Source organism: Acidobacteriaceae bacterium (genome assembly GCA_035944135.1).
Taxonomy (GTDB): domain Bacteria; phylum Acidobacteriota; class Terriglobia; order Terriglobales; family Acidobacteriaceae; genus Granulicella.
This window is the reverse complement of sequence record DASZBM010000010.1, coordinates 57,672-958,984: the sequence shown is the minus strand read 5'-3', so window position 1 is coordinate 958,984 and position 901,313 is coordinate 57,672. Positions and strand designations below refer to the sequence as shown.

The following is a 901,313-nucleotide window of genomic DNA, read 5'->3' as shown; positions in this document are numbered from 1 at the left end:
ACTTCACACGCTCTTCCTGCAGCTTGTCGATCGCGACACGCTTCTTACGCTGGTCCTTGGCCTTCAGATTCATCTCCTCAAGCTCTTCATACGACAGCTCGAGAAAGTTGCGGTATTCGCTCGACATAGCACTCCTTGGGGCAGTCATGGCTGCCAATAGATTTTGGGTGGGGTGGAGATCCGCTGTGGCTATGTCCGGGCGTCGCGGGCCGTACTTGCGCCACAAATAAAAATTAGCAGAAAGAGCCGTCAAGTACCACGGCGGATTCCGCGAAAGGGCGCTGCTGATGCCAAAGAGCGCGCAAGAGGGATTTTCACGGACGGGCGCGATTCGTTTGGCGGCTTCGCATGTGATAATTTTCCTTGGGGCGAACGCGCTGTTCGCTATCTCGCCGGTCGGCCAACTCTGGCAAGCGGACACATCTGGAGGAACATTCATTGGGCAAGGACATGGTCCCCAAGCGCCTTTTTTTCACGAAGGGCGTTGGTAAACACAAGGAGCGTTTGACCTCCTTCGAATTGGCGCTTCGTGATGCAGGCATCGCTGCGCAAAATCTGGTGCGCGTGTCATCTATCTTTCCGCCACAGTGCAAACTCGTGACGCGCAAGGAAGGGCTGAAGTATCTGCATCCCGGCGAGGTGGTGTTTGCGGTCGTCGCGGAGAACTCGACGCGCGAGCCGCACCGGCTGGTGGTGAGCTCGATTGGCGTTGCGATCCCGACGGACAAAAACACCTACGGCTATCTGAGCGAGCACCACAGCTTCGGCGAGACAGAAGAGCAGGCCGGCGACTACGCTGAAGAGCTCGCCGCAGAGATGCTGGCGACGACGCTGGACGTTGAGTTCGATCCGGATAAGGGCTGGGACGAGAAGAAAGAGATCTATCGGATGTCGGACAAGATCGTCCGCACGGCAAACGTGACGCAGTCTGCCGTCGGCGATAAGAACGGCCGCTGGACGACAACGATCGCCGCGGCGATTCTGATCTTCGACGACAAGTAATTTCAGCGCAGGAGAAAAGAGAGGCGCTGGTCCCAAGCCAGCGCCTTTTGCTGTTTTCAAGTTTTGATATGATAGTCACATTGAGGTGACCACATGAGGAGCGCGAAAAAAGTTCAAGCGAAAACCGCACGCTCGCGCGCTGCTAATCGCCTGGACGAGCAACCGGTCGCTGCCGCCAAGGCGAAAGCGGAGTTCCTCGGCCTCATCGAGCGCGTCAGCACCGAACGCCGTCCGGTGACAATCACCAAACGGGGAAAACCCCTTGTTCAGATCGTCCCTATAGATAGCCGTATCATCGATGATCCCTTCGGCTGCATGAAAGGGTCCGTCAAGGTCGTGGGCGATATCGTCGGACCCGAGCCCGACCTTTGGGAAGCGATGGCATGATCCTGCTCGACTCCCACACTTTCGTGTGGCTGGCCGGCGGAGATAAGCGGCTGGGCTCGGAAGCACGAAGGCTTATCCGCGAAGCATTCCGCGACGACTCTCTTTATCTTTCCCCAATCTCGCTCTGGGAGATCAGTTTGAAGACGTCTCGCGGGAAGATGCTTCTAGATCGACCGTTGCGCCCATGGATGAACGATGCACTTCGTCTCACACGAGCCCGTCTGGTTCCCATCACGCCGGAAATAGCGATCGAGTGTGCCGAGCTTCCTGCCGAATTCCACGGCGATCCCGCAGACCGCATCATTGCATCGACCGCCCGAGTAGCTTCCCTGCAGCTCCTGACGGATGACGGCAAGCTTCTTGACCTGGCCAGCAAAGGTTATTTCCGCGCACAGCGCATCTGAGGTGCATTTATGCAGAACTCCACTCGCGTTGCGTTAATTCAGATGGGTTGCGAGGCCTCGACCGAGGCGAACCTCGCCAAAGCTGTCGATCGCGTGCGCGAAGCAGCGAAAAACGGCGCTCGCCTGATCTGTCTTCCCGAGTTGTTTCGAGCTCAATACTTCTGCCAGCGCGAGGACCATGCGCTGTTCGATATCGCCGAGCCGATTCCGGGTCCATCGACAAAGGCGCTGAGCGAAGTAGTTCGTGAGCACAAGCTCGTCGTCATCGCGAGCCTCTTCGAACGCCGCACAGCAGGGCTGTATCACAACACCGCCGCGGTGCTCGATTATGCAGGAGACGCGGCGAAGGACAACGTCGTCTCGCTCTATCGCAAGATGCACATCCCCGATGATCCGCTCTACTACGAGAAGTTTTACTTCACACCAGGCGATCTCGGATTCCAGGCGCAGCGGACTTCTGCCGGTCCGATTGGAACACTAGTCTGCTGGGATCAGTGGTATCCGGAAGGCGCGCGCGTCACCGCACTGAAAGGCGCAGAGACGCTGTTCTTCCCTACTGCCATCGGCTGGCACCCCAGCGAAAAGCAGGAGTTTGGCGAGCGCCAGTACGACGCCTGGCAGACGATTCAACGCGCGCACGCAATCGCAAATGGCGTCTTCGTTTGCGCGGTCAACCGCGTGGGGCACGAGCATGGCGACGTGCAGCTCCCGGATGGAACGACGCTCAAAGGCCCGGAAGGCGCCGGGCTGGAGTTCTGGGGCGGGTCGTTTATCGCGGACCCGTTCGGCAGGATTCTGACCCGGGCCTCGCATGACCGGGAAGAGATTCTGTACGCGGAGCTTGACCCGAGAGAGGTCGAAGTGACGCGCCAACACTGGCCGTTCCTGCGCGACCGCCGGATCGATGCCTACGGCGGGATCACGAGCCGGTTTCTGGATTAGAGGGTTTCGCAAGATCAATTTTCCAGTTTGAAACTGTTTCCAAGTCACGTTCGTACCGTGTATAAAGCGAACGCCGGGTGAAATCTTCCTTTGCGCTGCCTTGAACTGAGCGCGGGATGTTTTCCGCGGCGAAGCATTTACCGGAGCGTACTCAACGTGAACATCCCCATTCGCCGTCTTGCCGTCACCTTCGCTGCTCTCTTCGCTTTTTCCGCTGCGGGCCTCGCACAGCGTGAACCGCTCAAGCCGAGTGGCACGGGCGCAGTCCCTCCGCGCACATGGGTGGACAAGGACACGGGTCATCGCGTTTGGCGCATGACGGACGAGCCCGGCTCTTCCGGTTTCTACTTCAACATCAATGCATACACCCCTGATCTGAAGACGATGATCTATACAGCGCCGGACGGCATTCACGGGCTCGATCTGGCGACGCGCAGGACGTGGCTCATCGTTCCGAATCCCCCGCGTCCCGCGGACGAGACGAACCAGCAGTTCCGGTTTGGCGGTGTGCACGCGATCATCGCGGGTCACAAGACCAACTCCGTGTTTTTCAGCAAGGCCGATCCGCAGACGCATGTTGTTTCGCTCTACAAGGCGGACGTTTATAGCAAAGAGGTGACGAAGCTCTGCGATCTTCCGCGCGGGATGAGCGTCGCGACGATCAACGCCGATGAGACACTCGGCGCCGGCACGATCTTCGACCACCCGGAGTCTGCCACAGATTACGGACAGAATCGCGTGAACCCGAAGGGCCAGGCCGGTCCGCTGGTGCAGCCGCTGAACAAGGGCCAGATGATGGAGCAGCGGCTGGCTGCGCACATTCCGCTCACGCTCTACACGATCAATCTGCAGACCGGGAAACTGTTTCCGCTCCTGCATTCGACGGACTGGGTCAATCACCTGCTGTTCTCGCCGAGCGATCCCACGCTGCTGATGTACTGCCACGAAGGCCCATGGCAGAAGGTGGACCGCATCTGGATGATCCACACCGACGGCACGCACAACACGCTGATTCACAAGCGGCGCATCGCGATGGAGATTGCCGGGCACGAGTTCTGGGGGCTCGACGGCAAGACGATCTGGTACGACTGGCAGCCCATCAAGGGGCAGGATTTCTATCTCGCCGGTTACGATCTCGCCAACGGCCGCCGCACGGCCTACCACATGGAACGCAACGACTGGTCGATTCACTTCAACCTGACGAAGGACCTCGATCTCTTCTGCGGCGATGGCGGTGATCCAGGCCAGGTCGCGAAGGCTCCAGACGGCGAGTGGATCGAGCTGTTTCACCCGCACCTCGTCAACACGACGGGCGCGATCAACGATCCGGATTTCTTCCAGCCCGGCTACTTCACGAGCGAGCACCTTGTGAATATGGCCTGGCACGACTATCACCAGGAGCCGAACGTGCGCTTCTCGCCCAATAAGAAGATGGTCTTCTTTACGAGCAATATGTTTGGGCCGGAGTACGTGATCGGCGTCGAGGTCGACAAGGCCGTGAACCCTAAGCCGAGCGAGATCCTCTCCACACCGGAGCTGGCGAAGAAGTACAACCCGCATGTGCCGGTGGACACGAAGGCGATCGCGAAGTAGACCGAGCACTAATGAGTGCGCCGTTCGCTTTCGCGGGCCGCGTTTTCATTTCGCCTGCATGTTCGCACGGTCTTGTTCTGCGAAAATAGACATGAATGTCGCAACCGGAAAATAACCGCTATCGTATGCCCGCTGAGTGGGCTCCGCATGCTGCAACCTGGATAGCCTGGCCGCACAATCCTGAGGACTGGCCGAAGAAATTTCAGCCGATCCCCTGGGTCTACTGCGAGATCGTGCGCTGGCTTTCGGGCGTTGAGGATGTGCACATCCTCGTGAACGATGCCGCGGCGGAGAAGCGTGCCTACGGCATGCTGAAGCGGCAGGGCGCGAACCTGGCGCGCCTGCATTTTCACCCCTGGGCGACGGATCGCGTATGGCTCCGCGATTCCGGTCCGATTTTTGTGAAGAACTCAGACGGCAACCTCGCCATCACGAACTGGCGCTTCAATGCGTGGGCCAAATACGACAACTGGCACAACGATGACCAGATCCCGGAGCACGTCGCGAAGCTCTACGGCATGCGCAGCTTCGAGCCACACGTGAAGCTTGCCGACGGCACCGAGCAGAGGCTCGTCCTCGAAGGTGGAAGCATCGACACCAACGGCGCGGGCGTTCTGCTCACAACTGAGGAGTGCCTGCTGAGCGACGTGCAGCAGCGCAATCCGGGCATCTCGCGGGAGCAGCTCGAAAGCGCGTTCGCAGAGTATCTCGGGATTGAGAAGGTGATCTGGCTGAACCGCGGATGCGCGGGTGACGACACGCACGGCCACGTTGATGACATCACCCGCTTCGTCGCCGAGAACACCATCCTCACCGCGGTCGAAGAGAATACGGCGGACGAGAATCATCTTCCGCTCGCCGAGAATCTCGAACGCCTGCACGCAGCGCGCAACCTGCGCGGTGAGCCGTTCACCATCAAAAGACTGCCGATGCCCGCGCCTGTCATCTTCGAAGGACAGCGGCTGCCTGCAAGCTACGCGAACTTCTACATTGCAAATGGATTGGTATTGGTCCCCACCTTCAACGACCCCAACGATCGCATCGCGCTCAACACCATCGCCGATTGCTTCCCCGACCGCGTCGTGACCGGCATCCACTGCACCGATTTCATCTGGGGCCTGGGCGCGCTGCACTGCATGACCCAACAGGAGCCCGCGTAGCGTTCCACGCAATACCACGCTCGGCCATTGCCTAACTTGAGACCCGCCCTGCTTGCACAGGCCGGGCGGTCAATAAACTGGCTTTGATGTCCCGGTTTTCTTCGCTTTCGTTTGTTGTCGGCGCATTGGGTCTCGGCCTGCTTTGCGGGTGTGAAGTCCCTGTCAACCTGCCGGGCCATGCAGACAGCTCGCCCGTTTCGAGTGGCGCGCTGGAAACCCACTACTCGCCGACCGAAAACCTCGAGCACTACGACCTGGCCCTCCTGCGCTCAGCGCACAAGTCCATCGATCTATGCGGCTTCAGCTTCACCGACGAGGCCGTCGGAGATGCGATCACCAGCGCAGCCCGGCGCGGCGTGCGGGTTCGTGTGTATCTCGACCGCAGCCAATCGGACGACGAGCTGGAGCGCGCGGCGAAGCACGACGGCGCACCGAGGCCGACCGCCCGGAAGCGCGACGTCCAATTTGCGGATGGATTCTTCGACGAGCAGGACGTCCCCGACGCAACCACCGAAGCGGTGATTGCGCGCCTTGCGGCGACGCCAAACGTCGAGGTCAGGATCAAGCACTCGCGCGTGCTGATGCACCTGAAGTCCTATGCCGTGGACGGCCAGACGCTGCGTTCCGGCAGCGCGAACTTCTCTCCCAGCGCGCTGAAGCGCCAGGACAACGATCTCGTGCTGACGCGGGATGCAGCCAGCGTGCGGCGATTTGAGCTCGATTTCAACCAGCTCTGGGCACGGCCGGATAACGAGCACCTGCAACCGCAGTCATAGCCATCCCATAATCTATTTGTAAATGAGTTCTCTTCCCTCTTCGGCGCGCCTGTCTGACGCAGCGCTCATGCAGCTCGCCATCGAACAGGCCCGCGCTGCCGAGGCTGCCGGGGAGGTCCCCGTCGGCGCAATCGTCGTCGCGCCGGACGGATTCACCATCGTCGGGCGTGGATGGAATCGCGTGATCCAGGACAACGATCCCACCGCGCACTGCGAAATTGTGGCGATGCGCGAGGCTGGCCGTGCTCTCGGAAATTACCGGCTCACAGGATGCACGCTCGTCTGCACGCTCGAGCCCTGCTCCATGTGCGCGGGCGCAATTCTGCATGCCCGCATCGCGCGGTTGCTCTACGCCGCGCGCGATCCTAAGGCCGGGGCCTGCGGCAGCGTGCTCAGCGTGATGAACCATCCAGCACTGAATCATCGCGTTGAAGTCGTGGAAGGCGTCTTGGCAGAGGAGTGCGGGACGATGCTGAGTGATTTCTTTCGTCGCCGCCGAGCCAACGCAGGCACCGTCTAAACGGCATCACACTCTGTCATGGAGGCAAAGCCATGGCAACCAGAAGCGCCCGCACGTCTCACGCAAAGTCGCCCGCCAAGCGATCCTCTTCCAGCTCCACGGCGAAGAGGACCTATCCAACCAAACCTGGAAAGCGCTCCACCACACCACCCTCGCGCCGCTGGTCGGCAAAGGTAAAGACGGATTCGACGAAGCCGGGCCCGGGCCTCTTCAAAAAATCTGCAAAGGAGATTGCCGAAGGCCTGTCCAAGAAGTCCGTATCCCCCAAGGGACCAGGCCAGGCGATGCAGATGCTCAGCTTCTACGAGAACCGCGGCGGCAAGAACCTGTCCAGCGAGCGCAAGCACACTCTCGAGAATGCCAAAGACATTCTCCGTGAGAAGGAAGGCAAGAGCTCTTCGCGACCCCACAGCCGCAGCACAAGCAGTTCGAGAAGCAAAAGCAGTTCGGCAGCTAAGAGCGGATCGAAGCGTAAATCCACCGCAAGCTCACACTCGCGGCGCTCGACAAAGAAGTCGAGCTGACACTCAAAGAAAAGGCGACTTGAACGATGGCCGGAAGATTTGACGGAAAAGTAGCGGTAGTGACCGGATCATCTTCCGGCATCGGACAGGCGATTGCGGTTCGGTTGGCGAGCGAGGGCGCGGCTGTGGTCATCGACTACCGCAGCCGTGACCAGGGCGCGGCCGATACCGAAAACATGATCAAGTCCAAAGATCCACAGGCGAAGTTCATCACCGTGATGGCCGACGTGACGAAGGTCGCCGACACTAACAATCTGATCGAGCAGGCGTGGTCGCAGCTCGGCGGATGCGACATCCTCGTCAACAACGCAGGCGTTGAAAAGGGTGCGAACTTCTGGGACGTGACGGAAGAGGACTACGACATGGTCCTCGACGTAAATCTCAAAGGCGTCTTCTTTCTCACGCAGGCATTCGTTCGCAAACTGCGCGATGCGAAAAAGCCCGGCCGCGTCATCAACATCTCATCGGTGCACGAGGACATGGTGTTCCCACACTTCCCCACCTACTGCGCGTCCAAGGGCGGACTGCGCATGCTGATGCGGGACCTCGCGGTAGAGCTCGGTCCGCTTGGCATCACGGTGAACAATGTCGCCCCGGGAGCGATCATCACACCCATCAACAAGTCGCTCCTGGACGACAAGAGCAAGCTGGATCCACTGCTCAGAAACATCCCGCTGGGGCGCATGGGAACGTCGGACGAGGTGGCCGGGCTGGTGGCCTGGCTGGCCTCAGACGAAGCAGCGTATGTCACTGGATCAACGTACTTTATCGACGGGGGCCTCATTCGCAACTATCACGAACAATAGGCGGAGGGCGTCGTCTATGCCGGATCGGAGAGAATAGCTATATGGGGCTTGTTGTTTACTCTGCTGACTGGTGCCGCGACTGCCGCGAGGCCAAGCGGTTTCTAACCAAACACTCGATTGCATACCACGAGATCGACATCGAACGCACGCCCGGCGCGGCGGAGGAAGTGATCCGCCACACCGGCAAACGCGCCATTCCACAATTCGTGCTCGATGGCAGGTGGATTCAGCCGTACAGGCCCGGACGCGGATTCCTTCACGCCGAGATGGCAGAGCTGTTCGGCGTCACAAACGACTAGCTCAGGCCGTCCCCGCGCTTTCCGTGCCCACCGACATCTGCGTCGACGGCGCCGCACTGTGATTCACAGCTCGAATCGAATGAATGAGCCGGTCACTCAGCCGCTCGAGCTCCTGGATATGCTCCGCAACCAGCGAGCGGAGAAGCTGATCGCCTGTAGGTGTGAGCTTGATGATGGAGCGGCGCAGGTCGCGTTCGTCCGTATGACGACGCACGAGTCCTGCACGTTCGGCGCGGTCGACAAGCTCGACGGTGCTGTTGTGGCGCAGAACCATCCGGTCGGCGAGATAGCTGACAGAAGCGGGCTGGCTGGGGGGCGCGGCAGCGATCACCTGCAGAAGTTGATACTGCTGCGCCTGAATGCCGTGGCGCTCTGATGAGATCTCGCTGAAGCTTAGGAATTGCCGCAACTGGAAACGAAATTCCGCGAGTTCCCTCAGCCGTGGAATCTCTGCATTACCGTTGCTTCCGTTCTCTTCCATAAGCTGCCCCTCCATTCTATCGGGCGACGATTTGCGAATTACATCTCCAACTGCAGGTACGGCTACACTGGAGAAGGCGTTCCGTTGAAGGGCCCTTGTGGCTGCGATATTAGCCGGGGAGCTCTGAGTTGGCAACGCTTTAGGTTCCATAACATCCTCCTCACCTTATCCTTGGAGTCCCGATGATCCCCCGCTACACCCGCCCGCAGATGGCCTCCGTTTGGTCCGAGCACAGCCGCTTTGAAAACTGGCTGCGGGTCGAACTGGCGGCGACCGAAACGCTCGCTCGAGCAGGAATTGTTCCGGCCGAGGCTGCGGCTGCGATACGTGCACGAGCTAGCTTCACCGTAGAACGCATTCACGAACTTGAATGTGATCTGCGTCACGACGTATTGGCCTTCACCACAGCGGTGGCGGAAAAAGTGGGCCCTGAAGCTCGCTGGCTGCACTACGGTCTCACCTCCACCGACGTTGTCGATACGGCGCAGGCACTCGCTCTTCGTCAGGCTTCCAGTTTGATTCGTTTTGGCATTGTGCGACTTCGCGACGTTTTGCGCAAGCGTGCAATTGAGTTCAAACACACGCCGACGATCGGCCGCACGCACGGAGTTCATGCAGAACCAACGACTTTCGGGCTGAAATTGCTCCTTTGGTACTCCGAGATAAATCGGAACCTGCGAAGGTTCGACGCTGCCGCCGAAGACCTCCGCGTGGGCAAACTTTCAGGCGCCGTCGGCACTTTCGGCCACCTGGAGCCGGAACATGAGGCCGCCATCCTCAAGGAACTGGAGCTCCGTCCGGCGGCCATTGCAACGCAAGTCCTGCAGCGCGACCGCCACGCCGCATATCTGTGTACGCTCGCCGTACTTTGCTCCACGCTGGACAAGATCGCCACGGAGGTGCGGCACCTGCAACGCACCGAGGTCCGAGAGGCCGAGGAGTTCTTCTCTGCCAAGCAGAAGGGCTCGAGCGCGATGCCGCACAAGCGAAACCCCATTACCGCCGAGCAGATCTCTGGCCTCGCGCGAGTGGTGCGTGCCAATGCGCAGGTCGGCCTTGAAGACGTCGCATTGTGGCACGAGCGCGACATCTCGCACTCGTCCGCGGAACGTGTAGTCCTGCCGGATTCAACGACTCTGACCGACTATCTTCTCGACAAAACGGCGACCATGATCGAGCGGTTGCTCGTCTACCCCGCGAGGATGCTGCGCAATCTCGAGTCGACCCACGGACTCGTCTACTCAGGGCAGCTCCTTCTGGAACTCGCCGGCTCCGGTATGAGCCGCGAAGACGCCTACCGGCTCGTTCAAGGCCACGCCATGGACGCCTGGACGAACGAGAAGAATTTCCGCGAGCTCGTACAAAACGATCCCGAAATTACAACGCGGCTTTCCAACGAGCAGCTTGCAGAGGTGTTCAACTATCGCCGGCAGTTGAGAAACGTAGACACGATCTTCGAGCGTGTATTAGCCGAGGACGCCGACCTGGATTAAGCCAGCTCGCAACCTGATGCGCCAATCAGCGCGCTGACGACGGCTCCTCGGCCGGTGTGCTCAGGCATGAATCCACGTCGAAGTCTTCATCCTCCGCGCTGTAGAGCAGCACGGCGTAGCCTGCGACCTCGACATACAGACACGACTCGCACAGCCGCCGCCCTGTCAGTGCCAGAAAGCGCTTCAAATCAGGCAGCTTGCCATCGTCGTGCAGCGCCACCGTGAACTCGCGGTGCTCGCCGTACGACTGGCTTCCGTCCTCCTCGCGCCAATATCCTGAGACCGTTCCCGACGTCACGGTGTAGCCGCCGAAATGTTCTACCAGGTACACGTGGACAGACTGCTCGATCGTGCCCCCACCAGAGCACGGCTCCTTCAGCTTGAGCGAAGGCAGCAGGAAGCGGACGTTCTTTCCGAGTGGTTGTTCGCGAAGGTTCATCTTCACCCGAATCCACTCATAGGATGACACAACGCCAGCCTGCGAAGGGCTCGGATCTCAGTTGTTTCCAGCAGGAACGAACAGCTCCGAGGGAATCCGCTCCGACGGATCAGGAATCCGGGTATCCACCGCCGGCGGCGGACCCTGGGGAGTCATGAGGTTCAAAGGCAGCGGAGTCCGCATCGCCACGCCCGAGGGCGTCGGCAGCGGCAATGACGGTGGCGACACATGCTCCAGCGCGTCGACGTCCGCCGATTCTTCCGCGCCTACCGCCGTCTGCCGCAGGTCAAGCACCGGCGCGTTCCGCGGCATGTCAAAACGCCCGTGCCCCATATACGCGACGAATACGATCCCCGTGACCACAGGCGACAGCACGACGAGGGGAACGCCATAGCGCTTCAGCAGGCTCTCCGTCACGCCCTGCACACCATACGACCGCGGTATGGAACCCGGCACCTGCGGAATCCTGAAGACTTGAAAATCCACACCCGGGTGCTTGGAGGCATAGTGCGTCAGCGCGCGCGCCACCGACTTCGGCGTCGTCAGCCCGAAGTCCGCGACGAAGTTGCGCCGGATCGCGTGCGGATACAAAAGATTGATCGTGGTTCGCGCAAAATCCGCACAGTTCCGGAAAGCCCCGTTGTAATGTTCCACATTGTGGCGATCATTGAAGATCGCAATCAGGCGCGCATCCTGCTCCGGGGTCGTCGCCAGGCTGAAGCCATAGATCGTGCGGTCGTAGGCTGAGCCCGCCAGCTCATACCAGTTCCCCTCCGGCGTGCCTCCATTCGGCAAATCCGGCGCAACTGACTCCAGCGCGTGCCGCCGATACAGGTCCCGCAGCAGGGTCTCCTGCTCCCGGTTCATCGTCTGCGGAATGTCGGCCGGCGACTCCACAGCGTACAGGTACGGCAGCAGCGGAACGGCGATCCAGTCATGATTCGTGATGCCGTCATACCGGCTGATCACCACGCCCAGCTCACCCGGCGCGCACGGACGAAGCTGGACGGGACTGGCCGCGCACACATGATCCAGGTAAAGCGCGGCATGGCCAGTAGGATTCACCACCCCCAGCCCGCCATACGGCTGCTCCAGCAGCAACGACACGGACGCGTGCGCCGGAATTGCCGCCACAATCAACAGGGCAATCGCGAGGGAGACGCCTCGCGCGAGGCGCTGAATCAAACACGCTCCCAGGCCCATTTCCGGGGTAGCGGCGCGGGGGGGCGCTTTGCTGCGACGGAATTCTGCCATAAAAAAGTTAACCGTAAGTCGAGGCAAATGTCGCTGCGACTTTTTCCAGAAAGGCCCAAAAGCTCCTTCCGGACGTAGATAATGACGCAGGAACTGGTTAGAAAGTGGACAAACCTCTGCGAATTTTGACTTTAGCCGTGACCGGCGCAAGCGGCTCGGTGCTTGCTATTGAGATGCTGCGCGCCTTGGCCGCTGACGACCGAGTCGGCCGGGTACACCTCATTATCTCACCCGGCGCCCTTCGAGTGCTAGCCGAGGAGACCGGAATCAATGGCCGCAAGTCATTGACAGACAAGCTACTTGGAGGAAAGTCCAAGGATCAGGCCACGCACAAGATCGTCCACCATGCGCATGAGGACATCGGGGCTCCGATCGCCAGTGGATCCTACCCCTGCGACGCCATGATCGTGCTTCCCTGCTCCATGGGCACGCTGGCCGGCATCGCCCACGGGATAGCCGGAAACCTCGTGGAACGAGCCGCCGACGTCTGCCTCAAGGAGAAGCGGCGGCTGGTGCTCTGTGTCCGCGAGACGCCTCTGAACCTCATCCACATCCGCAACATGGCTGCGGCCGCCGAGGCCGGAGCCACCATTTTCCCGGTGATCCCCACCTTCTACAACGAGCCCAAAACCACCGACGACATCGCCCGGAACTTTGTCCACCGGGTGCTGCAGCACGTCGGGCTGCCGCAGTCCGACGCGTTCGTCTGGGGAGCCGATTCGCATTCCGAGTAGCCACGAACGCTTCCAGTCGGCGCCTCGCTGACCTGCTGACTCGCTGGTCTTAATGCATCGACTGCAGCGTGCGAACGCTGCCCGTCGGCACCGGATTCGCCTTCAGGAAATCCGCCGTCGCCTGCGCCGCACGCGCCGAGCAGCGGTTCGGCGCCAGGTGGCCGCAACCCGCAAGAATATCGAGTTCGGAAGACGGAACGAGCTGGTGCATCTGCTGCCCAACGGAGAGCGGAATCAGCTTATCGTCCGCTCCCCACACGATAAGCAGCGGCTCGGACAACGAAGAGACCCGGTTGGTGAGAAGGTCATTTTCAGTCATCGAGCTTAGGTTCTTGTCGACCGTCCACTGCATGTTCTGGATCGCGCGAAGAAGATCGCGGCGAACGTAATTCGGAATCGGCTTCGCATCCGGCTCCATCACGGAGAACAGGCGCTGCACGTCATCCGTCGTCTGTGGCTCGAACAGCTTCCTCGGCTCGCTGATATTGAAGCGAAGACCGGCCGGATCATAGACCACAACCCGGTCGACGACGTCGGGGTGATCCAGCGCAAGCTTCAGGGCGATCCACCCACCCATCGACCAGCCGCCAACGTCGGTCTTTTGCAGGCCCAGCGCTTGAATAAAGTCATAGACAAACTTTGTCTCGCCGTTGACGGAGTAATCGCCATCCTGCGGCTTCGGAGAGCGGCCATAGCCGAGCAGATCCGGCGCGTACACGTGGAAGCCGGCACGCTTCAGGCGCTTCAGCATCGGCGCCCAGGCCTCATCGCGATCGCCGAGACCATGAACCAGAACAATCGGAGTTCCGCCGCCGGGAATGCGCGGCTCGGCCTCGTAGTAGTGCACCCGGCCTTCGGGTGTCAGCACATAGTTGCTCTGCACATGCGACAGGAACAGGCCGAAATGCGTCGCCTGCCTCGTGACCCAGATAGGACGCACGAAAAACGCAACCGCCAGCAGAACTGCCAGCACCAATACGGCAAGCACAATACGGCCCAGCGTTCTCATCGGGGTAACGCAACTCCTCTTCCGCGTCTCTCTTGGATTCAATGTACAACCCAGAGGTCCCCGGCGTGCGAGCAGGAATCTCCGTCTACCCTCTACCCGTTATCCTCTACCCTTTGTCACTAGCGGTACGGCTTGCCGAACTCCTCGGCGAAGACCGTGTGTGCGATATCGAAGCGTCCGCCGTTGAACTTGTCCGGTCCTTTGAGATGTCCGATGGCGAGCAGAGCCACGACCCAGTAGCTCATCGGCAGGCGCAGCGTCTCGCACACCTTGCTCTGCTCAAAGCCCTCCATCGGTGCCGTGTCATAGCCCAGCACCTCGGCCATCAGCATCATGGACGTGAATGCCAGCATCACCTGCTTATTCAGCCACGCCGTCATCTGGTCGTGCGAAAAGCTGGAAAGATACGCCGGGACGCTGGTCGCGGCCTGCGCTGCATAGCTCTCCGGCATGCCTGCTGCACGCCCCATCCGCAGCATCTCATCCAGGTCGCGCCGCCAACCATCGCGATCTCCGCAAGCCACAATCACTGCCGACGCCTCTTCCACCTTGGCCTGGTTGTAGCTCGCCGCCCGCAGCCGTCGCCGCTGCTCCGGGTGCTGCACCACGATGAAGCGCCATGGCTGCATGTTGTACCCACTCGGAGCATTCAGGCCGGCTTCGAGGATCTGCCGGAGGTCGCCGGGAGGAATCGGCTCTCCGTCGAAGCTGGGCGTCGCCCGCCGCTGGCGAATCGCTTCGGCGAGCGATCTTGGTGCATTGGCCATTTCTTTCATTCCTCCACGCGAATTGCGCTCTTGAGCATATTAGCCGCAAACACGCCCTAGAGAACGGTACCGCCTAGAGCATTTCTCCTGAAGGTGCCGTCAAGGCGAATACCGTCGGTGCGTTTTCTCTCAAAGAAAACGACCTCCGCAGATTTCTGACGAACGATGGTGTCAGGAGACATGCTTTAGTGAATCTCGGCAAAGTTAAGTTCGGTCGCGAAAGGAGTCTGTCCTGTAACTTCCGCGAACACGGTAACACCGGAGAAGCCTTCGCGGAGCTCAGGATGCGCGGTAAGCAGGGCCGACGCAGCCGCTACATTCCGAACATGCGCCGCATCGCCGCCGAGTGCGGAATCAGCGCGATACCGCAGCACCAGATCAACACCTTTACCGTCGTCCGTCACCGCACTTCCTAGCGAAGTGAGATGAAATTCGGAGCCATCCCTGGCTTTGATCACCAGTGGATTCTCCGCGCTGATGCCATCGCTCAGCTCGCCCGGCGCGTTGTTGCGGCGCTCGCTGCGAAGCTGATCGAGGTGCGTCGTGCTCACAAAGTTTGCCGGCCGCAGAAGCTGGTCTGCCTCTCCATAGAGCACCCACGCCAGCCACTTCTTGCCGGCCTTCGCATCCGCCCGCGCCGTCGTCCAGTACCACAGGCCGTCGTGCCCGGCCGCCGTACGCGGGTGGGGATAGAAGCCCGCCATCTTCCACGCGCTTCCCTGCTGGACAAGCAGCACCGGAAGCAGCCACGGACGCTCACCCTCAGCCTCGACAATCGCGAAGGAGTAGATGCCTGGCGGAAGTCCCGGGATCACGAAATCCACCTCGGACGCACTGCCCGACAACGCGCAGGCGAAGTCCGCCTCGGAGTTGTCCCCTGCCTTGCGAGCGCTGGCATCCAGGCGATAGACCTGCGCCACGCGAAGCGTATCGGCGGCGATTGCTGCCGAGGTCTGGTGGAGCACGAAAGCAGTCGTGTCGAAGTTGGAGGAGATGTCAGGCGTGCTCATCGAGCGCACGCGCTCGGCATCATTTGCCTTGACAGCCGTTGCGAGCGCCAGCGCGTCGTTCGCTATGGTTTGGCGCACGTCGCCGGACATCGCGGACTGCGTGGTGCAGGTGGAGGGCTCCGATTGAGCAAACGCCTGAAACGCGATGCAGAGACCCGCAACGGCCAGCAAACAAAGGGAACGATTGGCTCCAAGACCAGTGGCTCCAGGACGAGCCGGAAGAATTCGGGGGCCGTTACTAAGCACGTCGCGCAGAGGAGGTCTCCTGAGGAAGTCGCTCGGCTGCCTCAGCATACGGGCGCACACCGCCTTGCGTCCAGCAGCGGGCCAATGGTCAAAGCCGGAGCGTATTCTGAACGCGATGCCGCTTTTCGAGCTACCTCCGCCTCGCAGTCCACGTCCCATTAGAACGATGTGGTGCAGAACGATGGGGTTTGCGTACAGAGCAGCGGTGCCGTGGAAGTGGATGATTGCCGGCCTGTGCAGCGTTGCGATTGCGGCAGGCGCGCAAACGGGTTCAAGGCTCCCGGCGAATCCACCCACGTCGATGTTGAACCAGAGTTCGATGCCCCCGATCGCCGCCGCTCCAGGTGGAGCGAACCAGCAGCAGCGGCACCGCGCACGCGTGATCTATACCGACGGAATGCTGCAAATTCGTGCCGATAATTCGAGTTTGAACCAGATTTTGCGCGATATTTCGCGCCAAACCGGCATGAAAATCATCGGCGGCGTAGCGGATCAGCGCGTTTATGGCAGTTATGGCCCGGCGCCCGCAGCAACTGTGCTCCAAACGCTCCTCGACGGCACAAACACCAACATGTTGCTGCAGGAAACGCTGGATCACACTCCCGAGCAGTTAGTGTTATCGCCCCGAAGCGGAGGGGCCACACCGCCCGGACCAGGCTCCGCCAGCTACGACGTGACCGAGACCGAACCGGAGCTCCCACTGCCCGGCGCAGCGCAGCCCTCGCAGCCTGCACAGCCGGTCGCGACGACGAACACGACACCTGCACCATCAACTCCACCGAGCATGCCGCAGCCGGCGAATAATGTGCTCGGAAGTCCAAACAACGTTTCGCCAACCGCATCGACGCTGCCGGTCACGAACTCGGTTCCGGTGAATACGTTGCCGACGCCCTCGACGGCGCAGCCGGTCAGCGGGATTGTGGACGCACCGAATCCGCCGCCTGCCGGGAGCACGACCGAGGGGTTTACGAGCCAGACGACGAACGGCAACCCGAACACGGCACCGCCGGCAACGGCTACAAGCGGGGCGAAGACGCCGCAGGAGATTTACGAGGAATTGAAACAACTGCAGCAACAGCCAGCGAAGACAAATCCGCAGGCAAATCCACAGGGATCCTCAGCGCCGCAGTAGCGTGGGATTTCGCCTTTTGTTCCACGTGGAACAGTTAAATGCGGCCGGCGCAGATTATGTGCGCGCGGATTATGCAGGTTCAGATTTGGTGGAGCTAGATCTCGGCCTTGGCGGGGGCAGCGGCGGTGTGCACGGTTGCGGCGGTGCGGCCGGCCATAACGTGAAAAAATCCGAGGCAAACGCCGTAGGCCGCAAGGACGCCGAACGCCAGCGAAGCAAGAATTGCGCAACCTAACATCAACGTGATCAGCATCTTGAGGTCCTTCCAGCCTGTCCCCGCAAAAAGCCTGCGGTGAGGTGGCCCGCTGCGGCGTTCAACCGTTTGACGTGCCAGCCACAGACAAGTCTGAGGCTTACAGTTCGCCGTGTCTCTGGAAAACTAGCACCCACTATTGGCGACCGCGATTCCCCGACCGCGTTATGACGTGCGTGTGCGACTCGTGTACGACCAAAGGCATGTGCGGGGATGGGTGTGGCGGCCTGGAAGAAAGACAAAAGCAGATCCCCTACGGGGATGACAACCAAAAAAGCAAAGACGATCAAGCCCGCGAAGACGGCAAGGGCGCCACTGGATCGGCGCCGAGCGGGTGACTTATCGGAGGAAGGGCGGCGGAGCTTGTATCCTAGGAAGATGGCCGGAAACGGCCAATGCACGCCTATGAGTCTCACTCACATCCATGTGCGCGGCGCCCGGCAGCACAATCTGCGGGACGTGTCGGTATCGATCCCACGGAATTCGCTGACCGTGGTGACGGGGCTGTCCGGTTCGGGCAAGAGCTCACTTGCGTTCGACACCATCTATGCGGAAGGCCAGCGCCGGTACGTGGAGACGCTCTCGGCGTACGCACGGCAGTTTCTGGACCAGATGGAGCGGCCGGATGTCGACTCGATTGAGGGCCTGAGCCCAGCGATTTCAATTGAGCAGAAGACGACGTCGCGGAGCCCGCGTTCGACCGTGGGCACGATCACCGAGATTTATGACTATCTCCGGCTGCTATGGGCGAGCGTGGGCCAGCCGCATTGCCCGAACTGCCACCGGCCGATTTCGAGACAGAGCGCGGACCAGATTGTGGCGCAGATCGTGGAGCGCAACCAGACCGAATCGCCGGGTGAGCGGATTACGGTGCTGGCGCCGGTGGTGCGGGGGCGCAAGGGCGAGTTTCGCGAGGAGCTGGAGGCGCTGGACAAGAAGGGCTACCGCGTCCGGATCGATGGCGAGATCACCGAGGTCGAAGAGGGGATGCGGCTCGAGAAGCGCAAGAACCACACGGTCGAGGCGATTGTCGACCGCATCATTTTGAAGCCGGTGCCCGGCGAGCCGGGCGCGAGCGGACGCGCACCACTGGATACGCGGCGGCTGCAGGCGGCGGTGATGACGGCGCTGCAGTTGGCGAATGGGCTGGTGCTGATTGGATTGCAGGCGCCGGGTGGGGAGTATCACGAGACTCTGTTCAGCTCGTCAATGGCGTGCCCGGACTGTGGGATCAACGTGCCGAAACTGGAGCCGAGGAGTTTCAGCTTCAACTCGGCATATGGCGCTTGCCCGGAGTGCCACGGGCTGGGGTCGATCTATGACTTCGATCCGGCGAAGACGATTGCGGACTGGTCGAAACCGCTGCTCGATGGCGCAATGGGGCCGGGTTCCGCGTCGCAATATCTGGTGCGGCTGATCAAGCTGGCGGCGGACAAGTACAAGATCAATTTGAAGCGGCCGTTTCAGGAGCTGACGAAGGCTGACCAGGAGCTGTTGCTGTACGGTCCGCCGCGTCCTGAGGCTGCGAGAACCGGTTTTCACGGCATTATTCCGTGGCTGCGCGACACCCTGGAGGAGACGAAGTCCGAAGGCTATCGCGAGTACATGATGCAGTACATGTCGGCGACGGAGTGCCCGCGCTGCCACGGGCGAAGGCTGCGGCCGGAGTCGCTGGCGGTGACGATCCCGATTGCGGATGCGGCGGAGCATCCGCCGGTGAATCGCGAGGATCGCGATGTGGAACCGATAGGTTCGCCGAATTCCCGCAAATCGGTTTCGATTGCGGACTTCACGGCGTTGTCGCTGGAGCGGGCGATGATGGGTGCGCGGTCGATGGTGTTCGTCGGGCGCGACAAGTTGATTGCAGACCGGCTGCAGCGCGAGATCATCGAGCGGCTGGAATTTTTGAATGCGGTGGGGCTTGGGTATCTGTCGCTGGATCGCAGTGCGGCGACGCTGAGCGGAGGCGAGGGCCAGAGAATTCGCTTAGCCACGCAGATTGGATCGCGCCTCCGAGGTGTGTTGTATGTGCTGGATGAGCCTTCGATTGGGCTGCACCAGCGCGACAATCAGCGGTTGATTACGGCACTCGAGAATTTGCGGAACCTGGGCAACACCGTGCTCGTTGTGGAGCATGATGAGGACACGATTCGCAAGGCGGATTATGTGCTCGACCTGGGGCCGGGCGCAGGAAAGAACGGCGGAGAGCTGATCGCCGCGGGAACGCCTGCGGAGATCATGGCGAATCCGGCGTCCGTGACCGGCAAGTATCTTTCGGGCGAGATCGATATTGTGACGCGCCCGAGCGCAGCGCCAAGGCCGGTGACGGGACGCTGGCTTTCGGTGCAGGATGCGCGCTCGCACAATCTGCAGAACGTTGACGCGCACTTCCCTCTCGGCGTGATGACGGTGGTGACGGGTGTCAGCGGGTCGGGCAAGTCGACGCTGGTGAACGACATTTTGTATCGCGCGCTGGCGAAGGAGCTGTACGGCTCGCGTGAGGACCCGGGCGAGCACAAGGCGATCCACGGTATCGAGCAGCTGGATAAGGTGATCCAGATCGATCAGTCGCCGATTGGCCGAACGCCGCGGTCCAATCCTGCGACGTATACAGGTGTGTTCACGGCGATTCGCGATCTGTTTGCGATGCTGCCGGAGTCGCGCGAGCGCGGGTATAAGCCGGGGCGGTTCAGTTTCAACGTGCAGGGCGGACGGTGTGAGGCGTGCCAGGGCGAAGGACAGCGCCGGATTGAGATGAACTTTCTGCCGGATGTGTATGTCCTTTGCGATGTGTGCAACGGGCGGCGCTACAACCAGGAGACGCTGAGCGTTAAGTTCAACGGCTACTCCATCGCGGACATTCTGGATCTGCCGATTGAGGATGCGCTGCCGATTCTGAAGGACATTCCGGCGGTGAATCAGAAGCTGCAAACGCTGGTGGATGTCGGGCTTGGCTATGTGCACCTGGGGCAATCGGCGACCACGTTGTCCGGTGGCGAAGCCCAGCGGATGAAGCTGGCCAAAGAGCTGAGCAAACGGCAGACAGGCAAGACGCTGTATCTGCTGGATGAACCGACGACGGGGTTGCACTTTGACGACGTGCGGCGGCTGCTGGAGGTGCTGCACCGACTGACGGACCTTGGCAATACGGTCATCATTATCGAGCACAATCTGGACATTATTCGGAATGCCGACTATCTGATCGACCTGGGACCGGAGGGTGGCGAGGGCGGCGGAAAGATTGTTGCGCAGGGGCCGCCGGAGGTCGTCGCTATGACGAAAGAGTCACATACGGGGCAGTTCCTGGCGCGCTACTATGAGGGCGCGGAGAATGAACATGGCAGAGTGACGCTGCCGCCAACGGAGCTTCCGGATCTGGCGAAAAAGACGCCGAAAGCGAAGCGTGCTGCGCCGGAAAAGAAGACTGGAGTGCCAACGCCGTCGAAGAAGAAACCGGAGGCTGCACCGGCGAAACGGGCCACGAAGAAGAGAGCAGCAAAGGCGCCGGCGGAGCAGGAACTGGTGTCAACGCGATAACGCTTTATGAGTCCTTTGACCACATCTGAGGTAGGCGCACCGAAGGCGCTGGATATCCAGCACGATACCGATCCTGCGCGCGATCACGGCCCGGCGAAGCATATTCCGCATATCGGGCATGCACTGTTGTTCTTCATCATTGCTTATTCGAGCCTCGGAACTTGCACGTTCATTGTTCTCGCCTCGGCGCACCTCCATACGATGGAGCAGTTCAAGGCTCATCCGGGATTGCAGGTCCTCGGTGAGGCGATCTCGTATCTGGTGACGCTCGGGATCGCGTGGATTCTCTTCGCGAAGTTGTGGGATCGATCCTTCCTGTCGGGCATCGAGTGGAACGTTCTGGCGGCGAAGAGGTGGTGGTACTGGATCATGGCCGGGGCCGCGATGATGAGCGGGCTGGCCCAGTTTGGAGATCGGTTTGTCTCGGAGCCGAAGACGTCGGAGCTCCAACAGATTTTGAGCACAACACACGGCGCATGGCTGATGAGCGCTATGGCCGTCTTGCTCGCGCCGCTCGCGGAGGAAATCGCCTTTCGCGGGTTTCTTCTGCCGGCACTCGCCATCGCTTACGACTGGCTGGCGCTGGAACGAACGCCTGCGGGGTTGCAGCGCTGGCAAAGCTCGACGCTGCACAGCCGCGCGGCGCTCATCTTTGCCGCGATCTTTTCCAGTGTTCCATTCGCGCTGATGCATGAGGGGCAGTTGGAGCACGCATGGGGAGCGCTCGGGATCTTGTACTGTGTCAGTCTGGTGCTTTCTTTCGTGCGGATCCGGCTGAACTCCGTTGCAGCGTCCGCGCTGATGCATGCGACCTATAACTTCACTGTTTTTGTCGTTCTGTTCTTTGGGACGGACGGCTACAGGCACATGGACAAGCTTCTGCGCTGAAGCGAGCGTTGGCAGGCGAACGGCCGCTGAGTCTTTTACACTAGAAACACGATGATTCCTACGCTTGAGTGGACGCCTGAAGGCGTCAATTTCCTGGACCAGACGAAGCTTCCGCACGAAGAGACGTACGTCCTTGCCAAGGACTACAAAGAGGTCGCGCGCGCGATCAAAGACATGATTGTGCGCGGCGCTATGGCGATTGGTGTGTCGGCGGCAATGGGTGTGGCGCTCGGGATTGAGCGCTCGCAGGCTACGACGATTGCTGAGCTCGACAAAGAGGTTGAGGTTATCTGCGACACGCTGGCGAAGACACGGCCAACGGCGGTGAACCTGTTTTGGGGGATCGCGCAGGTGCGGGAGCTGTACAACGAGCTCGCAGCCAGGAGGACGGCCATACCGGAGATCAAGCGGCAGGTTGTGGCGCTGGCGAAGCGGCTGTATGACGAGGACATCGCGAATCTGCGGAGGCTGGGTGCGTTTGGGGCGGAGCTGCTGCCCGAGGAAGGGACGGTGCTGACGCACTGCAACGCGGGCGCGCTCGCGGCGTGCGGGTACGGGTCGGCTCTTGGGGTGATTCGTGCAGCGGTCGAGGCGGGCAAGAAGATCGACGTGTTTGCCGATGAGACGCGGCCGTTCAACCAGGGCACGCGGCTTACGGCCTGGGAACTCCTCAAGGACAACATTCCGACGACGCTGATCTGCGACAACATGGCTGCGTACTTCATGGGCCAGGGACGGATTCAGGCGGTGATCGTGGGGGCGGACCGCATCGCGGCGAACGGCGACACTGCGAACAAGATCGGTACGTACGGAGTGGCGATCCTGGCGAAGGAGCACGGGATTCCGTTTTATGTGGCGGCTCCGTTCAACACGATCGACCCGGAGACGCCGGACGGGCAAGGGATTCCGATTGAGCAGCGGGATGCGCGGGAGGTTACACACACGCACGGACGGCGGGTGACGCCCGAGGGGGTTTCGATTGAAAACCCGGCGTTCGACGTGACTCCGGCGAGGTATATCTCGGCGATCATCACGGAACGCGGGGTGCTGCGAGCGCCGTTCGCTGAATCAATTGCCGCAGCAGCAACGTCTTCAGAGTACGAACCCCAGGCAGTGTAGTATTTTGCGCAGCTTTACGCTGTGCATCTTCGGGGTTTCTGAGGCGTTCGAATGACGCGTTTCGCTCGCGGCCTGCTGTTCGTATTCCTGCTGTCAATCGTTCCCTTCGGGCTTGCGCAGCAGCCAGCTGCAACAAACCAGGCACCCGGGAGCGCGCAGGCTGCACCCACACCTGCGGAGACCCTGCACGCGGGCACTCAGCTCGTCATCGTTGATGTTGTCGTGCAGGACAAAAACGGCCATGCGGTGCATGGGCTGACACGCGACAACTTCATGCTCACGGAGCAGAAGAAACCACAGACGATTCGGAATTTTGAGGAGCACAGTGCGACGGCAGATCAGAAGCCCGGTCCACCGGTGCGACCGATGCCCCCGGGCGTCTTCACCAACTACACACCAGTTCCGCCGGACAGTACCCTCAATATCCTGCTCATCGATGCATTGAACACGCCGATGCAGGACCAGATGTACGTGCGGCAGCAGCTGCTGGATTATGTGAAGCATGCCAAAGCGGGCGTCAACGTCGCGGTGTTTGGGCTGACTAACCGGCTGATCATGCTGCAGGGCTTTACCACAGACCCGGCCGTCCTGAGGGCGGCAGTTGAGCATCATCTCATTGCGCGCGGCTCAAACCTGCTGGACGATCCGGTGGGCGGCGGCACGGGTCCGGAGAAGCTTTCCGACGTGATGCAGGATTCGGCTCCCGCCGGAGGCGCTGATGCCGCGATGTTCGCCCAGACGCTCGCCTCGGTTCAGCAGTTCGAGGCCGAGCAATCAGCACTGCAGACGAGGATGCGCACGCAATACACGCTGGATGCGTTCAATACGCTGGCGCACTATCTCGCGAATTTCCCCGGCCGCAAGAATCTCATATGGTTTTCCGGCTCGTTCCCGCTGCAGGTTGAGCCCGATCCAACGCTGAACGACCCGTTCGCAGCGATGGAAGACTCGAATGGAGAGTTTCGAGAGACCACGAATCTTCTGACCATGGCACAGACTTCGGTCTATCCGGTGGATGCTCGCGGACTGATGACGCCGCCCATGTTCAATGCTTCCAACCCGACGAGATACGGGCGCAATCCTGCCAGGTTCAATGGTGATGCGCAGAAGTTTCTCCAGAGCCAGGCCGACGAGCACATGACGATGGAGCAGATGGCGAGCGATACGGGAGGGCACGCGTTTTACAACACGAACGCGCTCTCCGCTGCCGTCGCGAAGGCCATCGATGCAGGCTCCAACTACTACACGATCACGTACAGCCCGACGGATAAAAACTGGAACGGCTCCTATCGCAATATCCACGTGGATCTGACCGGAACTGCGGCCATGCAATACGCAAAGCTGGAATATCGTCACGGCTACTACGCAGACGATCCGCAGCAGCCACCGAAGAAGAAGGGCCAGCTGCCGACGAACACCGGTCCAACCCCGGCGCAGCTTGAGGATCATGCAAAGGAAGCGTACACGCGCGCGGCCCTCACCCGAGGCGCCCCAGCGCCGGCCGACATTCTGTTCAAGGTGCGTGTGCTCCCATTGACCGGAAAGAACGAGGACACGCTGGCGCCGGGAAACAAGGCTGATCCGAATGGGAGAATGAAGGCGCCCTACCGCACGTTTGTAGTCGATTACCTTGCGCTACCCGGCGATTTTTCGATGATGCCGCAGGCGGATGGACACCATACCGGAAGCATTGAATTCGCGATCATGGTCTATGACGCTGACGGAAATGTATTGGACATCTCAGACCGAGACATATCGCTGAATTTGGATCCGGACAAGTACAAAAAGTTCGAATCGAATCCCGTCCGGTTTCAGATGCAGGTCAGCGCGCCTGTGAAGCAGGAGAGCTTCATGCGGCTGATCATCCGGGATGATCCAACGAACCACTATGGAGTGGTGGAGATCCCGACGGCTGAGGTAGGCCATTTACCGGCGCTTGAGAACCAGAATGCGCCTGCCAGCCCGGCAAAACCGACGCCGGACGACCAAGGAAAGCAGTAGACTTGTCTGGTGCGACTCGGCGGCCGGAGCTGCGACCGTCAGCTTGCCGGGCGGGCCAGTGACACGAGCAATCCTCAATCCGCGCGTACACTCGCTGCTGAGAGCGAGCGTGCTTGTGCTCGGGAGCCTGGCCATCGCCATTCCGCTCTCGCATTATCCGCGGATTCAGCGAGCACCCTTGCTGGTGCTTCCGGTTCTTGTAGCCTTCGCAGGCACAGTGGACACGATCCGCTGCATTCAGCGGCGCTGGAGCTTCTACCACGCTGGCGTCCTGCTTTGTATTTACATGGACATGATGGCCCTGGCGCTGATGCTCTTCTTTCTCTTCTATCCTTACTTCTACTAAGCACCTCTCATTGCTTAGTCGCACGCGTCAAGCTATGCTCAGTTGACGAATGCCAGCCTCGCGCCTCGATTCTGACTCAGAGTTCACGGCCAACGCGCCGGACAAATCCAGCGTGCGGTGGTTTGTCTGCTTCCTCCTGTTCCTGGCGACGACGATCAACTACATGGATCGCTCGGTGTTCTCGCTCATCGAGCCGCAGCTTCACCTGAACTTCATGGGCTGGATACCCGGCGTGGACGCCAAGTATCAGGTCCAGTACCACCTGAACTACGGTCACGTGATCGAGTGGTTTCAGATTGCGTACGGCGTCGGGTTCCTGTTCGCCGGGCGAGTGATCGACAAGCTGGGCACGAAGACCGGCTACGCGCTCGCGATTCTGATCTGGGGTTGCGCCTCGCTGAGTCACTCGCTGGTCACGAGCGTGCTGGGCTTTTGCATCGCGCGTGTGTTCCTCGGCCTGGGTGAGTCCGGCAACTTCCCTGCGGCGATCAAGGCCGTAACGGAGTGGTTTCCGAGCGAAGAGCGCGCACTCGCGACCGGCCTCTTCAATTCTGGGTCGAACGCCAGCTTTTTTATCGCACCGATTCTGATCGCGGCCGTTACCTCGCGCTGGGGATGGCACGCGGCCTTCCTCACCACCGGCTCCATGGGCCTCTGCTGGTGCGTGATCTGGATCGCATTCCCGTACAATCGGCTGCGCCGTGGCCTGACGACCACGCAACGTGCGCTAGCGCCCGTAGTTCCTAGGGAGCATGTGTGGTCTACGTTGCTGCGCCACCGCGGCTTCTACGCGTTTGCAATCGGCAAAGGGCTCACCGATCCCATCTGGTGGTTTTACCTCTTCTATCTGCCGATGTTTCTGCACGACAATTACGGCATGGATCTGAACGCGGCAAAGTGGCCGCTGATCGTGATCTACAGCGTGTCGAGCGTAGGGTCGATCGCGGGCGGTTGGCTCTCGGGATGGCGGATGAACCACGGCCATACCGTGAACTCGGGACGCAAGTTCGCGATGCTGATCTGCGCGCTGGCGGTGGTGCCCATTCTGCTGGTGCCGCACATGCACGTGATCTTCCGGAGCAATCCGTGGCCCGCCATCGGACTGTTCTCACTTGCTGCCGCGGCGCACCAGGGCTGGTCTGCGAATCTTTTCTCGACGCCAACGGACATGTTCCCATCGACGGCGATCAGCACGGTGGTGGGCGTGGGTGGCGCAGCGGGAGCGGCCGGCGGCGCGCTGTTCACGATGCTGGTTTCCCACTACTTCTCGCTGCATCCGCTGATTATCTTCGTCTCGGCTGCGTTTGCATACGTCATCGCGCTGGCCATCTTCCAGATTCTTGTGCCGCGGCTGGGGGCACCGAGCGAGCCGGAGATTCCACTCAGCGTGGCATGACTCTGCGCAGGCTAGTTTTACTTGCAGCAGGTAAACTGGCTGCAGAGCCTAATGTCCGCAGACCAGAAGAAGTTTTACCTCACAACACCGATTTACTACGTCAACGCGCGCCCGCATATTGGGCACGCGTACACGACCATCGTCGCCGATGTCCTAGCGCGTCGGCATCGGCTGCTCGGCGATGACACGTTCTTCCTGACGGGCACCGACGAGCATGGGCAGAAGATCGAGCGCTCGGCGGCAGCCGCAGGCGTGGCTCCGAAGCAGTTTGCGGACGAGGTTGCGGGGGCATTCAAGAGCCTGTGGGAGCGAATGGGACTGACGTTCGATAAGTTCATTCGAACGACCGATCCGGAGCACAACCGGGGCGTGCAGAAGCTTTTCAATGCGCTTTTCGACCGCGGCTTTATCTATCTCGACTCCTACACCGGGTCGTACTGCGTCAGCGATGAGGCGTTCGTCGACGCACCTGCCGGAACGCCGTGTCCGGATTGCGGGCGGCTGCTCGAGACGGTGACGGAAGAGAACTTCTTCTTCAAGCTGAGCGCGTTTCAGGAAAAGCTGATTGACCTGATCGAGCGCGATGAACTCGTGATCACTCCGGAGAGCCGCAAGAACGAAGTGCTCAGCTTCGTGCGCGGGGGCCTGAAGGACCTTTCGATCTCGCGCTCGAGCTTTACGTGGGGTATATCCGTGCCTCCATCGGCGGCATCGCTCGCCAAAGAGCCGCACGTCGTCTACGTGTGGCTGGATGCGCTTGCGAATTACATGACCGCGATTGGCTACGGTTCCGATGATCCCAAAGAGGTCGCTCAGTTCGAGCGTTATTGGCCCGCAGACCTGCACCTCGTCGGCAAGGAGATCATCCGGTTTCACTGCGTCTACTGGCCGGCGTTTCTACTGGCAGCGGGGCTGCCGCTGCCAAAGGCGATTACAGCGCATGGATGGCTGCTCTTCGATAACGCGAAGATGTCGAAGTCGAAGGGCAATATCGTGCGGACCGAGACGATTCTCGAGGCGTTCGGCGAGGATGTGTACGGCAAGCAGTTTCCGGAGAGCACGAAGCGCGAGCGAGATCTGTTTGGTGCGGATGTTCTGCGGTACTTTCTGCTGCGGGAGATTCCGTTTGGGCAGGATGGCAGCTTCAGCTTCGATTCGCTGGTGACGCGGTACAACGCGGACTTGGCGAATGGATATGGGAACCTGGTCAGCCGCACGCTGGCTTTGATTGCGAAGACCAGTGGTGGCGTCGTCGAGGATTGCCTTGAGGCGCAGTCGCTCGTCTTCTATCAGGCGGAGCGAAAAGAGACGCCAAGCCGTCCCCCATCGCAGGAAATTCTTGCGGCTTCAGAGTGCCAGTTGCTTGCATTCCGATTGCGAGAGATTGCTTCCAGCGTTCAGGAGAACCTGCAGAAACGTGCCTTCGCGGACGCGCTGGGCTTGATCGCCAGCGGCATCGCATCTGTGGATCAGTTGATGACCTCGCGCAAGCCGTGGGCAGCGACAGACACTGAGCTGTCGCGGCAGGGGCAACGATCCACGCTCTACACGGCGGCTGAAGCGATCCGCATCATCACGGCTTTGCTCTACCCTGTCCTCCCAGCGACAACGGCGAAGGTGTGGGCACAGCTTGGGCTTGGCGATATTGAAACTGCCGCGAAGAACGGCGAACTGAACAATCTGGAATGGGGTGGCCTGAGGCCGGGGACGAAGCTCGGCGCGCTCGGGCCCATCTTTCCACGCGCTCCAAAGGAACTGGCAGACATCATGGCAGACATTGAAGAGAAGAACGCAACCGCCATCGGCAGCCCGCAACCCCAGGCAGAGCAGCAGCCGCAGCCCGAGCCCAATCCTCCCGGTGGAGCGCCGGGGCTTGTTCCGCCGAGCGAGAGCACGGAGCACGCGGGCTCTATCAGCATCGACGACTTCGCAAGGATCGATCTCAGAGTCGCGCAGATCCTCGTCGCTGAGCGCATTCCGAAGGCCGACAAGCTGCTTCGCCTCGAGGTCGACCTCGGCTATGAAAAGCGCCAAATCCTCTCGGGCATCGCGCAGTGGTACACACCGGAAGAGTTGATCGGGCGGCGCATCGTGGTGATCACGAATCTGGCGCCGCGCAAGATGCGCGGGCTGGAGTCGCACGGCATGCTGCTTGCCGCCTCGGAGAACGAAGGCAGCAAGCCCGTGCTCGCGACGCTAACTGAAGATGTCGCGCTCGGTTCGCGGCTGAAGTAAGTCGGCCTCTAGAGCTGGCCGTGGCTGATCGAAACGACGAAGTAGGTCGCGTTTGTGCCGCCGGTGTTCTTCATGCCGTGCATCTGGTTTGAGGCGGAGAAGACGATGTCGCCGGGGCCTACCGGTTCGTGCTTGCCGTCCTCGCCCCAGTACTCGACGTGGCCCTCGCGGATGAGCACGAACTCCGAGTTGCGGTGTTTGTGTGGCGGGTGCGGCATCTGGCCGGGCGGCAGCATCGTTTCGTGAACCTCGACGAACTCGCCCGTGGGAAGCGTGCCATGCAGCACAGGACGTCCCCAACCGCCGTTCGAGTGCTGCTCGACCTTCATCTGGTCGAAGCGAAAGACGCGCGATTTGGACAGATCGATTTCCGCGCCTGAGCCTTCGCCGTGCACCTCCTGCGCGTTGGCGTTCGCCAGCAAGCCACCTAGCGCAGCGAACGCCCCAGCGGCAAGACAGAGATCTCTGCGGTTCATTTCGGACATCAGTCGTTCTCCTTTGCGTTGTTACTGTACATCGCCGCCGATGGCGACCACGAAATACGAGACAGGCCCTGCGCCGGTGTTGCGCACGGCGTGCATCGTGCCCTTCGCGACAAGCAGGATATCGCCCGCTGACGCGCGTTCGGGGATGCCGTCGTGCTGGAACTCAAGCGTGCCTTCGCGAATGCAGATGAGCTCGGTGTGCTCGATACGGTGCGCTGGATTGCCGGGGATGCCCGCTGGCTGCGTAGACTCGTGAACGGCGACGTACTCGCCCGTCGCAAGCTCGCCGCGAAGCACATCGCGACTTTCGCTGCCGTTCGGGTTCTTGCGGACAGCCAGCGACTCAGAGTGATAGACCCGAGATTGCGTGAGCTTCTCGATTTGCTTCTGATCGGGCGCAGCGTGCTGCATGCATGAATCCTACGCCGAGGCACGACAGTTATTCTATGAACAGTTATGTGGGTAGATTCGCACTGTCATTTGGATAGCTATGAGGACCTTCCGCAGGTGCTCGAAAATGCGCGCGCCGCGCAGGTGAACACGCTGCTTGCGATTGGGATTGGCGAGGGGCCGGATGAGATGCACCGCGCGCTGGAACTGGCGCACACGCATCCGGAGATCTTCGCAACCGCGGGAATTCATCCGCAGGAGGCGCATCGCGCGACTCCTGAAGCGCTCGAGAAGCTGGCCACGCTTGCCGCAGACCAGCGCTGCCTCGCTGTGGGTGAGATCGGGCTCGACTACTACCATCTCGAAAACCCTGAGATCCCAGTGCAGCAGGCTGCGTTTATCGCGCAGATGCAAATCGCTGCCGAGGCCGGCAGGCCGATTACGATTCACTGCCGCACCTCGGAGCTCGCCACACCCGCGGCAAAGGCAAGGTTCGGCGCAGCCGATGCATGGGAGGACCTGCTGTCGCTGATCGCCGAACACTGGACGCCGACGGGTCTTCCCGGCATCATGCATTGCTTCTCCGGCAACCAGGAACAGGCGGAGCGATCGATCGCTGTAGGCTTCTATCTCTCGTTTGCGGGAAATGTGACATACCCGAAATCGACGCTGATCCAGGGGGTCGCGCGCGTTGCACCTGCCGATCGCATTCTCGTCGAGACGGATGCTCCCTTCCTCGCACCGGGTACTTTGCGCGGGCAGCGCAATGAGCCCGCGAATACGGCTCTTACCGGCGAGTTTGTAGCCGAATTACGCGGTGTTTCGACCGCTGAATTCGCGGCGCAGACGACCGAGAACTTCTTCCGGCTTTTCCCTTCCGCCCGGCGGGTGTGATACTACCGTTCGCGGACATAGATTTTATTGAAGGGAAACGACGATGCCAGCCGACCAGAGTTTTGACGTAGTGAGCAAGGTGGACATTCAGGAGGTCAAGAACGCGATTGACCAGGCGAGCAAAGAGGTTCACGCGCGCTTTGACCTCAAGAACTCGAAATCCTCGATCGCGCTTGAGGGGAACGATACCGTGCAACTCGCCAGCCAGGACGAGTACACGTTGAAGGCGGTGATCGATATTCTTCAGCAGAAGCTCGTCAAGCGCAACGTTCCGCTGAAGAACCTGGAGTACGAAAAGGTTGAGCCCGCTGCAGGGTCGACCGTGCGTCAGAAGATCAAGCTGAAGCAGGGCATCGCCTCGGAGGTCGCGAAGAAGATCGTTGCGACGATCAAGGACTCGAAGAAGAAGGCGCAGGCGAGCATTCAGGGCGACACGGTCCGTGTGAGCTCGAAGGATCGTGACACCCTCCAGGAGATCATGGCCATGCTGCGCGGCAAAGACATGGGCGTCGATCTTCAGTTCACGAACTTCCGCTCCAATTAGTGCCGCTTTGTCAAAACCAAAGTTTGCTCGCTCAGGAATACCACCACTTGCGTCTCCTGCTACTCTGAAGAGAGAGTGAGTCCTATTTCCATTGCGACCGCAACCGAGGTCTTTGACCTGTTGCGCGACGATCTCGCTGCGGTCGAGCGCGAGTTTGCGCGACAATCCGACTCTCCAGTGCGGGTTGTCACCGAGATCGCGACCTATCTCATCGCAGGCGGCGGCAAGCGAATCCGACCCATGATGCTGCTGCTCGCGGCCAAAGCCCTCGGGTGCGAAAGCGAATCGCGCATCCGCATGGGCGCTGTCGTTGAGATGTTGCACACGGCGACGCTGGTGCACGATGACATCATCGACGAGGCACATACTCGCCGCGGGCGCCCGTCGTCGAACACGACCTGGGGCAATGCGAAGTGCGTTCTCGCCGGGGACTGGCTCTACATGCAGTCGTTTCAGACCGCGCTCGCGGAACGGAACTTCCGCATCCTCGACCTGCTGATCTCTCTCACGCAGCAGATGGTCGAGGGTGAGTTGCTGCAGATGGAGAAGCTTGGCCACCTGATCAACGAGGAAGAGTACTTCGACCTGATCTACCGAAAGACCGCATGCCTGTTCAAGGTGTCGATGCAACTGGGTGCGCTTCTGGCGTCGACCGAGGCGAGCGTTCCGGCGCCGTTTGAAGACGCGCTCGGAGAGTACGGCCGCAACCTCGGCCTGGCGTTTCAGATTGTCGATGACGTGCTGGACCTTACCGCGGACGAAGATCGTCTGGGCAAGCCGGCGGCTTCAGACCTGCGTGAGGGCAAGGCGACCCTGGCGGTCATTCACGCGCTTGAACGCGGCACGGGTGCGGACCGCGAAGCCATCCGGACTGTCCTGGCCGAGCGGCGGTTCGAGACCGTGACGCACAGCCAGATCCTCGAAATTCTGCACCGGCACGAATCGCTCGCGTATGCGATGGACACGGCCTGCGCGTACGCAGAGGCCGCGCGCCAGTCCATTGCGGAGCTGCCGGAGAGTGACTACAAACGCGCTCTGCTCTGGGTCCCTGGGTTCGTCACCAGCCGCGACCGTTAGCCGCTACTCTTCCTCTTCGGAGTCTTCCGAGTCGGATTCGTCTTCATCTTCCTCGACCGCCATCGCCAGGTCTTCAATGCGCACCGGGCCCTTCTGCTCAGGATCAAGCAAGACCTGAATGCGGCTCTCTGCGCTCGAGAGCTGCGCTTTGCACGCATTCGATAGATGCACACCTCGTTCAAAAAGGCTGACGCTTTGCTCGAGCGTCAGTTCTCCCTGTTCGAGTTGCTCGATAATCTTCTCGAGTTCCGCAAGCTGCTCCTCAAAGCTAGGCACTGACGGAAGCCTCCTCGCGCAGACCGAGCACCTCAGCGGCGGCGTTGAAGTTTCCGAACGGAGCGCTTACCTGAACGCCCTGCACCTGGCCGCGCACTTCGGCAAGCATCTCCTGCGCAATTGCGAGACCCGTAGCCAATGCCGCCTGCTTATTCGCGGCTCCCGCCATTCTGGTGAGAATCGCGTCAGGCATCGAGACGCGAAGATCATTCTTCATAAACTCGGCGTTCCGCAGGCTGGTCAGCGGCCAGATACCCGCGATAACCGGAATCCTGAAGCCTTCGATACGACGAAGGAATTGCTCCAGCAGCCGCTGGTCAAATACCGGCTGTGTGATGCAGAACTCCGCACCGGCCTCGACCTTGGCCGCGAACCGGCGGACTTCGTGATCGATGTCAGGCACGCCCGGGTTGGCCGCGGCTGAGATGGTAAACCCGGCCGAACCGCCGATCGGGTTATGCCCGATATCGACGCCGCGATTCAATCCGCGCACGATGCGGACAAGTCCAATCGCGTCGACATCGAAGACGGCTGTCGCGTCCGGATAGTTGCCCATCTTCGGCGGATCGCCCGTGAGGCACAGGATGTTCTTGATGCCGATGGATGCAGCGCCGAGGAGATCGCTCTGAATGCTCAGAATGTTGCGATCGCGACAGGTGTAGTGCAGGACCGTTTCGATGCCAACCTTCTGTTGAATCTGCAGGCAAAGACTCTGCGCGCTCATGCGTGCGCTGGCGCGCGGAGAATCCGGCACATTGATCGCGTGCACGCCACGCGAAGCCAGGAGCGCAGCGCCCGCAAGCTCCTTCGAGCAGTCGAATCCGCGCGGCGGAACGATCTCGACGAGATGCACGAACTCTCCCGCAGCGACGCGCTTGCCAATCTCAGAGCGTTCCGCGAGCGGCGGCGGTTCCACCTCAGCGTCCGGTGGCAGATTGACGACGGCAGTCGTGCCTACTGAGACGACGCCCTGTTCCTGCGCCTGTATGGCCCGGATCTCCGAGCGCATCGCGCGAATATGGGCAGGAGTTGTCCCGCAGCAGCCGCCGACCCAGGTCGCCCCTACGCCGATCGCCTTTCGCGCAAACCGGGCCAGGTACTCGGGTGAGGTCAGATAGATGTTGCGGCCCTCGATATTCCTCGGCATGCCTGCGTTCGGCATCGCGACCAGCGGGAGGTCCGTTTCCGGCCGCATACGCTCGATCGCCGTGAGCACCGTCGCCGGGCCCACGCTGCAGTTACATCCAAGCGCATCAACTCCTGCTGCTGTCAGGCGTTGGGCGGCATGCTCGGGAGTGCTGCCATCCAGGCAGTTTGCCTCCTCGTCCACCGTCATCAGCACAATTACCGGGAGTTGCGGGGCCGCTTGTCGAGCCGCCGCAATGGCCTGCTCGGCCTCATCCAGAGACATCATCGTCTCCAGGATCAGGAGATCGACTCCGCCCTCCGCGAGTGCAGCGATTTGCTCGGCGAACGCCGCTCGCGCAACCTCCGGATTCAACGTCCCGAAGGGCTCCAGACGAACCCCCAGCGAACCGACCGCGCCGGCCACAAAGGCTTCCGTCGCCTGCTTTTCACGGATTGCGGCTACGCACTGCCGCGCCAGTCTCGCGCCGGCCAGGTTGAACTCCCTCACCTTCTCTCCAAGCCCGAAGTGCTCGAGCCGAAAGGAGTTCGCGCCAAAGGTGTTGGTTTCGATCACCTCGGCGCCCGCCAGCAGGTATTGCTCGTGGACCGAGCGCACCATCTCCGGCTGAGTGACGTTCAGCTCGTCATAGCACCGGTTGATAAACACACCGCAGCTGTACAACATGGTGCCCATAGCACCATCGCAGAGCACCGGTCTGCCGGTAAAGAGCTTTTCCAAGGCCGCGGACATCGTTCTCCCGTGATGAGGTCGTTCTTCTCATCGTATACGCTCGGGACTCCGAAACGCGTCCTGCGACGCGCCAGGACCAACCAGCCGGACGCGCTGCTTTGTTATACTTTGGCCTGACGCAGGCGGCGTTTGGCGGCACAATTCGTGTCCTTGGCAACCGCCGATCGTCTCCCGGAGTCGCCCAGTTGAAGAATCGCAAGATCGCAGCCCAGCTTGTTGCGGGCATTTTTCTGACCGCCCTCACGCTGACACTGACTGCGTGCAAGGTCCTCTATAAAACTCCAGAGTACAACTTCGCAGGCCGGCCCATCCCGCCCAGCCAGATGCTTCAGCGCGTTCTGGCAACGTACACCAACGGCGGCGCTGCCGGCGGAGCACAAATACTTGACGGCCAACGCGATCTTCGCGGAAATATCCAGAACACAAAGCTGAGCTTCCCGATCTCCGGCTTCTCTGCCCCGGAGCCGACTGAGATCCTCAACTTCCCGGAACAGACCCACGGATACGTGCTCTCCTACACGGCGGGAACACTCATCGGCATCAACTACAGCACCGAGGCGAGCGCTGGAACCGCGGCAACCTTCACGCCGGATCCTGCCTCGGTGGGAGCGGCTTACGATGGCTCGCTGTTCGCCGCTGCATCCTCTGTGAACAGCCAGGTTTACGTATCCAATGGCGGCGCGACGTACGCGCTCAATCTGCCCAACGTCTATAAGGTCGCTGTGAACCAGGGCGTCTCCATCATTCTGGCGATGGTGCGAAACTCCAACACGCTCTATCGCGTGGTCAAGCTGCCGGCCAGCAGCAATCCCGTAGTGCCGCCTGGAGCGGTCGATTGCGAGCCGCAACTGCTTCCGGTCTTCTGCGTCGTCCCGGTGGCCGGCACCTACGACCGTCCGACAGACGCGAGCTTCTCGCTCGATGGCAACAGCGTTTACATCCTGAACTGCGGTCCGGAGTGCGGCGGAACTACATCGGGTATCACCGTTCTGCAATCGAGCGCGCTGCTCTACGACAATATCCCGACGGTCAACCCGCTCTCGTCGTCGGCTCCTTCGCCGTTGGCGAGCATCGGCGTGCCCAATCCCGTTCCCATTCCCGGCGGAGCAACCACTGCACTCTCCAACGGGACGACTCTGTATGTAGCCGGACAGTCGCTCTATAGCCTGGGAACAGGTGGCGCGTTGAATTCGACTCCGCGAGCCGACGGCCTCTTTACCGGCTACCTGACTGCGGTCAACCTGAGCAACTACTCGGTTTCGCAGCCGGTCTCCATCTCCGACGGCACGCACACCAAGCTGCTGTTCGCCGACGACAACACGCTCTGGGTCGGCTCACAACAGTGCGCCAGCGGAGAACGCGCTGCCACCGGGCAGAACTACAACTGCCTGACGATGGTGAACCTTGGCGGTGGCGGCCCCGTGGGCACGGCCACCGTTATTCCTAACGTGACGCCAGGCGGAACAACTACTGTTCCCTACCCGAACACCAATCAGAACCAGTACTACTACGGCGACCTGACCGGCCTTTGCTGGGTGCAGGACTTCCACAAGGTATTTACGGCGTACGGCGGTCAGATTCACGCCTTTTATACGGGCGGGGCCATTACCGCTGAAAACGACCCCGCCGTAGGCACCACACCAGCCGCCGGCACGGAGATCAATAACACCAATCTCACCATCCAGGGCACGGTCCTCGACGTGGCCTACATGGACGCGCTGACTAACAGCGCGAACTGAGCTCACCCATGTCCACCGGAGATCTTTCGCAGACCACGGTGGACATCCTCGCCATCGCGGCCCATCGCGATGATGTGGAGCAGACCTGCGGCGGAACATTACTCGCTCAGCAAGCGCTCGGCTGGAACACCGGCATCCTCGATCTGACTCAAGGCGAGTCGGGAACCCGGGGAACGGCTGAAGATCGTGCGCGTGAAGCCGCCGCCGCTGCACGCATTTTGCGCGTCAGTCATCGCGAGGCGCTCGACCTGCCCGACGGCAACGTTGAGAACACCCGCGAAAACCGGCTGAAGATCGCCGCTGTTCTTCGCCGCCTTCGTCCCCGTGTCGTCATCCTTCCGTATTGGCAGGGGCGGCATCCGGATCACTACACGACTGCGACTCTCGGCTACGAAGCCTGTTTCGCGGCCGGGCTTTCCAAGCTCGATCTCCCGCCAGAACACGGCCCGCCGCACCGCCCATACAAGATCCTCTACGCCTCACTGTACGCGGACGTCCGTCCGACCTTCGTGGTCGATATCACCCCGCATGTCGAGACCCGCCTCGCAGCCCTGCTGGCGTATCGCTCGCAATACGGCGAGCAATCTACGGGCTCCGGCCTCTTCGTCCCGGAGGACGACATCCGCGAGCGGACCTTTGCCACCGCCCGCCACTACGGCCTGCTTGCCGGCGTCCGCTATGCCGAGCCGTTCGTGCAGCGCGAGGTCTCGCTCGTCGACGATCTGATGATGCTCCCGGTCCAAAGCATCTAACATTCCCCATCGACAACTTGCATGGTCGGGCAGGCGATATCCTGAAAGCATGAAGCTCCGTAAATTGTGGTGGGGATCTCTGCTGGCGGGCCTCTGGGTCCCGCTCGCACTGGCGCAGAGCTCTGCACAGAATTCCGCGCAAAGCACAACAACGACTCCCGGTTCCACATCCGCAGCGCAGCGCGCTCGCCAGCTCGACGTCCTCAAGCCGCCAACAAAGGACGATTTCCTTCGTGGTGCCTACGGTCCTTATCGTGCAAATAACGATCTGCTCTCCTACGCCCTCAAACTGCGAGTCGATCCGGACACAAAGACCATCAAAGGCTCGAACACCATTCGCTTTCGCATGCTCGAGGACGGAACGCGGATTCAGCTGGACCTCACGCCTACACTGAAGATCGATGCCATTACATTCAATGGCAAGCCGCTGCAATACACGCGAGACGGCGACACACGCACCCTCTACATCGACTTCCCCGAGACACTCCACAGGGGCAAGAGCTACGAGGTCGTCTTCTCGTACTCCGGGCATCCCGTCACTCAAGGGCGGTTCGGCTGCTTCTCCTTCGACAAGGACAAGGAAGGCAAGCCCTGGATCACCACCGCGTGCGAAGAAGAAGGCGCCAGCGTCTGGTGGCCAAACAAAGACCAGTGGAAGGACGAGCCGCAGGACGGCATGGAGATCGACGTCGCCGTTCCGAACGGGCTCACAGATGTCTCCAACGGGCGCTTCGAAGGCTCTCATGACCTCGGCGACGGGTATACCGAGTGGCGCTGGCACGTGCACTATCCCATCAACAACTACGACGTAGCGCTGAACATCGGCGAGTATCAGCACTTCACACTTCCGCCGCACGGCAAGACGACGCTCGACTTCTATGCGCTGCCGGAAGATCTCGCGAAGGCCAAGGTACAGTTCGCGCAGGTTCCCACGATGCTCGATGCCTACGAGCACTATCTGGGCGAATATCCGTTCGACAAAGACGGCTACAAGCTCATCGAAGTGCCCTACGCCGGCATGGAACACCAGACAGCGGTCGCCTACGGCAATCACTTCGAGAACGGCTACTACGGCCGTGACTGGACCGGCGTCGGCATCAGCATGAAGTTCGACTTCATCATCATTCACGAGAGCGGGCACGAATGGTTTGGCAACGCAATCACAGCTCAGGACCGCTCCGATATGTGGATTCATGAGGGATGGACGACCTACATGGAAGACATGTACGTCGAATACCGCTGGGGCAAAGACGATGCGATCAAATACATCAACGGCCTCAAGCCCAAGGTGCACAACGAGCGTCCGATTATTCCGCCGCACAACACGAACGCCGAGCCTCCGCAGGACCAATACTTCAAGGCCGCTCTCATGCTCAACACCCTTCGCAGCATCATCAATGACGATACGAAGTGGTGGGCCGATGTCCACGACTTCTATCAGCAGTTCAAGTATCAGACGATCATGACCGAGGACGTCATCCGCTGGTGGAATCAGCGCACCGGCATGAACCTCACCCCGTTCTTCGACGAGTACCTGCGGCGCGCCGAGCTGCCCGTCCTGGAACTACGTTTTAACCCCGGCGACAAGACCATGAGCTACCGCTGGAAGGCCGACGAAACCGGGTTCGCGATGCCAATCCAGGTCGGCGATCCGAATCACTGGTCGAAGATCACTCCAAACACCTCGACCTGGCAAACAATGCCCTGGAACGGAACTGCCGATGAGTTTCACGTCGACACTGACCACTATTACGTCGGCGTCAGTCACACGGACGTCGTCTTGTCGGCAGGTGTAAGAGTCCAATGAACCTGAAGCTCCTGGCCGTCGCAATTCTTCTTCCGCTTGCAGGATGCGGCTACCGTCAGGTTGGCTCGGCCACCCATGTGCCCGCTGATGTCCGCACGGTATCCGTGCCCATCTTTCAATCGAAGGTGCAGGCGTACAACAGCGAAACGGCGTTCACCGAAGCAGTTGTGCGCGAGCTCAACACACGCACGCGCTACCGCGTCCTCACAAACGTAAACGCAAGCACGCCTGCTACGGATCAAGGCTCCGACGCAACGCTGCGGGGAACGATTCTCACGCAGGCGATTACGCCGCTCACCTATGACGCATCGAGCGGGCAGACGTCGAGTTACCTCGTCACCATCACTGCCGACGTCGCACTCGTCGGCCACGATGGAACCGTGCTTTATCGCAACAGCGCCTTCGCATGGCGTGAGCAGTATCAGTCAACCCAGGATCTGTCCGGCTTCGTGCAGGAGGACTCGGCGGCCGTCCGCCGAATGGCTCGCGATTTCGCGCAGGCTCTCGTCAGTGACATGATGGAGTCGTTCCGATGAGCGCTTCCTCCAATCCGAGCGCCGGCCTGCGAAGCTTCGCCGCAGTCGAGCGCTTCCTCTCCGAAGCCGCTTCCGATGCTCGCCGCCCTGGATACGTCCTCCTCGGTGACGATGCATTCCTGCTGCAGCGCGCACGACGCGGCGTCCTCGATGCTCTCGTCCCCGCCGATCTTCGCGACTTCTGCCTGCACGATCTTGACCTCGTCGAGACATCCATCTTTGAAGCACTCGACCTTGCACAAACGCCCTCTCTGATGGCGCCGTTTCAAGTCATCTTCATCCGCAATGTAAAGACCCTCTACGGACGCGGACAGAAGAAGGACGAGTTTGCCGCAATTGACGACTACTTTCGCCGTCCGAATCCCCAGGCTCTCATCATCTTCATCGCCGACCATGTCCGGTTGCCGCAGGACTTGCGCACCATGGACATGCAGGACAAAGAGCGCGCAGAAAAGATCCGCGAAACACTGGGCGACGCCTGCGGCATCATCGAGTTGCAGCGCGTCAGCGACGACGACGCCGTCCAGTGGGCGATCCGCGAAGCCGCTTCGCAAAAGATCCGTCTTGCTGAAGACGCTGCGCGCGAACTCGTCGATGCACTCGGCGCCGAAATGCTCACGCTCCAAAGCGAGCTCTCGAAACTCATCCTTTATGCGGAGTCGCAAAATTCATCTTCCATCGAGCTCGCCGACGTCGAGACCATGGTCTCTGCCGCAAAGCAGCGCAGCCTCTATGAACTAACCGACGCGATCAGCGCCAAGGATGCACCGCGCGCCGTTGCTCTGCTGCATGGCCTGCTGAATGCCAGCGAGGCCGGAGAAGACGCTTCTATTGGCCATGTCTTCTCTCTCGCCAAAACCTTCCGCCAAATGCTCGTCTTGAACGAGAAGCAGGTACGGGATCAGCGCGCGATCTGGCAGGTTCTCTGGCCTGGGTTCCGCGTAGCTCCGTTCGCGGCGGACGCGCTCATCGCGCAGGCGCGGCGCTATCGTGACCGCTCCGAGCTCACGCGCGGCATTGAGCTCATCGCCCGCGCAGACGCAGAGCTCCGCTCCAACCCCGCAGACAAACGCCTCGTGCTTGAGCGGCTCGTGCTTCGCCTCGCGACTGTCCAACAGCCTGGCACGGATCGCTTGATGGACGCCTAATCTTCAGTGCTGAGGTGGGCGCCTGGTGCCCACCGGAATATCCGCACCCTGTTGTGACGGTATGTAGTTCGGATCACTCGTCACCTTCGGGTCAGGCAAACTCACCGAAACACCCGCAAGCGTCACAAACGCCAGGCCGTCCCGCTTAACCGAGACTTCGATGTTGTGCGCTCCTGTGCTCAACTGCTGCGGACGTGGGAACTCCACAACGTAGCGATTACGCAGCATTGCAATCCACTGCTGCAATCTCTTCTGCAGATCGCGGCCACTCGCCTCCATCACAATGCCACCGGTCGATTCGCACAGGCCACGGAAGGGATCTGTCGTCTCAGCTCTCCACACACTTTGCGGATCTGAATAGCCATCGTTCATCCCGAACAGCGCAACGCCTTCGCCCGCAGCAAAGGTGTGCAGTCCGCTCCAGGTGATTGTGCTCCCCGAATCCCCTCCTCCGCTGACGACAAGCACCACGGGGCGTCCCGGGCTTCCCCTCAACTCCTTCACCACCGCAACCATCGCACCCAACAGATACACATGATCGCGGCATGTGGCGCCACTCTTGGTCGTGTTCAACCCGGGCGCACTCAGCGCCCTTTGAACCGCGTCCTTAACGCGCTCAGGTTCGGCCGGCACCAGCAGCGCTGAGCGAATCAGGCTACAGTTCAAGGCGTAGATTGATACGTGGTCCTGCGCGTGCAGCGACTTCGCTGCCATCCCCCCAACCGCATCCGCGAAGCTCTCGATCAGATGCCGCTGCGACCCGCTCACATCCAGCAGAATTGCCAACTCCAGCGGGTCTTCGCCCTCCATCCGCACGTTGGTTGGCACGAACTTCTTGCCTTGATCCAGGCTCACGAGAAAGCGGCGAAAGTCGATCGGCGGAAGCGGTTGCCGGTCGTGGTCCAGCACGAGCGTAGGCACCTGCACGAGGTTCGTATACACCTTCAGCGTAAACACGGGCTTCTCGTCCTGTTGCGCCCGGCAGCACGGTGCCAGCAGCACACCGGCCCATACGCAGGTCTGCAACGTAGCCCTCGCAATGGCATTCGGCCACAGCATCGAACCGCATTATCTCAAAGCCACCGTGGCGCAAACAGCTACAATCCTTTTGCAGCCAAAACAGACAGCATCCATGGAGGATTTCGAATGGCGCTTGCTCGAAGCGGGCACGCAATCGCAGCAATTTTTCTCTTCACTTCGATGGGCCTCGGCTTCGCGCAAACCCCCACACCTCCGGCCTCGCCGTCCTTGAGCCAGCCTTCGCAGCCAGACCAGCGGCGTCAGCTCGACGAGTTCTACAAATCCCACTACACCAAGCACGAGTACCGCGTGCCGATGCGCGATGGCGTCAAGCTTTACACCGTCGTGTACACGCCCATTTCAGAGCAGTTCGCCGACCACGGCCCGTATCCGTTCCTCATGTCGCGCACGCCATACAGTTGCGGCAACTACGGTAACAATGTCCTTCAGCCGCATGTCACAAACAATCTCAACCTCATCCATGACGGCTACATCCTCGTCTGCCAGGATGTGCGTGGCCGCTGGGACAGCGAAGGTCACTGGCTTGAGATGACGCCCTCAAAGGACGGCAAAGGTATCGACGAATCGACAGACATGTACGACACGGTCGATTGGCTTCTGAAAAATATTCCCAACAACAACGCTAAGGTGGGCATTCTCGGAATCAGCTATCCCGGTTTTTACGCCGCGGCCAGCATCGTCGACAGCCATCCTGCCATCAAGGCCGCAAGCCCGCAGGCTCCCATCATGGATCTTTGGATGGGTGACGATTCCTACCACGGCGGAGCGTTCATGCTCGACGCCAACCATTCCTTCTACGCGCCTTTCTTTGCGCCGCAGAAGAACCCGCTCACGAAAGAATCGAAGAATAAATTCGAGTTCCCCACACACGACGCCTACACCTACTACCTCCATATGGACACGCTCGCGAACCTCGACTCGCCCGCAGGAGGCACTAACCCGTACTTTCACGACCAGGTCGCGCACACTACCTACGACGATTACTGGCAGATCCGCAATCTCACGCCGCACATGCACGGTGTAAAAGCCGCTGTGCTTGAGGTCGGCGGCTTGTTCGATGCCGAGGATCTCGCCGGCCCCGTGAAGCTTTTTCACTCCATCGAGAAGCTCAGCCCTGACGCCCCGGAGAACACTCTCGTCGAGGGCCCGTGGGTGCATGGTGGATGGTCGCGCGGCCCCGGCAATCGTCTCGGCGACATCACCTTCCCCGACAGCCCCTCAGCTTTCTATCGCGACAATATCGAAGCTCCATTCTTTGCACACTGGCTAAAGGACAAGCCATGGACAGCTCTGCCAAAGGCGTACACCTTCGAAACCGGCTCCGATGTCTGGAAGAAGTACGGCTCATGGCCGCCGAAGCAGGCTGTCTCCAAAACTCTCTACCTTCAGCATGACGGCAGGCTTTCGTGGTCCGCGCCTACCGCAACCGCCAGCAGCGATCAGTACGTCAGTGATCCTGCACATCCGGTACCGTTTGTGCCGTACATCACAGACACCGATGTCCCGCAGCGTTACATGGATGACGATCAGCGCTTCGCCACACACCGCGGAGACGTCCTCGTCTACCAGACCGAGCCGCTCACGCAAGACGTCACGGTCGTCGGTCCAATCAAGCCGCACCTGAAGATCACCTCGACCGGAACGGATTCCGACTTCATCGTGAAGCTCATCGACGTCTATCCCGAAAACTACAAAGCTCCAGACGAGGAGAACGAAGGAAAGCGCGTCACCGGCGCGCCTCCTGTCTTCTTGCAGGGCTACCAGATGCTCGTTCGCGGCGAACCCTTCCGCGCGAAATTCCGGAACTCATGGGAGCACCCCGAGCCGCTCACGCCCGGCAAAGTGACAGACGTCGACTTCACGATGCAGGACATCAACCACACGTTTCTGAAGGGGCATCGCATCATGGTGCAGATTCAGAGCTCGTGGTTCCCGCTCGTCGATCGCAATCCTCAGGTCTTCATGGATATCTACAAAGCGAAACCCGAGGACTTTCACAAAGCAACAGAAACCATCTTCCATCAAGCCGACGCAGCCAGCGGTATCGAGCTGCTTGTGATGCCGCGCTAACCTCGACGCACGCGAAGGGAAGAGCCGCCGGGCAATCACCGGCGGCTCTTCCCTTCCGACCCAAAATCAGGAAGCTTGATCGAACGGCTTCTCCAGGCTCGGGCTCTGCGGCGTAAACAACTCCGCACCGTTCTCCGTTATGTGCATGTCGTCCTCAAGCCGCACACCGAACTTCCCACGCTGGTAGATCCCCGGCTCATCTGAGAACACCATGCTCTTCTGCAACAAGGTCGTATTTCCCTGCACGAGATACGGCCACTCATGCATGTCCAGCCCGATGCCGTGGCCCACGCGATGCGTGAAGTAGTCATACCCCGGCCCATAGCCTGCATCCGCAATCACCTTGCGTGCCGCCGCATCGACAGCCTGCGCTTCTACGCCCGGTCGCGCCGCGGCCAGCGCTGCACTCTGCGCGCGGTGCACGATATCAAACACCTTGCGCTGCTCATCGCTCGCTTTCCCGTAGACCCAACTCCGCGTAATGTCCGATGTATATCCATCGCACGTGCATCCATCGTCGACCATCACAATGTCGCCTTCGCGTATCGTCTGCGTCTGCGCGCTTCCGTGCGGCACCGCTGAATAAGGCCCCACATTCAGCGAAGCCTCGCCATGCACACCGCAGCGCGCATACGCCTTGTCGATCAGCTCCGTCACACGCCGGTTCGTATCACCCGGTGCGCACGACTGATACACCGCCCGATACACGCTCAACGTAATCTCATTCGCCAGCTTCAGAAGCGCCAACTCCGCCGCCGACTTGATCATCCTGCAACCCGCGGTTACCGGTGTCGCCGACACAATCGTCATCGCCGGACACGCCTTCGCCATCGCATGCGAAAACTCAAACTGCGTGTGCTCCTCAATTCCCAGATTCCCGGTCTTCACGGCCGATTCGCTGAGCGCTCGCCGCATCAAGTCAAATGGGCTTTCGTTCTCCTGCCAGAAGTACGATAGCGTCGACTCTCGCTCGGGAAAGTTCGCCAGCAGCTCCGCCGCGCGATCCCGTTCAAACGCCGGACATATCAGAAACGGCGCGGCCGCCCGCGGCAGCACATAACAAAACAGCCGCTCCGACTGCCCCCAATGCGCACCGGTGTAATACACCAGCGATGCCCCCGTCGTAATCACAATCGCATCAATCTTGGTCGCCGTCATCAGGTCTCGCGCGCGGTCCAGCCGAGAGTTCCGCTCACTCACCGTGATCGGCACAATGTCCTTGCGCCGGTCCGTCAGCGCCATAATCGGCGCCGGCAGGCCCTCCTCGGGACACGCGGGACACAGCGCCGCCTGACCGCCGCGCTTCTGCGCATCCAAAGCAAATGTGGGCGCACCCGCAGCCGTATAAAGAACAAATTTTCGCCTCGAGAACATCCCTGCATTGTAGGCGCACCACCGAATACCCTAATATCAGGAGCCTCAGGAGCTATCTGCCCCCATGATCACCAGCGTGCAGCAGCACATCCGCCAACAGCAGGAAAACTTCAAAGAGGCCAGCGGCACCTTCTCCTGGCTGCTCAGCGGTATCACGCTCGCCACCAAGATGGTTGAAGCCAAGATCCGCCTCGGTGGACTAAGCGACACCCTCGGCGCGAAGGGCTCCATAAACGTCCAGGGCGAGGTTCAGCAGAAGCTCGATGTCTACGCCAATGAAGTTCTTCTCCACACTCTCGGCGGTCGCGACTCGGTCGCCGCGCTCGTCAGCGAAGAAAACGAAGAACCGGTCATCATCAACGCCGACCCCGAATCAGGCAAATACATCGTCGTCTTCGACCCGCTCGATGGCTCCTCCAACATCGACGTCAACGTCAACGTCGGTACCATCTTCAGCATCCATAAACGGCTCCCTGGCGAAAACCTCGAAACCGCCATCCTGCAACCCGGTCACAAGCAGGTCGCCGCCGGTTATGTCGTCTACGGCCCATCCACGATGCTGGTCTACACCGCCGGCAACGGCGTGCACGGCTTCACACTCGATCACTCCATTGGCGCCTTCGTCCTCACCAACGAAGAGATGCACATGCCCGAGCAAGGCCCCTACTACTCCACAAACGAAGCGAATGAGACCACATGGCCGCTTCCCTATCAGCAGTTCGTCAATCGCCTCCGTCGCGGCCAGCTCAACGGCCAGGCCTACAGCTCGCGGTACATCGGCAGCCTCGTCGCAGACTTCCATCGCACGCTCCTCAAAGGAGGCGTCTTCCTCTACCCGCCCACACAAAAGGCGTTGAAAGGCAAGCTCCGTCTCCTCTACGAAGCCAACCCACTCGCCTTCATCGCTGAGCAGGCCGGTGGCGCCGCCATCAACGGCGAACACCGCATCCTCGATCTCCAACCCGAATCCATCCATCAGCGCACTTCCTTCGTCGTCGGGAGCCGCGTCGAAGTCGAAGCCCTGCAGTCTCTCGTGGCAAAAGAAGCTGCATATGTAAGGAAAGAAGGCTGAGATTTAATGCCCACGCAAACCACCTCCCAGCGCCTCTATTACGACTCGCCTATCCTCGAGTTCACCGCACATATCAGCGACATCCGCCTCGTCGACAAAGATCCCGCTGCGCCGCCCGACTCCGCACAGCTCTGGCAGGTCGCGCTCGACCGCACCGCCTTCTACCCGGAAGGCGGCGGCCAACCCTGGGACATCGGCGTCCTCATCGCCACCGCGCCCAGCGGCACTACGCTTGAGATCCCCGTAGAGCGCGTCCTGGAAGATGAATCCGGCGAAGTCTGGCACTTCGTCCGCAAACCCCTCACCGAAGGCACCGAGATCACCGGCAAGATCGACTTCGACCGCCGCACCGACCACGAGCAGCAGCACTCCGGCCAGCATCTCCTCTCCGCCATCTTCCTGCGCGAGCTCAACGCGCGCACCGTCTCGTTCCACCTCGGCGCCGAAAGCTCCACCATCGACCTTACCCTCCCCGAAGGGATGGACAAGCTTAGCGAAGAGGATCTCCGCCGCGTCGAAGAAACCACCAACCGAGTCGTCTACGAGAACCGTCCACTCATCACCCACTGGGTCGAGCGACCACTGGCCGAACAGATGCTCGCGCGCGGCGACCTCCGCAAGCTCCCGCCGCTCGAAGGCCCCTTCCGCATCGTTCAAATGCAGGGCATCGAGTTCAACGCCTGCGGCGGCACCCACGTCCGCAGCACCGGCGAGATCGGCTCCATCCTCCTCCGCCGGGTCGAAAAGGTCCGCAACGGCTGGCGCGTGGAGTTCGTCTGCGGCCTCCGCGCCATCCGCTCCGCCCGCCGCGACTACACGCTCCTCGACACCGTCGCCCGCACCCTCACCGTCTCCCGCGCCGACGTTCCGGATCGCGTCGAAAAACTCCTCGAAGACAAGAAGGCACAAGCGAAAGAGATCAAGAAACTGACCGCTGCTCTCACCCCGCGCGGCTGAACCGTATATTCCAGCTGCCCATTATGCTTGCGCTAGGACCTGGATATAACTCCTCGTTCTTCTAGAATTCCTCGCACAAGCCAGTCGATATGGTTGAAGTTCGAAAAAACCCGCATGCATCAAGCTACGCGGGTCAATCGGCCTCAAGAAGTTCCCTCGCTGCACCTTTCGGCCATTTTCATCAACGATTTCGTAATCTTTGGCACCGGTTCCGCGATATCTCACGAACAAATGCCGACGCAGCACGTCAGGCTTACTGATCGGCTCGCTGCAGATAATCTCCCAATAGCCGCGTGACCAACCAAGATGGTTAACCACAGCAGGTCCAAGCAGCAGATTTGACGGGCGCAAATGTTCTCGACTCGGGCGCTCCGGACCGACAGCGTCATAGATGTACACCAGAGACGAATCGAAGTCCGTTCCGAAGAACTTCGTCGTCTTGATATGCCGGCCCCACGCAAAGACTCCTGGTACAGGGGAGAGACGAAATAAGTCTCCGGGCAAAGACTTCTGTCGTTTCTCGCAGAGCCGAACTGCTGTCACTTGGTTTGCTTCTTCGAGCGAAGTCAAAGAGTGCATGAGCGGAGTTTAGACCCAACTGTCTCGTTAGACACCATCAATGCCCACGCTGATTCGCGATCTCAACAGTCCGGCCCATCATGTCCACCTAAACTAGAACTCGTGCCCCTCTACGCTGACGTCGCGCTGCCGGTCCCTCTCGACCGCGCCTTCACCTACTCGCTCGGCGATCTCACCGCCGAAGTCGGCGCACGCGTCCTCGTCCCCTTTTCCGGCCAGCGCCTCCTCGGCGTTGTCGTCGCCCTGCATGACAACCCACCCGCGCCCGAGATCGAGACCAAACGCATCGAGCGCCTCCTCGACGACGCCGCATTGCTCTCACCCGAGCTCCTCGAACTCGCCCGCTGGATCGCGCAGTACTACTGCGCGCCGCTTGGTGAAGTCCTTCGCGGCATGCTTCCACTCACCGCCGAGGTCCGCCGCCACTGGGTCTACCGCATCGCCGAGCAGGGCCGCAACGTCCTCTACGAAGGCTCCGTGAAAGGCTCCTCGCGGCGTTCGCGCCTCAGCCCCGAAGACCAGAACCGCGAGTACGCCGTCCTCAACTACCTCGAGCCCGGCGAGTCCGCCAAGCTCTCCGCCATTCGTTCCGCCACCGGCGCAAACAAAGCCATGCTCGACGCGATGGTGAAGAAGCGCTGGCTCCTCCGCGAACCCCTCACCGAACAGCGCGACGCCCGCCGCCTCGAAACCGTCGCCGTCCTTGAAAGTGAATCGGCCGAGCAAACCCCCGAAGCCTCACAACCTAACAAACGCCTGCCCAAGCTCAACGACAACCAACTCGCCGTCATGGCCGAACTCGCCGGCTGCGGCGGCCGTGAACTCCTTCGCGAACTGCGCACGCGCCTCTCTCGCCGCGGCGTTCCCGACTCCACCGTCAACACGCTCGTGCGCCGCGGCCTCATCCGCCTCGAAGAAGCCGCGCAGGCCTTCCACGTCACCTCGCTCGCCACGCACGGCAAGCGCTTCGCGCACGAGCACACCCTCAACGAATCTCAAACAGAAGCCCTCGCCAGCATCGTCGCCGCCATGCAGCGCAACACCTTTGCGCCGCACCTGCTCTACGGCGTCACCGGCTCCGGCAAGACCGCCGTCTACGTTGCCGCGATGCAACGCGCTCTCGCTAACAACAAATCCGCGCTCCTCCTCGTCCCCGAAATCGGCCTCACGCCCGCAACCGCCGCCCAAATGGTCGCAGCCTTCGGCTCCGAAGTCGCCCTCCTCCACTCGCAGCTCACGCCCGACGAGCGCGCCGAGCAGTGGCACCGCATTCGCCGCGGCGAGGCCCGCATCGTCGTCGGCACGCGCAGCGCCGTCTTCGCGCCCATGCCAGCACTCGGCCTCATCCTCGTCGACGAAGAGCACGACGGCTCCTATAAGCAGGAAGAAACCCCGCGCTACCACGCCCGCGACGTCGCCGTAATGCGCGCCAAACTTCTCGGCATACCAGTCGTCCTCGGCTCCGCCACACCCTCGCTGGAATCCTGGAACAACGCCGAGCGCGGCCGCTACGCGCGCATCGAGATGCTCGAGCGCGTTCAGTCCCGCCCGCTTCCCACCGTCGAAATGATCGACATGCGCGCCGAGTTCCGCGAAACCGGACAGGAGCAGCTCTTCGCTCGCCAGCTCATCGAAGAAACTCAGTCCACGCTAGACCGCAACGAGCAGGTCATCATCCTCCTCAATCGCCGCGGCTACTCCTTCGTCGTCATGTGCCGTTCCTGCGGCGAAAAGATCGAATGCGAAAACTGCGCCATCTCGCTCACCTACCACAAGCACTCTGACGAATCAGACCTCAGCGGCCCCGCACGCGTCGGCGCTCGCCTCGAGTGTCACTACTGCGGCTTCCGGCGCGGCGTTCCCAGCCACTGCCCGAAGTGCAATAGCGAACATCTCTTCTTCCTCGGAGCAGGTTCACAGCAAGGCGAAGAGCGCCTCCAGGAGCTCTTCCCCAACGCGCGGATCGGCCGCATGGACCGCGACACCGTCCGCACGCGCGGCGACATGGAGCGCATCCTCCAGCGCCTGCACTCCGGCGAGATCAACCTCCTCGTCGGCACGCAGATGATCGCCAAGGGCCACGACATTCACGGTGTCACCCTCGTCGGTGTCGTCGGTGCTGATTTCGCCCTCGGCCTTCCTGACTTCCGCGCCGCCGAGCGCGTCTTCCAGCTCCTCACGCAGGTCAGCGGCCGCGCCGGCCGCGGCGACAAACCCGGCCGCGTCCTCGTCCAGACCTACCAGCCCGACCACTACGTCAACAAATTCGCCCGCGAGCACGACTACACCGGCTTCGCCGCGCGCGAAATGTACTTCCGCCGCGCCATGCGCTACCCGCCCTTCGCCGCGCTCGCCAACGTGCTCATCCAAAGCGAGCAGCTCGAAGAGGTCCTCGCCATCAGCACGCAACTCGCCCGTTGGCTCGCCGCCAATCGCCCCGAAAGCGTGCGCATCCTTGGCCCCGCGCCCGCACCGATTCCGCGCATCAAGCGCATCTACCGCTATCACATGCTGCTGAAATCCGAGCGCCGTGACGCCCTCAGCGCCCTGCTCCGCAGCATTCTGGCCCACATCGAAGCCGCAAATATCCCGCGCCGCAACGTCACGATCGACGTCGACGCACTTCACCTGATGTAGTTTTCAGCGAACGCCGGGGTGCCCCATTCATACGCGCAGCGTATGAGTGGGCAGCAAACTACCCGACCAGGTGCAGCTCTTTGCCCGGCTTGAACCGGACCGCGCTTCCCGGTGAAATGCTGACCTCGGCCCCCGTGCGCGGATTCCTCCCCACGCCGGTCTTCCGCGGTTTCACGGTAAACACCCCAAAACCTCGCAGCTCAATTCTGTCTGAGCGGCCAAGCGCCTTTTTCATGCCTTCGAAGATAGCGTCTACCGCGGCCTCCGCCTTGGTACGGGGCAAGCCGGTGCGCTCTACGATGCGCTGAACTAAATCCTGCTTGATCACCTGCGGTCACCTTCCTTCCGTCTTCGCTGGGCACGCGCCTTTCGCAAACTACTGAAAACCGGGCCGCAACCCCGATGCTAGGTAACCCGATTTCACTTGTCAAACGGACTCACAGTAGTTTGAGATACGCTCAAAGCGATACAGCTACTCTCAAAGTAGGGCACGGCCGCCCGTCGGCGCGTCTGTCCGGGAGAATTGATGTCGATCAAAAGCGATAAATGGATTCGTCAGCAGGCCCTTCAACACCGCATGATTGAGCCCTTCAGCGAGAAACAGGTCCGCGAGGGTGTCATCTCTTACGGCCTCTCGTCCTACGGTTACGACCTCCGCGTCTCCGACGAATTCAAGATTTTCACCAACGTCAACAGCGCCATCATTGATCCCAAAGCCTTCGACGAGCGCTCTTTCGTGACGGTTCAGGCTCCCAGCGTTATCATTCCTCCGAACTCGTTCGCACTCGCGCGCTCCATTGAATACTTCCGGATTCCGCGCGATGTGCTCACGATATGCGTCGGAAAGAGCACCTACGCCCGTTGCGGCATCATCGTCAACGTAACCCCGTTTGAGCCCGAGTGGGAAGGGTTTGTCACACTTGAGATCTCAAACACCACTCCGCTGCCCGCGCGCGTCTATGCCAACGAAGGGCTTTGTCAGATACTCTTCTTCCAGAGCGATGAGGCGTGTGAGGTAAGTTATGGCGATCGCAACGGCAAGTACCAGCGCCAGCAGGGCATCGTACTTCCGAAACTTTAGCTCACGGGCTCCGCACGACAGCCGCAGGAGGCCGAACGCACATGACTAATCCAGCATTGGCGAGAATCGGCCTTGTCGCCTCCGACCCGCTTCGTCTGGTCGGCATGGAAGCCATTCTCGCCGACCTGCCCGGCATGGAAGCCGTGCCCCTCGAACTCGATCAGCTTGGCTCCAGACCCGATGTCGCGGTTCTCATTCTGGAAGGCCGCAGCGGCGGTGACACGCTCCACGACCTAATCGCCAAGGTGCGCCGCGAGCATCCGCAACTGCGCATCGTCGTTGTCGGTGAAGGCCTCGATCCCCTGGTCATCGAGCAGGTCATCGGCGCCGGCGCCAAAGGCTATCTCGCCGAAACTGCCAGCGAAGCCGAGATCCGGATGGCCCTCGAAGTCGTCCTCGACGGCTCCGTCTGGGCCCCTCGCAAAGTGCTCGCAAAGCTGATCGAGGGCGGCAGTACCACTGCGTCTTCTGCCTCCGTCAGTGGGGATCGCATTGAAAAGCGCATGACCGCCCGCGAACGCGAGGTCCTCGAGCTCCTCATGGACGGCCGTTCCAATCGCGCCATCGCCGAAGCCCTCGGCATCGACGAAGCCACCGTGAAGGCCCATCTCGGCCGCATGTTGCGCAAAACAGGCGCTCACAACCGGGTCGAACTCACGCTGCGCGCCATCGAAGAGCGATCCACGCATTGAGTCAGCGACTCGCTGACTAAGGTCTACAGCCCTCCGTAATCTTGTCCGGCGCCGCAAGTTAGCGCACTCTTACACCAGTACAGACCTGGGAGAAGAGGGTTGTAGGTCCGGCCACACGGCCAGCCTGCAACCCATTTTTTTTGGCAACCTGCATCGGTTACCTATCCATCTCACGGCATGGACACTAAGCGGAGAAAGCCGAAACGGCTTCCAACCCCCAGATTCTGAAAGGCAAATCAATGAAAAAGTTCTTAGGTGCACTCTGTGGCTTCGCGATGCTCGCGGGCCTCATCCCCGCCCGCGCCGCTGATATGCACAAGATGGACGGCCGGCTCAACGCCGCCGCCGACGTGATTCAGGAGATCATGTCAACGCCCGACAGGGGTATCCCCGAGGGCATCGTCGAGAAGGCTCGCTGCGTCGTCGTCGTTCCCCACTACAAGAAGGGAGCGTTCGTCATCGGTGCAGAGTACGGCCAGGGCGTCGCCACCTGCCGCACCGGACATGGCTGGAGCGCACCTGTCTTCGTCAAGCTCGAAGGCGGCAGCTTCGGTTGGCAGATCGGTGGTCAGTCCACCGACCTCGTGCTCATTGCGATGAATCAGAACGGTCTCGAATCAGCGCTCAAGAGCAAGGTCAAACTCGGTGCGGACGCTTCCGCAGCCGCTGGCCCTGTTGGCCGCAATGCTGAGGCAAGCACCGATATCGTGATGAATGCGCAATTCCTCACCTATTCTCGCGCCAAGGGCCTCTTCGCCGGCTTGGATCTCTCTGGCACCGCGCTCTCCGAAAACCATGACGACATGGACGCTGAGTACGGCAACGGTGACTTCGAAGCGATCCTGCACCACGACACCGCTGTCCCGCCGAACGCGCAACACTTCGTCTCTACCGTGGCCCGATACTTCGTCGTCGCGCGCGAACACTAGTCATCCGGCAGCACGCTGTAATGTCTCAAAAGAAAGGGACGGCACGACGCCGTCCCTTTCTTCATTCGCGCCTGTCCGCTAAGCCGGTCCTTTCTCTAAAATCCATCTAGCGGATTGCGAACAAGACGGGCTCATTCCTCCCCCAACTTTAGAAAGGCATTTCAATGAAGAAAGTTCTTGCAACACTGTCCGGTTTTTTCCTGCTTGCGGGTCTGATTCCCGCCCGTGCCGCCGACATGGGCACACTCAATGAACGGCTAAGCTCCGCCGCTGACGTCATTCAGCAGATCATGTCCACCCCCGACAGGGGCATCCCCAGCTCAATCCTCGCCGGCGCCTCCTGCGTCGTGGTCATCCCGAAATATAAGAAGGGCGCCTTCGTGGTCGGCGCGCAGTACGGCCAGGGCGTCGCCACCTGCCGCACCCCGCGCGGCTGGAGTGCTCCCGTTTTCGTCAAGCTCGAAGGCGGTAGCTTCGGCTGGCAGATCGGCGGACAATCAACCGACCTCGTCCTCGTTGCCATGAACCAGAAGGGCCTCCAGGACATGCTCAAGAACAAGTTCAAGATCGGCGGTGATGCCGCCGCATCCGCCGGCCCCGTAGGCCGCAACGCCCAGGCCGGCACCGACTGGAAGCTCAACGCCGAGTTCCTCACCTACTCCCGTTCCAAAGGCCTCTTCGCCGGCCTCGACCTCGACGGAACTGTCCTCAACCAGAACAACGATGACATGGCCGCCGAGTACGGCAGCCCCATCCCGTTCGAAACGGTCCTGAACGGTGGCACGCCCGTTCCAGCGAACGCACGCCACTTCGTCAGCACCGTCGCCCGTTACTTCGTCGCCGCCAAGCAGCGCTAACCAGCCGTGAGGCTGCTCAAAAACCAACAGGGACGGCGTCAGCCGTCCCTGTTCTTCGTTCTTTACAGTTAGCTAGCTTCGGCCGGGGTCATGCAGAGGCGTAGTCTTCGAATGGACGTCGCGCCGGCGGCTATACGTCCTGTGCTGGCAGCTCTCGCACTCCCACGGATACAGCTTGAACAAAACCATCACACTGTCGAGAACTCCCTGGCGCTTCACGCGCCGGAACTTGCCGTGTCCGCAATTAGAGCAGGGCCGCACAGATACCTCGATTGCCTCGATGATATCTCACCAGCATGACTCGCGTGACAACGCTCAGTTGCACCATAGTCGTACACCTGCTGCTGATGACGCGATCTTCATCATCCCTCTTGCGTAAACTTGGGGGACGTTGACCGTCGCCGCCAAACCACAGCCCGCAAGACGTCCCTCCCTTCGCGAGTGGCTGGAATACATTGCTCTCCGCCTCATCGTCGCCACGCTCAAGTGGCTGCCGCGCTCCATCTCTCGCGCCCTCGGCGCCGCCATCGGCGCTCTCGCATGGCACCTCGTCGCACGTCTTCGCCGCATCGGCCTGCGCAACCTCTCACTCGCCTTCCCTGACATGCCCGCGCCGGAACGCGAGCGCATCCTCCGCAAGCTCTACCGCTACCTCGGCTGGCAGATGTCCGAGTTCTGCCGCATGCCCCGCGCCACTCGCGCCGACGCCCAAAAATTCTTCCGTTACGAAGGCCTCGAGCACTTCCTCGCCGCCCGCAGCCGCGGCAACGGCGTCCTCGTCCTCACGGGCCACCTCGGCGCCTGGGAGCTCTCCAGCTTCTACCACTCCCTCATGGGCCGCCCCATGAGCATGGTCATCCGCCGCCTCGACAACCCCCTCGTCGACACCTTCGTCAATCGCATCCGCTGCCTCCACGGCAACCGCGTCCTCCACAAAGACGACTTCGCCCGCGGCCTCCTCCAGGCCATGCAGCGCGGCGACACCGTCGGCATCCTCATGGACACCAACATGACGCCCCCGCAAGGCGTCTTTGTTCCCTTCTTCGGCACGCTCGCCTGCACCGCCTCCGGCCTCGCCCGCGTCGCCGCACACTCTAAAGCCGCCGTCCTTCCCGGCTTCATGCTCTGGGAACCCGACGAGCATCGCTACGTCCTCCACTTCGGCCCCGAGCTCAACCTCACCCGCACCGATGACTCGGCAGCCGACGCACTCGCCAACACTGCCCTCTTCACGGCTACCATTGAGTCCTGGATCCGCCGCTACCCCGAGCAGTGGCTCTGGGTCCACCGCCGCTGGAAGACCCGCCCCGAAGGCGAGGAGACTCTCTACTCATGAGCCCAAAATCACTCACCGGCCGCCAACTCGCCGAACTCGTCGGCGCTGCCGAGCACCCCAGGGCGCAACTCACGCGCGTCGCCGCAGTCGAAGACGCCGACACCCACTCCATCGTCTTCGCGCAGGACGAAGCCTCGCTCCACCACGCCATCGCCTCCAAAGCCGGCGCCATCCTCGCCTCGCACAACAAGCTCGCCAATCCCTCAGCATTCGACGACCCGCGAATCCTCTGGGTCCGCGACCCGCGCTACGCCATGGCCGTCGCCGCCCGCGCCCTCACCCCACAGCCCACCGAATCCGACATCCATCCCTCCGCGGTCATCCACCCCTCCGCAAAGCTCGGCGCACGTACCCGCGTCGGCGCCGGCACCGTCATCGAAGCCAACGCCATCCTCGGCGACGACTGCACCATCGCCGCGAACGTCACCATCTGCCAGGGCGTCCACATCGGCCATCGCGTCGTCGTGCAGCCCGGAGCCGTCCTCGGCTCCCTCGGCTTCGGCTACGCCCGCAATCGCGAGACCGGCGAATATCTCCTCTTCCCGCAGCAAGGCATCCTCGTCATCGAAGACGATGTCGAAATCGGTGCCAACACCACCATCGATCGCGGGGCCTTAGGTGGGACTCGAATCGGCGAAGGCACAAAGCTCGACAACCTCGTCCACATCGGCCACAACTGCAACATCGGCAAAAACGTCATCATGGCCGCGCAGGTTGGCATCTCCGGCTCCTGCACCATCGAAGACGGTGCCATCCTCGCCGGCCAGGTCGGCCTCGGCGACCACGTCCACATCGGCCCCGGCGTCGTCCTCGGCGGCCAGGGCGGCGTCTTCCCAGGCAAAGAGATCACCGGCCCCGGCCAGGTCTTCGCCGGCACTCCCGCCGAACCCCTCGCCAACTACCTCAAATCCCTCGCCCGCATCCGCCGCCTCAAATAGCCCACCGAACGCCTTTTCACCGACGAACCCTGACTCGCATCTCGAATCTCGCAACTCGCATCTCGTAGCTAAGAATGCCCCTCATCGTCATCGGCGGACACACCCGCAACATCGGCAAGACCTCGGTCGTCGCTGGCCTCATCGCCGCTTTGCCCGCGTTCAACTGGACCGCCATCAAGATCACGCAGTTCGGCCACAACGTCTGCTCCGCCAATGGCGAGCCCTGCGACTGCCAGACCGCCGACCACACCATCGCCATCAGCGAAGAGCGCGACCCCACCACCGGCACCGACACCTCGCGTTTCCTCGCCGCCGGCGCCCGCCGCGTCTTCTGGGTCCGCACCCGCCAGGGTCAGCTCGCCGAAGCCATGCCCCGCCTCCGCAAGCTCCTCGCCGACTCCGAAAACACCATCATCGAATCCAACAGCATCCTTCGCTTCCTGCGACCCGACCTCTCGCTCTCCGTCCTCGACCCCACCATCGCCGACTTTAAACCCTCCGCCCTTCGCTATCTCGACCGCACCGACGCCCTCATCCTCCCCACCGGCACAAACCTCGAATCGCTCACTCAAGCCTGGCCCAGCATCTCCCCACACCTCCTCGGCAACAAACGCACGTTCTACGCGCATCCACCGAATTACTGCAGCAACGACCTCAACGACTTCGTCTCCACGACACTGCACAAAAAACTCGCAGCTCAAAGCTCGGAGCTCAAAGCTCGTCGCGCATAAACCCCGAAACCCGCGGCAGAAGACGCACCCCCATTAACCCCACTGGTCCCCCTCGCTTCCGCACAGCAAATCCTCAGCGCTCCGCGCCTAGACTCGCCTCACTTCGTTTGCCATCGTTTGCCACTCCTCCTCGCGAGTCTTCCCATGCGCCTCTGCCCTTCCTCGCTCCTGCTTGCCCTCTGCCTCATTACCGCTACAGCTCATCCTCAGACCGGGTGGCAGCCCACCCCGGGCCACCCGCAGCTCCCCATCTGGCCCGGCGCTATCCCCGACGCCGCGCCCGTGCTCGGCCCGGAGAGGGTCGAAATCAGCAGCCTCCGCGACCTCATTGGCGGCCACCGCTCCACCGGCGTCTATAACGTCACCATCCCCACCATGACCATCTACTCGCCGACCGGCAAGAACACCGGCGCATCCGTCGTCGTCTTCCCCGGCGGCGGCTACCAGATGCTCGCCATCGACCTTGAAGGCACCGAGGTCTGCGACTGGCTCGTCCCGCGCGGCATCACCTGCGTCCTGCTCAAGTACCGCGTTCCCGGCAATCCCGCGCTCTATCCCAAATCCGGCCCCTATCCCGAATCGCCCATGGCTCTCGAAGACGCGCAGCGCACCATGGGCCTTCTGCGCCTCCAGGCAGCCGAATACCACATCGACCCGCACAAGATCGGCGTCCTCGGCTTCTCCGCCGGCGGCCATCTCGTCGCCGCCATCAGCAACCACTACGACCACCGCATCTACCCTCGCGTCGACACCGCCGACGATCAAAGCTGCCGCCCCGACTTCGCCATCGCCATCTACCCCGGCCATCTCTCCTACGAGGCCACCGTCTCCGACGCCCACCGCAGCAAGGACAAGTCCTTCATGCCCGCGCCCAACAACGCGCCGGCCGCGGTAGCGGACCTCATTCTCCGCCCCGACCTTCACGTCACCGCGAAGACCCCACCCACCTTCCTCCTGCAGAACGAAGACGACAACGTCGACAACGTTGACGACGCACTCTCCTACTACATCGCCCTTCGCAACGCCCACGTTCCCACCGAAATGCACCTTTACCCTAAAGGCGGCCACGCCTTCGGCCTCCGCCGCACCAAACTCCCCGTCACCGCCTGGCCTCAGCTCCTCGACACATGGCTGCAGTCGATCGGCGTGACGCCGCAATAACGCCGCATTGTCCACATCCGCCCCGTTATCCTGAAAGGAGCCCGCCCTTTCAGGATGTGGATATGAACAGGACCTCCTTACCGCATGAATCGGATCGATCGCCTCAACCGTAGAGATTTCGCCCGGCTGCTCGGCCTATCCGCAACGGCCGTATCCCTGCCCGCCGCCGCCGTCACAGCTCCGGCGCACCACCAGGACACAACCACGGTCCGCAGCTTCTCCAACGGCTTCCTGTGGGGCACCGCCACCTCCGCCTACCAAATCGAAGGCGCTCCCGACGAGGCAGGCCGCGGTCTCTCCATCTGGGACACCTTTTCCCGCGCGAAGAAGACCTACACCGGCGAGAACGGCGACACCGCCGATGACGAATTCCACCGCTATCGCGAGGACATCGCGATCATGCAGGAGTTAGGAATCAAGGCCTACCAGTTTTCCGTCTCGTGGCCGCGCATCTTCCCGCAAGGCACCGGAGCGCAGAACCCCCAGGGCTGGGACTTCTACGACCGCATGCTGGATGTCCTGCTCGCCGCCGACATCGAGCCCTACTGCAACCTCTACCACTGGGACCTGCCCGAAGCCTTGATGAGCGTCGGCGGCTGGCAGAGCCGCGACACTGCCAAGGCTCTCGCGGACTACTCCGCCGTCGCCGCCAGGCACCTCAGCGATCGCGTCAAAAACTTCATCACCATCAGCGAAGTAACCGCATTCGTCGACGCCGGCTACCGCTACGGATCTGACGCGCCCGGTCTGAAGCTCAACAACGCCCAGGTCGCGCAGGTCACTCACAACGTGCTGCTCGGCCACGGCATGTGCGTGCAGGCCGTGCGCGCCAACGCACGCCCAGGCACACGCGTGGGCATCGCCGACAACGCTGTCAGCACTCTTCCCGTGATTGAAACTCCGGAAAACATCGAGGCCGCGCGCAAAGCCTATCGCGAGGAGAACTCCCGCTCTCTCACGCCAATCCTGGAAGGCCGCTACACCGACCTCTACCTCAAAGGCCTCGGTGCCGACGCGCCCAAATTCACCCCCGAAGACATGAAGATCATCAGCGCACCCCTCGACTTCATCGGCCTCAACATCTACGAGCCCACCTGGGTCCGCGCCAGGGACAATGAATCCGGCTACGAAGTCCTCGATATGCCGAAGAGTTATCCGCACATGGCTGCTCTTTGGCTGCAGCTCGGTCCGGGCGGAGCCTACTGGTCGCCCCGCTTCCTGCATGAAATCTGGGGAGTCAACGAGATCTACATCACCGAAAACGGCGCCGCCAGCACGGACGTGCCGACCAAATCCGGCGAAGTGCTGGACGTTGATCGCGTCTATTTCCTGCGCAGCTACCTCTCCCAGTTGCAGCGCGCCGTCAGCGAAGGCATCCCCGTGAAGGGCTACTTCCTCTGGAGCCTGATGGACAACTACGAATGGTCCGACGGCTATGCCATGCGCTTCGGAATCACCTACGTGGACTACACGACCCAGAAACGAACCGTAAAGCTCTCCGGAGAGTTCTATAAGCGCGTCATCGCCACAAACGCGCTGGCCTAGAAAACCCGCTGGCCAGTGCAAGCAGGATTGAATACTGCGTTTTGCAGGATGCTCCGCCCCGTCCGAGGGTCAATTTGAACGGCTTCGTTAAGGGCGCGGCTTGAGCCGTGCCGAAACACTCACAAAAGGAAAGCGGGCTTTAGCCCCTGAGGTATATCTTCCTCAAATTGGCCGACTGCTCTCGGCCGCCGCGCCTTGACAAAACCCTGCTTCGGAAAGGGCGCTCAAATCGGATCGCCAGCCCTCACCCACGTCAAAACGCAACATAAGGTCCGGACCTAAGTTCTCTTCTTTGAAGATTTTGCGCAAAAAACAGGGGGAGGGGGGTCCCCTCCCACACGAGCCGAAAACTCCGCGCCAAAAGGAAGAGGCAGCCTGTCGGCTGCCTCTCAGTTCTTACCGAAGAACGATTACGCGGTCGTCGGTGCGCCCTCGTTGTACCCAGGCTTGCGGGTTCCCTCAGGCTTCAGCACCTTCTGCGTATCGTCGTCGGCGGCAGCCAGTGGCGACTTCACCGGGCCGAGCTCCTTGCCTTGAATCAGTAATTCGATCTCCGCCGCATCCAGCGTCTCCCGCTCCAGCAGAGCAATCGCCATCCGGTGCATCACCTCGCGGTTTTCGTCCAGAATCTGGTGCGCCGACTTGTAGCCCTCGTCGACGAACTTCTTCACCAGACGGTCGATCTCCTTCGCCGTGTCGTCTGAGTAATCCCGCGACTGCGCGATCTCGCGGCCCAGGAAGATCTGCTCTTCCTTCTTGCCGTAAGTCAGCGGCCCGAGCTCGCTCATGCCGTACTCGCAAACCATCTTGCGAGCCAGCTCCGTCGCGCGCACGATGTCGTTGCCCGCGCCGGTCGTCATCCGGTCCATGAAGATCTCCTCCGCGCAGCGCCCGCCCATCAGGATCGCGAGCTGCGTCTCGAGGTAGTCCTTCGTCACCGTGTGCTTGTCCTCTTCCGGCAGGTGCATCGTCACGCCCAGCGCCATGCCGCGCGGGATGATCGTCACCTTGTGCAGCGGGTCGGAGTGCTTGCGCTTCGCCGCCACCAGCACGTGACCGGCCTCGTGGTACGCCGTATCGCGCTTGTCGTCCTCGCTCAGCAGCATCGACTTGCGCTCGGCACCCATCAGCACCTTGTCCTTGGCGATCTCAAAGTCGTACATGTGCACGGCCTTGCGATTGAACCGCGCCGCCGTCAGAGCGGCCTCGTTCACCATGTTCGCGAGGTCCGCGCCGCTGAAGCCCGGTGTCCCGCGCGCCAGCACTTGCAGATTCACGTCATCGGCCAGCGGCACCTTCTTCGAGTGCACCCGCAGCACCTCTTCGCGCCCACGGATGTCAGGACGATCCACAATCACGCGACGGTCGAAACGGCCCGGCCGCAGCAGCGCCGGATCGAGCACGTCAGGACGGTTCGTCGCAGCGATCAGGATCACGCCGTCGTTCGACTCAAACCCATCCATCTCGACGAGCAGCTGATTCAGCGTCTGCTCGCGCTCATCGTGTCCGCCGCCCAGGCCAGCACCACGGTGCCGTCCCACAGCGTCGATCTCGTCAATGAAGATGATGCAGGGAGCATTCTTCTTGCCCTGCTCGAACAGGTCGCGCACGCGGCTTGCACCGACGCCGACAAACATCTCGACGAAGTCCGAACCGGAAATCGAGAAGAACGGAACGTTCGCCTCGCCGGCCACGGCCCGTGCCAGCAGTGTCTTGCCGGTTCCCGGAGGCCCGACCATCAGCACGCCCTTCGGAATGCGTCCGCCGAGCCGCTGGAACTTCTGCGCCTCGCGCAGGAACTCGATGATCTCCTTCAGCTCTTCCTTCGCTTCATCGACGCCCGCAACGTCCTTGAACGTCACCTTCTTCTGCTGCATCGAGAGCAGGCGCGCACGGTTCTTGCCAAAGCTCAGCGCCTTGTTTCCGCCCGACTGCATCTGCCGCATCATGAAGAGGAACAGCGCCAGGATGACGGCGATCGGCGCGATCTGGAAGAGGATGTTCAGCCACAGGGTGCCGTTCTGATCCTTCACGGTGACGTTCACGCCATGGTTAATCAGGTTGTTATACAGGTCCTGATAAGTTGCCGGGATCGTGGCGTGAAAGCTCTCTTTGCCATCCTTGAACTTACCCGTGGCCTCGGTGCCGTTGATGGTCACCTCGCCGAGTTTGCCGGCCTGGGCGTCGTTCATCAACTCGGTCAGGCTGATTGCCTGATCGTGGCCCGGATTCATATTGGTCACCACGTACCGCCATCCCACCAGAAGGCAGCCCACCGTAAGGACCCATATCAAGAGATGTTTAATTGTTGAATTCAATCCGCTTCCTCGTTTCCTGCTTCGCCGGGCTCTTGCGCTCCCTCATTGCTGAGGAATGGCCTCCAGCCTTGCTGCTAACGCACTCAACTGTTAGACGACAAGATTGGCTATAGGGTGCATGAACCGAACGTTGGAGGTCCACGTCCGGGTCGCACAAGCGCATTCCTGATTCTACCCCCGGGCCGCCGCTTCCCCGCCAGCTTTTCTCCCGGTTGTCTTTGCAACGAAAGGAGCAGCCTCCCGCTGCAGTTGGATCTCCCTCGCGGTGCGCTCCGCCCGAAGTCCTCGGCTGAGTTCGAGGCGGGCGCCAGTACGAGCGGCAATCGGCGGATGCACCTGGGCCAAACCCGCCAATGCCAGCAACTTGGACGTCTCTTCCGCAGAAAGGCTGCAGCCCAGGGAACGCGCCGCCTCCCTCACGACCCGCCTGCGCAGGGCAGGAGCCATCGCCCGCAGCCGCTCCACTTCGATGGCACAACCGCTATTGCCGGTAACGGTACTCACGGCGCGTCCGCCACCCCGAACCGGCCGCCCTGGCAGCAACACCTGCGGCAGCACACGAGCGACCTCCGACTTCCAGAACGCCTCCTCATCCCGTGCGATTTCCGCCAGGCGTGCGAGTGTCGCGTCAATCGCAGGATTGAACGTGCGCAGCATCGGCATCAGCTCATGACGGACACGGTTGCGGGTCAACGATAGATCCCGGTTGGTTTCATCCTCCCGCCACGCCTGCCCGCGCTCTTGCAGATACGCCTCGACCTCCAGCCGCCGCACTCCCAGCATTGGCCGCACAATGCGCCGCGACCCAGCCAACTTCAGATCTCTGTACATTGGCCTCTCAATCGTCGGCGCAATTCCGCCAACCCCTTCGGTCCATGCGCCACGCAGCAGCTTCATCACTACCGTCTCGGCCTGATCGTCCAAGGTGTGCGCCGTCGCTACCACATCGACATCCGCCATCAGCCGCCAGAACACCCCATATCGAAGCTCTCGTGCCGCCTCCTCCAAACCCTCGCGCTCTTCGCTCTGCCGCGCCGCGACGTCAACGCGCTCCACTACCAGCGGCACCTCCAGACGCGCACACAAATCCCGCACGAACGCCTCATCGCCATCTGCTTCGACTCCGCGCAGTCCGTGGTGCACATGGACAGCGCTCAGCGCCGCGCCCAGGCCCTCTTTGGCGCGATTCGCGTCGATCAAAGCGAGCAGAAGCGCGGTCGAATCCGCGCCACCCGAGACGGCAACGCACACACGTTCGCCTGCGTTCATTAGCGACAGATCAATCGCAAGCCGTCTCTCGTTCGTCATCGTTTCAGACCGAATTCGCGCATCGCGCTACCATCACCTTACAGAGCTTTAACTCACGATGAACAGTTCCCGTTTCCGCAGACTGCAACCTCTCCTTTACGCTTCCCTCCTCTGCTGTGCAGCGGCCTTTGCGCAGGACATCCACGTGCGCGTCGATGCGCATGGCCCGGGTTCGACCGCCAGCACCACGGACTATACGTCGATTCAGCAGGCGCTCGATCATGCTCCACAAGCTGCGGCGCCCTACCGGACGATCATCGAGGTCGTGCCTGGCACATATCACGAGCGCATCAACGTCACGCGCAATCGGCCACGCATTACGTTGCTCGGGCTCGGCAAAGCGCCTGAGGACGTGGTCGTCACCTACTCGATGAACGCCAAGGAAGCCGGTGGGACATTCTTCACCGAGACCGCGCAGATCAATGGCGACCAGTTCGAGGCCGATAACGTGACCTTCGAGAACTCTGCGGGACCGACCGGGCAGGCCGTTGCCGCCGCTGTCCGTTCCGATCGTTCGATCTTCAAGCACTGCCGTTTCCTCGGAGATCAGGACACGCTCTTCGCCGACTTCGGCCGTCAATATTATGTGGACTCCTTTATCGCCGGTGGCGTCGACTTCATCTTCGGCAATGCAACTGCCGTCTTTGATCACGACACGATCAGCGAGATTCGCAATGGGCAAATTACAGCGCAATCGCGCACCTCGCCCGAGCAAACCACCGGCTATGTCATCGATCACTCGCGCATCACGCATGATCCCGTGCCGCCTCCGCCGGGGAAAACCGCAGCTACGGGCTTCGGGCTTGGCCGTCCGTGGCGCGCCTACTCTCGCGTGGTCGTCATGAACACGGAGCTGCCAGCCGACCTCGATCCCGCCGGCTGGTCGAAGTGGAGTAACCGCGACAGTTCAACTCCCACCGCGTATTACGCTGAGTTTCACAACAAAGGGCCGGGCGCGAACACATCGCAGCGCGCGCCCTGGACGCACCAGCTCACAGAGAAGCAGGCGGCGACGTTCGCGCCGGAGAATTTCCTGCGCGGCAGCGACAACTGGAACCCTGTCGCTGAAGCCGCACACCTTCCATAATCCCAACCGGAGAAGTAAATGAAATTCGGCCCCGCCGTCTGCATCACCCTGCTTAGCCTTGCCACATTTGCCCCAGCACAAACCCAGACAGCTCACGGCATCGATCTCACCAGCATCGACCGCACTGTAAAGCCCGGCGACAACTTTTACCTCTACGCCAACGGCAACTGGATCGCGCGAACGAAAATCCCCGCAGATCGTTCCTCGATTGGTCGCTTCAACGAGCTCGCCGATCGATCCGATCAGCAGGTGCTGGAAATCATTCATGACGCAGTGAGCTCGAATGCCGCAGCCGGCAGTGACACGCGGCGGATTGCCGACCTGTATCGCTCCTATATGGATGAGGCCGCAATCGAGCGGGCCGGCGTTACACCGCTGAAGCCTGAGCTCGAACGCATTGCCGCGATCAGCAACGAGCAACAGCTTTCTGCGGCGCTTGGAGCCACGCTGCGCGCCGATACCGACGCGCTCAACAACACGAACTTCCACACGCCAAACATCTTCGGACTGTGGGTTGCGCCAGGATTTCAGAGCTCCGATCACTACGCGGCCTACCTGATGCAGGGCGGCATCGAGCTCCCGGACCGCAACTACTATTTGGATTCCAGCGCGCATATGAAGAACGTGCGTGCGAAGTATCTCGCGCATATGACGACGATGTTCCGGCTCGCGGGCATCGATCATGCCGATGCGCGCGCACAGCATGTGCTGGCCCTCGAAACCGCAATTGCGAAGGCGCAATGGACGCTGGCCGCAAGCGAAGACATTCACCACGCGAATAATCTCTGGCAGGCATCGGAGTTCGCGATCAGAGCTCCGGGGCTCGACTGGACGGCGTTCTTGCGTGCCGCGGGCCTCGCAGGTCAGAAGAGCCTGTACGTTTGGCAGGCGCCGGCGATCACCGCAGAGTCCGCGCTCGTTGCGTCAATGCCGCTCGAGGACTGGAAGGACTGGCTCTCGCTGCATGCGATCGATGACAACGCACAATACATGGCGAAGTCGCTGGACCAACCGTGGTTCGCGTTTTTCGGCACGGAACTCGGCGGCGCGGAACAGCAGCGCCCGCGTGACATTCGCGCTGTCCGCCTGCTGAACGACAATCTTGGCGAAGCTGTTGGGAAGTTATACGCCGCGCGCTTCTTCTCACGAGAGGCGAGGGCGCAGGCGCAGCGTCTCGTCGCCAACCTGCTGGCGGTATATCACAAGCGTCTCGAGGCGATCACGTGGATGGCGCCTTCGACGAAGACTGAGGCGATCGCGAAGCTCGAGCGGCTGCAGGTCAGCGTTGGATATGCCGACAATTTCCGCACGTATGACGGGCTTGAGATTCGCCCGGACGATCTCTTCGGCAATGTCCGGCGGGCGAAACTTTTTGAGTATCGCTACGAGGTCAGCCGAGTCGGCCAGGCGGTGGACCGCAAAGAGTGGTGCATGGATCCGCAGACCGTGAACGCGGTCAACCTGCCGCTCGACAACGGACTCAACTTCCCTGCTGCGATTCTGCAGCCGCCGTTCTTCGATCCGGCCGCACCGGACGCGGCAAACTACGGTGGCATCGGCACCGTCATCGGGCATGAAATCTCTCACACCTTCGACAGCGAAGGCGCTGAGTTCGATGCGAAAGGTGCGGTGCGCAACTGGTGGACGCCCGCAGACTACGCGCACTTCAAGGCAGTCACCGCTGCACTTGCGGCGCAGTTTGACACCTATGAGCCGCTGCCTGGTCTGCACGTGAATGGCCGACAGACGCTCGGCGAAGACATCGCTGATCTTGGCGGAGTCAATGCTTCGCTTGAGGCATACCACGTTGCGCTCGGCGGAAAGCAGGCGCCGGTTGTCGGCGGGTTCACCGGCGATCAACAGTTCTTCATCGCGTTTGCGCAAGTGTGGGCGAACAAGACGCGCGACGCTGCGCTGCGGCGTGGGCTCCTCACGGATCCGCACGCACCGGCGCAGATTCGCCCGCTTACCGTGCGCAATCTCGACGACTGGTATGCCAACTTCAACGTCAAACCCGGCGACAAGCTGTACCTGCCGCCGGACAAGCGGATCCATATCTGGTAGCGCCGCGACTGGTACGCGCTACAGGCCCGCGTACCAGTCGTAGCCCAGCTTCATCCAGAAGTCGTCCGGCTTCGTGTCGGTATATGCGATCAAACCGATGCGTTTGATCTGCTTGTAGCCATACTTGATGGGCATGTGCAGCCGCAGCGGAGCTCCGTGCTCGGCACGCAGCGGCTGCCCGCTCATCTCCATCACCAGCGTGCTCTGCGGATGACGCGCAGCCTCCATGTCATAGCCGCAGTAGTAGTCGCCGTCGGGCGTCTCCATGTAGACGTAGCGCGGCATGCGGCCGTTCACCGGTGCGGGCGGGAATGCGTCGATGAAGTCGCGTAGCCGCACGCCCGACCATTGCGTGATCTGGCTCCAGCCCTCAATGCACTTGAACTCCGTTACGAGATCGACGCGCGGCAGCTTGCGCAATTCATCCATGGTCAGCAGCAGTCCAGGCGTGCCGATGTTCAACGAGCTCGCGGACGCACCGGCCTCCGCAGTGCCCATCCTGCGCTTGCCGCTGATTGCCTGCGCCATGGCATCGAATCTCGCCGCAATGTCGACGTGAGGTAGTCCATTCACCTTCGGCGTCTGCGCTGAAAGGCTCTGTGATTGCTCGGGCATCTGCACGGCGGGCGCTCCGCCGGGCTGCACTGCGCCTGCCCGGCCGCTCTTCAGGTCGGGCATCGTATCCATCAGCGACGCATCGCTGTATTGATACTCCCAGGCGGTCACATCCGGCGCGTAGAAGCGCGAGAGTTGCGGATCGCGAACCCCCGCGACCTGGAGACGCCAGCTTGCCGGCACCAGCACTTGCTCCATGCCGATGACGCCATTCAAACGCAGCGGCACAGCGCGGCTCAATGGATACGTCGGCGACAAGCCGCGCTCGCGAAACACCGCACGGCTCACGTCCGCGTCCCAATCGATCGCGCCACGCAATCCCGACTGCAGTCTTCCGACTTGCTTGCTCTTATCGATCGCACGCCATGCGGCGTATCCGGCCGCAGCGGCTACTCCGCCGAGCAGAAAGCTGCGCCGAGTCCTGCGCGCGCTTTCGCGGCGAACCATCTCGGCATCGCCACGAACAATCTCAATCTCGCGTTCGTCAAAGTCGTTCATACGCGCGCTCCAGCGCTCGGCGGCTCATCCTCGCGCATCGCTCCGGTCGGCTCACCACTCTCGGCATCGAAACGCTGCTCGCGGCTCACCGTCTGCACCTCGAGCCCGCTCACCATCGACCGGAAGTTGTTCCATCCCGCAAGAATGACCTGCATTACATGGACTACAAAGAAGCCGCAGAAGCCCATCATCAGCCAGAAGTGCTCCCAGCGCGCCATTTCATAGCCGCCCAGCGCCGTCGTGAGCCAGTGCAGCTGCGCAGGTTTATAAATTGCGAGCCCGGTCAGCAGCGCGCCCGCGCCCATCAGCACAATCGCTGAATACGCGATCCTCTGCGCGCCGTTGTACTTTCCCTGCGGCGGCAGTCCTCTTCTGCGTGCCGCGGGAATATGCAGGTCGTAGAGCGTGACCCAGATGGCATCCACGAAAGACCGTCGCTTCGGCCAGAGCACCCGCCACTCGCCGGAGACCGCAAGATAGATTGCGTACGCGATGCCGTTGATCGCGAAAAACCACATCACGAAGAAGTGCCACCCGAGCCCGGTCGTGATCTGATACGGCGCGTTGAGTAGTTTCCAGAACCAGTCTGGAAAGAACCGCACCAGCGTCCAGTGGCCGATGCCCAGGCGATAGACCTCGTGCGGATGCTGGTAAGGCGGAATCGAGTCGCCCCAGTAGATCAGCAGCCCGCTCCAGATCATGATCGCGAGCAGCGGGAAGTTGATCCAATGCATCCAGCGGATGGCGCGCGGGTGCTTTTTCACGAGCCGCAGCTCTCCAGCGTCGTTCGCCGCCTGTCCTTCGACCTGCATCGAAGATTCTCCTGCGCCGAGTCTGCTCTTCAGGGTCATTCATTAGCAATACGAATCTCGCTGCGTCACAGATTTGCAATTCATCTGTCTCCGCCCGACAGAGTCCCCAGAACGCCTGAAATTATGCGGGAAATCTGCTAAAATAAGCCTTTGTGAGCTCTTCTCCCACGCTCGAAATCCAGGCATCCAGCAAAACCCAGAACACCACCGGAGCCGAACGGCCCAAGGTTGGTTTCGTGTCGCTCGGCTGCCCTAAGAACCTCGTCGACTCCGAGGTGATGATGGGGCTGCTTCATCGCGGCGGCGCGGAGCTCACGCCTCGCGCTGAAGACGCCGAGATCCTCGTGGTCAACACCTGCAGCTTCATCGACTCGGCCAAGCAGGAGTCCGTCGACACCATCCTCGAAATGGTCGAGCACAAGATCGCCAACGGCGGCCGCGCGAAGAGATTGATTGTGGCCGGGTGCCTCGTCGAGCGCTATCGCGACGAGATTCAGAAAAACATTCCCGGGGTCGATGCAGTCGTCGGCACAGGCGAGCTCGAATCCATTCTCGAAGCTGCAGGCCTATCGCGCCCCGCACCCGAGGAAACGAACTCGCCGTTCACGATCCTTACGACAGCGCAGATCGAGCGCCACGCCTCCTCCGTGAATCAGCATTCGCGTCCGGAGAGCGACAGTGCACAAGTGCTGCACGAGACGACGAGCAGACCCGAAGGCGACGCACGCGAGGCCGCTGGCCGGTTCTCACGCGAGGGCTGGGACGGCGCGCACACGGCGCTGCCCACCTACCTCTACACTGCCGAGACACCGCGCATTCTCACCACACCGCGCGCGTCGGCCTATATCAAGATCGCCGAAGGCTGCGACCACCCGTGCAGCTTCTGCATCATTCCGCAGCTTCGCGGAAAATTCCGCTCGCGCTCCATCGCGTCCATCGTGGCCGAAGCGCAATCTCTCATCGCGCAAGGCGTGCGCGAGATCACGCTCATCGGCCAGGACACAACTTGCTACGGTGAAGACCTCGCGCCGGATCCAGCCACCGGGAAACGTCCGGAGCTCGCCAATCTGCTCGACGCCCTTGCTCCGCTGCCTGGCCTCAAGTGGCTGCGCTTCCTGTACGCGTATCCGAACAAGATCACCACACGCCTGCTCGAGGCCATCGCGCGCCACGACAACGTCGCGAAGTATCTTGACGTCCCTCTGCAGCATGCGAGCGCGAACGTCCTTCGCCGCATGAAGCGCGGAGGCAGCGCAGACCGCTTCCTGCAGATCATCGACAAAGCCCGCAGCATCGTCCCCGGGCTTGTCCTTCGTACGAGCTTCATCGTCGGATTTCCTGGTGAAACGGACGAAGACTTCGCCGAGCTCTGCAAGTTTGCTGAGGCTGCGAAGTTCGATTGGCTGGGAGTCTTCTCCTACTCGGATGAAGAGGGCGCGCAGGCGTTCACGCACGAGAACAAAGTGCCGAAGCGCACGATTGAATCCCGCCGCCGCAAGCTGATGAGGCTGCAGCAGAAGATTTCCGCGAAGGCAAAGAAAGCCTGGGTCGGTCGTGAGGTTGACCTCCTCGTCGAAGGCGAATCGGAAGAGACCGAGCTCCTCTGGCAGGGCCGCACACTGGACCACGCACCGGAGATCGACGGCAAAGTCCTGATCAACGATTTCGGCACGTACGAAGAGCTCGTTCCCGGCACCTTCTACCGCGCCGAGATCACCGAATCGCACGACTACGATGTCGTCGCCCGTATCATCGAGTGATGCGAAAGTTGATATACGGCCGGGCTTTTGCTTTAGTCATCGTCTCAGGACTTGTGGGGGCGCTGATATCACGCGACCTCTCTAGGAAGCACCTCATGGGCCGCGATGGATATTTGCAATACCAATCGCACTATTACGACAAGCATGTAGCGAGCTTTGCAAACCCAGCGGCGCATGCCGTTGGCTACGCCGTCTTTATCGCGATCTGGATCGGCTTGTATGAGCTGACGGCGTTCATTGCGCAGCGGCTTCTCGCAGGCCGATTTCGCTCTAGTGATACATCTCAGCCATGACAAAACCTCTCCTCTGCCCCATCTGCAAAAAGCCCGTCGACCTCGCCAGCGAGGACGTTCCCTTCTGCTCCGAGCGCTGCCGTCTGATCGACCTCGGTAAGTGGGCCTCCGGCGATTACAAGATCTCCTCGCCCGCGCTTGATCCCGACCTTCTCGAAGAGATCGAGGAGGCGGAACTTCGCGCCCAGCGCCGCCGCGAAGACGAGCATTAATCCCCCATGCAGTAAGCGCGTAATTTTGAATCTTTGCGACGGCAAGAGCGTCTCAATACGAGAGTCTCTGTTTCTGATTCTGGAGCATTATTTGCGTTACGGTTTACCGCTGTTTCTGCTACTTTCGGCGTCTGCGCTCTCTGCGCAGCAATTGACGCTACCGATAGATTCTTTCTCCTCATCGGAGCCGAGTGTTCGTGCAGCCGCCGACCTGCCTGACGACCCGAGCGCGGTTCTGCGGCAGAGCTCGCAAATCGACGCCGCGCAGTCAAGCCCGGATCCTGCATCGGTATCAGAAAAACCGCACACGCCTCCGCCGCAGCCCAAGCGCATTCTTGGCATCATGCCGAACTATCGCGCGGTCAGCGCCGGTGTAAAACCTCCTCCCGCCACGCCGGGCCAGGCGTTCAAGATCGCAACCAAGCAATCATTTGACTACTCCGCGTTCGTGTTCGTTGGCCTTACGTCGGCGATCGCCGAGTGGGACGACAGCCATCCGAAACTCGGCAAAGGAGTCCCTGGTTTCTGGGCCTACTCCTGGCGTGGATTCGTGGATAAGACCGACGGCAACTACTGGGTCGTCTGGATTCTGCCCACCGCTTTCCATGAAGACGAGCGCTACTATGCGATGGGTCGTGGCCCCGTGCTCAAGCGTCTCGGCTACGCTGTTACGCGCGTCGTCGTCACGCCTGACTACAACGGCCACAACACGATCAACGGCGCTGAGCTCCTTGGTCGCGGTATCGCGCAAGGCATCGGCATCAGCTACTATCCGCCGTCTGATCGTAGCGCGTCGGCGCTTGCCACGAAGTACGGCTACGCTCTGCTGCGCGATGCATCCACGAATGCCTTCCGCGAGGTCTGGCCGGACATCGCGGCGCACGTGTTCAAGCATCACGATCAGCAATAGCGACACGCGCATCCACTACACTGAAGGCATCGATGCCTGCGCAGCTCCGCAAAACAACCTGGGCCTGGACCGTTGCGACATTCTTCGGCGCCGGCTTCCTCAAGCCCGGCCCCGGAACCTATGCGTCCACCGCCGCCGTCGCACTTTGGCTGGCCGCAGCATTCCTACTGCATCACAACACGCTGCATCTCCTGTTTGCGACGCTGATTGCACTCGCGCTTTCCATCGCGATCGGCATTCCCGCCGCCACGCGCGTTGCGCTTGAGTCCGGCCGTAAAGACCCCGGCTTCGTGGTAATCGACGAGGTCGCAGGCCAGCTTGTCGCGTTGATCGCCGTCAGGCCTGATTGGCCGCACGCGCTGCTTGCACTTCTCCTTTTCCGCTTCTTCGACATCCTCAAGCCGCCGCCGATCCGCAGCCTCGAAGCACTCCCCAATGGAACGGGCATCGTCGTAGACGACCTAGGCGCCGGCATCTACGCGCTCATCATTGTGCAACTCATCACGCACGTCCTCCGTCATTAATCGGCAGTCATCCCTATGCGCCTGCTCGTTGCTGCGGTCCTCTGCGCCCTCGCCGTTTCTTCGCACAGCTCCGAAACCGTCGGACCCTATTCACAATGGGTGCGGCCCAATGCCGAGGGCAAGCTTGCGTACGCGACAACGCTCACGGGCGATCACATCGTCGACTTCAGCTATGCGGGATATCGCGGCGGCGGTGTCGCCCTCCCTGACGCGCCCGTAGCTGAGACCCTCACTCCTTCCGGCGGCGACGACACTGCCGCACTCCAGTCAGCCCTTGATCGCGTTGCTATTCGCGCCGCAAAGGCGAACACGCCACAAGCTCTCGTGCTTGCTCCCGGCATGTTTCACCTCAGCGGGCCAATTAATGTCTCGGCGTCGAACCTGGTCCTCCGCGGTTCCGGCCGCGAGAAAACAATCGTGCAGCTCACCGGAACACCGCACATCGGTTTCATCCTCGGCTTTAACTCTTCATCTGCCCCGGCAAACCCCGACGAAGACTCCGCAGCTCCATCCGTTGACGAGCCAGATCCAACAAAGACTCCGCACGCTCGCACCAGGCTGGCCGACACCTACATCCCGGCCGGCACGCGACAGCTCCCTGTCGCCAGCGCCGAAGGTTTCGCGATCGGCGACTCCATCCTCATCAAGCGCGCCATCACGCCCGACTACCTGCGCTTCATGGGCATGGACCACCTCGAGCGCGCCGGGCGCACCGAGCACTGGATCGGCAACTCTATAACAACCGAACGCCGCGTCGCCGCCATCCGCGGCAACATTCTCATCCTCGACGTGCCAATCACCGACGACTATGACCCGCGCTTCAGCGGCGGCACATCCACTACCGTCACCGCCGTCCCGGCGCCTGCACGTATCCACGATTCCGGCATCGAAGGCCTGACCCTCACCGCGCCTTCCGTCTCGATTCCGCTCGACGCTCCTCACTTCGACGCCATCCACATCACCTCTGCCGAAGATGTCTGGCTTCGCGATATCGACATCAGGGACACAACGAACTTTATCCAGGTGGAAGCGCCAGCACGCCGCGTCACCATCGACCGCGTCGACCTTACCGAACGCAAGCCCATCACTAGTCCCGCCAAACCCTTCGGCTTCTCGCTCGCCGGCACACAGACACTCGTCATGCGCTCGTCCGCGCATGGCGACAAGATCTTCTTCGCCGCGACGCAAGCCCGCATTCAAGGGCCGAACGTGCTGCTTGATTGCGACTTCACGGGCGACCAGGCCGTGGAACCGCATCAGCGCTGGTCTACAGGCTTTCTGGTGGACAACGTCCATGTCCACGGCGGCGGAATCCACTTCATCAATCGAGGCGAGATGGGCTCAGGGCACGGCTGGACCATCGGCTGGTCCGTCATCTGGAATTCCACCGCCGACGAGCTCGTCGCGCAGCTGCCGCCCGGGTCCATCAACCTGGTCATCGGTTCGAAAGGCCAGCGGCGCCGCCAACCCATGCCCATCAAGGGCGCGCGCGGCCACAATGAAGGCCCGGACCTCCCCGAAGCCATTTATGACTCCTGGAACAAGCCCGTCGAGCCCCGCAGCCTCTACCTGCAACAGCTCACGGACCGCCTCGGCCCGGATGCAGTGAAGAACCTCGGCTATTGAAATGTCGTCCCTCTGACATCCTTCCCATTTGCCTCCCGCGCGCTGCCCGTCTACGCTATTGACCCATGAGCCTGCTTCACCCCAACCGGCCAAACTCCAACCCTCAGGCTCCCCACCTCGATAGCCTCATGCCGCGCGCCGCCATCCCCGGCGGCAGCTTCGAGATCCTCGGCTCGCACCTGCTGCCCGTGACCAACGACGGCCCGCAGCTTGCACCCCAGCTCCCCCAACTTCCGGCCGCCGCCTTCGGCGACACAACCGCCTACTTCGATCTCGTGCGCCCCAATCGTGCGCTGCTTCGTGTGCCAGAGGGCGCCATCGCGAGTGATCTCACGCTCCGCATCAACGGCGTCACTTCCAACGTCCTGCACGCGAATATCGGCGTCCCCATGGCCGATGAGCTGCACCTCGTCTCCAATCCCGCAGTAGACGCCGACGGCAATCTCTTCGCCATGATCAGCGGGCCACGCGGCGAGCGCACGCCCGTCTCCATCGTCCGCATCGGCCGTGATCTACAAGCCAGGCCATTTGCTCGCGACCTCCTCAACATCTCCGCGCTCGCCTTCGGCCCGGACAGCTATCTCTACGCAAGCTCGCGCGCCGAAGGCACCGTCTACCGCATCTCGCCCGAAGGCGACCACATCTCCACCTTCGCCGAAGGCATGGGCATCGCCACCGGCATCGCGTTCGATCGCGACGGCAACCTCTTCGTCGGCGACCGCTCCGGCACCATCTTCAAGGTCGGCCCTTACGGCTCGCACAATCCCGGCGAGGTCTTCGTCTTCGCCACCCTCGAGCCCTCCGTCGCCGCCTACCACCTCGCCTTCCGCGACGACGGCACACTCCTCGTCACCGCGCCCAGCACCAGCTCCAACCAGCCGATCTACGCTATCGAGCCGAATGGCGACACCAGCATCTTCTATACCGGCCTCGGCCGCCCGCAGGGTCTCGCGCTGGACAGCGCCGGCAACATCTACGTGGCCGCCTCGCTGCATGGCCGCCGCGGCATCATCCGCATCACCCCCGATGCCTCCAACGCCGAGCTCTTCATCGCCGGCAACGACCTCGTCGGTCTCTGCTTCCTCGACGACGGCTGCGCCGCGCTCGCCACCGGCGCCACGCTCTTCCATGTCGACCTCAACATCACCGGCAGGGCGCTGGTATGAGATGGCGGAAACACCCTAATCCCCAAACATCGCATTCATATCCCGATAACTCACCCATTTTCCGCAAACGTGAACGTGCCCTGCTCCCGCATCTCACGCGACGCGTTAAGAAACGCCGTCAGCGCCACCCGCGACAACGCACTCCCCACGCTGATTCTCTTCACCCCCATCGCAGATAATTCCGCGACCGTCAGCGCCACGCCCTGCAGCCCCATAATCACGTTCACCGGCCGGTCCACAGAGCGCACCACCACCGCAATGTCCTCTTTGCTGCGAAGCCCCGGCGCATACAACACATCCGCGCCTGCCTCCTGGTACGCCTGCAGCCGTTCGATCGTGTCCTTCAGATCCGGCCCTCCCACCAGATAGTTCTCCGCACGCGCCGTCAGCGTAAACGGAAACGGTAGCCCACGCGCAGCCTCCACCGCCGCACGCACGCGCTCCGCCGCCTGCGCTCTCTCGTAAACCGGCTCACCGCCCGGCTCATCGTCTCTTCCCGTCGCATCCTCAATCGATCCGCCTACAGCTCCCGCCGCCGCAGCCATCCTGATCGTCTCAGCCGCAATCTCCGGTGCGTGCCCGAACCCATTCTCCAGATCGGCACTCACCGGCAGCTCTGTTGCTTCCGCAATCGCCGCCACGTGCGCAATCATCCTCTCGCGGCCCACCGCGCTATCCTTCAGGCCCATCGAAAACGCATACCCCGCGCTGGTCGTCGCCAGTGCATCAAAGCCCAGATGCGCCAGTAACCGCGCAGTCCCCGCATCCCATGGATTCGGAATCACGAATGCTTCGCTCCGCTCATGCAACGCTCGAAACGCCTTCGCCTTTTCCATCTGAGTCGCCATACAGGTCAGCCTACTCCCGCCAAACATATATCCTGAATCTTCCACCTGCCTGCCGTCCGAGACCACATGATCGCTGAAATCATCGCTGTCGGCTCCGAGATGCTGACGCCGCACCGTACCGACACCAACTCCCTCTTCCTCACCGGAGGATTGAACGACCTCGGCGTCTCCGTCGCCTTCAAGACCGTCATCGGCGACAACCGCGACCACCTCACCTCCGCGGTCCGCATCGCGCTCTCGCGCGCCGACATCGTCATCACCTCCGGCGGCCTCGGCCCCACCGAAGACGACATCACGCGCAACTGTGTCGCCGACGCACTCGGTGTCGAGCTCCACAAAGATCCCGACACCATGGCCGCGCTCTACAAGCGTTTCGCCGAACGCCGCATCCCCATGCCGCCCAACAACGAAAAGCAGGCTGAAGTCATCGACGGCGCCCAACTCCTGCAGAACCGCAACGGCAGCGCACCCGGCCAGTGGCTCGACACAACATGGCCCGGAGCGGACGGCCAGCCGCACCGCAAGATCGTCATCCTCCTTCCCGGTCCGCCCAAGGAACTCAAGGCACTCTTCACCGACGAGTGCATCCCGCGCCTCGCCGCTTCACTTCCGCCGCGTTTCATCGCCAAACGCGTGCTTCGCATGGCGCTCACCCCCGAGTCCACCGTCGACGCGCGTACCGCGCCCATCTACCAGAAATTTACCGACGTCGAGACGACCATCCTCGCCGGCTCCGGCGAAATCCAGCTACACTTCGCCTGCACAAAACCCACGCAGGAGGCCGCCGAAGCCCGCGTCAACGCGCTCGCCGAGCTTATCGAGCACGAGATGGGCGACGACATCTTCTCCTCGCACGGCGAATCGCTTGAAGAGATCGTCTTGCTCATGCTCGGCATGCGCGACCTCAAGCTCGCGGTTGCCGAGAGCGTCACCGGCGGCCTGCTCTCCCAACGCCTCACCGCGATCCCAAATGCCTCACGCAGCTTTCACGGCGGCGCCGTTGTCTACGCCAGCGAGCAGAAGACGAACCTCTGCGACGTCCCGCCCGAACTCATCCAGAAGCACGGCGCCGTCAGCCCTGAAGTTGCACGCGCTCTCGCTGAAGGCATCCGCAAGAAGACCGAGTGCTCACTCGGCCTCAGCCTCACCGGCCTCGCCGGCCCCGGAGGCGGCGAAGGCCCCGACGAGGGCAAACCCGTTGGCCTCGTCTACATTGGCTTCGCCGACGGCGAAGACACGCAGGTGAAGCAGCTCAACCTCTTCGGCGATCGCGACCGCATCCGCTTCTGGTCCACGCAACACGCTCTCGAGCTCATCCGCCGCACGCTCTTATAATCGCGATTCACAACGCAGCTCTATCGGTTTCGCTACACTCACCTCATCCACCATGCGTCTCTGGCTACTCACTCTCGCCATCGCGTACCTCCTCGGCTCGATCCCCTTCGGCTATCTGCTCGTTCGCATCTTCCGCAAGGAAGACATCCGCGCCACCGGCAGCGGGAACATCGGCGCAACCAACGTCGCACGCTCCGGAGCCAAAGGCCTCGGAATCCTCACGCTGCTGCTCGATCTTCTGAAGGCCTTCGCCGCAGTCAAAATCGCGCAGCACTTCGCGCCCGGAACACCAGGCTTCCCCTCGGACCTCGCAGTTGCCGCCGGCATCGCTGCCGTCCTCGGCCACGTCTTCCCCATCTGGCTCGGCTTCAAAGGTGGCAAAGGAGTCGCCAGCGCCCTCGGCGTGTTCATCGCACTCGCCCCGCTCGCCGCACTGTGCGCGCTGGGCGTCTTCATCGTCGTATTCGCGATCACGCGCTACGTCTCGCTCGCCAGCATCCTCGCGGCGGTCATGATGCCGGTGTTCTGTCTGCTCTGGATGCCCGACCGCTCGCCGGTTTTCGTCGGCGGAGTTATCTTCATCGCGCTGCTCGTCATCGCCAAGCACCACGCCAACATTGCTCGCCTGATGGAAGGCAAGGAGAGCCGCTTCGGCAGCAAGAAATCCTCATCTTCTGAACCAAACAAGAAGGTGCGTGCGTGAGCCGCATCGCCATCCTTGGCGCCGGAGCCTGGGGTACGGCGCTTGCCATCTCGCTCGCGCGTCGCGGCGGCCACCAGCTCTGCCTCTGGGCCCACTCGCCCGAACACGCACGCCATCTCTCCGAGACCGGCGAGAACGCCCGCTATCTTCCCGGCTACATCATCCCCGCCGACGTCGAGGTCACGCCCTCACTCCAGGACTCCATCCACGATGCCGAGATCATCCTCTGCGTCACTCCCTCGCAGGCGCTGCGATCCATCATGCAGCAGATCGCGCCGCAGCTCACGCCCGCGCAGATTCTCCTCTCTGCCTCCAAGGGCATCGAAGAAAAAACCTTCCTGCGCATGTCGCAAGTCATCACCGAACATACCGACGGCAATAACACCATCGCCGTCATCGGCGGCCCATCCTTCGCGCAGGAAGTCGCCGCGGCCATGCCCACGGCACTCTCGATTGCCTGTGATGATCCGGCCGTCGGCACGCGTCTGCAGAACGACTTCTCCTCCCCGAGCCTGCGCGTCTATCGCAACGAAGACCTCGCCGGCACGGAGCTCGGAGGCGCGCTCAAGAACGTCATCGCCCTTGCTGCGGGCGTCGTCGCCGGGCTGGAGCTCGGCCACAACGCCGCAGCCGCCCTCATCACCCGGGGCAATGCCGAGATCACGCGCTTGTCAATCGCTTGCGGCGGCCGCCGCGAAACCATGGCCGGTCTATCCGGCATCGGCGACCTCGTCCTCACCTGCTCCAGCAACATGTCGCGCAATCGCACAGTCGGCGTCGAGCTCGGCCGCGGCCGCAAGCTCCCCGAAATTCTCGCCTCATTGAATGGGAAAGTAGCCGAAGGCGTGCTCTCCACCGCTGCCGCCCTGGGCCTCGCCGCACGCTACGCCGTCGAAATGCCCATCACCGAGCAGATGGACGCCATTCTCCACAAGGATCGCAGTCCGCGTGACGCAATCCGCGAGCTCATGAGCCGCCCCGGCCGTACCGAGTAGCCCGAGCTCATCTGGAGCGACTTTCATCACTCACATCCAACTCGCCGTCATCCTGAGCGGAGTTCGGCGCACTCAGCGCCGAACGAAGTCGAAGGATCCCGAGTATGCCCGTCGGCGAAACGCTGCTTCGGCCTTCAGCCGGCGGACCCTCGTTCCTCAATAAATCCGCAGGAACCCCTTCGACGGCCGTACGAATCCATCCTCGGCGCGAAGATTCTCGTCATACTTCGGCGGGTTCTCCGTCCGGTGCTGCAAACTGGAAATCAACCTCTGTAGAAGCGACATATCAGTTCTCCCGACATTCAACGCTTTTCGCCTGCGCGATGCTCCTGGCATGGGCTGGTGAGAATGTATTCTGCTCCTTTTCCACACAGACCGCATGCAACTTTCGCACTGAGATACTTACCTTTCGTGGTACGTTGTTTTACCTCCCGCGAGTCACAACTGTCTGTCATGTAGCGGACAAGAAAGCGTCTTCCCCCTGACGGCGCATCTAAACCTCTTGTCTTCATCGCATACGCCTCCGGGCGTATGTATGCCTGCAGCGAGGCCGTCGTGATCTGTGCTCTTCTCATGGCCGTCACCGTTCCCACCTGGGTGGCCGCCTTCGGTGTCATCGCGCTTATCCTCATCGCCGCCTACATGCTTGCCGGAATCTTCGGCCCGTCGCCCAGTTACGAGATCGTCGGGCGCGACGATCTTCCCACCAACGATTCCGACGATTTCCTTCGACTCCTGGAATCCATGGCGGACGCGCCCGTCAACCGCACTGGACATTTCGAAGTCCTCGCCAACGGTCCCGTCTTCTATCCCGCTGCGCTCGACGCCATTCGCAACGCCCGCCATAGTGTCAGCCTCGAAGCCTACATCTTCCAGCGCAGCGAGATCGGCAAGCTCTACCTCGACGCACTCACCGAACGCGCCCGCGCCGGCGTTCGCGTCAACGTAATCCTCGATTCCTTTGGCAGCGCCGGCGTCAGCAAGCGCTATTTCCAGCCACTTCTCGACGCACGCGGCCGCGTCGCGTTCTACAACGCACCTACCTGGTATCGCCTACTCCAGCTCGACAACCGCACCCACCGCGAGCTCCTCATCGTCGACGGCCAAGTCGGCTTCATCGGCGGCGCCGGCATCGCCGATCAGTGGTACAAGGGCGCCGGCAAAAATCCGCGCTGGCGCGACACCATGCTGCGCGTCGAAGGCGGCGCCGTTCCCAACCTCCAGGCCACCTTCGCCGAAAACTGGCTGGCTGTCACCGGCGAACTCCTCGCGGGCAAAGCCTGGTTCCCCGAAATTTCCTGCCCCGATCCAACCGCCGCACTCGTCGTCAACTCAACCCCGACCATCGGCGGCTCCACGCGCGCCCGCGTGCTCTTTCAGCTCCTGCTCGCCTCGGCGCGCCGCTCCATCACCATCACCACGCCGTACTTCCTGCCCGACAAGAGCCTCACCCGCGAACTCTGCCGCGCGATCGAAGACCGCCACGTGAAGATCCGCATCCTCGTCCCCGGCCACAAGTCCGACCATATGCTCACGCGCAGCACCAGCCGCGGCGGCTATGGTCCGCTGCTCAAGTCCGGCGCCGAGGTCTACGAGTACTCACCCGCCATGATTCACGCCAAGATCCTCGTCATCGACGAGCTCTGTACCGTCGTCGGCTCCACCAACTTCGATAACCGCTCCTTCGGCCTGAACGACGAGGTCAACCTCGCCGTCCGCGACGCGAAGCTCGCTCAGCGCATGGAAGCCGACTTCGCCCACGACCTCCTCGACAGCCGCCGCATCACACTCGACGAGTGGCGTCACCGTCCCGTAACCGAGCGCGCACCGGAGCTCCTCGGATGGATCTTCGAACGCCAGCAATGACGCCTTCCGCCCGCTTGCGTATAGCCACCTACAACATCCACAAGTGCCGCGGCCTCGACGGCCGCACCTCGCCCGCGCGCATCATCTCTGTCCTCGAGCCCCTCGACGCCGACATCCTCTGCCTGCAGGAGGTCGTCAACGCACCCGGCACTCGTCTGTACGACCAGGCCGGCGAAATCTCTCGCGCTCTGGCCGCCTACATCCCCTGCTTCGGCGCCAATCGCCCGCTCCACGGCGGCACCTACGGCAATCTCACGCTCTCGCGCCTGCCCATCCGCACCTCGCACAACCACGACCTCACCTCACGCCGTGAAGAGCGTGGCGCGCTTCAAACCGACATCGAGCTCGGTCCACATCTCCTGCACCTCTTCAATGTTCACCTCGGCACAGGTCTCTACGAACGCCGCCGCCAGGCCCGCGTTCTTCTCGGCGAAAAAATCCTTGGCCACCCGGAGCTCAAACCACCGCGCCTCGTCGTCGGCGACTTGAACGAGTGGACCCGCGGCCTCACCACGCGCCTTCTACGCAACAGCTTTCAGACCTTCAGCCCGCGCCACACGCTTCGAGTGCCCGCAACCTTCCCCGGCCTGCTCCCACTCGTCACACTCGACCACTGCTACTACGAAGCGCCCCTCGAGCTCATCGAATCCCACCTCGTCCGCACGCCCACCGCGCTCGTCGCCTCCGACCACCTTCCGCTCGTCGCCGACTTCACGCTCACATCCCACCCCACGGATCGTGCAGATACCCACTGATCCGCACATCCTCGCTCATCGCACTCGCAAACGTCCTGCGTTCCACTCCACTCATCTGCTGCTGGACCAGGTACGGCGACGTACCCTCCGCAAACGGCAGCCCCGACGCACCCAGTTCCTGCTCCGCAAAATAAAGCACCAGCCTGTCGGCTAACCCCTCGCGCAACAAACTCCCGTTCAGCGCAGCTCCAGCCTCCGTCAGCACACTCCTGATGTGGTGCTCGTTCAACACATCCAGCGCGACCCGCAAATCCAGCCGTCCGTCGCGGCGTGGCAACCGGTGAATCTCTACGCCCAATCCCCGCAGTTCTGCCGCGCGCTCTTCAGAAGCCACTTCATCGCACATCACCAGCAGGTCTTTGCGCCGCTCCGCCGCCGAGCGCACCAGCTTCGACTGCAACGGAATCCGCAACTCGGGATCCAGCACAACGCGCAGCAGAGGCCGTCGCCGCGGCAGCCCTGTCCGGTCCGTCAGCTCCGGATCATCCGCCAGCACCGTTCCAATGCCCGTCAAAATCGCATCCGACGCATGCCGCAGCCGCTGCACATCCGCCCGCGCAGCCGGCCCCGTCAGCCACACCGGCCCCACACCCCTCCGCTGCTCAGCCGCCGGCGCTATCTTCCCATCCACCGATAACGCAGCCTTCAGCGTGACGAACGGCCGCTCATGCTGGATGGCAAACGCAAACGCATCGTTCAATCGTCGCGCGCGCTGTGCAAACTCCGTGTCCGCCGGAAGGACCACAACTTCAACGCCCGCCGCGCTCAGCCGCGCCAATCCCTTCCCTCGAACCAGCGGGTTCGGATCAAACGTCGCCACAACGCACCGCGTAATCCCCGCAGCAATCAGCGCATCCGAGCACGGCCCCGTGCGGCCATGATGAACACAAGGCTCCAGCGTCACGTAGGCCGTCGCTCCGTGCAGATCATGACCCGCCGCGCGCGCCTGTTTCAGCGCAGCAATTTCAGCATGGTCGAAGTTGTCATAGAAGTGCGCGCCTTCGCCGAGAACGGTCGCCGTCTCCGGCCGCATAAGAACGCAGCCAACTGTCGGATTGGGTGAGGCAAAGGGAGCAGCGTCGCCGGCGAGCTCTAGTGCGCGTCGTAGTCCACGTTCATCTGCCGGCAGGAGACGCATGAATCCTCAGCATAGCGGGTCACGGTCTGGAACTGCTGGTAATTGAGCTCTTCGCGAGTAGGCGCCGGAGCTTGAACGTATGGGTGGTTGTCACTCGCGAGCGCGAGCTCACTGTGACGCACAGTCTGCGCATGGCCAAAGGAAAAAAGCATGGCAAAGAAGGCTGCAAAGAGCGAGTGCATGGAGAACCTCCTTAGTCAATAGCGGGTACGCCACTGAGTATCTCCCGGACACTCCCAGAATCAAGATGACTCTTCGGGGTGGGGGGCCGGACGAAGGAGGCATTATTTAGGTAATGTCGGGCAAACAATCTCAATGGCCGCTTCTATTTAGAAGGTCGAGAGGCCAAAAGGGTAGCTTGGCGATGCGCTGATCTCGCGCCTGGATTCAATTAATCCAGCAGCGAGTCCACAAAACTACCTGCATCGAACGGCAGAATGTCCTCGAGCTTTTCGCCAACTCCAACAAAACGAACGGGAAGCCCCAGCTCCCGGGCAATCGCCACCACAATCCCGCCCTTGGCCGTCCCATCCAGCTTGGTCAGAACAATCCCGGTAACCTGAGCCGCCTCGGTGAACAGCCGCGCCTGCTGCAGCCCGTTCTGCCCCGTCGTCGCGTCGATCACCAGCAGCGTCTGGTGCGGCGAGCCCGGGACCTGCCGCTCCGCCGTCCGCCGCATCTTGTCCAGCTCCTTCATCAGGTCGGACTTCGTGTGCAACCGGCCCGCCGTATCCACCAGCAGCACGTCCGTCGACCGCGCCTTCGCCGCCGTTGCTGCGTCAAAGAGCGCCGCCGAAGGATCGCCTCCCTGCTTCGTCTTGATCATCGCGACGCCGGAACGCTCCGCCCACACTTCGAGCTGCTCGATCGCCGCCGCCCGGAACGTATCCGCCGCGCAGAGCAGGACCGACCTGCCCTCGCGCCTGTACAACGCCGCCAGCTTCCCGCTTGTAGTGGTCTTCCCGGTGCCGTTCACGCCCACCAGAAGAATCACCTCCGGCGGAGTCGCCGCGTGCCGCACCGGCGTGTTCACTGAGTCCAGGATCCGGCGGATCTCGTCCTTCAGCGCGGCCTTCAGCTCCGCGCCGTTCGCCAGCCCATGTCGCAACGCGCGGTCACGCAGCCGCGTGATGATCTCATCAGCCGTCGGCGCGCCGATATCGGAAGCAAGCAGCGCAAATTCCAGCTCGTCAAGCGAGGTCTCGTCGATCTCCCTCGTGAGCGCGATGACGCCGGAGATCGAGTCAGAGAGCGACTGCCGCGTGCGTGTAACCGCCTCGCGCATGCGGTTGAAGAAGCTGCGCGGCTTCGCCTCTTCGGGCGCTTGCTCCTGCGGCTTCTGTTGTTCGGCTTCCTGAGATTCCGGCTCGCGCGCTTCTTCTTCCGGTTTGCGTTCGCGTTTGCCGAACAGTGAGGTAAACATTCACCTCCAAGTCTATCGGGAACGTGGTATTGCGAGAAAGCTTGCTGGATTAGACACTTGGTGGCGTCCTCGAAATGTCTCCATGCGTACATTCACCATGCTCATGAAAAGGTTTGGGTTGCAGCGTAGGTCACGACTGGCAATCCTGTGCGTCACATGCCTCGGGATCGCCGCCGTCTCCGCACCGGCTCAAGCTCCCCAGAGCGATCAGGCGAACCCCGCCGGCACGATCTCCGTCACCTCGCGGCTCGTCGTTCTCGACGTTGTCGTGCTGGACCACAACGGCAAGCCGGTCACCAACCTCGACCGATCCCAGTTCACCATCACCGAAGACAAAGCTCCCCAAACCATCCGCAACTTCGATCCGCCATCGGCCCATGCGATGCCGTCCGGCGGCACAGCCGACCTGGTGCACAGCGTCGCCGACCTGCCGAAGATCGGGCAGGCTCCGGTGAATGTGCTGGTCTTTGACGAGGTGGACACACCGTTCCATCAGCTTGCCTACGCGCGCCAGATGATGGAGAAGTACCTCAAAGCGCAGCCTCCCGTGCTTCCTGTGCCCACGTTGTTCATCGCAGCCGGCTACTCGAGGGTGGTCGTCCTGCACGACTACACGCAGAGCCGCGCAGATCTGCTCGAGAGCGTCGAGAAACACACCGCAGACCTCGACTTCACGCAGATCGTAAACACTCTGAATGGCGGCGCAGGCGGATCAGAAAACGGGCTGGTCAAGACGCTCGGTGCGATGCTGCAGATCGCGCAGAGTGTCGCCGGAATTCCCGGCCGCAAGAACGTGATCTGGGTCGGAACTGGCTACAACAAGGCCTACGACCTCAACAATATGAGCGAGAAGGACCACGACAAGGTGGTCGCAGCGATCAAGCAGGTTACCGACAGGATGCTGCAAGAGAGAGTCACGCTCTACATCATCGATCCGGGCGGTCCGCTCAAGGCCGACGATCCGACCGACGACACGATTGATCCGTCGAACGTAAGCTCGTCGGGCAGCGCCATCGGCGACTTCGGCGACAACATGGGCATGGATACCTTTGCAGATAACACCGGAGGCCGCGTAATTGGCGGACGGAATGACCTCGACGCTCAGGTGGCCGAGGTGTCGACGGAAGGAACGGAGTACTACACACTCTCCTATGCGCCGAGCGGCGACAGCGACGCTGCGCAGCCGTTCCGGAAAATCCATGTGACGGTGAATGTGCCAGGGCTGCGTGTGATTACGCGCGAAGGGTACTTCGCCACGCCGCAGGCGCCGGTTGCTCAAGTGGCGCTGGCTCCGAAGGCAAAGCAGGCCAACGATGTGAAATATGACCTGATGAGCGCGGCGCGCACGACAATGCCCTACACCGGACTGCACACCGATGCGAAGCGCTCGAAGAAAGGCTACACGGTGATGGTGAATGCGAACGATCTGAAGTTCACAGAGCAGCCGGGCGGCTCGCGGCTGGCCGAGGTGACCATCCTGGCGGTCTGCTACAACGCCAAAGGCAAGGAGACGGCCCAGCACGCGGCGGAGATGAAGGAGGAACTGGCGGCCAGCGACGTGATCAAGCCCGACTCGCGGGTGAGCTTCGCGTTTCCGATGACAGTTCCGCCATTCACCGATCGGGTCCGATTTGTTGTCCGCGATGCCGCCACCGGAGTAATCGGGGCTGCGAACGCGAACCCGTAAGGCCCAGACTTGACAAAACCCGCTTCCGCGCAAGGGGGGGTAACGTAAGGCCATCTGCCAGCTGCCTCGTCTCTCCCGGCTCAACCTGGTGATTCCAGATACTTTACAAGTAAAGTATCTGGAATCAAGACTTTGCCCAAAAAGTCCAAGCCTAAGTCCAATTGAATGAAGATTTTGCACAAATAGGACAGGGGAGGGGGCTCGACCGCCAATACCGCCGCGTTACCCTAGACGCATGTTCACCGGACTGATCGAAACAACGGGAACGCTGCTGGCCGTAAAGCCCACCGGCGGCGCAATGCGGCTGGTGGTCGCGGCGCCGCAGCTCGCAGGGCGGTGGAAGATTGGCGACAGCATCGCCGTGAACGGCGTCTGCCTCACGGCGCTGGACATCGAGGACGCGAACGAGCCCCACCCGGGCCGCTTTGCCGCAGACCTCGCACAGGAGACGATAGAGCGCACGAGCCTGGCACAGTTGCAGCCCGGCGCCCTGCTGAACCTGGAGCTACCCACCCCCGCCGGCGCGCCGCTGGGTGGCCACGTGGTACAGGGGCATGTGGATGGCACCGGAAAACTGATCTCGCTGGCCCCGCTGCGTCCCGATGCGGCGACGGCGGACTGGCGGATGACGATCGAGCTGCCGGCGAAACTGGCCGCGCAGGTGATTCCGCAGGGATCGATCACCATCGACGGCATCAGCCTCACGGTGGCGAAGATTCATGAGCCGGAGCCGGACGGCACGGTGCGCATCGAAATTGCGGTCATCCCGCACACGTACAAGAGCACAAACCTGCACGCGAAGATGGCCGGCGAGACGGTGAATATCGAGACCGATGTGCTGTCGAAGTATGCCGCGCAGCAGTTGGCGGCACAAGATCTGACCCAAACGGTCGATGCGCCGGTTGAAGTTGCGGACGCTCCGAAGCCCGTAACGAATTGGCTGACGACGGAGTATCTGCTCGAGAACGGGTATTAGCCGACGTTATTGTCGCGCTCTTGGCGAGTTGTCAGTGGTCTCGTCGACGAGCTTGTCTTCCGGCGGAACGACGAAGGTCTCTGCCGCCGGCTCGGTGCGGTCGATGTGCGTGACGGCGACGAGTTGCTCTCCGGTGCGCGGGTCGTCGTGGCGGATGGTCATGTAGATAGCCAGGTCCGGTGAGTACCAGTAGTCATCGGTGATCACGACCGGTTTGCCGGTGCCGCTGAAGTCCGCAGGAATGGTTCGCTGCTTGCGCGTGCCGTGGAGTTCGACGCCGTCGAGCATTTGGGTTCCGAGGTCGGTCTCGGTCACGCCAGGCAGTTTGCGCTGTTGCTGCGGCGGAAGCAAGCCTGCCGGAGTCGGCAGAGGAGCGCGCAGCGTCATCTCACGCGCGAGGTGCAGGTACGGGTTGATGAAGATGTTTTGCCGGGTGGATGGATCGTAGATGTGGGATTCGATCAGCGGGGGTGTGCCCTTGAACCCTGCAGGAACGAGGCGGCGACGCTCGTTGTAGATGCGGCCTGAAGATGCGCGCGCGATGTGGTTGGTCGTCATGACCACATGGTCGCTGCCGTCGGGCATCTGAAGGTGCGAGACGATCTCGACCTCGGCAGAAAATGGGAAGTTGGGAATCGGCGTTACGTAGATGCCAGCTATGCGCGTCTGCACGCCCGGGTAATTGGGCGGCATGATCTGGTTCGCCGTCTGCGCGGCCGTGAGCGCCGGCAGAGCCAGGGAAAGTGCGAACAGGACTTCAACGTGAGCCAACCGCATCCGTTCACCTCGCGCAACAGCATAGCGCGAGCGGGCAAGTTCTGCATTAGGAAAGAGAAAGGCTCGTTGCGTGGCTCGGTGGCTCAGTTCTGCAGAAATGGATTCAAGACGCGCAACGGCCCAAAATTTATACCGTGCTGCAGATCTTCGGAGCGGAGTACCTGCGCGCCACCGGCTATCGCTGTCCACCCCAAGGTTGACCTCCATGCGACGGTATCCGAGTCCAGACCCTGGTCAGAAAGATCCCGCCCGCCACGATGGTGGATGGAGTTCGTTGTGCATCGGTGACAGATGTGGCGATCAGATGTCCGTTTTCCATGATCGCGTGCGTGATCACGAAATCATCGAATTGCTCTGTCTGGGTTGTGCCAACGGTGAGAACGCGGGTCACCACTCCGGTGCCGTCGCAGTTTACGGTGAGCGTCCCGACCTGCGTTCCAGAGACGATGTTTCGTTGCCCAGTCGTGGATCCGGCAAGGGGTTCATTCACGATGAATGTCCCGGTAAGGTTGCCTTTTCCGTCTATGTTGCGCTTGGCAAGTGCGATGGCGACGTTTGCGCCGTACGTACCGATGATTGTGTAGTTCCCTTGCAGACTGGCAAGGTCAAAACAGGGCTGTGCGTCCTGGGCGCGGACGGAAACGGTTGTGAAAAACGAAACAAAGATGATGGCAACAGCGTTGATCCACTTCCATCTGCTGATCATGGTGTCGATCTCCTTACGTTGACTTCGAATGAAGTCAAGTTCAGTTGAGTTCGCTAAGGCTCGCTTTGGGGTTTCGCATGGAACGAGGAAACGTGTGTGGAAGCGGGGTCGCAGCCCGACGCGCTGCATGAAATCCTGTTGTTCCATCTGACGCGCCAGCACACCACTGAAACCAGGGGCATAGAAATCCCGATGTTCGGGCAAGCGAGCATCGATTTGATGAGTCCGGAAAATTGTCCGTCGTAAGCAGGGCCGGTGACCCAGGGAAGGTTCGCCCGCGGATGTTGCTTCTCTGCCCTTGATCCGAGGCAAAGCCGCTCTAACCAGAGAGCGTAACAAGTAAACCATATCGACGCTCCGCTGTGAGGAATAATCTAGACATTTCCGGCGACCATCTTTGGACCGACCGATTGGATCCCGTCGTCGGTGCGAGAACGGCGTTCAATCTGCGGTGCAGAAACAGAAAGGCGCGGCCTCCGCGCCGCGCCTTTGCTGCTTCGTGCACTGGAGCTCAGCTATAAAACCGAGCTCATGGCTGCTTAGAGCGAGCTCATGTTGTGCAGGAACTCCTGGTTGTTGCGTGTCTTGCCGAGCTTGTCGGAGAGAAGCTCCATGGCTTCGACAGGCGAGAGCGGATTGAGGACCTTGCGCAGAATCCAGGTGCGCTGCAGGTCGTCCTTGGGGATAAGCAGCTCTTCCTTGCGGGTGCCCGAGCGCTGGATGTCGATGGCCGGGAAGACGCGCTTGTCGACCAGCTTGCGGTCGAGGATGACTTCCATGTTGCCGGTGCCCTTGAACTCTTCGAAGATGACCTCGTCCATGCGCGAGCCGGTGTCGATGAGGGCCGACGCGATGATGGTCAAGCTGCCACCTTCCTCAATGTTGCGGGCCGCGCCGAAGAAGCGCTTCGGCCGCTGCAGCGCGTTGGAGTCGACACCGCCGGAGAGAACTTTGCCTGAAGGCGGAACGATGGTGTTGTAGGCGCGTGCGAGACGGGTGATGCTATCGAGCAGGATGACGACGTCGCGCTTGTGCTCGACGAGGCGCTTGGCCTTCTCGATAACCATCTCGGCAACTTGGACGTGACGCGCGGCCGGCTCGTCAAACGTCGACGAAATCACTTCACCCTTCACAGACCGCTGCATGTCGGTGACCTCTTCGGGACGCTCGTCGATCAGCAGAACGATGAGGACGACCTCGGGGTGGTTCGCGGTGATGGAGTTCGCGATGGCCTGCATGAGCACGGTCTTGCCAGTGCGCGGCGGAGCGACGATCAGACCGCGCTGGCCTTTGCCGATGGGGCAGAGGAGATCCATCACGCGGCCGCTGATGCCCTCGCGCACGGTCTCCATCTTGATGCGCTCCTGCGGGTAGAGCGGCGTGAGGTTGTCGAAGAGAATCTTGTTGCGGGTCTCTTCGGGCGACTCGAAGTTGATGGCTTCGATCTTGACCAGCGCAAAGTACTTCTCGCCTTCATGCGGAGAGCGCACGTTGCCGGAGATGGTGTCGCCGGTCTTCAGATCGAACTTGCGGATCTGCGATGGCGAGACGTAGATGTCGTCGGGGCCGGGCAGGTAGTTGTAGTCGGGGCTGCGGAGGAAGCCGTAGCCGTCAGGCAGGATCTCGAGGACGCCTTCGGCGAAGATGTGGCCTTCCTTCTCGCTTTGCGCCTGAAGGATCTTGAAAATGAGGTCCTGCTTGCGGAGTGCGCTGGTGCCAGGGATCTCCAGGCCGCGGGCGAGCTTGCCGAGCTCGGCAATGCTCTTTTCTTTCAACTCGGTGATTGTCATGGGGTCGTGTGGACTTTCGTTCTTTTTAGGAGGGATTTTGGTATTGCGGAGATACTGGTGCGGTGCAGAGACTCCAGGCTCGGGGGCAGAGCAAAGAGCGTGACGCGGAGGGATGTAAGCGGGGGAAGTTACAGGGGTATTACTGGAGGGACGTGATTACAGTATCACAGATGTGAAATTCGACCGGAGGAAAACACGGCCAGGGGACGGCGCGGGCCGCCGCGGCGGCCTTAGGCCGCGCGGCGAACCGATGCCACAGTCTCGATGGGTTCCTCGGAGCTAACCACACCCATGGGTACGGAGTCCTTGAAGCGGTCCAGCACCTCGTTGGTGGTGTCCTGGAGGCGGGTGTTGGGCTTGTGGAGCTTGCGAGTCGCCTTCGACGCGAGCTGGCACAGCTGGTAGCGGTTGTTCACGTGAGTGAGGGCTCCAAAAATAAGATCTGAGCGCATGAAGTTTCTCTCTTTCCTCTGCGAAAGTCTTAGGTGGCTGCCCTCGAGCTGCTGAGCTCCACTCTGCGTGGCCTACGTCGTGGATTGAGTCCCGCCGGTCGCAGGCCGGCGCAGGTCCTCATCTGGTTAGACGCAGTCGGCCGGGAACGGATGCATCCGTTTCCGATGCCGGATCAAATTTTCTAAGTTGCTGCGCTTCAACAAGTTACAAACCAACACACAGCAGACGACCGGCCCCGCGGAGAAGATACCCTCCGCAAGATCAGAGAGTCCCGATTCACTGCCTGGCTGATTCCGGAACGGCCACCCGTTCCGCGGGGAAGATGAGCGCGCCAGCCAGTAAAACTCACCGGTTTGCCGCGTTCACAAAAAGCACCTTATCGTCACTGGCGGGACGAGTCAATCCTTTTTTTTGAACAGTAATGCGACTGGCCTCCCAAAAACGGTAGAAATTTACCTACTCGCAAGGAGTTGGCCTGTTTTCAGGCAGATAGCAGGGTGGGTAGAAATTTAGGCAAACGTGTGACTACTCGGGTTCGTCGGGGAACGGGGAAGGAGCTAGGCCCAGTAGCTGCGGTCGAGCGTGCGGTACTGGATCGCTTCGGCAATGTGCTTCACAGCGATTCCCTGCGAGTCGTCCAGGTCGGCGATGGTGCGGGCGACCTTGAGGATTCGGTCGTGGGCGCGGGCGCTGAGGCCCTGCTGCTGCATGGCGCGCTCGAGCAGCTTTTCGGCGTCGCTGGAGAGCTCGCAGTGGGTGCGAATTTGTTTGGTGGTCATCTGCGCGTTGGAATAGACAGCGCGACTCGCCGCACGCGGACTTCCACTGGTGCGGGCTTCGGATTCGAGGAAGCGGGTGTGCTGGCGCTCGCGGGCCTTCATGACGCGGGTGCGGATCTCGCTCGAGCCTTCGGAGGCCTGTCCGCCGCGGAGCTCCTTGTACTGGACGGCGGGGACCTCGATGTGGATGTCGATGCGATCGAGCAGAGGGCCGCTGACCTTGGAGACGTAGCGCTGAATCATGGGCGGCGTGCACATGCAGTTGCGGCTCTTGTCGTTGAAGTAGCCGCAGGGACAGGGGTTCATGGCCGCGGCGAGCATGAAGCGCGCGGGGAACGAGAGCGACATGGCCGCGCGGGCGATGGTGACGTTGCCGTCTTCGAGCGGCTGACGGAGGACCTCGAGGACGTTGCGCGGAAACTCGGGGAGCTCGTCGAGAAAGAGGAGACCGTTGTGCGAGAGGCTGACCTCGCCGGGCCGCGGGACCATGCCGCCGCCAATGAGGCCCGCGTCGGAGATGGTGTGGTGAGGCGAGCGGAAGGGCCGCTGGGTGACGAGGCCCTCGTCCTTGTTGAGGACGCCCGCGACGGAGTGAATCTTCGTGGTCTCGAGGGCCTCTTCGAAGCGCAGGGGCGCGAGGATCGACGGCAGGCGCTTGGCCAGCATGGTTTTGCCGGAGCCAGGTGGACCGATCATGAGGATGTTGTGGCCACCGGCCGCGGCGACCTCAAGCGCTCGCTTGGCTACATGCTGGCCGCGGACGTCGCGGAAGTCGGCGATGTGGTCGAGGGCTTCTTCAAGCAGCGCTCGGGATTCAACGCGGAGAGGCTCAGCCTTGACCGGCCCATGTGCGGCGGAGTTGAGGAGTTCGCGGACCTCGAGCAGGCTGCGGACGGGGTAGACGCTGACGCCATCCACGACGGCGGCTTCGCGCGCGTTGGCGGCCGGGATGATGAGGTGGTGGATGCCTGCATTTTTTGCGGCGATGGCGATAGGCAGCATGCCCTGAACGGCGCGAATGCTCCCATCCAGGCCGAGCTCGCCGACCAGGACGAAGTCGCTAATGTCGGCAATTGCGAGGCCGCCGTAAGCTCCCAGGATGCCGACAGCGATGGGGAGATCGAAGCCGGAGCCCTCTTTCTTGAGGTCGGCGGGCGCGAGATTGATGGTGATACGGGTGGGCGGAAGGTCGAAGCCGGAGTTCTTGATGGCTGAGCGAACGCGGTCACGGCTCTCGCGAACGGAGGCGTCGGGAAGGCCTACGACGCTGAAGGTCTCTTCTTTCTGTGCAACGTTCGAGAAGTCTACTTCTACATCGATCAGGTGCGCGTCGATCCCGTAGACCGCAGCGCTGCGCGTCTTGAACAGCATGTCCCGCCTGCAGAGCCCGTTGAGCCCGGAAAGTGCGCTCAGTCTAGCACTGCCAGGAACGCAAGCTGAGCAGCCGGGGTACCACTTCCGTCCGTGTCTGACGCGAAGTTCATCTGGTCAGGAAACAACCGCAGTCAATCCTTCTGCGTCGTAAGTATCTGTATTCTTATGAACTTTGCGCACCCTGTTACCGTCGGGGCGAGCGCCGAGGTTTAGGACAGAGGAGCCTATGAACGCACGTCGCTCGACGGTTTGCTTCGCCCTTTTGGCCGGCCTTACTTTCGGGCCGGTTCATGCGCAGGACACCACTCCGACGCCTCCGCCGCAGCAACAGCCCGCGCCCGTCCAGCAGGCGCAGCCGCAGGAAGTCGCGCCCCCGCCACGGGACCAGCGTCAGCCAGAGGAAAAGGGACAGAACTTCGAGCCGAACGAGATTCGCGCGTGGTCGATCCTGACGGATGCAGCGGGGCCGGGACGACCGGCGCATGACCGCGTCCAGGCCATGGCGGCGCTGGGGACGATGGGCAATGACGAGCGTGCGGCGCGGCTGATCGAAGAGGGATTCACTGCCAAGGACTATGACGTGCGCGTCGCGGCCGTCTTGGCTGCCGGACTCACGAAGAACCCGAAATTACTGCCGCCGCTCGAACGCGTGCTGGACGACGACAACTCCCTTGTCGCCTACACCGCCGCGATCACGCTGTGGAAGATGCATGACGAAGCAGGGCAGGACCTGTTGACGGCGGTGGCTCTGGGCGACCACAAAGCTGCCCCGGGACTGATCAAGAGCGAGAAACACAAAGCCGCGAAGGATCTGCACAGTCCGAAGACGATGGCAATGATTGCCGTCAATCAGGGGTCGGGATACTTCCTGGGTCCATTCGGCGTTGGGCTGAAGGCGATCGAGATGGTGAATAAGGACAGCGGAGCCGCGCCACGAGCGGCCGCTATCGATCAGCTCGCGAAACAGCATACCGATCAGGTTCACGAGGTCCTGGTGCAGGACCTGACCGACGGCGAACCAGCTGTGCGAGCCGCGGCGGCAAAGGGCCTGGGCCGTTGGACGGGCGATGACACGGCCAAGCTGGTGCAGCCAATGTTCGGCGACAACAAGCTGGCCGTGCGGCTGACCGCAGCGGCGACCTATCTGCGGGCGATTCACAACATTCCGACGCCGTCGGATTCAGAGTGCGAGTTCTAGAGCTTCCCGGGCCTGACGTACGAATTCGTCTTTAGAAACGAGGGATCGGATGCACGCCTCGCGCAAGCTCGTCACGCTAGCCGTTTTGTTTCCTTTTGTCTTCACAAGTGCGCGATCCTCGGCACAAAAAGTAGTGACACACGCCGACGCAATGATCGTCGGATCGAACACGCCTGTCCAAGAGGCTGAGGAGCCGGAGGTGAAGGCGGCGTCGGCGAGCGTTGAGTCTGCATGGAACATGCTGGCGACAGCGACGCACAAAGCTGTCGTGACACGCATCAGCGCAATGGCAGCGCTGGGAACGATGGGTTCGGACGCGCGTGCGGCGAAGATGATCCGCGAAGGAATGAATGACCCCGACATGGAGGTGCGTACCGCGGCAATCCTCGCAGCAGGACAGACGAAGAATCGCGCGCTGCTTCCGGCGCTGCGTGAACGGCTGAAGGATTCAGAGCCGCAGATTGTCTTTACGGCGGCAGCGACGATGTGGAAGATGGGCGACCGCTCCGGCGAAGAGGTGCTGAAGGCCGTGGCCGACGGTGATCGCAAGGCAACGCCGGGGCTGATGCATGGCGCGAAAAATGATGTGAATCACGAACTGCATCATCCGGGCGAGCTCGCAATGATGGGAGCAACAGACGGTGCGTCGCTGCTGCTTGGGCCGTTCGGATTCGGCATCAGGGCAGTGGAATATATGCGGAAGAGCGGCGGTGATGCATCCAGAGCAGCGGCGATCAACCTGCTTGCGGAGAGCCATGCGCGGGGAATCGACGCGGAGTTGATGGACGCGCTGGATGACAAGGATGCGGCAGTGCGTGCAGCAGCCGCAAAGGCGCTGGGGCAACGCCACGACGCCGCGGCGGTGAAGTCACTGGGTGAACTCTTCAGCGACCCGAAGCTGCCGGTGCGGCTGACTGCGGCAGCAGCGTATATCAACTGCGCGCGCGGCGCCCGAGTCAGAACGTAGGAGATCGAACAAGCCACGCGCGGTTCGGCACGCCTACAATAGCGACGGATGAACACCAGCCTCTTCGAGCTCTTCAAGATCGGTATCGGGCCTAGCAGCTCACACACCGTCGGTCCAATGCGGGCAGCACTGCGGTTTCTGCGGGAGCTCGACGCACAACAGCTTCTCGACAGGGCGGAGTCGATCACCGTCGACCTGTACGGCTCGCTCGCGCTTACGGGACATGGGCATGGCACGGACCGTGCTGTGTTGCTGGGTCTGTCGGGTGAGTCCCCGGATACGGTTGCGCTGGATCAGATCGATTCGATGCTCGAGCGAGTTCGCAAGGAGCACAAGCTGAAGCTGATGGGCCGACGCGATGTGGCGTTCCGAGAGAACGAGCAGCTTCGCTTTCACCGCGATCAGATGTATCCGGACCCGCAGCACCCGACGCATCCGAACGGCATGCGATTTACGGTGTTCGACGCGACGGGGAATGTGGTTGCGTCGGATATCTTCTACTCGGTTGGCGGGGGCTTCATCCTGTCAGCCGCAGAGTTCGAGCAGTCGAGCTCGTCAGTAGCGGCAAAGAGGAATGTGCCGTATCCGTTTTCGAGCGCGGCAGAGTTGTTGCGGCTGGGCGAGGAACATGGGCTCTCCATTGCCGAGATGATCCTGCGCAATGAGGTCTCGCTGCTGGGCGATCCGTCGATCACGCGGCGCATTGACCGCATCGTCTCGCCGGCGCGGCCTGACAATGATGCGCCTCCGGACATGGCAACGCTGACGCCGGAGCAGCAAATCGAGGCGGCGATTCTCACGCTGTGGCACACGATGGAGCGGTGCATCGAGCGCGGGCTGCAGACGGAAGGAACACTGCCTGGCGGATTGAATGTGCGGCGGCGCGCGCCGGGGCTGGCAGCCCGCGCGGCGAGGCTCGACCGTGAAAACAAGGCGCGCGATCCGCTGGCCCCGCTCGACACGGTGACCATGGTGGCCATGGCAGTGAATGAAGAAAATGCCGCTGGAGGGCGCGTGGTGACCGCGCCGACGAACGGCGCCGCGGGTGTGATTCCGGCGATCGCGTACTACTACCTGCACCACGCGAGCGAGGATTTGAGCGACGCCGAGAAGCAGCAGGGTTTGCTGCGCTACTTTCTTGCGGCCGCGGCGGTCGGGATTCTGTACAAGGAGAACGCATCGATTTCGGGCGCGGAGGTTGGATGCCAGGGCGAGGTGGGTGTGGCGTGCTCGATGGCTGCGGGTGGCCTGGTGGCTGCGCTGAATGGGGACAATGCCGCGGTTGAGCATGCGGCGGAGATCGCGATGGAGCACAACCTTGGGATGACGTGCGACCCGATCGGCGGGCTGGTGCAGATTCCATGCATCGAACGCAATGGCATGGGCGCGGTGAAGGCTGTGAACGCGGCCCGGCTCGCGATGAACGATCAAGGCACGCACAAGATTTCGCTGGACCAGGTGATTGAGACGATGTACCGCACGGGCATGGATATGCAGTCTCGGTATAAGGAGACGTCGCTGGCGGGGCTCGCGCTGAACATCATCGAGTGTTGATGGTGAGGGAGCGCGTCGAAGCGCGCTTGTTATAGTGAGCGCAATGGGTGTTCCTTCGCCGAGCGAGTCTTCGCCGCGCCCGCACAGCACGCGGCTGCTCACGTTTGTGCTTGGCAGCCTGTTTCTCGCGAATGGAGGTCAGTGGGCGATCTGCCGGGTTGCAGGGCTGGGCAATCCAGGTGGAATCAAGCAGTACTTTTTGCAGTTTGTGCACGTGCGGCAGTGGACCGATTCGTGGCTGCCGATGCTGAAGTCGCTCGATTATTTCGCGGCGCATCCAACGGAACCAATCTATTACGCGCATCTTTATGACACGCTCATCTACCCGCTGGCGAGCCTGCTGCCGCTCGTTGCGCTGCGCAATCTCGGCCTGAGCGAGCCCGCGATTCTCAAGATTCTGGCGTTGACGTCGTGGCTCGCGGTGCTCGGTGTGGGCGCGGTCTCGTTGTGGATGGGGCAGCGGCTCCTGCGAAGGCGCGGCGTTTCGATTGATTGGAAGTCGATCGTCGCGGTGATGCTGGCGTGCATCGGCTGCTATCCGCTCATCAAGGGATATGCGCTGGGCAACGCGCAGACGTTTCTGTCGTTATTGTTCGCAGCGTTGCTGCTGCTGTGGACGGAAGGACGCGAGCGATCGGCGGGTGTGGTTGCGGCGCTGCTTGCGTTCGTGAAACCGCAGTATGGGCTGCTGTGGATCTGGATGATTGTGCGCCGACGGTGGAATGCCGCGGTCGCGTTTCTTGTGTGCGCTGTCGTGCTGATCGCATTCTCGACGCTCGTCTTCGGCTGGCACAACAACCTCGATTACATTCATGTGCTCTCGAGCTTGAGCAGGAAGGCGCAATCGCACTACGGCAACCAGTCAATGTTTGGCACGCTGAATCGAGTGATCGGCAATGGCGAAAACATCAGCTACACGCCGCATCTGTACACGCCTTATATCGCGTGGGTTTATCACGTCACGCTGATCACCGGGCTCGTGCTTATTGGCGGTGCGCTGGTGTTCCCATGGGGTAAGCTGCGGGGATCGACGGCTGATCTAGCAGCAACCGGCTTGGCTTCTGTGGTTTCGTCGCCGATGGCGTGGGAGCACCACTACGGCATCGTTTTCGCGATTGCCGCGTGGGTGTGGTTTGCGTATGGATGCTGGCAGCAGCGGCCACCATGGCTGCTGGCGCTGGCGAGTTTTCTCACGCTGAACGCGCTGACTGCAACGAACTTTCTGGCGCCACATCGCGGCTGGAATGTGCTGCAGTCCTACCTGTACTTCGGTGCGCTGCTGATGCTGTTTGTGCTGATGCGGCTGGCGCGGAATGTCACGAACGGCGTAACCGAGCCGGCGCCATAAAATAAAAAGCGCGGCAGATCGCCGCGCTCCGTTGCAGGACTACTTTGCGAATCAGGCTGCGGTTTCGTTTTCGAAGTAGAGATACTTTCTCCACGCGGCATCCGCGCTGCCTATCATGCGCATGATGTGGCGGCTGGTGTGCAGCGTGAATGGGCGAGGCTCGCGCAGTAGCTTCATATCCAGGAGCTCATGCAGCATATGGCTGCCTTTGCGGCGGTTGCACTCCCGGCAGCAGGCCACAAGATTTTCCCAGGTGGAGAGGCCGCCGCGCGAACGCGGAACCACATGATCCAGAGTCAGCTCGGCGGACGTGAGCACGTTCTGGCAATACTGGCAGGTGTTGCGATCGCGCAGCAGGATGTTCTTGCGGCTGAGAGCGCGCGTCTGGTGCGGAATGCGGCGGTACTCCAGCAGGCGAATCACGCTCGGCATCTGGATATTCATGCGGTGCGAATGCAGCATGCTTCCCTGCTCTTCCTCGGTGCGCGCGACGCCCTTGAGCACCAGAACCAGCGCACGCCGGGCGCCACAGATGTTGATCGGCTCGTAGCTTGCGTTGAGCACGAGCACTGGCGTCTGCATGGCCGGTTGTCTGAACACGCCCGAGCGAATCTCCAGCGCCTCCGCGCGCGCGGTGCCGGGCACCGGCTGCGTGGTGTGGTGTCGATTGCGCTTCCCTCTCATCTTGCCCGTCTGCATCACAACCCTCCCCAAGGTTCCGATTGCCTAAAAACTCGCCTGCGCCTCCGTTGTCTGCACAGGCACCGCATCCCAACGCGCGACCATCTCCTCGCCGAAACGATCGGCAGTGAGAACTTTGACACTCTCCGGCTGCGCCTTCGCGACCGTCGCGACCCAGACCTTCGCCGCGCCGGCGCGGCGCAGAACACGCGCACATTCTCGCGCCGTTGCTCCGGTGGTCATGATGTCGTCAATCAGCAGCACCTCGCGCCCGCGTATTGGTGTCGCATCGATTACGCGAAAAGCTCCGCGCAGACTCTTACGCCTCTCGTGGGGCTGCAGAGTAAACAATGCATGCGTGTCCTTCACGCGAGCGAATGATTTGGTGTCGAGCTGAAACTTCCATCCGCGGCGCAGCTTGCGCAGGCGCTTCATGGCGGACTCAGCGAGCAGCTTCGACTGATTGAAGCCGCGGCTACATTCGCGCGCCGCGAAGAGCGGGACGGGAATCACGAGCAGCTCGCGCGCCGTCTCACCTTCGAGTTTGAGGATGGCTTGGGCGAGATAGTCACCGAGGAGATGTCCGGCAACTTCGCGCACGCCGTTGAACTTGAGCAGGTGCAGCATCTCGCGGACTTCAGCGTCGTACTCCGCATAGGCGACAGCGCGCGCGAACTCCGGCGGAGCCAGCCTGCACATCGTGCACTCAGATGTTCCCATCGCGGCAGCGAACCGCGCGGACTCCATTCCCAGCGCATCGCCACACCGGCTGCAGAGCACGTTGGACAGCTCGTCTTGCGGCTTTACGCTCGCAACACAACTCTCACAAACGCCTGCCCGGCTGATTGAGAGCATTGGCCCGCCGCACAGACGGCAATCGCCCGGCCAGACAGCATTCGTCACGTCGACGACAGCCCCACCAACCGCCGCCTTGCAACTTCGGAGCACGCGCGTTACAGCGCGCCAGCTACCGGCCTCACCTGCCTCGCGGCCAGGCGGCCCTCCGTTTTCGAGCCGGACATCCTCGACGATTACGCTGAAGACGGACCTCACCCGCGGCACCGCACGAAGAAACGCCAGCTGTGCCTATGCGCGCATTATAGCTCTGCCGGGTTTGGGCTGCAATCCTTGCTTGACGCGCGCTAAACGGCCGAGAACCATGCGTGATGCCCGTTCGCTACGCTAAACTCGGCGCGATACTATGCAACCACTTACGCAGCTTTCTCCTGACGAACAGCTCTTTCGCTCCACTGTCCGCGACTTTGCCCGAACCGAGATCGCACCCCTCGTCCGTACGATGGATGAGCAGGCGCACTTTGACGCCGGCCTTCTGCGCAAGCTGCACGAGCTCGGTTTCATGGGCATTCAGATTCCGGAGCAGTACGGCGGCGCGGCGGGCACGCTGTTTGAGGCGGTTCTGGCTGTTGAGGAAATCTCGGCCGTCGATCCTGCCGTCGGAGTGCTGGTCGATGTGCAAAACACGCTGGTGATTAACGCGCTGCTGCTCTGGGGGACCGACGCGCAGAAGAAACAATATCTTCCGGCATTGGCCACCAGGGCCACCGGGTCGTACGCACTGTCTGAAGCAGCGTCCGGCTCCGATGCCTTTGCGCTGCAGTGCCGGGCTACGCGTGATGACGCGACGGGCGACTACATACTCAACGGAGCGAAGCTGTGGATCACGAATGCGCTCGAGTCGTCGATCTATCTTGTGTTTGCAACGATCGATCCGGCGCTCGGCTACAAGGGGATCACCTGCTTCATCGTCGAGAAGGGCGCGCAGGGATTCACGATCGGTCGGGAAGAAGACAAGCTCGGAATCCGCGCCAGCTCTACGTGTGAGCTGCGCTTTGACAACTGCCGTGTACCTGCGGCGAACGTGCTCGGTGAGCCGGGCAAGGGTTACAAGATTGCAATTGAGACGCTGAACGAAGGCCGCATCGGCATCGGAGCGCAGATGCTGGGGCTTGCGGCTGGCGCTTGGCGTCATGCGGCGCGATATGCCAAGGAGCGCAAGCAGTTCGGCAAAGCGCTCGCCGATTTTCAGGCAATGCAGTTCCAGCTCGCGCGCATGGCAACCGAGATTGAGGCGGCACGACTGCTGGTCTACAACGCCGCACGGTTGAAGGATGCGGGCGCGCCTTATCTCAAAGAGGCTGCGATGGCGAAGCTGTACGCCTCCGAGGTGGCGGAACGTACGGCATCGCTTGCCGTCGAGGTCTTCGGCGGTGCGGGATTCGTGAAGGACTATCCCGTCGAGAAGTTCTACCGCGACGCGAAGATCGGCAAGATCTACGAGGGCACAAGCTTCATGCAACTCGCCACGATTGCGAAGATCGTTCTCGCCGACGCTTAATCGCCACACGTACAATTCACGCGCGAGTGCCACGATGCCTATTACAAATCAGCGTACCGTCGAAGCATCGATTGTCAGTGACTTCTCGAATCGTCTGAGCTACTCGGGCTATCTGTCGCTCGAGGGTCTGCTGGCGCAGCAGCACCCCCTCTCGCAGCCGGAGCATCACGACGAGCTGCTGTTCATCATTCAGCACCAGGTTTCGGAGCTATGGATGAAGCTGCTCATTCATGAGCTCACGTCAGCGATCGACAATCTGCGTCACGACCGCCTCCCGCCCACGCTGAAGATTCTCTCGCGCGTGAAACTCGTCCAGATGCAGCTCTTCGAGCAATGGGCGGTGCTGGAGACGCTCACGCCCTCGGAATACATGGAGTTTCGTGGCGTGCTCGGCAATGCATCCGGCTTTCAGTCGTTTCAATATCGCAAGCTGGAGCTTCTGCTCGGCAACAAGAACGCGGCGACAATCAAGGTCTTCGAACATGATCCGGAGATTCATCGAGAACTCGAACGCACGCTGCATTCGCCGAGCCTTTACGACGAATTCCTGCGCTATCTCGCACGGCATGGCTATGCGGTTCCTGCCGAGGCGATAGAGCGCGACTGGTCGCGGCCGTACACGCGCAACGACGCGATCGTGCGAATCTTCCGCGAGATCTACGCCGATAGCCGCCGCCACTGGGAGGCTTATGAGATGTGCGAGAAGCTTGTGGATGTCGAAGAATATTTTCAGCTCTGGCGCTTCCGCCACCTGAAGACAGTCGAGCGCATTATTGGATTTCGTCCGGGAACGGGCGGATCATCCGGTGCCAGCTTCCTGCGACAAGCGCTCGACCTCACGTTCTTTCCGGAGTTGCTGACATCACGCACTGAAGGGCCTAAAGAATGAGCATTGCAGACGCCGTCGCCGCGCTTGGCCCGGGCCCGTTAACCGAAGAGTCCGTCACGACGCACATCTTTCCGCTGTTCTCGCGCACGCTTGCGGCGCCTGGCATCTACCTCGAGAACCACTCGCTAGGACGGCCGCTCGATCAAACCGAAGAGGATGTTCGCGAGGCTGCGCAGCTCTGGCAGACAAAGCTCGGCGGCGCCTGGATGGAGTGGACGCAGGCTGAACGAGACCACCGCGCCCGCATTGCGCAGATCATCAACGCACCGCGTCCTGACTGCATCGTGCCCAAGGTCTCAGCCGGGCAAGGTCTTCGCACGGTGCTCAACGCGATGCCCGGCATACCGCGCGTCACCGCGACCACAGCCGAGTTCGATTCAGTTGACGTCATCGTCAAGCAATATGCGGCCGCGGGGCGCATTCAGTTGCAGCTCATCTCCGTTCACGAGCCGGACGGCGGGCTCAATCTCACGCCAATCGAGAACGCCGTCGCCGCCGGCGCGGACCTCGTGATCCTGCCGCAGGTCTTCTTCATGACCGCGCAGCTCGTCCCAGACCTCGATCGACTCGCCCATCACTGCCATGCGCACAACGCGCGCCTGCTCGTCGATGCCTACCATTCCATCGGCGTGTTCCCCGTTGATGTGACCGCCATGCAAGCCGACTTCGTCATCGGCGGCAGCTACAAATACCTCCGCGGAGGGCCCGGCGCGGGATTCCTGTATCTCTCGCCCGCGGCGCTCAACAGTGGCCTGCACCCGCTTGATATCGGCTGGTTTGCCAAAGAGCAGGTCTTTGGCTTCGATCGTCCGAACCCTCCCCGCTTCGCTCCGGGCGGCGATGCCTTCCTCGAGTCCACACCGGCCGTGTTCACCTACTACCAGGCTCGCGCCGGCCAGCAGTTCACGCTGGCGGTCGGCGTGGATCGCATCCGCGCGTACACGCTCGATCGGCTGCAGCGCCTGAAGCGTTATCTCACTGAAGTTGGCGTCACTTCCCGCGGTGGAAATGAATCTCACGGCGGCTTTCTGACCGTGAATCACCCCGACGCGCGCGCGATTGTAAACACGCTGCACGAGCACGGTGTTCACGCGGACGCCCGGCCAAACACCATTCGCCTGGGCCCCGACTTGCTCTCGACCGACACGGGGCTCCGCCACGCGGCCCACACCGTTGGCCAGGTCGTCCTCTCCTGATTCGTTCGCGGCGCAGCGGAAGGCGACCGATTCTGGCTGTCGTGCAGCCAACCCGGCTTACGCGGTACTCTTAAGGCACGGTGTCCGTCTCCGCCACATCTACGGCCGTCCGAGCCCGCGCCCGCAGCCACAGCGTGTCCCTGCTCTCGGACTACTTCATCCTGACGAAGCCGCGCGTGTCCGCGATGGTGGTGCTCACTGCGGCCGGCGGATACTTCCTCGGCTGCCTGCGCTCGGGCATCAGCCCATTCAGCCTCAGCCTGGTGCAGGCACTGTTCGGCATTGCGCTCGTGACCGCAGGATCCAGCGCGCTGAACCAGGCCTTTGAGCGCGTCACCGACCGCCGCATGCCGCGCACCGCGCAGCGGCCCATGGCTCAGCATCGCATCGGGCTCGCCGCCGGGCTCATTACAGGATTTCTGCTTACGTTCTTCGGCTCGCTGTATCTCGTCTGGACGACGAACCTGCTCACCGGCACACTGACGCTGTTGACCGCCGTGACGTACGTCGGCATCTATACCCCGCTGAAGCGGATGACGCGCCTCAATACCTTCATCGGCGCGTTTCCGGGAGCCGCTCCTCCGCTCATCGGCTGGACCGCTGCACGCGGGGTCATCGAGTGGCCCGCGATTGCACTCTTCGCGATCCTGTTCATCTGGCAGTTTCCGCACTTCATGGCCATCGGCTGGATGTACCGCAAGGACTACGGCGCGGCCGGAATTCGCGTGACTGCGACCCAGCAGCCGGTAACGCGCGCGGCGCGCAGCTCTGTCTTGCAGGCCCTGTTCTACGCCGTGCTGATGATCCCCATCAGCCTCTGGCCCACGTATTTGCACGTCACCGGCATACCGTACGCACTCGCCGCGTTCGCGCTGGGCACCTGGTACCTCTACGCCACGATTCGCTTCGCGCGCATCGCTCGCAACCCCGAAGATCCGGAGAATCGCATCGTCGCGCGCAACCTGTTGAAGGTTTCTGTGATGTACCTCCCGTTGCTTCTGCTGGCGATGGCGCTCAACGCGCAAGGGCGTCTGCTCTTCTAACCGACGATGCCCACGCTCACCGCGCAGAATCCCAACTACCGCACGCCGCCCTCCGTCATCTGGAGCATCATCGCCGTTAGCGCGCTGGCGTCGGCGCTTCTCGCCTGGATCGTCTACTTCCACCCACCGACCGACCTCGGGGGCACCCACCTTGCGTTTCTTCCCGCAGTCGACGCCGTCCTCAACGCAATCTGTACGGTATTTCTTCTCCTTGGCTTCGGCTTCATCCGGCGCGGCAACATCATCGCCCATCGCAACAGCATGTTCGGCGCATTCATCACGTCGTGCGCCTTCCTGGTGGCCTACGTCACCAATCATGTACTGCATGGCGACCTGCTTTTCCCAAAAACGCATCCCACAGCGCGCGCCATCTATCTGTGGGTTCTGCTCACCCCGCACATTCTCATTGCGACCATCTGCCTGCCGCTGATTCTCATCACGTTCTTTCTCTCGCTCACCGGCCGATTCCCGATTCATCGTCGCGTCGCGCGCTGGACCTGGCCGCTCTGGTTATATGTCTCCGTCTCCGGCGTCGTCGTTTATGCGATGCTCGCCGCCTATCGTTGAAACCCATGCAATCGGATACTCGCAAGATACTCAAAATCGGTTCGATCCTCGTCGTCGCCGGAGTCATTGCCGCTGCGCTGATGCTGACCGTCTTCGGAGGCGTGACGCACCAAGGTCCCCACACGAACCTCGGCTGGATCGCGCTGGTAGTCGTGATGGGCTGCCTTCCGCTCGGCTTCATCACGCTGCTGCTCGGCGTCGCCAAGCTCCTCGGCAACCGGGCTAGCTAATCAAGACCGCTGCAATCGCCAACGCGAGGCTGCTATCCTGTCGGCCTCGAGGGTCCCGCGCAGTGAAATCCGCGTTGAAATTTCTGCTCATTGCTCTCATCGCACCAAGTTGTCTCTCACTCAACGCTCAGAGCCCGAACCCTCCCTCACCCCAGCCGCAACTCTCTCCTAAGGCCGCTTACGACCAGGCCATGCAGCCGCTGACCACCACGCGGGCTCAGGTCTCCAACTGGTCGGACGCCGAAATCGCGGCACTCAAGGTCACCATCGCACGCGCTGCGGACGCCTGTGCAGCTCGCCACCCGGCCGACCTTGACGGTGACGCACTTATTGATCTCGCCAAACTCTGCGCACTCGGACAGACATGGAACGCTGTCGTCGAGGCCACAACCCGCTATATCCAATCCGACAGCCCCGCAAAGCCACTTCTGGCCGACGCGTACGCAGCCCAGATCGACGCCAACCTGCACTTGAAGAATGAGCCCGCCGCGTTGTCCGGCGCTCGCACCATGCTTGCCATCGTTCCCTACGACGAACTCGCCGCCGAGACCATCGACGAAGCGCTCGCCTACATGCAGTTCGCCCACACGGCCGACGCGCTCTCGCTCGCGGCACTCCGCCAGCCGCTCATCCTCACTCGCTTAAAAGCGGCAGCATCCCCCTCCGCTCCTGCACCCTCCGAAGCCTCTTCTGCAGCCTCGGCGCAGTGCATCCATACGCTCTATAACGACGGCCTGGCCCTGGCCGCCCTGGATCAGCTTGCAGGAAGGCTCCAGGCGGCTGTGGAAACGATCGCCTCTCTGGACGCGGCACTCCCCCCAGCGCTGCCATCCGACGACTCTCTCATGATCGCGACGGCGCGGCGTCGTTACGCTCTACTCGGACACCCGCTGCCCGCGCTCCGGCCTCTCAGCTACCTGCGCAGCAACGAGCCGCTGCCGCAGCTCCCGGCCCGGAATGCAATCACCGCACTCCTGGTCTTTCCCGACTGGTGCGCCCAGTGCGTTCGCATGGGCCAGCGCTTCCCCGAGACCGTCTTCACCGTCGCGGGCCACGAGGCTTATCTCTATGGCGTGCTGGCCGAGACCGTCCCGCCGGCCAAAGCGCCGCTCGCCGAGGGCTTTGATCCCGCGGACTCCAGCCTGCTGCTCAACGGCACGCCAACCATCGTTCTCACCCCCTCGGTCCTCGACCGGCTGGCCGTCGATGCCGTTCCGTTCCTTCTGCTCACCGACGCCACCGGCACAGTCCGGGTCGCGCAATCCATTGACCCCAGTGCCATTCAGCCGGGCAACACCGTCGATACGGCGATCGCCTGTGTAGGCGCCCACTGGCCGCTCCAGACAGCCAACCGGAGGATCACGGCTTCCACGAAAAAGCCCTCCGTTCCGGGCCGTGCGCGCTGATCGCCCGCGCTTTTTTCCTCCCTCATTCTGCTATCCTCAACTTCGGAAACGGAGCAACCATGGCACGTGGCGTCAACAAAGTTATCCTCCTCGGCAACGTAGGCAAGGACCCCGAAATTCGTACCACCCAGGGCGGCATGACCGTCGCCAGCTTCTCGCTCGCGACCGCGGAGCGCGCCAAGGATCAGCAAGGCAACTGGACCGACAAGACCGAGTGGCACAACCTCGTCGCCTTCCAGCGGACCGCCGAGATCGTGCGCGACTACGTCAAGAAGGGCTCTCAGCTCTACATCGAAGGAAAGATCTCCACCCGCTCCTGGGACGACAAGGAGTCCGGTCAGAAGAAGTACCGCACCGAAATTCTCGTCAATGACCTGCAGCTCCTCGGCGGCCGCGGTGAAGGCGCTTCATCGGGCGGCGGTGACCGCAGCGAACGTTCCTCGGGCGGCTACGCCACCAACGCCTACAGCCGCCCTGCCCCCAGCGCACCCGCAAACGACTACGCCGATCAGGGCATCACCGATGAGGACATCCCCTTCTAAACGGACTATGTACTCCGTTTCCTGACCATGCGCCGTCCGTTTTTTCCCTTACTTGCGCTCGCTCTCGCGGCCATCTCCGCACATGCGCAGCGCCACAGCGGGATTACCTCTCCGCCCACCGCGCCGCCGCCTCCGCAGGCGGCTCTGCCTGCTCCTGCGCCGATCGTTCCGGTCAGCTCCGGCCTCGGTCCGCTGGTCTTCACCCAGGCGAACGCTCTCGAGCCCGCACCGGAATCACTGGTTGCCCAGCTTCAGGCTGACGACGACCGCATCCGCGCAGCAGCCTTGTCCGCCATCGGTGCGCCGAGCTCTTACATCTCGCGCGAGCACGCTCCCGTGCCACACTCCATCCAGATCAACTACGTTGCGCTCGGCAGTTCCGGCGAGCTGGATGCGATCGTTACCGTCGAGCTCGACCTTCATCTCGTCAGCGCGATCCTCGTTCCCTCCGGCAGCGAGTGGCGCCGCGTCGGCACAGTCACCTACGCGACCAACTTTGCCGACCCGACCACCAACCTCGGGACGTTTCTGCGCACCGTGCGCTCGCTTCTCGGTCCGGAGCACTACACCGCAATCTTCCGAGGTGTCACCGTTACGCCTGACGGTGACCTCACTGAGCACGAGGCTCACCTGAGCGTCTTCAACGGACACGCGGCGATCACCATCAGCTTTGCTTCGGCGGAACGGGTCTGTGAAACCGCGCACCTGCAGGCGAAAACACCGCACGGAGACTGCGACCTCACCGAGCGCTGGCTGCAGGGCGAGCCGGCGCTGGGCGGCGCCGCCGCGGTTCTCGTCACCGCAACCGGCCGCGTGGGCGTGCATGACGCGATCGATCCGGTCTCGCGCATGCGCCTCTTCGACTTTTCCCACACCCGCAACTACGAGTGCCAGCCGTTCGAGTTCAGCGATGAGACCTCGCATTACGAGCCCACCGCAAACTCCGCGCCCTGCTTCGAAAGCGTGAAGCCCGCAACTCCGCCCGTCCCAGTCCCCAAGCCTGGGCAACCTGCAGCGGCCAAGCCCGAAAAACCGACCCCATCGCCGGCACCCGGCGGAGTGTCCCCTGACCGCCAGTTCAGACGCTCCGCAGCCCAGCCGTAATCCACAGCTCGCCGGACAGACATCGCGCCCGGCAGCGTCCAATCCTTCGTATGCCTTTGAAAGACGTCGCTCGCTGCCTCGCGGCAGCCCTGATTTGCTCTGCAGCAACGCACGCGCAGAAGCTCCAGCCGCACACCATTTCCTACGCCCCCGGCAAGTCGATCACCCTTTCCCTGCCAGCGGATCTCGACATCGAAGTCGCTGCCAGCGGATTGCGGCGCGTGCGCTTCATGGCTCAAGCGCCCGACGGCCGCATCTTCGCCACCGGCATGTACAACCTCGCCGACAACACGCGCGGCACCGTCTTCATCCTCGACGGCTGGAACCCGCAGACCCATCGATGCACGCGCGTCATCCACTATCTCGACCATCTGCGCAATCCGAACAACCTTGCCTTCTGGACCGACCCCGCAACCCACCAGAGCTGGCTGTATCTCCCACTCACCGACAAACTCGTCCGCTACAAATACAACGCCGGCGACCTACATCCAACCTCCGCACCCGAGACCCTCATCCGCTTCCCCGACTACGGCCTCAACTACAAGTACGGCGGCTGGCACTTGACCCGCACAGTCGCGATCGCGGACCTCCACGGCCATACGCGCGTCTACGTCTCCGCGGGTTCCTCTTGCAATTACTGCCAGGAGCGCGAAGTCCTGCGCGCGGCAGTCGTTAGCATGAATCCCGATGGAAGCGATCAGCATCTCGTTGCGCAAGGCCTGCGCAACGCCGTCGACCTCCGCTTCATCCCTGACCTGGACCACGGCGCGCTCTTCGCCACCAACATGGGCGACGACCACCTCGGCGACAACCTGCCCGAAGACACATTTTTCGAGCTCGACTCCAACGGTCGCCCCGGGTCGATCGCAACCACGCGGCCACCGAACTACGGCTGGCCAACCTGCTACTTCGCCAACGGTAAGCCCGTTCACGACACCACACCCCTGCCCGCCATGCCCCCGCCCGGCGACCTCACCACTGAATCCGAACGCCCGGCCAACGCCGGGATCCCCTCACACGGCATCGACACAACTCAACCCAGGCTCGGCGCCAGCAACAACAGCGCAGACTCAATCTATGGTGCGCAATCCGCCGGTATCGCGACCGCCGGCACCAACCTCGCCGCCCAAAACCGCGGCGCCGACCCGAACGCCAACCTCGGCACCGCGCCCCAGCCACTCTCCTCCTGCGAACGCGTCGCCGCCGCCTACACCACCTTCGCGGCGCACAGCTCGCCCCTCGGTTTGGCCTGGTTCGGCGCAGACAACCCATTGCTCCACTCGAATTTCCTGGTTGCGCTCCACGGCGCCGGCCATCCACGCATCGGAACTGGCTACCGCGTGGCCCGTTTCACTCCCGGAGACCACACGCCACGAACCTTCATCTCAGGATTTCTCACCACCGTTGCCGGCAAGCCCGCAGTTCATGGCCGCCCCTGCGGCATTCTGCGCGTCGGCCCCGACACCTTCCTGCTGACCGACGACTATCTCGGCCTCGTCTACTACATCCACCCCAGCGCAAGTAGTTAGTGCTCAGTAAGAATCGTCCTCGCCTTTCACTAACGACTAACCACTAACCACTCGCCCCTCCGCTACACTTAACTCACAGCCATGCTTGACGAGACCACCTTCCGCCGCGAGTCCGACTCCGCCCTCGAAGCCCTAAAGCAATCGCTCATCCGTGCCGAAGAAGGTATTGGAGGCTTTGAGACCGAGGAAAAGAACGGCGTCCTCAACGTGCTCTTCGATGACAACTCTGCCAAATTCGTCTTCACCCCGAACACCCCCGTTCGGCAGGTCTGGATCTCTGCCCAGTCCACCTCCTTCAAGCTTGAATGGAACGACGCCGCCCATGTCTTCACCCTCCCGCGTACCGGCGAAGACCTCCGCTCCCTCACCGAGCGACTCCTCCGTGAGCAGCTCGACGAACCCTCCCTCAAGCTGGACTAATCCCTTGCTTCGCGAATCTAATAGTGCGGCCGTGCTTACAGATACAGCACCGACGTACTATCGCTTCACGAGCACCCCAAAGATGCCGCTGCTCTCTGTTGCGATCATTACCCTCAACGAGGAGGCAAACCTCGCTCGCACCCTCGAGAGTGTCTCGTGGGCCGACGAGATTATTGTCGTCGATTCCGGCTCGACCGACCGCACCGCCGAAATCGCCCGCAACCACGGCGCACGGGTTGTAGACCACCTCTGGACCGGCTTCGCAGCACAGAAAAACTTCGCTCTCTCACAGTGCACCGGCGACTGGATCCTCTCGCTCGACGCGGACGAGGAGCTCTCGACGGACCTTCAGTTCCAGATGCAATCGTTGCTGATGTCCAAACCAACGGTCGACGCTTACTTCCTGAAGCGCCGCAATCTCTTCCTCGGCCGTTGGATTAAGCACGGCGGCTTTTATCCCGATCCCAAGCTGCGCCTGTTTCGCCGCTCCGCCGCCAACTTCGTGCAGACGCCGCAGTTTGAAGAACGTCCCGTTCACGAGACCATCGTCTTCAACGGCATCTCCGCCACGCTCGACTACGACCTCATTCACCACGCCTATCCCACGCTCTCGACGTACATCGAGCACATGGACCGTTACAGCTCATTGGGCGCGGAGCTGCTGATTGCAAAAAAACGAACCAGCCGCTCCTCCCTCAGCTTCGCCTTCAACGTCTGGCTCATCCCGCAGCTCACCTTCATCTGGAACTACATCTTCCGGCTGGGTTTCCTCGACGGCCGCGAGGGCCTGCTGCTGCACCTCTATCACGCCATCTACACAAGCTGGAAGTACGCGAAAGCCTGGGAGCGCTCGAGAAAGAGCAAGTAGTTTCGCTGAATAGGTGCCTATATCTATTCGCCAAGAGAGTTGTCTCTCCGCCTTCTGAGCCTCTTCACCATGCTCCACATGCCCGCGAGGTCTCCAACCAGCAACACCAATATCGCGATGTTGACGGAGAGTTTGCCGACAGCACCCTTCATGCTGTTGACACCGATCAGGCACAGAACCAGAATCACTGCAAGGATGACGCTCGAGATGATCCCTTTCCAGAAAAGATACGGGCTGTCGTCGCTTATCTGTCGATAACTGATTCCTGATCTGCGTAGTTTGGATGAAACGGCTGGCAGCGGAATGCATGCGAGCAAGAGCGGAACAATAATCAGGAACAGTGGATTATGCCAGATGAAATCGAGCGCCGCCATCGGGGTCCCATAGTGTGGGAAGGCAAAAACCAGCAACGAGACCAGCCATACGACCGCCATCTTCCAGACGGTTTTACCATCTATTTTTCTTCGCCTCTGCTCTGTATCAAGGTCTCCTTCCTTGTAATGTCCGTTCTTTCCCGGCATCGATTTCGCAGCAAGGATCGGGATGCACCCCACGACAATGGGAACGATCAGTAGAAATACCGGACGAGAAAACATAGCGGCCCACGCGTCATGGGGAGCCACATAATGAGCAATAAGAAGACAGAGTAGAGTCGCCAGCCATGTGCCAAAAACGGTTTGGAGCAAACTCGACCGGTTGCTCTTCATAATCAAATCACCAATGGACCTTCCTTACCTAACTCCCTGACTCCTAACTCCCTAACTTTGATCCCTCACCACGGAATCATCTCCGACCCATGGAAGTACCCTCCGGTCGGCCCATCTTCCGGCAGCGTCGCTAACTCTACGATCGTCTTCGCCCCATCCTCAACGCTCAGCGTAGCCGCGCTCCCTCCCATATCCGTCTTCGCCCATCCAGGGTGCGCCGAATTCACCTTGATCTTCGTCCCGCGCAGCTCGTGCGCCAGATGAATCGTCAGCATGTTCAGCGCCGCCTTGGACGAGTTATAGGCGAACAACTTCGTCGTATAGATCGGTGACCCCTTTGTCCCCTGCAGGGTCACTGATCCCAGAATGCTCGACACATTCACAATGCGCCCCGCCTTCGATCGCTTCAGCGCCGGCAGCAGCGCCTTCGTCAACGCGAACGGCGCCAGCACATTCGTCTCGTAGGTCGAGCGGATGTCCTCGACCTTCATCTCACTTGTGATGTTGTTCGTCCAGCTCTTCTCCACCATCTGGCCGGCGTTGTTCACCAGCACATCCAGCACGCCGCCGAACTCCTCATCGATCAGCCGCGCCACGCCATCGATGTCAGCCTGTGAGTTCACGTCGAGCTTCACCGCGATGACATCCAGGCCCTCGCCGCGCAGCTTTTCCGCCGCTGCCTTTCCTTTCTCTACGTCGCGCGCGCACAGCAGAATCTTGTAGCCCATCTTGCCGAGCTGCCGCGCCGTCTCGAACCCCAGCCCCTTGTTCGCTCCGCTGATCAGCACCACACCCATGTCGTCCATCGTGCCTTACTCCTTGCTCTCCTTATTTATGGCCGATCTATCCAGCAGCCCCTGAAATTCCTTCGCATACCGCTCCGGCATATCGCGCTTCTTCATATCGGGCCCAACCACCAGGTGAACCGTCTCTCCCTCGCACAGCAACTGCTCGTCGGCCGCGCGCACCACAGCATACCTGAAGCGCACAATCGATCCACGCACACCCGCCAGCGTCGTCCGCACAATCAGCTCATCGTCATACCGGGCGGGTGCCTTGTACCGCGCCGTCGCCTCCACCACGGCGATCATTGCATTCTCTTCCTTTTCCATGGAGCGATAATCCAGGCCCATCTGCCGAATGAACTCCACCCTTCCCACCTCGAACCACACCAGATAATTCGCGTAATAAACCACGCCCATCTGGTCGGTCTCTGCGTATCGCACGCGCACCCGTGTCTCTGCCGTCATCGACTGTCCACCACATCGCCGCGCACAAGCTCAGCGTTCTTCCGGTGTTTGCCGATCACCTTCAGGTGTGCGAAGGCAGCCGGCAGCCCTTCAGTATTATTCAGATCCGCACTCGTTTGCAGGTTGTACTCCAGCCGCGCAAATTGCGAATCGCCGCTGTTGCCCACCTCCGCAATCTTCTCGTCCAGTTTCACCTGGTCTCCCTGCTTCACGGTCACGCTTTCATGCTTCAAATGCGAGTACACGCTGAACTCGCCATCACCATGGCCGATGACCACGACGTTGCCGTGCTTCATCTCCGCGTTCGGATGGTACGGCAAGCTGTCCGCGCAATCATCCACGACCGCGATCACGGTTCCATTCGCATCCGCAAGCACCGGCTGCCCGTACGCAAACCACTCTTCATTCGTCATTCCATCGTGCGAGAACAGCTGGCCACCGTTCAGCATCACCATCTCGTACGCAAAGCGCTCGTTTGTGGTCGTCGCATGCTCGTTCTCCGATACCATCGGCCCGCCCTCGTAGATCATCCACTCGCCCTTCAGCGGGAACTCCACCTTTGTCTTGTCGCGGTACTTCAGATACTTCGTGTCCGCCGCCTTTGGCTCCTCCTTGATGTGAAACTCCTCAATCGTTCCGCTGCCGCTGAACGTGAAGCTGACCACCATCGGGTAATCCGCGTCCTTATACATCACAATCCGGCGATATTGCATCGCCGCCGGCGGCAGCGGGACCGCACTCTGGTGGATCACCTTCGTTTCCTTGCCGAAGTATTTCGCCATGTGCTCCGTGAACGCCTTGAGCACACTTTGGTCCTTCACCGCGGACTGCATCGCCGCGGACATCTGCGTCCACAGCGCGACGTCATCGCCCTCGTAGAAGCGCTGCATGTCCTCTTCTCCAACCTCAATTGCTCGCTCGGGCGTGAGCGTCAGAAACGCCGCTCCTCCACCATGCATCTCCGAGCCGGCCGGCATCTGCTGGGCGCCCGCACATCCCACCATCGCAACCATCACCGCCGCACACACGAGCTTCATTCGAGCAGCTTACCAGCGCCTCGCCACCTCAGACGAAGGCACGCCCCACACTCGATTCCCCTGCTATCGGCTGATCGTCCACACCGGCTTCCGCTTCTCGAGGAACGACGCCACGCCCTCGCGAAAATCCGCCGTTTGCCTGCCTTCCGCGTTCGCTTCCATCGCCAGTTCCAGCGCCGTGCCCATCCAGTCGCGCTGTTGCCTCCGCAACAGCCGCTTCGTCGCCCGCATGCTCTCCGGCGAGTTCCGCATCAGTTCCATCGCCAGTTCCGCCGCCCTTGCCCGTAGCCTCTCTCGCGGCACAACCTCCGTCACCAGCCCCAGCCGATAGGCCTCCTGCGCATCGAATATCCGCGCGCTCAGCAGCAGCTCCCGCATGACCTTCGCCCCCACCTGCAGTGACAGGTATGCGCTCACCAGCGCCGGCACAAAACCAATCCGCACCTCCGTGTAGCCGAAGCGCGCCTCCGGCCCCGCCAGCGTGAAGTCGCACATCGTCGCCAGTCCGGTTCCACCGGCGATCGCCGGCCCCTGCACCACTGCAATGGTTGGCAGATCGCACTCCCAGACCGCTCGAAACATCCGAGTGACGCGCACAGCTTCAGCTCGGTGCTCTTCCGCGCTCCTCCCGGCCATCTCCCGCAGGACACCCAGATCCAGTCCCGCGCAGAACGCCTCACCCTCGCCCGCGAGCACGACGACACGTGCGCCCGCATCCTCCGCCGCCTCAATCGACGCAATCAGCTCTTCCTGCAGCTCCGGCGTCAACGCATTCCGCTTCTCGGGACGATTCAGCGTAATCGTCCGAACCCCATCCTCATCTTCCACCCTCACCAAACTCATATGGCCTTTGCCTTATTCACTATTCACTACTCAATATTCACTGCCTTACTGCACCGCCTGCCCATACCGCTTCCCAATCTCTACGCTCCGCTGCACCAGCACATCCAGCGGCTCCAGTTCCGGCAAATCGGCTCCTATATCGCGCAAGGTAGCCAGCAGCACCTCCGTCGCCAGGTTCCCGACCAGCGCATCCTGCGCGAACGGGCATCCGCCCAGCCCGGCAATCGCGCCGTCAAAGCGCCGGCAGCCTGCCTCAAACGCCGCGCTCACTTTTTCTGCCGCCTCATCCGGCCTGGTGTGCATGTGCACGCCCACCTCCAGCCCGTCATGCACATCCAGCACCAGCCGCATCACATCCCGAATCAACTCTGCGCTCGCTACACCTGCCGTATCCGCCAGCGATACCTCCGCCACTCCCGCGTCGACCAGCAGATCCACCGCGCTGACCACCTCATCGATATCCCAACTATCGCCGTATGGATTCCCGAACGCCATCGACAGGTAGGCCACCACATCCAGCCCCGCCTTGTACGCAATTTCGCCAATCTGCTCCAACTGATCCAGCGCGTCCTCCGGCGACTGCCGCTGATTGCGCTCCAGAAACGCCGGAGAGATCGAATACGGAAAGCCCAGCGTCGTCACGCGCCGCGTCTTCACCGCGCGCTCCGCCCCCTTCGCATTCACCACGATCCCGATGATCTCCACATCCTCCGGCGGGTCCACCAGCTCCAGAACGGCCTCCGAATCCGCCATCTGCGGCACGGCCTTCTCGCTTACGAAACTCACCGCGTCGATCTCCCGAAATCCCGCCGCGATCAGCGTCCGCAGATACTCTGCCTTAACCTCCGCAGGAATCATCTTCGGGAGACCCTGCCACGCATCCCGCGGACACTCGACAATCTTTACCAATGAAAGCTCCTCGCTCCCGAATTCAGGCTCGTGAAAGTTCGGCCCCGTTTACTGGCCGCCACTGGAGTCTAACGGAACCAGCACCACCGTTGACTTGACGCTTTCCGGCGAGCCCTCCCAGATAGGGTTGCCGCCCTGAAGAATCGCCATATTCGATTCCCTGCCGAGAAACACCACCACATACGCCTTAGGACCTGTTGAAACAAAAGGAGTGTCGGAAGAGAGCGTTCCGATAATCCGCCGGATCCACGAAGCGCTCGTCGTCAGGCTGGCGAAATGCGCTCGGCCATAATTATCGGATTCCTCGTCAACGATGTGATCCTCCGAATCCGCCGAATAATTCCGATAAATCTCGCGAACCAGCGCACCCCTGATCGGAGCTCCGGAAGGATCAACCACATTCAGTGTCCAGTCGGGTGCCGTAATCGTCGCATACGGAACCGAGCCCACAACCAGGAAAATGCCCAGCGCCACTATCGTGATTAATCGAGCTAAATTCACGTCTGGGTCACCAGCTTGATCTCTTAATCCATTGGTCTCTTTCTACTGCGCCCGAAAGCCCACACACTCACGCACAACATTACAACGCCACTCACAATACTCCAACGCATCCGCGACAACATCTGACCTACAGCTTCCGAGGTTGTTGCTCTATGAAGTCACCAAGACCAGTGGTGTGACGTCTGCCGCGCCAGTAGCGGATGATGTCAAGGATAAAGCTCCGCAAAAAACCTATCAGCGAAACCAACCACCCAAGAGCGCCAAGCTTTATCGGTAATGGCTGGCTCTGCCAAAGCCAAGTTGTGCATGGATTGATTGCTGCTACAAAAGTGCCGTCGGGCTCGCGCCAACCAGCTGTATCGTCGTATGCAGCACGGACATCGGGATGCGCAGCCTTCCATTCTCGACACGGTCGAGCCCATGCCCATTGCACGCCAACTAGGGCGAGCGTCGTGAGAAGCAATAATCCAAACCAGATGATTGTTCTTCGGGAGATCACGTCTGGATCACCCCCGGATTAAACCTCTTCACCTCCGGATTCAGCGCACACGCCTCCAGGGCCGTCATCAGCACCTCGCGCGTCTTCGCAGGATCGATGATCGCATCCACCCACAACCGGGCCGCTCCATACCGCGGATCGGCCTGCGCATCATACGTCGCCTTGATCTCCTCGTAGATCGCCTTCTTCTCGTCATCAGACAGATGCTTCCCGCCGCGCTCCATCTGCTTCACGCGCACTTCCACCAGCGTATTCGCCGCCGAAGCCCCACTCATCACCGCATATCGCGCCGTCGGCCACGCAAACACAAACCGCGGGTCATACGCCTTCCCACACATCGCATAGTGGCCCGCACCAAAGCTGCCGCCGATGATCACCGTGATCTTCGGCACCACACTCGTCGACACCGCAGTCACCATCTTCGCGCCCGCGCGAATGATCCCCGACCACTCCGCATCCTTGCCGACCATGAACCCGTTCACATCATGCAGAAACACCAGCGGCACCAGCTGCTGATTGCAGTCCATAATGAATCGCGCCGCCTTCTGCGCACTCTCGGTGTAGATCACGCCGCCAAACTCCGTGCGCTTCTCTCCCTGCTGCGGCCCCATCGCGACCGTCATCTGCTGATGCATCTTCTGATTCGCGACAATCCCCACCGCGCGCCCGCCAATCCGCGCATACCCGCACACCACCGTGCGCCCAAACTCCGCCTTGTACTCATCGAACTCGCTGCGGTCCACCAGCCGCGCAATCACATCGCGAACGTCATACGCATTGCTCGCACCAACAGTCGGATCCATCAACCCATACAAATCCTCCTGTCCATACAGCGGCTTGTCCCGCTCCGTATCAAACTCGACCCTCGAAAACACCTCACCCGCCGCCTTCGAGCCAATCTTCCCCACCAGACTCCTCAACCTCTCGATACAGCTCTCATCATCCTTCTCCTTGAAATCAACCGTCCCCGACACCTCCGCATGCATCGCTGCACCGCCCAACTCCTCCGCCGGGGTCTTTTGCCCGATCGCCGCCTGCACCAGCGCCGGCCCCGCCAGAAACAGCCCCGAGCCCTCCGTCATCAGCACCGTGTCCGTCATCACCGGCAGGTACGCTCCTCCCGCTACGCACATTCCCATGATGGCGGTAATCTGCGGCACGCCCAGCGAGCTCATCACAGCGTTATTGCGAAACACCCGTCCGAAGTCGTCCTGGTCCGGAAACACATCCTCCTGCAACGGCAGAAACACGCCAGACGAATCCACCAGGTACAGCGTCGGAATTCGGTTCTCCAGCGCAATCGTCTGCGCCCGAATCACCTTCTTCGCCGTCATCGGGAAGAACGCACCCGCCTTCACCGTCGCGTCATTCGCGATAATCAGGCACAATTTGCCGCCTACTCGCCCCAGCCCGGCCACTGCCCCTGCGCCTGGAGCCCCACCCCACTCGCCGTACATCCCATACGCCGCCCACAGCCCCAGCTCAGTCCATTCCGAGCCCTGATCCAGCAATAACCCCAATCTTTCCCGCGCCGTCAGCCGCCCCTTCTTATGCTGAGCGTCAACCGCCTTCGCCCCGCCACCCTCGCGAATCCGCGCCTCCTCAGCCCGAACCTCCTCGAGCAGCCGAAGCGTCGCCTCCCGATTCCTCTCAAACTTCGCCGACTTCGTATCCAGCCGCGACTCCAGCCGGTTCCCTGCCTTAACGCCTCCAGCCATGCACCCCGCTCCACAAACACTAGAAAACTCGCGAAGGATAGCATGCCAATGTCATACTGTCCCGCGCGGGAGATGCATCATGGCCACACTCACCAAAACGGCAACCTGGCCCCAGACCGAAGCCACCGTCGAGTCCTCGACCCAGCACCACTGCAATATCGCCGCCGCCGGCGGGCACGTCGGTCAGGAGTACTCCATCACCTTCCGGTACGAGGTCTCGGGCCGCCACTACACCGGCGAATTCGAATGCTCGCGCCCCTGGGAGGTCGGCTCCACGTTCTGCATCAGCTACGATCCCCACGACCCCGAAACCAACACCATGTGCGACCGCCGCGGCGAGCGCTGGGTCTACTACATCCTCGCCATCGCCGCTGTACTCGCCTTCATCGCCTACTTCTGGGTCCGCCACTCCCGCATCGGCTACTAGCTACCAGAGCAGCTTCAATGCAAACTGAACCTGCCGCGAAGTCGTAGACGTGCTGGTAATGGCGCCCGCCGTCCCCGAAACTCCCGTCGGCGTGAACGCAATCAGATTCGGCGTATTGAAATTCGCCCGGTTCAACAGGTTGAAGATCTCTCCCCGGAACTGCAGAGTCAATCGTTCAGTCATGGCCACGTCTTTTTGCCCGGCAAAATCCCACGTCGCCAGTCCCGGACCCGGCAGTGAATCTCTGCTCAAGTTTCCATAGAACCCGCTATTCGGCGGCGGCGCCAGATAAGCCGCTGGGTTGAACCACTGCGTCGCTTTACCAATAACCGGCGACCCATGAAAATCCGGATTCACGAACGGCCTCACTGGATTCCGCGTGTCCCCGTTATTCGACGGGTTATAGCTCAACTGCGGTGTCAGCGGAAACCCCGACTGCAGGGTCACAATGCTGTCGACTGACCATCCACTAACTGCACCATTCGCGAAACCATGCAGACCGCTGCCAAACGCCTTCCCGTTACCGAACGGCAGCGCATAAACAGCACTCACGACGCCGATATCTCTAACGTCGAAGGTCGCCGGTCCCCAATCCGCGCGCAGGTTATAAGGATTCGAAACCAGCCCCGGCGCGTTTCCCGCCGCGGTTGAATTCAGTGAGTCTCCGTCGTCGAGCGCCTTGGACCACGTATAAACGCCACGCAGCGCCAGGTCATGGCTGAACCGATGATTCAAATCAATCTGCAACGAGTTGTAGCTCGCCGTGCCCGACGCAAACCATGTCCACGTGTTCGCCAGCGTCGGAGTTGGTTTCGGCGTTCCCGCAGCAATGTAAAAACTGCCCGCCGGTACAGCCGCCCCCGCCAAAGGCGCCGGAAAGCTCGACGGATACGCGCTCGGGCACGGAGACGCCGGGCAGATCGTCGGCACTGGCTCATTGCCATCCACACCGATTAGCTGGTGATATCCGTGGGAACCCACGTAACCCACTGTCAGCGATGTGTTCCGCGTCAGCGCCTGCTCAACCCGCAGCGAGTCAGAAATCAACGTCGGCATCTTCGCATCCGGCTGCACTCCACCCGGCACAAGCAAAGCATTTGAAGCTGCAGGCGACGCCGGATCGATCGGGAACTTCGATACGGGAAGCGACGCGATGCTGTACGTCGGATTGAACGGCGCGTTCTGGTCCATCCGGTAGCCCAGGTCATCCAGCAGCTCGTTATAAATTCCGAACCCCGCGCGGATCACCGTCTTCTGCGGCCGCAGGCTCCACGCCAGTCCAACGCGCGGCTGTGCAAGGAATTTCGCGTTGTTCACCGTGAACGCATGATCGCCAATATGCGGCTCGCTCGAGATCGTGTACCCCGTGAACGTATAGTTCGCGGCGCGCCCGTGTGCTTCGTTCCATCCCGTCGAAAACTCACCGCGGAATCCCAGCCTCAGCGTCAGCTTCGGACTCACTTGGATCACATCCTGCGCATGCACCGCCCCGAACAGCGATCTCCAGTTCATCTCCGTCGGCGATGGGCTGTAGAGAAAACTGCTCGTCGTCCCCGTCAGAAACGTCTGCAGACTCGTAAACGTCGCCTGCCCAAACTGGCTCAGGTTGAGCGTCTCGTTCGATTGAAAATTCTGAAACCACGCTCCGAAACTCCACTGATGATGCCCGTGCGACCACGTCACTCGGTCTTCATACGTGTACAGATTCCGCACGATGGGCAGATTGCTTCCGTTGTTGCTTCCTGCCAGCCCAACCTGCGCCTGCGGATTCGACGCCGCACTCCCTCCCACCACAACGGCTCCGACCGGACGTCCAGCAATGAATCCCGGAACACTGGCAGCCGGCGTGCCCGGCGTTGGCTCGCCAGTAAAGAAGTACGCTGCACGCGAGTACCCGAAGCGAGCCACATTCAGCAAATCCGCCGAGAACGCATGCGTCTCGTCGACACTCGCAACCTGCTCACGCAGCGTGAGAATGTCCGTGCTGTACGGATTCGCGGTCGTCGCCGTATTGTCCGCTCCGTCATCGACCGTGTAAACGGCAGACAACATATCCTTCGTCGAGAAGCTCTGATCGAATCGCGCGGTTCCAAAATCTTCGCGAATCGTTTGCACCGGGCTGCTGAACACCTCGGCGATGCCATTGAAGTCCGGCGCACCCGCCGAAGGCGTCAGCCACAGGTTCAGCAGCGGTTGCACGCTCGCCACGGCAGCCGCACGCGACGCCAGGTCCGGCACAAACGCAACCGACGTCTGGTGCAGGCTCTGCCGATAACCCTCATAGTTTCCGAACAGAAAAGCGCGACCCTTCTTCAGCGGCCCGCCGAGAGACACCCCAAACTGATTGCGCCGGAACGGCGGCGCCGATCCCTGGTCAAAGTAGTTCGGAGCATCCAGAACGTTGTTACGCAAATACTCATAAGCCGAACCGTGCACTCGATTCGTGCCCGACTGCGTCACAATGATCACCTGCGCACCCGGCCGCTTCCCATACTCCGCCCCGTAATCATCGCGCAGCACATTGAACTCGCGCACCGATTCCACTCCGAGCATCTGCTGGCTCGGCCCACCCGGCTGCATATTGTTCTCCGCCGCTCCCGTAAACTCCACACCGTTCAGCAAAAAAATGTTCTGTTGCGGGCGGTTCCCCGACACAGCAAAGTTGTTCCCGGTCGTGGAATTCGAAACTCCAATCCCCCCTGTCTTCTGCGACGTGAAATTAGCAATGCCCGGGTTGAGCGTCAGCAGAAGGTCATAGCTTCGCCCATTAAGCGGCAACTGCCGAACCTGCTCTCTCCCCACCAGGCCCGAAATATCCTGCGTCGATCCGTTCACAACCGAAACATCATCGCTAACAGTCACGTGCTGGTCCACCTGCCCGATCTGCAGGCTCACATCCGCCGTCGCATCCTGGCCCACATCCAGCACAATCCCCGTACGGATCTTCTCGGCGAAACCGTTCTTCTTCACATGAAGCTCGTAGCGCCCTACCGGAAGCTCAACCAGTTGGTACTCTCCGGCCCGATTGGTAAGCGTTGTCCGTGAAGTGCCCGTCTCATCTTCGACGGCCGTCACCGCCGCGGACTGCACCACCGCACCGCTCGGGTCGGTAACCCTCCCTGAGAGGTTTGCAGACACTTGCGCCGCGCCCGCCGAAGCGGAGATACCCAGCAAGCACAGCACCAACGTCGAGAAGCAGAACCCGAGTCGCGACATTTTCATCACCATGACAACTTGCGGGAGGGATAGGTACTTCGAGGCTCACGAAGACGATCAGCACGGTATCGCCGCATGACCATCCAAATCGAAAAACCGTTAGGGATAATCGTATATATCTGAAGCGCAAGATGACAACCTGCCTCGCCTGGCATCACGCATCGCCTACATCCTGCGCCAACTCCCCGCGTATACTTTTCCCCCGAGACCGAACGATGCCCACCGCCGACATCCTGCTGAAACCACGCGAAGCCGCTGCCGCCCTCGGCGTCAGCTATCCCACCCTCAAGCAATGGATCCTTGCCGGCACCATCCACACCATCAAAACTCCCGGCGGCCACCACCGCATCCCGGAGTCCTCGCTCAAGCCGCTGATGAAGTCCCGTCCGGCCGGCAATCCCAAGGCCAGCCGCGACCGCTTCCGCACCGTCTCTGCCCGCAATCAACTCGTCGGCCGCATCATCGACGTCAAAATCTCCGGGCTCCTCGCCAAGGTCGTCATCGAGATCGGCGACCAGCGCATCACCTCCATCATCACCTCCGACGCCGCCCGCGAGATGCAGCTCCGCAAAGGCCAAACCGCCGCCGCCCTCGTCAAATCCACCGAGGTTATGATCGTTCGCGTGTAGGTGCCCCTATGAGGGACAAGAGCGACAGGAGCGACAGAAGCTGGAAGCGAGCCAAAGCGACTGTCGAACTCTGTGAGCGACGCGGCCGCCATCGCGACGGCACACGCCTCAAGCCACGCGACCGCCTCCGCTACTCCATCACCATCAGTTACCCCGTCGAAGGCGACCTCTATCTCACCGATGTCATCAGCAGCAGGCCACTCAAAGAAGGCTCCCGCGTCACCGTCCAGTACGATCCACTTGACCCGCGCCGCAACAGCCTCAACCACCCGCGCCGCGAGCGCAAGGCTTTCCTCATCGCCGCGTTCTGCGTCGGCGCCGTTCTATTCATCCTGCTCGTGATCGCGCTCTTCGGCCTCTGACCGAAGTCACTCCTCGCGCCGCGACGGCGTCATCCTGCGCAGCACAAACTCCTGCATCACATTCGCGAAGCCATCAAACGCCAGCGCGCTCAGCCCGTTCTCTACCACCAGCATCCCGCCCTTTTCGCCGCCCGGGTAGTACAGCCCGCTCACCGCACCCGAGCCAAAACTGCCCAGCACATTCGCGTACGCCGGCTGCCACCGCCCGTTGTCGCCCTTGCAGATTACCGTCGTCTTCAGCGCGTACCACGTCCGGCTCACCCTGCTTCCCGTGCCTTTGTAGAAATACCGCGGGTCCTGCCGAAAAACCATCGGCAGCAACGAACCCTCGAGCAGCGTTCCCACCGTCGCGTCCGCCATCCCCGCGCCGAACCGCTTGCCGTACCCACTCATTCCCTGCCCATATCCCGGGAACGCATTCTCCGCCTGCTGCCCCGCGGCCACCACTCCCACGAACAGCACATTCGCCGGATCGAACACCGATCTCCAGCCCATCTCAAACTTCAGCTTCTTCGTCATCGCCTGCGGATTCGCGTCGTACACCACGTAGTAGTTCGGCAGAATTCCGCCAATCCTCTGCGTCTCTTCCTGCCGCACCTGGATCGTTGCCATCTGCTCCTGCGTCACCGCGGTCACTGACATCACTGCGCCCGCACGCAGCATCATCGGCTCCAGCTCCATCTGCTGAGCAGCCTCCAGCGTGCCCTCTTTCACACCGTCAAGCATCCCATCTTCGCTGGCCCTCACCGTAAACGAGCCCGCGGGCACACCGTCAAAGCAGAACCGCCCATCACTTCCGCTCGTCAGCTTGAGGCTCTCGCCCTCCGCGACCAGCACCACCTTCGCTCCCGGAATCAGCGCGCCCTGCTCGTCTTCGATGATGCCGCTCACGCGGCCTACATTTGGCATCAAGCCGCCTGGCGAAATCATCGCCATCGGCCCCTGCGCAAACGCACACGCCGTCGCCAGGATCAGCGCCACCATCACGCCTACTCTCGCCGCCGTACGCCGAACCTGGCCCGCTCGATTCACCCGCTCAGCCTAGCCGCGCGTCCCCTCCAAAGCCATAACCCCTCCGTACAATCAGGTAATGACGCTTCGGCTCGCCCCCACAGACGCGCTTCTGGTCATCGACATGCAACGCGACTTCCTCCCCGGCGGTTCACTCGCCGTCGCCGGCGGCGATGCCATCATTCCCGGAATCAACGCCATCGCCACAAAATTCGAGCACGTCATCCTCACCCAGGATTGGCACCCCCTCGGCCACATCTCCTTCGCCAGCTCCCACGCCGGCAAGCAGCCCTTCACCGACACCATCGAAGCCCCCTACGGCACCCAGACCCTCTGGCCCGACCACTGCGTCCAGGGCACTCCCGGCGCCGAGCTCGACACCCGCCTCCAGATCCCCCACGCCGAGCTCATCCTCCGCAAAGGTTTCCGGCGCAACATCGACAGCTACTCCGCCTTCCTCGAGGACGACCACACCACTCCCACCGGCCTCGCCGGCTACCTCCGCGAGCGCAACCTCACCCGCCTCTTCTTCTGCGGCCTCGCCTACGACTTCTGCGTCGGCTTCTCCGCCATCGACGGCGCCCGCCTCGGCTTCACCTGCCTCGTCCTCGAAGAACTCTCCCGCGCCGTCGCCCTCCCCGGCACCGTCGAAAACACAAACACCTGCTTCGCCGAGGCCAACATTCAACGCATCACCTCAGCACAGATTAAGTGACACGCTGGAATCCCACTGAGCGCATCCATGTTCGAAGAACTGTCCACCGGCCCACTCGGAAAACTATCTGATCTCATCTATCGCTGGCGCGGCATCGATTCCTGGCCCACCGCCACAGCGACCGTCTACACCTGCGAATTTCGCGACGGTGGACGCGGTCCCGACTTCTACGTGGTCACATTCTCTTACCGAGCTGGAGGAGAGCTACAAGACGGCTCATACTATGAACAAGGCTCTGCGGGCTCGCCGCCGTTTCAGCCGGGCGATACCTTCAATATCAAGTGGAATCCCAAACACCCCAACCGCTTCCATAAGTAGCAACAACGACCAAAGCAGATGGACGGCTCGATGCCGAAGCTCATCCAACCCGCTCGCGATCTCTGGCCCGAAGCAATGGCCACCGTTACCGCCTGCAAGTATGAGTTCGCCGCCGGCCGCGCGCTCGCCTTCGGCCTTCCCACCGCGCGCCACTTCCGCATCACCTACAACTACTGGGCGCCAAACGCCGACAACATCGACGAGCTCCACACCGCCGAACTCACCTCAGAAAAAGCGATGCACGTCGGCACACTCTTCCCCATCCGCTACAACCCCGACGCCCCTCACGAAACCACCCACTCCACCGCCATACCCGCACTCACCGGCAAGCCACTCATCATCTTCGGCATTGTCGGTTCCATCGTCCTCTCGCTCGTCTGGCTCCTGATCCTCCGCGGCTGCTGACTGCCAATTCACGACCGGGACCAGCCACCATACGCCGTGGCGTGCCTTTGCGAACCTTCGCGCCCGTCGCGTCAAAGCTTTTACTTTTGCTCTTCACCAACCACTAACGGCTAACCACTCGCCTCACAGCCCCAACTCCTCCGCCCGAGCCTGCATCGCCGCCAAACAATTCCCGACATGCTCTTCCAGCGGAATCCCCAGCAGCTCTGCGCCGTGCGTAATATCCTCGCGCTTCACCGCCCGCGCGAACGCCTTGTCCTTCATCTTCTTCTTCACGCCCGCAACCTCGACCTCCGCAATCTTCTTCGACGGCTTCACCAGCGCACACGCCGTCAAAAATCCCGCCAGCTCATCGCACGCATACAGCGAGCGGTCCAGGTGCGTCTCCGGCTTCACACCCGAATAATCCGCGTGCGCCAAAATCGCGTGCAGAATCTCCTCCGGCCACCCGTTCTCTCGCAAGTAATTAACCCCCACAAACGGATGCTCCGCCGGTGTCGGATGCCGCTCATAGTCGAAATCATGCAGCAGCCCCGCGCACCTGTATTTCTCCGCAAACTTCTCCGCAGCCTCGTCACTCAAATCCATCGCTGCCGCCTCACGCACACCATAGCTCTCCGTGCACGCCGCCACCGCCAGGCAGTGCTTCACCAGCGACTCACTCTTCGTCCACTCCCTCAACAACTCTTCCGCCTTCGCCGCACTTAGTTCAGCCATCCACACCTCACCGTAAAACTCTACCGTCTCCACACTAACCACTAACGACTAACCACTAACCACTGCCCTTCCTATTTACCACCTTGGTTCGGCTTCCGGTTTTTTCCGGTATTTCTCCCTGAATCTCCCGCGATACCCCTTGACTCTTCCGGCACCGGGTGTCACAGTAGGCACATCGCTCACCTCTTTATCGGACGTGACGCGCTGCGGTGCCCCGCTCTGGCAGCCGCCCGCAACAACAAAAACATGGCTACAGGAATGGCTCCCGCCGTACCAACGCCCCAGACCCAACCAGTGGTCAGCGCTGAACGCGAGGTCCTTCGCTGCGATCACTGCAAGCTTGTGCAGTTCCGCACTGCCAACGACATCTGCCGCAAGTGCAAAAAGTCTCTGCTCCCTGAGCTTCCCAAAGTTCAGCCCATTGCTCTCGTCGCGGAGCCCGAAGCTCCTGAAGCCGAAGGCATCCAGGTCGCCTCTGCCGTACGCGATCTCCGCCATGTCCGCAATCTCTCGCAGCGGCAGCTCGCCACGCGCATGAACGTCCCGCGCACGTACATCTCCAAGATCGAGAACGGCAAAGCCATGCCGACCCTCTCGTCCCTTGACCGCCTCGCCCGCGCCCTTCAGGTCGACATCTCCGCCCTGCTCCGCGACGCGCCCACGCGCCACAAGGACGAGACCGCCGTGCTCATGACCGATCCCTTCCTCGCCGAGATCGCAAAGTACACCGCGCATCTCACTTCGACGCAGAAGTCGATCTTCCTCAACCATGTCCGCGAGATCGCCCAGGGGCGCTCTCGCAAGCTGGCCTAAACTCCCAGCGCCGCAACACCGTCAGACCTCCAGGCGTCGCACGTTAGCCCGCACCCGCAGGCAGCGCAGCGACGCCTCTCCGTTTAATCCGGATCACCAGGACCGCCGTGGCGTCCCTTCGCGCACCTTTGCGCCCTCCGCGTCAAAGCTTTTCGCCTTTCTGATCCCTCACCGCTGTCCCCCGCACCCTCGCATCGTCTATCCTCAGTATCAGCGAGCAGCCGTGCCTTCCTCCTCTTCCAGCCGCGCCTATCAGCGTTCCAACCGCGCCCACGAGCTCTCCCCCGAAGAGCGCGCCGTCTACGACACGCTCGACCTCACGCGCCTCCCGCAGCACGTCGCCATCATCATGGACGGCAACGGCCGCTGGGCCGGCAAGCGCGCCCTCAAACGCTTCCTCGGCCACCAGCAGGGCGCCGAGTCCGTGCAGTACGTCGTCGAAACCGCCTCGCGCATCGACGTCCCCTGGATCACCCTCTACGCCTTCTCACTCGAAAACAACCTGCGCCGCCCCAAGTCCGAGGTCAGCTTCCTCATGAAGCTCCTCCGCAACTACCTCGTCTCCAACGTCGAGCGCATGAACGCCAACAACATCCGCATGGCCTACATCGGCCGCACCCACGAGCTCCCGTCTGAAGTCCAGGACACCATGCACTGGGCCGAGGAGCAGACCGCAAAAAACACCGGCACCACCCTCACCCTCGCGCTCAATTACGGCTCGCGTTCCGAGATCGTCGACGCCGTCCGCCGCATCCTCACCGACCTCACCACCGAGGCCCACACCCGCGGCTGCTCCGTCGAAGACATCCTCGGTGCCGGCGCGCTCGATTCGCTAGACGAGCCCGCCATCTCCAACGCGCTCTACACCGCCGGCATGCCCGACCCCGACCTCCTCATCCGCACCTCCGGCGAGCAGCGCATCTCCAACTTCCTCCTCTGGCAGATCGCCTACGCCGAGATCTTCATCACCGACCGCCTCTGGCCCGACTTCCGCGGCATCCACCTCATCGAGGCCATCGCCGACTACCAGCGTCGCGACCGCCGCTTCGGCGGCCTCAGCGAAAACTCCGACGAAAAAATCGAGACCCTCCAGCCCGTTTCCGAGCTCGAATCCGAAATCGCCACCGAACTCCACCCATCCGACGTCCTCACCCGCCGCTAAGCAGCTACGCAGTCACATGCCCCGCGGTCCCCACCGCCACCGCCCCGCCGGTCACCGCCGCCGCCAGATACTTCGCATACATCAGAATCTTGCTGCTGCTGGCCTCCCAGAAGAACCCCTCGCTCACATCCACGCGCAGCACCGTAATCTCGGGGTCATCCTCACCCTGCGGAAACCACGCCTTGTACATCGGATTCCACAACTCGTGAATCTTGCCGCGATCCCGCGTCGCTGTTCCACGCCCCTTCAGCGTGATGTACTTCGAATCCGACGGCTCACTGAACGTCAGCGTGATATGCCGGTCCTGCTCCAGCTCGCTCACCTTCTCTGAGCTCCCGCGCGTAAGAAACCACAGCGTTCCATCGAACGGCTTATCCTGCACCGCCATCGGCCGCGCATCCATCGAGCCGTCCTCTGCCCGCGTCGTCATCATCGCGATACGAATCCCCTTCACCAGCTCTGCAATTTTCTTCCGTCCCGCTTCCCCGCTCAGCTCCTGATACTTCGAGTCGGTCTCGTTGCTCTCGCCCATTCGCGCTCTCCTTTCGTGCTCTTGGATGCGCACTCCGTAACCCCCCATGCAATCGAAACTCAACGCACTTTCACTTCGTCACCACCAGCAACCTGGATTAACGCGCCATGAACCGCCGCTTCACCCTCCGCCCTCAGCCAATCTCAATCACCATCAATTCGCGTCGCGACCAGGGCGAATCAAGGCTGCGTCTTTTTCTTCCGATGAAATAGCGCCTTCGAAATATCCGGATAAAACTCCGTAGCCAGCGAGCTCAGCAAATCTTCGCCCGTCACCGTGAACCCGCGCTCCATCGTCAGCCCGAACCCACGATTGGCCGCCGGATAGTACCCATTCGAGATCGCGCCACCGATCAGATTCCCGCCCAGCAGCGACACGTTCGGCTGCCAATGAAAGTTATCGCCGCGGCACCGCACCGCCGACAGCAGCGTATAGCCCAGCCGATGCGCAATCGACCCTGTCCCCAGCCGGAAGTACCGCGGATCCTGGTGCAGCAACGACGGCAGCACGGCCTCCGCGAAAAACGTTCCATCTGCGTCATCGACAAACGACGCGCCGTACCGTTTCGAATACCCGGAAAAACCATAGCCGTACTCCGGAAACTCATGGCTGTGCTGCTCCACTGCGGCATCGACCCCGGCCGCCGCAAAGTCGAACGGGTCAGCCGTATCGGCCACCCATAAACGGAACTTCTCGCGCGCATCCAGCGGCGCCGCGTGCCCGTTGTACACCGTCGTAAACGCCGGCACCACCCCGACCATGCGCTGGTGCGTCTCCTCACGCAGCTCGCGCTCCGCTTCATCATGAACGCTTTCCTGGCTCGCCGACGGCGATGACGATGCGCCTTTCTGATTTGAACTTGCAGGCATTTGTTGACTCGGCGGCTCGGGCGGAACAGACACAGTCGGCGTCTGCGCCGCAACTGGAGCAACGACAAGACACACGGCGGCCAGAACACCGCAGCGAAGGCGAGACACAAGACAAGACACTCTTTTACTCCGAAGGCTTAAGGCGGAAGCCAGCACGCGTATGCGCGCGCACAAACGGGCCACGCGGCACACAAGCCGCCGCGGAGCCTGGCCAAATCGGAGCAGTATCAGATTCGGAGCGGAGGAGACACCGACGGAATCACTACCAGCGCAAGTCGCTGCAGTCTCAGCGGAGCCGCCGCAGAGCGGTCGACAAACTCGGCTGGAAGCTCCTCGAAATCCGTCTCGTATGCGCGTTCTCTTAGCAGCTTACAAACCGCCAGCAGCAGGCACACGATCACCAAAATCGCAAACACCGCGAATTCCGTGTCACATCCAAGCCCTGGCGCATCCCAGCGATCGAAGCACTCGAACACCGGTGTCAGCACCACGCTCAGCAGCAACATCGAAACGCCGAACTGAAAAATCCGCCGCACTGAAACGATTGTAAAGCGTCGATCAGGTCGACGGCCTTCCCTTGGCGCGCATCGCCACTGACGCTCGAATCTCACGAATCAGGGTGCCCCATTCATCGCGCGTCTTTGCGCGATGGGTGGGGTGAACGGCCCTCGGGCGTCCCATTCATGAAGCGAACCGGCATGAGCGGACCTCGCTCTGCCGAAGGCCTGTCGCGAAGGCAAAGGACAGTGCCCAAAATCGCGCTGAAGGTGGTTCGATCACACTCGATGCATCCGAGAAATCGGAAGGGGCACGGCTTCAGCCGTGCCGTAAAGGCCGCGCGCCCAGCGCGCTTCCGCTCTGCCGAAGGCCCGCAGTCCCAGCGTGCTTGCTCGCTGGGGTGGGAGATCGTCGCGAAGGCGTAGCCGTAGCGACTGAATCACCTTGCTCGACCCCGCCACAAACAACACCAGCGCGCCGACCAAACCAAAGTAACGTCAGATTTTTTCTAACCCACGCGTCTTTTTTATTGCGCTAGCGTTATTGTTTGCAGGTGGATCGACATGTCATCGCGCGTCGCTCCACCTGAGGCCTTTTTCATGCGCGCCGTGAGACGATCGCCGTGGTTCCGCATCGCACTGCTCAGCCTGGCAGTTCTGTTTGCGCATACCGGCCACGCGGCCACCCGCTCGATTCTTCCCGACTGCCACCCCAACACCGTCAAAGTCGCCGCGACCAGGCTTGAATCGGAAAAGAAGCTTTCTCTCGCCGTCACTCGACTCGTCAGGCCGGCTCGTCTCGCGCACCGTCACACCTCATTCGCCTCGTTCGACCTCGCAGGCGCATACAGCGCCAGCCTTCTCTCACTACCCGGCACCGGTCACCTCACCTTCGCGCGCTGGTCCGTCTCCACCGACCCGCAGCGCCGGCCGTTCGCCCTCCGCATCTAGATCCCCGCACCTTCCCTTCCCTGCCGGAATGTCTTTCCGCGCGCCTCTTCGCGCCGGAGAGAGCGCTTCCGGTTGCGCAGCGCACGTTCACGTTGAGAGGGAGTGCCATGAAAAACCCAACGCAGTATCTTCCTTCCGCCATCGTCAGCGGACTCATCGCTGTCCTTGTCGTCACACAGACAGCCTTTGCCCAAACAGCCTTCGCACAGGATCAGGCCACGCAGGCGGCTCAGCAGGCCGCGCAGCAGGCGATGCAAGCCGCTCAACAGGCCAATCAACAAGCAATCCAAGCCAACCAGCAGGCCACGCAGGACAGCATCAACGCCGCTCAATCCTCGAGCTCGCTTCCCGTTCAGCTCGGAGGTGTCAACCACCCGCCCGCACCGCAGGTCCCCAGCGGCCCCGTACCGGCCAGAATCGCCGCCGCCCATAGCGTGATGCTCACCAACGTCGGCATCACGGCCCGGCTCGGCCTCGACCCCAACCAGCTCTACAACGACATCCACTCGCGCCTCGCCCAGTGGGGCTACTACCAGCTCGCCAGCAGCCCACAGGAAGCCGACCTCATCTTTCAGCTCGACGAGATCGATCCCCGCAACGGTGGCAATGTCACACCCGCCACCGACCTCTATGACCGCACTCCGTCCTTCCGCATCGTGATCCTCGACGCGAAGACCGGGATCGCCTTATGGACCGTGACCTCGCCCATCTACATCGCCGGGAAAAAGACCTACGCGCATTGGATGGACGTATCGGAGCAGAACCTGATCACGCGCCTTAAGGCGCTCGCCCACCAGCCCGTCTCTCCCGAAGAGCAGGCCGCTCTGACCGAATACCCAACCCACCACGGCCGCACCGCCCTAATCCTTATTCCTATCGCCGGTGTCGCCGCCGGAAGCATCGGTGGAATCATCGCCTACCACCACGCCGTCGACAACGCCAAAGCCAGCCAGGATGCCTTCTGCAAAGCGAACAACATCCCGCCCAGCATGTGCCTCGGAGGCTAGCCCACCATCACAGCCAAGGTCCCGGGTCTCGGTTGTGAGACCCGGGAACCGGCAGACGAACCCCACAACTTGACAAAGCAGCCCCCGGGAGTACCCTCCCAAAACGTCCAAGCCTCACATCATCAGCATCCAACTTACTGATTCCAAATACCTTGCTACTAAAGTATCTGGAATCAATAGTTTGCAATTAAAGTCCACCCTCAACTAACGTCGAATCAAGACTTTGCACAAAAACAGGGGGGGAGGGGGGTACCCTCCATATATCCTCATCAAAGCGCATGAAGCGAGTCCTTACCGCCATCGTCCTGATCGTCCTCGTGGGCCTGCTCATCTTCCTCGGCAAGCTCTGGATGGTCACCCTCTTCGCCGCCCTGGTCGCCGCCCTGGCCGCGCTTGAGTTCCGCCAGCTCTCTGCCGCCGGCGGCAACCCCATCCCCCTCTGGTGGACCCTCTTCGCCATCGCCCTGTTTTTCCTCGCGACGTTCGAGCGCCCGCAGGACACCATCACTGCAGTCGTCTTCTCCACGCTGCTCCTGTTCGCGTGGAACACCTTCACCACGCCGCTCGCCCGCGTCCTCCAGGAAACCGCCGCTGGCCTGCTGCTCCTTATATACATCGCCTATCCGCTCACGCTGATCCCCCTGATCTGGAATCGCGCCGAGGGTGACGGCCTGGTCCTCGTCATCTTCCTCTTCCTCTGCGTCTGGTCCGGCGACATTGCCGCGCTCTACGTCGGCAAGCGCTTCGGCCGCAGCAAGCTCGCCCCCGAGCTCTCGCCCAACAAGACCTGGGAAGGAGCCATCGCCTCCGTCGTCGCCTCCGTCGTCTTCGGCATGGCCCTGATCCTTTACGGCGACTGGCTCAGCCTTCATGGCTCCAGCTTCACCCGCCTCCACACCGACGCTTCCTGGTGGCAGTTCGTGCTCCTCGCCGTCCTGCTCAACTGTGCCGCCCAGTTCGGCGACCTGCTCGAGTCCGCCCTCAAGCGCGGCGCCGGAGTCAAGGACTCCGGCACGATGCTCCCCGGCCACGGCGGCATCCTCGACCGCATCGACGCCCTCCTCCTGGCCGCCCCCGTACTCTGGTTCGTCCTCGCCATCCGCGAGTTCTACTCGCTGGGCAGCTTTTAGCTGCGACTGAAAAAGAGCCCTCAGCTGTATTTTTGAGAAAATAGCCAAGTGAAGAAGATTGCCATTCTCGGCTCGACCGGCTCCATCGGTCAGTCAACCCTCAGCATCTGCGAGTCCTACCCCGACCGATTCCAGCCCATCGCGCTCGCCTGCGGCTCGAATGTCGACATCGCCTTCGAGCAGTGCCTCCGCTGGCACCCGCAAATCGTCTCCATCAGCACCGAACAGCTCGCGGATCAACTCCGCGCACGTCTGAAGTCCGCCGGAATCGCCACAGAAGTCGTCCACGGCACGGCCGGAACCGTACGCGTCGCCACCCTGCCAGACGCTGAGTTCGTCGTCTCCGCCATCGTCGGCGTCGCTGGGCTCGAAGCCACTTACGCCGCAGTACTGGCCGGCAAGACCGTAGGCCTCGCGAACAAGGAGTGCCTCGTCGCCGCCGGCGACCTGATCCTCGCGGCGGCCCGCGAACGTGGCGTTGCTTTACTGCCGATCGACAGCGAGCACAACGCAATCCATCAGTGCCTCCGCGGCGGCGAACCCAACGAGGTCAAGCAGATATGGCTTACGGCCTCCGGCGGCCCGTTCCGCAACACGCCCCTCGCAGAGTTCGAGCACATCACGCCCGAGCAGGCGCTCAAGCACCCCACCTGGGTCATGGGCCAGCGCATCACCATCGACTCCGCGACGATGCTCAACAAGGGCCTCGAAATCATCGAGGCCTGCCGTCTCTTCAACCTGCCGCCCGCGCAGGTGAAGGTCACTGTGCACCCCCAGTCCACCATTCACTCGCTGGTTGAGTACATCGACGGCTCGATCCTCGCGCAGATTTCCGTGACTGACATGCGCCTGCCGATTCTGTACGCACTCTCGTGGCCCGAGCGCATCGCGAGCGACCTCACGTTCGACATGACAGCGTTGAAGCAGCTCGACTTTCAGACGCCGGATCTCCAGCGTTTCCCGTGTTTACGGCTTGCCTACGAGGCCGCCGGCGCATCGCAGGCGCACTGCATTGCGCTGAACGCAGCGGATGAAATTGCCGTCGCAGCCTTCCTGGCAGGACGGCTGTCATTCCTCGGCATTCCACGTACAATCGAGTCTGTGCTTTCGCTCACCCGAGCTGCCTCGCCGGCGTCCATCCCGGAGGTCCTCGAACTGGATCAAACTGCAAGAGCGCTCGCTGAGCAGGTGATTGAGCAGCATCACCCGCATCTCATCGCCCACTGAGGTCTTTCCGCTTCCCTTATGCATCTTCTATCGGTCCTTGTTGAGTTCGGCATCGTGCTCGGCATCATGGTGCTCGTGCACGAGTTCGGGCACTTTGCCGTGGCCAAGCTCTGCGGCGTGCGCGTCGAAACCTTCTCCATCGGCTTCGGCCCACGACTCTTCGGCTGGCGGCGCGGCGACACGGACTATCGGCTCTCACTGCTCCCGCTGGGCGGATACGTCAAGATGTCCGGCGACGTCCCGGGCGAACAGCCCACTGGCGATCCCGGCGAGTTCAACGCACACTCCCGCTGGCAGCGCGTGCTCATCGCACTCGCAGGCCCCATCGCAAACTTCATACTCTCGTTCGTGCTGCTGATCTTCGTCGGTTTGTTCCATCATGAGGTGGCTCAGTACCTCGATGGTCCCGCGATCGTCGACTACGTCTCGCAAGGCTCTCAGGCCGCGACGCTCGGCCTCGCTCCGGGGGACGTGATTACGCAATTCGCGCAGGACCGCGACCCTACATGGGAACGCATTCTGATCGACTGCAATCTGCACATCAACGGCACTGTGCCGATGGTCTTTTCGCATAACGGCCAGCAGACACAAACGGCGCTGCATCTTGCCTACAGTGGCAGCGACGGCGAGTTCGGCCTGGACGATCTGCAGTCGCTGGGGATCAACCCCGCTATGCAGCCTTCTCTCGGAGTGCTCAGCGTGTCGGCCGGCGATCCGGCGGCTCGTGCAGGAATGCAGGCGGGCGACCAGGTCACGCAGATCGACAACCTGAAATTGCACTCGGTCAACACGCTGCTCGCATACCTGAAGGACCGCAACGGCCAGCCTTCGACCGTCTACGTGACGCGCAACGGGCAGCCGCTCACGTTCCACATCACGCCACAAAAGCTGGACAACGGCGCTGGCGATGTACAGTACCGCCTCGGTTTCCAGAACGAGAACCCGCCGGTCAAGGTAGTCAAGCTGCCGCTGGGCGCAGCGATCGTTCAATCGTTCAAGGACAACAAGGATGACTCGACGCTGATCATCCGTGTCCTGAAGGGCATGTTCACGCGGCAGGTGTCGGTACGGTCGCTCTCCGGGCCGATCGGCATTGCACAGCAGATTGACATCGCCACCAAGCTCGGCTTCTGGACGCTGGTCCAGTTCATGGCCACGATCTCGCTCAACCTAGGCATCTTCAACCTGCTGCCGATTCCGATCCTGGACGGCGGAATGATTCTGTTCCTCGCGATTGAGTCGATCATGCGCCGCGACCTGAACCAGGAGATCAAGGAGCGCGTGTACCAGGTCGCGTTTGTCTGCCTGATTGTGTTCGCGGTGTTCGTGATCTTCAACGACATCACGAAGCTACGACATCCATAATCTAGAAACTCGGGTGCCCCACCCTGTCGCGCGATGCGCAGCTTCATCGCGCGACAGGGTGGGGTTTTCCATTTGCGGCGCTACGTTTCCCTGCTCCGCAATTCTTCGACAATCTCCTTCGCAGCAGCGCGCGCGGCGTCTTCCTTTTCGACCGGGAAGCTGATGGCACCCACACGTGCATGGCCGCCGCCGCCATAGCGCTCGCAAATTTCCGCGAGATTCGCAAGCTCGCTGACGGGCTTTTTCGTCCATGGATTCGTGCCAACCGCGACCTTGGTGCGGAAGCTCGACTTTGAAAGGCCAACGTTATACGTGCCCTCGGGATGCAGGTAGTACGGAATGAACTTGTTGTAGCCTTCGGTCGGCTGATCGGTGATGTCGAACGTAATCACGCCTCGGTCGCAGGTTGAGCGTTCGCGAATCAGTTCAATATCTCTTCGATGTTTGGCGAGCAGCGGATCGAGCAGATCCTGAACGAATGGCTGATCGAGAACCTGCTGCAGCGGCATTGACGTGAGCAGCGGAATGATGCGCTGGACGAGAGCGGAATCCGTAGCGCTCTCGATGACCATCGTCAACTTCATTGCCGGCGCGGCCATCTCGACTGCAGACTGGGCGCTCTCGTATTTCGCGCCATCCACGATGTCCGCCCAGTAGATGAGCTCCTTGAGAGGCGTGACATTCATGCCGAACTTCGTGCTCGCGATGTGCGCGATCCAGCTTGTGCAGCTGGTGTACTTCGGATCGAAGAACTGGCGGTTTGCAAGCGGTCCCGGCGTTCCGTCTGCATTCTTTTGTCCGCGGCGGAAGTGCTCCTCGTCCTCGGAGTTCATAAATGCAGACAGGTGATGATCGAACCACCAGGTGACTCGTGGCGACGCAGAATATTTGAAGTCGACGATTGCGTTCTCGTCTGCCTTCTCGAACCAGCTTTCATCGTAGAGGGCGCCGGCGCGGTGCAGGAGCCCCTGGTAGTCGAATGCGTCCGCAGTGCCGATGCACTCGCGGTGGAAGCGCGTGAACAGCGAAGCCGAGCATGCGCCATCGAAGCAGTTGTCGTGGTAAAAGACGCGGCATTTCAAAGCAGTGAGGACCTCCGGATGAGCTCGCGCAAGCCTTCAGCATAGCGGAAGCGACGGAGGAACAGGGACACGGCGGAGGACCGTATCATCGGATGAGCATCATCGAAAGAGAGTTTGATGTCGTATCCACTCAGAGAGCCGCCGCCGGAAGAATCGGCAACCACGCCAGCATCTGTCTTCGCAAATGATGCTGGCCTGCGTCCGTGGTGGCGTCTTCTGCTCTATCTCGCGATTGTGCTGACTCCCTGGCTGCTGATGAAGCTGGCCGAACACATGGCGGTCGCAACCGCACAACCGCAGGTGATCCAGCAACTCTCTCCTGTGGTCGAGGGGATCGAGGAATGGATGCAGTTTGGGTATATCTTCTTCGCGACGTGGATCATGTCGCGGATCGAAGACCGCGATGTCTTTGACTACGGCCTGCAGCCTGCGCGCGGGAGCGTGCGGAGGGGGCTCTTGGGCGCAGTGTGGGGATTGCTGTGCATGTCGCTTCTCATCCTGATGCTGTGGAGCACGCACCACCTCGTGTTCACCGGGATCCTGCAACACGGAGCGGGCGCGGCACTCAAGGGCGCTGCATGGGCGTTTACGTTTATCGGTGTCGGGCTGTTCGAAGAATTCTTCTTTCGCGGGTACCTGTTGTACATCGTTACGTTGTGCTTCGTTGATCTGTTGCGCAGGCGCTTCACGCGAGCGAGCAGTGCAGACACCGCAGCCTTTTGGTGCGCGGCAGTTTTCATCTCGTTTGCGTTCGGGTTCGTGCACTCTGCGAATCCGGGTGAGTCGCCGATAGGTCTTGTATGCGCTGGACTCGCGGGGCTTGTCTTTGCGTTCACGTTGTGGCGCACGGGCTCGCTGTGGTGGGCGATTGGATTTCATGCGGCGTGGGACTGGGCGCAGTCGTTCCTGTTTGGAGTGGCGGACAGCGGTGGAGTAAGCGCGGGGCGGCTGCTGTCGTCGCGGCCGCAAGGCTCTGCACTGATGAGTGGAGGATCGACGGGACCTGAGGGCAGCCTGTTCGTTCTGGCGATTATGCTGCTGATCACGCTGATTGTTGTCACAACTCTTCGACGCTCTGGAACACCCGTATCTGGGACATCCGTTCTGCCGTGGCCCCACATGGAGAAGGACCTCGCGCCAGAGGTACACTGAGCCGGAATGAGTTTGACGGGCGATGCGGCTGGATCGACGCGGGACCGGGAAGAAAATCGGCTCGCCGCAGTGCGGCTTGAAGCGGACGATGAGCCGCGCCTGCTGACGCGCGAGGATATCGACCGTTCGCACCGAGAGACGAGTTCACGGCCGCCGCGTCGCAGAAGGGTGTTTCGCGGAGTCCTGATAGCGCTGACTCTCCTCGTGATTATTGCCGTGGGTCTGACGATCGCCGGAACGATCTGGGCGCGTCACGTAATGCGTGCGGCGCTGCCTGTGGTCGACGGGACGATTTCTGTCACTGGACTCCACGGTCCTGTAACGGTGACGCGCAATGCGCAGGGAGTGCCATCGATTCGCGCGACCAGCGAGGATGATTTGTTGTTTGCGCAGGGCTATGTGACCGCGCAGGATCGGCTGTGGCAGATGGACACGCTGCGGCGACATGCAGCAGGAGAACTTGCAGAGATACTCGGGCCAGGCATGGTCGAGCACGACAAGCTGCAGAGATATCTGCGGCTCCGCGCCGCGGCGGATCGCGGCGCAGCATCGCTTCCGGAAGATCAGCGGCGTGAGCTGGAGGCGTATGCGCGCGGCGTGAATGCGTTTATCGACAGTCACCGGGATAATTTGCCGCTTGAGTTTCACCTGTTGCACTATGCGCCACGACCGTGGACGCCGCGCGATTCATTGCTCGTATCGCTCGTGATGTGGCAGGACTTGTCGACCAGCTTTACGACGAAATTGGACCGTGAAGCGCTCGCGCGCCATCTTCCAGCATCGCTCTTGCCCGATCTTTATCCCGTGGGGTCCTGGCGCGATCATGCGCCGACGCAACCCCCGACTGATCTCACCACACCGCACGAGATCGAAGAGATTCCACTGGATAAGACGCAGTCGCGAGTTGACCGGCCTGTGTTGCCGGCGAGCGCGGGGGACCTCGTTGCGCTCACGGCGGCGCTCGATCCGGCAGGATGTGAAGACTGTCGCTCGGGTTCAAACAACTGGGCTGTATCGGGCGCGCACTCCACCTCAGGAAAGCCGCTTGTCTCGAATGATATGCACCTCGGGCTTCGGGTGCCCGACATCTGGTACGAAGCGGCGCTTCACCTTGCCGCGAATGGAAGCGCGCCGATCGATGTTGCCGGGTTCACGTTGCCTGGGTTGCCGTGGGTTGTCGTCGGCCGCAACACGCATGTCGCTTGGAGCTTTACGAATCTGGGCGGCGATGTGCAGGATGTGCGCGTTGAGCACTTCCGCGGCTCGGGGTCAGATATGCAGTTTGAACAACCTGACGGCACATGGTCACCGGTGCAACACCACACAGAACAGATCGTGGTGCGCGGTGGACCCAATGTGTCGCTGGATGTGCTGACGGTACAACACGCTGCCGGCACTGGCATGATGGAGAGCCCTATCATCTCTCCGGCGATTCCATCGGAGCATCGCATGCTGTCGCTCGCCTGGGCGATCTACGATCCCGCCTGCGTGGACAATTCGATGTTTGCGACGAACACCGCCAGCGCTGGCGCCTCGCTTGTCGCCAGCCTGGCGAGCTTTGGCGGACCGTCGCTCAACCTTATCTATGGCGACGATCAGGGCCACATCGGGTACCACGCGATCGGGCGGATTCCGATCCGCGGACCTGCGGTTCAACATCCGCGTGTTCAGCAGCAGTTCGTGCTGCCCTCACCGGAGCCAGAGTCCGAAGAGGAAGAGGACAGTGAGCCTCCTTCGCCGCCCGTGACTCAAGCTCCGCAAAAGCAACAACCGCAGCCCCATCCGAAAACCGGTGGCTCGCAACCACAGATTGCGCTCGAACCCACGCAGAGTTACACGATCGGTTCGCCGATCTTGATGTCGCCGGTGGATGCGCTGGACGCATCCCAGATGTGGTCCGGTTACGTGCCATACAACGAGCTGCCGAGCATACAGGATCCGGCCGCTGGCATCGTGGCCACCGCGAATGCGCGCATTACGCCGGACGATTATCCGTATGCACTCGCGGACGACTGGGTTGATCCATACCGCGTCGAGCGGATATATCGGCTGCTCGACGCACGATCTGCCTGGAAGCCGGAGCAGATGCTGCATGTGGAGATCGATCAGCACTCGGAGTTTGATCTGGTGCTCGCACACCGGCTCGCCTACGCCATCGATCACTCATCGGCGAAAACACGAAGCAGTGACTCACAGCGGCTACAGCAGGCTGCGGATCTTCTCAGGACATGGAATGGAGAGATGAGCGCGGGTTCGCCTGCTGCAGCGATCGTAGCCGCGACGCGCGGCGATCTCTGGAGCGCACTCCTCGTTCCGCAGATCATCGCGCACGATGGCGGTTCTCGAACGGACGCGGCCCGCATATCGCGGCTCTACACGTGGCATGAAGACAATACGGCACTTGAAGATCTGCTGGAGCACATGCCCGCCCGCTGGCTGCCGCGTGGGGTCGCGAACTGGAGCGACTTCCTGACCTCTGTGGTCGAGCAGGGACTTCATGATGCGCACGCCCCGCGCAATCTCGCTGGATGGCAATACGGCTCTATCCATCCGATCGTGATCGATCATCCGCTGTTTGCCGGGCGGCCGTACCTCAACTGGCTGCTCGGTACGGCGACCGGAAGCGGCGCGCAACCGGCAGGCGGCGACATGACCACGATTGACGCGATCGGTCCCAGCTTCGGACCGAGCGAGCGCTATACGGCTGACCTCTCCGACCCTTCTGCTGCCCTCGCTAACATTGTGACTGGCGAGTCCGGCAACCTCAGCTCCCCCTGGTATCTCGACCAGCTTCAGCCGTGGCTTCGCGGGACAACGTTCGCGCTGCCGGTGCAGAGCGATAACGCGGAGCACTCACTCACCCTCATTCCGTCGCACTGACGATGCGCACCCCCACTTCGGCTTCAGGTGTCAGCTAAGCTGGACAGCATGCCGCGTTCTTCGACGGGCTTTGCGCGAGCATGGCCTGCCACCCTGCTTCCGCTGCTCGCGCTGATCGTCGTTGGGCCTCTGATGGCGCACGGCGTCTCGTGCGGGCACGATTTCGAGTTCCACCTACAGAGCTGGCTCGATGCTGCCGCGCAGATGCGACACGGCACACTGGATCCGGCGTGGACTATTTCCGCCGCATGGAATGCCGGCGAGCCGCGATTCCTCTTCTATCCACCTATCTCGTGGATGTTCGGCGCGCTGCTTGCGCTGATGATGCCACTCTCCGCAGTGCCGATCGTCTTCACCGCCGTCGCGCTGGTCGGCGCCGGCGTCACGATGTACCTCCTCGCACGTGATTATGCTTCAGGCGGTGTGGCGCTCCTCGCAGCTGCTGTCTACATCGGCAACCCTTATATGCTCTTCACCGCGTTCGAGCGCACCGCTTACGGAGAGTTGCTGGCCGCCGTCTGGATTCCGCTGCTGATCCGTGCCGCACTTCGCGCGGAACCCGGCATTCCTGGCATCGCGATCCCCACCGCTCTGCTCTGGCTCACGAATGCACCCGCTGCCGTAATCGGCATCTATACGTTGCTACTGATCGGCCTGCTGCGAATTGGGTTCGCGCTGTTCCCCACGGCCCGGCGCTCAAGAGCGATTGCGCAGATGCTGGTAGTGCGGTTCAGCGCGGGAGGTCTTCTCGGGCTCGCGGTAGCGGCGTTCTATCTGTTGCCCGCTGCTTACGAACGGCGCTACGTTCAGGTTGCGATGGCGATCATCGCGAACATGCGGGTCGACGATAATTTCCTGTTCGGACACACGGGAGACGGCCCGCACGATGGCGTCCTGCACACCGCGAGTCTGATCGCACTTAGCATGCTGATTGTTGCAGGCGTTGCACTCGCGACTGCCTTCTTCCTGCGCAAGCGGGATGGCAAGCACGGAAGATTGCCAGACAGTCGCTCCGACGCGCTTCCGATTCTCGCCGCCCTGACCCTCTTCATCGCCCTTCTGCTCACGCCTGTTTCTCTGCCGATCTGGCATCACGTGCCGGAGCTAGCCTTTCTTCAATTTCCATGGCGCTTTCTCTGCGTGCTCGGGGCCACGCTGGCGCTCACGATCGCCCTGGCTTTCCGCTCGATCCCGAACCTCAAGACATCCAACCTGCTGCTCCCAATCGTTGCCGTCGCGTTCGTCGGCACGATGACAGGGCGCGAGATCATCACCTTTCGCCAGCCCTGTGAGGCGCTCGATCTTCCCTTTGCGCGGGCGCAACTCTTCACCACACATCACGGCGTCGAGCCAACCGACGAGTACACTCCCGGGAATGCCGATAACGACGTGCTGCGCTGGGACGACCCCGGCTACTGGCTTGCCGCGACCGCCAGCGCGTTCGCGCCGGGCACTGTGCCAAATCCTGCTGCCACGATCATCAACTACGACCTGCCTCCACCGGTGGATCAGACGATCAGCGGGGTCGCACCGCGGCATCTTCAGCTCACGCTCTCGCAGCCTGAGGTGCTTGTGCTTAATTTGCGCGACTTCCCCGCGTGGCAGGTCTTCCGCAACGGCACGTTATTGATGACACATCTGCAACGCGACGACGGCCTGCTCGCTATCGCACTGCCGGCCGGCAGTTCCAGCATCGACGTTCGCTGGCATCGGACATGGGATGATTGGCTCGGCGACGCTATAACGATCCTCGCGCTGGGCATACTTGGAGCACTCCTTGTGCGCTCGCGTACAATCAAGCGTGACGCATGAACGCCGATGTGCACACGCTTTTGAAGACAGGCGCGGCGCTCGCTGACGACGCTTTGGAGCGCCTGCTGCCGGCCCCGACTGTTGAACCCCATTCCATCCACCGAGCGATGCGGCACTCCACGTTCGCCGGCGGGAAACGCTTGCGGCCCATTCTGTGCCTGGAAGCCGCGCGCTGCGTAGCCCATGAACTGCCGCCAGCCGCGCCAAACCTCGGGGCGGCAATCGAGATGGTGCATACGTACTCGCTGATCCACGACGATCTGCCGGCGCTGGACAACGACGATCTGCGACGCGGAAAACCGACATGCCACGTCGCGTTCGGCGAAGCCATCGCCATCCTCGCAGGCGATGCGTTGCAGACGCTTGCATTTCAAACCATTTCGCAGCTTGAGACCGGAGCGGCGACTGTCGTCGAGATCCTGCGCGAATTTTCCGTTGCCATCGGCACGGGAGTCGGCGCCCCAACGCCGCTGGCGCCCGGCATGATCGGCGGGCAGGTGATGGACATTGAGGGCGAAGGCCGCAAACCAACCGCTGATCTCGTCGAACGGATTCACCGCGCGAAGACCGGCGCGCTCATCACCACATCCATCGTGTGCGGCGGTCTGCTCGGGCTCGACCACTGCTTGTCGAGCAACGAAGGCGCCGGGCGGCTCGCGTGCTCCGCGCAGGACACGATCGCGCGTCTGCGAACGTTCGGAGAAAACGCGGGGCTTGCCTTCCAGATCATCGACGACGTGCTGGATATGACGCAGACCTCGGCGGAGCTCGGCAAGACCGCGGGCAAGGATACTGCATCGGATAAGGCAACGTGGCCGGCCGTTTTCGGGATCGAGCGCTCGCGACAAGACGCGAACGCGCTCATCCAGGACGCCTTTGCCGCCCTTGAACCGTTCGGCGAAGCGGCGGATCCGCTCAAATCACTCGCACTATATCTCGTCGAGCGCACACACTAGCCCGGAGCTCACCATGCGCTTTCGCCCACGCCACTACGTCCTGATCGCCATCATCCTCGTGCTCGGCGTGTACAACTTCATGCGCATGCATCGAGCTTCACAGCGCGTGGCCGCACCCACGACCGTCGCAGTCAGCAACGGCCCGGTGCCGCAGTCACCCGCATGGCAGGCTTTCGATAAAGCGGCCGGCCTCCGTGATGCCGCGGACGATCAGTTCCAACCGGCACTCTCCGCGCTGAAGCAGCAGATCGACACGGCTTCCGAAAAGGAGAAAGCGGACCTTGATGGTTGCCAGACATGGCTGCTGTTTTACCGCCAGAACGCACATGCCTCCGCGCGGGACGCATGGCGAGAGCGCAGCACGCAACACCTCGACAACTGCGCCCGCTACCATCGTGATCTCAGCAGCTAATACCAACACAACGATGACAGACGCCGATCTCGTTAACGCGCTGCGCGACTGCTACGACACACTGCAGCAGCGCAACATTGTGGATCTTCGGCTGGTGCAGTCCGCCTCACTCACACGCGACGCGGAAGCTCCCGGTGCGAACGTGCGCGGCATTGCACCGCGTTACATCGCAAGAATCATACTGCGGGCACCCGGCTCCGACGACGCTCGGAACGCGCAGGTCCGCGCACAGGTTGAAAACCGTCTCGCCGGGCTGCCGGAGATCTCGCGAACCGAGATCCAGATGCTCCCGGCGATCTTTCCGATCCTGACCGAACGGCGTTCCTGATGCCTGCACGCAAACCAGCCGTTCATCCTTTCGATGTCGCCCACGGCACTGAGACGTCGGGCCTGCTAAGCGGCAAGATCATCGCGCGCGGCACAAGTGCTGAAGCCGCAGACCTGACGGCCTACTACGGCATCGCACCGAGCATCCTGCGCGCAGTGCTCGATCTTTGGTTACGAGAATTGCAGCCGCTCGCACCGATTGAACGCACCGTCTTCCTCGATGTCGGCGCAGGCAAAGGTCGCGCAATGCTCGTCGCGTCGGAGTATCCCTTCCAGCGCGTTGAGGGCGTCGAACTCAATCCGATGCTGGCTGACATTGCGCGGCGGAATATTTCGGTATGGGAAAGTGCGCCACAATCAGCGATGCTCGCGCCGCTCGAGTTGCACGATGCGGATGCAACACGGGCTCCCTTACCGACAGAGCCGACCCTCGCGCATCTGTTTCATCCGTTCGAAGATCGGCTGCTTCGCCGATTTCTTCGCCACGTCGAAAAGGACCTCGCCACACATCCACGCCCATTCGATCTTCTTTACGTGAACGCCGAGCATGATTCGCTTCTCGATCAACACCCGGCTCTTCAACGCCTGTGGCTGGGACGGGTGCCGATGTCCGCAGAAGACCATATTGCGGATCTCGCGGCGATCGCACAGCAGAAGGAATATGGCTCGACCGGCGATGAACTTTGCGCGATCTACAGATTCAGAAGCCGGGGAACAAATCGGGCACCCCAATCGTATTAATAGAATTCCCTCATAAATCAGGAGCATAATCAGCCGATTACCGGTCCGTTTGTGCGAAATTCACGAATCACAGGGAACTCTCTCCACATCCGATCCGTATAGCTGAATGTACGAGGCGCTTGGATGCAGACGCAAAAGGTCAGCACCTGCGTATCGGGCCAATAGCTTATTCCAGTGATAGCGACGGCTGAGTCAAGACCTCACAACCGCCCGCACTGATGACCATCACTACAGCCCCGCATCGGGTTCAGCGCCGCAGCATACGCGAGCGCTATGAGGAGACATGTATGTACGACCTTCTGATCGCCACCTTCGCCGCTCTCACCGTCTTTGTTCCGACCTTCATCGGCATTCGTGCACGCACCAATGCCGACTGGAGACACAGCGCGTAACCGACGAGACATAGCACCGCAATCAGGAGCGCCGCTGGCGATGGATGTTTCGCCTACGGCGCTCGGCGTGTTTTAGGAGCAAGTAATCACTCGCGCCAGCGAACTCTCAGCAGGCGCTCTGTTTCGTTCTCACCGATTTCGATCGTCACTTCCGCATCGGCGCGCGCCACCAGCGACGGAAAGCGCTCGCCCCACTCGGCCAGCACCAGCGCATCCTGGCGCTCCAGCATCTCCGAGATTCCGAGCGCCTCGAGCTGAAAATCGTTCTCGAGGCGATACAGGTCCAGGTGATAGACCGTCAGGTTGCGACCGTTGTACTCGTGCACCAGGGTGAACGTGGGACTGGCAACGTCGTCCGCTTCCGCCGCGCCGAGCGACGATACGATTCCCTTCACGAGCGTTGTCTTGCCTGCGCCGAGATCGCCGTGCAGCAGCACCAGCTTGGGCGGCCGAAGCAGTTCCGTCATCAACTCGCCCAACGCGATTGTGCCATTTACGCTGCGAGTTCGGAGGCGCTTCTCGCGCGTGAACTCAGGCATGGTGACGGTCCTCGCGTCCAGCAAGCCCTGTGATCCACGTCGATCCATCCGCGTCTTCCACACGCGCGCGAAACGCCTGCCAAAGATGATTTATGGTGTCCGTCGCGAGCACCGTGTGCTCATCCTGCGCGAGCGTCGCGTAATCTGCAGCGAGCCCATGCAAGAAGACTGCGGCCTCCACTGCCTCGGGCACATGCTCCGGATATTGGGCGATCATCGCCGCGACAATTCCAGTGAGAATATCGCCGCTTCCACCCTTCGACATTGCTGGATTTCCTGTGGTGTTCACAGCAACCCGGCCGTCCGGATGCGCGATCAGCGTGCGCCATCCTTTCAGCACCAGCGTGACACCGTTCTCTGTCGCGAAGCGCCGCGCCAGACCGATGCGGTCCGCTTCGACGTCCTTCACGCTCGAGCCGATAAGCCGCGCCATCTCGCCCGGATGCGGCGTCAGCACGATAGTTCGCCGCTGGCCGCGTTCATCGGGAGATGTCGAGCGCTTCAGCAGCTCTGTCCTGTCCGCGAGTGCATTCAGCGCATCCGCATCGAGCACCATCGGAAGCGCGATCTTTTGCACCAACGCACGCACGAAGTCCGGAGTCGTTCCGTCCTGTCCGAGCCCAGGCCCGATGCCCACAACAGTCATCCCCTTCAGCAGCTTCTGCAACGACTCTTCCTCAAGTTGGTCAAGCGTCAGCCCATCCTTCTCTTCCAACGGCGTGCACATCAGCTCCGGCGCTACCTGCGCGACGGTCGGCAGAATCGAGCGCGGCACGGCAGCGGTCGTGAGCCCAGCGCCTGTGCGCATCGCGGCCAGGCTTGCCATCGACGGCGCACCCGCCTTGCCAGGGCTTCCGCCAATGATGAGCACGTGCCCAAAACGCCCCTTGTTACCATTCACGTCGCGCGGGCGCTCGACGATCCGCTTCGATGTCCCCGCCCAACAGAGTTCCGTATGCGCGGGCATCGATTCCAACGGTGTGCCAATCGGCGCGACGATTACTGGCCCGAAGGTCTTGCCCGGAGTGAGGTGTCCAAACACATGCGCCATCTTGGGCGCTACGAAGGTCACGACTGCGTCTGCGCGAAAAGCCTGCGCTTTTGCGCTCTCATCTGCTGACGTCTCTTTGGTCGAATCGGCGTCCCACCCGCTCGGCAGATCGACCGCGACCACGGGTGCGCTCAATGGTGCGATCAAGTCGCGTGCGGTTGCCGCCAAACCACGCAGAGGAGGCTTGAAACCCGTTCCCACAATCGCATCCAGAATCAGCTTCGCATCCCTTAAGGCGGTCCGTAGTGCAGCCTCGTCCTTCGCTTCAACGAACTCAAGCCCGGGAGTTTCCTTCGCGCTGGCCAATGCGGCTGCCGCTTCGCCTCGCGTCTCCTCGATCGAGCCAAGCAGGACCAGTCGGACCGGAGTCTGTATCTCCGCCAGAATTCGCGCTGCTACAGCGCCGTCACCACCGTTGTTGCCTCTGCCACAAAGCGCGACAACCGCTAAGCCGGGGTAATAGTGGTGGCAAAACCGCGCTACTGCCTCGCCCGCGTTTTCCATCAGGACGCGCACCGGTACACCGCGATCGTTGGAGTCGCGATCGACAGCACCCATCTGCGCTGCGGTTAAAATCTCCATCCTCGTCATTGTCCCTCAGATGCAGGCAATAACGGAACGAAGCAGTTTCCTCTCAGATTTGACCGTCAGGCTAGTTCCCTGTCGCGGTCGTCATCGCAGACTGCGCAGGCTCGACCGGCTTTGGCGCGAAGTAATTCCGCTCGTACATCGCACGGTAGAACTCGCCCGTCAGCTCCGCGGCCTTTGGACCGAACGTGGGCCGTCCGCCCTCCAGGAAGATCACTGTCACGATGGGCCCGGTTGGCGCCTGACCGTACGAGACAAACCATCCGTACCGCGTACCGTTGTTCGAGCATGTGCCCGTCTTGCCGAAGACGGGGAACTGCTCAAAATTCTGACGGAGTGACCGGGCCGTTCCGTTCGAGAAGTCCACCGCCCCGCGCATGCCCGGCAGGATCTCCGGAATAACGTTCTGGATGTCGAGCTCGCGTTTCACTTTTGGCTCAAACGCTGCAACCTCGTCGGGCGTGGTGGGGTGCTGGAGGTAGTAGAGCGTGCCGCCGTTCGCAATCGCAGAGACTAACGCGCCGAGCTGCAGCGGTGTCATCGAGATGCTTTCGCCGAACGAGCACATTCTGCCCACGCCGCCTTCCGACTGCGGCAGCTCCACATCCGGATACACACCCAGCTGCTCGCCGGGAATGTCGTACCCGGCCAGCTCGCCGAGCCCGAATTCATTCGCATAGTGCTTCACGCGCTCAAATCCCATCGCGCGGCCCAGCACCTCGAAGTACAGGTTCACTGACTTCGCGAGCGCATGCGTCAGGTCTAACGAATAATGGCCGCCCAGGTTCACTGGTGTGTCCGCCTTGACCAGCCCTTCCTTCAGTGCTGCCAGTGCGACCGCGACCTTGATTGTCGAACACGGCTCCGCGCCTGCACTCAGAGCCAATCTCTGGTTCACCATCGCAAGGATGCGGCCATTCGAGGGATCGATGGCCAGCACCGTGCCGTTCATATTCCCCAGCGCCTCGACGGCCGCGGCGCGTACCGTTGGGTCCTCACCGCCGGTCACATCGCCCATTGTCAGGTCGTCGGCGAAGCTACTCGTCGTGAACCGCTCTGTGGGGCGATACACCAGTGTCCGGCGGTAATAGTGGACATGCCCGTGGATCACGACACGCTGCACCACTGTACGGGCGGCGCGCGTATGCACTACTGCCCGAACCGCTGCATGTGTTCTCGAAGTGTGGTGAACGACGCGATGCTGCGTCGATGCGAGCGCGACTCCTGCGCCCGCCAACAGACTAAGAGCTAGCCCTGTGACTCTCCGATTCATGAACTCTCGCCCGCTCCCGTGCTTCTTGACTAATAAAACTGTTACCTACCGGCTCCGCCGCAGGAATGCTGGGATATCAAGCTCATCTTCATCAGATGACGAGGAGCTTCCTCCAGCATACCCGGCAAAGCTGGGAATCCGCGCTTCCGGCCAGTGCGTCTCGGTCTTCTGCTGCGCCGCAACGGTCTCCATCGCCTGCGAATTGTCGGCTTCCCTGCTTTCGAACGACTCTCGCGTGTCGCGAGGGGTCTCGCGCGGCGTTTCCCACGACCGTGGCTCCGGCGAAGGCCTGAGCTCGTCATTCGACTTGCGGAAGAAGTCGTCATCGAAGACCGACGCAGGTACCGGAACTAATTCCGGCTTCGGCTCGGCGGACGCCGTGGGCACATACGCTCCATGCACACGCTCCGGCTCCGGCTCGCGCGGCGGCGTAATGCGCAGCGGCTCTCTGGATTTCAACCGGGCCGGCTCCGGCAGCGGCTCAACCGGCGGAGTGATCCGCAACGGCTCTTCCGAGCGTGGCGTAATGCGCAAGGGCTCGTCATCGTGCGGCGTTATCCGCAGTGGCTCTTCCGCACGCGAAGTCGTACGCGGTCGCTCCTCGGCGCGCGCAGCCGGCGCTGGCGTTGGAGGAGGTGGTGGTGGCGGCTGAACCGCAACCGGCTCGGGCGGCGGCACCACTGACATCACAGACTCGCGCTTCTCTTCACGACCCTTCTTCCGCGCAGCCTTTTCCTGCACTTCGACCGGGCGCTCCTGCTCCGCGGCCGACGCATAAATCTCGCTCGCAAACGGGGCCGGCGTAACTTGGGGGCGTTGAGCAATGCGCGGCGGCGCCGGGGGGGCCATTGGCTCGACACGCGATGCCGGCAAGGCAGCGCCCTGCAGCATGCGCTCGCGCCGCTGCGGCATGTCCTCCTTGAACCCCGTCGCAATGACCGTAATCTTCACTTCGTCGCCCATCGACTCATCCTGCACGGCGCCGAAGATGATGTTTGCGTCCTCGTGCGCGGCGTTCTGGATGATCGTCGATGCTTCAAACACCTCATTCAGCTTCAGGTTGCTCGAGCCCGTAATGTTGATCAGAATGCCCTTGGCTCCATCGATCGCGCCGGACTCCAGCAGCGGGCTCGCCATCGCAGCCGCAGCCGCTTCCTTCGCGCGCTCCGGCCCGCTCCGCACTGCGGTCCCCATCACCGAGTAGCCCATTCCGGCCATCGTGGTGCGAACATCCGCGAAGTCGCGGTTGATGACGCCGGGGATGGTGATGATGTCCGAGATCCCCTGAACTCCCTGCCGCAGCACATCGTCGGCAATGCGGAAGCTCTCGAAAAAGCCTGCGTCACGCGCCACGGCCAACAGCTTCTCATTCGGGATCACGATCAGCGTGTCGACGGATTCCAGCAGCTCCTGCATGCCGCGCTCGGCCTGCTTCATGCGCCGCTTGCCCTCGAAGCTGAACGGCTGCGTCACGACCGCCACGGTCAGCGCGCCCATCTCGCTCGCCAGCGAGGCAATCACCGGCGCCGCGCCCGTCCCTGTTCCGCCGCCCAGGCCCGCGGTCACAAACACCATGTCCGCGCCTTCGAGCGCCTCAATAATCTTGTCCGAATCCTCGAGCGCCGCCCGTCGGCCGATGTCCGGATTCGCGCCCGCTCCCAGGCCGCTCGTCAGCTTCACGCCGAGCTGCAGCTTCACGGGAGCCTGTGAACTCTCCAGGGCCTGCACGTCCGTGTTGGCCGCGATAAACTCCACGCCCTCCACGTTTGCTGCAATCATTCGGTTTACGGCGTTGCCGCCGCCGCCGCCCACGCCGATCACCTTGATGCGCGCGTTGCGCTGCGCTTCATCGTGGTAGTGGATGCGAATTGCATCCTCAGGCTGATTGGACATACGCGGGCCTCCTCAGGCGATGGGGGTCGCCTGTTGTGATTCTGCATGAGTGAAAGGAAAACGCCCGAACAAAGCGCGTTACCTCGTATCTTGCTGGATTCGTACCTGCCGGCTCGCTGCCTCTTTTACCGGCTGGCGCGCGACGTGTAGAACACAACGCCAATCCCAATACTTTGGATGCTGTGCGTGACCGGTTCGAAAGCCGCATCCATTCCAGACTCCATCGCGCGCGGGGGGCGCACGGGTGGCATCTGATCCAGGCTTCGAGAGTAGGTCCCCGCATTTTTTCTAGACTTCAAGACCCTGCCGTGAACGTCAACACCCAGGCGGACGGCACTCACCGGACGAAAGTCGTAGTTTCCCCGCAGATCGCGCCGGAACGACGCCGCCTACTTCCCGAGGGGGAAGGTAAACACGATGCCGGCACCGATCGACTGAATCCCATGGGTATCCGGGCTGCGTGAAGTGATCACCGTGCTGGACGTCGTTGCTGATCCCGAAGTGGTGAGAGTCGTCGTCTGCAAGGTCGGAGTCGATCCAAAGGCCTCGCCCTCACCAAGTTCAATCGCGCGGATGCTCAGGTATGGCAGCAGAGGAACGTCCACGCCCACAAATCCCTTGAAGAGCGTGTATCCGGTGTAGGTAGCTGCGTTATAAGTGAGAACACTCTGCGTAAGGGCTGGCGTCACATTGTTATTGATCGTGACCGTGTTCGTGTAGAGCCCGCTGGCGTTATTGCGGGCGTATCCCCCGGCAATCTCGACATAAGGACGAATCCAGTGCACGGGCGTATGAAAGGACGCACGCACCCCGCCAAGCGCCTCGTAGTTTTTCACGATACCGGGCCCGCCCGCCGAGCTGTCGGCCCGCTTGTTCGAGCTCTGGACCGCTCCGCGCGCATCCACACCGAAGCGCATGGGACCAAATGTGCGGAAATCATAGTAGGCCCCGAAGTTGCTGCCGAAAGGCTTTACCTTGCCATCCGTTTCCGCGCACGGGCTGGCAAACGACGGGCAGGTCACCCCTCCGAACCAGGCACCATTCGCCGTGGCGTAAACGCCAACCTGGGCGTGGGTTGCAACAGAGCTGAGCAGAAAAAGAACGAGGGCAATGCCAAAGGCAGTCCTGCAACGAAACATGAGCTTTATTCTACCTGCCAAATTGCAGGAAGCCACTGCGGGTGCCGCACATCTCGGTTCTGAGATGTGGGTTCGCAGTTGCCTTTAGAAACTCCCGGCAAAGATCGATTTCAGCTTCTGCCGCAGCCCCTGCTCCTCGCTCGCCTTCCTCACCTGCGTGCGATGCGTGTAGAGCAGCATCCCGATCGCCGTCGAAAACTCCGGCCGCGCCAGCTCCGCCGGCATCCTGCTTAGCGGCACCGGGTAGCCAATCCGCGCCGGGACGCGCAGTAGGCTCTCTGCGTGATCGAGCAACCCGACCATGTGCGCTCCGCCTCCGGTGAAGACGCAGCCCGCGCCCATCGCCTCCAACACGCCGCCTGCGCGCAGGTTGTCGCGCATCATCATCAGCAGCTCGCGCCCCCGCGGCTCCAGAATCTCCGCGAGAAACCGCTGCCGAACCACACGCGCCGCCGCACCGCCGGTCGCCAGGTCACCGCCAATTTCAATCTCGTTCAACTGCGGCACAGCCGTCACCACGCAGTTACCGAGGGTCCGCTTCAGGTGCTCGGCCTCTTCTACGCTCACGTGGAGACCCACGGCCAGATCGTTCGTGAAGTGATCGCCGCCGATCGGCAGCACCGCCGTGTGCGCCACCGAGCCCTCAAAGAACACCACCAGCTCCGTCGAGCTCGCGCCAATGTCCGCCAGGCACACACCAAGCTCGCGCTCATCCGCGCTCAGTACGGCCTCGGCCGAGGCCAACCCCTCAAACACCGTGTCCACGACCTCGAGCCCTGCCCGGTTCGCGCACGTAATCACGCTTTGCGCGGCGCTACCCGAGCACGTCGACATGTGCAGGCAGACCTCCAGCCGGTTGCCGACCATCCCTACCGGGTCGTGGATCCCCGCCTGATCGTCGAGGATGAACTGCTGCGGCAGCAGGTGCAGCACCTCGCGATCGGGAGCGAGGCCAATCGACCTTGCGCGGTCGATCGCGGAGCGCACATCCTCTCGCGTAATCTCCTTCATCCGCGAGCCCATCGTGATGCCGCCCTGCGAATTCATCCCGCGGATATGCGGGCCGCCCACGCCCACCACAGCCGTCTCAATCGGCGCTTTCGTCGCTCGCTCCGCTGTCAGCGCGGCGTCATTGATCGCCGCCGCCGCCGGTCCCAGGTCCGAGATCACGCCCTTCCGCATCCCACGCGAGGGCTCAATCCCATGCCCACGATAACGGAGCACACCATCCGCCAACTCAGCAACCATCACGCAGCTCTTTGAGCTGCCGGCGTCCAGTACCGTGATGATGCTTTCGTTCTTCGGATTCATTGGGCCCCCGCTGCAGCCGGTTTCCCACGAGCCACTTTGGCCCGCCGCGCCGCAGCTAGATCAGCAAATATCTTGCCATTGCCCGTCTTCGTTTTTCCAGCGGAAGTTGTAGCCTTCGCCTTCGCCGCTGCGGTAGAGGTATGAGAAACCTGTTTCGATACTGGTTTCACTGCTGCTTTCGGGGAATTGACGTGGGTTTTGGGAGCTGAAACGACCGGCGCCGCCGGCGCGGCACTCGCACTTTCGGCCGCCGCATCCGACGCCCCGGAGTCTCCAACCAGCGGAACCCCCGTTCCCGGCTGCATCTCCAGCACCACCTGGCGCTCATAACGCATGTCCGCCGCGGCCAGCTTCGGATACTGCTGCTTCCATTCCGGCAGATGCTGCTCAAACTCCTGATAACGATGGAGAAACTGCTCATCCCCGAAGTGCACCAGGATGTCGCTTCCGCCGCCGGAAACGACGGCCTTCACGTCCTCAGGGTTCGAGACATCCACCTCGCTGATGGTGCTCGAGTTCTTCTGCCCGGCGCTGTCCAGCTCCTGCATGAAGCGCTGAAAGATCGCCATGCGCGCCGCCCGCGTCGACAGCGGATCGTTCACCGAGAGTCCGGTGAGCACCGGGAACGAATAGTGCGGATCACCCGCCGCATCCTGAGGCATATCCAGCAGCACGCCACCTGCGTCCACAAGCCCAATCTGGCTCCCGTGCCGCACGAACGCCACTGGCGTCCTTTCGGTCACGGCAATCCGAATGCGGTTCGGCAGCAGGCGCATCACTGTGGCGTGCGCTACCCACGGCAGCCGCTCCAGGTCGGCCCGTCGCTCATCCAGCGGCACGCGGAAGATGTTCCGTTCGAGGTCCGCGCCGAAGACGCTCAGGACCATCTCCCGGGTCACATTGTGATTGCCGACAATCTGAACATCCTCTGAGGTCGTCATCACGAAATGGCTGTCGTGCAACAGGGCACTCCGAGCCGCCGCGAACGTCGCGAAAAACACGCCGAGGACCATCAGTAACCCGACCGCAAACAGCCCGCGGCCGATCCAGCTCTTGGGCAACCCCCTCCGGACCTTTAGCTTAAGGCCGCCCTGCCGTTTGAACGCCGGCTCGTCATACTCGTCTGCGTAATCGTCCGGAGCCGGACCCTCTTGTGGCGCGTAACTTGACTTTCGCGCAACCCGCGCAGCCCGACGACGCGGCGTTTCCACCTCGTAGGTGGATTCTTCCTCGGGCGCATCCAGCACCCCAGCTCCGCGCTTTGAACCCATCTTCATCTCCGGCCGGCCCGAGCTCGAGCAGTTTTCCTGAAGATATCGGCGGAGCGAAGATGCTGACGCCGTTTTCTCTCAAGGAAAACGGCCCTCTCTTCTCTCGGCCAACGCCAAACATCAGGAAACTGCTCAAGGCCGCGGACAAATCGCCTTCCCAACTATAACGGGCTAACCCGCTTGGAAAACGCGTCCTTCGCCCCGGGTATCCCCGCAGGAACTGCAACCCTCGGGTCAGAGGCGTGAAACGAAGAGGTCTAATTTTTCGTAAAGCGAAAAATCCGGCAGGATTGGGCGCACCGGCGGTTTGGCGCCCCTCCGCGCCGTCTCTACCGAGCTGCGCCCAGCGCCACTGCGCCGTTCAAATACGCCACCAACAGCCCCCTGTTTGCCGCGCGATAGGCCGGGTACTCATGCCTGAGACCTGCATCATGGAAGTTCAACATCACGAACGGTTCCAGGAATCCATGTTTCTGCAGGATCAGCATCGCCCTGATCCCCGGATCCAGCTTGTCTTCGGTCACCGTGCCGGCCGCCATGTTCTTCTGCACATCCGCCAGCATCGCGTTCAGCGCAGCCATCTCCTCATCCAGCGTGTGCACATATCCCTTCGGCGTGAATTGCCCGTTCACGCCCGACGCTCCTGCCATCACTAACTGGCCCGCCGCCGGCGCGCCATGCGAGACTCTCACGCGCTCGTATACCAGCCACGATGACCGTCCATCACCCGTCTCTTTCTCGAGCGCCGTGTCAACCTTCAGCTTTCCATCAGGCGTCGTAAACTCCGGCCGGTTCACCCGCGGAATCACAAACGACGTCCGCGTCACGCGCGCCCACTCCTGCAACTTGGACCACGTCGCTCCCGTGAACGGCTCTGCGATCACCGCGTCGACATACTTCGCCTTCGCTCCCATCCTGTCGCCCGCCGCAAACAGCTCGTCGCCCCAGTAGCGGTAGGCTGTTTCGCGGTCCGGGTCGATCGTGACCGCCTTCGCGAACCACAGATTCGCATTCTTAAAGTCCTTCAGGTGAAAGTACGTATCGCCCGCATTCAACGCCGGCATATACCATTGCGGGTCTGCCTGGCTCGCCTTCACGTACAGGGGAGCCGCGGCTGCATAATTCTGCTGGTCAAACACCTGCTGCGCCTGCCCATACAACGCCTGAGCCTTCGCCGAAGGCACATGCGTATAACCCACCGTCAGTGGGGGAATGCCCAGCGGCGCATTCGCCGCCGCCGCCGCCGGCGTCTTCGAAGCCGCATTCAAAATCGAGACAACATACGGGCTGTTATCTCCCAGCGACTGTGCCCGGCGAATCTCCGACATCCCGGCATCCGTCAATGCAGCCTTTGCCTTCGGGTCAGCAGTGACGTCCGCCTTCGCCAACAGCCCGGTTCCGTGCCTCTCCGCAAACACGGCGACGGTCTGGTCCTGCCTGCAGAGATCCTCATAGAGCGGGAGAGCATCCAGCGTTTTCCCCGCGAGATACAGTTGGTTCGCCTGCTGCCGCTCCGCGTCAAAGTTCGCCTGATGCTGCGGCGCCGCCTGCTGCGCCATCGCCCCCACACCCAACGAAAGCAGAAACACCACACTCCAGCGCATAAAAATACGCTCCTGCAATCCACTGCTTTTTAGTTGCGGCAAGAGTCTAGCACCACTCCACCAACTACTAACTACTAACTGTCGGCGGCTTCCAGCCTCTTCAGGACCACCGACCCGGCCTGCGACACACTTCCCGCCCCCAGCGTCATAATCAAATCGCCTTCGTCTGCCTGGGCCGCCAACCGCTCCACCGCCTCATCCACACTCGCCGCATACTCCACTGTCGCCCCGCGAATTGCCTTGGCCAACGCCTCGCCCGTCACCCCCGGAATCGGTTGCTCGCTCGCCGCATAGATATCCAGCACCTCCACGGTGTCCGCATCTCCAAACGCACCCGCAAACTCGTCCATCAAGTCCCGCGTCCGCGTATACCGGTGCGGCTGAAACAGAACCAGCACGCGGTTGTATCCACACTCCCTCGCCGCCTGCAGCGTCGCCTTAATCTCCGTCGGATGATGCCCATAATCATCCACCACCGTCACTCCGCGCACCTTGCCCTTGATCTGAAATCTGCGATCCACGCCCCTGAACCCACGCAGCGACTCCGCAATCTGCTCCGGCGCAATCCCCAACTGCACCCCGATCGCCACCGCCGCCGTCGCGTTCAGCAGGTTGTGCCTTCCCGGCACATTCAAATCAAAAGGACCCAGCAACAACCCCTGCGCACTCACCTCAAACGTCGCATGACATCCCGGCTGCGCCTCACGCACGCGCAACCCAAAATCAACTCGGTCACTTACGCCATACGTGTAAACCTTTCGCGTCACCCGCGGCAGAATCCCCTTCAGCCGCGCATCATCCGTGCACGCCGTCACCGCTCCATAAAATGGCAGCTTGTCGATAAACTCCACAAACGCCGCCTCCACATCCTCCATATCGCGATAGGCATCCATGTGCTCGCGATCCAGATTCGTCACCACCGCCAGCACCGGACTCAGCTTCAAAAAGCTCCGATCACTCTCATCCGCCTCTGCCACCAAATACTGCGAACGCCCCAGCCGCGCATTCGACCCCATCGCATCAACGCGCCCGCCCACCACCACCGTCGGGTCCAGTCCTCCGCCCGCCAGCACCGACGCAATCATGCTCGTCGTCGTCGTCTTCCCGTGCATCCCCGCCACAGCGATCCCGTACTTCAGCCGCATCAACTCCGCCAGCATCTCCGCCCGCGGAATCACCGGCGTCTTCCGCGCCCGTGCCTCCAGTACCTCCGGGTTGTCCTTCGCCACAGCAGAGCTCGTCACCACCACATCGCACGCGCGGGCGTTCTCCGCCGCATGCCCCACGTAGATCGTCGCCCCCATTTTCTGCAGACGCTCCGTCACGGCACTGGCTTTCAAATCCGACCCCGAAACTGCATACCCCATCGTCAGCAGGATCTCCGCGATCCCACTCATCCCAATCCCCCCAATCCCGATAAAGTGCACCCTCTGCGACGGCGCAAACATTGCATGTTGCGGCAAGCTCATCTCGACAAAACCCCACGTCCATTCTGCACGAATTCCGCTATGCTCTCGCTGATGGTTTGCGCACGGTATTTTTCACTGATTCTGCTCGGCTCTGCTCTCGTTACGCAGAGCTCTTCGGCCGGCACATCGATAGGCTTCGTTGTGCCGGCTGTAGGTTGTTCCTCCAATGGACAGATGGGTCCGAGATCTGGTCCAAAGGATCAGTGGCATCCCACGAATCTGCTCCCCGAGCAGGCGAAATATCTTGCTTGGTACGCCGCGGCAGAAGGTCCCGGCATGCTCGCTCCCCGCGGTTGGCATTGCTTCGGCACTTACGGATCTAACGGCGAGAGCCTGTTCATTAGCCCCGAGCCGATCAGCACCACGGATTTCTTCGGCAAAACGAGATGGCCCGGCCTCAATATTGGCATACAACTCACAATCAGCGATGGCAACACCTCTGGAAGATTTGAAATCGCGAGAACAATCGCGCGCGTGTTTCCAAAGCACATGGGCTTCGCTCGCGCTGTGATCGCCGAACAGATAGAACCGACAAAGGACTTTCCTCGTGGACCGTATCCGAAGGACCTCCTTCATCACGTATCCCCTGAACTAGTCGAGTTCACTACACCTGCAAACCAGCAGGGACTTGGCACCCATTCATGGATCAAGCGTGCGAGAACCCCGATCGAAGGAATGGTTCAACTGCGCGGTGGGTTCGTCAATGCAAGCGATGATCCCTTCATGGCAAGCGTGTATATGCGTCTTCCACCTGAACTGTCGCCGATGCGAGATGAAATCCTTCATGACGTCGAATACACCGATTCGCTCGAATTTTCCCTGAATTTAGCCCAGCCTTGATTTATTCTCCCCGCAAATGCACATCATCAGCCGCTTCGCATTGGCCGCTACGCTTCTATCAAGCCCACTCGCATGCGCACAAACCACCCAAACCCTCCTCGCCACACCCACCACCGTCGCATGGGGCTTCTACTCCGCGCACGCAAAACCCGCGCTCACCGTCCACTCCGGCGACACCATCATCATGCAGACCGCCTCCACCTGCGGCCCGCCCGAGCGCCTCGAAGCCGAAGGCGTTCCCGCCGCCCAAATCCCCGACTGGCTGGGCCGCCTCTACAAAGAAGTCCCAACAACAGACCGCGGCCCCGGCGGGCACATCCTCACCGGCCCGGTCGCCATCGCCGAAGCTGAACCTGGCGACGTCCTCGAAGTCCGCGTCCTCCACATCCAGCTCGACACCGACTTCGCCTGCAACGGCTTCGGCGCCGGCCGCGGCTTCCTCCCCGACGACTTCCCCTACGGCCGCACCAAAATCATCCCGCTCGACCGCAAAGCGATGCTCGCGCACTTCGCGCCCGGCATCGATATCCCGCTCCATCCCTTCTTCGGCTCCATGGGCGTCGCCCCGCCCGAGTCCGCCGGCAAGTGGAACTCCGCCCCACCCTGGATGCACGGCGGCAACATGGACAACAAAGAGCTCACCGAAGGCTCCGTCATCTTCTACCCCGTCAACGCTCCCGGCGCGCTCTTCGAAGCCGGCGACGGCCACGCCGGCCAGGGCAACGGCGAAGTGGACATCACCGCGCTCGAAACCTTCCTCACCGGGACGTTCCAGTTCATCGTCCACAAACGCGATCCCAATGCGCCCGAATCAGCACGCCTCCTCTGGCCGCGCGCCGAAACCCCGCGCTATTACATCGCGATGGGCTTCAGTGCTGACCTCAAGACCGCCGCCGAGATGGCCGTCCGAAACATGATTACCTTCCTCACCGAGCAAAACCCGGACGCCCCCCACCTCTCACGCGACGATGCCTACTCCCTCATCTCCGTCGCCTGCGACGTCGACATTACACAGCTCGTCGACACCAATGACGGCGTTCACGTCATGTGTCCGAAATCTCTCTTCACCAAGACCAGTGCGCCGAACTCTCCCGCCAAATGAAAAAGAGCCGGCCCCTTCCGGGAACCGGCTCCGTTTGAGATTCGGATTGTCTTTTACGACGCGCGACGAAGAACCGTCGGGTCGGAGGCCGCCGCTGCCGGTGTTCCAAGCAGCTCATCGAACAGCGACCGGTAGTACACCATTGCCTGCCGCAGATCTTCCGTAGATGCACTGCCGGTGCTGCGGCGAACCGCAATTTCGCGTGCGGACCGGTAGTTCTGCACCACGGTCGGGTAGTTCACCGAGATATCCTCGGCGCGTTGATCGAAATCGCCCATCGGATATCCGCGTGCAGTCATGACGCGGTTCACAAGGCGATCTGCCTCATTGACAGCCATGGACGGATCGTCAACGAAACGCCGCTGCACTGCCGCCCATTCATCCGCATATGCCGCGCGTTCTGAAGCGGGCAGTTCACGAATCGTCAGCTTATGAACACGTTCCTCCCGCTCAGCCAGCGCAGCCTCTGCCTTGGCGGCATTGCCATGCTGCTGCAGCGCGCGGTCATATTCGGAGCCAAAGTGTTGTTTGAGATGCGTGGATCTTTGCCGCCGGCGGGAAATCACAATAGCCGCTATTACGATGATGGCCAGCACAACGATGATGGCTACAAGAACCTTGGGATCCATCGATCTTTATCCCTCCAGTCATTCTTCGATGCACGTTCAGGCGCAACGCGTGGCACGCACGCATACAGAATTGCGCACATCACCAGCTAATAAGTTGCAGAAGAATGAGATGGAGTGCGTGCGGCGTACGCGGGAATACCGGTCCGCCGCATCGCAGCTACAGGTTGGACGATCTGTTTCCGGTGATAAGACGAAGAATCAACGTGAGAATCACGGCGCCGATCACAGCAATGATGATCGACATAACCAGTCCGTGATCTCCGCCAAATCCAAGATGCGTTGCGATAAATCCACCGATCAGCGCTCCCACAATGCCGACGATGATATCCATCAGCGCACCGTAACCCGAGCCCTTCATTAGCTTTCCGGTGAGCCAGCCAGCGATCAGACCAATAATGATCCATGCAATAATCCCGTGCCCCATAATAAAAACCTCCAGGCTGAAGTTTTTGACTACAGCGGAGAAGGCTATCAGAGCGCAGTGAAATCTGCACAGAAGTCTCCATTCCGCAATGTTGACGAACGCTGAAGCGGCATCTCATCAGCAGGTGCCGATCGACGGTGACGCGCAGAGCTCTCCCGCCTTTCGCATGAATTCCCCCAATGGAGTGTTCCATGAGCCAGACCGTAACGGATGAACGACTCACCACCGCCGATATCGCGAACTCTCCGCGGCCGACGCAGATTTCGAACGCAAACGACGCGGGAAGGGACCCCGACTTTCCTGATCTGCGGAAAGACACCATTGCTCTTCCGGCCGATTCAAACACGGCTTCAGCCACGAACGCGGCTGCAAACACGGATGCACACGCTCCCCTCTTCCCTGAAAACGAGACGCGCGATCTCCGCACCCGCTGGGATAAAGCGCAGGGTATGTTCGTCGACGAACCACGCAAGGCCGTAGAAGAAGCCGATGCGCTTGTCGCTAACGCAGTAAAGCGCATCGCAGAGCTCTTCGCCGACGAGCGCGCAAAACTCGAGCAGCAGTGGGATCGCGGTGACAACGTCTCCACCGAAGATCTTCGCGTGGCGCTCCGTCGCTACCGTTCCTTCTTCGAACGACTTCTCAGCTTCCAATAATCAGCTTCCAACAAAACAAACCGGGGGAGCTTTCGCTCCCCCTCTTCCTTTGCTGCAAATTCTCTTTCCGATCACGACGCAGACCGCCAACCACCTTGACGCTGCCTGCCTGGGCGGCGTAGTTTCTTGAGTCTCACTTCAGCGGGTCCTTTCTTTAGCAGCCGGATCATTTTCGGCGAAAGGCATCTCTATGCGCATGATGGTGCGGTTTACGTTTCCACACGAACCCTTCAACTCTGCCGTGCGCGACGGCAGCATCGCCCAGAAAATGAAGAAGATTCTCGACGAGCAGAAGCCGGAAGCAGCCTACTTCATGGATCACAATGGCCGGCGCAGCGCCGTGCTGATCATGGACCTTCCCGAGTCCTCGAAAATTCCCTCCATCGCCGAGCCGTGGTTCCTCACCTTCAACGCGGACGTCGAAATGCATCCCGTGATGACACCACAGGATCTGGCCGCAAGCGGGCTGGACGAGCTCGGCAAAAGGTGGCGCTGACATCAAGCGCGAGAATCCCGGCTCGCATCCCTGAAACAGCGGCTAGTCGCTGTCATCCTCGATCTCCGGTGGGCCATCACTGAGGCTGCTAGGGATGCGCCTTAATCCAGCGATGTGCGGTCACGTCCATCAGGATCGACACCGCGAGTAGGAAAACCGAAATCGCCAGCGCACCCACAATCCACGGCAATTCAATCCGGCCCTTGAGCATCAGGTAGTCCAGGATCCCGAAGACAAGCACAAGTACCGCAGCCTCTGCGAAGAACGCCGAGCAGCGCCGTGACACAATCGCGATCACATCAAGGTTCACCGTCGAGCGCGGCGTCGCACTCGAGCCACGCACTGCGAGATGGCCCGGCTCTGCAAGATGGATGGAACGGCTCCCGTCAGCGGCAGTTTGAGCAGAACCCGATTCGTGGTGAGCAAGTTGATTGTGAAGCATAAGGCACCCTTTTCTTCTGCTCCCAGTCTGCTCCCAGTCCCTTGACTACTCCAAGTCAATTTCAGGTAAATAGCTGATTTATAATGCACTTATGCATATGTATTCGTGCCCAGTGCATAAACTCCCATGCTACGGACTTTTAATCTTTCCGGCTGAGAGACTGGAGCGGGCCTGTGCCATTCCACACGGGAAGGGAGTCTCCGATGCGATATCTCCAGGCGTTAGGAAATCGACGCGCAACATATAGAAAACGTGCCGCAGCGTTGCTCATCGGCTTCTTTATGCTCCTCGCGCCCACAGCCTGGGCGAACGATCCTCCTGACAAGAGCCAGACGAAAACTCAGGCGCAGCAGATCGACGAGCTTCGCTCCATGGTGCTGCGATTGCAAGATCGCGTTGACGGCCTCGAGCGGCAGCTCAACGAGCGCCGAAATCCCGAAGCTGCGCCAGGCTCCTCCGCGCAGAGTGATAGCGCGAGTCTCTCATCGCAGGGGCCATCCGCGCTCTCCTCCGACGCCAGCGAGCTCGCCGCAAATCTCCCTCTTCGTCCGGCGCCGGCGCAGCCCATGCTCCCTGCACCTGCATCCCAGCCTCAGCCGCAGAGCCAGGCCTCCGCTTCGCCGCTCGCCTCTGTACTCCCCGCCACTCTGCCTGGAGGAGCGACGCTGAATTACACGCTCGACGGCTACTACGAATTCAACTTCAACCAGCCGCCCGGCCGCGTGAACTATGTCCGCGCCTATGACGTTCTCAGTAACGTCTTCAGCATCAACCAGGCCGATGTCGTGCTCGCCCTTGATCCCGACGTCAGTAAAAATCGCCGCTACGGTCTTCGGCTTGACCTCCAATTCGGTCAGGCAACCGACACACTCCAGGGCAATCCCGCGAACGAGCCGCGTCCGCAGATCTATCAGAACATCTTTCAAGCCTACGGCACTTACATCGTCCCGCTGGGCAGCGGGCTCAACATCGATGTCGGCAAATGGGCAAGCTCTCTCGGTGCAGAAGGCAACTACACCAAAGACCAGATGAACTACACGCGCTCTTTTTACTTTTATTTCCTGCCCTTCTATCACCAGGGCGGGCGGGCAAGTTACAAGTTCAACGACAAAATCCAGGCGAACTACTGGCTCGTCAACGGCACCAATCAGTCCGAACCCACCAATGGATACAAGGACGAGATGTTCGGATTTGTCCTCACACCGACGAAGACCATCACGTGGACGAGTAACTACTACCTCGGCCAGGAACACCCTGATTCCACACCCGCGAATAACTGCACGGTGCCCGTGCAGCCGGGTCTCTGCGAATCTCCCATCACTCCCGCGCCCAACGGCAAGCTACATATCTTCGATGACTACATAAATTGGCAAGCCACTCCAAAGCTCACGCTCATCGCCGAGGGTGACTACGTCATCCAACGCGAGTGGGCGAATGCAGCTCCAGGGCACTCGTCTGCTCCTTCGCATGTCGATGGCGGCGCAGCTTACATTCAGTATCAGCTCACGCCCAAGGCCTCTCTCGCCACACGTGGCGAGTACATGTCCGACCCGCAGGGTCTCTTCAGCGGCAAATCGCAGGCTCTCAAAGAGTGGACCGGCACCTGGAAATACAACTTCGGCGAAGGCTTCGATGCCTTCCTCGAGTACCGCACCGACTGGACCAATCAGCCGTACTTCCTGACACACAACCCCGGCGCCGCCGTACAACACCAGACGACGGCGACACTCGGCCTCGTGTGGTGGTACGGCGGCAAGCAGGGCACGTGGTGAACCTTACTTGATGGCCGAATTCACGCTTACGTAAGTGAAGAACGGCTATTTGACAGACTTGATCGTCAATGTGCCGTTGTCCAGTGTCGCGTCGACCGTGACCTTCTCACCGGCGTGTTCCTTCAGCATGTCCGGATTCGAAACCTGATAGACCTTGCCTTTGACGACAAGCACAGCGGGCGATCCGCCTTCGATGCACTTCTTCGCGCAGGCCGCATGGTCAGCGCTGGACACTTTGTCAGGATTCTTCGCGCACATCGCGTCGGATACCCATCCGGTAAACGACTCGGCGAATGCAGACCCGGCCATAAAGGTGAGAGCAAGTGTAGCGAGCACAGCGATCCGTTTCATTCAAGCCTCCTGCGAGTTAAAGTTACGGCGCGATTATAGACCCGCAATGCCTCGTCAGTTGTCACGTGGCAGCATTTGACGTTGCCTGCCACCTCTGTGACACTCGCCCGTATGCGATACGGCGGACGCGTGGAGTACGCGCATCAACGCAGCATTCGTCAGTGGAACAAGCCTCACTATCGCCTCGCGCACTGGCCCATCTGGATCTGGGTCTTCTTCCTTGTCCCCGGACCGCTTACGTTTCGGCTGTTTGCCGGCGAAATCGGTTGGCCCAATCTCGGGTGGCTACTCGCTGTGCTCGCCGGTACGGGGACCGCCGGTCTGCGTGGGCAGCTCCCGGGGGTCGAGCCACGGCCATACATCCTGCGCTTTGACGAAGACCGCCCGAACCCGCTCTACCGCCGCATCTGCTACACCTTCGCGTGGAACGCGCTCCTCAGCTTCGCCGCGCTCAACATGCTCGCACTCGCGATCGCGGCGGCCACGGGTGCCTGGCGAATGAAACAGCTTTATCAGTGGGGATACGCGCCGGCATGCGGCCTGGTCATTCTCGCCGGTGCCTTCGGCATCCTTCCGCGCGCCGGTGTGTCCACGAAGGCCGAAGGCAATGAGCGCCGCTTCTTCTACACCGCCGTCTGGGGCGTAACCACTGCGCAGACCTTGCTGCTCGTCCTCTGGAAGGCGCTTCCACTGAGCCGCAAAACCGCGGTCATGAAGCTTGCAGTCTTCGCCGCCACGCTCACTCTCATCGGGATCGCTGGCCTGCGTGGACTTCTTCCGCGCACGCGCCCAATCGTCGCGGGCGAACTGATCATCGCCGACTGAACCCCGCCTACACGCAGCCGAATCCGACCTTCAATAATTCTGAATCCTGCTAACTGCCTGCTGCATAACGCGTGAAACCGTATTCGTGAACTTGCCCTTGATGTCGCGGTACACGCCGTTCCCGCTTGGAACCGCAACGAAGTCATCGAGGTCCGAAAACCGGACCGTCGGAAAGCGTTGTTGGTTTGCGGCCAGAAACTGACAGAGCCGCTCGAACCGCTCCACCACGTCCCACCGGATCACGGGCGGCTTCGTGCGGTGGCGGCGCCTGGTGAGCATCTCGAAGGAGTGCGAAACAACAACGAAATACTCCCACCCTGAGGCCTCTGCCGCGTGCAGCGCATGAAGCATCTCCGCTGTGCTGCAGGCGCATAGCTGCGCCGGCCGGAAGTGGCCGACGAAGTCTTCGAAGACCGCAACCGGCAGCTCCTGCACGCCGTTATAGTCCGTCAGGTGTCCTGCGGATTTTGGCGGCGGTGACAGGCACCTCTTCTGTCCGTAGGTGCGATTGAAGCTGGAGTCATAGCGGATGCCGCAGCGTGCAAGCGCAACAAGAGTGTCCGCATTCGCGGCAAATCCACCGGCGCGGAATGCCACTGGAGGAGGAGCTCCGGCCTGCTCCAATCGCGCCCCCGCAAACCGGATAACCGCCTCCTGTTCGGCAGCCGAGTACGCGCTGAGCAGGTGACTCCGGCCAGGGACCCCGATATCGGGTATGTACGGCAACCACTCCGTATGAGGGTGTATCTGGATATCGTGTCCACCAGACACGATTGCCTGCACAATCTCTCGGAGTGGCTGCTCGCCGATCTCCGGAACCGCCGCAAACAGGCTCTCAACCATGAAGCTCGCTTTCAGGCCGTGCTGCGACAGGGTTTTGAGCTGGTACTCAAGCCCGACCTCATGCCCGTCTACCTGACCGTACAAATCGCGCTTCATGTCGGCCGCCAGATGGTCTTGCTTCCAATTCCGGCTGATGGGGTGCGCCTCTGTGTCGACGGTGATCAGGACCTTGAGCATGCTGGTCGTCTCAGCTTACTGATGGACTACGAAGTAGCCAACTGATAGATGCGTCGCAACTAGACTGATTCGGCCCGCCGAGCCGGCCGACCGGAAGCCACAAAAGGCCCAACCCGGCTTTCGCTGGGTTGGAGAGGTTTCGTAACAGGCAAAGCCGCTGGAGTTATCCGGGAGGCTGGGGCGTCGAAGGCGGCGTTGTGGGTATTGTGCCCGGTGCGCTAGTCGGAGGGCGCTGGGTGTTCGAGTTTCCCTTCGTGTCTCCGGTCGTACCCGTGGTGGAGGGGCTTGTTGTTTCGGGGTAGGTGCCGGGGGTTGCTGGGGTGGTACCAGGGGTTGTCGGTGTGACCGGCGAGACCGGCGTGCTCGGTGTAATAGGCGAGGTCGGGGTGGTGGGTGTTGTCGGAGATTTCGGCACGGTTGCAGTACCCGGTGTCGTCGGGGTGGTCGGGGATTGCTGCGGGGTGCTTTGTGCGGCTGCCAGGCCGGCAAAGCCACCAAGGATAAAGAAGGCTGCGAGCTGATAAACCTTCATAGGCCCTCCTACAAGCTGTGCGATGCCATTCAGGGACGCGGAGGAGTTTGTGGTTTTCGCGAAGGGGTACCCCCTCCCCCTTTTCGCGCAAAGTATTCATTCGAGGAGAGTTAGGCTTGGACTTTAAAGTATCTGTTATCAATAGTTTGCCGCAAAGTATTGATAACAAATGGGTAATCCACGCATGGCGGACGCACTCTTAAGGCGAGTGCGAGGAGTGCGTCCTGGTCAGAAGTTGCGGAAGCGGCCGGCGGTGAGCAGGCGGAGGATGAGGGTGAGGATGACGGCGCCGATGACCGCGATGAAGACGGTGTAGAGGAAGCCCCCAGTGCCGGCGTAGCCAAGCGTGATCATGATGAGGCCGCCGATGATGGCACCGATGATGCCCACGATGATGTCGACGATGGGGCCGAAGCCCGCGCCGCGCATGATCTTGCCGGTAAGGTAGCCGGCGATGAGGCCGATGACGATCCAGACGAGCAGTGAGTGCGTGCCTTCGGTGGACTGGATGTAGCGGCTGACGTCTACGTGATGGACGGGGTGTTCCACAGTGTGTATCTCCTGTAAAGGCTTGCCAGACAGTAAGTTCAGAGTAGGAGAGGAGCGCTGCGGGTTGCGCGGACGACGTGATTTTGGAAAAGAGTCAGCGCGAACGGCCCCTGGCATCGACTCGCCAGATCGCTACGAGCGTGTCTCCACGGACGACGTGGTAGAAGTCGTAGAGGTTGACGGTCGGATCGCAGTGAGGCGCGGTGAGGATGACGCGGTCGCCGATGCCTGGGAGCGGATCGGCGTTTGAGAGCAGCGCGCCGTGCTCGTCGCCCATGAACTGGTATTCGGTTTCGGGCGGCATGCCGGCCAGAACCCGCGGAATTCCGCCGTCGGTGGCGAGGGCTTTGTAGCCTGCGTCAACGGTTCGCATGCCAGGTGAGTTGGCGCTGATGATGCGGACATCGACCATCAGGGCGAATTCGAACGGCGGGGTTTTGTCGCCAGAGGGGTTGCCGGTGAGGTCGCAGTCGGCGTACTGGCTGTCCATGAAGATGTAGGAACCGACCTGCAGCTCGGTGAGTGTGCCGAGTTCTGCGTCGATGCGGTGGGTTCCGGTGCCAGCGCCGGTGATGACGGACGGAGACCCGCCCGCGTGTTTCAGCGCTTCGATGACGGTGCGGAGATATTCGGACTTCTGCTGAATGACCGAGCGGCGTTCCGCAAAGCTTTCGACGTGCTGCTCGCGGCCGCAGTAGAACTGCACGCCGCTATAGACCAGCGACGGATGTGAGGCGATCTCGTGAAAGAGATGAACAGCGGCTTCGGGCGAGGCGACGCCGGTGCGGTGGATGCCAGGGTCGATGTCAATGAGCACGCGCAGGGGCTTGCCGGATGCGCGTGCGGCCCCGGCGAGAGCTTTCGCGTTTGCCGGATGATCAACGACGCACATAAGGCCATTGGTGCGAATGTTGAGGTCGATGAGGCGGTGGATTGCGGGGACGGAAACCACGGGAGATGTGAGGAGCAGGCCGTCTCGTATGCCACCGTCGGCCATAGCCTCCGCTTCGCCGAGCTTCGCGCAGCAGAATCCGATGGCGCCGGCGTTGCGCTGAAGCCGGGCGATTTCGACGGACTTGTGGGTCTTGGTATGTGGCCGGAGAGCGAGGCCTTGCTTCGCGGCCCACTGCGCCATTGTCGTGATGTTGCGTTCGAGCGCGTCGAGATCGACAACAAGGACGGGGGTGTTCAGGTCGCGACGGCCGCCCTCGCGACCGATCAGATGGCTATGCATTGTTTCGTCTGTCATAATGTGTTGCCGGAAACCAAAACGTCTTCGCTGATGGCTCCTTCATTGAGTATCCGCGCTGGCGGGAGCTTATCCTACTCGCGATGATGCCGCGGCGAATGGGCCACGTAACTCTATCGGGCTCATAAGCGGGCTACATGCCCCGATCGAAGGTTGTCGCTCGTCGGAGGAATCTCGTGCCAAAGATTCAGCTAGCGATTCAAGGGGGCGGCGCGAAGATTGCATCGTTGCTTGCGGTGGGAGCGGCGATTCAGTCTTTTCCAATCACAGACCTGGAAATTACCCGTTTAGCGGGCACGTCGGCGGGCGCCATTGTGGCTTGCATGCTGGGCGCCGGGATCGATATTGACGACTTTTCCATGCGGCTCAAGCAAAGCCTGGGAAAGGAACTCATCGCAGGTTTTGAGATGCCTGGAATGATCGGGATCGGCCGTGTTCTCTCGACGGGCAAGCCTATCTGGTCCCAGAAGAACCTGGAGAAACTTCTAACCCAGGAATTTGCGCGCAAGAAAGTAACCTTCCTCAAGGATATTGCTAAAAATTTTAATCGCCCGGTCCTGGTAATGGCTACCGACCTTAGTGAAGCCAAGGCTGTGCCCGTGTCGGAGGATGAGCGGATCGGCAAGGCACTCATGGATTCCTGCGGCATTCCTTTTTTGTTTCGCACATGGAAACACGAGTTAGTCGATGGAGGCATTGCCGAGAATTTTGCTGGGAGTTTCCTTTCGAAAGATAAGGCTATCTATGGACCTGTTCTTGGTGTTGTCTTCAAGAATCAGGATACGTCCGGTGCAGCTCCATCCTCTCTGAAGTCTTTCGCTGCGGCTTTGCTCGACACGGCGATGCGCAGCGCGACCGCAAAATCGCACGACAGTCTAGGCTCTCCGTTTTTGTTTGAGATTGACACTGAGCTTGACACGTTTTCTTTCGAACAGGCACTCGGAGACGGTCTTGGTGAACATTACAGACGATTGAAGAGCGACGCTATCGATTGGTTCAGCGACTACATCGCCGACCCGGATGCAGCTCTCGGCGACATCTGGAGCCGCGAAAATGTAAGCACCATGACGAAGCTGGCCCAGATGTATCGCACTCAACATGCAGGGCAGTTCATAAAGTATGAGCAATGCGTGATGGAAGTGTTTGCGCACAGCCTGAAGGATGAAGACGCGCCGGATGTCGTGCAGTACAAGACAACATTCCGGACTATGGCGGACCCGCTGTACTGTCATAAGGTTGCGCTGACCGAGTCGGAGGGAAAGTCAGCCTTCCGGAGATCGTCGTGGCACCTATTCGAGCAACAGACTGGACATTTGATCGGCGTCTCGTTCGTTCCGATTTTGGATTCGCAGACCTCGGCGGACCGCGAGGTGCTGGCGTACTTCGAGGTGGTCCTGCCTAAAAATTCTGGCCCTTACACGCTTGTGATCAAGGACTCAGTGAAAGGCCTTTTGAAGAGTTTCAAAAAGAAGAAATCTGAAGAGTTCAGGATGCAGCCGAGCCGGACGAACCAATCTATCGACGAGATTTCGATCGCACTGCACGTTCCCGACACGACACAATATCAAAACCTGAAGTTCGTACCTCTTCCCGGTGCATCGCCGGGGGGACCGATGCCGCCTGTTGAGTTGAGGACGTTTGAATTGCAGGCGCCGCCCGGATTCCGGACGGTTGGCTGGAAAGGTGTGAACGTGCCTGCCGGGTACACATTTGGTCCCGACGCTACCTTTTGAAGGAGGGGTATAATACAGTGAGTAGCCAGGAGAATCGTATGGTTCGCGTGGGCGTGTAAAACTTCAAAACATCGATATCGTAAAGAAGCGGACCGTTTGCGGTCCGCTTTGTGTTTCTGGCGGTATTGCCTCACCGCTTTTGGGGGCGGCACGCGAGCCGGAAACGTTGGGTTCTAAAGGGCTTGACTTCGGGGAGCAGAGAGCAGAGGATGGGCTGCCTGCGGGCCCTGACTACAAAAATTGAGGCGAAACAATGAAGCGTATTGCTGTTAGCGTTTGGGCAATTGCCTGTTCAGTTTGCTTTTCCCTTCCCTGCCTGGCGCAGGCCAACCCATGGAACGGATCGTGGAAGATCGATCCCTCGACGGTTAAGTACGATGGGCCGACGTTCACTATAACGACCGCCGCTGATGGCTATGTTGTGACGCGACAGGGCAAGCCGGGGCCGAAGACGGTATGCGACGGCAAGCCGCATAAGGATCCCACCGATGGCGCGATGGTGACGTGCAACAAGGTTGGGTCAGGCTATGTGGTGGAAGTGAGCAATAACGGAAAGCGGACGAACAAGGTCACGACCAGCGTGTCCGGCAACATGATGACGCGAAAGAATGAAGTGTTTCCAGATGATGGGAGCAGCCCGTTCACGATGACCAGTGAGGCGAAGAGGGTTTCAGGCGGCCCGGGAATAAACGGCGAGTGGAAGACGGTCACCATTAGGGAGTCGCAGGATAAGGGCATCCTGTCGATCCATGTGAACGGAAACGAGGTGGCCTTCAAGGAGACGGACAACGACAAGCCCGTGATGCTGAAGCTGGACGGAACACCCGTGAAGTTCATGGGCGGGACGATGTCCGTGAAGGCGGATGGTCCGCACAAGCTGATCGTTATTTATGCCGGCGCGGATGGAAAGACGCGGCGACACAACACGTTCGAACTGAGCGCGGATGGTAAGAGCCTGACGGAAACGGATGTGACACCTGATCCTTCGCCGTCGACGACGTCGATGAAGTTTCACAAGATGTAGCGGCGGGAACTTCGATTGAAACGCCCTCGGGAGCGCGTGCTCTCGGGGGCGTTTTACTGTGGCGTAGCGGCGAACGCGGCGTGCTTGAATATCTGATTGATGCGCCTAGGTTGGGCGTCTCTCCAAACGGCCCCTGACAAAAAATTGAAGAAGGAGATCAAAGGATATGCGTTTGAAGGCTTAGCGGAAACTCATTGCTGGTGCTGCTTGCGGAGGGCCCTGGCGCGTTTGGCTTGCTCCTTGTCCCGCTTGCGCTGCAGCTTTTGAAGGGACTTCTGATATTTTTGGGCGCTCTTGTGCTGGTGCTTGTAGTCGGGGTGGGCGTTGCTCTGGGCAAGAGCGCGGGCGGGCAGCGACACGAAGAGAGCGAGCAGCAATGCGCAGAAGACAAACTTTCTCACGAGCTCTCCGACCGAGAAGTGGTTTTGGCGGAATGGTACACCACGAGGGTTTCCGAGCCCTACTCATCGCGATGTAAGTGCGATGAGTAGGGCGGCGATGTGACGCTACTTCGTGCGGTCGTAGACGAGGGTTTGGTGGGCTTCTTTGCCGTCGGGGGACTTGGCGACGCACTTTTCAGTGAACTTTTTCTTGTCGGAGCTGAGCTCGAAGTTGCAGGTCTGGATGGTGCCGTCGGGGTACTTCTCGACGCTGACGTCGGAGGAGGGGTCGGTGCTGTAGGTGGCGCCGGCCCAGCCGGTGAAGGGGTGAGGCTTGCCGTCTTCGGCGCCGCTCCAGGAGGACTTCACGGTTTTGCCGTCAGCGTCGACCATGGTGTCGGTCCATTTGCCCCACTTGTCGGTGTCGGTGATGAGGACAAAGGTGTCGCTCTTCATGGAGACGCCGCCGCCGAAGTCGGACTCGCCGAGGTTGAGGGTCCAGGTGCTGTGCCCGGGCAGGTGGGTGTGGGCGGCGAAGGCGAAGGGTGTGAGTGCGGACGAGAGAACGACAACGGCCACACGACGGACGAATGTGAGCATGGGCTCTCCTTGTGCGTGCAATGGAATATTTCAGCTGGGCCGAGGGACGCTCCACTATACGGCTTGGGGTCCGTTGGGGAAAGGCAATTCAGTGTGTGGATGTGATGAGGGTCGCCATCCTTACGTGACAGGCGAAGGCTCGCTCTGCTGAGCCAACCGCGCCGCTCGCCTGGCTCGGATTCGGCTGACGATCACGGTGGGGAAAGAGCTTAAGAGAAGTGTCCATAGCGCTACGGGGCGTACTGGGTGAAGACCATGTCGCGAGCCTTTTCGCGGGCGTGGCAGGGGAAGCAGGACTTCATAGCCGCTGGCGGGTCGGGTTTGCCATCCTTGAAGGTGCCGAAGCCCCAGCCGCCGGTGGCGGCGTACTTGTGTGAGTCCTTGATGAACTGGATGTTGGTGGGGCTGCCGGGAGTGAAAGATTGGGCCTGGCCAAAGATCTGATTGTTCTCGGCGTTCGGGGAGTGGGTGTAGTGTAAGGCCGCGATGATGGTGCCGTTGGGAAAGGGGAGGGTTTTAGAGCGGTAGGCTTTGATGGCGATGTCGTTGCCCAACATCGCGCCCAAACTGTTGAGGCCGCCGGCCTCGTGTGCCACATTGATGAACCTGTAGTCGCGGTATCCGGCGGGCATTTGGGTGACGTACGCGGGATTGGCCTGGGCGTTTGCCTGTTGCGGTGGGTTGGGCTTGTGGGTGGCGATGCCGGCGATCGATGCGGTTGCGAGCAGGACGAAAGCGATCGGTCTCATGGGGGCTCCTTCCTATGGCGGCGGTTGGCGTGAAAGGCCCTGATTGAGTCGAGCGTGTTAGCCAGAATGCCCACTCACACGCGACGAAACCGCGTGTGGGTGAGGCACCCGGGGATTGAAAGCCCGAACTGATCGCATGATCTTGACCGGTCCCAGGAGGCCGGACGGCAACAGAGGAGAGTCAGCGCCGTAGAACTTCATATTCGTATATGTGTACTTTTTGGTTGCGTCGGGCTGTTGATCGCCGATCAACCGGTTGACCCAGAGATTGGTCACTTTGATTTCCAGCACGTTGGTGCCCGGCTTTATTATTCCGGTCACGTCCACGCGGAACGGTGGCTTCCAAAGGATCCCCAAGTATCTGCCGTTCACGAATACCTCGGCAATATTCTTCACATCGCCGAGATCCATCCATAGCCGCGCACCAGTGTTGAACCACTTCGCTGGAGCCTGAAGTGATTTCGTGTAGGTCGCCGTACCGGAGAAATATTTCACTCCAGGATCATTGCTCTGTGTCCAGGGCACAAGGTTTTCAAAGTCAGCCTCGGCCGGCGCGCCTCGGCCTGATTGAAACTGCACCTTCCAAGGCCCATCAATGCCGGCCACGGTGGTCTCCATCGGAAACGGTATGTTTCGCGATGGCACGTCTGCGTTCCTGCGAAACACTACGAACACAGCTTCGTTGGGGCCAAGGCGGAGCGGAACGATCGTGCGATTGTCTGCGACGCGGAAAGATGCGGGTTCGATTTTGCCGGTATCGGCATGCCATAACTCCGGAGCCTTGCCTGCGACGCGAAATGCAGCATTAATTGTCTCGGCTCGGTTGTTCCTGTTATTCACCCAGTAGATCTCGCCGTTAGAGATGCGGCGGTGCGTGAAGAACAAGTTTGTGTCGGGTTGTCCTTCACCGATTTGGAAGTCCGGCGTCACATTCAGCTTTCGCAGTGCGTCGGCGAGTGTTTGTCCTGCAAGCACTCGGCCCTTGCCATAGCTGTGGTCGCCCGTTCCTGAGCCGAAGAGTTGATCGGCGATCGTTTTGAATTCGGCCTGGTCGTCGCTCAGGCTGGGACTATCAATGGGCATGGGGCCCACCAGGACCGCGCCATCGTTAACAAGCTCACGAAGCTTCCGCAGCACTGGCAATGTCATGCGGCGCGTACTTGAATCGAGCGCGAGCACACGATAGCTGGTGCCTCCCGGAGTTATGAGCCGGCCGTTCTTCACGCTCAGGCGATGCAGGACAACGTCGCTGTTGACGTAATCGAAGTTGTAACCTGCAGGCACCTCGGGCCCCTGGACAGCGAAGAGTTGAGTAATGTTGGCGTCCTGACCATAGAGATAGGCGACGTCGGCCACAAACTTGCCCTGCTGGAGCAGATACGAACTCCGGGCCAGGTAAGTCATCCAGGGTTTTGCCAACTCCGCCCACGTGTCATGCCGATTGAACCACTGTCCGTACATTCCGAGCCCAAGCCCTGGGAGTTTGTCATCCAGCGGCTGGTGCACCGAGGTGTGAATCACAAATCGGTTGAGGCCGTCCGCCAATTCCCTGTCGGCGGCCGGCTTCAGGGTTTCGGGCGTCCACGCCCACGGTCTCTCGCCCGTCGTGAACGATTCGGCCGCTACAAGGTTTTGCCCGTAGATATGCGCCACCGACGCCGACTCGCGGATGTCGGCATCGCGGGTGGGACCGGCATCCGGAACCCACATCGCGCCCATCGGGATATCAGCGGATCGCTTCACTTCCATGCCATCGGCGATCAATGAGCGGCTTTGCTCGTGCGACTCGGAGTAGCGGCCCATACCCCGCGCATGCAGGAGGTCGGTCAATTGGTCGTAATGGTTCTCTACGACAAGATCGGCCAGGGTCTGGCGAAAGTCGTAAAGAAAGCGGTCGCTTGCCTCAGAGCTTTCGACGACATGGCCGGTGAGCACTGGTAGCCATGGAAGCATGTCGTAGCCTCGATGCGCTTTGAACTGAGCGAACATGTCGTCCGTCCAGTTCTGAGTTCCATCTTCCCAACTATCGGTAACCACATACTTCAAGCCGCGCTTGCCCATCAGACCGCCGGTGGCATCCGTGAAGTTATCGAAGAACCTCTGGAAGTATTCCCTGACGTATGTAGAGCTGAGCTTATCGACCTCGAGACCGGTGGCCTCCGGTTCAGCGGGGTTATTCATTATGCCGATAAGTGAATAGCCGAGTCGCACGACTTCCCATCGTCCCGGCGGCGGGGTCCAATCGAGTGTGCCGTCGGAGTGCATTTTGGCTGTTAAATCGATGACATCGGATTTCCGGATCGCGTCTCCAGCGGCGGCCGGCGGCGTTGCGACAGAGAGTAAGTTGCCTTCTCGACCGAACGCCGCTTTTGTTTCGAATCGATTAATGGGCATGTCGGATCGAAGGGCGAGTTCAGAGATGCGCGCTCCGACCGCGGAGGTTTCTGTCGGAGGTGTTTTGAAAGTGACACGAAAGAATTTCGCAGTCACTGGAGGAAATGCAATCGTGCGTACTGGAAATTGTGCCAATGCCCAGGGAATGTCGGCGACGAAATGAAATTCCTTCCCATCGTCACTGGCCTCGACGGCCGGGCGGGTTAGAGCCATAACCCGGCGCTCGTCTCCGTTTTTGAATATGAAGGCGATGCTCAGTCCGCAGATGCGTTGCGGCTTGGAATATTCGAATTGAATCCAGGACGATTCATTGGGCGGCGCTGCGGGTAGCAATGTCGCCTTTGTGAGATCGCCATCCGTCAGGCTTGCCAGATCGAACTGGCCGCCGCTCGATGCAATCTTCGGCAGATCATGAGGCGGCGTGTCGTTCGGCGGCAGACGATACGCAAATACAGCGCTATCCGCGTAGAAGTCCGGCGCCTTCCTGTTGGAAGGGAGATCTTGGAACGGGCCCGCGTTCGACGGTGGGCTCTTTAAGACTCCATGAAACGGCTCGCCACCGCTGATCTCGGTCTCGGACCACACATATTTCTTAATCGCGTGCGCAGGCAGCACCCACGAGCCACCGGATAGGTTCCATCCTGCGGAGCTCGCAACCCCCTCCTCCAGGCCCAACTGATCAGCCAGTGTGGTTGCGTATCGGAAGGCGTCCTTCCACTCCGGTGTCATGTAGACCAACCGTTTCTGAACTATTTGCGGCGTGCCCAAAGACGCATCGAAGTTCTGGAAGCCGCCGATGCCGACACGGTTCATCCATTCCAGGTCGGCTTTGATTCCGTCTTTCGTGACATTGCCGTTCATCCAGTGCCACCAGACCCGCGGCTTTGCGCTGTCGGGAGGCTGCTGAAATCCACGTGCAAGGTAATCGTCCGATTTCTGTCCTGGAGCGATGCTCGCTCCTAAGAGAGCGAGCATCACTGCGACGAGGCCGCGTCTTACTGCACTGCTGATGGTCCTGCGCTGAAGTTCTCGGATGCGAACTCCCTTCTGAGGTGCGTCAGTTGAAGGCTACCTGGAGATTTTATCGATGACCAAGGCGTGAGAAGCTTTGCGGACATACTCTTTGCCGGTGACGGTTACGTGTTCGCCGGCAAAGGGCATCAATCTGGGATTTTGCGAGGAGGAGGGGGTTTTGCTGTCGATGGGCAGGAAGATGGTGCCGTCGTCGCGAAGGATGACGAGTGTAGAACCATTTTTTGCGCATGCCTTGGCGCAGGCTACGCCGATGGGTTTGTCGAGACCCTTGGTGTAGGCGCATGCCGAATCAATGACCCAACCGGAGACCGTGATGTTGGTGCCTCCATCCGCCGCGAAGGCGAAGCAGGCTGCTCCGATGAAGATCGCTGCCGAAAACGCGCGCAACACGCTGTCGCGGGTGACGCGGTTCCATGCCACTTTGATCATGGTTCACCTCGCGGCGATTGTAGCGCGGATGAATCGGGGCGAGCTTTCAGGCGCGGGGGCATACCCCACTCATCGCGATGAAACTGCGATGAATGGAGCACCCTGAATGGGACCTGATGAGTGGGCCAATCGCTCGCGGGGCGGCAGCTACTGCTTGTCGTAGACGGCGGTCTCGGAGACCTTTTTGCCTGAGGGGTCGGTGGAGTGGAGGGTGACGGTGCGGGTCTTGCCGTCCGCCGAAACGACAACGCGACCGGTGGTGGTGACTTTGCCAGCCTTTTTCATGGTGATGGACAGGGTGTGAGCGTTGACTTGGGTGTAGGCGCGCGTGTCATCCATCGATGAGCCGGTCATCGGATAGTCTTTGCCATCGAACTTGCCCGTCCACTCGGTGTGAGTCGGAGTGCCGGCGACGGTGCCATCGGTGGTCACTTTGACATTGTCCCCCTGGGATTCATAGGTCACGGTGTCGCTCTTAATGGCTCCGGCGGGGATGTGGGACTTAGCTTCGTTGAGTTTCCAGGTGCCGTCCATCGGGCTCTGGGCAAACGATACAGCCGCTCCGGCGAAGACCAAGGCCGAAGTAAGGATTAAAGCTCTTACCTTCATGTTTTCTCCTTTTGATTCGAGGCGAAATCGGGCCCTGTTCTCCAACAGCGGAGAACTATACACGTTGCGATCATGGGTCACGGAAAAATTTGGCGAGCACGGCGACCCGGAGGTTCGGAGTCGAGTGGAGAGTTAGAGTGAGTGGGCACCTCGTGGGCCATCCGCCGATTTCAGCGCAGATGACGCTGGCCGGTGGTAGCTCTGAACGGACGCTTCCTGCAAACACACATCTCGGTAACCGAGATGTGGGGGCACCCGATTTTTGGGGATTGGGCCAGATGTCGGCCACCCGCGTTGGTCGGCTATGGAGGAATGGGGATTGGGCCGGAGGCTCGGGAATTCTACTTCCCACCGTGTGGGATAGGCACTCTGCTCCGTTATATTTACCTCAACTCAATCAGCTCATAAGCAGGCCCCTATGGCATCGGCAAATATGCAGGTGAGGTTGGCCACCCTCGAAGGCGACCTACGGTCGGTTCAAGGTTCGCAAAACTTCATTCGGATCAGAAACGACAGCAGCCTCTTCAATTCCTGGGTCCAAGCACAGCAAATGGCTTCGCAGTGGCTCTCTCGCATTAAGCCATTGCTCGCCAAAATGGACGACTCCTTCTTGCAGCCCCTAGAGGTATTTTCCACAGCTGTCGTGAATATAGGGGATGGCGGAGGCCTGAGGCCTAACGAAGCCATCCGAGATGCGATATGGAGAGCAACTTCTGAATTCCAGCCACAGATGCCGCTCCTTGCGTTCAGAATCTTGGAGCAATCGGGCATTCTGGATTTTTCCGAGCAAAGCCTTGCTACGTGGAAGACCGATGCAATGGCCGCGGTTCAGAAGTCAGTTGAAGCGGCTAAAGTGGATGTCGCTGGAATTGTCGTCGACGCACGCGACGTTTTGAAGGCGACGGCTGTTGAGGCGGGCAAGGATTTCGAACTCGCCAAGGAGAGAGCCAGCAGGATTTCTGTTGACAGCGCTGAACGCCAGTTCATAGACGCGGCCAAAGTGCTTCGCAAGAAAGCGACCATTTGGGCTTCTTTGGTCGTTATCCTCTTCGTCTCTCTGGCTATCGCATTAGCTTACTTGTTTAACCATCCACCAGCCCTAATCAACTCGATTGAAGCTGCACTTGCGCCGGGCAGCAAGACAAGTGCCTTGCCGGTCTCGGTGCCCTTGTTGCTGGCCGCTAGCGCCTACTTCACCGGATTGCGACTCGCGTTGGTTGGCGTCTTGGGAATTGGACTGGCATTCAGTTTGCGGATGACGCGAGCCTATTTCCACATGATCGAGCACAACCAACACAAGTTGAGGGTGACACGGAGCATCGAGGCGTTCGTTGCCGCTGTGCGGACTTCTGAACAGAAGGACCTTGTGCTGAGCAAGTTAGTAGAATCGGTCACAGAGTTTGGTGACTCCGGAATATTGGGCAAAGAGGAGAGTCCGAACGGCTTACCGTCGGTCGTTTTTGAAGCGATAACAAAGAATTTCAATAAATCGGAGTGACCCGTCCGTACAGGGTTCGCTGATTCAGGATTGTGTTAGTTCGTCTTCGCGGCGCCTTGCCCGTCCGCGATCAGGCCCGGAATAGATAAAGCAGCCAGCGTTGAACCACCGCCGGCTGCTTTTATGAACTCGATGCTTTGGATCTTGAGGAATCAGCGATGGTAGTGTGGCTGACCAGTTTGATATCCGTTGTGGTCGGGGCCTTAATCGGAGTTGCGCTTGAGCCAGCGAAGAGTTTCCTACTGGAACGTGTGCATATACGAAGAATGCGTCACGATTTGTACATCGAGCTCGTCAGAAATTTTCTGGCGATTAAGAGGCTTGGCGCGGATCCAGAGAGTTCTTTTTCGAAGCATTGGTTCGAGCTTATGAACTTCCCTGTCTGTGCTTACTATGAGGAAAAGGACCTCTGCCTATTTCTTCGTTTGGCCGATGCGCGTGGCATTCAAGGACTAATTAAATTCTTTACGATACAGAAGGCCGACTTAGTTTCGGGCAAATCAAGTTTAGTGGACGTCCTAAAACTTCTTTTGAGCTATTACGAATTAGCGACCAAGAGCGGCGGCCTCGATCGAGGTTTCTTTACTGTGTGCCTTAAGAAGGAAGAAGCCCGACAAACGGATTTGAAGATGCGAATTGCTGATCGGCGGCAATAACATGCCAGTTAAATTCGTGAGGCCAGAAGACGCAATCGCCAGATCATTCCACCGTCACACTCTTCGCAAGATTTCTTGGCTGGTCCACGTCGCAGCCGCGGCGGACGGCGATGTGGTAGGCGAGGAGTTGGAGGGGGACGACTTCGAGGATGGGCAGGAGGAGCTCGGGGGCGGCGGGGATTTCGATGACGTGCTCGACGAGCTGGTGGATGTGCTTGTCGCCTTCGGTGGCGATGGCGATGACGCGGCCGCTGCGGGCGGTGACCTCCTGAATATTGCTGAGGGTCTTTTCGTACTTGAGGACCGAGGCCGGGTCGGCGGGGTCCTTGGTGGCGATGACGACGACGGGCAGGGTTTCATCAATAAGAGCGTTAGGCCCGTGCTTCATCTCGCCGGCGGGATAGCCTTCGGCGTGGATGTAACTGATCTCTTTTAATTTGAGCGCGCCTTCGAGGGCGATGGGGTAGTGGATGCCGCGGCCGAGGAAGAGAAAGTCGCGCGCGGTGGAGAACTCCTTGGCGAGGTTGGCGCAGATGTCGTCCACGGAGCGGAGGACCTCTTCGATCTTGCCGGGGATCCTGGATAGCTCTGTCGCGAGGTGGAGGGATTGCTTGTCGGTGATGGTGCCGCGGACCTGCGCGAGGTGCAGCGCGAGCGTGAAGAGCGCGGTGAGCTGCGCGGTGAAGGCCTTGGTAGAGGCGACGCCGATCTCGGGGCCGGCGTTGGTGGTGATGGTGCCAGCCGCGAGCCGCGTGACGGCGGAGCCGACGACGTTGCAGATGGCGAGGGTCTTTGATCCTTTGCTGATCAGCTCTTGTTGAGCAGCAATCGTGTCGGCGGTTTCGCCGGACTGGGTGATGAGCAGGCCGATGGTGTTGGGATTGGGGATGGGGTCGCGGTAGCGGTACTCGGAGGCGTAGTCGACGTCGACGGGGAGGCGCGCGAGGCGCTCGATCATGAACTTGCCGGCGAGGCCGGCGTGCCAGGAGGTGCCGCAAGCGGCGATGGTGATGCCGGCGGCGGCGCGGAGGTCTTCGTCGGAGACGGACATGTCGCCGAGGTGGACGCGGCCCGTGTCGAAGGAGACGCGGCCGAGGGTGGTGTCGCGGACGGCGCGAGGCTGCTCGTTGATCTCCTTAAGCATGAAGTGCTTGTAGCCGGCCTTTTCGGCCTGGATGGGGTCCCAGGTGATTCGCTGCGGGGAGAGTGTTTTTGCGTTGCCGTGGAAGTCGGTGAGGGCGATGCCGGAGGTGGTGAGGGTGGCGACTTCGTTGTCGGCGAGGAAGTAGATGGTGCGGGTGTGGTGGAGGATGCCGGGGACGTCGGAGGCGAGGAAGAACTCGCCGTCGCCGAGACCGAGGACGATGGGCGGACCCATGCGGGCGGCGACCATCTTGTCAGGCTCGTTGGCGGAGAGCACGCCGATGGCGAAGGCGCCGGTCATGCGGCGAGCAGCGCGGCGGACGGCTTCTTCGAGCGGGAGCTTGGAGGCGTGGCCGTCACCGACGATGGCGACGGACTCGTTGGCGTCAGTGAACTCGCCGTGCTGGCGGGCGTGGTTCTCCAGCTCGTCCTGGATGAGGTGGGCGATGATTTCGGTGTCGGTTTCGGAGGCGAAGGCGTGGCCCTTGGCCATGAGCTCGTGCTTGAGCGTGAGGTAGTTTTCAACGATACCGTTGTGGACGACGACGAGGGTGCCGGAGCCGTCGCGGTGCGGATGGGCGTTCTCCTCGGTGGGGCGGCCGTGCGTGGCCCAGCGGGTGTGGCCGATGCCATAGGTGCCGTGGACGGGATCGCGCTGGAGGATGGCGTCGAGATTGCGGAGCTTGCCGGGTGCGCGGCGAAGCTGAAGGCCCTCCGGGCCGCCGGCGACGGCGATGCCGGCTGAGTCATAGCCACGGTATTCGAGACGGGCGAGTCCCTCCATGATGACGGGGACGCAGGGTTTGGGGCCGATGTAACCGACAATTCCGCACATATTAAGGATGAGTGTAGCTGGCGGGGGCTCTGTGGAGAGTGACGGCCGGGTGCGCGAAGGTAATGGATGAGGCCCATGCACCAAAAGAAGGGCCCCGCTTGCGCGGGGCCAGGTCTGCAAAGAGGACACGGAGGCTAGAAGTTGAACTTGACGGCGGCCTGGAAGATTCGTGGGCCTTCGCCGGTGGTGGAGGTGACCTGACCGAAGGTGCTGGAGCTGGTGGTGGCCGTCGGAGTGCTGAAGTAGGGATGGTTGAGGAAGTTGAAGGCTTCGAGTCGGAGTTGCAGCGCCATGGCCTCATGGATTGCGAAGATGCGGCTGAGAGAAGCGTCGGTCTGGATGTAGTTGGGGCCGCGGTAGGAGTTGCGGCTGACGTTGCCGAACGTGCCGTAGCCGGGGCATTGCAAAACGTTGATGGTGGAGGAGCCGGGCAGCGTGGGGCAGCCGGCGGTGACGCTGCTGAAGGCGCCGATATTGAGGTACTGCCGATTGGCGGGGGTGTTTTGCGAGCGGATTGCGTTGTGGGTGTAGACCTGAGCTCCGGGGACGATGTTGGGGCGGTCGGCGCCGCCGGAGGTGAACGAGTTGTCAACGCCGGAGGTGACGGTGAAGGGCGCGCCGCTGGTGATATGGACGATAGGAGCAATCTGCCAGCCGTTGACGATCATGCGGGCGGCTCGATTTTCCATGTGGAAGCGGGACTCCGCAACCATGGCGACATTGAAGATGTGCCGGTAGTCGGAGCCGCAGGGGCCGTAATCGGCGCGCAGGTTGAACGGCTGCGAGGCGATGCTGGTAGAGATGTCGCCCTGAGCATCCTGCACATTGAGGCACTTGGACCAGGTGTAGTTGGTGAGCAGGCTGAACGTTGAAGAGAGGCGATGCTGCAGGCTGGCGACGAGACCGTTGTAGTTGGCCCAGGCTTCGTTAATGATCTGCCCGGAGCTGGAGCCGCCGCCGCCACCGGCGTAGAAGTTACCCTGCACGGGGTTGATCTGCACGAGGGTACCGCGGGAAACGGTGTTCGCGGTGGTGGAGCAGGGCGTTCCGGCGGCACCGGGCTTCGCAGCGGCGGGGCCGGTCTGCACGACGCCAGCGCAGCCGGTGCCGTTCGGTCCCCAAACGCCGGGGATGAAGTTGATCGGATTGAGCGGGACACCGAGCGGCAGGCGCCTGGTCTTCGACCCGATGTAGTCCAGTTGCATCTGCCAGTCGTGCGCGAAGCTGTGCTGCATGCTGGCCGTGTACTGCAAGGTCTGGGGGGGATGGAAATCCGAAGGAAGCGCGACCCACTGCGACTGTCCGTAGAACTTGGCACTCGTAGCCGTGGGGGGGTAGGGGGCCGGGTATGGGGATCCCTGCACAATTCCTGTAGACCACGGATTGGTAAGGCTGATAGGTCCTGTGTTGGAGCCCTGGGTTTGCTGTACGTTGGGCGCGAAGGGCGGATTCTGCGTGTTGCGGTTACCGGTGTAGAAGTTGGGGTGGTCGTAAGTGAACTCGAAGCCACCGCGGAAAACGGTTTTTCCATTGCCCTCGGGGTCGAGGGCTAAGCCGAGGTTGGGAGCGAACTGATACGGGTTGTTGCTGGTGAAGTTGCCAGGAACTCCGGGATCGCCGTAGAAGAGCGAGCCCGCGGGTGCCGTGGGGAAGACGGTGCTGGTCTGGCCTGCCTGGAACGCTGCCATGCTGAAGATGGAGCCGCGATGGAAGTAGTCGTGCGGGAAGAAGTTGGGTGCCCAGCGCAGGCCCGCAACGACGGTGATTCGCTGCGTGGCGTGCCAGGTGTCCTGCGCATACACCCCGGTGATGGGGCCGCGGTAGGCCTCCTGCTGTTGCGTGCTTTGATTGAATACGTTCTGGGTGCCGAAGAGGAAGTCGAGGAGAGGCTCGCCGATGGTGTTGCCGCCATTGGGGCCGGAGCCAGAGTAGTTGCCGCTGGTGGAGAAGTTGCCGTTGGAGTTGTAGCCGCTACGGAAGTTCAGCTGGTTGCGAACGAACTCGCCGCCAATGACGAGGTTGTGTCGGCCGCGAACGAGCGTGATTTCGTCGGCAACGCTGAGGGCGTTATCGTTGATGACCGCCGCGATGCACGTACCGCAACCAAGAGTGAAGCGGTTGGAGATGGTGTCGTAGAAGCCGGCAGGCGAATACTGAAAGACGTTGATGCCGAAGGCAGTAGCGTTGGGTACCGCGCTGTTGTAGCCCCGGTTATTGCGGATGCGCCACACGGTGATGTGCGCGGAGTTGACCGTTTTGGAACTAATCGCCCAGTTTTCACCGAGCGTGAGGCTTTGGGTACGCTCGAGGTTACCGGCCTGCGTGGTGAAGAGCAGGTTGTTGTCGTACACGCCCGGCTGCTGGTAGCCATCGATGAAGTAGCGGCCGTAGAAATTGTTCGAGGGGTTAATGTTCCAGTCCACGCGGGTGACGAACTGGTTGTCAGCAGTGCGGGTTGGGACGGTGTACGTGTAGGTGCCGCAGGTCTGGTCAGTAGGCGTCGGAATCAATTTCAGGATGGCGAGCGCAGAAGCGTTATAGGTAGGCGGCGTGGGGTACTTGTTGCCCGGGATAGGGTTGCCCGTGAGCGGGTCGAGCAGGTTGACGCCCGTGCTGCTGCAGCTGTCGCTGGTTCCCTTCACCGGGTCGGTTACGGAGAAGTCACCGGCGAGGTTGGCGGCCGTCGGCAGCCGCACTGAAGTAGGCGATGAGGATTGCGACGCCTGCAGGCGTTGATATCCGGCGAAGGCGAAGAGCTTGTTGCGGCGGATGGGTCCACCGAAGGTGCCGCCGAACTGATTCTGATGCAGGGAGTCCGGAACCGCAGAGAAGAAGTTGCGCGCGTTGATGTAGTTGTTCCGGAGGAACTCGAAGACGTTGCCGTGATAGTTATTGGTGCCGGAGCGGGTGACGGCATTCACCTTGCCGCCGGAGTTGATGCCGTCCTGTGCGCCAAGGACGCTGGCTTCGACTGAGAACTGATTGAGAGCGTCGGGGAACGGAAAGGGCATGTTGATATTGGCCGTGTAGTTGGTGTTGTCGCCGCCGTCCAGACGCCAGATGGTGCTGTTGCCTTGGCCGCCGTCGATGGAGACGGAGATCGTCTGGTAGCTGTACTTGGAGCCGGTGAAGTCGCCACCAGGAGCGGGTGTGGTCCCGCCCGCAAGCGCGATCAGGCCGGTGACCTGGCGGGAGGCGGAGTTGAGCGGGAGTTCAGCGATCTGGCGCTCGTCTACGGTCTGCTTGAACTTGGCATCCTCGGTCTGGAGCGCGAGGCCTTCGGCTTCGACGGTGACGGTCTGCTCTTCCTTGCCAAGAGCCAGATGGGCGTCGATGTCGATGTTGGATCCGACCTCCAGGACGTTGTGAATCTTGGAGTAGGTCTGGAAGCCGGTATCGGCGACGGTCAGCGTGTAGGTGCCAATTGTGACATCGGGAAAGTCGTAGGCGCCGGCGCTATCGGTCTTGGCGGTATGGATGACGTGCGTCGACTCTTCGGTGAGGGTGACCGTCGCTCCGGGCACAAAAGCTCCGGAGGGGTCGGTGACCACGCCCTGAATGGTGCCGGTGCCGGCGACCTGGGCGTTGAGCGGCTGCAGGGTGAGAGCGAAGAGGGTGAGGGCAAGGGATTGCAGAAGGGTCGAGAACCACTGCTTGCGTGGGTAGAAAAGCGTCATACATCGCCTCCGAAAGGAACGAAATGGCCCGCCGTCTTGTGTGTTCTGCGCTTCTTCGGGCAAGCACTCACGAGGAGCGCCGGGCGACGAACGATTCGACCCCATTTCAGTTGAATCGGTATGACTACATACTGCGCAGATCTCAGTTCTAGTTTTTCTCGAAAATGGTGCGCTTGCAGGGATTTTGCTGTCAAGAGGCAAGTGTTGTTCTAGGTATCAAGAGGGAATCATGGGAGCGGCTGCCTGACAGATCTGCCGGCCGGGGGCGAGCCGGCTGCGGTCGTTGGGCTGGGTCGCAAGAAGCTGTTTGACAGGTACGTGTCTGACAGGAAATAATCCCCGCGGTGATCAGCCCTGATATTTTCCAGGTTCCGGAGAGAAGCCCGGAATGGATTCTGTGGCTCGGTTACTACATACGCTGGCGGCACAACTGAAAAGACAGTGGCTATTTCTGCCAGCGTACGTGCGGGTTTTCAGAACGGAACGTGTTCCGATATTGAATTCTTTCGGCAGTACTAAGGAGCAGTGACATGCAAACAAGTGGGCTAATGGCACGGCTGGCGGCGACGCTGGCGACGATGCTTTTGTGTCTTACAGGATTAGGTCGAGCGCGGAAATCAGGAGTGCGGATGGTTTTGCGCGCTCTGGTTCTGGGACTGCTGATTACGGGGTTCGCAGGACATGCCTTCGGACAGACCGAACGCGGCAGCATCGCGGGGCAGATTACGGACGATACGGGTGCGATTCTTCCCGGCACGGTGATTTCGATCAAGAACGAAGCGACCGGAGTCGTGCAGACGGCGAAGACGAACTCGGACGGAAACTACGTCTTTCAGGATCTGAATCCGGGCAGCTACACGATCGTAGTGGACCGCGACGGGTTCAAGAAGTCTGAACGCGTACACACCGTGGTGGACGTGAACCAGACGAACCAGCAGAACATCAGCCTGGCGATCGGCGCGACCTCGGAGACGGTGGAGGTGACTACCGGAATTCAGCAGCTGCAGACGAGCACTGCGACGCAGGGACTGGTGGTCGAAGAGAGATCAATTGAGGAGTTGCCGCTGGTTTACAGCAACCCCTTCACACTGGAGACGCTGGCGCCCGGGCTTCTGGTTTCCGGCGTGAATCCGAACATTCACGCGTATGACAGCAGCACCGCAACGGTCTCGGTGAATGGATCGGTGCTGAACTCAATCGAATACCGGCTGGACGGCGCGCCGGACAACCGCATCCGGCTTTCGGCATACACGCCGAGCACGGAGTTCATCGGTCAGTACAAGGTGGAGACTTCCTCGTACGACGCGACCGAGGGACATTCGTCGGGCGGCTTCGTGAATACGTCGCTGAAGAGCGGAACGAATCAGTTTCATGGTGTGGCGTTCGGTTCGTATCAGAACCCGACGCTGAACACGAACTATTGGCATATTCCGGGATCGTCTGCGCCAGCCAAGGCATCATGGATGCGCGAAGGCGGTGCAGTAGGCGGACCCATCAAGAAGGACAAGTGGTTCTTCTTCACGGGCTATGAACACAGCCAGGCTGCAACGCCGAACGTGCAGCTGCTGACGGTGCCGAGCAAGGCAGAGCGCGGCGAGACAACGAGCGGCTACTACGACTTCTCGGAGCTGTATGCTCTGGATCCTTCGCATCCGGCGGGCGTCACGAACAAATATCAGCTGTACGATCCGACGTCGGGAGTAGTGACGACGGGAGGCGCGTGCGGCAGCGGCAAGACGTGCATAGTGCGCACGCCGATTCCCGGCAACCTGATTCCCGCAAGCGCAGTAAATGCGATTGCGCTGGCGGCGCTGAAGTATTATCCGGAACCGAATACGGCGCCGAACTCGCAGGACGGCGGCAACTTCTCGTACTCGAAGGCGGAGCCGGATCACTATTACGCATACATCGTGCGGAGCGACTTCAACATATCGAACAAGCAACAGCTTTATGGCCACTGGGTGCAGAGCCGGCGTCTGCAGCCTGCGAAGAACACGTACTTCGCCCCGGTGAGCGGCACGTCTTTGACCTACCTGAACAAGGGCATCGCGCTGGGATACACGTTCACGATCAACCCACAAACGGTTCTGGAAGCGCACCTGACGTGGACGCGCTTTGTGAATCAGAACACGGTGACCTCCCAGGGCACGTTGAGCCCGACCTCGATCGGCATGCCTTCGTACCTGGTGAACGGGCTTGGGCCGGACGCGCAATCGTTCCCGCGCATCGACATCACGGGCGAGACATCCCTGAACTCGGACAACGGCGTGCTTTCACACGACGACGTCACACTGGGTTCCGTGCAGGTGAGCAGGCTGTGGGGCAACCACTTCGTGCGCATGGGGTATGAGTACCGCATGTACGACACGAATGCGGGCATCACGACGCAGGGGAACGGCCGTTATCAGAACAGCGGCGCGTATGCGACGGCAACTTCGTCGACTTCGGCGCAGTCGATCGGATTCGGTCTCGCACAGTTCCTGTACGGGTTGCCGAACTCCTCCGCGGTCACTATCAACTCGGATCTTGCTTCGCGCTCGAACTACATGGCGGAGTGGGTGCAGGATGACTGGAAGCCGGTCCCGAATCTGACGATAAACGCCGGTCTCCGCTTTGAATACGAGCGGCCGAACAACGAGCGCAACAAGAAGGCGAACACGTATTTCGACTTCAGCGCGCCGAACCCGGCGAATGCATCAGCGGCAACGGCGTATAAGGCAACTGCGATCCCGAACCTGCCGGCGCCAATGCCTTCCAGCCTGCCGACTACCGGCGGCCTGCGGTTCCTTGGCGACCCGTCGACTCCGCTCTCGGGCAATCAGGACTATCACACGCAGATCATCAATATGCTGCCGCGTGTGGGCCTGTCCTATGAGTTCGCGAGGAACACGGTGGTTCGCGCCGGCTTCGGCATCTTCGACGATTCGCTCTCGACGTTCTATCTGTCGGGCGGAAACTCGGGTTCGACGAGCACGTTCCTGCTGCCGCAGCAGGGCTTTACGCAATCAACTTCAGTGAGCGGAATTGCCAACACGGTTCCGGCGACCGGCAGCACGTACAGCTATGAGGGACCGAACGGCGGATACTCGCTGGCGAATCCGTTCCCGAATGGCATTCAGCAGCCGACCGGCAATTCGCTGGGGGTTGAGACGTATCTCGGCCAGGCGGTGACGTTCCAGCCGCTGAATCCGAAGACGCCGTACAACATGCGGTGGAGCCTGGACATCCAGCGGCAGATAGGCGCGTGGCTTGCGGACGTTGCATACGTCGGCAACCATGGGCTGCACCAGCCGGTTCAGCAGGAGTTCAACGCGATTCCGCGCCAGTATCTGTCGACCTATACCGGCGGCTACGACGCGAACGAGAACACAGCGATTTCAACCTCGGTAACGAATCCGTTCTATGGGATCGCGCCGAATACGGTGACGCTCGGCTCCTCGAAGACCATCGCGGCGAACCAGTTGTTGAGGCCGTATCCGCAGTTCACCAGCGTGTCGGCGTACTCGACGATCGGTACGTCCATGTACCACTCCCTGCAATCGCAACTGACTCGCCGCTTCACGAATGGCGCCAGTTTGACGGCGGCGTTCACGTGGTCGAAGTCGATGGACGCTTCGCAGTTCCTGAACGTCAGCGATCCGACGCCATGGTATGGCCTCTCGGCGAACGATCGCACGTTCCGGTTTGCGACCAGCGGTATCTATCAACTTCCGTTCGGTCCGGGACGCACCTTCGCGAATAGCGGCGGAGTAATCTCGCAGATCGTGGGCGGATGGCAGGTGCAGGGCGTCTACCAGGTGCAGAGCGGCGAGCCGCTGGAGTTTGACGGACCGTCAACGCAGGCGAGTGGAACGACTCTGCCGGTGTACCTCGGACCCGGTCAACCAGGAAGCTCGGCATGGGGCCGTCCCGGCTTCAAGGCGAGCACCACCCGGACGTGGTTCAACACGGCGGACTGGGCGACGACAACGGGCAGCAGCACGGCCACGGGCCAGCAGCCGGGACTGTACGGAACGCAGTATCAGATCCGTACTCTCCCGCTCCGGTTCGACAATCTGCGCGGCGACTTCATGAACCAGCTTGATGGCGCGGTGCAGCGCAACTTCAGCCTGTCGAAGCTGTATGAGCCGATGGCTCTGCAGATCCGGCTCGACCTGATCAACGCGATGAATCATCCGGTGTATGGGGGCAGCGGCCATAACAGCATGGTCGTTACCGACTGGACGAGCTCAACGTTTGGGCAGGTGACCGCGCAGGAAAATCAGCCACGTATCTATCAGTTTGAGGCGTTTGTTCGCTTCTAAAAAGCTGAGAGAGAAAACCGGAATGGGCGCCCACTCGGGCGCCCATTTTGATTTTTCGGCGCAAGAAATTCTGCGCGTGTAAGGTGAGTTCTGTGCGCGAGAGAGGGCGAAAGATGCAGACGGTTACGCGAGGCTTCGGGGTTGCAATTGTTGCGGCGGTTCTGTCGGGCGTGGGTTTTGCGCAGTCGCTTGACGATGGCGGTGGAGCGTACAAGACGGGACAGTATCGTGATCTGTTCGCGGAGCGCGGACACTCGACGGCGGAGACGCACGCGAAGATCGAGGCGGCGTTTCAGCAGTTCTTTCACGGCGATCCGCAGACGCAGTCGGTGTACTTCGAGAGTGGGAAGAATGAGAACGGGCCGCTGGCCTACATCACCGACTGGGCGAACAACGATGCGCGCACCGAGGGCATGAGCTACGGCATGATGATCGCCGTGCAGCTGAACAAGAAGCATGAGTTCGACGCGATATGGAACTGGGCGCACACGTACATGCTGATCACGGACCCGAAGAATCCGAGCGTAGGGTATTTTGCGTGGTCCATGAACACGGATGGAACGCCGCGATCGACGGGCCCGGCGCCGGATGGCGAAGAGTACTTTGTGATGTCGCTGTACTTCGCGGCGAACCGCTGGGGCAATGGCAAGGGGATCTATGACTACCAGGCGGAGGCGGACAGGATTCTGCGCGGGATGCGGCATCATCCGGTGCTGAGCGGCACAGGGCCATTCCGCATTCATCCGCAGGATCCGCCGTTTGTGATGCCCGATCACCCATGGCCGAGCCCTAACGAGACCGCGCGCGAAAAGGCCGCAGCGCAGGCAGCGGCCGACGCCGCCGCGAAGGGAGAGCCTGCACCGAAGCCGCCGGTGTTTCCAAGACCGCGCGGGCCGTGGACCGAGACCATCGGGCCGATGGTGAATGAACAGCACACGATGATTCTGTTCGTGCCCAACGTGCAGAATCAGACCACAGATCCCAGTTATCATCTGCCCGCGTTTTATGAGTTGTGGGCACGGTGGGGTCCAGTTGAGGACCGTGCCTTCTGGGCGCACGCGGCAGAGGTAAGCCGCGGATTCTTCGCGAAGGTTACAGGCCCCGAGACTGCGCTAACACCGGACCGCGCGAACTTCGATGCGACGCCGGCGATGGGATGGGACCACAAGCCGGTTGAGTTTAGCTACGATTCGTGGCGCAGCGTGAGTAACTGGTCGGTGGACTACTCGTGGTGGAGAAAGAGCGCTGAAGAACCGGTGCTGAGCGAGCGTTATCAGCGGTTTTTGATTGGCCAGGGCATTGACCGGTTTGTAGACCGGTATTCACAGGATGGGAAGCCGATGTCGGAGCGGCACTCACCAGGGATGGTGGCGACGGCTGCCGTCGGGAGTCTGGCGGCGAGCAAGGGCAAGGATGCCAATGCGTTTGTGGATGCCGTGTGGGCGATGCCGATGCCGTCCGGTGAGCAGCGCTACTACGATGGCATGTTGTACCTGATGAGCATGATGCATTGCTCGGGCGAGTTTCGGATATGGGGACCTGCGCAAGCGAGCAAATGAAAGCGTCGCCTGTGTTTGCGCGCGGGCTGAATCAGCGGGAGCTGTAGAGAAGCATCGCGGTTGCAGGAGGAACGGTTGAGGCTTCGCGATTGCCTGCGGCTTCGCGGTCTTCTACAGTGCGCGATGTGAGCGATTGCGCCGTGAGAGTGCGGCCGACGCTGTAGCCGGCAAGGTCGATGTGAAGCGGATGGTCGGCGTCCTTGTTAATTATCGCGACCACCGTCTGGCCGGTGGGGAGCTTCGCGGCGTAGGCGGTTGCGTTCACCGCGCCGGGCGAAAAGCTGAGCGGAAGCATTGTGCCTCCGGCGAGGTAGCTGGCGAAACGGAGACCGTAGAAGGTGGGTTCGGCTACGTATTGGCCGTTGATGTCGGCAATAGGCGTATAGAAGGGCCGCGGATGGACCTCATTCGGATTCGAGATGAGGGCGTCGCCAGGAAGTCTGCCGCCGAGCGAGTTGGCGACCTGCCTGGCGCTGCCTCCATGCAGATTCACGCCGGAGTAGCCGAGCGAGGCGAGTAGGAGACAGTAGTCAGCCGACCACAGCGTTGCGGCGAAGACGTCAGAGAAACCGGGCTTGCCGCCGCGATAACAGCTGTTCCCTTCCGTCATGCGATAGTGTGTGCCAAGCTTCTGGGCGGCGGCGCGTGCAATAGCTGCATCGCGAGCGACGCGCGGGTCAGGGTGAAGGAGATCGTTGATGTTTGCCTTCGGGTTCGACGGTGGGCCGGTGAAGTAATAGTGATGCGTGAGGGCGACGACGTCAGGCCGGTCTTTCAGCGCGGAAAGACGATCGGCGATCGTGGGGAACCACGATACTTTGCTGGCGACATCCGGCATACCGAAGCGTGCAGATGGAACGCGAGCACGGATGGCATTGGCCGAGGCGAGCCAATCGTTGAAGTAGGCGTTGGCGTCCCAGGTTTTCTTGTCACGGAAGCGGCTGCCGAATCCGTCGGCTTCGTTGCCGACCTGGAAGTACTCGACCTTCGGGCCGAGGGCCTTGTGGACGAATTCGGCTTCGTCGGCTGCGCGTGCGGGTGTGCTCGAGCCGAGATTGATGCCATAAAGACAGGTCCAACCGGTGGCATCGAGAAAACTGCGGAGGTTGCGGACGGCCTCGGGTGTGACGGCGTAGGCGAGGTCCATGGGCGAGCGCTCGCCCTCAGGAGTTTGCAGCACGACATTCGGTGGCAGCGGCGGCTGCTTGCTGTCGGGCGTGGGCTTCCACCAGCCAACGTCCGATGTATTGCCGCCGAGACGGAGGACGCCGTTGGGGGAGAGCGCGCGGAACTGCTCGATCAGGCCGGTATTTGCCGCGGAGAAAAAGGAAGGATCGGAGAGCTGCTCGATCTCGTAAGAGAGGCCGATGTAGTTTGGCGGGAGTGTCGGACCGGGCTGTTCGGGGTGAATGGTCACCGTCGCGGGTGCGCCGGCCTGTGCGAAAGCCCGAACTGCAGGCAGAGCGAGCGCTGAGGCTGTGGCGCTGGTGCGGAGAAAACGGCGGCGGCTCGAGCGAAAGTAACCCGACATATGCAATTCAGGTTAGGGCAGTTACCTTGTGAAGTAAAATCGAGCGCTTATTCGTAACTGAACATTGGGTCACCAAGGTAACGGCAGACGAAAACCATTGTTACTTCCGGTTGTGTGGCAACCCAACTCGATTTTGATTGTCTCAAAACGGACAGTCGTGCAGGATTAGTCGTGCAAGGTTTCTCAAGGGGGGACACATGCGGTTACGGGTCTTTGCGGCAGTACTTATGTTTGCGGGTTTAGGGCTGGCGGCACAGGCCGACGTCACGAATCCTAATTTCAGTCCGGCGACTGAAGGGTACGGTGTTGTTCCGGGTTGGACAGGAACGCCCGAAACGGGCTCTCTGACTTACAACACTAACCTCCAGTGGAACAACGGCACGCTTCCGGCCGGCGATACTACTGTTGGGTTTATCCAGCAAGATGGCTCCTTCACGACCACGCTCGGCGGACTGACTCCAGGTCAGACCTACACGCTGAGCTTCCTGGACAACTCACGCGACCTGACCGGCGACAACTGCTGCAATGCGACGCCGTCGCTGACAGTCTTGGTGGGCGGAGCAACACTTTCCGGCCCTACACCTGTGATGTCGGTTGGAAATCCCAACATGTTTTCCTCGGTCAGCGAGGACTTCATTGCGGGGGCGACCTCGGAGACGCTCGAATTTTTGTCGACCACTCCGGGCGATGCGGACGGAACCTTACTGCTGAGCGATGTACACGTAGTTCCCGCTACGGTTGCCGCTACGCCGGAACCTTCCAGCCTGATGCTGCTGGGCACGGGCATTCTGGGCGCGGCGGGGATGGTGCGTCGTCGCTTTATCCGCAGCTAACAAGGGGACAGCTTGACCAAACAGACCTCGCCATGTGCGAGGTTTGTTTTTGCTTGCGGCTCAGAGGCGGCGTACGAGCAGGATTGTCTGGTCATCGAGTTGGCGGCCGAAGCTCCGTGCCTCACTAAGGATCCTGGTGGCGAGTTGCGGTAGCGGATCGCGCGCTCCGGACGCGACCACCTCATTGAGGCGTTCCAGGCCAAACTCTTCTCCGCTCCTGTCAGCGACCTCGAGGATTCCATCGGTAGCGACGACAAAGAGATCGCCCGTTGAAGCGTCGACAGAGAAGCCGTCGAATTGAGACGCGGGAAAAAGGCCGACGGGAAACTGCGGCTCCTGACAATACGAGATGGATTGTGCGGACGCATGCCATTGGACCACTGGAGGGCTGGCGGCAAGCGCGCAGAAGACGCTGCCGTTGGCGCAGAGGCGGAAGCCAGTGAAGGTGGCGTAGAGCTGGGATTCTTTCACTTGCGGCAGAACTGTGTTGAGCCGGTCCAGTAACAGCGGGATTGTCTCCTGAGGCTCGCGCTCGCCGGCGTCAAGAAGTGCGGTGCGGGCTGCGGTCTTCACACGACCCATGAGGATACTGGCGGCCAGACCGTGCCCGGTGATGTCAGCGAGAAACGCGATGAGATCACCGTTTGCTAGCGATACCGCGTCAACGAGATCTCCGCCTACCTTCTCACTGGGCCGGGAGATTCCGTAGAGTTCGAAGCATGGCGTGCGAATTTCCAGAGTGGGGACGAGGGTTCGCTGGATGCTGTGGGCCAGTTCGAGCTCGTTTTGGAGGATGAGCGAGCGCTTGCCTTCCGTGCGGATAAAGATGGTGAAGAAGAAGTAGGACGTGATCGTCGCGACGAGGATGCAGGTTGCAGCGAAGTGAATTCCCTGCTCGGGCTGCACAGGTTGGAGATGGAACGATTGCACCATCCAGTTGGAGACGTTCGTGCTGATGGTTCCGATGAAGAACTGAAGAACGCCCATTGCCACAAGAAAGACAGCCGGCAGACGCGCAACGGTCAGGATCCAGAGGACCGCGTTCAGGCCGCTCATCGCAGCGACAACGATAGTGACGCTGTAGGGCAATACGCCGTGATTGATCAGGTCGATATAGAAACCAAAAATGGAAAATAGAAGAGCGGCCGCTAGGAGCACCATCCATAGCCGGCTGAGTGGCATGGCGCTGAAGTGCGCCCAGCGCGAGATGCGACGCAGGTACCACGGTCTGCTCTGCGAGGCCATTGCGCCGAAGGCTATCAGAAGACGGCGAAATTCAGTCGATGAGTAGTCTCAAAATTCTCCAGGGGAGAAGTGGCGAGAGATTTCAGTCCATGACCTGGCGAGCGAAGCGGGCCATTTCGTCGTGCTGCGGAGAGCTTTGCAGGAGTACGAGCGAGCACCCAGCGCCTTCGAAGTCCGCGAGACGCTGCCGAACGTGCTCGGGCGTTCCGATGAGGCCGGAGTAGAGGCCACGGTTGGAGACGGAGTAGTCGCGCAGCGAAAGCTTCTTTTCGAGTTGCGATCCCGTGATCCACTGCTGAAAGTTGGCGAAACCCGCGGGGGATTGCGCGGGATCGGGCTGCGAGGTGATGCGCTCCACTTCCCTGTTGGCTTCAGCCTCGGAGTCGCGGACGATGCAGTAGCCCGTGACGCCGAAGATGAGCGGCGGAAGCTGCGGATGCTGTGCGCGGCGTTGCTTCATGTCGGCGACTTTCGCGGCAATGGTGTTGGGGTCGTCGCCGTGCATGAGGTAAGCGTCGCACTTGGCGGCGATGAGGTTCTTGGCTGTTTCGGATTCTCCGCCCGCGTAAAGTGTCGGGCGAGTGAGACCCTCGGGGGCGCGCGAGTAGGTGCGGCGCGGCATGGGCTTCGGCGCGAGGATGTTGTCCTTAACATCGTAGAAGCGGCCGGAAAATGTAGTTCCCTGTTCGGCCCAGCAACCGGAGAGGACATCCAGCCACTCTGAGGTGCGCGCGTAGCGATCGTCGTGCTCGTCAAAGGGGATGCCGTACTTGGTGGCTTCGTCGCGCCACCAGGAGCTGACGACATTCAGGGTGAGACGGCCGCCGCTGATGCGATCGATGTTGGCGGCCTGCTTGGCGAGCAGCGCGGGATTGTGGAACGTTGGCCGGACTGCGACCATCAGCTCCAGCTTGCGGGTGACGGCGGCGAGCGCGGCGGTGGTGGTCATCGCGTCGAGCGAGTCGGCTTCGACGCCCTTGATGTCATTCAGGTTGAGCTCGGCGATGAGGGTGAGGTCGTAGCCCAGAGCCTCAGCGCGCGCGCAGAGGTCGCGCACGTAGTCCCAGGTGGCGGGCATTTGTTCGTCGTCGATGTTGCGGAGCCAACCGCCGAAAACGGGGAGCCAGAAGCCGTAGCGCATTTGGGCTTAGTATCCGCGAATCCGTGTCAGCCGTCCAAATTGTGACTTTCGCCGGGAATACCACCTTATGACTTCAGCCCGAAGAGCTGGAACGAAAGTAGGGGCAGCCTAGAAGTCTTGCGTGAAATGAAAATTCACCTGATTTTGCAAATTTTTCACCTTGATCCGAGGCCCCACAACCGATATATTTACGTGGCGTCCCCAGAAAGTCTCGATACGACTTAGCAGTTTTGCTGCAGAAACTGTAGCCTGCGGGACGGAGATGCGTTCACGCTGAGTTCGAAAGCCATGGGGAGTAAATGTTCACTTTGGGTTTTGTTGCAGGGATTATTGCGGGCTTGCTGATCGCAATCGCTTATTATTTCGCCTTCCGGACTGGATTCAAAAACGGCTACGAATCCGCGCAGAATCCCGCGCAATGGCCAGCGCCGGTCAGGACCGACATTCCCAGCTAGAGAGCCGCCCCCCGGCTACGCGGCGCATGAACCCGCTCGGAACGGGGATCGTGCTGCGGCGCGGATGGCTGGCCGTCACTCCGTGGCTAGGCGGGAACTCCTGAGGTGATGCCTGCTTCAGCTTCGAGCCAGTCGACGAGTTTGGCGAAGGGATCGAAGCCGATGACGCGGGGGCCGTCGGCGACGAAATTGGAGAGCGCGTTGATGTCGTAGTAATAGCGCTGGCCGTCACGGCTGTCGGTGATGTACTCGACGCCGCCAATGTCGATGCCCGAATGCTGCATAAGGAGCTCGACGTCGCGAATGACCTCTGCGGGCGGGGTGAAGGCCTCGACGGTGATGCCGGTTTTGGGAGCGTCTATCGCGCAAGCTGCACGATTCAAATCTGTCCCCGTTGTTGTCCGGCAGATGTCGGCGGGGCAGAGATCGAAGGTCTCTCCGGTGATGTGGACCTTGATGGCGTAGAGGTATTTGCCGTTGAGGACTTCGACGCGAACGATGTGGGCGTCCTGCGCGGGGATGAACTCCTGGACAAGCGCGGTGGAATCGAGACCGAACTGGAGAGCGTCGGGAGAACCGGCGGGCTCGGAGAGGGCGTGACGAAGCTGCGAGGCGCCGTCGAAACGCTTGACGCCGGCGCCAGAGCCGCCGATGTTCGGCTTGACTACTATCGGCCAGCGCAGGCCTTCGGTGGCGGCGAGGGCTTGTTCGGGGCGGTGGATGACGAGGGCCTTCGGGTAGGGGAGGCCGAGTGAATCGGCGAGAACGAGCTGGCCGGCTTTGGAGAGCTCGGACTGGAAGGCCTTGAAGCCGTTAATGACTTTGACGCCGCGGGATTTGAGGTGCTCGAGGAAGCCGAGTGTGTAGAAGATCTGGTCGCCGTTGGAGCGGTTCCAGGCCGAGGGCGACATGCGATTGAAGACGAGCGAGTACTTTTCTTCGGGGTGGTCGGCGGGTGACCAGGAGTGCTCGGGCGCGAAGAGCTTGATGTATGGCGTGCCGCGGCGGTCGAGCTCGGCGAAGAGCGGTTTGAACCAGTGGGGCTGCTCGTAGTAAATGGCGATCGGGAGTGGATTCGGCATGGCGTCTGTTCAAGGATAAGACAACCGGAACTGGCAGGCGGATTCGTGGCGGCTCGGGAAAAAGCTTCGACGTAAGGGGAAGAGGGAGTGGATCGGTGGCGTGGAACAAGGGTGTTCCACGTGGAACAATCCGTTTTCCGGAAAATCGCTGTGCGAAAACGATGATTTCTGTGGATTTCAACCGGCGGGATTTCGATCATCGCACAAATCAGGCTGTGGTGCGGTGGAGGAGATCATCCTGCCCACCGGCCCGGAACCAGCGGTAGCCATAGGGCTCAAGCAGGATGAGATGGCGGCCGGCAGAGTCTGCTTTGCTGTGGTCGTTGGAGATGATGTTGGTGAGATAGAGGTCAAGCTGTTGCACTGCGCGCTTCCCTGCCCTGTTGCGCGTGGGCCCGGCGGAGGAGCGGAAGCGGAGCTCGACGGGATCGGCGCAGAAGTTGTGGATGACGATGACGGAGTTTTCCTGCCAGGTGTAGCGGAGGATCAGTACGTCGTCACGGCGTGAGGGGATGACGGTGAATTCCCCCCAGCCGATCTCGGGTGTTTCTTTGCGCGTGCGGATCATGCGCTCCATCCAATTCATGAAGGAGTTGGGATCGCGGCGCTGGTCGGCGACGTTGATGTGCTCGAAGCCGTAGGTTCCGCCGGTGATGACGGGGTTCTTCGGGTGCGGGTTGGTGGTGAAGCCGCCGTTGGGGTCGCGCGACCACTGCATCGGGGTGCGGCAGGCGTTGCGCTCGGGGAGCGAGAGGTCGTCGCCCATGCCGATTTCGTCGCCGTAGCGGATGACGGGCGTGCCGGGCAGCGAGAGCATGAGCGAGTAGGCCATCTCGAGGCGGCGGCGGTCGCCGCGCAGCATGGGCGCGAGACGGCGGCGGATTCCGCGTTTGTAAAGCTGCATGTCCTTGTCAGGGCCGAAGGCGGCGAAGCAGGCCTGTCGTTGTGCGGGCTTGAGGCGGCCGAGATCGAGCTCGTCGTGATTGCGGAGGAACTGTCCCCACTGTGCGGTGGCAGGGCGTTTTGATGTGGAGATGAGGCTCTGGATGAGTGGCTTTGTGTCCGTAGTCGCGAGCGCGTAGAAGAGGTGCTGGTTGACCTGGAAGTTGAACATCATCTGCAGGCGTTCGCCTTCGTCGCCGAAGTATTCCATGTCGGTGTCGGGGAGAACGTTGGCTTCGGCGAGGACAATGGCGGAGCCTTTTCGCCAGGAGATGAACTCGGCGAAGGTGCGGAGCATGTCGTACTGCTCGACGGGCTTGGTGATGCCAGCGCCTTTTTCGGCGATGACGAAGGGGACGGCGTCCATGCGGAAGCCGGAGACGCCGAGCTGCATCCAGAAGCCCATGATCTTGAGGATCTCGGCCTGGACTTCGGGATTAGAGGTGTTGAGGTCGGGCTGGAATTCGTAGAAGCGGTGGAAGTAGTACTGGCGCGCTCTCTCGTCGAAGCTCCAGGTGGTTTTTTGCACGCCGGGGAAGACGACACCACTGGCTGCGTCGCGCGGCTTCTTCTTCGACCAGACGTACCAGTCGCGGAAGGGCGAGTCGGGGCTGCTGCGGGCGGATTGAAACCAGGGGTGCTGGTCGGAGGTGTGGTTGACGACGAGGTCGATGAGCACGCGCATGCCGCGCTGATCGCAGGCGTGGGTGAAGTCTACGAAATCGCCGAGGGTGCCGAAGCGCGGGTCGACGTTGTAGTAGTCGGCAACGTCGTAGCCGTCGTCGCGCATGGGCGAGGGCTGGAAGGGCATGAGCCAGATGGCGGTGACGCCGAGGCCCTGGAGGTAGTCGAGGCGTCGCATGAGGCCGCGGAAGTCGCCGGTGCCGTCGCCGGTTGTGTCCATGAAGGAGCCGACGTGCAGACAGTAGAGGACTGCGTTCTTGTACCAGAGGTCGTTAATCATGCTCTCTGGATGGGATGCAACGTAGCGGGCTGATAGGAGAAAAACAAAAAGCAGATCCCCCTCGGGGATCACAGAAAGAAAAGCAAAGGCAAAAGCGCGATTACATTTCGCGCAGGTGCTTGATGAGCTCGGTGGGATGGATGGGTTTGGGTAGGAGCTCGAAGCTGTGGCCACGCTCGCGGGCACGCGCGAGGATCTCTACAGTCGCGGACTGTCCACTGAACAGGACGATGCGCGTTTCGGGACAGTGCTTGCGAATTTCGATGGCCGCTTCCACGCCATCGACCTTGGGCATGAGGACGTCAGAGAGGACGAGGTCCGGGCAGTGGCGCTTCGCCCGGTCGATGGCCTCCTGGCCGCCGTACGCGGGCTCGGCGATGAAGCCGTTGCGGTTCAGAATCTGGACGATTGTGTCCGCAATGACTTTTTCGTCATCCACAACCAAAATTCTTGGCGCCGGGATGTGTTTCTGAGCCTCGCCGTCAGGCGAAGCAGAGGGTTCAAAGCGATCGTTCGCAGAGCGACTGCTGAGCAGAAATGGATTCATCACGGGGGTCCTGGACCGAGGAAAGCCTAAAGGGCGCGAATTTTCTGGGGGCTCCGGCGAACATACGTTTTCCGACTTGCTGCGATGGTGCGTGAAGAGTAAAGCGATTCTTGATGAAAGTCTACTGGAGAAATTGCTGAAGAGGGGAGTTGAAAACGTCGGGGTTAGGTACTTCGGAAGGGAGAAAGACGCGGAAGACGGTTCCGGTGGGCGGGTCGGTGCGGGTGCGGTAGGCTATCGAGCCGCCGTGCTTCTCGATGATGCCGCGAGTGACCCAGAGGCCGAGGCCGGTGCCGAGCGAATGTTTGGATGTGATAAATGGGGAAAAGAGCCGCTCGCGCACGGCGGGTGGGATGCCGATGCCGCGATCGGCAATGACACAGGAGACGCCGGGGCGGTCGCCAGCTACGCCTGCGCGGGCGCGGATGACGAGCTCAGTGTCTTCAGAGGCGTCGATGGCATTGACGAGCAGATTGGAGAAGACCTGGCGGATCTCTCCCTGAAGGCCATAGAGGCGGAGGCCGGGTTGGATGTAGGTGCGACAGGCGAGGCGTTTGAAGTGGAGCTTTCGGGAAAAGAGCTCGACGATGCCGTGTAGCAAGGCACTGAAATCGATTTGGCCGGGGCGGGTGGTGTCGCGATAGAAGCCGAGAGTCTGCTGCGCGATCTGGGTGACGCGGGCCAGCTCGTCGTCGGCACTCTCGAGCAGCCGCTGGATGGGCCCGGGAACGGTGGGGTCGGTTTTGCAGATGTAGATGAGGTTGGTGACGGCCTCAAGGGGGTTGTTGATCTCATGCGCAATGGTGGCGGCAAGGCGGCCGGTAGCAGCAAGCTTCTCGGATTGGCGGAGAGTGGCTTCCTGGGTTTTGCGGCCGGTGACGTCCTGCACGGTGCCGATCATGCCGGTGAACTCCTGCGCCCCATTGAAGGTGGCGAGGCCGCGTGCGGCGATCCAGCGCTGAGTCTTGTCCGGGCCTTCGGCTCGATATTCGTTGCTATAGACGCCGCCATTAAGGACCGCCTCGCGGAGATTCGTCGGGGTGTTGGGCAGGTCGTCGGAATGGACGATGCGGCGGCGGAGCTCAGAGCGGCGGATGGGGGTGTGCGGCTGGGAGAAGAGCAACTCGGCAGCGCGTTCGTCGAGGTCGAGCGAGTCGGTGGCGACGTCCCAAGTCCAGGTGCCGAGGGCGCCGGCGTCGAGAGCCTGACGGAGGCGGCGCGTGGATTCGGCGAGAGCGAGCTCGGCGCGGCGTTGCTGGGTGACGTCCTGAAAGAAGATGGCGATGCCTTCGGGCGTGGGAAAGACGCGGAGGGAGACCCAGAGATCGAGGGGAGCGTAGTAGTCGACGAACTCGACATGCCGGCCGTCCATCGCTTCGGCATAGCGGGCGCGGAAGGCTTCTCCGGCGGAGCCAGGAAAGACTTCGGTGTAGCTGCGACCGACGACGGGAAGATCGCGGCCGATGATGGCCAGCCCGGCGCGGTTCAGATAGGTGAAGACCCAGTCGCGATTCATGAGCGCGACGCCGTCGGCCATGGCATCGAAGACCTGCTCGAGGCGCTCGGAGGTTTCGCGCTGGAGCTGGCGGGCAGCGTCGGCGATTGCGATTTCGGTGGTCAGATTCTCGTGGAGGCGGGCGTTCTCGATTGCGACGGCGGCTTGTGCGGCGACGGTGGCTACCAGGGACTCGCTCTCGATGGTGAAGACGTTCGGTTCCGGGTGGCCGTAGAACATCGAGCCGAGGATCTCGCCGGAGCGTCCCATGATCGGAACGGAGAGATAGCTGCGGACGGGAAGGTGTCCGGGCGGCATGCCGCGGAATGGCTCGTTGTGTCCGTATCTGGGGTCGTGGGTGATGTCGCCAGAGCGGAGGATTCTGCCGTGCACCATGGTTTCGGCAAAGACCGCGGTCGGCCGCGGCATTGGAAAGCGGGAGAAGGCGGAAGGGTCTACGCCGGAGACTTTGTAGAGCTGATAAGGGCTGCCGTCATCGCCGATGCTGTTGTAGAAGAAGGCTCCGAAGGAGGCGCCGCAGAGCTTCAGACCGGCGTCAAGAGCGGCCTGAACGATATGTTCAAGGGACTCCTCCCGGCCGAGGAGAAGGCCGGTCTCAACGAGCAGGCGGAGGTGCTCAGCGGCCTGCGAAGACGAGGATGAATCGCCTCGTGCTGATGGGATCTGATCCGTCATGGCGATTCGGTGCCGTACAAGATCGAGTTTAAACGAACCGCGAACACGGGCGGGCGAGCGGTAAAAGGCAGTTTGCTGTGACGAAAACGAGAGCCAGTGGCCAGCGATGATGTGGCGGAGCGATTCAGCGGCGGCTAGTAGCCGATGTGGAAGTTAATGCCTGTGGCGACCCGGAGACTGTTCTGGATGTTGTCGGCACCGTCAGGCAGGCGCGTGTGAACGACGTCCACTTCGACCACGCGGAAGTCGAAGCGGTGGTAGATGTGCAGGTTCACGCCTCCACCAGCCTCCATATCGAGCGAGGAGGCGTTGTTGGTGAGGACACCCTTGACGGGATACTGACCTGAAGTAGCGAAGGCGTAGCCGACCTTCCCCTGGACGTAGATCGAGCCTTTGCGGTTCCACGCTGTTGGGCTGATGTGGCCGATGTTGTAGGTGTAGCGCGGCCCGACGAAGAAGGTAATCGTGTGGATGTCTACGACACTGCGAAGGTTGGTGCCCGCGTTTCCGGTGCCGCCGGCAACGAAGCCGATTCCCTTCCAGGGGGCGTATGCGATTTCAGTGGAAGCGCCGCGAAGATAGAAGAAGGTGGAGGGCTGGTTGCCGACAAAGCGGGCGGCGTCCTCGATGTACATCATGCTGAAGTCGCCGCTGGCCTGCGCGTGGGCGCGGGGAGCAAACAGTGCAAGCGCGAAGATCCCGGCCAGCAACACGAGACCGCGATGAAGGCTGCGGGTGTGTCGGCTGGTTCGGGTGAGTCGCAGGTGCATTGCTAAGACGGTCTCCTAAGCTTAGTCGACAGTGAGGGTGACCTGCACGGTGTGGGTGAGTGTGCCGGCGGTTCCGGTTACGGTGACCGTGTAGGTTTGGGGGTCATTGCCGTAGTAGCCGGTGGCCTGGTCCTGCAGACAGCCGCTGAGGCCAGTGCTGACGGCTGCGAGCCCAACGAAGATGAGGAGCAGCCGGATGACAGTACGACGGCGGCGGAGGAGGAAGCCGGTGGGCAGCAGCAGGAACGCAACGAAGGCTGGGGCTTCGTGCCGCAACGAGGGGCTTGCGGGGTTCACAGGCCGCCGCAGCGAACCCGTAAGCGGAGGAGCGGTGACGGTGAGGACGACGGGAGTGATTCCTGCACCGCCAGCGACGCTGCTGGGGTTGAAGGTGCCGGAGCCACCGCTCGGGAGGCCGGTCACGCTAAGAGCAACGGGAGCTGCGAGTGAGTTGGCGCCGATGGGCGAGACGACCAGGTTGTACTGCGTGCTGGCGCCGAGGATGATCGTCGCGGAATTCTGTGAGCCGGTTGCCAACGCTAACGAGAAGTCCTCAACGACCTGCGTGAGGGGCGTGGTCGTGATGGGTTGATAGAGACCGTTGCCGGCGTAGCTGGCGGTGAGGATGTGCTGGCCGTTGGTCGAGAAGGTGACGTTGAGGGTCGCGGCGCCGCTGGTGTTCAGCGTGGCGGTGCCAATGGCTTTCGTGCCGTCGTAGAAGGTGACGGTGCCGGTCGGCGTGCCGGCCGAGGAGGAGATCGTGGCGGTAAGCGCCGTGGAGCTGGAGATGAGAACTGGATTGACGGAACTGGTCAGCGCTGCAGTGGTCGAGAAGTTCTGTACGTTCTCGTTGACAACTGCCGATGTCGCGGCACCGTAGGGGCTGGTACCCGCGTAGCTTGCCGTGAGCGGGTGGGTGCCGGGCGCAGCGAACGAGGCGGTTAGCGTGGCGACGCCGCTCGCGTTCAGCGGGGCCGTGCCGAGGACAGTGGTGCCATCGAGGAAGGTGATGGCGCCGGTGGGTGTGCCAGTGGTCGAGCTCGCGGTTGCGGTGAGGACGGTGTTCGAGTTGACGTTCACCGGGTTGACGGAGCTGGTGAGACCGACGGTGGTGGTGAGGGTCTGAACGGTCTCGTTGAGTACCGATGAGGTCGCTGCCTGATACGGGCTGGTGGCCGGATAAGTCGCCGTGATGGGATGCGTGCCGGAGGTGGAGAACGAAACCGTGAGGGTCGCAACGCCGCTTGCATTCAGCGGTGCGGTGCCCAGGACCGTCGTGCCGTCGAGGAAGGTGATGGTGCCAGTTGGCGTGCCCGAGGTCGAGGATACGGTTGCGCTGAGGACGGTGTTCGCGTTGACGATGACCGGGTTGACGGAGCTTGTGAGACCGACGGTGGTGGTGAGGGTCTGGACGGTTTCGTTGAGCACCGAGGAGGTCGCTGCCAGATAGGGGCCGGTGGCGGGATACGTCGCCGTAATGGGATGCGTGCCGGTGGTAGAGAACGAAACCGTGAGGGTCGCGACACCGCTGGCATTCAGCGGGGCGGTGCCCAGGACCGTCGTGCCGTCAAGGAAGGTGATGGTGCCGGTGGGCGTGCCCGAGGTCGAGGATGCGGTTGCGGTAAGGACTGTGTTCGCGTTGATGATGACCGGGTTGACCGAGCTGGTGAGTCCGAGCGTGGTGCCGAACGTCTGAACGACCTGATTGAGCACGGCGGAGTTTGCGGCCTGGAAGAAACCGGCGCCGGGATAGCTGACGGTGAGCGGGTGCGTTCCCGCGGTGGAGAACGAGACGGTTAGCGTGGCGACGCCGCTGGAGTTGAGGGTGCCGGTGCCGAGGACTGTGCCGCCGTCCATGAAGGTAACGGTGCCGGTGGGCGTGCCGTAGGCAGAGCTGACGGTTGCAGTCAGCGTCGTGTTCGCGCCGAGGTTGACGGGATTGACGGAGCTTGTGAGTGAGACGGCCGGAGTGGTGATGACCGTAACCGGATTGCTGGTGCCGGTGTAGGTCTGGCCGGGGGTGAAGGTGGTGTCGGTGACAGTGACGGTCCAGGTACCGAGCGTGTTGAAGTTCAGCGCGTTTGCCGCGGTGGACGAAACAGTGAGGACACCGTTGTTGGCGGCGGTGAAGGTATAGGAAGCAAATGGGAGTTTGCAGGCAGGGTCGGTGCAGGAGAGATTGATCGTGCCCGTGTAGGTGGTGTCGATCGTGCCGTCGTTATTGATGGCTGTGATGGTGAGGGTTGTGGCCTGGCCCGGCGTGACCGTGGAGGGCGCGATGACGACGGTGAAGTGGTCGAGCACATGATATCCAGTGCCCGTGAGATTGACGTTCGCGGTGACGTTGCCATTGCCGGAGGCGGAGACGTTCAATGTGCCGGTATTGATGCCTGCAATGGTGGGCTTGAAACCGATCTCGAGCGTGCAGGCCTCGCCGACGAGAACCTGAGTGCCGTTGGTTCCGTTGGTTGTGTTAGGGCAGGTGCCGGTGGTGTCGGCGAAGAAGGCGTTGTTGCTGATGCTGGGGAAGTCGTTTCCGGCAACGTTCAGGAGATAGGTGCCGGTGTTCTCCACATTGAGCGCGAGATCGCCGTCGGCGGTATCGACGGAGCCGACGAGCGTGGGGGTTGCGAAAGTGAGCGAGGATGCCGAGCGCGTCACCTGCACGAGGCCCGCGACGGTGTCCGAGACGAGTAGATCGCCGGTGGGCAGGAGCATCACGCCGGCGGGAGTGGTGAGGGTGGCTCCGAGAAGGGTGATGGCGTACGGCGCTCCAGTAACCGGGAGCTCGACGAGGCGCTTGTTGCCGGTGTCCGCGACGGTGAGGCCGCCGGCGGCATTGGCGGCGACTGCCGCGGGGGCGGAGAGCGTAAGGCCGGAGAGCGGCAGCACGGTGGCCGCGTAGGAATGAAGACTGATCTCAACGATGCGGTTGTTGTTTGCGTCGGCGACGTAGAGATTGTCGGAGTCGTCGATAGTGAGGCCCTCGGGGCTTGAGAGCGGGGTACTGAGGCCGGTAAGTGTGATCGCGGCGGCCGCGTTGCCATTCTCGGTGTCGATTCGGATGATCTTGTTTGCGCCGGCGTCGGCGACGTAGAGATAGCCGAAGCCATCGAGCGCGAGGCCGGCGGGCTGGAGCAACGTGACGCCAGGGGTCGAGATGGCTGTGGGCGAGCCGCTGACAGGAATCTTGTAGACCGCGCCGGTGTTGGGCGAGGAGATGTAGAGCGTGCCGTCGCCGGCGATGGCGATGGACGAGAACGGCGCGGAGGTAGTGGAGGCAGGAACGGCGCCGAGCAGGGTGGCGCTGCCGGAGGTGGTGCTCTCGAGGATGCGGCCGTTCAGGGCGTCGTCGATGTAGAGATTGCCGGCCCCGTCGAGAACCGTGGAGGAGGGGTTGATGGTGGCCGGGCTGATGCCGGTGAGCGAGGTGATTGCGACTGCGGTGGCGGGGGAGACCACCATTTGCGGGCCGAGGCCTGCGCCGCGCAGCGGAACGCGATTGGTAACGTTGCCGCTTCCGTCCTCGACGAGGAGTTCGCCTGTGCGAAGACCGAGGACGGCGGGCGTGAAGGTGACGGTGATGGTGCAGGCCGTCGAGGCCGGGAGAGTTCCGATGCAGGTCGAAGTGGAGGCTGCGAAGTCCTTGCCCGAAACGCCGAGAGTGAGCGCGATGATGGGACCGACGGTAACGGGAGGGCTGCCGGCCGGAACGAAAAAGGTAAGGGTGGTGACGCTGGAGGTCGTGCCGAGGTTTACGCCGCCGAAGTCGACGGGGCCGCCGGGGGAAAGCGACTGGGCGAAGGTGTCTGAGGAGAATCCTGCAAAGGCGAGAAGAACGAGGAGCAGCAGGGAGAAACGAAGCCGGGTGCGTTGACGGGCGGGCGAGCCTGGAAGCCCGTAGTGGTGGGCGCGATCTTCGCGCGGCATGTGCATTCGATCCTCCACCCTGCGGCCCTAAAGCCAGGTTGCGGGCGCGACGTAAGGCGAGGTATCGCCCTCAAGGAGCTCGCGCCTGGATGCGCTCCTTCAAAAATCCCGGGAAAACCGGCGGCTCTTCGCATGATGCGCCGCCTCGTGGCCCTCTGCGCGTCGAGGTTTGCCCGAGGTGGCTAATTTAGCAGCACCACGGAGGTAATCCCCTCCCCCGAAGGGGGATGGTGCGCCAGAACGAAAGCGGCAGTGACCCCGGCGAGACAGTGCTATGCTTGCGGGCAAACGCAAAATTTCAAAGCGTTTCAGAGCAACGGACCGAGCGGGACAGGGTGAGGAAAACGGGATGAGTTCTGGAGGATGGTCGACGTCGCAGAGTACGGAGGTGGCTGCTGGTGGCGACCATCGTCAGCAGGCGGCGTACATGCTTCGGCCGCTGAGCCTGGGAGAGATCCTGGACCGCAGCTTCGCGGTCTATCGCGCGAACTTCTGGCTGTTCGTCGGCATTGGGTCATTGAGCGCAGCGGTGCAGTTGGTGGTGAATGCGATTGTGCTCGTTATCTATAAGGGCTACATTCCGGCTGCGGGCGCCGCACAAGTGGGGTTTCATTTCAACTTTGGCGGGCGGCAGACGGGAAACATGATCGGAGTTCTGCCGGTCTTTCTTGCCGGCGCGGTAACCCAGGCGGCTGCCGTATGGGCTCTAAGCGAGGTGTATCTCGGCCGCCGGGCGACCATCAGCCGATCGATTCGCGGCGTGATCGCGCGCTGGCTGCGCTTTGTGGGAATTGCCCTGTGGCAGCTGTGGAGCTTTGCTTGGCTTCCATTGCTACTGGTAGTTCCGGCGATCTTCCTCCTGGCGTACTCGAGCGCGCGATTTGGGATGACCGGGGCATTCGCCGGAGGCACCCTGTTGTTTTTGGGCATCGTAGGCGGCGGAGTCTACGGTGTAATCGCGATTATCCGAAATTCGTTGGCAGTTCCATCAGCAGTCCTGGAGAACTTGACGGTTCGTGCGGCGATGCGGCGCAGCAAAGTTTTGGCTGCCGGTGCCAAGGGACGGATCTTCGTTGTATTCCTGATCACGTGGTGCCTGTTCATCGTTGCGGGGTTCATCGAAATGCCGCTGGCTCTGCTGGTCATGTACGGCGCGATGCGCGGGGAGAAACATATCGCGGAGCAGATCTTGATGCTGCTGGTGAACTTCCTTGCGTACTCCGCCGTTGTGCCGGTGATGATGATCGGGCTTACGCTGGTGTACTTCGATCAACGGGTCCGGCAAGATGGACTCGATCTGCTGCTCATGCTTAACGGAGGAGTTCACGCCGAGACGAGCGGCAGCGCTTCACCGACCCTGCAGACAGGCGAGCCGGCGAGCGATGCAGCGGCGCTGTAACCGTCGAAACCAGGCACTGTATTGGGCGCAGGGGCTTCTGCTCCTGGCGATGCTGGGCGGTTGTGCGGGCGCAGCGATTGCACAGACACTTGTCGTGCCGGTTCACAAGGATGCGGTCGCGGCGAACACGCGGCCTCTGACTGGACCGCAACAGGCGGAGTTCGCACGGGCGCAATCTGCCGCGCGGAAGATACTCGCGCGCGCGGAGTTTCAGCGGCCCGAGCCCACGTGGTGGGATCGATTCAAGGCGAAGATCAATGAGATCCTTGTGCGGTTCTTTCTCGGCGTGGACCGGATGACCACGCAGTCGCCATGGGTGGGGCGGGTGTTGGAGTGGCTCCTGTTTGTTGTGGCGGCAGTCGGAGTTCTGGTGTGGGTGCTGCGGACGGTGCAGCGGCAGAGACTTCGCGTGGCGCTCGGTGGGCAGGCTGCGCAGGCGATGTCACGGAACCGCGAGACAGAAAACTGGCGCGAATTGGCTGAGCTCGAAGCATCGAAAGGCGCCTGGCGCGAGGCGATTCACGCGCTCTACTGGGCTGCGATCGTGCACCTGGAACAGCGGCGCGCGTGGAGGCACAACGAATCGCGCACTCCGCGCGAGTACGTTCGTCTGCTGAAGACAGGATCAGAGGAGCAGCGTGAACTGCGCACGCTCACCAACTCTTTGGAAGAGAGTTGGTATGGGCACCGCGAGCCGAATGAGCGGGAGTTTGGCGCGGCGCGCGAAAGCTTTGATCGACTGATGGCGAATTCACCACAACACGGCGCCCCCGCTGGAGGGCAAGCGTGAGCGGCGCACAGTGGAGCGATAAGAAAATTGTGTTGTGGATGGGCGCGATCATTCTGCTGCTGATTGTTGCAGTGAGCGTACTTGCGCCAGCCACCGCCGACGAAGACTTTCAACCAACGACGTATAACACCGGGCCGCGAGGAGCAAAGGCAGCCTTCCTGACATTGCAGGCCATTGGACGGACGACATCGCGCCTTGAAGGGTCTATCAATCAGCTTAGTAGCGTGGATGCGTCACGTACGACGCTTGTGCTGGCGGCCCCGGTTTATAGCGCACCGGACTATGACGCGATTGCGAGTGCTGTTAAGCAGTTTCTCGAACGCGGTGGACACGTGCTGACGACAGGACCCACGGGTGCTTTGCTTTTGCCCGATGGCAAAGCGGGCCCGCCAACGGTCTTCCTCGGCGACGCCTGCCACACTAATCCTGGTGATGGACCGCTTGCGGCTGCGGGTCCTGTGCCCATGTTCGATAGAGGCACGTGGGATGGCAATAAAAACGTGGAGATCGCGCACCGCTGCGGAGAGGACGCGGTCGTGGTGCGGATGCACGTGGGGCGCGGCGAAGCAATCTGGTGGAGTTCTGCGAGCCCGCTGACGAACGCGCAACTGAAGAACGACGCAGACCTGCGGCTCCTGCTGTTGAGCGTTGGCGATGGGCGGGCGGTTGTGTGGGATGAGTCACTGCATGGCGCGCCGCAAGGACTGTGGAGTGCGGCACGCGGCTTGCCGCTGGGATGGCTGGTCGCACAGGTCGCATTGCTTGCGGTGCTGCTGGTGCTCAGCTTCAGCCGCAGGAATGGACCGCTCCGCGCGCCCGTCGCGCTGCCGCGGAGTTCGCCTGTAGAGTTTGCGACATCGATGGGTGACCTGTACGAAAAGGCACGTGCAACGACTGCAGCAACGGATGCAGCCCGGCGGAGATTGCTGCGCACAATCGTGCGCGATGCGGGCGTGCCTCAGGCCGTGTTGGCAGAGGGAAGCCAGGCGGTTGTGAGTGCATTGCAGGAGCGGCTCGGCGGAGACTGGAAGATCGTGGGCGAAAACCTGGAAAAGGCGAGTGGAGAAGCAACGGAAAATCCGACACTACGCGAGGCGCTAGCGATTTCTCGCGCACTCTCGGAAGATGCGGAGAGGATTCGTGCGGCCGCGCGCAGTGGACGCTCGCGGAACGTTGGAGTTGCAAGCGTGGTGTAGTTTTGGGTCGGAAGCTGCAAGGACAGGAGCAGGTGAATGAACGACGGAGTGGCGACCGCGAGCGAGTTGTTTGCACGCGGCCAACAGGAGATCGGGCGCATTATCGCCGGGCAGCAGGAGCCTGTAGCGCAGGCGCTGCTCACGATGCTGTGTGGCGGACACGCCCTTGTGGAGGGAGTGCCCGGTGTGGCGAAGACGCTCGCAGTGAAGACGCTGGCGCGTTTTCTTGGGCTGGAATTTCGGAGAGTCCAGGGAACGCCCGACATGATGCCCGCGGACATCCTGGGCACAAGCGTCTTTTCACCGAAGACGGGAGAGTTCACGTTCCACAAGGGGCCGGTATTCACGCAGTTTCTGCTGGCGGATGAGATCAACCGCATGCCACCGCGAACGCAGGCGGCACTGCTTGAGTCGATGGAGGAGCGCCAGGTGACGGCGGACGGCGTGCGGCATGCGCTGGATGATTTCTTCACGGTCTTCGCGACTCAGAATCCGGTGGAGTTCGAGGGCACGTATCCGCTTCCGGAGGCGCAGCTCGACCGCTTTCTGCTGAAGATCAAGGTTGGGTATCCGGAGATTGCAGACGAGCGCGTGGTGCTGGAGCGGCATCACGCGTCAACCGATGCTGCGGGGCTCGCGGATACGCCGATCGATGCCGTGCCGTTCCAGATACTCGCACAGGCTCGGCGTGAGATCCGCGCCGTTCGTGTCGAGCCGGCGATCTTCGATTATCTGCTCGCGCTCGTGCGAAGGACGCGCGAATGGCCGGCGATCGCACTGGGAGCCAGCCCACGCGCGAGTGCTTCGCTGCTACTGGTGGCGAAGGCAACGGCTGCACGCGAAGGTCGCGACTTCGTTGTACCCGACGACGTGAAAGAGGCGGCGATTCCCGTGCTGCGGCATCGGCTCGTGCTTCGACCGGAAGCAGAGTTGGAGGGGCTCGATGCTGACCGCGTCGTGGGTGAGGTGCTGGCAGCGACGGCAGTTCCAAAGTAGCGATGCAGACACTGGTACCAGAACCCGGAAGCGGTACGGCGAAGCCGATGGGTCGCATCGGCCGGTGGGCGGGCTTCGGCCTGACCGCGAGAGCGCTCCTCCTGTTCTGCGCGGGCCTGCTGCTCGCGATCCCGGCGTTCTGGCATCCACGCCGGATCGGCTTCATGCTCGCCTGGGATATGCTTCTGCTCATTGTGTGCATCGCGGACGCTGCGCGTCTTCCCCGCCCTGAGTCGCTCATCGTTATGCGCAGATTCCTGGATTCACCGCAGCTTGGTGAGCCGACGCGTATGGAAATTGCGGTCCGCATGGAGGCGGACGCGGTGATCGACGCCCGTGTCGTGGATGATCTCCACCCGGCGCTGATCGCATCGCCCGAGGCTCAACGCATCGAAGTCTTCCCTCGCGAGGAGGCTGTTTCGAGCCAGACAATCTGGCCCGGCGAACGAGGCGATTTTGCGCTCGGGAAAGTGTATGTACGTTATCGCGGAGCTCTTGGGCTGATCGAGCGGTGGACGGCCGCAGAGCCTGTCACCGCATCTGGCGCAGCGCAAAGAGTGCGGGTGTTTCCTGCGCACGAAGACAGCCGCGGGCGTGCGGCGTTCTTCCTGCTGCGCGCGCGGCAGATTGAGTTGCAGCGCCGCAAGCTGCAGCTACGCGGAACGGGACGCGAGTTTGAAAGCCTGCGCGACTTTCAGCAAGGCGATGAGATGCGGTCCATCTCGTGGACCGCAACGGCGCGGAGGGGAAAGCTGGTGGCTCGGCAGTTCACTGCCGAGCGTTCGCAGCAGGTGTGGGTCGTGCTCGATGCAGGAAGGTTGTCACGCACCGCGTTCCAACTTCGTCGCGGCGGGCCGGAGCTCGTTGGCGAAACGGTGATGGAGCGCGACCGCGCCCATCGGATGACCGTCACACAACTGGACCAGGCAACGACGGCAGCCGTGATGCTCGCGCAGGTCGTCAGCGGATCCGGCGACAAGTTCGCGATGCTGGCGTATGGTCGCGAGGTGAAGCAGGCGCTGCCGCCCGGCGCGGGCGTTGTGCACACGCGGCTACTGCTCGATCTGCTGAGCCAGACCAGGGCCGATGCAGCGGAGGCCGATCATCTGAACGCTGTTGCGCGACTGAAGATGCTGCAGCGCCGGCGCGGGCTGATGGTGTGGATCACGGAGTTGGTGGACTCAGCGGGAAGACCGGAACTGGTGACCGCGGCGAGCGAGCTCGTGCGCAGGCACCTGGTGGTGCTCGTTCTGTTGAAGCATCCGGAGCTGGAAGAACTGGCGGCACGCGTGCCAAAGGCGCGCGAGGAGATGTTCCATACCGCCGCGGCACAGGAGATGCTCGAGCGACGCCGAGAGACGATTGCGCACCTGGAGCGCCAGGGCGTGCTCATCGTGGAGACAACCGCCGAGGAGGTCGGCGCGCGGGCGGTGAGCCAGTACCTTGAAGTGAAGGCGCGCGGGCTGCTGTAGCCTCTACTGCTTGTTGTTCTTCTTCAACAGATCAAGCACCTCTTCCGCGTGACCCTCGGGCTTCACGTTTTCGAAGACATGCACGAGCCTGCGGTCGGGACCGATGAGGAACGTGGTACGGGCCACGCCGGTGACGGGCTTGCCATACATCGTTTTGTTGCGCAGGAGGTCGAAGCGCTTGATGAGCATCTCATCCGCGTCGGCGAGCAGCGGGTACTGGATGTCGTACTTTTCTGCGAATTTCTTCTGCGCCCGAACGGTGTCGCGCGAGATCCCGAGGACAACGGCTCCGGCTTTCTTGAGTTTTGCGAACTGGTCGCGAAAGCCGCAGGCTTCGATGGTGCAGCCGGGCGTGTCGGCGCGCGGATAGAAGAACAGAATCACGGGTGAACCTTTGAACTGCGAAAGCGTGACAGGATTCCCGTCCTGATCGGGGAGAGTGAAGTCTTCGATGAGGTCGCCGGGTTTGGGTTGCGGCATGCTTGCTCCTTCTCTTGTGTACGCAAGCAAGGATATCGCGCCGAGATGTCAGTTGAAGAGAGAGAGCTGAGGTTCGCTATTGCGAGATTTGCGGCGAGGTGGGTCATCGAAGACGGTGCGGCCGCCGATCGAAGGCGAGATACGACGCTCGTGTTCGATCGCCGCAGTGAAATTGGCCAGCGGCTGGCGATCTTGCTCAACCGCGCGTGTCAGGCGGTCCAATCGTTTGAACCCCTCGAGCTTTTCAGTGTGGCCGAGGTGTGCGGCGTCAAGCGAACGCCGCAGGATCGCGAGCGACTCGTCATAGGTCTTGAGCGGGACGGGAAATGGATGACCGTCCTTGCCTCCATGCGCGAAGGAGAAGCGCGCAGGATCTGCGAAACGGCTTGGGGCGCCGTGAACGACTTCGGCGATGAGGGCGAGCGACTGTAGCGTGCGAGGGCCGAGCCCCTCAACGAGAAGCAGTGACGCAAAGTCGCGAAGCTCCTGCTCGTGCGCGACCGCAAGCACGGCGCCAAGGCGCTTCAGGTCGACATCCTTTGCACGCACTTCATGATGTGCAGGCATGGTGAGTTTGCGAGCCTCCTGCAATGACGATTCAACGGGCTCGTGCGCGATAGAAAGAAGCACGTTCTGCGCTTTCGCTGACCGGCCATCGACGAGGTTCAGAATGGTGCCTTGCGGCTGACCGAGGATCGCCACGTGCGGGTCCGTTACGAAGTCGCGCACCGCCGCAGAGTGCCAGTGGTAGCGACGTGCCAGATGACTCGCCGGATTCATTCCCTGTTGAACGACTGCCCATTCACCGGAATCGTGAACGACAAAGGCATGCAGATAAAGCTGAAATCCGTCGGCGATCGCGTTATTGTCAATCCGAGCGGTAAGGCGGCTGGTGCGCGCGAGGACTTCGCCATCGAGCCCATTGCGGGACGAGACTGCACGCAGTTCCTCCGGCGTGCGTTTCGAGTGGCGTCCACGGCCGCCGCAGATGGTGAATCCAAGATCCGCAACGCGCGGGTTCAGGCCGCGTTTGAGCGCGCCCATTACGGAGGTGGTGATGCCGGACGAATGCCAGTCCATGCCCATCACGCAACCGAGCGCCTGGAACCAGAACGGGTCGCTGAGGCGCGTCAGGAACTCCGACGGTCCATAGCTGAGGACGATGTGCTCTGTGATCGCGGCGCCCAGGGCGGTCATCCGCTCCGCAAGCCAGGGCGGAACGCGGCCGTTATGCAGCGGAAGGTCGGCGGTTCCGGAGCGCTTCACGGCTTGGCTTCCTCCCATTTCGCTCCTTTATTTTCGCTTAAGTTTCGCTGAACACCCAAAGAAGAAAGGCCGCCATGAAACATGGCGGCCTTCTGGAAACTAGCCTTTGGTTAAATCAACACCGGTTCGGGTACATCCTCAACAACTTCCTGATCGGTGGACGCGATAGAGCTGGCCTGCGGGAAGTAGGCGTTGGACACATATTGGCCAAGCATCCGATGCGTGTTGAAGAATGTTCCATTGATCGCGATACAGTGCCGGCGGAGGCGCGCAAACGCGTCTTTGTTGCGGTACAGCGGCGCAATAACGGTTTCGAGCTTCGTGTAGAGTTGATCGGCTTCGCGAGTCTCGTCGTCGAAGTCGTCGATGGACCAGCCGGTGATGTTTTCGGCACAGCCTTCGATCCACCAGCCGTCGAGCACGGACAGTGAGGGCACGCCGTTGAGCGCAGCCTTCATGCCGCTGGTTCCAGAGGCCTCATACGGCCGGCGCGGCGTGTTCAGCCAAACATCTACACCGTTCGTCAGCTGCTCGCCGAGATCCCAGTCGTAGTTCTCGAGGTAGAGAATCTGGAGCTTCGAAGAGTGCAAGCGGGCGGCATCGGCGACGACCTCGCGAATGAGCGCCTTGCCGGCGTTGTCGGCCGGGTGAGCCTTTCCGGCGAACAGAATCTGCAAGCCGCCAATGCGCTCGGCGAGATCGTGCAGGCGCTGGCCGTCCTTGAAAAGCAGCGTTGCCCGCTTGTAGGTCGCGGCCCGACGCGCGAAGCCGAGTGTCAGGATGTTGGGATCGAGCTCTACGCCCGTGCGAGCCTTCACCGTGGCGAAGAGCCGCTCCTTGCCGCGTGCATGTGTCGCGTCGATCACTTCAGGCTCGATACCGTAGACAGATCGGAAGTATTGATTGTCGTGCCGCCATTCGGGAACCTCTTTGTCGAAGAGCTTCTGGAAGGGCTGCGAAAGCCATGTGCCTGCGTGCACGCCATTGGTGATGGAGTGGACGCGATACTCAGGGAACATTCCCTGCGAGACTTTGCCGTGCTGCATCGCCACGCCATTCACGTAACGCGAGAAGCGCAGCGCGAGGTAGGTCATGTTCATCAGGCCGTTGTGCAGTGCGCCGAAGCGTTCAATGCAGGCTGCGCGGTCGTGGCCGAGAACTGAATACATCTGATCCGTCCCGAACTGGTCGTGCCCGGCGGGAACTGGCGTATGGGTGGTGAAGACGCAGGTCTGGCGAACCGCTTCGGCATCCGACTCGGAGGCGTTGCGAAGGGGAGCTCCATGCAGCCGGTCTTCCAACAGCCCTATGGTCAGCAGAGCCGCGTGCCCCTCATTCATGTGGCAGACTTCGGGCTGGCAACCGAGTGCGTGAAGCAGATGAATGCCGCCGAGCCCAAGGATGGTCTCCTGGCACAAGCGGTAATAGGTATCGCCGCCATAGAGATGGTTTGTGAGCGTGCGGTCGTAGGGATCGTTGCCGTCGATGTCGGTGTCCAGCAGGAAGACCGGAATGACATGGCCCGTACAACCGATGACGTCAAAACGCCAGGCGCGGATGGCCAGATCGCGACCCTGCATTTGAATCGTGATTGTCGTGCCAGCTGAAGGCAGCGTGGCCTCCGGGGACCAGACGACGTCCGACTCGGTCTGCTGACCGGAGGCGTCCAGGTGCTGCTGAAAATAGCCGTGCCGGTGCACCAGGGAGATTGCCACCATGGATGCTCCGGTGTCAGCTGCCGAGCGGAGGGTGTCCCCCGCCAGCATGCCTAGACCGCCCGAGTAGGTCGGCAGGTCTTTGCGAAGGGCAATCTCCATCGAAAAGTACGCGACTTTTCGATCGGCGAGATCGACGGAAGTGTTAGAGGAAAACGTTTGATGGGCCGAAAAGTTCAGATCACTCATGCGCAATCGAGAATCCATTTCTCCAAACGGTGTACGCAATAGCACCGCCGGGGTGCAGGGGGTTTGGAATGAGACGCAAATTCAGCCCGGTACGACACGAAAATCCTGCAAATTTCCTAAGAAAAGACTATCAAACCGGCACCAAATTGCCCTTATTTACGTGCGGGCGGATGTGGATTCCAAGGCATTAATTCTCCTGGGTCAGAGGGGCTACCCCTGCAACTATCGAAGAATCAATGGATAGGACCGCCGAAACCGAATTTCATGGCGAGGCCCAGAACCAAGGCGAGTACCACCGCTACTGTTGAGGTGAGCACCGCGGAGCGCAGACGGTGGCGGGCGGCGCCGATCAGCAGGAACAGGACATACAGGATGAACATGAAAATGATGCCGTCGAGCACGAAATAGCGATTCCCGCTGAGAGCTATCTTCCAGTCCGGAACGTGCGAGGCCGGGATTCCCGCAAGAAGCGAGCCAGCTAAGAAGACGAAGAGAAAGAGGATCGTCTCCAAAATGATAGCAATGGCGCGCTTCATGGGGTCCCTTTCAGCATGGAGAAGATGTGAAGAGTTTAGCGCAGAGCGTTCGGAATCTGTGACTTATCGTAGCGAAGCCTCGTACACAGCAAACCGGCGCTCCAGTTCCCACTGTTGAGCGGCCTTTTCGTTGGCGTCCAACAGAGCCTGACAGGCACGAGACGGGGTGCTGTTTGCCGCAATCGGCGCAGCGCAGACGGGTTTGCGGTGTGCGAAGTCGTCCGGGGTGACATAGAGGCTTTCGCCGTGCAGGAAGCTGTGCTCGAGCGACGCGCGAGCCGACTGCTTCAGCTCGGCGTATGTCAGGTCCTGTTCGTCGGCAGCTTTGACGTATTCGTGGGTCAGATCGATCCGGGAGACACCCTCGTCATCCGTGGAGAGCGCAAACGGCACATGGGAAGCGAGATAGGCGTGCAGCGGGTGATCGGCGCCGGCGATACCGAGGATCACATCGTTCGACGTCAGGTTGACCTCAACCATGATGTGTTTCGTCGCCATCTCGTGCAGCAGCCGAAGCGGGTTGTCCTCATAAAGGATGTCGACGCCGTGCCCGATGCGCTCGGCATGGCCGAGGTTCACGGCTTCACGTATATGGAATGTGAGGCCCGCCGGCGGGACCATGCCCGGTGCGAGTTCTCCCGCATGCAGCGTGATGTGCACCTTGGGATAGACGGAGTGCAGATAGTCAAGCATCTGCATCTGCAGGTGATAGTCGCGCATGGAGATGTAGCCGTCCTCAGGCATCACGAAGTTAATGCCGACCACATCCGGATCCGCACTCGCAACCTCAAACCCGAGCAGCGTCTGCGCAAAGACCTGCTGCGGCGGGAAGCCGCGGAGAACCTGGTAGAGAAAGTGGATCTGTACATGGCACGCGGGCGAGGCATCGTTCGGTAAATTGCAGTGTTCGATATGGTTGCGAGTTTCAAGAGCATGCGACAGCTCGGCCCGATCCACTGGAACTTCATCGCGCAGACCCGAGGCGATCAAGCGGTCACGAACCGCGGCGAGCTGTGCGGGAGTGATTGAGTTCTCCGCGCCTTCGGGCCAGCCGGTTTTGTAGGCAAGCGCCGCAGCGCGCGAGAACGTGGGCGTCTGCATGATTTCGAGGTACTGCTCGTTCTGTGCGGCGGCACGCGTGGCCACCTCGTCCAACCACTCGCCGGAATGGTCCTTCAAGCCGCCAAAGCGCGCAAACGTCGCGAAGAATTGATCGTGGCCGTCGATTCCTTCGGTCGCAACGAATGCGCGCATGGAAAAGCTGTCGATCAGTTCGTCATAGAGCGCCTGGTTCTTGAAGGCGTCGGAAGCCGGGACCTGACCTCGATCGCACTTGTTCGATTTGCCGTCCTGCGGAGCGACAAGATGCACCGCGTCCTGTCCGACGGCCACCGGCGGCAAACCTGGCTCGACCGGCGCAACGCAGAGACCATCGCGCGCAGCATCGTCAATGAAGGTCTCGGCATACACAGCGCCCGAGAGATGCATGTGCAGGTCGGCGCCCTTGGGCATTGTTCGGAGCAGCGCGTAGAGCTCTGGATTGCCGGCTTTCTTCGCGGCTTCGAGAACGCGGTCCGCGCGGGCCTCACCAGGTGTTTCGGCGTGCGTGCGCAGCGCAGCAGCCAAGACAAGTACGGCAAACAGATAAGAAATCGAGCGGCGAACCATGAACGCTCTCCCGAACATGCGACAATCCGTCGCGCATTGTGGTGCTGATCTATGTTCTGAAGATGATACGAGAGCGTCCGTTGAGGGACTTGGGTTTGGCGCATTCGTGGCGCATTGGTATACTGCAGATCGACGTCTCTGAGGCTGCGCGTGCGATGCGGGCGGCCAATTCCCTCCCGGCACAGGCAGGCGAAATCAGAACGAATGCAGTCCGGCGGCGACTCCGCTGCCCCGGATCAGTTGTGAGCGCGGAGGCCAGGTAGCTCAGTGGTAGAGCGCGGCCCTGAAAAGGCCGGCGTCGGCGGTTCGATCCCGTCCCTGGCCACCACAATTTGAAGGGCTTAGGGGACGGTCCTCCGAAACGCAACCCACCGAGCACTGGCTTAGCTCGTCGGGTGTCAGCCTGGCCAAATCGAGGCCTCCCGACGAAGTTTTTGCGGGCAACTGGTTTTCAAAGTTCCGCAAGTCTCCTCCCGCAGTAAACCATTCAAGAAAATCCCTCACGTACTGCCGCTGTGAATAGAGTTCCTCATGCATTTCGGTGAGTTCGCGCGGCAAGAGGGCGAGCTGCGCAGTGTCCCTGCGCGCAGCTCCAAACGCCCTGCGATGCCTTGCTGCCGGATCAGCTTCCCTACTGCTGAACACTTTCCTTTGGCGCTGAGACCAGGGCAGAGATCGCTCGATCTCAAAAGATTTGTTCCGAGTGTGTCGGACGTCACAGCCCGTGGCCCGCATTGGAGCGAAGGTAGTGCAATGGAAGCAACTGACCGTAGTTCGATCTTTCCCCTCAAGAAGATCATGTTCGCCACCGACTTCTCCCCAGTTGCAATGCGGGCTGCCCAGTATGTGCGGGCGCTGGCGCAAAAGTTTAGCTCCGCGGTAATTCTCGTGCACGTCTATTCCTCATTTGATGAAGAGATCTCAGACTCGATCGCGGCAGAACAGCAGCGATGCCGGAATCTCCTGACCGCACAACAGCACGAGTTTGAGGTCGCCGGAATAACAACATCCATTTCGCTTACCAGCGAGTGCCCTCCTCCGGATGCTCTTCTGCTGAAGGAACGGCAGCTTGCCCCCGACCTGATCGTCGCCGGAACAGAATCGAAGTCGCCTGTGAGCCGGTTCTTTCTCGGTTCCACCGCCGAACATCTGATCCGAAACGCATCGGTGCCGGTGCTAACAGTAGGCCCGAACTCAAAGCCGGCGAATCACGGCCCTCTCATTCTGAAGAGAATCGTGTTCGCGACGGATTTCTCGGATGGTTCACATCGAGCTGGAGCGTTCGGGGTGGCTCTAACAGCAGAATCCGGCGCGCACCTCTGGATCTGCCATGTCGCAGGGGCCGAAGGTGCCCATACTGGAACGCAACCGGCGACCTCCGACGCGCGGGAACAGAGATTTCGCGAAGAACTGGCGCGTCTCCTTCCTTCGGGTTCCTACGAGTGGTGCAACACGGAATCCTATAGTCAACATGGGAGTCCGGGTCGCGGAATACTGGATACTGCTGCCCGTGTCGGTGCAGATCTTATCGTCATGGGAGCCCGTTCGAGATCGTTCTGGCTTCTGCACGTCCGCCGCGGCGTGACCCAGGACGTCCTGGCGCATGCTACCTGTCCCGTTCTGACTATTCACTGAGAGCTGACCTAAAACTCGCCTCATAGAACCCAGTTTGTTCTGACATCGCTCCGGGCGCCCCTCCGACCATTTTGCGTTCATTCCGCCCGCGCAAAGGAGCCGGGAATTCTAACGAGCGGACATCGTGCGGAGGCCGTTCTCGCAAGTCGTCTTGCCAGACGACCCCAGACAACGAGCGAAATCCGAGTCGTCAACGCATTCGGAGCTTGACCGATCAAACAGAAAGGGCCATACTCGGGCCCGTCAATCTTCCAACTCCTGAGTTACCAGTAAGAACCCTCCTTACTCTGTGATCTGCGTCACAAAGGTTCGCTGCATTAGCGCGTATATCTGGTCCAGGCAGTCTGAATACAGGCCAAGTCCAAAGCAGCAGAAGCACTAGATACATCTCTGAGGTGTGGCCGTGGGTCGTTCGGTGTACCGCGTGGCAATCCTCGTCTTGCTGAGCACACTCGGTGTTCTTACTCCGGCCGTTTCTTATGGCGCACCCACGCCACAAGCTGCAACGTCGTCCTCAAAAACGGCTGCGAATCCATCAGGCTATGTCGGAGCTGAGACCTGCGCGCTGTGCCATGCAGCCGAGGTGAAGGGTTTCAGCAGCAATCCCCATTCGAAGCTGGCTCTCGAGCACAGTGGTAAGGGCGTCACATGCGAAAGCTGTCACGGACCCGCCAAGGCTCATGTTGAGAGTGGGGGGGTTGCAAGCAAAATCTTTCAATTTACAAAGGCGACGCCAAAACAGGTGGAAGAAAAGTGCCTATCATGTCACGTCGGTGAGCACGCTAACTTCACGCGAACTGCTCACGGGGAGGCCCAGATCAGCTGCATCAGTTGCCACAGCTCCCACAAGTTTGAACCTCAGACGGAGATGCTAAAGGCGAAGCAGCCTGCCCTCTGCTATCAGTGCCACACCGACATTAAGGCTGCTTTTATGCAGCCATTCCATCACAAGGTGAACGAAGGACTACTGAAGTGCACCGACTGTCATGATCCGCATGGCACCTTCCAGCCCAACCTTGTCAGAACCACTGCGACCCAGGACGCGATCTGCACTAAGTGCCATGTCGATACCCTCGGCCCATTCGTCTATGAGCATCCACCTATCAAGACGGAGGGCTGCACTTCATGCCACTCTCCGCACGGATCTCCGAATCCTCGTCTGCTAATAAGAAACAACGTAAACAGCATGTGCCTGCAGTGCCATTCGCCTTCAATGAACTTCACTGCCCCTGGTACGCCGTCATTTCATAACCAGGCGAACCAGTACCAATCCTGCACTACTTGCCACATACAGATTCACGGCTCAAATGCCAGCAGTGTCTTCTTCAAGTAAGGGTGTATGCGATGAGCGCAATTCCTTCGATGTCGCGCCTGCTGAATATCCAGAGGATAACTCTGATGAGTTCAGTCATCGTGTTCACGACGTGTGTTGTGGCTGGAACTCGAGCGATCGCGCAGGATACGCAAGCGCCGCCATCGCCTGGAGACAACATTCGTTACGGATACTTTATTCATCAGTCGATCGACCTCGGCGGCCACGTCGTAAGTCGGTCCGGTAGCGGCGCAATGTACGCGACGCTAGTCAACATCCAAACTGGGCCGCGTATTCTCGAGAGCACCCTGCAGATGATCGCCGTCAATCCGGCACGGGCGCATCTGTTTGATCGCCTCTCGACGAGTAGCTTCGGTTATGGAGGGGACCCTTACGACGCTACCTTTCTAAACGTCTCCAAGGGTCGTATCTATAGTTTTCAGGGGAGCTTCCGCAGAGATCGTCAATACTTTGACTACAACCTGCTCGCTAATCCGCTGATCCCGCCCGCGTCTATACCATTCGTTCCGATCATCGACTCACCACACCTCTATAACACTGTCCGCCGCATGACGGATACAAGCATCACAATTGCGCCGCTGTCGGCCGTGAGCGCACATCTTGGCTACTCCCAGAATGTCAACCAAGGACCATCTGGTAGTACGGTCCATGTCAGTGCCGAAGCCCTGCTTCTTCAAAACTGGCGCGTTTCCACGGATGTTTGGAACGCCGGTGTGGATTGGAAGCCGCTGGCTCGCACCAGCATCAGGTTCGACGAATTTGTTACTCGCTATAAGGGCAATACCAGTTGGCAACTCGCCGGACTGAACTACCAGCTTTCGAACGGTACCCCGGTTAGCCTCGGGGTCGATCTCTCGTCGGTTTGGGCTACACCGTGCGCCGCACCCTTCAATGCGAACGGAACTGTCAACCCAACCTGTAGCGCTTACCTCGGTTATACGCGTTACGCTCCCACACGCACGCTGTTTCCCAGCGAGCAGCTGAACTTTCAGAGCGCATCCATCCCCAACGTCACCATGAACGGGCGTTTCATGTACATGGGCACGACCAGTCATCTCAATAACTTCTACGAGAACTTCGACGGTCTAGACTCTCGTGCGAAAGATCGGGTGGAGTTGGAGACCGGCTCTGCCAGCGCGCGCCGCATCAACGTCAATGCCGACTACGGCGTGACCTGGCAGCTGACTCCCACCATCGGGCTGTCCGACACCTTCGACTTCTGGTATTTCCGTCAACCCGCCACTAACACCTTTACACAAACAAACTACGCGGGTACTTCACTCCTCAGCCCACCCGGTGCGGCGACATCGACCACAACATCCGACTATCAAGCACTCAACCAGAAGACCAAGGTCAATACCTTCCTCGCCATCTGGGATCTTGCCCCGGAGGCTCGGTTGTCGGCCGGCTACCGGTACAGCAGCCGCATCATCACTGACGCGGGCGGCGACTTCATTCCCATCCACGCGAACTGGGCTCTCTTCGGGCTCGCCCTCAGGCCTTCGAAACAATTGCGCGTCAATTTCAACGCCGAAGCTATGTCCGCCGACAACGCCTTTACCCGCATCAGCCCGCGCAAGCTGCAGCACTACCGGATGCGGACGACATACGCTCCCCATCCATGGCTAAGCATTGCTGGAACGATTAACGTCCTGACAAATAGCGACAATGTCCAGACGGTCGAACATTTCGCGCACAACCAGGATTTTTCTGTCTCGGCTGCCATCAATCCCACTGAAAAGTGGGGACTCGACCTCGGCTACGCATATGACAACGTTTACTCGCGCACCGATGAGTGCTTTACCTCATCCGCCCCTGGGCCAGGCTCAGTCCCGAGCCCAGCGGTTTGCCAGCAAGCTGGCCTTCCGTTGCAGGTCAACGGGTTCTACAACCAACCCACACAATCCGGGAACATCGGATTCGTACTCACGCCTGTGAAGAGGCTTCATGCGTCGGGTGGCTATCGCATTTCTTCCGTCGACGGCCAGGCTCCGCCCATCAATATCCGCCAGGTGCCTGGCTCATTGCAGTCGCGATACCAAACACCCTATGGCACAGTCGCCTTTGATATCGCCGAAAACTGGAGTTGGAAAGGCGACTACAACTACTACGGTTATGGCGAGGGAGCGCCCAACGCACCAACGCTTCCGCGAAATTTCCATGCTAATATGCTCACCCTCTCAGTTCGATATGCATTCTAGTCATCGATGAGTTCGCCACTTTCACAAGGAGAATTGCCGCATGCTGAAACGTCTCTTCTGTTACGGAACCGTCAGCGTCCTATTGATGGGGAGTTCGACGTGTCTCGCTCAAAGCGCCGCTGAAATCTACGTCGCAAAGTGTCAGATGTGCCATGGCGCCGATGGAAGCGCCGACACGCCCGCCGGTAAGGCATTGAAGGCGCGGCCCGTCAAGTCACCTGACTTCCTGAAGGAGTCAGATGCCGACCTTATCGCCATCATCAAGAACGGCAAGAACAAGATGCCCGCATTTGCGGGCAAGCTTACAGACTCGCAAATTGCCGAAGTCGTCGCCTATGTCCATACGCTGCAGAAGAAGTGAAGTGTAAACCAAGCAATGGCGACGAACAGAGGAACTTACGCTAAGAAACTGACGCAGTCAAGGAGTGGATAGATGGGCGCAACATCCGAAACGGTTAATGAACCCAAGGCAGAACCCTTTGGGCGGCGTTCATTCTTACTAGCTTTATGCGGGATAAGCGGCGCGACTGTAGGTGTCTTACTAGCGATTCCCGTCCTGCGCTTCGTGACATTTCCATTGCGCAAAAACGCGTCGGACGCTGGTTGGTCAGATCTGGGACCAGCGGGAGATTTTGCTGCCCTCACCGCACCAACGGCAAAAACAATTACGCTGGAGCGCCGCGATGCATGGCAGAGTACTACAACGCAGACTGCCGTGTACGTTCTGCCTCCAGCGAATGGGCAATTTCGGATACTCTCGCCCATTTGCCCGCACCTGGGATGCTCGGTCCGGTGGGTTGATGCGGAGAACAAGTTCATCTGCCCGTGTCATTCAGGATCATTCACCGCGAACGGTGACCGCATTGCAGGCCCGCCTCCTCGCTCCATGGACTCACTTGAATCCAAAGTTGAGAACGGAATCCTGAAGGTTCGTTACCAATATTTCCGCCAGCTTGTTCCCACTAAAGAAGTGATGGCCTGAGGTGTGTGACGATGATGACAAATAAACCGACACCTCAACCAGGCCATGATCGCAACCTCGTAACTCGGCTGGACAACTGGCTCGATCAACGCACAGGGATTGACTCGATTCTCCATGAGACTCTCGACGAGCCGATCCCGGGTGGGGCTAAATGGGCTTATGTGTTCGGCTCGGGCCTGCTCTTTCTCTTTGTGTCACAGATCATCACTGGCATCTGCCTGGCGCTCTACTACGTTCCCTCAGCGGATCATGCTCACACAATCGTCTCGTACATCGTAAAGGTAGTAACCGCCGGATCATTTATCCGCAGCATTCACGCCTATGGATCGAGTGGCATCATTATTCTTCTCGTCTTGCATATCGGACAAACAATTCTCTATGGCTCCTATAAGGGCCGACGTGAACTGTTGTGGCTATCCGGATGCATCCTTCTTGCACTCATGCTCGGCATGGCCTTTACTGGCTATCTATTGCCCTGGGATGAGAAAGCATATTTTGCCAGTGCCGTAGGAACAAATCTCATCTCGGAAGTTCCATGGGTCGGACCCCTTCTGCAAAAACTGGTGCGGGGCGGCGATCAGATGGGGACTTTGACCCTCTCGCGTTTTTATGTGCTCCACGTCTTCGTAATCCCTGGCATCCTGATCATGTTCCTCGCGGCGCACGTTTTCTTCTTTCGCAAAGCTGGAGCCGCAGGTCCAATCAAAGAAGACCCTGTACATCCCAAGCTGCCTCCTGTTCCGTTCTATCCACGACAGGTGGCAATCGACGCCATCTTTGCCATCGTGATCATCGCAATCCTTGCTTTGATCGCGACCAGGCATCCGATGGATCTGGGCCCTACAGCAAACCCCGCGGACACTTCGTTTCTTCCCCGACCCGAGTGGTATTACCGGCCCGCATTTCAATGGCTCAAATACCTGAGCGGCCGCTGGTCTCTCATCGGCGGGATTATTCTGCCCGCTATCCTTGCGGTTATCTTTGCCGCGCTACCATTCATCGATCGACGGCTCGAACGCAGGCCGTGGCGAAGGCCAATCGTCGTAGGAGCATTCCTACTATTCCTGGTGGCGTATACGTCTCTCGGCGTAGCCAGCTACCGTGACGACCATCGCGATCCTGGAGTGGCGGCCCAAATGCAGAAGCAGGACGAAGATACAAAGAACTTTATGCTGCAGCCTTTTATCCCCGAAGCCGCGCCAGGAAATGCTGCGGCGGCGTTGAGTGCAGCAGATCCAAAAGTTCTGAAGGGGCTAGCTATTTTTCAGGCGAATTCCTGCAGTTCCTGCCACGGCGATGGTGGCGTCGGCACCGCGGCTGCCGGGCCGCTAACCGGCGTCGCAAAAAAATATACAGATCCGCAGCTGCTCGCGATTCTTCATTCACCAACCATGAAGATGACAGCCGGGGGAATGACACCTGTGGATCTGAAGCAGGACGATATGGAAGCTCTGGTTACATACCTTCGCCAGCTTCATTGATCCAGGGATCCAGGCGCGCTCTTGTGATGGCCAAACGCAGACCTGACCCAAATCTTTGCACCGAGGGATGGTTAGAGTTGTTGCCATCTCCAAAGCAGACGCCCGAAGGCGACGCTTAGGAACGGATTGGCAGCATACGGGCGATCGTTGACGTATTGCTGTAACTGAGCACCCTCTCCTACGGGCAAACACTTCACGTTAGACCGCATCACGCCGCCGGGTGGGCCGCGTGTCGGCCTGAAGACAACTCTTCCACCGGCAACCGATAGGCCATGTTCGGCCTTTTCGCCACGCTCGTGACCGCAGAACAGAGCAGAAGATCTTCTCCACGACTTCCTGATCTACGGGGCACGCTGTCATTTGCATAACAAAGCGAGCGGAAGCAATCGTATGCGGTGGTCAGCATTGCCTGAGTCGACAGGATCTCGCAGGGCGCAGCTCTTCTTCTCGATCCAGCGAGGACCTGCGCATCGGAGACCACGCCATGCAGAATCGAAGGATCCGCCCACCAGTGCTTGTGCAACTCAGTCAGCGTCCACTCGGGCAAAAAAATCCTGTCCTCAGTGAGCAGGACCGCTGGATACGACGCCTGCGCCGCTACAGCAACTCGGCTCAGCGGTCTTCGAGATCCGGACGCATTCACCACAGTAACTTTTGAATCGACTCTCTCGCTCTTCTCGATCGGAAACCGCGGATGATTGTTGACGACCAGAATCTCGCCCACCAACAGCATCTGGTTATATAGTTCCAACAGTTCGTTCACCCGGGAGAGGCGCTTCGAACCACGAAGTACGACGGAGATGAGGTTCGGCAGAATGGGTGCAAGGCTCAGCCTCTCTCCAAAGTTGACCCTGACGGTTGCTTCACCCCAACCCTCGGTATTCGCGACGAGCCGACCCTGGCTTAGGTTCCTGTCGCTGATCTCGCGATTCGCGGCGAGCATCGCGTACCAATCGTCCGCGCCGGTGTTCGAGACCTTTTCCTCGATCGTGTTGAAAATTGGTGGCGGCGTGTCGGAAGGAGCCCAAATATATTGAAGTCCGCTCGCCGCTGCGCGGTTGAGCAGATCGTGGTCCTGGTAGGCACTGGGCCCGAAGCTTTCATCGTATCCACCCAGCGTGTAAAACCAGTATCGCGGAATGCAGATTCGACCGAACGTGCCCGCCGCGCCATCATTCATCTGCACGACTACATCATCGATCCGATCGGGAAAGTGTCGGTCGATAACAGCGCGCATCCCCGCATTGCTGTTGTCCGCATCCAAGTTGACCAAGATGTCGCCGCGGCCCATTCGATGAGCGAGATTCTTGGCCCTGGGGCAGTGATGTTTCTCCGCTTCGGTGTAAACGTAGGTTAGTCGCCCCTGGTTCATCGCATCACGGCAGCGCTGCGAGGATTCGACAAATCGGGACAGCCCATCCGGACTACCGTAGTCGAGCAGGACAATCTCTTCATCTTCGTGCAGGCGATCCAGGTTTTCGAATAACGTTTGTGCAAGTTGCCACAGCCGTCCGTGGCATGTCGTGCAGTAAGAAACGCGAATCCGGTGCGAATCCGGCACGCTGGAGCTTCGCTGCGGCGTAAGTGTGTCGGCAAACGTAAACGAAGAAGGCGAGCTTACACGTGAATCTCGCCCCGCGACGCGCGGTGCAATCCCGCCGCGAGAACGCTTTTGCGCAGGTCGCCGTTTCATGGTCTGCATGATAATCCCATTCGTCATTTGAAGAATGAATCCGCCACGACATTTCGTTTGCGCCGCGAGCTTCGCCCGTAACGAAGGGGTGGTATATACTCCGGAATTCATCGTCGACCAGCGGCTCTTGCGGCTGCGCGGACCGTTGTCGACCCGCAGCGCAAAAGCAGAGAAATCGAGCAATCGAAGCGAGCTCACGCTGGCAAATTAGAAACGCAATCGTGAGCCGCCATGCGTTTTCTCAAGTTCGACATCTATGAGGGTGGGCATGTCGGGTTCTTCAATAACCTGATGTCTCTTGAACTGGCCATTGGACTATGCGTACTTTCCAATCGTCGCCTGCTTCTCAACACTCCACTGCATTCGGTCTTCAACAGCGAAAGCGGACTAACTCTGCTAGATCTCATCGACGTCGCATATCCCTACCAGACTGGATCGTTCCACGAAGTGGAAAGCGAGTATCTGCCCGACCTGCACGCGCACCAAATTGGAAGTGGCGAACTACAGCAACTAGATCGCTCGGCCGTAATCTCCAACTGCAATAGCAACACCCTGGGGTATTACAGCTACGTGCTGCCCTCCGATCCACGCGTGATGTTCGCGTGCAATTATCTGCTGACAGTCAAGGACGCCTATCGGCGAACCGCCGCCGCTATCGCCAGTTACATACGAAGGACGTATGGCCGATTTGCCTCGGTGCATATTCGCCGCGCCGACTTTCTTAGGGTCCATAACCGAACTGCGGCCGTAACTCCGGAAGAACTGGCGCAAACCATTTGTTTTCATGTTCCGGCGGATTGCTTTCTTCTGATCCACTCGGATGAGATGGACCCGGCCTACTTCGAGCCAATCCTCGCATGTTACCCCCGCAATTGCTTGATCGATGTCGCGCTGTTTCGCGAGTTTTTTCCAGCTATGGACAGCGCCGAAATCGGCATCGTCTCCGCGCTGATCGCCTCCGAGAGCGAGATCTTCCTCGGCACGATGTTCAGCACCTTCACAGGCTTCATTCACCGCAAGCGTCTACTTAATGGCAAAAACCAAGCATTTCTCTATCTTTACAATCAGCGTCCCGACGGCATCGACTTTCGCGACGGGCGCATTCTCGAGAACGGCAGCTCTGGGCCAACCTGGGAAAGAATCGCCATGCCCGCCGACTTGCGTTCCAATTGCTTCTGGTGGCGCGAATGGCCAGAGTCTGTCTTCTCCCCTATGGATAGCTGCTCCATGCGCGCTTGAGCGCATCTGGCTCACGGCCCACGAAAAGGAGACTCAGCGTGAGCGTTTCCGTTTACGTCCATCCGAAAACCAGGCACACGATTTTTCAGAAGGACCACACGCGCGCTGTGTTGTTTCAGTATGGTGTCAGGCTGGTGGAATCGCCGGAAGAAGCCACAGTCTTAGTAGGTAATCGCGAACGGTTCCTGCACGAGCTTATCGACGCGTTCGGCGCATCGAAACGTTACCTGCTCTGGACCCACGAACCGTTCTACTGGACATTGACCGGGAAGTGGGCCAACATCGGCGGCCAGCGCGTCCGTACCATCAGCTTGCATTCCGGCGAGGTGTTCTTCAACAACTACTTCTATTCGTCCATCTGCTCCAACCCTTACTCATGCACGGCGACTCCACGCAGAAGACTTAATCGCACAGCGGTCATCGTATCCGGCGCAAAGAGTATGGGCGATCCGGCTGTCGTCGCCAGGGCCAACAAGGTCGATCTGCTTCAGATCCGCTATGAACTGGCGATCGCTGGACATCGCGCCGGTCTCTGCGATGTCTACGGCAAGGACTGGCCTCCGGGCGTAAGCCGCGGCGAGAGCCGGTTGGGCGCGTGGTCGCTCGCGAAGTACGAGATTCTCGAGCAATATGACTTCAACATATGTTTTGAGAATTCCCTTGTGCCTTACTACTGCTCGGAAAAGATATGGCAGGCCATTCATTGCGGCTGCCTTCCCATTTATTACGGCCAAGCTTCCATCTATCAGGACTTTTCTGAAGATAGTTTCCTTGACTACGCTCACATAGGAAGCCCAGAGGCACTCTTCGACATTGTCCATCGCATGACGGTTTCCGAATTCAACGAGCGTTACGGTCGGTGCCTGGAGATTTTCGAGCGCGCGTTCCCGTTGGGCCGCCCCGCGCAGGAACACGCAGCACACTATGCGGCCATGCAGATCGTCGCGCTCAACCTGGCAGCGCCAGAGCGACACGCCAGCGAATCTGTGTGACGTTGCCAATACAAGCAGGTCTCGCTACGTAACACGATGTAGCTGGATGCGCGCGACATGTAAAATCGCCAATCAATTCAGGCAATTTGTGATTGCACGCGCAAATCAGGTGTGCTATAAGAGACTCCTCTTTGCGGACTCTCATTGTGGATGTTCTGGTATGAGTCTTGAGAGTGTTGCCAGACTTGCCGAGCTTGCCGCAACTGACAGCGGAGTTTTGTCCGCCCTCCAAAATGATCCGTCGCAGATTCGCAAGCCACTCCAGTTGAGCGACGCGCAGATGCGTGCGCTGATCAGCGCGAGTTCATTCACCACTGACCGCCCCGTTCGCACCACCAGTCAACCGGAACCTGCTGTCGGGAATGCTGCCGATCTCATGGAACTAGGCACATTGGGGACGCTGTTGCCACCGGAAGGTAGTGGAGCGTTTCCCACTCCCGCCGACTTGCCGCCGGGTCCCGTTACGCCAAAAACCGTTGCTCCGGTACACGTCTCACCGAGGCCACAGCCTGCGCCGCAAACGCCACCACGATCGGGACCTGTCGCACCGCAACACGGCGGACCGATTCCCGTCTCTCCTTCACCCGCACCACTTTCGCCGTCGCCGCAATCCAGCACGCCGCAAGGAACGCCATCTGTACCTCGATCGTCAGTGACGCCGGGCTCCTCCACTCAGACACCCGCGACGCCGTCCAGCGTGACCGTCCCGGGCAGCCAACAGGTATCTACCGCGACATCATCCGGCACACCTCAATCAGCCAGTCAACCGCAGGTTTACACCGCGATGCCGACTCTGTTCACGCAGGTTCCTGGTCTTCCCATGACACTCAAGCCCGGAGGATGCTGCGGGTGTGAGGTAGGAATGGTGGCGCTTACGGCGCAGTTATCCGCGACGGCCCAGGCGGCTCTTACAGCGATCACGGCGATCGCAGGCCTCGAGTAAGTATCGGGCTCCGCACAAAAACGCGGGATCGACCACAAACAAGCAGAAGCCAGAGGGCCCTGCAGCACTCCCAGGGAAAGCGAAATCTCAGCCCGGCAGTTCGTCAACTGTAATCGGCCGGAAGTCCGCGAACGCCCGAAACGTTACGTGCTTCGAAGGAGCGTTTGACCTATGGCTCGCAAAAAGATCGTGTCGCATCCAGCCCATCAATCCAAGCCATCTCGCAGCGCCGCCAAGTCTCATGGCGCCGTTGGTACGAAAACTACCGTGGCTCGCCTCACCCATGGCGCCGGTGGTGCCTTGTCCAAGGCGGCCGCAGCCAAGTCGCTTCCCAGACCAGTTCTTTCCAAGACAGAAGCAGCGGCTAAACCAGCGCCGAAGCCAGTTCCGAAACCTATGCCGCAAGTCGCCAAGCCCAGCGCGACGGTCGGCGCAACAGCCGGCCTGCTTCGGTTCGCTGGGACGAAATCCGCATCCAGGGTTGCCGTTGCGAACCCTCTCACTCAGAGCTCTTTTCGGATCAGCGCCCAACCGATCCCAGCACCCTTGCCACGCAGGCAAGCTGACATCCTCGCGGCGGTCGCTGGTGGTTCGGGTGTGCCGCCGTCTGCGCCAAAGGCGCCCTCTGCACCGTCTACCCCGTCTTCGCCGAAGGCGCCATCCGCACCGTCTACCCCGTCTTCGCCAAAGGCGCCGTCCGCACCCTCTACGCCGTCCGCACCGGGTGCACCGAAAACACCACCCGGCGCACCGAAAACACCGCCCGGCTCGCCGAAACCGACCCCGCCTCTGACCCCTAGCACGCCAAGCAGCCCCAGCACACCAAGCAGCCCCAGCACGCCAAGCAGCCCCAGCGCGCCGAGCAGTCCCAGCACGCCGAGCAGTCCCAGCACGCCGAGCAGCCCCAGCACGCCAAGCAGCCCCAGCGCGCCGAGCAGTCCCAGCACCCCAAGCAGTCCCAGCACCCCAAGCAGCCCCAGCTCGCCAAGCAGCCCTAGCGCGCCGAGCAGCCCCAGCACACCTGGCACGCCAGGGAGCACCCCAAGCACACCCGGAACAACGCCATCGAGCACCACGCCTGGGACTTCCGGAAGCCCTGGTACAGCGTCCCTTATCGGAATGGCCGGTAGCGACTGCTGCTGCCCCACGCTGACAGCGATGGTGGCCATCGTCGCGCAGGTGTCTACCACGGCGCAGACCGCGATCACCGGAATCACAGCCATCGCGAGCATGTCTGCAAGAAAGGCGTAACCCGTGGCACGTCCCGATATCAGCGTGCTCATTCCGGCGCGCAATGAGGGAAACCGGATCGCGGAGACGATTCACGCTATCTCTCAGGCGCGCAGGACGAGCGCGCGCCTGGAGTTCGTCATCGTGGACGACGCTTCAACTGATGACACAACGGCGAATCTAGTCGCTGCTGTTCCCGAGTTGCTGAGTGAGCCGAAGATCGATGTGCAGATACATCGACTCAGCCAGCATTCCGGGATCGATGCCACACGCAACCATACGGCGTCCCTGGCCGCGGGGGACATCTTTTTCATCACCGACGCTCATGTCCGCTTCTCCGAAGGCTGGGATGAGCTCGTTATGGAGTACATCCGTCCGGACCGGATTCTGTCCGGAACAACTACGCAGAAGGGCTCGATCTTTCGCGGTTATGGCTGTGACCTGATAGTGCCCTTAATGGGCATCACCTGGAATTACGGTCCCGTGGACGGCCTCGCGTATGTCCCGGTCGCTCCAAGCCACGGCACCGTCATCCCCAAAGAGCTCTTCGAACGCCTTGGTGGATATGACTCGGGAATGATCCTTTACGGCGCGGGAGAGCCGGAGTTCAGCATCCGGGCCTGGCTGCATGGCGCGGAGGTCGTCGTCGCTGAGGGCCTGCAGGTCGAGCACGAGTTCAAGCCCAAAGAGCAACTCCGCGAATTCATCAGCAATGTGAGGCCCTTCTGGGTACACAACTGCCTGCGGTTCGGCTTTCTTTACCTCAGCGAGCTCGGATGCATGCAGATGTTGCGTTATTTCTCCCGCACGTTCCCGGAGCATTTCCAGGCGGCCTTGCAGCGGGTCAATACCAGCGATGTCTGGCAGCGCCGCAGCTATCTGGAGTCGCAACATAAACGGTCATTTGCCTGGCTCGTGGATTACTTCGGAATCAAAGACCAGGCCGGTGGCGAGATCATTTGAGGGCCCACGGATAGAAAAGCAACGGCGACCACGAAAGAACGGACCGTCAGCATGACATTCACGTTCGAGCTCCTGCGCCCCGACGACCTACTCACGCTCACCGTGGAAACGCAGAATTTGCGGCTTGATGTGACTGATCCCAACAACCCAGTGCTGGTTGTGGATCAGAGTTCTCAACCGGCATACCTGGTCATCACCTTCGCGCCCCAGAACATCGCTGAACAGGCCTTCTTCGAAACCGGCAATATCACTGCTCAGCCGCCGTATAACAAAGTCCCGCCCGGAACCCCTCCGTTGCCCACAACCGATGACACTCTCCTTCCAGCTGGAGAGATTGGCGCCCGCATCTCCGGGCCAAGCCGTCTGGTATTCCAGTTACCCAAGAACAGCAAAATTCCGTTCCAGTTGGCATCGCTGCTCGACTGGTCCAAGCTGACGCTGGTCGTCTCTCCGGTTGCGCAGGGCGAGCCATTGCCAACTCCCATTCCGCAGCCCACTGCGCTCCAGACCTCGATTGAACTTCCTTACCGGCTCATGCTCTCGCCCAGCACCAAAGTCGGCTGGGTCAATGCGAAAGTTCCGATTACCCACGCCGGTCGCACCGAGCTGTGGCATACCCGCCTTGCGAGGATTGTGAATGTCGCTGGAAAGAGCGGCGTAACCCAGCAGCTGCAGGAAGCCAGTCTGGCCAGACCCATCCCTCTGCGCGCCATCTGGTCTCCCGACTTTGTCGACCATGGCGAATTGCCATCGCACAATCTGGACAAGACGCCGTTCCTCTCTTCTCTTGCGCCGCGCGACCGTGCGCAGATCGTTATCCTCACCTCGGGCACGACCGGCTACTTTGTCATCCAAGCCGGCGGCGGCACTACGAGTTGGACGCCGCTCCCCATCCAGGCGAGTCGACTTTTTCTTTCTGCTCTCGGCGGCTGGCTGAGCTCCCGCGGAGACTGGCCACAGCTTCCGGCTTACAGAATTCCGATTCGGCGCTTTCCCGTGATTGCCGCACAGCAGCTCGGGTCACGAAAAGTGGCCGCAAAGACCTCTGCCGCAAAGAAAGCCGCGGTAAAAAAATCCGCCAAGTCCGCGATTGCCAGCACACCCATCATTCTTCCGTTCGAGACCGTTCAGCTCGACCTGACGGAATGGAATCATCTGGCCACAGAGGGCCGAGACCATTACGTCAAGGTCGTCTACGAGGGTTATCTCTATCCTTTCGGTCACGCCGCTTCGCTGGTCAAGGTCACTGAGCGCAAGTTCGTTCCCGCTGAGGACGTTCCCCCGAATGGATCGAATCCTTCCTCCGTAACCGCATACATGCGACAGCACATGTACATCGTGGTGCGTGAAATCGAGAAGTCGTACACGCCGGACCTATATCTTCACCAGGGCCGCGAGATGCCCTTCCTGAAAGACATCACCATCAAGACTGTCGTTACTCCTGATATCGACGAGCCTCCAGAGCTGGGTGACCCTGGCTATTTTTCAGACAATTCGTTCTGGATCAACGTCGGCGGCCAAGCCTTTCAATTCCACATGGCCGCCGTTGATCTCACCGGAGCGACCATCGATTTTCTTGCTCCGATGATCTTTGTGAGCCTGAGTGAAACTGATGTCGGAACCCCTACACCGGGAGTCTCGGATGCCTCGTCGGTGCAGGTCAACTATCTCAACGCCGGTAACGCGCGCCTGTGCGACGTGCACAGCAAGAAGATCGCGTACGCCGACCCAAATGCCGGAGACACGATCCTCAAAACTTCTGGTCTGCTCTTCGATGCGCAGATCCTCTCCTCTTCTTACGACGGCGATGTTCCCTTTATCCCCGTTCTCTCCTCAGCGAACGTCATAGTTCCCAGCATCGAGGAAATCCTGGGAATCTCCACCGCAATAAGCATTGCCTACTATCCCGCCTATCTAACGAACGGAATGGACAGCAACGCTGGCGTGTTCGCTGAAATTGACACCGGCCCTGACTCGCTGGCCGTCCCTCCGCCGGTAGTCTTCAGTGCTAACAAGGCCGGCGGCTTCGCCACGCCCAGCTTCTACATCAGCGGGCTCTCCGCGCGCAAAGGCATGGTCGCCGGATCGCTTGATAATGCTGCGGCGGGTGTTATCAATCCGGCCGATTTCTTCGGCGGATTAAATATAAGCGCGCAACTTTTCGGCACTATCCCTCTCGGCAATTTGATTCCGATAGACGCCGTGACGAAGACCGCACCCGCCAACAAGAACGCGCCCGAGATACGTTCACAATCGCTTCCCAATCACACCAACCCGACTCAGGTCGTGACCAAGGTCAAATGGGAGCCCGACCTGACGGACTACTCCGTCGGCCCGGTAGAGATCGTCTTCAACCAGTTCGGCCAGAACTCTAAGCTCACCCTCAACGCCACGATCACACGGCCGCTCGACGGTTCGCCCTCCCAGTCGACTGTTACCGGGAAGCTCAGCAACTTTGAAGTCACGCTCCTTGGAGTTGTTGGGCTCGCGATGAACTCCATCGAATTCACCTCCAAGAATGGCTCCAAGACCAACGTCAGCGTGAAGCTGGGTGGCAGCAAGCCAATTCAGTTCATCGGCCCACTGCATTTTGTCCAGACGCTTGCGGATATCCTCCCTTCCGGCATCTTCGGGGGAGACGGCCCATCGATCGATCTCACCTCTACGGGAATCAAGGTCTCCTACACTCTCGGCCTGCCTCCCATTTCCATAGGTATCTTCTCTCTCGAAAACATTGCCATTACTACAGGCCTTGATCTTCCTTACCTCAGTGGTCAACCGGGTTTTGAATTTGCCTTCTGCAGCCGCGGTAGTCCTTTCCTGCTCACCGTCGAGTGCCTGGGCGGCGGTGGCTTCGTTCATCTGGTCCTCACGACGAATGGCATCCAGATGGTTGAGGGTGCCCTCGAATTCGGAGGCGAATTCTCGATCGACCTCGGCGTCGCATCCGGCGGCGTTCACATCATGGCCGGCATTTACTTCAAGCTCGCCGGTTCCAACTCCACTCTCACGGGCTTCGTCGACATCGGTGGCGAGGTTTCGGTGCTCGGAATTATCTCGATCTCCATCGACCTCAATTTGAGCTTGAGCTGGATCCACACGGCGAAGGGCGACAAAGTACAGGGACGGGCGACGTTGTCCATCTCTGTCAGCATTTTGTTCTTCAGCATCTCCGTGAGTGTCTCAGTCGAGCGCAGCTTTGGCAGCGGCAGCGGCGACCCCGGAATCGCCGACGTTATGACAGCCGCCGACTGGAACCAATACTGCCTTGCATTCGCGGGTTGAGGACACAACTACATGGCCAGCCAGACATTCATCTTCGTGGCGCTCCCCAACGGTCAAGCCAAGAATGGCAATCTCAAGCTGTCCGTCTACCTCACGCCGCGCCTTGATGACGGAGCTACACTGGCCGCTTTCCCTGACATGCTCACGTGGCCGCAGTCGATTAAGTCCCACGGGCTCAAGTTCCAGATCTCCTGCGGTGCAAACAAGGCGACTGTCTCCGCTGATAAAGCCGTGCTTCGTCCGGACATCTGGCAGACCATCTTCACTCCTGACACCTTCGTCGAGCCTTATCAGTTCCCGACTTACTCCGATGGCGTCTTCGTGTCCTATCCCACCCGTCAGGCACTCGGTTATCTCAAGTATGCTTACCAATCCTTCAGCCTTCAATCCAGCAGGCAGGATGGGCGCGAAGGCCCGTTCCGGGTTTTCAACCCGCTCGCCTTCCGTAACGGCGCAAAATCAACCCTCGGCACGAACATGGCCGAGCAGCGGAAGACGATGTGGCAGTTGCAGCAGGCATTAGTCGAAACCGGAACGGTGCCCGCTGTGGACACCACGTTCTCAGGTCCTACGAGCAACCCCGATGGCGTCGCGACTACGCTCGTGACTCCGAACGAGGCCTCCACGCAGGATATGATCACGCGCTTTGCGCTCTTTCACAGCATTCCCAAGGCGCACCACCGTCCACCCCTGCCATCGCCGCCCAATGGATTCAACAAGACTCTTGATTTCCATAGCGCGCTGACCGCTGTCAGCTCGTACCCATCTATCCTGCGCGCGCTCGGTCTAGTGTTTGATCTCGAAATTCCGTCTTCGCTTTGTCCTCCCTCGCCGTCCGGTGGAGCTTATGCATCCGTCGCGGTCTCCAAGGTCGTCCCCGGTTTCAACTGGCAGATCACCCCGTCCTTCAGCCTTACTCCGACCTCTTACTGGCGCGATTCTTCGTCCTTCTGCGCCGCTCCCGCTGCGGTACCAGCCGCGCAGACAGCGGGGAACTATCCGGCGGGTGATGTCTTCAAGGGTTTTCTCGCCATGTCCGCGCAGAACTTTTTCCTCTCGCAGGTCGATCTCGACGGCGCGCTGATGAAGGCTATGGGCTTGGCTGACAACGTCGCGAATCTGCTGGTCAACGACAACCTCCAGGCCATGGATGAGACTCTTCCCTCTCTCCGCTCCGCCGGCATTTCACTCATGGCCGATGGAAATGGCCTGCGTCTTCTGCAATCCATCCTCAACAATCAATCCTTCAACGACTCGCTCTCCTCGAACAACCCGACCCCTTACAACGCACAGGATCTAGTTCGCGGCTACCGCATTGATATCTGGTCGTCGCGCACGAAACGCTGGCACTCATTACACAGCCGTACGGCGACATACAAGTTCGGCTCCCAATCCCAGATTGTCCTGAACGTAGACGAAGAGGGATTCACGCAGTTATCCGCGGCTCAGGCCGCAGACGATCCGACCCGTAAGCCGGATCAGTACTCGATCAAGAACGATCTCCCCCAGCCTGCGCAGAATGTCTACATCCACGAGCGCGTTGCGCGTTGGAACGGGTGGAGTCTGAGCGTGTCACGGCCCGTCAAGCCACTGAATCGCAGCGCCGATCCCGCGAAGGCTCTCGATTCGGACCCGACACTCGATGCTCCGGTTACACCATTCAAGATGGTCAGTACCTTTGCAGTCTCTCCGGGCTCGCTACCCGAGCTGCGCTTCGGCGCCCAATACCGTTTGCGCGCACGCTCCGTCGATCTCGCAGGCAACAGCGTGCCCGTGACGACTTCGGCGTCGAATCTCTTCGCGGCTCCGGCCAACGGTGTACAGATGAAGTACATGCGCTTCGAGCCCGTGGTGTCCCCGTTGCTGGCACTGCGACAACCCACCTCTGCAGGTAGTTCGCTGGCGCGCCTGGTCATTCGCTCGTACAACAGCAGTCTCGCTCTCGACACTCAAATCACATCCGAGACCGATGAACGTCACGTTGCGCCTCCACGTGTCGCCGAGCGGATGGTTGAAGAGCACGGCCTGCTTGATAGCCAAGGTAAGCCTGTCGGCAACGCAGCGATGTACCAATTCATTACGCAACGCGATGCCTTCGAGCTTCCGACGAAGAACAAGATTCCGCTCGTGCCCGGCGATACTCTCACCGTCGGCTACTTCCCCGATCCCTTTGCCTCCGGCGCTGCATTCCGGAATCTGCCGAATACGCCTTCCGACACCAGCGGTCACACCGGCAAAAGCGGGCTCAAGTACGCAACTCTCCCCGACGTCGATGTGCGCCCTGGATCGGTGACCTATGTCGATTTCGGAACAAAGCCATGGCCGAATGCTTCCTCGTTCCGGATCGTTCTCGCCGAGGGCAACGGGCAGCCCGCATGGGACTTCGGCTCACGCGTGCTCACGGTCTACCTGCAGAAAGCCGGCCTCATCAGCGTTCCGCTCAGCTGTTATCTCACTCCAGATGATTTGGAGCTCATGGGCGTATGGGGCTGGCTCCGCGAATTCTTCGAAGCCATCGAACTCAACGCGTTAACAACCGGCGCGGACGATAGTTTCTCGACGGCCAGCGACGACATTGCCGAGCTTACTCGGCTCGTGCTCGAGGGCGGCTATCCAATGATCACGCCGTCTCTTTCGCTTACCCTTGTCCATGCCGTGCAGCAGCCACTCGGTGAACCCACCTTCATTCAACTGCCCGTTGTGCACGATGAAGCGAGTCCGATCCTCGCATCGGCTCTGCGCAATGCTTTCACTCCGATCACCGCATGGAGGTCTGTCGGCCTTCATGAAGCGGTTCTCCTCGGCGGCATGCAGATCAACGGTGCCAGCACCTCCAAAATAGACATCCACGGCCGTTGGCTCGAGGTGACTGACAACCCCGCACTGCCCGCTCCCACGCAGGCCGTCGCCTCTCAGCTGGTCGAGACCATTGACCTCTCCAACCTCACCGCTGGAGCGGTTTACTCCGAATCCGCCACTCAGCCGGCGCCACCTCAGTTCATCCCGCGCATGGTCGGCGTCTACATCCCACAGGTTGATGTGCTTTGGTTCTCTGGTCCGCAGGATACGCTTGGCGGCGTCGACAACCCCTCTACTACCGACCCGGCCGCGCCGATCCATCGCTTCGACGACACCCGCCATCGATGGATCGAATACACACCGATAGGTACTTCCCGCTTCGAGGAGTATTTTCCCGCCGGCTTGGACTTCACCCGTACGGGCCCCACTCTCATCGTTGATGTCCCCAGCTCTGCACGTCCCACAATTCCCGACATCGCTTATGTCGTTCCCACTTTCGGCTGGGAACTGCAGGAGACCACCAACGTCAAGAGCGCGATCCGTCACTCCAACGGTCTACGGGTTTATCTAAATCGTGGTTGGTACTCCTCTGGGCAGGACGAGCTTCTCGGCGTCATGCTCTGGTCCAGCCAGTCGCCCGCTCCCGACTATCTGACCCGTGAGACCAACAAGTCTCTTTTCACCCAGTGGGGTGCGGATCCCATATGGGACAACGGCGAACTGACGATCCAGCCGGTTCCCGCGATCGGCAACTTCCCCAATGCAGTAGCCACCGCCATTGGGCTCACCATCCCGGAATCGTCGCTTGTGTTCGATGTCGCCGGCCATGAGGTCGCTTACGACTCCACCCGCAGCCTCTGGTACTGCGATATCGAAATCAGTGGCCTGTTCAACTACGGTCCCTTTGTGCGCCTTGCGGTCGCCCGCTATCAGACACACTCAATCGCTGGTGTCGAACTCTCGCCCGTAGCGCTTGCTGATTTCGCCCAAATCGCTCCTGATCGCTCCGCCGTGCTCAGCATCAACCCCGCCAATCCGAAGACGGCCCGCCTGTTTGTCGGTGGACTTGCGCCGAACGGGCCTGTCGACACGTCTTTGCAGATAAGCGTCGAAACTCGCGCGCTCAACATTGCCAGCGATCTCGACTGGATCCCCGCTCCCACAACCGACGTCACTGTCACGGAAGATACGGGCCTGCCAAGCGAAGCCAATGCTGTGCTCTGGTCCGGAAGCATTGTCTTCGCCAAAAATCCTGCTCCAAACCAATACCGCATTGTTATTCGGGAGTACGAAACTTTGCCCGCCGATGCGGCCTCCGGCAAGATTACTGACCCGCCGGCTTTGGCCCAACGTCTGATCTACGCCGCTATCCTTGGTTACGACTGACGCATGGAGGAACTGATGAGTGAAAGCTGGCAGCAGCGCAGTCCTCTGGTTGTTCTCGACGAGTTCCTCGTTGCCCAGGAGTGGGCCTCGTTGCTGCGATTCACATTGCACCATCGCGATCGCTTCACCCACTCGGGCGTTCTCGACGCAGGCGGCAATGACCGCAATGATCAAAGCTACCGCCGTTCTCAGGTGCTTTACGATCTTGGCCCAGCCGACGACATGTTCGCCGATCGCATCATGACGTACCTTCCCCACGTTCTCGCTCGGCTGCACATGCCGATCTTCCCGGTCTCGCGCTTCGAGATCCAGTTGACCGCCACGAACGATGGCCAGTTCTTTCGCCAGCACAAAGACGACGACTCCGACAATGTGCGCACCCGTGTGCTCACCTTCGTTTACTACTTCTATCAAGAACCCAAGTCCTTCCATGGCGGCGAGCTGCAGCTTTACGATGGAGAGCTCGATCAGGCGGCCAATGTCACCGCCGGCGCATATCAGCTCATCCATCCCTCGCAGAACCAGATCGTCTTCTTTCCCAGCGACTGTCTCCACGAGGTCCTGCCGGTCGAGTGCCCGTCGCGCGACTTTGCCGATAGTCGCTTCACCGTGAATGGATGGTTGCATCGATGACACCGCATGGTCTGCCCTCAGATCTCTACCACTGCCTACTCGACGAGCAGCCTTACTACCTGGCTCCGCCGCATCTGCTGCGCCAGCCTGAACTGTTCGGAACTACGCTCGTCAACCCATCCAGTTGGTTCTCATGGATCGGATCGCTGCCGGCCGACCGTGCCGAACGCGCAGGTTCCACCGACAGCTTCTTTCCGAGCGAGCGCATGGTCTGGGTAGAAGATCCGGCGACACTGGCCGTCTGGCCTTTCTGGGTCGGGGAGGAATACTTCGAGTACTTGTCGCGGATGACGCCGGGCCAGCCGTTGAATGAAGATCTGCCTTTTCACATTCGCTGGGTGCTCACGCAGGCGAACATCCTCGTCGGCCCTAACCACGCTGCTCGACGTCGTCAGCAATGGCAGCAGCATGTCTCCTACTATGCCCCCACATTCGAGCACGGCTACGTCATCGTGGAGGATCTCATCCATCCCTTTCATGTCGGTGCGCTCCGCCGCTACTATCGCAATCGCACCCGCCGCGGCCTTTACTCCGTGGGCGACGAGCAGGTTCGCCGTCGATTTGCCTCCCATAACGAAGACGTGGCTCGTTTCATCCACCGGCAGATGACATACGCGCTCAGTGACATCGCCCACGTGGCTCTCAAGCCGTCATACGCCTACTTCGTTTCTTACCTGGGCGGTGCGGATCTAGAAAAACACCGTGATCGCGAGCAGTGCGACTACAGCATCACTACCTGCATTGACGTCACGCCCGAGCCTGATGGAGAGTCTCCGTGGCCCATCCAGTTGGAAACCTCGGAAGGCACCGCCAAAATCTACCAGGCATTAGGAGACGCATTGCTCTACCGCGGATGCTCGGTCGCGCACTGGCGTGAGCCCCTGCCGCGCGGCCAGACATCGACCTCGCTGCTTCTGCATTACGTGGACAGCGCCTACGAAGGTAGCTTGAACTGATGAGCCTGCGAGACGCTTCCCAAGAGAGCCACCAAGGTCATCGGGTCCGGATCCGTCATCACACCACAACCGGGGGAGTGTGGTTTGCGGGATGGCTTTTCACCGCCGGCTTCGTTCATCTCGGCTTCTGGCAGACTGTGCTAGCCCTCATCATCTGGCCTTACTATCTTGGCGTGCATCTCAGCAGACTGGTTCACTAGACCTATTTCGTCCACTGCCGTTGAGTCTCTACGAACAGGCTTCTCGTGACTCGCACTGGCTATTACGTATATCAGCATGATGAGCCCATTAATGGCTGCGGAGAGACATATGGATAGTGTCGTGCGCTCAGCGGAGCAGGGCTGACGCTACCCACAGAATCGGCGCCTGGCCATGGAAATCTCCCGTGCGACGCTTGCGTGCGAGATAGTAGTCCAGGCTGTTGAGCTTCCCCGTGCCTTCACACACGCTCGTGATGTTGTCGTTCTGGTCGATGTAACCCGCAACGGCTATCCACGCGTGCCGCGCAGCGGGGCCATACGTTGCGGCATCCAGCCACCCGTTCTTCACGCCCGTGATCATTGCGAAAGTGAACATTGCTGAGCCGGAGGTCTCGGGCCACGCTTCGTCGTGATCGATGAGCTGCCGCCACATGCCGTCCTTGCCCTGGTACTTCAGAAGGCCCGCCATCATCTTGCGGTAGCCCTCGAGGATGCGTGCACGTTGCGGGTGGTCGGCAGGAAGATCGCGTAACATTTCGGCCATCCCCGCGGCGACCCATCCGTCACCACGACCCCAGAAGAATGGGACATCGGGCGCGTGATAGAAGAGTCCATTCGGCTGCTGCAGCTTGTCCAGATACGCCGCCATCTCCTTCGCATCGCGGTCCAGGTACTTGCGATCGTGCGTGGCCCGATAGGCCTCGAGCTGCAGGATGGTGAGCATGTACATATCGTCGATCCAGTAGCGCGTTTCGGCTGAAAGCCCGTCAGGTTGCGGATTCTCCCACTGGCGATCGGCGAACTGAAGTCCCATGGCGGTGTATTTCGCATCGTGCGTCTCGATGCCGATCTCCATAGGGATGATGCCGAAGATCTCATCATCCACGTGCCGGCGGGGCGGGATCAAGGAAACTTCGGTCCCGCCGGGCAGTAGCGGATCGAAGCGATGGATGAGCCTTTGCTGCAGTGCTTCGTCATGCGTCAGCGAGGCGAACGTGAGCGCGCCATACCAGGTCCCCGCCTCAGAGTAGTGAATCTTTGCCGGCTCCTGATGAGGGCTGGTCACGAAGTGCTCGGCAACGCGCTTTCCTACTTCCTGCGGCGAGAGCCCCGCAGGCCAGTTTGTGAAGTAGGACTGCGGTGTCTGCGCGGCAAGAGAGCAGGCTGCAAGAAAGAGCGTGAGAACAACACACTGCGCGATCTTCATCCGACTACCTTACCCTTTCGATGGAGAGGTGCATGTGGTTCATACCGTTGTAAATCAGATCTACCGAGTCTTTGCCGGCGTCCAGCATAAACCCCTTCGCATCGCTCTCGGCCGCCACGTGCAGTCCGGGAATATCCCACGACATCCCGCTTACCTTCGTCTTATCGATGCCGATGGCATGAATGCGGAAGCGGACCGTTCCGGAGGTGTCGATCGTGAGACCGTGCTCATCCGCGGTCGCATCGACAGGCGGGCACTGCACAAGCTGCACCCATCCAATCGTCCCTGAGGGCGTACGCCACTGGATGGTGGCCGGACGAAACTGTGTTGTCGTCCCAGCGTCCTTCGTCTTCTGCGTGAACTCGCCGCCGAAGATGACATCCTTGCCGATCCAAGCTGTAGCAATGCGCTTAGCATCGATCTGCTGACGCACCATGTGCTCGCTCTGGAATTTATTCATCTTCGCGAGCACGTCGGCGGGGATGCTCGTGCCAAGGATGGCCGCGTGCGGCGCGAACCAAAGGTCCGGCAGATGGTCCGTAGTTGCGGAGAGTTGAGGGAACGGTGCATGCGCCGCGTCCAGCACGGTGCGCATCCACAGGCCAACCACGCTGACGTAGCTCTCCATATCCATGCCGTAGGAACGGTCGTAGGGTCCGCTCAGATTGCGCAGTCGCGGGTTGTAATACCTCATCAAATCGCGCCAGAGCCCAGCCTCCATTTCCCTGCCGATCTGGCGCATGTGCGCAGACGAGCCATAGTCACGGAACAGCGCCAAGCCGTAAATGTCCACGCCGCAGTAGGTCGGCGAGTTGTACTCATAGAAGGCGTCGTACTGCTTATAAAGCCTGTACACCTCGTCGTTCCACGCGGCGGATTGCTTCAACCAAGTGGCGTTATGGTCATGCACCGCGGCGAAGTCCCACAGGAACCCATACATCAGCGCGATGTTGGTGTACGACGGCAAGAGCCGCCCTTCCTGCATCTCGCCCTCGATCGCGAGGTCAATCGCCTTGTACATGCGATCGCGCAGACCGGGCGAGACACGATCCGGGAACTCGATGAGAATGATCGCGAACGTGGTGCCGACGAAATGACGCCAGTTGGGATCGTAGCCGCGCCAGATGATGCTCTTGCCGGTGGGATCGGGCTCCTCAGGCGTGCGTTTGTATGTACCGTACCAGCGCACACCGGTCGTAGTGTATTGCTCCTTCAGCACGGTATCGAGGATCTCGGCGGCACGCTCGCGATCTCCCTGCTGATCTCGAAACAGCAAGCCCAGTGCGTACCAGCTCGACTCGCGAACCATGTAATGCCCGGCACTGTGCGCGTATATACCGCCGTATGGACTGCGCACCAGCTTCGCGGACCTGTCGTAGAAGTAGTTGTCCCAATACATCGATTCCCGGAACAATTCGCTGGTGTTGCTGTCGAGCTTTGTGGGAGAAATATGTCGGGCAGGAGGAAGTTTCTGCGCATGCAGCAGAGAGGTTGCGCCTGCCAGAAACGAGAGGCAAAGGAATTGCCGAATCATCAGGGTCTCCATCGATCGGGACGCAGCATTAACTTTGCCAAGCGAATTGCCACGTTGTGGCAAAGTCCGAGCGCCGGGCTAGAAATTGAACTTGCCCGCGAACTCTACGGTGCGCTGTTCGTAGGTTGGAGTACCGCTTACAGATGTGATCGTGCCGACCGTCGACGTGTTGCTGATGTTCGCATTCGGCGTTCCGAGATTTGGGTGATTGAAGACGTTGAAGGCATCGGCACGCAGCTGGATGCGGTAATGCTCATGCCACTCGATGTTCTTTTCAAGATTGATGTCCCAGTCCTGGTAGCGCGGTCCGCGCAACATGTCATAGCCCGAGTTGCCGTATGCTCCGCCGGGAATGCCTGCCGCGTTGGTTGGCGCTGTAAAGGCTGACGGATTGAACCACTGCTTCTTCGTCTTCGCCGATGGATAGAGCGACACACCCGTCACACGATTGGCGCGGCCGCTGGCGAGGTTCGTCCATACGTTGCCGCTGCCGTCGGTGAACGTGCCAGGCGCCGAGTAGCTAACGGAGAACGGCTGTCCGTTCTGAAATACCGTGATGCCGGAAACCTGCCAACCACTGACGACCTTGTCCAATAGCCCGCTGTTCCCCGCCAGGAAGGCCCTCCCGTGACCAAATGGCAGAAGGTAGGAGTAGTTCACCGTGAGCACCTGCGGTGCGATGCCGGCGATCGGGCCGTAGGAGTCGTTCGGCGTAGATCCAGAAGGATTCTCCAAGTTCTCAGTTCCGAGCACTCGCGTCCACTGGTACTCCGCTCCGAATGCCACTCCATTGTGGTACTGGTGATGCGCACCGATCTGCAGCGAGTTCATGTTGCTATGGAAGATCGGATCCATGTTCAAGCTGATGGTCGAGAAGGGCTGCACGAGATTGAGACTCTGGACCGTCACGCCCGAGCCCGACTTGATGGGTACTGGTTGAGCCGGAAGATTGATGTTCGGGGCGTAGTTGCCGCTGCCGCCATAGTTGTTCTGCTTCAGGTTGTGCTGCCCCACATACCCGACGCGCACGTCCCAGTTGCCGGCGAACTGGTGCTCGAGCGCAAGATTGTATTCCTCGGTATACGGGGTGACGGTCGGGGCTTGCGCCAGAACGTTCGGATTCGACGTGAACGTTCCGGTCGCCGAGAACGGATTCGACATGGAGAACGCGGGCGGATTGCTGGTGGAGTTGTTGTAGGTCTGCGAACCCGAAAACGGGAGGTTGGCGAACGGCGCCGTGCCTATGTACGAGGCGGGGAGCAGGTTGTAGTAAATGCCGAAAGCTCCGCGGAGCACTGTGTTTGGGAACGGCTGATACGCGAAGCCGAGGCGCGGCGAGACGTTGTTCTTATCCTGTCCCAGGTAGGCGAAGACGCTACCGGGCAGTCCTGCCGTACCCGAAAGCGTGATCGGAATAGACGTGAGGAACTGTGGAATCGCGGCCGGCGGATACGAATTGCCGAAGACCACGACCTCCTTCAGAGACGGAACATATAGCGAATCCAAGCCGTAAGGATTGTCGCGGAACCACTGCAGGTCGTAACGCAACCCGGCGTTGACGGTCAGATTATGGAAGGGTTTCCAGTCGTCCTGCACGTACGCCGCGTACTGCGAGGAGATGTTGCGGGTGATGAAGTTGTTCGGCGTCGGCTTCACGGTCGATACCGGATAACCCAGCAGGAAGTCCGCAAACGCGTTGCCGGAGTAGCGCCCGTTGAAGGTGTACTGGCCACGTTGCGGTGTGCTGGCTGCGTTGTTCCAGTGGTTGTCGTACACGTATGAGAAGCCGACTTTGATTGTGTGGTGCTCAGTGACCTTCGTGACGTTGGTTCCGATTTGTGCGACCTGCTCAAGATCCTTCGATCCCTGCTCCGCGATGGACTGGATGTTCGTGATCGAAATCTGGGGCGCGCCTTCGATCAGCTCCGATCCAAGGCCAGGGATAATCGAAGCGAAGTCCGTCCCGTGGTTCTGCGGCGTGCGGTAAATAGGCAGATGGAAGAACGAAGCGTAGGTGTCGGCCAGCAGACTGGCGTTGAACGTGTGAGTCCAGCCGAGGATGTAGTTCGAGTTGTGCTCGCCGTCCTGAGCGTTCCCTCCCTGCAGGCTATCGGAGCCATTCGTCGGGCTGGGGCCGTAGAAAGCGCGCAGATAGGTGAAGCGGATCTGGTCGTTATTCGTCAGACGGTGATCCAGGCGAACAGAGAAGCGGTTGGAGACGGACGTCTCCGACACTTGTTCGAACGTGTTGACGCCAGTTCCGGAAGCTGTCGGCAAAGGCATGAGGAAATTCATAAGCTGCTGCGAGACCGAATTGATGCGGCCCGATGGAATCGTGTTGTGCGTAGTGAACGGCAGCCCTGTCAAGGGATCGATGAGCGTCAGCGTAGGGAATTCTGTGAAGATACCCTGACGCATCAGTGCGGTCGGCTGCTGCGTGTTATCGGTGTAGGACTGCGTCAGGCGAAAGCCCTCGTAGGCGACGAAGAAGAAGCTACGGTCGCGGCCCTTGTAGAGCTTCGGAATCCAGATTGGTCCGTTGAAGTTTCCGCCGTATTCGTTACGCTCATAGGGGGGCCGTGACACCGCGCCGCTGAAGTAAGACTTCGCTCCCATCCCTTTAGAGCGGTTGTACTCCAGCAACTCGCCATGGAATTGATTTGTGCCGCTCGCGCTGACGACGATGAGCGCCATAGGCTGACCAAACTCCGCTGGAGCGCCGGTTGTAAGCATCTTGAACTGCGAAATTGCATCGAGTGAAGGGATCTCCGGCTCGGCACGCTGCAGCGTGACCTCGGCGTTGTTAACGCCGTCAAGCGTGGACGCCAGGCCGCCATAGGAGTTGCGCGAACCGGTACCTGCCGCGAACGTGAGACCACGGGTCGCAAGCTGGTCCTGCGCTCCCACACCCTGAACACCAGGGGCCAATGCAATCAGACCCATGAGGCTCAGCCGGCCGTTCAGAGGTGTGTTCTGAATCGCCTGGCTCTCGATGACCGAACCGATCGACGAGTCAGTCGTCTGAATCACGGGGGCTGCACCTGAGACATTGACCGTCTCCGTCAGCGCACCCAAGGTGAGTACCGGCGTGAGCGAGACCGTCTGGTCAATCGTGAGGTGAACGCCGGTTTGACGGAAGCGCTCAAACCCCTTTTGTTCCACCTCTACCGTGTAGTCGCCCGGAGGAAGCTCCGTGGCAGTGAAGCTCCCATTATCCGACGTCGTGACCGTGTGCACAGAATTGATGCTGGTTTGGGTGATCGTGACTGTGGCCCCGGGGACAGCCGTACCGCTTGGATCCGTGACCGTACCGGCGATGGTGCCCGTGATTCCCTGCGCAAACAGGCGCGTTCCGGCCAGAAGCATTACCCCCAGCGTCAGAGTTAAACCTACGCGGCGCCGGCGGCCCTTCTTCACCAAACGGTCCATCTCGAGCCACTTACAAAACGTCATCTCACTGCCTCCAGATCGCGACGCAAGACTTCACATTCAAGAAAATTCTCTGAATCGAGTGGCGCGAGTATCTGCGGCAGATCTGCGGCTGGCAAGGTATTTCACGGTGTAGCTTCCATTTCACCGTGAAGCGCCGTGAACTTCCATCATTTCAATAAGTTGTCATCTGCCGTGAAGCGAAGCACTCTACACCTCACCTGGCTGAACCGAAGCATTTTGGAACGGCTGTGGGGCAGCTAGCGGCTGCTGGCGTTTGTCAGTCGGTGATAACAGACGACAGTGCTCTGGTAGGAGTTCCCGTTCAAGTTGCGCGCCGAAAGCAGAAGCTCGAAATGCGGGGCTGTTCCCCCGCCAGCGAGCGCTGTGAGGAACTTGGGGAACTCGGGGCCGAGCAGGAACTCCGCCGCGGCTTCTGTACCCGCCTTGCTGGTGCCCCCGACAAGCAGGGATGAGCTCTGGCCATCCAGGCTGGGCAGGTACGCAATGACCCCATAGGCCAGATGTTCGCTGGCGTCGCCCTCCTCGACATACAGCGCTTTCTCTCCGGGAGCGGGATCGTGATCTTCCACTACATTCACCTTTGCGTTCGCGTCGTATCCCACGCGGAAGTGGCCGTAACCGTCGAACAGGTCCACCCACGGGTTGGCTCGCGCACTCCCAATGAGGACTACATTGTTCTGCTTGATCTCGCTCACACTAAGATCGCGAGCGAAGCGGATCTGGGTCTTCGTTGCGTCCACCTGCGGCAGGCGCTCGAGCTCCGAGACGATCCGCAGGTCCGCCACATTGGTGTATTGGCTTTCTACGAGTACGGACCAGAGGTGTTCCATTCCCGCGGGCGGCGCGAAGCTCCGATAGCGTCGCGTCATGTAGTCCTGGAGTTGAATCTCCCTGCCAGTCAGTTCATCCATCAATACGAGGCTGCTGTCGGCTGGCACGATGATCGTCGATCGTTTTGGGTCGAAGATGCTGGCCCAGAAGCGCAGCTCCGGTCTTGTAATCCTCGCTGTCCGGTCCGCAGCGGTCACGCGCCAGCCGATGATCAGGGCGACACAGAGCAGAACTATCGCGACAGCAGCCAGCACGACCGGCGAAGCAATAGGCTCGCGCGCACCTTCGAGCGGGACGAGCTCGTTAGCGGCGGTCGCAGTGGAAGAAATAACGGCAGCAGGCGGGAGTTGGAGCGGCGGTTGCCGAAAGTGAAACTCTGGAACGTAGCTTCCCTTTGGCACCGTTAGAACGATCGACTCATCCTTTCCTTCGGAGGCGAAGTATTCCTCGAGGCGAAGCCGAAGAAAACGGGCCTGCGACCGCACAATGCTGTCCTCTCCGATGTGATAGCTCTCCGGACGCCCAAAGACAACTGTGCCGATGCGCTGTTCGTGGATCGTATGGCCGCGCCCCTGCCGCTGCTCCTCGCAGATGAAACGAAGGAAACTGGCGAGCCGGTGCGACTTGCGGAACACTTTGGAGGAGAGGACCCGGTCCAAAAGAAGCCGCTGCTGCTCAAGAGACGGCGTTTGCGCAGCGGGCTTGGTCGTGACGGTCAATGCCGGCTCCAGCTTGCCTGTGCGGTCTGTCTTTCACGGTGAATCACGTTGAATTAGCCGTGAAACAACTAGGTCGCTGAACGCAGGTTCAGATACATTCTAACGGGACACCGACTGGACAGCCACTCCCGTTGTGTCTGCTGCAGCATAGGCAAGCTCAGGTCATCGGATGACGACCCATGCCCCGATCCAGATCGCAACTCTACCCGATCATGCGGGCGCGCTTGCAGCCTCCGCGCAGGCCCCGAGGCTGCAGTCGCTGGACGCCCTGCGCGGCCTGACGATCGCATTGATGATCCTCGTCAACACCAGCGGAGATGCGGCGCACACATATCGCCTATTGCGCCATTCTCCATGGAACGGCTGCACCATCGCCGACGTGGTCTTTCCCTGCTTCCTGTTCATCGTGGGCATTTCGTTGGTGCTTTCGTTCAGCGGGAAGAGACGCCGCGGTGTCCCCCGGCGGGTGCTGTTGCTTCATGCGTTACGACGAGCGCTAATCTTGTTTGCACTCGGAATTGCGATCAACGGCTTCCCCCACTTTGAACTGCATACCCTTCGAATCTTCGGCGTGCTCCAGAGGATCGCGGTCTGTTTCCTTCTCGCGAGCGTGATCTATCTGTCGCTGAGCCCCCGCACGATCTTCTGGGTTACGCTCGCCATCCTGTTTGGCTACTGGATTGTGCTGCGGTGGGTGCCGGTCCCCGGGTACGGTTTACCCGGCGTGAGCGTGGCGATGCTCGACCCGCACGGCAATCTGCCTGCATGGATTGACCGCCATCTACTGCCCGCCAGTCACCTCTATCACCAAGGCTTTTATGACCCCGAAGGCCTGCTCGGGTCCATTTCGGCGCTCGCCTGCACCCTTGTCGGGATACTCACGGGTTTTCGTCTGCAGCGGCCCATAAGCCCCGGAGCAAAAGCGGCACGGCTGGCTCTGGCCGGAGCTCTATGCGTGCTTGCAGGGTTGCTATGGAGCCATTGGCTGCCACTCAACAAACGTCTTTGGACCAGCTCGTTTGTTGTTTTCAATGCTGGAGTAAGTCTGCTTGCACTCAGCTTCTTTCTCTGGTGGCTCGATGTGGAGAAGAAGGCCACGCGGCTCGCAGTGCCGATGATCGCCTTCGGCACAAACGCACTGGCGGCCTACGCCTTTTCTGAATTTCTGGCCTCGTTCCTCTCCACAATGAGAGCACCGGGCTCCGCCTACTCGGTGCAGCAATGGCTGTTCCAACCCGTCGCAGCAGTGATTCGGCAGCCATATATTGCCGCACTGACCTACGCTGTCCTGTACGTCGTCATCTGCTATGTGCCGGTGCTGCTGCTATTCAGAAGAAGGATCTTCCTTAAGGTTTAGGCACGCTGCGATAGCAACCGATCATGATCACTTTGTTAGCGAGTCGAAGGCCCTATGCGCTACGCTCGCCTGATACCTCAACCAGATTGTTCCGGGAATATCACGAGTAGGCCGGCACTGCTGGGGTAAAGCTCATTCGGATGCCTTGCTTGGGTCGCAGGATGACCATCGGACGGGCTTCGATCACCTGCCCTGGCGTAGTGTGAAAGTCATACTTTCTCAGCAGCTCACTCAGGATCATCAGCATCTGCAGCATCGCGTAATTTGCGCCGATGCAGGTGCGCGGACCGGCTCCAAACGGAATATGCGTGAACGGAGTGCGTAATTTGTCGTTCGCTTTGATGAAGCGCTCAGGCGCGAATGTCTCCGGGTTTTCCCAGTAGCGCGGTGCATGGTGCGCTCCATACACATGAACAATGACGGTCGTTCCTCGAGGGATGTCGACATTCCCGGCGCGGTCGTCCGCGACTGCGACGCGATCGATCATCCAGAACGGCGGATAGAGGCGGAGGGCCTCCTGAATGACTTGAATGGTGAATTCGAACTTCGGCACGTCGGCGTGACCGAGTGGTGCGTCCCCCAGAACGGAATCGAATTCCTGTCGAACCCGTTCCAGGCAATCAGGACGCGAGCTGAGTAGATAGAGGGTCCAGGACAGAGCATTCGACGAGGTCTCATGGCCAGCGACGAGCAGTTGCATACTCTCACTAAGCAGGAGCTCGTCAGTCATGCCTTCTCCATCGCTGTATCGAGCGTCCATGAGGGTTTGCAGCAGGTCGTTTCCGGGCGGCTGCTTGCGGCGCTGCTTGATGTACGCCATCAGGACGCTGTCGGCGCGAGCGCGCATCTCTTCATGCCGCCGGAGCTCACCGGAAGCGGCGAACCATGGATTCAGGTATGGCTGCAGCGTCTGCCGAACGATAAATTCTTGGACCGTGCAGATGGTATCGCTTACCAGGTCGATTTCTTCTTCCTTCAGGCGTGCGCCGAACAGGGACCGGGCGACCATCGCGAAGGTCATCTTCATCAGGCTGGGATAGATGTCGACCGGACCCTCGCTGACCTGGCGATCGAACTGCCGTAGAGAGTCCGCCAGGGAGTCCTGCATGATGAAAGACAGGGCCTCCAACTGCTTGCGGTCGAAACCCTTCTGAATGAGCCGCCGCTGAGTACGCCAGGCCTCGCCATGTGTGGTGAGGAGGCCTTTGCCGAGGAAGTGGCCCATCCGCTTCACCTGGATTTCAGATTTCTGATAGTTCTCCGCGTTGGTCTTGAGCACATGCTGAATGACCACGGGATCCGTGGTGACGATGGCCTCTTTGAGACCACCGATATAGAAGCGGAATGTGTCACCGTGGCGTTGGGTGTACTTCGACAAAACGTGCACCGGGTTGCGGACCATGGCGGTCGAATCCGCGAAAGAGCGCAAGCGCGAGACCGTGGGAACAGAAGACTTCACCGTTCTACCTCGCTGCTCAGTGGTTCAGAGGGATGGCTCAAAAGGATCATGCTAACTGCCTGGGGCTTTGGAATTGGGATGATGAATGCCTGCATCTAGTTTTCGTTTCCCAGCCGCTTCAGGAGAATCAAGTGCTCCCTGATCGCGCCCGTCATCGTGCGATTCTCGCGATAAGGGATGCCATACTCTGCGGCCGTCTGCTTCACAACGCGGGTGAGCGACCCATAATGCGTATGGCAAACGAAGGGGCAGAGATGATGCACGATGTGATGGTTGAGGCCGCCGGTTAGCCAGCCAACTACGGGGTTCTCGGTTGCATAGTCGGCCGTAGTGGCAAAGATGTGATAGACGCTGTTTTCAAACTCGTTGCGGCCTGCGGGGAAGTGCGTGCTATCCACGGTGTGTGTGGTCTGGAAGACCAACGACACCGTCAATCCGACGATCAGATGTACCATCAGGAACGAAGCGGCGACCAGCCATGGCGACTTGTGGAGCAGCACCAGCGGAAGGACGAGCATGTACGTGACGTAGAACAGCTTGCCTGCAAAGAGGATCACGTACTCGCGTACCGGATGCCGGGTGCGTTTCAGATAGTCATGAGACGGAAAGAAGAAGCACTCGAAGTCACGAACAAATACGTAGTCCAGGGAAAACATCGCGTAAAGAAAGAGCGCATAGACGTGCTGAAAGCGGTGCAGCGGCCGGCGCGGTTCATGCGGTGTGAAGCGCAGGATTCCGCGGCCAGTCAGCGCATCATCTTCGCCCTGAATGTTTACGCATGAATGGTGGCCGCGGTGATGCAGGATCCGCCACATGTACGAACTGATTCCGCAGATATCGAAAACGTAATTCAGGGTTTTGTTGACAGGCGCCCGTGACGAGATGGCGTTGTGGTTGCTGTCATGCGCGATGTTGAGCAGAAGAAAGGTCTGCGCGAGGCCACCCAGAAGATAGAGAGCAATGAACTTCCAGGAGCCGGGTTTCCAAAAGTAGATGGCGAGCCAGCTTCCCAGAAGAACCGCCAGGCCGATGGCGATTTTGATCCACATCGCGCGATCGGCTTTTGGAGAGATGTCTCCCTCGGCGAACACCTGATCGAGGCGGCTGCGCAAAACCCTTGGAAAGGATGCAGGCCCGCTGGAGGGGACGTTCGATGCCGGGATCGGCAGCGTCTCGGGAGTCCCCAGATCATCAAGGGCAGGTTCTAGAGCCATTCCCGGTTCAGTTGCCACCTTGTCTCCTGCAATCATGTCAAATAGGCCGGCGTCACCACATTTCGGAGGCTGTGGCCCTGACTGACAGTGTATGCGCTGTGTCCCCGCGAGCAGCGTCGTTGACTCATGCTAGCGTGACGATTTCGTCAGAATCAAGGGTTTGTGCACACCGGGGCGAGGAGTCTGGCGGTTTGCGTGGAGGAATGACGTCGCGGCCTCGTTCGCGGCTCTGTTACCATTACCCGAAAGCTCCTCTGTGATACGGGCATGTTGACGGGGCTGCCAGCATCGGAGCTCCGCGAAGCTCCGGGTGACCTGCACTACTGATCCGCACCTAGACACGATCCCCGATCGCGCCAGGCCCGTGGAACTGTATGAGACTTTTTTCGTCTCAAACTAGAGAATTCCTGTCCAGAGTTGGAGGGCATCGCTGATCGAAATGGTGTCGATTTTAGATAGGCTGGACCGGCTCGCGGATGAGCACCCGCTCAAACCCCTTTATTGCTACCTTGACGTCCATGGCAACCCGGTCGAGAGCTACACCTATGCCTCGTTTCAGCGACGAACGAAGGCGATTGCCGGGCACCTGCTGAAAAGTAGCCGTTTCGCACCCCAGGACAGGTTGTTGCTTGCCTATCCTCCCGGCCTCGAAATGATCTGCGCATTTTTCGGATGCGTGCGCGCGGGCCTCATTCCGGTCCCCGTCTATCCTCCCAGCTCGCGTGGGTTTCAGAGCGCCTTATACAAGATCGTCCACATTGCCAAGGACTGCCAGGCCGCCGGCGTCCTTACCAGCGCCGACTACCACGCGTCCCTCAAGACGAATCTCGCTCGACGTGGCGTCGCGGCCTCCGGGGTCGACGTCGACTACATCTCCGCCCTGCCTTGGGTTGTTACAGAGGAATTTACACAGCCGCTCGCGGACGAGTCCTTCTTCGAGACATCGAAGATTCTCTTTCTGCAGTACACGTCCGGATCCACCATGGAGCCCAAGGGCGTGATGGTCACTCACCAAAATATCCTCGAGACCTGCCCTCTCGTTATCGACCATGACGATCCCGTCGTCGTGTCGTGGCTTCCCCAGTACCACGATATGGGTTTGATTGGCTGCTATCTTTACCCCGCGCTCAAAGGCGGAACGACGTACGGCTTTGCCCCGACAGACTTCATCCAGCGTCCCGTGCTGTGGTTTGAGGCCATTACCACTTATCAGGCGACCGCCACCGCCGCGCCCAACTTCGCGTATGAATACTGCCTCCGCGCCGGGCGAATCCCGCAGGAGAGCCTTGATGAATGCGACCTGAGTTCGCTCCGCGTGCTCATGGTGGCTGCGGAGCCCGTGAAAGCAGATACGTACACGCGCTTCCTGGAGGCCTTTCAACCCTATGGCCTGCGGGCCGAAAGCTTCTACGCCGCCTATGGGCTCGCGGAGAACACGCTCGCCGTATCGCTGCACGGCCGCAACATCCTCTCCGTCAACAAGCACGCGCTTGCTCTGGGCAAAGCCCGGATGACAACAGAGGTATCCGGCGTCGATGCCTCCGCCCAAATCGTCAGCTGTGGAGTGCCCATCGAGGGGCTCGATGTCAGGATTGTGGATCCGGAACGGCATGCGGCGTTGAAGGAAGGCCGCGTCGGGGAAATCTGGCTCGCCGGCAGCGGCAAGTGCCTAGGGTACTGGAATAACCCCGAGCTGACCTTGAAGCAGTTTCGCGCGCGGCTCGTGGACGACACGCCTTATGATGACGGCTTCCTGCGCACCGGAGACATGGGATTTATCCACGACGGCGAGCTCTTCGTGTGCGGACGCATCAAGGACATGATCATCCTGCGCGGGCAGAATTATTACCCGCAGGACATTGAAGGCGTTGTGGAACGCGCCTCCAGTCTGATCCGCACGCACTGTGTTGCCGCCTTCCAGATCCATGAAGACCGCGATCCGGCGCTGGCGATTGTGGCCGAAGTCAAGAACCCTAATGTGCTGCCGGATGCCCGCAAGATTGCCACTGCAGTCCGCGATTACCTCAACGTGGAAGTAGCGTTGATTTCGTTCATCGCGCCGCGTGCCATTCCGCGAACCAGTTCCGGCAAAATCATGCGCCACAAGACGAAGCAAATGTGGCTGGCCGGCGAGTTTAGCGTGCTCTCCGAGTTTTCCCGCGAGAAAGACACGGGCGGATGCGCGTCCGAGTGCGAGGACAATTCCCCATTCGCGAGCCTGAAGGCCAGATACAACCTCACCGGCCAGGAATCATACAACCTCGTCGAAGCAGGGCTGGATTCGTTGGACCTCGTTGTCTTCATGCACGAGCTGCAGGAGTTGCTGAAGGACAAAGGTGCCGAGATGCTGGCGCGTCAGATCGACATTGGCGTCATTCAGCGGGTCACCGTCGCAGAAGTGTTCCAGTTGGCCGAGCAGCTGGAGAGCGCGCCCGAGGAAGCGCTGGAGCACCTCCGTCATTCGCTGGCCGCTTTCCGCGACGAGCAGAACGCAGCAGAACGGGAGATGATGACCAACGATCGAAAGCTCATCTTCGATCCTCCTGCACCGGGGCCTGTGCCCGAGACACCTGTGCTGAAACAAGTGCTGCTCACAGGTGGCACGGGCTTCATTGGACCCTTCCTGATCAAGAGCCTTCTCGAGCAGACGAGCGCAAAGATTTACGTACTCGTGCGCGCTTCGACCGACGAACAGGCCATCCAGCGCCTCCGGGCGGCCATGCAATCGATGGGCCCGTGCAGCCATGTACTGATGCAGATGTTTGAATCCCGCGTCATCCCGCTTTGCGGCGATCTTGGCCAGCCGAGCCTGGGCCTCACGCCAGATGCGTGGGATTTCCTCGCGCAGGAAGTAGACGCGGTGTTCCACAACGGTGCAACCGTAAACTACCTGTTCAACTATGACCGCATGCGCGACGCCAACGTCCTGGGAACGAACGAAGTCCTGCGATTCGCGTTTGAGGGCCGGCCCAAAGAATTCAATTACGTTTCAACCACGTTCGTGTTTGGTTGGGCGGTGAAGAGCACCCTTTGGGAGACCGACTTCAACGAGAACATGGAGCTTCTCGACTTCGGCTATAGCCAGACCAAATGGGTCGCCGAGCAAGTGGTGGCCGACGCGCGCAGCAAGGGACTCTCCACGCGTATCTTCCGGCCAGCTCTCGTGAGTCCTTCGGTTAGCGGTGGCGGCAACAACTTCGACATCGCCGTTCGCCTGGTTGCGTTCATGGTGAACCACGGCATCGGAGTGGATACGCTGAACCAGGTCAGCTTTGTTCCCGCGGACATCGTCGCGAACAACATCGTTTCCATCTCCAGCACGGCTGGGACGGCGAATAAGACCTTCCACGTGGTTCGCGACGATTACGCGAACATGATGGACATCACGAGCCTCATCACCAAGTCGACTGGCCGACAGTTTGAGATTTTCAGTCTTCCCGAATTCATTCCCGAGCTGATCCGGCGCTGCCGAAAAGAGGACCTGCTCTTTCCGCTGCTGGACTTTCTGGTGAACTCCGTCGACAACATCTCCGCGATGGAGTTCAAGCGCTACGATAATTCGACCTACCAGGCGGCGCGCGATGCCTCGGCATGGGGCAAGCCTGATCCCTCACTTGAAGACACTGTAAACGGCATCCTGAAATTCATGCACCGCAAGGGCATCATCTCCGTGGCCCCACGCGAAGTCAACGATCCGGTCATAGCCGTATAGGCCTTGACCAGACTGTTCACTTTTTTTGAAAGATCAGCTTCTCGGCCAGGCGTTGGCCAGTTTCCAGCGTGCTGTTGGTATCGAGTGTCATGGTCTTTCCGTCGGCTGACACCACCCACCTGTCCTTCTGAGTTACCTGATTGTCACGCCTGTAGACTGCGTCGACAGTATGAGGATCGACGAGCGCGAGCTGGACCGTATCATTGCGCGAGTTCCTGACGTCGTACTGCTTTCCATCGAAGCGGCCAACGTAGCTGAAGTCGCCTGAGAAGCGAACGGAGTCTCCCTCTGGCTCGATCTTCAACGTGAGCCCCTGGCGCATGCGCGTTTTGGACAGGTCTTCCGTCCAATCCCCGGCGAAGGGATCCTTCGGGACCTTCGTACCTCCGTTTCGAGTCCACACGGTGACCTGGTCAGGATGTCCTTCGGTTACCGTCGTGATGGTCAGCTCTTTGCCGTCGGGGGAGATCTGATCGCGAAGCGTAGCAACCTCCGCGCCATTCTTCTTCTCGTGCACCTCCACCTTCCTCTTGTTGATCCTATGAATTTCGATCTGGTTAAACGCGGGATTGGAAGGTACGGGGGTATTGTGCGCGTTCCACTTTGCGGTGAAGTCGAGATGAGTTTCGCCAGCCATCGTGACCTGCACTCCATCCGGCAGAGCTTTGATGGAGAGCTTGTTAGGCGGGTCCTCGGAGGAATGCGCGGAGACCAGCGTCCATGAACCTGCTCGAGGATCCTGGGCGGCGCCGCTTTGAGAGAAAAGAAGAATTCCAAGGAACACGAATTTCAGCATGGGCCCTCCGCCACAAACGCAAACTGCACTCCAATCTAGCAGGAGCGAGGGCCTCGACGGCGCAACGATGAGTGTATGCTGACCAAGGCAGCCGGGATGACGACACGTTCCGGACGTCTCTTTCTTCGGCCTCTCAACCTGTGCCGACAGCGCAGAGCCTGAAGAGCTTCAGCTTGCGAGGATCTTGTTTACCTGATGGCTCTGGTGCGCACGCGTCGCTTCTGGGTAGCTGGGCTTGTTCTTGTCGCGGTTCTTGCACTTCTGCCCTTTTCGTTCCACAGCGAGCGTTATCTGGAGACCGCAACCCGCGTTGAAGGTAGCGACGCGGAAATTGTTTCGCAAGAGTTGACCACCCGCTTTCATTCTCCCTTCGTCAACCAGGTAGTTCTGGTGGTCCAGGGACTGCCGCCTGCCAATTCCGACGAAGGCGCGCAAGCGTTAGCAGAGATTGTGGCCGGACTGCAGGATGAACCAGGCGTATCCGCGGTCGTTTCGTACCTGGATTTGAAGGACCCCATCTTTCTCGGCAAGGGCGGCGGATCGTTCGTCCTGATAGGACTGTCGTCGACCGAAGGACCCGCGGAAGATCTTATTCCCGAGCTGCACGGCCGCGAAAACGCGCTGGCGAATCAGTTGCGACCGCGCTATCCGAACATCAAGCTCGAACTGACAGGCGAGATCCCACTCAACTTTGACATTCGCAAGGCCAGCGCAGACGAGGTGAGGCACGCTGAGAGCCTGGTGATTCCCGCGACACTGATTCTTCTTCTGTTAGCTTTTGGCAGCCTCGTTGCTGCTTTTATTCCGCTGGCCGTCGGACAACTGGCCATTGCGACTACCCTGGCCATCGCCGGATTCCTGGCTCAACACTTCCACTTGTCCATCCTGGTTCAGAATCTGGCCACGATGCTGGGACTGGGGCTCGGAATCGACTACACGCTTCTGATGATCAGCCGCTTCCGGGAAGCTGTTTCCGCCGGCCACAATGGGGCCACCGCGTCGGCCATGGCCGCACGTTCGGCCGGCCGCACGCTTTTGATCTCCGCGGCAACGGTAGCCATCGGCTTTCTGGCGCTGCTGGCGGTGCCTATCAGCGAAATTCGCTCCATCGGAGTCGCCGGCTGTCTTGTCGCGGGAACCAGCGCGTTGCTGGCCAATACTCTCGTCCCGGCGTTGCTTGCACTGCTCGGGCCACGCATCGATACCGGCCGCCTGCCGTTCAGGCCGAGGTTGGATTCGAGCCGTTTTGCCAGCACAGGAGAGAGGTGGAGGCGATGGGGGAAGTTGATTGTCGCCCATCCGTGGCTGGCGATCGTACTCGCCAGCGCGCCATTGGCTTTGCTCGCATGGCAGGCGACGCAACTCGACACCAGCCTGCCCAAAGGTGACTGGCTTCCTCAGGCGGCTGAATCGGTCCACGCACTTCATACTCTTGAACAAATGGACCGTGCCGGCATTGTCGAGTCGATGCGTGTCATCGTCGAACTACCCGGCAATTCGATTCCGGAGACCGACGAGGGATGGAACACGCTCGAACGGGTGAGCCAGCGACTCGCAAGCGATCCGCGCTGCGCGCGTGTGATCTCAATCAATACGATCGCGGACAACGACCGGTCTTTTCTCACCAGTCTTTCGCGCGAGACGCGCCACACCTTTCTGAGCGCTGACGGCCACGCGGCGCTGCTCGAGGTCTTGCCCAAAGGTTCAGTTTCTTTACGCGAACAAGTCCGTTGGGTGCGGGAGCTTCGCAAGACCGGCGCAACGTCGTTGACCGGCGTACCTGGCGCGACTCTCCTCGTCGGTGGGGTGCCGGCTTTGAATGCTGACTACCAGACCATCATCGACAGCCACTTTGTGCCAGTGATGGAGTTGGTTGTCGCTGGAACGCTTCTTGCTCTTCTGGGTGGGTTCAGGTCCCTGTTTGCAGCAGTGAAAGCAATCCTTCTCAACCTGCTCTCGGTGGCCGCTTCTTTCGGAGCCTTGGTGCTCGTATTTCAAAAAGGTTATGGAAGCCATCTTGTTGGAATTCAGCATGGAGCTGGCAGCGTCTTCCCGCTCGTTCCCATTGTGACCTTTGCGATCGTCTTCGGCCTCAGCATGGATTACGAAGTGTTCCTCGTCGCACGGGTTCTTGAAGCCAGGAGAGCCGGACTGACCGAAGTCGATGCCATTCCAGAGGGCCTTGCCCGAACCGCCGGCCTCATCACGAGCGCCGCCGCGATCATGATAGTGGTCTTCGCGGCCTTCACCTTTGGTGATTTCCTGGTGATCAAGATGATCGGGTTCACTCTGGCAATCGCCGTGCTCATTGATGCAACCCTCGTCCGCATCGTGATCGGTCCTGCTCTTCTTCGGATCGCCGGCGATTGGAATTGGTGGCCAGGTGGACTGCGCACCAGCAAAACTGTTTCCTCTCAGGGAAACAATAGCTAAGCACTACGATTTCAGTCCCCATGCTGGGGACCATCCGGAAGCTTCAGAAGCTCTTTGGCTGCATTTTCTTCTTCACTTTCCGATCATCAGAATCGTGAACGAGCCGGGTACAGGCCGTCCCATTCGAGGGCGGCCATTCGGCGGAGCCGGTGCGTCCGCAGGTGCGGGAGCGCGCTCTTGCGACATCGTGAACAGATGGCCTGTCTTCATGTCGAGCGTAATTGTGCGAGCTCCGTTCATCGTATTCAGCACCTGCTCGACTTCAAATGCCACTGGAGTCTTTTCCTTCACCACGGTCAACGTTCCATTTCCTCCTGTGCTGAATGCTTCCATGGTCGCCGGGTTGAACACAGCGCCATCTGAGTTGCCAGCCAATGGCAGCTTGGCGAGGATCTTCCCATCCTTTGCACTCAACACAACCATGGCGGCCTGCGATTGTCCGGCGGGCTGCCCTGCACCCGATGTTTGCGGAGGAGGCAAGCTCGGCCTGCTGCACGCGGCAAACAGCACGCCGTTCTTCGCGTCCAATGCCAGTCCGTTACATCCGCCCATATCCACGAGCGAGTAGTGCGCGATCGCCTTCATCGACTTCAGATCCACCGCGGTGACGCTACCCACGGGGTCCTGCATCACCACGTAGAGCATCCCCTTGCCGTCCGCGACAGCTTCCTCTGGCGTGCCGCCCAGATCGATCGTCCCGGTAACTGTGCCGTCTCGTGTATCAATGACCGTCGCGTTCTTCGTCGGATGGCTCAATACGAACACCCGCTCACTGAATGCATCGAACAGAATCCCATCCGGGCGCGCCTCTCCGACGTCGATGCTCTTCAGCTTCGTCAATGTCTTGGTGTCAAACATCGACACCTGGGGGTGATCGCTGGTGAAACCGTGTCCGGTCTTTGGATCAACAGCGGTTCCCTGGCCTCCGACACCGGATAGCTCGTTCACAGGCGCCAGAGTGTCGAGATCGAAGACCGTCAAACGTGGCGGTACTGCCGCCGTCTCAAGCGACGTATCCGTAGCGGGCGTAGCTCTCACGGCACCTCTGGGGATATAAAGTCGTCGCCCGGCGGAATCTGCATAGATGTAGTCCCACCCGCCCTCTCCGCCGACGCGAGCCGTCTTCAAGACCTTGTACTGTCCATCCTGAGCTCGCACCAGCGGTCCAAACAGAGTTGCACCTGTAATCAGCAGCACCACGAAACGCATCATCCATCTCCTATCGGAAGCTTGCCTTGGGATCGCCGGAGCGTTTCGCCGTGTCCCGGCTACTAAGTCTACGATCCCAAGTGCGAACAAGCGACACTGGAGAAAATGCACCCGCCATGGCGTCGGGTCTCTTCTTCCCCCGACGCCGTAAACTATTAGCACTCGCGAAAGGACCTGAACCCATGCCTCACGCCAGCTTTGACGGACTCCGTGTCCTCTCGCTCGAGTCCCGCCGTGCCCGCGAGGTCGAAAAGCTCATACGCACTTATAACGGCGATCCCCTCGTCGTTCCCGCGATGCGTGAGGTTCCGCTCGAGTCCAACACAGCCTGCCTGGACTTCGGCCGCGACTTGCTCGCCGGCCAGTTCGATCTGGTCCTCTTCCTCACCGGCGTCGGCGTTCGTAACGTCATAAGCATCCTCGAGACAAAGTTCGATCGTGAAGCCATCCTCTCCGCACTCCGCAAGGTTCAAATCGCTTGCCGTGGCGTAAAGCCGCAGGCCGCCCTCCGCGAAATCAATATTGCTGCGGATGCTGTCTCCCCCGAACCGGCCACGTGGCGTGAGGTCGTCTCAACCCTTGACGCGACTTACGGCGACCGCCTGCGCGACATGCGCATTGCCGTTCAGGAGTACGGCGCCAGCAATCCCGAGCTCCTCTCCGAGCTGGTCCAGCGCTGCTCCTCGCTCACCAAGGTCCCGGTATACCAGTGGGGCCTTCCGCTGGACCTCGGCCCCTTGCGTGAATGCGTTCGCTCGCTGATCGACGGCACCTTAGACGTCGTTCTCTTCATGACCGCCGTCCAGGTCATCCATCTCTTCCAGGTGGCCGATGACATGGGCCTCGCCGACGATCTCCGCCGCTCCCTCAACTCTACCGTCGTCGTTTCCGTCGGCCCTGCGACGACCGAAGAGCTCCTCCATTACGGCATCCGGCCCGATTTCGAACCATCACATCCACGCATGGGCTTCCTCGTTAATGAAGCCGCACAGTACGCGCGCAAGCTCCTCGCCGCCAAGCGCACGCCCGTGCCCCCAGCTGACGTCGCGCAACCCGTTGAAGCTCCGCCCGAACCGCCCGCCCCCACAATCACTCGCGCGCCCGCACGTGACCACGGCATCCAGCAGGTCGCTCCATCGACTGCAACCATGGCGGGCTTTCGCGACGGTCTCGCACCGTTCGACGTCCTACACGAGATCAGCTCGAGCATCGCCTCTTCGGATCCGCTTCACGTCGTCCTTCAGCGAATCGTCACCTTCGTGACCGCCGTCATCCCCTGCGATTCCTGCTTTCTCTACACCCTTGAAGTCGACAAGCTTATCCTCCGCGCCTCCAAGAACCCGCACACCGAAGAGGTAGATCACCTGCGCATCTCCGTCGGCCAGGGCGTTACCGGTTGGGTAGCCGAACACCGCGAGACCGTCGCCATCTCGGAGCGCGCCAGCGAAGACCCCCGCTTCAAAGCCTTCGTGAACCTGCCCGAAGATCGTTTCGAGGCCATGCTCTGCGCTCCCGTAATCTGCGCAAATCGCGTTGTCGGCGTGCTGAACCTTCAGCACCGCGATCCCTACGTCCACACCGAGCTGCAGCGCCGGGTCGTCGCGACCATCGGCATCCTCGTCGGCGCAGAGATCGAGCGCGCTCGCCTCGAGACTGAAAACTCCGAACTTACCAACCGCCTCGAGACTCGAAAGACTGTCGATCGCGCGAAGGGAATTCTTCAGCGCGATCTCAGTATTTCCGAGGACGAGGCATACCGCACCATGCAGCGCGAAAGCCGCCAGCGCCGCAAGTCCATGCGCGAGATCGCCGAAGCCATCCTGCTCTCCGATAACCTCCGCCGCGAGGGACCTCCGCAAGCCTGATTCGCGACTGCCGTCTATCCTCCCGACGCCACTTGTTCGGAGCGATGCCGCACGCGAAAAATACCAGGTCCGGATGGGGGTCATGGGCCGAAAAAAGTACAGAAAAAGCCAAACGACACCAACACTACAAATTGGTTGATGGCTAATTATTTGCAATATTTTCAACGTTTTACAGAATAGATTGGCGGCCACGGCATATTTTAGCGGCGCGAGAAGGAATTTCGTGACATTTGCCTCGCGCTTGTAGTACGAATGAATGCGCTGTTTCCTGCGACATCGCGCAGAGGCTGTCCGCAAATGTTTGACCTTCACGGAAAGCGCGCCGTCGTTCTCGGCGGGACGTCTGGAATTGGCTATGCCATCGCGCTTGCCCTCGCACAAGCCGGCGCCGATGTGGTCGCCTCTTCACGTCGGCTCGACGCCGTCGAGCGGACTGCCCGCGCAATCGAACAGACCGGCGTCCGCACATCGCGAATCGCATCCGACGTAGCCGACCGCGCCTCGCTCCAACAACTCTGCGATCGTGTCGAACGCGAGCTGGGTCCCGTTTCCATCCTCTTTAATTGCGCGGGCATCACCCAGCGCATCCCTACGCTGGATTGCAGTGAACAGCTTTGGAACGAGATCATGGATATCAATCTCACCGGCACATTTCGCGCCTGCCAGATCTTCGGCCGCGGCATGGTTGAGCGCGGCTATGGTCGCATCATCAACATCGCTTCCCTCGCCACGTTCGTCGCATTCATGGAGGTCGCTCCCTACGGTGCGAGCAAAGCGGCGGTCGGCGCTCTGACCAAATCGCTTGCGGTGGAGTGGGCGCAGAACGGCGTAACCGTAAACGCCATCGCGCCGGGCATCTTCCCGACTGCGCTCAACAGCTCCATCATCGACTCGCCGCGCGGACAGGAGCTGCTGATGCGCACGCCCATGCGCCGCTTTGGAAAAGTGGAAGAGCTCACCGGGACCGCAGTCTTTCTCGCCTCCGACGAGGCAAGCTTTGTGACTGGCGAAATCATCGCCGTTGATGGCGGGTTCCTGGCAAGCGGAGTCAATCAGTGAAAGAAACCGTACGAAACAGTAACGATGGGCAAGGCAGCCGCCGGATCGACCTCGCCTATGTAAAGCTCGCCTCGAGCGAAATGGCGCGTGACATCAACCGCGACATCGTGCTCGAGCTCATCCGCGCTAACCAACCCGTCGGCCGTGCCGAGCTCGCGCGGCTCTCCGGCCTTCAGCCGAGCACAGTTTCTGCCATCGTCGAGCAACTGCTGGAGGAAAGCTGGATCACCGAAGGCGCCGCCGCCAAGCGCCCGCGCGGACGGCGTCCTACGATGCTCACGCTCAATCCAGAGCTCGTCACGCTCGTCGCCGACTTGCGTCCCGGTCAGGCGATTCTCGCCGTAGTTGATCTCAACGGCCGCTTCCTCTCGCGTGAATCCATTCCGCTCGCCTCCGACGCCGAACGCGCCACAATCAAAATGGCTGAAGCGCTCGAGGCGCTGCGCAAGCAGCACCCGGACAAGCGTGTTGAGGGCGTGGGCATCAGCGTTCCGGGCCGCGTCAACCCGGACACACAACGCATCATCCTTGCGCCCAACCTGCACTGGTCCGACTTCGACCTGAAGAAAACCCTCACCGAACGACTCAACCTTCAAGTCGAGCTCGACAACGCCGCCAATGCCTGTCTGCTCAGCGAACTCTGGTTCGGCCGCATGGACGGCGTTCGCAACGCCGTGCTGATCACCGTCTCCGAAGGTGTCGGTTCGGCGATCCTCGCCAACGGCCAGATTCTCGCCGGCCGCAGCGGCCTCGCCGGGGAGTTCGGTCATATCCCGATCGACCCGAACGGTCCAGTCTGCGGCTGTGGGCAGCGCGGCTGCTGGGAGACATTCGCCTCCAGCAAAGCCGCACTCCGTTACTACCAGGAACTCGAACCTGATCAACCCGCCACGCGCATCCAGGACCTCCTGAAATTCGGCGAAGAGGGCAATCCCAAGGCGCTTGCTGCACTCGAACGTCAGGCGCGCGCTCTCGGCCGCGGCCTGCGCCTCGTCACCGCCGCTCTTTCCCCCGAGGTCGTGCTCGTCATCGGAGACATCACCTCCTCATGGGCGCGTATCGCTCCGTTCGTCGAAGAAGAGCTGGCTGCCACCATGCTCGCCGGCCCACCCCCGCGCCTCGCCGCAGCATCCGACGGCGAACTCGCTCGTCTACGCGGTGCCGCCGCCCTCGTCCTGCAGCGCCACTCCGGCTATTACCGCTCCACCCACGGCAGCCGCGAGCGGCCGCGAAACACAGTACACGCCTAGCTCACCTCAACCTCAGCAATAACCGGGAGAACAAGAATGCAGCTTGCTCAACTTCGGCGCGGCCTGTTGGCTCTTGCAGTTTCACTCGCGAGCACTCTGACCATTTCACGGGCGCAACAAACGAAGCCATTGCCCTACATGGATCCGTCGCTGCCGAAGGAGCAGCGTGCCGCTGACCTCGTCGGCCGCATGACACTCGAAGAAAAAATTTCCGAAATGTCGAACAGTTCCGCCGCGATCCCGCGCCTCGGCGTCCCCGCGTACGACTGGTGGAACGAGGGCCTTCACGGGGTCGCTCGCTCCGGCTACGCGACGATGTTTCCGCAAGCCATCGGCATGGCCGCCACATGGGACGCTCCGCTCATCCACCAGATCGGCGACGTCATCTCCACCGAAGCACGCGCCAAGAATAACGAAGCCCTGCGCAACAACATCCACTCCATCTACTTCGGCCTCACCTTCTGGTCACCCAACATCAACATCTTTCGCGACCCGCGCTGGGGCCGCGGCCAGGAGACCTACGGCGAGGACCCATTCCTCACCGCCACGCTCGGCAAGAACTTCGTCGAAGGCCTGCAAGGCACGAACCCCAATTACTTCAAAGTCATCGCCACACCCAAGCACTTCGCCGTGCACTCCGGCCCCGAGAGCGAGCGCCATCGCTTCGACGTCACGCCCAGTCCACACGATCTCTGGGACACCTACATGCCCGCGTTCCGCGCCACCATCGTCGACGCGCATGCCTACTCGACGATGTGCGCCTACAACGCCATCTACGGCCAGCCCGCCTGCGGCAGCGACCTCCTCATGCAGACAATCCTCCGCGGCTACTGGAACTTCCAGGGCTTCGTCACCTCCGACTGCGGCGCCGTTGACGACTTCTACGAGAAGACCGCGCACCACACCTCACCCGACAAAGCGCACGCCGACGCTGACGCGCTTCATCACGGCACCGACACCGAGTGCGGCCGCTCCTATGCCACCGGCCTTGCAGACGCCGTCAAAGATCACCTCATTAGCGAAGCCGATATCGACATCTCACTCCGGCGTCTCTTCCTCGCGCGCATGAAGCTCGGCCTTTTCGACCCACCATCAATGGTGCCTTACGATTCAATCCCCTTCTCCGAAGTCAACTCGCCTGCGCACCACGCACTCGCGCTCGAAGCTTCCGAGAAAGCGATGGTGCTGCTCAAGAACGACGGCATCCTCCCGCTCGCACCCGCGAAGTTCAAGACCATCGCCGTCATCGGCCCGAACGCCGCTTCCCTTTCCGCGCTCGAAGGCAACTACAACGCCGTGCCGAAGAATCCTGCAATGCCGATCGACGCACTGCGCACCGAGTTCGCGGGAGCGAAGGTCATCTACGCACAAGGCGCGCCCTACGCCGACGGCATGGCGATGCCCGTCCCGCGTACCATGCTGCGTCCATCGCTTGATTCCCACGAAGAGGGCCTCAAAGCCGAGTACTTCGCCAACGGCAAGGTCGAAGGCACGCCGGTGGCTACGCGCATCGATCATGCAATCGACTTCGACTGGAACTCCGCCGCTCCTGTTCCCGAGGTGAAGCAGGACCACTTCGGCGTTCGTTGGACCGGCTTCATCACTCCGCTCGCGCCGGGCAAGCAGGAGTTCAGCATGCGCCTCGCCCACTGCTATCCGTGCGGCGACCGCGAGCACTTCGATGTGAAGATCGACGGCAATGACGTCAGCACCCACGCTACCGAAGGCACGGAGTTCCGCGAGAGCACAACGCCGCGTTTCTCCTTCGACTTCGCTGACACCAAGCCTCACGCCATCGAGGTTACCTACACCCACAACGCTCCGCTCTTCGGCGCCGGCATCTCGCTCGAGTACTTCCCCGGACCCGGTCTTCTGCAGCAGGCCGCAGGCGACGCCGCGAAGAACGCCGACCTCGTCATCGCCATGGTCGGTCTCTCGCCCGAGCTAGAAGGCGAAGAGATGAAGATCCAGATTCCCGGCTTCTCCGGCGGCGACCGCACGGACATCAAGCTGCCTGACTCGCAACTGCAGATGCTGGAACAAGTCGCTGCAACCGGCAAGCCGCTCGTCGTCGTTCTGCTCAACGGCTCCGCACTCGCGGTCAACTGGGCGCAGGACCACGCCAACGCGATCCTCGAAGCCTGGTATCCAGGCGAAGCCGGCGGCCGCGCGATCGCCGAGACACTCGGCGGCAGGAACAATCCATCCGGCCGTCTGCCACTAACCTTCTACACCTCACTCGATGAGCTTCCACCGTTCACCGACTACTCGATGAAGAACCGCACCTACCGTTACTTCACCGGCAAGCCGCTCTACGACTTCGGTTACGGCCTCAGCTACACAAAATTCGCCTATTCGCACGTGAAGCTCTCCGAGACAACCGTCCACGCAGGCGACACGCTAACCGTCGAAGCCGACGTTAAGAACACCGGCGCGCGTGCAGGCGATGAAGTCGCCGAGCTTTACCTGATTCCTCCGCACGACGGCAACGGCGGCCTTTCACCGAACCTTCAGCTCGAAAGCTTCGAGCGCGTTCATCTCGCTCCCGGCGCAACAAAGCACGTCGTCTTCAAACTCTCTCCGCGCGAGCTCAGCGAAGTCGACGATAAGGGCGTCCGCAGCGTGCAGCCCGGCAGCTACAAGCTCTCCGTCGGCGGCTCACAGCCCGACGATCCCCGCGCTTCCTCCAAACCAGAAACAGCAGACTTCACCATCGTCGGCACGCAGGAACTGCTGCACTAACTCACACTTCAACACCGAAGGAGCGAAGGGATGCGGTGCTCGAGTATCTGGTTGAAGAGCGTTGCGAGCTTCGCTCTTTTGTTTGCTGTTGCTGGCCCAAGTGCGAGAGCGGAAGACGGTTCTGCTGCATGGCTGCGCTATGCACCGATCTTGAATTCCAGCGTATATGAGTTTCTTCCTGATCGCATCATGTTCCAGGTAGATACTCCTGCCGACCGTGCGGCGGCGCGAGAGTTGCAGCGTGGACTCACATCAATGTTGGGACGAACGTTCACAGTTGTTCCATACGATTTCAGCTACAAGGTTCGTGCCATTCGCCTCAACCGGGGACCCAAACCCTCGGAGACTGGCCCCGAGGTCAACGCTGGAGCGAGAGGATCTGCACGTTTCACCTCAGATTGGTTTGTTATCCAGAAGAATAGTCTGCAGGGCGGATCGTTCCTGCTGCAGACAATGACGCCTCAAGCTGAACTCTATGCATCCTTCCATTTGCTCGAAGAAGTAGCCTCAGAACAACCGATTCGCGATTTTGAGATTGAGAAAGCTTCTGCGCCGATTCGTTGGGTCGATGAATGGGACAACCTGAACGGTACCATCGAGCGCGGTTACGCCGGCCCATCCATCTTCTTCGAGAACGGGCATGTTCGCCAGGACCTGACGCGTGCTGGAGAGTACGCGCGGCTGCTCGCGTCTATCGGCATCAATGGATGCAACGTTAACAACGTGAATGCAGACCTCGATCTGCTGACGACGGAGCACCTCAAGGAGTTCGCGCGCATCGCAGACGTGTTTCGCCCCTGGGGTGTGAAGCTCGCGCTCTCGATCGATCTCACGAGTCCGCAGACCGTCGGAGGATTGGATACGTTTGATCCGCTCGACCCAAAAGTGATCGCGTGGTGGCAGAAGAAGGTCGAGGAGATCTACACGCTTATTCCCGATTTCGGCGGCTTCACTGTGAAGGCCGATTCGGAAGGACGCAAAGGGCCATCGCAGTATGGCCGTTCACCCGCTGACGCAGCGAACGTGTTAGCCCGTGCTCTTGCGCCACATCACGGTGTGGTGCTGTATCGCGGCTTCGTCTACAACAATCATCTCGACTGGCACGATCTGAAGGCAGACCGCGCACGCGCCGGCGTCGACAACTTCGCCTCTCTCGACGGAAAGTTCGACGAGAACGTCATCATTCAGATCAAGGAAGGTCCAATCGACTTCCAGGCGCGTGAACCCGTTTCGCCGCTGTTCGCAGCGTTACGTCATACGCCGGAAGCAATCGAACTGCAGACGACTCAGGAGTACACGGGACAGCAGCGGCACATGGTTTGGCTGCCGAGCATGTGGAGGTGGGTGCTCGACACCGACATGCGCGTCGACGGAAAGCCCTCACCGGTTAAAGACATCATTACTGGCAAGACATTCAACCAGCCAACTGGCGGATTCGTCAGCGTCGTGAACGTCGGGATGGAACCGAACTGGCTGCATCATCCAATGGCGATGGCGAACCTCTACGGTTACGGCAAGCTCGCGTGGAATCCTGATGAGCCGCTCGAGAAGATCATCGACACCTGGACGCGACTGACGTGGGGCAACGATCCGCAGGTGGATCGTACGATCGATGCGATGCAGATGAAGAGCTGGCATGTATACGAGAGCTACACGGGGCCGAACGGCATGGGCACGCTGACGAACATTCTCGGCTATCACTTCGGTCCGGGCATCGAAAGCGCGGAGCACAACGGATGGGGACAGTGGTTCCGCGGCGAAAAGGAGGGCATCGGCATGGACCGTACCGTCGCGACGGGAACGGGCTACATCGGCCAGTATCCAAAGGAACTCGCCGACAAGTATGAGTCGCTCGCAACCTGTCCTGACGATCTGCTGCTGTTCTTCCATCACGTGCCGTATGACTACAAGCTGCACTCCGGCAAGACGCTCGTGCAGAGCATCTACGACTCGCACTACGAAGGCGCGCTTGCCGCAGCAGAGTATGTGCAGCAGTGGGAGTCGCTCAAGGGCAAGATCGACGATGAGCGATACGAGAAAACAGATGCACTATTCGGGTACCAGGCAGGTCACGCGATCGTGTGGCGGGATGCGATCGATAACTGGTTTCAGCGCATCTCTGGCATCGACGATGCGCAAGGTCGCGTTGGCCATCATCCAAATCGCATCGAAGCTGAGGACATGAAGGCTGTTGGATACCAGACGGTCGATGTGACGCCTTGGGAGACAGCTTCGGGTGGCAAGGCCGTCGTCTGCCACGACGCTGGCGGATGCACGCTCACGACAACGCTTCAGAAGCCAGCGGGAACGTACGATATTGCGGTGCAGTACTTCGATATCTGGGCCGGAGTTTCGACTTACACTCTCAGCGTGAATGGATTAGAGGTCGCGACGTGGAAAGCGGATGACAAACTTCCGCCTGCTCAACCCGATCCTCATCTTGATGGACAGACGAGCACGCGACGCACGATTCGCAGTGTGACGCTGAAGCCTGGTGATGTACTGGAGCTGCGCGGTGTTCCGGATGTGCGGCTGATCCTGTTTCATGGAGCTCAGGCCGCAGGGCTAGCAGGTCCCTCTCAAGGGCTGCGTATGCAGCCTAACCTGCAGGAGTATGCTCCGGTCGACTACATCGAGATTGGACCGGATGGACCGATCACTCCACAGTAACGAAGTGAGGACGCGATGAAGATTACTGCTGCAAGATTGATTGTCTGCTCACCCGATCGCAATTTTGTGACGCTGAAGATCGAGACTGATGAAGGCATTCACGGGCTCGGTGACGCGACGCTGAATGGGCGCGAGCTGGCGGTGGCGGCGTACCTCGAGGAGCATGTGATTCCCTGCTTGATCGGGCGCGATCCGTCACAGATCGAGGACATCTGGCAGTACCTGTATCGCGGGGCGTACTGGCGGCGGGGGCCGGTGACGATGTCGGCGATCGCCGCGGTGGATGTGGCGCTGTGGGACATCAAGGGCAAGGCCCTGAACACGCCGGTGTACAACCTGCTCGGCGGAGCGTCGCGGCAAGGATGTCTTGTGTACACGCATGCGAATGGAGCGGACATTGCTGAAGCGATCGACTCGGTACAGAAACACATGAGCGAGGGATACCTGGCGGTGCGCGCGCAGGCTGGCGTCCCTGGTGTTGCCTCAAGCTACGGTGTGCCGAAGGGCGGTAAGCCGTATGAGCCGGCGGAACGTGGGTTGCCGAGCGAGAGTGTGTGGTCGACCGAGCGGTACCTGAACTTCGCTCCGAAGCTGTTTGAGGAGCTGCGCAAAACAGTCGGCGAGGATGTGCATCTGTTGCATGACGTGCATCACCGGCTGACGCCGATTGAGGCGGCGCGGCTGGGCAAGGCGCTGGATCCGTTTCACCTGTTCTGGATGGAGGATCCGACGCCGGCGGAGAATCAGGAGTGCTTTGCGCTGATACGGCAGCACACGACGACGCCGATTGCGACAGGCGAGGTTTTCAATTCAGGGTGGGATTGCAATGAGCTAATTTCGAAACAGCTCATCGATTACATCCGGATGACTGTGGTGCACGGGGGCGGGATTACGCATGCCAAGAAGGTGGCGGACTTCGCGGACCTGTACCAGGTGCGTACGGGGTACCACGGGGCCACGGACCTGAGCCCGGTGACGATGGCGGCGGCGTTACATGTCGGCCTGGCGATCCATAACTTCGGGATACAGGAGCACATGCACCACTCGAAGCTGACGGATGAGGTGTTTCCGCATGCCTACCGGTTCGAGGCGGGGTACATGCATCCGGGGGATAAGCCGGGGCTGGGGGTGGAGATTGATGAGGCGCTGGCAGCAAAATATCCGTACCAGAGGGCGTATCTGCCGATCGCCAGGAAGCTGGATGGGACGCTGACGGACTGGTAGGAAGGGGGCCCCCTCCCCCCGTACTTTTTGCGCAAAATCTTCCTGACAAAACACTTAGCCTCGGACCTAAGTGTCTCCGGGTGTCACTTCTGGCGCAAAATGCCCGTTTTGTAGCGCTCACCAGCTGCAAAATCTTGAAAGTACTCGATTTTCAAGGAGCAGAAATGCGAACGCCCGGCGTCTGCCGGGCGTGATTCTTCCTGTCTCTATTATATGGGGTGGTGTCAAGCCTCTGGGCCTTCGGCGAGGAGTTTGAGGAGGGCGGGTTCGTCGAGGATGGGGATTTTGAGCTCGCGGGCTTTGTCCAGTTTGGAGCCGGCTTCTTCGCCGGCAACGACGTAGCTTGTTTTCTTTGAAACGGAGCCGGAGACTTTGCCGCCGGCGGATTCGATGCGGGCCTTGGCCTCATCGCGGGCGAGGGTGGGGAGAGTACCGGTGAGGACGAAGGTGAGGCCGGCGAGAGTGGTGCCGATGATGCGGCGCTCGGCGGTGAGTTTGAGGCCGAGAGCTTTGAGGTCATCGACCAGTTGCTGGTTCTTTTTGTTGGAGAAGAATTCGACGATGGCTTGCGCGACCTTTGGGCCGACTTCATTGACGGCTTCGAGTTGTTCGGCGGTGGCGGAGCGGAGCTCGTCGATCGAGCCGAAGTGCTCGGCGAGTAGTTGAGCGGTGCGCTCACCGACGAAGCGGATGCCGAGGCCGAGGAGGACGCGCGCGAGACCGCGGTCTTTGCTGTTGCGGACTTGTTCGAGAAGAGTGTCGGCGGTCTTTTCGCCGACGCGCTCGAGTGAGAGGAGCTGCTCGCGCTTGAGGCGATAGAGGTCGGCGATGGAGTGGATGAGCGGCTCGCGGGTGGTGATGGGTTCGCCTGTTTCGCTGACGGATTCTTCGGCGTCGCCTTCGGGTGTGGGTGCCTGGCCGAGGAGTTGGGCGACCATGGCATCGCCGAGACCTTCGATGTTCATGACGCCTCGTGAGGCCCAGTGGAGGAGTTCGCCGGCGACGCGTGCGGGGCAGGCGGTATTGATGCAGCGCCAGTCGACCTCGCCTTCGGCGCGGACGAGATCGGTGCCGCAGACGGGGCAGCATTTGGGAAAGATGATTTCTTTCGTGCCGCGCGTGTGGTCTTTGGCTTGCTGCTTTGGAGGCGGGACGACTTCTGTAATTTTGGGGATGACGTCGCCACCGCGCTCCACGGAGACGAAATCGCCGATCTTGACGCCGAGGCGAGCGATCTCGTCGGCGTTGTGGAGTGTGGCGCGAGTGACGGTGGTCCCGCCGATAAAGATGGGCGAGAGTGCGGCGACTGGTGTGATTTTGCCTGTGCGCCCGACCTGGAAAAGAACGTCTTCGAGCCTGGTGACGCCGGCACGCGCGGCGAACTTGTAGGCAATGGCCCAGCGTGGCGCCTTGCCGGTGAAGCCGAGACGGCGCTGCTGTGCGACGGAGTCAACCTTGAGGACGACGCCGTCGATCTCGTAGGCGAGTTTGTCGCGGAGTTGTTCGGCTTTATCTATAAAGGCGAGCGCTTCTTCAATTGAGGAGACCGTGTGCGCGTATTGGTTCACGCGGAGATTAATCGTGCGGAGGGCATCAAGCGCTGCAGACTGTGTTGGCAAAATCTCCTCGCCGTTGCTAAGCAGGGTGTAGGCGAAGAATTCAAGCCGGCGCTGCGCGACGATGTTGGGCTCGAGAGTGCGGATGGTGCCGGCGGCGGCGTTGCGCGGGTTCGCGGCGGGAGACATGCCAGAGGCGACACGCTCTTCATTCATCTGCTCGAATGCTTTTTGCGGGAGGATGACCTCGCCGCGGACTTCGAGGTTCTGCGGGAGATGCGCGGACTTTAATTTGGCAGCGCTGATCTGCAGCGGGATGCTGCGAATGGTGCGGACGTTGGTGGTAACGTCTTCGCCCGTGGTGCCGTCGCCGCGCGTGACACCGGTGGAGAGTGTGGCTTCGCCGTTGCGGCCTGCGATGTATTGGAGGGCGAGCGAGAGGCCGTCGAGCTTGAGCTCGCAGACGAAGCGCGGTTTCTCTTTCGAGCCGAGGCCGGACTGGACCCGCTCAGCCCAAGCCTGCAGCTCATCGGCGTTGTAGGCGTTATCGAGCGAGAGCATGGGCCGCGAGTGCGCGACCTTGGGGAAGCCTTCTTTAGGTTTGCCGCCGACGCGCTGCGTGGGCGAGTCGACCGTGATGAGGTCGGGGTGCTGGGCCTCGAGCGCCTTGAGACGGTTCATGGCTGCGTCGTACTGGGCGTCGGTCCACTCGGGCGCGTCAAGGACGTAATAGAGGTGCTCGTGGTGGCGGAGGAGCTCGCGGAGGGATTCGATCTGCTGGTCGGGTGTGAGCTCGGCGGCTTTCGTCATACGGGGAAATTATAGGGATGCAGGCGCCTCGGTGAAGGACGGGAGGGCATTTCAGTGCGCCAGTCGGCGAGTGTGCCAGCGAGTCAGTAGAATGTAGCGATAAGGAGATTTTTGGCGATGGCGCATATGGTGTTCTGCGCGAAGTATAAGCAGGAGATGGAAGGGCTGGACGAGCCTCCGTTTGACTCGGATTTTGGGCAAAAGATTTATAAGAATGTGTCAAAGAAGGCTTGGGGCGAGTGGGTGGAGCGGCAGAAGATGCTGCTGAACGAATACCGTCTGCAGCCGTGGACACGTGAGGCGCAGGAGTTCCTGGTGGAACAGATGAATGAGTTCTTCTTTGGGAGCGGCGGCGAGCTGCCGAAGGAGTATGTGGCGCCGACGCATTAAGGCTTCGGGGCGAATTAACTTTTCTGTCCAGTGGTAGACTGGACGTACCCCGCGCGGGCTGAAGAGCCGGCGCATGCAGTGACGGTCGGGACGTGGCTCAGCCTGGTAGAGCGCACCCTTGGGGTGGGTGAGGTCGCTAGTTCGAATCTAGTCGTCCCGACCATTTAACTGTAGGGATCCAACCGCCGTCACTTCCTGCAAACGAATTCCCGTCCCACTGAGGCAGGATGAGGTCATCGAGATTTTGACGATAGACGCTCTGCACTCTGACGGTGTGCCGCGCTGTTGCAATCTCTGTCTCTTTGAAATGAGCTAGTAACATACGGAATGAGTGCCGCTATATCTAGGACAGCGCTCCGGAGCAACACCATTTATTGTGGATAAAAATGCCCCGAAATTCACGGTGCTCTTCCAGCCCCGCGACACACACATCATGTCTTTTCAGGAATCCCTTCCACCAGAACGGTGAACTACTAAGCCCTGTGTCTAGATAGCGTCCTATTTCACGCGAAGAAAAAGGGCAACGCCGTCCATTGCACAAACTTGTTGGACCAGGTCACAGATTACAACGAGCTGGTAGACTTCTCGAATCATTTGGATGGCCCATGAGCTCAGGTACCGCGCTACAACTTCACCACATCGGCTATGCCGCGGCCAGCATCGGTCCCATCGCAGCAAGCTATGTCAGCCGCTACGGCTACGAACTCGTGACCCCTATCATCCACGACCCGCTGCAGACAGCCTTGGTTCAGTTCTTGAAGCTGCGCGGAGACTGCTCCTACCTTGAATTGGTCGCGCCCGACGGTCCCGAGAGCAAGCTCGCCAATGCGGTCAAGCGCGGAAGCGGCCTCAACCATCTTTGCTTCATCGCAGGGCCACTCGAAGAAGCTATTTCCCAGCTTGAGGAGGCCGGAATGCGCCTGATTTCGGAACCAAAGCCAGGATTGGCATTCGCCGGCCGCAGGATCTGCTGGCTGATTGGCGATGATCTACTGCCGATCGAACTTGTCGAACGCAGCAGCGAGGGTGACCTCTGCCCACCTGGCCTCGCCTAACCTCGCTCTCATCCTCGCGGTGCTGAACACCGCGGCGGTAGCTGTCCGGATTGTTCTTTGCGGAGCTTTCCAAGTCGAAACCTCGCCATTCCCGCTCGGGTTAAGAGATTGAGAGCCAAGTTGAACGCGAGGGTGTTCATGCAACTCGCAATTCGTTCAGCCATCAGAATCTCCTCTTATATGCATACATGAACTCGTTCGACAGGGTTCAGCGCCACCAAATTCCCTCACAACTTAGCGGCTCTCCTTCGCGCTTGGAGTGAGCCAGGACATCACCGAGGGCAAGCAAACCGAAAACGCGGCGTGGGCAAGGTTTGCCGGTGAAAGAGAATGTCCGCGAGACAGCAAGGAAAGTCGGTGCCCAGGCGCGCGAAAGACATCGGTAGGTAACCATACTACGGTCGAACTTTAGTTGTTTACTGGAGATGCTAAGAGAAACACGGCGGGGCATGATCGGACAAATGCATGGGTGGGTACCCACCACCTCCACGTCAGCGTCTCAGGCTTAGAGCGGGAGGGATTCTGTAAACTGGTCCCAAGATACAGCGCCTGTCGATTCTGCCGACCTGAAACGATCCGTCCTCAGCGCAAGACGTGTGGAGAAGCATGGCCTTGCCAATAGGTGGTATCGTATTTTCGGAAAGAGGCGGTCTATCGTCTGTTCATGGGTATTGATCAACTCAGCGCCGTCGATCTTCTGCTCAAGCGTAAGAGCCTGCGCCGCCAATTTGGTGCAGCGGCGAACCTCCAGCCAGTTCGGATTGCCGTACTCGGCGGCTCTACAACCAACGAGGTTGTTGACCTTCTGGAAATTCTACTCTTGGCTTCTGGATTCAAGCCCGAGTTCCACCAGTCCGAGTACGGCAGGTTTTACGAAGACACAGTGGTGGATCCAGCGGACCTAATCTCATTTGCGCCTGACATCGTTTACCTTCACACTTCTTACCTGAATGTTCGAACGGTACCCCCTGCGAACTCTACCGCAGCCGACCGACAGGCCTGCGTCGATGCTGAACTTTGGCGCTATCAGCAGATTTGGCAATCGATCGAGCAGAACGTCTCCGCTCAGATCATCCAGAACAACTTCGAGCTACCGCCCTATGCAACCTTCGGGAACATGGATTCTTCTTCGAACGGGGGTGCGACCCGGTTTTTTCTAGAGATGAACGCCGCATTTGCGCGGGCTGCAGAAGCTGATCCGCGTTTGCTTCTGCACGATATCCATAGGCTCTCATCAAGAATTGGGCTGAATCAATGGTTTGATTGGACCCGTTACTTCAGCTACAAAATTCTTGTTACCAGCGAAGCCAGTCTGGCTATGGCGCGTTCCATTGCATCGATGGTTCGAGGAATCTACGGAAAAAGCCGGAAAGTGCTCGTACTCGACCTTGACAACACCTTGTGGGGCGGTGTGATTGGCGACGATGGCATAGACAACTTACAAATCGGCCGCGAAACTCCAGTGGCAGAAGCCTACACCGCTTTTCAGGAGTACTGCTTATCGCTGCAGCGGCGAGGTATTCTGCTCGCAGTCTGCTCAAAGAATGACGAGAAGATCGCTAAGCAAGGGTTCGAGCATCCCGATTCGGTGCTGAAGCTCGAGCACTTCTCCAGCTTCAAGGCAAATTGGGAACCGAAATCCGAAAACATCCTCGCGATCGCGAAGGAATTGAATCTCGGCGTGGATAGCTTCGTTTTCGTGGATGATAATCCGGCCGAACGCGCCATCGTCGAAGCCCAAATCCCGGAGATTGCCGTGCCCGATGTTGGCAGCGACGTTACCCGGTTTGCGACTCTCCTCGACGAAGGCCGCTACTTCGAACCGGTTTCGATGTCACAGGAGGACCTCTCACGCGCCGCTCTATATCAGGCCAACGCCGCCCGCAGCCAGATGGAATCAAAGTTTGCCAACTACGGCGAATATCTCGACTCCCTCGAGATGACTGCCGAGATCGAGCGTTTCAACTCGCTCTACCTCGATCGCATTGTTCAACTCACGAATAAGGCAAATCAGTTCAACCTGACAACCCGTCGATATACCGTAGCCGAGATGGAAGGCATTTCCCGCAACGGCGAATACATCGGTATTTATGGCAAGTTAAGCGATCGCTTTGGCGACAATGGCCTGGTCTCGGTGATCCTCGGCCGGCGGGAGTACCACCTGCTTCATCTCGATCTTTGGCTGATGAGCTGCCGCGTCCTGAAGCGTGATATGGAACTCGCTATGCTTGATGCGATCGTGCAAAATGCTTTCGAAGCGGGCGTTCGCGTGATTCAAGGGTATTATCTTCCGACAAAGAAAAATGGCATGGTCGCGGACCACTATGAGAAGCTGGGATTTCGTCCGGTCTCCGTCGACCCCGAAACCAAAGCCTCCATTTGGAGCCTCGACATTTCTGACTACACCCCGCGCAACCGACACATCAAAGTTCTGGAGACCGTACGTGGATAGCATTCTTGAAGAACTGCAATCGATTTTTCGTGACATCCTCGATCAGCCCAATCTCGTACTGACACGTGAGTCGAACGCGAGCAACGTCGAGGATTGGGATTCGCTATCGCATATCAACCTTGTGATGGCGATCGAGCGGCGTTACGGTATAAAATTTGCTTTGGGCGAGCTACAGGAACTGAAGAATGTGGGCGACATGATCGACCTTATCAAAACAAAGCTCTCGGCAAAATGACGCTGCACGTTACCCTTGTGCCACTGTCTGCATTACCTTCAGCAGTACCCGAAGTGACATTGAGACTGCCTCGCCGGTCGTCTAAGAATGGCATGCGTAGGTATCTGGAAGTGGAGATCATCCCGGCCTATCTGGGCTATCGCGATCCTTGCTTATCTTGACAATCACTCCGCGCGCGGAGGTCCGAAAGCCAGATTGCGTTGTTAGCCCAATGGTTTGCGGAAAGGTTCGATAAGTGCTCTTCAATTCATTTGTCTATATCGCGAGCTTCCTGCCCGCCACGGTGTTGCTATGCGTCTTCCTTCGCAGAGCCTTCGGCCCTCTCGCTGCGCAGCTATGTATATTAGCCGCATCCTTGCTGTTCTACGCTTGGGGGAAGCCTAGCAATCTGATCTTCCTTGCAGCGTCGATCCTGGCGAACTGGGCAGTGGCGAATTTCATGAGAAGGGCACCGCAGCACGTTCGCGGGTATTGGCTACGACTTGGAATCATCCTAAACGTGGCATTTCTCTGTTCCTTCAAGTATTTCAATTTCTTTCTCGGAGTTATCCCTTACTTCGGATCGCATCACGTCCTTCCTAATCTTGCATTCCCGCTTGGAATCAGCTTCTTCACGCTCGCGCAAATCATGTACCTTGTCGATTGCTCTGACGAATTGGTCCCTGCGCTTAATCTGCTCGATCATGCCACCTTCGTCTCGTTCTTTCCCTACGTGATCTCCGGTCCAATCGCGAAGGCAAAGCGAATGGTGGGTCAATTTGGGAACTTCGGTCACCCGCCCGGCGACTATTACGAGCTACTCTCGCGCGGCCTTTACCTCTTCGCAATGGGAGCATTCAAGAAGACAGTCTTCGCTTTTTGCTTTGGAGCTATCGCCGACTCCGGCTTCAATGTAACCGGGAGATTGTCCGGGATTGAAGCATGGACCTACAGCCTCGCCTTCACCTTACAGATTTACTTCGACTTTAGCGGATACACCGACATGGCTAGGGGTTCGGCAATGATGCTCGGGATCGAAATCCCGCGAAACTTCGACGCGCCACTGCGATCGAAGTCGATCATCGAATTCTGGGAGCGCTGGCACATCACACTATCGAACTTCATCACCTCCTACATGTATACACCGATCCTCAAATCATTCAGTCGGATCACTCTCCGCACTGCTGCGGTGGCAACTATACTTGCCATGACAATAGCGGGCTTGTGGCACGGTCCGAACTGGACATTCATAGTATTTGGCGCCCTACATGGGGTGGCGCTCGCAATCAATCAATACTGGCGCAAGAAGAAATTGCCAAAACTCCACTGGGCTCTTTCCTGGGGCTTAACTCTTGTTTTTGTCGATATCGCGTTCATCTTCTTCCGATCAAATACCATCCCGGATGCGGCCAACTTCATTAACGCGCTGTTCAACTATCATCAACCCCTCGCATTGGAGCACCTTGCGATGACCCGAAGGAGCTTCAGTATGACAACCTTCGGCGTCCCGCTGCTGCTAGGTGTAATCGTGGCGTTCTACGGTCGCGGATCTGATCAAATCGCCCGCGAACTCAAGCCCGGCTACCGTGATGCCCTTTCTGTCGCCGGAATATTTCTTGTAGCTCTCATTTTTATGAATTCCCATATCTCACAAAGCTTCATCTATTTTCGGTTCTAGGATTTCCCTATGACCTACCGCCACTGGTTCTACCTGACATTGTTTTTTACCGTTACGTTGATTCTGGTCGTCGGTGCGAGTAGCTTCGCCATCGATATATTTGGTGTGTTTCGCAACCCTCAGGGTAGGCAGTTGAGGGTGTATAACAACGAACGCACCGCAAAATACCTGCTTAACGAGCGGTATGTGCCCGAGAACTTTAATGGATTGCTGATAGGTTCTTCAATGTCGGCAAATTGGGACGTAAGTGCGATTCAAAATTTTCGAATCTATAACGAATCAATCGCGGGCGGCAACGCAACCGAAGAAAAGCTACTTATAGACCAGGCTCTCCCTGCGGGGCATTTTCTCATTGCATTATGTGTCTTCGCCCCTGAAATGACTATCGATCACGACATCAAGGAGAAAGGCATGGGCACGCCAAGCAAGGCGGAGGCGCTAGGCTCGGTGACGATTCTGCGTGAGGAATTTCGCAAGGAATTTGATCTGCTTTCTCGTGAAGGGCCTGAGTATTTTCCGAACGGCGACAGGGTGATTGAAGCTAAAAAAATGCTTGCGGACTGGCTCCCTCCTGTGTGGCCGGTGGATCCCGAAGGGATACGTGATTATGACGCTTTGCTGAGCGAGCTTCGCTCGCATGAAATCAAGATAGTTTTTGTGGTACCGCCCGTCCGTGCGAACATCCTCGAGGCCCGACGCGGTTTTCTCCAGAGTTACAGGTTGCGAGTAAACCCTATCCGCCCGGGAGAGGCTCTTATCGATTTCAACAGCAACAAATATGACGAGTTCCGAAAAAATCCGGATAACTACATCGACGACGCGCACCTGACGCCCGCCGGCGCTCAGGAAATCAGCCGTGCACTGAATGAGGAACTACAGCTCATACTCGCGCGCCAGCGCTGAAGAAGGGCGACGGGAAACCTATACAATCGATCTAGCGAACGGCTAGATGTTCGCCTTCGCACGTCTGCGGGACGCATGGAAAGAAGGGCGACGTCTATTTGTCTCTGGCGTTCCCGGCACCAATTGGCTCCCGATGTGTCGTAAAATATGGCTCCGCCAGTCGAGGTTGGTCACATCAGTTCGGATAGCCGGAGGCTTCACTGCAAGCTGTTCGAATTGTCTGCAGGCGAGGCTCGCCCGATCATAACTCGAAGCTCTAACGCTGCGGTTCCAAGTCTTGACGCCCAACGCCACGTGGAGCCGCCTGCGCCATTTGGCGGACGGCTCGCGAATACCATCTCGACATTCTGGTCTTATGGGGGGATCCGAGTCGCTCCCGGATAACGCGCAGACCGGAACTTGAGTGTGAGCAATTGCGAACAGGGCTTAGCACTCATTGAGCTGTGGTACGAGATCGTCCACGACTGGTACGAGAACGCGCTTCTTGAATTGCTTTGCCGACCAATCAAATTGGATCAGTTAGTCGATTCCTCCGGTACAGGCCCGCCACACTCGTCGCACGCCCCACCTGATCTCCAGCAGCCTCACTCATCAGTCTCTGAGAAGTCCAAAGTTCTGAAATCGTCTAGTAGGGCCGACCATTTATCTTTCGCGATCCGCACAATTGGTGGGTGAGGTCGCTAGTTCGAATTTAGTCGTCCCGACCAATTCTCTTTCTTTAGCCATAAGGGCTAATACTCATCGAATTGTTGCGATTCCGAGAGCTGCAGCGTTTATCGAAACTACACAACGCTGCAGAGAGTTCTCAGAACCGAATTATGATTGCTACGCCTTCCACATTAGACAGATTTGAGCGCGGAGGAAGCCGTCCGTTGACTGCGGATCAGCACTATTACCACCATCGCTCCAATGAACGGGATCAATCCGCAAACGATCATGATCGGGTCAAACGCGTGCGTGCCGACGGCAGTTCTGGAATCGGTGAAGTAGCCGATAGCCTTAAATCCGACAATAGTGCCGAGGCCGGCGGCGGCGCCTGAGAGGCCGCTGACGCTGGCCACTCCTCCGGGTTGATAGAGGTCGGAGGGCAGGACGTTGGCTACGACTGAGAAGCCCTGGTAGGTAAACGTCGCGATGGCGAAGAGCAGAGTGATCACCAGCAGATTGTGAGTAAAGATGGTGAAGATCAGGCTGAGCGTTCCGAGGCCGCCAACCAGGACGATTACCTTGCGTGCCCGCAACACAGGCCATCCGCGGCGAATGAGCCATCCGGAAAGGATTCCGCTGACATAGGCTCCGGCGTCAGCGGCGAGAAACGGAACCCAGACTGCGAGGAGGCTGTTGCTGAGCGTGAACCCTTTCGAGACCAGGTAAATGGGAAACCAGTCGGTAATGAAAAACCAGACAGGATCGGTGAGAGCGCGCGCCGCAACGGTGCCCCAGGTCTGCCTGAGGCGCAGAAGAACCCTGAGTGGGATTCGCTCGCTGGAGTCGTGCGTTCCGCTGGTCCGCCTCTCGTTTTCGAGCAGAGAGAGTTCTTCAGGTGAAATGTGCGGGTGCTGCTCTGGGCTGTAGTAGAAACGGCGCCAGAGAAACAGCCAAACGACGCCCAGCAAGCCGGGCACGACGAATGCAGGTCTCCATCCCCAGTGATCGTAGATCGAGAAGATCAGAAAGGGAGCGATGGCGCCCCCGAGCGAGGAGCCACTGTCAAAGAATGCGGTGGCAAGAGCGCGTTCTTGAGCGGGGAACCACTCGGAGACGGCCTTTGTAGCGGCTGGCCAGTTGGCAGACTCCCCGAGTCCGAGCAGGGATCGAAAGCCGAGGAATGCGCCAAAGCCGTTGGCGAGAGGCGTCAGGAGCGAAGCTGCCGAATAAAATGCGACGGTGATGGATGTGCCTTTGCGAGTTCCGACGCGATCCAGGAATCGTCCGCAGAAGAGTTGGCCGAGCGTGTAGGCGATGCGAAAGCCGATCACGAGATCGGCGTAGTCAGTGTTGTCCCAATGAAAGATGGTCTTGAGGTTGGGAGCGAGCAGCGCCAGAGATTGACGGTCGAGATAGTTGATGACTGTTGAGGCAAAGAGAAGCGCACAGATCCACCAGCGAAGGGAATGTGAACGGGAGGACGGCCGCTTGTGCAGACCGAAGTCCTCGAGTTCACCTGCTGTGGCTGCGGACTGTGGCATTGTGGTCTTGTGCGCCTGGAAGATTAGTTGATGAACTATTGCGTGATTTCGTGCAGAGCGCTGGAGTAATAAGCGCCGCCGGCGGCGCCAGTGTTCTGATGAGCCTTGATGAACTGGATGATGTGCTGGCGGTTGGTCTCGGCCTCCGGGAAGTCCTGGCTGGTCCAGAAGCGTTTCGATTTGTCGAAGTAGCCGATGCGGCTGAGGAAGGCGACACCGAAGTGCTCGCCTTCTTCGATGGAATCGTCGCCGCCGGGGCCGGGCCTGAATGATCCGTCCGGCTGCAGCGATTCGGTGAGACACCAATGCAGCATGCGGTTGATGATTTCGGCTCCGCGCTCGCGCTGTTCAGGGGTCATCTCGTTCCAGGTCGCCCGCATGAGCACGATGACATCCATGTTGTCATGATTGCTCTGATTTTCGCTCCAGCCTGCGGGGTACTTCATGTCCTGAAGAGCGAACAGAGTTCTCGCCACTTTGCGCTTCAGTGGCACATCGTCGTCCAGAGCGACGACGATGTGAAAGGTGATGCTGAGATCGTCGACGTACTCGCGCCGGCTGTCGTGGATGTAGCTCTCACCCCACCACCCTGTCTGCTGATTGCGGTATTGATTGAACGTGAGGTTCAGCAGTTCCTGCTTTAATCGCGGGTCCCAAGGGTATTCTGCAGGATCGCCTGCGACGATGAGACGGATGAGATCAACGAAGGCTGCGTTGAGCTCCTTGCGGTGATCGACGCCGGTGCGCGCGACGTCGGAGGTGGTGATGGACGCGAAGTAGGCACGGAGCTTTTCAGGCGAATTGACGCGGTCGAGAAGACTGAAGCGGTACTTCGGAGCAATGCCTCGGGCCTTTTCCATCTGGAGAACGTCATAGGATGCGTCGAGGCGCTCGAACCACTCCGTGTAGCAGCCGCCCCAACTGCCGTCATGAGGATCTTCCTGCTCCGCTCTCGATTCCCTCTCCGGATGGGCCAAGCTTTCCTTCAGGTCGCTGAGGCGCTGGTCGATGCGTGGGAAGTCTGCCGTGTAGCCCAGCAGCCATCGAGTCTCGATGGCGATTTGGTGCGAGCACGTGACCTTCTCTCCGGCAGCCTCGCGCGATTCGATCTGCGCGGTCAGTGCGTTGAGCTCGTTTCGCCGCGGCACGACGAACTCACGGTAGTGAGGATTGAACTTGACCATGTCGGAGCGAATGTCTGCTTCGTGATTACGATCGGCCTTCGGAACCTGTGCGTTCCCTGTCTTCGCAAGACATAGCAGGACGATGCCCGACAACAGTGCAATCTGTTTCCTCGACATACGGCCCCTCGATACTTATTGTGTGCGATACGGTCAGTGCGCCCGCATGCGCCGGACGCACGATGCATTCCGCATCTGTTCGTTCATTAAGAGAAATGCACCGATACCATGAAGGTCGTCGGTGTTCCGCGGACGGGCCAGATAGTATGAGAGGTCTCCTACGACAGTGCCGGCACAGATATTCGTTACGCTGACGTCGTGGTCGGCGTGAGCGATTAACTGCGTCAGCATGCCGCGATACCCCTTGCACGCTACCGCTTCGTACGTGCCCGGAACATATCCTCGCTGAACCGCCCTGGAGATGACGTAGATGTACATCGACGAAGCGGAGGATTCGAGCCAGTTGCCCGGTTGATCGCGCTTGTCGACCACGTTGTACCAGAGACCGGTCTGCGGATCCTGGAAGCGGTCAAACGCCTCCACAAATTGGTTGACCAGCGCAATCAGCTTCGGCCGGTAAGGATTGTTTCTCGGCATTACGTCGAGCACCTCAATGAGCGCCATACCGTACCAGCCCATGGAGCGGCCCCAGAAGAAGGACGAATGATGCGTGCCGGGCTGAGCCCACGGCTGAGTGCCGGATTCGTCGTAGGCATGGAAGAGCAATCCTGTCCTGGGATCATTGAGATGACTGGCGTAAATCAACAACTGCTTAGCGGCTTCGTCGCACGCGGCGTTGCGGCCTCCGAAGAGCTCCCCATATTGAACCAGGAATGGCAGCGACATATAGGTGCCATCGAGCCATAGCTGATCGGTGTGATCGGTGACCGCGCCGTGCCAGAGCCCACCATCGCGAGTGCGCGGGTAGGAGTCGAATCGTTTGCGAAGTCTCTCGGCCGCCAGCTTGTAGCGTGGCTCGTGAGTGTCACGATACAGCGAGAGCATCAACATACCGGGCTGGATGTCGTCGAGAGCATCGATCGGGTGATCGATCTCTCCCTGCGCGTTGACATGAGCATCTGCCCAAGCCTGGATGTAATGGAGATACTGCGGATCACGCGTTCTCTGATACACCTTCTCGATGGCATAGAGGGTGAGGCCACGCGTGTAGCCCCACGGTCCCAGCGAGGCTGGCGTTGGATGGTTCTTGATCGTCTGTTGTACGACGGCGACGGAGAGATCGCTGGGAAGCGATCTCTCCGCGCCGGTCACCGACCCGTTCTGCGCCCCCGCAGACCGGATGGCTCCGTAGAAAGCCGCAAGCAGCAGGGCGAGCGTTGCTGCGGAACGGCGGTATCGCTTGATGTTGACCATATTCCTCGACACATCAACGGGCCTGTCAGAAGCCCAGCTTGAGGGAGAACTGAGCGATGCGCGGCGTGTAGCTGCCGTTGCTGATGACGTTGCCAAATCCCGATGCATTCACATCATTGACCGGGTCGGCCAGGTTGGTGTGGTTGAGAAGGTTGAAGTATTCAGCGCGGAACTGCAATGTTGCTCGCTCGTGAAGTGGGAAGACGCGATAAAGACCGGCGTCCCAATTTGCATAACGTGGTCCCGTGAACTCACCTTTACTGACGTTGCCGAAGGTTCCGTAAGCGGGAACAGAAAATGCGGAGATGTTAAGGAAAGCTCGGCACGGCCCAGCAGAGTAGGAGCAGGAGCCGCCTGCATAGGGAGCGGTGCCGTTATATTGAGCGCGATCGCTGCCGATCGCTGTATCCGAGCTGTCGGCCGAAGAGATCACCGTGAGGGGATCGCCGGACTGAATCTGCACAATGCCTGTAGTTTCCCATCCGTTGACAACGGCACGAAGCGCGGCTGCTTGAGAGTTCAGCCTGGGCAGCTTCCAGACATACGAGCCTGAAAAGACGTGGCGACGGTCAAAGTTGGAACGGCCGCGATCCAGACTGCGGAAGTTTGGATAATAGATGGGGTAAACATAGCTCAACGAGTCGCCGTAATCGTAGGGGCCATCATCCAGCGCTTTCGACCAGGTGTAGTTGGCCATAAATGTGAGCCCATGCGAGAGCCGTTGCTGCAACGTGGCCTGCAGCGAGTTATAGCTTCCATTGGCGCCGTCGTTCAGATTGGTGATGGTCGCGTACTGCGAATAACGACGAGGGCCATCGGTGCCGGAGGCATTGGCCTGACCGGGGTTCTCTTCCAGGAAGGTGGTCAGATGGGTGGTGCGCGATCCTACATACGCGAGGCGAGCAAATAGATTCTGCGTGAGGGACTGCTCCACGCTCAGGTTCCACTGATAGGTGGTCGGGGGAGGTAAAGATCCAACCGGGTTATAGGTGTAGACCTGAACCGGCACCGGAAATGCGCCGTCGTAAGGCAGCTGGGTTGCGGTCGGGAATGGGTTGGTGATGCCCTTGTAGGGATTCGAGAAGGGTCCCTGGGGATTCGTAAGCTGCAAGGAGACGCCGAACGGTGTCACGCCCGACGCATTGGACGCGTTGATGGCCTGGGTGCGGGTGTCGTAAAAGACGCCGGCGCCACCACGCAAGGATGTCTTGCCGTTGCCGAAGAGATCCAGTGCGAAGCCAAGGCGCGGTTCAAAGTCTGTGTAGATCGCGCGATAGCCCTGCTCCGGAACGCCTTTGTCGCCCGGGAACAGGAGGCCCGGAGGAGCATTGACATAGACCGATGAAGTAATGCCTGCTGCATAGGCCTGGGGATCGAACATCTCGACGCGATGATCCGCCTCCGCCCAGGGCAGATATGGCTCGTAACGGAGGCCATAGTTGAGCGAGAGACGTCGTGAGACCTTCCAGGAATCCTGCGCGTATAGGCCGGGGAATGTGTTGCGGAGCGAGGTATACGTTCCAGCGCCCTGAACGAACGTTGAGACCGCGCCGAGCAGGAAGCTGGCTGCTCCGTCGCCGGCGAGCTTGCTGAAGGTGAACAAACCGGGCTCCTGATACGGGCCGCCGTTGTCTATCTTGCTGAGCTCGATGCGTCCGCCGAACGCAAAGTCATGGTTGCCGTGCACCCAGTGCATGTCGTCCGACAGGTTGTAACTGTTGCGCTGGAATTGAGCGTAGGGGTTTGCGCCGAAGCTGAAATAGCCCTTCACCTTCAGGCGCTCAATCGCCTTGAGAGCCGGCTGCCAGATGTTGACACCATAGTCGGCGAGGTCAGGGGCGTTGTCCGGCGCATAACGCTGGGCGAGTTCCTGCATGTAGTTCACCGTGATGTTGTTCATCAGGTGAGCGGTGAAGATATGCGTTTCGGAGAGGAGCGAGCTGCGGTAGACGATGGTCGACTGATCTGTGTAAGTCAGCAGGTTTTGAGGGTTGAGATAGCCCCCGTAGAGAAATGAGTCGGAGAAGAAATGCGCAAACATTTGATCTTTGTCGCTGAACGTGTGATCTACGCGAGCGATATATTCACCGAAGTTTTCTTTGAGGGGCACCTGGTAGAAGACCTGACCGTCGCCGGTGGCGTGCGGAAGATCCTGCTCCAATGCCACAGCAGCGGGATCGAACGTGCTCGGGTTAACCTGGTTGCCGGAATACTTTGCGCCAGTTGTCGGATTCTTTATCTTTTCAGCCGAACCGATGGGGTTGTCCGGGTTGACGGTGAGGAGCGCGGAGAAATCGCCGCTCCGCTCTGCATCCGTGGGGACAAAGGAGTTATTCGGCGTCTCATCGCGGATCAAGCTCTTCTGATAGCCAAACATGAAGAATGTCTTGCGGGCGTTGAACAGGTGCGGGATCGCCAGCGGCCCGGAGAAGGTGCCACCAAACTGATTTCTCTTGAGCGGGTCCACCGTCTTCACGGGGAGGCCGTACTGCGAAGACTGTACATAGCCGAAGGGTGATGCGGCATTAAAGATGCCGTTGCGAACGTACTCAAAGAGCAGGCCGTGGTACTTCTCCTGGCCGGACTTGACGACGATGTTCACTACGCCGCCGGCGTTCTGGCCGTACTCTGCGTTGTAGTTGCTCGTCTGAATGCTGAACTCCTGAAGAGCATCCGGGAATGGGAACGGGCCGTTCACGTCGGTGTATTCGTCGACGTTGTTACCGCCATCCAGCATGTAATTGGTCTCGAATATCTGCGAGCCGTTAATAGAGGTGGAGGCGACGACGGGAAATGTCTTCGTAACACCCTGGTCAGCGCCGTCATTTGGCCCGGTCACCGCTCCGGCGACAAGCGTTGTGAGCTGAGCAGCGTTGCGGCCGTTCAGCGGAAGCTCTTCAACCTGAGCGCGATTGATGACCTGCGATAGCGTACCGTTCGTCGTATTCACCTGGTCGGCATCGGCGTCGACGGTGACGTTACTGCTCTCCGAACCTAGCCTCAGCTGGATATTCAGCACCAGCGACTGGTCCGCCTGCAGTGTGATCCCCTTCTGCGTGTAGGTGGAGAAGCCTGGAGATGTGACCCGGACCGAGTATTCCATCGGGAGCAACTGCGGGAAGATGAACCGCCCACTGCTGTTGCTGGGCACGGTCAGCGACTCGCCCGTGCTCATCTGTGTTGCAACGACACTCGCGCCGGATATGAGTGCGCCGCTTGGATCGACGACCGTACCCTGAATGCTGCCGAATCCCTGCGCCATGGCGGCCGAGGTAGCTAATCCCAGAACTGCAAAGGTGCCAGCGATGTGACGACGCGAGAGAGCCCTAGAGAGAACGAATCGTGGTTGCGGCAAATCACAACTCCTTGAATCAGGTGAAAGGCCGAAGAGCTTCCCGTCCCTTCAGCTCAGCTGGAAAAGAATGTGACAATAACCTATCGGCCTGCTTTGCAGCTGTCAACAGCAAATTTACACAGCTACCACGGAAAGTTTCCCAGAGGAGTATGCCACTAACCGTGACGCTAGGGGCGATTATCCATATGATAGCAGGCAGGTTAATCGAAAAGGGGAAGGCGTGTTCTGTGGTGGAGTGTGGTTGCGCTCTAGAAGTTCGCACGGGAAGCAGTCAATTCTGTTTTCTTTTTCTTTCATAGATGGTAAGTTTTCTCCAGTCCCACTTCGATCTTCTTTGGTGAGGAAGACACAAGTCGCATGCGAAGCGAGTCGTCCAGATGAAAGAAACACGCACGGTCCGCAAAGGAAGCCTGGGGCTGAAGGACATCGCATCTGCGGCGAATGTGAGCGTGGCCACTGTGTCGCGCGTGTTGAGCGGGAGCAGCCGCGTGGATCCTGCGATGCGCCGGCTGGTGCTGGACACGGCTGCGAAGTTGAAGATTGACCCAGTGCAGCGTAACCGGCCGGGATCGCTGGCCTTCATTTTGAGCAACCGGTCGACGCTTCCGCCGTTTCACGCCAGCATTCTTGTGGGAGCAGAGACGTATTGCACCGCGCACGGATGGGACCTGCTCTATTGCTCCTTCAACGCTCCACTGAACATCGCCGCCAAGGAGTTGCATTTGCCGAGGGTGCTGCATCGGCGGGATGCGGTTCGGGGAGTGATTTTGGCGGGCAATACGTCTCCGAATCTGTTGGAGCTGCTGGAACAGAAGGACATCGGCTATGTGGTGCTGGGGAACAACATCCTTGGCGAAGTATCCGAGCTGAAGAATGACGTTGTGTTTTCCGGAGAAACGAGGGGTGGCGAGGAGATGACTCGCTACCTGGTCGACCTAGGGCATCAACAGATCTGGTTTGTGGGCAATACTCGTCTGCCGTGGTTTGCGCGATATTACGAAGGCTATCGGCGATGCATGGAGGAAGTTCGACTGCAGCCGCGATTGAGCAGCATCGATTCAAGCGACGAGATGGAGATCGGATATCTCGGAACGAAGTATCTGCTCTCTACGGGTGAGCCGGTAACGGCGATCTTTGCTGGCAACGATGCCACGGCATGTGGAGTGTATAGAGGACTTCGCGAACGCGGCCTGCGCATTCCCGAGGACATCAGCGTGGCCGGATGCAATGACACCGTGGGCGGCTCGCTAAACCCTGGGCTGACTACGATCCGCGAGTTTCCTGAGCAGGTGGGGCGGCACATGGCGGAGCTGCTTCTGGAGCGCATCGCGAAGCCCGACATCGAGCCACGACGTCTCACCATGCCGACTGAGTTTGTGAAGCGAGATTCGTGCAGTGCACCCAGCGAGCCACAATCGCTTCAGGAGATCGGCGCGGTGGCGAATAGCACAACAATCTTAACGCGGTGAACCGCCTGATTCGGGGATAAGACATTCCCGTGTCCAGTACCCACTTTCGACTTCGCGGCGAGTAAACGCGGGGTGATACATCAAAAAACTTTGCCCGGAGAAAACACGCTTGGCGACCACTACTGCGCTTCAACGGCTCAAGGCCGATTCCTTGAATATCGAAATTTATGCAGATCTCAAATCCGCCAGCGATGCTGCGGCTCGTGAGGCAGCGCAAGCTTTAGTCAACCTCGATAAGGCTTGCAGCGCGTTTGGCGTGATCTTTGCGACCGGGTCCTCACAGATCGAGACGCTTGAGGCTCTTACGGCTATCCCGGGCTTGCCGTGGAATAAGGTGATTGGATTCCACTTGGATGAATACATCGGCATGCCGGCTGACCATCCTGCATCCTTTCGAGGCTATCTTCAGCGTCATCTCCTTAGAAAGGTTACGTTGAAAGAGTTCAACGAAATCGATGGCACGGCGCCGAATATCGACGAGATCTGCCGGCAATATGCTTTGAATTTGCAAAAAACGGCGCCGCAGCTTTGCCTGCTTGGCGTCGGCGAGAACGGTCATCTTGCGTTCAATGACCCCGACGAAGCCAACTTCAATGATCCGCAAGATGTGAGAATCGTCCGTCTTGACCCTGTCTGCAGACAGCAACAGGCCTCCGAGGGATGGTTTGATTCACTGGAGGAGGTACCCGAAGTAGCCGTCACTGTAACGATTCCTGCGTTGTTCCGTGTGCCCAAACTCGTGCTGACGGTGGTGGGCTCCCGCAAAGCGACGGCGGTAGAGCGCTTGATTGAAGGGCCGATCTCTACGAATTGCCCTGCGACGATACTACGTCGCCATTCGGACGCGACGCTCTACCTAGATCAGGACGCAGCCGCAAACCTTTGAACCGTCGCCATAACAGTGACGGTTTCTAGTCGTCCCGAGGGATTATTCTTGTGACTCGCACGATGGGGTGCGCTGCTCGCGAGTAGCCAGACGCGAGCAAAGCAAAAAAAAGGGCCGCCCAATACGGGTGGCCCACGAGGAGACCCAAACTAAGATCGGTTGACGTATGCAAAGTCTTGTCGGCAGCGCGCGCCGCCGGCGGAATCTAGCTTTTCGGCGGACGGATGCTTAGAACGGCTCGGTTCTCGGTTCCGGCGGAGACGGCGATGCTGAAGATGTGGGTTGCGGGATCGAAGTGAATCCCGGTCACGGAACCGACCGTTGCTTTCACTTCAGGCTGATTTGCGGCGTATCCAGAGATGACTCGGGGGCCTTCGCCGGCGGCGAAGTGAACTGTGGCAAGCAACTCACCACCATGTGAAGCTTCCACGCTGATACGGGTTCTTCCCATCGGGGTAATTTTTTCCGTGTCTCCCAACAAGGCAACGCCGCCTGCGTTTACTGGCGTTAGGACAACGTAGCCCCAGCCGGAATCAAACCCTATCGTGAGACTGTCCTGCGGATTCAGGACGCTTCCGGTGTGATCTCTCCAGTCGTAGGCGAAGACCGGATTGCGCACACCAAGCTTGGTCAACGGAATCGTGACACTCGTTTCCGCTGCTTGCCTGGGATAGGCGAAGACGTATCGCACGTCGCCATTGGCGGTTGCAGTGGTGGCCTCGGCTACCATCGGAGAGTTTTGTGATTCGCTGTCGCGAAGATAACTGTCATCGATGGGCACGAGTGGTGTGTCTGGTTTGATGATGGTGGCATCGGTGCGGATGACGGACATAAGATTCTTCACGTTGAAATCGCCGATCGCGTCGCCTACACCGACCGGACCGGCCGAGAGCGTCGAGATCACGAGATTGCCGAGGTCCTTGCTGAAAAAGGCGTCAGTCCACGGCCATAGCCCCACAGCCTTGGCGAGTTCCGAGTCGTACAGAAACCGGTCCCATTTGCGACGCTCAAAGCCGTCGCCACTGGTGCGCGTGGTTCGTACTGCGGGATACTGCGTGCTTGCCATGTAGTCGCTCGGCAGCGTCATGCAGTACTGAATGCTCATGTTCTGAGCCTGCATGGCATCGTTCATCTCGCGCAGAAACGCACCAGGATCCGTAAGGTTCGTCTCGGCGTGTGCATTCTTGTCCAACCAATCCTGCTCATACGTGATCACGCCGGCATCATGGAGGTAGTCCGCGGTCGATTGCCAGAACCTCGGATCGATCGCGACGTTACCGGACATTTTGTACTGCTGGTGGTATGGGCTTTGCGGAGCGATCCAGCGAGCGTGTGTTACAAGAGGGAGTCCCAAATTCTGCTGGAACTTCTTCATGCCATCTGGGAATAGTGTCTTGTCGGCACGATATTCCGTCTCACCAAATTCCGGCGTGTTGCCCTTCGTTTCCCAGCGCGACTGCGGCCCCTTTGGGTAGAACCAGCTATCGATCTGCATGTAACCGATCGGAACGTTGAGTCGCTTGAGCTCGTCGCGCACGGCAAGCAGTGTTCCGGCGTATCCTTTCGATTCGTCGAACTTGTAGTAGTAGACGGTCTTGTTGTCCGTCCAATAGCCAAGCTTGTTCAGTAGCGCGTCGGCATTGTTCGGCGCGGCGTGTTTGCCGCCGATTGCCAGGAGCGCGGAACCCCACGAACTGAATGCATCGTTTACGCCATCACCGGTAGAGAGGAGCGTGGTGTGAACGAAACCGGCAGGCATGCTCTTAATCTCTGGATCGATTCCGATCGTCGCTCCTCCAGTTTCATCAGCAGCCATTTTCGAGACGAGGAAGTGATCGGCGGGTGACACGATCAGCGCGTGCGCGGACTTGTCGAAGAAGACCCACGGACCCTCGGGATTCAGCTTGCCAAACTGATAGAAGCCGAAGTTGATCGACTGGAAGGACAGCTGTTCCTGCTCGACCGGAACATGCGCAAAGGTCGGGAACGGAGTCGTGTTATCGCCGGCGGAAACCCACTCATCGCGAAACTCAACGGTGGGGCGGCTATCGTATACTCGGATTTCCGCACGACGGGCGCCACTGGAAAAACTAATCGCGAGACTATGGAAGCGCCCCACTTTGTCTTCACCCGAAGTGCTCTTTACCTTGCCCACGGGCTCGGGGAGCTGACCATCCAACTTCCATCCGGTTGCGGAATACCGCACAACATAGCTGCCGTCTGCGCTCAGGCTGCAGTCGATCGCCGAGTTGTGTGCGGTTCGTGCTCCTGATTTTTGTCCTAGCGCACACGGCGGAACGGCGAGCAAGAACGGTAAAACCAGTCTCCAATTAAGATTCGATATCGACATCAACAACCTTCCTCTCAAGGCTTCTTCGCGCACCGTTAGCGCGAAAACTCGATCTTCTGTTCGCTGCCGTCGTCGGCAAACTCAGCGTGTACGCTCTGCGTCGCGCTATCAAACGTGACCTTGGTTGCCGCAGTGGCTCCGTTGACACGCACCGATTGCGGTGCGCGTTCCATTCCATAGATTTCCACGGCCATGCGTGACCACCACACCGGGTACGTCCCTTCTCGTTTGCCGATGTAAAGCACTACGGAATGAGCAGTGACATCGCAGTGAAACTCCTCGCGCGCGAAGTCCCCGTTGCGATACGAAAGGCTTGTTCCATCGTCTACGTAGACGGATCCGTGACAATCCTGTCCGGGATAGACACGCAGCGTGAGCGAGCCGGCCGGCCTTTCCATGGTGCTCTCCGTCAGGGGCGCAATGGGTATCACTGCGCCTGCACGCACATATACCGGAAGTAGACTGTCAGCCGGCTGAACGGTTAGCACCTTTGCAGGCTTTGGTTTGGTTCCAGGTTTTGCCACTCGCGTGCTGGCGCTGAACTTCACGGGGCGTCCCGTCCAATAGTCGAACCAACGGCCTGGAGGCAGCGTTACATCATAGGAGGCCATTTGCTCGGGATATGGCGGGGGCGCAACCAACAACTGCGGCCCAAAGAGAAACTCGCCGCCAGCATCGAGATCGATGGGATGTCCGTCGGCATTCGCATGCGGAAATTCGACGAATAAAGGACGCATGATCGGCACTCCCGTCCGTGAGAGTTCCTCCGCGGCGGTGTATAGATAGGGCATGAGCCGATAGCGTTCTTCGATGGAGTGGCGTCGCGCAGCCTCCTCGACAGGACCATCCATCCAGGGCTCGCGATTGCCGGATTGCCGCGATGAGTGTTCGCGAAAGAGCGGCTGAAAGGCACCGATTTCGAACCACTTTGTCAGCAGCGCGGGTCCAGGGACTCCGTCGAAACCACCTACGTCGGCGCCGCTCAGCGAGAAGCCGCTCAGGCCAAGATTGAGCAGCATCGGCGTGGTCATCCGCAGATGATTCCACGTGCTGGTGTTGTCCCCGGTCCAGGTCCACGCATAACGCTGGCCACCGGCGTAGGTCGCACGCGTGAGGACGAAAGGGCGCTCGTCTGGCCGCAGCGTTAGAAGACCTTCAAAGGTGGCACGCGAGTTGAGCATGCCGTAGACGTTGTGGATCTCGGCATGGGTTGCTGTGCGCGAGGCAAAGCCCGGTTCGTCGATTCGATGCTGTACGGCGGGCGGCATTGTTTTACCGGGGACGAAGACAGCCGGTTCATTCATGTCATTCCAGAAGCCGGCCACGCCATCGTGAACAAGATTTTCGTAGAGCGTTCCCCACCATTGCCGCGTGCTGGCGCGCGTGAATTCCGGAAACACGCTAGGACCCGGCCAGACATTGCCGACGTAGAGAGATCCATCAGCATTGCGGATGAAATGATCGCCTGCCACACCACTCTGATAAGGCTTGTAGGAGCCGTCTGACACAGCAGCGACATGGGGATCTGTGATCGCTACGACGTGGAACTCCTGATGTTTCAGGTCAGCGATCATCTTTGCGAAGTCCGGGAACCTCTCCTGATCGACCGTGAAGGGGCGAAGGTCTTTCTGGTAGTCGATATCGAGATACAACACGTCTGCGGGGATGTGGTCCGCTCGAAGTTTAGTGGCAATCTGCTCGACACGCGCCTGCGGAAAGTAGCTGGAACGTGATTGCTGATAGCCGAAGGCCCAACGAGGCGGAAGCGGGGGAAGGCCTGTAAGCCACGCGTATTCGCGCAACACGTCCTTGGGTGTGGGGCCAGCTAAGACGTAGTAGTCGATGGGGCCGTCCGCCGCACCGAATGAATAGAGTGCAGGATTAGATTGACCGAAGTCGAAGGAGCTGCGAAAGGTGTTGTCGAAGAGCGTCCCGGCAGCGCGTCCTTCTCGGAACGTCATGAAAAACGGGATTGTTTTGTAGATCTCGTCGGTTGATTCCTGGAAGGCGTAGGAGTCGGTGTTCCACATAGAGAAGCTGTGACCGCGACGATCAAGAGGGCCCGGCTTGTCGCCCAGTCCAAAGTAATGCTCGTCTGAGGGCATGGCCTTGTAGATGCGAAACGAACTGCCGTGGAACTCCACTGGCCATGCCGGGTCATCCTGCTGCAACACATTACCCGCGAGATTTGTCACCTTCATCTGCAGCGTTGAGAGATCCACGGTCACGCACACGGCCGAGGTTGTGAAGCCTGCTGTGCCGCTCGTGACCTGCTGTTGTACCTTCGCCATACCGTGGCGCGCATTCGGCAGCACAGCCCACGATGCATCCTCCGGCAGCGTGCTGCCACGCGCGATTCGGACGCGAAGAACACTGTCGGAGAGGGCCTCGACCTGCATCAACGCATCACTGGTGCGAACCTGAATCCCGTTTGCCAGTGGAGTGGGGACAGCGGGACCGTGCAATACGGTGACGGCGTCCTGCGCAACGGAGGCGAGCGCAGACAACACGATGGACGCGAAGACGGCTACGCGGAGCGCAGGCGTCTGCCTTGGCGAAAGCTGCCACATATTTTTCCCTTACCGAACCGTGAAAACGCCCACCGTCATCGCAGGCACGTGCAGCGTGACGCGATCCGCCGTGACTACACTACTGCCTTCGCCGAGGTCGGCTTTGAAGCTCGTGCATCCACGTAGCGCCGATGTCAGCGGAACGCCTATCGTCGTGGGCGCGTTAGAGCGATTCGCCACGATCAACAATCGTTCATCGCCAGACGCGCAACCAGTATTCGGATTCGCCGCGCGGAGATAAACGAGGGTGTCTTTGTCCGCCGATACGACGCTGAGTCCGCCGTGAAGGATCGCAGGATGCTCGGCCCTGAAATGCAGAAGAGATGAGACCGTCGCATACATATCCTGCTGCTCCGCGGTGCGTCGGGTGAGCGTAAAGGCATCCTGGGCATCACCGGGGAAGCCGCCAGGAAAGTCATGCCGATTGTCCGGATCCTTGCCGCCGCGCATTGCGATCTCGTCGCCTGCGTAGAGTTCGGGCATGCCACGCATTGTGACTAACAGGGCGTAACCCATCTTCAGTTCGTCGATCGTCGCTCCGGGCTCAGACAAAAAACGACCGGTGTCGTGGTTGCCGAGAAACGGCACAAGCCGCTCCGGATGGGGGTACAGCTTATCTTCCTTCAGCAGCGCAGAGATGTCGCTCATGGGAGCGCCTTTGATCAGCGTGTTGCGCAGCGTCGTGAACATTGGGAAATCGAAAGGAGTGTCCAGCCCTGTATCGACTCCGCGATGGGCGGCTCCGCCGGCGAAGAACGAAGTGATTTCTGGGTCGTGGTTGAATATCTCTCCGACGGTGGTGAAATGTGGGTAGAGTTCGTGGATCGTCTTGTGAAAGTCGTGCCAGAACGTTCTCTGGACGTAAGGGAAGGTATCCAGGCGGAATCCATCCAAGCCGCCTTTCTCAATCCACCAGATGGCGTTCTGGATCAGGTATTGCGAGACTAGCGGATCGTCCTGGTTCAGATCGGGTTTGGAGTTTGCAAACCAACCCTCTGTCACTGCGGCAGATGAGCCCTCCTGGGGGTCGACGATCGTCTTGAAATTGCTTTGCGCGCGAAGATGCTCGGCGGGTGTGCCGTGGAACCATGAGGGAGTGGGCGGATCATTTGCCCAAATGTGGGCAGCACCCACATGGTTCGGGACCAGATCGAGGACAAGCTTCATGCCGCGAGCATGGAGCGTATCCGACAGGTTTCTGTAGTCCTCGAGAGTGCCGAAGTGAGGATCGACGGCGTACATGTCTGTCGCGTCGTAACCGTGATATGCGTGTGGCTCGTGTGCGTTTTCGTACGCCGGCGTAATCCAGATGGTATCGACGCCAAGCTGCTGCAGATAGTCTTCATGCTCGATGATTCCGCGATAGTCGCCACCGTGCCACGCGGTCGGATTGGCCCGGTCCACCTGGCTGAAAGGATCGGAAGGCCATCCGTCATTGGAGGTATCGCCGTCGGCGAAACGGTCCGTGAAGATCAAATACATTGCGTCTGCGGATGAAAATCCGGCATTCTTCGCCGGCGTGCGCGCAGCCAGAGTGAACGGCAAAGCCAGATTCGTTGTGCCGTCGCTAAGCAGCACACGCAGTTGCTGTGGTCCGGCCTTGTCAGTTTGCAACCACAGGAAGGCGTAGTGTCCGTTGGCCGAGACCTGTGCCTTTGCCAAGGTGACTCCGTTTCCCTGCACACCAAGGCGCACATCGCGCAGATGCACGCCATGAAGCAGCAGCATCGGTGAGGGCAGGCCGGCCCACCAATCCGGTGGGTCGATCTGATCCACGCACGGTACGGTCGCGCGACTGCAATCAGCGAGCGGCGTGCGCGCCCCGTGTCCAACCAAAGGCAGTGTGAGCAATGCGCAGGCAAGAGCCGCAGATTTCAAGGACGTACACATGATGCAGAGAGGCTTTCTTCGCGTCCGCACCCGCTCGATGGAGCGAGCGCAGGACGCGATGATGGGGTTACAGATGGTGACGCCTTAGAATTGCAAGCGGAACGCTAGCTGCAACTGGCGCTCCGAATGAACGTGTGTGCCATTGATCTGGCCAAACGATCCTGTAATGGAGCTGTAGTTGGTTGCGGAACACGTTGCGGTCGACGTGTTGATGCAGCTATCGAGATTGCCGTTAGGGTTGTTGAACTGGGGTGTGTTGGTCAGGTTGTAGGCTTCCACGCGGAACTGGCCTTCGACGCGCTCCACGATCGGGAAGTTCTTGAAGAGGGATGCATCGACAACCTCATGCGCAGGACCAACCATAGCGTTGCGTGCGAGTGTTCCCGGTGCGATGAATACGCTGGTCTGGTTGTTGTTGGGGATCGCCGCGGGGTGGCTGAACGCCCCGACGTTGAACCACTGGTAGATGCTCTTCGGATAGCTGATGTTACCGGCAATATCCGCACGATTATTCAGAGTGGCGCTGAGCAGGTGCGAGCTGCAACTTGCGCAGTAGTAGTCGCTGGTCGTCACGTCAAACGGCGTGCCAGAGCCGAGAATGGTGACGGTGTTCAACTGCCAGCCACCGGCCACTGCGTCCACGAAGCGATTCGCGTGCGAGAGGAACTCGTGTCCGTGGCCGAAGGGTAGCTCAGCGAGCAGGCTGAAGACGAACACATGGCGCTGGTCCTGGTCGGACGAGCCGTAGTTGTCTTTGTAGTCCGGTCCGTTTGGCGTGATGAACAGACGGTTATCCGGCGTGTTGGTACCTGTATTGAAGGCGCCGTTGGAGTTATCGAGGGAGTGCGACCAGGTGTACGCTGCGGTGTAGTGCAGGCCGTGCGACATCTGGCTGTTCACGAAAACCTGCAGACCGTTGTAGCGGCTGATGCCATTGGATTCGGCACGCGTAATGGAATTGAATTGCGGGTACAGCTTGACGTTCACGGGCTGGCCGATTTCCTGGCTGTTCAGGTTGAACCAGCTCAGCAGATGGTTTGAGGCCGTTCCGACATAAGCGATGTTTACCGTGGAATTCCTGGTCAGCAACTGCTGTACCTGCACGTTCCACTGCATGATTTGCGGCGTGGGCAGGTTCGGATCCCACGAGATCAGGCTGGCGTTGATCGGATCCGCGCGATTCACAGCCTGACCGAACGTCGGCAGAGGCAAAGGCTGCGTGGCGTCAAGATTGTTATTGTCGCCAGAGTTCGCCTGCCCGGCAAAGTTGTTGCGGAAGCCACCGTTTGTCAACACGTCCGAGTACGCGGTCGCGCCGGCGAAGTCGGGATTTTGCGCAAGTTGCTTGCCTACACCGCCACGGTCGAGGAAGTAGAAGACACCGAATCCGCCGCGAAGAACTGTCTGCCCCTGTCCATTTGTGTCGTATGCGAAACCGACACGCGGAGCGAAGTTGTTGAAGTTTGTGTTGATCAGCGAGCGTGAGTTAGAGTTCTGGCCCGCGACCTGCAATGTGAGCGTGTTCAGGTCGAAGTTCGATTGGTTGTTGTTGACCTCATACGGATATGTGAACAGGTCATAGCGGAGGCCGAGGTTGAGCGTCAGCCGCGGCGTAACGCGCCAATCGTCCTGCGCGAACGCACCTGACTGCCAGTTGACCGTCGTAAAGTAGCGGTCAGCTACGCCGATGGTGTACGTACCCACAAAGCCGGCCAGCATGTCCGCCATGCCCAGGCCGGTGAAGTGGTTGCCGCTGAAGTCAAATAGACCCTTGTCGTCGCTGCCATGGAAGAAGCCCACCTGGCGGCGCTCGATCGAGCCCCCGAACTTGAAAGTGTGGCGTCCGTGAATCCACGAGACTTCGTCCACGAACTCGTGGCTAGCCTGCGGAACGGTGTACTGGCCGCCGTCGCCCGTGTATGCCAGGGTTCCGCCATTGATGGCCGCGCCACCACCAAGCTCCGCGTTCCTGTTCGCGTTTTGAATACCGAGGTTCGCCGACAGCGGAATATTGTTGAACGGGTTGATGTACCCGTAGAAATCGTAGATGTGGCCATAGCGCAACTCATTCACCAAATGCGGGGTGAAAACGTGTGTCCAACCCGCCGCCTCACCGCGCGGGTGCTGTGGATTCACGCCCGAACCCGAGCCGGCTGGAAGGTTCGGAAAATAGCTGGCCTTGGTCAGTACGTCCTGCCCGTAGCTATAGCGGGCGAACAGAGTATCGCGTTGAGTTGCCGTCCAGTCCAGACGCACGTCGAAATCGTCCATGCGCTGCGTCTGCTCGGGGTTGGTGTAGTAGTTGTTGACGTTGGTGAGGTTGCCCTGGGCGGGCCCGTAGTTGGGCAACGGAAAGGCGTTCAGGTAGTTGAGACCCGCCAGGGTCGCACGCGTTGTGGGGATAATGTTGCCTTGGAACGGGAGGCAGGTGACGGGGTCGTAGATGGTGCCATGCGGTCCCGACTTGGTGTTGCAGCCGGTCGCCTTGCTGTAAGGCGTGCTGGTGTTTATCGTGCTCGTCGACGCCAGCAGTTCGGAGAAATTTCCTGTACGCTCTAGCGCCGTAGGCACAGTTTGAAATGTTCCGCCACTCGGCTGCTCCATCCGAAGCCCCTGGTAGTCGCCGAACCCGAACAGATGATTCTTCCAAATGTAGCCACCGAGCGTTCCGCCATACTGCACGCGGTGGAAGGTCGGGTTCGCCTTGGTCGGCGAGAAGTAGTTCGGGCTGGCGTCGAAGATCTGATCGCGATCGAAGATGAACGCGGACCCGTGATACTGGTTCGTACCGGACTTAATGGAGGTCTGAATGATCGCTCCGCCGGCGCGGCCGAATTCAGCCGGGGCCACCGATGTGGTCACGCGGAACTGCGCGGTGGCCTCGACGGGCGGGAAGAAGATGATCGTGTTCACCAGCGCATCATTGTTGTCCAGACCGTCGAGCTCGAAGTTATTCGCCTGGGGCCGCAGACCGTTCACCGAAAGCGCCCCGCCGCCGGTCTCACTGTTGCGCCAGGTCTCCGCATTGGCGTTTAGGCCGGCCGCGTCCGAACCATAGGCACCGCGGGTGACACCTGGTACCAGCATTGCAAGCTCGGTAAAGTTTCGCCCGTTCAGCGGCAGTTCCGTAACCTGCCGGCCTTCCACCACCGCGCTCGTGGACGACGTCACCGTGTTAACCAGCGGCGCCGCATCGGTTACGGTCACCTCCTGGGTGTCGCTTCCGAGTTTCAGATGGAAGTTGAGGGCCTGCGATTGCGAGACGTCCAAAGTAAAGTTTTGGATCTCGGTCCTGAATCCACTATCGACCACCTGCGCACGGTAATGTCCTCGAACTAGGCTCGTGACACTGAAATGGCCGTGGTCGTCGGTCTTAATGGTTCGCTTGGCGCCGGTATCGAGATTTTCGATGGTGACCGTCGCGCTGGGCACGGCCGCACCCGTAGAGTCCTCGATAAGCCCTTCCACCTGAGCAGTATCGGTTTGCGCTGGGGCAGAACGTGGGACGATGATCACGGACAGGACCATCAGGGATGCGAACCAGAGCGTGCCAGTCATTCGCTGGCATCTATTAATAGAGAACATATTTCGAAGCCTCCACAGATTGCAGGGGGTTCGCAGGCGCAACGGCGCAGGTTCGCGAACACACTGGATGCACTAGACAGAGCGGATCTGTGAACTGGCAATGATCTTGCCCTCTCTTTTTCCGCAAAAATTTATTACCTGATAAGTTGATGATTTAATTGGTGGTGTACCGGACTACTTCTTTGACTTCCTCGTTTTATTAATTGGATTTGACCCTCATCATCGGATTTCGATATACAGGGACCTGCCCCCATGCCCACGATCCTTGAACCCGTCTCTACCGAGCGGCTGCGCTTCGGGCTGTTCGAGCTCGACCCGGTGGCTCAGGAGCTGCGGAAGGCGGGCGTCCCCGTACGCATCCAGAGTCAGCCGCTACGCATTCTGCTCTATCTCGCGCAGCGCGCCGGCACAATCGTTAGCCGAGAGGAGCTTCACCGCACTTTCTGGAAGCCCGACACTGCCGTCGATCTCGAACGCAGCCTGGCAGCGGCGATTTACAAGATACGGGAGTGTTTGGACGATTCCGTGACGAGTCCCCGTTTCATAGAGACTCTGTCGCGTTCCGGGTACCGCTTTATCGCTCCAGTGATGGAAATCCATCCGGACAGCCCTGCCGAGGATCCGCTCCTATCGCCCGGGCGGCATTTTCGATCGGAGCGGGCGGCCGAGCTATCTGGCGATATCAATGCGGCCGCATCAACTCCACCACCACCAACGGCCGCGAAATCGGGCCGATTGTGGCTGTTTGGTGGTCCCCTTGTCCTACTCTGGCTGGCGGTCATCGGTCTGGCTGCCCTGTTGTGTTGCGCACTGGCCTTTCGTTCTCCCACCCGGGGCTCTGCTGCTGTCCACGCCCTTACCCACAACGCGTCGATCACTCTTCCGGGCGGGATGACGCAGGGCTTTCCTGTGACTGTCACGGACAATGCCCGCGTGTACTTCGCTCGGAGCGAAGACGATCTAGGTGAACTCGGGGTCGTGATGCTCAATGGCGGCGACACGACCACGATTTCTCTGCCGGAAGAGCTTGGGAAACCTGTCGCGGATGATATTTCACCTGATGGTCTCCGTCTCCTGTTGAGGAATCGACTGTCCACCTCCGCCGAGCAAGCTCTTTGGATCGCCTCACCGGAAGGCCAAACCGCACACCAGGTTCCCGGCGTCCTGGCCCATGCCAGCGCCTGGATGCCCGATGGCGACTCTATTCTTTATGCGAATGGCAACGTTTTGTACACGATCCACGAGAATGGCTCGGGGAATGCAAGATTCGCTTCCCTGCCGGGCCGTCCGTACTATATGCGCTGGTCGCCGGATGGCAGCATCCTCCGGCTGACGTTGCGGGACGACCGGACGCTTGATACCACGTTGTGGGAGATTAAGGCCGACGGTTCAGCGGCGCATCAGATCCTTGGCGGGTGGCACTCCGGGACGCCTCTGTGCTGCGGCACCTTCCTCAGCAGCGGCGATCTCTATGTCTTTCAAGCCGGAGACGAACGGGATGGCAGTCTGTGGGCCATGCCTGTGCGCCGGGGTTGGTGGGAGCGAAGCCAGGAACCTTTCCGGCTTGCAGAGGGTCCACTTGCGTATACGTCTCCTGCGGCGACGCACAACGGCCGCCGGGTCATCTTCACTGGCTTTGACCGCTCTTTTCGTCTACTCACCTGGAGCGCAAAGGACCATCGTCTGATCCCTGCGCCGGCCTATCTCAGCGATGCTGCGCAAGTAGAGTTTTCGCCCGACGGCCAACGTGTTGCCTGGGTCCGGCGCGACGATGGCACGTTGTGGCGCAGCCGCGCTGATGGAACCGACCGTGTACGCGTGATCGGCGCGCCCTACAGGGTTTCCAGCATGGCATGGTCTCCGGATGCCGCCCGGCTCGCGATCATGGCCCGCCACCCAGGCGCTCCATGGAGAATCCTCATCGCTGACGTGCAGTCAAGCCACATCGAGGAGTTGCTGCGTGACGATCCTCACAACGAGGCCGACCCGCAATGGGCTGCCGGTGGCTCTTCTATCATTTTCGGCCGTCTGCCGCCGAGGCTCGCAGAACCCGCACTGGCGCGCGCACTCTTTCGAGTCGATCTCGCAACACGCCGGATGGTCAAACTCAGCGGCTCCGATGGTCTGTTCAGTCCACGCGTTTCCGGTGACGGCCGCACCCTCGTGGCCTTAAGTGTTGATCAAACAGTACTTCGCCAGCTAAATCTCGACACTGGAGATTGGCGCACCGCAGCGATTGGGCATTTTGACGACCCCGTTTTCCTCGGTGGCGGCCATGCGCTCATATACCGCAACTTCTCGGTTCCGGGACTCGATCTGATGAAGCTGGATCTATTAACACATCAGACCTCATCGTATGCTGAGGGCCTGCGCACCGAACCGAGCCTTGATAATCCGTACTTTGTCGGGTTGCTTGCGGGGGACGCGCCCGCTGTCAGCGTTCCGCGCACGAGTGCGGACCTGTACGAGTTGGAAGCGCCGGAGTAACGTCTTGAGTGTCGTGGAAACGGCAACACCAAGTAAACCCGGTCCAGCCACCCGAACTACGGAGTTTCGCTTCGGCCCGTTCGTTCTTAATACGGCTAGCGGTGAATTGCGTAAGTCCGGGGTTTCGCTCCGTCTGCAGGGCCAGCCGCTGCGAGTTCTCTCGATCCTGGTCGAGCGGGCAGGCGAGGTGGTCAACCGCGAAGAGCTTCGCCTCGGCGTGTGGGGAGATGGCACTGTAGTCGACTTCGATCACGGCCTCGACGTTGCCATCAATAAGGTCCGCGAGATCCTGGGCGATACTGTCAGCGATCCGCGATACGTTGAGACGCTCGCGCGCCGTGGCTATCGATTCATTGGGAGCATCGAGCCAGTTGTTGCGGGGTTGCCGACAGCAATCGGACCAACTACCCATACAGAGGCGATCCATAATGTTGTGCGAGGTGGCGGACGGCTCCCACTCGCTGCGGGTTGGATTGTTGCCGTTGCCGCACTGGCGGGGCTCGCCGTTGTCACGCTGCGGCAGCCTCAGTTGAAGCCCGCACATATCCGCGAAATTACTGACTCCGGCCGAGTCTTCCCAGGCTTGCCGTTGCAGGAGAGCCTCGGGCAGACGGCGACCGACGGCACGCGCCTGTTCTTCTCACAGATTCAGAACGGCCGCACCGTGCTGTCAGTCGCATCCGTGGGCGATGGCGAGACAACGACGCTTCCCTTCCCCGTCTCGGGCGCCTCGCCCGTTCTTGAAAACATCTCGCCCGATGGCGAACGGTTGCTGATCAAGAACCAGATGGCGCGTGAAACCGAAGGCCCAATCTGGATCATCTCCGCCATTGGCGGTCGCGCACAACAGGTTGGCGACATTCTCGCGCATGATGCGAGTTGGATGCCCGATGGCAAGCGCATCCTGTACGCGAACGGGGATGAGATGTTTACTGCGAACGAAGATGGCAGCGACATCCGTCACTTCGCCACGGTTCCCGGGCGCGCTTTCTGGATGCGATGGTCCACGGACAGCACTCGGTTGCGATTCACTCTGTTGCGCCCGCTCGATCACAGGACAGCCCTATGGGAGATAAACGCCGATGGCTCACACGCCCACGCGATGAACTTCCGCCAGAATCCCAACGTCACAGAATGCTGCGGCAACTGGACCGCCGACGGGCGCTACTTCGTCTTCCAAGCGACACACGATGGGCAGACGGATATCTGGGCAACGCGCGAAGGCCCCTTTCGCGGCAGATGGCTTCCGTACATGCCCTTCGCAGTCACCGACGGACCACTTGCTTACCGTTCGCCTGTTCCTATACCGCAAAGCGACAGCATCATCTTTCTCGGTCTGAACCAACACTCCGAGCTTCTGCGCTTTGACGCCTCGACGAATTCTTTCCAGCCGTCCACGCGATTGCAAACTGCGCAGTATGTTCGTTACACACGGGACGCAGCCTGGGTCGCGTGGCTCGACGCTCATGGCGTGCTCTGGCGGAGTCGAGCAGACGGCACGCAACAGCTACAACTCAGCCCCACGGGCATGGACGTTTACATGTTCGATTGGTCACCTGACGGCCAGAGGCTGGTGCTGATGGCACGAGAGCCCGGAAAGCTGTGGCGAATTTATACGGTCGCGGCCGATAGCGCGAACCTCACACCGCTGCTCCCAGGCGAGGATCACAACGAGGCTGACCCCTCGTGGGTCTCCGGTGCGGGCGATATCGTCTTTGGCCGTCCGCCCGATGTTATGGCTGAGCGCGCGCAACCGAAGATGATCTATCAATGGCATGCGGCCACGCGGCGGATAGAACCTATCCCCGGCTCGGAAGGTCTGTTCAGCCCTCGCAGTTCCCCCGACGGACGATTCATCGCGGCACTTCCACTTGGCCAGCGATCGCTGACCGTGTTCGATCGTCAAACGCAACGATGGCGCACACTCGCCAATATTCCGGCTGCAGATCCAGTTTGGTCAGCCGACAGCCAATGGATTTATTTCCACGATTTTGCAAGTAACACGCAGGCCATCTATCGCGCGAATGCACTGGATGGCCGCACGGAGATTGTCGCATTCGTCGGCGACATGCATTCAATGGAGTTTGCCGACTTTCGTTTCGCGGGCCTTGCTCCCGGCGACGTTCCATTGCTGCGCGCCCGCCTGACCGTGGGCAATCTGTTTCGAGCGGATATTGAGAACAGATAGGTGTCGAGTGACATTTCTGAGACTGTTCGATGTCGGATGGAGACCGGTTCGTGAGGGATTGAAAGCTCTAAGAATCGTCGGTGAGATCGTTGGTTCGAATCTGATCAACCCAACCACTTCTCTTCAACAAGTATGGGAACAAGGTCTTCCGTTCCCGCCGGACCAGTTTCTGAATCGGGTCTTATCTGCCAGCAGGTCGGCTGATTCTTTGGTCTACAACAGGAGTGCTTCCCTCGTGTAGCCGGTAGAAAGTATCAGCGGGTAGATCGTGGAACGTCTGTGTGGTCCCGTCCGGCCAATGCACCTTTACTTCCGTCATTCTGGCGGCCGAACCCAGGCCGAAATGCAGGCGAAGATCGCTTTGCGATAGGTAGCTGCTGCCGCTGAGCACCTCACTCATTTGCGTCACTCCATTCGAAGTCACCCATACTCTCGCATTCAGAGCGAGGCGGTTCGAGGGCGATCCCTCGAGCTGGAAGCTAACCCAGTGATTCGCGGGATTCGGTCTCGTTTCGAGGATCATCGGTCCCCCGGTCAAGTTTTCGATGACGACGTCGAGCCGTCCGTCATTGAAGAGATCACCGACCGCAAGACCACGGCTAACTTGAGGGATGCTCAGGGCCTTGCCAGCTTCTGGGCTGATATCACGGAACGTTCCGTCGCCGTTGTTCCAGAAGAGCAGTTTAGGCTCCCGGTAGGTGATGCCCAGCTTGCCCTCATCCAGTTGCGGGTAAACGTGGCCATTGACCATGATGAAGTCGAGCAACCCTCGATTATCGGTATCGAGAAACGCGTCGCCCCAACCCACGTAGAGTCCTGTCGGTTGCGCAATGTGGGCAATGTGGGCGACGTCGGTGAAATTCAGCGCGCCATCGTTGCGAAAGAGAATTGTGTACTCCTCACTGAAGTGGGTAATCGCGATGCTCTGCCGACCGGTGCGCGTGTAATCTCCGAGCGCAACCCCCATATTGGCTTGTTCGTTGCCGTCTTCGCTCAGCGCAACGCCGGCGTCTTCAGCGATATCTTTGAAGTGACCATTTCCTTCGTTGTGATAGAGGTAGTTCGGTTCACCATCGTTAGCTACAAAAAGATCGAGCTTGCCGTCTCCGTCAAAATCGGACCAAACGCCTTGTAGTCCAAAGTACTTCTGCGGGTCATCAACTCCTGCTTTCGCACTAACATCCGTGAAGGTGCCGTCGCCGTTGTTGCGATATAAGGAATCAGATGATCCCTTGAGACCACGTGGGCCGCACTGCACGGCTATCGCGTGATAGGTGCAGGTACGATCCTTGCCGAAGACGGGAAGATTGTTCAGGTCGAGATCGACATAGTGTGGCACGAAGAGGTCGACGAAACCGTCGTTGTCGTAATCGCCGAAGGTAAGGCCGGTGGCCCAACCATGATCTCGGTCGAGACCGGATTTCTTTGTCACGTTGGTAAAGGTACCGTCGTGATTGTTGTGATAGAGAACTACACCGTTGAAGCAACTGACAGCGAGGTCAGGCCATCCGTCATTGTCGAAGTCACCAACGGCAACGCCCATGGCCCAACAGGGATAGCCGACGCCTGCCTTGTCGGTCACGTCAGTGAATGTGCCATCGTGGTTGTTGTGATAGAGAGCGCTGCGCGCGGGTGTGCCTGCCTTGTGCATGGCGACACTCGGTGCATTTGTGAAGTAGAGGTCAGGATAGCCGTCGTTGTCGTAGTCGATGATGGCAACGCCGCCGCTCATCGATTCAACGATGTACCGGGCCTCGGGGCTGGAAAGGTGGTTGAAATGAATGCCCGTTGCGGCGGTGATGTCGACGATGTGAGCCGTCTCCATCTTCTCGGCGGGCGCTTTCCCGTTCTGCGCGCAACCATACGGGACACAGATCAAAAGTGCGGCTATAAACACCGAAAGAGACCTATCTACTGACATCCTTACCTTGTGGAGAGTCGAGCCGCATGGTGTCGTAGACATTGCGGAGATTGTCTTTCATTGTCTTCAGGCTTTGATACTGTGCGAGCTCGCGCTTGGCATCATCAGGCCGATGCAGCCGACGATACACGACACTGAGCCGGAAGTGGGCAAGCATGCTCATGGGGTCATTATTGATTGCCTGCTGGAGCAGTGGAACCGCCTCGTCCGAATGGCCAGTCTCGCTGAGCTCATAGGCGAGGCCGACTTCTGCGTCTGTGTAGTTAGGTTGCGCCGCAAGTGCCTGCTTGTAACGTGCGATGGCCGTTGTATGATCCTCCGTCTCGCCTGCGATGTCGCCAAGCCTTGTGAGCGATGCGGCGTCGTTGGGCTGGTACTGGATAGCGAGCTTGTATTGCTCGGCGGCCTCCGCTTTGTCGGCGGGAACCGTGGAAAGGCGTAGCAACTCCGCGAGTTCGTAATGTGCGCCGGGAAGCGCCGGGTTGATCTTGAGCGCCTCGCGCAAGTTTTCGACGGCGGCCTTGTTGTCACGCTCGCGAATGAGGACGTGGGCCATGGCCTGATGCATCTGTGCGGAATGCGGAGCTGCAATAGAGAGGTCGAGCACGGCTTCATCGGCGAGGTCCGAATAGACGCTCCACGCAGCGAAGAGAACCTCGGGGTCTTGTGGGAAATCCTTCTTCATCTGCGCGGCCACATCTGCAGCGGCCGGCAGATCATTTAGCGCGGTATCAATCTCGATGATCTCGAGACCTGCTTGCTGACGGACCTTGGGATCGGTGATCTGAGGAAGCGCAGCGACAAGGTCGTGGCGCGCATCTTCGAGATGGCCCTGGCGGTGCTCGGATGTGCCGAGCAGCATGCGTAGTTTCGCGAGGGTAGGATCGATGGTGAGCGCGGCGCGCAAGTGAGGCTCGGCCTCATCTGGCTTACCCGCGAAAAAAAGCAGGACGCCCAGGTTGGCCTGAGCATCGAGATTTTGCGGGTCAGCCTCCAGAACCGCGGAGAACTCAGGGATCGCCAAGTCAGGCCTTTTGTCGCGGAGATATGCGTCGGCCTTCTGCTGATGCACACGCGTTTGTTCGGAGGCGGTAGAGGTGGAGGGCTGCTGGAGGGCGCCAGAACGCGTCGCAACGACTGCCAAAAGAAGCGGGGCCAATAGAAACTTAGTTTGCGAACGCATTGCCGGATGCTCCATCCGGTCGTAAAGAGGGGATCGCCGGAAAAGAAATGGGGACAGCGCCGATCCTCCGGTCGCCATCCCCAGTTGTTTATCAGAACGTGATCTTCCCGTACAACTGCATTGCTCTGCCGCCGATGGTGACGCTGTTGATTACGGCCGCTTGAGTCTCGTCAGTGGCCGGAACGCCCGAGATCTGATTGTTACCAGTCTGCCCGAAGCTAGGATGGTTCAGCACGTTGAAGGCATCCGCACGGATCTCCAACTTAACGCCCCGGTCCGGATACAGATCGAACGTCTTTCCGAGTGAGGCATTCATGACTTGGAGAGGCGGTCCCGTGATGATGTTCCTGCGGAAGTTACCGTAGGTTGCCGGGGCGGGAAGTGTCAGCGCGTCCGTGTTGTACCACTCCTTCAAGCGAGAGTACACGCTTCCACCCTTATGCCAGTCCCCGACCAGATTCGCAAACTGCGTATAACTACCGGACTGGTTATACGAGTTGTTGTAATTTCCTGTCGTTACACCCATAGGATTGCCGTCTTGAATAACGAAGGAACTGGAAACGCGCCAACCCCCGAGAACCTCGTCCAAGACCCAATTGTTGTTTAGGAACTGCTGCCCTTTGCCGAAGGGAAGCGTGTAGATGACATTGCCTTTGAAGGCGTTTCTTACGTCGAAGTTCGAATTGCTGTAGTTCTGGTGGATATCATATGCGTTCTGGTAATTCTGGTAGCCTTCGCGGCTGCCCCATCCAGACGAATCCATATCACTCAGGAAGTGAGACCACACGTAGTTGACCTGGAAGTCAAGGCCATGGCTCATCCTCTTCTTCAAGACAGCCTGCATAGCGTTGTAGTTCGAAATTGCGTTATTGGTGCTGCCGGTGATGGTGCCGTAAATGGGATAAGGCTCTGATGTCTGGTCATTCGGAGCGAGCTTGCTCTGAGGCACCTGGTTGATATCGATCCCTGAGGTATTCAGGTTCGTTCCGTGATTTCCGACATACGCAAGACTCGTGGCCCAGCTGTTGCCAAACTGCCGCTCGAGCGAAAGAGTCCACTGATAGTTCGTAGGTACCGGCGTGTGGTACTGGGTGTAACCAACGTTCTGATGGCCGGCATTTCTGGCATCCGGTGCGGTGGGTGAGTTGAGATACTGCGAGTTGACGCTGACGCTGTTGAACGTGCCTGTGCCGCATCCAGGATCGGTTGTGTCAGGCGTGCTTCCGGTGCCGCTGAACTGCACGACCGGGCAGATACCGTTGGTGGAATCGTTGACGTTGCCGCTGCTGCCGAACTCGCCGCCCATGCCGCCGCCGTAGGTGTCCTCGCTGAGTTGGGCCGAGTAGATACCGAAGGCGCCGCGAAGTACGGTGTTCGACATCGCCTGCCAGCTAAAACCAACGCGCGGAAGCCAGATGTTGTACTGCGGCGCGACGAGTTGAGTACGCCCATTTGCTTTAGTTGTCCCGTACCAGATCGCGCCCAGAGTGTTCGTGCCTGGATTAAGGACGGTGGGGTCCCACGTAGATTCGTTGCCCTTGACCTCAGACCATCCCGTATTCCCCTCCCAGCGCAGACCAGCGTTTACGGTGAGCTTCGGAGTCACCTTGATGTCGTCCTGGACGAAGAGCTGTGGGCTCTTCTGTCGCGCGCCAAACTCCGGCGTTACGCCCGCACTCCAGCTCTGGGATTGGCCGAGCAGGAAGTCCGCATAGCCAAAGCCGGAGGCGTAGGGCGTACAACCGGTACACGGTTTCAGTGACGTCTGACCGTTGATGGAGGTGTAGTGGCCGTTAAAGGATAAGGAACCGGCGTTGATATTTCCCCAGGCTGTGGAGTCGGCACGGCTGATCAGGAACTCCCCTCCGAAGTGCAAAATATGCTTGCCGTGGATGAGCGTAACTACGTCCGAGGGATCGAAGACGAACTCCTTATAGACCGAGTTGCTCTGCGATCCAAGCGTGTAGTAGCTCGAAATCGTGGTGTTGGGGAAGTTATCGGCCTTCGCGAATTGCCAGGCCAGTTTGCTGGGATAGCCTTGTCCGATCGTGTATGGCGTGAAAAAGTTGAGCTGATCGGTGAAGCCAAAACGCGCCTCATTCTGGAAGTGGGCACTGAACGTATGCACATCTGAGATCTGCGCATTGTTGCGGCCAACATCGCCATTCTGGCATTGAATCGGACAAATGCCTTGGTTGAGATAGGTGGCCGGGTTGTCGCTCTCCGTCTCGGAGATCGTCAACCGGTTCGACGTAGAAATGTCATAGTCCAAACGTCCGAAGAACTTCGTGAACGGATTTGAGCTCGGAACGTTGTAGAAGAAGTTGTTGATGGCCACACCATTGCTGATCGTTGGATTGCTGACGTTGGCCTTGGGATAGTAAGCCTGAACTTTTGCGGACACAGGGTCGATCAGAGCAGCAGGGATCGCGTTCACCCCATACTCCGACAGGAAGGTCTTGCGAATCACGCACGGGCAGTTTTGCGTGTAATTCCCGTCTGGGGTCACGTAGGTGTAGGTGCCGGTCTGCTGAATTGTCTGCGTCGTGGGGTCGTAGAGGGTTGGAATGCCGGTTGCGCTGAAGTTTCCTGATTGCACAGTCGGATCAGGCACAGTTTCAAAACCGTTCGACGCTCCACCATGATCGATGGTCTTATCAAAATCGAAGAAGAAAAATACCTTATGGGGCCACACAAAGCCCCCGACGTTGAAACCGAAGTTGTTGTAGCGAAGGAACGGCACCGATCCCTTCTGGCCGAAGGCGTAAGGAGCCGCATTCAGCGCATTGTTCTGGAAGTATTCGTAGCCGGCGCCGTGGAAGCGATCCGTGCCGCCTTTGGTGATCTGGTTGTAGACAACGTTTCCGACACCGTACTGTGCGGAGAAGCCGCTGTCGCTGATCTTTACCTCGGCCGTCGTTTCGAAGATCGTAACGTCGGAGTTTGTGCTCATGGGCAACGTTGTTGTCGCGCCATCAGACAGGTAGGTTTCAAATGGCAGGTTGCCGTTGATGGAGGTCTGCCCTCCATTTGGTTGGACGGCCGTGCTGCTGTTCTCCGGCGTTCCTGTTGCACCCGGCTGCAGCCAGATGAAGTTCTCCCAGTCCGCACCGACCTGCGGCAGCTCCGACATCGTTTGCGCCGTCAAGGTCTGCTCCTGCGCGCCCTCCTCTGTGTTCAGCAACGGCACGTCGGTGGTGACCTCGACCCGTTCGTTGGTCGTGCCCACCTTCATTTGCGCATTGATGCCCTGAACGCCCACCTCGACGGTGATCGGGCCACGGACCAGGACGTCGAAGCCCTGTTTGGTGAAGGTGATCTTGTAATGATCGGGAACGATGGATCCGGTGTCGTACAGGCCGGCGCTATCCGTTGTATAGGTCTTCGTTACGTCCTTATCGACGTCGGTGACGGTGACGGTGGTTCCGGGAATGACTGCCCCAGTCGTGTCCGTTACTGTTCCGCGAATATCGCCGGAGTTAGTGTTCTGTGCGTCTGCTGGAGATGTAACTCCCGTGCATAGCAGCGCGAGCAGCGCGCACGCGGTCGCAGGTAGTGTCCGCCTCATGTAACCTCCTCAGAACTGCAGCTGTTTCGTTTGTTCGCATCGTAGATCCCAGGAAAATGTCCCGGTTTGCACGAAGACAAACGTTCGTCTTTCTTGACGTTCCGCATTCGAATTGAAGAGTGGAGCAAATGTCAAGCGCGATTTTTCCAGAGTCGCCCGCAGAACGGTCGGCCCACGAGTTGGAAGACAAAGGTTTGTCTTAAGGGCGAGAGATGCGGTCTGACAAGTTTCGGCACCCGTGCCTCGGCAGGTACCAGCCAGCAGGCGCTTGTTTTATGTGCAAATGGAAAAATAGCTAGACAAGCGATTGACTAGCCGCTAAACAGGATTGAGAATCAGGCGATCGATTCGGGAGTTTAACGTGCTTCGTCTCCATCCGATCTCACTTTTCAAGCATCGGCCCTCGCCGCTGTGGATCTCGGTCGCTCTCCTGGCGTTGGTGGGGCGAGGTGTTCTGCCTGCCCAAAAACTGGAAACGTGGTTGTCAACGGCCGATCGCACCAGCCTGGTCGCCCCGCAGCCGATAAGCCACTTCCATCGCGCCGGTACACCGAAGAATGTGATCCGAGTGGACGACTCGATCAGCTACCAGAGCATCGACGGGTTCGGGCATGCAGTCACCGGAGGCACAGCGCAGCTCATGATCAAGATGTCGCACGACGCGCGGCATGCACTTCTCGAGGACCTGTTCGGGCACGGGCCAGGGCAGCGCAACATGAGCTACATCCGGGTCAGCATAGGTGCTTCCGACATGAATGAGTCTGTCTACACCTACGACGATCTTCCCGATGGATCAACCGATCCGACTCTCTCCCACTTCTCGCTTGCGCCAGACGAGACGTACGTCATCCCCGTAGTCAAAGAGATTATTGCGATCCATCCTGGCATTCGCATTCTCGCCTCTCCATGGACACCGCCGAGCTGGATGAAGGACAACGGCAAACCGAAGGGCGGTACGCTGCTGCAGGAAGACTACGAAGTCTACGCTTCGTACCTCGTGAAGTATCTCCAGGAAATGAAGCTTCTCGGCATTCCAATTACGACGCTTACTGTCCAGAATGAGCCGGAGAACCCGAAGAACACGCCCAGCATGGTGCTCACTGCGGAGCAGGAAGCGCGTTTTATCGGGAAGTATCTCGGTCCCGCGATGGTGCGAGCCAATCTACACACGGAGATTGTTGCGTTCGATCACAACTGCGACCATCCGCAGTACCCGATCACCGTCCTGAGCGACAGCGATGCCGGCAAGTTCACGGGCGGCTCGGGGTTCCACTTATATCTGGGGAATATCACAGCGCTCTCCGTCGTCCACAATGCATTTCCGAATAAGGACATCTTCTTCACGGAACAATTGGTGATCCCTCATCGCAATGCAACGAACTTCGGCATCGCGGAACCAGCGGCCCGCGTCATGATTGGTGCCACGACAAACTGGGCGCGAAACGTGCTGCTGTGGAACCTTGCCGCCGACCCGGAGAACGGTCCACACACCAACGATGGAGGATGTCCCGTGTGTTCCGGCGCGATCACTCTGGACGGGGACAAGGTCACCCGGAATCTGGCGTACTACGTGACTGCGCACTTTACGCAGTTTGTGCCTCCCGGCAGCGTTCGTGTCAGGTCGGACTCCGAAGGTCTGGATCTGCCGCAGGTCGCATTCCGTACGCCTCATGGTAGACATGTACTCGTCGTTAGCAATACGGGTGCCGTCGACGAGCAATTCTGGATTGGGTACAAGCAAAAGTTCTCCGAAGTGAAGCTCCCCGCCGGCGGGGTCGCGACGTACGCGTGGTGACCATCTGTCATAAACCGAAGCGAGGTCCTGCGACGGCGCCAACCTTTGAGTAATCGCTGGAGAGAAAGAGATGATCACCGCAAGAATCCGATGTGACTATCTACTCATTGCTGCATTGCTGAACCTGATTACCTGGGGGGCCATCGCCCAGAAGGGCGACGGTTCAGACGCTGAGATGCATCGTTTCGTGAGCGGCTTGATGGCGCGGATGACGCTCGAGGAAAAAATCGGGCAAATGTCACAGATCGCGCAGCACGTACCCCCCCTCATTCCGCATGAGGAGAGCATTCGGCGCGAGCAGGTCGGCTCCTTCTTATTCGTGCGCGATGCGAACGAGATCAATCGGCTCCAGCACATTGCAGTAGATGAGACACGACTGCACATCCCGCTGCTATTTGGGTTCGATGTCGTCCACGGATACCGCACGATCTATCCCGTTCCTCTTGCGTTGGCGGCTTCATGGGACCCATCGCTGGTGGAATCGGTGCAACACATGGCGGCGGGTGAAGCTGCTTCCGTTGGCATCCGCTGGACCTTTGCGCCTATGGTGGACATTGCCCGTGACGCTCGGTGGGGTCGCATCATGGAAGGAGCGGGTGAGGATCCTTACCTTGGTGAGCGAATGGCGGAAGCTCAGGTGCGTGGCTTTCAAGGATCCACACTCGGTGCTCCGGACAGCATACTCGCGTGTGTAAAGCATTTTGCCGGCTATGGTGCAGCGGCAGGTGGCAGGGATTATGACGAGGTGGACGTCAGCGACAATCTGCTCTGGAATCTCTATCTGCCTCCATTTCACGCTGCAGAAAAGGCTCACGCGGCAACATTTATGGCGGCTTACATGAATTTCAACGGAGTGCCCGCCAGCGCAAACGGCTTTCTGCTGCATGATGTTCTGCGTCAGGACTGGGGCTTCCAGGGACTTGTGGTCAGCGACTGGGAGACCATCGCAAACCTCACGACGCACGGTTTCGCCGCCAACGATGCAGACGCCGCTGCGCGTGCCGTAAATGCCGGTGTTGACATGGAGATGACCTCCCATCTTTATCTGCAGAATCTCGCTGCAGATGTTAGAGCCGGTAAAGTGCCCAGCTCTACGATTGATGATTCGGTGCGGCGCATTCTTGAAGCAAAGTACAAACTCGGTCTCTTCACTAACCCGTACGCGCCCGAAGGCGCCGCAGAACATGAGTTGATCTCGGCGGAGCAGCGCCAAGCAGCCCGACGCGCTGCAGAGCGGGCCGCTGTTCTCCTGAGAAACGACAACGATCTGCTTCCGCTGAATCGATCCTCGCTTCACTCACTCGCAGTCGTCGGTGCGCTGGCAGACTCGAAAGCAGACACGATGGGTTCCTGGAGCCTTGCGGGTCACTACGACGACACAGTCACCATCCTCGAAGGCATCCGCGCCAAACTGGGCCGTTCGGTCGATGTGCGATTCGCACGCGGTGTCGAGCTCGATCGCGGTAGTGAATCCATCTTTGATCCGCAGTTCGCCAGCCCGAAACCAAGGCTGCTTACGCAACAGCAAAGAGATGCCGCGTTCGCTCAAGCCATAGACACCATCAAGCACAGCGACGCTGCCGTGCTGGTTATGGGTGAGTTGCAAAGCATGAATGGAGAGCGCGCCTCCCGTCAGTCGCTCGATCTGCCAGGTGATCAGGAATGGTTGCTCGAAGCTGCAGTGGCGACCGGCAAACCTGTTGTCTTGGTGCTGCTGAGTGGCCGGCCTCTCACCATCGACTGGGCCGCCACACATGTTCCTGCGATTCTCGACATGTGGTACCCCGGCACTGAAGGGGGCAACGCAGTCGCCGATTTGCTTTTTGGGGATGCGGATCCAGGTGGCAAGCTGCCAATCACCTGGCCGCGCAGCGTGGGGCAGGAACCGCTCTACTACAATCCCACATTGAGTCAGATTCCAACCGATCGCGACACCATGTATTGGGATGGCTCCAATGCGCCGCTCTATCCCTTCGGTTATGGTTTGAGCTATTCCCGAATTTCGATCAACGACCTCAATCTCTCGAGCGACAGGCTGCAGCCTGGAGGGATACTATCGGCCACTGTAACCATGGCAAATACCAGCCATCGCGACGGCGACCAGGTGGTGGAGCTCTATGTGCACCAGCGTGCGGGAAGTTCAGCGCGGCCTGTGCGCGAGCTCAAGGGGTTCCAGCGCGTCAGCATTAAGGCGGGACAAAGCCGCATGGTCACGATTCCCTTGCACGCAGAAGATCTCCGCTACTGGAGCGCCGAAACACGAAAATGGGAAGAGGGGTCGGGAACCTTTGATATGTGGGTAGGTGATTCCTCGACCGCCACCGAACACGCGACATTCGTGGAAGAACCGTAGAACATCTTCGATCGGCCTTTGTAGCTTGGATTGGCCGTCACTTAGACGTCTGGGGCATCGGAAATTCTGTCAGTTTTGGATCGACTCTGTGCGGCGCACATTGGGTTGCATCGCCGGCATCGTCGACGATGTGGCGTATTCCACCATGTGTGAGCAGGCAGACCGTAATCATGTGATGAAGCCGTACCTGCGGTGTTTGCGGCACTTCAATCGCATGCGAGATAAAGACGTCGGGATACGTGAACACGCTATAGACACCGAGGCCCCACGCCTCATGCTTCTTTACGGTGTCAGCGACCTTGTAGGATGCCCATCCGTCGACATCCCGTACACTCGTGTAAGCGGCTTGGTTCGGAGGATCGTAGGGAATCTCCGATTGATAAAAATAGGTCCTCCCGCCGTCGCCGTTCCACAACACTTGGAACTGCTCGTGATGCTCTACGAATAGCCCATAGATCGTCACATCATTGCCGTTGACGACAATGCCGTTGTCACTCAGGTTCTTGTCCCAGCCAACTCCGTTGCCATGGTCCGCGCGCCAGATCCACGTATGGTCGACGATTGTTCCACTGCTGTTGATCTCAAGATTAATTCTGGTTTTACCTACACCTGCTCCGCCGACGCGGAAGAAAACGTCCTGGATTGCAATCGGATGCTCATGATGATCGCGCGTACTGCCTCGAGGTCCAACTTGTACCAACACCGTTGACTGTTTCTCGCCCGCGTCGATTAGGAGGCCAGTCAGTACGATCCCATCCGCATCTGAGGTTTCTATCGCAGCCGTTCCGTGTACTGGTTTGAGCGTCGCGAATCCCAGACCCATCAGAACAGTATTTGGGCGACTGACGCGCACTGGTTCGTCCAGTTCGTAAAGCCCCGGGACGAACAGAATATTCATCCCTTTGGCGAGTTGCGTGTTCAGCGTCTCTGCTGTATCTCTGCCCGGATGAGCCAGATACACATTGCGAAACGGGATCGTTCTTGCGGGAGCTCGAACGTTATGGCTCCAGCTCGTCCCGGAAGTATCGCGCTGCAGCTGTGGAACGACAATGCTCCAGTGCTGCGCATCCGGAGCAACAATGTAGGGCTTTTCAAGCTCAAGTGGAGTCTTCTCCACCTTTGTGAATGTACGCTCCGGCCACTCACCCGCCGGCGCTTGAGGAACGCCCACAAAGACCATGTTCCAGTTTGAACCGGTCCAGTTCTTCCACTCGCTATTGCGCGAGATCCACTGCTGCTGCGGGCCGCTGTCCACAGTGCCATCCACCAATGTGTCGGACATCCATCCGCCAGAAGCCCACCCATTCTGGTGCAGTACCAGATTTCCGAGCACGTGCAGGCGTCGCATCGGCACCGCCTGTGACACCGCCCAGCGCATCGTCCCTCCTTCCGGCGTGACCGCGAAGTTCTCGGCTGAGCGCCAGAAGGTCGTCGTCGCATTATTGTTGCGTGCCGCAGCATCAACATGAATGTTGCCGATCAGATGGGTAGCGTCCGGCGTCTGTCCGAGGCCTGCGACCTCTGTATAGAAACCAATCGGAATGTCTACGTGGTAATCGCCGGGCAAGAAAAGAAACGCATGTCTGTCGCTGCCGAATTCGCTGTGCTGCTCAATCGCATACACCTTGTCGATCTCTTGTTGCATCAGACTCACCGGCGTATCCGGCGAAAAGACATTCACATTCGGACCGAAATCCGGGATCTGTGCGAGGGCGGTTCCGGAAAGGCAGAGTATTCCGAAGGAGACGATCAATTTCATCGCACACAAAACTACCATCAAACCGTGTGGCTGCGCTGCAGATCGACGGCCATTCGCAGTGGCGCACTTGAGCGGGCGGGAAAGAGGACGCCTAGCCCCGATGAGAGCCAGGACCACCATTGCGCGACGCCTCTCGATCGCTCAGGTAGGCTAAATCGCCAACGCTTTAGGCGCGGATGATCTCTATTCCCATATTGCGAAAGGGAGCAACCATCGCATCCGTCGCGCCGGTGTCGGTGACGATCGTATGGAGACTGCGCGCCTGGCAAATTCTCCAGTTCGCCACTTTTCGTAACTTCGTATGGTCGACAACCGCGATAAGGCGACGGGCATGTTCGACCATAGTCCGACATAACTCCCCTTCATCCTGATCGAACGAGGTAGCCCCCCAATCCGGATCTAGACCGTCCGCGCCGATGAACAGTGTGTGTATCAGCATGTTGTCGAGACTGCGAAGCGCATGCGGACCGACCAGCGAAAACCACTCTCCGTGAAGTGTCCCGCCAGTGACGAAAACCTTGATGTCTTTGCGTTTCGAAAGCTCCATCGCCACATTCGCCGTGTTGGTTACGACCGTCAGGTTACAATTCAGCGGCAATGCGCGGACCACAGCGTCCGCCGTAGTGCCCGGAGTCACGGCAATTGTTTCATCCGGTTCAATGAGCGCTGCCGCAGCGTACCCGATGCGTCTCTTTTCGTCGGCCTGCCGCTCCACCTGCATCACGAAAGAACGATCCCGACGGAACGGTTCATAAAACAGCGGCTGAATAGGCACTGCTCCACCGTGAGTGCGGTGAAGGAGACCTTTGCGTTCCAGAGTGTCCAGATCCCTGCGGATCGTGACGACAGTCACCTGGAGTTGCTCACTTAGCGCATCCACCGAGACGGATCCGGTCTTGTGAAGCACGTTCAGGATGGCTTGATAACGAGCCTCCTGCTTGTTTCTGGCTTCGAGTTCCGGCTTATTTCTCAAACTTTCACCTTTGCGCTTGGCCATGCGCTATTTATCCTCACAAATCACCGGGGAGGTTGCCCTAGAGGATACTTCAGCGTTAGCCCGAGGCGCGGGCACCCTGGCTGTTGACCACGTACGTTTTGGCCTGATGACGAAATCCGCGCAACTCCGCCTTGGGGTCGAACTGACCCAGGCAAGATTCGACACGCAAATCGTCGAGAGAGACATTCACTCCGAAGAGAGTGTCAAGCACCATATCAGCGAACGCGCCTCCTGCGATGCAAGACCACTCGTTAAGGTACGGCGGATCATTCGGACATTTGAACGCGCCGCCTTTCAATGGAGGCCACACGTCTTCTACGAAGTGGGCTTGTCCAATCGGACCCTGATTGCCTGCCTTGGCGACCTCACGCAGCCAGCCTGCGATCTGTCCCTCTGACATACCCAGCCGGTACAGGGCCTTGGCGGACATCGGTGGCCATGATGCATATGCCCCTATGCAACTATGATCCGGGCGAATATTCCATGTTGCATCGGAGTCTCCGGTGGAAAGCGCCCGCATCCATTTCCCCGTGTGCAGTTGAGTCCAGAAGAAATGTGCCATCTCGCTCTTCTGTGTGGAAGTAAGATCGGCAGCCATGTTGTCCGCGACCGCCAGAAAGTCGTAGCAGTGGCGAACCTCATTGAACGTTCCATCAAGCTGGCCTGCACGCCACCAACCCTTGCCATCAACGTAAAGGAGACGATTGATACGCTCAGCCAATTGCCTACTTTTCGCGCGAAGTTGGTTCGCGCGGACACTCTCTCCGCGGCGATCGAGCAACTCAGCAATGAAACGCATGCTTGAGACGTTCCCAGCATTCATTCCTGCCACTTCGTGCAGGTATGTGCTGACCACCTCGAGCAGGTTCTCAATGTTGCCGTAATCCGCCAATCCCCTATCGGTATGGATCAGCTTTTCCCAATAAAGTGCATGTTCAGTTAAATGATCGAGTACGGTTTTTCCATCGACGACGCGGTTTAGCCAGTCGAAGTCGCCGGTGACACGCAGATAGTCTCGCGCGCAACGAACAATCGCCATGTCGTTGACGGCGTACCACGGACCGACGGCTGTACCACTGACATAATCTGTCGCGAGATGCTGGTGCATGTCTTGTGACATCCAGACCTCAACCATGTTTCGTAATGCAAAGGGATCCAAGAGCGCCAGGCTCAAGCCGCTTAGAGACGTGTCCCAAGGAAACGACAGCGTAGGAAGCGTATGGCCGGCTAGCGTGAGATACGCTGGACCGTACTTTGAATCCGGTGACTGACGGCGGGCGCTGATGAGGTTGCGGATCCCTGCAAAGTAGAGGTTCCACAACGTCTCGTCGTCGGTGTGCAAGCTGGGCAGATGGCCGGAGAAGTAGGAGTTTCTTGGAGTAAAGAGTGCATTAAGCATGCCGGCATAGAACAGTTCGTTCGCCTTTTCGGCATCTGCGAAGGTGGCATGGAGATGATCGTGAATTTGATTCGCCTCTTGAGGCGTATCGGCGATCGCATTCACATACTGGAAGCGGCGCGTCTCGCCCGGAGCAAGTGCCATATCGTGTTGAAGGATGTGACCACCCTGCAGCCATCCAGCAACGGGAAAAATACCTTGTGCAGATGCCGCTGCGGATTGCTGCGCTACGAACGTGACGCGCCCCTTTGCGGGATCCCAGGCTTGGCGATTTCCTCCCTCGCCCGGGCAGCCGGCCATCCAAAAAGTGGTTTTCTTGATGACAGCGGCCTGCATATCGAAGCCGAGTGTGAGCCTTTGTCGCTCCTTAGAGACGTTCGTCAACTCGATGCACTCGGCAACAGCCCGCTGCTTTACGGGCATGAACGTGCGCGTGCGAATACGAATTCCACTGACGATCTGTTCACGATCCACGCGCTGCGGAAGCCACCGATACTTCACGCGATTGCCCGGCGGAGGCGCGATCGAGAGCAACTGGCCGTTCAATATAATCTCGCAGGACGTTAGCAGTCCGGGGCTCCAGGTGACCTCCGGCACGCCGCAGCACGCGAATGGCGGAAACGTAATACCAGTTACGCCAGAAACGGACTTTGATACCTGGCCGTACCCCCATTCGTTCTGGAACACGGGCATGTTGAACAGGTCTGTAAAGCTGTACTCCATCTCCGTGCTCACAAGGTCATTGGGGGCGGGAGTAGGTGTAAGCATCCGCGGGACCCGCACTGAAGCACTCGCTATCTCGCCTGCGCCTGCCAACGCTGCACCGCTCAACTTGAGAAATGTGCGTCGGCCGAGATTCCAGCGTCCTTGCGAAAAACGTTGCGACATGCAGGCCTTTCAGCGAACAGCGGCGCGTGCGGCAACTGCTGGCTGTTCGAGGTGAAGCTTCCTGGAGAGCACATCGAAAAGATTTGGAAGCGAGTTGTCCCAGAAGGACCACGTGTGGGCGCCAGGCAGTTCGTGGTACTCGTAGCTGACTCCCCGCGACCATAGCTCTTCGACGACATGGCGATTCGAGGGAAGAAATGGATCGGCCGTACCGCAGTCGAGAAGCATGTAGGGCGTCTTCGCAGGGTCGGCGGCTGCGATCAACACGTCGAGATCGTTCTGCTTGCGCGTCGTGGTTCCTGGGCTACCGAACGCCTGGTCAGTGCTTGGCTTGAGCTGGGGCATGATCTGATCGGCACCAGAGGGGCCGTCGAATGCACCACTGATGCTAGCGGTAAAGCTGAACAGGCCTGGGTGATGAAGGGTCTGCAGCAACGCTCCATAACCGCCCATCGACAGACCCGCTATAGCGCGCTGATGAGATGAAGCGATCGTCCGGTAATGCCCATCAATCTCGGTAATCAAATCGTCCGCTATGTAATCGGCATAGCGATCGGCAGGATTTGTGGCAGAGTTAACGTACCAGGAGTTGGCCGCTTCCGGAGTGACAATGATCAGCGCATAGTGGGATGCCAGCTCGACCAGGTGAGTGAGCTTCACCCAGTTCGTCTCATCTCCCTGCCAGCCATGCAGAAGGTAGAGGACCGGATAACGCTGCTGTCCTACTGAATATCCTACGGGCAGCACAATGTCGTAGCGCATCTGCCGCTGGAGAGCTGCACTGAAGAAACTGTGCTGCTCAACGATATCTCCACTCGCGGGCGGAGCAGGATTCAACCGCTGGGCGCTGCTTTGCAGTGGCAGAATAACTACGAACAGCATCAGCGCAATGTAGAAAGTCTTCGCGACAGGGCGCATCAGTACCTCAGAAGCTTGCACGTGACAACACGATGACTGCGGCAACTAACACCGCAACAGCAAACCCTTGTACGCGGAAGGCACTTTTGGCCGCGCCGCGCCACTCTCCCGTCCATAGACCGAGGAGTGTCGCGATGATGACGATGAGCGACATGAATAATGGCCAGCCGACAACCGGACCCAACACACCGAGGAACGCTGTGGCGATGCCATAGAGAACGCTGCTGCCGAACCAGAGGATTCCCATCGCGAAGGTGAGCGAAAGGTTGCGCGCAAAGCTGGGAGATGAGTAGTTTGTCGCGGTCTTGCGCTTGGTAAGTAGAAAGATGCAGTAGAGCACGTTCGGAACCGCGCCACCCGCCATGAGCGGAACCCAGACCGCGTCTGTGACCCAGAGCGAATTTGCTCCCTGGGCTCCGGCCGTGGCTGCAAGAGGAGCTCCGTAAGCGAATCCCACGTTCATCATCGAAGCGCAGACCCCGCTCACGATGGCCATCACCAACCCGACGCCGATTGCTGCATTCTTTGTTGTGCCAGTTTCTTTTCCACGGTCACGAATCTTGCCAGCCACAGCGCTTGCCGCAACGCCGATCAAAACCAATGCGATTCCCGCGAGCGACATGATTCCACCGCGAGTGAACAATCGGTCAGAATGAAGTCGGAGCAGCGGTATCAGGCTTCCCATCGCTGCCGAAAGCCCCAGCACAATAGAAAAGGTGAGCGCAATTCCGATCTTATCGAGTGCAAGACCGAAGAGCACCTGGGCAATGCCCCAGGCTGCCCCGCACACGGCTACAAGCAGAACGACACCACCGTTTGCGTGCAGAAGAGATGCAAACGAAGGGATCGTGCTGAACGCCAGAGCCGGGGGAAGTACGAGAAGCGCGAAGATGGTCCACAGCAACCACGTGTTTTCCCATGCCCATGAGCGGACGAACTTCATCGGCAAAGAGAAGCTCGCGTTCATTACGCCGGCCAAAATGAGCAGGCACATCCCACCTGCGGTGCTTTGCATTTCGTTCCTCTTACACGCTCAGCAGAGTACATGAAGTCAATGGACCGCCCGCCTCAAGCGGACGATCCATCGACGAGGTTAGAAGAGCAGTTTGACCGAGAACTGCGCCTGACGCGCCGTGCCATTGCCAATCTGACCGTTGCCCGTCTGGTTGGCGACGGTGGAAGCGGTCACACCAAAGTTGGCGTTCGGCAGGCAGCCGGCCGAAGTGGTACCGGAAGCCGGCGTAACAGCCAGGCAGATGCCGCCATCCGGGTTTGAGTAGTTCGGGTGGTTCAGGATGTTGAACAGGTCAGTCCGGAACTGAAGCTTCGCCTTCTCGGTGAGGCTGAAGTTCTTCATCGCGGAGAAGTCCCACTGGAAGAAGCCGGGTCCGCGCAATGCGTTGCGACCAACATTACCCATGTTCTCGCCCCAGGTGCCGTCATACGCCGAGGGGACTGCAAACGCCGCGCTGTTGTAACTTCCATTCTGCGTCACCCACGTGACGTGCGGAACGTACACATTCTTGCCGGGTACATAGTTCGGACGCACAGGGTTGCCGAAGAATCCGCTCACGAGTGTGATGTTCTCCGGCAGGCCGGAGCGCGCCTGGAAGATACTCGAGAGCTGCCAGCCACCTCCTGCAACCCGCTCCCATCGCGATCTGTCGTGCAAATCGGAGAAGTCGTAGACCATGCTCGCGGTGAAGTTGCTACGAACGTCAATGTCACCGCTGGACCGGTCGAACTTGGGATTGAATGGGTCAGAGTAGCCGCTGAATACATTCACCATGTCGTCGATCTCGTGCGACCAGGTGTAGTTCAACGAAGAGTTCAAGTGGTGGTAGTTACGGCGCAACTGCGCCTGCAACGCCTGGTAGTCTGAGCCGAGGTCGTCACCAAGGTAGTTTTCTGATGCGTATTGGCTATACACCTGCGAAACGCCCGTAAATGGGTTCGCCGGATTTTCATTGATTGCGGCGAAGTTTACGCCTGCCTGCTGATGATTGACCCTGTTGGCGCTGTAGTTGATCACCGTTACAAACTGTCCCGGGAGTTGCTGCTCAACACCAAATAGCCAGTTGAGAGCATTGGGATCCTTAGGATGTGTCGGGAAGGAATAGACAACCTGCGTGCCAGCAGTAACAGGCGGATTGGGCGATGGGAATGCAATGGAATACCCGCCAAACAGCGCGTCGAACACGTTTGCGTTATAGCTCGCGTATGCCGGGTTATTCGATGACAGATTGAAGCTGAGCCACATCGGCAGATAAAACATGCCGGCATATGCGTGGAAGACCGTCTTGCCGCGGCCGAACGGGTCATATGCCAGACCGATGCGAGGAGCGATGTCTCCCTTGGGAGCGGTATACATCGGCTGTGTCGACGGAAGGACCGTCTGCGTTGCAATATTGAAGTTCTGGAAGTGGTTGCGGTTCTCCTGCCACGTCGTGTTGTAGTCGTAGCGCAATCCAAGATTGAGCACAAGCCGGCGCGAAACGTGCCAGTTGTCCTGCACATAGAAGTCGTACTCGGAGTTGTGCATACCCAGCGATCCCGCATAGCCGATCTTCTGGAGAACGAACGGATTGTTGTTCTCGAGATCGCTGAAGCTCGCGAAGTCGTAGGTCTGCTCGGGATCCAGCGACTGCACCTGCCGATTGACGCGAATCTGCGTGCCGAACTTCAGACTGCTGGTATGCAGGACCTTCGTGATGTTATCGAAAAACTCGTAGGTGCTATACGCATTGTTCTGGTTGAAGGCACCTGCGCCGGGCAACGAACCGAGGTCGGTGAAGAAGCCAGCGATCGAGTAGTACGGCTTTGGTGTGTTGGACGCGGTATTGGAGTAAAAGCGGGTGTAGGCGAGGCTTGCGTCATTCAGCAGCGTGGCGCTGAATGTGTGAGTCTCATCCAGCTTGAACAATTGCGTGCGCAACGCCTGGGGCGACACCTGGCCGATGTTGGCGCCATACGTGTGCTCCGTATCGGAGTCATTGATGTTGTAGCGGACCATGAAGCGGTCGGCGTCTGTGGGGTTGTAATCGAAACGCAATGAGCCCGTATCCTCGCGAAGAACATCGGAGAGGTCCACCGGGTCAAGCACAAGCTGTGCGCTCTTCACGCCGCCGACAATATCTACCGGCGATCCCGGATAGGCGCAGGCCGTAGGCGTAGGGATGACATTGCAACCAGCAGGCAACGGCGCTAGCTGCTGCAGAATCGGCTGCATCGACGGAACAAACTTCGAGCGCACATAGGCGCTGACCGTATGGTTCAGTGGATCAATCGTGGTGAGGTGCTGGCGCGTTCCTTCGTAATTCGTAAAGAAGAACAGCTTGTTCTTCACGATGGGACCGCCGAGGTTTGCGCCGAACTGATTCAGCTTCAGAGGCTGCTTGCGGCCGATCTCGAAATAATCGTGAGCATCAAGAGCGTCGTTGCGGAAGAACTCAAACAGCGTGCCGTGAAACTGGTTCGTTCCGCCCTTGGTGATGATGTTCATCTGCGGTCCAAGGGAGTGGCCGGTTTCGGCACTATAGCCGTTGTTGGCGAAGTCGATTTCCTGGATGCTGTCGAGACTGGACCGTGTGATGTGCGGCTGCTCTTGCCCCTCGGTATTGAGGAAGCCAGTAATGTCGCCGCGAACCGCGCTCTGTCCGTCGACGGTGATATTGAGGCCGCTGAAGATATTCTCCAGACCGTTAACGCTGCCTTGAAATTCCGGAGCCGACCCTACTGATCCGGGCGCGATCTCGAGGAAGTCATTCACATCTCTCCCGTTCACCGGAAGATTCTCGATTTGCGTGGAGTTGAAGGTCTCGCCGCTCACCGTGGTCTCAGTGTTGACACTGTTTTCCGTTCCCGTGACGGTCACGCTCTCCGACACGGCTGCGGCGGCAAGTTTCATCGTTACGTGTACAGCTGCGCCGACGTTCAGAACGATATTCTTGCTGGTCGCAGTCCCGAACCCGGAGGCAGTCGCGGTAACCGTATAGGTGCCAAACGGAAGATCGGATGCGCTGAACGCGCCCGCACCGTTCGTCGTCTGAGTTACGGAGCGCCCGGTGCCCTCGTTCGTCACGGTGACCTTTGCATTGGGGATCACCGCGCCCGAGTTATCGACGGTCGTTCCGCTCACCGTGCCCGTATCAAACTGTGCTGCCGCTGAAAACACGACGCAGACTAACAGGCAGACCAACGTCAGAAAAAACGCAAGGGGACTTTTGCGTTCCCTTATCCGAACAGCACTTTGCATTTGTGACACGACCTCCGATTACGGGCCCAAGAATGGTGTTTGACGAGACGTGTGAATGCTATGAAACGGTGCTTACAATAGTCAAGTGCCAAAGTTTCGTTTATCGCCAAAACGAACAAAGTATCTCTAATTATTCCGCCATATGGTTCGTATTAATTGGACCTTTTGACCGCAAACGAACAATCAGGCTGGACAGCGTCTCCGTGTCGGCCGTATAGTTCGATCTGCAACCGGAGTCTCGAATCACGCATGACACTTCTTGGCCTTGATCTTGGCGGCTCCCACGCAGCTTGCAGCCTGATCAGTGAGCAGACCGTTTTAGCCACTGAACACCTGTCGTTCGCAGACAGCACCAGCTTCAGAGCGGTTTTGCCTGAAATAACCAACTGCCTCCAGAGACTGGCACTTTCGGCTAAAGAGCCAGTGTCCGGGCTTGGGGTTGGGATGTGTGGTCTGGTTGATTCCAGACGGAACCGGGTGCTCTCGACTAATGGCAAATACGAGGACACGGTTGCTTTCGACTTCGAAGGTTGGGGCCTCCAGAGTCTCGGCGTGCCTGTGCGGCTGGAGAACGACGCGAGGCTTGCGCTTCGCGGCGAGATGCATGCAGGAGCGGCACGAGGCGTTTCGGACGTGGTGATGTTCACTCTTGGAACAGGGATCGGCGGAGTCGCTGCAATGCAGGGAGCGCCCCTCGTGGGCGTTCACGGACAGGCGGGCGTGCTAGGTGGGCATGTGCCGGTGCGTGCCCACGGCCGTCGCTGCACTTGCGGCGGACAAGGTTGCGCAGAGGCCGAGGCCTCTGGGTGGTCGTTGCCAGAGATCTGCCGCGAATGGCCGGGATTCGCGGAGAGCTGTCTGGTGGATAAGCCGCTGAACTTCAAGACTCTTTTCGATTGCAGTGCAGCGGGGGACAAGATCGCGATTGAAGTGCGTGAACACTGTCTGACCATTTGGGGCATGATGGCCGTCGCGGCCGTCCATTCTTTCGATCCAGAACTCATCGTCCTGGGCGGCGGAGCGATGCGGGCAGCGAATCAGATTGTTCCGCCCCTGCAACAGTACGTGGAGCAGAACACCTGGACGCCATGGGGAAAGGTGCGCATTGCGGTCGCCGAACTCGGCGATCAGGCTGCAGCGCTCGGCGTTCCTACTCTGTTTCCCGAAGGAACCGACTAGGATGTACGACAAAGCTCCTTTTATCAATGTTGCACCCGAAAGTGCGTGCCTGGTCGGATGGGAAGCGATTGCAAGCTCCCTCCGAGAGCGCCAGGATTCCAGCATCTGCATTGAGTGCTACCCCGGTGTGTTCGTTCAGGAGATTGTGCAAGCGATCTCGCAGCATATGCATGGCTGGCGAGTTGTCCTCGCCGACGACGCTCTTCTGCCGAAAGAGGTCACCGAAGAACGCTTCATGAAACAGCTCACCGAAGATCCGGTGTTTGGTCAGATGAGCGAGACGACTCTTGCGGACTTCTTCGATCATGACGCGCTAACGAGGTTGAAGAGTGATGCATCCAGCTCGGGCAAGGTAATTGTTATCGGCACTGGAGCGACTTTGGTCGCCCCGGAACCTTCCGTTCTGATCTACGCGGACATGGCAAGGTGGGAGTTGCAGAGGCGGCAACGAAAAAACCTGATTGCTAACTTTGGATTGGATAACTTTAGTGAGCGTCCCTCTCTGAAGTACAAGCGCGCCTTCTTCCTGGATTGGCGTGCCGCAGACCGCACCAAGGCCGAGTTGCTACCAGAATTAGACTTTCTCCTCGATACCAATACCCCCAATGCACCGAAGATGATCTCCGGCGACGCGTTCCGTAAAGGCATGAGCACTGCTGTCACGCGTCCGTTCCGGGTTGTTCCGTTCTTCGACCCGGGACCATGGGGCGGACATTGGATGGAACGGGTGTGCGACCTTCCCGACGACGGCGCGCCCAATCATGCGTGGTGTTTCGATTGCGTACCCGAAGAGAACAGCCTTCTGCTTGGCTTCGGTGATCAGCGGGTCGAAGTCCCTGCGCTCGATCTTGTATTGCAGCACCCGAAGGAACTCTTGGGTGAAGCCATCTATAAACGCTTCGGCGCGGAGTTCCCTATTCGCTTCGACTTTCTGGATACGATGGGCGGCGGCAATCTTTCGCTGCAGGTCCACCCACTTACGGGATATATCCGCGAGCACTTCGGCATGGTGTACACCCAGGACGAGAGCTATTACCTGCTCGACGCCGAGGAGGGCGCGACGGTTTACCTGGGCCTGAAGAATGGCATCGATCCATCGCGCATGCTCTCTGATCTTGATCGGGCGCAGCAAGGCGATTTCGATTTTCCAGCGGAGAAGTACGTCAATCAATTCCCTGCCCGCAAACACGATCATTTTCTGATTCCCGCCGGCACGGTGCATTGCAGCGGGAAGGGATCTATGGTGCTGGAAATCAGCGCGACACCCTATATCTTCACGTTCAAGTTGTGGGACTGGGGACGCGTGGGCCTAGACGGGTATCCCAGACCCATCCACCTTGAGCATGGCGCCCGCAACATCCAATGGGATCGGACAACCGAGTGGGCGCGGACGAACCTGGTCAACCAATTTGTTCCGGTCGCCTCCGGCGACGGATGGCGCGAGGAACGAACCGGTTTGCATGAATTGGAATTCATTGAGACACGGCGCCATTGGTTCACTGGGACCGTTCCCCACAGCACGCGTGGCACCGTGCACGTGTTGAATCTGGTGGAAGGCGAGGAAGCGATCGTCGAGAGCCCTACGGAAGCGTTCGATCCGTTCGTTGTGCACTATGCTGAAACATTCATCGTGCCGGCAACGGTTGGCGCGTACACAATCCGCCCGCATGGACGTTCTGTAGGAAAAGAATGCGGTACGATGCTCGCCTATGTTCGCGATCAGGCAGAGGCATCGACCGCATGATTCCTAGCACAGCACTGACAATTCCGCTTCGTCGATCGATCCATCTGGGAGGGATCATGATGGCGTTTCTCTTCATGATCGCCGTTGGATCGATGCGAGCCTCTCAATGCGACGCTACATTTCCATTGGAATCGGGGAAGCCTCTCGCTTGGCAGGGAGCCGATGCGGCATATTCCGTGCCTCTCCCGGATGGACGAGATGTTTGGATCTTTGGAGACACGCTGTATGGTGCGGAGCGCCGCGTCGTCGGCCAGACTCCGCAGATGGTGCATAACTCACTTGGCATCTCAACGTGCAAAGATGGCCAATGGCACCTGCAGTACGTCGTGAAGCACGATGCCTCGGCTAATGCGCAGAGTTACTTTTCTCCTGCGGATCCTACTCACTGGTACTGGGCCATGGACGGCTTCTACGCGAACGGCGATCTCTGGGTAACGCTGCTTTGCATTCGGCACACCTCCAAGCCAGCGCCCGCGGGATTCGATTTCGAGACATGCGGCTCTGATCTCGCACAGGTGAGCCATCTCGAGCGGGATCCTCAGCACTGGCAGGTCACAATTCATAAGCTGGTACCTGATGGCGTTCGGGCCTACCCGTCAGCCTCCGCCGTAGTAAATGCCGGATACGTCTATCTTTTTGCGCTCTACGAGACAGGTACTCGCCCGCTGCTCGTGACTCGCATTCCACTCGAAAGACTTTCAGAACCGTCAGCTAACCTCCAGTACTTCGCAACGGATGGGGTCTGGAAGCGCGGCTTCGATCCGGCCAAAGCGAAAGTCATTATGCAACATGGCAGCACGGAGCTATCGGTTCGCTATCATCCAACGCTCAAGAAGTGGCTGGCTGTCATGGTGGATCCAGCATTGTTTTCGAACAAAATTATTCTGAGAACAGCACCTGATCTCACAGGCCCCTGGATGGAAGGCGAAGTAATCTACGAGATTCCTGAGATGCAGCCTGGTCCGACACGTGACAAGAATGTCTTCTGCTATGCCGGCAAAGAACATCCTGAATTGGAGACCGGCTCTGATCTGGTCTTCACGTATGTTTGCAACACCATGGATGTCTCCGAATTGCCGACTCATCGCGACATCTACCACCCACAGGTTGTCAGAACGCCCCTGACGGCTAGCATGACGCGATGAATCGTAGGGCGGACCATAATTCCCGATCACTAGAGACCGCTTCGTCGTAGTCATCAACCAGGACAGCGCGATTGGACGTGGCCCTGCCACGACTGCGCGTGCCATCCTTGCTCCGAGCCATACTCCCTCTCGAATCATCCAGCACTCCCGCCCAAAAAACCCTACAATTTCGGTTGTCAACGAGACTCACTGAACGGGGAGGCGAAGATTGCAGACGATCATCGATCCGGCGATGGCGCCGGAATGGAGAAGAAGGCGTCGTAAGCTGCTTCTCGTTGCGGTCCTGCTCTTCGTCGCCTTCATTCTCGGGCGAATCGCGTTATCCAATTGGGTCGACCTTCTCTGGTTCAGGTCACTTGGTTACGGCTCCGTCTTCTGGACCACGATCTGGCTTCAGGTAATCATCTTTGCCGTCGCCAGCCTGGTCACATTTGCAGTTCTCTATCTGGCCCTTTGGGGCATCAGGCGGTCTCACGAAGGCAATCTGCCCGCGGCTCACGCCATCATCATCGGAGGGGAACCGGTCCGGTTCTCTGTCGAGCCCGCGCTACGCTACATTTCATTAGCGGTTTCGATCGTCTTCGCGCTGATAGCCGGTTTAACCATGGTCGGCGAATGGCCGGCACTGGCACTCTTCTGGTACGCGCCGCACTCCACGGGCAGCGCAACCGACGCCATCTTCGCCAAACCTCTCAACTTCTTCCTGTTCACCCTGCCTGCGTGGCAAATCATCAACAACTGGCTCTTGACGCTCGCAATTGCGACCTGCGCCGTCGCCGTCCTGTTTCTCTTCATCACCAGTGGCTCGCGCACCCTCGAAAAACGCAAACTCAGCTATGGCCCGGCGCCTTGGCGCGGGCTTTCCATCACCGTTGCCTTTCTGATGCTCGTGCTGGCGATGACTACCTTTGTAGATCGCTACCAAACGCTGCTCGAACATCACACGATCTTCGATGGGGTGAACTACACCGACGCGCATATATCGATTCCCGGCGCGCTCGTTATCTGCGCCGCTCTGTTGTTAGGCGCCGCAATCGCTGCGTTCAACGCGGCGCGTGAATCGCGGGGACGTTGGATTCTGATTGCAGTTGCTCCGGCCATAGTGTGCTACATCATGGTCGGGATCATCGGATGGTACGTCGGCAGCTTCATCGTGAACCCGAATCAGCTGGATCGCGAAGAACCTTATATTGCCCACAACATCGATGCGACTCGCCACGCCTATGGACTCGACCGCTTCTCGCAAAGTGAGTTTCCCGCCGAGACCACTCCTGATGCGGTCGATGCAGCGAACAATCAGTCGACACTTCAAAACGTGCGGCTCTGGGATTGGCACGCGCTGCAGGACACGCTGCGCCAGATCCAGGAAATTCGCACCTATTACGACTTTCCGGACATCGACATCGATCGCTATAACCTCAACGGCACAACTCGCGAGGTGATGCTCGCCGCCCGCGAGCTGAACGTCGACAGACTCCCGGAGAGCAGCCGCAACTGGATCAACGAAAAGCTGATCTACACCCACGGTTACGGCGTGACGATGAACCCGGTCAACGGCTTCACGCCCGAAGGTCTGCCCAATCTCCTGCTGAGCAACATGCCCGTCCAGAGCACCATCCCTGGTCTGAAGGTGACTCGCCCCGAAATCTACTTCGGCGAACTCACCGACACCGATGTTTACGTCAAGACCAGGCAGCAGGAATTCGACTATCCGCAAGGCCAGAACAATACGCTTACGTCCTACCAGGGCACCGGCGGGATCGTAATGGGAGGCTTCGCGCGACGTCTGCTGCTCGCCATTGCCCGAAACGATGTCGCAACGCTGCCCTTCAGCGATGACGTCAACCCGCAGAGCCACATGCTTCTCTGGCGCAACATTCGCCAACGGGTGGCCAGGCTCGCGCCATTCCTTACCTTTGATCAGGATCCTTACATCGTCGTCGGTGACGATGGCCGGCTTTCCTGGATCATGGATGCCTACACGACCTCGGACAGTTATCCCTATTCGACCCACTACGGTCTTGGCGACAACTCCGTGAACTACCTGCGGAACAGCGTCAAAGCTGTTGTCGACGCCTACAACGGCACCGTAACGTTCTACGTCTTCGACAGCGAAGACCCGGTCCTTGCAACCTATCGCCGCATCTTTCCGACCCTCTTCAAGGACGCATCTGCAATGCCGGCGGATCTTCGCAGGCATGTCCGCTATCCGGAGGCACTGTTCACGCTGCAATCGGAAGTCTATGGTCTCTACCACATGACCAATCCGGAGGTCTTCTTTAATCGCGAAGACCTATGGACCGTTGCCACCGAAACGACGACCGACAGCGAAGGTAACCAGGCTGTCCAGCCGATGCAGCCGAACTTTGTCTTGATGAAACTACCTGGAGGCACCAGCGAAGAGTTCGTCGAGATACTGCCGTTCACTCCATCGAACCGGAACAACCTGATCGGATGGATCGCCGGCCGATGCGACGGCGCAAACTACGGAACGGCAGTTGTCTACGACTTCCCCAAGACGAGACTCATCGACGGACCGCAACAAATTGAAGCGCGCATCGATCAGAACGCGCAGCTCTCTGGTCAATTGACGCTCTGGAATCAGCAGGGCTCACACGTCCTGCGAGGAAGCCTGCTCGTCATTCCATCCGGACGCGCACTGCTCTATGCAGAGCCAATCTATCTTCAGGCCAAGCAGAGTCCCATGCCTGAACTGCGGCTTGTCGTGCTCGCCTTGCAGGACAAATTGGCATACGGCACAACCTTTGAGGCGGCGCTCAGGTCGCTATTCGGCGGCGAAGTTTCATCACTGAACCCGACTGAAGCCACCCCAGCCCCACCGTCCACGGCAGCAGCAGCTCCTGCAACCGACACCGATGCGCTCATCGCAGAAGCCAGCAAAGACTTCGACGACTACCAGCGCCTTACTGCTGAAGGCAAGCTCGCCGAAGCCGGTCAAAAACTTGAGGAGCTGAAAGGCGCACTTGGGCGACTTAATAGTCACCGGAGATAAGCTTGCCACCTCGCAACACGTCCGTGTAGACGCGCTTCTCGGAAGGAACTGGATCACTTCACCGAAAGCGATCTCTCATCTATCACGAAGGTGCGCTTTATCACTTCTACTTTGCTGTCTCGGGAAATCCGAGGCCTTGCTGTAGCTCGATCCAAACCTCAGCAGGCAGCTAATTAGAAGACGCGCTGAACTTCCACGTCCCCCGTGCCACTTCAAACACCGCCTGGTTTCCGCGCGAGCGCAACGATACAACGTGTTTGCTCTCCGCAATCGCGCCTGCCGGCAGCACGACGGTCGCTCGCTTCGGCACAGTCACGCTGTACAGCACCTTCCCACTCGCACGCCTCCAATCGCTCTCCACTTTGCCCAGCGCAGAATCGTACCCGCACCTCACCCAGTCGACTCCTTTCACCGCAACCGGCCGCACCGTCAACCGCTCAACCTCGTTCTCACGTGACAGATCAATGTCCATCCCGCCCAACCTGCGATAAAACCACTCTTCCGCGCTGCCCAGCATGAAGTGGTCCTGGCTTGAATGGGGATTCGCGTCCCACGCTTCGGTCAAAGCCGTAGCTCCCGCCTCAAGCTGCGATCCGTAACTCGGCGGATCTTTGCGCAACATGATGGCTAGAATCACATCGTCGCGGCCGCCTTCGGCGAGTGCCCTTAGCAGGTACGGATAGCCAATCTCACCTGCGGTCACGTGGTCCTGGTGCGCATGGATATCATCCACAACGTGTTGAAGCACCGCTGCTCGTCTCTCGGTCGGCACGGCCCCCAGGGCCAAGGGCATCGCATTCGCGGTCTGGCTGCCGGTGTCATACCATCCATGCTCCGCGTTCCAGAACCGCCTGTTGAACGCATCTGCCGTACTCTTCGCCAGAGACTCATAGCTCGCCGCGTCCTCCGTGCGCTCCAACAACTTCGCAACGTGACTCATAGCAATGGCGTCTTCATAAAGCATCAACGTCCCAGTGACACCCAACGAAGTATTCTTCTCAAATCCTGGTGACCCCGGCCCAATGTCGTACCAGTCGCCCAATCCATACGCCACAATTCCATCCACAACCTTGCTCTGAAGCGCCACCAAGTAGCGCCGCATCATCGGATAATCTCGTTCTAACTGCGCCCTGTCACCGTAAAACCGGTACGCCCGCCACGGCTCCAGCACACTTGCCGATCCCCACTCCGGCGAATCATCGAAGACGGCATTCTTTGGACCGAAGTGCGTATATTGCGGCGCAATCGTCGGCACAATCCCATCCGCCAACTGTTCATCCGACATATTGCGGTCCAGCGCCGCGAAGATCTCTCTCATGTCGTTGTTGAACATCAGGCCTGGCGCCTGCAGATGCGTCTGCTCTAGCCATCCCAGCTTCTCCCGATGCGGACAATCCGTTAGTATGCTTACCTCGTTGTTGTGCATCGCCTCCACGATCAGCTTGTGAATCCGGTTCAGCATTTCGCTTGAGCTCGCAAAGCTCCCTACTACCGACGCATCCGAGTGCTCCGCAATTCCTACGAGACTTAGCAACCGACCCTTCGGCACTATCGTCCTCAGTTTGGCAGCAATCATTCCGGGGCCAGGCGTCCACTCTGCCTGTACATAGCGAAACCCTCCGTAGCCAAACGACGGCTCCCATGTCTCACCCGCCGCATCGCCGCGCAACGTATAGCTCCACCACATTGGGCCGTGAAAAGTCGCCTGACTCACCGTGCCATTCGCGTTCAACAGCTCCCCTGGGGTCAGCCGCAGAATTGCTCCCGCTGACCCCTTAACCTTCACCTGGACGACCCCTGCAAAATTCTGCCCAAGATCATAGACCACGCGGCCATCACCAACGTTCGTCTGCTTCACTGGCACATATCGTTCATGTTGCCCGACCTTAGGGGCGATCGCCGGAATCAATTCCCCTCCAGGTCCGGCCACCACTTCGGCCGCCGTCCACGCCGTGTCGTCAAAACCCGGCAGATTCCATCCCTTCTGCTCTCGTCTCGCGTCGTAGTCTTCCCCACCGTACGTGGAGTCAAACAATACCGGTCCGCGGTCCACCTTCCACTGAGCATCCGTTGCAATTGTTTCGTCAGCCTCAGCCCCGTCTCTCACCGTGCTCCACGGGGCCTGGATCCACTCAGCGTTCCATGTTGTGGTCTCCCCAAACGATCGCGCAGTTCCGCATCCCCATCCGACCAAAGCCACACAGAAGCACAACCACCGCTTTCCCTGAGCTCTCATCCTGCTAACAAACTATCCTGCTCTCTGATATGGTGTCGCGGTGAATGCTACCGCAGTCTCTCTGCTCTTTTTGTCGCATCTCTGTTGGGCGCTCAAACTTTCTCTCAGGCAGTGAGGTCGCCGCAGAGTCCAAGTAGCTGGAACTCTCCGTCAGCATTCTCGCGTTCCTCCTCGATGAGCACAGCGCGGTCACGCAGTTTCCGTAATAGCTGGTGCACAACAGGAACCAATCCAACGACCCCGATCAGCAGGAACAGATTCTTCTCGACTTTCAATTCCAGCAGAATCATTCCGAAGATGAACGGCGTCAAAATTCCGAGGTAGAGCGTCAGCACCAGCGGAAGACTCGTCCTTCCAGGATGGCGCGGCTGGCTGAACGGCACGCTGGTCTGCGCGAAGAAAAATGCATCCACCAATACGGCACACAGGCACACGCCAAACACCGTCTGCACCAGCAGTTCTCGACCGCTCAAATGGAGACAAGCGAGAAAGATTACTACTAAAATCACGACCGCGAGTCCGCACGCGAGAGCCCATTTGCTCGCCGCGGCGACGCACCTCGACAAAGATGCGCCGGTAGTCCGGAAGATCCACTTCGCGTGAAGCTGCAGAGGGAACGCGAATGCCATCTTTAGTCCCGCGACCACCCAAAAGACAAGCAACGGCATCACGGCATGCAACCCAAACTCGGACAGACCTGGCTCCGCTACTCCCCCAACTGTCCGGACATGCGTGATACAGGAGATAGCTAGCGCCAGGCCTGCCCCGAAGTAAACAGCCATATATAGGTGATACCGGCTGTTCCGGGTCATTGTTTTTCCGATGAAGTGAAACACAGCGCGCTCTTCAGGGCGCCGAACAATCGCATGGATCGCTGCACGTGTCCAATGCCCGCTTCCTGCTCCTCGATTCACTTGTTCTTCAACTGCCAATCTTCGCATGCGATCCCATGCCACTGGATAAACGACCACCACACCCAGCAGGACAACGCCTAACGCAGTATCCGCGCGGTGAGCCATTGAGTGGGCAAACTCGGGCGCAGATCCTCCGTACTGTATCGCCTGGTACAGACCGAGGAACCAGAACGTCGGAAACCATCGCATCCTTTGTCCACCATCAGCCAGTAGTCCCGGCATCGAATCTCCGAATCGCGCGTAGTGGATCACCAACAAACCGAGAGTGGTTACAGTGAGCATCCGAAATATGAGCGAAATGCCGCGGAACAGCCTCGCGGGAACGACCGAAACCAACACGCGGCCTAGCAACATCACAGCGAGCACCCCGAAAATGCCCGCTGATAACGTCGCCGTGGCCTGAGCCGCAAACTGCCTTCCGATGTTCGTCTTCGTGAGCGCGGGAAGCATCAGGAGCCCGAACAGGTTAGCTGCGCCAAGAAAGAGGCCAAGGAACATTACGAGGGCCGCGGCCTTCGTTGCCGGCATCTGCCATCTCCGCAGAGGCAGAGGAGTCAGCACAAGGAAGTCCAAATGATCGGGAAAGAGCATCTCCCACTCAAAGATCGCGACGCCAGCCATCGCGACGAACGAGAACATCACGAAGAAGTACTCATCCTCAATCCTCCCCCAGTGTGTGCGCTGCGGATACTGATTCTGCAGCCAGAAAGCGAACATCAAACCCGGCGCGGCTACTACCGCCAATGCGCGCACCACAGTCGTGACCATATCGTCGCCACTCTGCACGACATCGTTCTCGAAAAGGCGACGGAAGAAGTGCAGTGTCAGCTCGCGCATCGTTCTTTCACGCATGGCGCACCTTCATCACCTCAACGACCTGCTGCGCCGTTTGTTCCGTCTCCGTCTGCTGTACAAGCTGCGCGAACACACTCTCCAGGGTCGAGAGTTCCATCAGCTTTGTAAGTTCCGCCGGGGCAGCATCTGCAACAATGCGCCCTTTGCTCAATACGATCACGCGATCGCACACGCGCTCGACGACCTCAAGGACGTGCGAGATGTACAAGACCGCCTTTCCTTCTCGCGAGAGCAGTAACAGCAAGTCCTTGAAGAGCCGCGCCGAGATTGCGTCAAGGCCAGACAATGGTTCATCAAACACGATCAGCTTCGGATCGTGCAGAATCGCAGCCGCAATCAACACTCGCTGTTTCATTCCCTTCGAGTAGCTCGACATCGGAGAGAACTCTGCGCCACGCAATCCGAGCAGGCTGAGTAGATCTCGCGCTTTTCGCTCAATCAAAGCTTCCGGCAGGCTCCGCAACCGCCCGACGAGTTGCAGGTACTCGAGCCCGGAAAGATGCGTGTAGACCTGCGCCTCCTCCGGTACATATCCCAACTGCGCGCGATACGCGGCGATATTGTCGCGGATGTCTCGTCCTTCGAAGAAGATTTTGCCCTTTGTCGGTTCGATCAAACCAATCACCATCTTCACTGTCGTGGACTTCCCGGATCCATTCGGGCCCAGGTACCCGAGTACCTCACCCTCGCGCAGCGTGAAACTTACATTCTCGACAGCGGGGATGCTGCGGTAGGTCTTCGATACATCCTTGAGTTCAAGCATTCCTGCCCTCCAAAGACTATGTAGCATACTACTTTGTATAGAATACTACATAGTATGAAGCCGCCTCGCCTGTCCCATACCGCCGCTCTCATCCTCAAGGCCCTGAGCCTGGGCTACTGCTTCGGGTTCGACATTATGGAAGCCACAGGTCTTCCCAGCGGGACCGTTTATCCAGCTTTGCGTCGACTGGAACGCGACGACCTCGTAGTCTCGCGTTGGGAGTCCGACGCAGACGCGGCTGCGGCACAGCGCCCCGCCCGCCGCTATCACGAGATCACGCACTCCGGCAAAGCAGCGATTTTAGCGGCGACGGAGCGTTATCCTTTGCTCGCTCGCCTGCTCCCGGAGAAGCACGTATGATCCCAGCGCTACCGTCCCCTCTCACCCGCGCCGACCGTCTCCTTCTCGCAGCGACCCAGTGGCTGGTCCCGAACGCAGACCGGGAGGATTGGCTTCGCTCGTGGCAGGCGGAGCTCTGGCACCGCTCGCACCGACGTTCCGCGCAGGCAGCGCCTGCTTTGTTCTTTGGCGTCCTTCAGGATGCTCTCTGGCTCCGAACAGATACCGTCAGCCGCGCTCTCACCGGCACGCCGTCACTTTGCATCCTGCTGCTCGTCTCCCTGCTTCTGCTCGCAACGATCCCAGCCATCATCGCGGTGGGGAGCCTGCATGCGTTCGCGATCATCGCATTCGCCAATCTCCCTCGTATCGCCGCAGAGTCGTCACTCATCGCCTTCGTCAGCTTTGCGACGGCGGTCACCTCGTTAGAAGAGAACCTCTCTGCTCCGCATCGACTTCGCCTCAAGGCGCGCCTCTTTCTCATCGCCAAGATGGTGCTCATCCTTCTTCTGTCCTGGATGCTCAGTAGTGACTTCACCTGGCCGATTCATTCCTTCCTTCCCTTCACCGCGCTCATCCTGCAGAGCCTTTCATTCGTGCTCTTCAGCCTGCTCGGTTTGCGATGGAGCTCACTCGACAGTGCCCTGCGTTGCCAACACTGTTTGTGCTCACTTGCATCTCCCGCACGCGTAGGCCGCCCATCCTGGAACTTCCTCGAGTTCAATGGCACGGAGCTTGTCTGCAAGCACGGACATGGACACCTCAGCATTCCTGAGATCGAAACCAGTTGGTGCCAATCCAGCGTTTGGATCCCCACCGCCTGAGACCACAGGCGTCATGGGTTCTTCGCGGTCCGATACATTGCCCGATTCCGGCATCGCTGGCAGCATCACATTGCTGACTGAAACGCTTCACTAGAACCGCGCGACGGAGCGCACGGTAGCTCTATCTGAATCAACAGCATCAGCAGTTTCTGACTATCACCCGCACCGCTCATGTACACTGGGGGCCAACTTCACCCCGCCCTTAGCGACGATGGACGCCGCGACCTCAACCCGAGCGGACAAGCTGCTCTCATTAGAAGAGCAGATCGTACGGCTGCAGGCTTTGCTCGAAGCCTCTCGGCAGGTGCACTCAATCGTCTCTGTACACGATGTCTTGGCTCGGACCGCGAAGGTTCTCGTGCGCGAACTGGAGATTCAAGGCGCGGAGTTTCGTTCGCCGCAGACAAGAGATTTATTGGCCAGGTATGGATCGCCGGATCACGATTCGCCCGCTAATGCTCGTTTTCAGCTCGTTGCGCGCGATAACACTGGCTTGGCGGAATTGCTGGTTACGCCAAGTGGCGGCGAAGAACTGTCCATCTACGAAGAAGATTTCATCGAAGGACTGGTCCTGCAAGCCGCTGTGGCACTGGAAAACGCGATGTACCACGAGCGGGACCTGCAATGGGCGCGCGTACAGCAGGACCTTGACGCAGCTCGAAATATTCAACGGTCGCTGCTCCCGAAGTGCATGCCGACGATCCCAGGATTCTCCATCGAGGGTCGCTCGAGCGCGTGCTATGAGGTGGGCGGTGACTACATGGACACAGTCGTTCTGGCCGACGGGACGCACCTTTTCGTGGTCGCCGATGTTGCCGGCAAAGGTCTCGCTTCCGCCATCATTGCAACCGGGTTCCGCTCCGCTTTTCGCTCGCTCGCAAGCCAGCCGTTATCCCTGGCAGAACTGGCCGACCGTCTTGGACAGCAACACTGGGAGGAGGGCGTCGAGGCCCGCCGCCGGTATGTGACCGCAATCTTTCTGCGGCTCCGCCCAGACCTGGACCAGATTGAAGTCGTAAACGCCGGCCACAATCCTGCCTTGATTGCCCTCCCGGATCAAACGGTTTGCAGGATCAATGCGTCCGGAACCCCTCTCGGTATGATTCCCGGGATGAGCTATTCATCCGAAACGCTCCGCTTCCCGCCCGGAGCGCGCCTTCTGCTTTATACCGACGGCCTGACAGAGGTGTTCTGCGGCGACGACGAGTTCGGCTGCGATCGTTTGAGCGATGCCTTCCGCGATGCATCTCAGGACGACGCAGCCGCCAACCTTGGAACGCTCTGGGAGACTCTGAGTTCCTACTCTGCAAGCGCGCCCCAGACAGATGATATGACGGCAATTGCGATCTGCCATCTTCGCCACGGACAGGAGAACACCCTCGCATGAAGAACGGAAGTTCCGTTGAGGTCCGCCTACCCTCAGAGCTCGGGTTCGAGAAGATCGCGATGAGCACTGCGGCTGGAATGGCTGCAATGATGGGGTTTTCAGACGATCGCATAGAAGATCTCAAGACCGCAGTCGCCGAGGCCTGCATCAATGCGATCGAACACGGGAACAGGTTCGATGACCGCTTGGATATCGCAGTCGTCCTGTCCAGCAACAATGACGAGCTCGAGATCAGGGTCATCGATGATGGCAATGGCCTGCGAAGCGCGCCCTCCGCGCCTGATATCGACCGTAAAATGGCCGGCGAAGAAGCAACACGAGGAATGGGGATGTTCCTGATTCAATCCCTGGTCGACGAGGCGGAGTGGCACAAAGGCCCTCCCGGAAAAAGCTTTGTTCGTCTAGTGATCCGACTTGCTAAGGAGAACAGCTAATGCAGACCGGTACCAAAATTGCACGGCGTGACGCTACCGCCGCTTCTGGCGACGATGTTGCGATCCTTGCGTTCACCGGGGACATTGCCTCCACCTCAAAAGAGGCGATCCTGCAGGCCTACCATGGAGCGGGCGCAGTCAAAAAGGTGCTGCTCGACTTCAGCGGGGTTGATTACATCAATTCGTCTGGGATTGCGATCATCATTCAAATGCTTCTGGAGGAGCGTACTGCCGGCCATCGCACGATTGGCATCTTCGGCCTGACACCACACTTCAAGAAGGTGTTCACGATGGTAGGCGTGGCCAAGTACGCCAGCATTTCGCCTGATCAGGCCGCCGCCCTCTCCGCGATGTAACACAAATCAACTCCCGACCTGCCGCCAACCGTTTTTACACGATTGTTATGGTCGTGGAAGGTTTATTTCATTACACTCTGCCGCATATGCCAGACGCGCCAATGAGTTTCGTTCAGAGATCGGGTCGCGAGGATGGCGTCGAAGTTCTATCGCTCTCCGGTCCATTTACGCTCGGAAACATGTTTCAGCTGCAACGGGCCCTCCAGCAGGTGAATGCCCGATATCTGATCTTTGATATCGGCCAGGTTCCCTACATGGATTCGGCGGCACTGGGGCTCTTGGTTCACTCGTTTGTCTCGGCACAAAGAAGCGGCCGAAAAATGGCTGTCGCAGGTGCGGCGCCGCGCATAATGGCGCTCCTGGAGATGACGAAATTGGACAATCTTCTGCCGCTATATCCCACCACCGAAGCAGCTGAAGCAGGGGCTTGACCGAGCAGCTACACTGTTGCGCCTGGCGGCGACTTAGGATTCAAGGTAGACTTCTGCACAATTCTTGAGTCTGTTCAGCAAAGTCGTTGCAGCGCGGGAGCCTCAACCCTCGTGAGCGGCAGTAAGGATGTAGGCCTTGACCGAACCGGAGCTAGATGAGGCACTCGTCCTGCCTTCCACGCTCTCCACAGTGGAGACCGTGGAAGCCAAGGCAAACGAGTACGCAGAAAGGGCTGGGTTCGACGAGGACACAGCCAGTCAACTTGCGATGGTTTCCCGCGAAGCTGCGGTTAATGCCGTGCTCCATGGCAATAAAAAGGATCCCAGCAAACACGTCAACGCACGATTTACCCTAACGGCGGATGCTCTGTCGATTCGGATCGCTGATCAGGGCGGCGGTTTCGATCCCTCGGATGTTCCCGATCCCCTTTCGCCGGAGGGCCTGCTCAGACCGTCGGGAAGAGGCATTTTCCTGATGCGCGCAATCATGGATGAGGTACACTTCCGGCAACTGAGTCCTGGCACAGAGATCACGCTGGTCAAACACAGAAATCGAGATGAGGAGAGCGTTTCATGAGCATGAATATCAAGATTCGGCACGTCAGTGGGGTTACTGTGCTCGACCTGAGCGGGAAGATTACGTTGGGTGAAGGCAGCATCGGCCTGCGCGACGCCGTACGTGATGCTCTGGCGGCAGGTTCAAAAAAGATTCTGCTCAACGTCGCCGATGTGAATTACATCGATAGCGCAGGGCTCGGCGAACTCGTGGGGGCATACACCTCGGTCAAGAATGCCGGCGGCGACCTTAAGCTGATGAACCTCTCCAAGAAGGTCAAGGATCTTTTGGTGATTACCAAGCTCCTGACAATTTTCGACGTGAAGGAAGACGAGAAGGACGCGATCGCCGCATTCGCGTAAGGGACATCCCTCGCAGAAGCATAAAGCCGCCCCCCAAGGCGGCTTTCACTTTTGCGAATCGACTCCAACGTTGGAACTGTGCATGTTGTTGCGCTCAGCGTGGCACAAATTTACCGCTTTTCGATGACGCGTCCCACGCATCTTCGTTACAAAACCTTTCGGCAAAAAAAATCCACCGACCAGCGAACCTTTGTGCTATCACTAGCAGACACAAGAACAACTGGCTGACTCGTCTCTGTCTCCGTCGCGGAGCCATCCCCCCGAGAAGGTTCGTCCAGCTGAATTCACCGATGCTCTGCGGGCTCTTTCCTTTGTGAGTATTTGAGCGCGCGAGAGCAGGTAACGGGAGTTCATATGAAGATTCTTCGCTATATGGTGATGGCTGTCCTTTTCATGGGACTCACTCATGCCGCGCGAGCCTATCAGGTACTGGTTCTCGATCCGTCAACCGCAGATTCGCCGTTCTTTCTGATCCAGCCTGGCGTCCCATTTTCTTTTGGCTTCGCGGACTGTAATGTCTCTTACGGCGGCTTCAGTTACACGGGTTGCGCTCTGGGCTTTAACGATTCGGATCACGTCATAACCAATATCAGTTTGGGTTATGCCAACACTCTCGGCAACCTTCCAGTTCAGTGCTTAAGCGACGCGTTCTCTGACTTCAGTTGTGGCCTGAGTTCCGACGGCACCGAATATGCCTTGAGCTTCGAGGATGCCTGCGGAACAAACTCCTGCGGCATTGCTCCCTACCATTTTGTCGTGCTGCTCGAGAATGCCGTCCCCGGATCTGACTTCCCGGACGTAGACGGGGTCGCAAATTCGCCCGAACCAGGTTCGATCTGGCTGGCGCTGAGCGGCCTCGGTTCAGTCGGCTATCTTGTCAGGCGACGAAGAAAAGTTTGAGCGTCTGACCTCTAACCCACTCGACACTCAAGAAGCCGCACGCCCGCGTGCGGCTTTTTTATTCCCCTCGGAAGCCTGAGCCGTGTAGCATCTGTCATCAGGCAAATCCGCCTCAAGTTGTCTCCAGAAGAGCCGGCACGTTCCTCGCCAGCTTACCCCCGATGGAGAACCGCTTATGTTCCGTGCTGGACTGCTGATCGCAATACTGCTACCCGTCCTGGGCGCTGCGCAGACGTCGGCGCCACGCACACCGTCGGTAGCCGCTGGAGTCGAACAGGTGCGCTTGGGCGACTCGGTGACTCCCTTGGTCGGGCCATGGAAGTTTCATACGGGTGATGACCCTGCCTGGTCTCAGCCAGGCTTCGACGATTCCTCCTGGTCGGAGATGGATATGACACCTCCCACCAATCCCAAACATCCTAGTCAGACCTTCCCCCTTCCAGGCTGGACCGCACGTGGGTATCCGGGCTACACCGGCTATGCATGGTACAGGCTGACCATCGACGTGCAGAGCTCAGGACGCCACTTGGCCGTCAAGATGCCAGACAGTGTCGACGATGCCTACCAGGTGTTCGTCAACGGAACCCAGATCGGGCAATTTGGAAAGTTCAATGGGCGTTCAGTAACTGCATACGCCACGCTCCCACGCGCGTATACGTTACCCAGAGATCTCACAAGCGGAAAGATGACACTCGCCATCCGCCTCTGGATGGACAGCGCTACCCCGTTCAGCAGTCCGGACGCGGGCGGACTGCACGGACCTCCGATGCTCGGCTATTCACGAGATATCGCAGGCGAGATCCGTTTGGACTTCGATGACATCGCCCACTTCGTCGGTAGTGGATTCCTTGAATCGCTGATCCTCATCATGGCTCTGCTGATGGCAGCTGCACTCTACTGGTTAGATCCGCACGAGGAGGCATACTTCTGGCTGGCGCTGGTGTGCCTCGTGACTTTGCTCGGCAACTCGGTCGTTCTGTTGGCCAACTTTACGACTCCGATGGGTCAGACCGAAACCGCGATTATGTCGGACGTACTCGCCACCCCGATCCGCATCGGCCTCTGGGTGATGTTCTGGGCCTACTGGTTCCGGCTGCCTAAATTGCACCGTATCCACGGCATAGCCTGGGCACTTGTTGCTCTGCTATCCATCGGCACCCTGATGCTCCGGCCTCCTCTCTACGGGCAGAAGATTCCCGTACAGGCATCCAGCATTCTGCTTCCCACACTCATGGTCCTCAAACTTGGATTAGGGGTGCTGCTGGTAGTTGTGGCTTACATGGGATTCAAGCGCCGCAAGGCTGAGGGCGGATTGGCGGCCGCGGCCATCATCCTTGCCTTCGTCGCAAACTTCCAGCGTGAACTGCGCCTGATCCATATAGCCCTGAACACTACGGTCTTCGGCTTTAGAGTCTCGCTCGGAACCATCTCAACCATCCTGTCACTGTTGATCATCACCATCATGCTGCTGAGCCGTTTCGTCCGTTCGCAGCGGCTGCAGGAGCAGTGGAGGCTCGAAATCGAGCAGGCACGCAGTATCCAGCACGTTCTTATTCCGGACCAGTTGCCTGCCATCAAAGGCATGCGCATTCGAAGTGAGTACCACCCCGCTCGTGAGGTGGGCGGAGACTTCTTCCAGATACTCCCACTGGACGACCAAGGCTCGGCGCTCATCGTCGTCGGTGATGTTACCGGCAAAGGACTCCAGGCGGGAATGTTGGTCTCTTTGATCGTGGGCGCAATCCGCATGGCTGTGCAGCAAAGCACGGATCCTTCGCAAATCCTTTCCATGCTCAACGAGCAGCTTGCGGAGCGCGAACATGCCAGCGCAACCTGCGAGATTCTGCGCATATCCCCAGAGGGAGCGGTCACTCTCGCGCATGCCGGCCACCCACCGCCCTATCTGAACGCCATTGAAATCCATATGGAGGGTGCGCTTCCCCTCGGCATGATCGCGGGAATCGGCTTCCCCTCACAATCGTTGCAGTTGCAGCCTGGCGACGAATTGACGCTCATCTCCGACGGTGTAGCGGAGGCCCAGGATTCGCATGGGCGGCTCTTCGGCTTTGATCGCGTACAAGAGATGATGAAGCAGCGGGCTACAGCAGATGAAATCGCAACAGCCGCAAAGAAATTCGGGCAGGCCGACGACATCACCGTGCTACAGATTAAGTGGCAGGGGCAGAGTGCCTCAGTGGCTCTCGCCGCCGAGCCCCAACTCGCAGCCCATTGAACGCGGCGCTCTTCGGGCGGATGGCACCAAGGAGGAGGCAATCTCCTGATCGCCTCCTCCTCCAATTGTTTACTTGCGGCCCACTTCCACAATCATGAAAGTCCCAGGCTTCGGCCGAGGACGTCCTGTGGTTGCAGGCTCCAGTTCGGCGGTTGGAAGATAGATACGGTCATTTTCCATATCGATTCCCATCGTTCGCGCTCCGTCCGGCGTCTTCACGACCTGCTCCACATCCCACTTGCCACTCTTCTCAGCGGCCACCGTAAGAGATCCGTCGCGGCAGCTTGCAAAAGCTTCGCCCTTGTAAAATCCCGTCGCATCCACTCCTGCTCCAATCGGAAGAGCAGCCTCTACCGCTCCATTGGTTGTGTTCATTACGATCAGCTTCTGCGGATTCCGGCAGCCGACAAACAGCCGATGCGTCTTGGTGTCGATGGACATACCCACCGGGTGAGAGCCCGGCGCGACAGGCCAACGTGCCAGAACCTTACGCGACTTCAAATCGACAACGGCCACCAGGCCCTTGTCTTCCAGATTCACATACGCCTTGCCCATTCCGTCGGCGGCTAGAAATTCCGGCTTCCCTCCAAGGTCAATCGGCGCATCCAGCTTGCCGCTCTTTGGATCGATATCAGGCCTGAACGTCATCAGTGCGCCTCCGTCACCAGAGACCGCGAGCATCAGGTCCGACTTCGGGTCATAAATGATTCCATCGGCATCAGGCATGGCTGGAATCTGGCCAAGAATGGCGTAGGTTTTCAGATCGAAAATCACAATCGCGCCGCTCCCGCCACCATCTGTAATGAAGCCGCGCCCAAGCTTCGGAACGAGAGCAACACCATGCGAACCCTTCTGCCCGGGCACGTCTCCCAGGACCTTGCCCGTGTCCGCATCAATCGCCAGGGTATGCGTCGTGCGCGTCACAAACAGCCGGTGATTGGGAGCATCGACAGTGACGTAGTCCCAGCCTCCCTCGCCACCAACATGAAATGTCCTGAGCACCTGCCATGACTGGGCCGATACAGCCGGCACAGCAAATGCCAGGAACATGCAGCTCTGCATCAGCAAAGATCGAGACTTTCGCACGGTTCCTTCTCCTTTTTGGTGTGTCCGCACCAGATCGAATGTCCGACCGGATGACTTATCCAAGCTAACCGCCAAAGATTAAGCCTGCCTTAAGCCACGCACATCTCACGGTAGAAGCAATACATCTCAAAGAGCAAACGGGCTCATCCCTGAATCAGAGGAGACCATTGGCGGCTGGTATTCAGCGTTTCTTAAGCAAACTGGCTTTAGACTCAACTTCCATGCGACCTCTTTGCCGCATCTGCTTCTGTGCGCTATTTTGCGGAAGCATTGGCCTCATCTCCGCACAAGTAACGCCGAGCAAGCCGGACGCTCCCATCACTTTGGACGAAGCGATCCGCAGGGCCGAAGCGAACGAGCCGACATTCGCGGCCGCAGCCGCAGAAGGGCGCGCAACCGCGCTGGAGCGGAAAGATGCTCGAGCAGCTCTCCTGCCATCCGCCACGTACCACAATCAATATCTCTTCACTCAGTCGAACGGCTCGCAGGCTGTGACAACGCAGGGCGGCCTGAATGAATCACTACCCGTCTTCATCGCCAACAATGCAGTCCATGAGTACTACAGTCAGGGCATAGCGACGGAGACGATCGGCCTCGCGCAGATCGGAGCCGTAAAGTTGGCCGACGCAAATGCCGCGCGAGCCGAAGCCGAGCTCGAGGTCGCCCGCCGCGGACTCGTGCAAACTGTAGTCGGTCTTTACTACACTAGCGGGGCGGCCAATCAGAAGGTCATCATTGCGCAAGCCGCGCTCGACGAAGCCAACAGTTTTCTCGACATCACGACAAAGCGTGAGAACGCACGTGAAGCGGCGCACGCTGACGTGATAAAAGCCCGGCTCAGCGCCGAACAGCGCGAACGAGAGCTCGATGATGCGAAACTTGCGGCAGCGAAAGCTCGACTGGAGTTAGGCGTTCTTCTGTTTCCTGATCCGTCGACACCCTATTCACTCGAACCGACCGCCACGCCGGCCATGCTTCCGGATCGTCCCACCATTGACGCTGCAGCCAAGGCAAATAATCCAGAGATACGAAGCGCCATGGCTGGGCTGCAGGTGAGCGAGGCCCAGACACTTACCGCGCGAGCCGGGCTTCTGCCGGATCTAACGCTGAACTATACGTACGGTATTGACGCTCCACAATTTGCGAAGCGCGGACCCGACGGAGCTCGCAACCTTGGCTATTCGGCCGGCGCTACGGTCGATATTCCGGTGTGGGATTGGCTCACAACAGAACGCAAGGTCAAGGAAGCCAGGCTGAGATCCGAGGCCGCCAAGGCGACGCTCACGAACGCGCAACGAAAACTCGTTGCAGACCTCGCCGAGTTCTATGACGAAGCCGAGGTCGCTCGCCGTCAATTGGCTTCTCTGGATATCAGCGTCGCCGACGCACGCGAGAGCCTCCGGCTGACAAATCTCCGTTATGTAAATGGCGAAGGAACAGTGTTGGACGTTGTAGATGCTCAGAACACGTTGATATCGGCAGAAAATGCACAGGCCGACGGATTGGTTCGCTACGAGACCGCTTTAGCGCAACTCGAAACCCTGACAGGAAGGCTCTAGCACGGATGCCACGGAGAAATTGCAACTCGATTCGATGGAGAGTCGCCGCTATCACCTTGGCGGTACTGCCCGGAATCCTCGCGGGCTGCAAGAAAGCGACAACTGCGGACGAAGATTCTGACGAAGCCGTTGCCGTTCAGGCGGAGCACCCATCCGTTGGACCAATATCGGAGCAGATCACGGCAGACGCAATCCTCGCTCCTCTCGCCCAGGCCGCCATTGCACCACGGATCAGCGCTCCAATCCGAGCTGAATATGTACAACGCGGCGCGCACGTAAAAAAAGGACAACTTGTCGTTTCGCTTGAAGACCGCGATCTGCAAGGTAGTGCTCTTGATTCGAAGGGCGCAGTGACCTCAGCGCAGGCGGCCTACACCACTGCCACGCGAGCCACAATTCCTGAAGAAGTTCAGAAAGCTCAGTTGGACGTTGATCAGGCGAAGGCGAATCTCGAGGTTGCGACTCGAACGGCAGACGAGCGCAGGAAATTGTTGCAGCAAGGCGCGATAGCAGGACGAGATGTGGACACCGCGATCGCCGCGCAGGTGCAGGCCCAAGCCACATACGACTCTGCAGTGAAGCATCTGCAGAGCGTGCAGGGCACGACCCGCAAAACAGATGAAGAAGCGTCGAGAGGTCAGCTCACTTCCGCTCAAGGTCGATTGATCAACGCCGAAGCCCAGGTTGACTATGCCAATCTGCGCAGCCCGATCAACGGAGTCGTCACGGATCGTCCGCTCTTTCCTGGTGAAACAGCGGCCGCCGGAACGCCGGTAATCACAATCATGGACACCAGCTCCCTCGTCGCCAAGCTTCACATTGCGCAGGCGTCGGCTCAGAAGTTGAAGCTGGGCGGCTCAGCTCAGGTGTACGTCCCCGGCATCGACGACCCGCAGTCCGGTACTGTCTCCCTGATCAGCCCGGCACTCGATCCTGGCTCGACCACTGTCGAAGTCTGGTTGAAACTCCCGAATCCGGACGGACGATACAAAGTCGGCACACCGGTCCACGCCGTCCTGCAAGGGATAACGATACCGAACGCCGTCCAGTTGCCGGCATCCTCGATTCTTCCCTCCGATGATGGAGGAACGAATGTACTCGTCGTAGGCTCGGACCAGACAGCAAAGAAACGCTCCGTCAAGATTGGGCTGCGTACGCCCGACAAAGTCCAGATTCTTGACGGAGTCTCGCCCGCTGATCTCGTAATCACAGAAGGTGGCTACGGCTTGGACGAGGGATCCAAGGTGAAAATCGGCGGAGACAAGGACGACGATAAGGGTTCCGCTTCAGATGACAAGGGAGCGAAGGACTGATGGCCTCCGCTAACCAGGATCAGGTGAGCGCTGCGGAGACATCCGGCAGCACATTCTGGCTTGTACGTTGGCACCGCACGATCTTCTTTGTTGCGCTCGCCCTTACGACTGCCGGAATCTATGGGTTTTTCAAAACGCCCATCGCCGTATTTCCGGAAACCAACTTCCCCCGAGTCGTGATCGGCGTCGACAACGGTGTCATGCCCGTCGAGCAAATGCAGGTCACCATCACTAAGCCGATTGAAGACGCGGTCAACAGCGTGCCCGGTCTCCAAACAGTCCGCTCCACAACCAGTCGAGGATCGGCGGAAGTCAGCCTCTTCTTCGACTGGTCTTCCGACATGTATCAGACCCTGCAGCTTGTAAACGCAGCTATCAGCCGCGTACAGCAATCGCTGCCAGCAACAGCCAAGATCACAACCAACCGGCTCACATTCGCAACCTTTCCGATCCTCGGCTACAGCCTCACCTCGGACACGCTCTCGCAAACTCAGCTCTGGGAGTTGGCAACCTACACGCTGCAGCCTCCGCTAAACCGCGTGAGCGGCGTGAGCACCGTCACCATACAAGGCGGCAAAGTTCCAGAGTTCCACGTCGTTCCCAACATGGCGAAGTTGCAGGCCGCCGGCGTCACAATCCTCGACCTAGCGAACGCCATCGGCACAGCCAACATCATCGATTCGCCTGGCCTGTATGAGGAGAATCACCAGCTCGTACTCGCGCTCGTCGGCGCTCAGGCCCATGACATCGATGACCTGAAACATCTCACCGTCAAGAGCACCAACACAGGAGCGCCCGTCCGCGTCAGTGACGTTGCCGACGTGATTCAAGCTCCCGTTCCGGCTTACACCTTCGTGTCGGCGAACGGCAAGCCGGCCGTTCTCCTTAACATCACACGTCAGCCATCGAGCAATACCGTTGCAGTTGCGGACGGCGTCGCGGCTGAAGTTACACAGCTTCGCACGAAGCTTCCGGCGGGCACCAAACTTGAGCCCTACTACGATCAATCGCAACTTGTACGCGAGAGCATCAAAAGCGTCCGCGACGCAATCCTGATCGGTCTGCTCCTCGCCTGCGTCATCCTCTATCTATTTCTGCGAGACTGGCGATCCTCTCTGATTGCAGGCCTCGTGATCCCGGTCACCGTAGCCGTAACAGTGTTGGCGCTTTGGCTCATGGGTCAAAGTTTCAACTTGATGACCCTGGGCGGCCTGGCTGCCGCTATCGGGCTCGTAATCGACGACGCCATCGTCGTCGTCGAAAACATCGCGCTCCACAGAGAAAGCGGTGAAGGGCGCGTCGAAGCTGTACGAAAGGCACTCCGCGAAATCTCCCGCCCTCTCATCGGGTCCACGATCACGCCCGTCGTCGTTTTCCTTCCGCTGATTGTTGTAACAGGCGTGACCGGCAGCTTCTTTCGAGCGCTCGCTGTCACGATGACCGTCTCTCTGCTCACCTCTCTTCTCTTGGCGGTCACATGGACACCGGGCCTTGCGCTCTCTCTCCTGCGAGTCAAGGCATCCACACCAGAGCAGCATGCACATCCCGCCGGCAGCCCGCACATCGCCGAAAAGGACGAACACGCACATGGCCGTGTCCTCGGCCGCGTCATGCAGTGGCATCACAGCGCACTCGATTGGTCGCTAAGCCGTCCCATCTGGCTTGGAGCTCTCTGTCTGCTGCTGCTCGTTGGCACATTCTTCGCCTATAAAGGGCTCGGCACTGATCTTCTGCCGGAAATGGATGAGGGAGGATTCATCCTCGATTATGTAATGCCTGCTGGCAGCTCTCTCGCCTCAACCGGCGCAGTGCTTGACCACGTTGAAGCCATTCTTCACAACACACCCGAGGTAGAAAGCACCAGCCGCAGGACAGGACTGCAGATGGGACTTGCAGCCGTCACTGAAACCAACACGGGCGACATCACCGTCAAGCTGAAGCAACACCGCAGCCGCGGAATCGATGAAATCATGGCCGACGTCCGCAAGCAGGTCAAGCAGTCCGAACCGCAATTGGACATCGAGCTCACACAGATATTGCAGGACAACATCAACGATCTCTCCAACGCACCCGAGCCGATTCAAATCAAGCTGTTCACGCCTGACGCCGCGCTGCTCAATGAAATCGCTCCTCGTGTCGCGGATGAAATCAAGAAAGTAAACGGGGTCGTCGATGTTGAGAACGGAATCGACAACACCGTCAGCGGACCCGCCACAAACTTCGAAGTCGACTCACAACTCGCCGCAAGAATGGGATTCACGCCGCAGGAAGTCGCTGAAGATGCGACGGCAATTCTCGACGGCGTGGAAGTCTCCACCCCCGTCATCAGCAATGGCAGACCATATGGAGTTCGCGTCCGCCTGGGAGATGAAACGCGTCAGTCGCTCGAGACCATGCGCGACACCGTCTTCAATTCAAGCTCCGGACACACCGCTTCGCTCGGCTCCATGGCGACGATCACCCAGCTTCCGCCACAAAATGAAATCCGTCGCGAAAATCTGCAGAGAGTGGCCGTCGTCACCGGCAACCTGGAAGGAACTGATCTGGGAACCGCCGTGAAGAAGGTTCAGCAGCGCGTTCAGGCAATGCACCTGCCCGCCAACGTGCGCGTCGAGTACGGCGGAACATACCAGGAGCAGCAAAAGTCGTTCGGAGAACTCGCGCGCGTCCTCTTGATGGCGCTCGTGCTGGTGTTCGGCGTTCTCCTGACAGAATTCCGCAACTTCGCTGCGCCAACCGCGATCCTCACATCATCAGTCTTATCCATCGCCGGTGTAGTCGGCGCTCTTCTCGTCACCGGAATCACCTTCAACGTAGCCAGCTTCATGGGCTTGATTATGGTCATCGGCATCGTTGCGAAGAATGGAATCCTTCTTCTTGATGCCGATGAGCGCTATCGCGCCGAAGGCATGAACGCCCGCGAAGCAATGGTGATGGCAGCGCAGCGACGTCTGCGTCCAATCCTGATGACCGCTTTAGCAGCCGTCTCAGGCATGCTGCCGCTCGCACTCGCATTGGGCGCGGGCTCACAGATGTTGCAGCCGCTGGCGATCGCGGTCATCGGCGGACTCGCGATTTCAATGTTGCTCAGCCTTGTGGTGACGCCTGTTGTTTACTTCCTGCTGACCAGGCATCACACTCCGGAGTTTGCAACGCTGCCGGAGCCGGAGCATACGGTTTCTCTGTAAGCAACGCGAACCTCGCCGTCACCGTGGTTCCTTGACCGATTGCGCTCTCAATCTCAATCGAGCCATTGGCGCCTTCGACGATGCTTTTGCAGATCGCCAATCCGAGACCCGAACCTCCGGTCGCTCTGGATCGCGAACGATCTTCACGATAGAACCGATCGAAGACATGCGGCAGGCTCCCGGCTGAGATTCCATCGCCCGCATCTCTTATCTGAAGCACCGCACACTTTTCACCCTCCAGACGAACTGCCAGCGACACTTGGGTTCCGCTGGCGCTGTGTTGGACCGCGTTCATCAGCAGATTGGAAACGAGTATCTCTGCCGCCTCGTCCGAGAGTGACACCCTGACGTTCTTGCCCCTCTCAACTGACAGCTCGATCCCCCGCGCCTCAATCCAGCGCTGCAGCGAGTCGACCGTCTTCTGCACGCTGCGGCCAAGATCGACTCCTTCAGAAACGCTCGCTCCCTGCTCTTCGAATCTCGCCAGTGTCAGCATGCGCCCGACCAACTGCTCCAGGCGTTCGTTGTCCTCCAGAATTCGAACCAGCCCTTCCGAATATTCTTCCGGAGTCCGCGAACGCAGAGCCAGCAGTTGAACCGTCGAGCGCTCAACAGCGACTGCCGTCTTCAGCTCATGCGCAGCATCGCTCAGGAAGCGATGTTGCATGTGCAGAGCAAGCTGCAGTTTTTGAATCGTCTGCGCGAGCGCTTCCGCCAGCGGCCTCAACTCCTTCACCTTCAGAGCCGATTGCGGAGGCCTGAATTCCTTGGAAGGACCCTGTACATCGATCGCTTCCTTCGCGAGTTCCTTGATCGGAGAAATCAGCTTCCGCAACGTCACAATCAGAATCAAGGCCGTCAGGCAGATCAGCACAATGCTCAACGCAATATAGAATCCCGCGGCCTCAATCACCTCGCGCCAAAGGTGATCAGTCGGAGACGCGTAGATGATTGTGACCGGCCTCCGCAAACCAACTCCATGCGTCTCCGCGCGATCGATAATCCGAAGTGCCTCGCGTTGCAGTACACGATAATGACGACGCCCAACGTCCACCGTCCGAATGCCATCACCCTGCCGGCGCAGCAGAACAGCCGGCGCATTCGCAGACGCGCCTACGAGCCGTCCACCCGCGTTGTAGACCGCATAGATGTCGTCCCCTGGCACTCTCAGTTCGGTGGGATCAATCGCTACGTTATCGCCCGGATCTTCCGCATCCTGTATCGCGCCCAACAGCGAGTCCGATCTCCCCTGCAGCATCACATCGAACGCATGAACTCTGCTTCGCCCCTCGTGCCATAGCGAGATGACCGAAAAGGCCAGCGCGCAGATCAGTTCCGCCGCCAGAACCACGGCAATCGCTCGCCCGGTGAGAGAATGGCTTCTCACGGATTCATCTCCAGCGCGCCAAGCCTGTACCCACGTCCCCTCAATGTCTCCAAAGTAAACTCGGGTGTTCGCGCGCGAATCTTTTTGCGCAAGTTGGAGATGTGGGCCTCGATTACATTCGAATGGTGCTCCCACGTGAAGTCATAAAGATGTTCCAGCAGTTCCTGCTTTGAGACGACTGTCTTTGGGCGATGGAGAAGATACTCCAGCACTCGATACTCAGTTGGTGATACCGCGACGCTCTTGCCGTCGACAAGTACAGTTTGCTCGCTGAGATTCACAGCAATCGGCCCAAACTCGATTGTGGTCTGCCGAATCCCCTTGCCCCGCCGCACCAGAGCTCGTGCCCGCGCGATCAGTTCGCCGAGATCGAAGGGTTTGGTGACATAATCATCCGCCCCAAGATTCAGCAGTTCAATCGTGTTTCGAGTCTCGGACATGGCTGTAATCACCAGGACCGGAGTGTTGTCGCCTTTGCTTCGAATCCGGCGCAACACTTCCTGGCCGCGAAGTCCCGGTAGCATCAGGTCCAGCAGAACCAGGTCATAGCTCGCAGCTTCGCACAACAGCAGCGCCTCTCGTCCGTCTCGCGAGATATCGACCGCATAACCCGCGCTCTCGCGCAAAGCTGCGGCGATATTCTCTGACAGCCGGACCTCATCCTCAATCACAAGAACCCGCACAGTACCTTGATTATCCCAATCCCATTTCAAATTTGCGAAACATACCTGGAGATTTGGATTCCGTCGTTACATGCTCCAAGACAGACGTGCTTTTCGGCCCGGTGCTAGAATCGCTGCCACCGGCACCGCCATGTTCTCAACGGAGCTTCCAAACAGCGTCGAGACTGAACCCACTCCCGAAGCGATCCGTGAGCAACTGGAGTCGTTGGTTCAGGACCACGTCTTCCGTTCGAGCAAGCGCTCGGTTCAGTTTCTGCGATACGTGGTCGAGCAGACACTCAACGGCGCCGCCGACCGCATCAAGGAGCGGACAATTGGCGTAGAGGTTTTCCATAGAGACCCGTCCTACGACACAAACGTCGATCACATCGTTCGTACCGCCGCAATTGAACTCCGGAAACGCCTCTCTATTTATTACGGCGACGATAAGCATCGGTCCGAACTCCGGATGGTAATGGTGCCGGGATCCTATATCCCTCACTTTGCCTATCCCCACAGCAGTACCGACCAGAAGGAGCAGGATTTCGTCGAGGGACCCACCGCCGACGAATTCAGTCCATCTGAAGATAAGAAAAGTACGCACTCGCATCCGACCACCGTCGCCCACAACCGTTTAATCGAACGAAATTCGGCAGCATTTCTATGGTCGATCGCTGCTCTCTGTCTCTTGTTCGCCGCAGCCTTTCTTTTTCGCTCGATTTATAAGCCGGACCCGCAATATCTCTTCTGGAAACCCGTTCTGGACGCAAATGGTCCCGTCCTCTTGGCCGTCGGAGACGTCCCCAACGGCCCACCGACCGCATCATCGACCCCGCAAGGCGATCAGGGAACGGCAATCCCCATCGTTCAGAAAGCGTCCTCTCCCACCGTTCCTTTCGCCGACACCGTCACCATCGCCAGGGTCGTCGGAATCCTGCAGGCCAGACGAAAGGAAGTCATTATCCGGCCCGAAAGCCAGAGTTCCTTCTCGGACCTGCGCCAGAACCCGGCGATATTGATCGGCGCTTTCAACAATGAATGGAGCCTCCGCCTAACCCAGCAACTCCGGTACACCCTCGCCTTGGACCCCGATCGCCACCTCATTTACATCCGAGACGCCCGCCGCCCTTCCGCCAGGGACTGGAGCTGGCCCACCGACGAGCGCACCCGCGACCAGGGCAGCCTCGGCGGCCCCGCGCTACAGGACTACGCGCTAATCTCCAGAATTTGGGACTCTAAGACAGGCAATGTCGTCGTGGTCATCGGCGGCCTGTATACCTATGGCACCGAGGCAGCCGGAGAGGCCCTGACCAGCCGCAGCATGATGGACGCAATTTCCAGATCGGCGCCCCTGAATAACAGCCATCAAAATATCCAAATTGTGCTTAGCACGACCGTGACGGATGGCACACCCGGCCCACCAAGAGTATTGGCCGTATCAGCCGAATAGCAGCTCACAACTCATAACAAACACTGAATTTAATACAGTCTGTGACGGTCAGGGACGGTCTCTGTCTACTCGACAGCGCAGGCCGGGCCTACAACGCATCTACTGCGATCTCTGGAGATGCCATGACCCCCAGCTTCTTGCGACCTTCAAGAGTCGGAATCCTTTGCCTCCAACTGGCCCTTGTCGCTGGCGCGCTTGCCCAGGGCTTAGGACGCATCAGTGGAACCGTCACAGACACCACCGGCGCCGCCGTCCCGAACGCAAAGGTCACCGCCACTCGCGTCGACACCGGCGAGATCAACGCCGCAACCAGCGACAGCACTGGCACCTACGTCTTCCCCTCGCTCTCACCGGCCCGATACGCGGTCTCAGCCTCCGCCGCCGGCTTTGCCACTTACGTCGAAAACAACGCCGTCCTGCAGGCCGACCAGGCGCTCACTGTCAATCTCTCCCTCAAAGTCGGTAACACCACCGAGACCGTCACAGTGTCCTCTGCGCCGCCCCAGGTAGACACCACCACAGGCACGCTGTCGCAAGTCATCGACCAGGCCCGCGTCAACGACCTTCCCCTCAACGGCCGCAACGCCGCCACGCTCACCCAGCTCGTCCCCGGCGTCGTCACCGCTTCCAGTCTCAACATCGACCAGGGCTCGACCAAAACCTTCCCCGTCGTAGCTGCGGTAACGGTCAACGGCACCCGCGCCAACCAGATCAACTACATGCTCGACGGCGGCAACAACGTCGACGAATACACCAACGTCAACGCGCCCTTCCCCATGCCCGACGTGCTCCAGGAGTTCAGCGTCGAAACCAGCAACTACAACGCCGAGTACGGCCAGAACGCCGGCGGCGTCGTCAACATCGTCACCCGCAGCGGAGCGAATGCCTTCCACGGCGACGCCTTCGAGTATGTTCGCAACCGCGTCTTCAATGCCGCCGAATACTTCAACTACGTCAACGGTGTGAAGACCCGTGACTTCCTCAAGCGCAACCAATTCGGCGGAACCATCAACGGCCCCATACGCCTCCCATTCCTCTACAACGGCCAGGACAAGAGCTTCTTCTCCTTCGGCGTGCAGGCCACGCGCTATAGAAATCTCTCCTCCGGCGGCACCGCTACGCTTCCCACGCCCGCCCAACTTAGCGGCGTCTTCTCCGGCCTCAGCGCCACCGATTTCATCGAGAACCCCACCACGCTCGTCAAATATCCCTGCGCGCCCTCCGGAACAACCTACACCTGCACCGTCAATCCCAACGACTTCAACTCAGCCTCGCTCGCGCTCTTGAAGTATCTGCCGACCATTCAATCCGGGCAGAGCCCCATCTTTAACTTCTTCAAGCCCTCCAGCTGGAACATGATCGAGTACACCGCGAAGGGCGATCAGAAGTTGAGCCCCTCAGACCATCTCACCCTCCGCTATTTCTACGACCGCTACAACCAGAAGGGCGTGCTGGATCTAACCAACCTCCTCACCTACACCGACCAGGCGACCATCAGCTATCACAACGCCCTCATCACTGAAACGCACACATTCAGCCCGCACGTGCTGAACAACATCAGCCTCAGCTACCAGATCGACGACGCCGGCCGCGGCCCGCTACCCGGCAGCATCAACATGAACGACCTCGGCGTGAACGTCTGGCAGCCTGCATTCAAGCAGATCAACCAGATCACCGTCGGCGCATCCACAGCGAGCAACCTGTTCACCATCGGCGACAACCCAGCCGCCACCTTCCGCCGCAACAACTACACGCTCACCGACGATGTGCGCTGGGTGCACGGCAACCACACATTCGGCTTCGGTGTGCACTTCGAGCTCGCGAAGGTCGACATCGCCAATAACTACGAGGAGCCCGGCCAATACATCCTCAACAACAACATCACCGACACCGTAACCATGGCCGACTTCCTCCTCGGCGGACTCACCGGTTTCAATCAAGCCTCCGGTCAATACTTCGCCAACCGTTATCACGAGCAAGGCTATTACGCGCAGGACATCTGGAAGCTCGGCCGCCTCACGCTGAACTATGGTCTCCGCTACGAGCCCTTCTCGCCGCAGGATGAAGTCCAGGGCCGCCAGGGCATGTTCAGTCCCACCGCATGGTCCGCCGATCAAATCTCAACCACGCATCCCACCGCACTCGCCGGCCTGCTCTTCCCCGGCGACGCCGGCTTTGTCCCCAACATGATCTATCCCGTGCACACACACGTCATGCCGCGCTTCGGTTTTGCCTACGACGTCTTTGGCAACGGCCGCACCAGCATTCGCGGCGGCGTCGGACAGTTCTATGACACACGCCTTCCCGGCGTCTTCGAAAATATCTTTGCCAACTCGGTGCCGTTCGTTGCCTCGATCGGAGCCACCTTCGCAAACTCCGCTGCCAACCCCAAGCCTGCGATCTTCACCAATCCCTACGCCAGTGTCCCCGGATCCAGCACGCTCTTCCCCGCTCCGCAGCCGCCCCCGGCTACCTACTTCACCACCGCGAACTACCAGAGCGCCTCCTATTCCACCTTCAACCCTGCAACCTTCCGCGTGCCCGTCAGCTACTCCTACAACCTCGCGGTCGAGCACCAGATACGCAACGGCCTTTCCGGCCGGCTCGCATACGTAGGCTCCGACAGCTTCCACCAGATCAATCCCACTGACATCAACCCCATCTGGAACCAGGGGCCGAATGTAGGCCACCGCCTCTTCTACTCGACAAACACTCAGCAGAACTACACCAGTGCGCTCGCTACGGTCGATACCGGCGGAATCGAAAACTATAACTCCCTCCAGTTCTCCCTCAAAGCCCGCCTGCAAAAATCGCTCACCGGCTTCTTCAACTACACCTGGTCCAAGGGCATGGACAACAACGCCTTCGGATCATCCGTCACTGCGGTCGTTCCCGGATCGTCCTACGTGCTGCCGATCTATGAACCCAACTACAAGAGGCTCGACGACGGTCCTTCAGACTACGACCACGCAAACGTGCTGACATTCTCGTACGTGTGGCTTCTTCCAAGTTGGCACGGTGGGAATGCTGCGGCCCGCTACGCCGTCAACGGCTGGCAACTGAACGGCATCTTCAGTTACCGCACCGGCGATCGCCTTACCGTTACCGGAGCCAACGTAGACGGCACCGGTCTCGGCCGCGATCGCGCCGTATGGAACGGTCAGCATCCCTATGGCGGCAATGCCTGCGGAAGCAACATCCACTGCAAAAACTGGCTGAACCCAGCGGAATTCTCCACCAACCCGGCATATAACGCGCCATCCGGCTTTTCCGAGCTGACCTACGGAAACATCGTCAAAGGCAGCTTCATCGGCCCCGGCTACACAGACTGGGACGCAAGTGTCATCCGGCTCTTTCCGATTCACGAACAATTCCAGGCCGAGTTTCGCGCCGAGTTCTTCAACGTTCTGAATCACACCAACTTCGGAGACCCTCAACAAAATGAAACTAGCGGGAGCTTTGGCACCGTCACGTCCACAATTAGTCCATCCACAGGCGACTGTCGCATCGGACAGCTCTCACTGAAACTCGAATTCTGAGTTGCACAACGCATCCACTGACAGACGGGAGGCTAAGAACGTGCATAGCCTCCCGTACTCGTCTTGAATCTCTGCGATCTTCTGGCAACAGGAGTGTCATGTCCCTGCTGAACGATGCCGATGAAAGCAAAACCCGTTTCGCTGAGGGCACGCCTTCAGCCGCATACTGTGCACGCTTCCGAAGATCCGTCATCCTGAGCGAAGCGCCTCTTCACCCTGGTGAGCTTGCTCGCTGGGGTGAAGAGGCGCGAAGTCGAAGCACCCCGATGAGGCCCGTATCACCACCACCGTCGTTGAACCCTTTCCGTCCACGAAAGCAACCCGGCCTCTTCCGCGTCGCCCTGCTCACTCTCGTTTTCGCCTTCGCAGCTCTCCGTCCGTCCATTGCGAGCGATACAAAGTCCGCGGTCTATCACAACCCGGTCCTCTATTCCGACTACTCCGACCCCGACATCATCCGCGTCGCCGACGACTTTTACCTCATCGCTTCCAGCTTCCACTTCGTCCCCGCCATTCCTATCCTTCATTCGCGCGATCTCGTGCACTGGGAGCTCGCCGGCCACGTCCTCCCCCGTCTCACAATGGCGCCTCAATATGACATGCAGGGCGGTATGCGCTACGGCGGCGGTGTCTGGGCGCCTTCAGTCCGTGCGCATAACGGCCTCTTCTACATCTACTTCCCCACTCCGGACGAGGGCATCTTCGTCACCACCGCAACAAAGATGACCGGCCCATGGTCCCCTCCAGTCGCTGTCCTCGCCGGTCCCGGATGGGAAGACCCCTGCCCCTTCTGGGACGACGACGGCAGCGCCTATCTGCTCCATTCAAAACTTCACGCCGGTCCGTTGATCCTCCACCGAATGACCCCTGACGGGAAGAAACTCCTCGATGCCGGAAAGATCATCGTGCAGGACCCCGTCCATCTGCCCACGCTGGAAGGACCGAAGCTGTACAAGCGAAACGGCTGGTACTACATCTTCGCTCCCATGGGCGGAGTCGGCCGCGGTCCGCAGGTTGTCCTCCGCTCCCGCAACATCTACGGCCCCTACGACTACCGGATCGTCCTCGAGCAGGGAAACACCGACGTGAATGGACCGCACCAGGGAGGTTGGATCGAGACTGCGAACGGCGGCAACTGGTTCATCCATTTCAGCCTGCGCAGCGCCCATGGGAGAATCCTCTACCTCGAGCCCGTTCGCTGGGTGGACGATTGGCCAGTGATGGGCAAGGCAGCTCCCGGCGCCACCCTTGGCTATCCCGTTGCGCAATACCCCATGCCCCTCGTCGATCCCGCAGCAGCCGACATGGATCCTCAAACCTCGGATGAGTTCAACAAACGCATCCTCGGTCCCAACTGGGAATGGAACCACAATCCCGTCAACTCAAAGTGGTCGCTCACTGAACGACCCGGCTATCTGCGCCTGCATGCAATGCCATCCCCGGACCTGCTCCACGCCCGCAACACCCTCACCGAGAACATGCAGGATGAATCCTTCGAGGTCACAACCCGAATTGATCTCGAGCACACCTCTGACGGCGGCCGGGCCGGCCTCAGCATCTTCGATAAAGCCCAGAGCTACATAGCCATAAGCCAGAACCAGCAGGATCGCTCCCTGCTCTTCTCAGCCGACGGCAAGGAAACGCCGGGACCCGCCGTCAAGCAGAAGATTGTTCAACTTCGCGCAGTCGTGCGCGGTGACACCGCCCAGTATCTCTACAGCCTCGATGATGGCCGAACTTTTTACGGCCTCGGCTCACCCGTCACCCTGACCTTCAGCTGGTGGAAGGGCGCCCGACCCGCCCTGTTTTCCTTCAACACCAGAACCGATACGTCCAATGACGGGTCCGTCGACATCGATTGGCTCCACTATCATCCGCTCTCATCCCCTCCAGCTGTGCACGAAAAAAAGTGACCCCCCACCCGTTAAACTCCCTGAATGGAAGAATTTAGCTGCAAGGCACTGATTCCAGATAATTTACCGACATCGCCATACAAGGTCCACCCATAACTCCTTTCACATGAAGATTTTGCACAGTATCGGGGGGGAGGGGTACCCTCCTGACTCGCATTGTGTCGCCCGTCGCAGTAACCTATTTGCAACAGCTTCGCGACACCGCCATCCCAAAACCAGGAGGCGAACTCGGGCTGTCACGGAGACCTGAGTGCGATCGATCGATGATGCGATCCAGCTGATTCACATCGGTGAACAGCCAGGAGATAAGCCCACAAGCCTATGTTCCTCAGCACTGGCGGATAAGCCCTGGACCATGGATGCCGAACCCGGTTACGGTCCCGGCGCCTCCATGCAGGACCCCATCCCCCCAACCGCCCCCCGCCAAGGCATCCTCCCCAACGAATATCGTCAGGCCTCGAAAGAGGAACTTGATCTTCGTATCCGTGCGGCAAAGCACTCCCTTGGCGATCGTCTCGTAATCCTCGGCCACTACTACCAGCGCGACGAGGTCATCCGCTACGCCGATTTCGTCGGCGACTCCTTTCAGCTCGCACAGGCAGCGAAAACGAGGCCGAAAGCCGAGGCCATTGTCTTCTGCGGCGTCCACTTCATGGCGGAAACCGCCGATATGCTCTCGCGGCCGGACCAATCCGTGATCCTGCCGAATCTTGCCGCCGGCTGCTCCATGGCCGACATGGCCGACATAGATTCCGTTACAGATTGCTGGGAGGAACTCGAGGCGGTCCTCGGTTCGGACCCGGATGCCGATGGCCGTGCCCCCGTCATCCCAGTCACCTACATGAACTCCTCCGCTGCATTGAAGGCCTTCTGCGGCAGGCATGGTGGTGTGGTCTGCACCTCATCGAACGCCGCAACAGTGCTCAAATGGGCGTTTGACAGAGGACAGCGGGTTCTGTTCTTCCCCGACCAACACCTGGGCCGGAATACAGCCAAGGCCATGGGTGTCCCGCCGCAGCAGATGCCAGTCTGGAATCCCAATCAGCCGATGGGCGGATTGAACCCGCAGACTCTTCGCGACTCGCGCGTCATTCTGTGGCATGGATTCTGTTCAGTGCACAAGCGCTTCACGGTGGAGCAGATCAAGCTCGCCAGGCTCCGCCACCCCGGCGTCCGCGTTATCGTTCACCCCGAATGCACCATGGAGGTCGTGGACGAGGCAGACGAATCCGGCTCAACGGATCTCATTCGCAAGCGGATTGAAGCTGCACCCGCAGGATCGATTTTTGCTGTCGGCACAGAGATCAATATGGTGCAGCGTCTGGCCAACGAACACCCGGAACAGACGATCTTCTGCCTCGATTCAATTATCTGTCCGTGCTCCACGATGTATCGCATTCATCCGAGCTATCTGGCATGGGTGCTCGAGGCGCTTGAGCGAGGCGAGATTCTAAACCGGATCACCGTCAGCGATGAGATCGCCGGCCCCGCTCGCATTGCACTGGAGCGCATGCTGAGTTTGCAACCGGCAGGGACCTCCTCAAACAATTCATGAGTCAGCGAAAGCAAATCATCATTATCGGCAGCGGCATCGCGGGCCTGATCGCTGCGCTTCGGCTAACCGAGCAGTTCGGCGTCACGCTTGTGACGAAGTCGGAGATTGCGGAAAGCAACACGCGCTGGGCGCAGGGAGGCATCGCTGCAGCGATGTTTCCGGACGACAGCATCGCTGAACATATCGCCGATACAGAACGCGCTGGTGCGGGACTGTGCAATCCGGAAGCTGTAAAGGTGCTCTGCTCGGAAGGACCCGCGAGGATTCGGGATCTCATAGGCTTAGGGGTCCCCTTCGACAAACGTGACGGTGAGCTCGCGCGCGGTTTGGAAGCGGCTCATTCACGACCGCGAGTTCTGCATGCGCAGGGAGATGCCACCGGACTATTGATCGAGACCACGCTAGTTCGAGCGCTGCGCGAAGCTGATGTTCAAGTGCTCGAGCATACGTTTGCTTGCGATCTCGTCCTCTCGCATGGAGCTGTGGCAAAGCTGATTGTTCAGAGAGACAACGGAGCGCGCGAGGAGTTGCATGCAGATGCAGTCATTCTCGCAAGCGGCGGAGCGGGCCAGATGTACCTGCACACAACGAATCCAGCAGGTGCGACTGGCGATGGAATTGCAATGGCTCTCCGCGCCGGTGCTCAATTGGCCGATTTGGAGTTCTATCAATTCCATCCGACTGCCTTGGCTGGACCCGGAACATTCCTTGTGTCGGAAGCTGTGCGAGGCGAGGGCGCTGTGTTGCTCGATAAGCAAGGCCGTCGCTTCATGCAAACACTCCATCCTGATGCTGAGCTCGCACCACGTGATGTTGTCGCTCGCGGGATTGCGATGCAGATGGCCGCGCAAGGCGGCGCCCCAGTTCTGCTTGACGCAACCAGGTTAGGCGCAGAGTTTCTGGCTCGACGATTCCCCAGCATCGATGCCGCATGTCGCAATCGTGGTTTCGACTGGGCCGCGGAACCGATTCCGGTCACTCCCGCAGCGCACTACTGGATGGGTGGAGTGAAGACCGACTTCCGGGGCCGCACATCGATTCCAGGCCTTTTTGCAGTTGGCGAAGCGGCATGTACCGGCGTCCACGGCGCGAATCGACTCGCATCGAATTCATTACTCGAGAGCCTCGTGTTCGCGTGGCGGTGCGCGGATTTTCTCATCAATGAGAGTCACTCAGTTTGGTCCGCTGCATGGCCGCACACAGCGTCCAATGTCCGCGCGATCAGATCCGAAGAGGAGAGAATTGCCAGATCCATCCAGCTGACGGACCGGGAAGATTTACAACGCCTGATGTGGGACACCGTTGGAATTGAGCGCACCGACCAAGACCTGCAGCGAGGACTTGACCAGCTAAATCGCTGGCACGTAGATAACGCGGACTCCGTATCTTCACTCGAGACCGCAAATCTGCTTCAGTTGGCCCGCGCCACCACGCGCGCTGCGCTGGAACGGCTTGAATCGCGAGGCGCTCATTTCCGAAGCGATTATCCAGAAACGTCTTCCGCATGGCTGCACTCTCTGGTGTACGAACGACCGGTGCCCGTCGCATGCTAATGAAACCCGATCGGCATGCAACTGAAGCTCTCGTGCGGATGGCTCTTCTCGAGGATGCGCCATGGGGCGATCTCACGTCTGAAGTTGTTCTCCCAGAGGACGCGCAAATCGTCGCCGAACTGGTGGCGCGCGAAGGAGGAGTGCTTTGCGGCGAGGACGTCTTCTCTACAGCAATGTCTCTCACCGGCCCGGTGGCGGTTCAGTTTCGCAAAAAGGATGGCGAATCCTTCTGTGCCGGTGAAGTACCTGCGAGGATAGAGGGTCCCGCGCGGGCTATTCTTCACGCCGAACGAGTTGCGCTGAATCTCGTGCAGCGCCTTTCCGGGATTGCCACGCTTACGGCGAAGTTCGTTGCGGAAGCGGCGGGTACGAAAGCGCGAATCGTCGATACCAGAAAGACAACGCCGGGACTGCGCTTATTCGAACGCTATGCAGTTCGGTGCGGTGGTGGTGGTAATCACCGGTTCTCTCTTTCGGACGCGGTCCTCGTAAAAGACAATCATCTCGCCGCGCTACGGACTGGAGGAGATGAGGAATTGGCAAAGCGGCTGCGAGCCGCGTTGAGCAACCTGCCACACACCACGCATGTAGAGATCGAAGTCGACAGGCTGGATCAGATTGAGACTGCCCTTGCCGCAGGTGCTCACACCGTTATGCTGGACAACTTCAGCCTTGATGATCTGCGCGCTGGAGTGCGGCAAATCGCAGGACGAGCGCTGGTCGAGGCGAGTGGCGGCGTATCACTGGACACGGTGCGCGGCATTGCGGCGACTGGTGTCGACCTTATCTCCGTAGGAGCCTTGACTCACAGCGTGCGGTCGCTTGATCTTGGACTTGATATCAGGAATTCGCAGGCCGGTTCGTATCCTGGCTAGCGAGAAGCAGATCGAGCGGCGCCGTGATCCTCATTGCCTGCTGGGCAGGCCCCGTGATTGGCGCACCAGTTTTCATACATCTTGATGGCAGCCGCCGGTTCAGTGTTGAACCAGGCATAACCATTTCGGCGCTCCTGTGATATCTCATTCATGTCATCGTGAAGCGTCTTGTCGCGGTCTCCAAAGACAGGTTGCTGTGTATTGAGTGCGTAGAAACGAGCCCAGAGCGGCCCCGCGCCCTGTTGCTCGACCACGTGCCTGCCTTCCGACGTATTGCGACCGCCAATGACTGCTTTGCCATAAATCGCGTGCGCGCGGAGCCAAGATATGCCAGCGATGATCGCGTTCCGTTCCTGTGTTTTCGGATGCGGAATTCTCATCAAGCACATGAGTAGATCGGAGCTTTCCTCAGATGAAAGAGCTGCGGGTTCATAGTTGCGTGCGGCAACCGGTTTTAGCGTGAGCATGTCGATTTGTTGCGCCCAAACCGTTTTCTTGCCGGCGAGTTCGACCTGCGCGGCGAGAATGCATTCGATCGATTTCGCGACGGAAATCTCGGCCTTCTTGCGAATGTCCGCAGGTACAAACGCCTCGTCCGGGTTTCCGTCAGAGACCTCAGTCAGCAGCTGTGTTGCGTTGTAAACTGCATCATCATTGAAGGTGATCGCGTCATGGTATCCGCCTTCGAGCGGCCACACCTGCGGCCAGCCGCCGTTAGGGTACTGCGCGGCAAACAGATATTGCACACCGCGCAGAAAGGATGCGCGATACTTTTCTCCGTCTGTATGCGGGATGCCTGCCTGAACCTTGGCGAGAAAGTGCATCTCGGTTGTTGTTGCGTCGTTATCGATCGTTCCGACATAGTGCCATGACGGGTCGCGCGCTGCGTCAAAGTCGCCGGGACTCGGGAAGCGGTTGGAGTTATCCGTAACGAAGCTCTCGCCTTGAACACGTGGCGCTCCGTCCATGTTCATGTTTTTTCCCCAACCGCCTGAAGGGGTTTGAAAGCTCACAATCACGTCGGCAATGTGGCGCGCCTCCGGGGAGCTGTACCATGAGGCCTCGCGATTGAGCGGCATGCTACGCGCGGATGGACCGAGGGGAGGATCGGGCGGCACGTCTTTCATTCCTTGTCGCTCGGCCGCGAGCGCAGCGCGATCGATCTTCTCCTGCTGTTCTGAGCGATGGAAATAGGTTAGCCACGCGCCACGCTGAGACGTTGGAAGCGCTGAAATGCGGCTGATGGTGAGCGACTCTGCCGGTTCACTCTTTCCGATGATCGTTGCTCCGCCGATCGAGGTCACAATGAACGCGCCAATGCCTGCAAGAACCGCTGCAATGTGAATGCCGGAAAGTCTCCCTGAGCGATTTGTCATTTCGTTCTCTCGGCTGACCGTCGCAACGCATTAGCCTCTGCGACGGGATTCCAGTTGTCATTCCCCGACAGCAATGCCCTGGGATTCAACTTCTTCTCTTCTTCACGCGTGAGTTTGGGATAGGTGACGATCCGATGTCCGCCGTTTACGCCTGGGCCGTACGATTTGTACTCACGATAGGTGCTGGTTTTCAGGCGGCCGTTCCAGTCCGACCATCCTTCTGGTGCCAGCGGCTTTTGGATGTACGTGTCATAGAAGACGACCGTTGAGTAGTCCCGCCACGGACGACCGAGGATGACGTGATCGCCATTGTCCTCCCCGGTAATTCTGCAGTGCAGGAAATAGTAGCCGGAGTCCTCAGCGGGAAAGTGCTTGCTTTGCGCGGTAAGCATCACAGTGGCGGAGTGACGCGGGTGCAACTCGCAGTGATCGAAGACAGCTTTTGCATCGCCGAAAATGTAGTCGACGTGACCTTCGATGTAACAATCGCGAAAGTACTGGCGCGACGCTCTGCATGCGGGCGTGTCCGCGGGTGGCGCACTGCCGTCTTTCGGGAGGTTGTCATGACACGTCCGGCTATTGGCGTATAGCGTGTCTTGCGCGCCAAGCAGGCGCACACGATCGAGGACTGCTTTGTCAGAACTCATGAGCAGCGCGACAGCTTGTGAGCCTTCCTGCGTGCGCGTGTGCTCGTTCTCCCATGTGTTTTCGATCGTGAGATTCTCGGCCTCGAAACCATCCGCGTTCACGGTGACAGAACCCGACTTGCTTGTGCCGCCGGCCGTGATCGCCGCGTCGTTCCAACTCAACACGACATCCTGCGGGTTCGCGCCTGTGCCGATGAGGTGGATGTTCGGTGTCGTGATGTGCACTTTCTCTCGATAGGTTCCCGGGGCGATGCGGATTACTTCGCCGGTCGGCGGCGCCTGATCGATTGCCTCCTGAAGTGTGTGGAAGCCGGCGGTCTGTTTGCCGACCGTGACTACCGGGGCTGAGTCTGCCTTGGAGACAAGTGGCGAACCGGCAATGATTAGCAGCACCAATAAGGAGAGGCGTCGGGGGCTCGTAGAGATCATCGGCGCTCAGTCCTGATAGGGAACAAACTTGCCCTTGCAGGAGAAGGACATTTTGAGAGGTGCGCTGGCAGGATCCGACGTTACACCGTTGCCGGTGAATTTGAGATTCGAACCCACCGGGCCGATGGTGATCCTGGCGAACTGGGCTCTTACCTGGTCTGGCTGAACTCCACGAACATCCACTCCGTTGAGTGTGACCTCGGTCAGGTGCTCGGCATTCAGGCCGGCGATCTGGGCGATGCCCGGAGTTGTACTAATGACGTTTTCGAATCTGATGTCCTTATAGTCGGGAATCAGATTGCCCTTCATCCCAAGATCGACAATCCCGTCCGTCGTCTGGCCGTTATAAAAGGGGCTGATTGAGATGGGCATTGGAACATCCTTCATGCAGATGTTCCGATACACAATGTTGCGGACCATGCCCCCACGTTGCACGTTCGCCTTGATGCGGACACCACTCGTGGTGTGATCCAGTGTGAGAGTGTCGACGAGAATGTCGTCCTCATCGCGAGCTTCGGATCCCATGGACATACCGTGCCCGGTGTAAAAGTGATTGTCCAGCACACTCATGTGCTGAACGTTGGCCTTGATCGCGACGTTGTCGTCGCCGTTCTTGATCCAGCTCTTGGCGATCGTGATGTTCTGGGAGTTCCCTGGATCGATGCCGTCAGTGTTGCGCGCATCGGTACCGGCGACAGTTGGAGTCAAAAGGTGAACGCCCCAGGCGGTAAACCCGTTCGTGTTGTTGACGGAGACGTGAAAGTTTGGGGAGTTGTGCAGCCGAATGCGATAGAGGATCAAGCCGTCAGCATGGTTCGCGATGATCAGTCGGGGAGCTGAATAGCGGGCGTTGGTTGGCTCGGCAGCTCTGGATTGCTGCCACCATGTGTACGGTTTGCCGATAACACCGCGGTCGCCTCGTCCATCGATCGCACCCTCTCCCATGATCGCGGCGTTCTTCACGTTGACGGAGATGAGAGGCTTGCAGGGACGGCTCTCCGGACCACTGGTGCCGCAGGTACCGGGAACGGTATCGAAGTCTTTCGGATTGCGTGATGCGTACAGCGTCACTCCCTTATCGATAAGAAGTGTTACGCCCTCGCGGAGCTCCAGTGGCCCGCTGAGGAATGCGTTGTGATCGCCGTCTGCGCGTAGTTCGACCGCCTGCCCGAGTGAGCACTTATCGAGTGCGGACTGGATTCGCTGAGTATCCAGTTTTGTTTCGTCTGACTCGGGCAGAACGTTATCGCTGGCGTGGAGATTCGCGCTTAGCAGAGTGCACGCCCGCGGAATGGTCGGTTCAATTACATGGCGCGTGTCTTGCGCGCGGCCTTTGTAGATGCCCGAAAGCGCGAGCGTAAGGGCGAGGACGGTCGGAATCCTGCGTTCGAACAAAGAAGCCCCCTGTCAGACAGCTTTACGAGACTCTAGCTGTTCTTGAGGAGCATCGTCAAAGTTCAGCCAACGCGCTTAGGTCCCGGGCTGGCGGTAATGTGCCTGCGCGGCGAGTTCGCGCTCGTTCTTTCGCGGATCATCGACCACGTGCGGAGGAGTATTCCAAATCATCGTCGCACGCTGTTTGAGCTCGTACGCAGGCCAGTGCGGCAGCCCCGGATGATTCGGATCGCCGGCCTTCGCAAATGCAACCAGCGTCTGGCTCATTGCCGTTGCGAGCGGTTGAGCACGCTCGATGTCCTCTGCTGTGCCTCCGATCATCCCGGGGGCAACAGCGAGATTGTCGAAGAAGAACGGAATGTCCACGGTGTGCGGCGCGCCAAACCGACCGCCGGCGACCGGTGAAGGCCAATCCATCTCATACACCCAGGTTCGCGGCTGCGCGCGACTCTCCGCGCGCCGTTCGGCCTCAATCACCTGGCCCGGCCACGAGCGAAACGCTGTGGTCGCCGCGAAGAAGATGTCTGCCGGAGAGTACTTCGGATACCATTCACGATATTTTGCGATGACGGTCTCGGGTTTCAAAGGACGAAGGAAGCTACCTACGTTCTTCTCGAGCGCAGATGGAAGCTCATCCCATGTGAGCGAAAAGAGGGCGGGCTGGCCGCCTCCGATGAGGCCACGAGTTTCGTCGTGCGTGTTGCCGAGAATCATCGGAACGTCATTGGACATCGGTGGAGCGTCGGGAGAGAAAGGATCGCGGGCCAGGCTGCGTCCGTCGACGACGGGGAGCCACGCTGAGCTTACGCGGGCTGCTTCCTGCAGACGCTCGAGCGGCATCGCATCGAGCGCGGATCGGAGTGTGGCGTCGGATGTCGTGAGCCCGAGCTTCGCAAGGAAGTCGCGGGCCCGCGCCGTTGCGATTGCTTCCGGCGCGGCTGTTACCTGTTGTCCGCTCATAGTCATCACGCGGTGAAAGAGACCGTGCGCCGCAGGCATGGCCATCAGCGTCGCGCACTTTGCTCCACCGCCGGATTGGCCAAAGATCGTTACGCGTGTGGGATCCCCGCCGAACGCGGCGATATTGTCCTTCACCCAACGCAGCGCCAGAACAAGATCGAGCATCCCAACGTTGCCGGAGTCAGCGTATTTTGGGTCTGCGCTAACGCCTGCGAGGTAGAGGTATCCGAACGCGTTCAAACGATGATTTACCGTGACCACGACGACATCACCGCGCCTGCACAAACGCGTGCCGTCATAAAGAACAGAGTTCACGGTTCCGCTGTTGTAAGCGCCGCCGTGAATGTAAAAGAGCACGGGCCTGCGCTCGTGGCCACGGGCGTGAGGCGAAGGTGTCCAGACGTTCAGGTGCAGGCAGTCTTCGCTGATATTTCCTTCGTCGGCCGGCAAACGGTACGTGTCGGCTTCAGTATGCTGACCGGCACGCGAGGTCATGCCTCTGCCGCTTAACTGCGGCGCGCGATCGCCCCAAGACAGAGCGTCGCGATCGCCTTGCCATGGTTCCGGCGACAGCGGAGCCTGGAATCGCGTTTTGCTGGTGTCGGCGCCATACGGAACTCCAAGAAAGACCGCAACGTCATCACGGACCTGGCCGCGGATCGCACCTGCGGTCGTGTGCACAACCGAATGATCATTCTGAGAAAAACTATGGGATGCGTTCGCGGCTAAAGCTGCCGTTGCGGCACACTTCAGAAAATGTCTGCGATTCATGGAAGAGCTCTTCCTGACTTAGAATCTGGCGATCTATTCATTGCGTCCGTGAACGATTTAGGCCGCCTGGCTTGCGCTCTGATGGTTCAGCTTGGTACCGTTCCGGCAAATCGGTCTAACAGGTTCCGAAGAAAGGTTATTACGGGCGATGCGGTTTCGTTCTCTGTTTTCGCAGACTGGACTTCGATTTGGCAGGCTGGTGAAGCCGGCGATTCTTATCGCCACCTTTTCGGCCTTTGTTTGCAGCGCTCAAGAAGTCGGAGGCGCGGCGGCGACGCATGAGCCCGGATTGCTTTTTTATCTTTCCGGAGATCATGGGTTCAAGGCGGACCTAGCTTCCGGCGGGAACCCTGATCCCAACTTCCTGTATGACGTTAAGATCCTGCCGGGCGGGGCGAAGGGCTCTTATCTTCAATGCGGGAACAACCAACTGCTCTCATACTGGGCACCTGGAAACATCTATGCGCAGCGTGGAACTCTCGCGTTCTACTGGCGATCGCGCGACCCGGTTGACGATACGGAGTTCCCTATTTTTCGTGTGGGCTATGGCGACCACTCAAGTTGGGACATGGTGTGGTTGCGTATCGACTACAACGGACATGGCTTCGATGCGTTTGTAACCGATGACAACCTTGGGCGCACGCGTGTGTCTTACACGATGCCGGATTTTCCGAAGGCGAGCGAATGGACGCACCTTGCGCTCGCGTGGGATGAGAACACCGGCATCCGCTTTTATGTAAATGGCAAACTCGTCGCGACGAAAGCGGCAACAGGGCCGTTCGATGCTGCGCTCGATCAGTTTGGACCACATTCGCGAATTATCGCGCCGACTGGCGTTGAGAGCTCCTACAACTACGATCGCGGCGGCGATATCGACGAGGTGCGGATTTACGATCGCATGCTCTCGGACGACAACATCGCGTCTCTTGCGAGAGGAGAGACGCCGGCGCAGATTCCTGGTGTTCCGCAAAGCGGCAGTCACACGTGGAGTAAAGCGACAGAGACTGAGTGGTGGTATCGCTATGGCTGGAACCACGCGGATAAGATTCCCGCGCCTCTTCCGTCGGAGCTGACGACCGTGCGGAAGGTGGAGATTCATGATGCGTACGATCTCAAGCGGTGGTGGTGGAAGGGTACGGACGGAATACCGGAGACGACGTGGCCGGGTGTGTTCAACCGGTCAAAACTTGTGGGCCGGTGGGATTATTTCCAACTACCTGACTGGGACTGCTATACGGTTTCCGGAAGATCGGTGACCTTCTATCTTCCTAATGAGCCGTGGAACCATCTTGAAATTCGCAGCGGTGCATCGGGAAAGTTTGATCTGCTGACGCCGGGCGCTGGTAAACCGGGAGCCGTTGCCGATCCCGACCAACATGACACTTCCCCGATGCTGGCAAAGACTCTGTTCGAGAAGGCCCATGACTCACAGCGAACTACATTCGATCTAAGCGAGCCCCTCACGGGCGAGAAGGTGCGATTCACCAATGCCGAACCAGAGTGGCCTATCCAGGAGTTCGAGGCTTACTACGTTCATCCGGGCGCAGAGCCAAAGGGAGTCGCCGTCCTGCGGTACACAATGACTGCGGGAGGCGGCGCGGCCAATCCGTCGCTCGCAACGCTATCTGAATTCATTCACAATCGCTTCCCTGCTGCTGAGAGAGCAACAATGGTGGCCGTGCCCGGAGTGGCTGTTGGTGGCGGCCGCACATCCATCGGACATGGCCGTGCAGCGAAGAGCACGGCGAGCGACTCTGGAGTTGATCCGCTGCCAATCGTTCACCTTTTGATCCCGAGTGACTACCGCGATCTGGAAACGGACATCGGGCACGGCACCTCGTACAGCTGGCAGAACATGCATGCGGGACTTGATGGTGTTGCGATTGATCTCCCGGCGATGAACATTGCGCCTACACACGGCGCGTACGTTCCGATGAACATCCAGATCAAAGACCCGGTCTGGCCGATGCGCAACGTGATGGACTACAGCTTTTCCATCAAGCCGGGCCAGCCCTATACATTGTGGCTCGACACTCGCGATCGAATTCTGCCGAACGGGAAGAGCCTCTATCTCACAATTGCGTCGGCGAGTCCTGAGTTCAATGTGCACGCACTTGAAGGGATGCACGTGCGATTGATCTTCAAGCCGTACAAAGCTGCACTTCCAGAGCACATCGCTGATCGGCTGACGCAGGTGCGGGATAATTATGCAAATCTGGTCGAAGAGTCAGTCAACTCCCGTAAGCTGAATATCTATAACCGCTTCGATGCGGACGTTTCAGACCTGCTTCGGGTTGACCCTGAAAACGATCTGGGTCGCAAGTATTGGAATGAGCTCAACCATGAGCAACTTCATCCGCCGTTTACGCTGCCGCAAGCTCCGCCGGGAGTTCCGGAATGGGCGTTCCTGCAGGTTGAAGATCTGCGCCAACTGAAGAGCCTGATCAACTGGTACGTGGACAATCGCCAGATCTCAAACGGAGAGTTTGGCGGAGGTCTTTGTGACGATAGCGACTTCCTGAACTGGTGGCCCGGACTTGCAATGATGGGATCCACTCCGGACAAGTTGAAGAACTCCTTGCTTCGCACGCTCGACGAGATCTACGCGGACGACATGTTCACCAATGGTCTCGCTACCGGACAATATGACGAGCTGCACAGTTACGAAGATGGCATCAACGTTCTCGGGCAGGCGATGCAGATCGATTACGGCAGTCCGAAGCAGCTTGAGCGCGCGATGCAGACCGCGAAACGGCTTGAATGGTTGACCGGCTATAACTCCGCGGGCCAGCGCCAGATCCGCTCGTCGTACTACAGCGCTACAAAGATGGCGACGGGCGGTGTGTGGGGATGGGCAAAAGACCGCTCCTACATGGTGTTTCATCCGGCTCTTCTGCTCGCCGAGTACAACGGCACCCCGGAGACGGTGAAGATGGTCACTGAAGTAGCGGATGGTTTTCTGGCTCATCGTCGGCCAGATGCGAATGGAAAAATGACGATGCATTTCACCGTGAACTTTCACACGAACGAGGATCTTCCCAGTACGGCAATGACTCCGTGGTTTGTGCTCTGGGGAGCTTATAAGTTCACGGGAGACACAAAGTATCTGCAGCCATTTGGAGACAACGGGCCAGAATCGCTGCGCACAATCAACGCGGATGCGATGGACATTCTTCACACTCGCGATACGTGGGGCAAACAGCTTTTAGCGACCAACGCGCCCGATCGCCGCACTGATTCGGGTAACGCGTCCGAAACGACCGAGCAGCTCGCGTGGCAACTCACTGGCGACACCTCTCATCTGGAAAAGGTCTATGTCTCGCAGCTCGAGACAGCGTTTGATCGCGAGTTCATCAACCGTGAAGGCAGCCTTTGGATTGATCGCGTGTACTACAACAACGGCGAGCTCCAACGCGGTCGGCTCGGTGGAGTCGCGCTGATGCGCAACTTCGATTTTCCCGGCAACGTCGTAAGCTGGCGTTTCCAGGGTCCGGATGATGACACGAAGGTTGCGATTCTGGTGCCCGAGGGAACACCAAATCACATTCGAATCCTTGCCTACAATCTCGATGAAAAGCCGATCACAGCGAAAATGGCCGGATGGGAGGTCGATCCGGGCGAGTGGGAGATTCAGCAAGGCACGCAAGAAAATGAGACGCAGCCGGCAGCCAACATCTCCTCACGAGTCGCAACGTTCGAGCGCAGCCGCAGCATCAATGTCACCTTTGCGCCACACGCGACCACCGTCCTGGAACTGACGCTCAAACAGAAGGGAACACCGTACTGGTCACGACCCGATCTTGGCATCGACCCAGAGGATGTGAGAATAATGGGCCGGAGAATCACGGTAAAAGTGCATAGCCTGGGAGCAGTGGATGCTCCGCCGGCAAAGGTCGTGCTGCGTGACGCTTCCGGCAACATCCTTGCGACTACAATGTCACCCGCACTGAAAGCGCCAATTGACCTTGTCCCGAAGATCGCCGTCCTGACACTGCGCGCGCCAGCGAACGCAAAGCTTGACGGCGGCACAGTCACCATCGAGTCGACAGGCGATGTGCCGGAGACAACGCTCATCAACAACACCGTGAAGCTACCGCCGGTTTCAGCAGCCGCTGCTCCGCCTCACGTCGTGCCCCACTAGAATCTGTCAGGAGAACTGATGAAGAACGAAATCCTGGTAATCCCTTCCAACGACAGCGCCATGACGAATCCTGAGGATGGGCTTCGGCGGCAGGTGATGGCTTACAGCCCGAGCATGATGCTTGTGCGGCACAGGATGGTCAAAGGATGGATCGGCGCTCGTCACAGTCATCCGCACGAACAAATGGTCTATATCGTTAGCGGACATCTCATCTTCGAACACCCGAACGGACGCTTCGAGGCGAAGGCAGGTGATTCATTTCTCGTTCCGGGCGGGGTCGAACACCAGGCGCGTGCGCTCGAGGACTCAGAGGTGCTCGACGTCTTCACACCGTACCGCGAGGACTATGCTGTTCAGCCTTAGAGCAAATCCGCGCCTGTTGGATTTGCCCATCTGAGATCGTCCGCCCGGCCCGAACAGACTGCCCGACTGACTTGTTGGGGGCACTGTTCGGTTTTCCAAAGTGATGGAATCCTGACAGGCAGGTCTTTGCTTAGCCGGGTGTGGCGCCCGCAGATCCGCGGCGTGTCGATCGTGAACAGGATCGTGCTGAGACGGGTGCGGCCCTGATACGTATCAAAGAGCAAGAGTCCCTGACCGAACCGACCGAGGCGTCCCCTGCCGGACACCCATCTATGCTCCGAAACAGTCGAATTCCGAATAAAAACGGCTATTGGGGGGAAGCCTTGAGCGGAGCCGATCGAACTTTGCATCGTGGGACAGCAAACGGCAAAGGCGTCAGAAGTCGGGGCTGCTGAACGGCAAATGATCCGATAGAGATGGAACAAATTTCTGTCCGGAGGTTGACAGATGTGGTCTGACAGCTTCAAGCTTGGCTGCAAAGAAAAATAACAAGATCCCCCGGCCACTGAAACACGTCGTTACGAATTCCGATGGAGGCGCACCATGGTTTTTCTAACAAGTTTCTGCCGCTCGGGCTCCCTCACGTTCAGATTGCTGCGAACTCTTTTCCTCTTTGCAGCAGTCCTTCTGCTCACGTCGCCCGGACTCGAAGCTCAGCTCTCCGGCAAGGGACAGATCAACGGCAGCGTGACCGATACCAGTGGTGCCGCAATTCCTGGCGCACAAGTCGTGGTCATCAGTAAGCAGACCAGCGTCTCCACCAAGACCACGACCACCTCTGCCGGTGACTTCTCACTTCCGACCCTGGATCCCGGCGACTACACCGTAACCGTCACAGCCAGCGGGTTCGAAAAGCTGGTCCAGGAAAACGTACACGTCAACGCACTCGAGACGCAGACGGTCAATCCGAAGTTGACGGTTGGCGCTACGAGCGAGGAGGTCACGGTCAGCGCGGCTCCGCCGCAGCTCGAAACCACCAATGCGACCTTAGGCACCACCATGGAGCAGGAGATGTACTCTGCCCTGCCCATCGAGATGGGCGCCTACGGGCAGCCCGATCAGCGCCGCGCCACCGACTTCGCATTCCTGATGCCCGGCGTGCAGGCGAACAACACCAATGGCAACGCGACAACGAATGCAGGCATTGTGAACGGATCCGGAAGCCGTGGAGCAGTGAGCGCCATCTACATCGATGGCGTTGTATTCGTGCGTGCCGGAGGTAATGGCGATCCTCGCTATGTTTGGACTGCGATCTCCGTCGATGCAGTGAACCAATTCCAGGTGCAGACGAACGGATACTCTGCGATGTATGAGGGCCAGGGAGTCCAGAATTACACGGTTAAGCAGGGCGGGAATAAATACCACGGAGCCGTGTACGAGTTCTTCCGCAACACCGCCCTTGATACGTGGGGGTTCTTTGGCGCGAACATTACGAGTCCTTTTACAGGTAAGCCTGTAAAGCCAATTGAGCACTCCAATGAGTTTGGGATCTTCCTGTCCGGGCCGGTTGTTCCGTTCGGCTCGTGGAAGGACAAGCTTTTCTTCTTCGGAAACTACAACGGCTTCCGCTACTCAAGCCAGACACCCACGAGCATCACCTTCCCGACCTTGGCAGAGCAACATGGAGACTTCACGGCGACGGGCGTCAACATCTACGACCCACTCACTCAGGCGAACTGCACCGCCAACAACGGCGGAATACCTTGCCGTTACCAGTATGGATATACCCACGTAACCGGCTCCCCAACGAACTCCAACTCCAGCAACCCCGGCAACGGCACGCTTACTGGAGCGAAGAACGTCATTCCTGCAAGTGAGTTCTCGCCGGTTGCGCTCAACCTGCAGAGCCTTCTGCCAGCGCTTTCCAACCAGAACGTGCAGAACAACTACAACGCTGCAAACGGCACTGCACTGAATAACTGGTCAACCACGGACCGTATTGACTGGAATATCAATCAGAAGGACACGCTTACAATTACGGCGGCCGTTGGCCGTCAAGCCAGCTCCGTCCCAGTGGGCCAAACGACGTCCGGCCGCAATGTAGGTCCGGTGCCATACAACTACGGCCAGGCGTATGCTCCGAAAACAGCCGTCGGCATCGTCGAAGAGACGCACATCTTCTCGCCGCATGTGATTAACCAGATCAAGTATGGCTTTGCCCGTTATAACGGCCCCACCTTCAACGCCGACTACAATCCCGGATACGGCGCTTCAGGCCTGGGAGGCATCACGAATCTGCCAGCCGGGCAGGCTGCCAATGCATTCCCCATCGTCAGCTACTCCGGCACGGACGCGCCGACAAATTGGGCCGGCACGACAGCCTCCGTCACGATCGCTCAGAATTTCACTCTGGTTGATAACGTTCAGTGGACGTTCGGCAGTCATGCATTGACGCTGGGCGGCCAGATCGCCTGGCTGCAATATCTCAACCGCCCGGCAACAACGGGAACGACGCCGCTGACGCTGACCCCGACAGTTACACAAACGGCGGAGATCAACCCGAAGAACGCAGCTGGCACATACACCGTCCAAGGCGGTACCGGACTGGCATACGCAAGCTTCCTCGTCGGCCAGATTAATTCTTCTTCAATGACTGAATACAGCGTGCAGGAGTACGCTTCACGCTTCCGCGCCATCTCGCCGTACGTTCAGGACAACTGGAAGGTGAACTCGCGGCTCACGCTTGACCTCGGTCTGCGCTGGGACTATTTCCCACCGGTCCACGAGGTCTCCGACAACATGAGTTTCTTCAACCCAACGGCGACGAATCCAATTACCGGCCAACCTGGCATACTGCAGTTCGCGGGCCACGGAACGAATACCTGCAATTGCGATACGCCGATCAATACCTATTGGAAGAACGTTGGGCCGCGGATCGGCTTGGCGTTTCAGAGTGACTCCAAAACTGTGTGGCGCGCAAGTTGGGGCGTGATGTTCACCCACGGAGGTGCCGTAGGCGGAGGAACCCCCTCTTCACTTGGCGGCGGCAACGTCAGTCTTGGATTCTCGTCAGCGGGTACGACAGGCGCTAACGGTGACACCACTGCGCAGCTGGCCTTTACTGCCGGAAGCACCCCCACTTATCCGACCATCGCCACGGCAGCAGGTCGCGCATCCGGGCCTGCCTTTGCTACCGGTTACACGAATATTGCAGGCTACACAGCTAAACCCCCCTCGATCGCTTATATCGATCCATACTATGGATCGCGCGCGCCCGAATACGAAAACTGGAGCTTCGGATTCCAGCATCAATGGACCAATACCTTCGTATCGACAATCACTTATGTTGGGTCCCAGGGGCACTTCCTTGTTAGTGACGGGAGCAATCCGCGTGGCTACTGGGCGAATCAATTGGACCCCAAATATCTAAGCCTAGCGGGCAATCTGACGGCGACCGGCAGTGCGCTCACCACGTTTTGTGCGGCCAACTCCGGCGTATGCCCCTCCTACACTTCAATCTTCAATACAGGCCAGTCCCTGTCCACGTTGTTGACGCCGTTTCCCTTCAACGGGGTTAGCGATTTCGTCGGCGGCGTCGCGAACGCCAACTATCATGCACTGGAAACCAGCTTCAACATGCGACCGACTCATGGCGTGACTTTTATGGCCAACTACACATGGTCACGTTCCATCGACGATGGAGGAACGTTCCGTACCGGATATGCCATTCCAGCGGCATACTCCAATACCGGCCGTGCTTGGGCGCCTGATCGCATCGAACGTACGGTCTCGACCAGCAATCAGCCGCAACACCTCGTAGTAACCGGCGTCTGGGAGCTGCCGTTTGGTCGGTCTATCGCGAACAGCCATGAGTGGCAACGTGCAATCCTTGGCGGGTACAGGTTCTCCACGATTTACCAGGCCTACTCTGGTTCACCGCTGCCCATCACTGGAGCTTCGTGCAACGCTAATCCGGCGCAGAGCACTTGCATGCCGAGCTACAGTGGAACCTTCTCTCCCGACGCGAACGTTATGCCCAACGGCCACTGGGGGCACGGAGTCACACGAACGAACTACAACACTATTTCGTTCATCAACTCGGCGGCATTCGCCTATGCCCCGGCGTACACATTCGGCAACCTGCCCCGCACAGCGCCGTACAACCTCTACAGCCCCGGCAACTATAACGTTGATATCAGCTTGCGTCGTGCATTCGCCCTCCATTTCACCGAGAGCGCACACGTAAGCCTGCAGGCTGATCTATACAACGTCACTAATCACACTCAATTCACAGTGGCAAGCCCGATATACGGAAATTCGAGCTTTGGCCAAGTCTCCGGCACACAAGCGAACGCGAGACGTTCGGCGCAACTCTCCGCACGCATCGAGTTCTGAGGCCAGTTTGCGGGGGCATCCCCCTGTGAACTCTACCCCTTTGTTTTGAAGACTTTGCACATTCCGCGACTTTTTCGAGTATTAGGTCCACCCTCAACCCTTTTGTTTTGAAGATTTTGCGCAAAAAGAGGGGGAGGGGAGGGGGTACCCCGCTGCCACCAAAAATTGCCGCCACGGACACCCGTGGCGGCGTTTCTTTTTTGGGCGTGATCTAGACGCTTCCGCGCGGCTTATTGATGCGGACGTAATCCGTGTCTTGCGTCGGCTCCGACTCGCACTCAATCGCAATCGTTGTGACGGGGTAATCCGGAGCCTTCTCCGGAAGGCCGGTGAACTTCGTCTGGAAGTCATCCTGCGTAAACTTCACGTCCCTACCAGTCTTGAGGAGCCGTGCGGACTTCACCCTTGTGCGAAGACCGCTGATGGCGACATACTCACCTGGCCAAAAGTGCACATGCATGTACAGCGTGTTTCCAATGCGAGTAAAGCTGGCGTAATTGGAGCGGCGCACCTGGCACAGGTCCGATTCATAGATAGTGTGGCCGTTCGTCTGCATCCACGCCCCCACCTCATTCAAGATCCGCGACGACTCCTCGGGAATTGAGCCATCCGGCTTCGGGCCAATGTTTAGAAGATAATTGCCGCCGTCGCGGACGCACTGGATCAGATTTCGGATGACTGTTCGCGAAGACTTCCAGTCATCGTCCGCCCGCTGATAACCCCAGCTATCGTTCAATGTCATGCACGATTCCCATGCACGCCCATTCGTCTCAGCCACGATCTTTTGTTCCGGAGTAGCGAAGTCGCCCTCCAGCTTATTGCGGTTGTTCACGATGATTTCGGGCTGCAGCTGAAAGACCATTTCGTTCATCCGCTCCGACTCCCAGCCCTCCGCATCGAGCGGCCACGCGACGTCGTACCAAAGCACGTCGACCTTGCCGTAGTTCGTCAACAACTCACGGATAAGCGCGTGAGTGTAATCAACGAACCTGCGCCTCGCCGCTTCGTCGCTAGCGCAACGCGCTCCGTCGGGATGATGCCAATCCATCAGCGAATAGTAGAAGCCCACGTGAAGCCCCTCTGCGCGAGCCGCCTCCACGTACTCTCTGACGACATCCCGACCTGGACCCTGCTTCGGAGCACAGTAGTCAGTATGTTTCGTATCAAAATTACAAAATCCCTCATGGTGCTTGGTAGTCATCACCATGTACTTCATACCCGCGGCCTTGGCCAGTTTCGCCCACGCGCGCGGGCAGTTGGGCGCCGGGCGAAAGTTGGCGGCATGAGCGGTATAGGGACCAATGGGCCACGCCTCATTTTCCATTACCCATTCGTGACGGCCAATTGTGCTGTACACACCAAAGTGAATGAACATTCCAAACTTCGCCGCGTGCCACCATTGCATTCTCTGGGCCCGAGTGCGCTGCTGCAACTCGTCCGTAGGTGTTTTCGGAGTTTGGCTTGTGCTGATAGCGGTCGGGCTCTGCGCGACGGCACCGGGCAAACCCATCATCGCCAGAGATGCTCCGGCGGCCCTCAGTACATTGCGGCGAGATAATGTCGTATTCATCCGTATGTGACCTCAAAAAGGATTTGTCTGGTTCGGCGGCACACTACTTAGAGAAAAAATCTAGGAGATTGCCAACATCTTGGTCAAGCACAAAACTAGACTTTCTTGACATGCCTGTTTCAATATATGAATTAGTATCCAAGCATGTGGGCAGAGACAAGAACAAAGGCTCTCATTTTGAGATTCAGAGTCACATTGACCGCTCAAAGTTTCATTTCAAATGGTGAATCCTCAATCTTCCTGTTCCCTGCTAGCATGACCGGGTATCGCTTATGAAAGTTCGCAAATCCAGCTCTGCTCCAGTTGGAGTCCTCACCAAGGTTCTCTCCATTTTCGATCTCCTTGACAGATCGCGCGACGGCTTACAACTGCGCTCAATTGCCGAACAGACAAAACTGAACAAGAGCACCGCGTACCGGTTCCTCGCTCATCTCGAAAGGGAGGGTTATCTCGTCCGTGACAGCACAGGAGCATATCTTCTCGGTCCACGTCTGGTTCACCTTGGCTCCGGAAGCACCTATCAGTCCACGATCCGAAAGGTGAGCCGCCCGGTTCTCGAAGCTCTTTGGCGTGAAACCGGCGAAACCGTTAACCTGGCCGTGCTCGATGGCAGAGAGATCATCTATTTGGACGTCATCGAGAGCCCACATAACTTTCGGCTCGTGTCTCAGGTTGGCATGCGCCGGCCACTGCATTGCACGGCTCTCGGCAAAGCTGTCTTAGCCTGGCAGGGTACAAACTTTCGCGACGAACTGCTGGCGACGACGAAACTGGAAAAGCTCACTCCACACAGCATCACTCGTCCGTCAGAGCTGGTGGCTGAACTCGGTCGGATTCAGCGGCGCGGCTATGCAATCGACGATGAAGAAGTAGAGCTTGGAGCAAGATGCGTCGCCGCACCCGTACTGGATTCCTCGGGTCAGGTAGCAGCCGGTATCAGCATCTCTGGTCCGACGATTCGAATGACAAGAAGCCGCACCGCGCAAATAGCAGATGTTTTGAAGACTGCGGCTCTGGATATCTCGACCCAGCTTGGATATCACACGAATCCGCCAGAGCACGGATAGCAGCAAATCCTTACGATGGCACGCGGGTCTGATTCCTGAGCGCCCCTATACGTTCAATTTCGATAGTCATCGTCTCGTTCGGCAATAGCCATCGCTGGGGGTTTCGGCCGAGGCCCACGCCTCGGGGCGTTCCGGTACTAATCACATCACCGGCCTGAAGCGGAACGATGCTCGAGATATGAGCAATGAGCTCAGGAATATCAAATATCAGGTCTCGCGTATTAGCCGACTGCATGACTTCTCCGTTGAGCGTCAGACGAATATCCAAGCCGTGCGGATTTTCAATCTCGTCAGCGGTGACGATCCATGGCCCCATCGGCGTAAACGTTGGAAAGCTCTTGCCGAGAGTCCATTGGGAAGTTGCCAGCTGCACTCCTCGAGCGCTGACGTCGTTCACGATCGTATAGCCAAATACGTGCTCTCTCCACCGGTCTCTGGAAATTCGATGGCCAGCCTTACCGATCACGACCGCGAGTTCCGCCTCATAATCTGGCTGCGTGGCCTCGGGCCAGAGAAGCACATCGCTATCCGGGCCGGTGATCGAAGAAGCAAGCTTGAGGAATACCGTCGGTACTTTCTGAACCGCCATTTTGGATTCGACGGCATGCTCGCGATAGTTGAGGCCTATTGCGAATACACGCGGCGGTCGCGACAGCGGGGCCAGCAGGGTCACTTCATTTGACGGAATCTCTTCACCGAGCGGCAAGGTGCCGCCAGACTCTATGAAGGCGAGCACATCGTCGGCACCGGTAGTGGGCAACCGTCGAATATTCTCCCCAACCAAAATTCCACCGCCAGTGGAGCCATCCTTAAGCTTGAATGAGACGATCTTCATCGGCCTCCTCTCTCCATGCCTCTCCGTCCGGGAATCTGAATCTATCCAAAGATTTCGGAAGAATTTCAATGCTGTATCCGGGCGCCTCCGGCACCAGATACCGACCGCGACGAATCTTTACCGGATCGCGGAAATGTTCATGCAAATGGTCGACGAACTCGATCACTCGATCTTCTAACTGGCAGGAAACTGAGAGGTAATCGAAGATCGACAGATGCTGGACGTATTCGCAAAGCCCAACGCCGCCTGCATGCGGGCACACGGGAATGCCGAACTTCGCCGCCATCAGAATAATGGCCAGATTCTCATTCACTCCGGCAACCCGGCAGCTGTCGATCTGACACACATCGATCGACCCCGCTTGCATCAGTTGCTTGAACATCACTGCATTATGACAATGCTCGCCGGTCGCGATTCGCGTAGATGTTTCCCGGCGGATCCTTGCGTGCCCGAGAATATCGTCGGGACTGGTCGGTTCTTCCATCCACCACGGATCAATTTCTGCCAGTTGATTCGTTCGACGAATGGCCTCCTGGACTCCCCACTTCTGATTCGCATCAACCATCATGAAGTTGCCGGGTCCGATTTCTTCTCGAACAATACGGCCACGGCGGAGATCGTCTTCCGGATCTCCGCCAACCTTGAGTTTGAAGTGAGTCCAGCCCTCGGCGAGCGCTTCTCGACACAGACGGCGAATCTTTTCATCACTGAACCCGAACCACCCGGCTGAAGTCGTGTACGCGGGATAACCATCACTGGCAATTCTTTTGAAACGATCCGACTGTCCACTCTTGCCCTTCTTGAGAATTGCCAGGGCATCGTCTGGAGCCAAAACATCTTCGATGTATCGGAAGTCGATGGCCTGTACGATTTCCTCCGGCTCCATCTCGGCCAGGAGCCTCCAAACAGGCTTTCCTTCGCTCTTTGCGTAAAGGTCCCATACAGCATTGATGAGCGCACCACATGCGAGATGGATAACACCCTTCTCCGGCCCCAACCACCGAAATTGCGTATCGCACGTGAGCTCAAGATAGAAAGCATTCAAATTCGCTGTAAGGGCTTCGAGCGTTCGGCCTTTCAAATTTCGACTGAGATAGGACAAAGCCTGCGTGACAAGCTCCGTTCCTCGCCCCAACGTGAATGTCAGCCCATGGCCCTGCAACCCGACGTCAGTCGAAAGGATGCAATAGGCTGCAGAGTAATCCGGATCTCTGTTCACTGCATCGGAGCCAATCTGCTCGCGAGAGGTCGGAAAGCGCAAGTCAATAACGTCAACCCGCGTGATAGTAACCGGCTTCAAGATGCGACCTCGCAAGAACTGACCAGTGCCGCTTTCAAGATCAGCGAGCGATCTGCCAGCTTAGGCAGGATTGTATGAGGTCACAAGGAATCTTTTCAATTATGGCCGCTCGGGTTTCATATTTTGAATTTTGACATCATCTCGGTGACTCCCCTACAAAGAGGTGAGGCAAACGAGTTGAACCGAATAGGAGCGATGGGATTGTCCAAGCTGAGTCTTACAAGTCGGATCGCGGTGATCACAGGCGCGGCGAGCGGGATCGGCTTGGCTATCGCAAAGAGATTCGCCGAATATGGAGCTGCCGTGCACTTGCTCGATCTCGACGCCGGTAAGCTCGACGAAGCCGCGCACCTGATTGCTAGCGGGGGCGACGCAGCGACTCCGCATTGTTGCGACGTCAGCAGTCCAGCGAGCGTGGCTGAGGTGTTTCGGAGCGTGGACGCTCCTGTCGACATTCTTGTCAACTGCGCAGGCATCGCACACATCGGAAATCTCTCCTCAACAACTCCTGAGGATATGGACAGGCTCTTTGCAGTCAACATTCGAGGAACCTACCTGTGCATGCGTGCAGTGATTGACGGAATGACGACGGCACAACGAGGAAGCATACTGAACATCGCCTCCATTGCTGCAACGCGCGGCATCAGCGATCGATTCGCCTATTCCATGACGAAAGGAGCCGTGTTGTCGATGACTCTCTCAGTCGCGAAGGATTACATCGCGCACGGGATACGGTGCAACTGCATCTCGCCGGCGCGTGTGCACACTCCGTTCGTAGATGGATTTCTGACCAAGAACTATCCAGGTCAGGAATCCGAGAAAATGAAGGCGCTGTCCGAGTCGCAACCGATCGGTCGGATGGGCACTCCGGACGAAGTGGCCGCTCTGGCACACTACTTGTGCTCTGATGAGGCGTCATTTATTACCGGCGCGGATATCCCCCTTGATGGGGGCTACTTCAATCTTCGTTAAGGAACTCTGTGGACCTAGGACTCAAAGACCAAGTCGTTATTGTGACTGGCGGCGGTGCCGGCATCGGCGAGGCTATCACTAGGCTCTGTCTTCAGGAGGGCGCGATAGCTGTCGTCGTGAACCGCACGTCTGATGAATTCTCGGCGCTTATCGCTGAATTCAAGCAAACGGGTGAACGATGCGACTTCTTCGAAGCCGATCTGAGCGACCCCAATCAATGCCAGAGCGCAGTTCGTTACGTCGAAAAGCAGTACGGTAGCTTGATGGGCCTCGTGAACAACGCCGGGACCAACGACGTAGTTGGGCTCGAAACTGGAACACCTGAGCGGTTTGTCGCGAGCCTGCACCAGAACCTTGTCCACTACTACGCGATGGCACACTATGCACTTCCCATGCTGAAGCGTTCGCGAGGCTCCATCGTAAATATTAGTTCGAAGGTCGCCCTGACTGGCCAGGGCGGGACTTCCGGGTATGCAGCAGCAAAGGGAGCCCAACTTGCTTTGACGCGCGAGTGGGCGGCTGAGCTTGCGGCGTTTGGTGTTCGTGTGAATGCAGTTTTACCCGCCGAGGTGATGACTCCGCTCTACAAACGCTGGATCAGCTTGCGAGATGACCCCGAGAAAGCACTGTCCGAGATAAGGCAACGCATTCCGCTTGGTCATAGGATGACGGAACCGGCAGAAATTGCTGCGATGGTTGTATTTCTGCTCTCTCCGACGCAAAGCGCTCACACAACTGGTCAACATATCCTTGTCGACGGTGGTTACGCCCACTTGGATCGCGCTCTCACCTAAGCAGCGACCTCAAGGGGCACGGCTGCTATTCAGATTGCGTAACGTCCTGCGTCGATCATCGCTGCGGCGATTTCGCGCCCGAGCACGGCCATGTTCACCGGCTCATGCCTGGTCAATCGACGCAGCATCGCCGAAGACGTCTGAAGCATGTCGCCTTCGGCTGCCGCGCCAATGACCCGCTCAGCCGCATTCCGAATGACGTTGAATGAGCGGATGGAATAGTACTTCGCGAGCTTTGGTCCCAATGGTTTGTTGAGTTGCATCTTTTCGGCCCGCAGAATTGCGGATTCGAGCACAAGAACTTCGATCAGAATGTCGGCGAGGTCGCCCATGATTTCTTGTTGATCGGCAAGTTGCATGCCGAACCGCTGCGTTGCCACTCCGGCGCAGAAGAGCCCAACCTTCTTCGCACTCGCTAAGACTGCGTGCTCCTCCGCCAAGGGCCCATCGGACGAAGCCCGTCCGTCGTTTCTGTTCATCACTTCGTCCATGACCTTCTGGATCGCAGGCATCAACCGAAGCTTGCCCTGCATTGCGCGCTTGATGATCCAGCCTGTGATGATCAGCCGATTGATCTCGTTCGTTCCTTCGAATATGCGATGAATCCGGGCGTCGCGGTAGGCTCGCTCAGCGGGAAACTCCTCAACGTAGCCATACCCGCCGTAGATCTGCAAAACTTCGTCTGTGACCCGCCCGACCATCTCTGATCCCCAGACCTTCAAAATGGAGCACTCTACTGCGAACTCCTCAATGCCCTTCTGTACTTCTTGAGAATACGTTGATGAGGTCTTATCGAGACTCGAGAGCGCATCATCAATCGCGCCCACAATTCGCGTCGCAGCGGCTTCCCCTGCAAAGACGTCCGCAGCACATTCGGCAATTTTCTTCTGAACGAGACCGAACGACGCGATCGGTTTTCCAAAGGCAACTCGATCCTTTGCGTAACGAATTCCATCGCGCAAGATACCGCGCGCACCTCCAACTGCGGCGGCCCCCAGCTTGTAACGGCCGACATTCAAAATGTTGAAAGCAATGTGATGGCCCTTACCTGCCTCGCCAAGTAGATTCTCGACCGGCACTCTGCAGTCGTTCAACACGACTGGACAGGTGGAAGAACCGCGAATTCCGAGCTTGTGTTCCTCCTGACCAATGGTCATCCCTGGCGTTCCAGCTTCTACGAGAAAAGCCGAAAACTGCTCCCCATCGATCTTCGCGAATATCGTAAACAGGTCTGCCAGCCCGGCGTTGGAGATCCACATTTTTTCGCCGTTGAGCAGGTAGTGCTTCCCATCGGCTGTGAGTCTTGCAGTGGTCCGAATGTTCATTGCGTCGGAGCCGGCCGACGCCTCCGAGAGCGCGTATGCTGCAATCCACTCGCCCGATGCTAGCTTCGGCAGATATTTCTTCTTCTGCTCGTTCGTTCCATACCAAACGATCGGAAGAGTTCCGATGCCTGTATGGGCGCTGAATGTTACAGAAAAACTTCCTGAAACAGAAATGTGGTCTACAACGAGGGCCGACGTAATCTTGTCGAGTTCGACACCGCCATACTCCTCCGGTACATCGACGCCCAGTAATCCGAGTTCGCCAGCCTCTCGCATGAGAGTTCGGCTTACCTCAAAATGCTTACTCTCGATCTCTGCAATCTGAGTGGCGATTCTGTTTTCTGCAAACTGAGTTGTTGTCTCGACTATCTGCCGTTGCTCCAGCGAAAGATCCTCCGTAGTAAAGACCTCCGCTGGAGTCAGATCCTCAATCAGGAAACTGCCCCCGGTCACTGGCTTTCTGTCGACGGCTGCTAGCCCTGTCCCCATTGGTCCCCCCGCTCCTAGTTCTGCAGATTCTCGAATATGCCCGCTGCTCCCATTCCTCCGCCCACACACATGGTCACCATGCCGTAGCGGCCCTTGCGCCGCTTCAACTCACCAAGCAGGGTAGCCGTTAGCTTCGCGCCTGTGCATCCCAGTGGATGGCCGAGCGCGATCGCTCCACCATTGATGTTGATTTTTCTTCTATCGAGGGAAAGGGTCTTGATGACTGCCAGCGACTGGGCGGCAAAGGCTTCATTGAGCTCGATCAAATCGATGTCATCCAAGCTGAGACCCGCCATTTTCAATGCCTTCGGAATGGCATAAACAGGGCCTATGCCCATCTCTTCAGGTGCACAGCCGGCATAAGCGAACGCTACAAAGCGGGCCAGAGGCGATAAACACAGTGCCTTGGCACGATCCTCCGACATGACAACTGCCGCCGCAGCGCCGTCGGACATCTGCGAGCTATTCCCTGCCGTCACGATGCCGTTCGCATGAAACGCTGGACGAAGCTTTGCGAGCGCTTCAATCGACGTATCCAATCGGGGACCTTCATCAACCATGAAGTCATTGCTTTTCTCGATTGGTTCGCCACTCTCGTTCAGGGCCGTGGTAGTGACGGGCACCGGAATAATCTCGTCTCGAAAAGCTCCGGCTTTGATAGCCGAAACAGCCTTGCGATGGCTTTCGTAGGCAAACTGGTCCGAGTCCTCACGTGTAATCCCGTAATGTTTTGCTACACGTTCCGCCGTAAGACCCATCGACATGTACGAGCCAGGATGGTTCTCAACCAGCCATGGATTCGCAGAAACTTTATTTCCCCCCATGGGAACGTACGACATCGATTCAGCACCCCCCGCTACGATCGCGTCAGCGGCGCCGCCGCGAATTCTCTCGGCCGCGAGCGCGATCGATTGCAGTCCGGATGCACAGTAGCGATTGATCGTCATCGCCGCCGGTTCGTTAGGAAGTCCAGCACGAAAAGAGATGACACGCGCGATATTCATTCCCTGCTCACCTTCTGGCATCGCGCAACCGATAATCACATCGTCAATTTCCTTCGGGTCGAGCGCCGGCACACGTGCGAGTGCACCTCTAACGACGATCGCCCCCAGATCATCCGGACGGGTATTTCTGAGAGTTCCCTTTGGCGCTTTCCCGACCGCGGTTCTGACAACACTGACAATAACTGCTTCCCTCATGGACAAATCCTCAATTCCGCAGCGGCTTGCCAGTCTTGAGCGTGTAACCGATGCGCTCCGCAGTTTTTGGCTCCCCACAAAGCGACAGGAACGCTTCGCGCTCAAGATCCAACAAGTAATCTTCCGTGACCTGTGTCCCGGCACTCACTTCGCCCGCTGCGAGTATTCTTGCGACGTGATTCGCGACCTTCACGTCATGCTCAGTGATGAACTCACCCTCGCGCATTAGGTAGACTCCCAGCTTTAGTGTGGCTAGTACCGAACCGCCAGGTGCTGCAATATCTTTTTTCGGCACCGGCGCCGAATATCCAGTCCGAATCATTTCCAACGCCTTCGTCTTTGCGTCGAACAAAAGCCGGTCGCGGTTCATCGAAATGCCATCGGCAACGTCAAGCAGGTGCAAGGAACGCGCCTCAAACGCGGAGGCTGACATTTTCGCCATTGCGATTGTTTCGAAAGCGGTTTTGATCGTTCCGTGCAGTTCCACGGAGTCCACGCGACCATTGCTTTTGATCTGATCAGCCACAGCAATTGCCCGGAGCAACATCTCCTTGCAGCCTCCGCCCGCGGGAACCAATCCCACGCTCGTCTCAATGAGGCCGGTATACAACTCGAGATGAGCCTGGCGGCCAGCGCCGTGGAGAGAAATCTCGGTGCCTCCGCCAAGACAAAGACCAAAGGGCGCCACAATGACCGGCCGCGAACAGAACTTAATCGCTCTGGTCATTCCCTGGAAGCTCCGGACCATCGAATCAATCTCATCCCACTCTTCGTCCTGAATAGCCAGGAGCAATTGCATGAGATTGGCGCCAGCGGAAAAGTTCGCTGCATCGCTCGTGACGACGAACGCATCAAAGCTCGCCATCGCTGTACTTCCATCGCGAAGTTCGCGGGTTAGGAATGTGACGATGTCTCGTCCAATCGTGTTCATCTTCGAGTGGAACTCGAAACAACCGACACCATCACCGACATCGATCAATGAAACCCCAGCATTTCCGGCTAGCCGGCCGTTCGACTTCTCGAAATGCGACACAGACAGAAGCTCGGGCCTCTGCTCGACCCTCTGATAGACCCCACTCTGAGGGTCGAAGAACTCACTCCCACCGTCGCGATACCATGACCTTCCATCCGTCGCGAGCAGTCTCTCGACCGCCGAAGGAATCGAGAGTCCGGAACCACGCATTATCTCAACCGTCTCCGGTACACCTGCCGCATCCCACATCTCGAATGGTCCAAGCTCCCAATTGAAGCCCGCCTTCATCGCTCGATCGATCTCGAGCAATGTGCGTGAGACTTCGCCGATACGATGCGCGGCATAAATCCAAAGCTCCGGCAACATAGCGCGGTAGAAGGCGGCTGCCTTGTCCTTCTCATTCCCACTCATCAACGCGCGAATACGTTCTGCTGGACTTTCGTTCGACTTAAGCATCTCCAGCAGCGGAAATGAAACGCGAGCTGCGGCCCTGTAATCCATAACTTCAGCGTTGAACACAAGACGCGTTTCGCTACCGTCTTTCTCACGGACTTTCTTATAGAACCCCTGCTGTGTTTTGTCTCCTAGCCACTTGCGCTTCACCAACTCGGCGATTTCAGGCGGCAAACCCAAATCTGAGCGTTCATCTCCGCCAGCAGCCGCAAAATTTCTTGCTACGTTGTAGATGACATCGATACCGACCATGTCCGCCAGACGGAATGTACCGGTCTTCGGCCATCCGATCACCGGACCTGTCAACAAATCAATTTCTTCAATGCTTAGTCTTTGCGCCTTCATCACACGAAATGTGTTCAGCATCGCAAACACGCCAATTCGATTTGCAATAAAGTTGGGCGTGTCGTTCGCGCGGACAATTGTCTTACCCAACTTCAGATCTGCGAAGTTTGAAATCGCTTCAACAACGTCTGGATCTGTGTCGGCAGTGGGGATTACCTCCAACAGGCGCATATAGCGCGGAGGGTTGAAGAAGTGAGTCCCAAGCCAGCGGCTTCGCAGGCCATCAGGAAGCGCTTCTGCGATCTTTGAAACCGGAAGCCCGCTCGTATTTGTTGTCAGGATTGTGTCGGGCCTTATATGCGCTGTCACCTTAGCCAACAGGTCGCGCTTGATCTCGAGATTCTCCGCAACTGCTTCAACTATCCAATCGCATTCACGCAATTTCTCCAAATCGTCGTCGAAGTTGCCGACTGTTATCAAACTGGCAGCGAGTGCATCTGCAAAGGCAGCGGGCTTCGCCTTCTTCAACCCGTCCAGCGCTTGCATCGCAACTGCATTGCGGTTCGGTGGCGCGGCAGCCAGATCGAGCAGCAAGACGGGTATCCCTGCATTAGCAATGTGCGCCGCAATCCGGGCGCCCATGGTGCCTGCTCCGAGGACACCTACCCGGCGTATGTCATGCCGGCGCGGGCTTGTCCGGATCCCCTCGCGAAAACCCGATTCACCGGCCGGCGAACGGACCAGCGATGCCATCTCCCACTCCTCAATGCGCTCAACTGCGCTGTCCAGAGAAGCTGAACTACTTCGCGGACAGGCGGCATAATACTTACCGCTCGGTCAAAAAGTCAACAAGACGGGCAGCCGAGAGGCATACAGAAGACCCCACTACAAGACTTCGCCTCCGGCTATTTTGCCTTGTCTTATGCAGATGTCATGGGTTCGTCATCCTCCGGCGCGGTTCCGACTTGCCAGTCCACGCGTGAGCAGCTCGGCGAAACCAGAAGCGATCTCTTCGCCGGTCATTCCCCCCTCGGGCCTGTACCAGGTGCCGATCCAATTGATAGCGCCTGCAGCCGCAAATGCGGCAAGCTTAGGATTGCACTCAGCAATCGACCCGTCTGCCATACCATCCTCGATAAACTCCCGGATCGAGGCATCGATTCGGCGCTTCAGAGTACGTACCTCACGGCGCGCCGGCGGCGACAACTCGGAGTCATCGAGCATCGCAACGCACCGCCCAAAGTCATGAGACACAATAGCCGTCGCGTAAACGTGCAGGTATTTCTGCAGCCGTTCGAGGCCGCTCCCACCCTCGAGTTTGCCTTCTTCCAGAAGGCCTTCGATTGAGCTTATGCCCGCGCGATAGCAGTCGACGAGCATCTGCTCTTTGTTCTGAAAGTAGTAGTACAGTGCGGGTTTCGTAATGTTCAGTAGCGTGGCAAGCTCGCGAAGCGAGGTGCTCCGATATCCGCGCTCGAGGAATAGGCGAGCCGCAGTCTCAAGAATTACCACCCGTTTCGAATCTCCGTCCCTCTGGCGCACACGAAAGCTTTTCCAAGGACGTCGAGAAGATGTCACGCTATCTATTGTTCGCATATCAAGGAACTTTCCGGTGGTGGATCAACTCAGGCGCAAGAGGCTCATGGCACGATGTGAAGGCGGCGCCTCTCATGGTGCTTCCACGACTTCCGCGTCCCTCGTTGCTAATTCCTTCCCGCTGTATATTTTTCGTGACAGCTTTACCACAAGTTGTTTACCTTACCCCACGGTAAAAAAGCGAGGCTTGCATTGCAGAGCCAGATCGAGAACGAACAGGAGCTCGGAAAGGTGAGATTTCCGGATTCCGACCTCCCTCTGCAGCGGATCTATTCTTCGGAACGGCATCGTCCAGATCAACCTTTCCTAACCCAGCCCCGGAACGGTGAAGTTCAGAGCTGGACGTGGGCGGAAGCGATGCACGAAATTCGACGAATCGCCCGCTGGCTGATCGACCAGAACTGGCCTGCCGGCTCGCGGGTTGCCATTCTGTCCAAAAATTGCGCTTGGTGGATCATGGCGGACATCGCGATATGGATGTCAGGCCACGTCAGTGTCCCCTTCTTCCCCTCTCTTCGTAACGAATCTCTGTCATTGCTGTTCCAGCACAGCGAACCAGTCGCCTGCTTTGTGGGAGAGCTGGATCAATCCCCCTCGTTCGGCGCTCCTTCATTACGGAACATGAAGTTAGTCCGGTTCCCCAACGCAAAGCCAGACCATATTCCCTCAGACTCTGAGGAATGGCAAACGATCGTTCAGAACGGAAAGGACTTCGACGGCCAACCACTCCGCGCAGCCGAAGAGGTCGCGACCATCATCTACACCTCAGGAACCACTGGACAGCCGAAGGGTGTGATGCAGTCGTTTCGTTCTCTCAGCCTCATGGGCAAATCCATGGAGCCAGTGCTCGGCAACTCTCCATACGCGCTTGACCGCATCCTTTCCTACCTTCCTCTGGCGCATATTGCTGAGCGAGCAATCGTGGAGATGAACTCCCTGATGATGCCGCTCCAAATCTTCTTTACCGAAGGCCAGCAAACATTCCTCACTGATCTACAGCGCTCGAAATGTACGATTTTCTTCTCAATTCCGCGTCTTTATCTGCGCTTTCAGCAAGGTGTCTTTGAAAAGGTTCCGGAGCGAAAGCTACAGCGTCTCCTCAAAATTCCCATCCTCAACCGCATTGCGCGAAGCAAGATCCTCAACGGATTAGGCCTTCACCACGCGCGGCTTGTCGCATCTGGAGGTGCGGCGATTCCGATCGAACTCGTGCACTGGTACCGCAAGCTCGGTCTCAACTTCGTTGAAGGTTACGGAATGACCGAGACCGGCATCACACACGTTCCGTTGCCCTCGAAGTTCCGCGCAGGCTTCGTTGGCAACGCAAGTCCGTATGCTGATACGCGCATCTCCTCGCAAGGGGAAGTCGAGATCAAGGGCCCGATGAACATGCTGGGGTACTACAAGAATCCGGAACTCACACAGCAGGCGTTTACAGAAGACGGGTACTTCCGCACGGGAGATCGCGGCGAGATTGATGAACAGGGCCGACTGCGCATCGTGGGCCGGCTGAAGGAGGAATTCAAGACGGCCAAAGGGAAGTACGTCGTACCTGCACCGATTGAAAAGCTTCTCTCGCTTTCAACATTATTCGAATCGGTATGCGTTCTCGGATCGGGCATGTCTGCACCGTTCAGTCTTGCGGTTCTGGTGCCTGAGTTACGAGCGGCAGCAGAATCTCCGACGAAACGCGAAGCTCTCGAGACCGCACTCAAACATGAAATGGACCGCGTCAACAGTCATCTTGATCAACACGAACAACTGCGCTTCATGGTTGTTTGCCAGCAGCCATGGACAGCAGACAACGGGCTCCTTACTCCAACCCTGAAAGTTCGTCGAACAGCACTCGAAGAGCGCTTCGACAGTAGCTTCCTCGCATGGGAACAAGCGAAAACCCGCGTGCTGTGGCAGGACGCGATCGCGCAATGACCGGCAGTACGAATAGCTCCAGACGTCCGCATCCCGAAAAGCAATCAGCCGCCAAATCGACGGCGGTTCACATTCCGAATCCTCAACGCTCGACCCGAGGCTCACCATGATCCCCATCGGCACGATTACAAAGCGAATCCTGATCCTCTTCTCGATCTTCTTTGCAACGGCCGCTAGCTGCGGCGCTCAACAGGAGTACGTCGGACGCTACAACATCTACACCGGTTTCTCTGACCTCTCCAGCCCCGGACTGAATAGCCTGAACCAGGTCGGCTTCCACCTGCAGGCTGGAGGCAACGTCAACCGGTGGCTTGCTGGTGGTTTCGACTACAGCGTGCAAAGTGGGGACACCTCTCTCACGGCAAATCTGGCAACGCCGCAACTGCAGACAGAACTCACCGCCTTGGCAGTTCAGTTCGCACAAGCGGGACTGATCCCGCCCGGCTATACGCTCAGAATCCCTTTGCACGCATTCACGCAGACGGTCACCGCCGGCGTACAGCTCGAATACCGCCACCTTTCACGGACCACGCTTTTCATCCGGCCGGCGCTTAGCGCCTTCCGGATCACAGCGACGCCGCACCCGAACCCGCAGGATCCCTATGCTGTCACCGTCTCGAACGTCCTCGCACCCGGAGGAAGTCTCACGGACTGGACGGGGGCCTATGGCGCTGGCGGCGGAGCGGACTTCAACTTCACTAAACATGTCGGAGCACGCGTTCAAATGGACGCCACCTGGAATCATCCGTTCAACAGCATCCTGGCCAATGGATTCTGGAGCTATCGTTACTCCGTGGGTCCGACATTTCACTTCGGACCCAGCGTGCCGGAGCACCGCCATCGGATGAAGTCATAGCTTCAGGTGAAAATAGCTTGCAATCCAGGAGGAACTATGAAGCGCATCCTCGCGGGTCTGGCGCTCCTGACCATTCTCCCGAACGCAGCCGCAGCCCAATCTACGTCTTCAGAAACGTGCAAGCTGGTTGTGCACATCGATGGCTTTCGAAATCAGAAAGGAGATGCCGGAGTAACGGTGTTTACATCGCCCGATGGCTGGCCGGAGAACAACAACAAGGCTCTCATCCATGGAGGACATCCCTTCAGCAGTGATAAGGCTACAGTCGAACTCCAACTTCCGCCGGGCCGCTATGCGATTGCCGTACTCCACGACGAGAACTCCAATCACAAGCTTGATCGCAATATGATCGGCTGGCCGAAGGAAGGCTTCGGCTTCTCAAACAACCCCAAGGTAGGTCTCAGCCCGCCCAGCTTTGACACGGCCGCGATGCAGGTCACTTGTCCCGTTACAGAGACCACAATCCACCTGATCTATAAGTAAAGCTTCAATGCGCCTGACGACACGTCTGCCCCGCTACAATACATTAAATATTTGGAGAGCAGACTAAAACATGCCTGATGCAACCTGCGATATCGGACTGATTGGCCTTGCTGTGATGGGCCAAAACCTCGTACTCAACATGACCGACCACGGGTCGAAGGTTGCCGTCTTCAACCGTACGACCTCTAAGGTGGACGACTTCCTGGCCAACGAAGCAAAGGGCACGCAAGTCGAAGGCGCGCATTCCGTGGCAGAGCTCTGCGCAAAACTCAAAAAGCCGCGGCGCGTGATGATTATGGTTAAGGCTGGCGAGGTTGTCGATCAGACCATCGATCAGCTCCTGCCTTATCTCGAAAAGGGCGACATCATCATCGATGGCGGTAACTCGCTCTTTACGGATTCAAACCGTCGCACAAAGGATCTAGCCGAGAAGGGAATTCTCTTCATCGGCACCGGCGTTTCGGGCGGTGAAGAGGGCGCACGGTTCGGACCTTCCATCATGCCCGGAGGCAATCCTGCCGCGTGGCCGCACGTGAAGGACATCTTCCAATCGATCGCTGCCAAAGTTGAGGACGGCATTCCGTGCTGTGATTGGGTGGGTGAAGAGGGTGCCGGACACTACGTGAAAATGGTGCACAACGGCATCGAGTATGGCGATATGCAGCTCATCTGCGAGGCATATCAACTGCTGCACGACTGCCTCGGCCTCACCGCCGACGAACTCGCCCAAGTATTTTCCGAATGGAATAAGGGTGAACTCGACAGCTTCCTCATCGAGATCACCGCCGATATCTTTGCCAAAAAAGATGACGATGGCAAGCCTCTCGTCGACAAGATTCTTGACACTGCCGGCCAGAAGGGCACCGGCAAGTGGACCGCCATCTCGGCGCTCGACCTCGGCCAACCCGTCACGCTCATCGGTGAGAGCGTCTTCGCCCGCTGCCTTAGCGCGCTCAAGGACGAGCGCGTTCGCGCCTCCAAGATCCTGCGCGGACCCGAGTCAAAACCGTCCGTGGCCGATCGCAGAAGCTTCATCGAAGACGTCCGCCGGGCTCTCTACTGCTCAAAGATGATCAGCTACGCGCAGGGATACATGCTTCTGCGGGAAGCTGCCAGGGAGCAGGGGTGGAACTTGAACATGGGTGGCGTGGCGCTCATGTGGCGTGGCGGCTGCATCATCCGCAGCCAGTTCCTCGGCAAGATCAAGGAAGCCTACGACAAGAACCCGAAGCTTGAGAATCTCCTCCTCGACGACTTCTTCTCGTCCGTCCTGAATCAGTACCAGAGCTCATGGCGGCGTGCCGTCGTCCAAGGCGTGCAATTCGGTGTTCCAATGCCTGCCTTCACAACTGCGCTTTCCTTCTTCGACGGCTACAGAACCGGTCGCCTTCCAGCCAATCTTCTGCAGGCCCAGCGCGATTTCTTCGGTGCCCACACCTACGAACGCGTAGACAAGCCACGCGGCGAGTTCTTCCACACCAACTGGACCGGACGTGGGGGTCGCGTCTCGTCCTCCACCTACAACGCCTGACGCACGAGACCGATAGCCGTGGCATCGCTGTACAATCGTGGCAACCTCCGATGAGCTTGTCTCCTCGACCACGACCCCGGACAGCGGCCGCGGCTCTTCTGCTTTTCATAGCAGGCGCCGCCGCCCGCGCCGCGGATCCGGCCGCTTCCTCAAAGCACAAGCCATCCGAGCCGCCGCAGCAGTTGCGCTCCCCACTGGGGCTCACCGAGGTCGGCATGCTCGACGGCGCGGCCTACCGGATAGACATTCCCAACGACTGGAACCACAATCTGGTCGTTTACTACCACGGCTACGCTCAACGGCCTGTCACATTCCACATCGCCGAACGCCTCACCGGAAACCAGCAGCCCCTGTTCGAACGCCATTTCGCCATCATCGAAAGCGCTTATTCGCAGACCGGCTGGGCACTTCCACAGGCCTACCCCGAGACCGAGGCTCTCCGCCAGTACTTCGCTAGGCGGTTCGGTTCGCCTCATGAGACCTACGTGGTCGGCACATCAATGGGCGGCGCGTTGGTCATGGTCACGCTCGAGCTCAACCCAAAGCCTTACATGGGCGGCCTGGACCTCTGCGGCGCTGTTGGCCCCACATCAGAATCTTTCGATCGCCGCTTCGCCATCCGGGCGGCGTTCGATTACTACTTCCCCGGTCTGATGCCGCCGCTCGATCGAGTCCCGTCCGACTTTTTCGCCGACCGGGCCGAGCGCGCACGTATCGCCGCGGCGCTACGCGAGAATCCCGAGGGGACCGCAGCCATGCGCTCGCTCATGGGACTCCATACCGATGCGGAGGTCGCCGCCGACATCGCCTACTTCACGTTTGTTATCGGCGACATGCAGCGCCGGGCAGGCGGCAATCCGTTCGACAACCGAAACACCATCTACTCCGGTACAAATGCCACCAACAGCCTGTCCGATTACGAGCTCAACGACAAAGTCCGTCGCTACGACGCTCAACCTGCTGCCCGAGCCTACCTGCTCCGCCACTACACCCCAACCGGCCGCCTCGGCCGACCCATGCTCGCGCTCCATACCGTCTACGATCCAGTCGTCCCCGTCTACCAACTGGCGCTCTACAGCCGCGAGGTTGAAGCCGCTGGTTTCAGCAGGAACCTCGTCCAGCAGTACGTTCACCGCGAGGGCCACTGCACAATCCGTCAGGATGAAGTCGGCGAAGCCTTCGATGAACTAGTTGCCTGGACGCACGGCGTTCTTCGCCCGACAGCCGGTCTGATGAGGGACCTGCACCCTGCGCCCACCCTCAGGGAACAGCAGGCGCTCCGTCCGTCGGAGGTTGAGAACGGACCAAAACAGTAGACGATTTCGGTCTCCTCTATGGAGCTGTCAAGCCCGCTCCGTATAATGACCTATGGCCATAGTCCAGCCGCAACGGCCTGACTCTGCGCAAAAACCAGGGGCAGGTGGACAAATCGGCGCACCTGAGACAGCCCCCAGCGACAGCGGAATGGGTCTCGAGGCGACATTGCCGTCCGTCCCGCCGCGGACCCAAATCCCAGAGCCGCTGACCTCCCTTGACGAGCCTTCAGGCGCCTTTGCCCCGCCGCCCGCGGCCATCCTGCCCACAAACATCGCTCCGCCGACGCCCTCGATCGCCGCAACGACGCAGCTCGATGAAGAACTTAATGCCCGGTTCGAGCGCGTGCTTGCAACCGTCCGGCTCAATCGTCCTCATGACGATCTCGATCTCATTCGCGCGGCATGGGCCTTTTGCCAGGAGCAACACGAGGGCCAGCGCCGCGCCTCCGGCGAACCCTACGTCATCCATCCGCTGGAAGTCGCCCAGGTACTCGCCGACCTCAAGATGGACGCCACTGCCATCGCCGCTGGGCTCCTGCACGACGCCGTCGAGGACACCGACGTCTCTACTCAGGAGATCGGCCGTCGCTTCGGCGAGCAGGTAGCCCACATTGTCGAAGGCGTCACGAAGCTCGACAAGATCAAGTTCGCAAATCGCGAGGACCACCAAGCCGAGAACATCCGCAAGATGCTACTCGCCATGGTCACCGATGTGCGCGTCGTCATCATCAAGCTCGCTGACCGCCTGCATAACATGCGCACACTCGAGCACCTCAAGCCAGAAAAACAGCAGCGTATTGCCAAAGAGACCCTCGACGTCTACGCTCCGCTGGCACACCGCCTTGGCATGGGTAAACTTCGCGGCGAACTCGAGGACCTTGCGTTCCGCTTCGTCGACCCGCTCACGTATTCCAAACTCTCCGGCGAAGTCGATGCTATCCGCGGCGAAGGCGAAGCCTTCCTTGACCGCATCGTCACGACCATCGAAGCAAAGCTGCACGACGCAAACATCCATGCCCGCGTCGAGTCCCGAATCAAGCGCCTTTACTCCATCCAGCAGAAGCTAACTGCCCATGGCGTCCCTGTCGACCAGGTCTATGACCTCTTCGCTGTCCGCGTCATCACCCAGACCGAGCAGGACTGCTACGCTGTCCTCGGGCTCCTCCACTCCGCCTGGCGTCCCGTTCCCGGCCGCTTCAAAGACTTCATCGCGATGCCCCGGCCGAACCTCTACCAATCCCTGCACACCACGCTCATAGCTGACGGCGGCCATCAGTTTGAAGTCCAGATCCGCACCGAGGACATGCACCGCGTAGCGGAAGAAGGCATCGCCGCGCACTGGAAGTACAAGGCCTCAGACAACGTCAGCGCCAAAGATGAGCAGCGCCTCGCCTGGGTCCGCCAGCTCATGGAGTGGCAGCGCGAAATGTCCGACCCCAACGAGTTCATGTCGACGCTCCGCATCGATCTGTATCCCGAGGAGGTCTATACCTTCACGCCCAAGGGCAAGGTCATTGTGCTCCCCAAGGACGCGAGCCCCATCGACTTCGCCTACGCCATCCACACGGACGTCGGCCACGCCACAACCGGCGCCAAGGTCAACGGCCGCATCGTCCCTCTCCGCTATCGGCTCCGCAATGGCGACATCGTCGAGATCACCACGCAGACCGGCCACACACCCTCGCGCGACTGGCTCAGCTTCGCCAAGAGCTCACGCGCCCGCAACAAGATCAAGCACTGGCTCAACGAGCATCAGCGCGAGCGAGCCATTGAGATCGGCCGCAAGCTGCTCGAGCGCGAAGCTCGAAAGTATAAAGTCTCGCTGCAGAAGTTCGGTACGCCCGAGTTCGACCGCATCGCGCATGAATATGGCCTTCACGGTGAACTTGACCTGCTTGCTGGCATTGGCTTCGGCAAGTACTCAACTCGCCAGGTCCTGAACAAGCTCGAGCCCGGCAGCGCGGTCGATGCAAAGGAATCTCCAACCGAGCAAGGTCCGGTGGCCGACACGCTCGCGCACATGAGCGAAGCCGTGAAGCGCGTCTTCTTCGGCAAGGGGTCCGAATCCCTCCAGGTCGAAGGACAGGACGATCTCCTCGTCTATCGAGCGCGGTGTTGCAATCCAATCCGAGGCGAAGAGATCGTTGGCTACGTGACCCGCGGCAAGGGTGTCGCGGTGCACGCGCGAAGCTGCCCCAACGTCCAAAACCTTCTCTATGAGGCAGACCGGCGAATCGAGGTGGAATGGTCCGAGGCTCACGGCAACGGCAAGGATGCCTCCGCTCCGAAGCCTACGACCTACCCCGTCAAACTCACCCTCACCGTCGATGACCGGTCCGGTCTCCTGAAGGAGTTTGCCGCCATCATCTCCGAGGACGGCACGAATATCCGCAGCGTCGAGACCCGTCCCGCCTCCGACGGCACTGTACACGTCGATTTCGTCATCGAGACGGTCGACCTGCGCCACCTCACCCGGCTCCAGCAGAACCTCCGCAAAGTGCCCGGCGTGCGTGATGTTCACCGCGTGCAGAAGATTTAGCACGTCAGTGCTACTCATTCGCGCCTGAAGATTGCATACTGGTGTGGCCGCCCTACGGCACTCTTATCAGCGAGGCAAACTTCCTTGATGCGTCGAATCCGTCGTGTCCTCTGTCTGACTGCACTCGCAGTTACGGCGTCAACTCTCTTCGCCCAGTGCAAGGTGCCAACCAATCATTACTGGATCGCACCTCTTCTCGACGCAAAACAGCAAAACACCGTGAACTGCCTCGTGCAGTTCAACACGTTGCCTGATGCCGGTTGGCGCATTCACGAAGGTGATCTCCCTCACGGCGAATCGCCCACAGTCGCGGACAGCTCCTGGCCTACTGCCAAAGTTGGTTCGAACTCCGGAAAGGAGGCCGTCTGGTACCGCCAGCGCATCACCATTCCCAAAACCCTTAACGGCTACGACCTCACCGGTACTGACATCAGCTTCGAGTTTGTCGCCACCGCCAACGGCCCCGTGCCCGAAATCATCTACTTCGACGGCCGCCGAGTCGCCCTCGGCGAAGACCTTGAACAGATTCCCCTCTTCGATCACGCCAAGCCGGGGCAATCGATTCTCGTCGCCGTAAAACTGCTGCCCACCGTCGACGACAAAACATTCCGCGGCGCGCAGATGCGCATTTCGTTCGCTTCGAACCGCCCTGATCCACAGGACCTCGCAACCGAAATCGTCTCCGCAGCGAATCTGCTTCCCGTCTTGGCCCCGAATACGGCAGCAGACAAGGCGACTCTAAGCAAGGTCATCGCCCAAGTCGATATCCACGCGTTAGCAGCGGCTCAGCAGGCACCCTTTGATGCCTCCCTCCGCGCAGCGCAGTCGACCCTCCTCACGCTGAACCCCGTCCTCAAACAGGCGAACTTTCACCTCACCGGCAACTCGCACATCGATGCCGCATGGCTCTGGCCCTGGACCGAGACGGTGGACACTGCGAAGCGCACGTTCTCCAGCGCCGTGCAGCTCATGAATGAGTACCCCACCTACACCTACACGCAGTCAGCCTCTGCGTATAGCCAGTGGATCGCCGATAAATACCCCGCCCTCAATGCCGAGATTGCGAAGCGCGTCAACGAAGGTCGCTGGGAACTCGTAGGCGGCATGTGGGTCGAGCCCGACCTGAACATGCCGGACGGTGAATCTCTGGTTCGCCAGCTTCTCGTCGGCCAGGCAGCCTTCCAGAAGATCTACGGGCACACCGCAAAAATCGGCTGGAACCCCGATTCCTTTGGCTACAGCTGGCAGCTTCCGCAGATTTACAAGCGCTCCGGGATCGACTTCTTCGTTACCCAGAAGATGACGTGGAACGACACCAATCAGCTTCCGCTAAAACTCTTCTGGTGGGAATCTCCTGACGGCAGCAAGGTCCTGGCCTACTTCCCCCACGACTACGCCAACCAGAACGTCGACCCCGTCCGGCTCTCCAAGGACCTCGCCATAGCAGCGGAACGCGCGCCCGGCCTGCACGACCTCATGGACCTCTTCGGCGTCGGGGATCACGGCGGCGGCCCGACGCGAACCATGCTCGACCAGGGTCTCCACTGGATGCAACCCGACAAAGTCGGCGCCAAGGAAGAGTTCGGCACAGCACTTCCCTATTTCCAGCATGTCGAAAAAGAGCTCGCGCCCAACTCGCCAACTTGGAACTACGGCACCCTCGCCACCGGCAACGCCACACTGCCAACACCTGGGGCCGGTCAGATCTCCGTTCCCACCTGGAACGACGAGCTCTACCTCGAGTACCACCGCGGCGTCTTTACCACGCAGACCGCGCACAAGCGCAACATGCGTGATGCCGAAGAGGAGATGCTGAACGCCGAGAAGCTAGCTTCGCTCGCTTGGCTCGACGGGCACCACTACCCCGCCAACGAACTCAACGACGCCTGGAAACACGTCCTCTTCAACCAGTTCCATGACCTCGCCGCCGGCTCCGGCATCGGCATCATCTACAAGGAAGCCCAGAAGGACTACGACCAGGTCCGCTGGGCCACGAACGAGATCTCCGCGAACTCCATCAAGACACTTGCATCACGCATCAACACCGACGGCAAAGGCGAGCCCATTCTCGTCTTCAACCCGCTCGCACTCGAGCGCGGCGGCGTAGCCGAGGTCACCGTACAAATGCCCCACGGCATCGACACGATCTCGCTCGAGGATGAGCGCGGCAACGTTATCCCGTCGCAGGTCCTTTCGAGCGATCTCCCCACGCACACCTTCCATCTGTTGTTCAAGCTCGACAGCGTTCCCTCGATCGGCTACACCGTCATTCGCGCCGTCGAAGGCCAGCACGAGTTCCGCAGCGATCTCACCAGCGCAGGCTACATCCTGGAGAACTCCGCACTCCGCATCAAGGTCGATCCAAAGACAGGCTGCATCACGTCGCTCTTTGACAAGCGGGGCAACTTCGAAGCCCTCGCACCTAACTCCTGCGGCAACGAGCTCCAGGCCTTCGTCGATAAGCCAAAGAGCTACGACGCCTGGAACATTGACCCGGGCACGCTGGACGCCGCTCCTACCCTGCTGCACGAAGCCGACGAAGTAAAGATGATTGAGACCAGCCCGCTCCGGTCTGTTCTTCGTGTCACGCGCACCTGGAACAAGTCAAAATTCGTTCAGGACCTCATTCTGTACGCTGGTTCCGACGAACTCATCGTCCACAATAACTTCGATTGGCATGAGCAGCATATCCTCCTGAAGGCCGCATTCCCGCTTGCCGCCACGAACAAATCCGCTACCTACGAAATCCCTTACGGATCCATCCAGCGCCCCACCACTCGCAATAACAGCTTCGAAAAGGCACGCTTCGAGGTCCCCGCGCTCCGTTGGGCCGACGAGGGCGACAGCGCCCACGGCCTGAGCCTTCTCAATAACTCCAAGTACGGCTACGACGCGGTTGGCAATGAACTGCGCCTGTCACTGCTTCGCGCTCCGACCTGGCCCGATCCCGTCGCCGACCAGGGCACGCAGATCTTCGACTACGCCATCTACCCGCACATGGGCACTTGGCAAACTGCAAACACCATGGCTCGCGGCTGGGAGTTCAACTACAAGCTTCATGCGATGCAGGTTCCGGATCACGATGGCACACTGCCACCAACCCACTCGTTCTTCGGCATCGACGGCACTCACGTCCTTCTGACCGCGCTCAAAAAAGCCGAGGATTCCGACGCTCTCATCGCTCGCTTCTTCGAGTGGGGCGGCGAGTCTGATAACGTCACCCTAGCCGTACCACCGGGGGCGAGATCAGCCATTCTCGTCAATCTCATGGAGACGCCCGAGGGCTCTCCCCTCACCGTGACCAACGACAAAGTCACGGTCCCCATCAGCCCCTACCAGATCCAAACAGTACGCATCGACTACTGACCCTTCAACATCAACAGAATAAAAAGGACCGCATCTGCGGTCCTTTTTATCGCCTTAACCGTGCCTTTCCGATCGGCGGAACATTGTTCCTAATAGGTTTTCTGCAAATTAGCGAAGCACGCCCGCCTTCTTCGCCACAGCCGTCATCGTCTCGAGCGCGCGGTCGATCTGCCCGCGGGTATGCTCGCTCGTCATAATACAGCGAACACGAGCCTTACCCTCGGGTACCGTCGGGAACGCGATACCCGTCGCCATCACGCCGGCTTCAAACAGAGCGCGGCTGAATTGCATCGTCTTGCGTCCGTCACCGATGATAATCGGCGTAATCGGCGTCTCGCTCGCCGGGGTCGACTTGCCTCCAATATCGAATCCCCCCGCGCGCAGTTGCTCCTGGAAATACTTCGTATTCGTCCACAGCCGCTCGATGCGCTCCGGCTCCTGCTCAAGAATGTCGAAGGCCGCAATGCACGCTGCCGCAACCGCCGGCGGATGTGATGTCGAAAACAGAAACGGCCGCGCGCGATGATACAGATAATCAATCAGGTCGCGCGATCCGCACACATATCCACCCAGCGCACCGATCGCCTTCGACAGCGTCCCCACCTGCACATCCACCCGTTGCGTGCAGTGAAAATGATCTACACTCCCACGCCCATTTCTGCCCAGCACGCCCGAAGCATGCGCATCATCCACCATCATGATCGCGCCGTACTTATCGCAGAGATCGCACAACGCTGCAACTGGCCCAATGTCCCCATCCATCGAGAACACGCCGTCTGTAATCACCAGCTTGCGCCCCGGCTCGCTTGCCACTTCCTTCAGCAACTCCTCGCAATGCGCAACGTCCTTGTGGCGGAAGACCTTGATCTTCGCTCGGGACAACCGCGCACCATCAATGATGCTCGCGTGGTTCAGCTCATCCGAGAGGATGAAATCCTCTTTGCCGAGAATAGACGACACAGTGCCCGCGTTCGCCGTAAAGCCGGACTGAAAGACAACGCACGCCTCCACGCCTTTGAAGGCCGCGATCTTCTCCTCCAACTCCATGTGGATCTTCATGGTGCCGGCGATCGTGCGCACCGCGCCCGAGCCCACTCCATACTTTTTCGTCGCCGCGATTGCCGCCTCACGCAGTCGCGCATCATTACAAAGCCCCAGGTAGTTATTCGAGGCCAGATTAATCACCTCGCGCCCATCGTAGTGACACACCGCAGCCTGCTGGTCATCGAGCACTCGCAGTCGGAAATAAGTGCCCTGCGCACGCAGCGCATCCAGTTGAGCAGTCAGATGTGCGAGCTGCGGGCGCTTCGCGTGCGTCGATTCAGCGGTCGAAGAAAGAGTAGCCATAACTCCTTGATGCTAAACCCTCTCTGCTCACCAAGGCAGCGTAGCTGCGTCTGACACGCATCACAACTTTGACGAAGTCTATAACTTTTTCACACGTTCGTCGGCTGCACCATCAATGCCGTTGCACTCTCGCCTGGCGATGTTCGAAAGGAGAAACATCGATGAACAAAAGATTCCGGTCTCAACTTTCCGCGGCCGCTTTATGCGCTGCACTCGTTTTTACTGCCGGCTGCAAAACCGATCAGCAAAAAGCGGTCGATCAGGCCAAGGCCCAGGCCGCTGCTACCCAGACCCCTCAGCAGGTGCAGTACGTCGACAACAACGGAAATACGGTAACGACGACCGTGCAGCCGCCACCCGCTGCGGGTCAGCCCGAGCAAGTGTCAACCACCGTTACGTCGCCGCCTCCCGGACCGAAGCCCCACGCGACATCTCCGGTAGTCATGCCGCTCGGCGCTGCGCCTGGAGCATCCGCGCCCTATCAGAACGCATACGGTCCGAACGCGCCGCAGCCCGAGCCGGGTGTGGCTCCGCCGGCAAATGGCGTAGCTCCGCCGCCGAACGGCGCCCCTGCGCAGCCTGGCACCGCTCCCGTTTATAACCTCACTGTTCCGGCAGGCACCGAGCTCGCAGTTCGCGTCAACGAACGCATCGACGTCAAGCACGCTGTCGCCGGCGAGCATTTCAGCGGTGAGATCGTCGAACCTGTTATGCGCGAGGGGACAGTCCTCATCCCCCGAGGAACTCCTGTTCGTGGACGAATCGACGAAGCGCATCGCCGTGGTCACTTCAAAGGAGCCTCCGTCCTCGAGTTGCGCCTCGTCTCTATGACGCTCAACGGCTATGAATACGGTATCGACACCCACGACACCGTTCGCGCGAAAAAGGGCAAAGGCAAGCGGACAGCCGGCTTCATTGGCGGGTTAGCGGGAGCTGGCATGCTCATCGGCGGCATCGCATCCGGCGGTGCGGGCCTGGCCATCGGCGGAGCTTCAGGCGCTGGGGCCGGCACCCTCCTCGCCGGCACGACCGGCAATCGCGACATCGTGATCCCTGCCGAAAGCATCGTGCATTTCCGGTTGGCCGATCAGCTCGTCTTACAAAATCCCTGAGCGTTGGAAAGTTTCACGCGAGGGCCTGCCTGGCGCAGGCCCTTTAGCTTTTTAATCGCTTGTGGATTCCGATCGCAGTCGGAGGACTCACTCTCGAACAGTCAGCAAAATCTTACTTGCCTCGCCCGATTCCAGCAGTTTCATCGCCTCATCAAACTTCCCCAGCGGCAGCCGATGCGTAATCACTGGGCTCAGATCCATCCTCGGATCTTTCATCAAGGCTTCAGCCTGGAACCACGTCTCATACATCTTGCGCCCGTTGATCCCATGCACAGTCGCGCCTTTGAAAATAATCGCGTTCGCAATGTCCAGCTCAAACGGACTCGACGGCAGTCCCAGCAGCGAAGCTCGTCCGCCATTGCGCAGCAGGCCGAATCCCTGACGAATCGCCGCCGGATGCCCTGACATCTCCAACAGCACATCCACGCCGTTTCCATCCGTCGCGGCCTTCACCATGGCGTCAACATCCTCCTGCGAAGGATCCAGCAGCACATCCGCTCCCATGCGCCGCGCCAGCTCTCGACGATTCGCATTCGGCTCAATCGCGAACACGCGCGACGCGCCGCATGCCTTCGCAATCGCGATCGAGAACAACCCGATAGGTCCGCACCCGGTCACGGCAACCGTCTGCGCTGCAATCGGGCCTGAGAGCGCCGTGTGCACGGCATTCCCAAACGGATCAAACAGCGAGCCGAACTCGCGCGGAATCTCGGGCGACAGCCTCCAAACATTCCCCGCAGGAATTCGCACATAATCCGCGAACGCACCATCGCCATCCACGCCGAGGATTTTCACGAACTGGCAGACATGCGCCTGTCCGGTGCGGCACTGCAGGCAGTGTCCGCAAGCGATGTGCATTTCCGCCGAAACAAAATCACCTACCGCAAGCCCCTGTACCAGCTCACCAACCGCCGCAATCGTCCCGCAAAATTCATGCCCCGGCGTGTACGGAGGCTTGATGCGGTTCTGTGCCCACTCATCCCAGTGGTAGATATGCAAATCCGTGCCGCAAACGGACGCTGTGTCCACTGCAATCAGCACATCCGTCGGCCCGATCGCCGGAACCGGAACCTCGCGCATCTCCATGCCCGGAGCGGCAGTGGGTTTTACAAGAGCTTTCATTGTGCGAGGAAGCGTATTGATGGCGTGTCTCCTGGCCCCGTTTGGCGCAAACAATTTATCGTAGCGCGTTCAGACGCCGAAACGCTCCACACCGTTGCTAATATCGGCCACGCAAACGTGACAGTGTCCTGCGGTCTCGCTTGTCCGGCCGGCTGTCAGGCAGCCGCTCCCACGCAGCCATCGCCTTGCGCTCCTCCGCCGCCTTCGACCGCGCCTGCTTGCTCTCCTCAGACTCCCGATAGAGCGCCTGCGCCACCGCCGCGGGCCCACGCGTCTCGCTCAGCCCAAGCACCTCCACTTGGAACTGCCCGCCCTCCGTCGTCACAGACAGATGATTCCCCACATGAATCATCTGCGCCGGCTTCACCGGCTGGCCATTGCTCATCACGCGCCCCAATTCGCACGCGCGAGCCGCCAGCGCCCGCGTCTTGAAAAACCGCGCCGCCCACAACCACTTATCCAGACGAACTCCGTCCATCCCTCTATTCTCTCGCGACCAAACCTGCTCCCGTCACGTCTCGATACACTGAAGCTCATGCTGCGGCCCCTCGCCAATCTCGCTCTGTTGATGACCCCGCCGCTCCTCGCCCAGTCGGCCGCGCCCGTTCAGACTCCTGCCGACACCACCCCAAGCGCTACCATCAGCGTCCGCTCCTCTCTCGTCATCGTTCCCGCGCTCGTCAAAACCAAATCCGGCCAGCTCGTCTTCACCCTCAAGGCCGACGACTTCACCGTCAAAGACGACGGCGTCCCGCAAAAACTTCAGCTCGAACCCGACACCGACTCGCAGCCCATCGCTCTCGTAGTCGTCGTCGAGGTTGGCGGCGACGGCATCAGCCATCTCCCCGAGTACTGCGACCTCGGCCCACTCCTCGATGCAATCGTCGGCAACGTCCCCCACCACGTCGCCATCGTCGACTTCGACAGCGAACCCGAGCTCCTCTACGGCTTCACCTCCGACCTCTCCAAAATCATCACCGAGCTCAACCGCATCGAATCCGGCGACAACGGCGCCTCGATCCTCGACGCCATGTCCTTCGCCACGAACCTCCTCCGCAAGCAGCCGCCGCAGTACCGCCGCGCCATCCTCCTCCTCAGCGAAACCCTTGACCAGGGCAGCCATATCGACCTAACCGAAGCTCTCCACGAGCTCAGCGACACCAACACATCCATCTACGCACTCGGCTTCCATAGCACCAAGACCGAAATCAAAGACGAAGCCCACAAGTTCAACCGCCCCAACGAACCCGGACCCGCGCACGGCTGCTTCAGCCGCGATCCTAATGCCCCGCCGCACACCACTGACAGCAGGGCACAGCAGGACTTTGACTGCCTCGCCATGCTGCTTCCCCCACTGCGCCTCGCTCGCATGGTCGAGATAGCCACCCGCAACAGCCTTCGCACCAATGTGCCCGAAACCTGCGCGCGCCTCAGCGGCGGCGAGTACTTCAGCTTCAAAGACCCCAAATCCCTCCGTCGCGATCTCTTCACTATCTCGAACGACGTCCCCAACCGCTACGTCCTCACCTTCCATCCTGAATCGCCGCACCCCGGCCTGCACGCCCTCACAGTCCAGCTCAACAATCGCCCAAACCTCCGGCTCGACGCCCGGACGGAATACTGGGTCGACGAGGCGCCAACCACAACTTCGAAGTAAGCTGTTCTGTGCAGGCGGCTCCGTTGAGCCAGGACTTCTCCAGGAGCACTCCATGGACTGTGGCATCCGCAGCATCACCACGCATCAACCGGTCGACGAAATCGTCAACCGCCTCACAGCTCTCCTCGCCGAAAAGAACATCAAACTCTTCGCACTGATAGATCACTCCGGCGAAGCCGCAACCGCCGGTCTGCTGATGCCCAATACCAAGCTGCTCATCTTCGGCAATCCGAAATCCGGCACGCCCATCATGCTCTCCGCGCCCAGCGCCGCGCTCGATCTCCCACTCAAAATCCTCGTCTCCCAGGAGCCCGACGGCACAGCCATCCTCTTCTGGAACGACCCCACATGGCTGCAGCAGCGCCATAACTTCTCACCTGATCTAGTCGCTAACCTCGCGGCCGTTGAAACGCTCGCTCACAAAGCCGCGGCCCAGTAGCGCGATCAGGCAGGGAGATGCTTGCTAACCAACTCCATCGCACGCGCCTGAACCTCTGGGTCATCGCCAAATCCGTCCAGCCACTCAATCTGCTTGTCTCGCCGGAACCACGTCATCTGCCGCTTCGCATAGTTGCGATGGCCCTGCTGCGCGGCCGCAATCGCCTCCGCGCGCGTCATCTCCCCGCGTAATAGTGCCGCAGCTTGCGCATACCCCAGCGACGCCAACGCCCTGCACGCATCACCAAACCGCTCCTGCGCCGCACGCGTTTCCTCCATCAATCCCGCATCAAACATTCGCGCCGCGCGTTCGTTAATCCGCGCATACAGCTCTGCTCGCGCAGGATTTAACCCAATCTGCAGCACGCGAAATCCCTGCAGCCGATCGCGCCCCGCGCGCCACTGTTCACTCTGCGGCTGCCGCGCCGCCAGCGTCACCTCAATACTGCGAATTATCTTCGGCACATCGTTCGGATGAATCGCCGCCGCTGCCGCCGGATCCAGCCGCCGCAGCAGTCGGTGCAGATACTCCGGACCACGCCGCGCGGCCCGCTCGCGCAATCGCTCCCGCAACTCCTCGTCCCGCGCAGGTGCCGGCGCCAACCCCTCCAGCAACGCACGCAGATACAAGCCCGTCCCTCCAGTCACAATCGGCAGCTTTCCACGCCTTTTGATCTCCGCCAACACCGCTCGCGCCGCTCGCGCATAGTCTCCCGCTGTCGAGGGCTCATCTGCATCCAGAATGTCGATCGCATGGTGCGGCACACGCGCCCGCTCGTCGGCTGTCGGCTTCGCTGACCCCACATCCAGCCCGCGATAAACCGCAACTGCATCGCAGCTCACAATCTCACCTTCGAAGTGCTCCGCCAGATGCAGCGCAAGCGCAGTCTTTCCGCTCGCTGTCGGTCCCACAATGACCACCAGTGGATAGAGCTCTTCCGCGATCTTCGGCTCGGCAGGCTTCACCACTGCCGCCACCAGCCTGGCACAAACAACCGGCCGAATCCCGCTCTTACCAGACTCGCAATCAGGATCAGCACAGCCAGCAGAATAAGCCCGCGCAACAGACTCAGTTGCTCCCGCCCGACACGCGCGTTCAGTCTCACCTTGCGCGCCCGCTCATCGCGGTGATCGCGCTCGCTCAGAGACGGCGGACGCGGCGGCTCTGCACGATGCCCTGCACTCCGCGTCACGCGTTACTCCACCGGTTTGTTGACGTAGTAGTGAATCCGCAGCTCCAGGTTCGGACCGTGGAATTCCTTCGGCAATGGCGGAAACTGGCCTTCGCTCGTGATCGATCCCCACGCCGAGCGATTGATCGCGTCGTCATGCGTCGATCCATCAAGCCACATCCCACCCTGTTGTCCATTTGGCAGCCCAATCCGCCCATCTGGAAGGATGCTAAATCGAATCAACACCTCTCCCTGTTTCGACAGAGGGGGCCTGCACTCCTCCGGGATAAGCGGGATCCAGTTGCGGCGGATGTCAGCGAGGATTCGGCGGATGTAGGGGTTGAAATCCACCCCCTGCTGGTCAGAGAGAATCTCCACGTCTTTGCCAAAACTCAGCGGGGACGATCCACCACCACGGGGCGCACCATAGTCCTCACCTCGGCCACGCCCCACATTCATCGAGCTCTCCGGGTTATTGGGCGCGTTGAAGTTCGGCCTCGTGCTCGGCTGCGGCGTCGGCGCCTCACCGACCACCGGTGGCGCAGACCGCGGTGTGGGCTGCGGTGCATTCGGCAGCGGCAACGCCGGCGAGGGCACAGGGGGGGCCGCATTCGTGATCGACGGCGCCGGCGTCGGCGCAATCTTCGGATTCGCCGCCACGGCTGGTGGCGGAGGCGCGGCCTTCGCGGGCGGCTCCATCGATCTCAAGTGTTCGAGAGTGTGGTTATCAATCTTCGGCTGCGCTCTCGGCACAGAGGGCGGCGGCGCATGAAGCTGCGGCAGATTCAACTGCGTCAGCTCGCGCTCTTTCAGCACCTCGAACGGCGTCACCAGCTTCGGCGCATGCCAAAGGTACCTCGGCCCGTACAGCACCAGCCACGCAATCGCGATCCAGATGAACAGTGAGATATAGATCGATTCGCGGAATCGGCTGCGCGCCCGCTCGTCCTCGATCGAGTCCAGCAGATGGATCAGCTCGTGCTCGTCGATCTCGCCATAGCGCCCGGTACGAATGCGCACCGGCGGCCGTCCCGTCGCGCCGTTTTCATCGTGCGGAACGAAGCTTACCGGACCATCGCCTGCGCGTCTGGGCGCGGATTCGTTCCCCTCTGTCTCAGGGCGTGGCTGTTCCGGGTCGGTGGGGGTAATCAAACGCATCGTGAGCTACTTCGTCTGTGACGGACGGCCATCAAGGAATGTTGCGGGTCGATCGAACACCGCCGGTACCGTCGCCAGACCGAGCCGATGCTGGCTTCTTTATTCTCTCATCTTTCGTTCAGTTAAGGCTGAGCAGCCCGCAGCGCGAGACGCACCTCGGCTATCCTCGGTAAATGCAACAAACAGCACCTTCTTTGACGGGAAGAACCTCTATCGTGATTACCGCCAGCGACCGTTGCGCTGCCGGAACACAGGAGGACATCTCCGGCCCTCTGCTTGTCGATCTGCTAACGCTGACGGGGGTGCAAGTCATTGATTCAAAGGTTCTCCCGGACAACCGCAAACAACTCGCGAGCGCACTGCGCGACGCGGCACAACGCGCCGACCTCGTTCTAACCACTGGAGGCACTGGCCTCGCAGAGCGCGACGTCACCCCGGAGGCTACACTCGACGTCTGTGAGCGCCTCGTCCCCGGGATCGCCGAACAGATCCGCCTTCACGGCATCGAGCAGACGCCCTTTGCAGCGCTTAGCCGCGGGGTCTGTGGCATCGCCGGCCGCGCGCTGATCATCAACCTCCCCGGAAGTCCCTCCGGCGCAGAGAACGGCCTTAACGCGATTCTGCACCTGCTGCCCCACGCCCTCGAACTGCTGGCCGGACACACTGAGCATCGAAACTAGACAAACGCCGGACATAGCGGCTCGAAGCGGAGCTGCTCGAACGTAAAATGGGTATTTGTGAAACTTGGACCGATAGCGCTGCTGCATAAGTTTTCAGGGATGCTCTTTGCGGTGATGAAGCCGCTTGGCGTCTGGGGTGTCGGCGGCCTGGCCTTCATCGACTCCGCCCTGATTCCCATCCCCGTCTCCATGGACGGCGTCGTCATCGGCTACGTCGCTACCGACCACCGCAAGTTCCTCATCTACTGCCTGATCGCAGCCGCGGCGTCGGCCATCGGGTCACTCGTGCCGTTCTACATCGGCCGCGCAGGCGGCGAGCTCTTCCTGCTCAAACGCATCAACCGAGAGCGCTACGAGCGCATGCGGGACCGCTTCGAAAACCAGGAGTTCCTGGCGATGATGATCCCCGCAATGTGCCCGCCGCCGTTTCCCCTCAAGCTTTTTGAGTTCGCCGCTGGCGTGTTCGAGATGAAACCCCTCGCCTTCGTGCTCGCTATTTTCTGCGGCAAGATGGTCCAGTTTGTGGTCGCGTCGATTCTCTACATCTACTTCGGACCGAAGCTCTTCCACTCGACTCGACGCTTCTTCCACGAGCACCTCGCCATGGCCATCGGACTCATCTCCGGAGCGCTCTTCCTGATTGCGTTCTACATGATCCGCAAAGTATTCGACCGGCGCCGTGGAGTTCGGCTGCCGGTCGAAGAGGAGGCGTAAAGCTTTGATCTAGGCGAGCGGTTGGTTGTGGTGCGCGTGTGCGGCGTAGGTCAGCTTCGCGGCAAGCACCGGCAGGCCAAATAGCGCCGCGGACAGCACTCCGGTCGAAACCAGGTCATTGGCATAGAAGGGCAGCGCGGCAGCGTAGCACGCGGCAATCCCTGAGGCGCTGTGCGGATACATCCCGCTGCCAAACCACACCACAAGGTTGCTGAGCAGGAAGAAGCTGGTTGCCGAAGCCAGAACACTGGCCACAACACGCAGAGCCGTGACCTTGCGCAGCAGGCCGTAAGCAAGCAGGCAGACAGCGGCGTACCAGACCCACGTCACGAGATACTCACGCATCTGGAACGGATAGCCATATACGAACCGGGTGAGGCAGAAGTCCGCCACCGCAAGGATGGCGACGGCGCTGACGGCCTGCCAGCGCGGGCGGCGGGAGCCGAAGAACAACAGGCCGGCGCCGACGGCGGTGAAGTTCATGCCGGTGCCGTGCAGCGCGTGCGGAACGAAGCGGCTGAGCGCGGCGAGGATGAGAACGATGTAGGCAATCATGAGCGGGCCTTCTGGTGAATGGGGTCTCGGGCTCGAGCCCTTCCGACGATTGTAGCGGTTACTCGTAATAGCGGGCGAAGCTGGTATCCGTCTCCCAGATCACGCAGTCCTTCACGCGGACTCGGCCAGCGGTCATCTCGAGGAGTTCCGCCGAGGTGCGATCGAAGAAATATTTTGCGAGGTTCTCGGCCGACGGGTTAACCGAGGTGAACGGCTCGAGGTCGTTGATCATGTTGTGGTCGAGGTAATGGATGGTGGGCTGGAGGATGCGCTTAAGGAGCTTGAAGTCCAGGAGGAGGCCGTTGGGCTCGAGCTGCTCGCCGATGAGGGTGACGACGACGCGGTAATTGTGCCCGTGCGGGTTCTCGCACTTTCCGTAGTAGTCGCGCAGGTAGTGACCTGAGGAAAACGTATCCTGAACTGTCACCTCAAACATCGTTTCTGCTCCAATCGTTTTATTCTATTCGGCACCCCTCCCCTCCCCCCTGTTTTTGCGCAAAATCTTCAAAGCAGGTATTTTAGGCCCGGACCTCAAGTGATCCAAGCCTTAAGCGAAGGGACCGGACGGGGGTCGCGGGAGGAGCCTTTTGTCAAGTTCAGTGCATCCGGCCCGTCAGGCGGTGCTTTGGACTAGCGGCGGCGACGGCGCTGGCGGCGCTGTTCGGTGGAGCGGCGCTCGGCCTGCTCGAAGAGCTGGGAGAGGATGCCGCCGAGGGCGATGACCAGGCCGAGGAAGACCAGCGCGATGGAGGTGGTGCGCCAGAGGCGGACGTCGCCGGGGGAGCCGGGAACCTGCGCGATGTTGGTGAAGGAGAGCGCGAAGGAGATCAGGGCGAAGATGCCGATGGTGGCGGCGAGGATGTAGAGATTGCGTCCCATGGGGCTGAAGCAAGGATATCGCGGCGGGTCGGAGGGAGATCCGTGGCTGAAAGGTTCGGGCTGCAATTGATGGTCGGGGCAATTCTAGGGGTCCTTCGACTTCGCCGGTTCACGGTGTGAACCGGCTCCGCTCAGGATGACGGATTTGGGTGGGAAGACGGATTTGGGTGGTAACGAATTTGAGAAGGATCGGGCCTTGACAAACCATAACCATTTGGTTATGGTTGGGGCGTGACACTGACGAATACGAATTACGTGTTCCGCGCACTTGCCGATCCGACCCGCAGGGCCATCTTTGAGGAGCTGACGCGGCAGGGCGAGCAGACGGTGCATGCTCTGACGCGGTATGCGGGTGTTTCGCAGCCGGCCGTGTCGAAGCACCTGACGGTGCTGAAGCGCGCGAAGCTGGTTCGTCACCGGCGGGCGGGACGCGAGACACACTATCGAGCGGAGCCGGAGTCGCTGGGGCCTGTCGTGGAGTGGTTGAAAATGTATGGCGCGTTCTGGCGCGAGCGGTTTGATCGACTTGAAGACGTTTTGGAAAGGATGGAGCGATGACAGTAGAGCGGAGCGATGCAGCAGAACAGACCCGAAGCGTTGTGATTGAGAGAGTGTTTCCGCATGCGCCTGAGAAGCTGTGGCGTGCGCTCACCGAGAGCCCACTGGTGGCACAGTGGCTGATGGACAACGACTTCCAGCCGGAGGTAGGACGGAGGTTTCAATTCCGCGCGCCGGCAGTGCCGAACTGGAATGGCATTATCGAATGCGAAGTGCTGGTGGTTGAGCCGATGAAACGGCTCTCGTACAGCTGGGGGACTCTGGGGATGGAGTCGGTAGTGCTGTTCACGTTGACGCCGGCGGATGGCGGGACTCAGGTTCGCATGGAGCACTCGGGGTTCAGCGCGGATCAGCAGACGGCGTACAAGGGTGCGCAGTACGGTTGGCAGAGATTCCTGGGCGAGTTGGAGAAGGTGGTTGGGAGGATGGAATGACTACCAAGGGAAGAAATGTTGCGTATTGGATTACGACCATACTCGTAGCGTTTTTTATCGGCGGCGGCGGCATCGCCCAAGTGGCCCATGTGCGGGGCACGGTCTACGGCTTTGTGCACCTCCTGGGCTACCCGGCGTACTTCGTGACCATATTGGGCGTCTGGAAGGTGCTGGGGCCGATCGCGATACTCGTGCCGCGATTCCCGCGACTGAAGGAATGGGCGTATGCGGGTATTTTCTTTGACCTGACCGGGGCGGCGGCATCGAACGCCGCAGTCAGAGGAAGCGCGTTTCACGTCATCGTGCCGCTCGTCCTTGCCGGTATTACTGTCGCGTCGTGGGCGCTGCGGCCTCCCAGTCGTGTCGTCGGCACACTCTTTCCTGCGACGAAGAGCGGTCCCGTCCAGCGTGAGAGCAGCGTTTCGGCGTCGGGCGCACGGGCGTGAAGTTTGCTGCGTAGCGGCTGTGACGGGACGTTCTTTAGATTCAAAATGTCCCGTTACAGCCGATGGATGTTTTGTCGCCGCCGGTGTGCTATGCTCAACGGCCAAATTCTGAGAGAGCGCCTCGTCCCGGCTCCGGGCTCCGTACTCTCGACTGGCAAGCGCTGTTCTGCAGGCGCTTTCTAAGACCTAACGAGACGGAAACCAATTGGGCGTAGTGTCGCCACTTCCACGCTGGGGCGTGGAGTTCCCCCTACATTCAGGCTTGCGCGCCCCTTCTCCCAATCGGAGTATCCGTGAGGATTCACGACGAAGGGAGAAGATGGACAATGTTCACAACGATCACGAAGTTGCAAGCGCGTAACTGGGCGATGTGTTCGCTCATCTCGGGCACTCTTCTGTTTGCATCGTGGGCCCAGGCAGACACAACCAAGGATTTTGTAATCACACAAAAAACCGCCAACGCGGCGAACGATCTGACCGTTGCTTTCAACAATGTTGGGCTTGTGCCTATGTCCGCCATCATCAAGGACAACATGGGAAACGCAATCGGCAAGTTCAATATGGCGAAGGTATCGCCGGCAGGGAGCTCGACGATCGTCTACACAAACCCGGTCGACAACATGGGAAATGCGATCAGCGTATTTCAGAACTACACGACAACGCTGACGGTACAGTCCAAGGGCACGGGCGCCACGATGAAGGGATTCAACTGGCAGAAGGGTCCCAGTTCCTATTCGATGGGCGCCGGCGTGAACATTGCGAATAGCGTCGCGCTGCTTTCCCCGGATGTGGATCTGATTCAGAATCCCCTGGCCGGGACTGCGGCGATTAACTTTGGGAACGAGGGCGACGACTATCTCTTTCTGACCAACATCAAGGTATTCACCGAGCTGACGGCCACGCAGGGAGACAGCTTCGACGCGAATGGGAACTTCATTACGTCAGGTCTGCCCTCTTCGCCGAACTTCATGCAGTCCAGCCTGGAGCTGACGCCCGGCGAGCTCGAGTTCCCGGACATCAATCTCCCGGGCTACATGGATGACGGCAGCTATGTTGTCGTGCTCTTCGACGTCGAGTACAGTCCGGACGGAAGCCTGAGCGACGCGGTGAACCTGGGCCAGCTGTTCTACTCCACCAACCAGCCGGTGCTGACGCCCGAGCCGGACGCGGCCCTTCTGCTGGCGACTGGGCTGGGCATGCTTGTGATCGCAAAATCGAGGCGACTTAACTTACGCAAATAGATGCCAAGGCGCAAGGCTTCGCAATTCGAAGGAGCGGAGGTCAGATCTGGAGATTGAATCCTGTTGATCGGCTCGCCGGCTGTTGTTAGCGTTGGAGGCTCAAGCAGTTCGGAGGCTGGGAGAGACGGGGCAAAACTATTCGTCGAGTATGTGACTTGGAGCTGTCTATGAAAAAGACTGTTGCGGTAGATCCTGCGTCTGCACAAATCGATGCGAAGATCAACGAACTTGGGGATTGGCGCGGCAAGACGCTGGCGAAGGTGCGTGAAATGATTCACGCGGCAGATCCGGAGATCGTAGAAGAGTGGAAGTGGGCGAAGGCGAGCTCGCCTGGGACGCCTGTGTTCTCGCACGGCGGGATTGTGTGCACGGGAGAGACCTACAAGAGCGCAGTGAAGCTGACGTTTGCCAAAGGCGCTTCGTTGCCGGATCCTGCGGGGCTGTTCAACTCGAGCCTCGAGGGAAATGTGCGGCGTGCGATTGATATTCACGAAGGCGAGAAGGTGAATGAGAAAGCGCTGAAGGAGCTGATTCGCGCGGCGGTGGCGCTGAATCTGCAGAGCAAGGCGAAGACGCCGCGGGCTGTAAAGCGCTAGAAGGTCCGCGTCCCGAGCGTAGAATTTGCGTGAGGGCGAAGAAGATGAAAACGGCCTACAAAAAGATCAGTGTGGAACTCGTCGTCTTCGCAGAGGATGCGGATGCAGTTGTCGCCGAGTTGAGCTCTGCCATCGACCGGATGGAAGAGGAGCATACGATCTTCGGTGGAGAGATTGAGACGGCCGCTGTTCAGCACAGCGGGGAACGCCGGAGATCGGCGCTGGCGCACACGCGCGAGGCTGGGGAAACGGCGGTTGGCGCAATCAGGAACGCAGGCGGCACCGTGGCGAGCGCTCTCAGAAAAGTTATCTGACACTACGGCGGAGTGATCTCAGCCTTTCACGTATGCGAGCTTAGCGGCGACTTTGCCATCTCGAACGGTGAAGACATCTACGCCGCGCAGGTGCCACGGTTGCCCGTTGCGGATTTTGCGATAGACCCAGAGCACGACGGCGCGGTCTCCGGAGACAATCACGTCTTCGGCGTCGAAGTGGGCGTCAGGATTGCGCGCGAACCAGCCCCGCCAGAAAGCGACGACGGCAGCTTTGCCTGCGATGCGTTGGCCGTCAGGAGCGGGAGAGGTGTCCTCAAAAACGGTGTCATCGGTGAGCAAGGGCTCGAGGGCGTCGGCGTCGTGGCGGTTGAAGGCATCGTTGAAGCGGTCGATGACGATGCGAGTGTTCTGCGAAGTCTGCTGTGAGGTCATAGGCGCGGTCGAAGGGGTGATCGTGTGTCGTACGGAGTGCTGAGAGAAGAAGACGAGCGCTGCTACGAGAAAGAGTGCGTATTCAGCTGGTGCGATTCGCATGAGATTGCCTCCGCAGGATGATTGCGATGGCGAAGCACGAGAGAGAAATCAGGTGAACGCACTTGTGCTGCTGCGTACGTTGCGCTCAGTCGATGCGTGACAAGGCCGGAACTCAGGCTGCTGCCGGCCTGCCCGCGGGAACATCCTTCAGCATGCCGCGGAGCGTCTCGCGGAGCTCCGGAGAGCTTTTGTGTCCTTGAACGCTTACAGCGTGCAGTACTGCGGCGTCGAGCACTTCGTCTTCAGTGCCCGAGATTTGCAGTGTGCAATTGACGTCATTCGGAATGGCCCCACAGTCGATGTACTTTCTCGCCATAAATGCCTCCGGGGTGAGGCACGAAAGCATAATCCCTGGTTGTGCAACCTGCAATTTGTCTGGTAACGACTCCATCGGATGAAGTCTGCTCAGCTTGCGAAGAAGCGTTCAACGTCTGTGATGTCGTCGGTGCGGCGGTAGGGTGGGAGCGAGCCGAGGAAGGTGGCGCCGTAGCGGGTGGTGCGGATGCGGGAGTCGAGGAGCATGAGGACGCCGCGGTCGGTGAGCGAGCGGATGAGGCGGCCGAAGCCCTGCTTGAGTGCAATGACGGCTTGAGGGATTTGGAGGTCGTTGAAGGCGTTGCCGCCGGCGGCGGTGATGGCGTCGGTGCGGGCCTTCATGATGGGGTCGGAAGGGACGGCGAAGGGAAGCTTGTCGACGATGACGCAGGAGAGCTGCTCGCCCTGGACATCAATTCCCTGCCAGAACGACGACGTGCCGAAGAGGACGGCGTTCGGGGTTTCGCGGAACTGCTGGATGAGGACGTGGCGTGGGGCGGTGCCTTGAAGCAGGAGTGGGTAAGGGAGCTCGCAGAGGAGGCGGTCGTGGAGCTCGCGCATCTGCGAGTAGCTGGTGAAGAGGCAGAAGGCGCGGCCGCGGGTGATTTCGAGGACGCGGCGGATTTTTTCCGCGGCGTGCGGAAGGAAGTCGGGGTGGCGCGGCGGCGGGAGGTATTGCGGGAGATAGAGGAGCGCTTGTTTGGCGTAGTCGAAGTGCGAGGGGACGATGAGCTCTTTGGGGAATGGGATGCCGAGGCGTTTCTTGAGGTGCTCGAAGGAGGGTTTGTGTTCGGAGTCGGCGACGGTGAGGGTGGCCGAGGTGAGGATGACGGAGCTGTAGTTGGCGAAGAGGGTCTCGGCGAGGAGCTGGGAGACGTCGATGGGTGTGGCCTGGAGGTGGGTGTTCAAAGACCCAACCCATGACGACGAAGAAGCCGTCGTCATGAATGGGGCACCCGGATTTGTGGCTGGCTCGCGAGAATTGCGGGCGGTGTTGCGGAGGTTGGAGGCGGCGCGGCGCTCGATCCAGAAGACGGTGTTCGGATCGGTGGCTTCGAGGAGGAATTTGAGGTGCGCGCGGATGTCGGCGGCGCGCTTGCGGAGGCCCGCGGCTTCTTCGACGTCGCGGAGGCGGTCGAGTTCGCCTTCGAGGCGTGTGAGTGCATTGACGGCGCCGAGGTAGGAGTCGCCATGAGATTCCAGGAAGTCGGCGCGGTCGGTGAACTCCATGCGGCCGGGCTGGGCGGTGGTGGTGGTCTCGGGGAGTGAAGAGAAGAAGAGGCGCGAGCGCTCGCGGAGGGTGGCGGTGGAGCTTTCGATGGCGGCGGAGCTGGCGCCTTTGGCGCGGAGCATGGACTCGGTGTCGCGGGCGAGCTCATCGAAGCGGTGGTTGGTGAGCGCGATGCCGAAGTACTGTGAGGCGACGTCTTCGAGTTCGTGGGCTTCGTCGAAGATGACCGCGGCGGCTTCGGGGAGGATTCCGGCATCGGGGGCGCCGGCGGCCTGCTGCTTGATGGAGAGGTCGGCGAAGAAGAGATGGTGGTTGACGATGACGAGGTCGGACTCGAGCGCCTTGCGGCGCATCTGGGTGATGAAGCAGGGCTCCCAGTTGGGGCAGGTCTGGCCGAGACAGACCTCGGAGCGCGCGTCGAGCTTGTGCCAGAGCGCGGAGGATTCGGGGAGGTCATCGATCTCGGCGCGGTCGCCGGTTTCGGTGGTGTGCTCCCACTGGAGGATGGTGTGGAACTGCGAGATGTCGTCGAGGCCGGAGAGGATGGGGTTGTCGCGGAGGGCGTAGAGCTTCTGCTTGCAGAGGTAGTTGGCGCGGCCCTTCATGTAACAGACGCGGAGCGGGCCGGAGTCGGCAAGGACGGATTCGAGGAACGGGATGTCCTTGAAGTAAAGCTGCTCCTGCAGATTTTTTGTGCCGGTGGAGATGATGATGCGCTGCTTCTCGTTGCGGGCGCGGCGGAGTGCGGGCAGAAGATAGGCGAGGGTTTTGCCGGTGCCTGTGCCGGCTTCGATGATGAGATGGCGGCGGTCGGCGAAGGCTTGCTCGATGGCCTTGGCCATGGCGTATTGGCCGGGGCGGTGCTCGAAGGCGAGGGAGGACCGGGCGAGGATGCCGCCGGGGGAGAAGAAGTCGTGAAGGGATGGGAGCTTCGCCTCCGCGGCCGCTTCGCTGACGGGGGTCTTGCGGTCGACTTCGATGTTGGTGAGGGGCGGCACGCGGTAGGTCTATGATAATCGCCGTTTATTCGCCCGCGGGTCTAGGCCCTCAACCACGACTGGGACCGCGGACGAATCGAGCGACGAAATAGACGGCGGTCGCGAACATCAGGAGGATCTGAACGAGCAGCAGAAGCCATCCGGCTCCATGAAGCAATCGCACTATGGTCTTTGGGGCGAGGAAAAGTGCTGCGATCAGAGTGAGATAGATAACCCAAGCGCTAATGAGTACTTGTTTGAAGTGTGATGGACGTGGATTGCGTAGAGCATCATCGACTGAACGTGCCGGACTCTCCCGCCGTTTCGGTAAGTAGACACCCAAGTAGTACAAAACTGCGGTCCAGCAGACTCCAATCAACATCAGAAATCGAACAGTGGGGGTATCTCCGAAACGAGAGTGTCCGCGTGTCTTCTGGTAGCGGCGCATTCCTCCCCACAGGAAGACGGCACTCAGGGGACCGAGAACGCCGATTGCTCCCCCTTCTATTTGCGACAAGATTCCGGTGTCGTGGAGTAGAAGCGGTGAGAAGAGAAAGACTGTCAAGAGACACGTAAAAGCTGCGGACACTCCGAAGAGCACAGCCGCAGAGTTGCTGGTGATCCATTCATCGCTAATCCGGCTCCAAAACCATCTGAATCCCATCGCTCAGAAGTATGCATTGGAATTTCGGAGTGTGTCATTCATCTTTTGTGTGTACGAACCGACCGCGGAAAGCATGCCATTCGTCGGCGGTGAGCTCCCAGATTTCTGCAGGGAGGTGGCCGCAGACGAAGGCGTGGTCGGGCTCGATGGCGACGAGGCGCATGCCGGTCTTCTCAGAAATGCGGCGCGAGGCGAGGTTGCCGACGGCTTTGGGGACGCGGAGGCGGGTGAAGCCGAGGGTGTCGAACCAGAAGTCGTTGGTGGCGATGACGGCTTCAGTCATGATGCCGCGGTTGTGAAATTCGGGGGCGAGCCAGAAACCGCGGTTGAGGTCGTCGCCGCGGGAGAGAGTGATGGAGCCGATGATCTGGTCTGGTGCGGATTTTAGGCGGAGGGTCCAGTTCCATTCGTCGCCGCGCTGCATGGCGGGGAGCATGCGGTCGCGCCAGTGGTTGAGGACGCCGTCGGGTGGGAAGGGCCAGGGGACGCCGGCGTTGAGGAACTGCACGATCTCCCATTGCGGGAAGATGCGCTGGACCTGCTCGGCGTCTTCGAGGCGAATGGGTGTGAGCAGGAGACGGGTGGTTTGGAGGGTGGGCGTCATGCCTCTCCGACGCGCTCGCGTTGGCCGGAGTGCCAGCTCTTGAAGGCGGCGTCGAGGATGTGCTGGTTGTGGACACCTTCGGTGCCGGGGCCGAGGAATTGTTCTTCGCCGCGTAGGGCCTGGGCGAAGTTGTCGATCATGCGGGTGTAGGCGTCTGCGTTCGAGACGGTGTTGGTGTTGACGTGGGCGCCTTTGCGGCGGAGGACGACATCGACGGGGTGGTCGACGGTCATGCCGTTTTCGGCGATGAGGACGCCTTCGGCGCCGACGATTTCGATCTGCGTCCGGTACTGGGCGCGGGCGGAGACGTTGACGCTGGCGAGGACGTTGTTGGCGAACTCCAACTGCATGGAGGCCGAGGCTTCGACGGCGCCGGAGTGGGCGTCCTGTGTGGCGATAGTGGAGACGCTCTTTGCGCGAGTGTTGTCCAGGATGAAGCGGAGGGTGTCGATGCAGTGGACGCCGACATCGCCGATGGGACCGCCGGCGGCGAGGGTGGGATCTGTGATCCAGGGGCGACGGGAAAATTGCGCGGCGTAGTTGAACTCGGCGTGCGCGGTGCGGGGATCGCCGATCTCGCCGGCGGCGACGCGGGAGCGGATCTGCTGGATGGCGTGGGCCCAGCGGTAGTGGTGCGCGACTCCGAAGAGGACGCCTGCGGCGTTGGCACCGGCGAGCATGGTGTCGGCATCGGCGGCGTTGGAGGTGAGCGGCTTTTCGCAGAGGACGGGCTTTTTGTGGGCGAAGGCGAGCTGCGCGTCGGCGAGATGAAGGGCGTCGGGGCTGGTGATGAAGATGGCGTCGATGTCGGGCGAAGAGCAGAGGGCTTCAGGAGATGGGAAGGCGAGGAGGCCGTGGGCGGCGGCATCGCGGGCCGCTTTGGCGGGGTCGCGGCGATGGAAGCCGACTAGCGTGGCGTGCTGGCAGTTGCGGAACGAAGGGACAAGGCGGAAGGCGGCGTGGTAGCCAAAGCCGAGAATGCCGAAGCGAATGGGTTGCATGGGGGTCCTGTCGCGCGGTGAGTGTGCGAGTGCGCCGCGTGCGACCATGGTAAGCGAACGGGATTGAGGATTTTATGGCACCGAAGCGCGATCAGAAAAAGAGGATGGGCAAGAAGCATCGGCAGGCGAGCACGCGGCCGCGCAAGGGGAAGGCTCCGCGGACGGGCGCGCAGATGGCGAATGTTGCGCCGAAGAAGCGCAAGGCGTTGAGTACGAAGAAGGCAGCGGAGGCGAAGGCGGCGAGGACGCCGAAGCGCAGCCCGGAGCGCGAGCGGACGGTTCGGCTGGATGGTGCGCGGACGGAGCGCGGGGCATCGGCGAGCCGCGGCCACGGATCGGAACTGCGGGCGGAGCAGGATGAGCGCGAGAGCGGCTATGTGGAGGCACGGAAGGCTAAGGCGACACTGCGGCTCGGCGGTGCAGGAAGCCGTCACGGAGAGCGCGAAGACCGTGAGTTGGAGAACCTGGCGAACGAGCTTCTCGAAGCGACCGAGGGGGCTTCGCACGACGCGGCGGAGATGCCACTGGTGGCGATCTGCGGAAGACCGAATGTGGGCAAGTCGACGCTGTTCAACAGGATTACCGGGACGCGACGGTCGATTGTGGGCGACGAGCCGGGCATTACGCGCGACCGCATCTATGGCGAGACGGAGTGGGCCGGGCGCGTGGTGCGCATTGTCGACACGGGCGGCGTGGTGCCGGATGATGAAGCGCTGATCCCGGCGGAGATCTTCCGCCAGGCGCGCGTGGCGCTGGATGAGGCGGACGCGATTGTGATGGTGGTGGACGGGCGGACGGAGCTGGCGGCGCCGGATAGGGAGCTGGCACGGCTGCTGATTCGCAATGGGGGCGCGAGGCCGCTATTTCTGGCGGTGAACAAGATGGATTCGGCGGAGTTGGAAGCGGGCGCAGAGAACTTTCGCACGCTGGGTTTCCGACATGTGTTGCCGATCTCGGCGGAGCATGGGATTGGCGTGGCGGATCTGCTGGATGATGTTTGGGCCGCGCTGCCTCCGGAGACGGTGAGCGAAGAACCGACAGAGAACATGGAGGGGTTCGAGGAGCACGCCGAGGAAGACGAGGGTGATGCGATCGCGGAGGCTTCGCTGAGTGGAAATGGCGAGAAGCCGCGCGAGCGGAAGTTGAGGACGCACGGCGAGCACGTGCAGCGCGAGACGAAGGTTGCCATTATTGGGCGACCGAATGTGGGCAAGAGCACGCTGCTGAATGCGCTGACGGGAACCGATCGAGCGATTGTGAGCCCGATTGCGGGGACGACGCGCGATGCGGTGGATGAGGTGGTGCATCGCGGCGGGCATGATTTCCGGTTTATCGATACGGCCGGGATTCGGCGCAAGGGTAAGACGAAGTTGATGGCGGAGAAGCTGAGCGTCGTGATGAGCCGCAAACATCTCGAGGCTGCGGATGTCGCTCTGCTGATGATCGACGCGACGGAGGGCGTGACAGGGAGCGATGCGACGATTGGCGGCTACGCACATGAGAGCGGGCGCAGCGTGATCATCGTGATCAACAAGTGGGATTTGATGACGGAGGTTGGCGCAGACGGGAAACGCTTGTTCGATGGAAAGGCGCCGGCGGATAAGAAAGTCTATGAGCAGCAGGTGAGGGATGCGCTGAAGTACCTGGATTATGCGCCGGTGTTGTTTGTGTCAGCGGCGGAGTCGAAGGGCGTCGAGGAGATCTTCAAGAAGGTGGAACTGGTCGCGAGGGAGCGGCGGAAACGGATCTCAACAGGGGCGATGAACCGGTTCCTGGACCAGATTGATTTCCAGCGCGCGAGCGTGCCGATGAACCGGCGCGTGAAGATTTATTACATGACGCAAGCGGCGGTGGCTCCGCCGACGTTTGTGCTGTTCACGGACCGCGATGTGAAGCTGCACTTCAGCTATGAGCGCTTTCTCGCGAACGAGATTCGGGCGGCGTTCCGGTTTATTGGAAGCCCGATCTGGTTCAAGGTAAGGGCGCGGAATAAGAAGCGGGCGGAGTAATGGTTTCGAGGGTTCCTTGGCGATCCGCCGCAAAATGCCCTTGACGCAAAGGGCGCAAAGGTAAAGCGCGCGAAGGTGCGCCACGGCGGTGTTGCCGGGTCTAGCTGTCCTTGCGGTAGAGCATGTCGCGCATGACTTTGCGGCGCTCGGCGTTGGCTTCGGCGAGGGCTTTGCCCTGGAAGCCGCTGGCCGAGGCGCGTGAGGCAGCTTCAGCTTCCGGTGTGCTGCACTCGGGGCAGCGGTTGGCGTAGCCGGGCTTGTTGGGGCGCAGTTCGAACTCCTCTCCGCAGAGGACACAGGTTTTGATCGGGAACGGCATAGGTCGATTTTAACGCGTGTCTATACGGGTGGTGAAGTGTACAAAGCGGGCGACCAGGCCTGCGGCGAACGGGTGGGCAGGACAGGGGCGGGTGGCTCCACAAGGAGCTGACCGAGAAGCGGATAGCGGCCACCGAGGAAGAAGATGGCGTAGGCCTGCAGGAACGTAAAGAGGAAGCCGAAGAGGCATATGATGCCGACGGCTATCACGACGAAAAGTGCGAGGGCGAGGATGACCCAGCCGCCAATCATTCCTGCGCGAGCGCCGGCGCCGGCGGTGTGAAGAGCGGCCCAGAGGCCGTACCCAACGCCGGCAAGCGGGCCGCCGGTGATGAGGCCCAGAACGACGATCAGGATCTCTGAGACAAGCACGCCGGCCATCGTGAGGCAGAACCGGAGCAGAAGATAGAGCGCGACCGGGCCGGGTTCAGTGCGAACGAGTGCGAGGACGCGACGCACGGTTTCGCGGAGGGGTGTGCCTTCGAGAGCCATGGAGGGCAGAGCGAAGTCCCGCAGAAGGACTGTCGCGATGCTGAGTGCGAGCACGACGAGTGCAAAGAGGACGGCGAGCGTGAAACCGATGAGGACGAAGCCGACGATGTGCGAGTTGTCGCCGTGGGACTGCTGCGTGACGGCGTGGATGACGTAGAAGACGCCCGGAACGAGGATGGGCGCGATACAGGCGAAGGCACCGACGAAGAGCAGGATCTTCAGGCCCATCCAGCGCCAGGTGGCAGCCCCGTAGCGGCGCCATATGGGAGCGACTGTAGTCTCGCTGCGCAGGACGACATGGAAGATGGTGAACTGCAGCCGTGAGGAGAGATAGAAGAAGACGAGACCGATGAGAAGACCGACGATGGCGGCGATGACGATGATCATGATGATCGCCGCGGTAACGGGCATCGAGGGGCTTCCGCCACCGGCGTGCGAGTTGTGGAACGGCGGCGAGAAGGAGAAGCTGCCGCTCATCATCTCGGCGAAGAAGGCGACGGCGGCGATCTTGAAGAAGAGACGCGGGTCGCGCGGACCGAGCAGGAGACGGCGGGTGTGTTGCCAGGCGGGAGTGATGGCGTCGGTGGCCAGAGAGCGGTGTCATGCTGCACCTCTTTGTCGAATAGCCCAGACTGATATACGGCGAAGAGCTCTGATGGGTTCCCCGCGCGCTAAACGTATGCTGTACCGGGGCTTAGCTCAGGCCGATGGCGGCGGGTAAGGAGGGTAATAGGAAGGATTCCATGGCTGCGGGACGGCCGGCTGTGGAGGCGGCGTGGAGCGCGCGAGCAGTTCCCCAAGCAGTGGATAGCGGCCGGAGAGGAAATAAATCGAGTAGGACTCGAAGAAAGTGAGCAGCGATCCAAGGCCGATGACCATGACGTAAACAAGGAGTACGAGGAAGAGAACGATTCCAAGAGCGATGGCGAGGCCAATGAGCACTGCAGTGGGAACGCCCACGAGATGCAGAAGGAAGCCGATCAGCAGAGCGACAAGGCCAACGACCACGAACACCAGGAACATGACGATCTGGAGTGCGAAGTTGAGCGCCATGTAGCCAACGAAACCGAGCACAATCTTGAGCAGGCAGTAGAGGGCGAACTGGCCGGGTTCGGCGCGGACGAGCCTGCCGAAGCGGCGAAAGGCTTCACCGAGCGGGATGGACTCGAGCGCCAGCGACGGGACGATGAAGTCGTAGCCGAGTGAGCCGAGGAAGTAGAGAAGGATGAAGATGGCGTAGACGCCGAGGAATCCGCCGTAGAAGGTAACGAAGAACTCTGGCGGCGGCATCTGGCCGGGCTTGAGCGCGGACATGGAGCGCATGAGCTCGAGGAGGCTACGGCCGTAGGCCGCGATGGGGAGAGCGAAGGCGGCGGTGATTGCAAACCCTGCAACCACTTTGAGCCATGTCCATGAGGCATAGACGCTGCGGTGCTTGCGCCAGAGCGGAGCGATGAATTGCTCGCGATTAAGGACGACCTCGAAAAAGGCAAACTGCAGACGTGAGAAGAGAACGAAGAGGAAAAGAAAAACTGCGGTGAATACGGTACAAGCCGTGATGAGCGCGACGGCGAATGGCTCGCCAGCACGATGTGCGGCAGGCAGAAACATCAGGTAGACAAGTGGGAAAGGCAGAAAGAGATTGCCGGCGGTGGCAAGATAGCCCGTTGCACAGAGCTTCCAGGTGCGGCCTCTCATAAAAGGAGAAAAGAGGATGAGCCTGGTGCGCGAGAACGATGGCGAGATGCAGTCGGCTGCGCTGAGTGGAGACATGGTTGGTTACGCGCAGCGTAGCACGCAGCTCATCCGGGAGCTACAGGTTTTTCCCGGCAAATTGCCTGCATCCGGATGTGGCGGCGAATCGGGCGGGCGAGAGTGCACGTCATTGGAGATGCCGAGAGCTATAGTGCTGTCATATGTATTTCCCTTTGAGCGCGCGTAAGGCGTTTTTCTGCTGTGTATTGGGAACAGTTCTGAACTGTAGTTCGAATACAAGTTTTGCGCAGCAAGGCGCGAGCGGCATGGCGGGTATGAATATGCCGGAGATGAAGCCGATCCCGGCGCCGGATCAGCTCCCCGTTCCGCAGCGTATGACGGGAATTGGGAACAGCCACATCAAAATCACGGCGACACCGGAGGCACAGGCGTGGTTCGACCAAGGTTTGAGCCTGGAGCATGATTTCTGGGACTACGAATCGGCAAAGGCGTACGAGCAAGGCATCCGAGTGGATCCGAACTGTGCGATGTGCTACTGGGGTTTGTTTCAGATTGAAGGGTTTCGAGACCGGATGCCGACGCGCAACTACGGCTTGGCAGCGCTTAAGCAGGCGAGCCGGTTGAAGGCGCAGGTGAGCCCGGCGGAACAGCTGTACATCGAGGCAGCTGAGGCGGAGTCGCCGGCCAAGGAGGGGCAACATCCCGAGGTGGCGATCCTGCGGAAGCTGGTGGCGCTGGATCCGCAGGATGTAGAGGCGCGGATCTTTTTGGCCGGTGCGTTGATGGATGGCTTCGACGACAAGAATGAGCCGAAGGCCGGAACGCGCGAAGGAATTTTCATTCTGCAAGGCGTGCTGCGCGACGCGCCGAACGATTCGGCGGCGAACCACTACTGGATTCATGCGATGGAGCCGGGCAATTATCCGGAGCGCGCGATTGAGAGCGCCGAGAAGCTGGCGAGCCTGGCGCCAAACTCGGGACACATGGTGCACATGCCGGGACATATCTACTACCGCGTGGGAGACTACGCGACGGCAGAGCACTGGTTTGCGGCGTCGATGGAGGTGGACGAGCGTTACATGCGCGAGCAGCACGTGAGTCCTGATGATGACTGGAATTACGTGCACAACATGATGTACGCGATCGCCAACCTGATGGAGCAAGGCAAGCTGGCGCAGGCGAATGCGCTTTCGGACCGGCTGGGCAATGCGCGCGGACAGCTTTCGACGACGCTGTACATCTGGTCTTCACGAGACGACATGGCGCGCATCAACAATCGGCTGCCGGTGGCGCTGCGGATGGGAGACTGGGAGGGCGTCGTGAAGCTGCTCGATGCCGAGAAAATTCCGGCGCAGGAGAGCTCGAAGAATCTGCGGGCTCTTAGCGCAGCACTGCGCGAGTATGCGGCTGGCATGGCGGCGGTGGACGGGAACGATCTCGCTGCGGCGAAGGCAGCTTCCGACGCGATGGATGCGGGATTGTGGCGCGCGGAGAGCACGCAGGGCGACAAGATGAAGATGGGAGACTCGGCGACGAAGCATGATGATGCCAGCAAGCCCGCAACGATGCCCATAATGCCGGATGCCGATTCGGAGCCGATGTTGAAGGCGATGCGTATCGCGTCGCTGGAACTGCGGGCGGCGATCTTGATCAAGGATAAGAATCTGTCGGAGGGCAAGGGCCTTTTTTCGGAGGCTGCGCGGCAGGAAAAGGCGTTGGGGTACCACGAACCGCCGGGATATGTTCGCCCTGTGGCGGAGACCGACGGCGACGCGCTGTTGAAAGCCGGTGACTACGCAGGCGCGAAGGCAGCATTCCAAGCAGCGCTTGTTGAGCGGCCGAACTCGGGGTTTGGGCTGTATGGGCTGGCTCGAGCTGAGGACCTTGGTGGAGACAAAGTGGCGGCGAAGCGGGATTATGAGGCCTTCCTGAAGGCGTGGAAAGCCGCAGATCCGGCGCTGCCGCAATTGGCGGAAGCACGCAAGGCATTGAACGTGCAGGTGGCGTCAGGACGCTAAAAAGCCTAGATGGCTTGAGCGGTGACGGCTGGGGCTGAGGATGCAGCCAGCCACTCGTTCCATGCGTTGAGGGCGCGTTCGCACTGGATGCGATGACGCTCTTTTTTGTCGCGGATCTTCTTGCGGAGATCGTCTTCGAGTGGCGGCAGGAGGTCGAAGGTGATGTTGGCGGGCTGGAAGTGCTTGCTTTCAGCGTGCGTGATGTAGTGCGTGAGTGAGCCGTTGGCGGTTAGCCGTGGCGGAGGTGTGGGCCGTTCGCCACGCGCGAGAGCGGCGGCGAAGCGTCCGGCGAGGAGGCCGGAGGCGATGGATTCGGTGTAGCCTTCGACGCCGGAGAGCTGGCCGGCGATGAGGATGTTGGGGTGCTGCTTGAGTTGCAGTGTTTCAGTGAGCAGCGACGGTGCGTGGATGTAGGTATTGCGGTGGATCTGGCCGTAGCGCAGGAAGGTGGCGTTCTCGAGGCCGGGGATGAGGCGGAGGACGCGGGCTTGCTCGCCGAACTTCAGGTGGTTCTGGAAGCCGACGAGGTTGTAGCTGTCGGCGCGGAGATTTTCCTGGCGGAGCTGCACGACAGCGTAGGGCCACTTGCCGGTGCGCGGGTTGGTGAGGCCGGCGGGCTTCATTGGGCCGAAGCGGAGGGTGTCGCGGCCGCGGCGGGCGGTTTCTTCGATGGGCAGGCAGCCCTCGAAGTACTGCAGCTTGGCGGAAGTCCCTGTGGGGATCTGTTCCCATTCTTTGGATTGGACTTCTTCGGCGGAGGTGAGGGCGTCGAGGAAGCGGTCGTACTCCTCTTTGGTGAAGGGACAGTTGATGTAGTCGGCGGTGCCTTTGTCCCAGCGCGCGGCGAAGTAGACCTTGTCCATGTCGATGGTGGAGGCGTCGACGATGGGCGAGATGGAGTCGTAAAAGGCGAGGTGGTTGGCGCCGGTGAGGCGCTGGAGTTCGGCGGCGAGCGGCGAGGAGGTGAGCGGGCCGGTCGCGAGAATGGTGATGGTATCCGGATCGTCCTCGTGGAGTTGCATGATCTCTTCGCGCTGGATGGTGATGCGCGGGTTGCGCTCGAGTTGCTCGGCGACGCGGCGTGAGAACTCGATGCGGTCGACCGCGAGCGCGTGGCCGGCGGGGACGGCGGAGGCGTCGGCTGCAGCGAGGAGGAACGAGTTTGCCCGGCGCATCTCCTGTTTCAGAAGCCAGGGCGCGGTGTTCTCGGACTCGGACTTGAGGGAGTTGGAGCAGACGAGCTCCGCGAAGTCGGCGGTCTGGTGGGCTTCGGTGGAGCGCAGCGGGCGCATCTCCGAGAGTGTGACGTTGCAGCCGAGTGCGGCGGCCTGGAGAGCGGCTTCGGGGCCGGCGAGTCCGCCCCCGATGATGTGGATATGCTTCATGCTCCTCTAGGATAGGTCGTTCTGAGCGGCGAGGGCAGTTAACGCGTCGCCCGAGAGGCGCATGATGCGCCATTCGGTTTGCATGCGGGCGCCGAGGCGATGGTAGACGGCGATGGCGGGTTCGTTCCAGTCGAGGACGTCCCACTCGAGGCGCGGGCAGTCTTCGTCGATGGCGATGCGCGCGAGGTTTGTGAGCAAGGCGCGGCCAATTCCCTTTCCGCGCAGCGCGGGTGTGACGTAGAGGTCCTCGAGGCGGATGCCGTGGTGGCCGAGCCAGGTGGAGTAGCTGTTGAAGAAGAGTGCGAAGCCGGCGGGGGTGGTGGCGGTGTCTTCGATGAGCTCGGCGATGAGGGTGCGGAAACGGATGGGTAAGTTGAGCGCGGTGCCGTCGGGCGCGAGGGAGAAGCCGTCGCGGAGGAGATCGGCTTCGGTCGCAATGACGGCCTCGGGCTCGCGCTCGTAGATGGCAAGCTCGTGGATGAAGCGGAGCATCGTGGGGACGTCAGCGGGCGTGGCGGGACGGATATTGATCATGAAACGAGATCGTCTGCGTTAGTGGCTGGTTTGGATTGGGGCAGCAATAGGAGCGAGCCGGATCTCGAAGGTGTCGAGAGATTTGTTTGTGGCGGCCCAGCGAACCTTGCGCAGCTCAATGGTCGCGCCTTTGAGTTCATCCTGGCCGAGGTCGCGAACGTCGTAGTAGAGCCACCCAGCTTCAGTAGCGTGCGGCGCAATGGTGGATGTTTTGAAGCCGAAGTCCGCATCGTCGAGACGAATCTGGTTGTCAACAGGCTTTGGCTTCTTGTGAATGATGATTGGAATAGGCGTCGTTGGAATCTCTTGCTTGCGAGCCGGCCAGATGCCGCGATCGAGTTCTTCCGGTGTCGCAGCGTTTTCCTCGGTATCGTTAGCAGCCACGAAGAGAATGCGCGCGTCGTCGAGCGAAAGGGGCTGCGAAGAGTCGTTGGTGACGATGATGCGGATGGGCATAAAGCCATGGCCGAGGTAGTCGAGGCGGGTATGCGGCGCGGTTTCCTTGGTGTCGCCGGGGTCGGCAGCGATGGTGATCTGCTCGTGCGTGTCGTGCGCCGGGTACTGCGCGGCTGGAAGCGGCGGGGGGGCCTTGCGGGGCTTGTCGGCGTGAGCGGCGAGCGGTGCCGCCAAGATGAGAGTGATGAGGAGCCGCAACTGGAAAGACATACCGTTGAATTATCCTCTGGGGAATGCGACGCGAGCAAAGTGAGATGGTATGCGGCGTGAGCGCCGGTGAGCGTGCGCCATGATGTGGCTCTATAGCGCGCTGCTGATGACGGCCCTGGTGGTGAGCTCTCCGTGGTGGATTGCACGGATCCTCACGACCGAACGCTATCGGGAGGGCATCTCTGAGCGCCTGGGGAATGTTCCACAGCGGTTGCGGGAGGCTGTCGCGGGGTTTGCCGAGCAGCGCCGCGTGGTTTGGGTGCACGCGGTCAGCGTGGGCGAGGTGCTAGCGGCATCGCGGATGGTGCGCGAGTTGGAAACGGCCTTAGGCGAGCAGGACGAGCGCTGGCGCGTGGTGGTGTCGACCACAACTCGAACGGGTCAGGCGCTGGCCAGGGAACGTTTCGGGGCGGATCGGGTTTTTTATTTTCCGCTGGACTTCGCCTTTGCCGTGCGGCCGTATCTGCGGCTGTTGAATCCCGCTGCGCTGGTGCTGATGGAGAGCGAAATCTGGCCGCGCGTGCTGCGCGAGTGCCGCCGTGCAGAGGTCGTGGTGATGGTGGTGAATGCGCGAGTGAGCGACCGGTCATTTGCGCGTGGGATGACGGTGCGCAGGGTGTGGGGACGCGTGCTGGCGCAGGTAGACCTATGGTTGACGCAGAGCGAGGAGGATGCGCGCCGGCTGGTCGAAATGGGAGCGAATGCAGAGGTCGTGCGGGCGATTGGGAACCTGAAGTATGACGTCCGTGCACGCAAGGAAAGCAAGGTTGCGGCGTTGATCAAAGAGGCTGCTGCGGGAAGACAGATCGTCGTGGCAGGGAGTACGACGGACGATCCGAGCGGAAAGCGAGCTTCGTGGGAAGAGTTCGCGGTGCTTCATGGATGGCGAAAGGGGGCAACTCACGCACCGATAGGGGCTTTGCTGGTGCTCGCACCCAGGCACCCCGAGCGGTTTGCGGCGGCGGAAGCTGCCGCGTTTGAATTTCGCTATGCGCTGGTGAGTAAGTGGCTGGCACGCGAGACGATCGGAGTCAAAAGCGATAAGCCGCGCGAGGTCGTGATCCTGGATACGATCGGTGATCTTGCCGCGGTGTATGGAGTGGCGGACGTTGCCTTTGTGGGAGGAAGCCTTGTGAAGCGCGGCGGCCACAATCCGCTGGAGCCTGCGCAGTTCGGCGTGCCGGTGGTGATTGGACCGTCGTACGAAAATTTTCGGGACATCGTTTCCACGATGCAGAAGGCGAACGCGATTCGGGTCGTGGAGAACCGCGACGAGTTGCGGGAGACACTTGTCGAACTGCTTTCGAACCGCAAGGTTGCGCAAGCTATGGGCGAGAGAGGACGCGTCGTATTTGAGAAGCAGCAGGGCGCCACCCGCCATGCAGTGCGCGTTATTGTGGAGGTGTTGCGGGGAGGCACGCCGTGAGTGCACGCAGGCCGTGGGCGTGGCCGCTGGTTCCGCTGTATCGCGCGGTGATCGCGCTGAAGGATGGGCTGCGAAGGGCCGGTCTGCTGAAAGTTCGACGACTGGAACGGCCGGTGGTGAGTGTGGGCTCGATCTCGGCTGGCGGCGCGGGCAAGACTCCGGTAGTGATTTCGCTGGCGAAGATGCTGCGGGCGCGCGGGTGGGACGTGGATGTGCTCTCGCGCGGGTACGGGCGAATTGGGCACGGAGTGGAGTGGGTCGCTGCGATGGGAGATCGCACAGCAGAACGATATGGCGATGAGCCTGTGGTGATTGCACGGGCGACGGGTGTTCCGGTTTGGGTAGGCGGAAACAGGTTCGCCGCGGGACGGGCGGCAGAGAGCGGCGTTGCGAGTGAAGTGCGCGGGGCCGATGCAAATCATAACCATAACCACGTGGATGGCGAGGCGACGAGTCAGCCATCGCGGAGTGTGAAGGCTGTCCACCTGCTAGACGACGGGTTTCAGCACAGGCAGTTGGCGCGCAATTTTGATGTAGTACTGGTGACGGCAGAGGACCTCGACGACACGCTGATGCCTGCGGGTAATCTGCGCGAGCGTTTTGGCGCCCTGCGGCGCGCGGATGCGATTGTGATTCGTGAAGACGAACTGGAAGACGTCAAGGAGCGCGCGTGGAAGCTGATGCGCGAAGGCGCACAGATGTGGGTTGTGCGAAGGAAGCTCGTCTTCCCTGCACCGCTGCTCGTCTTTACTGCAGGGCTGCGGCCGGTGGCGTTCTGCGCGATCGCGCGGCCGGAGGGATTTCAGGCGATGCTGATTGCGGCCGGCTGCGGCGTTGTGGACACGATCGTATTTCCAGATCACCATGCCTACGGGATGCATGACATGGAGAGAATCCTCGAGCTGGGACGCCAGTTGAATGCGACGGGCTTCGTGACAACAGAGAAAGACAACGTGAAGCTGACGAAGGCGATGTGTGAGCGGCTGGAGACGCTTGGGCCGTTGATGACGGTGGGGCTCGAGGCGGAGTTCGCGGACGCGAACGCGGTGGTGGGTGCGTTGGAAGCGCGGCTGGGAGAACAGCGCGCGTGAAGTTATCAAGGGCGGAGCAGGCGTGAGGTTACTAATTGTCCGGGTTGGGGCGCTCGGTGACGTGTTGCACGCGCTACCGGCGGCGGCCGCGCTGCGCAATGCGCAACCTGATTGGACGATCGACTGGGTCGTGGATCCGAGATGGGCGCCGCTGCTGGTGAACAGCGAAGGGCACGGAGAGATTGTGAACCGCATTCATCTCGCCGAGACAAAGATGTGGAGCGCGGCGCCGCTCTCTTGGAAGACGCTGCGCTCCATTGCGAAGCTGCGCAGAGAGCTGCGTAATGAGCGGTACGAGGTTGTGGTCGACATGCAAGGGACTATGCGGTCGGCGGTGATTGGACGTTTTGCGCGAGCGCGAGAGTTTGTTGGCTACGACAATCCGCGCGAGGCCGCGGCAGCTCATCTGTACCGGAGTACGCAGCGACGGATCGGCAAGCACATAGTGGAGCAGGGAGCGGGGCTGCTGGGTGCGGCATGCAACATTGCTTTGCAGCCCGCTGCCGTGAAGCTGCCGCACGAGCGCTGGGCGGAGGATTGGGCCGCGGAGTTCGTGGAAGATCGCAAGGTGTGTCTGCTGGCGGCCTCGGCCGGATGGGGAGCGAAGCAGTGGCCGGCAGAGCGCTATGGAGAGTTGGCGCGCGAGATCCGCGCGATGGGATACGTTCCGCTAGTGAATGCGCCGAAAAAGGATGATGCAGTGGCGGCGAGTGTTGTCGCGGCCGGTGATGGCGCGGCGGAGGCTGTGGTGTGCAATGTCGCCGGACTGATTGCGCTGATGCGGAGAACGTCGCTGCTGGTGGGAGGAGATTCGGGACCGACGCATCTGGCAGCGGCGCTGGGGATTCCATTGGTCGCGCTGTACGGGCCGACGGATCCGGCAAGGAACGGACCATGGGGATCAGGACCGATGCGCGTGATCCGCAGCGTCGGGTCGGTGACGAGTCACAAGCGTGTGGCGGAGATCGATGCGGGGCTAGCCAGGATCACGGTGGATGAGGTACTGCGTGAGGTGACTACCCTTGTGGGCTGAGCTGCAAAAACAGGTTCCTCGCCTGTGGTTCGGAATGACAAACAGGAAAAGCAGCCGCAACAGCAACAACAACACATCTGCGAAGATGGAGTGATGGCAACAGAGCGGAGGGGATGGCAGAAGATTGCGCGCAGGGCACGCGTGCCGCTGGGCTTTGTCGTCGCAGCCGTGTTCCTCATCTTTGCGCGCCCGACGTGGACGACGCTGGTAGTTGGGCTGGTGCTTGTGCTTCCGGGATTGTGGCTGCGTGGCTATGCGGCTGGGTATGTGAAGAAGAATGCTGAACTGACGCGCACGGGCCCATACGCATACACACGCAATCCGTTGTACCTGGGGTCGATGTCGATTGCAGCGGGGTTTGCGGTCGCTGCCGGCCGATGGTGGTTGGTCGTGCTGCTGATTGCGATGTTCCTTGCGATTTATGTGCCGACGATCCTGTCCGAAGAGGAATTTCTGCGGGGCACCTTTCCACAATTCGAGGAATATGCGCAACGCGTGCCCCGCCTGCTCCCACGGCTGACACCGGCGCGATTTGCAGACACGGAACGGGGGATGGGCAGGTTCTCGCACGAGCGGTACCGTCATCACCGCGAGTACAATGCCAGCATCGGTGCGGCTGCATTGTATGTAGCCCTTATTCTTCGCATGTGGCTGTACCGCGGGCATTTCTAGAGGCAAGGAGAGACGGCATTTTGAAGGCCTGGATGTGCTCGGCTCTACGAACCGTCTCCGCGCTTGGCGCGACCATGGCCGTGGCAGTTGGGCTGAGCGCACAGATTCTGTCGCGAACGCCCGCGCCGCAGAGGCCGATCCCTCCGTTGCAGCCGCCCGTTCCCGGATTCGAGTATCCCCAGCACCAGACCCTGACCTTTTCAGTTGACTGGCGCGTATTTACGGCAGGAATTGCAGTCTTTCACCTTGATCAGGTTGGCGAGACGATGAAACTCTCCGCGACCGCCGATACGATTGGCGCCATCAACATGCTGTTTCCCGTGGTCGATCGCTTCCAGTCAGGCTTCAATCTGCAGACCGGATGCTCGGGCGGATTCAACAAACAGATTCAGGAGGGCCGGCGGAAGATGGCGAGCGAGTTGATGTTCGACTACACGCGCGGCCGGCAGACGCAGAACGAGCGCAACCTGGTCAAGGGAACGGCAACGCACAAAGAGGCGAATATCCCTGCCTGTGTGGCAGATTCGCTTTCGGCCATCTTCTATGCGCAATCGCAGCCGCTGAATGTGGGGCAGACAATGTATTTTCCTCTGGCGGACAGCATGCGGACGGTGACGGTCGGGATGAAAGTTGAGTCGAAAGAAGAGATTAAGACACCCGCGGGCACCTTTCAGACCGTCAAAGTGCAAGCGACTGCCGATGAGGGCGTGGTGAAAAACCGCGGCCAGATATGGATCTGGTACACGGACGACACGCGCCATTTACCGGTGCAGATGCAGGCGCGGCTGTTCTGGGGAACGATTACGTTTCACCTGCAGTCAATTGAACAGAAGTAAGGCGCCGGTTGGTCCGGCGCCGGAGACGAGAAGGGCATGAGCGAGCAAAGCGAAGAGCTGGAACGGCTGACCGAGGAGTCCGCGGCATACCCGCCTGAGGGGTTGGTGACGGTGGCGGAGTTTATGGAGCCGGTGACTGCGAACATGGCACGAATGGCGCTGGACTCCGCCGGGATCACATCCTTCCTGCAGGGAGAGAATGCGAATACCCTGATTCCCCCGGCATTTGCATCGCGGCTGCAGGTGCGCCCGGAGGACGAGGCGGCGGCTCGGGAGGTGCTGGCTGGACCGATCGAGGCGCCCGAAACCATGGAGGATGTGACCGCGGCGGAGATTGCCAACGAACCGGAACGACGCTAACCCCTAGCGGACCCACCATCTGCGCGGAGTTGAACCGGGGGCCGGAATGCATGTAAGTTGGTCGTGCTGCCCGCAATCCGATCCCGCCCGGGGAGATGGTGGCACGGGCCGGTTTTGCGCGTCCAAAATGAGAGTGGACAGCGGACGAGAACCGCGATGATTCGCACCAAGGAAGGAAACGGATGAGAACCTGGAGAGAGATTTTGCTGACGGCAACCGTGGTGGTTGCAATGGGTGCAGCAGCTCCTGCAATTGCGCAGGACGCAACCGTACATGGACACGTGCAGAACCCGGCGGGACAGCCCCTCACCACGGGAACGGTGCAGTTCAGCCACGATATGACCGGCGGCGAGTGGAAGGGCAAGAAGATCGAAAATTCTTTCCCCATCGACTCGAGCGGCAACTACAAGGGTTCTGGCGTGAAGCCTGGAGACTACCTGGTAGCAGTCGTGGCCAACGATAAGAGTATCGACTTCCAGCAGGTGACACTCAAGGCAGGCGATGATAAGACGCTCGACTTCGACATGAGTCGCGCGGACTACGTGAACAAGCTTAGCCCCGAGGAGAAGAAACAGCTCGAGGAGTTCAAGAAGAACGCGTCCGCGGCGATGGAGGCGAATAAGAAGATCGCCAACCTGAACGCGACGCTGGCCACAGTGCGCACAGATCTGGCAGCCGCACGGCCAACCTCCGGCGATGTGAGCAAGGACGTCGCCGACATGAAAGCGGCCGTCGACGCGAAGCCGGATGAGAGCATCCTGTGGATCAGTTACGGCAACGCGCTGGAAGCGCAGGGAGATCATCTTGCCAAGGCTGACAAGGATGCGCACAAGCCAGTCAGCGGGGATGCCGACGCGATGAAGATGTACGACGACGCGATCGAGGCCTATAAAAAGGGCGCGGAATTGAATGCGGCGTCGAAGAAGCCGGTGCCGCAGGATCAGGCGGCGGCATGGAACGGCGCGGGCAACGTATATGCGAAGGAGGGCAAGCCTGCCGATGCTGCTTCTGCCTTCGAGAACGCGGTTAAGGCGGAGCCAACCAGCGCGGGCATGTTCTACGGCAATGAGGCTGCGGTGCTGTTCAACGCACAACAGACCGACGCGGCTGCGGCTGCGGCGGACAAGGCGATTGCTGCGGACCCGACCCGTCCGGACCCATACTTCATCAAAGGCCAGGCGTTGATCGCGAAATCAACCTTCGATCAGAAGACCCAGAAAATCGTTCCGCCACCGGGATGCGTCGAGGCCTACCAGAAGTACCTGCAGCTTGCACCGAATGGGCCGCACGCGCAGGCGGTGGAGGAGGTCCTTACCAGCCTGGGCGAGAAGATTGACACGAGCTACAGGGCAGGCAAGAAGAAGTAAGCTTGCGACAGCGCGAGCCCCGGTCGAGTGCCTCGGCCGGGGCTTTTGCTTGTCGAGAGGTGAGTGTGAGCGAGCGAGTGCTGGAGTTCGAGGAGGCGCTGGCGGAGGTTCTGCGGCATGCGGCCGCGCTGGCGAAACCGGCGCGGAATCCTGAACCGGTGGCTTTGGAAGATGCGGTTGGCCGGGTAATCGCCGAGCCGGTACGCGCGGACCGGGACCAGCCGCCGTTTGGGCGTTCGACGCGGGATGGATATGCAGTGCGGAGCGTCGATGTGTCGTCCACTTCCAGCACGGAGCCGTTGCGGATCGTGGGCTCAGTGCGCGCGGGCGAGATCTGGCGCGGCGCTCCAGTCGGTAATTGCGAGGCCGTCGAAATCATGACCGGCGCACCGCTGCCGGATGGAGCGGACGCTGTGTTGATGGTCGAGCATGCGGAGATTGGAGCCGACGGCCGGCTGCGCGTAGCGGCTGGACGAACCTTGGTCGCCGGCGAGAATGTTGTGCCCCGGGGTGCGGAGGCACGCGCCGGGGCTGAGCTGATTCCGGCGGGGCGCCGCATTGGAGCGGCGGAGATCGCGCTTGCTGCAAGCTGTGGGTATACGCGGTTAAATCTGTTCGAACAGCCCAAGGTGGCGATTGTCGCGACGGGCGATGAGTTGGTGAAGCTCAACACGAAACCAGAAGCGTGGCAGATTTACAACTCTAATAGCTATGCGTTGGCAGCGATGGTCTGCGACGAAGGGGGTTTTGGCGGGAAGCTGGAGATTGCAAAGGACACGCTGGGCGATCTGCGCGAACGAATCGCACAGGCCGGGGCGTGGGACCTCTTGCTGCTCTCGGGTGGCGTTTCAATGGGCAAGTACGACCTGGTGGAGCAGGTGCTTGCAGAGTGTGGCGCGGAGTTTTTCTTTACGGGAGCGATGATTCAGCCGGGTAAACCCATGGTATTCGGGCGAATGAGGAGAGATCAGGGATCGAGGATTAGAGATCAGCGCGAGCGGAACTACTTCTTCGGGCTCCCGGGAAATCCCGTTTCGACGGAGGTCTGCTTCCGGCTGTTCGTTGCGCCGATGCTGCGGGCGCTCGCGGGACAGACGCAGATTGCGCCGCGATTCATCGAGGCAAAGCTCGCTGAGGAAGTGAAGGGTGGCGCGCGCGTTACGCGATTTCTGCCAGCTGTTATCGAGAGCGACTGGAAACACGTGAGCGTGCGCGTCGTTCCCTGGCAGGGGTCGGGCGATCTTGCGGCGAATGCGCTCGCGAATGGGTTTGTGGTGCTGCCGAATGGTGTGGAGCGGTTTGCGGCAGGCGAGAGTGTGAGAGTGTTGCTGCGGTAGGATCGTTGAAATGAGCGACAAGCTTTCACATTTCGACGAAGCAGGCCAGGCGCGAATGGTGGATGTGAGCGCGAAGTCCGAAACGCGGCGTGAGGCCGTGGCGAGTGCGTTCGTCGAGTTGAATGATGAAGTGCTGGCTGCGCTGCCGAAGAATCCGAAGGGCAATCCGCTGGAGGTGGCGCGATTTGCCGGTATTCAGGCGGCGAAAAAAACGAGCGAGCTGATTCCGATGTGTCATCCGCTACCGTTGACCTTCGTCGATGTGATAGCGGAGGTCGTTGCAGGTGGTGTGATGATCCGCGCGACCGCGGCCACGGTTGCCGGTACGGGCGTTGAGATGGAGGCGATGACCGCGGCAGCGGTTGCCGCGCTGACTGTCTATGACATGACGAAGGCGCTCGATAAAGGCATCCGCATTCTTCAAGTCGTGCTCGAGTCCAAGAGCGGCGGCAAGAGCGGCGACTACCGGCGCCCGAGCTAGACGGGATAGGCGAGCGCAACAGCGAAGTGATGATCGGCGTCTTCAAACCACTGCGGCGAGCCGAAACCGCAGTCGTGCAAGAGCTCACGCAATCCGCGTTCCGTGAACTTGTAGCTGTTCTCGGTGTGGATGCTCTCGCCGGGCGCAAAGATAATCTCTTGATCGCCGATGTGGACTGTCTGCGGCACCGTGCTCTCGAGGTGCATCTCCATGCGGCTCTCCTGCGGATTCCAGACTGCGCGATGGCGGAAATTGTCGAGATTGAAGTCAGAGCCGAGCTCGCGGTTCAAACGCGCGAGGATGTTCTTGTTGAACTCCGCCGTGACACCGGCGGCATCGTCATACGCGGCGATCAGTTGCTCCACAGATTTGTCGCGGTTGGGCGCGAGGTCAACGCCGAGCAGGACGGCATCGCCGATCTTTTTCACATGTTTGCGCAGTTTGCGGAGAATAGAGCGTGCTTCGTCGGGCCCAAAGTTACCAATGCTGGAGCCGATGTAGAGCGCGAGAACACAGCAGTCGCCAGGACGCTCAATTGTGTAGCCGTTCGTGATGTAGTTGGAGAGCTGGGGGCGCACCTGCACACCGGAAACCGCAGCCGGTATTGCGCTCGCGGCTTGCTCGAGTGCAGCGTTACTGATGTCGATCGGCTGATAGAGGAGCTCGGGCTGACGCTTTGCCGCGGCGCCGAGCAGCAGACCGGTCTTCGACGCCGTGCCGGAACCTAGCTCGGCGACCGTGAGAGGGCATCCCACGCTGGTAACTACCTCGTCGCCGCGCTCGGCGAAGATCGAGCGCTCGGCGCGCGTGAGATAGTACTCCGGCAACTCGGTGATTTTCTCGAACAGCGCGGAGCCGGCTTCATCGTAGAAGAGCCAGGGCGGAAGCGTCTTTTGCTTGCCGGCCGGAACCGCGAGACCTTCGAGCGCCTCGGCCAGCATGGCATTACGAAGATCGGTGTCGGGCTGCAGCGCCTCACGCGCGGCTTCAGTGGCTTCGAGCATGGGAGTTTGATGCCTCGCGGATGGTCTCGTTACAGCTTTGGCCTACGAATTTGCCGTTGGGGAGTCCGTTACTCTAGCTGGCGCCGTCACGCGCGAGACGAATGCCGCTGAACTGCCAGCGGGTCCCCGGCTGGAAGAAGTTGCGGTACGTGGCGCGTATGTGCGACGCCGGAGTGACGCACGAGCCGCCACGCAAGACCATCTGCGAACTCATGAATTTGCCGTTGTACTCGCCAAGCGCGCCGGGCAGCGGTTTATAGCCCGCGTAACCGGTGTAGGGGGACGCTGTCCACTCCCACACATCGCCGTATAGTTGCTGCGGTTGATGACGGTCTTCGAGCGCAACCGGAGGCAGCGGATGCAGCGCGCCGGATTCGAGGAGATTGCCCGTCACCGGATGCTGCGCCGCGACGTACTCCCATTCGAACTCCGTCGGAAGCCGGGCGCCGCTCCAGCGGGCAAAGGCATCGGCCTCGAAGAAGCTGAGGTGGCAGACGGGTGTTTCAGAGAGCTGCTCCAGAGGTTGTGCGCCGTCCAGTGTGAAGATGCTCCACCCCGACCTGGTAGCCGGATCGCGCTGCCAGTACAGCGGCGCGTGCCATCCCTGCGCACGCATGGTATCCCAGCCCTCAGAGAGCCAAAGCTCCGGGCGCGTGTAGCCATCCTCGTCCATGAAGGCCAGGTACTCCGCGCAGGTGATGAGACGCGCGCCAAGGCGGAAGGGCGTGAGATATACCGGGTGCCGCGGTGTCTCGTTATCGAAGGCAAAGCTGTCGAGGGCGTTCGGATCGGGCGTGACGCCAATGCTGACCAGCCCTGGTGCAGGCGGCGTGAAGCTGAGCCATTCGAGCGGTGGCGCGATGGTTTCCAGACCATGCTCGACCACACGATCCCGGTAGCCGGGCCGCAGCGGGTTGGTGAAGAAGGCGTTCTTGATGTCCGTCGCCGCGAGTTCCAGGTGCTGCTGCTCGTGCTCGAGCCCGAGTGTGATCCGGCGCAATGCCTCGTCTTCGGTGCCCTGCTCCAGAAGGCGTGTGATGGCGGCATCGACGTGCTCGCGGTAGCCGAGGATCTGTTCGAGCGGCGGCCGCGAGAAGCTGGCCCGAAGTTTCTTCTCCGGCATATCGCCCAGCGCCTTGTAGTAGCTGTTGAAAAGCCAGCGGAAGTCCGGATGAAACGGCTGGTAAGCGGCCACGAACTCGCTGAGAACAAACGTTTCAAAGAACCAGGAGGTATGCGCCAGGTGCCATTTGATGGGCGAGGCCTCAGGACAGGACTGAACCATCATGTCCTCGGGTGTAAGCGGAGCGCAGAACTGCATGGTCGCGGATCGAACGGCGCGAAAGCGGGCGAGCAGCGTAGGGGCTGAGGATTGTTGAATCAACATGACAGGCTGGCTCCTGCTATCCGATGCTTGCGTCTTATGGCGTCGTTGCTCTCAGGCTGCAAATTCGCGCGAGACAACGCAGAGTGTACGCCTGAGAGATGCAGGAAATTGTCAGCAGTTTCAATTTCAGTTCTAGCTCCTCATAGTCCCTCGGGATTTATCAAAGGGAAGCATTGCCTCGGAAAGCGAAGTATCCGTGCCGGCTCGGACGAGAGCCGGTCCACGAGGACGCGCCATCAGAACAGAATTTGTGACTCCCAACGCGTCTTCCCTTCTTTTTCGCCGTCTTAATTCGTAGCGATTCAATCAGAAAAGGAGCAGCCATGAGCCGGCAGGGGAGGTGGGCAGCAGCAGTCGTCGTGGCTTTGCTGATGCCGCTGTGTGCCGTGAACAGCAGGGCACAGGAGGCCGAACGGCCAGGTGCCGGACGCGGCCAGTATGCCGGGATGCAGCGCATCGGCGGCGTGATCACTGCAATCTCCGGTCCGCAGGTGACCATCAAGACCGTGGATGGCGCTGTGTACCAGGTAGTTACGACCGACAACACGCGTGTGATGCGCGGCCGCGGTGAGGCGATCAAGTTGACCGACCTGAAGGCCGGCGACGGGCTGATGGCCATGGGCAACATGGACGCGCCGAACAAGACCATGCACGCTGCGATGGTGATCTCGATGGATGCCGAGCAGATGAAGCGGATCGACGATGCTCGAAAGCAAGAGCTCGCTAACCTCGGCAAGACGCTGATCGCCGGCACAGTAACCGCAATCGACATGGACAACGCGACGATGACCGTGGAGCGACCGGACGGCGTGTCTCAGACAATCGGATTTGACGAGGGCACGTCGTTCCACCGCGGACGCCTGATGGGCAACGGGACGGGGTTCGGTGCCGGAAGAGGTACAGGGTCCGGATCGAATGCAACCACCACAGCGCAGAGTGGTGAAAGCATCACGCTGGCGGACATCAAGGTTGGGGACCGGGTCGGCGGACCAGGCGAGGTTAAGAGCGGACGCTTCGTGGCCAAGGAGCTGACGGTGATGACGCCGGGAAATGGCCGCCGTCGCTCGACGGACAACAAGGAAGGTTCGGAGACCGGCACCTCGGAGACCGGAACGCCGGAGAATGGCAAGCCTTCTTCGACGCCGCCGCCATCGCCCAAGTAAGCATAGTGAGGTGGCTGTACGGTGCGTTCGGCGCGGCTGCCCCGAGTTTTTTCCGAAGAGTTGGAAGGAGGAGTAGGTGAGGCTGAGGGCGAGCGGGTGGGGTGTGTTCTTATGCATGGCAGGGCTTGTGCCGTTGAGCGCGCAGACAGCCGCGCCCGCGCCGGCCCAGGCTGGCGCGCCGTCTACGACGGCGACGCAGCCGGCGGCGCATGCCGCTCAGTCCCCTGCTCCCTCGACTTCGGCACCTCAGACCGTCCCTCAAGCTCAGGCGCCTCAAGGTGGAACAATCCGCGGCGCCGTCATCGCCGGAACACCGGGTAAACCCGGCGGCGTCCCGCTGCCCGGCGTGGCGGTGACCGCGACGAACACGCTGACCGGCAAGAAATATGCGGCAGCCACCAGCATTGACGGCACCTATGCCATGACCATTCCGCACAACGGCCGTTATGTGGTGCGGGCCGAACTGGCTGGCTTCGCTCCGGTCACGCAGGAGGTTGTGCTGAATGCGAGCGACGCGACGGCGGGCGCCGCGCTGGTAAAGACCTCGGACTTCGGCATGCAGTTGGCCAGCCGCGTCGCAGCCGCCGAAGCGAAGCAGGAGGCAGCAGCCAACTCAACTTCAGCCGGCCGCGGAACGCAGAACCTCAACCTGAACGCCGGCGAAACCGATGTCACGGACGCGAGTGCCGCCAACGGCAACAGCGACGTTGCGATGCCGACGCTCGGCAACCTGTCGCAGGCGGGCACCGATGAAGCCAGCCAAGGCAGCCAATCCATTGCGGTGAGCGGGCAGACCGGCCAGACGAACGGGCTCGCGAACTTCAGCGAGGACGAGATTCGGCAGCGCGTGCAAGATGCCGTGGACCAGGCTCGCGCCAGCGGGCAGTTGCCGGAGGGCGCCGATCCAACCAACCGCATCGTCACGGTCATCGGCGGGATGATGGGCGGCGGAGGATTTGGCGGTGGAGGAGGCGGCGGCCGCGGTGGTGGCGGAGGCATGCGCGGAGGGGGAGGCGGCTTCGGCGCGTTCCGAAACTTCAACCCCGCACAACCGCACGGCAACATCTTCTACCAGGGCAGCAACAACGCGCTGGACTCCGCATCGTGGTCGCCGGACGGTCCGGTTGTGCAACCCGCTGGATATCAGAATCGCTTTGGCGCAAGCATCGGCGGCAGTCCTTATATCCCCGGCCTGACGAGGCCGAACACAAAGCAATTTGCATTTCTGAACATCAGCGGGCAGCGCAATTTGAGCGCGTTTCTGGAATCCGGGCGCGTTCCGACGGCCTTGGAGCGCCAAGGCGACTTCTCGCAATCATTTCTTCAGAGTGCGGGAAAACAAAGTCCCGTGCAGCTTTTTGATCCCGTTACAGGACAACCGATTGCGGGAGAGAACCTGAAGAATGCGAGCGTGCCCATCTCGCCACAGGCACTCGCCTTGCTCAACTATTTTCCGCTGCCGAACATGCCGTTGAATCAAGCGTCCGGAGACAACTACCAGACGGTTGCCAACGGTGGAACCAATAACTTCAATCTGAACGCTCGTTATGTACGGACATTGGGACAGGCAGCCAATACGCCGTTTGGCCGCTTCGGAGGTGGAGGTGGAGGTGGCGGCCGGCGGAATGGCGGCAACTCCAACGCGCCTCCTGCACTGCGCCAGAACATCAATCTCGGCTATAACTTTTCCCACGCAGCATCGGACATCCGGAACATCTTTCTTGCGCTAGGCGGCGCGCAGGAAAGTGGCGGCAATGGCTTAAACGCTGGTTACACGATCGGATACGGGCGGCTCTCCAACAATGCAACCGTCAATTGGAATCGGCTGAATACGGAGGTCCGGAACTACTTCACGGATACGAACGACAATCCGTCTGCCGTTGTGGGACTGAGTATTCCGAACAACAGCGGGGCCTTTGCGGATCCACGCTTCTATAACGGCCTGCCAACGCTTGGCATCAATGGGTACCAGTCGTTTTCGAATCAGACGCCGAGCGGGTTGATCAATCAAACAATCAGCTTTTCCGATTTCGTCTCCTGGCGCCACAAGAAGCACAACTTGCGCTTCGGCTTTGACGTGCGGCGTGTTCATGCGGATTCCATCGGCGGAAACAATCCCTTCGGCAGTTTCACCTTTACCGGCTATGCGACGGCGAGTCCGGCAGCTCAACTCGCGGGCCAGTCCGGGCAGATCGTCACCGACGCAAGTGGTAATTCCACTTCCAGTGGCGATGCCCTAGCCGACTTCCTGCTGGGCTTGCCAAACAGTACCTCCATTCAGGCTGGCCTCTTCAAGACGTATCTGCGCGAAAACGTTTTCGACTGGTACGCACTCGACGACTTCCGGATCAAGTCAAACCTCACGCTGAACTACAGCGTGCGTTACGAGTACTTCGGCCCATACAGCGAAAAGAATGGCCGTCTGGTGAACCTGTATCCGAGCAACGGTCCGCTGCCATATCAGGTCGTAATGCCCGGCAACGGAAATCCCGCAGGCCTCGTGGATCCAGACCACGCGATGTATGCGCCTCGTCTTGGATTTGCTTACAGGCTCAAGAATTCAGGACTGACGAAAGACACGGTGCTGCGCGGCGGCTACAGCGTTATGTACAACACGGGTCAGTACGCAACCTTCGCGCGCGATCTGTCGCACCAGCCGCCCTTCGCCGTAACGCAGAACAACGCAGCATATGCCCCCACGAAGCAAAATGCGAATCCAGCGCCAACCGGATGCACCACGACGCAGAGTGCGTACAGCAACGGAACGGTCTCACGCCCGGCAACTACGGCCAACCTCACTCTCGCGAACGGCTTCGGTTGCGCGGCCAGCGCGTACACCATCCAGAACAACTGGGCAGTGGACCCGAACTACCGCCTAGGTTCGGTGCAGCTTTACAACCTGAACCTGCAGCGCACGCTTCCGCTGGGCATCGTCTTCAATCTTGGCTACAACGGATCGAAGGGCAGCAATCTCGATGTAGTGGGCTCTCCGAACGCAACTCCGACTGGCGTAACCACGCCGGGCATTGCTCCGTTCGATCTTGAGGAATCACGCGCTGGCTCGCATGCAAATGCGCTCGTCGTCAGCGGGCAGAAGCGCCAGTCGCGCGGAGTCGCGCTGGGCCTTGTCTACACCTATTCGCACTCCATTGATAACGCCTCCGGCGTCGGCGGAGCCGTGGGACAACCAGTTCAGAATCTCTATCGCCTCGATCTCGAAGAGGGCAATGCCAGCTTCGATCAGCGCCACAGCCTCTCTGGCAACTGGGTCGTCGAGCTTCCGTTTGGACCAAACCGCGCGTTCCTGAATAAGGGCGGCACGTGGGCGTACATTCTTGATGGCTTCTCCGTGAGCGGCAGCATCACCGTCGCGAGCGGCACATATTTCACGCCGACTTATACCAACAGCCAGGAAGAGGCGGCCGGCGCAAACACCTTCACGCTCCGGCCCGACCGGGTTTTTTCTCAGCCCATCAAAGGTGCAGGCAGCAGGAATAATTGGTTCAACCCTAACGCGTTCGCTGTGCCCGCAAATGGATACGGCACCTCCTCGCAGGGATCGATCGAAGGGCCCGGAACCCTTTCCGTGAATGCAGCACTTTCGCGGACGTTCACGTTGGGCGAAACGCGCTCGCTCGAAACGCGCGTCTCCGCAACGAACCCGTTCAACACGGTTCAGTACAGCAGGATCGATACCAATCTAGGGGACCCGTACTTCGGCACAGTGCGCAGCGCAGCGGCGATGCGCACGCTGCAGGTGCAAGCACGCTACAGGTTCTAGTCAACGCAGAGGAAGAGCATATGAAGCACTTACTGGCGGCAGCAACAGGGTTCGCAATGATGCTGGGAGGCTCGCCGCAACAGACACCCACGCCAGCACCGCCAATTCCCGACACCCAGGGAACCGCAGCGCAGCAAACTCCAGGCGGCTATACGCTGAGCGTGAATGCCAATATTGTCCTCACGAACGTTGTCGTGCGCGACCGCAAGACCGGCGCAGTGGTGAAGGGCCTCAAGGCCAGCGACTTCCAGATCTTCGAGAACGGCAAGCCGCAGAAGATCGCCAGCTTCGACTACGAAAACGTCGATGAGGCGGCGGCGCTCGCCGAAAAAACCGTGAGCGGAAAGGCCACCATCGCCGATCTTCTCGAGCGCAGCTTCGGTTCCGATCCCGAGAAACTGAAAGATCATCGCCTCATCGTCATGTTCTTCGACCTCAGCTCGATGCAGGACGAGGACATCGATCGCGCCGTCGATGCCGCGAAGGACTACGTGAACGGCAAGATGCAGCCCGCCGACCTCGTCGCGATGGTGAGCATGTCCACTGGTCTGAGTCTCGACCAGGACTTCACCTCCGACAAAACAGCCTTGCTGCACGTGCTCGCCGGATACAACGGCGACGACACTACCGGCTTCGCGAACGGCGGCACCGGCACAACCGACGGCACCTCCGACGACACAACCGCATTTGCCGCCGATGACACCGAATACAACAGCCTGAACACCGACCGCGAGCTGCTCGCCATCCGCTCCATCGCCAAAAGCCTCGAGCATGTAGACCAGCGTAAGTCGATGCTTTATTTCTCCGGTGGCCTCACGCGCAACGGTATCGAAAACCAGGCGAGCCTTCGCGCAGCGACGAACGAGGCGGCGAAGGCGAATCTCGCCATCTATAGCGTCGATTCGCGCGGCCTGCAGGCGATGCCCCCGGGTGGCGATGCGAGCAAGGGCAGCCTGCGCGGCAATTCTCCTTACAACGGCTCGGCCATCACGGCACAGTTTAATGCCAATTTCTCGTCGCAGGAGACGCTCGCCACACTGAGCAGCGACACGGGTGGAAAAGCATTCTTCGACTCCAACGACTTCTCTCCCGCTTTCCAACAGGTGCAGAACGATACCGCGGCCTACTACATCCTCGGCTTCAAATCGACCGATCAACGACAGGACGGTAGCTATCGTCACCTGACCGTAAAGCTGAACCGTCCTGACGTGAAGCTGGAGTATCGTCCCGGCTACTACGCGCCCGCCGACTTCAGACACCAGAAGACCGAAGATCGCGAACTCGCGTTGCAGGAACAGCTGCGCAGCGACCTTCCCGCAACGGACGTTGCCATGTATCTCCAGGCGCTCTACTTCCGCGCGAACGATGCGCACAACGGCGAACTTTTCGTTCCGGTCAGCCTGATCGTTCCCGGCTCGCAGATTCCCTTCGCCAAGGTGAAGGACCTCGACAAAGCGAGCCTCGACATCATGGGCCAGGTTCGCCGTCCAGTGGGTAAAGGCACAGAGGTGTGCTCCATCAACACCGCGGAGGACGAGCACAACTTCGTCAGCGTGGGCAACATACGCGACACTGTCAAGCTTGCGGTCGATCAATCACAGCAGGTCGAGCGCAAGAACATTCAGTACTCAACCGGCTTCACACTCGCACCCGGTTGCTACGAGTTGAAGTTCGTCGTGCGCGAAAATCAGACTGGAGCGATGGGCAGCTTCGAGACGCTGATCAATGTTCCCGATCTCAAGAAAGCGCCGGTGAAGCTCAGCTCGGTCGTGCTTTCCAATCAGCGCACGCCTGTGAAGGACAAGAGCTCCATCAATCCGCTCGACCGCGACGGCGTGCAGTGGGTACCCAACGTCGCGCACGTCTTCCGGCAGGACCAGCATCTCTATCTGCTCTATGAGGTCTACGATCCGACGCGCGACAAAGGCGCGCCAACACAGGCCGCGTCGCCGGGCCTCGCGCGCCGGGAGGAGGGGCCCGTCCGTGTTCTCACCAGCATGGAACTGCTCTCCGGCGGCGTGAAGGTTTACGAGACTCCCGTTGTCACCGCGACCAATCTCAACGAGCCGCAGCGCGGCGCCGTCGCCTTCCAGTTCGACGTTCCGCTCGCCGACCTCAAGCCCGGCACCTATGTCTGTCAGATCAACGTCATCGACGATGCTGCCGGCAGCTTTAGCTTCCCGCGTCTTGCCGTGCGAGTTCTACCTCCGCCCGCCACCACCACAACCACAACCGCATCGGTCACCGCGCCTGCGTCCGCAGCGCGCTAACCGTGAGAGACTGTTTCCGTTTCGGCATCAACGGTAAAGGGACCGTCAAAATCTATGCGCTTCACCCGTAGTCTCGGCTCGCTTCTGTTTGCAATCGCAATCCTTCCGCTCGCATCTTTGTCCGCCCAGGCGCCGCCTTCCTCAGACGCCGAACACATGGCCATCCACGTAACCGTGTCCGCACGTAACGGCACGCCAGTCGAAGGCCTTACGAAGAATGACTTCCTACTCTTGGACAACAAGCACGAGGAGCCCATCACCGGGTTCCAGGCGCTCAGCGCAACTCCGACCAGTATCGTCATCGTGCTCGATGCGGTGAATCTTCCCTATAGCGAGGTTTCGTACGCCCGCCAGCAACTGGAGCAGTTCCTCTCCTCCAATGGCGGTCATCTCGCTCAGCCGACAACACTCGCCGTCTTACAGGACCGCGGCATGCAGATTCAGCCTGGTTTCACAACTGATGGCAATGCACTGCGCGCCTCGCTCGACCAGTTCTCGATTGGTCTGCGGGATCTCACACGAGCCGCCGGATTCTACGGTGCAACGGAACGACTCGAGATTTCTCTGACAAACTTCAAGATGCTCATCGGCAAATTACCCGAGGATGGCCGAAAGCAAATCATCTGGATCTCTGCTGGATGGCCGCTGCTCAGCGGGCCCGGCGTAGAGCTGAGTCCCGCTCAACGTACTCGAGCTTTCAACGACGTCGTGGCAATCACCACCGAGCTATACCGCACGAACACAGTCGTAGATGCCGTCAATCCAGTCGGCACCGTCGAGGACGTAGGCCGGACGAACTTCTATCAGAGCTTTCTGCATGCGCCAAGGAGCCAAAAAGACGTCGACTTGGGTGATCTGGGGCTTCAGGTCATCGCAGAGCAAAGCGGTGGTCTGGTGCTGAATGGAAGCAATGACATTTCCGCGCTGATTCAACACTCCTTTGCCGACAGTAACGGCGGCTACGAGCTCACCTTCGCTCCAGCGCCCGGCGAGCGCGACAACGAATATCATGAGCTGCAGGTGAAGGTGCGGCGGCCGGGAGCGGCGGTACACACCACCGCCGGCTACTACGCGAGACCGGCTTTTCCGGGTGGTCAGCTGTCGGTACCCGTGCCCGCCCCGCGCTGACCGACCGGTTTCTTCCTTGACGATGGTCCTTCGGAGGCAGAAAATATTGTCGGACTCCGGGAGGTGACGTATGCGTTCCCGCGTACTGTTGCTAGCCTTCGTTCTCGCGCCTTTAGCGGCGTATGCCGCTGAATCCTCTGCAGTTCCGCCACAGCAGTCGGCCCCGCTTACCTCGGCGGAGGAGCGCGCGGATCTGCACAACAGTCCTGACTGGGCGCTGATTCAACCACATCTTCCCAACCCAGGAACAGCCACCGCGGCCCAATTGGAAACCGCCGGCGACGTTCTGCGCGCCCGCCGATTCCCCGAAGACGCGCTGGACTACTACGGTTACGCCCTGCAGCGTGGCGGCGACGTCAGCACACTGATGAACAAAATGGGTATCGTGCGACTCGAGCTTCGCCAGGTCGATCTCGCTCGCGCAATGTTCCTTCGCACCGTGCGCGCACGAAAGAAGGACTCCACCGCCTGGAACAATCTCGGCGTAACCTACTACGCCATGCAGGACTACCGCGCCGCGATCGACGCCTATAAACGCGCAGTCAAGCTCAATCGCAATTCCGCGGTGTTCCACTCCAACCTCGGCCTTGCATATTTCGAGAAGGGTGATGCCGAGGACGCGCGCACCGAGTTCGCTCGCGCTCTACAAATCGATCCCGCGATCATGAGCGGCACCGACAGCGGCGGCACCACCGCGCATATTCTCGGTGCACACAACTATCCAGGCATGTGCCTCGAGATGGCCAAGCTGTTCGCGCGCGAGCATGACGTCGACCGCATGCTCTTCTGGCTCGGCAAGGGCAGCGATGCCGGACTCGATGTGCGCACGGCCGTCCACGAAGACTCTGCACTCAATGCCTACGCCAAAGATCCGCGCATCACACTGCTCATCGCAAATGCGGCGCAGTTGCACGCACGTTCCGTAGCTTCGGCCAGGCCGCCGAGCCTCGGCAATTCCGCATCGCACTAAGCCTCACGAAACGGGCAGTGCCTGCAACCTGAATTGCAGCAATATCCTCGCTTCAGGTGATACGCCGCGGTAAACACCACAAACCCATTTTCGTAGTAGAAGTCACCCGGTTCGAGCGGCGCAGATGGAACCGCGGAGCTCGCCATCGGTTGTTGTCTACTGTTCTGCTCAGGCGCAGAGCACTTACTACTCGCTTCGCTCATTGGACGGCAGCCTCTGCCCACAGAGAAGCCGCAACCGGAATGGCCACCGGAACCGCATCAGCAACCGTGTCCGAAGTTGGTTGTGCGCCTTCGACACTTCCATTGCGAACTTGAATCTGCCGCCCGGGAACCGCAGCGACGCGTTCACCCGGCAGAAGAATGCCCACCAGATTCAGCGGATCGGCTGCAGACAACGCGACAACGCCGTCGCTCGATCCTCTGCGCGCCGCCCGCAATCCCTCCGCAGCCTCTTCCAGCGCGAACTGCTCCCCGAACGCCCCACTTACGAACCGCCCTCCACGAATCTCACCGCGAGCCTCCAGACGCCGCAGCATTGGCGCAAGATCACGCCACGCAGGAGCATTCGCCTCGCGCGCCAGCAACTCGCGGAAGAGCACACCATACCGCGCCAGCAGAATTCGCGCGTGCGCCTCGAGCGCCGCATCCGCGTCCTTCGCCGCCTGAATGATTCGCGCGCGCTCATCCTCCGTCGCATTCGCCAGCCGCTTCCCGGAGACATGCGCATCCTGCTCCGGCGGAGCCGCCGGATCCCACAACAGCGACCACCTGCCCGCGGTCGTCCGCGCAGCCGCGCGCTTGCGCAGCGTCACCGCCGGCGTCTGTGCCAAAGCCGCAGATTTGCGCCGCGGATCCATCATCGCGCGCAATTGATCGAAGCCATCCGCCGACGCCAGCCCTGCCGTAGCGAGCTCCCACAGCGCAGTCGTCGTCTGCAATTTGCTCAGTCCGGAGAGCCGTTGCAAATCTGCCGTAAACACCGCTCCACGCTCCGCCAGCAGCGCACGAATCCGCTGCGCCTCAGGAGAGAGCGACTGCGCCAGCGTAAATTCGTCGATGCGCTTTGCTGAAAGCGTCGAGTGCAGCCACTCCGCAGACTCGCGCAGATAGAACGTAATCGGCGCGGCAGACGTCGGAATCACGCGGCGCGGTGCGGATGCTGATCCATCCGTTTTCTGCCAGGCCGGATGCGGCGAAATCCTTCCCCAGCCAACGATCCCCGCGAGGCATAAATTGTCCAACCATCGCGGATCATAGTTCGGCACACGCGCCGGCAGCAGCGACCGCTCCCACTCCGCTGCGGGAGCCTCAAACCCCTCGAGCTGTTCGATCGCGGCAAGCACTGCCTCCTCGCCCTCAAGCTGGCGCTCGTCCTGGACAGGCGTCAGCCTATGCCACTCCAGCAGCCAGCGCATGAACGTCGTCGCGGACACCGGCTCAACGCGCTGCCGCATCGACCGCACCGCAAGCCGATGAATGCGATGCAGAATGCGCCGCTCGCACCACTCAACTTCAAACGGCTGATCGTCCGCAGGCTGAGGGCACTCAAATACACCGCGCATCGCCAGCCCCTGCATCTCCATCTTCAACAGCGCCTGGTGAATCGGCTGCGGACGCAGTCCGAGGATCTCCGCCAAACGTGACGCAGTCGCTGGCCCCAAAAGCTGCAGCCAGCCCTGCACAAGTCGCGTACTGCTCTCCTCTCCCGAAACCGCACCATCGCCCGTTCTTACACCCACAAACGACTCCGGCCAAAGCAGCGCCGCATCATCCATCCGCTCTGCTGCGATCCACGCAACAGATTCGCCAAGCTGCAAAAGCTGTGCGCGTCCATTCTGCTGCAGCCGATCGAAGAACACATGCCAATGCTTCGTCTTCTCGCGCCGAACCTCAGCCTGACTCTCCAGCCAGCCAACCGGCAATGCTCCCAGCGACAGCAGCAGATCATGCAACTCGTGCTCATCGCGCACATCCGGCCAAAGCTGCTCGCGCACAGTCGCAATCGCCTGCGGATCAATCCTCATCGCGCCGTCGCTGATTGAATCCGGCACCGTCCTGCTCAACGAAACGGCACGCGTGCGCCGCGCCGCCGCGTCCTCAGGATCGAGGAAGCTGTACGGCATGGCGTTGATCAGCTCATGCGCGAACTGTGACGGTACGACCGTATCAACCGCGACGCACCGGATCTCACCCGAAGAAATGCCGCGCAACACGTCGTTCAATCCGTCAATATCCATCGCCTCCGACAATGTGTCCCGCATCACCTCGCGCACCAGAGGATGATCCGGAATCTCGATGTCGCCAACCATGGTCTCGGGACACGCCGAGGCATGCGGAAACACGCTCGCCAGCAGATCGTCCGACCGCGTGCGCTGAATCTGAGGGGCGACACGCTTGCCTTTCTGCATCCGCAGCAACTGCAGTGAACGTCCTGCCGCCCAGCGCCAGCGGTTCTTGAACAGCGGCGACGGAATCGAGGCCTGCTCCAGCAGTTCGCGCGCCGTCTGCTCCGTCAGGAACTGAAACACATCCGCCAGCGGAAAGCTGTGCTGCTCCGCCAGTGAGATATTGATGCCGTTGTCCGTCGCCGCAGCCTGCAACTCAAAATTGAACCCGCGGCAGAAACGCTTGCGCAGTGCCAGGCCCCAAGCCTTGTTCAGCCGGCCACCAAATGGCGCATGCAGAATCAACTGTTGCCCGCCGCCGTCATCGAAGAATCGCTCCGCAATAATCGTCGTCTTCGTCGGAACGACGCCAAGCACCGCGCGGCCATTCACGATGTAGCTCACAATCTGTCGCGCCGCGGACTCATTCACGCCACATTCAGCCCCAAGCCACGCCAGCACGTCTGCAAACTGCGCCTCAGCGTCCTCCGATTCACATCCACGAACTAGATCGTTTGGCGTCAATAGATTCGTTCGCCGGTCGATCTCATCACGCAGATTCGCCACACCGCTCGACAAGACCGCGGTCCGCTGCGGAGCTTCACCCTCCCAGAACGGAATGCTCGGCGGTGCGCCATGCGCATCTTCCACCAGCACCTTGCCCTGCGGATCGATCCGCTGAATCCGCCAGCTCGTATTGCCCAGCAACACAACATCGCCGGGAGACGAATCCACCGCGAAGTGTTCGTCCAGCGTCGCAATCTGCACGTTCTCCGGCTGCAACATCACCGCAAACGACGACGTATCCGGAATCGCTCCGCCATTTGAGATCGCGATCATCCGCGCGCCGCGCCGCGCATGAAGCTGCCCGTTCACGCGATCCCGCAGCAGGTACGCGCCGTACCGTCCGCGCGAGTTCTCAATGCCCTCGTGCAGCAGCGTGACGATCTCGTCGAACTCCGCGCGCGTGAGGTTCCGATACGGCCATGCACGACGGACAACCTCGTAGAGCGCATCCTCCTGCCATGACTCCGCGCCGCACGCTGCCACAATCTGCTGCATCAACACATCAATCGGCTGTTCCGGAATCTCCAGGCGATCAAGCTCGCCCTCTCGCATCCCGCGCACCAGCGCACAGTGCTCCATCAGGTCGTCCCGCGTCAGCGCAAACAGCCGGCCCTTCGGCACCGCGCCACGCCAATGCCCTGCCCTGCCCACGCGCTGCATCGCAACCGACACCGACCGCGTCGTCGCAATCTGACAAACCAGATCGACGTTCCCAATATCAATGCCCAGTTCCAGCGAAGCCGTCGCAACCAGGATCCGAATCTCGCCATTCTTGAGGCGCTGTTCCGCATCCAGCCTCAGCGCGCGCGAGAGTGATCCATGATGCGCCGCAACGGCCTCCGGCCCAAGCCGTGCCGCCAGCTCAAAGCTGATCTTCTCGACAAACTTCCGCGTATTCACAAACACCAGCGTCGACCGGTGCTCGAGCGCCATTCGCGCCAGTTTGTCGTAGATCTCCTCCCACATCGGGATCGTCGTCAACGATCCCAGCTCGCTCGACGGGACCTCGATCGCGAGATCCAGCTTTCGTCGCTGCCCCACCTGCACAATCGTCGCGCGCGCGCGCCGCGAGGCGGAGCCCACAAGAAAATCCGCAACCAGCTCAATCGGATTCTGTGTTGCCGAAAGCCCAATGCGCTGCGGCGGCGCACTCATTCCCGTCAGCATCGCGCCCGGCGACAGTCGATTCTCGCCGCACACCAGCGCGTCCAGTCTCTCCAGCGACAACGCCAGGTGCGACCCACGCTTATCGTCCGCCAGCGCGTGAATCTCGTCGACGATCACTGTCGACACGCGCTCCAGGTTCCTGCGCGGCTTATTCGCCGTCAGCAGAATGTACAGCGACTCCGGCGTCGTCACCAGAATGTGCGGCGGATGCTTCAGCATCGACGCGCGCTCCTTCGCCAGCGTGTCGCCCGTACGCACGCCGGCGCGAATCTCGGGGCACAGATACCCGCGCGTCAGCGCCAGCTCCTGAATCTCGCGCAGAGGTCCTTCGAGATTCTTCTGCACGTCGTTCGAAAGCGCCTTCAGCGGCGAAACGTAAACAACATGCGTGTGCGGCGACAATCTGCCTTCGAGCGCAGCGCGCAGCAGCTTGTCGATGCACACCAAAAACGCCGCCAGCGTTTTGCCCGAGCCCGTCGGCGCGGAGATCAGCGTCGGCTCACCTCGCAGGATCGCAGGCCATCCCGCAATCTGCGGCTCTGTCGGCGTGCCGAAGCGGCTGATGAACCACTCCTGCACCAGCGGATGCGCCCACTCGAGGTCCGGATGGGACACAAATTCCGGCCTCTCAGTCGCAGGGGCAGAGCTCATACCTGATTGTATCGCCGGGTTCGCGGTTTCTTCGCCTTTCTGCACAGGTGTAGCTTGGAAGTCATGAAGACGATTCGTGGCGCCGAAACAACACCGCAATGCGGGCCGGCCAACTGGTTCGACGGCGAGGTCTGGATCCAGCCTGTGCTCGGTGCAGAGGACTCACCCTCCCAGCGCAGCGCGGTCGTCTCGTTCGCCGCCGGTGCACGCACAGCCTGGCACACGCACCCACGCGGCCAGATGATCTTCATCATCAGCGGCGTATGTCATGCGCAACGAGAAGGCACGGAGGTCGAACGCCTCACCGCCGGTGACGCCGCCTGGTTCGGTCCCGGCGAAAAGCATTGGCACGGCGCCGCACCCGGCCATCCCATGGTCCACCTCGCCGTGCAGGAGGCCGACGAACGCGGCGAAGTCGTCACCTGGATGGAGAAAGTCAGCATCTAGGGCCGCATAGAATCCCACACATGCCCCAGCCAGAGATTGATCCACTGGACGCACTGTTTGCAGCCCCGCGTTTTCATCGCTTGCTGCTCGAGAACGAGTACGTTCGCGTGCTCGATACCACGGTGCCGACGGGCGAGACCGTGCCTCTGCATACGCACCGCTGGCCCAGCGTGCTCTACATCGTCAGTTGGAGCGATTTCGTCCGTAGGGATGCGGACGGAAAGATCACAATGGACACCCGCGGATCCATGCCTCTGATAGCCGGTGCGGCGCTCTGGTCCGGCCCCGTGCCGCTCCACACACTGGAAAACGTCGGCGGCAATGAACTCCGCGTGATCGCGGTAGAGCAGAAGCAGTGTCTAACCCGCTAGCGGTTACATATTGCCCACGCCGATGTCCGCCTTCTTCGCTTCCTTATTCTGCGGATCGAGATACTCCTCAATCGTCTGCTCCAGCATTCCGCGCGCCTCCAGCAACAGGTCGATCGTGTCCCGTGCGGCTCCCTGCCCGCCAGGATGCGGCGTCACGTAATGTGCCATCACCTTCACCTGCGGCCGAGCATTCGCCGACGCCACCGCCAGCCCCACCTTGCGCAGCACCGGCAGATCGATGATGTCGTCGCCCACATACGCAATCTCCTCCAGCGTGCACCCCTCGTCGGCAATCACCTGGTCCAGCGCCTGCACCTTGTAGTGCTGCCCTTGATACACATGCTCGATCCGCAGATCGCGCGCACGAATCGCCACCACCTGCGAGACGCGCTTCGTAATCCAACCCACCTTCAACCCCGCAACATGCGCCAGGGCAATTCCCATCCCGTCGTGTGCGGAGAAGCTCTTGACTTCGACTCCCGACAGATCCGTGCTGTTGGCGTTAGGAATAATCGTGATGCTGCCGTCGGTCAGAACACCGTCGACGTCGAAAAGCAATACCTTGATGCGGCGCGCCCGCTCGGCGAGTGCAGGTTCAATCATTCGTCGATGATACAAGCGCCAAAAACAGCAACGGCGAGCGCTGCTCCGCTCGCCGTTGATCTGACCAAGAGGCCTCTACCGTCTCCAGTGGCCTTCAACCCACACGTATCCGCGCGGCGTATTCCGCCAGTGGCCCGGTACCCAACGCGCGTGCGGATACGGAGGCGCAACGTAGGCTCCGGGGACCCAGACATACGCGTGGCCGTCCCAGCGTTGATAGCCCTCGTGCCATGCCCAATCAGGGTGCTCATGCGGCGGCGGCGGAACAATCTCCCGAGGATGCTCTGGCGGACCGACACGGACGTAAATCTGCGCTCCCGCAGCCGTTGCGAGCCCAAATACGGTCGCGAACGCGGCAGCAAGCAGTTGCTTTCTCATGAAGTTACTCCTTCCAGTGGGCCGTTGCCCTCTCTATTATTGGCTCAGACGCCGGAACCACCCCCGAAGTTGTGGTGGAAACCATGTAAAGTGAGATTCATTGGTAACCTTGCAGCATTTTGCTGTTGCAATCACAGGAGATATTCGGCATGCGGGCTGCAGGCGGCTTTTTGCTCGGGGTAATCGTAACGCTGGTGATCCTTGTAGGCGGCGTCTGGGGATATCTGAAGTACGGCTCGCTTCCGGTCGCCACGTCCGACAAGCCTTTTCCGCTCGAGGCACAGATCGTCCGGCTGCCGCTCAACGCCCGCATCGCTCACAACATGGAGCAGCCTCCGTTCTCCGGCAATGAGCAGGTGTACGAGGCTGGCGCCCAGATCTATTCCCAGCAGTGCGCCGCTTGCCACGGCCAGCCCGGGCACGACTCCGACTTCGCCCAGTGGATGTATCCACACGCGCCCCAGCTCTGGAAAAAGCACGGCAAAAAGAACGTCGTCGGCGTGAGCGATGACGACGCCGGTGAAACCTTCTGGAAGGTGAAGAACGGCATCCGCCTCACCGGCATGCCTTCCTATCAGCACATCCTCAGTGACCAGCAGATGTGGGATGTGACACTGCTCCTCAAGGCCGCCGACCAGCCGTTGTCGCCGCAGGTATCGTCCACCCTGTCCGCGGCGCACTAGCGGCTCAGTGTCGTGCCGATACCGCGCTGAGGAAGTGCACGACGCTGCCCAGATCGAGAGCGTTCCACCCCTCGCTTATCAGGCCCTCGCGAAGGTGGAGGATGGACATTCCATGGACGTGTACGGTTTGCCCCGTCGGCGCGAAGCCGAGTCCCGATCCAGTGTGCTTCATCGTTCCCGTCCAGCGGGCAGCGACACGGTAGCCCTCGGTCAATGTCTCATCGATGCTCAGGTGAACGTGCGTGAAGGATCGCCGGAACTCCAGAACATATTCCTTGAACTGTTCGCGATCCAGCACGGACTCCGGCTGCGGGAAGCCATAGCACTTCGCATCAGGCGTCGCCATCTCGTCGACGGCCTCCAGCCTGCCCTTGTTCCAGACCTCTTCAAACCATCGAACCGCGATATCGCGCGGAGATTGCGCCATGGCATCCTCCAGCTTCAAGGGTAAGTAGCCAGGACAACCCGGCTACCGTTGTTCAATGATCGGGAGCTGCGTGGCTGGCTTCAAATCGATCAGCATTCAGCAGCCGTCAGGCTGGAAGAATAGCGCACTCTTCTTGCGGGTGAGAACTTTATTCACGGTTGCCATGTGCTTCCGCAGACTGCACGGCCGCTCCTTCGAATCCGATGGTGTCGTGCTGGCGACTGTTGCCCGCGATCGCGCAAACCTTTACGAGCGCTCTTTACTCCGGAATTGCCGGAACTCCCATCCCAGCGGCAGCCCGCCGGGAGGTGGTTTGTTCGCGGCTGAGCAGGTGCGTCGCCAGTGCCGTCCACTCAGCATGCAGCGAGCCTGTGAACGCTGATCGCCCAGCCCGGCGATACCAATAGCCGGCATTGAACGAATCACCCTCCTTGCGATGCAGGTAAGCGTGGACCCAGGCCGCATCATTGTCTTCAAGGTTTTGAGTGATCGAATGCGCGCGCTCCCAGTCCCCGTGCGCCTCGTGCCAGAGTGCATGCAACAGCGGCGGAAGGTTCGCCGCCCGACTGGCGGAACACTCGAGCAGATCGGATGGCGATGCGGGAATCGATGCCGGCATCATGTTCGTTCTGCCTTCTGCTGATAGGTCCTTCCGGCCATCAAATCCGAAAGAAGAACCAGCGTGCGGATCTGCACCACTCCCAAATCTAAACCCGCAGCGCAGAGAATGTCGCGACCGGAAAATGCGCCACAATGGACCTTAGAGGAAGATCATGAACCGGAGAGCGTTGATGAAAGGGATCGCAGCGATGACGATGGCAGCAGGCGCTTTCGGCGGAGGAGAGGCTCAGGCGAACGATGAAACCGTCTACGAGCTGCGCATCTATCACCTGAACGAGGGCAAACTGCCCTTAATCCTGGAGCGCTTCCGCACCCGCGAGACCAAAATCTTCGAGCGCCTGGGAATGCATCCGGTCGGCTACTGGGTTCCCACCGACGAGCCGCTCGCCGGCCGCACGCTCGTCTACATGCTCCGCCACAAGAGCCGCGCCGCCGCCGATGCAGCCTGGGCCAAATTCCGCACCGATCCGGAGTGGGTCGCGCTCAAAAAGGAGAGCGAAAAGGACGGCGAGTTCGTGAACAAGCACGACATCACCTTCCTTAAGCCGACCGACTTCTCGCCTGGGGTGTAGGAACTTTGCTCAGGATTCGCGGAGCATCTGCACGACACTCGTGAAATCAAAGAAGTTCCAGCCGTCGAGCATCTTCCCGTCACGCATGCTCATGAAAGACGCGCCCGAGAACTTCACCCGTTTGTTCGTCGCTGGAAAGCCGAGACCGTCGCCCGTATGCGTGCCTGACGCCGTCCACCGGCACGCAATGTGATCGCCGTCCACGAGTTCCTCATCGACAACCACGTGGATGTCAGAGAACGTGCGGTTGAACTGCCGATAGGCTTCTTTGAAATCTTCATGGCTGAGCTCTGAGCCGGGCGATGGGAAGCCGAAGGCGCGGCCCCCTGGATGCCGAAGCTCATCGATTGCGCTCTCGCGCTGCTTGTTCCAGACCTCGTCGAACCAGCGGTGAGCAAAGTTGCGGTTCTGTTCGGACATGCGTGCTCTCCTGTGCCTGAGAAGACTAGCACCGGACGATCCGAGCGTTGGAAATTTCTGTGGCGCTGATACCCGCAACTTGGGATAATCCGCTCGTCCCCAAACGGCCCCAAGTTTCCGCAGGAGAATCCTGATGCCTGAGACTGCCGTCGCGCCCGTTCTTTGGACAGAAATCGAACGCCTTTCCACCAACATCGTCGTAGTGCGCTGCTATGGCAGGCTCGTGTCGGGCGGCGCCGATGATCTCCTCTACCGAAGCGTCAAGGAGTTGATCCCGACAACTTCGCGAATCGTTCTGGACCTCGCGGAGTTGAAGCACACCGACAGTATGGGCCTCGGCACATTGGTGCGTCTGTATGGCAGCGCGAAATCTTCCGGATGCCGGTTGGAGCTGATGCACCTGAATAAGCAGATTCGGAATCTGCTCGGGCTTACCGGCTTGTTTGACGTCTTCGCGATCATTGGCGAGAACGGTGTGAAATTCATGTAACCGGTCTCCGATCCGGAACCCGTACCACCTTTGCGGCATTACTTTTGTCACGGTACCCGGCTAGACTTAGCTCTGAACCTTCTGAGGAGCTTTCTTCCATGCGTTTCGGGCCCTGTCTCGCTGTTGCCGTCCTTGCCTTCTCCTGCGTCGCGACCAAAGCTGACGCGAGTCCTTACACAATCACCGGAACCGGCGCCAGCCAGTTCACAGGGTCGGCGGACCTCACCACCACCGACAACGGTGACGGAAGCTATACGATCACCGACATTGCGGGAACCGCTGGATACGGCCTCGGTGTGACCGGGCTGATCGCACCGGGCGCGTTCACCAACGGGAACGGCCAATCCAACGACAACCTGCTGTTTCCGGGCTCCAGCACTGAGCTCGTGGACACCGACGGCTTTGCCTTCACCGACACCCTGGGAGACACCAATTTCCAGGTGGATGTGTTTTCGACCGATGGCACCGGCGATTACGCTGCGTACCTGCTAGATTCCGATGGCTTCGCGGAGCAAATTCCGGTAACCCTCGACGTCACGCTGGTGCAGGCGGATCCCGTGTTCTCCATCGCGTTCAAAGGCATCCCGACCGCGCCTTCCGCAACGCCCGAGCCGTCCACCCTCGCACTGATGGGAACCGGCTTCCTCGGGCTGGCAGGTCTGGTTCGCGGCCGCCGGAAGCGTTGCTAAGCTTTCGAAAACGAAGATTGAAAAGCCCCGGGAAACCGGGGCTTTTCGTTTGCGATCTCGGCGCAGTTGGCGCTAGGGCGCGGGAGCCGGCGGAGTGAGAGCGAACGCCTGGAGCGCAACAGAGGTGAGGACTGCAAGAGTCGAATTTGACGGCGAAAGCGAGAAGGTCTCCTGCTGGGCCGAGCCCTCCGGCACGCGCGCCGCGAAGAACTCTTTGCCATTCCGGGTGCTGTAGAGGGTAACGGTGAGATTCGCGAAATCGCCGGCGCGCATGACGGTTGTCGGTTCGACGAGACGGTCGAAGTGGGAGGATGCGACAGCGAAGAGCTTTCCGTCAGAACTGCTTTCGGCCTGCTGAAGGAGATCGCCTTTGGGGACGGCGCCTTTGAGCAGCACGGCGCCTTGCAGGTTAAGCACGCGATACCAGAGAGAGTTGAATGGATCGATCGGTGGGCAGCCCTGAGCGAGCAGGAGGTCTCCGGGCAAGGAGCGTACCTGCACTTCGCAGTTTGAGCGGAAGCGCGCCAGGGGTTTGCTTGCGCCATCCCAGGTGCTTCGCTCGAGCACCCACTCCGTTCCATGCACAGGCCGGGCAGCGACCATGGTGTTCTGCACGAGCGCCGGACGCGTCGGCTCGACGGGTACGCGCTTGGAGCCGGTGACCTGCAGGGCAGCGTTGAGCCCCGTGAGGTCGTACTCTTCATCGACTGACCTGTCGGGGCCGACGAACGCGGCGATCTTTGCGTGCTCCTGCGGGGTGTGTTTCTCGTGAACGGTGGCCACGAGAAGAAGATCGCCCTGAGGAGCAGCGCTGAGGAAGAGCAGCGGACCCGACAACGGAATACGCCTCTGGATGGACAGGTCGGGGCCGAAGAGGACGAGGTCGTGCCCGACATGCGCGAGCACGCGGTGATCGCCCAACGCCCAGACGAATGGGCCGAGATCGTCGGAGACGGTCCAGTCCTTAATGCGAATCACCCGGCCGTCCGCGCGAGAGATGAGCACGCCGCGGACGCTGCGCGGGTTGCTGCCGGGGACGGGTTCGTTTGGCCGCGGTACGAGCGTGTGGCGGACGAAGGTGAGCAGAAGCTCGTCTTCGCCGAAAGAATAGACACTGGCATCGTGTTCGAGACCGATGACCTCGTGCTGCGGACGAGGCTGATAGCCAAGCTTGACCAGAGGCAGCGTCCACAGGGCGTGTGCGGAGGCGATGGCGGGCGCAGCGGCAAGCTCCGTGCACCCGGAGGACGCGCAAACGTCGGCGATCTCTTCTTCCGGCGGCGGAGGAAGCACTTTGACGACTGCGGGTGGCGCGGGCGGAGGCGGCTCCGCTGCCAGGGGAAGGTAGGCCAGGGCGAACTCGGTCTCCCGATCGAGGGAGAACTTGTGCGAGGAAGAGAGAATGCTGATGGGAATTCTGGTGTTTTCGGGAAGATCGAGATCGATGCCGCGATAGCCTCGAACCTCGCCGGTCCGGAGGGGCTTCTCAGGAACGATGCCTTGGCGGAGGGCGTTCATCATGCTCGAACTGAGGCCGGAATCCGGCGCGCTATTGGTCATGGGGCTGTTGCTGGAGCGGACGTCTCCGTAGCCCGAGGGGAAGAGGCCGGCGAGCATGTTCTTCTGCGCGGCGCCGCTTCCGTACCGCTCGATCTCGGTGCGCACAGCGTCCGACGGGGCCTCGAGGGCGACGAGGGCGGGGCGCACGAGGGTGGGGTGGGGGCCGGCGCAGCGGATGGGGGAGAACTGCATGGCAAGTACGAAGTGATGGCGGCCGATGGACGAGGGGGACGTCACAACTGTGGCTGTGAGCGTGGTGTGGGAGGCGACCGTGCAGTCGCCCTGCTGCCAGGGTCCGATGGAGCGGACGAAGATGACATCGCCGGGCTTAAGGTCGGCGCTTCGAATGGTGTTCAGGAGCTCGGCCTTTCCCACGACGACTGGCGCGGGCGAGGACGATTGTCCGAGCGCACCGGCCGATAGAGCGGCCAGCAGTAGAAGCACAGGACGTGTCACGCGGAACTCCGGTGACGACGATAACAGGTTTTTGCTGGGGTGGAACCGGGTACCCCCTCCCCTCCCCCCTATTTTGCGCAAAATCTTCAAAAGGTTCGACTTAGGTCCGGACCTCAGTTGCAGATCTGTGCTGTGAGTGACTACCCGAGATTCCGCAGTGTCGGGTTCACAGGGTCGTCTGAGGTCCTGTTTTGTCAAGCCACCGGAGACATTTTGAGGGAACCTTATGCCGAGGTCCGGTGTCTAGCATAATGTAGTTTGCTACATAGAGGTGAATCATGCGGAGAAAGAATGCTCAGCTGTCATTTTCCAAACTGGCGGCGGTGTGGTTTTCGGCGCTGACCGTGGTGACCGCTGTTGTGGCGATCGCGGCGGCGAGTGGATGGTTTGTGGCGACGGTAACGGCCGGCGGCAGCCCGATGGCAGGCAACTGGGTAGGGATGTGCCAGGACGGAAGACCGTTCGTGGAACTGCGGCTGGAGCCGGCGGTGCGCGGGTATGGCGGGACGATCAGCCTGGGGAATGTGAAGATTACGAGCCAGCCGGGAGCTGCGGAGGGAAGCTGCACGGTGAATGATCCGCCGAGCGCAGAGCATGCGATGAAGGTCGCCAAGGCCTGGATGGTGGGCGACACGTTGACCTTCGACTCGGATCGTGGGCAGGAATACGAGATGAAGATGACGGGGAGGGATGCGGCGAAACTGCGCTTCGTGGCGACGAATCAGGATGAGTCATGGTTTGGATTACGTAGGGTGAAGTAGCGGATTTTCGTTGGCGATCCGGACAAGAGGCGATTCAGTCGTTTCCCTGTCGCTACGCTCAGGGTTCACTCCGCCTTTCGGCAGAGCTGGAAAGCGCGGGGGCGCGCGCTATGAAACCCGAGCAGACCCAACACTAACGCGCGCTATGAAACCCGAGCAGACCCAACACTAAAGTGCGGGGCTACCAGGTTCGGGGTACCTAGAAGCGGACAGACCCCAAGTAAAGCGTGGGGTCTGCAGTCGAAGGCCAAGGTGAGACCACTCCGGCTGAGTTCGAAGCGCTGGGTGTTCTTGTTGAAAGGGTGGCTCAGGCGGGGCGCCACTTGTCGGGGCCGTTGCCGCGCTGGCGGACGCGTTCGACGTCGGGGTGATCGTCAGGGTTGAGACTTTTGACATGCCGGATGGCTTCGGCTTGAGTGGCGAACAAGGCGCTGGCGCGGTCGGAATCCTTGGCGCGGACGGCGTACTTGCCGTCGTCGTTCTGCTCGATGAAGTAGTGCTTGCCCGTGGACATCAGGAGGACCTCCTGAAGGTGTGGATGCGGAGGGGTGAGCTCTGAGTTGGACAGTCAGGGTTGTGGCGCGGTGGAGGGAGGGCGCTTCAGTCGCTACGACTGCAGGCTTCCGCAGAGCGGAGGCGACACGGCTTCATTTCAGGATCGATTCAATCAGTCGAGCTTCCAACCGAGAAATTACCTGGGAACTCGCCGAACGCAAATGTCGACTGGGTGCCTTTCGCCGGTTCCAATTCGAGATACGCGTGGAAGGCGGGATGGATCATGAAGCGGCGAGCCCCGATCCGCTTCGCCGTCTTTTGTGCCATGACCTTATATTTGCTCTTTTGATCCTCATCGAACACGAAAACAAACTTGTCGGGCGATGTTTCGTAACTGAGGAAATTGAGATCAATCAGCAAATCGATCACAAATTCCGCCGACGTGAACTTTCCTTCGCAATCCTCCAACGCTTGCCTAATATCGTCTATAGTGAGTATCGATTCGCCGCCGAATAATTGCGTAACGAAGTCGTCCAATTTCCTAAATTGAGGCGAACCCTCTGCCATTAGCGACGATAGTAAGAAGCCGGAGTATTTAACGACGCCCGTCTCGATGTCCTTTTCCTCAATACGAGTGTGCCCTCGGTTCACGGCGTTTTGCTGGCTCGCGCGTACCAAATAAATCAAATCTCGCGGCCGAGGGAAAACGGCATATGTAAGAAAGTCTTTTGTTGGCACGGAGTTCGTAAATTCGCAAAAATATTTGGACCAGACTTCTTGCGGATCCAGAAGATTTGGATCGGCCACCATAAACCGTCTTTCTATAACTCTCTTCAACAATTCCGGATCTGTCCATTCGATTTTTCGAATTGGCAACTTGTCCGGCTCTCGAGCGAACGAGATCACCGCTGAATAAATGTCCGATCGAAGAAACACTGTTAGGGCAAGGTCCAGTCTTCGCTTACCGAGAGAGGACTTCCTGAACTCCTCGGCGGTACGCAAGCTCACGCTTAACAGTCCAAACAATAGCTCGCTAACCAACTGAATATTCGTCCGCGAGTTCCAATTCTTGTCTAGGTTGTCTACAAGTATCGCTACGGTATTTGCCTTTTCGAGCGCACCAAGAATCAAATCTCTGAGCCGACTGATGATGACTTTATGAATGGCTTCGCTGATGCGGCTTTTGACTTCGCCTGATTCTGTCACCCTTGAAAGCCGGTCGACGAAGGCTTCCATCCGAGCTGAAAACTCTGGCAAAATAATCTCGGAATTCGCTTCGACAAATGCTACTAGAGCCTCCTCAGCCTTGGTTTTGGTCGCGAAATCAGGCCTGCCCTTGATCTTTTCATAGATGCTTTTGGCCAACTCGGTATAGATTAATGCCTTCCAAAGGCTCTCAACTAAATAGCCTTTCTCTGAGGTAGACATTTGTTGCCGAAGTAGCGAGATAAGGCCTTCCAACTCATAGTCAATGGGCTTTATAACGCAGACGTGATTTCTTGGATCGGCGCTGATCTCGTCGGAGAGCTTCAAAAGTGTTGCTGATTTGCCGGTTCCTCTTCTTCCAACGAAGATGGAGTGCTGCCTCGAGAGCGCTTCGGCATAGGCGGCAGTTGGAATAAAATACTCTGGCAGTTCCTCAGATTCGTACTCTGCTATCGGATCACCGAGATTCAGCTCGAGCAGACCACCGTGCGCGATCGTGACATTCCGATGTTTTGCTCTCCTCTTGGATCGCTCCTGATTTTCCTCGAGCACCACGGATAACCAGTTATCGTAGAAAGAGACCGCTTGCTTTGCATCGTGGTGGATGCGAAGGAGGTCACGATAGTCAATGGGAGATATATACGGCGCATGCGCGAGCATCAAGAGCGGCTTGCCAAGCCCGTATGCGAGCCCAGCCACAAATGCGGCTTTGGCGTTGCTGATTCTGACGCCTTCGTATGCTTCGGAAAGGAAATGGCAGACTACTCCGGCGGCGGCCGAGACATTGGTGAGATACCACTCTAATGGCTGAATTCCGATTTCCTGCGGATCGTCTATGACCTGGGGAATAGGACCATCGACGACGCGCCGCGCAATTCTCACCACCGGCTCGGTTGGAATGGTGGGCTTTATGTATAGCAGCGCATCCTCTTTGACTGGGCGCGCCGTCCCGAGAGCTTCGTCGTAAAGAATCTTGGCAGGGGAGGAGTATGGGGCGTCCGAATAGAACTTAGTTGCTATGTCGTGGCTATTCGAGTAGCCAGCATATCCGGTGGTGCTCAGCAGTCCAAACTGGTCGAAAAGAACCTTCGCGCCGCAAACCTTCGGATTGAAGAGTAGCCATAGGCGCTTCCGTTTGCTGATTGAGTAGCCTAACTCGAAAAGAACATTTGGATTGAGGTTAGTAATATCTGCGATCGTGATATCTGAGTTGTTGATCTGCTCGCAGATGCTTGCAATGATTGGTCTTCCTGTAACCGCCAAGGAGGTCCAGCTCTTAAGTAGAGCGACACCTCCGTTGTTGATCTCATCGATGGCTGTTTCTATTGACTCTCCCTTACCCGGCAAGTCAGAGGGATAGGCCACAAAGCACTTCGCAGCAGTAGTCATTCGCAATGATTGGAGTTCGGTTCAATAATAAGCCCTGCTCATTGCACCGCTCGCTGTCCGCGCAGGACTACTTCTTTGTGGCGGCAGGCAGAGGAAAGAGCTGGAGCGAGGCGGAGGTCAGGACGGCGAGAGCGGAGCCTGATGGCGCGAGGGAGAAGGTGTCCTCCTGCGCGGAGCCTTGCGGGAGATGCGCGGCGAAGAATTGTTTGCCTGTGGTGGAGTCGTAGATGGTGACGGTGAGGTTGGTGAAGTCTCCGGTGAGCAGGGGTGTGGTGCGGTCGACGGGGCGGTTGAAGTGGGAGGAGGCGATGGCGAAGAGGCGGCCGTCGTCGGTGCTCTCGGTCTGCTGAATGAAGTCGCTGTAGGGTCCGGAGCCTTTGAAGAGCGTGGCTCCGCGGGCGTTGAGGACGCGATACCAGGTGGTGCGGGCCTCGAGGGGCGAACAACCCTGGACGAAGAGGAGATCTCCGGGGAAGGATTGGACCTGCAGCGGACAGATGGAGCGGAAGTGAGCCAGGGGCTTGCTGTGGCCTTCCCAGGAGTTTTCTTCGAGGAGCCAATCGGTTGTGTGCGCGGGCCGAGCGCCGGGCTGGACCCTGACGATGGAGGCCTGGAGAAGAGCGGGGCGCAGAGGCGGAACGGTCACACGCTTGGCGCCTGTGACGTGGAAGGCGGCGTCCAGGCCGGTGAGATCGTACTCCTCGTCGATGGGCACGTCGGGACCGACGAAAGAGGCGATCTGGGCGTGCTCCTTCTCGGTGTGCTTCTCGTGGACAGTTGCGACGAGGAGAAGATTTCCGCTGGGAGAGGCGCTGAGGAAGAGGAGCGGGCCGGGCAGCCGGAAGCGTCGCTGGATGGTGAGACCTGGGCCGAAGCGGACGAGATCGTGACCGACGTGGGCGATGACGACGCCGTTGCTAAGGCCCCAGACGAAGGGGGCAATGTCGTCGGAGACGGTCCAATCGTTGACGCGAAGGACGCGGCCGTCGGCGCGGGAGATGAGGACGGCGCGCACGACGCGGGGGTTGACGGCCCAAGCGTCTTTGTCGGAAGAGCGCGGCAGCAGGACGTGGCGGGTGAAGGTGAGGAGGATCTGATCGTCGCCGAGGAAGTGGACGCTGGCGCTGTGGTCGAGGCCGGCGATGCGCTGCTGCGGACGAGACTGATAGCCGAGCGCAGCGAGCGGCAGGGTCCAGATCGCGTGAGCTGAGGTGGCTTGAGCGACTGCGGCGAGTTGTTTGCAGCCGGACGAGGCGCAAACGTCTTCGATTTCTGCGGGCTCTGCGGGTGGAGGCGGCGGCGGGGTGGCGGGAGCCGGGGTGGTGACGGGAGGCGCCGCGGTGGCGGGTGTGGTGTCGGGGCTTGGGGACGGCGGTGGCGTGGGAGCGTAGGCGAAGGCGAATTCGGCGGCGCGGTCGAGGGTGATCCTGTGCTCGGAAGAGAGCTTGGCGGCGGGGCCTTCGCGGCCCGGGAGGGTGAGGGCGATGCCGCGGTAGCCGCGGACTTCGCCGGTCTTCATGGGCTTGCCGGGCGCGTCGTGGAGCTGGTTCATTTCGTTGGCGTCGAGCGCCTGGCTTGCTCCGGCGGTGTTGCCGGTGGGGATGTTGGGCTGGCGGGCAGGGCCGGCCTGGGTGCGGCCCGCATTGACCTGCGTGGGAAAGATGCCGGAGAGCGTCGGAGTTTGCGGGGCGCCGGCGTTGTAGCTGCTGTCGGGGTCAGGCGCCTTGATGGAGACGAGCAACGGCGTCATGAGCGCGGACGTCGAGCCGGAGCAAGGGATTTCAGAGAAGCGCAGGGCGAGAATGGTAGCGGCGGGGCGGGTGGTGGTGGAGGTAAGGCTCTCGACGTGGCCGGTGATGGTGGTGTGGGAGGGGATGGTGCAGTCGCCCTGCTGCCAGGGGCCGAGAGTGCGGAGGTAGAAGAGGTCGCCGGGTTTGAGGTTGGCGGTCTTGAGAGTGTTCAGGAGCTCGGCCTTGCCGACGATGAGGGTGGGGGGCGGCGGGGCTGATTGGCCGTGCGCGACTGCAGACAATGCGGCTAGAAGAACAGGCAGATGTCGGCTCACGGGGGACACTCACGACGAACATAGCAGGTTCGTGGGGAGAGGTGAGGGTGCGTCGGTTGGAGGGAGATTGGCACCGGCCAGAGGTGGCTATCTTGGGCGCCTCCAAGCGGGGTAGCCAGACTGGGCTTTGGCCTCATTTCCGGAGGACAGGTATTGCTCTGATCCGGGCGCAGTCTCTGCTGGGGCAGGTGGAATCAAATTCAGGAGAGTCTCCTCGTCGATCTTGACGACCTGCACTGCCATGCCGCGTCGTAATGGGGTCAGGGACAACCGGATCATCTCCACGACTTGCACCATCGTAAGTTGGGGGTTGTACAGGCGATAGACTCCTGGAACTTCGTTGGCGATTTGGGCCGTGGTCTGAAGGACACGCTCGAATCCCTGGGCCGTCATCTCTCTGTGTACGGCTCTGTAGTCAATTCCGGAGGAACCCTGTTGATGGGTCGTGATGTGCGCTTCGAAGAACCCCCGGGAAGACATGGCCGACATTGCTCCTTCTTCCACAGTACGCTTATCCGGTCACTCTGTTTCGAAGCGAGATGGGCCATTCCGACCAGCGCGGCATCCAATGGGTAGAGGATCCCCTGATGAACACCATGCACGACAGGCGCTTGACGGCTGTGACACGATTTACTGTCTCCGAAGCGGACTTTCATCAGCGACGGGTGACGGCGATGTACCAACGCTCGTGGACGGCACAACAGAAGACCAACGCCTCGGGCGCTTCGAGCTCAGTGTTTGCTGATTTTGTGAGGGGTGTGGCGTCTGCGTTTGGAGTGCACACGGAGACGCAAAGCGCATCCGATGCGGGATTGTGGCACCGGGATCGTCTGCGCGACATCAAGAAGTTACCGCAGATCGGGGATGTACATCGCTACGCTACCGGCGAGATCCGGAAGGTTTTGTTCGTTGTGTTTGAGCGGAATCGGCTGCGGGTACTGACTGACTGAGCGGGCGATTCTGAATTGATGAATGAGGGATGACTCCCCCCTCCCCCTGTTTTTGCGCAAAATATTCATGAAACAGGACTTATGGGTGGACCTTTCGGTGCGCTTGCACCGAGAGTTGTGCACGCGTCCTGGAGCCGGCAAAAGAAAAAAGCAACGTCGAGAAACGTTGCTTTAAAGGAGGTTTACTTATCTGCTGTGGTCAGGTTCGCAAACTTCTGTTCTTTTGCCATCCATAAATCGGTTGAAATGAGCTCGACAAAAAGGTGGATCGAGGGTGGTCTCGAATCCGGCCTTCGGAGCCCACTCGGGCGATCACAACACGCGATCCGTGACCTTTCCTGCGAGCTTCTTGTTGGCCCACTCTGTTGCCTGCAGATAGCGCTTGTTCTTATTGCCTTGCATGACATCGACGATGGCAGCGCGGTAGCCGCTTCGGAAGATGGAGTACATCACCGCCAGGGCACAGCCCATGCCGAAACCGCAGCCGAGCAGATAACCGAACAGAAGACTCGCGGAGAAGATTTCCATGGGTGTAGCGAGTATACGTTTCTGTGTTTGACGGCTGGAATCTTGCATGCGCGGAGTTAGGGATTGCTTTGTTCGGCGCCTTTGTGGTCGCAGACAGGAAGGCAATTCAGCTGATCATGCTGGTGGGACGATAAGCGGAGGAATGTGGGTAGTCCTCTGGGGATTGGCAGAGACGTGAGCGAACGGGATTGTGGTGGATGTAGTCGCGGTAGGTTTCGAAGTCTTCGCGGCTGCGCATTCGGCGGTCAGTGAAGCCGCGTTGCCAGGTGGGGAACTTTCAGGCGAGGCGGCGAGAGAAGCCGCCTTTGATGAGTTGGACGGCGCGCTCGAGGGTGATCTCGTTTGGGGTGAGGAGAAGGTGGATGTGGTCGGGCATGACGACGAAGGCGTGGAGTTTGTAATGGCCTTCGCGGCGGTAGTGCTGGAGGGTTTCGAGGAAGAGTTGGGCTGTGGTGGGGGTTTGGAAGAGGCGGCGGCGATTGTAGGTCTGGGTTGTGATGAAGAAGGTGCCGTGGCTGGTGAGGCGGGTGGGCTTGCCCATGCTTGGCCAAGCGTACCTCAGGGGCTAAAGCCCCTGAATCACTCGGGCTGGTGATGGCACGGCTGAAGCCGTGCCCCTTCAGAGGCGGTTGTGGCCTACAGGGGCGGTGTTGATGTGGTTGAGGTGGGCTCAGGAGCTAAAGCCCCTGAATTGCTCGGGAGGGTTATGGCACGGCTGAAGCCGTGCCATAACCGAGGGGGCGTTATGAATCGGCACCCGGTGCGCCACTGGCTTTGTTATTGTGCTTCTATGTTCGTACCCATACTCATCTTTGTTCTCGGGACAGGCCAAGACGCGGGTCACCCGATGACTGGGGATGAGCTCGTCCAGGCATGCCGCGCTTCAGTTCGTATTTTGAACGGTGAGGGTCGCGAGGGCGACACTCTCAATGCGCACTTTTGTGCATCATTCGTTGAGGGCTTCATTTCTGGCCTTCATGTGAGCGACGACAAAGTCTGTGTGCGCTCTGAAGACAATCGGGCGACGCTGGTTAAGGTTTACGTTGCTTACATGGACAAGAATCCCAGACTCCTCGACAGCACAGCTGACGTGGGCCTGTACCTTGCCCTCAAGGAGGGCTATCCTTGCGCTGCCAAAAGCAAATAAGATCTCGATGCCCCGATAGTTCAGTTGAGGGGCCTATCTCACCGGACATATTTTGGGGGAAACGCAATTGAAGGCTGATCTTTAATCATTTGCCGTGCGAATGAAAAGTCGTCGGCATCGCTCATTACAAATCTTGTTGCATTTGCGATTTGCATTGAGTTGAGTCTCCGAATGTTTGTGTACGTAAGTAGGAATGGCTTACCCGCTTGCAGGGCGTGAAGGAATCTCTCTGCCTCAAAGGAGGCAAAGTGTGACCCACTTCCACGGGCGGCCTCCATAACGCCGAGTATCGAGGGGCACATCAGGGCTAGAACCAGCTTGGGCGATAGCGGCAGGTATATCTCAATGCCTTGGTTGGAAATTCCCAAATTGCCCAGCCCGTTTCGTGTCGGGAAGCTGTTGTCACGGACAATTGGATCATCCCCGATAAGGAATCGCTCTTTAGCTGGGGCCCTCTGCAACATGATCAACTTTTCGGCTAAAGGCTTACCAAACGTGTTAATCGTCTCTGGAAGATGGTAGAGGATCGATAGCTTATGCATCTCTTTGTCTTTGGGCGGCAGGCCAGCTCTGAGTGCATTGGCTTCACCGCCCAATCTTCCGACGAGGAGGTCATGCGTCTGGTCCAAAGCTTCACGTTCTGCCTTTGTGCGAACCATCTGGATCGCGATAAATACGATTAGAGATGCCCTGTCTTCCAGGCTTATTCCGCTTAAATCTTCGGTAGCGACAATCCGCTGGATGACTGGGGCAGCATTCGCCTCCACCAACTCGAGTCGATTTTCGAACGAGACGGAGAAGTCTCCGAAATCTACCTCATTGAAGTAATTTTCGGAGGCAACGTCGCGGATCGCGCTCGGGTACGAGATTGCTCGAGACTTGTCGAAGACATAAACTCGGTCTTTCCCCGCAATGGAGAACCCTCTGAGGAGGCACTGCGGGACATAGTGTTGTTTCTTAGCATGCGTTGTCATATTCGTCGAAATGGTCAAAGCCCCGCTTGCGGCGGGGCTTTTGGTTTTGCGCGAAGCTGTGGGGGAGCAGATAAGGTGAAACTTCCAGCGACGTGGAATCAGTCGCTTAGAGCAGAGGGGAGCGCATAAACTGAAACCGGGCATACCCCATAAAGCGAAAGTTTCAGCCGTGATGGCCGAATAAGCTGAAAGTTTCCGCACGACCGATTGCCGCCATGCTGCATGCTACTCAATAAAAAGGACTTACATGTGACACGCGCGTTGCTGCGCAGGATGCTCCGTACCCAGTCATCAATACAGCTCGCTCTCCTTGTACTTTCTGATCCTCGGATTGTCCCAATCGCACGCGGCGCTCAGAACATATCGTGCGAGCACATGTTCGACGACATCCTCCAGGAGAATCGAGCCCTCGCCGGCGCGATGGTTCTCTTCGGACCAGAGCTCCCCCTCGGGTGTTTGTAGCCATAAAGCCCCAACTTCATGAGGCTTCAGCTTGGACAATTGCTGCTCAATCAAATTCCTGATCAGGTCGAGATAGAGGTCCCAGGAGACAGATTCCTCTCGTTGGGCCTGAACGCAAACCTCATCCCAGATGTTTGCAAGAACCGAATCATCGCCGGACTGCATTCCGTCACGTAAGCGCTGGAGTTGGCTGATAGTACGGCGGCCGACCTTCTGCCCGATCTCTTCGGCGAATGTCGACAATAGCACCGATTTCGAAACCACATTCATACAAGAAGTCCAATATTTCCGTAATCTACCATCCGGATCAGCAAGAACGGGGAAGGGCACGGCGGATGTGGCCACCAACCACGGAGGCAATTCAGCCGTTACGGTTCATGGGCAACAGCTTTCGGCAGAGCTATACCCCACCCATGGCGTATCGCAAGGAAAATGGAACACACGATACCGACCGTTGCCGTTTGTGATCGCAATTAACTCCGGAAGGACCAGTAGTAACCGCCATTGTGGGGCTTCCGAGTCAGTCCGAAGCGGCTTGCTGGCTCGTGTCCGTGGGTGATCAGGTTGAAGATGTCCGTGAGCAGAGTCCGTTCTTGCGCAAACGTGCTGTGGCCGAGGAAGTCGGTGTCCACTGTGGACGCGTCTATTGTGTCCAATCCCTTTAGTACAAGAATATTTTCGCCGGCTTCCCCGGCCCGGGCATACTCGTGAATCCGTTTAGACAATGCCAGCGCTTTATCTGTTGATGACGCGTACAACGTTACGCGATTCGATAGCGCCGGCAGTTGCAAGGCCAATTGCCGAAAGATACCCGCGTCCACGTCAGGAGCTGCAAGTATTAGCTGTTCGAACTTGGGTCCGCCGCTAAGCTCTTGAAGGACTGACAGTAGAGCCCGACTGCCCATGCTATGGGCAATCAGATGAATTTGATCGGCGTCAGCTCGATTCCGTAGCTGGTTTAGGAACTGCTTCAAATGTGGTCTAGCCCACTCGTTCGATCCCTCGTCGGACGGATAGTTGGCCACTCCACCCTTGGAGGGCCAGCTGAACATGATCGGAGCACCTGGAAATTGCAAATCGAGTGCAAGCTGGGCGGTACGCATCGCCGCCGTGTCAAACGCAACGTTATAGCCGTGAATAAATACAAAAGCACTCTTTGGCTGGTGGACCGCCTTCTTCAATTCCTTGAAGAACGTTGCTGCCCCCAATGAAGTCGTGCTCAGCAGGACGACGTGTTCTCCACGACGCGCACTCGTCCAGAACTTCCACCAAGCTGGCCTTTCGAGCTTTCCAAGTCTGTGCATTGGCGGAATGCTTACTGAGCATATTCCGAGTGTGACCTCACCTCGTTTCGAACGTTCTCCTGAGAACTTCAAGTCGCCTTGTCTCGTCTCCGTTGCTTGACGGTCAGTCCCGAAAAACACAGGAATGATCGTCTCATCAAGCTCGAGAGGAGGTTCATCTGCCTCAGGCGGTGCGGTTCTGGCAATCGGCTGGTGAGTCTCCGAACGCCTCAACTTCGGTTCAGGTGCGAAGTCACTCCTGACATGATGGATCTGGACGTCGCTTTTCTTCGTAGGAGCCAACATTCGTTCTGCGTGATACCTAATCTCCGGCCACTCCTCGTCCACGTGACGAAGAGCTCTCCGAGCAGTTCGGGTAATATCGTGCCTCGCAACACCAATCCCAATCACCGCCCCGCTTTCATCAAGCAGTACGGGCCGCTGTCGTTCTGGAAACGGACCTCGTTGTGGCTCCAAATTCGAAGTCCGCCGTTCTACCGGTGCTGCGCCTTCGCGCGGTAATTCGAGCAGCTCTGACGCGAGGAGGATTGGGTTTGCCCCTCTTGTTCTTTCTTGGATTTCGGCCTTCTTCAACGGGAAGTAGCCAGTAATCTCACTGCCCCGCTCTCTATAGAGCACCATCCACTGGTTGCTGCGTAGGTAGCGGAGCATTCCAAGGATTGGGGCAAGCGGTTGGTCCGCGCTCGTAATCGCAGTTGGCCGCGCCCAGTAAGCTCGGATTGGTAACAAATCAGTTGCCATTTTGAAGGATCGCTAGAACAGTAGCAGATGTGAGCGCCGATGTAACCAAATCATGGCGTCTGAAAACACCATCGGAGTTGACCAAACGAGTTCGTACAGCTCATCTCTCGAAACCATGTTCGTCCCTTTTGGGACACATTCTATGCCCGATCAAACGCATACAGCCGTTCTACCCATAGCCATTAAGTCGGAAGGCTTCGACCACAGGAATTTGCGTGCCCGCCCTGACGGCGCAGGAATGCATCTCGCTCCCGTTGGCTGAACAAGCGTGACTATTCAGTTTGTCGCGCACCCAATGAACGACGAATGAGCTAGCAGCCAGGAGTAGCTTCGACCGTAGATTTTCACGTCCACACTGCTCAGTTCGATATGGTCAGCAAATTTCGTTGTGCAGCCGCAGATGTAGGTGCACCAACGCTGCATCAGGAAGTGCGGATTGTCGCAAACATTTCGTTCTCGCGTAGGTAATCCAAAATGCTCTTCAACCGCGAAAAGGGCACTTTCTCTTGCTCCAAGCGAATTCCCTCGCGTGGAATGCCTGATTGTAATTCCATGAATAGTGCCATCTCGTCCGGGTTCAGAAGCTTCAGCGAGTGCTTGACCGGCGTGAGCTCAGTGGTCCATGAATTTTGGTGATTGAATAGAGTCTCACGATCCATCAGGAAAGATTGAGCATGCGGGAACACAGTTCTCAATTCATTGAGAATAGCGAAACCGTGTGTATCGATATCACCCCAGTAGTACAACGGCAGTTGATGAACCCATTGCGCGAGTCCAAACGCTCTCATCCCATAACCAGATCCAAACACAACGATGGAGTCTTCGAATTCCGGAAAGGCGAGGAAGTTCGTTTTGTTTTCGGTGACGAAGACGCGTTTAAGCGGTAGTCGCAAGGCTGCGAAGCTTTCCGCATCTAGCTCGACATCAGGTTTATTAGGAAGAAGCGCGAAACGAATTTCTGGATCCAAAACGCGAAAACGGACGCGGGGTAGCTCACGCAGAAATCCGAATCTTGCATGGAAGTCGGTTGACTCATTTGGCATCCCCTCCATGGAATGATCTGTAACTAATTCGAATAGCTCTGCCAGCACTCCGGCGTGAAGTTCGACAAATTTCGTATCGACCCCAGGAAGATCGATTTGCCTTGTATAGATTTTCTGTGCCGAACGTGTCTTCATCCATGCCACAACTTGCAGAATCAGTCCCCAATCAGCGTTGAGTGCCAACACCTGGAAAGGGTTCGCTCCAAGCCAAGGCAAAACCTCCGGAACAAGTGCTGTCGTGGCGGCTTGTAGTGCGCGGAAGCATTTCGCATCGTCCTGCACCTCCAGGAACAAAACGGCTTCCTCCGCCCGGTCAATCCAGACGGCCGCCGGAATCTCCTGTTGTCCCAAAATCTGACTGCGCATTGAGCGCCACTCCAGTCGAGTGCCGCTTAGAGCCCGCAGAGAAGTGATCCATTCTTGAGCTCGACCAAATTCCAGAGCCATTTCTCGAGGCGACGGCACGCTCAAGCTGAGGCGCAGGGGGAAGGGACTCTCCAAGCCTATGAGAGCACGAAGGATCTCGCCGCGTTTCCAGCGACGTTCAATCTTTTTGCGGACCTCCTCTGCTGACGTCCAGCTCATGAAAGACGTGCGGCTTTCTGTCTGCGATGTTCCTCGATAGATAGGTTGAGCACGGTCGACGACTTGCCGCTCCGGTTCTCCACAAACGCGACACTCGATATATATGGTTCGATGACATGCGTTTTCTGCAAGGGCGTAACGATCATCAACTGCAAGTTTAACTTGCCGAACAGCTTGAGTCCGAATTCTGCCGATTCATCCGATCCGCGACCGAACGCCTCGTCAATTACTACAAAGCGAAAGGAGCGAGAGAGGTCTTCGACCCATTCCAGGCCGAACTGATAGGCGACACTAGCGGCTAGGACTGTATACGCCAACTTTTCCTTCTGACCACCTGATTTGCCACTCGAGTCAGAAAAATGATCGAACTCACGATCATCCTCAAGCCATTTCTCGCTCGCGGAAAACTGAAACCAATTGCGAACGTCAGTCACCATGTCCTTCCACCGGCGATCGGGCTCAGCGGTTTCGGGACGTCCCCGTAGGCGGTCCAGGATGCGCTTCACCTGCTCGAATTTTGCTTCAGCATACTGGTCGTCGGTGGAACCATGCATCTCATTGTCTATGCAGGCCCGAAGGTCGTCTCGAAATTGACGCACTTCTGGATGGAACGTAGGTTGTTGGATCAGTTCGATATAACGGCCGCGGTTGTATTCGATCTCGACGAGCGAATCGTTGATAAGCTTGATACGGGTCCTGATCTCTTCAGCTTCTTCGTGGAGCTTTGCGTGGAACAGTGCAATCCGCCGGATGGAGTTCGTCCGGAGTTCCAACCGAAATCGTTCTTCGAATTTCGGTAAATCGTGGAATCGCAACTGTTCGAGGAACTTGCGATATTCGCTTTGCGCCTCCACGTTGGCGTCGAAGTCATTCGTCTCCAGCTTGTATGCACTCTTGAACTTTTCCATCGCAAGCAGGATGCGGTCTTTGAGTCTGCCCTGATGTTTTGCTTCAGCGTCCATACGGCGCTGAAATTCATTTCGGACCGTGTGCTCGTGACCGTCGCACGATTCGACGCTTAAGGCCGTATCTTCGATGACCTCGTCGATTACTTTCTCGATACGTTCTCGCAGTGCATCGTCAATCTGAACTAGCAGTAACTCGGCCTGTGCCTTGAGGCCTTGAGCAGAATCGCGCTTTGTTTCTGCTTTACCGATTTCGCGCTCAAAAAGCAGGAGAGCATCTCCTGTGGCCTCCAGCATTGCCTCCGCATCAGAGAGCTGACCTCGGAGTTCTACTAGTTTATCGCTAGCACTTTCGAGCCGTAGCCTCTCGTCTCTAAGCCGCCCAATCGTCCGCTCGCAGCTCTGCCAATCAAGATCGGAAAAGCTCCTGAACTCTCGCAAAGCGGCGACGGCTTCCTTCTTTTGCCCCTCAGTACGGCGGCGAGATTCCAGGATTGAAAGTTCCTGGCCGATGTCCTGGAGCTGTTTTTCCAACCTTTCCTTCCTGGACTCCAAAGCCCCAATCTTCGCTTCATTGCTCCAGCCGAGTACATACCGGCTTCTATCGTCCAGACGGAAACGATCGTCTTTTATATGACGCGTGCCGTCCTCCTTGATTTGTCCGGTCAAAGAGATCCCGCGAGAAGTCCGCACGAACTCATCCTGGCTTACGCAACAAGCGTAATCATGCCTGTCACGCAATCTCGTTTGCAGCCATGCGGTGAATTTCGTATTTGCCTTTACCAACACCTTGTTCACCGAGGAGTTCGGCTGCAGAGCTTCCGTCCGCTTTACCTGCCAACCAGAAAGCGTTCGAAGATACACTAGCCGGCCGTTGAGGTGGTTGTCGTTTACCCATTGCGAAACACATCCGTAGTTTTCTTCTGAGACCAGCAGTGAAAGAGCGAGTCCATTGAGCACACGCTCCAGAGCGCCTTCCCATTGCTCTTCACCTGAGCGCACCTGCAGGAGTTCTCCTGCGAAAGGTAAATCGTCCGGAGGAACACCGAGGGCATCGGCAAGTCGTGCTCGGATCTGGACGTAGAACCCGGGAATATTACTAGGCCGAAGGCGCAGACTCGCGATCTCCTCGCTGAGGTGCTGGTGCTCCTCGTATTCCTTTCGAAAAACCATTTGGAGTTCAACCCACTCGTTCTGCAGGCGAGCTTCCTCTTCGATGGCCCGTTCTCGCATCGCAGAGAGCTGGCCCTGTTGCTCTTCAAATCCTGCTTCGTCCGCCGGTATTATGCCGCCCAGGCTAAGAATCTTCTCCGCGTAACCGTCCGCTCTTCTCTGCCTTTTGGAGCGCTCAACTTCCTGGACGCGAAGTTCGACATCGATTTGCTCAAGTCGATCTCCTCCTTCCTCCGATACAGCCTGCTTCAAGCGCTGCACATGTTCCAGCTCCCTCGCCTTCTGCTCCAGCCGCCTCTCCTTCCGCGCCGCCAACTTCTCGAGTTCACGGGCCAGGTGCTCCAGTCTTTGGTCAAGCAGTTGAATCTTGCTCTGAGCAAAGTAGGCCTTAAGATTCTCCCGACAATCCTTTAGGATTCGCAGTTCCGCTGTTTGCTCTTCATACAGATCACAATCCGCTACTAGCGGCACGAGCATATCAACCTGCGCTTTCGCCTTTTCGACGGCGGCATGTGCCCGAGTGAGATCTTCGAAATTCGCCAGCAGGTCTGCGATCCGTTCGGCGACCTCGGGCGCCTGTAGCATATGCTCCCGCACGAAATCTGTCAGATTTCCAACAGATTTCATTGATACGGTTTGATGGAACAGTTCCCACGCCTGATCGCTGGAAACATGGAATCGCCGACGAAACGAGGCGGAATACGCCGCAAACGTGTCATATATCTCTACCCCAGCTAATCCGCGAAGCCTCTTACGCAACTGGCTCATATCCGGGCCAATGTTTCCAAACTCGCCTGCGATTGAAAGCTCGCGTTCGGCGGTGACATAGAACCGTTCAGGCTGTGATTGCGCGTCCTTGAACCACAATACTTGAGCAAGTGTGGTGGTTTCGTCATAGCCCTCATTGCGAAACACGCCCAGGATCACCGAATAGTTCCCATGCTTCCGCAGTGCGACTGGTTTTGCAGTGCCTGTCTCTTCGCTGCGCTCCGACTTATAGTGCCCTAGCACGTACGTCCGAAGGGAGCGCTCCTTGTTCTCTGCACCGGCAGCTTTGTTGTAGGCTATGCGGTTCGATGGCAGCAACAGTGTCGTAACGGCGTCGACAAGGGTAGACTTCCCGGAGCCAATGTCGCCGGTCAGCAACGTGTTGTTGCCGTTGAGCTTCAGAGTCCAGACCTTCCGGTCAAACGTGCCCCAGTTCAGCACTTCCAAATGTTGCAGCCGATATCCAAGGCGCGGCACCGTGGAGGAAGGCGAATCGCTAAATGGAATGGATTGCTCGACTGTTTCCATTTGATCTCTGAATCCTTTAGTTAGTCTGCGGTCCTATGGCATGGGCTCTGTAGCTTGCAAGAGAATCTTCCAAACCACTCAGCCATTGCGCGTCTACAAATGCCTTGATAACACGACGTACTTCGAAAGTCGGAGGCTCGCTGCTGGAGTTTAGCTTACGCATGAAACCCATCTCCTGCAGCCGCTGGGCACTTTGTTCTACCCGTTGGTGAAGCCTTATTTCATCACTCCGCTCGGGCAGAAAAAGCTGGATCAAATCCAGGATTTCGTCCAGCTTGAGCACGAGGCGGCTTTCGATACCTACGGCATCGAATTCGGCCAATTTCTTTCGCAGCAATGCGAGAAGAAGACTGTCATAAAATGAGAGAGGGCGACGTGCAATGAGGCGAGGGATTTTCTCCTCCTCACCAGGCGTGACCGCCCTGCTGCGAAGGAACGCATAGCCTTCCGCCTCATCAAGGAGCAGATCCAGCCCCAGCTGGCCTACATAGTCAGACGCCTGCGATCGGAAATTGAGGAGTGCGCTCCAAAGCATGGATTCTTGATCGCGGTACAGGACGCCCTTCAAAAGTGTGATTAATAAAGACGTCAGCCCTGGACTGGGACTGCCTACCCAGTCCTGTTGTTTCACTTCACTCACTCGCCTTCTCCTTGAAGAGGATTCGTTGCATATTCGCGTGACGCTCGATCTCCTCTTCAGCTTCTCTTGTGTGCCAGATAATGCTGTCCTTCATGAACTCCAGAAGTTCCATCTCAAAACGCGAAGAGCCTAGATCGAGGTAAGCGACCAGTTCGGCGAGGCCATGCTTGAGGGGTTGAAGCTCTGTGAGTTCCCGTAACGTCACCGGTCCATGTTCCATCACTGTGGACGAGATGTGGCTAGCCAGGCTGGTCCGGTCAACAACGACCTGCGAATATAACGCGTCTGGGTCGCGGTCGGCTTGCCCAGCTTCAGGAGTGACGTCGGCAATCGACAAGCGGACCGGCGGACGAAACAATGGTCTGTCTATAGGGAGCTCGATGTCACAGCTCATCTCGTCCATGTAGGCTACGGCTTCGGCGGGAGGGCAGTCCCGCACCGCGAGGGCGTGGCCCTCAATCCTGCGCAAGATATCCATGATGCGGCGGTTCTCGAGCAGCGCCTGGTCATCCAAGAATCGGCGCAACTGCTGGGAGAGGGACGCCACCGTTTGTTGTGTCGCCTCTCCCGCAGCTATCCAGTCATAGTGCACCCGTTCCAAACGCGTGCCTTTGGCCTGATTGCGAATAGCCGGTAGATTTAATGCGGTAGATAACAGGGAGGAGAGCTCTTCTCTACCGGATACAGAAAGAAGGAAGTCGCAAAAGGCCTCGAAACTACGACCTTGGTCCGAGTCCCTAATTTCGTCCCGGGATAGCCAAAGCTCATCTAATAGGGAACCTTTACTGCCGTCCCACATGGCGATGCGTTCACGCGCGGAGCGGCTTAATTGGCGGAAGTTATGCTCTACCTCGCGAAAATCCGCGAGTAAACCTTGGGCGAGGTGGGTGATTTGTTGAAAGCGGTCCCGCAATTCGGAGTCGCTGAGAACATCCACCTCCCCACGGCTGACCCGCGCGATCTTTTCGTCGAGTTCGGCTCGCTGTTTGCGCAGAACAACCAGCCTGCGATCCACGTCCGGGTTGCTTTCTTCAGCGACCTGTCGAAGAAGTTCGACAAACATCAACAGGCGAGATTCCGTTCCGATGAACGATCTCTCCCTAAGAGAAGCAACCCACTGAATCGCCTTTTCGGTGGCCGGTGTTAGGTCAATATGCGGGTCATCGGAGCCGGTGACCCAAATTTTTCGTAGCAGTTCCTTTCCGACCCAGTCAGCGAGATACTCTTCCGCTCCCTTCGGGAAGCTCTCACGGCCTCGCTGCTGGCGTAACACATACAGCTCGTCGTCAAAAAGTCTTGTAAACTCAGCGGCAACTAAGACGCGACGATTTGGCTCAATAAAAGTGCGGTGGAGAAAGCTGACAATAAGAGGCGCATGGTCTAGACGCAGCAGACGCCAGGCGGGATGACGGGCGAAAAGCTCACTCACGAAGCTGTAGTCCAGGTCCATTTGGGGCGGTGGCAGCCATCATACATGTGTTCGGGGCTTTCAGAGACCATTTCCTATGGTCGCTCTGAGTGGTGCGAGTCTGTTTCGACGATGAGGTGGTTGGTCAGGATCATTTGATGTAATTGCGGAACGATGCGGGCCAGGAGGTGTCTAAAACGTCTGTTCCTGAGCGCCCTCCGGCACGAGGAAGGTATTCGTACCTGTTACCCGCCACCAAGATCTCTTTGACGAGTTGCTCGGGCCGCTTTCCGCCGCGCGAAGTGCGCGTCTGACATCCGGCCATCCAGCGCGATCGCGGTCACAGCTTCGGACCCTTCCGAGTTCGGTAAACTCGGCGCTGCGGCGGTACGGGTCTGCCAGTGGTGAAGCAGTCGTACAGCACCTTGAGACGCAACCGGCCTCGGTTAAAGCTCCTGCTATCCCAGCCGATATCCGCCTGGGCTTCGGCAAAGGTCCGGCAGGAGGCCGTGCTGATTAGCAGCGACTGTAGTTCCGGATTGTAAACACGAGTGAACTCGATGAACTTTGCGACCACTCCGTGCTGGGCCGGTTCACCAAACGACCGTGAGAGCTGCTGGGCGTATGAGATTGAGATCTCACCTAGGCTGATTTCGTCCGAGGCCCTCCGCCCGAAAGAGATTTCGCAGTCCACTGAGAGCCGAAAGGTCCCTTGCTTGGTGATCGGGTTCCGGCGAGCCTGCCGCTGAAGGGTGAAGAACCGATTGCGCAATATGTGGTTCAGATAGCCGAAGAAGTGAGCTGAGTCTCCGTGACCCCTTTTGGGATTGAATGTCATGACGCGGTCTTTGCATCCGCCGCGAAATCCGTTTGTCCCAGGGGCGCGGAACTTGGACTCAGCTGGCAAAACGAGCAGAAAGTAGTTCAATTCGCTTTCCATCTCCAGGCGGTCCTGCAATGGACTGCGCTGCATATACCGACCGACGAACTCTCGCACATAACCGGGGTATTGTGTATGGAATTGCGAGAAACTGCATGGAATGTGGAATGCGCCATCAGCAGCGAGGCGAGTGCTCATTCGCTGGAGTCTACCTTTTATTCCAAGCCCGAACACGTTCTGAAGCGGGATGGGCGTGCCCCTCCGGTGCAAGTCACGCGACTCCGGGTCCCCTCCCTGTCTGGAAAGCCCTTCCAGTTAAGCCGTTTGCCAATGGGATTGACTGACGCACCGGACCCAGATGCTTTGCATCTGCCTGTGCCGGTTGCCGCTGCATGGGCTTACCCCGAGAAGCCTCCGTGGCAGTCGTCCTCAGTTTGTTGTGTGGGTCAGAACCTCCTTTTGCGGGGTGCTGCGTCGCAGGGATGTGCGTTTTGGCCGTGCGACACATCCTGTCGCAGGCTAATAGCACAATGAGAATTGATGCTACGCCTTAAGGGATTAACCGTGAACCGTCGCAGATTTCTCTACTTTTTGTCTTCCTTGACAGCAGCCAGCATGCCTGTCCCAAGCGCATGCTCCCCGAGGCGCGACCAAAAGTCCTGCATCGAAGAATACGGAAGCCGGTTCCATTCTGACGGGCGGCTTCATGTCGGAATCGTAGGTGTTGGAGGCCCAGGCGTGTTCTACCTGGATCGGGTTGCTCAGAGCTTCAACTACCCATGCAAACGAATTGCAATAGCGCAGAACATGCCTTACCTGCGCTTTTCTAGTGCTGAAGATGCTCTATTGGTTGCCAAGAACGGTTCGTATCCATTAACGATCGGAGAGGCTCAACTCCCCGCGCAGGGCCGGAGGTCCGACATTGCCAATCTGGTTTCTGGCTTGGACGTGGCGTTCATCCTGACCAATTTGTATGCACTATCCGACCAGGGGCTTTCTTCCGTCGTCGCAGAAGCGCTTCGCGAGGCAGGTGTCTTCACCGTTGCGATAAAACCCACCGGCCCGGACACTGAAGGCTACAGGTCGCTCGACTCGCTGGTAGATGTCGGGTTTGAGATGCCTGTGAACGCGATTAAGCACGAGGTTCACCTCCCTCGAAAACATAACAGGGGCGATTTGCTTTGTGCAGCAGTCGCCCAAACATGCCGAGTCGTCACATTTGCACTCGCGAAGTCGGGATCTCGAGGGATTGACGCAACAGAACTGCGATCTGTCCTGAGAGGGGGTGGTTCTTCCGTGATCAGTTATCGAAACGGGAACGGCGTCGAAGGGCTTTTTGCTGCGTTCGATGCAGCTTGTGCGAGCCCGCATTTAGGCCCGGAGGGAGTCAGAACGTCCCGAGGTTTGATGGTATCCATTGAGGCACGTCCGGGAATTCTCAATGATGAGGATAGAGACTCGATAAAGGATAGAATGGCGAGAATCGCCACGAAGGGTACACGACTCCATCTCAAAACCTTTGAGAATCAGAGCCTCTACTCTGATTACAGAGTTACGATCCTTGCGCGTGGCTGAGTGTGAGTAGCAATTTTCAGAAGACGGATTAATTTCGGGAAAGAATGTGTATGGCCACGAACGATCTACATGAACGAAATGTAGCTGAAATAGTACAGAAGGCGAACGAATTCTTAGGTCCAATTCTGGATGAGTCGGGCACGGTACTCTACAGCTCTTGCGAGACACTCAAGCCCGGCAAGTACTATTTTCTCGGTTTGAATCCAGGCGGGTCGGAAGAAGGCACGACAAAGATTCGACAATCCTTGGTTGACCTCGACACATCAACACTGAATGCCTACCTTGATGAATCATGGTGTAGCGATCCAGACTGTAAGGGGTGTCGACCACTTCAGAAGAGCTTCAAATTCCTCTTCGAAGAGCTTGGAGAAGACCCCTACACTGTCTGCGCATCAAATCTAATCTTCAAGAGAAGCAGGGATGAGGGAGACGCCAGATACCCAGAATTGGCGGAATTATGCTGGCCAGTTCACGAGGCCATCTTACAGGTTGTCCAACCGCACACGATCATCACATTCGGCGACAAAACCTTCAGATTTGTCGCGAAGCAGCTTGGAGGCGGTTCCGTACAGTACTTCGATTCTGGGCATGGAAACTGGGCATGCCAATCTCTAATAAAAAAAGGGTCGCCTTCACTCATTGGCCTGCCACATCTGAGCAAATATGCGCTCTATAACCATCGCGAAGTCGTAGAGAAGATTAGATCACTGATTCAAATAGGGCCATGTCCCCCCACAGTGTGAAATCACCGTGCCCAAACGCCCCGCCTCGCTCGAGACACTTCAAGTTGCTTTGGAACTCCTTCGTCGAATTCCAAAGGGGCGAACCGTAACCGCGCCGCAACTGAAACAACTGCTCGCAGGCTCCGGCTTTGAGCGCAACATCCGCACCATTGAGCGGCAATTGGAAACGCTCACGCTCTCCGGCTATTTCGGCATCGAGCGCGACGAAACCAGCAAGCCCTATCGCTATCGTTGGAATGCCCTCGCAAAGGGGTTTTCTCTGCCCGCGCTAACCGCGCAGGAATGCCTCTTGCTCGCGTTGGCCGAGCAGCAGTTGAAGCAATTGCTGCCGCCACGCCTCATGAAGTCGATGGCGGCCTTCTTCTCTCAGGCCATGAACCAACTCGACGAACAGGCCACAGCCCGGCAGGAACGCGAGTGGCTCAAGAAGGTTCGGGTTGTCAGTACCAGCCAACCACTGCTCCCGCCCAAGGTGGACGAGCAGGTCTTTGAACAAGTCTGCAACGCGCTGTACGGTGACCAATGGCTGATAATCGAGTATCTCAACGCCGCAGGCGAGGAAAAGAAGAGCCGGGTCATGCCGTTAGGATTGGTACAGCAGGGCCCGCGAATGTACCTCGTCTGCCGCTTTGAGGGATATGAGAACGAGCGTAATTTGGCGCTGCACCGGATTAAGGCGGCGAAGGCATCTTCCTTTACTTTCAGACGACCGCCGAAGTTCGATTTGAAGCAGTACGATGACAACGGTCGTCTTGGCTACGGCAACGGTGAGTTGATCACGCTCAGCTTCTGGATCGAAAAGGACTATGGCCTTCATCTGCTCGAATCGCCACTCTCCAAGGATCAGCAGGTTTGCGAGGGGAAAAAACACTACAAAATCAATGCCACGGTTGTTGACTCGGCAATGCTCGATTGGTGGCTTCGCGGCTTTGGGAAGGCCGTGAGCAGAATTTCGAAACACCACGTCTGAAGGTATACGGTAAGCGTTGGAAGCTGCTCGAGACACCCAGCCAGGATGCCGTATCACTTGCTTAACCTTTCTGTGTAGCAGCTGACGTCCTAATCGCGGCGCAGATCAGATAAAGTCGCCACTTTGATCGGGCCGGGTTGACACTGCTCGAAGAAGGTATGCAGAGAAGGGCTCGAATTCCGCGCCTTGGCTTGGCTCAGGCCACTCAACCCACCTTTGCGCACATCCAGGATCTCGCACACCTCATCCGCTGATCTCGCTTCCACCTGTACGATCATGCGTCGCAAGATCTCGGCTGCGGGCCAACTGCCGAGATCATCGACCAGCTTTTGGACAAATAATCTCTGTAGCCTTGGCGGCGTCTCTTAGGGTATTCCTGAGAGTCAGGTCTGAACCATCACATCGCGGAGTTCGGCTAATTGATGAGTGGAATTCTGAGCGGAAACATACACCTCGATCTCTCACCCGGAGAACTTGATAACGTTCTGGGCTTTCTTGGGTACGGCCCTATATCCGCGCCAGTGTGGTTTGTTGGTTTGGAAGAGGGGCTGGCGGGTATGAGCCAGGAGGACACGATCCATAACTTGAAGGCCCGTGCCCGGTTCAGCCCTGTCATGGACTTGAGAGAGGCACACTTGCGACTCGTGCGGGCCGGTTGCCCCATCGACGTCGAACTGGACCCGCCTAGGACTCAAGTATGGCAGTACATGGCGAAGATCATGCTCGCTCGGAGCGGCTGCAAAGAATGGAACTCGAATCGAGCTGTCAAGGAATATATAAAGAACAGTTTGGGGCGCAGTGGTGGAGAGACATTTCTGACAGAACTGTCACCTGTACCGACCGGCAGAAGTAACGATTCGACCTGGGCGGTTGAATTCGCTAGATTGAAGCCCGGGCTAGATGACATAGTAGCCGCCCGATGCATCAGGCTCAAAGAGACCCTGGAAGCACTGGTTCCGCGTCCTCTTGTGATCTGCTACGGTTTCGGCAGTCAAATGAGGTTCGCGCATCTTCTGGGCGAAGAATGGGTTTCCATTGGCCGCCAGATCAAGGCCGCGCATCACGCACAATACCTATTGCTCCCCTTCTTCGGGAACGGGCATATGAGCCACGCCGTTATTGAGAGTCTGATGAGTGTGGGAATCCTGACAAATCAATGAGCCCAGGCGCGAGTGCTACCGGTTGCCGACACGGAATGACCGAACTCAAGCTCGACCAGGTGCGAATCGACGCCCTGCGCTGCAATCCGGTGGTCGGCGCACGTGAAGTGAGTACTGCCTCTCCGTTACGATCAGCTCGAAGCAGATCGTAACGCACGACTCAGCGTCTCACCAAAGACCGTCGCCGGCGATTCATCCGTGACAACAGGGGCATATGCCGGAACGGAATCGGAGATGCCCCGCATACGCCGGATCATGGCCGCATGCACCGCAGCCGTGTTTTTCGCGTCCGCCAATGCAGTATGGGCAACCCCGTCGAACTCGATTCCGAGGACGTCCATCGCGGTCCGCAAACTGGGCTGCGCTCTGAGCAGGAAATTACGCCAAAACAGTTGTGCCACGTCGACGCAATTTCGTAAAGGCGAGCGTAGCTTGTACCGTCCACAGGCTTCGGCCAGGAACTCACTATCGTGCCCCCAGGTGCAACACATTTTCTGCTTCGGGGAGAAGTCCTGTTCGAACCGGGCCAAGACCTCCGGCAGAAGGGGTGAGCATTTCAGGTCAGCTGCCGTCAGTCCGGTGATGGCGGTGCATCGGTCACTGATATCGAACGGACGCGGCCTGACGAGATAATCCTTTTGCAACTCAATCTCCAGCGTTTCTAGATTCAATTCCACCGCGCCGATCTCAATGATCTCCCGGTGCTGTGTCGTCGGTTTCGTACTGTCCCAGCAGTTCCACTCCAAATCAATGTAGACGGCGCGTTCAAACTGTACCTCCGAGTCCTTGTTACTCATATCGCCTCATTCAAACTGTCAATTGTTCGCCGTGCAAGCCTGCAAAATGTCAGCCTTCTCTATAACCGTTTGGCAAAGAGATCACCGTGTCGACTAAGAGACGCAACGAGTACTAGCCTTCCGCCCAAATTGCTAATTCCTCCCCACGGCAAATCCGACAGCACACCATTCAGAGCTCCATAAGGGAGGATCGTCCGTACCTTGCATCCTTGGCCGCGAATATCGCTTCGTACGTGTGTTTTAGCGATGCAGGCACGGGGACCTCGTCCACAGCCCGTACCTTGCGATCGAAGTCACGCACCAGGCGTTGATAGCCAATCGGCCAATCGGCCACAACGCTGGCAGCTGCATGGAAAATGTCTCTGGACCTCATGCGATACTCAGGAACTCGGTCCGCCTGGAGGCGATATTTTCCAAAGGAGCGAATCGTGCTTAGCATCCAATCGAACGGAGCCTCAAGCAGCTCCTTCTCGATAAACGAGGAGCCTGTCTTCTGCGACACACTCTGCCCCGTTAACCTGAATCGAATCAGATCCAGCAACCCAACAGCTTCAGAAGATAGCTCATGATTCGGCGCGTTCTTCATCGGTGCTCCACAGCGACAGATCAGCATGCCCTGTCTATCCCCCGGCACCTTCTTCTTGCATTTTCCGCAAAACCACAGGCAGGCGCGTCTGTGTACAGGGCAGCCAACATACAGCGTTAGGTCCCACGTGGCCTCAATGTAGCCCAACTCGCCCACGCATTCGGGACACACTTTAGAGTTCGAAAGACTGAGGTCCTGGGAAGCCACCACGTGGCCCAGAATCCGAAAAGTGCTGTCATCGTCGGACCAATGCTTATACGCAATCGCTTCGAGTGTCTCGACCGGACAGCCGATTGGCGCGGCCAGCTTCGCAAGATCGAGATTCGTCCAAGCGAGATCACTCCGTGTGAACCCCGCGAATGCGAACGTCCGGCCAACACCCGTATGCCCGTTCGCTTCGACGAGTCGAAGTAGGTAGCCTTGTAGGCTCTCCGTTGGTTTGGGAGGCGGATGTCTCACTAATCGAACGTCACGCATGTGTCATCACCTATGGGAAGCAAGTTGTTCGGCTGCGATGTGGCGCAGTCCGAGGATTCAGTTTCGGTGGCCATCATTCTTCTGACCTGGTCGACGTGGATAAATGGCCGAGGAGCAGTCTTGGGACGTGAAGGAACAAGGAGGAGCGATATTCCCGCAACCTCGCACCTCTGACGCAACGCGCGGCTCGATGTCCGATGTGCTTTCGCGAGAGTAGCAAGAGAGATCCAACACGCACGGAGTGCTTTGATCGAGTCCACGGTGACTCTCAAACCAGCGGGAGAAACAACACCCCTGAGCTGTCCTTCACGAACGAGATGCGGAATGCATTCTGGTTCACAACCAAGCTCCCTCGCCGCTGCTCTTGTTGAGCGATGACCAAGGAGTTGCTCGGCCGTCTCCCTTACGAACGCGTCGTAAACCTCTCGATCAATAAACCCATGAGGCGTCGATTTATCACCACTCCCGACAAGTTGAAGTCGGCCGGCGAACAGTCCCCGCAAAACGGCAGCCTTGAGCTCGACTGAGGTGTGAGGATTTTTCAATACCTGTAATAGACTTACGAATCTCTTTGGAACGGATTCAGCGCCGCCCGTAATCGACACAAGACCTGCAATCCGCTCCTTGAATGCCTTCACATCTCTCTCGTGATAACCGGGCTTACTTGGGAACAGGTGATTGACCTCAAAGAGCCCCGTTTTGCGGAGATACTGGAGCAACGGGACGGAGAGTCCCAAGGCCCTCGCCGCCTCTCTCGCTCTGAGGATCCGTCCGGGTACTGTATTCCGCAGTGCTGCTTCTCTGCTGTCAATCAGGACCCGGGACGATCCATCTTGGAGCCGGAGTGAGGCCCGATGCAGGCTGAGGAATCGCCTAGCGGTCCTGGGTTGGACGTCATAGCGAGCAGAAATTTCGGAGGCGGAGAGATAGCGCTTGGAAGCTTTGCCGGGAAACCTCTTGAGTAGGTTGCCGTGGACCGCACCGCCCGTCCAACGCTGCGTCAGGTAGTCCAGAAAGGCCTCCCTGACAAGCCCGAGGAAACTCACATCCTCGCTAGAAGAGCGCTTGAAGACTGCCGTATACAGCCCGGAGAAATGGGAGCGGACTCCGCTCCCCCCCTTCTGCCCCTGTGAGCGTTCAAGATCATCGAGCAGATGAAAGAAGTTGTTGGGCCACTCGGACAGGACGTGCGCCGATCGATTTACCAACGTGACCCTGTCGGATGGGTTCTTCATTCCGTCGGCAAGCACGCGGTACCGGCCCAGTAACCGAACGATCTGGAGTAGCGACCGGAGCTCCATGCCCGCTAAAGTGTCGGCAGGTAGCCCGTGACTCTCGCGGGAACTTACGGTTTCCCTCATCACCACGCACCGGATGACACTGAGAAGTGCCGAGGTCTGCCCGCTCAGCGACCGCACCTCCGCGTCCTGCAAATCGTTCTCACAGCTGCAAGCCAGCAGTCCTTTCCGGTACCAACGCAGCCGTTTCCCACATCGGGCACATACATTGACTGCGGAGCATCGGTGCAGTGGGCAGCCGATCATTAGCGCCAGGTCCCAATAAGCTTCGATGAATCCCTTCTCCATCACACAGAATCGGCAAACCTTCGGATTTTTAAGATCCAACTCAATTGGAGCGAGTTCATGTCCAAGCAGCCGGCAAGAGTGCGGCTCGCCCGTCTCATTGACGTAAGAGATCCGTCTCAATTCGGCAAGCGAACGGGTTGTGACGGCACAAAGCTTCTCGACCGCAAATCCAGTGGTCCTCACTTCGTTCTGCTTCATGCCGGCGAATTGATACAGATTCCAAGGTGAACCGTAGCCGTTCGCTTCAGCGAGCCGAAGTGCGTAGCCAAGGGGACTTTCAGTCACTTCCGGTCCGGGATGTCTGACAAGAATGCTCATCGTACCTTCAGGAGTTCGTTTACAGACTGCTCTCTCTTCCGCGTCTGGGGTCGCCTGGCAGGCTCTTGAGAGGTCTGAACTGTGCCGATCTTTCCCACGGCGTCAAGCAGGTCAACCGTCTCTGAAGGTGTGAAATCAGATGCGAATGGTAGTGGCAAACCTGCGATGCGTTGGCTTGACCAGATCGCTTCCGTGTGGGCGATGTTGAAGTCTTCCAGAGTTATGATTCTGCGCTTGTCGATTGACGCGTTTCGCAGTGTCTGTTTCAGGAGTTTGGAGAGATATCCCATCAAACCTCCTGTAGCGCAATACAGGCGGAACGCCATCTCGTCCGAAGCGAGATTTGGGAGATCAAACTCGCTTGCAATTGCCTCGTAAAATGCATTGAGGATATCTTGCAGTTCGATCCGCTGCCGTTCGAGCGTCCATGAGAATCGGGGAAGCTCGATAGGGGCCAAGAAGCGTCTCGTCAACTGCTCGTTGCTGTCAATGACTGTCATCGCGGTCGGCAGCCCGGCAATAACCAAAGTCGTCCTGGTCTGGTCGATTAAGCCCTTGAGCCAATCAGCCGCGTGGTGCATGACCTTGCGCTTGCCACGATCATAAAACTGCTGGAATTCATCGATAATTACCATTCGAGTCTTCGTTTCCTTCATCAGGCGCTTTAGGCGATTTGTCCTGTAGTTCTCCGTGCCCTGTTCTGCGTCAGCTGCTCCAAGTTCAGTGAGCATTACGCCAGCCAAGCCCTTCGGCGTGGGTGCGCTTGGGGTGGAGACGAAGAGGACGGGGACCTCGCGACCGTTCTCGTCATGGCGAAAGTGGTGTTTGGCGTAGAAGTTTTTGAGCACAGTCGTCTTCCCCGTTCCAGACTCGCCGAGGATGGCCATCCCCTCCGTCTCGCCTTTGCCTTCGGCAAACAAGAAGCATTGCTCGATTCGGGCGGCCGCCTTCTCGAATGCGGAATGCGGAATTAGGATCTCCTCAACAATAGTTCGGCTGTTATTGCTCATTGATATCCTCCCGTTTGATTGCCGCTAACCTTGGTCTGGCTCGAAGGCCGATCGGCATCTCTTGCCGGATGGCAACAGGAACAGGTTGAGTGGAAGCGGGGGCCAGCGATTCTGGTTTGCTTCCTACAATGTTCTTTGCGCTGGCTGTTCGGGCATTAGTCTCCCTCCCTGCATTGCGGGCTCGCTGTTCTAAGTGGGTGGCTGCACGACGCCCGAGGCGACCTCGCTTACCGCGTGCCGCTTGAAGAAGTTCATCGACGAGGGCTTTGGAGTACAGAACGCCTGATTCACGGCCAGCATCCCGCGACTGCTCTCGGTCATGGCGTGTGTAGACCTTGTGTTGAGTAAGGCTGATACCGTCTGCATAGTCGCGCTTAAGCGCAGGTACTCGAATCGGCTTTTCCAGTCCAGGCAAGAAGACATAGCCACAGCCAATGTTTGTCTCGTCAATGCGCAGCTCGACCTCCAGCTTTTCCCCTTTTAGCTGGCGGAGCTTCTGCAATTCATCGGAGTTATAGGAAAGCCCCTTCCATTCAATTCCTTTATGCGTGAGCTTGCGTTTGTATGTCGCGCCTAGAATGGCGTCCAACTCTGTCAGGTCGTCCACATACCGAATTTCATCGGGGTCGATTCCAGACAGCCATACCTGATTTGGTGTCCGCTGGAGCGTGCTGTGGACCCGCTGGTGATAGTTCTCGACTATCCAGATCGTGAGGATTTCGGCTAATTCAGGGAGACTCACACAGGCATGTTTGTCCGGGTTGTAGTCTCCCTTTTCAAGGGTGTTGCGAAACGTTGTACCGGGCATTGTGTGCATGATCTCCTCTTGGATCGTCCTAAAAATACGCTCCACTTTTCCCTTGTATGCTCCCGTTTTTATTGGGGCGAAGTGCGCCTCAATGCCAAGCCGAAGCAGCACGTTCTCTGCGCTTTTTGAATGGAAGTCGCGGCCGTTATCCAGTGCCAACTCCCGCATTACACCCGCGGCGTGCCACTCCGAGTTCAGGCGTGGATACGTCTCTTTCAACTTCGCCTTTGGCGTGAAACATTGCTTTAAGCAGGCAGCAACCGTCCGGAAGCTTGGCGAATCAAAACCTAGCTCAAACCCAAGTACGCAACGGCTATGGTCGTCAATGCATAAGGTTAGCCACGGACGTGCCGTCGGTTGACGCGTTTCGTGATCCACCAAGACCACGTCGAGCAACGTATGATCGATCTCCGCTCGTTCAAGCGGTTTTTCTGTAACCCTATGCCCCTTGACTGATCTGAAGACGACACGTGCGGATTCATACCCATGTCGCGCTGCATGACGATCGAAAGCAGGAAGTCTCTTGATCATCCGGGTCAGAAGTCGGCGACTCGGCGGCTCTAGTTGATGAGCTTTGGGGCGATGATCATTCTGTTGCTGGACCCTAATCCGGGCGTTCTCTAAAGTTTGGTGAATATTCGGACGCTCGCGTCTCAGGTAAAAGGACTGGATCGTCTCATCACAAACCCGTTCGATCTCCGGTTGGCATCTGGGATTCCGATTCCCTTTGGCAGCCGTGTTGTCGACGAGAGCACGGATATCTTCATCCGCGTTCTCGAACCGCGTCAGCCAACGGTACACGGTCGAAAAGCTAGGCGGGCGTGCAGGGTCCTTTATTTCGTTCCAGGTATTCTTAATCGCCTGCTCGAAGGCGGCCTTCGTCTTGGGTAGGCGCTGAACTCCTTTGACATATAGCCGCCTGAGCTTCGCCTGCTCGAACTCTTCAGATAAAACATTAGCGGAAAGAGGGCGTACTAGGACAACGTTCCCATTGGGCAAGAAGGCCAGCCTGCCTTCCTCCAGCATGCGTAGCAGGACTTGCCTTTCTTTCTGAATAATCTCGCCCGTGGACTCTTTCTCAAGTTGCCAGATGCAACCTTGGACAAGCCGATGAAATCTATGTTCCGTGCCATCCAGTCGCACGCGCGTGTTGATCTGGAAGCAGCTGGTCACCATCTGGCACCAGCTGCAACAGAAAACCGCGTCTCCTTCGACCACTCTGAATTCATCTCAACTTGGAGGTAGCCCTCGAGTGCGAGCCGGCACAGTACCTCCCGCCCTCGCGGACCGTATTTCCCGGCGCAGGCAGATAACCAGTCGAGATTTTCTCCAGCTGCGACAGCGCGTCTGATCTTCTCTCGCGCATCCTCGCTGATGGAATTCCGACCGAAGTCCAGGAGCTTGCAGCTGTTCCGCAGCCTAGGTTGGAGCGACAGTTCACTGGCTACCGCGATGCGGTACTGATATCCCCATGCAGGAAGATGTTCGGCCATCAGCGCAGTTCTCGACGCTACCTCGGGTCGACTCGCTTCGGTTTCTGTCTTGACCTCCCAGATTTCTTTTCGACCGTTGAACGCAAACTCAACCAGTATGTCGGGATAGTGTCGCCGCTGCTCGCCCGCTTGGACGTAGACGATCTCACAGGGTTGGTCGTAGAAACTCGCTATCTTCGGGTCGCAGTCAAGTATCCGGAGCGCGTTGAGCTCATGAGGTGATTCCCACTCGAGATTGCCGTTCATCTTCCAGCTTGGATATCTGCCGGTCGGACGCCTACGCGACCGTGTGACTATGCGGCGGGCTCGCACCTGTCCAAACTGAGGGAAGTTGATTCCGAGAACCCGGTCATCTCCTCGGGACACGTTAGACAAAGACAGACGGGTCGGTCTCTCTCGTGATCGGTCATTTGAAAATTCACGGCTACTCAACATTCCGTGCGACATATCTATTTATATATCGTACGATATGTTGTCTGTCAAGCCAATTGCCTCTAGTGTCGTCGGAAGTGGAAACCTTCGACAAACGGAATCTAGATGGCCAGCTAGGCCTGATGGGGACGACGCTGTTGGCTTTGATTCAGTGTGGGCTGTCTACCCCGTACAACTTGATGCGCGAGGCCGCCCTGTCTCTCGGGGTAACTAGCCCTGGCTTGCGCCGTCTCGAAGAGGATGGGTTTATCGTCGGTCAAACGGGGAATCGGAATAAGACCGAATACCAACTCACCCGTAAAGGAGAGGAGAGTCTCCGCGAGTCCCTCCTAGAAGGAAGGAGAACCCTCTGGGATGCGGCTCGGTCCCTCTCGGGTCGGGCTGTCGTGGATATGCTGCCGAGAGTGTTTTTCCTGCTTTGGATCTATTTCGGCTCCGAGGCGGTCAGCGAGGCCGCGCAACTTGCGAGGAAGAAAATCGAACATCGAGCCGAGGGGCTGCGGCATAACGTTCACCAGCGATCGCTGGAAATAGATGAGCTCCTAGTCGATCTCTTTCGTTTCGAAGGTATCGCCGATAACCCGTCCGCAATCGGAAAATCCTACCTCCTGCTCAAGGAGAAAGCGGATTTGGTCTGGCTGGACCACCAATCGAGCGTAATCCCCGAAATCGTCTCTTCCCTGCCCGCTCAATTGGAGGGGATTGGGAGGAATTTTGTCACGAAGCGCACCGAGGATAGCTCGACCGAACGCTGAACTGGAAACCGCCACTCGCCTCTCGGTTATCCCACACTCTAGACCGCCCTATCTGAATTCAAAGCGAACCGTGCTCAAGTAGCTACCCCACCAGTACAAAACCTCGGACAGGCCAGTTGTATCCTTCTCCTATCGTGATACGTGCAGTTTCGATCCAGAATCCGGTCCTGCCGGCGGCGGGGGCGATCGTTCACGTTCGCCAGCGTCTCTACCTTGTTGAACAAGTGATCTCTGCGCCGCGAGCTGGAGAGGCGACACTTGTTCGACTTTCTTGTGTTGACGACGACGCCCAAGGTCAATCGCTGGATGTCCTTTGGGAAAATGAACTGGATGCCGAAATCCGTACAGGCGAAAACTGGGCACAGATCGCCGAGAGGGGCTTCGATCCAGCCCAGCGCTTCGCCGCGTATCTGAACACACTACGTTGGAATTGTGTCACTTCGACCGATCCGAAGCTGCTTCAGTCGCCCTTCCGCGCGGGCATCAAGCTTGACCCGTACCAACTGGAACCACTGAGGAAGGCACTTCTCCTGCCCAGAGTGAACCTTTTTATAGCCGACGACGTTGGGTTAGGAAAGACGATCGAGGCTGGCCTCATCACTCGCGAACTGCTACTGCGAAAGAAGATAAGGGAAATAGTAGTCAGTTGTCCGCCGTCCATGCTCTCGCAGTGGCAGGAGGAGCTATCCTCCCGCTTCGGATTGCAATTCGAGATTCTGGACAAGGACTATGTCCAACGGGTGCGACGAGAGCGGGGCTTCAGCGTTAACCCGTGGTCGACGCATTCTCGATTTCTAATTTCGCACCGACTGTTAATAGATGAGGCCTACACGGCAAGTCTCCGCGACTGGCTTGGGACTTTTCGGCCAGGAACATTACTGATTTTGGACGAGGCACACCACGCTGCTCCCGCTGGCGGCCAGAGATATGCCATCGACTCTCAAACAACGCATGCGGTACGTGCTCTTGCACCCTGCTTCGAACATCGGCTCTTCCTCTCTGCAACGCCTCACAATGGTCACTCGAACAGTTTTTCATCGCTTCTTGAGATCCTCGACCCCCAAAGATTCTGTCGTGGCGTGAAGGTCACGAAACGAAACCGTGAAGACGTGATGGTTCGCAGAATTAAAGAGGATCTGCGCCAGATACAGGGAGGATTCCCTAGAAGAGTCGTAGAGCAAATCACACTCGGCAGTCTGCCGCCGGACACACCGGAACTTCAATTAGCAACCTTGCTTGCCGAATATCAAGAAGCACGAGAAGCGCGTCTTGCGAGTGATACCAAGAGAGCCCAAGCTGCATCGGGGCTTCTTATCTGCGGATTGCAACAAAGACTCTTTTCGTCCGTTGAAGCCTTTGCGCGGACACTTAGAGTTCACCAGCGGACCGTACACAGACAACGTCGGAATCTGATCCCGCTCACGACACCGAAGGTGACAGACCTGGATCTCCTGAGGGGAAGCGTCAGCAGTGATGACGAACGAGCCCTCGTGACCGATGCTGAACTGGCAGCCGAGGAAGAACTCCAATTCGAGGCAGCAACAGCTGCGTCCTCTCCGGCTGGCGAAGATTCTCGGGAACAACATCTTCTGAGGGAGATGTCCGAACTGGCTGAATCGCACCGGTTCGCTCCCGACACGCGCGTCCGGAAAATATCAGAGTGGATTCACGCGAATATGTGTCCCGGAGGGAGCTGGAACCGGACCCGAATCATCATCTTCACCGAGTACGAAGACACGCTTCGCTATTTGGAACAGATGTTGCGAGTTTCGGTCGCGAACACCGACTCCCCCCTGCACCGAATCAGGGTTTTCCGAGGCTCCACCTCAGGCAAAGAGCGTGATCAGATCAAGGAAGCGTTCAACGCCGATCCGAACAAACATCCAGTCCGAATCCTCATCGCCACGGATGCGGCTCGTGAGGGCCTCAATCTGCAGGCACACTGCAATCATCTGTTTCACTTCGATGTCCCATGGAACCCGAGCCGCATGGAACAACGAAACGGGCGTATCGACAGGAAATTGCAGCCAGCATCCGAGGTGTATTGCTACTACTTTGTCTATGAGCAACGTCCCGAAGATCGCATTTTAGAAACCGTTGTTCGGAAGACAAAGACCATTCGTGAGGAGTTAGGAAGCCTTTCCCGAGTCATCGATGACGAGTTGGACGAACTGCTGAAGCATGGGATTCGCAGGCGAGAGGTCGATCGCCTACAGAAAGAAGTCGAGGCCGCACAGCTTGACGACGAGAAGTCCCAGGCACTTCAGGATGAGCTTGAATCTGTCAGGGAAAGGCAGAACGACCTTCGAGAATCCATCGATCAGCTCCGCTCAATGATGGAACGTTCGCAAAGGGAGGTTGGCCTCGACCAAGAGCACTTCCGTTCCGCTATCTCGTGTGCTCTTGAGTTATTGAACGCTCCGCCACTGAAAGCCTCTGCTGAAGGCCAGTTCATCTTGCCGAAATTGGATGATACTCAGTCTTCGTGGGCTGAAACGATGGATAGCCTTCGAACGCCCAGACTGCGTGATGAAAGGCTATTTGAGTGGCGTCGGACTTCTCCCATTCGCCCCGTCGTCTTTGAAGACCCAGGAATTGTGACCGACGAAGTTGTTCAACTGCACCTTGAGCAGAGGGTGGTGCAGCGCCTCCTCGGTCGCTTCCTATCGCAAGGATTTGTTCACCATGATCTGTCGCGAGCATGTTTGGCGCAGACACGCGATGCGATTCCGCGTGTCTTGCTGCTCGGTCGCTTAGCTCTCTATGGGCCCAGTGCCGCGCGACTCCATGAAGAGATCATCACAATTACTGCTCGGTGGATCGACCCAGCCATTCGGAAGTCTCCCTTGTTGCCGTATGCGCGAGAGGCCGAGTTGAAGACGCTGGAGCTGCTGGAGAAGGCTCTTCTCTCTGGCGGTCGCACCAACGAGACGATCGAGACGACGCTTCGGCATTCGGTCGGCAGAGACATTGAAGAGCTTCTTCCCCATCTCCAAGATCGTGGTTTGGAATATGCGAAGGAAGCTACGCAGAAGTTAGCCAAACGCGGAGAAGACGAGTCGCGGCAGATGCGCACCCTACTTGAGTCCCAGAGGAAGCACATCCTGGAGAAGCAGGTGGAAAGCAGCCAGCGGGTCTTCAAATTCAATGATGAAGAATTGCGCCAGCTCAACGCGGATCGTCGTCATTGGGAAAATCGACTCGTAAAGCTGGAGTCCGAGCTCGAAACGGAGCCGGCCAGAATAAAAGACATCTATACGATCCGAGCACAGCGCATCGAGCCCGTTGGAATCGTCTATCTTTGGCCAGCCTCAGAAGGGGGACGCTAAAGATGGCTTACGATCCAACAGCAGTCTCCCATCAAGAGTGGCTCGGATATGTGCAGCCTGTCGGTGTGGTCGTGTCCATTCCGGCGCTCCTTGAGGCAGGAGCCGCGATCAACCGACACTTTGTGCCGCTTCACAAGGAGTTCCTGTCAATCCTCCCCCAGGAATCGGACGGAAGCCCAATTCCCAAGCTCACGGATTTTCAACGATTCGCGACCGACGTTTTGGGGTGGCGTCCGCAAGACTTGGAGGGACCGGATGAGTCTTTGACGATTGCCGTACCCGGCTACGATGAGGTGCTGCACCCCGATTACGTGGTGAAGGATGCGGGCAGCCCGCTGTTGCTCGTCCGCAAGACGAGCGCGGATTTCGATGTCGTACCACCTCCGGAACCACGACACTGGCACGCCTCGCCGCAAGCACGCTTTGAAAGGCTATTGCGCGAGACGGGCGTTCCGTCCGGTCTTCTGGTGAGTCCCGACGCGATCCGTCTTGTCTACGCTCCGAAGGGCGAATCCAGCGGTCACATTACGTTCAAGATCTCGGAGATGGCTCAGGTTGCGGGCCGTCCGATTCTTGCCGCCCTGCACATGCTCTTGTCGGCCGAGCGGTTATTCGCCCTCGCTCAGGATCAGCGCCTGCCAGCATTGCTCGTCGCCAGTCGAAAGCACCAGAACGTCGTCTCCAACAAGCTCTCCGGGCAGGTCATGGAGGCACTCTTCGATCTGCTGCGCGGCTTCCAGTCTGCACACGATCAGACTGGCGTTCTCACCGAGGTCCTGCGTGACGATCCGAACCAGGTCTACGCCGGTTTGCTTACAGTCCTGCTTCGTCTCGTCTTCATCCTGTATGCCGAGGACCGAGACCTGCTCTCCTCTGACGAGACGTTTGTGAACAGCTACTCTGTTGGCGGACTGTTTGAGCGCCTTCGAGCAGACCAGGCGCACAATCCGGACACGATGGATCAGCGCTATGGAGCTTGGGCACAACTGGTCGTGCTATTCCGGCTCATCTATAAGGGCGCTCGGCATGGCAAACTTCGTATCCCCGGGCGCAAGGGTTATCTCTTCGATCCCGATCGCTATTCGTTTCTCGAAGGGCGTCCCAATGCACAGTCGCAAGAGATTGAGATTCCGCGCGTGCCGGATGGAGTGCTGTATCGCGTTTTGACACAACTCCTCATCCTGGATGGCGAACGCCTCAGCTACCGAAATCTCGACGTTGAACAGATTGGCAGCGTCTACGAAGCCATGATGGGCTTCGAATTGCATCTGGCGCAGGGGCCATCCATCGCTCTGAAGCCGAAGAAGCGCCACGGCGCACCGATCACCATAAACCTGACCGAGCTTCTGGCTGTTGCAAATGGGAAGCGGAACGAATGGCTCAACAAGGAAGCCGACCAGAAGGTCACGGGGCAAGCAGAACGAGCGATCAAAGAGGCTGGATCTGTCGACGACCTCATCGCAGCTCTGGATCGCCGGATAGCCAAGAACGTCACACCGACCATCGTTCCGGAAGGGGCGATGATCTTTCAGCCTTCCGCCGAGCGTCGGAGGAGCGGTTCCCACTACACTCCCCGGTCGCTTACCCAGCCGATCGTCGAGGGCGCACTCGTACCCGTGCTCAGGAACCTTGGGGAGAATCCAACGCCAGAGCAGATTCTAGCGCTCAAGGTTTGCGATCCTGCCATGGGATCGGGAGCTTTCCTTGTGGAGGCCTGTCGCCAGCTCGGGGATGTCCTGGTCCAAGCGTGGCATCGGCACAACGACATCCCGATTCTGCCGCCGGATGAAGATGAGCTGCTCCACGCACGCAGGCTGGTCGCGCAGCAATGCTTGTATGGAGTAGACAAGAATGAGATGGCCGTCGATCTCGCCAAGCTCTCCCTGTGGCTTGCGACTTTGGCCCGCGACCATGAGTTCACGTTCCTCGATCATAGCCTCCGCCACGGAGACTCATTGGTGGGTTACTCCGCGAAACAGGCCGCCGCGTTTCACTGGGATCCGCCAGCCAAAGAGACGTTCATCCTGGAGCGCGTACGACGGGACATCGCATCTGTCGCCGAAGGCCGCCGCAGGATTCTCGATGCGCAGGATGGTACTCCCTATGCCCAGCTCTCGCAGCAGCTTGGCAAAGTAGAAGAGAAATTGAAGATTGCACGTAACCTCGGCGATGTTCTTGTCTCAGCGTTCTTTGGGGGCAAGAACGCCCGTACACGAGAGAACGCTCGGCAAGTCCTGCTTCATGATGTCGATCTAGCTTTCGGCAATAAGCCAGCTGCGGAAGCGGGTGTGCGCCTCGACAAGATCGGAGCCGACTTGCGCATTTGCTCGAAACCGATTATTCCATTTCACTGGGAATTGGAGTTCCCGGAGGTCTTTGCGCTTGACCGGAACCTACGCCGGGAGCGTGGATTCGACACCATTGTGGGGAACCCGCCCTTCGCCGGCAAGAACACCCTCATCGAAGCCTCACCTGAAGACTACATCGACTGGCTCAAGCAGCTCCACCCCGAGTCCCACGGCAACGCTGATCTCGTCGCACATTTCTTCCGTCGGGCTTTCAATCTCCTCCGCGTCGGCGGCACCTTTGGACTCATCGCAACTAACACGATTGCTCAAGGCGACACCCGCTCAACCGGTTTGCGCTGGATCTGCATGAACGGAGGAACCATTTATAGGGCGCGGAAGCGCTACCCTTGGCCCGGAGAAGCCGCCGTAGTTGTCTCAGTAGTCCATGTAGCCCACCGTCCACTATCGGGACCGTATCACCTCAACGGTCGAAGTGTTGAGCGCATCACCGCATTTCTTTTCCACGCCGGGGGAAACGAGGACCCCCATAAGCTGGAAGAGAACGAAGACAAGAGCTTCCAAGGGGCTATCGTACTGGGCACGGGGTTCACGTTCGATGACACCGACACAAATGGCGTGGCGTCCACATTCTCCGAAATGCACCGGCTGTTCGAAAAGGAGCCTCGCAACAGAGAGCGCATTTTCCCGTATTTGGGAGGCGAGGATGTGAATACCAGCCCCACCCATGCTTACCACCGATACGTAATAAATTTTGAGGATTTTCCTTTGCGCCGCAACGAGTCCGGGCACTCTTGGTTCGATCTGACCGAAGAGACGCAGCGGAAGCAAATGCGGGATGGGGTTGTGGCTCGCGATTACCCGGGTCCTGTTGCAGCCGACTGGCCTGATTTGCTCGCGATTGTCGAGGAACGCGTTAAGCCGGAGCGGGATCTACAAAAGCGCGAGGCGCTCCGAATAAGGTGGTGGCACTACGCTGAAAAGCGTCCAGGGCTTAACCGCGCGAAAGTTGGTCTGGACCGAATTCTGGTCAGATCCCTAACGAGCACAAACTTCCCAACATTCACCTTTCTTCCCTCCGGTATGGTGTACGACCAGACGCTTATCGTGTTCATTTCTGATCGGAGTGCTCTACTAGCTTCCTTAGCATCTCGAATTCACGAGGTCTGGGCATTATTTTTCGGTGCGTCAATGAAGGACGATCCCAGATACAACGTTGCAGACTGCTTCGAAACTTTCCCCTTCCCACGCAACTATGAGGTCAACCAGGTTCTAGAGGAAGCTGGTCGGTCCTATTACGAGTTCCGGGCCAACCTAATGGCGCATCGTAATGAAGGCCTGACAAAGATCTACAATCGCTTCCACCGCCCAGACGAGAACTCCCCCGACATCGCCGAGTTGCGCCGTCTGCACGACCAGTTGGACCGCGCAGTGCTATCTGCCTACGGATGGCACGATCTCCAACCCGTTCCCGCCTTCTTCCTCGAGTTCAACGAAGAGGACGAAGAAGATGAGGGTCGTTTCGGACGCGTCGTTCAGAAGAAGTACCGTTATCGTTGGGCCGAAGAGATTCACGACGAAGTGTTAGCCCGGCTACTGGCACTCAACCTCGAACGAGCCAGCCAGCAGGCCAGACCGCGCGACACTATTCAGGCTTCGCCGCCGAAAGCTAAAGTAAGCAGGAAGCCGAAAGAGTCAACTGAGTCGCTTCTGTTCTAAGGACGAGATATGCCCGCAGAAACAACATCCGCGCACGTGCGTGGCAAGCTGATCGATGCGCTGAAGCTCGATCTGGTCGGCCCGCAACAGGGCCTCGGCGACGCAGCAGAGGTCTTGCCGCAGTCACCGTCCCGCTGGTATCTGACCGGCTTTCTTGCACCACTCGACGGACCCGCCGAACAGCGCAGCGATGCCGACGCGGACGACGACCTGGATTCCGGCGGCGAACCAGGCCTCGACGACGACGTGACTCCCGATCCAAGCGCGGCTGCCAAACAGAAGTACCTGCCCGGTTCCATCGGCGTCAGCGTACTGCTCCCAAAAGAAGCAAAGACCCTTACCGTCCGCGTCAGTTGGGGAGACTACCGCCGCAAGAGCGACGGTGCCGGCTCGGAGCAATGGACAAGAGAGCCACGAGAGGAGACGGTGCCGTTAGACCTCGTGGACAAACTCGATAGTCCGACAGAAAAGAAGGTTCCAAAAAGCAGCGGCCTCACCGTCGCTCTCACCATCCTGCCGGTAGGCAAGTTCGGTCCGGAGGCCGGTTTGAAGGATGGAGCCCGAACCATCTCAGTCTTCATCGTCAACCGCAGAACTCCCAAAGGCGATGAGATCCGCGATGAGGCCTTCGCATTCCAGACCGAGTTACGCCTGACCGCGGACCAGCCGTTCCTCGAACGACCCAATACGCGCGGCCTACTATCAGACGATTGGGATGAGAACGTCGCTGACCTGCAGTATCGGGATGTTGGCGAATATGCCGTAGGCCACAATGTCGCGGCGTCGGGCAATCCCCGCGAAGTCCGCACTTGTTGGATTCCCGAAGCCCAGGTGGAGCGCGTCGCCCCCGCGTCGATCGAAGGCGTCTCCCTCGGCATGGATGAACTTGCAACGTTGGTAGACGGTGCGGAAGCCAGAGCCAAACTAATGCCTCTGGTCGCACATTATCGCGAGTGGATCGAGTCGCAGCGTGCTAAGGCTCCAGCGTCGCCCCGAAAGCGGGCAGCAACCGCGAAGAGCTTGCTCGATAACGGGAGTGTTGCCGCAGACCGCATCGAACGCGGAATCTCGCTGCTGGCTGATCCCGAATGCCTGAAGGCATTTCGCTTGGCAAACCAGTCGATGGGGACAGCGGCCCGCCGTCGATTTGGCCCGATGCAGAACAAGCCCATCGAATCGGTGAAGGCTCCCTCGTGGCGGCCCTTTCAACTCGCCTTCCTGCTGATGAACCTGCCCGGAATCGCCGAGCCGGAAGGCAACGATCGCGAGATTGTCGATCTACTGTTCTTCCCGACGGGCGGCGGCAAGACCGAGGCCTATCTGGGACTCGCCGCATTCAGCTTGCTGCTAAGACGCTTGCGGAACCCTGGAATCACGGGCGCGGGGCTTTGTGTTCTGATGCGGTATACGTTGCGTCTGCTGACGCTTGACCAGCTTAGCCGCGCAGCGACCCTGATGTGTGCGTTGGAACTGTTGAGAGAGGCCGACCCGAGCCTCGGAGACTGGCCGTTCGAAATTGGCTTATGGGTAGGGCGGGCAGCGACACCGAACGAGATGGGCAGCAAGGATCGGGACCACCCTGAGACCGCACGCCGTCGCACTATTGCTTTTTGGAACGACAGCAGCAAGCCGTCCCCAGTGCCACTGGAGGAATGCCCTTGGTGTGGCACCAAGTTCCAGAGAGAATCTTTCCGGCTGACAGCGAATGGCCGGATCAATCGTGACTATCCGGACGAATTGCAGATCGCCTGCATCAACCGCGATTGCGACTTCAACAGGGACCGCACGCTGCCCATTGTCGCTGTTGATGAACCGATGTATCGTCGGCTTCCTTGCTTCATGATTGCCACTGTCGATAAGTTTGCGGGGATGCCGTGGACCGGAAAAATTGCCGGCTTCTTCGGCAGGGTTCAGCGATACGACAAAGCAGGCTTTTACGGCCCGATGGAGCCGGGCAGAGGCTCTTTGTTGCCCAATGGCCAGCTGCTCCCGCCGGATCTGATCATTCAAGATGAACTCCATCTGATCTCTGGTCCCCTTGGCACGATGGTCGGTCTCTACGAGACCGCACTTGAAGAACTGGCAGTGCGCGGCAAAGTGAGGCCAAAGATCGTTGCGTCTACAGCCACGGTCAGAAGAGCCGACAGTCAAATCCAAGCCCTGTTCAACAGAGATCAGGTGGACATCTTTCCGCCGCCCGGACCCGACCGGCGCGATTCCTTCTTTGCTTGCACCTTGAAGCCAGAAGAAGGTAACGGGCAGACGAATCCACGACTTTATGTTGGAATCGCCGCGCAGGGGCGGAGCCCGAAAGTTGCCATGCTTCGGGTATACCTGGCACTCCTCGGTGCGGGAGAGTTGTCGTACCAAGAACTCAAGAAATCGTCCCCGAATCCAGCCGACCCCTACATGACACTGGTCGGGTACTTCAATGCCCTTCGGGAGTTGGGGGGCGCTCGAAGGTTAATTGAGGACGAAGTGCGGAATCGACTTGAGAGATACGGCACCAGGAAACGGGTCGGCGAAGAATTCGGCCTATTTGCTGATAGAGAGATCGCTTACGAGCCAGTCGAACTGACGAGCCGCGTCGATACGTCGAAGGTCTCGGAGGCAAAAGCGAAGCTGGCTCGTCCTTTTACAGAAAAGAACCATGCGGACGTTGCGATTGCCACCAATATGATTTCGGTCGGGCTTGACATTACGCGACTGGGCTTGATGGTCGTTTTTGGTCAGCCAAAGACTTCGGCCGAGTACATACAAGCAAGCAGCCGCGTTGGGCGCGATCCCGAGCGACCGGGGCTGGTTGTCACGCTTCTCAACGTTCACAAGCCACGAGACCGCTCTCATTACGAACGATTTTGTGCTTATCACGAGACTTTCTATCGAAGCGTTGAGGCAACGAGTGTCACGCCTTTCTCCCCGCGAGCGCTCGATCGCGGTTTAGCCGCTTCTCTTGTTGCTCTTTCGCGCCTTGGCCTTGAGGTGATGACGCCTCCTCTTGGGGCCATGGAGATTTTGAATCAGCGGAACTCACTAGAATCGGTTGTAGAAAGGTTCGGAGGACGCGCGTTCAACCACAACAAGCTCGGCACTGAAGAGCGCAATCGCCTCCGGCAGGCCGTTAGGCAACGCTGCGGTGATCTGCTGGATGAGTGGGCGAGAGTCGTACAAGACCAGAAGCAAGTTGGCGCGGGCCTCCAGTACAACCCTCACGAGCATGGCACCGGTGTGCCGCTCCTGCAGGACTTCCTGGACCCGTCACTCAAGAATCTGCCTAGTGGAAATTGGAAAATGAAGTTTCGGGCAAACCGTTCACTGCGGAATGTTGAGCCAAACGTGAATATGTGGGTTCGGAGCCTTGAAGGTTTCGACCTTGACGAGGATTAATGAGAACCACGCAGAGGAAGAGACCACAAGGGCAGCTTCGTCAGGGACAACTCATCACGACATTCGGCCCAGGCGCTATGACCGACCTACCGGAACGTTCGGTACTCATTGCCGGGCTTGACGACTGGGTCGGCGATCGTGAGCTGATCATCGAGCCCCGTTTAAGTGCAAAGATCGCCAACCTACTTCAGATTCCAACTGTGAGACTTGAAACTCCGCCATCCGCAGGCGACATCGACGACCAGAGGATCACAGGGGTGCGTGCTTATCGTTTTCCTGAGTGGTTTGTCACCCAAGATCCGCCCGGTAAGGCCCAAGACCAGTCGAGGCGAAGCCGCTTCCTTGTTCACGCTCGTGCCCTTGCGAGAGGAAACGTCTTCATTCATCCGGAGACCAGGAAAAAGCTTAGTGTAGTGCCAGTTCGATTTGTTCGTGCTTGCAGGCTCGGGCACATTGGCGACATCGATTGGTACTTCTTCCTGCATGGAAACGAAAATACCTGCCGCAACCAAGGTCGGCTGCTGTACTTGGACGAACGCGGAACAAGTGGCGATCTTTCCGAGATATGGATTCGCTGTTCGTGCGGAAAAGCTGAACGAAGCATGGCGCAGATTGCGATCCAGAAGGCTGAGGTATTTGGACGTTGCGACGGCGCCCGCCCCTGGCTGGGCCCTGCGATGAAGGAACCGTGCGATGAAATGAACCGTCTGTTGGTTCGGACGGCGTCCAACGCCTACTTCCCTCAACGAATGAGTGTTATTTCGTTGCCAGAGAGAATGGAGACGGTACGAGAGGCAGTCGCGGCTGTGTGGGATTTTCTTGAGACTGCCGAAGAGGAGGCCGATATAGCGAGGGAACGCAGAAAGGCGAAGGTCCGTGACGCCTTGCAGGGTGTATCCGATGCTGAAGTTTGGGCCGAGGTCCAGGCCCGCCGGAGTCCCGCATCTGTGCAGGAGAAGTCAGTCAAGTCGGCAGAATTGGAAACGTTGATTGCCGCAACCGAGGAGATTGGTGAAGATCGACCTGAAGGGGTCTTTTACGCTCGAAACCTCCCGAAGAACAGCTGGGACACGCCTTGGATGCATGCAATCGAGAAGGTCGTTTTGGTTCAGAGACTTCGAGAAGTGATGGCATTAGTCGGTTTTACGCGGTTTGAAGCCGCAGCACCCGATACCGAAGGTGAGCTGGACATGGGTGTGCGGCGTGCAGACCTAGGCCGAAACGTGACTTGGGTGCCAGCCGTTGAGAATCGTGGTGAAGGGATCTTCCTTCAGTTCCATCGTAAGGCTATTGAAAACTGGCTTAGCGAGCCAGCCCTTATAGAGCGGGCCGTCCAACTCCGCCGGGGATTCGATGCATGGAAGGCCGAGCATGGATCCTCAAGCCGCAAGTTTGCGGGTCCAGCCTACATCATGCTTCATTCCTTTGCCCATCTGCTAATCACTACGATTGCTCTAGAGTGCGGGTATCCCGCCAGCTCGATCCGCGAGAGGATTTACTCATTCCCCGACATCGGTTACGGCGTATTGCTTTATACGGGTAGCTCGGACGCCGAGGGAACTCTTGGTGGACTGATTGAAGTCGGGCGTCGAATATCAGACACAATTCGGAACGCTCTTGATCTCGGAGCTCTCTGCTCAAACGACCCTGTATGTTCTCAACACCTTCCTGAAAGTCCCCACGAACGAAGCTTTCTCTTAGGCGCAGCCTGTCATGGGTGCCTTTTGGTCGCTGAGACAAGTTGCGAACAACAGAACGATCTTCTTGATCGTGCATTAGTAGTTCGAACTGTGCAACGTAGGCGGGCAGAGTTCTTCAAGGAGCCGAATCCTTGAATCCCGGCAAGACGCTCACACAGCTCCGGCAGGGCGACCTGACAAGCATCGCTAATGCGCTGCGCTCTAAACGTTTGTCTCCGCCTTTTGCGCTCTCCTCCGTCGCACGAATCGTCGGTGCATCCACGGCTCAGTATGTGACCACTGCACTTCAAACAATCTCTGATCGAGGCTGTAACGCGGAGGCTCTTGCAAGCTGCATTGATGTTCTCCTTGAGTCATTGGCAACGAGGCCTCCGCTAGAAGATTTAGTGCAGTTGGTCATGACTGGACCGGTCGAGTCTGGAGCCTACCACCGCGATACAAGAGTCGTTGTGACCGATCTCTTTAGGCGTGCGGGAAGCAGCGTCACCATAGCTGGCTATGCTGTTCATCAGGGCAAGAAAATTTTTGAAGAGCTCGCATTGCGCATGGAAGCTATCCCTAGCCTGCGAGTTCGACTCTTTCTGAATTTGGCTATTCGCCCCGCAGATATCCCCTTTACCTCTTCAGCCGTCACGAACTTTGTACAGGATTTTAGAATCCGCCATTGGCCTGCTAATCATCGACTTCCTGAAATCTACTATGATCGACGGGTTCTAGAAGCAGTTGCTGGTTCGTCGATAGCCTTCCATGCTAAATGTGTAGTGCTCGATGAACGGGAACTGTTCGTATCGTCGGCAAACTTTACTGAAGCGGCGCAAAACCGGAACATTGAGTTGGGCGTTCTTTTGACCTCAGAGACCCTCGCCCGTCAAGCTGAGATATTCCTGTCGGAGCTAGTTCGCGAAGGTGTATGTGTACGTGCGACGATGTAGAAACCCGCGCATAAGGTACAGCGAAGTCTTAGAACTCATTCAACAGAGGTCTGTATTTAACTCTCTGGAGCGCATCATGCTCCCCACGAGGCTGACCCGCGCTGCTGCAGCCACACTTCCTTCCACTCTTGCGCACGTGCAAACCTCCTGCAGGCTCTCACCCCGACCAGATCAAAGCAGTCCTCAGCGTACCCGTGAACCGCGGCGGCCCCGCGCAGCTCCAACGAATCACCCGACTGCACGTGGCGCCACGTCGAAGGCAGAGCCGCGTCGAGCAATGCGAAAAATGCGGCAAACAGCCATAATAGGTTTCTGATTTCTTAGTCGTTGACTTCTGAGTGAAAGGTCATTCTGCCCTATGGCACGTTACAACTGTGAGAGAGACACGTCACCTATTCTATCGGCCGCAGAAATATGGATCAAAGATTGTCTGATCAACGACAGATCGGTCTTTATACATGGGCGTGCCCTATGGACCAAAGAGAATATAGATGAGGTTTATCATGCCTTCGTAGATCACCCGGACCTTAGTGGTGATGATTTCATGACCAAGCTGAAGCGTCAGATGGCGCAAGCATCGCCGTCTGCGAAGCAGCTAAGCGCCGAGATGCTCTGGGCGCTGCTTCTGTTCCCTTCCAATATGAAGGCACGAACAAAGCACAAGCAGATTACAGATCTATGGAACCTATCTGGAGAGCCAATTCCGGCAGCTCACCCGCTACTTAAGGACGATGTTCTCGTTGGGATCGGTTCTGGTGGGCCCGGGTTCAACAATTACCGGCCCTCCGAACTAGAATTCTTACTCGAGTTGGCGCGTGACCTAAAGAGGAGATCGTCTGCAGAACGAGCCCTGCTAAATGATTACGACTCCTTCTTCGCGTGGATCAACGGTGTTCCCCGAGAAGGAAGCCGCCAGTTTCGGCACATGTTGAGGTACTTCGCCTTTCCGGAGAAGGTTGAACGAATCTCGTCGAACAACGACCGCGTCAGCATCCTTGCTGCTTTCGGTGTTGCCCAACCGAGAGAGATGTCGGGTTGGTCCGACCGGCAATTGGATGACGCGCTACTCAATCTTCGTAACAATTTGGCGACGGAACACCCAGGCAAGATTCTCGATTTTTACGAGGCTCCCTTGCGTGACCGGTGGGCAAGCGAACGAAAGCTAAAGACAAGCGAGGGAGAAGTCACCGTAACAGTTCCCACAGACGAAGACGAAATTGAACACTTTGTGGCCACTCCGGTGCAGGCTCAGCCCCAGGCACCCGAGGTACGCCAATCATTCCAGATCCAATCGAGCCTCTCGAAGATTGGAATCAAGCTGGGCTTCAAGATATGGATTCCAAGAAGCGATAGGGGACGCGTCGCCGAGTTGCTCGACGAACGTGATCGTGGAGCCCTGATAGAGAGTTTGCCACTGAATAACGATACAGTGACTCTAAACACGATCGAGCAAATCGACGTGCTTTGGTTACGGGGTCGTTGGATCGCCAGAGCGTTTGAGGTAGAGCACACGACCGCCGTCTACTCCGGGCTGCTACGTATGGCGGATCTGCTCGCTCTTCAGCCCAACATGGACATCCGTCTTCACATCGTTGCACCGGATGAGCGGAGAGAGAAAGTCTTTCGCGAGATGCAGAGGCCGGTCTTCTCGCTCCTGGAACGCGGACCACTTTCAAAGAGTTGCACCTTTATCTCCTACGAAAGTGTAGGACTGATCGCCAGTATGGAACATCTTGCTCACATGAACGACAGCATCGTCGAGGAGTATCAAGAAGTGGCCGGGAGCTGACCGCGGAGCCGGTTCAGCTTCCCGAGGTTGCTATGATCTTCCGCAAAGGCTCATGCGTATCTTCGTCGGCATCACCGACCCGGATTGGTTCGATCTCCTCTCGTCCCAATCGGGCATCGAAGAGGTCAATTTCTGGCGGCCGTCTCCGACGGCATCCTTCAAAGCCCTGAACCCGGGCGAGCTGTTTCTCTTCAAGCTCCACTCACCTGAGAACTACATCGTCGGGGGAGGATTCTTTGCACGGTTCCAGCAGATGCCGGTCAATCTCGCGTGGGAGGTGTTCGGACTATCCAACGGTGTGACGACGCTGACTGAAATGCGCAGCCGGATCGCTTATTATCGACGCGAGCCGATAGCGCAACACGACAACCCTCAGATTGGATGCATCCTCCTGGCCGAGCCGTTCTTCTGGCCGCGAGAGCTTTGGATCGCATCCCCGCCAGACTTCGCGTCACAGATCGTCAGCGGCAAGGGCTACGATGCGGAAGCGGGGAACGGGCAAGGGCTGTGGAACGAGGTTGAGCAGCGATTAAGGGCGCGAGCTATGCCCGAGGCACTGGCTACGGAAGCAGCGATCGCGTCACACGGGCATGGCACGCCACAAATCGTCCTCCCGCGACTCGGTCAGGGGTTATTCCGAGTGGTGCTGACGGACGCCTACGACCGCAGATGTGCGCTAACCGGGGAGCGGACACTGCCGGTGCTCGACGCCGCTCATATCCGACCATTCAAACTGCACCAGCGCCACGAAGTGTCCAATGGACTCCTGATGCGAAGCGATCTGCACCGCCTCTTCGACGGAGGGTACCTTACCGTGGATCCCACGGACCGTCGTGTTGTCGTGAGCCCAAGGATCAAGGAAGAGTTTTTCAACGGCAAGGAATACTATCGGCTTCACGGCCAGCCGATTCGGGAGCCTGAGGTAGCGTCGTATAGGCCAACCGACGAGAACCTCGAGTATCACGCAAACGAAATCTTCAGGTGAATGATCGATCCAGATTCGCGGGAGTCTCGGGTTCTGGCCGTGCGAAGCTACCGGCGTTACGGCCATTGCCGACGCCGGTGACGGAGGCGAGGAGGCGAGGGGGCAAGTTGTCGTGGGTCTTCGGGCCGACATGGACGCGGTCCTCACCCTTGGCGTCACTTCCAGGTGCAGTCGGGGGAGTCTTTGGTGCGGCCAGGCTGGTTGGGGTTCACGGGTACGCTGACGAGGGCCTTGATCTGGTCGGGAGGTGAGGAGGCTGCAGGGGGCATGCGCGTGTGCGGCCGCAGGGATGAGGCTGGCTACAGCGGCAGAAGGAGAGTCGTGCACCGGGAGGGAGGTTAGATCCTACGTCTTATCGCGCTCCCGACGCAAAGATTGACATACCACATATCTTCGCTATATATTCGCCTACGGTAGAGATACTGACATGATTCCCACAGCTCAAAAGCATTGATATTGAGCGGCTTGACTGGTAGAACCCATGTAGCTCATTGCATGATTTCTTCCCTTGGAAATTGCCTTCGCCACACGATCGCTGAGAACTATGGCACTTAGCAAGACTCGTCCGGTACACCTCTACGGCAAGGCGATCGGTGACGCTATACGCGCTCGTATCGCGGATGTTTTGGCCGCCCGAAACGTAGCTGAGCTTCCCCTCTGGTCAGCCATATCAGGGCAGCCGACGCGTTTCGCCCTTCCGGCAGGTGATGGGTGCTCCTTGATCTTCGAATCAAATCACACGTCCGACCGAGAGGCTCTTCTTGGGACTACGATCAACTGGCGTCGTGTGACGGGAGTCCAACTCCTTGAGGTGAGGTGCAATGGCTAATGCTGCGTTTCGTCCGAATTGGGTATCTCCTCCGGGTGAAACCATACGCGCCGTGCTACATGCGAAAGGCACGAGTCTCGCCGCGTTTCGCGAGCAAATCGGATTGGCTGACGACGATGCCGGGAAACTTCTGGCGGGTGTTTTGCCTGTCACGCCCAAACTTGCGAAGGGTCTCGCCACATTCGTTGGCTCAACAGCGTCTTTCTGGTTGGAGCGGCAGAAGCAATATCAGGATGGTCTCAAGGAGCTAGCTGCAGCCGAGCCCGATTTGAGGAACTGGGTTGCGACGTTCCCGGTTAAAAAAATGATCGAGTCTGGGTGGTTACCTAAGCCCTGTTCGAAGGATGACGTTCCTTCCGAGCTGCTCGATTATTTTGATATCGCGACAGTTCAAGAGTGGCGCGAGAATTACCTTGCTCGACTGGGTGTGACAAAGTTCAGAACCTCGGCAGCTTTTGAGAATGACGTTTCCACGACGGTGGCGTGGATCCGACATGGAGAATTGCTCGCTGAAAAGATCGCTTGCGAGCCCTGGGATAGGGAGAAATTCCTTACCAATCTGGCCGGGCTGAAAGCACTTAGTAAGATCGGCGATCCGAAAAGGTTCATTGCTGCTCTTCAGCAGGAATGCGCAAAGCACGGTGTGGCGGTGGTTGTTACGCGATCAATAACCGGGTGCGCAGCGAGCGGTGCGACGTTCATGCTTGAGAGGGATAAGGCGCTTCTCTTGCTTAGTGGCCGGTTTTTATCGGACGATCAATTTTGGTTTTCATTTTTTCACGAGGCGGCCCACCTCATCCTACACAGCCAAGAACCGCACATCGATCATGAATCAACTTCTACTCCGCAACAGGAGACTGAAGCGAATCAATTTGCACAACGCGTGATCCTAGAACCTCAGGGAGAGACTGCTTTGTTAACTCTTCCGATCAACCAATTCTCGATCGCGCGATTTGCGCGGCGCTGTGGGGTTTCGCCAGGCGTCATAGTGGGACAGCTTCAGCATCGAGGCCGGATTTCGCCAAAACTGTTCAACAAATTGAAGATTCATTATTCTGCGGCGAGTTTTAGCCTCTGAATGATACGGGCTCGGTTGGGCTTTTTTGCCAATTGCACAGGCTATCTTCGATCACTTGTTTGTCGACCTTCAAGTGATTGGATAGCAAGTCGGAGAGTTCTTGCAGTCTTTTATTCGACATTTTGGTGTCGGTATTTCCAGTGAACAGCAATTTCGCTCCAGACACGGGCCCGGTTGCTCCAACGAAGTGGACTGAATCAGGGAGTATAGCTGCCAACCCGATTTTCCCGATCATCGCGAGGTAATCGAATTTGGCGGTCCTGCCGAATGAACGAACTGCGTTCATCGCGCGATAAAGTTCGGCAAATGCCAGTTCGGCATTGCCACCGGCCTTCTTTACTGCTGACGCAAATAAGCTTTTGTGACCACCCGCGCTCTTGACCCAAGTGACATAGCTTTGAACAGCTTCACCGGTCCCCGTCTGTTTCCATGCATGGAGGCTTTGGTACTTGCGGTGATTTCCGAATCCGCGATGCTTATTTCCTTGGCTTTTAAGGTCACTTTGGTGTTTGTCGAGCCAATGCCTGAATTCGAGTGGATCATCCGAGACGCGCTTCCATGTCCACGTTTTACCTTGCCCGAGACTTCCGTAGACGTCCGCAATTAGTTGGTAGCCACTTTTTAGGTTTTTCCCGAAGTGGACAAACAGGAAAACTAGCCAGCATGCTTCCTCTAAATCTCCGGTTGCGTGATAGAGAATCGCTGCACGTACTGGATCAAAATACGCGCTCGATGGATCCTTTCGTGAGGCAGCAATTGGCCGCTGCGATACCTGTTGCACGAAGCGAATGCGCCGAACGCTTTCAACTATCTGAAAAACTAAAGTGCGTCTCGTGTCTTTAGTCGAGATACCCGGAAGCGCATGGATGCCTTGATCAAAGGTGCCCAGGCGACTATATGTTGCGCTCGCAAATGCTAAGTCCTCTTTACGCATGCGCCTCCTCGTCAAAAGGGAGCTCGTCTGACTGCGTCGCGACGGGCTCAAACTTTTCGGCTTTTCGCCTCCTCATTTCAATGTATGGAGCATATGCGTCTGAGTGTATTCGTTCACGCATCTTGCGGATTTCCGCAGCGGGTTTTTGCTCCTTTTCAGCGCGAAATATCGCTAATAATCTAGCGAGGTCTTGCCAATACTCCGGAAGGTCGGAAGGAATCTTCGCGTGAGTGCCCAGTCTTGTGGCACGTTCGAATCGTACAAGCCTTTCAATTTGTGGAAAGGGATCGCCCAGCGGCATTATTGGCATAGTTATCTTTCGCTGCCAACCTTCAGCCAAATAGCGTTCCGCATTGCGTCTGTCTTCAACATAGAGGTGCAGGCTTCCAACCAGATGTTTGTATCGACCAAGTTCCACTCCTAGGGCTCGAGCAACAATTTCCTGAATCATTGTGAATGCGAAGATATCGCCGGGCAGCCCTTTGTAAGCGTCGTTAGAACGCATGTGGGTGACCAATTCTAGCCGAGAACCCCGTAACAAGAACTGCAGTGTACAAGTACAGGGAACCTCTGGAAGATTGGTGTAAGTGTCCTTCGGGTGGTAGATCGGAATAACCGCACGACGTGTGTCTGAGTTTTCCCGTATGAGTTGAACGATCCAACGCAGTTGATGTTTTTTCTCGCTGCGGATACGCGGACCGTAAGCGGCCCTCACACGCTTGGCTCCTGGGTAGTCCGGCTTGTAGTTTTCGATGTAGTACCTTACGAAGGAAAGCTCGTCGCTGCCAGCGAGATACCACAGTAGTTCGCCGAGCCAACTGAACAGTCGGGCACGCGTTTCCGTTCGGCTCATCCTTGCCCTCGGGTTGGTCAGCTCGAAGACAGCACCCGTAAATTCGAGCGCCTTCCCCTTGCGCGGAGAAGTCTCTCGCCCGGACGAAATAAGTCGTCGGAAGACCTCGTTTAATAAGTCATCTAGTGTTGACGCACGAACCTTCAAACGCGCCCCTGTGATTCAAAGTGGATGGCGTACCCAATTCTAACTAAAGAGTCAATTTCCCTCTTTCAAAAAAAAAGAGGCTCAGACTAAAGTCCGAGCCTCTGGTATTTATTGAGGTTCTTTGCTGAACGAGTGATTGCACGAGGGTGCCGTTTTCGCCGTTGGTTTTTGGGGCTTCGGGTGGGATGACGGTGGCGCTGGCGACTTTGTCGTCGGCCTCGAGATTTAAGAGGCGGACGCCGGAGGTGGAGCGGCCGGCTGCGCGGACACTCTTGGTGTCAATGCGGATGATTTTGCCGAACTGGCTGATGACCATTATCTCGGTGGTGTCGTCGACGAGCTGGATGGAGACGACTTTGCCGACCTTGGGGGTGGTCTTCATGTTGATGACGCCCTTGCCGCCGCGGGACTGGAGCCGGTAGGCGTCGACGTCAGTGCGCTTGCCATAGCCGTTTTCGCTGACGGTGAGGATGAGGCAGGGGGTGAGGCCGAGCTTCTCGTCGAGCTTCTGGAGCTTGGCGGCGGCTTCCTCAGAGAGTGCGGGCGCGGCGGCGGTGTCGTCGGCGGCGGTTCGACAGGAACTAGGCATCCAGCTGATCAGATCTGATCCGACCGCCCAAACAGTCAAACGGCCCCCCTTCCGGGGAGCCGCGTTCGTTTGCTCAGCGATTTCAGGTTATGCGGTACGAAGTTTCAGCTTATGTGACCAAACTTTCAGCTTATGTGCTCACCCACAGAAGCGCGTCTCGCCGTCCGCGGAGGACTAGCTGCAGCCGGAGGTGCTGCCGCATTCCATGCAGCGGTAGCAGGAGCCGTTGCGGGTCATGATGGCTCCGCAGGTGGAGCATGAGGGGGCGTCGCCCATGTTGTACATGGACTTCATGGCGTCGGCGACGTGGTAGATGCCACGGTCCTCTGTGCCGAGGACATGAGAAGCAGATCCCTCCGCTGCGCTACGGGATGACAAATCGTAGGAGGCGGTGAGGTCGGGGGCGATTCCCTGCTGCGGGGCGCGGCGATCGTTGAGCTGTTCAGCCGACGAGCCGTGGGTGGAGGTTGGTTCATAGCCGATCACGGTGTTGTCGGGGGCGTTGACGGTGCCGGTGACGGGGACGGTTGCGCCTCCGGAGAGCTGAGCGGGAGCGGAATACAGAGGTCCTTCGTTTCGCTCCGCTTCACTCAGGATGACGGCGCTGGAAGCAGTAGAGGCGGGTTGGGCTTCGAGGCTCTTGAGGTTGAAGAGGGAGAGCTGGTGGCCGGAGAGGAAGCGGAGCTGCATCCAGCGGAAGAGGTAATCCATGATGGATTTAGCGAAGCCGATCTCTTCGTTGCCGGTCCAGCCGGAGGGCTCGAAGCGGGTGTGGGCGAACTTTTCGCAGAGCACCTTGAGGGGGACGCCGTGCTGGAGGCAGAGCGAGGCGGCCGTGGCGAAGGAGTCCATGAGGCCGGAGATGGTGGAGCCTTCCTTGGCCATCCGGATGAAGATTTCGCCGGGCTGGCCGTTGGGGTAGAGGCCGACGGTCATGTAGCCCTCGTGACCGGCGATGGAGAATTTGTGGGTGACGGAGGCGCGCTCGTTGGGCAGGCGGTGACGGATGGCGACGGGCGGGGCCTGGGCGTCGAGGGTGTCGTTGCCCTCGGTGATGGAGCGGCGGAGGGCTTCGAGTTGGGCGTTGAGGGTGCTGGCGGTGCGCTCGCTGGTGGCGAGGCGGGCGTGGGTGGAGGCGAGCTCGTCGCGGAGCACGGCGGCGTCGGCCGCGGCCTGGGCGTTGGCGGCGATGAGGGCGGAGACGGCGGCGTCGGATGAGTCGACGGGGGTCGTGGCCTTCTCGTCCTTCTTGTCGACGGCGGAGACGTTGAGGGGCTGGGTGCCCTTGGAGCCGTCGCGGTAGATGGCGACGGCCTTGAGGCCGAGGCGCCAGGCTTCGGTGTAGGCCTCGGCGATGTCGGCTGCGGTGCAGTCGTTGGGGAGGTTGACGGTCTTGGAGATGGCGCCGGAGAGGAAGGGCTGGGTGGCGGCCATCATCTTGACGTGGCCCTGCCAGGAGATGGAGCGGGTGCCCTTAGCGGGCTTGAAGGAGCAGTCGAAGACGCCGAGGTGCTCGGGCTTGATGCCGGGCGCGCCTTCGATCGTGCCGGTGGCGTCGATGTAGTTGACGATGCCCTGGACTTCAGCGTCCTTGTAGCCGAGCTTGAAGAGGGCGCCGGGGACGGTGTTGTTGACGATCTTGATCATGCCGCCGCCGACGAGCTTCTTGTACTTGACGAGGGCAAGGTCGGGCTCGATGCCGGTGGTGTCGCAGTCCATCATGAAGCCGATGGTGCCGGTGGGGGCGAGCACGGTGACCTGGGAGTTGCGATAGCCGTAGAGCTCGCCGAGGACGAGGGCTTCGTCCCAGGCGGATTGCGCGGCCGCCTTGAGTTCTTCAAGCTGCGGAGCGATGAAGCCGGCGGCGTCCTGCGCGCCTTTGGGGCTGGGCTTGAGGGACTTGTCGATGTTGTTGACCTCGGCGCGGTGCATGCGGATGACGTCGAGGAAGGGCTCGCGGTTGACGTAGAAGCCGGGGCAGGCACCACCGTCGCGCTCAACGCGCTGGGTGAGCGGTGTGGCTGCGCCGAGCGGAGGGCAGGACTCCGCGATGCGAGCGGACTGGGCATAGGCGTCGCCGCAGAGGATGGCGGTGACGGTGGCGGCAAAGGCGCGGCCGGCGTCGGAGTCGTAGGGCAGGCCGAAGTCCATGAGGAGCGCGCCGAGGTTGGCGTAGCCGAGGCCAAGCGGACGGTAGTCGTGCGAGTTGCGGCTGATCTGCTCGGTGGGGTAGCCGGCGGCGTCGACGATGATCTCCATCGCGGTGGTGACGACGGCGATGGCGTGGCGGTAGGCGGGGACATCAAACTGGCCGCCGGGGGTGAGGAACTTCATCAGGTTGAAGCTGGCGAGGTTACAGGCGGAGTCGTCGAGGAACATGTACTCCGAGCAGGGATTGGACGCGTTGATGCGGTCGGTGTTTTTGCTCGTGTGCCAGCGGTTGATGGTGGAGTCGTACTGCATGCCGGGATCGCCGCACTGCCAGGTGGCTTCGGCGATGTGGTTCATGATGTCGCGGGCGCGGTATTCCTTGACGGGAGCGCCGTTCTTGACGGACTTGGTGAAGAAGGTGTCGTTGTTGGCGACGGCGTTCATGAACTCGTCGGTGACGCGGACGGAGTTGTTGGCGTTCTGGAAGAAGATGCTGGTGAAGGCCTCGCTGTCGGGTGAGCTGCCGTCGTAGCCCGCGGACATCAGGGTCCAGGCCTTGCGCTCTTCGGCGACCTTGCACTCGATGAAGTCGGAGATGTCGGGGTGGTCAACGTTGAGGATGACCATCTTGGCGGCGCGGCGGGTCTTGCCGCCGGACTTGATGACGCCGGCGAAGGCGTCAAAGCCACGCATGAAGCTGAGCGGGCCGGAGGCCGTGCCGCCGCCGGAAAGAGTTTCCATGCTGCCGCGGATCTTGGAGAGGTTGGAGCCTGCGCCCGAGCCCCACTTGAAGAGCATGCCTTCGGTCTTGGCGAGCGTGAGGATGCTGTCGAGCGAGTCGTCGACGGAGTTGATGAAGCAGGCGGAGCACTGCGGGCGGGTGTAGCCGGTCTTGGAGAAAACGGTGTCGTTCTTCTCGGCGTCCCAGTGCCAGTTGTGGGCATCGGAGTTGGGCTCGAGGCGGTCGCAGCCGACATTGAACCAGACGGGCGAGTTGAAGGCGGCCTTCTGGTTGAGGAGGAGATGGCAAAGCTCCGCGAAGAAGACGGCTGCGTCTTCGTCGGAGGCGAAGTAGCCGTCGCGGATACCCCAGTCGCGGATGGATTCGGCGACGCGGGAGACGAGGGCGCGAACGCCGGACTCACGCTCGGGCGTGCCGACCTGGCCGTGAAGGTACTTGGAGGCGACGATGTTGGTCGCGGTCATGGACCAGGAGCTGGGCGTCTCGACGTCCTTCTGCTCGAAGATGATCTTGCCCTTGAAGTCCTGAATGATGGCGTCGCGGAGCTCCCAGGTGAGCTCGTCGAAGGGGGAGACGCCGGGCTTGGTGAAGTGACGTTCGAACTTCAGGCCGCGGGCGCTCTTGAGGGCATCGGGAGTTGTCACCGGCCTGGAGGAGGTCTGAGTGGCGGAAGCGGAAGTGGCGGGGGTAACGATGTCGGCCATGGGCGAAACCTCTCGAAGAGCTGAGATGGCCGCAGCGCGGTGGCTGCGGGCGGTAGATCCGTGCGGTAATTTCGGCGATGCCGGGGGAATGCCGACAGGGTGAAACTGGCCTGAACTCGACCTGGGTATCTTGCGCCGGTCTCCTCGTCCTACGGGTGGGAGGGAGCCGGGTTAGAGGTCCTGGGTCAGGGTGTGAGCCAAGGAGTCAGGCGCTTCACCAAAGCCGGGCGTGAAGTCGAAAGTACCGCCAGCTCTGGTACGAGTCAAGTATAAAACAACTAGATGTTGTGGTGCTAGCGCAGATACTCCCCAAAATGGGCATTGGAGGATTTGGGGTAACGAAAATGCTGGCGTTTCGCTGTGGAAAGCGTGCCCGGGCCGCATCAATCGTGGATTCCGCCCCGGTGCAAAAGTGGTCAACAGGCGCGGGCCAGATTCAAAGGTAGTTCCACGTGGTGGTGGCTGCAAGGTAAGCAGCGGTGGAGAGCAGGACCAGATAGTGGAAAACAGGGACGTTTGCCGGTCCTCCGGCGGACGTTCACCTGGCGTGGTTCGGCGGTATGCCCGAAGCAGCCGACGACGAGGTTACGAATTTGCTTTCCAGCTGCCGTGGGTGGCGATAGGCTGCCGATCATGCGGCCGGTATCGCGGATGTGGCTGAATACGATCGCGGCGATGGTGTGCATACTCAGCGTGTTTGTGCCGCTGGCCAAATTCGCTGTAGCAAGGACCTCGGATTTCGTGAGTCACTATGCGGCGGGCGAGATGGTGCGGCAGCAGCCGCAGAATCTGTACTCGTTGGACGTGCAGAGACAATACCAGACGGCGCTGGGAGGCAGACCATTTCTGCCCTGGTTGCATCCGGCGGTGGAAGCGCTGGTGTTTGCGCCGCTGACCTTCATGGGGATCGACCGTGCGTTTCGGGTGTGGGCGGTGGTGAACATTCTCGTGCTGTGCTGGATCGCGTTCAGCATGCGCCGACTGCTGGGAGATCTGACGGGAGCGCAGCTCGGTGCGGTGTTTGTGGCGGCGTGGCTTCCGCTGGCTTGTGGGCTGGCCTGGGGGCAGGACCATATCGTTTGCCTGCTGCTGTATACGTGGGCGTACCTGTTTGCAGAGGACGGACGGGACATGCCGGCAGGGTGCTGCCTGGGGTTGGCGTTTGTGCGGTTTCAGCTCGCGATTCCAGTGCTGGTGTTCTTTGTGTTGATGCGACGGTGGAGGGTGGTGGGCGCTGCGGTGGCTACAGTGGGGGCGATGGCGGCGGTGTCGTTTGCGCTGGTGGGGCGAGGGCTGGTCCCAAGCTATCGAGCGGCGATCGTGTACCTGGCGACCGTGCATGATGCCACGAACCTGACGCGAATGCCCTCGGTGCGCGGATTGCTGGCATTGGTTGTGAAGGAACCCCGCGAACTGGTGATGACGACAGCCGTGGCCTCGGCGGCGGTTCTGGCCGCGGGCGCGCTAATGTGGGTGCGCGCCGATCAGCGGAGGTTCGATTTGTTGTTTGTGTCGGCGCTACTGCTCGGGCTGGCGGTGGACTATCACTTGTTTATGCACGACTTGAGCCTCCTGGCACTGGCAGGCGTGCTGATGGTTCGAAGATGGCCGTGGTTCGCAGTGTGGCTTTGGGGGGTGGGTCTGCTGGAAGCTGCCATGGTGCCGGCGAGCCAAAGGTTCGGCGCGATGGCTGTGATGCTGGTTGTGGGCGGATTTTGGGCAGCGCAAAGGGCGCTGATAACAAAAGCCCCGGACGGCGTGCGCCGCCCGGGGCTGGTTCCCTCACCGAATGTGGGCCCGACTACTGGACGGTGAGGGTGAAGGCGAGGGTGGTGTTGGCGACGATCGAACTGGTCGTGGTGTCCCTGCCGATGACGGTGACGGTGTAGTCGTACTGCGTGGGATTGCCACCGGTGACGCAGGACACGCCGCATGATGTGTTGGAGCCACCACCACACCCGGAGAGGCCGAGGCCTACACCTGCGAGGACCACGACAGCCAGCAGAGCGGGCAGGCGCCGCTTACGACGTCCGATGAAGAGCAGCGAGGCGAGGCCGAGAGTCGCGAGCACCGGGACTGCAGGTGAGCGATGCGCGGGTTGAGCCGGTGAGTGGACGGCAGCAGTCTGGGTTCCTGCGGATTTGAGCAGAGCCGTTGTGCCGGACGGGCAGGAGGTGTTGCCGACCGTGACGGTGAGGGTCGCGGTGGCTGCGGAGGTCCCCGAGACGGTGGCGTTGGGGATCGAGTAGCAGGCGCCGGTCACAGTGGAGTTGGAGGTAACAGTCCAAGTGACGGTACCGGTGTATCCGTTCACCGGAGTGACGGTGACGGTGGAGGTACCCGAGCCAGTACCATTTGTACCCGAGCCTTGGTTGATGGTGAGCGCGGAGGCGCTGAGTGTGAAGGCCTTGGCCGTGTTGGTGGAGGTGTTCTTGGGCCAGGCGGTGAGAAGGTTGTTGAGGTCGATGGAGCCGAGGCCGGTGGCTTCGTCATAGCCGACGCCCGCGGCGTAGTTGGTTACATCGGTGCCGGTGCCGCAGTACGTGACACCGAGATTGCACTCGTTATTGCCGGAGGTGACATCGTGGAAGGCTGTGGCGTAGGTGGCCGGATTGGCGGCCAGGCTGTAGAGGGTCGGGTTGACGACGCCTTGCCAGGTGTAGCCCTTGGCCTGACCGAGGATGGCGACCATGCCGGAGAAGATGGGGGCGGCGAAGCTGGTGCCACCGGCGACGGTGAGGTCCTGGCTGGAGCTGTCGCGCAGACCTGTGGTGCAGCTGCCTTGCTGACCCGATGCCCAGGCGGTGCTGTCACTGCTGCAGTAGGCGTAGGGAGCGTTGTTGGGAGAGGCGTCGAGGGCGACGTCCGGCAGGAGGCGGAAGCTGGTGCCAGCGGGGATGCCAGGGACGCCGGTCTGCCACGAAGGAGCGGGCGTGAACATGCTGATGCCGCCGCCGCCGGCAGAGAGACCGGAGGAGATGCCCGCGACTGAGTCATCGTTCCAGGCCATCTCGGGGATGTAGGAGAGAGCCGAAACGATGACGTCAGAGGTCCCGTTGGCCGAGAAGTAGGTGGTGCTGCTGGTGCTGGCGGTTACGTCTGCGGCGGGGAACTCGGTTCCGCCGACGCCGGTGACGTACTGGCTGGAGGATGGGAAGTCGACGCCGACGCCCTCGGTCTGCGCGATGGTGGTGACGCTGGACGGGTCGTAGCAATCGCTGGAGCCGTCGTCGCCGGCGGCCGAGACGATGGTCTGGCCCTGCGCGGCGGCCTGCTGGAGCGTGGCATTGAGGGAGTTGTATTGCGACTGGCCGAGGGCGGCTTCGCACTCACCATAGCTGATGTTGAGGATGGGCGCGATGCGGTTCTGGATGGCCCAGGTCAGCGAGTCGAAGACGCTGGCGGTGGCGTCGGCACCGACGTAGACGAAGTCGATGGTCGCGCCAGGGGCGATGCCGGTGGCGTACTCGACGTCGAGGTCGGATTCGGACTCATCGCCGCTGTAGACCTGGGAGATGCCGGTGCTGGGGACAAGGATGCTGGTGGGCGCGTTTGCAGTCTGGCCGATGCCGGTCTGGAAGCGAGTCACGTCGGTGCTGGAGATGGCGGACTGGCCCATGATGGCGATGGTCTGGCCGGAGCCGTTGTAGCCGGCGCTGTAGGCAGCCTTGATGTCGTAGATGACAGCGATGTCGCCGGGCGTGAGGAAGTGATTGCCGGTCTGCCCGGAGGTGAAGTTGGGCTTAAAGGCTGCGCCGTTACCCTTGCGGACGTGGGCGTGAGGGCGGTAATCGGAAAGGCCGCGGACGTCGGCGACGATGCCGGCGAGTGCGGACGGGAGTGTGAGGTCGGCGGAGGGCGCGATGTGGTTTTCGCCGTTCAGGCTGTAGTGGTGGAGCGGGGCTCCGAAGGCCGAGGCGGCGGTGGCTGCGGTGCCGGAGAAGGTGATGCTATTGCGGCTGGGGCTGACGCTCTGGACGGTGAAGCCCTGGGACTCGAGCCAGGACTCTGTCTTGGCGATGTCGGCGTCGGCGACACCGAAGCGGGAGCCGAATTCGGCGGGCGTGAGCCACTGGTGGTACTGGGGTGAGGCGGGGTTCTGCTGGGCCGCGATGAGAGCGTCGAGGTCACTCTGCTGCTGGGAGGTGCGGCTGAAGTACATGGTGATGGACTGGAGCGGCGTCGCGGGGTCGACAGCTCCGGCATCATGCGCGAGGTGGGCGCGCGGCGGCTGCGATCCGACGAGCGTGGCACGGGACGTGTTCGCGATGGCAGTCGAGAGGCGCGCCTGAGGCTGCTGAGCCTGACTGAGAGCGAAGAAACCGGGACCGGCGCAAAACAGGCCGGCAACGACGAGAAGAGCGGGGGTAAAGCGGCTTGCGGTCATGGAAGATCCTGCGAAAAGGGGCCCTGATTCGGATTTGGAGCGTTGACGTGAACGGATGGCGTGCCTGGGGCCCGGTCCGGAGGTTTAAGTGCGGCTGGTAACTCGCCTAGTGAGACGAAAGGATTAGACCCCTAGAGTACAGGGGAGTTGCGGGAGGAGTAACGTGGGGCGGCCGCGGGCTTGGAGAATGGCAGCGGCATGGCGAGGGCGCGATCATATATCTATCGCGTGTAAGAAGTTACGAGACAGAAAGAGAGGAGATGCCCCCGTGGCGTGCCGAGGCATCGAAGGGAAAGGTCAAGGAGGGTTCATGGCGAAGGATGAGGCAAAGGGCGGGAGAGGGATGGAAGGCGACCGCGGAGACGCGAAGGCTCAACCGTCGGGGCCGGTGGGAGACAATCCGGCGACGGCAGGGAGCGGGGAGACGCAGGTGAGCTCAGGCACGCCAGAGAATGCCGAAAATCGGATCAATCCTTCGGCGCCGGGAGAGACGGGCACGACTTCCGGAAAGAAGGGATGAGCGTGCGACGCAGCTCCTGCCAGTGAGCTGCGATGGCCGTCGAAGGCGGGCGACATTGAACGGAGCGCGAGAAGCTGACGTGCATTGCGCGGTATTCGTCATGGTTGCAACCCGATACGGGTGACTGCGCTCTGAGGGATTACCAATGCAAGTCAGGAGGGCGATACTCTTCAGCTGTTTTAGTTGTTGTGGCGCAATGTGATAGAAACGACGCGTGCGCCAATTCCTCCGTATGAGGCCGATGGTGAGCGCCTCGCACGGAATTTAGTACGCCTCAACCCCCGAGGAGTATGTGGTGTTCCGCGTTCGCCTCATTCCGGTGATGTTGGGCTGCATGGCCGCGTCATGCAGCGAGGCGCAGAGCGGAAGTCCCTTCATTAATACGAACATCTTTGAACCTGCGTCGACGCCGGCGCGTGATGTTCACTCGCTGTCGCTGTTCGTGCTGCTGATTACGGGCGGCATTTTTCTGGGCGTGAGCTCGCTGCTGGTGTATGCGCTGATTCGGTTCCGCTGCAGGCCGGAAGACAGGACAGAACCGCCGCAGGTGTTCGGGAGCACGCAGATCGAGCTGGCATGGACGATCATCCCGGTGCTGCTGATCACGGTCCTGTTCCTGGGCACGGCGAGGATGATCTTCGCAATTCAGGATGCACCGAAGCCGGCGAACGCGCTGGACGTGATCGTGGTGGGACACCAGTTCTGGTGGGAGTACCGATATCCGAAGTACGGCGTGGTGACAGCCAATGAGCTGCATGTTCCGCAGAGCACAAAGGAGCATCCGCTGCCGACGTTCCTGAAGCTGACGTCTGCGGACGTGATGCACAGCTACTGGGTGCCGAGGCTTGCGGGAAAGACTGACCTGCTTCCGAACCGGGTGAATGAGTTGTGGTTCGACCCACAAGTGCCGGGAGTGTATGTGGGCCAGTGCGCGCAGTTCTGCGGCCCGGAGCACGCGAAGATGCTGCTGCGGGTGTATGTGGATCCGCCGGACAAATTTGAAGCGTGGGTGAAAGCACAGCAGCAGGCGCAGGCGGAGCTGCCGGAAACAAGAGAACAGGCATCAGGCGCGGTTTCGACTAATGCGAGTGTGATTCGGGTGAGCGCGCAGGGAGTGAATGCGGCACAGAGCTCGAATGCGGTGAACGCGCACGCGGGACAGACGGTGTTCGAGCAGCAGGCGTGCGTGAACTGCCATACGGTGAAGGGCACGATGGCGAATGGACGATATGGGCCGGACCTGACGCACCTGATGAGCCGCGACACGATTGGCGCGGGGATTTTGCCGAATACGCAGGAGAATCTTCTGCGATGGATTAATGACCCCAACGATTTCAAACCCGGATGCCTGATGCCGGCGATGCATTTGACCGACGAACAGAACGCGCAGATTACGGCGTACCTGCTAACGCTGCACTAGATTTACTAACGCTGCGCAGGCAGCAATGTTTTGGAGGGAGAGCGACGATGGCGACTCCGAGCGTGCCCATCCCGAACCGCGTTGAAGGCGTTCTTGACCAGACGCCGCCGCAACCATACCCGGGCACGTACCTCGAGGTGATCCACGACTGGGTGGTGACGGTCGATCACAAGAAGATCGGCATCATGTACATCTCGTATGCGCTGATCTTCCTGCTGGTGGCAGGCGTCGAGGCGCTGCTGATTCGTGCGCAGCTCTTCTTTCCGGACAATCACCTGATCTCTCCGTTTGTGTTCGACCGGCTGTTCACGATGCACGGAACGACGATGGTGTTCCTGGTGGGCATGCCGATTCTGTTTGGGTTTGGGAACTATTTAATTCCGCTGATGATCGGCGCGCGGGATATGGCGTTCCCGCGATTGAATGCCTTCAGCTTCTGGATCAGCGCGTTTGCGGGAATGATGCTGTACTTCAGCTTCATTGGCGGCAACGGGCTCACGGGCACGGGAACGGCGCCGGATGTGGCGTGGTTTGCGTACGCACCGCTGACGGAGCGGGCGTTTTCGCCGGGGCACTCGACCGACTACTGGGCGCTGTCGATCATCGCCAGCGGGATTGGGAGCATTGGAACTGCGATCAACATCCTGGCGACGGTGTTCTGCATGCGCTGCAAAGGGATGACGCTGTTCCGCATGCCGCTACTGGCGTGGCTTTACACGACGGTTGCAGGCATGGTGCTGATCACGATCAGCCCGCTGACGGCATGCCAGGCGATGCTGACGATCGATCGCTATCTGGGCGGGCACTTCTTCGATACGCAGGCAGGCGGGTCCGCGATTCTGTGGGCGCACTTCTTCTGGATCTTCGGGCACCCTGAGGTGTACATCCTGGTGCTGCCGGCGTTCGGGTTTGCGAATGAAATCATTCCGGTGTTTTCGCGCAAGGCGATCTTCGGGTATCCGGCCATGGTGGCGGCGAGCGTGGGGATTGGGTTCATCAGCCTGGGTGTGTGGGCGCACCACATGTTCACGATCGGGATGACATCGTTTGGAAATGCATTCTTCACGCTTTCGACGATGCTGGTGGGGATTCCGACGGGTATAAAAATCTTCAACTGGCTGGCGACGATCTGGGGCGGGCGGGTGCGGTTTGCGACGCCGATGCTGTTCGCGATTGGCTTTCTATTCCAGTTTTTGATCGCCGGGCTAACGGGCATCATGCTTTCGGTAAGCCCGTGGAACTGGCAACTGCATAACTCGTATTTTGTCGTCGCGCACTTCCACTATGTGCTGGTGGGCGCGATCGTGTTCATGATCTTCTCGGCGATCTATTACTGGTATCCGAAGATGACGGGGCGGATGCTGGATGAGCGGCTGGGCAAGTGGCATTTCTGGCTGATGCTGATCGGCTTCCACCTGACGTTCGACGTGATGCATATCCCGGGGCTGCTGGGAATGCCGCGGCAGATCTACACGTACCAGGCGGACCGCGGATGGGCGATCTGGAACCAGATTGTGTCTGTGGGCGGATTCCTCCAGGCGATTGCTGTGCTGATCCTGGTTTACAACCTCGTGCACTCGTATTTCAAAGGTAGAGAGGCAGGGCCGGATCCGTGGGATGCGTGGACGCTGGAGTGGTCCACGCACTCGCCCCCGCCAGCGTATAACTTCGCGGTTGATCCGGTGGTGGCAAGCCGCCGGCCGCTGTGGGATTTGAAGCATCCGGAGGATCCGGATTCGGCGTTTGAGTGAGATTCGGTTGTAGAGGAGAGTTGCGAGCGTTTAAGGAGTGGATGTGGGCACTGTACCGCTGGAACATATCGAACACCCGGAGGCGTGGAAGCTGCCATCGCGCGGCTACATCGGGATGTCTTCGCTGATAGTGGCGGAGAGTGCGATCTTCACGATCTTCGTGGTGGCGTACCTCTACTACCTGGGGCGCGATGTTTCGGGGCCAAAACCGCGCGAGGTGCTGGAGCTGCCGATCTTCGGCACGGTGTGCCTGCTTTCGAGCAGCTTCTTTATCTATCTCGCAGAGCACGCGATCACGGTCGGAAAGATGGGCGCGTTCAAGCTGTGGTGGGCGGTGACGATTGTGCTGGGGTTGATCTTCATCATCGGCACAGGCGTGGAATGGGACAAGCTGATTACGCATGATCACCTGACGATTGCGACGAACCTGTTCGGCACGACGTTTTATTCGCTGGTGGGGCTGCACGCGTCGCACGTGATTATCGGGTTGATCATGCTGCTGATCACGCTGGTGTTTGCGCTGACCGGGAGATTGAATGCGACACATGCGGAACGCGTGAAGGTGCTGGCGCTGTACTGGCACTTTGTCGACGCGGTGTGGGTTGTGGTGTTCACCGTTGTGTACATCGTGGGGAGATGATGGACGAGACGATACAGCCAACGACGAGGCATGCGGGCGAGACGCACCACGCCACGATTCATCTGCCGGCGCCGACGATGTGGCCGTTCCTGATGGCGGCGGGCGTGACGCTGATCTTCTTCTCGCTGGTGACGTCACCGTGGGTGATGTGGCTGGGAATTGTGCTGACAGTTCTGCCGGCGATTGGGTGGTTCCGCGCGGTGCTACCGCATGAAGAGCATGTGGATCTTGAAGTCGATACGACGGTGATTGAGATTGAGTCGGCGCAACAGGGCGTGAGCAGGATTGAGGTGGATGAGACGCATCGCGCGCAACTGCCTCTGCAGACGTTTACGTTTGCGAGCGGGATCAAAGGAGGGATCGCGGGCGGGATTGCAATGCTGATCCCGGCGGAGTTGTACGGGATTATTCGATACCACAGCATCTGGTACGTGGTGAATCTGCTGGGCGGCGCGGGTGTGGGCGAGTGGACAAACCCGACGATGTATCAGCTGACGCACTTCAGGCTGAGCGCGTTCATCACGGCAAACATCATCCAGGGAGCGGTGACGCTGCTGGTTGGGATTCTGTATGGCGCGATGCTGCCGATATGGCCGAAGCGGCCCATCGTGCTGGGCGGCATTATCGCTCCGGTGTTGTGGACCGGAGTGCTGCATAGTGCGCTGGGGATTGTGAATCCGTTTCTGCAGCAGGCGATCGACTGGTGGTCGTTTTTGGCGGCGCAGGTGATCTTTGGATTGGTGGCGGGATACACGGTGAAGAAGCTGGGCAGGCTGGAGCGGTTGAGGCAGCTTCCGCTGCCGGTGCGGCTGGGACTGGAGTCGCCAGGGCTGCATGGAGCAGAGCACGGACAGGAGCCCAAGCCATGAGATTTCGCATGGCTGCGGCGTTGCTGCCGGGATTGATTTTTACGGCTGGTTGCCACTGGCCGGGAAGGCCGACTCCGGCAGATATTGTGCCGAGGCCGGAGGCGGTGATGTCGTTCGACAAGCTGTATGCGCAGAATTGCGCGGGATGTCATGGCGTGGACGGGCAGAATGGGCAGGCGACGAATCTCGCGAATCCGCTGTATGAGGCGCTGGTGGACGATGCGACGCTGCGCGATGTGATTGCGAATGGAGAGAAGGGCTCGCTGATGCCGGCGTTCGCGCAGAGTGCAGGAGGCAATCTGACGGATGCGCAGGTGAATGCGATTGTGAGCGGGATGCGAGCGAGTTGGTCGAAGGGCGATGTGCTGGCGGGACAGAATGCGCCGCCGTACAAAGCGTCGGGCGCGGGAGATGCCGGACGAGGACAGCAGGTGTATTCGACGGCGTGTGCGCGCTGTCATGGAGACGTTGGGCAAAAGCCTGGACCGGCGGGATCGATTCTTGATGGGGCATTTTTGGCGTTGATTAATCCGCAGACGATTCGTACGACCGTGATTGCAGGACGGCCGGATATTGGGCAGCCGGATTGGCGTGGCGATGTGCCGGGGCATCCGCTGACGGATGCGGATATCAACGATGTGACGGCGTGGATGATGGCGCAGCGTCCGGCGAATCCGGGACAGCCTTACCCGGACGACAACACGACTTCAGAGAAGCCGGGCGAGGCACAGCCGATTGCGCCAGCGAAGCGTTAGCGCGAGAGTTTGAGACGAGAGGAGTGAACGAGATGGAAGAGATGTTGCCGCCACCGTCTCCGGAGGAGCAGGAGCACCGGCTCGAGGTGGAACGGATCTCGCGGCGCACGCTGCTGATGAATATCGGGATTGCGCTGAACGCGATTGTCGGAATTGCGATTGCGACGCCGGTGGTGGTGTATCTGCTGGGGCCGACGCTGCGGCGCAAAGAGTACCGGCATTGGGTTGCGATCGGCGATGTGAACGAGTTTCATCCGGGCGATACGAAGCTGGTTGTGTTTCGCAATCCGTTCAAAGATTCGTGGGATGGCGCGACGGACAACGTGCCTGCATATGTGCGGTGCACGGCGCCGGGACAGTTTGTGGTGTTTGCGATCAACTGCGCGCACCTGGGATGTCCGGTGCGGTGGTTCTCCGAGTCGCAGCTATTTATGTGTCCGTGTCATGGCGGTGTGTACTACGCGGATGGGAGCCGCGCGTCAGGGCCTCCGGAACGTGGGCTGTTCACATACGAGGCGAAGGTTGAGAACGGGCAGTTGATGATCGATGCGGGACAGTTGCCGACACTGGGGAATCGCGCAAGCAATGTTCCCTGCCCTGGCGCGAAGCCGAAAAAGGAGAGCGAGCTGGTGCAGATTACGTAAAGCAAAAAGCAGATCCCCTGAGGGGATGACGGAAAGAAAAGCAACGACAAATGCAGTGGTATTGAGGGTTTCTAGATGGCCTGGTACAAGGACACCTACGATTGGTTAGAGCGGCGGCTGCAGCTCGAAGGGCCGATCAAAGAGGCTGTGCTGCATCCTGTGCCGAAGAGCACAGCGAGCTGGTGGTACGTGTTTGGCAGCGCGAGTTTGACGCTGCTGATTCTGCAAATTGTCACGGGGATTCTGCTGGCGCTGGTGTATGTGCCGTCGGCGGGGCATGCGTGGGAGACGCTGCAGGTGTTGAACTACCAGCTCCCGCTGGGATGGTTTTTGCGCGCGATGCATGGATGGGGATCGAACTTCATGGTTGCCGTCGTGCTCATTCACATGGCGCAGGTATTTCTGTTCGGCGCGTATAAATTTCCGCGCGAGCTAACGTGGGTTCTCGGCGTGTTCATGCTGCTGATGACGCTGGGCATGGCGTTCACGGGGCAGGTGCTGCGCTTCGATCAGGATGCGTACTGGGGATTGGGAATCGGCGCGTCGATCATGGGGCGCGTGCCATTCATTGGCGGAGCGCTGGTGCATCTGCTCCTGGGCGGACCGATCATTAATGGCGCAACGCTGACGAGGTTCTTCGCGCTGCATGTGTTTGTCATTCCCGGTGTGTTGCTGATGTTCACAGCGCTGCATGTGTGGATGGTGGTAAAGCTGGGCATCAATGAGTGGCCGGTTCCGGGACGCATTGTTCGCCGCGAGACGTACGTGCAGGAGTACAACGAGCTAGCGCACACGGATGGGCTGCCTTTTGTACCGGGTGCGGTGTGGAAGGACCTGTTCTTCTCGGCGGCGATTTTGTTTGCGGTTGCGTTCTGCGCGGCGGTGTTTGGGCCGTATGGGCCGACGGGGATACCGGACCCGAGCATTATCCAGACGGTGCCGAAGCCGGACTTCTTCTTCCTGTGGATCTACACGGTGCTGTCGTACCTGCCGCCGAGCATGGAGACGCCGTTCATCCTGATTGTGCCGGCAGTTGCGGTGGCGATCCTGATTGCGCTGCCGTTCGTCGCGGGTGTTGGCGAGAAGAGCTGGTGGCGGCGGCCGATTGGCGTGTTCGCGGTGATGTTTATTGCGGTGTGCTTCGGTGTGTTTACGGAACTGGGCACATCGACGCCGTGGAGCCCGCACATGGACGCGTGGAGCTCGGCGGCGGTGCCGGTGGAGTATCTGCACAACCGCACGCCGCTGGAACGGCAGGGAGCGAACGTGTTTCAGGAGAAGCAGTGCCGCAACTGTCACGCAATCGGAGGCGTGGGCGGACAGCGTGGACCGGAGTTGAGTGATGTTGCCACGCGGCTGACCGAAGACCAGATGATTCGGCAGGTGCTGCTAGGCGGCGGCAATATGCCGGCGTATGGAAGCACGCTTTCGCCAGCAGAGACGACGGCGCTGGTGCGCTTCCTGGACACGATGCACCCGAACTATCAACCGGCTGCGGGCGATGCTTCGCGTGAGGTTGTGCAGACTGGCGGACGACCACCTAATACAACGGTTGAGAGCGGTGGTGGGCAGCAGAACGCACCTCATTAGAAAGGCGAAGGATGGAGGAGTTTCCGCACGGAATTCTGGCGGCGTGGAGCTTTCCAGTCTGGCCGGCGATTGGATTGGTGATTGCGGGCACGCTCTATGTGCGCGGATGGCGCGCGCTGCAGCGGACACGTGCGCGGGATCTGCCGCTGTGGCGTGCGGCGTGCTTCTTGGGCGGCCTTCTCGCAATATGGATCGCACTGGCGTCTCCGATTGATGCCCTGGATGATTTTCTGCTGTCGGCGCACATGCTGCAGCATTTCATTTTGATGTCGATCGCTCCGCCGCTGCTGGTGCTGGGCGCGCCGCTTGTGCCGATGTTGCGCGGACTGCCACGAGGTTTGATCCGCTGGTTCCGGCCGGTGTTTGCATCACGTGGCGTGCACAAGGTGGCGCATGCAATGGCGCATCCAGCAGTGGCGTGGCTGGTGATGAACGTCGCGTACCTGGGGTGGCATGTGCCGCAGGCGTTTGAGCTGACGCTGCGCTCGGAGGCATGGCATAACACGGAGCACATGTGTTTTCTGTTCACGTCGATTGCGTTCTGGTGGGTGATCGTAGAGCCGTGGCCGAGCCGCAGCAGATGGTCACAGTGGATGGTAATTCCCTACCTGCTGACGGCGGATGTGGTGAATACGATTTTGTCGGCGGTGCTGACTTTCTCGGGAAAGGTGCTGTATCCGTCGTACGCTGCGGCCGAAAGAATCTCATCGCTGTCGCCGCTGAAGGACCAGGTGCTGGCCGGGGCGGAGATGTGGGTGCTGAACTCGATGGTTTTTCTGGTGCCAGTGGCCGTTCTGGTGGTGAGGATGCTGAGCCCGCGAGGGCTGCGGGATGCATCCGCGATGACCGATTACGCGGGGTCGTAGGAGATCTGCCACCACCGTGCAAGGGCTGGAATTTAAGGACTAGAATAGCGGCCTTGGCAGGAGAGTTCTTGCCTTCGTCTGGCAGGAGAGTTGCGGCGCACGTACGTGTGTGCGGCGGCCTGCGATGCGAGACATAGGAGAGCCAGAGATGAAGGTTTACGCGGGAGCTGACGTCAGGAATGTGGCCATCGTGGGGCATGCACACAGCGGGAAGACAGAACTGATCTCGGCGATTCTGAAGACCACGAAGTCGCCGGCGGCGTCCTCCCGCGAGAATGGCGGCGCGGTAACTCAGTACGATGAGGAGGAAATTGCGCGCAAGATGACGATGGCGAACGCAGTGGCGTTCGCCGAGTGGGACGGCATTAAGGTCAACATGATCGACACGCCGGGATTTCATATGTTTCTGCACGAGGCGCGCGCAGCGATGGTGCCCGCAGAGACGGCGCTGGTGGTTGTGAACGCGCAGACGGGCGTGGAGTCAGGCACAGATCGAGTGTGGAATTATGCGGCGGAGATTGGACTGCCGCGCGTAGTCGTCATGAACCAGGTGGACCATCCGAAGGCGGACTCACGCACGGGAAGGATGGAGATGCTGGAGGGCCTGCGTGAAAGATGGGGACGGCAGGTGGTGCCGGTGCAGCTGCCGATTGTGGACGAGAAGGGATTTCATGGTGTCGTCGACCTGGTGACGATGGAGGCGTATCTGTATACGCCCGGTGGTGAAGGACGCGGGACGAAGGGAAAGATTCCGCATGCGATGGAAGGGGATGCCAAGGCCGCGCATGAGGCGCTGATTGAACTGGTCGCTGAGGGCAAGGACGAGCTGATGGAGGAGTTCTTTGCGGTGGGAACGATTCCAGAGGAGCACCTGGTGGGCGCGCTGCATGAGGCGATTCGTGAGGACAGGATCTTTCCGGTGTTGTATGTGAGTGGATTGCAGAACGTTGGAACGGACCACCTGCTGGATTTTCTGAAGGTCTATGCGCCATCGCCGGTGGAGCGCGCCGGAGTGCCGATGCGTGCGGCAGGCAAGGCTGCGGGCAACGGATCGAGTGAGACGGAGATGCGCAAGATCGACGACAGCCAGCCGGTCGCGCTGTACGTGTACAAGACGATGGTCGATCCGTTCGCCGGGAGGATTTCGTTCTTCAAGGTGATCAGCGGATGCGTGAAGAACGACGCGTCAGTGGAGAACTATACGCGCGGCGAGACGGAGCGGCTGAGCCATCTCTCGATTGTTCAAGGACGAAAGTTGACCGAGGTTGCGGAGTTGCACGCGGGCGATCTGGGAGCCGTGGCGAAGCTGCGCGTGTCGCAAACGGGAGACACGCTGGGCGCAAAGGGACATGACGTGGCGATGGAAGCTGCGCCGATCCCGGAGCCTGCGATGACTTACGCGATTGAGCCGAAGTCTCGTGCAGACGAGGACAAGCTGGCGCCTGCGCTTCACAAGCTGATGGAAGAGGACCTGATGCTGAAATTTTATCGGGATCCGCAAACGAACGAGTTCCTGGTGGCGGGCGCGGGGCAGATGCACATCGAGACCGTCGTTTCGCGGCTGAAGCGACGGTTCCATACGGAGGTGACGCTGAAGGCGCCGAAGGTGCCGTACCGCGAGACGGTGCGTGCGAAGGCGCAGGGGCATGGACGGCACAAGAAGCAGACGGGAGGACATGGGCAGTTTGGAGACTGCAAGATCCGGATTGAACCGATGGAGCGCGGCGGCGGCTTCGAGTTCGTGAACGACATCTTCGGCGGATCGATACCGCGGCAGTTTGTGCCGGCGGTGGAGAAAGGGATTCAGGAGTCGGCAGCGCGCGGATATCTCGCGGGGTATCCGGTCGTCGACTTTCGCGCGGTCGTCTATGACGGCAGCTACCACGATGTGGACTCGAGCGAGATGGCGTTCAAGATGGCCGGACGGCTGGCGTTTCGGGCCGCCATGGAACAGGCAAAGCCTGCGCTGCTGGAGCCGATCATGAAGGTGGAGATCGAGATGCCGGACGAGTTCGCTGGCGCCGTGATGGGCGACCTGAACAGCCGGAGAGGCCGCGTGCAGGGGATGGATAGCGCAGGAACTGGCACCGTGGTGCATGCACAGGTGCCGCTGGCAGAGATGCTGAGCTACGGAACGACGCTGACCTCGATGACCCAGGGCCGGGGCAGCTTCCGGATGGAGATGGACCACTACGATTTTGTGCCGCCGGCGATTTCAGAAAAGATTGCGGCCGGCGCGAAGAAGCCCGCCGGTGAAGAGCTAGAGGAGTAACAATAGGTAATTACGTTCGACGCAATTTAGAATGCACTTACGTCGTAGTCCAGCGGCATGGATGGCAGTGCGAAGGACTACGTTCAGGGTGGGGCCTATAGCTCAATTGGTTAGAGCAGCGGACTCATAATCCGTTGGTTCCAGGTTCAAGTCCTGGTGGGCCCACCATCGTCTCGGTCGTGGTGGGACAGACAGTTGACGAATGTTCGGTGGTGGTGTTCTCTTTACAGCGCACCAATGTAACAAGGCTTTCATCACAGGAGCAAAGTCGTTCCTTTGAGTAGTGCATTTTCCTGCAATTTACCCACGGAATTTTGAACAAAATTGCGGAATTACGGCATGATCTGCTTGGCAACGGAATTGCAGTACGACGGTTAGATTCGAATCAGGAAACCAGGAGATCGAAGCCAAAGCGACGGCGCCGCGGTCTTGCCTGATCGATCTACCCCATTGCGCGATGGATGGGCGGAGCAAAAGAGAGCAGTTCTCCGGGTCCCTGGGCTCACGTGCAAGAAGGTTGATTACGCTCGACTGGCGAAGGAAGTGAGCTAAGCCACTCCATTCCGCCAGCCCCCCGCCTTCAACCCCAATTTTCGGCCCCTAAAAGATGACACCTGCGCGGATCGCGTCAACCCTCTCGTGAAGAGGGCACGGGGGTTCACGCTCAATTGGCCCTTCCGCCGCCCGTGTCGGCCGGCGGGTTTGGTCGTGTTCTTCAACAACGCACATGTGTGGAGGAATTCGTGAACAGAATTGTTTGCACTCTCATTACAGCGTCCTTCCTTGCTGCCGGGATTGCCGCAGCTCAAAGCAACAACAACAGCAAGTCGAAAGCTCATGCGATCAGTGATAGCCAGATGAGCAACGTGACGGCCGGTCAGACTGACAATAATTCGATCGCCACTGCTGGATCCACGATAACGACAAACGATTCAGCGAGCGCTTCTCTCGCCGGAAGCTCGCTGAGCTCCGCAAGCGGCGTGAACATCGTAACCGGCACGGATAGCACAGTCGGTGACGGCGTCAACATCTGGGCGTCTCCTCTGAGCAGCGTAAACAGCAACTCCGGAGCGAAGGTCAGCCAGGCCAACGACATCAGCCAGTCTGATCCGGACTCGAATGCGACGCTGCACAACTACAGCAACGGACCAGATCTAACGGTCAATAACACCTACGCCAACACCAACAACACGACGAATGCGTCCAGCCTGACCACCGCGTCAAGCTACAACCACACGACGACGGATACGTCGAGCTACATGAACACTGGCTCTCATACGCAGAGCGCGAGCGAGTCTTCATCTGACAACTTCGCACATGGCGCGAACGAGAGCTCCAGCTTCGGCGCGTCGTCTGCAACTACCGACAACTTCGCACATGGCGCGAACGAGAGCTCCAGCTTTGGCGCCTCGACTGCGACATCCGACACATACGGCCACAACGCCTCTGTCGGCGGACAGGAAGCGTCGTCGTCGTCGAAGTCGTCGAGCGGCGCAGTGAATGCGACCGATAACCTCGCGGCCTCCGACAACCTCGCGGCCAACGCCAGCAGCAACCACGCGAGCAACGGTTCCTCGAGCTCGAACACCCAGCATCAGAACAGCAGTTCGACCGGCTCGAGCAGTGGCAGCTCCATCGCAGGCACTGACACGTTCAGCAACCCGTCTAACACCGCCAGCACCAACGCTGCGAACTCGACGGGCAGCAACACGAACACTTCGACAACCACCGGTACTGGAACCACCTCCAACAACAACAGCGCCGCCGCCAGCCAGGGCAGCTCGAGCTCCAGTTCGACGGGTGCTCTGTCCAACAACGCAGCTCTGACCAACAACGCTGCGTTCGCCGCTAACGCTTCAAGTTCGTCCAACAAGGCTCAGAACGCCAGCTTCGGCGCCTCGACCGCGACGAACAATGCATACAACACAAACTCGTCAGTGGGCGGACAGCAGCAGGCTGCGACCTCCACCACCAACGCGTATGCCACCAACTCCTCCATCGGTGGACAGCAGCAGGCTGCGACCTCCACCACGAACGCGTTTGCCCAGCAAGCCGCTGAGCAGTCAGCTTCGTCCCACACCACAACGGCCTCGAATGACTTCGCGACCAACACCACGGCCAGCCACAGCCTGACCGCAACCGACAACTTCGCCCACAGCAGCACGACCAACGACACGCTGGCGCTGACCTACATGGGACCGACGACAATCGGGAATGCAGTCGCGCAGAATATCGCGGTTGATGGCTCGACAATCACCTCGACCAAGACGGACTCGCTCAGCCTGGCCGGCTCGACTGAATCGAGCGCCTCCGGTGTAAACATTGTCAACGCAGTAGGCAGCATGGTTGCCAACGGCGTCAACATTGCCTACACAGCCAACATGAACGCAACCCCAACGCTGACCCAGACCAACAGCATTACCCAAGCCCACTGATGACCACGGACGGGGCCACCCTCTTTGGGGTGGCTCCGCCGCGCGGCGTAACTGCTCGCGAGGAGAGTAATCATGTACCGCACTCTTTTGGTCATCGGTCTTTTGCTGGCGACACAGACAAGTGTGTCGCAGTCGAGGAAGAAGGCACTCGACGACAGCATGCTTGACCGGGTGACGGCGGCCGGAGTGACGACAAGCGTCAGTCCGGGCAACGTCATTAATTTTTCGGGCGAGGTGCCCACAGCAAACGGCCTTGTCTCAGGTATTGGATCGCTTGTGGTTCAAGCACCGAACAGCACGACGACCAACACAACTGTGGGGTCGATCAACCTTAGTGGAAACGCACAGCAGAACATGAGCTCGCTGATCAACATCAATGCTGTGAACTCCGCTATCAACGTACTGTTGAACCTCAACGTAAACATCAACTCAACTGTTGGAACCATCACGCAGGCCAACCTCAGCGGGAAATCGCATTAATGACCTCATTCAGGATCGGGATCGCAGTAGTACTGCTGAGCGCATCGTCCGTCGTCACCCTGGCGCAGGCTCTGAACAAGCCTGCACCAGGGGAGGACGCGGGGTGGGGGAAGCCTGTCGCCTCGTTGAAGGACATCCGCAACGAGGGAGTTACACGGCAACGGTGGGACATAAGCTGCGGCGCTGCCGCACTAAGCACGCTCCTCACGTATCAATTCAGAGACGTCACACCTGAGACCGACATCGTCGTGTGGATGTTGCATCGAACCGACCCTGCCCTTGTCCGTGCGAGGCACGGGTTTTCTCTTTTGGACATGAAGCATTTTGCGCAAGCGCGCGGATACACGGCTGAAGGCTTCAGCGACATGTCCATGGACGAACTAGCCAGCCAAAAGACGGCAGTCATCGTACCGATCCGCCTGAAGGGCTTCGATCATTTTGTTGTTGTCAACGGCATCATTCAGGGGAGAGTATTTCTTGCTGATCCTGGCTTTGGCAACGTCACGATGAAGGCAGACCGCTTCCAGAAACTGTGGAAGAACGGCGTTGTCTTTATCGTTCACCCTCCGGATGAGCGAATGCAGGTCGCAAAGCAAATCAGCTCCTCGGCAAAGCTGATTCCTGACGAGACCTTCATTACGCGGACACTTGGGGTGTCGACGCCTACCAATGGCTTGTATTAACGGGGAGGGCTATATGTTTCTACGGCCATTCGTAGTAGGCACGGTTCTGCTGCTTGCGGCGAGCGTCAGCGCACAAACGCAGTCCGCCACCGCGGCGCCGGCGCCTGTAAACCCGGCAGCCCAGGCGGAACGCTCGACACAAGTACGCAACACACAAGCCGACGTCGTCGACGTCAAGATTCAGCAGGCCCTGCGCGAGCGCGATGCCATCATTCGCAATCTTCTGGAGCGCGTGCAGGAGCTCGAGTCGCGACTGAACGCGGTTAACAATACCGGGCTGACCGGTCATGGCCCCGTTCCCTCGGCCGTCGCGATAGCGCCGGCACCGACAACTTCGCTCTCGACGACGATAAGCAACTCAACGTACGACGAGGCAGAGCGACACGCGTCAGCAGCACTGGATCGCGCCCTGCTGGTGCGTGGTGGTCTGTTATTGCCACCCGGCCTGATGGAGGTTGATGATGCGGCTTCGTACTATAGCCTTTCTTCGGACCACGTGACGGTTAATGGGTTCGCATTGTTTCCCGTTCTTGTCGTCGGAGATATCACCTCTGAGCGGTTGCGCAGAGACATCCTGATCAATTCAGTCACTTCGCGACTCGGCGTTACAAAGCAGCTGCAATTGGACGTCAATGTTCCCTATGGCTACGTTCTGAATCGCACGGTTGACGCCACGGAAACGCAGACGACACAGAGCCAGTTTGGACTCGGTGACATCTCGGGAGGTGCGTCCTACCAATTCCAAACCGAACATGGCAGCGTTCCGGACCTTCTGGCGAGCCTGCATTTCAAGTCGAGCACTGGAACGAATTCGTATGACCTTACCAGCTCCGAGACATCGCTGGGAACCGGGTTCAATGGTGTAACAGCGTCCCTGACCGCGGCGAAGACGAATGATCCGCTTGTGTTTTTCGGCAGCCTTGCCTACACCAAGAACTTCCCGGCGCACCACACAATTCCCATCAGCGATCCTTCGAATCCGGACATCACCAGCGAGGTCGGTTATATTCGTCCGGGCGATGCGTACGGGTTCCAGTTGGGTTCGGTGTTGTCTTTGAACCCGGAAACGTCGATGACGGTCGGCTGGAGTCAGCAGTTCACGCGACAGGCGAAACTGAATGGCCAGGCATTGCCGGCGTCATACCTTGTGGAAGGTTCGCTGCGCATCGGCACGTCGTATATGTTCGCGCCGGGCCGGCTGATGGACGTGAGCATGGGCGTTGGCCTCACGCCGGATACACCAAACCTGCAGTTTTCAGTCTCGCTTCCGATTCGATGGACGCTATGGAGGCCATCCTACGTTGCGAGTCATTAGGTGAGTGGTGTCGGATTGAACAGAGCGAGGTCGTTATGCAGGCCCCAGTGGTCGGCCCAGGTTTGCCGGCGGCCGCTCGCGACGTCCAGCACCATCTCGAATATCTGCCAACCGACCTGCTCGATGGTGGCGTTACCTGTGGCGATTGCTCCTGCATCAATGTCGATAAGATCGCGCCAGCGTTGGGCGAGCGCGGACCGTGACGCCACCTTGATGACTGGAGCCATTGCGAGTCCGTAAGGAGTTCCCCGCCCCGTTGTGAAGATATGCATGTTCATCGAGGCGGCGAGTTGCAGTGTCCCGCAGACAAAATCGCCTGCAGGCGTCGCCGCAAAGATAAGGCCCTTCTTCGTCACCCTCTCGCCGGGGCCGAAGACGCCCGCTATAGGCGAAGTGCCTGCTTTGGCAATTGAACCCAAAGTCTTCTCGACAATATTCGTCAGGCCGCCACGTTTGTTTCCGGGGCTCGGATTTGCGCTGCGGTCAACGCCGCCGCTGCTCAGATAAGCGTCATACCAGGCCATTTCGCGAACCAGGTCGCGTGCGATGTCCTCGGTTGCAGCGCGCGCTGTGAGAAGGTGCACAGCGTCGCGAACCTCCGTGACCTCGGAAAACATCACTGTCGCGCCGGCTCTCACCAGGAGATCGGTAGCGTAGCCTACGGCCGGATTCGCGGTCACACCAGAGAAAGCGTCGCTCCCTCCACACTGCACGCCGACCACCAGGTCCGCGGCAGGGCGCACGGTCCGGTGTCTGCCATTCAGCATCTCCAGGCGCTTCTCAGCCATCTGCATGATGGCAGCGACCATCTCTTCGAAGCTGTGGTGTCTCTCATCCTGGAGCTGCACCACATAAGGTGTCGCGTTAAGAATCGGCAGTGTGCTGGACGGCATCAAGCGTGTCGGCTGCAGCTTCTCGCAACCAAGGCTCACCACCATCGGTGCGCCACCCAGATTTGGATTCAAGCTCAAATTGCGCAATGTGCGAATGGGAATCTCGGCGTTGGGCGCATCGGTCGCTATGCCACACCCATAGGTGTGCGTGAGCGCGATGACATCATCCACGTTCGGATAGCGGGGAAGAATCTCCTGTCGGATTCGCCGCACGGCGTAATCGACGGTTGCGGCCACGCACTGCACCGTTGTGGTGATTCCGAGAATGTTCTTTGTTCCAACGGAGCCGTCATCGTTGACAAAGCCCTCGAAGGTGTAACCCTCAAGCGGCGGCAATGCCGGTGGCACTGCAGTTGCGAGTGGGAGAGAGTCCAGGGAAGGCGCGCTTGGCAGACGCATCTTTTCTTCATGGACCCAGCTTCCTTTTGAAATCTCTCCCTCAGCGAACCCGATCACAGAACCGTAGCGAACGATTGGCGCGCCTGCATGTATATCGCTGAGTGCGATTTTGTGCGCCTCTGGAATGTTTTCCGTCAGTACCAGGCCCGACTCGAACTTCGTCCCCGCGGGCAAACCGCCTTCATTCACAACAATGGCAACGTTGTCGTCGGGGTGAACCTGCACATACAGCGGACGTGATTCTTCTGCTCTTAACATCTCGAAATCCTTGCTATGAGCGGCGGAGTGTCAGCGCGATCCTTACCGAACCATGCAGGGGCGCTTGTTGTCGAACTGCCAGCCTGCGATGAGAAACTGCATCGCTCGCGTGTCATCACGGCCACCGGATCCTACCTCATTGTAGAGCGTGTGAGCGCGCGCTACCTGCTCGGGATCGAGCTCGACTCCAAGTCCTGGGCGATCCGGCACGCGAATTCTTCCGTCTGCGATTCGCAGCGGCTCTTTCGTAAGACGCTGCCCATCCTGCCATATCCAATGCGTATCGATGGCCGTGATTCTGCCCGGCGCGGCCGCGGCGACATGCGTGAACATGGCAAGTGAGATATCGAAGTGGTTATTGGAATGCGATCCCCAGGTCAGTCCCCAGTCCTCACAGAGCTGCGCGACACGCACAGAACCCTGCATCGTCCAGAAGTGTGGATCCGCGAGTGGAATGTCCACTGCATGTAGCTGGACGGCATGCTTGAGCTCACGCCAATCGGTCGCGATCATATTGGTTGCCGTCGGCAGACCGGTGGCGGAGCGGAACTCCGCCATGATCTCTCGGCCTGAGAAGCCGTTCTCTGCTCCGCAGGGATCTTCGGCATAGGACAAGACATTCTGTTTTCCGCTGCACAGGCGAATCGCTTCGTCGAGCGACCATGCGCCGTTTGGGTCCAGCGTGATTCGTGCCTTCGGGAAGCGCTCTGCAAGTGCAACGACAGTTTCCATCTCGCGCGCGCTCTCGAAAACTCCGCCTTTCAATTTGAAGTCGCGAAATCCATAGCGCGCTTGCGCTGCAGCCGCAAGGTGGAGGATCGCTTCGTTTGTCAGCGCCTCCTCATTGCGCAGTCGAAACCATTCGTCCTTCTCAGCGCTCTCGTCGCGGTAGTGCAAATCGCACTTGCCGCGGTCGCCGATGTAAAACAGATACCCGAGTACATCGACACTCGAGCGTTGCCGCCCTTCTCCGAGCAAGTCGCAAACGGGAAGGCCTAAGAATTTTCCGAGCAGGTCCAGCATTGCAGATTCGATCGCCGTCACCGCATGGATCGCGGTCCGCTGATCGAATGTTTGCAGCCCGCGCCCGCCAGCATCTTCGCCCGCGAATTGTTCTCGGACTGAATTCAGGACAGCCTGATACGCGGCAATTGGCTTTCCATTCACAAGCTGACGAGCGGATTCCAGTACACGACGAATCTTCTCGCCACCAGGAACCTCTCCGACGCCCATGTTCCCCGCGCTGTCGTTCAGCAGCACAACGTTTCGCGTAAAGAATGGGGCATGAGCTCCGCTCAGATTGAGCAGCATGCTGTCTTGACCGGCGACGGGAATTACTCGCATCTGGGTCACGACCGGGGTCGCCTTTCCTACTGCTTCAACCAGGCTCACGAATCATTCTCCAACGGCTGTCGCAGGGGCCGGATGACGAATCTCGACTCGCTTAATCTCACCGACCACAACAAGGTAGCTGAAGATCGCCAGAAGAGCTGTCGCAGCGACAAAGATCAGTGCATCGTTGAACGAGCCGGTCTTCTTCACCAACCATCCAATGACGATTGGCGTCGTTATACCTGCGGTGTTGCCGAACAGATTGAAGATGCCGCCGTTCAGCCCAATCAATTCCCTGGGCGATGCGTCCGCGATGACCGTCCAGCCAAGTGCGCCGAAGCCCTTTCCGAAGAATGCAACTGACATCAGGAACATGACGAGGCTCTGCGTGTTCGTGAAATTACAAGCGATCATCGTGATCGAGAGCAGCATGCCTGCAATGATCGGCGCCTTGCGCGCAAAGGTCAGTGAGTATCCGTGCCGCAGCAGACCATCCGAGCATACGCCGCCGAGCACTCCGCCGACGGAGCCGCAGAGCGCGGGGAGAGCCACCGCAAACCCGCCGCGTAGAACGGACATGTGCCGGGCCTGCACAAGATAGATCGGAAACCAGGTGATGAAGAAGTACGTCAGCGTCGTGATGCAGAACTGGCCCATGTAGATGCCAATCAGCATCCTCTGACTCAGCAGTTGCTTCGCTCCATTCCAGGTCACGGGATTGGCTTTGCCCTTCCGCTGATCGAGGTTGGCGAGTCCTCCGCCCTTCTCGATGTGCTCTATCTCAGCGGACGAGATCAGCGGATGTTCTTTGACGTTGTATACGGTCTTCCACCACACAAATGCGAGCACAGACCCGAACACACCCATGAACCAGAAGCAGCTTCGCCATCCATGACTGTGCGTCAACCAGCCAAACAGCGGACCGAACATCACCAGCGCAAAATACTGTGACGAATTGAAAATCGCAGATGCGGTTCCCCGTTCGGCCGTGGGAAACCAGGCTGCGACGATGCGACCGTTCCCAGGAAAGACAGGCGACTGCGCCAACCCTGATATAAGCCGCAACACGAAGATCGTGGTGAAGGCCATCGCAGGCACCACGTAGCCCGCAAAGCCGGTCAGAAATGCACAAACGCTCCAGGCGATGATGCTCATCCCGTAAATGCGCTTCGAGCCGAAGCGATCCAGCAATCCGCCGGACGGCAGTTGCCCCGCCACATAGGCCCAACCAAAACCGGAGAGCAGCAAGCCAAGCTTCACCGGATCCAGCGTAAGCTCTCGCTCCATCGACGTGCCCGCAATCGAGAGCGCGACACGGTCGCCGTAACTGAAGCTGCTCGCGATAAACAGCATCGCGATGATCAGATATCGAACGTGCGTTTGCTTGCCTGCGGTCATCGCAACGCGCTCATGATCGTCCGGCAACCAGACGGCTCAGCGCATTCATCTCGCTTTGATCCAGGTCCATAAGCGGCGACCGCACTGGGCCGGCGGGTCGCCCGACGGCCCGCATGCCTGCCTTCACAATCGAGACCGCATAGCCTTTTCGCCGATTGCGGATCTCGATATACGGAAGAACGAGCTCGCGCAACTGCTTGAATACCTCGTCTCGATCGCGCCGCCGAACAGCTTGATAGAACGATTGCGCAAACTCAGGCAGGAAATTGAAGATCGCGGACGAATACGTCGTCACTCCCATCTCGAGATACGGCAATGCAAAAGTCTCGGCTGTAGGAAGTCCACCAACATAAGTCAACCGGTCGCCGAGCCTCGCGTAGATGCGCGTCATCAACTCAATGTCTCCAACGCCGTCTTTGAATCCAACCAGGTTCGGGCAGCGCTCACAAAGGCGCTCAATCGCAGACTCGTTCAGGATCGCGTTGTCACGGTTGTAGAAGATCACGCCAAGTTGTGTCGACGAGCATACGGCCTCCACATGGGCTATCAGTCCCGCGGGCTCACTGTTCACGAGATAGGGAGGCAACAGTAAAAGACCATCCGCGCCAACTGCCTCCGCCTCTTGCGCAAACTGCCTGGCGATAGCGGTGCCGTATCCGCAGCCCGCGACTACGGGAACACGTCCACTCGTCTGCTGAACAGCTGCTGCAACAACACTCCTGAACTCCGGTAATGTGAGCGAGAAGAACTCTCCGGTGCCCCCTGCGGCAAAGAGACCGGCGGGCGCGTGCTGCAGCAGCCATTCGATGTGCTCACGATAGGCAGCTTCATTGAACGCGAAGTCGTCAGTGAAGTGGGTCACCGGGAAAGACAGCAGCCCTTCACCAATCTTCTTTGCAAGCTCCTTCGGAGCCATCCTGGCCATTGCTTTCCTCTAGCTTGAGAATTGCGGTCCGAAAGTTATTACCGCATGCGCCAGCATAACAACACGGCATTAAACCTGCGCATTTCTACGCCGAGTCTGCGTGGCAGCTCGATTCCGTTCAGGATCCACCACCGATGTGACCCAGCCCGATGCCTATACCGTAGGTGACCGCACCCTCCACCGCCCCAATCAGCGTCATCTCCAGCCCGCTGCTCCACCATGAACGTATCGTGATCAGGGACTTGGCAGCGCCCACGGCAAAATGCGCCGCGAGTGAAACGATTCCGGCGATGATCACGGCCGTATAGCCGGACGTAAAGAAAAACGGCACAATCGGAATGAATGCACCTATAGCCGTGGACAACGCGCCGGAGACCGCTGAGACCATAGGTTTGGTCAGGCCCTCTTCCGTCGTGTCAAGCCGCTCACGCGCGAGCGCGCTAACCAGCCTCTTCTTGTCGCTCGCGATGTGTTCGACAAAGCGTTCTGCGTCGTCACGGTTCAGCCCACGCACCTGGTAGCTCAGCGTGAGGAGTTCGCGAGCTTCGGCTTCGTTCAGGGTGACAGCTTCTTCTTCCCTCGCATACTCCGCCTCGTAGATCTCACGCTCGCTCTTTGCGGCCAGGTACGCTCCGGAGCCCATTGAAAGCGCACTGGCAATCATTCCTGCCAGCCCTGCGATCAGGACGAAGTGGCTGTTGCCGAGCGTCGCACCGGAGACGCCCGAGACGATCCCGAAGATCGCCCCGAGGCCATCGTTCACACCGTAAATAGCATCTCCAATCCAGCTTCCGGCGCGCGGCTGACCAGCATCGCGAGCTGCCACCAGTTCATCCAGCGCCCGCTGCGCCTCTTCAGTGGTTACCTGGGGAGCAGGTCGCCGGCCACGGATCAGATGGCCGAGCGCCTGATAATGATCCTTCTCGTCAGAGATGACTTCCTCAAGAATCGCAATGCTCTCCTGGTCGCCCAAATCGCGAAGTTGCTTGCCGTACCGAGCGATGTCGCGGCTCTCGTCCAGCTCCAGCCGGCGTAGCTCGAGTTGATCGCCACCAACACGAGCTGCCAATGAGTCCGCATCGCCAGACGGAGGGCCTTCGTATTCCGGCGTGGGAATACCGAGCGCCTCCATTCGGCTGGCCCAGAGAGCCGCGTGGTGTTTTTCGGCATGGGCGAGTCCTCGCAGCACACTTTTGCGGTGTGGATCGCTCTCGCGGTCAGCCAGCGCACCGTAGGTGTGCCATCCGCGCATTTCGGCCTGCCAGTTCGAGGCCAGAGCCTCAGCTAACTCACGAGTATCTCGAGTGTTCATCCAATCCCCTCAGATGCGACCTCGCGGCCCGACCACTTCGTGCAGGAGGCGAATGATCGAATTGTATGGCGCAATCATTCCTTCGGTTGCGATTCATTCTCGAGCGTGTCGTGAAGCTGACGAGCGGGCGAGCCGGCATTACGTCGCGCGCTGTGTGCGCGACGGAGATCGCGAGATGCGGATGTTCAGATCGTTGGGCAGCGTGAGCGTTGTGGTGTGCCCGCGGAAGATTGATTGCGTAACCGAAGAGATAGCTGTAGGCATACGGCTGGTTGAGTCCATTGCGCGGGTGGTAGTGCGACCGTGACCAGCGCTGGGGGCGCGGCATGGAGGCGTTCGGTGAAGACCGTTCCTCACCGCGCGCCTCGGTGTTGCGTTCGTCGAGGGAATGCGGGGCTCCGATTCGCATTACCTCAAGACCGTGTCCACGCCCAAACACTTCGCCGTGCCCAGCGGGCCGGAACCGCAGCGCCACAAGTTCAACGTCGACGTTTTTCCGCACGATCTCGAAGACACGAACCTGCCCGGCTTCCGCGCGACGATCACCGAAGCGCATGGAGACTCGGTGATGTGCGCCTACAACGCCATCGATGGAAACGCCGCCTGCGACAGCAACCTTCTGCTCCACAGAACCTGCGCCACGACGGGCACTGCAATGGCCAGTCGTCTCCAACTGCGATGAGGTCGCGGACATCGCGCGCGGCCATCACGAAGCGGCCGACAACGCACAGGCTTCTGCATTGACCCTGAAGGCAGGCACCGATCTTGACTGCGACATTCCACATCCAAGGTGCAGCTGCCCTGCCCCATTAGCTGAGGAACGGTAGACTCGCGCTCAAGTGATGTTATTTCAAGAAGTTGGAGTTGGTGGGCACAGCAGGATTCGAACCTACGACTTCCACCGTGTGAAGGTGGCACTCTACCGCTGAGTTATGCGCCCGCCTGTTGCGGCAGCAGGAACTGAGCACCCACCGTGCCAGCCCCCCGTTCTCCTTGAGAATAGCAGAGAATAGCCACGCCCGCGACTCAAAGCAGCCGCAATCCTGCCTTCGTTTGCAGGCATTGTTCGACGGCAGAGCCGCACGGGTACAATACCCCGGATGACCGGTTCCAACCCCGCAGACCGTCCGCCCGATCCGCCGAAACCGGCAGATTCGGTTGAGACGGCGCAACCTCGCGACAAAGATGGGGTTGAGGAAGATATGAGCACGCTGGCACTCCATCCCGGGGTTCTGGGTCATGATCTTCCGGCGGACCGTCCCGCCACCGCGGTCGATCTCAGCCCCGAGCGGGCTAAGGAGCGGGCGGCCGCAATGGCCAGGGGCGACTTCTCTGCCCTGACCGACGCCGAGATCATGCTAGAGCTCCGTGCCGGTAATATGGCGGCCTTCGATATACTGCTGGCAAAATATCGCAAGCCGATCATCCATTTCATGTTCAGGATGGTCCACAATCAGGCTGTGGCCGAGGAGCTTGCCCAGGAGGTCTTCCTCCGGGTCTACCGGTCGCGGGAAACTTACCGGGCGGAGGCCCGGTTCAGCACGTGGCTCTACCGCATTGCCACGAACCTGGGCGTAAACCACGCCCGCGATACACGGCACGAGCGCTCGGCCTCGACCGTATACCTGGATGAGCCGGACGCCGAGACCGGAACGACGCCGGACGTTGCCGACGAGACGCCCAGCGCCGAGGCGAATTTGCTTCGCCGGGAGCGGATGAACGCCATCCGCCAGCACGTGATGGCGCTGCCGGAGCGGCAGAGAACCGCCGTTCTGATGCACAAGTATGAGGGTTTGGACTACAAGCAGATCGGCGAGGTGCTGAAGCTCTCCGAGTCTGCAACGAAATCGCTGCTGTTCCGCGCTTACCAGACGCTAAGAGAGCGACTGAAAGGATTCGTCTGAGATTGCCTTATAACGGAGCCACTGCGCGTCTAAATTCGCTGCGACGGCGTCCTGAAAGCAACACCCACCCGAAAAGGGGGTTGATATGAATGCTATGAACTGTAAGACCTGCAAATCGCATCTCCCGGACCTGCTGCTCGAAGACGGCTACGAGGCCGCGCACCCGGAGATTGCTGCACACCTGAAGGCCTGTGAGAGCTGCGCGAGCGAGTTGAGCGAGCTTCGTTCCACGATGGCGATGATGGATGCGTGGACCGCACCCGAGCCGTCGCCGTACTTCGACTCCAAGCTGCGTGCGCGGGTGCGTGAGGCGGCGGCAGCACAGCCTGAGGGCTTCTTTGAACGGGTTTATGCCTTCCTGACCTTCAGCACCGGACGGCAGCTTCGCTCGGCGATGGCCGGTGCGCTGATGTTGCTGGTACTCGCGGGAGCGGGCAGCTTCGCCGGCGTTGAGATTGCGAACCGTCCGCAGCCGCAGCCCTCAGCCACCGTGAACGATCTGAAGATCCTGGACAACAATGCCCAGGCGTATCAGCAGATGGATCAGCTACTGGATCCAAACGCGAACGATGATTCGGGGGATCCACCAACGACCTAAGGCGGGGTGAGTTCGAGATTCGACCATAAGCCGCCGCCTTCGGACGGCGGCTTCGGTATCATAGGCGCGCAGCCGGTAACTAGACAGAGACAGCACTAGAAGCAACGCACGACACTGAGCTAAAGATTGAGTTTGAACCTTCGATGAAACGTATCACTGCAACTCGCGGCTCACGCCTCGCCCAAGTCATCGGGGTGGTGGCTGTGGTGTCGGCGGGGGGGGCGGTGGGGCAGTCGCGGCATGGAGGAGGCGGTGGGCAGTCGTACCGCTCGTCGGCTCCCTCGTACCATCAGGCGGCCCCAGCGTATCGGCAGGCGGCTCCTACGTACCGGCAGGTTGCGCCGGGGTATCGGCAGGGCACTCCGGAGGGGTATCGCGGGTACTCGCCTCAGCAGCAGCAGTACCGGCCGCAAGGTGGCGGACAGCCGGAGCGGTATGCGCAGCAGCAGGTCCCGGCTCCGGTGGAGCGGAGGTCGCCACAGCAGCAGCAGGTGCAGCCGAACCATGTCCAGCCGAATCAGGGGCAGAGCGCACAGTTGTCGCAGATCGAGCGGCGGAACTCGCAGGTGCCGGGGAGCCCGCGTGGAGAGCACTTGGCGGACTGGATGAACCAGCACCGCAACCTCTCGCCGGAGCAGCAGCAGCAGGCGCTGCAGCGGGAGCCAGGGTTCAACCAGCTACCCCAGCAGACGCAGGACCGGATGCGGAACCGTCTGGCGCAGCTTAATGCCATGGATCCGCAGCGACGGGAGAGAATCCTGTCCTACAACGAGCGGATGGAGCACCTATCCGTTGGCGAACGCACGGAGGTGCGGAACTCGCTGTCGCAGCTTGGATCGCTTCCACCGGATCAGCGGCGTCAGGTAGCCGAAGGCTTCCGGCAGCTGCGGGCGTTGCCGCCTGAGCAGCGAGGCGCGGCGCTGAACTCGCCGCAGTATCAGTACATGAATCCGAGCCAGAGGTCTGCTCTTAATAATCTGTTGCGCGTGGAGCCGCTGCTTCCACCGTCTGAGGGGCAGCCGCGGTAGGTACCCCCTCCCCTCCCCCACTTTTTGCGCAAAATCTTCAAAACAAATAATTTAGCTTTGGACCAATGGGGTCAAATGCGGCCTTATTGCGCAAATTCTTGAAAACAGATCACTTATCTGCGCAGGTGCATGCACTCTATCTAGCGCAGGACCGCCTGCAAGTTACTGTTGACAGGAGGTTTAGGTGCGGAAGAAGTTCTTTGCCAGGAAGAAGACGTTGGCGGGACGTTCGGCGAGGCGGCGCATGAAGTAGGGGTACCATTCCGTGCCGAAGGGGACGTAGACCCGGACGCCGAAGCCTTTGTGGACGAGCTTGCGCTGCAGGTCGCGGCGGATGCCGTAGAGCATCTGGAACTCGAAGGCGGATTTCTCGATGCTGTGGGCGTCGGTGAAGCGGCAGAGCTCATCGATGATGGCTTCATCGTGGGTGGCGATGCCGCAAAAGACGCCGCTAGTCATCATGCGCCTGGCGAGCTTGAGGTAATTGGCGTCGACGTCGGCTTTGGCTGGGAAGGCGATCTCGGGCGGCTCTTTGTAGGCGCCCTTGCAGAGGCGGATGCGGATTCCCTGCCGGAGCAGACGGTCGGCGTCGGCGTCCGTGCGGAACATGTACGCCTGGAGCACGGTGCCGACGGCTCCGGGGAAGCGGGCGAAGAGGCGCTCGGTGATGGCGATGGTCGCCTCGGTGTACTCGGAGCCCTCCATATCGATGCGGAGAAAGTTTTTGAGGCGGCCGGCGTGCGCGACGAGGTTGCCGACGATGCGTTCGGCGAGGGCCTGGCCCTCCGCTGAGTTTGCGCCGCCGACGTCCATGCCCATTTGCGTGAGCTTGAGGCTGACGTTGGCGTTGAGTTTGTGCGAGGCGATCTCGTCGAGGAGACGGTGGTAGACGGCGGCCGAGGCTTCGGCGTGCGGCGCGTCGGTGACACTCTCACCCAAGGCGTCAAGGGTGACGACGATGCCCTCGCGATTGAGCTCGGCGGCCGCGGCGATGGCCTCCTCGACGGCCATGCCGGCGACGAAGCGGTGCGAGACGCGGCGGCCGATCGAGGAGTTCTCGGAGAATTTGCGGAAGGGCTTGTTGGTGGAGAGGCCGATGAAGAAGGAACGAAGCATGCAGGAGAGAGTTTATGGCATCGGAAGGGGGGATGTCGTCCATGGGAGTGGTTAGTTGTTAGTAGTTAGTGGTTAGTGGAGGCTCGAACCGAACTGGAGTTCGTGTTCGAAAATGGTTCGGCGATCGAGGTGATGCCGGCCGTATCGGGGTTCTTCAACTCGCTCCGCTCGCTCAGAATGACAGAATTTGAATTGGCGGGCGTAGGACCGGTCTCAGTCCGTGCCAAGCATGATTTCGGTCACCCTTTCACGATCGCTATCGCGCGTCTTAACGCGCGATACCCCACCCTTTCGCGGTGCGAAAGGGTAGGCCACCCGGTTTCGTGGATCCGGGCAAGAAGCAGATTACTTGCCTGCGGCTCGGAATGACAGAAAGAAAGGCAAAAGCAAATGCGTGGGCAATCGGGCAAGCCCACGTAACGCAGAGACGCGGGACACCCGGTCGAGAAGAACTGGATGGAACGTTCTTTGTGTGGGGTGCGTAGCATAGGCGCATGAACAGAGCATGGATGCGCTTTGTGGTGGCTGTGGCCGGGGTTGTGTTTGTACTGCCGGCGGTTGCTGAGCAGGCTGCGGGAGATTGGATTGGTCAACTGAACGGTGGGTTCAAGGTAAGGATTCACATCAGCCAGTCGAGTTCCGGGTACAGCGGCTATCTAACCAATCCGAGCGGCAATCAGACGGACCTGGACCAGGTGACCAGCGATGGGTCGCATCTGCACTTTGCGGTGAACAAGCTGAGCCTGAGCTACGACGGCAGATGGGATGCGGGACAAAGCGCGTGGGACGGCAAGCTGACGTTTCAGCAGGTGTATCCGCTGGCGCTGAAGCGTGCGACGGTGGCAGACCTTGCGCCGGCCATTCACAATCGGCCGCAGGAAGAGGCAATTGCCAAAGGGCCGCTGCCATATGGGCAGCAGGAGGTTGTGTTCGAGAACGGCGGCGCGCATGTGCGGTTTGCCGGAACAATGAGCGTCCCGCAAGGCAAGGGGCCCTTTCCGGCGGTGGTGCTGGTCTCCGGCACGGGCCACAATACGCGCGACGAAGATGTGTGGGGCCACAAGGTGTTTGTCGTGCTGGCGGATGCGCTGAGCCGGAGGGGATTTGCGGTGCTGCGGTATGACAAACGCGGTGTGGCGGGATCCGGCGGGGACTTCGACAGCGCAACGACGGCGGACTTCGCGTCCGATGCGGACAGCGCGGTGGAGTGGCTGCGCAGCCAGCCGAAGATCGACGCGCAACGCGTGGGCGTGCTGGGTCATTCGGAAGGTGGGATCATCGGGCCGATGGTTGCGGCGGCGGACAAGAATGTGGCGTTCGTGGTGATGATTGCAGGGCCGGCGCTTCGGGGAGACAGGCTGTTTGTGTTGCAGTCGGCCAGGACGGCGAAGGTGTATGGCGCTCCTGAGGACTACATGGCGCGGCGAAAGGTGTTCGATCAGAAGCTGTATGACGCGATTGTGGCGGCGCCGACCGGTGAAGCGGCGCGAGCGGTGGCGGACAAAATGGTCGCTGAAGGAGTGCAGGAAAAACTGGTGGACGCGAACGAGGCTGAAGGGCTGGCGCGGGATGATACAAGCGCGTGGGAGCGATACTTCCTGGCCTATGATCCGGCACCGACGCTCGCACGGCTGACTGTGCCGGTGCTGGCAATCTACGGGGCGCTGGATGTTCAGGTGCCTGCTGACGAAGATGCGGCGGCGGCGCGGGTGGCGCTCGAGAAGAATGCGCGCGCGACCGTTGTGACGCTGCCGGGGAAGAACCATCTGATGCAGGATGCGAAGACCGGCGGACCGAATGAGTACAACGATATTGAAGAGACGATGTCGCCCACGGCACTCGATCTGATTGTGGGTTGGACTGCAAAGATTGCCATGTAAAAAATGTTTGACACGTAAATCCTGCGCGAGTAGATTTTCCATGTAAAACATCTTTTACATGGAGATCAGCCGATGGGGAGCCTTTCGTATCAGGAGCGGTCACTGTGGGGATCGCTGGTGGCAGAGCTGGTGGTGTATCTGCCGTACTTCGTCTGGAATTTTCACGTTCGCCAGCAGACGTCGGTGAACAAGGTCGCGGGGATGATCGTCGCGATTATTGTGCTGCAGATTATTTTGCAGTCGATTATTGCGGCTGTGACGCGGCACCGGATGACCGATGAGCGCGACAAGCTGATTCAACTGCGTGGGTATCGGGCAGGGTATATCACGCTGGCGACGCTGATGGTGGTGGGGTTGGGGATGCTGTGGTTCCACACGCTGGTGGGACATAACTTTCCGATTCATGAGGGTTTTGTGGGGCTGCATTTTCTGAATGTGTTCTTCGGGATGCTGGTGATCTCGGACATCGTGAAGACGGTGTCGCAGATTGTGGCGTATCGGAGGGGGTTCTGATGCCGGGGCTCAGGAATACGATTCGTGAGCTGCGTGCGGACCGCGAGATGACGCAGCAGGAGCTGGCGGACGCGATTGGCGTGACGCGGCAGACGGTCATCGCGATTGAGCTGGATAAGTATTCACCGTCGCTGGAGACGGCGTTCCGGATTGCGAGGGTATTTGAGGTGCCGCTGGAGCAGGTGTTTCAGTATGAGGGGAAGAAGAGGTAGGGAGTCGCTAGTGGTTAGTGGTTAGTGGTTAGTGAAAAGACGAAGGCAGAATCCTGCGGGAATGACAACAAGAAAAGTAAAGGCCAAATGCTGAAGCCTCGCGCGTCTTAACGCGCGATACCCTCTCATGCGCGAGGAAGCCGCACATGAATGGGGCACCCGGTGTCGGCGCCGACTAACTATTAACGGATTGCTTTTGCGGGGATGGGGTCGGGGCGGGCGGCGGGGGCGGTGATCATGGTGCTCGTGTCCTTCATGGCGGCGATGGCTTCGTCGTAGCGTCCGCGGAGTGAGTTCCTGCGGATGTGGGCCATGTCCTGGAGCATCTTCATGCCGTCTTTGAGATAGCTGATGCGGGAACGCTCGTCATGACCCCAGGTGACCGGTACCTCGTCGATCCTGTAGCCGAGCTTGCGGGCGATGAAGAGGATTTCGGGGTCGAAGCCCCAACGCTCGATGGTCTGGAGACGGAAGATGACCTGCGCGGCGTCGCGTTTGAAGGCCTTGAAGCCGCACTGGGTGTCCTTGTAGGGCAGGCCCATGAGCTTGCGGGTGACCCAGTTGAAGCAGCGGCCGAAGAAACGGCGGTAGAGGGGCTGGTGAATGGTCTGGCGCTGGCGCTCGAGCCAGCGGGAGCCGATGGCGACGTCGGCGCCGGCATCGAGTGCGGCGAAGAGACGCTCGGCTTCCTCGATGGGCGAGGAGAGGTCAGCGTCGGTAAACATGACGACCGCGCCCTGGGCCTGTAGGAGGCCGTTGCGGACGGAGAAGCCTTTGCCGCGGTTGCCGTCGTTGTGGATGAGGTGAAGGTTGGGGTGGGACTTCATCCACTCGCAGACGATCTTGGCGGTCGAGTCGGAAGAGCCATCGTCGACGACGAGGACTTCGGCGTTCCAGCGGCGCTCGGCGACGCAGGAGAGGACGCGATCGAGGGCGTTTTCGATCCGCGCGCCCTCGTTGTAGGCCGGGATGACGATGCTGAGGCTGGGAGGGTTCACGTGCCTTGGTCCGCGCTGCGTTGGTAAAAATCCGTGCAGTGGCGAGTTTATGATACGGCATTTTTACAGAGGGGCATTAGCAATGAGGGCCTAACGGCGGGAGACGCGGGGATGCGGGCGCTGCTACACTCGGCGGTTATGAGCGAGCAACCGAGACCTCCGTATTCGCCGTATTCACAGCAGCAGCCGCAGGCAGGTGTGCCCGCGCCGGGGCCGTATGGATATCCGCCGTACGGGTATCCGTATGCGTATGCGAATCAGGCGCCGAAGCGATCGGGGTGGTTCTTGGCGGCCATTTTTGCGGCGATCGTCGCGATCATCGCGATCACGTTTATGGTGATGTTCAGCCATATGGTCGTGGCGATGTCGGCAACGGGCGGAACGTCGAGCTTCGGCGAGCCGAGCATCGGAGTGATCGATATCAGCGGCGTGATTGTGGACGCGGACAAGATCGACAAGCAGTTGGAGAGGTTCGGGAACGACGACGGGATCAAGGCAATCGTGCTGCACATCGACTCGCCGGGCGGAGGAGCGGCGGCGAGCCAAGAGGTGTACCACGAGGTGCTGCGGGTAAGGAACGATCTGCACAAGCCGGTGGTGGCGTCGGTGGAGAGTGTGGGTGCGTCAGGGGCGTACTACATCGCTTCCGCGTGCGACAAGATCTATGCGAACCAGGCGAGTGTGGTGGGGTCGATTGGCGTAATTATGGAGTGGACGAACTACGGCGAGCTGCTGAAGTGGGCGAAGCTGAAGAATGTGAACCTGCACGATGGGCAGCTGAAGGATGCCGGCGACCCGACGCGCGACATGACGCCGCAGGAGCAGGCGTACTTCCAGGGGCTGATCGACAACATGTATGCGCAGTTCATCCACGATGTGGCGGCGGGCCGGCATACGAGCGCGGACAAGATTCAGCCGCTGGCGACGGGACAGGTGTGGACGGGCGAGCAGGCCCAGCCGCTGGGGCTGATCGACCAGCAGGCCGGTTTCAGGACAGCACTGCTGGATACAGCCAAGCGCGTGGGCATAAAGGGGGAACCTCACGTGGTACGTCCTGCCAAGGACAAACATGGATTGCTCGGGCTACTGACCGGCGATGACACAACGGAACTGTTTGCAAATCCGACAAGTGTGCTGAATCAGGCGCCTGGATTTTACTTCTTGTGGAAATAGGCTGAGGGTCGGATAGCAGACAATGCCGCGCGGAAGCGCCGCACCGGGCGCGGATCTTTCACCGCCTCCAAGGCGATCGGGTGCGCGTGGGACAGTTCCGCCTAAAATACTGAAAGTAAAGACGATTTGGACGCCACCTAAGCACATGAGGGAAGGCGTGCGGCGTGTTCTCTCGGGGGGCGACACGGGCACGTATGTAACGTGACATTGGAGGTTTGCAGAATATTTGCAACCCTACATATTCTAAGGGTGCTCTTAACCGTTCTAGTGCCGGTGTATAACACCTTCAGAACCCTTGTATCCCTCAAACGTGGCGACTCCGGAGGCCCGAATGCGACTCAAGCTCATGCTTTGCGGTGTGACGACTCTTATACCCGCGCTGTTATTAACCGGCTGCGGTATGGACCAGGTGTCCACGGTGACCGCAAATGTGGAGTCACCCGGGATTGCGGGCCGAGCCTTCGGCGGACAGCAGCCGGTGGCGAATGCGACGATCTCGGTCCTCGCGATGGGCACGACGGGATACGGATCGACGGGCACCATTCTGTCCTCGACGACCACGGACGTGAACGGGAACTTCACCCTGCCGCCGTACACCTGCCCGCAGTCGAACACGCCGGTGTACATATTGGGAATCGGCGGCAATTCCGGCGCCGGCAACAATGGATCCGCGGTGCTGGGCGCGGGCCTGGGGCCGTGTGCGAGCGCGCAGCAGAGCTACGTGATCCTGAACGAGGTGACGACGGTGGGGCTGGCCTTCACCTTGTCGCACTTCTTCTCGACGACGCTGGGCGGAGCGAACGGAGCGAATGACTGGTTCGGCGGCCCGTCGACCGTGTCGAATAACCAGCTTCAGTACTCGGCCGGTATTGTGCGGGGCAATAACTACACGATTCCTTCGATTATTGAAACTGCAGTCGGTGCGCCGGCCCAGAACTCGCCGGGAATCACGATTGAGGCGGCGAAGATCAACACGATCGCGAACATTCTGGCGGCCTGCATCAACACCGCGGGATCGCCGAACGGGACGGAGACCAAGACGCCCTGCGGGAAGCTGTTCAACTATACGAAGAATGGAGCAGCGACGCGGCCGTCCGACACGCTTCAGGCGGCGGTGCAGATGGCTTTGTATCCGACGACGCAGGTCGCAAACCTGTACAACCTGGGAACGACGACGCCTCCGTTTGCGGGGCTGGCCACGCAGCCGAATGACTGGTCGATTGGCGTGAGCTATACGACCTCATCGCTGGGACTGGCGGTTAACACGGGCACGCTGAGCACACTGGATATCGACAGCACAGGCAGAATCTGGTTCCCGAGCAATGCGTCGGGACAGGTTGGCGCGGCGGTCTTCGATCCGACGACGCAGTCGTTCAGCGGACCTTACAACACGACAAGCATGGTTTTCCCGCAACAGGTGGCGATCGATGCGAACGGCTATGCGTGGTACAACGACAGCGCAAACCCGACTGTACCGGGGTACCTGGTGACGGCGCCCTCGACGACAGAGACGGTGTCCCTGCCGAACACGAACAGCGAGAGCGTGACGGTTGGCGGCGACGACCGGATCAACATTGGGATTACCGACGGGGGCCGCTACGAACTGGCGAATATCTCGTCGAACCGGTCGGGGTACTCGATCGTGTCGGGAGTGACGTTCGCCTTCCCGGTGCAGTCGATCGCCGGCGACGTGAGCAATGGCGACGCGGTTGCGATCACGGATCCGACGACAAGCATTATGCGTGAGTACTACGTGAGTGGATCAACCGCGAACGACATTGTGAATGCCAACGATGATGCCGGACAGGTGATTTATACCGGCAACGACGACATCGGAGTGCGGTCCGCAGGGACTGGCGGTAACCCCTCCGGTCTCTGCATCTACTCGGCGTCGGCCTGCTATAACTTCGCGGGCGCGCCACAGGACGCAATATGGGGTGCGGCGATCGACGGCGGAAAGCAGCTCTGGGTCGCCGATGCCACCACCAGCGGCGTGGTTCGGGTTCCGGTAAACAATCCGACGGCTACCGGCAGCAGCATTTATCTGAACAGCAGCGGGGCCCTCAATATTCCCGTCAATATGCTTCTGCACGGTACCAACAATGGAGGAACCGCGACGACGCCGTACGGTATCGGGGTGGATGTGGTTGGCAACGTCTGGGTGACGAACGCGGGCTGCACCACAACGAACTGCACTCCAGGGACGTTTACCCTGACCGAGATTGTAGGCGCGGGCTACCCGACGATTACACCAGTCTCGGCGCAGATCACCAGCGGCAACCTGGTGGGCACAGAACCGACCCATTAGCCTCGAATCACGACCAAAAAAGCCCGTGCTTTGGCACGGGCTTTTCTTTCATGAATGGACGCGCGGGAAGCCTGGGCGGCATCTCACTTGGCTACACCAAGGAGCGAAAACCAGTAATTTTTGCACCGGGTGAGTCACGTTGATGAGTGGAACGCGTCTAAGTGGCTTAGACTAAAGGGGCAATGAACCGCTAGCGCGAGATTCTCTGGCCCGGGAGAAGACCCTCATGACGAAAGCTGATCTAGTGGACCAGGTCACTGCACTCGGCGACCTCACCCGCCGCGACGGTGAGGTTATTGTCGATACGCTCTTTGAGTCCATCATTGGTGCACTGAAGGCGAACGACAAGGTGGAGGTCCGAGGTTTTGGGAGCTTCAGAACGCGGCAGCGTAACTCACGCACAGGCCGCAATCCAAAGACGGGAGCTGCGGTCGCGGTTCCGGCGAAGAGGGTTCCCTTCTTCAAGCCGAGCAAAGAGTTGCGCGACCTCGTGAACCCGTCGGAGGCGACATCGCGGACGCAGAAGGCCGGGCGCGACGGCGAGGCCGCGGGCGGGCGCGGCGACGATGGTAATGTCGACCCGCATCATCCGCCGCCAATGTAATCGGCGATAACGTACACTCGGCTCAACATGTCTGCGATTGCGGTGCACGACCTCAGCCGAAGCTTCAACGAGTTTACGGCTGTCGATCACATTGATCTTGAAGTTGAGCCGGGGCAGTTCTTCGGGTTCCTTGGACCGAACGGAGCCGGAAAATCCACGACCATCAAGATGATGACGGGACTGCTTGCGCCTACGACAGGCAGCATTCAGATCCTGGGGGAAGATCTGTTTCGAAATCCGCTGGAGGTGAAGCGGAACATCGGTGTTGTGCCGGAGGGCATGGCGCTGTTCGGGAAACTGACTGCACGTGAATACCTGGAGTTTGTGGGCCGGATGTATGGGCTAGACAGGCGCACGTCGCAGGAAAGAACCGCCGAGCTGCTGGAGTTCATGAACCTGGCGAATGAGCCGAAGAAACTCATCGCGGATTTTTCGCACGGCATGGGAAAGAAGCTGGCACTGGCAGCGGCCGTGATCCACGGGCCGAAGGTGTTGTTTCTGGATGAGCCGTTCGAGGGCGTGGATGCTGTTGCAGCGGGAACGCTGAAGTCGATGCTGCAGGGGATGATTGCGCGCGGAGCGACAATCTTTTTGACCTCGCATGTGCTGGAGATTGTGGAGCGGCTGTGCTCGCATATCGCAATCATTGATCATGGGCGAATCGTGGCGCATGGATCGCTGGAGGAGTTGCGCGCGGGTGTGCAGGCGAAGCTGCCGTTGGCGGCAGAAACGAATGGCGCGGGATCGCGGCTGACGCTGGAACAGATCTTTCTGAATGTGGTGGGCAAGGATGATGGCGACACTGGCGTGCGGGAAGGGGAGCTCGCGTGGCTGAGCTAAACCACCCCACCGAGCAAGGAACGCTCGCGGGGGACCCCGGTGAGCTGAGAGCCAACGCGGGCCTTGAGCCCACCCATGGCGATGAGAAAACCGCCGCCATGAATGGGGCACCCAATGCGCGGGCCTCGAGAAGGTGGACGGCGGCGCAGACGCGCGAGCAGTATCGGGCGATTGCGCGCCTGCGCTGGCAGATGTATCTGAATGGCTTTCGGCGCAAGGGCGGAAAGAGCGACCTGGCGGCCACGCTGAGTGTGGCGCCTATAGCGCTCGCGATCGTAGGAGGCCTGTGCTTTGGCGCGGGCGCGACGGCCGCGTGGGCAGTCGCGAGCGGGCATCTTGAGCGAGTGAGCTGGGTGCTGTGGGGAATCTTTCTGCTGAGTCAACTGGCGAACCTTAATCTCGGGCAGCCCGGAACGACGTTCGATCCGAAACAGCTCATCCGGTTTCCGATGGGTGTGCGGAGTTACACGGCGGTGCGGTTGTTCTTCGGGATTCTGGCGCCGGGGAACATCGTCGTGACGCTGATGTCGCTGGCGGCGGCGGTCGGTGTGGCGATTGTGAGGCCGGCGATTGCAGGATGGGCGTTCGGCGCGATGGCGGTGTTCGCGGTGGTGAACGTGCTGTTCACGCGGACGATTTTCGCCTGGGTGGATCGCTGGCTTTCGACGCGACGCGCGCGCGAGGCTTTCACGGCGCTGATCTTTCTGTTCTCGATCGGCGCGCAGGGACTGAATTTTCTTTACAACCCTGCGTATCACAACCGCAGAGTGGACCTGAACAAGATTGTCGCCGTGCAGCAGACAGTGGCGAAGGTAGAGCCGTATCTGAGTGTGTTGCCGCCAGAGCTTGCAGGCAGATCGATTCGAGCGGCGAGGCGCGGCAATGTGGCCGCGTTCGCGGGCGACAACGTGCTCGTGGCGGCATGGGGGTGCGTGTTTCTGTTTGTGTTTTCGTTGCGGATGCGGACCGAGTATCGCGGAGAGAATTTGAGCGATCCGGCGAACGTGGTGCGCGAGGCGAAGGCGACGAAACATGAGGTGACGCATTCGGCGCAGGGGACATTTGTTGCGGCGTCGTCGCGGCCGGCGGATGTGGTGCGAGTGGTCGCGGCGAAGGAGCTGTTGTATCTGCGGCGCAATACGGGGCTGTTCTATGGACTGGTGATGCCGCTGGTGATGGTGTTGATCTTCGCGGGGCGGTGGGCGTCGCGGTCGTGGCATGGGCCGACAGTGCTGGTGGGAGCGCTGGCGTATGGACTGCTCGGGGTGTTTCCGATGTCATTCAACTCGTTTGGGCTGGATGGGGCGGGGACGCAGACGTACTTCCTCGCGCCGGTGCGGATGCGCGAGGTGATGATCGGAAAGAATGTGCTCTGCGCGGGACTGGCGATCGCGGAGACCCTAGCGATTCTGGCGGTGCTGTCGTACTCTGCGAAGCTGCCTTCGCCGATAGTACTGCTGGGTGCAATGTTGTGGATGGTGACAACACTGCTGATCGAGATGACAGTGGGCAACTACATGTCGATGCGGTCACCGAAAAAGATTGATCCGGGACGGACGGCGCAGAAACAGGCGCGGCCAGCAAGCGCGTTTCTCAGCATGGGAATTATGCTGGCGTGCGCGCTGGTGGGCGGCTCGGTGACGTTTGTGACCGGGTACTGGAAGGTGGACTGGATTGTGCCGCTGGTGTTTGCAGGAACGGCGGTTGCCGCGTTGTGGGTCTACAGAGTGAACCTGAACAAGCTGGATGCGTATGCGTGGGTGCATCGCGATGCGCTGTTCGAGGAGTTGCAGAAGAAGGCGTAACGCAGACAATAGAGGGTAGACGGGTGAGTGCTACGATTCGGCAATGCCGATGACCGAGAGCATGCGGCCGGTGTAGCCGTGCTCGTCGCGATGGCTGAAGTAGCGGCGCTGGCCGTTGGGCAGGCGGGTGCAAGCGGTGCATTCGCCGACCACGGAGATCTTTGAAGCGCTCAGGCCGGCGTCGACGAGCTGGCGGCGATTGGCTTCGATGAGGTCGAGATGAATCTGCGGCCCGATGTTTGAGTGGCCAGGCGCGCGGGCGGTGAGGAAGAGCAGAGGATATTTGTCGCGCACCGGATCGGAATCGTAGACCTCAGAGAAGAGTGAGGGCGCGTAGGCGAACTGGCTCTCGAAGTCGAAGCGAATCTCTTCGCCGACGGAGTAGCAGCAGGAGCCGATGCCGGGGCCGATGGCAGCGATGAGGTCCTTGGGGCGCGAGCCGAACTGGAGACGCATGGTACCGATGCCACGCTCGACGATGCGGGCGAGGGTGCCGCGCCAGCCGGCGTGGAAGGCCGCGACGACGCGGCGGCGGGTGTCGGCGACCAGGACCGGGACGCAGTCGGCGGTGAGGATCGCGAGCAGGCGGTCAGGCTCGGCGGTGATGAGGCCGTCGCCGCGGAGGGTGGGCTTCCCGTCCGAAGTGGCGAGGGGATTTGTAGCCGATTCGATGACGCGGATCAGGTTGCTGTGGAACTGGCGGGCGGCGACGAGTTGTGCGGGTTTGCGGCCGGCGACGGCTTCGAGGAAGCGCCGGCGATTGGCGGCGACGGTTTTGGGCTCGTCGTCAGTGCTCCAGCCGAGGTTGAGGTCGCCCGGGTTGCCGTACACCGTCGTGGCGCCGCCTTCGCGAGTGCTGAAGCCTGCATGCAGCCAGGGGAAGGCCTCCCAGCCAGCGGGGCGGATGACGCCCGGGGCGCGGCGGGGCTTTTTTGCCTTGAGGGAGCTTGCAGATGGTTCAGAAGTTCTGGGACGGCTGATGCGTTCCCCGCCAGCCCAGGTTCCGGCGCGGGTAGCGCGACGGCCATGCTCGAGGCCGATGCTGGCGAAGAGGGCGTCAACGGCGGCGATCGCTTCCGGGCTTTCGCGCCAATCTGTCGTATTGCTGCTCACAGACCTATTTTATTCGCCCCGGCTTAAAGTGATCGGGCCCGCTTTCCAGCGGGCCCATGAGAGGCTTTCGGGGAGGGGATACTGAAGGAATGTAGAGGATGCCCGAGGGCAAAAAGAGGGAGATGCTACTACGGGTGGGACAGTCTGAAATTAGCCTCTCAGTTATTTGTTTAGACGCACGAGTCGCTGTGGGGTTGCATGGGGTAATTCGTCGTGCACCGGCCGACGAAGGAAATGGCAACTCTTCGGCGGTTAGGGCGTCCAAATTCGGGAGCCGGACGGGAAATCAACACGTCCCATGCGGATTCGGGCGAGGAATCCTGCGGATGCCCGTCGTGAGAGCTATCTTCAAGGCTATATTGCATATGAGGAACTTCGGCGGTACGATACCGCGGTCGCCAGCATGAATACGAGTACCCAAATCGCCTCCCATCTGCTCCGCTCCCGAATCGGGAAAATTTGCATCGCGATCACCGGCCAAACTGCCGAGGACATGGTCGAGAAGGCTTCCGCAGCCCTTAAAGACACTACTTTCATTGAGTTCCGGCTGGATTACTTGCCGAAGCCGGCAGCAGCGCTACCGGTGCTGAAGCAGTTTATTCGAGATAACGGGGCCGCGACGGTGGTTGCGACCTGTCGGTGCAAGGAGAACGGCGGCCGGTTCGAGGGCTCAAACCATGCGGCGCTGGACATTTTGATGAAGGCGGCAGAAGCCGGGTTTCAGCTCGTCGACATCGAACTGGAGTCGATTGAGAAGCTGCCAAAGAACACGATCCAGCGGCTGCGCGATGCCGGCGCGGCGGTGATTCTGAGTTTTCATGACTTCAAACAGACGGGCGATCTGGACGCGATTTACTCCCGGATGGAGCCCTACGCGCCGGACTTCTACAAGGTTGTGCCTACGGCGCGCAACCTGACGGACAACCTGAAGCTTATGCACTTCCTGGAGCGGATGGAAGACCGCTCGAATTCAAGCATTGTGGGCATCTGCATGGGCGAGGCAGGGATTATCTCGCGCGTGCTGGGGCTGCGGGCGGGCTCGGTGTTCACGTTTGCTGCGGCGACGCAGGCGGAAGCGACGGCTCCGGGACAGATTGCGGCGCGCACGCTGCTCGAGACCTACCGCGTCGACCAGGTGGATGTAGCGACGAAGGTTTATGGCGTTGCGGGCGATCCGATCAAGTCGTCAATGTCGCCGCTGATGATGAACACGGCGTTTCGCCGCGAGACGGTGAACGCGGTGTATCTCGCGCTGCAGACGAAGAACGTGGAAGACCTGTTCAAACTGGCTCGCGAGATTCCGATCCAGGGGCTGAGCGTGACGATGCCGTTGAAGGCGAGTGTGATTCCCTTCCTCGAGCGGACGGACCCGCTTTCAGCGAAGATCGGCGCGGTAAACACGATCCGGCGGTTCCCGGATGGGAAGTTCTACGGATTCAACACGGATGTTGATGCGATTGTGCGGCCTCTGGAACGCCGGCTGAACCTGCGTGATGCGAAGGTGCTGGTGCTGGGCGCGGGCGGCGCGGCGCGGGCGGCGGTGTTTGGGTGTCGCAACAAGGGCGCAGAGGTGTGCATCTTCAACCGGACGCTGGAGACGGCGCAGAAGCTGGCTCGGCAGGCAGGCGCGAAGACGATCAAGCGCGAGGCGCTGGCGAAGCAGAGTTTCGACGTCATCATCAATGCCACGCCTGCAGGAATGAGCGGCAACAAGACGGCTGCGATCCTGACGCCTGAGGAGCTGAACGCACGAGTTGTTTTCGATCTGGTTTACAACCCGATTGAGACGCCGCTGCTGCGCATGGCGCGGCAAAAAGGGATTGCAGTGATCTCCGGCGTAGAGATGTTCGTGCAGCAGGGCGCGCGGCAGTTTGAGATCTGGACGGGCAAACCGGCGCCAGAAGAAGAGATGCTGCGCGTGGTGCTGCACGCGCTGCGGCAGCAGAGCGGCGAGGCCGGTGGCACAGAGGCGAATGTGGTTACTCCGGCGACGAGGATCGACGTGGGGCCGCGCCAAGCGGGATCGCACGCGGATCCGGAACCGGCGGCTGGACCGCCTCCGCGTGTGGTGGGGCGTGATGCGGGCAAAGCCGAGAAGCCGGCGGCGAAGTCGACCAGCGCGGCTGCAGCGAAGTCCGCGGTGAACGGAAAGAATGCCAGCAACGGCAAGACCGCTGTTCCGGCAAAAGCGAACGCCAAAGGCAAGCCGGCTGTGAAGAGCGCGGCGAAGTCTGCACCGGCACACAAGCCGCCAGTGAAGGCGACGCCTCCGAAGAAGGCTGCGAAGAAATCAAACAAGAGGTAAGGTGACCGGTCGCGATTATGCGGCCGGTTGCTTTCGGCTTCGAACTTGCACGCGGGCGTCGTGCGGTCTAGGCCGCGAACTCGCGGCCTATCCAGGAACGCAGGGCATCCATGCTGGTCTCGCGGCCGAGGAAGTCGCGGACGATGTCCTTGGCCGGCTTGGACCCGCCGGCTTCGAGGACGAGTTTGCGATAGCGCTGGGCTACAGGACCGGTGAGCAATTGATCTGAAGGTTGATGTGCGAATTCCGCGAAGAACTCGAGCGCGATGACCTTGTCGAAGAGGTAGGTGTAGTAGTTCGATGTGTAGCCGACGAGGTGCGTGAAGGCGGCGTACATGCGATTGCCGTCGACGAACTCGTACTTCGAGAAGCGGTCGTAGCCTTCGCGGAGGAGCGTGTCGAGGTCCAACTCGGCAGCGCGGCGGTCGTGAGTCTCCATGGAGTAGGTTGCGTACATGACCTGCGTGAGCGTGGAGAGAGCGCGGCCGTGTGCGCTGGCTCGCGTCATGCGTGCAACGGTCTCCTCCGGGATGGGATCGCCGGTCTGGTAGTGGCGCGCGAAGGTGCGGAGGACGTCGGCGCGTTCGAAAAATTCCTCCAGCATTTGCGAAGGAACTTCGACGAAATCGCCTTCGGTGGCGATGCCGCTTTGGCCGGCCCAGCGCTGCTGTCCGCCGAGGATCTCGTGCATGAGATGGCCGAACTCGTGGAAGTAGGTGACGACGTCGGAGTACTGAAGTAGCGCGGGATCTTTGTCAGTAGGTTGCGTGAAGTTGCAGACGAGCGAGGCCTCGGGGATCTGCTTGCCAAGCACACCACCGACGAGCGAGCACTCGGAGAACCACTTGCTCTTGCCTTCGCGCGGGTGCATGTCGAGGTAGATCCTGCCGATGGGTTGTTTTGTTGGAGATGAGGCTTCGAAGACGTCGAAGCTTTTGACGTCGGGGTGCCACACGGACGCGGTGGTGTTGCGCTCGAAGCGCACGCCAAAGAGCTTGCCGGCGATGGCGAGGATGCCGGCTTCGACCTGCTCGTAGGGGAAAAACGGGCGGACGGACTGCGAGTCGAAGTCGTAGTGGGAGCGGCGGAACTGCTCCTCCCAGAAGCGTGCGTCGCTGAGCGTAAGCGGGAGTGCTTTCGGGTCGTGGCTGCGGACGAAGGATTCGAGCTCGTCGAACTCGCGCTGTACGGTTTCGCGTGCGGCTTGCTCGACTTCATTGAGGAATTTGCGCATGTTGGCGGCGGACCCCATCATCTGGTCGACAGTGGCGAGGTCGGCCCAGCTACGGAAGCCGAGGGTCTCGGCCATCTCTTCGCGCACTTTCAGGAGGTCCAAAAGCACCTGGGAGTTCGAGGGGTAGGCGCGGTCGTTGTAGGCGAGATACATGCGGCGGCGCAGCGCTGCGCTGGCCGCATAGGTCATGATCGGCGCAAGGACAGGTGGGTCGGTGGTGAGGACGACGGGTTTCTCAGCGACGAGTTCACCATTTTGCTCACGGACACCGAAGCGTTCGAGAAAGTCTGCGGGGAGGCCGCGGAGTTCGTTGAGATCAGTGACTTCGATCTTGCGGACGTCGTCCTGCACGGCACGGGCGAAGCGCATGCCGAGCTCGGTGGATTTGTCGGCGAGCTCGCGGATCTTTTCGCGCGTTGCATCGTCGCGGTCGACGCCGGAGAGACGATAGCTAAGCAGCGTGCGCTCGAGATAGTAGCGCGTGGCGGCGTCCTCATTAGCGACGTCGAGGGCTTCGAGAACCTTGAAGACGTCGCGGTTCAGGCTCAGCTTGACGCCTTCGGCTGCAACTACTTGCGAGAGCGACTGCGCGGCGTCGCGGACGTCTGCGAGCGGATGGACCATGAACATCACGTGCGCCTGGCTGCCGGCCATGCGCAGATGCCATGCGGCCTGGTCGTAGAGCGCGAGCGCTTCAACAGCGGAGCGCGAGGCGGCAGGAGAGATGAGTTCGGCGATGCGATCGCGCGAGGCCTGCAGGTGATGCTCGATCCACGCCTGGGCCTCTTCTGCTGTCTTGAGTGCCGACCAGAGATGAAGTGGGTCAGTGGTGGTCGCTTCCGGGGCTGTGGTCTCAATCATCGCGTTTCCTCGGTGTCACGGTCTCGTTCTCAATGGTGCTCTTCTATCGCTTTCATTTTCGCCGATGCGCGGCGGAAGCGCTCAGCCTACAATACGGGGAAGATGCGCTTCCTGATTGCTTTGATTGCCCTTGCTGGTCTTATTGACTCGGTGCTCGCCCTTCGCATTCACATGCAGGATCCCAGCCAGGCGCCGCCGTGCGCGGTGACGGAGAAGTGGGACTGCGGCGCGGTGAACCACTCGCGCTTCTCGGTGTTTCCGGCGGAGTCATTCGACGAACAGCCTGGGTCGAAGAAGATCCATATTCCGGTGGCGACGATCGGGATTATCGGCTATGCGCTGATTGCGGTTGCGGCGTTGGCGGGCAGAACGTGGCTGACGCTGCAGCTGGCGGAGATCGGCTTCTTTTGCGCTGGCATGCTGAGTTACCTGGAGGCGTTCGTCATCCAGAAGTGGTGTATCTACTGCGTGTGGTCGCAGATCTTCGTCGCGGGTTGCCTGGTACTGAGCATCGCGTGGGCAGTGATGAACCACCGGCGGAGACGTTTCGCACATTCGGCGGTGGTTTCGGTCTGAGGCTACAATTCCGTGCATGTGGCCCAAGGCTCTTGCACAACTGATTGAACTGGCTCCTCATATCGCGCGTCTGCTACCGACGGCAGACCGATTTCTGCAGTCGAAGGTTGCGGGGGACGACGCGACTCGCGGCGCCATTGCGAAGTTCCGCGAAGAGGTGCGTGCCGATATTGCGCGTGTGACGAGCTCGCACGAGAGCATTTATCGGCAGTTGAACGAACAGGGGGAGCGCTTGGCGCAGATCACGGAACAGGTGAATGCTGCGCGGGCGGCGGCCGAGGCGGCAGAGGAGCGCGTGGCGGCGCTCGAGAACAGGGCAGCGACGAGCAACGCGTTACTCGCGGTGATTTTGCCGTTGAATGTAATTCTGCTTGCGCTTACGATTCTGCTGCTGGTCCGCCGCTGACATGACAGTCGACTGTAGCCAACCCGCGGAGGAAGCCGGGCCACTGGCGCAGGCACGTGAGGCCCGCCGCCGGGGGTGGTGGCTCGTGCTGGCATTGGTGGCGATCACCGTAGCGCTGGCGTTCGCAGGATGGCCGTGGATGCGGGCTCACCTGCAGTCGGTGGCCGTGCTGGATCTGGTGGGGAACAAGCCGGTGCCCAAGCTGCTGCGGCGGTTCGTGAGCGAACCGATCGCGGTTCGCGACCTGGAGCTGTCGCTGGCGAGCGGGACGGTGCGCGCGCGACTGTATACGCCGGTGCGGCCGAAGAATGCGCCCGCGCTGGTGGTGCTGCATGGCGTACATCATCTTGGGATCGATGAGCCGAGGCTGGAGAACTTCGCCACGACGATGGCCGCATGCGGCGTGCAGGTGCTTACGCCGGAACTGCCGGACATCAAGGACTACCAGGTGGGTGCGAACTCCATTGCAACGATTGGCGAGTCGGCCGAGTGGCTGACACATGAGGATGGTGGACGGCCGGTTGGCGTAATTGGGTTGAGCTTCTCCGGTGGGCTGTCATTGCTGGCTGCGGCGGACCCGGTGTATCAGGGCGATATTCGCTTTGTGATGGCCGTGGGCGCGCAGGATGAGATGAGCCGAGTGGCCGCATACTACCGGACGGGCGAAGACGAGCGGCCGAACGGGACCGAGGAGACCCTGGCTCCGCATGAATACGGCCCGCTGGTGCTTGAGTACGAGCACATGGGCGATTTTGTGCCGGCACAGGATGTTGCGCCGATTCGCGCGGTGTTGCGCGCGCATTTGTATGAGGACCCTGCGGCTGAGCGAGTCGCGCTGACGAGCCTGAGCGAGGAGCAGAAGAGCGAAGTCAAGGCCTTAATGGATACGACACTCGCAGCAACGCGCACTGCGCTGGAACGTTCTGACGAGCGGCATGTGAATGATATGGCAGCAGTGAGCCCGCATGGGCGGCTCGCGACGCTGAAGACGCCGGTGTATCTGCTGCATGGCGCGGGCGACAACGTCATTCCTTCGGCGGAGACGGAGTGGATGGCCGCGGAGCTACCGCGGTCGAGCCTAAAGGCCGAGCTGATTTCGCCAGTGCTGTCGCATCTCAACCTCGACGGCGCTGGGCCGACGATTGCCGATCAGTTGCGGCTGGTGCACTTCTTCGCCGAGGTGCTGCATGCGGCGGAGGTACAGTAGAGGGAGATGTTTGAGCTGATTTCCCTCGCTGATATTCAGGCCGCGCGCGAGCGCATCTCTTCCGTTGCTGTTCGAACTCCGCTGCTGCGGCTGTCGCGTGCGCGGCTGCGCATGGCAGGATGGCCGGAGTTATCCGATTCGATTCCCGAGATTTTTCTGAAAGATGAGTCGGCGCAGCCGATCGGTAGCTTCAAACTGCGCGGCGCGTACAACAAGATCGCGGGGCTGACGCCTGAAGAGTTGAAGCACGGCGTGATTACGTACTCGTCGGGCAATCATGCGCAGGGTGTGGCGTATGCAGCGCGTGCGCTGGGCGCAAAGGCCGTTATCGTGATGCCTGAGAATGCGCCGCGCGTGAAGCGGGAAGCAACAGTCGCGTTGGGTGCTGAGATAGTCACGGTTGGCCCGGCGAGCACGGAGCGCAAGCTGAAGGCTGAGGAGCTGGTGGCCGCATACGGCTACGTGATGGTGCCTCCATATGACGATGAGGCGATCATCGCCGGGCAGGCGACCTGCGGGCTGGAGATTCTGGAGCAATTGCCGGGCGTGGAACTGGTGCTGTCGCCGGTTTCGGGCGGTGGGCTGCTGTCGGGCGTGGCGACGGGGATCAAGCTGTCGGCTGAGGCGGAGGGCGTTGTGGCGCCCAAGGTGTGGGGATGCGAGCCGGCGCTCGCGGCAGACGCGAAGGAGTCGTTCGACACGAAGCGGCTGACGGAATGGCCGGCGGCGAAGACGACGCGGACCATCGCCGACGGGCTGCGAACGCAGTCGCTGGGCGAGCGGAATTTCGAACACATCCTGCGGTTTGTGGATGGCATCGTTGCCGTGACAGAGGACGAGATTCGGGAGGCTCTGCGGATTGTTTTGAAGGCGACCAACATCGTCGCCGAGCCCTCCGGGGCGGTGACCCTTGCTGCCGCACTGTTTCACGCGCATGAGCTTCCCGCGGCACGGCGGATGGTGGCCATCGTTTCGGGCGGCAATCTGGACCCGGATCTGCGGGCAGAGCTGGAGGAAGAGGCTGTCGCGGTCCACGCGTGACACGAGCGCCAGGCTCGACCGTCTAATCTTGCAGGTATGCCCCACGCACGCTTTGCCGCCGCTGCCCTGCTATTGCTCTCTCCCGCTCTGCTGTTCGCGCAGAAGAAGAAGAACAAGAACGACCAGGGGAATGATGATCCCACGGCACGGGCGACGGTGCTGCATGTCGCCAACCTGTACGTGCAGGCAGACAGCAGTAATCCGCCGATCGCGACGGTTACACCGGGGCACGAGCTGGCGATCATGGGCCGCAACGGCGCATGGGTGAATGTATTCGCGAACACGGACGAGAAGGAAGAGCAGGATCCTGACTCCGAGCCGGAGTTCAAGGACCCGAACCAGTCAAATCACCAGTTTTCCGGCTGGATCCACGATCAGGGTGTCGTTGGACCGACTACAGCGAATGGAGACGCAATTCTCTACGGCGCGGCGGCGGAGCTTGAGGCGCAGGCCGCGCAGCCGCACCCGCCCAAAGATGCGGCGCAGGAAGCACACCTGCTCTACGAGCGCGTGCCGGAGTACTTCCCTAACTCGCCGCTGGCCCCAGAGGCGGCGTTTCGTGCGGCGGACATTCGCTGGCAGCTCGATAAGCTGGACATCAGTTCGCTACCCAGCGCGCATGAGCAGGAGGCGTATCTGCGGCCGCAGCTCTACGAAGGCGCGTTGAAGAAGGTAATGAAGATGTATCCGGACTCGGACTGGGCGGCGCGAGCGGCGTATGACCTCATCGACGAGAAGCTTTGCGGCGATTGGCAGGGCCTGGCCAAGTGCCCCGAGATGGAAACGCAGCTCTACCTGAAGTATGCGGACCACTATCCGGGCGGTCCGAAGTCTGCCGAGGCGCTGTACCAGGCGGCGTACCGGCAAGGCGTACTGGTGACGATGTACTCGGTGGACGACGACAAGAAAAACGCCGACAAGGCCGCGCAGAACTGCCAGGCAATCGCCGACCAGTTACAGCAGAAGTATGCGAAGTCCGACTACGCCGCGCGGGCGGAGAGCATCGCCTATCGCGTGAAGCAGGGCATCCCGATCTACGGCAGCGACCGCGACTGAAGAGGCCTTCCGTCGTTGGCTTGCAGGAAGTCCGTTGACACAAAATGCTCCGCCGGTGCAATTGTTCTTCTGGTGTTTAGGGATGCACGTGCCCGAACGCTAAAATCAGGGCATGTCCGTGTTCAAAGTGCTAATCCTGGCGATCGTGCAGGGTTTCGCCGAGCTTCTTCCAGTTTCAAGTTCCGCGCATGTGGTGGTTACAGAGAAGCTGCTCGGGTTAGATCCATCCGCTCCCGAGATGACGCTGCTACTCGTGATGCTGCACACGGGAACGATGTTCGCCGTGATTGCTTTCTTCTGGCGGCAGTGGAAGCGGACGTTCTTCGTCAGCGCGGACGCGTTCAAGCGGTTCGTGGTGCGAGCGATATGGGCCACGGCGCTAACCGCTGTCATCGGCTATCCGATCATTCATGTAATTGAACACCACGAGCAGAAGAAGATCCTGACCGCCTCCGAGACGTCATCCGTCGTTCCATGCAGCTTCGGCAAAGGCGACGTTGAGGCGCTGTTCTCTCGGCTGGATCTTGTTGCCCCTGCACTGTTTGCTGCGGGCATCCTGATTCTGATCGCTGGCATGAAGGAACGCGACAAGTCGCCGCTTGCGAACCTCAGCTATGAGCGCGCGGCCTCCCGCTCCGGGGAGAACGTCACGTTCAAGCAGGCAGGGTGGATGGGGGCCGTGCAGGGATTATGCCTGCCGTTCCGAGGCTTCTCGCGCTCCGGTGCGACGATCTCCACGGGCCTGTTGGCGGGCTCTGAGCGCAGCCGCGCGGAACGATTCTCCTTCGCACTTGCGGTGATTTTGACGCCGCCGGCGCTGGCGCGCGAGGCGTGGAGGGTAGCTCGCGCGTCACACGATGCGACGCCTGGGTGTCAGGTGACCAATCTGCATTCAAGCATCACGGCGGGAGTTCTGGGAATGATTCTCAGCTTCCTAGCGGGCATAGCCGCGCTGCGCTGGCTGAGCTCGTGGCTGGAGAACGGCCGCTGGTACTGGTTCGGAATCTACTGCGTCATTGCGAGCGGAGTCGTCTTCTACCTGCACCATCTCGGTTATTGAAGCTGTCTGCGCGTGTAGCTGAGAGCCCAATAGATGAGAGGGATTTGCAGCGGCAGACGGATCCACAAGAGCCAATGCGGAACGCCGTAACGGTCATAGTTCTCGGCCATCCAGACGTTGGCCGGAAAGACCGCAAGCAAAAGGATGACCAAGCCCCACGCCGCGTACCGCCGCGTTTGCGGGATGAGAAGACCAGCACCTCCCGCGATCTCCGCCGCTCCTGAGCTCAGGACGAGCCCGCGGTGCGCAGGCAGATAATCGGGCACTACGTTGGCGTAGGCTCGGGTGAAGACGAAGTGCGCGATGCCGCCGGCGATGAATAGACTTCCAAGCAGAACTCGCCCGACGCGCACTGAATCACCTCAAGACCAGAACATCGCCAACGCAAAGAAAGCGGCCGCGTTGGCCGCTTTCCTGCAAAGCTAATCCTTGCGTTGTGACTACGCTGCCTTCTGGTCGCGATGGCTCTTCACGTAATCGTGTGAGTTTTCAATGTGGGCCTGCTGCTCGGTCAGAAGCTGGCGGACGGGCAGCGGCAGATCATGATTCAGCGCATCCTTGTACGCCTTCTTGGCCGCGTCCTCGCCCTGCTCCGCCGTTGCGAGCAGTTCGTGGTCTGAACCCATGCCCAGCTTGGCCTTGAGGTCACCCCAGGTGCGATGCAGCGCGCCTGCGGTAGTTCCGGATTCCTTCACATCGGCCATGCCGGCGCGATGCAGTTCGTTCTCAAGCTCTGCACGAAAGTTTGCGCGCTTCAGGCTTTCGGCCAGAAAGTAGCGCTTCAGCGTCTCATCCTTGAGGTGCTCCCCGATATCGGCGAACCCCTTCTGCCCGTCCTGCAAAATTTTGATGACATCAAGCAGGACCCGCTCCATGTCGCGGTTCTTTTCCGATCCTTCGAGTGAATTTGCCATGATTCTCTTCCCCGTATGTTGAATAAGTGCGACCGGGTCTGCGGCTGTGCGCGATTCTCCTTCGCCGTCAGCAAGGGAGAGAAATCGCGAAAATCTCCCGCCCCGGTCATTTCAAGGTGAGCGCCCATGATCCGTATACGGACACGACAACTCCCCTATAGCTGGATGCCTGGAGTTGCGCCAGGTGTTGGCTACCGTGGTTCGACACCTGGCGCAAGTCGCCCAAAGGTGGCGGTCACCAGTCTGGTTCCGGGCCACGCAGGCGCGCAACCCACCGCCGCCTATGGAACAATGAAAGAGCTCTGGTGGTCTTCGGTCCGTTGGCCTGCGCTGCGCAAGATCAGCACGTGCGCAGCGGCTGTGGACCGCGTGCGCCCATCCATTCATGAAGTCCCAGAGACTGGTTTTTGCCCCGACACGTAGCCGCCGCCTCAACGAGATGCTGGGGCTCATCGTGCTCGTCGCCGCCGCCCTCCTTCTCCTCTCGCTCGTCACGTATAACCCCGCAGACCCGTCGCTTAACACAGTCGGCGGAGGCGCGGGCATCCGCCCGGCACACAACTGGGCTGGCCTGATCGGAGCGTATCTTTCCGATTCGCTGCTGCAGGTGCTGGGCGTGGCAGTGCTGCTGGCGCCGGTGGTCATCGGGCGGGTTGGCATCGCGTGGCTGCGCTCGCGGCCGGTAGGTTCCACGAAGGTCAAGGCAGGTGGACTGTTGCTGTGGCTCGTCTTCGCTCCAGCCGCAATCGCGCTGCTGCCTGGCCAGATGCTTTGGCGCGGAGCCATTCCGGTCTCCGGCGTTGAAGGCCGCCTGCTTGCGGACCTTATGATCGAGTTCGTCAACTTCCCCGGCGCGGCCGTGATCTCCGCGCTGATGGTGGCTCTCTCGCTCTATCTCACGACGAGCTTCCTGCTGGCGACCGCGCCGGAGTGGTTTGCCGAGCACTTCGGCTTCTTCCGCCGCATGCGCGAGCGCTATCTCGCCTGGAAAGAACGGCGTGCAGCGCGTGCCCAAAGCCGCGCCGTTAGCGTGAAATTCGACGAAGACGCAGCCTATCTCAGCCGCCGCGAACGTATCGCAGCACGCGAGCGCGCAGCGCAGAAGGCCGCCGCACCGAAGCAGCGCGATCGCGGAGACTCACTGCTCGCCGGCTTCTTTGGCTGGTTCGGACGCCGGCACCGCACTGCTGCTCCAGTTCCGGTGGTCGAGGCCGAAGAGGCCGTGGCTCCGGAGGGCGCCTCCGTCTGGCAGAACATTCCACGCACGCTGGTTGATGCCCCCGCTGCGAGCAGCCTTGCGACTGCGGCCGCTGCTGCAGCGCCCTACGCGGCACAGCTCGCTGCGGCAGCCGCTCCACTGCGCTCTACCGAGGTTGAGGAACCGTTCATCGAAGCTCCTTCACGGAAGAATGACGACGGGTGGCTCGAAGCGCCTGAGCGCAATGCGCCGGCGCCGCTGTTCACGAGGAAAGCCGCCGAGGCTCCCATGCCGGAGCCCGCTCCGGCCCGCGTGCCGCCAGCGCGGCAGAGGCCTGTCGCTGTTCCCGAACCGCCGATGCCGTCGCCCGTCGCGGACATCGCCGCGCAGAATATCGCCTTCGGCAAGCGCGCGGACGCGAACATTCAAGCCATTGCTCTGCCGCCGAAATCCGTGCGCGGCTACAAGCTGCCGTCGAGCTCGCTGCTCTTCCGCGACACCGTGCAAGCGACTGTTCGCGAGGACGCACTGCGCGAAGAGGCTCGCCTGCTCGTCGAGAAATGCGCCGAGTTTGGCGTGAACGGCAACGTTGAGCAGATCAATCCAGGCCCTGTGGTCACGACCTTTGAGTTCCGCCCCGACGCCGGCGTGAAGTACTCGCGCGTCACCGGACTGGCCGATGATCTATGCCTCGCGATGGCCGCCGAGAGCATCCTCATCGAGCGCATGCCCGGCAAGTCCACCGTCGGTATCCAAGTGCCGAACTCCGAGCGCGAAACCATCTGGCTGCGCGACGTGGTCGAGTGCGAGAGCTTCGTACAGTCAAAGTCGAAACTGCCCATTGCTCTCGGCAAGGACATCAACGGCCGCATCGTGACAGCGGATCTCGCTGCGATGCCGCACGTGCTCATCGCCGGTTCGACGGGCTCAGGTAAGTCCGTCGCCATCAACGCGATGATCATGAGCGTACTGTTCAAGTCCACGCCGGAGCAGGTGCGCATGATCCTGGTCGATCCGAAGCGCGTCGAGCTCGGCATGTACGAAGGCATCCCGCATCTCTTCACGCCGATCATCACCGAGGCCAAACTGGCCGCGAACGCGCTGCGCAACGCCGTGAAGGAGATGGAGCGCCGGTTGAAGCTGCTTGCAGCGAATCACGTGCGCAACATCGACCAGTTCAACAAGCTCTTCGAAAATGGAAGCGACTACCTCTTTGAGGACGTAAACCAGGAGCCTCTGCCCTACATCATGATCATCATCGACGAGCTCGCGGATCTGATGATGCTTGATCGCGCGAACGTCGAAGAAGCCATTACACGTATCGCCCAGATGGCACGCGCTGTCGGCATCCATCTTGTGCTCGCGACGCAGCGCCCATCGGTCGACGTGATCACGGGCCTGCTCAAAGCTAACGTGCCCACGCGCATGAGCTTCCGCCTCGCCACCAAGGTCGACTCGCGCACCATCATCGATTCGAACGGCGCAGAGTCGCTGCTCGGCCGTGGCGACATGCTCTTCCTTCCGCCGGGCACCTCACGCCTGCAACGCGTGCACGCGCCCTTCGTTACCGAGAAAGAGATCAATGCCGTCACCCAGTTCTGGAAGGCGCAGGGTCAGGCGGAGTACGTCGAGGGCTTCCTCGAAGGACCAAAGGACGAGAAGGGCGACAGCCTGGGCAGCGCGAACGATGGCGAAGAGAACGACCCGATGTTCGACGACGCTGTCCGCTTGGTATTCGAGTTCGGCAAGGCCTCGACTTCGCTGCTGCAGCGCCGCCTGCGCATCGGCTACGGCCGCGCAGCACACCTCATCGACCTCATGGAGCGCGACGGGCTCGTTGGCCCAGCTGATGGTTCGAAGCCTCGCGAGCTTCTGAAGTCGCCGAGCTACTTCAGCGAAGTGGATTCGGCAATGCGATAGCTGGCGAATCGCGAGTTTTGCTTCTTGCTCCACCAGATCCACGCGCGCCCGGCATAGATTGCCAGGATGATCGAACAGGCCGACACACCCGCGGTGGTCACCAGCCAATACGGCGCGTTCGGATAGATCAGCGCCTGCACGCCACGCAGAATGAAATTCCCTTGAACTGCGTGGGCGCCGGCGCGAGCCGCGAGATAGTCCTCCAGGATTGTCAGCGGGCATGGCCACGGGCCAATCTCGACGATGATTCCCCAAACCAGGCACGCAAGATGCGCCGCCGTCCACGCCGGCCGTCCCCTCGTCCACACCACTCCAATGAGCACCAGCACAATCCAGAGCAGGTGGATCAGAATCACAGCATCTGCCAGCGCTGCCGTCATCGCGTCATGGCTTCCGGCGCAGCCAGCGGATCAGGTCAGTGCGCGCACGCTCATAGGTCGGCTCGCCCTTCGAATACCTTGCGATCGTGCCGTGACCTTTGCCGCTGTACCAGTTGAGCGAAAACGCTCCTGCTGGTGCACGTGGCGGGCTTTGCGTCTCAGCGCCGACGTGGACATCGTCCGGTTTGAGCGCTGCCTCCGCCGCTGCCGTCGGCTCCAGCGAGACGTACTCCTCCGCCCGGCCTTCAGCCGAGAAGCGCTCGAAGTTGTAGCGTGCCTGCGAGCGGCCCACGGGCTCGAAATACTCGCGCACAATCCAGCGCTGAGGCTTGCCGTCGATTGGCACTTCGAACGAGTCGATTACATCGCTCTCCCGCGCGCTGATGCCCGGTGCTCCGCGCTCACGCGCGGCGCGCAGAACCGCACGTTCGCGGTCGAACTCGTTCCAACGACCCAGCTCTGCTTCAACGATGACAAGGTTCTTGTGCGCCACCCAAAGCTGCGGCTGAGCAGCGACAACTCGCCGGTAGTCCAGCTCGGCCGCTTCGTACTCGTGCAGCGCGAGCTCCGAATCGGCCACGCCCAACTCCGCATCGACACTATCGGGATGCGCGTGCAAATAGGCGCGATAGAGCTCCTTTGCGCGCTCATAATGCCTGGCTGCGAGTTCCTGACGCGCAGGCGCCAGAGCGCTTCGTGGGCTGGGTTCAGTGCTGCCTGGGATCTGCGCAGACGATACCCCAGAAAGCACACACAACAACAGCGTCCCTGCTAAACATAAGCTTTGCAACTCACGAGAACGCCCGAACCTCATCCAATGACCTCATGCTTATAACGCACGTACTGCAGCGCGATCACACCAGCAACGCTGATCCCGGCGATCAGCAGGACCCACGGCAGATCTCGCCCTGGCCTGCGCTGTTCCCGGTCCGCCCCAGCCGGCACATACATTGGATTCTTCTGCTCAGGTCCGAGTGTCCCGGCTATGGGCCGCGCAGCCGCCACAAAATGTCGCGCGTAGCTATAGGACGGCCCGGAGAGCTCTGCGTCACCATAACGCAGCATGTAGCTTGTGTCCCGCCGCGCCTCGAAACATAACCTGCGCTCGCGCATCTCGAGGTCCACGCGTTCAATCGGTAGCGGCGCAGAGCTACCGTTATCCACGCTCGCCGTCACTTTCGCCGGCGAGGCCAGGTTGGCACCGATCACCGTATTGATCGCAAGCAGGTTCGAGTCGATCGCAGGAACTTCCTGCGTCGCGCTCCGCACCACGCGAAAGATGTGGCCCGACACACCTTCGGCAGCGCCCAGCGCCGCGAAACCAGTCTCCATCGGGGTCGCCGCAACGGTTGCATCGCGCATGAACTCGTCGTGAAATTGCGGCTCCAGCACGAATCGCGCTCGCTCAATCGGAACATGTGCGGGAACGACCACGGTTGCGATCGACCAATGTCCCTGCTGTTCGACATTCGAAGCCGAGGCGATCGTCGTGTACACCGTCTTGTCCTCACGGACCGGCGGAACAGTTGCGCCGGAGATCAACGAACGCTCGACGGTCATCGCCCGGCCCTCCAGGTCAGCCAGCCGAAGCTGTACGTGCAGCAGCGGATAACTCACATCCCCCAGTGCGAGCACCGTTGAACGTGCGAGACCCTCCCCACTCAGATCAAACAACGCAGAAGTGCCGAGCGCAGTCGCCTTGCCCCGCGAGTCCACTCCCGAAACCTCTGCCACACCGACGAAGTTCTTCGCCTTCAGATCCAGGTCGACTTCGGTATAGTCGCCCGCGGGCATAGCAAGATCGAACACGAGCGCGCCTTGATGCACAGCGACATTGCCCACGGTCGCCGGCTGCGGATCCATGGTGGCCGGTCCACTTTCGGTCAACGCGAACGGCACGTTGAACTCATGCTGTCCGTCGCGACCGTAGATACGAACGTCACCCGCACCTGTGCTCTCGGTGTGCGCAAAAACCGTGCCGTCCAGCACGATGCAGCTCTGCCCTGCTGCCTGCGCAGGCAGAAAAATCTCGCGCTGGTACCGCAGATGCCGCGATGGAGAAGGCGCCGCCGCGGAGCCCAACTGCCACAGCAGCAAAACAATGGCAGCCGACGACCTCAATGGCGCTCACCTGCATCCCGGCCGCGCGTCAACCGACCGTATTGGCTGGCCGCGAGGCGATCGAATTGTAAAGACGAGCACATCAGATCAGGACTGGCCTAACTGTATCGTGTCCCTTTGTCGCTTCGGGCGAAAGAAGATTGCGGGGGTCATACCTCAGCAGATGCCCCTCGGGCGTGCCGCGCTTCGCCTGGGCTAATCTGATCTGGCATGACCGAACCAAATCTAGAGACACAAGTGTTGATCGTCGATGACGACCCGATCATGGGTGAGCTGCTCGACGCGCTGCTTACCGTCGAGGGGTATCGCGTCACCCGCGCACTCTCCGGCGACGAGGCCCTCCAAGTCGCACGCGAGGGCACGCCGAAGCCGAGCGTCATCCTTTGCGACATCCAGATGCCCGGCATGCGCGGCGGTGAACTCGCCAGCGCCCTGGCCGCAGAACGCGACGCCGCCCGGCTGCCCGCAGACACCGTGATCCTCGCGATGAGCGGCAGTGGACCGCGTGAGGATGAGTTGCAAGACTTCGACGGATTCTTGCGCAAGCCCTTCTCCGTCGTTGACTTCGCGCACGCAATTGAGCAAGCCCGCGCACGCACTGCGGACGTTACAACGAGCATCGCTGAGCGTCCTCACAGAGACGAAGGCAGCAACATTCGGCCGCCGCTCGATGACACGATTTTTACGCAAATGAAATCAAAAATCGGCAGTGACTCGCTGCGGCAGCTCTATGACATGACCTTGGACGACGTCCGGAGCCGGCTCGCCCTCATCGCCGCCGCCGTGGAGCGTGGCGATCTGGCCACAGTCCGTCAGGAGGCCCACACCATCAAGGGAAGCTGCGGGATGGTGGGAGCGTTGGAGTTACAGGCGCTCGCCGCCGCCGCGGAAGGGGGTTCCCCGGTGGATACCTCCGCCCTTGCGGATTTCGATTCGGCGTGTAAGCGGCTGGAGCGTATGCTGAACGAGAAATTGTAGGATTGAATAATTAGGCCCTATGGAGAGCCCACACAAGATGCCCACACCTGTACTTCGCAAACCCGCTTCGGGACCCCAGGTCACCGGAGTTCCAGGTCACCAGACGATTCGCATCGTCGTTGCCGATGACCATCCCGTTGTCCGCTTTGGCGTGAAGAACATGCTGACCAGCGAACCCGGCTTTGAGGTGGTCGGCGAAGCCAACGACGGCGACGAAGCCATCACCCAGACGCTTGAGCTCGAGCCGGACATTCTTCTGCTCGACCTCGCGATGCCTAAACTTCCGGGCCTCGAAGCGATGCGCGCCATCATGAATCGCTCGCCGCGCGTAAAGATCGTTCTGCTCACCAGTCTCATTTCCACCCAGCAGATCATCGAGGCGCTGCAGATCGGCGCACGCGGCATCGTGCTCAAAGACTCCGTCGCCAGCGATCTCGGCGAGAGCCTGCGCGCGGTGCTTTCTGGCGACTACTGGATCGGCGGCAAGCGCGTCGTCAATCTTCTCTCTGCGTTGCACGACCTCATGCAGCAGGCCGCCGCCGTGCCGGAGAAGAAGACCTACGGTCTCACACCGCGCGAGCTCGAAGTCGTTACCTGCATCGTTGAAGGCTGCTCGAACAAGGACATCGCGAAGCAGTTCACAATCAGTGAAGAGACCGTGAAGCGCCATCTGTCGAACATCTTCGACAAGACGGGCGTCAGCACGCGTCTCGAGCTTGCGCTGTTCGCCATCAGCCACAAGCTGGTCGACATCGACGCATAAACTCTGGCTTCAATAGATCGAAGGAAGGGCCGCATCCTTGCGGCCCTTTCGTTCCATACAATCTGATTTATGAGCGAACAAGCCATCCACGACGTGCTCGTCATCGGCGCCGGCCCCACAGGTCTCGCGTGCGCCATTGACGCGCAGAACGTCGGCTGCAACGTTGTGCTCGTCGACAAGGGCTGCCTGACGAACTCGCTCTTCCATTACCCGGCGAACATGACCTTCTTCACCACGCCGGAGCTGCTGGAGATCGGCAACATCCCATTCCCTTCACCGAACCAGAAGCCCAGCCGCAGCGAAGCGCTCGAGTACTACCGCAAGGTGACCGCGCATTATCGGCTCGACGTGCGGCCGTATGAGCTCGTCACTAGCGTCACGGGCGGCGACGGCGACTTCACCGTGCACACCGAAGACCGCTTCGGCCGGCCCCTCCAGCACCGCGCGCGGAAGCTGATCGTCTCCACGGGCTACTACGATCTGCCGAACCACCTCAACGTCCCCGGCGAGGAACTGCCGAAGGTCTCGCACTATTACGACGAGCCGCATCCATATTTCAGCCGCGATGTGATCGTTGTGGGCGGCAAGAACTCCGCCGCGATCGCCGCGCTGGAGCTTTATCGTCATGGAGCGCACGTCACGCTCGTCCACCGCGGCGCCGAACTGCACCGGCACATCAAGTACTGGATCAAGCCGGACATCGAAAACCGCATCAAGAGAGGCGAGATCACCGCGCATTTCAACACAACAGTTGAGCGCATCGGGCTCGATGATGTAGTCCTGAAGACTCCACTTGGCACCAAAACAATCCCGAACCATCACGTCTTTGCGCTCACGGGCTATCGTCCCGACTTCACCTTCATCGAGTCTCTTGGCATCAAGCTGGATGCGAAGAATTCGCGCTGCCCCATCTGCAACCGGCAGACCCTCGAATCCAACGTGCCCGGCATCTACGTCGCGGGTGTCGTCGTCGCGGGAGAGCGCACCAATGAAATCTTCATCGAGAACGGCCGCTTCCACGGCGCACTCATTGCCAAGGACCTCGCCGAAAAGCTGAGCAAGGGCGAGGTCGGGTCGCCTGTTGCTCCCGAGCATACCTACGCCGCGGAATAGTCGTTCCGCTAGCTGACGACGCGCCGCCGGAATCCGCGCATTCCGAGCCACGTCAGCAGCACGAGAAACAGGATCAGCAGCACCAGAATCATCCAATCCGGCATGTGATGCATCGTCGGCGTCAGCGCGGCGCGCAGGCCTTCGCTGATGTACACGATCGGATTCACGAGCACGCCATACTGCAGCCACTTCAAAGGCCCGAGCGCGGCCCACGGGTAGTACACGCAACCAAGAAACGTGATCGGTACCACGACGATGCCAAACACCAGGCCGATCTGTTTCGGCTGCACTGACGTGCCGATGGTCAATCCGAGCGCGCCCGAGAGCAGACTCGCAAGAATCAGCACCGCAATCAAAAACGGCCAGCTCGAAACATGCGCCGCCACCGGCGTGCTCGGAACGTAGTACGCAAGCGGGAATACTATCGCGGCCGCGACGATGCTTTGCAACGCTGAAAAGACAATCTTCTCGATCGCGACCGCGCCAATCGGCAACGGGCACATGACGCGATCGTCAATCTCGCGCGTAACACCGAACTCCTGCGCGAGCGGTAGCGCAACCGCGGCGATTCCGGAAAACATAATCGCAACCGCCATGAGTCCGGGCAGGAGGACCGTACCGAAACTCCCGCCGCCAGCCGCGGCCATGTTTGCCGTCGGATTCAGCGCGGCGCCCCCCGACATGTGCGGCATCACGTACGTAAAAACAAATAGAAACAGCAGCGGATTCATTCCCACGCGAACCAGGAACGGTCCAACCTCGCGCCGCAGCACGAAGACGTCACGCAGCATCAGACCGAGGAACGCGCGCGTGTAGCTTCCGCGCCGTCCAACCGTCTTCGCGCTTCGTGCTGCTACAGCGATTGCCACTGTGCCACTCTCCCTACTCACGCAGATCGCGCCCCGTCAACCGAATGAATACCGTCTCCAGCGTTGGTTCGGCTGTCGTCACATCATGCAGCCCGTACTTATTCGCGGTCGTAATCACCTGCGGCAGCAGGCCCTCGCGCGTCTGCGCCAACACTCGCAGCCCGCTCTCGGTCGGCTCGACACCCGTCACACCCGCCAACTGACGTATCTGTTCCGCGAGGCGCGTGCGATCGGCGGTCTGCGCCAGCCGTAGATCGTAAAGCTTGTCGCCGCCAACACTCGCCTTCAGCGCCGCCGGCGTATCCTCCACCAGAATCCTGCCGTGATCGATGATCGCCACGCGATCACACAACGCATCCGCCTCCTCCATGTAATGCGTCGTGAGCACCACCGTGATGTCCTCAGCGCGCAGCGCACGCACCGCATCCCACATCGCAATCCTGCTCTGCGGATCGAGGCCTGCGCTCGGCTCATCCAGAAACAGAACGCGCGGATGGTGTGCGATCGCGCGCGCAATCTGCAGCCGCTGGGCCAGGCCGCCACTCAATTGCTGCGGATACGCAGAGGCGCGGTCATGCAGGCGGAACTGCTCCAGCAGCTCGGCGGTACGTCTTCGTGCCTCAAGCCCGCTCATGCCGAAATAAAGGCAATGAAACCGGATGTTCTCCGCGACCGTGCACGACCGATCCAGCGTGTTGTACTGCGGCACAACGCCAATCGCGCGCCGCGATATCGCCGGATGCTTCACGACATCCACCCCCGCAATCCGCACCTCGCCCGCGGTCGGGACAGCGCGCGTCGTCGCAATCGAAATCGTCGTCGTCTTCCCTGCACCGTTTGGTCCGAGCAGACCGTACAGCTCGCCCGGCCGCACCTGCAGGTCGATGCCGTCGATAGCAGTGACCGGCACTTTGCCGGTGTACACCTTGCGCAGCCCGCGGATGTCTACAATAGCGTCGCTCACGGTTTCGTCCAGAGCCCGATTTTACAAGCCCCACCTGCCCCAGCAATGTCCTGCAACCCGCGAATACAATAGAGTTTTGGTGGACTTATGAAACCGATCCAGCAGGACGACCTCATCGAAAGCGTGCGCGCCGCGCTGCAGTACATCAGCTTCTATCACCCCGTCGACTACATCACGAACCTCGCGCGCGCTTACGAGCTCGAGCAATCGCCCGCCGCGAAGGACGCGATGAAGCAGATCATCGTGAACTCGCGAATGTGCGCCGAAGGTCACCGCCCCATCTGCCAGGACACCGGCATCGTCACCATCTTTATCAAGCTGGGGCTCGAGTGTCACCTGATGAAAGGCGATGGCCCCGCAACCATGTCGCTGCAGGATATGTGTGACGAGGGCGTGCGTGAGGCGTGGCTTGACCCCGACAACAAGCTGCGCGGGAGCATCCTCGCTGACCCCGCCTTCAGCCGCAAAAATACCAAGGACAACACGCCATGCGTTGTCGAGGTCTCGCTCGTTCCCGGAGACCAGGTTGACGTGACCGTCGCTGCGAAGGGGGGCGGCAGCGAGGCGAAATCGAAGTTTGTGATGCTCAATCCGAGTGACTCCATCGTCGACTGGGTGGTGAAAACCATTCCTACGATGGGCGCGGGTTGGTGCCCGCCCGGCATGCTCGGCATCGGCATCGGTGGCACGGCGGAGAAGGCGATGCTGCTCGCCAAGCAGAGTCTCATGGACCCGATCGACATGCAGGAACTGAAGGCGCGGGGACCAAAAACCAACATCGAAAAGCTGCGCGTCGAGCTCTACGACAAGATCAACGCACTCGGCATCGGCGCGCAGGGAGTGGGTGGGCTCACCACTGTGCTCGACGTGAAGATCCTGGACTGGCCGACACACGCAGCGAATCTTCCTGTCGCAATGATCCCCAACTGCGCTGCAACGCGGCACGCGCACTTCGTGCTCGATGGTTCCGGCCCGGTGTATCTCGATCCGCCGTCGCTTGAGAACTGGCCGAAGATGACCTACGAAGCGCATGGCGGCAAGCGCGTTAATCTCGACACTGTCACACGCGAGGAAGTCGCAAGCTGGAAGCCGGGCGAGGTGCTGCTGCTGAATGGCAAGCTGCTGACCGGCCGCGACGCCGCACACAAGCGCATGACCGACATGCTCAACCGCGGCGAGAAGCTGCCGGTCGATTTCACCAATCGCTTCATCTACTACGTCGGCCCGGTGGATCCCGTTCGCGGCGAGGTTGTCGGCCCCGCTGGACCAACTACCGCAACGCGCATGGACAAGTTCACGCGTCAGATGCTCGAACAGACTGGCCTTCTCGGCATGATCGGTAAAGCGGAACGCGGCGTCGCAGCGATCGATGCGATCCGCGACAACAAGGCGGTGTACCTGATGGCCATCGGCGGCGCGGCGTATCTAGTATCGAAGGCAATAAAGAAATCTACCCTCGTTGCGTTCGAAGACCTTGGCATGGAAGCAATTTACGAATTCGAAGTCGTCGACATGCCCGTTACGGTTGCCGTGGACAGCAACGGAACGAGCGTGCACATTACCGGTCCTGAGGAGTGGAAGGAAAAGATCGCGCACAGCATGGCGGTCGCGGGCGTGCCGATTCTGGGCCAATAATCGCGCTAAACAGTTTAAGGCAACTTTTTCTATAGGTTTCATCATCCCGAGGTTGGGCCACCCTTTCTAATTTTGCGCGCATCGCACTTGTATGGAGCGCCCGCTGAGGCGCGCGCCTGCCGTGTGCAGTCTGGCGGGCAAGCAAGGAGACGAAAGAAATGTCCGGCAAACTGAAGGTTTTTGCAATCGCTTCGACAGCGCTCTCGGTGGTATGTGCCCTGAGTTCCACAGTCCGTGCGCAGGAGCCGAATCCAACCACCGTTGCGCCCGGCGCGAAGAGCGCCAACGTAATGGCGCAGGGACCGAACGGTGTCTACGTCTATCACGTCAAGGTGGTGCAGAGAGAGCTCGATGCAGTGAACTATCTGAACCGCAGAGGATCGACGCACGTGAACTTCGTCGGCACGGAGTTGATGCCGAACGCGCACGGCGACGCGAAGGTGGATTCGCTGACAGGCAAGACGCACGTCTCGGTTCATTTCGCCGGGCTCACACCGGCGAACGGCTTCGGGAAAGAGTATCTGACGTATGTCCTGTGGGCAATCTCCGCGGACGGCCGTCCGCAGAACCTGGGAGAGCTTGAGCTGGCTGGCGACAAGGCCAGTCTTGATGTGACGAGCTCCTTCCAGTCGTTTGGAATGATTGTGACTGCCGAGCCCTACTTCGCCGTCTCGCAGCCGAGCGATGTGGTTGTGCTGAAGAACGTGTTCTCGGACAAAACACAGGGCGTGCTGGAAGAAGTGAACGTTCACTACCAGCTTCTGCCGCGCGGCCTTTATGCGAACACGGAGGGCGCGCACTCGAACCCTATGCCTGTGACGGATCGCGAACACGTGCCTCTGGCGCTGTTTGAGGCGTACAACGCACAGCGAATCGCGCAGCAGGTTGGAGCGGATAAGGACGCTTCGGACATCATGCAGGAGGTTCACACCGACCTCGAGAACGCGCAGGCGATTCAGGACTCCAAGCATCGCAATGTGCAGATGGAGATCACGGATGCACGTGAGGCCGTGCAGCGCGCTGAGGATGCGCGGCTGACCACACTACGCAAGCAGGATGAGGAGCATCAGCGCCAGCAGGAGGAGGCCAAACAGCAGGCCCAGTTGCAGGCGCAGCAGTCGCAGATGCAGGCGCAGCAGTCGCAGCTGGAAGCGCAGCAGGCACAGGCTGCGGCAGACCGTGCTGCAGCTCAGAAGGCCGAGGCCGACGCAGCGCGTGCTCGCGCGGAAGCGGAAGCTGCCGATGAACGCGCCAAGGCAGCCGAGGCCCAGCGCCAGGCTCAGCAGAGCCAGCAGAGTGCCGCCGATGCACGCGAAAAGCTGCGCACGCAACTGAACAGCGTTCTTGAGACGACCGAAACAGCGCGCGGACTGATCGTGCACATGGGCGATGTGCTCTTCGACACGAACAAGTACACGCTGAAGCCAAATGCGCAGGTAAGCCTTGCCAAGGTGGCAACGATCCTGACGCTGTATCCGAACCTGCGGGTTCAGATCGAGGGCTACACGGATTCGACCGGTGCTCCGGCCTACAATCAGACGCTCAGCGAAAACCGGGCGGACGCAGTACGCGACTTCCTCGTACAGAATGGCGTCCCGCAGGCCAGCGTGAGCGCGCAAGGCTTCGGAGCGACGAACTTCGTGGCGGACAACGGAACGGCCGCCGGACGCCAACAGAATCGGCGCGTAAACCTGGTTGTCTCGGGTGCTGCGATTGGTGTCCAGACGCAGCCGGAAGGTGAACCGGGAGCAGCTGCCGCGCCCGCTCCAAATCCTGCTCCGGCGCCGCCGCAGAATCCTACCGGCGTCGCGAACCCGCAATAACTTTCAACCATCCGAAACGCTTTGACGAGAGCGCGATGAACTTCATCGCGGTCTTCGTGTATCTCTAAAAGAGAAAGCGAGGAACAGTGAGCTACTCTCTGGCAGGCAAGATTGTGTTTGTGACGGGCGCGACGGCGGGCATCGGCGAGGCGACCGCGAAGGCGTTTGCGCGCGAAGGCGCGAAGCTGCTGTTGTGCGGCCGGCGTTTAAACAAGTTGAGCGCGATGCAGGAAGAGCTCCGCAGCCTGGGTGCCCAGGATGTGCACATCTTCGAACTGGATGTACGCGACAACAGCAAGGTCGAGAGCGCGATGAATTCGCTTCCTGAAGCGTGGAAGCAGATTGAGGTGCTGGTGAACAACGCGGGATTGAGCCGCGGCCTCACGAAGCTGTACCTCGATGCGATCGAGGATTGGGAGGAGATGATCGACACCAACGTGAAAGGGCTGTTGTATGTGACGCGTGCGGTGGTGCCGGGCATGGTGGAGCGCGGCAGTGGGCACGTCATCAACCTGGGATCGATTGCGGGTCACATCGCGTACCCGAACGGCGGTGTGTATTGCGCGACGAAGGCTGCGGAGCGGTTCATCAGCGACGGGTTGCGCCTGGACCTGAACGGCACGCCGGTGCGCGTGACCTCGGTCGATCCAGGGATGGTGAAGACGGACTTCAGCCGTGTGCGATTCCGCGGCAACGAGGAGCGCGCGGCCAAGACGTATGAGAACGTCGAGCCGCTACTACCGGAAGACATCGCCGATGTGATTGTGTGGACCGCGACGCGCCCGCCGCACGTGATGATTCAGCAGGTGGTGCTGACGCCGACGGCGCAGGCGAATCCGTTCGTGCTGACGAGGGGAAAGCTAGAGGGTAGACAGTAGAGGGTAGAGAGTAAAAGCGGCTTCGCCCACTCCTCTACGCTCTATCCTCTGCTCTCTAAATCTTGATGGACCAGCCGAGCTGTTCGAGCTCGCGCTCGATGGTGGCGAGGGCGAGTTCGAGGGCGGAGCGGCGGTGGGGGCTGGAGGTGCGCTCGGAGAGAACGCGCTCACGCTGCATCTCGAGGTCCTGGATGCGGCGCTTGCGGTCGGCGGCTGAGGCTGCGTCGGCAGGGTCGCCCTGCGGCTTTGGCGCTGCGCTCTGAGCCTGTTGTTCTTCGACGTTCTTAGACTCCCAGCCCTTCGACATACCTCTATGGTACGCCTGGGGTGGGAGTCGAGAAGGTTACTTCTGGCGGCCGAAGCGGTAGACGATTCCGGCGTTGACGCCGAGATTGCCCTGCACAGAGCCGCCAGAGGGACTGGTGAACGTCGTCACGACGTATGTGGGCAGCACGCGGAACGCGAGGTTCGGGAACAGGTTGATGTCGGCGGCGAGGTTGAAGACGGCGGCGGGGCGCACGGCGTCCTGCCAGAAGCCAGTCTCGGTGTAGTTGAGACCCTTGGAGGCGCCGGAGAAGTTGCCGTCGACGATGCCGCCGGCACCTTCCGCGCTGAGGGCGAAGCGCAGATTGGAGTAGAAGCGGTAGCTGGCGCCGCCGGTGAAGGCGTACTCGTTGATCTGCGGGTTCGGGTTGAGGACCTGGTTGCCGTTGCGGAGGGGTTTGCCGTTACCGAACATGCCGCGGGCGTCGACCAGGATGGCGAGCTTGGGGTTCAGGTAGTAGTGCGGCGCGAGGTTCCAGGTGACCTCGTTGTTGCTCTGCGTGTACTCGCCGGAGTGGAAGCGCATGTAGGCGCCGCCGCCGAAGACTTCCCAGCGGTGGGTGTAGGTGTCCTTGATCGTGCGCTGGATGCGAGCTTCGCGGCTGGAGTTAGTTTCGTGGCGAGTCGTGGGGGTTTGGGCAGCGGCAGCGGTGGAGATGAGGACCGCTGCGAGTGCGGCGGTGCAGCCAGCCGCGAACTTCCGAAGATCCATCGAGGGCAAACTCCTGCAGTACAGAACGTGGCGAGCGATAAAGTGCTCGCATCGTTCCATTAGAACATTGGAGCGAGGGAGGTATCTCCCTCCCCCTGCGTATTGTGTCAAATTCTTGAAAACAGGCGAGTTGCGAGTGGACCAACAATGCAAAATCCTGATTCCAGAGGCTTTGCGGGGAAAATATCTGGAATCAGCAACTTGCGCAGTGCGTGCGGTCCACGCGCGTGAGAGCTCGGAGCGGTCAGCTACGAGCTATGAGCTTTCAGCTTTGAGCTTTTTGTCTATATCTCTATTTTACGAAATCGGAGGTAATTAATTCCGCTCATTTTGAGCCAGTGTTTATGCGGGTTTGAAGCGCTTCCGGACTTGACAACATTTCGCACAGGCTCGTCGTTTATCGCGCGACGTTACTTGAAAGCGTAGTTCACACCAGCGACAAACTGGAGCGAGTTGGCTTTGTAGCCGGGTGACGGGTTGTGGAGGTAGTTGTCGGTGGCGTTGAAGGTGACGCCGAGGCGCTTCCAGGTGGGAAGCACGAAGCCGGCGGTGAACAGGGCGGAGTAGTCGGTGGGGTGGTTCCAGGAGGGGATGTACTCGGCGGTCTGGGTGAAGGCAATTTTGCGGGGAAGCGTGCGTCTATAGGCTTCGCCGAAGATGGTGCCGATGAGGTCGACGTTCGAGGAGGCGACGAAGAAGTTCTGGCGCTCGTAGTGAATGTCGGCCTTGAGGTCGAGTTGATGGCGGGCGGTTTCGAACGGGGTCCAGCCGATGCCGCCGCCGTAGAGTTGCTGGAGCGAGAGGCCCTGGGCGAAGTTGTGGTCGAAGGAGAGGTTGGCGAGACCGTAGAGGTGGGGGGTGAAGTACCAGTCATGTTCGCCGTCGGCGTGAAAGATGCTGGTCTTGGTAATGGCGGCAGGCGATGGCGGAACGGTCTGGGGGATCACGGCGGAGGTGGCTTTGCCGTAGGTTTCGATCACGTTAAGGGTCATGCGCTGGCGCGGCGGCAGGAATGTGACCGTGGGGATGAGGCGCGCGAGAGCGAGGCCGGCCGTGAAGACGGTGTCGTTGTCCGTGGAGCGGACGAAGGTAGCGCCGGCGGTGACGGCTCCGGTCCAGCCCTGCGTGAGTTTGATTTCGTTATGGACCTCGCGATCGTAGGTAGGCGTGTCAATGAGGTAGCCGACGTCTTTGACGGGCAGCGTGACGGGCGGCTGCGCCGGCGGCGTAACGGAGACGTTGCCCTCGGCTACGCTGATCTGGCCCTGGCCTACGAGGTTGGTCTTGCTGGGCGGGCCTTTCTTGAGCATGGAGAAGCTGCCGGCGGAGCGAATCTCTTTCACCTTGTCGAGGGATATGGTGACCTCGCCGGCCATGTCGCTTTTGAATACAACGGAGCCGCCTGCGGCGCGCTCAAGATGACCGGTGAGCTGGTCGCCGTTGGTGAAGATGAGGATGTCTGGCTGTGGTGCAGGCTTTTGGGCGAGAGCTGTGGCGGCGAAGAGGATGGTCAGAGCGAGGGCGGGGATCGTTCGCAGGGAACGCAAGATTGGCCTCCAAATGGATTACCTAGATAGATGCGACTGGATGGCCCTTGCTGAGAATGTCATCGTACAGCAGCCCCCTCAACAATGAGGACGTGTCGGGTTGCGTGGTGGTGAGCGGGTCGATAGTCTTGAGAGTGCCATGTATGAAGACTTTGTAGCGACAGACCGCTGGACCGAAGAGCCGCAGCACTGCGTGTGGAAGGGTACCGTGGTCGCAATCGCGACGCGACACGCCGATGCCACCGATATTCGATTTGCCGTGAATGGGCGGCCGCTGTGGATTGCCATGCCGAATGACGCGTGGGTGGAGCAGAAGCGGCGCAACGGAAAGGTGATCACGGATTATCTCGCAGCGCAGGCGGCGGGGCGGTACCTGAGGCAGTCGATTGAAAACGGCTATGACAACGGCCGCGAGTTCTACACGATGACTGTGGATGAAGTCCTGGAGCATGTGGCCGCGGTGGTGAAGGAGATCGATGGCCGCGTGGAGAGGCTGCCGGCGCTGCCGGTGGTGAACTCCGATGCGCATCCGACGGAGCTGGACTTCAAACTGCCGGGCGAGCCGGATACCCTGGCGAGCACGATGGGGCTGCCGGTTGGCGAGAATCTGCCGCCGGGCGCAGCAGGCGAGCGGACGTAAGAGCGAGTGGTTAGTAGTTAGTGGTTAGTAGTTAGTTGAAGACAGGCCCTGGTTGAAAAGGTTTCAGGGTGTTGGTGAGGCTAGCGGTTTTCGGGGTCCTTCGACTTCGCGCTTGGGGCGCTACGCTCAGGATGACGGATCTCAAGGGGGCGTGGTGGCGGGATATAGCCGGCGGCAGTTTGTTGGACGGGCGGTGGCGCTGCCGTTTGCGCTGCGTGGGATGGCAGCGGCGCAGGCGACCGGTCGGTTTGTGGCGCGCGGGAAGGGCTCGTGCGTGCTGCTGGGCTCGGACACCGGCAAAGGCGTATACCGCGCGCCGTGGAATGCGGCGACGGGCACGCTGGGCGCGGTGGAGCTGGCAGGAGCAGCGGAGCGGCCGTCATTTTTGGCGAAGCATCCGTCGTTGCCCGTGGTGTATGCGGTGAATGGCGTGAGCGGCGATGGCGCGGCGATCTCGAGCTTTCAGGTGAACCCTACGGTGGATGGGTTGGTGGAACTGCAACCGCTGAACAAGGTGGGGTCACAGGGTAATGGGCCGTGTTACGTGTCGGTGGACCCAACGGGCGAGATGGCGTTTGTGGCGAACTATGGGGGTGGAAGCTTCGCGGCCTTTCGCGTGACAAATGTGGGCGCGCTGGCGCAGGCGATTGGGGTTTTCAAATACACGCAGGCGACGCACGGGCCGGTGACGGACAGACAGGACGCGGCGCATATTCATTGCGCCACTATCGCTCCGGGCAATCGATATGTGTTGGCGTGCGATCTTGGCGATGACGTGATTCTCGTGTTTCCTGTGGGGCCGGGCGAGGGAGACTATGTGCGCGTGCCGATTCGCGTGCAGGCGCGTGCCGGGTCGGGGCCGCGGCATGTGGCGTTTCATCCGAATGGACGGTGGGTGTACTGCATTCATGAGATCGATTGCACGATCGATGTGTATGACTGGAGTGTCGAGGGCGGCGCACCAGTGATGAAGCTGCGTGAGAACAGCGTGGTGTCGACGCTGGACAAGGGCATGAGCACGAAGGGCCAGACGGCGTGCGAGATTGTGATCAGCGAGGATGCGCGGTTTTTGTACTCGTGCACGCGGGGCGAAGACACGATTACGGTGTGGCGGATTGATGAGAGCGGGTACCTGACGCAGATGCAGAAGCTGAGCAGCGGAGGGAAGGTGCCACGGTATATCGCGTTCGACCCTGCAAAGAAGTGGCTGGTGTGCTGCAACCAGGGTGCTCACGGTGATCCGGGGAACGTGACGGTGTTTTCGCATGACGCGGCGACGGGACGGCTCGGCGTGAGGCCGAAGACGTTTGCGGCGACGACGCCGATGTTTACGTTGTGGGTATAGCTCAGTTCGGGAATCGGTTGCTGTCGAAGTTGAACCTCACGATTGCATGGCACTGAACGGGTGCACCGTCTTTCAACACAGGCGCGAAGACCCATTGGCGAAGCGCGTTCTCTGCTTGGTTGCGCAGGAGTGGATGACCCCGGGCGACGGTGACATCTACGACGTGCCCATCCGGCCCGACCGTAGCAACGAGTTCCACTAGACCGGCCGCCTTAGCTTTTGCCATGGGCAGGTAGTCGGGAGTGACCATCCGGACCTCATCGGCGCCACGGCGAAACAAGATGTGCTGAGTAATGCCAGAGGCGTTCGCTTGTTCGGGATAGCGAAACATTTTGGCGTCGGCGATCGCGGCAGCGGCGAGATCCTTTGGGCCTGAGATTGCTTTGGCGTGCGCGACGCCTCCCTTGCTGTCTAGGTCGAGGGAGAGCACGACCTCTCCTTTAGCGCCATTCGCACTGTCTGTATCCATAAGGACAGGATCCAGTTCGACAGCTTTATTGGCGAGGGAGTCCGCTTGTAACGCGGACGCCGGCGATGCCACACTTTGGAGCGGAGAGAGTGCAGCGAGAGCGAGCGTGAGTGTGGGAAGCAGTCTTTGGATTTGCATTCCTGTGAAGTTTGCAACCCGAAGAAAGGAAGAGCAAGAGTTTTCTATCAGCTCTTTCTCAGGGATTTGTTGTCGAGGACGAAGCGGTATTTGACGTCGTTCTTGAGGACGCGGTCGTAGGCTTCGTTGAGTTTGTCGTAGGTGGTGAGTTCGATGTCGGCGACGATGTTGTTGTCGGCGCAGAAATCGAGCATCTCCTGGGTTTCTTTCATGCCGCCGATGCCGGAGCCGGCGAGGGAACGGCGGTTCGCGACGAGCGAGAACGGCTGCACGGAGATGGGCTTGTCAGGAAGGCCGACGGAGCAGAGCGTGGAGTCGAGCTTGAGGAGCGCGAGGAGGGCGTCGATGTCGTGCGGGGCAGAGACGGTGTCGAGGATGAAGTCGAAGGTGCCGGCGTGTTTCTGCATGGCGCCGGCATCTTTGCTAAGGACGACTTCGTCGGCGCCGAGGCGCTTGGCGTCGGCGATTTTGGATTCGGATGTGGTGAATTGCACGACGTGGGCGCCGAAGGCGTGAGCAAACTTGAGGGCGAGATGGCCGAGGCCGCCGAGTCCGACGACGCCAACTTTTTTGTTGGGGCCGGCGCCCCAGTGGCGGAGCGGTGAGTAGGTGGTGATGCCGGCGCAGAGGAGTGGCGCTGTGGCGGCGAGGTCGATGCCGGGCTTGAGGGTGTGGACGAAGTGCTGGGGCGTGACGATGGTGTCGGAGTAGCCGCCGTAGGTGCGGGTGCCGTCGCGGAGAGTGGCATTGTAAGTGTCGCGGCAGCCGCCGTCGGAGCAGTAGACTTCGAGGTCGGCGCGGCAGTTGGCGCAGTGCATGCAGCTTTCGACGATGACGCCGACGGCGGCGAGGTCGCCGGGCTTGAAGCGCGTGACGGCGGAGCCGACGGCGGTGACGCGGCCGACGATCTCGTGGCCAGGAACCATGGGGAAGAGCTTGTTGCCCCAGTCGCCATTGACCTGGTGGATGTCGGAGTGGCAGATGCCGCAGTAGTCGATGGTGAGGACGACGTCGTCGGGGTTGGGCTCGCGGCGCGTGAAGGACCAGGGAGCGAGAGGCGCGGATTGGGAGGCAGCGGCGTAGCCGAAGGATTGCATGAGGGGATCTCCTGAGAGGTTTGCAAATTGCGAGCGAGAGAATCAGAAGGGACTGGGAGCTTCAGGCGCAAAGACCCGCTAAGGAATCTTCACATGGACAATGTCTCTCCCACCAGTACCAGCAAAGGGGGCTCCCGGCAGCACCGCGAGCGCACCGGTATCTTTGCCAATCGACATGGCCACGATGTTGTTTTTTACAGGGCCGATCGTGGCGAAGAGGACACCGGCGTCCGGATCGACCACGAGATTTCCCAATCCGTCCTGATACGCGGAGCCCGGCACCACAACTGGCGATCCGGCAATCAGCGAAGGTAAGCCGGTCGTTTCATCGATAGAGAACTCCGTGATTTTGCTATCAGGGTAGCTGCTGACATAGATCGTATTTGTCGCGGTATTGATCGCCATTGAGGCGGTGGTGCTGCCATCTTGGCTGGTCGGAAAAGGTGACCCCGCAACATTCGTCAGCGCACCTGTCGAGCCATTGACCGCGAAAGCCGCTAAGCCTCCGCTGAATAGAGTCGCGTAGAGGAAGCTACCGTTGCTATCGAATCCTAGGTGTGTCGCTTGCCCACCGGCCGGCACGGTGAACGGTGAACCTTGCGCTGGGGACAGCGCTCCAGTCGACTGGTTGATTTGATAAACGTAGATGCTGTTCCCGTCGCAGACATACAAGAAGTGCCCCTGAGGATCGAATACGCCTTCGGAGAATTCGGACAGCGAGGATACGGTTGCGATTCCGATGCTCGTTAACGCTCCTGTGGTGGCATCTAGTTTGTACTGCTCGATATACGAGTCCCCAAAGGCTTCGATGATGTAGAGGAAGTTCCCCGTGGGGTGAATCACCATCGAGCTAATAGAGTGAGCGGCGATCAATAAAAAAGGCGCGCCGGGTACTAAGTTTTGCAATTGCAGGCCAGGACCGACGAGCCGATAGCCGTTGATGCTTTCATACCCTGAAGAAATGGAGTACATGAAGGAGTTGGAGGGAGTTACAACCATTCCGCCTTCTAGATCAGCTGTATCTTGACTAACCGGTGAACCGACTGCCCCCGTACTAGTGTTTACGGTGGAAACGAAGACACCATTCACATCGGAGGCCTGCAAGAGGTAGTCGCCAGATGATGGCGGAGTAAACGCCGGCGTTCCAGTTATGGTGCCGCCTCCGCTGTTGTCTGAAGTGCCGGCCTGATTGGCGCCGCCGCAACCAATGACGAAAGACAGAAAAATCAGCAGAGATACAGGTACGATCTCTGCGGAGCAGGAAATACTGGCCCGCATAGCTTCTCCATGATTTCAGCGCGGAGTTTACCACTGAGTCTCTCCAGAGGACACACAAGAAGTTACTCGTTGTAGTGGAGGAGGCTGAGGACGTCGTATTGCGGGAAGCGGTTGCGGCCGCGGAGGAAGTCGAGCTCGATGGCGACGCCGAGGGAGACGACGACTCCGCCAAGTTTTTCGACGAGGTCGACGCTGGCCTGCATGGTGCCGCCGGTGGCGAGGAGGTCGTCGACGATGATGACGCGCTGGCCGGGGCGGATGGCGTCCTTGTGGATCTGCAGCGAGTCGGAGCCGTACTCGAGGTCGTACTTGACGGTTTCGGTGGGCGCGGGGAGCTTGCCGGGCTTGCGGATGGGAACGAAGCCGGCGTTGAGACGATAGGCGAGCGCGGGGCCGAAGATGAAGCCGCGGGCTTCGATGCCGAGAACGAGGTCGATGTCCTTGCCGATGTAGTACTGCGCGAAGGCGTCGATGAGCTGCGCGAAGCCGGTGCGGTCCTTAAGGACGGTGGTGATGTCGTAGAAGAGGATGCCGGGGCGCGGAAAGTCAGGGACGGAGCGGATGAGCGCTTTGAGCGGCTCGCAGTTGATTTGTTTTTCGGACATGGGGCTTTCGTTGGGAGTAGTTAGTGGGTAGTGGTTAGTGAAAGGCAAAAGCAAGCTCACCAGGCGCCCTGGATTTCGAAGTCGCGGAGGCTGGCGGCTTCGGATTCGTCGAGCTCGTGTTCGATGACGTGGTCGACTCGGCTGCCGCGGGAGCCTTTCTTGAGCTCGGCGCGGAGTTCGTCGAGATCTTCGCGGGGGCCGGTGGCGACGACCTCGACGGAGCCGTCGTCGGTGTTGCGAACCCAGCCGCGGAGGCCGAGCTCGGAGGCTTCGCGGTGGACGAACCAGCGGAAGCCGACTCCCTGGACTCGGCCACGGATAAGGAAGTGAAGAACCATGGGACGGTTAAGTGTCTCGTATCGTGCGAGACGAGGCAAGGCTGGCGAGGTTCTAGGTTCTAGGTTCTAGGTTCGTGGACTGTGTGTTTCGACGAGGGAGCGGAGTTTGGTGAGCGCGCGGAGGATCTGGCGGCGATCGGACTCGGAGGCTTTGCTGAGTGCGGTGAGGAGGGGGCTGAGGGTGAGGCTCGGCATGCGGTTGCGAAGGAAGCTGCGGACCGCAGGTGAGGCGATGAGGATGGTCGCGCGGCCGTCGGTTGGGTGTTGCTGGCGCGTGAGCAGGCCCTTTTCAACGAGACGCGCGGCCATAACGGAGACGGTGGAGTGTGCGAGGCCGAGCTGGGCGGCGATCTGTTTGAGCGTGAGGCCGCCGGGCACGCGGACAACGGCCTCCATGAGCGAGGATTGCGGGCCGGTGAGGTGGCCACGGGCGAACTCTGATTCAAGCGGCTGGCGGATGGTTTTGCGAATGGCAGCGAGGTGCTGCTCGACCTGTTCGGCCAGGGCGCGGAGCTCGGCAGTGGGTTTCGTTGGCATGTGGGTTAGAGAATTCCGGGGATCAGGGCTTTGGTGCGGCGGCAATAGGCGGCGAAGTCGAGGCCGAAACGCTCGGCGAGGAGACGGTCTTCCATGCGGGACTTTATCAGGTAGCCGATGAAGGCGAGGACGATGGCGATGTAGCCGCGGGTTTCGCCGAGGATGACTGCGGTGCCGAGGGACGTGAGCAGGATGCCGGTGTAGATGGGATGGCGCACGATGCGGTACGGGCCGGAGGTGGAGAGCGTGTGGCCTTCGCGAATGCGAGGGTTGGCGCTCCAGTTGGAGCCGAGACGGAGACGAGCGAGGCCGGTGAAGGCGGCTCCGGCAAAGACGAGCGCCAGGCCGAGGACGCTGGATTGGAAAAGCGCACGGTTGAGTGGACCGAGGCGGAGCTGCGGGTCGAAGAGCAGAAGGGCCGCGGGTATGAGGAGAAACAGGTAGTTGTAATTGTGGCTGGAGCGCTGGGCTGGTGGTCGCGGTGTGGAGTGCTCGAAGGCCGCGGTGATGATCCAGAGGATGCCGATGGCGGTCCAGACGGTAATTGCGGTGTGCCAGGCGTCGAGGTGGAACATGGGAACCTCCTTGGAGGAGATGCGTCGTACACTATACGTCGTATACGACGCAGTTGTGAAGATGGTTCCCTGCGTTCGGCGCCCAAAATGTTGAACCCCACCCATGCGCGGTGAAGCTGCGCATGAATGGGGCACCCAGATGATAGTGAGTCGAGGAACTTAGGCGCGGGACATGTAGGCGCCTTCGGCGGTGTCGACGCGGATCTTTTCGCCTTCGTTGATGAAGGGAGGGACCTGGACGACGAGGCCGGTTTCGGTCTTGGCGGGCTTGGTGACTGAGCTGGCGGTGGCGGACTTGATGCCAGGCTCGGTTTCGACGACGGTCATCTCGACGACGGTGGGAAGCTCGATGCCGACGGGCTTGCCGTCATGGAAGGAGACGGAGATGAGCAGGTTCGGCGTGAGGTATTCGACGGCGTCGCCGAGGGTGTCGCGCTTGAGGTGAGTCTGCTCGAAGTTCTCCTGGTCCATGAAGTAGTAGTCGTCACCGTCGTTGTAGAGGTACTCCATTTTGACTTCGTCGACGATGACGCGCTCGATGGGGTCGGGGGAGCGGAAGCGCTCAACGAACATGGAGCCGGTGCGGATGTTGCGCAGCTTGGCCTGGATGAAGGCGCGCAGATTGCCTGGGGTGCGGTGCTCGACCGAGAAGACGAGGTGCAGGTCGTCTTTGAATTTGATGATCATGCCGGGGCGCATCTGCGTGGCGGGAATCGCCATAAAAGGAACTCCTGAATGTAGCGGTGGATTGGCGGGGCGACGAGACGTGCGGCCCTACAGTTTCCATTGTAAATGAGCGGGTCGGCAGGCTAGCCAGTCAACGAGTCAGCGATTTAACGAGCTTCGTCGGAGTTTTCGGACGGTGGCCGTGCAAAGCCTTCGAGGACCCAACCAAGAAACCAGAGTGTGGCGCCGGAGATTTCAGTCAGGAAGACCAACGCGAAGACTGGGGGGACCAAGTCACCTGCTTGTATCAGTCTGAAGCCGTCTGCGAAGCAAAGGAGAATCGCGGCCAGAACAGCGATGGCGAGTCCGGTGGCTACGAGAACCTTGCCTGCCAGCCGGAGACGGCGACAGCCTTCGTGAAGGGCCATGGTTTCTTCCTCGGGCCAAAGTGTAATACGACGGAAGGGCGTGGGCGCAGGGATTCCGGTAGCGGCTAGACGGTGATGGGCTCGGCGGGAGTGGGGCGGCGCTCCGGCGAGAGGACTTCTTTGAGACGGATGAACCAGCGCTCGAAGCTGTACCAGCTAAAGGCGGCGATCGCGAATGTGAAGACAGTGGCGAGGCCGGCGCGAAGGAGCATTGGCTGCCCGGGGAAGTGACGGTAGGTCCAGGCGAAGACGAAGGGATGAAAGACGTAAAGGCCGTAGCTGATGCGGCCGATCCAGCGTAGCCAGCGCATGCTGAGGAGTTTTACGGCGCGAGAGTTGGGTCGGCTGAGCAGCGATCCCATCAGGCAGGTGTAGATCGCGGTGATGAGCGTGTATTTGATCGCGACAAAGCTCGGGTTGTTCGAATCTCGGAAGAGATGGCCGAGGATGGCCGCAGCAACCGTAGACAGGCCCGCGATGGAGAGCATGAGGCGGGCCCAGCGAGTGAGCGGGCCGCGGGCGTTGAGTGTGGCGAGGACGGCGCCGGCGGCGAGGCCGTCGAGGCGGGTGAAGGTGAGGACGAAGACGCTTTGATGGAATGCGGCCAGGACAAAACGGAGCACAGCGGCGAAGACGATGGTTCCGGTGAGGATGGGCAGGAGACGTTTGCGCGGAACAAAGATAACTAGGAAGGGCCAGACGAGGTAGAACTGCTCCTCGACGGCGAGGGACCAGAAGTGCATGGGGCCGTGGGAGATTTTGCCGAAGGAGATCCAGAAGTTCTGCAGGTAGACCCAGAAGAACCAGGAGGGTCTGCTGAGGAGAATCCAGCAGAGGATGAGCGTTACATAGTAGAGCGGAAAGATGCGGAGGGCGCGGCGGGTGTAGAAGGTGCGGACCTCCGACCAGTCGCGCGGGGCGGCTTTGAGCAGGATGGAGGTGATGAGGAAGCCGGAGAGGACGAAGAAGAGATCGACGCCGGTCTGGCCGAAGCCGAGAGAAAAGCGGAGCGATAGGCCTTCCTGCTGCGCATGGAAGAGCATGACCAGCAGCGCGGCGATGGCACGAACGCCGTCGAGCTCGGGGTAATACCGGTGCTGCGTGCGCAGCGGCGGAGCCTGAGACATGGGTTGAAGGCAGTATATCGGGAGGGGACAACAAACCCGTTACGCGCGGAAGACGTTGTCCAGGTATTGGTTGCGGAACTTGCCCTGCGGATCGTAGCGCGTCATAAGTCTCTGGAAGTCGGCGTAGCGCGGATAGAGCTGCTTGAGCCGGGCGGACGGCACGGTATTGAGCTTGCCCCAGTGCGGGCGAGCGTCGAAGGGCTCAAGCTTCGCCTCAATGAGAGGAAGAAGCGACCGAACGGCGTCCCACTCAGGCTTCCAGGTGAAGTGGATGGCGAACGAATCGCGCTGGTATGCCGTGCTCATCCAGAGGTCGTCGGCAGCGATGGTGCGGAGCTCGGTGATGAAGAGGTGCGGCGTAATGCGGTCGCGCAGCTCTTCAACGGCCAGGATGGCCTGGAAGGCGTGGCTGCGGGGGATGAGGTACTCGCTTTGCAGCTCCGCCCCGCTGGATGGCGTGAAGTTCAGGCGGAAGTGCGGAAGACGGTCGTACCAGGGGCCGGGAACTCCCATCTGTTCGGTGGTGTTTTCGGTGGAGTGGCCGACGAGCGGATGGAGCTTGGTTTTCTGCAGGGTTGCGCCGTAAAAGAGCGGCGGCATCTGAGGGCGCGTGTTGCCAGCGACGGATTGCTTTAGCCAGGCCTGTGTAGCTCGGTGATGCTGCCAGTCGGTGAAGAGTGAGACGGAGTAGCCCGCGGAGAAGATGGCATCGAGATTGTGCTCGAGCTGATCGAAGGAGAGGTTTTCGTAGACGATCTGCGCGATCCGGAAGGACGGGACGACGTGCACGGTTGTGCGGAGGATGATGCCGAGCGCGCCAAGGCCGACGACGGCGCCGGGAAACTCGTCCGGATTGGCGGCGCGCGACAGCGTGCGGAGCTGGCCGGTCCCGTCGACGAAGTCGATGGCGGTGGCGACGCTCGAGAGATTGCGATTGTGGATACCGGAGCCGTGCGTTGCAGTGGAGCAGGCGCCGGCAAGGGTGATATCGAGCAGCGAAGCGAGATTGGGTAAGGCAAAGCCCTGCGCGTCGAGCCAGGGCGCGAGGTCGCTATACCTGACGCCGCCACCCAACGTCGCAGTCCCGGCCTCGCGGTCGATCGTCATGCCGTTGAGGTGAGAGACGGTGATCTGATCTCCGGAGGTGTCGGCGATGTCATTGAAAGAGTGGCGCGAACCAAGGGCTTTGGCGTGCGAAAGACCGGAGACGAGCTTCTGGACCGCTTCGGGGCTCGCGGCGTCGTCCATGTGGGCGGCCTTGAAGGTGTAGTTGCCGGACCAGTTGGTTCGCGCCCCCTGGGCCGGGGCGGTGTTGTGACTCATTTGGGCATGACCGATCCGCGCGATGGCCGCGCCAGCAAGAGCGGAACCCGTGCCTTTCAAGAATTCGCGCTTGTTCACTATCGCCTTCTGTTGGTGGCGGATTTGTTCGGAATCTTTCGGAGCATACTGCCGAGAGGAATTACCTGTCTAGGTTAGTTCTGCTGCGTTAGTTCTGCTGCGGCGGCGTTAGTTCTGCTGCGGCGGCGGCGAGGTTCCGGCGTGGGGATGGAAGAGCTTGCGGAAGAAGTGGCCGAGGGCGTGGACGAGATCGTGAGCGCCGGGCGGGGTGGGCGGCGGCGCGGATGAAGTGGCGGCGGCGGTGCCCGTGGGCGAGCCGGTGGTCGAGCCGGTTGCCGGTGCTGGGGCCGGCGGCTCGACGGTGCCGGGTGAGACGGCATCGGGATGGGCGGCATCGTAGCTGAGGACGGTGGCGACCTGGGTGTGCGGCTGGCCCGCGGTTTCGGGCACGTGTGCGGGTGCGGGAGTGGGTGCGAGGCCTTCGCTGGCGGCCGCTGGAAAAGGGTGTTCGGCGGCGGCGACGGCGGGCGTGGCGGGCTGGCCGGGATTCAGGTCAGGTGTGGAGGCGACTTGCTGGACAGGCGCGGGTGCGGGCGGGCAGCCGCAGGGAGAGCGCTCGTTGTCGACGACCTCGCGAAGGCTGCCGTGCTCGAAGAGGACGTGCTGACCGGGTATGAGCCGATAGCTGGCGCCGGAGAACGGGTCAGCGAGTGTGAGGACGGGTGCGGAGGCGCCGGCGTTGTCGACGCAGGTGTCGCCGTTGGGCGTGACACGCAGGCGGAGGTCGTAGCGGCCGGGGTGCTCGAGGGTGAAGCGGATGTCAGGAGTGAGGATGACGTCCTGCGGCGAGGAGTCGGTGTGGAGCTCGATGGCGCCGCGGTCGAGACCGAAGAGGAGCGAGTTCTCCGTGCCGGAGTGGAGGAGGTGGAACTGGGTGGTGGCGCACACAAGGACGTTTCCGCCGCGAGCGAGGGAGATGGCCGCGGAGTGGTCGTAGGCAGTGATGCTGGTGTTGGTGAGCAGACGGGCGGAGTCGCCGTGGACTTCGAGGCCGCCGGTTACGAGGGCGTCGTGGGTGGGGACGGTGCCCATGGACGATGGGGCAGCGGGCTGCTGGGCCGCGGCAGTTGCGACCGCGAACATCAGCACGAAAATGAGACTCCGCGGCATCGTGGATAGGCTATCTCACCGCGTCAGCGGAAAAGCTGCTTGTGAAATACCGGCCCTTGCAGCTCCCCTACACGGTAAAGGTGAAGCGACGGATATATCCCGAGGAACTTCTCGAAGTATCCGAAAAATTCGTTGTCCTCGACCGAGCCGTAGGCCTTCCCGAACTCTTCAACGAACGTCTTCGCTCCCAGAACTCGCAGAAATTCGATCGAGAAGTTGACGCCGGCCTCGCCGCTCCGATGCCAAGTGCCATTGGCAGTCGAAGTTCGACCATCTTTTGTGACCTCTTGATGAAAAGTCTGGTCGGACTTGAGAACTAGTTTCGATGTGACGCCATCGCCGCGAAAAACATAAGTACCCGCAAGAGCGCTGTAGTCGTAATTCGAGGCAAAGTACCACCATATCCAGAAAGCGAACAGCACTCCGAAGAACGATAGAGAGGCAATGCGTGCTTTCCGCTCAACCTGTCGTCGATCGATTCTCATCGCGCAAATTCTACTGCTTCAGGAAGTTGGCGATGAGGCGCTTGCCGTGGTCGGTGAGGACGGATTCGGGGTGGAACTGGACGCCTTCGATGGGGAGCGTCTTGTGGCGGAGGCCCATGACCGTGCCCGGGTCAGGAGCGCCGGTGCCCGGGGCTACGCGGGCGGAGATTTCGAGCTCGGCGGGGATGGAGTCCTCGCGCACGATGAGCGAGTGGTAGCGCGTGCAGGTCATGGGCTGCGGGAGATCGCGGAAGACGCTGCGATTGTCGTGCTCGATGGCGGAGGTTTTTCCGTGCATGAGCTGCGGGGCGCGGACGACCTCGGCGCCGAAGGCCGCGCCGATGGCCTGGTGGCCGAGGCAGACGCCGAGCGTGGGGATCTGCTCGTCGGCTGGGAGCGCGGCGAGGCGCTGTATGAGCGGGATGAGAATGCCGGCGTCCTGCGGTGTGCACGGGCCGGGCGAGAGCAGGATGCGTGAGGGGCGCAGAGCGATGACCTCGTCGGGCGTGAGCTCGTCGTTGCGCTTTACGACGATTTCTTTTTCACCGAGTTCGCCGATGTACTGGACGAGGTTGTAGGTGAAGGAGTCGTAGTTGTCGAGGACGAAGATCATCGCTGCTTTGATTTTACGCGGCGGTTCAGTCCTGATGTTCAGCTGATCTCTGGGCGATAACCACTTTTCCATCGGGTTTCTGTCTGACGCAGCGGAACTGCGAGCAGGGCGTAGTAATCGTCGGTGAGGAGACCTTCATAGCCCTCGGCGGTGCCGTCCCAGCGGCGCCAGTCGTTGGAATGGCCTTTCGCGTCTTTTCCTTCGAAGCCGCAGTCGCCATAGGCTTTGAGCATTGGGAACAGGATTCGGTCAGCTTCTTCCTTGCGGCCGAGATCGTAGAGTGCGGCAAGGGTGAAGAACGCGTAAGCGCCGGTAGCTCCGGCGTTTTCGTAGTTCTGGAAGCCGTCGGAGTTGTCGGGAAGAACGCCGCCGCCGTAACGGGCATCCTTGGTGCGGTGCACGTAGTCCTTGAGCGCTACGGTGATGAGGTTGCCGGGCAGGCCCATGTTGAACTTGTCGTAGCCAACCTCTTTCATCTTGGCGAGCAGCTTGTCCATGATGGCGTTGGCCTGCGGCTTCTCGACGAGGCCGTAGTGTATGGCGATGCCGTTGACCCAGAGGAAGTAGTAGTCGTGGAGTTCGCCGTCTTCGCTGCGCCAGCCACCGAGAACGCCGGTTGCGGGATTGAAGAAGGTCTCATAGAAGACGCTGCGGAGCTTCTCTGCGGCTTTGGCGTAGCGCGCTGCGTCGGCGGAGTTACCAACCTTGCGGGCGAGCATGACCATGTCGTGAAGTGCGCGATAGGTGAGCGCGTTCGCGTAGGCATCTTCGTAGCCGAACCCGATGGTGTCCCACCAGTTGGAAGGGCGGAGCTTTGGGAAACCCATCTCACCCCAGGAGTTCGAGTTGCCGCTGAGGCCGTACTTGACGAGGCCATTGCCGGTGATGTCGGTGGCGAGAAGAGTTTCCATCCAGTCGCGAATGCCGTGATAGTTGGCGGCGAGCCACGCATCGTTCTTCCCTGCGCGCACGCAAGTTGCGGCGGCGATGACCATGGCGGGGTAGGTGTCCGAGCTGGTGCTGGGGTGATCCGGAATCGCAGGCAGGCCGTAGGCGTAGCCGCCGGCGAGCATGCGGTCGAGCGTCTGGCGCACAACGTCGAGCGCTGTGAGATCTTCGGCGAGCGGAGGCGTGAGTGCCGCGATGTCGGCGAACTCGTAGTAGCAGAACGCGCAGCTATCGCTGGCCGTGTTGTTGGAGAGCGCCTGGAGTTCGGGGTTGAGTTGCAGGGCGTCGAGCCAGTTGCGGCGGAAGGCGTCGAAGCGTTCGTCGTCTGCGATTCCCGGCAGAGCGGGATAGATGGCGGTGACGTCCAGCGTGTAGACGATGCGCCTGTGCTCGAAGGTTGCGCCGGGCAGAGCGAGCATTGCTGTCTGCTGCGGGCGATTGGAGACGTAGGTGAGTGCGAACTCGGGAACGCTGGACGTGAGGCGCATGGACCCCTGGCCGGGGAAATGCATGAGTGCGGGCGTGGTGAGAAGGCCGTCGTTTTGGAAGAGGCCGAGGACGGTGCTGTGCACCGAGTTCAGATTGAAGCGGAAGGTGAAGCGCGTGGGCTGATACTCCGGCGACCACTGCGAGGTGAGCGTGATGCGATTGGGAGAGAGTTCGATCGTCCATGCGGGCGCGCTGTTGCTGGCCGCCTGCTCCACGCGATACTCGATGCGGCGAGTGCTGCCGACGGTGGAAGCAGATGACTGAAAGCCGCCTCCGTTGGTGTTCGAAACGATGTTCGCACCGCGCCTTCCCTTCCCCAGACCATCGATGTTCAGGCTTTTGAACTCGGGCGCGCTTGCCAGGAGTTGGGCCTCGATGCTTTCGGAGACGAAATGAAATTCATCTTCGGGGATCGATTGTGCGATGAGGTGGCTGCGCGTGCTGGCTGCGGTGACGGCGAAGGCGCCGGCTGCTTTAAGAAACTCTCTCCGTTGAACCACTGCACGTTCCTTTTTGGTTTGCTGCTATGCAGCAGCTATTCGGTGCGTTTGACGATGAAGACAGTCTTGTCGTCGATCAGGGCTTCGTCGCCGTTCCGGCGGAGTATATCGTCCTGCTCTACGGCATAGTCCATGATGGCATTGCAGATGTCGCGCGCGGATCTGTGCTGGTTAGATTGCAGAATGGATTGCAGCCGCTCGCGGCCTACTTCGTCGGCGCCGTCATAGACGCCGTCGGTGTAGAGGACGAGGATGTCTCCGGGATTGATGAGCCTGATCTCGCCAATGTCCGAGGAGTTGAACTCGCGCTTGCGCAGATTGAGGGTGAAATATTTTTTGCGATCGGGGTGGTCGGCGGGAAGCTCGAGGCCGAGCGCGAAAAACTGCGCCATCTGGCTATCGTCGATGTTGAGCAGGCGGGAAGACTTCGCCGAGAAGATCAGCGGTGGAGGGTGACCAAAGTTCGCGAAACGGAAGGAGTTGGTCGGGTGCACCTCGCCGTAAAGCAAGGTCGCCACCTCTCGTGAGCGCTCCTTCTCGGTGAGGCCGAGTTCGTTGCGCGCGGTGGCGGAGAGCGCGAGCCGGAGGTTGAGGTTCTCGAAGAGCTCCGGGGTGGTTTTGCCAAACTGATCGAGCTCATCAAGCAGCAGAGCGTGGAAAGTGTCGTGAACGGTGGATGCGATCTTTGCCGATATGATTCCGTGTCCCTGCGCATCGACGATGAGAATGCCGGCGGTGGTGTGGAGTTCGGGGAGAGCTTCGGCGACGCGCACCTGCTCAGAACTTTTGGCGAAACGGTATTCGGCTTCCATCTGGGGCTGGTAGCCGGGCCTGCTCTTCAGCCATTCGATATGGTCGTCGACGATATTGCGGATGGGTTCGCCGGGCGAGAGCGGCTCGAGGAATTCCTTAGCGCGGCGCAGCGCGCGCTTGATGCGAGCATCGATGTCATAACGCTGTGAGAAGTTGATGTACTCGAAGAGATCACCGCCGACGATGCCTGCGGGGATTGATTTGCCGAACATCTCAATGCCGCGGAGCTGCGGAATCGCGTCTTCTACCGGCGTGAGGCGCTGGCGCAGGTATTCGTCGATGCTTGGAGGTTCGTAGCGCTTCGTCATGGCCACATGTGCGTGAGTAAACTGTGAATTCTGATTAGATTAGCTCAGGAATACGTCTGACAAGGAAGAACGATGGTTGCGATTCAATTGGAATATCAGGGAGAGCTGCACTGCAAGGCGGTGCACGGGCCTTCGGAAACAGAACTCGACACCGATGCGCCCAAGGACAATCAAGGGCGCGGCGAGAGCTTTTCGCCGACGGACTTGTGCGCGACGGCGCTGGGCAGTTGCATGCTGACGACGATGGGGATCCTGGCGCGGACGCTGAATGTGGATATGGCGGGCGCGACTGCCTTGGTTGAGAAGGAGATGACGAGTTCGCCGCCGAGGAAAATTCAGCGGCTGACGGTGAGGATCAAGATGCCGCATGCGCTGGGCGAGGAAGATCAGTTGAAGCTGGAGCGCGCAGCGCATACGTGCCCGGTGGCGAGGAGTTTGAATTCGGATGTGGAACAGGTGGTGGAGTTCGCGTGGGGGTGAATAGCGCGACCACGCTCAGAAAAGCAGATCCCGTTCGGGAATGACAAACAAGAAAGCAACGGGAACAGCAAAGGCCGGCGATGTCGCCGGCCTTTGCGCTTTCGCGAGTGACGTTACTCTTTGTCGCCTTTGAGCTTGGGCATCTCGTTGCCTTTGGGCAGCGTGATGAGGCCAGTGTCGGCGTAGGTGAGGAGCTTGGCGCGCGTGTCGGTGATGTCGAGGTTGCGCATGGTGAGCTGGCCGATGCGGTCGCGCGGGGAGAAGGCGGAGTCGGTCTTCTCCATGGAGAGGCGCTCGGGGTGGAACGTGAGGTTGGGGCTGGTGGTGTTGAGGATCGAGTAGTCGTTGCCGCGGCGGAGCTCGAGGGTCACCTCGCCGGTGAGGGGCTTGGCGACCCAGCGCTGTGCGGATTCGCGGAGCATGATGGCTTGGGGGTCGAACCAGCGGCCTTGATAGAGCAGGCGGCCGAGCTTGCGGCCGTTCTCGCGGTACTGCTCGATGGTGTCTTCGTTGTGGATGCCGGTGATGAGGCGCTCGTAGGCAGCGAAGAGTAGAGCGAGGCCAGGGGCTTCGTAGATGCCGCGGGATTTTGCTTCGATGATGCGGTTCTCAATTTGGTCGGACATGCCGAGGCCGTGACGGCCGCCGACGCGGTTGGCTTCGAGCATCAACTCGACGGGATCCGAGAGTTGCTTGCCATTGAGCGCAACCGGCCAGCCTTCTTCGAAGCGGACGGTGACCTCTTCGGGCTTGATCGCGACGTCGTCGCGCCAGAAGGCGAGGCCCATGATCGGAGCGACGATCTTCATCGATGTGGAAAGATGTTCGAGGTCTTTCGCTTCGTGCGTCGCGCCGAGGATATTGGAGTCGGTGGAGTACGCCTTCTCCGCGGACATCTTGTAGGCGAAGCCAGCCTTTTGCATGAAGGCGGACATTTCGGCGCGGCCACCGAGCTCATCGATGAACGCGGAGTCGAGCCAGGGCTTGTAGATCTTGAGGCCTGGATTGACGAGCAGACCGTAGCGATAGAAGCGCTCGATGTCATTGCCCTTGAAGGTCGAGCCATCACCCCAGATGTTGACGTCGTCCTGCTGCATGGCAGTAACGAGCATGGTGCCGGTGACGGCGCGTCCGATAGGCGTGGTGTTGAAGTACGTGACGCCTGCAGTGGAGATATGAAATGCGCCGGACTGCAGGGCAGCTATACCTTCGCGAACGAGCTGCGCGCGGCAGTCGATCAGGCGCGCGTTCTCGGCACCGTACTCGAGTGCTTTGCGTGGGATCGCGTCGTAGTCCTCTTCGTCAGGCTGGCCGAGATTAGCCGTGTAAGCGTAGGGGTGCGCGCCGTGAAGCTTCATCCAATGCAGCGCAGCGGAGGTGTCCAGACCGCCGGAAAATGCGATGCCGACCTTCTGGCCGACGGGCAGATGCTCAAGAATGACAGACATGAATTAAAGAAATCCTCTGGACTCAGTAGATAGCTGAGTGCATTTCTTCATTTTACGTGGTTTGCGCTGCCGTTCGAGGCGCCTCGTCCATGCTGCTCGCCTCAAAACAGATTTGCTTACATGAAATAAAAAAATCTGCGCATAACACTTTGGTCCCCTTTTCGCGATTGCTACGTCCAATCGAAAGCTTCCGCCGCAAGGCTGGGATTGGCTTCGCGCGAGGCGAACGGTCACGATAAACGGGATTCCGGAGGCCGCTGGCCCGTCAGCTAAACAAAAGGAGTGAATTTCATGAAGATTCAGAGTGGAATCAGAACAACCGGCTTGGCGATGTCATTGGCCATGTTCGCGTCGATGGGTGTCGCAGCAAACGCCCAGGATGCAGGAAGTGCACCAAGCGTTCCGCAAACTACGGCACAAGGCGTGCCGAGCGGGCAGCATGCGGTTGTTGAAGGCCTTGTGATCGGCAGAGACGGCTCGACGATGCTGGTGAGAACGGCAGACTCGCCGCGCGTCACGGTGCTTCTGCAGAACGACACCAAGGCAACCGAAAAAGGCGGCTTCCTGGGATGGAGCCGCAAGGACCTGGCCATTACGCAGCTTGTACCAGGCCTGCAAGTTAAGGTTGACGGAACCTACGATCCCGATCACCAGCTGATCGCGAAGAAGGTTGAGTTCTCGCGCGGCGCATACAACACGGCGAAGCAGATTGATGCGGGCTTGAATCCCGTGAACGAGAAGGTTGCGGCGCAGCAGGATCAACTGCGCAGCGATCGCAGGGATATCGAGCAGGGTCAGTCGGATCTGGCGTCCACGCGGACGGACCTCGATGCGACGAAGCAGGGTCTCGCAGCCAATGTTGCGGCCACCGGCCAGAACACGCAGGCTATCGGCCAGACGAATACGCGTATCGGAACGCTGGACCAGTACGCGACAAAGGGAACGTACACGGTTCAGTTTGCGAATGGACGTTCTGCGGTCAACAAGAAGTACAAGGATGAGCTGACGGACTTCGTGAAGCAGGCTGCGGATACTCCGGGCGCGATGATCGAAGTGCAGGGTTATGCCTCGAAGGTTGGAAACCCGTCGCTGAACCAGCGGCTAAGCAGCGAGCGCGCTGACAACGTCCTCACCATCATTCAGCAGGCAGGTGTTCCGCTGACGCGGATTCTCGCACCGGCGGCGATGGGAACGACGGAGCAGGTTGCGAGCAATCACACACGCAGCGGACAGGCGCAGAACCGGCGCGTGGTCGTGACGATCGTCGTAAACCAGGGCATCAGCGGCGGCGACCAGAGTGGGCAATCGGCTTCTGCAGCTCCCAACCCGACTGGCCTGTAACTGACGCACTACCCGCTCGGAAATATGAATGCCGGCCTCTTCGGAGGCCGGCATTGTTGTTTGGGCGGCGATCAGCTCACTGTTTCTCGTAAACGTAGGTTTGCTTCTCGTTCGGTTTCGTAGGATCCCACGTGATTTCCGTATAGGACTTTCCGTCGGCGTTCATCGTGTCCTCGGAGTGCGAGACGTGTTTGCCGTCCACGGTCACATCACTGACCATCTTTTTAGGCCCTTCCAATTTTTCGCTGATCATCACCCCGTCAGGCACATTGGGACCGTGCACGGCCGCCGGAGTTCCATCGAGCTTGCCCTCCCATGTCACATGCTCCTCGGGAACGTCCACGTGCAGGGAGTTTCCGTTCACTGCGAGCGTGAACGTCTCTACATGATTCGTGGAGGTCGATGTGGATTTCCACGTGCCGGTGAATCCAGTTCCCTGCCCCACCCGAGTGAAGGTGGTCTTGCTGACGGTTGTACCGCCAGCAGCAAGCATGTTGGTGCTGATGCTTGTGTACGATTTGCCGCTGGCATCCAGCTGGTGCTTTGTGGTCTGGACCGTCTTGCCGTTCTGTTTGTAGACGGAATCGACAGTGGTGGGCGTCTCTTTGCAACTCACAGTCTCTCCGCCGAAGATCGGGTAGTCTTTCCCGTCGCAGGCATAGTCGAACTGGAAGCTGCCTCCGTTCATGTGATACGTGTCGCCGGATTTTGTGAGGGTGTACGTGTCACCGGTCATGTGGCTCTTGGCCTGGTTGAGCTTCCATGTCCCGTTCCACGGGCTTTGAGCGAGCGCGGGGATGGCGCTGAATGCGAGGGCGAGAAGACAGATCGGATGAATAGCACGCAGCATAGGCGAACTCCTGAAGTGAAGTGTTCACAACGCGGCCTAAGGATACGGAGGGGCGGGCCATAATGTAGGCCCGCGCCGTTGCGGCGTCAAGAGGTTACAGAGGACCCGTGTCTACGCCGACCGTGCGCGCTCAATCGCACGCACAACGGCGGCCGCTTTGTTGCGGCACTCTTCGTCTTCGCGTTCAGGGATCGAGTCGGCGACGATGCCGGCACCGGCTTGTATGTATCCACGCTCGCCGTCCATGAAGAGCGTGCGGATGGCAATGCAGGAGTCGAGATTACCGGAAAAATCTGCGTAGATAATCGCGCCGCCGTAGACGCCGCGCCGTGCGGGCTCGAGCTCCTCGATGATTTCCATGGCGCGGATCTTTGGTGCGCCGGAGAGTGTGCCGGCGGGGAAGCAGGCGCGAAGCGCGTCAATCGGTGCGAGCTCGGGGCGAAGCGTTCCTTCAAGCGCGCTCACCAGATGCATGACGTGCGAGTAGCGCTCGATGAACATGAGGTCCTTCACGCGCACGCTGCCGTAGTCGGAGACGCGGCCTAGATCGTTGCGGCCAAGATCGACGAGCATGACGTGCTCGGCCACTTCTTTGGCGTCGGCGCGGAGGTCGGCTTCGAGAGTGCGGTCGTGAACCTCATCGGCTCCGCGCGGGCGGGTGCCGGCGATTGGCCGGTACTCGACGTTGCGGCCGTGGACGCGTACGAGGAGCTCGGGAGAGGAGCCGACGATGTGTGCGCGGCGCTCGCTTCCCTGTCCTGGAAGATTGAAGCGCAGAAAATACATATAGGGCGACGGGTTGACGATGCGAAGCGAGCGGTAGATTTCGAAGGGGTCAACGCCAGGCGTGCAGTCGAAGCGCTGCGAGAGCACGCACTGGAAAACGTCGCCAGCGCGAATGTACTCCTTTGTGGTCTCGACGGCCTGGAGAAAGTCCTCTCGCTTGGTGCGCGGGGTGAGGTCGAGGGGTTCGCTGATCGGCTCGTGTGTGGGCTTGTGCAGGGCGGCTTCGAGGAGGGCTTCGAGGCGGTCGAGGCGGTCGTTCGCGTCGTTGTAGGCATCACGGACGCGGGTCTCGAGGTCGATTAGCTGGGGGTTCGGGTTCGTGGACTGCAGCGGCGTGCGGGCGCCGGCTGTAACGATGAGGTGGATGGCCTTGCGAACGTGGTCGAAGGCGAGGACCTCGTCGAAGAACATGAGGTGGGCGTCGGGGACGTGGAGTTCGTCGGCGGCCAGGGTGGGAAGCTTCTCGATCTGGCGGACGATGTCATACGCGAAGAAGCCGACGGCGCCGGAGGTGAAGGGCGGCAAGCCGGACAGCCGGGCCGGGATGTGGCCCGCGAGGGCGGATTTGAGCTCGGCGAAGATGTCGCCGGTCCGGGTGACCGGAGCGGAGCCGGGTGTCGCCTCGGTGATGCTGCTGCCGGCGGCGGTCATGGTGCGGAAGGGACGGATGCCGATGAAGGTGTAGCGGCCTATGGTTTCGCCGCCCTCGACGGATTCGAGCAGGAAGGCCTCGGGCTCATGGGCCGCGACGCGCAGGAAGGCTGAAACGGGTGTTTCGAGGTCGGCGGCGACCGTGCGGGTGACCGGAACGAGGGTGTGCGTGCGCGCGAGCTGGGTGAAGTCGTTGAGGGACGGGCTAGTTGGGGTGCGCGCGGAGGGCATGGGTACGAGGGTACCGCAGTAGCAAAAATGAGGTGTCTTAGGGGGTGCGCGGGTCATTGCCAGTCCCACAAATTGGGGCCTAGAATCGGCGGGGTTTGAGGGGAGACCGGGCGAAAATCGGCCTCCCGAGACGGTATTGTTCTGCCTCCTGTAGAGTGTGGGTCGCGTCAGATAGACATGGGCCCGCAACATGCAGGAGGAGCGATGGCCGAAGAAAAGCTGGTACCCGGAGGAGCAGCGCTAACAGCTCGCCCGGATTCCGTTAACGCGAGGACCGCAGCAAACAGGCTCGGTGCTCAGAAAGAAGCAGGCATGGTAACAGCAGAGGCGACGGCTCCTATTTCCCTTGAACAAGAGACCAACCCATGGGAGGCACAGGCAGCAAGATTTGATTTGGCAGCAAGGAAGTTGAATCTCGATGCTGGTATCTGGAAGGTTCTGCGGTATCCGTCGCGCGAGATCATCGTGCATATTCCGGTTGGGATGGATGACGGAACGATAGAGGTCTTCACAGGCTACAGGGTGCAGCACTCGGCCTCGCGCGGGCCATGCAAGGGTGGTATCCGCTACTCGCCGGATGTGAGCCTGGACGAAGTCCGCGCGCTGGCCAGTTGGATGACCTGGAAGTGCGCAGTCGTGAACATTCCCTTCGGCGGCGCAAAAGGCGGAGTCATCTGCGATCCGCGCCGCATGAGCCAGGGAGAGCTGGAGCGGCTGACCCGCCGTTATACAGCCGAGCTGATCGAATTCATTGGACCCGAGAAGGACGTGCCCGCACCCGACGTGAACACCAACGAACAGACGATGGCGTGGATCATGGATACGTACTCCATGCACATGCGCCAGACCGTGACGAGTGTCGTCACGGGCAAGCCGGTGAGCCTGGGCGGATCGCGCGGCAGAAAAGAGGCGACAGGCCGCGGCGTCAGCGTGGTAACCGACCAGGCGCTGAAGCACCTGAACATGTCTCCGGAATCGACCAAGGTGATCGTGCAGGGCTTCGGCAATGTGGGCTCTAACTCCGCCAAGCTGCTGTGGGAGAAGGGCTACAAGATTATCGGCATCGGCGAATATGACGGTGCGCTGTTCAACGCGAACGGGATGGACATCAGCGAGCTGCTGGAGTGGAAGGCGCGGCAGGGGTCGATCCACGGTTTCAAGGGCGCTGAGCCAGCCGACAAAGACGAGCTCCTGATGATGGAGTGCGACGTCCTGATCCCGGCCGCGACGGAGAACGTCATCACCAGCCGCAACGCCGAGAGGGTTCGCGCTCGCGTCCTCATCGAAGGCGCGAATGGGCCCACGACGACCGTTGCCGACCAGATCCTCGAGGACAAGGGCGTGTTCGTGGTGCCGGACATTCTGGCCAACGCCGGCGGAGTGACTACCAGCTACTTCGAGTGGGTGCAGGACCGCATGGGCTATTTCTGGAGCGAAGAGGAGGTCAACCAGCGGCTCGACCGAATAATGGTGGACAGCTTCAACGACGTGTTGCAATATGCGGTACAGCACGGCGTCAACAACCGAATTGCGGCTTATATGCTGGCGATCGATCGCGTGGCGTACACGACCAAGCAAAGGGGAATGTACGCGTAGATCGTAGTTTCCTGCAAAGCCGCAATCGAGACCCGTGGTTGAGGTGAGTTTGCGACCCTGTCCTGATTGCGGCCAACATCGGTTCCAGCGTATCCATCGAGTGGGTTTGTGGGAGCGCTGGATTCTCACGATCTACGGGCTTTACCCGTGGGTCTGCAGAAACTGCGGGCGCAAGATGTACCGCTTCAAAGAACGGCCGACAGAGTCTGTCGAAACCGAGCAGAGCTGAAATTCCAGAGCCAGCCGGGTCACGACCGGATGTGGGAGAATGACAGTGTTTGGCGCGCAGCGAACGCCGCATCGATGCGCGTGATTGGCGTGCACCCGTGAACCTGCCCAACTCCATAACGCTGAGCCGTATCGCCTCTGTTCCGGTACTCATCTGGATCTTGAGCCCGAAGTTCCCGTTGCATGGGCACGGTGAGCAGGAGATCATCGCCTCCGCAGTCTTCATCCTTGCATCGATCACGGACGGCCTTGACGGTTATCTGGCCCGCAAGCGTGGCCAGATAACGACGATCGGCATGCTGCTGGATCCGCTCGCCGACAAGCTGATGGTGACCGCAGCGTACATTGTGCTGGTCTCGTATAACCCTCGAATTGTTCCGCCCTGGATTGCCGTGCTGGTCATCGGACGCGAGTTCCTGGTGAGCGGTTTGCGTTCGATCGCAGCGAGCGAAGGCTTCACGATCGAGGCGAGCGAGATTGGCAAGCTGAAGACCGTGATCCAGATCGTCAGCGTAGTTGCGGCCATCCTCAATCATCGGTGGGACTACTGGAACTTCGGCTGGTTTGTCGTCGGGGTTCATCTGATCGCAATGACAGCGATCTACTGGATGGCGATCGTCTCCATCATCTCCGCCGTCGATTACTTCGCTGCGTTCTGGAAGAAGATCGATCACGCGAGCGGACGGCGGCGCAGACGCAGCTCGGTGCTGAGCCGGCGCAAGCGCGTTGCCGTTGATCACAGCGCAAATGTGAAGCTGCAGTAATATCGTGCAGCGATGTGACCAGCACTGGAGCGGGTTCACACGATCCTGGAAGACGGCGGCTATTGCCTGATTACGTTCCCGGATATTGCCTCGCTGGAATCGCACTATTTCCATGCACTCGCGAGCATGACCGGTCGCGACTGGCTATGGCAGAACTGCCATGTGCCTTTGCATACCTGGGAATTCACACGCAGTACCGCGGAGGCGCTTTTCCGGCGCACAGGGTTTCGTGTCGCTGAGTTTCGAAGAAGGCACGATGTCTCGAACGAGCGGCGCGAGAAGCTGATTGAGTTTCTCTATGTGCCGTCGCGTCTGCTTACTCTACCGCCCCTCTCAAGGCTATTCGGCACCCGCCTCGAGTTCCTGATCCAGAAACAGTAGCCCGAAACACAGAGGCCTCGACGGACGTCGAGGCCTCTGTGTTTTATCCAAACGATGAGCTAGGCGTGTGCGCGGTGAGAAGGCTCGCGGTGAACGAAGTGATACGGCGGCCAGGGACCGGATAGCTGCATCGCACAATCTTTCATCTGCAGGGTCGCCGAGCTGTACTTGTTCTGGTAGCGCTCGACCGTCTTCTTGTCGACAAGGTGAGCGATATCGAGAAGCATCTTGCCGGAGTCCATACGGCGGCAGGTGATCTCTTCGGCCAAGGGGAGGAACATGCGATGCATCTGCACGGACAGCGCGCGGGCACGCGACTGACGCTCGCGCTGACGGCTGGCTGACTCGCGAAGGTGCGACAGGTACTCCTGCCCGACGTTGTGGTGCTGGAAGCCGTTGCGGGATTCCGGGCAGATGTCGTCGACGACCAGCTTCAGGTGCATCTCCGCCTTCCCGCGCAGGCGCTCGACATTCGCCATAAAATGACGCTGATTGGAGCGGACGGAGCGCCGCAGGGCGTCGTCATCTTCAAACGTGGTGCCAAAGCGGAATGGAAGAACGGTGGAGCGGTCAAAGCAGCCGGAGACCACTCGAGCATGATCGCGGGCCGCGGTTTGCGCTTCCGGGCCGATCAGACGACTGCCATCCTCGGCGAGGTGTTCGGAAACGACAACGGCGAGATCGGCGGCCGGAAACAGAAAAATCTGGTTTCCAAAAAGGCCGGTCACCCCGGATAGCGGCATCGGACGGCGATGACGAGCTAACTCAGAGAAAGCGCTGCGCTCAGCAATGCAATAGGCGTACCAGGCCATACCGTGTGTTGCTCCTGTCTTTCGTCGCGCCGGGGTTGGACCAGCGGGCGCGGGAAGTTGAACCCTGCAACATCAAAGAACGATCGAGCAACTAGCGCCTGCCAGCCGGTCTCACCTGCCCCGGGACGTGTGCACTGTTTCGATTGCGAGCCAGATACTATGCCCGTCGCAATACGATTGGCAAGAGACTTAAAAAACTCGAAAGATCAACCAGTTGGCGGATAAATTGCCGCCCGAAAAGATTTCAATCCGGAACAATTTTCTGAGTCCTCAGACAGCTCCGCGGCTTTACGAACCACCACGGCCAGTGCTCGTGAAAAGCCCGGCTGATACACTTGAAGTTGCGCCTGCGGTGGGCCGGTGCGACGAGAAATTCTTGAAAAGACGGGAACAGCGGAAGAGTGGACAATAAAACCAAGCGGCAGTTGAAGAAGCAGGACCAGTTTGTCACCCTGACCGAACATGGTGTCGACTGGGCGAAGGAGAACCAGCAGCAGGCGATCATCATCGGTGTGGTTGCCGTTGCGCTTATCCTGCTGATCGTTGGCGGATACACACTGTTCCAGCACCGAAGTGACGCCGCGGCCAATGCGTTTGGTGAAGCGATGCAGACGTATCAGGCGCCGCTTGCCTCGCAGGCGCCGAACCTGCCGCCGGGCGTCAAGACCTTCCCAGACGTGAAGGCCCGTGCCACCGCGGCCAACTCGCAGTTCGTGGCAGTGGCGGATAAGTACGGGATGACCGAACCCGGCAAGATGGCGCTCTATATGGCTGGCCTCACCTATATGGACGAGGGGAACAACGGGGCGGCCGAGGACGCGCTGAAGAAGGTAGCCGGCAGCTGGAATGGCGACACCGCGGCACTCGGCAAGTCGGCCCTTGCAGGCCTCTACCAGCAGATGGGGCGCAATGCGGACGCTGAGAAGCTGCTCGCGGAGCTTGGGAAGGGCAATGCGACGACCGTTCCACCGTACTTTGCGCAGATCCGGCTCGGCGACCTGTACCAGACCGAAGGCAAGACCGCCGATGCCAAGCGCGTCTGGGCCCAGGTGAAGGACAAAGACAAGGATCCGAAGGGCAATCCCGGCCCCGCCGCGGAGGTCGCCTCCGAGAGGCTGAATCCACAGCCCGCCGGACCTGGTATGGGCATGGGGCAATAACTCAGGACACAAGCCTCAAGACTCAAAGGAAAGGCCGCTCTCTCGAGCGGCCTTTCTCTTCTATGCAGCGCGCTAGAGGAAGCCCTCATCGTCGCCCAGATGAGACGCCGTAGCCTGCCGGCTGACGTGGGTGGTCAACGGACTTGCCGATCCGGCCGGGCTGCGGAGTCGCGCAATGGAGGCCCAGATGTCGGGCTTGGCAGGATTGATCGGAGGCGGCGTCCAGTGCGGCAGCTCCAGGCGCAGATAGTGGGCCATTGCACACGCATGCGGCTCATACAGCTTGCGCAGAGCATCAAGCCGTGCCCGCATATCGAGATCACCGCAGAGCGCAATGTTTTCGCCGCGCAGCAGATCGCACAGCCGGCTGAACTCATCGTCGTTGAGCCGAGTGAACCCGCCTTCCCGCAGCCGTTGCTCAGCCTTTTCACGATGAAATACATGCCCGATATCGACCAGGACATGGCGGCCGGTCGCAAACGTTAGCTGAGCCTGTCGCTGCGCTGAGCACTCGACCGCGGTAATCAGCAGCGCGCACGCATCGAGCACAGCCGTGAGCGCTGACAGCCAGCTCTGGTTGTCATGCTGGGAGCGGTAATAGCAAAGGATCGGGTAAGAAATGTGCGTTTCGAGCATCGACGCGCACCAGCGCTCCCACTCCGCGAGCAGCTCCGTAAGCGCCTGGTCCCCGCCCTCGAACCGGTGACGGAGCAGAAGTTCGCCGGCCGTCGGCGGCGACCCCGCACGCGCATCGAGCAGGGCAACAGTCATCTCACGCGCGGAAAACGCTGTGTAAAGCACTGGCACATATCCGATAACCAGCGCCACAAAGCCCAGCCCCGTGCCTGCCTCCAGCACAACCAGGAGCCGCGCGGCGTGGCTTGCCGGAACCACATCCCCGAGTCCCAGCGTAAAGAGCGTTGACCCGCTCACGTAAAAACAACTGCGCAGCCGATCGAAGGTCGTGGCAGGATGCCACGGGTCCGTAAACGGCATATGCAGGCCGAAGTAGATGAGCGCAAAGCCTGTTAGCAGCACCGAGGCCCATACGACAAACAGCAGTAGCAGCGAAAGCGGCCCATAGAAGCTAAAGAGCTGCTCGCGCCTGCGGCGGTCGCGAACCATGTGCATGATGTGGGTGTACGGAATCCACGTGGCGAGAAAAAAACCTCTCGTGAGACGAAAACGCACTACCGGGCGCCGCGGCAGGATGATCGTCTGGAACGAATCCAGCATCACCGCTCCGAGCAGGAATAACCCGAGCACCAGCAGGAAGATATGCATCGCTTGACCTTAGATTGTCGCGCGAGCGGAAACGAAGCAGTCAATAAATGACATAAAAAATCGTAGATTTCCGCTGGAACAGCGCAGGTTGTTCGTCTACTCTACAGTGACTTTCTCCAACGATTGTGCGCCGGTCCTTCGGCGCGTTTGTAATCTTGTGTGCTTCCCCAGGCGAGAGGAAGGAGGCGAGACCTCCAAATGAGACAGAGAGTGCTTGTAGTTGATGACGATCGACTGGTAGCGGACACGCTGCGGCTGGTCTTTGCGGTGAACGGTTTTGAGTCGGAGGCATGTTACTCGGCTGCAGACGCGCTGCGCAAAGCGAGGAGCTTTGATCCGGAGCTGCTGCTGTGCGATGTGACGATGCCTGGAGGGAGCGGCCTGCAACTGGCTGCCACCATCCATCGCGAAATGCCGAAGTGTCAGATGATCATGCTGACCGGCTATCTCACGTATACCGCCAGCGTTGAACTCGAGGCGCTCCGGATGAATCACCCGCTGAAGTTGCTGAATAAGCCGTGTCGTCCCGAGGTGCTGCTGAAGGAAGCTGGCGAGCTGCTGCGGCATCCGCCCCTGTGCGCCGCAAGTTGAGAAACGCCGCCGGAAGCCCATGCGCTCGGCCAGCGTAAACTCGACCTTGCGATGAGTTTCCGCGAGTCCCTGCCGAGCATCGCCGATCTGCGGCGAAGAGGCAGATCCAAGACCGAGTTGCGTCCGGAGATGCCGGGCCTGTTCGACGCGCTGCCGGCGGCGGAGGAGCACACTCCCGCATCGCCCGAGGAGCCACGTCCGGCTGAACGGAAACCAGCGCAGGCAGCCACCGAACATCCGCCGGAGGCGAAGATCAGCGAGCCTCCGCCCGAGCCACGCGTCTGGACCGTCGGCGAACTGGTCCGGCAAATCCGCGGTGTGCTTGAGCGCAACTACAGCCAGATCACCATCGAAGGCGAAATCTCCAACTGGCGCCCTGCGGCAACGGGCCACTGCTACTTCACGCTGAAAGACGGCGCAGCGCAGCTCTCGGTCGTGATGTTCCGGCGTCAGGTTTCGCTCATCCGCTTCCAGCCGAAGGACGGCGACGCAGTTCGCCTGCGCGGCCAGCTCAGCGTCTATGAGAGCCGCGGACAAATGCAGCTCATTGCAGAATGGATGGAGCCGCGCGGGCTGGGAGCGCTGCTGGCCGCGGTGCGCGAGCTCAAAGAGCGTCTGCGCCGCGAGGGCCTCTTCGACCGCAAGCGTCCACTGCCGCCCTTTCCGCAATGCATCGGCGTCGTCACCAGCGTGCAGGGCGCCGCGCTGCGCGACATCGTCAAGGTCTGCCGCCGTCGTCATGCTGCCGTGAATCTGTTGATCTACCCAGCCGCAGTCCAGGGTCCACGTTGCGCCATCGAGGTCGCGGCCGGCGTGCGCTGGTTCAGCCGGCATCCGGATCGCGCCGATGTCGTCATCGTGGCGCGCGGCGGTGGAAGCTGGGAGGACCTTCACGGCTTTGATGACGAACGCGTTGCACGCGCGATCGCCGCATGCGCGGTGCCCGTCATCGTCGGCGTGGGCCATGCGACAGACTCGACAATCGCTGACGCCGCCGCGGACGTCTGCGCACCGACGCCCTCGGCGGCTGCCGAGATAGTCACCGCCGCGCAGCATCGTATTGAGGAACGCGTTCATCGTCTCTACTCAGGCCTCATCCGCGCCGGCCGCTATGAGATTCTGCGCGCGCGCCAGCAGCTCTCCCATCTCGGCGCCGAGATGGTACTGCGCCGCGTGCAGGATGCTCTGAATCGCAGGGCGCAACGTTGCGATGAGATGGATCTTCGAATGCACAACGCGCTCTCGCGCAGGCTTCGCGTCGCCGGCGATCGCAGCTTCAGGATCGAGACGCGCCTGCTCCGGCATGATCCAGCCGTGCGACTGCGCGACAACACGCGAAAGCTCGAAGCCCTGCGCGGCCGCCTGTCGTCTGTCGCGAAGACGACCGTCTCCCTTCGCGCGTCACAGATTGACCGCGCCGGATCGAAGCTCCAGGCCCTTAGCCCCGTGCGCGTGCTCGAACGCGGCTACGCTCTCGTTTATGGGCCGGATGGCAGACTCCTTCGTTCGAGCACCGAAGTCCAGCAGGGCGAGCAGATTACCGCGCGCCTTCACGAGGGCAGTTTGAGCGCGACCGTAACCGGGAAGACGTAACCCGCACTGCCGCACAATCCGCTAGCATCAATACGGACAAGTTTTCAGGTATCGGAGAGTTTTGGATGCGCAAGCTGTTTGGGACAGATGGAATTCGCGCGGTCGCAGGTGAGGCGCCGCTCGATGCGAAGACAATTCACGCGGTTGGTGTCGCGCTGGCGCGCAAGCTCGCACAGCAAGGCCATGCCGTGCGCGTCGTGCTCGGGATGGATACGCGCGAGAGCGGCCCCTGGATCACCTCCACGCTGATTGCCGGCCTGCGCGAGGGCGGCGCGTCCGCGGAGTTCGCCGGCGTCATCACAACTCCCGCCATCGCGTTCCTTGCCAGAAAGCACGGCTTCAGCGCTGGCGTCGTCATCTCCGCATCGCACAATCCGTGGCAGGACAACGGCATCAAGGTCTTTGGCGGCGATGGCTACAAGCTGCCCGACGACGTCGAACTCGACATCGAACGCGAGATCGAGAGCGTCCTCGCTGCCACGTCCGCAAGCCGCGAACGCAGCACTGAGCTTCCGCCGGTAAACGAAGAATTCCGCCGCGAGTACGTCCACTTTCTCCTCAGCGCCGTGCCTGGCATTTCGCTCGATAACCGCTGCGTCGTCATTGATTGCGCCAACGGTGCGGCCAGCGTTATTGCCCCGCAGCTCTTCGACTCGCTCAAAGGCACAGTCGAAGTCACGCACGCCTCGCCCGACGGACGCAACATCAACGCGAACTGCGGCGCTCTGCACCCGGAAGTCGTCGCGCGCGAGGTGAAAGAGCGCAGCGCCTCGATTGGTTTTACCTTCGATGGCGACGCCGACCGCGCGCTCTTCGCCGACGAGCACGGCAACGTCGTCAACGGCGACGCCGTGATGCTGGCATGCGCGCGCGACCTGCAGGCGCGCGGCGAACTCGCTAATGACGTGGTCGTCGCGACCACCATGTCCAACATGGGCTTCGAAGCCGCGCTGAAACGCTCCGGCATCTCCATGCTGCGCGCGCCGGTCGGCGACAAGTATGTGCTCGAAGAGATGAGGAAGAGCGGCGCTTCCCTGGGCGGCGAGCAATCGGGCCACATCCTGTTCCCTGCCCGCGCGACCACCGGCGACGGCCTGCTCACCGCGCTCGTCGTTCTCGATGTGGTTCATCGCTCCGGCAAAACGCTCGGCGCACTCATCGCAGACCTCAAGAACTATCCGCAGGTCATCGTGAACGTGAAGGTGCGCGAGAAGCGGCCGCTGGACACCATCCCGTCCGTTGCGTCCGCTATCCGCTCCGCGGAAGACGAGCTCAGAGACTCCGGCCGCGTGGTCATTCGCTACTCCGGGACCGAGGCTCTGGCGCGCGTGATGATCGAGGCGGAGAGTGAAGCCGCGATGCGTCGCCACGCAGACGCCATTGCCAATGCGATTCGCGCGGAACTCGGCGTCTAACCGCGATAGACCGTCGTATCGCGGTAGTGGTTCCACCAGTCGAACCAGAAGGACTTGTGGCCGTCGACTGTCTTCAGGCACTGCCCGGCGAGCTTGCCCGCAACTGCGCAACCCTGGAAATTCCAGGTGCTTCCCGTGTCCGTATCCGTCATAAAGGCTCCTTCCGTCGGGCTTTGCGCACGAACGAACGTGAGTTGGCCGGGATCGAAGGCACGGACGGACGAGTTGTCCGGGCCGAGCCCTAAAAGAACACGATTGGCACCGTTCGCAGGTGCATCTTCGATGAGGCGCGAACCATACAGCGACCGCAGCAGATATGCGCGATGCGTGCCGCCGATTTGAATTCCGAAAACAATCTCGTGTGGATTGATGCCCGACGATGAAACGTCCACGACAACCCGCGTTCGAGCTACGTGCTGCTCCCAGTCCTTAGGATCGTACTCGGCTTCGACAGCGGGATCGGGCCGCAGGACGGTTCCGTTCGGATTTTCTTTACGCCACAGCGCGAAGCTCAGCTCCTCGGAAGAAACAAGCGCAAGATGCTTGCCGCGCAGAGGGCCGAAGATGCATTCGCCCGTGCTCTGCTGCCAGATGCTCGACGTTTCGGCGTCGCGCAGAAGCGCATTTCCGTTGTTGATTCCACCGAGATGAAAGTACAGCGCTCGCCCATCGAGCACACGGCTCCAGACCAGTCCCGTGTGACACAACGTGCAATACGTGATGGCAATTGGCTGGCCGCCAAGAGTGTCATTGATGATGTGGTGATACCCCAGATAGCGAATCGGATAAGCGCGTCGTTCGCCGCCGAGCCCGACCGCGAGAACCATATCGCTGTTATCAACGCTGGCCTGCGCCGCCGCTACAAACGAGGGTTCCGGATTCGGATAGAACATCCGCTCAAAAATGTTGATACGCGAAGCCGCCACGCTGAGTGCGGCAATCGCGAGAGCCACCACACAGCCTGCGCGCGCCATGAGGCGCATTCGCTTCCATGCTGCAGCACTGAGCAGAACAATCCCGAGAACGCACACCAGCGTAAGTACGGGAGCTATCCGGCGCAACTCAAGAGCGAACGCAAGCGCAAGTGGGTTCTCAGGGACAAACGGCCGGATCACATAAAGCGGAATGCCGACGCTGGCTACAGCGATGAGTGCAATCGCGGTTGCAATCGCCGTGAAGCGGAACGTGTTTGGATTTTCCGCCATAGCTAATAACGGGTCGGGGACGCGATCAGATGGAAGAACAGCAGGAACCATCCGAGATAAACGCAGGAGAACATCACTACGGCAAACTTCAGCTTCGTGATCACGCGCAGCGGGCGCAGCAGCGCGCGCAATGCGCTGAAGAACGCAAAGATCAGCGTGACAAACACGATCACGGCAAGCAGGACCTCAATGCGCAGCCACGGGCCGAGATGGCCGAGCTGATAGAAACTCGAAACCTCCGACGCGTGAGAGATGATCACCACGAAATCAACCATCAGCGCAAGCACAGCGAACGACGCTAGCTGAATCGCGAATGTCGCCCACACTGTACCTGGTTGTGGCGCGAGCTTCATACGCTTCCGCTGAAAGAATCTCCGAAAGGCGCGAACAAGCGCCGCGATGACGAGCAGCAGCATCGTCAAGAGCGCAACTGCGAGCGGGATATTGAGCCACGCACCCGAGACGAGCAGCGGTGCGCGATCTGAATGGCTTGGCGTGGCGTAGCCAATCACGTGTCCATGCGCATTGCGTTCGAAATGGATCGTGCTCTGGTCCGTCTCGTCATAGAAAGAGTCGTTCCCGACCGGATGGAAGTCGATCGGATGCCCGTAAAAGTCCTTCGCGGTTGAGATCGTGAGATTACCATCTTTTGTGGCCTCAATCTGCCTAAGCTGCAAACCGACAAGCCGGAAAATCGTCGTGTCTGCGCGTCGCGAGGTGAGGAAGTAGCCGGTGTAGGGATGCAGTTGTTCCGCGCTCAGCTTCACGTACCCGGCATGGGCATTCGGCGCTCCCGGAAAATATCGGTCGACAAAGGCGTTGAACAGCTCGCCGCGAGCCTTCTGCGCGGCTCCTGCGGAGTTGTAGCTGATAAAGAACGAGAGCCCATGCGTGGGCTCGATCCAGAACTGCGAGTGGCACGCGAGCAGGTCGCCCCCATGGCCGATGAAGCGTATGCCGTTGCGATCCTCATCATAGAAGCCGAGGTCCCACGGACTGACGCCGGGCCCGGGCGTGAACTGCGGTGTCAGCAACAGCGCTACAGAGGCTGGCTGCAGGATCTGCACGCCGTTGTAGGTTCCTCTGCCCAGCAACATCTGGCCGAAGATGGCCATGTCTGCAGCGGTCGAGGAGAGGCCGCCAGCTGGAACCTCCGTCACTCCTTCGAAGCCGGTGTCGTCCGCTGACGTATGCAGGTAGCCCTTGGTCGCGATGAAGCCCTTCGGCAGCGGCTGCTGAAACGTGGAGTGCGTCATGCCCAGCGGAGTGAAGATGTGACGTTGCACGTAGTCCACATATGGCTCGCCGGAGACGCGCTGCACGATGTAGCCGATGAGCGTTATTCCGTAGTTGGAGTACGCGAGATCCTTTCCCGGCGCGGCAAAGCGATGCGGCTGGTTGCGGATCAGGAACGTGCGAATGTCCAGCGGCAGCTTGCCGGATTTATCGGAGCCGAAGTCGTGCAGCTCTTCTTCAAATCCTGCAGTGTGCGTCGCAAGATTCCTCAGCGTGATCGGCGCGTCGCCAATGCCGCGCGGTCCGGGATTGATCTTGAAATCGAGATACTGCTGAACGTTGGTGTCGAGATTCAACTTCCCCTGCTCGACGAGCTGCATCATCGAGACGTAAGTGAAAAGCTTGGAGATGGATCCCGGGCGGAACGTCGTCACGACGGGGTCGACGGGCGTCTTCTTCTTGAAATCTGCGTAGCCGTAGCCCTTGAGGATCAGCGGCTGTCCGTTCTGATAAATCGAGATCGTTGCGCCGGAGACGTCATCGCGCTGAAGCTGCAGCGGAAGAAAGCCGTCGAGGAAGGCTGTGACATCCTGCGCCGTGAGCTGCGGCGGCGACTTCGGATTCGGCGGCGGGAGCGGAACCGGCGGGGTTGAGCTGGTGGGCTTCGGGCCCGGCATGGGGAGCTGCGGTGCTTGAGCGTGAGCTCGTGGAGCTAATAGGGCAAGGCACAGCCAAAGTACAGAACGCGATAGACGCATGCAGGCTCCGCGGAGAATTCGATAGCCGTGAGGGTATCATCCGCGGAGCCGCATTCCTGCCAGAGCAGCATCAGTTGCTGGAGGCTATTTTTTGCTCGCTGCCGTGCTTCCCTGCGAGGACCCCGACGAGTTGCCGCTGCTCTGCGTCATCGTTGCCTGTCGCGACATCGGCGCACTTGCCGGCTCGCCGCCTCTCATCGAGTCGCGAGTCATCGAGTCCCGTGAGAGTTGCGACCATCCGGATTGCGAGCTCATATTGCCATTGCGGGCGTCATTGCCGGGACGGCTGAAGGTTGCGACAGAGCGTGAAGCAGACGAGACATCACGACCTGAGCCTGCCCTGTTGCCGTTCGCGAAGGCCGGAGACGGGCCGATCATTGAGCGCTCGATTTCGGTGTTCACCTGGCCGTGGTGCGCTACGTCGGACGAGATTGACTTCAGGTCGCCGAACGCATCGCGCGGCACACCCAGACCTGCCGAGTTTGTGCGGAAGGTAAAGGTGCCGGGGGCCGAGACGCTCGATACTGCAAGCGGACGTGCATTCACCAGAACCATCGCCGGCGAACCCGAACGAGGCGGAAGCGGCGCTGTTACGAGAGAACGCGAGCCACCCGCGCCTGCCGAGGTCGACACCAACGCCGTGTTCTGCAGACCCATGAACTGGCTTCCGGGCATCCAGCCCCAGCCCGCGGCTCCGCAGGACATCCACGTGCCGGAGTGGTAGGGCATCCAGCCCCAAGGATATGGGGACACCCAGGAGTAGCCAACGCTCGGGTAATAGGCCCAGGTGCCGTTGTCATACGGTGTCCAGGCGGCGGAGGCAAAGTATGGCCGCCACACATTTCCGCAGCCGGGCATGTTGACGAAACCACCGTAGTAGTTGAGATCGCTTGTGCCGTAGAGAAGACCTGTGCCTCCGGACGAGCGAAGCGAGGAGTACTGCTTCTGATAGTCGACGCCGTTCCTGTCCCACTGATCGAACGCGGTCTCTTCGAGCTTCGCGGGTTCCGGTGGTTTGTATCCGATGATGTCAAAGTCGAGTGACTTGCCACGCTTGAGAGCGGTCGTCGTTGAGCCGTCGATGAAGTCCACGTTGCCATCAAGCACCGACAGGTTCGACTTCGCGGAATCGACGGTGAGCCTGATGTGGCTTGCGGGATAGAGCTGTACCGAGGTTTCACCCGCCGCGATGGTGAAGGTGCTGTCCTTCGTCTTTGCCAGGCTGGCGTATACCATTCCGCGCAGGACCTTCACATTGGAGATGGTGGCGCCGGCGAGGTTGCGTTTCAGCAGCGTGAACTCGACGTCAGTGTCGGGTGTGAGGCGAAGCGCGCTGTTGTCCTCAAATTCAACTTCGGCGAGACCGAGATCCGTGCGCAGCCGCACGCCGCCGGTGATGGGAATGTTGACGAAGGCCTCTTCAAAGCCGCGGCCGATGTGACGATCGATGTAGACCTTGCCGCGTACCTGGCTGAGGCGCACGATGCGGATGTCGGAGAGCCCGACGGTGTTGGTGGAAGCTGCGGCGACACTGGCCGGTTTAGCCGCGGATGGTAAAGGAGTGACAGCGTCCTGCGCGGTGAGAGGGAGACAAAGCGCAAGAGAGAAGAGGGCGAGTGCTCCGGAACTCAACTTCATAGAGCTCCTCCGGTTTCACTTTCAATGAGGTCATCATTATGGCAGATGGAGAACAGAAGTGGTGGGCGAGAATTTTGATGAAGGAGTGAGGGGACCCTCCCCCCGTCACTTTTTGCGCAAAATCTTCAGAAGATTGGACTTAGGCTCGGACCTAAGTCGTACGAAGACTCGCAATGTATTGAAAACATTGGGCGCAGGTTTTGGAGATACTGCAAAATCTTCAAAACAAGTGGTTTAGGTCTCGGCGGCAGGTGCGTGCGAAGTGGGCTGACACAGTCGTCCCCCCTTCCTCCGGAAAAGTTTTGTCAAGTGGGCCTACCGACCGGGAGCAGGCGGGTTGGAGATAAGGGCCTTGTACTCGGTGGGCGATTTCGAGGTGAACGTGTTGACGGCACAGGTGGTGGAGACGGGACGGAAACTGATCTGGGCATCGCTGCCGATGGACTGATAGAGCTTTCCGTTGACGGTTGTTGAGCCGGAGCCATGGAGCGTGCCGTCCGAGGCGAGGGCTAGCGTGAACGGACCGCCGGGATTGTTGACGCTGACGCGGAATTCACCGGCAGCGTTCTGAACGGTGTATGGGGCTTTGATGTGGGCGGGGCCGCAGTCCATCGTGACTGCGTCGCCTTCGAAGTCGAGGATAAGACCGGTGGGGCTCAAGAACTTGCCGTTCATGCGAAGACCGGGGTCGGCCACAGTCACTATGCTGCTCATGAAGCTGAAGAGACCACCACCGAAGCTGCCGTCAGCGGCGGCGGCTCCAGTTGCCTGATGGGTGGGAGTGGGCGCGGCGAGAGTAGCGAAGTTGCAGCGTGCCGTTGCGGGCGCGTAAATCGGAGTTGAGTTGGTGGTCCTGCAGCTTCCGTACGCGCCGGTGCAGCCCGAGGCCTCTGAGCCGTCCTGATGTACGAGCGTGGTGGTGCTGGTGTTGTATCCGACGATGATCCTGCCTGAGATGGTGACCAAGCCGGGGCCGACGAGCGAACCGTCGGGACGAAGGGTGAGGGTCATGTTTGGAGAGCTGGAGACGAAGACCTGTACACCGGAGGCTGTGCGCTGGAGCTTGTAAGAAAAGGGTTGCGGCACAAGCTTGCCGCAGCCGATCTGCGCAGCATTGAGGGTGAAACCGATCGCTCCACCACCGCTTCCCCAGCCGCCGCTGAGGTAGACGCCGACGGTCTGCATCGCATCGGCCTCATCTGCGATCTGGTCGCCGCCGATGAGGGCAAGCATACCCTGCCCCAGGCCCTTGGTGGCGCAGCCGCCGGTGGTGCCGCCGAGCTCGGCGCAGCGGCGCGCGGCCAGGGTGGTGGGATCGTTGGAGCTGCCTCCGCGGGACGATGATGTCGCGGCGTTCTTTGCGGCTTCGTTGGCACTGTTGATGGAGTTGATGTGCGCCTGCTGGCGGGTATTCATGTCAGTGAGCGTGCTTTGGTAGGCAGCGGCGCTTTGCGGGCCGATGAGTTTGCGCGCCCATTGGTCACCGTTGTTGAGCATGTAGTTGAACTGTGCCTTGTCGAAAGCGCCGTTCTCGGCCTGCGTGTGGGTTTTGTTGTAGTCCTGCTGGATCTGGTAGGCGGCGGAATCGTAGCTGAACTTAACGCGTGACTCGTCCGGCGTGAAAGCTGCGTGTGGATCCTTGATGCGGTTGATGTATTGCGAGAGATAGGTGAGAACGGCGACCTGGCGCTCGAGCGTGTCGGTGGGGTCCGTGCCCTGGATCGCGGCTTTGACGCGGTCGACGGAGGGCATGTCCGCGAGATAAGCAGGGCTGGTGGTCTGGGCAGAGGCGGAGAGCGCGAGTGTGGCGAGTATCAGGAGAGCGGGACGGCGAAACCAGAGGGTGGCCATGGTTCACCTGCAGAGCATGGATTTTTGAGCGGGTCCCGGTGCGCAAAACGGTAGACGCCTGGGCGGAAGATCGTCAACCTCGCGTTGCGGTCAGAGTACAGAAGTGGTCCAGGCGTTTCGGTTTTCGGTTGTTGTGTCTATTGGCCGAACGACGCGGAGCCGGGGGAGTTGAGGTTCTGCAACGCATCGCGGATGGGCTGCGGCGTCGAAGGGTCCTCACGGATGGAGCGGATATAGTCGGCGGCGATGGGATCGGCTCTATAGAACGAGCCGAGCGACCATTGGGCCGCGCCGTACGTTACACCGTGGGTGATGGAAGGAGTCAGTTCCGTGGCCTTCTTACCTTCTTTCTTCATCTCCTGAAAGGAGTCATAGTCGGACTTCCACACGAGCGCCTGCGCAATGGCGGCGATCGGCTTTCTGCTTCCCGTGGCAAGGAACTCCGCCCAAAGCAGGTCGAGGTTTTGCCAAGGCTGCGGGCTGGACTTGAGATCGTAGGCATCGGGGAAACCGGAGAGGTCGAGGGGCTGCCCGTCGTCATGGTTCACGATCGGTGGATGAGTGAAGGTCACTTTGGCGCGCGCTGCAACGGCCATGGCGAGAAGCTTTGGTCTGGGCTGGAATTGCGCGATGAGGGGGCCGAAAAGAGCTGCTGTCGGGGCATCATGCGCGAATGCAGAAATGAGGAACTGGATGCCGTTCAGGTCGGGCTGTTGCTGGGAAGCGACGAAACGCAGGGCGGCGAGTAGACGAGCCGGTTCGGGATGGGCGTCGTAGGACATCGTCCAGTCGCCGAGTTGCTTCTTGTCGTTGAAGTCAGCGGCGGCAGCGGACGCGATGCTTTCAATGCGGATTGTGTGAGATTGAGCGTTTGTGTGCTTGCCGTTAACTTCGACATCAGCCGAGATGGTGACCTTGCCATCATGGGCGTCAGGTGGGACGCACCACTTTGAGGCGGAGACGGCGAGAGCCGCGACGGCGGGCAATTGAATTTTAACGCCCGCGTGTGCGAGGTCGTCGTCAAGCTTGTTCTCAGCAGCGGGGCGAAGCAGCTTGAATGCGGCGGAGGGTTGGAGGGGAAGTTCGGCGTGTATGTCAGAAGAGGTGATGATGGCATGGATCGAGACGCGATTGAGGGCGTGCTCGGAATTAAGGCCGCTGGCCGCGACGCCAACTCGCACGCATTGGCCGGGGTTGAGGACAGTCGGTTCGGCCGGTGCGTTTACAGTGGGCAGCATGGAAGGCCACTGCTCGGTCACGACCGAGTCCAGAACAATGATGGCTCCAGGAGTGGAATTGTTCTGCGCATGAGACGTGGCACTAAGCAACACGACAAATGTGAGAAATGTTGTACGAGCAGGGCCAGACATTGCGGCCCAGTGTACTGGAAGTGCTGTACACGTCATCACTAATCTGTCGTCCGGATCGTGGTGATTCGGGCGGGAAGCAGGTTCCTCACCTACCCCAACGAGCAAAGAACGGTCGTCGGTGCCCCGGTGCGGCTCGGAATGACAGAATGAAAGGCAAAGGCACTCGCGCGACTTAACGCGCGACACCCCACCCTGTCTTCCTTCGGAAGTCGAGGGTGGGGCACCCGGGTTTGTGGTGTGTAAAGGTCGCGATTAGTCGGCGATGCCGGGGTCGGGCGGATCGATGCCGAGGGCGGTGGCGAGATCGCTGAGGTGGTCTTGTTCGTCGAGGAGGATCTGGCGGACGGTTTCGGCGATGGCAAACTCGTTCAGCTCGTCGGCCTGACGGACGCGGCGGCGATAGTTGGCGATGGTGACGCGCTCGTTTTCCAGATCGAACTTGAGCATGTCCTCGGCTTTTTCGGAGGTCTTGACGGGCTTGGGCGTGACGGAGGGCATGCCGCCGAGGTAGTCAATTGCTTTGGAGATTTTGAGCGCGTGATCGAGCTCCTGCTTGGCGTGGATCTCGAGCTGGTCGGCGATGCTCATGTAGGCGGCGCCTTTGAGCACCTGTGAGTAGTTCACGTAGGCGATGATGGCCTGATACTCGCGCGAGAGATCCTCGTTGAGGGCGTCGATGAGTTGCTGGCGCGTGATGGAGGGCTGTTTTTTGTCAGGCACGTAATTTTCTCCTTCGTCCGTGATGTGCTTTGTGATGTGAGGTTACCAAGATCATGAGATGCAACGAAAATGCGCTGGTGCTGGAGCCCCGATGAGTGGGAGTGTGGGTAAATTGCTTCCCATTTAGTGGCGCAAACTCCTGCAAATATCCAATGTCTGCGCGAATGGCCTTTGTTTTCTGCTGGATTCCGCGAGGCCGCAATTGGCCCCTGGAATGCAGATATTCCTAGTATCTCCCCCCTCTCCTTTGACGAGGAGTGTCATGCAGTTCGGGCCTCGGCACTTTTCAGCCTGCCGGCTCCTCGTGGAGCAGCTGGTACGGGCTTGTGGTGGCGCCTGTGAGGACGCCGTCCTGGTCCTGTTGCGTGCCGAATGTTGAGCACCACATTTCTGCTTTCTCAAGGAGAGGTTTATATGCGTTTTGCTCGTTTGGCTGGGCTGCTGCCTGGCAAACTGCTTGTTGCGGTCGGGATCGGTGTTGTGATTCTCGGGGCGTCTACACCTGCGTCTGCCGATGAATTCGCCGTTACCTATTTTTCGGTTTCCGGTTTGAACAATAACGCGGGTTCGGATTTTCATGCGGGCGGCGTTACCACGGGAACAGGCTCGTCAAACTATGTTTCAGGCAGCTTGAGCGGCGGTATGCCGGTTTATAACCCTTCGTTCACGGCGGCTGCGGGATACAGCACGCCCGCGGGAGCCGGTGATGTTTCCGGTGGCGGAGTTCTGGAGTGGTGGACGCCTGGTACGTACAACGGCAACGTGATTACGGAAACGGGCGCAGGCACTCTGAATCTCAGCAGCAGTCCTACGAATATGTTTCCTCCGGACTCCACCGGAACGAACAACAATAATGCGGAGGAGACGGCAATTCTCTCAGGCGATTTCGATTTGTCCTCGCCTGGCAGCGTGAGCTTTGGCGTGGCTGAGGATGATGACGCGTTCATCTATGTTGATGGGACGTACGTGGGCGGCCTGGGCGGCATCCATGCGCTCGGCTCACTGCTTAATGTCAATACGGGGACGCTCTCCGCGGGCTGGCATAACGTGGAGATCTTCTACGCAGACCAGGACCAGGTAGCAGCAAGCCTGGCGTTCACCAGCAGTGTGCCGATCAGTGCGACACCTGAGCCTGGCAGCCTCGCGCTGCTCGGAACTGGTGTGCTCGGGCTGGCCGGAACGCTTCGCCGCCGCTTCATGCGGTAAGTCTCTTGCCTGCCTTGCCGTGAACGATCGCCGCCAAACCTGGCGGCGATCTGTTTTGGGCAATCGAACGGATGCTATTTGATGTCGCGCCAGTTTTGGCCGAGGCCGATTTCGGCGACGATGGGAACGGAGAATTCGCCGGCGGATTCCATTTGCGTGCGGACGAGCTCGGTCATTTCGTCGGCTTCTTCGGGGGCGACGTCGAAGAGAAGCTCGTCGTGGACCTGGAGGGTCATGCGCGAGCGGAGATTGCGGCGGGCGATCTCGGCGTCGATGCGGATCATGGCGAGCTTGATGAGGTCGGCGGCGGTGCCCTGCAGCGGTGTGTTGACGGCGGTGCGTTCTGCGAAGCCCCGCTGGTTGGGGTTGCGCGAGTGGATGTCGGGGATGGGGCGGACGCGTCCGAAGGCGGTGCGGACAGACTGCGTGCTGCGTACCTGATCGAGTGTGCGCTCAATGAAGGTGGCGACGCCTTTGTAGCGGTCGAAGTATTTGTCGATGTACTCGCGGGCGGTGCGCTGGTCGATGTTGAGCTGAGCGGCGAGGCCGAAGGGCGAGATGCCGTAGACGATGCCAAAGTTGACGGCCTTGGCGCGGGCGCGTGTCTCTTTGCTCATGGTGGCGGGGTCGACCTCGAAGACCTCGGCGGCGGTGAGGGTGTGAATGTCTTTGCCGGTGCGGTAGGCGTCGAGGAGTAGGGGGTCCTGCGAGAAGTGCGCCATGAGGCGGAGCTCGATCTGCGAGTAGTCGGCGGACATGAGCAGGTTGCCGGGCGCGGCGATGAATGCTGCGCGGATCTCGCGGCCGACGGCAGTGCGGATGGGGATGTTCTGAAGATTGGGATTGGTTGAGGAGAGACGACCTGTCGCAGTGCCGACCTGGTTGAAGGTGGTATGGATGCGTTGGTCCTTGTCGGCGAGTGACGGGAGCGCGTCGAGGTATGTGCCTTTGAGCTTGGAGAGCTGGCGATGCTCGAGGACGTCGCGGACGATGGGGAAGTCGGGCGCGAGGTCTTCGAGGACGTCCTGCGCGGTGGAGACGACTTTGCCCTTGCCGTACTTGAGCGGCTTGGGGAGGTTCATTTTGTTGAAGAGGACGTCGCCGAGTTGCTTGGGGCTGGCGACGTTGAAGCGGTGGCCGGATGCGGTGTAGATGCGCTCGGCGAGGTCGTCGATCTGCACGCCGAGACGCGTGGATTGCTCGCGGAGGAGGTCGAGGTTGACGCGCACACCGACCTGCTCCATGCGGAGGAGCACGGGGACGAGCGGGAGGTCGATGTGGGTGTAGACGTCGGTGAGTGTGGAGTGCTCGTTGAGCTGTGATTCGGTTGGAGTGGATTTCGCTTTGGATTTCTTCGCAGCTCTTCTGGCTGGCTTCTCTTCGTCGGCGAAGAGCATTTCCGGCGTGACGGCGCCCCCGAGTTCGGGCTGATCTTTGGGGATGTTGTGGGTAATGGGAGCGGACTCTGCGAGCTGCTCGCTGAGCACGGTGGCGAGGCGAACGATTGCAGATGCAGCTTCGGGGAGACGCTTCGGGTCGTTGGGATGGTCTTTGGTGGGTTGGTGGACGAGCGCGCGGCTGGTGGTGCGCGCGGCGATGTCGGCGAGTGTGTGCGAGCCGTGTGTGGGGTTGAGGAGATAGCTTTCGAGCATCACGTCGGTGATGGGGCCCGCGAGCGTGACGTTGTGCGGCTCGAGCGCGCGGAGGACCGCTTTGAGGTCGTGGACTTGTTTCGGGAGAGTGGGGTCGGCGAGAGCTTCGCGCAGGCCGGGCGTGTCGAGTGAGACTTCGATGGCGTGCGTGGATGTGACGGCCAGGCCTAGACGGCAGGCTGGGTCAGGTTGAGAGAGGGTAGAGGGTAGAGGGTAGAGGGTAGAGTTTGTTTCGGTCGTCGTTTCAGAAGTTCCGGGACCGAAGAGTGATAGCGTCTGCGGTGCTTCTGGTTCTGGTTCTGTCTCGATGTCGGGGTTTGCGTTGGGGTCGGCGGGCTCGGCGGCGGATTCCTCGGAAATAGCTTGTGCGGTCGCGGCGAGAGCGAGCGCGAGGTGATTTTCCTTGCGGGCTTCGGCGAGGAGTTGTGCGAGTTCGTTTGCGTCGGCGTTGAGCGTGAAGGTGGCAGGCGTGCTGTCGGCTGCGGGGGCGAGCTCTTTTAGAAGCGTGGTGAACTCAAGCTCGGTGAAGAGTGCGCGCGCGGCTGCGGCGTCGACGGGTTGCGTGCGCATGCCGTGAAGATCGGCCTGGATAGGCACGGCGGTGTGGATGGTGACGAGTTCTTTGGAGAGCAGGATGTTATCGCGATTGTTGGCGAGCGACTCGCGGTAGGTCTTGCGCTTGATGGCGTCGGGCGTGTTGACGGCGGCGTCCATCGCGGCTTCGACAGTGCCGAACTGCTGGATGAGTTCGACGGACCCTTTGTCGCCAATGCCAGGCGCACCGGGGATGTTGTCGATGGAGTCGCCGCGGAGGGCCATGACGTCGATGACTTGCCGGGGTGGGATGCCAAGAGTCTGTTCGACACCTGCGGGATCGAGGACGAGATTGTCCTTGGTGGGGTTGAGGATGGAGACGTTCTCGTTGACGAGCTGCATCATGTCTTTGTCGGACGAGACGACGTAGACGTGATGACCGAGCGCGGAGAGCTGGCATGAGAGCGTGCCGATGACGTCGTCGGCCTCGAAGCCCTCGTAGTAGAGGATGGGAATGCGGAAGGCTTCGAGCGCGCGGCGGATGTAGGGCTGCTGTTGGATCAGGTCGGGCGGTGTTTCGGTGCGATTGGCCTTGTAGCCGGCGTACTCGGTGGCTTCAAACTGCTGGGTTTTGATGTTGAACTTTTTTACGTCCTTGAGCTGATCGGCGAGCTCGTTGCGATGGAGAGGAGCGCCGACGTCGTAGACGGCTGCGAGGTATTCGGGGTTGAAGTCCTTACGCAGCTTGTTGAGCATGTTGACGAAGACGTAGGTTGCCGCGGTGGGAATGCCGGTGCGCGTGGACATGGGGCGCGAGCGCTGCATGGCGTGATAGGCGCGGAAGATGAACGCCATGGTGTCGAGCAGATAGACGGGCGGCTTGCGGCCGGATGTGGCTGCAGTGCTGGGCTGGTTGGTGGATTGGGTCTGCGGCGCGCGAGGCATATGTATTTGATGGTACGGCGGGGAATGCGTTGTTGACGAAACCGCAGGTACAGTGTGTGTGATACTGGGGCGGAATTTGGATGGGGTGAGCGATGGTGCGAGGTGGATGGCTTGCGGTTTTGTGTGCGGCGGCTGCGATGTTGACGTGTGCGGCCCAGGCGCAGAGCTGTAAGTCGCAACCGGGCGACGAAGTAACCGTGGTGCAGACGATCCAGTCGATGTTCAGCGCGGCTACGACCGATGACGTGAAGAAGTTCGATTCACTGGTTGAGCCGGGGTTCTACATGTACGACAACGGACAGCGCTTTGAGGGAGACGCCATTATGAAACTAATCGCGGCGGCCCACGCGAAAGGCGCGAAGTACGTCTGGAACGTCACGGAGCCGGACGTGCATGTGCACTGCGACGATGCGTGGATCGCGTATGTGAACGACGGATCCGTGCAGAAGGATGCGGACGCGCCGGCGATGCCGATGAAGTGGCTGGAGTCCGCGGTGCTGCACCGCGATGGTGGAACGTGGAAGGTTGTTTTCATGCACAGCACGAGGGAAGCGCATTAGAGCCAGGGGCGAACGCGCTGATTGAACAGTTCAAAGATTGCGTGCAGAGACACTACGTAATCAGCATGCAATCGCCGTAGCTGAAGAAGCGATAGCGTGCGGAGATGGCGTGCGCGTAGGCGCGCAGCACGGATTGGCGTCCGCTGTCAGGAGCTCTGCTGAGGGATCCTGCGAAGGCCGAGACGAGCATGAGCAGCGTGGATTCGGGCAAGTGGAAGTTGGTGAGGAGACCGCGGACGAGCTTGAAATCGGCATCGCCATCCGGTGCGGGCGAGAGAAAGAGGCTGGTGCTGCCGGAGTGCGGCGTGAGTGCGAGTGGATTGCTGGTCGAAAGAGCGCCGTGCGTGGACTCGAAGGTGCGGGCGAGATGCTCGAGCGTGCGCGTGGTGGTGGTGCCGACAGAGATGATGCGGCGATTCGCTCGATGCGCTTCGTTGAGTGCCTGTGCGGTTGCGGCAGAGAGTGTGTAGGGTTCAGCGTGAAGGCGAATGTCGCGGGTATCGGCGACGCGCACCGGCTGGAAGGTGCCGAGGCCGACGTGCAGCGTGATGTATGCGAGCTCGACGCCGCGTGCGGTGAGCGCGGACAGGATTTCGGGCGTGAAGTGCAGGCCGGCGGTGGGCGCGGCGGCGGAGCCTGACTGCTGCGAGTAGACGGTCTGATAGCGTTCGCGGTCTTCGGGGGAGTCGGGCTGGTGTTTATCGCGATGGATGTAGGGCGGCAGCGGCATGTGGCCGATGCGCTCGACGGTTGCGATGAAGTCGGGCGTGGGAGCGAAGCGGAGCGTGCGCTCACCGAATTCGCCGGCAGAGAGAACGGTCGCATGCAGCAGCGGAGCGCCACCGGATCCAGGCGCGAAATGCAGGGTTTCGCCGGGTTGAACTTTTTTGGCGGGACGGACGAGGGCGCGCCAGTCGTTGTGACCTTCGGGCGAGAGCAGATGTTCGGTCAGGAGGATTTCGATGAGGCCGGTTGGTTCCGGTGAGTTGTGCTGTGTGTGCAGGCCGGCGCGCGTGGCATAGAGGCGCGCGGGGAGAACGCGCGAGTCGTTCAGCACCAGGAGATCACCGGGCGCGAGGAGCTCCGGGAGCTCAGTGAAGGAATGATCGGCGAAGTCGCCGGTGGTGCGGGAAAGCGTGAGCATGCGGCTTGCACCGCGTGTGCGGGGTGGATGCTGCGCGATAAGTTCTTCGGGCAGATCGTAGTGGAAGTCAGAGACAAGCACGACACTTACTCTATCGTTCGGCGAGGCGAATTTCGCTTTACCGGCAACGGCACCGGTGTTAAAGTCTCGGCCACATCTTGCACGGTCAGGAGTGTTTCGATGGATCGTTTCGCCGGTTCAAGTCCCATTACGACATTTCCAATATTCATCGTTCTGGTAGTGGTCTCGTGCGTGTTATCTGGATGCGGCGGGAGCGGTGGCGGGTCCGGGACTACACCTGTCCAGCAGACACCCACGATAACGACGAATCCGAACGTGACGGCGAAGACGCTTTACTCGGCGGATTCGGCGAACTACACGGTGGATATGTATACAGCGAATCAGAGCGGCGCTGTGAGCACGTCGGCAACGATTCCGATCAGTAGTGCAGATCTGCCAACAGCGATCGCGGGCGATGCTGCCGGCAATCTGTACGTGGGCGTGGACACAAACACCGGCGGCCAGGTGCTGGCGTTCGCGAGCGGAGCCACGACGGTATCAAGGACGATTACGCTGCCAAACCCGGGCAATCCAGACAGCAATCAAGTCGTGTCGATGACGACGGATTCGCTGGGCAACCTGTATGTTGCGGGATCGTCGGTCGCAACCACGAGCGGAGTGACGAGCAGTGTTGCCTCCATTTTTGTGTTCTCGCCAGGCGCAACTGGATCGGCGGCGCCGCTGCGGACGATTTCCGGTTCGGCGACCACGCTGTTGGCGGGATCGGGTGGGACCGGAATCGCGCAGATGTCGATGGACAGCAAGGACAATCTGTACGTCGCAGAAGGCGGCGGCGGTCCCAAGGCGGCGGTGGTCATGTTTCCGGCAGGCGCGAATGGGAATGTGGCGCCCACGGTGATCACGTCTTCGACATACTCGCCTGCCGGCGTGACGTTGGACGCACAGGACAATATCTACATCACGCAGTCGGAAAGCACTGATGGAAAATCGCTGGCCGCCGTTTACGTGTTTCCGAAAGGATCGGCATCGGGTGCGACTCCGACCCGGACGATTACTGGTTCCAGCACGGGCATGTTTATCTATCTCAATAACATTCACGTAGATTCGGCGGGGAACATCTTTGTCGCGGAGGTTGCAGACGGGCATCAGGCCTACCTGGTGTACAGCGCAACAGCGAACGGAAACGTGGCGCCGAGTTCGACGCTTTCGCCTGCTCGCGGATCGACGCTCGACTCGCAGTTCTATCTGAAGTAGCGCGGGTTAATCACACATGCGTACGGCTTCGTCGAGCGCCTGCTGCATGGCTGCGAGCTCGGGCGACACGTGCGCGGGCCAGGTGAAGGTGACGGTGGAGAATGGTTTCGGAATGATGAAGCGGTCCCAGGAGTTGAGCTCCCAGCGGCGGCTCGGAAGCGCATAGTAAGCGCCGATCCATTTGGCTTCGGCAAGTTGGGCGAGCTGCACCGGGCCGGGCTTAGCGATCATGTTGGGACCGCGCGGGCCATCGGCGGTGAAGGCACAGCGATGGCCTTCGGCGTAGGCCTGCGCCATCGCGCGAAGACCGGAGGCGCCGCCGCGTGAGGATGAGCCGCGGACCGGGTGAAAGCCGAGCAGAGCGACCGTGCGCGCGATGAGCTCTCCGTCGAATGAGGGAGAGATGAGGATTGCGATCTGCTTATTGCGGAAGCGGTGTGCGCAGACGAGCAGCGTGCGGTGCCAGAAGGCGAAGATGCTCGGGCCGGGGATCTCGATGCCGACAGGAACACCGGGCGCAGTGATATCGCGATAGCGAAGGGTGGCGCCGAGCGCACGGATGAGCAGCGCAGCGATTGGAGGGAGGATGGCGAGCAGGAGTCGCTGCTTGCGCGTGAATGCGTGCACGAGGATGAGTGTAGTTTAGCGAATCGATTAGAGGTTAGAGTTGCGGTAAGCGAGTAGAATTCGCAGGCATGAGCACCGGCTATACGGGTACCTTCGCTGCACTTCGTAACGTGCTCCGCAAAGTCGAGGGACGTACACAAGTCTCCAGAGACACGGTTACGGAATACACGCTGGTAACGAAGAAGCCGTCGCCGTTTCCTCAGCACAAGGGCCACCCGATGTATTTTGCGCAGGTGCGGCTGGGGAAGGCTTACGCGAGCTTTCATCTGATGCCGTTGTATATGAACGCGGGACTTACGGCGAGCGTTTCCGCGGCACTGCGAAAAAGGATGCAGGGGAAGACCTGCTTCAACTTCAAGAGTGTGCCAGCTCCGGAGCTGCTAGGCGAATTGATGAAACTGACGAAAGCCGGCCTGGAGGTTTATGAGGAGCGGGGCTGGCTGTGAAGATGCTGCCCGAGACGTAAGGTGAGCGCCATCAGCGGCAGCGTAGGAAGCTGCGGTGAGCCGTCGGGAAGGACAGCGGCAGAAGCGATGAAGAGGTTGCGCAGGCCGTGCACGCGGAGGTTGGGATCAACGACGCTGGTATGGGGATCAACGCCCATCAAGGCGCCGCCCATCGCGTGGCGCGCGTCGTCGAGATTAGACAACGGTGCGTTGCACTCGGGTGTGACAAGGGCCGGACTCCAGTCCATGCCGTTGAGGTTGAGATGCGTGCGCAGATGTTGCGTGAAGGCGCGGAGCGCGGCGAGCTCGGCGGGAGCGATGCGCCAGTCGAGGATGGGTTTGAGGTCGGGCGAGATTGTGATGCGCGAGGCGGAGTGCGTGCGCTGCGCGGCATTGAGGCGAAGCTCGACGGAGGCTTGCGGTGAGACGTAGCGGCGATGCTGGGTGCGTGCGGAGAGGGTGAGACGAGCGGCGTCGACGAGTGCGCGCGGGAGTTGCGGCAGTGTTGTGCGAAGAGTTGACGCGAAGTTGCTTTGCTGACGAGCTCGAAGGAGAGTGCGGAGTGCGCCGATGCCGGAGTTGTCGGGCTCGTCGATGGTGAGGTGCGCGAGGATGGGCGTAAGGTCGAGCTGGCGCTGAAGTTCGGGTGATGCGGAAAGCTTGAGGCTGTGCAATGTGCCGTCGTGAATCCATGGGCGAAGCGCGACGAGGAGTTTTGTGCGTGCGGGCTCGCGAAGAGCGGCGGCCGTGACCGTGAGGTGGTCGTGGAAGTTGCGGCCGACCTGATCATGCTGATTGCCCACGCCTGCGGGAGCGACGGAGCAGGAAGCGAGGAGCAAGCGGACGGTCTCGATGGTGCCTGTAGCCAGAATGAACTGCGAGGCTTCGACCCGATGAATGTGCCCTGACGGTGTGCGGACGAGGACGGCTTCGATGCGGTCGCGGGTCGGGGCGAGCAGGAGTTCGGTGACGGTGGCGTGCAGTACGATACGGGCTTTGCTGTGTGCGCGGAGCTTGCGTCCGAGGGTATGCGCGAGATTGCGATGCGAGAACGGAGCAAACTTCGAGAGCGAGGCTTCGATCTGGGGAAGTTGATTGAGCAGCGACGGCGCGGGCTGGCGAGTTTGGTCGAAGAATGCCGCGGCATCGTAGGGAAGCGAATCTACGGCGAGCAGATGTTCGGCTTCTCTGGTGAATTGTGCGAGATCGGCGGAAGAGATGGGCCAGGAGGTGTTGCCGTTCGGGAACGGGAGTAGCTGGCCACCCCAGGTGAGTGATGTGCCGCCGAGAGCGCGTGGCCGTGGCTCGCTACTGCCGGGATGAGGATGACCGGCTTGCTCAACGGGGCTGAAGGTTTCAGGGTCATGACCACCCGATTCAAGGAGAAGGACCTGGTGGCCGAGCGCAAGGAGCTTGTGCGCGAGCGTGAGGCCAGCGATTCCGCCGCCGACGATGCAGACAGGTGCGCGGAGGAGATCGCTTGTGGCGGCGCTGCTGTCGAGCTGAGCGAGGTCGATCTCCATGCGGCTCAGGCGATGCGTGTGGCTAACTGTACCGCAGCCAGCGCAGGATCTCCGGCAGGTTGGGGCGCTTGCCGTACATGAGGATGCCGACGCGGTAGATGCGCGAGGAGATCCAGATGACGACGCCGATCGTGAGTGACATCAGCACGACGGAGAGGATGATCTGCCACGCGGGGACGCTGGTGAGCGCGGTGCGGAAGTTCATTAGCAGGGGCGAGCAGAACGGAATGAGCGAGATGACCTGAGACAAGGTGGAGTCCGGCGCGCGAACCGTGGGGAACAGCATCACCATGCAAAAGGCGAGCGGAAGCACAAGGAACATGTTCAGCTGCTGCAGCTCCTGTTCGGAGTTCGTCATCGCGCCGAGCGCGGCGGCGATGGAGGAGTAGAGCAGGAAGCCGAAGATGAAATAGAGGACGAAGAAGCCGATCTGTGCGCCGCTGAGAACACTGTGAACGCTGGTGGTGCCGGTGAGGTGCGCAACCATGCTGCTGGAAGCCAGCAACGCCGCGGCGATCATCCAGACCGCAACCTGTGTGACGCCAACGGCACCCACGCCGATGATCTTGCCGGCGAGGAGTTCGTCAGGCTTGATGGTGGCGAGCAGAACCTCGAAGACGCGGCTGGTCTTCTCCTCGATGATGCTGCGGGCGGTGTTCATGCCGTACAGCATGATGACCATGTACATGAGGAAGAAGAAGAGATAGGCGATGCCGAAGGCTATCGCGCTGTTCCCGGTGGAGCTGGTGTCGATGTCGACGGGTGCAGTGATCTGGTCGATCTGCGTGTTGGTGAGACCGTGACTCAGAAGACCCTCACGTGTGAGAACCACGCGAACACCACTCTCGATTGCGTCTTCCGTCGAAATATCACCGGCGGAGCGCGCGTGGTATTCGAAGTGCGGACGCTGGCCCGGATCTGCGGGCGGTGTAATCCAGAGGTAGCCGGCCAGCTGCGAGGAATGCGTGTGCAACTGCGTATCGAGCCCGGACCTGGTCGCCTCGGATGGTTCAAGAAGGTCGACGGTCATATCGCTGTTCTTGCCAGTCTCAAGCTGGTGCTTGATGTCCTGACCGAGCGTCCTGTCGGAGGTAACAACGGCGATATGCGAGTTGGTCTTGGTGCGCGTCATGAAAAACGCACTGCCGCCCACGAGCGCGGCCATGAAGCAGGGGATGAGAACGGTGGCGAGGATGAAGCCCTTGGTGCGCACGCGCTCCATGTACTCGCGCTTGGCGATGAGCCAGATGTTATGCATGGACCTTGCCTCCGGCTTCGGCGAACTCAGGTGTTCCCTTCACCGTGGTGATGAAGATCTCTTCGAGCGTGGGCTCCATGACCTCGAAACGGGTGATGTTGGTACCGCGCGCTACGGCTTCGGCGAGCAGCGCCTGGGCGTCATCGGGTGAGCGGAGAGTGATCTCGGCGACGCCGGCGTAGTTGCGGGCCTCGGCAACGAAGCGACTGCGCAGAAAGCTGTCGTCGCCGGTGAAGACGGCCTGCACATGATTGCGCGGGTAGCGCGATTTGACTTCGCGCATAGAACCGGAGAGGACCAGCTTGCCCTGGTAGATGAGCGCGATGGCGTCGCAGAGCTTCTCGACCTGGTCCATGCGGTGCGTGGAGAACAAGACGGCCTTGCCTTGCGCCCGCAACTCAACGAGCGTGCTCATGAGCAGCTCGGCGTTGACAGGGTCGAGGCCGCTGAACGGCTCGTCCATGATGACGAGCTCAGGCTCGTGCAGGAGCGCAGCGATGAACTGAATCTTCTGCTGCATTCCCTTGGAAAGCTCTTCCGTCTTCTTGTCGACGGCTTCGGTGATCTGCAGGCGCTCGCACCAGTCGCCGGCGCGCTTGCGTGACGTGGTCTCGTTGAGGCCGTGAAGCTGGCCGAGGAAGCTGAGTTGGTCGAGCACCTTCATCTTCTTGTAGAGGCCGCGCTCCTCCGGCAGGTAGCCGACGCGATTGAGCAGCGCGCGAGAGAAAGGCCGGTCGAAGAGGCGGACCGTGCCCGAGTCGGGTACGGTCATGCCGATCATCATGCGGATGGAGCTGGTCTTCCCGGATCCGTTGGGGCCAAGCAAACCGAACATGGTGCCGGGCTCGATGGTGAGGGAAAGACTTTCGACGGCGACCTTTGTGTCGTAGACCTTGCGGATGTTGTGGAGTTCGACGATGGGCATCCAAAGCTAAGTGTAGCGCAGGCAGAAAAACGAAGGCGCGCCGCATAGGCGCGCCTTCAAGTGTTCGGATGAGTTGTGGAGCTTAGGGCTGCGCGTTGGGGTCGCTGCCGTCGTTGACCGCGCTGTGCTCGTCGAGCTGCTTCTGCATCTCTTCGCGGCGGCGCTGACGGGCCTCAGCGCGCTTCTCAGCCTTCTCGTTGAGCTCCTTCTCGGCGCCGAGCAGCTCAATGTAGGCCATTTCGCCGGCGTCGCCCTTGCGGGGACCGGTGCGAACGATGCGGCTGTAGCCGCCGTTGCGGTCTGCATAGCGAGGAGCGACGGTGCCGAAGAGGCGATCGACGGAGTCTGGTGTCATCAGGTACGAGAGCGCCTGACGGCGGGCGTGAACGCTGCCGTTCTTGCCGAGGGTGATCATGCGCTCGACCAGCGGGCGGGCGGCCTTGGCTTTGGTTACGGTGGTGTGCACGCGGTCGTTGATGATGATGGAGGTGACGAGGTTGCGAAGCAGGGCGCGGCGATGGCTGGTGTTGCGACCTAGCTTGAATCCGCCTTTACGGTGGCGCATGATGATCTCCTTCGACCCAGCATTGAGCTGTCAGTCGGTCTGCGAAAGGTTTATGGATCCCCACTCATCGCGCGATGATGCTGCGCGATGAATGGGGCACCCAGATGGTGGTGAGCCGGACTAGAATGTTTCGGTCTCGTTGACGGGCTCGAAGTCCTCGTCCTCTTCGTCCTCGTCGTCGAACGCGCCATAGCTGGCGGCGAGCGTTGCGGCGGGGAGTACGGAGGTCGGGCCCGGGACGGGGTTGCCGTTCTCGTCGATCTTCATGCCGAGCGAGAGACCCATCTGAGCAAGGATTTCCTTGATCTCGTTGAGGCTCTTGCGGCCGAAGTTCTTGGTCTTCAGCATCTCGGCCTCGGTCTTCTGGATGAGCTCGCCGATGGTCGCGATGTTGGCGTTCTTCAGGCAGTTGTAGCTGCGCACCGAGAGCTCGAGCTCTTCAACGGAACGGTTCAGGTTCTCGTTGCGGATCGCCGGGCCGTCGTGGTCGGCAAGACCACCCGTCTCCATCTCCTCCTCGAAGTTGATGAAGATGTTCATGTGGTCTTTGAGCAGCTTTGCGGAAAGCCCAAGGGCGTCCGCGGGGAGAACAGTCCCGTTCGTCCAGATCTCGAGTGTGAGCTTGTCGTAGTCGGTGATCTGGCCGAGACGCGCAGCCTCGACGAGGTAATTCACCTTGCGGACGGGCGAGTGAACGCTGTCCACCGGGATGAAGCCGATGCCGAGGTCCGAGTCGAAGTTCTTGTCGGCCGAGACGTAACCGCGACCGCGCTTGAGGCGCATCTCCATGTCGATGCGGCCACCTTCGGAGATGGTGCAGATGTAGACGTCGGGGTCGAGAATCTCGACGTCGGAGTCAGCCTCGATCATGCCGGAGGTAATGACGCCGGCCTGGTCAGCGTGCAGGTAGAGGGCCTTGGGGCCGTCACCGTTGAGCTTGAAGGGAATCTGCTTCAGGTTGAGGATGATGTCGGTCGCATCCTCAACGACGCCGGTGATCGACTGGAACTCGTGCAACACGCCTTCGATCTTGACGGCGGTGACGGCTGCGCCCTCGATGGACGAGAGCAGCGTGCGCCGCAGTGCGTTGCCGATGGTGGTGCCGAATCCGCGCTCAAATGGCTGCGCGGAGAACTTGCCGTAGTTGTTGGTCAGAGTTTCGCTGTCAACGGCGAGACGCTTGGGCTTCTGGAAACCTCTCCAAAGCATGGTGAGTCCTTTCTTCCTGCCCGAGCGAAGCATTCTGCGCGGGTTCAGGGGTGTTACGGGTGGTGCTGCGGAGTGTGAACCCACTCATCGTGCGATGCTGCTGCGTGATGAGTGGGGCACCCAGATACGTGGCTTACTTCGAGTAGAGCTCGACGATGAGCTGCTCGTTGATCGGCAGGTTGATGTCCTCGCGCTTGGGCAGGGCAACGATCTTGCCGGAGAGATTGTCGGGCTGCGCGTCGATCCAATTGACGCGGTTCTGGCCGGAGGCGAAGTCCTTGGACGACTGAAGCACTGCGAGTTCCTTGGAGCCCTGGCGGATCGCAACCTCATCGCCGACTTTGCACTGGAAGCTCGGGATGTTGACCTTGCGGCCGTTGACCTGCACGTGGCCGTGGCGCACGAGCTGGCGAGCCTGGCGGCGCGAAATCGCGAAGCCGAGGCGGTAGCAGACGTTGTCGAGACGGGTCTCGAGCTGCTGCAGGAGCAGTTCGCCGGTGACGCCGGTCTTGTTCGAGGCCTTCTCGTAGTAGGCGCGGAACTGCGTCTCGAGCGTGAAGTAGATGCGCTTGGTCTTCTGCTTCTCACGGAGCTGCAGACCGTAGCCGATGAGCTTCTTCTGCTTCTTCGACTGGCCGTGCTGGCCCGGGGGGAAGTTGCGCTTTTCAACGGGGCACTTGTCGGTAAAACACTTCGCGCCCTTGAGGAACAGCTTCTGACCGTCGCGGCGGCACATGCGGCAGACGGGTCCGGTATAACGTGCCATTTTCTTTCTTCTCCTGGAACTTCAGTTGTCGATCGCTTTACAGGCTGGCTGGCCCTTCGTCACGATCCGTGTTTAGTCCTGCTTGCGGCGAGGCCTTGATACCAGATCCCCGCCGCAGTTCGGACAGATTCTGTGCATCGCCTCTGCACATGATGCGCAGAAGGTGCACTCAAACGAGCAGATGAAGGCCGGACCATCTTGCGCAAGCGAAGCATCGCAGCGCTCGCAGGCCGACTTCATCTGAAGAGCCATTACACTCTGCGGCGCTTCGGCGGACGGCAGCCGTTGTGCGGCATCGGCGTGACGTCGCGGATCGAGCGAACCTCGATACCGGCGGCGGCGAGGGCGCGAATAGCGCTCTCACGGCCGGAGCCGGGGCCGGAGACGCGGACATCGACCGAACGCAGACCGTGGTCGCGAGCGGCGTTGGCTGCGTTGATCGCTGCCTGCTGCGCGGCAAACGGAGTTCCCTTGCGGGAGCCGCGGAAGCCGAGCGAGCCCGAGCTCTTCCAGCTGATGGTGTTGCCCTGCTGGTCGGTGATGGTGACGATCGTATTGTTGAAGCTCGCCTGGACATAGACGAGCCCGAATGGGACGTTCTTCCGCTCGCGCTTCTTGAACTTCTTGTTCTTGCCAACCTTCGCGCCGGTACCCTTGTTCTGTGATTTGGCCATGGGTTACTTCGTCGCTTTCTTCTTACCGGCAATGGTGCCCTTGCGGGGTCCCTTGCGGGTGCGAGCGTTGGTGTGGGTGCGCTGGCCGCGGACGGGAAGCGAGCGGCGGTGGCGCAGGCCACGGTAGGACTGAATCTCGATCAGGCGCTTGATGTTCAGGCCGATCTCCTTGCGGAGGTCGCCCTCGATCTCGCCTTCCTGCTCGATGACGGAACGAATCTTGTTGAGCTGGTCTTCATCCAGCGTGGTCATCTTGGCGTGCGGGTCAACGCCGGCCTTGTCGAGAATCTTCAGGGCGCGGGCCTGGCCGATGCCATAGATGTACGTGAGCGCGATGCGTGCCTGCTTGTTCGGTGGCAGGTCAACGCCGGCAATACGTGCCATGGTGTGCCTTTCGGTTGTGGCTCCTGGAATCTTGTCGGGGAGCAAAGGTTATCGTTGAGCGGCTGACCTAAATCTCTGAGCAAATCCTCAGGATCTCCGCCTCCTCCGGGTTCATCGCACGCCTTGACTTCGGCGAACTCGCCCGGCGGGGCCGCGTGGACGGGTTAGAGATCAGGTTTCAGAGATCGACAAACGTTCTCTGTTCTCTGATTTCTGTTCTCTAGCCCTGGCGCTGCTTATGCTTCGCGTTCTCACAAATCACGCGAACGACACCGCGACGGTGAATCACCTTGCACTTGTCGCAGATCGGCTTTACGGATGCACGGACCTTCATAATTCCTCAGCTTCTAGCTCTAAATGCGGAGCTGTTGCAGTTTTGAATTTTCGCTTCTGACTAGCAGCTAGGAGCTAAGAGCTAGAAGCTTGCGACCTCTACCTATAGCGGTAGACGATACGGCCGCGGTTCAGGTCATACGGGCTCAACTCGATGGCCACGCGATCGCCGGGGAGAATGCGGATGAAGTTCTTGCGCATGCGCCCGGAGATATGCGCGAGAACCTGGTGCTTGTTCTCGAGCTCCACCTTGAACAGCGCGTTGGGCAAGGTCTCGACGACCGTTGCCATTACCTCAATCGCATCTTCCTTCGACAAACGCTCTCCTCGAAAGGGCCCGTTACCGTAGCGGCCCCTCGCCCAAATGACTGGTTTTTGCTGACTTGGTGGTCCCGTCCCATGAACGTTCAAGAGGCCAGGCTCAAGACAGACACACCATTTGTAAGTCTATCGAAAAATGGCCCTGAAGGGAAGCCCGGCCGGGGGATGCGCGCCGGGGGTGACAGCTCGCACCAACCTCGCCGCGAGAAACCGCTGCCAGTAGGGTAAGTCGCTAGACGACACACTGCAAGGGGTCGCACATCGAACGGCCCGATCCAGTCGAAGCGGCAGCCGAGATCAGCGGTGCGCTGATGCCGCCATCGTGTGAGCGCGCACCCGAGGATTTCTTGCTACGCTCGCGCCATGCAGAAGTTTCGCCCGGCGCTTGTGCCGCTGTTTGCCCCGCTGTTGGCTGCAGTTCTTTGCCCCGCAATTGCCCACGCGGTGAAGGTTCACACTGTCGCTCTGGGTGCCGCACGCAAGGTGCCCTACACGCCGCCGGAAGCGACCCCCGACACCAAAGACGATGATGCCACCAGCCTGCATGTGCGGCCGCTTGTCGTCGACGACAAGCAGCGCGAGTGGACAGTCGGGCCGATCCACGAAGTCACCGACAGAACCTTCGTCGTGCAACGCGCTCTGCACCTGAACGACGGCCTCCCTGGCGAAGCGGTGCACTGGACGTGGCAGCCCGGGCCGTGGCTGATGGTCGATCGCGTGACTGGACACGTAACCGCGCTGCACCTGCCGGACTTCGATTCGCAGGTCTCCGACGTCGTATGGTTTCGCGACTACGCCGCCTACTGCGGGATCGCAACGACGGCGAAGGGCGGTCTGGTTGCGGTCGTGGCCGAATTGGGCGCGCGCAAGGCAGTGGTGCAGCAGAAGCTAAGCGCGTGGCCGCAGCCGGACGCGCCCCATCCGGCGTGTGCGGTGTCGAAGTGGCAGCGGACGCCAATGCGCGCGACGATTCAGCAGACCGGCGGCCAGCCGATGACGTTCGATGTTGTGGGCGTCAGTTCGTTGATTGAAGAGGGAGAAGCTTCCGACGAGTAGCTCAGGGCTGGAGGCGACTCGCTAGCGCGCCCCGCGATAGAGCAGGCCGAGCGAGATCCCGAAGAACTCGCGCGTTTCGGTGCCAAAGTGCTCGAACGTCAGATCCGGGGACAGGCGGACGGCGAACTTCTGTCCCTGGTTGAAGTCGATGCTGCCGCCGACCGCGCCCCATGGAGCTACGTGGTTGCAGTAAAGCCCGAGATTGTAGTTCTGGTTGGGCTGTTGTATCGGGCATGCGGCCACCGGGCTGCCGCCCGGGTAATTTTGAACTGCGTGGTCGAAAATGCCGTAGTCGCCCCCGACGAAGCCGTGATAATTGATGGCAACATAGCGGTTGCGCGGCCCACGATATTGCACGCCACCGGCGAAGATGTGGTTCATGACCAGCACTCGATTAAGGCCGTAGGCCGAGCCGACTGGAAGCACAGGCGTGGTGCCCGCACCAAAGCGGTAATCCGCGGCAACGCCGAACTTGTGCGTCAGCCAGTACGTAAACTGCCCTTCGCCGCCGCCCATGTTGAAGCGCTTGGGCAGGTTCTGGCCGGCCTGTCCGTTTGCGAAAGCAAGGCCGCCATAGAGATCCCAGTGGTTCTGATAGCTCGGTCCCTTGCCCGGGGCGAGTTCAGCGGCCGCCTGGTTGCTCTTCATCGGAACGGTGCCGGGAGCAGCCTGTCCGGCCGACTGGCTGCCGCTGGAGCTAGTCGACTGGCTGGAGCTTGAACTGGAGGGCTGCTGCATCGGAGCAGTGCCCGGAGCCGGGTTGCTCTGCTGGGCAGGGTCGGAACTCTGAGCGGAAGCAAGTGTGCCGGCGAGAAGCGCCATGAGAGCGAAGCTGGCAAAGCGTCCGGCGATCCGCCGGGGAAAAGAAACAGACGTCAGATTCGTGAAAAGCATCTTCCTCGCTTGGGGCGCTTGTGCGCGCGTGGTTACCCTAAGTGCGCGCCGGAAACGGTGCGTCGTTCTCAAGGATATACCGGCAAAGCGGAAGCCTGTCTCCGGCGATGCTTTGCGCCTTCAGACTCTTCGGAACGTGCGACAATAGAACGTGTGTCCTCCGCAAGGTGAGGGCGCCAGCAGGGAGCATCCATGGGCGATCTATTCCAACCATCACACCTCATCATCATCGCGGTCGTCGCGGTCCTCCTGTTCGGCGGCAAGAAGCTGCCTGAGCTCGGCAAGGGGTTGGGCGAAGGTCTTCGCGGCTTCAAGGACGGCATGAAAGGCATTACCGACGAGCCGAACTCGAACACCAAGCCGGGCGAGACTGCACACACGGTGACCCCGAAGGCAGATGAGGCGCCGAAGCCACCCACTTCGGTCTAGACGATCAGATTTCATGATGCGAGAATTTCTCGCATCAATAAGGACGACGGTCTGCGACGCAGCCGTCGTCTTCGTATTTAGGAGGGTCGCCGCCAATGAAGCTGAAATCGCCCTATCTGGTGAAACCGCACACTAAGGTCCGGCTCTCCCAGTTGCCAACGGATGATATGGGCGGCTTCTCTGACAAAGCTGCGATGGATACCGCGACCCTCGCGCACACCAGGAAACTCGACGAGTTGCAGGAGCTCTTCTACGCCTCGCAATCGAAGGGGCTGCTCATTGTGCTGCAGGGCATGGACACGGCGGGCAAGGATGGTGCGATTCGGCACATCTTCGCCGGCGTCAACCCACAGGGCTGCAACGTTGCCTCCTTCAAAGTTCCTACTCAGCTGGAGCAGCGGCACGACTTCCTTTGGCGCTGTCATGCGGAGGTTCCGCCGAAGGGCATGATCGTCATCTTCAACCGGTCGCACTATGAGGATGTGCTGTCGCCGTTCGTGCATGGGCACATGAGCGCGAAGGAGGCGGCGCGCCATCTGGACGAGATCAACGACTGGGAGCGCATGCTCTCGGACAACGACGTCGTGATCCTGAAATTCTTCCTGCACATCTCTCGCGACGAGCAGACCCGCCGCCTGCAGGAGCGCATCGACGAGAAGAAGAAGCACTGGAAGTTCTCACCCGCGGACTTTGAAGAGCGCCCCTTCTGGCCGGACTACATGCGCGCGTACGAAGACATCCTTCGCAACACCAGCAAGAAGCACGCGCCATGGTTCGTCGTCCCCTCGGACCACAAAGCCTACCGCAACGTCGTCATCTCGAGCGTCCTCGTTGAAGCGATGGAACGCATGAAGCTGAAGTATCCGGAGCCAACCTTCGACCCGACCGGCATCAGGCTAGAAGAGGAGACCGCCGCAGAAGCTGCGAAAGAGGTCGAGAAGAAGGTGAACCCCGGCGTGGTCAGCGCGAATGAGATTCCGTCAGGACGGAAGTAGCGGCTAAATCGTAATCATCACCACAGCCGCCGCAGCAATCGCCATCCCGGTAAGTTGTCGACGCGTCGGCCGCTCATGCAGATGCCACGCGGCGAGCAGGATCGTCCCCGCGGGATACAACGACGCGAGCACCGCTGCAATATCGAGCCTCCCGCTGCGCGTTGCTGCGATGAACAGCAGGTTGCCGCCGGTGTCGAGTAGCGCCACGCCGAGCGCCCACACCACCACCATGCGACTCAGCTTCGCGGGTGCTTCGCGAACCGCAGCGCGATTTGAGCGAACACTCACAAGAACCAGCAGCAGCGCACACGTGACGAGGCTCGCCGATCGCGCGACCGCCATCGGCTCCAGCACGCCGAGCGGGTTCGCCAGCCGCAGCGCCACGAAGTAAATCCCGAACCCAATTCCGCCGATCAGCGCCAGCACCAGCGTCGTGCGCGAACTCTCACTGGGCGCCGAGCCATCCACCGCGTGGTCAGACTCCGGTGAAGGTCCCGCCGCAATCAGCCAGATCGCAGCCAGGGCCAGGACAAATCCGACAATCCGCAGCGGCGCCGGCACACCTTCCAGCACACTCGAGACGGCCGCCGGAATCGCCGCCGCCAGCAAACCGCTGAGCGCCGCCGATCCGCCCATCGCCCCGCGCGCCAGCGCAATGTAGAACGCCGTGAGCGAGATCCCCGCAGTCACGCCCGCGGCAATGCCCCACGCCAGCGGGGCTCCATGCGGAAACGGCGCGCGCTGCACGCCAAGGACGATCAGGAGTACAGCGAGGCTCGACGCATGCGCAATCAGCACCACACGCAGCGCCCCGGCGGTCGAGCCGCCCGCGGCCTTCACGCCCATGCCGCCGGAGAAATCACCGCCGCCCCATGAGGCGGCGGCGGCGAGTGCAAGCAGGATGTTGGCCGACAGCGCCGGCGCCATCGCGACCACAGCGGTCACGGCTGCGTGGCGGGTGGGCTGGCCGGCGTCACCGGCTGGTTATCAGAGTGCGGGGTCTGGTCTGTTCCCGCGACCGGCTGCGCCTGGTGCACGTTGCGCGGCCTTGGATAATAGCCATCCGGCGAAATCACCGTGAGGTTCGGCCGCATCACGCGAACCTCGACATGGCGGAATCGGCCATCCAGCGGGTTCTCATGCGTGTAGTAACCCACCGTGTACAGCGTGCGCACAGTCTTCGTGATGTCCGCAAAGCTGTTCTCGATGCCGCGCGGCCGCCACTCCGGATCGCATTGGCCACCCGTAACTGTAGCGATGCGTGGAAGCGCATCATCACGCATCGTCATCGGCAGATGGATGCGATCCAGGAAGCCCATCCCGGGCAGCGCGGAGTTGCCGACGATCGTGGCGTACACCGAGATATTGTTCGTCTGGAGATACCGGATCAGCTCCTTCTCCTTCACCGTCGAGCCGTACTCTTTGCCATCGGAGATCACGTACAGCACCCGCCGCCGCTTAATGTCTACTTTCGCGAGCGACTGCGCCGCTGTGAACATGGCGTCGAACAGCGGATGAAACTCCTTCTCCGGCGTCTGGTAGATGCTGCTCTGGTTGCGGATGGGCTGCGTGTTCGGATCAACGGGCTGATTGTTCTTAATCGTCGTCTGCGACAACGGCCCGTCAATGAAGCCGGCCGACTGACGTCCCGCGCTCTTGGAGCGCTCCAGCGCCACGCCCAGCCGGTTGCTCTGCGCGGCCGTGAAGGTCGTCTGCTCCTTCACGCCGTTGTTGTAGGTATAGACAGCCACCTCGTCATACGGCGCAAACGCCCCTTGCAGCGCGCTCAGCGAGGCATTGATCTTGTCCATCGTGTCCTGCGACACGCTCTGGTCGATGACGAATGCCACCGACAGCGGGAATGGGTCGGGACTCCAGTACTGGATGTGCTGACGAACATTGTTCTCATACACGCGCACGTCACGCCAGCTCAGGTCCGGGACGAACTGGTTCTTCGAATCTTTCACTGTGAACGGAATCTGCACGAAATCGACGTGAACCACACCAAGCGTGTACGCCGCCTGCGCTGCCTGGCCGGCCGCGGGAATCATTGGCGCCTGCTCCTGCTGGCCCGGCGAAGGCGCCGCAGTGGACGGCAGCTTGTTCGTCGGCGTGATTCCACCGTTATCGGCTGCGTCCGGGTTGGTCTGCGCGGCAGGCGGCTCCGGAGCCATCGGCGCCGGCGGCGTAATCGTGTTCAGTTGCGGCAGCGTCTGCGGCGCGGGCGCATTTGGAATCCCCGGCGTCGGCGCATTCGGCATATTCTGCTGAGCTGTCTGGCTGGTGTTCTGCTGCGACGTCTGCTGCCCGCCGCCCGCGGGGGCTGCCCCAGCCAGCGCCACCGCCAGCACAACCGCCCCGATACTCTGTCGTCCAAACACCATCCTGTCGCTCTTCCCTTCTCCGAACACCCTTCAACACACGTCACCCGGCGGCAAACCGGCTTTCAATGCGGGCGAGTGCTGCCTATTGAGACTATCAGCCGGGCCGTTTGGCTGCAGCCGTCTCCTGTTTGTCAGACGCGCCGGTAACCCCGTCTGTTGCGCCCGGTTAGCAAGACTACCCGACGGCGGCAAGAGCCATGTCGCCGAACGCCAAAGATAGGCGTCTAATAAGGTGTATGCCCCCCGTGTCCCTGCGCCGCTTTGCAGTCCTGATTGTCGTGCTTCTCGTGTGGCCGGCCGTGCGCCTCTGTGCCCAGGACGCCCCCAGCCCCGATGCGCCGCCGCCGCCCAGCCACGCCCCCGCTGCCGCTTCCGAGCCCATAGACACCGCTGAGACCCTGAAGGTCAACGTCAACCTGGTCAACGTTTACTTTTCCGTGCGCGACAAGAACGGCTTCGTGACCAGCCTGCGCAAGGGCGATTGCCAGGTGGCCGAGAACCATGACCCGCAGGTCATCAAGCGCATGACGCAGGAGAAGAACCTTCCCCTGACCATCGGCATCCTGCTCGACACCAGCGGCAGCCAGACCAACGTCCTCCCGCTTGAACAGGACTCCGGCTCTCGCTTCCTCCGCGAGGTCCTCACGCCCAAGGACGAGGCCTTCCTCATCTCCTTTGACGTCAACGTCGACCTGCTCTCCGACTTCACCAACTCGCCTCGCGAGCTCGCCCGCGCCATCAACAAGGCCAGCATCAACACTGCCAGCTCCTCGGCTGGCGTGCCCGGCATCGGCGGCGGCCCATTCCCAACCAGCAATCCTCGCGGAACCCTGCTCTATGACGCCGTGTACCTTGCCGCGCATGACAAGCTGCAATCCCAGACCGGCCGCAAGGTCGTCATCATCCTCACCGACGGTCAGGACGAAGGCTCGCAGCTGAAGATCAAGGACGCCATCGAAGCCGCGCAGAAGGCCAACGTCATCGTCTACCCGATCCTCATCGCCGACCGCCAGCAGTACCTCATGGCCGGCGAGATGTATATGGGCTCCAGCGCGATGGGCGCGCTCGCTGAAGCGACCGGCGGCCGCGTTATCAACGTCGGCAACAACGGACGCAAGCTCGAGGACGCCTTCGACCAGATCCAAGACGAGCTCCGCACGCAATACCTGCTGAGCTACACGCCGACAAACAAGAACGCGGACGGCACCTACCGCAAGATCGAGCTCGACTGCGGCAAGGGCTTCAAAGTCCAGGCCCGCAAAGGCTACTACGCTGTCCCGAACGACAGCGACAACGCCGGCAACATCGAGTAGCTACGCCTCGATCGCGCCCGAATACACGGCCATTCCCGCGACAGCATCGACGCCCATTGCGTCGAGCTCGTCAATCTCTTTACGCTCCTTGATGCCGCCCGCGACGATCAATTGCTTCGCCGTCGTCGAGCGCAGCGTCGCTGCAACGTGCATCGGGAATCCCTGCATCGTGCCCTCCGTGTCCACGTGCGTGTAGAGGAAAGCGCCGCAATAATCCTCGAGCCACGTAATCGCCTCCTCCGGCGTCAGGTCCACGGAATCTTTCCACCCGCGCACTGCTACACGGCCATCCTTTGTGTCGACAGAGAAGCACAGCGCATCCTCGCCAAGTTGCTTCTTCAGGTCCGCTGCAAACTCCAGCCGGATCAGCCGGTGCTTGCGCGGCGTAATCAGCGCAAACTCCTCGGCGCCATCCGCGAACTCCAGCGCATTCGCGTCGCGGGCGGGTTCCTCACCAAACAGTGACGACCCATAGATGACCCGCTTCGCTCCCGCATCCAGCAACCGCTTGCCGTCCGCAGCCGTGCGAATACCCCCGCCGACCTGGCACGGAATGCGCTTGCAGATCATCGTGATCAAGTCGCGGTTATCGCCCTGCCTCATGGCCGCGTCAAGATCGATGAGCTGCACCAGCGGATACTTCGAGAACCGCTCAATCCAGTAATCAAAATCGTCGAAGCTGAGCTTGAGCTTTTCGCCTTGGACAAGCTGGACGATCTTGCCGCCCATAAGATCAATTGAAGGAATCAGCATGAGGCTATTCTCTCAGGCTGCGACCTCCTCCAGCGCGTCCATGCAGGCGTCCATCTCGGCGTGAAGATTCATTACCGGCATGCTGTGCAGCACCTTGAGCAGCTCGCGACGCGCTCCAGCGCCGACCTTGCCGCTACGCCGAATCTCAGCGAGTAGCGCGCAAAGATCGTCCTCGCAGCACGCCAACGTGCGCACAGTCTCCAGCAGCGCGTGCACCTGGTAGTACGCTGCCGGAAGGCCGGGCTGTACCGTGTCATTTCCTTCGCTACAGGGCTTCTTTCGTGTTGCCATACGGTCCGCTCCACATGATTGGATGCCGCGACAGCTGTGCAAAATCTAGCAGGGTAACCGCATCGGCACTCCTGCTCGCGCAACCTCTGCCTTCAGCGCGCGCGAGTCGGTGATTCCGAAGTGGAAGATACTCGCCGCCAGCGCCGCGTCTGCCTTGCCAGCCTTGAACACTTCCGCAAAGTGCTGCGCATTCCCCGCACCGCCAGACGCGATCACCGGAATCTGCACCGCCTGCGACACCCGCCGCGTCAGCTCGCAATCAAAGCCGTCGCGGGTTCCATCGCAATCCATTGACGTCAATAGAATCTCGCCCGCACCGCGCTGTTCCGCCTCGCGGGCCCACTCTACCACCCGCCGTCCCGTCGGTTTGCGCCCACCCGAGACATAAACTTCGGCCTCACCAACCGGGTCCACCGTGCCCTTCGCTCGCCGTGCATCGATCGCGACAATCACCGCCTGCGCGCCAAAACTCGACCCAATCTCTCCAATCAGCTCCGGCCTTGCAATCGCCGCCGAGTTGATGCTCACCTTGTCCGCGCCCGCATCAAACACCGCCGCAGCCTCTTCCGCCGACCGGATCCCTCCGCCCACCGTGAACGGCACAAACAGATTCGCTGCCGTGCGCTTCACTGTGTCGAGCAGCGTGCCGCGCCCCTCATGCGTCGCCGTAATATCGAGCAGCACAATCTCATCCGCGCCCGCGGCCGCATGCCGATGCGCCAGCTCCGCCGGATCGCCCGCATCAACGATGTCTACAAACTGAATGCCCTTCACGACGCGTCCCGCGCGCACATCCAAACAAGCGATGATTCGTTTCGTCAGCACCTACAGCTCCAGAAAATTCTTCAACACGCGCAATCCCGTCTCAGCCGACTTCTCGGGATGAAACTGCACGCCCATCACATTCCCGCGTTCCACCGCCGCCGTAAACGGCCCACCATAGCTCGTCGTCGCCGCCGTGTCCGCCGACACCGGCGCGCGCCATGAGTGCGTGTAGTAAACAAAACTCCCCGGCGCAATCCCCGCGAGCAGCCGCGAATCCGGCCGAATCTCCTCCAGCGAATTCCACCCCACATGCGGCGACTTCAATTCCGACCCTTCAAACTCCGCCGGAAACCGCTCGCACTTCGAAGTGAATTGGCAAAGACCTTCCGTCGCCTCCGCCTCCGTCGACCCCTCATACAGCCACTGCAGGCCGACGCAAATTCCGAGGAACGGCACGCCATTCATGATGGCAATGCGCGTAGCCTGCGTGAGGTGCAGATCATGAAGCAACTGCGTCGCCTGAAAGTGCCCCACCCCAGGCAGCACGACCTTTTCCGCGCGCATTACATCTTCCGGCGACTGCGTGACAACTATGTCGCTCGCGCCCAGATACCGCAGCGCCTTCACGACGCTCGTAAGATTCCCCGCTTTGTAATCAATCACCGCAATCATCGGCGCGCTCGCTTCGCTTCCACTCGCGGCCAGTACTGAAACTCATCCTCATACAACTCGCCGGACAGATCACTTACACGCATCGTCAGCCTTGCCTGCGCATCTGCAATCGCCTTGTTGTAGATCGCCGGCCCAATCTCCTCGACGAAAAAGTTCAGCAGAAGACCCGCCGGCAGCTCTCCAATCGGCTCCGGCATATTGCGCTCAAAGTACTGCTGAATCGACGCAATCGCATCCGCCCGCGCCGCTTTCGAGAGCTCGATGCTCATAGCAGACCCTTCGTGCTCGGCAGCAGATCACGCATGCGCTCATCGCGCGAGCACGCGCCACGCATCGCCCGCGCAAACGCTTTGAAGATCGCCTCAATCTTGTGATGATTCGAGCGCCCGTACATCGTCTTCACATGCACGTTCGCCTTCGATCCGCGCGCGAAGCCATCGAAGAAGTCCGTGACCAGCTCACTCTGCAGATCGCCAACCACCGGCACATTGACTTGGGTCTCGACAACGCACGCCACACGCCCCGACAGATCAACCGCGCACACCGCAAGCGTCTCATCCATCGCCATCACAAAATATCCGGCGCGGAGAATGCCGCGCTTGTCGCCGAGTGCCTCCGCAAACGCCTCGCCCAGCGCGATGCCCACATCCTCCACGGTGTGGTGCTGATCCACATCAAGATCGCCGGCACATTTCAGCTCCAGATCAAACCCGCCGTGACGCGCAAAGCTTTCCAGCATGTGGTCGAAAAAACGGATGCCCGTCGACACGTTGTACTGTCCCGTGCCGTCGACGTTCAAGCGAAGCGAAATCTTCGTCTCCAGCGTGTTGCGTTCGATCGTCGCCACACGCGCCGCGCCGGCGGGCTGCGGCGAAACGCCTATCTCCTGGACGATGTCACTCATTCTCTTCCTTCTTCAGTTTTCTGAATTCAACGCCCGCGTAAACAAGCGTGACCAACATCAACCCAATCCACACCCACACGAAATGCGGAAAGCGGCGCGCGAACACCGTGCACGGAGCCGCCATGCAGGCAACCGACGCGGCGAGAACAACAACGTTTTTGCGTCTCTGCTCCAATGACATAATCTCTACCTCCCGCGAACGCGCCGCGCTGCCAGCGTCCGGTTTGCAATGTAGATGAAAAGAGCGGCGAACAGCATGCACCACACAACGACAAACGGCGCAAGATAGCGCGTGTGTTGCAACTCGCTGACACCGAGAAATCCGACAATCCCGAGCAGCGGAATCAACGGTGCAATCACGAGAGCTTTGCTGCGTCGCGGCATCATTCGAACTCCCGCTCCTCGCTGGATGTCGTCGCCGGACGCCGCGACTCCTCAGGCGTCCACTGCATCTCTTTCAGCACATCGCGCAGCGCCTCGATGCCTCGCGTCACATGCTCTTCCACGCCCACCGTGATGCGAACATAGCCTTCGCATCCTGGGTCAGCCGAGCGATCGCGCAGCAGCACACCCCGTTCGCGCATCCGCGCGCAAAGCTCCTTATGGCGCGGGCCGATGTCCATCAGCACGAAGTTCGCCGCCGAAGGCCACGTACGCACTCCGAGTTCACGCAGCGTAGCGAAGACGCGCTCCCGTCCCTGATGCACCTGTGTGATGTACCAGTTGAGATAGTCCGCGTCAGCCAGCGCTTCCGGCAACACCGCCAGCGCGACGCCGTTGACGTTGTATGGCGAACTAACCTTGCGCAGAAAACCAATCAGGCGTTCGTTGGCAAACAGCGCGCCGACACGCAAGCTGGCAAGTCCATAGGCCTTTGAAAACGTGCGCGCCACAACCAGATTGGGCAAGTGCGCGATGTCCGGCAGCACGGTGTCACCAAAGAAGTGAAAGTACGCTTCGTCCACCATCACCACAGCCTGCGGTGCCGCAGCCGCAATCGCGAGCAGGTGTTCGCGGCTGACCGTCGCTCCCGTCGGATTGTTCGGCGAAGCAACAATAATGAGTTTTGTGCGCGGTGTAATCGCAGCCAGGAATCGCTGGAACGGAAATTCGAGCGAGTCGTCCGTCTGCACCTTCTTCAGGCCAGAGGTCATCATGCCAACCGAAACGTCGTACATGAAGAACGTCGGCGTGCAGATCAGCGCCTCATCTCCCTCATCGAGAAACGCGCACGCCATCAGGTGGATCGCTTCATCGACACCATTCGTAAGAATGACCTGATTCGATGCAACGCCAAGATGCTGCGCGACGATGCGCTCAACAGGTTCGCGCTCCGGATAGACCGTGAGTCCTTCTGCAGTTAGCTGCTGCAGCTTCGCGAACACACGCGGGCTCGGCGCAAATGTGTTCTCGTTGAAGTCCAGTCGCAGTGCGCTACGGCCGGCGAGCGGCGGATGATACTCCGGCATCGCGAGCACGCGGGCACGCGGCTGTGGCACGGTCGCTGTTGCATTCTCGGGTTCGCTGACGAGCGTCGTTGTCTTATTCACTCTTCACTACTCACTATTCGTTGACATCAACGCATTCTCACACGCACGCTCTCAGCGTGGGCCTTCAGGCCTTCGGCTTCGGCGAGCGCAATGGTGTGCGGCCCTATTTCGCGCAGAGCTTCGCGCGTGTACTGCTGCACAGTAATCACCTTCACGAAATCGAGCACGCTCAGGCCACCGCGAATGCGCCCGTTGCGTCCTGTCGGCAGCACGTGATTTGGGCCGGAGACGTAGTCTCCCATTGACTGCGGTGTGTGATGGCCCACGAACACGGAGCCCGCGTTCTTCACCCAGCGCAGGTCCGCGCCCGTGTCGATCGTCAGGTGCTCGGGCGCGAGGCGGTTTGTCAGCGCATGCGCCTCTTCTGGATTCGCCGTAATGAATGCCACGGCATTGGCGCCCAAAGACTGATGCGCGATCGGATTGTCCTCGGCAAGCCGCTTGGCCTCCAGCACCACCTCTTCTGCGAATTCCGGCCTGGAGGTAATGAAGATGGCGAGCGCTTCCGGATCGTGCTCAGCCTGCGCGACCAGATCAGCAGCGATGCCATTGGCATCTCCGGCCTCACTCGTGACGACGATCTCCGTCGGACCCGCAGGCATGTCGATTCCCGTCTCTGCCGAAACGATCGCCTTCGCTGCAGTCACGTATAGATTGCCCGGGCCGACGATCTTGTCGACCGGAGCGATCGTGTCCGTGCCGTACGCGAGGGCCGCGATCGCCTGTGCTCCGCCGACACGGTAAAACTCGGTGATGCCACAGAGGTAGGCAGCGGCGAGCGTCTCCTGCGCAGGCTTCGGTGAACAGACGACGATGCGCTCGACGCCTGCGACCTGCGCGGGCGTAACCGTCATCAGCAGCGTGGAAGGCAAAGGATAGCGTCCGCCGGGTACGTAGCAACCTACGGAACCGAGTGGGCGAACAATCTGCCCGACCTCCATGCCTTCCGTCGGACGAAAGCTCCACGCGTGCGGAAGTTGGCGTTCGGCGAAGGTGCGAATATTCGCCTGCGCGAGACGCAGCGCAGCGCGCAGCTCTTCTGAAGTGGCTTCCCACGCGCGCTGCATCTCCTGCTTGGAGACCAGCAGAGGCTGACCTTCGGGCAGGCTATCGAAGCGTGTGGCATATTCGCGCAGCGCAGCATCGCCGCGCTCACGCACGGCAGCGAGAATCTCGCGCACGGTCGCGTCCACCTTCGCGGTGTTGGTCGCGCCGCGCGCTTCGAGCTGGCGAATGGCAGCCTCCGTGGCCTTCGCGTTCTCGCCGAATGTCTTCAGAATCTTCAATGGGCTTCCTTGTTGCTGATTAGCGGCGCGGGCGCATGGTGGAGGGTGGCGGCTGGTAGCCCGAGGGCGGAGTAGGAACGCCGCGGCCAGGCTTGCGCATCTGTTGCTGCATCACGCGGCGCTCCAGCCGCGAGCCGGTTGCGACAGCGCGTTTGGCCGCCTCTTCAGATGCGGGATAGACGCGCTTTGGGTTCTTGGGATCGAGAACGACAGGTACGCGCATGCCGGGGCTCATGTTCTGGCCGGGTTGCGTGCGGGTCTTGATGACCACCTCGCGCGTCTCGGTGCTGCCGGGCTCCTGCACACGCAGCGTCACTTTCTCGACATCGGCTTGAGGGCGACCAAAGAACTTGACGGGTTCGGAAGAGAGGAAGGTGGCATAAACAACAACACCTTCGCGGTCCATCTTCTTCATACGCCGGCGCTCCAGCAGAAACGCCGTGATACGCCAGCTGATGAACCCCAGGCCGAGCACGAGGATGATGATGCTAGAGAGCTTCATGGTGCCGACTCCTGTTACAGAACTACTTTGCTGAGCGGGTACTCTACGATGCCGGTCGCGCCCGCGGCCTTGAGACGCGGAATGACGTCGCGAACCACGGACTGCTCGAGGATCGTGTTCACGGCAACCCAGTTCTCGTCGCGCAGATGCGAGACAGTCGGCGAGTTAAGCGCCGGCAGCACGTTGAGCACCTCGTCGAGATTCTTCTTCTCAACGTTGAGCATGAGACCAACCTGATTCTGCGCGGCCATCGCACCATTCAGCATCAGCGCGAGGGTCTCAATCTTAGAACGCTTCCACGAATCGGCCCAGGCTTTCTTGTTGGCGATGAGCTGGGTCTCAGACTCCATGAGGGTTTCGATGATGCGCAGGCGATTCGCGCGGAGGGAGCTGCCGGTCTCCGTCACCTCAACGATGGCGTCCGCGAGCGTGGGCGGCTTGACCTCGGTAGCACCCCAGGAGAACTCGACGTTCACGGGAATATTCTTCGCCGCGAAATAGCGTTTGGTGAATTCGACCAGCTCGGTGGCGATGGTCTTGCCGGCGAGGTCTTCGGGCTTGTTGTAGGGTGAGTCCTCGGGGACCGCGAGCACCCAGCGGACAGCGGTGCGGCTGGCTTTCGAATACGTGAGTGACGACACGCGCTCGACATCGGACTGGTTCTCGAGGACCCAGTCGTTGCCGGTGAGGCCGGCATCCAGGGCGCCGTGCTCGACGTAGCGGGCCATCTCCTGCGCGCGGACGAGCATGCACTCGATCTCGGCGTCGTCGATGGACGGGAAGTAGCTGCGGCCAGAGGCGTAGATGTTCCAGCCGGCGCGGCCGAAGAGGGCGATGGTGGCGTCCTGAAGGCTGCCCTTGGGGATGCCGAGCTTGAGCTTGTTGGAGGCCATTACTTCTCCTCCACGCTGATGGGTTTGGTGAAGCAGCTTACGGTACCTTCGTGGCAGACGAGGCCGTCGCCCTCGACCTCGACGCGGAAGAGCAGAGCGTCGTTGTCGCAGTCGGTGGAGGCGGAGACGACGCGCAGGCGGTTGCCGCTGGTCTCGCCTTTCATCCAGAGCTTGCTGCGCGTGCGCGACCAGAAGGTGACGAAGCCGCTCTCGAGAGTTTTTTGATAGGAGAGCTCGTTCAAGAAGCCGAGCATGAGAACCTCGCCGGTCTTTGCGTCCTGCACGATGCCGGCGATGAGGCCGCCGGCCTTGGCGAAGTCGAGTGTGGGTTGGGCTGCGGTGCTGGTCATATTGTCCTTAAGTGATTGTGAGGGAGTTGGCGCCCGCGCAGCAAAAAGCCCGCTCGCGAGGCGCGGTGGCGGGCTGGGTTCCGAATCCTGTGAAGGGCTTAGATCGCCTCACAGACAGCCGCCGTCGCGCGATGCGCGTGGTGGTGGTGTCCGTGATGATGGCGGCGAAGGCTCATCGACTTCTTAAGCTAAGGGCGATGGGGGCAGATGTCAATTCGGGGTATCCCCCTCCCCCGTCTTTTTGTGCAAAGTATTCATATCATTGCGCTTAGGTTTTGACTTCATGTGCAAAGTCTTGATTCTAAAGCGGATGTCTGCAAAGTCTCTGGAATGTGGAACTTGGCCCTGACATAGGGGATCCGGCTTTTTATCAGGGTGCGCGTGAACTTTCGTTTTTGTTTTCAATCGTTTGCGTAAAAGATCGGTGCGGGTTGCCGCGGCCGGTAGTGATGGGATGGGAAAGTGCACTCAGGGCTTTGGCAGGGGCAACAATGGGTTCACGGCAAGGGTAGGGAAGACGGCATCTCTCAAGGAAGGGCTTATGGCCCTCAGGAGATTTGAGGATGACGGATTATCGGGTGCAGGCAGGCGAGTCACAGGAAGATCAGGTTACGTCGGCGATTGAGAAGTACACCTCGAAGGCGCCGTCGAGCGCGTTCCTGGCGCTGGCGATTGCAGCGATTGGGGCCTCGGTGGCGTGCCAGGCGTTCCGGAAGGAACATGCGTCGTTGTTTGTGGGGCAGTGGGTGGCGCCGTTTCTGCTGCTGGGGATCTACAACAAGATGGTGAAGCAGCATGGGTCGGACGCGACGAAGCGGTAAGAGGTTTCCCTCAGGGGCTGAAGCCCCGAATTCGATTCGGCTGGGGATGGCACGGCTGAAGCCGTGCCCCTTCAGTGTTGGAGGTTGGGGTGGTGGCGGGCTTTTCTCGCGCGCTACCACGCGCGATACCCACTCATGCGCGATTAAGCCGCGCATGAATGGGGCACCCGGAGTTGTGGCTGTCTACTCGACGGGGGTGAAGGTGAGGGCGTTGTTTTCTGCGATGCGGACGTTGCCGGTCGTGACGTCGTAGATCCAGCCGGAGATGGTGAGGTTGCCGAGGGTGAGGGCCGTGGCGACCGAGGGGTGGGTGCGGAGGTGCTGGATCTGGAGGAGGACGTTCTGCTCGGTGAGGATGTCGATGAGCGGGCGCTCTGCGTGGTCCTCGATCTCATGTTCGTGAAGGGTGTTGGAGACGGCGAGGGCGGTCTGGGCGTTCTTGAGCCAGTTGCGGACGCTGGGCATTTTGGCGGTGCTGGAGGGGTCGAGCAGGGCCTTCATGGCGCCGCAGTCGGTGTGGCCGCAGATGACGACGTGGCGGACGCCGAGGCCGGCGACGGCGAACTCGATGACGGCGGAGACGCCGCCGAGCATTTCACCGTAGGCGGGAATCATGTTGCCGATGTTGCGGGTGACGAAGACCTCGCCCGGGCCAGTGGCGGTGAGGGCGTTGGGGTCGATGCGGGAGTCGGCGCAGGTGATGAAGAGGGTGTGCGGGCGCTGGGGCTCGTTGGCGGCGTCGGCGAAGGCCGGGAAGGTCTCGGCGCGGAAGTGGCGGACGCCGTTTTTGAGTTGTTCGAGGACTGGGTCCATAAGGCGAGTAGTTAGTGGTTAGTGGTTAGTGGTTAGTGGTTAGTGAAAATCGTTCTCGGACTTCAGGATAGCGGAGTTGGGCATAAAGGGCGAAAGGCATACCCAGGGGCTAAAGCCCCATTTCATTTTTTGGGGCTATGAGACCCGAGGCTGAAGCCTCGGGGTACCGGAAAAGCGGTTCGTGGGCGCTCCTCAGCCTTCTTAGCCTTCGCGCCATTTGATGTTGCAGCCGATGGAGGCACGCTGTTTGGAGGGGTCGGGGCGCTTGCCGGCGATGACGGCGTCGAGGGCGGCGCGGAGATCGCGGCCGGTGACGGGCGTGTCGTTGCCGAAGCCGTCGGAGCGGCGGGGACGGGAGTCGTCGAGCTGGCCACGGTAGACAAGCTCCATGGCGCCATTGAAGAGGAAGAAGTCAGGGGTGCAGGCGGCGTTGTAGCTGCGGGCGACCTCCTGGGTTTCGTCGTAGAGGTAGGGGAAGCGCCAGCCGAGGCGGGTGGCCTGGGCGCGCATGTTGTCGGGGGAGTCGTCGGGGTAGGTGGCGACGTCGTTGGACATGATGCCGCAGATGGCGATGGTGGAGGCGTAGTCGCGGGCGATGTTGGCGAGCTCCTGCTCGACGTGCTTGACGAACGGGCAGTGGACGGAGAGGAACATGACGAGCAGGCCGTGCTTTTTGGCGGGGCCACCGGTGACGGCGATGTTGGCGGCGTCGGAGAGGTTGTCGTCCCAGGAGAGGGCGAAGACGTCGTCGCGCGACATGGCGCGGCCGGTGAGGACGTTAGTGAGCTCGAAGGCAGGGGCGATGGTGCCGAGCTGGACCATGGTGGATTCGGTACGGGACATGGGGGGTTCTCTCCACGATCAGGATAGCTGGGGGAAAACCTTTTTGACGCAAAGGGCGCGAAGGAACGCGACGGGACGCCACGGCACTGTCGGCGGGAACCCGAGGCAAGGGTCGAGGCAACCGGAGAGGGCGGAGGCGCTTCTCACCTGAAAGTAACCATCAACCTCCCACGAGTAACGTGGCTTGTTACCCAAAGGTCGCATAGCGTAACCTTTATGTGGGACGACCGTCTAAATTTTGGAGCGCCGTCCACGCTGCCATACCCCCGAAAACGAGACTCCTGCTTGCGACCCACTTTCTTCGGCCCCTTCAGGCGCTTCGGTGTGCTTTCCCTTGCCGCCGCAGCTCTGGCAGTTCCCTGCTCTGCGCAGTCTGGTTCCGGCGCGGCATCACGCGCGCTGAATGCGCTGCGAGCGACGCCGGAGCGGCGTGTTGCTGCAAATCCTGACCTGACGACTCGTGTGCAGCTTGGCGGGCACCTGCCTTTGTGGGTGCGCGCGGAGAATGCTGCCGCGGCGACCGTTCCGGTGAGCGCGCCGCTGCAGGTGACAGTGGTGCTGAAGCGGGATGCTGCGACGCAGGCGGCGTTTGAGACGCTGCTGGCTGAGCAGCAGACGCCCGGGTCGGCGCTGTATCACCAGTGGCTGACGCCGGCGCAGGTGGGCAGCATGTTTGGCGTGGCTCCGGCGGACCTGCAGGCGGTGGAGAGCTGGCTGCAGCAGGAAGGGCTGACGGTTACGCGCGTGGAGCCGAATGGCGTGCTGCTGGATGTGACAGGCAGCGTGACAGCGGTGAGCAATGCCTTCCGGACGAACTTTGCGGAGTATCGGGTGGGTGCGGAGACGCGGCTATCGGCGACTTCGGAGCCGAGCGTTCCGGCAGCGCTGCAGGCAGTGATTGCAGGAGTGCATGGGATGAGCCAGAGCTCGCTGCATCCGCAGAGCATTGCGACGGCGGTGCAGGGCAAGTTGACGGCGCAGGTTGCGGGCGGCGGATTGACGGCGAAGCCGATGCTTACGGCGACCAATGGGCAGCACTTTTTGACGCCGAACGATTTCGCGACGATCTATGACGTGAGCTCGGTGTACAGCGGCGGGAATACGGGCGCGACGGTGGCGGGCAAGGCGCAGCACGTCGCGATCATTGGGCGGTCGCGCGTGGCAGCGACGGACATCAGCCAGTTTGAGAGCCTGACGGGACTGCCGACGGCGCAGCCGAATGTGATTATCCCGACGGGCGGGATTGACCCCGGGACGACGAATGGCGGCGACCAGGACGAGGCGACGCTGGATGTAGACCGCGTGATGGGAACGGCTCCGGGCGCGGGTGTGGACCTGGTGGTGAGCGCGGACTCGAACACGGTGAGCGGGATTTATACGGCCGCGGCGTATGAGGTGAATACGCTGGTGGATCCGGTGATGAGCATCTCATTTGGCGACTGCGAGGCGGATGCGGGACAGCAGGGCGTGAGTGTGTGGAACACGCTGTTCTCGGCGGCGGCGGCTGAGGGGATCAGCGTGATGGTGTCGAGTGGGGACTCGGGCGCGGCGGGGTGCGATGGCAACTCGAGCAAGCTGCCGGTGACGCAGACGGCGAGCATTAACTACATCTGCTCGAGCAGCTATGCGACGTGTGTGGGTGGGACGGAGTTTGCGGATACGAGCGACGCGAGCAACTATTGGAGCGCGCAGAACGGGAGTGGCGAGAGCTCGGCGGTCAGCTATATCCCGGAGGGCGCGTGGAACGAGCCAACGCAGGCGGGGTCCACCAACCAGCTGACGTATGTGGCCGCGGCGACGGGCGGAGGCGCGAGCGCGTACATTGCGAAGCCAAGCTGGCAGACGGGCGCGGGAGTGCCGGCGGATGGAATGCGCGATGTGCCGGATGTGGCGCTGAGCTCGGCGACGCACGACGGGTATCTCGCGTGCCTGGCGTATGCGGGTGGCGATTGCTCGAAGAATGAGTTTGAGGTGTTTGGCGGAACGAGCGCGGCGGCGCCAGGGATGGCGGGCATCGTGGCGCTGATGAATTCGGCCACGGGAGTTGCGGCGGGCAATGTGAATCCGCTGCTGTACCGGCTGGCCGCGAGCACGCCGAGCGCGTTTCATGATGTGACGGAGACGACGGCGGGTGTGTCGGGGTGCACGGTGTCGATTCCGTCTATGTGCAATAACAGCACGCCGTCGTCGGCGGGGCTGACGGGCGGGCTGGCGGGGTTTGAGGTTGGTGCGGGATTTGATGAGTCGACGGGCTGGGGCTCGGTGGATGCGGCGAAGCTGATTGCCGCTTCGATGCCGACGGGCGGGAGTGCGGCAGGAACGTCGTCGAGCTCGGGGAGTTTTTCGATGGGATCGACGCCGACGTCGGTGAGTGTGACGGCGGGGGCGACGAGCGGCAACACGCTGACGGTGTTTGCGACGGCGGCGAACGGGTTCACGGGCGTGGTGCAGATGAGCTGCTCGATTGCGGCGCAGGGAACGGCGACGCTGCTGCCGAGCTGCGTGGTGAGCCCGGCGACAGTGACGCTGAGCACGGCGGCTCCGAGCGGGAGTGCGGTGGTGACGATCTCGTCGCAGGCGGCGAGTGCGACGAGCAGCACGTGCGGCGGGACGGGTGGATCGCCGACGACGGCGGTGAAGCTGGGCGGTCTGGCGTTTGCCGGGTTGTGCGTGCTGTTGCTGCCGGCTTCGAAACGGCGTGATGTGCGCGGGCTGCTGATGGTGGTTGCGGCAGCGGCAGGGATGAGTGTGATGACGGGATGCGGCGGAGGAGCGGCGGCAGCGGTAGGGACTTCGCCGAGCTGCGCGGCGCAGGGGACGTCTGGAACGACCGCGGGAAGCTACGTGGTGACGGTGACCGGGAAGAGCGGGAGTACCACGGCGAGCACCACGTTCGCACTGACGGTGCACTAAGGCGGATACGCTGGAGAGGTGAAGGTTCCGGGTCGCAGACTGGCTGAGGCGGGCACGGCTGATCGTGCCGCGCTTCCGCTGGGAGCGAATGGGCGGCCGCTTTGCCGGTGGTGTCAGCTGGAGATCCTGGCGAAGCGGCGGCGGACGTTCTGCTCGGATTACTGTGTGCATGCGTGGAGGCTGCGATCGGACCCGGGGTATCTGCGCGACCAGGTGTATCTGCGCGATAAAGGTGTGTGCGCGGAGTGTGGGGTGGATACGGTCAAGGCGTATCGGGACCTGAAGCGGAGCCGTGGGGTGGCTCGGGCTGAGGCGCTGGAGATGTGGGGCTTGCGCAGCGTGACCGTGCGAAGGTCGCTGTGGGATGCGGACCATATTCGGCCGGTGGCGGAGGGCGGCGGGGAGTGCGATCTGGAGAATTTGAGGACGCTATGCCTGATGTGTCATCGGGAGGCGACGGCGGAGTTGAGGCGGCGGATGCGCCGTGCGTAACCCCACCCATGCGCGATGAAACTGCGCATGAATGGGCACCCGCGTGAGTTCACCCATGCGCACCCGAATTCGTGGCCGCGCAGGGCATCCGAGAGTGCCGAGATAGGTGAGGATGGGCGAGTTTTGTTGCCGGGGTGAGGGGTGGCTGGTATGCTGGCTCAAGTTCGCGGGTTGTTCCGTTTTGGGACAGCAGCGAGGCCCGTCCAGCATGAAGATTCTGACCCGTATTGCGTTCCTCGGCTCCCTGTTCATGGTTCCCGCCCTTCTGCAGGCGCAGGGGGCATGCGTGGATTCGCCGGAGTGTCCGACGGCGATACTGGGTGTGGTTGGGGCGGCAGGCGCGGCGCTGTATGTGCGCTGGCGTTCGCGATAATTCCGTGACAACGACGCGTATCGGCTTCAGATAAACTGACGAAGTAACCCAGACCAACGAAGGGCAGGCAGATAGACGCCGTCCCGCGGGTGTGTGAACTGGCTTCGTTGAAGGGTTCGTGAAGAGGACAACGCCAGGCGTGAATCTGTATCGATCGAGGCTGCATCCGTTTCGTTCTGGTCTTTTAGTTTGCGGATTTGCTCTAGCCACGCTGGCGGTTCCGGGCGTGGGCGCGCAGATTCTCGATCAGCAGCAGCCGACGAGTGACACGCCGTCGTCGGCGACACTTCCCTCCCCGGCGAATTCATCGATTGGAAACCTGCTGAACCAGCTCTCGCCGCAGACGGGCACCGGGCAGACTGATGAGCAGGGCCGCATGATGCGCGAGGCAGAGCGGAGGGAACTGCAGGCGAGCCAGAATCAGCCGCCGCTGCCGCCAGAGCCGCCGAGCCCTTTCCAGCGAATGGTGGAAGCTACGACGGGAGAGAAGCTGGAGATCTATGGCGCGTCATTGTTCCGGCGTGTGCCGACGACGTTTGCGCCGGTGCAGAATGTGCCGGTGGGGCCGAGCTACGTGGTGGGGCCGGGCGACGAGCTTGTGCTGCAACTCGCCGGGCAGGTGAACCGGCAGATGAGAGTGACGGTCGATCGCGAGGGCGCGATCCAGCTTCCGGAGCTGGGCACGGTGCATGTTGCCGGCCTGACCTACGCCGACCTGCCAGGTTTTTTGAACCGGCAGCTTGGGCGGATCTACCGGAACTTCACGTTGAGCGTGTCGATGGGCGCGCTGCGGACGATCCAGGTGTTTGTTGTGGGCGAGGCGAGGCGGCCGGGAAGCTTTTCGGTGAGTTCGCTGAGCACGCTGCTGAATGCGCTGTTTGCTTCGGGTGGGCCGTCGGCGACGGGATCGGTGCGCGATATCCAGGTGAAGCGGAACGGGCAGACGATCGACCACTTCGATTTGTACGACCTGCTGCTGCGCGGGGACAAGTCGAAAGACATTCCTCTGGCGACTGGCGATGTAATCTTCATCCCGTTTGCGGGGCCGCAGGTGGCGGTGCTCGGCAGCGTGAATCATCCGGCGATCTACGAGCTGAAGGGCCAGACGAGCGTGTCGCAGGCGCTGGAGTTTGCGGGCGGCGAGACTGCGCTGGCGTCCGGAGCGGACGTTTTGCTGGAGCGGGTCTACGAGCACGAGAATCGCAATGTGGAGAACGTGAGCCAGGACCAGAGCAAGACGGAGATGATGCAGGGCGGCGACATCCTCTCGGTGCGTGCGGTGGTGGACCGGTTCCGGAATGCGGTGACGCTGCGGGGCAACGTGGCGAACCCGGGACGGTATGCGTGGCATCCGGGGATGAAGGTCAGCGAGCTGATTCCGAACCGGGAGTCGCTGGTGACGCGCGAGTACTGGCGCAACCGCAACGAGCTGGGGCAGTTTGTGCTGGACCAGAGCGAGGAGCCGCAAGAGGAGCGCAGGCAGCGCCAGTTACAGCAGAGAATCCAGCAACAACAAGAGCTGCAGCAATTGGGGTTGACGCCGCAGATGCAGATCCGGGGACAACAGGTTCCGGGAGCGCAGGGGCAAGGCACGCAGGGTGCGAACCAGCAGTATCCGAACCAGACCGCAACGCCGCAGATGTATGACGAGCAGGGGCTGCCGGTGCAGGGCGCGGAGGCTGCTGCTCAGCAACAGATGCAGGGCGCGGCGAACAACCAGGGCTACCAGCAGACGCAGGGCGGCACGGTGAGCTCGACGAGCGGCGGAGGATCGGCCGCCGGGGCGCTGATTGGAGGCACGGCGCGGTTCGAACCGAAGAACCACGTGCTGCTGAGCGCACCGGATATCGACTGGGGATATGCGGTGATTGAGCGGCAGGATGCGAAGACGCTGACGAGCTCGCTGATCCCGTTCAACCTGGGCAAGCTTGTGCTGGACGGCGATGGGTCGCAGGATGTGGAGCTGCTGCCGGGCGATGTAGTGACGATTTTCTCGAAGGCGGACATCCGCGTGCCGACGCAGCAGCAGACGCGCTACGTGCGGCTGGAGGGCGAGTTTGTTGCCGCGGGCGTGTACAGCGTGCAGCCCGGAGAGACGCTGCGCAGCCTGGTGCGGCGCGCGGGCGGGTTTACGCCGGATGCCTACCTTTATGCGTCGGAGTTCTCGCGGGAGTCTACGCGCAGGCTGCAACAGCAGAGGCTGCTGGAGTACGCCGATGAACTGGACGCGCAACTTTCGCTGTCGGCGGTGACGAACCCCGCGCTTACTCCGCAGGACCAACAGTCGCAACTGGCGTCGCAGACGGCGGTCCGGGCGGCGGTGGCGAGGCTGCGGAGGATTCAGCCGATTGGAAGAATTGTGCTGGAGCTGAAGCCGGACAGCACGGGGATCGACAGCCTGCCGGATATTGCGCTGGAGGATGGCGACCGTTTTGTTGTGCCGCGGCTTCCGTCGAACGTGACGGTTGAGGGGCAGGTGTATAGCGCGAACGCGTTCCTGTACATGCCGGGCAAGCGGGCCAAGGCGTATCTGCATGAGGCGGGCGGACCGGACCGGCAGGCAGACCACAAGCGCATGTTCATCCTGCGCGCAGATGGATCGGTGGTGAGCCAGCAGTATAGCGATGTGGACAAGGCGATGATCTATCCGGGCGACACGATCGTGGTGCCGCCGTATCTGCAGCCGAAGAATGCGCTGCAGCGTACGATGAACATCGCACAGATTGCAGGGAACCTGGCGCTGAGCGTGGCGGCGATTGCCGTGCTGGCGAAGCAGTAGTGAGCGAAACGATGCAGGATGTGATGACAAGCAGGGCCCGCACGGCGACGCACAACGATGTGGTGAGCGCGGAAGATCCGGAGTACCGGGTTATCGACCTGCGGAGGTTCGTGGTTTCGATCTGGAAGCGACGGTACTTCATTGTGGGGTGCGCGATCGCCGGTGCGTTGCTGGCGTATGGCGCGGCGTGGCTGATGCATCCGAAGTATGACGCGACGGTGCGCCTGATGCCGCCGACGCCGAAGGGACAGACGCTGAGCCTGGTGATGCCGACCCGCAATCCCGGCGACCAGTACATGGGGCTGATCAGCAGCCGCACCGTGGCCGATGATGTGATCGCGCACCAGCACCTGCAGGATTACTTCCACACGACAAAGCCTTCCGAGCTGCGGCGAAGGCTGAGCGGGATGGCGAAGATCAGTGTGGATAAGGACCAGTTTGTGACGGTGACGGTGCGGGCGCCGGAGCCAGAGACGGCGCTGCGCATTGCGAATGAGTTTCCGGCGGCACTGTACAGGCTGAATGATCAGATCACGCGGTCTGAGGCCGAGCATCAGTTGCGCTACTTCGAGGATCCTCTGGAAGACGAGAAGGAGAAGCTGGCGCAGGCCGAAGAAGACCTGAAGGTTGCGCAACAGAAGACCGGAATGCTGCAGCCGGAGGCGCAGGTGCGGCTGGGGGTGAGCGCGATTGCCGAATTGCGGCAGCAGCTTGCGCAAAGGCAGGAGCAGCTTGCAGGGCTGGAGACCGGTCGAACGAGCGAGAATCCGCAGGTGGTAACGCTGCGGTCGCAGATCGGGAGTCTGCAGGACCAGATTCATCGGATGGAAGTGCAGACCGGAGGAACAGGCACGGCTCCGGGTGCCGCCAAGCTGCCCGCGGTGGCGATGGAAGTCGCCGAGAAAGAGCGCGAGGTGCAGTATCACGAGACGCTGTTCGAGATTCTGTCCAAGCAGTACGAGAATGCGAAGATCGACGAGGCGTACTCGCCGCCGGTAGAGCTGGTGGACAGCGCTGTGCTTCCGGATGAGAAGTCGTGGCCGTCGCGGCGGCTGTTTGCGCTGATTGGGTTTGTGCTGGGCGGGCTGATCGGGTTTGCGCTGATGGCGGCGAAGGCGACAGACCTTCGGCGCAGAGTTCACCGCGCACTGAATGAGTACGAATCGACGAGCAGCGGCACGTCCCGTGCCTAACGCGGAGAGTTTGCGGGCGGAGAGGTTCCTGCGCGTTCATAAGTACGCGCTGGTATTTCTTGCCTGCTCGCTGGCCGCGACGCTGCTGCTGAAGATTGCAAGCATTCAATATCTGGAGTTGATCTTCGCTGCGGATTTTCTCCTGCTGCTGTGGATGTTTGCGAAGAATGATCTGCGGATGCGAGTGTTCCGTCCGTTTGCGAGCATCGGGACAAGCTACCTGATCTTTATGGCCGCGGCGCTGGTGCTGGCGGTGTTCGCGCTGCGGCAACAGTTTGACACGATTGCAGTGCCGCCGCTGCAGAGGCCGCTGATTGTGACGGTTTCGCGTGTGGTCGAGCTGTTCCTCGACGCGTTTTACATGCTGTACCTGGCGAACCTGTTCAGGGAGGATGAGAGGCTGTGCGCGTTCGGAGCGAAGGTGTATCTGTGGACGGGCGTGGCGAGCGGGTTGTTCTCGATTGCAGAATTCTTCCTGAGTACGTTCGCGGGATTCGATCCAAGCGGGAAACGGTTTCATGGATTTCTGAATGAGGGTGGACCGTATGGAGTCTACCTTCTGAGCCTGTTCGCTCTTTGCTTCGCAATGCGGCGGAGAGGATGGCTGAGCAGGAAGAAGATGTATGCGGCCTTGATTGTGTTCACGATCAGCTTGATTGGTTCACAGTCGAAGGCGGCGTTCTTTGCGCTCGCATTGCTGGGGATTGTGTACCTGGTGTGGATGCTGCATGGGTGGAAGAGGGTGGCGCTGCTGAGCACCTTTGGTGTGCTGGTGGTAGCGGCTTCGATTGTGTTGGATCTGCCGGCGCGGATGGAGCAGTACTCGCAGGCTGTGGCGATCTATACGCAATTGAGCAACCTGCGCGCGGAAGACGCGAATGTGGTGAAAGGCAGAATTGCAGGAGCAGTCCTGGCGCCGCGAATGATCAAGGAACATCCTCTTGCGGGAGTGGGATGGGGATTCTACCCGCTGGTGAGAGACCAGCCGGAGTACAGGCAGGGAGCGGCGTTCGAAGAGACGTTTGGAGATGCGCCGAGTCTGGGGCCGATCGACTATATCGTCGACCTGGGAATTCCGCTGTGGATGTACATGATGTGGATTTTGTCGAAGCCGGTTTATTTTTTGCGGCGCTATCACGCGGATGCGCGGGTGCTCGCGCTGGCGGCGATGCAACCGATCGCCAATTTGTGCGGAGCGCACCTGAATCTAACGTATACGTGGATCGCAGCAGCGTTAGCGATGGGCATGGGCTTCGGCAGAAGAGCGATTGAGGAGACGGCCGCGTGAGGGGCATGGGGAGTGACGCGCGTCGCATGCCGCGATGGTGGGTTGTGCTGCCGGTGCTCGTGATTGCAGCGCTGGCGGTGATTTTTTTTGTGAACCGCAGGCCGCCTGTGTTTGCGGACTACGTGGAGTGGACCTATCACGGCGTGTTGTTGCGCGACTGGCTGCAGGGACACCCTGACAGCGCCTATCTGCTGAAGAACTATCCGGTGCCGAACAACCTGACGACGGTGGGGCTTGGGCTGCTGATGCTGGTGATGCCGTGGGGCACGGCGGCGAAGGTGTGGCTGCTGATCGAGGTGTTGCTGGGGTTGTGGTGCGCGACCAAGCTGCAGCGAGCGGCGGGTGCGGCGCAGGGTTGGCAGAGCATGGTGGTGACGGCGGGGGCGCTGGTTGGAATTAATCTGTGGTGCGGGTTCAGCAACTTTCAGTTCAGCACGTATTTTGCGATGCTGTTCTGCGCGCTGCTGATGGAGAACGTGGAGAGCGGGTGGCTCTACGCGCTGCTGCTGGTGCTTCTGTTCTTCAGCCACATGATTCCGTTTGGGTTTGCGTTGTGCTTGTTGTTTCTGTACGCGTGGCAGACAGGACGATGGAGATTGCTGTGGCAGACGTTGCCTTCGATTGTCCTTTGCGTGTGGTATTTCGCGGGCAGGCTGACGCATCATGACGTGGATGGAACGGCGGGGATGGTGGGATCAGTGCCGTATGGATCGCTGTTGTTTGCGGCGTTCCGGGTGAATACCTATTTGAAGTGCTGGGGATTCGTGAACGTCGCGTCGACATTTCACGATTCGATTCTTCTGAAGCTGGTTGGGCCGACGGTGTTTGTGGTGCTGTTTGCGCTGGATGTGGTGGTGGGCGGAACAGTGCTCGCGCTGGCGATTTGTGCGGCGAGGAATGGGCTGAAGAAGGAGAGCAGGACGCGCTTCTTCTGGATCGCGGTGTGCGTGTTTTTCTTTGTCGGATTGATTATGCCGGGAGCGGCGGCGGGGATCTCGGACCCGGGCGGCAGGATGTTGCAACTGGCAGCGTGGTGTGGCGTCTGCGCCGTCGTGGCGCGAAGAAAATGGATTGGGAACATGACTGCAATGTGCGCCGCGGTGCTGGCCGGCTTCAGCCTGTACCAGGTGGCCGTTGTCGCTCAGACAACATTGATGCAAGGCACGACGGAGGGACCGCTTCCGGGAACGCTGCGGCAGTTTGGCCATGTGGTGTATACCGACCGAGCGGTTGATTACGATAACATTGTCCGTGGCCGAATGGATGCAGACATTTATCCAACAGCAATGTTTCTCAAGCGACCGGAGCGATAGTGTCCGGACCGTTTGGCACACGGTGAAAACCGATAAAGATCCAAGACTCACAATCTGATGTGGATGACTCGTCAGGGAAGACCTTGGAGGAAAAGAAAGACTTGCCCATGACGAACTCTGACGGCAATTCCCTGAGGGGCCAGCAACCGAACCCGATCCTTGTGACGGGAGGGTGCGGATTCATTGGCTCGAATTTTGTGCTGGATTGGCTGGCGAATGAAGACGCGCCGGTGGTGAATCTCGACGCGTTGACGTATGCAGGCAATCCGGAGAATCTGGCGTCGGTAAGTGGAGATGCGCGGTACACGTTTGTGCACGGCAATATTTGCGATGCGGAGCTGCTGGAAAAGATCTTTCGTGAGCACAGGCCGCGCGCTGTGGTGCACTTCGCGGCGGAGAGCCATGTCGATCGGTCGATCCTGGGGCCCGATGCGTTTTTGCAGACCAACATCGATGGGACGTTTCAGCTGTTGAAGGCAGCGAGGAAGTTTTATGACGCGCTGACGGGCGAGGAGCGCGAGAGCTTCAAGTTTTTGCACGTTTCGACCGATGAGGTGTATGGGACGCTCGAGCCGGAAGATCCGGCATTCAGCGAGACGACGCCGTATGCGCCGAACTCGCCGTATGCGGCCTCGAAGGCTTCGAGTGACATGCTGGTGCGCGCGTGGCACCACACGTACAAGATGCCGACGCTGGTGACGAACTGCTCGAATAACTACGGGCCGTTTCAGTTTCCGGAGAAGCTGATTCCGCTGACGATTTCGAATGCGCTGGCGGGCAAGCCGCTGCCGGTGTATGGCGATGGGCAACAGGTGAGGGACTGGCTGTATGTTGTCGACCACTGCACGGCGATTCGCGCAGTGCTGCGGAGCGGACGGCTGGGGGAGACGTACAACATCGGCGGCAACAACCAGCGGGCGAATCTGGATGTAGTGCGGACGATCTGCGCGTTGCTGGATGAGTTGAAGCCCGGAGCGCGGCCGTACGCGGAGCAGATCAAGTTTGTGCAGGATCGTCCGGGCCATGATCGTCGATATGCGATCGATGCGAGGAAGATTTCGGGCGAGCTGGGATGGACACCGGCGGAGACGTTTGAGACGGGACTGCGCAAGACGGTGGAGTGGTACCTGGCGAACGAGGCGTGGGTGGCGGACGTGACGAGCGGAGCGTATCAGCACTGGATGGAGCAGAACTATTCCGGCCGAGGCGAAGTGGCGAAGGGACCGGCGAAGAGCGTTGCCACGGCGGAGGCTCGCCGATGAAGGGGATTATTCTCGCGGGTGGGTCGGGAACACGGTTGTATCCGGTGACGCAGACGGTGAGCAAGCAACTGCTGCCGGTGTACGACAAGCCGATGATCTACTATCCGCTTTCGGCGCTGCTGCTGGCGGGGATTCGCGAGATCCTGGTGATTTCGACACCGCATGACACGCCGCGGTTTGAGGCGCTGCTGGGGACAGGCGAGCAGTGGGGCGTGAAGTTCAGCTATGCGGTGCAGCCCTCGCCGGATGGGCTGGCGCAGGCGTTTTTGATCGGGCGCGAGTTTATTGGGAACGATGGCTGCTGCCTGGTGCTGGGCGACAATTTGTTTTACGGGCACGAGTTCGCGGACATTCTGCGCAGCGCCGCGGAGCACACGACGGGGGCGACGGTGTTTGCGTATCCAGTGCATGACCCGGAACGCTATGGCGTGGTTGAGTTCGATGCGGAGCGGCGGGCGATTTCGCTGGAAGAGAAGCCGGCGAAGCCGAAGTCGCGGTATGCGGTGACGGGAATTTATTTCTACGACAACCAGGTGATTGGAGTTGCGGAGAATCTGAAGCCTTCGCCTCGGGGCGAGCTGGAGATTACGGATGTGAACCGGTGGTACCTGGAGCGCGGGCAATTGCGAACCGAGGTGCTGGGCCGTGGCATGGCGTGGCTGGATACGGGCACCCACGATTCGCTGTTAGACGCGAGCAACTTTATCCAGACGATCGAACAGCGGCAGGGATTGAAGGTGGCTTCGCCGGAGGAGATTGCGTACCGGCTTGGGTACATTGACGCGGACCAGTTGAATGCGCTGGCGACGAAGCTGGGCAAGAGCAGCTACGCGGATTATCTTCGTCGATTGGTCGGCGAGAAGGTGTATTGAGTGCAGGCGGATGGAAACAGCGCAGTGAATGCCCATTCGCCGCGTGTCTGTTGTGTGGTCATCAACTGGAACGGATGGCGTGACACGGTTGCGTGCGTTCAGTCGCTGACCGCGCAGGACTACCCTGACCTGAAGATTCTGGTTGTCGATAACGCATCGACGGATGACTCGCTGGAACGGATTGGCGCAGTGTCTCCGGGGATTCCGCTGTTGAGGGCGGAGGAGAACCGCGGGTTTGCAGCGGGGAGCAACCTCGGAATCGGCTGTGCGCTGAAGCACGGAGCAGATTTTGTGTGGCTGCTGAATAACGACATCCTGGCGCCCGAGGACACGTTGAAGAAGCTGGTGGCTGCGGCGAGCGATCCGAGTGTGGGGATTGTGGGGAGTGTGCTGCACTACCTGGATCATCCGGACAGGATCCAGGCGTGGGGCGGCGGATCGATTGTGCCGTGGATGGGGTATGCGCGGCACTTCGACGCTCCGGCGGAGCTGGATGGGCGATCGTTTTTGACCTTTGCTAGCGTTCTGCTGCGGAGAGAGATGCTGGAGCAGGTGGGGCTGCTCGACGATCGCTACTTCATGTATTTCGAGGACTCGGATCTCTGCTTTCGCGCGCGGAGTGCGGGCTGGAAGCTGGCGATCGCGGCGGACACGGCGGTGCTTCACAAGGAGGGCGGGAGTTGTCCATCGAAGAAGAGCACACGGTTGGACCGGATTGTGACTGCGTCGGGTCTGCGGTTTCTTGACCGGTATGGGCGGCCGCGATCGGTGGCGAAGGGATTGTTTGTCGCCTCCAGGCTGGCCAAGAGGGCGGTCCGGGGCAACCTTCGGGGCATGCGCGCTGTGTGGCGCGGCGTGGGAGACTGGAGGCGCGACGATCCGACGGCCTTTCAGGAGAGCGAGTGAGCGCTGCAGCCACAAGGCGTGTGCTGATCGTGAAGCTGGGCGCGATTGGTGACGTAGTGATGGCCGTGCCGGCGGCGTATGCGCTGCACTGCGAGGGGTATTCGGTGGAGTGGCTGTGCGGCAAGGGTGTGGCGCCGGTTCTTGGGCTGTATCCGTGGATCAAGGTGATCGCGGTGGATGAGCAGCCGCTGCTGCGGGGATCGGCGGCGGAGCGGTTTCGGGCGATGCGCGCAGTTTGGAAGCAGATGCTCGGCAGGGAGTATGAGCTTTGCGCGACGCTTTATTACGACAGTCGATACGCCATGCTGACGTGGCCAGTGCGCGCGCGGCGCAGAGTGCGGTTGAGCTGGGAGGATCGCAAGCGAGCGCTGTTGCAGGGACGGCGGGATACGGACGAGTATGTGCGGATTCTGCTGGGGCGAGAGGATGGCGAGACTCCGCAGCACATTGCTCCGGTAGAAATTGAGGGATTGGGGGCGGGTGTCGCCGGTGAGGATGGGGGATCTCGTGTGGTGCTGGTGCCGGGCGGCGCGAAGAACCTGCTGCGGGATAATCCGCTGCGCCGGTGGCCGCTGCACAATTATGTGGAGCTGGCGTCGCGGCTGATCGAGCGGCGTTGTGAAGTGGTGCTGATTGGTGGGCCGGATGATGCATGGGTCTCCTCCGCGTTCGCGGGTCTGGGCGTGCGGGATGCGATCGGCAAGCTGTCGCTGGTGGAGAGCGTTTCCCTGCTGGGGTCGGCTGCGGTGACGGTGACGCACGACACGGGACCGCTGCATCTTGCGGGCATTACGCGCACCGGCATTGTGGCGATCTTTGGGCCAACGAGTCCGTATCGTTTTATGCCGCAGCGCGAGAACTGCGTGGCGCTGTGGGGCGGCGAAGGGTTTGCGTGCAGACCGTGCTACGACGGGCGCGATTTCGCTCCGTGCAAGAACAACGGGTGCGTGCAGCAGGTGACGCCGGAGATGGTGTTTGTGGAAGTGGAGCGGCTGATGAAGGCGAAGCGCGAGGGGAACGTACTGAAGCCGCGAGTGATTGTTCCGGAGCATACGCCGCTTGTGCATCTGGGTGAGGCGCAGAGATGAGTGGGACGCGAGCGTTGTTTCTGGATCGCGATGGAGTGCTGAACGAAGAGGTTGGGTACCTGTACCGGCCGGAAGAGGTGCGCTGGGTCGAGGGCGCGTTCGTGTTGTGCCGGACGGCGATGGAGCTTGGATACAAGCTGATCATCGTGACGAATCAATCGGGCATTGCGCGCGGGATGTACAGCGAAGCGGACTTTCACAAGCTGATGGAGTGGATGCACGCGGAGTTTGAGCGCGAGAAGGTGCGAGTGGATGGCGTGTACTTCTGCCCGTTTCATCCGGAGCACGGTGTGGGCGAGTACAGGCGGGAACATGAAGATCGCAAACCCGGGCCTGGGATGCTGCTGCGCGCGGCCCGGGAGCGTGCGCTGGACCTGAGGCAGTCGGTGATGGTGGGCGACCGGTGCTCGGATGTGGCGGCAGCGAACGCGGCGGGGCTGCGGCAGGCGTTTTTACTGCGAGGAACGGAGACGGTTCCCTGCCCCGGCGAGTATATGGCGATCGGATCGTTGGCCGAGGTGGAGTGGTGGCTGAGAGAGATCAAGTGAATAGTGAAGGAAAACGGAGCCGGTGGGTGGCTCCGTTGCCTTTGGCTTTATTCACTATTCACTACTTACGGTAGTTCGGCGTCACGGAGCAGGGCGCCTTTGGCGTCTTTGCCGGAGACGGAGACCTCTGCGCCTGCGAGTTGGTCGAGCGGCCAGGTGATGCCGAGTTCCGGGTCGTTCCAGAGGACGCAGCGTTCGCCGGGAGGGTAGTAGCCCCGGGTGGTTTTGTAGAGGACCTCGGCTGTGTCGGAGAGGACGAGGAAGCCGTGGGCGAAGCCTTCCGGGATCCAGAGGAGTTCGAGCTCGCCGTCATCGTTGTACGGCTGGAGGTGGAAGCCGGCCCAGCGGCCGAAGTCGGGCGAGTGGCGGCGAAGGTCGACGGCGACGTCCCAGATATGCCCGGAGAGGACGCGGACGAGTTTTCCCTGGGGATGTCCGAGCTGGTAATGCAGGCCACGAAGGACGCCGCGGGCGGAGAACGACTGATTGTCCTGCGCGAAGGCGTGGGGAAGACCGAGGGACACGAAGGTGTCGGAGTTGAAGACTTCGGCGAACCAGCCTCGGGAATCTCCATGCCGCTTTGGTTGCAGAATCTTGACGTCGCGCAGCGGGGTATTACGTAGTGTCATGAAACGAGGATAGGACACGGCAGTGAGCGGCGCGATATAGGCACGGACTTTCCCATTTTGGTACCGCCCGTAAAAAAACCAGCTTGTCGTCTTACGATTTAGCTATCGCAACTTGCTAATTCGGACGATACACTGTCTAGGCAACCAATCCTTAGCTTGATTGCCCTGTGTTCTTTACGGGAAATTCGCGGGTCTGGAAGAGCGCTGCTGACGCCCCCACGGTCGGCCAGGGCTTCCGGATTTGACGGGCCACGGACGTAAGTAGTTCATGGTCGAAAAGGTAGGTATGCGGTCTGCGGAAGAGTGCGGAGCGCTGAGCGGCCCGGGGCAGCAGATGAGGATTGGATGTCGTTGGATCTGCAAATTAACGAACCGAACGCCGCACTCTATCCTTCGAGTACATTCGACCTTCCGAATGTAGCCGATTCGTCAACAGCATCCTGGGTGCGGCCGCAGGTCGACGGACCCGAACAGCTTTTCAGCTACAGGGTTGTGAAGCGCGCAGTGGACGTTGCGGCGGTTCTGTTTTTGTGCGTTCTGCTAGCGCCGGTATTGGCTGTGATCGCTGTGGCGGTGTGGCTGACTTCGCCTGGGCCTGTTCTGTTCTCGCACCGCCGAATCCGGCGGCATGGGCAGTTCTTCACGATGTGGAAGTTCAGGACGATGTGCATGAACTCCGGCGAGGTGCTGGAGCGATATCTGGTGGCGCACCCGGAGGCGCGCGCGGAATGGCGCGCGACGCACAAGTTGAAGTGTGACCCGAGAGTGACGCGGGTCGGGCGATTCCTGCGCCGCACCAGTCTGGATGAACTTCCCCAGCTTTGGAATGTGCTGAACGGGACGATGAGCCTGGTGGGGCCACGGCCGATTGTGGCAGCCGAGGTGGAGAAGTATGGCGAGTTCTTCTGGGACTATTGCGCGGTGAAGCCGGGTGTGACGGGGCTGTGGCAGGTCTCGGGCCGGAGCGAGCTGACGTATGCGCAGCGCGTGGAGCTTGACCGGCACTATGCGCAGAATTGGTCGCTTGGCGCGGATGCCAAGATTCTGATGCGCACGTGCTCGTGTGTTGTGAATCGTGACGGCGCCTATTAGGACCCGAACCAGCGCGAAACTGATCGGGCCTGAGGAGTATCCAAGGATGCGGGTTGCCGTCGTGCACCACTGGTTTGTTACGCGCGGCGGTGGGGAGCGCGTGGCAGAGTGCATCGCTGCGCTATTTCCGCAGGCGGAGATCTTTACCCTCGTAGCCAGCCCTGCTGGACTGCCCGAGACACTGGCCGGGCGCCGAGTACACACTTCGTTTCTGCAGAAAATCCCGCTGGCGCGGAGACAACACCGGCACTTCCTTCCGCTTTATCCCGCAGCAACGGAGTGGATGGATCTGCGTGGCTTCGACCTGGTGCTCTCCTCTGACAGCGGGCCGGTGAAGGGCGTGCGGCTGTCTGAAGATGCAAAGCATATCTGTTATTGCCATTCGCCCATGCGGTACCTGTGGGATGGTTATGAAGCTTACCGAAACAGCATGGCAGGGCTGACGCGGCTGGCATTCAGCGCGACGGCGCCGGGCGTGCGCCGGTGGGATGCCGCGGCGGCAGGACAGGTGAGTCACTTCCTGGCGAACTCGAACTACGTGGCGGACCGGATTCGGCGGTGCTATGGACGGGAGGCGAATGTGTTGCCTCCACCCATTGATCTGCACAGGGCCGCGGCTGTTGCGGGCGAGAGCCAGGGCGACCACTACCTGTGTGCGGGACGATTGGTGGCGTACAAGCGCACGGAGATTTTGATCGAGGCCTGCCAGCGGATGAACCGGCGCTTGAGGGTTGCCGGGACCGGACCGGAAGAGGCAAAGCTGCGCCGCATGGCTGAGGGAGATGACAGGATTGAGTTTCTCGGCGAGCTTACAAACGAAGAGCTGTGGCGAGAGTACGCGCGCTGCCGTGCATTGTTGTTTGCCGCCGATGAGGACTTCGGCATGGTGCCGCTGGAGGCCCAGGCGTGCGGCAGGCCGGTGATCGCATACGGAATGGGCGGATCGTTGGAGACGGTGCGCGGTGTGTGGCAGTGCGGTGAGGCAGGGCCTGCGACAACTGGAACGTACTTCAAAGAGCAGAGCGCAACGGCGGTGATGGACGCTATCGAGCGGTGGGAGCAATGCATAGAGCCGAAGTTCGATTCGCAGGCTGCGCGGAGATGGGCCTCGCAGTTCGCGACGCCGCTCTTTCTGGAGCAGTATCGCGCGTTCGTGCTGAGCAAGGTGCCTGCGGCCGCAGAGGTGTGTGCGCCGGTGAGCACGGCGGCGGCGACTGTGCTCGGCTGAACGGCTGAGCACTTTGGCGCGAGCTTACAATCGATGTATGCAAGCGATGCGCGATGTGCTGCGCGGGACGTTGGGGCGCAGTCTGCGGACACTCTCGGACGAGGATCGGCTGGCGGCGGCGTGGGCGGTGGCGTGTGGCCCGGCTCTGGCGGCGCGGGCGGAGGTCCTGCACCTGGATGACGATCGTGTGCTGCATATTCGTGTGCTCCAGCCGGGATGGCGCGACCAGTTTGCGCAGATGCACTCGATGCTGACGGATGAGCTGCGAAGAATCGCAGGGGTGCGGTTGCAGGCGATACACTTCGAGGGACACAGCTCGTCACGACAGCGCGAACGTAAGGCGCCAGCAGGAAGCGGCGCGATCAGGCCGGCCGCCGTGGTGCGGCGCAAGGAACGGTAAAGGGATTTATGAGCGAAACGACCGTATCGATTGAAGATGTGCAGCATGTGGCGGACCTCGCCAGCCTGGAGCTGACGCCGGAGGAATTGCCGAAGCTGGCGAAGGATTTGAACGCGGTCCTGGGGTACATCGCGCAATTGAACGAGCTGGACACGGGCGACGTGCCAGCGATGGCGCAGGCGAGCGAGGTGTTGGGACTTGCCGCAGCGGAGCATGGAGAGACTTTGCGACGTGATGAGATTCAGCCGTCAACGGATCGTGCGCAGGTGATGCGCGAGGCGCCGGAGACGGATGGGCGATTCTTCAAGGTTCCGAAGGTGATCGAGCGGTAGCTTCAGGTTGCCGTGTGTGAGTGATTCGGAGCGATCTGCGCTTCGAGTCATCAGTTGCGAGATTTGAGATTCGAATTTGGAGTTTGTGGCGAATGATTGAAGCGCCTCACATTGAGTTGGAGTCGTTGTCACTGACGGCGGCGAGAGACATGGTTCGCAGCGGCGAAGTCTCGGCGGTGAGTTTGGCCGAGCAACACTTCGAGCGCATCACAGCCGCGGACCAGGAGATTCACAGCTACCTGACGCTGACGAAGGAGCGTGCGCTGGAGCAGGCAGCGCGCGTGGATGCGGCGGCCAAGGCGGGGGAGCCGCTTGGACGGTTGGCGGGTGTGCCGGTCGGAATCAAGGATGTGCTGACGACCCGCGGCGTGGAGACCACGGCTGGCTCGCGCATTTTGAAGGGATATCATCCGCCGTACGACGCGACGGCGGTGGCGAGAATGGAGGCTGCGGGCGCGGTGGTGCTCGGCAAGCTGAATTGCGATGAGTTCGCGATGGGATCGTCGAACGAGAACTCGGCGTATGGGCCGGTGCGGAATCCGCGTGCGCTGGACCGTGTGCCGGGCGGGAGCTCGGGTGGCTCGGCGGCGTCGGTCGCGGCTGGATTCTGCGTAGCGTCGCTGGGTACAGATACGGGTGGATCGATCCGTCAGCCCGCGTGCTTCTGCGGAGTGGTGGGCGTGCTGCCGACGTATGGTCGGGTGTCGCGTTATGGGCTGATCGCGTTTGCGTCGTCGCTGGACCGGGTGGGGCCGCTGGCGAGGTCTGTTGAGGATGCGGCGACGGTGCTGGAGGTGATTGCGGGCAAGGATGCGTGCGATGCGACGAGCTCAGGCCAGCCGGTGGGGAGTTACGTGGAGTCGCTCAAGCGGCCGGTGAGCGGGCTGCGGATCGGCGTGCCGGAGGAGTATTTCGGCGAAGGACTGAATGCAGAGGTGCGCGCAGCGGTAGAGCGCGCCCTGGATGATCTGCGCGCGGCGGGATGTACCGTCGAGCGTGTGTCTCTTCCGCACACAAAGTACGCCGTGCCGACCTACTATGTGATTGCAACAGCAGAGGCGAGTGCGAACTTGTCGCGGTTCGATGGCGTGCGCTATGGGTTGCGCGCGGAGAATGCGAATACGCTTTCTGCGATGTACAGGAAGACGCGTGATGAAGGCTTCGGCGCAGAGGTGAAGCGCAGGATCCTGCTTGGCACCTATGCGCTTTCGGCCGGATATTACGATGCGTACTACCGCAAGGCGCAGCAGGTTCGCACGCTGCTGGCGCGGGATTTCCTGACGGCATTTGCGAAGGTGGATGCGATTGTGTGTCCGGTGACGCCGACGGCGGCGTTCAAGCTGGGCGAGAAGACCGATGATCCGCTGCAGATGTACCTCGAGGATATTTATTCGGTGGCGGCTTCGCTGGCAGGGATCTGCGGGATGAGTGTGCCGGCGGGCGAGACGACTGCTGGGCTGCCGATCGGCGTGCAGGTGCTGGGAAAGCATTTTGACGAATCGACGGTGCTGCGGGTGGGTGCGGCGATCGAAGCTGCGCAGCGGAGCCGCTAGGCGTTGTCACTCGACCTGAGTGCTTTTGCGCTCTGTCTACTAAATGGGGTCGGCGAGGCCGCTAAAGGTCCGCTTCGTGTTGCTCATGAGATGCTCCTACCGAAAGTAGGAGTGGGGCGGGCGCGTGCGGCTGCCTTGACGCGATATAAGAGGCTGTGAGCAAGAGTCTGGCGCGCTGGCTATGGTTGATGACGTTCGCAGTAATGGCGAATGCGCAGCAGGCGCGCGTGTGTGTGGTGGATCCCGCTGGGCTGCCGTTGACCAGCGCGAGTGTAGCCGTGAGCGGTCAGGCGCCCGCTGTCGCGCTGGATGCAAGCGCGTGCGCGAGTGTGCCGGCCGGATCGGCTGTCGTGATCAGCATGACAGGGTTTTCTCCCGTGACAGTGAATGGGTTGAGTGAAGGGTCGACCGAACGCGTGGTACTGAGGCCGGCCGCGGCGCAGGAGAGTGTCACGGTGACGGCGGACCGTGGACTCGCGGGGATCAACGATGCGGCGTCGAGCGTGGCCGTGCTGACGCAGACCAGCATGAAGGCAGAGCCGGGCTTGACACTGGATGATCGGCTGCATGAGGTTGCCGGGTTCCAGTTGTTCCGGAGAACGAGTTCATGGACGGCGAATCCGACAAGCAGCGGCGTGAGTTTGCGCGGGCTGGGATCGACGGCTGCAAGCCGCACGCTGGTGGTGAGCGATCAGGTGCCGATGAATGACCCGTTCGGCGGATGGGTGCACTGGAATGAGATTCCGGAGCCCGCGATACGTGATGTTGAGCTGGTGCGGGGCGGGTCGGCGGAGCTGTATGGGTCGAGCGCGATTGGCGGTGTGATTGATGTTGCGCCGGTTGATCCGCGCGAGGCCAAATCGATTCAGATTGCGGCGGACGCCAGTGGAGCGACGGAGAACTCTGTGCTCGCCGACGGCATGGCGGAGTCGGCGACGAGGTGGATTGCGCTGCTGGCGGCCGCGAGTGAGTTGAAGACGGGAGGGTACATTCCGACGGCACCGGCGCTGCGCGGGACTGTGGATGTGCCGGCCAATGTGGATTCGCAGAGTGGAAGGCTGGAGTTGCGGACGCCGCCGGGCGTGAACGGATGGACTGCGTTCCTGCGCGGGAATGTGTTGAATGAGTCGCGGCAGAATGGAACGCCGTTGCAGACGAATGCGACCAGGCTGTGGAGGTATGCAGGCGGAGGCGATACGGATTTTGCGAAGACGCATGCGGCTGTGCGGATGTTTGGATCGAGAGAGGGTTATCGGCAGAGCTTTTCGTCGATTGCGGCGGACCGGAACAGCGAGAATTTGACGAAGCTGCAACGAGTTCCGACAGACGAGTTTGGATTTTCGGCGCAGGTCACGCACGCATATGCGCATGAAGTAGCAGCGGCGTTCGGCGCAGATATGCGCGACGTACGCGCGACGGATGATGAATGGCCCGTTTCCGGCGGCGTGGTTATGGCGCCAACGACAACCAGCGCGCGCCAGCGGGAACTTGGAGCGTTTGCAGACGCGATCTGGCAGCCGAAGGGTTGGTCGGTGTCGGGATCAGTGCGCGTGGACAGCTTTCGGACATTTGATGTGCTGCAAACTGTGGCGAGAGCACGCACGACGATGCTGCCGGAGCTTGACGAGCTGATGACGAGTCCGCGCATAGGGCTCGTGCGGTACCTGGCGCACGGCGTGGCTCTGACCGGGACGGCGTTTCGGGCATTTCGCGGACCGACGATGAACGAGCTTTATCGCACAAGCCAGGTTGGACAGCAGACCACGACAGCGAACAATTCCCTGCTGGCAGAGCGTGCGACGGGATTCGAGTTCGGGACAGAGCTTGGGCAGATGCGCAATGGGGATCACGAGCCTGGGCGCGTGCGTGCGACGTACTTCTGGACCGAGGTGAACCGGCCGATCTCCGCGGTGCTGCTATCACAGACCGCGACATCTCAGCTTCTGCAGCGGCAGAATCTCGGGCAGATCCGGAGCCGCGGCGTGATGGTTGAGGCACAGAGTGCGAAGTGGCGAGGGTTCGATGGTGGCCTGGGATATCAGCTCGCAGTCGCGACCGTGACGGCGTTCAACTCGAACAGCGTGTTGCCGAGCAATCTGACTGGCAACTGGATTCCGGAGGTGCCGAGGCAGTCTGTCACGGCAACGGCAAACTACACGGCGGCGAAGGTGGCGAGCTTTCATCTCATCGCCGCTTATCAAGGGCAGGAGTTCGATGATGCGGCGAACCAGTACAGGCTGCATCCCTACGCGCGGTTTGATATGTCCGCTGAGCGGAATCTGCGCTGGGGGCTGAGTGTGTATGCAGGCGCGCAGAATCTGCTGAACCGGCAGATCGATGCGGGGCTGACGCCGCTTCTGACACTTGCGGCGCCGCGGCTGGTGCAGGCAGGCATGCGTTTCACATTCGAGCGCTAACGATAAGAGAAACTCAGCTAGAACACTGTGGCCGCGAGAAGGTTGCGCGCAACTCGCTCTATGGGCCCGCGTTTACCTGACTGTACGGCGATTCAAGATCGCCCACAGGAGGTAAGGCTCATATGTTCACCACTTTGATTGCGAAGGTTGCAGGCATGAAGGCGAAGGTACTGACAGGGACAGCAATTGCAGGTGCCGCACTGATGATGGCGGCTCCAGCGGCACAGGCGCAGCATGTGCGGTTCGGTGTCACGATTGGCGCGCCGGTATACGTGGCTCCCGCGCCTCAGGTGGTGTTCGCGGGGCCGGGCTACTACGACGGCATTTACTTCCGCGACTATGACGCATGGCGCACGCATTATGTCGTACGCGACCAACGCTTTGATCGCGACTATCATCGCGACTTCGACCGCGACCGTCATTTTGATCGCGATCGCCGCTTCGACCGCCGGTAAGAGATCCCCGGGTGGGATGCAGCAAAGCCGCTCCGCAATGGAGCGGCTTTGCTGCGTGTGGATCTTAAAGCGGCTGGTAGTAGAGCGAGGCGGGATTTGCGCAAGCCAGGCAGAGGCGCTCGCCGTCCCGTTCGACGAAGCGGTCGAAGTTGACGCCTTCTCCGCAACGCGCGCAGGCGACGCGCTCGCCCTTGTAGCCGGGGAACTCGCTGGGCGAGAGCGGGACCCGCACCCACTGCTCCGAGAAGAGCTCTTCGTCGGGGAGTTCGCGGTAGGCGCGCATCTGCGCTTCGTTCTTGTTGAGCTCCGGGTAGAGTTCTTTCGCACGCTGCTTGGAGCCTTCGAGTGCGACGACACGAATTCCCTTGTATTCGTTGGGTGCGAGCTGCGCATCGAGATCGATGAAGGTGGCGGCCATTTTGCCCCAGTCGCGCAGCTTCAGGGCGCGTTTGCCGACGCGGGCTCCGGTGACGACGGCGATCGCGTCAGTGGCACAACGATCGATCTCGACAAAGACGACCGGGCGTTTGCGGTCAGGATTCAAGTCACCGTTCAGCAACAGCTTCTTGCGCGGCGAGCGGATGCCAAGGCGGCTCATCGCGAGCATCGCCATGCGAACTCCGAGGATCTGCCCGGCGCAGAGATGGCCATGGGCGACTTCCGCCTCGTGAAGTAGTTCATCGAGCTCCGAGTTGTCGATGGAAGTTGCGGCGCTCATGGTATCGATGCTACGCCTGTAAGAGCATCTCAAGTTGTGACGAGGAGAGCGATGGCGGCATTGCAGTGGTGGCAGACGGGAGTGATCTACCAGATCTATCCGCGCAGTTTTCAGGATACGAACGGCGATGGAGTTGGCGATCTTCCGGGAATCACAGCGCGACTGGACTATATAGCCGGCCTTGGCATCGATGCGATCTGGATTTCGCCGTTCTATCCGTCGCCGATGAAAGATTTCGGCTATGACGTGTCGGACTACACGGGGGTCGATCCGACCTTCGGCACGATGGAGGACTTCGACACGCTGCTGCGTGAAGCGCATGCGCGCGGGCTGCGGGTCATTCTCGATTTTGTGCCGAACCACACCTCGGATGAGCATCCGTGGTTTGTCGAGTCGCGAACGTCTGTGAAGAATGCGAAGCGCACCTGGTATCTGTGGCATAAGCCACTACCCGCGGGAGATGACTGGAAGCCTGCACAAGAACGCTATCCGAACAACTGGATGTCGCACTTCGGCGGCCCGGCATGGCAGTGGGATCAGAAGACGGAGCAGTTTTATCTACATTCGTTTTTGAAGGAACAGCCCGACTTGAACTGGCGGAACACCGATGTGCGTGAGGCCATCTATGGAGCGATGCGCTTCTGGCTGGAGAAAGGCATCGACGGATTTCGGATGGACGTGCTCTGGCTGCTGATCAAGGATGCGGAGTTCAGAAACAATCCGCCGAACCCGGAGTATCACGGCGGAATGCAGGACTTCGCGTCGACCCTTCCGGTTTATAACTCGAACCGGCCGGAGACGCATGAGATCGTGGCGGAGATGCGTGGCGTGTTGGACAGCTACGGGGCGACGCTGCCGGAGACTGCGGATGCGAGCGAGGCGAGTTCGGCATTGGAGATGAAGTCGGCGAGGTCCCACCGCGTTTTGATCGGGGAGATTTATTTGCCGCTCGCGGAGCTGGTGCAGTACTACGGGATGCCGGTGCAGCGTGGGCCAGCGCAGTTGCCGGCACCGGAGACCCAGGAGCTCAACGGAGCGAACCTGCCCTTCAATTTTCATCTCATCCAGACGGAGTGGAAGGCGAGCGCGATTGCGGAGATTGTTCAACGGTATGAACAGCTTCTGCCCCCGGGCGGCTGGCCGAATTACGTGCTTGGGAATCATGATCAGCCGCGGCTGGCGTCGCGTGTAGGAGCGAAGCAGGCTCGCGTGGCAGCAATGTTGCTGCTGACGCTGCGAGGCACGCCGACGCTGTACTACGGCGACGAACTCGGGATGGAAGACGTTCCGATTGCGCCGGACCAGGTGCGGGATCCAGCGGAGAAGAACGAGCCCGGCAAAGGACGCGGGCGCGACCCGGAGCGGTCTCCGATGCTTTGGGTGAACGCGCCGAATGCGGGATTTACGTCGCCGAACGCAACGCCCTGGCTACCGCTCGAGAGTGATTGGGCGACAAAAAATGCTGCGGTACAGCGGAGTGATTCGAAGTCGATGCTGACGTTGTACCGGAGATTGCTGGCGCTGCGGCGGCAACATGACACGCTGCATGCGGGCGCGATCACAAACGTTGCGGCCGAAGGGAACGTGCTGCGCTATGTGCGGCAAGGTTTGCCGGAAGGCGAGAGCACGGATTTTCAGGTGCTGTTGAATCTTGGGACGGAAGTAGCGCGTGCGCGCTGTGCGCCGGGTACGGTCGTGCTGACGACGATGCTGGACGGCGCAGGCGCGCGCGTGGATGGAGAGGTCACGATTGAGGCCGGTGAGGGGCTGCTGATCGCGCTGGATTAGCGATTCGTGCCGGCGGCGGTCTGCGGCTGTGCGTTGGGATCCCAAACTTTGTAATTCGCGGGCGGGGTGAAGAGGGCCGGATCGGGTGGACCGACCGTGAGATTCTCAACCTCCCACGTGTTACGTCCGGTGCGCGGGTCATCATCGATAGCGAGGAGGATCGTGCGATTCTGGCGATTCATCCAAGTCTCATGCACAACCTTGAGTGGTGAGTCGTTCCCTTCCCGACCAGCCGGAATAATCTGGGTCGTGCGGGAGCCCGTGGCTTCGATGCCGGCAATCGTGCGTGTGCCGAGATTTTCGGTTGTGTACTCGGGCCGAGGGTATGGAATGCCCGGTGTGCGCGGGATGTCCTTCCAGTTCGGCTGCGAGTTTGTCTGCATATGATTGACCGTCGCGATGGCCATGCTGCCTGGGCCTATGCTCCAGCTTGTGAAGGCCTGACCGGCCTGGTCGTATATCTCGACTTGCATGCGCAGCTGCGGTTGCCCGCTGGCGTCGAGATCGCAGCCTTCGATGCGCTGCCGCAGGGTGCGACCGTTTTCGTCGCGCGCCTGGGTGGATTCGGTGGCCCAGTGAACCGTATTGCCATCGGGCAGGGTTTGTTCGAAGCTCTGCTTGACGGTCGCGGTGTATGCCGGTGCGGGATTCCGGTTGGTCGACACGAAGACCTCGCGCTGCACGCTGTAGCGTATTACGCGGACGCAAGGCGTCACGTTCTGGGCTGATGCGTTTGTGGCGGCGAGCACGAGGATCCCGCAAGGAACGAAGAACACAACTCGAATGCCTGAACGCATGAATCTCCTCCGCGCACAGTGACACGATTGCTGCCGAATCAATTGCCTCATGAGGGTATGCCGGAGCTCATGTCGGTGCAAGAGGAAACATGTATGACTTACACGTATAGATGTCTGACTGGTAGTATGTCTGGCATTATGCAACGTCGTGATTTGCTGAAGGTTTCGCCTATTGTCCTTGCCTCAACCGTGGGCCGAGTTGCGCTGGCCCAGTCGCCCTCTGCGCCGGGTTCCGCAGAGGCAGTTTTCAATGTGCGTAGCTTCGGTGCGACAGGTGACGGCAAGACCGTTGACTCGCCGGCCATCAACAAGGCGATTGAAGCGGTCGCGGCGGCGGGCGGCGGAACGCTGGTCTTTCCGGCAGGAACATACCTCTGCTTTTCGATTCACCTGAAGAGCCACGTCGATCTGTGGCTGGATCGCGGATGCACGATCCTGGCGGCGGACTCGCCGAAGAAGGGTGACACGACGGGATACAACGGTGGAACGTACGACGCCGCCGAGCCAAACGATCCATGGGTGCCGTACCAGGACTACGGGCATAACCACTGGCACAACTCGCTGCTGTGGGCGGAGAACGAGCACGACTTCGGCATCTTCGGCACGGGACTGATTTATGGCAAGGGGCTGTCGCGCGGCTCGGGCTCTAACGCGGCTCCCGGATATGAGCCGTTTATCGCTGAGCAAGCGGGCGTGGGCAATAAGGCGATCGCGCTGAAGAACTGCCACAATGTGACGCTGCGCGACTTCTCGATCGTAAAGGGCGGCCACTTCGCGCTGCTGGCGACGGGCGTAGACAACATGACGCTCGACAATCTGCTGATCGATACCGACCGCGACGGGTTCGACATCGACTGCTGCAAGAACGTGCGCGTGTCGAACTGCACGGTGAATTCGCCGTGGGATGACGGAATCTGCCCGAAGTCGAGCTATGCGCTGGGCTACGCGCGCTCAACGGACAACGTGACGATTGCGAACAACTATGTGACCGGCATCTACCAGCTGGGAACGGTGCACGACGGAACCTGGAAGCGCTTCCCGGACGACGCGCACGTGCCACGCAATGGGCGCATCAAGTGCGGAACGGAGTCGAACGGCGGGTTCCGCAACATCACGATTACGGGCAACGTGCTGGAGGGATGCAAGGGCATCTCTCTGGAGACGAGCGACGGAGCGTATCTCGAGGACATCGCAATCACCGGCAACACGATGCGCGAGATCCAGGACGCACCGTTGTTCCTGCGCCTGAATCGGCGCAACCGCAACCCAAAGGAGACGCTGCGGCCGGGCACCCTCCGGCGTGTGGTGATCTCGAACCTGGTGAGTCACGATTCGACGTCGTCGACGTCGTCAATCTTCTCGGGCATTCCGGAGAACCTGATTGAGGATGTGAAGCTTTCGAACTGCTTCTTCGGGCATCGCGGTCTGCCGAAGGACATGAAGATCGGATGGGGAGAGAGCGCGAAGCCGATGCCGGACTGGCACTCCATCCACGTGCCAGAGGACGAACAGGGTTATCCGGAACTGCTGCATTTTGGGCCGACGCCGTGTAACGCGTTCTTCGTCCGGCACCTGAAGAACCTGGAGATGAGCCACGTGGAGGTTTCGCCGCAGGTAAGCGACGCTCGACCGGCCTTCTGGCTGGAAGATGTGCACCGGGCGGACTTCTTCGCGATCACGGCACCGCCTCAGCCGAACTTCTCGCTGCACAACGTGAGCGATCTACGAGTGTTCTGGTCGCGGGCGGCGAAGGATACGACGTTGGCGAATGCGAGCGATCAGGTGGTGTAACTTGAACCGCGAGGGTGAACGATGCCAAAGATTACGCCGTTTCTGTGGTTCGACAAACACGCTGAAGAAGCGGTCGACTTCTACCTGAAGGTGTTTCCGAACTCGCGTCGCACGAGTGAACTACGCTCCGGCGACGCGGGCCCGGGACCGAAGGGCAGCGTCGTGACGATTGGCTTCGAGCTGGATGGGCAGCCGTTCACGGCCTTGAACGGCGGCCCGGACCACACATTCAACGAGGCCATTTCATTCTTCGTGCACTGCAAGGACCAGGCGGAGATCGATTCCTACTGGTCGAAGCTGCTCGAAGGCGGAGGCGGGGAGATTGCTTGCGGGTGGCTGAAGGACCGCTTCGGTGTGCGTTGGCAGGTGGTTCCGGAGAACATTATGGAGCTAATACGAGAGCCAGGCGCGATGCGCGCGATGATGTCGATGAAGAAGCTGGATATCGCGGCGCTGAAAGCGGCGGCGAAGAACTAAACGCAGATTCCCTGCCACCCGAGCGAGCAAACTCGCCGGGGACCCCGCTTCGGGAATGACAACAAGAAAGGCAAAGGCAGAAAAGCACAAAGGCCGCGATGAGAGCGCGGCCTTTGTGCTTTCGTGTGGATGAAGCTTAGCTGTGCGAGCCAGCAGCGGCGGGCTCGGGGGTGGAGCTGGTGGTCGATGAGCTCGAGCTGGAACCAGAGCTGCTGCTGCCGCCCTTGCCCTCGGCGCCCGGCTTGCGGATGTCGATGCCGCCCTTGAAGAAGGCGCCGTCCTCGATGGAGATGCGGGCTGCGACGACGTCGCCCGTGAGCGAGCCTTCGCTGCGGATGTCGACCCGGTCAGAGGCCTGGCAGTTGCCGCGGACCTTGCCGAGCACGACGATCTCGCGTGCCATGATGTTCGCGGCGACCTGGCCGTTGCGGCCGACGGTCACGCGATTGCCCGGCAGATTGATTGCGCCTTCCACCTTGCCGTCGACGTACAACGACTCTGAACCGGTGAGCTCGCCCTTAACGACGAGGCTCTTGCCGATGGTGGCCTGCTCGCCGGTAGCGGCGGCAGTTGACCCGCTGCGAGCGGCAGCGTCAAAGGCAGGTGCACCAGCGGGGGGCTGGGGACGTGCTGGCTCAGGGGTGGGAGGCGTTTGACTGCCAGGCTGGTTCGGTTTCCACATAGTTTGATTTTCCTTTCCTCGTCAGGAGGGATTCTCTCGCAGGTTTCGAGCCGCCCACGCTGATGCGCGTAACACAGCCTCTGGCCCCGTGCTCAGTCCACCATACTCCATTTGGCCGGAAACTTGCCTAGAGCGGAAAACGAGGAGGAACCGTGCAGGATTCCCGGCAAATGCAGGCAGAACTTTGGGGTTTGGACGCAATGGAGTGCCATCCGTTACTGTGGAAAGCCGCTACATTACCTGTAAAAACTGCTCCGATACCGGATTTTCGAACTGGGAATAGTCCCGGGTGACGACCGTAAGGCCGGAGCCGGTGACGAAATAGTTCTTCTTGTCCTCGGCCGGGTCGTACCCGATTACAGTCCCGTCCGGGATGTGGCAATCGCGATCGATGATGGCGTGGCGGATGCGGCAGTGCCGCCCGACGTTGACATGGGAGAAGATGACGCTCGAATCTACGTCGGCGTAGCTGTTGACGCGTACGTCATGCGAGAGCACGGAGTTGCGCACGACTGATCCCGAGACGATCGATCCGGCCGACACGATCGAGTTGATGGCCATGCCGGTGCGACCGGGCTCACCGAATACGAACTTGGCGGGCGGATATTGATACGCGCGGCTGCGCATGGGCCACGCCTTGTCGTAAAGATTGAACGTTGGAGTGACGGACGCCACGTCCATGTTGGCCTCGTAGTAAGCCTCGAGGGTTCCGACGTCGCGCCAGTAAAGCGCGCGCTGCTTGTTCTCGTCGACGAAGTTGTAGGCGACCATCTTGAAGCGGCCCAGGATCTTGGGCAGAATGTCGTGGCCGAAGTCGTGGCGCGATTCGGGGTCTTCGGCATCGCGAAGGAGCTCGGGAATCAGAACATCCGTATTAAAGAGGTAGATGCCCATCGAAACATCGACCATGTCCGGATTGAACGGAGAGCGGATGTTCGTCTCCTTGGGCTTTTCGACGAAGCCGATCACCTCGCCGTTCTTCCCCACCTCGACGACGCCGAAGGCGGAGACCTCATCGGGCGTCACCGGCAGCGTGGCGAGAGTGACATCCGCGCCGGAGGCACAGTGGTGCTCCTTCATCAGCGCGTAGTTCATCTTGTAGATGTGGTCGCCGGAGAGGATGAGGACGTGCTGCGGCTCCTCGGAGCCAATGGAGTAGATGTTCTGGAAGACGGCGTCCGCGGTTCCCTGGTACCAGGACTTGGAGACGCGCTGCATCGGCGGCAGGATCTCGATGAACTCACCGAGCTCGCCCGCGACAACGGTACCCCAGCCTTCGCGGATGTGGCGGTTCAGCGAAAGCGCCTTGTACTGCGTAAGGATGTAGACGTGGCGCAGGTCGGAGTTGATGCAGTTGGAAAGGGTGATGTCGATGATGCGGTATTGCCCGGCGAATGGGACGGCAGGCTTAGCGCGGTCCCGCGTCAGGGGGAAGAGTCTTTCGCCGGCACCTCCGGCGAGCAAAACACCAAGCGTGTCTCTCATCGTGCAGCTACCTCTCGCTATCCATTCCCGTCTGACGCAAGTTTCAATGCCCGGGGAGGCACGAGTCTAGCACGCAAATCGCGGAAAATGTATAGCCGCGAGAGAATGCGGCTGAAAGAGCAGCGACGCGCGGGCCCTAAGAAGAGGATCCGCTATCGTGCTCTTCGGTGGTGATGCGCAGCGACTTCAGGAAGGTGAGGTCGTTGCGCGTGAAGGGCCCGTGTGCCGGCTCGTCGCCATTGTCCTTCTGTTCCTCCTCGACTTCGTTCAGACCGATGGTCGCCTCGAGCATCAGGAGTACATCAAACCCCTGCTCCCGGATCTCGCGGACGACGCCCGCAATCTGCTCGCTCTCGGATACGGACTCGTGAATTGCTTCGCCGAGCTTCTGAATGAGGTCCTTGACCTGTTGATTCAACGCCACCTCCCGATCATCTGTTGGAATGCCCCTGACCACGCATCGGGTATTCCCTGAACAGCGGGAACGGCAATTGCGGGGTAATTCTGATTAAACAGACTACGCCGAGGCAGCGGCTCCGCCAAGATGAAAGACGAAGGCCTCACACGACAGTGTGATGGTCGGACCATGCGGCCTCCAGCCGATGCGCCAGGTCCTCTACAGGTTCGCTGCGCTGCCGGTTCCAGATCATTAGGCCTGCCATCGCCGCGCAGGCTGCTCCCGCCACCCAAAAGAATGTCTTCATTGCTTCGTGCTCTCCCTTTCAAGGAGCTTGGATGTCAGTCGACCGCATTTCGTTTTGCGACGCGATGTGACAACCTTGGACACGTAAACTAGAACCATGGATCGGGTGAAGTTCGGGCGAGCGTTGGGATACGGGGCGCGACACGCCGCAAAGACGTTGGTGCAGGCGGCTGAGGCTGCCAGCGCACCGAACCCGTCCGCCAAAGCTCAAGCTGTGTCGCCCAGCAGACCATCTGAACCAACAGCCACTGCCGCGCCGCGCTGGGCTCCCGACCCCCGAACCGTCCGCGTCGCCGGCCGGCAGGCGAAATCATCCCTCATGGCACCGGTTGTGCGATTTTCGAGCGTCGTGTGGTTGCAGGTCACAGGGGTCTTCTTCGCGCTGATCGCGTTCGTCATGGGCGCGGCTGCTTGGCGGGCACGCGCCGCTGTTCACGCGGCCGCGGGCTCCCCTGCGGCGGTGAAACTCTACGCCTATCTGGCCATCTGCGCGGTGTTCACGTATTTCACCGTGAGCAGCTTCGTGCGCGCAGCGCGCAAGTAGAAGGCGACACCGGCGCTCCTTCGCACTCACTGGATCAGGACGCTGCTGATCAATGCATACACCGCCGTGTTGTTGCTCTGGAGCTGGCGGCTGTGGAACGGAGGCACCCGGCAGATCACTCGCAGGTCAGCGATTTACACTCGTAGAGTCGCGGCGCGCGTTGCGCTGCTCTGTGAGGATTCCACCCATGTCCACGACCGCTGCGCCCGCGCTCCGCCGTACCGCCCTTCATGCCACCCACCACGCCCACAAGGCTCGCATGGTCGACTTCGGCGGATGGGACATGCCGGTCCAGTACAAGGGCCTGATCGACGAGCACATGGCCGTGCGCACGGCAGTGGGGATATTCGACGTGTCGCACATGGGCGATATCCAGCTGCGCGGACCGAACTCGCTGGCCGCGGTCCAGCGCCTCCTGATGAACGATGCGAGCAAGCTGCAGATTGGCCAGGCGCACTACTCGGCCATGCTGTACCCGAACGGCACCTTTGTGGATGACGTCGTGCTGCACAAGCTGGGAGACAACGACTTCCTCATCGTCATCAACGCCGGCACGCGCGAAAAGGACGTGCAGTGGGTGCGGCAGACGATCGGCTCGATGGGTGGCGTGCACATTATGGACGTCAGCGATTACTACACACAACTCGCCATCCAGGGGCCGAAGGCCAAGGACACGCTGCAGAAGCTGACGAAGGTTGACCTGACCCCGATCAAGAACTACTGGTTCACCTGGGGAACAGTCGCCGGCTGCCACAATGTGCTGATCGCACGCACGGGCTATACCGGTGAAGACGGTTTCGAGATCTATATCCCGTCCGACGAGCCGACGAGCTCGCGCGTGTGGGGTGAGGTGCTGGACGCCGGCGCGGAGTTCGGCATCATGCCCTGCGGCCTGGGCGCCCGCAACACGCTGCGGCTTGAAGCGGCGCTGGCGCTCTATGGACATGAGATTTCGGACACCATCAACGTCTTCGAAGCCAACCTCGGGCGCTACTGCAAGCTGGATAAGGGCTCTGATTTTGTCGGCCGAGAGGCTTTGCTTCAGGTCGAGAAGGACGGCGGACCGAAGCGCAAGCTCGTCGGACTGGAGATGATCGAGCGCGGCATCGGGCGCGACGGATACCCAGTGCTCTCGCTTGAGGGCGAGCGCATCGGCGAAGTTACGTCGGGCTCGCCGGCGCCATTCCTGAAGAAAAACATCGCACTCGCGTACGTGCCGGTCGCTTACACCGAAATCGGGACAGAAGTTGGCGTGGAGATTCGCGGGCAATCGGTCAAGGCGAAGGTTGTGCCGACGCCGTTCTATAAACGGCCGAAGCCGAGCACTACGCCGGTTACGGCGCCACTGTCTTCGTAACCGCATTCATTTCGAAAGCTTCGCCTGCGCCGCAAGACCGATTGTCTTCAGTCCGCGGCGGAGCTCTGCGCGTTCTGCCGCCGGTATCGTGGACATCACCGCATCCAGATCGCGCTCGTGCCGTGCATAGAGCCGCTTGATGAGCGCGGTCCCGTGTGCGGTTAGCTGCGCGCGCCGGACGCGTCGATCCTCTTTGCTCGCAACACGCTCTACAAATTCGCGCTGTTCAAGCCGATCGATCGCCGCAGTCATCGAGGCATTCGTGATCAGGGCTGCCTCGCAGAGTTCGCTCATCGTGAGCGGGCCTTTGTGCAGCAGGGCTTCAAGGATCATGAAGTCGGAGAGGCCTATGTCGAGCGCGGCAACGGAGTGCTCGACGAACGCGGCCATAGAGCGGTAGGCGCGTGCGAGCACAACCCACAGCGCGGCTGCGGAGGTGTCGTTCGTCTTGTCGGCTGGGGGCATGCTCGTGTCAGTCTATGAGGTGTAGGCTTCGCGGATAAGTGTTCGCGCGAGCTCCAGCTCCTCCGCAGTAATTGTGTGCGGGCGTCCGGGGTAGCGGCGTGCGGTCACCACAGCGCCCATGCGCTCCAGTTCCGCAGCCGAGGCCTGCACACGCTGCCACGGCACGTGCGGGTCAGGATCGCCGCTAAGAAAAAGCGCAGGCGTTCCGGCAAGCGAGCCCTCGTGATGCAGGTCCGCATCCAGAGGGCCGATCAACCCGCCGGTGAACGCAATCAGTCCGGCATAACGCGCTGGGTTCGAGGCCACGAACTCGGTCGCAAGACAAGCGCCCTGCGAGAACCCGGCGACCACGATGCGCTCGCGCGGAATGCCGGCAGCCTCGATCTCCGCCACGACAGAGCCGACCTTCGCCAGTGCCGAACCCAGCCACGGCTCATTCGCCTCGCGCGGTGCCAGAAACGAGTTCGGATACCACGTGCGCCCCGCAGCCTGTGGCGCAAGGTAGGCGAGGCCTTCCCGGTAGAGCGGCTGCGCAAGCGAGAGGATGTCCTCGGCCGAGCTGCCGCGGCCGTGCAGCAGCACGACCGCTCCTTTTGCTTCTGCCAGCGGCGCGCCAGCGCGGACTTCTGGTTGGCTGGCGTGAGGGCTGAGGGCGCCGGTCATGCGGTCACCTCTTTCTTCATAGTCTGCGAGCTCTGATGCAGCTCTATCGGCTGCAGGCGTGTTTCGATGGCCGCACGCTGCGGCTCGAACCACGCAGGAATCCGCAGCGCCTCGCCGAGCGTGTCTGGCGTCTCATCGATGCCGAAGCCTGGATTATCCGTCGCAAGCTCGAAGAGCACCCCGCCGGGTTCGCGGAAGTAGATGGAATGGAAGTAGGTGCGGTCCTGCACCGAAGTTACCTGCAGGTGGTCGCCGATCTCCTCAAGCCATGCAAGCTGCGCCGCGTCATCCTTTGCACGGTAGGCAATGTGGTGAACGGAACCTGCTCCGGGTCGGCCGTAGCCGGCGTTCGGATCGACCACAACATCGATGTGGTTGCCGAGCGAACTGCCTGCGGGTGAGACGAAGCGCGTGCGGCTGCCCTCCGTCGCGGTCGGCTGGAAACCGAGCATCTTCATTGTCGCGGCGGTCCGGTCGAGACTGCGCTCGAGCAGGGTGACGCCAAAGAAGCCGCGTAATGCGTGCTCGGCGGGAACATCGGCGTAGCGGGATGGCGTGATCTGCGGCACGTCTGCATGCGCGACCAACTCGATCTTCATGCCATCGGGGTCGGCAAGCGTGAGCACCTCCTCGGCGCCGCTGAAGCGCGTCCCGGTGCGCTCGAAGAGAACGCCCTTATCGCGCAATCGCTGCTCCCAGTACGCAATCGAGCCCTGCGGGATGCTGAACGCGGTTTGCGTGACTTCACCGGTGCCGGCGTGTCCGCGCCGGGCGTGCGGCCAGGGGAAGAAGGTCAGGATCGTACCCGGACTGCCGGCGTCGTCGCCGAAATAGAAATGATAGGTGCCGGGGTCGTCGAAGTTGACGGTGCGTTTCACGAACCGCAATCCAAGCACCTCGGTATAGAAATCGAGGTTGCGCTGCGGGTCTGACGCAATGGCGGTAACGTGATGAAGTCCGGTGATGGGTTCTGGCATGGTGGCTCCTTTCCTCGGTGCCAATTACTTCTACACCATAAGATTCGATATCGAAGGAAAAGATTCAGCCGGTTTTATTGGGGGGTAAATTTCGTGCGCAAGTCGTTTGGATTCCACAAAACGGGCTCCGGCGAAATCACTTTACAATGACGACATGAGCTATCCGGAGAGCTATCGGTACGCCAAGTCACACGAGTGGCTGGCCATGAACGGCGAGACTGCCTCGGTGGGAATCACCGACTACGCGCAGGAATCGCTGGGCGACATTGTTTTTGTGGAGCTGCCCAAGGTGGGCCAGCAGATCGAGGCCGGAGCGACCTTCGGTTCCGTCGAAAGTGTGAAAGCGGTCAGCGATCTCTACGCGCCCGTGACCGGCACCGTCACCGAGGTGAATGAGAGCCTGAACTCGGCGCCCGAGACGGTCAACGCCGCGGCGAACGACACGTGGTTCATCAAAATCACTGTCACCAATCCCGACGAGGCGAATGCGCTGCTCTCGGCTGCGGACTACGAGAAGTTCGTCAAAGAAGAAACCGGTCATTAGTCGTGTCGAACGTCATCAAGACCGATGTGTTTATTCTGCTCGGGTTGTTGATCGCTGTTATCGGCTTCCTTGGGAAGAAGTTCTACTACGCGCGTGGTTTGTACGGGGGCTCATCCGGAAAGGAAACTCCGCTCTGGTTTGGCCGTTTGATGTTCATCGGCGTTGGCAGCATATTCATGATCACCGGATTTCTACAACTTTTCGGCGTTATCCCCATGCGCTAATAACTCTCACTGAATAGGTTTCTTAATGCGCTATCTCCCCAAGTCCCCCGCCGACCGCCAAGAGATGCTTGATGCGATTGGTGTCACGTCGATCGACCAGCTCTTCGAAACCATCCCCGGCGAATACCGGTTCGATCACGACCTGAACATCCCGCGCCAGCATGGAGAATCGGAAATCCTCGATCGCTTCCGCGCGTTCGCGGGCAATATCGCGAGCGGCGATGCTGCCAGGCTGGCTGCGCAACCGGCGACAAAGCTGCCCGCGAGCTTTCTCGGCGCAGGCGCGTACCGTCACTACCGCCCGGTCATCATCGACTCGCTGGTGCAGCGCGGCGAGTTCCTGACCAGCTACACGCCCTATCAACCGGAGATCTCGCAGGGCACGCTGCAGGCCATGTTCGAGTTCCAGACGATGATCTGCGAGCTGACCGGCATGGAAATTGCCAACGCATCCATGTACGACGGCTCCACGGGATGTGCTGAGGCCGTGATGATGGCCGTTCGTGTGACCGGAAGAGATGGCTGCGTGGTCGCACGCACCGTGCATCCGGAGTATCGCGAGGTGCTGAAGACCACCGTGCAGCACCAGGAGATTCCCGTAGCGGAGTGCGGCTACGACGCGAAGTCCGGCCGCGTGGACCTCGCTGAGCTCGAGCGCGCGATCACCGACAACACGGCCTGTGTGATGATTCAGTCGCCGAACTTCTTCGGCACAATCGAAGACGTCGCCGCCATTGCCGAACTGGTGCATTCCAAGGGTGCACTGCTCATCGTCGCGATCGCTGAAGCCGTCTCACTGGGCATTGTAAAGCCGCCGCAGGAGGCCGACATCGTCGCCATGGAGGCGCAGAGCTTCGGCGTAGCGGTCGGCTTTGGCGGGCCGTACTGCGGCGTGATCGCCTGCAAGGAGCGGTTCCTCCGGCAGATGCCGGGCCGGCTCGTCGGCGAGACGAAGGACATGAACGGCAAGCGCGGCTTTGTGCTGACGCTCTCGACACGTGAGCAGCACATCCGCCGCGAGAAGGCGACGAGCAACATCTGCACCAACCAGGCGCTGGTCGCGATGATGGTTACGATCTTCCTGACGGTCTACGGCAAACAGGGTCTGCGCGAACTCGCTCAGCAGAACCTCGCGAAAGCTGCCTATCTCCGCGACGCGCTCGCGAAAGCCGGTGCAAAACCGCTCTTCTCCGCTCCGAGCTTCAACGAATTCGCTGTCGCGCTTCCCGCGAGCGCGGAGAGTGTGAACGCGAAGCTGCTCCAGAAGGACATCATCGGCGGTCTTGCGCTCAACAGGTGGTATCCGGAGCTGGGCGAAAGCGCAGCGCTGTGGTGCGCGACGGAGCTGACGACGAAGGTGCAAATCGACGCTGCAGCTCAGGCGCTCGGAGCGAAGTAGTTATGGACATCAGCGCGGTTGAAGGGCAGGAGCTATCTGCAGTCGAGTTTGTGAGTGACTACCTGCGCCTGCGCTTCGATGGCCCAACGTTGACACTGTACGCGTGGCCTCACGTTCTGCTGGAAGACTTCTCGATCGCCTTCGGACAGCCCGAGTACCGCAATGCTCTCTGCGCGCAGATCGGCGAGACGGTCGCCAAGGCCGAGCTGAAAGAGCTGGATTCGCTGACGGTCGAGTTTGAATCAGGCACGGTGATCGCACTCAGCCTGCGCGAAGAGGATATGGATGGGCCGGAAGCTGGAAGCTATTCCGCAACCGGCGGCAGTGACGATGAGGAAGAGTTCTAACCGGTCTTGCGCCTGAAACGCAAAGGCCGTCCCGGAGGACGGCCTCTTCTTTCGGGCACTGTTACCGGTAATTGCGGATAAAGGTGTCGCGCGGGAATCCTGAGCGCCGCGCGCGCTGCTGCAGCGCTTTGGCCTCTGGCTCGCTCATCGGTCCTCCCAGGCTGATGAGGAACGGCGCTCGGCTCCGCGGACTGAAGACCTGAGCATGGAAGCCCGGGTGCCGCGCGTTCAACTGCTCCGCCTTCGCCTGTGCCTGTCCCTGGCGGTTATACGTCCATGCAATTACGTACCATCCCGCCCCATGTGCCGCCGTTGCAACGCTGCTATTTGCCTCCACCCGAGCCGGCTGCACGATTGGCTGCTGAACAGATCGAGGTTGCGCAGCAGAAGCCTGCGGAGCTGAGCTCGTAACCGCGGGGGCGACGTTTTCGGAGGGCCTTGTCGACTTCGCCCCAACAAAATGCCAGATCACGATGATGCAAACGATCGCCACAGCCAGACCCCCGACGAGCCACGGACGCAGCGGAAACCCTGAAACTTCCTCGGCAACCAGGCGCCGGGAGCGCAGCGCCGGATCTGCCGCAGCATTGATCGGCGGACGCGGCTGATCGAGTGGAAGCGTTTGCTGCTCCGGCTGCACGACGTTAGAAGCCTTCGACGCACTCGCAGAGTTCGGTTTCCGGTTGGCGCCCGTTCCATTCGTCGAGGGAGCGGGAGATGCCGATGGAGTCGTCGCAGCGGACGGCTGGTTCACAACCTGCCCGATCTGCTCCAGGCTCCATGTGCCGTCCAGCATGTGCGGAATCAACCGCCGGAAGCCATCCGGCAAGTTGAGGCCCGGATTGTAGCGCTTCTCCAGCGTCAGGCATTGCAGCAGCAGCATGCCGAAGTCATGAATGTCGCGACGGCGAAGTTCCGCGCAGCCTTCGGGCGTGTTGAACTCCGTGTCAGCGATGCACTCGCGCACGCAATCGCTGCGCAGTTTCACAGTCTCGCCCACCGCCAGAACATTGACCGGTTCGATGTGCTCATGCACGAGGCCGCTGCCATGAAGCGCCGTCAAGGCTCCGTGAACAGCCCGTGCGACCTGCGTCGCTTCCGTGAGCGTCAGCGGTCGCTCGCGCAGCACGTCGTCGAGGTTCGCATCATCGGCCTCCATCAACGCGTACGTGATCGCGACGCCGTCGAAGTTCGTCTGACCGAAGCGCTCGATATTGATCAGATTGCCCTCGTGCATCCCGGCAACCTGACGCCAACGCTTCAGCAGCTCGTCTTCGTCAAAATGGGCCTCAGTGATGCGGATGACGGCGGCATTTCCCGTTGTGTCCGAGGTGGCAAAGAAGCCGTTGCGTCCCTCCGAACGCAGCAGCTTGCCGAGCGTGTAAGTGCCCTCAATCTTTCTTCCTTCATATTCCGTCCAGAGTTGCATCGGTACGCCCCATATTCCAGATTCCACAGTTCGTTCGCAGAAGCGTCGGGCTTGCCAGCCCGAGGGATTCCTCTGCGGAGGAGGCAGTTTTGCCTAATCTAAGTTTGGACGTGCCTGACCCGTCTTCGGCACGTTTTGCACCGCTGGCCCAAGGAAAAGCCGAACCACCGCAGGCACATCCGCTTTGGCAACCCGCGCCGGGAGGGTGCGATAGGCGAACGGGCGAGCACGACTTCGCCGGCGTGAATATGAGAACCTGAGAGGAGCGGCTCCCCCTGCAGGCTGCCTTCATGCGTGCAGCTCGGGCTTTCGCTACGGGAAAACCATGCCAGACGAAAAGTTCATTGGAACGCCGCGCAAGGCGACCACGCACGTCAACCAGGACGAAAACCTCATCTTCGAGAAGAGCTCGCCCGGCAAGAAGGGCTACCGCCTTGCCGAGCTCGATGTGCCCGCCGTCGATGCCGCGGCGCTGCTTGGTGACGCCGCGCGTGAAGACCTCGGCGTGATGCCGGAGCTCAGCGAGATCGAGATCATCCGCCACTTCACTCGCCTTTCCACGTGGAACTATGCGATCGATCTCGGCATGTACCCGCTCGGTTCCTGCACGATGAAGTACAACGCCCGCATCAACGAGGCGGTCGCACGCCTCGAGGGTCTCGCGGAAGCACACCCGTACCAGCCTGAGTCGTTGTCGCAGGGCGCGCTCGGCGTCATGAAGATCCTGAGCGAATGCCTCATCGAAATCACCGGGATGGACGCCATCACGCTGCAGCCTGCGGCGGGCGCGCATGGTGAGTTCACCGGCATCCTTTTGGCGAAGGCCTATCACACGGCGCAGGGCAATCCGCGCAAGAAGATCCTCATCCCCGACTCTGCGCACGGCACGAATCCCGCGACGGCAGCCGTCTGCGGCTACCAGGTCGCGAACCTGAAATCGAACGCGAAGGGCATGGTCGATCTCGCCGAACTCGAAAAGCTGGTCAACGATGACATCGCTGCGCTGATGCTGACGAACCCGTCAACCATCGGCGTCTTCGAGAGCGAGATTCACAAGATCGCCGACATCCTGCACGCGAAAGGCGCGCTGCTCTACATGGACGGCGCGAACATGAATGCGCTCTGCGGCAAGACGCGGCCCGGCGACTTCGGTGCGGACGTCATGCACCTGAATCTGCACAAGACCTTCTCCACACCCCATGGGGGAGGTGGCCCGGGCTCGGGTCCCGTGGCGTGCAAGAAGATTCTCGAACCGTTCCTTCCCACACCGGTCGTCATCACGAAACCGGACGGCACGCTCGGGCTCGACTACAACCGCCCGCAGAGTGTTGGTCGCGTGCGCGCCTGGTACGGCAACTTCGGGATGTTCATCCGCGCGCTTGCATACATTCTCGCGAACGGCCCCGACGGCCTGCGCCAGACCACCGAAGACGCCGTGCTCAACGCAAACTACCTGCGCGCCAGGCTCGAGGGCACCTTCGATCTGCCCTACAAATCGCCGTCGCTGCATGAGGTCGTCTTCTCCGACAAACTTCAGGCGCGCAACGGCGTCAAGACCGGCGACATGGGCAAGCGGCTCATCGACTACGGCTTCCATGCCTACACGGTCAGCTTCCCGCTCGTCGTGCAGGGCGCGATGATGATCGAGCCGACGGAGTCTGAATCCAAGGAAGAGCTCGACCTGCTCGTCGACGCGCTGCAGCAGATCGCGCGTGAAGCAGAGGAGAACCCGGAGCTCGTGCAGACCGCGCCGCACACCACGCGCATGCGCCGTCTGGACGAGACGACCGCCGCGCGTAAGCCGGTCTTGCGCTGGAGGGCACCCATAGCCTCCACTTCCTTAACGCCCGACAGCGCCGCGAAGGAGTGGTAGCCGTGGCCGATGAGCTGAAGGCGACCGGCACACCGTTCTACCGGCACGGCGACATCCTCCACTCGCGCGGCGAAGAACTCGAACGCGAGATCTTCATGCGCGGCGAGACCGCCGGCCGGCTCGCGGTTGCACTCGACACGCTGACGGACGCCCTCGTGCTCGTGGGGCAACACGGCGTGTATTGCACGAGCAACCGGAATCCCGCGGTGCCGAAGCTTGATCTGCAGGCCGTGCTCGCCGGCATAGGCGGAGCGAAGGAGCTCATCGCCGGCGCGATGGACCATTTGCGCAAACAGAAGGAAGCCCACTAGCTCAGGTTCCGCGCGCGTACACTGGACGCACTTGATTTTCCGTCCAGGAGCTCTCCCAGAAATGCATCTCTCGCGCCTCTTCTGCGCAGCGCTCACGAGCGCCGCACTTCTCTCGCCGTGTCTCGCGAGCGCGCAAACCCCCATCACCCTCGCCGTCGACCTCACCGATGCTCCGCGCAAGATCCTGCACTCGCAGGAGACGATGCCCGTGCAGCCCGGCCCCATGACGCTCGTGTACCCGGAGTGGATTCCCGGTGAGCACGGTCCCACCGGACCCGTCGTCGACCAGGCCGGCTTCATCATCACGACGCAGACGGGCCGGCGCGTGAAGTGGGAGCGCGATCCGGTGGACATGTACGCGTACCACATCACGGTTCCCGACGGCACAACGCAGCTCAACATCAAAATGGACTTCCTCGCAACGGCGAGTGCTGAAGGCTTTTCCGCCGGTGCGTCGACGAGCGCCAATCTTGCGCTGTTGAGCTGGAATGAGCTCGTCGTCTATCCCGCCGGAACCAAGGCCGCCGAGGTCATGATCACGCCCTCGCTCAAGGTCCCCGAAGGCTGGAAGTTCGGCACAGCGCTCGAACCCACCTCTGCCCCAGGCACGCAAACCAGCTTCAAAACCGTATCGCTCGAGCAGCTCGTCGATTCGCCCGTGCTCGCCGGCCGCTATTTCCGTGAAGTTCCGCTCGCAACCGACGTCACTCCAAAGCACTTCCTCGACATGGCCGGCGACGGTCCCGAGGACGTCGAGCTCTCGCAGGAACACATCGACGACTTCTCTCGCCTCGTGCGCGAGACAGGAGCGCTCTACAAATCTCGCCACTATGGCGCGTATCACTTCCTCGTGACGCTGAGCGATCAGGTCGCGCACTTCGGACTCGAGCACCATCAATCCTCGGACGATCGTGTCGGCGAAAAGACCTTCACCGACGACAACACATTCATCGAGAACGGTCTCCTGCTTCCGCACGAGTTCACCCACTCCTGGAATGGCAAGTACCGCCGCCCCGCGGGTCTTGCAACGCCCAACTACCAGGAGCCGATGAAGGGAGATCTGCTGTGGGTATATGAAGGCCTCACCGAATATCTCGGCGATGTGCTCGCTTCGCGCTGCGGCATCTGGGCTCCCGCCGTGTATCGTGATCGTCTCGCCACTGTGGCCGGATATCTCAACGATCTCCGCCCCGGCCGCACATGGCGCGACCTGCAGGACACCGCAACCGCCGCGCAACTTCTCTACAACGCAGGCGGTGGCTACGATAACTGGCGCCGCAATGTCGATTACTACGACGAAGGCGAGCTTCTCTGGCTGGAGGTCGATCTCACCATCCGTGCAAAGACGAACGGCAAAAAGAGCCTGAACGACTTTGCAGCCGCGTTTGAAGGCCTCGGCGGCAATACTGCGCCGAAGGTTGTCCCCTACACGTTCGACGACATCGTCAACGGACTAAACGCGGTCGTGCCGAACGACTGGGCGACCTTCCTGCGCACACGACTCGACTCCAACGACGTCCACGCGCCGGAGATGGAGGGCATCGACGCACTCTCAGGCTACAAGCTCATCTACACCGACAAGCCTGACTACTGGTCGCAGCTTGAGGAGAGTCAGCGCAACTACATCGACACGCGCTACTCGTTAGGCATGTCCGTAGGTACCGATGACAAGGTGAACGATGTGATCATCGGCGGCCTCGCCGATAAAGCGGGCTTCGGCCCCGGCATGCAGATCATCGCAGTGAACGGCCGCGGTTTCGCTCCACTCCTTCTGCGCGCAGCCATCCAGAAAGCTCAGGGGAGCGGCCCCGCACTCGAGTTCATCGTAGAGAACACGAACTACTACAAGATCATTCGGATGGACTACCACGGAGGCGAGCGCTATCCGCAATTCCAGCGCGTTCAAGGCACGCCCGCACGTCTGGATGACATCCTGCAGCCGATGGTCAAGTAAGACGCAAAAGAAAAGGGACGCGCCATCGTCCAAGTGGCGCGTCCTTACTTTTTTAGATGCACGCGGAATATATCGCGTCAGCTTACGGGCACTGGGACTGGATGCTCGGGATCCGCGCTTGCCTCAGGTGGCAGCTTGCCTGCCTCCTTGAGTCGCTTCTCCATCACCGAGGCCTGTATCTCTGAATTGAGTTCGGCGCCCGCGAGCAGCGTTAGTCCGGTGATGTAAAACCACATCAACAGAATCACCACCGCACCGAGCGAACCGTATGTGACCGAGTAGCTGTTGAAGAAGTGCAGGTACACGCGAAAGCCGAGCGACGCGAGCATCCACGTGATGATTCCGAACGCAGCACCGGGCGTAAGCCAGCGCCAGCACTTCGTCTTCAGGCATGGAGCGTAGTAGTAGATTGTGCTGAAGATCAGCATCAGCAGCCCGCAGGCGATGGTCCACGTCACAACGTGAATCCCAACGACGACTCCGATACGCAGCGGCCGATGCCAAATAGCGTGATGCGCTCTACGCGCGAGAAAGCCGCCCGTCATCAGCACCGCCAGATTTGCCGTCGCTATCAGGGCGAGCAGGATTGTCACCAGAATCGCCGCTCCGTGAGCCTTCCAGTACGGCCTCGTCTCGCGCACCTTGTACACGAGATTGATCGTGTCCTGAATCGCGGAGAAGCCCATGGATGCCGACCATAAAGAAACCAGAAAACCGAACGCTGCCTTGCCGCCGGTGGAGGCCTGCGCGGTCTGGTTGAACGTGTCAATCACGAGCTGATACGCCGACGGTGGTACCACCATCGCCAGAGAGTGAAGAAGCCTGTCATAAATGCTTGGCGCGCTGCGAGCAGCGAGCCCGAGCACCGCACTCGCGCAGATCAGCATCGGGAACAGCGAGAACAGAAAGTAGAAGCCCAGCTCCGCTGCGCGCGAAACCAGATCGTCATCCACAAAGGACTTCGCCGTGCGTTTCAGCACCACGCCCACCGGCGTGCCTTCAAAGTTCCATAGGCTGCCGAACTCAGAGCGTGATACATAGTCCCAGATGCGCCGCGCGACCGGATCACTCGGGCGATGGTCCTTGCGTTCGTCGGCCTGAGGCGGCGGTGTCGATGGTACGCTCTGCAGCATTGCGCAACCGAATCCTCTGCAATTACCGTTGGAGCCGGTACAGCGCCGGCTTGTCTCTCTGATGCAGCCAGCGATGGGCTGGTAACTTGCTGAACTGCCGGTCGAGGCATCGTTCGTCTCGGTCACGCATCTGATTTCACAGGAGACCGCACACCAACATGAAACGCCGCAAGACCAAGGCCCCCCGTAGCGCACGAGGAATTCCCTTCTGGATGCGCAAGTTGGGGCAGCTCTGGCGTCTCGTCCGCGAAAGCCACGCCGATCCGCTGGAAGGCGAACCGCGCCTGCCTCTGTCGGTTGCCGAACACGAGGCGGCGATCACGTTCATCGGTCACTCCTCCTTCCTTCTGCAACTCGGCGGCCGCAACATCCTCATTGACCCGGTCTTCGCCACGCGGCTGATTCTCCTGCGCCGCAAACGCGTGGCCGGCGTGCGCGTCAGCGACCTTCCACGCATCGACGCCGTCCTGCTGACGCACGCGCACATGGACCACCTGAACCGTCCCTCGCTGCGCGCCGTGACGCGCGAGATGCGCCGCCGCAAAATTCCGGCGCCGGTCGCCATCGTTCCTCACAACGTAGAGGATCTCGTCGCTGATCTCGGCTTCTCCGCGGTTCAATCTCTGCGCTGGTGGCAGTCGACCGAGCTCGGCGAGACCACACCGCTCCGCGTCACCATGACGCCTGCGAAACACTGGGGCGCGCGTATGTTCAATGACACGCACCGCGGTTTCGGCGGATACGTGCTGGACTCTCCCGGCTCGCCGCGCATCTACCACTCCGGCGACACCGCCTACTTCGCAGGATTCTCAGAGATCGGCAGCAGGTTGAAGCCCGAGATCGCGCTGCTCCCCATCGGCGCCTACTTCCCCGACAGCTACCGCGCCGTGCACACCAGCCCCGAAGAGGCGCTGCAGGCGTTCCTCGATCTCGGCGCAGAAGCCATGGTGCCGATGCACTACAACACCTTCCGGCTCGGACGTGAGCCGATGGACGAGCCGCTTCCACGCCTGATGCGCGCCGCCGATGCCGCCGACGTTGAAGACCGCGTTCACCCTCTCGCCGAAGGTGAGAGCTGGCTGGTCCCGGAAAGCTTCGCCGACTCCGACCGCGAAACTACACTTGCGGACCGCAACGCAGCCGACTAAAGAACAGCAGGGACCTGCCGTCGCCTTTTCCTTTGCTTTCACTTCTGCGCTTGCTTTGCTCTTGCCTTTGCTTTTCTTTCTGTCATCCCCGAAGGGGATATGCTGTTGTCTTTCCGAGCCTCAACTCCTCAACTCGCAACACCAACTGCTCACCGCCGCGCCCGTGCGCTCGACCGCATCGCGTACGCAATCGCCTCGAGAAAGCGCTCCGGATTTCCCTGCGGGACCGTGAGGTTCATCTTTGCCGCCATCTGCGCTGCAATGCGTCCGGCAATCTCTGCGCGCGTGGCCAGGCTTAAATCCAGCGCCCGCGCGAAGAACGATTCAATCAGCAACAGATCATCACCCTTCAGCTTTGCTATTGCGTCCGCTGGCAGGCTCCCGGCACTCTGCGCGCCCGCCCAGGCGAGCGGATCAAACGCAGCCGGCGCCGAGTGCGCGGGCATGATGCTCGTGCCTCGCTCAATCAGCAGCGGCTGCTCATCGCTGCGCTCATGCACGACGAGCGTCCCCGCCGCCAGATCCCCAAGCCGCTGATTACGCTTCGTGCACAGCATCGTGATGACGCCCGCGAGATATAGCGCCGGCAGATAATCCACGATCCGCAGCAGGTTGCGCGACATTGCCTCAAACAGCGTGATCTGCCGGCCCGAGTCCTTGATCACGCGCAGCTTCATCACGTGCTTTCCCGGCGTCTGCCCGCGCCAGAACGCCTCAAACAGCGTGTAATAGCCCCAATACAACAGGAAATTCAAAGCGATAAACACCGCCAGGGTCCAGTTCCCGAGCACGCCAAGGTGTTTTTGCAGAGAGTCGAAGATGAACGCCGAAAGTATCCCCAGCAGAATGAAGCCCACGCCGATAATCAGGTGATCGAGCAAAACCGCGACGAACCGGCTGCCGATGCCTGCGACGGCGAACTCGAGCTCCACCTGCTCGGGCGTGTCAATGTTAAGCTGGTCGGCAAACCCGCGTTGCTCAAATGCAGCCATGATCTCAAACCTCTGGATCGACCTTCGCAAGGATAACTGGAACCGCCTCGACGCTCTGCTGCGGCAGGTCGAGGGCCACGGGCTGCGCTCCCTTTCGCAACCCGATCTGCGCGACCTCGGCCTGCTCTACCGCCAGGCCGCCGCCGACCTCAGTGCCGTCCGTGCCGACCGATCCTCCCGCACGCTGGAACAATACCTCAACAAGCTCGTCGCACGCGCTCACAATTTCGTGTACTCCGGCTCACGCACCTCATTCGCGGGCCTGTGGCGGTTCATGGCGCACGGCTACCCGCGGCTCCTGCGCCGGCTTTCGGGCTACGTCTGGCTCGCGACCGCCATTACCATTGCCGCCGCTGCCCTCGGCGTCTTTATCACCCTCGTGCGCCCCGAGTTCGGCGAGATGTTCCTCGGCGCGGACAAGATGGAAGGCATCCGCCAGCATCACCTCTGGATGGACTCGATCCTCAGCATCAAGCCGCAGGCCTCTTCGCAGATCATGACGAACAACATCACGGTCTGCTTCGTCGCGTTCGCGGCCGGAATCACAGCAGGACTCGGCACCATCATTACGCTGTTCGTAAACGGCCTCATGCTTGGCACGATTGCGACCGTCTGCGCGCAGTACCACCTGTCGCTCAGCCTCTGGAGTTTCATTGCCGCGCACGGCGCGCTGGAGCTGCCCAGCATCATGCTCGCCGGGGCAGCCGGGCTGCGCCTCGCCGCGGGCATCCTCTTCCCCGGCATGCTGCGCCGCAAGGACTCCCTCGCGCTCGCCGGTCTCGAAGCCGTCCAACTCGTCGCCGGCACGATCCCCCTGCTCACCATCGCCGGCACGCTGGAGGCATTCCTCTCGCCCACGCACGCACCCAACGCATTGAAGTTCGCGGTCGGCGCTCTGCTCTTCGCTGGCTTATGCCTTTGGCTCGGCGAGGGCGGCCGCACCCCGCTCTCGCGCAATGCAGGGCCCCATCCAGAGGATTCCGCCAATCCCATCGCTCTATCTAATTGAACTAAAAAGTACTTACGATTCGCGCCGGCATCCCCCTGTGAGGATTACCCCTTTGTTTCCAGGATTTTGCACGGAAACACACTCTTTGCAGTCTTTGGTCCACCCCTAAGTCCAATGTCTTGAATATTTTGCGCAAAAAGCGGGGAGGGGAGGGGGTATCCCCATCTCCCCGGCAAATTGCTACGGGTGAGGCTGCGTCGTCTCCGTCGAGCTGGTCCCACTCGGCGCTGCAGGCTGGTTCGGCGCAGGACTGCTCTTGCCCTGATTCTGGGCCGGTTCCGGCGTATTCGCCGCCGGCGTGATCTGCTTCGCCCGCGCTCCCTTTGTCTTCCCGGTGTTCGCGTTCGGCTGATTGGACGACCCCGGCGGCGGCGCCGCTCCACTGGCAACCCCATTCACCGATCCCGGCCCCCCATTCTTTGCGTTCGGAGGTCCATTCGCTGGCGCCGGCGGCGGCAGCACATGGAACGTCAGCTCCGCGCCCGCCGCGAGACCAGCATCCGTCCCCACCGCGGGCGCGCTGTCCGGAAGATCCTTATGCCCGGGCTTGCCGCGATAGGTCAGCGTATCGGTGTACACGCTAAGCGATCCCACGCGCTCCGCCTGCAGGGAAAACTCGCCCGCCGCATACAGCCGTCCCGCCGGCAGCGTCTCGACAACCGTGAGCTCGACCGGCGTTCCCGCCGATAGCGTCCCTCTCGGGCTCAGCGTCACTGGCTGCGATAGCGTCGCCTGCACTGTCTCGCCATTCTTCAGCCTGCCCGAGTCGATGGCACGTGACAGCTTCACGTCAATCGCTGCATGCGGCGGAATCGACTCACCATGCCCATTGCCCATGCGAACCGGACTCGCCAGCGCCGCCGCATCAACGACCGGCGCCGCCGGTGGCGGCTTGAGCGGGCTGGCCTGCGCGGCCGAATCCGTCGCAGGCTCCTCTTGCGTCTTCTGCGCTACGGCCATCCCGGCCACACACAGCACAGCGGCAAACGTCACGGGGAGCCGGAATGTCATCTTTCGCATCACGCACAGCTCTCCTCGGCATGGACTGCGCCGCGCCTGTGTCTTGAGACGGGCAACAGGCCAGCCATGTTGCATCTATAGCAGGACTTAACCCCAACACGACACATCGCGGGTTGCTCCACTCCGCCGCCAAACCTATCCTGAACAGGAATGCCTCACGCCACCGGGATCGTCCTCACGGCCGCCACCGCCTCGGCCATCGCGGTCGGCGGAACGCTCGCGTACGCCGCGCTTCACCCGCAGTCGCAGCTGTTCGGCCGCACTGTCATCGCCGGCCGCGACCCCGCCGAGATCGCCCTCACCTATGACGACGGCCCCAATGATGCCGCCACGCTCGAGCTCCTTGACGTGCTGGCACGCCACCACGTCCGCGCCACCTTCTTCATGATCGGCCGCTTCGTCCACCAGCGCCCCGAGATCGCCCGCGCCGTCCATGCCGCCGGCCACCTCGTCGGCAACCACACCATGACCCACCCGTGGCTCGCCTGGCAGTCGGAGCGCGTCATCCGTGAAGAGCTGCGCGGCTGCAACCAGGCGCTCGAAGATGCACTCGGTACACCCGTCCGTTACCTTCGGCCGCCACACGGAGCCCGCCGCCCGGCCGTGATGCGCATCGCGCGCGAGCTCGGCCTCACCCTTGTCCAGTGGAATGTGATGGGCCACGATTGGGCACCCATCGGCACGGAGGGCGTCCTGCACAAGCTGCAACGCGGCCTCAAAACAACTGAGCAACGCCGCAGCGGAGCGAACATCCTGCTCCACGACGGTTACGACCAGCGCATGGGCGCCGACCGCTCCGCGACCGTCCACGCCACCGACCAACTCATCACCGAACGCTCAGCAAGCGGCAGCCGCTTCGTCACGGTCGACGCCTGGACTTGAGTTACAGGCCCCCCCAAAGGCGACCCCACCCTCAAGGACGCGATGTCAACGACGGCACAGCATTGGGCCGTTCCACAACGGCTGCCAGGGTCATAAAGCAATCTGCAAGAAAGCCCTCATAGCCGCTGGGAGTGCCATCCCATGCCTGCCAGTCGTACGTCTTGCCGTTCGGGCCACGGCCTTCAAACCCGCCGCTCTTATAGGTTTTCAGCATCGGGAACAGGATGTGGTCGCCATCCTCGATGCGTCCCAGCTTGTAGAGAGCGGCGATCGAATAGTAGGCAAAGGCAGCCGTTGCGCTGCCGTCCTCGTAAACCTGAAAGGTGGGACGCCCGACGTAATCGTCCTTGCTGATCGGAATCAGGTTTCCCGGTATCCCATGCTCGAAATTTGTATAGCCCACCTCCTGCATCTTGGCCAGAAGGTGGTCGAAGATCGCATTCCCTTCTTTCTTTGGCACCAGGCCGTAGACCACGGCGGCTCCGCTCACCCATGGGAAGTAGTAGTCGTGAAGCTTGCCATCCTGGCTTCGCCATCCCGCAATCACGCCTGTCTTCGGATCGAAGAACGCGGGCAGATACGCGCTCTTCAGCTTCGCGGCTCTGCTTCTGTATCGTGCAGCATCCCCGTCCTGTTTCATCGTGGATGCCATTGTGGACATATCCTGCAGCGCGCGGTAGGCGAGTGCATTGGAGTAGGCATCTTCGTAACCGAAACCGATTGTGTCCCACCAGTTCGACGGGCGAAGGACCGTTCCGCCATCGGCCCGGGGAATCCAGGTACCCGAGTTGCCGGACGCGCTGTACTTCACCAGGCCGTCACCATTGGTGTCGGTGGCGAGCATGGCATCGGCCCAGCCGCGAATAGCCGGGTAGTTCTTCCGCAGCCACTGCGTGTCATGAGTCGCAGAGACGTATTCGCCAGCCGCGATGAGCAGTGAGGGGTACGTGTCGGCGCTGATCGTGTCCCGGTCGTTGACACCGAATCCGCTGCCGTCAAAGCTGCGGTAATAAGGCATTCCGGCCGCGAGCGCGCCATGCATCAAACGGTCGAGCGACACGCGCACGAGATCCATGGCGGTGAGGCCGTTGGCCAGCGGTGGAGTGTACTTCGCTACTTCCGTGTACATATGCCACACAAAGGAGCACGGATCGCTGGCCGTGTTATTTGCCAGCATGCCGTCTTCCGCCTGCATCTGGAAGATGTTGAGCCAGTTGCGGCGGAAACCATCGAAGCGCGCATCGGACTCGATCCCGCGCAGATGCGGGTAGATGGCGACGACCGTGAACTTGTAAGCGACCCGTGGGTTAGTCAGGGTTGCGCCAGGAAAAAATACCTCAACATAGCCTGGCTTGCGGCGGTGCCCGTCGTAGCCGAGCAGCACCGGCTCGCGGCTGGCCACTTCGATGCGCAACGAGCCTTCCTCAGGAAGGTGCAGCACGGCCGGCAACCGGGCCTGCCCTTCCTCAACCGTCGTCAGCAGCGTGGCGTGCGTCACCTCAGGATTGAAGTGCAAGACAATGCCTTGCCCGGGAATGCCCCGGCGAAAGGTGCTCACCATTTCGAAGGATTGCGGCGAGAACTTGAATCGCCAGCCTGAATCCGGAGCGCCCGCGCTCGGATCCTGCGGGAACGTCTTTGCCACAGGTCTCGTTCCGGGCGGGAATAGCACGTTGGGACGAAATTCTCCCTTGCCCAGTGAATCAACCGACAATGATTCAATCGTCGAGCCGTCAGGCGTAAGAGCCAGCGAATAGTACGGAGTCTTGGCTTCCCGTTGCTGCATGAAATCCGCCGCATTCGCCGCAGTCGTAAAGACCCCTAAGACTGCAATCAAGGCAAACAATCTGATCATCTGTTTTTCTGCAACTCTCAATCCAAATTTTCAGAGCGTTTCCAGAATAGTTGACGCAATAGGCCTCACGGGATCAAACACGCTGACGCGTCGCGATCAACGTCACAACACTGTGATCCATGAAAAAGGAAGAATGACGACCACAGGAATCCGTGGCACGTGCGCGTTTGCAAGAGCGTAGATCGTCAGGGAAAGAAAGGAATGGTGCGCCCGAGACGATTCGAACGTCTGACCTACAGCTTCGGAGGCTGTTGCTCTATCCAGCTGAGCTACGGGCGCTTGAGAATGACGCGGCGAAAGCCGCAACCCACCCATCTAGGGTAGCATGGTGGGCCATGAAGACCTCCGTTCGTTACGCACTCGCAGCTATCCCGCTCGTGGCACTGCTGGCCGCGGGCAGCGCCATGTTCGTCCACACCACGCCCGTCTCTGCACAAGGAGAGCCCGGCTCCATTTCAGAGGCGAATGCCGCCCCGAGATCTGCGCAGGCCGAGAAGCCGCTGCCCAGCCCGGCCGCGCAGGCCGAGGTCACACTCGATGGCAAGGCCATCTCCATCCACTACAACTCGCCCCGCATGCGTGGCCGCAAGATCATGGGCGAGCTCGTGCCGTACGGCAAGGTCTGGCGCACCGGCGCGAACCCCGCCACCAGCTTCGTCACCGATGGCGACATCAAGATCGGCGACCTCAACGTCCCCGCCGGCAAGTACACGCTCTACACGCTTCCGGCTGAGAGCGGTTGGCACCTCATCATCAATAAGCAGACCGGCCAGTGGGGCACTGAGTACCACGAAGACCAGGACCTAGGCCGCGTTCCGATGCACTCCAGTAAGCTGCCCTCGCCGCAGGAGGACATGAGCATCAGCTTCGAGCACACCACACACAACTCCACCGAACTGCACGTCCGCTGGGAAACGACCGACGAGTGGGTCAAGATCGAGGCCGCGCACTAGAACCAGTTTGCGTCCGGTGCTGAGAATCAGCTCCGGCGCGAGCTGTGCGTCCACTAGAATGCCCCATACACGATGAATCTCTACGCGATTGTTCTTGGCCTGATCGTCCTGGCGTTGCTCAGCGTGTCGGTCGCTCGGCTCGGCAAGGTAAAGACCAAGGCTGACTACCTCGTCGCCGGCCGCTCCCTTCCGGCCTTCGTCCTCGTCTTCACGCTGCTGTCCAGTTGGATCGGCTCGGGTTCGCTGCTCGGCGGAGCAGAAAACGCCTACAAGCACGGCTTCGCCGCACTCTGGCAGTCGGCCGGCGGGTGGGCCGGGCTTGCGCTCATCTACTTCATCGCCCCGCGCGCCCGCAAATTTGCGCAGTTCACCATCCCGGACCTCCTCGAAGCGCGCTACAACCAGACCGCGCGCGTGCTTGGCGTCATCGCTGTGCTCTTCGCCTACACCGCGATCACCAGCTACCAATTCATCGGCGGCGGAGACATCCTGCACCTCATCTTCCCGACCATCTCCGCCGTGCAGGGCCAGTACATCCTCGCCGGTTTCGTTATTCTTTTCACGATGATCGCCGGCATGGGCTCGGTCGCCTACATGGACGTCTTCATCGGCCTGCTCGCGACCTTCACCATGATCGCCGCGCTTCCCGTGCTCGTGCACCTCGCCGGCGGCTGGAGCAACATCCGCTCCATCCTTCCCAGCACTCACTTCCAGTTCTTCGGCGACATTCACCCGTTCAACAGCTACATCCAGACGCTCCCTGACGGCTCGACGCAACAGGTCCAGTCCGCACTCGAGATCTTCCTCCCCACCTGCCTTCTCATGCTCGGCAACCAGGCCATGTACCAGAAGTTTTTCTCCGCGAAGTCCGAGAAGGACGCCACGCGCGCGACTTTAGGCTGGGTCGTCGGCACCGTTATTCTGGAGTCCGTCATCGTGGCCCTGGCAGTCGTGGGCTCCGCACTCTACCGCAGCGGCGAGGTCAGCCATCGCCCGCGCGAGATCCTCGCCTTCACCGCGACACACGCCTTCGCGGGATCAAAACCGCTCATGCTGCTTGGCGCTCTGCTGGTCGGCGCCATCTTCGCCAAGGTGGTCTCCACCGCGAACAACTATCTCTTCTCGCCGTCCACGAATCTCATCAACGACGTCTACGTCCGCTACGTGCGCCCGTCCGCCTCGAATGCCGAGATCCTCATCGTCTCCCGCGTCATCGTGGTCGCGCTCGGCGCATGGGCGCTCTACCAGTCGCTCGGCACAACCTCGGTACTTAAGCAATCGCTTTACGCCTACACCATCTACTCCGCCGCGCTGACTCCGGTAATCCTCGCGGCATTCTTTTGGCGTAGAGCGACAGCTTCTGCCGCCGTCGCCAGCATCGCTGCCGGCACCGTTGTCACGGTCCTCTGGGACAAGCCCTTCATCAACCAGCACCTTCCCGCGTGGCTCGCCGCTCGTGACGCGATTCTTCCCGCGTTGATTGTTTCGCTCATCTGCCTCGGCCTCGTCAGCCTGCTGACCCCGCCTCCTTCCGAAGCACAGCTCCGGCCGTTTACCGAGCAAAAAAATTGAGCGTTTCCTCTTTCGGCCAACCTGCATCCAACGGGCAGGCAAGCTGCCGCCCAAGGAGAGCCCTTCCCCATGCCTGACAAGAATCCTATGCCCGCAACCGACAGCGCCCGAGACCTTCGCAACCTGGTGCACGATGATGCCACCGCCGACTTCGAAGATGATCCGAAGTTCGCCGACAGCAATCCATCCGCGAACGCCTCTAGCGAAAACCTCGCCGTCATGCGCGACACTGACGACGAGGAGGAGTCCGACGATGAACTCGAAGACGAGGACGAAGACGAGTTCGAAGAAGACGACGAAGATGATGACGAGGACGACGTTGACGTAGACCTCGAAGACGAAGACGAAGACGAAGACGACGAGGAAGACGAAGACGAGTTCGACGACGACGATGAGGAGGAGGACGAGGAAGACGATGAGGACGAAGTCAGTGCCGCTCCCTTCGTCCTCAAACGCGCTGCATAGTTCTCCCTTGTGCAGCAAATCCGGTAAACCTTACTTCATTGAACCTTGCAATCCGGAGGCTCGGTTGAGCAGCACGTCAAGCAATGGTGCACCATCCCTTTGGAAGGGTCTTGTGGCGGGCCTGATCGCAGGAGTCGCAGCCACTGCAGCAAAGACACTCGCGGAAAAGTTCTACCCTCCGCGCATCCATGGTGAACCCGAGCCGCCGGAGCTGCTCAGCGAGCGCATCGCAGGCCATGAGCTCGACGACACATCGAGGCTCGTTGCCAGCGAGAGCATCCACTGGGGCTTCGGCGCGGCCGCCGGCGCTTTCTACGGCGCGCTCGCCGAGTTCTACCCCGCGGTCACCAACAAGGAAGGCGCCAACTTCGGGCTGACGCTGATGGCTCTCACGCATGAAGGCGTGCTCCCCGCCATGGCCCTCAGCGCGCCCGCCGAGGAGCAGAGCGAGCGCGAACAATCCAGCGAAGCCGTCACTCATCTCATCTACGGTGTTGTTGCCGAGCGCGTCCGCAGCCTCGTCCGCAACGCCCTCGACTAGCCTCAGCTTTCGCCGCGCGGCTACCTGGCCGGCTCCGCATGCCCGCTCAGGCTCTCGAACACCACTCGATTCTGCTGGTCCAGCACCACAACGCCCGTCAGCGCACTCGAGCTCCCGCGCGATTGCCACGGCAACACACCCATGAACCGAGGATCGCGGAACGTCACCACCGTCCCGGGCACCGGCGAAGTCTGGTCTGCATCTGCCATCGCCTGCTCCACCGCCGCCCGCGAGCTTTCCATCGACACGATCGGCATCGGCGACCAGTCCAGATACACGCGCCCGAGCTTACTTCCCTCCGCTGCAATCAACGCCGCCGTGGGATCGGGCTTGTCATACGTTCCCTCCGTCGCGGCGATCTCCTGCTCCCGCGTGTCGGCCCGCTCCAGCTGATACATCGGCCCGAAGTCCGTCACCGTATACCAGCGAAACACACTCAACGGGTCGGGGCTCGCCAGCACGCGCTGCGCCGCGAGATACGTCGGCATCTTCGGCGCACTCTGCTGGCTCGCAGCATCCGTCGGCCCACTCTGATCTGTCGTCTGATCCGCGCTCTGCGGCGTCGGCGCTTCCATGCTTTGCGCCATCGCGAGCTGCGTCGCCCGGTCATGCTGCATCCACCGCACTCCCCACAACAGCACGATCAGCAGCAACGCCGCGATCGGCCAGCCTGTTCCCGTGAACGGCTGCCGCCGCGCGCTCACCTCCGAGCTGACGAGCCGGAAGATCGGCGGAACAACCAGCCCCATCAACAGCAGCGCAAAGATCAGCGGATCGAAGATGAACACAATTGAAGCGGCATACCAGTGCGGATTGAAGGGATAAAACGGCCTCAGCCCATAGTTATTCGTGTAATCCAGCAGCAGATGGCTCAGCAGCGCAATCACTGAAAAGCCATACAGCGCTCCCCATCGCACCGGCGCCACCGTAAGTGGGCGCTCAATCGGAATATGATCGCCCTGCGCCACGGGCTTCGGGCGTTTGGCGTACCGCGCCGCCCGCCAGCGATGAATCCCATAGCAGACGAGCACAACGAAAGCTGCCTCAAACGGCACGCCAAGAAATGTATGTGTGATCCCACGATGATGCTGGAGAGCTTCGACGGGACCGCGAAATCCCCAAATCGAGTCGATGTCCGGAAGCTCGGCGGCACCGGCCATCGCAAAGGTAGCGTAAGCCGCACGCCGGTTGAACCCGGCCCGTGCGAGACACGCGCCGGTCAAGACGTGCGTTACAGGCTCCATCGGCCCAGTTTACTGAGAGACAGCGAGAGGATGCTGCAGCGCCGCAGCCGGGCGAGCTTCATTTGCTGGATGCGCGCTTGCGGGGAGCCGCTCCTGCTTATGGCTTGCCGAACTGAGAACCTTCAGCTCAGCCGCCGCAAGCATCTGCGGCTTGAATCCGGCAACGGCCACATAGCCGGGCTCATCGCCCAGCGCCTCTGAGATGCGATTCCAGGTGAAGAACGGTGAGGTCGTCGGCAGCAGAATCAGTTTCCGCTCCGGCTCAGGCATTGCGAAGTACGCTCCCCACACACAACCTGAAATTAATGTACCGAGCGTGCCGACGATGTAAACCGGTGAATACATCGAATGAGCCCCGACGGTAGCGAACCAGGCGGCCTGAATGAGAAAGGCTGTCGTCGTCACGCCCAACCCGAGGGCGGTTCCAAAGATCCGGCTGCGGAACGTGAGCCCAAGCGGCCGGATTGCGAGGCAGACGAACAAAAGAAGGCAGAGGGTGAGGACCGAAACGCCCTGCTGTATCTGGCCAGCGGCCGCCGCGATGCTTCCGGCCCAACCGCCAGCACTGGAGGCATGCGGTCCGGCGGCAATGGCAATCGAGAGGGCGATAGAAACCACAGCCACCCAGCGGAAGATGATCCGTCCGATGCGCTGCAATCCCTGCATCGGTCTCATCGCTTCGTTGTAGACGTGATAGATGATGCCAATAATGAGCAGCGCTTCGGCCAGCGCGGAGATCCAGGCGGTGTAGAAGTAGATGTCGTACGCCGTAGGAATGCTTAACCCGATGGCCTTCCGGAAGAAGAGCAGCGGAACCAGAATCGATGCCGAGATGGCTCTTACAGCAAGAAGTCCCATTAATGGCGCGAATTTGCGCCACTGGCGCCCATACAACAAGATCCCTAGAACGCCAAAATAGATGATGCCGTCGGCGATATTCAGATCCCGCAGCCACAGGACGTTGCTCATAGAACAGAACTCCCTCGCGAGGGATATGCTACCCCGCGAGGGTGATTCCAACAAGCACTTCCGTGTACGTCTTAAGAGTGATTACTGCATGCCGCAATAATCGCCGCTGCCCGGCAGGCACAGGGGAACGGGCTGACCAGTGAAGCTGCTCGCAACGGTCTTGGCCGGAGCAGGGGTCTTCGCAGACGTCATCGAGGGAGCCACGAGGCCGGCGAAAGTGAGGGACATAACGATGGCGCGAACGAAATTGGTCTTCATGGGGTCTCCTGGGTGCATCGAATCTGGTGAGAAAGTTTCTGGCTTGGCCAGACGTCTACAACCTTAGCGTCATGGTTGTCCTAAGTCCATTGGATTGAGCTTGATACCCATGTATTACTTAGTAATTGTTACTAAGGTAACTTAGCACCGAAGTCGCTTTTTGAGTGCTCCGGAAGCGTCCCGCCAAAGCCATACGCCACACCCGGAAAGCCGGTTATTCTCGACGAGATGAGTGCAGGCCCCTACAGCCGGACGGACCGGGAACTGATTGCGCGTGTGCGCCGTTCCGCCAACGGCCGAGCCGGCTACAAGCAGCTCATTCGGGAGCTTGGCTTAGGCGGAGGCCGCGAACGGCGTCTCCTTTTGGAACAGTTGACCCGGCTGGTGGCCCGCGGGGACCTCGCGCGGGTGGACGGTGAGTCCTGGGCCGTTCCGGAGGCCGTGCGGCCGGCAAGGGCTACCACCTCAACCGATAAAGGCGCGGAAGGGGCCGCTCCACGTTCCGGCCGTGAACGCCTGGTGAGCGGCCGGCTCGACCTGCATCGGGACGGGTTTGGTTTCGTCCGTCCCGAGCAAGGCGAAGACCTATTCATCCCGCCCAACGAGATCAGCGGGGCCATGCAGGGTGACCTGGTCCTGGTGGATGAGGCACCGCCGGGGCGCGACGGACGACGCTCCGGCCGCATCATGCGCGTGCTGACGCGCCGCAATCCGACGGTCGTCGGAATCTTCCACTACGCCCGCAATCAGGTGCGAAGACGCAGCACGCGCGATACACGCGACTTCGGGCTGAATGAACCGCGCGGCAACTTCGTGCGGCCGTTCGACGAGCGTGTCGCCGGCTGGATCGAGATTCCGGAAGGGGCCGAGGAAGTCGCCGCCGCTATCAACTCCGAACACCGCATGCTCGGCGAAGAGGCTCGGGCCCAGCGCGCGCAGTGGGAACCTAAAGATCCTCGCTGGCCGCTCGAAGGTCTCGCCGTCGATGTCGAGCTGACGCAGTTCCCTGCGCAAGGACGTCCGGCGCGGGGACGCATCATCGAGGTGCTCGGTCCACCGGACGCGTTCGGGGTCGACGTGGAGATTGTCATCCGCAAGCACCATCTGCCTCACACCTTTCCCACAAAGGTGATCGCGGAGGCGCACGAGCGCTCGAAGGAGACGGTCGCGAGCCTCGAGGAGGATGAGCTTGCTCGTCGCGAGGACTTCCGTGGATTGCCGGTCGTCACCATCGACGGCGAGACGGCGCGCGACTTCGACGACGCTGTGCTGGTGCGGCCGCTGGCGAACGGCAACACCGAGCTGCAGGTACATATCGCCGATGTGAGCTGGTACGTCCAGCCCGCGACGGCGATTGATACAGAGGCACGCGTGCGCGGAACGAGCGTCTACTTTCCTGATCGAGCGGTTCCGATGCTTCCGCATGCGCTCTCGAGCGGCATGTGCTCGCTGCTGCCCAACGAAGATCGGCTGGTGCAGAGCTGCGTGATGGAGATTGATCCGCGCGGCGAAATCGTCGCGTATCGCGTGTGTGAAGGCATCATCCGCAGCGCTCGCCGTTGCACCTATACAAGCGTGCAGCACTGCCTGAATGCCTCTCCGCGGAGATCAGAGAACAGAGATCAGAGATCGAATGTCACGCCCGAACCGAGCGCGGAGGACTTCGCCGAGCGCGAGCGCGTTGCAGCCGGGCAACCGGAGATGCCTGACGCGTTCGACGCGATGCTGGAACTCGCGCTGCGCCTGAATGCGAAGCGGCAGCGGCGTGGCTCCATCGACTTCGACCTTCCCGAGCCAGTCGTGGAGTTCGATCCCGACGGAAACATGAAGGCGATTGTGCGTTCGGAGCGCGGCTGGGCGCACAGACTCATAGAAGAGTTCATGCTTAGCGCGAACGAGTGTGTGGCGACGTGGCTGCGCGATCAGGGCATTGCCTCCATCTATCGCATCCACGAGATGCCAGACCCGAAACGGATCGTCGAGTTCGAAGAGACCGCGGCGAGCTTCGGGCAGACGCTGGGCATAGGCTCACTGCCGGTGAAACGCATGACGATGAAGGCGGACCGCAGGGCGTCTCTACGGTCTTCGGCGCGCGGGCGAGGCGCGCGCGATGTGCAGAAACATGAGATTCCCGAGAGCATTCCGGTGACTCCGCAGATGTATCAGCGGCTGGTGCGGCGGATCAGTGGGCATCCTGAGGAGCGGATCCTCGCGTACCTGATGCTGCGATCGCTGAAGCAGGCGAGATACGCGGAGCAGAACGAGGGGCACTTCGCGCTGGCGAGTCCCTGCTACACGCACTTCACCTCGCCGATTCGGCGCTATCCGGATCTGATCGTGCATCGGCTGCTGCGTGCAATGCTGCGCAACGGCGCCGATCCGCGCGGAGGAGCGATCAGGAGTGATGATCCCCAGCCATGGAAGTTGGAGAGATCAGAGAACAGAGATCAGAGATCGGGCAAGGCAAGCGAAAGTGATGGGCCGATTGGGGCACAGGAATTAAGTGATATTGCGGTGGAGAGCTCGCAGGCGGAGCGCAGGGCGGCGGACGCGGAGCGGGAGCTGATGGAGTGGAAGAAGATGCGGTTCATGGCTGACAAGGTCGGCGATGACTTCAAGGCCATCATCCTCTCGGTTACAAAGTATGGATTTTTTGTGGAGCTCGATGAGCTGTTCATCGAGGGGCTGGTGCCGATCGCGTCGCTGGCGGGGGACTACTATACGTTTCGGGAAACGGACAGGACGATCTGCGGGGCGCGGACGGGGCACTGCTTCAGGGTGGGCGAGCGGGTCGAGGTGATCCTGGACCGGGTCGATCGTCAGCAGATGCGGCTGCAGTTTGCGCTGCTTCCGGGGACGGAGCCGGTGGCGGGGAGCGGGCCGCGGAAGCCGACGCGCGAGAAGTCCACTTCGAAGAAGAGGCGGCGGTAGGCCCCCTCCCCGTCATTTTTGTGCAAAATCTTCAAACGATTGCACTTAGCCTTGGACCTCAATGCGCAAAATCTTGATTCTATTGGGTCAGAGGCCGAACAGGAGTTGTGCTCGAGTTTTGTGGGCACCCTTCACCGGCACCCGTAATGGAGAGTTCGTGCGATCTACTGAACGGTCAAGGCGATGGAGGTTTGCTGGGGTGCGCCGCCCGAGGGTGTCGCGGTGACAGTGACGATTGAGTTGCCGGTGGGCGTGGAGGGCGGTGTTGTGGCTGGCGATGCGCTGTTGCCGCAGCCGAGGACGAGAACGGTCGCAGCATAACCGAGGACCAGAATGGCGAGTGGGCCGAAGAGCCGCAGAGCTCGCGAGGAGCTGCGACGGCGGCGAACGAACATTGCCAGCGGAAGCAGCGACAACGGAACGATCGAGGCTAAGGCGAAGGGAGGCATGCCATGGTGATAGTGGATAAATCCCATGCTGGCCTTGGAGCCCATGGTGGTGATGCTAAGCGTGGTGCTTGCGGGGGCATTTGACGCGACGCTCAGGGTGTAGGGCGAGAAGATGCAGACGCTGTTCACCGGAAGGCCGCTGCAGGTGAAGGTCATGGTGCCGCTATAGCCGTTAACCGGGACAGCGGCGAGCGTGAAGGTGGCGGTGTTGCCGTCGGTGACGGTGGCGGAGGAGGCGGAGGAGCTGAAGGCGAAGGTTGGTGAGGCTCCGGAGACGGTGGAGCTGTTGATGGCGGCGAGGAGGCCGTGCTGCTGGTTGGCGAGGCCGGCGGTGAGGTAGACCGAGGTGAGGCTGCCTCCGCTGACGGAAGTGCTGTTGAGGATGGGCGTGCCGCCGGTGAGGAGGCTCCAGAGTGAGGCGTAGACGAGTGGCTTGCCGGTGGAGTCGACGAGCTGGCCGAGGTACGCGTAGCTGTTTTTGGGGTCGTAGACGTTGATGTGACCGTCGCCGAAGTTGCCGATGAGAAGGTCGCCGGAGAAGATGCCGAAGCCTGTGGCGGGCGCGAAGGCGATGCCCCAGGGCGCGTTGAGATTGCCTCCGGTGACGGCGCGGGCGACGAAGTTGCCGCTGGTGTCGAAGACGTCGACGATCCCGTTGCCGGCGCCGAGGGTGGGCGCGTAGGGCGCGGAGGAGCCGCGGAGTGCGTACGCGACCCAGACCTGGTTATTGAGGATTTGAATCGACCATGGAGAGTAGCCGGAGGGAAGGTTGGGATCGGTGAAGGAGCCGGAGAGAGTGGTGGGTTTGAAGGTGCTGTCGTAGACCTCGACTTTGTTGCCGGCGCCGAAGTTGGGAAGGAGGATGTAGCTGCTGGTGGCGTTGGGATTGAGGATGGCGAGGCCGGGATAGGAGGCGGCGGCGGAAGAGCTGTTGATGGCTGAGAGAGTGACGGCGCCGCTGGTGCCGAGCTTGGAGTTCCAGCCGTAGACGGCGCCGTCGAGCGTGGAGAAGAGGAAGGACGCTTTGGTGCCGTTGGAGAGAACCATGCCGGTCGCTCCGGCGGTGGTGGCGGAGCCGGCGGGCGCACCTGTGCCGGTTCCTGAAGCAGCCGGGATGACGACCTTAAAGGCGATGGCATCTGTAGTAGCGGGGACGACATAGCTGTAGCCGGTGTTGGCAGTGCTGATCCACCAGGTGCCGCTGACGGAGATCCCCCACGGATTGAGGAAGCCCGGATCCATGGTGGTGGCGGTGACGGAGCCGTCAGAGACGAGATTGGTGACGACATAAGCCTGTGCGTGCGCGGAGGGCAGCGGGCCGAGCAGGACGCAGAGGGCGGCGAGCAGAAAGATAGTGATGCGGCTCATGGTGCCTCACTGGGGCGCTCTGGTCGGGCAGAGGCGCAGCGCGGATACGATCCGGCTGAATGTGAGCGTAGTGAGGCGGGTGCGCGAGGGTGTCATACGATTGTCACGGTGTGGCAAGTATTTCCGGCAGATGTAACGGAGTACGACGCAGCTTGTCACGACAGGTTTTCTGGCGCGCGGAGGGCCGCCGGGAGTGGTACAAAGAAGAGCAATTGGGAGTCTAAGAGTGCAGAGGGTTTGGCCGGAGGGCTGCGAGTGCCGAACGTGATGCGCAGTACCGGGAGATGGGCCGGCAGATGTGCATGGGCTGCGCTGGCGATGTGCGGCGTGGCGTTGGGACAGACGCCCGAGTTGAATACAAGTGCAACGCAGACGTCGCGCGCGGGCAGCGAATGGACAGTGCACTATGCCGACGGCGGAAAGGCAAAGTACAAGCTGGTGCCGGGCATCGGCGAGCCGGGCGTTGCGGTCTTCGAGGATCGATCAGGGCACGAGGTGAAAATCCTGGTGGCGGAAGACGCCACGGTGTTGATCGTGCCGAGTGAGGGTGGATGCTATCGCACGGGAAAACTGGTGGACGGGCACGTAACGAATGGGACGTCCGGCGGGGAGTGCAAGCCGGGTGGGGCGTGGACCGCGGAGATGCGGTGAGGCGAGTAGTAGTTCTTAGTTAGTGGATTCTTCTGCTCAGAAGATTTGGAAGTTGACGGCGATGTTGAGGTAGGTGGAGACGGGCTCGCCGTTTCGTGTTGCGGGTTTGAATTTGTACTGCTGCACGGCTCCGACGGCCTTCTCGTCGAGCTCATTGCCCAGGCCTCGCGCGACGCGGACATTCTGCGGCTCGCCGTCGCTGTCGACGACCAGCGAAACGATGACGTTGCCGGAGAGCTTGGCCTTACGTGCGGCTTCCGTGTACTCGGGGTCGGGCGCGTAGATGGCGACCGGCGGGCGAACCGATCCGCCGACGTTGTATACCTCGCCGTCGGTCCCTGTTATCTGGTAGGTGTCTTCCCTGGCATTGTTTGCGGATGGTGGCGGCGGTGGCGGCGGAGTCTTCTGTGGGTCGAGAGAGTAGTTGACGGTGATCGTCGTATCGACTTTGACGGGCTCGCCATTGAGCAGGTAGGGCTTGTAGACCCACTGCCTTACTGCATCCATGGCGGACCCCACGAGCATTGGTGGGCCGGAGATGACGGCCAACTGTTGAATGGTTCCATCTGCCCCAATGATTGCGTGGAGAACGACTGCGCCCGCGATGCCCGCGGCTCTGGCTATGGGCGGATAGATGGGATCGACCTTGGAGATGATCTGGCCGGCGGCGATGCCACCGGCAACTCTAATGGGGCCATCTGGCTGCTGCGAGCCGGACGCGATGAAGGCGGGTGCTGGGGAAACTGTGTGAGCAGAGAGTATGGCGCTGGTGGGGACCTCGAGGCGCAGCGACATGGCAGAGGCACAGGTTGCGATGCCGAGAGCGACAGCGGCAATGATGGCGGCGCGGCGAGAGACTGCGGTGATGGAATGGATGCGCGTGAGTTTCATGACTCTCCTCTCAAGGACGTTGGCGTCAAGGATTCCGATGGCGTGAAGGGTAGCGGCCGGCGTTGGGCGCGAGAAAGATTCGGCGAGCCGGAGAAGTGAATGCGCGTAGCGGGTGGCGCCGTGCGTGGCGCGCGCGGCGATCTCGTCGCACACCATCTCTCGTGATTCAGCGATGCGAAGCCGCGTGAGCCAGAGCAGCGGATGCCAGGCAATGGGCAGTGCAATGAATTCGTAGAGGAGATTTCTTGCGAAGTCGCGGCGGCGCATGTGTGCGAACTCGTGCGCGAGAGCCGCTGCGAGGTCTTCGCAGGAGATCGACGTGAGCAGCGTGGGTGGAACAAGGATGGTGCGGCGACGGATTCCGATGGTGGAAGGGCCGACGACGTGAGCCGATGCTGCAAGGTGCGCGTCGTCGATCCCGAAGATGCGAGCGCAGCGATTCCATAGGGCGAGCGGTTCGCCGGTGAGGACGATGGGCTGCGCTGTGTGGCGAAGCGCGCGCGTGCGGTGAAGACGAACAGCGAGGCGCACGGCGAAGTACAAAGACGCAGCAATGTACGCAACGAGTGCGACAGATTCGGCGAGCGCAACGAGATGCGGGCTGCCAGGGGCGGGCGCGGTCACGCCGAGGAGCGTCGTTTGCGTTGTGACACGGCTATGGGCGCTGTGCATGAATGAGAGCAGCATGCCGCGCAGGCTGGGACCAAAGGCGCACGCGGGCAGGAGGGCTTCGAGGATGAGCGCTGTCACCCAGATGCGATGTTGTGTCCGCGGCCCGGCAGATGCTGTGATCCGCGCGGCGAGTACGGCGAACAGGAAGATGACGGGGGTCTGCCAGAGCGAGTTCAGGAGGTAATTGAGGAGGGTGAGTTCGAGGTGCGTCATCGGCTGCCCTCCTCTTCTTCGAGACGACGCGTGAGCTCGGCGATCTTTTCGGGATCAAGCTGGCGGCTCTTGATGAGGCTCATCACCAGTTCTTCACTGGAGCCGCCGAACATGCGGTCGATGAGATCTTTCAGCGCGTTGGTCGAGGCCTTCTCTTCGGTGACGGCGGCGCTGTAGACGAAGGCGCGGCCGCGAAGCTGGCGCTTCACCTTGCCCTTGCGGAGCAGGATGTTCAGCATCGTCTGGACGGTGGTGTAGGCGAGCTGCTGGTCAAGGCACTCCTGAACTTCGCTCACAGTGCTGGCACCGCGCCGCCAGATGACCTGCATGAGCTGGAGCTCGAGCTTGGTGAGGGGAAGGTGTTTGGCGGCAGGCATCCGTGCAGTCTCCTAATGGATTAGGAGATTAGGCGCAGAAGGAGGATGTGTCAACTAAAAATTTAGGAGAGGAAGTTTGTTGGCCGCGAGTCGTTACCGCTATCTCTATGTCACGATTTGGCAGTGATGAGGAACTGTTCGATCTTGCCGTCGGGCTGCACGTAGGTGCTGACCGAGATGGTGGTGCCGCTGGAGTAGGTGACGTGGTAGACGCTGCCGGTCATGCCGCCGCGCTGGTGCGTGTAGGTGCGCGTGACGTCGGTGATGGTGCCGAGCGGGGCGAGAGTGGACTTGAAGTCGGCGAGCGCGGTCGCGTTGAAGTAATCATTGGCGTCAGAGGTGAAGAGGGAGCGATCGATATTGCCCTGCTGAAGGCCGGCGAGGATAGTTTTGAGCGTGGGCTCGAGAGTGTCAGGCGACGGCGGTGCAGGCGTGATGCCGGGAAGAATCTGACGCGCGATGCCGACGGCGATGCGACGAGCGGCAGAGGAAGCGACCTCATTGGTGAGGACAACCACAGCGACACCGTCTTCCGGGAAGACCATGTTCTCGGAGACGTAACCGCCGACCTCACCGGAGTGCTCCAGTTCGCGGTGACCGTTGAGGTAGTTGATGTAAGTGCCGAGGCCGTAGTGGGTGTTGTCGCCGTTGGCGAGGATGAAGGGTGTTTCGAATTGCTTGTAGCTGGCGGGCGAGAGGAGCTTCTGTTCCATGATGCCGATGTCCCAGGCGGCGAGCGTGGACGCGGGCATGGCAAGGTCGCCGTCGCCGAAGTACCAGCCGTTGCCTTCGAGCGGCTGCACGCGAACAGGCGCGAGCGCATACGAGACGTAGCCGGTGACCTCGAGTTTTGCGCGGTCGGTGTAAGTGTTGAAGACGCCTTGAAGATGCAGCGGGTCGAGGACGTTTTCGCGGATGAACTGCATGAGCGGTTCGCCGGTAACCTTCTGCACGATGAGGCCGAGGATGACGTAGTTGGTGTTGGAGTACTGCCAGTCGGTGCCAGGTGTGAAGTCGAGCGGCTTGGTGGCCCAGCGCGTGGCGTTCTCCACCGGGTCGGTGTTCTGGCGCCACGCGGGGATGATGTAGTCCTGCGGCGCGAAGTCCTCGTAGCCGGAGGTCATGGTCATGAGGTTGCGGAGGGTGACTTCGTTGGCGCGCGTGAAGTTGGGGAAGTATTTGGCGACAGGATCGTCGATGGAGAGCTTGCCGCGTTGTTGCAGAAGAAGGATCGCATTCGCGGTGAACTGCTTGGAAATGCTGCCGATGGCGTAGGCCATGTCCGGCGTCGCGGGTTTGGCGGGCGAGACATTGGCGAGACCGAAGGCTTGAGCGTAAACGACGCGATCATTTTCAACGATGGCGATGGATGCGGAAGGGACGCCGGTGTCGTGCAGCGCCTTGTTGGCGATGTCAGCGATTTGCTGCTGTGTCTGCGGCGAGAGCTGCGCGGAGCACGTTAGAGATGCAGAAAGAAATAAAGCGAACGCAGGAAAAATGCGCATGCCGGAGGATAGCATTCACGCATGGGATTGCGTTTTTCAGCAGCGTTGACGATAGGTTTCGCGTTGTGCGCGATGTCTGCGCAGGCGTCAGACAAAGCGGCGAAGAAGATCGAGCCACACTGGATTGCAACGTGGGGGACGTCGCAGGTGGGACCGGAGCCGAGTCAGGCGCAGTTGACGGATGCGCAGTTGACGGACACTACAGTGCGGCAGATTGTGCGCGTGTCGGTGGGTGGGACGACTGTGCGGGTGCAGCTGTCGAATGCGTTTGGAACGCGGCCGCTGCGCGTGGATGCAGTGCATGTCGCGCAGGCGAAGTCGCCGGCGTCGAGTGCGATTGATGCGACAACGGATCATCCGGTGACGTTTGATGGACGTGACAGCGTGGTGATTCCGACAGGGTCGGTGTGGGTGTCGGACCCGGTGCAGATGCAGGTGGATCCGCTGAGCGATCTCTCGATCAGCTTCCACTACGCGGAGCCGCCGAGCGTGCAGACGAGTCATCCAGGGTCACGAGCGACTTCATACCTGCTGCATGGGGTGCACTCGGGCGATCCGGAGTTGGTGGACGCAGAAAAGACGGTGCGATGGCTGGGGCTGGCTGAGGTGGATGTGATCGCCGATGAAGCGGCGCGCACGGTGATAGCGCTGGGGGATTCGATTACGGATGGACACGGAGCGACAACGGATGGGAACGATCGCTGGACGGACGAGCTCGCGAAACGGCTGCAGGCAGATAAGAAGCTGCGCGATGTTGCGGTAGTGAATGAGGGGATTGGAGGGAATGCGCTGCTGACGCACGCGCTGGGCGAGCCGGTGCTCGAGCGGTTTGATCGCGACGTGCTGGCGGTGAGCGGAGTCAAGTACGTGATTGTGCTGGAAGGGATCAATGATCTCGGTGCGGTGGCGCGCAGGCCAGCTGCGACGCAGGGAGATCACGATGAGCTGGTGAAGCGCATGGAGGGCGCGTTCGCGCAGATTGTGGCGCGGGCGCATGCACACGGGATTCTGGCTTACGGCGCGACGATTATGCCGGATGGGAAATCCGGCTATTACCATCCGAATGCAATGGATGATGCAGCGCGAGAGGCGGTGAATGCATGGATTCTAGCGCCGGGGCACTTTGATGGCGTGGTGGATCTGGATAAACTGACGCGCGATCCAGCGAATCCAATGCAGCTGAATCCGGCGTTTGATTCAGGGGATGGGCTGCATCCAGGGCCGGTGGGATACAAGGCGATGGGCGATGCGATTCCGCTGGAGTGGTTCAAGTAGCGCAGTTTGTCTCACGCCTGAATCAATGAGCAGATATGCTGTTGGCCTATGTGGGAACAGTTGTGGCGGCGCACGGTAACACTGGTCCGTGAGTATCCGTTGTTGTGGCTTCCGGTCATCGTCGCTGACTTAGGATCGTCCGCTTTAAAGGCGAGCAAATCCTTCGTCATGTTCTACCTTTTGCGTTTTGCGTTTCGCGGCCATTCAGTTCTCGGCTTTGCTACCGTCGACCCTACCGCCAACGGCTTGGCGTATGCCTTAACAGGAGGGTGGGCGCAGGTGACTCGGTTTGCTTGCATCGCGCTGTATGCCGCCGCGTTTCTGGTTACCTCGCGGATGGTGATGCAACAAATGGGTCGACCGCGGAGCGATGGGCGCAACTTGATCGGCGCCTCCCTGCTTCTTGGCCTGCGCGCGTTCCTGTTCGCGATACCTCTCATCCTTGCGAGCTTTCTGCCTATCACTCTTGCTGTTACTTATCCGAGATGGCACCCTATCGTGGCTCACTGGCTTTTTTCTGATCTGCTTGGCCTGCTCATAATGTGCGGACTTGCATACTTGATGGTTCCGGTGGCCCTTCACGCCGTCGCAGAGGTCCGCAGCGGCCAAGCCGGCGGTCATTTGGTTCAAACAGGAAGAACTTGGGCGTTTGCAGGTGTTACTGCTTCCACGAGCCTGATCATCCTTGAGCACATCGTCCTTGGGATCTCGTATGGGACTCATTCGGAGGTTCTGGCGATCCGGGCGATAGCGTCACTGATTGCCGCGTTGCCGTATGCGCCACTGTATGTTGCGTTGAGTCTGCTTGCCAAGGATGAAGAACCGGAGGTGCCACCGGAACACGTTGCGCTTGTTCCGGGTGAGGTCTGATCGGCCTAAAGATTCGGCAGTTAAATGCGGGATAGAACGCCGGCGCTAGCGCGAGAGGACCTCGTACGGAATTGCAGCCACGCTAACCGATGGTAGGCTGTTGGGACTTATTCGCCGGAGTCCTGCAAGCATGCGAAGCCGTCATCGGGTTCCTGTCTGGCTCATGGGTCTCACGAATCTGTCGTACGGTCTGTATGGCGGAGTGGTTGCGTTCGCGGTGCCGCAGCTGCTCGGCGAACGACACGTGCCTGAGACGGCGATTGCGGGGCTGACGGCGGTCGCGTTTTCACCGGGCTTCTGGTCGTTTCTCTTCAGCCCGATTCTTGATGTCCGATTCAGCCGGCGATGGTACGCGGTGATGCTCGCGATCATGGCGTCACTCACGCTGGTGGTGGCGTTTATCAATCTCGATCATCTCGTATTGCTGGAGAGCGTGCTGACGGTGGGCTTCTTCGCGGCGTATTTGTATCAAAGCGCGGTGGGCGGGTGGCTGTCGTCAATCACTTCAGGCGAGGAGGAGAAGTCCATCAGCGTGTGGATGACGATCGGCAATGTGGGTGGGTTTGGTGTGATGGCGATCGGCTGCAACCAACTTGTGCGTCATCTCTCGCCGATTGCGGTCGCAGTGGTGCTCGCGATCTCGGTGCTGATTCCGACGATCCCTTTTCCCTTGATGCAGGCGCCGGGGCCGGACCGAAGGCTAGCCAGCGAATCGTTCTCGAAGTTCTTCGGCGATCTTGTGTCGCTGGTCAAGCGGCGCGAGGTGATCATTTCCATCGTGATGTTCATGGCTCCAGCGGCGACGTTCTCGCTGACGAACTTCCTCGGCAGCCGCGGCAATGACTTTCATGCTTCGCCGGGATTTGTGGGCGTGGTGGGAGGCGTGGGAGTGGCTGCGGGCGGAGTCGTGGGCTGCTTGGTGTTTCCGGCGATCAGCCGCTTTATGCCGCTGAGATTGCTTTATCTTGCGGTGGGGATCGCAGGTGCGTTGTGCACACTGGGACTGATTTTGCTGCCACGTGGTCCGGCATCTTTCGCGATCACTTTGATTGCGGAGAACCTCTTCCAATCGCTGGCGATTACGATCAGCATCGCGATCACGTTTGAGACGATCGGCCGCAACAATCCGCTGGCCTCCACGACCTTCTGTTTCGTTTCTTCGGCGTTCAGTCTGCCAATCTCATACATGCTGTATGTGGACGCGTTCGGATTTGCGCGCGGAGGCATTAGCGGCAGCCTGGCGGCGGACGCGACAACAGGGATCCTCGCGAGTGTTCTGCTTGGCTGCATGCTGCTGTGGCTGGCGCGGAGCCGGCCGAAAGCGGTGATGGTGTGACCTCGCCATGACAGAAAGAAAGGCAAAAGCAAAAGCAGATTCCCTTCGGGAATGACAGAAAAGCAAAGACAAAGCAATGACGAAGGTGCAATGACGAAGGCCGCCCGGGTGGGCGGCCTTCTGTGATCGGGTAAGACTCTTATGTGGTCTTTCTTTACTGGTTCTCGCGCTTCCAGTTGATGAGGTCGCCGAGCGTGGTGGATGAGGAGGACGAGGAACTGGATTGGTTCTTCGACTTGGTCTCCTTGTAGGTCTCGACTTCGGCGCGTGAGGCTTCCTCGCCGATCGCCTTGAGGCTGAGGCCGACCTTCTTCTCGTCATGGCTCATCTTGACGATCTTGAAGTCGTGCTCGTCGCCAACGTTGAGCGTCGCCTGATGGCCGTGCTCATCGACTGCCTCGGAGACGTGGCAGAGGCCTTCGATGCCCTCGGCAATCTCGACGAAGGCGCCGAACTGCGCGGTGCGCAGAACCTTGCCGTGGACGATGTCGCCGACGCGATGCTGCTCGAAGAAGGTGTCCCACACATCCGGCTGAAGCTGCTTGACGCCGAGCGAGAGGCGGCGGTTCTCGGGCTCGACACCGAGCACGACAGCCTTGACCTTCTCACCCTTCTTGAGCACTTCGCTGGGGTGCTTGATGCGCTTGGTCCACGAGAGATTGCTGACGTGCACGAGGCCATCGATGCCGTCTTCGATCTCGATGAAGGCGCCGAAGTCCGTAAGGTTGCGGACGCGGCCCTCGACGACAGCACCGGTGGGGTACTTGTCTTCCAGATGCTCCCAGGGGTTCTCCTGGAGCTGCTTCATGCCGAGCGAGATGCGACGGTCGTTCGGGTTGACCGAGAGGATGATGGTGTCGACCTCATCGCCGGGGTGAACCATCTTCGAGGGGTGCTTCATGCGCTTGGACCAGGTCATTTCGCTGACGTGGACCAGACCCTCGATGCCCTGCTCGAGCTCGACGAACGCGCCGTAGTCGGTGACCGAGAGAACGCGGCCGCGAACCTGCGCACCGATGGGGTAACGCTCGGTGGCGTCGAGCCACGGATCAGGCGTGAGCTGCTTGAAGCCGAGTGAGACGCGCTGCTTCTCTTTGTCAAACTTGAGGACCTTGACCTGAATCTCATCGCCAACGTTGACGAGGTCGCGCGGATGCGTGAGGCGTCCCCAGCTCATGTCAGTGATGTGCAACAGGCCGTCGAGACCGCCCATGTCAACGAACGCACCGTAATCGGTGAGGTTCTTGACGGTGCCGGTGAAGACGGCGCCCTCTTCGAGATGCTCGAGCGTGACCGACTTGCGGGCGTTCTGCTCTTCCTCGAGGATCTCCTTGCGGGAGACAACAACGTTGCCGCGCTTTTTGTTGAGCTTGATGACACGGACTTCAATCTCGGTGCCGATGTAGCCGTCGAGATTGCGAACCGGGCGAACCTCAACCTGCGAGCCAGGTAGGAACGCCTTGATGCCGATGTCGACGGTGAGGCCGCCCTTGACGCGCGAGACCACCATGCCCTTCACCGGAGTCTTCGTGTTGGCCGCCTCTTCGAGCTTGTCCCACACCTTGTGGCGCAGCGCCTTCTCGTAGCTGACGAGGTAGCCACCTTCCTGCTCCTCACGCTCAACGACGACTTCGACCGTGTCACCCACATTGAACTTGGGCGCGCCGGTGTGGTCGGTGACCTGCTCGAGAGGAATGAGACCTTCGGACTTCAGACCGATGTCAACGACAACGTGCTTGTCGGTGATCTTGACGACGGTTCCGGTCACGATCGCCTCTTCGGCGGTCAGGGACTGGGCGGCGTCCTTCTCTGCAGCCTGCTCGCGGTCGAAGCTCTCGAGTGCCTTGGCGAAGTCTTCATCGCTGTACTCGGGTTCGTCGCGCACTGGGGCGGCAGCAGGCGGCTGCGGCGAAACTGCCTCGGCGGCATGGTTTGTCGCCTGAGATGTGTCCTCAACGGTCTGGGTGTTGGAGACTTCGGTCGGCGTTGTCTCGGTGGTCGTCACTTCTTCGGGCGTGGTGGGTTCAAGTGTGGTGTTCAGGGCTGTGCTCTCGGTTTTGACTGGATTCTGGTCGTGGTCGGCCATTCAAACTGCTCCGGATCCAGTAGATGGAATACCGTTCGATACGACTCGGGTCCGCTTCAAGTTGCATCTTTTTGCGGGGCAACGAGGCATCGCCGGCGTTGCGGCCTGAGAAAGACACTGCTCGAGGATTTCGGCGGGAGTGTGATCAAACGACCGTCTGCGACTGGATCCCGCACGCAGCGGCGCAATATCAAGTGTAGCAGCGCAAACCCGTCGGGTCAAATATCGTGAGACGAAAGAAGCGGTGGATTGTGCTTGGGAATGTTGAGGAAAGCGATCGGTCAGACATCTGACATAGGCCGCGTCTCCTTACTCGTCCACCTATACTCTGGCAATGGATCAGCTATGGACGCCGTGGCGTTACGCTTATGTGACAGAGAAGCCTGCGGGCGCGCGCCGCGGTGTGCCCGAGGCGCTGGCGGCGTGGCCGGGAGATCACGGGTGTGTCTTTTGTAACCTGCTGGCCGCGACAGATTATGCGATCGAACAAGGGATGGCGCGAGATGACGCGGAGAAGGCGAGCGGAATCCTGGAGCGCGGAGAACTGGTTTTCATGATGCTGAACGCTTTCCCCTACAACAACGGGCATCTGATGGTGGTTCCGTACAGGCATGAGTCCAGCCTGAGCGAAGTGCCGGAGCAGGACGCGCTGGAGCTGATGGTGGAAGCCAGGCGAGCCGAGCGGGCACTGCGCGCCGTGTATGGGCCGGATGGGCTGAACATGGGGCTGAACATGGGCGCGGCGGCGGGGGCCGGAATCGCCGATCACCTGCATCTCCATGCAGTTCCGCGGTGGGTGGGCGACACGAACTTCATGACCGTAGTCGGAGAAACGCGTGTGTTACCGGAGATGCTAGCGGAGAGCTGGCGCCGGCTTCGACAGGCGCTCGCGGCGGATGCGAAGGAGCGGACCGGCGAGGGGGGCAAGATCGCATAACCGCCGGAACGCTGAACTGTGCATTGCTTGTGCAGATACTTTGGGGGAAGTGTGGAATACCGGTAGGCAATTCAGGAACCGAACTCAAAAAAAGGAACAACCCTTAAGTAACTAACTCTCATCTGATGTGGAGGGGCATGTCCAAGTCCCCGAAGGAGAGCCAATGAGAGTTGAGAAGTCGCTCGTTGGATCTACGCCTAACGAAGTCCCTGTGCGCGAGGTTCCGCGCGAAGCAATTGGCTGGAAGCGGGTTGTACATGGCGGGGTGGCGTGGACCGCCTCCGCAAAGGCCGATAGTCTTCATCAACCTCAAGATGGCGCGCAGGAAACCGGGACACTGTATACCGCGAGCACGCGTATGGCGCTTCGCGAACCTGAAGACGCACAACTGACCGGCGGAACACGCTCCCTGATGCGGCGAGTGATGGGATTGAACGTGACGTCAGCCGGATTACGCAAGGCACTGCCGCGATCTCTGGCGGCCAAGTCTCAGGCGCAAGTTGCCTGAGACAGCACTTTTCTAAGTAAGAGTTCTAACAGGAATGAATGGACATGAGGCGTGCGTGTGCGCTTAGTGCTCCTGCGGTGTGTGGGAGTCTGCCTGCGCGAGCCGGCTGGGCACACGCGTCGCCTCAAAACTGGTGATCTTCCAGGTAGTGGTGCCGCTGAGGCGCTGATAGACACGTGTGTACCGGAAGCTTCCGTGGATCGGGCGTCCGTCGTTGGTGCCGTCTACCTGCACCAGCGAGGTCACGATGGCAGCATGCTGGCTGATCAGCTTGATTTTGACGTCGGAGACATTGAGCGAGCTGAGCGCGAGATTGTGGCTGCGCATGCGATCGAGCTGCTGCGGCTTGGTGACGACCTGTCCGCTTGCAGTGATGCCCAGGTAATCGTCCGAGAGCAGGCGGTCCATCGCCTCGATGTCATTGGAGAGAATGGCGTTCTTCCACTGCGTCTCTAGCGCCTCAATCTGGTCACGCATGGTATGCGAGACCCGGTGAGGGCCGGCATAGAGCGGCAGCGAGACGAGCGACAAGGTCAAGCCGAGCAACAGAGCGCGCATTGGTCGAGTTACGAGGCGCATTTGCGTACCGGATAGTAGAACGCCCAGCGCGGCGAGTCAAAGAGCCTTTCGTGGGATTCGACGCCTCGCTAGAGGTACACGGGTTGGACGTGGCTTGCAGGTGATTGGCTGCACGCCCGTTCGGCCGTATCTATCTAATGACAAAGAGATGACAGCGAACGATGGCGTGTGACATCCGCCGCGCGACTACGGTTCAGGCGAGGGCGTCGAGCATCTCGAGCGAGCGAACCAGCATGCGCTGGAACAGGCCGCCGATGGCATACATGGCAAAGTGCGGCGAGTTGCGATGGGCGTCGAGCGCCGCCTGATCGCGATACTGCTCGTAGATGACGATGGTGTCGGGATCCGACTGGATGTGGTGGGGAACGTAGGTGACGCAGCCGGGCTCCTGCCGCGAGGCGGCGGCGAGCTCGCGAAGGATCGTGGCGATCTCTTCGCGATCTTCAGGGCGGAAGGTCATGCGGACGGTGAAGGAGACCATGAGAGTCCGGAGAGACCAGGGATCAGAAATCAGAGAACAGAAGTGTACGCCGAGTTCGCAGCGCGCTGACGACGGACAATCTCTGATTTCTGTTCTCTGATCTCTGGCAGCTACCCCAGCGCCTGATCAAAACCGTTGACCATCATGGTCTCCGCGCGGTCTGGACCGGTGGAGATCATGCCGATGCGGGCGTTGGTCTCCTTCGCGATGAAGGTCAGGTAATCCTGCGCGGCCTTGGGTAGCTTGTCGTACTGCGTGATGCCGGCGGTCGAGGACTTCCAGCCGGGCAGTGTCGTGTAGATGGGCTGGATGGACTTGAAGCCGCGGATGTCGGCCGGGATGACGTCGGTGATCTTGCCGTCGATCTTGTAGTGCGTGCAGACGGGGATCTCCGCGCACTCGTCCATGACGTCCATCTTGGTGACGACGAGCCACTCGGTGGAGTTGATCATGTTGGAGTAGCGAAGCAGCGGGAGGTCGAGCCAACCGGTGCGGCGCGGGCGGCCGGTGACGGCGCCGTACTCCTGCCCGCGAGCGCGGAGCAGCTCGCCCTGCGAGTCGGAAATTTCTGTCGGGAATGGGCCTTCACCGACGCGGGTGACGTAGGCCTTCGTGACTCCGATGACGGTGCCGATGCGCGTGGGGCCAACGCCGGTGCCCGTGACCGCGCCGCCGGCGGTGCAGTTCGAGCTCGTCACGAACGGATACGTCCCGTGATCGATGTCTAGCAGCGCGCCCTGCGCGCCTTCGAACATGACGTTCTGGCCTTCGTCGATGGCCTTGTTGAGCAGCACGGCGGTGTCGGTGACGAAGGGCGCGATCTGCTCCGCGTAGCGAACGTAGTCCTCGTACATCTGCTTGGGATCGAGGGGCTCGGTGCCAAACAATGCGTGCGCGATGGTGTTCTTCTCGTGACAGGCGTTGTTGATGTGCGTGCGCAGCAGCGAGGAGTTCAGGAGGTCGGCGACACGCAGACCGTTGCGGTGGATCTTGTCTTCGTACGCCGGCCCAATACCGCGGCGCGTAGTGCCGATGGTCTGGCGGCCGGGCGCGGTCTCTGCGGCGAGCTCGATCATGCGGTGATAGGGGAGGATGACCTGCGCGCGGTTGGAGACAAAGAGCTGCTTCTCCTCGGGACGATACGCGGGAAGGCCGGCGTCCTTGAGCTTCTTGACCTCGGCGAGGAAGGCCGCGGGATCCAGCACGACTCCGTTGCCGATGACGCCCTTGCAGCCGGGGCGCAGAACGCCGCACGGAATGAGCTGCAGCACAAACTTCTGGCCGCCAATGATGACGGTGTGGCCGGCGTTATGACCGCCGGCGTAACGGGCCACGATGTCGAACTTTTCGCTGAGGACGTCGACGATCTTGCCTTTGCCTTCGTCGCCCCACTGGGCGCCGAGAATCACGGCGGACTGCTTTTTATTCACGAGGGATTAGCTCTCAGAAGGATGGGTTCGCGCGTGGGGGAACGCGCGCCCATGCTTGATTTTACCGCAGTTCAGCGTGGTTGGGCGGCATCAGCGTTTGCGCGGCATGGACAGGTCAAGATCCGCACCGTACATCTGCTTGGTGAGGAGGACGATCTGGCCGGTGTGGTAATCGAGGTGGCTGACGACCTTGTAAATGGCGTCGAGAATCGGCGTGTGGCGCCAGGTACCGTTGGGCTGAGGATCGATAATTTCGGCGAGGCGTTCATGCGGCAACGTAGCGACAATCTGGCGCGCCTCATCGAGGATTGTGGTGAAGTTTGCGAAGGCTGTCTTCGAGTCAATGGACGGCGTGAGGGTGAACTCATCGTCGCGGCGGCGAACGTCTTGCTGGCCCCCGATGCCGTGCAGAATCCACTGCCGGATGTTGCCTTCGAGATGCAGCAGCAGGTTGCCGATGGAGTTCTCATGCGCGCCGCCACGCTGCCAGATCTGTTCCTCCGTCAGCTTGCCGAGACAGCTGGCGATGTCGCTGTGAAGCGACTGTATCTTCGTTGAGGAGAAGGCGAGGAAGTCCGCGGCAATATCGTGATCAGCCATTTCGGAATGATAGCTCGTAACTTCTGCGCGGCGCCCAAACACTGGTAGAGTGCTGTCCATGATCAGCTCTCGACTTCGCGCGTGGATGTGGTGCGCAGCGCTGTTTGTGGTGGCGCTGGGCTCCGTGATGATGCAGGCTCAAGACACGACGGCGCCCGCTGCGGCTTCGGCTGCGACGCAGGCGAGGCCTCAGCAGTTTTATCTGAAGCTGGTGCCCCCGCGGCCGACGTTTGCCACCGATATGACGCCGCACGAGCAGGACCTGATGCAGCAGCACGCAGCCTATTGGGCTGAACAATTCAAGACGGGCAAGGTTCTGATTCTTGGGCCGGTGATGGATCCGAAGGGCGTATTCGGCATCGTGGTCGTTGAGTGCACGGAGGCCGAGGCGCACGCGATGGCGGACGGCGACCCAACGGTGAAGGCCGGTCTGAACCACTTCGACGTAATGCCGATGCATGTTTTCCTGCACAAATAAAATCGGCGGCCGCCTCAGGTTGTGGCAACGCTCTGCACAATCCCTTTGGCGCGAAGGCCGGCTTCGATCTCGGCGAAGTAGTCCTTGATCTCACCTTGTGTGCGGATCCAGTCGATGTAGCGCGCGATTCCCTGCTCGATCGTGACGGACGGTTCGTAACCGATCGCGCGGGCGCGCGTGATGTCAGAGATGAGCGAGCGAATTTCGCCGGGACGGAACTCGCCACGAGCGAGCGGCTCGATGTTGATGTTGAGCTGGTCGGCGATGATGTGCGCGAGTTCGCGCACGGACGTTGCGCGGCCACTGCCGACGTTCACCGGAAGTCCGTCGAGCGCATCGGACTCGGCAGCGAGGAGGTTGGCTCGCGCAATGTCCTCGACGAAGCAGAGGTCGCGCGTCTGGTTGCCGTCTTCATAAAGGATCGGTGGCTGGTTGTTGAGCAGGCGCGTGCAGAAGATGGCAATGACGCCCGTATACGGGTTGAACAGCGATTGCCGCGGGCCGTACGTGCAGGAGTAGCGCAGCGCGACGGTCGGAATGCCGGTCTGCTTGCCCCACAGAAGCACGAGGCGCTCCTGATCAACCTTCGTGAGCGCGTAAACCGTCTCGCCACCGCCGGGCGTGGACTCCGGTGTGGGGATGGATGTCGTGGGCTCGTTGCAGATCGGACAATGGACGGCGAAATCGCCGCGCCGGAGTTGGTCTACATCTCTGATCGCCGGATTTACGTGGCCGTGGATGGGACAGAGCGCGGCGCCTTCGGAGTAGACGGCTTGCGAGCTGGCAACCACAACCTTCCTGATCGGCAGCCTGTGATCGCGGATGAGCTCGAGCATCTGCGCCGTGCCGAAGCTATTCACGAGGACGTACTTCGCCATCTCCGGCATATAGCCGCCGTAGGCAGCCTCGTGGAAGACAACGTCGATGTCCTGCAGTGCGGCAAGCATTGCAGCGGGATCCTGCACATTGGCCTGCACGAATTCGGCGCCGGGGTTGATCCAGGCAGGCTTGCCGAACTTGTGCGTGTTCGGCTCCAGATTGTCGAGGATGCGAACGCGCCAGCCCTCGCGGATGAGCAGGTCGGTGATGTGCGAACCGATGAGGCCGGCGCCTCCGGTGACGAGGGCGCGCTTCTGATGAGCAGCCATGCGTTGATGGTATTGGATGCGTCTGCGGCCAGATGCTTCAGGCGCTCGCTGGCTGGCTCCGGAGCAACGCGCGCCATGTCAGCGCGGCCTGGATCATGAGCAGCGAGGCGATGATGAGGATGTAGCCTTCCCAGGAGTGATCCCCGCGCAACATCGATATAAGGGCGCTTCCGCCGCGCCACATGATGGCAACTGCGCCGAGGGCTGCGGCCCAGCGCAACCACGCGATTCGCCTGAGCGGGAGCATGACAAGCGTCAGTAGCGCCTGCCCAACGATGAGTCCCGCAATCGCTTCCTGCTGAAGCAAGTTGCCGTGGCGCAGGAGGATGCTCATGGTTCCAAGCCAGCAACCGCATGCTGCCGTAAAGCAACACAATCCAACCAGGCCGGGCGTTTTGCCGTAGGCCCTCATCGCTGCGCGCGGAGCGAAGCTCGCTGTCTGCAGCGCGAACCAGGCGTTCGCACGCAATGCGCCATCGCGGCTGCGGCGTTCGACATACGCCTCGAGCAGATCACCAGTGACGGACTCGTGATCGCGAGGAGGAAGCAGAGCGAGAAGAACGTGCTGAAGCGACGCGGGTGGCACAGGACGTTTCATGAACGAACCTCGATGGGCCAGCGGATTGAGTTCCAGAAAGATTCAAGAGTGGAGCGCGCCTCTTGCAGAGCGCGCGAGCCGCCGGCTGTGACGCGATAAAAGCGCCGCTTGCGGCCACCTCGCTCCGGGGTTCCGGCGCGCAGTTTCGAAGCAACGAGGCCTTTGGCTTCGAGACGATCGAGCGTGGCGTAAACCGCACCGGCAGCGATCGTCCGCGAACCGGAGACCGCCTCTTCAATCTCCCGCAGGATCGCGCGGCCGTAAGCGTCTTCGCCCTGCCGGAGCACGGCGAGGAGAACGATCTGCTCGAAAGTGCCGAGAAGCTCCGCCATGCCTACAATGTAGACACACTCCTAACTCGGCGTCAACTGCGAACCGGCAAACGCTTACTACTCGTCGTCCATGTCGGCCGACTCAATATATGCGCCTGCCGGCACCGGCTGCGCTACCGGCTGGCCATCGCGCTTATACACGATGCCTCCCTTCATGACCCACTGGACGTGCTCCATCGTGGTGATGTCATGCAGAGGGTCGCCGTTGACGGCGATCATGTCGGCGAAGCAGCCTACGCGAATGCAGCCGGCAGAGCCGGTGACACCGACCAGGTCGGCTGCATTACGAGTGGCGGCAAAGAGCGCGTCGGCCGGCGTGAGGCCGGCATCCACCATCAGAGCGAACTCGTGTGCGTTGTTGCCGCGCGAAGTGTCGGTGCCAAACGCTATCTTCACGCCAGCCTTGTACGCCGCGCCCAGCATGCCTTTCATCAACGGCGTAACCTCGAGCGCCTTCTGCGCGGCGGAAGGATTGAGCTGCTCCGGATGGTGCAGCGCCATCTCATGCACCTGGTCGGCGACTAGCAGCGTGGGTACGAGATACGTGCCGTGCTCTTTCATCAGGCGGAAGCTCTCGGCGTCCGCGTAGGTGCCATGCTCGATGGAGTCAACACCATTGCGCACGGCGGAATCGATCGCAGCTTTGCCGTGCGCGTGCGCCGCGACCTTGAGTCCAAGGTTGTGCGCGGTATCGATCGCCGACTTGATCTCGGCATCGGTCATGGTCTGCACCTTCGGATCGTCGCCGATGGAGAGCACGCCGCCGGACGGCATGATCTTGATCACCTCCGCGCCGCGGCGGCGATGCTCGCGCACCTGCTTGGCGAACTCCTCGGGGCCGTCCGCAATGGAGCCGCCCCAGTTGCGGTTGGTCCATTCCGGGTCGATGCCGTTGCGAGGATCGCTGTGTCCGCCGCTGACGGAGATGGGTTCGAGCGATACGATGATGCGCGGGCCCGGCACCCAGCCACGATCGATGTCGCGCTTGAGAGCGAGATCGACGCCACCCGATGAGCCGACGTTGCGCACAGTCGTGAAGCCCTCGAGCAGCAGCTTGCGCGCCATCGCCGATGCGCCAATCGCCACCTCGAAGTCCGAGATGGTGAGGCGCGACTGGAAAGGATTCATGCCGAGCGAAGGAGGGCCGCCCATGTGCTTGTGCGCATCGATGAGGCCGGGCATCAGCGTCTGATCACCCAGTTCGATCACCTCAGCATCGGGCGAGCCGGTAGTGCCCGGCGCGACGGAGCTGATGCGGCCATTGGTAATCGTGACGGTGACGGGACCGCTCAACGTACTGGAGTTGCCGTCCAGCATGTGCGCTGCATGGACCACGATGACCTTAGCCGGCGCCGGCGAGTGCGCCGGAGCCTGGCCGAAAGCAGAGGCAAAACAAAGCGTGAGTAGAGACAGAACAGCGGTCACAGAGCGCGGCACGGCGATCTCCTGATGCTTCAGTTGGCTTGGAAAACTTGCCACTGAGCATACAGCAACGCGCGCTTGTGTCTGCTATGTCTTGATCGCGGCTTTGATCGTCGGCACAGCCGCGAGGCCTTGCTTCAGAGGGCCTTCAGTCTGCATGGCTTTGAGAATTGCCGAAGCAATCGCGGCATCTGCCTTTGCTGCACCGCCGATCTGCACCGGAAACAGAATCGCGACCTGAAGTCCGTCGTCGGCCAGCCGCAGGTGCGAGTCGACGCTGGGCCTATCCACCGGCGCACCCATCCAGTTTTCGATCTGGTGTTGCTGCGACTCGATCTCGCCCTTGTATGTCTGATACACGCCTTCGATGATGCCGCAAAGTGCATGGCTGACGGCTTCGGTGTCGGCCTCAGGCTTCAGCTTGGCGGTGAGCTCGTGCCACGCGTATTCGGTGCCGGGAAGCTGCTTGTAAAGCGGCGTGCCGGTCTGGAAGAGCACGGAGTTGGCGAAGACGGCGACGCGGCCGGTGGAATGTAGTTCGGTGCCGGAGCCCACGAGCTCCATCATGTAGAAGCGCGCGATGCCGACCTCGATGACCGTGCCGGTGACGCCCGACACGGTGATGCGGTCGCCGACGCGCACACCATAGCGGCCGACGATGAAGAAATATGCCGCTACGGAGAGAAGGATCGTTTGCAGACCGACCGCGATACCTGCGGAAATAAATCCGGCGAACGTGGCCAGCGAGCTGAACTGAGTGACGAAGCCGAAGATCACGATCAGGCCGCCGACGAAACCGATCACAATGCGACGGACGAGCAGGAGCTGACGGCGCCGCCGGAGATCGGAGACGTAGCGAACCGTGGCGCGACCCCAGACCTGGCTGGCAACGAAGAGCAGCAGCAGAGCACCTGCGATGAACGCCGCACGGATAAGCAACGATCGCAGAATCGACTTGTACTCCGCGTCCGTTGCGATGCTCCAGCTCGTCAGCGTGCCGCGCTCTTGTTCGAGCAGCGTGACCTCCTGGGTCAGCGGAAGCATCGCGTCGGAGAGCACACGGAATGTCGACGTGAGCTCGTCGAACTGCTTGCGTGTGGCGAGGATGTCCTGGGTGCTCGTCGCCGGCGCGGCCGGAACAGTTACGGTTTGCTGAGTCAGAGTCTCGCCCTGAGCGATGAGGGTGCGCAGCACGTTGAGAAACGGCTTGCGCAAATCATCCGCCTGGTCGCGCAGCCGATCGGTTTCGCTGATCTGCTGGTCGATGGAGCGGCGCGCGGAGAGCAGATCAAACAGCACCGATCCCTGCGTGACCAGGCCGGCATGCTGCGCGTCCGCGACTGTTTCGAGCGGCGGAGCAGTGATCGATTTGCCGGTTCCGGAGGCGAGCTCCGGTGCCGAACTGGCGAGGCGATCAATCTCGCCGAGCAGACCCGCGCGGCCTTGCGCCTCACTCAGGTTCGCGACGCGGGTCAGCGCGTCCAGCGTCGCCTGCAGGAACTTGAACTCTCCGTCGATCTGCTCCTGCCTTTCCAGCAACGCAGGCCGCGTCTTCGCATTGGAGTGTGCGATCGCTGCATCGTTCGCGGCGTCGGTCGCCTGCAGCGCCGTAATCTGGTTTTCGATGCGAGCGCGCGCCGCCGCGAGCCGCTGTGCCTGGGGCTCGGATGCGGTGTTGCCCTGCGCCGGTGTTCCGTTCGGCGACGCGTTCACCCGCGTGAGCAGCGCAGCCTCATTGCGCGCGGACTGAAACGCAAGCTGCGCGATCTGCGTGGCCTGCGCCTTTGACTGTTCGGCGTACAGAATGTCGCTCGGCTCGCCGGCCTTCTGAATCTTGGTGGTGGCGGCGCGGTAGAAGCGCAGAATCTCGTTGAGGTGCTGGAGAATGTTTTCTCCTTGTCCCTTCGCATCGATCTTCGTGGCGGTCAGCGGCGGCAGCTTCTCAATCTGCTGTTCGAGCGTGAGCGCGGGGGCGGCATGCGACGGGCGCGTCCTCTCGCTGCCGGTGGCGTCCTGCGCAGGCTGCGGTGCGCTCGCAGCGGGGGCTGTCGCGTTAGTGGCGGGTGTCGTGGATGCAGACGAAGCGGAGTGCTGCGGAGCGCTTGCGTTTGCGCCTGTTTGGGCACACAGAACCGGCGATAGCAGCAAAGCAGTTATTGCAGCGACGAGCAGAGAGTTCACCGCGAAGGATGGCTTGTTACGAAGATTCATCAAGTGTTTAGACGCTCGGAGATTGAGTGCGGAAGGCTATATCGCGCAGGTGCGTGTTGCCGGCAGGAAAAATGAAAGCCCGGCACCTCTCACGAGGACGCCGGGCGTCTGAAAGATCGCGGCCTGGCTAGATGTCGAGGTTCTTCACGTCCAGCGCGTTCTCTTCAATGAACTTGCGGCGAGCCTCAACGTCTTCACCCATCAGCGTGGTGAATATCTCTTCGGTGGCGGCGATGTCCTCAAGCTTCACCTGAAGCAAGGTGCGGCGCGCGGGGTCCATCGTGGTTTCCCATAGCTGCGGCGCGGTCATCTCGCCGAGGCCCTTGTATCGCTGCACTTGATATTCCTTGCGGCCCTGCTCGATGACGTACTCGAAGACTTCGCGCGGCGACTTCTTCTCGACTGGATCCTGCGCGACTTTTGAATTGCGCTTTGCAGGCTTGGCGGCGGCCGGAGCTGCGCCGACGTCGACTGCGCCTTCGAGCTCCACCTCTTCAGTGTTCTCGAGATCCTGCTCGGCCTGTTCTTCAGCGGTCTTCGAGGCCGCGACGGCTTCCTTACCCGCGTACTCGATGAGGAACGGACCGTGCAGCGCATCGCCGAGCTGCGCCTGCTTGGCCAGAAGCTGGCGGGACTCGGGTGCTGACGCAAGCGTCCAGTCGATGGCGCGCGTCGCTCCCTGCGCGTCCGTGAAGGAAACGACATAGAGATTGTGCTCGGGGTCCTTCTCGACGTCGGACACAGCCTTGAACTGGTAAGGCTTCGCGAGCTCCTGCAGCTTCGCGCGCATCTTCTTCAGCTTGTCAGGCGATTCAAAGTCGGCGCGCCGCGCGGCGTCCTTGCCCTCGTTGGCGAAGATCTCGGCGAAGGCCTGCACCACCTCTTCGTTGCGCAGCTTCTTCGAAACCTTCTCGAAGTGGCCGAGATAGTCATTGAGTTGCGACATGTACTTCGTCAGCTCTTTTCCTTCGAGCTTCGCGCCGTTGTCGCCGTAGCGGATCATCATTCCATCCGCCGCGCGCTTGATCATCACGGTCACGTACTCGCGGTCGTCCTTGATGTACTGCTCGAACTTGCCCTTCTTGATGCGATATAGCGGCGGCTGCGCGATGTACACATTCCCCCGCTTGATGAGCTCACCCATGTGACGGAAGAAGAAGGTAAGCAGAAGCGTGCGGATGTGCGATCCGTCGACGTCGGCATCTGTCATCAGGATCGTCTTGCCGTAGCGCAGCTTCGCGATGTCGAAGTCGTCCTTGCCGATGCCGGTGCCAAGCGCCGTGATCATCGCACGAATTTCCTCGTGCCCGAGCATCTTGTCGTAGCGCGCTTTCTCTACGTTGAGGATCTTGCCCTTGAGCGGAAGGATCGCCTGGAACTTGCGATCGCGTCCCTGCTTTGCGGTGCCACCGGCCGACTCACCCTCGACGAGGTAGAGCTCGCACATCTCGGGACGGCGCTCGGAGCAGTCGGCGAGCTTGCCCGGAAGACCGCCGCCATCGAGTGCTCCCTTGCGGCGAGTGAGATCCCGGGCCTTGCGTGCAGCCTCGCGGGCGCGCGCAGCGTCGATCGCCTTCGAGATGATCTTGCGCGCGACTGGAGGGTTCTGCTCGAGGAACGCGCCGAGGCGCTCGTTGACGAACGCCTGCACCTGGCCGGCGACATCGGAGTTGAGCTTGCCCTTGGTCTGCCCTTCGAACTGCGGCTGCGGAAGCTTCACGCTGACAACCGCGACGAGGCCTTCGCGAACGTCGTCGCCGGAAAGGTTCTCCTTCACGTCCTTGAAGAGGCCCATGGACTGGCCAATCGCGTTGATGGTGCGCGTGAGTGAGGTGCGGAAACCCGAGAGATGCGTTCCGCCGTCAACGGTGTTGATGTTGTTGGCGAACGAGAAAACCGTCTCCGAGTAGGAGTCGTTGTACTGCAGCGCGATCTCCATGACCAGCGTGCCAACTTCGGCTTCCATGTAGATAGGCTTGTCGTGCAGCACCTGCTTGCCCTTATTGAGGTGCTTGATAAAGCCCGCGATGCCGTCGTTGTACTTGAAGCTCTGCGCCTTGAACTCGCCGGTCTTGGGGTCAGTGGCGCGCTCGTCGGTGAGAGTAATCTCGATGCCCTTGTTCAGGAAGGCGAGCTGCCGCAGACGCCCGGCAAGTGTGTCGTAGTTGTACTCGGTGACGGTGAAGATCGAGCGATCAGGCAAAAAGTGAACCTTCGTGCCGCGGCGCTTCGACGTACCCATCTTGCGCAGCTCGCTGACGGGCTCGCCCTTGGAGTAGTCCTGCTCCCACGCGTGCCCGTCGCGCCAGATCTCCACGTCGAACTCTTCGCTTAGCGCGTTCACGCACGACACACCGACGCCGTGCAGACCGCCCGATACCTTGTAGTTGCTCGCGTCGAACTTGCCGCCCGCATGCAGCTTGGTGAGCACCACCTGCACCGCGGGCATCGTCTCGCCGGTGGGCAGCGTCTTGTTGTCCACCGGGATGCCGCGACCGTCGTCCACAACCGTGATGGAGTTGTCAGCGTGGATCGTGCAGTCGATGCGCGTGGCATAGCCGGCCAGCGCCTCGTCCACCGAGTTATCGACCACCTCATACACCAGGTGATGCAGACCCATATCGCCCGTCGAACCGATGTACATGGCCGGCCGAAGGCGGACAGCCGTCAGCCCTTCCAGCACCGTTATGTTTTCGCCCGTGTAGTTTCCGGTGGGAGGCGGAGGAGTCGTCGGGGAGGTCGCGGGGGCAACGTTTTCAGGCACGCAGTAGGGCTCCAGTCAGGCCGGGAGCTGATGCTCTTCGAGTACTCGCAAACCCCTATAAATACAGGGATTTTCGCATTCTCTCCCGTACTGAAAGTATACCATGCCAGGCGCTGAAATGGCAGGCCCGAAAGTACCTCCGCAGGCGCCCGTTGAAGGCGAATAAAAGGCAATAAAAATGTCTTGGGGGAGCCCCAACGTGAATCAGCCTAGGAGTCAGATGAAAAGCTTTACCCTAAGCAAGCTGTGGCGCTGCTCCTGCCTCCGCCCGGCACAACAAAAGGACCCCGCCGGGGCGGGGTCCTCTGCATGCGGACAAGCAGCTTTACTTCTTGAATATCCGCCGCCGAAACGTCCCTGCAACTCCCAGAAGGCCAGTCCCCAGCAGTGCCAGGGAGCTCGGCTCTGGTGCCGGAGCAAAGAACGCAAACTGCGCGCTGCTATTCGAGGCGTAGTCTGTCGATCCGTTGACTTGTCCAATTAATTCGAAGTTCCCGCCCGGAGCGAAGCTATAACTGCCTGGGCCGCCGAAAAGATGCACCCCTCCCACACCGCTGGTCAATTCCCAACCAAGAATGTCGGTATCGGCGGTGATGTCCAGATAGACCATCGCAGCATCGCTGCCGACTGCTGCGCCGGGGGTGAAATAAACGTCACTTAGGTTGCCGCCGGTAGGTGTCGCCAGATACTCGGCATTCGTGTCCAACCCAACGCCCCCGTTGCAGGTTCCGCCGCCGTAGATGCAATAGCCGACGTTGTAGTTCGGCCCATCACTGGACGCGTTGTTCCAAAACGGGCTACCGCTGGTACCCAGCGTGGGCTCGGTGAACCATTCGCCGCCCGCCGCATTGATCGTGAGGCCGTTTCCGCTGATCGAAAAGACCAGGTCGTTGTAATCGTGATCCCCGCCGGGCGTCGTATCTTCGAAGCCGCCATAGTAGGTCTGGGTTGCAGCCCAGATCGGTCCGGCGGTCAGGCACAACGCAAGTGCACAGACTGAAGCTTTAATCAATTTCATAATTTCTCCTCGTTCACCGCAAAATGGTTGCCGCAGGGGGGCCCGGTGACCCGTGAAACGGAACAGTCACACGTCAGGTACGGGGAGGATTTTGTCCTCCTCAGTCGCGGAACTTCGTTAGAAGGCGGAGCGAAGCCCTTAAGTCGTCCCCATTACCGCTGGCCACTGAGAACAGACGTCAGCCTTTTCAGGCATACCTGTCCCGGTCAGTGTCACAGGGACACCTCGGGGCCTAACTGTCGTCAACATAAGAGAAGAACTGCAGCATCTAGTGCAATTCGCATTCCATAGTGCTCATTGGCTAAGTCCAATGACCACAGCAACCACACCGGCGGCTCACGCATTCCTGCGCAAAGCTTTGCGAGGTAAACGGGAATCTGCGGTTATTTGCCCAATGTTTTCATACTCATTGCGACACAATCCGCAGACGCAACTCGTGGAATGCGCCGCTGCAATACATGACATATGCCAGTGGCGGCTTCGTCCTCATTTGCCGTGCAAAAGGTTGCACACGCATCCCCTTGTTGAGGACGCATTCTCGCCAAGAGTGAGGAAAATAGGCCAAAAACTCGAAAAACCCCTGTCGACCACATATCTGCAAATGGCCCACGAAGTGCCTGAATGAAGGCAGGCTTGCACCACAACTTAACTGAATCCCACCTCGAGGCATATTTCGATGAAATTCAATCTGCGTCTACTTCCGGTTGCCTTCGCAGCAATCGGGCTCTTCGTCGCCAGTTCGGCAAAGGCTGACACTCTCAACATCAGCATCTGGGCCGGCGGAACAACCAGCAACGTTCCAGCCAACAACGCGGCCGGCAACATGGGAATCTACGGTACCACTCCTACCATCACAGCCACCGTAACCAACTCCGACCCGACCGCGATCCTGAACTTCTACAGCGCCGACGACAACGACCTTACCAGCTTCCTGACCACGTCGGCGTTGGGGGCGCATCCCGGCAACGGTGACACTGTCACCTATCTCACCGGCGGCAATCAGCACAGCACGGACGGCAGCGCCATTAACAACGACCTGTTCCAGATCACGGGAACGGTAACCCTGGCAACCCAAACTTACACTTACGAACATGATGACGGCATGGTCCTGTACCTGAACGGTGTGGCGGTGATCAACACTCCGGGGCCGACCGGAGCGACACCCACCTCATTCAACGCTACCGCAGGTACCTACAGCTTCGTGCTTGATTATGCCGAGGTTGCCGGTGCACCGGCAGTGTTGCAGGGCAATCTTCCTTTCACCCCAGCCACCGCAACTCCTGAGCCGAGCAGCTTCATGCTGCTGGGATCTGGCCTCCTCGGTGCCGCTGGCGTACTTCGCCGCCGGATGAAGAAGGCGTAGCCCTCTCTACCCACGTGGGGCAAAATGCCTCCGTTGAGATGCACCGAGCCCGGACAGACAATCCCCTGTCCGGGCTTTCTTTTGTCTTGCGGCGCCTCAACAGATCGGATTTCCGAGCAGTGCGCGCTACCAGACTTTGCAGGTAGGCGTATGCACCATGGGCTGGCCCACCTTGCAGCTGAAAGCCTTCTGGAACTCCGGCATGTTCGCCACAACACCATTCACGCGCGCGAACCCAGGCGAGTGCGGGTCCGTTGCTGTGCGCAGGCGCAGGTCCTCGGGCCGCGTGTTTTCGCAAGCCCACTGCGCCATGCCGATGAAGTACCGCTGGTCTGGCGTGAAGCCGTCCAAGTTATGCAGCGGCTTGCCTTCCGTCTGCTTCTTCCATGCGATATAAGCGAGCAGCGTGCCGCCGAGGTCCGCAACATCCTCTCCGCTCGTCAGCTTCGAGTTGATGTGCTGGTCGTCGACCACAACATAGCCCGCATACTGATCGCGAATGCAGTTGATGCGCGTTTCAAATCCGGCAGCGTCCGCGGGTGTCCACCAGTCGCGCAGGTTCCCCTTGGCGTCGAACTGGCGGCCCTCATCGTCGAACGCATGCGTGAGCTCATGCCCAATCGTCGAGCCGGTATTGCCATAGTTCGGCGCGTCGTCCAGCTTCGGGTCATAGAGCGGCGGCTGCAGAACACCCGCCGGGAAATTGATGTCGTTCATCTGCGGATTGAAGTACGCGTTCACCGTCGGCGGCGTCATGCCCCACTCGTTCAGATCCACCGGCTTGCCCAGCTTGTTCCACTCGCGCACATCTTCGAAGCGCGAGGCTCGCACGGCATCGCCGAAGTAGTCGTCGCGCTTCACCTCAAGCGCCGTGTAGTCGCGCCACGTCGCGGGATAGCCGATCTTGTTGCGGATCGCGTGAAGCTTGCGCAGCGCCTCGGCCTTCGTCTCGGGACTCATCCAGTCCAGCCCCTTGATCTCCTCGCCCATTGCCGTCTCGATCTGCTCGGTCATCAGTTGCGTCTGCTGCTTCATTTGCGGCGAGAAGGTGCGTGCCACGAACTCCTGTCCAAGCGCCTCGCCGAGGTTGCGATCCACCGCGCGCACGCAGGTCTTCCAGCGCGGCGGTTCCACCGCCACGCCACGCAGTGTCTTCGAATAGAAATCGAAGTTCACCTGCTCGATGTTGTGCGCCAGCATGGGCGCAGTCGCCGAGATAAGGTGAAAGCGCAGATAAGCCTTCAGCGCGTCGAGCGGTTCGTTCGTCAGCTCTGCCTGCACCGCCTTCATAAACTCCGGCTGCGACACATTCAGCTTCGGAATGTTTGCCGCCCCCTGAACGCGGAAGTAATTCTGCCAATCGATGGCCGGCGCGATCTGCGAAAGTTCCGCGAGAGTCATTGGATGGTAGGTCTTGTGCGGATCGCGACGCTCGACGCGCGTGAGCGATGCCTTTGCGAGCGCAGTCTCGATGCGCATGATCGCATCAGCATCCGTCTTCGCCTTGTCGGCCGATTCGCCGGAGAGCACAAGCATCTGCTGCACGTACGCGAGGTACTGCTCGCGAAGCTTCACGCTGCGGGGATCCGTCTTCAGGTAGTAATCGCGATCAGGAAGGCCCAGGCCACCAGCGCCAAGCTCCGCAATCATCAACGACGAATCAACGGCGTCCTGTGAGGTGCCGGAGTTGAAGAAGTAGCTTCCAGGCTCAAGATGATGCAGCGGCGTGATCGCAGCCACCAGCTCCTCGCGCGTGTTCAACGAGTCAATATGCGCGAAGCCTGGCTCGACAGGCTTGATGCCTGCTGCATCGATTGCAGCCGTATTCATGCACGCCTCGAAGTAGTCGCCGACCTTCTGCTGCACGGCTGTGCGGTTCGTCGCCTTCGCATCCTCCTCGAGAATGCCCCACAGAAACTGCTGGTTCTCATTCGCCAGCTTCGCGTAGACGCTCCACGACGCCTGGTCGGCGGGAATGGGATTGTTCTTCATCCATCCGCCGCAGGAGAACTTATAAAAATCCACGCACGGGTCAGCGCTGCGGTCCATGCTCGTCAAATCGAGCGACGGAGAGTACGGCATCTGCTGAAGCGGTTGCACCGACGGCGCGGGCACACCCTGCTGCGCGAAAGCGACGGGAGCGACAGAAAGAACAGCGGCCGCAAGCGCGGCAACACACTTCATCAGCATGCAAATCTCCTGTGCTCGTCATCCTACATGGACGGGCTCAGGAGCTTGATTAGTTAAGTGACGGAGGCGCGTAATACGGAAGTTTCTGCTGCTCCTGGCTTGCCCGCTTCACCGTGATGTCGTCGAACAAAATCGACGGAACAATCGTCGTCTCCGGCACCGGTGCGATCGCCTGTGCCACGTACGGCTTGCCGCCGGCCGCAATGATATCCGCGCGCAGCGCCCGCTGATCGAGATCATCGAACGCCGCACCGCGCACAAGGGTGCGCTTTCCGTCCGGCGAAATCCGATACAGCAACCGCGGCATCAACTCGCCACCGCCCAGCGTCTCCACCTCATACACTGGCTTGCCCTTCTCCTTCGCCAGTGCAAGCAGCTTCGCGCGCATCTGCTCGGCCGTGAGGTTCTGCGTCGACTTCACAATCACCACCGCCGCGCGCGAGTGTGCCGCCTGCGCCAGAATCGCCCGCCCGTGACCGTTCGACGTCGGAAAGTCCTTCACCGGTTCGCGCCCAACGTCATAGTTCACCAGCTCGCCATCCTTCACCAGCGTCACCGGGGTCGCGGTCGCTCCCTCATCGTCCACGTTGTACGCTCCAAGCAGCGACTGCCCTTCAAACGTGCGCTCCGTCGGGTCGTCAACAACGTTGATGTACGTCGGCAGCACCAGGCTGTGCAGGCTCGACTGATACGCTCCCTGCGTGCGCGCCGTCGTTCCCATCTCCGGGCGATCCGCCTCAATGTTCGGCACGAACAGCCGATTGAACACATCCGCCGCCGCATCACCTGCGAACAGCACAGGCCCGTGATAATCCTCAGCTTCCACCACCGGCGCGTGCCGCAGCGCATTAAACGTCTGCAGATTATCAATCACGCGCTGACGCATCGACGCCCAGCTCTCAAGCCCCGCCGCTGTCGTTGACGTCGATCCGTTGTCGCGGCCAAGCTGCATCCCGTCAGCCGCCTGCCCGCCCACGCTCACCATGTCCTGGTAGCCCGCATAGCCATGCCGCAGCATCGTGCCATCCGTGTTCACCACGTACCGGTTCACCACCATCGCCGACACATTGACGCTCGACATCTGCACATCCGGCGCAAACGATTTCACCGCCGGATCGGTCGCGTACAGTCCGCTCGCCTCGACGATGCGCTTCTTCCACTCCGCCTTATCCAGATCCATCGTGAGCAGCGGCTCGATGCGCGTAACCGGCTTCTCCGGCGAAAAATCATTCGCTGTCGGCGGCGTCTGATACTGCTTCAGCGCTGCCTGCTTGGCCGCATACAAACGCAGCGCATTCTTGTACGCATCATCTGTCGCGGTCCACAACGCAAACCGCAGCGCGTTCGGATCGTTGTCCGTCGGCGCCAGCTCAACAGCCCCATCGCCGCGCGCAGAGCTCGAATCCGTCGTGTAGTCGCCGACCCGAACCTCCACGCGCACTGCACGCTGATGACTCTCGGTCTCACGAGTCAGCGCGCCATAGTTGGCAATCGCCTCGTACGTGTGAACATCCTCCAGCCGGTACTGGATGAAGTACGGCCGCTGCATGCCGGGCAGCACAAGCGACTGCTGCTCGCGCGTGAGCTCCTCCTTCATCGCATTCAGCAGCGGATCGGAATCTGCACCCACTTTCGCCGGCGTGGCGGCATGATGCTGCGCAAACATCGGCGATACAACGAGAACAGCGGCCATCATTAGTGAAGTGCAACGCATCAGTTGCCGCCTTTCTGTGCGGCAGCCGCCGGCGTCTTCTCGTCAATCGGCGGAGGCGGCAGAATCGGCGGCCTTGCCGTCCCCTGCGCCTGCCGTTGCGTCTCAATCTCACTCACCAGCATCGCGGGCGCCACCGCGCTCACCGGAATCGTTCCCGACTCCGCGCCGCACTCGCCGTTGAAAATATCCTGCTTGTCGCCCGTCGCGATGATCCTGCTCAGCGCAGCCAGCGGCGTTCCCACTATCGACACACCGCGCACCAACTCATCCGGCCGCCCGTCCACATACACGCGATACACCACCAGCGGAATCACCTGGAACGCCTGCGGCGAACGCCGATTCGTCACGGCGAAGCCCGAGCTGATGTCCTCGAACAACAAGCCGTACGCCTTGCCCTGCTTCTTCGCTTCGGCCTTCAGCATGTCGCGCAGCTCTTGCTCAGGCACAGTCTTCGTCGACGTAACAATCAGATTGCCCTGCCGCCCCGTGGGCATTCTGCCCGTCTGCGCGCGGCCATGACCGTTCGATTCCGCAAAGCTCGCAATCGGCTCGCGTGACATCAGGAAGTCCTTCAACACGCCATTGTCGACAAGATCGACACGCTCCGCTGGCTGGCCTTCATCGTCGAAGAGATAGTGTCCGCTCAGCGCATTTCCATTCAGTGATGCCATCGTCGGATCGTCTGCAACCGACAAAAAGCTCGGCAAAATCGGCTTGCCCAGCATCTTCGTAAACGTCTGACCCTCTTCATCCCCGCGCTGCCGCTGCCCTTCCAGCCGATGTCCAAGCACTTCATGGAAGAACACCGCCGCCGCGCGGCCGGAGAGAATCGCCGGTCCGTTGTAAGGCTCCGTGATCGGCGCTGTACGCAGGTCGTCGAGGTTCTTCGCCATCGCCTCCGTCTTTGCCAGCAGCGCCGCCTGGTCCGGCAGCTTGCCGTCTGCATCAGACTCAAACGTCTCCGCGCGGAACAGATCCATTCCATCCGCCGCGCGCGTGCGAGCCAGCACAATCAGCCGCGCGACCTGTGCAGGTGCTGCGATCCGCGATCCTTCGCTCGAGACAAAGTAATCCGTCTCGTGCGCCACCTGCAGGATCACCATGTCGTACAGAATGTTTTCGTGATTGCGGAACACCGCGCTGATCGCGCGCAGCCGGTCGCCCCACGCGGCGCGATCCACGTCCAGCGGCGGCGCGGAGGCCAGCACATCATCGATCGGCTTCTGCGACGAAAAATCCGCGGAGGTGTCCTCCTCCTTCGCGCGCACCTGCTGCTCGGTCTTCACCTTCTCCAGCGCGTCCAGCGCCTTCGCGTACCCGCGGTTCGTCGCAAACCACAGCGAGCGCTCGATCGCCGCACGATTGTCCGTCAGCGGCAGCGGCATCGTCGTCAGCGCACTCGTGCGCTGGTCGCCGTGCGTGTTGTCGAGCGACGGCGTTCCCAGGCGAACCTGCACATCCGCAATCCGATTGTGACTCGCAGCAGAGTTCATCAGCGCGCCGAACTGCGCCGTGATCGTGACGTTCTCGTTGTCTGAAACCGAGTAGCTGAGAAAGTATGGCTTGATCGCCGGCGCCGAGGCGTTCGCGGATGCGCCAGTCCCCAGCGCAGACATCGCGCGAGAAAGCTCCGCTTGCATTGAGTCCAGCAAAACCGTGTCGGCCGCCGGCGCGGAGGGGTCACGCACAGGCAGCTTCGCGTCGCTCGAGGAGGCACCAAACGCCGAAGAAGCGGCGAGCAGAAGCACGAGAATTGCCGAGGAGCCGCGGAGTTTCTTAACAGGGCGGACTGCGTTAGGAAAGACGGGCACGTGCAGCGCAACAGAGTTCAACGGAAACCAATCTGAAGCAAAGGTGTCTTCAAGTGTACTCGACGTGGCAATAGCCTCTCCCGAGCACATAACGCGCAGCAATCCCGATCACCATGCGCCAACGGCGCGCAATATACCAGCCTGGGGCGCAGGGCACGCGTTTCCGTGCCCGCAGCCCCAGGTCCGCCGCGCCTGACCTGAAAGGGCTGAAGGCCCGTCCCATAGATACCGAACGCACCCATTCATCCCGCCTCCCTGAAGAAGCTTGTTTCTTCGGGGCATGGCTTCAGCCATGCCGTAAGCGCTCACAAAGAAAGGGGCTTCAGCCCCTGAGGTAAGCTTGGGCATCATTTATCTGAGCCACGTTGGACCGCACGAATCATCTCGCTCACAAGGAATCAAATGCCGAAGCGCTGTTTAGCCATACTGTGTGCAATCTTCTGCTTCATGTTTGCGGGATGCTCGCGTGAGACACCCGCGGAACACGCAGCGAACCTATACGCCGCACAGGAGATCGCCGCCGCGCCCGTGCACGGCAACCTTCCCGACTACTCGCTTCCACCGGACAAACTCACCAAGGCACAGCACCTCGCCACCGTGCACATCACCATGCACTTCGCCGACGAGATCTGGGGCATTGTCCAGATCGTGCTGCTGCTATGGCTTGGCGTAATCGCGTGGATGCGCGATCGCGCCGTTGCCATCGGACGCAACCGCTGGGCCCAAGGCTATCTATTCCTGCTGCTCTTCCTCCTCGTGTCAACGCTCCTCGAACTTCCACTCGACATGTACTCGCACCACCTCTCGCTTAAATATGGCCTCTCCGTACAGAGTTGGGCGAGTTGGTTCGGCGATCAGGGCAAGTCATTTCTGCTGAGCTGGATCATCGGCGGCCTGCTGCTGATGCTGCTGTTCTGGGTGATCCGCAGGCTGCCCCGCCGCTGGTGGCTGCTCTTCTGGGCATTCACCATTCCCATCACGATCCTCGGCATCTTCGCCATGCCGTACATCGAGCCGATCTTCAACCACTACGAGCCTCTGGCGAAAACAAATCCCGCGCTCGTCGCCAAACTCGAGCAAGTCGTGCAGAAGGGCCACATGAACATTCCGCCCGAGCGAATGTTCCTGATGAAAGCCTCCGAGAAGACCACAACCCTGAACGCTGACGTCGAAGGCTTCGGCCACTCCAAGCGCGTCGTTGTGTGGGACACGTCCATCGCGAAAGCCACACCCGACGAAATTCTCTTCATCTTCGGCCACGAGAGCGGCCACTATGTTCTGAAGCACATCGTGCGCGGCCTGATCATGAGCTTCATCGGCAGCTTCATCCTGCTCTTCCTCGGCTTCCATTTCATTCAGTGGGCGATTGCACGGTTCGGTCCGAACTGGCGGATTCCCTCGCAGCAGGATTGGGCCGCGCTGGCAGTGCTCCTCCTCGCCTTCAGCCTGTTCAGCATCTTCCTCGAGCCCATCACCAGCACGATCAGCCGCTCCACGGAGCACGCCGCCGACGTCTACGGGCAGGAGGCAATTCACGGCATCGTCGCAGACCCGCAATCCGCCGCCAAAGGCGCCTTCGACGTGCTCGGCGAAACCGGCCTCTCCGACCCGAATCCCAGCCGCTTCATCGAGTTCTGGACCTACGACCACCCCGCCATCGGCCGCCGCGCAGCCTTCGCCAAAGCCTACGACCCCTGGGCCGAAGGCATGCAGCCGAAGTACGTCAAAAAACAGTGAATTTGCATTTCTTCACTATTCACTTTTCACTATTCACTACCTATGGACTGCCTCTTCTGCAAAATCGCCTCCGGCGCCATTCCCGTCGAGCAGTTGTACGAGGACGACCGCGTCCTCGCCTTCCCCGACATCAATCCGCAGGCCCCTACCCATGTGCTTGTGATCCCGAAGCAGCACATCAGTTCGCATGCCGAAGCAGTCGCCGCCGACACCGACCTGCTCGGCCACCTGCTGTGGGCTGTCGGCGAAGTCGCCCGCGCCAAAAAACTCGATCGCGGCTATCGACTCGTCATCAACACCGGACCGGACGGCGGCCAGACTGTCGATCACATGCACCTGCATCTGCTGGGCGGCCGCGCCATGCACTGGCCCCCCGGATAACCCCGAGTTTCAGGCGCGCTATTAGCCGGCGAGTAACAGCTAAAGTACAGCTTGAGGCAGCTGTTAACTCCCTTGGTTCACCCGAATGTTGATAGTTCAGTAACAGCTCAAGTAGCAGTTGAGGCGGGTGTTAACTACCGTGGTTCATCCCGTCGGCGCATCGTGGCTGAGCTGTCCGCCATCGAATCATCGACAGCATTCAGGAGGCACACATGGCAATCGCTGGAACTCATAAGGAGCCTATCCCCGCTCCAATCAATGACATAGTCGCGCCGGAGAGCGGATGGGAAGCTGGTCAGCGCGAAACCGCGGTCTTTGCCGGCGGCTGCTTCTGGGGCGTGCAGTCGGTCTTCCAGCGGGTGAAGGGCGTGGAGAAGACGACCGTCGGCTACACGGGTGGCGCAAAGGAAACTGCTGATTACAGGGCAGTTTGCTCTGGCCGCACGGGCCATGCCGAGGCGCTCGAGATCATCTATGACCCCGAAAAGGTCAGCTACGGAACGCTGCTAAGAGTCTTCTTTTCAGTGGTTCACGATCCCACGCAGCTAAATCGCCAGGGAAACGATGTCGGCACGCAGTACCGCTCCGCGATCTTCTATACGAACGAGGAGCAGCGCGAGGTCGCCCAAGCCTATGTGAAGCAACTGGATGCCGCGCATGTCTTTCAAAAGCCTATAGTTACCGAGATCGTTCCTCTCGAACATTTCTACGTCGGCGAGGAATATCACCAGGATTATGCGATCAAAAATCCGCAGAATCCGTACATTCAGGTGTGCGATATCCCTAAGATTGCGGAGTTGGAACGGCAGTTTCCGGCGCTGTTTCACGAATACAGTCGCTGAGCTCGTCAGCGAAATTACACATTCCGCATGAGTTAGATGAGCGACTGAACCATCCGGGCGCGCGTGGTTTTGCGTCTAATCGCGGTGAATCACAAACAGAATTGGCGGTTTTTTGGGGCGTGATCTGTGTGCGATTCTGGAGCGAGGCCCAAAAATCATGTTGCAAAAAAGGCTGTTTTTTACGCGTTTTGGAGCGTTTTTGTGCGGTTTTTGCGCACTGATTTTTACGGCTGGAGGGCCATTTTGTGTCGCCCAGCAGACACAATCTTCGTCGGGACAGATGCCGCCGACACAGAAGCCGTCTGACGCGGCGACGGGAATGGGTCAGAAGAACCAGCCCGCAAAACAGGGCGAGGCCCAGAAGAGCGGACAGGATACGACCTCGCAGTCGAAGCCCGCGAGCTCCGCGGAAGAGTCGGCGAGCGGGAAGGTCCTGCGTCTGGGACCCCTGGATCCGGCGCCACCGCCGACGGGGCTGCCCACGAACCGGCCTGTAATTGGCCTGGCCCTGGGCGGAGGCGCAGCGCTGGCGATTACGGAGGTCGGTGCGCTGCAGTGGCTGGATGAGCACCATATTCCCGTCGATGTGATTGCGGGGACGAGCATGGGCTCGATCCTGGGCGCGCTGTACTCGACCGGTGTGACGCCGGAGCAGATGAAAGACGTGCTGGACCCGGCGGAGGTGAACCGGATCTTTCGCATAGGAACGTCGTACTCCGCGAAGAGCTTCCGCCGGCGTGAGGACGCGCGCGACATTCCAAACGGGATCTCGATTGGGCTGAAGCATGGGGTGTCTCTGCGGAACGCGCTGCTGACGGATTCGGGGCTGAACGAACTGCTGGACAGAGAGTTCATGCGCTACAACGACCAGATCGAGTTCAACAGTTTGCCCATCCCCTTCCGGTGCCGGGCGACGGACCTGACAGATCCCAAGAGCGTGGTGTTCTCGCGCGGGTCCCTGCAGGACGCCGTCCGCGCTTCTGCCTCTTTGCCGGGAGCCTTTCAGCCGTTCGAGATGAATGGGCATGAGTATGTGGATGGGGCAATTCTGGACAATTTGCCGACGTCGGATGTGAAGGATATGAAGGCCGATGTGATTATCGCGTTCAGCCTGCCGCTGGGCGCGGTTGGCAAGGGCGATCTGGATTCGATCGTCGGTGTGCTGCAGCGCGCGTTTGCGGTGGGCATTGAGGTGAACGAGGCGCGCGATCGCAAGCTGGCGAATGTGGTGATCATGCCGGACATCAGCGGGTTCACGGCAACCGACTACTCGAAGACGGCGGAGCTGGCGGCACGCGGATACGCAGCCACGGAGGCACACAAGGCTGAGCTGATGAAGTACGCCCTGCCCGATGACCAGTGGGAGGCGTACATGGCGAAGCGGCACGCGAAGGAGCGGCCGCCCGCGGGCACTGTGCTGACAGTGAAGGTGAAGGCGCCGACTCCGGAGGTAGCCGAGGCGGTGCATCTCAAATTCGATCCGCTGGTAAATCAGCCGGTGGATGACGCCAAGATGCGTGCGTTGCTGGCGGACGTGCGGGCTGACGGGCGATACAACGCAGACTACACGGTGGGCTATGACACGAAGGACTCCACCCGGCCGATTCTGCTGGTGGATGTGGAGGACAAGAAGAACGGACCTCCTTTCCTTGGCGTGGGTTTCAATGTGGAGGCGCAGACTGCCGGTGTGACCCGCGCTACAGTGGACAGCATTTTTATCTACCAGGATCTGGGCGGATATGGCTCGGAGTTGCGGGGGAAGGTGGATCTCGGATTTCTGACACAGGTCGAGGGCGAATACTTCCATCTGTTCGGACCCACAGGATTGTTCGTGGCACCGCGTGCGAATCTCACTCGCCAGCCGTACTACATCTATGCCGCGCCGGATTCGAGTACTCGAATCTCGGAGAGGCAGTCGCAGATTGGCGGGATCGGGGGCGACATTGGATGGACCGACACGAGGACACAGGAGTTGCGCGCCGGATGGACGATCAGCAATGTGCAGTGGCACGTAACAACCGGTGCCGACAATCTGCCGGACTACTCGGGGAAATCGCAGACAGCACGAATTCGATACGTGTATGACTCGCAGGATCGCGCGCTGGTGCCGCGTTATGGCCTGAGGGTCACGAGCAGCTTCGGATATCTCTACGACACGCCCGGAAGTCCTTCTGCACCGCAGTTCTACACACAGGTTGAAGGCGCACACACGTTTGCCGGGAAGAATGTTTTTCTGGGAAAGGTTGAAGGCGCGTCAATGTTCAATCGCAACGTCGCGGAGCCGTTCCGGTATACGCTGGGCGGACCATTGCGGCTGGCGGCGCAGTCGATTGACCAATTGCGCGGAACGGATTACTGGCTGGCCACACCCGGATATATGCACCGGATTTACGCGGCAAAACCGCCGATCAGCGGGAACATCTACATAGGCGGAACGTTTGAATTGGGACAGATGCGTGCACCGGACCAGGCGACGGTGACACGCGAGGATGTCTACTTCGGGATTGTTGCGGAGACTCCGCTGGGCGTGGTGACGATCGGGCCTGCAATCGGCTTCAACGGAGACAGGAAGTTTATGTTCACGATTGGGAGATATTTTTGAGGCAGTGAATGCTGAGTAGTGAATAGTGAGTAGTGAATAGTGAGTAGTGAATAGTGAAGAAAGGCAAGAGGCAGTTGGCGCACGCTTTTGCTTTATTCGCTATTTCCGAGGCAGTGAATAGTGAGTAGTGAATAGTGAATAGTGAAGAAAGGCAAAGGCAGTTGGCGCACGCTTTTGCTTTATTCGCTATTCATTATTCACTTCTCTCGGCACATAGCGCATCGCCACTGCTCCCGAGCCGAACTCCAGCCGGCTGACGAGCGTCAGGTCGAGAGGCTTCGACAGGCCCGCGAACAACGTTGGTCCGTGGCCCACTACCCTGGGGTGCACCACGAACTCGTACTCATCGATCAGCCCGAGCTCCGCCAACGCAAACGGGAGTTTGACGCCTCCTGTGAAGATCGTCTTGCCCGGCTGCTGCTTGAGCTGCTGAACGGCCTGCTCCAGATTGCCGCGCAGGAACTCCGCGTTCCAATCGACGCGGTCCAGGGTGCTCGAGACAACGTATTTCTTTTTCGCGTGGATTGTCCGGGCGAAGTCGAGGCCGAGCGCGAGTTTCAGCCAGTCAGGCTTCACTCCGGTCTCCGCCGGCGGCCGCCAAGCTGTCTCCATCATTTTGTAGGTTACCCGGCCAAAGAGGAGAGCATCGGCCTGCTCGATGTTCGCGATCGCGTTGCGAAATAAGTCTTCGTCCGGGGACGCTGCACGATGATCGCAGCAGCCGTCCAGGGTGACGTTGATGGAATAGCGAAGGGGGCGCATGAGGGAAAGGTACGGCCGGGTGGGGTTCCAAGGGGGTGAATAGTGAATAGTGAATAGTGAATAAAACAAAAGCGCGTTTGCGATCAGTTTCGAGATGCGAGTTTCGAGTTGCGAGTTAAGGCAACAGCAAAGGCAACGGCAACAGCAGATCCCCTTCGGGGATGACAGAAAGAAAGGCAACGGCAAAAGCAACAGCGGCGATGTAGTGCTTCTTTTATTCGCTACTCACTATTCACTACCTGCCCGCCCTGAGACGGGAGGCGAGGCGTTCCGGCAGGTGCGCGTTGCGGATGGCTTGTTGCGCGCCGGCGACGTCGTAGGGGATGCGGAAGAAGGTGACGCGATCGGCGGCGGTGTCGTAGATGGCGAAGCCGGCGCGCCAGTCGGCGTCGCGAGGCTGGCCGACGGAGCCTGGGTTGATGAGGTGACGTGAGCCCACGGGAACGTCGATCGAGAACTGCTCCGGTTCGCTCTGCGTGTTGTAGATGGGGCGAATCTCCTGCCACTCGGGAGCGTGTTGCGAGAAGGCTCCCTGCACGTGGGTGTGGCCGAAGAAGGTGATCTCGGTAGACATTCGCTGCAGAGGCGACCAGGCGTCGCGCATGGAGATGATGTAGTGGTCTTCGTTGAGCGGAGATCCGTGGGCGCAGAGCGCGCGCTCCGAGGCGAGGACGGGGCCCTGCGGCATGGCGCGCAGCCACGCGAGATTTGCGGGCGTGAGATTACGGTGGGTCCAGGCGGCGGCTTCGGCGGCGATGGGGTTGAAGCCTTGCGAGCTGGTGAGGCCGCAGCAGACGCGATCGTGATTGCCGCGCACGTTGATGCGCGCGAGCGGGCGGATGGTGTCGATGACCTCGTTGGGATTGGCGCCGTAGCCAACGGTGTCGCCGAGATTCCAGAGCTCGTCGAATGAACCGGCCGCGGCGAGCACGGCCTGGAGAGCCTGGAGGTTGCCGTGGATGTCGGAGACGACGAGAGCGCGCATAAGGAGTTAGGGGTTAGGGGTGAGGAGTTAAGAAGGGCGGCTTGTCAGGCTCTTGAGAGTGTAGCTAAAGGCTCGTCTCGTGGTGTGCGCATGGAGGGGACGGAGGCGAGGAGCTGGCGTGTGTAGTCGTGCTGGGGTGCGGTGAGGACCTGTTGGGTGGGACCGTGCTCGACGATGCGGCCGTGGCGCATGACGAGGATGCGGTCGGCGATCTGGCCGACGACGGCGAGGTCGTGCGAGATGAAGAGCATGGAGAGGCCGTGCTCGGCGCGGAGGCGCTTGAGGAGTGCGATGATCTGCGCCTGCACGGTGACGTCGAGTGCGGTGGTGGGCTCGTCGGCGATGAGGAGGCGCGGGCGATTGATGAGCGCCATGGCGATCATGATGCGCTGGCGCTGGCCGCCGGAGAACTGATGCGGGTAGTCGCGGAGGCGGCGCTCTGGGTCGGGGAGCGCGACCTCGTGGAGCGCGGCGAGGACGCGTTGGTTGAGTTCGGCGCGAGGGATGCGTGGGTGGTGCGCGAGGACGGCTTCGGCGATCTGGCGGCCGACGCGCATGACCGGATTAAGCGCGGTCATGGGCTCCTGAAAGATCATCGCGATGGAGCGGCCGCGGTGTGCGCGCATGTGACCTTCGCTGAGGGTGAGGAGGTCTTCTGGGTTGTTGTCTGCTGCGGTGAGTTGGAGGTTGCCGGTGATGGTGGCGGTGGGCGGGAGGAGGCGAAGCAGCGCGAGCGAGGTCGCGGATTTGCCGGAGCCGGATTCGCCGACGAGGCCGAGGGTTTCGCCTGGCGCGATGTCGAAGGAGATGCCGTGGACGGCTTCGCGGCCGGAGAAGGCGATGCGGAGATCGCGCGCGGCGAGCAGCGGGGCCGGGGAGGGTGCAGAAGTCACTGAGGCGAGGATATCGGATGTGGGGTCCGGGCGTGGAGCGTGGGGTGGGGTGGCGACATCCAATCGGCATGAGCGCAGGGATACGGCTGTCGGTGCTGGACCAGTCGCCGGTGCCGGCGGGAGCGACGCCGGGGCAGGCGCTGGAGAATTCGCTGGATTTGGCGCGGCATGTGGATGCGCTGGGATACACGCGGCTGTGGTACTCGGAACACCATGCGATGGATCTGCTGGCGTGTACGGCGCCGGAGATCCTGGTGGCGCGCGCGGCGGGGGCGACGGAGAGGATCCGTGTGGGGTCGGGCGGCGTGATGCTGCCGCACTATTCGCCGTATAAGGTGGCGGAGGTGTTTCGCACGCTGGAGGCGATGTTTCCGGGCAGGATCGATCTGGGGATCGGGCGGGCGCCGGGTGGCGGTCAGTTGGAGATGCATGCGCTGCGACGGACGCGGCAGGGGCCGATGGTGGATGACTTTCCGCAACAGCTGGCGGAGCTGCGGGCGTTTCTGCATCCGGAGCGGTTTCCGGCAGGGCACGCGTTTGCGCGGCTGCGGGTGGCTCCGGCGAGCGAGGGAGCGCCGGACGTGTGGCTGCTGGGGTCGAGCATGTGGTCGGCGGTGGCGGCGGCGCAGGAGGGTCTGCCGTATGCGTTTGCACACTTCTTTTCGGCGCAGGGAACGCGGCAGGCGATCGACTATTACCAGCGGAACTTTGTGCCTGGGCCAGACCGGAGCGAGCCCGAGGCGACGATTGCGATTGGGGCGATTTGCGCCCCCACGCAGGAAGAGGCAGAGCATTTGCATGCGTCGGTGCGGCTGCTGCAGCGACGAATCAGGCAGGATGACCGCAGGCCGGTGGCGGCACCGGAAGATGCGCTGCGGGAGCTCGAGGCTGGACCGGCGGTGCCGAATCCGCTGCTGTCGTTCAGCATTGGGTCGCTGGATCAGCCGGAATCGGAGTTTCCAAGATATGTGGTCGGGACACCGGAGCGCGTGGCGGAGGAGCTCACAGGCATTGCGCGGGAGTTGGAGATCGGGGAGCTGATCGTGAACACGATTACGCACTCGCATGAGGCAAGGAAGCGGAGCTATGCGCTGCTGGCCGAGGCGATGGGATTGGTCGCGAATGCTTCTGAGGCTGTCGTTCAGCGTGTATAACGTTCCGCATGCGCCGTGCGGGCCGGATTGTGTTGCGGATTTTGTGGATCTCGCTGGCTTCGGTTGCCGTATTGGTTGTGCTCGCGTTCGGGTTGATACGGGCACAGGAGTATGTGTTTCGGCATCGCTCGGAGCGATTGCTTGCGGATTTTCAGTCGATCCGGCTGCACCGGAGCAAGTGGGCGGACGCACAGGTGCTGATGCGGCGCTGGGGTGCGTGGGGACATTACGACGGCACGTGTACCGCGATGGAGTGCGCGTACAGGATCACGCTGGAGAACGATGGTTTGCGGTGGATGAAGAGACTGCCCATTTCGGCGGAACGCGGGTATGAGCGGCTTGCCCGCCCATACGATGCGATGGTGGTCTCGTTTCTTGTGCAGGACGGAGCTATCTGGCGAAACAGCATTGAACTGGTTGTCGATGTCGCCCCGCGTAAGGGGGAAGATGATCCGGGCTATGTGATGTTCCTAGTCGCCCGGGCAAATGATTCTCTGGGATCCAACCTGGACCAGGAGAACGGACCAAGGCCGGTGATGGGAGACGAAGAGCAACTGGCGCGCCATCCCGACTACAAGGCCGGTCGGCCGGGAGCGTGCGAGGGATGCGTGTTAGCTGAGGTGACGTTTACGCCATATCTTGCTCCTTCTACGCTTCGTGAACTAACGGCGTACAACCTCTCGTGCCTGACGCGTCTTGTGCATCCCTGCGTTAATCTGCCCGATGTTCTGCCAATCGCGCGAGAGTGGCATTTCTATCCGTGGACCGAGGGCGGAGTGAAAACTCCTGAAAAGCCGGCCTCGGTTAAAGCGTGCGATGTTCCGCTGTATGCCGTCGGCCGCGATGCCGACAAGGTCGCGGTTGTGGATGTGCTTTCGAGAGGAACGAAGAAAGACGTTTACGTTTACCCCGCAGGCGACCGGACCGATGAGCACGAGACCGCGACCGTGCAGATCCGCTCGACCTTGAAAGGCAAGGCAATCTGGCCGGATGGAGCCATCGTCAAAGCCGAGCCGAAGGTTTACGACGAGAACGAACCTTCCGAAGCGGGAGAACACTTTCAACCGGGCAAGCGATACATCATGATCGCCGAAGAGGCCGAAGACCGTTTTCACTTCATCACGCCGTGGTGCGGTGTCTTCGAGGACACGCCCGAGGCTCGGCAGGAGCTTCAAAAGGGGTTCGCGGAGAACGATCGCCTCAGACGAACCGCAGCCGCCGCAAAGCTGGGATGGTGAGCCGTCCGTTGCGTAACAGACGAATCGCCGGGCTCTGTTCCACGTAAAATTCCTGTGATGTCCTTCGACTATGACGTTTTGATTGCCGGTGCGGGGCCGGCTGGATGTGCCGCGGCATATGACCTGGCGCGCGCGGGCAAGCGTGTGCTGATGCTCGACCGCCGGACGTTTCCGAGGCACAAGGCGTGCGCGTGCGGGCTGACGCGGAAGACGCTGCGGGCGCTGCGGTATTCCGTAGATCCAGTGGTGGAGCGGGTGTGCCGCGAGGTGGTGCTGCAGGAGGCAGGGCCGCAGTTTCATGAGGGCGTTCGTGTTGCGGACAAGAGCTGCGAGGTGCGGCTGCGCACGCGCAACGCGATCTGCGCGATGGCGGTGCGCGAGAAGTTTGACGCGTTCTGCCTGCAGCAGACGCTGGCTGCCGGCGCCGAGATGAGAAAGATCGATGCGATTGTTGCGGTGCGCGAATCGCGGGAGCGGGTTGAGATTGAAGTTGCGACGGGCGACGGAACCACAGCGACACTGCGCGCTCCGGTGCTGATTGGTGCGGATGGATCGAACGGGCAGATGCGGAGGCTGGCGGCGGGGCTGGATGCGCAGCGGGATGAGTTGGGCTATGAGTTGCGCAATGGGGCCTGGATTGAGAGCAGGACTACGGAGTTGCCGAACGAACCTGCCTGGTACGCGCGAGGATTTGCGATGGAGGCGACGGTGCCTTTTGAGGTGCTGCCGCGCGAGTTGCCCGCCGGAGATGCACCGCATGACCTCGTGTTTGATTTTGCTCCGATTGCGGGCGGCTATGGTTGGCTGTTTCCGAAAGGCGATCACATCAATGTGGGTGTCGGCGGGTTTGTGCCCAAGGATCGAGCTGAAAATGCCGATGCAATGAACTATGAGAATGTGACGCGGGGATTGCTGGAGAACTATACACGGCAGAAGCTCGGCGTGGAACTGAGCGAGGTGCAGGCACATGTGTCGGGGCAGCATCTGGGGCTGGGCGGACACACGTATGTGCCGCGCGGGCGGGTGTTGCTGGCAGGAGATGCGGCGGGATTGGTGGACCCGTTGACCGGCGAGGGGATTCATTCGGCGATTGTGAGCGGGCAGGCAGCGGCAGCCGCTGTGATGAAGTGTGAAGATGCAGACGGTGCTTCACTGAGCGCGGAGTATGCAGAGCGGCTGAAGGAGCTGCAGGCGATGCTGGCGTTCTCAAGCGATGCGGCGAAGAGCTTTTATCGGGAGCCGGGGCGGGGGTTTCGCGTGGTGCGCAAGAGGCTGCTGCAGCAGTTGATGCTGAAGACGTATGCGGATGGATTGCCCTATGCGAAGCTGCTGGCAGGAATACGCGCGATGGCGAAATCGGTATCGTGACGAATTGCATTGACGTCAATGTATTGCATTCCCTGGCGTTCCCTCAGGGGCTAAAGCCCTCTTGCTGGGTGCTGACTATGGCACGGCTGAAGCCGTGCCCCTTCACTAAACGCACTCGGTTCATGTGGGCTGCTGCACCCGCTTCATGTGCGCTGAAGCCGCGCCCTTAACGAAGCGCTTTCGCTCATGTGGGATTTCAGTGGAGCATGAGGGTCCTGCGGGCATGAGGCGTGAGCCTAGCATCGAGCGTGGGCCGAGACTTAGTTGAATTTCGGTAGATGCTCGACGTCGGTGGGCGGTACTGGTTCCAGCGGACCACCAGCTTTGATCCATGCCTTCAGTCCGCCGGCGATCACTTTGGTGGAGCAGTTCTCTTTTTCGAGCTCGCGCGCGACGCGAACGCTGGTGGCGTCGCGGGCGCAGGAGCAGTAGAGATAGATCTCGCACTCCGGCGCCATGAACTCGCGCAGGGCCTCGAGCTCTTCGCGGAGGCGGTTGGGCTCGACGCGGATGGAGTTCTTGATGCGTTGCGCGGAGGGATCGTAATAGCCGTGCGAACGAACATCGGCAATCACGAGGAGCTTATCGTGCGTCGCCGCTTTCAGGCGGTCGTAGAGCTGGTCGGCGGCGACGCGCTCGATGTTGCTGAAGCGGTTGTCGCGCAAAGAGCTGCCGAGCAGCCAGAGGATATACAGCACGACCACGCCGCTGAGAGTGGCTGCGGTGAGATGCCCGACCCGAACAACCCAGCGGACGATGTCGCGGAGAAATGGCGCGCAGAGGAAGCCGACGGTGCTCCATGCGGTGGTGTAGAAGAGCACGCCACAGGCGTCGAGCTTGAGGAAGCGGGTGAGGCGCATGTTGAGGCTGCCGGCCAGCGGAGCGGCAACCGTGCCGAGACCCGGGACAAACTTGGCGAACAGCAGGGTGCGCGGCCCGCGGCGATAAAACGAGCGCGCGGAGCCGAAGATGCAGGTCTCCGGATTGAGGCTGACACGGCAGAGGCCGGCGAGGAGCCACCAACCTGTAAATCGGCCGCCGAAATACATGATGGTGTCGCCGAGGAGCGCGGCGGAGGCGGCGCACAGGATGACCAGACCGAGGTTCAGCGAACCGGCGCTGGCGGCGGCTCCGGCGGTGAGGAGCACGATGGAAAGGGGCAGCGGAAGGCCGCATGACGACAGCAGCAGAATGAGCGCCGTCGCCGCATACCCGTGATTCTGCACTGCGGCAAGCAGGCTCATAGCCCTTTAGACTCCCGAAACGTACGAATACTACGGGTTGGATGCGGAAAGATGCCGGTTCGTCGCGTAATGAGGTTAGAACTCAAGTCGTAGTCCTATTTCGAGCTGGCGCTCGCGGCTAACTCCAGCGGTTGAAGAGGTTGGACTGCCGAATGGCGGAGTCGTGATGCCCTCGGCCGCGACGGTTGGGGCGTTCTGAAAGATCAGCGGCGTGGGGGCGCCGGTGGTTGCAGGCGTGCCGACGAGAAAGGCACGGGTTTCGACGCGCGAGAGGCTTTGGGTGTTCAGGAGGTTGAACGCTTGGGCAAAGGCGTTGAGCCGGATGTGCTCGTGGAACGTGAACCCGCGGCCGGCGCGGAGATCGAGGTGACTGCGCATGGGCAGGCGCAGAGTGTTGCGGCCGAGGGTGGGGAGATACGTGGCTCCGCCGGAGCCGTTGATGGAGTCGCGGCCACCGGAGAGCGCCGTGCCGCCGAAGATGCCATAGCTGTACGGAGCGCCGCTGCCGACGGCAGCAATGGTCGCGAGCTGCCAGCCGGAAAGCGTGCGGCGGAAGGACTCCGGTCCGTGGTGCAGCGAAGAGCGGAGGAGAAGATCGCCGGCAAAGCGATGGCGGATGTCGAGGCTGGAGAGGCCTTTATCGTAGGCATCGGTGAAGGGGTCGAACTGGCCGTTTTCGCGGGGCGTTGCGGAGAGCTGAGGGCCGTAGTCGATGGCGCGGGCGAAGGTGTAGCTGCCGCGGAATTGTGCAGAGCGCAGGTGCAGGCGGCCTTCGGCGTTGAAGGAGTGATAGGTGGCGTTCGCGTTGGAGACAAGTGCGGTGACGGGACCGAAGGCGGTTGTGCGCCGAGTGGTGTAAAGCGGAACGGTGAAGGTCTGGCCGGAGAAGAGGCCGGGGTAGGTATCGCCTCCCTGGAGAATGAACTGCTTGATTGTTGGCGAGGGCGTGATGTTGAGGTCGATGGTCTGCGGAAGCTGCGTGGCAATGGCCATGGCGTAACCGGCGCGGAATTGGATGTGGCGGGTGCCGTGTTCAAGCGAGAGCGTCGCGCGCTGCACGGCCGGGAGACGGAAGCGGTTGGAGAAGATGAGCGCGGAGGTCGTCTGCGCAACGGCAGACGGAGGCTCCGCGGTGTAGGCGCAGGGATAGCCGAAGCCCTGGTTGGCAACTTGCGGGCATTCGGTGATGGTGGACGGCGTGATGCGGATGCGGCGGGTCGTGTTGGTGAGTGCGGTATCGGTGAGTGCGGCGTTGACGGTGGCTCCGGCGATGCGGCCGTAGAACACGCCGTAGCCAAGACGTGCGACGAGGATGCGGCCGCGCCGTGGTGCCCAGGCGAGCGAAAATCTCGGACCGAGGTTGTTGCGGTCTTCGGGAATGACAGAAGTGGCACCGCCGATGGCCGAGCCAAAGGTGCTTATGATCTGGTCCAGTTGGGGGTTTGGATTTTGCGGTGGAGGAAGGAGAGTGTAGTCGTAGCGCGCGCCGACGGTGAGGGAAAGTGAGTGCGGGAGACGAAGAGCGTCTTCGCCGAAGAGGGCAAATTCGTGCGTAACGAATTGCGAGGATGCGGCGCTGAAGTTCTGCGTGAAGCTGCGGAAGCAGAAGTAGTGGACTGCGGCGGTGATGCTCGGGCAGGCGCCGTTGGGATACGCGTGGACGTTGAAGGTGTAGTCGGTGATCCAGTCGGCGAGGCCGCCATCGCGGCCGTTGGTGGTACCGCTGTCGTAGAGGAAGGTGCCGGCGGCATTCGTCGATCCGGCGATGATGTCGGTGATGCGGCTCCAGTCGGCGCCAGCGACAAGCAGGTGGCGGCCGTGAGCAAGTGAGAACGTGTCGGCGAGTTGCAGGCGGCGTTCGTCTGGATACGCGGTGCGGCCGACGCTGGATGGCGTACCGTAGCTGAATCCGTTGGGCGCGATGGAAACCTGCGGAGCGAAACCGCCGGCGCTGATGGCGGGCTCCTGCGGGAGCGGCGCGTGCGGGGTTTCATATTCGAGGTCGCGCGCGAACTGGCCGCGGAGTTCGTTCGTCGAGAGCGGCGACACGCGATAGAGCCAGCGGCTCGTAACGGCATCGACGTGCAGCGTGCTGGTGGCGAGGCTGGCGCGGCCGCGCGGAACCACACCTTCGGAGGCGCCGGTGCCGGAGCCGGTCGGCGAGTCGAAGCGGTTGCCGATGTAGCCGAACGTGAGCTGCTGCCTCGGCGTGAGCACAATGTCGAGGCGCGCGAAGCTCAGGAAGCGGCTGGCGTTGCGCTGCTGCGCGCCGCTGAGGCTATCGAGGAAATTGAGCGCGGTGTTCGCAGCAGCGGGAGAGACGCCGCGGTTCGCGAGAAGCGCGAGCTGTTCCGGCGTGAGCGCATAGAAGTTTGCCGTCGCGGGAGTAGAGACGATTTGGCCGGAGCGAAGTTGGATCTCCAGCGAGGTGTACAGCGAGGCGTGACGCAACCATGGCGAAGGAACGCGAGAGAGTGGAAGTCCGACGGCCGCGCCAAACTGCGCGAGGCTGTCTGCGGGTTTGAGCAGCTCCGATGTGACCGCGCCGTCGTTATAGTGCGTGACGATCGAGAAGGGATTGGTTGCGGCGAAGACGCTCTGGCGCGTGAGAGCGAATGCCGTGCCGTGGAAACGCTCGGCCTGACCGCGCGACGTGACGGCGATGACGCCGCCGGCGCCGCCATACTGCGCGGAAAAGGAGTGCGGCTGGAGCTGGAACGAACGTGTGGCGGACTCGTTGAAGGTGGCCGAGGTGCGGGGGCCTCCGGCGGCTGAGCCACGCGGACCGGAGCGGAAGTTCTGCATGGTGGAGAGGCCGTCGAGCAGCGTGGAATTTGCAGTCGGCGACAGGCCGCTGACGCTTGGGCCGGCGGAACCGAGCTCCGCTGTCTCACGCGCGGCTGCGGGCGTGGCGGGTTCGTCGCCAGTGGTCTCGTCTGCCGGGGCGCCGGCGAGAGTCGCGTCATGCGCGGCGGAATCAAGTTCGGAGAGCTCGAGCGCGTCCAATGTGAGGAGCGCGGCAGTTGGTGGGACTTGCGGTTGCGGAGGAGCGCACGAGGCGAGGTCGATGGTCGCTTCCGTGATCGCGCCGGGCGAGATGGAGACGGGCTGCGCAGCGCACTGACCCGCAGCGAGTGTGTAGTCGCCGGGCGGCAGGTCCAGGAAAGTGAAGGAACCGTCGCGCGCGGAAGAGATCCTCTGCCGCCACGAGCTGTCGTCGCGCTGGATCAGCATGCTGACGGCTACGTCGGGTGTCCCGGGTGGCGTGAGGATGCGTCCACGCAATGCGCCATCGATGGGACTCTGAGCGAACAACGGAGAGCCCGTGAAGAAAGCGAGTGCGAGGGTGAAACGGACCAGCGGCAAACGGACCCTGCTCCGGAAGACGCCGGAGCTGCTGAAGCGCGAAAGGAACAAACCCGTTGAGCCGCGGACGGTCAGCGAGAGGAGAAACGGAGCGTGTTTCGAGGTTAGCGGAGCGGCCGCGACCTGCGGAATAACACCAGCAGTACGGCAGAAGACCCGATCGTGCAGCTACAATCCTCACGCGGGAGAACGCGATGTTCGATCCGGGCAGACTTACCGCGTTGCTTGTGGCTGTCAGCTTCGCGGCTGGGTTGAACCTGTACGTAACGATCGCGGTTCTCGGCCTGCTGGCTCGCTTCCACGCGCTGCAACTGCCCGCAGGTCTGTCGATGCTGGATCACACCTGGGTGATTGCGCTCGCGATCGGCCTCAGCGCGATCGAGGCGGTCGCCGACAAGATTCCCTATTTCGACCTGGTCTGGAACGCTGTTCACACCTTCATTCGCGTGCCGGCGGCGGCGATTCTTGCCTACCAGGCGGCAAATCAACTGTCGCCGGCGGAGCACGCTCTGGTAACCGTGGCTGCGGCGGCGATTGCGGGTGTGGCTCACACGGCGAAGACTTCGGCGCGGGTAGCGGTCTCGGCGACGCCCGAGCCGCTTTCAAACGCCGTGCTGAGCGCGTCAGAAGATGTTGCCGCGGGAGGAATCACGTGGATCGCAACCGTGCATCCGTACGCCGGCGCAGCGATTGTCGTGGCGGCACTCCTGGCGGCCATCATCCTGATGCGATTCCTTCTCCGCGGTGCGCGCAGAGTCGTGGCGCGGCTGCGCGGCCAGCCGGCCGCCGCCTGAGGCGCAGCGGGTCGCAAGGATAGACTGAGAAAGCGTTCTGATCCTTTCTCGTGTCGACAACGTCCACTAAACCAAGCTTGTTTCGTGCGCCTCGCAGCCTTTTCTGGTTAGCATTTGCGCTGCGCGTCGCGTGCATCGCGATCGGGCATACCTATCGCGTCCGCCTCATCAACGACCACTTCGACTTTGGATTCGAGGCCGGACGCATCGCGAAATCGCTGGTCGAAGGGCATGGTTACGCGAATCCGTTCAACGGCGTCAGTGGGCCGACGGCGTGGCTGCCGCCCATCTATCCGCTGCTGCTGGCGCTCGCGTTCAAGCTGTTCGGCGTGTACACGAATGCGGCGGCATTCTTCGTTCTGACCGTTGACAGCGTGTTCTCAGCGCTGATCGCTCCCGCGGTGTATGAGATTGCGGCGCGGTGCTTCGATGCGTATGGAATCGCGCGCAGAGCGTCGACGAAGGCGGCTCCGGTTGCGCTGTGGGCAGGGTGGTTGTGGGCAGTGTACCCAGCGGCACTGCAGTATGCCGTGCACTGGTTTTGGGAGACGTCGCTCTCGACAGGGATTTTTGCCTGGACGATCGTGCTCGCGCTGCGGCTGCGCGGAACTGGCCTGACCAGCGAAGACGCGGAGCGCGATGGCGCGGGGCAGCTCGGCAGGTGGGCTGCGTTCGGTGCGCTGTGGGCGCTGGTGGCGCTCTCGAACGCGTCGATCCTAATCGGATTGCCTGCTGCCGGACTGTGGATCATCTGGCCGAAGTTGAAGTCTCTGCATATCCGGCAGGTCATCGCTGGGCCGGTGCTCGCGGGCATCGTGTTCGCTGCGGTGATGAGCCCGTGGTGGATCCGCAATGAGCGAGTCTTCGGCAGGTTCGTTGCGACACGCTCGAACTTCGGCGCGGAGCTGTATGAATCCGTGCTTCCCTCGCACGACGGGTTCCCGTGGGGACCGACGCTGCCGATGTGGCCGGGCGCGCCGAAGTTCAGGCAGTACGTGCAGATGGGCGAACTGCGCTACTCGGCGATGCGAAAGCAGCAGGCCGTAGAGCTCATCCGTGAAAATCCGAAGCAGTTCTGGAAGTATGCTGACGACCGTTTCATCTTCTTCTGGTCGAACATTCCGCACCCGCCCGAGAACAAAATGATGCAGGAGATCGGGCGGCGCGTGAACTACAGCTTCCTGAGCCTGGCGGGATTGATGGGTCTGGCGCTCGCACTGCGGCGGCGCGTGCCCGGCGCGGCGCTGATGGGATGGATGTTTGTGTTGCTTCCGCTGCCGTACTACTTCGTCACGGTGCAGGCGCGCTTCCGGCATCCGCTGGAGCCACTGATTACGGTGCTTGCCGTGTACCTCTTCCGCTCGACTGAGCCGCGAAAGCGAATCTCGTAGATGAGAGACTGGCAGGGATGAACGATTCGAAGGCATCGCCCAGGATTCTTGTGCAGCGTCTGCTGCCGGCAGCGCAACTGCCTCGATATGCGCACACCGGACCCTACGGGGATCTGGCCGCAGATTTATTCGCGGCAGAGGCCGCCACGCTAGCCCCGATCGGCGAGCCAGGCAGCACGGTTGCCGTGCGCACCGGACTCGCGCTGGAGCTGCCATCGTCACACGGCGCGCTGGTGGAAGACCGCTCCGGGTTGGCGCTGCGCGGTGTCACGACGCTTGCCGGCGTGATCGATCCGGGCTATCGCGGCGAGCTGAAGGTCATCATCACGAACCTGTCGCCGGAGGAGCAGATGATTGCGCCCGGGCACAGAATTGCGCAGCTGCGCGTGGTGGAACGCATCCAGGCGAGCTTTGAAGAGACGGACATGCTTGCGGAGACGCCGCGTGGACAAGGCGGCTTCGGGTCTACCGGAGCATAGTTGTGGCTGTCGACGGTGATTTGGTGCGGCAGCTGCGCGAAGTGGCGAGTCGGTGTGAGAACAGACCGAATGCTGCGCTCGAGAGCCTGCCCGCGGGATTTCAGCACATCGACGATGTGATCGTGCTGCTGCAGCCGTTGCGGATCGCTGCAGAAGACGCTCAGGACGCGCTGCTATCCACATTGCAGCGGCTTGCAGAGAAGAACTTTCTGACAGCAACGCAATCCGTTGGCGAGGGCGGCGTGTGGGCGGCGTTGCTGTGCGGATGCGCTGGGTACGGCTACGGATTCCACGCCGAGCTGAGTGAGAGCGAGGGAGCAACGGCTCGCGAGGCGCTGTTGGGCGAAGGACCCTCGCGTGTTCTGGTGAGCGCGCGACCCAAAGCCCATCTTCCGTTGGCCAACTTCGTGGAGCGTGGCGGAAGGTTTACAGCGGAAGCGATCGGCCGCGTAACCTCGCGAGATATTCGCGTGCACTGGATGGGCCAGACGTTGTTTGAAGCTGCAAGCCTGGACGAATTAACGCTACTGAACTACTAAAACAAAAGGTGCCCGGCACGCCGAAAGCGAACCGGGCACTTTTGGTTTCATGGCTATTGGTTAGCGATGGCCGTGCTCGTCGCCGCGGTTTGCGGGGGCGGGATTTCCATGCTGCTGAGGTGGCGGCGCAGGATGAGCCTGCGGCGGTGGTGCCTGCGGACGCGGTGCTGGCGCTGGCGCCGGCCGGTTCTCAACGTGCTGCTGCGGCTGAGGCATTGGGCGCGGCTGCGGCTGCATGCGCGCCTGCGGTTGCGGCTGCGGGCGTGCCTGAGGTTGCGGCTGTGGACGGTTCTCCATCCGCTGTTGCGGTTGTGGCTGAGGCTGCGGACGTTGCTGCGGCTGCGGTTGCGGACGGTTCTCCATCCGCGGCTGCGGCTGCGGCGAGGGTTGATGCTCGAACCGCGGGTTCGTATTCGGCTGCGGTTGTGGCTGCGGCCGGTTTTCTACACGCGGTTGCGGCTGAGGTTGTGCGCGGTTGTCATAGCGTGGCGCTGCCGCATTCGGCTGCGGTTGCGCACGATTGTCAAAACGCGGGTTACCGGCATTCGGTTGCGGCTGAGGCTGCGCTCGGTTGTCGTAGCGCGGCGCGGCGCCATTCGGCTGCGGTTGCACCGCGCGGTTGTCGACACGGGGCGCTTCGTTGTAGGGCTGCGGCCGTGCACCGTTCACACCACGGTCGTTCATGTAGGCGCCGTTGGGCTGACCCGGACGAGCGCCCGGAGCAGGACCGGCAGGCTCCGCCACGCGAGGCGCTGGAGCAATGCCGCGTGTGTTCGCAAAGCCATGCTGCGCTGAGGCCATCGCGGGCCGGCCGTGGTTCTGGTTGTAGAACTGCGCGCGGTTCTGCGAGGCCTCAACGCGAACCTGATTCTGCGCGGCCAATGGCGCGGTGTGGGCTTCACGCATCGCCGCGACCTCGGTCGGTCGAGGCTGCACGCTGATACCGCCGCGGCCGCCGTTGTAGCTCACGCGGTTCGCCGGCTGAACGCCGTAGCGGACATTGTTATAGACCACCGGCCGCTGGTAGACGTTTCGAATCCCACCGCCGACGCGAGTCACAGCAGTGTTGTAGTAGAAGTGGTCGTTGTTCCAGTAGCCGCCGAAGTAGCCGATCCCGATGTAGCCGAAGCCATAATCGATGCCGCCGTAGTAGCCGACGTGACGTCCCCAGTAGCCGTGGTGGAAGCGATAGCGGCCGCCGTACCAGCCCCAGTAGGGCGGAGTCCAAAGCGCGCCATAATAGGGCGGCTCAACCCAGGCGCCCGGCACCCAGTAGTAGCCCTCTTGTCCCCATGACCAATAACCCGGCGTCCATATGTAGTCAGGCCCGGGAGCCGGCGGCTGATCGTAATCGGGCAGCGGCGGAGGCGGCTGCGTGGTGTCTTCGAGCGCCTCTTCGCCGGCGAGCTCCTGATCGGGGTAGCCGGCCTGCGGAGCGTAACCCTGCTGCGGATAGCCCTGCTCGATCGGAGCGGGCGCCTGCTGCGGGTAGCCGGGCTGCTGCGGATAAGACTCACCCTGCTGCTCCGGCGTGTAGGCGGCGTTTTGTCCAAGAACCTGCGTCTGGCCGTTGGCCGGCGCCATATTGGCCGCGGCTGGATCCGGCCCGGCGTTGGCCTGGCTGCTGTGGCATCCGGCGGCTAGCGCCAGTGTGCCCGAGAAAGCGATCGCGCCTAAGGCACGACGAATGGTGGTGGCTGTGACTTGCATCCCTTGGCTCCTGGCGGCTCTCCTGAAATTCCTGGAGCACGCCCCTACGATAGGTACAAACCCATCAACTTTGTATAAGATGCGGCGTTCTCTGCCGGGGTCAGCCGCGGGCCCGGCTCATCTTGGTATGTACGGCCAGCCAAAGGGTTTGGCGGATGCGGCCAATGTGGCAAAAGAGCTACACTGTGGGCATGTCGCGCTCCCCTCTCAAGCGCTTCCGTCGTGGCCGTCACGATCGCGGGCGTTCGACCTGCTAAACGCCGCGCGCGCCTTTCCCTTCCGGACTCGCTATCATCCAGAATTGTTCGCCTGTCATCCTCGCTGTCGCGCTCGCTTGAGCCGCGCGTCGATGCGGGCCTCATCCACTGCCCTCGCTGGCCGATGCCAGACAAGGCGGCGCTCCTTCAAAGGAGCTTCAAGGAGATTCAGACATGGCTACCTCAAACGCTCATCCTGACAGCTTTCACGCAGCCGCCGAATTGAAGTCCGGCAGCAAGACTGTGCGTTACTTCCGCCTGGCCGCGCTTGCGTCCACCGGCGCGAAGCTGGAGCGGCTACCGTACTCGCTGCGCATCCTGCTCGAAAACCTCCTGCGCCGCGAAGACGGCGTGACCGTGACGGCCGACGACATTCGCTTCCTCGCCAACTGGGACGCCAAGGCTGAGCCCTCGCGCGAGATCGCCTTTATGCCCGCGCGCGTGCTGATGCAGGACTTCACCGGCGTGCCCGCCATCGTTGACCTCGCGGCGATGCGCGATGCGATGAAGGTGCTTGGCGGCGATGCGCAGAAGATCAATCCGCTCGTTCCGGCAGAGCTGGTCATCGACCACTCCGTGCAGGTGGACGAGTACGGAAGCGCGAAGGCCTACGATCTAAACGCGGCGCTCGAGTTTCAGCGCAACCGCGAGCGCTATGCCTTCCTCAAGTGGGGACAGACCGCGTTCGACAACTTCTCCGCCGTGCCGCCCGGCATGGGCATCTGCCACCAGGTGAACCTCGAGTACCTCGCGCGCGTGGTCTTCACGAAAGAAGAGAACGGCCAGACGATCGCGTACCCGGACACTCTCGTTGGCACGGACTCGCACACGACGATGATCAACGGACTGGGCGTGCTGGGATGGGGCGTGGGCGGCATTGAAGCCGAGGCCGCAATGCTTGGACAGCCGGTGAGCATGCTCGTTCCGCAGGTCGTCGGATTCAAGCTGACCGGCAAGCTGCGCGAAGGCACCACTGCTACAGATCTCGTGCTCACCGTGACGGAGATGCTGCGCAAGTTCGGCGTTGTGAGCAAGTTCGTCGAGTTCTACGGCTCTGGCATCAGCCAGCTTCCGCTCGCCGATCGCGCGACCATCGCGAACATGGCGCCGGAGTATGGCGCGACCTGCGGCATCTTCCCGGTGGACGCCGAGACACTGAACTATCTGCGCCTCACGGGGCGCACTGAAGAGCACATCGCGCTGACCGAGGCGTACTACAAGGCGCAGGGCCTCTTCCACACACCGGACGCGCCCGAAGCCGTGTACTCCGGCACGCTGTCGCTCGACCTCAGCACAGTAGAGCCGAGCGTCGCCGGACCGAAGCGTCCGCAGGATCGCGTGCTGTTGCGCGAAACGCCGGAGAGCTTCGCGAAGGTGCTGCCGAGCCTGCTCGGACCGAACGCGAACAAGAACGAGGTGCGCCAGATGGTGCGCTGGGAGGGCGAAGGCGGCCACACCAGTGCTGACGGAAATCTCGCGAGCTCCGTCGGTTCACCGACGCCGGAGGTTCCGGTGAGCGTCACCGTGACGGCGACGTCGCACGAGAAGCCGATGGGAGGTCAGCAGCAGACCGCGACGCCCGAAGAGCACACGGTGCGTGCGCGTTTCGGCGTGGATCCTGACAAATACATGAGCAACGGCTCGATTGTGATTGCGGCCATTACAAGCTGCACCAACACGTCGAATCCGTACGTGATGGTCGCGGCGGGTCTGCTCGCGAAGAAGGCTGTTGAGGCAGGGCTGAGCACGCCGCCATGGGTGAAGACCTCGCTCGCGCCGGGCTCGCGTGTCGTCACCGACTACTACACGCGCGCCGGCCTGCTGCCGTACCTCGACAAGCTGCGCTTCCAGGTTGTCGGCTACGGCTGCACGACCTGCATCGGCAACTCCGGCCCGCTGCCTGAGGATGTCTCGAAGTCGATTGAGGAGCACGGCCTCGTGGCTGTCAGCGTGCTCAGCGGCAATCGCAACTTCGAGGGCCGCATCTCGCCGGAGGTGCGTGCGAACTACCTGATGTCGCCGCCCCTGGTCGTCGCGTATGCGCTCGCCGGGCACATCGAGCACAACTTCGACACAGAGCCGCTGGGCAAGGGCTCGAATGGCAAGGAAGTGTTTTTGCGCGACATCTGGCCGAGCCAGAAGGAAGTCTCCGACGCCGTCGCGGCATCGATCGACTCCGAGATGTTCCGCCAGCAATACAGCACGGTGAGCGACGGCGATGCCAACTGGCAGAACCTGAAGTTTCCCAGCGGCGACACCTACGGATGGGAGCAGGACTCGACCTACATCCGCAAGGCGCCGTACTTCGACGGCATGCCGGCCACGCCAGCTGCTGTCGAGAACATCAAGGGCGCGCGCGTGCTGGCGTGGCTCGGCGATTCTGTCACAACCGACCACATCTCTCCCGCCGGATCGATCAAGCTGAACGGCCCTGCAGGCAAGTACCTCACCGAGCACGGCGTGAAGCCGTTCGAGTTCAACTCGTACGGATCGCGCCGCGGCAATCACGAGGTGATGGTGCGCGGAACCTTTGCCAACGTTCGCCTGCGTAACAAACTGGCGCCGGGAACTGAGGGCGGCGTGACACGCCTGCTACCTGCGGGCGAAGGCATGAGCATCTACGATGCTTCGGTTAAATATGCTGAGCGCGGCACGCCGCTGTGCATCATCGCGGGCAAGGAGTACGGTTCAGGCTCGTCGCGCGACTGGGCGGCGAAGGGACCGCGGCTGCTCGGCATCCGCTTTGTCATCGCGGAGAGCTACGAGCGCATTCACCGGAGCAATCTTGTTGGCATGGGTATCCTGCCGCTCGAATTTGAAGCGGGCAAGAATGCCGATTCGCTTGGGCTGAACGGCGAGGAAACCTACGACATCGTGGGCTTCAAGGAGCGGCTCGACCAGAAATTCGAGAACGGCCGCACTGTTACCGTCGTCGCCACGTCGCCCGACGGTAAGAAGAAGACCTTCGAGGCGCGCATCCGCATCGACACGCCGCAGGAGATCCTCTACTACCAGCACGGCGGCATTCTGCAGTACGTGCTGCGGCAGCTTGCGGGCAAGGCGTAGCAATGGGCCTGTTCCGCAAAAAGCTGAAGCAGGAGCACAAGGTGATGCTGCAGCACGACCGCGCAGGCGGCGTGCTGCAGCCCGAATATCACCGCGCCACGCCGGAGTGCCCGCACCCCGAGCAGTGGTCGATGTTTGACTCCATGACCGCCGAGCTCGAAGTGCTGGAGCTGCTCGCCACGCTGGTCACCACGCTGAAGCCGCAGCTCATCGTCGAGACCGGAAGCTTCCTCGGCGTTTCGACAGAGTGGATCGCACGCGGCCTCGATCGCAACGCAAGCAGCGGTTCACCCGCAGGCAAGATCATCAGTTGCGAGTACGACCCCGTCGTCTTTGCGCGTGCCAAGGAACGCTTTGCGACAAGCCCCCTCGCAAAGTACATCGACCTCCGCAACGAGAGCTCGCTTGAGATGCACGTCGACGGCACCATCGATCTGCTGTTCTCGGACTCCGACCCCGATCTGCGCGAGGCGGAAGTAAAGCGCTTTCTCCCGCAGATGAATCCCAACGGTCTCATCGTGATTCACGATGCGAGCTCACACCTGAAGACCGTTCGCGACGCAGCGAAGAAGCTCGAGCGCGAAGGCCTGATCTCCGTACTGCTGCTGCCGACGCCTCGCGGCCTCGTGCTCGCGCAACCAAAAGCCGCTCTGAGATAGCTGGCGCTACACACTCACCGCGAGCGGATGCACCGGCACACGCACCCACGTCATTCCCGCGGCCTCCGCCGCCTTGATCCCCAAATCCGCATCCTCGAAGACAAGGCAATCTGCCGGCGCGACATTCAGCATGCGCGCCGCCGTGAGGAACGGCTCAGGATCGGGCTTGCCATGCGTGTAGTCCTCCGCGCCCACCACGGCGTCGAAGCACTTGTCCAGGTGCAGCGCCTCCAGCGTGCGCGTAATCGTCAGGCACGGCGAGCCCGACACAACAGCCATCGGAATCTTCCCGTGCTGCTCCGTGATGTGCGCCGCCACGGACGCAATCGGCCGCACCCTGTCGATCATCTCCAGGTACAGCTGCTCCTTGCGGTGCACGACCTCCGGCGGAGACATGTGATAGCCAAAACGCTCGTTCAGCATCTCCACCGTGCGCGGCAGCGGAATCCCGCCCCACGCCCAGAAAAGTTCTTCCGGAAATTCGCCGCCGTGCTCGCGCACCGCCTGCTGCCACGTGATCAGGTGCACGGGCATCGAGTCCGCAATCGTTCCATCCAGATCAAACAAATAAGCGCCAAACGCACGATCAGGAATCGGCAGACGCTCGGTCGATGTCTTCACTTCAGCCATTGCTTCCATCGTAGCCCTTTCGCGCTTGCCGTAGCATGGAAGAGATGAGTCTCGCCGCCGCACGCACGATGTATTTGCCGGAGATCCTGACGCATACGCGCGAAGTTGTCGCCGAGCGTAAGGCCGCGACGGACATGCGCGCCATGGAGCGTGCCGCAGCCGAGCATCAGCCGCGCGGGTTCGCACGTGCGCTGCGTTCCAAGGCGCAGACCAGTCCTGCCATCATCGCGGAGCTAAAGAAAGCGTCACCGTCGAAAGGCCTGATTCGTGCCGAGTTCGACCCCGCTGCACTAGCGAAAGAGATGGAACAGGCCGGAGCCGCAGTCCTCTCGGTGTTGACCGACGAAAAGTTCTTCCAGGGATCGCTCGAGAATCTGCGCCTTGCCTCGGCAGCCGCGTCGATCCCATGCCTGCGCAAGGACTTCATGGTCGATCCATTCCAGATCGTGGAAGCCCGCGCAAACAACGCCGACGCGATTCTCCTGATCGTTGCCGCGCTCACAGACTCCGAGCTGCGCACGCTGCGCGATGAAGCCCTCCGTTACGAACTGGACGTCCTCTGCGAGGTTCACGATGCCGAAGAGCTCGACCGCGCGCTTGCGCTCGACTGCGAATGCGTCGGCGTCAACAGCCGCGATCTGCGCACCTTTGAGGTCTCACTCGATCGCGCGTGCGAGCTCGCCGCCCGACTCCCACAATCCGCAGTGCGTGTGGCGGAGAGCGGCATCCACACACGCGAGGACATGCAGCGCCTCCGCGCCGCCGGCTACGAAGCCTTCCTCATCGGCGAATCCCTCATGCGCCAGCCGCGACCCGGAGAAGCGCTGAAGAAATTAGTGAATAGTGAATAAGACCTGAACATAGCCGCGTTCATCTTCGTCGTTGTAACCGCTTTGGCTTTCTTCACTATTCACTACTCACTCTTCACTTCCCTTATGTTCATCAAGATCTGCGCCAACACGAACCTGCAGGACGCTCAACTCGCCGCCGAGTTGGGCGCCGATGCGGTCGGCTTCGTCTTCGCGCCCAGCCGCCGGCGCATGATTGCCTCTCAGGTCGCCGAAATCACGCCGCATCTTCCTGGCAGCGTGCTCACCGTTGGCGTCTTCGCGACAACGGACGCCGACGAGATCATCCGCGCCGTCCGTGAGGCCGGCCTGCAGGCCGCGCAACTCCACAGCGAACTGAACCCCGAGCTCATCGCCAAACTGAACGAGGCCTTCGAGGGCCACGTGCAGTTGATCCAGACAGTTCCCTTCAACGTCTATTCGGGCGACAACGCCGGATTCTCTGCGACGCTCGCGCGCACGCTCACGACGCCGGGTCTTCGGGCCGTGCTCGTCGATGCCGCGCGCCGAGGCCAATCCGGTGGTCTCGGCATGGCGTTCGATTGGGAGCTTGCCGCGCAGGAGATTCGCCTCGCCTGCAACACCGCGGCGGCCGCTTCCGGTGCGGATCTGCCGCCGTTGATCGTCGCGGGCGGCTTGCACTCCCGCAACGTCGCCTCCGCGATTGAGGTGCTGAAGCCCTGGGGCGTGGATGTCGCCAGCGGTGTCGAACTTTCACCGGGCCGTAAAGATCCGCTCAGGCTGCGGCAATTTATCTCCGCCGCGCGGGGCTCCGCCGGGTGGACTGAGCCATGGACACCCCTGACGCCGAAAGGCGGCAAGAAACCGGCAAAAACCTAAAGGAGAGCTTTAACCCGGTGTTTACTCCTGTGGTTCCCGGTCGCCTCCCCCGTAAGTAGAAGATCGCGCAGGGGAACCGCGAAAACTACTGGCCCTTGGCCCTCCAGCGACCTATACTTTGGGTCAAGACCGGGACGCCAGAAAGTGGTTACCCGGTGGTGTCGCCGCGATTGCATGGGAACCCATCAGCCAATTCGCAAGACCGTAGCGCCTGAGATCCCCGACAAGCTCTACTTCCGGATCGGCGATGTCGCGCGGCTGTGCGAAGTCCCCGCGTATGTACTGCGCTTCTGGGAGACGGAGTTCCCGCAGCTCAAGCCCAATAAAGGCGGCACGGGCCAACGGCTGTATCGCAAGCGCGACGTCGAGATGGCCCTGCGCATCAAGAGCCTCCTCTACGACCAGGGTTACACGATTCCAGGCGCGCGGCAGGTCTTCAAGAATGAAATAAAGCCGCGCGAAGCGGTGACGCCGTTTGAGCCTGTTCCCATCGCTGCCTCAACTCCCGCGCTGGTTCCCGTGGAAGCCCCGGCAATCGGCCCAAACACTGAAAAGGCCCCCATCGAGGCGCGCCTGCGGGCGCTCCGCAAAGAGATGCAGCAGCTTCTTGCATTGCTGGGCTCGCCCGCGGCAAACACCGAAGCTCCCGCGATGCGGCCCAAGCCTTTGCGTCCGCGGCTTGTGACAGACTCCCGGCCGAAGCCCGAATCCAAGCTGGCTCCAAAGCGCGAACCCAGAATCGTTGAGCCCGTTGAGCCCGTGGAGCGCCGCCAACGTGACCTGTTCCCCATTGAATGAGCCCGTTGCAACCACCTACTCCCCCGACTGAAATCTCATCTTCTGCGTCGCTTCCTGCCGAGACGCCGCCGCGTCGCCACTCGCGTCTGAATCTGTTTCGCAGCTCGCACGGTCACACCGTCGGTTCAGCAGCCATGCTGCTGATGTTGAGCTCGCTCCTATCCGGCGTGCTCGCGCTCATCAGAATCAAATACGTCAACTATCTGTTTGGCGCCGGCCCTGCGCAGGATGCCTATCGCGCGGCATTCAAGTTGCCGGACCTGCTCTCCTATTTCCTTACCGGCGGAGCCGTCGCGATTTCACTCATCACCGTGCTCAACCGCTATCTCGTCAGCGACGACGAAGAGGGGGCTGACCGTGCGCTCTCCGTCGTGATGACCACGATGCTTCTCGTGCTCTGCGCCGGCGTGCTGCTCGGAGAGGTGATCGCACCTTACTACGTGTGGTTCGCCAACAAAGGCTTTCGCCACGACGAATTACGCTCAGCCCTCTGCACCTCGATGACCCGCATCATTCTGCCCGCGCAGTTGTTCTTTTTCATCGGCAGCTGTATGAGCGCGCGCCTGCAGGTGCGAAAGATCTTCATCTACCAGGCCGGAGTTCCGCTGATCTACAACGGCGGCATCATCCTGGGCGCCCTGTTCCTTCACAAGCAGATCGGTATCTACTCGCTTGCGGTGGGCGTGCTGGCCGGTGTCATCGTTGGCGCTCTCCTGCTGAACACCCTTGGCGCCGTACGCACCGGCTTCCGGTATCGCCCCGTCATCGGCTTCAGGGACCCCGCGTTTGTCGAATGGTTCAAGCTGACACTTCCTCTCATGATCGGCGTCTCGCTGGTTATGTTTGACGGCTACTTCCTCAACTACTTCGGTTCCCTGCGCGAAGGCGGCATCACCCTCATCGGCAACGCGAAGGACCTCTTCAACGCGCCCTTCAATGTCATCGGCCCCGCGGCCGGCGCAGCATCGCTTCCGTTCTTCGCCTCGCTCTATCAGCAGGGACGCGCTCACGATTTCTCGCATTCAGTCAGCCGTTCGGTGTCGCGACTCTTCGCGGTGGGCATGCTCGTTTCGGCATGGATGATCGCGCTGGCGCCCTGGCTGCTCGATCTCTTCCGCGGCGGAAAATTCCATCGCACCGACGCTGCGGAGACGACACGGCTGTTCATCATCCTCTCCGTCACCCTTGCCATCTGGGCCGTGCAGGGAATCTATGCGCGCTCGTTTTACGCCGCCAGCGACACGCGCACGCCTGCAATTACCGGCACCGTCATTACCGTGCTCTCAGTGCCGATGTACTGGAGCCTCTTTCGCGCGCTCGGTCTGGAAGGCCTTGCGCTCGCCTCCGATCTTGGCATCCTCGTGCAGACCGCAACCCTCGCCTGGCTCCTGCACCACAAACGGCTGGTGAATTTTCAGCATCTCGAGTTTCGCGAGTTGGGCCGGTCTCTCGCGGCTGCCATCCTTGCTCTTCTCGCCGCCGGTGGCCTTGTCCGCGTCATGCCGCGAGTGTCCACGCACGCTGGCGATCTCCTCATCATTGCGATAGGGACTGCGGTGTGGGCGCTGCTCTGCTTCGCCGTCCTTCGCCTCACCGGCTCCCGCCTGCCTGACCAGATACTCCGCCGCAAAGCGCAAACCGTTTGAACTGAAACGCCGCGCCAGAGCAAGGCTCCGAGCGCGGCGTTCGACTTCAAAAATTGTTCAGCAGTGCATCAATCTAGTAAGGGCTGTCGGCCTTTGCAGCTGCCTTGTCGGCGTCGTACTGCTTGTCGTTAGCCTTGCGAACCTTCTTGCTGTTCGCCGCCTTCGCCTCGGCCTTGTCAGCCTTCGCCTGTTCCTTATCAGCCTTCTCATCCTTCTTCAGCTGATGATGCGTCATCGGTCGGTCTACAACGGGGCCCGACGCCGTGGCGCTGGTGGTTGTCGTTGTCTGCGTCGTCGTCTGCTGCTGCGTCGCTTCCTGCGCAAACACCGGGGTCGCGCTAATCGCGAGCGCTACTGCAAAAATCGCTGCACGTTCGAACTTCATAGGATTCCTCCTCGTGCCTTAGACGGCGACCGAAGGACTGGCGTGGTATCGATTCGCGCGAAATCATCCCTCTTTCGCGTCCTCATACTCTTCATGCCATCGCATTTGAATGGCTTCCAGCAAGCCTTCATTCGATTTTTGAGGATCTCCTACAAAGCCAGGCAACTCCGTGATCCATTTGTGCATGTCCGTAAACCGCACCGTGAACGGATCCACTTCGGGGAATCGCTCCTGCAGTTGAATCGCAATCTCGAGTGTGTCGCTCCATTCAATCTCACGCGGCATCGTATAGCTCCTTTGTGTGAGCTTTCAGTCTATTCGAGCAAGCGCCTCCGCCGACCCTCCTGACCAGCCATCCACGGTAGAATAGAAGCAGGCATGAGTGCACAAACCTCACAGAAGAGCAGCTCCGGGACCAGATCCCCGCGACGGCGTATGACCGCGCAGCGGCGGCTCATCGCTGCGTCGCGCCGCCTGCGCGAGCTCAAGTCCATCGGCTCTGCTCTGGCCGACACCGCGCATCCCTACATGGCGCACATCGTGCCCATGCGCCGCTGCAATCTGGCCTGCACCTACTGCAACGAATTCGACGATTTCTCGAAGCCGGTCGACATCGACGAGATGCGCCGCCGCATCGGCGAGCTCGGCCGCCTCGGCACCTCCGTCATCACCATCTCCGGCGGCGAGCCACTGCTGCACCCCGAGCTCGACGACGTCATCCGCGCCATTCGCGACACCGGCGCCATCGCCGGCATGATCACCAACGGCTATCTGCTGATGCCTGACCGCATCCATCGGCTCAACAAAGCCGGCCTCGATCACATGCAGATCTCCATCGACAACGTCATGCCCGACGAGGTCTCGAAGAAGTCCCTCAAAGTGCTCGACGCGAAGCTGCGCATGCTCGCCGAACACGCCGACTTCCACGTGAACATCAACTCCGTCGTCGGCGGCGGCATCGAGCACCCCGAGGACGCACTCACCGTCTCAAAGCGCGCTCTCGAACTCGGCTTCAGCTCCACCATCGGCATCATTCACGACGGCACCGGCCAACTGAAGCCCCTCGGCGCACGCGAGCGCAAAGTCTGGGACGAAGTCCGCCGGCTCACCCGCCGCAGCTACTCGCGCTTCAACCACTTTCAGGAAGCCATCGCCAACGGCCAGCCGAACGACTGGCGCTGCCGTGCAGGCTCGCGCTACCTCTACGTTTGCGAAAACGGCTTGGTGCACTATTGCAGCCAGCAGCGCGGCTATCCCGCGACCCCCATCGCCGACTACACCACCGAGGACGTCAAGCGCGAGTTCCTCACCGAAAAAAGCTGCGCTCCCAACTGCACCATCTCCTGCGTGCACCAGGTCAGCTACATCGACCACTGGCGCGCCCCGCAGCACGAGAGCACAACGCCCGGCGCCGGCGCTTCAGACCTCGTCCAGATTCAATAGCCATCCAGGCACCAGCAGAAAGGCCGCCCTCTGGCGGCCTTTGCTTTGTTGTCTCCTTGCGGAGCTTACTGATGATGCGTCGTCGCAGAAGGCCGACGCGCCGAAGCCGCCGTCGGCTCTGCCACCCACTGCTTCGCCATATCGATCGCCGCATCCAGCTGCGAAACATCCTTCACCTGGATCCAGCGATGCGGCGTAACGATCACGATCGTCGGCGTCTCCACCAGCCCCAGCTTTTTGCCGAGATCGACCTCAGTTTCCACCTCGCGCTCCAACTGCCCCGTCGGATCCACGACAAACGGCAGCTGCTTCCCATGCTGGCTCATGAACTGCTTCGTGAAGTTGAGGAGGTCGTCCTGCGACGCGATGCGGTACTGCGCCGCGAACACCTGCCGGCGATAGTCCTCCGCCAATTGCGGCGAAATCTTGTCTTTCATGTAGCGCGAATACAGCGCCGCCTGGTGGCTCCAGATGTGACCCGGAATCAGGAAGTCATACTCCACCAGCGGAATGTGGTACTGGTTCACCGCGGCGTGCACAAACGGAAACGCGTGCGCGCAAGCCGGGCACTCCAGGTCTTCCCACTCGATGACGGCAAGCTTCACGCCGGCGGGCGGCTTCAGCATCGAGGTGTCGATGAAATGGCTCACCTCGTTGGGCGGCATCGAAATCTGCGCCGCGGCGAAACCAGCCGAGACGAACGAGCCAAACATTGCAATGGCGAGGAGGCGGCGAAGACCGAAAGAACGCACTCTAGAGGACCTTCTGGAGCAAAGTGTTGCTCTCTCTCCATTGAATCATCAAGCCTCGCCCCGCGCCAATTCGGCCGCCTTTTCCCGCCAACCCGGGTGCTATGCTCTGAAGCGAAGGAAAATCGAAATGACGCTCGCATTGCTCGCCGTCGAACTGCTGCTCCTGATCGCCATCCTCTTCGTCGTGCTGCGCCGCCGGCAGGCAGGCAGCGAGCCGGCAATCGAAGACCCGCGGCTGGCAGCGCTCGCCTCCGAGCTGCCCACGCACTTCGCCCGGCTTGAGACACGGCTCGCGACGCTCGACGAACACCTCCGCAGCAGCCTCGCACAGGTCCGCACCGACACATCCTCCGAGGCACAGGCAGGCCGCGAAGCCGCCGAACGCTCCGCCGCCGCGCTCCGCACCGAAGTCCTCGGAAACGTGAACGCACTCGGCGAGGCACTGCGCAGCGGCCTCGACAGCTTCCGCCAGGACAACACCCGCGCCTCCGAAACCCTTCGCCAGTCCGTCGAGGCGCAACTCGGCGGCCTGACCCAGCGCTTCATGGGCTTCGCCACCGACATGGCGCAGCAGCACGGTGACAACCGTGATGCCCTCGACAGAAGCCTGGCAGATCTAAGAGCGACCCAGGCCAGTGAGCAGGAGAAATTGCGCGAGAGCGTGCAGCAGCGACTCGAACTTCTGCGCGACTCGAACGAAAAGAAGCTCGAAGAGATGCGCAATGTCGTCGACGAGAAGCTGCAGAAAACATTGCATTCCCGCCTCACGGAAAGCTTCGGCCAGGTGACCGACCAGCTCGCCAAGGTCCACACTGGTCTGGGCGAGATGAACACGCTCTCCGCCGGGGTTAGCGACCTGAACCGCATGTTCTCCAACGTAAAATCGCGCGGCGGCTTTGCCGAAGTGCAGCTCGGCAATCTGCTCGAGCAGGTCCTCGCTTCGGGCCAGTACGTCAAGAACGCGCGAGTGAAGGAAAACACGCAGGAGGTCGTCGAGTATGCCGTCAAGTTCCCCGGCCCGGCTGGCGACGACGTTCTCCTGCCCATCGACGCGAAGTTCCCGCGCGAGGATTGGGAGCGGCTCGAGAGCGCCTACGAGCTAGGCGACCAGGCCGCCATCGAGCAGGCACGCCGCGCGTTTGACTCCGCCATCCGAACCGAAGGCAAGCGCATCTGCTCGAAGTACATCAACGAACCCGTCACGACGCCCTACGCCATCATGTTCCTTCCCACCGAAGGCCTCTACGCCGAGGTGCTTCGCCGCGACGGCTTGCAGGCCGAGCTGCACCAGCAATGCCGTGTTATGGTCGCCGGCCCCTCGAACCTCTACGCGCTGCTCACCAGCTTCAAGCTCGGCTTCAGCATGCTGAACCTGCAGAAGAAGGGCAACGAGGTCTGGAACGTCCTCTCACGCGCGCAGAAGGAGTTCAAGACCTTCGAAGGCCTGATGGACTCCATGGAAAAACAGGTTGGCACAGTTCAGAACACCATCCAGAAGCTGGGCGTGCGGACGCGTGCTATCAACCGCACGCTGCGCGATGTCGGCACCGAGGCAGACGGATCGCTTCCTGGCCACGCCGCAGCACTGCACGGTGTCCTGCCCTTGCTGGCAGCCGAAGACGATGAATAAATCTCAGCCGGATTCTGAAATTGGGGAATGAAGGGGCTGACGGTCGCCCCTGTGAAGCGATCCGCGACCCGGGAACGGGGCGCTTAGAACGGCTGGTTGAACGACGCCGCGTGCTCCAGCCGTCGGGCGTGGCCGTCGTCCCGGCAGAAGGTCCGGGTCCGGCACATCGTGCACTCCCACGGAAACATGCCGAAGGCGGGCAGCAGGCGCATCTGGGTCCAGCCCCTGCGGTTCAAACGGCGAAGATGACCCGAGCCGCAATGCTTGCAGACTCTATTACTCAAGGGATTGACCTCCTCAGTGATTGGCGACCGAGCAGGGGGCCCGAATTTTGGTGGCCCCCATGCTAGGCGCGAACGGTCGAAACAAGTAGAAGATTGCGCGGCAGGGAACCCGGTTAGATGCCCTGCCTCCGTGCTGATAGAGAGCATTCTGCTTTCGCGCCCAACCGCCCGCTATCCCACGACAAGACGGGCCCGCCCACGGAACGTGTCAGGTCACGTGCCCTGCACGGGCCACATGACCTTAGTAGGTGGTAGGCGTAACACTCGCGGGTGGTGTGTGTAATAGCCGGAGGTCGCAGGCGTCACGAACAGAAGGTTGCAGTCATTGCAACGGAAAGGGCCACGAACCTGCATCAGAGATTGCAACGGGCGCTGGGAGCTCTGGGCCCCGATCAATCTCGACGTCCGCTCCAGAAGACCGAAAACCGTGCTGTTCTTTACACGTAGAGGGAGCCTAAGTATCCTTGCACACTGAGGCAACTTGAGCGGACGCTAGTTTCAGGACACACGTTCCCCGTGACTCAGAAGGAATCCATAGGAGATTGGAACAATGGCAGCAGTTGATGAGAAGGTGAAACAAATTATTGTCGAGCAGCTTCAGGTGGACGAGGCTGAAGTGACCCCCGGCGCCAGCTTTCAGGAAGACCTGGGCGCCGATTCGCTCGACGTGGTCGAACTGGTAATGCAGTTCGAAGAGGCCTTCGACATCCAGATTCCGGATGAGGACGCGGAAAAGATCAAGACCGTCAAGGACGCCACGGACTACATCGAAAAGCACCAGAAAGAAAAGTAAGACGTAGCGGAAGGGGCCATCTTTAGATGGCCCGGCAAAGACCGCTACGCCCCCAAGGAAAGTAATGATGGAGCAGCGACGCGTTGTCGTCACCGGCCTCGGCGCCTTGTGCGGGGTCGGGAACACCGCCGCCGAGGTGTGGGAAGGCCTGATGGCCGGCCGCAGTGGCATGGCCGAGATCACCGCCTTTGACCTCACCGGGCATTCTGTCCGGTTTGCGGCCGAGGTCAAAAACTTTGACCCCCACCAGTTCGTGGAGAAGAAAGAGGCCCGCAAGATGGGCCGCTTCATCCACTTTGCGATGGCAGCCTCGGACGAAGCCATGAAGCACTCCGGCCTCCAGGTCACGCCGGAGATCGCCGACAACGTCGGCGTGCACATCGGCTCCGGCATCGGCGGCTTCGATGTCATCGAGCGCGAGCACACCAACCTGATGAACGGCGGCCCGCGTCGCATCTCGCCGTTCTTCATCCCGGCCTCGATCGTCAACCTCGCGGCCGGCCACGTCTCCATCCGGTACGGCGCCCGCGGACCCAACGAGGCCACCGCAACCGCCTGCACCACCTCCGCGCACTCCATCGGCGACGCCTTCCGCATCATCCAGCGCGGCGACGCCGACGCCATGATCGCCGGCGGTGCCGAAGGTGCCATCACCCCCATGGGCGTCGGCGGATTCGCGGCCATGAAGGCGCTCTCCACCCGCAATGACGACCCCACCCACGCATCCCGCCCCTTCGACAAGGACCGCGACGGCTTCGTCGTCGGCGAAGGCGCCGGCATCCTCATCCTTGAAGAGCTCGAGTTCGCCCAGCGCCGCGGAGCCAACATCCTCGCCGAAATCATCGGCTACGGCATGTCCGCCGACGCCTTCCACATGACCGGCATGGCCCCTGAGGGCGAAGGCTGCTTCCGCTCCATGAAGCACGCCCTCAAGGTGGCCGGCATCGCGCCCGACAAGATCGACTACGTCAACGCCCACGCCACCTCGACACCGCTCGGCGACGCCCTCGAGTCCAAGGCCCTCGAAAACGTCTTCGGCGAGCGCGCCCTGAACCACACGCTCCTCGTCAGTTCCACCAAGTCCATGACCGGCCACCTGCTCGGCGGCGCCGGCGGCCTTGAAGCCGTCATCACCATCCTCGCGATGCAAAAGCAGATCGCCCCGCCGACTATGAACCTCGAGAACGTCGACCCTCAGTGCCGGCTCAACTACGTCCCCAACAAGGCTCAGCCCGCCAAAATCGACTACGCCCTCTCCAACAGCTTCGGCTTCGGCGGCACCAACGGCTCCCTCGTCTTCAAACGCTGGGGCGTCGACTAGATCGTCTTCGCTTCTAGGTAACCCGAGGCTTTAGCCTCGGGTTTCTTAGCTCATAAAGAGGAATAGGGGGCTTTAGCCGGGTGCCCCATTCATGACGACGCAGTCGTCATGGGTGGGGTCCACCGTCCTCCAGGGACTTGAGTCGCTCCGCCACCTTCTTCTGCAATCCCATCGCATCAAACGGCGCCCGTACCTTCGCATCATTGTCGAAGTACACATAAACATCCCGCGCACACGCCTCCGCCTCTGTCTCGCACGCCCTGCGTCCCTGCGCCGTGCCAACCGTCGCCCACGCTACCACCCGATCCGCCCACTCATCCAGCGCCGCGTCCTCGTACCCGCTGGCGTACAGCTCCTCCGACCCGTGCAGCCGTACATAAACAAAATCCGCCGTCACATCAAACAGCAGCGGCCACTCCACCGTATCCGCGACCACCAGCGCCACATCATGCTCGCGCAGCAGCTTTACAAACTCCTCACACGCAAAGCTCTCATCCCGAATCTCAATCGCATGACGAATCGGCGTGCCCTTTTTCACCCCCGCAGTCACCTCCACGCTCGCCCGACCCTCCAGCCGCTCGTCATGTCCGCGCGCCAGCACGGCCGCCGCTCCATGCGTCCTTGGCAGCAAATCAAAAAAATCTCTGAACCGCCCAGCCTCAAACCGTAACTGCGGCGGAAACTGCCACAAAATCGGCCCCAGCTTCTTCCCCAGTTCCAGCAATCCGCTCGCAAAGAAATTCGCCAGCGGCTGCTCGGCATTGCGCAGCTTCAGCATGTGGGTCAGGTAGCGCGACCCTTTTACCGCGAACACAAAATCATCCGGCGTCGCCGCGCTCCAGTCGCGAAAATACCCAGGTTTTTGCAGCGAATAAAACGTCCCGTTGATCTCCACACTTGGAAACTTCGTCGCTGCAAACTCCAACTCGCGCCGCTGCGGCAGCTTCGGCGGATAAAACACGCCGCGCCATCCCGCATACCGCCAGCCCGAAATCCCGATCCTCACCAGACTCGTTTTCATCGACTCGCAACCCCCGCCAAATACCGCAACCAGCCCAACAACCCAGCGCATCCTAGCCAACATGGACCACGCAAAGTACCACGCCAAGCCGCTGATGAATACGCCCGTCGTCCTCACGCCGGACACGACCATTCAGATAGATGGCAAGTCCATCCCTGCCGAGGCCGGCGAACTTCTCATCGAGGCCGTCAATCGCGCCATGGCAGCCCGCCAGCAAACCTTCCCGCAGGTCTGCTACCTCAAGCCCATGGGCGCCATCGGCTCCTGCGACACCTGCATGGTCGAGCTCAACGGCCAGCTTGCCCGCGCCTGTGAAGCCCGCGTCGCCGCAGGCCAAGTCGTCTTCACCCGTTCCGACCGCGCGGACGTCGCCCAGCGCGACGCCTTCGATCGCCTCCTCCATCACCACGACCTCTACTGCACCGTCTGCGATAACAACAACCAGAACTGCACCGTCCACAACACCACCAAAGAGCTCGCCGTAAAACACCAGGCCCGCAAGTTCGAGCATCGCCCCTATCCGCAGGACCACTCCAACCCCTTCTACCGCTACGACCCCGACCAGTGCATCCTCTGCGGCCGCTGCGTCGAAGCCTGCCAGAACGTGCAGGTCAACGAGACCCTCACCATCGACTGGTCCCGCGAAATCCCGCGCGTCCTCTGGGACGGCACCGAGCAGATCGCCGGTTCCTCCTGCGTCTCCTGCGGCCACTGCGTCACCGTGTGCCCCTGCAACGCGCTCATGGAAAAAGGCATGCTCGGCAAGGCAGGCTATCTCACCTCGCTCCCGACCGAAGCTCTCAACAACATGATCGAAGCCGTGAAAGGCGTCGAGCCCTCCACCGGCTACGAACCCATCCTCGCGCTCTCCGAGATCGAAGCCGAGATGCGCAAGCAGCGCGTCAAGCGCACCAAGACCGTCTGCACCTACTGCGGCGTCGGCTGCTCCTTCGACATCTGGACGCGCGACCGCCACATCCTCAAGGTCGAGCCCGCGCACGGCCCCGCCAACGGCATCTCCACCTGCATCAAGGGCAAGTTCGCCTGGGACTTCGTCAACTCTCCCGACCGCCTGCGCAAGCCTCTCAAGCGCATCCAGACCCCCGACGGCCAACACACTTTCGTCGAAATCGAATGGGACGAAGCACTCGACATCATCGCGGACAAATTCACCAGGATCAAAAAAGAACACGGCCCCGACGCGCTCGCCTTCGTCGCCTCTTCAAAATGCTCCAACGAAGAGAGCTATCTCATGCAGAAGCTCGCGCGCGCCGTCATCGGCACCAACAACGTCGACAACTGCTCGCGCTACTGCCAGACTCCCGCCAGCAAAGGCCTCTCGCGCACCGTCGGCTACGGCGGCGACTCCGGCTCCATCTCCGACATCGAGATCGCCGACCTCGTCATCATCATCGGCTCCAACACCTCCGAGTCGCATCCTGTGCTCGCCACGCGCATCAAGCGCTCGCACAAGCATCGCGGCCAGCGCCTCATCGTCAGCGACCTCCGCAAGCACGAGATGGCCGAGCGCGCCGACCTCTTCATCCGCCCGAATCCATCCACCGACGAAGTCTGGCTCGGCGCTGTAACCAAACACCTCATCGACACCGGCCGCCACAACCAGGCCTTCATCGACAGGTGGGTCAACAAGTGGGACGAGTACCGCGCCTCGCTTGAGCCCTACACGCTCGAATACGCCGAGAAGATCACCGGCATCCCCGTTCCCACCCTGATGCAAATCGCCGACGAAATCGCCTCTGCCGAGCGCGTCTGCATTCTCTGGGCCATGGGCGTCACGCAACACTGCGGCGGCTCCGACACCTCCACCGCCATCTGCAACCTGCTCCTCGCCACCGGCAACTTCAAGCGCCCCGGCACCGGCGCCTATCCTCTGCGCGGCCACAACAACGTGCAGGGCACGAGCGACTTCGGGTCCATGCCCGACGTCTTCTCCGGCTATCAGAAGGTCGACAACGAAGAGATTCGCGCCAAGTTCGAAGCCGCCTGGGGCGTCACCCTGCCCACCACCAAAGGCCACGACAATCGCGAGATGATCGAGGCCATCCACCAGGGCAAACTCAAATCGCTCTATATCACCGGCGAGGACACCATCACCTCCGACGCCAACGCCAACGACGTCGCCGAGGCCTTCGGCAAGCTCGACTTCCTCCTCGTCCAGGACATCTTCTTCTCCGAAACCTGCCGCTTCGCCGACCTCGTCCTTCCCGCCTCACCCTCGCTCGAAAAAGACGGCACCTTCGTCTCGACTGAGCGTCGCATTCAGCGCTTCCACAAAGCCTTCGAGCCGCTCGGCCACTCCAAGCCCGACTGGCAAATCTACCAGCTCATCGCGCAAAAACTCGGCGGCGCCGGTGGATGGGACTACACGCATCCGTCAGACGTGATGAAGGAGGTTGCGAGCCTCACCCCAACATTTGCAGGCGTCACCTACGAGCGCCTCGAAGACTACAAGACTCTGCAATGGCCCGTCGCCAAGGATGGCACCGACCAGCCGCTGCTCTACGCCGGCGAATCGGCCTTCCCCTTCCCCGATGGCAAAGCCAACTTCCACCCGCTTGAGTACATCGCTCCCAGCGAGGAACAAAACGAGACATACGATCTGCACGTCAACAACGGCCGCCTCCTCGAGCACTTCGAGCAAGGCAATCTCAGCTATCGCGTTCCAGGCATCAAGGAGATCACGCCCGAAGTCTTTGTCGAGGTCTCCCCAGAACTTGCACAGGAGCGCGGACTTGAGTCAGGGCAGTACGTCCAGCTCGAAAGCCCCTACGGCTTCGTCCGCGTCAAAGTGCTGGTCACGCATCGCGTCACCGGCAAGCAGATGTACATGCCGATGAACTCGATCTCGGAACCCGTGAACAAGATGACCAGTTCGCACCTCGATCGCGCGACCCACACCCCCGCCTACAAGGAGCTCTCCGTCAAGATGACGGTGCTCCCGGAAAAGGGCGACTCTCCACTGCCGCGCGAAAACTTCCGCTTCGGCACCCGCACACCCACCGACGGCGTCGACGTCGCCGCCCGCCGCTCCCGCGCCGATTATCACGTTCCCGGAACCCGCCCCAAAGACAAACTCGTCCAGATTGAAACGATGAGACCGACGTGAGTGAGGAGTTAGGGGTGAGGAGTGAGGGATCGAAACGCTGGCCTCTACTCTCCTCGCTCCTCAAGCCAGCTGTCATCCTGAGCGGAGCGCGAAGCGCGTAGTCGAAGGACCCCGAGTATGCCGGTACTCCCAGGAACGCTCAACCCTTTTCCACCACGAACCTCACTATCGCTCACCCCTAACCCCTAACCCCTCAATCGCTAACTTCCAAAGGACTTCCCCATGGCACACCAGATCACCTTCAAGCCCGAACCGGTTGATCCGCAAAAAGAGCTCATGAGCCGCATCGAGAACGCACCGCGCGATCACGCCGAGGCGCTGCTCGCCGCCTGGGACCTCCTCGAAGCCTCGCACCAGAAGGGCATCCTCGACCTCGCGCAAGGCGTCATCGGCGGCCGCGACATCATCGCCGGCAAGCTCGCCGAAGCCGCCAACTCGCCCGATGGCATCAACGTCGCCCGTAACCTCATCGCCCTCGGCCGAATCATCGCCTCCATCGACCCGGAGATGCTCTACAAGCTCTCCCGCGCGCTCGACCGCAACCCTCCTCGCGTGCAGGAGAAGCCGCCCAGCCTTCTCAGCCTCTTCCGCCAGTTCCGCGCCGAGGACACCCGCCGCGGCCTCGCCTACGGCCTCGATATCCTCGCCGCCCTGGGTGCCGCCACCCGCGAACCCTGACCCGAGACCCTATTTAAGAGTGCATCCCCTAGCGGAGATAACTCCCCTGTTCTCAGGATTTTGCGGACACATCAATTCGCAAGTAACTGAAAACAGGGATTTTGCGCGTCACAGCGATTTAGAGGTCCGCCCCTAAGTTCCATCGCATCAAGAATTTGCGCAATAAACGGGGGGAGAGAGGGGTACCCCTCTTGCCACCAGTTTTCACGTCCGCGACCTCCTGGAAGCGCTAAACTTCCTTCAGCCTTCCACACATCCAGGAGACTCCTATGGAGCATGTAGCCGTCGCGTCCGAAGGTAAGCCGCTGTCCCAAGGCGCACGCTTCATCGACGCCTTCATCGCGCCTACAAAAACGTTTACCGACATCCGGCGCAACGCGAGCTGGTGGCTGCCATTCATCATCGTGTGCATCCTGAGCTTTCTGTTTGCGTACACGGTGCTACACAAGATCGGGCTCGCGGGTCTGGTTGATTCCATCATTCACACCAACGCGTCCCTCGCGGACCGCCTGGCTAACGCCCCGCCCGACCAAGCCGCCCGCATCCGTTCCAGCATCGAGATGCAGTTTCGGTTCATGTACCTTGCGCCGCTGATTCTTATCGTCGTGGGCCTCATCGTCTCCGGCATTTTCCTCGCCACCGCAAACTTCGCCTTCGGCGGCAGGACAAACTACAAGCAGATGCTCGCGGTATGGTTCTACGGCACACTGCCGCTGATTTTCATATCCATCCTGACCATCATTACGCTGTTCGCCGGCATGCAGAGCGACTCCTTCAATATCAAGAACACCGTCGGCACCAACGTCGGCTACTACCTGCAGGGCGGCAGCTCTCCGCAGTGGCTCATCACCCTGCTCTCCTCCGTCGACATCTTCGCCATCTGGGCCGCCATCCTCCTCACGATCGGCATCTCGATCGTTGCCGGCATTAAGCGCAGCTCCGCCGCGATTATCGTATTCGGCTGGTGGGCGCTGTATGTGCTGGGTCAGACGGCTATTGCGGCAATTACAGGCTGAGGTCACGCGCAGTTCAAAGCACAGAAGCCCGGCATTCGCCGGGCTTCTCTTTTCCAGTTGCTCCTTACTTGCCTTCGAGAAACGTGAGCAGGGCCTCATTGAACTCGGCCGCGTGGGTCCAGTTGCATCCATGCGGGCCGTCCTTGATCACGTGCAGCTTCGCGCCTGGAATCATCTTCGCCGTACGCGCACCTGTCGCTTCAATCGGTAGAATCCTGTCCGAGTCTCCGTGAATCACAAGCGTCGGCACCTTGATCTCTTTGATGTCGTCGCGGAAATCCTCCAGCCACGCATCCACGCAGTTCAGTGTGGCCTGGTATGAAGCGCTTGCAGCGACGTTGAAGTTCGCCTGGATCGCCGGTTTCGAGACGCGGTCCGTGAGCTTGTCCGCATTGAAGAAGTTCTCGACGAACCACTCGAGAAGCACGAACCGATCCTTCTCGATCTTCCGCTTGATGTCCTCAAAGATCGCCGGATCGACGCCCTCGGGATTGCTCCCGCTCTTGCGCAGCGCGGGCGCGATCGATGAGGCGAAGACAGCTTTGGTTACGCGCCCTTCGTTGTAGTCGCCCATGTAACGCGCGACCTCACCACCGCCCATCGAGAAGCCCACAATCGTCGCGTCCTTCAAATCGAGCTTTTCGAGGAGCTCATACGTGTCCTTCGCCAACGTGTTGTAGTCGTAGCCCTCTGCCGGCTGCGAGCTCCTGCCGAACCCTCGCCGGTCATATGTGATGACGCGATATTGCCCAGCGCCCAGCAGCGCGGCCACTTGCCGCTCCCAGGAAGCACCGCTCAGGGGCCAGCCATGAATCAGAACGACAGGACGGCCCGAGCCGTGGTCCTCGTAGTAAAGCCGAATGTCTGCGCTGTTCTCTTTTCCAACGGTAAGAAACGCCATGCGGGTGTTCTCCTTTGCGCCTTTGGATTCAGGAGCCCGGCGGAGAGACGCAAGAATGAGTCTAGCGCGAAGATGTGAATGAGCTGAAAACCTGCTCTGCCGCGCGGAGCCCCGTGCGCAAAGCCGCATGCACAGTGCCCCAATTGCCGGTTGTGTCGGTGTGCTCGCCGGCAAAGAACAGTGTGTCGTGTTCCGGTTCGGTCATCCTGAGCGGACCATCGATCGCGTTCACGGGAATGTATGTGTAGGCTCCGCGCGAAAATGGATCGAGCTGCCAGTCGTTCCTGTGCGTCGCGACGAGAGCATCCCGAAGCAGCTTCTCGGGCAGCTCGAAGACCTGCGCCAGGTCACGGCACGCCTGTTCTCCAAGCCCCTCTTCACTGCGGCCGACGAGTTCGGCCGCGCGCGGTCCGCCCGCCCATCCTGTCAACGCAGCGAGCGCTTCCGGCTCCGGGTGGCGCGTCCACCACACCGGCGGCGAACGCCGATAGGTGAACAGAAAACTCATCGCGCTGAGCGCCTTTTCATTCACGCGCTTGGATTGTTCCCACCAGCGCTCCCGAAAGACCATCGTGAACCGCTCCGCCGAACCCATCGCAAGCCGCCGTGCCTCCGCTATCGCTCGAGGCTCAGGATCGAAGCGAACACCAGCTTCACGGTTTGCAATCTGCAGGACGCCGAGCGGAAGCGTCACAATGCATCGCCGTGCGCGATATTCACCAGTGCTCGTCTTGACGACAACCTCGCCGGCACTCCATCGAACGGATTGGACAACACAGTTCAACTGCAGTTGCGCGCCCGCAGAGCGCACACGATTCGCGAGATACGTCGTGAGCTGCGAATAGCCTCCGCGCAGGTGCCACACGCGGTCGGCCTCAATGCTGTCCTCGGCCCTCTGCTGTAAACCCAACGAGCGCGCACTGATCCGGTTGGCATCTGCCGCGTTGAACCCCTCCACATATCCGAGCAGTGCTCGGTGTTGCTCCTTCGGCACATCGCTGGACGCAAGCCAGTCGGCGAAGCTCATGTCGTCCGGAAGATGAGCAAGCTCAGCCAGCCAGTCAGACTCGCCCGCTGCTGCGTCGTCCTCTTTGACGAGTTGGCCATCGGCATCCTCGCGCAGCATCGCGCCATCGCGCTCTACCGTCTCCGCTCCAGCCTCGTCGATCAGTGCCCAGAGCTTCTCGTCGCGGCCGTGCACAAACTCCGCGCCAAGTTCCACAACGCCTTCGCTCGTCTGCAACGAATAAATGCGACCGCCAACGCGATCTCTCGCCTCAAGCACCAAAGTGCGCAGCCCACGCTCCGCCAGCTCTCGCGCCGCAGCAAGCCCCGCCATGCCCGCGCCAATAACCAACACGTCGACCATTTCCCGAGAAGATTCTCCGCCTGTTTCCGTACTCATCAAGATCTCAGCTGCTCTGCGATTTGCGGCACACCGTACCGTTCGCGAATTAGCTGCAGCGCTTCCTCCCGCGTCCTGACTGAACGCTCAAGCTGTGCATCCTCGGCGGTCGTCAGCATCTCGCGAAACTTCGGCCCTGGACTGTACCCCGCAGCGATCAGATCCTCGCCGGTTAGCAGTAGGCGTGGCCGAATCTCATCCTCACCAAGCTGCTCATAATTCTCCTTCGCGTAGTCATACATCCCGAGCAATCCATGCGAGCTCATCACGTCCGCATAATGCAGTGCGAGGTGCTCATCAAATCGCGGCAGCCGAAGAAACCGCTTCAGTGTGGACTGCTTCATCTTCTGCACATCACCAAACTGCATATGGTGCTTGATGAGCGCAAGGATCTGCGCACACTCTTCATTCGAGAAGCGCATTCGCGTGAGAATCTTTCGCGCGATGGCGACGCCGACATCCACGTGCCCGTTGAAGCGGATGCGATCTCCTGGCCGCGCTGGATCGGGCGGAGTAAACGTGGCAGGCTTGCCGATATCGTGCAGCAGCATGCCCCATGCCAACGTGCAGCTTGCACCCGCCGGCAGGTGCTCGAGCAGCATCAGCGTGTGCACCCAGACATCGCCTTCAGGATGGTACTGCGGCGGTTGCTCCACGCCCTTGAGCCGCGTAACTTCCGGCAACACATGCTCCAGCAAGCCAGTTTCATCCAGTAGTTCAAACCCGCGCCGCGCCGCACCTTCTGTAAGGATCTTCGTCAGTTCATCGCGGATGCGCTCACACGAGACCTGATGAATCGAATCCGCCTGCTGTTGAATCGCGCTGAATGTGCGCGGTTCGATGGTGAAGTGCAATCTTGCGGCGAAACGTACAGCGCGCAGCATGCGCAGCTTGTCCTCAGCGAAACGTAACGATGGTTCGCGGATTGCGCGGATGATGCCGGCCCTGAGATCTTCCTGACCGCCGACAACATCGAAGATGCAATCAGCCAGCGAATCGCCGCGCTCAAACGCCACCGAATCGAGCAGCAAACCATTGATCGTGAAGTCGCGGCGCTGCACATCTTCCGCAGGATCGGTGGAGAACCGAACTGCGTCGGGGCGCCGGCCATCCGAGTACGCGCCGTCGCTGCGGAAGGTTGCAACTTCAGTCGCGGTGCGCTTCCCGTCCAGCTCGTCGATGACCAGGATCACGCCGAAGTGCGCGCCGACAGACTCGGTTCGCGGGAACGTCGCCTGCACGACCTCCGGAGTCGCTGAGGTCGCGACATCGAAGTCCTGCGGAGTTCGATCCAGCAGAAGATCGCGCACGCAACCGCCGGCAAAGTACGCCGCATAGCCGAGCTCGCGCAGCCGCTGCGCAATCGCGAGCGCGGCGCGGTACTCCGGGATGTTGAGGCGAGCCATGTGCTTTGGATGCGCGTCCTGAGCCAACGTATCACCGCCGCCGGCGATCTGTCGTAGCCGCGGGCGCTTGTACGATGGAAAGGGTGCGTGACGGTCTGATTCTCGGAATCGAAAGCTCATGCGATGAGACCTCCGCGGCCGTTGTGCGCAATGGCCGTGAGGCGCTCGCGAATGTTGTCGCCTCGCAGCTTGTGCATGCCGACTATGGCGGCGTGGTTCCTGAGCTGGCGAGCCGCGAACACCTGCGCGCCATCGTTCCCGTTGTGCGCGAGGCGATGCACCGCGCGGGTGTTGGTTATGAGCAGCTTGATGCAGTTGCAGTAACCGAAGGCCCGGGACTCGCAGGCGCACTGCTGGTCGGCATAACGTTTGCGAAAGCCGTCTCGCTGGCGGCCGATCGTCCGCTGATTGGAGTGAACCATCTCGAAGGGCATATTCACGCCGTGCTGATGCAGGCTGAAGAATCCTTGTCGGCGGCGGCGCCGCTGCTCGCGCTCGTTGTCTCCGGCGGACACACGCACCTGTACCTGGCTGATCGCACGCACGATGGAACCTGGAAGTATCGCAATGTGGGGAAGACGCTCGACGATGCAGCGGGCGAAGCCTATGACAAGGTCGCGAAGCTGCTCGGCCTGCCGTATCCAGGCGGCCCGTGGATGGATGCGCTGTCGGCGCACGGCGATCCCACAGCGGTCCCGTTCTCGTTCGCGCAGATCAAGCAGAAATCGAGCGGGCGAACTGCGGTGAAGCTGGCACGAGAAATCGTTTCTCCCCACACCGATGTCCGGCGGTTCGATCTTTCCTTCAGCGGGATAAAGACTGCTGTGCGGCGTTATGTGGAGTTGCAGGAGATGCGTCCGCGCATCGCAAAGCGCGAGAGCAACCTGCGCGCGGCGGGCATCTTCACTGCCAAGCCAGGCAATGAGCAGGCCCGCAACAAGGCGCTAGAGCATCTTGATGCGCAAACACTTGATTTGATCGCCAGTTTCCAGTCGAGTGTGACGGGCTATCTGACCCGGACGACGATGGCTGCTGCCGAGCACTTTGGCGCGCGTGCGCTGATCGTGAGCGGAGGCGTCGCCGCGAACCGCGAGTTGCGCCGCCGGCTAACGGAAGCAGCGGCGCGAATCTCGCTGCCCGTGGAGTTTCCTTCCATTGCGCTATCCACCGACAACGCCGCGATGATTGCTGCCGCGGCATGGCCCAAGCTGCTCGCCGGGCAGTTCGCAGAGGACACACTGGAGCCCACGCCGCAGCTTCGCCTGGGTTGAGACGCGTTCTGGCACGCGCTCAGCTAGAATCGTTAGAGCAACTTACATCGAAAGAGGCCTTCGGGTGCGAGACAGCAAGCAGCATCCCGAGGCACCCGATTTGCGCGTGGCCCTTCAACTTTTCAACACTCTCTCCGGACAGGTCGAGCCTCTCTACGCCGCTGATGGCGATGCATTCCGCTTCTATTGCTGCGGCCCGACGGTCTATGACTACGGTCACATCGGCAACTTTCGCACGTTCGTGCACGTGGATGTTCTGCGCCGCGTCGCGCGCCTGTTCGGGCTGAAGCTGCGTCACATCATGAACGTCACGGATGTTGACGACAAGATCATCCGCAATGCTGCCGCCGCGCAAATGCCGATTGGCGAGTACACAGCCAAGTTTGAGAAGGCGTTCTTCGAGGACATGGAAGCGCTTGGCGTTGAGCGGCCCGAAGGAATTGCCCGCGCTACTGAAAACATCGACGACATGGTCGCGCTCATCGAGCGCCTGGCCGCCGAGGACATCGCTTATCGCGCTGAGGACGGTTCGTGGTATTTCCGCATCGCGCGTTTTCCGGAGTACGGCAAGCTCTCGAAGAAGGACTTCGAAGGCATCGAAGACGGCGCTCGGGTTGATGTCGACGAATACGACAAGGACGCGGCGCGCGATTTCGCTCTGTGGAAGGCGACGAAACCCGGCGAGACCTCGTGGCAGACGTCGCTCGGCGATGGCCGGCCGGGCTGGCACATCGAGTGCTCCGCCATGGCGATGAAGTTTCTCGGCGACTCGTTCGACCTGCACGCCGGTGGCGAAGACCTCATGTTCCCGCACCACGAGAATGAGATCGCACAGAGTGAGTCTGCGACACACAAGTGCTTCGCGCGGCACTGGTTTCACGTGCGCTTTCTCCTCGTGGAAGGCCGCAAGATGTCGAAGTCGGAAGGCAACTTCTACACGCTTCGCGACCTTCTGCTGAAGGGCTATCGCGCGTCGGCGATTCGTTTCCTCCTGCTCAGCGTGCCGTACCGTCACCAGCTCAACTTCACCTTTGACGGCCTGCGTGAATCGACAAATGCTATTGAACGCCTGCGGACGTTCCACGCGCGCATACGCGATGGCCACTGGCCCGACGCTACCGGCGACGCGCAAACCGCCGACGCTATTCGGCTTGGCGACGAAAAGTTTCTCGCCGCACTTGCCAACGATCTGAATACGGCCGAGGCGCGCGCGGCGATCTTCGATGTTCTTCGCGCGGTGAACGCGGCCGCTGATCAGAACAGGCTCACGGCTGCCGACGCGCAGGCTACGCTCGCGATTATGGCGAAGTTCGATGCCATCTTTGCCGTGCTCGAAGACCGCGACGCAGAACTCACCCGCAAGGCGCTGGCATGGGCTGAGGCAGAAGGTCGGCTCAGTGAAGCGGACCCTGCGGTCATTTCCCAGTTCGGCGGCGGAAGCCTGACAGAGGAGCAGATCCAGGCTCTCGTCGACGAGCGCACGCAGGCCAAGCGGCAACGCAATTTTGCGCGTGCCGATGCGATCCGCAATGAGCTCCTAGAGAAAGGCATCATCCTCGAGGACTCAAAGGATGGAGTCCGCTGGAAGCGCAAATAGACGCAGTTACTGGACGCGCTGCAGAATCAGAATCTCGCGATGGAACGGCGGCATCCACCCGCGATACGAAACCGCATCGAACCTCGACGGCCCAAGGCACGGAACCTGTTCGTAGGCGAGAAACAGCTCCGGGTGCACAGCAGGTGTGTGTGGATTGAACAGGGCCTTGCATTGTGGAGGCACGCCAGCCGGCCGATAGGGCCGCGTGTCCACCGATGGCGGATAGTGCACTCGAGGATCGATCACCACGCCGCGCAAGTCAATCTGCGTCATCCCGTCGAACTCATATCCGGCTTCGATCTTTGACCGCGGTATCCCTGCGCGCTCGAGTTGTTGAACCGCCTGCAATCTCGCCCGATGGCTGGCGATCCAGTCGTGTGTTCCGAGAACCGTAAACGCGCCAAGGATGAACAGAACAACCCAGCTGGTCCAAGGCAACGTGGATGAGACACGCTCCTGGTAGAGCCTCAGCAGGAAAATCAGTGCAATCACGATCAACGGCAGCAAATACCGGTCGATAACCATGGCCCAGATTCCACGCGGAATGAGAAGCGCAAGATACGCGGCCGTGAACGGCGCAAACAGCGTAATCAGGTCCCGCCACGAGTGCCGATGCGCGGCACCACTGCGTACGCTTCCCCTTGTTTTGTAGAGCGCGACAACAAAAAGGGCCGTCGTGAAAAGTACGATCGCCGAGCCGATCGCTCTACCTGTTACGCCAAGCGTGGTCGGCGCGACACCGAGCAGCCAGGCGTTCGGAGAATCGAACACATCGAGCTTGTCTATGATGTCTCCGGTCCAGGGCAGAAGACCCTTCTCGGTGAGATGGTACGTAATAAAGCGGCAGACTAAAACGGCGACGATGGAACCCGCAAGCAGAAGCGCCAACTGCCACCACTTCATCCGCCTCAGCGCAACCGATCCCGCGGCAAGCGCAGGCATCAACACGAGGCAGAGGCACAGCAGCGCTGCGAGCAGCGTGCCTGCCAGCTCACGAGCATCCCGCCAGCGAAGCCGGTGCTGAATCAGGAGCTCCGGAACATTGAACGGCTGGTGCTTGAACCACCACATGCACGCGCCGATGAACGCAACGCTCACCAGCCAAAGCGCCACTCCCAACAACAACACGCCACGCCGTCTGCGCAGGATCCATGCGGCGGACGGCACCATCGCCAGGACCGTCACCCATGCGATCTGCCGCGTCGTTCCACCGAGCAGACCGACGATCTCAGCCAACACCAGCCACGAGAGCACAGCTCTTGTGTTGCTCGATTCCATCGCCCGCAAACAGCAGTAAATGCAGGCAACGATTGCGATGAGCCCGCTGATGTCCGTCATGAAGCTTACGGCCATTGGCACAAACAGAGGCGACAATCCAAGCGTCAGCGCACCCAGCGCTGCGGGCCCGCGCTCAAGTCCCACGCGCCGAAATACGGCATGCGTGACCCACACGCATAACGTGGCCAGAACGACCGTTGACACCCTCGTAGCGAAGAAGCTATCGCCGAGCAGCTTTATGAACGGAGCGGCCCAAACGATCTGCGCGCCCAGCATCGCAGTCGCCCAGCCGTTGAATACGAAGTGCCCGGTGTGCGCAAAGATGAAGGCCGTCTTCACATAGGAGAAGTCGTCGATCAGCCCCATCTCCACAAACGGCCGCGAGATCAGAATCGCGGCCAGCACGACGAGGCTGCACAACAAACCGTCCCACCGATTTGCTCCGGGCGCTCGCGTCTCACGCTCGGTATGGCGCAGCTTGTCTTGGGTGGTGATCAGGCGATGCTCCTCGATGAGATCAGCACCTCAACGTCTCTCACGTAGGGCTTATAGTCCACGATGGGAAGCATGAGGCGCTGCACGCGGCTGTTCAACAGCGCCAGGATCGACGTCAGCGTCGTGAAGAGCGCCTGCAGAACAATGATGATCAAACCGAAGCTCACAGTTGTCGCCCATCCGGGAGTCGCATGCGCGGGCACAAATAACCTCAGCGACAACACCAGCGCCACAGCCGGAACCGTGAGGCATGTCATCACCACGGTAATCAATAGCAAGCGCACGAAGATCGTGTCTGCGTACACGCTGATCGCGCTGAACCCATGCACAATCAATGAGGTGAAGTTCATCTTCGAGCGGCCGGCATAGCGCTTGCCGCGATCGATCGGCACCTGCAGAAGTGGGATGCGCGAGCGAAGCACAGCAGCGGCCAGGTTGTTCCACAAATCCGGAATCATCGTTAGCCGGCGCACGTTTCCGGAGGAGATCAGCGAGAAATTCCCGAAGCGTATCTCCTTGCCTGTCACCAGCCGAAACACCGAGCGATAGATGACGTACGACGCCTTGAAGGCCAGGCTCTCCGAGCGCCGCCGCCGGCGCGCCACAATGCAGAACTCCCGTTGCCCCTGCGCCCGCTCCAGCAGCGCCGGAATCGACTCCGGAGGATCTTCCCCGTCAGAGTCCATCACGAGAACCGCGTCAGAGTCGGCGCTATCCGCCGCCCTGCAGAGGCCAATGGCGATCGCCCGCTGATGTCCTACGTTCACCGCAAGCTGCACCAGCTCAAGCTGTTCAATGAATTCCAGCTCCGCCGCAGCCTGCCGGAAAACATCGTCTGGCTGTGTTGATCCGTCATCAATCACAGAGACGATCAGCTCGCAGTCGAGCGAGGCGGCAATCCGGTCCAGCGCGCGCATGAGGATAGACAGCGACTCCCAGTCATTGAAGACAGGGATCACCACTCTCAGGCGCAGGCGGGGAGAGGCTGTCATTACTGTGATCTTAACCTACCCGCTCTTGCTGACAGCCTCTGCCCATGCTTAGAACCGGAAATCCAGCTCGCCCGTTACATCCCGCGGTGTCACGTAATGCGTTCCCGAGAACGTCGAGAGGAAGTTGTAAAGCGCGTACTTGTTCGTCAGGTTGACCGCTGTGAGCTTCGCGCCAAACTTGTAGCGTTCGTTCGGTCCGAAGTGGACGATGTTGTCATCGCCTAATTCCATGTCGAAGAGATTGCGCGGCTGAATCCGCTGTGGATTGTGGTCGTTGTTCTCCGTGTTCGGTGCGGGAATCCTCACAAGGTTCGATGTGAGCTGCGAGGCCAGGCAGTAGCCGCCCGGGATCGCCGTCGTCTGCGTTGCCTTCACTCCGTTGCAGGTCAGCCCCGCCTGGAATTGCTCATCCGCGGTCAGGCTGCTCAGGCTAATCGCGGGCTGTCCGTTGACGATCATGGAGTACTGACCACAATTCGTGTTCGGGTCAGTCGTTCCGTAGCAAGGGACCGATCCCGCCACCAGGCCGGAGTCAAAGCGCCAGTTGAACGAGTAGAAGAGGCTCTTCTTAAAGGGCATCTTGTACTCAAAGTGGGTCGACTGGTTGAACTTCTCGTCGTGATCTATGCGGAACGGATATCCGCCCGGTGCGCCGATGGTCGCGCCCACACCGCCGATCTGCGGATTGAAGAACCGCGCAGCCACTGAGGACATCGTCACGCGCGCGGACAATCCCTTCACCGGCGTCAGCGTTCCACTGAACGTCCAGCCTGGAATCTTCGAGTTATGCCATTCGATCGGGAACGTGATCGGTGTCGCGCCAAGCACGCTGAAGTCATAACCGTTATGCGTGTACTTCCAGATGTATTCGGCATCGAGAACGAAGTGATGCCCAATGCTCTGCTGCACGCCGGTATGGAACTCATTGCGGAAGCCGGGGTTGAACGGCGCAGGATTGCAGGGACCCAGCGTGCTGAGGATCGCATTCAGCACCGGGTCGTAGCAGCCTTTGCTCGAAAGCACGAGGTTCTCGTTGAACGGTGTCTCCTGCGTTCGCGCGTACGATGCGCGCAGCACCGTTCCACCCTTGGGCAGGTTATAGGCAAAGCCCAAACGCGGCTCGACGACGCGCTGTATCGCAAGGCCGTTGTATATGTCGCCGCGAATGCCCGCGTTGATCAGCCAGTGCCCGGCGGTGATCTGGTCTTCGCCGTACATCGCGAGCTGCTTCACATCCGTTCGCCCGTGCCAAGTGTAGGTCGTTCCACCGCGCGTCAAATCATACGGCGTGAGCACCGGGTTGTAGTTGGCGCTTCCCGGTGCATTCAACGTTGAATCAACCAGACCGAGCGTGTCGTTCTCGCGCAGGAAGGTCTGCTGATACATGGCGCCGACCTTCACGTTGTTCGCCCCGCTCACATAAGAGACGTCCGTGTGCGCGCCTGCATTCATTAGCGAGCGCTGCTGCATCACGCTCTCCTGCTGGATGGGCCCAAGATCATTCAGCAAATTATTGCTCGGGTAGTAGTCGTATGCATCGCGCCGCAGGTAGGGGGCGAAGTTGAGCACAGTCGTGTCGCCGATCGTGCGCGTGTACGTCGGCGCAACATCGATGGTCTGTATCTGCGACCGCTGGTCGGTCCGCCCGGTATTGACGCCGTCGAGCGAATTGCCGGGCGTCACATAGCCGTATTGCGTGTCATAGGTGTTCGGCGTCTGAAACCAGGAGCGCGTGAACTGCAGGTTCGTGTGCAGAGAACTGATTTTACTCATCTGCAGGTCAACGCGATCGAACAGATTCTCTTCGTTGCCCTTATCGTGATAAACGGCGAACTCAGGAGCATCGAGAAAGCGCCCGGACTCGAGGCCACTCGCGGAAATAAAGTTGCCCCAGTTCTGTCCACCGTACGCGACGTTGGCCGCGAGATTGCTCGTACCGAAGTTGCCGTACGACAGCGTGACGTCGCCTGTCGGCGTCGTTATGCCTTGCCCCGAACGCGTCGTCGCGACCACGACAAGACTCGTCTTGTCGCCGTACTCCGCGGGGGGTGCACCCTCGATGACCTGCATCGACTGCACGGCCGCAGCGGGCACCTGGTTCGAAAACACCTTGCTCTGCTGATCTGTGATCGGCTGCCCGTCGACCGAGAAAGAGACCTCGCCATGATCGCCAAGCCCGTGAATCTGCCCATCAGAGTCAGCCGCGACGCCAGGCGATAGCTGCGTGACGATCGAGCTGAGCTGCGAGGAGAGGCTCTCCACCGGGAGCTCCGCAATCGTTGAGCGGTCGATGTCCGTATGCGCATTCGGATCCTGCTCGGTCAGGTCAACCGGCGCTTCGACGGTCACAGTCGTCGACGAGCTCGCAATCGCCAGCGTCACCGGAACGGTCTGCGCGACAATCGAGCTCACATCGACACGCTTTGAGAAATTTTGGAACCCGCTGCTCGAAACACTCAGCTGATAGGGATTGAACGGCACGTTCACAAACTGGAAGTGACCCGCGCTGTCGGTCGTTTGCGTGCGCGTATATCCACTCACGGAATTTCCGATTGTGACTGTGGCGCCCGGAATGACTGCGCCGGTCGGATCGGCGACGGTGCCCGTCAATGTGCCGGAGTTGCTCTGCGCACTCACCGCACTGGCGACAGCAATCGCAAGGATGCCGGCGAATGCGCTCAGCAGACGCCGAATTCGATATCTCTTCATGGGAAGACCTCTGTCTCTCATCTCAGGCAGAAGCCGGACAGCTCTTTCATCACTAACCGGCGAGAAGCCCCGGCGCCCTTTGTTAGACGCCGGAAACCTAAACCGCAACGACGATGCTTCGCTCACTCGGAGCGGACATCTCACGTCACAGCAGAATCGCTAGAGAAGGACAGAGGGTGGGGGTCGGCTGAAACCGGCAAAATACCACAGCGTGCGGGGCTTACGCGACGATGCCAGAAGGAGATTGATCTCCAGAAGCAGGCCAACGATAAGCGCACCGAAACCCGTCACCGGCAGCGCCGAGTGCATCGCTACGCACAGCGGGCAGGCATCCTCGCCAACTCCGGACGAAGACGGTGAATGCGCCGCAACCTGCGCCGCCGAGTTCGGAAGCCAGTCGCCGTGAATATGCGCAGCCTGCGCCACGCCCGCGACAGCGATCAGAAGAACGCAGACAAAAGCCGCGATCCGCAGCCACAAAGGCCGCGTCCCGACATCACGTCCGCGTTGAGTCGTCCGTTGCACGCTACTTCCAGTATGACGCGATTTCGGCACCCACGGACGCAGCCGCCCCGAAATCGTGCCGTTACATCGCGTTACGTGCCCAACATCAGCCGCTTACCCCTTCAGCGCGCGGGTTACGGCCGGGACAATCTCAAACAGATCCCCTACCGCTGCGACGTCCGCCACCTCAAAGATCGGCGCATCCGGATCCTTGTTGATCGCAATCACCGTTCGCGCGCCCTTCATTCCGACGAGGTGCTGAATCGCGCCCGAGATCCCCACAGCGACATAAACCTTCGGCGCCACCGTCTGGCCCGAGCTCCCCACCTGACGCTCCATCGGCAGCCACCCCGCATCGCAAATCGGCCGCGAAGCCGCCAGCTCCGCTCCCAGCGCACTGGCCAGCTCCTCGACGATCTTCAGGTTGTCCTGCTCGCCGATCCCGCGCCCGACGCTCACAATCACCTGTGCCGATCCGAGATCGACCGTGCGCGCCGCCTCACGGAACGGCTCCCCTGGCTTGGTGCGAATCTGCGAACCATCAATCTGCGGTGAAAACTGTTTCACCTCACCCGCGGCCGCTCCAGCATCGGCCGCGTCCGCGCGAAAACTTCCCGCCTGCACCGACACAAAGCACGGCCCGCTGCCCACGTGCCGGTATTGCGCATTCAGCTTGCCGCCCATCCACTGCCGCGTAAACGTCGCTGCACCCTCGCTCACATTCATGGCGATCACATCGCTCACCAGCACCTCGCCCATGCGCGTCGCCAGCGCGGGCGCGTAGTCCCGCACCTGGTACGTATGCGGAAGCACCACGAAGGCCGGCTTCGCCTCGGCAATCAACTGCTGCAAAGCCGCCACAAATCCATCCGCCGTGTAGCGCTCGAGCAGCGGATGCCCCACGCTCCATACCGTCGCCACACCCTCGCCCGCGAGCTGCGCCGCCAGTGTCGCGTTCGCATCCGGCGCGCCCAGGACCGCTGCCGCCACCGGCATCTTCAACTCGACCGCAAGCCTCTTCGCCGCCGCCAGCGCCTCGCGGCTGATGCGATGCCACCCTCCAGCCGCCGCCTGCTCCATCACCACAAGAACGCTCATCAGATCCCCACCTCTACCTTCAACCGCTCCGCGAGCTTCGCCGCAATCTGGTCCGCCGCTCCGCTCAGAATCTCCGTCTGCCGCGTGCGCTCAGGCATCGCGACGCGAACCACCTCATCGTGCCGCGCAGCCGCAGCCGTAGCCTCTACCTGCTTGCTCTCTTTCGACCGCGCGCGCTTGATGCCCATCAGCGTCGCGTAGCGCAGCCGGTTGCCGCCCGATTGAATCGTCAGCAGCGCCGGCACCGGCACCTCGATCTGCTGAAACCACCCGTCCTCCAGCTCGCGCTTCACGCGAATCTGCTTCGCTCCCGCGCTTGCTTCTACGCTGAGCACCAGCGTGACGTGCGGCAGTCCCAACAACTCCGCCAGCACAACACCCGTCTGCCCCGCGCCAAGATCATCCGACTGCAAGCCGGTCAGTACAAGGTCCGGCGACTCGCCGCGAACTGCCTCCGCCAGCATCTGCGCCACGCCCAGCGTGTCCCGCTCGGCTAACGATCCCGCGCCATCCTCCGGCGTCACAATGTGCAGCGCGCGGTCCGCGCCCTTCGCCAGCGCCTCGCGCAGCGTCGACTCGGCTCGCTCCGGCCCCGCCGACAGCACCACAACCTCGCCCTCACCAAGCCGCTCCTTCAACTGCAGCGCCTCTTCCAGCGCATACGCGTCCGGCTCGTTCATCGTCCACGCATCGCCCGTGTCGACGCCGCGCCCGTCTGCCGCCACACGCACCGGCGCATCGCGCTCAGGCACCTGCTTCACCGCCACAACAATCTTCATCTACGCTCCACGCTGCGCTCATCGCGCAAACCGAGGCTACCTTATCGTCGGCTGCTCTGTCTTTGCCGCAGGATTCGCGCGCTCAAGCGACCGCGCCGTGAGCTGCGCGATATCCAGCACCGCAGGCTGCGAATCCTTCGCCACCGCCGCCGTTGCATCCCTGAACATCGTGTTGCAGAACGGGCACGCCGTTCCAATCGTCTGCGCTCCGGTCGCCATCAGCTCCTTTGCGCGCACGTTGCTCACGCGCTCACCTGGCTCTTCGCCGAGAAACGCCAGCCCTCCACCCGCGCCGCAGCAGAAGCTCCGCTCGCGATGCCGCTCGGCTTCCACCAGCTCGCCACTCTTCTTCACCACCGCGCGCGGCTCGTCGTACACATCGCGATACCGCCCGAGATAGCACGGATCGTGATACACAATCGCTCCGCCATCCTGCTGCGGCAACAGATGTTCATGCCGCGCCATGAACTCCGAGTGATGCTCGATCTCCGGCGCCACACCGTACTCGCGCCAGTCCGTCGCAATCGTGCGCACGCAGTGCGGGCAGATCGCCACAATCTTCTGCACCTTCGCCTGCGCAAACGCCTTCAGCCCCTGCTCCGCGAGCGACCCAAACACCAGATCATTGCCCAGCCTTCGCGCCGGATCGCCCGTGCACTTCTCCTTCTTCAGCACGCCGAAGCTTGTGCCCAGGTGCCGCATCACGCGCGCAAAGTCCGCAACAATCTCGCGTCCCTTCGGATCGTATCCGCCCATGCATCCCAGCCACAGGCAGTATTCCTGCGTTCCGTCGAAGATCGGTAATTGCTCGCGCTCGACAAACTTGTCGCGCTCCATCGCAGACATCCCGAGCGCATTGCCCTGCTTCTCCAGCGCAAGAAACAGCTTCGTTCCGTACTTGTCCTCCCACGCGCCCGTGTTCACCGCACCGCGCCGCAGTCCAACAATGATCGGCAGATGTTGCACACCCACGGGACACTGAAACTCGCACGCCCCGCAGGTCGTGCATTCAAACGCCGCCTCCATCGACAGCCAATTCGCCGCTGGATTATCCGGCGATGCATTAGCCTCTTCGCCTCGCAACTCATTCAGCAGCGGCTTGTCGCTCGCCGGCCCAAACTCGTTCAGATACCCGCGCACGCCGAGCGCGATCTCCTTCGGATTAAGCACCTTGCCCGTATTTGCCGCCGGACAATGCTCCGTGCATCGTCCGCACTCCACGCAGCTGTAGGCCTGCAGCGCGATCAACTGCGTCACGTCCTTGCCCGCGAGCAAACCAAAATCCTCTTCCGTCTCGGACTCATCCAGCTTCGGAATATCCGAGAAGCCCGCGCGCTTCACAAAGATGGTGAACGGACTCAGCACCAGGTGCAGATGCTTCGTCCCCGGAATGATCGGCAGAAACGCGAGCAGCGTGACCGTGTGTACCCACCACCACGCCTTCAGCGCAGCGCTGTCCGTGGGCAGCGTGAACGCCGCCAGGTAGCTCACCATCAGCAGAAAGATCAGCCCGGCAATCACACCTGACTCAACCGAGACATGCTCACCCAGCCATCGTGGCCGCACGAAAAATCGCCGCACAAACAGCCCGGCAATCGACACCGCAACCAGCAGTGCCCACACGCCGACGAAGTCGAAATAAAACTCGCCGGCAATCCCGGTGTGCTGCAGCACACCAACCCGCAATCCCGTCAGCAAATGATTCGTCGTCACCACCGCGAACGCGAGGAATCCCCAGAACACGAACGCATGCGCCAGCCCCGGCAGCGGCCGCTGCCTGATTACTTTGCTCTGGCACACCACTTCTGAGAAGAACTCCCACACGCGCCTTCCCACCGGCGCCAGCGAAAATCCGACATCCTTTTTCGCTCGTAGAACATTTCCTGCGATCGGCCACAACCGCCACAGAAAAATCCCCAGCGAAGCCCCGCACAGCACAACCAGCAGGATCATCTCTGCGACCGAGAAATGAAGCGGCTCCGCCAGTTCGACCGACGCAAGCGCGCCCACTCCCGCAAACTCAACGACCACGTACTCCTCCGCACAACGCAGTCACGATAGCAGGCCGACAACACAATGCGCAGCTATGCCAAAAGCACAACGGCGAGCCGAAGCTCGCCGCTGAAACTCCAAAAATCGTTCTGCTTATTTCTCAATAGCTAAAAAACTCATTCAGCCCGCGCCGCAGCCGGATTCCCGCCGTATAGGAGATCGCCGCCAGCACAAACAGGAGGATGTCCCAGCCCAGCATCGGCCGGTGCCATCCCGGCGAGTACGTCGCATCCTGCCCCGCCCACAAGGTCACCAGCAGCCCGATCACCAAAAACTGCGTTCCCATCACCAGCAGCAGTTGCCCGCGCCGGCGGCGCCGGTCCAGTTGGTCAACCTGAGCCGGGGTCAGGTCGCGCTCTTCTGCGGGCAGGACGGTGTTCGGCATTCTCACAACTCCTTCGGGGAACTTCATGGGGCGCCGCCAAAGATGCGGGGGCCGCTAACGCTCTTTATTACACCACAAGCTCGCCCGAACCGGCTCTCCCACCCCGTTACAAGAACGCCACCGACTGAATCCCAGTGACGTCGAACCGCTTGCGGCACCGGATGTTCTTGCACCCCACCATGTCGTCCCGCCGGACCATGTAACTCTGCGCCTTTGCAAACCGCGCGCGGTCGCGGTCATCGGCTCCGCGCGGCAGTTGCGACCGCTTGCTGCGGATCAGCCAGCTCAGCTGGTAGTCGGCCGATTGCCCGCAGTGCGGGCACGTCATCGTGTGGCTCCGCTGCTCGGTCCTCTCATCGAAAAAATCGCGCTCTTCCATTGCCCCACACCTCCGAGCGTCTCTATACGTACCCTCTATGCGTTCCGTTGGATGCGTTCTCGCACCTGCCGGAACTCCCGCGCAATATGCTACATCCGCCACCACCCCAGCAAGCGAAAAACGCTTGCAGGGACCCCGGGCCGTCAAGCATGGGATACGCTGAAGCCTCGGGAGCACCATCATCGCCATGGCGAAAGCAAAAAAATCTGTCTTCTCCGCGACAAAGGCCGTCAAGGCCAACGCCCGCGAACGCCTCGGCACCCCGCCGCCCTCGCACCCGCTGCCGGATCCCAAACAGAAGGCCGCCGCCAAGCCCAAACACAAAGAGACCCTCGCCGACCTTCTCGAACGCAAGGAGGATTAATGAAACGCTGGGCAATTCTCGTATCAATGTTGTCGGTATTCTCTTCAGCGGTATTCGCACAGACATCCCAAGGTCCCTCGCTGGTTATCAGCAAGGAGAACCGGACACTTTCTGTGTCGGCCCCCGGCCATGCTGAGGCCGACCCCGACATTGCTGACCTGAATGTAGGTTTTGTCGTGTACGCGTCGACCCTTCAAGCCGCTTATAAGGCAGCCGGCGACACCTCCAATGCAATTGTCAAGGCCATGTTGGATGCCGGCGCATCGAAGAGCGAGATACAAAGCCGGTCGCAACGCGTGTCCCGCCTCAGCGACTACGAAAAGAAGGGAATGCGCTTCAGTATCACTCAGGATTGGGCGGTCCGCGTTGCCCCCAAAGATGCCGCACTCATTCTTGATGCGGCAGTAAACGCCGGCGCAAACCAAAGCGGTGACATCACATGGCGCATGAAGTCTGATATCCCTCTCGACACCGAAGCCATCCGCAAAGCCAGCGAGCGCGCCCGGGCCATCGCGGCCGCCCTGGCAGAAGGCATGGGCGTCACGCTCGGCAAGCCTCTGTTCGTCACCAACAATGTCAGCAGTGGCGTGACACCGCGTGTCTACGGCTATGCGGGCAATGCAGCAATGGAACTGAAGCGGACTCAGCCACTCGCCATCGAAACTCAGCGCGTCGAACGCGACGCCACTGTCGAGATCGTCTACGCCCTCGAATAGGCTCTCCCATGCCCGTCTTCGACTATCGCGACCCCCGCCCCACCCCCGACGCCGAGCACCTCTTCACCGAGTGGCTGGCCTCGCTCGACTCCAGCTTCACTCGCGACACCACCTACGAGGCCCGCAGCGAAATCGTCCGCGACACCCTCCGCAACATCCTGCCGTCGGCCACCAGCACCATCACCCGCGCCTCCCTCGACCCGCGCAACGTCACCCTCGAGCCGGAGTACTACGGCGACATGGACCCCGCACGCTACTACCCGCGCAAGCCGCTCATCTGGCTCTGGCTGCAGTTCGACGCCTCGCCCCTCGGCCCCAACCAGTGGCTCGGCGAGCGCCTCCGCAACATGCTTGGCCGCCACATCTTCGCGCGCCTCGGGGCACGCGTCCGCATCTTCCAGCACGTCCAGTTCAGCTACGGCTACAACCTCGAGATCGGCGACGACTGCTGGATCCACCGCCACGTCCTGCTCGACGACCGCGGCGGCATCACCCTCCACGACGGCACCAGCATCTCCGACTACGCCAACATCTACTCGCACACGCACGATCTCGTCGACCAGCGCGACGTCTCCAACCTCCGCACCGAGATCGGCCCCCGCGCCCGCATCACCTATCACGCCACCGTGCTCGCCGGCACCAAGGTCGGCCCCGACGCCATGCTCGGCGCCCTCGGCCTCGCCACCCGCGACATCCCCGCCCACACCGTCGCCCTCGGAATCCCCGCCAAGCCGAAGCTCACCAAATAGCGTCGGCGGCAATTACCAATACGCCAGCGGCTCCGGCAGCACCGTCCCGCAGGTGCACTTTCCATCCGGCACTTCTACCGACGCCATCTTGTCGCACTCCGGGCACCGCACGCGCCGCGCACCAAGATGATGCGGTATCCACACTCCCGTCATGCCTCCAACTCCATAATCCGCCGACCCAAAGTACCGCCCGACCGCCGCACGGTGCTCGCCCATTGTCATCAGCGGCTTCATCGACTCCGGCGTCTCCCACGCCGTGATCGTCATCATCCGATCCTCAACCGTCGTCGTCACCGCGCTGATGAACCCCGGAATCGCGAGCAGTTCCTGCAAAATCTTCCGGCTGCTCTCGCGGATGTGAAGCTCATCCTCTTTGTCCCGCGCTGAGATGAACGTGATGCCGAAAGCTCCCGGAACAGCCTTGCTGCCATTGGTCACGCGCAGCCCGGTGCCGAACGAAAAAGGCCCGATCGCGTGCGGCTGCACAATCACATCCAGCCCCAGCGCCCGCGGCACCGCCGCCGAATCGAAGTACCCCTGCACGCTGCGCAGCTTCCCATCCGCAACGGCCGCAATATCCACCCCACTAACCTCAATCGCGCGTCCCGTCGGCGGCAAACCCATCATCGACCCGCTGTTGACGCCCCGCATCAACCATTCCGCAGATATCGCCCCGCCCTCGCCCTCCATCGCACTCACCATTTCAAACGACAGATCCGGAAACGCGCTCCACAGCCCTCGCGCATATTCACCGATCGCCGCTCCGGTCAGCGGTCCGGGCGTGGTCGGATCGCAGTACGTTCCGCCCTCCACAAACAGCGCGACAATCCCATCCGCATCATGACGATTCCACGCGTCGGCGTAGCTCTCAAACACTTGTAAAGGAGTCATCGGCGGATGCTACTCCACGCGAATCTCGCTCACAACAAAATAGTTCCGCTCCGCGGGCCCAAATACGCGAAAGCCGTCCGGTACTCTAGGAGACGATGCCTTTAACTATTGCTCTGGTCATCTTTGAGCTCGTCGTGATGGTTCTCTCCATCTCGCTTCACGACTCCGCCCAGGCTTGGACGGCCAACCGTCTCGGCGACCCCACCGCCCGCATGATGGGCCGCATCAGCCTCAACCCCGCCAAACACTTCGACCTCTTCGGCATGCTCATCTGGCCCGTGCTCTTCATCTTTCAGTCGCCGCTCGTTCTCGGCTGGGGCAAGCCCGTACCCATGACGCCCCGCAACTTTCGTCGCCCCTCGCGCGACGAGATGGTCGCCACCCTCGCCGGCCCCGGCGTGCAACTGCTCGCCGCCCTGGTTGCGCTCCTCATTCTCGTCATCCTGCGGCACACGCAGTCGGACTCCATCCTTTCGCTCACGATCGCCAAGGAACTCGGCATGCGCAACCTCGCCGTGCCGCTGAACAACCTCCCCGCGATCTTCCCGCTCTACCTGTTCCTCTACTTCTGCATCCTCGTCAACCTGCTGCTCTTCGTGTTCAATCTCATTCCGCTCCCATTCCTCGACGGCGGCAAGATCCTGATGCACTATCTCTCCTACAACGCCGCCAAGACCTACCAGAGCCTCAGCATGTGGATGATGATCGGCTTCTTCTTCCTCGGCTTCTACGTCATCATGATCCTCTTTGCCCCGTTGATGACCATCTTCAACCAACTGCTCTTCACCCTCTAAGAGCTCATCCAGACCCGCCTGCTCCGCGCTGATATCCTTAATCTTCAGAAACTCATGAGCTCCTCGCACTCCCGCACAGCACCGCGCCCCCGTGTACTCTCCGGCATGCGCCCCACCGGCAGCCTCCACCTTGGCAACTACATGGGTGCGCTGCACAACTGGGTGCGCCTCCAGCACGACTACGATTGCTTCTTCTTCATCGCCGACCTGCACGCCCTCACCACCGACTACGCCGACCCCTCGCGCGTGCAGCAGAACATCTTCGAGATCGCGCTCGACTTCCTCGCCGCCGGCCTCGACCCCGGCCGCTCCGTCATCTTCCGCCAGTCCGACGTCAAGGAGCACGACCGCCTCAACACCCTCTTCGGCATGTTCACGCCTATTGGCTGGCTCGAGCGCGTGCCCTCCTACAAGGACCAGCAGCAGCAGCTCAACGACAAGGACCTCTCGACCTACGGTTTCCTCGGCTACCCGCTCCTCCAGGCCGCCGACATCCTGCTCTACAAGCCCGACTTCGTCCCCGTCGGCGCCGACCAGGTCGCACACGTCGAGCTCACCCGCGAGGTCGCCCGCCGCTTCAACGGCCTCTACCCCGGTGACTTCTACATGTCCCCCGAAGCCGCGCCCTGGGAGCTGCCCGCCATCCTCGAGAAGGCCCGCAAGATCGCCGGCGAGCCCAAGGACTCCACCCGCACCGACTTCACGCCCCACCAGCTCTTCACCGCCGCGCAGCAGACCAAAAAACTCTCGCCCTTCGGCCGTCGCGAAATCCTGCCCGAGCCCAACGTCCTGCTCACGCCCTCGCCCAAACTCCCCGGGCTCGACGGCCGCAAGATGTCCAAGAGCTACAACAACACCATCGCGCTCTCCGAGCCCGAAGCCGACCTCCGCGCCAAGCTCAAGACCATGGTCACCGACCCCGCGCGCGTCCGCCGCGACGATCCCGGCAACCCCGACCTCTGCCCCGTCGGCGACCTCCACAAGGTCTTTTCCGACGCCGAGACCATCGCCAAGGTCTACGATGGCTGTACGAAAGCCGGCATCGGCTGCATCGAGTGCAAGAGCTGGTGCGCGGACTCCATCATCCGAACCATCGCGCCTATTCAGGACCACCGCCGCGATCTCGAGCGCCGTCCCTCGGTCGTCAAAGACGTACTGGCCAACGGCAAAGACCGCGCCACCAAGCGCGCCGCCGAGACGCTCGCCGAAGTCGAACACGCCATGGGGCTCAGCTAGCCATGCCCGAAAACGAGCTCAACCCGGGCGAACTCCAGAACTCGCAACTCGAATCTCGCGACTCGAATCTTGAAGCGCAACCCCCAGCGGCGCCGCACGAAGAAGGCTCGCAGCTCGAAGCTGACAGCTCACAGCTGAACGCCGAACCATCTCCCGCCACGGAGAACGCCGCCGAGCCCTTCCGCCTCCAATCCCCACCCACGCCCGCTCCCGAAGAGCCCAAAAAGCCCGCGCCCAAAAAAGACCCCGAAGAGGCCTCCCAATCGCCCTTCAGCGTCACCGTCGGCCAGGTCTACGACGGCCCCTTCGACCTCCTGCTCGACCTGATCCGCAAGCAGAACATCGACATCTACGACATTCCCATCGCGCGCATTACCGCGCAGTTCCTCGAGTACACGCGCCACCTCCAACAAACCGACGTCGACTCCGCCGGCGAGTTCGTCTACACCGCCTCGCTCCTGATCCACATCAAGTCAAAGACGCTGCTTCCGCGCGATCCCAAAGAGCTCGGCGATCTCGGCAACGCCGAAGACCCGCGCCGCGAGCTCGTCGAGCGCCTGCTCGAGCACGAGCGCTTCAAAGCCGCCGCCCAGATGCTGCAACAAAAACAAATGCTCGAGGAAGCCACCTGGACCCAGCCCGGCCTCAAGCAGTTCCTCCACGACCAGGGCATCGAGTCCACCGACGACGACCGCGAGATCGCCGCCGACACCGTCGACCTCGTCCGCGTCTTCCAGGAGATCCTGCAGCGCCTCCGCGACCGCCCCGTCCACAACATCGACGAGGACACCGTCACCGTCGGCCAGATGATCGACTACGTGAAGCGCCGCCTCACCATGGAGGACAAGCCGGTCAGCCTGCGCAAACTGCTCGCGAACACCCGCTCCGAGCGCGCATTGATCTGCACCTTCCTCGCCATGCTCGAGCTTGTCCGCCTCCAAGCCATCCTGCTCCGCCAGACCGAATCCCTCGGCGACATCCTCATCAAAAAGGCCGACAACTTCGATCAGGTAATGGCCGACGACTCGATCGCCCGCGACGACTGGAGCTAACGCTCCGACTGCCGGAGCAATGGGGAGGCAGAACTCGGCGGCGGACTAATTCGAGCTCGGCTGTTGAACGGAGTTAATAACAAGGACATCGAGCTGCGCGGTGGCGGGTTCGAGTTTGAGGCCGAGTTGTTCCTGGACCGCCGTGAAGATACTGAGATCGCCCGGCTGAGGGTCACGTTCGATGCGAAATTCAGGTGTAGCTTCGATACGGAGTTTGTAAGTGCCCGTCAGACGAGTGCGGTCGATGACGGGGCGATCTGAAACGAAGCCGTTCCATATGGCGTTTGCCAGGTCGGGCATTGCGATGCGGTCTGCCTCTAGAAATTGATTGCGGCCGTCGACGCCATTAATTTCGTGATCTCCTGCTGTGCTTGCGGGGAACTTCGGGCCGGCTTTGCTGACGACAAGCGCGTAGACGGGAGACTGCTTTTTCTCGAAGTGGGCCTTGAGCTGGAAGCGATCTGCGAGGAGGGTTTGCAGCATTTGGCGAAAGTCCTCGTGCGTGGGCGAGGTGCCGTCAGCAGCCGTGGCAATGATGTCATAGTAGGTGTTCTCTTGTTCGTCTATGCCGGGCATGGACACTTGAAAGTTCTTGAGGTCGTAGGCTTCCATGATGAGGCCGCGCAGGTTATAGCCTTCGAGGCGCACGCGTGGACCACTGGCGGTATAGCCCATGACGGTGCGCAGCGGCCCTTGATGGGGATGGATGCTTGCCACCTCAAAGGCGAATCGCCCGGGCCCTCGTAGTGCAGGCGCATTGCTCTGAGCGACGGCGAAAGGCGTGGCAAGGGCAACAGAGAACGCCGTCAGCAAAAGCCCAAAAGAGAGCACGGGGCGCATGGCGCGAGTTTACGCCCCCAAAGCTTTCGGCATATTAGTGGTTGGTCGCCCATAAGGACGTTTCCATCACGGCCTTTTCCCCCTCGGCACGACTAGCCACCCCATTTGGTTGCGGAAGAGGGCCGCCCGATCAGCCTGCGCAAACTGCTCTCTAACACCCGCTGCTCGAGCTCGTCCGCCTGCAAGCCATCCTGCTCCGCCAGACCGAATCCCTCGGCGACATCCTCATCAAAAAGGCTGACCAGTTCGACCAGGTCATGGCCGACGACAGCATCGCCCGCGACGACTGGAGCTAAAGCTCCAGCTTTCCCATCCGCCCGCGCAACCCATCTACAATCCCGCGCGCGCAGTGCCGCAGCTTCCGCCACTTGTCCTCTTCAAACGCCACGATCTTCCACACATCCGAGAGCGACATCCGGAACCGCGACAGCACAAACCGCGGAAAGCTCCGCCCATAATGCCGCGCCATCCAGACCTTGTTCCGCTCCTGGTAATACCTCCGCACGGGCGAGTAGTTCGTCACGCAAAACTCTCTCCCCAATAACCGATGCCTCGCCGGCGACCCCAGCGCATGCAGCAGCGTCGCATCCTCCGTCTCATCCAGCACCATCCCCGCGCGCCTCAGCCGCAGGCTGTACTCATGATCCACCTCATCGATAAACAACTCCTCGCGAAACAACCCAAACTCGCGCAGCGTCTCCACGCGCAACAGACTCCCCGAGGTCCACGCAATCGCAATCCCTTCCTTCGCCCGCACCGCGGGCAGCACCGCGCCCGTCTCCGCATCTCTGTACTGCGGCGTCAGGATCTTCAGCCGCTCGCCCCACCGGCTCCCGCGATACGCGCGCAGCATCGCCCCCACAAACCCCGGCGTCACCCGCGAGTCCTGATCAAACAGGAACACCCACTCGGCACCGCACTCCATCGCCCTCTGCACCCCACGATTCAGCGCCGCAGCAATCCCAAAGTTTCTCCCGTTCTCAATCAGCTCAATCCCCATCGTGTCGGCTGCCACACCAACAATCTCGCGCCTCTCCGCCGACGACCCGTTATCCACTACAATCAGCCGCTCCACCTGCAGCCGCAACGCCTTGAGATTCCCGATCAGCTCCGGCCCAGGCTCATACGTCACCACCACAGCCGCGATGCCTTCGCCTTGCTGCGGCGATATCTCTCCCGCACCTGCACTCTGCTCACCCATCCGAACCTTCATCCTAGGTCATCCGCCTCAGAGCGATATCCGGAGCGATACTATCTACTCATGCACCAGCCCGGGCCCCTGCTTTCCAACGCCACGCAAAGCTTCATCTCGCCAGGAGGATTGGAGTTGTCTTGCCGCTGATCGCTCGCCTCCGTCATCGACTGCAGGCTGATGCCCGGCTCTCCTCCATCTTCAAAGGCAGCGCGACGGCCATCGCCGGCAAGGGCCTCACCATCGTCGTCAACGCCATCACCCTCCCCCTCACCATCCGCTATCTCGGCAAGCTCGAGTACGGCATCTGGGTCACCATCAGCACCTCCGTCGTCATGCTCGCCGTGCTCGACCTCGGCATCGCCAACACCCTCACCAACTTCATCTCCCGCGCCTACGCCGAAGGCGACGACTCCCTCGCGCAGCGCTACTTCGCCACCGCGCTCTGGATCACCGTCGGCATCGCCTGCATCCTCGCCCTCACCGGCACCGTCATCTTCCGCTGGATCGACTGGGGCTCCGTCTTCCGCCTCACCGACCCCCACCTCATCGCGATGACCCGCACCTGCGTCGCCATCGCCTTCGCATTCTTCCTGCTCAGCCTTCCGCTGAACCTCGCGCGCAACGTCTTCAGCGGCTATCAGGAGATCCATCTCGCGAACTACTTCGCCGCGATCGCCAGCGTCATGGGCCTCGTCGCGATCGTCGGCACCGTGCTCCTTCACGGCACTCTCGTCACGCTCACCGCCTCCTACTGCGCAGCCACGCTCCTCGGAGTTCTGCTCCTGAACATCTGGCTCTGCTTCTGGCACCGCCCCGCCATCGCTCCTGTGCCCAGCGCCATCACCCGCTCCATGGCGCGCGACCTCTTCGGCGAAGGCGCGCTCTTCTTCCTTCTCCAGATCCACAGCCTCATCATCTTCAACTCCGACAACCTCGTCATCGCCCACTTCCTCGGCGCCGCCGAGGTCACCCCCTACAGCGTCACCTGGCGTCTCTGCAGCTACGCCTCCATGTTCCAGACGCTGCTCATCCCCTCCCTCTGGCCCGCCTTCTCCGAGGCCTACCACCGCGCCGACCTCACCTGGATTCGCAAGACCTACTCGCGCATCGTGCGGGGAACCCTCACCGCAGTCTGCGCCGCTGCGCTTATCCTCGGTCTCCTGGGCCGTCCGCTCATCCGCATCTGGGCCGGCTCCGCCGCCGTCCCCAGCAGCCTTCTGCTCTGGCTCATGTGCGGCTGGGTCCTTCTGCTCGCCTGCGGCCTCAACCAGGCCGTGCTCCTCTCCGCCACCAGCCGCATCCGCCTCCAGGCCGCCTACAGCATCATCGGAGCGGCCGCCAATCTGGCCCTCTCCATCTACCTCGTCCGCCTCATCGGCACTCCCGGCGTTCTCATCGGCACACTGGTCTCCTACATCCTCTTCGGCCTGGCCCCGCAGGGCTATGAGGTCCGCAACATCCTGCGCGGTGACTACCTCACCGAGGTGGCCCCTGCCTGCTGACCTCCTGTCCTCCGGGGTGCAGGTTCTCCTCGCCACCTTCGACGGCGAGCGCTTCCTGCGCGAGCAGATCGACTCCATCCTCGCCCAGTCGCTCGGCGAAACCGTCACCATCCTCGCCCGCGACGACGGCTCGACCGACTCCACCCAGCAAATCCTCGACGACTACTCCCGCCGCTTCCCCGACCGCCTCCGCGTCCTGCCCGCCGGCACGCCGGGTGGCGGCGCAAAAGAAAACTTCCTCGCCCTGCTCCAGGCATCCACCGCTCCCTACATCGCCTTCGCCGACCAGGACGACGTCTGGCTGCCCAACAAGCTCGAGCTCGAGCTCACCGCCATGCACGCGCTCGAAGCCGAGCACGGCCCCTCCACCCCTCTCCTCGTCTTCTCCGATCTCCGCGTCGTCGACGACACCCTCGCCCCCATCTCCGCATCCTTCTGGCGTCATCGCAATCTCAACCCGCGCAATATCCACCGCCTCGGCCGCCTGCTCATGGAGAACGTCGTCACCGGCTGCACCGCTCTGCTGAACGCACCACTCGCCAACCTCGCGCGCTCCATGCCGCCCTCCGCGCACATGCACGACTGGTGGGTCGCCCTGCTCGCCTCCACCCTCGGCCACGCCACGGCCCTCGACCAGCAGCTCGTCCTCTACCGCCAGCACCAGAACAACGTCATCGGCGCCTCGCGCTCCGCTCCGCCCCTTGGAGTCCGCGCTCGCCTTCAGCATGAGCGCTGCCGCGAACGCTGGCAGCAGAGCGTCCATCAGGCCCGCGACCTCCTCAAGCTTCACGGCGCAGACATGCCCGCCGCCACCCGCCGCCAGCTCGAAGATCTCCTCCGCTGCGACGCCAGTCCCAGCGCCGCCTTCCGCCTCACCACCATGCTCCGCCGCGGCTACTTCATCTCGAAGCCCCAGGCCAACCTCGCCACCGCCTGGTTTCTACTCAAAAAAACGGGGTGACCGTTTCGGCCACCCCGCACTCTCGTACCTGTTGTCTACTGCCGGCGATCCTTAGTGGCCTCGCTCACTTTCCCGCTCGTGCCCGTGGCCGTCTCGCTCATACGTTCCATGGAACTCATGGAAGTCCCGGTGCGAATCAAAGTGCTCGTCATGGCGCGGATACGCTCCGTTGTAGCCATAGTGCGGATCGTAGTGCCGGTCCACGTGCCCGTAGAAGCCCTCATGGCCATGGAACCACGGCCCGGCTCCGATAAACACTCCATTGGTGAACCACTCCGGTCCGTAGTACCCATACGGCGCACACTGATACGGGGCATAGTCGTAATAGCCGTAAGGGCAGACCGGTGCCGGGCCGACCTGAACTCCGACGGCCACCTGGGCATGGCTGGCAGCCGGCGCGCTGAAAATCAGAGCAGCAGCGGCAACGGCTGGAACTAGCAAGTTCAACTTGCGCATAAAGTCACCTCGTCTGCATTGGAAGGGTATGCGGACCGACCGGTTGTTCGCCTTCCACGTCACACCGCCAACATTTCGTAGTTGCCTCACGAAAAAGGTTGCCTGCTTTGGTCACTTTTTGGTGACGGTACCAAAGTTCTCCCAACAGAGATGTTGCGTCTTTCAAATCCCTCTCTATACTCAGCATCAAGAAGCACGAAGAAACGAATTTGGCAACCCCCAATTCGGAGTAAGAAATACCACTAAGGTCCACGTCTCACGGCGGTTACTCGTATTCGCTGGCCTTTTGAAGCACACTCTGCACTGCCAGGGAATATTTCCTGGTTCGCAAGCAAGGCTTCTGAAGGCTGGTTTTGGAGTTACCCCGGCCGTGGCAGGACCACCGGATTCAGAACGTCCCCATTTGCTGTTAGGAGAGGCTCAAATGCTCAAACTCGTGAAGATTGCTATTACCGCCCTCGCAATCACGGCCCTGGTTCCCTCACTTGGCAACGCCGCCACCCGCGCCACCTGGAGCCCGTGGATGGCCCTGCCCAACGCCAATGGCGTTGAGGTCAGCTTCAGCCAGGTGAACGACAACATGTGCACCTGGATGATCCGCAACAGCGGCAGCACCACGCTGCGCTCGCTGGAATTCACCTACACCTACTCGCCCGCCATCCAGCAGGGACAGGCCACCGGCCGCGACCTGATCATGGAGCCGCTGAGGCCCGGACGCCAGACCGGCGGTGCCACCCAGTTCGGCGCCGAAACAGGCAAGTGCCCCTCCACGCTGGTCGTCAGCCACATCGAGTGGGGTAAGTAAGTTTCCTCGGTTACCCGGGCTCCCGCACGAGCCCGGGTTCGAGTGCCGCGCATCGTGTGTCCTGCACCCGCAGGAGACGCGCTTTCGCCACAGCCCTCACGAGCACTCACACCTTACCTCGTACCTCAAAGCTCGTAGCTCGAAGCTGAACGCACATCCACTTGCAGGACTTCCGCAGCCACCAACCACGCCCGTGCTTACCCTACGGACGCCGCCTTGCCGGCCTCCCGCCTGTTCCCTGATCCCTGTTCCCTGATCCCTGCGGCCGCCTCTTCGGCGGCACCGGCTTCTTCAACTGAGCGGCCTCCGGCAGCGTCTTCTTCCGCTCCACCGCCTTGCCCGCCGCGGCCCGGTTCAGCGCCTGCACCTCACCCATGGTCAACTCCCGGAACCCTCCCGGCGGCACATCCAGCACCAGCGCTCCATAGCCAATCCGCCGGATCTTCTCGACGTGGTGCCCGATCTCCTCAAACATCTTCCTGAGCTGCCGGTTCCGCCCCTCCGTCAGGGTCACCTCGAACCACGGATTATCGCCGCCGCGCACCTGCTCCACCTTCGCCGGCTGCGTCATAATCCGGTCCCGGCGTCCGCCGCGAACCTCGTTCAGCCGCCCCCGGTCGATCATGATTCCCCGCCGAAGCTGGTCCAGCGCCTGCGCAGACGGATTGCCCGAGACCTTCACCAGGTACGTCTTCTGCACCCCGTTACTGGCCTTCGAGAGCCGGTTTGCCAGCGCCCCGTCATTCGTCATCAGCAGGAGCCCTTCGCTCAGGTAGTCCAGCCTCCCCACCGGGTACAGCCGTGGCAGCCGCTTGTGCTCGCCCGTGATCTTCTTCTGGGCCGACTCCGCCAATAGGCTGGCCACCGTCGGCCGCCCCTCCGGGTCGTCCAGCGTCGTCACATACCCTCGCGGCTTGTTCAGCACAAAATAGCGCTGCGGCTCCGGCCCATGCAGCAGCTTGCCGTCGACGCGAATGTGGTCGCGGGTCGGGTCGGCCTTCGTCCCCAGCTCCGTGACGGTCTCGCCATTCACCTGGACCCGCCCGTCGAGGATGATCTGTTCGGCGGCCCTCCGGCTCGCAATGCCGGCCTGCGCCAATATCTTCTGCAACCGCTCGCCGCTGCGCGGGGACTCGCCCGCTGACTTCAATGCCTGCTTCATAGACCTCATTATGCTGCCAATCCCGGCCTTATTAAACGACCACACCCCCTGTAAACATCCGGATCCTTTGTTTTCAAGACTTTGCCCATCAAGGTCCGGACCTAAGTCTTTACATATGAAGATTTTACGCAAAAACGGCGGGGAGGGGGCTCCCCCACGCTCCGAAACCAAAAAGGCAACCAATCTCCATTCCATCGCTCCGCGACCCGAGCGAAATAGGCACTTTACCGGGCCTCGCCCGCAAGCAACCAGCCATCCAAAGAACTCGTGGCTGAGATCAGCCGCAATGAACTGCGGGGCTCCGGTAGCACGTCGCCGGAAGTGGACACGAAAGGCCGGGCCCCCGGATGCAGCATCAGGAGACGACCCGTATGCGATTGCTGAAGCCCCTTGCAACTACCGCCCTTTCGTTCGCGTTTCTGACCGCGGGCGCATTTGCCCAGACTGCCCAGACCAGCCAGTCGACCACACAAAGCACGACCTCGACCGACGCTTATGGCCAGACCCAGACCTCCGTCCACCACAAGGCCAAGAAGTCTGCACAAACCACCTTGCCGGACGGCACGACTGTAAACAGCGAGCAGAAGACCGACGCCAGCCACTATGACGCCAACGGGAACCCCGTCGCCGGGCAGCGCACCACCACCAACTCCCAGGACGTCGTAAGTCCTGACGGCAGCACCCAGACCCACACCCAGACTCAGACTCACACCGAGTCCAATACCCCCACGACGCCTCCTCCCCCCCAGAAGTAACCGGGCCTGATTAACGGGACCACCGGGCCCAAAAATGACAAAAGGCGCAGCCCATGGGCTGCGCCTTTTGTGTGTTGTCGAACCGGATGTCTACCTTTCAGCTAATGGCAAGCAGAGGACGCAATCAGTCCAGGGCCTTGCGGATCGGCTGCGTGTAATGCGGTTCGTTCCCGCGCGGACGTTCGATGGGCGGGACTTCTCCAGGCTGCAGCGGCTCATCAGGCGGATATTCGGCGTCGCCTTCTGGCGTGGCGAGAACGTCCGGCTCCTGGTCAGGCACTGAATCAGGCGGGTCGGTCGGCGGGATGTCCGAGAAAGGCTTCATCGGAATTTGGAAGCCGGGATGCGTTAGGCCCGGCTCGCGTCTGCGCAGAAGTATATGCCTTACGCCCCGCCGTCGCGCTCGTGCGACTGCACCTCGGCGTCAATGGCAGGACTATCCACCGCGTCGCCTTCTGGCTGGTCTTCTGCGTCGTAGTTTGGCGGCAGGCCGGAGATGCGCCCATCAATGAGGACCTCGTCAGCGGCGCCATCCGGCACGGCGGAGGGAGTTTCATCGTTGAGATTCTCTTCGCTGTACGGCACGCCGTCAGCCTGCGACTCGTGCACATTGGCGCTGACGTCTTCTTCAGAGCGGCGGGTTGATCCTTCGGCGGACGGCATCGAAATCTCCTCCTGAACAGCCTCGGCAAACTCGTTGGCCATCTTCTCGAACTCTTCGATGCTGGGAAGCTCGTTGATGTCCTTGAGGCCAAAGCGAACGAGGAAATCCTTGGTCGTCTTGTAGAGAATCGGCCGCCCGATCACCTGCTTCCGCCCGGCCGTCGCGACAAGCTTGCGCGCCATCAGCGACCCAAGGACGCCGCCGGAATCCACGCCGCGAATCTCCGAAATCTCCGGCGCGGTGATCGGCTGTTTGTACGCAATTACGGCCAGCGTCTCGAGCGCCTGCAGCGACAGCTTCAATGGCGGCTTCAGCGATTTCACGAAGCCTCGTACCGCGTCGTGGTACTCCGGCTTGGTGGCGAAGCGGAAACCGCCGGCCACCTCGCGAATCTCGAGCCCGCGCTCCTCGCTCGCATAGTCCTTCATGAGTTGGTCGAGGATGGAGCGAAAGTGGTCGCGGAGACGGCGCTCCCGTGCACGAGCAGCAGCGGCATCGGACTTCGCAGCCGCCTCCGGTGCAGGTGCCGCGGGCTCAGGCGCACCCTCCGGCTCAGCCAATCCTTCGGGCTGCGGCGCAGATTCCTCGGCGGGTGCAGCCGATTCAGCCGGTGCGGCTTCAACCACTTCGCCAGTCGCCTCGGCGTTGAGAGCTTCAGGGTCGACAGTGCTCTGCGCTTCGCTTTCTTCCAGCGGAAGCGACTCCTGCTGGTCGGCGAGGGCATCGAGTTCGGCTTGCCCCTCCACCCCAAGCAGGCTGACAAGTTGGGCGAGCGTGACGGGCTCTTCCGAGGCGTAGATGACGGCTTCGATCTTGGCTTTAAGGCTCATTGCAGACAGGCTTGAGTGTATCAACCACGGCAGGGTGTTAGTTTGGTGCACATCCTTGAGCTGAGGAGATCCGAGCCAAAATGCGCCGCCGTCAGTTTCTCGCCACCTTTCCAGCAGCCGCTGCCGCAGCGGCGATTCTGCCCGCTGTAAACGTCCATGCGCAGGCAGGCGCCCCGCAGGATCAGGCCGATCTGCCGAAGTTCCAGGCGCCCGGCGAAGATAAGTTCATCCGCCCGGACGTCCACGCCGGCGACCGCCCCGCAGGCGCGAGCTTCGCCTCCCGCTCCGCCGCTTTAGGGTGCAACGGCGCCGCAGGAACGGCGCACCCGCTGGCGACCCAAGCCGCCATCGAGATGCTGAAGCGCGGAGGCAGCGCGGCCGATGCGGCCGTTGCGGCGAATGCGGTGCTGGGCCTTGTGGAGCCCGTAAGCTCTGGCCTCGGCGGCGACTGCTATGCGTTTGTCTGGGACCCGAAGACGCAGAAGCTCGCGAGCATGGCGAGCTCCGGCAAATCTCCGAAGGGCTTGTCGCTCGAGACCGTGCAGAAGCATGCCGTGACCGTCGACGGCAAGCAGGTGCTTCCGCCGTTTGGCGCCGTCGCGGTGTCAGTTCCAGGTGCGCTGGGCGGATGGTGGGCGCTGCATCAGCGCTACGGCAAATTGAAATGGGCGGAGCTCTTCGAGCCGGCGATTCACTACTGCGAGGCCGGCGCGCCGGTACCGCAGATTATCGGCTACTACATCAAGCGCAACATGGCGGCGTTCGTGCGCGCTGGGTCGAAGATTGAGGAGATCGACAACGCGAAGCACACGTACATGCCCGGCGGCCGCGCGCCCAACGAAGGCGAAGTCTTTCGCAATCCTGATCTCGCGCGCACCTATCGCATGATTGCCGAGGGTGGCCGCGATGCGTTCTACAACGGCCCCATCGCGGACACGATTCAGGCGTACTTCAGGCGTATCGGCGGATGGATGACGCGCGAGGATTTAGCGGCGCACGAGGCGGAGTGGCCCGCGCCGCTCGACACGGACTATCGCGGCGTGACGGTCTACGCGATGGACGCGAACACGCAGGGGCTCGCCACGCTGCAGATGCTGAATATCATCGAGCAGTTCGATATCCGCAGCATGGGCTTTCAGTCTCCCGAGGCACTGCACGTGATGGTCGAGGCCAAGCGTCTTGCATACGAGGATCGGGCGCGCTTCTACGCGGACCCGCACTTCGCAAAGATTCCGACCGAGTGGCTGAAGTCCAAGGAGTATGCGAAAGAGCGCGCCAAGCTCATCAAGATGGACTCGATCCTGACGCCGATCTATCCGGGCGCCGCGCCAAGCCATGGCGATACGACATACTTCACGGTCGCCGACCGGGACGGCATGATGGTGTCGCAGATCCAGTCGAACTTCCGCGGCATGGGCTCGGGGCTTGTGGCGGATGGGCTCGGATTTATGTTCCAGGATCGAGGACAGCTCTTCAGCCTGCAGCCGGGACATCCGAACATCTACGCGCCGGGCAAGCGGCCCTTCCAAACGATCATCCCCGGCTTCGCCGCGAAGAACGGCAAGCCTTGGCTCAGCTTCGGTGTAATGGGCGGCGACATGCAGCCGCAGGGACAGACGCAGATCATCGTGAACCGCGTGGACTACGGACTCGACGTGCAGGCAGCCGCGGACAGTCCGCGCTGGCACCACGAGGGATCCTCGCAATCGATGGGCGAAGATGCGCCGGGCTATGGGCCGACAGGCGTGCTGCGGCTCGAGGCCGGTGTGCCGCGGGCCACACGCGAGAGGCTGATCGCACTGGGATGGCAGATGGCGCCGAGCGATGGCGGCTTCGGGCGCTATGAGTGCATCGAGGTGACGGAGTCGAATTTCGATGGCCACACAGACCGCGTGTACCGCGCGGCGAGTGAGATGCGGTGCGATGCAGTGGCGCTGGCGTACTGAGGTGGAAGTTAGCGAGTAAGGATTTAGGAAGTTAGGAACTGACGATGGCGGAGTTCAAGGTCACGCGCGGAGACATCACCCGGCTGAACGTGGACGCGATTGTGAATGCGGCCAACACATCGTTACTGGGCGGCGGTGGCGCGGATGGAGCGATTCATCGTGCAGCCGGCCCTGAGTTGCTGGCCGCGTGCAGGAAGTTAGGCGGTTGCGCGACGGGCGACGCAAAGGCCACTCCCGGATTCCGACTTCCGGCGAAGTGGGTGTTTCATGCGGTCGGGCCGGTGTGGAACGGCGGCACGCGCGGCGAGCCGGAGAAGCTTGCAGGTTGCTACAGGCGCGCCATGGAGCTGGCCAGGGAACACGGCGCGAAGTCAATCGCATTCCCGGCGATTTCTACGGGCATCTATGGATATCCGCGCAGACCGGCGGCGGAGACTGCCGTGCGCGTGTGCTGCGAGATGGCCGATGCCTGCGGCGTCGAACGCGTGGAGTTCTGCTGCTTCGATGAAGGGACGGCGGAGATCTACGAGCAGTTGTTGTTTGAGGGAGCGAGCTAGCTGAAGCTCTGATTCTTTGGTCTGCGGACGGGCATATCTTCCGCCCGCGTCATTTGTACTCTTCGTCGAGACCGCGGCAGAGGGCTTGGAGGTGGGCTAGGTCGGCGAGGGCGTTCTCGGTGGATTGCTGGATGCGGTCGAGGTCCCCAGGCGTAAGGTCGTCGGGCTTCTTGCCTCCTGCGAACGGGATCATGACGAGATAGATGCTGTGGATGTACTGGTCGGCCTGCAGGTTGATGAGCTCCTGTTGGTGATAGCGATCGGCGAACTCCTCGGCCTGTGAGTAGGACATGTAAGCGGTAGTGCCGGTGTTGCGGGCCGTGTCCCATGCCGAGGATTCGAGGTCGCTCCAAACCCATTGCGCCTGCATGGATGTGGGACGTCCGTGCTTATGTATGAGATCGATCGCCTGGAGTATCGCGAGGAGTTGTTTGCCGGATCGGCCTAGCTGTGCCTCGTCCTTCGCGAGAGTGTCCCGGTTGGCTTCGAGTTCAGTCTGCAGGTTTTGTTCAGCGATGTGGAGTTGATGGCGATGATGCGTCCACTCGGCGGCCTGCTCGAGGCCGAGCGCGATCACTAGGCCGAGGGTGATCGTGCCCATGTGAATGAAGAATTCTCGCCATGTGTTGATAGCGTGCTCTGGGGCGTGTATCTCCATGCGTGAAGTCTCCGAGCGTGAGGAAGTCAGTACTGTCCGTAACGACCTTTGACTGAGTCGAGCAGTGCCTGCGAGTCGAAGGCGACACCATCTTTGAATACGAGTTCGGTGTTCTCGATGTCGTTGATGTTTTTGCTGGGGTCACCACGGACGACGACGAGGTCGGCGTTCTTGCCCTCAGCGATGGTGCCGATGTGGTCGGCGCGTCCCTCGAACGTGGCGCCGTTGAGCGTGCCGATCTTGATGGCTTCAAGTGGCGTGAAGCCGGCCTGGACGAGAAGTTCGAGTTCGCGCTGGTCGGCATAACCAGGCAGCGTGCCTCCGTCGCCGGTGGGATCAGGACCGGCGAGGAGAAGACCGCCGGCTTCGTAGAAGGCGCGCTCCATGGCCATGTCGTTTTTGAGCACCTGCGCGCGTTCGGCGGCGGCCTTGGGGTTGGCGGCGGCACGCATCAGTTCGTTGTTGCGAGTGATCAGGTAGGCTTCGCGCGTGTTGGGCGACATGGCTTCGAGGATGCGCGGATCGAAGCGCAGGTGTTCGGGGTCCTGGCTCTGGAAGACAGGCAGCGTTGAGGTGATGGCGACGTGATGGCTGACGAGCAGGGCGATGAGCGCCTTGGCTTCGGGCGTGTCGGGCGTCATCTTCGTGAGAGTGGGGATGCCTTGCGTGCGCGGGCAGATGTCGGGCTGCTTGCCGGGGTCGAGCTGCGTGTTGACGTAGAAGCCGTGCTCCAGGTTGTCGATGCCGAGCTCGACGGCTTCGGGATAGGTGACGGAGCAGAGGTGGCCGGTGATTTTGAGGCCGCGCTTGTGGGCTTCGTCGATGGCAGCCTTGAGCTCGGCGCGGGTGATGTTCATGTACGCCTTGAAGCTGGTGACACCCTGGTCGGCCCAGAAGTCGACGGTGGCTTTGGCGTCGGCGGCGTCTTTGAGCTGGTGCATCTCGAGCGCGAAAGCGCCCGGGCCTTCGAGGTAGGGACCGGTGACGTCGATGTGCGGTCCGGGCAGCATACCTTTGTCGATGGCATCGCGGAGGTTGAGGTCCTCGTAGGGCTCGACCGAGCCGGTGGTCCGCATGGTGGTGACGCCGGCGCCAAGGTAGAGCCGCGGCGAGGAGAAGGACATCTCAGGCACTACCACAGGCGGGTCGGAGGCGCCGGTCACGTCGGTGTTGGGACGCGTGAGGTAGAACAGGTGGTTGTGCATGCCGACGAGCCCGGGGAAGATGGTGCGGCCGGTGAGGTCGATGTGCAGCGCAGGCGGGCAATCGGTGCAAGACCACGTCGCCATGTGGCCTTCGTTGGCTTCCATGTGGCGCGGTGGAATGACGGCGGCAATCTTGCCGTTGAGCAGGATGACGGTGGCATCTTCGACGGGGGCGGCGCCAGTGCCGTCGATGACGCGGACGTGCTCTAGCCATAGGGTGTTTTTGGCTGTGTCGTACTTGACGTACTTGGCGACAGCGGGCGCGAGGCGCACGGGTGTGGTGTCCTCGACGCTGCGCGTGGGTTGCTGTGCAGAGGTCTGGGCGAGCACGGGAATGCTAAAGGCGAGGAGCAGAGAGAGGGTTCGCATCAGGATTGCGGTTTGCGTTCGCATCAGACCTCACGTGGGGATGAGTTGTGCGGCGATGATAGCGCAGGTGAGAATCTAAAAGCGCGGAGGATGCGGATGGCGAGAATGACCAAGGGCTTGAAGATTGCGCTGGCGGCTACGGCGGCGTTTGTACTGGCAATCGGTGCGGAGCTGCTGTGGCTCCATCACAGAAACGTCGTGGATCAGAATACGCAGGTCCCGCGGCAGAACGAGTTTGTGAAGCCGACCATGACCGCGGACGATGGGGTCTTCCTGCGCAAAGAGCGGCCGGACTCACTGGCGGATGAACGCACGCTGATTGGGAAGACCATCTGGGTAAGCGCCGGCGGCCAGATGGACTACTACAAGGACACGGGCAAGCACGTGGACTACAGCAAGCCCGTCGGCGTGCTGCTGGGCGCGGAGCCGCTGGTGATTCGCGATGTGTTTGAAGAGAAGGCGCCGGCGAATTCTCGCGCGACGTTCCGGATTGCGCCGGGGCAGCGTCAGGTGCTGCTGGCCTTCACGATGCCGAAGTCAAGCGACCCGAATCAGCTGTATGCGGTGCCGGTGGGAAACTTCGATGAGGGCGTCTACAACTTCTTCACCGACGAAATCTTTTTCTACGATGACCCGCACGTGCTGTACAAGCACTGGGGACCGGAGATGTGGGCGCACATCGACAAGCATGAGGCCGTGCCCGGCATGAGCGAGAACCAAGCGATGATGTCGCTGGGACAGACGATCACGCCGCATGGGGATAACGTCGGCGATCGCAGCGTGACGTATGACAACAACGGACATCCGGTCACGATTGATTTTCAGAACAACAAGGCGGTGAAGATTACGCCAGGAAGTTAGTAGGCAGAGATCAGAAAACAGAGATCAGAGATCAGAGATCAGAAACCGACTCGTTGATTTCTGATCTCTCTTCTCTCATTTCTTGGCGCGGAACAGCAGCGGCGTGAAGTGGATGAGGTTGTCGCGCCAGACGAGCCAGGTGTGTTTGCCCTGGGTTTCGATCGGCGTGACGGGCAGCTTCTTCTGCCTCGCCCAGGTGACGAACTCGCGGTTGGGCACGATGAGGTCGTCACTGGTGCCGCACGATACCCACAGCACGCGCAGGTCGCGAGCCTGGCTGGGATCCATCATCACTTTGCCGAACTCGAGATGTTTGAGCGCGGAGCTGAAGCCGCCGACGTAAGCGAAGTATCCGGCCTGATTGATACCAATCGTGAGGGCCTCCTGGCCGCCCATCGAAAGGCCGACGATCGCGTGGTTGTCGCGGCCCTTGGCGATGGGGTATTCGCGCTCGACGGCTGGGACAATCTCCTGCATAAACATCTTCGAGTAGAGCGTGAGATTGTTGGTGATCTTCGCGGGATCACTCCACACATCGTGGCCGGAGGTGACAAAGCTGTAGTCGCCATAGCCCTGCGGCATAACCACGATCATCGGCACGATGCTGCCGGTCGCGATGAGCGAGTCGAGGATGTATTGAGCGCGCCCGACCGTAATCCAGCCGTCGCCATAGTCCGACCAACCGTGCAGAAGGAAGAGCACGGGATAGCCGCCCTTGTGTTTTGGGTCGTAATTCGGCGGCGTGTAAACGGTGTAAGGCTCCTGGTTCATCGGCAGACCGCGCGCGATATAGGTGGTGAGCATGTGGCGCGTGAGGTTGCCGTGCGCGATCTGCGTGAGCTCCCACGGTGCGGGCGGATGACCCGGCACAAGAACGCTGCTGGACGCGTTGACAATGTTGGCGTTCACATTACCATTCAGCGGATCAAGCTGCGGCACGCCATCGACGACGAAGGTGTAACTGTAGTATTCGGCACCCAGCGCAGACGTGGCCACGGACCAGAGGCCGGAGCTGTTGCGCTGCATGGGAAGCGGCTGCATGGCCGCGTCGGTCGATACCTCAACTTTGGTCGCGCTGGCGTTCTGATACCGGAACGTGATCGCCCCGTTCGCGTTGACCTCGTGCGAGTTGATGGTGGTCGGCGCTGGTGTTTGTGCGAGTGCGGAAATACTTGCCAGCATGAGCATGAGGGGGAAACTACGGCGCATGGGCGAAGTATAACGGCTAATTGCGGCGCGGTTGTTGATAGGCTAGGGGACAACTTTCGAAAGAAGAACTGGGGGGGCAAATGATCGACGTTCATGCGCCGGAGCACAGCATCAGCGGCAAACGCGACTTCTTTCTGCATCTGTTCACCATCACGGTCGGATTGCTGATCGCGCTGGCACTGGAAAATGCCGCGGAAGCGTGGCACCACCACGAGCAGAGGCGGGAGGCTCAGGCGAAGATCCGCGAGGAGATCCGCCATAACCTCGAAGGCCTCCAGAAGAATGCGCCCGGGCTAAAACAGGAGTACGACACAATGAGCAGGTTGTTCTCCGCACTTCGTGCGGAGCAGCACGGCGCACCCTTCCCGCTAACCGATATACACGTCGCGTTTCACGAGGAGGAGATTCCGGATGCGGCGTGGCGCACAGCGTCGAGCACCGGCGTGCTGGAGTACATGCCCTATGACGAAGTGGAGCGTTTTGCGGATGCGTATCGCGAGCAGGCGCTGCTGCAGACGATGGCGCAGAATGCTCTGAATGACTACCTTGAGCTGACGCCGATGCTCGACCGGCAACCGTCGAAACAGGATGCGGACGTGTTGCTGCCAGTGGTGCAGCGCACGCTCGGGCATCTCAGGGGCATTGCCGCGGCCGGACAGGGCACGCTGGAGTCGTACAAGGCAGCGCTGCAATAGCGCAAAGCCCTCACCCCGTATTTCTCAGACCGGCACTGATGCCGTTGATCGTCGCCGTGATCGCGCGGTCAAGCTCGGCAGCGTCCTTCTGAAAGTCCGCGTCATTGCTGTCGGCGCCGCGCTTGCGGCTGAGAAGCTCGAGTTGCAGAAGGCTCATCGGATCCACGTACGGATTGCGCAGACGGATGGAGTTGGCGAGCACAGGATTGCGCTCAAGCAGCGTTTGCTGGCCGGTGACGGCGAGAACTATGCGGATCGTGCGCGTGAACTCCTCTTCAAGCAGCGAATAGACGCGGTCGCGCAGCGCCTCGTCTTCGACCAGCGTGGAGTACAGCCGCGCAACTGAGAAGTCTGCTTTGGCGAGCGCAAGCTCGACGTTGCGGATCATGTCGATGAACAGCGGGAAGCTGCGCATCATCTGCCGCAGCAACTCGAGCCCGTTAGATGTGTTGTTCGCGAGCTGCTCAAGCGCATAACCTACGCCGAAGTATGCGGGAACCACGTGGCGCGACTGCATCCAGCCGAAGACCCACGGAATAGCGCGGAGGTCGGCGAGCGAGCGCTGGCGTGTTGCGGATTTGTCGCCGCGCTTGGCGGGCCGTGAGCCGATGCGCGCGTGCTCGAGCTCCGCTACGGGCGTGGCCTGCTCGAAGTACTCGAAGATCTCCGGGTTATTGAGGATATGCTGCTGATAGAACCCGAGCGACGTTGCGGAGATCTCGTCGAACGCCGATTCCCACGCGGGATCGATCGCGCCGGTGAGGTGTGTCTTGCTGCCGGACTCGTTGGGGATGGCGAGATCCGGGCGTGCGACAGCGTCGACCGCCGCCGCGATCATGAGCTCCAGGTTGCGCTCGGCAAGCACAACGTCGGAGTACTTCCAGTTCAGAACCTCGCCCTGTTCGGTAATGCGGAGCTCGCCGTTGAAGCTGTTGAGCGGCTGCGCATAGAGCGCGCGGTGAGTCGGTCCACCACCACGACCCACAGTCCCGCCGCGGCCGTGAAAGAGGCGGAGATTCACGCCGCACTCGTGCGCAACCTGATGCAGCGCGCGGTGCGCCTTCCATATCTCCCATGTGGAGGCGATCATGCCGCCGTCTTTGTTGGAGTCGGAGTAGCCGAGCATCATCTCCTGGCGTCCGCCCCACGCGTCGAGCAGCGGAAGATAGGCGTCGCTGGTCCAGAGCTCGCGGCAGACGTCGGGTGCGTTGCGCAGATCGTCAATAGATTCGAAGAGAAGTACGGGCTGCATGCCGGGGTCGGCGCCGTTGCCCTCAACATGAACTCCGCCAAGGCGCGCAAGCCATAGGACCCGCAGCGCATCCTCGGCGCAGGTCGCGCCGGAGACAACATAGTTCGTGATGGCCTCCGGGTTCTTCTGCTTCAGCGCAGCGAGCATCCGGAATGTCGCGAGAACCTCCGCGGTTTGCGGGGAAAGCTCGTCGGGCAGTTGCAGCGAGCCTTCGCTGAGCGAGCGCTGCCATGCGCTGAGCTCTTCAACGGCGGCAGCGTGCACGCGCGCATGCTGGCGGAGATCGAGAGTGTGCAGATGCAGGCCGAAGGTGCGGACGGCGAGAATCAGCGGATCGATGTACATCGCGGCGAGCCGTTCGCCGTGGTTGCACGCGAGCGAGTCGCGAAGAAGTTGCAGGTCTTCCAGGAACTCAGCAGCGCTCGCATAACCCGGTAGTGAGGCTTCGGGCGGGAGCTGCAGGTTGCGATACATGACGCCCGGCGGATCGCCGCCGAGACGCAGCGTGAAGCAGGCGATGGCGAAGCGGGCGGCTTCGTTGGGAACAGCCTGCGTCGATGTGATGTCTGTGCGGCGCAGGCGCGCGAGATAGGTCGAAAGGCGTCCGCGCAACGCGGGCGAGATCGCGGCCTGGTGCTGCGAGGACGCAAGCTGTTCGAAGACGATATGCAACTGCTCGAGGTAATGGGAGCGCAGCAGGTTGCGCGCCATCGCGAGCGCGTCTTCGGTTGTGGATGCGATGACGAACGGATTGCCGTCGCGGTCGCCGCCAATCCACGAGCCGAAGCGAATCAGCGTGGGCAGAGAGGAGAGGCGCGTGTGCTGCTGCGGCTGCGTCCCTGCGAGTTCTTCGGGGCATTCGTCCGGCGGCCAATCGACAGGCGGAAATTCAGCATCGAGCGCCCCGGCGATCTCGCCGTAGAGCACCGGAATGGTGCCAAAGATCGAAGCCTCGTAGTAGTCGAGGCCCATGCGGATCTCGTCGCGCACGGTGGGCCGCGCGTCACGAACGTCATCCGTCTGCCACAGCGCGGTGATCTCCGCGAGGAGATCGCGCTCCAGTGCGACCAGATCCGCGGCCGGTGTGGCGAACTGGTCGAGTTGTTCGAGTATGTCGGAGATGCGGCGGCGCTTGAACATCACGCTGCGACGCGCGACCTCGGTGGGGTGCGCGGTGAAGACCGGAATGATGCAGATGCGCGCGAGCAGCTCGAGGACGGAGTCGCGCGTGTAGCCTGCCTCGCGCAAACGGCGGAGCGTGCCCTGCATGCTGCCACGCTGCACGGTGTCGTTGTTGTTCAGCATGCCGGCGCGGCGGCGGCGCTTGCGATGGTTGGTCTCGGCAAGATTGATCAGCTCGAAGTAAAACGCGAAGGCGCGCGCAAGCTGGTGCGCGGTGAAGGGATCTTCCGCGGCGGCGCGGGTGAGGGCGCGGGCTTCTTCCAGACGGGCTTGCGCGGCTTCAAGGTCGCCGGCGAGTTCGGCTTCCCGGCGGGCGATGCTGGCGCGGCGAAGGTTTTCGACTTTTTCAAATAGCTCATCGCCGGCCTGTTCGCGAAGAACCTGGCCAAGCAGCGCGCCGAGCGAGCGGATGTCACGGCGCAGCGGCGCTTGTTTGGAATCGAAGTCGACCGCTTCGAGCTCGGCGAGCCGGTCGGTCCAGCGTTCCGGGGTCCACAACGAAGATGGTGTCGACGACGAAGGCATAGTTTGATTATGCCCTGCGCGCTGCAACAGGGTTCGATCCGCTGGATGCTTCGCGCTTATCGATGAGAGCTGCCCAGCCATGAGCAGCTCTCAGGTTGATCAGGAAACTGGCGTCATCGAGCAAGTGACGAACTCGGTCTTGAGATCGGAGGAGTCGCGATACTTCTGGACGTAGGCCTTCCAGGCATCGTTGTTGCGCGGAAGGTTGTTGTCCGGCCTCGGCGGGTTGACGTGGAAGGTCATAACCTGGGTGTCAGAGACATGCCACTGTTTTGTGGTGGGGTCTTGCTCGAGGATGCGCGCGGCGTAGATTCTGTTGGTCGCGACGCCGTTGTTGCGATACCAGGCCTGATGGGCAGCGACCGCGGCCATGAAATCGTCCATCTTACCGGGTTTTATTTCAGAGATGCGGACGATGGTCATCGTCCCGGAGCAGACGGAGGAGGCCGGGCTAGACGCGGGAGCGGCGCTCTGCGCGAAGGACAACGGAGCGCAGAGCAGAGCGGCACCGAGAAGAAGGCGCAGATGTCTCAGGGACATGGTGGATCTCCTGAAGAGCTGGATTTTGTGGGGGCCGCGGGACGGCGCAAGTGTACACCGCATGATGGGGGGGCGACGGCGCTAAAATCCCGGTAAATACTCTGTATGCGATCAGCTTGCGGCAGCGCCACGCTGCTCGTAGACCTTTAGCTGCACGTAGGTCGCACACAGCAGAGGTGCGGCAACGTTGTGTGCCTCCGCGCGCGCCACGAGGTCGCCGATGATGTGATCGGCCTCGACGGCAGCATTCTTCATCATGTCGCGGTACATAGAGGAGGTGAGGTCGGAACCGGGCTCGGTGAGGCGCTTGCGGTCCCACTCGATGAGCTTGTCCGACGGAGGGTAGCCATTGGCCGTGGCGACCGCGATGCACTCATCAATGGAGGCGTTGGCGAACGCAAGGCCGCGCGGAACAGCGACGACCTCCCCGCAGGTGCCTCGCGGAAGAATGCAGATGATATTCAGCGCGGCAAGAATGTACCACTTGTTCCACATCGCAGCGAGGACGTCCGGCGAAAGGACGACCTTGAACAGTGCTCCGTTGAGTTCGTTGTCGATGCGCTCGATACGCGGCGTGTGTTGCCCGTTGCGCTCGCCGAAGGTGAGGTCGCCGAGCGTCGAAAGCTGCAGAATCCGGCCTTCGGCGTCGACATCGCTGTTGATGCGGCACGTGCCGCCGAGGACGCGCTCGGACCCGAAGCGCGCGTCGAGCAGATCGAGCTGACGCATGCCATTGAGGATCGGCAGAATTGCAGTCTCGGCGCCGACGGCCGGCGCGAAGTCTTCGATCGCAGCCTCGAGCGAATAGGACTTGGTGGCAAGAAGGACGAGGTCGAAAGGCCGCGGCTTGGCGCGGAGTTCGTCGGCGGTGATGAGCTGCGGCTGGATAGTGGCATCGCCCAGCGGGCTGACGATCTGGAGACCATTGCGCCGAAGTTTTTCGGCGCGCGCAGCGCGGACCAGGAAAGTGACATCACGGCCGATTTGAGCGAGGCGGCCGCCATAGAATCCGCCGGTAGCTCCGGCGCCGACGATGAGAATGCGCATGTGAATAGATATTAAATGTTAGGCGGTTGTGGCTTCCTCAAGCTGCGAAGCAAGCTCTTCCCACTCGGCCGTGCGGACCGCATGCTGCTCGCGCAGCGTTTCGAGTTCGACGGCGAGCGCGCGCGCCGATTCCGCCGTGGTGAAAACCGCCTGCTGCTGCTCAGCTTGTCCAATGCGCGCGTCGAGATCGGAGAGCTCGTCTTCGATGGCGGCGACGCGATCTTCCATCTGTTTCAGCTTGATCGGATTGAGGCGCTTCGCGGCATGCTTCGGCGCGGACGTCACAGGAGCGAGTGAACCTTCGATCTCGTGCGTGGACTCCCAGGGCTCGTTGTCGGAAGTGATGACGAGCGTTTCAGCAGGCTTTTGCTGCTCCGGAGCGCGAGGCTCTTCAGCCTTGACGGCCTGGCTGGTTCCGACCTGCGCGACCGGCTTCAACATGCCGGTTGCCGCGTCGATCCTCGCGCCCGTGGCGGATTCAGTCTTCAGCTGCGTGGCAAGCGAACTCGAGTCTGTGGCGAGGCCGCCGGTTTTGCGGAACAGATAGTCCTCGTAATTGCCGGGATAGATGTGCGCGCGGTGGTCTTCCACCTCGAAGACGCGCGTAGCGAGACCATCGATGAAATAGCGATCATGCGAGACGAACAGCACGGTGCCGGTGAACTCCTTGATCGCGTCAAGCAGCACGTCTTTCGCGCGCATGTCGAGGTGATTCGTCGGCTCATCCAGCAGCAGGAAGTTGGCCGGCGAGACGAGCATGCGCGCAAGTGCGTAGCGATTTCGTTCGCCGCCTGAGAGCACCCCGAGCGTCTTGAAGACGTCGTCGCCCGTGAACATGAAGCAGCCCAGCAGATTTCGCAGCGTTACGGTATCGACGCGCGGATTGGCGCCGGTAATGTCTTCGAGCATGCGTGCGCTGCCGTCGAGGACCTTGTACTGGTCCTGCGCGAAATAATCCGAGATGACGTTGTGGCCGACGCGAATCTCGCCCGACGTCGGCTTCTCCATCCCCGCCAGCATGCGCATCAACGTCGATTTGCCCGCTCCGTTGATCCCCACAAGAGCAATGCGATCGCCGCGGTCGATGGTGAAAGAGACGTCTTTCAGCACCAGCTTTTCGCCATAGCTTTTTGAAATGTTCTTCACATCGAGCACCGTGCGGCCCGAGGCGATGGGCTGCGGAAACTTGAAGTGAATCGTCGCTTCCTCTTCCGGGACCTCGATGCGCTCGATCTTTTCGAGCTCCTTGATGCGCGACTGCACCTGCTTGGCCTTGGTGGCCTGGTAGCGGAAGCGGTTGATGAACATCTCCAGCGCCTCGATGCGTTCGCGCTGATTTTTGTATGCGTTCATCAACTGCGTGCGGCGCTCTTCCTTCTGCACCAGATACTTCTCGTAGTTGCCGTGGTACACGTGCATTCGCTTGTTCCACACTTCGACGGTCTTGTTCACCGTGACATCGAGGAAGTAGCGGTCGTGCGAGATGAGCACAAAAGCGTGCTCGTAATTCGTCAGATACTCTTCGAGCCAGTTGCGCGATTCAAGATCCAGGTGGTTCGTCGGCTCGTCGAGCAATAGCAGCGACGGCTTCTGCAGCAGCAGTTTCGCGAGCGCGATGCGCATCTGCCAGCCGCCGGAAAACTCCTCCGTCCGGCGCTGCCAGTCTTGCTTGCTGAACCCCAGGCCCGCGAGAACGGCGCCAACCTGCGCGTCCAGCGTATAAATGTCGTGCGCGTGCAGCAGGTCGGCGATCTCGGAGTACCGGTCGGCCGCAGCGTGGTACTCGGGCGACTTCGGGTCCGCGTCCGACATAATGTGCGTCAACTGCTCGTACTCAACTTCCAGCCCGCGAATTTCATCGAAGACCGACAGACACTCGTCGAACACGCTGCGCCCTGACAGCGCAAGACCATCCTGCGGCAGGTACCCGAGCGTCATGCCCTTGGTGTGGGTGCGAGTGCCGTAGTCCAGCGACTCCATGCCGGCCAGAATCTTCAGCAGCGTGGACTTGCCCGTGCCGTTGCCTCCGACCAGGCCGGTGCGCTCATTCGGCGTAATGAGCCAGTTGACGTCTTCAAAGAGCAGTTTCGGGCCGAATCGCTTGCCGGCTGCGGATAGTTGCAACATTCAATAACCATTCTCGCATCTGCCAGAAGTGCGGCGGCGCTACGCCGACCGCTTTGATTGCATCGAAACCAATGCAGGGGTGGAGTGTGGCTGACGAAGCCAGAGAACAACTTACCGCGAACCCGCCGCCGCGTCGCAGGCGCCATTGGTGGCAACGGGCGTGGTTCAAGGTGCTCGTCATCCTTGTCGTTATCGGCCTCGGCGTCCTGATCGCCTCGATGGAGTACGCCATCCACCACGCGGAGCCGATTATCCGCGCGCGCGTAATCGACACGCTTTCGGCTCACTTCCACGCGCCAGTCGAACTCGATCACCTGGACATCTCGCTGATCAAGGGCGTTGAGCTCTCCGCGACCGGCGTCGAGGTCGAAGGCCGCGGGCTGCGCATACCCTACATTGCCGACCCCGATCAGCCCCACACGGATCGCAACGCACCCATGATCTCGGTCGAGCGCTTCGCCTTCACCACGCGCATTCGCGGGCTGATGCATCAGCCCACCAGCATCGCCGAAGTAGATGTGGACGGCATGGAGCTGCACGTTCCCCCAACAGGCCAGCGCAGTAACATCTTCGGGCGCCGTGACACGAAGCATCCTCCCAAAATTTCGCTGCTCGTCAAAGAGATTCGCTGCAAGAACGTGAAGCTGTTCATCGACACGACCAAGCCGGGCAAAGACCCGCTGGAATTCGACATCCAGTCCATGAATCTCCAGGACGTGGGCGCTGCGCAGCCGTTCACCTACCAGGCCGAGCTCACTAACCCTGTGCCGGTTGGCGAGGTGCACGCCGAAGGGCATTTCGGCCCATGGAATGTCGATGATCCCCGTGACACCGCGATCGATGGAAGCTACAGCTTCAGCCACGCAGACCTGAACACCATCAAAGGCATCGGCGGAATCCTGTCTTCACACGGCCAGTTCAGCGGCGTGCTGGATCACATCGCGATCGACGGTGAGACCAGCACCCCGGACTTTTCGCTCGACGTCAGCGACCATCCGATGCCGCTGCACACCGTCTTTCACGCCTACGTGGATGGAACAACCGGTGACACCTTCCTCGATCCCGTGCAGGCGCGGCTTGCGGACTCGGAGTTTACGGCGCGCGGCAAGGTGGTCACGGTCAAGGGCAAGGGCCATGACATCGATATGAACGTGAATATCCCGCATGGCCGAATGCAGGATTTCCTCGAGCTGGGCGTGAAGACCCGCCCGCCGCTGATGAACGGCATCTTGTCGATGAACGGCCATCTGCACATTCCACCCGGCCAGACGCGCGTTCCCGAGAAGATGCAGCTTGCGGGCAGCTTCCAGCTTCACAATGTGCGGTTCAACAATCCCGCCGTTCAGGACAAGGTGGACGGACTCAGCGCGCGCGCTCAGGGCAAGCCCAAAGACGTCGCGTTGTACAGCAGCGACCGGCAGGCTGAGGTGAGCTCCATGATGTCGGCGAGCTTCTCCCTCAACCACGGACTCGTGGATGTCCATGACCTGCACTATCAGATTCCCGGTGCGCTCGTGCTGCTGAATGGCGTCTACTCGACCGACGGCAACCTGTTCGAGTTCAAGGGGCACGTGCGCACGGACGCCACCGCCTCGCAGATGGTCACCGGATGGAAGAGCGTCCTGCTCAAGCCGGTCGATCGCTTCCTTAAGAAGGATGGTGCAGGCGTCCAACTGCCGATCTCGATCAGCGGAACTGAAGGCGATGTGCACTTCGGGCTGGCGCTGCACGGAACTGCAGAAGAGAGCGACCAGGCGATGGCGCAGGACCTGAAGAACAACCGCCAGCAGATGCGGGAGGAAGAAAAGGCCAGGCGCGAGATGGAGAAGGCGAAAAAGTCACAGGCCAGGGCGGATGCCGGCATCGTCGGCGACGACCAGGCCACGATCGCCGAGCGCAAGGCCGAGATAACGCGCGATAAGTCGCAAAAATATAACAACAATCCCGCGCCCGAAAAATCCTCCGCAAAGCCGGATCCAGCCACGCCTGCAGCAAACCCACAGGCGGATCCCCAGCCCCGCCATCGGGCAGCCCTGCCGCCCCAGTAAGCCCGCAAGACATTCTCCGCTTCACCCTGCTAGCCTTGTGAGCATGACCACGCAGGGCGAGCTCTTCACCAGGGAGACAGCACAGCGTTCGGGGCAGCGGACCGATGGACCGCAGGCCGTCCCCGAGCCGGCGCCCGTGTGGCTGCAGCGGTTGAGCCTGATCGTGCTCGTGCTCTTCTGCTTCTACATCGGTGGCCTTCTCACCATCCTTCCGTGGTCTCGTCAGTACTTCGACTCCAACGGCTGGCTGCTGGCGCACCCCGCGGTCGCGGCATTCCTGGGCAAGAGCTGGATGCGCGGCGTTCTCAGCGGCATCGGCCTGATCGATATCTGGATCGGCGTTAGCGAGCTGCTGCACTATCGCGACTACAGGCCGTAACAATCCGGCTAGGAGTTTCATGTCCAGTCGCGAGAGAATATCTCTTGTGCCTGATCAACCCGACCACATGATGGAAACTGAGCCGGAGCCTCTGGAATCCGCGCCGCTGGCTTATGAGAACACTTCCTTTCTGGACTCTCCCGACGGCCGGCCGCTGCGCATCATGGCCGAGTACACGGAGCCGATGGCGAGATTCCGCCGCGAGCGCATCCAGGACACCGTCGTGTTCTTTGGCTCAGCGCGCTTTCGTGCGCTGGATGTCGCAAATCACGAGCTGGAGCTTCTGGATAACACCGGCTCAGCGCAGCCTGCGCCGGAAGCTGAGCAGCCGGCGAAAGATGATGAGCTCGCTCGCGGAGAGACGACCCAGCTGAAACGCGACCGCGCAGAGGCCGCAGTAGAGATGGCTCGCTACTATGAGGACGCGCGCACGTTGGCCCGCATGGTTACAGAGTGGGCCATGACGCTTCCCGGGCGGCGGCATCGGTTCGTCGTTACATCAGGCGGAGGCCCAGGCATCATGGAAGCCGCCAACCGCGGCGCGTGGGAGGCGGGCGGCAAGACCATCGGCCTGAATATCAAGCTGCCGTTCGAGCAGTATCCGAACCCCTACATCACGCCCGAACTGAACTTCAACTTCCACTACTTCTTCATGCGAAAGTACTGGTTCGCCTATCTCGCGAAGGCGCTGGTCGTTTTTCCGGGCGGCTTTGGAACGCTCGATGAAATGTTCGAGCTGCTGACGCTGGACCAGACCCAGAAGCTCGCCAAGAAAATCACCATTGTGATCTACGGCTCCAGCTACTGGAAGCAGGTCATCAACATGGACCTGCTGGCTGAGAAGGGCGCCATCTCGCCGAAGGACCTGGAGCTCTTTCAGTTCGCCGATACACCCGAGGAGGCGTTCCGCATTCTCAAGGATGGCCTGACCAAGTACCACCTCGAAGGTGTGGCTCCAGTACCGGGCGAAGTCGGGCAGGTTCCGAGCGAGCCTGCGCCCTCAGCCGAGGAGCTTCTCGGCCCCGGTATCACCCGCACGCGCTAGCGGTACGCGAAGCCCTAGCGGTGGTACAGCTCGCCCACATACACGCTGTGCGCTGACAGCCGCAGCTTGTGCGTCGACTGCGCGATATGATCCACATGCAGCGAAGTAAGCAGCGGCCGAATCGTGCCCCCTGCGATGCGCAGATGCGCAAGATCGCCATCAAGCGACAGCTCGATGGGATGATCCGTGAGATTGCACGCGACGATCACCGACGCAACCGTGCGTGCTCCGGCCGGCGCGCGCCGCAGCCACACCAGCGCGCCTTCGCTATCGTGATTGAAGAACGTCACGGTCCCCGACCTCAGCGTCGCATTGCTGCTGTGCAGCTCCAGAACGCGCCGATAAAAATTCAGCAGCGAATCCGGATTCTCATCCTCAACCGCAACGTTGTACATCCTGTCTGCGAGGTTGTCGGTTGTCGTCAGCGGTTTTGTGCTGAAGCCCGGAAGCGTGTCCGGATCCACCGGCGGCGGCGCGGACTCGGTGTTCAGCTCTACGCTGGGCATACGCGGCCTCGAGCCGATCATCGACGACGGCGCGGGCCGGACATACGGATGATACGTTCCGTAAACCTCCTGCTTCGGCTTCGGTTTTTGCGCCACATCGGGCTTGGTCAGATTCGTTGGCGTCCACTGCATGACAGCCGTCGTTGAATCTTTGAGCCCGATCTCCTGCCCGTAAGTAAGCCCCACCGCGCCGCGCGAACTCAGGAACAGCGCAGCGAGAATCTTGTCGCGGTCGCGCTGCTGCTCCGAATGCGGCGCAACCTGCAGCAGCGGCTCGCCCGCTTCCGGTGAGTCCGCGAGCACAAGCTTGGTTCGCAGCGATGCCGCAGCCCACGTGCTCTCGTCCACGGTGCCGTCGACAATCTCCGGCCCCATCCGCGGCGTCGCTGCCGCAGCGCTCACCGCCGGCGAATCACCCGCAATCACAATCCGCTCGCCGGGAAAGCTGTCCGCCGTTCTGCGCAGCTCCTGCAGCAGGACCACAGCGTCCTGAAAGTTCGAGTGCCCCGCGATCGCGTTCAGCAGCGGCGCAGAGACATACACTCCTCCAACGCCGCGACGCAGCCACGCGCGCGCTTCAGCGATCACCTGATTGGCACTCGGAGCCTGCGTTGTGTCAGCGCCCAGCGTAATCAGGACGCGAATGTGATGGCGGCTGGCGTCGCTCAGCAGGTCGTCAAATCCCGCATCGTTCGTATGCGATTCAATCAGCACCGCGTCCACGCCAATCGACTGCAGATAGTCCAGCCGATCCGCCAGCCCGCGCAGATCTCCCACGCCATTGCCGTCGGAGTCCTGAAACAACTGCGGCTGCACGCGATAGATCACCGCAGACTGCCACCATGTCTGCGACGTCATGCCCGAACCCACCCAGCCCGGACGCGCGAGCGTCTGCGCAGCCACTACCGCAGGCAGCAGCAATGCGGCGGCGAGTACTTTAGCGGAGAGGAGCCAGGTTTTCTTCAAGAATGTCCGAGGAGCTTTGGGCCGGAAGGAGGTCTGCATAGACAAATCCGTCGCGTTCGACAATCTCGCCGCGCCGTACTTCGATGCTACGCGAGCCGCCGCTGCGCGCAAACATCGGCCCCGCATTGACAAACGTGTGGAACTCGCCGCGCTCCCCGCAAGGGTCGACACTCACTGGAAGATCCTTGAGCAGCGCGTCGTCAAATAACCTTCCCGCGAAGCCGCGATCGAGCTGCCGCGGATCAACGCACACCAGATGCGCGCGCACTCCAGCGGCGATCATCTCGCGTGCCAGCTCGTCCGTCGGAATCTGCCAGCACGGGAAAATCGGCTCCAGCCCTGTACCTGCGAGCCTTGCCTCGCGATATGCGCGGATGTCCTCCAGAAACAGATCGCCGAATGCGATGGCGTGGACACCGTCCGCCACGGCGCGCGCACAACACGCGCTCATCGCCGCCTCATACTGCTCATTCGAACACGGCCAAGGCAGCGGAACACGCCACAGCGGAAGCCCCGCAGCCTCGGCCTGCCGTTCCAGCAGCTCCTCGCGGAACCCGTGCATCGCAACCCGGCCGAAGTGCGTGTTGATGGTTGTGAGCAGCCCGACGACCTCAACATCGCGCCTCTGCAACAGCAGGTGAAGCGCCCACGCGCTGTCTTTGCCGCCACTCCAACTCACCAGGACACGCTTGCGATCCATGCGTCTGACCGTCAACCCTACAACGAGGACATAACTTCAGCCGCGCGTGTGCCACGTCGCACAATTTCGTTCGCATCCGGCGTAATGTCGTACGCAATCTCCAGCATGCCGATCGGCTTCGTCTTCAGCTTCGCGATGTGCTCATCCACCGCCTTGAAGTCGAGCGTCCCATCGCCCGGCCACAAATGCTCATCCTTGCCGCTGCCCGAATCCCCGCCATGGTTATCGTGCACGTGCAGCTCGAACAGACGGTCCGGAATCGACGTGAACGCCTCGAACGCAAGATCAACACCCGTCTTCGCAGCCGCGTCTCTTGTTGCCGGCGTGCCTTCAGCCAGGTGCGCATGCCCCAGGTCCAGGCAGAATCCCACGCTTGCAAAATGCCCCACCTTGACGATCTCAACCAGGTGCTCGGGCGTCGCGACTGCGTTCGTCAAATTCTCGAGCAGCAGCTTCACACCCAGCGGCCCTGCAAAAGCCTTCAGGTGCTCGATCGCCGTCAGCGAATCATCCAGCGAGCGTGTGTCCCACTGATCGTCCTTGCTGCCAAGGTGCAGCACGCAATACTTGATCGGAACCTGTTCTGCAGCCTCGAGCGCGCGCTTCACCTCATCCATCGCGGCAATCCGCGACGCCTTCTGCGCGTCGATGAGGTTCAACGTAGCCGCCGTGTGACGGCTCCACGCACTCTCATCATCAGCCGTGAACAGCGGCATGTGCAGCGTCGGCGTGACATTGTTCGAGCGGAACCACGTCGCGATCTCACGAACCGCGGCGCGATCCGTGTAGTCGAAGTGATGCCGTGAAGCGAACAGCTCAATCGCCTGCGCGCCCGCGGTGTGCAGCGTGTCCAGCAGCTTGCCGGAGAGTGGCTGTGGCAGAAAGATGTGCGTGGAGATTCCAGGTTGCATCGCGAGTTCTAGGGTAGCGCGAGTTGGTGTGGAGACAAGCAAGAAGATAAATGCCTGTTCCAGGTGATACCGTGACTGCACGCGAAATCTCTGCGCACGAGGTGATCATGCAGCGGAAGCTCCTGATAGCAGCAGCCCTGGTATTGATTGGGGTGACCGGGTGGGTAGGGGCGCGCCATGCCGTGGCCCTCGCGCGCGCCCGCTGGCAGAGTCAGCTCGATTGGCCGCAGCTTGGCCGCTATGCCGACGCGAACGCAGCGCTTCCACCGAGCCAGCCCGGCCGCGTGGTCTTCTATGGCGACTCCATCACCGACGCCTGGACCCTCAACGGTGGCAAGTTCTTCCCCGGCAAGCCCTACGTCAATCGCGGCATCAGCGGCCAGACCACCGAGCAGCTGGTCGTGCGCTTCCGCCAGGACGTCATCAATCTTCAACCCACCGCGGTCGTCATCCTCGCCGGCACCAACGATATCGCCGGCAACACCGGCCCCGAGACGCCCGAGATGATCGAAGACAACTTCCGCTCGATGGTTGACCTCGCACGTGCCAACAATATTCGCGTTGTGCTTGCCTCGGTGCTTCCCGCTGCGCGGTACCCGTGGAGGCCGTCCGCCGGCAATCCCGCCGAAAAGATTCGCGCGCTCAACGACTGGCTGAAGAGCTACGCTGCCTCACAGAACCTCACCTATCTCGACTACTACTCCGCCATGGCCGGCCCCAACGGCGGCATGAAGCCCGGCATCAGCATCGACGGCGTGCACCCCAACGCCGCAGGCTACGCCATCATGGAGCCGCTGGCCGAAAAGGCGCTCGCACAATAGCCCGCAGTGGCGCACAAAGAAAAAAAGACCGGTGAGGAATTTCACCTCACCGGTCTTCGCGTTTTGCAATTCAGTAGTGTTTAGCTGCTGCGACGCCGTCCGCGGCGTCCTGCGCTGCGTCCGCCGCTCGCCGACGATCCGCTGGACCGTCCATCGCGCTGCCCTTTACCGGCGTGTGAGCGCCCGTGTCCCGCATCCGAGCTCCCGTGCGGATGATGCGGCGCGTGCTGACGAGCGTGATGCGCATGCTGCTCGCCTTCGCTCTTCCACGACCGCGTCTCCATCGCCAGCAGCGCCGAGATGTCATCGATCGGCTTCTCAGTCAGATCGATCGGCCGGTTGCGCTCTTCCTTTTCAAGGTCCTTGTCAGCCATGCGCCACTCAAAGCTGATCTTCAGCTCGCGCTCCAGCTTCCTGGCGTCGCCCTTCTCGAGCGGCGTGATGAAGGTCGTCGCCACACCCGTGTTGCCCGCTCGTCCCGTGCGCCCGATACGGTGCACAAAGTCATCCGAACCGTTCGGCAGGTCGTAGTTCACCACGTGCGCGATGTGCGAGACGTCCAGCCCGCGAGCCGCAACATCAGTCGCAACCAGCACGCGCGCCTTGCCGTCAGAAAACTTCTTGAGCGCGGAGGTGCGCTGCGACTGGGAGCGGTCGCCATGAATCGTCTCCGTCTTGTGCCCCAGCTTCTCCAGCTTGCGTCCAATGCGCTCGGCCCCATGCTTGGTGCGCGAGAACACGAGGAACGTCCCCTCCTCCTCGTTCAGCATGCGGTCCAGCTGCGCGAGCTTCTGGTCCTGCATCACCGTGTACACACGCAGCGTTACGCGGTCGCTCGGCTTCGACGTCTGGCCGATCTCCACGCGCACTGGCTTGCTCACATAGTCCTTCACGATCTCGCGAATGTTCGCATCCAGCGTGGCTGAGTAGCACATCGTCTGCCGGTCTTTCGGCAGAGCGCCAACGATGCGCCGGATCGCGGGCAGAAAGCCCATGTCCAGCATGCGGTCGACTTCGTCCAGCACCAGCATGTCCACGTCGCGCAAATTGATCAGCTTGCGCTTCAGGTAGTCCTCTAGCCGCCCTGGCGTCGCGACCACAACGCGCGGTCCGCGCTGAATCGACTCGATCTGCGGGTTCTCGCTCAGTCCGCCGCACACCAGCACGGCGTCCTGCTTGTTCACCGGCGAGATCTTGAAGTAATGCTCCAGCACCTGCATCGCCAGCTCGCGCGTCGGCAGCAGGATCAGCGCCAGGATCGGCGACTTCTTGGCTTTCGTCGAAGGCTGCGAGATCTGCTCCAGCCTGTCGATCATCGGCACCAAAAAGCTCAGCGTCTTGCCCGTACCGGTCGAGGCGGTCGCAAGAATGTCATCGCCTTCGAGCGCCGGCGGAATCGCGCCCGCCTGCACCGGCGTCGGCTTGATGAAGCCCGCTGCGGTCAGGCGGTCCTTCAGCGACTGCGTAATGCTGAAGTCCGTAAAGTGAAGGGCCGAAGCCTCAGTCTGTGTAATGTGCCGCGCAACCTGCATGGGCGCGGGATTCAAAATTGATTCAAGCGTAAGTGAGTTCGACAAAGGTTCCTCAGTGTTGTGGCGGAAGAGGGAAGGTCGGCAGAGACGCACCGGCGCACTCGCGCACAATAGGCGTCATGGATCCGGATTTCAGCAAGGCTTTGGTTCTCTTCGTATCCAAAGGGTCTCAATAAGCTGCTGCTGCACGGCGAGGCCTCATCCGATGACGGGCCTCCAGCCAGAGCAACCAACACGCTAAGCCCTCTCAATGCTTGGCGGAAGGAGGAAGCGCTCGCGGTCTCTGGCCAGACTCGAATCCATCGGGAGTCCTTCCCGCGGCACCTGCGCAGTTTTCTACGCGGATTCAGTATAGCACGGTTCGCTGCACCATCCGCGGTGCAGCACCTAACACCGCCGGGTCACGCATCGAATCACTCATGGAACTCGACCCGCAACTCCAGAAGGCGTTGGACAAGCTCGCGGAAGGCGGCACGAAGATCGGCGAACCAACCACCCTCGGCGACGAGATGGTCATCCCCATCAACGGCGTCCTGCTTACGCCGGCAAAGATCTTCGCCGCCGCGCAGATCGACCCGCACCCCAAGTCCAAACCCTGAAGCCCGCCTCCCCCGCGCTGCTACTCTGGATTTACCCCAGAATCCAGCCTCCGGAGCCCGCATGCGCCTTCTCCGCGCCAGTGTCTTTCTCGCCGTCTTCTTCACCCTCGCCGCACACGCCCAAAAGCCCTGGCCGATCCGCGCCGTCATCGTCACCACCTTCGAGGTCGGCAACGACACCGGCGACGCTCCCGGCGAATTCCAGTTCTGGGTTGAGCGCCAGCACCTCGACGAGGTCCTGCCATTCCCCGGCGGCGTACACGCCCTCCGCACCAACAAAGACCACACCATCCTCGGCATGGTCTCCGGCACCACACTCGTCAACGCCACCGCCAGCATGATGGCCCTCGGCCTCGACCCGCGCTTCGATCTCACCCACGCCTACATCCTCATCAACGGCATCTCCGGCATCGACCCCCACATCGGCTCCATCGGTTCCGCCGCATGGGCGCGCTATGTCATCGGCGACGTCGCCCGCGAGATCGATCCCCGCGAAGCCCCCAAATCCTGGCCCTACGGCATCTTCCCCACCAGCGCCAAACAGCCCAACCCGCCCTCCATCCAGGACCCCGTCTGGCACCGCTCCAATCTCTTCACGCTCAATCAAAGCCTCGTCCAGTGGGCCTACGACCAGACCCGCTCCCTCAAGCTCCCCGATGACCCCGCCGTCGCCGCCTTCCGCGCCGAGTACACCGACACGCCCGCCGCCCAGCGCCCGCCCTTCGTCCTCCTCGGCGACACCTTCGCCTCCGATTACTACTGGCACGGCACCATCATGACCACCTACGCCGAAGATTGGGTCCGCCTCTGGACCAACGGCCGCGGCGTCTTCGCCACCACCGAGATGGAAGACTCCGGCTTCCTCAACGCCATCGACCGCCTCGACGACATGCACCGCCTCGACCGCAACCGCGTCCTCGTCCTCCGCACCGGCAGCAACTACTCCATGGAGCGCCCCGGCCACGACGCCGTCGAGTCCGTCAGCACGCCCTACATCGGCAAAAACCTCGCACTCGAGTCCGCGTACCTCGTCGGCTCAACCGTGCTGCACAACCTGCTCACCAACTGGTCCACCACCCGCAACCACATCCCGAGCGGCGTTCTTACTAACCACTAACTACTAACGACTAACCACTCTTCCTTCTACCCCACCGGCTCCGCCGCGCTCAGCTCCTGCTCCAGCGCAATCAGGTGGTCCGCGTCCAGCTTGTCGGCTCTCCGCAGAGCCGGGAAGAACACCGCCCACAGCCCTGTGATCGCCATGCTCGCCACGCCGCCGAACACCACTGCCCTCACAGCGCCCCACCAGTGAGCCGTCAATCCGCTCTCATACTCGCCCAGCTCATTACTCGCCCCCAGGAACAGCCAGTTCACGCTCGACACCCTGCCCCGCATCTCATGCGGCGTCGCCAGCTGCAAGATGCTCCCCCGCACCACCACGCTGATCATGTCGCTAGCGCCCACCACCAGCAGCGCTGCGCAGCTCAGCCAGATATTCCGGCTCAGCCCGAACACCACCGTCGCCACGCCAAAGATCCCCACACACACCAGCATCTTCTTCCCTGCATTCCGCCTCATCGGGCGGGTCAGCAGCGTCATCGACACCGCCAGCGCCCCCAGGCTCGGCATCGCCCGCAGCAGACCCAGCCCATGCGGCCCGGCGTGCAGAATCTGGTCCGCAAAAATCGGCAGCAGGCTCACCGCCCCGCCCAGCAGCACCGCAAACAGATCCAGTGAGATCGACCCCAGCAGCAGCCGCGTGCGCATCACGTACCGCAACCCCGCCGCCATCGTGCTCAGCGAGAAGCCGCGCTTCTCCGCCGCTCCCTGCGGCCGGATCATCCCAATCAGCCCCAGGTACAGCACAATGCAGCCCAGCGTGAACACATAAACCACCGGCGCGCCCTGCCAGCGCACCCATCGCGTCCCAGCCAGCGACACCGTGAACAAGATCCCGCCAAACATCGGCCCCGTCGCCGTCGCAATCTGAAAGATCGCCGACCCCCACGTAACCGCATTCACAAAGTGCTCCTTCGGCACCAGCATCGGCACCAGCGCCGCCGACGCCGGCCCGCTGAAACACCTTCCCAGCCCAATCAGCAGCAGCGCGCCATAAATCCACCACACCGAGCTCACGCCATGCATTGTCATCCGCAGCAGCCACAGCGTCGCGCCAAACTGCGCTACATAGCACGTCAGCAGCACCGTCCGCCGATCGAACAAATCCGCCACATGCCCCGCCGGCAGCGTAAAGAACAGCCCCGGCAGAAACAGCGCCAGCCCGGTATACCCCAGCGCCAGCGCCGAGTGCGTCATCTGATAGATCTGCCACGCCACCCCAACGGCCTGCGCCTCCGCCCCCAGGATCCCCACCAGCCGCGCAGCCGAATAGAACCGGAAGTCACGATGCTGCCACGCCACCGCCGCCGTAGCACCAGCAGCCCGCCGCTTCTTCCGCTCACTCATCTCCCTCTATGCTGACACAGTCCTCCGGTCCTCCGCGGACGGCGAAACGCGCTCCGCGCCAATTGCTTTTCCGTCGCTGTTGCTTCCCTTTCTGCCATCGCCTTTCTTTCTGTCATCCCCGTAGGGGATCTGCTTCTGTCTTTGCCTTTGCCCTTGCCTTTGCTCTTGCCCTTGCCTGCCTTTCTTTCTGTCATCCCCGCAAGGGATCTGCTTTTCGCCCGGATCACCCCGCCATAATCTTCAGTCACCACACCGGAAGGGGCACGGCTTCAGCCGTGCCGTAACCCATCCTGATAACCACGGGGCTTTAGCCCCTGAGGTCCACTCGATTACCGCCAATTTCCAGCCCCTCAACATGACACTGCCTTCACCTTGCCTCTTCCACGCATCAATCTAGACTGGTGGACCGCACATGGAAGAGCATTTGAACGATCTCGCCGCCTATCTACATAGCCGTTTCGAGGGAATTGAAGTTATAGAAGGCGATTTCGAGGTCTCCCTTGGACACGTCTGTGACCAGTTTGGCGGATGTGCCCAATGCAAAGGCCTTATGGTCGCGCGCGAGATGAATGCGCAAGGCGAGCAGGTCGGCCCTACGCGACTCTTTCTCTGTTCGCACTGGTGCCATAACAACAACATGAGCAAGCAATAGAGGCCAAAATCGCCCCGGCACGAGGCTGGGCCGCCTGCCCCGAAAATGGTGCAATTCAACCTAAGCCATTGATTCCATATACTTTATTTTCTAAAGTATCTGGAATCAATACTTTGACAAAAAAGTCCACGCCTAAGTTCCCTCTTCTGAAGACTTTGCGCAAAAACAGGGGGGAGGGGGGTCCCCAGCGAGCGACCTCGCCCGGGCACGAGGTACCCTCTCAAAATGGCATCTCCCAACACCGCCGCCCTCGGCCAGCTCCTCACCGAATCCCGCAACCCGCGCTCCGAGAATCTCGACCAGCTCTCCACCCTGGACATGCTCCGCGTCATCAATGACGAGGACGCCACCGTCGCCGCCGCCGTCCGCGCCGAGCTCCCCAACATCGCCCGTGCGGTAGACGAGATCGCAGCCCGCTTCCAGCGAGGCGGCCGCCTCTTCTACATCGGCGCCGGCACCAGCGGCCGCCTCGGCGTCCTCGACGCCAGCGAGTGCCCTCCCACCTTCTCCGTCCCCTCTGACCTTGTCCAGGGTCTCATCGCTGGCGGCGACAGCGCGCTGCGGCTCTCCAGCGAGCACTCCGAGGACTCGCCGGACCTCGGCGCCCAGGACCTCGCCGCAGCCGGCTTCGCCTCCGACAACCACCCCGACACCCTCGTCGGCATCGCCGCCTCCGGCCGCACCCCCTACGTCCTCGGCGCCATGGACTACGCCCGCCAGCGCGGAGCGCTCACCATCGGCCTGAGCTGCGTCCCCAACTCCGCCCTCGCCCAGGCGGCCGAGATCGCCATCACCCCCGCCACCGGCCCCGAAGTCCTCACCGGCTCCACTCGCATGAAGGCTGGAACCGCGACAAAACTTGTTCTCAACATGCTCTCGACAGGAGTAATGGTCCGCACGGGAGCAACGTTTGGCAACCTGATGGTTAACGTCCGTCCGACCAACGCGAAGCTCGTCGACCGCGCCGAACGCATCATCTCCGACGCGACAGGAGTCGATCGCGAGACTGCCTCACAGTTATTGAAGGACTCCGGCGATGACGTCAAGACTGCGATTGTGATGGCCCGACTTCACCTCGATGCGAGCGCCGCGCGTGCGAAGCTCGCTGCCGCGAATGGTGTCCTCGGCCAAGCGTTGAAGTAGTCAGTGCTCTTCGGACTCGCCTGGCGTCTCTGGGTTCGCCTCCGCAGCCTCAATCACATTCGGCTTCGAATCCTGAATCTCTGCTTTCGCGAATGGATGCGGTGCGCTAGGGCCTTGCCCCATCGACTCTCCCGCGGAGTTCATCGTCTTGCCCTGCAGCGCGCCCGAGACCGCTGAATCCATCATGATCTCCGCAAAGCGGCGTGTCTTCTTATCAAGCTGCTCGATGGCCTTCCGGATGATCTTGTAATCACCGCCGCGGATGGAAGCCTCCACTTCTTTAGCCGCAGCCTCAATCTCCTCATGCTCGACCGAGGTAAGCTGCTGCCACGCAGGTGATTCCTTACCCTTGTCCACGGCGTCCAGAATCGTCTGCGCTTCGTTCGTGGCTTCGATCACCTGCCGCGCTGTGATGTCCGCTTCAGCCATATCAAAGCTCTCCAGGATCATCGACTCTACCTGCTCATCGGTGAGCCCGTAGGTTGGCTTCACTTCGACCTGCGCCTCTTTGCCGCTGCGCTGCTCGCGCGCGCTGACCTGCAGGATGCCGTTGGCATCGATCAGGAACTTCACCTCGATGCGCGGCAGACCCGCAACCATCGGCGGAATTCCTTTCAGGTCAAAACGAGCCAGCGAGCGGCAGTCCTTGGCGAGCTCGCGCTCGCCCTGGACCACGTGAATCGCAACGTTCGTCTGTCCATCGACGCCGGTGGTGAAGTGCTCCGTCGCACTCGCAGGAATGGTCGAGTTGCGCTGAATGATCTTCGCCACGACGCCGCCGAGCGCCTCGATGCCGAGCGAGAGCGGCGTGACGTCGAGCAGCAGCAGGTCGTCGGTGGCAGAGCTTGCTTCGCCGGAGAGAATCTGTGCCTGGACGGCCGCGCCAAGCGCGACAACTTCGTCAGGGTTCAACTCAGTGTGCAGCTTCTTGCTGCGCGATTCGAGATCGAAGAGTTTCGTGACCAGTGCGCGCACGGCGGGAATGCGCGTGGAGCCGCCGACCATCACAACTTCATCGATCTGCTCCTGAGCGAGACCCGAATCCTTGAGTGCCTGCTTCACCGGACCGGCCGTGCGCTCGATCACCGGCGCAATCAACTGCTCGAACTGCTCGCGCGTAATCTCGCGCAGATACTGTTTGCCGCCGGCGAGCTCTACCTGCAGCCGCGCGGACGGATTTGCGGAGAGCGCAATCTTGGCGTCGATCACTGCCTTGCGCAGCGCCTGAATGGCTTCCGGCTGCGTGCTCACGTCAATGCCGAGGTCGCCGCGAATGTCGTCGATGGCGACGCCAAGCAGCAGGTGATCGATGTCGTCGCCGCCGAGGTGCGTGTCGCCGCCAGTGGCGACGACCTCGAAGATGCCTTCATGCAGCTTGAGGATGGAGATGTCGAACGTGCCGCCGCCGAAGTCGTACACGGCAATGATGCCGTCCTTGCCGCCGTGCAGCTTGTCGAGACCGTACGCGAGCGCGGCGGCTGTCGGTTCGTTCACGAGGCGAAGTACATCCAGGCCCGCAATCCGCCCCGCGTCCTTCGTCGCCTGTCGCTGCGCGTCGTTGAAGTAGGCAGGAACGGTGATCACAGCTTTCGTGACCGGAGCGCCGAAGAAGCGTTCGGCGTTGCGCTTGAGCTGGAGAAGGACGTAAGCGGAGATTTCAGGAGGCGTGAGAGTGAGACCGCCGACGTCCAGCTTGAGTACCTCGCCGGGCTTGAGACCTTCCGCCATATGGAATGGGAAGAGTTTGAGCTCGGGCTGGACGTCTTCGAGGTCGCGGCCCATGAGGCGCTTGACCGAGTAGACCGCGTTCGCCGGCTGCTTGAGCAGCACATCACGCGCCGCGTTGCCGACGGCGAAGCCTTCCTTCGTCTCCTGATCGAAAGCGACGACGCTGGGGACGATCGCGGCGCCATCGTCGCCGGGGATGACCTGCGGCGTGTCGCCCTGCATGTAGGCGACGAGCGAGTTGGTTGTGCCAAGGTCAATGCCGACGACGCGCTGCTGTTGTTCTGCCACGAGGCTCCTCTTCACGGCGCGCACGGACTACAAAGCGCGCCATCCTCTATTTTCCACTATCAGGAGTGGGATGCATTCGGGGCTGAAGCGTCGCTCAGGGTTGCGTGCACAGCGGGTGCTCGCCGACAATCCGGCCTATGCCTATCGATAAGACTGCAATTGCCACCAAGGATGCCCCGGCCGCGATCGGGCCGTATACCCAGGCGGTTCGCTCCGGCGACCTCGTATTCACCTCGGGACAGATTCCGCTGGATCCTGCGACGGGCCAGATGATCTCTGGCGGGATTACGGAGCAGACGGAACGAGTCGTCGCGAACCTGCGCGGCGTGCTGGCGGCCGCGGGTTTGAGTTTTGCAAACGTGGTGAAGACGACGGTGTTCCTGAAAAGCATGAGCGACTTCGCCGCCATGAACGAGGTTTACGCGCGCGCATTCGCGGGTGATGGAATCGTTGCGCCGGCGCGCTCGACCGTGCAGGTTGCAGCGCTGCCGAAGGACGCACTGGTGGAGATTGAGTGCATCGCAAAGGTCTGAGTGCCGCGGCTCAGGCCTAAAAGAAAATGCGGCAGACGAGGGGAGTCGTCTGCCGCGTCTGGGATGTGGGGATTCAGCTAGAACAAAATGCGGCCGCCAACCTGGATGACGCGGTTGCCGAAGCTGCCGCCAGGATACGAGGTCGTGATCTGTCCGAAGGTGGATGAGTTCAAGGTTCCGTTCGGAGGCGGCAGATTGGTGAGGTTGAAGACGTTGGTCGCCTCTCCGCGGATCTGGAAGGTGACGCGCTCCCAGATAGGAAAGTCGCGGAAGATGGACGCATCGATGTCACGACGCCCTGGAGCATCGAGCGAGTTCTGACGAACGGTTCCGTCTGAACCGGCCGGACCAGCGCCATCCTGCGGGCAGGCGTTGATGCCATTGAGAGCCGTATTGAATACGCAGAATTGAGATGGGCTGACCCAGTTGTGAATCATTGCGACGCGGGAATGGCCATTGTCGGTGACCGACGCGCGGGTCAAGCCAGGAACCAGGTTGGGACGATCGTTCGTCACGCCGTCACCGTTGTTGTCGGAGCCGGTGGTGATGTTGAACGGAACGCCGCTCTGGATGCGGATGATCGATGTGAAGGTCCAATCGTTCACAATCAGCCGCTCCGCCCGGTGGTTGAAGTTGTAGTGCGGCTTCCACACGATGGACGCGGCCACGACGTGACGCTGATCGTAGTCGGAACGCTGCCGGTCAAGCCAGTGATTGTGGTTGTCCTCTGGTTCGGTACCAGTGCTGTTGCCGGTGTTGCCGGAGGTGTCGAGATCGAGGCTCTGCAGCGCCTTGGACCAGACGTAAAAGCCCTGGGCACTGAACCCCGCTGCAAGCCGCTTCTGGATCGTCACCTGCAGCGAGTTGTAGTTGGCGCTCTCCGACGATTGGATCTGCGAGATCGTCGAGAAGATCGGATTGGATGCAGAGGCTGTCGATGTGGCGGCGTAAGCCTTCGCGTTATACGGGCGGCGGTTGTTCGCGGTTGAGCTGGTGTCCGCGTACGCGCAGGCTTGTGTTGTATCCGTGCAGCTTGCCGCCGCGGCGCCGCTGGAGGTGACATTGAACTGCGGATAATTAGCGTCCCACTCGGTAGGAAGCTTGCGAGAGAAGGCCCCGACATAGCTGCCGGAGAAGGCGAAGCCTCCGCCGAGCTGCTGCTGGAATCCGAAGTTGACCTGGTAGCTGACCGGCCAGCGGAAGTTCGGATCAACGGGAATGATGGCCGCCGGAGTGACGACATACTGCGGGTTCTTGGGGTTGTAGATGAACGGATAGGGCGAATGTCCTACGCCGCCGGCGATGCAGGTGGGATCGCCATTGCAGAAGTCCTTCGGGTCCGTCGCGTAGGGGTTGGAGACGTGGATGACGTTGTTGAACGTGGGACGCCCGGAGAACGGCTCACCATTCGAGGGATACGTGAAGAGATTGCCGCCGACCGATCCGTAGAAGAGACCAGCCGCAGCATGAATGACGGTGTGGCCGTTCGGATAGGGCGTCCACGCGAGTCCTACGCGTGGCGAGATGTGGTTGTAGCGGGTGTTGACGCCACCGGCGGGGACGCCGGGATCGCCTGGGAAGAGAACACCCTTCGGTCCGTTCGGCGCTACGGTCGACTGCGCTCCGGGAACGAAATTCATCGTGCGGCGGAGGGTGTCGGTCGGGGTGGTCTGGATGTCATAGCGAACGCCAAGGTTCAGCGTGAGGTTGGAAAATGCGCGCCAGTCGTCCTGCAGGAACAGGCCGTAGTTGAAGTAGTTCGCGTTGGCGTATACCGGAACGTCCTGCTCCATCGAGTTCGGGCTGCCGAAGAGGAAGTCGGTGATGGCTGCGGACGAGTGGTTGGTTGTGTTGGTGTGGGCCGTGAAGCTGAAGACGCCGTAGTCGTTCAGCGACGTCTGCTGCGCATCGTTCTCACGATCCGCTTCACCGCCGTAGTAAAGAGTGTGCTTGCCGTGCGTGCTGCTCACGACGTCGCGGATGGCGTAGAGGTTGGTGCCGGTGACCGGGCCGGAGATGGCGTTGCCCGCGGTAAACCAACCGCTCACACCCAGCTGCGGACGAGAGCAGCCGAGCGCCGCCGGCACGCCGCAAATAGTGCCGTTCGGAATCTGCTCCGCGAAGGTAGAGCCATAGTTTGCGAGGCTCTCCGAGGGTGAGGGCACGCGGCCACCGATGAGCCGGGTGTAGTTCAGTGCCAGCTGGTTCACGGTTGAATTGCTGATCGTCCAGACGTGCTGGATGTTCGCCTCGTGCTGGGCGAAGTTGTAGTTATGCACCACCCAGCCGAGCACGTTGTTGCCTGAGGGGTTCACGATGAAGTCGCCGGTCTCGTGGAAGTAACTGAACGTCAGCCGCTGTTTCGCGGTCATCTGGTAGTCACCCTTGTAGAGCTGCTCGTCGGTCTTCTGGCTGTAGGGGCTGAGCTGGTTGATCGTTCCACTGCTGCCGGCAGTCGGGATCAGGTTGGCCTTCATGATCGCCATGATGGACGGATCGAAGGTCGAGGGATCGCAGACGTTCGGCTGGTTGTTGAAATCGCACCAGGCCGAGGCCTTGGGGAGATACGGGTTGCAGGCCCAGAACTGCGTGGATGACTGCGCCGCGATGGTGCATTTAACGTTGTTGGCAACTTGCGAGGAGGCAGCCGTGGGGATGTTGGCTGTGAAGTTGCCCTGCACCATTGCCGCGCTGGGAACGATCGGATTGAAGATGTTGTCGGTGATGAAGCGGAATCCGGCATAGCTGCCGAAGAAGAAGAGCTTGTCGCGCTTGACCGGGCCGCCGACGGTGAAACCGAAGCGGTGCTGATTGTAGGGCGTCTTCACTGCGGTGGCGCGCGTAGTCGCGTTGAAGTTGCGGTCGCGGTAGAACTCGAAGACGGAGCCGTGGAAGTCGTTGGTGCCGGACTTGGTGAGAACGGTGACGACGCCGGCGGAGTTGCGGCCGTACTGCGCAGAGAAGTTGTTGGTGTCGACGCGGAACTCGCGGATGGCGTCAGGATTGGGCAGCGGGTTGCCGGTGTTGCGCACGCCGGTCATGTTGGAGCCGCCGTCGAGATAGTAAGAGACCTGACCGACGCCGGAGTCTGAGGAGCCGTTGATCTTGACGTGCTGCTCGGGGTAGCCGAGCGGATTGATCACGCCACCGTTGCCGCCAATGCCGGAGTTGTTGTTGTTCTGTACGCCGGGCGTGAGGTCGAGCAGCGTGTAAACGTTGCGGTCAACGAGCGGAAGATTGTCGATCTCGACGTTCGAGACCGTGCGGCCGAGAGTGGAGTTGCCGGTGTTCAGCAGCGGGACTTCGGCCGTAACCTCGACGGTCGTGGATTCGCCGCCGACCGGAAGCTGGAGGTCGACATGCGCCTCTTCCGTGACGGTCAGGGTGATGCCGGTGCGCTCGAGCGTCTTGAAACCCTGCGCCGAGACGCTGAGCTTGTACGGCCCGACAGGAAGAAAGTCGGCGCGGTAAGAGCCGTCGCTCTCGGTCTTGAGGGTGCGGGTGGTCTGGGTGTCGGTCTGGGTGATGACGACGGTCGCGCCGGGTACGGCTGCGCCTGTCGTATCTGTCACGATGCCGAACATTGTTGCGGTTGAAAGCTGCCCGTGCGCGGCGAGTCCCGAAATGGCAACCGCGATGATAAGCATGAGCGAACGCAGGAATCTGCTCACTGTGGTCCTCCTCGAAAAGAAAAACAAAGCGCTGCAGGGTGCCTAGATCGTTACCGTGACGTTTCTATGTTTCCCTGATAGCGCGCCAACATTACTCTGGCCGATTTACTTTTGGCAACCCGTTTTTCCCATTTTTCGGGCCATTCGTTTGGACTCCGAACGTTATAGACTACGTGGATTTCAAGGTAAATCGCTTGTCTTCTAGGATTTACCTCTATAGAAGCCAGCCTAAATGCCTCTGGAAAACTTTCCACCACGTAGATCGTTTGAAGTTCGAATCTTGACGGAAGAGGAGCTTTGAAAGGCTTCTTGGGGGGCGCGCGGGACTCGGGAGCGCCGGTGGAGTCATAATTGACAGCAAAGGAGATCGACCATGCCAGAGATCCCCGCAGCAGGACCACTGAGTGATGCGGCGACAGCAAAAGATGAGCCCAAAGCTCGTGAGAGTGCACAGAAGCAAAAGGTGCAGATCAGCGAAGACGAGTGGCGGAAGCGCCTGACTCCCGAGCAATTTCACGTTCTTCGCGAGAAGGGCACGGAACGCGCGTTTACAGGTGCGCTGGTGAACAACCATGCGGACGGGATCTATCACTGCGCGGCGTGCAATGCTCCGCTGTTCAAGTCGGAGACGAAATTTGAATCCGGGTCGGGCTGGCCGAGCTTCTTCGAGCCGGTTTCCGCGGATGCCGTGGAACTGCACGACGATTCCAGTTACGGAATGCGGCGGATCGAGGTGACATGCGCGACCTGCGGATCGCACCTGGGACACCTGTTTCCGGACGGTCCCAAGCCGACCGGGCAGCGCTACTGCATCAATTCCGCGTCACTCGATTTTGAGAACAAGTGAGAGACCACGGACGAACAGCAGAAAACCCTCGCGTCGGCGAGGGTTTTCTGCAGGAAGTGCGATTCGGTTATGTCGCGGCGGGTGTCTTGTGAGGGACCCGGGCGCGCTCATCCCGCTCCTGGTCGACTTCGAGAAGAGCGCGAGTCTCTTCAAGGGTAAGCGTCGCTCCGTCGACGATGAACTCGTAGTCGCCGGCATTATCCGGGACCTTGATGACGCCCTCGACTGTGTGTCCGCGTTTCCTGAGGGACTGAACGAGCAGTTCCGTATCCACCGACATTCTGCGCAACCTCACTCGTGAGATGTGTTCGCGCCGATTGTAAATGCCGGGACCGGTTAACCCTTAACGATCTTGCCGGCCTTGATGCAGCTTGTGCAGACGCGAACCCGCTTCGCAACCCCGTTTGTAAGTGCCTTTACCGTCTGCAGGTTAGGATTCCACCGACGCCGCGTCACGTTGTGCGCGTGCGAGATGTTGTTCCCGAACTGCGGCCCCTTGCCGCAAAACTCACATACCTGTGCCATAACAATCTCCAGAACAGCCAAACTTGTGTCGCAAACTCTAACCGAACTCCCCGAGGCCCCGTGGGACGACTCAAAAGGGAAGAATGGTAGGCACGATTGGATTCGAACCAACGACCTCTACCGTGTCAAGGTAGCGCTCTAACCAACTGAGCTACGCGCCTAAAATGCGTACACCGTAGTGTACCGTGGCCGGGGCCGCAGCGGCAACCCTGAACCGCGCTAATGCAGTCCCGCGCTAATGCAGTCCCAGGTGCTGGCTCATGCTTTCAAGGCTTTGCCCCTTGGTTTCCGGGTAGATCATGAGGACGACGAAGAACTCCACCACCATCATCGCCGCAAAGAACCAGAACGGCGCGGCCCGATTGTAGGCGGCGATGACCGGGAAAACGGTCGCGATCGCCGCATTCATCACCCAGTGAGAGCTGGAGCCGAGGCCCTGACCCTTGGAGCGGACGTTGGTCGGGAAGACCTCGCTGAGGTACACCCAGATGACCGCGCCCTGCGAGATGGCGAAGAAGACGATGAAGCCGATGAGCAGCGGTAGCAACAGGCTTTGATGGGAGTTCGAGGTATAGACCAGCGCTACGCCGATGAGGCAGACCGCATCGCCTAGGGCGCCAATCAACAGCAGGGTCTTGCGGCCGAGCTTGTCGATCAGGGCGATGCCTATGAATGTCGCACCGAGGTTCGCCGCGCCGATGATGACTGCCTGCACGTTGGCGCTCATGGCGCTGAAGCCTGCGGCGCGGAAGATGTCGTTGAGGTAGTAGAGAATCGCGTTGATGCCGGAGAGCTGATTGAAGAAACCGATGGAGATGGCGAGGAAGATGAGCAGCTTATATCGGCTGACGAAGAGGTGATCGTGGGCGGCGCCGCTCTCGGCCTCGAGGGATTTTCGGATGGCGTCGACCTCGGCCTCGGAGTCGGGCGAGCCCATCTGGAACAGGATGCGCTGCGCCTCCTCAAACCGGCTCTGCGAGACCAGCCAGCGAGAGCTCTGCGGAACGGTGAGCAGCAGCACCAGGAACAGCACGGCAGGAAGCACGCCTACCCCGAACTCCCAGCGCCACTGAATATCCAGTGCAGGGACAAAGTGCGCGACGATCGCGTTCGAGAGGTAGGCAAGCAGGATGCCGATCACGATGTTGATCTGAAAGAGACCGACCAGGCGGCCGCGCCACTTCGCCGGCGCGAGTTCGGCGATGTAAACGGGGCCGAGGACAGACGAGCCGCCGATGCCCAGGCCACCGAGGGCACGGAACGCGAGGAGGCTCCACCAGGGGCCGGCGAACGCACAGCCGACGGCGGAGATGACGTAAAGCAGCCCCATCCAGCGCAGGGCGCTGCGGCTGCCGATCCGCTGCCCGAAAGGTCCGGCGAGCATCGCGCCAGCCACCGTGCCGTACAGCGCGATGGCGACGGTGAAGCCCTTCTGGGCTTCCGAGAGTGCGTAGTGAATCTGGAGAGCGTGCGTCGTGCCGGCGATGACGGCCGTGTCAAAGCCGAAGAGCAGACCACCGAGCGCTCCTGTCAGTGCACTTCGTACCAGCAGCCACAAAGCGCGGCTCTGCCCATTTGACATGTGTCGTCTCCCCAAAACTCCTGCAATACAGTACAGCGATGAGCGCCACTTCCATGCGTTCGGGACTGCAGAGAACGCCGCTAGAGGACACTATCCAAGTTCTGGCATGTTCGCATACCAGAGCGCGGGTTGTCCCGTATGAGACCGGTTTCTCCGAAGGTTCCCGGTGTGACCGGGCGTTCACGAAGGCTGCGCCTGAGATTGAGTGTCTCCCTGGTTCTGCACTTTGCGCAGCGTGATCCAGGCATATTGCGCGGCGGAGAGCGGCGCGACAATGGCGATGGTTCGCAACAGCCAGCCGGTCAGTGGGCCGAGATGCCAGCCGGTGACGACCTTCGCAGTCATCACGAGAAGCACGGTGAGAATCTGGAGGCAGGTGTTGGCCTTGCCGAGCCACGTCGGGCTGAAGTCGCGAAGGATGTTCGTGACGTAGAGCAGCGTGGAGATGAGCAGAATGCCGAGATCGCGGCTGAAGACGAGCACCGTAACGTAGCGCGGGATGACGCCGACGTGCGTGAGCACAAGGAAGAGCGTGCTGAGCAGAGCCTTGTCGGCGATGGGATCGAGGAACTGGCCGAGGGTGGTCCGCTGTTTGAGAGCGCGCGCCAGCAGGCCGTCGAGTCCGTCCGAGAGGCCGGCGAGCCAGAGGAGCAGGAAGGCGATCTTCCAGTGCGCGTCCAGGATCTCGATGACGAGAAACGGCACGGTGAAGAGCCGCAGCATCGTGAGGAGGTTGGGCGCAGAGCGGACTTGTCGAAGATCGGTCACAGGGTCGGCCACAGGTGCGCTTTTGCATGGTATCTGATTCCGGCTCTTCAGGATGCGCGGGTTCACACGATCAGGGCGCCAGCGTCTTCTCGAAGACCATCGAGAGCTTCACCTGGCGATAGCCGTCGCGCAGGTAAAAGCGGTGCGCGGCTTCGCGTGTGCTGCGAGAGGTGACGCGAATCTGGTTGACTCCCTGCTCCAGCGTCCAGCGTTCCGCCTCCTCGCACAGTCGGCGGCCGATGCCCGCGCCCCGGAGCGCCTCTTTGACGACAAGACCACCGATAAGCCCGGACGGGTCGGATTGAAGATGGTGCGCAAGCGATACCTCGACCCAGCCGACGACCTCGCCATTGACCTCCGCGATGAAGGCCGCCCGGTCCGTTCGTCCGTCAAGCTGTTGCACCCAATCACAAATCTGCTCTGCGGTGCGCGCGTAGCCGAGCTGCGCCGCGAGCTGGGCTGCGGCGGCGGAGTCCTTCGGGCGAATCGGCCTGATGTGCACGTCATCCTTCATCTGCTGGCTCCTTGAGGCGCGGAATTGCGACCCCGTTGGTCTTGCTTCGCTCGACAACGCGCCGTACACTAAGAATGGCCCAAAATCCACGCATCGTCAGCGATTTGGCCATACCGAACATGCTGCGCCTGACCAAAAAAGCGGACTACGGCCTGATGGCCCTGAAGTACCTGGCTGAGCAGGCGGAGCCAGAGGTGCGCGGCCGGCTGGCGCACTCCGCCAGTGCCTCGGCCAAGGCGATTGCCGAGGCGTATCACATTCCACCGCAACTGCTGGCCAAGATTCTGCAGACGCTGACGCGGGCAGGCATTCTGGTTTCCACGGCCGGGACAAACGGAGGATACTCGCTGGGCCGCCCGGCATCGGAGATTAACGCCTTCGAGGTCATTCGCGCCATCGACGGTCCATTGTTTATTACCAGTTGCATAACGATTCACGGCACCTGCGACCTGCACGGCACCTGCACCATCAAAGAGCCGCTGCGCAAGGTCAACGACTCGATCAAGGACATGCTGAGCGGACTCAGCATCGCCGATCTCGTCGAGCCGGCAGACACATCTTTGCCGCCCGCACCGGTTGCAGGCGGCCTTGTCACTATCGCGATTTAAGCTTTTCAACGGATTACGGATCTGGAATCAGGAGTACACATCATGGCTGAGACCCTCGGAATGAACGTCACCCACACCAGCGAGACGCTGCCCCCGGGCGTGAAGCTGCCCATCTACATGGACAACCACGCGACCACGCCGCTCGACCCGCGCGTACTCGAGGCCATGATGCCGTACCTCACGGGCATCTTCGGCAACGCGGCCAGCCGCAACCACAGCTTCGGCTGGGAGGCTGAGGCCGCCGTCGAAAAGGCGCGCGAACAGGTGGCCAAACTCATCGGCGCCACTGCCAAGGAGATCATCTTCACCTCCGGCGCGACGGAGTCGAACAATCTCGCGATCAAGGGCATCGCGGAGATGTACCGCGAGCGCGGCAACCACATCATCACCCAGGTGACGGAGCACAAAGCCGTGCTCGACACCTGCAAGAAGCTCGAGAAAAACGGCTACCGCGTGACCTATCTGCCTGTTCAGGCGGATGGTCTGATCGACATCGAAGACCTGCGGCGCGCGATCGACGACAAAACCATCCTCGTCTCGATCATGTACGCGAATAACGAGATCGGCGTGATTCAGCCGATCCGTGAGATCGGCAAGCTGTGCCATGAGAAGGGCGTGCTGTTCCACACGGACGGCGTGCAGGCTGTGGGCAAGATTCCGGTCAACGTGATCGACGACAACATCGACGTCATGAGCCTCTCGGGTCATAAGATCTATGGACCGAAGGGTGTCGGCGCGCTGTATGTTCGCCGCCGCAATCCGCGCGTGCAGATCGCCGAGCAGCAGAACGGCGGCGGCCACGAGCGCGGCATGCGTTCGGGCACGCTGAACGTGCCGGGCATCGCCGGCCTGGGCAAGGCTTGCGAGATCTGCGGTGAGGAAATGGCCGCCGAGGCAGAGCGCGAGAAGGAGCTTCGCGACTACCTGCGCAAGAAGCTGGAGACTGCGATTGACTACACGCAGGTGAACGGCAACATGGAGCATCATCTGCCCGGCAACCTGAACATGAGCTTCATCTATGTTGAGGGCGAGAGCCTGTTGATGGGCATCAATGACATCGCGGTATCGTCCGGCTCTGCCTGCACCTCGGCGACGCTCGAGCCCAGCTACGTCCTCAAAGCGCTTGGCCTTGGCGATGACGTCGCGCACAGCTCTATCCGGTTCGGCATTGGCCGCTTCAACACCAAGGCCGAGATCGATTACGTTGCCGACAAGCTGATCAACGTGGTGCAGCACCTGCGCCAGCTCTCGCCGCTGTACGAGATGGTCAAGGAAGGCATCGACCTCACGAAGATCGAGTGGGCCGCGCACTAGTTTCCAATTCACATACAAGGAAAGCCCACCGTTCGCGGTGGGTTTTTTCTCGTCCTTAGCGAGCGCCGATCCCGTTGATTATCGTTCCATCAGCCGGAAGAACAACGCCTGTTTCGCGACGGGCTCAACCTTTGCTTCCAATTCGTCCATCTGGGCTTGGCTCAAAGGCGTAAAGGCTCGCGCTAATTCGGCGCACTCCTCTACCTGTTCCACTGAATCGCACCCGATGATCGCGGTGCTGATTGGCAGCGACAGGTTGTAGAAGAACGTCTCCTGCTTGGTCAGCGTTCCCGGGGTTGTCGCAATCGCGCCGCGTCCCTCCCAAGACCGCTTCTGCACTTCCACGGGCGGCGGGGTCCAGCTCGAAAGGATGCGACCGCGCGCCATCACCTTCATCCCGATAATGCCCATTTGCTTTTCAACCGCCATGGGCAGCAGGTCTTTTTCAAACGGGTAGTAGTACTTGTCTGCGGCATTCACCGCCATCAGAATTGTGTCGAATGGGAAGCGCCGTATGGACTCCATCAGCGCCTCCGGCCGAAATCTTCCGGTCACGCCGAGATGCCGCACCATCTTCTGATCATGGGCCTGCATCAACGCTTCAATGGCTCCGCCCTTGCCAAAGATCTGGTCAACATCCTCCTGAATCCCTACATCATGCAGTTGCCAGGTATCGATGTGATCTGTGTCCAGCAGCTTGAGCGAGACCTCAAGATTCTTGAGCGCTGCGTCGCGCGTTCGTTCCTTTGTCTTGCTCGCTATGAAGACCTGGTCGCGAGCGCCCTTGAGTCCTTTGCCCAAATACTGCTCGCTCCACCGCTCCGGGCCGCCATAGATCGCCGATGTGTCGAAGTAGTTCACTCCTAACTCGAGAGCGCGTTGAATCATCGGCAGGGCCACAGCTTCGTTGTTGGGCTTTTCCAGCGCACCCTGCCCACCCATGCCGAAGATCGTGCAGCGAAACCCCGTTTTGCCAAGGTTGCGCGTCGGCATCAGGTCTTGAACTGGCTTCGCCGCCCGTGCTGAACCCCCTTCGCCTGCCGCAGACGAAGCGATCACGCCCGTCGCAATCGCCGCTCCGGACTTCAAGAAACTTCGCCGACTATTCAGCGGTGCATCCTTCTGCTTCATCCACATTGCTCCAGAGCTGCCGGCGCGAGTGTATGCTTCCGTGTGCTGGACGGTCAATGAATAACGTTTGTCTTGGAACAAAATGGAGTCGGGAATGCACCGCTCGGGAGCGGAAAAACGTGCTCACCGTCCACGTCCTCACGAACGGCAACATGAATTTCGCCTACTTTGACTTCAAACCAGTCCACTGACGAGAATCAAAGCTGGAACCACATGACCACAATCTCCCCGCCGGAACTTACGCAGAAGCACACAGTGCTTCTCGACCGCCTCGCCTCGCTGGACTCACTGCTCGTCGCTTACTCCGGAGGAACCGACTCCGCGTATCTGGCGTTTGTTGCGCATCAGGTTCTCGGCACACGGATGCTCGCGGTGATCGCGGACTCAGCTTCGCTGCCGCGCGCAGAGTTGGCGGCGGCGCTCGCGTTTGCGAAAGAGCACTCGATTCCGGTCGAGACGCTTGTGACCAACGAGCTCGCGAATCCCGACTACCAGCGCAATGACGCGCAGCGTTGCTTCCACTGCAAGGACGAGTTGTTTACGCAGATGGAGCGGCTCCGGGCTGCACGCGGCTTTACGCACATTGCGTATGGCCGCAACCTCGATGACGATGGCGACTTCCGGCCCGGTCAGCGCGCGGCCGTGATGCACCACGCGATCGCTCCGCTGGCTGAAGCTGGACTTCGCAAGGCGGAGATCCGCACGCTCGCTCGCGCCGCAGGCCTTTCGCTCGCGGATAAGCCTGCGTCTGCCTGCCTCAGCTCGCGCATCGAGTACGGTCGCGCGGTCACTGCGCAGGCGCTTGCGCAGGTGGAGGCTGCAGAGGCGGCACTGCATGCGCTTGGGTTTACGCAGCTCCGCGTGCGTCATCACGGTGAGCTGGCGCGAATTGAGCTGACCAGGGACGAGCTTCCGCGGGCGTTCTCGCTCGACATGTTCGAGCGCATCAGCAGCGAGCTTCGCGCACTCGGCTTCCGGTACATCACGCTTGATCTTGAAGGCTTCCGCTCCGGATCGATGAATGCGCTCCTGCCGGTTTCTGCAATCGGCACGCGCTGAGGCGCAACGCACACTGAGCAAAGCTGGCAAACTGGAGATGGCTGCCTTGTTGCGGCGTCAAACGGAGTTTCATGCGTCTCGCTTATCTTGAATGCTTTGCCGGCGCGTCCGGCGATATGTTTCTTGGGGCACTGATCGACGTAGGCGTTCCTGCGTCCGTGCTTGAAGGTGCCGTTGACGCGCTCAACATCGGCGCGTCGCTCAGGATCGAAAAGGTTGATCGCAGCGGCATAACCGCGACGAAGGTCCACGTGCTGGAGCACGGTCATGTCATAGAAGAGGCGCACGAGGACTCGCAGTTGCCGGAGCAACATACGCACAGCCATTCGCACGCGCCAACGACGCAGCATCTGCATAAGGGCGGCCATCATCATCACGAAGAGCACACGCATTCGCAGGAGCACACGCATGGCCGATCGCTCCGGCAGATTCGAGCGTTGATCTCCGCGGCCCCGCTCGATGGCCGCGTGCGCGAGCTGGCAGTGCGCGCCTTCGATCTGCTAGGTGCTGCGGAGGCGAAGATTCACAACGTCCCTGTCGACGAGATTCACTTCCACGAGGTGGGCGGCGTTGATGCGATCGTGGACATCGTCGCGTGCTGCGCTGGAATTGTGCACCTCAACATCGGCCGCTGGCACTCGTCCGCTCTCAATGTTGGTGGAGGCATGGTCGATTGCGCGCATGGCCGCTTTCCAGTTCCCGCACCGGCTGCGGCCGAGTTGCTGCGGGGGTTGCCGACCTACTCCGCGCACGTGGAGAAGGAGCTGCTGACACCCACGGGAGCAGCGCTTTTGCGTGTTCTGGAGCCGACGTTTGCCCCTCAGCCAGCGATGCGTGTCGACCGAATCGGTTACGGCGCAGGCACGCGCAATCCGGCCGGATTCCCCAACGTGCTGCGACTCACAATCGGCGAAAGTTATGCCGATCATCAGGCACACCAGACCGACGAGGTCATCGTGCTTGAGACTGCGCTGGATGACTGTTCGCCGCAGATTCTTGCCTTCGTTGCCGAGCGTGCCCTCGCACTCGGCGCACTCGACGTGATGCTTGCGCCAGTGCAGATGAAGAAGGGCAGGCCGGGGACGCTGCTGACGGTGCTGTGCGCACCTGGCAGCGAGTCGACGGTTGCTGATCTGATCTTTCGCGAGACATCGACCCTCGGAATTCGCACGCGCCGCGAATCGCGCCTGATTCTCCAGCGGGAAATCATCACGGTAGAAACCCCGTTCGGCCCCATCCGTGTGAAGCGAGCAACAACAACTGACGGCGAGGCACGAAACCTTGCACCCGAGTTCGAAGACTGCCGTGCCGCAGCCGATCGCACAGGTGTTCCCGTGAAAGAGGTGCTGCGGGCCGCACTCGCCGCTGCCACAGCGAAGCAAGCATGACGCGCTCATCGATCCTCGAGCTTCTCGCGCAGGTGGAGAGGGGCGAGCTCACAACGCGTGACGCTGCCGACCGCCTCGCGAGGTTGCCGTTCGAAGACATCGGGCACACGCGCATCGATCATCACCGAAGTCTGCGGTCGGGACTTCCGGAGGTCATCTACGCTCGCGGCAAATCGCCGGAGCAGACGGCGGCTATCTTCGAGAGGCTGGCCGCGTCGGGCGTGAATGTGCTCGCAACGCACGCTGACGAAGCGACTGCGCACCTCGTCCTTGCGGCACATCCCGAGGCGCAGTATCACTCCGTCGCGAAGCTGCTGGCCCTTCGGCAATCAAAGGCCGAAGACGGTCGCGGTCACATCGCCGTCGTGTGCGCGGGGACAAGCGATCTTCCGGTCGCCGAGGAGGCTGCAATCGCTGCAGAGACTTTTGGCGGGCGTGTTTCGCGGTTCTATGACGTTGGCGTCGCCGGTCTGCACCGTCTGCTGGCCGTCAATGAGAGTCTTCGCGAAGCGAATGTGGTGATCGTATGCGCGGGCATGGAGGGCGCACTGCCCTCTGTGGTCGGCGGGCTGGTTGCTGTCCCGGTGATCGCGGTACCAACGTCGGTCGGGTACGGAGCCAGCTTCGGCGGCGCGGCGGCGCTGCTGGGAATGCTGAACTCCTGCAGCCCGAATGTGACGGTGGTCAACATCGATAACGGCTTCGGCGCGGCATACGTCGCAACGCTCATCGCGCGCGCGGCGGCACGGTAGTTACCCGGGCGACGCCTGGCTCGTGCCTTCGAGCGCACGCACGCGCTCTTCAAGCGCTTGCACCAACTGCTCCAGCTCACCGATTCGGCGTTGTAAATCGCTCGCCGGGGCGGCCATTGGGACAGCACCTACACCAGCAGCGCTGTGAGCTTCCACCTCGCCGCTCAGCCGGTGAATCCAGCGGCTCTCGCGTGCGCCCGGCTGGCGTGCGAGCTGCACAACCAGTGGCTCCTCGCGCGCGGCAAGGCGATCGAGCACTGCAGTAACCGCAGCCACGTCATCAAACGTGTACATGCGTTCGGCGCGGGCGCGCAGCTCGGCAGCCGTCTGCGGGCCGCGCAGCAAAAGCAGTCCGAGGACAGCAGTCTCCGGCCGGCCGAGCCCGAGCTTCCCGTACGCCAGGTGTTCGAACTTGGAGACCCTGGAATCGGCCTGAACCCGCACCAACCCGAGCTGCTCCAACTCAAACAGCGCCGTACGGGCATCCGCTTCGCTCAGCTCCATGACCGGGTCACGACTGGACTTCTGGTTGCACGCGTTCACCAGCGCATTCAGGCTCAGCGGGTAGTACTCCGGCGTCGTGATTCCCTTTTCAATCAGCGCGCCCAGAACGCGCACCTCGGCAGCAGTCAGCGTCAACATCTTCTTTATGCTAACGAAAGCAGGCCCCGGATGCGCTACTATGGCAGGCGCTGACGGAGGGCGTATGAAAGACCGCTTCCGGGAAAAAGCAAGACAGCAACTCAAGGTTCGACGGAATATCCCGGCGCACATCGCCTTCTGGGCGTTCGTTGTGCTGCTTCTCTATGTGTTCTGGAAGGCTTTTTCGGGCGGCTCCTGATCATAAACGCCGCGGAGACATGCTCCTGGCGAGCTTCAGGCATCACACGGCTATGCGTCTTCGCCTGCAAGTTGCGGTCACGCTGCTGCTTTGTTTTCTTAGCATCAGTTCCCGGGCCTTCGGCTATTCGGTGCTCACACACGAGCAGCTCATCGATCTCACCTGGAACACATCCATCGTTCCGCTCCTGCTCAGCCGGTATCCCACTCTCACCCCCGACGAGCTCGAGCACGCCCGCGCCTATGCCTATGGCGGATGCGTCATCCAGGACATCGGCTACTACCCGTTCGGCGACAAGAATTTTTCGAACCTGACGCACTACGTCCGCTCCGGCGACTTCATCGTGAATTTGTTCCGGAACGCCGGCAATGCTGACGAGCTGGCGTTCGCAGTCGGCGCACTCTCGCATTACATCGGCGACAGCGTCGGCCACTCACAGGCTACGAATCTGGCTGTTCCCGTAGAGTTTCCCAAACTCCGCAGACGCTATGGCAATGTCGTGAACTATGCCGAAGGCGAGCATCAGCACGTCCAGACCGAGTTTGCCTTTGACATCGACGAGATCGCAAATCACCGCTTTGCTCCGGTGACTTACCTGCGTCACGTCGGTCTCGAGGTCCCGACACGACAGCTCGCGCTGGCCTTCTACCAGACCTATGGTCTTCGCGAAGACTTCACGCAGACGCGCCACCATCGCGTGAACGTGAGCGCCTATCGCTGGGCTGTGCACCGCTTCATTCCTCGAGTCGCTTACGCAACAACACTGCTGCATCGCCATCATGAGCCAGCCGAGGTGGATTCTGATCCCGACGTCCAGCGGCTCATGGCCGAAGTGAAGGCAGTCGAGCAACAGAACCATTGGGACGAGTACCGCAAGCATGCCGGCCCCCTCACGTACACGCTCGCCGGCCTCATCTTCATCGTGCCGAAGTTTGGGCCTCTGAAGCTCACCGCCGTCAAAGGGCCGACATCACAAACGGAGCTGGATTACGTGCACTCAGTGATCCGGTCGACAGATGCGCTCAACCACGCTCTTCGGCGGTTCACTCCTCCACCGTCCACCAAGCCGTCAGCACAAGAGGCCGCATCCGCAGACACGCACGCGCTTCCGCCGCCAACCGATCCGCTGCCGGCGAAGCCCGGTTCGTCGCAAGCTGTGCCGCGTGGTTCAATCGACCCGCACCATCCGCTGCTCAACCGCGATCTCGATACCGGCAATCCCGTGAAGCCGGCTGGATATCCGCTCACCGACCAGACCTACGCCTATCTTCTCCACGGTCTGACGCAAACACCGACGGACCCTGTTCCCCCCGGTATTAAGGAAGACATCCTGGCCTACTACGCGGACCTCTCACTTCCCTTCGCCACGAAGAAGGATCCCGCCGCCTGGGCTGCCGTACAGCGCGACCTTGCCACATTGCAGACCATGCCGACAAGCCCGTGGGCGGTTCCGTATGCGACATACGGCGACGGTTCCAGCGATGATGTCCCACCGCCGGCCGCCGCAAATAGCGACACAAAGTAGCTGGCTGCTTCGCCCCCCTCAATCCAGCACCCCAAATTTTTCTTCGACGCAGCGTCCTTGCCGCGATATGATTCCCCGTCACCCGGCCCAATCCTGCTCCGTTCCGGAGAATCCATGCGACTTCCGTTCGCTTCCGCGCTCGTCTGCGCTCTTTTCGTTTTGCCGGCCGCCGGCTGTAAGACCTCCTCCACTGCAGCCGCCACGGCGCCCTCTTCTGCGCCGTCCGCCGCATCGCAGCCAACCCAGTCTGCCATCCCCTCGACCACCACGACGGCGACGGTCACTGACCCCTCGATGAACAACGAGACCGCCTTCACCGTGACCATCCCTTCCGGCTGGAAGCTCGACGGCACGGTGACGACGAACCCGTGCAACAACATTCCGTCTCCGGTCTTCCGTGCCTACGCCTCCGACGGCCTCACCGAGCTCCGCCTCATGCCGATCTTCGGCTGGCGCTGGAGCAAGGCGGCTCCACCCCCCGGCGCGAACCGTGGCTGTCTCCCGCTTCCCGGCCCGATGTCGGCCGCCCAGTTCGCGCAGTACTTCGTCGGCACCATTCAGGGCGGCGTCCACATCATCGGTCCCATGCCCGTCTCAGCGCTGGTTCAGCAGGCCGCGCAGAAGTACGCCGACAACATGAACGCCGGCAACGCGCGTCTGATGCCCGCGCTGCAGGCCCACAACACCGGAGACACCGCAGCGCTTCACTTCCAGACCGTCAACGGTTCCTTTGTCATCGACCAGCGCGTACTCGTCCGGCTGCAATGCGGCACGCGTGATTCCGGCCCCCTTGCAGGAGGCGGCTGCATCGCCTTCACAGAGGTGCTCCGCGCCCCGCAAGGGAAGCTTGACCAGCTCATCCAGCTCGTCGACAGCACGAACATGCCGAAGGTCACGCCCGATCCGCAATGGTTCTCGGCCGTCCTGCAACGCCAGCAGCGACAGGGTCAGGCCATGCTGTCTGCACTCGCCCGCCAGGAGCAGCAGGAGAGCAGCATGCTTCATCAGCAATTCGAGCAGAGTATGCAAAGAATGCAGGCCAATCACGAGGCCTTCATGCAGCAGCAGGAAGCCAGCTTCCACAGCTCGATGAACAACGCGAACGCCGCCATGAACGCCCGATCCACGGCAGCCTCCGACTGGGTCGACTACGCGCTCGATCAACAAACCGTCACCGGCGCCGGCGGCACGGTCAAGGTCTCGAACGCCTACGGCACAACGTGGTCCAACGGGCAGGGGCAGTGGTATCAGACCAACGACGTCAACAGCAATCCCAATGGCGTGCTCAAGGGCACGTGGACGCAGGACACCAAGGTCCACGGCAACGGCCAGCCCTACTGAGGGCCCAGGATCTTGCAATGGCATGGGTTCTCTTCGCGCTTCTGCAGATCGTCTTCATGGCTCACGGCATCCGCCAGGAACGGGCGGCGGGCCTCTGGAGCTGGTCCAAGTTCTTCTTCGCGTTCGCCTTCGGCCTGGCGGAAACAGCCGCCCTGGTAGTGCCTCTTACTTTTGTCGACCCGCACGGCCCGCACGCCCGCTACTTCGTCCCGGTCCTGGTCGTCGCCTCGACCGTCGCGGCGCTCAACTTCATTTGGTTCATCATCATCTGCCGCCGCTGGAAGCTGCCCAACGGCGAAACCAGCCTCCAGGCGTATCACGACGAACATCCCAAACAGCCATAAATCACCCTTTCGCACCGAAACAGTCCGAGTTATCATCTAAAGGACAGGAGTTTTCCCATGGCATATAGCGACAAGGTTGTTGACCACTACGAGCACCCCCGAAATGTGGGCACCCTCGATAAGAACTCCGCCGAGGTCGGCACCGGCCTGGTCGGCGCCCCCGAGTGCGGCGACGTCATGCGCCTCCAGATCAAGGTGAACCCCGAGACCCAGGTCATCGAGGACGCGAAGTTCAAGACCTTCGGCTGCGGCTCGGCCATCGCCTCCAGCTCGCTCGCCACCGAGTGGGTCAAGGGCAAGACCGTGGAAGACGCGCTCAAGATCTCGAACACCGACATCGTCAAGGAGCTCTCGCTTCCGCCGGTGAAGATTCATTGCTCGGTGCTGGCCGAAGACGCCATCCGCGCCGCGATCGGCGACTGGAAGAAGAAGAACCAGGTCGCCGAAGCTACCCCGGCTGCTGCGGTCGCCGCGAACTAAGTTGCACACCTCCAAGAGCCGGCGAGTCTCTGCGCTCCGCCGGCTTTTGCATGCCGCTTTTCTTGCTGTCATCCCCGAAGGGGATCTGCTTTTCTGCCCTAACTAATGTCGACCCTCCTCCAACCCGGAACCGCTGCCCCCAAGCCCGGCGCCTCTACCGAGACGTCGAAGGACCCGTTGGCGGGCATGACGCTCCTCACCGCCGAAGGCCAGGAGCCTCGCGCGAAAGCTGCCGTCGAGATCACGAAGAACGCCCTCAAGCGCATCCGCATCGCCATGGCCAAAGAGGGCATCTCGCCCGACGCCGGCGGCCTGCGCCTCGGCATTCAGGGCGGCGGCTGCTCCGGCCTCAGCTACAACATCCGCTTCGACACGCAGCCTCGCGAGCGCGATCGCGTCTTCGTCTTCGGCGCCGGCGTCGAAACCCCCAACGACCCGAGCGGCGCCAAGCCCATCCGCGTCTTCGTCGACCCCAAGTCCTTCCTCTACCTCGCGGGCATGGTGCTGGACTTCGAAGAGACCCTCATGCGCCAGGGCTTCAACTTCATCAATCCAAACTCGACGAAATCCTGCGGCTGCGGCAGCAGCTTCTCCGCGTAGCTCATTCCGCCGTCGTCGGATCAATCACCGTCGTCACTTCCTCCACTGAATTCGCCGGAAACCCACCCAGCTTCGCATGCTCGCGAACCATCTCGGCATTGGGCGCGATGTAGATGCAGTACAGCTTGTCTTTAGTCGCATAGGACTGCAGCCACTGAATCTGTGGCCCCAGCTTGTTCAGCACTCCACAAGACGTTTGCGAAGCAGCCTTCAACTGCTCCGGAGTCCAACCTCCCAGGCCGGGAATCTCGCGCTCGATAACAAACTTTGGCATGAATTAGCTCCTGATTTGGATTCCAGGCCCGACAAAGTACCCTAAGAGACGGCATGAGTCACGACGACCAGAAGAACGGCCAGCCCAATTACTTCACGCAGTTCGACCTTCCCCGCCACCTCAACATCGATACGGCGGCACTCGAAAAGTCCTTCTACGCGCATTCACGAAAGCTGCACCCGGACCGCTTCGCCTCTCGGCCCGCCGCCGAGCAGGAGGCAGCGCTTGCGGCCAGTTCGCGACTGAACGACGCCTATCGTACCCTGCGGGACCCCATCGCGAGAACCGAATATCTGCTCCAGCTCGAGGGAATCCAACTCGAAGAGCAGTCTCGTGCCGCGACCGACGCCGCTCGCGCTGCCGGCACGGAGAAGAAGCAGGTCGCGCCCCCCGATCTTCTCGAAGAAGCCTTTGAGCTCAACATGCAGCTCGAAGAGATGCGCATGGCAAAGCAGATGGGCGATGACGATCCGCAAACTCGCGCCGACCTCGAAGCCGCACGCACGAAGTTCACCGCCATGCTCAACGACGCGCAGCAGCAGCTCGAAGCGCTCTGGTCCAAGTGGGACGCCGCCGAAGACACCAACGACCCCGCCGCCCGCGACCGCGCCAAACAATCCATGATCGCGCTGCTTAACCGGCGCAGCTACATCCGCAATCTCGTCCGCGATGTAAACGCCACCCTGGAGTAACAACCGCCGTGGCGCACCTTTGCGAATCTTGGCGCCCTTCGCGTCAAAGTCTTTCCTGCCAACTCACACTCGCAACTCGAAACAAACCGAACCGTGTCTTCCCTGGTTCCTCCACAGCTTTCCCCACCCCCGAATCGGCTACCCATAACAAATGCGCCGCCTCATCCTCATCCTGCTCTTCCCCTTGCTCCTCGCGACCGCCACCCGCGCCGACGAGCACCCGGACTGGACCACCCAGATCACGCCGTTCCGCATCGCCGACAATCTCTACTACGTCGGCAGCCGCGATCTCGCGTCTTACCTTATCACCACGCCGCAGGGCGACATCCTGATCAACTCCAACCTCGAAACCTCGCCTCCGCAGATCCGCCACAGCGTGGAGCAGCTCGGCTTTCACTGGAGCGACATCAGGATCCTGCTGATCAGCCACGCGCATTCTGATCACGCAGCCGGGAGCGCGCAAATCCTGCGCGAAACGCATGCGAAATACATGGTGATGGACGGCGACGTTCCCGTTGTCGAAAGCGGCGGCGCAACCGACTTCGCCTACGGTCCCAAGCCGCAATATCCTCGCGCGCACGTTGATCGCATCCTGCACGATGGCAGCACCGTTACGCTCGGCAACGTCACACTCACGGCTCACAAAACCGCCGGCCACACGCGCGGCTGCACCACCTGGACGACGCGCGTACACCTTCCCGGCGAGCCCGCCGACAAGCTTCGCAACGTCCTCATCGTTGGAAGCTGGAATGTGAATCCGGGCTATCGGCTCGTCGCCGCGCACGGCAAACCCGCATCGTATCCCGGCATCGCGCAGGATTACGAGCACGCCTTCGCTGTCTTTCGCTCGCTGCCCTGCGATATCTTCCTCGGCGCGCACGGCCAATACTTCGACATGCTGGCCAAGCTGGCGCGAATGCCGCAGCAGGGCGACTCAGTCTGGATCGATCCCAACGGCTACAAGGCTGCCATTGCCGAGCGACAGCAGGCGTTCGAAACAGAGCTGCACAAGCAACAAACCACCGTGCACACCCACTGACCCGCTAACCCGCTGACTCGCTGACTTGCTTCTCCAAGCGCTCGAGATGATGGAGATCGTGGCCGGCCATCGTCTCCACGATCGTCCAGACGGGCATCGTTCCGCGCTCAGGATGATTGATCTCGAACGTTTTCTGCTGTTGCGTCAACGACCGCACGAACGCCACATTCCACGCACGTAATGCGCGATAGGTAGCCATGGCTGCCGCGGCGCTATACGCGCTGTAGTTGCGCGCCCAGTCGTCCTGGTCAAAGGGCTGTATGTCGACACCGGCCGCTCCCTGGCGCAGCCGGAATCCGAACGCAAGTTCGCAATCGGCGAGATGCGCGATGATTTCGCGAATGCTCCATTTGTCCGGAGCAGGCCGCTTCTCAATCTGCTCACTGCTCAATTTTCCGAGCAGCGCCTCGAGCCTCGCCGGCGTGGCTTCCATCACTTCGACCGGGTCACGCTGGCCAAGCTCTGGGGCATAGGGGTTCAGACTCATGCGGTTCCCTCCGCCGCGGGAGCTGACTGGCCGGCCCACGGGTTGTAGCTGCCGACCCACCAGATGTGGCCTTCGGGGTCGCAGCAGGAAAAGCTCTTGCCGCCGTACTCGGGCGCGTTGAGCTCCTGCACGATCTCGACCCCAGCCGCTTTCACGCGCTCGTAGATGGCCACGCAGTCGTCGTTGCTGTCGGCGATGATACACAGGCCGACGGTCTCGCGGCCGCCGGTCTCTTTCACGTCGATCCAGCGGCGCGCGTAGACGTGATCGGCGTCTGTCACTGAGCCGAGCATGAGCATCCCCTTGCCGCGCGTAAGCTGCGCGTGCGCGACGGTATTGTTCGGCCCTTCGAATACCGCTTGCTTTTCGAAGCCGAAGACGCGGACGAGCCAGTCGATAGCAGCATGCGCGTCGTGGTAGCGGAGGCTGGGGATAATAGTGGAGCCTTGGATCCTCATACTGTGTTCCTTTGTGACGTGTGCAGAATCCTACTAACCCTACCCCTCCCCCCGGCAAATTTGCGCAAAATCTTGAAATTGCACGGTTTGGGCTTGGACCTTCTGCTAAATTCCCTCGAATGTTTCAGTTACAGTCAAAGTCTTGAAACGAGACAAGTTAGAGGATGGGGGGGGTACTTTTTTTTCGATGTGCCCCGCGTGCGACGGGCGTTGCGCGGAGGGCGTAGGATGCGCGATACGACTTCTCTATCCCCGAAGGAGGCAAGGCAAAAATGGGACTTCTCGACAATCTGGAATCGATGGCTGCCGGATCAATGGCGCAGAGCGGAAATCCCACGGCGAAGGTTGCAGGCGGCTTGATGGAGGCGCTCGACCAGCATCCCGGTGGCCTTGGCGCCATTATGCAGAACTTCCGCAACAATGGGCTGGGCGGCCACGTCGACGCGATGCAGAACGGCCAGACGCCGACAGTTACGCCTGACCAGGTGCAGACCGGACTGCAGGGCACGGACATCATCGACACGGTGGCGCAGAAAGTCGGTGTATCGCCGGAGGTTGCAAAGGTGGCGATGGCGACCGTGCTGCCGATGGTGATGGCACACTTTGCGCAGAACGGCAGCGCACCGAGCGGGAGTGTGCTGGGCGGGATGCTGTCGAAGTTCGCCTAGTAGCCGGCGGCTTTGCCGAAGTGGTGGCGGTGATCCTGGCCGCCCGTGAGTTCGCCGGTTTCGGGGTCGACGGCAATGAGCTCGCTGTCGCCCCAGATGCCGGGGCTGTTGAAGTCCTTCGCGCCGGCGCGCTCGGTGCTGTAACCGTCTGCAGTCATCGCGTCCACGACGTTCTGCGGGAAGGCCTTTTCGAACTGCAGCGTGTCAGGCATCCACTGGTGGTGGAAGCGCGGAGCGTCGGCGTCGGCCTGGATGTCGAGACCGTTGTCGACGACGCTGATGAGGTCGTTGGCGACGGTGGTGATGATGGTGGAACCACCCGGGCTGCCGAGCACGAGCCGGAGTTTGCCGGGTGTGCAGGCGACGGCGCCGCGAACGGCCTGAAATTCCGCAGTCTTTCCATTACCAGCTGCGGCGCGCGGCCGCGAGGACAGTGTCCTGCACACGGGCGGCCCGCTCACGATCGTAGGCGTCATGCAGGAGAGCGGGCGTTTGCCAGGCGCGATGGCGTTCGCCGGTCCTTGAATGAGGCCGAAGCCGTTGGGCACGCCCATCTTGGAGGCGAAGTCGTCCATCTCGTCGTTGAGCAGGAAGCCGAGCTTGTCGACGGTCATGCCGTTGCCGAAACCGAAGTTGAGCGTGTAGGTCATGGCGACGGCGTTGCCCTGCGCGTCGACGACGGAGAAGTGCGTCGTCTGATTGGATTCAGGCGCGATCGGCGAGAGCTTCGGCGGCTCCGGCATGAAGCCGGGCGGGCGCGTGAGTGTGGCGGAGGGCGAGGGCTCCACAGGGTCGATGGTCTTGCGCCACGCGGCCGCGTAGGCAGGGTTGGCCATCTGCTTCAGCGGCATGTGCGGGTTGAAGTCGGGGTCGCCGAGGAAGTCGGCGCGGTCCATGTAGGCGCGCCGGAAGGCTTCGGTGATGTAGTGGACCTGAGCCGGCGAGCGGTCAGGTGTGGCTTGGCCGTTCAGGTGTGTGAGGTCGTAGCCGGAGAGGATGTTCAGAGTTTCAATCAGGACGATGCCGCCGGAGCTGGGCGGCGGCGAGGTGAGCACCTCGAGCCCGCGATAATGGCCGATGAGCGGCGTGCGCTCTTTGACTTGATAGCTGGCGAGATCCTTCGCCGTGATGAGGCCGCCGTTGGCTTTTTCGTACGCAGCAATTTGCTGAGCTATAGCCCCGCGGTAGAAGCTGGATGGATTGCGCGCAATCTGGCGAAGGGTTGCGGCCAGCTCGGGCTGGATGAGGCGGTCGCCGCCCTTGTAGAAGTTGCCGTCGCGCTGGAAGATGCGGCGCGAGGTTGGGTACGGGGTGAGGTTGCGCGAGTGAAAGATGCGCGCTTCTTCATCGGTGAGGACGAAGCCTGCGGAAGCGAGACGGATCGCGGGCGCCATGACGCGGCTTAGGCCCAGGCGGCCGTAGTGCTGCTCGGCGTAGACGAGACCGGCGACAGTGCCGGGAACGCCGGACGCCTTCGGGCCATCGATCGACATGCGCGGGATGACGTTGCCCTGCGCGTCGAGATACATGTTGGCACTGGCGGCGGCGGGAGCTTTCTCGCGGAAGTCGAGGAAGTGAGGCTTCGAGGTTTTTGCTGGGTGAGCGCTTCCGAGGCCGTGGCCGCCGGGGCGAATGAGCATGAAACCGCCTCCGCCGATGTTGCCTGCGGCCGGAAAGGTGACGGCGAGCGCGAAGCCGACCGCAACCGCGGCGTCGACGGCATTGCCGCCCGCGTGGAGGATTTCGACGCCGGCGTCGGTGGCGTCGTGCTGAATGCTCACGACCATCGCGTGCTGCGTGCGCACGGGCGGCGTCGGCGGGATGGGCGAGCCGGGAGCAGGTTCAGTCAGTGCAGTCTGGGCGAGGGCGCTCGCTGTGAAGAGCGAGAGTGTAGCGATGGAGAGAAGCCTGCGGCGAAGAGTCGTTTTCATGCGTCCGGAATCAGCTAATGATAGCGGGAACAATGCAGGGGCAACGGGCGTATGAAAAGCAACGGGCCAGTTTGTGCAAGGAAGGCGGCAAACGATGAAGACGCTGTTACGTGCAGTGGTGTGGATCTGCATGGTGTTCCTGATGCTGGGCGCGGCCTGGGGACAGAGGGATTCGGGCGCGAGCGCAGATGCGACTGCGGTCGACGTTTCGGGGCGCTGGCTGGGCTCGTTCGACATTATGCGGCAGGACGGCACCGTAGAGCCGGACAACGCGGTGTTCGAGCTGAAGCAGAGCGGACGAACGCTGGCGGGCAGCGCAGGTCAGAGTGAGAGCAAGATGACCCCGCTGAAGGAAGGCGAGGTCACGAATGAGACCGTGCGCTTCACGGTGGTGGTTCATCAGAATATGCCGGTGCATTTCGCGCTGAAAGTGGAAGGTGACCGCCTGCGCGGAGAAGCTACAGGCCTGCCGGGCCTGGAGCCAGGTTCGACCGTGACGGTGAATGTGGCGCGGTGGCCGGAGGGCACGCCTGCGCCGGAGATTGTGCACGCGCAGGACGTGCTGTTTAGGACGGTCGCAGGGCTGGATACGAAGCTGTTCGACGCGTATAACCACTGCGACCTGGAGACGATGGGCGCGATGGTCGAGGACGGGCTCGAGTTCTACCACGACAAGACGGGGCTGATGGTGGGCAAGCAGCCGTTTCTTGAGGCGATCAAGAACAACATCTGCGGAAAGGTGGAGCGCACGCTGGTTCCGGGATCGCTGGAGGTGTATCCGCTGAAGGATTATGGAGCGGTGGAGATTGGCGTGCACCGGTTCTCGCATCCCGGACACCCGGACGACGGAATGGGTGAGGCGAAGTTTGTGACATTGTGGGAGAACAAGAACGGGACGTGGAAGATGTCGCGCGCGATCAGCTTCGATCATGAGCCCGTGAAGCAGTAGGCGTCGGTGGGGATGTGACGCTCTATGCGACCCAGAGCAGCGGCTGGCGGATGGGGTAGTTGCGAATGATCTCGGGGTCGGTGGGATCGGGGTCGAGGCGGCGCCAGAGCGCGATGTAGTCGGAGCGATCGCAGGCGAGGCCGCAGAAGAGCAGGCCGGGCGAGCGCACCGGCCATGCGTCCCAGTGCTGGATGTCGTGCGCGTAGGGCCAGCGCAATTTGTCGTCGAGATAGGGATAGAGAAAAGCCGCGGCGCGGCAGAGAGCGGCGCGGGCGGGGGCGTGTGTGTTTGTCGGGAACGGGAACTTAGCGGCTGATTCCGAGATGTCTGACCGGCTGTTGACGGAGGGTGTGAAGCTCGTCTTGTTCGGCGGCGGCGTTTGCGAGGGTACTAAGAACGAGCCTCCCTTTGGGGGTGGGGGCGGCGGCGTTGATGGTGAGGTCGCGAGGATGCCGAGCGACCAGCCGAGGGTGGTGGCGCAGTCGAACTGGAAGATGGAGTAGCCGTAGGGCTTGGTGCGGGCGAGCTCGCGGGGGAAGCTGCCGTTGGCGGCCTCCTGCTGGGGGAGCTGGAGGGTCTCGAAGCGGGTGCGGACCTCGTCGCGAGTGAGGTTGTCGCCGGCGAGGCGCGCGAACTCGGCGGCCTGGAGCGCCCAGGCGATGGCGTGGTTGTTGGTGGCGTCGCGCTCTTTGAGGCCGGGGGCGGAGGTCTTCATCCAGTTGAGGTAGTCGCGTAACCACTGCTGGACGGCGGCGAAGTTCGCCGGACCGAGCGCGTCTTTCAGGAACCCGGCGGCGCGCGCGGGCTCGACGAGGTGGAGGGTGTCGATGATGCCGTAGGAGCGGCCGGTGGGGCCGCCCGGGTAGCCCTGCGCATACTCGAGGCTCGGATTCATGCGGGTGGCCGGGGTGACGAACCAGGCGACAAGGTGCGCGGCGGCGGCGCGGGCGAAGTCTTCCCGGCGGGTGAGCAGGAACCCGGCGGTGAGGGCGGGGACAGCCTGCGAGAGCCGGATCATGGCCTGGCGGTGAAGTTGGAAATTGGCCGGGTTGGACTTGCCGTCAATTTCCTTCCAGGGGCCGTTGGGATTCGCCGGGTTGGGCCAGAAGTAGTCCGCCTGGGAGAAGAAGTCGTGCAGGGTGCCGGGGGAGTTGGGCGCGGGGAAGTCGGTGAGGGTCTGAGGCTTGGCCGTAAGCCACTGATTTGCAAGGCGAAGGATGCGGTCGCGGTCGACGGCGGCGACGAGGCTGTAGGCGCTGGCAGGGGGCGGTTCTATCACCGAGAGGCGGTGGGCCGGGAGACGGCGGGCTGCGAGGGCGGCGGCGGAGAGAAGGCAGAAGCGGCGGCGGCCGAGGCTGGACACCAGACCACGATACCGGGATTGCTCCGCGTGGAACAATGTGAGTGACTTTTTAGTAGATTTTATGCAACCATTACGCTATAGTTTCGTCTAAGAGGATGCGGGCAAGGCAAAGGGGCCGCCCGCACACCTTATAAGTGCATGGAATGCAAGGAGATGAAGACGATGGCGATTACACGATTTGTTCCGTTCCGCAGTGGATTCAGCGATATGGCGGTTCTGCAGAATCGGCTCAACTCGATCTTCAGCGACTTCGGTCGCAGCTTCGAGGGCGAGGGCGAGACGCTTGGCGCGGGGAACTTCGTTCCGGCTGTGGATGTGTACGAGGACGCGCAGAAGGTGGCGCTGAAGCTCGAGGTTCCGGGAATCCGCCCGGACGATCTGGACATCCGCGTTGAGGGCCGGACGCTGACGGTGCGCGGCGAGCGCAAGTTCGAGTCCGAGGAGAAGGAGGAGAACTTCCACCGGATCGAGCGGCGCTATGGCAGCTTCGTGCGGAGCTTCACGCTGCCGGCGACGGTTGACACGGAGTCGATTGATGCGCAGAGCGCCGATGGCGTGCTGACGATCACGCTGTCCAAGAAACCGGAGGCCAAGCCGAAGCAGATTACCGTGAAGGCGGGGTCGAACGCGCAGCAGCCGAAGCAGGTTGAGGCGCAGAGCCAGAAGTAAGCAGAGTTGTTCGATCAGTGGTCAGGGCGGGCGTCATTGCCCGCCCTGCTTATTTCAGGCGCGATCAGCGGCGAGACGGAAATATATGAGCAAGAGAGACTCACGCGGTGCTTCAGGATTGGTGCAACCGGCAGGATCGCCATCTGGGATTTCGTCGTTTTGAAGCATTTTTGTGCAGCTTTAGATAGATTTTGACGGGTTTTGAAACTTGAGCGTAAGTCACTAAGATTTTGCGTCCGGCGGATGGATTGGGTCATCGAACGAGAGTAAAGTTTTGTGTTTAAGAGGGTGAAGATATGGCAATCAAGTGGGACAAACTGACCGTGAAATCGCAGGAGGCGATTCAGGGAGCAGTGCAGCACGCGGCGGAGAACGGCAATCCGGAGGTCCAGCCGCTGCATTTGATGGCGGCGCTGCTGGAGGACAAGGAAGGCGTTGTGCTGCCCGTGCTCGAGAAGATCGGCGTGGGCCCGCAGCAGTTGCTGGCGGCGGTAAACGGGGCGATCGCGAAGCTACCGAAGGTGCAGGGCGCGAGCCAGCAGCCAGGGATGGGCGCGGCGCTGACGAAGGTGCTGGACCAGGCGTTCAAGGAAGCCGAGAACTTCAAGGATGATTACGTCTCGACGGAGCATCTGCTGCTGGCGCTCGCGAAACAGAAGGGCGAGCCGGTGCAGACCGCGCTGGCTGCGCAGGGCGCGACGTATGACGCGATCCTGAAGGGGCTGCAGGCGGTGCGCGGAAGCCAGCGCGTGACGGACCAGAATCCTGAGGGCAAGTTCCAGGCGCTCGAGAAGTATGCGAAGGACCTTACTGAGCTGGCGCGCAAGGGCAAGCTGGATCCGGTGATCGGGCGCGATGAAGAGATCCGGCGTGTTGTGCAGGTGCTGAGCCGGCGCACGAAGAACAACCCGGTACTGATTGGCGAACCAGGCGTGGGCAAGACTGCGATCGTTGAAGGGCTGGCGCGGCGGATTGTGCAGGGTGATGTGCCGGAGATTCTGCGCGACAAGCGCGTGGTTTCGCTGGACCTGGGCTCGATGCTTGCGGGTGCGAAGTTCCGCGGGGAATTTGAGGAACGCCTGAAGGCGGTGCTGAAGGAGATTGAGGAGTCGAACGGGCAGATCATTCTGTTCATTGACGAGCTGCATACGCTGGTAGGCGCTGGAGCGGCCGAGGGAGCGATTGACGCGAGCAATATGCTGAAGCCGCCGCTGGCGCGCGGAGAGCTGCGTGCGATTGGTGCGACGACGCTGAACGAGTATCGCAAGTACATCGAGAAGGACGCGGCGCTGGAGCGGCGCTTTCAGATTGTGTTTGTGGGCGAGCCGAATGTAGAGGACACGATTGCGATTCTGCGCGGGCTGCGCGAGCGGTACGAAACGCACCACAAGGTGCGGATCAAGGATTCGGCGCTGGTTGCGGCGGCGGAGTTGTCGCATCGGTATATTTCGGACAGATTTTTGCCGGACAAGGCGATTGATCTTGTGGATGAGGCTGCGGCGTCGCTGGCGGTTCAGATTGGAAGTGTGCCGGTTGAGATCGATGATCTAGAGCGGCGCGCGACGTCGCTCGAGATTGAAAAAAATGCCTTGCAGCGGGAGAACGATCCGAACTCGCGTGAGCGGTTGAACGAGGTCGAGCGTGAGCTGGCGGAGGTTCGTGAGCTCGCCGCGGGGTTGCGTGCGCGCTGGCAGAAGGAGCGCGGGGCCATTGGTGAAATTGCCTCATTGAAGGAGCGGCTGGAGCAGTTGCGTTTCGAAGCCGATCAGGCCACGCGCAAGGGCGATCTGCAGCGTGCGGCGGAGTTGCAGTACGGCGAGATTCCGAAGGCCGAGCGCGAGCTGAAGGAGTTGACGGCGGAGCAGGATGGGCTGAAGGCAGCTGAGGCAGCGATGCAGCCCACTCATCCCGGCGATAAGACCGCCGGTATGAATGGGGCACCCGGATCTTCAGGGAGTCACCGCTTGCTGAAGGAAGAGGTCGACGAGGAGGATGTTGCGAAGATTGTCTCCAAGTGGACCGGCATTCCTGTTTCGAAGATGCTGGAAGGCGAGGTGCAGAAGCTGACGCAGATGGAAGATCGTCTGCGCGAGCGCGTGGTTGGACAGGATGAGGCACTGCAGGTAGTGGCGAATGCTATTCGTCGATCGCGCGCGGGCTTGAGTGATCCGAAGCGGCCGATTGGAAGCTTCATCTTCCTTGGCCCGACGGGCGTTGGAAAGACGGAGACAGCGCGCGCGCTTGCGGAATTTCTGTTCGATGACGAGCAGGCGATGGTGCGCATCGACATGAGCGAGTACATGGAGAAGCATGCTGTGGCTCGGTTGATCGGCGCGCCTCCGGGGTATGTCGGCTTTGATGAAGGCGGTCAACTCACCGAAGCGATTCGGCGCAGACCGTATGCTGTGGTGCTGTTCGATGAGATCGAGAAGGCGCATCCGGATGTGTTCAACGTGCTGCTGCAGGTGCTGGATGATGGAAGGCTGACGGATTCGAAGGGACGCACGGTGGACTTCAAGAACACGGTGCTGATCATGACGTCGAACATCGGCGCGAGCGCGCTGACCACTGCCTGGGCGAAGGGAGAAGACGGCTTCGAAGATGCGAAGAGCCGCGTGATGGAGGAGTTGCGGAAACACTTCCGTCCGGAGTTCCTGAATCGCGTGGACGATATCGTGGTGTTCCATCCGCTGAACGAGTCGCAGCTGGAACACATTGTTGATCTGCGACTGGATGATCTGCGCAAGCTGCTTGCGGACCGGCGCATCACGCTTGAGCTGACAGAGCCGGCGCGGAAGGCGATCTTCAAGGCCGGGTACGACCCGGTGTATGGAGCGCGGCCGTTGAAGCGAGCGATTCAGCGCATGGTGCAGAACCCGCTGGCGATGCAGATCCTGGAAGGCAAGGTTCTGCATGGCGATCATGTGGTGATCGACGCGGATAAGAGCGGCAAGCTCGAGTTCCGAACACACGAGGCATTGCATGCAGTGGACGCGCTTCGCGCCTGATATGCGAAGTCAACTTGAGGCGAGAGAGGCTGGAGTCGATCCAGCCTCTTCTTATTTTTTAAGGACGCTAGCCGCGGGTGCGTCAGATGTTGCGGGAATAGAGACCTGGAGAGCGTTGCCGCCAAGGGCTGTTCCGAGGTGAGTTATCTGTGCGTGCTCGGCGGCGAGCGCCTTACGTGTCCAGTCCCAGGCAGATTGAGAACTAATAAGCGTGTGTGGGCCGGTGCCTTCGAGTTGCTCCCAGCGCGCGAAGCGGATGTGAGTGAAGTGCGATTCATGCTCGGCTCCGAGCGAAGCGGTGTTGCGATGAAAGAATTTCAATTCTTCATCGGGAGAGTAGACGGCGACCAGATGAGAGCAGAAATCGGGATCGGATCCGTAGTAGCACTCGCGTTCGAGGTCGTTCAGTTCTCCGATGTAGATAAGACCGTCGGGGCTGGCGTGCAGCAGACGCTGCTTCATCTCGGGTGAGACGGCGAGGCTTGCGCGAATGGCTGCGGTGTTCGCGGCTTCCACGCGAATGTGGCAGGAGGCCACGAC

Annotated in this window: 761 protein-coding genes, 6 tRNA genes and 1 pseudogene (1 of these 768 only partly in view); 408 read left to right on the top strand and 360 right to left on the bottom strand. The window is 60.5% G+C overall.

The window, feature by feature from the left end:
• Positions 1-450 precede the first annotated feature (450 nt).
• From VGU25_18500 to VGU25_18450, 11 genes are all read left to right on the top strand, one after another.
• Positions 451-1,002 carry an arginine decarboxylase, pyruvoyl-dependent gene (locus tag VGU25_18500; protein HEV2579204.1) on the top strand — a complete coding sequence of 184 codons (552 nt, stop codon included), beginning with the start codon at positions 451-453 and terminating at the stop codon, positions 1,000-1,002.
• Between the two features lie 93 nt (positions 1,003-1,095).
• Positions 1,096-1,389, top strand: a complete 294-nt coding sequence (locus VGU25_18495) for a type II toxin-antitoxin system prevent-host-death family antitoxin (protein ID HEV2579203.1) — start codon at positions 1,096-1,098, stop codon at positions 1,387-1,389.
• Positions 1,386-1,793 carry a type II toxin-antitoxin system VapC family toxin gene (locus VGU25_18490; GenBank protein ID HEV2579202.1) on the top strand — a complete coding sequence of 136 codons (408 nt, stop codon included), beginning with the start codon at positions 1,386-1,388 and terminating at the stop codon, positions 1,791-1,793. Before VGU25_18495 ends, VGU25_18490 begins: the two co-directional genes overlap by 4 nt.
• Before the next feature lie 9 nt (positions 1,794-1,802).
• A complete protein-coding gene (locus tag VGU25_18485) occupies positions 1,803-2,735 on the top strand; it encodes a carbon-nitrogen hydrolase (GenBank protein HEV2579201.1) in 933 nt (310 codons plus the stop codon).
• 156 nt (positions 2,736-2,891) lie between these two features.
• Positions 2,892-4,328: an oligogalacturonate lyase family protein gene (locus VGU25_18480; protein HEV2579200.1), complete on the top strand. Its 1,437-nt coding sequence runs from the start codon at positions 2,892-2,894 to the stop codon at positions 4,326-4,328.
• A gap of 95 nt (positions 4,329-4,423) precedes the next feature.
• On the top strand, positions 4,424-5,488 hold the full coding sequence (locus VGU25_18475; protein HEV2579199.1) for an agmatine deiminase family protein: 1,065 nt from the start codon (positions 4,424-4,426) through the stop codon (positions 5,486-5,488).
• 86 nt (positions 5,489-5,574) lie between these two features.
• A complete protein-coding gene (locus VGU25_18470; GenBank protein ID HEV2579198.1) occupies positions 5,575-6,264 on the top strand; it encodes a phospholipase D-like domain-containing protein in 690 nt (229 codons plus the stop codon).
• A gap of 22 nt (positions 6,265-6,286) precedes the next feature.
• Positions 6,287-6,784 (top strand): tRNA adenosine(34) deaminase TadA, encoded by a 498-nt coding sequence (gene tadA, locus VGU25_18465; protein HEV2579197.1) that lies wholly within the window; start codon positions 6,287-6,289, stop codon positions 6,782-6,784.
• A 32-nt stretch (positions 6,785-6,816) separates the two neighbouring features.
• Positions 6,817-7,308 carry a DUF3175 domain-containing protein gene (locus VGU25_18460; protein ID HEV2579196.1) on the top strand — a complete coding sequence of 164 codons (492 nt, stop codon included), beginning with the start codon at positions 6,817-6,819 and terminating at the stop codon, positions 7,306-7,308.
• A 26-nt stretch (positions 7,309-7,334) separates the two neighbouring features.
• A complete protein-coding gene (locus tag VGU25_18455) occupies positions 7,335-8,114 on the top strand; it encodes a glucose 1-dehydrogenase (protein HEV2579195.1) in 780 nt (259 codons plus the stop codon).
• 41 nt (positions 8,115-8,155) lie between these two features.
• On the top strand, positions 8,156-8,413 hold the full coding sequence (locus tag VGU25_18450; protein HEV2579194.1) for a glutaredoxin family protein: 258 nt from the start codon (positions 8,156-8,158) through the stop codon (positions 8,411-8,413).
• A gap of 1 nt (position 8,414) precedes the next feature.
• Here VGU25_18450 and VGU25_18445 read toward each other — a convergent pair whose 3' ends face one another.
• Complete coding sequence (locus VGU25_18445; GenBank protein ID HEV2579193.1) at positions 8,415-8,894, bottom strand: MarR family transcriptional regulator; 480 nt, start codon at positions 8,892-8,894, stop codon at positions 8,415-8,417.
• Positions 8,895-9,076: 182 nt separating this feature from the next.
• Between VGU25_18445 and purB the strand changes: the two genes are divergently transcribed.
• Positions 9,077-10,387, top strand: a complete 1,311-nt coding sequence (purB, locus tag VGU25_18440; GenBank protein ID HEV2579192.1) for an adenylosuccinate lyase — start codon at positions 9,077-9,079, stop codon at positions 10,385-10,387.
• Between the two features lie 25 nt (positions 10,388-10,412).
• Here the strand turns inward: purB and VGU25_18435 are convergent, their stop codons facing one another.
• Together VGU25_18435 and VGU25_18430 are read right to left on the bottom strand one after the other, a co-directional pair.
• Positions 10,413-10,826, bottom strand: coding sequence for a hypothetical protein (locus VGU25_18435; protein ID HEV2579191.1), 414 nt, complete (start codon positions 10,824-10,826; stop codon positions 10,413-10,415).
• Positions 10,827-10,883: 57 nt separating this feature from the next.
• On the bottom strand, positions 10,884-12,011 hold the full coding sequence (locus tag VGU25_18430) for a hypothetical protein (protein ID HEV2579190.1): 1,128 nt from the start codon (positions 12,009-12,011) through the stop codon (positions 10,884-10,886).
• A gap of 173 nt (positions 12,012-12,184) precedes the next feature.
• Here VGU25_18430 and VGU25_18425 point away from each other — a divergent pair, with 173 nt between their 5' ends.
• A complete protein-coding gene (locus VGU25_18425) occupies positions 12,185-12,814 on the top strand; it encodes a UbiX family flavin prenyltransferase (protein HEV2579189.1) in 630 nt (209 codons plus the stop codon).
• Positions 12,815-12,863: 49 nt separating this feature from the next.
• Here VGU25_18425 and VGU25_18420 read toward each other — a convergent pair whose 3' ends face one another.
• From VGU25_18420 to VGU25_18410, 3 genes are all read right to left on the bottom strand, one after another.
• Positions 12,864-13,823: an alpha/beta hydrolase gene (locus tag VGU25_18420; GenBank protein HEV2579188.1), complete on the bottom strand. Its 960-nt coding sequence runs from the start codon at positions 13,821-13,823 to the stop codon at positions 12,864-12,866.
• A gap of 119 nt (positions 13,824-13,942) precedes the next feature.
• The gene (locus VGU25_18415) at positions 13,943-14,590 is read right to left on the bottom strand and encodes a nitroreductase family protein (protein HEV2579187.1); all 648 of its coding nucleotides are present in this window, start codon (positions 14,588-14,590) and stop codon (positions 13,943-13,945) included.
• Between the two features lie 185 nt (positions 14,591-14,775).
• Entirely contained in the window at positions 14,776-15,690 is a 915-nt protein-coding gene (locus VGU25_18410; protein HEV2579186.1) for a hypothetical protein, read from the bottom strand.
• Positions 15,691-16,027: 337 nt separating this feature from the next.
• On the opposite strand from VGU25_18410, the gene VGU25_18405 reads away from it, so the two are divergent.
• Complete coding sequence (locus tag VGU25_18405; GenBank protein ID HEV2579185.1) at positions 16,028-16,978, top strand: hypothetical protein; 951 nt, start codon at positions 16,028-16,030, stop codon at positions 16,976-16,978.
• A gap of 94 nt (positions 16,979-17,072) precedes the next feature.
• Here VGU25_18405 and VGU25_18400 read toward each other — a convergent pair whose 3' ends face one another.
• On the bottom strand, positions 17,073-17,231 hold the full coding sequence (locus tag VGU25_18400) for a hypothetical protein (GenBank protein ID HEV2579184.1): 159 nt from the start codon (positions 17,229-17,231) through the stop codon (positions 17,073-17,075).
• A gap of 405 nt (positions 17,232-17,636) precedes the next feature.
• Between VGU25_18400 and uvrA the strand changes: the two genes are divergently transcribed.
• From uvrA to metG, 7 genes are read left to right on the top strand one after another with little or no spacing between them, the layout of a single operon-like run.
• Positions 17,637-20,768 carry an excinuclease ABC subunit UvrA gene (gene uvrA / locus VGU25_18395; GenBank protein ID HEV2579183.1) on the top strand — a complete coding sequence of 1,044 codons (3,132 nt, stop codon included), beginning with the start codon at positions 17,637-17,639 and terminating at the stop codon, positions 20,766-20,768.
• Between the two features lie 15 nt (positions 20,769-20,783).
• Positions 20,784-21,656 (top strand): CPBP family intramembrane glutamic endopeptidase, encoded by an 873-nt coding sequence (locus VGU25_18390; protein HEV2579182.1) that lies wholly within the window; start codon positions 20,784-20,786, stop codon positions 21,654-21,656.
• A 51-nt stretch (positions 21,657-21,707) separates the two neighbouring features.
• Positions 21,708-22,775, top strand: coding sequence for an S-methyl-5-thioribose-1-phosphate isomerase (gene mtnA, locus VGU25_18385; protein ID HEV2579181.1), 1,068 nt, complete (start codon positions 21,708-21,710; stop codon positions 22,773-22,775).
• Between the two features lie 51 nt (positions 22,776-22,826).
• Positions 22,827-24,776: a VWA domain-containing protein gene (locus VGU25_18380; GenBank protein HEV2579180.1), complete on the top strand. Its 1,950-nt coding sequence runs from the start codon at positions 22,827-22,829 to the stop codon at positions 24,774-24,776.
• Positions 24,777-24,834: 58 nt separating this feature from the next.
• Positions 24,835-25,122 (top strand): permease, encoded by a 288-nt coding sequence (locus VGU25_18375; protein HEV2579179.1) that lies wholly within the window; start codon positions 24,835-24,837, stop codon positions 25,120-25,122.
• A gap of 49 nt (positions 25,123-25,171) precedes the next feature.
• Complete coding sequence (locus VGU25_18370) at positions 25,172-26,518, top strand: MFS transporter (protein ID HEV2579178.1); 1,347 nt, start codon at positions 25,172-25,174, stop codon at positions 26,516-26,518.
• 51 nt (positions 26,519-26,569) lie between these two features.
• Positions 26,570-28,753: a methionine--tRNA ligase gene (metG, locus tag VGU25_18365; GenBank protein ID HEV2579177.1), complete on the top strand. Its 2,184-nt coding sequence runs from the start codon at positions 26,570-26,572 to the stop codon at positions 28,751-28,753.
• A gap of 8 nt (positions 28,754-28,761) precedes the next feature.
• Here metG and VGU25_18360 read toward each other — a convergent pair whose 3' ends face one another.
• Positions 28,762-29,238 carry a cupin domain-containing protein gene (locus tag VGU25_18360; GenBank protein HEV2579176.1) on the bottom strand — a complete coding sequence of 159 codons (477 nt, stop codon included), beginning with the start codon at positions 29,236-29,238 and terminating at the stop codon, positions 28,762-28,764.
• Between the two features lie 21 nt (positions 29,239-29,259).
• Entirely contained in the window at positions 29,260-29,649 is a 390-nt protein-coding gene (locus VGU25_18355; GenBank protein ID HEV2579175.1) for a cupin domain-containing protein, read from the bottom strand.
• A gap of 45 nt (positions 29,650-29,694) precedes the next feature.
• On the opposite strand from VGU25_18355, the gene VGU25_18350 reads away from it, so the two are divergent.
• The 3 genes from VGU25_18350 to VGU25_18340 all read left to right on the top strand — a co-directional run bounded on the left by VGU25_18350 (position 29,695) and on the right by VGU25_18340 (position 32,143).
• On the top strand, positions 29,695-30,522 hold the full coding sequence (locus VGU25_18350) for a TatD family hydrolase (protein ID HEV2579174.1): 828 nt from the start codon (positions 29,695-29,697) through the stop codon (positions 30,520-30,522).
• A 43-nt stretch (positions 30,523-30,565) separates the two neighbouring features.
• Positions 30,566-31,066: a YajQ family cyclic di-GMP-binding protein gene (locus VGU25_18345; protein HEV2579173.1), complete on the top strand. Its 501-nt coding sequence runs from the start codon at positions 30,566-30,568 to the stop codon at positions 31,064-31,066.
• A 75-nt stretch (positions 31,067-31,141) separates the two neighbouring features.
• Positions 31,142-32,143 (top strand): polyprenyl synthetase family protein, encoded by a 1,002-nt coding sequence (locus tag VGU25_18340; GenBank protein ID HEV2579172.1) that lies wholly within the window; start codon positions 31,142-31,144, stop codon positions 32,141-32,143.
• Between the two features lie 3 nt (positions 32,144-32,146).
• On the opposite strand, the gene xseB is transcribed toward VGU25_18340, so the two are convergent.
• Positions 32,147-32,419 (bottom strand): exodeoxyribonuclease VII small subunit, encoded by a 273-nt coding sequence (gene xseB / locus VGU25_18335; protein HEV2579171.1) that lies wholly within the window; start codon positions 32,417-32,419, stop codon positions 32,147-32,149.
• Positions 32,412-34,298 carry a bifunctional homocysteine S-methyltransferase/methylenetetrahydrofolate reductase gene (locus VGU25_18330; GenBank protein HEV2579170.1) on the bottom strand — a complete coding sequence of 629 codons (1,887 nt, stop codon included), beginning with the start codon at positions 34,296-34,298 and terminating at the stop codon, positions 32,412-32,414. Before VGU25_18330 ends, xseB begins: the two co-directional genes overlap by 8 nt.
• A 185-nt stretch (positions 34,299-34,483) precedes the next feature.
• Here VGU25_18330 and VGU25_18325 point away from each other — a divergent pair, with 185 nt between their 5' ends.
• The 5 genes from VGU25_18325 to holA are packed head-to-tail and all read left to right on the top strand — an operon-like array spanning position 34,484 to position 40,280.
• A complete protein-coding gene (locus VGU25_18325) occupies positions 34,484-36,037 on the top strand; it encodes a hypothetical protein (protein HEV2579169.1) in 1,554 nt (517 codons plus the stop codon).
• A gap of 8 nt (positions 36,038-36,045) precedes the next feature.
• On the top strand, positions 36,046-36,789 hold the full coding sequence (gene bshB1, locus VGU25_18320) for a bacillithiol biosynthesis deacetylase BshB1 (protein HEV2579168.1): 744 nt from the start codon (positions 36,046-36,048) through the stop codon (positions 36,787-36,789).
• A gap of 49 nt (positions 36,790-36,838) precedes the next feature.
• On the top strand, positions 36,839-38,596 hold the full coding sequence (locus VGU25_18315; GenBank protein ID HEV2579167.1) for a M1 family metallopeptidase: 1,758 nt from the start codon (positions 36,839-36,841) through the stop codon (positions 38,594-38,596).
• Positions 38,593-39,132: an LPS assembly lipoprotein LptE gene (lptE, locus tag VGU25_18310; GenBank protein HEV2579166.1), complete on the top strand. Its 540-nt coding sequence runs from the start codon at positions 38,593-38,595 to the stop codon at positions 39,130-39,132. The genes VGU25_18315 and lptE overlap by 4 nt, the downstream gene beginning before the upstream one ends.
• On the top strand, positions 39,129-40,280 hold the full coding sequence (gene holA / locus VGU25_18305) for a DNA polymerase III subunit delta (protein ID HEV2579165.1): 1,152 nt from the start codon (positions 39,129-39,131) through the stop codon (positions 40,278-40,280). The genes lptE and holA overlap by 4 nt, the downstream gene beginning before the upstream one ends.
• A gap of 3 nt (positions 40,281-40,283) precedes the next feature.
• Here holA and VGU25_18300 read toward each other — a convergent pair whose 3' ends face one another.
• Entirely contained in the window at positions 40,284-41,339 is a 1,056-nt protein-coding gene (locus tag VGU25_18300; GenBank protein ID HEV2579164.1) for a hypothetical protein, read from the bottom strand.
• Positions 41,340-41,426: 87 nt separating this feature from the next.
• Between VGU25_18300 and VGU25_18295 the strand changes: the two genes are divergently transcribed.
• Entirely contained in the window at positions 41,427-43,391 is a 1,965-nt protein-coding gene (locus tag VGU25_18295) for a CocE/NonD family hydrolase (protein ID HEV2579163.1), read from the top strand.
• 66 nt (positions 43,392-43,457) lie between these two features.
• Here VGU25_18295 and VGU25_18290 read toward each other — a convergent pair whose 3' ends face one another.
• Positions 43,458-44,765 (bottom strand): Xaa-Pro peptidase family protein, encoded by a 1,308-nt coding sequence (locus tag VGU25_18290; protein HEV2579162.1) that lies wholly within the window; start codon positions 44,763-44,765, stop codon positions 43,458-43,460.
• A gap of 64 nt (positions 44,766-44,829) precedes the next feature.
• Here VGU25_18290 and fbp point away from each other — a divergent pair, with 64 nt between their 5' ends.
• The 3 genes from fbp (at position 44,830) to priA (ending at position 50,010) form a co-directional block, all read left to right on the top strand.
• Positions 44,830-45,837, top strand: a complete 1,008-nt coding sequence (fbp, locus tag VGU25_18285; GenBank protein HEV2579161.1) for a class 1 fructose-bisphosphatase — start codon at positions 44,830-44,832, stop codon at positions 45,835-45,837.
• Positions 45,838-45,843: 6 nt separating this feature from the next.
• The gene (locus VGU25_18280) at positions 45,844-46,794 is read left to right on the top strand and encodes an alanyl-tRNA editing protein (GenBank protein ID HEV2579160.1); all 951 of its coding nucleotides are present in this window, start codon (positions 45,844-45,846) and stop codon (positions 46,792-46,794) included.
• Between the two features lie 681 nt (positions 46,795-47,475).
• Entirely contained in the window at positions 47,476-50,010 is a 2,535-nt protein-coding gene (priA, locus tag VGU25_18275) for a primosomal protein N' (GenBank protein HEV2579159.1), read from the top strand.
• 58 nt (positions 50,011-50,068) lie between these two features.
• On the opposite strand, the gene VGU25_18270 is transcribed toward priA, so the two are convergent.
• A complete protein-coding gene (locus VGU25_18270) occupies positions 50,069-50,338 on the bottom strand; it encodes an HU family DNA-binding protein (GenBank protein HEV2579158.1) in 270 nt (89 codons plus the stop codon).
• Between the two features lie 198 nt (positions 50,339-50,536).
• On the opposite strand from VGU25_18270, the gene dcd reads away from it, so the two are divergent.
• From dcd to VGU25_18225, 9 genes are all read left to right on the top strand, one after another.
• The gene (gene dcd, locus VGU25_18265; protein HEV2579157.1) at positions 50,537-51,091 is read left to right on the top strand and encodes a dCTP deaminase; all 555 of its coding nucleotides are present in this window, start codon (positions 50,537-50,539) and stop codon (positions 51,089-51,091) included.
• Positions 51,092-51,132: 41 nt separating this feature from the next.
• A complete protein-coding gene (locus VGU25_18260) occupies positions 51,133-51,783 on the top strand; it encodes a response regulator transcription factor (GenBank protein HEV2579156.1) in 651 nt (216 codons plus the stop codon).
• Between the two features lie 239 nt (positions 51,784-52,022).
• Complete coding sequence (locus VGU25_18255) at positions 52,023-52,712, top strand: lipid-binding SYLF domain-containing protein (GenBank protein HEV2579155.1); 690 nt, start codon at positions 52,023-52,025, stop codon at positions 52,710-52,712.
• A gap of 164 nt (positions 52,713-52,876) precedes the next feature.
• Positions 52,877-53,569, top strand: a complete 693-nt coding sequence (locus VGU25_18250; GenBank protein HEV2579154.1) for a lipid-binding SYLF domain-containing protein — start codon at positions 52,877-52,879, stop codon at positions 53,567-53,569.
• Between the two features lie 391 nt (positions 53,570-53,960).
• Positions 53,961-54,905 carry a lysophospholipid acyltransferase family protein gene (locus tag VGU25_18245; GenBank protein ID HEV2579153.1) on the top strand — a complete coding sequence of 315 codons (945 nt, stop codon included), beginning with the start codon at positions 53,961-53,963 and terminating at the stop codon, positions 54,903-54,905.
• Entirely contained in the window at positions 54,902-55,843 is a 942-nt protein-coding gene (gene lpxD / locus VGU25_18240; GenBank protein ID HEV2579152.1) for a UDP-3-O-(3-hydroxymyristoyl)glucosamine N-acyltransferase, read from the top strand. Before VGU25_18245 ends, lpxD begins: the two co-directional genes overlap by 4 nt.
• A gap of 74 nt (positions 55,844-55,917) precedes the next feature.
• Entirely contained in the window at positions 55,918-56,574 is a 657-nt protein-coding gene (locus VGU25_18235; GenBank protein ID HEV2579151.1) for a hypothetical protein, read from the top strand.
• A gap of 144 nt (positions 56,575-56,718) precedes the next feature.
• The gene (locus tag VGU25_18230) at positions 56,719-57,735 is read left to right on the top strand and encodes an alpha/beta hydrolase (protein HEV2579150.1); all 1,017 of its coding nucleotides are present in this window, start codon (positions 56,719-56,721) and stop codon (positions 57,733-57,735) included.
• 84 nt (positions 57,736-57,819) lie between these two features.
• Positions 57,820-59,280, top strand: coding sequence for a GH1 family beta-glucosidase (locus tag VGU25_18225; protein ID HEV2579149.1), 1,461 nt, complete (start codon positions 57,820-57,822; stop codon positions 59,278-59,280).
• A gap of 410 nt (positions 59,281-59,690) precedes the next feature.
• On the opposite strand, the gene ftsH is transcribed toward VGU25_18225, so the two are convergent.
• Positions 59,691-61,598 (bottom strand): ATP-dependent zinc metalloprotease FtsH, encoded by a 1,908-nt coding sequence (ftsH, locus tag VGU25_18220; GenBank protein ID HEV2579148.1) that lies wholly within the window; start codon positions 61,596-61,598, stop codon positions 59,691-59,693.
• A gap of 171 nt (positions 61,599-61,769) precedes the next feature.
• Positions 61,770-62,906, bottom strand: coding sequence for a tRNA lysidine(34) synthetase TilS (gene tilS, locus VGU25_18215; GenBank protein HEV2579147.1), 1,137 nt, complete (start codon positions 62,904-62,906; stop codon positions 61,770-61,772).
• A 58-nt stretch (positions 62,907-62,964) separates the two neighbouring features.
• Here tilS and VGU25_18210 point away from each other — a divergent pair, with 58 nt between their 5' ends.
• Both VGU25_18210 and VGU25_18205 read left to right on the top strand, forming a co-directional pair.
• Entirely contained in the window at positions 62,965-63,993 is a 1,029-nt protein-coding gene (locus tag VGU25_18210; protein ID HEV2579146.1) for a pectinesterase family protein, read from the top strand.
• A gap of 18 nt (positions 63,994-64,011) precedes the next feature.
• A complete protein-coding gene (locus VGU25_18205) occupies positions 64,012-66,057 on the top strand; it encodes a M13 family metallopeptidase (GenBank protein HEV2579145.1) in 2,046 nt (681 codons plus the stop codon).
• Positions 66,058-66,075: 18 nt separating this feature from the next.
• Here VGU25_18205 and VGU25_18200 read toward each other — a convergent pair whose 3' ends face one another.
• Together VGU25_18200 and VGU25_18195 are read right to left on the bottom strand one after the other, a co-directional pair.
• Positions 66,076-67,170 carry a molybdopterin-dependent oxidoreductase gene (locus tag VGU25_18200; GenBank protein HEV2579144.1) on the bottom strand — a complete coding sequence of 365 codons (1,095 nt, stop codon included), beginning with the start codon at positions 67,168-67,170 and terminating at the stop codon, positions 66,076-66,078.
• The gene (locus tag VGU25_18195; protein HEV2579143.1) at positions 67,167-67,982 is read right to left on the bottom strand and encodes a cytochrome b/b6 domain-containing protein; all 816 of its coding nucleotides are present in this window, start codon (positions 67,980-67,982) and stop codon (positions 67,167-67,169) included. The genes VGU25_18200 and VGU25_18195 overlap by 4 nt, the downstream gene beginning before the upstream one ends.
• Before the next feature lie 176 nt (positions 67,983-68,158).
• On the opposite strand from VGU25_18195, the gene rimO reads away from it, so the two are divergent.
• From rimO to VGU25_18160, 7 genes are all read left to right on the top strand, one after another.
• Positions 68,159-69,742, top strand: coding sequence for a 30S ribosomal protein S12 methylthiotransferase RimO (gene rimO, locus VGU25_18190; protein HEV2579142.1), 1,584 nt, complete (start codon positions 68,159-68,161; stop codon positions 69,740-69,742).
• A 95-nt stretch (positions 69,743-69,837) separates the two neighbouring features.
• Positions 69,838-70,035, top strand: a complete 198-nt coding sequence (locus VGU25_18185) for a hypothetical protein (protein ID HEV2579141.1) — start codon at positions 69,838-69,840, stop codon at positions 70,033-70,035.
• The gene (gene yacG, locus VGU25_18180) at positions 70,032-70,247 is read left to right on the top strand and encodes a DNA gyrase inhibitor YacG (GenBank protein ID HEV2579140.1); all 216 of its coding nucleotides are present in this window, start codon (positions 70,032-70,034) and stop codon (positions 70,245-70,247) included. The genes VGU25_18185 and yacG overlap by 4 nt, the downstream gene beginning before the upstream one ends.
• A gap of 91 nt (positions 70,248-70,338) precedes the next feature.
• Complete coding sequence (locus VGU25_18175; protein HEV2579139.1) at positions 70,339-71,157, top strand: hypothetical protein; 819 nt, start codon at positions 70,339-70,341, stop codon at positions 71,155-71,157.
• A 32-nt stretch (positions 71,158-71,189) separates the two neighbouring features.
• A complete protein-coding gene (locus VGU25_18170; GenBank protein ID HEV2579138.1) occupies positions 71,190-71,681 on the top strand; it encodes a phosphatidylglycerophosphatase A in 492 nt (163 codons plus the stop codon).
• A 15-nt stretch (positions 71,682-71,696) separates the two neighbouring features.
• Positions 71,697-73,307, top strand: a complete 1,611-nt coding sequence (locus tag VGU25_18165) for a hypothetical protein (GenBank protein HEV2579137.1) — start codon at positions 71,697-71,699, stop codon at positions 73,305-73,307.
• A 65-nt stretch (positions 73,308-73,372) separates the two neighbouring features.
• The gene (locus tag VGU25_18160; protein HEV2579136.1) at positions 73,373-74,473 is read left to right on the top strand and encodes a gluconolaconase; all 1,101 of its coding nucleotides are present in this window, start codon (positions 73,373-73,375) and stop codon (positions 74,471-74,473) included.
• A 50-nt stretch (positions 74,474-74,523) separates the two neighbouring features.
• On the opposite strand, the gene VGU25_18155 is transcribed toward VGU25_18160, so the two are convergent.
• Entirely contained in the window at positions 74,524-75,321 is a 798-nt protein-coding gene (locus VGU25_18155; protein ID HEV2579135.1) for an isocitrate lyase/phosphoenolpyruvate mutase family protein, read from the bottom strand.
• Positions 75,322-75,387: 66 nt separating this feature from the next.
• On the opposite strand from VGU25_18155, the gene VGU25_18150 reads away from it, so the two are divergent.
• From VGU25_18150 to VGU25_18140, 3 genes are read left to right on the top strand one after another with little or no spacing between them, the layout of a single operon-like run.
• Complete coding sequence (locus VGU25_18150; GenBank protein ID HEV2579134.1) at positions 75,388-76,656, top strand: competence/damage-inducible protein A; 1,269 nt, start codon at positions 75,388-75,390, stop codon at positions 76,654-76,656.
• Positions 76,657-76,708: 52 nt separating this feature from the next.
• The gene (gene plsY, locus VGU25_18145) at positions 76,709-77,359 is read left to right on the top strand and encodes a glycerol-3-phosphate 1-O-acyltransferase PlsY (protein ID HEV2579133.1); all 651 of its coding nucleotides are present in this window, start codon (positions 76,709-76,711) and stop codon (positions 77,357-77,359) included.
• Positions 77,356-78,354, top strand: a complete 999-nt coding sequence (locus VGU25_18140; protein HEV2579132.1) for an NAD(P)H-dependent glycerol-3-phosphate dehydrogenase — start codon at positions 77,356-77,358, stop codon at positions 78,352-78,354. The genes plsY and VGU25_18140 overlap by 4 nt, the downstream gene beginning before the upstream one ends.
• Before the next feature lie 156 nt (positions 78,355-78,510).
• Here the strand turns inward: VGU25_18140 and VGU25_18135 are convergent, their stop codons facing one another.
• Complete coding sequence (locus VGU25_18135) at positions 78,511-78,639, bottom strand: hypothetical protein (protein ID HEV2579131.1); 129 nt, start codon at positions 78,637-78,639, stop codon at positions 78,511-78,513.
• 270 nt (positions 78,640-78,909) lie between these two features.
• Here VGU25_18135 and VGU25_18130 point away from each other — a divergent pair, with 270 nt between their 5' ends.
• Both VGU25_18130 and VGU25_18125 read left to right on the top strand, forming a co-directional pair.
• Entirely contained in the window at positions 78,910-80,220 is a 1,311-nt protein-coding gene (locus tag VGU25_18130; GenBank protein HEV2579130.1) for a phospholipase D-like domain-containing protein, read from the top strand.
• Complete coding sequence (locus VGU25_18125; protein ID HEV2579129.1) at positions 80,196-80,975, top strand: endonuclease/exonuclease/phosphatase family protein; 780 nt, start codon at positions 80,196-80,198, stop codon at positions 80,973-80,975. Before VGU25_18130 ends, VGU25_18125 begins: the two co-directional genes overlap by 25 nt.
• Here VGU25_18125 and ribD read toward each other — a convergent pair.
• The 3 genes from ribD to ftsY form a co-directional block, all read right to left on the bottom strand.
• Positions 80,938-82,113, bottom strand: a complete 1,176-nt coding sequence (gene ribD, locus VGU25_18120) for a bifunctional diaminohydroxyphosphoribosylaminopyrimidine deaminase/5-amino-6-(5-phosphoribosylamino)uracil reductase RibD (protein HEV2579128.1) — start codon at positions 82,111-82,113, stop codon at positions 80,938-80,940. The two genes, VGU25_18125 and ribD, sit on opposite strands and share 38 nt — an antisense overlap.
• On the bottom strand, positions 82,068-82,295 hold the full coding sequence (locus VGU25_18115; protein ID HEV2579127.1) for a hypothetical protein: 228 nt from the start codon (positions 82,293-82,295) through the stop codon (positions 82,068-82,070). The genes ribD and VGU25_18115 overlap by 46 nt, the downstream gene beginning before the upstream one ends.
• Before the next feature lie 209 nt (positions 82,296-82,504).
• Positions 82,505-83,536: a signal recognition particle-docking protein FtsY gene (gene ftsY, locus VGU25_18110; protein ID HEV2579126.1), complete on the bottom strand. Its 1,032-nt coding sequence runs from the start codon at positions 83,534-83,536 to the stop codon at positions 82,505-82,507.
• Positions 83,537-83,618: 82 nt separating this feature from the next.
• On the opposite strand from ftsY, the gene VGU25_18105 reads away from it, so the two are divergent.
• Both VGU25_18105 and VGU25_18100 read left to right on the top strand, forming a co-directional pair.
• Positions 83,619-85,223 (top strand): VWA domain-containing protein, encoded by a 1,605-nt coding sequence (locus tag VGU25_18105; protein ID HEV2579125.1) that lies wholly within the window; start codon positions 83,619-83,621, stop codon positions 85,221-85,223.
• 235 nt (positions 85,224-85,458) lie between these two features.
• Positions 85,459-86,199, top strand: a complete 741-nt coding sequence (locus VGU25_18100) for a riboflavin synthase (protein ID HEV2579124.1) — start codon at positions 85,459-85,461, stop codon at positions 86,197-86,199.
• A gap of 6 nt (positions 86,200-86,205) precedes the next feature.
• On the opposite strand, the gene VGU25_18095 is transcribed toward VGU25_18100, so the two are convergent.
• The 5 genes from VGU25_18095 to VGU25_18075 all read right to left on the bottom strand — a co-directional run bounded on the left by VGU25_18095 (position 86,206) and on the right by VGU25_18075 (position 92,075).
• Complete coding sequence (locus tag VGU25_18095) at positions 86,206-86,976, bottom strand: hypothetical protein (protein HEV2579123.1); 771 nt, start codon at positions 86,974-86,976, stop codon at positions 86,206-86,208.
• 175 nt (positions 86,977-87,151) lie between these two features.
• On the bottom strand, positions 87,152-87,682 hold the full coding sequence (locus VGU25_18090) for a hypothetical protein (GenBank protein ID HEV2579122.1): 531 nt from the start codon (positions 87,680-87,682) through the stop codon (positions 87,152-87,154).
• A gap of 539 nt (positions 87,683-88,221) precedes the next feature.
• Positions 88,222-89,472 (bottom strand): transcription termination factor Rho, encoded by a 1,251-nt coding sequence (gene rho, locus VGU25_18085; protein HEV2579121.1) that lies wholly within the window; start codon positions 89,470-89,472, stop codon positions 88,222-88,224.
• Between the two features lie 230 nt (positions 89,473-89,702).
• Complete coding sequence (locus tag VGU25_18080) at positions 89,703-89,924, bottom strand: DNA-directed RNA polymerase subunit omega (protein ID HEV2579120.1); 222 nt, start codon at positions 89,922-89,924, stop codon at positions 89,703-89,705.
• 558 nt (positions 89,925-90,482) lie between these two features.
• Positions 90,483-92,075 carry a YifB family Mg chelatase-like AAA ATPase gene (locus tag VGU25_18075; GenBank protein HEV2579119.1) on the bottom strand — a complete coding sequence of 531 codons (1,593 nt, stop codon included), beginning with the start codon at positions 92,073-92,075 and terminating at the stop codon, positions 90,483-90,485.
• A gap of 229 nt (positions 92,076-92,304) precedes the next feature.
• On the opposite strand from VGU25_18075, the gene VGU25_18070 reads away from it, so the two are divergent.
• The 4 genes from VGU25_18070 to VGU25_18055 are packed head-to-tail and all read left to right on the top strand — an operon-like array spanning position 92,305 to position 97,145.
• Positions 92,305-93,276: a HEAT repeat domain-containing protein gene (locus tag VGU25_18070; GenBank protein HEV2579118.1), complete on the top strand. Its 972-nt coding sequence runs from the start codon at positions 92,305-92,307 to the stop codon at positions 93,274-93,276.
• A gap of 49 nt (positions 93,277-93,325) precedes the next feature.
• The gene (locus VGU25_18065; protein HEV2579117.1) at positions 93,326-94,243 is read left to right on the top strand and encodes a HEAT repeat domain-containing protein; all 918 of its coding nucleotides are present in this window, start codon (positions 93,326-93,328) and stop codon (positions 94,241-94,243) included.
• A gap of 48 nt (positions 94,244-94,291) precedes the next feature.
• A complete protein-coding gene (locus tag VGU25_18060) occupies positions 94,292-95,797 on the top strand; it encodes an L-serine ammonia-lyase (protein ID HEV2579116.1) in 1,506 nt (501 codons plus the stop codon).
• Positions 95,798-95,840: 43 nt separating this feature from the next.
• Positions 95,841-97,145, top strand: a complete 1,305-nt coding sequence (locus VGU25_18055; protein ID HEV2579115.1) for a glycosyltransferase family 87 protein — start codon at positions 95,841-95,843, stop codon at positions 97,143-97,145.
• A 51-nt stretch (positions 97,146-97,196) separates the two neighbouring features.
• Here VGU25_18055 and VGU25_18050 read toward each other — a convergent pair whose 3' ends face one another.
• Entirely contained in the window at positions 97,197-97,844 is a 648-nt protein-coding gene (locus tag VGU25_18050; protein ID HEV2579114.1) for an HNH endonuclease, read from the bottom strand.
• Between the two features lie 27 nt (positions 97,845-97,871).
• On the bottom strand, positions 97,872-98,888 hold the full coding sequence (locus VGU25_18045; protein ID HEV2579113.1) for a ComF family protein: 1,017 nt from the start codon (positions 98,886-98,888) through the stop codon (positions 97,872-97,874).
• 139 nt (positions 98,889-99,027) lie between these two features.
• Between VGU25_18045 and VGU25_18040 the strand changes: the two genes are divergently transcribed.
• The 12 genes from VGU25_18040 to VGU25_17985 all read left to right on the top strand — a co-directional run bounded on the left by VGU25_18040 (position 99,028) and on the right by VGU25_17985 (position 109,976).
• Positions 99,028-100,182: an acyl-CoA dehydrogenase gene (locus tag VGU25_18040; protein HEV2579112.1), complete on the top strand. Its 1,155-nt coding sequence runs from the start codon at positions 99,028-99,030 to the stop codon at positions 100,180-100,182.
• Positions 100,183-100,216: 34 nt separating this feature from the next.
• A complete protein-coding gene (locus VGU25_18035) occupies positions 100,217-101,071 on the top strand; it encodes a tryptophan 2,3-dioxygenase family protein (protein HEV2579111.1) in 855 nt (284 codons plus the stop codon).
• Positions 101,068-102,267, top strand: a complete 1,200-nt coding sequence (locus tag VGU25_18030; GenBank protein ID HEV2579110.1) for an aminotransferase class V-fold PLP-dependent enzyme — start codon at positions 101,068-101,070, stop codon at positions 102,265-102,267. The genes VGU25_18035 and VGU25_18030 overlap by 4 nt, the downstream gene beginning before the upstream one ends.
• A 134-nt stretch (positions 102,268-102,401) precedes the next feature.
• Entirely contained in the window at positions 102,402-103,310 is a 909-nt protein-coding gene (cyoE, locus tag VGU25_18025; protein ID HEV2579109.1) for a heme o synthase, read from the top strand.
• A 6-nt stretch (positions 103,311-103,316) separates the two neighbouring features.
• Positions 103,317-103,877, top strand: a complete 561-nt coding sequence (locus tag VGU25_18020) for a DUF420 domain-containing protein (GenBank protein HEV2579108.1) — start codon at positions 103,317-103,319, stop codon at positions 103,875-103,877.
• A 5-nt stretch (positions 103,878-103,882) separates the two neighbouring features.
• The gene (locus tag VGU25_18015) at positions 103,883-104,107 is read left to right on the top strand and encodes a hypothetical protein (protein HEV2579107.1); all 225 of its coding nucleotides are present in this window, start codon (positions 103,883-103,885) and stop codon (positions 104,105-104,107) included.
• A 74-nt stretch (positions 104,108-104,181) separates the two neighbouring features.
• Positions 104,182-105,513 carry a hypothetical protein gene (locus tag VGU25_18010; protein HEV2579106.1) on the top strand — a complete coding sequence of 444 codons (1,332 nt, stop codon included), beginning with the start codon at positions 104,182-104,184 and terminating at the stop codon, positions 105,511-105,513.
• Positions 105,514-105,572: 59 nt separating this feature from the next.
• Complete coding sequence (locus VGU25_18005) at positions 105,573-106,055, top strand: single-stranded DNA-binding protein (GenBank protein HEV2579105.1); 483 nt, start codon at positions 105,573-105,575, stop codon at positions 106,053-106,055.
• Between the two features lie 27 nt (positions 106,056-106,082).
• Entirely contained in the window at positions 106,083-107,159 is a 1,077-nt protein-coding gene (locus VGU25_18000; protein HEV2579104.1) for a hypothetical protein, read from the top strand.
• Positions 107,160-107,209: 50 nt separating this feature from the next.
• Positions 107,210-108,688, top strand: a complete 1,479-nt coding sequence (locus tag VGU25_17995) for a hypothetical protein (protein ID HEV2579103.1) — start codon at positions 107,210-107,212, stop codon at positions 108,686-108,688.
• An 81-nt stretch (positions 108,689-108,769) separates the two neighbouring features.
• Positions 108,770-109,108, top strand: coding sequence for an iron donor protein CyaY (gene cyaY / locus VGU25_17990; protein ID HEV2579102.1), 339 nt, complete (start codon positions 108,770-108,772; stop codon positions 109,106-109,108).
• A gap of 82 nt (positions 109,109-109,190) precedes the next feature.
• Positions 109,191-109,976, top strand: coding sequence for a glycosyltransferase family 2 protein (locus tag VGU25_17985; protein HEV2579101.1), 786 nt, complete (start codon positions 109,191-109,193; stop codon positions 109,974-109,976).
• 23 nt (positions 109,977-109,999) lie between these two features.
• Here VGU25_17985 and VGU25_17980 read toward each other — a convergent pair whose 3' ends face one another.
• The 8 genes from VGU25_17980 to VGU25_17945 all read right to left on the bottom strand — a co-directional run bounded on the left by VGU25_17980 (position 110,000) and on the right by VGU25_17945 (position 117,440).
• Entirely contained in the window at positions 110,000-110,683 is a 684-nt protein-coding gene (locus VGU25_17980; protein ID HEV2579100.1) for a hypothetical protein, read from the bottom strand.
• Positions 110,684-110,748: 65 nt separating this feature from the next.
• Entirely contained in the window at positions 110,749-111,489 is a 741-nt protein-coding gene (locus tag VGU25_17975) for an SDR family oxidoreductase (protein ID HEV2579099.1), read from the bottom strand.
• Positions 111,490-111,495: 6 nt separating this feature from the next.
• On the bottom strand, positions 111,496-111,933 hold the full coding sequence (locus VGU25_17970) for a thioesterase family protein (GenBank protein HEV2579098.1): 438 nt from the start codon (positions 111,931-111,933) through the stop codon (positions 111,496-111,498).
• Positions 111,930-112,970 (bottom strand): M23 family metallopeptidase, encoded by a 1,041-nt coding sequence (locus VGU25_17965; protein HEV2579097.1) that lies wholly within the window; start codon positions 112,968-112,970, stop codon positions 111,930-111,932. Before VGU25_17965 ends, VGU25_17970 begins: the two co-directional genes overlap by 4 nt.
• 63 nt (positions 112,971-113,033) lie before the next feature.
• Positions 113,034-113,813 (bottom strand): enoyl-CoA hydratase-related protein, encoded by a 780-nt coding sequence (locus VGU25_17960; protein HEV2579096.1) that lies wholly within the window; start codon positions 113,811-113,813, stop codon positions 113,034-113,036.
• Between the two features lie 45 nt (positions 113,814-113,858).
• Positions 113,859-114,722: a hydroxymethylglutaryl-CoA lyase gene (locus VGU25_17955; protein HEV2579095.1), complete on the bottom strand. Its 864-nt coding sequence runs from the start codon at positions 114,720-114,722 to the stop codon at positions 113,859-113,861.
• A gap of 48 nt (positions 114,723-114,770) precedes the next feature.
• Positions 114,771-115,196, bottom strand: coding sequence for a hypothetical protein (locus tag VGU25_17950; GenBank protein ID HEV2579094.1), 426 nt, complete (start codon positions 115,194-115,196; stop codon positions 114,771-114,773).
• Between the two features lie 522 nt (positions 115,197-115,718).
• Positions 115,719-117,440 carry an acyl-CoA carboxylase subunit beta gene (locus VGU25_17945; protein ID HEV2579093.1) on the bottom strand — a complete coding sequence of 574 codons (1,722 nt, stop codon included), beginning with the start codon at positions 117,438-117,440 and terminating at the stop codon, positions 115,719-115,721.
• Between VGU25_17945 and VGU25_17940 the strand changes: the two genes are divergently transcribed.
• A complete protein-coding gene (locus tag VGU25_17940) occupies positions 117,439-117,867 on the top strand; it encodes a DUF3592 domain-containing protein (protein ID HEV2579092.1) in 429 nt (142 codons plus the stop codon). The genes VGU25_17945 and VGU25_17940 overlap by 2 nt on opposite strands.
• On the opposite strand, the gene VGU25_17935 is transcribed toward VGU25_17940, so the two are convergent.
• Complete coding sequence (locus VGU25_17935; GenBank protein ID HEV2579091.1) at positions 117,868-121,083, bottom strand: carboxypeptidase-like regulatory domain-containing protein; 3,216 nt, start codon at positions 121,081-121,083, stop codon at positions 117,868-117,870. It abuts the gene before it with no gap.
• Between the two features lie 215 nt (positions 121,084-121,298).
• Between VGU25_17935 and VGU25_17930 the strand changes: the two genes are divergently transcribed.
• Both VGU25_17930 and VGU25_17925 read left to right on the top strand, forming a co-directional pair.
• Positions 121,299-121,712, top strand: coding sequence for a helix-turn-helix transcriptional regulator (locus VGU25_17930; protein HEV2579090.1), 414 nt, complete (start codon positions 121,299-121,301; stop codon positions 121,710-121,712).
• A gap of 8 nt (positions 121,713-121,720) precedes the next feature.
• Positions 121,721-122,074, top strand: coding sequence for a DUF3592 domain-containing protein (locus tag VGU25_17925; GenBank protein ID HEV2579089.1), 354 nt, complete (start codon positions 121,721-121,723; stop codon positions 122,072-122,074).
• Between the two features lie 6 nt (positions 122,075-122,080).
• On the opposite strand, the gene VGU25_17920 is transcribed toward VGU25_17925, so the two are convergent.
• The gene (locus VGU25_17920) at positions 122,081-123,106 is read right to left on the bottom strand and encodes a carboxypeptidase-like regulatory domain-containing protein (GenBank protein HEV2579088.1); all 1,026 of its coding nucleotides are present in this window, start codon (positions 123,104-123,106) and stop codon (positions 122,081-122,083) included.
• 58 nt (positions 123,107-123,164) lie between these two features.
• Here VGU25_17920 and VGU25_17915 point away from each other — a divergent pair, with 58 nt between their 5' ends.
• Genes VGU25_17915 through VGU25_17905 form a run of 3 tightly spaced genes read left to right on the top strand, consistent with a single transcriptional unit; the run spans position 123,165 to position 124,523 of the window.
• The gene (locus VGU25_17915) at positions 123,165-123,800 is read left to right on the top strand and encodes a nicotinamidase (protein HEV2579087.1); all 636 of its coding nucleotides are present in this window, start codon (positions 123,165-123,167) and stop codon (positions 123,798-123,800) included.
• Between the two features lie 27 nt (positions 123,801-123,827).
• Entirely contained in the window at positions 123,828-124,118 is a 291-nt protein-coding gene (locus VGU25_17910) for a DUF3592 domain-containing protein (protein ID HEV2579086.1), read from the top strand.
• Between the two features lie 30 nt (positions 124,119-124,148).
• Entirely contained in the window at positions 124,149-124,523 is a 375-nt protein-coding gene (locus VGU25_17905) for a hypothetical protein (protein ID HEV2579085.1), read from the top strand.
• 123 nt (positions 124,524-124,646) lie between these two features.
• Here the strand turns inward: VGU25_17905 and VGU25_17900 are convergent, their stop codons facing one another.
• Positions 124,647-125,240: an HD domain-containing protein gene (locus VGU25_17900; GenBank protein HEV2579084.1), complete on the bottom strand. Its 594-nt coding sequence runs from the start codon at positions 125,238-125,240 to the stop codon at positions 124,647-124,649.
• 258 nt (positions 125,241-125,498) lie between these two features.
• Here VGU25_17900 and VGU25_17895 point away from each other — a divergent pair, with 258 nt between their 5' ends.
• Together VGU25_17895 and VGU25_17890 are read left to right on the top strand one after the other, a co-directional pair.
• The gene (locus VGU25_17895) at positions 125,499-126,053 is read left to right on the top strand and encodes a helix-turn-helix transcriptional regulator (GenBank protein ID HEV2579083.1); all 555 of its coding nucleotides are present in this window, start codon (positions 125,499-125,501) and stop codon (positions 126,051-126,053) included.
• Between the two features lie 223 nt (positions 126,054-126,276).
• Positions 126,277-127,215: an isoprenyl transferase gene (locus VGU25_17890; GenBank protein ID HEV2579082.1), complete on the top strand. Its 939-nt coding sequence runs from the start codon at positions 126,277-126,279 to the stop codon at positions 127,213-127,215.
• A 4-nt stretch (positions 127,216-127,219) separates the two neighbouring features.
• Here VGU25_17890 and VGU25_17885 read toward each other — a convergent pair whose 3' ends face one another.
• The 3 genes from VGU25_17885 to VGU25_17875 all read right to left on the bottom strand — a co-directional run bounded on the left by VGU25_17885 (position 127,220) and on the right by VGU25_17875 (position 129,152).
• Positions 127,220-127,747, bottom strand: a complete 528-nt coding sequence (locus VGU25_17885; GenBank protein HEV2579081.1) for a pyridoxamine 5'-phosphate oxidase family protein — start codon at positions 127,745-127,747, stop codon at positions 127,220-127,222.
• 179 nt (positions 127,748-127,926) lie between these two features.
• Positions 127,927-128,616: a hypothetical protein gene (locus VGU25_17880; protein HEV2579080.1), complete on the bottom strand. Its 690-nt coding sequence runs from the start codon at positions 128,614-128,616 to the stop codon at positions 127,927-127,929.
• Between the two features lie 227 nt (positions 128,617-128,843).
• On the bottom strand, positions 128,844-129,152 hold the full coding sequence (locus VGU25_17875) for a hypothetical protein (GenBank protein HEV2579079.1): 309 nt from the start codon (positions 129,150-129,152) through the stop codon (positions 128,844-128,846).
• 561 nt (positions 129,153-129,713) lie between these two features.
• On the opposite strand from VGU25_17875, the gene VGU25_17870 reads away from it, so the two are divergent.
• The 5 genes from VGU25_17870 to rseP all read left to right on the top strand — a co-directional run bounded on the left by VGU25_17870 (position 129,714) and on the right by rseP (position 134,793).
• Positions 129,714-130,064, top strand: coding sequence for a hypothetical protein (locus tag VGU25_17870; protein ID HEV2579078.1), 351 nt, complete (start codon positions 129,714-129,716; stop codon positions 130,062-130,064).
• A gap of 107 nt (positions 130,065-130,171) precedes the next feature.
• A complete protein-coding gene (locus tag VGU25_17865; protein ID HEV2579077.1) occupies positions 130,172-131,071 on the top strand; it encodes a hypothetical protein in 900 nt (299 codons plus the stop codon).
• 278 nt (positions 131,072-131,349) lie between these two features.
• Complete coding sequence (locus VGU25_17860; GenBank protein ID HEV2579076.1) at positions 131,350-132,201, top strand: phosphatidate cytidylyltransferase; 852 nt, start codon at positions 131,350-131,352, stop codon at positions 132,199-132,201.
• 48 nt (positions 132,202-132,249) lie between these two features.
• Entirely contained in the window at positions 132,250-133,428 is a 1,179-nt protein-coding gene (gene dxr / locus VGU25_17855; GenBank protein ID HEV2579075.1) for a 1-deoxy-D-xylulose-5-phosphate reductoisomerase, read from the top strand.
• 18 nt (positions 133,429-133,446) lie between these two features.
• The gene (gene rseP, locus VGU25_17850; protein HEV2579074.1) at positions 133,447-134,793 is read left to right on the top strand and encodes an RIP metalloprotease RseP; all 1,347 of its coding nucleotides are present in this window, start codon (positions 133,447-133,449) and stop codon (positions 134,791-134,793) included.
• A gap of 80 nt (positions 134,794-134,873) precedes the next feature.
• Here the strand turns inward: rseP and VGU25_17845 are convergent, their stop codons facing one another.
• Complete coding sequence (locus VGU25_17845; GenBank protein ID HEV2579073.1) at positions 134,874-135,875, bottom strand: phosphoesterase; 1,002 nt, start codon at positions 135,873-135,875, stop codon at positions 134,874-134,876.
• Positions 135,876-135,992: 117 nt separating this feature from the next.
• On the opposite strand from VGU25_17845, the gene VGU25_17840 reads away from it, so the two are divergent.
• From VGU25_17840 to VGU25_17810, 7 genes are read left to right on the top strand one after another with little or no spacing between them, the layout of a single operon-like run.
• Positions 135,993-137,027: a CPBP family intramembrane glutamic endopeptidase gene (locus VGU25_17840; GenBank protein HEV2579072.1), complete on the top strand. Its 1,035-nt coding sequence runs from the start codon at positions 135,993-135,995 to the stop codon at positions 137,025-137,027.
• A 6-nt stretch (positions 137,028-137,033) separates the two neighbouring features.
• Positions 137,034-139,907, top strand: a complete 2,874-nt coding sequence (locus tag VGU25_17835; GenBank protein ID HEV2579071.1) for a penicillin acylase family protein — start codon at positions 137,034-137,036, stop codon at positions 139,905-139,907.
• A 48-nt stretch (positions 139,908-139,955) separates the two neighbouring features.
• Positions 139,956-141,719: a hypothetical protein gene (locus tag VGU25_17830; protein ID HEV2579070.1), complete on the top strand. Its 1,764-nt coding sequence runs from the start codon at positions 139,956-139,958 to the stop codon at positions 141,717-141,719.
• A complete protein-coding gene (locus tag VGU25_17825) occupies positions 141,716-142,675 on the top strand; it encodes a farnesyl diphosphate synthase (protein HEV2579069.1) in 960 nt (319 codons plus the stop codon). The genes VGU25_17830 and VGU25_17825 overlap by 4 nt, the downstream gene beginning before the upstream one ends.
• 13 nt (positions 142,676-142,688) lie before the next feature.
• Positions 142,689-143,087 (top strand): hypothetical protein, encoded by a 399-nt coding sequence (locus VGU25_17820; GenBank protein HEV2579068.1) that lies wholly within the window; start codon positions 142,689-142,691, stop codon positions 143,085-143,087.
• A gap of 13 nt (positions 143,088-143,100) precedes the next feature.
• Positions 143,101-143,415, top strand: a complete 315-nt coding sequence (locus VGU25_17815; GenBank protein HEV2579067.1) for a DUF59 domain-containing protein — start codon at positions 143,101-143,103, stop codon at positions 143,413-143,415.
• On the top strand, positions 143,415-144,155 hold the full coding sequence (locus VGU25_17810; protein HEV2579066.1) for a class I SAM-dependent methyltransferase: 741 nt from the start codon (positions 143,415-143,417) through the stop codon (positions 144,153-144,155). The genes VGU25_17815 and VGU25_17810 overlap by 1 nt, the downstream gene beginning before the upstream one ends.
• Positions 144,156-144,633: 478 nt before the next feature.
• Here VGU25_17810 and tsaE read toward each other — a convergent pair whose 3' ends face one another.
• From tsaE to murC, 9 genes are all read right to left on the bottom strand, one after another.
• Positions 144,634-145,086: a tRNA (adenosine(37)-N6)-threonylcarbamoyltransferase complex ATPase subunit type 1 TsaE gene (gene tsaE, locus VGU25_17805; protein HEV2579065.1), complete on the bottom strand. Its 453-nt coding sequence runs from the start codon at positions 145,084-145,086 to the stop codon at positions 144,634-144,636.
• Entirely contained in the window at positions 145,079-146,719 is a 1,641-nt protein-coding gene (locus VGU25_17800) for an NAD(P)H-hydrate dehydratase (GenBank protein HEV2579064.1), read from the bottom strand. Before VGU25_17800 ends, tsaE begins: the two co-directional genes overlap by 8 nt.
• A 70-nt stretch (positions 146,720-146,789) precedes the next feature.
• Positions 146,790-147,998, bottom strand: a complete 1,209-nt coding sequence (locus tag VGU25_17795; protein ID HEV2579063.1) for a penicillin-binding transpeptidase domain-containing protein — start codon at positions 147,996-147,998, stop codon at positions 146,790-146,792.
• Positions 147,999-148,043: 45 nt separating this feature from the next.
• Positions 148,044-149,891: a cell division protein FtsZ gene (gene ftsZ, locus VGU25_17790; protein ID HEV2579062.1), complete on the bottom strand. Its 1,848-nt coding sequence runs from the start codon at positions 149,889-149,891 to the stop codon at positions 148,044-148,046.
• A 389-nt stretch (positions 149,892-150,280) separates the two neighbouring features.
• The gene (locus VGU25_17785; GenBank protein HEV2579061.1) at positions 150,281-151,030 is read right to left on the bottom strand and encodes a hypothetical protein; all 750 of its coding nucleotides are present in this window, start codon (positions 151,028-151,030) and stop codon (positions 150,281-150,283) included.
• Between the two features lie 84 nt (positions 151,031-151,114).
• Entirely contained in the window at positions 151,115-152,341 is a 1,227-nt protein-coding gene (gene ftsA, locus VGU25_17780; GenBank protein HEV2579060.1) for a cell division protein FtsA, read from the bottom strand.
• Positions 152,338-153,612 carry an FtsQ-type POTRA domain-containing protein gene (locus VGU25_17775; protein ID HEV2579059.1) on the bottom strand — a complete coding sequence of 425 codons (1,275 nt, stop codon included), beginning with the start codon at positions 153,610-153,612 and terminating at the stop codon, positions 152,338-152,340. The genes ftsA and VGU25_17775 overlap by 4 nt, the downstream gene beginning before the upstream one ends.
• A 329-nt stretch (positions 153,613-153,941) precedes the next feature.
• Positions 153,942-155,216, bottom strand: coding sequence for a hypothetical protein (locus VGU25_17770; GenBank protein HEV2579058.1), 1,275 nt, complete (start codon positions 155,214-155,216; stop codon positions 153,942-153,944).
• A gap of 74 nt (positions 155,217-155,290) precedes the next feature.
• Positions 155,291-156,664 (bottom strand): UDP-N-acetylmuramate--L-alanine ligase, encoded by a 1,374-nt coding sequence (gene murC, locus VGU25_17765; protein ID HEV2579057.1) that lies wholly within the window; start codon positions 156,662-156,664, stop codon positions 155,291-155,293.
• Positions 156,665-156,961: 297 nt separating this feature from the next.
• Between murC and VGU25_17760 the strand changes: the two genes are divergently transcribed.
• Both VGU25_17760 and VGU25_17755 read left to right on the top strand, forming a co-directional pair.
• Positions 156,962-157,525, top strand: a complete 564-nt coding sequence (locus VGU25_17760) for a hypothetical protein (GenBank protein ID HEV2579056.1) — start codon at positions 156,962-156,964, stop codon at positions 157,523-157,525.
• A gap of 16 nt (positions 157,526-157,541) precedes the next feature.
• Positions 157,542-158,627, top strand: coding sequence for an acetamidase/formamidase family protein (locus VGU25_17755; GenBank protein HEV2579055.1), 1,086 nt, complete (start codon positions 157,542-157,544; stop codon positions 158,625-158,627).
• 53 nt (positions 158,628-158,680) lie between these two features.
• Here VGU25_17755 and VGU25_17750 read toward each other — a convergent pair whose 3' ends face one another.
• Both VGU25_17750 and VGU25_17745 read right to left on the bottom strand, forming a co-directional pair.
• Positions 158,681-159,256, bottom strand: coding sequence for a hypothetical protein (locus VGU25_17750; GenBank protein HEV2579054.1), 576 nt, complete (start codon positions 159,254-159,256; stop codon positions 158,681-158,683).
• Between the two features lie 157 nt (positions 159,257-159,413).
• Positions 159,414-159,680 (bottom strand): GlsB/YeaQ/YmgE family stress response membrane protein, encoded by a 267-nt coding sequence (locus VGU25_17745; GenBank protein HEV2579053.1) that lies wholly within the window; start codon positions 159,678-159,680, stop codon positions 159,414-159,416.
• Between the two features lie 191 nt (positions 159,681-159,871).
• Between VGU25_17745 and VGU25_17740 the strand changes: the two genes are divergently transcribed.
• Entirely contained in the window at positions 159,872-160,336 is a 465-nt protein-coding gene (locus VGU25_17740; GenBank protein HEV2579052.1) for a hypothetical protein, read from the top strand.
• A gap of 268 nt (positions 160,337-160,604) precedes the next feature.
• Positions 160,605-160,832 (top strand): panthothenate synthetase, encoded by a 228-nt coding sequence (locus VGU25_17735; protein HEV2579051.1) that lies wholly within the window; start codon positions 160,605-160,607, stop codon positions 160,830-160,832.
• Positions 160,833-160,920: 88 nt separating this feature from the next.
• On the opposite strand, the gene VGU25_17730 is transcribed toward VGU25_17735, so the two are convergent.
• A complete protein-coding gene (locus VGU25_17730) occupies positions 160,921-161,274 on the bottom strand; it encodes a hypothetical protein (GenBank protein HEV2579050.1) in 354 nt (117 codons plus the stop codon).
• 203 nt (positions 161,275-161,477) lie between these two features.
• Here VGU25_17730 and VGU25_17725 point away from each other — a divergent pair, with 203 nt between their 5' ends.
• A complete protein-coding gene (locus VGU25_17725) occupies positions 161,478-163,046 on the top strand; it encodes an outer membrane beta-barrel protein (protein HEV2579049.1) in 1,569 nt (522 codons plus the stop codon).
• A 45-nt stretch (positions 163,047-163,091) separates the two neighbouring features.
• Here VGU25_17725 and VGU25_17720 read toward each other — a convergent pair whose 3' ends face one another.
• A complete protein-coding gene (locus VGU25_17720; GenBank protein ID HEV2579048.1) occupies positions 163,092-163,397 on the bottom strand; it encodes a hypothetical protein in 306 nt (101 codons plus the stop codon).
• A gap of 81 nt (positions 163,398-163,478) precedes the next feature.
• Here VGU25_17720 and VGU25_17715 point away from each other — a divergent pair, with 81 nt between their 5' ends.
• Positions 163,479-164,222 (top strand): hypothetical protein, encoded by a 744-nt coding sequence (locus tag VGU25_17715; GenBank protein HEV2579047.1) that lies wholly within the window; start codon positions 163,479-163,481, stop codon positions 164,220-164,222.
• A 30-nt stretch (positions 164,223-164,252) separates the two neighbouring features.
• Here the strand turns inward: VGU25_17715 and VGU25_17710 are convergent, their stop codons facing one another.
• The 4 genes from VGU25_17710 to VGU25_17695 all read right to left on the bottom strand — a co-directional run bounded on the left by VGU25_17710 (position 164,253) and on the right by VGU25_17695 (position 167,572).
• A complete protein-coding gene (locus VGU25_17710) occupies positions 164,253-165,242 on the bottom strand; it encodes a polysaccharide deacetylase family protein (protein HEV2579046.1) in 990 nt (329 codons plus the stop codon).
• A gap of 163 nt (positions 165,243-165,405) precedes the next feature.
• Positions 165,406-165,774, bottom strand: coding sequence for a hypothetical protein (locus tag VGU25_17705; GenBank protein HEV2579045.1), 369 nt, complete (start codon positions 165,772-165,774; stop codon positions 165,406-165,408).
• A 228-nt stretch (positions 165,775-166,002) separates the two neighbouring features.
• Positions 166,003-166,323 carry a GlsB/YeaQ/YmgE family stress response membrane protein gene (locus VGU25_17700; GenBank protein HEV2579044.1) on the bottom strand — a complete coding sequence of 107 codons (321 nt, stop codon included), beginning with the start codon at positions 166,321-166,323 and terminating at the stop codon, positions 166,003-166,005.
• 94 nt (positions 166,324-166,417) lie between these two features.
• Positions 166,418-167,572, bottom strand: a complete 1,155-nt coding sequence (locus VGU25_17695) for a DSD1 family PLP-dependent enzyme (GenBank protein HEV2579043.1) — start codon at positions 167,570-167,572, stop codon at positions 166,418-166,420.
• 176 nt (positions 167,573-167,748) lie between these two features.
• On the opposite strand from VGU25_17695, the gene VGU25_17690 reads away from it, so the two are divergent.
• On the top strand, positions 167,749-169,305 hold the full coding sequence (locus tag VGU25_17690) for a patatin-like phospholipase family protein (protein HEV2579042.1): 1,557 nt from the start codon (positions 167,749-167,751) through the stop codon (positions 169,303-169,305).
• Positions 169,306-169,558: 253 nt separating this feature from the next.
• Complete coding sequence (locus VGU25_17685; protein HEV2579041.1) at positions 169,559-170,329, top strand: hypothetical protein; 771 nt, start codon at positions 169,559-169,561, stop codon at positions 170,327-170,329.
• A 191-nt stretch (positions 170,330-170,520) separates the two neighbouring features.
• Here VGU25_17685 and VGU25_17680 read toward each other — a convergent pair whose 3' ends face one another.
• The 6 genes from VGU25_17680 to VGU25_17655 all read right to left on the bottom strand — a co-directional run bounded on the left by VGU25_17680 (position 170,521) and on the right by VGU25_17655 (position 176,525).
• Complete coding sequence (locus VGU25_17680; protein HEV2579040.1) at positions 170,521-170,730, bottom strand: hypothetical protein; 210 nt, start codon at positions 170,728-170,730, stop codon at positions 170,521-170,523.
• A gap of 105 nt (positions 170,731-170,835) precedes the next feature.
• Complete coding sequence (locus VGU25_17675) at positions 170,836-171,309, bottom strand: hypothetical protein (protein ID HEV2579039.1); 474 nt, start codon at positions 171,307-171,309, stop codon at positions 170,836-170,838.
• Positions 171,310-171,539: 230 nt separating this feature from the next.
• Positions 171,540-172,058 carry a cytochrome P460 family protein gene (locus VGU25_17670; protein HEV2579038.1) on the bottom strand — a complete coding sequence of 173 codons (519 nt, stop codon included), beginning with the start codon at positions 172,056-172,058 and terminating at the stop codon, positions 171,540-171,542.
• A gap of 57 nt (positions 172,059-172,115) precedes the next feature.
• Complete coding sequence (locus VGU25_17665) at positions 172,116-175,427, bottom strand: glycosyl hydrolase (GenBank protein HEV2579037.1); 3,312 nt, start codon at positions 175,425-175,427, stop codon at positions 172,116-172,118.
• 93 nt (positions 175,428-175,520) lie between these two features.
• Positions 175,521-175,916 (bottom strand): hypothetical protein, encoded by a 396-nt coding sequence (locus VGU25_17660; protein HEV2579036.1) that lies wholly within the window; start codon positions 175,914-175,916, stop codon positions 175,521-175,523.
• Between the two features lie 147 nt (positions 175,917-176,063).
• Entirely contained in the window at positions 176,064-176,525 is a 462-nt protein-coding gene (locus VGU25_17655) for a hypothetical protein (GenBank protein HEV2579035.1), read from the bottom strand.
• A gap of 418 nt (positions 176,526-176,943) precedes the next feature.
• Between VGU25_17655 and VGU25_17650 the strand changes: the two genes are divergently transcribed.
• Complete coding sequence (locus VGU25_17650) at positions 176,944-178,023, top strand: hypothetical protein (protein HEV2579034.1); 1,080 nt, start codon at positions 176,944-176,946, stop codon at positions 178,021-178,023.
• Positions 178,024-178,160: 137 nt separating this feature from the next.
• Positions 178,161-178,679: a hypothetical protein gene (locus VGU25_17645; protein HEV2579033.1), complete on the top strand. Its 519-nt coding sequence runs from the start codon at positions 178,161-178,163 to the stop codon at positions 178,677-178,679.
• A gap of 43 nt (positions 178,680-178,722) precedes the next feature.
• Here the strand turns inward: VGU25_17645 and glmS are convergent, their stop codons facing one another.
• Positions 178,723-180,657 (bottom strand): glutamine--fructose-6-phosphate transaminase (isomerizing), encoded by a 1,935-nt coding sequence (glmS, locus tag VGU25_17640; GenBank protein ID HEV2579032.1) that lies wholly within the window; start codon positions 180,655-180,657, stop codon positions 178,723-178,725.
• 134 nt (positions 180,658-180,791) lie between these two features.
• The gene (locus VGU25_17635; GenBank protein ID HEV2579031.1) at positions 180,792-184,334 is read right to left on the bottom strand and encodes a carboxypeptidase-like regulatory domain-containing protein; all 3,543 of its coding nucleotides are present in this window, start codon (positions 184,332-184,334) and stop codon (positions 180,792-180,794) included.
• A gap of 629 nt (positions 184,335-184,963) precedes the next feature.
• Between VGU25_17635 and VGU25_17630 the strand changes: the two genes are divergently transcribed.
• Both VGU25_17630 and VGU25_17625 read left to right on the top strand, forming a co-directional pair.
• Positions 184,964-188,638 carry a carboxypeptidase-like regulatory domain-containing protein gene (locus VGU25_17630; protein ID HEV2579030.1) on the top strand — a complete coding sequence of 1,225 codons (3,675 nt, stop codon included), beginning with the start codon at positions 184,964-184,966 and terminating at the stop codon, positions 188,636-188,638.
• A 113-nt stretch (positions 188,639-188,751) separates the two neighbouring features.
• Complete coding sequence (locus VGU25_17625) at positions 188,752-190,197, top strand: glycosyl hydrolase family 8 (GenBank protein ID HEV2579029.1); 1,446 nt, start codon at positions 188,752-188,754, stop codon at positions 190,195-190,197.
• Positions 190,198-190,228: 31 nt separating this feature from the next.
• On the opposite strand, the gene VGU25_17620 is transcribed toward VGU25_17625, so the two are convergent.
• Positions 190,229-191,728 carry a hypothetical protein gene (locus VGU25_17620; GenBank protein HEV2579028.1) on the bottom strand — a complete coding sequence of 500 codons (1,500 nt, stop codon included), beginning with the start codon at positions 191,726-191,728 and terminating at the stop codon, positions 190,229-190,231.
• Positions 191,729-191,925: 197 nt separating this feature from the next.
• Between VGU25_17620 and VGU25_17615 the strand changes: the two genes are divergently transcribed.
• The gene (locus tag VGU25_17615) at positions 191,926-192,561 is read left to right on the top strand and encodes a PEP-CTERM sorting domain-containing protein (GenBank protein HEV2579027.1); all 636 of its coding nucleotides are present in this window, start codon (positions 191,926-191,928) and stop codon (positions 192,559-192,561) included.
• A gap of 60 nt (positions 192,562-192,621) precedes the next feature.
• Here the strand turns inward: VGU25_17615 and VGU25_17610 are convergent, their stop codons facing one another.
• From VGU25_17610 to VGU25_17575, 8 genes are all read right to left on the bottom strand, one after another.
• Positions 192,622-193,806 carry a SpoIIE family protein phosphatase gene (locus VGU25_17610; protein ID HEV2579026.1) on the bottom strand — a complete coding sequence of 395 codons (1,185 nt, stop codon included), beginning with the start codon at positions 193,804-193,806 and terminating at the stop codon, positions 192,622-192,624.
• A gap of 82 nt (positions 193,807-193,888) precedes the next feature.
• Positions 193,889-194,947, bottom strand: coding sequence for an LLM class flavin-dependent oxidoreductase (locus tag VGU25_17605; GenBank protein ID HEV2579025.1), 1,059 nt, complete (start codon positions 194,945-194,947; stop codon positions 193,889-193,891).
• Between the two features lie 541 nt (positions 194,948-195,488).
• Positions 195,489-196,484, bottom strand: coding sequence for a hypothetical protein (locus tag VGU25_17600; protein HEV2579024.1), 996 nt, complete (start codon positions 196,482-196,484; stop codon positions 195,489-195,491).
• Between the two features lie 208 nt (positions 196,485-196,692).
• A complete protein-coding gene (locus VGU25_17595; GenBank protein HEV2579023.1) occupies positions 196,693-198,390 on the bottom strand; it encodes an alpha-amylase family protein in 1,698 nt (565 codons plus the stop codon).
• 100 nt (positions 198,391-198,490) lie between these two features.
• Positions 198,491-198,937: a response regulator gene (locus tag VGU25_17590; protein ID HEV2579022.1), complete on the bottom strand. Its 447-nt coding sequence runs from the start codon at positions 198,935-198,937 to the stop codon at positions 198,491-198,493.
• Positions 198,938-199,058: 121 nt separating this feature from the next.
• Entirely contained in the window at positions 199,059-201,128 is a 2,070-nt protein-coding gene (locus tag VGU25_17585; GenBank protein ID HEV2579021.1) for an ATP-binding protein, read from the bottom strand.
• Positions 201,129-201,262: 134 nt separating this feature from the next.
• Positions 201,263-201,898, bottom strand: a complete 636-nt coding sequence (locus VGU25_17580; GenBank protein HEV2579020.1) for a hypothetical protein — start codon at positions 201,896-201,898, stop codon at positions 201,263-201,265.
• A 21-nt stretch (positions 201,899-201,919) separates the two neighbouring features.
• Positions 201,920-205,828, bottom strand: a complete 3,909-nt coding sequence (locus VGU25_17575) for an Ig-like domain repeat protein (GenBank protein HEV2579019.1) — start codon at positions 205,826-205,828, stop codon at positions 201,920-201,922.
• A 349-nt stretch (positions 205,829-206,177) separates the two neighbouring features.
• On the opposite strand from VGU25_17575, the gene VGU25_17570 reads away from it, so the two are divergent.
• Genes VGU25_17570 through VGU25_17550 form a run of 5 tightly spaced genes read left to right on the top strand, consistent with a single transcriptional unit; the run spans position 206,178 to position 211,681 of the window.
• On the top strand, positions 206,178-207,227 hold the full coding sequence (locus VGU25_17570; GenBank protein HEV2579018.1) for a hypothetical protein: 1,050 nt from the start codon (positions 206,178-206,180) through the stop codon (positions 207,225-207,227).
• Positions 207,211-208,017, top strand: coding sequence for a DUF4129 domain-containing protein (locus VGU25_17565; GenBank protein HEV2579017.1), 807 nt, complete (start codon positions 207,211-207,213; stop codon positions 208,015-208,017). Before VGU25_17570 ends, VGU25_17565 begins: the two co-directional genes overlap by 17 nt.
• On the top strand, positions 208,014-209,213 hold the full coding sequence (locus VGU25_17560; GenBank protein ID HEV2579016.1) for a DUF4350 domain-containing protein: 1,200 nt from the start codon (positions 208,014-208,016) through the stop codon (positions 209,211-209,213). Before VGU25_17565 ends, VGU25_17560 begins: the two co-directional genes overlap by 4 nt.
• Before the next feature lie 36 nt (positions 209,214-209,249).
• A complete protein-coding gene (locus tag VGU25_17555) occupies positions 209,250-210,209 on the top strand; it encodes a MoxR family ATPase (protein ID HEV2579015.1) in 960 nt (319 codons plus the stop codon).
• Positions 210,210-210,211: 2 nt separating this feature from the next.
• A complete protein-coding gene (locus VGU25_17550; protein ID HEV2579014.1) occupies positions 210,212-211,681 on the top strand; it encodes a DUF58 domain-containing protein in 1,470 nt (489 codons plus the stop codon).
• A 3-nt stretch (positions 211,682-211,684) separates the two neighbouring features.
• Here VGU25_17550 and bcp read toward each other — a convergent pair whose 3' ends face one another.
• From bcp to VGU25_17525, 5 genes are all read right to left on the bottom strand, one after another.
• The gene (gene bcp, locus VGU25_17545; GenBank protein ID HEV2579013.1) at positions 211,685-212,161 is read right to left on the bottom strand and encodes a thioredoxin-dependent thiol peroxidase; all 477 of its coding nucleotides are present in this window, start codon (positions 212,159-212,161) and stop codon (positions 211,685-211,687) included.
• A gap of 48 nt (positions 212,162-212,209) precedes the next feature.
• Positions 212,210-213,445: a DUF763 domain-containing protein gene (locus VGU25_17540; GenBank protein ID HEV2579012.1), complete on the bottom strand. Its 1,236-nt coding sequence runs from the start codon at positions 213,443-213,445 to the stop codon at positions 212,210-212,212.
• Positions 213,446-213,537: 92 nt separating this feature from the next.
• Positions 213,538-215,331 carry an alpha-glucan family phosphorylase gene (glgP, locus tag VGU25_17535; GenBank protein ID HEV2579011.1) on the bottom strand — a complete coding sequence of 598 codons (1,794 nt, stop codon included), beginning with the start codon at positions 215,329-215,331 and terminating at the stop codon, positions 213,538-213,540.
• A gap of 233 nt (positions 215,332-215,564) precedes the next feature.
• Entirely contained in the window at positions 215,565-215,867 is a 303-nt protein-coding gene (locus VGU25_17530; GenBank protein ID HEV2579010.1) for a hypothetical protein, read from the bottom strand.
• A gap of 63 nt (positions 215,868-215,930) precedes the next feature.
• Positions 215,931-217,535 carry an adenosine deaminase gene (locus tag VGU25_17525; GenBank protein HEV2579009.1) on the bottom strand — a complete coding sequence of 535 codons (1,605 nt, stop codon included), beginning with the start codon at positions 217,533-217,535 and terminating at the stop codon, positions 215,931-215,933.
• A gap of 253 nt (positions 217,536-217,788) precedes the next feature.
• On the opposite strand from VGU25_17525, the gene VGU25_17520 reads away from it, so the two are divergent.
• From VGU25_17520 to VGU25_17490, 7 genes are all read left to right on the top strand, one after another.
• Positions 217,789-217,863: transfer RNA gene (locus VGU25_17520), tRNA-Phe, on the top strand.
• A gap of 425 nt (positions 217,864-218,288) precedes the next feature.
• Positions 218,289-219,170, top strand: a complete 882-nt coding sequence (locus VGU25_17515; protein HEV2579008.1) for a universal stress protein — start codon at positions 218,289-218,291, stop codon at positions 219,168-219,170.
• Between the two features lie 397 nt (positions 219,171-219,567).
• On the top strand, positions 219,568-220,503 hold the full coding sequence (locus VGU25_17510; GenBank protein HEV2579007.1) for a DmsE family decaheme c-type cytochrome: 936 nt from the start codon (positions 219,568-219,570) through the stop codon (positions 220,501-220,503).
• Positions 220,504-220,568: 65 nt separating this feature from the next.
• A complete protein-coding gene (locus tag VGU25_17505) occupies positions 220,569-222,704 on the top strand; it encodes a hypothetical protein (GenBank protein ID HEV2579006.1) in 2,136 nt (711 codons plus the stop codon).
• A 40-nt stretch (positions 222,705-222,744) separates the two neighbouring features.
• Positions 222,745-223,065, top strand: a complete 321-nt coding sequence (locus tag VGU25_17500; GenBank protein ID HEV2579005.1) for a cytochrome c — start codon at positions 222,745-222,747, stop codon at positions 223,063-223,065.
• 72 nt (positions 223,066-223,137) lie between these two features.
• Positions 223,138-223,686, top strand: coding sequence for a ubiquinol-cytochrome c reductase iron-sulfur subunit (locus VGU25_17495; GenBank protein ID HEV2579004.1), 549 nt, complete (start codon positions 223,138-223,140; stop codon positions 223,684-223,686).
• Between the two features lie 11 nt (positions 223,687-223,697).
• Positions 223,698-225,167: a cytochrome b N-terminal domain-containing protein gene (locus tag VGU25_17490; GenBank protein HEV2579003.1), complete on the top strand. Its 1,470-nt coding sequence runs from the start codon at positions 223,698-223,700 to the stop codon at positions 225,165-225,167.
• 208 nt (positions 225,168-225,375) lie between these two features.
• Here the strand turns inward: VGU25_17490 and VGU25_17485 are convergent, their stop codons facing one another.
• Entirely contained in the window at positions 225,376-226,887 is a 1,512-nt protein-coding gene (locus tag VGU25_17485; GenBank protein HEV2579002.1) for a glycosyltransferase family A protein, read from the bottom strand.
• 204 nt (positions 226,888-227,091) lie between these two features.
• Between VGU25_17485 and VGU25_17480 the strand changes: the two genes are divergently transcribed.
• From VGU25_17480 to VGU25_17470, 3 genes are all read left to right on the top strand, one after another.
• Positions 227,092-228,099: a hypothetical protein gene (locus tag VGU25_17480; GenBank protein HEV2579001.1), complete on the top strand. Its 1,008-nt coding sequence runs from the start codon at positions 227,092-227,094 to the stop codon at positions 228,097-228,099.
• Positions 228,100-228,137: 38 nt separating this feature from the next.
• Positions 228,138-229,091 (top strand): glycosyltransferase family 10, encoded by a 954-nt coding sequence (locus tag VGU25_17475; GenBank protein ID HEV2579000.1) that lies wholly within the window; start codon positions 228,138-228,140, stop codon positions 229,089-229,091.
• A 160-nt stretch (positions 229,092-229,251) separates the two neighbouring features.
• A complete protein-coding gene (locus VGU25_17470) occupies positions 229,252-230,034 on the top strand; it encodes a hypothetical protein (GenBank protein HEV2578999.1) in 783 nt (260 codons plus the stop codon).
• Positions 230,035-230,537: 503 nt separating this feature from the next.
• Here VGU25_17470 and VGU25_17465 read toward each other — a convergent pair.
• Complete coding sequence (locus VGU25_17465; protein HEV2578998.1) at positions 230,538-231,317, bottom strand: hypothetical protein; 780 nt, start codon at positions 231,315-231,317, stop codon at positions 230,538-230,540.
• On the opposite strand from VGU25_17465, the gene VGU25_17460 reads away from it, so the two are divergent.
• The 5 genes from VGU25_17460 to VGU25_17440 are packed head-to-tail and all read left to right on the top strand — an operon-like array spanning position 231,289 to position 241,286.
• Positions 231,289-232,227: a glycosyltransferase gene (locus VGU25_17460; protein HEV2578997.1), complete on the top strand. Its 939-nt coding sequence runs from the start codon at positions 231,289-231,291 to the stop codon at positions 232,225-232,227. The genes VGU25_17465 and VGU25_17460 overlap by 29 nt on opposite strands.
• A 51-nt stretch (positions 232,228-232,278) precedes the next feature.
• On the top strand, positions 232,279-235,512 hold the full coding sequence (locus VGU25_17455) for a hypothetical protein (protein HEV2578996.1): 3,234 nt from the start codon (positions 232,279-232,281) through the stop codon (positions 235,510-235,512).
• A gap of 12 nt (positions 235,513-235,524) precedes the next feature.
• Complete coding sequence (locus VGU25_17450; protein HEV2578995.1) at positions 235,525-239,697, top strand: hypothetical protein; 4,173 nt, start codon at positions 235,525-235,527, stop codon at positions 239,695-239,697.
• 15 nt (positions 239,698-239,712) lie between these two features.
• Complete coding sequence (locus VGU25_17445) at positions 239,713-240,330, top strand: 2OG-Fe(II) oxygenase (protein ID HEV2578994.1); 618 nt, start codon at positions 239,713-239,715, stop codon at positions 240,328-240,330.
• Positions 240,327-241,286, top strand: coding sequence for a hypothetical protein (locus VGU25_17440; protein ID HEV2578993.1), 960 nt, complete (start codon positions 240,327-240,329; stop codon positions 241,284-241,286). The genes VGU25_17445 and VGU25_17440 overlap by 4 nt, the downstream gene beginning before the upstream one ends.
• 327 nt (positions 241,287-241,613) lie before the next feature.
• Here the strand turns inward: VGU25_17440 and VGU25_17435 are convergent, their stop codons facing one another.
• From VGU25_17435 to VGU25_17420, 4 genes are all read right to left on the bottom strand, one after another.
• Positions 241,614-242,693, bottom strand: coding sequence for a glycoside hydrolase family 88 protein (locus VGU25_17435; protein HEV2578992.1), 1,080 nt, complete (start codon positions 242,691-242,693; stop codon positions 241,614-241,616).
• A gap of 4 nt (positions 242,694-242,697) precedes the next feature.
• Positions 242,698-244,227 (bottom strand): hypothetical protein, encoded by a 1,530-nt coding sequence (locus VGU25_17430; protein HEV2578991.1) that lies wholly within the window; start codon positions 244,225-244,227, stop codon positions 242,698-242,700.
• A gap of 78 nt (positions 244,228-244,305) precedes the next feature.
• Complete coding sequence (locus tag VGU25_17425) at positions 244,306-247,680, bottom strand: TonB-dependent receptor (GenBank protein ID HEV2578990.1); 3,375 nt, start codon at positions 247,678-247,680, stop codon at positions 244,306-244,308.
• 236 nt (positions 247,681-247,916) lie between these two features.
• A complete protein-coding gene (locus VGU25_17420; protein HEV2578989.1) occupies positions 247,917-249,230 on the bottom strand; it encodes a hypothetical protein in 1,314 nt (437 codons plus the stop codon).
• A gap of 169 nt (positions 249,231-249,399) precedes the next feature.
• Between VGU25_17420 and VGU25_17415 the strand changes: the two genes are divergently transcribed.
• Entirely contained in the window at positions 249,400-250,587 is a 1,188-nt protein-coding gene (locus tag VGU25_17415) for a heparan-alpha-glucosaminide N-acetyltransferase domain-containing protein (GenBank protein HEV2578988.1), read from the top strand.
• A 100-nt stretch (positions 250,588-250,687) separates the two neighbouring features.
• Here VGU25_17415 and VGU25_17410 read toward each other — a convergent pair whose 3' ends face one another.
• Both VGU25_17410 and VGU25_17405 read right to left on the bottom strand, forming a co-directional pair.
• Positions 250,688-252,046 carry a cytochrome P450 gene (locus VGU25_17410; GenBank protein HEV2578987.1) on the bottom strand — a complete coding sequence of 453 codons (1,359 nt, stop codon included), beginning with the start codon at positions 252,044-252,046 and terminating at the stop codon, positions 250,688-250,690.
• A gap of 95 nt (positions 252,047-252,141) precedes the next feature.
• Entirely contained in the window at positions 252,142-253,278 is a 1,137-nt protein-coding gene (locus tag VGU25_17405; GenBank protein HEV2578986.1) for an acyl-CoA desaturase, read from the bottom strand.
• 421 nt (positions 253,279-253,699) lie between these two features.
• Here VGU25_17405 and VGU25_17400 point away from each other — a divergent pair, with 421 nt between their 5' ends.
• Entirely contained in the window at positions 253,700-256,972 is a 3,273-nt protein-coding gene (locus VGU25_17400; protein HEV2578985.1) for a thioester reductase domain-containing protein, read from the top strand.
• Between the two features lie 16 nt (positions 256,973-256,988).
• On the opposite strand, the gene VGU25_17395 is transcribed toward VGU25_17400, so the two are convergent.
• Complete coding sequence (locus VGU25_17395; GenBank protein HEV2578984.1) at positions 256,989-257,768, bottom strand: hypothetical protein; 780 nt, start codon at positions 257,766-257,768, stop codon at positions 256,989-256,991.
• Between the two features lie 195 nt (positions 257,769-257,963).
• Between VGU25_17395 and VGU25_17390 the strand changes: the two genes are divergently transcribed.
• A complete protein-coding gene (locus VGU25_17390; protein ID HEV2578983.1) occupies positions 257,964-260,201 on the top strand; it encodes an MMPL family transporter in 2,238 nt (745 codons plus the stop codon).
• Positions 260,202-260,273: 72 nt separating this feature from the next.
• Here the strand turns inward: VGU25_17390 and VGU25_17385 are convergent, their stop codons facing one another.
• Positions 260,274-261,413 carry a hypothetical protein gene (locus VGU25_17385; protein HEV2578982.1) on the bottom strand — a complete coding sequence of 380 codons (1,140 nt, stop codon included), beginning with the start codon at positions 261,411-261,413 and terminating at the stop codon, positions 260,274-260,276.
• Between the two features lie 179 nt (positions 261,414-261,592).
• On the opposite strand from VGU25_17385, the gene VGU25_17380 reads away from it, so the two are divergent.
• From VGU25_17380 to manD, 6 genes are all read left to right on the top strand, one after another.
• Complete coding sequence (locus VGU25_17380; GenBank protein HEV2578981.1) at positions 261,593-263,275, top strand: uroporphyrinogen-III synthase; 1,683 nt, start codon at positions 261,593-261,595, stop codon at positions 263,273-263,275.
• A 297-nt stretch (positions 263,276-263,572) separates the two neighbouring features.
• Positions 263,573-264,334, top strand: a complete 762-nt coding sequence (locus VGU25_17375; protein HEV2578980.1) for an SDR family oxidoreductase — start codon at positions 263,573-263,575, stop codon at positions 264,332-264,334.
• Positions 264,331-265,584 carry an ROK family transcriptional regulator gene (locus VGU25_17370; GenBank protein HEV2578979.1) on the top strand — a complete coding sequence of 418 codons (1,254 nt, stop codon included), beginning with the start codon at positions 264,331-264,333 and terminating at the stop codon, positions 265,582-265,584. The genes VGU25_17375 and VGU25_17370 overlap by 4 nt, the downstream gene beginning before the upstream one ends.
• A 36-nt stretch (positions 265,585-265,620) precedes the next feature.
• Positions 265,621-268,326, top strand: a complete 2,706-nt coding sequence (locus tag VGU25_17365; protein HEV2578978.1) for a glycoside hydrolase family 3 C-terminal domain-containing protein — start codon at positions 265,621-265,623, stop codon at positions 268,324-268,326.
• 30 nt (positions 268,327-268,356) lie between these two features.
• Positions 268,357-270,996, top strand: coding sequence for an alpha-glucuronidase family glycosyl hydrolase (locus tag VGU25_17360; protein ID HEV2578977.1), 2,640 nt, complete (start codon positions 268,357-268,359; stop codon positions 270,994-270,996).
• Positions 270,997-271,011: 15 nt separating this feature from the next.
• Complete coding sequence (manD, locus tag VGU25_17355) at positions 271,012-272,220, top strand: D-mannonate dehydratase ManD (protein ID HEV2578976.1); 1,209 nt, start codon at positions 271,012-271,014, stop codon at positions 272,218-272,220.
• A 224-nt stretch (positions 272,221-272,444) separates the two neighbouring features.
• Here the strand turns inward: manD and ligA are convergent, their stop codons facing one another.
• Positions 272,445-274,586 (bottom strand): NAD-dependent DNA ligase LigA, encoded by a 2,142-nt coding sequence (gene ligA / locus VGU25_17350; GenBank protein HEV2578975.1) that lies wholly within the window; start codon positions 274,584-274,586, stop codon positions 272,445-272,447.
• 117 nt (positions 274,587-274,703) lie between these two features.
• Between ligA and VGU25_17345 the strand changes: the two genes are divergently transcribed.
• The 7 genes from VGU25_17345 to VGU25_17315 all read left to right on the top strand — a co-directional run bounded on the left by VGU25_17345 (position 274,704) and on the right by VGU25_17315 (position 281,278).
• Positions 274,704-274,976, top strand: a complete 273-nt coding sequence (locus VGU25_17345) for an oxidative damage protection protein (protein ID HEV2578974.1) — start codon at positions 274,704-274,706, stop codon at positions 274,974-274,976.
• 86 nt (positions 274,977-275,062) lie between these two features.
• Positions 275,063-275,139, top strand: a tRNA-Pro gene (locus tag VGU25_17340).
• 442 nt (positions 275,140-275,581) lie between these two features.
• Positions 275,582-276,031: a VOC family protein gene (locus tag VGU25_17335; GenBank protein ID HEV2578973.1), complete on the top strand. Its 450-nt coding sequence runs from the start codon at positions 275,582-275,584 to the stop codon at positions 276,029-276,031.
• 664 nt (positions 276,032-276,695) lie between these two features.
• Positions 276,696-278,483, top strand: a complete 1,788-nt coding sequence (locus tag VGU25_17330; protein ID HEV2578972.1) for an HAD-IIIC family phosphatase — start codon at positions 276,696-276,698, stop codon at positions 278,481-278,483.
• Complete coding sequence (locus VGU25_17325) at positions 278,476-278,718, top strand: acyl carrier protein (GenBank protein ID HEV2578971.1); 243 nt, start codon at positions 278,476-278,478, stop codon at positions 278,716-278,718. Before VGU25_17330 ends, VGU25_17325 begins: the two co-directional genes overlap by 8 nt.
• A gap of 235 nt (positions 278,719-278,953) precedes the next feature.
• Complete coding sequence (locus VGU25_17320; GenBank protein HEV2578970.1) at positions 278,954-280,375, top strand: MBOAT family O-acyltransferase; 1,422 nt, start codon at positions 278,954-278,956, stop codon at positions 280,373-280,375.
• A 9-nt stretch (positions 280,376-280,384) separates the two neighbouring features.
• On the top strand, positions 280,385-281,278 hold the full coding sequence (locus VGU25_17315) for a hypothetical protein (GenBank protein HEV2578969.1): 894 nt from the start codon (positions 280,385-280,387) through the stop codon (positions 281,276-281,278).
• Positions 281,279-282,117: 839 nt separating this feature from the next.
• Here VGU25_17315 and VGU25_17310 read toward each other — a convergent pair.
• The 4 genes from VGU25_17310 to VGU25_17295 are packed head-to-tail and all read right to left on the bottom strand — an operon-like array spanning position 282,118 to position 289,377.
• Positions 282,118-283,467 (bottom strand): MFS transporter, encoded by a 1,350-nt coding sequence (locus VGU25_17310; protein HEV2578968.1) that lies wholly within the window; start codon positions 283,465-283,467, stop codon positions 282,118-282,120.
• A gap of 35 nt (positions 283,468-283,502) precedes the next feature.
• Positions 283,503-284,768 (bottom strand): hypothetical protein, encoded by a 1,266-nt coding sequence (locus tag VGU25_17305; GenBank protein ID HEV2578967.1) that lies wholly within the window; start codon positions 284,766-284,768, stop codon positions 283,503-283,505.
• Positions 284,769-284,801: 33 nt separating this feature from the next.
• Positions 284,802-286,022 carry a glycoside hydrolase family 88 protein gene (locus tag VGU25_17300; GenBank protein HEV2578966.1) on the bottom strand — a complete coding sequence of 407 codons (1,221 nt, stop codon included), beginning with the start codon at positions 286,020-286,022 and terminating at the stop codon, positions 284,802-284,804.
• 25 nt (positions 286,023-286,047) lie between these two features.
• Positions 286,048-289,377, bottom strand: a complete 3,330-nt coding sequence (locus VGU25_17295) for a carboxypeptidase-like regulatory domain-containing protein (GenBank protein HEV2578965.1) — start codon at positions 289,375-289,377, stop codon at positions 286,048-286,050.
• Positions 289,378-289,754: 377 nt separating this feature from the next.
• Between VGU25_17295 and VGU25_17290 the strand changes: the two genes are divergently transcribed.
• Together VGU25_17290 and VGU25_17285 are read left to right on the top strand one after the other, a co-directional pair.
• Entirely contained in the window at positions 289,755-290,846 is a 1,092-nt protein-coding gene (locus VGU25_17290) for a LacI family DNA-binding transcriptional regulator (GenBank protein ID HEV2578964.1), read from the top strand.
• Between the two features lie 109 nt (positions 290,847-290,955).
• Positions 290,956-291,732 (top strand): 6-phosphogluconolactonase, encoded by a 777-nt coding sequence (locus tag VGU25_17285; protein HEV2578963.1) that lies wholly within the window; start codon positions 290,956-290,958, stop codon positions 291,730-291,732.
• 205 nt (positions 291,733-291,937) lie between these two features.
• Here VGU25_17285 and VGU25_17280 read toward each other — a convergent pair whose 3' ends face one another.
• From VGU25_17280 to VGU25_17265, 4 genes are all read right to left on the bottom strand, one after another.
• Positions 291,938-294,082, bottom strand: a complete 2,145-nt coding sequence (locus tag VGU25_17280) for a hypothetical protein (GenBank protein ID HEV2578962.1) — start codon at positions 294,080-294,082, stop codon at positions 291,938-291,940.
• A gap of 35 nt (positions 294,083-294,117) precedes the next feature.
• A complete protein-coding gene (locus tag VGU25_17275; GenBank protein ID HEV2578961.1) occupies positions 294,118-296,652 on the bottom strand; it encodes a glycoside hydrolase family 31 protein in 2,535 nt (844 codons plus the stop codon).
• Between the two features lie 9 nt (positions 296,653-296,661).
• Positions 296,662-298,428 carry an alpha-amylase family glycosyl hydrolase gene (locus VGU25_17270; protein ID HEV2578960.1) on the bottom strand — a complete coding sequence of 589 codons (1,767 nt, stop codon included), beginning with the start codon at positions 298,426-298,428 and terminating at the stop codon, positions 296,662-296,664.
• A 198-nt stretch (positions 298,429-298,626) separates the two neighbouring features.
• Positions 298,627-302,100 carry a TonB-dependent receptor gene (locus VGU25_17265; GenBank protein ID HEV2578959.1) on the bottom strand — a complete coding sequence of 1,158 codons (3,474 nt, stop codon included), beginning with the start codon at positions 302,098-302,100 and terminating at the stop codon, positions 298,627-298,629.
• A gap of 279 nt (positions 302,101-302,379) precedes the next feature.
• On the opposite strand from VGU25_17265, the gene VGU25_17260 reads away from it, so the two are divergent.
• A complete protein-coding gene (locus VGU25_17260; GenBank protein ID HEV2578958.1) occupies positions 302,380-304,614 on the top strand; it encodes a winged helix-turn-helix domain-containing protein in 2,235 nt (744 codons plus the stop codon).
• A gap of 13 nt (positions 304,615-304,627) precedes the next feature.
• Positions 304,628-306,802 carry a winged helix-turn-helix domain-containing protein gene (locus VGU25_17255; protein ID HEV2578957.1) on the top strand — a complete coding sequence of 725 codons (2,175 nt, stop codon included), beginning with the start codon at positions 304,628-304,630 and terminating at the stop codon, positions 306,800-306,802.
• A gap of 181 nt (positions 306,803-306,983) precedes the next feature.
• Here the strand turns inward: VGU25_17255 and VGU25_17250 are convergent, their stop codons facing one another.
• From VGU25_17250 to VGU25_17240, 3 genes are all read right to left on the bottom strand, one after another.
• Positions 306,984-308,627 (bottom strand): CRTAC1 family protein, encoded by a 1,644-nt coding sequence (locus tag VGU25_17250; protein HEV2578956.1) that lies wholly within the window; start codon positions 308,625-308,627, stop codon positions 306,984-306,986.
• 82 nt (positions 308,628-308,709) lie between these two features.
• Positions 308,710-309,906, bottom strand: coding sequence for a tetratricopeptide repeat protein (locus tag VGU25_17245; protein ID HEV2578955.1), 1,197 nt, complete (start codon positions 309,904-309,906; stop codon positions 308,710-308,712).
• Between the two features lie 91 nt (positions 309,907-309,997).
• Positions 309,998-313,474 (bottom strand): TonB-dependent receptor, encoded by a 3,477-nt coding sequence (locus tag VGU25_17240; protein ID HEV2578954.1) that lies wholly within the window; start codon positions 313,472-313,474, stop codon positions 309,998-310,000.
• Positions 313,475-313,955: 481 nt separating this feature from the next.
• Between VGU25_17240 and VGU25_17235 the strand changes: the two genes are divergently transcribed.
• Both VGU25_17235 and bglX read left to right on the top strand, forming a co-directional pair.
• Entirely contained in the window at positions 313,956-315,269 is a 1,314-nt protein-coding gene (locus tag VGU25_17235; GenBank protein ID HEV2578953.1) for a glycoside hydrolase family 30 beta sandwich domain-containing protein, read from the top strand.
• A 70-nt stretch (positions 315,270-315,339) separates the two neighbouring features.
• Entirely contained in the window at positions 315,340-317,622 is a 2,283-nt protein-coding gene (gene bglX / locus VGU25_17230) for a beta-glucosidase BglX (protein ID HEV2578952.1), read from the top strand.
• Positions 317,623-317,659: 37 nt separating this feature from the next.
• Here the strand turns inward: bglX and VGU25_17225 are convergent, their stop codons facing one another.
• The 6 genes from VGU25_17225 to VGU25_17200 form a co-directional block, all read right to left on the bottom strand.
• A complete protein-coding gene (locus VGU25_17225; GenBank protein HEV2578951.1) occupies positions 317,660-319,381 on the bottom strand; it encodes a coagulation factor 5/8 type domain-containing protein in 1,722 nt (573 codons plus the stop codon).
• 166 nt (positions 319,382-319,547) lie between these two features.
• Positions 319,548-320,378 (bottom strand): DeoR/GlpR family DNA-binding transcription regulator, encoded by an 831-nt coding sequence (locus tag VGU25_17220; protein HEV2578950.1) that lies wholly within the window; start codon positions 320,376-320,378, stop codon positions 319,548-319,550.
• A 55-nt stretch (positions 320,379-320,433) separates the two neighbouring features.
• Positions 320,434-322,665 (bottom strand): hypothetical protein, encoded by a 2,232-nt coding sequence (locus VGU25_17215; GenBank protein ID HEV2578949.1) that lies wholly within the window; start codon positions 322,663-322,665, stop codon positions 320,434-320,436.
• A 9-nt stretch (positions 322,666-322,674) separates the two neighbouring features.
• Positions 322,675-323,583, bottom strand: a complete 909-nt coding sequence (locus VGU25_17210; protein HEV2578948.1) for an alpha/beta hydrolase family protein — start codon at positions 323,581-323,583, stop codon at positions 322,675-322,677.
• Between the two features lie 7 nt (positions 323,584-323,590).
• Entirely contained in the window at positions 323,591-324,598 is a 1,008-nt protein-coding gene (locus VGU25_17205; GenBank protein HEV2578947.1) for an L-rhamnose/proton symporter RhaT, read from the bottom strand.
• A 78-nt stretch (positions 324,599-324,676) separates the two neighbouring features.
• Positions 324,677-327,757 carry a carboxypeptidase regulatory-like domain-containing protein gene (locus tag VGU25_17200; GenBank protein ID HEV2578946.1) on the bottom strand — a complete coding sequence of 1,027 codons (3,081 nt, stop codon included), beginning with the start codon at positions 327,755-327,757 and terminating at the stop codon, positions 324,677-324,679.
• 330 nt (positions 327,758-328,087) lie between these two features.
• Between VGU25_17200 and VGU25_17195 the strand changes: the two genes are divergently transcribed.
• The 4 genes from VGU25_17195 (at position 328,088) to VGU25_17180 (ending at position 334,919) form a co-directional block, all read left to right on the top strand.
• A complete protein-coding gene (locus VGU25_17195; GenBank protein ID HEV2578945.1) occupies positions 328,088-329,017 on the top strand; it encodes an ROK family protein in 930 nt (309 codons plus the stop codon).
• Between the two features lies 1 nt (position 329,018).
• Positions 329,019-330,761 (top strand): class I mannose-6-phosphate isomerase, encoded by a 1,743-nt coding sequence (locus VGU25_17190; GenBank protein HEV2578944.1) that lies wholly within the window; start codon positions 329,019-329,021, stop codon positions 330,759-330,761.
• Positions 330,762-330,817: 56 nt separating this feature from the next.
• Entirely contained in the window at positions 330,818-331,906 is a 1,089-nt protein-coding gene (locus tag VGU25_17185; protein ID HEV2578943.1) for a DUF4185 domain-containing protein, read from the top strand.
• A gap of 208 nt (positions 331,907-332,114) precedes the next feature.
• Complete coding sequence (locus VGU25_17180) at positions 332,115-334,919, top strand: UPF0182 family protein (GenBank protein ID HEV2578942.1); 2,805 nt, start codon at positions 332,115-332,117, stop codon at positions 334,917-334,919.
• A gap of 169 nt (positions 334,920-335,088) precedes the next feature.
• Here the strand turns inward: VGU25_17180 and VGU25_17175 are convergent, their stop codons facing one another.
• From VGU25_17175 to VGU25_17165, 3 genes are all read right to left on the bottom strand, one after another.
• The gene (locus tag VGU25_17175; GenBank protein HEV2578941.1) at positions 335,089-337,026 is read right to left on the bottom strand and encodes a family 78 glycoside hydrolase catalytic domain; all 1,938 of its coding nucleotides are present in this window, start codon (positions 337,024-337,026) and stop codon (positions 335,089-335,091) included.
• Between the two features lie 233 nt (positions 337,027-337,259).
• A complete protein-coding gene (locus tag VGU25_17170) occupies positions 337,260-338,921 on the bottom strand; it encodes a hypothetical protein (GenBank protein ID HEV2578940.1) in 1,662 nt (553 codons plus the stop codon).
• Complete coding sequence (locus VGU25_17165) at positions 338,914-339,687, bottom strand: ABC transporter ATP-binding protein (protein HEV2578939.1); 774 nt, start codon at positions 339,685-339,687, stop codon at positions 338,914-338,916. Before VGU25_17165 ends, VGU25_17170 begins: the two co-directional genes overlap by 8 nt.
• A 54-nt stretch (positions 339,688-339,741) precedes the next feature.
• On the opposite strand from VGU25_17165, the gene VGU25_17160 reads away from it, so the two are divergent.
• The 10 genes from VGU25_17160 (at position 339,742) to VGU25_17115 (ending at position 347,509) form a co-directional block, all read left to right on the top strand.
• Positions 339,742-340,047 (top strand): helix-turn-helix transcriptional regulator, encoded by a 306-nt coding sequence (locus VGU25_17160; GenBank protein ID HEV2578938.1) that lies wholly within the window; start codon positions 339,742-339,744, stop codon positions 340,045-340,047.
• The gene (locus VGU25_17155; protein ID HEV2578937.1) at positions 340,044-340,850 is read left to right on the top strand and encodes a hypothetical protein; all 807 of its coding nucleotides are present in this window, start codon (positions 340,044-340,046) and stop codon (positions 340,848-340,850) included. Before VGU25_17160 ends, VGU25_17155 begins: the two co-directional genes overlap by 4 nt.
• Positions 340,851-341,208: 358 nt before the next feature.
• On the top strand, positions 341,209-342,237 hold the full coding sequence (locus tag VGU25_17150) for a PP2C family protein-serine/threonine phosphatase (GenBank protein HEV2578936.1): 1,029 nt from the start codon (positions 341,209-341,211) through the stop codon (positions 342,235-342,237).
• A 59-nt stretch (positions 342,238-342,296) separates the two neighbouring features.
• Complete coding sequence (locus VGU25_17145; protein ID HEV2578935.1) at positions 342,297-342,671, top strand: ATP-binding protein; 375 nt, start codon at positions 342,297-342,299, stop codon at positions 342,669-342,671.
• Positions 342,671-343,027, top strand: coding sequence for an STAS domain-containing protein (locus tag VGU25_17140; protein HEV2578934.1), 357 nt, complete (start codon positions 342,671-342,673; stop codon positions 343,025-343,027). The genes VGU25_17145 and VGU25_17140 overlap by 1 nt, the downstream gene beginning before the upstream one ends.
• A 47-nt stretch (positions 343,028-343,074) precedes the next feature.
• On the top strand, positions 343,075-343,458 hold the full coding sequence (locus tag VGU25_17135) for an STAS domain-containing protein (protein ID HEV2578933.1): 384 nt from the start codon (positions 343,075-343,077) through the stop codon (positions 343,456-343,458).
• Between the two features lie 136 nt (positions 343,459-343,594).
• Positions 343,595-344,035 carry an ATP-binding protein gene (locus VGU25_17130; protein HEV2578932.1) on the top strand — a complete coding sequence of 147 codons (441 nt, stop codon included), beginning with the start codon at positions 343,595-343,597 and terminating at the stop codon, positions 344,033-344,035.
• Complete coding sequence (locus tag VGU25_17125) at positions 344,032-344,376, top strand: STAS domain-containing protein (GenBank protein HEV2578931.1); 345 nt, start codon at positions 344,032-344,034, stop codon at positions 344,374-344,376. The genes VGU25_17130 and VGU25_17125 overlap by 4 nt, the downstream gene beginning before the upstream one ends.
• Positions 344,377-344,730: 354 nt before the next feature.
• Entirely contained in the window at positions 344,731-345,276 is a 546-nt protein-coding gene (locus VGU25_17120) for a PEP-CTERM sorting domain-containing protein (GenBank protein ID HEV2578930.1), read from the top strand.
• 175 nt (positions 345,277-345,451) lie between these two features.
• A complete protein-coding gene (locus tag VGU25_17115; GenBank protein HEV2578929.1) occupies positions 345,452-347,509 on the top strand; it encodes a SpoIIE family protein phosphatase in 2,058 nt (685 codons plus the stop codon).
• A 69-nt stretch (positions 347,510-347,578) separates the two neighbouring features.
• Here the strand turns inward: VGU25_17115 and VGU25_17110 are convergent, their stop codons facing one another.
• A complete protein-coding gene (locus tag VGU25_17110; protein HEV2578928.1) occupies positions 347,579-348,595 on the bottom strand; it encodes a hypothetical protein in 1,017 nt (338 codons plus the stop codon).
• Positions 348,596-348,816: 221 nt separating this feature from the next.
• Here VGU25_17110 and VGU25_17105 point away from each other — a divergent pair, with 221 nt between their 5' ends.
• Genes VGU25_17105 through VGU25_17095 form a run of 3 tightly spaced genes read left to right on the top strand, consistent with a single transcriptional unit; the run spans position 348,817 to position 354,655 of the window.
• Entirely contained in the window at positions 348,817-350,154 is a 1,338-nt protein-coding gene (locus VGU25_17105; GenBank protein ID HEV2578927.1) for a TolC family protein, read from the top strand.
• A gap of 5 nt (positions 350,155-350,159) precedes the next feature.
• Positions 350,160-351,467 carry an efflux RND transporter periplasmic adaptor subunit gene (locus VGU25_17100; protein HEV2578926.1) on the top strand — a complete coding sequence of 436 codons (1,308 nt, stop codon included), beginning with the start codon at positions 350,160-350,162 and terminating at the stop codon, positions 351,465-351,467.
• Positions 351,467-354,655, top strand: a complete 3,189-nt coding sequence (locus VGU25_17095) for an efflux RND transporter permease subunit (protein HEV2578925.1) — start codon at positions 351,467-351,469, stop codon at positions 354,653-354,655. Before VGU25_17100 ends, VGU25_17095 begins: the two co-directional genes overlap by 1 nt.
• Here VGU25_17095 and VGU25_17090 read toward each other — a convergent pair.
• Together VGU25_17090 and VGU25_17085 are read right to left on the bottom strand one after the other, a co-directional pair.
• The gene (locus VGU25_17090; protein ID HEV2578924.1) at positions 354,555-356,042 is read right to left on the bottom strand and encodes an ATP-binding protein; all 1,488 of its coding nucleotides are present in this window, start codon (positions 356,040-356,042) and stop codon (positions 354,555-354,557) included. The two genes, VGU25_17095 and VGU25_17090, sit on opposite strands and share 101 nt — an antisense overlap.
• Entirely contained in the window at positions 356,039-356,725 is a 687-nt protein-coding gene (locus tag VGU25_17085) for a response regulator transcription factor (protein ID HEV2578923.1), read from the bottom strand. The genes VGU25_17090 and VGU25_17085 overlap by 4 nt, the downstream gene beginning before the upstream one ends.
• Before the next feature lie 130 nt (positions 356,726-356,855).
• Here VGU25_17085 and VGU25_17080 point away from each other — a divergent pair, with 130 nt between their 5' ends.
• The 6 genes from VGU25_17080 (at position 356,856) to nadC (ending at position 367,589) form a co-directional block, all read left to right on the top strand.
• Positions 356,856-358,154 carry a hypothetical protein gene (locus VGU25_17080; protein HEV2578922.1) on the top strand — a complete coding sequence of 433 codons (1,299 nt, stop codon included), beginning with the start codon at positions 356,856-356,858 and terminating at the stop codon, positions 358,152-358,154.
• 122 nt (positions 358,155-358,276) lie between these two features.
• Entirely contained in the window at positions 358,277-361,693 is a 3,417-nt protein-coding gene (locus VGU25_17075; GenBank protein HEV2578921.1) for a carboxypeptidase regulatory-like domain-containing protein, read from the top strand.
• A gap of 266 nt (positions 361,694-361,959) precedes the next feature.
• Positions 361,960-363,606 (top strand): glycoside hydrolase 43 family protein, encoded by a 1,647-nt coding sequence (locus VGU25_17070; GenBank protein HEV2578920.1) that lies wholly within the window; start codon positions 361,960-361,962, stop codon positions 363,604-363,606.
• Between the two features lie 250 nt (positions 363,607-363,856).
• Entirely contained in the window at positions 363,857-365,161 is a 1,305-nt protein-coding gene (gene nadA / locus VGU25_17065; GenBank protein HEV2578919.1) for a quinolinate synthase NadA, read from the top strand.
• Positions 365,158-366,714 carry an L-aspartate oxidase gene (gene nadB / locus VGU25_17060; protein HEV2578918.1) on the top strand — a complete coding sequence of 519 codons (1,557 nt, stop codon included), beginning with the start codon at positions 365,158-365,160 and terminating at the stop codon, positions 366,712-366,714. The genes nadA and nadB overlap by 4 nt, the downstream gene beginning before the upstream one ends.
• A 38-nt stretch (positions 366,715-366,752) precedes the next feature.
• Positions 366,753-367,589 (top strand): carboxylating nicotinate-nucleotide diphosphorylase, encoded by an 837-nt coding sequence (gene nadC, locus VGU25_17055; protein HEV2578917.1) that lies wholly within the window; start codon positions 366,753-366,755, stop codon positions 367,587-367,589.
• Here the strand turns inward: nadC and pelA are convergent.
• The 4 genes from pelA to VGU25_17035 form a co-directional block, all read right to left on the bottom strand.
• Positions 367,586-368,965: a pectate lyase gene (gene pelA / locus VGU25_17050; GenBank protein HEV2578916.1), complete on the bottom strand. Its 1,380-nt coding sequence runs from the start codon at positions 368,963-368,965 to the stop codon at positions 367,586-367,588. The two genes, nadC and pelA, sit on opposite strands and share 4 nt — an antisense overlap.
• Positions 368,962-370,041: a pectinesterase family protein gene (locus VGU25_17045; GenBank protein ID HEV2578915.1), complete on the bottom strand. Its 1,080-nt coding sequence runs from the start codon at positions 370,039-370,041 to the stop codon at positions 368,962-368,964. Before VGU25_17045 ends, pelA begins: the two co-directional genes overlap by 4 nt.
• 6 nt (positions 370,042-370,047) lie before the next feature.
• Entirely contained in the window at positions 370,048-371,436 is a 1,389-nt protein-coding gene (locus VGU25_17040; GenBank protein ID HEV2578914.1) for a glycosyl hydrolase family 28 protein, read from the bottom strand.
• Positions 371,437-371,511: 75 nt separating this feature from the next.
• Positions 371,512-373,077 (bottom strand): carboxylesterase family protein, encoded by a 1,566-nt coding sequence (locus tag VGU25_17035; GenBank protein HEV2578913.1) that lies wholly within the window; start codon positions 373,075-373,077, stop codon positions 371,512-371,514.
• Between the two features lie 238 nt (positions 373,078-373,315).
• On the opposite strand from VGU25_17035, the gene VGU25_17030 reads away from it, so the two are divergent.
• From VGU25_17030 to VGU25_17020, 3 genes are all read left to right on the top strand, one after another.
• Positions 373,316-377,308 (top strand): LamG domain-containing protein, encoded by a 3,993-nt coding sequence (locus VGU25_17030; protein HEV2578912.1) that lies wholly within the window; start codon positions 373,316-373,318, stop codon positions 377,306-377,308.
• 18 nt (positions 377,309-377,326) lie between these two features.
• Positions 377,327-377,671: a cupin domain-containing protein gene (locus VGU25_17025; GenBank protein ID HEV2578911.1), complete on the top strand. Its 345-nt coding sequence runs from the start codon at positions 377,327-377,329 to the stop codon at positions 377,669-377,671.
• A gap of 543 nt (positions 377,672-378,214) precedes the next feature.
• On the top strand, positions 378,215-382,006 hold the full coding sequence (locus VGU25_17020) for a carboxypeptidase-like regulatory domain-containing protein (GenBank protein HEV2578910.1): 3,792 nt from the start codon (positions 378,215-378,217) through the stop codon (positions 382,004-382,006).
• Between the two features lie 211 nt (positions 382,007-382,217).
• Here the strand turns inward: VGU25_17020 and VGU25_17015 are convergent, their stop codons facing one another.
• Positions 382,218-383,576 (bottom strand): alpha-L-fucosidase, encoded by a 1,359-nt coding sequence (locus VGU25_17015; GenBank protein HEV2578909.1) that lies wholly within the window; start codon positions 383,574-383,576, stop codon positions 382,218-382,220.
• Between the two features lie 539 nt (positions 383,577-384,115).
• Between VGU25_17015 and VGU25_17010 the strand changes: the two genes are divergently transcribed.
• A complete protein-coding gene (locus tag VGU25_17010; protein ID HEV2578908.1) occupies positions 384,116-384,643 on the top strand; it encodes an IclR family transcriptional regulator in 528 nt (175 codons plus the stop codon).
• A 10-nt stretch (positions 384,644-384,653) separates the two neighbouring features.
• Here the strand turns inward: VGU25_17010 and VGU25_17005 are convergent, their stop codons facing one another.
• Both VGU25_17005 and VGU25_17000 read right to left on the bottom strand, forming a co-directional pair.
• Complete coding sequence (locus tag VGU25_17005; GenBank protein HEV2578907.1) at positions 384,654-385,478, bottom strand: fumarylacetoacetate hydrolase family protein; 825 nt, start codon at positions 385,476-385,478, stop codon at positions 384,654-384,656.
• The gene (locus tag VGU25_17000) at positions 385,453-386,778 is read right to left on the bottom strand and encodes an enolase C-terminal domain-like protein (GenBank protein HEV2578906.1); all 1,326 of its coding nucleotides are present in this window, start codon (positions 386,776-386,778) and stop codon (positions 385,453-385,455) included. Before VGU25_17000 ends, VGU25_17005 begins: the two co-directional genes overlap by 26 nt.
• 195 nt (positions 386,779-386,973) lie before the next feature.
• Between VGU25_17000 and VGU25_16995 the strand changes: the two genes are divergently transcribed.
• Positions 386,974-387,750 (top strand): SDR family oxidoreductase, encoded by a 777-nt coding sequence (locus VGU25_16995; GenBank protein HEV2578905.1) that lies wholly within the window; start codon positions 386,974-386,976, stop codon positions 387,748-387,750.
• 8 nt (positions 387,751-387,758) lie between these two features.
• Positions 387,759-388,544, top strand: coding sequence for an SDR family oxidoreductase (locus VGU25_16990; GenBank protein ID HEV2578904.1), 786 nt, complete (start codon positions 387,759-387,761; stop codon positions 388,542-388,544).
• 29 nt (positions 388,545-388,573) lie between these two features.
• On the opposite strand, the gene VGU25_16985 is transcribed toward VGU25_16990, so the two are convergent.
• The 4 genes from VGU25_16985 to VGU25_16970 all read right to left on the bottom strand — a co-directional run bounded on the left by VGU25_16985 (position 388,574) and on the right by VGU25_16970 (position 394,780).
• Positions 388,574-390,358: an acyl-CoA dehydrogenase family protein gene (locus VGU25_16985; protein ID HEV2578903.1), complete on the bottom strand. Its 1,785-nt coding sequence runs from the start codon at positions 390,356-390,358 to the stop codon at positions 388,574-388,576.
• 14 nt (positions 390,359-390,372) lie between these two features.
• Positions 390,373-391,557 carry an acetyl-CoA C-acyltransferase gene (locus VGU25_16980; GenBank protein ID HEV2578902.1) on the bottom strand — a complete coding sequence of 395 codons (1,185 nt, stop codon included), beginning with the start codon at positions 391,555-391,557 and terminating at the stop codon, positions 390,373-390,375.
• 10 nt (positions 391,558-391,567) lie between these two features.
• Positions 391,568-394,021: a 3-hydroxyacyl-CoA dehydrogenase NAD-binding domain-containing protein gene (locus tag VGU25_16975; GenBank protein HEV2578901.1), complete on the bottom strand. Its 2,454-nt coding sequence runs from the start codon at positions 394,019-394,021 to the stop codon at positions 391,568-391,570.
• 189 nt (positions 394,022-394,210) lie between these two features.
• On the bottom strand, positions 394,211-394,780 hold the full coding sequence (locus tag VGU25_16970; protein HEV2578900.1) for a TetR/AcrR family transcriptional regulator: 570 nt from the start codon (positions 394,778-394,780) through the stop codon (positions 394,211-394,213).
• Between the two features lie 315 nt (positions 394,781-395,095).
• Between VGU25_16970 and VGU25_16965 the strand changes: the two genes are divergently transcribed.
• The 7 genes from VGU25_16965 (at position 395,096) to VGU25_16935 (ending at position 406,884) form a co-directional block, all read left to right on the top strand.
• On the top strand, positions 395,096-396,793 hold the full coding sequence (locus VGU25_16965; protein HEV2578899.1) for an AMP-binding protein: 1,698 nt from the start codon (positions 395,096-395,098) through the stop codon (positions 396,791-396,793).
• A 106-nt stretch (positions 396,794-396,899) separates the two neighbouring features.
• Positions 396,900-397,649 (top strand): hypothetical protein, encoded by a 750-nt coding sequence (locus VGU25_16960; GenBank protein HEV2578898.1) that lies wholly within the window; start codon positions 396,900-396,902, stop codon positions 397,647-397,649.
• A gap of 36 nt (positions 397,650-397,685) precedes the next feature.
• Positions 397,686-398,132 carry a DUF2141 domain-containing protein gene (locus VGU25_16955; protein HEV2578897.1) on the top strand — a complete coding sequence of 149 codons (447 nt, stop codon included), beginning with the start codon at positions 397,686-397,688 and terminating at the stop codon, positions 398,130-398,132.
• Between the two features lie 70 nt (positions 398,133-398,202).
• Positions 398,203-399,663 (top strand): decarboxylating NADP(+)-dependent phosphogluconate dehydrogenase, encoded by a 1,461-nt coding sequence (gene gnd / locus VGU25_16950; protein ID HEV2578896.1) that lies wholly within the window; start codon positions 398,203-398,205, stop codon positions 399,661-399,663.
• Positions 399,664-399,713: 50 nt separating this feature from the next.
• The gene (locus tag VGU25_16945; GenBank protein ID HEV2578895.1) at positions 399,714-400,979 is read left to right on the top strand and encodes an alpha/beta hydrolase; all 1,266 of its coding nucleotides are present in this window, start codon (positions 399,714-399,716) and stop codon (positions 400,977-400,979) included.
• 148 nt (positions 400,980-401,127) lie between these two features.
• Positions 401,128-403,518, top strand: coding sequence for a bifunctional (p)ppGpp synthetase/guanosine-3',5'-bis(diphosphate) 3'-pyrophosphohydrolase (locus tag VGU25_16940; protein HEV2578894.1), 2,391 nt, complete (start codon positions 401,128-401,130; stop codon positions 403,516-403,518).
• Between the two features lie 87 nt (positions 403,519-403,605).
• Positions 403,606-406,884: a glycoside hydrolase family 38 C-terminal domain-containing protein gene (locus VGU25_16935; GenBank protein HEV2578893.1), complete on the top strand. Its 3,279-nt coding sequence runs from the start codon at positions 403,606-403,608 to the stop codon at positions 406,882-406,884.
• Positions 406,885-406,992: 108 nt separating this feature from the next.
• Here VGU25_16935 and VGU25_16930 read toward each other — a convergent pair whose 3' ends face one another.
• Positions 406,993-408,231 (bottom strand): glycine C-acetyltransferase, encoded by a 1,239-nt coding sequence (locus VGU25_16930; GenBank protein HEV2578892.1) that lies wholly within the window; start codon positions 408,229-408,231, stop codon positions 406,993-406,995.
• Positions 408,232-408,392: 161 nt separating this feature from the next.
• On the opposite strand from VGU25_16930, the gene VGU25_16925 reads away from it, so the two are divergent.
• Positions 408,393-409,343 (top strand): hypothetical protein, encoded by a 951-nt coding sequence (locus VGU25_16925; protein ID HEV2578891.1) that lies wholly within the window; start codon positions 408,393-408,395, stop codon positions 409,341-409,343.
• Between the two features lie 87 nt (positions 409,344-409,430).
• On the opposite strand, the gene tdh is transcribed toward VGU25_16925, so the two are convergent.
• Both tdh and VGU25_16915 read right to left on the bottom strand, forming a co-directional pair.
• Positions 409,431-410,465 (bottom strand): L-threonine 3-dehydrogenase, encoded by a 1,035-nt coding sequence (gene tdh, locus VGU25_16920; protein HEV2578890.1) that lies wholly within the window; start codon positions 410,463-410,465, stop codon positions 409,431-409,433.
• Between the two features lie 97 nt (positions 410,466-410,562).
• Positions 410,563-410,943, bottom strand: coding sequence for a S4 domain-containing protein (locus VGU25_16915; protein ID HEV2578889.1), 381 nt, complete (start codon positions 410,941-410,943; stop codon positions 410,563-410,565).
• Positions 410,944-411,000: 57 nt separating this feature from the next.
• Here VGU25_16915 and VGU25_16910 point away from each other — a divergent pair, with 57 nt between their 5' ends.
• Positions 411,001-412,122: a VWA domain-containing protein gene (locus VGU25_16910; protein ID HEV2578888.1), complete on the top strand. Its 1,122-nt coding sequence runs from the start codon at positions 411,001-411,003 to the stop codon at positions 412,120-412,122.
• Positions 412,123-412,174: 52 nt separating this feature from the next.
• The gene (locus VGU25_16905) at positions 412,175-412,561 is read left to right on the top strand and encodes a DUF302 domain-containing protein (GenBank protein ID HEV2578887.1); all 387 of its coding nucleotides are present in this window, start codon (positions 412,175-412,177) and stop codon (positions 412,559-412,561) included.
• A gap of 5 nt (positions 412,562-412,566) precedes the next feature.
• On the opposite strand, the gene miaA is transcribed toward VGU25_16905, so the two are convergent.
• The 3 genes from miaA to VGU25_16890 are packed head-to-tail and all read right to left on the bottom strand — an operon-like array spanning position 412,567 to position 414,890.
• Positions 412,567-413,526: a tRNA (adenosine(37)-N6)-dimethylallyltransferase MiaA gene (miaA, locus tag VGU25_16900; protein ID HEV2578886.1), complete on the bottom strand. Its 960-nt coding sequence runs from the start codon at positions 413,524-413,526 to the stop codon at positions 412,567-412,569.
• Entirely contained in the window at positions 413,523-413,753 is a 231-nt protein-coding gene (locus tag VGU25_16895) for a hypothetical protein (GenBank protein ID HEV2578885.1), read from the bottom strand. The genes miaA and VGU25_16895 overlap by 4 nt, the downstream gene beginning before the upstream one ends.
• A gap of 3 nt (positions 413,754-413,756) precedes the next feature.
• Entirely contained in the window at positions 413,757-414,890 is a 1,134-nt protein-coding gene (locus VGU25_16890; GenBank protein HEV2578884.1) for an energy transducer TonB, read from the bottom strand.
• 215 nt (positions 414,891-415,105) lie between these two features.
• On the opposite strand from VGU25_16890, the gene VGU25_16885 reads away from it, so the two are divergent.
• Together VGU25_16885 and VGU25_16880 are read left to right on the top strand one after the other, a co-directional pair.
• Positions 415,106-415,570, top strand: a complete 465-nt coding sequence (locus VGU25_16885) for a MogA/MoaB family molybdenum cofactor biosynthesis protein (protein HEV2578883.1) — start codon at positions 415,106-415,108, stop codon at positions 415,568-415,570.
• Positions 415,571-415,627: 57 nt separating this feature from the next.
• Positions 415,628-416,284, top strand: coding sequence for a VTT domain-containing protein (locus VGU25_16880; GenBank protein ID HEV2578882.1), 657 nt, complete (start codon positions 415,628-415,630; stop codon positions 416,282-416,284).
• A 9-nt stretch (positions 416,285-416,293) separates the two neighbouring features.
• On the opposite strand, the gene VGU25_16875 is transcribed toward VGU25_16880, so the two are convergent.
• From VGU25_16875 to VGU25_16865, 3 genes are all read right to left on the bottom strand, one after another.
• On the bottom strand, positions 416,294-416,839 hold the full coding sequence (locus tag VGU25_16875) for a DUF6580 family putative transport protein (protein ID HEV2578881.1): 546 nt from the start codon (positions 416,837-416,839) through the stop codon (positions 416,294-416,296).
• 58 nt (positions 416,840-416,897) lie between these two features.
• Positions 416,898-417,275 carry a 6-carboxytetrahydropterin synthase QueD gene (queD, locus tag VGU25_16870; GenBank protein ID HEV2578880.1) on the bottom strand — a complete coding sequence of 126 codons (378 nt, stop codon included), beginning with the start codon at positions 417,273-417,275 and terminating at the stop codon, positions 416,898-416,900.
• Between the two features lie 194 nt (positions 417,276-417,469).
• Complete coding sequence (locus tag VGU25_16865) at positions 417,470-417,718, bottom strand: hypothetical protein (protein HEV2578879.1); 249 nt, start codon at positions 417,716-417,718, stop codon at positions 417,470-417,472.
• A gap of 231 nt (positions 417,719-417,949) precedes the next feature.
• Here VGU25_16865 and VGU25_16860 point away from each other — a divergent pair, with 231 nt between their 5' ends.
• The 6 genes from VGU25_16860 (at position 417,950) to VGU25_16835 (ending at position 421,307) form a co-directional block, all read left to right on the top strand.
• Positions 417,950-418,276, top strand: a complete 327-nt coding sequence (locus tag VGU25_16860; GenBank protein HEV2578878.1) for a metalloregulator ArsR/SmtB family transcription factor — start codon at positions 417,950-417,952, stop codon at positions 418,274-418,276.
• The gene (locus tag VGU25_16855; protein HEV2578877.1) at positions 418,273-418,710 is read left to right on the top strand and encodes an SRPBCC domain-containing protein; all 438 of its coding nucleotides are present in this window, start codon (positions 418,273-418,275) and stop codon (positions 418,708-418,710) included. Before VGU25_16860 ends, VGU25_16855 begins: the two co-directional genes overlap by 4 nt.
• Entirely contained in the window at positions 418,707-419,156 is a 450-nt protein-coding gene (locus VGU25_16850) for a DoxX family protein (GenBank protein HEV2578876.1), read from the top strand. Before VGU25_16855 ends, VGU25_16850 begins: the two co-directional genes overlap by 4 nt.
• Positions 419,157-419,482: 326 nt before the next feature.
• Positions 419,483-420,397, top strand: a complete 915-nt coding sequence (locus VGU25_16845) for a hypothetical protein (GenBank protein HEV2578875.1) — start codon at positions 419,483-419,485, stop codon at positions 420,395-420,397.
• Between the two features lie 167 nt (positions 420,398-420,564).
• Positions 420,565-420,993 carry a DUF1801 domain-containing protein gene (locus VGU25_16840; GenBank protein ID HEV2578874.1) on the top strand — a complete coding sequence of 143 codons (429 nt, stop codon included), beginning with the start codon at positions 420,565-420,567 and terminating at the stop codon, positions 420,991-420,993.
• A gap of 44 nt (positions 420,994-421,037) precedes the next feature.
• Entirely contained in the window at positions 421,038-421,307 is a 270-nt protein-coding gene (locus VGU25_16835) for a hypothetical protein (protein ID HEV2578873.1), read from the top strand.
• Between the two features lie 18 nt (positions 421,308-421,325).
• Here VGU25_16835 and VGU25_16830 read toward each other — a convergent pair whose 3' ends face one another.
• From VGU25_16830 to VGU25_16810, 5 genes are all read right to left on the bottom strand, one after another.
• A complete protein-coding gene (locus VGU25_16830; GenBank protein ID HEV2578872.1) occupies positions 421,326-421,802 on the bottom strand; it encodes a nuclear transport factor 2 family protein in 477 nt (158 codons plus the stop codon).
• A gap of 112 nt (positions 421,803-421,914) precedes the next feature.
• Positions 421,915-422,118, bottom strand: a complete 204-nt coding sequence (locus VGU25_16825; GenBank protein ID HEV2578871.1) for a DUF1059 domain-containing protein — start codon at positions 422,116-422,118, stop codon at positions 421,915-421,917.
• Between the two features lie 89 nt (positions 422,119-422,207).
• Entirely contained in the window at positions 422,208-424,328 is a 2,121-nt protein-coding gene (locus VGU25_16820) for a helicase C-terminal domain-containing protein (protein ID HEV2578870.1), read from the bottom strand.
• Positions 424,329-425,023: 695 nt separating this feature from the next.
• Entirely contained in the window at positions 425,024-425,593 is a 570-nt protein-coding gene (locus VGU25_16815) for a GNAT family N-acetyltransferase (GenBank protein HEV2578869.1), read from the bottom strand.
• Entirely contained in the window at positions 425,590-426,594 is a 1,005-nt protein-coding gene (locus tag VGU25_16810; GenBank protein HEV2578868.1) for a Gfo/Idh/MocA family oxidoreductase, read from the bottom strand. The genes VGU25_16815 and VGU25_16810 overlap by 4 nt, the downstream gene beginning before the upstream one ends.
• A gap of 74 nt (positions 426,595-426,668) precedes the next feature.
• On the opposite strand from VGU25_16810, the gene der reads away from it, so the two are divergent.
• The gene (gene der, locus VGU25_16805; GenBank protein ID HEV2578867.1) at positions 426,669-428,603 is read left to right on the top strand and encodes a ribosome biogenesis GTPase Der; all 1,935 of its coding nucleotides are present in this window, start codon (positions 426,669-426,671) and stop codon (positions 428,601-428,603) included.
• Between the two features lie 100 nt (positions 428,604-428,703).
• Here the strand turns inward: der and VGU25_16800 are convergent, their stop codons facing one another.
• The 3 genes from VGU25_16800 to VGU25_16790 form a co-directional block, all read right to left on the bottom strand.
• A complete protein-coding gene (locus VGU25_16800) occupies positions 428,704-428,922 on the bottom strand; it encodes a hypothetical protein (protein HEV2578866.1) in 219 nt (72 codons plus the stop codon).
• A 20-nt stretch (positions 428,923-428,942) separates the two neighbouring features.
• The gene (locus VGU25_16795) at positions 428,943-429,824 is read right to left on the bottom strand and encodes a hypothetical protein (GenBank protein HEV2578865.1); all 882 of its coding nucleotides are present in this window, start codon (positions 429,822-429,824) and stop codon (positions 428,943-428,945) included.
• Between the two features lie 288 nt (positions 429,825-430,112).
• On the bottom strand, positions 430,113-431,186 hold the full coding sequence (locus tag VGU25_16790; GenBank protein HEV2578864.1) for a hypothetical protein: 1,074 nt from the start codon (positions 431,184-431,186) through the stop codon (positions 430,113-430,115).
• 248 nt (positions 431,187-431,434) lie between these two features.
• Here VGU25_16790 and VGU25_16785 point away from each other — a divergent pair, with 248 nt between their 5' ends.
• Entirely contained in the window at positions 431,435-433,147 is a 1,713-nt protein-coding gene (locus VGU25_16785) for a hypothetical protein (GenBank protein HEV2578863.1), read from the top strand.
• Between the two features lie 5 nt (positions 433,148-433,152).
• Here VGU25_16785 and trmFO read toward each other — a convergent pair whose 3' ends face one another.
• The 3 genes from trmFO to VGU25_16770 are packed head-to-tail and all read right to left on the bottom strand — an operon-like array spanning position 433,153 to position 435,732.
• Positions 433,153-434,532 (bottom strand): methylenetetrahydrofolate--tRNA-(uracil(54)-C(5))-methyltransferase (FADH(2)-oxidizing) TrmFO, encoded by a 1,380-nt coding sequence (trmFO, locus tag VGU25_16780; protein ID HEV2578862.1) that lies wholly within the window; start codon positions 434,530-434,532, stop codon positions 433,153-433,155.
• A gap of 6 nt (positions 434,533-434,538) precedes the next feature.
• Positions 434,539-435,066: a GNAT family N-acetyltransferase gene (locus VGU25_16775; protein HEV2578861.1), complete on the bottom strand. Its 528-nt coding sequence runs from the start codon at positions 435,064-435,066 to the stop codon at positions 434,539-434,541.
• Positions 435,067-435,084: 18 nt separating this feature from the next.
• Positions 435,085-435,732, bottom strand: coding sequence for a hypothetical protein (locus tag VGU25_16770; protein HEV2578860.1), 648 nt, complete (start codon positions 435,730-435,732; stop codon positions 435,085-435,087).
• Between the two features lie 79 nt (positions 435,733-435,811).
• Between VGU25_16770 and VGU25_16765 the strand changes: the two genes are divergently transcribed.
• From VGU25_16765 to moaC, 9 genes are all read left to right on the top strand, one after another.
• On the top strand, positions 435,812-437,158 hold the full coding sequence (locus VGU25_16765; protein HEV2578859.1) for a glycosyltransferase N-terminal domain-containing protein: 1,347 nt from the start codon (positions 435,812-435,814) through the stop codon (positions 437,156-437,158).
• A complete protein-coding gene (gene lpxK, locus VGU25_16760; GenBank protein ID HEV2578858.1) occupies positions 437,155-438,249 on the top strand; it encodes a tetraacyldisaccharide 4'-kinase in 1,095 nt (364 codons plus the stop codon). Before VGU25_16765 ends, lpxK begins: the two co-directional genes overlap by 4 nt.
• Positions 438,250-438,271: 22 nt before the next feature.
• Positions 438,272-439,282 carry a glycosyltransferase family 9 protein gene (locus tag VGU25_16755; protein ID HEV2578857.1) on the top strand — a complete coding sequence of 337 codons (1,011 nt, stop codon included), beginning with the start codon at positions 438,272-438,274 and terminating at the stop codon, positions 439,280-439,282.
• Positions 439,283-439,375: 93 nt separating this feature from the next.
• Positions 439,376-439,954 carry an isoprenylcysteine carboxylmethyltransferase family protein gene (locus tag VGU25_16750; GenBank protein ID HEV2578856.1) on the top strand — a complete coding sequence of 193 codons (579 nt, stop codon included), beginning with the start codon at positions 439,376-439,378 and terminating at the stop codon, positions 439,952-439,954.
• Positions 439,955-439,974: 20 nt separating this feature from the next.
• Positions 439,975-440,790: a DUF3108 domain-containing protein gene (locus VGU25_16745; GenBank protein HEV2578855.1), complete on the top strand. Its 816-nt coding sequence runs from the start codon at positions 439,975-439,977 to the stop codon at positions 440,788-440,790.
• Between the two features lie 36 nt (positions 440,791-440,826).
• Positions 440,827-441,150, top strand: a complete 324-nt coding sequence (locus VGU25_16740) for a DUF2007 domain-containing protein (GenBank protein ID HEV2578854.1) — start codon at positions 440,827-440,829, stop codon at positions 441,148-441,150.
• Positions 441,151-441,332: 182 nt separating this feature from the next.
• A complete protein-coding gene (locus VGU25_16735; protein HEV2578853.1) occupies positions 441,333-442,517 on the top strand; it encodes a tetratricopeptide repeat protein in 1,185 nt (394 codons plus the stop codon).
• A 65-nt stretch (positions 442,518-442,582) separates the two neighbouring features.
• Positions 442,583-443,854 carry a gephyrin-like molybdotransferase Glp gene (gene glp, locus VGU25_16730; GenBank protein ID HEV2578852.1) on the top strand — a complete coding sequence of 424 codons (1,272 nt, stop codon included), beginning with the start codon at positions 442,583-442,585 and terminating at the stop codon, positions 443,852-443,854.
• Positions 443,855-443,864: 10 nt separating this feature from the next.
• Complete coding sequence (gene moaC, locus VGU25_16725; protein ID HEV2578851.1) at positions 443,865-444,335, top strand: cyclic pyranopterin monophosphate synthase MoaC; 471 nt, start codon at positions 443,865-443,867, stop codon at positions 444,333-444,335.
• On the opposite strand, the gene egtD is transcribed toward moaC, so the two are convergent.
• A complete protein-coding gene (gene egtD, locus VGU25_16720) occupies positions 444,332-445,339 on the bottom strand; it encodes an L-histidine N(alpha)-methyltransferase (protein ID HEV2578850.1) in 1,008 nt (335 codons plus the stop codon). The genes moaC and egtD overlap by 4 nt on opposite strands.
• 73 nt (positions 445,340-445,412) lie before the next feature.
• Positions 445,413-446,726 carry an ergothioneine biosynthesis protein EgtB gene (egtB, locus tag VGU25_16715; protein ID HEV2578849.1) on the bottom strand — a complete coding sequence of 438 codons (1,314 nt, stop codon included), beginning with the start codon at positions 446,724-446,726 and terminating at the stop codon, positions 445,413-445,415.
• Positions 446,727-447,049: 323 nt separating this feature from the next.
• On the opposite strand from egtB, the gene VGU25_16710 reads away from it, so the two are divergent.
• From VGU25_16710 to VGU25_16690, 5 genes are all read left to right on the top strand, one after another.
• A complete protein-coding gene (locus tag VGU25_16710) occupies positions 447,050-447,889 on the top strand; it encodes a hypothetical protein (protein HEV2578848.1) in 840 nt (279 codons plus the stop codon).
• A 115-nt stretch (positions 447,890-448,004) separates the two neighbouring features.
• Positions 448,005-451,670, top strand: coding sequence for a TonB-dependent receptor (locus VGU25_16705; protein HEV2578847.1), 3,666 nt, complete (start codon positions 448,005-448,007; stop codon positions 451,668-451,670).
• Between the two features lie 20 nt (positions 451,671-451,690).
• Positions 451,691-453,940: a VWA domain-containing protein gene (locus VGU25_16700; GenBank protein HEV2578846.1), complete on the top strand. Its 2,250-nt coding sequence runs from the start codon at positions 451,691-451,693 to the stop codon at positions 453,938-453,940.
• Between the two features lie 54 nt (positions 453,941-453,994).
• Positions 453,995-455,068 (top strand): VWA domain-containing protein, encoded by a 1,074-nt coding sequence (locus VGU25_16695; GenBank protein ID HEV2578845.1) that lies wholly within the window; start codon positions 453,995-453,997, stop codon positions 455,066-455,068.
• Positions 455,069-455,138: 70 nt separating this feature from the next.
• Complete coding sequence (locus VGU25_16690; protein ID HEV2578844.1) at positions 455,139-456,038, top strand: tetratricopeptide repeat protein; 900 nt, start codon at positions 455,139-455,141, stop codon at positions 456,036-456,038.
• Here VGU25_16690 and VGU25_16685 read toward each other — a convergent pair.
• Both VGU25_16685 and VGU25_16680 read right to left on the bottom strand, forming a co-directional pair.
• The gene (locus tag VGU25_16685; GenBank protein HEV2578843.1) at positions 456,035-456,184 is read right to left on the bottom strand and encodes a DUF5522 domain-containing protein; all 150 of its coding nucleotides are present in this window, start codon (positions 456,182-456,184) and stop codon (positions 456,035-456,037) included. The two genes, VGU25_16690 and VGU25_16685, sit on opposite strands and share 4 nt — an antisense overlap.
• 53 nt (positions 456,185-456,237) lie before the next feature.
• Positions 456,238-460,809 (bottom strand): DEAD/DEAH box helicase, encoded by a 4,572-nt coding sequence (locus VGU25_16680; protein ID HEV2578842.1) that lies wholly within the window; start codon positions 460,807-460,809, stop codon positions 456,238-456,240.
• Between the two features lie 63 nt (positions 460,810-460,872).
• Between VGU25_16680 and VGU25_16675 the strand changes: the two genes are divergently transcribed.
• Both VGU25_16675 and VGU25_16670 read left to right on the top strand, forming a co-directional pair.
• The gene (locus tag VGU25_16675; GenBank protein ID HEV2578841.1) at positions 460,873-461,256 is read left to right on the top strand and encodes a cupin domain-containing protein; all 384 of its coding nucleotides are present in this window, start codon (positions 460,873-460,875) and stop codon (positions 461,254-461,256) included.
• A 20-nt stretch (positions 461,257-461,276) separates the two neighbouring features.
• Positions 461,277-461,627, top strand: coding sequence for a hypothetical protein (locus tag VGU25_16670; protein HEV2578840.1), 351 nt, complete (start codon positions 461,277-461,279; stop codon positions 461,625-461,627).
• Positions 461,628-461,630: 3 nt separating this feature from the next.
• Here VGU25_16670 and VGU25_16665 read toward each other — a convergent pair whose 3' ends face one another.
• Positions 461,631-462,230, bottom strand: coding sequence for an HAD hydrolase family protein (locus VGU25_16665; protein ID HEV2578839.1), 600 nt, complete (start codon positions 462,228-462,230; stop codon positions 461,631-461,633).
• 75 nt (positions 462,231-462,305) lie between these two features.
• Positions 462,306-462,608, bottom strand: a complete 303-nt coding sequence (locus VGU25_16660) for a hypothetical protein (GenBank protein HEV2578838.1) — start codon at positions 462,606-462,608, stop codon at positions 462,306-462,308.
• A gap of 149 nt (positions 462,609-462,757) precedes the next feature.
• Between VGU25_16660 and VGU25_16655 the strand changes: the two genes are divergently transcribed.
• Positions 462,758-463,291 carry a cytochrome c gene (locus VGU25_16655; protein ID HEV2578837.1) on the top strand — a complete coding sequence of 178 codons (534 nt, stop codon included), beginning with the start codon at positions 462,758-462,760 and terminating at the stop codon, positions 463,289-463,291.
• Positions 463,292-463,295: 4 nt separating this feature from the next.
• Here the strand turns inward: VGU25_16655 and VGU25_16650 are convergent, their stop codons facing one another.
• Both VGU25_16650 and VGU25_16645 read right to left on the bottom strand, forming a co-directional pair.
• Positions 463,296-463,718 carry an ester cyclase gene (locus VGU25_16650; GenBank protein ID HEV2578836.1) on the bottom strand — a complete coding sequence of 141 codons (423 nt, stop codon included), beginning with the start codon at positions 463,716-463,718 and terminating at the stop codon, positions 463,296-463,298.
• 259 nt (positions 463,719-463,977) lie between these two features.
• Positions 463,978-464,340, bottom strand: coding sequence for a hypothetical protein (locus VGU25_16645; protein HEV2578835.1), 363 nt, complete (start codon positions 464,338-464,340; stop codon positions 463,978-463,980).
• 169 nt (positions 464,341-464,509) lie between these two features.
• Here VGU25_16645 and VGU25_16640 point away from each other — a divergent pair, with 169 nt between their 5' ends.
• Positions 464,510-464,911, top strand: a complete 402-nt coding sequence (locus tag VGU25_16640; GenBank protein ID HEV2578834.1) for an NIPSNAP family protein — start codon at positions 464,510-464,512, stop codon at positions 464,909-464,911.
• 9 nt (positions 464,912-464,920) lie between these two features.
• On the opposite strand, the gene VGU25_16635 is transcribed toward VGU25_16640, so the two are convergent.
• Complete coding sequence (locus VGU25_16635; GenBank protein HEV2578833.1) at positions 464,921-465,331, bottom strand: ester cyclase; 411 nt, start codon at positions 465,329-465,331, stop codon at positions 464,921-464,923.
• A 133-nt stretch (positions 465,332-465,464) separates the two neighbouring features.
• Between VGU25_16635 and VGU25_16630 the strand changes: the two genes are divergently transcribed.
• Together VGU25_16630 and VGU25_16625 are read left to right on the top strand one after the other, a co-directional pair.
• On the top strand, positions 465,465-465,821 hold the full coding sequence (locus VGU25_16630) for an STAS domain-containing protein (protein ID HEV2578832.1): 357 nt from the start codon (positions 465,465-465,467) through the stop codon (positions 465,819-465,821).
• Between the two features lie 98 nt (positions 465,822-465,919).
• On the top strand, positions 465,920-466,510 hold the full coding sequence (locus tag VGU25_16625) for a PEP-CTERM sorting domain-containing protein (protein ID HEV2578831.1): 591 nt from the start codon (positions 465,920-465,922) through the stop codon (positions 466,508-466,510).
• Between the two features lie 72 nt (positions 466,511-466,582).
• Here the strand turns inward: VGU25_16625 and VGU25_16620 are convergent, their stop codons facing one another.
• The gene (locus VGU25_16620; GenBank protein ID HEV2578830.1) at positions 466,583-468,526 is read right to left on the bottom strand and encodes a hypothetical protein; all 1,944 of its coding nucleotides are present in this window, start codon (positions 468,524-468,526) and stop codon (positions 466,583-466,585) included.
• A gap of 278 nt (positions 468,527-468,804) precedes the next feature.
• On the opposite strand from VGU25_16620, the gene VGU25_16615 reads away from it, so the two are divergent.
• On the top strand, positions 468,805-469,287 hold the full coding sequence (locus VGU25_16615; GenBank protein ID HEV2578829.1) for a hypothetical protein: 483 nt from the start codon (positions 468,805-468,807) through the stop codon (positions 469,285-469,287).
• Positions 469,288-469,594: 307 nt separating this feature from the next.
• Here the strand turns inward: VGU25_16615 and VGU25_16610 are convergent, their stop codons facing one another.
• The 3 genes from VGU25_16610 to VGU25_16600 all read right to left on the bottom strand — a co-directional run bounded on the left by VGU25_16610 (position 469,595) and on the right by VGU25_16600 (position 474,442).
• On the bottom strand, positions 469,595-469,801 hold the full coding sequence (locus VGU25_16610; GenBank protein ID HEV2578828.1) for a DUF2188 domain-containing protein: 207 nt from the start codon (positions 469,799-469,801) through the stop codon (positions 469,595-469,597).
• A gap of 149 nt (positions 469,802-469,950) precedes the next feature.
• Complete coding sequence (locus VGU25_16605; protein HEV2578827.1) at positions 469,951-472,353, bottom strand: hypothetical protein; 2,403 nt, start codon at positions 472,351-472,353, stop codon at positions 469,951-469,953.
• Between the two features lie 91 nt (positions 472,354-472,444).
• Positions 472,445-474,442, bottom strand: coding sequence for a hypothetical protein (locus VGU25_16600; GenBank protein ID HEV2578826.1), 1,998 nt, complete (start codon positions 474,440-474,442; stop codon positions 472,445-472,447).
• Between the two features lie 587 nt (positions 474,443-475,029).
• Between VGU25_16600 and VGU25_16595 the strand changes: the two genes are divergently transcribed.
• A complete protein-coding gene (locus VGU25_16595) occupies positions 475,030-475,392 on the top strand; it encodes a hypothetical protein (GenBank protein HEV2578825.1) in 363 nt (120 codons plus the stop codon).
• A gap of 312 nt (positions 475,393-475,704) precedes the next feature.
• Here VGU25_16595 and VGU25_16590 read toward each other — a convergent pair whose 3' ends face one another.
• The 10 genes from VGU25_16590 to VGU25_16545 form a co-directional block, all read right to left on the bottom strand.
• The gene (locus VGU25_16590; GenBank protein ID HEV2578824.1) at positions 475,705-475,920 is read right to left on the bottom strand and encodes a hypothetical protein; all 216 of its coding nucleotides are present in this window, start codon (positions 475,918-475,920) and stop codon (positions 475,705-475,707) included.
• Positions 475,921-476,197: 277 nt separating this feature from the next.
• Positions 476,198-476,461: a transposase gene (locus VGU25_16585; protein HEV2578823.1), complete on the bottom strand. Its 264-nt coding sequence runs from the start codon at positions 476,459-476,461 to the stop codon at positions 476,198-476,200.
• Positions 476,462-477,105: 644 nt separating this feature from the next.
• Positions 477,106-478,059 (bottom strand): DUF4238 domain-containing protein, encoded by a 954-nt coding sequence (locus VGU25_16580; protein HEV2578822.1) that lies wholly within the window; start codon positions 478,057-478,059, stop codon positions 477,106-477,108.
• A 273-nt stretch (positions 478,060-478,332) separates the two neighbouring features.
• Positions 478,333-478,848: a hypothetical protein gene (locus VGU25_16575; GenBank protein HEV2578821.1), complete on the bottom strand. Its 516-nt coding sequence runs from the start codon at positions 478,846-478,848 to the stop codon at positions 478,333-478,335.
• A gap of 128 nt (positions 478,849-478,976) precedes the next feature.
• Positions 478,977-480,092: an alpha/beta hydrolase gene (locus VGU25_16570; GenBank protein ID HEV2578820.1), complete on the bottom strand. Its 1,116-nt coding sequence runs from the start codon at positions 480,090-480,092 to the stop codon at positions 478,977-478,979.
• 878 nt (positions 480,093-480,970) lie between these two features.
• Positions 480,971-482,176: a Wadjet anti-phage system protein JetD domain-containing protein gene (locus tag VGU25_16565; GenBank protein ID HEV2578819.1), complete on the bottom strand. Its 1,206-nt coding sequence runs from the start codon at positions 482,174-482,176 to the stop codon at positions 480,971-480,973.
• Complete coding sequence (locus tag VGU25_16560) at positions 482,173-485,550, bottom strand: ATP-binding protein (GenBank protein HEV2578818.1); 3,378 nt, start codon at positions 485,548-485,550, stop codon at positions 482,173-482,175. Before VGU25_16560 ends, VGU25_16565 begins: the two co-directional genes overlap by 4 nt.
• Before the next feature lie 16 nt (positions 485,551-485,566).
• A complete protein-coding gene (locus tag VGU25_16555; GenBank protein ID HEV2578817.1) occupies positions 485,567-486,190 on the bottom strand; it encodes a DUF4194 domain-containing protein in 624 nt (207 codons plus the stop codon).
• Positions 486,183-487,640: a DUF3375 domain-containing protein gene (locus VGU25_16550; GenBank protein HEV2578816.1), complete on the bottom strand. Its 1,458-nt coding sequence runs from the start codon at positions 487,638-487,640 to the stop codon at positions 486,183-486,185. The genes VGU25_16555 and VGU25_16550 overlap by 8 nt, the downstream gene beginning before the upstream one ends.
• 298 nt (positions 487,641-487,938) lie before the next feature.
• A complete protein-coding gene (locus VGU25_16545) occupies positions 487,939-488,676 on the bottom strand; it encodes a hypothetical protein (protein HEV2578815.1) in 738 nt (245 codons plus the stop codon).
• Between the two features lie 540 nt (positions 488,677-489,216).
• On the opposite strand from VGU25_16545, the gene VGU25_16540 reads away from it, so the two are divergent.
• From VGU25_16540 to VGU25_16530, 3 genes are read left to right on the top strand one after another with little or no spacing between them, the layout of a single operon-like run.
• Positions 489,217-490,053 (top strand): hypothetical protein, encoded by an 837-nt coding sequence (locus tag VGU25_16540; GenBank protein HEV2578814.1) that lies wholly within the window; start codon positions 489,217-489,219, stop codon positions 490,051-490,053.
• Positions 490,054-490,103: 50 nt separating this feature from the next.
• Positions 490,104-490,796: a hypothetical protein gene (locus VGU25_16535; protein HEV2578813.1), complete on the top strand. Its 693-nt coding sequence runs from the start codon at positions 490,104-490,106 to the stop codon at positions 490,794-490,796.
• A 7-nt stretch (positions 490,797-490,803) separates the two neighbouring features.
• A complete protein-coding gene (locus tag VGU25_16530) occupies positions 490,804-491,766 on the top strand; it encodes a WYL domain-containing protein (GenBank protein ID HEV2578812.1) in 963 nt (320 codons plus the stop codon).
• Between the two features lie 89 nt (positions 491,767-491,855).
• On the opposite strand, the gene VGU25_16525 is transcribed toward VGU25_16530, so the two are convergent.
• Positions 491,856-492,044, bottom strand: a complete 189-nt coding sequence (locus tag VGU25_16525) for a hypothetical protein (protein HEV2578811.1) — start codon at positions 492,042-492,044, stop codon at positions 491,856-491,858.
• A 144-nt stretch (positions 492,045-492,188) separates the two neighbouring features.
• On the opposite strand from VGU25_16525, the gene VGU25_16520 reads away from it, so the two are divergent.
• On the top strand, positions 492,189-492,926 hold the full coding sequence (locus VGU25_16520) for a hypothetical protein (protein HEV2578810.1): 738 nt from the start codon (positions 492,189-492,191) through the stop codon (positions 492,924-492,926).
• Positions 492,927-493,057: 131 nt separating this feature from the next.
• On the opposite strand, the gene VGU25_16515 is transcribed toward VGU25_16520, so the two are convergent.
• From VGU25_16515 to VGU25_16490, 6 genes are all read right to left on the bottom strand, one after another.
• A complete protein-coding gene (locus VGU25_16515) occupies positions 493,058-493,723 on the bottom strand; it encodes a 3'-5' exonuclease (protein ID HEV2578809.1) in 666 nt (221 codons plus the stop codon).
• A gap of 169 nt (positions 493,724-493,892) precedes the next feature.
• The gene (locus VGU25_16510; GenBank protein ID HEV2578808.1) at positions 493,893-494,309 is read right to left on the bottom strand and encodes a hypothetical protein; all 417 of its coding nucleotides are present in this window, start codon (positions 494,307-494,309) and stop codon (positions 493,893-493,895) included.
• Between the two features lie 458 nt (positions 494,310-494,767).
• Complete coding sequence (locus tag VGU25_16505; protein ID HEV2578807.1) at positions 494,768-496,690, bottom strand: TniQ family protein; 1,923 nt, start codon at positions 496,688-496,690, stop codon at positions 494,768-494,770.
• Positions 496,687-497,700 (bottom strand): TniB family NTP-binding protein, encoded by a 1,014-nt coding sequence (locus VGU25_16500; protein ID HEV2578806.1) that lies wholly within the window; start codon positions 497,698-497,700, stop codon positions 496,687-496,689. The genes VGU25_16505 and VGU25_16500 overlap by 4 nt, the downstream gene beginning before the upstream one ends.
• A complete protein-coding gene (locus VGU25_16495) occupies positions 497,690-499,684 on the bottom strand; it encodes a Mu transposase C-terminal domain-containing protein (GenBank protein ID HEV2578805.1) in 1,995 nt (664 codons plus the stop codon). The genes VGU25_16500 and VGU25_16495 overlap by 11 nt, the downstream gene beginning before the upstream one ends.
• Positions 499,678-500,247 (bottom strand): TnsA endonuclease N-terminal domain-containing protein, encoded by a 570-nt coding sequence (locus VGU25_16490; protein HEV2578804.1) that lies wholly within the window; start codon positions 500,245-500,247, stop codon positions 499,678-499,680. Before VGU25_16490 ends, VGU25_16495 begins: the two co-directional genes overlap by 7 nt.
• A gap of 590 nt (positions 500,248-500,837) precedes the next feature.
• Here VGU25_16490 and VGU25_16485 point away from each other — a divergent pair.
• From VGU25_16485 to VGU25_16445, 9 genes are all read left to right on the top strand, one after another.
• A complete protein-coding gene (locus VGU25_16485; protein ID HEV2578803.1) occupies positions 500,838-501,188 on the top strand; it encodes a hypothetical protein in 351 nt (116 codons plus the stop codon).
• A 134-nt stretch (positions 501,189-501,322) separates the two neighbouring features.
• Positions 501,323-504,517, top strand: coding sequence for a DISARM system SNF2-like helicase DrmD (gene drmD / locus VGU25_16480; GenBank protein HEV2578802.1), 3,195 nt, complete (start codon positions 501,323-501,325; stop codon positions 504,515-504,517).
• Between the two features lie 263 nt (positions 504,518-504,780).
• A complete protein-coding gene (locus VGU25_16475) occupies positions 504,781-508,542 on the top strand; it encodes a DNA methyltransferase (protein HEV2578801.1) in 3,762 nt (1,253 codons plus the stop codon).
• A gap of 9 nt (positions 508,543-508,551) precedes the next feature.
• Positions 508,552-511,929, top strand: a complete 3,378-nt coding sequence (gene drmA, locus VGU25_16470) for a DISARM system helicase DrmA (GenBank protein HEV2578800.1) — start codon at positions 508,552-508,554, stop codon at positions 511,927-511,929.
• Positions 511,929-513,764, top strand: coding sequence for a DUF1998 domain-containing protein (locus tag VGU25_16465; GenBank protein HEV2578799.1), 1,836 nt, complete (start codon positions 511,929-511,931; stop codon positions 513,762-513,764). The genes drmA and VGU25_16465 overlap by 1 nt, the downstream gene beginning before the upstream one ends.
• Entirely contained in the window at positions 513,761-514,561 is an 801-nt protein-coding gene (drmC, locus tag VGU25_16460) for a DISARM system phospholipase D-like protein DrmC (protein HEV2578798.1), read from the top strand. Before VGU25_16465 ends, drmC begins: the two co-directional genes overlap by 4 nt.
• Before the next feature lie 544 nt (positions 514,562-515,105).
• Positions 515,106-516,350 (top strand): hypothetical protein, encoded by a 1,245-nt coding sequence (locus VGU25_16455; protein ID HEV2578797.1) that lies wholly within the window; start codon positions 515,106-515,108, stop codon positions 516,348-516,350.
• A gap of 52 nt (positions 516,351-516,402) precedes the next feature.
• A complete protein-coding gene (locus VGU25_16450; protein ID HEV2578796.1) occupies positions 516,403-517,335 on the top strand; it encodes an HNH endonuclease in 933 nt (310 codons plus the stop codon).
• An 821-nt stretch (positions 517,336-518,156) separates the two neighbouring features.
• Positions 518,157-519,242 (top strand): ImmA/IrrE family metallo-endopeptidase, encoded by a 1,086-nt coding sequence (locus VGU25_16445; protein HEV2578795.1) that lies wholly within the window; start codon positions 518,157-518,159, stop codon positions 519,240-519,242.
• Here VGU25_16445 and VGU25_16440 read toward each other — a convergent pair.
• The 4 genes and pseudogenes from VGU25_16440 to VGU25_16425 form a co-directional block, all read right to left on the bottom strand.
• Entirely contained in the window at positions 519,232-520,176 is a 945-nt protein-coding gene (locus tag VGU25_16440) for a hypothetical protein (GenBank protein HEV2578794.1), read from the bottom strand. The two genes, VGU25_16445 and VGU25_16440, sit on opposite strands and share 11 nt — an antisense overlap.
• The gene (locus tag VGU25_16435) at positions 520,169-521,176 is read right to left on the bottom strand and encodes a thymidylate synthase (GenBank protein ID HEV2578793.1); all 1,008 of its coding nucleotides are present in this window, start codon (positions 521,174-521,176) and stop codon (positions 520,169-520,171) included. The genes VGU25_16440 and VGU25_16435 overlap by 8 nt, the downstream gene beginning before the upstream one ends.
• Before the next feature lie 136 nt (positions 521,177-521,312).
• Positions 521,313-521,693: pseudogene (locus VGU25_16430) on the bottom strand (DNA gyrase C-terminal beta-propeller domain-containing protein).
• Between the two features lie 246 nt (positions 521,694-521,939).
• Entirely contained in the window at positions 521,940-525,362 is a 3,423-nt protein-coding gene (locus tag VGU25_16425; GenBank protein HEV2578792.1) for a vitamin B12-dependent ribonucleotide reductase, read from the bottom strand.
• 633 nt (positions 525,363-525,995) lie between these two features.
• Between VGU25_16425 and VGU25_16420 the strand changes: the two genes are divergently transcribed.
• Complete coding sequence (locus VGU25_16420) at positions 525,996-527,177, top strand: glycosyltransferase family 87 protein (protein ID HEV2578791.1); 1,182 nt, start codon at positions 525,996-525,998, stop codon at positions 527,175-527,177.
• Here VGU25_16420 and VGU25_16415 read toward each other — a convergent pair.
• On the bottom strand, positions 527,164-529,749 hold the full coding sequence (locus VGU25_16415) for a S53 family peptidase (GenBank protein ID HEV2578790.1): 2,586 nt from the start codon (positions 529,747-529,749) through the stop codon (positions 527,164-527,166). The two genes, VGU25_16420 and VGU25_16415, sit on opposite strands and share 14 nt — an antisense overlap.
• A gap of 310 nt (positions 529,750-530,059) precedes the next feature.
• Between VGU25_16415 and VGU25_16410 the strand changes: the two genes are divergently transcribed.
• From VGU25_16410 to VGU25_16340, 15 genes are all read left to right on the top strand, one after another.
• Positions 530,060-530,269, top strand: a complete 210-nt coding sequence (locus VGU25_16410; protein HEV2578789.1) for a hypothetical protein — start codon at positions 530,060-530,062, stop codon at positions 530,267-530,269.
• Between the two features lie 295 nt (positions 530,270-530,564).
• Entirely contained in the window at positions 530,565-531,689 is a 1,125-nt protein-coding gene (gene coxB / locus VGU25_16405) for a cytochrome c oxidase subunit II (protein ID HEV2578788.1), read from the top strand.
• A gap of 47 nt (positions 531,690-531,736) precedes the next feature.
• Complete coding sequence (ctaD, locus tag VGU25_16400; GenBank protein ID HEV2578787.1) at positions 531,737-533,440, top strand: cytochrome c oxidase subunit I; 1,704 nt, start codon at positions 531,737-531,739, stop codon at positions 533,438-533,440.
• Positions 533,441-533,483: 43 nt separating this feature from the next.
• On the top strand, positions 533,484-534,080 hold the full coding sequence (locus VGU25_16395) for a cytochrome c oxidase subunit 3 (protein HEV2578786.1): 597 nt from the start codon (positions 533,484-533,486) through the stop codon (positions 534,078-534,080).
• Positions 534,080-534,949, top strand: a complete 870-nt coding sequence (locus tag VGU25_16390; protein HEV2578785.1) for a hypothetical protein — start codon at positions 534,080-534,082, stop codon at positions 534,947-534,949. Before VGU25_16395 ends, VGU25_16390 begins: the two co-directional genes overlap by 1 nt.
• Positions 534,946-535,704 carry a c-type cytochrome gene (locus VGU25_16385; protein ID HEV2578784.1) on the top strand — a complete coding sequence of 253 codons (759 nt, stop codon included), beginning with the start codon at positions 534,946-534,948 and terminating at the stop codon, positions 535,702-535,704. Before VGU25_16390 ends, VGU25_16385 begins: the two co-directional genes overlap by 4 nt.
• Positions 535,705-535,736: 32 nt before the next feature.
• Entirely contained in the window at positions 535,737-536,348 is a 612-nt protein-coding gene (locus tag VGU25_16380) for a Rieske 2Fe-2S domain-containing protein (protein ID HEV2578783.1), read from the top strand.
• Between the two features lie 75 nt (positions 536,349-536,423).
• A complete protein-coding gene (locus VGU25_16375; GenBank protein ID HEV2578782.1) occupies positions 536,424-537,938 on the top strand; it encodes a cytochrome b N-terminal domain-containing protein in 1,515 nt (504 codons plus the stop codon).
• Between the two features lie 11 nt (positions 537,939-537,949).
• Positions 537,950-538,804: a cytochrome c oxidase assembly protein gene (locus VGU25_16370; GenBank protein ID HEV2578781.1), complete on the top strand. Its 855-nt coding sequence runs from the start codon at positions 537,950-537,952 to the stop codon at positions 538,802-538,804.
• A gap of 148 nt (positions 538,805-538,952) precedes the next feature.
• Complete coding sequence (gene fusA, locus VGU25_16365) at positions 538,953-541,076, top strand: elongation factor G (protein HEV2578780.1); 2,124 nt, start codon at positions 538,953-538,955, stop codon at positions 541,074-541,076.
• Between the two features lie 91 nt (positions 541,077-541,167).
• Positions 541,168-541,244: transfer RNA gene (locus VGU25_16360), tRNA-Ile, on the top strand.
• 575 nt (positions 541,245-541,819) lie between these two features.
• A complete protein-coding gene (locus VGU25_16355; protein ID HEV2578779.1) occupies positions 541,820-543,511 on the top strand; it encodes a hypothetical protein in 1,692 nt (563 codons plus the stop codon).
• A 72-nt stretch (positions 543,512-543,583) separates the two neighbouring features.
• Positions 543,584-543,991 carry a hypothetical protein gene (locus tag VGU25_16350; GenBank protein HEV2578778.1) on the top strand — a complete coding sequence of 136 codons (408 nt, stop codon included), beginning with the start codon at positions 543,584-543,586 and terminating at the stop codon, positions 543,989-543,991.
• Positions 543,991-544,674, top strand: a complete 684-nt coding sequence (locus VGU25_16345) for a C39 family peptidase (protein ID HEV2578777.1) — start codon at positions 543,991-543,993, stop codon at positions 544,672-544,674. The genes VGU25_16350 and VGU25_16345 overlap by 1 nt, the downstream gene beginning before the upstream one ends.
• A 13-nt stretch (positions 544,675-544,687) precedes the next feature.
• Positions 544,688-545,989: a transporter gene (locus tag VGU25_16340; GenBank protein HEV2578776.1), complete on the top strand. Its 1,302-nt coding sequence runs from the start codon at positions 544,688-544,690 to the stop codon at positions 545,987-545,989.
• Here the strand turns inward: VGU25_16340 and garD are convergent.
• From garD to VGU25_16310, 6 genes are all read right to left on the bottom strand, one after another.
• Positions 545,986-547,539: a galactarate dehydratase gene (garD, locus tag VGU25_16335; protein HEV2578775.1), complete on the bottom strand. Its 1,554-nt coding sequence runs from the start codon at positions 547,537-547,539 to the stop codon at positions 545,986-545,988. The two genes, VGU25_16340 and garD, sit on opposite strands and share 4 nt — an antisense overlap.
• Before the next feature lie 42 nt (positions 547,540-547,581).
• The gene (locus VGU25_16330; GenBank protein ID HEV2578774.1) at positions 547,582-548,931 is read right to left on the bottom strand and encodes an enolase C-terminal domain-like protein; all 1,350 of its coding nucleotides are present in this window, start codon (positions 548,929-548,931) and stop codon (positions 547,582-547,584) included.
• 3 nt (positions 548,932-548,934) lie between these two features.
• On the bottom strand, positions 548,935-550,269 hold the full coding sequence (locus tag VGU25_16325; protein HEV2578773.1) for an MFS transporter: 1,335 nt from the start codon (positions 550,267-550,269) through the stop codon (positions 548,935-548,937).
• A 10-nt stretch (positions 550,270-550,279) separates the two neighbouring features.
• The gene (gene kdgD, locus VGU25_16320; GenBank protein HEV2578772.1) at positions 550,280-551,194 is read right to left on the bottom strand and encodes a 5-dehydro-4-deoxyglucarate dehydratase; all 915 of its coding nucleotides are present in this window, start codon (positions 551,192-551,194) and stop codon (positions 550,280-550,282) included.
• Between the two features lie 118 nt (positions 551,195-551,312).
• A complete protein-coding gene (locus VGU25_16315) occupies positions 551,313-552,506 on the bottom strand; it encodes a VIT1/CCC1 transporter family protein (GenBank protein HEV2578771.1) in 1,194 nt (397 codons plus the stop codon).
• 138 nt (positions 552,507-552,644) lie between these two features.
• Positions 552,645-552,770, bottom strand: a complete 126-nt coding sequence (locus VGU25_16310; GenBank protein HEV2578770.1) for a hypothetical protein — start codon at positions 552,768-552,770, stop codon at positions 552,645-552,647.
• Between the two features lie 124 nt (positions 552,771-552,894).
• Here VGU25_16310 and VGU25_16305 point away from each other — a divergent pair, with 124 nt between their 5' ends.
• Positions 552,895-553,188: a hypothetical protein gene (locus tag VGU25_16305; GenBank protein HEV2578769.1), complete on the top strand. Its 294-nt coding sequence runs from the start codon at positions 552,895-552,897 to the stop codon at positions 553,186-553,188.
• A gap of 183 nt (positions 553,189-553,371) precedes the next feature.
• On the opposite strand, the gene VGU25_16300 is transcribed toward VGU25_16305, so the two are convergent.
• Positions 553,372-553,446: transfer RNA gene (locus tag VGU25_16300), tRNA-Val, on the bottom strand.
• 262 nt (positions 553,447-553,708) lie between these two features.
• On the opposite strand from VGU25_16300, the gene VGU25_16295 reads away from it, so the two are divergent.
• The 3 genes from VGU25_16295 (at position 553,709) to VGU25_16285 (ending at position 556,036) form a co-directional block, all read left to right on the top strand.
• Complete coding sequence (locus VGU25_16295) at positions 553,709-554,410, top strand: sigma-70 family RNA polymerase sigma factor (GenBank protein ID HEV2578768.1); 702 nt, start codon at positions 553,709-553,711, stop codon at positions 554,408-554,410.
• A 94-nt stretch (positions 554,411-554,504) separates the two neighbouring features.
• The gene (locus tag VGU25_16290; GenBank protein HEV2578767.1) at positions 554,505-555,008 is read left to right on the top strand and encodes a hypothetical protein; all 504 of its coding nucleotides are present in this window, start codon (positions 554,505-554,507) and stop codon (positions 555,006-555,008) included.
• A 143-nt stretch (positions 555,009-555,151) separates the two neighbouring features.
• The gene (locus VGU25_16285) at positions 555,152-556,036 is read left to right on the top strand and encodes a DUF3106 domain-containing protein (protein HEV2578766.1); all 885 of its coding nucleotides are present in this window, start codon (positions 555,152-555,154) and stop codon (positions 556,034-556,036) included.
• Positions 556,037-556,216: 180 nt separating this feature from the next.
• On the opposite strand, the gene VGU25_16280 is transcribed toward VGU25_16285, so the two are convergent.
• Positions 556,217-557,152, bottom strand: a complete 936-nt coding sequence (locus tag VGU25_16280; protein ID HEV2578765.1) for a proline dehydrogenase family protein — start codon at positions 557,150-557,152, stop codon at positions 556,217-556,219.
• A 494-nt stretch (positions 557,153-557,646) separates the two neighbouring features.
• Between VGU25_16280 and VGU25_16275 the strand changes: the two genes are divergently transcribed.
• The 3 genes from VGU25_16275 to VGU25_16265 all read left to right on the top strand — a co-directional run bounded on the left by VGU25_16275 (position 557,647) and on the right by VGU25_16265 (position 559,757).
• Complete coding sequence (locus tag VGU25_16275; GenBank protein ID HEV2578764.1) at positions 557,647-559,032, top strand: alpha/beta fold hydrolase; 1,386 nt, start codon at positions 557,647-557,649, stop codon at positions 559,030-559,032.
• A 72-nt stretch (positions 559,033-559,104) separates the two neighbouring features.
• Positions 559,105-559,545 (top strand): hypothetical protein, encoded by a 441-nt coding sequence (locus tag VGU25_16270; protein ID HEV2578763.1) that lies wholly within the window; start codon positions 559,105-559,107, stop codon positions 559,543-559,545.
• A complete protein-coding gene (locus VGU25_16265; GenBank protein HEV2578762.1) occupies positions 559,545-559,757 on the top strand; it encodes a helix-turn-helix transcriptional regulator in 213 nt (70 codons plus the stop codon). The genes VGU25_16270 and VGU25_16265 overlap by 1 nt, the downstream gene beginning before the upstream one ends.
• A gap of 182 nt (positions 559,758-559,939) precedes the next feature.
• Here VGU25_16265 and VGU25_16260 read toward each other — a convergent pair whose 3' ends face one another.
• Positions 559,940-560,755 carry a glycosyltransferase gene (locus VGU25_16260; protein HEV2578761.1) on the bottom strand — a complete coding sequence of 272 codons (816 nt, stop codon included), beginning with the start codon at positions 560,753-560,755 and terminating at the stop codon, positions 559,940-559,942.
• A gap of 111 nt (positions 560,756-560,866) precedes the next feature.
• Here VGU25_16260 and sppA point away from each other — a divergent pair, with 111 nt between their 5' ends.
• The 5 genes from sppA (at position 560,867) to VGU25_16235 (ending at position 567,485) form a co-directional block, all read left to right on the top strand.
• Entirely contained in the window at positions 560,867-561,928 is a 1,062-nt protein-coding gene (gene sppA / locus VGU25_16255; protein HEV2578760.1) for a signal peptide peptidase SppA, read from the top strand.
• Positions 561,929-562,259: 331 nt separating this feature from the next.
• A complete protein-coding gene (locus VGU25_16250; GenBank protein ID HEV2578759.1) occupies positions 562,260-564,236 on the top strand; it encodes a hypothetical protein in 1,977 nt (658 codons plus the stop codon).
• A gap of 226 nt (positions 564,237-564,462) precedes the next feature.
• On the top strand, positions 564,463-564,840 hold the full coding sequence (locus VGU25_16245; protein HEV2578758.1) for an HU family DNA-binding protein: 378 nt from the start codon (positions 564,463-564,465) through the stop codon (positions 564,838-564,840).
• A 27-nt stretch (positions 564,841-564,867) separates the two neighbouring features.
• Entirely contained in the window at positions 564,868-565,680 is an 813-nt protein-coding gene (locus VGU25_16240) for an ABC transporter ATP-binding protein (protein ID HEV2578757.1), read from the top strand.
• Positions 565,668-567,485 (top strand): hypothetical protein, encoded by a 1,818-nt coding sequence (locus VGU25_16235; GenBank protein ID HEV2578756.1) that lies wholly within the window; start codon positions 565,668-565,670, stop codon positions 567,483-567,485. The genes VGU25_16240 and VGU25_16235 overlap by 13 nt, the downstream gene beginning before the upstream one ends.
• Positions 567,486-567,515: 30 nt before the next feature.
• On the opposite strand, the gene pgeF is transcribed toward VGU25_16235, so the two are convergent.
• Positions 567,516-568,598 carry a peptidoglycan editing factor PgeF gene (gene pgeF / locus VGU25_16230; GenBank protein HEV2578755.1) on the bottom strand — a complete coding sequence of 361 codons (1,083 nt, stop codon included), beginning with the start codon at positions 568,596-568,598 and terminating at the stop codon, positions 567,516-567,518.
• A 403-nt stretch (positions 568,599-569,001) separates the two neighbouring features.
• On the opposite strand from pgeF, the gene aroE reads away from it, so the two are divergent.
• Positions 569,002-570,903, top strand: coding sequence for a shikimate dehydrogenase (gene aroE, locus VGU25_16225; GenBank protein HEV2578754.1), 1,902 nt, complete (start codon positions 569,002-569,004; stop codon positions 570,901-570,903).
• Between the two features lie 67 nt (positions 570,904-570,970).
• Here the strand turns inward: aroE and VGU25_16220 are convergent, their stop codons facing one another.
• Positions 570,971-572,998 carry a M3 family metallopeptidase gene (locus VGU25_16220; GenBank protein HEV2578753.1) on the bottom strand — a complete coding sequence of 676 codons (2,028 nt, stop codon included), beginning with the start codon at positions 572,996-572,998 and terminating at the stop codon, positions 570,971-570,973.
• A 102-nt stretch (positions 572,999-573,100) separates the two neighbouring features.
• On the opposite strand from VGU25_16220, the gene VGU25_16215 reads away from it, so the two are divergent.
• The 6 genes from VGU25_16215 to VGU25_16190 all read left to right on the top strand — a co-directional run bounded on the left by VGU25_16215 (position 573,101) and on the right by VGU25_16190 (position 578,344).
• On the top strand, positions 573,101-573,574 hold the full coding sequence (locus VGU25_16215) for a vitamin K epoxide reductase family protein (protein HEV2578752.1): 474 nt from the start codon (positions 573,101-573,103) through the stop codon (positions 573,572-573,574).
• Between the two features lie 16 nt (positions 573,575-573,590).
• Positions 573,591-573,980 carry a hypothetical protein gene (locus VGU25_16210; GenBank protein HEV2578751.1) on the top strand — a complete coding sequence of 130 codons (390 nt, stop codon included), beginning with the start codon at positions 573,591-573,593 and terminating at the stop codon, positions 573,978-573,980.
• Position 573,981: 1 nt separating this feature from the next.
• The gene (locus VGU25_16205) at positions 573,982-575,187 is read left to right on the top strand and encodes an alpha/beta hydrolase (protein ID HEV2578750.1); all 1,206 of its coding nucleotides are present in this window, start codon (positions 573,982-573,984) and stop codon (positions 575,185-575,187) included.
• Between the two features lie 6 nt (positions 575,188-575,193).
• Entirely contained in the window at positions 575,194-576,228 is a 1,035-nt protein-coding gene (locus VGU25_16200; GenBank protein ID HEV2578749.1) for a threonine/serine dehydratase, read from the top strand.
• A gap of 36 nt (positions 576,229-576,264) precedes the next feature.
• Entirely contained in the window at positions 576,265-577,284 is a 1,020-nt protein-coding gene (locus VGU25_16195; GenBank protein ID HEV2578748.1) for a hypothetical protein, read from the top strand.
• 112 nt (positions 577,285-577,396) lie between these two features.
• Complete coding sequence (locus VGU25_16190) at positions 577,397-578,344, top strand: undecaprenyl-diphosphate phosphatase (protein ID HEV2578747.1); 948 nt, start codon at positions 577,397-577,399, stop codon at positions 578,342-578,344.
• Here the strand turns inward: VGU25_16190 and VGU25_16185 are convergent.
• Both VGU25_16185 and VGU25_16180 read right to left on the bottom strand, forming a co-directional pair.
• Positions 578,338-578,697: a DoxX family membrane protein gene (locus tag VGU25_16185; GenBank protein ID HEV2578746.1), complete on the bottom strand. Its 360-nt coding sequence runs from the start codon at positions 578,695-578,697 to the stop codon at positions 578,338-578,340. The genes VGU25_16190 and VGU25_16185 overlap by 7 nt on opposite strands.
• A gap of 87 nt (positions 578,698-578,784) precedes the next feature.
• Entirely contained in the window at positions 578,785-579,258 is a 474-nt protein-coding gene (locus VGU25_16180; protein ID HEV2578745.1) for a PA2169 family four-helix-bundle protein, read from the bottom strand.
• Between the two features lie 385 nt (positions 579,259-579,643).
• Between VGU25_16180 and VGU25_16175 the strand changes: the two genes are divergently transcribed.
• On the top strand, positions 579,644-582,376 hold the full coding sequence (locus VGU25_16175) for a DNA translocase FtsK (protein ID HEV2578744.1): 2,733 nt from the start codon (positions 579,644-579,646) through the stop codon (positions 582,374-582,376).
• Here VGU25_16175 and VGU25_16170 read toward each other — a convergent pair.
• The 3 genes from VGU25_16170 to VGU25_16160 all read right to left on the bottom strand — a co-directional run bounded on the left by VGU25_16170 (position 582,343) and on the right by VGU25_16160 (position 584,877).
• Complete coding sequence (locus tag VGU25_16170; protein HEV2578743.1) at positions 582,343-582,756, bottom strand: DUF2784 domain-containing protein; 414 nt, start codon at positions 582,754-582,756, stop codon at positions 582,343-582,345. The genes VGU25_16175 and VGU25_16170 overlap by 34 nt on opposite strands.
• A 4-nt stretch (positions 582,757-582,760) precedes the next feature.
• Positions 582,761-583,336 (bottom strand): hypothetical protein, encoded by a 576-nt coding sequence (locus tag VGU25_16165; GenBank protein HEV2578742.1) that lies wholly within the window; start codon positions 583,334-583,336, stop codon positions 582,761-582,763.
• Between the two features lie 230 nt (positions 583,337-583,566).
• A complete protein-coding gene (locus VGU25_16160; protein ID HEV2578741.1) occupies positions 583,567-584,877 on the bottom strand; it encodes a hypothetical protein in 1,311 nt (436 codons plus the stop codon).
• Between the two features lie 237 nt (positions 584,878-585,114).
• On the opposite strand from VGU25_16160, the gene VGU25_16155 reads away from it, so the two are divergent.
• The 3 genes from VGU25_16155 to VGU25_16145 all read left to right on the top strand — a co-directional run bounded on the left by VGU25_16155 (position 585,115) and on the right by VGU25_16145 (position 587,731).
• A complete protein-coding gene (locus tag VGU25_16155; GenBank protein HEV2578740.1) occupies positions 585,115-585,855 on the top strand; it encodes a response regulator in 741 nt (246 codons plus the stop codon).
• A gap of 37 nt (positions 585,856-585,892) precedes the next feature.
• Complete coding sequence (locus VGU25_16150) at positions 585,893-586,618, top strand: response regulator transcription factor (protein ID HEV2578739.1); 726 nt, start codon at positions 585,893-585,895, stop codon at positions 586,616-586,618.
• Between the two features lie 69 nt (positions 586,619-586,687).
• Positions 586,688-587,731 carry a YpdA family putative bacillithiol disulfide reductase gene (locus tag VGU25_16145; GenBank protein HEV2578738.1) on the top strand — a complete coding sequence of 348 codons (1,044 nt, stop codon included), beginning with the start codon at positions 586,688-586,690 and terminating at the stop codon, positions 587,729-587,731.
• Between the two features lie 8 nt (positions 587,732-587,739).
• Here VGU25_16145 and VGU25_16140 read toward each other — a convergent pair whose 3' ends face one another.
• Together VGU25_16140 and VGU25_16135 are read right to left on the bottom strand one after the other, a co-directional pair.
• Positions 587,740-588,522, bottom strand: a complete 783-nt coding sequence (locus VGU25_16140; protein HEV2578737.1) for an ABC transporter permease — start codon at positions 588,520-588,522, stop codon at positions 587,740-587,742.
• A 91-nt stretch (positions 588,523-588,613) separates the two neighbouring features.
• Entirely contained in the window at positions 588,614-589,564 is a 951-nt protein-coding gene (locus VGU25_16135) for an ATP-binding cassette domain-containing protein (protein ID HEV2578736.1), read from the bottom strand.
• A gap of 87 nt (positions 589,565-589,651) precedes the next feature.
• On the opposite strand from VGU25_16135, the gene VGU25_16130 reads away from it, so the two are divergent.
• From VGU25_16130 to VGU25_16120, 3 genes are all read left to right on the top strand, one after another.
• Positions 589,652-591,199 carry a fumarate hydratase gene (locus VGU25_16130; protein HEV2578735.1) on the top strand — a complete coding sequence of 516 codons (1,548 nt, stop codon included), beginning with the start codon at positions 589,652-589,654 and terminating at the stop codon, positions 591,197-591,199.
• A gap of 158 nt (positions 591,200-591,357) precedes the next feature.
• A complete protein-coding gene (locus tag VGU25_16125) occupies positions 591,358-593,022 on the top strand; it encodes an OmpA family protein (protein HEV2578734.1) in 1,665 nt (554 codons plus the stop codon).
• Between the two features lie 86 nt (positions 593,023-593,108).
• The gene (locus VGU25_16120) at positions 593,109-593,900 is read left to right on the top strand and encodes an SDR family NAD(P)-dependent oxidoreductase (GenBank protein HEV2578733.1); all 792 of its coding nucleotides are present in this window, start codon (positions 593,109-593,111) and stop codon (positions 593,898-593,900) included.
• Positions 593,901-593,955: 55 nt separating this feature from the next.
• On the opposite strand, the gene VGU25_16115 is transcribed toward VGU25_16120, so the two are convergent.
• The 3 genes from VGU25_16115 to VGU25_16105 all read right to left on the bottom strand — a co-directional run bounded on the left by VGU25_16115 (position 593,956) and on the right by VGU25_16105 (position 596,483).
• Entirely contained in the window at positions 593,956-594,207 is a 252-nt protein-coding gene (locus VGU25_16115; GenBank protein HEV2578732.1) for a hypothetical protein, read from the bottom strand.
• Between the two features lie 36 nt (positions 594,208-594,243).
• Positions 594,244-594,936 (bottom strand): hypothetical protein, encoded by a 693-nt coding sequence (locus VGU25_16110; GenBank protein HEV2578731.1) that lies wholly within the window; start codon positions 594,934-594,936, stop codon positions 594,244-594,246.
• Between the two features lie 410 nt (positions 594,937-595,346).
• A complete protein-coding gene (locus VGU25_16105) occupies positions 595,347-596,483 on the bottom strand; it encodes a DUF481 domain-containing protein (GenBank protein HEV2578730.1) in 1,137 nt (378 codons plus the stop codon).
• A gap of 139 nt (positions 596,484-596,622) precedes the next feature.
• On the opposite strand from VGU25_16105, the gene VGU25_16100 reads away from it, so the two are divergent.
• Both VGU25_16100 and VGU25_16095 read left to right on the top strand, forming a co-directional pair.
• Entirely contained in the window at positions 596,623-597,123 is a 501-nt protein-coding gene (locus tag VGU25_16100) for a hypothetical protein (protein ID HEV2578729.1), read from the top strand.
• Positions 597,124-597,277: 154 nt separating this feature from the next.
• Positions 597,278-598,468: a lactonase family protein gene (locus VGU25_16095; GenBank protein HEV2578728.1), complete on the top strand. Its 1,191-nt coding sequence runs from the start codon at positions 597,278-597,280 to the stop codon at positions 598,466-598,468.
• Between the two features lies 1 nt (position 598,469).
• Here the strand turns inward: VGU25_16095 and VGU25_16090 are convergent, their stop codons facing one another.
• From VGU25_16090 to VGU25_16015, 16 genes are all read right to left on the bottom strand, one after another.
• Complete coding sequence (locus VGU25_16090) at positions 598,470-598,898, bottom strand: energy transducer TonB (protein ID HEV2578727.1); 429 nt, start codon at positions 598,896-598,898, stop codon at positions 598,470-598,472.
• Between the two features lie 224 nt (positions 598,899-599,122).
• Positions 599,123-600,172 carry an NAD(P)-dependent alcohol dehydrogenase gene (locus VGU25_16085; protein ID HEV2578726.1) on the bottom strand — a complete coding sequence of 350 codons (1,050 nt, stop codon included), beginning with the start codon at positions 600,170-600,172 and terminating at the stop codon, positions 599,123-599,125.
• A gap of 78 nt (positions 600,173-600,250) precedes the next feature.
• Positions 600,251-601,450, bottom strand: coding sequence for a beta-propeller fold lactonase family protein (locus VGU25_16080; GenBank protein ID HEV2578725.1), 1,200 nt, complete (start codon positions 601,448-601,450; stop codon positions 600,251-600,253).
• 62 nt (positions 601,451-601,512) lie between these two features.
• Complete coding sequence (locus VGU25_16075; GenBank protein HEV2578724.1) at positions 601,513-602,055, bottom strand: adenine phosphoribosyltransferase; 543 nt, start codon at positions 602,053-602,055, stop codon at positions 601,513-601,515.
• A gap of 56 nt (positions 602,056-602,111) precedes the next feature.
• Entirely contained in the window at positions 602,112-602,393 is a 282-nt protein-coding gene (locus tag VGU25_16070) for an acylphosphatase (GenBank protein HEV2578723.1), read from the bottom strand.
• A 66-nt stretch (positions 602,394-602,459) separates the two neighbouring features.
• Positions 602,460-602,930: a MarR family transcriptional regulator gene (locus VGU25_16065; GenBank protein ID HEV2578722.1), complete on the bottom strand. Its 471-nt coding sequence runs from the start codon at positions 602,928-602,930 to the stop codon at positions 602,460-602,462.
• 5 nt (positions 602,931-602,935) lie between these two features.
• Positions 602,936-603,505, bottom strand: coding sequence for an isoprenylcysteine carboxylmethyltransferase family protein (locus tag VGU25_16060; GenBank protein HEV2578721.1), 570 nt, complete (start codon positions 603,503-603,505; stop codon positions 602,936-602,938).
• A gap of 159 nt (positions 603,506-603,664) precedes the next feature.
• Positions 603,665-604,225, bottom strand: a complete 561-nt coding sequence (efp, locus tag VGU25_16055) for an elongation factor P (protein HEV2578720.1) — start codon at positions 604,223-604,225, stop codon at positions 603,665-603,667.
• A gap of 113 nt (positions 604,226-604,338) precedes the next feature.
• Positions 604,339-604,599, bottom strand: a complete 261-nt coding sequence (locus VGU25_16050) for a hypothetical protein (GenBank protein ID HEV2578719.1) — start codon at positions 604,597-604,599, stop codon at positions 604,339-604,341.
• Between the two features lie 65 nt (positions 604,600-604,664).
• Positions 604,665-605,726 carry an acyltransferase gene (locus tag VGU25_16045; GenBank protein ID HEV2578718.1) on the bottom strand — a complete coding sequence of 354 codons (1,062 nt, stop codon included), beginning with the start codon at positions 605,724-605,726 and terminating at the stop codon, positions 604,665-604,667.
• A gap of 39 nt (positions 605,727-605,765) precedes the next feature.
• Positions 605,766-607,049 (bottom strand): D-arabinono-1,4-lactone oxidase, encoded by a 1,284-nt coding sequence (locus tag VGU25_16040; GenBank protein ID HEV2578717.1) that lies wholly within the window; start codon positions 607,047-607,049, stop codon positions 605,766-605,768.
• 186 nt (positions 607,050-607,235) lie between these two features.
• A complete protein-coding gene (locus VGU25_16035) occupies positions 607,236-608,237 on the bottom strand; it encodes a nuclease (GenBank protein HEV2578716.1) in 1,002 nt (333 codons plus the stop codon).
• Positions 608,238-608,260: 23 nt separating this feature from the next.
• The gene (locus VGU25_16030; GenBank protein HEV2578715.1) at positions 608,261-608,722 is read right to left on the bottom strand and encodes a hypothetical protein; all 462 of its coding nucleotides are present in this window, start codon (positions 608,720-608,722) and stop codon (positions 608,261-608,263) included.
• Between the two features lie 10 nt (positions 608,723-608,732).
• Positions 608,733-609,335: an aminodeoxychorismate/anthranilate synthase component II gene (locus VGU25_16025; GenBank protein ID HEV2578714.1), complete on the bottom strand. Its 603-nt coding sequence runs from the start codon at positions 609,333-609,335 to the stop codon at positions 608,733-608,735.
• A 38-nt stretch (positions 609,336-609,373) separates the two neighbouring features.
• Positions 609,374-611,272: a hypothetical protein gene (locus VGU25_16020; protein ID HEV2578713.1), complete on the bottom strand. Its 1,899-nt coding sequence runs from the start codon at positions 611,270-611,272 to the stop codon at positions 609,374-609,376.
• Positions 611,273-611,307: 35 nt separating this feature from the next.
• Positions 611,308-612,393 (bottom strand): PP2C family protein-serine/threonine phosphatase, encoded by a 1,086-nt coding sequence (locus VGU25_16015; GenBank protein ID HEV2578712.1) that lies wholly within the window; start codon positions 612,391-612,393, stop codon positions 611,308-611,310.
• 72 nt (positions 612,394-612,465) lie between these two features.
• Between VGU25_16015 and VGU25_16010 the strand changes: the two genes are divergently transcribed.
• Positions 612,466-612,873 carry an OsmC family protein gene (locus VGU25_16010; GenBank protein HEV2578711.1) on the top strand — a complete coding sequence of 136 codons (408 nt, stop codon included), beginning with the start codon at positions 612,466-612,468 and terminating at the stop codon, positions 612,871-612,873.
• 113 nt (positions 612,874-612,986) lie between these two features.
• Here the strand turns inward: VGU25_16010 and argG are convergent, their stop codons facing one another.
• Positions 612,987-614,321 carry an argininosuccinate synthase gene (gene argG, locus VGU25_16005; protein HEV2578710.1) on the bottom strand — a complete coding sequence of 445 codons (1,335 nt, stop codon included), beginning with the start codon at positions 614,319-614,321 and terminating at the stop codon, positions 612,987-612,989.
• Between the two features lie 291 nt (positions 614,322-614,612).
• Here argG and VGU25_16000 point away from each other — a divergent pair, with 291 nt between their 5' ends.
• Positions 614,613-615,662: an OmpA family protein gene (locus VGU25_16000; protein ID HEV2578709.1), complete on the top strand. Its 1,050-nt coding sequence runs from the start codon at positions 614,613-614,615 to the stop codon at positions 615,660-615,662.
• 76 nt (positions 615,663-615,738) lie between these two features.
• Here VGU25_16000 and VGU25_15995 read toward each other — a convergent pair whose 3' ends face one another.
• Positions 615,739-616,512 carry a hypothetical protein gene (locus VGU25_15995; protein HEV2578708.1) on the bottom strand — a complete coding sequence of 258 codons (774 nt, stop codon included), beginning with the start codon at positions 616,510-616,512 and terminating at the stop codon, positions 615,739-615,741.
• A gap of 111 nt (positions 616,513-616,623) precedes the next feature.
• The gene (gene trpE, locus VGU25_15990; GenBank protein HEV2578707.1) at positions 616,624-618,180 is read right to left on the bottom strand and encodes an anthranilate synthase component I; all 1,557 of its coding nucleotides are present in this window, start codon (positions 618,178-618,180) and stop codon (positions 616,624-616,626) included.
• A gap of 312 nt (positions 618,181-618,492) precedes the next feature.
• On the opposite strand from trpE, the gene VGU25_15985 reads away from it, so the two are divergent.
• Both VGU25_15985 and pgsA read left to right on the top strand, forming a co-directional pair.
• The gene (locus VGU25_15985; GenBank protein HEV2578706.1) at positions 618,493-619,776 is read left to right on the top strand and encodes a Glu/Leu/Phe/Val dehydrogenase; all 1,284 of its coding nucleotides are present in this window, start codon (positions 618,493-618,495) and stop codon (positions 619,774-619,776) included.
• 326 nt (positions 619,777-620,102) lie between these two features.
• Positions 620,103-620,768, top strand: coding sequence for a CDP-diacylglycerol--glycerol-3-phosphate 3-phosphatidyltransferase (gene pgsA / locus VGU25_15980; GenBank protein ID HEV2578705.1), 666 nt, complete (start codon positions 620,103-620,105; stop codon positions 620,766-620,768).
• Positions 620,769-621,208: 440 nt separating this feature from the next.
• Here pgsA and VGU25_15975 read toward each other — a convergent pair whose 3' ends face one another.
• A complete protein-coding gene (locus VGU25_15975) occupies positions 621,209-621,961 on the bottom strand; it encodes a GvpL/GvpF family gas vesicle protein (GenBank protein HEV2578704.1) in 753 nt (250 codons plus the stop codon).
• A 401-nt stretch (positions 621,962-622,362) separates the two neighbouring features.
• Between VGU25_15975 and VGU25_15970 the strand changes: the two genes are divergently transcribed.
• Positions 622,363-623,121 (top strand): tetratricopeptide repeat protein, encoded by a 759-nt coding sequence (locus tag VGU25_15970; protein HEV2578703.1) that lies wholly within the window; start codon positions 622,363-622,365, stop codon positions 623,119-623,121.
• A 72-nt stretch (positions 623,122-623,193) separates the two neighbouring features.
• Here VGU25_15970 and VGU25_15965 read toward each other — a convergent pair whose 3' ends face one another.
• Positions 623,194-624,405 carry a potassium channel family protein gene (locus VGU25_15965; GenBank protein ID HEV2578702.1) on the bottom strand — a complete coding sequence of 404 codons (1,212 nt, stop codon included), beginning with the start codon at positions 624,403-624,405 and terminating at the stop codon, positions 623,194-623,196.
• A 198-nt stretch (positions 624,406-624,603) separates the two neighbouring features.
• On the opposite strand from VGU25_15965, the gene VGU25_15960 reads away from it, so the two are divergent.
• The 3 genes from VGU25_15960 to glmM all read left to right on the top strand — a co-directional run bounded on the left by VGU25_15960 (position 624,604) and on the right by glmM (position 628,004).
• Positions 624,604-624,996, top strand: a complete 393-nt coding sequence (locus tag VGU25_15960) for a response regulator (protein HEV2578701.1) — start codon at positions 624,604-624,606, stop codon at positions 624,994-624,996.
• 51 nt (positions 624,997-625,047) lie between these two features.
• On the top strand, positions 625,048-626,589 hold the full coding sequence (gene xseA / locus VGU25_15955; GenBank protein ID HEV2578700.1) for an exodeoxyribonuclease VII large subunit: 1,542 nt from the start codon (positions 625,048-625,050) through the stop codon (positions 626,587-626,589).
• Positions 626,590-626,654: 65 nt separating this feature from the next.
• Positions 626,655-628,004 carry a phosphoglucosamine mutase gene (glmM, locus tag VGU25_15950; GenBank protein HEV2578699.1) on the top strand — a complete coding sequence of 450 codons (1,350 nt, stop codon included), beginning with the start codon at positions 626,655-626,657 and terminating at the stop codon, positions 628,002-628,004.
• Here glmM and VGU25_15945 read toward each other — a convergent pair.
• From VGU25_15945 to VGU25_15920, 6 genes are all read right to left on the bottom strand, one after another.
• A complete protein-coding gene (locus VGU25_15945) occupies positions 628,001-629,209 on the bottom strand; it encodes a DUF3179 domain-containing (seleno)protein (GenBank protein ID HEV2578698.1) in 1,209 nt (402 codons plus the stop codon). The genes glmM and VGU25_15945 overlap by 4 nt on opposite strands.
• A gap of 2 nt (positions 629,210-629,211) precedes the next feature.
• On the bottom strand, positions 629,212-631,122 hold the full coding sequence (locus VGU25_15940; protein HEV2578697.1) for a serine hydrolase: 1,911 nt from the start codon (positions 631,120-631,122) through the stop codon (positions 629,212-629,214).
• A 165-nt stretch (positions 631,123-631,287) separates the two neighbouring features.
• Complete coding sequence (locus VGU25_15935; GenBank protein HEV2578696.1) at positions 631,288-632,841, bottom strand: FecR family protein; 1,554 nt, start codon at positions 632,839-632,841, stop codon at positions 631,288-631,290.
• Between the two features lie 315 nt (positions 632,842-633,156).
• On the bottom strand, positions 633,157-634,692 hold the full coding sequence (locus VGU25_15930) for a hypothetical protein (protein HEV2578695.1): 1,536 nt from the start codon (positions 634,690-634,692) through the stop codon (positions 633,157-633,159).
• Between the two features lie 137 nt (positions 634,693-634,829).
• Positions 634,830-635,930, bottom strand: coding sequence for a hypothetical protein (locus tag VGU25_15925; protein ID HEV2578694.1), 1,101 nt, complete (start codon positions 635,928-635,930; stop codon positions 634,830-634,832).
• 384 nt (positions 635,931-636,314) lie between these two features.
• Positions 636,315-636,782 carry a ferritin-like domain-containing protein gene (locus VGU25_15920; protein HEV2578693.1) on the bottom strand — a complete coding sequence of 156 codons (468 nt, stop codon included), beginning with the start codon at positions 636,780-636,782 and terminating at the stop codon, positions 636,315-636,317.
• Positions 636,783-637,196: 414 nt separating this feature from the next.
• On the opposite strand from VGU25_15920, the gene VGU25_15915 reads away from it, so the two are divergent.
• Positions 637,197-637,988 carry a PEP-CTERM sorting domain-containing protein gene (locus VGU25_15915; GenBank protein ID HEV2578692.1) on the top strand — a complete coding sequence of 264 codons (792 nt, stop codon included), beginning with the start codon at positions 637,197-637,199 and terminating at the stop codon, positions 637,986-637,988.
• A 74-nt stretch (positions 637,989-638,062) separates the two neighbouring features.
• On the opposite strand, the gene polA is transcribed toward VGU25_15915, so the two are convergent.
• Positions 638,063-641,119, bottom strand: a complete 3,057-nt coding sequence (gene polA / locus VGU25_15910) for a DNA polymerase I (GenBank protein ID HEV2578691.1) — start codon at positions 641,117-641,119, stop codon at positions 638,063-638,065.
• A gap of 92 nt (positions 641,120-641,211) precedes the next feature.
• Between polA and VGU25_15905 the strand changes: the two genes are divergently transcribed.
• Positions 641,212-641,679: a nuclear transport factor 2 family protein gene (locus VGU25_15905; protein HEV2578690.1), complete on the top strand. Its 468-nt coding sequence runs from the start codon at positions 641,212-641,214 to the stop codon at positions 641,677-641,679.
• A gap of 52 nt (positions 641,680-641,731) precedes the next feature.
• Here the strand turns inward: VGU25_15905 and queA are convergent, their stop codons facing one another.
• The gene (gene queA / locus VGU25_15900) at positions 641,732-642,904 is read right to left on the bottom strand and encodes a tRNA preQ1(34) S-adenosylmethionine ribosyltransferase-isomerase QueA (protein ID HEV2578689.1); all 1,173 of its coding nucleotides are present in this window, start codon (positions 642,902-642,904) and stop codon (positions 641,732-641,734) included.
• A gap of 99 nt (positions 642,905-643,003) precedes the next feature.
• Here queA and VGU25_15895 point away from each other — a divergent pair, with 99 nt between their 5' ends.
• A complete protein-coding gene (locus VGU25_15895) occupies positions 643,004-644,098 on the top strand; it encodes a hypothetical protein (GenBank protein HEV2578688.1) in 1,095 nt (364 codons plus the stop codon).
• Between the two features lie 6 nt (positions 644,099-644,104).
• On the opposite strand, the gene VGU25_15890 is transcribed toward VGU25_15895, so the two are convergent.
• Positions 644,105-644,725 carry a DUF374 domain-containing protein gene (locus VGU25_15890; GenBank protein HEV2578687.1) on the bottom strand — a complete coding sequence of 207 codons (621 nt, stop codon included), beginning with the start codon at positions 644,723-644,725 and terminating at the stop codon, positions 644,105-644,107.
• A 68-nt stretch (positions 644,726-644,793) separates the two neighbouring features.
• Between VGU25_15890 and VGU25_15885 the strand changes: the two genes are divergently transcribed.
• The gene (locus VGU25_15885) at positions 644,794-645,171 is read left to right on the top strand and encodes a hypothetical protein (GenBank protein HEV2578686.1); all 378 of its coding nucleotides are present in this window, start codon (positions 644,794-644,796) and stop codon (positions 645,169-645,171) included.
• On the opposite strand, the gene VGU25_15880 is transcribed toward VGU25_15885, so the two are convergent.
• The 10 genes from VGU25_15880 to infA all read right to left on the bottom strand — a co-directional run bounded on the left by VGU25_15880 (position 645,147) and on the right by infA (position 653,126).
• Complete coding sequence (locus VGU25_15880; GenBank protein HEV2578685.1) at positions 645,147-646,694, bottom strand: GMC family oxidoreductase; 1,548 nt, start codon at positions 646,692-646,694, stop codon at positions 645,147-645,149. The two genes, VGU25_15885 and VGU25_15880, sit on opposite strands and share 25 nt — an antisense overlap.
• Before the next feature lie 22 nt (positions 646,695-646,716).
• On the bottom strand, positions 646,717-647,952 hold the full coding sequence (locus VGU25_15875; GenBank protein ID HEV2578684.1) for an ABC transporter permease: 1,236 nt from the start codon (positions 647,950-647,952) through the stop codon (positions 646,717-646,719).
• Complete coding sequence (locus tag VGU25_15870) at positions 647,945-648,877, bottom strand: ATP-binding cassette domain-containing protein (protein HEV2578683.1); 933 nt, start codon at positions 648,875-648,877, stop codon at positions 647,945-647,947. The genes VGU25_15875 and VGU25_15870 overlap by 8 nt, the downstream gene beginning before the upstream one ends.
• Before the next feature lie 82 nt (positions 648,878-648,959).
• Positions 648,960-649,442, bottom strand: coding sequence for a 50S ribosomal protein L17 (gene rplQ / locus VGU25_15865; GenBank protein HEV2578682.1), 483 nt, complete (start codon positions 649,440-649,442; stop codon positions 648,960-648,962).
• 120 nt (positions 649,443-649,562) lie between these two features.
• Positions 649,563-650,651: a DNA-directed RNA polymerase subunit alpha gene (locus VGU25_15860; GenBank protein HEV2578681.1), complete on the bottom strand. Its 1,089-nt coding sequence runs from the start codon at positions 650,649-650,651 to the stop codon at positions 649,563-649,565.
• 133 nt (positions 650,652-650,784) lie between these two features.
• Complete coding sequence (rpsD, locus tag VGU25_15855) at positions 650,785-651,417, bottom strand: 30S ribosomal protein S4 (GenBank protein HEV2578680.1); 633 nt, start codon at positions 651,415-651,417, stop codon at positions 650,785-650,787.
• Between the two features lie 251 nt (positions 651,418-651,668).
• Entirely contained in the window at positions 651,669-652,091 is a 423-nt protein-coding gene (rpsK, locus tag VGU25_15850) for a 30S ribosomal protein S11 (protein HEV2578679.1), read from the bottom strand.
• A 3-nt stretch (positions 652,092-652,094) separates the two neighbouring features.
• On the bottom strand, positions 652,095-652,475 hold the full coding sequence (gene rpsM / locus VGU25_15845) for a 30S ribosomal protein S13 (GenBank protein ID HEV2578678.1): 381 nt from the start codon (positions 652,473-652,475) through the stop codon (positions 652,095-652,097).
• 220 nt (positions 652,476-652,695) lie between these two features.
• On the bottom strand, positions 652,696-652,809 hold the full coding sequence (gene rpmJ, locus VGU25_15840) for a 50S ribosomal protein L36 (protein HEV2578677.1): 114 nt from the start codon (positions 652,807-652,809) through the stop codon (positions 652,696-652,698).
• Positions 652,810-652,907: 98 nt separating this feature from the next.
• Positions 652,908-653,126: a translation initiation factor IF-1 gene (infA, locus tag VGU25_15835; protein ID HEV2578676.1), complete on the bottom strand. Its 219-nt coding sequence runs from the start codon at positions 653,124-653,126 to the stop codon at positions 652,908-652,910.
• A gap of 366 nt (positions 653,127-653,492) precedes the next feature.
• Between infA and VGU25_15830 the strand changes: the two genes are divergently transcribed.
• Complete coding sequence (locus tag VGU25_15830) at positions 653,493-654,185, top strand: hypothetical protein (GenBank protein ID HEV2578675.1); 693 nt, start codon at positions 653,493-653,495, stop codon at positions 654,183-654,185.
• A gap of 21 nt (positions 654,186-654,206) precedes the next feature.
• Here VGU25_15830 and VGU25_15825 read toward each other — a convergent pair whose 3' ends face one another.
• The gene (locus VGU25_15825; protein HEV2578674.1) at positions 654,207-655,079 is read right to left on the bottom strand and encodes a hypothetical protein; all 873 of its coding nucleotides are present in this window, start codon (positions 655,077-655,079) and stop codon (positions 654,207-654,209) included.
• Positions 655,080-655,271: 192 nt separating this feature from the next.
• On the opposite strand from VGU25_15825, the gene VGU25_15820 reads away from it, so the two are divergent.
• Positions 655,272-655,508, top strand: a complete 237-nt coding sequence (locus VGU25_15820; GenBank protein HEV2578673.1) for a twin-arginine translocase TatA/TatE family subunit — start codon at positions 655,272-655,274, stop codon at positions 655,506-655,508.
• 95 nt (positions 655,509-655,603) lie between these two features.
• Positions 655,604-656,503 (top strand): polyphosphate kinase 2 family protein, encoded by a 900-nt coding sequence (locus VGU25_15815; protein HEV2578672.1) that lies wholly within the window; start codon positions 655,604-655,606, stop codon positions 656,501-656,503.
• Positions 656,504-656,506: 3 nt separating this feature from the next.
• Here the strand turns inward: VGU25_15815 and VGU25_15810 are convergent, their stop codons facing one another.
• Positions 656,507-657,448, bottom strand: a complete 942-nt coding sequence (locus tag VGU25_15810) for an EamA family transporter (protein ID HEV2578671.1) — start codon at positions 657,446-657,448, stop codon at positions 656,507-656,509.
• Positions 657,445-658,887, bottom strand: a complete 1,443-nt coding sequence (locus VGU25_15805) for a VWA domain-containing protein (GenBank protein ID HEV2578670.1) — start codon at positions 658,885-658,887, stop codon at positions 657,445-657,447. The genes VGU25_15810 and VGU25_15805 overlap by 4 nt, the downstream gene beginning before the upstream one ends.
• A gap of 236 nt (positions 658,888-659,123) precedes the next feature.
• On the opposite strand from VGU25_15805, the gene VGU25_15800 reads away from it, so the two are divergent.
• Positions 659,124-660,200 (top strand): VWA domain-containing protein, encoded by a 1,077-nt coding sequence (locus VGU25_15800; protein HEV2578669.1) that lies wholly within the window; start codon positions 659,124-659,126, stop codon positions 660,198-660,200.
• On the opposite strand, the gene VGU25_15795 is transcribed toward VGU25_15800, so the two are convergent.
• From VGU25_15795 to hisI, 13 genes are read right to left on the bottom strand one after another with little or no spacing between them, the layout of a single operon-like run.
• Positions 660,201-660,953, bottom strand: a complete 753-nt coding sequence (locus VGU25_15795) for a HisA/HisF-related TIM barrel protein (GenBank protein HEV2578668.1) — start codon at positions 660,951-660,953, stop codon at positions 660,201-660,203. It abuts the gene before it with no gap.
• A 12-nt stretch (positions 660,954-660,965) separates the two neighbouring features.
• A complete protein-coding gene (locus VGU25_15790) occupies positions 660,966-661,244 on the bottom strand; it encodes a hypothetical protein (protein ID HEV2578667.1) in 279 nt (92 codons plus the stop codon).
• Positions 661,245-661,289: 45 nt separating this feature from the next.
• On the bottom strand, positions 661,290-662,069 hold the full coding sequence (gene hisF, locus VGU25_15785; protein HEV2578666.1) for an imidazole glycerol phosphate synthase subunit HisF: 780 nt from the start codon (positions 662,067-662,069) through the stop codon (positions 661,290-661,292).
• Complete coding sequence (gene hisH, locus VGU25_15780) at positions 662,070-662,681, bottom strand: imidazole glycerol phosphate synthase subunit HisH (protein HEV2578665.1); 612 nt, start codon at positions 662,679-662,681, stop codon at positions 662,070-662,072. It abuts the gene before it with no gap.
• Entirely contained in the window at positions 662,678-662,950 is a 273-nt protein-coding gene (locus VGU25_15775) for a DUF2164 domain-containing protein (GenBank protein HEV2578664.1), read from the bottom strand. Before VGU25_15775 ends, hisH begins: the two co-directional genes overlap by 4 nt.
• Entirely contained in the window at positions 662,947-663,585 is a 639-nt protein-coding gene (hisB, locus tag VGU25_15770; GenBank protein ID HEV2578663.1) for an imidazoleglycerol-phosphate dehydratase HisB, read from the bottom strand. The genes VGU25_15775 and hisB overlap by 4 nt, the downstream gene beginning before the upstream one ends.
• Positions 663,578-663,766 carry a hypothetical protein gene (locus VGU25_15765; protein ID HEV2578662.1) on the bottom strand — a complete coding sequence of 63 codons (189 nt, stop codon included), beginning with the start codon at positions 663,764-663,766 and terminating at the stop codon, positions 663,578-663,580. The genes hisB and VGU25_15765 overlap by 8 nt, the downstream gene beginning before the upstream one ends.
• 5 nt (positions 663,767-663,771) lie before the next feature.
• Positions 663,772-663,972 carry a hypothetical protein gene (locus tag VGU25_15760; GenBank protein HEV2578661.1) on the bottom strand — a complete coding sequence of 67 codons (201 nt, stop codon included), beginning with the start codon at positions 663,970-663,972 and terminating at the stop codon, positions 663,772-663,774.
• On the bottom strand, positions 663,969-665,135 hold the full coding sequence (hisC, locus tag VGU25_15755; GenBank protein HEV2578660.1) for a histidinol-phosphate transaminase: 1,167 nt from the start codon (positions 665,133-665,135) through the stop codon (positions 663,969-663,971). The genes VGU25_15760 and hisC overlap by 4 nt, the downstream gene beginning before the upstream one ends.
• A gap of 26 nt (positions 665,136-665,161) precedes the next feature.
• Positions 665,162-666,421 carry a histidinol dehydrogenase gene (gene hisD / locus VGU25_15750; protein HEV2578659.1) on the bottom strand — a complete coding sequence of 420 codons (1,260 nt, stop codon included), beginning with the start codon at positions 666,419-666,421 and terminating at the stop codon, positions 665,162-665,164.
• A 19-nt stretch (positions 666,422-666,440) separates the two neighbouring features.
• Positions 666,441-666,923, bottom strand: coding sequence for a hypothetical protein (locus VGU25_15745; protein HEV2578658.1), 483 nt, complete (start codon positions 666,921-666,923; stop codon positions 666,441-666,443).
• Between the two features lie 14 nt (positions 666,924-666,937).
• The gene (gene hisG, locus VGU25_15740) at positions 666,938-667,816 is read right to left on the bottom strand and encodes an ATP phosphoribosyltransferase (GenBank protein HEV2578657.1); all 879 of its coding nucleotides are present in this window, start codon (positions 667,814-667,816) and stop codon (positions 666,938-666,940) included.
• Positions 667,816-668,166: a phosphoribosyl-AMP cyclohydrolase gene (gene hisI, locus VGU25_15735; GenBank protein HEV2578656.1), complete on the bottom strand. Its 351-nt coding sequence runs from the start codon at positions 668,164-668,166 to the stop codon at positions 667,816-667,818. Before hisI ends, hisG begins: the two co-directional genes overlap by 1 nt.
• A gap of 563 nt (positions 668,167-668,729) precedes the next feature.
• Here hisI and VGU25_15730 point away from each other — a divergent pair.
• Entirely contained in the window at positions 668,730-668,987 is a 258-nt protein-coding gene (locus VGU25_15730) for a hypothetical protein (GenBank protein ID HEV2578655.1), read from the top strand.
• Between the two features lie 183 nt (positions 668,988-669,170).
• Here the strand turns inward: VGU25_15730 and VGU25_15725 are convergent, their stop codons facing one another.
• Complete coding sequence (locus tag VGU25_15725; GenBank protein ID HEV2578654.1) at positions 669,171-669,800, bottom strand: carbonic anhydrase; 630 nt, start codon at positions 669,798-669,800, stop codon at positions 669,171-669,173.
• 201 nt (positions 669,801-670,001) lie between these two features.
• A complete protein-coding gene (locus VGU25_15720) occupies positions 670,002-670,643 on the bottom strand; it encodes a thioredoxin family protein (protein ID HEV2578653.1) in 642 nt (213 codons plus the stop codon).
• A gap of 285 nt (positions 670,644-670,928) precedes the next feature.
• Here VGU25_15720 and VGU25_15715 point away from each other — a divergent pair, with 285 nt between their 5' ends.
• From VGU25_15715 to VGU25_15660, 12 genes are all read left to right on the top strand, one after another.
• Entirely contained in the window at positions 670,929-673,556 is a 2,628-nt protein-coding gene (locus VGU25_15715; GenBank protein ID HEV2578652.1) for a S53 family peptidase, read from the top strand.
• 18 nt (positions 673,557-673,574) lie between these two features.
• The gene (locus VGU25_15710) at positions 673,575-674,048 is read left to right on the top strand and encodes an HNH endonuclease signature motif containing protein (GenBank protein HEV2578651.1); all 474 of its coding nucleotides are present in this window, start codon (positions 673,575-673,577) and stop codon (positions 674,046-674,048) included.
• 208 nt (positions 674,049-674,256) lie between these two features.
• Positions 674,257-674,421: a PExPT-CTERM protein gene (locus VGU25_15705; protein ID HEV2578650.1), complete on the top strand. Its 165-nt coding sequence runs from the start codon at positions 674,257-674,259 to the stop codon at positions 674,419-674,421.
• A 118-nt stretch (positions 674,422-674,539) separates the two neighbouring features.
• Positions 674,540-677,200: an SLBB domain-containing protein gene (locus tag VGU25_15700; protein HEV2578649.1), complete on the top strand. Its 2,661-nt coding sequence runs from the start codon at positions 674,540-674,542 to the stop codon at positions 677,198-677,200.
• 23 nt (positions 677,201-677,223) lie between these two features.
• Positions 677,224-678,393, top strand: coding sequence for a Wzz/FepE/Etk N-terminal domain-containing protein (locus VGU25_15695; GenBank protein HEV2578648.1), 1,170 nt, complete (start codon positions 677,224-677,226; stop codon positions 678,391-678,393).
• The gene (locus tag VGU25_15690; GenBank protein HEV2578647.1) at positions 678,386-679,681 is read left to right on the top strand and encodes an O-antigen ligase family protein; all 1,296 of its coding nucleotides are present in this window, start codon (positions 678,386-678,388) and stop codon (positions 679,679-679,681) included. Before VGU25_15695 ends, VGU25_15690 begins: the two co-directional genes overlap by 8 nt.
• Positions 679,682-679,707: 26 nt before the next feature.
• Complete coding sequence (locus tag VGU25_15685; protein HEV2578646.1) at positions 679,708-680,994, top strand: hypothetical protein; 1,287 nt, start codon at positions 679,708-679,710, stop codon at positions 680,992-680,994.
• Between the two features lie 107 nt (positions 680,995-681,101).
• Positions 681,102-682,256 (top strand): dTDP-glucose 4,6-dehydratase, encoded by a 1,155-nt coding sequence (gene rfbB / locus VGU25_15680; GenBank protein ID HEV2578645.1) that lies wholly within the window; start codon positions 681,102-681,104, stop codon positions 682,254-682,256.
• Positions 682,253-683,128: a glucose-1-phosphate thymidylyltransferase RfbA gene (rfbA, locus tag VGU25_15675; protein ID HEV2578644.1), complete on the top strand. Its 876-nt coding sequence runs from the start codon at positions 682,253-682,255 to the stop codon at positions 683,126-683,128. Before rfbB ends, rfbA begins: the two co-directional genes overlap by 4 nt.
• A 24-nt stretch (positions 683,129-683,152) precedes the next feature.
• Positions 683,153-684,034 (top strand): glycosyltransferase family 2 protein, encoded by an 882-nt coding sequence (locus tag VGU25_15670; protein HEV2578643.1) that lies wholly within the window; start codon positions 683,153-683,155, stop codon positions 684,032-684,034.
• Positions 684,031-685,122, top strand: a complete 1,092-nt coding sequence (locus VGU25_15665; protein ID HEV2578642.1) for a glycosyltransferase family 9 protein — start codon at positions 684,031-684,033, stop codon at positions 685,120-685,122. Before VGU25_15670 ends, VGU25_15665 begins: the two co-directional genes overlap by 4 nt.
• Positions 685,119-685,670, top strand: a complete 552-nt coding sequence (locus tag VGU25_15660; protein HEV2578641.1) for an HAD family hydrolase — start codon at positions 685,119-685,121, stop codon at positions 685,668-685,670. The genes VGU25_15665 and VGU25_15660 overlap by 4 nt, the downstream gene beginning before the upstream one ends.
• Positions 685,671-685,735: 65 nt before the next feature.
• Here VGU25_15660 and rfbC read toward each other — a convergent pair whose 3' ends face one another.
• Positions 685,736-686,299, bottom strand: a complete 564-nt coding sequence (gene rfbC / locus VGU25_15655) for a dTDP-4-dehydrorhamnose 3,5-epimerase (GenBank protein HEV2578640.1) — start codon at positions 686,297-686,299, stop codon at positions 685,736-685,738.
• A gap of 345 nt (positions 686,300-686,644) precedes the next feature.
• Between rfbC and VGU25_15650 the strand changes: the two genes are divergently transcribed.
• From VGU25_15650 to VGU25_15620, 7 genes are all read left to right on the top strand, one after another.
• Positions 686,645-687,391 carry a sugar transferase gene (locus VGU25_15650; GenBank protein ID HEV2578639.1) on the top strand — a complete coding sequence of 249 codons (747 nt, stop codon included), beginning with the start codon at positions 686,645-686,647 and terminating at the stop codon, positions 687,389-687,391.
• A gap of 46 nt (positions 687,392-687,437) precedes the next feature.
• Positions 687,438-688,619 (top strand): glycosyltransferase, encoded by a 1,182-nt coding sequence (locus tag VGU25_15645; protein ID HEV2578638.1) that lies wholly within the window; start codon positions 687,438-687,440, stop codon positions 688,617-688,619.
• 37 nt (positions 688,620-688,656) lie between these two features.
• Entirely contained in the window at positions 688,657-689,019 is a 363-nt protein-coding gene (locus VGU25_15640) for a DciA family protein (protein ID HEV2578637.1), read from the top strand.
• Positions 689,020-689,027: 8 nt separating this feature from the next.
• Positions 689,028-689,351: an Asp-tRNA(Asn)/Glu-tRNA(Gln) amidotransferase subunit GatC gene (gatC, locus tag VGU25_15635; GenBank protein ID HEV2578636.1), complete on the top strand. Its 324-nt coding sequence runs from the start codon at positions 689,028-689,030 to the stop codon at positions 689,349-689,351.
• A gap of 92 nt (positions 689,352-689,443) precedes the next feature.
• On the top strand, positions 689,444-690,904 hold the full coding sequence (gatA, locus tag VGU25_15630) for an Asp-tRNA(Asn)/Glu-tRNA(Gln) amidotransferase subunit GatA (protein ID HEV2578635.1): 1,461 nt from the start codon (positions 689,444-689,446) through the stop codon (positions 690,902-690,904).
• Between the two features lie 155 nt (positions 690,905-691,059).
• On the top strand, positions 691,060-693,321 hold the full coding sequence (locus VGU25_15625) for a TonB-dependent receptor (protein HEV2578634.1): 2,262 nt from the start codon (positions 691,060-691,062) through the stop codon (positions 693,319-693,321).
• A 122-nt stretch (positions 693,322-693,443) separates the two neighbouring features.
• The gene (locus VGU25_15620) at positions 693,444-693,776 is read left to right on the top strand and encodes a hypothetical protein (GenBank protein ID HEV2578633.1); all 333 of its coding nucleotides are present in this window, start codon (positions 693,444-693,446) and stop codon (positions 693,774-693,776) included.
• Between the two features lie 64 nt (positions 693,777-693,840).
• Here the strand turns inward: VGU25_15620 and VGU25_15615 are convergent, their stop codons facing one another.
• A complete protein-coding gene (locus tag VGU25_15615) occupies positions 693,841-694,494 on the bottom strand; it encodes an FmdE family protein (GenBank protein ID HEV2578632.1) in 654 nt (217 codons plus the stop codon).
• A 51-nt stretch (positions 694,495-694,545) separates the two neighbouring features.
• Between VGU25_15615 and VGU25_15610 the strand changes: the two genes are divergently transcribed.
• On the top strand, positions 694,546-696,282 hold the full coding sequence (locus tag VGU25_15610) for an alpha-amylase family glycosyl hydrolase (protein ID HEV2578631.1): 1,737 nt from the start codon (positions 694,546-694,548) through the stop codon (positions 696,280-696,282).
• Here VGU25_15610 and VGU25_15605 read toward each other — a convergent pair.
• Positions 696,279-697,079: a hypothetical protein gene (locus tag VGU25_15605; GenBank protein ID HEV2578630.1), complete on the bottom strand. Its 801-nt coding sequence runs from the start codon at positions 697,077-697,079 to the stop codon at positions 696,279-696,281. The two genes, VGU25_15610 and VGU25_15605, sit on opposite strands and share 4 nt — an antisense overlap.
• A 138-nt stretch (positions 697,080-697,217) precedes the next feature.
• Between VGU25_15605 and VGU25_15600 the strand changes: the two genes are divergently transcribed.
• Both VGU25_15600 and VGU25_15595 read left to right on the top strand, forming a co-directional pair.
• Positions 697,218-698,870, top strand: a complete 1,653-nt coding sequence (locus VGU25_15600) for a glycoside hydrolase family 28 protein (protein HEV2578629.1) — start codon at positions 697,218-697,220, stop codon at positions 698,868-698,870.
• Positions 698,871-698,891: 21 nt separating this feature from the next.
• A complete protein-coding gene (locus tag VGU25_15595) occupies positions 698,892-699,347 on the top strand; it encodes a VOC family protein (protein ID HEV2578628.1) in 456 nt (151 codons plus the stop codon).
• Positions 699,348-699,483: 136 nt separating this feature from the next.
• Here the strand turns inward: VGU25_15595 and VGU25_15590 are convergent, their stop codons facing one another.
• The 4 genes from VGU25_15590 to VGU25_15575 all read right to left on the bottom strand — a co-directional run bounded on the left by VGU25_15590 (position 699,484) and on the right by VGU25_15575 (position 702,218).
• Positions 699,484-700,029, bottom strand: coding sequence for a polymer-forming cytoskeletal protein (locus VGU25_15590; protein ID HEV2578627.1), 546 nt, complete (start codon positions 700,027-700,029; stop codon positions 699,484-699,486).
• A 231-nt stretch (positions 700,030-700,260) separates the two neighbouring features.
• A complete protein-coding gene (glgC, locus tag VGU25_15585) occupies positions 700,261-701,514 on the bottom strand; it encodes a glucose-1-phosphate adenylyltransferase (protein HEV2578626.1) in 1,254 nt (417 codons plus the stop codon).
• Positions 701,515-701,650: 136 nt separating this feature from the next.
• Positions 701,651-701,932 (bottom strand): hypothetical protein, encoded by a 282-nt coding sequence (locus VGU25_15580; GenBank protein ID HEV2578625.1) that lies wholly within the window; start codon positions 701,930-701,932, stop codon positions 701,651-701,653.
• A 142-nt stretch (positions 701,933-702,074) separates the two neighbouring features.
• Positions 702,075-702,218, bottom strand: coding sequence for a hypothetical protein (locus VGU25_15575; GenBank protein ID HEV2578624.1), 144 nt, complete (start codon positions 702,216-702,218; stop codon positions 702,075-702,077).
• A 96-nt stretch (positions 702,219-702,314) separates the two neighbouring features.
• Between VGU25_15575 and VGU25_15570 the strand changes: the two genes are divergently transcribed.
• Entirely contained in the window at positions 702,315-702,761 is a 447-nt protein-coding gene (locus VGU25_15570) for a hypothetical protein (GenBank protein ID HEV2578623.1), read from the top strand.
• Positions 702,762-702,948: 187 nt separating this feature from the next.
• Positions 702,949-704,118: a glycine cleavage system aminomethyltransferase GcvT gene (gene gcvT, locus VGU25_15565; protein ID HEV2578622.1), complete on the top strand. Its 1,170-nt coding sequence runs from the start codon at positions 702,949-702,951 to the stop codon at positions 704,116-704,118.
• Between the two features lie 6 nt (positions 704,119-704,124).
• Here the strand turns inward: gcvT and VGU25_15560 are convergent, their stop codons facing one another.
• From VGU25_15560 to VGU25_15550, 3 genes are read right to left on the bottom strand one after another with little or no spacing between them, the layout of a single operon-like run.
• Positions 704,125-704,583 carry a MarR family transcriptional regulator gene (locus VGU25_15560; protein HEV2578621.1) on the bottom strand — a complete coding sequence of 153 codons (459 nt, stop codon included), beginning with the start codon at positions 704,581-704,583 and terminating at the stop codon, positions 704,125-704,127.
• A 12-nt stretch (positions 704,584-704,595) separates the two neighbouring features.
• Positions 704,596-705,246: an alpha/beta hydrolase gene (locus VGU25_15555; GenBank protein ID HEV2578620.1), complete on the bottom strand. Its 651-nt coding sequence runs from the start codon at positions 705,244-705,246 to the stop codon at positions 704,596-704,598.
• Positions 705,243-706,223, bottom strand: a complete 981-nt coding sequence (locus VGU25_15550; protein ID HEV2578619.1) for a ring-cleaving dioxygenase — start codon at positions 706,221-706,223, stop codon at positions 705,243-705,245. Before VGU25_15550 ends, VGU25_15555 begins: the two co-directional genes overlap by 4 nt.
• Before the next feature lie 154 nt (positions 706,224-706,377).
• On the opposite strand from VGU25_15550, the gene gcvH reads away from it, so the two are divergent.
• The 4 genes from gcvH to VGU25_15530 are packed head-to-tail and all read left to right on the top strand — an operon-like array spanning position 706,378 to position 708,737.
• Positions 706,378-706,767, top strand: a complete 390-nt coding sequence (gcvH, locus tag VGU25_15545) for a glycine cleavage system protein GcvH (GenBank protein ID HEV2578618.1) — start codon at positions 706,378-706,380, stop codon at positions 706,765-706,767.
• Between the two features lie 2 nt (positions 706,768-706,769).
• Complete coding sequence (locus VGU25_15540; GenBank protein ID HEV2578617.1) at positions 706,770-706,991, top strand: hypothetical protein; 222 nt, start codon at positions 706,770-706,772, stop codon at positions 706,989-706,991.
• A 25-nt stretch (positions 706,992-707,016) separates the two neighbouring features.
• Positions 707,017-708,390, top strand: a complete 1,374-nt coding sequence (gene gcvPA, locus VGU25_15535) for an aminomethyl-transferring glycine dehydrogenase subunit GcvPA (GenBank protein ID HEV2578616.1) — start codon at positions 707,017-707,019, stop codon at positions 708,388-708,390.
• Between the two features lie 2 nt (positions 708,391-708,392).
• Positions 708,393-708,737, top strand: coding sequence for a hypothetical protein (locus tag VGU25_15530; GenBank protein HEV2578615.1), 345 nt, complete (start codon positions 708,393-708,395; stop codon positions 708,735-708,737).
• Between the two features lie 61 nt (positions 708,738-708,798).
• Here VGU25_15530 and VGU25_15525 read toward each other — a convergent pair whose 3' ends face one another.
• Complete coding sequence (locus VGU25_15525; protein HEV2578614.1) at positions 708,799-710,166, bottom strand: hypothetical protein; 1,368 nt, start codon at positions 710,164-710,166, stop codon at positions 708,799-708,801.
• 325 nt (positions 710,167-710,491) lie between these two features.
• On the opposite strand from VGU25_15525, the gene gcvPB reads away from it, so the two are divergent.
• The 3 genes from gcvPB to VGU25_15510 all read left to right on the top strand — a co-directional run bounded on the left by gcvPB (position 710,492) and on the right by VGU25_15510 (position 714,304).
• Positions 710,492-712,039, top strand: a complete 1,548-nt coding sequence (gene gcvPB, locus VGU25_15520; protein HEV2578613.1) for an aminomethyl-transferring glycine dehydrogenase subunit GcvPB — start codon at positions 710,492-710,494, stop codon at positions 712,037-712,039.
• 2 nt (positions 712,040-712,041) lie between these two features.
• Entirely contained in the window at positions 712,042-712,350 is a 309-nt protein-coding gene (locus tag VGU25_15515; protein ID HEV2578612.1) for a hypothetical protein, read from the top strand.
• A 61-nt stretch (positions 712,351-712,411) separates the two neighbouring features.
• Complete coding sequence (locus VGU25_15510) at positions 712,412-714,304, top strand: M61 family peptidase (GenBank protein HEV2578611.1); 1,893 nt, start codon at positions 712,412-712,414, stop codon at positions 714,302-714,304.
• Between the two features lie 77 nt (positions 714,305-714,381).
• On the opposite strand, the gene VGU25_15505 is transcribed toward VGU25_15510, so the two are convergent.
• Positions 714,382-715,437, bottom strand: coding sequence for a YihY/virulence factor BrkB family protein (locus tag VGU25_15505; protein ID HEV2578610.1), 1,056 nt, complete (start codon positions 715,435-715,437; stop codon positions 714,382-714,384).
• 158 nt (positions 715,438-715,595) lie between these two features.
• On the opposite strand from VGU25_15505, the gene VGU25_15500 reads away from it, so the two are divergent.
• Positions 715,596-716,585 carry an MBL fold metallo-hydrolase gene (locus tag VGU25_15500; GenBank protein HEV2578609.1) on the top strand — a complete coding sequence of 330 codons (990 nt, stop codon included), beginning with the start codon at positions 715,596-715,598 and terminating at the stop codon, positions 716,583-716,585.
• 149 nt (positions 716,586-716,734) lie between these two features.
• Here the strand turns inward: VGU25_15500 and VGU25_15495 are convergent, their stop codons facing one another.
• Positions 716,735-717,577 (bottom strand): RDD family protein, encoded by an 843-nt coding sequence (locus VGU25_15495; GenBank protein HEV2578608.1) that lies wholly within the window; start codon positions 717,575-717,577, stop codon positions 716,735-716,737.
• Here VGU25_15495 and VGU25_15490 point away from each other — a divergent pair.
• Positions 717,576-718,586, top strand: coding sequence for a stage II sporulation protein M (locus tag VGU25_15490; GenBank protein ID HEV2578607.1), 1,011 nt, complete (start codon positions 717,576-717,578; stop codon positions 718,584-718,586). The genes VGU25_15495 and VGU25_15490 overlap by 2 nt on opposite strands.
• A 180-nt stretch (positions 718,587-718,766) precedes the next feature.
• Here the strand turns inward: VGU25_15490 and VGU25_15485 are convergent, their stop codons facing one another.
• A complete protein-coding gene (locus VGU25_15485; protein HEV2578606.1) occupies positions 718,767-719,606 on the bottom strand; it encodes a hypothetical protein in 840 nt (279 codons plus the stop codon).
• A 150-nt stretch (positions 719,607-719,756) separates the two neighbouring features.
• On the opposite strand from VGU25_15485, the gene VGU25_15480 reads away from it, so the two are divergent.
• On the top strand, positions 719,757-720,488 hold the full coding sequence (locus VGU25_15480; GenBank protein ID HEV2578605.1) for a polysaccharide deacetylase family protein: 732 nt from the start codon (positions 719,757-719,759) through the stop codon (positions 720,486-720,488).
• 31 nt (positions 720,489-720,519) lie between these two features.
• On the opposite strand, the gene VGU25_15475 is transcribed toward VGU25_15480, so the two are convergent.
• Together VGU25_15475 and VGU25_15470 are read right to left on the bottom strand one after the other, a co-directional pair.
• Positions 720,520-722,343, bottom strand: a complete 1,824-nt coding sequence (locus tag VGU25_15475; GenBank protein ID HEV2578604.1) for a hypothetical protein — start codon at positions 722,341-722,343, stop codon at positions 720,520-720,522.
• A gap of 202 nt (positions 722,344-722,545) precedes the next feature.
• A tRNA-Arg gene (locus tag VGU25_15470) sits at positions 722,546-722,622 on the bottom strand.
• Positions 722,623-722,678: 56 nt separating this feature from the next.
• Between VGU25_15470 and VGU25_15465 the strand changes: the two genes are divergently transcribed.
• From VGU25_15465 to VGU25_15450, 4 genes are all read left to right on the top strand, one after another.
• Positions 722,679-723,296: a DUF2911 domain-containing protein gene (locus VGU25_15465; GenBank protein ID HEV2578603.1), complete on the top strand. Its 618-nt coding sequence runs from the start codon at positions 722,679-722,681 to the stop codon at positions 723,294-723,296.
• Between the two features lie 72 nt (positions 723,297-723,368).
• A complete protein-coding gene (locus VGU25_15460) occupies positions 723,369-724,868 on the top strand; it encodes a sodium:solute symporter family protein (GenBank protein ID HEV2578602.1) in 1,500 nt (499 codons plus the stop codon).
• A 69-nt stretch (positions 724,869-724,937) separates the two neighbouring features.
• Positions 724,938-725,333, top strand: a complete 396-nt coding sequence (locus VGU25_15455; GenBank protein HEV2578601.1) for a hypothetical protein — start codon at positions 724,938-724,940, stop codon at positions 725,331-725,333.
• A gap of 64 nt (positions 725,334-725,397) precedes the next feature.
• The gene (locus tag VGU25_15450; GenBank protein ID HEV2578600.1) at positions 725,398-725,874 is read left to right on the top strand and encodes a DUF1440 domain-containing protein; all 477 of its coding nucleotides are present in this window, start codon (positions 725,398-725,400) and stop codon (positions 725,872-725,874) included.
• A 20-nt stretch (positions 725,875-725,894) separates the two neighbouring features.
• On the opposite strand, the gene VGU25_15445 is transcribed toward VGU25_15450, so the two are convergent.
• The 3 genes from VGU25_15445 to VGU25_15435 form a co-directional block, all read right to left on the bottom strand.
• Positions 725,895-727,118, bottom strand: a complete 1,224-nt coding sequence (locus VGU25_15445) for a metal-dependent hydrolase (protein ID HEV2578599.1) — start codon at positions 727,116-727,118, stop codon at positions 725,895-725,897.
• 9 nt (positions 727,119-727,127) lie between these two features.
• On the bottom strand, positions 727,128-728,087 hold the full coding sequence (locus VGU25_15440; GenBank protein HEV2578598.1) for a hypothetical protein: 960 nt from the start codon (positions 728,085-728,087) through the stop codon (positions 727,128-727,130).
• An 81-nt stretch (positions 728,088-728,168) separates the two neighbouring features.
• Positions 728,169-728,345, bottom strand: a complete 177-nt coding sequence (locus tag VGU25_15435) for a hypothetical protein (GenBank protein HEV2578597.1) — start codon at positions 728,343-728,345, stop codon at positions 728,169-728,171.
• A gap of 228 nt (positions 728,346-728,573) precedes the next feature.
• Here VGU25_15435 and VGU25_15430 point away from each other — a divergent pair, with 228 nt between their 5' ends.
• Positions 728,574-731,276, top strand: coding sequence for an RNB domain-containing ribonuclease (locus tag VGU25_15430; GenBank protein HEV2578596.1), 2,703 nt, complete (start codon positions 728,574-728,576; stop codon positions 731,274-731,276).
• A 164-nt stretch (positions 731,277-731,440) separates the two neighbouring features.
• Here VGU25_15430 and VGU25_15425 read toward each other — a convergent pair whose 3' ends face one another.
• A complete protein-coding gene (locus VGU25_15425) occupies positions 731,441-733,093 on the bottom strand; it encodes a TIGR03118 family protein (GenBank protein HEV2578595.1) in 1,653 nt (550 codons plus the stop codon).
• Between the two features lie 255 nt (positions 733,094-733,348).
• On the opposite strand from VGU25_15425, the gene VGU25_15420 reads away from it, so the two are divergent.
• Positions 733,349-733,744, top strand: coding sequence for a hypothetical protein (locus VGU25_15420; protein ID HEV2578594.1), 396 nt, complete (start codon positions 733,349-733,351; stop codon positions 733,742-733,744).
• A 36-nt stretch (positions 733,745-733,780) separates the two neighbouring features.
• Here VGU25_15420 and VGU25_15415 read toward each other — a convergent pair whose 3' ends face one another.
• The 3 genes from VGU25_15415 to VGU25_15405 all read right to left on the bottom strand — a co-directional run bounded on the left by VGU25_15415 (position 733,781) and on the right by VGU25_15405 (position 737,402).
• The gene (locus VGU25_15415) at positions 733,781-735,520 is read right to left on the bottom strand and encodes a M56 family metallopeptidase (GenBank protein ID HEV2578593.1); all 1,740 of its coding nucleotides are present in this window, start codon (positions 735,518-735,520) and stop codon (positions 733,781-733,783) included.
• Positions 735,517-735,897 carry a BlaI/MecI/CopY family transcriptional regulator gene (locus tag VGU25_15410; protein HEV2578592.1) on the bottom strand — a complete coding sequence of 127 codons (381 nt, stop codon included), beginning with the start codon at positions 735,895-735,897 and terminating at the stop codon, positions 735,517-735,519. The genes VGU25_15415 and VGU25_15410 overlap by 4 nt, the downstream gene beginning before the upstream one ends.
• 110 nt (positions 735,898-736,007) lie before the next feature.
• The gene (locus VGU25_15405; GenBank protein ID HEV2578591.1) at positions 736,008-737,402 is read right to left on the bottom strand and encodes a serine hydrolase domain-containing protein; all 1,395 of its coding nucleotides are present in this window, start codon (positions 737,400-737,402) and stop codon (positions 736,008-736,010) included.
• Positions 737,403-737,423: 21 nt separating this feature from the next.
• Between VGU25_15405 and VGU25_15400 the strand changes: the two genes are divergently transcribed.
• The 3 genes from VGU25_15400 to VGU25_15390 all read left to right on the top strand — a co-directional run bounded on the left by VGU25_15400 (position 737,424) and on the right by VGU25_15390 (position 740,883).
• Positions 737,424-738,677, top strand: coding sequence for an SGNH/GDSL hydrolase family protein (locus tag VGU25_15400; GenBank protein HEV2578590.1), 1,254 nt, complete (start codon positions 737,424-737,426; stop codon positions 738,675-738,677).
• A 48-nt stretch (positions 738,678-738,725) separates the two neighbouring features.
• Complete coding sequence (locus tag VGU25_15395) at positions 738,726-739,547, top strand: hypothetical protein (GenBank protein HEV2578589.1); 822 nt, start codon at positions 738,726-738,728, stop codon at positions 739,545-739,547.
• A gap of 130 nt (positions 739,548-739,677) precedes the next feature.
• Positions 739,678-740,883 carry an MFS transporter gene (locus VGU25_15390; protein ID HEV2578588.1) on the top strand — a complete coding sequence of 402 codons (1,206 nt, stop codon included), beginning with the start codon at positions 739,678-739,680 and terminating at the stop codon, positions 740,881-740,883.
• 154 nt (positions 740,884-741,037) lie between these two features.
• Here VGU25_15390 and VGU25_15385 read toward each other — a convergent pair whose 3' ends face one another.
• Complete coding sequence (locus VGU25_15385) at positions 741,038-742,969, bottom strand: 30S ribosomal protein S1 (GenBank protein HEV2578587.1); 1,932 nt, start codon at positions 742,967-742,969, stop codon at positions 741,038-741,040.
• 334 nt (positions 742,970-743,303) lie between these two features.
• Here VGU25_15385 and VGU25_15380 point away from each other — a divergent pair, with 334 nt between their 5' ends.
• Positions 743,304-743,906, top strand: a complete 603-nt coding sequence (locus VGU25_15380) for an HIT domain-containing protein (protein HEV2578586.1) — start codon at positions 743,304-743,306, stop codon at positions 743,904-743,906.
• A 163-nt stretch (positions 743,907-744,069) separates the two neighbouring features.
• Positions 744,070-744,414, top strand: coding sequence for a hypothetical protein (locus tag VGU25_15375; protein ID HEV2578585.1), 345 nt, complete (start codon positions 744,070-744,072; stop codon positions 744,412-744,414).
• Between the two features lie 63 nt (positions 744,415-744,477).
• Here the strand turns inward: VGU25_15375 and VGU25_15370 are convergent, their stop codons facing one another.
• The 4 genes from VGU25_15370 to VGU25_15355 all read right to left on the bottom strand — a co-directional run bounded on the left by VGU25_15370 (position 744,478) and on the right by VGU25_15355 (position 747,504).
• A complete protein-coding gene (locus tag VGU25_15370; GenBank protein HEV2578584.1) occupies positions 744,478-744,972 on the bottom strand; it encodes a nuclear transport factor 2 family protein in 495 nt (164 codons plus the stop codon).
• A gap of 214 nt (positions 744,973-745,186) precedes the next feature.
• Positions 745,187-745,474 (bottom strand): putative quinol monooxygenase, encoded by a 288-nt coding sequence (locus tag VGU25_15365; GenBank protein ID HEV2578583.1) that lies wholly within the window; start codon positions 745,472-745,474, stop codon positions 745,187-745,189.
• Positions 745,475-745,584: 110 nt separating this feature from the next.
• Entirely contained in the window at positions 745,585-746,904 is a 1,320-nt protein-coding gene (locus VGU25_15360) for an adenylosuccinate synthase (GenBank protein HEV2578582.1), read from the bottom strand.
• A 90-nt stretch (positions 746,905-746,994) separates the two neighbouring features.
• On the bottom strand, positions 746,995-747,504 hold the full coding sequence (locus VGU25_15355) for a DUF1572 family protein (protein HEV2578581.1): 510 nt from the start codon (positions 747,502-747,504) through the stop codon (positions 746,995-746,997).
• Positions 747,505-747,562: 58 nt separating this feature from the next.
• Here VGU25_15355 and VGU25_15350 point away from each other — a divergent pair, with 58 nt between their 5' ends.
• Entirely contained in the window at positions 747,563-747,982 is a 420-nt protein-coding gene (locus tag VGU25_15350; GenBank protein HEV2578580.1) for a YciI family protein, read from the top strand.
• 14 nt (positions 747,983-747,996) lie between these two features.
• On the opposite strand, the gene VGU25_15345 is transcribed toward VGU25_15350, so the two are convergent.
• The 7 genes from VGU25_15345 to VGU25_15315 all read right to left on the bottom strand — a co-directional run bounded on the left by VGU25_15345 (position 747,997) and on the right by VGU25_15315 (position 757,475).
• Complete coding sequence (locus VGU25_15345; protein HEV2578579.1) at positions 747,997-749,130, bottom strand: NAD-dependent epimerase/dehydratase family protein; 1,134 nt, start codon at positions 749,128-749,130, stop codon at positions 747,997-747,999.
• Between the two features lie 37 nt (positions 749,131-749,167).
• Complete coding sequence (locus VGU25_15340) at positions 749,168-749,728, bottom strand: hypothetical protein (protein ID HEV2578578.1); 561 nt, start codon at positions 749,726-749,728, stop codon at positions 749,168-749,170.
• Complete coding sequence (locus VGU25_15335) at positions 749,725-750,060, bottom strand: PadR family transcriptional regulator (protein ID HEV2578577.1); 336 nt, start codon at positions 750,058-750,060, stop codon at positions 749,725-749,727. Before VGU25_15335 ends, VGU25_15340 begins: the two co-directional genes overlap by 4 nt.
• A 57-nt stretch (positions 750,061-750,117) precedes the next feature.
• Positions 750,118-751,497, bottom strand: a complete 1,380-nt coding sequence (locus tag VGU25_15330; protein ID HEV2578576.1) for an amidohydrolase family protein — start codon at positions 751,495-751,497, stop codon at positions 750,118-750,120.
• A gap of 72 nt (positions 751,498-751,569) precedes the next feature.
• A complete protein-coding gene (locus VGU25_15325) occupies positions 751,570-753,693 on the bottom strand; it encodes a mechanosensitive ion channel protein MscS (protein ID HEV2578575.1) in 2,124 nt (707 codons plus the stop codon).
• Between the two features lie 127 nt (positions 753,694-753,820).
• Positions 753,821-756,457 (bottom strand): DNA topoisomerase (ATP-hydrolyzing) subunit B, encoded by a 2,637-nt coding sequence (gene gyrB, locus VGU25_15320; GenBank protein ID HEV2578574.1) that lies wholly within the window; start codon positions 756,455-756,457, stop codon positions 753,821-753,823.
• Positions 756,458-756,782: 325 nt separating this feature from the next.
• Entirely contained in the window at positions 756,783-757,475 is a 693-nt protein-coding gene (locus VGU25_15315; protein HEV2578573.1) for a PEP-CTERM sorting domain-containing protein, read from the bottom strand.
• Between the two features lie 676 nt (positions 757,476-758,151).
• On the opposite strand from VGU25_15315, the gene VGU25_15310 reads away from it, so the two are divergent.
• Positions 758,152-758,838, top strand: coding sequence for a PEP-CTERM sorting domain-containing protein (locus VGU25_15310; protein HEV2578572.1), 687 nt, complete (start codon positions 758,152-758,154; stop codon positions 758,836-758,838).
• Between the two features lie 126 nt (positions 758,839-758,964).
• Here VGU25_15310 and VGU25_15305 read toward each other — a convergent pair whose 3' ends face one another.
• From VGU25_15305 to VGU25_15295, 3 genes are read right to left on the bottom strand one after another with little or no spacing between them, the layout of a single operon-like run.
• Positions 758,965-761,028: a M13 family metallopeptidase gene (locus tag VGU25_15305; GenBank protein HEV2578571.1), complete on the bottom strand. Its 2,064-nt coding sequence runs from the start codon at positions 761,026-761,028 to the stop codon at positions 758,965-758,967.
• A gap of 49 nt (positions 761,029-761,077) precedes the next feature.
• On the bottom strand, positions 761,078-762,742 hold the full coding sequence (locus VGU25_15300) for a metallopeptidase TldD-related protein (protein ID HEV2578570.1): 1,665 nt from the start codon (positions 762,740-762,742) through the stop codon (positions 761,078-761,080).
• The gene (locus VGU25_15295; GenBank protein ID HEV2578569.1) at positions 762,742-764,574 is read right to left on the bottom strand and encodes a metallopeptidase TldD-related protein; all 1,833 of its coding nucleotides are present in this window, start codon (positions 764,572-764,574) and stop codon (positions 762,742-762,744) included. Before VGU25_15295 ends, VGU25_15300 begins: the two co-directional genes overlap by 1 nt.
• A gap of 381 nt (positions 764,575-764,955) precedes the next feature.
• On the opposite strand from VGU25_15295, the gene VGU25_15290 reads away from it, so the two are divergent.
• From VGU25_15290 to VGU25_15275, 4 genes are all read left to right on the top strand, one after another.
• Positions 764,956-766,290, top strand: coding sequence for a M48 family metallopeptidase (locus VGU25_15290; protein ID HEV2578568.1), 1,335 nt, complete (start codon positions 764,956-764,958; stop codon positions 766,288-766,290).
• A gap of 42 nt (positions 766,291-766,332) precedes the next feature.
• The gene (locus VGU25_15285; GenBank protein ID HEV2578567.1) at positions 766,333-766,671 is read left to right on the top strand and encodes a histidine triad nucleotide-binding protein; all 339 of its coding nucleotides are present in this window, start codon (positions 766,333-766,335) and stop codon (positions 766,669-766,671) included.
• Between the two features lie 212 nt (positions 766,672-766,883).
• Positions 766,884-767,513, top strand: coding sequence for a peptide-methionine (S)-S-oxide reductase MsrA (gene msrA / locus VGU25_15280; GenBank protein HEV2578566.1), 630 nt, complete (start codon positions 766,884-766,886; stop codon positions 767,511-767,513).
• A 280-nt stretch (positions 767,514-767,793) separates the two neighbouring features.
• Positions 767,794-770,115, top strand: a complete 2,322-nt coding sequence (locus tag VGU25_15275) for a patatin-like phospholipase family protein (protein ID HEV2578565.1) — start codon at positions 767,794-767,796, stop codon at positions 770,113-770,115.
• Positions 770,116-770,301: 186 nt separating this feature from the next.
• Here VGU25_15275 and VGU25_15270 read toward each other — a convergent pair whose 3' ends face one another.
• The 3 genes from VGU25_15270 to VGU25_15260 form a co-directional block, all read right to left on the bottom strand.
• Positions 770,302-770,877, bottom strand: a complete 576-nt coding sequence (locus tag VGU25_15270; protein ID HEV2578564.1) for a dihydrofolate reductase family protein — start codon at positions 770,875-770,877, stop codon at positions 770,302-770,304.
• Between the two features lie 235 nt (positions 770,878-771,112).
• A complete protein-coding gene (locus tag VGU25_15265) occupies positions 771,113-771,862 on the bottom strand; it encodes a metallophosphoesterase family protein (GenBank protein ID HEV2578563.1) in 750 nt (249 codons plus the stop codon).
• Between the two features lie 44 nt (positions 771,863-771,906).
• The gene (locus tag VGU25_15260; GenBank protein HEV2578562.1) at positions 771,907-772,755 is read right to left on the bottom strand and encodes an ABC transporter ATP-binding protein; all 849 of its coding nucleotides are present in this window, start codon (positions 772,753-772,755) and stop codon (positions 771,907-771,909) included.
• Between the two features lie 68 nt (positions 772,756-772,823).
• On the opposite strand from VGU25_15260, the gene VGU25_15255 reads away from it, so the two are divergent.
• Genes VGU25_15255 through VGU25_15245 form a run of 3 tightly spaced genes read left to right on the top strand, consistent with a single transcriptional unit; the run spans position 772,824 to position 776,515 of the window.
• Positions 772,824-773,909 carry an LLM class flavin-dependent oxidoreductase gene (locus VGU25_15255; protein HEV2578561.1) on the top strand — a complete coding sequence of 362 codons (1,086 nt, stop codon included), beginning with the start codon at positions 772,824-772,826 and terminating at the stop codon, positions 773,907-773,909.
• Positions 773,910-773,917: 8 nt separating this feature from the next.
• Positions 773,918-775,147 carry a hypothetical protein gene (locus tag VGU25_15250; protein ID HEV2578560.1) on the top strand — a complete coding sequence of 410 codons (1,230 nt, stop codon included), beginning with the start codon at positions 773,918-773,920 and terminating at the stop codon, positions 775,145-775,147.
• Positions 775,148-775,204: 57 nt separating this feature from the next.
• Positions 775,205-776,515 carry an FAD-dependent oxidoreductase gene (locus tag VGU25_15245; protein HEV2578559.1) on the top strand — a complete coding sequence of 437 codons (1,311 nt, stop codon included), beginning with the start codon at positions 775,205-775,207 and terminating at the stop codon, positions 776,513-776,515.
• A gap of 260 nt (positions 776,516-776,775) precedes the next feature.
• On the opposite strand, the gene VGU25_15240 is transcribed toward VGU25_15245, so the two are convergent.
• Together VGU25_15240 and VGU25_15235 are read right to left on the bottom strand one after the other, a co-directional pair.
• Positions 776,776-777,759 (bottom strand): VTT domain-containing protein, encoded by a 984-nt coding sequence (locus tag VGU25_15240; protein HEV2578558.1) that lies wholly within the window; start codon positions 777,757-777,759, stop codon positions 776,776-776,778.
• A gap of 75 nt (positions 777,760-777,834) precedes the next feature.
• Positions 777,835-781,125, bottom strand: a complete 3,291-nt coding sequence (locus VGU25_15235) for a TonB-dependent receptor (GenBank protein HEV2578557.1) — start codon at positions 781,123-781,125, stop codon at positions 777,835-777,837.
• 194 nt (positions 781,126-781,319) lie between these two features.
• Between VGU25_15235 and VGU25_15230 the strand changes: the two genes are divergently transcribed.
• The 4 genes from VGU25_15230 (at position 781,320) to VGU25_15215 (ending at position 784,328) form a co-directional block, all read left to right on the top strand.
• A complete protein-coding gene (locus VGU25_15230; GenBank protein ID HEV2578556.1) occupies positions 781,320-781,919 on the top strand; it encodes a DUF4126 domain-containing protein in 600 nt (199 codons plus the stop codon).
• Between the two features lie 77 nt (positions 781,920-781,996).
• Positions 781,997-783,310: a hypothetical protein gene (locus VGU25_15225; GenBank protein ID HEV2578555.1), complete on the top strand. Its 1,314-nt coding sequence runs from the start codon at positions 781,997-781,999 to the stop codon at positions 783,308-783,310.
• Between the two features lie 17 nt (positions 783,311-783,327).
• The gene (gene dut / locus VGU25_15220; GenBank protein HEV2578554.1) at positions 783,328-783,789 is read left to right on the top strand and encodes a dUTP diphosphatase; all 462 of its coding nucleotides are present in this window, start codon (positions 783,328-783,330) and stop codon (positions 783,787-783,789) included.
• 2 nt (positions 783,790-783,791) lie between these two features.
• Positions 783,792-784,328 carry a hypothetical protein gene (locus VGU25_15215; protein HEV2578553.1) on the top strand — a complete coding sequence of 179 codons (537 nt, stop codon included), beginning with the start codon at positions 783,792-783,794 and terminating at the stop codon, positions 784,326-784,328.
• Positions 784,329-784,388: 60 nt separating this feature from the next.
• Here the strand turns inward: VGU25_15215 and VGU25_15210 are convergent, their stop codons facing one another.
• On the bottom strand, positions 784,389-786,038 hold the full coding sequence (locus tag VGU25_15210; GenBank protein HEV2578552.1) for a hypothetical protein: 1,650 nt from the start codon (positions 786,036-786,038) through the stop codon (positions 784,389-784,391).
• A 431-nt stretch (positions 786,039-786,469) separates the two neighbouring features.
• On the opposite strand from VGU25_15210, the gene VGU25_15205 reads away from it, so the two are divergent.
• Entirely contained in the window at positions 786,470-789,361 is a 2,892-nt protein-coding gene (locus VGU25_15205) for an aconitate hydratase (GenBank protein HEV2578551.1), read from the top strand.
• Between the two features lie 2 nt (positions 789,362-789,363).
• A complete protein-coding gene (locus VGU25_15200) occupies positions 789,364-790,020 on the top strand; it encodes a class I SAM-dependent methyltransferase (protein ID HEV2578550.1) in 657 nt (218 codons plus the stop codon).
• Positions 790,021-790,026: 6 nt separating this feature from the next.
• Here the strand turns inward: VGU25_15200 and VGU25_15195 are convergent, their stop codons facing one another.
• Positions 790,027-790,650, bottom strand: coding sequence for an HAD family phosphatase (locus VGU25_15195; GenBank protein HEV2578549.1), 624 nt, complete (start codon positions 790,648-790,650; stop codon positions 790,027-790,029).
• A 35-nt stretch (positions 790,651-790,685) separates the two neighbouring features.
• Here VGU25_15195 and trpC point away from each other — a divergent pair, with 35 nt between their 5' ends.
• The 4 genes from trpC to VGU25_15175 all read left to right on the top strand — a co-directional run bounded on the left by trpC (position 790,686) and on the right by VGU25_15175 (position 794,782).
• Positions 790,686-791,501, top strand: coding sequence for an indole-3-glycerol phosphate synthase TrpC (trpC, locus tag VGU25_15190; protein HEV2578548.1), 816 nt, complete (start codon positions 790,686-790,688; stop codon positions 791,499-791,501).
• A gap of 42 nt (positions 791,502-791,543) precedes the next feature.
• Complete coding sequence (locus VGU25_15185; GenBank protein ID HEV2578547.1) at positions 791,544-792,338, top strand: phosphoribosylanthranilate isomerase; 795 nt, start codon at positions 791,544-791,546, stop codon at positions 792,336-792,338.
• 174 nt (positions 792,339-792,512) lie between these two features.
• Positions 792,513-793,136 (top strand): MerR family transcriptional regulator, encoded by a 624-nt coding sequence (locus VGU25_15180; protein ID HEV2578546.1) that lies wholly within the window; start codon positions 792,513-792,515, stop codon positions 793,134-793,136.
• Between the two features lie 5 nt (positions 793,137-793,141).
• A complete protein-coding gene (locus VGU25_15175; protein ID HEV2578545.1) occupies positions 793,142-794,782 on the top strand; it encodes a lipid II flippase MurJ in 1,641 nt (546 codons plus the stop codon).
• Between the two features lie 73 nt (positions 794,783-794,855).
• Here VGU25_15175 and VGU25_15170 read toward each other — a convergent pair whose 3' ends face one another.
• Both VGU25_15170 and iscX read right to left on the bottom strand, forming a co-directional pair.
• The gene (locus tag VGU25_15170; GenBank protein HEV2578544.1) at positions 794,856-795,167 is read right to left on the bottom strand and encodes a hypothetical protein; all 312 of its coding nucleotides are present in this window, start codon (positions 795,165-795,167) and stop codon (positions 794,856-794,858) included.
• A 63-nt stretch (positions 795,168-795,230) separates the two neighbouring features.
• The gene (gene iscX / locus VGU25_15165) at positions 795,231-795,452 is read right to left on the bottom strand and encodes a Fe-S cluster assembly protein IscX (GenBank protein HEV2578543.1); all 222 of its coding nucleotides are present in this window, start codon (positions 795,450-795,452) and stop codon (positions 795,231-795,233) included.
• Between the two features lie 150 nt (positions 795,453-795,602).
• Here iscX and VGU25_15160 point away from each other — a divergent pair, with 150 nt between their 5' ends.
• The gene (locus VGU25_15160) at positions 795,603-796,610 is read left to right on the top strand and encodes a radical SAM protein (GenBank protein ID HEV2578542.1); all 1,008 of its coding nucleotides are present in this window, start codon (positions 795,603-795,605) and stop codon (positions 796,608-796,610) included.
• A gap of 65 nt (positions 796,611-796,675) precedes the next feature.
• On the opposite strand, the gene VGU25_15155 is transcribed toward VGU25_15160, so the two are convergent.
• A complete protein-coding gene (locus tag VGU25_15155; protein HEV2578541.1) occupies positions 796,676-797,362 on the bottom strand; it encodes a thioredoxin domain-containing protein in 687 nt (228 codons plus the stop codon).
• A 127-nt stretch (positions 797,363-797,489) separates the two neighbouring features.
• Here VGU25_15155 and rmuC point away from each other — a divergent pair, with 127 nt between their 5' ends.
• Positions 797,490-798,992 (top strand): DNA recombination protein RmuC, encoded by a 1,503-nt coding sequence (gene rmuC, locus VGU25_15150; GenBank protein ID HEV2578540.1) that lies wholly within the window; start codon positions 797,490-797,492, stop codon positions 798,990-798,992.
• Between the two features lie 83 nt (positions 798,993-799,075).
• Here the strand turns inward: rmuC and VGU25_15145 are convergent, their stop codons facing one another.
• On the bottom strand, positions 799,076-799,276 hold the full coding sequence (locus tag VGU25_15145) for a hypothetical protein (GenBank protein ID HEV2578539.1): 201 nt from the start codon (positions 799,274-799,276) through the stop codon (positions 799,076-799,078).
• A 550-nt stretch (positions 799,277-799,826) separates the two neighbouring features.
• Here VGU25_15145 and VGU25_15140 point away from each other — a divergent pair.
• Both VGU25_15140 and fabF read left to right on the top strand, forming a co-directional pair.
• Positions 799,827-800,069 (top strand): acyl carrier protein, encoded by a 243-nt coding sequence (locus VGU25_15140; GenBank protein ID HEV2578538.1) that lies wholly within the window; start codon positions 799,827-799,829, stop codon positions 800,067-800,069.
• A 64-nt stretch (positions 800,070-800,133) separates the two neighbouring features.
• A complete protein-coding gene (gene fabF / locus VGU25_15135; GenBank protein HEV2578537.1) occupies positions 800,134-801,390 on the top strand; it encodes a beta-ketoacyl-ACP synthase II in 1,257 nt (418 codons plus the stop codon).
• A 106-nt stretch (positions 801,391-801,496) separates the two neighbouring features.
• On the opposite strand, the gene VGU25_15130 is transcribed toward fabF, so the two are convergent.
• Positions 801,497-802,411: a DUF72 domain-containing protein gene (locus VGU25_15130; GenBank protein ID HEV2578536.1), complete on the bottom strand. Its 915-nt coding sequence runs from the start codon at positions 802,409-802,411 to the stop codon at positions 801,497-801,499.
• A gap of 61 nt (positions 802,412-802,472) precedes the next feature.
• Here VGU25_15130 and fdhF point away from each other — a divergent pair, with 61 nt between their 5' ends.
• From fdhF to VGU25_15115, 3 genes are all read left to right on the top strand, one after another.
• Positions 802,473-805,538: a formate dehydrogenase subunit alpha gene (gene fdhF, locus VGU25_15125; GenBank protein ID HEV2578535.1), complete on the top strand. Its 3,066-nt coding sequence runs from the start codon at positions 802,473-802,475 to the stop codon at positions 805,536-805,538.
• 222 nt (positions 805,539-805,760) lie between these two features.
• The gene (locus VGU25_15120; protein HEV2578534.1) at positions 805,761-806,216 is read left to right on the top strand and encodes a DUF1641 domain-containing protein; all 456 of its coding nucleotides are present in this window, start codon (positions 805,761-805,763) and stop codon (positions 806,214-806,216) included.
• Positions 806,217-806,485: 269 nt separating this feature from the next.
• Positions 806,486-807,232 carry a YIP1 family protein gene (locus VGU25_15115; protein HEV2578533.1) on the top strand — a complete coding sequence of 249 codons (747 nt, stop codon included), beginning with the start codon at positions 806,486-806,488 and terminating at the stop codon, positions 807,230-807,232.
• Positions 807,233-807,296: 64 nt separating this feature from the next.
• Here VGU25_15115 and VGU25_15110 read toward each other — a convergent pair whose 3' ends face one another.
• From VGU25_15110 to VGU25_15100, 3 genes are all read right to left on the bottom strand, one after another.
• A complete protein-coding gene (locus VGU25_15110; GenBank protein ID HEV2578532.1) occupies positions 807,297-808,133 on the bottom strand; it encodes an alpha/beta hydrolase in 837 nt (278 codons plus the stop codon).
• Positions 808,134-808,194: 61 nt separating this feature from the next.
• Positions 808,195-809,502 carry an NAD(P)/FAD-dependent oxidoreductase gene (locus VGU25_15105; GenBank protein ID HEV2578531.1) on the bottom strand — a complete coding sequence of 436 codons (1,308 nt, stop codon included), beginning with the start codon at positions 809,500-809,502 and terminating at the stop codon, positions 808,195-808,197.
• Positions 809,503-809,537: 35 nt separating this feature from the next.
• The gene (locus VGU25_15100) at positions 809,538-810,944 is read right to left on the bottom strand and encodes a CCA tRNA nucleotidyltransferase (GenBank protein ID HEV2578530.1); all 1,407 of its coding nucleotides are present in this window, start codon (positions 810,942-810,944) and stop codon (positions 809,538-809,540) included.
• Between the two features lie 83 nt (positions 810,945-811,027).
• Between VGU25_15100 and tsaD the strand changes: the two genes are divergently transcribed.
• Both tsaD and cysS read left to right on the top strand, forming a co-directional pair.
• Complete coding sequence (gene tsaD, locus VGU25_15095) at positions 811,028-812,215, top strand: tRNA (adenosine(37)-N6)-threonylcarbamoyltransferase complex transferase subunit TsaD (GenBank protein HEV2578529.1); 1,188 nt, start codon at positions 811,028-811,030, stop codon at positions 812,213-812,215.
• Between the two features lie 106 nt (positions 812,216-812,321).
• Entirely contained in the window at positions 812,322-813,812 is a 1,491-nt protein-coding gene (cysS, locus tag VGU25_15090) for a cysteine--tRNA ligase (protein HEV2578528.1), read from the top strand.
• Positions 813,813-813,818: 6 nt separating this feature from the next.
• On the opposite strand, the gene VGU25_15085 is transcribed toward cysS, so the two are convergent.
• The 9 genes from VGU25_15085 to VGU25_15045 form a co-directional block, all read right to left on the bottom strand.
• Positions 813,819-815,495, bottom strand: a complete 1,677-nt coding sequence (locus VGU25_15085) for a glycosyltransferase family 39 protein (GenBank protein ID HEV2578527.1) — start codon at positions 815,493-815,495, stop codon at positions 813,819-813,821.
• Positions 815,496-815,584: 89 nt separating this feature from the next.
• Positions 815,585-816,577: a glycosyltransferase gene (locus VGU25_15080; protein ID HEV2578526.1), complete on the bottom strand. Its 993-nt coding sequence runs from the start codon at positions 816,575-816,577 to the stop codon at positions 815,585-815,587.
• A gap of 48 nt (positions 816,578-816,625) precedes the next feature.
• A complete protein-coding gene (locus VGU25_15075; GenBank protein HEV2578525.1) occupies positions 816,626-819,286 on the bottom strand; it encodes a TonB-dependent receptor in 2,661 nt (886 codons plus the stop codon).
• A gap of 159 nt (positions 819,287-819,445) precedes the next feature.
• Positions 819,446-819,811 carry a hypothetical protein gene (locus VGU25_15070; protein ID HEV2578524.1) on the bottom strand — a complete coding sequence of 122 codons (366 nt, stop codon included), beginning with the start codon at positions 819,809-819,811 and terminating at the stop codon, positions 819,446-819,448.
• A 93-nt stretch (positions 819,812-819,904) separates the two neighbouring features.
• Positions 819,905-820,888 carry an electron transfer flavoprotein subunit alpha/FixB family protein gene (locus VGU25_15065; GenBank protein ID HEV2578523.1) on the bottom strand — a complete coding sequence of 328 codons (984 nt, stop codon included), beginning with the start codon at positions 820,886-820,888 and terminating at the stop codon, positions 819,905-819,907.
• Complete coding sequence (locus VGU25_15060; protein ID HEV2578522.1) at positions 820,888-821,667, bottom strand: electron transfer flavoprotein subunit beta/FixA family protein; 780 nt, start codon at positions 821,665-821,667, stop codon at positions 820,888-820,890. Before VGU25_15060 ends, VGU25_15065 begins: the two co-directional genes overlap by 1 nt.
• Positions 821,668-821,703: 36 nt before the next feature.
• Positions 821,704-823,698: a (Fe-S)-binding protein gene (locus VGU25_15055; GenBank protein ID HEV2578521.1), complete on the bottom strand. Its 1,995-nt coding sequence runs from the start codon at positions 823,696-823,698 to the stop codon at positions 821,704-821,706.
• A gap of 121 nt (positions 823,699-823,819) precedes the next feature.
• Positions 823,820-824,104: a hypothetical protein gene (locus VGU25_15050; protein ID HEV2578520.1), complete on the bottom strand. Its 285-nt coding sequence runs from the start codon at positions 824,102-824,104 to the stop codon at positions 823,820-823,822.
• 106 nt (positions 824,105-824,210) lie between these two features.
• Positions 824,211-824,483 carry a hypothetical protein gene (locus VGU25_15045; GenBank protein ID HEV2578519.1) on the bottom strand — a complete coding sequence of 91 codons (273 nt, stop codon included), beginning with the start codon at positions 824,481-824,483 and terminating at the stop codon, positions 824,211-824,213.
• 187 nt (positions 824,484-824,670) lie between these two features.
• Between VGU25_15045 and VGU25_15040 the strand changes: the two genes are divergently transcribed.
• Genes VGU25_15040 through VGU25_15030 form a run of 3 tightly spaced genes read left to right on the top strand, consistent with a single transcriptional unit; the run spans position 824,671 to position 826,312 of the window.
• On the top strand, positions 824,671-824,847 hold the full coding sequence (locus VGU25_15040) for a hypothetical protein (GenBank protein ID HEV2578518.1): 177 nt from the start codon (positions 824,671-824,673) through the stop codon (positions 824,845-824,847).
• Positions 824,847-825,563 (top strand): SIMPL domain-containing protein, encoded by a 717-nt coding sequence (locus VGU25_15035; GenBank protein ID HEV2578517.1) that lies wholly within the window; start codon positions 824,847-824,849, stop codon positions 825,561-825,563. Before VGU25_15040 ends, VGU25_15035 begins: the two co-directional genes overlap by 1 nt.
• Positions 825,564-825,571: 8 nt before the next feature.
• The gene (locus VGU25_15030; GenBank protein HEV2578516.1) at positions 825,572-826,312 is read left to right on the top strand and encodes an acyltransferase; all 741 of its coding nucleotides are present in this window, start codon (positions 825,572-825,574) and stop codon (positions 826,310-826,312) included.
• A 12-nt stretch (positions 826,313-826,324) separates the two neighbouring features.
• On the opposite strand, the gene VGU25_15025 is transcribed toward VGU25_15030, so the two are convergent.
• Positions 826,325-827,203, bottom strand: a complete 879-nt coding sequence (locus VGU25_15025; protein HEV2578515.1) for an ester cyclase — start codon at positions 827,201-827,203, stop codon at positions 826,325-826,327.
• A gap of 95 nt (positions 827,204-827,298) precedes the next feature.
• Here VGU25_15025 and VGU25_15020 point away from each other — a divergent pair, with 95 nt between their 5' ends.
• From VGU25_15020 to VGU25_15010, 3 genes are read left to right on the top strand one after another with little or no spacing between them, the layout of a single operon-like run.
• Positions 827,299-827,997, top strand: coding sequence for a site-2 protease family protein (locus VGU25_15020; GenBank protein ID HEV2578514.1), 699 nt, complete (start codon positions 827,299-827,301; stop codon positions 827,995-827,997).
• 54 nt (positions 827,998-828,051) lie between these two features.
• Positions 828,052-829,233, top strand: a complete 1,182-nt coding sequence (gene trpS, locus VGU25_15015) for a tryptophan--tRNA ligase (protein ID HEV2578513.1) — start codon at positions 828,052-828,054, stop codon at positions 829,231-829,233.
• Between the two features lie 2 nt (positions 829,234-829,235).
• On the top strand, positions 829,236-830,285 hold the full coding sequence (locus VGU25_15010) for a segregation/condensation protein A (GenBank protein ID HEV2578512.1): 1,050 nt from the start codon (positions 829,236-829,238) through the stop codon (positions 830,283-830,285).
• Between the two features lie 45 nt (positions 830,286-830,330).
• Here VGU25_15010 and VGU25_15005 read toward each other — a convergent pair whose 3' ends face one another.
• The gene (locus tag VGU25_15005) at positions 830,331-831,002 is read right to left on the bottom strand and encodes a TIGR03435 family protein (GenBank protein HEV2578511.1); all 672 of its coding nucleotides are present in this window, start codon (positions 831,000-831,002) and stop codon (positions 830,331-830,333) included.
• A gap of 415 nt (positions 831,003-831,417) precedes the next feature.
• The gene (locus tag VGU25_15000) at positions 831,418-832,338 is read right to left on the bottom strand and encodes a glycosyltransferase family 2 protein (protein HEV2578510.1); all 921 of its coding nucleotides are present in this window, start codon (positions 832,336-832,338) and stop codon (positions 831,418-831,420) included.
• A 119-nt stretch (positions 832,339-832,457) separates the two neighbouring features.
• Here VGU25_15000 and VGU25_14995 point away from each other — a divergent pair, with 119 nt between their 5' ends.
• On the top strand, positions 832,458-833,822 hold the full coding sequence (locus VGU25_14995) for an oligosaccharide flippase family protein (protein ID HEV2578509.1): 1,365 nt from the start codon (positions 832,458-832,460) through the stop codon (positions 833,820-833,822).
• On the top strand, positions 833,764-834,783 hold the full coding sequence (locus VGU25_14990; protein ID HEV2578508.1) for a glycosyltransferase family 2 protein: 1,020 nt from the start codon (positions 833,764-833,766) through the stop codon (positions 834,781-834,783). The genes VGU25_14995 and VGU25_14990 overlap by 59 nt, the downstream gene beginning before the upstream one ends.
• Positions 834,784-834,834: 51 nt before the next feature.
• On the opposite strand, the gene VGU25_14985 is transcribed toward VGU25_14990, so the two are convergent.
• Positions 834,835-835,239, bottom strand: a complete 405-nt coding sequence (locus VGU25_14985; protein HEV2578507.1) for a hypothetical protein — start codon at positions 835,237-835,239, stop codon at positions 834,835-834,837.
• A gap of 424 nt (positions 835,240-835,663) precedes the next feature.
• On the opposite strand from VGU25_14985, the gene VGU25_14980 reads away from it, so the two are divergent.
• Positions 835,664-836,044 (top strand): hypothetical protein, encoded by a 381-nt coding sequence (locus tag VGU25_14980; GenBank protein HEV2578506.1) that lies wholly within the window; start codon positions 835,664-835,666, stop codon positions 836,042-836,044.
• Between the two features lie 202 nt (positions 836,045-836,246).
• Here VGU25_14980 and VGU25_14975 read toward each other — a convergent pair whose 3' ends face one another.
• Positions 836,247-837,206 carry a pseudouridine synthase gene (locus VGU25_14975; GenBank protein ID HEV2578505.1) on the bottom strand — a complete coding sequence of 320 codons (960 nt, stop codon included), beginning with the start codon at positions 837,204-837,206 and terminating at the stop codon, positions 836,247-836,249.
• 371 nt (positions 837,207-837,577) lie between these two features.
• Here VGU25_14975 and VGU25_14970 point away from each other — a divergent pair, with 371 nt between their 5' ends.
• Positions 837,578-837,961 (top strand): hypothetical protein, encoded by a 384-nt coding sequence (locus tag VGU25_14970; protein HEV2578504.1) that lies wholly within the window; start codon positions 837,578-837,580, stop codon positions 837,959-837,961.
• Positions 837,962-838,085: 124 nt separating this feature from the next.
• Here the strand turns inward: VGU25_14970 and VGU25_14965 are convergent, their stop codons facing one another.
• Together VGU25_14965 and scpB are read right to left on the bottom strand one after the other, a co-directional pair.
• Positions 838,086-838,286, bottom strand: coding sequence for a hypothetical protein (locus VGU25_14965; protein ID HEV2578503.1), 201 nt, complete (start codon positions 838,284-838,286; stop codon positions 838,086-838,088).
• A 59-nt stretch (positions 838,287-838,345) separates the two neighbouring features.
• On the bottom strand, positions 838,346-839,455 hold the full coding sequence (scpB, locus tag VGU25_14960) for an SMC-Scp complex subunit ScpB (GenBank protein HEV2578502.1): 1,110 nt from the start codon (positions 839,453-839,455) through the stop codon (positions 838,346-838,348).
• 80 nt (positions 839,456-839,535) lie between these two features.
• Between scpB and ggt (VGU25_14955) the strand changes: the two genes are divergently transcribed.
• Both ggt (VGU25_14955) and VGU25_14950 read left to right on the top strand, forming a co-directional pair.
• Entirely contained in the window at positions 839,536-841,401 is a 1,866-nt protein-coding gene (gene ggt / locus VGU25_14955; GenBank protein ID HEV2578501.1) for a gamma-glutamyltransferase, read from the top strand.
• A gap of 44 nt (positions 841,402-841,445) precedes the next feature.
• Positions 841,446-841,958, top strand: a complete 513-nt coding sequence (locus VGU25_14950; GenBank protein ID HEV2578500.1) for an O-acetyl-ADP-ribose deacetylase — start codon at positions 841,446-841,448, stop codon at positions 841,956-841,958.
• Between the two features lie 49 nt (positions 841,959-842,007).
• Here the strand turns inward: VGU25_14950 and VGU25_14945 are convergent, their stop codons facing one another.
• Both VGU25_14945 and VGU25_14940 read right to left on the bottom strand, forming a co-directional pair.
• A complete protein-coding gene (locus VGU25_14945; GenBank protein HEV2578499.1) occupies positions 842,008-842,616 on the bottom strand; it encodes a hypothetical protein in 609 nt (202 codons plus the stop codon).
• A 26-nt stretch (positions 842,617-842,642) separates the two neighbouring features.
• Positions 842,643-844,214 carry an amidohydrolase family protein gene (locus VGU25_14940; protein ID HEV2578498.1) on the bottom strand — a complete coding sequence of 524 codons (1,572 nt, stop codon included), beginning with the start codon at positions 844,212-844,214 and terminating at the stop codon, positions 842,643-842,645.
• A gap of 72 nt (positions 844,215-844,286) precedes the next feature.
• Here VGU25_14940 and VGU25_14935 point away from each other — a divergent pair, with 72 nt between their 5' ends.
• Entirely contained in the window at positions 844,287-845,051 is a 765-nt protein-coding gene (locus tag VGU25_14935) for a hypothetical protein (protein ID HEV2578497.1), read from the top strand.
• 75 nt (positions 845,052-845,126) lie between these two features.
• Here VGU25_14935 and VGU25_14930 read toward each other — a convergent pair whose 3' ends face one another.
• Complete coding sequence (locus tag VGU25_14930) at positions 845,127-846,260, bottom strand: alpha/beta hydrolase-fold protein (protein HEV2578496.1); 1,134 nt, start codon at positions 846,258-846,260, stop codon at positions 845,127-845,129.
• An 80-nt stretch (positions 846,261-846,340) separates the two neighbouring features.
• Here VGU25_14930 and VGU25_14925 point away from each other — a divergent pair, with 80 nt between their 5' ends.
• Positions 846,341-846,955: a hypothetical protein gene (locus VGU25_14925; protein ID HEV2578495.1), complete on the top strand. Its 615-nt coding sequence runs from the start codon at positions 846,341-846,343 to the stop codon at positions 846,953-846,955.
• Positions 846,956-846,965: 10 nt separating this feature from the next.
• Here the strand turns inward: VGU25_14925 and VGU25_14920 are convergent, their stop codons facing one another.
• From VGU25_14920 to VGU25_14905, 4 genes are all read right to left on the bottom strand, one after another.
• Complete coding sequence (locus tag VGU25_14920) at positions 846,966-849,914, bottom strand: phosphoenolpyruvate carboxylase (protein ID HEV2578494.1); 2,949 nt, start codon at positions 849,912-849,914, stop codon at positions 846,966-846,968.
• Between the two features lie 99 nt (positions 849,915-850,013).
• Complete coding sequence (locus tag VGU25_14915) at positions 850,014-850,454, bottom strand: hypothetical protein (GenBank protein HEV2578493.1); 441 nt, start codon at positions 850,452-850,454, stop codon at positions 850,014-850,016.
• Between the two features lie 111 nt (positions 850,455-850,565).
• Positions 850,566-851,501 (bottom strand): ketopantoate reductase family protein, encoded by a 936-nt coding sequence (locus VGU25_14910; protein HEV2578492.1) that lies wholly within the window; start codon positions 851,499-851,501, stop codon positions 850,566-850,568.
• Positions 851,502-851,519: 18 nt separating this feature from the next.
• Positions 851,520-853,628, bottom strand: a complete 2,109-nt coding sequence (locus VGU25_14905; GenBank protein ID HEV2578491.1) for an ABC-F family ATP-binding cassette domain-containing protein — start codon at positions 853,626-853,628, stop codon at positions 851,520-851,522.
• A gap of 86 nt (positions 853,629-853,714) precedes the next feature.
• On the opposite strand from VGU25_14905, the gene VGU25_14900 reads away from it, so the two are divergent.
• The 3 genes from VGU25_14900 to VGU25_14890 all read left to right on the top strand — a co-directional run bounded on the left by VGU25_14900 (position 853,715) and on the right by VGU25_14890 (position 857,100).
• Positions 853,715-855,676: a hypothetical protein gene (locus VGU25_14900; GenBank protein HEV2578490.1), complete on the top strand. Its 1,962-nt coding sequence runs from the start codon at positions 853,715-853,717 to the stop codon at positions 855,674-855,676.
• Positions 855,677-855,719: 43 nt separating this feature from the next.
• Positions 855,720-856,055 carry a hypothetical protein gene (locus VGU25_14895; protein ID HEV2578489.1) on the top strand — a complete coding sequence of 112 codons (336 nt, stop codon included), beginning with the start codon at positions 855,720-855,722 and terminating at the stop codon, positions 856,053-856,055.
• A 67-nt stretch (positions 856,056-856,122) separates the two neighbouring features.
• Positions 856,123-857,100 carry a TIGR00730 family Rossman fold protein gene (locus VGU25_14890; GenBank protein ID HEV2578488.1) on the top strand — a complete coding sequence of 326 codons (978 nt, stop codon included), beginning with the start codon at positions 856,123-856,125 and terminating at the stop codon, positions 857,098-857,100.
• Positions 857,101-857,114: 14 nt separating this feature from the next.
• Here VGU25_14890 and VGU25_14885 read toward each other — a convergent pair whose 3' ends face one another.
• From VGU25_14885 to VGU25_14875, 3 genes are read right to left on the bottom strand one after another with little or no spacing between them, the layout of a single operon-like run.
• On the bottom strand, positions 857,115-858,572 hold the full coding sequence (locus VGU25_14885; GenBank protein HEV2578487.1) for a hypothetical protein: 1,458 nt from the start codon (positions 858,570-858,572) through the stop codon (positions 857,115-857,117).
• Positions 858,544-859,272, bottom strand: coding sequence for an ATP-binding protein (locus tag VGU25_14880; protein ID HEV2578486.1), 729 nt, complete (start codon positions 859,270-859,272; stop codon positions 858,544-858,546). Before VGU25_14880 ends, VGU25_14885 begins: the two co-directional genes overlap by 29 nt.
• A 17-nt stretch (positions 859,273-859,289) precedes the next feature.
• Positions 859,290-860,183 carry a sugar phosphate isomerase/epimerase family protein gene (locus VGU25_14875; protein HEV2578485.1) on the bottom strand — a complete coding sequence of 298 codons (894 nt, stop codon included), beginning with the start codon at positions 860,181-860,183 and terminating at the stop codon, positions 859,290-859,292.
• Positions 860,184-860,233: 50 nt separating this feature from the next.
• Between VGU25_14875 and VGU25_14870 the strand changes: the two genes are divergently transcribed.
• Positions 860,234-861,004, top strand: coding sequence for an SGNH/GDSL hydrolase family protein (locus tag VGU25_14870; GenBank protein HEV2578484.1), 771 nt, complete (start codon positions 860,234-860,236; stop codon positions 861,002-861,004).
• An 80-nt stretch (positions 861,005-861,084) separates the two neighbouring features.
• On the opposite strand, the gene VGU25_14865 is transcribed toward VGU25_14870, so the two are convergent.
• Positions 861,085-862,581, bottom strand: coding sequence for a DEAD/DEAH box helicase (locus VGU25_14865; GenBank protein HEV2578483.1), 1,497 nt, complete (start codon positions 862,579-862,581; stop codon positions 861,085-861,087).
• A 374-nt stretch (positions 862,582-862,955) separates the two neighbouring features.
• On the opposite strand from VGU25_14865, the gene VGU25_14860 reads away from it, so the two are divergent.
• Both VGU25_14860 and VGU25_14855 read left to right on the top strand, forming a co-directional pair.
• Positions 862,956-863,135, top strand: coding sequence for a hypothetical protein (locus VGU25_14860; protein HEV2578482.1), 180 nt, complete (start codon positions 862,956-862,958; stop codon positions 863,133-863,135).
• A 61-nt stretch (positions 863,136-863,196) separates the two neighbouring features.
• A complete protein-coding gene (locus VGU25_14855; GenBank protein HEV2578481.1) occupies positions 863,197-864,252 on the top strand; it encodes a purine nucleoside permease in 1,056 nt (351 codons plus the stop codon).
• Between the two features lie 26 nt (positions 864,253-864,278).
• Here the strand turns inward: VGU25_14855 and VGU25_14850 are convergent, their stop codons facing one another.
• Positions 864,279-865,601: an MFS transporter gene (locus VGU25_14850; protein ID HEV2578480.1), complete on the bottom strand. Its 1,323-nt coding sequence runs from the start codon at positions 865,599-865,601 to the stop codon at positions 864,279-864,281.
• A gap of 412 nt (positions 865,602-866,013) precedes the next feature.
• On the opposite strand from VGU25_14850, the gene VGU25_14845 reads away from it, so the two are divergent.
• A complete protein-coding gene (locus tag VGU25_14845; GenBank protein ID HEV2578479.1) occupies positions 866,014-866,253 on the top strand; it encodes a hypothetical protein in 240 nt (79 codons plus the stop codon).
• 225 nt (positions 866,254-866,478) lie between these two features.
• Complete coding sequence (gene murQ, locus VGU25_14840) at positions 866,479-867,396, top strand: N-acetylmuramic acid 6-phosphate etherase (GenBank protein ID HEV2578478.1); 918 nt, start codon at positions 866,479-866,481, stop codon at positions 867,394-867,396.
• On the opposite strand, the gene hscA is transcribed toward murQ, so the two are convergent.
• The gene (hscA, locus tag VGU25_14835; protein ID HEV2578477.1) at positions 867,397-869,412 is read right to left on the bottom strand and encodes a Fe-S protein assembly chaperone HscA; all 2,016 of its coding nucleotides are present in this window, start codon (positions 869,410-869,412) and stop codon (positions 867,397-867,399) included. It lies immediately after the preceding gene.
• Between the two features lie 137 nt (positions 869,413-869,549).
• Here hscA and VGU25_14830 point away from each other — a divergent pair, with 137 nt between their 5' ends.
• On the top strand, positions 869,550-869,945 hold the full coding sequence (locus VGU25_14830; protein HEV2578476.1) for a RidA family protein: 396 nt from the start codon (positions 869,550-869,552) through the stop codon (positions 869,943-869,945).
• Between the two features lie 77 nt (positions 869,946-870,022).
• On the opposite strand, the gene VGU25_14825 is transcribed toward VGU25_14830, so the two are convergent.
• Positions 870,023-873,616 (bottom strand): carboxypeptidase regulatory-like domain-containing protein, encoded by a 3,594-nt coding sequence (locus tag VGU25_14825; GenBank protein ID HEV2578475.1) that lies wholly within the window; start codon positions 873,614-873,616, stop codon positions 870,023-870,025.
• A gap of 373 nt (positions 873,617-873,989) precedes the next feature.
• Between VGU25_14825 and msrB the strand changes: the two genes are divergently transcribed.
• Complete coding sequence (gene msrB / locus VGU25_14820) at positions 873,990-874,463, top strand: peptide-methionine (R)-S-oxide reductase MsrB (GenBank protein HEV2578474.1); 474 nt, start codon at positions 873,990-873,992, stop codon at positions 874,461-874,463.
• Positions 874,464-874,530: 67 nt separating this feature from the next.
• Here the strand turns inward: msrB and VGU25_14815 are convergent, their stop codons facing one another.
• From VGU25_14815 to VGU25_14790, 6 genes are all read right to left on the bottom strand, one after another.
• The gene (locus tag VGU25_14815) at positions 874,531-874,743 is read right to left on the bottom strand and encodes a hypothetical protein (protein HEV2578473.1); all 213 of its coding nucleotides are present in this window, start codon (positions 874,741-874,743) and stop codon (positions 874,531-874,533) included.
• Positions 874,744-874,799: 56 nt separating this feature from the next.
• Entirely contained in the window at positions 874,800-874,988 is a 189-nt protein-coding gene (rpmB, locus tag VGU25_14810; protein HEV2578472.1) for a 50S ribosomal protein L28, read from the bottom strand.
• Between the two features lie 84 nt (positions 874,989-875,072).
• A tRNA-Val gene (locus VGU25_14805) sits at positions 875,073-875,149 on the bottom strand.
• Between the two features lie 74 nt (positions 875,150-875,223).
• On the bottom strand, positions 875,224-876,570 hold the full coding sequence (locus VGU25_14800; GenBank protein HEV2578471.1) for a sugar porter family MFS transporter: 1,347 nt from the start codon (positions 876,568-876,570) through the stop codon (positions 875,224-875,226).
• Positions 876,571-876,750: 180 nt separating this feature from the next.
• A complete protein-coding gene (locus VGU25_14795; protein ID HEV2578470.1) occupies positions 876,751-877,350 on the bottom strand; it encodes a CDP-alcohol phosphatidyltransferase family protein in 600 nt (199 codons plus the stop codon).
• A 58-nt stretch (positions 877,351-877,408) separates the two neighbouring features.
• The gene (locus VGU25_14790; protein HEV2578469.1) at positions 877,409-877,852 is read right to left on the bottom strand and encodes a GNAT family N-acetyltransferase; all 444 of its coding nucleotides are present in this window, start codon (positions 877,850-877,852) and stop codon (positions 877,409-877,411) included.
• Positions 877,853-877,971: 119 nt separating this feature from the next.
• Here VGU25_14790 and VGU25_14785 point away from each other — a divergent pair, with 119 nt between their 5' ends.
• The gene (locus tag VGU25_14785) at positions 877,972-878,460 is read left to right on the top strand and encodes an Rrf2 family transcriptional regulator (protein HEV2578468.1); all 489 of its coding nucleotides are present in this window, start codon (positions 877,972-877,974) and stop codon (positions 878,458-878,460) included.
• Positions 878,461-878,502: 42 nt separating this feature from the next.
• The gene (locus VGU25_14780; protein ID HEV2578467.1) at positions 878,503-879,774 is read left to right on the top strand and encodes an IscS subfamily cysteine desulfurase; all 1,272 of its coding nucleotides are present in this window, start codon (positions 878,503-878,505) and stop codon (positions 879,772-879,774) included.
• 78 nt (positions 879,775-879,852) lie between these two features.
• Here VGU25_14780 and VGU25_14775 read toward each other — a convergent pair whose 3' ends face one another.
• A complete protein-coding gene (locus VGU25_14775; protein ID HEV2578466.1) occupies positions 879,853-880,905 on the bottom strand; it encodes an aldo/keto reductase in 1,053 nt (350 codons plus the stop codon).
• Positions 880,906-881,118: 213 nt separating this feature from the next.
• Here VGU25_14775 and larE point away from each other — a divergent pair, with 213 nt between their 5' ends.
• From larE to larB, 3 genes are all read left to right on the top strand, one after another.
• Positions 881,119-881,964: an ATP-dependent sacrificial sulfur transferase LarE gene (gene larE / locus VGU25_14770; GenBank protein ID HEV2578465.1), complete on the top strand. Its 846-nt coding sequence runs from the start codon at positions 881,119-881,121 to the stop codon at positions 881,962-881,964.
• Positions 881,965-882,035: 71 nt separating this feature from the next.
• On the top strand, positions 882,036-883,352 hold the full coding sequence (gene larC, locus VGU25_14765; protein HEV2578464.1) for a nickel pincer cofactor biosynthesis protein LarC: 1,317 nt from the start codon (positions 882,036-882,038) through the stop codon (positions 883,350-883,352).
• Complete coding sequence (gene larB, locus VGU25_14760) at positions 883,349-884,104, top strand: nickel pincer cofactor biosynthesis protein LarB (protein ID HEV2578463.1); 756 nt, start codon at positions 883,349-883,351, stop codon at positions 884,102-884,104. The genes larC and larB overlap by 4 nt, the downstream gene beginning before the upstream one ends.
• Here the strand turns inward: larB and VGU25_14755 are convergent, their stop codons facing one another.
• Entirely contained in the window at positions 884,105-884,746 is a 642-nt protein-coding gene (locus VGU25_14755) for a YceH family protein (GenBank protein HEV2578462.1), read from the bottom strand.
• A 64-nt stretch (positions 884,747-884,810) separates the two neighbouring features.
• On the opposite strand from VGU25_14755, the gene VGU25_14750 reads away from it, so the two are divergent.
• The 6 genes from VGU25_14750 to VGU25_14725 all read left to right on the top strand — a co-directional run bounded on the left by VGU25_14750 (position 884,811) and on the right by VGU25_14725 (position 889,235).
• A complete protein-coding gene (locus VGU25_14750) occupies positions 884,811-884,945 on the top strand; it encodes a hypothetical protein (protein ID HEV2578461.1) in 135 nt (44 codons plus the stop codon).
• A gap of 52 nt (positions 884,946-884,997) precedes the next feature.
• Complete coding sequence (locus tag VGU25_14745; protein ID HEV2578460.1) at positions 884,998-886,470, top strand: zinc dependent phospholipase C family protein; 1,473 nt, start codon at positions 884,998-885,000, stop codon at positions 886,468-886,470.
• A 114-nt stretch (positions 886,471-886,584) separates the two neighbouring features.
• Entirely contained in the window at positions 886,585-887,811 is a 1,227-nt protein-coding gene (locus VGU25_14740; protein ID HEV2578459.1) for a hypothetical protein, read from the top strand.
• Between the two features lie 17 nt (positions 887,812-887,828).
• Complete coding sequence (locus VGU25_14735) at positions 887,829-888,155, top strand: hypothetical protein (GenBank protein ID HEV2578458.1); 327 nt, start codon at positions 887,829-887,831, stop codon at positions 888,153-888,155.
• 57 nt (positions 888,156-888,212) lie between these two features.
• A complete protein-coding gene (iscU, locus tag VGU25_14730) occupies positions 888,213-888,635 on the top strand; it encodes a Fe-S cluster assembly scaffold IscU (GenBank protein HEV2578457.1) in 423 nt (140 codons plus the stop codon).
• Positions 888,636-888,821: 186 nt separating this feature from the next.
• Positions 888,822-889,235 (top strand): iron-sulfur cluster assembly accessory protein, encoded by a 414-nt coding sequence (locus tag VGU25_14725; protein ID HEV2578456.1) that lies wholly within the window; start codon positions 888,822-888,824, stop codon positions 889,233-889,235.
• Position 889,236: 1 nt separating this feature from the next.
• Here the strand turns inward: VGU25_14725 and VGU25_14720 are convergent, their stop codons facing one another.
• A complete protein-coding gene (locus VGU25_14720) occupies positions 889,237-889,509 on the bottom strand; it encodes a DUF4242 domain-containing protein (GenBank protein ID HEV2578455.1) in 273 nt (90 codons plus the stop codon).
• A gap of 53 nt (positions 889,510-889,562) precedes the next feature.
• Here VGU25_14720 and hscB point away from each other — a divergent pair, with 53 nt between their 5' ends.
• Entirely contained in the window at positions 889,563-890,201 is a 639-nt protein-coding gene (gene hscB / locus VGU25_14715; protein ID HEV2578454.1) for a Fe-S protein assembly co-chaperone HscB, read from the top strand.
• A 151-nt stretch (positions 890,202-890,352) separates the two neighbouring features.
• Positions 890,353-891,240 (top strand): subclass B3 metallo-beta-lactamase, encoded by an 888-nt coding sequence (bla, locus tag VGU25_14710; GenBank protein ID HEV2578453.1) that lies wholly within the window; start codon positions 890,353-890,355, stop codon positions 891,238-891,240.
• A 4-nt stretch (positions 891,241-891,244) separates the two neighbouring features.
• On the opposite strand, the gene VGU25_14705 is transcribed toward bla, so the two are convergent.
• On the bottom strand, positions 891,245-891,727 hold the full coding sequence (locus tag VGU25_14705; protein HEV2578452.1) for a DinB family protein: 483 nt from the start codon (positions 891,725-891,727) through the stop codon (positions 891,245-891,247).
• On the bottom strand, positions 891,724-892,185 hold the full coding sequence (locus VGU25_14700) for a VOC family protein (GenBank protein ID HEV2578451.1): 462 nt from the start codon (positions 892,183-892,185) through the stop codon (positions 891,724-891,726). Before VGU25_14700 ends, VGU25_14705 begins: the two co-directional genes overlap by 4 nt.
• Positions 892,186-892,457: 272 nt before the next feature.
• Here VGU25_14700 and VGU25_14695 point away from each other — a divergent pair, with 272 nt between their 5' ends.
• Positions 892,458-892,853 (top strand): YidB family protein, encoded by a 396-nt coding sequence (locus VGU25_14695; GenBank protein ID HEV2578450.1) that lies wholly within the window; start codon positions 892,458-892,460, stop codon positions 892,851-892,853.
• Here VGU25_14695 and ggt (VGU25_14690) read toward each other — a convergent pair.
• Entirely contained in the window at positions 892,850-894,784 is a 1,935-nt protein-coding gene (gene ggt / locus VGU25_14690) for a gamma-glutamyltransferase (GenBank protein ID HEV2578449.1), read from the bottom strand. The genes VGU25_14695 and ggt (VGU25_14690) overlap by 4 nt on opposite strands.
• Before the next feature lie 94 nt (positions 894,785-894,878).
• Here ggt (VGU25_14690) and VGU25_14685 point away from each other — a divergent pair, with 94 nt between their 5' ends.
• Positions 894,879-895,733, top strand: coding sequence for a nuclear transport factor 2 family protein (locus VGU25_14685; GenBank protein HEV2578448.1), 855 nt, complete (start codon positions 894,879-894,881; stop codon positions 895,731-895,733).
• A 22-nt stretch (positions 895,734-895,755) separates the two neighbouring features.
• Here the strand turns inward: VGU25_14685 and VGU25_14680 are convergent, their stop codons facing one another.
• The gene (locus VGU25_14680) at positions 895,756-897,096 is read right to left on the bottom strand and encodes an alginate lyase family protein (GenBank protein HEV2578447.1); all 1,341 of its coding nucleotides are present in this window, start codon (positions 897,094-897,096) and stop codon (positions 895,756-895,758) included.
• A gap of 162 nt (positions 897,097-897,258) precedes the next feature.
• Here VGU25_14680 and VGU25_14675 point away from each other — a divergent pair, with 162 nt between their 5' ends.
• Positions 897,259-897,765: an Hsp20/alpha crystallin family protein gene (locus tag VGU25_14675; protein HEV2578446.1), complete on the top strand. Its 507-nt coding sequence runs from the start codon at positions 897,259-897,261 to the stop codon at positions 897,763-897,765.
• Positions 897,766-898,061: 296 nt separating this feature from the next.
• Complete coding sequence (gene clpB / locus VGU25_14670; protein HEV2578445.1) at positions 898,062-900,773, top strand: ATP-dependent chaperone ClpB; 2,712 nt, start codon at positions 898,062-898,064, stop codon at positions 900,771-900,773.
• Between the two features lie 51 nt (positions 900,774-900,824).
• Here the strand turns inward: clpB and VGU25_14665 are convergent, their stop codons facing one another.
• Positions 900,825-901,313 carry the end of a glycosyltransferase family 39 protein gene (locus VGU25_14665; protein HEV2578444.1) on the bottom strand. 1,125 nt of this gene lie beyond the right edge of the window, so the window shows 489 of its 1,614 coding nt (coding positions 1,126-1,614); its start codon lies beyond the right edge, outside the window; it ends in the stop codon at positions 900,825-900,827.

Coding starts and splice junctions, on each gene's coding strand:
- VGU25_18500 (HEV2579204.1), top strand. CDS start 451: ATGGTCCCCAAGCGCCTTTTTTTCACGAAGGGCGTTGGTAAACACAAG.
- VGU25_18495 (HEV2579203.1), top strand. CDS start 1,096: ATGAGGAGCGCGAAAAAAGTTCAAGCGAAAACCGCACGCTCGCGCGCT.
- VGU25_18490 (HEV2579202.1), top strand. CDS start 1,386: ATGATCCTGCTCGACTCCCACACTTTCGTGTGGCTGGCCGGCGGAGAT.
- VGU25_18485 (HEV2579201.1), top strand. CDS start 1,803: ATGCAGAACTCCACTCGCGTTGCGTTAATTCAGATGGGTTGCGAGGCC.
- VGU25_18475 (HEV2579199.1), top strand. CDS start 4,424: ATGTCGCAACCGGAAAATAACCGCTATCGTATGCCCGCTGAGTGGGCT.
- VGU25_18470 (HEV2579198.1), top strand. CDS start 5,575: ATGTCCCGGTTTTCTTCGCTTTCGTTTGTTGTCGGCGCATTGGGTCTC.
- tadA (HEV2579197.1), top strand. CDS start 6,287: ATGAGTTCTCTTCCCTCTTCGGCGCGCCTGTCTGACGCAGCGCTCATG.
- VGU25_18460 (HEV2579196.1), top strand. CDS start 6,817: ATGGCAACCAGAAGCGCCCGCACGTCTCACGCAAAGTCGCCCGCCAAG.
- VGU25_18455 (HEV2579195.1), top strand. CDS start 7,335: ATGGCCGGAAGATTTGACGGAAAAGTAGCGGTAGTGACCGGATCATCT.
- VGU25_18450 (HEV2579194.1), top strand. CDS start 8,156: ATGGGGCTTGTTGTTTACTCTGCTGACTGGTGCCGCGACTGCCGCGAG.
- VGU25_18445 (HEV2579193.1), bottom strand. CDS start 8,894: ATGGAAGAGAACGGAAGCAACGGTAATGCAGAGATTCCACGGCTGAGG.
- purB (HEV2579192.1), top strand. CDS start 9,077: ATGATCCCCCGCTACACCCGCCCGCAGATGGCCTCCGTTTGGTCCGAG.
- VGU25_18435 (HEV2579191.1), bottom strand. CDS start 10,826: ATGAACCTTCGCGAACAACCACTCGGAAAGAACGTCCGCTTCCTGCTG.
- VGU25_18420 (HEV2579188.1), bottom strand. CDS start 13,823: ATGAGAACGCTGGGCCGTATTGTGCTTGCCGTATTGGTGCTGGCAGTT.
- VGU25_18415 (HEV2579187.1), bottom strand. CDS start 14,590: ATGGCCAATGCACCAAGATCGCTCGCCGAAGCGATTCGCCAGCGGCGG.
- VGU25_18410 (HEV2579186.1), bottom strand. CDS start 15,690: ATGTCCGGCGACGTGCGCCAAACCATAGCGAACGACGCGCTGGCGCTC.
- VGU25_18405 (HEV2579185.1), top strand. CDS start 16,028: ATGGGGTTTGCGTACAGAGCAGCGGTGCCGTGGAAGTGGATGATTGCC.
- VGU25_18400 (HEV2579184.1), bottom strand. CDS start 17,231: ATGCTGATCACGTTGATGTTAGGTTGCGCAATTCTTGCTTCGCTGGCG.
- uvrA (HEV2579183.1), top strand. CDS start 17,637: ATGAGTCTCACTCACATCCATGTGCGCGGCGCCCGGCAGCACAATCTG.
- mtnA (HEV2579181.1), top strand. CDS start 21,708: ATGATTCCTACGCTTGAGTGGACGCCTGAAGGCGTCAATTTCCTGGAC.
- VGU25_18380 (HEV2579180.1), top strand. CDS start 22,827: ATGACGCGTTTCGCTCGCGGCCTGCTGTTCGTATTCCTGCTGTCAATC.
- VGU25_18370 (HEV2579178.1), top strand. CDS start 25,172: ATGCCAGCCTCGCGCCTCGATTCTGACTCAGAGTTCACGGCCAACGCG.
- metG (HEV2579177.1), top strand. CDS start 26,570: ATGTCCGCAGACCAGAAGAAGTTTTACCTCACAACACCGATTTACTAC.
- VGU25_18360 (HEV2579176.1), bottom strand. CDS start 29,238: ATGTCCGAAATGAACCGCAGAGATCTCTGTCTTGCCGCTGGGGCGTTC.
- VGU25_18355 (HEV2579175.1), bottom strand. CDS start 29,649: ATGCAGCACGCTGCGCCCGATCAGAAGCAAATCGAGAAGCTCACGCAA.
- VGU25_18350 (HEV2579174.1), top strand. CDS start 29,695: ATGTGGGTAGATTCGCACTGTCATTTGGATAGCTATGAGGACCTTCCG.
- VGU25_18345 (HEV2579173.1), top strand. CDS start 30,566: ATGCCAGCCGACCAGAGTTTTGACGTAGTGAGCAAGGTGGACATTCAG.
- VGU25_18330 (HEV2579170.1), bottom strand. CDS start 34,298: ATGTCCGCGGCCTTGGAAAAGCTCTTTACCGGCAGACCGGTGCTCTGC.
- bshB1 (HEV2579168.1), top strand. CDS start 36,046: ATGTCCACCGGAGATCTTTCGCAGACCACGGTGGACATCCTCGCCATC.
- VGU25_18315 (HEV2579167.1), top strand. CDS start 36,839: ATGAAGCTCCGTAAATTGTGGTGGGGATCTCTGCTGGCGGGCCTCTGG.
- lptE (HEV2579166.1), top strand. CDS start 38,593: ATGAACCTGAAGCTCCTGGCCGTCGCAATTCTTCTTCCGCTTGCAGGA.
- holA (HEV2579165.1), top strand. CDS start 39,129: ATGAGCGCTTCCTCCAATCCGAGCGCCGGCCTGCGAAGCTTCGCCGCA.
- VGU25_18300 (HEV2579164.1), bottom strand. CDS start 41,339: ATGCTGTGGCCGAATGCCATTGCGAGGGCTACGTTGCAGACCTGCGTA.
- VGU25_18295 (HEV2579163.1), top strand. CDS start 41,427: ATGGCGCTTGCTCGAAGCGGGCACGCAATCGCAGCAATTTTTCTCTTC.
- VGU25_18290 (HEV2579162.1), bottom strand. CDS start 44,765: ATGTTCTCGAGGCGAAAATTTGTTCTTTATACGGCTGCGGGTGCGCCC.
- fbp (HEV2579161.1), top strand. CDS start 44,830: ATGATCACCAGCGTGCAGCAGCACATCCGCCAACAGCAGGAAAACTTC.
- VGU25_18280 (HEV2579160.1), top strand. CDS start 45,844: ATGCCCACGCAAACCACCTCCCAGCGCCTCTATTACGACTCGCCTATC.
- dcd (HEV2579157.1), top strand. CDS start 50,537: ATGTCGATCAAAAGCGATAAATGGATTCGTCAGCAGGCCCTTCAACAC.
- VGU25_18260 (HEV2579156.1), top strand. CDS start 51,133: ATGACTAATCCAGCATTGGCGAGAATCGGCCTTGTCGCCTCCGACCCG.
- VGU25_18255 (HEV2579155.1), top strand. CDS start 52,023: ATGAAAAAGTTCTTAGGTGCACTCTGTGGCTTCGCGATGCTCGCGGGC.
- VGU25_18250 (HEV2579154.1), top strand. CDS start 52,877: ATGAAGAAAGTTCTTGCAACACTGTCCGGTTTTTTCCTGCTTGCGGGT.
- lpxD (HEV2579152.1), top strand. CDS start 54,902: ATGAGCCCAAAATCACTCACCGGCCGCCAACTCGCCGAACTCGTCGGC.
- VGU25_18235 (HEV2579151.1), top strand. CDS start 55,918: ATGCCCCTCATCGTCATCGGCGGACACACCCGCAACATCGGCAAGACC.
- VGU25_18230 (HEV2579150.1), top strand. CDS start 56,719: ATGCGCCTCTGCCCTTCCTCGCTCCTGCTTGCCCTCTGCCTCATTACC.
- VGU25_18225 (HEV2579149.1), top strand. CDS start 57,820: ATGAATCGGATCGATCGCCTCAACCGTAGAGATTTCGCCCGGCTGCTC.
- tilS (HEV2579147.1), bottom strand. CDS start 62,906: ATGACGAACGAGAGACGGCTTGCGATTGATCTGTCGCTAATGAACGCA.
- VGU25_18210 (HEV2579146.1), top strand. CDS start 62,965: ATGAACAGTTCCCGTTTCCGCAGACTGCAACCTCTCCTTTACGCTTCC.
- VGU25_18205 (HEV2579145.1), top strand. CDS start 64,012: ATGAAATTCGGCCCCGCCGTCTGCATCACCCTGCTTAGCCTTGCCACA.
- VGU25_18200 (HEV2579144.1), bottom strand. CDS start 67,170: ATGAACGACTTTGACGAACGCGAGATTGAGATTGTTCGTGGCGATGCC.
- VGU25_18195 (HEV2579143.1), bottom strand. CDS start 67,982: ATGCAGGTCGAAGGACAGGCGGCGAACGACGCTGGAGAGCTGCGGCTC.
- VGU25_18185 (HEV2579141.1), top strand. CDS start 69,838: ATGGGCCGCGATGGATATTTGCAATACCAATCGCACTATTACGACAAG.
- yacG (HEV2579140.1), top strand. CDS start 70,032: ATGACAAAACCTCTCCTCTGCCCCATCTGCAAAAAGCCCGTCGACCTC.
- VGU25_18170 (HEV2579138.1), top strand. CDS start 71,190: ATGCCTGCGCAGCTCCGCAAAACAACCTGGGCCTGGACCGTTGCGACA.
- VGU25_18165 (HEV2579137.1), top strand. CDS start 71,697: ATGCGCCTGCTCGTTGCTGCGGTCCTCTGCGCCCTCGCCGTTTCTTCG.
- VGU25_18160 (HEV2579136.1), top strand. CDS start 73,373: ATGAGCCTGCTTCACCCCAACCGGCCAAACTCCAACCCTCAGGCTCCC.
- VGU25_18155 (HEV2579135.1), bottom strand. CDS start 75,321: ATGGCGACTCAGATGGAAAAGGCGAAGGCGTTTCGAGCGTTGCATGAG.
- VGU25_18150 (HEV2579134.1), top strand. CDS start 75,388: ATGATCGCTGAAATCATCGCTGTCGGCTCCGAGATGCTGACGCCGCAC.
- plsY (HEV2579133.1), top strand. CDS start 76,709: ATGCGTCTCTGGCTACTCACTCTCGCCATCGCGTACCTCCTCGGCTCG.
- VGU25_18135 (HEV2579131.1), bottom strand. CDS start 78,639: ATGTCGCTTCTACAGAGGTTGATTTCCAGTTTGCAGCACCGGACGGAG.
- VGU25_18125 (HEV2579129.1), top strand. CDS start 80,196: ATGGATCTTCGAACGCCAGCAATGACGCCTTCCGCCCGCTTGCGTATA.
- ribD (HEV2579128.1), bottom strand. CDS start 82,113: ATGCGTCTCCTGCCGGCAGATGAACGTGGACTACGACGCGCACTAGAG.
- VGU25_18115 (HEV2579127.1), bottom strand. CDS start 82,295: ATGCACTCGCTCTTTGCAGCCTTCTTTGCCATGCTTTTTTCCTTTGGC.
- ftsY (HEV2579126.1), bottom strand. CDS start 83,536: ATGTTTACCTCACTGTTCGGCAAACGCGAACGCAAACCGGAAGAAGAA.
- VGU25_18105 (HEV2579125.1), top strand. CDS start 83,619: ATGCGTACATTCACCATGCTCATGAAAAGGTTTGGGTTGCAGCGTAGG.
- VGU25_18100 (HEV2579124.1), top strand. CDS start 85,459: ATGTTCACCGGACTGATCGAAACAACGGGAACGCTGCTGGCCGTAAAG.
- VGU25_18095 (HEV2579123.1), bottom strand. CDS start 86,976: ATGCGGTTGGCTCACGTTGAAGTCCTGTTCGCACTTTCCCTGGCTCTG.
- VGU25_18090 (HEV2579122.1), bottom strand. CDS start 87,682: ATGATCAGCAGATGGAAGTGGATCAACGCTGTTGCCATCATCTTTGTT.
- rho (HEV2579121.1), bottom strand. CDS start 89,472: ATGACAATCACCGAGTTGAAAGAAAAGAGCATTGCCGAGCTCGGCAAG.
- VGU25_18080 (HEV2579120.1), bottom strand. CDS start 89,924: ATGCGCTCAGATCTTATTTTTGGAGCCCTCACTCACGTGAACAACCGC.
- VGU25_18075 (HEV2579119.1), bottom strand. CDS start 92,075: ATGCTGTTCAAGACGCGCAGCGCTGCGGTCTACGGGATCGACGCGCAC.
- VGU25_18070 (HEV2579118.1), top strand. CDS start 92,305: ATGAACGCACGTCGCTCGACGGTTTGCTTCGCCCTTTTGGCCGGCCTT.
- VGU25_18065 (HEV2579117.1), top strand. CDS start 93,326: ATGCACGCCTCGCGCAAGCTCGTCACGCTAGCCGTTTTGTTTCCTTTT.
- VGU25_18060 (HEV2579116.1), top strand. CDS start 94,292: ATGAACACCAGCCTCTTCGAGCTCTTCAAGATCGGTATCGGGCCTAGC.
- VGU25_18055 (HEV2579115.1), top strand. CDS start 95,841: ATGGGTGTTCCTTCGCCGAGCGAGTCTTCGCCGCGCCCGCACAGCACG.
- VGU25_18050 (HEV2579114.1), bottom strand. CDS start 97,844: ATGCAGACGGGCAAGATGAGAGGGAAGCGCAATCGACACCACACCACG.
- VGU25_18040 (HEV2579112.1), top strand. CDS start 99,028: ATGCAACCACTTACGCAGCTTTCTCCTGACGAACAGCTCTTTCGCTCC.
- VGU25_18035 (HEV2579111.1), top strand. CDS start 100,217: ATGCCTATTACAAATCAGCGTACCGTCGAAGCATCGATTGTCAGTGAC.
- VGU25_18030 (HEV2579110.1), top strand. CDS start 101,068: ATGAGCATTGCAGACGCCGTCGCCGCGCTTGGCCCGGGCCCGTTAACC.
- VGU25_18020 (HEV2579108.1), top strand. CDS start 103,317: ATGCCCACGCTCACCGCGCAGAATCCCAACTACCGCACGCCGCCCTCC.
- VGU25_18015 (HEV2579107.1), top strand. CDS start 103,883: ATGCAATCGGATACTCGCAAGATACTCAAAATCGGTTCGATCCTCGTC.
- VGU25_18005 (HEV2579105.1), top strand. CDS start 105,573: ATGGCACGTGGCGTCAACAAAGTTATCCTCCTCGGCAACGTAGGCAAG.
- VGU25_18000 (HEV2579104.1), top strand. CDS start 106,083: ATGCGCCGTCCGTTTTTTCCCTTACTTGCGCTCGCTCTCGCGGCCATC.
- VGU25_17995 (HEV2579103.1), top strand. CDS start 107,210: ATGCCTTTGAAAGACGTCGCTCGCTGCCTCGCGGCAGCCCTGATTTGC.
- cyaY (HEV2579102.1), top strand. CDS start 108,770: ATGCTTGACGAGACCACCTTCCGCCGCGAGTCCGACTCCGCCCTCGAA.
- VGU25_17985 (HEV2579101.1), top strand. CDS start 109,191: ATGCCGCTGCTCTCTGTTGCGATCATTACCCTCAACGAGGAGGCAAAC.
- VGU25_17980 (HEV2579100.1), bottom strand. CDS start 110,683: ATGAAGAGCAACCGGTCGAGTTTGCTCCAAACCGTTTTTGGCACATGG.
- VGU25_17975 (HEV2579099.1), bottom strand. CDS start 111,489: ATGGACGACATGGGTGTGGTGCTGATCAGCGGAGCGAACAAGGGGCTG.
- VGU25_17970 (HEV2579098.1), bottom strand. CDS start 111,933: ATGACGGCAGAGACACGGGTGCGCGTGCGATACGCAGAGACCGACCAG.
- VGU25_17965 (HEV2579097.1), bottom strand. CDS start 112,970: ATGAAGCTCGTGTGTGCGGCGGTGATGGTTGCGATGGTGGGATGTGCG.
- VGU25_17960 (HEV2579096.1), bottom strand. CDS start 113,813: ATGAGTTTGGTGAGGGTGGAAGATGAGGATGGGGTTCGGACGATTACG.
- VGU25_17940 (HEV2579092.1), top strand. CDS start 117,439: ATGCACCCCGCTCCACAAACACTAGAAAACTCGCGAAGGATAGCATGC.
- VGU25_17945 (HEV2579093.1), bottom strand. CDS start 117,440: ATGGCTGGAGGCGTTAAGGCAGGGAACCGGCTGGAGTCGCGGCTGGAT.
- VGU25_17935 (HEV2579091.1), bottom strand. CDS start 121,083: ATGTCGCGACTCGGGTTCTGCTTCTCGACGTTGGTGCTGTGCTTGCTG.
- VGU25_17930 (HEV2579090.1), top strand. CDS start 121,299: ATGCCCACCGCCGACATCCTGCTGAAACCACGCGAAGCCGCTGCCGCC.
- VGU25_17925 (HEV2579089.1), top strand. CDS start 121,721: ATGAGGGACAAGAGCGACAGGAGCGACAGAAGCTGGAAGCGAGCCAAA.
- VGU25_17915 (HEV2579087.1), top strand. CDS start 123,165: ATGACGCTTCGGCTCGCCCCCACAGACGCGCTTCTGGTCATCGACATG.
- VGU25_17910 (HEV2579086.1), top strand. CDS start 123,828: ATGTTCGAAGAACTGTCCACCGGCCCACTCGGAAAACTATCTGATCTC.
- VGU25_17905 (HEV2579085.1), top strand. CDS start 124,149: ATGCCGAAGCTCATCCAACCCGCTCGCGATCTCTGGCCCGAAGCAATG.
- VGU25_17900 (HEV2579084.1), bottom strand. CDS start 125,240: ATGGCTGAACTAAGTGCGGCGAAGGCGGAAGAGTTGTTGAGGGAGTGG.
- VGU25_17895 (HEV2579083.1), top strand. CDS start 125,499: ATGGCTCCCGCCGTACCAACGCCCCAGACCCAACCAGTGGTCAGCGCT.
- VGU25_17885 (HEV2579081.1), bottom strand. CDS start 127,747: ATGGGCGAGAGCAACGAGACCGACTCGAAGTATCAGGAGCTGAGCGGG.
- VGU25_17880 (HEV2579080.1), bottom strand. CDS start 128,616: ATGCCTGCAAGTTCAAATCAGAAAGGCGCATCGTCATCGCCGTCGGCG.
- VGU25_17870 (HEV2579078.1), top strand. CDS start 129,714: ATGCGCGCCGTGAGACGATCGCCGTGGTTCCGCATCGCACTGCTCAGC.
- VGU25_17865 (HEV2579077.1), top strand. CDS start 130,172: ATGAAAAACCCAACGCAGTATCTTCCTTCCGCCATCGTCAGCGGACTC.
- VGU25_17860 (HEV2579076.1), top strand. CDS start 131,350: ATGAAGCGAGTCCTTACCGCCATCGTCCTGATCGTCCTCGTGGGCCTG.
- rseP (HEV2579074.1), top strand. CDS start 133,447: ATGCATCTTCTATCGGTCCTTGTTGAGTTCGGCATCGTGCTCGGCATC.
- VGU25_17840 (HEV2579072.1), top strand. CDS start 135,993: ATGTCGTATCCACTCAGAGAGCCGCCGCCGGAAGAATCGGCAACCACG.
- VGU25_17835 (HEV2579071.1), top strand. CDS start 137,034: ATGAGTTTGACGGGCGATGCGGCTGGATCGACGCGGGACCGGGAAGAA.
- VGU25_17830 (HEV2579070.1), top strand. CDS start 139,956: ATGCCGCGTTCTTCGACGGGCTTTGCGCGAGCATGGCCTGCCACCCTG.
- VGU25_17825 (HEV2579069.1), top strand. CDS start 141,716: ATGAACGCCGATGTGCACACGCTTTTGAAGACAGGCGCGGCGCTCGCT.
- VGU25_17820 (HEV2579068.1), top strand. CDS start 142,689: ATGCGCTTTCGCCCACGCCACTACGTCCTGATCGCCATCATCCTCGTG.
- VGU25_17815 (HEV2579067.1), top strand. CDS start 143,101: ATGACAGACGCCGATCTCGTTAACGCGCTGCGCGACTGCTACGACACA.
- VGU25_17810 (HEV2579066.1), top strand. CDS start 143,415: ATGCCTGCACGCAAACCAGCCGTTCATCCTTTCGATGTCGCCCACGGC.
- tsaE (HEV2579065.1), bottom strand. CDS start 145,086: ATGCCTGAGTTCACGCGCGAGAAGCGCCTCCGAACTCGCAGCGTAAAT.
- VGU25_17800 (HEV2579064.1), bottom strand. CDS start 146,719: ATGGAGATTTTAACCGCAGCGCAGATGGGTGCTGTCGATCGCGACTCC.
- VGU25_17795 (HEV2579063.1), bottom strand. CDS start 147,998: ATGAATCGGAGAGTCACAGGGCTAGCTCTTAGTCTGTTGGCGGGCGCA.
- ftsZ (HEV2579062.1), bottom strand. CDS start 149,891: ATGTCCAATCAGCCTGAGGATGCAATTCGCATCCACTACCACGATGAA.
- VGU25_17785 (HEV2579061.1), bottom strand. CDS start 151,030: ATGTTTCGTTGCAGGACTGCCTTTGGCATTGCCCTCGTTCTTTTTCTG.
- ftsA (HEV2579060.1), bottom strand. CDS start 152,341: ATGAATCCGAAGAACGAAAGCATCATCACGGTACTGGACGCCGGCAGC.
- VGU25_17775 (HEV2579059.1), bottom strand. CDS start 153,612: ATGGGTTCAAAGCGCGGAGCTGGGGTGCTGGATGCGCCCGAGGAAGAA.
- VGU25_17770 (HEV2579058.1), bottom strand. CDS start 155,216: ATGCGCTGGAGTGTGGTGTTTCTGCTTTCGTTGGGTGTGGGGGCGATG.
- murC (HEV2579057.1), bottom strand. CDS start 156,664: ATGTTTGCGCCGTCGCAGAGGGTGCACTTTATCGGGATTGGGGGGATT.
- VGU25_17760 (HEV2579056.1), top strand. CDS start 156,962: ATGCTCGCTCCCCGCGGTTGGCATTGCTTCGGCACTTACGGATCTAAC.
- VGU25_17755 (HEV2579055.1), top strand. CDS start 157,542: ATGCACATCATCAGCCGCTTCGCATTGGCCGCTACGCTTCTATCAAGC.
- VGU25_17750 (HEV2579054.1), bottom strand. CDS start 159,256: ATGGATCCCAAGGTTCTTGTAGCCATCATCGTTGTGCTGGCCATCATC.
- VGU25_17745 (HEV2579053.1), bottom strand. CDS start 159,680: ATGGGGCACGGGATTATTGCATGGATCATTATTGGTCTGATCGCTGGC.
- VGU25_17740 (HEV2579052.1), top strand. CDS start 159,872: ATGAGCCAGACCGTAACGGATGAACGACTCACCACCGCCGATATCGCG.
- VGU25_17735 (HEV2579051.1), top strand. CDS start 160,605: ATGAAGAAGATTCTCGACGAGCAGAAGCCGGAAGCAGCCTACTTCATG.
- VGU25_17730 (HEV2579050.1), bottom strand. CDS start 161,274: ATGCTTCACAATCAACTTGCTCACCACGAATCGGGTTCTGCTCAAACT.
- VGU25_17725 (HEV2579049.1), top strand. CDS start 161,478: ATGCGATATCTCCAGGCGTTAGGAAATCGACGCGCAACATATAGAAAA.
- VGU25_17720 (HEV2579048.1), bottom strand. CDS start 163,397: ATGAAACGGATCGCTGTGCTCGCTACACTTGCTCTCACCTTTATGGCC.
- VGU25_17710 (HEV2579046.1), bottom strand. CDS start 165,242: ATGCTCAAGGTCCTGATCACCGTCGACACAGAGGCGCACCCCATCAGC.
- VGU25_17705 (HEV2579045.1), bottom strand. CDS start 165,774: ATGAAGGTTTATCAGCTCGCAGCCTTCTTTATCCTTGGTGGCTTTGCC.
- VGU25_17695 (HEV2579043.1), bottom strand. CDS start 167,572: ATGACAGACGAAACAATGCATAGCCATCTGATCGGTCGCGAGGGCGGC.
- VGU25_17685 (HEV2579041.1), top strand. CDS start 169,559: ATGAAGCGTATTGCTGTTAGCGTTTGGGCAATTGCCTGTTCAGTTTGC.
- VGU25_17675 (HEV2579039.1), bottom strand. CDS start 171,309: ATGCTCACATTCGTCCGTCGTGTGGCCGTTGTCGTTCTCTCGTCCGCA.
- VGU25_17670 (HEV2579038.1), bottom strand. CDS start 172,058: ATGAGACCGATCGCTTTCGTCCTGCTCGCAACCGCATCGATCGCCGGC.
- VGU25_17665 (HEV2579037.1), bottom strand. CDS start 175,427: ATGCTCGCTCTCTTAGGAGCGAGCATCGCTCCAGGACAGAAATCGGAC.
- VGU25_17660 (HEV2579036.1), bottom strand. CDS start 175,916: ATGATCAAAGTGGCATGGAACCGCGTCACCCGCGACAGCGTGTTGCGC.
- VGU25_17655 (HEV2579035.1), bottom strand. CDS start 176,525: ATGAAGGTAAGAGCTTTAATCCTTACTTCGGCCTTGGTCTTCGCCGGA.
- VGU25_17650 (HEV2579034.1), top strand. CDS start 176,944: ATGGCATCGGCAAATATGCAGGTGAGGTTGGCCACCCTCGAAGGCGAC.
- glmS (HEV2579032.1), bottom strand. CDS start 180,657: ATGTGCGGAATTGTCGGTTACATCGGCCCCAAACCCTGCGTCCCCGTC.
- VGU25_17635 (HEV2579031.1), bottom strand. CDS start 184,334: ATGACGCTTTTCTACCCACGCAAGCAGTGGTTCTCGACCCTTCTGCAA.
- VGU25_17630 (HEV2579030.1), top strand. CDS start 184,964: ATGGTTTTGCGCGCTCTGGTTCTGGGACTGCTGATTACGGGGTTCGCA.
- VGU25_17625 (HEV2579029.1), top strand. CDS start 188,752: ATGCAGACGGTTACGCGAGGCTTCGGGGTTGCAATTGTTGCGGCGGTT.
- VGU25_17620 (HEV2579028.1), bottom strand. CDS start 191,728: ATGTCGGGTTACTTTCGCTCGAGCCGCCGCCGTTTTCTCCGCACCAGC.
- VGU25_17615 (HEV2579027.1), top strand. CDS start 191,926: ATGCGGTTACGGGTCTTTGCGGCAGTACTTATGTTTGCGGGTTTAGGG.
- VGU25_17610 (HEV2579026.1), bottom strand. CDS start 193,806: ATGGCCTCGCAGAGCAGACCGTGGTACCTGCGTCGCATCTCGCGCTGG.
- VGU25_17605 (HEV2579025.1), bottom strand. CDS start 194,947: ATGCGCTACGGCTTCTGGCTCCCCGTTTTCGGCGGTTGGCTCCGCAAC.
- VGU25_17600 (HEV2579024.1), bottom strand. CDS start 196,484: ATGCCGAATCCACTCCCGATCGCCATTTACTACGAGCAGCCCCACTGG.
- VGU25_17595 (HEV2579023.1), bottom strand. CDS start 198,390: ATGATTAACGACCTCTGGTACAAGAACGCAGTCCTCTACTGTCTGCAC.
- VGU25_17590 (HEV2579022.1), bottom strand. CDS start 198,937: ATGAATCCATTTCTGCTCAGCAGTCGCTCTGCGAACGATCGCTTTGAA.
- VGU25_17585 (HEV2579021.1), bottom strand. CDS start 201,128: ATGACGGATCAGATCCCATCAGCACGAGGCGATTCATCCTCGTCTTCG.
- VGU25_17580 (HEV2579020.1), bottom strand. CDS start 201,898: ATGCACCTGCGACTCACCCGAACCAGCCGACACACCCGCAGCCTTCAT.
- VGU25_17575 (HEV2579019.1), bottom strand. CDS start 205,828: ATGCCGCGCGAAGATCGCGCCCACCACTACGGGCTTCCAGGCTCGCCC.
- VGU25_17570 (HEV2579018.1), top strand. CDS start 206,178: ATGAGTTCTGGAGGATGGTCGACGTCGCAGAGTACGGAGGTGGCTGCT.
- VGU25_17565 (HEV2579017.1), top strand. CDS start 207,211: ATGCAGCGGCGCTGTAACCGTCGAAACCAGGCACTGTATTGGGCGCAG.
- VGU25_17555 (HEV2579015.1), top strand. CDS start 209,250: ATGAACGACGGAGTGGCGACCGCGAGCGAGTTGTTTGCACGCGGCCAA.
- VGU25_17550 (HEV2579014.1), top strand. CDS start 210,212: ATGCAGACACTGGTACCAGAACCCGGAAGCGGTACGGCGAAGCCGATG.
- bcp (HEV2579013.1), bottom strand. CDS start 212,161: ATGCCGCAACCCAAACCCGGCGACCTCATCGAAGACTTCACTCTCCCC.
- VGU25_17540 (HEV2579012.1), bottom strand. CDS start 213,445: ATGGGAGGAAGCCAAGCCGTGAAGCGCTCCGGAACCGCCGACCTTCCG.
- glgP (HEV2579011.1), bottom strand. CDS start 215,331: ATGAGTGATCTGAACTTTTCGGCCCATCAAACGTTTTCCTCTAACACT.
- VGU25_17530 (HEV2579010.1), bottom strand. CDS start 215,867: ATGAAGCGCGCCATTGCTATCATTTTGGAGACGATCCTCTTTCTCTTC.
- VGU25_17525 (HEV2579009.1), bottom strand. CDS start 217,535: ATGGTTCGCCGCTCGATTTCTTATCTGTTTGCCGTACTTGTCTTGGCT.
- VGU25_17515 (HEV2579008.1), top strand. CDS start 218,289: ATGGAAGCAACTGACCGTAGTTCGATCTTTCCCCTCAAGAAGATCATG.
- VGU25_17505 (HEV2579006.1), top strand. CDS start 220,569: ATGAGTTCAGTCATCGTGTTCACGACGTGTGTTGTGGCTGGAACTCGA.
- VGU25_17500 (HEV2579005.1), top strand. CDS start 222,745: ATGCTGAAACGTCTCTTCTGTTACGGAACCGTCAGCGTCCTATTGATG.
- VGU25_17495 (HEV2579004.1), top strand. CDS start 223,138: ATGGGCGCAACATCCGAAACGGTTAATGAACCCAAGGCAGAACCCTTT.
- VGU25_17490 (HEV2579003.1), top strand. CDS start 223,698: ATGATGACAAATAAACCGACACCTCAACCAGGCCATGATCGCAACCTC.
- VGU25_17485 (HEV2579002.1), bottom strand. CDS start 226,887: ATGACGAATGGGATTATCATGCAGACCATGAAACGGCGACCTGCGCAA.
- VGU25_17480 (HEV2579001.1), top strand. CDS start 227,092: ATGCGTTTTCTCAAGTTCGACATCTATGAGGGTGGGCATGTCGGGTTC.
- VGU25_17470 (HEV2578999.1), top strand. CDS start 229,252: ATGAGTCTTGAGAGTGTTGCCAGACTTGCCGAGCTTGCCGCAACTGAC.
- VGU25_17465 (HEV2578998.1), bottom strand. CDS start 231,317: ATGAGCACGCTGATATCGGGACGTGCCACGGGTTACGCCTTTCTTGCA.
- VGU25_17455 (HEV2578996.1), top strand. CDS start 232,279: ATGACATTCACGTTCGAGCTCCTGCGCCCCGACGACCTACTCACGCTC.
- VGU25_17450 (HEV2578995.1), top strand. CDS start 235,525: ATGGCCAGCCAGACATTCATCTTCGTGGCGCTCCCCAACGGTCAAGCC.
- VGU25_17445 (HEV2578994.1), top strand. CDS start 239,713: ATGAGTGAAAGCTGGCAGCAGCGCAGTCCTCTGGTTGTTCTCGACGAG.
- VGU25_17440 (HEV2578993.1), top strand. CDS start 240,327: ATGACACCGCATGGTCTGCCCTCAGATCTCTACCACTGCCTACTCGAC.
- VGU25_17435 (HEV2578992.1), bottom strand. CDS start 242,693: ATGAAGATCGCGCAGTGTGTTGTTCTCACGCTCTTTCTTGCAGCCTGC.
- VGU25_17430 (HEV2578991.1), bottom strand. CDS start 244,227: ATGATTCGGCAATTCCTTTGCCTCTCGTTTCTGGCAGGCGCAACCTCT.
- VGU25_17425 (HEV2578990.1), bottom strand. CDS start 247,680: ATGACGTTTTGTAAGTGGCTCGAGATGGACCGTTTGGTGAAGAAGGGC.
- VGU25_17415 (HEV2578988.1), top strand. CDS start 249,400: ATGACGACCCATGCCCCGATCCAGATCGCAACTCTACCCGATCATGCG.
- VGU25_17400 (HEV2578985.1), top strand. CDS start 253,700: ATGGTGTCGATTTTAGATAGGCTGGACCGGCTCGCGGATGAGCACCCG.
- VGU25_17395 (HEV2578984.1), bottom strand. CDS start 257,768: ATGCTGAAATTCGTGTTCCTTGGAATTCTTCTTTTCTCTCAAAGCGGC.
- VGU25_17390 (HEV2578983.1), top strand. CDS start 257,964: ATGGCTCTGGTGCGCACGCGTCGCTTCTGGGTAGCTGGGCTTGTTCTT.
- VGU25_17385 (HEV2578982.1), bottom strand. CDS start 261,413: ATGATGCGTTTCGTGGTGCTGCTGATTACAGGTGCAACTCTGTTTGGA.
- VGU25_17380 (HEV2578981.1), top strand. CDS start 261,593: ATGCCTCACGCCAGCTTTGACGGACTCCGTGTCCTCTCGCTCGAGTCC.
- VGU25_17375 (HEV2578980.1), top strand. CDS start 263,573: ATGTTTGACCTTCACGGAAAGCGCGCCGTCGTTCTCGGCGGGACGTCT.
- VGU25_17365 (HEV2578978.1), top strand. CDS start 265,621: ATGCAGCTTGCTCAACTTCGGCGCGGCCTGTTGGCTCTTGCAGTTTCA.
- VGU25_17360 (HEV2578977.1), top strand. CDS start 268,357: ATGCGGTGCTCGAGTATCTGGTTGAAGAGCGTTGCGAGCTTCGCTCTT.
- manD (HEV2578976.1), top strand. CDS start 271,012: ATGAAGATTACTGCTGCAAGATTGATTGTCTGCTCACCCGATCGCAAT.
- ligA (HEV2578975.1), bottom strand. CDS start 274,586: ATGACGAAAGCCGCCGAGCTCACACCCGACCAGCAGATCGAATCCCTC.
- VGU25_17345 (HEV2578974.1), top strand. CDS start 274,704: ATGGCGCATATGGTGTTCTGCGCGAAGTATAAGCAGGAGATGGAAGGG.
- VGU25_17335 (HEV2578973.1), top strand. CDS start 275,582: ATGAGCTCAGGTACCGCGCTACAACTTCACCACATCGGCTATGCCGCG.
- VGU25_17330 (HEV2578972.1), top strand. CDS start 276,696: ATGGGTATTGATCAACTCAGCGCCGTCGATCTTCTGCTCAAGCGTAAG.
- VGU25_17315 (HEV2578969.1), top strand. CDS start 280,385: ATGACCTACCGCCACTGGTTCTACCTGACATTGTTTTTTACCGTTACG.
- VGU25_17310 (HEV2578968.1), bottom strand. CDS start 283,467: ATGCCACAGTCCGCAGCCACAGCAGGTGAACTCGAGGACTTCGGTCTG.
- VGU25_17305 (HEV2578967.1), bottom strand. CDS start 284,768: ATGTCGAGGAAACAGATTGCACTGTTGTCGGGCATCGTCCTGCTATGT.
- VGU25_17300 (HEV2578966.1), bottom strand. CDS start 286,022: ATGGTCAACATCAAGCGATACCGCCGTTCCGCAGCAACGCTCGCCCTG.
- VGU25_17290 (HEV2578964.1), top strand. CDS start 289,755: ATGAAAGAAACACGCACGGTCCGCAAAGGAAGCCTGGGGCTGAAGGAC.
- VGU25_17280 (HEV2578962.1), bottom strand. CDS start 294,082: ATGTCGATATCGAATCTTAATTGGAGACTGGTTTTACCGTTCTTGCTC.
- VGU25_17275 (HEV2578961.1), bottom strand. CDS start 296,652: ATGTGGCAGCTTTCGCCAAGGCAGACGCCTGCGCTCCGCGTAGCCGTC.
- VGU25_17265 (HEV2578959.1), bottom strand. CDS start 302,100: ATGACTGGCACGCTCTGGTTCGCATCCCTGATGGTCCTGTCCGTGATC.
- VGU25_17260 (HEV2578958.1), top strand. CDS start 302,380: ATGCCCACGATCCTTGAACCCGTCTCTACCGAGCGGCTGCGCTTCGGG.
- VGU25_17250 (HEV2578956.1), bottom strand. CDS start 308,627: ATGGAGACGGCTCACATCGTCGACATCACCGCCGCAACGGGCATTCAT.
- VGU25_17245 (HEV2578955.1), bottom strand. CDS start 309,906: ATGCGTTCGCAAACTAAGTTTCTATTGGCCCCGCTTCTTTTGGCAGTC.
- VGU25_17240 (HEV2578954.1), bottom strand. CDS start 313,474: ATGAGGCGGACACTACCTGCGACCGCGTGCGCGCTGCTCGCGCTGCTA.
- bglX (HEV2578952.1), top strand. CDS start 315,340: ATGATCACCGCAAGAATCCGATGTGACTATCTACTCATTGCTGCATTG.
- VGU25_17225 (HEV2578951.1), bottom strand. CDS start 319,381: ATGAAATTGATCGTCTCCTTCGGAATACTCTGCCTTTCCGGAACCGCC.
- VGU25_17220 (HEV2578950.1), bottom strand. CDS start 320,378: ATGGCCAAGCGCAAAGGTGAAAGTTTGAGAAATAAGCCGGAACTCGAA.
- VGU25_17215 (HEV2578949.1), bottom strand. CDS start 322,665: ATGTCGCAACGTTTTTCGCAAGGACGCTGGAATCTCGGCCGACGCACA.
- VGU25_17210 (HEV2578948.1), bottom strand. CDS start 323,583: ATGCGCCCTGTCGCGAAGACTTTCTACATTGCGCTGATGCTGTTCGTA.
- VGU25_17205 (HEV2578947.1), bottom strand. CDS start 324,598: ATGCAAAGCACCGCAGGTGGGATGTGCCTGCTCATTTTGGCCGGCGTA.
- VGU25_17195 (HEV2578945.1), top strand. CDS start 328,088: ATGACACTTCTTGGCCTTGATCTTGGCGGCTCCCACGCAGCTTGCAGC.
- VGU25_17190 (HEV2578944.1), top strand. CDS start 329,019: ATGTACGACAAAGCTCCTTTTATCAATGTTGCACCCGAAAGTGCGTGC.
- VGU25_17185 (HEV2578943.1), top strand. CDS start 330,818: ATGATGGCGTTTCTCTTCATGATCGCCGTTGGATCGATGCGAGCCTCT.
- VGU25_17170 (HEV2578940.1), bottom strand. CDS start 338,921: ATGCGTGAAAGAACGATGCGCGAGCTGACACTGCACTTCTTCCGTCGC.
- VGU25_17165 (HEV2578939.1), bottom strand. CDS start 339,687: ATGCTTGAACTCAAGGATGTATCGAAGACCTACCGCAGCATCCCCGCT.
- VGU25_17160 (HEV2578938.1), top strand. CDS start 339,742: ATGAAGCCGCCTCGCCTGTCCCATACCGCCGCTCTCATCCTCAAGGCC.
- VGU25_17155 (HEV2578937.1), top strand. CDS start 340,044: ATGATCCCAGCGCTACCGTCCCCTCTCACCCGCGCCGACCGTCTCCTT.
- VGU25_17145 (HEV2578935.1), top strand. CDS start 342,297: ATGAGCACTGCGGCTGGAATGGCTGCAATGATGGGGTTTTCAGACGAT.
- VGU25_17140 (HEV2578934.1), top strand. CDS start 342,671: ATGCAGACCGGTACCAAAATTGCACGGCGTGACGCTACCGCCGCTTCT.
- VGU25_17135 (HEV2578933.1), top strand. CDS start 343,075: ATGGTCGTGGAAGGTTTATTTCATTACACTCTGCCGCATATGCCAGAC.
- VGU25_17125 (HEV2578931.1), top strand. CDS start 344,032: ATGAGCATGAATATCAAGATTCGGCACGTCAGTGGGGTTACTGTGCTC.
- VGU25_17120 (HEV2578930.1), top strand. CDS start 344,731: ATGAAGATTCTTCGCTATATGGTGATGGCTGTCCTTTTCATGGGACTC.
- VGU25_17115 (HEV2578929.1), top strand. CDS start 345,452: ATGTTCCGTGCTGGACTGCTGATCGCAATACTGCTACCCGTCCTGGGC.
- VGU25_17105 (HEV2578927.1), top strand. CDS start 348,817: ATGCGACCTCTTTGCCGCATCTGCTTCTGTGCGCTATTTTGCGGAAGC.
- VGU25_17100 (HEV2578926.1), top strand. CDS start 350,160: ATGCCACGGAGAAATTGCAACTCGATTCGATGGAGAGTCGCCGCTATC.
- VGU25_17095 (HEV2578925.1), top strand. CDS start 351,467: ATGGCCTCCGCTAACCAGGATCAGGTGAGCGCTGCGGAGACATCCGGC.
- VGU25_17080 (HEV2578922.1), top strand. CDS start 356,856: ATGTTCTCAACGGAGCTTCCAAACAGCGTCGAGACTGAACCCACTCCC.
- VGU25_17075 (HEV2578921.1), top strand. CDS start 358,277: ATGACCCCCAGCTTCTTGCGACCTTCAAGAGTCGGAATCCTTTGCCTC.
- VGU25_17070 (HEV2578920.1), top strand. CDS start 361,960: ATGAGGCCCGTATCACCACCACCGTCGTTGAACCCTTTCCGTCCACGA.
- nadB (HEV2578918.1), top strand. CDS start 365,158: ATGAGTCAGCGAAAGCAAATCATCATTATCGGCAGCGGCATCGCGGGC.
- nadC (HEV2578917.1), top strand. CDS start 366,753: ATGGCTCTTCTCGAGGATGCGCCATGGGGCGATCTCACGTCTGAAGTT.
- pelA (HEV2578916.1), bottom strand. CDS start 368,965: ATGACAAATCGCTCAGGGAGACTTTCCGGCATTCACATTGCAGCGGTT.
- VGU25_17045 (HEV2578915.1), bottom strand. CDS start 370,041: ATGATCTCTACGAGCCCCCGACGCCTCTCCTTATTGGTGCTGCTAATC.
- VGU25_17030 (HEV2578912.1), top strand. CDS start 373,316: ATGCGGTTTCGTTCTCTGTTTTCGCAGACTGGACTTCGATTTGGCAGG.
- VGU25_17025 (HEV2578911.1), top strand. CDS start 377,327: ATGAAGAACGAAATCCTGGTAATCCCTTCCAACGACAGCGCCATGACG.
- VGU25_17020 (HEV2578910.1), top strand. CDS start 378,215: ATGGTTTTTCTAACAAGTTTCTGCCGCTCGGGCTCCCTCACGTTCAGA.
- VGU25_17015 (HEV2578909.1), bottom strand. CDS start 383,576: ATGAATACGACATTATCTCGCCGCAATGTACTGAGGGCCGCCGGAGCA.
- VGU25_17005 (HEV2578907.1), bottom strand. CDS start 385,478: ATGAAGATCGTCTCATTCAAGCTTAAGGATGGCTCCACTGGCGGTGGA.
- VGU25_16995 (HEV2578905.1), top strand. CDS start 386,974: ATGGGATTGTCCAAGCTGAGTCTTACAAGTCGGATCGCGGTGATCACA.
- VGU25_16985 (HEV2578903.1), bottom strand. CDS start 390,358: ATGGGGACAGGGCTAGCAGCCGTCGACAGAAAGCCAGTGACCGGGGGC.
- VGU25_16980 (HEV2578902.1), bottom strand. CDS start 391,557: ATGAGGGAAGCAGTTATTGTCAGTGTTGTCAGAACCGCGGTCGGGAAA.
- VGU25_16975 (HEV2578901.1), bottom strand. CDS start 394,021: ATGGCATCGCTGGTCCGTTCGCCGGCCGGTGAATCGGGTTTTCGCGAG.
- VGU25_16960 (HEV2578898.1), top strand. CDS start 396,900: ATGATCCCCATCGGCACGATTACAAAGCGAATCCTGATCCTCTTCTCG.
- VGU25_16955 (HEV2578897.1), top strand. CDS start 397,686: ATGAAGCGCATCCTCGCGGGTCTGGCGCTCCTGACCATTCTCCCGAAC.
- gnd (HEV2578896.1), top strand. CDS start 398,203: ATGCCTGATGCAACCTGCGATATCGGACTGATTGGCCTTGCTGTGATG.
- VGU25_16945 (HEV2578895.1), top strand. CDS start 399,714: ATGAGCTTGTCTCCTCGACCACGACCCCGGACAGCGGCCGCGGCTCTT.
- VGU25_16940 (HEV2578894.1), top strand. CDS start 401,128: ATGGGTCTCGAGGCGACATTGCCGTCCGTCCCGCCGCGGACCCAAATC.
- VGU25_16935 (HEV2578893.1), top strand. CDS start 403,606: ATGCGTCGAATCCGTCGTGTCCTCTGTCTGACTGCACTCGCAGTTACG.
- VGU25_16930 (HEV2578892.1), bottom strand. CDS start 408,231: ATGGCTACTCTTTCTTCGACCGCTGAATCGACGCACGCGAAGCGCCCG.
- VGU25_16925 (HEV2578891.1), top strand. CDS start 408,393: ATGAACAAAAGATTCCGGTCTCAACTTTCCGCGGCCGCTTTATGCGCT.
- tdh (HEV2578890.1), bottom strand. CDS start 410,465: ATGAAAGCTCTTGTAAAACCCACTGCCGCTCCGGGCATGGAGATGCGC.
- VGU25_16915 (HEV2578889.1), bottom strand. CDS start 410,943: ATGGACGGAGTTCGTCTGGATAAGTGGTTGTGGGCGGCGCGGTTTTTC.
- VGU25_16910 (HEV2578888.1), top strand. CDS start 411,001: ATGCTGCGGCCCCTCGCCAATCTCGCTCTGTTGATGACCCCGCCGCTC.
- VGU25_16905 (HEV2578887.1), top strand. CDS start 412,175: ATGGACTGTGGCATCCGCAGCATCACCACGCATCAACCGGTCGACGAA.
- VGU25_16890 (HEV2578884.1), bottom strand. CDS start 414,890: ATGCGTTTGATTACCCCCACCGACCCGGAACAGCCACGCCCTGAGACA.
- VGU25_16875 (HEV2578881.1), bottom strand. CDS start 416,839: ATGATTGCCTACATCGTTCTCATCCTCGCCGCGCTCAGCCGCTTCGTT.
- queD (HEV2578880.1), bottom strand. CDS start 417,275: ATGTTTGAGGTGACAGTTCAGGATACGTTTTCCTCAGGTCACTACCTG.
- VGU25_16865 (HEV2578879.1), bottom strand. CDS start 417,718: ATGGGACGCAATCTCTACATCCTCGCCGCCACCATCGGCATCTTCGCC.
- VGU25_16855 (HEV2578877.1), top strand. CDS start 418,273: ATGACAGTAGAGCGGAGCGATGCAGCAGAACAGACCCGAAGCGTTGTG.
- VGU25_16850 (HEV2578876.1), top strand. CDS start 418,707: ATGACTACCAAGGGAAGAAATGTTGCGTATTGGATTACGACCATACTC.
- VGU25_16845 (HEV2578875.1), top strand. CDS start 419,483: ATGTTCACAACGATCACGAAGTTGCAAGCGCGTAACTGGGCGATGTGT.
- VGU25_16840 (HEV2578874.1), top strand. CDS start 420,565: ATGAAAAAGACTGTTGCGGTAGATCCTGCGTCTGCACAAATCGATGCG.
- VGU25_16835 (HEV2578873.1), top strand. CDS start 421,038: ATGAAAACGGCCTACAAAAAGATCAGTGTGGAACTCGTCGTCTTCGCA.
- VGU25_16830 (HEV2578872.1), bottom strand. CDS start 421,802: ATGCGAATCGCACCAGCTGAATACGCACTCTTTCTCGTAGCAGCGCTC.
- VGU25_16825 (HEV2578871.1), bottom strand. CDS start 422,118: ATGGCGAGAAAGTACATCGACTGTGGGGCCATTCCGAATGACGTCAAT.
- VGU25_16815 (HEV2578869.1), bottom strand. CDS start 425,593: ATGACGCCCACCCTCCAAACCACCCGTCTCCTGCTCACACCCATTCGC.
- VGU25_16810 (HEV2578868.1), bottom strand. CDS start 426,594: ATGCAACCCATTCGCTTCGGCATTCTCGGCTTTGGCTACCACGCCGCC.
- der (HEV2578867.1), top strand. CDS start 426,669: ATGGCACCGAAGCGCGATCAGAAAAAGAGGATGGGCAAGAAGCATCGG.
- VGU25_16800 (HEV2578866.1), bottom strand. CDS start 428,922: ATGCCGTTCCCGATCAAAACCTGTGTCCTCTGCGGAGAGGAGTTCGAA.
- VGU25_16795 (HEV2578865.1), bottom strand. CDS start 429,824: ATGCCCGTTACCGCGGCGATCATCATGATCATCGTCATCGCCGCCATC.
- VGU25_16790 (HEV2578864.1), bottom strand. CDS start 431,186: ATGTCTCCACTCAGCGCAGCCGACTGCATCTCGCCATCGTTCTCGCGC.
- VGU25_16785 (HEV2578863.1), top strand. CDS start 431,435: ATGGCGGGTATGAATATGCCGGAGATGAAGCCGATCCCGGCGCCGGAT.
- trmFO (HEV2578862.1), bottom strand. CDS start 434,532: ATGAAGCATATCCACATCATCGGGGGCGGACTCGCCGGCCCCGAAGCC.
- VGU25_16775 (HEV2578861.1), bottom strand. CDS start 435,066: ATGATCAATATCCGTCCCGCCACGCCCGCTGACGTCCCCACGATGCTC.
- VGU25_16770 (HEV2578860.1), bottom strand. CDS start 435,732: ATGTCTTTCCAGTTGCGGCTCCTCATCACTCTCATCTTGGCGGCACCG.
- VGU25_16765 (HEV2578859.1), top strand. CDS start 435,812: ATGATGTGGCTCTATAGCGCGCTGCTGATGACGGCCCTGGTGGTGAGC.
- VGU25_16750 (HEV2578856.1), top strand. CDS start 439,376: ATGGCAACAGAGCGGAGGGGATGGCAGAAGATTGCGCGCAGGGCACGC.
- VGU25_16740 (HEV2578854.1), top strand. CDS start 440,827: ATGAGCGAGCAAAGCGAAGAGCTGGAACGGCTGACCGAGGAGTCCGCG.
- VGU25_16735 (HEV2578853.1), top strand. CDS start 441,333: ATGAGAACCTGGAGAGAGATTTTGCTGACGGCAACCGTGGTGGTTGCA.
- moaC (HEV2578851.1), top strand. CDS start 443,865: ATGAGCGACAAGCTTTCACATTTCGACGAAGCAGGCCAGGCGCGAATG.
- egtD (HEV2578850.1), bottom strand. CDS start 445,339: ATGCTCGAAGCCACTGAAGCCGCGCGTGAGGCGCTGCAGCCCGACACC.
- egtB (HEV2578849.1), bottom strand. CDS start 446,726: ATGTTGATTCAACAATCCTCAGCCCCTACGCTGCTCGCCCGCTTTCGC.
- VGU25_16710 (HEV2578848.1), top strand. CDS start 447,050: ATGAGCCGGCAGGGGAGGTGGGCAGCAGCAGTCGTCGTGGCTTTGCTG.
- VGU25_16705 (HEV2578847.1), top strand. CDS start 448,005: ATGGCAGGGCTTGTGCCGTTGAGCGCGCAGACAGCCGCGCCCGCGCCG.
- VGU25_16700 (HEV2578846.1), top strand. CDS start 451,691: ATGAAGCACTTACTGGCGGCAGCAACAGGGTTCGCAATGATGCTGGGA.
- VGU25_16695 (HEV2578845.1), top strand. CDS start 453,995: ATGCGCTTCACCCGTAGTCTCGGCTCGCTTCTGTTTGCAATCGCAATC.
- VGU25_16690 (HEV2578844.1), top strand. CDS start 455,139: ATGCGTTCCCGCGTACTGTTGCTAGCCTTCGTTCTCGCGCCTTTAGCG.
- VGU25_16685 (HEV2578843.1), bottom strand. CDS start 456,184: ATGGCGAGCTCCGCGGTTCCATCTGCGCCGCTCGAACCGGGTGACTTC.
- VGU25_16680 (HEV2578842.1), bottom strand. CDS start 460,809: ATGAGCTCTGCCCCTGCGACTGAGAGGCCGGAATTTGTGTCCCATCCG.
- VGU25_16675 (HEV2578841.1), top strand. CDS start 460,873: ATGAAGACGATTCGTGGCGCCGAAACAACACCGCAATGCGGGCCGGCC.
- VGU25_16670 (HEV2578840.1), top strand. CDS start 461,277: ATGCCCCAGCCAGAGATTGATCCACTGGACGCACTGTTTGCAGCCCCG.
- VGU25_16665 (HEV2578839.1), bottom strand. CDS start 462,230: ATGATTGAACCTGCACTCGCCGAGCGGGCGCGCCGCATCAAGGTATTG.
- VGU25_16660 (HEV2578838.1), bottom strand. CDS start 462,608: ATGAGAAAGCAACTGCTTGCTGCCGCGTTCGCGACCGTATTTGGGCTC.
- VGU25_16655 (HEV2578837.1), top strand. CDS start 462,758: ATGCGGGCTGCAGGCGGCTTTTTGCTCGGGGTAATCGTAACGCTGGTG.
- VGU25_16650 (HEV2578836.1), bottom strand. CDS start 463,718: ATGGCGCAATCTCCGCGCGATATCGCGGTTCGATGGTTTGAAGAGGTC.
- VGU25_16645 (HEV2578835.1), bottom strand. CDS start 464,340: ATGATGCCGGCATCGATTCCCGCATCGCCATCCGATCTGCTCGAGTGT.
- VGU25_16640 (HEV2578834.1), top strand. CDS start 464,510: ATGAAAGGGATCGCAGCGATGACGATGGCAGCAGGCGCTTTCGGCGGA.
- VGU25_16635 (HEV2578833.1), bottom strand. CDS start 465,331: ATGTCCGAACAGAACCGCAACTTTGCTCACCGCTGGTTCGACGAGGTC.
- VGU25_16630 (HEV2578832.1), top strand. CDS start 465,465: ATGCCTGAGACTGCCGTCGCGCCCGTTCTTTGGACAGAAATCGAACGC.
- VGU25_16625 (HEV2578831.1), top strand. CDS start 465,920: ATGCGTTTCGGGCCCTGTCTCGCTGTTGCCGTCCTTGCCTTCTCCTGC.
- VGU25_16615 (HEV2578829.1), top strand. CDS start 468,805: ATGCGGAGAAAGAATGCTCAGCTGTCATTTTCCAAACTGGCGGCGGTG.
- VGU25_16610 (HEV2578828.1), bottom strand. CDS start 469,801: ATGTCCACGGGCAAGCACTACTTCATCGAGCAGAACGACGACGGCAAG.
- VGU25_16595 (HEV2578825.1), top strand. CDS start 475,030: ATGAACACCATGCACGACAGGCGCTTGACGGCTGTGACACGATTTACT.
- VGU25_16590 (HEV2578824.1), bottom strand. CDS start 475,920: ATGGAAATCTTCTCCGCGAGTCTTCTGTTCGGTTATCTGCTCGGCTGC.
- VGU25_16585 (HEV2578823.1), bottom strand. CDS start 476,461: ATGGGCAAGCCCACCCGCCTCACCAGCCACGGCACCTTCTTCATCACA.
- VGU25_16570 (HEV2578820.1), bottom strand. CDS start 480,092: ATGTTGGCTCCTACGAAGAAAAGCGACGTCCAGATCCATCATGTCAGG.
- VGU25_16565 (HEV2578819.1), bottom strand. CDS start 482,176: ATGAGCTGGACGTCAGCAGAGGAGGTCCGCAAAAAGATTGAACGTCGC.
- VGU25_16560 (HEV2578818.1), bottom strand. CDS start 485,550: ATGGAAACAGTCGAGCAATCCATTCCATTTAGCGATTCGCCTTCCTCC.
- VGU25_16550 (HEV2578816.1), bottom strand. CDS start 487,640: ATGGACCTGGACTACAGCTTCGTGAGTGAGCTTTTCGCCCGTCATCCC.
- VGU25_16545 (HEV2578815.1), bottom strand. CDS start 488,676: ATGAGCACTCGCCTCGCTGCTGATGGCGCATTCCACATTCCATGCAGT.
- VGU25_16535 (HEV2578813.1), top strand. CDS start 490,104: ATGGCCACGAACGATCTACATGAACGAAATGTAGCTGAAATAGTACAG.
- VGU25_16525 (HEV2578811.1), bottom strand. CDS start 492,044: ATGATCGTACAGGTGGAAGCGAGATCAGCGGATGAGGTGTGCGAGATC.
- VGU25_16520 (HEV2578810.1), top strand. CDS start 492,189: ATGAGTGGAATTCTGAGCGGAAACATACACCTCGATCTCTCACCCGGA.
- VGU25_16515 (HEV2578809.1), bottom strand. CDS start 493,723: ATGAGTAACAAGGACTCGGAGGTACAGTTTGAACGCGCCGTCTACATT.
- VGU25_16510 (HEV2578808.1), bottom strand. CDS start 494,309: ATGAAGAACGCGCCGAATCATGAGCTATCTTCTGAAGCTGTTGGGTTG.
- VGU25_16505 (HEV2578807.1), bottom strand. CDS start 496,690: ATGAGCATTCTTGTCAGACATCCCGGACCGGAAGTGACTGAAAGTCCC.
- VGU25_16500 (HEV2578806.1), bottom strand. CDS start 497,700: ATGAGCAATAACAGCCGAACTATTGTTGAGGAGATCCTAATTCCGCAT.
- VGU25_16495 (HEV2578805.1), bottom strand. CDS start 499,684: ATGGTGACCAGCTGCTTCCAGATCAACACGCGCGTGCGACTGGATGGC.
- VGU25_16490 (HEV2578804.1), bottom strand. CDS start 500,247: ATGAACGGCAATCTCGAGTGGGAATCACCTCATGAGCTCAACGCGCTC.
- drmA (HEV2578800.1), top strand. CDS start 508,552: ATGCCCGCAGAAACAACATCCGCGCACGTGCGTGGCAAGCTGATCGAT.
- VGU25_16465 (HEV2578799.1), top strand. CDS start 511,929: ATGAGAACCACGCAGAGGAAGAGACCACAAGGGCAGCTTCGTCAGGGA.
- VGU25_16455 (HEV2578797.1), top strand. CDS start 515,106: ATGACCAAGCTGAAGCGTCAGATGGCGCAAGCATCGCCGTCTGCGAAG.
- VGU25_16450 (HEV2578796.1), top strand. CDS start 516,403: ATGCGTATCTTCGTCGGCATCACCGACCCGGATTGGTTCGATCTCCTC.
- VGU25_16445 (HEV2578795.1), top strand. CDS start 518,157: ATGGCTAATGCTGCGTTTCGTCCGAATTGGGTATCTCCTCCGGGTGAA.
- VGU25_16440 (HEV2578794.1), bottom strand. CDS start 520,176: ATGCGTAAAGAGGACTTAGCATTTGCGAGCGCAACATATAGTCGCCTG.
- VGU25_16425 (HEV2578792.1), bottom strand. CDS start 525,362: ATGGCCGACATCGTTACCCCCGCCACTTCCGCTTCCGCCACTCAGACC.
- VGU25_16420 (HEV2578791.1), top strand. CDS start 525,996: ATGCGGCCGGTATCGCGGATGTGGCTGAATACGATCGCGGCGATGGTG.
- VGU25_16415 (HEV2578790.1), bottom strand. CDS start 529,749: ATGACCGCAAGCCGCTTTACCCCCGCTCTTCTCGTCGTTGCCGGCCTG.
- VGU25_16410 (HEV2578789.1), top strand. CDS start 530,060: ATGGCGAAGGATGAGGCAAAGGGCGGGAGAGGGATGGAAGGCGACCGC.
- ctaD (HEV2578787.1), top strand. CDS start 531,737: ATGGCGACTCCGAGCGTGCCCATCCCGAACCGCGTTGAAGGCGTTCTT.
- VGU25_16390 (HEV2578785.1), top strand. CDS start 534,080: ATGGACGAGACGATACAGCCAACGACGAGGCATGCGGGCGAGACGCAC.
- VGU25_16385 (HEV2578784.1), top strand. CDS start 534,946: ATGAGATTTCGCATGGCTGCGGCGTTGCTGCCGGGATTGATTTTTACG.
- VGU25_16380 (HEV2578783.1), top strand. CDS start 535,737: ATGGAAGAGATGTTGCCGCCACCGTCTCCGGAGGAGCAGGAGCACCGG.
- VGU25_16375 (HEV2578782.1), top strand. CDS start 536,424: ATGGCCTGGTACAAGGACACCTACGATTGGTTAGAGCGGCGGCTGCAG.
- VGU25_16370 (HEV2578781.1), top strand. CDS start 537,950: ATGGAGGAGTTTCCGCACGGAATTCTGGCGGCGTGGAGCTTTCCAGTC.
- fusA (HEV2578780.1), top strand. CDS start 538,953: ATGAAGGTTTACGCGGGAGCTGACGTCAGGAATGTGGCCATCGTGGGG.
- VGU25_16350 (HEV2578778.1), top strand. CDS start 543,584: ATGTACCGCACTCTTTTGGTCATCGGTCTTTTGCTGGCGACACAGACA.
- VGU25_16345 (HEV2578777.1), top strand. CDS start 543,991: ATGACCTCATTCAGGATCGGGATCGCAGTAGTACTGCTGAGCGCATCG.
- VGU25_16340 (HEV2578776.1), top strand. CDS start 544,688: ATGTTTCTACGGCCATTCGTAGTAGGCACGGTTCTGCTGCTTGCGGCG.
- garD (HEV2578775.1), bottom strand. CDS start 547,539: ATGTTAAGAGCAGAAGAATCACGTCCGCTGTATGTGCAGGTTCACCCC.
- VGU25_16325 (HEV2578773.1), bottom strand. CDS start 550,269: ATGACCGCAGGCAAGCAAACGCACGTTCGATATCTGATCATCGCGATG.
- kdgD (HEV2578772.1), bottom strand. CDS start 551,194: ATGGCCAGGATGGCTCCGAAGGAGCTTGCAAAGAAGATTGGTGAAGGG.
- VGU25_16315 (HEV2578771.1), bottom strand. CDS start 552,506: ATGAACACTCGAGATACTCGTGAGTTAGCTGAGGCTCTGGCCTCGAAC.
- VGU25_16310 (HEV2578770.1), bottom strand. CDS start 552,770: ATGCCTACAGCTATCTCTTCGGTTACGCAATCAATCTTCCGCGGGCAC.
- VGU25_16305 (HEV2578769.1), top strand. CDS start 552,895: ATGCGGGGCTCCGATTCGCATTACCTCAAGACCGTGTCCACGCCCAAA.
- VGU25_16295 (HEV2578768.1), top strand. CDS start 553,709: ATGAGCACGCTGGCACTCCATCCCGGGGTTCTGGGTCATGATCTTCCG.
- VGU25_16290 (HEV2578767.1), top strand. CDS start 554,505: ATGAACTGTAAGACCTGCAAATCGCATCTCCCGGACCTGCTGCTCGAA.
- VGU25_16285 (HEV2578766.1), top strand. CDS start 555,152: ATGAAACGTATCACTGCAACTCGCGGCTCACGCCTCGCCCAAGTCATC.
- VGU25_16280 (HEV2578765.1), bottom strand. CDS start 557,152: ATGCTTCGTTCCTTCTTCATCGGCCTCTCCACCAACAAGCCCTTCCGC.
- VGU25_16275 (HEV2578764.1), top strand. CDS start 557,647: ATGAACAGAGCATGGATGCGCTTTGTGGTGGCTGTGGCCGGGGTTGTG.
- VGU25_16270 (HEV2578763.1), top strand. CDS start 559,105: ATGGGGAGCCTTTCGTATCAGGAGCGGTCACTGTGGGGATCGCTGGTG.
- VGU25_16265 (HEV2578762.1), top strand. CDS start 559,545: ATGCCGGGGCTCAGGAATACGATTCGTGAGCTGCGTGCGGACCGCGAG.
- sppA (HEV2578760.1), top strand. CDS start 560,867: ATGCGGGCGCTGCTACACTCGGCGGTTATGAGCGAGCAACCGAGACCT.
- VGU25_16250 (HEV2578759.1), top strand. CDS start 562,260: ATGCGACTCAAGCTCATGCTTTGCGGTGTGACGACTCTTATACCCGCG.
- VGU25_16245 (HEV2578758.1), top strand. CDS start 564,463: ATGACGAAAGCTGATCTAGTGGACCAGGTCACTGCACTCGGCGACCTC.
- VGU25_16240 (HEV2578757.1), top strand. CDS start 564,868: ATGTCTGCGATTGCGGTGCACGACCTCAGCCGAAGCTTCAACGAGTTT.
- aroE (HEV2578754.1), top strand. CDS start 569,002: ATGAATACGAGTACCCAAATCGCCTCCCATCTGCTCCGCTCCCGAATC.
- VGU25_16220 (HEV2578753.1), bottom strand. CDS start 572,998: ATGATTGAGACCACAGCCCCGGAAGCGACCACCACTGACCCACTTCAT.
- VGU25_16215 (HEV2578752.1), top strand. CDS start 573,101: ATGCGCTTCCTGATTGCTTTGATTGCCCTTGCTGGTCTTATTGACTCG.
- VGU25_16210 (HEV2578751.1), top strand. CDS start 573,591: ATGTGGCCCAAGGCTCTTGCACAACTGATTGAACTGGCTCCTCATATC.
- VGU25_16205 (HEV2578750.1), top strand. CDS start 573,982: ATGACAGTCGACTGTAGCCAACCCGCGGAGGAAGCCGGGCCACTGGCG.
- VGU25_16200 (HEV2578749.1), top strand. CDS start 575,194: ATGTTTGAGCTGATTTCCCTCGCTGATATTCAGGCCGCGCGCGAGCGC.
- VGU25_16195 (HEV2578748.1), top strand. CDS start 576,265: ATGCCCCACGCACGCTTTGCCGCCGCTGCCCTGCTATTGCTCTCTCCC.
- VGU25_16190 (HEV2578747.1), top strand. CDS start 577,397: ATGTCCGTGTTCAAAGTGCTAATCCTGGCGATCGTGCAGGGTTTCGCC.
- VGU25_16180 (HEV2578745.1), bottom strand. CDS start 579,258: ATGGCAAATTCACTCGAAGGATCGGAAAAGAACCGCGACATGGAGCGG.
- VGU25_16175 (HEV2578744.1), top strand. CDS start 579,644: ATGAAGTCCCAGAGACTGGTTTTTGCCCCGACACGTAGCCGCCGCCTC.
- VGU25_16170 (HEV2578743.1), bottom strand. CDS start 582,756: ATGACGGCAGCGCTGGCAGATGCTGTGATTCTGATCCACCTGCTCTGG.
- VGU25_16150 (HEV2578739.1), top strand. CDS start 585,893: ATGCCCACACCTGTACTTCGCAAACCCGCTTCGGGACCCCAGGTCACC.
- VGU25_16145 (HEV2578738.1), top strand. CDS start 586,688: ATGAGCGAACAAGCCATCCACGACGTGCTCGTCATCGGCGCCGGCCCC.
- VGU25_16140 (HEV2578737.1), bottom strand. CDS start 588,522: ATGCTGCGTGACGTCTTCGTGCTGCGGCGCGAGGTTGGACCGTTCCTG.
- VGU25_16130 (HEV2578735.1), top strand. CDS start 589,652: ATGAAACCGATCCAGCAGGACGACCTCATCGAAAGCGTGCGCGCCGCG.
- VGU25_16125 (HEV2578734.1), top strand. CDS start 591,358: ATGTCCGGCAAACTGAAGGTTTTTGCAATCGCTTCGACAGCGCTCTCG.
- VGU25_16115 (HEV2578732.1), bottom strand. CDS start 594,207: ATGTCGAAGGGCTGGGAGTCTAAGAACGTCGAAGAACAACAGGCTCAG.
- VGU25_16110 (HEV2578731.1), bottom strand. CDS start 594,936: ATGGATCTTCGGAAGTTCGCGGCTGGCTGCACCGCCGCACTCGCAGCG.
- VGU25_16100 (HEV2578729.1), top strand. CDS start 596,623: ATGTATGAAGACTTTGTAGCGACAGACCGCTGGACCGAAGAGCCGCAG.
- VGU25_16085 (HEV2578726.1), bottom strand. CDS start 600,172: ATGCAATCCTTCGGCTACGCCGCTGCCTCCCAATCCGCGCCTCTCGCT.
- VGU25_16080 (HEV2578725.1), bottom strand. CDS start 601,450: ATGCGGGCCAGTATTTCCTGCTCCGCAGAGATCGTACCTGTATCTCTG.
- VGU25_16075 (HEV2578724.1), bottom strand. CDS start 602,055: ATGTCCGAAAAACAAATCAACTGCGAGCCGCTCAAAGCGCTCATCCGC.
- VGU25_16070 (HEV2578723.1), bottom strand. CDS start 602,393: ATGGTTCTTCACTTCCTTATCCGTGGCCGAGTCCAGGGAGTCGGCTTC.
- VGU25_16065 (HEV2578722.1), bottom strand. CDS start 602,930: ATGCCAACGAAACCCACTGCCGAGCTCCGCGCCCTGGCCGAACAGGTC.
- VGU25_16060 (HEV2578721.1), bottom strand. CDS start 603,505: ATGTTCCACCTCGACGCCTGGCACACCGCAATTACCGTCTGGACCGCC.
- efp (HEV2578720.1), bottom strand. CDS start 604,225: ATGGCGATTCCCGCCACGCAGATGCGCCCCGGCATGATCATCAAATTC.
- VGU25_16050 (HEV2578719.1), bottom strand. CDS start 604,599: ATGGCCCTTCACGAAGGCTGTCGCCGTCTCCGGCTGGCAGGCAAGGTT.
- VGU25_16045 (HEV2578718.1), bottom strand. CDS start 605,726: ATGTCTCAGGCTCCGCCGCTGCGCACGCAGCACCGGTATTACCCCGAG.
- VGU25_16040 (HEV2578717.1), bottom strand. CDS start 607,049: ATGAGTCACAACACCGCCCCGGCCCAGGGGGCGCGAACCAACTGGTCC.
- VGU25_16035 (HEV2578716.1), bottom strand. CDS start 608,237: ATGCCGCGGAGTCTCATTTTCGTGCTGATGTTCGCGGTCGCAACTGCC.
- VGU25_16030 (HEV2578715.1), bottom strand. CDS start 608,722: ATGAGAATCGATCGACGACAGGTTGAGCGGAAAGCACGCATTGCCTCT.
- VGU25_16025 (HEV2578714.1), bottom strand. CDS start 609,335: ATGATCTTCGTCCTCGACAACTACGACTCCTTCACCTACAACCTCGTC.
- VGU25_16015 (HEV2578712.1), bottom strand. CDS start 612,393: ATGACGAAGCGCTACGAACCTCCAAGCATCGACGAATACCTGCGCCAG.
- VGU25_16010 (HEV2578711.1), top strand. CDS start 612,466: ATGGTTGCGATTCAATTGGAATATCAGGGAGAGCTGCACTGCAAGGCG.
- argG (HEV2578710.1), bottom strand. CDS start 614,321: ATGTCTGTCATTCTTGAGCATCTGCCCGTCGGCCAGAAGGTCGGCATC.
- VGU25_16000 (HEV2578709.1), top strand. CDS start 614,613: ATGAAGATTCAGAGTGGAATCAGAACAACCGGCTTGGCGATGTCATTG.
- VGU25_15995 (HEV2578708.1), bottom strand. CDS start 616,512: ATGCTGCGTGCTATTCATCCGATCTGTCTTCTCGCCCTCGCATTCAGC.
- trpE (HEV2578707.1), bottom strand. CDS start 618,180: ATGCCCTCCGCGCGCACCCCAACTAGCCCGTCCCTCAACGACTTCACC.
- VGU25_15985 (HEV2578706.1), top strand. CDS start 618,493: ATGGTAACAGCAGAGGCGACGGCTCCTATTTCCCTTGAACAAGAGACC.
- VGU25_15975 (HEV2578704.1), bottom strand. CDS start 621,961: ATGGCCTGGTACGCCTATTGCATTGCTGAGCGCAGCGCTTTCTCTGAG.
- VGU25_15965 (HEV2578702.1), bottom strand. CDS start 624,405: ATGCATATCTTCCTGCTGGTGCTCGGGTTATTCCTGCTCGGAGCGGTG.
- VGU25_15960 (HEV2578701.1), top strand. CDS start 624,604: ATGAGACAGAGAGTGCTTGTAGTTGATGACGATCGACTGGTAGCGGAC.
- xseA (HEV2578700.1), top strand. CDS start 625,048: ATGAGTTTCCGCGAGTCCCTGCCGAGCATCGCCGATCTGCGGCGAAGA.
- glmM (HEV2578699.1), top strand. CDS start 626,655: ATGCGCAAGCTGTTTGGGACAGATGGAATTCGCGCGGTCGCAGGTGAG.
- VGU25_15945 (HEV2578698.1), bottom strand. CDS start 629,209: ATGGCGGAAAATCCAAACACGTTCCGCTTCACGGCGATTGCAACCGCG.
- VGU25_15940 (HEV2578697.1), bottom strand. CDS start 631,122: ATGCCGGGCCCGAAGCCCACCAGCTCAACCCCGCCGGTTCCGCTCCCG.
- VGU25_15935 (HEV2578696.1), bottom strand. CDS start 632,841: ATGAAGTTGAGTTCCGGAGCACTCGCCCTCTTCTCTCTTGCGCTTTGT.
- VGU25_15930 (HEV2578695.1), bottom strand. CDS start 634,692: ATGGCCACCCTCTGGTTTCGCCGTCCCGCTCTCCTGATACTCGCCACA.
- VGU25_15925 (HEV2578694.1), bottom strand. CDS start 635,930: ATGCTGCCCACTGTAAACGCACCGGCCGAACCGACTGTCCTCAACCCC.
- VGU25_15915 (HEV2578692.1), top strand. CDS start 637,197: ATGCGTTTTGCTCGTTTGGCTGGGCTGCTGCCTGGCAAACTGCTTGTT.
- polA (HEV2578691.1), bottom strand. CDS start 641,119: ATGCCTCGCGCGCCGCAGACCCAATCCACCAACCAGCCCAGCACTGCA.
- VGU25_15905 (HEV2578690.1), top strand. CDS start 641,212: ATGGTGCGAGGTGGATGGCTTGCGGTTTTGTGTGCGGCGGCTGCGATG.
- VGU25_15895 (HEV2578688.1), top strand. CDS start 643,004: ATGGATCGTTTCGCCGGTTCAAGTCCCATTACGACATTTCCAATATTC.
- VGU25_15885 (HEV2578686.1), top strand. CDS start 644,794: ATGAGCACCGGCTATACGGGTACCTTCGCTGCACTTCGTAACGTGCTC.
- VGU25_15880 (HEV2578685.1), bottom strand. CDS start 646,694: ATGGAGATCGACCTCGCTCAGCTCGACAGCAGCGCCGCCACAAGCGAT.
- VGU25_15875 (HEV2578684.1), bottom strand. CDS start 647,952: ATGCATAACATCTGGCTCATCGCCAAGCGCGAGTACATGGAGCGCGTG.
- VGU25_15870 (HEV2578683.1), bottom strand. CDS start 648,877: ATGCCCATCGTCGAACTCCACAACATCCGCAAGGTCTACGACACAAAG.
- rplQ (HEV2578682.1), bottom strand. CDS start 649,442: ATGCGCCACCGTAAAGGCGGATTCAAGCTAGGTCGCAACACCAGCCAT.
- VGU25_15860 (HEV2578681.1), bottom strand. CDS start 650,651: ATGCTTTGGAGAGGTTTCCAGAAGCCCAAGCGTCTCGCCGTTGACAGC.
- rpsD (HEV2578680.1), bottom strand. CDS start 651,417: ATGGCACGTTATACCGGACCCGTCTGCCGCATGTGCCGCCGCGACGGT.
- rpsK (HEV2578679.1), bottom strand. CDS start 652,091: ATGGCCAAATCACAGAACAAGGGTACCGGCGCGAAGGTTGGCAAGAAC.
- rpsM (HEV2578678.1), bottom strand. CDS start 652,475: ATGGCACGTATTGCCGGCGTTGACCTGCCACCGAACAAGCAGGCACGC.
- rpmJ (HEV2578677.1), bottom strand. CDS start 652,809: ATGAAGGTCCGTGCATCCGTAAAGCCGATCTGCGACAAGTGCAAGGTG.
- VGU25_15830 (HEV2578675.1), top strand. CDS start 653,493: ATGCAGAAGTTTCGCCCGGCGCTTGTGCCGCTGTTTGCCCCGCTGTTG.
- VGU25_15825 (HEV2578674.1), bottom strand. CDS start 655,079: ATGCTTTTCACGAATCTGACGTCTGTTTCTTTTCCCCGGCGGATCGCC.
- VGU25_15820 (HEV2578673.1), top strand. CDS start 655,272: ATGGGCGATCTATTCCAACCATCACACCTCATCATCATCGCGGTCGTC.
- VGU25_15815 (HEV2578672.1), top strand. CDS start 655,604: ATGAAGCTGAAATCGCCCTATCTGGTGAAACCGCACACTAAGGTCCGG.
- VGU25_15805 (HEV2578670.1), bottom strand. CDS start 658,887: ATGGTGTTTGGACGACAGAGTATCGGGGCGGTTGTGCTGGCGGTGGCG.
- VGU25_15800 (HEV2578669.1), top strand. CDS start 659,124: ATGCCCCCCGTGTCCCTGCGCCGCTTTGCAGTCCTGATTGTCGTGCTT.
- VGU25_15795 (HEV2578668.1), bottom strand. CDS start 660,953: ATGCTGATTCCTTCAATTGATCTTATGGGCGGCAAGATCGTCCAGCTT.
- VGU25_15790 (HEV2578667.1), bottom strand. CDS start 661,244: ATGGCAACACGAAAGAAGCCCTGTAGCGAAGGAAATGACACGGTACAG.
- hisH (HEV2578665.1), bottom strand. CDS start 662,681: ATGATTGCGGTGATTGATTACAAAGCGGGGAATCTTACGAGCGTCGTG.
- VGU25_15775 (HEV2578664.1), bottom strand. CDS start 662,950: ATGAGCATCGAGCTCTCGAAAGCGGCGCGGGCGGATGCGATTGCGTCG.
- hisB (HEV2578663.1), bottom strand. CDS start 663,585: ATGAGTGACATCGTCCAGGAGATAGGCGTTTCGCCGCAGCCCGCCGGC.
- VGU25_15765 (HEV2578662.1), bottom strand. CDS start 663,766: ATGTCATTGGAGCAGAGACGCAAAAACGTTGTTGTTCTCGCCGCGTCG.
- VGU25_15760 (HEV2578661.1), bottom strand. CDS start 663,972: ATGATGCCGCGACGCAGCAAAGCTCTCGTGATTGCACCGTTGATTCCG.
- VGU25_15745 (HEV2578658.1), bottom strand. CDS start 666,923: ATGAAGCTCTCTAGCATCATCATCCTCGTGCTCGGCCTGGGGTTCATC.
- hisG (HEV2578657.1), bottom strand. CDS start 667,816: ATGGCCTCCAACAAGCTCAAGCTCGGCATCCCCAAGGGCAGCCTTCAG.
- hisI (HEV2578656.1), bottom strand. CDS start 668,166: ATGACCAGCACCGCAGCCCAACCCACACTCGACTTCGCCAAGGCCGGC.
- VGU25_15730 (HEV2578655.1), top strand. CDS start 668,730: ATGACGGATTATCGGGTGCAGGCAGGCGAGTCACAGGAAGATCAGGTT.
- VGU25_15725 (HEV2578654.1), bottom strand. CDS start 669,800: ATGGACCCAGTCCTCGAACAACTCAAAAACGGCGTCCGCCACTTCCGC.
- VGU25_15720 (HEV2578653.1), bottom strand. CDS start 670,643: ATGTCCCGTACCGAATCCACCATGGTCCAGCTCGGCACCATCGCCCCT.
- VGU25_15705 (HEV2578650.1), top strand. CDS start 674,257: ATGAAGATTCTGACCCGTATTGCGTTCCTCGGCTCCCTGTTCATGGTT.
- VGU25_15695 (HEV2578648.1), top strand. CDS start 677,224: ATGACAAGCAGGGCCCGCACGGCGACGCACAACGATGTGGTGAGCGCG.
- VGU25_15685 (HEV2578646.1), top strand. CDS start 679,708: ATGCCGCGATGGTGGGTTGTGCTGCCGGTGCTCGTGATTGCAGCGCTG.
- rfbB (HEV2578645.1), top strand. CDS start 681,102: ATGACGAACTCTGACGGCAATTCCCTGAGGGGCCAGCAACCGAACCCG.
- rfbA (HEV2578644.1), top strand. CDS start 682,253: ATGAAGGGGATTATTCTCGCGGGTGGGTCGGGAACACGGTTGTATCCG.
- VGU25_15660 (HEV2578641.1), top strand. CDS start 685,119: ATGAGTGGGACGCGAGCGTTGTTTCTGGATCGCGATGGAGTGCTGAAC.
- rfbC (HEV2578640.1), bottom strand. CDS start 686,299: ATGACACTACGTAATACCCCGCTGCGCGACGTCAAGATTCTGCAACCA.
- VGU25_15650 (HEV2578639.1), top strand. CDS start 686,645: ATGTCGTTGGATCTGCAAATTAACGAACCGAACGCCGCACTCTATCCT.
- VGU25_15645 (HEV2578638.1), top strand. CDS start 687,438: ATGCGGGTTGCCGTCGTGCACCACTGGTTTGTTACGCGCGGCGGTGGG.
- VGU25_15640 (HEV2578637.1), top strand. CDS start 688,657: ATGCAAGCGATGCGCGATGTGCTGCGCGGGACGTTGGGGCGCAGTCTG.
- gatC (HEV2578636.1), top strand. CDS start 689,028: ATGAGCGAAACGACCGTATCGATTGAAGATGTGCAGCATGTGGCGGAC.
- gatA (HEV2578635.1), top strand. CDS start 689,444: ATGATTGAAGCGCCTCACATTGAGTTGGAGTCGTTGTCACTGACGGCG.
- VGU25_15620 (HEV2578633.1), top strand. CDS start 693,444: ATGTTCACCACTTTGATTGCGAAGGTTGCAGGCATGAAGGCGAAGGTA.
- VGU25_15615 (HEV2578632.1), bottom strand. CDS start 694,494: ATGAGCGCCGCAACTTCCATCGACAACTCGGAGCTCGATGAACTACTT.
- VGU25_15610 (HEV2578631.1), top strand. CDS start 694,546: ATGGCGGCATTGCAGTGGTGGCAGACGGGAGTGATCTACCAGATCTAT.
- VGU25_15605 (HEV2578630.1), bottom strand. CDS start 697,079: ATGCGTTCAGGCATTCGAGTTGTGTTCTTCGTTCCTTGCGGGATCCTC.
- VGU25_15600 (HEV2578629.1), top strand. CDS start 697,218: ATGCAACGTCGTGATTTGCTGAAGGTTTCGCCTATTGTCCTTGCCTCA.
- VGU25_15595 (HEV2578628.1), top strand. CDS start 698,892: ATGCCAAAGATTACGCCGTTTCTGTGGTTCGACAAACACGCTGAAGAA.
- VGU25_15590 (HEV2578627.1), bottom strand. CDS start 700,029: ATGTGGAAACCGAACCAGCCTGGCAGTCAAACGCCTCCCACCCCTGAG.
- glgC (HEV2578626.1), bottom strand. CDS start 701,514: ATGAGAGACACGCTTGGTGTTTTGCTCGCCGGAGGTGCCGGCGAAAGA.
- VGU25_15575 (HEV2578624.1), bottom strand. CDS start 702,218: ATGAAGACATTCTTTTGGGTGGCGGGAGCAGCCTGCGCGGCGATGGCA.
- VGU25_15570 (HEV2578623.1), top strand. CDS start 702,315: ATGGATCGGGTGAAGTTCGGGCGAGCGTTGGGATACGGGGCGCGACAC.
- gcvT (HEV2578622.1), top strand. CDS start 702,949: ATGTCCACGACCGCTGCGCCCGCGCTCCGCCGTACCGCCCTTCATGCC.
- VGU25_15560 (HEV2578621.1), bottom strand. CDS start 704,583: ATGCCCCCAGCCGACAAGACGAACGACACCTCCGCAGCCGCGCTGTGG.
- VGU25_15555 (HEV2578620.1), bottom strand. CDS start 705,246: ATGACCGGCGCCCTCAGCCCTCACGCCAGCCAACCAGAAGTCCGCGCT.
- VGU25_15550 (HEV2578619.1), bottom strand. CDS start 706,223: ATGCCAGAACCCATCACCGGACTTCATCACGTTACCGCCATTGCGTCA.
- gcvH (HEV2578618.1), top strand. CDS start 706,378: ATGAGCTATCCGGAGAGCTATCGGTACGCCAAGTCACACGAGTGGCTG.
- gcvPA (HEV2578616.1), top strand. CDS start 707,017: ATGCGCTATCTCCCCAAGTCCCCCGCCGACCGCCAAGAGATGCTTGAT.
- VGU25_15530 (HEV2578615.1), top strand. CDS start 708,393: ATGGACATCAGCGCGGTTGAAGGGCAGGAGCTATCTGCAGTCGAGTTT.
- VGU25_15525 (HEV2578614.1), bottom strand. CDS start 710,166: ATGCAACTCTGGACGGAATATGAAGGAAGAAAGATTGAGGGCACTTAC.
- gcvPB (HEV2578613.1), top strand. CDS start 710,492: ATGCCAGACGAAAAGTTCATTGGAACGCCGCGCAAGGCGACCACGCAC.
- VGU25_15510 (HEV2578611.1), top strand. CDS start 712,412: ATGCATCTCTCGCGCCTCTTCTGCGCAGCGCTCACGAGCGCCGCACTT.
- VGU25_15505 (HEV2578610.1), bottom strand. CDS start 715,437: ATGCTGCAGAGCGTACCATCGACACCGCCGCCTCAGGCCGACGAACGC.
- VGU25_15500 (HEV2578609.1), top strand. CDS start 715,596: ATGAAACGCCGCAAGACCAAGGCCCCCCGTAGCGCACGAGGAATTCCC.
- VGU25_15490 (HEV2578607.1), top strand. CDS start 717,576: ATGATCTCAAACCTCTGGATCGACCTTCGCAAGGATAACTGGAACCGC.
- VGU25_15495 (HEV2578608.1), bottom strand. CDS start 717,577: ATGGCTGCATTTGAGCAACGCGGGTTTGCCGACCAGCTTAACATTGAC.
- VGU25_15485 (HEV2578606.1), bottom strand. CDS start 719,606: ATGCGAAAGATGACATTCCGGCTCCCCGTGACGTTTGCCGCTGTGCTG.
- VGU25_15480 (HEV2578605.1), top strand. CDS start 719,757: ATGCCTCACGCCACCGGGATCGTCCTCACGGCCGCCACCGCCTCGGCC.
- VGU25_15475 (HEV2578604.1), bottom strand. CDS start 722,343: ATGATCAGATTGTTTGCCTTGATTGCAGTCTTAGGGGTCTTTACGACT.
- VGU25_15465 (HEV2578603.1), top strand. CDS start 722,679: ATGAAGACCTCCGTTCGTTACGCACTCGCAGCTATCCCGCTCGTGGCA.
- VGU25_15460 (HEV2578602.1), top strand. CDS start 723,369: ATGAATCTCTACGCGATTGTTCTTGGCCTGATCGTCCTGGCGTTGCTC.
- VGU25_15455 (HEV2578601.1), top strand. CDS start 724,938: ATGCCTGACAAGAATCCTATGCCCGCAACCGACAGCGCCCGAGACCTT.
- VGU25_15445 (HEV2578599.1), bottom strand. CDS start 727,118: ATGGAGCCTGTAACGCACGTCTTGACCGGCGCGTGTCTCGCACGGGCC.
- VGU25_15440 (HEV2578598.1), bottom strand. CDS start 728,087: ATGAGCAACGTCCTGTGGCTGCGGGATCTGAATATCGCCGACGGCATC.
- VGU25_15435 (HEV2578597.1), bottom strand. CDS start 728,345: ATGAAGACCAATTTCGTTCGCGCCATCGTTATGTCCCTCACTTTCGCC.
- VGU25_15430 (HEV2578596.1), top strand. CDS start 728,574: ATGAGTGCAGGCCCCTACAGCCGGACGGACCGGGAACTGATTGCGCGT.
- VGU25_15425 (HEV2578595.1), bottom strand. CDS start 733,093: ATGAGCCGCATCACTATCTTTCTGCTCGCCGCCCTCTGCGTCCTGCTC.
- VGU25_15415 (HEV2578593.1), bottom strand. CDS start 735,520: ATGACGCACCTCGAACTCACCCTCCTCAATTACCTCCTGAACTCGCTC.
- VGU25_15410 (HEV2578592.1), bottom strand. CDS start 735,897: ATGCCTGCCGCCAAACACCTTCCCCTCACCAAGCTCGAGCTCCAGCTC.
- VGU25_15405 (HEV2578591.1), bottom strand. CDS start 737,402: ATGCGCATTTTTCCTGCGTTCGCTTTATTTCTTTCTGCATCTCTAACG.
- VGU25_15400 (HEV2578590.1), top strand. CDS start 737,424: ATGGGATTGCGTTTTTCAGCAGCGTTGACGATAGGTTTCGCGTTGTGC.
- VGU25_15395 (HEV2578589.1), top strand. CDS start 738,726: ATGTGGGAACAGTTGTGGCGGCGCACGGTAACACTGGTCCGTGAGTAT.
- VGU25_15390 (HEV2578588.1), top strand. CDS start 739,678: ATGCGAAGCCGTCATCGGGTTCCTGTCTGGCTCATGGGTCTCACGAAT.
- VGU25_15385 (HEV2578587.1), bottom strand. CDS start 742,969: ATGGCCGACCACGACCAGAATCCAGTCAAAACCGAGAGCACAGCCCTG.
- VGU25_15380 (HEV2578586.1), top strand. CDS start 743,304: ATGGATCAGCTATGGACGCCGTGGCGTTACGCTTATGTGACAGAGAAG.
- VGU25_15375 (HEV2578585.1), top strand. CDS start 744,070: ATGAGAGTTGAGAAGTCGCTCGTTGGATCTACGCCTAACGAAGTCCCT.
- VGU25_15370 (HEV2578584.1), bottom strand. CDS start 744,972: ATGCGCGCTCTGTTGCTCGGCTTGACCTTGTCGCTCGTCTCGCTGCCG.
- VGU25_15365 (HEV2578583.1), bottom strand. CDS start 745,474: ATGGTCTCCTTCACCGTCCGCATGACCTTCCGCCCTGAAGATCGCGAA.
- VGU25_15355 (HEV2578581.1), bottom strand. CDS start 747,504: ATGGCTGATCACGATATTGCCGCGGACTTCCTCGCCTTCTCCTCAACG.
- VGU25_15350 (HEV2578580.1), top strand. CDS start 747,563: ATGATCAGCTCTCGACTTCGCGCGTGGATGTGGTGCGCAGCGCTGTTT.
- VGU25_15345 (HEV2578579.1), bottom strand. CDS start 749,130: ATGGCTGCTCATCAGAAGCGCGCCCTCGTCACCGGAGGCGCCGGCCTC.
- VGU25_15340 (HEV2578578.1), bottom strand. CDS start 749,728: ATGAAACGTCCTGTGCCACCCGCGTCGCTTCAGCACGTTCTTCTCGCT.
- VGU25_15335 (HEV2578577.1), bottom strand. CDS start 750,060: ATGGCGGAGCTTCTCGGCACTTTCGAGCAGATCGTTCTCCTCGCCGTG.
- VGU25_15325 (HEV2578575.1), bottom strand. CDS start 753,693: ATGAATCTTCGTAACAAGCCATCCTTCGCGGTGAACTCTCTGCTCGTC.
- VGU25_15315 (HEV2578573.1), bottom strand. CDS start 757,475: ATGAAATTGATTAAAGCTTCAGTCTGTGCACTTGCGTTGTGCCTGACC.
- VGU25_15310 (HEV2578572.1), top strand. CDS start 758,152: ATGAAATTCAATCTGCGTCTACTTCCGGTTGCCTTCGCAGCAATCGGG.
- VGU25_15305 (HEV2578571.1), bottom strand. CDS start 761,028: ATGCTGATGAAGTGTGTTGCCGCGCTTGCGGCCGCTGTTCTTTCTGTC.
- VGU25_15300 (HEV2578570.1), bottom strand. CDS start 762,742: ATGCGTTGCACTTCACTAATGATGGCCGCTGTTCTCGTTGTATCGCCG.
- VGU25_15290 (HEV2578568.1), top strand. CDS start 764,956: ATGCCGAAGCGCTGTTTAGCCATACTGTGTGCAATCTTCTGCTTCATG.
- VGU25_15285 (HEV2578567.1), top strand. CDS start 766,333: ATGGACTGCCTCTTCTGCAAAATCGCCTCCGGCGCCATTCCCGTCGAG.
- msrA (HEV2578566.1), top strand. CDS start 766,884: ATGGCAATCGCTGGAACTCATAAGGAGCCTATCCCCGCTCCAATCAAT.
- VGU25_15275 (HEV2578565.1), top strand. CDS start 767,794: ATGCCGCCGACACAGAAGCCGTCTGACGCGGCGACGGGAATGGGTCAG.
- VGU25_15270 (HEV2578564.1), bottom strand. CDS start 770,877: ATGCGCCCCCTTCGCTATTCCATCAACGTCACCCTGGACGGCTGCTGC.
- VGU25_15265 (HEV2578563.1), bottom strand. CDS start 771,862: ATGCGCGCTCTCGTCGTCTCCGACATCCACGGCAACCTCCAGGCTCTC.
- VGU25_15255 (HEV2578561.1), top strand. CDS start 772,824: ATGAGCGCAGGGATACGGCTGTCGGTGCTGGACCAGTCGCCGGTGCCG.
- VGU25_15250 (HEV2578560.1), top strand. CDS start 773,918: ATGCGCCGTGCGGGCCGGATTGTGTTGCGGATTTTGTGGATCTCGCTG.
- VGU25_15245 (HEV2578559.1), top strand. CDS start 775,205: ATGTCCTTCGACTATGACGTTTTGATTGCCGGTGCGGGGCCGGCTGGA.
- VGU25_15240 (HEV2578558.1), bottom strand. CDS start 777,759: ATGAGCCTGCTTGCCGCAGTGCAGAATCACGGGTATGCGGCGACGGCG.
- VGU25_15230 (HEV2578556.1), top strand. CDS start 781,320: ATGTTCGATCCGGGCAGACTTACCGCGTTGCTTGTGGCTGTCAGCTTC.
- dut (HEV2578554.1), top strand. CDS start 783,328: ATGAACGATTCGAAGGCATCGCCCAGGATTCTTGTGCAGCGTCTGCTG.
- VGU25_15210 (HEV2578552.1), bottom strand. CDS start 786,038: ATGCAAGTCACAGCCACCACCATTCGTCGTGCCTTAGGCGCGATCGCT.
- VGU25_15205 (HEV2578551.1), top strand. CDS start 786,470: ATGGCTACCTCAAACGCTCATCCTGACAGCTTTCACGCAGCCGCCGAA.
- VGU25_15200 (HEV2578550.1), top strand. CDS start 789,364: ATGGGCCTGTTCCGCAAAAAGCTGAAGCAGGAGCACAAGGTGATGCTG.
- VGU25_15195 (HEV2578549.1), bottom strand. CDS start 790,650: ATGGCTGAAGTGAAGACATCGACCGAGCGTCTGCCGATTCCTGATCGT.
- trpC (HEV2578548.1), top strand. CDS start 790,686: ATGGAAGAGATGAGTCTCGCCGCCGCACGCACGATGTATTTGCCGGAG.
- VGU25_15180 (HEV2578546.1), top strand. CDS start 792,513: ATGGGAACCCATCAGCCAATTCGCAAGACCGTAGCGCCTGAGATCCCC.
- VGU25_15170 (HEV2578544.1), bottom strand. CDS start 795,167: ATGAAGTTCGAACGTGCAGCGATTTTTGCAGTAGCGCTCGCGATTAGC.
- iscX (HEV2578543.1), bottom strand. CDS start 795,452: ATGCCGCGTGAGATTGAATGGAGCGACACACTCGAGATTGCGATTCAA.
- VGU25_15160 (HEV2578542.1), top strand. CDS start 795,603: ATGACCGCGCAGCGGCGGCTCATCGCTGCGTCGCGCCGCCTGCGCGAG.
- rmuC (HEV2578540.1), top strand. CDS start 797,490: ATGACGCTCGCATTGCTCGCCGTCGAACTGCTGCTCCTGATCGCCATC.
- VGU25_15140 (HEV2578538.1), top strand. CDS start 799,827: ATGGCAGCAGTTGATGAGAAGGTGAAACAAATTATTGTCGAGCAGCTT.
- fabF (HEV2578537.1), top strand. CDS start 800,134: ATGATGGAGCAGCGACGCGTTGTCGTCACCGGCCTCGGCGCCTTGTGC.
- VGU25_15130 (HEV2578536.1), bottom strand. CDS start 802,411: ATGAAAACGAGTCTGGTGAGGATCGGGATTTCGGGCTGGCGGTATGCG.
- fdhF (HEV2578535.1), top strand. CDS start 802,473: ATGGACCACGCAAAGTACCACGCCAAGCCGCTGATGAATACGCCCGTC.
- VGU25_15120 (HEV2578534.1), top strand. CDS start 805,761: ATGGCACACCAGATCACCTTCAAGCCCGAACCGGTTGATCCGCAAAAA.
- VGU25_15115 (HEV2578533.1), top strand. CDS start 806,486: ATGGAGCATGTAGCCGTCGCGTCCGAAGGTAAGCCGCTGTCCCAAGGC.
- VGU25_15110 (HEV2578532.1), bottom strand. CDS start 808,133: ATGGCGTTTCTTACCGTTGGAAAAGAGAACAGCGCAGACATTCGGCTT.
- VGU25_15105 (HEV2578531.1), bottom strand. CDS start 809,502: ATGGTCGACGTGTTGGTTATTGGCGCGGGCATGGCGGGGCTTGCTGCG.
- VGU25_15100 (HEV2578530.1), bottom strand. CDS start 810,944: ATGGCTCGCCTCAACATCCCGGAGTACCGCGCCGCGCTCGCGATTGCG.
- VGU25_15080 (HEV2578526.1), bottom strand. CDS start 816,577: ATGACAGCCTCTCCCCGCCTGCGCCTGAGAGTGGTGATCCCTGTCTTC.
- VGU25_15075 (HEV2578525.1), bottom strand. CDS start 819,286: ATGAAGAGATATCGAATTCGGCGTCTGCTGAGCGCATTCGCCGGCATC.
- VGU25_15065 (HEV2578523.1), bottom strand. CDS start 820,888: ATGAGCGTTCTTGTGGTGATGGAGCAGGCGGCGGCTGGAGGGTGGCAT.
- VGU25_15060 (HEV2578522.1), bottom strand. CDS start 821,667: ATGAAGATTGTTGTGGCGGTGAAGCAGGTGCCTGAGCGCGATGCGCCG.
- VGU25_15050 (HEV2578520.1), bottom strand. CDS start 824,104: ATGCCGAACACCGTCCTGCCCGCAGAAGAGCGCGACCTGACCCCGGCT.
- VGU25_15045 (HEV2578519.1), bottom strand. CDS start 824,483: ATGGAAGAGCGCGATTTTTTCGATGAGAGGACCGAGCAGCGGAGCCAC.
- VGU25_15040 (HEV2578518.1), top strand. CDS start 824,671: ATGGCGAAAGCAAAAAAATCTGTCTTCTCCGCGACAAAGGCCGTCAAG.
- VGU25_15035 (HEV2578517.1), top strand. CDS start 824,847: ATGAAACGCTGGGCAATTCTCGTATCAATGTTGTCGGTATTCTCTTCA.
- VGU25_15030 (HEV2578516.1), top strand. CDS start 825,572: ATGCCCGTCTTCGACTATCGCGACCCCCGCCCCACCCCCGACGCCGAG.
- VGU25_15025 (HEV2578515.1), bottom strand. CDS start 827,203: ATGACTCCTTTACAAGTGTTTGAGAGCTACGCCGACGCGTGGAATCGT.
- VGU25_15020 (HEV2578514.1), top strand. CDS start 827,299: ATGCCTTTAACTATTGCTCTGGTCATCTTTGAGCTCGTCGTGATGGTT.
- trpS (HEV2578513.1), top strand. CDS start 828,052: ATGAGCTCCTCGCACTCCCGCACAGCACCGCGCCCCCGTGTACTCTCC.
- VGU25_15010 (HEV2578512.1), top strand. CDS start 829,236: ATGCCCGAAAACGAGCTCAACCCGGGCGAACTCCAGAACTCGCAACTC.
- VGU25_15000 (HEV2578510.1), bottom strand. CDS start 832,338: ATGAAGGTTCGGATGGGTGAGCAGAGTGCAGGTGCGGGAGAGATATCG.
- VGU25_14990 (HEV2578508.1), top strand. CDS start 833,764: ATGAGGTCCGCAACATCCTGCGCGGTGACTACCTCACCGAGGTGGCCC.
- VGU25_14985 (HEV2578507.1), bottom strand. CDS start 835,239: ATGCGCAAGTTGAACTTGCTAGTTCCAGCCGTTGCCGCTGCTGCTCTG.
- VGU25_14980 (HEV2578506.1), top strand. CDS start 835,664: ATGCTCAAACTCGTGAAGATTGCTATTACCGCCCTCGCAATCACGGCC.
- VGU25_14975 (HEV2578505.1), bottom strand. CDS start 837,206: ATGAAGCAGGCATTGAAGTCAGCGGGCGAGTCCCCGCGCAGCGGCGAG.
- VGU25_14970 (HEV2578504.1), top strand. CDS start 837,578: ATGCGATTGCTGAAGCCCCTTGCAACTACCGCCCTTTCGTTCGCGTTT.
- VGU25_14965 (HEV2578503.1), bottom strand. CDS start 838,286: ATGAAGCCTTTCTCGGACATCCCGCCGACCGACCCGCCTGATTCAGTG.
- scpB (HEV2578502.1), bottom strand. CDS start 839,455: ATGAGCCTTAAAGCCAAGATCGAAGCCGTCATCTACGCCTCGGAAGAG.
- ggt (HEV2578501.1), top strand. CDS start 839,536: ATGCGCCGCCGTCAGTTTCTCGCCACCTTTCCAGCAGCCGCTGCCGCA.
- VGU25_14950 (HEV2578500.1), top strand. CDS start 841,446: ATGGCGGAGTTCAAGGTCACGCGCGGAGACATCACCCGGCTGAACGTG.
- VGU25_14945 (HEV2578499.1), bottom strand. CDS start 842,616: ATGGAGATACACGCCCCAGAGCACGCTATCAACACATGGCGAGAATTC.
- VGU25_14940 (HEV2578498.1), bottom strand. CDS start 844,214: ATGCGAACGCAAACCGCAATCCTGATGCGAACCCTCTCTCTGCTCCTC.
- VGU25_14935 (HEV2578497.1), top strand. CDS start 844,287: ATGGCGAGAATGACCAAGGGCTTGAAGATTGCGCTGGCGGCTACGGCG.
- VGU25_14930 (HEV2578496.1), bottom strand. CDS start 846,260: ATGCGCCGTAGTTTCCCCCTCATGCTCATGCTGGCAAGTATTTCCGCA.
- VGU25_14925 (HEV2578495.1), top strand. CDS start 846,341: ATGATCGACGTTCATGCGCCGGAGCACAGCATCAGCGGCAAACGCGAC.
- VGU25_14920 (HEV2578494.1), bottom strand. CDS start 849,914: ATGCCTTCGTCGTCGACACCATCTTCGTTGTGGACCCCGGAACGCTGG.
- VGU25_14915 (HEV2578493.1), bottom strand. CDS start 850,454: ATGTCCCTGAGACATCTGCGCCTTCTTCTCGGTGCCGCTCTGCTCTGC.
- VGU25_14910 (HEV2578492.1), bottom strand. CDS start 851,501: ATGCGCATTCTCATCGTCGGCGCCGGAGCTACCGGCGGATTCTATGGC.
- VGU25_14905 (HEV2578491.1), bottom strand. CDS start 853,628: ATGTTGCAACTATCCGCAGCCGGCAAGCGATTCGGCCCGAAACTGCTC.
- VGU25_14895 (HEV2578489.1), top strand. CDS start 855,720: ATGACCACGCAGGGCGAGCTCTTCACCAGGGAGACAGCACAGCGTTCG.
- VGU25_14890 (HEV2578488.1), top strand. CDS start 856,123: ATGATGGAAACTGAGCCGGAGCCTCTGGAATCCGCGCCGCTGGCTTAT.
- VGU25_14880 (HEV2578486.1), bottom strand. CDS start 859,272: ATGGATCGCAAGCGTGTCCTGGTGAGTTGGAGTGGCGGCAAAGACAGC.
- VGU25_14875 (HEV2578485.1), bottom strand. CDS start 860,183: ATGCAACCTGGAATCTCCACGCACATCTTTCTGCCACAGCCACTCTCC.
- VGU25_14870 (HEV2578484.1), top strand. CDS start 860,234: ATGCCTGTTCCAGGTGATACCGTGACTGCACGCGAAATCTCTGCGCAC.
- VGU25_14860 (HEV2578482.1), top strand. CDS start 862,956: ATGGAACTCGACCCGCAACTCCAGAAGGCGTTGGACAAGCTCGCGGAA.
- VGU25_14855 (HEV2578481.1), top strand. CDS start 863,197: ATGCGCCTTCTCCGCGCCAGTGTCTTTCTCGCCGTCTTCTTCACCCTC.
- VGU25_14850 (HEV2578480.1), bottom strand. CDS start 865,601: ATGAGTGAGCGGAAGAAGCGGCGGGCTGCTGGTGCTACGGCGGCGGTG.
- VGU25_14845 (HEV2578479.1), top strand. CDS start 866,014: ATGGAAGAGCATTTGAACGATCTCGCCGCCTATCTACATAGCCGTTTC.
- murQ (HEV2578478.1), top strand. CDS start 866,479: ATGGCATCTCCCAACACCGCCGCCCTCGGCCAGCTCCTCACCGAATCC.
- VGU25_14830 (HEV2578476.1), top strand. CDS start 869,550: ATGCCTATCGATAAGACTGCAATTGCCACCAAGGATGCCCCGGCCGCG.
- msrB (HEV2578474.1), top strand. CDS start 873,990: ATGCCAGAGATCCCCGCAGCAGGACCACTGAGTGATGCGGCGACAGCA.
- VGU25_14815 (HEV2578473.1), bottom strand. CDS start 874,743: ATGTCGGTGGATACGGAACTGCTCGTTCAGTCCCTCAGGAAACGCGGA.
- rpmB (HEV2578472.1), bottom strand. CDS start 874,988: ATGGCACAGGTATGTGAGTTTTGCGGCAAGGGGCCGCAGTTCGGGAAC.
- VGU25_14800 (HEV2578471.1), bottom strand. CDS start 876,570: ATGTCAAATGGGCAGAGCCGCGCTTTGTGGCTGCTGGTACGAAGTGCA.
- VGU25_14790 (HEV2578469.1), bottom strand. CDS start 877,852: ATGAAGGATGACGTGCACATCAGGCCGATTCGCCCGAAGGACTCCGCC.
- VGU25_14785 (HEV2578468.1), top strand. CDS start 877,972: ATGCTGCGCCTGACCAAAAAAGCGGACTACGGCCTGATGGCCCTGAAG.
- VGU25_14780 (HEV2578467.1), top strand. CDS start 878,503: ATGGCTGAGACCCTCGGAATGAACGTCACCCACACCAGCGAGACGCTG.
- VGU25_14775 (HEV2578466.1), bottom strand. CDS start 880,905: ATGAAGCAGAAGGATGCACCGCTGAATAGTCGGCGAAGTTTCTTGAAG.
- larE (HEV2578465.1), top strand. CDS start 881,119: ATGACCACAATCTCCCCGCCGGAACTTACGCAGAAGCACACAGTGCTT.
- larC (HEV2578464.1), top strand. CDS start 882,036: ATGCGTCTCGCTTATCTTGAATGCTTTGCCGGCGCGTCCGGCGATATG.
- larB (HEV2578463.1), top strand. CDS start 883,349: ATGACGCGCTCATCGATCCTCGAGCTTCTCGCGCAGGTGGAGAGGGGC.
- VGU25_14755 (HEV2578462.1), bottom strand. CDS start 884,746: ATGTTGACGCTGACTGCTGCCGAGGTGCGCGTTCTGGGCGCGCTGATT.
- VGU25_14750 (HEV2578461.1), top strand. CDS start 884,811: ATGAAAGACCGCTTCCGGGAAAAAGCAAGACAGCAACTCAAGGTTCGA.
- VGU25_14745 (HEV2578460.1), top strand. CDS start 884,998: ATGCGTCTTCGCCTGCAAGTTGCGGTCACGCTGCTGCTTTGTTTTCTT.
- VGU25_14740 (HEV2578459.1), top strand. CDS start 886,585: ATGCGACTTCCGTTCGCTTCCGCGCTCGTCTGCGCTCTTTTCGTTTTG.
- VGU25_14735 (HEV2578458.1), top strand. CDS start 887,829: ATGGCATGGGTTCTCTTCGCGCTTCTGCAGATCGTCTTCATGGCTCAC.
- iscU (HEV2578457.1), top strand. CDS start 888,213: ATGGCATATAGCGACAAGGTTGTTGACCACTACGAGCACCCCCGAAAT.
- VGU25_14725 (HEV2578456.1), top strand. CDS start 888,822: ATGACGCTCCTCACCGCCGAAGGCCAGGAGCCTCGCGCGAAAGCTGCC.
- VGU25_14720 (HEV2578455.1), bottom strand. CDS start 889,509: ATGCCAAAGTTTGTTATCGAGCGCGAGATTCCCGGCCTGGGAGGTTGG.
- hscB (HEV2578454.1), top strand. CDS start 889,563: ATGAGTCACGACGACCAGAAGAACGGCCAGCCCAATTACTTCACGCAG.
- bla (HEV2578453.1), top strand. CDS start 890,353: ATGCGCCGCCTCATCCTCATCCTGCTCTTCCCCTTGCTCCTCGCGACC.
- VGU25_14705 (HEV2578452.1), bottom strand. CDS start 891,727: ATGAGTCTGAACCCCTATGCCCCAGAGCTTGGCCAGCGTGACCCGGTC.
- VGU25_14700 (HEV2578451.1), bottom strand. CDS start 892,185: ATGAGGATCCAAGGCTCCACTATTATCCCCAGCCTCCGCTACCACGAC.
- VGU25_14695 (HEV2578450.1), top strand. CDS start 892,458: ATGGGACTTCTCGACAATCTGGAATCGATGGCTGCCGGATCAATGGCG.
- ggt (HEV2578449.1), bottom strand. CDS start 894,784: ATGAAAACGACTCTTCGCCGCAGGCTTCTCTCCATCGCTACACTCTCG.
- VGU25_14685 (HEV2578448.1), top strand. CDS start 894,879: ATGAAGACGCTGTTACGTGCAGTGGTGTGGATCTGCATGGTGTTCCTG.
- VGU25_14675 (HEV2578446.1), top strand. CDS start 897,259: ATGGCGATTACACGATTTGTTCCGTTCCGCAGTGGATTCAGCGATATG.
- clpB (HEV2578445.1), top strand. CDS start 898,062: ATGGCAATCAAGTGGGACAAACTGACCGTGAAATCGCAGGAGGCGATT.